Raw genomic sequence first — 922746 nt, forward strand, 5'->3', positions numbered from 1 at the left:
AAGGTGTACCGTAAGGAGCGCTGGAGCGTACACAAGTGAGAATGCCGGTATGAGTAACGAAAAGATCAGTGAGAATCTGATCCGCCGAAAGCCTAAGGGTTCCTGAGGAAGGTTCGTCCGCTCAGGGTAAGTCGGGACCTAAGGCGAGGCCGAAAGGCGTAGTCGAAGGACAACAGGCCCTAATTCCTGTACCACCGTAATCCGTTATGAGCGATGGGGTGACGCAGCAGGGTAGTGACGCAGACTGATGGATGTCTGTCCAAGCAGTGAGGCTGGTGTGTAGGCAAATCCGCACACCGTTAAGGCTGGGCTGTGATGGGGAGTGAAAATTACAGTAGCGAAGGTCATGATCTCACACTGCCAAGAAAAGCCTCTAGTCAGGAGAAGGTGCCCGTACCGCAAACCGACACAGGTAGGCGAGAAGAGAATTCTAAGGCGCGCGGAAGAACTCTCGTTAAGGAACTCGGCAAAATGACCCCGTAACTTCGGGAGAAGGGGTGCCCCGGTAGTGTGAATAGCACGAGGGGGCCGCAGTGAAAAGGCCCAAGCGACTGTTTAGCAAAAACACAGGTCTGTGCGAAGCCGCAAGGCGAAGTATACGGGCTGACGCCTGCCCGGTGCTGGAAGGTTAAGGGGAGTGGTTAGGGAGTAATCCCGAAGCTATGAACCGAAGCCCCAGTAAACGGCGGCCGTAACTATAACGGTCCTAAGGTAGCGAAATTCCTTGTCAGGTAAATTCTGACCCGCACGAATGGCGTAACGACTTGGGCGCTGTCTCAACGAGAGATCCGGTGAAATTTTAATACCTGTGAAGATGCAGGTTACCCGCGACAAGACGGAAAGACCCCATGGAGCTTTACTGCAGCTTGATATTGGACTTTGATACGATTTGTACAGGATAGGTGGGAGCCTAAGAAGCAGGAGCGCCAGCTTCTGTGGAGGCAACGTTGGGATACCACCCTGATCGTATCGGAGTTCTAACCTGGTACCGTAATCCGGTATGGGGACAGTGTCAGGTGGGCAGTTTGACTGGGGCGGTCGCCTCCTAAAGAGTAACGGAGGCGCCCCAAGGTTCCCTCAGAATGGTTGGAAATCATTCGAAGAGTGCAAAGGCATAAGGGAGCTTGACTGCGAGACTGACAAGTCGAGCAGGGACGAAAGTCGGGCTTAGTGATCCGGTGGTACCGCATGGAAGGGCCATCGCTCAACGGATAAAAGCTACCCTGGGGATAACAGGCTTATCTCCCCCAAGAGTCCACATCGACGGGGAGGTTTGGCACCTCGATGTCGGCTCATCGCATCCTGGGGCTGAAGTAGGTCCCAAGGGTTGGGCTGTTCGCCCATTAAAGCGGTACGCGAGCTGGGTTCAGAACGTCGTGAGACAGTTCGGTCCCTATCTGTCGTGGGCGTAGGAAATTTGAGAGGAGCTGTCCTTAGTACGAGAGGACCGGGATGGACGCACCGCTGGTGCACCAGTTGTTCCGCCAGGAGCACAGCTGGGTAGCTAAGTGCGGAAGGGATAAGCGCTGAAAGCATCTAAGCGTGAAGCCCCCCTCAAGATGAGATTTCCCAGTATGTAAGACCCCTTGAAGACGACGAGGTAGATAGGCTGGGGGTGGAAGTGCAGCAATGCATGGAGCTGACCAGTACTAATCGGTCGAGGGCTTATCCTCAAAGTTTCACGAAGTGAAACTACTTCGGAAGCATATTCTAAGAACCCCGAGAACAATGGGGCACACGCAAGTTCGTTTCGTATCTAGTTTTCAGGTGATCAAGCCTGAACCGATTTTAAGCTGCATGCCTTGATAAGGTCTGATATTTTCTCGCAGCGATGAGTTTTCTAAGGTCGGATATTTTCCTGAAGTGATTCAGGGAGTATTGACCCGGAAAAATCCCGTTTGGTGGCGATGGCGGAGGGGTTCCACACGTACCCATCCCGAACACGACCGTTAAGCCCTCCAGCGCCGATGGTACTTGGACCGCAGGGTCCTGGGAGAGTAGGACGCCGCCAAGCGATTACCTTTATTCCCTGATAGCTCAGTTGGTAGAGCACTCGACTGTTAATCGAGTTGTCACAGGTTCGAGTCCTGTTCGGGGAGCCATTTACACAGATTAGTTCAGGCTGATCTAATCATCAACCTGGATTTTATTGTGGCCCGTTGGTCAAGGGGTTAAGACACCTCCCTTTCACGGAGGTAACAGGGGTTCGAATCCCCTACGGGTCACCACTTTCAATAAGAGCTTCAAATCTCATTTTATGGAGGCTTAGCTCAGCTGGGAGAGCATCTGCCTTACAAGCAGAGGGTCGGGGGTTCGATCCCCTCAGCCTCCACCATATTGTTATACTGACGCGGGGTGGAGCAGCCCGGTAGCTCGTCGGGCTCATAACCCGAAGGCCGCAGGTTCAAATCCTGCCCCCGCAATTAATCCCAAGAAAGATTATGGGATTCACAATGAGTGTGGAGCCGTGGTGTAGAGGCCTAACATGCCTGCCTGTCACGCAGGAGACCGCGGGTTCGAATCCCGTCGGCTCCGCCATTAACATCCTTCTGTATCGGGATTTGAATCCATAAGGGTTCGTCGGAGCATAAGCTTCGATAGGAATACTCCGCAGTCTCGTAACGAAGTGAAGAGTATCCCGTCGGCTCCGAAATTTATTACTTCTTAGATGAGAGCCATTAGCTCAGTTGGTAGAGCACCTGACTTTTAATCAGGGTGTCGAAGGTTCGAGTCCTTCATGGCTCACCATTTACCTTGATTGTCAGGGTGAACAGTGTTACTTGTGCGCGTGTGGCGGAATTGGCAGACGCACTAGACTTAGGATCTAGCGTCTTTGACGTGGGGGTTCAAGTCCCTCCACGCGCACCATTTGCGGACGTGGCTCAGCGGTAGAGCATCGCCTTGCCAAGGCGAGGGTCGCGGGTTCGATTCCCGTCGTCCGCTCCATTATTTGCGCCCTTAGCTCAGCTGGATAGAGCGTTTGACTACGAATCAAAAGGTCAGGAGTTCGAATCTCTTAGGGCGCGCCATTTTCATTTTAATTCAATATGCCGGCGTGGCGGAATGGCAGACGCGCTCGACTCAAAATCGAGTGGGAAACCGTGGAGGTTCGAGTCCTCTCGCCGGTACCAACTTAGTCAATTAGACTCCAAGGATGAATATCCTTGGAGTTTTTGCTTTTTTACAGAATCCAATCTGCTCACTTTACTCCTTATAGTTCAGATTTTTCATGAAGAATGAGAGTGTTAGTTCATTTATCGAACGTTGAGCTTCACGGTTATTGAAATGGCCATTCATCCAAGAAAGTATCGGGAAGATCAGATAGAAGTCGCTAAAGGTTAAATGATCTGCATGAGGAATAATGAGCTCTTGACCTCCGTTTTGAAGCGCCTCCTGCTTCCGAATAGGAATTTGCTGAAGAAGTCTATATTCGTCACGTGTTAATCCGTTTGCGGCAAGTTCACTGTCGGATGGATTAGCCAGAAGATCATCGCTTGTGATGGGCGGATCAGAGCTCATAAATAGAAAGGGCCTTGGCAGCCCGTGGCTTAAATCTCCCGTTCCAAAAAATGTTCCGTCCATGTTAATAGCGGCTCGTATACGAGGGTCCTCAAGCATGACTTGTGCAGCATTAGCGCCTCCAAAGGAGTGACCCAGCATTCCGATTCGCTGTAGATCCAACCGGCCTGCAAATATATTCTGTGGATCGTCCCGATTAATCTGCTCCAGCTTATCTATAACAAACTCGGTATCCTTGACCCAGATGTTATTAACTAGCTGATCCCAAGCGGTTAGGTCCGCATAGTGAGGTAAGTTCGGATCAACACCAATATATTTACCTCCTGGGAAAACGGTTGTTAATGACCCATCGGTATGTTCCACTGAGATTACAATGAATCCGTGGCTGGCGAGTTCTGTAGTCTGAAAGGTGCTTGTATAACGTCCACCAGGGAATCCATGTGAGAATAGAATGACTGGATAGTTAGCTTTTCGATGAGAAATAGGTGCATTCAGATAGGCTGGGGTTTGAACAAGTCCAATATAATCAAACAGAAATCTGGGTATAGAATAGGTCTGACTGAGGCCCTTTGCAAGGTCGCTCAGGTCGGGTGAGTAGGGTGCATGTGACTTACCTTCCGTATGATCAGCCGGATACCATACCTGGATATTCAGTTCCCGATCCCGTGCGGAGTCTTTCCAGTGATACTGAACAGTTCCGACCGCGTAAGACCCGGTAGGTGCTTCAAATTTAAAGACAGGTAAAGCCAGAGGAGGCAATATGGTGATGATACAGCTGATGCCCAGCAGAAGGAATTTCCCAAATGCCCAAAATTTATGCTGTCCTGTAGCAAAGGAATCTCTGGGCTTATGACTGCTCCTGAACAAATTCTTGAGCGCATATAGTACCAGCCCTAATGTAACGATATAGCTAGGAACCATCTGCCATCTGTAGTTCTCGAGCGTAATTTGCAGAAATGCAATCGTTACTGAAATAGCTGCGGATAACGCAGTTAAGCGTTTATTTCCGATTCGTCGAAGAATCAATATAGCAAGAAAAATTAAATTTGAGCCAACGGATACCAGCTCTAGCAAGCGCATAAGGTGCCTCCTTCGGGCTTTTATGGTTCTGATTATGCACGCCGAATATAAACAGCACTTAAACGGATTCTTGCAGGCGTAGAAGCTGCTGTATATTCCATCAATTCCAAGGTCACAATAAGTAATAAAGCTTGTAAGAAGGGGATTGTCGTGAATATTTTCCGAATTAAGAAGAACTTCAAGAGGCGCTGGAGAAGATGGAGAAAGGCGATATGGACTGTATCCGCTTGCGGTATTGTAGCTTTGCTGGCTTGGCTGGGTATGCCCCTCTCGGACAAATTAGAGACAGTAATGACTCGTGAAGAGCCGGCTGTTCTTGAGACATTGGCTAATCTTCAGACGGCTTATGATCACGTCTCATCCAAGGAGTTCAGGCAAGCCATTAATGAGACGAATCGGGTCAGAACGGTTCATTTGAATAAAATATATACTTGCGGGGAAGAGAGCCAGGTTCTGGGTGACATGAAAGGTAAGGAAATTGCCGACCTGCAGAACAAGCATCCGGATTGGACCGGACGTGTAGATGCCGGGGGAGAGGTGTGGTTCGATCATCATATTGTGGACTTGTCCGATATATGTAAGCGATCGGGCTATATAGGCCTGGATCATAAAGGAAACCTCAGTCTATTTGAAGGACCGCCCAAAGATGAGAAGGTTATGCGTACGTTTTTCCAGCTGGATATTGAATCCATGGAGAGTGCACTGCCTGAGGATATCGTGAATCAGATCAGACAAGGAATTAGAATTCAGGATGTTGAGGAGTATAACAGTGTATTGTCTACTTTTAGCGACTACGCCACTACGGTCTCACAGAAGGCGATAAAGTTGAACTGAATAGCCGCTGGGCATAAGGAAGGGACGTGACAAACGTCTCTTTTTTGTGCTTTAGACAACCGGATATTAACTTTTTCCTCTATGCTGCCCTATCTTTTGTTATAATAGAGTGAATACATATGTTCGCTTTATGAACTATAGGAGAGATTACGTTTGCGAATTTTAGGTATAGACCCCGGAATTGCGATTGTTGGTTTCGGTTTCATTGATAAGCAGGGAAGCAGATGCATTCCGGTTCAATATGGATGTATCCAGACAGAGAAGAACACCCCCGAAGAAGAACGGCTGCTGCATGTATACGAAGCAATTGGACAGCTGATGGACAAGTATAAGCCGGATGCGGTGGCACTTGAGAAGCTGTTCTTCAATCGAAATGTGACGACGGCTATGTCAGTGAGTCAGGCCAGAGGCGTACTTGTCCTGGCTGCCATTCAGAGAGGGTTGCCTATAGGGGAATATACTCCGATGCAGGTGAAGCAGGCCATTGTCGGTTACGGTAAAGCAGAGAAGAAGCAGGTCCAGGAAATGACCAAGATCTTCTTAAAGCTGCAGGCTGTGCCAAAGCCCGATGATGTTGCGGATGCGCTGGCGATTGCCATTTGCCATGCTCATTCCAGCACACTAAATTCCAAGATAAACGAGGTATTGCGTTCATGATAGATTACCTAAAGGGACATATTGTCCACTATGAAACCGAGTATGTCGTTATGGATGTGCAGAATGTTGGCTACCGGGTGTTCTGTCCTAATCCGTATGCTTTTGCCAAAAGTGACGATATGGTCACGGCTTATATTCATCATCACGTACGGGAGGATGCGATTCTTCTGTTTGGCTTCCCTACAAGGGAGGAGCAGAAGCTGTTCCGCAAGTTAATTGAGGTATCGGGAATTGGGCCGCGCGTGGCACTCGGTATTCTTGGCGGAGGTACGCCTGACAGTGTGGTAGCCGCGATATATCAAGAGAACATCACATTCCTTACGAAGCTGCCGGGAATCGGGAAGAAGACCGCGCAGCGTATCATTCTTGATCTGAAAGACAAGCTGGACGGGATTGCGAATACCCCATTATTTGTTCAAGTAGATAATGATCAGCATGATCTGTTCAATCCAGTCTCTACAGGCTGGCATGAAGCCAAAGAAGGATTGAGAGCTTTAGGTTATACGGATGCTGAGCTGGACAAGGTTTGGCAGACTTTGAAAGATGGAATTGTACCGGATGAGCCGGTTGACTCCGTAATGAAGAAAGCACTCAGAATGCTGTATGCGGGCTAAGTAAGGACAGAGGGGGAGTACACTGATGGATGACCGCATTATTTCGGCCAATCTAATGATGGAAGACCAGGCGGTTGAATTAAGCCTTCGTCCCCGTTATTTGGCTGAATATATTGGACAGGACCAAGTTAAGGAAAATTTAAAAATATATATTGAAGCCGCCAAGATGAGAAAAGAAGCACTGGACCATGTTCTGCTCTATGGCCCTCCGGGACTTGGTAAGACGACGCTAGCTAACATTATTGCGAATGAGCTAGGTGTGAACCTGCGGACCACCTCCGGTCCCGCAATTGAGCGGCCGGGGGATCTTGCGGCTCTGCTAACGAATTTGCAGGAAGGGGATGTGCTGTTCATCGATGAGATCCACCGTCTTCACCGGACCGTTGAGGAAGTATTATATCCCGCCATGGAAGATTTCGCGCTGGATATCATGATTGGCAAAGGGCCCAGTGCCCGTTCGGTCAGATTGGATCTACCACCCTTCACTTTAATAGGGGCGACGACACGTGCGGGGTTATTGTCAGCTCCGCTTAGAGACCGTTTCGGAGTGGTCAGCCGCCTCGAGTTCTACACCGTGGACCAGCTTAGCTACATTGTAAGCAGGGGTGCTGATATTCTTGGTATTGAAATCCTCGGAAATGCGGCGGAGGAAGTTGCCCTCAGATCCAGAGGGACCCCGCGTATCGCTAACCGGCTGCTCAAGCGAGTAAGGGATTATGCCCAGGTACGTGGAGATGGAATCATTACGGCGGATATAGCTAATGAAGCGCTTAGAATGCTGCAGGTAGACCCGATGGGACTCGACTTGATTGACCACAAGATGCTAAAAGCTATGATTATGAGCTTTCGCGGAGGTCCGGTTGGACTGGATACGATTGCCGCCACGATCGGGGAAGAGAGCCAGACTATTGAAGATGTGTATGAGCCTTATTTGCTGCAGATCGGATTTCTTCAGCGGACCCCGCGTGGTCGCATGGTTACCGCCGCGGCTTACGCACATCTCGGACTGCCTGTACCTGAGAAGATGTAATACTTGATGAGAACACATCTGTGAGGGAGGATTATCATTACCATGGAGCAATCACGTAACAAGAGCAAGCTGCTAACAATAGGAAAAGGATTACTGGCAGGGGTATTGTTACTCGGTATGATGCAATCATCAGCTTATGCCGCACCAACAACTACGGACACTGTTCGTGTCGCTTTGTTTGTTGATGCCGGCAGTACTTATAAATCCACTGTACCCGCAGTAACCTTCATATCCACATCGGCCTGGACAGCTTCTCCTAAAGGAGACGCGGGATCTTGGGTCAAACTTGCGGCGGGAGAGAAAGCAAGATTCAGTATGGATGGGTTCAAGGTCAAGGTCATGGAGACGGCAGATTGGAAAAAAGCATCAGATTCAGCGAAGAAGCTTCAATCAACTGCCGATAAGCCGCTGATCTTTGCTGTCAGTCAATCAGGAACCACTCTGTACCAAATTTACAGTGGTCCTTATGTTTCGGCTTCTGAAGCGCAGAAGGCGGCAGCAAGAACCGGACAGGCACTCGGCCTAAGCGGGGCGGCCGCTCCAGAGGCCAAGGGAGGACTGTATCTGTCTGCAGGAACATTTGCAAATCAGCAGGAAGCAGACCAAATCAGGGAGCGAATTGCATCCCAAGGAACTGATGCTGTAGTTGTCCTGTCCGGTCCATCAAAGTATGAAGTGTGGGTTGGGGATGCTACTACGTCTGAAGAGCTTGATCAAGTGGAATCCCAGCTGACTGCGAGTGTTCCGGGATTATCTCTCCAGCCAGCCAATCAGACCCGCGCGAGCGTAATTCTTCGCTCTGATGTCACCTTGAATTTATCAAGCCCATCTCCGGTCAAGCATTTCTCAGTGAACGGCAACGGAGCCGTGCTGTGGATCCAAGGGAATGACTCTGATTCAGACAGTATTCAACTTGTGGAGCGTTCTTCACGCAAATATAGAGGCGGCTTCGAGCTTAGCCGTGTGAACGGGCAGCTGGCCGTTGTCAATGAGCTTCCTCTGGACAAGTACTTGTACTCCGTAGTCGGAGGAGAGGTCTATTCATCTTGGCCGCAGGAAGCACTTAAAGCTCAAGCTGTAGCAGCAAGAACGTATGCCTTGTATCAGGGGGCTACCAAGTTCAAAGTAGCGGGGCTAGTAGATACGACATTAAGTCAGGCCTATAACGGGGTTGAGAAAGAAGCCGCCAGCATAATAAAGGCGGTTGACAGTACTTCAGGTGAAGTGCTTAAGAGCAACGGAAAGTTAATAGAAGGCTTGTTCTCGTCCAACAGTGGAGGAATGGCGGCAGATTCTACTGAAGTGTGGAAGAATACAGACGCTACTTACCAAGCTGTAAAGAGTGATGAGGATAAGGCCGCGCAGGCAGGACTCAAAATGTGGTACCATGTACTGCTCGCGAATGGCAAGACGGGTTATATTCGTGAAGATAATACGAAATTAACGGGGACCAAGAATCCCGCAGGGCTGCCGTACCTGACTGTGACCGCGAATGATACGAATGTAAGAGCTCTGCCGGTAGTACAATCAGGAGAGACGCCTATTGCCAAAATGAACCCTGGCGATCAGGCTATTGTTCTTGAGAAGGTGGATCAGTCCAATGAATACGCCTGGATCAAAGGTCCTTTTACCTCAGATCAATTAATTCAATCTCTTAAAGGGAAAACCACGACTTCAGTTAGCTCGCCTATATTGTCACTGGAGGTTGCTCAGCGTGGGCCTTCCGGCCGCGCCATTCAAGTGAAAGCGAATGGACAAGTTCTTGATGTTAAATATCCGGACCTGTATCGTTCTGCTCTTGGCAGCTTGCCAAGTACCCTGTTTGATATTACAGCAACCGGAAGGTATACTGTACTAGGTGCCGGGAATCAGACAGGTACAGGCACAGCACAAGCGGGGACTAAAGTAATCTCCGCATCTGGAACACAAAGTATAAGTGGTGGGGACATGGTTGTCCTTAGCGGCTCTAACGAAGCCAGGGTTATAGATGACAGCAATGCCTTTATGTTCACTGGACGTGGTAACGGCCATGGGATCGGATTATCACAATGGGGCGCTAAAGGAATGGCTGAAGAAGGCAAAGATTACAAAACCATTTTGCAGCATTATTATCAAAATGTGACTATAACGAAGGAATGAAGCGGCATCATGAACGTAGACTTATATGATTTTGAACTACCAGAAGAGCTTATAGCCCAGACCCCTTTGCTGGAAAGAACATCTTCACGCTTGCTTACCTTGAATAAGAAGGATGGAAGTACTGAAGACCATATCTTCTCTGAAATTGTTGATTATTTGAACCCTGGGGATACGCTGGTGCTTAATGACACACGGGTAATCCCGGCAAGGCTGTTCGGGGTGAAGGAAGATACCGGAGCCAAGGCAGAAGTTCTGCTGCTTAAGAGCTTGGGGGAAGATCAGTGGGAAGTCCTTGTTAAGCCTGGTAAAAAACTGAAAAAGGGCTCCGTCATCGTATTTGGTGATGAGCTTAAGGCAACAATTATAGAAGAAGGCGAGCTGGGCGGACGAGTTCTCAAGTTCTCATACGAGGGAATTTTCAATGAAATTCTGGATCGCCTGGGCCAAATGCCTCTTCCACCGTATATCAAAGAAAAGCTTGAAGATAAAGAGCGCTACCAGACGGTATACGCTCGTCATGAGGGTTCTGCTGCTGCTCCTACTGCTGGTCTTCATTTTACAGAAGAGCTGCTGGATCGGATTCGCGCCAAGGGGATTTCAATTGCCTTTGTAACTCTGCATGTGGGATTGGGTACTTTCAGACCTATGTCTGTTGATCGTGTAGAAGACCATGTCATGCACGAAGAGTATTATATTCTTCCACAGGAAACAGCGGATATCCTGAATGAGACACGAGCCCGTGGCGGCAGAGTGATTGCGGTAGGGACCACCTCGGCAAGAACACTGGAGACTGTAAGTCAGAGTTGTGGCGATGGACCCATTGTGAAGAGCAGCGGATGGACGCAAATTTTTATCTACCCTGGCTACAAGTACGGCCTTGTAGATGCCTTAATAACGAATTTTCATCTTCCCAAGTCGACGCTGGTAATGCTGGTTAGTGCACTTGCAGGGAGAGAAAATATATTGAACGCATACCGAGAAGCGATTGAGAAGAAATACCGTTTCTTCAGCTTCGGCGATGCCATGTTTATTTACTAAGCCTTAGAGGATGGTTGATGATATTGACAGCAGCTGTAACCTACGAACATATAAAGACATGTAAGCAATCTGGTGCCAGACTGGGCCGGGTTCATACTCCCCATGGGATTATAGAGACGCCTACCTTTATGCCTGTGGGAACTCAGGCTACAGTGAAGACCATGAGTCCTGAAGAGCTTAAAGAGATGGATGCCAAGATTATTCTCAGTAATACGTACCATCTGTTCCTTCGCCCCGGACATGAGATTATTCGTGAGGCCGGTGGACTTCATAAGTTTATGAACTGGGACCGTGCAATACTGACTGACAGCGGCGGATTCCAAGTCTTCTCCTTAAGTGAAATGAGAAAGATCACGGAGGAAGGAGTTCATTTCCGGTCTCATCTCAGCGGCGAGAAGCTGTTCCTTTCCCCGGAAGTTGCTATGGAAATTCAGAACGCCCTTGGTTCCGACATCATGATGGCGTTTGATGAATGTGCTCCTTATCCGGCAGATCACGAGTATGTGAAGAAATCTTTAGAGCGGACTTCCCGCTGGGCAGAACGGTGTCTTGAAAGCCATGTAAGACCTCATGACCAAGCCCTGTTCGCGATTGTGCAGGGGGGCATGTATGAAGATCTGCGAAGACAGAGTGCTGCCGATTTGACTTCCCTGGATTTTCCGGGGTATGCTATTGGTGGACTGAGTGTAGGTGAGCCCAAACACCTGATGTATGAGGTGCTGGACTATACAGTACCGCTGCTTCCCGCGAACAAGCCGAGGTATTTAATGGGTGTTGGCTCTCCGGATGCGCTTATTGAAGGCTCAATTCGGGGAATTGATATGTTCGATTGTGTGCTTCCAACCAGAATTGCACGCAATGGCACAACAATGACGAGTCAAGGCCGGCTTGTTGTTCGTAATGCCAAGTATGCTAATGATTTTGGACCTTTGGATCCGGAATGCAGCTGTTATACTTGCCGAAATTATTCCCGTGCTTATTTGCGTCACCTTATCAAAGCGGATGAGACTTTTGGACTTCGGTTAACGACGTATCATAATCTGCACTTCCTGCTCGATCTTATGAAGAACGTGCGTCAAGCGATCATGGATGACCGGCTGCTTGACTTCCGGGATGAATTTTTCGAACAGTACGGTCTGCTAGACAACGACAAAGGCTTCTAAGGGGATTTTTTACTAGAGAAGAAAGGGGGGAACATCAATGTTTCAATATGCAGCCGCTGCCGCAGCGCCAGGCCAAGATTTGTACAGCATCATCATTCCGTTTGTTCTGATGTTTGTTGTATTCTACTTCTTGTTGATTCGTCCACAGAAGAAGAAGCAAAATACTAGAAAAAACATGCTTAGTGCTTTGAAGAAGGGCGACAGAATCGTAACCATCGGAGGTTTGCACGGTACGATTACCGAGCTTACAGATGATACGGTCGTGCTAAAAGTGAACGATGTAACCAAGCTTACATTTGAACGAAGCGCAATCAGCCATAGTATCAGTACAGCAGATACGACTGGATCTGCCAGCTAAATCATAATGAGCCTGCTCTAATTAGAGCAGGCTCATTTTATTGGTTTAGATTGTGCTTATATCGATGACTCCACATTCAGAGGCAGAGTTGCTGGCTGAGCTGAACGCTGAGCCCATCGAACTGCCAGCGTTGTGGCTATTGTAGCTAAGACCAGTCCTCCAATCATATCCGTAAGCCAATGAATACCCATATAGAAGATAGCAAAGACAATAATAAAGGCACTCACACCAGCCGCAAGCGCCCAGCGGCGATTGCCCGAGCGAACGGCAAGAATAGCCATTGAGACAGAAATAGACGTATGAAGGCTTGGGAAGCAGTTGTTAATCCCAGATAATGGGCGGTAAGCCGCGTCAAAATTAGGGAAAACTTCATACATATAGAATTCTGCGCCTGAAGGGGCATAAGACCATACTTCATTGATTGGAAAGAACAGATAGAAAGGTATAGCTACTAAATAATTCAGGATCACTGTATAACATACAGCATGAACAAAAACGGTGTTCTTACCGCTTGCATAAATGCCTAGCGAAGCAATAAGCAGCGCCTGAAAAACAACAACATAGAAAAAGGCCGTGACTTCAGTTATCCAATGGGCATGAAAGAACTGCTGAAAATGTTGTACGAAATGTCCTTCTATAGCAAGAAACCAGGGTGTGAAATCTGTTGGTGTCCCTAGTTCAGCTTCCCATTTAAGCTCAAAACTGTTAACGAGCAGAACGCCGACCATTAAGGCAAATAGAACCAGGAACCTTCTGGAAAAAATAAGCTCGCGAATAAATGCATATGCAGCTACAAACGGATTTCTGGCGGAACCAAACCAGATTAGCAGTATAGCAACACCTGCTGTGAAAAGCGAAACGGTTGTCATGGAATGATAAAGCAACGCCGATTTTTCCCCCTTATATTTAACACGGATTACATCAGTTTAACATATTTCGGGGTAATCAGAAATAATCCTGAACTAACCAACCGCTTCTTGGAATTTGTATTACTTTTGTAAATTCACGCCCATTACGCCCCCAACCATCCCAATAAGGGATGCGGGTAGCAGTAATAGAAAGTCGTTCAAAATAAGCTGTGAATCCAAGGCCAAGAAGCTGATAAGCAGTACAATAATCCCGTACAGGACACCAACCAGCCCACCTTGATACCATCCCTTTCGGCCTGATCTTTTGCCGGCAGCAATCCCTCCGAATCCAATGGATAAAGCATGAGTCAGGTAGGTGTATACAGATAGATTATCCTCCTGCATTTGACTGAGATGAAGGAACAAAGATAGGATCAATGCTCCAATCATCATCCACAAAAAACTATACCAGAGGCCGGACACGGTTGGGTGAGAGATGCGAAACGGAAGCATACGGCGCTTGTACTCCATGAATAGCTCCTCCTTAGCTCAAGCTTTTGATATTTCATTGTATGGTCAAGCCTATTCTGATATTACCAAGTGGTTAAGGTTATTTGATTATTCTGTAAAAACCACCGCTATTTAAAGAAGTTACTTCTGCATTAGCCGTAAGGCTGAGGGAAGAATACATGTACTTGGATATCTGAAAAATAATCTGGATAGGGAGGAAAAGACGTGCCCGCACAAATCAAATATGCCTCGCTGCCTTTACCCCTGATTATGAATGGAAAAGTACTCGATAAGAACTTGGAGCAAATTAGCCAGACACGTTTTTGGCTAAAGAACCAAATTCAATTTCAAGGTCTAAAGCACTTCAAGGAAGTCAACCTGTGCACGGTGGATCATAGAGGCAGGATGTACATTGTTACGGGTGAATAAGCGCATTTTTTAAAGTCCAAAACATGTACCTCTCATGTAAACCACCTGCCGATAAAAGGCACTCTCTGTAAATCACTGCGGTCCACAAGTCCGAGCAAAGCTACAAGGATGAGGTACAGGATTCCTCCAAGTACAGCTGATGCCGCGAACTTTAGCCAAATTTGCGAACCCAGTGAAACTTCATGATAAATGAGGCTGACTGCTCCAGCCATGATGATCATCACTCCGGATACTTTAAAGAAATCCATCCAAGGAATGTGGTACTTGAGGGCAACAGCCACGGCTCCCGCATGCAGAAGCGTCACGATAACAATGTTGACAATAATAGCTATGATGGCTCCATAAATGCCCAGCGCCGGATTTGATGCCAGATACAGGATTAATCCAATTTTTACGACTGCACCGATTAGGGTATTTGTTAATGCCTTTCCAGGTTGATCTAAAGCCTGAAGTGCTGCTTGTAGCGGACCCTGTAAATAAATGAGTATTGCAAAAGGAGCCATCAGCTTTAACATACCGGCGATTTCGCTATTCTTATACAGCAGAACGCATAATGGTTCTGCCATTACATACATAATTACAGCAAAAGGAGCCCCTGATACCAGGGCCAGCTTGATGGATTGATGCAATCTCTTGTGAATGGTCCGCATATCTCCACGTGCCTGTGCTTCTGCGAGGGAAGGAACCAAGGACACGGCAAGAGATGAAGTAAGTGCTCCGGGCAGTAATAAAAGTGGAATAATCATTCCCTGAAGGGCACCGTATTGAGCCGTCGCAATGGCCGTAGCTATTCCAGCTATGGCAAGGCTTTGCGCGGTGGTGATAGATTCGAGCAAGTAGGAGAGTGAACCAACCAATCGTCCACCTGTGACAGGCAAAGCTATCCCGAGAATCCGTCTCAATGTTCTCCGGACCGAGTTAGGGTGATTGGAATGTGGCTGCTCTAGATGACTGGAGTGTGACTGCTCTAATAGAAGGCCGGAATGGTCATTTCGTTCCTGACGCTTCAATCTTCTCATCTGCCACAGCAGAACCAGCATGCCTACGATCTCACCGGCTACTACCCCGAGCATAGCCCCTGCTGCTCCATAAGCAACGCCCATGGGGAATAATAAATAGGAGAACCATAGTACGCATAGGATACGCGTTAGTGTCTCCATGATGGATGAGGTCGCCGACGGAATCATATCTTGTTTGCCTTGGAAATACCCCCGGTAGACCGAAGACACAGCGATAATGACGATCATAGGGCTCATACTGATAAAGGTATGATAGACCCGGCTGTCCGGCAGAATGTTCCGGGTAATCCACGATGCTCCGAACAGGCACAAGAAGGTAAATAAAAAACCCGCGCTTATCGAGAAGATAAGACTCGTCCGAAGTATTGCCCTGGATCTGTCGGGTTGACCTTCCGACTCCGCTTCAGCCACAAGCTTACTGATCGCAAGCGGGATTCCTCCTGAGATGATCGTGACTATAACCAGAAAGAATGGGTACCCCAGCTGATATAAACCAACACCTTCAGCGCCAATGATACGCGGTAGAATTATTCGGGGGATGAAACCAAGAATCCGATTAATTAGACCAGCTGCAAGAAGAATCATTGTCCCATGGATAAAAGATTGCTTGTTCACATTTCTCCCTCTTCCCCCATGTGTCATAGTCAAGAAATTACTATATAGACATGCTCTAGCTTAACCATATGCGGGACCTGTCCGGGTTCATGACACCGTTTTGTGAATTCAGGAATCTCAGCCTTTCAGCTTGAATGAGGTTATGCCCGAAATGCCTGGACTTGTCAGGCAGGAATTAGTAAGATGAAGTGGAATGTAATAGAGACGAAAGCTACAGAGATGTGCTTAAGAAGGAGGACTCCCATGGACGAAGAAGATTTCACCGAAGCACAGCTGATCCAGTCTATTGAGCAGCTTTGCCGGAGCAAAGCGGAGGAATTCCATTTGATTGGCTACGAACACGTTACCCATTCGGATATCTGGGATTGTATCAGTTCAAAATATGAGAAGTCAGGCATACCGCCCCTTTACCAGCTTGTTAACGACATCATGTCACTGAAAGCTACACAATTCATGAATTTTTTAACGCTTTCCGCCTATCGTGGATCCCGTTTTGATTAATGGGATTTTTTTTGTCCGGCAATATTTGATAAATTGACGGTCTTTTCCCACGTGCTATAATAGGAATATTGAGAATGAAAGGGGAACAAAGAACGGGATGAAAAGGATCATCACATTCCTAGTCGTTGTGGTAGTGACCGCGGCGGTTATGGTAGGGACAACCCCCAGTTTGCTTAAGGACATTAACCTTGGTCTGGATCTGAAGGGAGGCTTCGAGATTCTGTATGAAGCTACTCCAATCGAAGCTGGCGGTAAGGTAACCAAGGATGCTTTGCAGGAGACGGCAAAGAGCATTGAGAAACGGGCAAATAAGCTCGGAACAAGTGAACCTGACGTTACAACGGAAGGGACGAACCGTATTCGTCTGAAAATGCCTGGTGTAACGGACGAGAAGGTTGTTCGCCAGAAAATGCAAGAACCTGCAACGCTAACGTTCCGAAGCAAGGATGGGACGGAGAAGAGTGCGGGTCAATACAACAAGATTGAATTGTACGGAAATGAGTTCGCTGAGAACGGCGCTTCTTACCATCCTGACCAATTGAATCAATATTATGAAGTAAGCATTAAAGTTAAAGATAAGTCGAAGCTCGCAGATATCACAACTCGCCTCCTCAATAAGGAGCTTGCGATCTTCATGGACGATACGCTGCTCTATGCTCCAGTGGTACGAGCTGTGCTCACTGACGGCACAGCCTCGATCAGTGGAGGATACACCAAAGATCAGGCTAAAGATTTGAGTGATAAGATTAATCTGGGTGCTCTGCCACTCAAACTAACCGAGAAATATTCGCAAAGTGTAGGTGCCACGCTAGGTAAGCTGTCACTGGATCAAACTTTGCAAGCCGGTATCATTGGCTCGTTGATCATTCTGGCTTTCATGATTCTGGTGTACCGAATTCCGGGATTGATCGCAAGCTTCACCTTGATTGTATACACCTGGCTGCTGATTGCCTTCTTCTATTTTGCAGGTGTAACCCTGACATTGCCGGGTATAGCCGCTTTCATCTTAGGTATTGGTATGGCGGTAGATGCCAACATCATTACCGACGAGCGGATCAAAGAAGAGCTTAGAAGCGGAAAAAGCATTCTGTCCGCGGTTAAAGCCGGCAGCAGAGTCTCCTTCCGTACCGTTATGGATGCGCATGTAACGACCTTTATTGCAGCGGCAGTCATGTTCGGTCTGGGAACCGGTGCAGTTAAAGGCTTTGCTTTTGTTCTGATGCTCGACCTGATCGTCAGTATCATTACGAACATTTTCTTCTCCCGATATCTCCTGCATCTTCTGGTTAAGGGGAATATTATCAAGAGCCCCAAAATGCTTGGTGTAAAGGAGAGTGAAATAAATGCGCTCTAAGTGGAATTATGACTTTGTTAAAGCGAGTAAGTATTTTTATATCTTTTCCATCGTACTAACGATTGCAGGAATAATTAGTCTGTCCGTATTCAAACTGAATTATGGGGTAGACTTCCGTTCTGGTTCTAATGTGGATGTAAAGATCACCAAAGATGTAACAAAACAGGATATCGAGAAGGTCCTTGTAGAGACCAAGCTCAATCAAAAGGATGTTCAGATTACCCCGGGCACCGGGCGTGTAAATATTCGTTTCCCTGAGGTGCTGACTCCTAACCAGGAATCTGATCTTAAAGCTGCTCTAATTAAAGATATCGATAAGAACGCCTCGGCAGAAGTCAACACGGTAGATCCTGAAATGGCCCGTGAACTTCAGCAGAACGCGATCTACGCGGTATTGCTTGCGAGCCTTGGTATTATTGTGTATGTCACCATCCGCTTCGAATGGCGGTTTGCGGTGGCCGCGATTGTTGCGCTGCTGCATGATGCATTTCTGGTCATCACGATATTCTCCATCCTGCGCTTGGAAGTTAACCTGACCTTCATCATTGCTGTACTGACCATCGTTGGTTATTCCATCAATGATACCGTCGTTATATTTGACCGGGTTCGTGAGAATATGCGTTTTGCCAAGATCAAGACACATACGGATTTGCATGATGTCGTGAACAAGAGTATTTCTCAAACTATGACGCGTTCAATCAATACCGTATTTACTGTGTTTATTGCCTCAGTGTGTTTGCTTATCTTTGGTAGTGAGTCCATTCGTATGTTCTCACTTGCCATGGTAATCGGACTTTTGTGCGGTGCATATTCATCTATCTTTATTGCGAGCCCACTATGGTATGTTCTTAAAGGCTTGCAGAAGAATGTTAAATCCAAACCGTCCAAAACAACGACTTAATCAAATGATCCGCCAGAGCATTAGAGAAAGCCGCGTCTGCGTGTGACGCGGCTTTCTGCTCTTTCGCGGTCATGTCAGTGACCAGGAGGGGATTCTATGACTAGCAAGTATGACGCTCATTCTGAAGCAGCTGCATGGACCGGAATTATCAACAATTTTACATTGGCTATATTTAAAGGCGTAGTAGGACTGTTGTGCGATAGTAAGGCTTTAATAGGAGATGCACTCTACTCTGCTTCTGAAGCAGCCGAGGGGTTATCCGGAAAGATTCAATTGCCAGGATTCAAAGAACACAGCCTTCAGCGGGAGCGATCTGTGAGATCGTCCAAGGAGGGCGACCCGCTCCTTATCATCATGTTCACGGTCTTTTTGCTGATGGGTGCCTTACAAATAGCCATTTCATCCATCAAACAGATGTCGATTGGAGACGTCAAGGCTCCGGCCTACATGTCAGGAGTAACTGTTGTTATTGCCGTAGCCCTCAAAGAGGCAGTATTTCAGTATCAGTTCCGTCAGTCTAAGAAACATGGGGAAGAACTAGGAAGAGCTTTTCTGGAGACCCGCCGTTTTTCCTTGTATTCTTCTATTGCTGTACTTATTGGAGTATTTGGATCTATGGCTGGCGGTGCCTTGGGTATAGAAGGTCTACTGTATTTGGACCCGGCTGCCGGACTTCTGATTGCCTGCTTCGTGTTGTGGAGAGGTTATCGTATGGTGGTCACATCCATCTATGGCACGTTGGCACAGGAGCTTCAAGACGAGGATGCAGTCAGTTTTGTAGAGACAGTACAAAGAGTGCATGGTGTTATTATGGTGCAAGATCTTCGGGCGCATGAGCAAGGGCACTACGTAACTGTAGAAGCCAAAATATGTGTGAATCCCCGGATCACGGTTATTGAAGCAAAAGATATTGCCAACCGGGCTAAAGCTCTGCTCATGCATCGGTTCTCTCATGTAAGTGATGTGAATATCCATGTACTTCCCTATGATCCGGTCTACCCCTATAAATCGAACCATGAGAATTCAAATACAGACATGCCTACCTTGCTTCAATAGCAATTCCGGTTTGTTGTAAGGAAGGGGAGCTATAACTTGATCAAGTCCAAATATAATTGGAAATGTCAGCAATCAGAGCGGCAGATGGCTGAGCAGCTTGCAAAGGATATGAAGATATCGGTTGTTTTTGCTGAGCTGCTTCTTCGTCGTGGATTGGCAGACCCGGAGTCGGCCGATAAATTTATTCGCGGGAGCTTTGGAGATCTTCATGATCCTTACTTGTTAAGCGGGATGAAAGAGGCTGTTCCGCGGATTCGGCGTGCCATCGAGACGGGTGAGCATATTCTGATATATGGAGATTATGACGCAGATGGCGTCTCGTCCACTTCGCTAATGATAAGGTTAATGCGCCACCTGGGTGCTTCTTTCGATTATTACATCCCCCATCGTTCCAAAGAGGGGTATGGACTGCATATTCATGCCATTGATGAGGCAAAACGAAATGGAGTATCCCTAATTATAACAGTAGATACCGGGATAAGTGCTGTGGAACAGATCCAGCATGCTGGGGAACTTGGAATAGACGTCATAGTTACAGATCACCATGAGCCTCCGGCTCAGCTTCCGGGGGCCTTTGCTCTGATTAATCCCAAGATTCCAACCTGTCCCTATCCTTTTAAGGGACTGGCCGGTGTGGGAGTAGCCTATAAGCTGGCGTCTGCACTTATACAGGAAGTGCCTATAGATTGGCTGCAGTTAGTTGCCTTAGGAACCATTGCGGATTTGATGCCTTTAGTGGATGAGAATCGCGTTCTGGTCAGTCGGGGGCTGCAGTCCATGTCGGATCATCCTATAATCGGGGCTGCCGCACTGCTAAGGGTAGCAGGAGGGAAAGAGAATTCGGTTAACTCCACCACGGTAGGATTCAGTATGGCGCCTCGTATTAATGCGAGCGGGAGACTCAGTCATGCCAAGCGCGCAGTGGGCCTGCTCACAACAGAAGATCATGACGAAGCAGAAGAAATTGCAACTGAACTGGATCTTCTTAATCGCGAGCGTCAGCAGATGGTAGAGAATATGGTACAAGAGGCTGCTGAGCGTGTGGACAATGATATCCAGAACGGAAAGAAAATTCCTGACGTCATAGTGATCGCGGGAGAAGGCTGGAATGTTGGTGTCGTAGGAATTGTTGCTTCCAAAATTCTGGAGCGCTATTATCGTCCGACAATTATTCTGGGGATAAATCCCGACACGGGAGAATGTAAGGGCTCTGCCCGTTCAATCCCTGGATTCGATCTGTATGAAGCCCTTACCGAATGTGCAGACCTTCTGGATCATTACGGAGGACATACAGCAGCAGCGGGAATGTCCTTGCATAAGGATGCGCTAGACGCATTCGAGCGGCGGCTCAATGAATATGCGGCAACCATTTTGAATGAGGAGCACTTTATTCCGGTTATTACAGCTGATCTGGAGTGTACATTGGACGAGATTACTATTCCCTTAATTAGAGAGCTTGAGGCCATGGCTCCTTTCGGTATGGACAATCCGTGTCCCCGTATGATGATTCGGGGTGCATCTCTAGTTGAGAGCCGCAAGATGGGAAGAGAGAGCAATCATCTGAAGCTTGTCTTAAGGCAAAATGATGCGGTTATGGAAGCAATAGCTTTTGGCAAAGGATATCTAGCGGACTTTCTGATAGAAAGTGCTCGTATTGACCTTGTAGTTGAGGCCGGGATTAACGAGTGGAATGGGGCTGTCAAGCCTCAGCTGATGATTCAGGATTTGGCTGTTTCTCATTTACAGATATTTGACTTCAGGGCATCCTCATCACCGCTGAGTCGTATAGATGAATTCACGAGGAAGCTGGAAGGGCTTGGTTCCGGGCAGTCTACTCAGACAGCTGCTGTATGCAGGCAGACCTCCGCTGAACGCTTCCGTAGAAATTTGGTGGATACTCCGATTTGGGTATATGATGGAGACGCTGGATTAATCCAGTCTTCCGGAATTCCCGATAATGATAAAGATTGCGTTTCAGTCACCAGTGTATTCATGCTTGAGCTTCCGGAGACAGCGGAACAACTAGATTCCATATTGGCTTCTTTTCCACAGCTTGAGCGTGTTATATTAGTTCATGGACAACAGGACAAGCATGAACGGGTTGAGATTCCTACAAGAGACAGCTTCAAAAGGGTGTATGCAATGATTCGTCAGTCTTCATCTGCATCCATGACAGAGGAGCAGCTTCTGAGCCGCTTAGTCCGTCAGACAGGAATGTCTAACCGAATGATTAGACTGGTCTTGGAAGTGTTTGAAGAACTCCAATTCCTAAGCAAGGATAACGGCAGATTTATGCTTAATCCTAACCCGTCCAAACAGCCATTAGAAAGCTCATCCAGGTATAGAAGGATTGGTTCAATGGCTGAGATGGAGCATATGCTGTTAAATGGGAAAGCTGCCCAAGTAGCAGCATGGATGTTAGCTAGGAATACAGGGGTGTCCTGAATCCGGCTTGTGCAAGTCACCTACAATTCAGATTGGTTAAGACTAGAAGGAGAGATTACAATGAATTTCAAAGATTATATCCGAGTGATTCCAGATTTCCCGCAACCGGGAATCAGCTTTAAAGATATTACAACACTGCTAAATGACGGAGACAAATACCGCCAAGCCATTGATGAGCTTAAGAAAATGGTTTCTCATATGAAAATCGACCTGATTGCCGGTCCAGAAGCTCGTGGATTCGTGGTTGGCGCACCGCTTGCGTATGCTTTGGGTGTTGGCTTTGTGCCTATTCGCAAGAGCGGTAAGCTTCCTTCAGATACCATTGAGATCGAATATGATCTGGAATACGGTAAAGACCGTCTGGCTATGCACAGTGATGCCATCAAGCCAGGCCAGAATGTCCTGATTGCGGATGATCTCCTGGCAACAGGCGGCACAATCTCTACTTCAGTACAGTTGGTCAAGCAGCTCGGAGGCAACATTGCAGGAGCCGCATTCCTGATTGAGCTTGCAGACTTGAACGGACGCGCGAAGCTGCCGGGTGTTGATATCGTATCTTTGGTTACTTATTAATCATGAAATGGAATTAGGTTGACTTTCCCGGGAAATATTCATTCGGAGAGTCAACTCATCCGCCTTAAAGGCAGAACAATTAATAGAGCCCGTCAAAAACAGAACATTCTGTTTTTGACGGGCTCTATTTGTGGTTGTTTGATAACAATTAATGCTGCGCTTCTTCCTTGTCATTCGACAGTCCCAGCACTTCAATCAGCTTGAAGAACAGGGAGAACAGGATACCGACAATGGTCGCTAGAGCCATTCCTTTAAGTTCAACGGTACCGATTGTAAGCTTGGCGCCGCTGATTCCGATCACAAGGATCACGGTAGCAAGAATCATGTTGGTTGCTTTAGAGAAGTCGACTTTCTGTTCAACGAAAATTCTAAGACCTGAAGCAGCGATTACGCCGAAGAGCAGCAAAGAAACTCCGCCCATAACAGGCGTGGGAATGTTGGCAATAACAGCCGAGAATTTCCCTGAGAAGGAGAGCAGGATTGCAAAGATCGATGCTCCTCCAATGACGTAAATAGAGTACACTCTCGTCAGTGCCATAACTCCAATGTTCTCACCATAGGTGGTGTTTGGAGTAGAACCGACAAAACCGGACAGGATGGTCGAGATCCCGTTACCGAGCAGCGAACGGTGAAGTCCTGGATCTTTGGACAAATCCTTACCCACAATATTGCTGGTCACAAGAAGGTGTCCAATATGCTCTACGATTACTACCAGCGCGACGGGAATAATCGCAATAATCGCCGACCAGTCCCAATGAGGTGTTGATACTTTAGGCCATGAGATCCAATCCGCCTTAGCAATAGCTGCCGTATTCACCTTCCCTAAGCCGTAGGCGAGCAGGTAACCTGTGACAATTCCGATCAGGATATGAATAATCTTGGGGAATCCTCTAAACAATACTGCACCCAGAATGGTTACTCCCAAGGTTACGAGGGAGAGGAGAATCGAGGTCGTGTCAGGAACCCATGCCTTGGTAGGATCAGAATTAATAATACCCGCCATGCCTGCTGCTACCGGAACAAGCTCGAGACCAATGATGGCCACGATGGCTCCCATTGCCGCCGGAGGGAACACCACATTGATCCAGGAGGTTCCCGCATATTTAACGAGAAGACCTACAAGGACAAAAATCACGCCTGTAACAATAAAAGCTCCCAGTGCCAAACTGTATCCATTTCCAGGATGAGATGCCAGCACACCCAGCACAGGGGATATAAAGGCAAAGCTTGATCCCAGATAGGCAGGGATTCTGCCCTTACATATTAGGATGTACAGCAGAGTTCCGATCCCGTTCATCAGCAGGATCATTCCCGGGTCTACGTGGAACAGATTGGGCACCAGCACGGTGCTGCCGAACATGGCGAACAAATGCTGCAGGCTCAGTAATATCCCCGGCCCAAAGGGTACTTTCTCATTCACTTGTATTTCGCGTTGCAAAATTAAAGTCACTCCTCTTTTTTATGCTTATGTGGAATGAACTAAAGAGTTAAGAAGTCGACACGCAGTCTTTAGTCCAATCCACATAGTCTGTGCATCTTTAATAGATTAATGACATCATCGACATTTTACAACAACAAAATCAAGAAATTCCCTCATTTCTAGCAAATCACCTGTATCATTGCAGGCTCAAGAGTTGACGTGGTACCTCCCAAGCGTCATAATTATAGAAAATAAAAATAGGGATACGGCTTCGTGAAGAGGCGTATGCCTTGTTACCAGGAAAGGAAACGAATAAGATTCAATGGGCATTGAGCGATTACTCGAGAAGGCATCTGCCTACATTAACGAACAGGATATAGTCTGTATCAGGGAAGCCTATGATTTCGCTGAACAAGCCCATCACGGACAAGTGCGGAAATCCGGCGAACCTTATATACTGCATCCGCTGGCGGTTGCAGAAATTGTCGTGGGCATGCAGATGGACTCCTTGTCCATTATCGCAGCTCTGCTTCATGACGTCGTTGAAGATACTACCGTATCTCTTAAGGAAATCAAGGAGAAGTTCGGCAGCGACTGTGCCATGCTCGTGGACGGCCTGACGAAGCTTGAACGAATCCGGTTTCAATCCAAAGAAGAGCAGCAGAATGAAAATTACCGCAAAATGTTCATTGCGATGGCACAGGATATCCGGGTCATCGTTATTAAGCTTGCGGACCGGCTGCATAATATGCGGACGCTTAAGTATCAGTCTGAGGAAAGCCAGCGCAGAATTGCCTATGAGACGCTGGAGATCTTTTGCCCGATTGCACACAGACTGGGTATCTCGGCTATCAAATGGGAGATGGAGGATATTTGTTTAAGATATCTGAACCCCCAGCAATATTATCGCATTGCTAATCTGATGCATAAGAAGCGCGCTGAACGCGAGGAATATATTGAGAACGTAATTTCACGAATATCTGAAAAGCTGGCGGAGATGGGGATCTCAGCGGATCTCTCAGGCCGTCCTAAGCATTTATATAGTGTATATAAGAAAATGTCCACGAAAAATAAGCAGTTCAACGAGATTTACGATCTGCTTGCGATTCGTATTATTGTTGATAATATCAAAGATTGCTACGCTACTTTGGGAATTATTCATACCTTGTGGAAGCCGATGCCGGGCAGGTTCAAGGATTATATCGCCATGCCAAAGGCGAACATGTATCAATCTCTTCACACCACCGTTGTGGGACCTACCGGGGAACCGACCGAGGTGCAGATTCGGACTTATGAAATGCACAGAACCGCGGAATTCGGTATCGCGGCACACTGGGCTTACAAAGAGGGCTCCGAGAATGCGGGACCTCAAAAAATGCCGTTCTTCAGAGAAATCCTTGAGCTTCAGCATGAAGCTAAGGATGCTTCTGAGTTCGTAGAGTCACTCAAGATGGACTTCTTCTCCGACCTTGTCTTTGTATTTACTCCGCAAGGGGAAGTTATTGAGCTGCCAGCCGGTTCTGTGCCGCTCGACTTCGCTTACCGGATTCATACCGAGGTAGGGAACAGAACCATTGGCGCCAAAGTGAACAGCCGCATCGTTCCCCTTGACCACAAGCTGAAGACCGGGGACATTGTGGAAATTCTGACTTCCAAGCACTCCTATGGACCGAGTCAGGACTGGCTCAAGATTGCCCAGTCTTCTCATGCACGGAGCAAGATCAAGCAGTGGTTCAAGAAAGAAAAGCGGGAAGAGAACGTGGAGAAGGGCCGGGAAGCGATCGAGCGCGAGCTCAAACGCGCAGGAGTTGATCCGTCCCAGTACATGTCTGACGACAAACTGATGGAAGCGGCCAAGAAATTCGCTTTCAACGATGTCGAAGATATGCTGTCGGCTGTCGGCTTTGGCGGCCTTACCGCGTCCCAGGTGTGTACCAAGGTTACGGAGAAGCTCCGCAAGGAGCAGGATGAGGCAGGCATTATCCAGTTGACCTCGGAAGTCAAAGAGATGAAAGCCCCATCTGCGGAGAAGAAACGCCCGACGAACGGGGTAACCGTTAAAGGTATCGATAACCTGCTTGTGCGGTTCGCCAGATGCTGCAATCCGGTTCCCGGTGATGATATCGTTGGTTATATTACACGCGGCCGCGGTGTCTCGGTTCACCGGACTGACTGCCCGAATATTCCTTCCCAGGAAGATGGGGAAGAAGCGGCAAGGGTGATCGAGGTTGAGTGGGAAGAATCCATTGAGGCCAACTACAGCGTGGATATCGAGATTACCGGACACAGCCGCCGTGGACTGCTAAATGAAGTGCTTCAGGCTGTCTCGGAGAGCAAGACGAATATGTCAGCCGTATCCGGACGTTCGGACAAGAACAAGATGGATTTGATTCACATGACGATTCTGATCCGCAATACAGAGCATTTACAATCCGTAGTCGATAAAATTAAGCGGATCAAGGATGTTTATACCGTTCACCGGATTATGCAATAAAGGGGCAGCTTAAGACATGAAAGTGGTTATACAGAGATGTAAGCAGGCTCAGGTTAAGGTTCAAGATGAAATCGTCGGCGCGATCGGACCGGGGCTGATGCTGCTTGTAGGCATAACGCACGACGACACGGAGAAGGATGCCGTGTATCTCGCCGATAAGATTTCTGGTCTTCGGATTTTTGAAGATGACAACGAGAAGATGAATTTGAGTGTCCAGGATATGGCGGGGAGCATTCTCTCGGTCTCGCAGTTCACACTCTACGGTGACTGTCGTAAGGGCAAGCGTCCTAACTTTATGGCTGCGGCCAAGCCTGAGACGGCCGAGGTGCTCTATGAGCGGTTTAATGAGCTGCTAAGGGCTAAAGGCCTTGAGGTTCAGACAGGTCAATTTGGAGCAGATATGGACGTGGAGCTGACCAATTGGGGACCTGTAACGATTATATTGGAGAGCCCGCAACCTTAGGTGGCTCAAATGGTGGCATGTTGTTAATATTGCAGAACCGCTACTCCTTCGGGAGGAGTGGTTTTTTTGTTGTCTGCAGCAGGGGACTTTAGCCGAATAACAAGTCTGGCTTGTTATAAACGACGGTCAATCGGGTAATAACAAAACGAAGAGCTGTTACGGAAAGGAGATTGACAAGGCGATGAGCAAAGTAGCTTTTTTACTGGCCAATGCGTTTGAAGATTCCGAAATGCAGGTTCCTTATGACGAAGTAAAGAAAGCCGGACATGAGGTTGATATTATAGGATTAAAAGCGGGAGAAGCACTTAAGGGTAAGCAGGGCAAGGCCGAGTATACTACCGATAAAGCCATCTCGGATGTAAATGCGGCGGATTACGATGCTGTCGTAATACCTGGAGGTTCCTCTCCTGAGAATCTTCGCCTGGATTCTGATATCCTAAGCTTTGTGAAGAAAGCTGATGAAGCTAAGAAGCCGATTGCGGCTATCTGCCATGGGCCTCAAATTCTGATCAGTGCCGGACTTGCCAAAGGACGTACATTAACCTCATATCCACCTTTGAAGGATGATGTAGTTAACGCCGGGGCGAATTTTGAGGATAAAGAAGTTGTCGTGGACGGGAACTTCATATCTTCGCGTACCCCTAAAGATGAACCTGCATTTGTGCGGGAAATACTAAGGAAGTTATCGTAACTGAGGAGTTAGAAGGCTTACCATTCCAATGTGACAAAGGAGAGATTTATATGAGTAAACATATTCAAGCTTATTTTGAGACGGAAAGCCAGGCTGAAGGGGCCAAAACAAGTTTGCTCTCTTTCGAAACGGAGCATTTGGAGACTGGGGCCTTGGAAAACACACTCACAAGCAATAACAATCTGCTCGGACCTGTAATATCGGCGAATAACCTGGGAACAACGATTGTTGGAGGTGCTGTTCTTGGCAGCGGAGCATATGGGGCTTCCGGGTTCACAGGCACGAATGGTCCTCAGGCGATTATTCCACTGGCTGCTCTGAATGACGAGGCGAACGATGGAACAGATAATGGTTATATAAATACAGCGAATGATGAGCACCAGCGTGACCGTCGTGAAGATACTCAGGTCTCATCGAGTTATAACTACGACGATCTGAAATATGTGCTCAGTGCTACGGTCAAAGAGACAGAAGTGGAGGGTGTTATTAACAAGCTTCGCTCCCAAGGAGCCTATGTGGAATTGCTTGATTAATGAAAACAGCACAATTGCTGTAAAACACAATTCTCGCTAAGGGGCCATGAACGGCACTGCTGCTTGGTACAAATCAAAACACCTTCAAGAGAATGAACTAATCTGTCGCAAGATAGGGAAGCTCACCTTGGAGGTGTTTTTGCGCTGGTTGTAAAAGTCATAACGATATCGATGAAGGTAAGGGATACTTTGGATCACTATTTATATAAAGCGCTTTCTTTTATGTAATACAACTGTAATCTGCTCTTCACGATTCCTTAACAAAGGCTGTCTATAATAAAAGCATGACCCCCTTTTAATATATCATGACTGGACCTGCGGCGATGCCGGCAGGTTTTTTTCTTTCTTAGAGTCTTGACTTTGTGTTCCACGTTTCTTACAATGAAAAAAACTTCTATGTACCATGAACCATAAAATAACTTCAATGACGGGACAAAGTAATCCAGCTCCAAGCCCACAGAGAGGAATTCCAGAACCTACTTGAGTGAAGCATTCACTTGAGGTGGTCAGGCTGTAAGAATTCCGGTGATGGCTGTATGAAAGACCTCCCAGAGAATCGTCAGCGAACGGGGAACATCCTCAGTAGCTGGAGACGTAGGCGGGCGTTAACCGTATAAAGCGGATACCAGTAAGTTGTATGTTCTTCTAATCCATCTATGATTAGTAAGTTAACTGAGGTTGTCCGGAATGTGGGTGGCACCACGAGTGATAGGATATCCAGTCTCTCGTCCCTGTTGTTATGACAGGGGTGGGGGACTTTTATTTTTTCACGGATATTGAGGTAAGCTTAAGTGGATTGAGCTTGCTGATCCGTTATTACGTTAACAAAGTGGAGGATAAACCATGGGCTTTCAAAAACCAACAGGCACTCAGGATCTGCTGCCCGGCGTTGTGGAGCGGTGGCAGTTCATTGAAGAGAAGGCAAGGGATCTGTGCCGGCGCTTTAATTACCGGGAGATTCGCACACCGATATTTGAACAGACATCCCTGTTCGAACGCGGTGTGGGTGAGACAACAGACATAGTGGAGAAAGAAATGTACACCTTCCTCGATAAAGGAGACCGCAGCATGACGCTGCGTCCGGAGGGTACCGCCGGAGTTGTTCGTTCTTACGTGGAGAACAAGCTGTACGGCGAACCTGATGTGAGCAAGCTCTATTATATTGGACCGATGTTCCGTTATGAGCGTCCACAGGCGGGTCGCCAGCGCCAGTTCCATCAGTTCGGGATTGAAGCCATTGGAGCGATTGATCCTGCGATCGATGCGGAAGTGATCTCGCTGGGATATGAGCTGTGCAGGGAACTCGGACTTAAAGGCGTCACGGCAGAGATTAACTCGGTCGGCAATCCTCAGAGTCGTGCGGATTACCGCGAGAAGCTGATTGCTTTTCTAACACCAATGAGAGAGACATTGTGCAAGGACTGCCAGTCCAGAATTGATCGTAACCCTATGCGGGTGCTCGATTGCAAGGTAGACCAAGCTAAATTCACAAATGCACCGTCCATTCTGGACAGTCTTGATGAAGAATGTCTAAGCCATTTCGAACAAGTGAAGACTTACTTGACCGAGATGGGTGTGGATTACACGATCAATCACCGCCTGGTACGCGGGCTTGACTATTACACCTTGACCGCGTTCGAGTATAAAGCCCAAGGCATTGGAGCCATTGATACCGTCGGCGGCGGCGGACGTTATAACGGCCTGGTCGCTGAAGTTGGCGGACCAGACCAGCCAGGCGTAGGCTTGGCGATTGGACTTGAGCGTATTCAGCTCATTCTTGAGAATCAGAACATCGAGATTCAAGGCATCAAGCCGCTTGACGTATATCTTGTTGCCCTTGGTGAGGAAGCCGATAAAGAAATCACCAAGCAGTTGTTCAAGCTGCGTCAAGTGGGTATCTCAGCAGAGAGGGATTATCTGGGCCGCAAAATGAAAGCCCAGTTCAAGTCAGCTGACCGTATGCAGGCCCGTTACACCGCCATCCTGGGCGATGATGAGCTGGCCCGCGGCGAGATCGCCGTTAAATTCATGGAGACCGGCGAGCAGCGTACTGTAAAGCTGGAGGATCTTGCGAACGAGTTGAAGTAAAGGGCTTACAGAGCCCAAGCGAATCCCGCAGGGAGAGCGCTCCAAGCAGGAAGTGGCAGTAAGGAGCTCTGCACATGAGCCCCAGTGAATCCCGTAGGGAGAGCGCTCCAGCACAAAGTGGCAGTAAAAAGCTCCACTACGAGCCCCAGTGAATCCCGCAGGGAGAGCGCTCCACGCACGAAGTAGCAGTAAGAAGCTCCGCACACGAGCCCCAGCGAATCTCGCAGGGAGAGCGCTCCGCGCACGAAGTAGCAGTAAGAAGTTCCGCGCACGAGCCCCAGCGAATCCCGCAGGGAGAGCGCTCCAACCACGTAGTGGCACTCAATATGCAGCACCAACGTAGAGCGGGTCCCAACGGGACGGCAAGCGGCTATTACGTCAACATATACATTAATGCACCAAATTATCACCATCCGCCGAGCTCATTCCCGTACCCAAGTACGAACAAAGCCAAGCGGGTCCCGCCAGGGACGACAAGCGAATCCATGCTCCCCCCAACCAAGAGACCGCCCACCTGGCTCCCACGACAAAATTCAGGGTGTCCAGAGGGCAGAGCCCTTGGGGCCCTCCCTTCTAGGGAGGGTTTGGGAGGGTCAACCACCATCCAAGGAGGAATATACAAGTGAAAAGAACACATCAAAGCGGCTCTCTGAGCAACGCGAACATTGGAGAAACAGTAACACTGAACGGATGGGTGCAGACTCGCCGTGACCTTGGAGGCGTGCTCTTCATCGACCTTCGTGACCGCAGCGGGATCGTGCAGGTCGTGTTTAACCCAGCATACTCCGGAGAAGCTCTCCAGATTGCTGACCGTGTCCGCAGTGAATATGTCATTGCCGTTCAAGGTAAAGTTGTCAAGCGTGCTGCCGAGACCGTCAACCCGAACCTGCCTACAGGTGAAATCGAAGTACAGGTTACTGAAATCGAAGTACTTAACGCAGCCAAGACACCTCCGTTCTTCATCGAGGATGGAGTAGAGGTAGACGAGTCCGTACGTCTGAAATACCGTTATCTTGACCTGCGCCGTCCAGAAATGCAAAAGACGCTGTGGATTCGTTCCAAAGCGGCTAAAGTGTTCCGTGACTTCCTGGATAAAGAACAATTTATTGAAGTAGAGACTCCAATTCTCACCAAGAGCTCACCTGAAGGCGCAAGAGACTATCTCGTACCAAGCCGGGTACATGCCGGGGAATTCTTCGCACTTCCTCAATCTCCGCAGTTGTACAAGCAGTTGCTGATGGTATCAGGACTTGAGCGTTATTATCAAATCGCTCGTTGCTTCCGTGATGAAGACCTTCGGGCAGACCGTCAGCCTGAATTTACACAGGTCGATATCGAGACCTCCTTCCTGACTCAGGATGAGCTGCTGGGCATGATGGAGCAGCTGGTGGTACGTGTATTCAAAGAGACGATTAATGTCGATATTGAAACCCCGTTCCAGCGTCTAAGCTATGCCGATGCTATGGGCAAATACGGTTCGGACAAGCCGGATCTGCGTTTTGGACTGGAGCTTATCCAGGTAAGTGATATTGTGGCCGCGAGCGGTGTTAAAGTATTTGCTTCCGTCATCGAAAAAGGCGGCGAGGTTAAAGTTCTGAACGCCAAAGGCTGCGGAACCTGGAGCCGTAAAGAAATTGACGATCTTGGCGTGTTCGCTGGACGTTATGGTGCCAAGGGTCTTGCGTGGATTCAGGTCAAAGATGGCGAGTTCAAAGGACCTATCGTGAAATTCTTTACACCGGAAGAGATCGAGGCCATTAAGGAGCGCACAGACGCTGAAGAGGGAGACCTGCTGCTCTTCTCCGCGGATACGAAGAAAGTGGTGGCAGATGTTCTAGGGAACCTGCGCCTCAAAATTGGACGTCAGCTGGGTCTGATCGATGACAGCAAATTTAAGTTTGCATGGGTTGTAGACTTCCCGCTTCTTGGTTGGGACGAAGAGCAGAAGCGTTATGTGGCTGAGCACCACCCGTTCACAAGTCCGCGTGAAGAAGATGTGGCTCTGCTCGATACAGATCCGGGTCAAATTCTTGCCCAAGCCTATGACCTTGTTCTCAATGGTTATGAAGTGGGCGGCGGTTCCATGCGTATCTACAAACGTGAGATTCAGGAGAAAATGTTCAGAGCACTGGGCATTTCCCCAGAAGAAGCACAGGATAAATTCGGATACCTGCTTGATGCATTCGAATACGGAACTCCTCCACACGGGGGAATGGCCTTTGGCTTCGACCGTCTTATTATGCTCTTAACTGGCCGTACGAACCTGCGTGAGACTATTGCCTTCCCGAAAACAGCAAGTGCAACGGATCTGCTGATGAACGCTCCTTCCGAAGTGGATGCAGCACAGATCGATCAACTTCACATCAAGCTGGCCAAAAAGCCGGTAGAAGAGAAGAAATAAATAACAATTTAACTTATCCCCCGGGTGATCTCTTTATCATTCGGGGTTTTTTGTATGGGCTTTGGGGAATTACAAAAAAGTAATTGACAATTATTTATCTCAGTGATTTAATCTAATTAATTGATGTAACGTTTAATCAGGTTAGGAGCCAACATGAACAATAAAGTATCAATCAAAGACATTGCCAGAATTGCAAACGTATCCATCGCAACCGTGTCGAATGTCATCAACGGAACAGGGAGGGTATCTGCCAAGACGATCAGCAGAGTGAATCAAGTCATACAAGAGCAGCAATATGTGCCGAGCGCTTCGGCGCGCAGCTTGAAGGACAAGAACTCACACCTCATTGCGATTGTTGTTCCTTTTATCGAGAAGGGGATGCTGCAGGATAATCTGTTTTATTGGGAGCTTGTTCGCGGTGTAGAGAATGGAGCTAGGCATCATGAAGTGCAGGTGATTCTGGTAGGTATTGAAGATGACGAAGACTTCTCATTTGTACGTCAACGCCACTTGGACGGAATGATCGTAGTTGGTGGATATGAGCAGTCGGATACGTACCGCAAAATATTAGATACGGGAATCCCTTGCGTTTTTCTGGATAGCCATTTAACTAATCCTGATTTGTATCAAATAGATCTGAATGATGAGGTTGGAGGATATTTGGGGACCAAACACTTAATTGGACTCGGCCACGAAGCAATTGGTGTGCTTACCGGAAAGCTGGAAGAGGGCGGGGTTAACTATCTCCGATACCAGGGCTACTTGCGGGCTATGAAAGAATCCGGCATAGAGAGCGATCCGAATCTTATATTTGAGCAGGCTTCCTCCATTCAAGGCGGATATCAGGCGGCACAGAAGATAGTTGGGTTTAAGGAGAGCATTAGCGCGATTTTTGCCTTTTCCGATGTTACCGCTATGGGTCTGATCCGGGGTCTGCATGATATCGGACTCCATGTCCCGAATGATATTTCAGTCGTTGGCTTCGATGATATCTTTTATGCTCATTACATGATTCCTTCATTGACCACAATCAAGCAGGATGTTGTGAGTAAGGGTCAGATCGCGGTAACGATGCTTTTGGATCAAATTAAGGGTAACAATTCCTCCATGAAACGGAGTGTCGTGCTTCCGGTAAGTCTCACAGTTCGCCAGAGCACGATTCCATACAAAAAATATAGTTAACCCTATATTTTTTTACTAGGTGATTAAACGATTAATCAAAATTCGAATTCTAAATTCTATGAAGGAGGTGATCCATTCGTCTGGGTTCTTAAATACAAAGAGAATTTCATAAAGTAAGTATGATTAAATGTTTCATCTTATAATCGATCATTTGAAGGGTGGTTATTTAATGAAGACAAAGAAATGGAGTTTCCTATTATTATCTATCATTCTTGTGTTTAGTTTGGCAGGCTGTTCAGGGAATGAGAATGGCGGTAACCCCGTGAAGCAAACGAGTCAGACAGAACAGACCGCAGTGACTGCCGAAGGGCAGGAAGAACTGACCCCCGAACCGGGAGCCAAGCTGCTGGTATGGGATGGCAAGGACGGGGTTCCTTTTCTGAACGAGATAGCTAAGGAATTTAGCGATAAATACAAAGTACCGGTGCAGGTTCAGGAGCAGGGTGCACCCGAGCAGATGAAAAAAATGAAAACAGACGGTCCGGCAGGGCTTGGTGCTGATGTACTGGTGCTTCCGCATGATAATTTGAGTGAGGCCGTGGCCGGCGGATTTGTACTCCCGAATGATTTCTATGAAGCGCAGACTCGGGAGGAATTTCAAGAAACAGCGGTGAACGCGGTGACCAAGGATGGCATTCTGTACGGTTATCCAAGAAATATGGAGACCTATGCCTTGTACTACAATAAGAAACTGGTAAAAGAAAGTGATTTGGCCAGCTGGGATGATATCATCAGCTTCTCTAAGAAATTTACGGATGTCAAAAATAAAAAATACGGATTTATGATGCAGCTGAACAATTTGTATTATGCATTTCCATTCTTCTCCGGCTTCAAAGCGTATATTTTTGGCAAAGACAATACCGACCCGAATGATATTGGTTTGAACAGCCCGGAAGCGGTTGAAGCGATGAAATATTATCAATCCATGCGCGAAATCCTGCCTATGGAAGCTGCTGATGCAACTACGGATGTGAAAACGGCCTTGTTCCAGGAAGGCAAGCTGGCGATCAACCTGGATGGGGTATGGAACATCGGCAACTTCTCTAAATTGCCTTTTGAAGTTGGCATGATCCCTCTGCCTAAATTCCCGAACGGAGAGATTCCTAAGACCTTTGCTGGTGTCAAAGCCTATTATGTAAGTGCTTACTCCAAGTATCCGAATGCAGCTAAGTTATTCGCAAGATATGTTACAACCCAGGAAGCTCTGCTCAAGAACTTTGAGAAGACCGGATTTATTCCTGCTCGCAAGGGCATGGAGAATGAGCCTGCGATCAAGGCAAATCCAATGGTAACCGGAGCGATAGAACAATTCAAACATTCCGTAGCTATGCCGACTTTGTTCGAAATGCAGCAGGTGTGGGCTCCAATGGCTAATGCGCTGGAACTCATTTGGAAAGGAAATGATGCAAAGGCTACGCTGGATAATGCAGTTAACAGCATGAAGGAAGGGATCAAGACGCTGCATAAATAATGTCCTTTATTTCAGAATGACGTCATTCGGGGTTCACTTTCCTTCGGATGACGTCCCCACTTTTAGCCATACGGGAGATGAGGCATAATGATCCAGCATCGAAAATGGGCGATGGTTTTATCGCTAATTGGGATGGGACTTGGACAAATTTATAATCGCCAGTTAATAAAGGGAGTTCTATTATTCATAGTACATTTGGTTGCCCTCCGTGTTGCACTGTATGTTCCAAGGGCGATCTGGGGGATTACAACGCTTGGAGAACGGGCGGATCACCTGGAGAAGGTGGGGAGATTGTATGTCAATGTACGGGGGGACCATTCTATCTTTCTTATGATTGAAGGTATGGTTGTATTTCTGGCTGCCCTCGTCCTGCTCGTTGTCTATGTAATGAACGTTCGGGATGCTTATGTTGTAGGCAAGCTGCGTGAGAGCGGCACTGCAGCACCGAATTTCAAAGCTACCTGCCAGCGTATCACCGGCAAGCATTTTCCGCATCTGGTCATTTCCCTGCCTATCCTGCTGGTAATTTTCTTCACGGTAATGCCGATTTTGTTCATGATTTTCCTTGCGTTCACGAATTATTCGTCCCCGAATTACCTGCCGCCAGCAAAGCTTGTGAATTGGATTGGTTTTGGTGGTTTCAAAGACATTTTTACGATAAAAGCTTGGAACCACACGTTCTTCGGTGTTGTATTATGGACCGCAGTCTGGACAATCTGCGCTACGCTAACCACGTTTATCGGGGGCTTTGGTGTAGCCTTAATGGTGCAAAAACGGGGAATCCGGCTTAAGGGATTTTGGCGGACGTTATTCATTATCCCCTACGCCATTCCACAGTTCATTTCTCTGCTTATCATGCGCAATATGTTCAACGGGGAATTTGGACCGATCAATCAATACTTGAATTACTTCGGCCTGAGCGATCTGCCTTGGCTGACGGATCCGTTCTGGGCCAAGTTAACCGTGATTATGGTGAACGTTTGGATCGGCTTTCCAATCACGATGCTTATGGTTATCGGTATTCTTTCTACAATATCACGAGATTATTACGAAGCTGCTCAAATTGATGGAGCGACCTCGTTCCAGCAATTCAGAGCGATTACACTACCAACGGTCATGTTCTCATTTGGCCCGCTGCTGGTCATGTCCTTTGCAGGGAATATCAACAACTTCAATTTGATCTATCTATTGACTAACGGAAACCCGGCAAATCCGGATTATCAGTCTGCCGGAGATACAGATATTCTGATTACCTGGTTGTACAAATTGACGATTGATACCGGTAAATACAATTTTGCGTCCATTATCGGGATTTTCATCTTCATCCTTGTGGCATCCTTTGCCATTGTGAACATTCGAAGAACCAAAGCCTTCAAGGAGGATGAGATTAACATATGAGAACAGGAGCCAAAGTAAAGAGCCAGATTGGAAATCTAGCTTGTTATGTGGGGCTGATCCTGGTTGGTTTAGCCTGTATTTACCCTGCTTTATGGGTAGTCATGTCTTCCTTCAGGCCCGGAACCGCATTGTACAGTGAACAATTGATCCCTACAACTTTTACGCTTCAGCATTATAAAGAATTGTTCGATACGTATCCCTTTGCCCAGTGGTTTGTCAATACACTTAAAGTTGCTTTCTTCACCATGATCTTCAGCACCTGCCTAGTTACTATCACGGGTTATGTATTCTCCAAATTTAGATTCAGAGGGCGCAAGAACCTGATGCTTAGTCTGCTGGTAATCGGGATGTTTCCTGGCTTTATGAGTATGATTGCGGTGTATATTCTGCTGATGCAGCTCCACCTGCTTGACACGCACTTCTCGTTAATTCTTGTCTATTCGGCGGGAGCGCCAATGGGCTTTCTATATGTAAAAAGTTACTTCGATACGATTCCCCAAAGTTTAATTGATGCTGCACGGATTGATGGTGCCGGACATTTCACGGTATTTCGAAGCATCATGCTTCCACTGTCCAAGCCGATGCTGGTCTTTATTGCTCTAACCTCGTTCACGGGCGGCTTTGTTGATTTTATATTTGCCAATATGGTGTTAAGTACACCGGAGAAACAGACCCTTGCGGTTGGACTCTTCAAAATCGTACAAGGTAAATTTGCAACAGAATTTACGCTGTTTGCTGCCGGTTGCGTTCTGGTAGCCGTTCCGCTCACCCTATTGTTTGTTGTCTTGCAGAGATTCTTGGTGGAGGGGCTGACGGCAGGAGCCGAGAAGGGCTGACCGAGCCGGGAGTTCTGAGCAGCAATATGAAAAGGAGCTGGAGAGATCTGATGTTAAAAGAAGCGGTATATCATAGACCCGGAGATTGCTGGGCTTATGGATATGATGGGCAAACGGTTCATTTGCGCCTACGGACGCGAAGAGGGGACCGGCTTACGGTAGAGGTGCTGTACGGGGATAAATGTAAACCATGGATTCACATGCAAAAAGCCGAAATGAAGCACTTGTCCAGTGATGAGTTATTTGACTATTGGCAGGCAGAGGTACATCCGAAGTATGGAAGGTTGTCCTACGGTTTCCTCCTGACGGAAGGCAGTGAGAGCGTATGGTTCACGGAGAGAGGGTTCCTCAAAAGCCCGCCAACAGAGCACCTGGGGCTGTTCGAATTCCCATACCTGCACCCCGTTGATATTCATACGCCGCCGGAGTGGGTGAAGGAATCGGTATTCTATCAAATCTTTCCTGAGAGATTTGCCAACGGGGATGTAAGCAATGACCCGGAACAGACGGAAGTGTGGGGAGGCAAGCCAGAGTATCATAACTTCTTCGGAGGGGATTTACAGGGTGTACGCGATCATCTGGACCACTTAACAGAGCTGGGTGTTAACGTGATTTATTTTACCCCCATATTTGAATCACCGACCAATCATAAATACGATACACAGGATTATTACCGGATCGATCCGCATTTTGGGACAAAAGAAACACTGCGAGATTTGGTCAAAGACTGCCACGCCAGGGGAATTCGCGTCATACTGGACGGCGTATTCAATCATTCCGGGTTTACCTTTCCATACTTTCAGGATGTGTTAGAGAAGGGCAGGGAATCAAGGTATTATGATTGGTTCCATATACAGGAATGGCCGCTGCAGGTCATTGAGGGAATACCTACCTACAAGACTTTTGCATTTGAGAGAACGATGCCCAAACTCAATACGGCGAATCCGGAGGTCAAGGATTATTTTCTTAAGCTGGGGCGGTACTGGATTGAGGAGACCGATATCGACGGGTGGCGTCTGGATGTTGCCAACGAGGTGGATCATGCCTTCTGGCGGGATTTCCGCAAAGTGGTCAAGGAAGTCAAACCAGATGCCTATATTCTGGGGGAAGTGTGGCATGACGGAATGAGCTGGCTGCTCGGGGATCAGTTTGACGGTGTGATGAATTATCCGCTATGTAATGCGATTCTCGATTTCTTCGTATTTGAACATGATGATGCTTATTCCTTCGCAGCCAAAGTCGGCGGTTATATAGCCCGCTATCCCAAGCAAGTAACTGAGGCATCGTTCAATCATCTGGATACCCATGATACAGTACGGCTGCTAACGCTGTGCAAGGACGACATCCGCAGGATGAAGCTGGCAGCGACCTTCCAGCTCACACACATCGGAGCTCCAAGCATTTATTACGGAGATGAGATCGGCCTTGCCGGAGAGTTTGATCCAGATAATCGCCGGCCGATGATCTGGGATCGGGAGAAGATGAACCGGGAATTGTTTGAATTTTACCGGACTATGATTGCTTTGCGCCGGGAGCACGCTGCTCTATTTAATGGATCATTTCAAATTCAAAGTGCCGAGAAGGGTTCCAGGGTTCTTGTCTATGAGCGGCAGCACGAAGATGAACACTTGATTGTCGCGATGAATACGGGATCTGAGCAAGCGAATGTCCAAGTATCTTTTGCGGAAGGACGATGGGTTGATGTCTTCAGTGGTGAGAAGCAGCTAATGGATGGAATCTGTGAGCAGATCCTGGCTGCCTATGAATTCAAAGTCTGGTTGAATCAATAGACAAATAAGGAGAGTGGAGAGGCGCATGCACACCAGTGAGGAAATTCATCCGGATCAAATCGGAATAGAGGATACACAGGCATACCGGAGTCTGGGTCCCATGACCGGCAGCAGTTCTCATGAATCGGGTGCGGGTCTTACGGTCCGTGGAAAAGCAGGAGATCTCAGCTTCTGGAGAGTCTCCCCCCGAGTGCTGAGAGTCGCCTGTTCGCTTCATAGAGATTCTGCTCAAATGATCCCGTCTCAGGCGCTGCTTCCGCAGCGTTCACTGGAAGGCTTTGAGGTCCAGGATCAGCAGCGTGCATTGGTTATTCGTGCAGGAGAGTTTCATGTGGTCCTGGATAAAGAGACGTTATCTATTCAGATTAGGCACGGATCCGATCAGGACGGCGGAGAGTATTCGTTCAGTTACACCGGATCACGCCTGCGCTGCCAGGGAGGCATGAAGGAGGAAGCTGCCATCTTCGGGTTGGGTGAGACAACGGGGTATCTGAACAAGCGTGGTGATCGCTATACGATGTGGAACTCGGATATCCTTGATCCGCATGTGCCGGATATGGAATCACTTTATCAGTCGATTCCGCTGCTGATCCATCATACCGAGCAGAGCTCGGTAGGACTGTTCATCGATCATCCGGGAAGAATGACGGTCGATATGCGGGAGTCCGGCGATGATTACGACGTAGAGACGATAGATGGCGAGATGGATTTATATATAATTGCCGGAAAAGACCTCCGCGAGGTAGTGAGTTCCTATACCGCCTTGACGGGACGAATGCAAATGCCTCCACTTTGGTCGCTGGGCTACCAACAATCCAGGTTCAGCTATATGAATCAAGAAGAAGTGCTTGAACTGGCTAGAACGTTCCGGGCCAAGCAGATTCCGTGCGATGTCATCTATCTGGATATTCATTATATGAATAATTACAAAGTATTCTCATTTGATCCCGAGCAGTTCCCAGATCCAGAAGGCATGATGAACGAGCTTGCGCAAATGGGGCTGCGTGTTGTTCCGGTCGTCAATCCCGGTGTCAAGATAGATGAGGACTATAAGGTATATGAAGAAGGTTTAGCGGAGCGGCACTTCTGTCAGCTTCCGGACGGAGAATTGTATCATGGTCACGTCTGGCCGGGTCTAAGTGTGTTTCCAGATTTTACAGAAGAGCGCACCCGGGAATGGTGGGGGGCTCTGCACCGGTTTTACGTAGATCACGGGATCAGCGGCATATGGAATGATATGAATGAGCCGAGTGTGTTTAATTCTCCCACGAAGACAATGGATGAAGAAGTTCTCCATGGTAACGATGGTCGGTCTAAGACTCATGGAGAGTTACACAATATCTACGGGATGCTCATGTGTAAGGCAACGAAGGAAGGGCTGGATACACTACTGCAGGGAGAACGTTCCTTCGTTCTGACCCGCGCTGGTTATGCAGGAATTCAGCGATATGCGGCCGTGTGGACCGGGGATAATCGCAGCTATTGGCAGCACATGGAGATGTTCATGGCGATGGGGATGAATCTGGGGTTATCAGGTGTCGCCTTTTGCGGGGCGGATGTCGGAGGATTTATGCATCATGCTTCGGGAGAGCTGCTGATTAGATGGACACAGCTGGGGGCATTTACCCCGTTCTTCCGTAATCATAGCGCTATTGAAACGAGAAAACAGGAGCCTTGGACTTTCGGTGAGCAGGTAGAGGAAATTTGCCGAAAATTTATCGAGCTGAGATATTCTTTGCTTCCTTACATGTACACCTTGTTCCATGAAGCTGCCGAGACCGGACTTCCGGTCATGCGGCCTCTCGTGCTTGAATATCCGCAGGACAGACAAACGTTCAACCTATCGGATCAATTTCTGCTTGGAGATCAAATAATCGTAGCACCGATCTGTAGGCCGGGCACCGAACACCGATCCGTTTATTTGCCGGAAGGGGTTTGGTACGATTTCTGGATTGGATCCAGACACGAGGGAGGAGGCCACCATTTAGCACATGCTGCAATAGACAGAATTCCACTCTTCGTGAAATCCGGTGCGATCATTCCAATGACGAGCGGATTACAGCATACCGAAGGGGCGGTTTGGTCCAATCTGAATGTTCATATCTATGGTAAGGGAATTGGGACTGATCCCGGGCAATCCGTTACGGGGGAATATACGCTGTATGAAGATGATGGAATCACACACGCATTTGAGGCAGGCGAATTCAGCCGCTTGAAGATTGATTTTCTGGAAAATAACGGTGTGATGGAGATCAGCGCAGGTTACGAATATGCGGCTATCTCGTGCTCCGGGAATGAACGGGAGATCCTCTTCACCATTCATCATTTATCCTTCGTTCCGGCGAAGATTGATGGATTCAACGAGGCACGGAGCCTCTCCCATCTTGAGGTGCAGACGACGGGATGGTATTATGACAGACAGGGCAATCATCTGTTTGTTAAAGTGCCGTTAATGGCCGGGCACGGAGTAAAGGTCTCTGTCTTAGGATGATACCCTGCCATGATTCATTTTCCGGAAGGAGTAATGAGTCCAATGTATATGGGGGGTTGAAGATACATGCTTAATCAATTTTCACGAACAGAGCTGGCAATCGGTCCAGAGGGCTTAGAGATTCTGAAGAACAGTACCGTTGCTGTGCTGGGCATCGGGGGCGTGGGTTCCATCGCTGTCGAGTCCCTGGCCCGGGCGGGAGTCGGACGGATTATTCTAATCGATAAGGATGTCGTAGACATTACGAACGTGAACCGTCAGATTCACGCGCTAACCACTACGGTGGGACAGAGCAAAGTGGATCTGATGTGTGAGCGGGTAAAGCTGATTAATCCGGAGTGTGAGACGGTTGCGCTCAATATGTTTTACACAGAAGAGACATATGAGGAGCTGTTCAAATACGACTTGGATTATGTGCTGGATGCTTCGGACACGATTATTTATAAAATACATCTGATTAAGGAATGCCGCGAGCGCGGTATTCCGATTATTTCAAGCATGGGCGCGGCCAACCGGATGGACCCGACCAAGTTCCAGGTTGCGGATATCTCGAAGACCCATATGGATCCGATGGCCCGGGTTATCCGCGGCAAGCTGCGGGAGATCGGGATCAAGAAAGGCGTTAAAGTGGTGTTCTCCACTGAGCCTCCGGTTAAGCCAAGAGAAGATGTCATCCAAAAAATCGTCCCTGAAAATGCGCCGGATCGCCGCAAAGCCAAGCAGCCTCCAGCGAGCATATCCTTTGTTCCACCAGTAGTTGGACTGATTATGACTAGTGTGGCGGTTCGAGACTTGTTAGAGTCAGGCAGGAAATAAGAGATGAATGAACCACTTGCGCGCAAGCTGAGGTTACCTGCTCAAGGAGAACTGCTCATACTTAACCCGCCGGATGGCTACCTGCTGGATTTAGAATTGGATAAGCAAGTTACAGAGTATGCAGAACTAAAGGCACACAGCTGTGACTTCGTTCAGGTATTTGTTCACTCTGTCCGGGAAGTGGATGAACTTGCTCCCATCGCAATTCGCGCGATCAAAGAAGATGGATTGCTGTGGTTCTGTTATCCGAAAGGCGGAGCCAAGGCAGGCACAGACTTGAACCGAGATAAGGGCTGGGACACGGTCCGAGATTTGGGATACGAGGGTGTATCGTTCATTGCGATCGATGACAAGTGGTCTGCCATGCGTTATCGTCCCGTGGGAGCAGGAAGCTCAGCTTCAGGAAAAAGCCGGAATGCTGGAAATCGATTGCAGAAGGAGGCCAAAGCGCCTTCTCTGCCTGAGATCATTCCTGCCGATTTACTAAAGCTGCTGGATCAATCTACTGAGGCCGCAGCATTTTTTGCTGGTCTTGCTCCTTCACATCGCAAAGCTTATATTCAATGGATTGAGGAGGCAAAGCGGCCAGAGACGCGTGAAGCCAGGGTCCGCAAGAGCATTGAGAAATTAACACAGGGCCAGAAAAGGCCTTAAATAAGTTGAATTTAAGAATTACTTATAGGCAAGAGTGTGAAATGATTCTGGAGAAGCGGAGCGTTCGCCTTTGTGATTAGACTTCTACCTATAAAAATTCAATTAAGAAGTCTGAGAACAACAGCGATCGTAGGAACATTTCATACGGCTGACTAGCATGTAAATCATTAGTTTAACTTATTTAACCGTAATATTTAGCAGGCTGAAATTGGGACGACCGCTCCCCTGGACATATCCGGGGGGCGGTTGTTTTTTTATTCCACTTCTGTTGAAGGATTTTTCATAATCGCTTTTTCGTGGGCTGAGTGGTATACTTAAACTCCTTTTTTACAAAATTTATCTTAGGAGGTAACTGAAATGGGAGATTTTCAAAGTGCCTATCAAGAAGAGAAGACGCAGCTTGACCGTACCTTGGACACGATAGACAAGGAACTGGAGAGATTGCGCGGTATTCCTGTATATACCGGGCATGACTATACCGAGCAGGTGCTGGAGGCTGGGCGGGATAATCAGCGAAGACAGCTGGCCCAGTCCGGGCAGGAGCCGTATTTCGGACGACTCGATTTCGAGGAGCGGGGCGGATCCCGTACCCCCCTGTATATTGGCAAGGTAGGAGTAGGCGGGGATACCGCCCAGCCTATCGTCATTGACTGGCGGGCTCCTGTAGCCAGCCTGTTTTATTCTTTTACCGGAGGAGATTCGGCATCTTATGAGGCTCCTGAAGGGCTGATCGAAGGGCTGGTATACCTGAAGCGCAATATCGTCATTCGCAAGCAAATCCTCGAGCGGGTGGTCGATACTTTTAACTCGGAAGAAGAAGGACCTGCCGTATCGGATGAATTCCTGCTCTATCGGCTGGGGGAGAACAAGGACAATAAGCTTAGGGACATTGTATCGACAATCCAGGCAGAGCAGGATCAGATTATTCGCGCGGGTAAGAACAGCGCCCTGATTATTCAGGGTGTAGCGGGGAGTGGGAAGACGACCGTCGCCCTCCACCGTCTGGCTTACCTTTTGTATCAATACAAAGAACAGATCTCCGCGGAGAAAATGATTATTTTCGCACCTAACCGCATGTTTATTAATTATATTTCAGAAGTGCTTCCCGAGCTTGGGGTTGGGGACATCCAGCAGAATACGTTCAGTGATTGGGCCTCCAAGATACTGGGTCTGGATGAAGCTCCTAGCGATGGACCTGAAGTTCTGACAGAGTGGTTCGATCATCAACTTCAGAGCCGGCCGGACGATAGCGAGCTTCCGGGAAGATTCAAGGGGTCGCTCTTATTCCGTGATCAGCTTGACCGGTTCGTGCAGCAGCTGGAATCCGCTTGTCTGCCTGAAGAAGACTTCATGCCGTGGGATGGAGCGAAGCTCCCGTTAAGTACGATCAAGATGTGGTATGAACAAGAGTATAAGCCTTATCCCCTTGCAAGGCGCAAGGAACGTGTGCTTGCCCGGATTCACCGGTGGGTGGAGATGGAGCTGAAGAAGTCCCCATCGGCAGCGGCGCTGAAGGAACGTAAGTCCAAAGCTTCGCAACGGGAGAAGGCTTACGCCAAGAAATGGCCGGATCTCTCTCCACTGGCGTTATATAAAGCTTTTGCCTGTGCGAAGAAAATGCAGGGCCTTAAGCTTGAGGATATGGAAGCTGATATTCCTAAATCTATTCTCAAGGCGACTCAGGCCAATCTCAAGAAAAATGTCATCAAGGAAGAGGATCTTCCGGCGCTCTTGTATCTATTCACCCGCGTGGATGAGATCGACGGGAACCTCCGGTTCGACCATGTTGTCATCGACGAAGCGCAGGATTTCTCTCCGTTCCAGATCGCGGTGCTGGACCGGTTCTGCAAAGGCCACTCCTTTACGATCCTTGGAGATTTATCGCAGGGTATCCACTATTACAAAGGAGTACGGGAATGGGAAGAGATGCAGGTGCTCTTCAAGCCGGAAGAGACAGCCTATTTCGCGCTCACCCGGAGCTACAGGTCCACGATGGAGATCATTACTTTTGCAAATGACATTCTGAGAAAGGGTGTCGGTACGGATCTTCTGGCTGTCCCTGTATTCCGGAGTGCGGAACCGGTGCGGGTCATCCAGGCTGTGGGAGCAGAACGCCTTCCCATGATCAGAAGAGTCCTTGACCGGATTCTAGAAGGTCCCTACAAGACGGCGGCACTGCTCACTCGAAACTTGAGCGATGCGCAGCAGCTTCATGCAGAACTCAGAGGACTGGGATATGATCTTAACCTGATTGATGGACGGAAAAGTGAGTACGAGGGAGGTATATCAGTACTCCCTGTGTATCTGTCCAAAGGGCTGGAGTTCGACGCGGTGATTGTAACGGATGTGGATGAGGATCATTACGGGGAGCAGGATGCCAAGCTGCTGTATGTAGGCTCGACCCGGGCGCTGCATGAGTTGTGGCTCCTGCACGGAGAGACTCTCCCTGCCTATGTTACAGCGGACGATCCTGACATTGCAGTTACAGCGTGGCCGGAGAATTAGATAAAGTAAGGGGCCTTCCCCAGAGGATGTGATTACATCCCTTCAGGAAGGCCCCTTATTATATAGATGAAGCGCTCAAGACCGATAAGCTGAACTTAGCTTGCCAGCATTGCTGAACCCGCCATTCACAGCTTGCTTTTGCTCCGAATGTCTGGCTGCTGAGCGCATTTTGGTAATGATTTTACGAATACTGTCTATGGATAGATGATAAGCTGCCGCAAGCTCTGGCGCTGTAAGTCCTCCGCAGTAGGATTGGAAGATTTCTTCATTTCGACGTGCGATCAGCTTGCGTGATCCGCTGACTTCGCCCCATGGGGCCCGTTTGCTTTCCAGCTTGGGAACATATACGAGTTCGCCCTGAATATAATGCTGCAGCTCCTTCAGCAGCCTAGGGGGAAGCACATCCTTCCCGTTTCTGTAATTCACGTTCAATTTCCTCCTTAAATCGTTGTCCGTCCGCGTAATTTTTACCGATAAAAGTCACCATTGCCGTGATCCTCCTTTCGTATTTTGGAATAATGGGTTGGATTGCTTAGCTTATGCGAGATATATCTAATAACCTAAGTGAGAAAATAATTATGCTTGAACCACCGGGAAACTTCGGATGTCACACAATAACTTAATCATTCTCAGCACCTCTTTCCAGAGTTATGTAATTTATATTAAGAATAACTTATTATCCAGCGTAAATACAACCACTTCACTTGATCGGACCTATAACGGGCCCTGGACACAACACTTATATAATTAAAAGGGAGGCCATGCGGCCTCCCGACTCATGGTTCCCGCTTACGCGGAAGCCACCTCATTTACTGTGATCAATTCGATCAGCCCCCTTTCCCAGCTGTTTTTGTCGGCCCGACACCTATATTAACTCATATCCTGAGATAGGAATAAAGTGAAAGAATGGTTATAAATGTTCTTTACGGTTTCTTTTCAGGCAAGGGACAAACATCAGTTCGGAAAATAGGCCGCATTATGATAAAATAATAGAGAAATAGGCACTCGGAAGTTAGGTAAGGATGTGAGTATTCATGGATTTATTCTCATACGGACAGGAATCGGACCCGGGGATGCGGCTTCTGGCCGACCGGATGCGTCCGACCACATTGGATGAATATATTGGTCAAGAACATATTGTAGGACAAGGCAAGCTGCTCAGGAGAGCCATAGAGGCTGACCAGGTTTCTTCTATTTTGCTGTACGGTCCGCCTGGCTGTGGTAAGACTACATTAGCCCACATTATCTCGAACCAGACCCAGGGCGAATTTGTGCGACTGAATGCGGTGGATGCTTCGGTGAAGGATGTCCGGGCAGTAATTGAGAAGGCGCAGACAGACAAGTCGCTGTACGGCACGAAGACGATTCTATTCCTTGACGAGGTGCACCGCTTCAACAGCTCGAGACAGGATGCGCTGCTGCCTGCGGTTGAGAAAGGCACCATTATCTTCATCGGGGCTACGACGGAGAATCCGTTTCACTATGTGAACGGGGCCTTGCTCAGCCGCTCCACGTTGTTCCAGCTTGAGCCGCTGACCAAGGAACATTCGCTGATTGCCATGAAGAGGGCGTTGTCTGACTCGGAAAAGGGCCTTGGCTATATGAAGCTGCAGGTGGATGAGGAAGCGCTGGAGCACATTGCGTGGGTGTCGAACGGCGACATCCGCAGAGCGCTCAATGCGCTGGAGCTGGCTGCACTGACGACCCCGCCGCAGGCGGACGGCACGGTGCATATCACTTTGGACGTGGCAGAGGAATCCATCCGCCGTCCGATCGTCAAGGCCGACGAATCGACACAGTACGATGTCTTGTCGGCTTTCCACAAGAGCATCCGCGGCTCCAGCGACGCGGCGCTCTTCTGGTTCCTCTATGCCGTCGAGAAGCTCGGCATGGACCCCATGGTGTTCCTGCGGCGGCTGATCGCAGCCAGCAGTGAAGACATCGGCCTGGCTAATCCCCAGGCCATGGTGCAAGCGGTTAGCGCGCTTGACGCTTATCGCAATAACGGCTGGCCGGAGGCCAAGCTGAACATTGCGCAGGCGATTCTGTTCGCGGTGGAGAGCCCGAAGTCGAATGCGGTGTATACGGCAATCTCCAAAGCCACGGATGCGCTGGACCGCATGCAGTCTGCGGAGGTTCCGCTGCATCTGCGCGACGGTCATTATTCAGGCGCGGTGAAGCTTGGGCATACCGGATACAAGTACCCTCATAATTATCCGGGTCATTACGTGAAGCAGGACTACCTGCCGCCCGAGCTGGCCCGGGCCGTGTTCTATGAAGCGACTGAGCAGGGAAATGAGAGCAAGATCAAGCATAATCAGGAGCTTAGACGACACCAAGATAGGTAGAGCGGGCGGAGCAGCTGAACCGCCAGAATTCGAACTGCCTGAACGACCCGAAACATCTGAACGCCCCGGGCATCCGAACCACCCAATATCCAGATGATCTGTCTTTGGAGGAATATGAAGCCGGCTGTCCTTGATTCCAAATAATAATAAAGAAGCCATTCCCTCAGGTCAAACCCAAGTTGGAATGGCTTCTTTGTTATTCATTATTCAATTGAAGCTCCAGCAAGCTCCACTTTCTCCACAACATCAATAGTTCCCCCACCGAGACATACATCACCGTTATAGAATACAACGGCCTGCCCAGGAGTGATCGCTTTCTGAGGCTGATCAAAGGCAACATGAACGCTGCCGTCCTCGCGAAGGGTTAGAGTGACGCCTTGGTCCGGTTGACGATAACGGAATTTGGCTGTGCAGTGATAGGAATCCTTCGGCATAAGCTCATTGCCGGCAATCCAGTTGATACCGGAAGCAATCAGGCCTGTGGAATACAAGCTGGGATGCTTGTCTCCCTGGACGACATAGAGGATATTGCGCTCAAGATCCTTATCAGCAACGAACCAAGGCTCTCCATTACCTGAACCCGTTCCGCCAATCCCCAGGCCCTGACGCTGCCCCAGCGTGTAATACATCAATCCATCGTGACGGCCTTTGACCTCACCAGTAGCGATATCCACCATATCGCCGGATTTAGCCGGAAGGTATTGACTCAGAAACTCACGGAAGTTACGTTCCCCGATGAAGCAGACACCCGTGCTGTCTTTCTTCTTGGCCGTATAGAGACCGGCTTCTTCAGCAATCCGGCGAACCTCTGGTTTAGGCAGATGTCCGATCGGGAACATTGCTTTGGATAGCTGGTCCTGGTTCAGGGCATTGAGGAAATAGGTTTGGTCTTTATTGGAGTCGACCCCGCGCAGAAGCTGGAAGCGGCCATCTTGCTCCACTACCCGCGCGTAGTGCCCGGTTGCGACATAATCTGCACCCAGATCCAGGGCTTTGTTCAAGAACTCACCGAATTTAATTTCGCGGTTACACATGACATCCGGGTTGGGGGTCCGCCCGCGTTTGTATTCTTCCAGGAAATAGGAGAACACTTTATCAAAGTATTCTTTCTCGAAATTAACAGAATAATAAGGGATATCGATTTGCTCACACACGCGGCGGACATCTTCCGAATCCGCTTCGGCTGTACAATGTCCGAATTCATCGGTATCATCCCAATTCTTCATGAATATGCCAACCACATCATAACCCTGCTGCTTGAGCAGAAGCGCGGTAACGGAGGAGTCAACGCCGCCGGACATTCCGACAACAACCCGCGTGTCACTGTTTGCTTTAGCCATGAGATCACTCCTTTAACAATTGTTATAAAATGTAAAAAATCTAAACAAACATCGCGATTTCTTTTCCAAAATCGCTGGAGATATGTTACGATAAACTGAGGTCAAAGATCGGAATAGGGCGATATAAGAAATTTACACCAACTGGAATTAGTTTGCCCCGTTTCTAACTTTTATAGGTTCAAAGATCTATTATATAAAGATTACGCGAAAATTGAAAGAGGTGGCTTCTTTGAAAATATCCACAAAAGGGCGCTATGGATTAACAATTATGATGGAACTCGCCGCTAAATTTGGCGAAGGACCGACCTCCTTGAAGAGCATTGCTGAGAAGAATCAGCTTTCTGAACATTATTTGGAACAATTGATCGCTCCGCTTCGCAATGCCGGTCTCGTGAAGAGTATCCGCGGAGCTTACGGAGGATATATTTTGTCTCGGGAGGCCGCAGAGATCACAGCTGGCGACATCATCCGGGTGCTAGAGGGTCCGATATCTCCTGTTGACTTTACCGAGGAGGACGATCCCGCCAAGCGCGATTTGTGGCTCCGCATTCGCGACAGCATCGCCGAAGTCTTGGATTCGACTACGCTGGACAATTTAATTAATTTTGAAGAGCAGGGTGCCAAAGAGAACTACATGTTCTACATTTAATTTAACAGGAAGTACGGAATATCCTTGTATAGTAAGCATTTAGGCTCCTTTGTGGAGCCTTTTGTTTATAAGAAGACCTTATTAGAAGAGAGGCTTGACCGGCTTTATACGACCCACTCCTTTTTTTTGTTAAGTCATACACTGTAGCAAAACAAAAGGAGGTTTTAACATGGCGGTAAAGGTAAGTCCCGAATTCAGAAGACTGTGTAACCAATTTGCCAGAATATTGGGTGGCGAACATGAAATTGATCCAGGACCCGTATGTTTTGTCAGTCGGGCAAGAACGTTAAATGCTACAATTTTAGGAAGACGTACAACATCCCCTCTGGTGCGGTATCAGCTCTTTTCGTTTGAGTCTCTGGATAGCTCGGGACGTGCGCTGTGTTTGGGAGAAACAGCCGCCTTCCAAAATCAAGCCAATCGATTAATTCGGAATCTTCAACGACGTGGGATTACAGTAACCGCGCTTCATAACCATTGGCTTAATGAAAAGCCTCGTATTATGTATATTCACTGGGAATCCATTATGAAGCCTGTCGAATTCGCTACGAGAACAAAAGAGTCCATTCGGTTCCTGGGATAGTCCTGGAGAAATGATGACTTTTTAGCCGCATGCGGGGTATAAGTAAAAACGAACCCAGCTCTGAGAGCTGGGTTATTATTTCTGTATGGAAGGATTTATTCATCACTCTTCGATAGTGTTCCAGTTACTTTTCCGAGAGATTTGCTTTCGATTACGTAATTGTTGCGCAATGGTATACCCTATTAGAAAAGATGGGGCGGAGGTGTTGCCGTCTACGGTAAAAGGAATGATGGAATCATCCGCTACGATTAAATCCCTTACGCCGTGGACGGCGCCGCGTCGATTGACAACGCCTCCATTTCGAAGAGGTGCCATACGAAGAGATCCTTGCTGATGATGATTGTGGTCAAAATTCCCCTTAATGAAAGCTTCCAGCTTATTGTCGTCGTTAATGATATCGTGAGTGGGGGAAATAAGTCGGTAGGCTGGATCTATTGCTTTCAGTTGCTCCGCGATATTCTGTATATAAGTTTTGTAGATGTTCATAACGGCGTCCAGGTCCAGCGGATTTTGAAGAAATCCTTCATTTGCGAGCACAATTTGAAGGGGATCATTGTTGTGGATTTGAATAGTTCCGCGACTTTTCGGCTTCAAGTACAAAATGGCTAGGGTTAGTGTGTCACTTGCGCCGATTCCGACAAGTTGTACTCCCCGCTGATGCGGATCTGCGCCGGGTGTTGGATCAGGCAAGAATGCACCGCCGGTATAAAGCGCATCGGGATCATTAGAAGGTAACGGTTGATCATTCGGATTCGTGGAAAAAACAGCAAAATTCAAGGTATGATTTCTTAACCGCTCCCCTACGTTCGGATTATGAAAGACGACAGGTATTCCAGCGGCTTTAAGTTGATCTGCAGGGCCAATGCCAGAGAGCATTAACAGTTGGGCACTGTTGATCCCTGCGGAAATAATGACTTTTTTACGAGCATATGCCCGTAAACATTGACCTTCTTTTAAGAACTCCACTCCCACGGCTCGTTTTTTGTCAAAGAGCACCTTTAGAGCGGTGGATTTGAAAGAAACGTTCAGCTTACGACCTTTGACCCCGTGACCATTTGAGGTCACGATATCCGAGGAGAGAAAGGCGGTTGATGCGCTTTCCCGCCGACCGTTCGGCTTTTGGAAAAGCTGCCACCGGGTAAAAGGCCCAAGCGGTGTTGCCGGATCATTATAATCCAGTATCTCATCAAGCCCGGTTGCTCGTGCAATAGCTGAAACAAGTTTATTCGCCATCACGGTAGGATTAACCGGTGCCTGTCTAATATCTATTCTCCCGTGAAAGCCGTGTGCTTTGGGGTTATTGGTCTCCCCATTATAACGTTCCAGTCTTTTGAATCGCTGCAAGGCCCTTTCTGGCGACCAAATTGGTCCCAATAGTCGTTCCCATTTCGACATGACATCTGCCGTTGGTCTTACATACTGCTCCCCGTTAATAGAAGATCCGCCTCCAGCCAAGCGGCCTGTTGTCCATTCGAAAGTACGTTCATCAACCCCCTCTTGAGGGACTCCCTCTCCCTGCCAAAAATATTGTGGGAAGAATTGTTCTTCAAGTTCAGGCGCGAATGCGGAGTCGCGAATGGGCCGGTCCTTATCTTTATTTTCCCCGGTTCCAAGACAAATACAGAAGTTATTTTGTCGTCCGTGAGGGTCTTGGCTATGACAGAGCCGGCGGGGCCTGTTCCAATAACAATATAATCAAACGTTAATTTCTCGCTATCCTTTTGGGGATTACGCACGATATCTCTCCTTTTAAGTTTTACTGCAAAGTATGTATACACCGTGTCCAATGTGTTATTTCATTTCACCTGAAAGCGCATTCTATTCTGTCATTGCCTTATGCCTGTTGAGGGAGTAATATTATGGGGCAATCAGCACCAGATCACATTTGTCACTCTATAGTTAAAGGAAGAGGGAACCCATGAGCCGCGCACGTAAAGTAATTTTATTTCAAGGCGATTCTATTACAGACGGGGGCCGCAGCCGCAATGATGATCCTAACCATTTTCTAGGTCATGGCTATCCTTATATTATTGCGGCCCGGCTTGGTAATGAAATGGCTGAGGAGCAGCCGTGGTTCGTCAACCGCGGAGTCAGCGGAGACCGCGTCTCCGATCTGTATGCCCGCTGGAACGAGGATGCGATCAGCATAAAACCTGATATCTTAAGCATATTAATCGGAGTCAACGACCTATGGCGCTGGATTAATGATGAGCCCAGTGGAGTTACAGACCGATTCGAGCGGGCCTACCGGCATCTATTAGAAGAAACTTCGGTAGTTCTCCCGGAGACGAAGCTCATTTTGTGCGAGCCTTTTATCCTAAGAACAGGGGCAACCTCAGCGAAATGGGGAGAGTGGGAGCAGAAGATCACCCATTACCAACATATTGTCCGGCAGCTCGCGGACACTTTTGGTGCCGTTCATATCCCTTTGCAGCGGAAATTTGACGAGGCATGCAGCCGTGCGGATGCAGCATATTGGATATGGGATGGCGTCCATCCGACCGCAGCCGGTCATGCCCTGATCGCGGACCAATGGCTGAGCGTAGTGAAGGAGCACGGACTTCTGATGGAATAAGAATTAAATATGTTGTAGCAAACAAGCAGTCCATTCTAAGTCCAGAATGGGCTGCTTTTGTTATGGCTTTAGCCGGTTGAGTGCGTGAAACGCGCGAAACAAAAAACCACCCGCTATGCGGGTGGAGGGATCAGCGGTTTGACCACTAAGACCATTCCGATAAAATTGAGATGTTCAGGCTCAAAGAAAGGAATGGTCTTAAATGGCAAACAAGAGCTATAGTCTAGCTCACACAAAGTGGATGTGCAAATACCACATTGTCTTCACCCCGAAGTATAGACGGAAAGAGATCTATAATCAAGTAAGAAGAGATTTAATAGAAATTTTCAAACGCTTATGTAAGTACAAGGGAGTAGAAATTATAGAAGGTCACATGATGCCTGATCATGTCCATATGTTGGTCGCTATCCCACCGAAAATTTCAGTCTCATCATTCATGGGATATCTAAAGGGAAAAAGTTCGTTAATGATCTTCGAGAAGCACGCACAACTAAAGTATAAATACGGGAATCGAAAATTCTGGGCAGAAGGATATTATGTGAGTACGGTAGGTTTGAATGAAGCAACCGTAGCGAAGTACATTCGTGAACAAGAGGCACATGACCAAGCTGTAGATAAGCTGAGCGTAAAAGAGTACGAAGATCCATTCAGCAGCAACAGGGGCAAAAAGAAATAAACCAGTTTAACTGGTAAGTGAAAGTGACAATTAACACTGAGCCTGAACAGATTTGTGGTCAGGCTAGCGTCTTTAGGCGCAGTTTGGCAACAGGGGGTTATACCCCAAGAGCAAACCACCCGTTGGACGGGTGGTCATGATTTTGGTGGATTCTTCTCATAAGAATATCTTTCCATGAAAATTAGAGGCGGGTATATCTAGCGGGCATCCCCCTATCGGGCATATATTGCTGTATAAGTCATATGCGAGGAGATGGAGAAGAAGTGCCATTTCGAAGATTACAGAGCAAATTACTCAAGGACAGAGCGATGCGGAGATCCCCTTTGATTCGCAGACATCTTCCCGAGACCCGTCCTTATCATCCTTATGTACTTAAGAGAATGCTGAATCAACATTCCACGGTATTTGTTAAGCCTGATAAGGGCAGCCAGGGTAGGGGGATTGTAAGATTGAAACGGAGTAAGCACAGAGGAATTCACATTTCTTGGGGATTAAATAAAAGAAAAGTGAAGCGGAAATTCATGATCCGCGCACTTCATCAAAGACTCCGTCCGTATCAATCCTATATCGTTCAGCAGGGGCTTCAACTCACTAAGTATCATAACCGCTTAATTGATATTCGCGTCTTTCTGCAAAGGCCCGGCTCTAAATGGCTGATCTCAGGTAAAGTGGTTCGCGTGGGAGCAGCAGGGAGATTCGTGACCAATTACAGTCAGGGAGGAAGGCCGGTTCATTTACACAAAGTGCTGGACTCCATCTATCACCATGACCCTCAAAGGGTGGAAGCCACAATTCAAAAGGTCGATCAGATTGCTTACCATGCGGCGGCTGCTTTAAGCAGTAAATTCCGGGGAATTCGTGTTCTGGGCATCGACATTGGTCTTGATCGTTCAGGTAGAGTCTGGATAATTGAGGCAAATACAAGGCCTGGCACCCAGCTTTTCAAGAAGCTCAAGGATCAGTCGATGTATCAGACGATTATGACGAATTACAAGAATATAGCCCGTAGAAGAAGATAGATTTTACTAAATATGGGGATAATATTCTTCTATAGAACGACAAACTTCTTACACAATGCGAAAATAGGCGAAGGAATTTTCTTGATTATTTATGATAACCTCTATACAATAAGGTCTCGCGAAGATACGAATTTGTATGGACTCTAGCCAAGAGTGTCTACATCTAATAAGGGTGAATTAACGTTGAGAAATATATATCTAGATCATGCAGCCTCTACTCCAATTCATCCGGAGGTGGCGGAAGAAATGCTGCGCGTTATGCGGGGGCAGTATGGGAATGCATCCAGCATACATGCTTTCGGCCGGGCAGCCAAACGTACAGTCAATGGGGCACGGGATATTCTCGCTGCCTCTTTGCACTGCCGTCATGATGAGATCGTGTTCACTGGCGGCGGGACTGAAAGTGATAATCTGGCCCTCTTTGGCGCATCGGCAGCCAGTAAGAAGACGGGCAGGCATATTATTACAACCGCAGTGGAGCATCATGCTGTGCTTCATGCATGTCAGCGTTTGGAAGAGCGTGGATATAAGGTCACCTATCTGCCTGTAGACTCTCAGGGCTGGGTGGATCCTTCTCAGGTCAAGGAAGCTATTACTGAGGATACGATTCTGATCAGCGTCATGTATGCGAACAATGAGGTTGGAACCGTGGAGCCCATTGTCGAAATTGGTGAGATTGCCCGCGAGCGTGGCATTGTTTTTCATGTTGATGCTGTACAGGCATTTGGTTCCATTGAGATCTCCTGTGAAGATCTTCCCGTTGATCTCATGAGCTTCTCAGCTCACAAAATTAATGGACCACAAGGAATCGGCGCACTCTATGTGCACCGTAACATTGCGCTTGAGCCGATTCTATATGGTGGGCTTCAGGAGAGAAAGCGGCGCGCAGGGACTGAGAACCTGGCTGGAGTTGCTGGCTTTGCCAAGGCTGCTGAACTTACTATATCCAATCTCCGGGCCAAGCAAGATGAGGATGAACATATGCGGCACAACTTTTTGGCTGCCCTTGAGCGCTTTGTAGGGAAGGATCATTTTGTTCTTAATGGACATCCCACATCCAGACTGGCTCATATTGTTAATGTCAGCTTTCCGGAAGTGGGAACAGAGACGATGCTGATGAACCTTGATATGGAGGGGATTGCAGTAGCAAGTGGTTCTGCTTGTACATCAGGCTCACTCGAACCTTCTCATGTTCTTGAGGCTATGAAAGTGCCTGAAAATGTTTTGCGTTCCGCGATTCGTTTCAGCTTTGGTTTGGGTAATACTAATGAAGAAATGGAATACGCGGCCAAAAAAGTTGGAACCATTCTGGACCGTATACGTAGTAGGAAATAAGGTCTTCGTTCTTTTTACTACTAACCGGCAGGGAGCGTGTCTTCGTTTTCAAAGGTTAAGGAGGGATCTGGGGCCATGAGACTTCAAGAATTAATTGGATTATCCGTATTTGACGTTGAGGAAGGTAAGCAAATCGGGAAGGTTCTGGATATCCTTCTAAGTAGTGACTGGAAGATCGAAGGAATTGAACTGGAGAGCAAAGGCCTCTTCTCGTCCAGTATCAAGGCAGTGCTATGGGAAGATATCGTCGCTTATGGCGAAGATGCCGTAATGATTCGTAATCAGCAGGCTGTCCGCAAGATGGAGGCCGAGAATATACAGCTAACTTTTGTCCTGGGTAACAGTAAGCTTAGAGAGCTTCCAGTTCTTACTAGCGATGGTGTTATGATTGGGCATGTAAGTGATGTTTATTTTGACCAGGAACTGGGAAACACAATAGTAGGGTTGGAAATTAGTGATGGTTTCATTTCCGATCTGATGGAGGGCCGTAAATGGCTGCCTTTCACTTCAGACATGACCAAGGGGGAGAGTGCGATTATTGTGCCTCCGCTAAGTGAAGAAAGGCTGGAAAAAGGGATTTATACTGCTAACGAATAGGTGTGATACGATGATGAAATGTCCAAATTGTAGCTCAAAAGATATAGGCAAGATTGGTTCTCACCAGTTTTATTGCTGGGGCTGCTTTATTGAACTGACCGTGAACGGAGAGAAGATGTCTGTGTACCAGGTCGAGGAAGACGGAACACTGAGTTCTTTGGATGACCTGTTCTTTGGCGAGGAGATGGTTCAAGACTTTCCTCATATCCACGCATCTTCTTAAGGATTTCCGTTTCGTGTACATATGAGATCCTTTTAGCCGCTTTGCTTGGTTGCTCTCTTAGTGGGAGTTTCCGGGCAAGCGGCTTTTGTTTGCTCACTTTTTAATCTAACTTGTCCTTGCGCCCGATTATTTTCCATACGCTGCGCATATACTCTCTACATACAGCCAGTCCGTCTAGAGGGAGGGAATACGAATGGAACCATTCTGGAACAGTAAGATGTTCCGCTATGGCCTATGGGTACTGCTGGGACTTATTATTGTGTACTTCCTATGGCTGCTGAAGCCGATATTTGTAATTCTCTTCAGCTTTCTGAAAGTGATCTTTGCGCCGTTTATCATCGCCTTGATTATTTCATATGTGCTAAATCCAATCGTTAGACTTCTCGGAGAACGCAAAGTTCCCCGTACGGCTGCCGTTCTACTAATTTATGCCGTATTTCTGACAAGCCTTGCGGTCATCCTGGCCAATATGATTCCCATGTTCATGAATCAGCTTCAGGAGCTTGGGGAGCATCTGCCCGAGCTTACGCTGCATACCCAGCAGATTATGAATAGCTGGGACACCTCATTTCTGCCGAACGGGATACGAATGGGGATGAACAACTGGTTCTTTCAATTTGAGCAAAAGCTTGCCGCCGGAATTTCCGATTTCATGAACAATATAGGTGCGACGATTGGTGTGATTTTTAATGCGTTCATCATTCCGTTCCTTATTTTCTATATGCTAAAAGACTTCGAAGTGATTGAGCGTATGGTTATTACCTATCTCCCTCATTCCAGGCGGAAGTCGATTGTGCTCTTAATGAAAGAAATTGATGAGGCGCTCGGAAGCTATATTCGGGGGCAACTCCTGGTTTGTGTAATTATTGGAACCTTTGCTTATATTGGGTATATGATTATTGGGATGCCCTATGCGCTGCTTCTTGCCAGTGTGGTGGCGCTCTGCAATATTATTCCCTACCTGGGTCCGTTCCTTGGCGCGGCTCCCGCTGTATTGATGGCATCGGCCATCTCTTGGCGAATGGTTCTGATGGTGATTGTGGTCAACACGATTTGCCAGTTGCTTGAGAGTAATGTCATCTCACCTCAGGTGGTAGGAAGAACGCTTCATATGCATCCGATGTTTATTATTTTTGCTTTGCTTGTTGGCGGAGAGATTGCCGGAATTCCGGGGCTGATTCTGGCAGTTCCTTGCTTTGCGGTTCTCAAGGTTGTCATACAGCATTTCTATGCCTACTATGTGCGCAGAAAGACGGTATAGGGCTAATTGACAGCCTGACACAGGGCTTATATACTTGAGTGTATATGTCAAATCGTTGATGAGATAAAGTACGTCCAGTCCCGGATTCCCAGAGAGAAGGTTCCTTCGTTGAGCTCAGGTGCGCAGCACAAGGCAGACGATGGGTGAGAGAACCTGAATTTCGGTTGTACGGAAAGCGGATCTCGGAGAGCGGGTTAAATCCGCCGGATGGCTTTCGTTAACAGCCAATCAAGGAGATCGTTCTTTAGTTCTTGGGGTAACCGGAATAACAAGAACGTTAACCAGGGTGGTACCGCGAGCTAATCGTCCCTGATATTCAGGGGCGTTTTTTGTTTTTTTATATAAACGTTTAGGAGGCTGTCCCAACATGAAAGCAAGTGAAATTCGTTCCAAATGGCTGCAATTCTTCTCATCCAAAGGACACAAAATTGAACCGAGTGCCTCACTCGTTCCGCATAATGATCCATCGCTGCTGTGGATCAATGCGGGTATGGCACCGCTTAAGCCGTATTTTGACGGCCGTGTGAAACCCGAGAACCCGAGACTTGCCAATTCACAGAAATGTATTCGTACCAATGATATTGAGAATGTGGGTAAGACCCGCCGGCACCATACTTTCTTTGAAATGCTGGGTAACTTCTCGATCGGAGATTATTTTAAAGAAGAGGCGGTTACCTGGGCTTGGGAATTCCTGACCAGCAAAGAGTGGATCGGCTTCGATCCTGAGCGTCTGTCTGTAACGGTATATCCAGAGGATGAAGAAGCGTACAAGCTGTGGAACGAGAAGCTGGGATTGCCGGCGGAGCGGATCGTGAAGCTGGAAGATAACTTCTGGGATATCGGCGAAGGACCATGCGGACCTTGTACCGAAATCTTTTACGATCGCGGAGAAGATTATGGAGACCTGTCTGACCCGGAATGCTACCCGGGTGGGGAGAATGAACGATTCCTGGAAGTATGGAATGTCGTGTTCTCGGAGTTTAATCATAACAAGGACGGCTCTTATACACCGCTTCCGAACAAGAATATTGATACCGGTGCAGGTTTGGAACGTTTTGCGTCAATTCTCCAGAATGTTCCTTCCAACTTCGACACAGATCTTTTCCAGCCTATCATTGCCAAGACCAGTGAAATCGCTAAAGTGAAATATGGTGAAAATACGGAGAACGACGTTGCCATGAAAGTCATTGCTGATCATATCCGTACCGTGTCATTCGCAGTGGCCGATGGAGTGCTTCCATCCAATGAAGGCCGCGGCTATGTTATTCGCCGCCTGCTTCGCCGTGCTGTCCGTTACGGCAAAATGCTGGGCCTTGATCGTCCGTTCATGTTCGGTCTTGTCGAGGTAGTAGGCGAGATTATGGGCAGCTACTATACCGATGTGGTGACTAAGCGGGAGTTCATTGAGAAGGTCATCCGTACTGAGGAAGAGCGCTTCCATGAAACCCTATCGGATGGTTTGGCCATTCTGGCTACGTTCAGCCAGGAGGCTAAGGCAGCTGGCAATAGCGTGATCAGCGGACCGGATGCGTTCAAATTGTATGATACTTACGGATTCCCGCTTGATCTGACTGAAGATTATGCAGCAGAGCATGGATTAAGTGTAGATCGCGAAGGATTTGAAGCCGCGATGCAGCAGCAGCGTGATCGTGCCCGTGCTGCCCGTCATGATAATGAAAGCATGAAGGTTCAGGGCGGTGTGCTGTCTGATTTCACGACGAAGACCGAGTTCGTTGGTTATGATGAGCTTGTTGCAGAATCGAAGATTGTTGCCATCGTTGTTAACGATGCTTTTGTAGATATGGTATCTGAGGGCGAGTCATGCCAGATCATTCTGGAGCAGACTCCATTCTATGCGGAGAGCGGTGGACAAGTCAGCGACAAAGGCGAGATCCGTAATGCTTCAGGTAGTGCCGCAGTAGAAGGGCTGTTCAAGGCTCCGCATGGCCAATTCGTTCATATGGTTACAGTGCAGACGGGTGAACTGCGTACAGGAGACACGGTAACCGCAGCAGTAGACCGGGGTCTTCGCTCAGATATTATCAAGAACCATACCGCAACCCACCTGCTCCATAAAGCGCTGAAAGAGACTTTGGGAGAGCACGTGAATCAGGCTGGCTCATTGGTTGAGCCAGGTCGTCTGCGGTTTGACTTCTCTCACCTGGGAAGTATTACTCCAGAAGAGCTCTCGGCTATTGAGCAGCGTGTGAACGAGCAGATTTGGAACAGCCTGGATGTAATTATTGAATTGAAGCCTATCGATGAAGCCAAAGCTATGGGAGCCATGGCCCTGTTCGGGGAAAAATACGGCGATGTGGTTCGCGTAGTCCAAGTTGGCGGATACAGCTTGGAACTGTGCGGTGGATGTCATGTCGAGAATACCTCGCAGATCGGTCTGTTCAAATTAATCAGTGAGAGCGGAATTGGCTCGGGTGTACGCCGGATCGAAGCAGTGACCGGTCGTCAGGCTTATGAATATATGGATGGCCAGATTGATGTTCTCAAACAAGCCGCATCCTTGCTCAAATCCCATGTTGGTGAAGTTCCGAAACGGATCGAGGCTCTGCATCAGCAGGTGAAGGATCTTAGCCGTGAGAATGAATCGCTGCAAGGGAAGCTCAGTGGAATTGAAGCGGGAGCACTGACAAGTCAGGTGAAGACGGTTGGTAACACCCAGCTTCTGGCAGTACAAGTGCAGGCTAACAGTATGGATGCGCTACGTACACTTGCGGATGAATTGAAACTTAAACTGCCTGAGGCCGTACTAGTATTAGGAGCAGCTGTAGAAGACAAGGTGAACTTTGTAGTGGCTGTACCTCAGCAGGAAGTGAAGCGTGGACTCCATGCCGGCAAGCTGGTCAAAGAACTCGCGGCTCTATGCGGTGGTGGAGGCGGAGGCCGTCCGGATATGGCTCAAGCTGGCGGTAAGGACGCGTCCAAATTGGGCGAGGCGCTTAAGCGTTCAGAAGAGCTTATTCAAGCCTCAGCGCAATAAAAAAATTCCATAATCAGGATACTTTCTTGCTTCAAATATTTCCTTAAGGGCCCTTGAATATGTTATAGTTAAGAAGGCAGGCTGTAACGCTTGTAATTTCCCGCGGGCATTTGTTCGTAGAAGTGAGGTGTCATCTTGGACTCCATGGATAAAACAGTCAAGTTCAACGTCACAGGCGATGAGCACGAGGCTTCAGCTCAGGAAATTCTTTTGTCGGTATATGCAGCGCTTCAGGAGAAAGAGTACAATCCGATTAACCAGATTGTTGGTTATTTATTGTCGGGTGACCCTGCATATATTCCACGGCACAACAACGCTAGAAGTTTGGTACGTAAGAAAGAGCGGGATGAATTAATCGAGGAATTGGTTAAGTATTATTTAGCCGGTCATAGGTAAGCCGCTCTGTTCTACAGAAATAGGAGAACAGAAATGAGAATATTAGGCTTGGATTACGGGGACCGCAGAATCGGTGCATCCGTTAGCGATGCTTTTGGATGGACTGCCCAGGGGCTTGAGACGATCGAGCGCCGAGGCGACGAATCTGAACTGAAACGGATTGCCGAGCTTGTGAAGGAATACGATGCCGAGGAAATTGTTGTCGGACTTCCGAAGAACATGAACGGTACAGTAGGTCCCCGTGGTGAAATTTGCATGGAGTTTGCCGCTCGATTGCGGGAAATTCTAGGTTTACCGGTTCACCTTTGGGATGAACGGTTAACAACGGTCTCGGCACAGCGAACGCTGCTTGAGGCTGATGTCAGCCGAAAAAAACGCAAACAGGTCGTAGATCAACTCGCTGCGACACTGATTTTGCAAAATTTCTTAGATTCTAAGAGCAAAAGGTGAGGGTGATGGCAAATGGCTAACGATCGCATTAATAACGAAGAAGAACCGGAAATTATCTACATCCCTGATGAAGAGGGAAATGAAGAAGAATTCGAAGTTATCATGAAATTCGAAGTGGATGGTTCTGACGCAAAGTATATGATGGTCGTTCCTCTTGATTCCGAAGAAGAAGACGAAGATAGCGAAGAAGTGTATGCTTTCCGCTACGAAGAAGATGGCGAAGATCTGAAGCTGTTCACTATTGAAAGTGACGAAGAGTGGGAGATTGTTGAAGAAACCTTCAATACTCTGCTCGACGAATTGGGCGGTGAGGAAGAGCATGACTGAGTTTTCGGCTGAGCATGTGATTTGGACCTCCCGAGTGAAGGAAGCCTTTGGACCCGTAGTTGAGCTTCAGGATGAGAAAGGACACACCTCTTATTATCGTGTCGAGCGAGAATTCGATATCGGAGGCCAAGCCTATGTTGTTCTTCTTCCTGATGAAGATGGCAAATCAGCGGAGCCCGAAATCCTCAAGATCATTACGTCGCAAGAAGGTAATTTGGAACTGATTACCATTGATGATGATGATGAATGGGAGAATGTGTCTGAGCTGTACGATGAGCTTACTTTCCCTGAGTAGCCTATACTCTTAATTTGATTAATCCTGCTTTGTTATAGCATTTTACAAGAAGAGCGGAACTTACCGCTCTTTTTGTATGGTATAGAGGAGTTGACTTTTTTGAACAAATTTGTTCGGCGGTTGTTCACCGTTTTAATCGTACTCTTAGTCATACTGGGTGGGACAGCTGTCTACACATACAACCAGATGCAGCCTTTAAGCAATTCCTCGGCGAGTGTGAAGGTGGAGATTAAGTCAGGAGCGGGTACAGCCAGGATTGCGGATCTTCTTAAGCAGGAAGGATTAATTAAGAATTCTCTTATGTTCAAAATTTATTTGAAAATGAAATCTGAGGGAGATAAATTTCAGGCTGGTGTATATGAACTAAGTCCAAGTATGACCTTTGACCAGATTATCGGTAAGCTTAACAGTGGCGATGTCGTGAAAGCGGACATGGTCCATTTTACGATACCGGAGGGTTATACAATTAAGCAAATGGCGGATAAATTAAGCCAGGAAGGCATTGTGAATAAAGACCATTTTCTAAAGCTTGCCAAAGATCCAGCAGGTATTACAGTGCCGCTGCTCCGTGAATTCCCTTCTAATGGCAAACAGATCTATAGGCTTGAAGGGCTGCTATTTCCTGAGACCTATGAGCTCAAGAAAGGCAGCAGCGAGGCCGATATTATGACCCGAATGCTTGAGGAGCTGCAAACAAAGCTGGATGGCATCCCGGATTGGAAAGCTAAGCTTGAGAAGAGGAAGCTAACGCTTACTGAACTAATGACGGTGGCTTCACTTATTGAGCGTGAGGTTGTGGTTGATGCTGAACGCAAAAAGGTTGCGAGCGTGATTTACAACCGCCTTGAAAAAGGGATGAAGCTTGAGATTGATGCAACAGTTCAATATTTGCTCGGAAAGCCAAAAGAACGTTTATTAAATAGTGACCTTAGAAAGAAGGACAGTCCGTACAATACTTATTTGTACAAGGGCCTTCCGCCTGGTCCCATTGCCAGTCCAAGTGTGAAGTCAATTGAGGCAGCACTAGAGCCGGAGACGACGGATTATTTATTCTATGTTACGAAAAAGGATGGCTCCCAGGAGCACTTATTTGCCAAGACATATGCGGAGCATCTAAAAAATATTCAAAAAAGCAATTCTATAGCTAAATAAAACCGAGGTGTTTTTAACATGATGGGGAACAAACCGGAACTTCTCGCAGCCGCGGGCTCATTACAAGAGGTTAAGGAGTATATTGCGGCTGGGGCTAATGCGGTGCTGATTGGTGAGGACAAGTTTGGAATGAGACTGCCGGGAAGTATGACAATTTCCGAAATTGGTGAAGCCGTCCGCGCTGCGCATGCTGACCAAGCGAAAGTGTATGTAAGTGTGAATAATCTGATAAGCAATGAAATCCTGGATGAGCTTCCGGGGTATGTCCAGGCGCTTGCTTCAGCTGGTGTGGACGGAGTCGAATTCGGTGATCCGGCGGTTTTGCGGGCTGTACAGAAGTACGCACCAAGTCTGAAGCTGCACTGGAATGCAGAGATGACCTCAACGAATTACGCAACAGCCAACTATTGGGGTTCTAAGGGCGCAGTTCGCGTATTGTTAGCGCGGGAGCTAAGTATGGACGAGCTTACTGAAATGAAGCCTCATCTCCAAATTGAGGCAGAGGTCCAGGTTCATGGGATGACCAACATTTATCATTCCAAGCGCAAGCTGGTGCAAAGTTATATGACGCATCAAGGACGCCCTGTCCAAGGGGAGAATCTAGGGCTGGATCGAGGTCTATTTCTTATTGAGGCAGAACGCCAGGATGAGAAATTCCCGATCTATGAGGATAGTAACGGCACACATATTATGAGCTCGGATGATATCTGCATACTCGAGGATCTTCATATCCTGCTGGGAGCAGGTGTGGACTCACTTAAGATTGAGACTATTCTCAAGCCGATTGGCTATAACCGTACAGTCATACAGATATACCGGACGGCGATCGATACGTATTTTGAAGATCCTGAGTCTTATGAATTCCAGGAATCATGGATGGATAGGATTCGTGAAATTCAGGACCCAGAGCGTGAATTATCTTTCGGATTCTTTTATAAAGAACAGGTGTATTAAGGGGGGGACGAAATGCATACAACAGAGAAGCACATACCGAAATTTACAGGCACACGTTACCGCTTGGACAAGCCGGAACTGCTGGCACCGGCAGGGAACCTGGAAAAATTGAAATTTGCCATTCATTATGGGGCAGATGCCGTGTATATCGGCGGTCAGAAATATGGCCTTCGTTCCAATGCGGACAATTTCAGCTTCGAGGAGATGAGAGAGGGCGTAGAGTTCGCAAAGAAATACGGAGCTAAAGTATTCGTGGCTACCAATATATACGCGCACAACGAAGATATAGCCGGAATTGAAGATTACTTACGTAATCTGCATGAGGTGGGGATTTCGGCAATTATCGCCGCTGATCCGATTATCGTAGACACCGCAAGAAGAGTAGTGCCTGAATTGGAGGTTCACTTAAGCACCCAGCAATCAACCCTGAATTGGCAGGCAGTGCAGTTCTGGAAGGAAGAAGGGCTGCCTCGTGTTGTGCTTGGCCGGGAGACCAGTCTTGAAGAAATTGCAGAGATTAAGAACCATGTGGATATAGAGATCGAAGCGTTCATTCATGGAGCTATGTGCTCATCTTATTCCGGACGCTGTGTATTGTCGAATCATTTCACAGACCGGGATTCCAACCGGGGAGGATGCTGCCAATCCTGCCGATGGAAATATGATTTGTTCGAAGATGGACGCCCTGAGGAAGTATGGGTCTCGGAGGAAGAAGCCAGAGACAGCCGGATTCTCCAACAATTTAATCTGGGTGTCAATCAGCATCCGTTGTTCAGCGAAGAGGACAACTCCTTCACCATGTCCTCTAAAGATCTGTGCATGATTGCTCATATTCCTGATCTAATTGATGTAGGCGTAGACAGCTTCAAAATAGAAGGCCGGATGAAGTCCATTCACTATGTAGCAACCGTTGTCAATGTATATCGCCAAGCGATAGATGCCTATATGTCCGATCCCGATAATTATGTGCTTAGACCGGAATGGATTGAAGAAATGAATAAAGCGGCGAATCGTCCGTTAAATACGGGATTCTTCTATGACACCCCGGATCATGAGGATCATATTTATGAGCCTGAAGAGAAGGCGGCGCCATATGATTTCGCTGGACTTGTTCTGGAGTATGATGAAGAGAGCAAGATGGCTACCATTCAGCAGCGTAACCATTTCAAGCCGGGTCAGGAAGTGGAGTTCTTCGGGCCTGGCGGCTCTGTGTTCAAACAAACAGTAGGGCGGATCTGGGATGAGAATGGCAACGAACTGACCGCCGCGCGGCATCCGCTTCAGCGAGTTAAGCTTAAGGTTGAGCAGCCGGTACGATATTTTGACATGATGCGCAAAAAGAAATGAATTCTACTTTTAGACCCTTCTCATTTTTTTGAGTAAAGGGTCTATTTTTTTTACGTAAACCTGCCGATAATAGATATAGGTCCTTTCATAGACTATAACATCCTATACAGCTAGCAGATGCTTTCAATATAATTGAGAAAGCGTGGGCAATATGATACGATCGAAAGAAATTAATGGTAGGACTGATTGACTAGCGGCAGGATGGCTCTAAATACGAATTTGGCGGGGGAACGATCATGAAGATAGGTCCAAAGAAGGGTAAGTCGGAGAAGGCTCTAGGCAATACTGAAAAGAAAAAAATTCTTGGACTTAGCAAGAAAGCGGTTACAGGGGTTCAAAATATTAAACTAGGTCCTATGGATCCATCAAAATCAGTAGGGGTACGTCTGTTTTTAATTTTCTTTGTTGCAATTATGTTTTTTGTCCTGACTCTTGGTATTGTATCTTACCAGATGGCAAAGAGTACAATTGAAAATACGGCCAAGAATGCGAATCAGCAGACTATTATCCAGACTTCAGAGAAGCTGGACATTATTCTTAAACAGTATGAAGAAGGAGTCTCGCAGACTTATCTGGATACAGAGATTCAAAGTGGCCTGGTGTCTATTGGTAAGGGCGTTAGTGATTATGACCGTTTTGCCGTATTCAATGCCATCTCTCAAAAGTTCAATAACTGGATGTTCTCAACGAATGGTATTAAAGGTATTTACATAATTCCGATCGATGGTTCGTTCAGAGGGATTAGTGCGGGGACTGTTGATCAAGAGCTCTTGGCTGATTTCAAGTCGAAGTATCCAGGCAAAGAATACTCCGATCGGGGAATCACCAAGTGGGTAAGAGTTGACGCTTTCCAAGGAGCTAACACTGAGCCTGTGTTCCGATTGATTAAGACTATGACAACGATTGGCGGCGGCAGCAAGAGTTATTATTTGGTTGCTGATATCAAGACTCAAATACTTTCAGATCAATTGAAGAAAATCAGCTTGGGTGACGACTCTAAGCTTCAACTCCTGTCCCCTGATGGTTTGGTGGTAGCATCTTCCGATCAGAGTGACAACAACAAGAAAACAGAGTATACGGTTCTGAATGGGGAGAAGGCCAACTCTGGAAGCTTGTTCACTAAAGATACAAATAATCAATCAGTGCTGGCTGCATACAATACACAGGTAACATCAGGTTGGAAGCTGGCAGGCATTCTACCAACAGGTAACTTGGTTAAAGACGCTAAAGGTATTCTGGTCACCACCTTCATTTCTGCTGTTATCGTGGCCTTGATTGCAATCCTAATTGGGATCTGGATGGTTCGAATGATTGCCCGTCCACTTGGCAACATGAAGAACTTAATGCAAGAGGGTGCGAAAGGGAACTTAAGTGTTCGGGTAGCCCATAAGTCCAAAGATGAAATTGGTCAGCTAGCTTCAAGCTTCAACGTAATGATGGAGCACATTACCGAGCTCGTTAAACAGACAAATGCATCGGCCCAGGAAGTTCTGGATACAGCCACTGAACTCAGCCAGGCTTCGGACAAAACGGCAATGTCTGCTAAAGAAATTGCAATTGCTACGGAAGAGATTGCGAATGGGGCAGGAAGCCTTGCGACTGAGGCTGAGCGTGGAAATGCCTTGTCTGAGAATATTTCCAATCAAATGTATATCGTTATTGAAGCCAACCAATCGATGCAGCAGTCTGCTCGCGAGGTTGAGAAATCAAGTCACCTGGGCACAGAATATTTGAACAATCTAATGATTAAGACAAATTCTACGGCGGAGATTACCCAGGCACTTAGTCAGAAGGTAGATTCACTCAAGAACAGTACTTCATCAGTACTTAAAGTGCTGGAGGTTATGCAGAATATTACGAAGCAGACCAATATTCTATCGCTTAACGCAACGATTGAAGCAGCAAGAGCGGGAGCAGCCGGTCGCGGATTTATGGTTGTTGCAGATGAGATCCGGCAGTTGGCTGAACAATCGCGTCAATCGATTACGATGGTTGCAGAGATTACAGATCAGATCCAGGAAGAAATGAATCAGACGGTTACAGCGCTGGCAGCAGCGAATCCTTTATTCGCTGAGCAGATCAGTTCCGTGAAGGAGACGAATGATATTTTCGTATCCGTCCAGCAGCAAATGGAGAATTTCCTGGACCATCTCGGCTCCGTAACAGAATCCATCGACACGCTGAACCAGTCACAAACCGTACTGTCAGATGCCATGGGCAATGTCAGTGCCGTAGCCGAAGAATCTTCGGCTACATCGGAAGAGGTTGCCTCACTCAGTAATGAACAGCAAAGTGTGGGTCAACAATTGGTTCAATTGTCTAACAAGCTGAGCAATGTTTCGAATGGCTTGAAAGAGGCACTCTCGAAGTTTAGAGTCGAATAAATCAATTAAAGTATACAGCCTTGCTTACCTTAATCGGTAAGCAGGGCTGTTTTTTTACCGTTGCCGAGTATTCATCATGTCCCAGGAAATAATAGGATAAGAATATTTAGGGAAAGGGTGCATTTGCATGTCTCTAGATCATAAGAAGCGAATATTCTATATCATGTTGGCACTTACAGTTATCCTCTTAATTTTAATGATCCGGCTGGGTTACTTGCAGTTCTCTGCTAATGGAGAACATTGGACCCGAGGAGGACACAGTTTAAGCGAAATGGCCGTACGCCAACGTAGAAAGGGAATTGAACTTGATCCCGGCCGGGGCCAATTTACAGATAATCAGGGAAGATTGCTGACAGGTAAAGTCATTTGGACACCCATCCTTTTTCCAGTAAGTCTTATGCCAGAGAAGGGAAACCTGTCCCAATTGGCAGCTTTATTACAGACAACCCCTGACAAATTAGCTGCAGTGTGGGCTGACATAAAACAACCAACGCCTTGGCAAGATAGTGTAAGTGGAAACCCTCTTCAGCTCAGTCCTTCAAAGGTAGGGGCATTATCACGTATGAAAGTTCGCGGAATAGAGGCACTTCCGATTGTCAAAAGGTATACTTCGGGTATCTCGGGAAGCCAGTGGCTTGGCTATGTCTCCGAGCAGCCGGATACCATAAAGGGATTACAAGCTGCCCGAGCGTTACTCCATCCTCTTCCCTTGAATATGAAAGTTGGAGGCGCGGGGCTTGAGAGAACATTTGATTATTTTTTAAGAGGCGGAGAAGCAACAGAAGCTTATGTAACCGTGGATGGGTACAAAAGGCCAATTGAGCAGATTGGAGCACGAATTACGGGACCGGACAGCCCCTATTATCCTTTGCAGATCAAGACCACAATCAATAAGGATATTCAGCAAAGTGTGGAGAAGCTGACTGAACAGAGTAAGCTTACGGAAGGAGCAATAGTGGTTCTCGATGCAAGTAACGGGGATATTGTTGCTATGGTTTCAAGGCCTTTCTACGACCCTGAACATATTGATCTAAAAGGAGGACAGTGGGGCAATCGGGCTGTTAAAGCCAATGTTCCCGGGTCTATATTTAAGACGGTTATCGCTGCCGCCGCGCTTGAATCGAAAGTGGCTGAACCTCATGAACAGTTCTTTTGCAAAGGAGACTATGGAAAGTATCATCTCTCCTGCTGGAAGCCAGAGGGACATGGGCCTATAACGTTTGAACAGGGGTATGTTAACTCCTGTAACACGGTATTTGCTGCTTTAGGAGAGCGTCTTACCGCCTTCCAGATTGAAGAGACTGCATATCGTATGGGAATTGGGCGAAGTATTGGCTGGCAGGAGAAAGAGTTTCTCGGGGCAGTAGACATGAAGCAAATTGATCAGGAAGAAGCTGGCACAGTCTTTGGTGCACAGAAAACGGCGCTGGGTTCTGGAGTTCGTGCCCAGACATCAATAGGCCAACGGGATGTTCTGATGACACCACTACAAGCGGCTAACCTGGTTGTTACACTGCTACATGATGGAACCGTACTGGCTCCCCGTCTAGTCAGCGAGATCAGGTACGCTAACGGAAGTCTGCTGGCGACTCTTCCCCCGCATACAACTGTCTCACCGGGGGGGAGTATCTCCCCGCAGACCGCCAGAACTCTGCTTCGATGGATGCGTGAAGTAGTGACTGAAGGTACGGGGAGACTGCTTCGTGACCATGTATGGGAGCTTGCAGGCAAGTCGGGGACAGCCCAGGTAACTCGTAATGGGAAGCCATTGAATGATCAATGGTTCATAGGGTACGGACCGGTTAGTAAGCCGAAGTATGCTGCAGCCGTACTTGTCCAAAGTAAAAAACCAGGAGCAAAGCATCAGGCGACGAAGCTGTTTTATGATCTAATGGATGTATTAGCAAAAAAACTCGCCTAAATTTTAACGTCATATGATAAAATAGATTAGATACGAGGTTATGGTGAGAAAAAAAGTGGGGAGAAGCGACATGGAAACTTTGCTGCTGTGGTTATTCTACATTTCAACGTTGTATGCCTTTATTCCGGGATTAATCAGCCGCATGTTCGGATTTCGTGTCTTCAGAAGAGGTAAGGGAGAGCATGAATTTGCCCTTACTTTTGATGATGGACCTGATCCGGTCTATACTCCGCAGCTGCTGGATCTATTGAAGAAATACAATGCGAAGGCAACATTTTTTGTTGTAGGTTCAAATGCGGAGAAGAATCCCGATATTATTAAAAGGATGTACGACGAAGGCCATCTTATTGGTATTCATAATTACGTCCATAAAACAAATTGGCTTATGCGCCCAGGTACAGTGAGGAAACAGATCCTTCGAACAGATAAGATTATTCATGATATCACGGGATTTAATACGCACTACTACAGACCTCCTTGGGGGATCGTGAATTTATTCGATTTCTCAAGGAAGAACGATATACAAATCGTCCTATGGTCTTCCATGTTCGGTGACTGGAGATTTCGGCTTGGTGCTGATAGCTTGGCTAGGAGAATGATGAAGAAGCTTGCTCCTGGTGAAGTATTTCTGCTCCATGATTGCGGCTCGACGTTAGGAGCTAACATGGAAGCTCCTGTGAACATGATGATGGCGCTGGAACGCGTACTTCAAGCTGCTGAAGAACAGGGACTGCGAAGCATTCGAATTGATGAGATGATTGCCCAGTCCGGGGGAGCTAGGGTCAACTCAGGTTCACTTTATCGAACCCAATCGGCAGGAACAATGAAGTTGTCCTGGATCAAGAAGGGAATTGTATTCTTGTGGCTGCTGTGGGAGAAGATCTTTCACTTTGTATTTCAACTTCAGACAACGAACAAGGAGGACCCTGTCTTCCATTTTCGAACTCGAACCTATCATGGTAACCCGGTTGATATGCGGGACGGCAGCCGATTAGAGAAAGGGGATAAGGTCCTCGAATTGCACTTTGACAACAAAAAGTTATACGAAATCGGCTCGACTTCCAAATCATCCGTTCAACTTGCCATTCAAATGATTCGAGCGGTGGAAAAGACGCTGCCCGAGCTTGCCCAGTATATCATCAAGCATCCTGAATTAGGTGAGATTAAGGCTCTGTACGGAGTGAGCATGATCAATCGTGGTCCTGAACAATTTGGATTCACGGTATCTGATCTACCTCAAGGATTATTCGCCAAATCATCAACGGCCTATTTGAAGCTTCTTATGAGTGTTATTCATCCTGCAGGCCAACAGCGCCTGAAACGTCACTCCGAGCAATTGGTACCTAAGCTCATTGTTATGCCAATGAATTTACTGCTTAACCGCTTTGCGGTGAATGGATCTCATCGCCAAATTACCGAGCCGGCTTCGGAACCATCGGAGCCTGCACTTGAAGCAACCATCTCTTATTGACAGAATAAGAATAAGGAGCTGTCCCATAGCCATGAAATGGCTGTTAGGGACAGCTCCTTTTATTTAACCAGATTCAGGAGTAATCACTCAGGTGATTGCCCTGCGAAGGAACATTATTCTTAAAGCACCCAGTGTTCTATTCATCTAGTGGCTCTTGATATTGTTAGGTTCATAAACTAACTCAATCCCACATCTTTATGTTATAATTTGGTAAAACGGGAAAATGAGAGGTATTAAGTTTATGAAGCTGATTAAAAACTTCATCCTTGTCGTTCTTAATTTAGTCGGAGAGCTGTGGACTGGATTTTTTAACCGGAACCCCGAATTTTACGATAAGCATACTAATACCAAGACAAAACTTGGTTATATTGTATTCGTGGTACTTTCCTTTGTTGTAACAATCGGGATCGCTACTTTGCTGTATTCAAGAATCAATCATTAACCTTGCTATGACATGTTCATAATCAATTATTGCAAGCTGCAATTGGTTATAAACACAGAGCAGCGATCCTCCAATTCAGGAGAATCGCTGCTCTGTTGATATTTATGGGTTATCGCTTTATTAAATCTTCAGTACGCCGCCATTACTTGCGTTGGTAACAAGTTTGGAATAACGGGCCAGATAGCCAGTTTTCACTTTCGGCTCGAAGCCTTGCCACTTCGATCTGCGAACGGCCATTTCTTCTTCAGATACATGAAGTTCAATCTTACGGTTGTTAAGATCAAGCTCGATAATATCTCCATCTTCAACAAATGCAATTGGTCCGCCTTCTGCAGCTTCAGGGGAGATGTGTCCGATACTGATACCGCGGGAAGCTCCTGAGAAGCGTCCATCGGTAATCAAGCCGACTTTGGCACCAAGTCCCATACCTGCGATTTGTGAGGTAGGAGCAAGCATTTCCGGCATACCCGGCCCGCCTTTTGGACCTTCATAACGAATGACAACAACATTACCTTCTTTAACTTTACCATTGGCAATGCCTGAGAGTGCTTCGTCCTGGGAATCGAAGCAGATTGCAGGTCCTTTATGGTATCCGCCAACAGATGGATCAACTGCGCCAACCTTGATTACAGAGCCTTCTGGAGCCAAGTTACCGTACAGGATAGCTAAGCCGCCGCGCTCGGAGTGAGGATTATCAATGGCATGAATAACTTCAAAGTCTTGAATTTCGCAGCCTTCAACATTCTCACGGATCGTCTTGCCTGTAACCGTAATACGATCGCCGTGGAAGGCACCCGGTTTCTTGAGGAGCTCGTTAATGACAGCACTTACGCCGCCAGCACGGTGAACATCCTCAATGAAGTGATTGGATGCAGGAGCCAGCTTGGAGATATGTGGTACACGGTTAGCAACTTCGTTAATTCTCTCGAGCGGATAATCAATGCCAGCTTCTTGCGCAAGAGCTAGAGTGTGAAGCACTGTATTGGTCGAGCCGCCCATAGCCATATCAAGAGCAAACGCATTATCGATTGCTTCGACGGTGACAATATCACGAGGTTTGAGATCGAGCTTAATCAATTCCATCAACTGCTTGGCGGATTTTCTTACGAAATCGCGACGTTCTTCGGATACCGCTAGAATCGTGCCGTTACCAGGAAGCGCAATTCCGAGCGCTTCTGCAAGACAGTTCATGGAGTTCGCAGTGAACATCCCTGAGCATGAACCACAAGTCGGACAGCCGAATTGTTCAAGCTCAAGAAGTCCGGCGTCATCGATTTTACCTGCTTGATAGGCGCCTACACCTTCAAATACCGAAGTAAGGGAAAGTTTGTTACCCTTGCTGTCTACGCCAGCTTTCATTGGCCCACCGCTTACGAACATGGTAGGAATGTTCACGCGAAGTGCTCCCATCATCATACCCGGTGTGATCTTGTCACAGTTCGGGATGCAGACCATTCCGTCGAACCAGTGAGCGGATACGACCGTCTCAAGGGAATCGGCAATGATTTCACGGCTTGGCAGTGAGTAACGCATTCCGATATGTCCCATAGCAATACCGTCATCTACACCGATGGTGTTGAACTCGAATGGTACCCCGCCGGCTTCACGGATCGCTTCTTTCACAATCTTACCAAATTCTTGAAGGTGTACGTGACCAGGTACAATATCAATGTAAGAGTTACAGACTGCGATAAACGGTTTATTGAAATCTTCTTCTTTTACACCGGCTGCACGCAGCAAGCTGCGGTGAGGAGCGCGGTCAAAGCCTTTTTTAATCATATCTGAGCGCATTTTTTTATCTGCCATGATGTCGGTTATCCCCCTGTATATTATATAATTTAAGAATGTAATCCGCTAAAGCTTTATATCAAAGTCTATCATATGTATCATGTTTTTTCTAGCAATTCAGCTGCGGTTCTGATGGAATATAAAAGACTGACAGCCAAACCTGGGAAGGTTCGTATGTCAGCCGGGATTTGGAAAGCAACCGCTCAAGCTGCTGATAACCGCTTTACTGGACTATTTATTGGCTTTGCTGCGGGCTTCGCCGCCTTTTTTACCAATTTGACGGTAGAAATCCTTATCATGAGTTTCAGAGGTGGCTTCGCCGCCCTTTTGCCCAATCTCTTGGTAGAATTCACGACTGTGCTTCTTGGAGGTAGCTTGTCCACCTTTTTGTCCAATTTCCTGGTAAAATTCTTTACCGTGATTTTTGGCTGTAGCTTCGCCTCCCAAACGCCCTGCTTCTTCCCGACTCAGCTTACCTTTGTTGTTACGTGCCATCAAAAATCACTCCTCAAAGTAGTTAGTTATTAATTGCGTTATTTTGTATTTACCACTTTATTGGTAACTGAAACATAAAATTGCTGAAATTGGAAAAAGTATGCTCACTTTGATGTTAGCTTTTTGTATCAGACTTGTAAGCGCTGTAAAATAAAAATAAAGGTTGTGAATTAGGAGGCAGGCCAATGCCGATTGTGAGAGTACAGGGACAATCCAGACAGATTACGAGTATTCTGTTCGATAAGGATGGCACCCTCCTGGAGATGCTAATGCTATGGGGTCGATGGGCAGAGGCTGTGAACAGGTTGATGGCAGATAAGATTGCTCAATTGGGCGGCACTATTCCCGGGGGAGTGGCAAGAATGCTCGGCACCATTCAGGATGAACAGGGAAGAGTAACCGGTTATGATAAGACCGGACCGCTGGCAATGGCTTCGGAAGAAGAAACTATAGGACTTCTTGCTTGGCAGCTGTATTCGGCTGGCACCCCGTGGAATGAGGCGATCCAGCAGGTTAATGAAATATGCAGCTCAGCTATGCATCAGGTAAGGACAAGCGGAGAGGTTCAGCCTATGGAAGGGCTTAGAGCACTCCTTGATAAATGTAAGGCGTTTGGGGTTCGGTTAGCTGTCGTCACAACAGATAATACGGAGAATGCACGTCAGCATCTGCAAGCGATGTCTATTGAGCATTATTTTGACAGTATAGTAGGACGTGACAGGGTTAGTAATGGAAAGCCAGCACCAGATATGGTGAAGCTGGCATGTGAGGAACTTGGCACTCTACCAGAGGAGGCGGCTGTGATCGGGGACAGTAATGCGGATATGCAGATGGGAAAAGCTGCTGGAGCTGCGATAACGATCGGTTATGGCGGGGAGGAAGAAGCCAGGGGCTATCTGCTTGAGGCCGATGTCTTGATCTCCAGCTATTTGGAGCTGATTCTTGAGCCCTAGGTGTATGTTGATTGAACAAGAAGAGGATTTAATATTTAACGAGGAAAGATGAGGCGGTCATTAGTGGATAGTCTGAAGCTGGGTACTTTGGCGGAGTGGATCGGTACAAGCTCTCGAGTTGTCTTTTTTGGAGGGGCCGGTGTCTCTACGGAGAGTGGAATACCCGACTTTCGCTCCGCAGCAGGAATTTATCAATCAGAGCATAATTCTCCATACGCTCCTGAAGAAATATTAAGCCGCCGCTTTTTTGACAAGCATCTAGAAATATTCTATGACTTCTATAAATCCAAAATGCTGCATCCAGAAGCGAAGCCCAATTCGGCCCACCGGCTTCTGGCAGGACTCGAGCGACAAGGCAGGCTTGATATGATCATCACGCAAAATATTGACGGGCTGCATCAATCGGCAGGCAGTACCCGGGTTCAGGAACTTCATGGTTCCATTCACCGCAATCATTGTATGGGTTGCGGCCGGTTCTATTCACTGAAGGATATAACAGAAAGTGAGGACGTAGTTCCAAGGTGTACAGCTTGCGGAGATGTTATTAAGCCGGACGTCGTACTCTATGGAGAGATGCTGGATGATGAAGTCATTCATGAGTCGGTCCAGGCGATTCAGGGGGCGGATCTCTTAATTATTGGCGGGACTTCCCTTACGGTTCAGCCTGCGGCCAGTATGGTGACTTATTTCAAGGGGGATCATATCGTTCTGATCAATGCTTCCTCAACGGCTTATGATCAAAAAGCGGATCTATTAATTACAGATCCAATTGGGGCTGTGATGGGCGCTATAGCCAAGGATTTGGATGTGGAAATCTGAAGATCTTGGAAGAATAGCAGATCAGCTATTGTTTTTCGCGGGCAATGTAAGTAGCTAAGTGCTGGGATCCTACTCCAAGAAAACGGTTTCTTGCCAAAGCGTCCAAGGAAGGCTATGATTTTGAGTATAGCTTATAAATAAAGATTTAATTACGTAAATCTTCAGCAAAGCTCACAGTAGAAAGGTAGGAGAACGCATGGTATACACAGCAAGTGAAGACCGCTATGAGAGCATGAAATATAACCGTGTAGGCAGGTCCGGCCTCAAGCTTCCGGCTATTTCTCTGGGTCTTTGGCATAACTTTGGCGGTGCTGACAAGTTCGAGAACGGACGCGAGATGATCCGTAGAGCTTTTGATTTGGGTATAACTCATTTTGATCTAGCAAATAATTATGGTCCCCCTCCAGGATCGGCAGAAGAGTTGTTTGGACAGGTTCTTAAGAAGGATCTGGCTCCATACCGCGATGAGCTGGTCATCTCCTCGAAGGCAGGCTACTACATGTGGCCCGGCCCCTATGGAGAGTGGGGATCTCGTAAATATCTGATATCGAGTCTTGATCAGAGCCTGAAGCGGATGGGGCTTGAGTATGTGGATATTTTTTATTCTCATCGATTTGACCCGGATACACCGCTAGAAGAGACGATGATGGCGCTCGATCATATCGTGCGCTCAGGCAAGGCTTTGTACGCGGGGATCTCCAGCTATTCTGCTGAACAGACAGCTGAGGCGATCGCTATTCTCAATAGGCTCGGCACTCCGCTTCTCATCCATCAGCCAAACTACTCCATGCTTGACCGCTGGATTGAGAATGGGCTGCAGGATGTGCTCGAAGAGAACGGGGTCGGAAGCATTGCTTTTTGTCCTCTGGCACAAGGCATGCTTACATCGAAGTATTTGAATGGGATTCCCGAGAATTCCCGGGCCGCCAATCCGACTGGAGCCTTGCAGGAGAGCCAGATCACCCCGGAGGCACTTCGCAAAATACGGGCGCTGAATCAGATCGCGGCTTCCCGCGGCCAGAGTCTAGCCCAGTTCGCCCTTGCATGGGTGCTTCGCGGGGGTAAGGTGACCTCGGCTCTAATCGGCGCAAGCCGGGTAAGCCAAATCGAAGAGAACGTGGCCGCGCTGAGCAATCTCGATTTCTCGGCAGAAGAGCTTACCCGTATCGAGACCATACTTAAGGCATAAAGTTAATAAAGCTCCAACTTTATAATGAATAATAGTCAGAGCCGTCCTCCTTGTCATAAAGGAAAGGACGGCTTTTTATTGGCACGGGTACTACTCTAAAGTAGCTTCTGCCCCGGATACAGACCTTCGGTAGCTGCTTGGCGATCTGCCCTGCAACCGGCTGAACTGACGTGAGAAATACAGAGCATCGGGCAGTCCGACCGAGGCGGCGACCTGTTCAATCGATAATTCAGGGCGGTCACGAAGCAGCTCCCGGGCTTTATCCATTCTAAGCCTCAGTAAATAAGTAACGGGAGATACTCCAATCTGCTGCTTGAATATTCTTGAAAGGTAGGCCCGGTTATACCCCATGCTCGCCGACATCTGCTCGATAGATACGGGATAGGCATATTGGCTGGCCATATACTGGATCATCTGCTTGACGACCTGCTGTACCCTGGACTTTCCGCTGATATAACCTGATTGTTCCCTCAGCTTCTCTTCAGCTTCAGCCATTATCATATAAAGACACCCAATCGAGATGAGATCCGCATTGCTCCTGTTCTTGCGGAATGCCCGAAGCACGGACTTCAGGAGTCCGGGTATGGCGCTGTCTTCAGAGGAGCGCAGTACAGGCTGCTCAAGCCGGAAGCCGGCACGACGTACAAGCTCATCCGCACCGATGCCAGCAAAGGCAATCCAGCGGTAGCGCCATGGGTCAGATCCATCGGAGGCATAGCTGACCAGCTGGTCTGGGTGGATCAGGAATCCTTCTCCAGCCTTCAGATCATAGGAACTGAACTCGGTGCGGTAAGTCCCATGTCCTTTTTCTACAAAATGAAATAAATAGAAATTGTAAACTTTTGGCCCAAGGCGATGGTCAGGACGAGTCTGGCTTTCACCGGAGAAGAGAACATGAAGCTCTGACGTGCCTGAGTATAAAGGGTTAGCTGCAGCGCTGTAGGATTCAGGATTCATCGTGTTGTCGCTCCTTCTCTAAGAACAAGTTATATACATTGTAGCTTTAAAAGTCACATTTATCTATATTTATCTCATATAGATGCATTATCAACGTGAGTACCTATCAAATATAATTAGGTCATAAATTACAACCACTAAGGACGGGGTGAGGGAGCTTGAGTCATCAACATTTGCAGCAGACATTTCTAACTGAATTTGGTGAAAGCAATCAGCCGATCAGGTATTTCGGGGCGCCGGGGCGTGTGAATCTGATTGGAGAACATATCGATTACAACGGAGGTTATGTGCTTCCGGCCGCACTGGAGTTCGGAACGACCTTGGCCATTCGCAAGCGGGAGGATAATCAGGTCTGGTTCAAATCGCTGAACATGCCTTACGAAGCCCGGCTAGAGGTTCAGGATTTGGGCAAGGCCAAGACAGGAGAATGGATTGACTATCCTGTCGGAGTTATCGTAGAGCTCGGTAAGCTGGGCATTACACTGACCTCCGGTTATGAATTGATGTTTGAAGGCAAAATTCCGAATGGCGCAGGGCTCTCTTCCTCGGCATCTCTGGAAGTAGTTACGGCTTACGCGCTGTTATCTATGGAAGAACAAGAGCTTAGCAGGGTTGATATCGCAGTGCTGTCCCAGAAGGCTGAGAACCTGTATGTTGGCGTGAACAGCGGAATCATGGATCAATTTGCTGTAGCTAATGGGGCGACCGATCATGCGATCCTGCTCATGTGCGGCACGTTGGAATACCGCCTGGTTCCTTTTGTGACAGGCTCTTATAAACTCGTGATTGGAAATACGAACAAGCGCAGAGGTCTGGTCGACTCGAAATATAATGAACGCCGGACCCAGTGTGATGAGGCCCTTGAGCTTCTTAAGAAGAAGCAGCCGGATTTGAAATACTTGGCGGACCTGAGTCCTGAACAGTTCTCAGCTTACGAGTCTGGTATTCAGGATCAAATTCTGCAAAACAGAGCCAAGCATGTGGTTGAAGAGAACGCGAGGGTGCTTCAGTCCGTGGATGCGCTTAGCAAGGGCGATCTGGCTTTATTCGGTCAATACATGAATGAGTCCCATGATTCCCTGCGTGATCTGTATGAAGTGAGCTGCTCGGAGCTGGATATTATGGTGGAAGAAGCGAGACGGATTCCAGGTACCCTGGGTTCTCGAATGACAGGGGCGGGCTTTGGCGGCTGCACAGTCTCTCTGGTTCATGAGGATGATGTAGCTTTGTTCGTGGAGCAGGTCGGGGAAGCTTATGAGCGCCGTACGGGACTTAAAGGCGAATTCTATGTATGCGGAGTCGGCAATGGCGTAAATGAATTGAAGGAGGACAAGTAACATGGCTATTCTCGTAACTGGTGGTGCGGGTTATATTGGTTCACATACGGTAGCAGAGCTGCTGGCGCGTGGTGAGGAAGTCGTTATTATTGATAATCTTCAATCCGGACACAAGGAATCTCTTCTGGGAGGCAAGCTGTATGAAGGGGACTTAAGAGACAAGGCCCTGCTGTCCAAATTGTTCTCGGAGAATGAGATCGATGCGGTCATTCATTTCGCGGCCAACTCCCTGGTGGGAGAGAGCATGCAGAAGCCAGTCAAATATTATGACAATAACGTATATGGTACGCTTTGTCTGCTAGAAGCAATGGAAGAGGCCGGAGTTCGTCGGATCGTCTTCTCCTCTACGGCGGCTACTTACGGCGAGCCCGAGAAGGTGCCGATTCTGGAGACGGATCGCACCGAGCCGACCAACGTCTACGGAGAGACCAAGCTTACGATGGAGCGCATGATGAAGTGGTTCGATCAGGTTCTAGGCATCAAATATGTATCCCTCAGATACTTCAATGCAGCAGGAGCCCATGACAGCGGCAAAATTGGTGAAGACCATCGTCCGGAAAGTCACCTGGTACCGCTCATACTTCAGACGGCTCTAGGTCAGCGCGAGGAGATTGCCATCTTCGGCGAGGACTATCCGACTTCTGACGGAACCTGCATTCGTGATTACATTCATGTGAGCGATCTGGCTGATGCGCATGTGCTTGCCGTACAGCATTTGAGAAGCGGAGCGGAGAGTGATGTATTTAACCTGGGTAATGGACAAGGCTTCTCGGTCAAAGAAGTTATTGCTAAGGTTAAGGAGGTAACGGGAGTGGATTTCCAGGTTACCGTTCATCCGAGACGCGCGGGGGACCCGGCGGTGCTTGTGGCTTCTTCGGAGAAAGCGAGAACGGTCCTCGGCTGGAATCCTTCCCGCAGTGAGCTTGGACATATTATTCAGTCAGCCTGGGAGTGGCATAGTGCCAATCCACAAGGCTATGACTCGAAGTGAGGGATGAAGTATGAGCCTAACGAATCAGACAGACAGCTTGGACGAGCTAACTGAGGTAGAACGAGTACAGCTTGCCATAGAACAGCTGGTCCACTATGCGCTGGGGCGTGGACTTATCCAGGAGTATGATACCGATTATAGCCGCAATCGGCTGCTTGAGCTGTTCTCGCTGGATGAGTCTTATCAGAATGAGGTAAGTGCGAATGCGACACATCCGCTTCATACTTTGCTTGAGACCCTGATTGATTATGGCTGCAAGATCGGGCTCGTTCCTGAGGATACAGTGACTTACCGAGATCTGCTCGATGCCAAAATTATGGGTCATCTCATGGCCCGTCCATCAGAGGTTATCCGTTCCTTCCAGGATATAGAGCGCACCAGCGGAATAACCGCGGCAACGGATGCTTTCTACAAGCTGTCTGTAGACTCCAATTATATCCGTATGGACCGTGTAGCAGAGAATGTGTACTGGAAAAAGGAGACTTCGTTCGGTGAGATGGAGATTACGATCAATCTGTCCAAGCCCGAGAAGAACCCGAAGGAGATAGCGATGGCGAAGCTGCTGCCACCTCCAATATATCCGAAATGCCAGCTATGCAGAGAAAATGTAGGCTATGCCGGACGGATCAACCATCCAGCCCGGCAGAATCTGCGGATTATCCCACTGACGCTGGGCGGGGAGCCATGGTTCTTCCAGTACTCTCCTTATGTGTACTACAATGAACACTCGATCGTCTTCCATCATGATCATGTACCGATGAAGCTGACTAAGGATACGTTCAAAAGGCTGCTTGATTTCGTAGGCAAGTTCCCTCATTACTTTATTGGCTCCAATGCCGATCTTCCCATCGTCGGCGGGTCGATTCTGACCCATGATCATTTCCAGGCTGGACGCCATGTGTTTCCACTTCAGAAAGCACCGGTGCAAGCGGAATTCCAGCATCCGAAGTTCAGCGGCGTTAGCCTAAGTCCGGTGAAATGGCCGATGTCTGTTGTAAGGCTTGGCTGCAGCAATCCCGAGGTGCTTCTGGAAGCGGCAAATGAGCTGTATGAGCAGTGGAAGGGCTATAGTGATCCAGAAGTTGGCGTACATGCTTATTCCGAAGTGGACGGGGTACAAGTCCCTCATAATACGGTAACCCCTATTGTAAGACGCCGGGAGGACGGAGGTTATGAGATTGATATCGTCCTTCGCAACAACCGCACAAGCGAGGAACATCCGGAAGGGGTATTCCATGCACACCGGGAAATGCATCATATTAAGAAAGAAAATATCGGCTTGATTGAGGTCATGGGTCTGGCTATTCTTCCAGGCCGCCTTAAACATGAGCTTGCGGGAATAGCCAGCATCCTGGCTGGAGATAATGAATTATATAACAGGGTTAAGCAAGGCAGTGTTCCTGAGTTGATCGCACATGCCGCCTGGATTGAAGAGCTTGCTGCCAAGTATGGCACACGACTTGAGCTTCAGGAAGCTGAAGAGCTGCTTCGTGATGAAGTCGGCGGTATATTTGCCGAAATTCTGGGTCATGCGGGTGTATTCAAACAGACGGACAAAGGACAGAGTGCGCTGCACCAGTTCCTTACAAGCTGTGGATATGAGAAGTCGTCCTGATAGGGCGGCTTTTCGTTTTGGTTCCAAATTTGTTTCAACGGTCGCAAGGAAGTATAATCACAAATGTATTCATTTTTTGCAATTTATCAATGAAAGAGGGATTAACCGGGAATCGCCTGGTTTATTTCATCTTCTAGAAGACGGAGGGACTAACAGACATGGAAGCATTTGAATTTCATAATCCGACGAGACTTATTTTTGGCAAAGGCCAGTTGGAGGCTTTAAAGAAGGAAGTTCCTAAATTCGGCAGCAAAGTCCTGCTGGTATATGGCGGTGGAAGCATCAAACGCAGCGGTTTATACGACCAAGTTATCCATATATTGAACGAGATTGGTGCTGAAGTGACCGAACTCGCCGGTGTTGAACCTAACCCACGCCTCTCAACGGTACATAAAGGTGTGGATCTGTGCCGGACTCACGGCACCGAGCTGATTCTGGCCGTGGGCGGAGGCAGTGTTATCGATTGTGCTAAAGCCATTGCGGTAGGGGCCAAGTATGAAGGAGATATGTGGGATTTCGCTGAGCGCAAAGCGGCTGCCAAAGCCGGGCTTCCGTTAGGTACGGTGCTCACCATGGCAGCAACGGGTTCTGAAATGAATTCGGGCTCTGTCATCACAAATGATCAGACCAAGGAGAAGCTGGGCTGGGGCAGCCCTTATGCGTTCCCGGCGTTCTCTATTCTTGATCCAGAGCACACCTTTTCATTGCCTAGAGATCAAACCGTATATGGCGTAGTGGACATGATGTCACACGTTCTCGAGCATTATTTCCATGTTCCTACGAACTCTCCCGTACAGGACGGCTTCTGTGAGACTATACTGAGAACGGTCATCGACACGGCTCCGAAGCTGGTGGAAGATCTGCACAATTATGAACACCGTGCGACCATCATGTACTGCGGTACAATGGCGCTTAATGGAATTCTGAATATGGGAACCCGTGGTGACTGGGCAACCCATAATATCGAGCATGCTGTCTCTGCGGTATATGACATTCCACATGGCGGAGGCTTAGCCATTCTGTTCCCGAATTGGATGAAGCATAATCTGAAGGTGGATGTGTCCCGGTTCAAGCGCCTTGCTGTGAATGTTTTTGATATTAAAACCGAGGGCAAGTCCGATGAACAGGTTGCACTCGAAGGCATCGAGGCACTGCGTACATTCTGGAGCTCTATTGGCGCGCCAAGCACCTTGAAGGACTATGACATTGATGACAGTCAGCTGGATGTCATGGCTGAGAAGGCTGTTAAATTCGGACCCTTCGGCAATTTCGCGAAGCAGGACAAACAAGATGTGCTGGAGATTTATAAGGCTTCTCTCTAAGTGTAGTGGACAGTTGAGTGAGTTAGTGGAGCGCCCCGTGAAACGGGGCTTTTTTTGTTGATCATATAGTATTCATGAAGATATCAATTGCTGGATATACTGACAGTCCCAAGTATGGACGGGGGATCTTCTGGGGAGAGTTGTGAACGCTCAGGAAGGCTGAGCCGGTCAGATTCATTTTAACAACTATCAAATCTGTGCATATCTTAACCGGAACATTGGCTCTTGACTCCTGGTTGAATTATAATATAATTAACTATCCTTATATTATAGTCAAGGATCGAAAGATTATGGCCCCCGATAAAGAGGTGCAAAGGTGAGCAGTTTAGAAGTTGCGAAAGTATTGAATAATAACGTTATTATTGCCAAGCATCCTGAGAACGGTGAGGTCGTGGTGATTGGCAAGGGAATTGGCTTCAATCGGAAGACCGGTCACTACATTCCACTACAGTCTGTTGAGAAAATGTTCATCCTTAAGAATGCTCATGAACAAGAGCAGTATAAGCAGCTCCTCCCTCAAGTGGATGAGAAGCTGATTGAAGCTGTTAACGAGGTTATACTGTATATATCCAAGCGCTGTAATGTAGCCTTGAATGAACATATTCATATCGCCTTAACCGACCATATTTCGTTTGCGATTAAGCGGGCTGAACAGAATATTATTATTCATAATCCTTTTCTATTCGAGACCAAGGAGATCTACCCTCTCGAATATGAGCTAGCGGAATATGCGATAAGGATCATCAATGAGAAAATGGGAATCGACCTGGGTGAAGATGAGATCGGTTTCATTGCTCTTCATATCCACAGTGCGATGACGAATCAGGATATTACTGAGGTGAAGCAGCATTCTCAGCTCATCTCGGATCTTGTGACGGTCATAGAACAACAGCTTCACATTAAGTTGACTCGTAATTCCCTGGATTACTCAAGGCTGCTGACCCATCTTAGGTTCGCCATTGAGCGTGTCCGTCAGGGGGAGAAGGTTAGCGAACCGGATAAGCTGGAGAATCTGCTTAAGCAGGAATATCCGGAGCTGTACTCTTTGGCTTGGAAATTAACCAAAATGATGGAGCAGCGGCTTCGTAAGCCGGTCTATCAGGCGGAGGTATCCTATCTTACGATGCATTTGCACCGGGTAGCCCAGAAGGATTTGTAAGTGAAATTTTGTACGCGGAAGGTATTGCACTACCAGATAGGCAGTGCTATAATACATTCCATAAGTGGCGAATAAATTGAATAGTCATCAGATGTGTAACTGATTCGATCAGGCATGAGTTGATGAAAGTCTTTGATTGTATTGCACCTTTCCGGGGTATTATAACCCTGAAGAGAGTGAATACTTTCAGGCTTTCAAAGCTCATGCTTTTTTATTTGCCTATATAAGGAGGTTGCTTATGTTCAAGAAATTTTTTGGTGTCTTGCAAAGAGTAGGTAAGGCACTCATGCTACCGGTTGCTATATTGCCGGCTGCTGGACTCTTGCTCGGTATCGGCAACATGCTTATTAGTGAAGACTTCCTAAAGCTTGTGCCTGCACTGAATAATCATGGAGTTCACGCTGTAGCGACCATTCTGATGAATGCGGGTCAAATTGTTTTTGACAATCTGTCCTTGCTGTTCGCTGTCGGGGTAGCTATCGGCTTAGCCGGTGGTGAAGGGGTAGCTGGACTAGCTGCTATTGTCGGCTTCCTTGTTATGAATATTACAATGGGAACCGTCATTGGGGTTACTCCGGGAATGATCGGACACAACGAGGCTTATGCCAGTGTACTAGGGATCCCGACCCTGGCTACGGGTGTGTTCGGCGGTATCATCATCGGGATATTGGCGGCATCCATGTACAAGCGGTTCTTCAAAATCGAGCTTCCATCGTACTTGGGCTTCTTCGCTGGTAAGCGGTTTGTCCCAATTATGACAGCGGCAACGTCGCTGATTATTGGATTGCTCATGGTTATTGTATGGCCGCCAATTCAGCACGGGCTGAATTACTTGTCACACAACATGATCGATACGAACCGTACCATGGCAGCGTTTATCTTTGGTGTGGTTGAGCGTGCGCTCATTCCGTTCGGTCTGCATCACATTTTCTATTCTCCATTCTGGTTCGAATTCGGAGAATACACCAGCAAGGCTGGCCAGATTATCCGGGGTGACCAGCATATCTTCATGTCCCAGCTCCGTGATAATGTTCCATTTACAGCGGGTACATTTATGACCGGTAAGTTCCCGTTCATGATGTTCGGTCTTCCGGCAGCCGCGCTTGCTATGTATCATGAAGCAAAGCTGGAACACAAGAAATATGTTGCAGGGATCATGGGTTCCGCAGCTTTGACTTCATTCCTTACAGGGATCACGGAACCTATTGAGTTCTCCTTCCTGTTCTTGGCACCAATCTTGTTCGCTGTTCACTGTGTATTCGCAGGTCTGTCATTTATGACAATGCAGCTTCTAGGTGTCAAAATCGGGATGACCTTCTCCGGGGGATTGATTGACTTCCTGATCTTCGGTGTAATTCCAGGCCGTACACCTTGGTATCTGGTTATCGTTGTAGGTGCGGTGTTTGCGGTGATCTACTACTTTGGATTCCGGTTCATTATCCGCAAATTCAACCTCAAAACACCAGGCCGTGAAGATGCCGCGGAGCAAGAGGCAACTGCTGATAGCGGCACTCCGATTACGAACGATGATCTTCCAAGCAACATCCTAGTAGCTCTAGGGGGCAAAGAGAATATCGCTCATCTGGACGCTTGTATCACACGCCTTCGTGTTGAAGTCAAAGACAAAGGAAATGTGAACAAAGATCGTCTCAAGAAGCTCGGCGCATCCGGCGTGCTTGAAGTGGGTAATAACGTGCAAGCCATCTTCGGTACACGTTCTGATACCATCAAGTCTCAGATCCAGGATATTATGAACGGCAAAGCGCCTGCTCGTATTCCAGATGCCGATGATGTTGGTGAGAGAGCTACGAATTTCGATGCTCCAAGTGTCGGCGGCAAGCAGGCTGAGGCCGAACAAGAGGCTGCTCAGCATGGTGATGCCATCATCAAAGAAGATGTGGTAGCTCCTGCGAATGGTGAATTGATGGATATTACCAAGGTTCCGGACCCTGTCTTCTCCGAGAAGATGACCGGTGACGGATTCGCCATCCTACCAAGTGACGGAACAATCTGTTCACCAGTGTACGGGAAAGTGTTCAACGTGTTCCCAAGTAAGCACGCGATCGGAATCATGTCCGATGGAGGTAAGGAAGTGCTTGTTCACATCGGGGTGAACACTGTGAAGCTGAAGGGCCAAGGCTTTAACGTTCTAGTTAAAGAAGGCGACCTGGTATCTGCGGGACAGCCGATCATGGAAGTGGATCTGGAATATGTGAAGGCGAATGCTCCTTCAATTATTTCACCGATCATTTTCTCCAACTTGCCTGAAGGTTCATCGGTTACCTTGGATAAATCGGGTCAGGTGAAGAGTGGAGAGAACAACATTATCACGATCAAGTAAGAAATTTGAAATTTAGCAAAGCTGAATTCTAATATGAAGTAACAAACTATATTACAAAAGAAAGCGAGATGTATGAAAATGCAAAAAAACTTTAAAATCACAGATGAAGACGGTATCCATGCTCGCCCAGCCACAGCGTTGGTGAATACAGCTAACAAATTTAAAGGCGCTGAATCTTTCGCTGAAGCAAAAGGTAAAAAAGTAACCTTGAAATCCATTCTGGGTGTTCTGTCTTTGGGTCTTGAACAGGGCGATACCATCACTCTTTCTTCTGAAGGTGAAGAAGCGGAAGCGGCTCTTAATGCACTATCTGATATTATGGTAAGTGAAGGGCTAGGCGAAATTAATGAATAAGATTGAGGGGATTGCAGCATCTGCTGGCGTTGCGATAGCCCGCGCCTTCAAGCTTGAGCACCCTGATTTTACGATCAATAAGAAGCAGGTACAGAATACAGACGCTGAGATTACCCGTTTTGACAATGCCCTTGCGAAATCACAGCAAGAGCTGGAAGCCATTAAGGAACGTACTCGCGCTGAGCTTGGTGAGAAGAAAGCGGAAATCTTTGAATCCCATCTGCTGATTCTGAATGATCCGGAGCTTATTGATCCGGTTCGCGCGATGATCTCGGATGAACAGGTAAATGCGGAATATGCGCTGAATGAGACAGCGTCCCAGTTCATTTCCATGTTCGAGAACATGAAGAGTGCTTATCTGCAGGAACGTGCAGCGGATATGCGCGACGTAACCAAGCGTGTGCTGACTCATCTGCTCGGATTGACTTATGTCAATCCGGCAGAAATTAGCGAAGAGGTTATTGTCATTGCAGAAGATCTGAGTCCGTCGGATACAGCGCAATTGAATCGTAAATATGTGCTTGGCTTTACAACAAATATTGGCGGACGGACTTCCCACTCTGCGATCATGGCCCGTTCCTTGGAGATACCAGCGGTGGTTGGAACCAAGGAAGTTGTTGAGAAAGTTAACAGCGGGGATCTGGTTATTGTAGATGGGCTGGATGGCCAGGTTATTATCAACCCAACTGATGAAGTTGTCTCTGAGTATAGAGCGAAGCAACTGAATTATCAGGAGCAACGGGCGGAATGGAACAAGCTGCGTGATCAGAAGTCTGTGTCCAAAGACGGAGTTCATGTCGAGCTTGCAGCGAATATCGGTACGCCGAACGATGTGGCAGGGGTTATTGATAACGGCGGCGAAGCCGTAGGCCTGTATCGTACCGAGTTCCTGTATATGGGCCGTGACAAGCTGCCTTCTGAGGATGTTCAGTTCAATGCTTACAAGACGGTGCTAGAGAAAATGGAAGGCAAGCCCGTTGTTGTCCGTACGCTTGATATCGGCGGAGATAAGGAGCTTCCATATCTCGATCTTCCAAAAGAAATGAATCCTTTCCTTGGATTCCGCGCCGTGCGTTTGTGCCTGGATCGTACGGATATCTTCCGCACTCAGCTTCGCGCTTTGCTTCGTGCAAGTGTGTACGGGAATTTGCGGATTATGTTCCCGATGATCGCTACACTTGGTGAGTTCCGTGAAGCTAAGGCCTTGCTTCTTGAAGAGAAGCAGAAGCTCATTGCTGAAGGAATCGAAGTATCTGAGAACATTCAGCTTGGCATCATGGTCGAGATTCCATCGACCGCGGTTATGGCCGATCAATTTGCCAAGGAAGTGGATTTCTTCAGTATCGGAACGAATGACTTGATTCAATACACCATGGCGGCTGACCGGATGAATGAGCGTGTGTCTTATCTGTACCAACCTTACAATCCAGCCATTCTTCGTCTGGTCAAGATGGTAATCGACGCAGCCCATAAGGAAGGGCGCTGGGCAGGTATGTGCGGTGAGATGGCCGGAGATACTACAGCGATTCCTCTTCTACTGGGACTTGGACTTGATGAATTCAGCATGAGTGCAACCTCTATTCTGCCGGCACGTTCCCTTATTTCCAAGCTGTCCAAGGCGGAAATGCAGGAGCTTGCAGTTAAAGCGCTGGAGCTTCAGACCGCTGAACAGGTTGTGGAACTAGTAAGAGGGATTGAAGCCTAGACCGCATTAGCGGGGAGTAATCCGTTTAACCTTTTTCCGACATAATAATTAGTGATTGAGGGGAGTTCCCCTGCCGGTATCTTCGGATACCGGTTTTTTTTGTGGGTAAATTCAGTTTATTTTTGAGTGGAGATAGTCTAGAGTGGAATGGAGAAATATGAATAATATACATTTCTGCTGATTTAGCCTGATTTAATGGGTTTATAATGAATTTATACCGACTTACAAGGAGTATACATATGAACGACACACGCAGCACAGTTGGCATCATTGATATTGGTTCGAACTCGATTCGGGTTGTGGTCTATGAAGTGACCTCTTCAGGCCATTACCGGGTTATACATGAAAGCAAAGAATCTGCCCGTCTCAGCGAGAAGATAGGCGCGGATGGGAAAATGGACCATGAGGGAATATTATCAATCGTGCCAGTCTTAAGTGAATTCAAGAATATATGCAAGGCCTATGAATGCGGGAAGATTCGTGTCGCGGCAACAGCTGCGATTCGCAATGCGGCAAATGCCGCCGAGATTGTTGATATCCTGGACAAGCATACGGGTCTCGAAATTGAAGTGCTAACAGGAGTCGGAGAGGCATTTTACGGATTTCTTGGAGTGGCACACGGTATTGGGGCTGTTAATGGCTTTATTATTGATATTGGCGGCGGTAGCACGGAGATTACCTTATTCCGAAATCGGGAGCTGCTTCACAGTGTCTCATTGCCCTTTGGTGCAGTAAATTCAAATTATAAATTTGCCACTCGAAGCGGCTGGACATTGGAGTCTAGTATGGCGCTTATCCGTGAAATACAAGATCAGCTTCGTCAGTATGATTGGATTTCGGATCATCCAGAGCTTCCGCTCATTGGACTTGGCGGGACGATTCGCTCATTGGGGAAGCTGGATCAGCGCAGATGCAAATATCCGCTGCCGATGACGCATCATTACGTGCTTGAAGAAGGCACTGTGAATTACTACGCTGATCTGCTGCCATCGATATCGGTAGATCAGCGCAGGAGACTACCAGGATTGTCCAAGAGCAGGGTTGATATCATTGTGCCGGGCGTCCTGATTCTACATACGATCTTCAGATACATTAAGGCCGAATACTGCCTGATCAGCGGGACCGGATTGCGTGAAGGACTGCTGCATGATGTGATGAAGACCACACTGCCTGAGGCAACAGAGGTCGTTGAGCGCCAGGTCCGCTCGCTGCTTTCTTTTCAATCGACGGCTTCTCTTCGTCATCTTAATCATGTTAACGAGTTATGCATGAAGCTGCTTGATCAACTGAAGGCGCTCGAGGACGAAAGGCTTGCCAGACGAATTCTTCATGTGTCGGCCATGCTGTACAAGATAGGCGCTTCACTTTGGTACCATCAGTATGAGAAGCATACTTTCTATTGGCTGCTGAACGCTCCCCTGGGTGGATTAACACACCGCGAAATTGTGCTGATCGCACTCATTGCCGAATACCGGGCGAAGAACGGAAAGCAGTCTAGCGCGGGTGTCTACCAAAAGAGCATACTCAAAGACCAGGACACCAAGCTGATCGCGCAGCTTGCCGCCCTGCTGCAGGTTGCTGTCTCACTTGATGCGAGCGAGACTCAGTCGATTACTTCCATAGAAGCTGATAAGGAGAACAGGACTTTAACCTTGAAATTTAACTGCCGCAGCCAGCCCTTTATTGAACTTAGGGAGCTGGATGCGGCAGCAAAAGTGTTTCAGAAAGCATGGGATATTAAATTGAAGTGGGAAATTCAGACTTCTTCCATGTACTAATATCAAGAGCTGCAAATTGACTCCGGCATAACGGGAGATCGTTTACGATTCTCTCGTATTTGCCGTTCGGCATAAGCTGCTTGGCTTTTACATTATCAGCCAGGGAGAGGCTAAGAATCTGGATGACCATATTTCGGGCTGCCTCTTCATATACCGGGCACATGAGCTCAATCCGGCGTGTTAAATTCCGGGTCATCCAATCGGCACTGGAGATCCAGACTTCAGGCTGGCCTCCATTTTCAAAATAGTAAATTCGTGAGTGCTCAAGGAACCTGTCGACAATACTTCTTACGGTAATGCGATCGCTGAGGCCTTCGACTCCGGGCCGCAAGCAGCATACACCGCGGACAATAAGATCAATCTGTACTCCGTCTTGTGAAGCTTTATAAAGATCGTCAATCATTTCCTGATTCGAGAGGGAATTCATCTTGGCGATGATTCGCGCCGGTCTTCCGCTGCGGGCATGCTCCGACTCTCTCTCAATCAGACTGGCAAGCTTGTTCTGCATGTTATCAGGTGCAAGAGTCAGGGACTGCCAGTGATGAACAGCGGAGTAGCCGGTAATTAAATTGAACAGCTCCGAGGCATCCTCGCCAATGGAAGGCTGGGTAGTGAACAATCCAATATCGGTATACAGCCTTGCCGTAATGTCATTGTAATTCCCGGTGCCGACATGTACATACCTCTTGAGATCAGGCCCTTCCTGGCGAACGATAAGCAGAATCTTGGCATGTGTCTTGAGTCCAACAAGGCCGTATACCACGTGGCAGCCGGCTTTTTCTAATTTGCGGGCCCAAGCGATATTCCGCTCTTCATCGAACCTAGCCTTCAGCTCGACGACAACTGTAACCTGCTTTCCGGATTCTGCCGCATCCGCCAACGCTTGAATCAGCGGGGAGTTCCCGCTAACTCTGTAGAGCGTCATCTTAATGGCCATAACATGGGGATCCTCTGAAGCCTGTACAATGAAATCGGTCACTGCATCAAAGCATTCGTACGGGTGGTACATCAGTACGTCCCGCTCCTTGAGCACCTCGAAGAAATCTTCATTATCTTCAAACTCCTGTGGATAGGGAGGCTCGTCCTGCGGATAACGCAGCTTTGGACTTCCATGAACCGCCCCGGTGAAATGACGCAGAAATGTCAGATCCAGCGGACCATCGATCTCAAATACAGAATCTGTAATTTCGAATTCATCCTGAAGCAGTTCAAGAGCATACGGATGAAAGCCCCTTTGAACTTCGAGGCGTACGGGAGCACCCCAGCGCCGCTTGCGCAGCTCCTTCTCAATTTCTTCAAGCAGATCCTCCGCACCTTCCTCATCAATGGTCAGATCCGCATTTCGGGTCACCCGAAATTCATGGACCGCCAGCGGGATATATCCGCTGAACAAGGTCTGTATATGATGCTTGATCAGCTCCTCAATAAGAATGAAGGACTGCTTCTTACTGTTCGAGTGTTGGGGAAGCTGTACGAATCTCGACAGATTGGATGGTACCTGTACAACCGCGAAATAAGGCTCTTCTTCCGGGCTGTCCCCATCCCGCTTCAGGACAACTGCCAGATATACGAACTGGTTATGAACCAGGGGGAAAGGCCGGCTCTGATCTACTGCCATAGGTGTAAGTACCGGGAAGATAATATCGTGATAATAGCTTTCCATCGATTGGCGCTGTGCCTTATTTAAATCTTCATATTTCAGGAGCTGAATATGCTCCTTGGTCAACTGCCGCATAATATCGCGGTATGTACGGTACTGGGCCTGTACCATTTTTGAAATGCGGGAGACCAGACGTTTATATAAGCCGGCCGGAGTGTAGCCTGTGAAATCCTTCTTGGCATACGCTGCACGAATCTGATCCTGGATGCCCGCGACACGGACACTCATGAATTCATCCAGATTGCTGGATACGATAGATAGAAATTTGGCCCGCTCAAGCAAAGGGGTCCCAGGGTCCTGGGCTTCCTGCAGCACGCGCCAATTGAACTCGATCCAGCTTAAGTCTCGGTTAAGATAACGTGAGCCATCTTCTTTAATATTGATTTGTGCCATATGTCTAACGACCTCCGCTAAAAATACACTATATAAGACGCAGTTAAAAATTGACCTGAGGGTAAGGCGTAACGGAGGGGAAGCTTGGAACTGTAGGAGCGAAAGCGATCGCCTTTGTCTCCGGATTTCATCCGCCCTGCGGTATAAATCAAGAAACCTGGAGACAACAGCGGCCGAAAGTCCAAGCATTCCCCGTAGTTACGACTGTACACACAAATGTGAACATTTTAACTGCGGCTTATATAATAACTTATTCCTTCATTGTACTCCTATGTTACCAAGATAAAAGATGACTTTTGTAAAATCTCTGTAAAATTTATAAAGGAATGTAAAGTGGAATGACCTCTAGAACTATTTTTTACCCAGAAAGTGAAAGCTTTACTTCATTTTTGGGTAAATAAATGATATGGCCCTAGCTGTGCCAGTTTGAGGTGCCGAAAATTTGGCAATATTGAATCGGACGGCGGGCTGACTGAGAACATTTAAGAGTGATCTGCGTGGCTTTAGGCTTCGCCAAACTTTGAGGAGGTCGTGAAGAATGAGTGCAGAACATAATGTTAAGCTTAATGCTGAGAAGAGAGCAAATTTATCCAATAGCTCTTTGCGTCAATTAAGAGAGAAGGGTCGAATCCCGGGTGTGGTCTATGGCTCCCAAATTGGCAACATATCGCTGCATGTGGATGCTAAAGACCTGCTGAAAGTGGCACGCACAGGCCGATCAGAATTTTTTGAGCTCTCGATTGCAGATGGAGAAAGCTTTCCAGCCTTGATTAAAGATGTTCAGCAGCGGGGCGGGAAAGTGGTTCATGTTGACTTTCAGCATGTATCGAAGAACAAACCGATCCGGGTTAAAGTGCCAATCCATTATAATGGTACACCTGAAGGAACCAAAACAGGCGGTATTCTTCAGACTCAAGAGACAGAGCTTGAGGTAGAAGGGCTTCCGGATTCACTTCCGGCAGGGATTGATATCGATGTTACCGGACTTGGAACAGGGGACAAGCTGACTGCAGCGGAAGTGAAGCTTCCGGCGGGTGTTAGCTTGATTACTTCCGAGGATGCGCTCCTAGCCTCGATCGTTCTTCCTCGTGCGGCACTTGAGGCGACGGAAGAAGGAGCAGACGCCGCGGCTGAAGGTGCTGATGCAGCTGAGACTGACAATAAGAGTGACGAGGCTTAAGTTAGCCTAATCTTATACCGAGTGAATTGAAGGACCGGAGCGAGAGTGCTCTGGTCCTTTTTGGTGCTGGTGCTTGAAGGAAAGTGACAAGTGCCTACACTGCTGCATATGATATCGCAGACGAAAGCACCCAGGAAGGAGAGATCGGCTTGAAGAAAGGGAAAGTCACCAAACCGGTCAGAAGCAGACAGCTCAGTTACCGGGAAGAGAACCCCGAGTTCGATGAGATGGATCTGCTTGAGAAAGCTAGGGCCAGAAGCAAGATGGAGAAGCAGGAGAGCGAGGTGCATCTGTCACAGGCCTTGGCGCCTGTGGAAGAGAAGCCTCAGTCTCAGCCCCTGCCTGTAGAAGAGAAGGCTGTGACCCAGGAGGAAGCAGTAACTCAGAAGGAAGCGGTGACTCCGAAGGAAGCTGCGCTTCCAAGTGTAGATGCGAAGATTCAGAGCCCGCCGCCTGTGAAGGAGCAGCCTTCGCAATCCGGACTCTCCGGCGGCTCCGCGGAGTCCTGGTCCACGGTCCGGCACCCTGTCGTCTATACAGATGATATTTCGGATGCCGCAGTGACTGGAGAGAAAATCGCTCCCTACACCATAGATTCTACCAAGATCAAGTATGGCTCCATTGGTACCGCCTGGTTGTCCGATTATGCGGTAACCAGCCTTAATATTGCGGAAGGTGCTGTTACCGGTTCTAAGGTTGCTCCGCATTCATTAACAGGTGAGCATTTCATAGACAGCTCGATTCAAGGACAGAAGATTGCGTATGGAACCCTCAGCGGAGAGAAAATCCAGGACGGAAGCATCTCTGCAGATAAGCTGGCGGATAAAGTAATCAGTGCTGATAAATTAGCTGATGGCTCGATTGGAAGCCGGCATTTAAGCGGAGGACTTATCACTACGGAGCTATTGCAGGACCAGGCAGTAACTTCGGAGAAGATCCGAAGCGGCTCGATTCAATCCATTAACCTGTCAAATGGGATTATTGATACCTCTAAGCTGAGTGAGCGTTCTGTAACAGAGTCCAAGCTTCAGGACGGAGCAGTCACTGGCTCCAAGCTTGCGGAACGCAGTATCGAAGCAAAACATATTGCCCTGAATACGATCACCTCTGATCATTTGGCGTCAGGAATCAGTGCAAGCGGTCTGCTTGCACCCGGCAGTGTAGGGGCTGCAGAGCTGGAAGAAGACGCTGTTCTTGGCCGTCATATTAAAGAGCAGTCCATCGAATCCCGCCACATTGCGCCTGAAGCCTTGGTACGAAAGCATTTTGCGGCTGGAAGTATAGGAGAGGAGCAGATCGGCTCCGGAGAAATTGAAAGCCGACACATTGCAGATCGAAGCATTATCTCTACCAAACTGGCGGATCAGTCTGTAGGAACTGCACAGATTGTGGAGCAGGCTGTGACGTCCTCCAAGATTGCGGACCAAAGTATTCTCCCTCACAAAATAGCTGACGAAGCGGTAATCACCCGGCATATTGGAAAAGCAACCATTCATAGTCCCCAGCTGGCACCTGGTGCGGTTGGGTCCGAGCACATTCAGTCAGGCTCCCTCCGGGAAAGCCACATTGCCGATGATTCTATTCATGAGCGTCATATTCATGAGGGTGCCATAATCAGCGGTAAAATAGCTGCAAAAGCGGTGCTCGAGTCTCATCTCGCCCAAGAATCCGTTGCTGAGCGGCACATCCAGCCGGGAAGCATTACGGAGGCTAAGCTGGCTGAGGGCAGCGTGACCGCTGACAAGATTGCACAGGGCGCTGTAACCGGAGCGGCCGTGAGCGGTAAAAGCATAACCTCCGAGCATATTGCATTCGAAGCCATTCATGAGGCTCACTTGGCAGAGAATAGCGTGAACAGCAGTGCGATTCAAGAAGGAGCTGTCGGGTCCGAGCACATAGAGCAGGGGGCTATCCGGTCCGAGCATCTGAAGAAAGCTTCTATTGGAACTGCAGCTCTGCAGCACCGGGCTGTAACCAGTGAGATCATTGACTCCGGGGCTATTAAAGATCATCACCTGGAAGCGGGTTCCGTATTCCAGCATCATCTTCAGAATCATGCTGTGACTTCTCTGAAGCTTTCGCCGGAGAGTGTATCCACGGACAAAATCAATGATTTGGCAGTCACAACCGGGAAGCTCGCGGAGGGCAGCGTAACTTCCTCCAAGATATTGCCTGGAGCGATCTTGTCTGCTCACCTGGCAGACGGTGCAGTAGGCGAGGATGCGCTAGCTGGGAATTCGGTGCATTCCAGACATATTGTGCCGGAATCCTTGGGGTCAAAGCATCTTGTGAGCGGATCTATCCTCAGTCGTCACCTTGCTGAGAAGGCAGTAACAGAGTCAGCATTGGCACAGGAATCGGTTACCGGGGATAAGATTGCCGAAGCCGCAATCAATACTCAGCACTTGGCAGAGGGGCTCGTAACCTCTTCCAAGATCGCTTCAGGAAGTGTACAGTCTCATCATTTGTCCACAGGACTTATCCAGTCCGACTTGCTGGCCCAAGGAGCGGTACACACGGACCATATCGCAAATGAAGCCTTGCACTCAGGCCACATTATTTCAGGTGCGATAGGATCACGGCACATTGCGGAAGGAGCAGTAAGCTCAGCTCATCTCGCTGCTGGTTCAGTACAGTCTAATCACTTGGGGGAAGCCTCGGTAGGCGCTGGGCAGATTGCTCCCGGAGCTGTTCACGGAAGGCATGTAGCGGCCGGAACCCTGTCTGGTTCCAGCTTAGAGAACGATGCTATCAGCTCGGAGAAGATTGCTGAAGAAGCAGTTAAGTCCGTTCATCTTGCCGATGGCAGTGTAACTTCAACAAAGTTAGCCTCAAGCACCGTGCAGTCCCATCATTTGACTAATGGGCTTATTCTGTCCAGTTTCCTGGCGGAAGGTGCTGTCCATGCTGAACATATTGCTCCAGAATCAATAGGTTTCATTCACTTGAGACCCGGTTCTGTAACGTCCAGACATCTTACCGAAGACTTGGTCGGCTCCGGGCATATCAAGACAGGCGCCATTCAGGGGGATCATATCTATGAAGGAGCTGTAGGCACAAGTCACATTGCCTCAAGCGCAATTCAATCCAGGCATATAGCCTCAGAAGCGATCACAGGCTCAGCCTTGGAGAATGGGGCTGTACGGTCGGAGAAGATTGCTGGAGAAGCCATTCACACCTTCCATCTTGCGGAAGGCAGCGTGACTTCTTCGAAACTCGCTACAGGAAGCGTAAGAGGATATCATCTGCAAGCTGGCATAATTCAGTCCAGTCTATTGGCAGAAGGTGCAGTTCATGCTGAGCATGTTGCTCCTGAATCCCTTGGGCCTAATCATTTGGCTCCCCAGACGATTCAGTCCAAGCATCTTGCAGAAGAGTCGGTCGGCTCCAGCCATATTAGAACGGGTGCTGTACAGTCTGGGCATGTGGCTGATGGGGCTATAGGGGCCGAGCACATCGCAGAGGGAGCCGTTCAGCTCAGACATCTTGCCACAGGATCGATCACGGGTGCTTCGCTGATGGATGGGGGAGTTGGCTCTGATAAAATTGCTCCCGGTGCGGTCGGTACCCCTCATCTCGCGGAAGGCAGCGTCACCTCAATCAAGCTGGCAGCAGGGAGCGTTCAGTCAGAGCATATGGCTGAAGGCCTGATTCATTCGGGACTTCTGGCCAAGGAAGCCGTACATGCCGAGCATATCCGTACAGAATCTCTGAACTCTTCTCACCTTGCTTCAGGCGCGGTTCAATCCAGACATATCGCGGCTGGCTCGATAGGCACTGATCATCTTAGATCTGAATCGATTCATGCCGGGCATCTTGCAGAAGGCTCTGTGAGATCGGATCATATCGCAGAGGGAGCGATCAGTGCCAAGCACCTTGCTTCTGAAGCTATATCCGGATCTATCCTCGAAGAGGGGACGATCATCTCTGCAAAGATTGCACAGGAAGCTATTCAATCACAGCATCTGGCTGAGGAAAGTGTGACTTCCTCCAAGCTGGCTCCAGGAAGTGTGCAGACCCGGCATTTGTCGCCAGGCTCCATCCATTCCGATCAACTGAAGGAAGGCACAGTTCAGTCAGAGCATATATCTTCTGAAGCTATTGGCGCAGGCCATCTGGCATCTGGGATCATCCAGGCTCGGCATCTCGCGGCGGGTACGGTAGGTTCTCATCATCTACAGTCAGGCATCATCTATCCGGACCATGTGGCAGAAGGTTCAATAGCCTCCGGACATATCGCTTCCGGTGCGATAGAAGCCAGACATTTAGCGGCAGGCACGGTAGCAACAGATCATCTACAGCCTGGCATCATTCATCCGGAGCATGTGGCAGAAGGTTCAATAGCCTCCGGACATATCGCTTCCGGTGCGATAGAAGCTAGACATTTAGCGGCAGGCACAGTAGCTGCAGATCATCTCCAGTCAGGCATTATTCATCCGGACCATGTGGCAGAAGGTTCAATAGCCTCCGGACATATCGCTTCCGGTGCGATAGAAGCTAGACATTTAGCAGCAGGCACAGTAGCTACAGATCATCTACAGTCAGGCATCATTCATCCGGAGCATGTGGCTGAGAGCTCAATTTCCTCCGGACATATCGCATCCGGCGCGATAGAAGCCAGACATTTAGCAGCAGGCACAGTAGCTGCAGATCATCTCCAGTCCGGCATCATTCATCCCGAGCATGTGGCTGAGAGTTCAATTGTCTCCGGACATATCGCTTCCGGCGCGATAGAAGCTAGACATTTTGTGGCAGGCACGATCTCTGGGCCGATCTTGGAAGATGGTGCAGTCACTTCGGAGAAACTGTCTGAGGATTCTGTCAGTGCCCGGCATCTAGTTGAAGGAAGTGTCATCTCATCCAAGATCGCTGAAGAGACGATTCAGTCGCATCATCTCTCCCCGGGCCTTATTCATTCGGAATTAATTGCAGGGCGTGCTGTGAAATCAGCCAACATTGATCTGGCTTCCATTCATTCGGAACATATTAACTTCGGCGCTGTGCAGGATGTACATCTGGCGTCACAGGCTGTCTCTGGCGATGCGATTCGTGATGGAGTGATTACGTCCGAGAAGTTGGCTGATGAGTCTGTAGAGGCAAGGCATCTGGCACATGGAAGTGTGAGCTCATCTCAAATTACCGATGGGGCCATACTGCCGGTTCATTTATCGGAAGGAAGCGTTCTTGAGGCGTCACTGGGCGAGGAATCTGTGCAATCCCGTCATATTGCGGCCAATTCCGTAGGCACCGGCCATTTGCAAGCTGGAGCTGTTCAGGAATATCATTTGGCCGAGGGAGCCATAGCTGGACCTTCATTGCAGGATGAGTCGATTGGTTCTGAGAAAATATCCAGAAGCGCGATTCAGGCGTATCATCTGGCTCCAGAATCAATCGGACCTGAACATTTGCAGTCCGGTTCTATTAAGGGACATCATCTAGGCACACAGACCATTTCCGGTAATGCGCTTCAGAACGGTTCGATCAGCTCGGAGAAACTTTCAGCTGGTGCGGTTCAATCCAAGCAGCTTGCGGCCAATAGTGTCGACAGCAGGCATATCGCCAAAGAAGCGGTAGCCTCGGGACACATCCAGCGCGGTATTATTAATAAAGCACATTTATCCAAGGACCTGCTGTCTGGCGGTCTGCTTCCTGAAGGGGGAATACAGGGGACACATCTTGGAGAAGCCAGCATTTCCCGGGAGCATTTGAATAATGGCAGTGTAGATGAAGAGGTTCTTCAAAATGATTCGGTAAGTGCAGATCACATTAAGCCGGTATCCATTCAAAGCTATCACTTAGCCGAGGAAAGTATACAGTCGCATCACCTTGCGGATGGGGCGGTAACGGCTAGGCATTTGGAACCTGGAGTGATCGGATTGGATCAGTTATCCGTTACACCAATACAAAGCCGGAAAGGCATTCATGCGTTTCAGCAGTTTGGGATGTCGGTCTTCTTGCTTCAAGGGCAAGAGAATCAAGCGGAGCTAACGATTAAGTTCGAGGAGCCCTTCGGAGACCAGAATTATACCTTGGTGGCGATGACGAATCAGCCTTCCATTTATGCGTCGCTAAAGTCCCGTTCTGAGGAATCAGCCGTTATTGAGCTGACTCGGCAAACGGACGGGGCACAAACTTACGGTTTCGTTACCTGGATTGCAATCGGAAGCTTGGGCAATGTATAACTTGAATGAATTTTAGAAATTGTCACAATTGTAGGGCTACCCCGTATACTGCCGCAAGTCGGCCTGGGGTAGGCCTTTTTTTCATGCTCAGTTCCTACTTCAAGATCGGCAGAAAATATGAAGTCAATTTAGTGAGCCATAGCTCTTGACGAAACGTTATTTACTAACTAGAATTTGTGGCAGTATGTTAATAGAGAAAGAGGGGATTACACTGCAGCCTAAGAAGAAAACTACGGCACTGTCACAGCGTAAACGGGAAGAACAGCTACAGAAACAAAGAATGAAGCGTTTCATCTGGTTCACATCTGTGGCCGTTCTCTTAATTTTGATAATCGTTGTATTCAGCATCAAACCAAACTCTTCCACTTCAGGTGATAACCCTAATTCGTCCAGCAAGGTTATTAATCCCAATTTCCCTTACGATACCCTCCCAGTATTAGGGAACAAGGAAGCCAAGGTGAAGGTTGTTGAATTTGGAGATTACCAATGTCCAGCATGTAAGCAATTCACCGAAACTGTTAAGCCTCAGCTGGTTAAGGATTACATCGACAAAGGTCTGGTATCCTTCTACTTTATGAACTTCTCCTTCATCGGAGATGAATCCAATCTGGCTGCGCTGGCTGCCCAAGCTGTATATCATCAAAGCAACGAGGCATTCTGGAAATACTATGAGGCGCTCTACCGCGAGCAGGGGGCCGAGAATAGCGGCCGGATTACACCTGCCTACCTTGTGGAATTAGCCAAGAAAGAGAATCTGCAGATTGATTACAATAAGCTTCAGCAGGATATCGACAATAAAGTGTACCAAGATGAAGTGGACAAGCATAATGCAAAGACAAACGAATTAAATATTCAATCTTCACCTACAGTATACGTTAACAATACTCAATACACCGGTCATTATTTGGACTATGGCAGCCTTAAGCAAGATATTGAAAAAGCGTTAAAGGGTGAGTAACCATGAGCAGTCAGCCGGCACGCTCCATAATCCGTGAATATGCCTTATATCTGGCTTGGTTAGTGTCTATCGTTGCAACCGCAGGCAGTCTGTACTTAAGTGAAGTCATGCTGTTTGAACCGTGCCGCCTGTGCTGGTTCCAACGTATATTCATGTATCCGCAGGTGATTCTTCTGGGGATCGCAGCTTATCGTGATGATCGGAATATCATCCGCTATCTGCTGCCTCTTAATATTATTGGAGGCTGTATCTCACTGTTTCACTATGCCGACCAGAAAATCCCGGGCTTCTCCGCAATCGCACCATGCCGGGTGGGAGTTCCCTGTAATGTGGACTATCTCGATTGGTTCGGTTTCATCACGATCCCATTAATGGCACTGGTAGCATTCATTTTAATAACTGTGTTCCTGATCTTGGGACGCGGTAAGCAGAATGAAGAAGAGAATGAGTTGGAATACGAGCTTACCGAGCAAGACTAAATCAAAATAGCTGAATGCAAATCAAAAAGAGAGCCTGCGGGCTCTCTTTCTTGTTCAAACAGGAAGTTACTCTCCAGAAGTATTTCACACGCCAGTCTATCAGGTAATATTTGTTTCAGGTATATAAGTTTAAAAAGGCGGCGTTTGTTCAAGCAGCTTGAAGCGTTCGATTTGATCCCACAGCTGTTCCTGCTTCAGAATGGCCACTTGCTTCAGGCCGATAAGATCATAATGGGGATAAGGCTGGCGCTGATGAATATATTTGGGATTAAGACCACGTTCTCTGCACCAGGCTGTGAGCTTCTGCAGATCCGAGCAGCCCACTTTGGTAACGGTCGTTATACCCGGCCACTTTGGCTCAAGCCAATAATGGGTAAGGTATGCAATTTCACCGCGTCTGACTTGATCTTTCCAGTCGTTAAGCTCTTGTCTGCTAACACCAAAGGCCATTTCATTTCATTCCTATCTGCTATGAAGTTCAATCCGCTCAGCCTTCATTATAGCAAGGTTCATCTGGATTTTCATGGAGGGGGATTCCGTTGAAATAGTCTAATCATGCCGATACTGGAAGGATTTGAGGGACTTATGTCGAATAGTTGTTTAACTCGTAAAAATAGGGAGGAAGAAAACTTGAGTTTTTTGGATAAATTTAAGGCTGGTGTAGCGGAAGCGGGCAATAAGGCTAAGAACGTGGTCGAGATCAACCGCCTGAAGATGCAGAACAATTCGATGCAGAATGAAATCGCCGGGCAGTATGAGGCGATGGGCAGAATTGTATTTGAATCCATGGAACAGGGGACTTGGCCTATTTCCAAGGAGCAGGTAACCAGTCATACTCTGCGTATTCAAGAGCTTCAGCTTGCAATCGAGCAGAACCTGCTGCATATAGCGAATATCAATGACTCCAAGACCTGCAAGGCATGCGGGGCAACGAACAATATCGAGGCCAAGTTCTGTAATCACTGCGGACATACATATGAAGTGAAGCATAACAGTACAGTAGAATATGGGACGGATTCCAAAGAAGAGATTCAAGAAGGCAGACAATCCCTGCCAGATCAATCCAATCGTTAGGGGGAACAATTTTGCAGCAATTTTCGGTAGTGTTACAAGAGCTTCGCAAGTGGTTTGAATCATTCGGGTGGTATCGTCAATTAAGGAAATATGACATGCAGCTATTATTCGGTGGATTGGGAGTTGGATTTCTGTATGAGATTCTGGATCTGATTCTTCCTTATCAAAGTTCTGCGGGGCTTTATACGTTATTCTTTACTATTCCTTTATGGGCACTGGCCCATCAGGCATTTCTTCTCGGAGCCTGGCTGACACTGACTTCCGGGAACATTAAATACCTGCCTTACGCGTTATGGCTTGAAGCCGTGTTAATCATTTTCCCGTTTACCCATATCTCGCTCTCAAATTTAATCCCGACTGCCGTATACGCTCTACTTGGATACTTTGTATTCAAATATACCGCTTCTGCTCATGCGGACAAATCGGGTACTCTGTAAGCCGAGGTGACCAGATTCATTGGACAGGGGCCGCTCCACAAGATCTTAGATCTTGTAGGGCGGCCCTTGATTTTAGTTAAGGAGTTCGGTTTGTGTTCGAAACACTCTGGGAGCGAGCGCTGATCTCATCGCTGCTTAACTACACCAGCTTCCGATACAGTTGTCTTAGATAACGTGAGCGTGTAATGAGGAAGTAGACTATCTGAATGAACAAGAATGAGGCAAATATTGCAAGCGCATATTGAAAGACCGAGTAGGTGATCAGCTGCTGAAGGGCTGCCATAGCTACGGCGCTGTGAATCATCGCGAGCACAATGGGCAGGAAGAACATCAGGCTCAGCTGCTGGGTTACGGTCTTGTTGAGTTCCCTCCGGCTGAGACCAACTTTGGCAATCATTTTGTATTGCTGCTCATCCCTTTCCGAGTCGGCATATAGACGGAAGTAGATGAAGCTGGCAGCGAAGGTGAAGAAGACGACGCCTACAAGTCCGCTTAAGATGAACAGTATGCCATTGATCTGTCTGGATTCAATCCAGCTATCCACCAGAGATAACAAAGTGTAGTGCCCAGGGTCTTGTGGAATTAATTTCTTCAATTGATCTGAGACTTCACGGCTCTTTTGCCAGTCCTTCACGACAAAATGATAGGTTTTGTTGACATTTTCCTTGAGTTGCTTGGCAAAGATCGTATCAAAAGCTTTATCCGTAACAATGTACAAATGCCACGAGTGTGGAAGAAGGACATAATCCAGCGCTTTTTTGAGCTTAAATGTCCCTTTATATTCACCCCAGATCACTTGGGCGTGTGTACTAGGTATTCCCTCTCGCTTATAAGACTTGGCCTCCATTACCGAAGATGGCGCGAGAATGATCTCCTGATCCTGCAGCTGCTCGGGAGGCTTGCCCAGCGCCTTCGCCAGGCTGTTGTAATCGCTTAGCTTGATCAAAGTTAGACCATTATCTGAATTGCTGGGTGAGATGGTACCCATCTGGTAAGTGAAATTGTTCTTGGTCAGCTCCTGCTGGATCAGCTGGATGTGCTCTTGTTCTTTGGTATTCCCTGAATAAGAGGAGTAGCTGAACGAGTATGGGTTCGTCATTTCGGCAAGACCGGGTGCCCCGATCGCCAGACAAGTTCCAATGCCGGTGAAGGCAACCGCAGAAATAATCGAGACCATGAAGAACATAATCGCATTGTCTTTCATCCGGTAGGTCAGCTCCGAGAAGGTCAGCAGGTTAGTACGTCGGAAGAACAGACCTTGATTTCTCTTCAGCATTCGAATGACATATACACTCAGCTGCGTGAAGAGGAAGTAGGTTCCCAGGATAACGAGTCCGACACCAGCAACGAGAAGGCCTAAATTGAAGACCTGCATGAGTACAAAATAAAATACGCATCCATATCCCGCGGCAATCAGAAGCACGGCAAGAAGAGCAAGCAGCCAGGATGCCTTCGGCTCGGGCTTCGGCTTGTCGGAGGATTTGATCAGCTCTACCAGCAGGGCCTTGCGTACCATCAGGGAAGTGAAAAGCGCGATGACCACGAACATCGCAGCGAACGCGGCAGCGGTCAGCCAGATGGCCTTTAGCGGAATATAGAACCGAAGTCCTCGTTCAATCGCCAGCAAGTTCGCACAGACCAGCAGAATGAGCTTGGAGAAAATTAGACCTGTTCCGATCCCTGCGACAATGGAGCCAAAGCCGATCAGAATGTTCTCGATGAACAGCAGCTTATGCAGCTGCTTACGCGACATGCCTAGCAGCATCAGAATACCGAACTCCCGCTTGCGCAGCTTCAGAAAGGCACTGACCGAATACAGCAGGAAGAAGAAAGAGAAGATGAAGACAATATACTGTGAGATTCTCATCCCCATACTTGCAAGCATACTCATTGTACTGCTTGTGGATGCCAGCTCACCCTGGAGATCCGGATGGAAGAGAAGCAGCGCATAGGTGAAGAAGATCATAACCGCAAAAGCACTGCTTAGAAAGTGCGCAATATAGGTCCTTTTATTACGGAGGACATTGTTAAACGCGAATTGTCTGAAATTCATCAGCATTCCCTCCCATAAGCGACAGAACATTAATGATTTTCTGGTAAAAGGCCCTGCGGTTGTCCCCATAATGGATTTCATTGTACAGCTGTCCATCTTTGATGAAAACAACTCTATTGCAATAGCTGGCCGCTACCGGGTCATGGGTGACCAGCATCATGGTAGTACCATCCTCTTTATTTCGCTTCTCCATAATCTCCATGACATCACGAGCTGCCTTGGAATCCAGGTTCCCTGTAGGTTCGTCCGCAAGCACCAGCTTGGGCTCATGTATCAGTGCGCGGGCAATCGCCGTCCGCTGGGCCTGACCTCCCGAGATCTCATAGGTACGCTTGTCTAGAATCGAAGTAATGCCCAGCTTCTCTGACAGCTGTGCTAGGCGAGAGTTCATTTCTTTCAGGTTTATTCCGTCCAGTGCAAGAGGAAGGAGAATATTCTCCTTGACTGTCAACGTATGTAGAAGATTGAAAGACTGGAATACAAATCCGAGTTCCCTGCGCCGGAAGACAGCAAGCTGATCGGCGGAGAGCGTATGCGGATTGCTGCCGTTAATGAGCACCTCGCCCGAGGTGGGAGAATCAATGGTAGAGACCAGATTCAGCAGCGTGGTCTTGCCGCTGCCTGAAGGCCCCATAATGCCGACAAATTCACCTTGGCTGACAGACAATTGAATCTTGGATAACGCTTCGTAGGATACGGCACCCTTGTATATTTTACTGAGATTATTCACTTTCAATATTTCCATAATTGTTCATACCCCTTTCAATAGGTAATCCGCGATTAGAGATGGGTGGAGTCTTAGAGATAACGCTCTGTTCGCCAAAATAGTTACAGGGCTGCGGCCCATCCCTGTTCCAAGAGTAAAGCACAGCGGTTCATTGTCCTATTGATCAATCTTTCAGAAAGCTGACAAAGTTGTAAGATAGGATCGAGACTGGTATTGAAAAACAGCAAATAACCCGCATTCACAGGAATGGGGGTTATTTGGCATTAAGCATTTGGAAATCGAATGCGTACGGTTGTGCCGCGGGACGGAACGGATTCCAGTTCAATTTCATGACCTAGTCGATCAGCGACTTCTTTGACCAAGTACAATCCCATGCCGGTAGATTCCTTGTGAGTTCTGCCGTTCTCCCCGGTGAAGAAAGGGCGGAAGACGCGGGGAATATCGGACTTCGGAATTCCAATTCCCGCATCGCGAATTTCAAGACTCAAGGCATTCTCATGGCGAAAGGCAGTGAAGGTTACCGTACTGCGACTTCCTGCCGAGTATTTAATTGCATTAGAGACGAGCTGCTGCAGCATGAACCGAAGCCACTTGGCATCAGTCTGAGCTGTATATTGGTCAGGTATTTGATTATCTGGATAGACACTGCTGCGAATAAAGTACAGCTTGTTCTCGTGAATGACATCTTGAACGATCTCCCGAAGACGGGTCTTGTCTATATGAAAATCCTGCTCGAACGTCTCAAGCCTCGCCATGTATAACACCATCTCAAGCCCGCGCCTGATCCTGTCGGCCTCCTCGGCGATATTCTCAAAATGGGGATGCTCTTCTTCCTGAGTGATCAGCTCGATTACGGAGAGGGGAGTCTTCATCTGGTGCACCCATTGATTCATGAAGACCAGATGCTCCTGCTGATGCTTTTCATATCTTGTAAGCTGGTCTTGATAATGTCTGAACTGAGTATCCAGCAGCTTGCTGACAGCTGAGGATAACGGGGCAGTATCGCTATCTTGGATCGAATCTTTAAGTGTTGCTGGTGGATAGGTCAGCCGCTTATACAGAAGCCGATGGGTATAGTATCTGTACCCAAGATAAACGGCAAACAGGCAGAGGCTAAGGAAACAGGCATACAGAGCAGTCAGGGGGTGATTATAGCCATCGTACCAGTAGACTAGCAGAACCAGAAGCTGCTGGGCGATCCCGAACAAGAGGAGCGGAATATGCTCGCGTATGAACAGCTTCATGAACAGTCTTCATCCTTCCAGGTAACATTAAGGCGATAACCAACTCCACGCATCGTCTCAAGGGCATCCTCGATGCCCAGATCAGCCAGCTTTTTGCGCACCCTGGTGATATTAACGCTCAGTGTGTTGTCGTCGACGAACGAATCATCCCACAGCTTATCCAGAATCTTGGTGCGGCTGATGGATCTAGGGCTTAGTTCGAGCAGCGCTTCGATCAGGACCGTCTCTTTCTTCGTTAAAGTCACGACACGGTCCCCAAGCTTCAGCTCCATTCTCTCGGGATATAGAATAAGTCCGGAACGGGACACCGTACGCTCCTCCATCTTGGCGGCATAATCTCCATATACCCGCCTCAGCTGGCTGCGGATCTTGGCCATCACGACTTCATAGTGAAAAGGCTTCGGTATATAATCATCCGCCCCGTTCTCCAGTGCTCTTACCTGATCCATTTCTCCACTTCGCGCAGAGATAAAGATAATCGGGCAGGTAGACACCGTCCGAATCTGGCGACACCAGTAATATCCATCAAAGCTGGGCAGATTGATATCCATTAGTACGATGTGAGGCTCTAATTGTCTAAATTGATCTAACACTTGGTCAAAATCACCGATAGCTTCAGCCCGGTCCCCATATTTCTCTATATGAGACTTTAAGAGATGTGCAATCTTCGGATCATCTTCCACAATCATAATGGTGTACATCGAAATCTCCTTTTAATAACTGAGAGTTGCGTAGGAACTAAATCTGTTCGCGCGAATAACCGATAATAAGATACAGGTAATGTAAATCATACCCACATTATACACGAAGGAGAAACAGATGAACTCATTTACCCGTTCTTTTACCGTTCTACTGCTGTTATTCACCCTGATCATTCCGACCGCATATGGAGCTTCCAGTCCGGCAGCAGGATCAAAGATCGCTAGCGCCAAAATTCAGAAGATCAGCCGGTTATCACTTCCCATTTACGATGACAAAAATAATTTGTATACGTTATACATATTTGCTTCCAACGAGAAAGTAGGCAAAATTAAGGAAGATGATCACTATACAGGCTTCCGGAAAGGACAAGTAAGCTACAGCGGCACATTCCAGGCAGCCCTGATGAAGAAAGGCGACAAATATGCAGTAGTACAGCCGGTAGATCTGAAATTATCAATACTCGTACTGCCGGACAAACGCGATTACATATTGAAACGTGCGGATAAAAATTCACCGGATATGTTCATTATGATGGATTACGGAACATCCAACTTTGATTTATTTAGAGCTTTTATTGTGAAGTCCGGCAAGCTTCAAGTGTTAACTTTTGCGGATAAGGATGGGAACCGCTATGACCAGATTTGGGGGGCCAGCCGGATCAACGGGATTCGTTCACTGCCGGGAGCGAAGATTCAGACCAATCAATATGACAATTCCAAAGGGAAGTACGTCTTCGATACGTTCGCACTCAATCTGCCGACTCTGACTTTACGCCGTCATGATTCTTCTTACGGTAATTCCTCCAGCTGGAAGCAAGCCGGTACGGGTGACCGGGCCTACCTCGCGGCACTTAAAAAATCGGCGCTCCAAGGGATACTCCCCGGTAATCCGAAAATTAAGCTTGGGATGAAGGCGAGAGAGGTCCGCGGTGTGCTTGGGACTCCGAAAGACATGTCCAATGGTGAGTGGCACGGATACTACCATTACAATACGACTTTCGTAGGTTTTAATGATTATATTCATGATCTAAGTGATACTTCGGTGGTTACGGAGCTTCTAATGGATGTGGAGAAGATGAATCTGACCGTGTCTCACGTGAAGAATTGGCTAGGTAAGCCTAGCGATGAGTACGTTAATGAAGAAGAAGGGGATTATGAGGTCGTCTATAATCTGGGCAGCCGCGGGTTAGTGTTCTACTCTGCTGATGAGAACAGCTTTATTAACCGGGTGTCTATATTTTAAATGATTAGAACTAGAAGAAGCAGCCAGCCCCTATTGGGCGGCTGCTTCTTCTAGTTGGATTATCAGGACCTGAAACTTGCCTACACCAACACATTTCTGAACTCCTTAGTTAAAAGAGGCACGACCTCGAATAAATCTCCAACGATACCATAATCCGCAACTTTGAATATAGGCGCTTCGGGGTCCTTGTTAATTGCAATAATAACACGGGACTGGCTCATGCCGGCCAGGTGCTGGATCGCACCGCTGATGCCGCAGGCGATATAGATCTCTGGCGTGACGACCTTCCCGGTCTGGCCAATCTGCAGGGCATAATCGCAGTAGCCGGCATCGCAGGCTCCGCGAGAAGCGCCGACCGCTCCGCCCAGAACATCGGCCAGCTCCTCGAGCGGCTTGAAGCCGTCAGCGCTCTTCACACCGCGTCCGCCTGAGACGACGAATTTGGCTTCAGTGAGATCAACCTTGCCAGAGGTTTTACGAATGACGTCTTTAATGACGGTCCGAAGATCAGCGGCAGGTGAATACTCGGTCTCCACAATAGCCGCGGGACTTGTGACCTTCCCAGCTGCAGGAATATTGTTGGGGCGAATGCTGATAACCCTTGGACCTTCAATGAACTGCTTCTGTTCAAACGCCTTCCCCGCATATATAGGGCGGGTGAACGAAGCGGATGAGCCTGTATCTTGAATTGCTGTGATATCTGAAATTTGGCCCGCATCTAGATGAGCAGCCACCATGGGAGCAAGATCGCGGCCGATTGCGGTATGTCCAAACACCACCGTGTGTGGGTTAATCTTATTCAGAATGGGAGTAAGAGCCTGAAAATAAGCCTCGGCATTATAATTCTCCAGGTCCGGATGATCTACCACATGGACTTCTCCTTCAACATATTCGGCGAGCTCACTGGCAAGCGGAGTAATCTGCGAGCCGATCAGGATGGCAGCTGTCAAATCGCCTTCTTCTTTGATTAAAGATACGGTATGAAGCGCTTCCAGGGTAACCTGGCGTAAAGCTCCTGCACGAACCTCAGCAACAACCATGTACGAATGACTCATATCCGTTAACCTCCCATGGATTGGATTCTTATGGACCGCAGCAGTATGAATTATAAGATGAACTAAAAAAACAAACGTAAGGATTCAGGCAGTTTCCTATTTAATCCAGGCAATCAATCGCGCATTCTGGTCTTTAGTTCAATCCATATTTATATTAACTTCGCTTCAGTTCGAAGCAGCTGAACAAGCTGGGCGGCCTGCTGAGCCATGTCACCCTTCATCAATTGACCCGCCTTGCGGGCAGGAGGCAGGGTAAGGGACAGCCGCCGGGTCTTCGGCGTTATATCCGTTTCACTTATCCCCAGGTCAGCCAGGCTTAATGTCTGAAAAGGCTTCTTCTTCGCCTTCATAATCCCGGGAAGAGATGGATACCTTGGATCGTTAAGGCCCTGCTGAGCAGTGAATAATGCCGGAAGCGAAAGCTCCACCGTCTCGGTATCCCCTTCGGAGTCCCGCTGAGCCTCAGCGGTCTTGCCGCTGATCATAAGCTTTGTAATCGAGGAGACATGAGGAATTCCTAGCAGCTGAGCGATACGTACGGCTACTTGCCCTCCGCCGCTGTCGACGGAGAAGTTCCCGCCTAGGATTAGATCAGGGGAATGCTTGCCGAGGTAGGCAGCCAACACTTTGGATACACTGTACTCATCTGAGGCGATATGGTCATCCGTAATGAGTACGGCTTCATCGGCTCCCATCGCAAGGGCTGTGCGGAGTGCTTCGGCGGTTCGCTCTGGACCCGCTGAGAGGACGGTGATCGTGCCGCCATGCTGCTCTTTCTGACGCAGAGCTTCCTCCACAGCATATTCATCATACGGGTTAATAACGTATTTCACTCCGTCATCCGAGACTTCCCCATTCGTAATCACGATTCTCTCCTCGGTATCGAACGTTTGCTTCAGCAGTACATAGATATTCATGTTCCATACTCCTCTCTAAATTTAGGTAGGCGGAAACACATTGTAGCTGGTTCTGCTATTTAAGCCCTTTGAGGAAAAATTCCACCGTCTTGTCAACCTGAGCGGTGAGTGAATACTTTCGGCCCGAGATCAGCCAGGATGTTACCACTTCGTCCAAGGCCCCGAAGATAAGCAGGCGGGTTAACTTGATATCCAGGTCGGCCCTGAACGACTTCTCCTGTATCCCCTTCTCCAGAATATGCTCAATTAACTGAATATAGGGCTTCACCACGTGTCCGATGGCCACGCGCAGCTCAAGTGAGCTCTGCCGAAGCTCAATCTGGGTCACATAAGCCAGGTTCACATTGTTCTCTAGCTCACTGAAATGGATCTCGCATACTTTGCGCAGAGCCTCATCTGCCGTACTTGATTCCTTGACGCTCTCATGAAAGGAGGCAATCAGCTTGCCAAGGCGTTCCTGGAATAGAGAAATAAGGATATCTTCCTTCTTCTTAAAATATAAATATATCGTACCGTCCGCTACACCAGCCTCCTTTGCAATTTTGGATATTTGAGAACCATGAAAGCCGTTCTCAGCAATCACTTTCAGCGCAGCTTCCAGGATCAGCTCATATTTTTCCATTTTCCTACTTGCCATAGTGCCACCTCAGTGTTAGAATTCGAGTTAACTGAATGAATACTCATTCATTTTTCTTAATTTTATGGTAAACCGTGCCAGATGTCAACGATTTCAGCCTGAGATTTTATTTTACTAAACAAATGTAACCGCTTTCTAGGCTTGGCCGTCACGATCTATATCTATTCAGCAGAAAGGACGGATGTAAGATGGCATGGCAGCTCGTTAATCTCCTATTGTTCCTCGTAATTACAGGGTATGGTCTGTATTTGTTCTATAAGGCGGTGTACCACCGCTGGCTGTATGTGAAGCTTGGTAAGCCGTCCGACTTTCGCTTGCAGAGCGAGGGGAGGTGGAGGGAATTCCTGACGCAAGTGTTCGGGCAGAAGAAGCTGCTTAAGGATCCGAAGAGCGGCATTATGCACATCGTTATTTTTTACGGCTTCATTATTCTTCAGTTCGGTGCCCTCGATCTCATAATTAAGGGGCTGACGAGTGGCCGGGGACATCTGCCGATACCGGGCTATGAAATATTCGGACTTCTCCAGGAGATTACGGTCCTTCTGATTCTCGTCGCGATGGGCTACGCCGCATATCGGCGCTACGGAGAGAAGCTGGCAAGACTGAAGCGGGGATTTAAGCCGGGTATTGTTGTGATCTTTATTTTCTCCTTAATGCTCTCGGTACTGCTGTCCCTTGGTTTCGAACGAGTATGGCTCGGGCTCCCGGCCTCCGGGTATGCCCCCATCTCTTCAGCGATTGCCAGTGTAACGGGATTCCTTCCATCCGCTGCTGCTTCCGTTTTGTTCTACATCTTTTGGTGGGCACATTTGTTCATTCTTCTCGCATTCCTGGTCTACGTGCCACAGTCGAAGCATTTTCACCTAATTACCGCTCCGATTAATATCTGGCTGCGACGATCTGAGCCGGTTGGCAAGCTTAAGAAGCTTGATCTGGAGGATGAAGAAGCCGAATCGTTCGGTGTTGGCAGGATTGAGGATTTCACCCAGAAGCAGATGATTGACTTCTATGCCTGTGTGGAATGTGGGCGGTGTACGAATGTATGTCCAGCTTCGAATACCGGCAAGGTGCTGTCGCCCATGCATTTGATTACCAAGCTTCGGGACCATCTCACGGAGAAAGGAGCGGCCGTAACAGGGAAATCTCCTTATGTGCCGGAGTTTGCTTTTGCCGGGGGAAGTGGTGCGCATGCCCTTGCGGGGACCGAGCACTCCGAGCTGAACTGGAATAGTACCGGAATTACGGACATCCGTCCAACCTTGGCCTGGCAGAAAGAAGCGTGGAGTCATGGCGGGAAATCCCCACAGGAGCTGAATCTGGTTGGTGATGTCATGACAGAGAAAGAAATCTGGTCCTGCACGACCTGCCGCAACTGTGAGGATCAGTGTCCGGTAGGGAATGAGCATGTCGATAAGATCATTGATCTCCGCAGACATCTGGTGCTTATGGAAGGCAGCATGCCGAGTGAAGGACAGCGGGCTCTGCAGAATATTGAACGTCAAAGCAACCCTTGGGGGCTAAATCGTAATGACCGCGCGGCCTGGAGCGGTGAAGTGGAAGGCATTCAAGTGCCGACGGTGAAAGATCAGCCTGAATTTGAATATTTATTTTTCGTGGGCTCCATGGGTTCTTATGATCTCCGCAGCCGTAAGATTTCTCGTGCCTTCGCGAGACTGCTGAACGAATCTGGAGTTAGCTTTGCCATTCTTGGCAACGAGGAGAAGAACTCGGGCGATACGCCCCGCCGGATGGGGAACGAAATGCTGTTCCAGCAGCTGTGCATGGAGAACATTGCGACTTTTGAGAAGTATGGGGTTAAGAAGATCGTCACAGCCTGTCCCCATACCTTCAATACGCTGAAGAATGAATATCCCGATTTCGGGCTTGAAGGGGTAGAAGTGCTTCATCATTCACAGCTGCTTGATCAATTCATTAAGGAAGGCCGGCTGCAGCCAAGGCATGAAGTGAAGGAACGTGTCACCTATCATGATTCCTGTTATTTGGGCCGGTACAACAAGGTATATGAGGAACCTCGCAATGTGCTCAGAGCCATCCCAGGTATAGAGCTTGCCGAGATGACACGTTCCCGGGAGAACGGAATGTGCTGCGGTGCGGGCGGAGGCATGATGTGGATGGAGGAATCCTCTGGCAAAAGAGTCAACCTGGCGCGCACCGAGCAGGCGCTCGAAGTGAACCCGACTGTGATCAGCAGCGCATGTCCATACTGCCTGACGATGCTGGAAGACGGTACGAAGATGAAGGAAGTTGAAGATCGTGTGAAGGCAAGGGATATTGCTGAACTGCTTGAGCTGTCCGTATTCGGCGGTGCTGCGGCAGACACTAATCATGAACTTGAATTGGGGGCTGGCAGGTTATGAACTTATCCATTCGTAAAGCGGCCGTAATCGGCTCAGGCATTATGGGTTCACAAATTGCAGCACACCTGGCGAACGCAGGGATCAAGACTCTGCTGCTGGATATCGTACCGAAGGCATTGACAGAGGAAGAGGTAGGCAAGGGCCTCAGCCTTGCACATCCGGCCGTGCGAAGCAGGCTGGCTGCTTCCGCAATCAAGAAGCTGACCAAGATCAATCCGGCCCCCTTCTATGATGAAGCGTTCGCGGCACGAATTACACCGGGGAATCTGGAGGATGATCTGGCCTCCATCGCGGATGTGGACTGGGTTATTGAAGTGGTTGTGGAGAATCTGGAGGTGAAGAAGAGCCTTCTGAGACAAATTGAACAGCACCGCAAGCCGGGAACGGTGGTCACTTCTAACACCTCGGGGATATCCATCAATGCTATGGCTGCTGATTGCGGGGAGGAATTCCAGAAGCACTTCTTCGGCACCCATTTCTTCAACCCTCCCAGGTACATGAAGCTGCTGGAGATCATTCCGGGCGAGAACACAGATCCCGAGCTGGTGATTGGCATGAAAGCTTTCTGCGAAAAGGTACTTGGCAAGGGGGTTGTACTGGCAAAAGATACTCCCAACTTTATCGCCAACCGGATCGGGACGTACGGCCTGCTTGTAACCCTACAAGAGATGCAGAAGAACGGCGGTTATACGGTAGAGGAAGTGGATGCGGTGACCGGGCCTGCGATGGGCAGGCCGAAGAGTGCGACGTTCCGGACGCTGGATCTGGTAGGCCTGGATACCTTCGTTCATGTCGCAGACAACGTGTTCCAGAATGTAACGGACGAACAAGAGAAGGCGGTCTTTGAAACGCCAGATGTGCTTAAAAGGATGACGGAGCTGAAATGGCTGGGGGAGAAGACGGGAAGAGGCTTTTACCTTAAGCAAAAAGGGGAAAAAGGTAGCGAAATCCTGTCACTTAACCTGAACACTATGGAGTATGTTCCGCAGCAGAAGCCAAAAAGCGCCTCGCTTGAAGCGGCTAAGGCTGCGAAGGGTACAAAGGAGAAACTAAAGGCGTTGTTGTCCAGCAAGGACCGGTATTCGGAGCTGGCCTGGAACATTCTCAAGCAGGTGCTCATTTATTCCGCTGAGAAAGCCGGTGAGATCTCGGATTCCATTCAGGAGATTGATGACGCAATGAGATGGGGCTTCTCTTGGGATCTTGGACCGTTTGAGACCTGGGACGCCATCGGGCTGGTGCGTTCAGTCGAGCGCATGGAAGCGGAAGGCTTAACCGTACCAGAGTGGGTGAAGGATTGGATTGCGTCCGGCCAGACCTCCTTCTATAAGAGTGAAGAAGGACATCTATACTCTGTTCATATCGGATCGCAGCAGTATAAGCAGACCTTGCAGGCACCTGAAGTTATTTCACTGCGCAGGCTCAAGGAACGGAATAAGATCATCAAAGGCAACTCGGGTGCCAGTCTGATCGATCTTGGAGAAGGCGTTGCTTGCCTGGAGTTCCACTCTCCCAATAATGCGATTGGGGAAGATATCTTGGCGATGATCCAGATGAGCGTGGAGGAAGTCCGTAAGAACTACCTTGGCATGGTGATCGCGAACCAGGGCAAGAACTTCTGCGTCGGAGCCAATATCATGCTTCTCTTGATGGAAGCCCAGGACGAGGAATGGGATGAAATTGACGACATTATCCGCTTGTTCCAGAACACGATGTATAAGCTCAAACGGCTCGAGAAGCCAGTGGTTGCCGCGCCCCACCGGATGTGTCTCGGCGGCGGAGTAGAGGCCTGTATGCCTGCCGACCAGGTGATCGCTTCAGCTGAAACCTATTATGGACTTGTCGAGGTGGGGGTGGGACTCATTCCGGCTGGGGGTGGCTGCAAGGAGTTCGCCCTTCGCGCCAGTCAGCGACATCCGAACGCGGATTCGGACCTGCAGCCTTACCTGAATCAAGTGTTCGAAACGGTCGGCATGGCCAAAGTATCGAGCAGTGGATATGATGCGAAGCGTCTTGGGTATTTGAAGTCTTCTGATCGTGTTGTGGCTAACCAGGATCACTCGATATATGAAGCAAAGCAGGCCGTGCTTGGTCTTGCCAGAAGTGGCTACGAGCCGATCCCTGAGGAGAAGATCCGCGTTGCCGGAGCTGAAGGCAAGGCCATTATGCAGCTCGGAGCCATCGGGATGAGGCAGGGCGGCTACATCAGTGACCATGATCTGCTGATTGCCAAGAAGCTGGCCCATGTGCTGGCCGGAGGCGATGTCCCTGCAGGAACACTCGTGACGGAGCAGTACATGCTTGATTTGGAGCGCGAAGCCTTCCTTAGCTTGTGCGGGGAGCCGAAGACACAGGCCCGGATGCAGCATATGCTCACCAAAGGCAAAGCGCTGAGGAATTAAGGGCTGATGGTAAGAGAGCTGTTGAGATCGCGTCAACTCTAGTAAGGACTACAACCTTACCAGCAAACCTGTTGGAAGGATGGAAGGCTGAACGACCCACACGCTGAGTAACGGGGGGCGCGGAACAATCCTGAAGAAGCGAAGCGCTCGCCTTTGTCCTCGGATTTGAACATTGATAGTTGATTCAAGAAATCCAGGGACAACAGCGATCGTAAGGATGTTCCGGGACCGGAGTGGCGTTCAGGGTGGGAAGGTCCGCTGCCCGAGTGAGCCTAAGACGGATAGTTCCGGGACTGGATAAGGCGTCCCAGACTAAAGGTCTTGATCAGCAATAGTCATTACCGAAACGAAATGTCGAAATTGCTTAGCTGCGAAGTAACGGAGGGCGCGGAACAATCCTGAAGAAGCGAAGCGCTCGCCTTTGTCCTCGGATTTGAACATTGATAGTTGATTCAAGAAATCCAGGGACAACAGCGATCGTAAGGATGTTCCGGGACCGGAGTGGCATGCGGGGCGGGCAGTATGCTCCTGAGTCGACATCCTGGGCGGCAGTTCCGCAACTGGAGTGGGCATCCAGGACGGCAGTTCTGCAGCCGGAGTTGGTATGAAACTTAACTTCCCAAGGAGTGTGAGAACACGATGAGAGAAGCTGTAATTGTATCGATGGCGCGTACCGCCATTGGCAAAGCGAAGAAAGGCAGCCTTACGCAGACCCGGGCCGATGATCTCGGCAAGATCGTGCTGGAAGCCGTGATTGAGCGAGCTCCCGGACTGAGGAAGGAAGATGTCGAGGATGTCATTATTGGTTGTGCCATGCCTGAAGGGGAGCAAGGGCTGAATTTTGCCAGAATCATGTCTTTGTATGCCGGCTACCCGAACACAGTGCCTGCTCTAACGATTAATCGCTTCTGCTCATCGGGGCTGCAGTCGATTGCCTTTGCGGCCGAGCGAATCATGCTGGGAAATGCGGATGTGATCGTGGCAGGCGGCGTGGAGAGCATGAGCCATGTTCCGATGACCGGCTTCAAGATCTCTCCGAATCTGAAGCTGGTGGAAGAAATGCCGGAAGTGTATATCGGCATGGGGCATACAGCTGAGCTTGTAGCCGAGCGGTTTGGCATCTCCCGTGAAGATCAGGATGCCTTTGCGGCACGCTCCCATCGGAAGGCAGCAGCGGCCATTGCGGAAGGTAGATTCAAAGAGGAGATCGTTCCTTTTGAGGCGGAGCTTACTCATGTGGATGACAAAGGGAAAGTGGTGAAGAGAAGGTTCGTCTTCGACACAGACGAAGGGGTGCGAAGCGATACCACTGCCGAAGGCCTTCGCAAGCTCAAACCAGCTTTTAAGCTAGGCGGTTCGGTTACAGCGGGGAACTCATCACAGGTTAGCGACGGAGCGGCAGCGGTCGTTGTGATGAGCCGGGAGAAGGCCGAAGAGCTTGGCCTTAAGCCGTTGGCTACGTTCCGGTCATTTGCGCTAAGCGGAGTTGAGCCGGAGATTATGGGGGTTGGCCCCGTTAAGGCGATTCCCAAAGCTCTTGAAAAGGCAGGCATTACACTTGAGGATGTAAGCTTGTTCGAGATTAATGAGGCTTTTGCTTCCCAATGTGTGCAGGTCATTCGGGAGCTTGGCATCGATGAGGAGAAGGTAAATGTGAACGGCGGCGCGATTGCCCTTGGGCATCCGCTTGGATGTACGGGAACGAAGATTACAACAACACTGATCAGCGAGCTTCGCAGAAGAGGCGGCGGTTATGGTGTCGTATCCATGTGTATTGGCGGCGGAATGGGCGCGGCAGGCGTTTTTGAAGTTCATGCAGGGTAACTTGAATCATGAGAGGAGCAAATAATCATGAGCAGAGTGTTGAACAAAGTGATTGGCGGCAGCTTTGTAATCCAGGACGTTGACCATCAGCAGATCATAACCCCGGAGGACTTTACCGAAGAGCATCGCATGATTGCCAAGACCACTCAGGATTTTGTTGAGGGTGAGATTGTTCCGCATGACGAAGAAATTGAGAAGCTGAACTATGAATTAACCACCGAACTGCTTCGAAAAGCCGGAGAGGTGGGCCTCCTCGGTGCTGAAGTCCCGGAAGCGTATGGCGGACTTGGTCTAGACAAGGTCAGTGCAACGCTCATTAGTGAGAAGCTGACCGCGGCGTCGGCCTTTGCTTTATCAGTTGGAGCCCATGTGGGCATCGGTACACTGCCAATCGTCTATTTTGGTACAGAAGAACAGAAGATGAAATACTTGCCCTCGCTGGCCTCAGGTGAGAAGGTTGCCGCCTATTGCTTAACTGAACCTTCCTCCGGTTCCGACGCGCTGGGCGCGAAGACTACAGCCACACTTAGTGATGATGGTGAATATTATATTTTGAACGGCAGCAAGCAGTTCATTACGAATGCCGGCTTCGCGGATGTGTTCATTGTGTATGCCAAGGTGAACGGTAAGGACTTCAGTACTTTTATCGTGGAAAGGGAAATGGATGGGGTCAGCATCGGGCCAGAAGAGAAGAAGATGGGGATCAAAGGCTCGTCTACCTGTCCGCTGATTCTTGAAGGTGTGAAAGTCCCGGCAGAGAATCTGCTGTGGGAAGTTGGCAAGGGTCATCTCATTGCCTTTAACATCCTGAACATCGGACGCTTCAAGCTTGCCGCCGGATGTGTAGGCGCCTCCAAGGATACGATCGCACTTGCCGCGAAGTATGCGAATGAACGGACCCAATTCGGTAAAACCATCTCTTCCTTCCCGCTGATCGGCAAGAAGCTGGCTGAGATGAACACAAGAACCTTTGTACTGGAAAGCATGGCTTATCGTACAGCAGGGCTCTTTGACGTTGGGCTGGCTGAAGTGGATCACACCAGTGAGAACGTAGGGTACCAGTCTGCGAAAGCTATTGCCGAATATCAGCTGGAATGTTCCATCAACAAAGTGTTCGGTTCGGAGACTTTGGATTTTGTCGTCGACGAAGGGGTACAGATTCACGGTGGGTATGGGTTTATTCAGGAGTATCGTGTTGAGCGAAATTACCGCGATTCGCGGATCAACCGAATTTTTGAAGGAACGAATGAGATCAATCGGTTATTGATTCCAGGGACATTGATCAAACGTGCAATGAAGGGCGAGCTGCCACTCATGCAGAAAGCTATGGCCTTGCAGGCTGAATTAATGCAGCCGATTCCCAGCCAGACGTTTGAAGGAACGCTTGAACGGGAGACGCATCTTCTTGCTATGTCTAAGAAAATTTTCCTGATGACCGGCGCCCAGGCTGTGCAGAAATACCAGCTGAAGCTTGAGGAGCAACAGGAAATCCTTAGTCATCTGGCGGATATGATGATTCAGATCTATGCGATGGAGAGTGCGCTCCTGCGAACACGCAAAATAATCGAGCGCTCCGGTGAAGCCAAGGCCGGCCTCGCGATTCTGATGACAACTGTTTTTATTCAAGAGGCTTTCGGACAAATTGAGGCCTGGGCAAAAGAGACTCTTGCTGCGATGGAGACAGGAGATACACTGCGTACACAGCTGTCTGTTCTGAAGAAGCTTACGAAGAGAGCTCCTGTAAATACAATAGAGATGAAGCGCAGCATCGCTGCCAAAGTGATTGAGGCGGAGGAGTACGTACTGTAACCATTGTTTAAGAATTGGGGTGTCCTGAATGCTGAACAAACCATGGTTCAATCATTACCCGGATGAAGTCCCGCATTCTTATGATTATCCGAAACAGAATCTGGCGAAATTCCTCATCGATACGGCACAGCAGTATCCTAGTCACATTGCGCTGGATTTCATGGGGAAGAAGATCAGTTACAGTACCTTGCTCAAATCCGCATACCGCTTTGCGAATGCTCTGCTTCAGCTGGGTATTCGCAAAGGCGACCGGGTAGCCATTATGCTGCCCAATTGCCCTCAGGGGGTTATCGCATACTACGGCACGCTGTTAACGGGTGCCATCGCCGTGATGACGAATCCGCTCTACGTCCCCAGGGAAATTGAACATCAATTAACCGACGCCGGGGTTCGTCTCCTTGTAACGATGGATGCATTGGTCTCCAGGGTACAAGAGGCGATGGAGAAGCATCCGCTGGAGTATATGCTGGTGGCGGAAATACAGGATTATTTACCTTTTCCGAAGAACCTGCTCTATCCAATCAAGGCCAAAAAGGACGGGATGAGGTCCCGGATCGAGTATAACGAGCGCGTACTATCCTTCAAGCAGTGTCTTAAGGATTCCTCCGATCTGCCTTGCAATGTCCTGGTGAATGCGGATGAGGACCTAGCCTTGATCCAATACACCGGAGGAACCACTGGGATTGCCAAGGGGGTTATGCTCACCCATACGAACCTTATAGCTAACACGGTTCAATCCCAGCTTTGGTTCTACAAGAGCAAGAAAGCGTATGAGAAGTACCTGGCGGCACTTCCCTTCTTTCACGTATTTGGACTTACAGTTCTGCTTAATCTGGCTGTATATAATGCCGGCACACTAATTCTTCTTCCCCGGTTCGAGATCAATCAGGTACTGAGAACAATTGATAAGCTGAAGCCGACCATATTTCCAGGTGCGCCTACGATGTATATCGCAATTATTAATCACCCGGAAGTAAGCAAGTATGATCTGTCTTCTATCAATATCTGTGTCAGCGGTGCAGCCCCTCTGCCTGTAGAGGTTCAGGACCGGTTCGAGCGGATCTCTGGAGGTAAGCTGATCGAGGGCTATGGACTAACTGAAGCCTCTCCGGTTACTCACGTGAACAATATTTGGGAGCTGAGAAAAAGCGGGTCGATCGGAATCCCCTTACCAGATACAGATGCGCGTATCGTGAATGCATTGACGGGAGAGGATCTACCTCTTGGTGAAATCGGGGAGCTTATTGTCCGCGGACCTCAAGTCATGAAAGGATACTGGAAGCGCCCTGATGAGACCGAGGCTTCACTTAGGGAAGGATGGCTGTACACAGGGGATTTGGCACGTATGGATCAAGATGGGTTCTTCTACATTCTTGATCGGCGCAAGGATCTGATCATTGCCGGAGGATATAATATTTATCCCCGCGAGGTTGAAGAAGTGCTGTTCGAACACCCAGATGTGGAAGAAGCGGTTGTGGCTGGAACTGTTGACCCTTACCGGGGGGAGACGGTAAAGGCTTATATCGTTCTGAGAGAAGGCTGCATGACGACAGAGGCGGAGCTGAAAAGCTTTTGTAAGGAGCGGCTAGCAGTGTATAAAGTTCCTAAAGTATATGAATTCAGAAAAACGCTTCCCAAGACGCTGGTCGGGAAAGTTCTCCGTCGTAAGCTGATCGATGAAGAGGCCCTGAAGGTCACCACAGACGACAAGGAAGAAGCATGACCTGATTCGTAGACATAAGACTAAGCTCAACTTATTTTCTGTTCCAGCTTAGTTATTGAAGAGAAGGCCGCTGCTCAAGAGGTTCTCATTCTCCTCTGGGCGGCAGTGCATTTTGGGAGGAGCTCAAGTCTTGTCTTCAGAAAGGAGGTCTAAAGCTTGGATGCCGAATCTAAGAAGCATATACCGAATCTGGAACGGTTAGAGCAAGCCGCCCGGAACACGTTCTGGGATTATCTCGGGTGCCGGATTGATGAGATAGACGATCAGATGGCGACCGTTTCTTTTGATATACAGCCTCATCACCTGAACCTGATTGGGATTCTGCATGGGGGTGTTCATGCAGCTGTGATTGACTCCGCAATGGGACTCATCCTCATGTTAGCAAGGCCAGAGTCCAGCATAGTTACGATTAATCTGAACATGAATTATGTTGCCCCGACGCAGCAGGGCAGGGTGATTGTGACCGCCAAGATCATTCACAGCACTCGCAGAATCATGACAGCTGAGGCTTATGCAAGGAAGGAGAATGGGGATTTGCTGGCTTTCGGAACAGGAACGTTCCGGGTATTGGATAGGCCAGTAGGAGAGGATCATCCACCAGTGGGGAATGAACACGGGTGACCAACTTGGGAAGCGCCTTTGAATGTAACTAGGTGAGATTCTTATTAAATATTCGAGGTAAACACAGACAGCAGCTCTCTATTCCTAGAGGGCTGCTGTCTGCGTTTATTACCCGTGGTATGGAGTGGGCTTCCCGGGCATGTGCGGGTAGTGATAATGATGGTGATGATGATGGTGGTGGTGGTGGAAATGATGACCTGGATGATACGGTGGATAAGGATGATAAGGAGGGTACGGATGATATGGCGGCGGGTTATGACTACTCCCATAATGATCGTGGCCGTATGGCATAGGAGGAGCCGGGTCTCTTGCCCATTCATAGTTCGGATGAGTCATATATTTAATCTCCTTTCAGGACTGGGATCTCCATATATGTTATGGCTAATTTATCTGATTGGGTGCTCATCCAACTTAAATGGGCGTATTCACCCCTGTGTCGGCTTACGGGTCAATTCCGCGAGAACATCCCACTGCTGAGGGGTTACTTGCCTTAGATCATTGAACTGACCTGCTCCCTGAAGCCATTCCCCGCCGTCAATTGTAACTACTTCCCCATTGATATAACCGGCATAATCCGATATTAAATAGGCGGCGAGATTAGCCAGTTCATCCGCACTGCCTACTCTGCGCAGGGGTACACGGTTAATCATCTGTTCTTCCAGTTCAGGCGTGGGGGAAAGGCGAGACCAAGCGCCTTCAGTAGGGAAAGGTCCAGGTGCTATCGCTGCCTGGCGGATGCCATACGGGGCCCATTCCACAGCAAGCGATCTAGTAAGTGCGAGCACACCAGCTTTGGCGGCTGCCGATGGAGTCACAAAGCCGGAGCCTGTCGAAGCATAGGTTGTAACTATATTAAGCATGGTCCCTGGATGACCCTGTTCAATCCATCTCTTGCCGACTTCAAGCGTCATATGAAAAGTCCCATGAAGCACAATATTCAGCACCGCATCCACTGCGCGGGGGGATAGGCGTTCTGTCGGGCTGATGAAATTACCAGCCGCATTATTCACCAGAACATCCAGACGGCCAAAGTGATCATAGACCGCCTCAATGAGTTCATGAATCTGAGCCGGGTTGCGAACATCGCATGGATAGTAGAATGCATTGTAACCGTTCTCGGTAAAAGTGTTACAAGCTTCCTGAAGCACCTCTTCGCGGCGACCGGTGATCGCAATGCTGGCCCCAAGCTGAGCGAATCTCTGACCCATCGCTAGCCCGAGTCCAGTACCTCCTCCAGTAATAAGTACAACCTTGTCTTTAAGCAGATCTGTACTAAAAGGTCCCATGGCTCATCCTCTTTCATCATTTAATAGAAAGAAAAGCAGTACTTATTCTAGTATAATATATGCCTCCCGCCTCGGGACATTTACATAGAATATCTTTATCTGCTGTGAAGAACGAATGAAGGTAGCCCCGGCAGGCAAGGTGCTAAACCCTCTCTTGTTCCGCATACATATGGGATAGAGGAGGAGAGTGGGAATATGGACAAGAAGGTAGAGCTTTATTTTGAGTTGAAACAGCAGCACAAGGCAATTGAACTACAGCTTGCCGAACTTCGCGGTGAAATAACCGGCTATCTGGGAGATCATAACTTCACCGAGCTTGACATTGGCGGCTACAAGGTTAAGCTGGTCCATCAGGAGCGCAAGGAATATGATGAGAACAAATTGTATCAGGCTCTTCCTGACCCGGAGCTGTGGCGGCTTACGTCGAGGCCCGATGCATCGAAGATCTCAAGCCTGCTTAAGCTAAATGTCCTCTCTGAGGCCCAGTTACAAGATACCTATTCGGTTAAGCCGATAACTTTGCTGCATGTGGAGAAGAAATAACAGGCGACACCAAAACGGACACGGCATCCTGGTTAGGGATTGCCGTGTTCGTTATGGATGTTCATATGCGGGTTCGGTTCAAAAGCTTGATATATATCCGGCGAATCTGGTAACGCGGTCATCACGATAAATACTCTTCTGATCGAGGATCCCATATAAGGGACGAGCCTCGGCTGGAGATGTGGCCACTTTATAGATAATGAAGAGTGAACCTTTTAGATAGGGTTCTTTTTTTTTGTCCATCAGTACGGTTGTTTCACAAGGGAGGTTGTAAAAGTTCATATTGAGTTCATTTCCCCTATTTATACTGACACCATATCAATTTTCATTGGGGGATTATGAATCATGAAAGCATGCAAGCTTTATAAATTAACCGGAAGATCAAGTTATAAGAACAGATTGATCCTGCACTTCGCTGCCTTGCTGCTGGTTACTGCACTGGTTACCACTGGCTTTTCTCGCTCCGCTCATGGGGCAGAAGATTTAATAACAGGACATACGCCGTCAGGTATCCCGTACAGTCAATTGGCACGTGAGATCGATAACTATGTGAATTCGTATATTGGGAAGTCCAGCCCGGGGGCGGCTGTTGTGGTGACCAAGGGGGACCGGATCATTTTCTCCAAAGGTTACGGATATGCCAATGTAGAGCAGAAGATTCCGGTAGATCCATCCAAAACGGTATTCAGTTATGGCTCCATCAACAAGATGTTTGTCTGGACCTCGGTAATGCAGTTGGTGGAGCAGGGGAAGATGAAGCTGGATCAGGACATCAAAGCATATCTCCCGAAAGATTTGGGAAATAAGCTTCGTTATAAGAGGCCAATCACGATGCTGAACACGATGAGTCATACGGCCGGATTCGAGCAGCATCCGCTTCCTTTGTTCATCAGGTCCATGGATGACCTGAAGTCGCTGGAGCAGACGCTGTTATCGGTTCAGCCTAAGCAAATCTACGAGCCCGGCAAAGTGATCGCCTATTCCAATTACTCTACCGCTCTGGCGGCACTAACGGTGGAGAAGGTCAGCGGGGAGAGCTTCTCAGACTACGAGATGAATCACATCCTTCGTCCTCTGGGAATGCTTCGCACGTCCGGACATCCTAGCCTTAAGGATCACCCTGATCTGAAGAAGGATGAAGCGGAAGGGTACGCTGCAGCAGAGGAAGGGGGATTTAGCCGCCGGGAGCACTACTATATCCCACTCTATCCAGCCGGCGCCATGGAGGGGACAGCTGAAGATCTGGCCCGCTTTGCTATGGCCCTGACCTCGGAGCATAGCCCACTCTTCACCGAAACACAGACTCTGCATACGATGCTCTCCCGCAGCTATACACCAGACAAGGATTTGCTTTCGAATGCGCATGGCTTTTGGGAATATAATGCATCGCCCCGTTCGGTGGGCCATAGCGGGAATACAAAGGGCTTCTCCAGCAATTTTGCCATTGTTCCTGAAGAGAAGCTGGGGATCGTGGTGCTGACCAATGCAGAGTTAGAGCAAAGTCTTACAGCCGGCTTGGTTAATCATCTGATAAAGAGCAAGAATGCGATTTCTGCTGAATCCGGTGTTCCTTTACAGAGATCAAGTGATGTAGCCGGACATTATGTCATTGCCCAAAATTCTTATACCACAATCCAGGAAGTGCTCAGCTATATGGGTCTGGTTACGCTTGAGGCTAAGGGAGAATATGATCTAACCGTTCATGTAATGGGAATGTCCGGTGAATATAAGCAAATTCATCCACAACTATACCAGCTTGCTCATACCGAATATCCAAGACTCCAAAAGCTCGCTCCGCTGCTGTACGCTGAAATGTCAGATGGCAAGGTGGTGCGTCTAAGTAAGGGGATAGCCACGGATCTTGTTCCGCTACCACCGGGCCGCTCGCTGCCCGCATTAATAAGTTATTTGGCCCTGGCCGTCCTGGATATTTTGTTTTTTGTCATAGCTCCCGCTGTGCTGTTAGTGAGGTGGTTATTCATCAGGAAAAAGGGAAAAGGCATATCCGCTTCGAACCCTTCGGGCCGCTGGACGACAGTAACTTTGATCTGCGGAGCAGCCGTAGCGCTGAATAGTGTAGCCCTGCTTATGAATGCCATAGGCAATCAGGATGTTACTGAGCCACAGTTAAATACTGGAATTATGGTAAACTGGATACTGGCTGTTCTTGCCGAGCTTTTACTTGTCACTTCAATCTATAAAAGTAGACGGCAGTCACGAACCCGCAGGCAGAAGTGGATGCAAATGACAACGGCTCTGCTGATAAACAGCTTCTTGATTCTATTATATAATTGGCATTTCTTTCATTTCATAAACTAGAAGATATATAAGCGGTATCAGAATGGAGAAGCGGACATGATTCATGTGCTGGTTGTTGAAGATGATAATAATCTCAGAAAACTGATCACTGCCTCGTTAGAGCGGCATCATTACCGCGTCCTCCAGGCGGCGGACAGCAGGGAGGCGCTGTCTCTTCTAGAGGATCATCAAGTAGACTTGATGATCAGCGACATCTTGATGCCAGGGATGAACGGATTTGAATTGACCCGTCTGGTGCGGGAGGCTAATTTCTATTTTCCAATACTGATGGTGACGGCCAAGGAGGAGTTCGAAGATAAGAAACAGGGCTTTCTAGCCGGGACGGATGATTATATGGTGAAGCCGCTGGATATTGATGAGATGCTTCTTCGGGTTGCCGCCCTGCTGAGGAGAGCCAAGATCGCGAATGAGCATCGGATTGTTATCGGAGACAGCGTGCTCGATTGCCATACAATGACGGTTACTGTAAAGGACGACTGCATTCCTTTGCCCAAAAAAGAGTTCTACTTGCTGTTCAAGCTGCTAAGCTATCCCGGCCAAATCTTCACCAGGCAGCAGCTCATGGACGAAATCTGGGGCCTGGATGCCGCAGCGGATGAGAGAACCGTGGATGTGCATGTGAAGCGCCTAAGGGAAAAGCTTGATGAATGTACACCGTTCGGCATCGTTACCGTGCGGGGCCTAGGGTATAAGGCGGAGAAGCGGGTATGAAAAGGTTTGGCTTTACATCGATACGTCTAAAGCTCGTTCTTATTTTTATGGGCATTCTGTTGGGGTCCTGCCAGCTGGCATTTACGTTCGCTATTAATTTTTATTTTGATAAGGTGCTTACGGACATGGAGAGCCATCTGATGGCAGAGTCGCATCTGATCAGGCAGCTCGCACAGCGGACGGACCTGAGCGCGGATGAGATCATCCGCCTGAGCAGTACGTCTTTCTACCAAATGGATCATTACTCGAAGGTCCGGGATCTCCCCGTGTCCCTGGATCAAGGTTCGAGAGCTCAGCTGGAAGCGGGGACAAGTATCTATGTGCCTGTGGAACGGGAGCATCGGAGCATCCGGGCCACTTTGTTCAAGCTGCGGGAGCAATATGTGCTGCTGACTCCGTATGTGGCGGCCTACTTTGACCCGGTAGCGCAGCTCATGGTGAACACAATAATTAACTGCGCCATTATCGGTTCTGTGCTAATCCTGATTGCGGTCAGGCAGATTATGAAGCCTCTTCGGCGGCTGACTGAGGCCACCCGTGAGGTTGCCAAGGGCAAATTCTCGGTGCAGGTGCCCTATTCGGGCAGGGATGAAGTGGCGAGGCTGGCCCAATATTTCAATACGATGGTTCAGGAGCTTAAGCAAATAGAATTTTTGCGCAAGGACTTCATCAACAATGTATCTCATGAATTTAGAACGCCTATATCATCCATTCAAGGCTTTGCCCGGCTCCTCCAGACCAGCTCATTGCCCAAGGAACGGCTGCTTGAATATACAGATGTGATTATCGAAGAGACCGAACGTCTGAACAAGCTGACCTCCAATATCCTGAAGCTGTCCCGTGTCGAGAACCAAACCAAGCCCACCCACTGTACGTCTTTTGTGCTGGATGAGCAAATCCGAAGGACAATTCTGCTGCTGGAGACGGAGTGGAACAAGAAAGGTTTGACACTTGATCTTGATCTGCCAGGAACGAATTACTGGGGGGATGAGGAGCTGATCCAGCAAATCTGGATCAATCTGATTGACAACGCGATTAAATTCTCAGATGACGGAGGTACTGTTGGTGTATCCATAGTCCGTGAGGACGGAGTGATCCGTGTCCACATCAGGGATGAAGGCTGCGGAATTCCTGAAACAGCCAAGTCACGCATATTTGAGCACTTTTATCAAGCAGAAAGTTCACGCGGCAGACAGGGAAGCGGACTCGGACTTGCCATAGTCAAAAGGGTCACGGAGCTGTGCGGGGGTTCGGTAACGGTTGAAAGTGAAGAAGGAGAAGGATCAGTTTTTACGGTTGAGCTTCCCTTGATTAATCCCGGGATACAAACACGGCTGTCCTGACAGACGAGAACTGTGGAAATAGATACAAGCCGTGGTTCAGCCATAAACTGGCTGACCACGGCTTTGTTAAGTTAGAGTTACTCTAGACCTTCAGAGAAAAGGACGTTCTACTGCTGCCTAATTGCTATTACCGTCCGGAGAGACTCGGGATGACGGACGTGTTCCGTCCGGTCTCTCATTCGCCAGCGCATCCGGCAGATCCACACTGTCCGGATAAGAGTCTTTCACGAACATACCAGACTCCTTATCAATATCCCTCTGGGTTACCAAGTCATCTTCTTCATGAGTTTCATTCCGTTCATTCATCCTAGTGCCCTCCCTTACTGTAATGCATTCCATATATATATCCCCGTTTGAGTACCAAACCAATCAAGGAACATACTTTAGAATTCATTGATTTAATCAGGGAGGGCTAATATTAACTCAAAGGGTGCAATTGAGCAGCTTAGATGAGGGCGATAGCCAGAAGTGTGAACAGACTGAGTGTCAAAATTTCATTTCCATAACCATAGCCATACGGTGAAAAGGCAGATGTGCGGATTGGGCCGCCGCCCTCCTGCCGCAGGTAGACATTCTCCCGGTCTACATCGACAATGGTTCCCTGGTAATGCCGGCCATCCACAGTAAGTAAACGCACTTTCTTGTTCATGCACTGCAGGCAATTATAATAGGCTTCCATATTAATCACTCCCTTCTCGTATATATGTATAATATGAGCAGGTAAGGGTCATGGAACGGCATTGGTACCTATATCTAGTTATAAGGAGTTCGTTTTTTCAAATCGTAAGGAGTATGATATATTTGTTAGAAAAAATATAAAAAGGGAGCAGACCGATGCAGGTTATCGATATAGAACAAGTTCAGAGCAGAATTGATTCGTTCAAGGATCAGGATATCTACGTCCATTTGGAGTTAACAACGGGCGCCTATGCGTCCCATCATGACAGCTCGAAGCATCCGGCGGCCAATTTCATAACTAACGCAGTTATTCGTTATTCCAATGGCTCCATTGTAGGCAGCAATGGCATATACAGGGCGGGTCTCAAGATGGAGCATGGCTGGCTGTACGCGGAAGGTCTTACAACTTGGGATGAGAGTGACCCCGACAGGCTCATTCTTGCCGGACATGATGGTCAGGGTAAGCTGGTTGTAGCCCTGCAATTAAGCAGGGAGCCATTCTAATGGGAGAGGAGCTAAAAATAATGCATCAGCGGATTCTTGTTGTGCTTCCTCATCCCGATGATGAGGCGTTCGGATTGTCAGGCACACTGGCCAAGTATATTCAGCAAGGAGCTCAGGTGACATACGCTTGCCTGACCTTGGGGGAGCGGGGACGGAATATGGGCATTCCTCCTTTCGCTAACCGGGTTACACTTCCTGATGTACGCAGGGATGAACTTCTGGAATCTTGTAAAGCGATTGGCATTCAGGACTTGAGGATGCTAGGTTTTCATGATAAGACTATAGAATTTGAGGATAAAGTACTGCTGGATGGCCGTATAATGGAGCTTGTTCAAGAGGTTCGCCCGACACTGGTGTTCACTTTCTACCCGGGGTATAGTGTGCATCCAGACCATGATGCTACCGGAGCCGCTGTGGTGCGGGTCATTGAAAGCTTGCCAGCCGGAGAACGACCGGTCGTGCTATGTATGGCATTCTCCAAGAATTGCTACAGTATTCTGGGACAGCCGGATGTAAGTGTGGAGATCACTGACTTCCTGGAACACAAAATGAACTCCATTCAGGCTCACCGCTCCCAATTCCAGGCTGCCGAGCTGCTTGGGAACAGAACCCTGAAGGATAAGGAAATTCTTGACCGGTTCGGAACAGAGCGGTTCTGGACTTATTCTTTTGAATAAATACACGAAGAGATTTCTTTGGAATGCATAGAGATTTCCAAGCTTCTGGCTTGGGGATCTTTTTTGTCCTTTTATAGCATTTTTTTGAAGATGAAGATCCTGATGAAAGCCTAAATTGCCTGGATTTTTGACCGATAATATAGAATAACCTATTTTATGACTTTGGAGATGATCGGATGCATCACAACATACTGCAGGGACACTACAAGTATTGGATGGTGCTTCTATCTTTTATTATTGCGATATTCTCCTCTTATTCCGCTCTAACCTTGGCAGCCAAAATTAATCATGCCAGCGGGCGTGCTCAGATGGGCTGGCTGCTAGCGGGCTCTTGTGTTATGGGCTGCGGCGTATGGGCCATGCATTTTATCGGTATGCTGGCTTTTAGCCTGGACATTCAAATTACTTATGACGCGGGAATCACGATACTTTCACTGATCTCCATGATTCTGGCCTCGTATGTTGCCTTCCGAATCACGCTTCCGTCGAAGGTTCGGGTCAGGAATCTTGCTATTGGTGGATTCTGCATGGGTGGTGGGATCGTTGCGATGCATTATACCGGGATGGCGGCCATGCGAATGGGAGGGAATCTGACTTATGATCCTCTTTACTGGACTCTGTCCGCCATTATCGCACTTACGGCGTCCTATGCCTCACTGTACTTGTTCCTGAAATTCAGGAACCGGGCGGCAGCCAGCGTGGCGAAATGGATCTCGGTTGTTATTATGGGCATAGCCATTTGCGGGATGCATTATACGGGCATGAAGGCGATGATCTTCTCCTCGAGTCATAACGGAAATGGAATATCAAATTCAGACTCCTATATGCAGATCAAATTAATCTTGCTCGTATGTGTATCGGCTGCGATCCTGGTCATTCTCTCGATCTCGTCACTGGCCGTCTATTTCGATCGGCGTACCATGAAAGGGATGGCCTACACGGATGAATTAACGGGATTACCGAACCGGTACCGCATGAATCAATTTTTCGATGCCTATGACTTCCAGGCACCAGATAGTCAAATGGCCCTGCTGTTCGTCGATCTGGACCGGTTCAAGAATGTGAATGATACTCTGGGTCATGACTTCGGCGATATGCTGGTCAGAGCTGTAGGGGACAGGCTTAGGAGAACGCTGAATCAGAGCGAAATCTACAGGCTTGGTGGAGATGAATTTCTGTGCGCGCTAAGCGGTACAGGACAAGCTGAGGCTGAGCAATGGGCCAAAGTGCTTCTCGAGGAAATTCAGAAGCCCTTTGTATTAGACGGTTATGAGCTCTACATTACGAGCAGTATCGGGGTAAGTCTCTCTCCGCTTCATGGACAGGATCGGCACGCGCTGCTGAAAGCAGCGGATACCGCAATGTATAAAGCCAAGGAAGAAGGAAAGAACCGGTACCGCGTGTTCGATGAATCGCTGGACCGGGGAAGGATCCGCCGCCTGGGGCTGGAGAATGATCTGCGCAGAGCTGTACATAACGAGGAATTCTTCGTGTTATATCAACCTAAGTGGGATGCTTCCTCTGGCAAGGGGGCAGGAATGGAGGCCTTAATCAGGTGGCGTCATCCCGAGCTTGGGGTGATCTCTCCAGCCGAGTTCATTCCTATTGCGGAGGAGACAGGCCTTATTATTCCGATGACCCGCTGGATTATGATGGAGGCTTGCCGGCAGAATCAGCAGTGGCAGCAGGAAGGATTCGAACCTCAGTGTGTCTCTGTCAATCTGTCGGTACGTGTATTTGAGAGCCAGAATCTGCTGGATATGATTCAATGCGCACTAAATAAGACTGGGCTTGCGGCCCAGTATCTTGAAGTCGAGATCACCGAGTCGATACTGGCATCGGATATTCATGGGATTACCGGTCAGCTCACGAAGATCAGAGAGCTGGGTATCAAAATTGCTATGGACGATTTCGGCTCAGGCTACTCTTCACTTGGCTCACTGGACAAGCTGCCGATTGACACCCTCAAGATCGATCAGCTCTTCGTCCGGGAATATGAATCAGGCTCGAAGAAAGCTATTATTCAAGCCATTATTACACTCGGGCAGCAGCTCAATCTGGAGCTTATTGCAGAAGGAGTCGAGACGATCGAGCAGTCTGAATTCCTGAATGGCCTTGGCTGCAGTATTATGCAGGGCTATTATTACGGGAAGCCAATGAATGAGGATCAGATTCGGGAATGGCTCGGTCACAGAGCGTATTCAAGCGCAACTCCAATTCCAACTCAAAGCCAAGCGAATTGACCATAATTAGTGAGCAGCAACCTGGGGTAATTATCGAATCTGTTTATCAAAAGACGAAGAGCCATTGGGATCATCCACTGGCTCTTTCGTGCGTTTGTGTGGAGCCAAGCCTTCGGCATAACGATCACATCTTCAGCACCAAAAAGACAGATTGGCTTGAACAAGCTCGCAATTTCCAGTCCAGCGCGAAAGAGAGCTGCATCAATCATGTTGAATACTTTTCTCTAGCCGCGAGATAGCTTCCGGAACAAGAATCTTAAGCTTACCTTAACTTTAGCAGGGTTTAACCACCAGTTGATTATGCTTCATTATACTTGAAGTGAATTAAAATCAGGCTGCTAAGGAGCGATTCCCTTTGATTCGAACCCGATCTATACTTCGAAAATTAAAATGGTTTTTCCTAAGCTTAGTTATTTTAGCTGCAGCAGGGATTACATATGAACAAATCTCAGAAAATATGACCAGACACAAATACCAGCCTCCGGGACAAAGGATTGATATCGGTGGTTATAAGCTTCATATGGTTGCGGTAGGTAAGTCCACTGGCCTGCCAAAAGTGGTTCTGGAGTCGGGACTTGGGGTCCCGAACCCGAGTGAAGATTGGAGTAAGGTTCAACCAGAGCTAGCCCAGTTAACCAGGGTGATCAGTTATGATCGAGCGGGGTACGGATGGAGCGATCTTGCCGATTCAGAGCGAACAGCTTTAGCGTCAGCACAGGATCTGCACAAGCTTTTGCAGGCCTCAGGCAATTCCGGACCGTATGTGCTGGTGGCTCATTCCTACGGTGGGTTTATCGCTCAGACATTCGCTTCACTCTATCCCGAGGATACCGCGGGTATGGTCTTGATCGACAGCTCGCAGATTGGGCAGCAGCTAAGCTTTTCAGACTGGCAGCTGCTCCTTATGGAAGCCTCTAGAATAACAGGGGTGAATCGTCTTCTGGGAACCTTGGGACTTGTTCCTATGCCTGATCAAGATACTAAATCCAAGGATTTGTTCTACCAGATGGCCTATAACCGCAACCATACCAGCGAGCTGCGAAATATGATGACGAAGTCGAGGGATCAGGTTCAGGCGGCTGAGTCACAGGGCTTCCACAGCTTACCGCTTGCGGTGCTGGCCGTTCCGAATGAATATACGGATTGGCTGGATATGCAGAAGAAAATGTCGGGCTTATCCTCGAACAGCACTTTTCAAGTAGTCCAGAATTCCACTCATTTTGTTCAGAAAGACCAGCCTGATCTTGTTATTGATACCGTCGTCAAGATGCTAAAGGAGATCGGCAGCAAATAATGTTTTTGACTATGCTCTAATTGTTCCTATAATTGAAAAAAGCAGCAATGCGTTATGACACAAGGTTAGAAAGGAGTTATGGAGCATGGTTCTGACGGGTGCGTTAGTTAATAGGATTGCGGTGGTAGGAGGCAGCCTGCTTGGGAGGCTTCTGCATCGAATACCTGAGCGTATCAAAGATAGCGTGATGAAGGTGATGGGGCTTGTCGTGTCCGTGCTGGGAATTCAAATGGGGCTGAAGAGCGCAAGCTTTCTGATCGTTATTATATAATGGGGATTCTTGGTGCGCTGGACAGCGGTATCAGGGGTAATCATGATTCTGGCGATTGGACTGAATCTTCTGGGGCTGACCAAGATTAAAGTGGCGAATCTGCTTCCTGCGATTATAGTTGTGGCGGTGCTTGTTACGATATTTGAGTAGACGGTGGGTTTGTTTTTGTCTACGGAATATCGGGAAGGTGATCTATCCAACTTTTTTAAAATCCGTACAGGCACGCCTGGGCGGCCGCCCACATAGAATGAAGTGACCGCAGACCGGTTGCACGCATTTATGCAGGAGGTGGCACCATTGCCCGGATTGTTTACCACAATTGCCTTGTTCATCAAACAGTTGACCCTTCTCGTGTCTTATGTCAAAAATAACGCATTTCCCCAGCCGTTAACCGAGGAAGAGGAAGCGAAGCATCTCCAGCGCATGACGGAAGGCGACCCTGTCAGCCGCAATATTCTGATTGAGCATAACTTAAGACTTGTCGCCCATATCGTCAAGAAATTCGACAACACCGGGGAGGATCTGGAGGACCTGATCTCCATCGGTACGATTGGCCTGATCAAAGCCATTGAGAGCTTCCGGCTGGGCAAAGGCACCAAGCTGGCGACTTTCGCGGCTCGTTGTATAGAGAATGAGATTCTAATGCATTTACGTTCACTCAAGAAGACGAAGAAGGATGTCTCCCTGCATGACCCAATTGGGACGGATAAGGAAGGGAATGAGATTACCTTAATCGATATCCTCGGTTCCGAGAACGATGATGTCGTCGAGCGGGTTCAGCTTAAGATGGAGAAGAGCAAGATCTATCAGAACCTAGATATCCTGGATGAGCGTGAGCAGGAAGTGATTCGTGGAAGGTTCGGACTGGATCAGGGCGGAGAAGAGCGGACCCAGCGGGAGATTGCGAAGGAGCTGGGGATCAGCCGGAGTTATGTGTCACGAATAGAGAAGAGAGCGCTGATGAAGCTGTATCATGAGTTTTATAAAGCGAAGCGATGAGAGAGGCCCGGGATGGAGATCCCGGGTTTTTCTGAATGAGACGAAGATTAGGCATTTTAGCAGTCAAAGCAATGCATAGTAATTTGGCTTCTGCACCACAATTGGTAGGCTAGATGGATTTACATCACAGGGCCAGTGGTATTCTCACCTAATCGTGGGTTACAGCTCACTGCCAACGGGATAATGAGTGATGGTTCAATTACAGATATCAGTTCAACCGCTAGCTTGAGTTCTGATAACAAGGTTGTTGCCACTGTATCCTCAGGAGGAATTGTAACAGGGCTAAGTAAGGGGGCGCTAATATTACTGCATCACGTGATGGGAAAACTTCTAGCTCAAGCGGGTGTCATTCAGGGCAATGGCCGTGCCGATTAGCCGGGCATTTTTTGGTTTGTGCAATAAGAGGATAGGATCTCAGGAGCAGGCGAGAGGAAGGAGGTAATCCAAACGAAAAGCGTGTACTGAGGCAGGAGAAGATTGAAGCTTACAGAGTCTAAAAAGCAGCTTTATGCAAAAATTCGACTAATCTATTCATTATTCGACAAATAATGACGATATTACTTGTGCTCCAGATTCTGTTTACTCCAAATTTGGAATCTACACACAGAGAGGAAGAAGACATAGCATGTTTTCAAAGTTTAAACAAAAGTTTGGCGCCCTGCTGGCAGCCGTAATGGTGATCACGTCACCATCTTTCGTAATTGCAGGCTCTGCTGCAGAGGCTGACGGTGACACTCCGGTCCTGAATAATACGTCTGTTACTCTCGACAGTGCGCGCAACCCCGCCCTTGAGGGAGAACCTGTAACATTCGTGGCAAGATTAGACACCGGCGATGTTTATATCGAGCCTAAAGGAACGATAACCATTAAGGAGGGGGATACTGAGCTGGGTACAGCTAGATTGGGCCAGGAACCAACCAAACCCAAATTAGCATTTGTCACCATTAAAGGTCTAACTTCCGGAAATCATGAGATTACAGCCGAGTATAGCGGAGACACTAACTATAATGCCAGTACTTCTGCTCTGTTTAGCCAGGGAGTCTCTGCTGACGAAACGGCACCAACACAGAACCCGACTGTAACTACGGTTGTAAGTTATAATAACCCCTCTAACTATGGGGAATCCGTGACTTTCCATATCGAAGCCAAAACAGATCCGCAAAAATATGTAAATATGTCCGGCTCGGTGATTCTTATGGATGGTAACAAGGAAATAGCCACGCTTCCTATGTTGCCAAAAGGAGAGTCAAACGGTAAGGCGGCAATCGATTATACTACAACAGATTTAAGTGTCGGCGAGCACCCGATTACGGCCAAGTATTATGGAGACAAAAGATATAACGTGATGGACAGTGTCTCTGAATCTATGACTCAGGTTGTAAAGGGTACCACTGACAGTACAACACCGTCCAATCGTTCTAGTCCACCGAACGAGCAAAATCCGACACCACCAGTTGACAATCGGTATAATACGTCCGTCACTATAGATAGTGCCCGCAATCCTGCTTTGAAGGGAGAGCCAATCACATTTGTTGCAAATGTCAATTCATTAGACTCTTATGAGATACGTACAGGTACAGTAACCTTTAAAGAAGGGGATACTGTTCTAGGTTCTGCCCCAGTGGGAGATGATCCAACTAAACCCGACCTGGCTATTTTTGCGGTGAGAGAACTGCCTCTTGGCGATCACGTAATTACAGCTGAGTATAGCGGGAACGATAAATATCGTGCCAGCACATCTCTTCCATTGACACAGAAAGTTACTGCAACGGCGACGGCTCCAACGGGAAATCCGACCCAAACAGAGGTTGTCAGCTATTATAATCCCTCCAAGTTTGGAAACTCAGTGACTTTCTCTATCAGAACGAAAACAGTGCCACAACGAACCATTAACATGTCCGGTACGGTCATTCTGATGGATGGAGACAAGGAGCTGGCTGTTCTCCCCATGCAGCCGGATGGTGAATCCAATGGTGAGGCAAAGGCGAGATTCACTACAGCGGATTTAAGCGTCGGAGATCACCCGCTTACCGCAAAGTATTTTGGAGATGCGAGACTAAATGTAGAAGACAGTATTTCGAAACCTATGGTTCAGGTCGTATTGGGCAGCGGCGGCAGCTCAACACCTTCGGTTCCATCATCTCCACCCGAACCAGTACCAGCACCAGTACCAGCACCAGTACCAGCACCAGTACCAGTACCTGACAAAAACGATGGCAAGCAAGAGAATAAAACAGACTCAGCAGCAGAGGAATATCAAAATCCCGATGATATTTTCAGAAGTCGGGTTGTAAATACAGACAGTAATGTTATTGATGGCGTAGTAGCCAGAACCGCTGAAATTCTCAGCAAAGGCAACAGCTTCAATGTCTTAAATTATAAGGATGTAGCACAGCACTGGGCGATCTCATCTATCGAAAAATTGACCAAGCTACGCGTCCTTAAGGGATACCCTACTGGGAAGTTTGAACCGGATGAGCAGATCACCCGCGCTGAATTTGCGGCAATGATTGATAGAGCTTTTGTAGATATGGCCTCAAGAAATATTTCCATTAATAAAGAGGATTTCGTGTCATACAAGGATATTAATGGCCACTGGTCAACGGATGACCTCAAGAAGCTTATTAAGGTTGGGGTTCTGAACGGATATGAGGATGGAACGATCCGCCCGGAGAAAACGATCTCCCGGCAGGAAATGGCTCTAATTATCACTCGCGTGCTGAATGCCAATATTTTGAAGGTGAATACCTCAAAAGTTCAATTTAATGACTTGGACGGAGTATATGGCGCCGATGCAATTAAAAAGGCATCTGCCTTGGGAATTTTCAATGGCAAGACGGGGCAGACGTTTGATCCAAATAGTGGAGCTACACGTGCCGAGGCCATCGAAACGATCGTGAATACTTATAGTTTGAGTCCATCAATCAAGGAAGCATTAAAAAATTTGAAATAAATCGCTCTTCGATTGATCTGATATACAATCAGGTACTGAGCAATCAGACGCCTTAAGGGGAAACGCTAATTGCGTTTCTCCTTTTTTTATTTTTGACTTAGCCGGTTGAGTGCGTGAAACGCGCGAAACAAAAAAACACCCGCTATGGCGTGGAGGGTTACACAAAGACTGTTGATATAAATCATTTAGTAACGTGTTAATGATACTGTAGAGGAATGATATCCATTTGAATATTAGTAGCGGTGGAAAGGTAGCCATAGTGGGAGAGTCAGGTTCAGGAAAGTCAACAATGGCCAAAGGCAGCGGTTATGCATTGCACGAGTGCTTCTGAAGAATCTGAATATTATTCTGATGGACGAGCCCACAAGTTCTCTGGATAACATCTCGGAATCTTGTATAATGGAACAGCTGTTCTAGCTGGATTCAACGGTCTTGGTCATTGCTCACAGACTCTCAACCATATGTGAGTGTATAACTCCATCTGGTTGGATGCGATGGGCATAGTGATATCTGAAACAATCAAGTTTATCGCGTCGTATTTGTGCCTTCGTCATTTCAGCCGAACGAGAGATTCAACATCGAGAATTTGAACTTTCTCATCGAAGTCATATGTATCTGCACAGGAAGTCACCACATATCCATCTTCCAAAGAAAAGGTACGAAAGTACCATACCTTACTCCCGATTAATTGCATCTGAGCCATATCGTCACCTTCTACTGTGGAGAAGCTGTCAAGAGGGACGGACAATCCTTTACCGATGGCCTTGATATAGCTCTCCTTCGCTGTCCAAATACGAAAAAACTGCAATAAGCTTTGTTCATGTGAATGCTGCTTCATGATGGAGCTGTATTCATCCTCCGTATAGAACTGTCTAGCTACCCCGAGATCCGTCGCATTAATTCGCTCTATATCTACCCCGATCTTCCCTGATGAACCTGCTGCCAACACAACCCAATCCCCTGAATGGGAAACGTTGAAGCCAATATTCTGATCATACCCAAGCAAGATAGGCTTCCCATATAAACTCTCACCGAACTTCAATTCGCCAGGAGTACAATCCAGCATTTCTGCGAGCACTGCTCTCATTAGCAGATCGCCGGTAATGCCGCGAAGCATGTCTGGCAAGAACCGAAATCTCAGGAGCTTACTCCGTCGTTCCTCTGGGAGTCCAGCCAATATGGAATCCAAATTTTTTGTTGGAAAGCTTGTAATCCGTGCAGCATATACCTTAATCAAAATACTATCACTCCCAAGTGAAATAAATAGCTGGAGTCTTCCGTATATTTCTATAGTATACGCTAACCCGGCTTAGTTGGGGAGCTCTCAAAGGAGCATTTATCGGCGTTCTTAGTGCAAACGTTTTCACGATCTGCGCAAGTGAGGAATAAATTATCTGAAAGTTGTTACCTTATTTTCCATAAAGTGTAGGGATTTGAAAGTAGTTCTTTAGGAATTTGAGTTGGTTCTATTTTCCTATGAAGTAAAAAATAAACTAATTTTAAAGTCTCATAAACAGAATTATAGTCAAATTTTTAGTATTTTTTGCTTGATATTTTAGATAGAATTCGATTATCTTTAACATAAAGCTAAATACAAAAATTAGCATTTATGTTCTAGCCGATCAGTAATGTAATTAATTTGTGCAATCCTTTGCACGCCGTGTTGTTTGCTTGCTAAGGGAGTACTTCCCAATTGTAGTATGCGCTTTCATCCTAAAGGGGGCAATGTATGCATAACAAAACATTAATAGAATCATTGGAGATAAGTGCCCGAACGGATAAAGGGATTACCTTTATCGATAGAAATAAAGATTTACCTGTAACCTATCGACAGCTCTACAACGAATCGCTAATGCTTCTATACCAATTGCAAGAACGAGAATTACGCCCCGGAGACAAACTCCTATTTCAAATTGAGGAGCCACGAAGTTTTCTCACTTTTTTTTGGGCCTGCCAGCTCGGAGGGATAATTCCTGTCCCTGTCACAGTCGGAACGACACCTGAACACCGCTTGAAAGTACAGCGAGTATGGGAAATTACTGAAAAGCCTCCTGTAATCGCATCACCCGATCTTCTTCATTCATTTACCGAACATTTAGGGCACGATTCCCCGAATCTGCAGACACGGGAGTTACTGCAGCGACTTTGGGATGCGGACGAGATGTTGTCCGGCTTGTCCGAGAAAGGAATCCCACATACCGCGCACCCGGATGATACCGCACTCATTCAATTTTCATCTGGCTCCACTGGCGATCCCAAAGGCGTCATCTTGACTCATCGCAATTTGCTTATCAATATCGAAGACATTCTGACATGCTCCGCAGCAGCGCCTTCAGATAGGTCATTAAGCTGGATGCCGCTTACACACGATATGGGATTGATCGGATTTCATTTATCCCCTCTTGTCGGACAAATGAACCAATGGATGATGCAGCCAAGCCTGTTCTTGTTAAGGCCGCACCTCTGGCTGCATAAAGCTCACGAATATCAAATTACACAAATCTGCTCTCCTAACTTCGGCTACAAACACTTCATGAGCCACTTTAACCCGCAAAATGCCATCGATTGGGACTTATCATCCATACGCTATATATTTAACGGTGCCGAACCAATCTCACCACAGTTAGCACAAGACTTTTTAGCTCTCCTCGAACCCTATCATTTGCAAAAGAAAGCCATGTTTCCTGTATACGGTATGGCGGAAGCGAGCGTTGCTGTTGCTTTTCCACCAGTAGATGAGGAACTTCAAGCCGTCTATGTAGAACGGAAACAATTAGCCCTTGGAAAGGAAGTGAAGTATTCCTCACCAGATAGTGAGACAAGCATTGGCTTCGTTGATGTAGGTTATCCAATTGCCCACCTCGAAGTGCGAATTTGCGATGACACGAACACACCGCTTGGCGAAAGTTATGTCGGAAACATACAGATTAAAGGAGGAAATGTTACAAGAGGGTATTATCGTAATGCCGCCGCTACGAAGCAAGCCTTTACCGAAGACGGCTGGCTGCTGACTGGCGATTTGGGATTCATGCGGCAAGGAAGGCTGGTCATTACCGGCAGAAAAAAAGACATTATTTTTGTAAATGGCCGCAATTATTTTCCTCATGATCTGGAATGGCTGGCACAAGAGGTTGAGGGCATTGAGCTGGGGAAAATCGCAATATGCGGAATTACCAATCAGGCCCTAGGCAGAGACGATGTAGTTGCGTTTCTTCAGCACCGCGGCCGCGGCGATTCCTATTCAGGAACGGTTTGGGAGCTTAAAAAGCATATTTCGAAGAAAATGGGTCTGGAACTGACCTGCATTCTGCCTGTCCGGCATATTCCCAAGACGACTAGCGGGAAATTGCAGCGTTACAAGCTGGCAGAGATGTATGTGAACGGAGATTTCGCAGACCAGGTGCTTCACTATGAAGAACTGCTTAACTCTAGAGCCGAGGAAATAGAGAAAGAGCCTCCAGCAGACGAACTGGAAAGCCAGATGGCCGAACTATGGTCGGATGTGCTGGGACAGGGAACGCTGATCGGCGTGACGGATTTATTTGCCGATTATGGAGGGGACTCTTTGAAAGCGGCCGTATTGCTGGCCAGAATCCACAGACAATTCCATGTGGAAATTCCCACGCAAAGCTTCAGTAATGACGCTACCGTAAGATCGATTACCGATTATGTCCGAAATTCAGAAGCAAGTCTCTATGTGCCTATTACCCATGTGGAGCCTGCCGATCACTATCCGGTGTCTCCATCGCAGCGCAGAATGTACATTCAGGAGCAATTTGGCGGTGCTGGGACTGCTTATAACATGCCGTTTGCAATCAAGATCGAAGGCGCTCTGGATGTCGTCCAACTAGGACGTAGTCTGCAAAGACTCATCCAGCGTCATGAATCGCTTCGCACGACATTCGCTATGGTGGATGGCGATGTCAGACAGGTTGTACATCCATCTGCTGAGATCCAAATCCGTTCACTGACTGCAAGTGAGCATGATGTCACAGAAGTGCTTAAGCAGCTTATACGTCCATTTGATTTGCACGTTTCTCCATTAATCCGCAGCTTTCTGATTGAGGTTCAGGGCAGTGAAGCCTATAAGATTCTGCTCATTGATATTCACCATATTTGTTCTGATGGCATTTCGGCGCAAATCATGCTGCAGGAATGGCTGCAATTGTATCAGGGCAAGGAACTGCCGCCGCTCGACTTGCAGTATCGGGATTATGCGGTATGGACGAAGCAGCAATGGAAGGGTGCGGATTTGGATCAGGCACGATTGTATTGGTCTGAACGATTGAAGGGTGAAATTCCTGTACTGGAAATGCCTTTGGATGGCAGCAGGCCGCATACAAAAACCTTTGACGGGGACACGAGCCGGTTTGTTATACCCGGAGAAACAGCTGAGCAGCTTCGGAATTTCATGAAATCAAGGAACGTGTCCTTGTACGAGCTGCTCTTGACGGCGTATTCGATATTTCTGCATAGCTATACGCGGCAAGAGGATATGATCGTGGGCGCTTTGGTGGCCGGCAGGCAGCATGCGGATCTGGAACAGATGCTAGGCGCTTTTGTGAATTATGTACCTGTGCGGTTTCAGATCGATGCAAGGCTAACGTTTGACGAATATATTAAGCAGGCTACCGCACATATGCAGGAGGATTTCGGAAATCAACAATATCCGTTTGATGAAATCGTCGCTTTAACAGGCAGCATGACGGAGCCTTCGCGTAATCCGCTGTTCGACACGATGGTGATTCTGCATAACCAAATGGATATGTATCAGGCATTGGCCTCAGATGCTATAAAAGCAACGTACTATCCGCTTCCTGGTTGTACGTCTAAGTTAGATTTCAAGTTGGATGTGTTTGTAAGCGGTGATAGCGAACTTGAGGGTGTATGGGAATACAATACGAATCTGTTCCGCAAGGAAACGGTAGAACGATTCAGCGTTCATCTGCTTCGATTGCTGGATCAGGTCATCCTGAACCCGAATACGCGGCTTGGGGACTTGCGGCTGCTGACCGATGAAGAACAAACGCAGCTCTTGAAAGCTAATAATCCCGCTCCGGTACCCTACGCGGAGAATCAGCTTATTCATGAGTGGATCGAACACCAGGCGAAGATCAGGCCTGAGCAGACGGCGGCTATCTTCGATGATGGGCGGCTCTCCTACGGAGAGCTCAACGCGAGAGCCAATCAGCTTGCCCGCGTATTACGCGCGCGGGGAGTGAAGCCGGACAGCATCACTGCGATTGCGCTGGATCGTTCGACTGAAATGATCATCGGCATCACGGCGATCTTGAAGGCAGGCGGAGCTTATCTGCCGATTGCGCCGGATGCTCCGGCGGAGCGTGTCCGTTATATGCTGGAAGACAGCGCAGCCAAGCTGCTGCTGGTGCGCGGAGGTGGGCTTGGCGATGCACGGTTTGACGGTGAACAGTTTAACGTCGATCAGTATCACGTCGATGAACCATTTGATGTAGAGCGCATTTCGCTTGATGACGAAAGCTTGTATCAGGGCGACGCCAGCGATCTGCCACCCGCAGCTCATGCGAGAAATTTGGCTTATGTGATCTATACGTCAGGCTCGACGGGGAACCCGAAGGGGGTCATGATCGAGCATCATTCGGTGATTAACCGGATAGCGTGGATGCAGAAGAAATATCCGCTTACAGCGGAGGACGTCATTTTGCAGAAGACGGCGTTCACCTTTGACGTATCGGTATGGGAACTGTTCTGGTGGGCGCAAGCCGGAGCCGCCGTGCACTTCCTCGTTCCTGGAGGAGAGAAGGACCCGGAACAGATCATTCAAGCGATTGAGACAAATCAGGTCACGACGATGCATTTCGTGCCGTCCATGCTGCATTTGTTCCTTGCGCATCTGGAAGCAAGGCCCGAGCGGCTGGAACGCCTGCAGAGCCTGCGCTATGTGTTCGCCAGCGGGGAAGCGCTGCTCGCACATCAGGTGGATCGGTTCCAATCGCTGCTGGGCGAGCGGTATGGCACAAAGCTGATTAATTTGTACGGTCCGACCGAAGCCACGGTGGATGTGTCTTATTTCGAATGCCGGACAGGCCTGCAGCTGAGCAGCATACCGATCGGGAAGCCGATCGATAATACCGAGCTCTATGTCGTAGACAGCCATCTTCAGCTGCTGCCGCCGGGGATCCCGGGCGAACTCTGCATCGGCGGCGCGGGATTAGCCAGAGGCTACCTAGGTAGGCCCGAGCTGAGTGAGGAGAAGTTCAGAGCCAATCCATTCAGACCGGGCACCCGCATGTACCGGACGGGGGATTTGGCGAAGCTGCTGCCGGATGGCAATATCGAATATTTGGGAAGGCTTGACCATCAGGTGAAGATTCGCGGTTACCGGATTGAGCTTGGTGAAATCGAACACCATTTACTTCAGCATGAAGCCATAACGGAAGCGGCGGCGATTGTGAAATCAACAGGCAGCGAGCATACCGATTTATACGCTTATTTCGTTGCCGATGAGAACCTAGATACCACGGAACTCCGTGCCTTTTTGAAAACCTATGTGCCGGATTATATGGTGCCTGCTTATTTTGTACAGCTGCCAAGCATGCCTTTGTCCGATAATGGCAAAATCAACCGTAAAGCGTTGATAAATGCCGTCAGTGATGTCTCGTTAGCGAAGGAATACGCAGCTCCACGGACTGCAGTAGAGACAGCATTAGCCCAAATTTGGCAAGAGGTGCTGAATGTAGAACGCCCGGGAATCGACGACGACTTTTTTGAACTGGGCGGGCAATCCCTGAAGGCGGCGCAAACTGTATCCAAGATTCATCAAATCTTTCAAGTGGAACTTCCACTCGCAGAGATGTTTGATCGATTGACCATACGGGAACTGGCAGGCTGGATTGAACAAGCTGAACAGCAAGGCTATGAGCCTATTGCTGCTGTGGAATCAGGGAGCTCTTATCCGCTGTCCTCAGCACAATCGAGGTTATATATTTTGGACCGTATGGAAGGGATCGGAACGGCCTACAATCTACCTTTTGCTATAGAGGTCAGAGGCCGCCTTCAAGTGGACCGAGTCAAGGAGTCCTTTCAAGCGATTGTGAATCGCCACGAAACGCTTCGGACCTCATTCAGTATGCAGGATGGAGAGCTAAGGCAGGAGATCATGGCTGCCCACACGGTGGAGCTGCCTGTTACCTTTAGTGCGGCAGCGGAAGAAAACGTTGATGCGGCGATTCATTCGTTCATCCGGCCTTTTGATCTTCACAAAGCTCCCCTCTTTCGGGTAGAAATCATTGCGCTGTCTGAGGAACGCCACGTCATCGTGTGTGATATGCACCATATCATTTCGGACGGGATATCGATCATCGTGCTGATGGAGGAGTTCATCCAGTTATACGCTGGTAATGAGCTTCCTCAGCCGAATATCCAATTTAAAGATTACACGAACTGGATGTCTCAGCGATTGACATCGGATCATTTGGAGAAGCAGGAGGTCTACTGGCGAGAAGTGCTCCAGCAGCCTCTGCCGTCTGCGGAATTACCACATGATACGAAGCGAGCTTCGGCGCTTTCATTTAAAGGGGACCGATATACGTTCGAGCTGGATCCAGGTGTCAATCACCAAATCAAATCGTTAGCTAAAGAAACCAATACAACGCTGTATATGCTTCTCTTGGCTGTGTGCAACGTGCTGCTCGCCCAATATACGGGTCAGCAGGATATTATCATTGGCTCGCCGGTCTCGGGGAGGAATCACCCCGATCTGCAAAAGGCGATCGGAATGTTCGTGAATACGCTGGCTATGCGCAATTATCCGGAAGCATCCAAGTCATTTAGAGATTTCCTGCAGGAGGTCAAGGCGAACAGTCTATCCGCCTTTGAGCATCAGGAATATCCGCTGGAGCTATTGCTGCAGAAGCTGAATATCTCACGCGAGATGAATCGTAATCCGCTGTTTGATGTCTTATTTGTGGTGCAAAATATCGGGATTCAAGAACACTGGGAAGCGGCTGGTCTCGAGTTTAGCCGATCTCAGCTGATTAATCCGGCGAGCAAATTCGATCTGACCATAGAAGTGATTGAAACGGTGAGCGGTCTTTCGTTCGCACTCGAATATAATACGGATCTGTTCCATAGAGACACGATAGAACGGCTTGGCGTTCATTTGCTTCGATTGCTGGATCAGATTCTTACGGTTCCGGACACGCGGCTTGGAGATCTAAAGCTGTTAACGGATGAAGAACAATCGCAGCTGCTGCAAGCCAACAATCCTTCTCCGGTGCCTTACGCGGAGAACCAGCTTATTCATGAGTGGATCGAAGCCCAAGCGAAGATCAGGCCTGAGCAGATAGCGGCTATCTTTGACGATGGCAAGCTCTCTTATGGGAAGCTCAACGCGAGAGCCAATCAGTTGGCCCGTGTTCTACGCTCACGGGGAGTGAAGCCAGACACCATTATTGCGATCGCGCTGGAACGTTCGCCTGAGATGATCATCGGCATCACGGCGATCTTGAAGGCAGGCGGAGCTTATCTGCCGATTGCGCCGGATGCTCCGGCGGAGCGTGTCCGCTATATGCTGGAAGACAGCGCGGCCAAGCTGCTGCTGGTGCGCGGGGATCAGCTTGGTCATGTGGAGTTTAACGACGAACAGTTTAACAATGAACAGTTTGACGTAGAACGCATTTCACTTGATGACGAAAGTTTATATCAGGGCGATGCCAGCGATCTGCCGCCCGCAGCTCATGCTAGAAATTTGGCTTATGTGATTTATACATCGGGCTCGACAGGGAACCCAAAAGGGGTCATGATCGAGCATCATTCGGTGATCAACCGGATAGCATGGATGCAGAAGGCATATCCGCTTACAGCGGAGGACGTCATATTGCAGAAGACGGCGTTCACCTTTGATGTATCGGTATGGGAACTGTTCTGGTGGGCGCAGGCAGGAGCCGCCGTGCACTTCCTCGTTCCCGGAGGAGAGAAGGACCCGGAACAAATTATTCAGGCGATTGAGACAAGCCGGGTAACGACGATGCATTTCGTGCCGTCCATGCTGCATTTGTTCCTTGCGCATCTGGAAGCAAGACCCGAGCGTCTGGATCGCTTGCGGAGTCTGCGTTACGTATTTACCAGCGGGGAAGCGCTGCTCGCACATCAGGTGGAGCGGTTCCAATCGCTGCTGAGCGAGCGGTATGGCACAAATCTGATTAATTTGTACGGGCCGACCGAAGCGACGGTGGATGTGTCTTATTTCGAATGCCGAACAGGCCTGCAGCTGAGCAGCATACCGATCGGGAAGCCGATCGACAATACCGAGCTGTATGTCGTCGACAGCCATCTCCGGCTGCTGCCGCCGGGGATCCCGGGCGAACTCTGCATTGGCGGCGCGGGATTAGCCAGAGGATACCTAGGTAGGCCTGAGCTGAGTGAGGAGAAGTTTACAGCGAATCCATTCCGGCCGGGCACCCGCATGTACCGGACAGGGGATTTGGCGAAGCTGCTGCCGGATGGCAACATCGAATACTTGGGAAGGCTTGACCATCAAGTGAAAATTCGCGGCTACCGGATCGAGCTTGGTGAAATCGAACATAAATTGCTGGAGATTGAAGGTGTCCAGGAGGCCGCCGTATTGGCGAAGGAGGATGGGGGAGGTAATCCATATTTATGCGCCTTTCTCGTGACGAAGGAACAGATTCCTTCATCGATTATACGTGCTTCGCTTTCGCGAGCGCTTCCTGACTATATGATTCCTTCGCAGTATGCGTATCTACCCGAAATGCCGCTGTCCGCTAATGGAAAGCTGGATCGCAGACAGCTGCAGCACCTGCAAGTGATAACGGAGACTGACGATACGTACACCGCGGCGCAGAATGAACTGGAAGAACAGCTTGTGATGCTGTGGCAGCAATTGCTGGGCAGAGAACGTATCGGTGTCCACGAACATTTCTTTGAAATTGGCGGACACTCGCTGCTTCTCCTGCAGATGCACACTCGCCTTGAGGCATCCTACCCGGGCTTAATCCAGGTCACCGATTTGTTCGCTTACCCGACCATTTCCAAGCTGGCGGCCTTTATGAAGCAGGCAGGTGAGCAGCATTTGGCAGCTCCGCTTTCCTACTTGACGCTGCCTACCGATTATTTCGTTCAGCAGACGGCTGCTGCTCAGCAAGCGGTATATAAGCTGCAATTAGGCGAGCTTGAAACAAGATTGCTCGGTGAACTTGAGCAATCCGGGCATGCGAAGCGGCAGGTTGTGCTGCTGGCCAGCCTTGCTTATCTGCTAGCTGCTGTTACCAAGAGCACGGAACTCACAATCGTGCATTCTGATTCCTTGCGATCCTTCCAGATGTTGGAGCTGCAAATGGGCCAAGTAAGCGAGATCGCATCCTTGATCTCTATGGCTCAGAGCGCCCTGAGCGCTAGCCAAACAAGTGAACTGCTGCTGGAGCAAATTCAGCCTGTGAAAGTCAAAGAGACCCCGCAGGCTGTACTTCCTCTATTTTATCAGAGAGGGGCAGTTCCAGTCCGTGATGTACATCGCAGTAGATTTGACATCCAGTTCTCCTACTATACGGAGAATGACCAGATTCACTTGCTTTGTGAATATAACGATCAGCGTCTATCGAAATTGAAAATGAAAGAATTATTCGGTCAATATATTCGTATTATTCGCACCGTCATTCAGCAGTACGCGGGCGAGATTCAATTCATGGAGGCCGCTGCGGCAAGCGAGGACAGAAAGGTGGAGAGAAGCTTATGAAAATCGCCTTGATGTTCCCCGGATCTGGGACCCAGTATGCGGGGATGGGCCAATCCTGGCACGAAGCCTACCCGATCGTCAGAGAGACGTTCGATGAAGCGAGCGAGCGAATGGGGTTCTCCTTGTATGACGTGTGCACAAGCGAAACGCTTCAGCAGGACATGGATCTAGTGACTGCACAAGCTGCTATCTTCGTTTGCAGTGTTGCAGCCTATCGCGTCTATATGCAGGAAGTGGGGATCACACCCTACTTGTCTGCTGGGCATAGTCTAGGAGAGTATGCCGCTCTGGTCTCGGCAGGGGCCATCCGCTATATCGATGCGCTCGATCTTGTGTGCCTGCGAAGCAGGCTGATGACCGAGACGGCCGTTCATGGGGAGAGTGGAGTGGTTGCGTGCAGGCAGCTTCCAATCCAGATTACCAGGCGCGAAGTGATGAACTGGAATCGCAGTTACCCTGACCGCCCTGTAGATGTTGCCTGTTACAACTCGCAGGATCAAGCCGTGATCTCGGGCTATAAGCCGGATACGGAGCAGCTTGCTGCCATTCTGGAGGGACTTGGAGGCAGGGCGATCCCCCTGTCTATCCAGGCACCCATTCACAGCAGATTGCTGCAGGGAGCGGTGGCTCCTTTCCGCGAGCAGTTAGCCCGGCTGTCAATAGAGATGCCGAAATGGCCCGTCATTTCCAATGTCACGGCCAAGCCTTATACGGATGCGGAGTCCATTGTGACGGGGCTGGCCATGCAGTTAACGCAGCCAGTTCAATGGCTTAACACCGCAAGATTTATGCAGCGCAGCGGGATATCACACGCGCTAGAACTGGGTCCGAAATCGACGTTGTCCACTCTAACCAAGCGAACTGCGCGGAATATCAGGACCTATGCTCTGGATAAAGCAGATGATCTGCCCAAGATCCAGGCGCTGAAGTATTCTAGCAGCGATTTACTAGGAAAATGTCTGGCGCATGCCGTTTCCTGCCGGAATCGGTGTGAGGACGCCGCGCAGTACGCAAGTGAAGTGGCGGAGCCATTTCATAAGCTGGCAGAGCTTGCGAATGCCCATGCGGAGCACAGCGAACGTTCGCTGTCTGAGCAAGATGATGAGCTGCAGACGGCAATTGAACTGCTTTTGCAGATCATGAAGGGGAAGAAGGTGCCTGAGGACGAGCAGCAGCGTAGATTAAACCGCTTGTGCGCTGAAGGATGCACGGCAGCCAGAAGCATAGATGATTTGGCGAAAAGCTATTAAGGGGTGTATGGATGAAAACATTCAAAACGTATTTGATCACGTTGGGCGAAGTTATTTTGCTGGCTGGAATCTTTCTCGCGGTGGCGGTTCTGCACAATTACGTGCTGGTTCCGAATTCCGGAAGCTACGGACAATATTTAATGCATAATCTGCCATTATGGATTTCCATCATGTTTGCGATTGATGCCGTGCTGCTCACGGTCTACTTTCTTATTAAAAAGTCGATCTTGAAAGACCGTTACGTCAAGGTCTCGCAGCTGTGCAATTTCTCACGCTTAAAAGGGAAGGACTTTCTGATCTCTACGTATGTTGCGATTGCGGCAGGACTGCTGTTCATCTGCCTGCTGAAGCTTCCTTTCGTGAAGACCAACTTCCCGGACATGCAGGATTACATTAATTTGTTCATGAATTCTGACAGCTTCATTCTGACCTTGCTTGGACTTGCCGTTATCGGGCCTTTATTTGAAGAAATTTTCTTCAGAGGGATATTGTTCTCCATGATGCGCGGCAAGCTTCCTTTTCTTGTTGCTCTGCTGATACAGGCCGTGATCTATGGATACTGTCAGCCGAGCCCTTCGATTCAGGTTACAGGATTCTTCCTAGCTATTATGTACGGGATTATGTACACGAAAATGAAGACGATTCTGGCCACCATATGGACGGCCGTGCTGCTGAATGCCTTTATTTTTACGTCGAAACAAATCGGGCTGCATGAAGTGATTGAAGGCTTCTCACCTTCCACGCTGCTCATCATTATCGCTCTGTGCCTATTCGTCATCGTCTCCAGTCTGGTTGTGCTGGGAAAGGAAGATCGGAAGCTTCCTTACGTCAAGGTTATTGGCAATTTGCTGTTGTGGACAGGACTGTACGTCGTCATCTACTACCCGATTCTGTTTGTCTGGAACAACCATATTATGAGTATCGCCTCCATCTCAAACTGGCTGGGCGAGAATAACGTGCTTGGCTTTATTTTCTTTGACACGATCTCGTTAGCCGTGTTCTACCTGGTGATGAGGCTCATCCATAAAAAAAGTCTTATCGTCGAGTGCAACTTTTCCGCTATCCCTCCTAGGGCCGGAATTGTCATGGGCATTTTGGGAGCGGCGATGGGAGTTTGGGTGCAGTGCTTTTTCAAAATCCCTTATTTCGCCGATAATTTCCCACAGTTTCAGCAGCTGTTCGACTACTTGACGACGGCTTCGCTGCCGGTATTTATCGCCTTCTTAATTCTTCACTCGATGTACAAAGAAGTCTACTTCCGGGCATTGATCTATAATGTGCTGCGCCCTGCTTTCTCGGTTCCGATGTCGATTATCGTGACGGGAATTATCTATGGCGGCTTGTTCTTCAACTGGGATATTCCGCTTACGATTTATGCTTCGGCAGGGGCGCTGATCTTCGGTCTGCTGTTCGAATGGTATCGTTCCATTTGGGCTCCGATTATTAACGAGATCATCTTGTTCGGCACGTATTTTGTGATGAAAAAATTACAGCTCACCTTCTCCGCAGGGATTGTTATCGCGATGGTGGCAAGCTCAGTAGTGATCATTTACACGATGTATTGGTTGTGGAAGCGTAGAGAAATCGATCAAAAGAATGCGAATTCGGCCCATGTTCAGGCTGCTGTTCAATCCGCCGTATCACTTTAAGCTTCGAGGAGGATCAGGATGTTGAATTTGAACTGGCTTGATGAGCAGCCCACAGAAGACGACTTTGAAATTGAGGAATTATCCGTCCAGGATATCGCTATTATCGGGATATCGGCCAACCTGCCAATTGTTAAGGATTTGGATGAACTATGGGAATTTCTGAAGAACGGCGTGGACTTCATTTCCGAATTCCCACATGGCCGCCGGAAAGATACAGAGCCTTTCATGCAGGCAAGAAGAAGGGCTAATCCGTCTGCAGGCTACATGGACGGGGCTTATCTGGATGAAATCGATAAATTTGACCATGCCTTTTTCCGGTTGTCTCCCAAGGAAGCGAGCTTGATGTCACCGAATCAGCGCCTGCTGCTTGAGACGGTCTGGAAGTCGGTCGAGGATGCAGGGTATGGAGGGGATGCGCTTGCCGGCAGCCGGACGGGCGTATTCATCGGTCTGAACAATGATGCGATATACGACTACAAACGGATGATTTCGGAATCGGATTTATCGCTGTTGTCCTATGCGGTTCCAGGCAACTTGATCAGTGTGACGGCGGGAAGAATCGCTTATGTCCTTGATCTTAGAGGCCCATGTGTGTGTATGGACACAGCTTGTTCCTCCTCCTTGGTGGCCTTACATACAGCCTGTCAGTCCATCCGGAATGGAGAGTGTGAATCGGCGATTGTAGGCAGTGTGAAAGTTAATTTGCTGCCTCTTGATGAAATCAAGATCGGCATTGAATCCTCCGATTGGCGGGCAAGAACATTCGACGACAGCTCAGACGGTACTGGAGGAGGGGAAGGTGTCATTTCTCTGGTTATCAAGCCCTTCAGTAAGGCGATGGAGGATGGCGATTCCATTTATGGTGTCATAAAAGGAAGCGCGGTGAACCAGGACGGTCGGTCGATTGGACTCACGGCTCCAAATGTACTGGCCCAGGAGGATGTCCTGGTTCGCGCGTGGACGAATGCCGGGATCGACCCGGCCACGATTGGTTATATGGAGGCTCACGGTACTGGAACGAAGCTTGGGGACCCGATCGAAAGTGATGCGATAAACCGTGCTTTTCGTCAGTTCACGGACAGAAAGCAATTCGCCGCTGTGGGTTCCGTCAAAACGAACCTCGGGCACCTCGATCACGCCGCTGGATTAATGGGTGTTCTGAAAGCGGTGCTTGCGCTGAAGCACAAGCAAATCCCGCCTATCCTGCATTTTAACAAGCCGAACTCGAAGATTTCATTTATTGATTCACCGGTGTACGTATCCGATGAACTGACGGCTTGGGAGGCTGACGGGCATCCGCGAAGAAGCGGTGTAAGTTCTTTCGGAATGAGCGGCACCAACTGTCACGTTGTGTTGGAGGAATTTCAATCGGGACCGATGGCAGATGAGGAACTTGGTCCACATTTATTCGTGATATCCGCCAGCAGTGAAGAATCACTTCGCCGTCTGGTCGATGCTTACTGCGAATATGATCTGCCAGAGGATCGCCTGCGTGACATTTGTTTTACCGCAAGTGTAGGGAGAGGGCATTACGCTTACCGGCTTGCCATGGTTTTTGGCACCAAAGAGGAATGGATGCAGCAGCTGCGCCGCGTCAAGGAAAACGGCCTTCATACAAGCGAGCAGTTCAGGATCTACTATGGAGATTCCAAGCGAGAGGCAGCAGGACAAGGGCGTTCCCAAGCTTTATCTGCTACTGAAATAGCATTAGATCCGTTGGAAGATTTGAGCCAACTCGCAGCTTCCTATGTGGATGGGGCGAGTGTGGACTTGTCTTCCTTATACTCGGGCGAACGCAGAAAAAGAATCTCTCTTCCTACGTACCAATTCGAGAGAACACGCTGCTGGCTGGACATTGATGAAAGTGCACTCGCTGCTTCTCCGGAGGCAAGCCGCCATGACGGAGAGCATCTATCCGAAGTGAAACTGCGCGGAAGAGAGTCAGAACAATATTCTATTACTGAACGAACAATCGCGAATATTTGGGGGGATATTTTAGGGATTCAGGAGCTTCATATTGAGGATACGTACTATGAACTTGGCGGGGATTCGATTCTGGCCTTGAAAATTGCCAACCGCATGAAAAAGGAATTTGACGTCTCTATCGAGATCGCCGATTTACTGAGGTATGTCACGATCAACTCGCTGGCGGAGTGGATTGATTCACGGCGATTGCCTGCCCTGCCTGAAGTAGAGTCAGACACATTCCGCTTGGTTCCAGCCAAGCAGGCTGACGGATATCCGTTAACACCTTCCCAGCAGCGCGTCTACATCCAAGAGCAAATGGAACATATTCAGACGAGCCATCATGCGCCATTTTGCGTCAAGGTGGAAGGAGAACTGGATGCGGCCCGGGCCCAAAAGGCGATCAATCAAATTGTAGAGCGTCACGAAGCCTTTCGAACGGTATTCGATTTCGTGGATGGCGAACCCATTCAGCGCGTGCTGCCGCATTTGGAGATTAAGGTGGCCTTGTTCGAGGCTTCCGAAGCGCAGGTGGATGAACGGATCGAAGCCTTTATTGAGCCGTTTGATTTGGCCCATGCGCCATTAATCCGAGTAGGAGTCTTCACCCTAACGGCAACTGAGCATATTATTATGCTCGATATGCATCACATTATTTCCGACGGAGTAACGAACAGCATTTTTATTCGGGAATTTTGTGCCTTGTATCAGGGGCTGCCGGTGGCGCCTGTACAGGTGCAGTATAAGGATTATGCGGTATGGCTGAATAGTCAATTAAGCAGCGGTGCTTTAGAGCAACGGGCGGAGTATTGGTCGAAGCAGCTTTCTAGTCCGCTTCCTATCCTGAGTCTTGCTGCTGATCGCAAGCGGCCGGAAGTGAAGACGTTCGACGGTCAGTCACTGCGATTCACGATACCGAGCGAACAAGTCCACGCGCTGCGTGAACTGGCGGCCAAGAATCAGGTCACGCTCCATTCGCTTTGCTTTGCGCTCTATTCCTTGTTGATTCGTAAATTCTCGGGCCAGGATGACATGATCATTGCTACTTTGGTCTCGGGACGGAATCATCCGGATCTGGAAGCGATGATGGGTATGTTCATTAATTTCCTGCCTATTCGGCTAAGAATTGATGAACGTTCAAGCTTTAAGGTGTATGCCAAGGACGTACATGGACAGATTATCAGCGCTTATGAGCATGATTATCCGTTTGACAGCATGCTGCAAAATCTAGACTTTAAGCACGACCCATCCCGCAATCCTGTCTACGATACGATGTTCGTCTTCCATAACGAATTTAAGATGAATTCGCAGGACAGTATGCTGCTTGGGCAAGAGGGCTTGCATGTTGCGGAATATCCGATTCCACAGCATACGTCCATGCTAGATGTGAAAATGGATATGTGGGAACAGGCTGAAGGCAGTCTGCATGCCGTGTTGAATTACAGTACCGATCTGTTTGACGAGACTACGATGCACTCGTTCAGAGACGCGTTCATGGGAATCATTTCTGACATTTTGAACGATTCGTATAAGGAATTAGCTCACTACGAGGCGCTTGCCCCTCTAAAGCAAGCAGAAGTCGCTAACCAGGCTGTATCCATTGCTGTTAGTGCCACATTTACCGCAGAACCGATTGAGAATTATATCCAATGGTGGTGTGAACGATTCCAGGTTCAAGCAGAAATCTCGTTCGCTCCCTATCACCAGGTATTTCAGCAGTTACTGAGCCCGGACAGCTTGCTCGCGGCGAATCAGGGAGTTAATCTGCTGCTCATCCGTTTTGAAGACTGGATTGGGGGAGAGACGTTAACCCAGGACCAGCAGATCCAGCAGTTAGAAAGAAGCTATGTCGATCTCATTCAGGCGATTCGGAACTTTCCGAGTAAGGGTTCTTTATGGATGGCTGTCTTCCAGCCAAGCGATGAGTATCATCCCGTTGTCACCACCTATATCCGCGATCTGAATGAGCGTTTCAAGCAAATGATTGCGCCGATTGAGCATGTAACCCTGCTGGATCTTAGCGATATCGAGCGCAGATATCAGATCCCTGAGGTGTTCGATAGAGTCAAGAATCAGGAAGCCCATATTCCTTTTACAGATGAGTATTATGCAGCTCTGGGTACCGTTGCTGCAAGACGGATCGTGTCTTGGAGAAGGCCCGATTTCAAGGTCATTGTACTGGATTGCGACAATACCCTGTGGCAGGGGGTATGCGGGGAAGCCGGCGCATCTGGTGTGCGGCCTTACCAGGAGCTGCAGCAGATGATGATTACGCTCAGCGAGCAGGGCATGCTGCTGGCGCTTTGCAGCAAGAACAATGAAGCCGACGTCTGGGAAGTTTTTGATAAGCAACCCGGTATGCCGCTAAGGAAAGAGCATCTTGTAGGCTGGAAAATTAACTGGCAGGCCAAATCGGCCAATCTCCGGGAACTGTCCGAGGAGCTTAATCTGGGACTGGACAGCTTTATCTTCATCGATGACAATCCCGTAGAATGCCGGGAAGTGATGCTGAACTGTCCGGATGTGCTGACGATTCAGCTTCCGAGTGATCCGGCGCAAATCCATGCGTATTTGAAGCATATTTGGGCCTTCGACCGGACCCGCAGCACAGAAGAAGATCGGAATCGTACGTCTATGTATAGAGCTGAGAACCAGCGGAAAGCGCTGAAGGAACAGTCGGAGCTTTCACTAGATGAATTCATGCGGGATTTGAAGCTTCAAATGAGAATGAAGGAACTGGAGACAGCAAACATTCCGCGTGCTGCCCAGCTTACAGAGCGGACGAACCAATTCAACATGAGTACGATTCGCAGAACGGAGGACGAGGTTCGGACATTAATGACTGAGCCCGGGTGGAAATGCTGGACCGTTGAGGTGCGTGACCGTTTTGGCGACTATGGTCTAGTGGGATTGGTGATTGGCCGCACGCAGCAGGATACTTTGATGTTAGATACATTTCTGCTGAGCTGCAGAGTTCTGGGAAGACGAATTGAATATGCGATCCTGTCTGTTCTCAAGCAGTTCGGCTTAAGCATCGGTATAACACAGATTCAGGCGGCTTATCGGCCAAGCTCCAAAAATGAGCCGTTCCGCCAGTTCTTGTCTGCATCCGGCTGGGCGGAGGACGGGCATAAGGATGATGCTCATCTATATAATCTGCCGCTCGAAGCTATCGCGGATTCGGCCGGATGTATCGAGTTAACAGATGTCTTCGCCGAATCAAGCATAGAGGCTGAAGTAGCGCTGCCTGTTGCGGAGATTGCGGCGACAGCAACCTTATTCACTGAAGAGGAAGAAGCGGTACAGGCTGAGAGACCGCTGGAATGGGAAATGGAGCTTGACGATAACGATGCGGCTGGCATGAAGCACAAAGTCTACTGGCTTCCGCTTCAATATCATACGGCTGCATCGATTATGCAGCTCCCGCAGCGGGAGCATTCGGGAGATTTGAAGCGGGCGGCCTACGCAGCTCCTTCGGACGATACGGAACGAACCTTGGCTGAGCTTTGGGAAGCTTTGCTTCATGGGCGTCCTATTGGTCTGGACGATCACTTCTTCCATATTGGCGGCAATTCTCTGCATGCAGCTTCGCTGGCATCGCGAATTCATAAGCAGTTCCATGTTCCGATCACGCTAAAGGATATTTTTCAGCATCCGACTCTTAGAGAAATGGCAGGGAAAATACGGATCTTGCACTCGTCAGAGGATACATCAAGCCCTGTACTTTCGATCCCGAAAGCGCCTATTCTAGACCACTATCCCGTATCCTCTGCTCAGAAAAGGCTGCTGATTCTGCATCAGTTGGATCCGGCCGGGACGAGCTACAATATGCCAGGTGCGCTCAGGATAGAAGGGAAGCTGGATGATGGCAGGTTGGAACAGGCGTTCCGGCTTATTCTTGAGCGCCATGAGAGTCTGCGCACTTCATTCCACTGGACGGCAGAGGGCCCTGTTCAGCGAATTGAACAGGAAGCTGCTTTCGCACTGGAAGAGCTGGATGGGGATATTGTTCAAGCGGATGAGGCCGATCTTCTTACGGATGCGGCTGCAGCCCGGTTTGTGCGTCCGTTCAAGCTGGACCAAGCTCCGCTGCTTCGCGCAGGGCTGCTTCAGATGGACGTGGACAAGCATGTGCTGTTCATCGATATGCACCATCTGGTCTCGGATGGCGTATCGATGATGAACATGATGAGGGAAGTTATAGATGCATACGAAGGCTTGCAGCCGAGGACGGAGCTCACGATTCAATATAAGGATTACGCCGTCTGGCAGCAGCAGTCTTTGCAACAGGAGTCTCATAAGCTGCACCAAGCCTACTGGCTGGATCGGTTGAGGGGCGAATTGCCATTACTGGATCTGCCGCTCGATCGGCCGCGGGTTTCGCTCGGCAGCAACCTAACGGAAGGCTCAAGATTTCATCTGGAAGCGGGCGCCGCTCTACGTAATGGGTTGGAACGGCTGGCCGCTGGCACAGGAACGACGACTTATCACATTATGCTTGCTGCATTCTCCATCCTGTTGTCCAAATACACCGGGCAGAATGATATCATCATTGGTTCTCCGGTTGCCGGTAGAACCCATGCGGACCTTGAACCGTTGATCGGCATGTTCGTGAACACGCTGCCGCTGCGGCTGCATCCCGAAGGGCATAAATCCTTCAGCGATTATCTTGCTGAGGTGAAGAGCTATACGCTGCAGTCTTTTGAGCATCAGTCCTATCCTTTCGAGGAGCTAGTCGATCAGCTGCAAATTAAGCGGGATGCATCTCGCAATCCTTTATTCGATGTGTTCTTCGTCTTGCAAAACATGGACCAAGGTATTCGCCAGGCTGGCGATCTTAAGTTTATGCCTTACGAATTACCGATTCGGCACAGCCGGTTCGATATCACGCTGGAGGTTATTGATCGGCCTGATCAATTCACGTTTACATTTGAATATGCCGCGCAATTGTTTGACCGCGAGACGATCGAGCGAATGGCGGGCCATTACGTACAGATTCTCGAATCTATCCTGCGGGATAACAAGATGATCCTTTCGCAGATTAACATGCTGCCGGATGCCGAGCAGATCAGACTGCTTCAGGAATTCAACCCGCGCCCTACGCCATATTCATCCGATCAAACCGTGCCTGAATGTGTGGAAGGAATAGCGGATTTACAGCCGGATCATATCGCATTGGCGTTCGGGAACCGAACTATGACTTATCGTGAATTGAACGAGAGAGCGAATCGGATGGCGCATGACTTGCGCGGCCGTGGCGTAACAGCGAATGGTGTCATCGGCATTATGGCCGATCGATCCCTGGAGATGGTTGTCGGCATCCTTGCTGTGCTGAAAGCCGGGGGCGCCTATTTGCCTCTGGACCCTGCTTATCCGCGGGAACGCTTGGCCTATATGATGGCTGACAGCGGGACAAGGTTTGTGCTGGGTCATCCAAGTTATGCCGGTTTGGTTCAGTTTGATGGCGAATGGCTGGATATTTCGAAGTCTTACGATCAAGAAGAGTGCGGTAATCTTGTCCGCGCATCGAAGCCTACAGACCTTGCCTATGTGATCTACACATCAGGTTCAACAGGGCAACCAAAGGGCGTGATGGTCCAGCATAACGGACTGCTGAATTTGAAAGTGTTCTTTGAACAGGAACTCGGTGTCACCTCAGCAGATCGAATCGTACAATTTGCGAGTCTTTCTTTCGACGCATCGGTGTGGGAAATTTTCATGGCGTTAACGACCGGGGCAACCCTGGTGCTCGCAGCGAAGGAGGATCTGCTGAATTACCGTAAGTTCGAGGATTTCATGAATGAGCATCAAATCACTGTGGCTACACTTCCTCCTACTTATACGGTGCATTTGCAGCCGCCGCGGCTCCAGACGCTGACTAAGATCATTACGGCCGGTTCGGCCACGAATTTCGAATTGATCCGTCGATGGAAGCCATATGTGCGCTACTTCAATGCATATGGCCCTACGGAGACCACGATTTGCGCAACGATATGGGAAGCGGAACTAGAGGGGCGTACTGAATCAGCGCCTGTGCCGATCGGAAGGCCGATCACGAATACGAGCATCTATATCGTAGACAGGGATCTGCGGCTTCAGCCGATTGGCGTTGTTGGTGAAATTTGCGTTGGAGGCGCGGGGCTGGCCCGCGGCTACTTGGGCAAGGATGACTTAACCCGTGAGAAGTTCATCAAGCATCCTTTTCATCCGGGGGAACGCTTGTACCGGACAGGAGATCTTGGCCGCTGGCTGCCGGATGGAACGATTGAATACTGCGGAAGAATTGACGACCAGGTGAAGATTCGCGGGTTCAGGATCGAGATCGGAGAGATCGAAGCCGCGCTTGCGAAACAGGAAGCGATTATTGATCAAATTGTTCTCAGTCTCACAGGACCGGGCCAAGAAGCCTATTTGTGCGCTTATTACACCGGGTCAAGGTCCATATCGGCTGGAGAGCTGAGAGATGGTCTGCTGCAGAGCCTGCCAGAATATATGGTGCCCGTCACCTATGTTCAGCTGGATCAGTTCCCGCTTACTCCAAGCGGCAAGATCGACAAGCAGGCATTGCCTGAGCCGGATTCTCTGCGGTCCGCAGATTATGTGGCTCCAAGATCAGCCATGGAGCACAAGCTTGCAGTTTTGTGGGAGGAAATGCTGGGGCGCAGCCAGATCAGCGTGCGGGATTCTTTCTTTGAAGTCGGGGGAGATTCCCTAAAAGCTGCGCTGCTGGTGGCCCGCATTCATAAGGAGTATGAGGTTGATATACAGCTGGGCGACGTATTCCGGAGTCCGACCATTGAACAAATGGCGCACGCCCTGCAGCAGAAGGGCAAGTCACTCTTTCAGCCGATTCCCAAAGCGGCCGAATCCGCCTTTTATCCGCTATCTTCGGGTCAGCATCGGATCTTCGTCATGCAGCAGCTGGATGAGGACGATGTCAGCTACAATATGCCGGGTGTGTTCCTGCTTGATGGCACACTGGATGAGGCGCGGTTCACCCTTGCTTGGCAGGCCTTGATAGAGCGGCATGAAAGCTTGCGTACTTCTTTTGAAATTGTAGAGGGGCAATTCGTGCAAAAGGTGCACACCAATGTCTCCGTAGTAATCGAACATTTGCCAGAGGCATCCGATCAAATTGCCGGAATCGCTCGTTCGTTCATTCGGCCTTTCAAGCTTGGCGGGGCTCCGCTGCTCCGTGTAGGTCTTAGCCGGATCTCTGAGCATCGGCATCTGCTGCTTCTGGATATTCACCATATCGTATCGGATGGTGCGTCCATACGAAATATGGCCTTGGAGTGGATCGAGCTGTATGAGGGAAGGACACTGCCTACACTCCCTGTTCAATATAAGGACTACGCAGTTTGGCAGAGGGACCATCTGGAAAGCGAAACGCTGCGCAAGCAAGAGATCTATTGGCTGAATCAATTGGCTGATTATAATCCGGCGAAGGCTCTGCCAACCGATTACGCACGAACAGAAGATGACAGCGCGGAAGGCAGACGAATCGTGCGAACGATCGATTCCGGTCCGATCCAGAATCTGATGCGTCACACGGGAACGACACTTTATATGGTCTTGGCGGCGGCTTACCAGCTTACGCTTGCTGAATATGCATCTCAGACGGATATCGCCATCGGCTCTCATGTGGCGGGGAGATCGCATCCAGATACGGAGAGACTGATAGGGATGTTCGTTAACACCATTGTTTTAAGGTCCAAGGTTCGTGAAGAGCAGACGATTGCCGATTATTTGAATGAATATAAGCATACGGTTATTGAAGCGTTCGAGCATCAGGAATATCCGTTTGAACAGTTAGCCGAGAATTTGCCGCACCCGCGGAATAGATCACGGAACCCTGTCTTCGATGCCTTGTTTATTTTGCAGAATGTCAATATGAAGCAAATCGAGACTGAGCAAATCACCCTTACAGCGTATCCTTTTGACCATCCTTGTGCCAAATTCGATATCACGCTGGAGGCGCTGGAACTTCTTGACGAAATTGAATTAACGTTTGAATTCCGCACAGCCTTGTTCACAGATAACACCATCGTGAACCTGTTCGACCGCTATCAAGAGATCCTGGCCATGATGGTCTCAGACTTAGACGCGAATCTCAGCGAATTGCTTCCGGGAATAAGTGCTAGTGCAGCAGCGGACAACCCGCTCGGAGATATTCAATTTCATTTTGAATTATAGGGAGATGTATGATGACGAACATTTACTTGCCAAAAAAGGGGACAACCCCAGCCTCCTCGGAGCCGATTGCGTCCAGCCGTTCGATTCTATCGAATGGCGTGTACGTATTAGATTTGCCGGAACAACTTGTATCGCGACTCTTTGCTGTCAGCAGGGAATCGGATGCTGCTTTGTTCATGGTTGTGCTGGCTAGCACGATGTATCTGCTCACCCGATATTCAGGTGATTCATCGATCACTGCAGCGATCCCTGAATTTACGGTTCGCGGGCAGGCGCAGCGGCACAAGCAGCAGGCAATCGAGGTATCCGCAAGCTTGCAGGGAGAAGAAACTTTCAAAGACTGGCTGCAGCTTGTCAAGGAGCAGGCAACGGAAGCAATCGCCGCATCAATATTTTCCTCCAAGGGCGAGCCGCTAAAGTCGGCGCTCGTCTATATGGATACGCTGCACGGAGATAACGCAGCCGACTTCGCCTATTCCGACCTGGCGTTCGGATTGTATCGCGAGTCCGGCCAGCTTAAGCTGCGAATTCATTACAGTCTGGATGTATATACGGAGCAGCGAATAGCTCAAATGGCCGAACATTGGCTGAGTTTGATCCAGAAGGCTCTACAGGAGCCGGGACGGCCCATGCGGGAATTGGATCTCGTCAGCGAAGACGAGAGGCATCGTATGCTCGTTACGTATAACGATACGGAAAGGGAGTTCAATAAGGAGGGACTGCTCCACCAATACTTGGAGCTTCAAGCCCTCCGGAATCCGGGCCGCACGGCTCTATTCTGCGGGGAAGAAACGCTTTCCTATGAATCCCTGAACCACAGGGCGAACCAGTTAGCCCGACATTTAGTGGCATGCGGGGTTAAGCCTGATCAGCCTGTGGCCGTTATGGCGCAGCGTTCCTTCGAGTTGATCATCGCGATTATGGCGATATTGAAGTCTGGCGGTGCCTATCTGCCGATCGACCCGGCACATCCGAAGGAACGTATCCGCCATATGCTGGAGGACAGCGGTGCTGCATGGGTTTTGGCGGCACAGGATGGCCTGGAAGCTATCAGCGGGCTGTCTGCAGATCGAATTGTTCTCGATCTGGAAGATCCTGCGCTCTATCAATACGATCATTCTGATTTGAATATCGAGGTGACATCCGCGAACTTGGCGTATCTGATCTATACGTCGGGATCTACAGGGAATCCGAAAGGGGTTATGGTAGAACACCGCTCCGTTATCAATCGGCTGCAGTGGATGCAAAGACAATACCCGCTAAGCGAAGATGATGTGATACTGCACAAGACGCCGGTTACATTCGACGTCTCGGTATGGGAGCTGTTCTGGTGGTGCATGGCTGGAGCCTCGGTCTGTTTGCTTGAACCGGGAGGAGAGAAAGACCCCGAGGAGATATTGCAGGCCATCGATGATTATCGTGTTACGACCATGCATTTTGTTCCTTCGATGCTTTCATTATTTCTGGATCATCTGGAGCGTAATGAACGCGGCCATGCCGCCGCTTCTCTACGAAGAGTGTTCGCAAGCGGAGAAGCCCTGCAGGTTCAACAGGTTCAGCGCTTCGAGCAGCTGGTTCATCGCTCCTCTGGTGCGGATCTGGTCAATCTCTATGGTCCTACGGAAGCGACGGTTGATGTGTCGTACTTTGATTGCCTCAGCGCTCCCTTAACGTATACCGTTCCGATTGGACGTCCAATCGATAACATTCGCTTATATATCGTTGATGCGGATGATCGTTTGCAGCCTGAAGGTGTAATAGGGGAATTATGTATTTCCGGGGAAGGGGTAGCCCGTGGATATTGGAACCAGCCGGAGCTGACCGGGCAAAAGTTCGTACCGAATTCATTTGAGCCAGGAAAGCTCATGTACCGGACAGGCGACCTGGCTCGCTGGCTAACGGATGGCACGATAGAATACGCGGGTCGTATCGACCATCAAGTCAAGATCAGAGGACAACGAATTGAATGCGGTGAGATTGAGCATCAACTCCTTCGCCATTCTGATATTCGGGAAGCGATCGTAACCGCACTCCGAGATGACAAGGGAGACAGCTATCTTTGCGCCTATGTCGTTAGTGATCATGCTCTAACAGCAGATCAAATTCAACTGTTCCTGTCCGATCAGCTTCCTGCGTACATGATCCCTGCGTATGTTGTTCCCCTGGAACGCATCCCGCTTACACCGAATGGCAAAGCCGATCGCTCCGCGCTGCCTAAGCCGGACAAAGCTCAGCTAACACATACGGAGCACTTAAGTCCCGCAGATGATACGGAACGTGCGATTGAGAAATTATGGTCAGCTGAGCTCGCGCTGGATTCATCCAGCGTAGAGGATTCATTTTTTATGCTGGGCGGCGATTCCATCAAGGTTATTCGGTTGATTAGTCAAGTCAATCAGGAGTTTCAAGTCCATGTGAAGTCAAAGGATTTCTATAAAAATCCGACGATACGAGGTTTGGCGCAGTTGGTCCGTAATAGACATGCAGCTGAAGGAGCACAAGAGCGGCAGGCTGGAATGGCTAGCATTGAGCTTCTGCAATCTTCAATTATGAATGATCCTGTTCAAACTAAGGCACTTCCGAGAGATTGGACAGACCTGTATCCATTAAGCAACATTCAGCAAAGCATGGTGTTTTATTCCAGAATGCGCCCTAATGAACCTATTTACCATGATCAATTCTGTTATCAGTTCTCAGCCTGTTCATTTGACCTGCAGCGATTTGGGCATGCACTTGGGCTGATGGTCAGCAAACATCCTATTCTGCGAACGACAATTCATTTGTCTGCGTTCGTTGAAGCGGTACAAATCGTTCATCAGGATATGGAACCAGAGCTTGTCTATGAGGATATTTCGGATAAGCCGAAGCTGGAACAGGAGCGTTGTCTTCATGCTTACCTGGACGAGGATTTGAAGCTCAAATATAAGTTTGAAAATGAACGGTTGTGGCGCATCCGTCTATATCGGGTGGATGAATCTGATTATTGCTTGATGATCTCGTTCCATCATGCCATCCTGGACGGCTGGAGCGTCGCTTCCTTAATTGCGGAACTGGTGGATACTTATTCCCGCTTAACCGAAGGGGAAGTGGTGGCTCCAGAGCCTTTGCAAGCGAGTTACAAGGATTATGTCGCCATACAAATGAGCCGGGTTGCATCTGAGGAATCCCGGTCTTATTGGAACAACAGACTGGCCGATTACTCGCGCAACAAGCTTCCTTTCAATTTCACATCCAGAAAAATGGATGACATACCAACCGGTAAAATCGTCAGGGAACGCCTGGATGCATCTTTGCTGCTGGCGCTGGAGAAGAAGGCCAAGGAGCTGGGCTGCACGCTGATGGAAGTATGCTTCGCCGCTCACTTGTACCTGCTTAGCTTGTTAACGACAGAGCAAGATATTGTGACCGGCTTAGTGACGCATGACCGACCGGAAGTGATGGATAGTGAGAAGGTGCTCGGATGCTTCTTGAACACGGTTCCGTTCCGAATTCAGACCGAGAAGAAGCTGAATAAGAACGCTTTTATCGCCCAAATTCGCAGTTTGCTTGGAGAAGCGAAGCCGCACGAAATGTTCTTGTCCGATATCGCCGCGGCGGTAGGGGAAAGCGGGCAGCGTGAGAATCCGTTCTTTGATACGCTGTTTAACTTTATTGATATGCATGTGCTCGAGAATGTGGATATTTCGGCGGATCGCCCGATTGGTCCGATCAGCAACGAGATGAAGATTAATGCCAACGAAATGACCAATACGTTATTCGACTTGGAAGTATCCAGAACGCTGCATCAACTGCATATTCAGCTTAAATATTCTCCCAATTATTTTCACGACAATGAAATTCGTACGGCCTTTGATATGTATGTACGGATACTGGAGAGGTTCGCCGATCAGGAGGAGACGATTCAGGCCGCCGATTGTCTGCTTGCCGAGCAGATCGATAAAACCGTTGTCGCATTCAATCGTACGGAGGCCGATTATCCCAAAGACAAAACGCTGCATCAGTTGTTTACCGAGCAGGCTACGCGCACCCCGGATAACGTGGCGCTTCGCTTCGAAGAGCAAGTGATGACATACAGCGAGCTTGACCGTGCTTCGAATCGTATCGCGCGAATGCTGCTGTCCAAAGGAGTCCAGTGCGGCAGTCACGTGGGTCTAATGGTTCGCCGCGGCTTTGAGATGGTCGTATCTATGCTGGGCATTCTCAAGTGCGGGGCCGCTTATGTCCCTATCGATCCCGACTTTCCGCAGAACCGGATCGCTTATATTATGGAGAATGCGCAAATCTCGGTTGTCCTCACGGATCAGCCGCTTGAAGGCATTCAGCAGGCCCAGTGTATTGTACTGCAGGAGATATCCGTTTCGGAATACTCTGCGGATGCGATTGACATCACTCAGGACTCTTCCGAACTCGCCTATGTTATTTATACTTCGGGATCTACGGGGATGCCCAAAGGCGTCATGATTGAACATCATGCCGCTGTTAATTTAATTCATTGGGTCAACAATACGTTCCAGGTCTCCGTTCAGGACCGTCTGCTGTTCATCACATCGATGTGCTTTGATTTGTCTGTCTATGATGTATTCGGGATGCTTGCGGCAGGCGGACAAGTCGTGATTGCGAAGAAAGAGCAGGTGCAGAGTCCAGCTCAGCTGAGCAGGTTAATCTCGGAGGAAGGGATTACTTTCTGGGACTCGGTTCCAAGTACGATGAATCATCTGGTTCAGCATATAGAGCAGCTGGATTCAGCCCTGCGTAATGATACGCTGCGGTTAGTCTTTATGAGCGGAGACTGGATCCCGGTTCAATTGCCGGAGCGAATCCGCGCTATCTTTCCGAATGCCCGAGTGATCAGCTTAGGCGGCGCAACGGAGGCGACGGTATGGTCCAATTATTATCCCGTGGAGCAAGTTGGCACCTATCAATCCAGCATTCCATATGGCAGACCGCTGGCTAACAACTACTTTTATATGCTAGATGATGATGGCAATCCCGTTCCGGAAGGTGTCGCGGGAGAGTTGTACATTGGAGGCGTGGGAGTAGCCAGAGGATACATGAATGATCCTGAGCGGACGGAGCGTTCCTTTGTACCTAATCCATTCTTGCCTGGCAGTGCGGTGAGGATGTACAGAACCGGCGATTTGGGCCGGCTGCTTCCTGACGGGAATATGGAATTTCTGGGGAGAAAGGATTACCAGGTGAAGATCCGCGGCTACCGTGTCGAGCTGGGGGAAGTCGAGAGCCAGCTGTGTAAATTGCCTTCCATCCTGGAAGCTTGCGTCATCGATTTGACGGATCAGGACGGGAACAAGTTCCTCTGCGCTTATTATGCTGCTGCGCAGGAGATTCCGGTTAGCGAGATCAGGGATCAGCTTGCGGAGGTGCTCCCGGGCTACATGATTCCTAGTATGTTCATGCAAATTCCGCAGCTGCCTTTAACACCTAACGGGAAAATCAACCGCAAAGGTCTGCCTGAACCGAAGGCGGTATTCACCGTAAATGAGCATACCTATATGCCCCCACGTCATGAACTGGATGAGAAATTAATCGCGATGTGGAAATCGGTATTGAACGTGGCCGATGTAGGGATTCAGGATAATTTCTTTGAGATTGGCGGGCATTCGCTGCTTGCGGTGAAGCTGGAGCTTGAGGTTGAAAAGTACGCCAAGGTTCCGATGGATATGTTTGTGTACAGCTATCAGACGATTGAAGAGCAGTCAGATTTCCTGATTGCTAACGGGGGAAGTGATCTGACATGACAACACTCAAATTATTCTGCTTCGCGCATGCCGGAGGATCGGCTGCTGGATACAGCAGATGGCGCAGGCAGCTCGAACCATGGATTGAACTGTGTCCTCTCGAATTAAATGGACGCGGGGCGAAAGCGAATCTTCCGTTCTATGACAGCATCCAAGAAGCTGTCATAGATCTATTCGCTCAGATTCAGCGGCAAGCAGGCGATCAACCTTACGCGCTGCTCGGTCACAGCATGGGAACTTTACTTGTATATGAAATGTGCCTGCACATCCGCAGAATGGGATTTCATAGTCCGGCCGCTGTAGTCTTCTCCGGCCGGATACCGCCTCATTTGGACGAAAGCGATGAGAAAATCCACAAGCTCCAGGACGAGGCATTCACCGAGAAGATCAGAGAAATGGGACTCAGCAGCCCGGAATTATTTGAGCATCCGGAGCTTCTGAATCTCTTCCTTCCGATTATAAGGTCGGATTATCAGTTGCTAGAGACCTATGCGTTCGATGATAACGAACCCCCGCTGAGCACGGACTTTTTTGTGTGGACAGGACAAGATGATCCTTGGACAAGAGAGAACATTCATGAATGGAACAAGCTCACGTCTAAAGGATGCCAGTATCATGAATTCGAAGGCGGCCACTTTTTCATTTATGAACGGACCAGGGAAATTATCGCCGCGCTCCATGAATGTTTGGGAACTGTAAGAGACAACAACGTGGTGGAACAAGCGTAATTCTGTCTGCAGACGAGGGAGGGGCCGATGAGAAAGGTCTACGAAATCCAAAACGTACGGAAAGTCTATAAAAAAGGAAAAAAACTCGCCAATGAGGATATCACGTTCGATGTGCATGAAGGAGAAATCTTAGCGATACTCGGACCCAATGGCGCGGGAAAATCGACTCTTGTGAAACAAATGGTCGCGCAGTCAAAGCCAACGTCCGGACAAATTACCTTGTATGGACGTGATGTCATTCGATACTCGAGTGAAGTTGCGCGGCGAGTTGGTTACTATGCGCAGGAATCGTGGGCGCTTGCCAACCTGACCGTACAGGAAGCTATCTTCATAACAGCTAGATTAAGAGGAATCAACCGGATCGATGCGGATCGCTTAACACGGTTATGGATAGACAAATTCGATCTGAATCCAATTTCGGATAAAATGATCAAACGCATTTCCGGCGGCCAGAGAAGGCTTGCCGGACTTGCCGCGGTCATGGCCGGAGATCCTGAGGTGCTCATTTTGGATGAGCCGACAAATGAGCTCGATCCGGTAAAGCGTAAGCTGGTGTGGGACCTGGTTCGCGAGAAGAACAGGGAACAAGGCACGACGGTGCTGCTGGTCACCCATAATGTGCTGGAAGCCGAGCAGGTAGTCGACCGTGCCGCGATTATCGATCACGGGAAATTACAGGTCATCGATTCGATTACCAATTTGAAAAACCGGGTGGACCCGCGTCTAAAGGTGGAAATTACTCTGCTTAGCGGTTACAGGGAACAAGCGGAGCAGCTGTTAAGCCAGTGGGGGGCGGTTGAAACGCTGAGTGAAAATCGGGTGCAAATGCACGTGCAGCGAGAAGAAGTCAGCCGTTTGGTATCCAACATCACAGAGCATCTTGATCAGCTGTCCTGCGAAGCCTACAAAATCGTACCGCCCAGTCTCGAAGACGTGTACATCAAGCTGGGAGGTGAGAATAGCCATGAGCATCAATAGCGAGGCCGCCGCGGAGCAGCATGTGACTGCCGCAGCTTTGTCAGAACATGTCCCGCTGAGAACAGCACGCAAAGGAATACTTTCTTCATGCGCTGAACTGTACTATTTGCTAAGAATTCAGTACGCCGAAGTACGGGAGACCTGGATTTGGGTCATCGTCATGGCATCGCTTTTTCCATTTTCGACTCTGTTGTTCATGAAGTTCTTCCTGGAGTCTCCGTCACCGGATGTGATCATGCGGATTGTCAGCGGAAATATTATTTTTCCGATTATTATCATGAGTATAAATGGGCTGGGCAATCACATATCGTGGAGTAAACATCAAGGGCATTTTACATTTTACGCCTCGCTGCCGATTTCCAAAATCAACTTTTTACTGGCTTTTATCATCCGAGGTTTGCTGATGACGCTGCCCTCTGTAATCATTATGACTGTTGTCGGGCATTTCGTATTTCATGTTGATATTCATTTGAACATAGGGCTAATTCCGATCGTTCTGCTTGCGATCTCAGGATCCGCGGGTTTTGGAACGCTTATCGGGTTTCTATCGCCGAACCAGGACATGACGACCATGATGACCAATTTGCTGATGGTATTTTTGAATTTTCTCACGCCGGTCATGATCGATATCGATCAGCTCCCTTCTGTATTGCAAGTCGTTTCGTATGTCTTTCCAACCACCTATGCCGCAGACGGATTGAAGCAGCTGCTTCAGGGAATTTGGTCTTCATCTGTCACGATTGATATGTTGGCATTGCTGGCATTTACCTGCTTGTCCCTGTGGATCGTCGTTAAGAAAATGGATTGGAGACATGAATAGCATCGAAATAAGGAGGGAATTTATGAAAATATTAGCCGCTTCCATTTTGTCCATTATTCTACTAGTTGGTTGCGCGAATAGCGCGGAGCAAGCCGCCACCGCCACCGCCGCCCCTTATACTAAAGCGGTCACCGAATCCGCTTCTGCTTCATCAATCCAAACAGTAACTTTGAAGAGCCACGCCTTAAAGAGAGAGATGAACGCGGAGATATATTTACCGCCCGGATACAACGCAGCGGTACATTATCCGGTTCTGTATATGCTGTACGGCTACGGAGGTAATGAGAGCTCCTGGTTCTCTTGGCTGGGCTTGAACAAGGCCGCGGACCGATTGATTGGGGAAGGCACTATAAAGCCCGTCATTATCGTGTGCCCCGCCTACGGTAACAGCTTTGGCGTCAACACGAAGGCTGGGCAAGGGGTCAACCCGGGGGGGGTGGACGAAGGGATGTATGAGGATTACTTGACGAAAGACCTCATCACCTATGTAGATCGGCATTATAGCACAATCGCGTCGAAAGAAGGCCGGTATATCGGTGGAGCTTCAATGGGTGGTTACGCCGCTTTGTACCTGGCATTTAATCATTCGAACTTATACAGTAAGGTCGGCGGACACAGCGCTGCCTTGTGGGACTACAGCCAGGCGGATCAGTTCACCGATCAGCGTGATTGGCTGTATCCAAATGATAAGCTGAGACAGCAGAGAGATCCGCTGCTCCTTGCCCGAAGTAAAAAGTTAGCTGGGCTCAAAATATACTTGGATGCAGGCGATTCCGACCAGCTATCCATAGAGGATCAAGGCTTGTACAACATTCTAAAGTCTCAGAAAAAGTCTGCCGAGTGGCACTCCGGGCCTGGCGGACATGATACCAATTATTGGGGAAGCCAGCTGGACAACTATTTGAAATTTTATGCAGGCAGATAGAGGGCAGTCCAAGTAGTACTGAATTTAACCAGAATATAACATGGAAGAGGAGACTGTCAGATGATCGCTTTGGATGTAGAAATTGTTCGGCAAGGTGTGAATTGTCTAGATGACGTAATAGCTACGGTGTGCAGCTGGCATCATCGCCGCTTTGAGCTGATGTATGCACGCTGTTTAAACTTTCAATTCGATTCGGAAAATACCGCAAAAGATATGGGAGAAAGGATTTCGGCCGAATATAGCGATGATTATTTGCATTTACTCGAGAAGTATCATGGGCTTCATTGTGAAATGCATCTGAATCAACCCATTAGTCAAGGGATTAGAATGATCACCGAGCAGCTTCGAGCCGGAAATCCACTGCTTATTTTACTCGATTGCTTCTGGATCCCTTGGGTTGATAAATATCAGAAAGTGCACGACTTCGGCCATACGTTGGTCGGGGTCGGGTTCGATACGGAAACCAATGAGTTATTCGTTACAGATCCATTTTTTGAAAAAAAGTCAGTTCGCATTTCTTATGAGCAGCTTGAACATGGCTATTATGGTTGTGTAACGGTTACACCGAGTAGCGACCAACTTGCTCCATATGATGTGATTTTGAATGAGCTCAGCATGACTGTACAGGAACTGCTGCAAACGGGGAAGACTTCACAGGCAATCACTGCTTTTGCGCGTGAGACAGGTACGATTCCTTTTCAACCTGATGCCACAGCGGAGGCCATGGTGTCGACATCGCCCTTATTCATGAATCTAGGGAAAGTTACGAATGCAAGAAACAATTATGGCAAGTTACTGCGTTATTTGCATGAATACCATGGAGATGAGAGATTTGAAAAAATGGAAGAGGAGTTAAAAGCACTCTCCATACAGTGGTCCTCTGTTCGCGGCTTCTTAACAAAGATGGCCCTGGTCGACGAGGCATCCATGCACACCTATTTAAAGGAAAATACGGAGAAAAAACTGATCGATATTTCGAACAAGGAACAAGCAATCATGGAGCGGCTTCTAGCGCTATATAAGCTACAACCAGATCAAGCTGGTTTATTGGAAGCGGAAGGCTACAGCGCCGCGGCATTGGAGCAGGAAGAGGGCGCTATTACGGTGAACCACTATGTGGATTTGACCCGCTATTTCACAAATAAAGGATTTGGGAGCACAGAGAATTCAGCTGACTTTGATTCAAATGGGTTTTATTTCTCTTCGACATCGAGCCAACCGGAATCCCCTCTTCATCTGGATGATATGTCTTTTGATGTGAGTTTTGCTGGCGGGAACTCTGAATATGACAATATTGCCTGCTATGGTCAAGAAGTTGATATGGAAGGGAAAAAAGGTCACTTCCTAACCATACTCGGCTGTAGTGAAATGGGTAGTTTCCTGGATGAGCTTATCGTAAAGTATGAAGATGGTTCGAAGGACACACTCAGCTTCGGCTTTTCCGATTGGTGGTCTTTCTTTGCGGTAAATAAAGAGCGAGTCGCCTGGAGTGGACAGGCTGCGCACAAAGAGCAAGGATTGCTTAACCATGAGGTGCATATTTACGCCTCGAAGCTGAAGCTAAAGTCTGATCGCCCGGTTCAGTCAATCGTACTCCCGCTGCTGCCTAATATCCATATCTTTGCGATATCTGTGGGAACGAGTTGAGAACATTCCACAGCTGGAGAAGATGCTAGAAAGAGTAAGACCTGGACACCATGGCAAGATGGTATCCAGGTCTTATTTATTGTCTGAGCACAATCAGGAGATCACTTTGTTGATAAATACTAGAGACTTCTCTCTAACAAAGCACCGACCTGCTTGGCCATGACTTGAGGCGGATAGGGCATTCCGTTCCTGATCCACCATTCAATGACCCCCACATAAGCGGTTCCGGCATATTGGAGCATGACCTCTTCGCTCAAATCTGTATTTCTTCCGCTTTCTTTGTCAATCTCATCCTTGAAGCCTTCCATAAAATGAGCAAGAAGCCGAGTTCTAAAAGAAGAAGCTCCTTTACTTGCAAGCATGGTTGAAAAAAACAAGAAATTTTCTTCGAAGTATTCAAAATAGGGTACGAGGGCATTAAGCCAGTCAAGCTCACATGCCCATTCACCCATCTCCCCTAATTCATTAATGTGTGTTTCTATGAGCTTATCCAATAGATCAAATTTGTCCTTATAATGAAGATAAATCGTTCCGCGGTTGACGTTAGCACGGTCAGCTATATCCTGAATGGTGATGTCATCAAAATTTTTTTCCGTCATTAGTTCAATAACGGCTTTTTTTATCGACTCTTGTGATTTTAGAATTCTCCGGTCCACTTTTGTCATTACAAATATCCACCAAGCTTTCTAGATCATTAACATTTTCACTTGCAGTGTTGATTTATTAGCATATCAAGTTACTGTGACCATTAATTATAAATGTCTGAATTACATAATAATAGACGCGCGTTGAATTATCAAAAAAAGCATCTCAGTGTGGGGTGCTTTTTCTATTGCCGATGTTAAAAAATATTAATACTAAAATTGGGTGAATACCGTGTTGAAATTAGTCTCAAGTCCATACAATGTGGCGATAACCGCAAAAAAAATTGTGGTCAAGCAGCAAATAGATGGTTGGAGGTTAGTAAAATATCCGATATTTTCCGAAGGGGGAACGGTAGATGACCTATCGGAACCAAATACGTATGTTGGATGTAGCCAACAGGCGGCTGCGAAGAGCGAAATATTGTTTGTTGCGAGATAAATATGAAGATGCAATAGATGAAATTGAGACCACCCTAGTCATTATGAATGGAGTGTTCGTTAGCTTGAACAACCCTAGGAGAATTAGACGCACGCGGAAAAGTCGGAGGAGAGCCAAAGATGAATAAGCGGGAAAGGTTACGCAAAAGGTGTATAAGAAAAGTGAACTCGACAAGAAAACGATTGCGGGAAGCAAAGAGTCTATTGAAGCGCAAAAATATAATTCGTGCAAAAAGAGAAGTTGCGGATTCTCTTCGCCGCCTTCATCGGTTAGTGAGATATATCACAAAACTTGAAGACCCTATCATAGATCCACCAGCAGTAGCTGCGGGGGACCCCGGGGGGAGTGGGGCGACCGGAGAGGCCGGAGCAGCCGGAGTGACTGGAGTGACTGGAGCGACCGGGGCGACTGGAGCAACCGGAGCAACAGGAGTAGCGGGAGTAACGGGGGCAACAGGAGCAACCGGAGCAACAGGAGTAACGGGGGCAACGGGAGCAACCGGAGTAACAGGAGCAACGGGAGCAACCGGAGCAACAGGAGTAGCGGGAGTAACGGGGGCAACAGGAGCAACCGGGCCGACAGGAGTTGCGGGAGCAACCGGAGTAACAGGAGCTGCGGGAGCAACAGGAGTAGCGGGAGTAACGGGGGCAACAGGAGCAACCGGGCCGACAGGAGCTGCGGGAGTAACGGGGGCAACGGGAGCGACCGGGCCGACAGGAGTAGCGGGAGTAACGGGGGCAACGGGAGCGACCGGGCCGACAGGAGCTGCGGGAGCAACCGGAGCAACAGGAGTAGCGGGAGCAACGGGAGCAACCGGAGCAACAGGAGTAGCGGGAGTAACGGGGGCAACGGGAGCAACCGGAGCAACCGGAGCAACAGGAGTAGCGGGAGTAACGGGGGCAACGGGAGCGACCGGGCCGACAGGAGCTGCGGGAGCAACCGGAGCAACAGGAGTAGAGGGAGTAACTGGAGCAACAGGAGCTACGGGAGCAACAGGAATAGCGGGAGTAACGGGGGCAACGGGAGCGACCGGGCTGACAGGAGCTGCGGGAGCAACCGGAGCAACAGGAGCTACGGGAGCAACAGGAGTAGCGGGAGCAATCGGAGCAACCGGAGCAACAGGAGTAGCGGGAGTAACGGGGGCAACGGGAGCGACCGGGCCGACAGGAGCTGCGGGAGCAACCGGAGTAACAGGAGCTGCGGGAGCAACCGGAGCAACAGGAGCTACGGGAGCAACAGGAGTAGCGGGAGTAACGGGGGCAACCGGAGCAACCGGGCCGACAGGAGCTACGGGAGCAACAGGAGTAGCGGGAGTAACGGGGGCAACGGGAGCGACCGGGCCGACAGGAGTAGCGGGAGTAACTGGAGCAACAGGAGCGACCGGGCCGACAGGAGCTGCGGGAGCAACCGGAGCAACAGGAGCTACGGGAGCAACAGGAATAGCGGGAGTAACGGGGGCAACGGGAGCGACCGGGCCGACAGGAGCTGCGGGAGCAACTGGAGCAACAGGAGCTGCGGGAGCAACCGGAGCTACGGGAGCAACAGGAATAGCGGGAGTAACGGGGGCAACAGGAGCAACCGGGCCGACAGGAGCTGCGGGAGCAACTGGAGCAACAGGAGCTGCGGGAGCAACCGGAGTAACAGGAGCTGCGGGAGTAACTGGAGCAACTGGAGTAGCGGGGGCAACGGGAGCAACCGGAGCAACAGGAGCGACCGGCCCAACTGGCCCAACAGGATCTTTCCAACAGTTTCAGGTATCGGAGAACTCACCAAATACGACCGGAAGTTCAGCAATTGCGTTAGGGGCCGCCGCTACTACATTAAAAACCATTACAATAACAGGAGTTCCAGCAGGTAGCAGGATTTGGTTAACCGGAGTTGCTGGATGGCAATCTACAGCAGGCAATACTGCGGTTCAATTACAGATTCTCCGTGGAGCAACCCTTATATTTAGCATTAATCAGCATGCGGCTGGAAATTCCACATTTGAAGCAACGAGTGCAGATCACGTTGATTTAACTCCCGGAACTGGTAATGTTACCTACTCGTTAGTAGCACTAACAACCGTAGGCACAGCAAATGCTATCGGTGCGATCACCTTTACAGGTGTGCTAATATAAGCTAGGTTAAAAAGCGGCCAATTGCTGAGCGGCCGCTTTTGCTTTTTGGAATAAAATTCAACTGTTAACAGGTGGCTTCTATTTTTAAATTTGATATAATTATATAGTATTATTGGTATGCGCTTACATAAGCTCATCTATCAAGGTCAAAATCATCTGTTTACGTTTATCATTTGCTTACTATATACGGGGGCATCATACAATATGTTTGGTCCAAATTATCGTCTGCCAGCCAGACTACCTCTCGCTCTACTATTTTTGATTCTTGGTGTGCTAGGCGACTTTTTTTCTCTCCCTATGCTATATGGTATGAGTTTCCACTTATCATCACTGTTTTTAATCTTGGCATTCATACTCATCGGTAGCCCGGCAGCGATTATAATAGCATTTCTTGTTGCTTGCAGTAATTATTTTTTGCTTCAAATGTCCGTGTTCGACTCAGTGATCATTTTCGCCGAGGTCCTGTTTTTAGCCCTTGCCTCCAGGCTGCGTAAGGGCTCTGTTTTCTTGTATGATCTGCTCTTTTGGTTCCTAACAAGTGCTTTGGTAATCTGTCTATCAGTGTACATTGATCTGTTACAATCACGTACACAGCTGCTTCTCCTCCTGGCGAAATCAAGCGTGAATGGTTCCTCGAACGCTTTAATTGCAGAGGTGTTGACGACCTATCTTCCTTTTATTCGCCGGTTAAAAATTAAGAAGAGGACCAAGAAAATTCCTCTTCAGCAAATTCTAGTTCATCTTTCTATTAGCGGTCTCGTTCTTCCTTTTGTCTGCTTCATGATTATGACGGGAATTTGTTATTAATTTACGCGCTCTGCAGCTGACCCAATCTACGGCCAGCAGTATTCAGGAGCAGGTCAGCAACTGGAGCAGAGCGGACTATCGTGCCATGGAGCTGCGGGATGTTATCCAGCTGGGTGAGCTTCATAGGATTGTTAATAATGCTGCTTCAAACGGGGTTCAGGTCGTCATTTCCAACGCGAATGGTGACGTACTGGCTTTCAGTTCTCGGAACACTCCCGAACACGCTTCAGTGAGCAGTCTAACCAAAGGCAAAATATATCAATACAATTCACATTTATTTTTATCACTTCCAGAAGGCAGACATTTCACAGAGTTGTCTGTATGGAATGACGGGCTTTATTGGTACAGCATTCCGATGCATTCAAGTGTGGGATACACGATCCAAGTGAAAGTTCCCGCATCTCACTTCATGAATGAAGTATATGGGATTTATGCAATAGAGTTTGGACTGATCATAGCGTTTATAATATTAGTTCTTCTGGTTGTATATTGGTTCAGTAAGCTGATTGTCCAGATTCTGATTAAACTCACTCATGAAACGACGGGTCTCCCTGATAAAATAGCTGCAGCCTTTGAGATGTCAAGCGCAGAAAGCCATGTTGTTGAGTTCGATAAACTGTATACAAATTTCCAGCAGATGGCCATTAGACTTAAGGAAATGTTCACAGAAGCTATAAGAATGAACAGGGTATTAACTGAACAGGCGCAGCAGATCAGACAGTCTGAGCAGGAATTCCAGCAGCTGGCATTCACAGATGCTCTGACCAAAATTCCAAACCGCCTATATTTCCATAAGCAATTGAAACAGTTAATAGAGGGAGGTTCAACAGCTGTTACAGTAATGTTTATGGATTTGAATAAATTCAAAAACATCAATGACACCTACGGGCATGAAATAGGAGATATGCTGCTGAAGCATGTTGCAGGTTTATTAACAACTGCGGCAGGGACAGGCAATGTATGTCGTCTTGGTGGAGACGAATTCGTGGTCATCCTTCCGACAGCAGACCGAACACCTGTTATACAGACTGCAGAACAGATTTTGGAGCTGTTCAAGATGCCGCTGCAGATAGAGGATCTTACACTTCAGCCGCGAACGAGCATCGGTATTGCATGTTATCCTGAGGACACGGGCAATCCAGACGAACTGTTGAAGCTTGCGGATCAGGCGATGTACCTGGCCAAACAGTCCGGCTCCCCGGTTGTCTGGTACAGCAATGAACAAGGAGATGTTTAAGTGTGATTAGATTTTGGAGGCTGACCGTCTTCATGATGCTCTTGGTAACGACAGCATGCAGCAGTTATGTGACAGAAATGACGCCAATCGTACCCGGCACAGAATCGGTGGAGGTAGCTCAGCCTGCTCCTGTAACGAAGAATGAACTGATTGTATGGACATATTATGATATTACAGAGACAAATCGGCTATTTATGATCCTTCATCCTCAAATAAAAGTAAAAACCGTTCGGCTTAAATACGAAGAAATCGCGGATGCATTTATTAAGGCTTATGGAACACGGGAGTCCCCGGATGTAGTCTTTCTTGACAGTTCGATGACAGGGCAGCTGAATGGTCTTGATATCCTGAGTAACCTTAGAGAACAGGGGAAGCAGATCAAGCCAATTGAAAAGAAATTGCCAGTCGATATGCTGCCGCAGTATTCGAACGTGAAGTTGAACAAGTTAATTACCTTGCCCATTGCATTACCGACTGCCTTCACGTATTATCGCACTGATTTACTTAAGGAGAATGGCTTTCCTACGGATCCAGAAAAACTGGCCGAATATTTGAGTACCCCGCAGAATTGGATAGATATGGCCAAGAAGCTGAAGAAAAAAGGAATATATCTGTTCCAGCATTATACCGACCCTCTCGATGTGGCTGCGATGTCCTCCAGCATTCTTAATCGTAATCTTGAGTTCGCTTGGGACAGTCAGGTCTTTCAGGATGCTATCTATGTTGCTCGTGAGATTCGAAGGAATGGTCTTGCTCTTCGGAGCACCATATGGGATCCCTCTGGCGAACAGGCGCTGCGTGATGGGCAGCTAGCGATGTTGTATGGGGGACCCTGGATAACGGATTCGCTTAAGAGCTGGGCACCTAATCAGGCGGGTTCGTGGCGGGTAACACAGATGCCACTTCATTTATATGGCTATCGGGATGGTGCGATGATCGGGATTGCCAAAGACAGCCAGCATAAAACGGAAGCATGGAAGTACGTACAAAATGTAGTATCGCTGACGAAACCGGCTGACGATTCGGGGCCGGATAGCTACCTGGGTGGACAAGATACATCGACCATGGCCAGAAGCTATGCTGAGCGCAACAAGGGGATATACCCAACGCCGCTGGATGCGGAGCTGAAAGCCCTATGGGATAAAAATATTCCAGGGATTATTGAATCTGACCAACCCATAGCCACTCAACTTGCACTGCTTAAGGAGCAAATGGAGCAGGTAACCGGCGAGGAAAGATCCATCATCAAGGAAGCCATTCAATCGAAGGACTAGGCTGGAACTGTTGCAACAACATGAAAATCTAAACGAAGCAACCTTAATTCGGGTACATACCCGGAGAAAGGTTGCTTTTTGCGTTTTAAAATTCATGAAAGTCATCAGCTGGGATTGATTTTAAGTTCCCGGACGCCCGGCAAAAACAAGATAATCAAATTAAGGCGATCAGCAGTTTTTTGCCCAAAAGGTAAATGTTATCCGCCTTCTCCGCTGGCCGTGGAATCCTGAAACATTCCTTGGTTCAGCTAACCAAGTACCTTGAGGTCATTCTATGCTTAAGCCATTCCTCTCTCTATTAATTTATAAGTTATCGATTAATATATAATTAGCTGACAGACCACGCTTTAACGTTCGATATAGAGAGGTTTATTGCCTTAATAACCTAATGAAAGCACTAAATTTATAGAAAAGTTGCTGGAAAAATATGTTGACAGTAAATCGCTTACAATTTATATTGATTTGTAAGCTTAACGGTAAGTTAATACCTATGACAAAGGAGGGAATTCATGAACTGACTATGGGAAGCTACTTCACATCCTATTGTCACCCACACTCCACGCTATTGCTGCACCATGCGGCAAGCCTAATCCTCATTTTGTTCAGTCATCTCTTGAGCTCATCTTGCTAACTAACACGTTAAGACATGATTAATTCAGGCATTCTAAGGCGTAACTGGATCTGTGTCCAAAACAAAATTACGGAGGTTAAAGTTAATGAAAAGAATGTGGTCTTGCTTGACTATTCTTGCTTTATTTATTAATTTGTTACCGCTTACAAACGTAAGTGCCGCAGCAGCGACGAAGGTGAATGTTGCCCTTAACAAAACCGCCACGGCAAGCTCGGTGGAAGATGCTTCGAAGACACCTGCAATGGCTTTTGATGGGAACACAGCAACCAGGTGGTCATCCAGCTATTCTGATTCGCAGTGGATCAGCGTTGATCTCGGTAGCAATACAAATATTAACGGAGTGAAGTTGAACTGGGAGGTTGCTTACGCTAAGTCCTATAGAATTGAGACTTCAAAGGACAATAGCAATTGGACAACGGTATATTCCACACAGACAGGGGATGGGGGAATTGACGAGATCTCCTTTGCAACGAACAGTGCAAGATATGTAAGAATGTATGGGATACAAAGAGCGACGAATTATGGGTTTTCTCTTTGGGATTTTGAGGTATACGCGGCTGACGGAAGTACTGATCCAGGACAAACCGGAATTGTATCTGGCGAAATTTATAAAGTGACAGTGCTGCATAGCGGAAAAAATCTTGAGGTAGCTGGCGGCTCGTCTGCAGATGGTGCAAATGTGCAGCAGTGGACGGATAGCGGCAAACCAGAGCAGCAATGGAAGGCTGTTGATGTTGGCGGTGGATATTATAAGCTGATCTCTCAGTCTAGCGGTAAAGCATTAGACGTAGTGGGATCATACACTTATGATGGAGCTAACGTACAGCAATGGACAGACAATGGCCAGGCGAATCAAAAATGGAAAATCGTCGACGTTGGCGGTGGTTACTATAAGCTGATTTCCCAGTCGAGTGGCAAAGCCTTGGACGTGGCCGGAGGCTCTACAGCAGATGGAGCCAATGTACAGCAATGGACGGATAATGGAAATGCTCAGCAAAAGTGGAAATTCACCAAAGTTACGACGCAGCAGGATACCACAGCCCCTTCAGCACCAACTAACCTCGCGAGCACATCTAAGACGAACACAACAGTCACACTCACATGGACAGCATCAACAGACAATGTAGGTGTAGCGGGATATGACCTCTACAGAGGGACTACACTCGCTGGATCAAGCGTAACAACAAGTTATACTGTGACAGGTTTGACTGCGGGTACAGCTTACAGCTTCACTGTTAAGGCCAAGGATGCAGCAGGCAACGTGTCGGCAGCAAGCAGTGTGCTAAATGTTACTACATCCAGTTCAACACAGCAGGATACCACACCTCCTACAGCACCAACCAACCTAACCAACACATCCAAGACAGACACAACCGCAACGCTCAACTGGACAGCATCAACTGACAATGTAGGCGTAACGGGATATGACATTTACAGAGGAACTACGCTAGCGGGATCAAGCACGACAACGAACTATACTGTGACAGGCTTAACCGCAGGAACAGCATACAGCTTCACTGTAAAGGCCAAGGACGCAGCTGGCAATGTGTCTGCAGCAAGCAGTGTGCTGAATGTTACTACGAACACAACTTCTAAAAGTGCTGGGTTCTACATTAATGGCACTACACTGTATGATGCGAATGGTAATCCTTTTGTGATGAGAGGAATTAATCATGCTTACACTTGGTATAAAGGTCAGGAGTCCGTGGCTATTCCTGCAATTGCCAAAACAGGCGCGAATACGGTAAGAATCGTTATCTCCGATGGCCAGCAGTGGACCAAGGACAGCTTGTCTACATTACAAAGCCTGATTACCTTGTGCGAACAAAATAAACTGGTCGCCATTGTTGAAGTACATGACGGTACGGGATCAGATAGTGCCGCTGTACTGGATAATATCGCGAATTACTGGATTGAGATGAAGAGCGCTTTAATCGGGAAAGAAAAAACGGTGATCCTCAATATCGCAAATGAATGGTACGGCACATGGAATGGAGCAGATTGGGCTAAAGGCTATACTTCCGTAATACCTAAGCTTCGAAATGCCGGGATTAAGAATACGCTTATGGTTGACGGTGCAGGATGGGGACAATATCCGCAGTCGATCTTCGACTATGGAACACAGGTGTTTAATTCCGATCCTCAGAAAAATACCATGTTCTCTATCCATATGTATGAATATGCGGGAGGGAATGCTTCAACGGTAAAAAGCAACATTGACAATGTTCTCAACAAAAACTTGGCACTTGTGATAGGTGAATTCGGTATTAAGCATACGAATGGCGATGTTGATGAGGCAACCATTATGAGTTATAGCCAGCAAAAAGGCGTAGGTTATCTGGGATGGTCCTGGAAAGGAAATGGAAGCGGACTTGAGTATCTGGATATGGCTAACGACTGGGCCGGAACGAGCTATACGGAGCAAGGGAACGCGATTATTAACGGTCCGAACGGAATCAAGGCAACATCGAAGATTTGTACCGTTTTTAATTAATTTTCATGGCATTTGTGTGTCACGAGTTTAACAAGATAAAGCGTAAGAGAGGTCCGGGATAACAATCCCGGGCTTTTTCGCATTCATACTGTTGGTTACTTTTACCTCGTTGAAAAGTTAAAGAAATGTTACCTTTTGTCGATATATGGTTTGTCCATGTAACTTGGTAGTGTGTTGCTGCTGCATTCTACTTAATTTTTTATTTAAAAAATCGGGGGTCCTAACTTTGGCAATTAAACTTCGAACTAGACTGTTACTCAGCTTTTTCTCCATAATCTTACTGTTCCTAATAACTGTAACGGTTACTACGATTATGAACCAGCTTATCTCGGGCTTAAATGATAGTATTTTTGAGTCTCAGAAAAGGATGGAAGTCATTCAAAGGTTGAACCTGTTTGCTAGAACAGCAAATGATAATGGAGCGCATTATTTGCTTGCTCCTGACAATTTGATGGGTAATTTTAAAAGCCGTTTTGATGAAACGGTAAAGTTTGTGGATCTTGAATTATCTGATCTTAAGAAAATGACCAAGGATCAAGGCAGCTTGAAGCAGATCGAGCAATTCCGCACACTGTGGTCCGAGAATATTGATTACAAACGAAAACTAATGGACAAAAAAGCAGCCGGGGAGACCTTAACAGCTCAAGAGAAATACAGCAAGGAATCCTTCGATCCGGTCGCCTTCTCCCTTCTGTCCTTCATGAAGGATGAACAGGCAAAAATTGAATCGTACAAAAACCAGATTTCCAGCATGAATGAAAGGGTAAAGCTGGTCAATTACTCACTGGTTGGCATAGCCATACTATTGTCTGTCGGAATCGCCTATCTGCTCTCTCGTTATTTGATCAGCCGTACCCGGAAGTTAATTCAATCTGCTGGCGCGGTAGCCGAAGGAAATCTTCAGGTTGAGACTTTAAAATTCAAGGGAAAGGACGAGCTATCCGAATTGGCTGAGGCATTTAATACAATGACAGGTTCACTGCGTACGGTCATTGGAAGTGCGGAAATGGTATCCATGCAGGTAGCCGCATCTTCCGCGCAATTGCAGGCCAGTGCTGAACAGACAAGCCAAGCTACCTCGTATATTGCTACGGTTATGCAGGAAATTACGCAAGGTACTGAGAGTCAATCGACTCAGGTTGCCCATAACCTGAACACGATAACGAACCTCTCGGAGAAGGTTCATCACATAGCCAGCAACGGACAAGCTGTGCTGCAGACAGTCACCCATACTTCGGCAACAGCTATGCAAGGCAAAGATGATTTGGTTAAGGTTATTCAGCAAATTCGTACAATAGAGAGCAGCAATGGCAAGCTTGCAGGAGTTATAGACGATTTGGAGCAGCAGGCCATCCAAATTGGTACAGCTACACAGCTGATCATGGATATAGCCAGCCAGACCGACCTGCTCGCATTGAACGCAGCCATTGAAGCAGCAAGAGCTGGTGAACAAGGACGCGGCTTCTCGGTTGTGGCACAAGAAGTACGTAAGCTTGCGGAGCAGTCCCGTGTCTCAGCTGATCAGATACGCGGCCTGGTTAAGGGGATTCAGGAGGAAGCTAGTGTGGCGTCACTCGAAATGGAGCAGGGAACTCTTGAGGTTCAAAAGGGGATTGAGCTCATAGAAGTAGCCGGAGAATCCTTTAAAAGAATTATGGAGCTCATTAATCAGGTTGAATACGACGTGCAAGGTGTTACCGCGTCAACCACCGATATTATGACAGATACGGAAACTGTAGTCTCGGGAATCACTTTAATCTCTCAGGTCGCAACAGAGAATTCATCGGGTACACAGAGTGTGGCTGCATCGACCGAGGAACAGCTGGCTTCAATGGAGGAAATCTCGGCTTCGTCAAGCGCGCTGGCGGAATCAGCCGACGAACTTAAGACGCTTATCGGTAAATTCCGTTTATAATTTCAAAAGCTAGGGGTGATACAGCATGATAATAAAACGATTTATGGCCTTTCTATTAGTGTTATCTTTAATATTAGTAAGTGCTTGTTCTATTTCTTCCAAGTCAGAGCAGCCTGTAACACTAACATTTGTGAGCACTTATGATGGTAAAGAAGCTGAGTTCTTCAAGAGCCGTATCAAAGATTTCGAGAAGGAGAATCCTGGAATCAAGGTGAAAGTTGTGGATGTTGCCTTTGGTTCTGCTTCAAATTATGTCAAGACGGCAATGCTGGGCGATCAGACACTGGATGGATTCAGGTCCGATAACTCTTGGGTTCCCGAGTTCGTTGAACTAGGGCTTCTGCAGCCACTTGATTCCTTAATTTCTGCTGAGGATAAGGCGGATTTCAATCCAACAGCGCTTAACTCTGTAGTTATTAACAATAAATTATATGGACTGCCGACCGTAATGGAGGCTCCTGCGTTACTATACAATAAACAGATTCTTAAGGAGCTTGGATATACAAATCCTCCGCAGACAATGGATGAAATGATGGCTATAGCGAAGAAAGCTACTAGGGATGGACATTACGGGATCTATGTTTCGGATGACTCCTATTATGCTCTTCCTTATATCTGGGCGTTTGGCGGAGAGACGTTGACTGACGACCGAAAGGTCCACATTGCTTCTCCTGATTCCATAAAAGGTCTGGATTTCATGCTCCAGTTGCGCAATGCCGGAGTTACACAGCCATACCCGGATTTCAGTGATAGTTATAATACAATGATGACGGATTTCAAAGAAGGTCGATCCGCGATGATTATTAACGGCCCATGGGCTGTAGGGGACCTGCTTGGAGGTAGTGAGTTCAAGGACCCGAGCAATCTGGGCATTGCGGCCGTTCCGAAAGGACCGAAGGGCCAAGGCTCACCGGCAGGCGGTCACAGTCTTGTAATTTCCAAGTACAGCAAGCATCCTCAAGAAACTTATAAGCTGATTCAATACTTAACAAGCTCAAAGGCCCAGACCAAGCAGGTGAAGGAAGTTAAGACTTTACCTAGCCGTCTAAGTGTCTATAAGGACCCTAGTCTTGCTTCTGATAATATCGTTCAGGGCTTTAAGCTGGTGTTTGATGCAGCTAAGCCTCGTCCCCGTATTGTTGAGGGAGCAGAAATGTTCGGCGATTTCACCCCCAATTTGGGACAAATGCTGCTGAAGAAGATTACTCCTGAAGAAGCAGCCAAAAATATTGAAGTCGCTTGGCGAGAGCTGCTGAAGCTTGATCGATAAGCAGTATAAGTCCGCATTAATACTGGCTTAATTAGTCAAATAGCAAGGCAACCGGTGGTCATTCAAAATGGTCCACGGGTTGCCTTTTTTTAATTTTGGTCATATGAAACTCAGGTACAATGTGTAAAACTTGTGAGAATAATATCCAATTAATTTGTTTATTATTGGAGTTATGCGTGCAAAGATATGAAAAACACGCACTTGCAAGCGCATACATTTCAGAGCGGAAATTGCTGGTTTCACGAAGGGAGGTGAGGCGGTATTGAATATGTTGTCATCATTTAACTACTGAAAGGAGACCAATTGATATTAGAAATGAGTGCATCTCTGCATGATGTGAAGTTGAGCGAAGTGCTGTCTTCAGCGCAAACGATTGCGTAAAACCAATTATACTATTTCAGGATTGGGAGGTTATTTGTTTGATAAGGAGAAGGTTCAATCGATTTGTTGCTTTACTGCTCGTATTTGCCATTTCATTCAGTTTGTCGGGATTGACTGACGGTGCCTTGGTCAGCACGACCAACGCTGCCGCAAGCACTCAGAAGTATGAAGCTGAGAGCGCCTCGCTGTCAGGAGGTGCGAAGGTAAATACGGATCATAAAGGCTACTCTGGGACAGGCTTTGTTGATGGTTATTTGACTGTCGGTGCATCTGCGACTTTTAACGTTCAGACTACAGAGACGGGTACTTATAATGCTACATTGCACTATTCGAATTCAACTGGCAGCGCCAAGGGAGTCTCGATCTACGTTAATGGACTCTTGGTGAAGCAGACGACTCTGGCCAATTTGGCAAATTGGGATACTTGGGCTGACCAGACGGAGACGCTCACCCTACCTCAAGGGAATAATACGATTACTTACAAATATAATTCGGGAGACAGCGGAAATATCAATATCGACTATATGTCAGTCATATCGTCTGATACTTCGGTAGATCCCAAGCCTGCTGGATTAACCGTTCACGTCAAGAAACGCGCTGACTGGAACTCCGCGATCCGCATTCATTATTGGAACCTGACTCCAGCCTCTGTGCCGAATAGTGGTGCATGGCCGGGTATCCTGATGAAGCCGGAAGGGAACGATTGGTACAGCTATACGATTGACGGAGCTTCGAGTACGAATGTTGTCTTTAATGATAGCAATGGCAAACAAACAGCGAACCTGTCCCGAAGTGACAAAGAGGGCTGGTACTACACGGATAACAAGTGGTACGACGAAAATCCCGAGAGTCCTAAGACACCGGTCATTTCGGCCTCACCGGCACCTAAGACTTATGATGCTGCGCAAACGGTTACACTAACCAGTTCGAATACTGGAGATAAAATCTACTACACAACAGACGGAACAACGCCAACGACCTCTTCAACTATATACACTGCGGGAATTAAAGTAGATGCATCCATGACCATCAAGGCTCTGGGCGTCAATTCCGCTGGTCAAGCAGGGAGCCCAGTCTCATTCGCATATGTCATTGACCAGAACACGGACTCAAAACCACCAACAATTACACCAAATTTGCCAGTAGGGAACTCAAGTACGGCGGTTACCGTATCTTTTATTGTAAAAGATAACAAAGCTGCTGCGACTACAGCCTACTATACCGAAGATGGAACCGAACCTACCAAAAACTCGAAGGTCTATATCTCGGGGAATGCTTCAGCTGGAATGACGGGTCCGGGAATTCTGGTCTCCAAGACAACAACCTTGAAATTCCTGGTTATTGATGGTGCTGGTAATCAGACCACACAAAACTTTGTCTATAACATCGGCAAAAGCGGGGACTTCCGGGAAGATAGCATTTATTTCGTCATAACTTCTAGGTTCTATGATGGGGATAAGAGTAATAATGTGCACGCTTGGGATGATGCCAAAGCAGGCAATCCGGATTCAGACCCGGCTTGGCGGGGAGACTTCAAAGGTTTGATCGAAAAGCTTGATTACATCAAAGCCCTTGGCTTTAGTGCAATCTGGATTACTCCAGTTGTACAGAATGCCAGTGGTTATGACTACCATGGCTATCATGCGATTAACTTCGCCAAAGTAGACCCGCGTTTTGAATCAGCGGGGGCTTCTTATCAGGACCTTATCAATGCAGCTCATGCGAAAGGTCTTAAGATTATTCAGGATATCGTGGTCAATCATACCGGCAATTTCGGTGAGGAGAATCTGTTCCCGATGTTCAAGAAAGATCCGACTAAGCCTGATACTGTTAATAACATGGTCAAGATTACAGATAAATTACCTGCCAACTATGATTCTATGACACCCGATCAGCAGTACCAGGCCAGACTGGCTCTAATGAAGACTGCGGAGACCAATAATAACATCTACCATACGGAGAAGAGTCTCTCTTGGGAATCCTATACGGTTCAGACCGGTCAGATTGCCGGAGACTGTGTAGACCTCAACACGGAAGAACCTCTGGTCGATCACTACCTGGTTGATACCTATAATAAGTATATTGATATGGGTGTAGATGCTTTCCGGGTAGATACGGTTAAGCATGTCAGCAGATATATTTTCAACAAATACTTCATTCCTGCCTGGAAGGCAAGAGGCGGTTCCGACTTCTATATATTTGGTGAAGTAGCTACCCGATATCGCGACGTATGGAACAGCGGAATCCCAGCAATCTCTACACCATTCTATACTTGGAAAGAATCCAAAGCTTATCCGGGTGATGGCAAAGATGATTACGCTTCCAATAAGGCTTCGGTTGAGCAGAACTGGGCAGACAACTCCACGACAGCAGGACAGCCTACTTCAAACAACGCCGTGCTTAACGGAAATAACTACCATGCTCCTGACTATTCCATGAGCTCAGGTATGAATGTAATTGATTTCCCGATGCATTGGGCGTTTAAGACAGCACAGGAAGCATTCAGTATGCGAAGCGGAGACAAGTTCTATAATGATGCGACTTGGAATGTAACCTATATCGATTCCCATGACTATGCTCCAGATCAAGCACCTGAGAATCAGAGATTCGCAGGCACACAGGATACATGGGCAGAGAACCTGGATCTCTTGTTCACTTTCCGTGGAATTCCAGCTATCTTCTACGGTTCTGAAATTGAGTTCCAAAAAGGTAAAGTCATTGATCCGGGCCCGAATGCCCCACTTAGCACAACGGGAAGAGCTTATTTTGGAGATAATATTGAAGGCAGCGTAACAGCTCAAGACTTTGGTAAATATACGAATGCCACAGGTAAACTTGCAGATTCACTTAATTATCCACTTGCGAAGCACATCCGTCAGCTGAATCTGATCAGAAGAGCAGTGCCTGCCCTGCAGAAAGGTCAATATTCCACTGAGAATGTAAGCGGAGACTTGGCGTTCAAGAGAAGATATACAGATACTGCTAAAGGTCTCGATAGTTTTGCATTGGTAACCATTTCGGGAAATGCAACCTTTACTGGAGTTCCGAATGGAACCTATGTAGATGCAGTTACTGGCGACACCAAGATTGTATCTAATGGAAGCATTACTTTGAATTGCTCAGGTAAGGGGAATGCGCGGGTATACGTGCTAAATGGTCCTGGGAAAATTGTAGAGGCCGGCAATACCTACCTGAAGTAGAAAAAATGATTACCAGGAAACTACCCCTGATTGTGCACTTGGCATAACAACGAAATAGGAAAAATTTCTGAAAAGGCTGCTGATATCTGATCAGCAGCCTTTGGCATGATCATTTATAATAAGAGCAATTATTACTAATACTGTGAAGCGAGGTGGACGAAGTTGATTCTTACTCTTAATCCTGTAACAACAGGCGGAACCTTCCTTGAGTTTTTGGACGCAGCACGCGATGCCGGCTTTCCGGCGATTGAATATGACATTCGGCCATTTGCCAAGGCTGCGGAAGAGCAGTCTCTTGAGGCGGCTAAGGAATTACTGTCTTCAAGAGGACTTATACTTGGCTGTATCGGGCTTCCTGTCGAATTCCGCCAGAGCGAAGAAGAGTTCAAGCAAGATTTGGCCAAGCTGCCTCGTCTGGCTAAATTCGCGCGTGAGCTCGGCGTGGAGCGCTGCTGTACATGGCTCATGCCAACTACAGATGAATCGATTGCAGAATACACCTGCCGCACGGTGGCGAGACTTCGGAAGTGTGCGCAAATATTAGGTGCGGAAGGAATTCGCTTCGGACTCGAATGGGTGGGTCCCAAGACCTTGCGGACGCAAAAATATGACTTTATCCATGATCTGCCGGGAGCCTTAGATCTGATTGATGCCATTGGAGAGCCGAACGTAGGTCTCTTGTTCGACAGCTTCCACTGGTTCACTTCCAGTGGAACGGCGCAGGATATATTGAATCTTAGACCAGAGCAGATCGTGCTGGTGCATATTAACGATGCTCCGAGCCTACCGGTGGATGAACAGCTCGACCAGGTGCGTCTGCTGCCGGGCGAAGGGATTATTGACTTGTCCACCATGTTCGAAAGCCTCAGCAAGATCGGATATAACAGCTATGTGTCCGTGGAGACATTTGGTAAGGAGCTTCCAGCTTTAGGGGCCAAAGAAGCCGCGTTAAGAACAAAGGCAGCTGCGGACAGGATACTCCGTGTGCTTAGGAATACATAAAATTCAGCATATGGTAAAAGCTAAGTGGAATGAACTGAACTAAAATAGCAAAGGAGGGTGTATGAACATGGAGAACAAATCTCACAGCGGAAATTATAGAGGAACCACAAACATGAAGGCCAAGAATCAAGATATGGCTTTCGTGAACGATACATTGGAGAATGCGAAAAATACAACGCCTGTGAATACGATGAAGGATGATGTTAACGAAGGAAATGAACAAGAACCTCTTAATCTGAATGGAATCTAGAGTTAGAACGCTTCTCTCAGGAAGCGGCAACAAAGCTTGGAAATGTGGCAGCAGCTGCGCTTCCAGGCTTTTTTTCGCTATCTAAACCTGTACACACGCTGTTGACAGCGACTTCAGCTGTCGGTATTCTAGCGCTCTACTATAACCCCAAAAAGGTATGCTCTTGAAGCAGACTTTTTGGGGTTTTCTGCATCATCAGGATAAAAGTCATAAAGTGTTTATTTCCACATATCGCCAAATCTATATATGCATAGTAGAATAGACCTAGGTGATAGATTGATAGATGCCAATAGGTCACAAATTAAAGAGAAGGAGTAATATCATGAAAAAATGGATGCTGAAGTGTTCCGTTATGCTGCTAGCCGCTTTTCTATTGATTCCGGGCATGGCAGGAGCAGAAGAAAGCTCAACTTTCACAGATGTAAAGGGTACATATTGGGCCAAAGATGCGATTGACAGTTTAGTTAGCTTAGGTGTGGTCAAAGGGTTTGAGAACCATACATTTAAGCCGGAGTCACCGGTAACCCGTGAGGAATTTGCCCAGTTAATCACGTTGGCCTTTTATCTGGATATACCCACAGATGATGCACAAACGTATAGGGATGTTGCTAAGTCGAGGTGGTCATTTCCTGCGGTGGAAGCTTCTAAAGAATTTTTGACAGGATATTACCCTCCAAATGGAAAAGCTTTCTTTGATCCGACAGGAAAAGCGACCCGTGAAGATGTTGCTGTAGCTCTTGTAAAAACACTTGGATATCAGCCTGATGATCTTCAGAATCCGGATATCCTTGATCGGTATAGAGATGCTGATGATGTATCTCCTAATCTGAGTACATACTTAGCCCTGGCTGTTGAGAAGAAGCTTCTCACCGGTTATGAAGATTACACGATTAAACCGACAAAAGCGGTAACCCGTGCGGAAGCGGCTTCGTTACTGTACCGTGTGCTCAAAAGCGCATCTAGTGAAAGTCAGTCTTCACTTGCACTTAATGTGGATGCTCCTGAAACCACCTCTTCTCCAACTTTCTATATAACAGGAGATGTTACTAAGGGTGCCAGTGTGTATATTAACAATAAAGCTGCTGAGGTCGTTCAAGGCCAATTCCGTGTTGCAATTCAGCTTAAGGATGAGGGGACTTATACTTACACCGTAACTGCAAGAATACCTGGCGGTAAGACGCAAACTGTCACAAAACAGGTTAAATTTGAAAAAGGTGCTCCTTCTGTAGTAGTAACTGGGGTGGCGGAAGTTACGGATAAACAGAGTATTACTGTGGCATGGACGATTAAGGATGATAATGATCCGAGTCCAATTGTCTATGTGAATGACCAAAAAATTACGTATGCCAGCAGTACCACGGTGAACTTAAAAGAAGGAGATAATACAGTTACAGTAAAAGTGGAGAATAAATTTGGAAAATCGACTGTGGTGACCAAGCATGTTGTTTTCCAGACGGGAGGTCCTGTATTAAAGGTTACTGATCTGCCGGCAACCACCAACAAGGATTCGGTTACTGTCTCCTGGACTGTATCTGATCCGAATGATTACAATCCCGAAGTCTATGTCAACGATCAGAGAATTTCTTACAGCAGCAGTACCTCGGTTAAATTAAAAGAAGGAACAAATACGCTTGTCATTAAAGCTACAAACAAGCTGGGTAAATCTACAATTGTGACAAAAACGATTAATTTTGTTAGCAGTGGTCCTGTTCTTAAAGTAAGCTCCATTCCGGAAAACACAACCAAGAATAGTGTAACTATATCTTGGAATGTTACGGATGAGAACGACTACAATCCGAGTGTCTATGTGAATGACCAACAAATTTCTTATAGCAGCAGTACCACCTTGAAGCTCAAGGAGGGTCAAAATACGGTAATAATCAAGGCAGTCAATAAATTGGGTCAAGTAACACAAGAATCCCATAACATTAACTTTGCGCCGTCCGCCCCTTCTCTAAAATTGGGATATGCTCCAGAAACAACATCTTCACCTTCTATTACGCTTACATGGTCTGTATCTGATGAGAACGACTACAGTCCTAATGTCTTCATCAACGATCAGAAAATTTCTTACAGCAGCAGTACCAATCTGGTGCTGAAACCGGGTGTAAACACATTCAAAATCGTGGCAAGCAACAGCTACGGTAAAACTACGGAATTAACGTATACGGTGACGTACACACCGGTTGAGTAAGCCAAGTAACCAAGCAATTATAATCGAAGGAAGTCCTGCTCCGCCGTTGTGGCAGAGTAGGGCTTTTTGTCGTTCTCTGTTCAATGACAGAGAGCATGTTTTTACTTAAGAGTTCGTTCAATCCTTCCAATACTACATAAAACAAATCAATCAATAATTTGTACTGGCATTATGAGCATATGATCTAAAGGATAGAGATAGTAAGCCTTTAATTTTTCTCATCTAATTACTGCAAGGGGAGGATCGATGGAATGGCTTTGTTCTCAACCGGTCCAATTGATGAATGATAACCATAAGTTTATGTATGATTGTGAAGAATGAGGAAGACACAATTGGCCGATGTCTAGAATCTGTACAGAATATTGTGGATGAAATCAATATTATCGACACGGGATCAAGCGATAATACAAAAGAGATTGCATCAAAGTATACGGATCGTATTTTTGATTTTGAATGGGTTCATGATTTTTCCAAGGCAAGGAACTTCGCCTTTCAGCAAGCAACCAAAGAGTTTATCTTGTGGCTCGACGCCGATGACGTGTTTCTGGAGAAGGATCAACGTAAGCTGAAGCTATTGAAGAAAGAGCTCAAAGCCTCTATTGACTCTGTGACTATGGAGTATCACTTGGCCGCTGATGAATACGGCAATGTAACTATGAAATCCGTACGAAATCGGCTGGTCAAAAGGAGCAACCAGTTTAAATGGATTGGGGCAGTCCATGAATATTTGGAAGTGAGCGGAGATATTTTTACCGGTGATATAGCAGTCACCCATAAAAGCATTCGGCACGATACAGATAGAAATTTGATGATATACGAAAAACAATTGTCAGAAGGCAAATTATTTACCCCTCGGGATTTATTCTATTTTGCTAACGAATTACGGGATCACCAGCAGTATGAGCGTGCCATTGAGTATTACGAGAAATTTCTATCAACGGATAAAGGCTGGATCGAGGATAACATTTCTGCATGTGGGAGACTGGCCGATTGTTATTTTGCTGTTGCGGATTTTAAGAAACAGCTTGAATCCACTTTGCGTTCGTTTCAATACGATCATCCAAGGCCGGAATTTTGCTGTAGATTAGGCTTTTACTTTTTATCCAAGCAAAATTTTAATGCAGCTATTTTTTGGTATAAACTAGCCACCACAATTGAACTGCCCATAGACAACATGGGTTTTAAAAATCCAAGCTACTCAACCTGGTTACCCCATCTGCAGCTGTGTGTGTGCTATGACCGGATAGGCCAATATGAGTTAGCCTACAAGCATAATGAAGAGGCCCGAATATATAGGCCAAGCGATACAAAGATACTTCAAAACAAAAAATATTTAGACTCGGTTCTGCAAAAAGAGGTTGAGACGCATGGGTAAAGTAAAAGTTCTGGTGGCTAGTCCTATTCATCAAAAACCTTCGATTTTACAACCTTTCCTTGAGTCGCTAAGTCGCCTTAATCAATCGGAGATTGATTGTTCGTTTGTGTTTATTGACGATAACAAAGAGATTAGGTCCAGCGAACTTTTACTCGAATTTCAGCAGATTAACAATAAAGTGACCATAATCAAGACCAAACATCAGTCTGATTATGTGCGTGATGACAGAACTCACTATTGGAATGAGAGCCTGGTGTGGCATGTCGCGGATATCAAAAACACGATTATTCAGCACGCGCTAGACCTGGAATATGATTATTTATTTTTAGTGGACTCCGATATTCTCTTATACCCCCAGACTGTTGATCATTTAGTATCCCTCAGGAAAGACATTATTTCAGAAATCTTTTGGACAAAATGGCAGCCTGAGGCTGGGGAACAACCTCAAGTGTGGATGAGTGATGAGTACATTCAATGGAAGCAGGTTCGGGGTGAGAACCTTACAGATGATGAGAAAAAGCGGCGTTATGATGAGTTCATTCAGCAAATGAGGACTCCCGGAGTCTATGAGGTAGGGGGGCTGGGAGCATGCACTTTAATTAGCCAAAAGTCACTGAGGTCCGGTGTGAATTTCAAGCAAATTCCGAATCTTTCGTTTTGGGGAGAAGATCGGCACTTTTGTATAAGAGCTGCTGCGCTTGGCCTGCGGTTATACGTGGATACCCATTATCCGGCCTACCATATTTACCGGGACTCTGATCTTAAAGGTGTTCCTGAGTTCGTATCCAGAACCTCATCGGATCAAGGAATGGATCAAGCCACACCTGTCAATCAAGCACCTCATGTCATTACGGGAGAGAGATCGAAATTAACCTTGTCGATGATCGTGAAAAATGAAAGCGGACGATACTTAGAGAAAGTTATCGCAGAACACAGGAAATATATTGACGAAGTAGTCATTATTGATGATGGCAGCACCGATGATACGGTGGATATATGCAAGTCATACTTTGCCGGCATTCCTGTACACTTGGTCAGCAACACCTCATCCAAGTTCTCCAATGAAGTTGAACTTCGTAAGCAGCAATGGCAAGAGACGATATCCACCAATCCCGAGTGGATCTTGAATCTCGATGCGGACGAAATGTTTGAGAATAGGTTCAACAAGGAGCTGCCAAAGCTTGTTAATCAGACTCACACGGATGTGTTTTGTTTTCGCTTATATGACTTTTGGAACGAAGATTATTACAGGGAAGATGAATTTTGGAGCTCACACAAGACATACCGTCCTTTTTTAATAAGATACCGTCCAGATTTTGAATATACCTGGCGAGAAACGCCGCAGCACTGCGGAAGATTTCCTAATAATATTTTCACGCTTCCCAATGCGCTTTCAGACATCCGCCTTATGCATTTTGGATGGATGAGGGAGGAGGATCGTATTCGAAAATTTAACCGCTATATGGAGCTTGATCCCCTAGGAGAGTTCGGATCCATGGCGCAATACTTGTCTATTCGTGACGTGCATCCTTATCTTGTGAGATGGACAGAGTGACTATAGACGGGGAAGTCATGATTTGACCTGGAGTGCAAGGTCATTTTCCAGGTTATCTGCTGGTTAGTATAGAAGAGAAAAGGAATATTGAGAAGATTGTCGAATAAAGATAGTACACACATACATGCAGATTGCCATTAACATAGGAAATGGACAGCAAAGGGTGGAAAATTTCACCCTTTTTTCTTTTGAGCATGCTAAAATTAGCTTTGGATCCGGTGGTTTTATAGCTTTTAACAAGATTTTTAGGTTAGCACAATAAAAGTGTCATAAAATGATGAATTTTGTCGATAAATAGTTATAACAATTTGGCAAAAGTAATAATAGAAAGGAAATACTCCTGAGATGATTGGATTTAGAAGATTAATGATTGTATACATATTAGTAATGAGCCTATTATTGATTTTTTTGAACGGGATCTATTATTACACCATGAGAAGTGCTCTCCTGGACGGGCAGAAGCAGAGCATAGAGATGATGACCTCTCACATTAAATCTTCCCTTGAAATTACGCAAAAAGGGGAAATGCTGTTCGAGGAGGCTCTGTCGGAGAAGCTGCGCCTTGCATCCATTGCAGCACAAACTATGCTGCCTCATAAGCTTGAAGATGTGACCAATGAACAGCTCATGCAAATACGGGACAAGCTGGGGATTGAGGATTTGACCCTCTTCAAGTATTTGAAGGAAGAGAACAATTTCATCGGAGTGAAATCCAGCGATCCTAAAGAGATCGGGATGACCACAGAGACCTGGGGGTCTGGAAAGTGGAATAAAGTATTTAAAGAATTGATGGAAAAGCATAATGCTACGCCGATTCCGAACTTCGGCGAGAACCTGCCTAACTTCTGGGCGGGACCATTTGATACCTCGTCCTCCGATCCTACTAAGATTAGCAAATGGGGTTACTACAACGATGGGACCACGGATTATCTGATTGATCCTTATATCTCAGAAAGTATTATTAATAGGTTCAGAGACAAGGCTGGGGTTCAGTTCAATATCGAGGAGCAGGAGAAGAGCAATCCGTTAATCCTCGAAATTGGCATCTTGAATGATAAAATTTTGCAGGGAGAATTTAAGGTTCCCAAGGATAAGCCTGAATGGCATTCGGAACGTAAGCTTCTCTATGGTAATTATAATTATACTTCCCCGGAAGACTCAGCAATGGCCAAGGAAGCTTTCTCCAAGATGGAAAAGGTGCATAAGGTGATGGAGATCAATGGAAGATCTGTGCTAAGAACCTACTCACCTATTAGTCTGGAAGATAACGTGAACAAAGGGTTCGATCGTATGCTGATCATCGTTACTTCTGATATGGATCAGCTTACATCGGACCTGATCCAAAAAGAGGTAAAAATATCGATCGTGGCTTTGATTATTTTGGTCATCGGGGCCTTAATGATTAGTGCCGTAGTTAGATATATTAAGAGACAGGGCAGAATTGTTAATGATGTGCAAAGCATGTATCTTCAAAATATCGATAGCCTGTTCAAGACGATCAAGGAGTATCGGCATGATTTCGTGAATCACATCTTTGCACTGACTGGACTTGCTAGGATCAAGAAATATGAAGAACTTGAGGCTTATCTCCACAGCCTCACTCATATTAACAAATCATTTAACGAAATTATTGATATCCAGGTTCCCGCCTTTAACGGGCTTATTCAAGCGAAAGCCGCTCAGGCGCTGGAACGAAAGATTAACTTTGAATATTATTTCACCGGGTTCGAGCTTCTGAATCTGGATATATTAAAAATTACGAATCTCGTCCGCATCACCGGAAATCTGGTGGATAATGCCTTCTATGCGGTACAGGATATAGATGAGGCTGACCGGACAGTAGAGGTACTGGCCCGGGTTGAACAGAAGAAATTAACCATTCAAGTTCTCAATAATGGGGAGCCTATTCCGGACGAGCTCCGAGATCGGATCTTTGACCATGGGTTCACGACGAAGCCGAAGAATCGGAACAGCGGTCTTGGTCTTGCTATTGTAAGAAAGCTTGTTGAGGGCTACAATGGACGGATTACGCTTGAGAGTAGTAACGAATACACCTGCTTCAAAATCGAAATTCCGCTTAGTCCCAAAGAACTTCATGGGAATGCTTGACGGAGTGAAGTATTGCAGAATAAGAGCCTGGGAGAATACTCCCGGGCTCTTGTTCTATCTCACAGTCGTTGTTAGCATACTCCGGCATAATTATGGATGATGAGCTGAGTATGGGCAAAGGAATATTAGACCTGCTGGCCGAATACTAGTCTGTGGCATATCAATTGAAATGAAACGCGATTGGAGTGATCAGGTTGAATATATTTTTTGAGTACAATTGGCAGGTAAGGGAAGAGTGGTTCGATTGGTGCAGCCAAATTTCTCAGGAGAAGCTTGTTCGTGAGCGTATAGGCGGTGTTGGGAGCATTCTACGTACCTTGGTGCACATTGTAGATGTCGAGCAGTCTTGGATCAGGGGTTTAATGGGGGTACCTGAGTTTCATTATAAATATGACGATTATACAAGCCTTGAGTCAGTAAGGAATTTATCGGATAAATGCAGGCTTGAGATTAAGGATTACATTAGCGAGTGGTCTGAGGATGAAGAAAAACGCCAATTCAATCAATTTACGTATGCTGAAGTGATCCGTCACGTCATCGCTCATGAGATCCATCATATAGGCCAGCTGTCCATTTGGTCGAGAGAGCTGGGGCTGACGCCGATCTCGGCTAATTTTATTCGAAGAGGCTTGGGGCAGGGAGTGGAATGAAGCCGCACTGCTCCGGACCAAAATTTATAATCCCGCGAAGATATTTAGCAGCCTAGTTCAAATGTCCAGGGACAGAAATTGGCTTGCTGCGGTCAGAGGTGTGAAATGCATCAAACCTCATAGACAGATTGATCTTGGCGTACCTGTTGGATGCGGAGCGCTATCCTGCACAATGAAATCAGTTCTTTATTCCATATAAAGGAGTGATGCTGTCTTATGCCAATTGTGCGAAATTACGTGAAGTTATTCATGGTAGTCTGTCTCGGATTGAGTCTTTCGCTGAGTGAATCCGGCACCGGGAATGCATCGGCAGGCTCGCCTGTCCTTGAGAAGGAGTGGACAGAGTTCTATGGGGATTCCTCGAATTACAATGAGCCCCGTGATGTGGCGCCAACGGCAGATGGAGGGATGGTAATTCTGGCTGACAAGACCGGGCGCGAGAACTATATTACCAAACTGAATGTGATTAAGACCGATAAGAATGGGGCCGTAGAGTGGGACAAGGAATTTTTCGATAGTCAATATGACACAGACGCGCTCCACGGCTATACGATTACACAGGTAAGTGATGGCGGTTATATCATAGGGGCGGCTGTTAAGGATAACAGCGATGGGAGACCCAGCTACGTTGCCTATCTCCTTAGGTTATCTTCAGATGGCAGCAAAAAATGGGGCCGAATCTACATATCTAAAGTAGTAGAAAACCCGGTCAACAGTGTGAGGGAAACCGCGGATGGCGGTTTCATTGTGACCTCTTCGACTTATAACAGGTCAGATACGGCTCCAGCTTATATTCTTAAGACAAATAGAGATGGAAAGAAGGAATGGGAGCGGACCTTCAGTAATTCCCTCGAAAACTTCGGTGCAGGCCAATCGTTCCGGGATGCCGTCCCGGCGCTAGATGGCGGATACTGGGCCATAGGGGATACCCAGAATGTTAATTTGCCCCGCAGCTATCCGCTGCTTGTAAAGTACAGCTCCTCCGGGAAGTTTGTGTCCAGACGAATTAAAGAGTCCTTGGACTGGGGAAGATTAAGTTACAAACAGATCGAGGCTGCTCCAGAGGGCGATGGTTATACGATGCTCAATGCTGAAGGTCTGTGGAAGGTCAATAAAGACGGGCAGACTCAATGGAACAAGAGGCTGACAGATTCCTCGCCGGAGCTGTTGGGTACAAGTTTTGACTATCTGAAGCCTGTGGATCATGGTTATGAAGTCATCGGCACCACCAAAGATCGTGGTGATCTGGTGACCGTGAAGGTCAGTCTCGGCGGGAAAATAACTTCCGTGCTTCATCAAGATATTCCGGCATCTGCTTCAACAGGCGGATACAGAGCTTATCTGCCTAATGGAGGTCTTGCCTTATTGGGCAAGACTGAGAATGCCGAACAGCTGAACCTTACGAGATATAAATCGGTTCTGCCCGGCGATGAACCCGGAGAGACCGATGGGATATATACTCTTGACTCGAATGAGTACTCATTAACCGTCAATCACACAATAGATCCGATTGCCCTGTTCATGAAATCAGACGGAAGCGTAATCCCCGTGACAGGTGAATCCAAGTTGTCTATCAAGCATCCCGAAATCGCCACCATTGATGAAGCGGGTAATATCACCGGTCTTTCCCCGGGCCTAACCCAGATTACCGCTGAGTACCAAGGATATACAGCAACCGCCACACTCCTTGTTGTTCCCCCCTATGTACAGAATTAATTGAATAAATGGAGCCAGGACCCCCTCACGGAGTCCTGGCTCCTATCTAAATCGCCCTGGCATTCCAGGAAAGGAGAACCTGCATAACTTGAAACCTACACTAAAAAACAGATTCTCCATTGAATTAATTTATGTTTTGGGGATTGTCGCCATCTCGTTTGCGGCCATTTTTGTAAAATGGTCGCAGGCTGAGGTATCCGCTATAGCCATGTACCGTCTGTTCATCACAGACCTCTTGTTAGTACCGCTGCTCTGGAAATATAGAATTGAATTCTCCAAGCTGACCCTACGACAGCTCGGAATGCTGTTCGTATCGGGGACTGCGCTGGGACTTCATTTCCTCTTGTGGATGGCCTCCCTCCGCTTTACTACGGTGGCTAGTTCAACCGTCATACTGACCTTAGAGCCGATAATTGTTATGCTTGGTTCTTTCTTCTTGTTCCGCCTTCGTTCAAATAGAGCCATGAGAATAGGCATGGCCGTAGCCATTACCGGGTCACTAGCCATAAGCATGGGGGATTTCACATTATCCGGCTCCGCTTTAGTAGGCGATATCCTGTCTTTTCTAAGTGTCATTGCGGTGTCTGCTCATCTTCTCATAGGTAAGAGGATGCGGGAGTGGACCAGTGCTTATGTCTATAATTTCTGTGTATTTGCCTTTGCGGGCATATTTCTAGCTGTCTACAATGTAGTTAGTGGTATACCATTTGGAGGATATTCGGAGAGAGAGTGGGGATTATTCCTTCTTCTCGCTTTGATCCCGACCTTGTTCGGCCATTACTTATTCAATTGGCTGCTAAAGTATATGAACGCTTCTGCCGTGTCCATGGCGGTTCTCGGTGAACCGGTGGTGGCTTCCATTCTGGCCTGGCAGCTGCTGAATGAGAGACTGACTACTCTGCAGCTGGTGGCCGGGGTGTTCATTATAGCAGGGGTATGGGTATTTATCCGCTATGGCAAAGAGACAGACAGGGACTGAGGAGCAACCGGGATATATTCCCTAGGTTGATCTCTCCACAGATACCCGCATCTTGTCGAAGAACTGGGTCAAGGCGAGTGAAGCAGCTCCGATCACAGTCGCTCCCATGTTAAGGTGGGAGAATTCGATCTGGGCTTTGTCTTTATGGTAAGGTAGTGCCCGCCTCGCCACAGTCTCCCGAATTTCATCTGCTATCCAAGGTTCAGCCAAGGCAATCCGGTTCCCGATAATGATCAGCTCAGGGTTGAAAATATTAATGATGTTGGCAATTCCTATCCCGAGAAAGTGGCCGTTGTTCTTCAATATACGTCGCGCTTCCTCATTTCCGCTTTCCGCAAGCTGCACCAGGTGCTCGAGCCTCAGATCATCGCCATCCAGAATATAGGCTTTGGCTGCTTCATGTACAGTATCTGATTGACGCGCTTCTTCGAGAAGAGCACGCTCGGATGCATACAGCTCCCAGCAGCCATAATTGCCGCAGCTGCATGGTTTGCCATCTGCTTCAATGGTCGTGTGTCCAGCTTCGCCGGAATATCCGGATACCCCTTTATAAATATCTTGATTAATTACAATCCCCGTGCCGATACCGTGACTGACGCTGAGATAAATTAAATGGTCTCGATCTTTGCCTGCTCCAAATGCCTTCTCTCCCTGAGCACCGGCATTGGCCTCGTTATCTATTACCACAGGAATTTGGAACGCTTCCCTAAGCCAGCCTCCCAGATTGACGTTCTTCCAATGCAGATTGGGAGCAAAGAGAACCGTGCCGTTGTCATCAACAATACCCGGAACACCCACACCAATGCCCACAACTCCGTAATGGCTTTCAGGCGCTGAAGCAATTAGTTCACGAATCATTCTGGAGAGAACAGCATAGACGAGATTAGAATCGATGGATTCAAGTGACGACTCTATCTGCTGTACAATGCTCCCTTGAAGATCGGTAAGCACGGCAGAAGCCATATCAATTCGCAGATCGATCCCAATTGCATACCCTGCACGCTGATTAAAGCTCAGCATGACCGGTTTTCTTCCTCCGCTGGATTCTCCTTGTCCCAACTCTTCGACTAATCCATTCTCGATAAGCTGGTTGACCAGACTAGAGACCGTCCCTTTATTCAGACCCGATTTGGCCGATACGGCTGCCCGCGATATGGGGGAGTGGGTTCGTATAAGATCAAGTACGATAGAGCTGTTAATTTGTTTGACCAGGAATTGGTCGCCCGTAAGCTGCCGCATGATTGCACCTCAGTATTCCAAAAAGTAATAGCCTGCCATTATTTCATTCACTTTATTAAGTGTAGAACGTTCCTAAAAAATAATCAATAACTTAGTTTATTCAATAGACAAACTAAGTTATCCGGTGTAAGATATGGGCAGATCCAATTATCATACTGTCTGGGAGGGCATTTTAAATGAGTTATTTTGCAAATGTTAATGAAATCGCTTACGAAGGTAAATCATCTACTAATCCACTGGCTTTCAAGTACTATAATGCACAGGAGAAGATTGGCGGCAAGACCATGGAAGAGCACCTTCGCTTTGCCGTTGCTTATTGGCATACTTTCAAAGCAGATGGTACGGACCCGTTCGGAGTGGGGACAGCAGTACGCGGCTGGAATAAATATTCCGGTCTGGATCTTGCCAAGGCCCGTGTTGAAGCTTCTTTTGAATTCTACAGCAAGCTGAATGCCCCATTCTTCTGCTTCCACGACCGGGATATTGCCCCAGAAGGGGGGACGCTTCAGGAGACGAACAAGAATCTGGACGTAATTGTTGATATGATAAAAGAATACATGAAGACCAGCAGCACTAAGCTGCTGTGGAACACCGCTAACATGTTCACGAACCCCCGCTTCACCCACGGCGCAGGTACGACAAGCAACGCGGACGTCTATGCCTATGCGGCAGCCCAGGTGAAGAAAGGCCTTGAAGTCGGCAAAGAGCTTGGTGCGGAGAACTATGTGTTCTGGGGCGGCCGTGAAGGTTACGAGACTCTACTAAATACAGATATGGAATTTGAGCTTGATAATCTTGCCCGTCTCTATCATATGGCGATTGATTATGCCAAGGAGATTGGCTTTGACGCGCAGTTCCTGATTGAACCCAAGCCGAAAGAGCCTACCAAGCACCAGTACGATTTTGATGCGGCTACTACACTAGCCTTCCTGCACAGATATGGTCTTAAGGATCATTTCAAGCTGAACCTTGAGGCTAACCATGCCACGCTTGCCGGACATACTTTCGAGCATGAGCTCCGGGTTGCCCGGATCAATGGCGTGCTAGGATCGCTGGATGCGAATCAGGGGGATATGCTGCTGGGCTGGGATACGGATGAATTCCCGCAGGATCTTTATACGACTACACTGACGATGTATGAAGTGCTGAAGAATGGCGGGATTGGCCGCGGTGGTGTTAACTTTGATGCGAAGGTTCGCCGCGGTTCATTCGAGCCTGAGGATTTGTTCTATGCTCACATTGCCGGGATGGATGCCTATGCGAAAGGACTTAAAGTAGCGGCGAAAATGATCGAGGACCGTGTATTTGAGAAGGTGATTGAGGAACGTTATGCTACCTTCAAGGAAGGGATCGGTCAAGAAATCTTATCCGGCACAGCAACCCTGAAATCCCTTGAGGCGTATGCACTTGAGAATAATCCTATTAATAAAAAATCAGGCCGCCTGGAACTGATTCGCTCCGTGTTCAACCAATATATCTTGGGCGACCTGTAATCGATCTGTGTAATCGATCGGAGATTCTGGATATACTCCCGGAGAGTGATAAGGAGAGAAATCTATGAAATATGTAATCGGAATTGATCTGGGCACCAGCTCCGTTAAGGTTCTGCTGGTAGAACAGGAGGGCAGCATCCGGGGCGAAGCGTCCGAGTCATACCCCTTGATTCAGCTAAAGTCAGGCTTTAGTGAGCAGGATCCTGAGCTGTGGGTAACCCAGACGGTCAAGGCCTTGAAGAGACTCGTCACCGAGTCGAAGGTGCCGCGCGAAGATATCGACGGCATCAGCTTCTCTGGGCAGATGCATGGTCTGGTCCTGCTTGATCAGGAGCACCGTGTGCTCCGTCATGCCATTCTATGGAATGATACACGGACGACGAAGCAATGCCGTGAGATTGAGCAGAAGCTGGGTGATCACCTTCTCAAATATGCGAAGAATCCCGCTCTTGAAGGGTTCACGCTGCCCAAGCTGCTATGGGTAAGAGAGCATGAGCCGGAAGTTTATAGCCAGGCTGCCACCTTCTTGCTCCCCAAAGACTATCTTCGGTACAGGCTGACCGGAAGAATCTCGATGGAATATTCGGATGCAGCAGGCACACTAATGCTGGATGTGTCAGCCAAACGCTGGAGTCCGGAAATTCTGGAAGCCTTCGATATTCCGCGTAAGCTCTGTCCTATGCTTACCGGCTCGGATGAGAGGGTAGGAACGCTCCTTCCGGAAATGACAGAGCTTACCGGACTCGGCGAGCATGTCCAGGTATTTGCCGGGGGCGCGGATAATGCGTGCGGAGCTATCGGGGCAGGCATACTTCGTCCAGGTGAGACTCTGTGCAGTATCGGCACCTCGGGTGTTGTGCTCTCCTATGAGGAGAATCCTGATGCAGATTACGAAGGCAAGCTGCATTTCTTCAATCACGGTAAGCCAGAAGCCTTCTACGCGATGGGGGTGACACTCGCCGCAGGCAGCAGCATGACGTGGTTCAAGGATACGTTTGCAAAAGATCTGTCCTTCGATGAGCTGCTCTGTAATCTGGATCGGATTCCGGCTGGCGCAGGCGGGCTCCTGTTCACGCCATATCTGTCAGGCGAGCGTACGCCACATGCGGACGCCGTGATTCGGGGCAGCTTCATCGGGATGGATGCCGGTCACAGCCGGGATCACTTTGTGAGAGCGGTAGTGGAAGGCATCACATTCTCTCTGGCAGAGTCTATTCGAATTCTCAGGGATTCGGGCCAGCAGATTGAATCCATTATCTCGATTGGCGGCGGAGCAAGGAATGAAGCTTGGCTGCAAATGCAGGCGGATATCTTCGGTACAGAGATTGTACGCCTTGAGAGTGAGCAGGGACCTGCACTCGGCGCGGCCATGCTGGCTGCGTTTGGTCTGAAGTGGTATGAGTCCCTTGAAGACTGCGCAGCGGCCTTTATCCGGCATTCCAGAACCTATAAGCCCAATCCGGAGCGTGTCCAAGTATACGCAGACCTGTTCGAGATTTATCAGCGCGTCTATACAGATACGAAGCAGCTGAACAAGAGCCTGGAAGCTTACCGGACATAGACATAGTGCCAAATCCGCAATCAGGTCCACTAAGCCGTTGTTATGGCAATGTGGACCCTTTTGCATGCAAAATATAGACTTTCCATAGAAAGCCAGTTCCCGCATTGAGCCGCGTTCTTGTTAAGCACTTGTCATCCTAAGCTTAGAGTTCTGCCAGTCTCTACAAGCGTCTTGATATTACTGAGAATCATGGGCCAGGCGTTCTGGCTTCCCTGGTACGAGGGATCATCCTTGTGCCAATTGTCATGGATTAAAGTCAGTTTGGTTGTCCCGCCGACCGGTTCAAGCAGCCACGAAATCCGAGATTCATAATTCTCGGCATCCGGTTCCTTAAGATAAGAAGGTCCAACCTTGTGTGTGAACCGGAACGCCTTCTGTGGACTGAACTCCAATACAGTTCCGAACACGTGAAGAGTGTTCTCTCCATCTTGACCTGGACCAATATACTCCAGAAGGTCCCCCTCTTTGAAGGTAGAGTGAATCACGCTGCCGAAGTAAATTTGCCGCACCTGATGGGGAGCAACCAGAGCCTCCCATACCTCTTCCGGTGAGCCCCCGATATAGATTTCATATTTCAATTCCAGCATGTAATGACCTCCTCAATTCTTATGTGAGATACATGTACCAAGTATCTTCGCCAAGTATAGAACAAGATCACTGCCAGCTGCTGTCAGTCATGTACAGGCTGCTCATAATGTTCAAGCATGCCGGTTAGGACCTCGACCATTCTAAGCTTAAGACTTGCAGGTTCGAGTATGCGGATTGCCCTGCCGTAAGATAATAAGAAATAGGGCGCGAAGGTCTGAATGGATTCCTCGGTCAATCTGAACAGAATTTCTCCGTTTTCAGAGCTGACAAGGGTATGGGAGAATAACCAGTGCCTGCTAAGTTCATTCAGCGCTTCTTCCTGCCCGGATATCCTTACCTCGATCAGGTCGGACTCTTCCCCGGATCCGGGCAGCAAAGAGCTCATAAAGAAATCGCTGGCAGAGAAGGCTTCTGGTGGCGTAAAGTTAAGCTCCGTGACCGACATCGCCTGTATCCTGTCCACGCGGAAGCTCCGGATTTCCCTTCGTTGATGACAGTAGCCGACGACGTACCAGTTCCCTTTCCATTGTACAAGCCCATAGGGATCAAGAAGACGCTCTGCAGCTGCCGTAAGACTTCTTTTGGCATAAGTCATGCTAAGGGTTAGACCTTCCGCCGCACATTTACTAAGCAATTGAAGATGATCCTCTATCTTCTCTGATGAAGGTGTGATGACCCCGATCCGGTTCTCATGGAGCATGACTTGCTGAAGCTGCTGGGGCCCGATATAAGTTTTCAGCTTGGAGATTGCCCGGTTCAGATGATCTGGAAATGGATACCCGGCCTCCTGAGCGAACTGTGCGGCCTGAACGAGACTCTTTTGCTCGTCTGAGTCAAAGAGCAGCGGCGCAGACTGGAAATGTTCCATGAGGCGGTACCCGCCATTATGCCCAGATTCCGCCATTATGGGAACTCCGCTGGCACACAGCGAATCGATGTACCTGTAGACCGAACGCACACTGATCTCCAGTTCCTCTGCAAGTTCACGAGCCGTGATACTTCTGCGGGTCTGGAGAATCCATAGTATCGACATCATGTAATCCGCTTTGGCCATTTAAGGAATCACCTTCTTTACTGTGATAAATGCACACGCTTACTTTCTGGGTATATAATATAATATAGATGTAACTCCAAAGATAGGGGGAGTATATATGAAAGTCAGAGATTTCATGATTACAAGTCCAGTTACGGTGAGTAGTACAACAACCCTGCGGGAATTGCTTCAAAAGCTGGTTGATAAACGAATAGGCGGTGCTCCTGTCGTGAGCGACAGCAATAAGCTGCTTGGGATGATTAGTGATGGAGATGTAATCCGCTACCTTAAGCCAAGTACAGGCCGCGTTTATGATTTCTTCAGTTATGTAATCCAGACGGAGACAGAAACCTTGGACAGCTCCGTGATGAATAAGCTTGAGACTTCGGTTGGCCAGGTTATGGTCAGCAAAAATTTATACACCGTATCACCGGACGATCCTTTGGAAAGAGCCATTGAGATACTGGGTAAGCATCACTTTAAGAAAATCCCTGTTGTAGATGCCGAGGGTACTATCGTGGGCGTGATTAGCCGGGGAGATGTGATTCGCCAGCTGGTGAATTCATTTGTGCTGAACCCGTAAATATATCTTAAATCTGAAAATACAAAAAGACCTCGGCACCTTATTTGGTGCCAAGGTCTTTCTTTGTAATTGCTGCCTCCGGGCATAGGCCGGCTCTTATTAAGAGCCTAGCTCCGCTCCAGAATGGTATTAAGGGTCGTCCGGTCCAGTCCCCGTACCAGCTTGATTAACAGCTCCTTGGCTGCCGCATAATCGTCGGTATGAAGAATGGATGACGAGGTGTGAATATAGCGTGAGCAGACTCCAATAACTGTGGAAGGTACACCAATTCCGCTCAAATGGACCTGCCCGGCATCCGTGCCGCCTGGGGATACGAAATATTGGTATTTGATTTTGTGGGTGTCCGCAGTGTCCTGTACATATTCAACCAAGCCTCGATGCGTCAGCATGGTAGGGTCAAGGATACGAAGCAGCGCTCCTTCGCCCAGCTGGCCGAATTGCCGTTTGTCTCCAGTCATATCATTCGCGGCACTTGCATCCAGCCCGAAGAAGATATCCGGCTGAATCAGATTCGCCGAGGTTCGTGCTCCCCGGAGCCCCAGCTCTTCTTGCACCGTAGCTCCTGCATACAGAATATTAGGAAGCTTCTCCTTGTGAAGAGCTTCCATTAGCTCAATGGCGAGCCCCACACCATAACGGTTATCCCAAGCTTTCGCCATAATCTTCTTCGGGTTGGCCAGAGGAGTGAACTCACAGATCGGCACGATCTGCAGTCCAGGACGAACCCCGAAGCTCTCGGCTTCTTCTTTACTGTCCGCACCAATATCCAGATACATGGTTTTGAGGTCTACTGGCTTGCTTCGCAGAGCGTCATCCAGCAGGTGGGTCGGTATAGAGCCGACTACCCCGACTATTCGTCCTTCAGGTGTAATAATTTGCAGCCGCTGAGCAAGAACGGCCTGGCTCCACCAGCCGCCGAGGGGCTGGAAGCTGACCATCCCGTTAGGACTGATGCCAGTAACCATAAAACCTACTTCATCCATATGTCCTGCCACCATGACTTTAGGTCCTTGTTCATCACCGCGGAGGACGCCGAATAGACTGCCCAGGCGATCCTGTACGAATTCTCCGGTATAGGAAGAGAGCCGCTCTTTCACGAAGCTGCGAAGCTCCCGCTCAAAGCCAGGCGCTGAAGGAAATTCAGTCAAGGTGCGAAATAGCTCAAGTGTGTTCTCATTCATATGATGTGCTCCCCTTTCATTCAATAATTCTAGTATGAACTACGATTTAGGCCTTGTCGAGTTGATGAGCATAAGGTCAACAGACATGCACAGAACCCTTCCGGAAGCATACGATGTGTGGAAGGTCTCGCTTGGAGGGAGTCAAATGACAATTGTACAGTTGAAAAAGCTGCTCATGATTTGCCTGCTGTTCATTTTGCTTGTCATCGTGCTCTATTTTTTTGAGAGACAGTCCCACCTGCTGCTCATGTACTGAACAGTCTCCGGCCGGAGGCTGTTTTTCTTTTTATTCTAGTCTTGGCATATGGATGATTTACCAATCATAACAAACCACACACTGACAAATAATGATGGGGACGAATTGCTGCGAACAAAGGCGGATGATAAGGAGGAAGCAGGTTGGCTGAACAGATTCATACAGAAGCAGGCGCCTCATCAGCTTCGAATTCAAATAAGACGAGCCTTGAAGAATACAAGCAAATCGCCAAAAAGCATGAGCCTCCGAGGAAAATTGCGGCGAATTGTATAAAAGCCTTCTTGGTCGGCGGATTAATATGTCTAGTTGGACAAGGAGTGCAGCAGTTTTTTATTTCCATATTCCATATTCCATATGGATACCAGGGAAGCCAGCAATCCGACCGTAGCTGTCATGATTCTAATCTCAGTGATCTTAACGAGTCTCGGTGTATATGACAAAATCGCCCAGTGGGCCGGAGCAGGGTCTGCTGTACCTGTAACTGGATTTGCCAACTCTATGTGCTCCTCCGCGCTGGAGCATCGGTCCGAGGGTCTCGTGTTAGGTGTGGGGGCGAACATGTTCAAATTGGCTGGCTCAGTGATCGTATTCGGTGTAGTTACCGCGTTTCTAATCGGCTTGGTCCATGTCATATTCGGGATTGATGGCGTGCATTAACAATTAATGAAGGGGACATGATCAAATGATATTTCTCTGGGCATTTATTATCGGAGGTTTATTTTGTGTAGTGGGCCAGCTTATGTTTGACCTGTTTAAGCTTACACCGGCCCATACGATGAGTACACTCGTGGTCATTGGGGCCCTGATGGATGCGTTTGGCTGGTATGAGCCTTTAATCAAATTTGCAGGTGCCGGAGCTTCGGTTCCAATTACCAGCTTTGGAAATGCGCTTGTGCATGGGGCAATGACAGAACTCAAAAAGGATGGCTGGATCGGGATAGTCACAGGGATATTTGAAGTGACAAGCGCAGGGATTTCTTCCGCGATTATATTCTCGTTCTTCGCCGCATTATTTGTTCGTCCCAAAGGATAACATACAGGTTCAAATTTGACACCGGTCACGATAGACCGGTGTTTTTGGCATGCCCGGCAAAGTTTTGGAACTTAATCCAATTAGTTTTGGAAAGCAGTGGAGCTATACGCAGGCCTATTTCATCATGTACAATAGGAAGATATATACAGGCTTAATGTAAATTGTATGGACGAACATTTTTTGATGAGGAGGAAGTCGGCATGACGTTGATGAGAGAATCGGGGCAAGTAGTTACAGCTATCAGATCAAATCTGGAATCATGTATATTAGGTAAATCCTTTGAGATAAAGCTATTGTTGACTTCACTTCTTGCCGGGGGGCATGTCTTGATTGAAGATGTCCCAGGGACGGGCAAAACCCAGCTGATCAAGGCTCTGGCCAGATCCATGAACGGCGAATACCGGAGAATCCAGTGCAATCCCGATATATTGCCAAGTGATATTACGGGGGTATCCATATTTCATCCCCATGAGGAACGCTTTGTATTTCGGCCTGGTCCTGTTATGACCAATATTCTACTTGCCGATGAGATTAACCGGGCAACCACCAAGACACAGTCCGCCCTGCTTGAGGTTATGGAAGAACGCAATGTGACGGTAGATGGAGTGACCTACGGGCTGCCGAGTCCCTTTATGTTATGCGCTACACAGAATCCGATTGATTTCGAAGGGACTTATATGCTTCCCGAGGCACAGCTGGACCGGTTCATGATGAAGCTTCGTATGGGTTATCCCGATGAGAATACCGAGAGAGCCATGCTGTACTCCCACCAGAAGGGACAGCCAGTGGATCAGCTTGAGCCTGTGACTCAAATGGATGAAATTGCCCGAATTCAAGAGGAAGTTCGGCATGTACATATTGATGACGCGGTGCTGAATTATCTGCTGGAGGTTGTTCGTCGTACGCGGGAACATGAAGGTGTATTGCTTGGTGCCAGCCCAAGGGCAGCTCTCGCTTTTCTTAATGCGGTGAAAGCGCATGCATTTGTGAATGAACGAAGCTACGTGCTTCCTGATGATATTAAGACCCTGTCTCCCTATGTGCTTGGTCACCGGATTCTAATCAGACCGGAAGCAAGGCTCGACAGTCTGAACGCAGACACTGTGTTGCAGAACATTCTTAGACAAGTCTACGTCCCGGTTTCTGTGGAGCGATAAGCTTGTGAATCGAAGCTTGTCGGCTTTAAAGGGAGGATCAGGGATGAAGCGATTATGGAGACCGGTATTGTTGTGGTTCGTTTGTCTGATGTATACCGTGTATCAAGGCGGTAAGATCTCCATCATGCTGCTGATGATGGCAACTATCCTCATGATCTATTGGGTTCTTTGCAGCCGGATCGGTCTGAGGAAGTTGAGCGGAACAAGGACGCTGTCCATGGACAGCGGAATGGGAGGCCTGATGCAGGCGGGAGATCAAGTGCATGTTAAGCTGAACCTGGAGCATAGCGGCTGGGCGCCGCATCCATTCGTAATTGTGCGCGAGATTTTACAGCGGCACAGTGGCGGTTCCTGGGCTTTTGAAGAAAGTGTAATTCCCAGATTTCGCTCAGGGGTACAGATTTCATTCCAGACACCGCCTCTGGAGCGGGGCAGGTATTCATTTGCGGAGACGGAATGCAGTGCAGAGGATATCTTTGGTCTCATCAAGCATACTCGCACGTTTGATTTTAAAGGTGATTTCTACGTGCTGCCGAGGACCGTATTTATTCCTTATTGGCATTTAACCGACCGTAATTCCCGGTTTGCAGGTCCCGAGAACGCCCAGTCGCTGTCCCGGCGTGAGACGACCCAGATTAATGGAGTAAGGGAATACGTATACGGGGATAGGTTGTCCAGAATTCACTGGAATGCTACAGCGAAGACGGGAAGCTGGAAGTCCAAGGAATTTGAGCATGAATCCCTTCCCAAGACTGTACTGGTGCTGGATGCCACTCAGAGCAGTTATCTGGACCCGGCGGATTTCGAGCTTGCTGTATCTACGGTGGCCTCCTTGCTGGATTACAGTGCTAGAGAGCGCATAAGCATTGGAATGTGTACATTGGGCAGCAGCTTTAAGGGATTTCTTCCTATGAATAATGCTGCCGATCGGCAGCGGATGGTGCAGCATTTGGTGGACATCAAGGCGGATGGCCAAGGCAATCTGAAGGATAGACTGGCAGGCAAGAAGGAGTTGTTTGCATCTGGTACATTCTTTGTGCTTATTAGTTCCCGGAAGGATAAAGAAATACTGGAGACCTTGCAGTGGGCGAAGTCCAACCAAATGTCCCCCTATCATATATTTATCGGCGAAGCGCCGCAGGACGGGCGTTTCTTTATCTCTCTAAGTCAACAAGGGTTGCGAGGGATTGTTGTCCCTTCTCTTCAGGAGCTTCCTGTATCCATGAGAGGAGGCCGTTATGATTAACAGGTTAGGCAGAGTTCAGTATTCCTGGTATTTTATTTTTTGTATTATTTGGGTCATGATTATGGCTGTCCAGTGGATCAATTTCGTCAAGCCAATCTGGTACGACGAGACTTCAGTGCTTGTTCTGGATGTACTGATTGCTGCGGGCGCGGCTGAGATCGTGCTGCCTTTTAACAGATGGCTCAAGTGGACCGTTAAAGTTATAGTCATCGCTATTATTCACTATTCTGTCTTATCTTCCTATCATGTTTTCTTTGCAGATGGACCTTTGTTACCCAATGGATTCATTCAGTTCATGAAAAGCCTGGATCCTTATATCTGGTTTTCTCTACCGGCATGGGGCTTGTTCGAGCTTGCGATCCGCCTTGCGGTTTATCGCGGATTTATCCTTCTTTTTACAGGGATGAATATTGTGACATTCGCTATTTTGGACTCGTTCACCATCTACTATTTGTGGACTCAGGTTGCATGGACGGTCTTCGCCGGACTTGGATGGCTGGTCAGCTTTCACTTCCGCAGGTATCAGATTAAATACCCTCAGGGCTGGGGCCATTTACGGCTGTATCCATTTAGAGTCTTTGTAAATATTGTGGTGGTATTCTGCTGTGTTCTGCTGCTTGGGATCAGTATGCCTGAGGTATCTCCGCTTCTGACTGATCCATACTCAGCTTGGCAGAACATGAAGGAGAACAAGTATGGGAAGTCGGAGGAAGCAGATAAGAAGCAGGAGCAGTCCGCTTCAGGATATAGTAGGGACGACTCCAACCTTGGAAGCGGGTTCAATTTTGATTACAGTACCGTCATGACGATTACTTCTCCTAAGGCTGCCTATTGGCGAGGGGAGACCAAAGACGTCTATACAGGCACCGGCTGGAGCCGTAATGATGACCAGGCCAATGATCCTGTTGATGTTCTGGATCAGTCTGTGCAGAACAACAAGCTGGGAAAGAATGTGAAGACCGAGCAGGTAGAGCAGATGATTGTGATGAACAGTAAGCGAAGCTACCCTGTGCTGTTCGGAGCCTACTCGATCTCCAAGATCACACTGATGAATGATGAGGAGAAAGCTAAAGACCCACTCGCAAAATGGTATCCAGCAGACAGATCTGTGAAATGGGACGGCTTTGGCAATAATCCGAAGAAGGCCGGATATCCTTCCATTTACAAAGTGGTGTCAGAGATGCCCGTTATTCCGCTGGAAGAGCTGCGCAGCGCAACCTATGACAAGCTTTACCGTAACGGGTTCGAGAGTAAATATCTTCAGCTAGATTCCGACTTCCCGGACAGTGTGACGCAGCTCGCAGAGAAGGTTACGGCGAAAGGGAAAACCCCCTATGACAAAATGGTGCTGCTGCAGGATTACCTCAAAAATACCTACACGTACACCAACACGCCGGACCTGTCCCGCAAAGTCCATAAGGACTTGGTGGAGAGCTTCTTGTTCGATATCAAAGAAGGGTATTGCGACTATTTCTCCACCTCAATGGTGACTATGGCCCGTTCGATCGGAATCCCCGCCAGATGGGTCAAAGGATTTTCCACGGGACATCAGGAATACCTAGGCCCGGAGAATCTGACCAGTGAACCCACGGGTCCTTATATAGTAACCAATGCGGATGCCCATTCCTGGGCTGAAGTGTATTTTGGAGAAGATTATGGCTGGGTTACCTTTGAGGCAACTCCGGGTTTTGACGCCCCAATGAATGTGACTGACGATGAAGCAGTTAACACCCCGGCAAAGCCGGCTTCGGCAGAACCTGAAGATGTTGATTCAGAAGACGTGTCTAAACATGAGACAAAGGGCACTCTAGCCCGCCTAATCCTATTCGTAGCGGCTGGCATTCTGCTAATTCTGGGTGGATATCTTCTATGGAGATACCGCAGCGCGCTTCACTTTGTCTATCTGCGTGTGCGAAAAGGACGTGAACTGACATCCGGAGAAAAGGTTGTGGTCGAGACCGGCCGCTGGCTGAGCTTCATGAGAAGACGGGGCTTCACAAGAGAAGATCATGAGACCCTACGCGAAGCGGTTAACCGGTGGAAGAACGACGCTCCTGATATGGCCCCGCCATTTGATGAACTGCTGCTGCAATTTGAGAAGGCCAAGTACAGCCCGCATGCCGTCTCGGAGCAGGATTGGAGAGCCCTTCGGGTGACGCTGCAGAATATAAGCAGAACTTTGAAAAAGTCATATTCGCGTTAGTGGAATCATCTAATTACAATGCCTTGGGAAGCAGCATTCCCAGGGCGTTTCTTTTTTACTATAAAGAAAGATTATGGTATAGTTTGTCGTAGAAACCGAGGTGACGTCATTTGTTTGAGAAGTTGATGCCCAAACTGCGGGTGAATACGGTGTTTGATATTGATCTGGAAGGACTTTACGCTTCAGGCTACCGGGCCATCATTACGGACCTGGATAATACGCTTGTAGGTGCGAAGGAACCTTCAGCAACACCCATCCTTGTAGAATGGTTTGAAAAAGTAAAGCAGCATGGTTTTAAACTTGTGATCGTGTCAAACAATAATTTGGGAAGGGTGTCGACATTCGCCACCCCTTTAAATATTGAATTCATTCACAAAGCCAGGAAGCCATCTAACATACCTTTTCATAAGGCCTTGGGCCTGCTCGGATTTAAGCCGAGTGAGACAATTGTGGTCGGGGATCAGCTCCTTACCGATGTCTATGGAGGGAACCGCATGGGTCTGTATACGGTGCTCGTTCAGCCGATTGCGCTTGAAGATGAGGGCTTCGTCACCCGGTTCAATCGCCGGGTAGAGCGTATTGTACAGAGGCGTTTACGTAAAGTTGGAGTATGGACCGAGGAGGACAAGAACTAATGACAGAAGGACCGCTTATCCCGGAAGGGAGAAAGTGCAGCGGATGCGGCGTGAAGCTGCAGAATGAAGATGTGAACAGACCCGGTTATCTTCCAATCCAGGCATTGGAACGCGAACCGGTCATTTGCCAGCGCTGCTTCAGAATCAAGAACTATAATGAATCCTCATCTGTAACGGTGGAGCAGGATGAGTTCCTGCGTCTGCTAAGTCAGATTGGGGAGAAGGATGCGCTTGTCATCCACATCGTGGATATCTTTGATTTTGAAGGCAGTGTAATTGGCGGCTTGCAGCGATTCGTGGGTGCTAACCCCGTGCTGCTCGCAGTGAACAAGATTGACCTGCTGCCCAAGGTAACCAATTGGAACAAGCTGCTGAACTGGGTACAGAAGCAGGCGAAGGAGCTCGGGCTGAGGACTCAGGATATCATCTTCTGCAGTGCCAAGCAGAACAAGGGATTTGATCGTCTCCTAGAAGCAGTGGAGCAGTATCGAGGCGATCGGGATGTCTACGTCGTGGGAGCTACCAATGTAGGTAAATCCACACTGATCAACCGCTTGATTCGCGATTATAGTGATCTGGATCAGGAGCTGACCACCTCACGTTATCCAGGTACGACCTTGGATATGGTTAATATTCCGCTGGATGACGGACAGTATATCATTGATACGCCAGGGATTATGTACCCTTCACGCTATAGTGAACTCGTTGGACCAAGCGATTTGTCCGTGATTATGGCTGACAAGCCGCTTAAGCCAATCGTCTATCAGCTTAATGAGGGACAGACGCTCTATTTCGGGGGATTTGGCCGATTTGATTTTATTCAAGGGGACCATCAATCCTTCACCTGCTTTGTCAGCGGCAAGATGCCGATTCACCGGACCAAGCTTGAGAGAGCGGATGAGTTGTTCGAGAAGCATGCAGGCGAAATGCTGTCTCCTCCGAACCGTGACGAGATCAGCAAGCTGCCGGATTGGACAAGACATGAATTTAGGATTCCGCGCGGAAGCCGGAGCGACATATTCATTTCTGGACTGGGCTGGATCAAGATTAATGGGGAGTCAGGTGCGGTGGTAGCCGTACATGTGCCGAAAGGGATTAAGGTGCTGCTGCGTCCATCCTTGATCTAAAATAAGCAATGTTATATGGAATGAACTTTAGAGTTAGTCCATATAAGTGGGGGAGGTTGCCTTATGGGCAAGGAGATCAGTTATACTTCAACAGGACCGCTGTTATTAGGTGTAATGGGAGATCCTATAGCGCATTCTAAGTCTCCTGTCATGCATGAAGCGGCTCTGCGCGCCGTTTCTTTGCCAGGAAGCTATGTACCACTGCATGTGAAGTCAGATCGTTTGACTCAGGCGATTGAGGGAGTCAGAGCGCTTGGGTTTCGCGGGGTGAATGTAACGGTACCGCATAAAGTGAACGTGATGGACCTGCTTGATGAACTGGATGAAGGGGCGCGTCTAATCGGTGCGGTGAATACCATTGTCAATCATAACGGTGTACTAACCGGTTATAATACAGACGGAATTGGCTATGTTCGGTCCTTGAAGGAAGAGGCTGTGCCTGATTTGAAGGGGAAGACCATACTTGTCCTTGGAGCGGGAGGAGCAGCAAGAGGCATTATCTACGCTCTTCTTCAAGAGTCACCTGCTCAGATCATAGTTGCGAACCGAACACCTGACAAAGCGAAGCAGCTAGCCGGGGAGTGGTCCGGGCTTGGGCATTTGACGGGATGCGGGAATGAGGACATTGAAGCAGCGGTGAAGAATGCGGATGTACTGATCAACACAACCTCTGTCGGCATGCATCCGGCCGTAAGCGATATTCCGATGAATCCGGACTGGATTCCGGAAGGGATAGTCGTAAGTGATCTTATCTATAATCCTCTGCAGACCGAACTGCTTCGTCAGGCTGAGGCCAGGGGCTGCCGCACACACAGCGGACTAGGCATGTTTATCTATCAAGGAGCGTATGCTTTTGAATATTGGACAGGTCTCTCGGCTCCGGTGGATACGATGCGTAAAACCGTGCTTCGCAGCTTACAGGGTAACATTAAATAAAGAAAATGAATATTGGCCTACAGTTACGGCCATCTAAGGAGTTAGAACAATACATGCTTACAGGCAAACAAAAACGTTATTTGCGCAGTCTAGCGCACCATCTGCAGCCTATATTCCAGGTAGGAAAAGGCGGCACAAATGAACAAATTATCCGTCATATAACCGATGCGATTGAGACCCGGGAGCTGATCAAGCTATCCGTTCTTAATAATTGTCTGGATGACCCGAAGCAAATCGGAGAAGAGCTGGCGGCCGATTCTGGTGCTGAGCTGGTGCAGGTAATCGGCAGAACCATCGTGCTCTATAAGGAATCACGCGAGAATAAACAAATCGAGCTTCCCAAGAATTAATGCGAAAAGGATGGTTAGATCATGAGAAAAATCGGAATTATGGGCGGAGCGTTCGATCCGATTCATGTCGGCCATCTGCTCGTTGCGGAGGCAGCCAGGGACCAGTTCGGACTTGAGGAGGTCTGGTTCATGCCCTCACATCTTGCCCCGCATAAGCGGCAGGCCGGTGTGAGCGGGCAGATGAGGCTTGAGATGGTTACCGAAGCGATCGCGGGCAACCCGGCCTTCAAGCCGCTGGATATCGAACTTGTACGAGGCGGGATTTCCTACACGATCGATACCATGAAAGAGCTCAAGGGGCTTCATCCGGATATCGAGTTTTATTTCATTATCGGTGCGGATATGATTAACTACCTTCCAAAGTGGGAAGGCATTGAAGACCTGGTGAACATGGTCAAATTCATCGGCCTGCAGAGACCGGGAAGTATGCTTGATCTGGATACGCTGCCTCAATTTATTGAAGATGCCGTTCTTCTTGCAGAGATGCCGCTTGTGGATATTTCCTCCAGTCTAATCCGTAGACGAATGGCCAAAGGGCAGTCGATTCGCTATATGGTACCTGAAAGTGTATACGAATACATGATAAGGAGCGGGATCTATGCGGTACAGCCGGGATGAATTAATCAAGGCGGTATCCGGTCAAATGCCGGAGAAGCGCTGGAAGCATACGGAAGGGGTCATGAAATCCGCTGTTGAACTTGCGGAGCGGTATGGGGCAGATCCGCAGAAGGCGGATCTGGCGGCGCTTATGCATGATGTGGCCAAATTCTGGCCTATTGACCAGCAGGAGCAGGTTATTCGCGAGAATCATTTGAACCAGGATTTGCTCGGAAATGACAAGCAGCTGTGGCATGCTGAGGTTGGAGCATTTGTTGCCAAGCGGGATTATGGGATTGAAGATGAAGAGATTCTGAATGCGATTCGCTATCATACTTCAGGCCGGATTGGTATGACAATGCTTGACAAGGTCATTTGTCTGGCTGATTATATCGAACCCGGGAGGGATTATCCCGGTGTGAATAATATAAGAGAACTGGCAAATCATAGCCTTGAAGAAGGGCTGATCGCCGGGCTGGATTCAACGATCCATTTTCTTCTGGAGAAAAGAAAGGTGATCTATCCGCTTACCGTTCTTTCGCGCAATGATCTGATTCGGCAACTAAAGTGAAGATTAGATACTAAGCTCACTATACAATTAGGAGGTAAATGAATGACAGTAAGTCCAAATGAACTGCTTAACATAACTATAGAGGCCGCTGATGACAAGAAAGCAGCCAACATCGTAGCTCTGGATTTGAAGGGAATCTCCCTGATCGCAGACTATTTCGTCATTTGCCACGGGAATTCGGATACCCAGGTTCAATCCATTGCAACAGAGATCCGCAAACGCGCTCAAGAAGCGGGAGTAACGATTCGTGGGATTGAGGGCATGGATTCTGCCCGCTGGGTGTTAATGGATCTTGGTGATGTGGTCGTACACATTTTCCACCGTGACGAACGTGAATATTACAATATAGAGCGTCTGTGGTCAGATGCTAAAGTGGTGGAGACGGTATGAGTCTGATTGCGGGTACGATTGTCTCTCTGATGATTGACAGGGAGGTCTCGCCCTACGGTTTCTTTCTAAGTTATGGTTCTGAGGATGTTCTACTGCATTATACGGAGCTGACCCGCAACGTTGAGCCCGGTGATACCGTTGAAGTATTCCTGTTCTATGATACAGAGGATCGGCTTGCGGCCACAATGAAGAAGCCTTACCTGACACTTGGAGAACTGGCTCTGCTTGAAGTTGCCGATGTGCATCCAAGGCTTGGATGCTTTCTGGAAATGGGACTCGGCCGGCAGCTGCTGCTGCCTATTAGGGAGCTGCCTGAATTTAAGGAGCTTCATCCGCAGGTAGGAGATCATGTCTACGTAATTATGGAGCATGACAAACAAGGAAGGCTCAAAGCGAAGCTGGCAGGTGAACAGGAGCTTGCTCCGCTGGCTTTTCACGCTCCTACGACTTGGAATAATCAATGGCTGGAAGCTATAGTGTACAAGCCCCTGCAAATGGGTACGTTCGTCGTTGTTCAGGGCGGTGTTCTTGGATTTGGTGCGATTGGAATGATCCACTCCACCGAACGCAGCAGGTTGCTGCGCCTAGGTGAGCGTGTGAACGTGCGTGTGGCTCATATTCGGGAGGATGGACGAGTGAATCTGTCTATGGCCCCGCGCAAGGAAATCGGCCGCAATGAGGATGCCGACAAGATATTCGAATACCTGGAGAGTCGCCCAGGCGGTGGCATGCCTTACTCTGATGCCACCCCGCCTGATGTCATCAAGCAGCGTTTCGGGATAAGCAAGTCTGCATTCAAACGCGCCATGGGCAAGCTGATGAAGGAAGGAAAGATCCGTCAAGAAGAGAACTGGACTTATCTCATCAAGGAAACTCCAGCTAATGATATAAGTGACGGAGACGGACAAGCCTAAGCTTCAATGGAAAGCGGTGTTGATTAATGGCTTCATATCGCAAATTTGCGTATGTGTATGATGAACTGATGGAAGACATGCCCTACCCGGACTGGATTCGATTCGCAAGAACCGCCTGGGAGAAGCACGGGATGCCGAAGACGGTGGTCGAGCTTGGCTGTGGAACGGGTAGTATTACCATTCCGCTGGTTAACTCGGGTTTTGATGTAACTGGGATGGACTTGTCTCCGGATATGCTGGCGGTTGCTCGGCGCAAAATGGAGCAGACCCCGCGTGGAAGCAGGCTGTTCCGGGATGGATCTGTACGCTGGGTTCAGCAGGATATGAGAGAGTGGGAGATGCCAGAACTCGTGGATTCCGTAATCTCTTTCTGTGACTGTATCAATTATCTGTTGGAGCCGGAGGATCTCATACGGACATTCAGACGAACTTTTGATGGACTGAAGCAAGGGGGAACATTTCTCTTTGACGTTCATCATCCGAATACCTTGAAGCGGTACGAGGAAGAACAGCCGTTCATTTGGGACGAGAAATCCGTCTCCTATATTTGGACGTGCGAACGGGATGCGCACCGTAATGAGATCGAGCACCATCTGACCATATTTGCGCGTGAAGAGGGACAGGGCCCTGATATGTATCGCAGATTTGAGGAAACGCATATTCAGCGGGCCTATGATCCGAATTGGATCAGGGTAGAGCTTACGAAATGCGGTTTTTCACAGGTGAATTGTTATGCTGATTTCGAGTGGGTCCAGGCCGATGAGGATGCAGCAAGATTGTTTTTTGTAGCGGTAAAATAATTCGAAATACTAGAACAGCCGGCCATCTTCGGGATGACCGGCTGTTTGTTTAGAGCTCCTTTCCAATATATTCAGCTAATTGTTGAATAGTGTCTTCATTCCTGCGGTAATACGTCCATTGGCCTATCCGTCTGGCTTCCAGCAGACCTGATCGTTGCAGCAGGGATAAGTACTGGGATGTAGTGGACTGGGACATGCCCGCCTTCTCCTGAATCTTGCCGACGCAGATCGCATCTTTGAAATCATGCTCTTCTGCGAGGGGAGCTGCGCTCGGGAAATTCAGCTCCGGTTCTTTAAGCCACAGCAAGATCTGCAGCCGGGTTTCATTCGCTAATGCTTTAAAAATAGTCAAGTAATCCATGGCTTCATTATATTTGTTCTTTCTGACTTGTCAAAGGATTTCCTGATTTCCTTCAGGCATAGTCACCTTGGCGTTAACAAAAAGTCGTAGAAATTCACAAATTGAACCCATTTTTGAATAATAACCCTATATTAAATAGATAAATAGCTATATAATTAGGAGAATAGTAGCAAATTTTACCTGAAATATAGGAACAAAGTCAACAATGCGTTTAGGTACAAAGGGGTGTTATTTAACAAATTATTGGGTTAACAGGAATCCGTCACTCGTTATTACCAAATTCTACTACTAAAACTTCTGAGGTGAACATTCTTGAAATTGTCATTAGGTTCAAAAATGGTGCTGGGCTTTATCCTTACGTCCGCAATTACTTATGGGACAAGTGCTTTTTTTATTTTTTTCCTCAAATCATACCTTGCATCCTCCCTGCCCGAGGGGCTGTATATCACTATTATTTTGTTACTTGGGGTTCTTTGGAGCGGTATCATCGGATGGGTGGTCTCCAAATGGTTGACTAAACCGATTGTCCAGCTGGCAGGTGCTGCCAAGGAAGCTTCTCAGGGGAACCTGCTCGTGCAGCTGCCCGAGCGTAAGTCGGAGGATGAGATTAAGATTCTGTATGATGCCTTCAGTGGGATGATCTATAATATCAAAGATATAATTCATGATATTTCTTCAAGTTCACAGATTACTTCCAAGAATGCCGAAAATTTAGGTGAAGCTATTACAATGGCTACCACTCAGATCGAATCAATGTCTGTAGTAGTTGACGACATTTATCAGGGGGTCGAGAAGCAGAAGCTGTCGTCTGAGCAATCGCTGAAGACCGCGGATGAGATGCTGCATGAATTTCAGACTATGAAGTCGAAATCGGCGCAAATGCTGGATTTGTCCAGTTCAATGTCTGGGTCCGTAGAAGATACCAAGCAGATTTTGTCACTGCTAACCGAAGGGATGAGGAATTTAACCGCCTCCTATACTGTATCGAAAGAGACGGTTGCGAGACTAGAACAGGAAGCGCGGGATATTGAGACAATAACAAGTACCGTCAAGGATATCTCCGAGCAGACGCATCTGCTTGCCCTAAATGCATCTATCGAGGCCTCAAGAGCTGGAGAACACGGCTATGGATTTGCTGTGGTGGCTCAGGAGATCAGGAAGCTGGCCGGGCAAAGTTCGGAATCCGTGCTCCAGATTACAGAATTAATCAGCCGTGTTCAGGCAAAGGTGAATGAGACAGTAGAGCTTCTAAGTGAGCAGACTGCTCTTGTAAATCAAGAATCGGAGCATACCTTATCGGCTGCTAAGACTCTCGACCAACTGTTTGTGATTGCTGAGCAATTTGTAGAGGCTATTAAGTTAATCGAATCGACCGTCTCAGCACAGACCCACCGTGTGGAGCGCACCCATCAAAGCGCAAATGAAATTCTTGTCATGACGAATACTTTTTCAGAGGGAGCTAAGCAAATATCCAACACAGCTCATGAAGAAACAGCGATTATGGAGGAGATCACCTCTTCGTCAGAGGAATTGATGATTTTGACCAATAAGCTGTTCGAGAAGACGAAAGTATTTAAAGTCTAACCTGACCGCAATACACAGAGTGGAGAATTATGATCTGGTTAGGGCGCCTGGCATTGACTATAAGCGAAGTTATGAATATAATAATTGATAATAAAATTGGATACTTAAACTTTGATGAGGACCAGTAATTCAGACCTAATCACACAGAGAGCCGGTGGGGGTGCGAACCGGTTGATAAGACTGTAATGAACTCGCCTCGGAGTCATGATGCAAGCCGGGAATCCGGGCAGATTACTGCCTTCAATCTGGTGAACATACATCGTTACACCCGCGTTAAGGGTGCTAAAGTGAGCGCAGGGCAAAGCATGTTGACGCGCTAACTAGGGTGGTACCACGGGAATATTCCTCTCGTCCCTAGCGGTAATAACGCTATGGACTGAGAGGTTTTTTTGTGACAATTACTTACTATATAAGACGCAGCTAAAAATTGACTTGAGGGTAAGGCGTAACGGAGGGGAAGCTTGGAACTGTAGGAGCGAAAGCGAATCGCCTACAAGCTTTCTGAAAGAAAGCTACATCGGAAGCATATGCCTTTGTCTCCGGATTTCATCCGCCCTGCGGTATAAATCAAGAAATCTGGAGGCGGGCAGCGGCCGAAAGTCCAAGCATTCCCCGTAGTTACGACTGTACCCACAAACATTTTAACTGCGGCTTATATAACGAATGCCTGACATGATTTCAAATTACAGATGTGCAACCCAAGGAGGATCTTTTTTCATGACAGACAAAAATGGCAATACTCACGTCTATCATCCGCAGGCGATTGAGCCGAAATGGCAAGCTTACTGGGATGAGCACCAGACGTTCAAGACAAGAGAGGATGCTGGTAAGCCGAAGTTCTATGCACTGGATATGTTCCCTTATCCTTCAGGTGCTGGTCTGCACGTAGGCCACCCGGAAGGCTATACCGCCACAGATATCGTCTCTCGATATAAGCGGATGCGCGGATATAATGTGCTTCATCCAATGGGCTGGGATGCATTCGGTCTTCCTGCTGAACAGCATGCACTGGATACTGGCGAACATCCCCGTCATATTACGGTGAAGAATATCAACAATTTCCGCCGCCAAATTAAGTCGCTAGGCTTCTCGTATGACTGGGATCGGGAGATCAGCACGACGGACCCGGAATATTATAAATGGACACAATGGATTTTTATTCAGCTCTATAATAAAGGACTTGCATATGTCGCGGAAGTACCGGTGAACTGGTGTCCCGCACTCGGAACTGTACTTGCTAATGAGGAAGTCATTGACGGGCTGAGCGAGCGTGGTGGACATCCGGTTATCCGCAAGCCGATGCGTCAATGGGTTCTTAAGATTACTGAATATGCTGAGCGTCTGCTTGAGGATCTGGAAGAGCTTGACTGGTCAGAAAGTATTAAAGACATGCAGCGCAACTGGATCGGCAAATCCGAAGGTGCGGAAGTCAATTTTGCAATTGAAGGCCAAAGCGAGTCCCTGACCGTGTTCACAACCCGTCCGGATACCTTGTTTGGGGCCAGCTATGCGGTTCTTGCTCCAGAGCATGCACTTGTCGATGTGATTACAAAAGACGACCGCCGCGAGGCTGTGAAAGGGTATCAGGAACAGGCTGCCCGTAAGAGCGATCTGGAGCGTACAGATCTTGCAAAAGAAAAGACCGGTGTGTTCACAGGGGCTTACGCGATTAATCCGGTCAATGGTGCCAAGGTACCGATCTGGATTGCTGATTATGTACTTGCAGGCTATGGTACAGGCGCAATTATGGCTGTTCCAGCTCATGATGAACGTGATTATGAATTTGCGAAGCAATTTGATCTGCCAATTCTTGAGGTAGTGTCAGGCGGTGATGTCAGCAAGGAGGCTTATGCGGGCGATGGGGAGCATATCAACTCCGACTTCCTGAATGGACTGAATAACGAAGAGGCGATTAAGAAAGCTATCTCATGGCTGGAAGAGCAGGGGAAAGGTAAAGGCAAAGTCACATACCGTCTGCGTGACTGGTTGTTCAGCCGTCAGCGCTACTGGGGTGAGCCGATTCCAATTCTGCATTTGGAAGACGGAACCATGAAGCCGGTTCCTGTGGATCAGCTTCCGCTTGTTCTGCCGGACGTGGATCAGATCAAGCCATCGGGAACAGGGGAATCACCACTGGCGAACGTGACGGAGTGGGTGAATACTACAGATCCTGAGACAGGTCTCCCGGCCAGACGGGAGACCAACACGATGCCGCAGTGGGCAGGAAGCTGCTGGTACTATCTCCGCTTCATAGATCCGCACAATGATAAGGAGCTGTGCTCGCCACAGAAGCAGAAGGAATGGCTGCCGGTTGATCTATATATTGGAGGTGCCGAGCACGCCGTACTGCACTTGCTGTACGCCCGCTTCTGGCACAAAGTTCTCTATGATCTCGGTGTGGTATCTACTAAGGAGCCGTTCCATAAGCTGGTTAACCAAGGTATGATTCTTGGAACAAACAATGAGAAGATGAGTAAATCCCGGGGGAACGTGATTAACCCGGACGAAATTGTAAATGAATATGGGGCAGACACACTCCGTATTTATGAAATGTTCATGGGTCCGCTTGAAGCTACCAAGCCTTGGAACTCGAACGGAGTCGAAGGGACGTACCGGTTCTTGTCCCGCGTATGGCGTCTGTTCGTCGGAGAGGACGGCGGACTAAGTTCAAAGTTCGTGGATGGAGAAGGCAGCGAGGAATTCAAGCGCACTTGGCATAAAACGATCAAGAAAGTAACAGAGGACCTTGAAGGACTCCGCTTTAATACTGCCATCAGCCAGCTGATGATTTTCATTAATGAAGCCTATAAGACAGACGTCGTCCCTAAGGAAGCGGCAGCGAACTTTGTACAGCTGTTGTCACCACTTGCTCCACATATTGCGGAGGAATTGTGGCAGCGTCTTGGCCATGAAGAAAGTGTGACCTATGTGTCATGGCCGTCTTATGACGAAGCTTGGACCGTGGATGCAGAGGTAGAGATTGTTGTCCAGGTTAACGGCAAGATCGTTGAACGCACCAAAATTGCCAAAGATTTGGATCAGGCTGCCATGCAGGAGCTCACATTGGAGCTTCCTAATGTTAAGCGGGCGATCGAAGGTAAGTCGGTCCGTAAAGTGATCGCTGTGCCTGGTAAGCTTGTAAATATTGTTGTCGGTTAATCATCCCTTTCCTCCAGCTGGCTAAAGCTCGCATCGAGTTTAGCCAAGTCATGTTCATGCTTATGGGCAGTGGTCTGGATTAATTCGGGGAATACCGAAATTAAATGCTGCTTGAGTACGGAAAGGCCTTCCGCAGTTACACCTCCGGGTACGACAACTCGCTGCCTAAGTTGTTCCAGTGAGAAGCCGCCCTCGGTGAGAAGGCGTCCTGTACCAAGCAGCATTTCTGCGCCCAGGTGTACAGCGGTTGTACGCTGAAGTCCGGTTAATTCTGCGGCAGAATCGGCCCACAGTCCAAGAATAAATGCCAGGAAGGCCGGTCCGCAGCTCGAGATATCTGAGGCCGCGCGAACATGGGCTTCATCGATCAGTACCGGGGTGCCTACTGATGAGATCAGCTGTTCAAGCAGAAGTCTGTCTTCGGGAAGAATTCGCTGGCCGTACATGCATAGCGAAGCGCCGCTCAGAACGGCGTGGGTTATACTTGGCACGACTTTGGCCACTTTGCATGGAAGAATACCCTCGAGGTGACTGATCTGGACCGGACTTGTGATGGATACAACAATTTGTTCCGGATTCAGGGATTCCTTAATTTCACTGAGAACCAGATGGAACTCCAGTGGTTTCACGCAGAGAAATATAATATCGCTTTGAAGCACTGTCCGAACATTACTGCTGACAGCCTGAAGACCTGGATACTTGGCCGACAGTCGTTCTGTTTTGGCTAGAGTACGGCTGCTTGCCGTAATCTGCCGAGGCTGCAGTGCTCCGGAACGCAGAAATGACTCAATCAATAGACTTCCCATACTTCCTGTTCCGATAAATCCTATTCTCATCACTGAGATCTCTCCTTCTGCGCGAAGGCGCGGCTTCGTCGTTTACAATGTATGCAACTCAGATAGATATTCATGACAATGAGTTTATAGATTTGAGATTGGAGCTGGGTGAATGTATAGAAAGTGGATTGGAACGGCTGTAATATCGGCTGCAATTGGTGCAGGTCTAATGCTGCTTGCAATAGGAGCACGGCCGCCTGCGGGTGTTGATGGCTGGGTCCCGGTAAATACCGATGTAGCCAAGGCTATGGAATCACATGAAGAGCCGCAAATGAACGCGAATAATCAGACTCAGCAGACCAAAAGGGCTACGAGCAGCAGCGCTGACGGACATGCAGTGGGGACTAATAGAGAGGCAGCCGCAGCGGAAAGCCAGCCATCTGCAGCTAAGAGCAGCGGTTCGGCGGATTCTAGCAAGCCCTCTGAATCGGCAGGAACCATTAATATAAATACTGCGGGGCTTGAGGAGCTTCAGAATATACCGGGTATCGGGGCTAAGAAGGCTGCTGCCATTATGGATTACCGAAATCAGCACGGTGCCTTTAGTAAGGTGTCGGATCTTACCAAGATCAAAGGGATAGGTCCCAAAGTGCTTGAAAAAATGAAGCCTTTCATTGGGCTTTAGATAGGAGTAAGGATAAATGAATCCTGACAAACGGAAAGATTGGGATACGTATTTCATGGATATCGCTTATATGGTATCTACCCGTTCACGCTGCAGCAGACGTCATGTAGGTTCTGTTCTTGTTCAGGGCAAGAAGTTACTGGGGACAGCATATAATGGCGCTCCCTCTGGAGTTCCTGATTGTTCTGAAGCGGGCTGCATGATTGCAGAGGAGTATGAGCTGGTCACTGAGAATGGCCATGAGCAGATGATTAAGAAACAGCGTTGTATTAGAACGATTCATGCTGAGCAGAATTTGCTGCTTTTTACAGATCGGATCGACCGGGAAGGATCTAGCGTATATGTTACGGATGAGCCCTGTTGGACATGCGCAAATATGCTCGCGAACAGCGGGATTACCCTGATTGTATACCACCGCCCATACCCGAAAGATTCTGCTAAGGTCAAGGCTATGATGAGTCAAAAAGGGATCACGTTCAGACAGCTGGATTCCTATTCACCCCCTCCGGAGACGGTACAGAAGGTGCAGGATTAGCAGTCTCAATTTGAGTGACGATAATCTATAGAATATTGCTGAGGAAGAACCTCCGCTTGCGAATGAAGCAAGAGGGGGTTCTTTTTGTATTTCCAAATTGTATACGAGGTGAAAGGGGGGGCGGAAAATGGCTCGCAGACCACTGATGGCAGCGGCGTGCTTGTGGATTACGGGAAGTGCATTGGCAAGCCAATATCAAGGGTGGACTTTTTGGCTCCTTTGGACAGGTTTGTCCTTGGCATTTCCTCTCATAGGTCACCTGGGTAAGTGCACCTGGAAGAGTACTCTTATATACTGGCTTATTTTCTCGGCATCGGCCCAGTATTGGAATTATAACGAGATGAGGAATGTAAGCACGATTACAGGTATTTTGAACACAAATAAAGTAGCGGCAGAAGAAGCTGTAATCAGCAGGGCAACGGGAGTTATCATCTCTGCACCGGAGACCGATGGGGACAAAACGGACTTTAGGATCAAGCTGACACACCTGTCTATAGATAGGCCAGGACAGAATTCTCTGACTGAGAACGATCTGCATGATGAAATGGGGATAGTTCAGGTTCGTTTGCTAAGCGCGGAGGAACTTAAAATCTCCCAAGGGTGGACCCGTGGACAAAATGTAGTACTGACAAATGTGAGTCTGATAGCACCAGCCATTGCCCGGAATTTTGGAGGATTTGATTACAGTAATTACTTGCACCGGGAACATATCCATTGGTTATTGAAAGTCAAAGGGGCGGCAAATGTTCAAGCAACAGAGGCTGGTTGGAGCTTTACTGCCATAATGGCCTGGAACGATCAGCTTAGAAGTACACTCGCGAATCGCATCGGTCAATTGTTCGAAGAGCCGAGTGCCGGTTTCATGAAAGGTCTATTAATCGGGGTAACAGATGATCTTGACCCGGAGACATACAGCAGCTTCTCCCAGCTGGGCTTGACTCACATTCTTGCTATTTCGGGAAGTCATGTCGCTATTAATATGGGAATTTTATTTTGGCTGTTAAGACGATTCAAGGTTAGTAAAGAGAAAGCATATCTTGTTGTTCTCATATTTATACCATTCTATGTATTATTAACAGGATTCACCCCTTCCGTAGTCCGTTCCGGAATAATGTCCATGCTGGGTGTCTACTTGCTTCGGAAGGGGCTTTTTAAGGATACCTTGAATATTTTAGCGGCAGCGGCCCTATTAATGCTGTTGTGGGAGCCTTACTATTTGTACAACGTTAGTTTTCAGCTATCCTTTATCGTCACAGCTGGGTTAATCCTTCTTGTTCCCTACGTGAATCCATTACTGACCTTTCTCCCGAGAAGAGTAAGAACTGCCGCTGCCATAACGATCGTGGCTCAGATTGTATCATTCCCCTTAACCATCTATTACTTTAATCAATTCTCCCTTTTGTCGCTTGCAGCCAACTTTATTATCGTTCCGATCGTGGGCGTATTTTCTTTATCCGCTGGAACTGCTGCTCTTCTGCTCAGCTTTGTATGGCTGCAATTAGGCAAGTGGATCGCTTATCCCGCTCATATCATGAACGAGCTTGCTTTTATGGCAGCGTCCTGGATGAATAATCGAAGCGGATTTATAACGATCTGGAAATCACCCACAGTAGGATGGATAGCCGCATATTATATTGTCATAGGGTGCTTCTTGTACTTGGGTAGACGAATAGCCGAAACTGAGCAATCAGCAGTCAGTTATTTGGACACCGGTGAGACACAGCCTCTTACGCCGGAAATGTCACCTGTGTCCCGATTGAGAAGTCCAAGCCGCGTTAGACACAGGCTCTATTCTGTGGGTCAGCTTCTAAGCTGCTTGGGCCTGGTTGGATTGCTATATGCCGGATATCAGCCGGAGAATCCCCGTAATATTGGAACTGTCCAGTTCCTTGATGTAGGTCAGGGGGACTGCGCGCTAATTACTACGCCTGAAGGCAAAAATATTCTGGTGGATGGTGGGGGGACTGTCACATTTGGTAAGCCGAAGGATGCTTGGAGGAACAAGAAAGAACCTTACGAGGTTGGTGCGAAGGTGGTGGTTCCTTTATTGAAAAAAAGAGGCATTCATCAGCTTGATGCCATCATCTTAACGCATGGTGATCAGGATCATGCTGGGGGGCTTCAGGCTGTACTCGACTCTATTCCGGTCAACGCATTATTCATTAATGGAACACTCGCGGATACGAAGACCATTAACAAGCTTGTACATACCGCTCTTGGCAAGAAAATTAAGCTGTACTCCATATCGGGAGGTATGCAGATTAAGCCAGACAGCCGAACGATGCTGACTTTTCTGGCGCCCGTTCTGCCAGCGGAGTCCGAAGAGGGTCAGGTCCCATTTATTCAGGAGCAAAATCATTTATCGATCGCGTTTCTTATGGAGATGGACGGGTCCCGCTTTTTGTTCACAGGAGATATGGATAAGGCCTCAGAGCAGGAGGTGACCCAGAAGCTAGGCTCTCCAAAAGGCCTTGGCTTACCCGACGTTCTGAAAGTTGCCCACCACGGCAGTCATACTTCGACCTCTGAAGACTGGCTCGACTTCTGGAAGCCCAAGGCAGCCGTTATTTCTGTTGGCGTATCGAACAGCTACGGTCATCCACATACCGATACTCTGGATAAATTGCAGAAGCGGGGAATTCACATTCACCGCACAGATGAGATGGGTGAGATTCAAATGCAGGTACGCTTGGGGAGTATAGTCACACGGCATAAACTTTAATAGAAGGACTAAAGTCACCTTAGTAAACTATACATCATGTGCAAATAGAAGGCCGGATGACTCTGTGTGAGATTTCTGTTATTCTTAGTTGAGACTTATGACATAAATTAAAATGAAAAAGACTAGATGTCATTGCAACAAATTACTGAAATGTAACGTCTGTATAGTTGCAAGGAAGGGGGATCCTTTGTGGTCGAGCAGGGACTCATCAGAGCCGCTCAATCAGGCGATCGCGACGCTCTAATTACCCTATTGCGAGAGATAGAACAACAGGTGTATCGCACAGCCTATTATATTCTAAATAATGAGCAGGATGCCCACGATGCCGCCCAGGAAGCACTCATTCGTGTTTATACTAAAATCGATTCCTATGAAGAGAAGGCTCAGTTCAAAACCTGGGTCCAGCGGATTGTAACCAATATATGCATCGACAAGTTCCGCCGTAACAAACCTACCGTATCCATCGAGGAGCACGAGATGGTATTTCAGGGTAAGGAGAACGTGGAGCGGCAGGTCATGTCGACTTATTTGGCACAAGATATCCAAGAGGCGATCAATCGGCTTCCGGATCATCATCGCTCGGTTGTCGTCCTTAGATATGTTCAGGACTTATCCTATAGTGAAATTGCCGATTGTCTAGACCTCCCGCTTAATACTGTTAAATCCTATCTATTTCGAGCAAGGCAACAGCTTCAAAACTTACTTCAAGATTATCAGAAAGGTGGTGTATCAGGATGAAATGCCCGGAAGCGGTGGAATGGATGCATCGTTATTTGGACGGGGATCTGAGTGTGGAAGAAAGCGATCTGCTGATCGAGCATCTTCGCAGCTGTGATGAGTGCGCTGAAGCGTTCGGGTTACTGAAACATTTGTCGGACAATCTCTATCAGCTTCCGGATGTAACTCCGAAGTTCAGTATTGTCGACTCGATTCTCCCAAGGCTTGAGGAGATTGACAGAGCCCGTGCTGAAGAAGGAAGTGCACTTGAAGTGACTGAGCCGGCGGTTCCATTGATGAGAACTGTACCGAACAAGGCCCAGCAGACACAGCGAAGCTCATTCTGGCAGAGATCTTCGAGAACTTGGATCGGCGGTGTTGCAGCTGCGGCCGTTATATTAGGTTTATTTATCTATCAATACGAGCCTAAGACATTGCCTAATGCTGAGATTGCTTCAACTGGAACCTCTTCTCAGATAGAGAAGTCTATTACGGAAGATTCAAACGCAGCAGGATCTGCCGCGTCGGATATAGCGATTCCTTCTACTGATCAAGACCAGACTCCGAAGTCTGGTAATGGAACGGCTCCCGCTGCGGGTAATGAGCAGGAGAACTCGAAGACAGACTTGCAGGCAGCCACTCCTAAGAAGAGCGATGGGAAGACGGATGGTGGTGATGTCGTATCTCCGAAGCAGGAAGGCAGCTCGGGTCAATCGTCTGTACCTCAGAAGGAGATCTTGCCGAGTCCAAAGAAAGGATCGGCTTCCACCCATAACAAAACTGCACCAGCTACGGATTCGAATTCTTCCTCGGTGAGTAACTCATCTTCTGCAGAGAAAGCAAATCCGAAGAAGCCGGCAGATTCACAGGGAGTCCAGGAGAATCAGGTGGCTGATGTTCCTGACAATAAGGCCACTGCAACTGGTCCAGTAACGAATCCTAACAATTCTTTCATGGGAATAACCAGCTTCCCGCCAATCAAAGTGTCACCGGACGGTAAATATACGGCGGAAGTGGAACAGAATCACTTGAAAATTTATGCCAATGACGGCCAGAACCGGACGCTTTTATCAGACATTTCGCTAATTGGAGATTGGGTGAAGGGGGAATGGTCCGAGGATAGCAAAGTCTTCCACTATCAGACCACCAAGGATGAGATCACCAAAGATTACTCCTTCAATGCCGCGGATTCGGATAAGGAAGATTCCACCAATTCGTCACAATAGGAACCTTTTCAGACCTATCTGAATAGGTTATATATTAAGTAACGAGCAATGAGTTTCCTGATCGTCTATGACCGCCGGGCAGTGAGTTTCTAGAGCTTTCTTGCCTGACGTTTATATAGATGTTCCGGGACAAAGAGACCTTAGTGCCTTATGGTGCGGGTCTCTTTGTTGTTTTATCCGAGAGTCTGGAGGATCGTATTGAGCAAGCATAGACTTTGAACTAAGTTTTACTTACAATATAGAAGGTATGGCAGGAGGGATTGAGAATTTGGACATCAAGGCAGCAATTAAAGAAATTAAGCGGGGACAGGTATCCCCTTTATATTTATGTTATGGCTCGGAGAAGTATCAGATCCAAGAATTCATTCAGCTTATTCAAGATCAGATTGTCGATCCGGAGAATCGTGATTTTGCGGTGGTCCATTACGATTTGGCCGATACCCAGATTGAGACGGTAGTGGAAGAGGCAGAAACGCTACCCTTTCTTGTAGAACGCAAGCTGGTTCTGGTTCGTGACAGCTCCTTATTTTCAGCGGCTAAGGAAGGCGGTAAGATTGAGCATAAAGTCGATCGACTGCTTACATACCTGGATAATCCGGCTGAGCATAGTGTAGTGGTGTTTACAGTAAATGGTGAGAAGCTGGATGAACGGAAGAAGACCGTCAAAGCAATGAAGGCGAAAGGACAAGTACTCTCGTTCATGCCCCTTGGAGGCCATGAGCTTATTCAGTGGGTAATCAAGCAGGCTGCGAGCCGCGATTGCACCATGGATGAGACAGCGGCTCAGGCGCTTCTGGCTAGTGCCGGCGTACAGATGGCTGCGCTGTCTGCCGAGGTGAACAAGCTGTGTCTGTATGCGGGGGCTGGGGGGACCATAACGGCGGAAGCGATTAATCAGCTCGTTGCGCGGACGACTGAACAGAATGTGTTCGGAATGGTCGAGGATATCGCTAATCTTAAGCTGGAACGTGCTCTATCGACTTTCTATGAACTCCTGAAGCAGCGTGAGGAACCGATTAAGATCGCTGCTCTTATTGCCCGGCAGTTCCGGATTATGCTGCAGGTGAAGGAGCTTGGCGGGCAGAGTTATTCGCAGCAGCAGATTGCTTCACAGCTTGGGCTGCATCCTTACGCGGTCAAAATTGCGGGAGAGCAGGCGAGGAAGTTCGAGGCTAGCAGGCTCAGAAGTTCCTTATCTGAATTAGCTGAACTGGATTATCGGATGAAGAGCGGCCGAATAGATAAGGTGCTGGGGCTGGAGATGTTCTTATTGGGACTTGGCGCATAATAGGGAGAAGGGCTTGGCGATTAGGCCAAGCCCTTCTATGTGATCCTTGAGAATCAAAAAACGGGCACCTCCCTAAAGGGAAGTACCCGTTTCATGCATTTGACATATAATAGCGCCTTACGCTTGCTTTGTAAGAGCGTTCAATTTTTTTGCCAAGCGAGATTTCTTACGAGCAGCTGCATTTTTATGGATCAAACCTTTCGTTACGGCTTTGTCCAATTTCTTGGAAGCTGCGGCGAAAGCGGCTTTAGCTGTATCCACTTCGTTGTTAGCCAGTGCGGAATCAGCGGCTTTAACAACCGTACGAAGAGCGGACTTTTGAGAAGCGTTCAGCGCGCGGCGTTTGTCATTAGTTTTCACACGTTTAATGGCGGATTTAATGTTAGGCATTGCATTCACCTCCTGTAAAGCATCTATCGAAAATTCACAACTTAAAATATTTTAGCATGGGCCCCTATAAAAAGCAATAAATTCATCGCAAAACATCTATAGTATAATCTGCACGCCTCTCCCGCACAATAAAGGAAACAGTGCATTAGGAGGTTGCAGGTATGACATTGGATCTTAGTCAATACATGGTACGAACGGATTTAGCCGTAGAAGCCAAGGAGCTGGCTGAACGAATGCACGGTGCCCCAATTCCCGGATTGAATGAGGATATCACAGAGGATGACGGAATCAAGGTGACCAGACTGGATGTTCTAAGTGAGTCGGCTTCCATGCAGATCGGCAGAGTTCAGGGCCATTATGTAACGATAGAGGTGCCAGCCCTAAGGAATCAGGATACAGGACTGCAGGAAAGGGTGGCAGCCACTTTTGTAACAGAGTTCACAGGGTTCCTGAATAAAATAGGGATTACCGATGAGAAGAAGGTGCTGATTGTCGGGCTTGGGAACTGGAATGTCACCCCGGATGCGCTGGGACCGCTTGTCGTTGAGAACACCATGGTCACACGTCATTTCTTCCAGCTTGCCCCGGATCAGGTGGCTCCGGGTTATCGTGAGGTCAGCGCCGTAGCTCCCGGGGTGCTCGGAATTACGGGAATTGAATCCAGTGAAATTGTTCAGAGTATCGCTGAGCGAACCAAGCCAGATGTTATTATCGCGATTGACGCCCTCGCCTCAAAGTCACTCGATCGCTTGAACACAACGATACAGATTGCGGACATCGGCATTCATCCAGGCTCTGGTATTGGTAACAAACGGCGTGGATTAACCAAGGAAATTCTGGGTGTACCTTGTATTGCGATAGGTGTTCCTACGGTATGCTACGCTTCTACGATCGTAAATAATACGTTCGACCTTCTTCTGAAGCATTTTGATCGGGAGCATGGGAGCTCTGGAAGCACGCAGACGAAGCAAATTATGGGGCTCATTACAGATTTAAGCGAGCAGGAAAGACTTGGTCTGGTAAAAGAAGTTCTGGACCCGCTTGGTCACGATGTCATTGTGACTCCAAAAGAGATTGACGAATTCATCGAAGATATCGCCAATATTATTGCGAGCGGGTTAAATGCTTCGCTGCATAAGGCGGTCAATGCTGACAATGTCGGCGCCTACACCCACTAAAGACATGATCTATGAAGTTCGCAATCTAGCGAACTTCTCTTTTTTTGTGAGATTAAGGTTCTACCTTTTTAGCCCGGTTCATAGATTTGAAATATAAGAGTGAATCACTCAACCGGCTAAGAGGAGGACAAGGCGACAATGAAACCATTCAGAATCTGGAATGTTGCAAGATGGAGACAGAAAATGATGCAGGTGCTCGCAATGGGCCGTACCTTTATGCTGCTCATGGTGTTGTCGATAGTGTTTTTTATTCTGCTAGGCATAGGCGGGCTGGCTGAACGAAGTCTGAATACTTCTCCCGTCTCCTCCATGAAAGGGCTCGCTGCCTCGCTGTCCAGCCGTTTCTTCGTAGATATGGTTGGCATGGAGGTGCCTCATCTTGGTAACGGACAAGGCCCGTCGGCGCTGTCTGGTAAGAACATGACGAATTTCGTATTCCAGCTGCTGACTAATGTGAATCCCTCAGATCCCAAAAGCCTGCTGGCTCGTGAAGTTCCCGGCCTTGGAGCGAACAGCCCAGTTCTTCTTCGCACGGGTTCAGGCAACAAGGCAGTAGACGCCCCTGAGGATTATAATCCGGCTTCAGATAAGCCGGCATCGGATAAAGCTGCATCAGACAAATCTGCATCAGATAAACCGAAAGCAGAAGATCCGAAGACGGACAAGGATAGCGCACCGAACACCGCGGAGAATGACGGAGGGACGGATAGGAATCAGAGTGTGAAACCAGGCTCTAAGAAAGTAGTTATGATCTATCATTCTCACCCTCAAGAATCTTATAACCCGCTCCTTGGATCGTCCGGGGACAATCCGAGCTCGGCGAATTTCTCCAAGAATGTCGGTGTTGTCGGAAGCATGGTAGCCAAGGAACTTGAGCGAAAAGGGCTGTCCACGCTCCACACGCTTGCCGATTATGCCTCTACTGTCAAGAATTACAATTATAACTACTCATACAAGTACTCTCGCGCCACGGTGAAAGAGGCGCTGAGCCAGAATAAGGATCTGTCGTATTTCATTGATATCCATAGAGATTCACAAAGTTACAAAAAGACAACGGCGACACTAAACGGAGTGTCATACGCCCAGGTCTACTTTATTATCGGCCACGCCAATCCGAATTGGCGGAAGAATGAAGCATTTGCAAGCCGAATTCATAGTCGGCTGGAAAAGGCTTATCCCGGCATTTCCCGCGGGATTTGGGGAAAGACCTCGGCTCAAGGCAACGGGGAATATAATCAATCCTTCTCTGCTAACAGTGTGCTGATTGAGGTTGGTGGAATTGACAATACTAAAGAAGAGCTGGAGCGGACATCCAAGATCCTTGCGGATATGATTGCTGAAGTATACTGGAGTGATCAGAAAGCCAAAAAAGTTGATGAGCCTAAGAAGGACAAGCCGAAAAATACGGCTCAAACGGATAAATCAGTGACCCCGCACGCTTAAGAAGAGGGGATGATGTAAGCAGAGGAGGCAGTGGTCATGAAACGAATATTTAGAAAGACCTTGCTGTATGGTCTACTGCTTGTGGGGGGAGCCACCATTGGCCTCCAGCTTGCCGATACAGCCCCGGCGAATTCGACCGAAGGAGCAGGCATCTATTCTGCCCAGCAGTATATTCAGCAGGGGGGAGCCGCGCTGCCTGCTAGTACTCTTCAGGCGAATTCACAGCAGGGAAATGTCCAGCCGGGAGGTGTACAACAAGGAAGGATGCAGCAGGGTAATCCACAGCAGTTTGTGCAGGGTGAAGGAGCTGCCAATTTAAACTATCCTAACGCTGGAGCTTATCAGGTGCAGAGTGGACAATATGTCCAGTCCAACCAGTCCCAGCAGGTCATACAGCAGACTTCTCAGACACAGGCTGCCTCGGGAGTGCTTCAGACACCTGGGAATATCCTTATTCCCGCTTCTCACAAGTCGCCGATAGACCATCTTGCAGATCGCACAGGAGAGCTGCTGCAGCAGGCCTCCCAAAATGGAATCAAATGGGTAGTATCCCTGTTTGGTTCCTTCACAAACTAGGTTCAAAAGCGGACTAATCTCTCATTCCTGAAACGCAGTCTTTAATTCATCCCGCGTAGCTGATATAATGAGTTGATTGTACTTCAGGTTCATTGGTGGGGGTAAGGCATGACGGATATTAGAGCAAGACAGAAGAAAATCAGAAATTTCAGTATTATTGCACATATAGACCATGGCAAATCAACGCTTGCAGACCGTATTCTTGAATTTACGGGAGCACTGTCATCCCGTGAAATGCAGGAGCAGGTTCTGGACCAGATGGATCTGGAACGTGAGCGCGGGATCACCATCAAGCTGCAAGCTGTAAGACTAACGTACAAGGCTGATGATGGTGAAGAATACCTGCTGAATCTGATCGATACACCAGGGCACGTCGATTTCACGTATGAGGTATCACGAAGCCTTGCGGCTTGTGAGGGCGCTCTTCTTGTTGTTGATGCGGCTCAGGGGATTGAAGCTCAGACGTTGGCGAATGTCTATCTGGCACTCGATAATAACCTTGAGATTCTTCCGGTCATTAATAAGATCGACCTGCCGAGCGCAGACCCGGATCGGGTGAAGCAGGAGATTGAGGATGTTATTGGGCTGGATGCCAGCGAGGCGGTGCATGCATCAGCTAAGGCGGGAATCGGGATTAAGGAAATCCTTGAGCAGGTGGTTAATCAGGTGCCGGCTCCAACCGGAGATCCGGATCAGCCGCTGAAAGCCCTAATCTTTGACTCTCACTATGATCCATACAAAGGGATTATCGTGTATGTTCGTGTTATTGATGGTAAGATCAAGGCGGGCTCTAAGATTAAAATGATGGCTACAGACAAGACGTTTGAAGTTATTGAAGTCGGTGCTTTCATGCCGCGTATGAGTATAGTGGACGAGCTTAATGTAGGGGATGTAGGCTTCATAGTTGCCGGGATCAAATCTGTAGGAGACACCCGTGTGGGTGATACGGTAACAGATGCGAAGAACCCAACGCCGGAGCCGCTTCCAGGTTACCGTAAGATCAATCCAATGGTATACTGCGGGTTGTATCCGATTGAGACTTCGGATTATAACGATCTGCGCGAAGCGCTTGAGAAGCTTCAACTGAATGATGCTTCACTGAGCTTCGAGCCGGAGACCTCCAGTGCGCTAGGATTCGGATTCCGGTGCGGATTCCTGGGACTTCTGCATATGGACGTTATTCAGGAACGTATTGAACGTGAGTTTAATATTCCCCTGATCACAACAGCACCGAGCGTTATCTACAAGGTCACACTGACGAATGGTGAAGTTGTTACCATTGATAACCCTTCACACTATCCGGAAGTGGGCAAGATCGATAAGGTGGAGGAGCCTTATGTTAAAGCAAGCATCATTGTGCCTAACGATTATGTAGGTACAGTTATGGAACTGTGTCAGAACAAACGCGGTGAATTCGATAACATGGAGTATCTGGATACGACGCGTGTTACGATCACATACAATATTCCTTTGTCTGAAATCGTGTATGATTTCTTTGATCAATTGAAATCCGGTACCAAGGGCTATGCTTCATTTGACTACGAGCTGACAGGCTATCGTCCTTCTAACCTCGTCAAGATGGAGATCCTGCTTAACGGGGAACAGGTGGATGCGTTCTCCTTCATCGTTCACCGTGACAGAGCATTCCACAGGGGTCGGCTGATCTGCCAAAAGCTTCAGAAGCTTATCCCACGGCAAATGTTCGAGGTGCCTATTCAGGCTTCCATTGGTACAAAAGTTGTTGCACGTGAGACGGTAAAAGCAATGCGCAAGAACGTACTTGCCAAATGTTACGGCGGAGATATCTCCCGTAAGCGGAAGCTGCTTGAGAAGCAGAAGGAAGGGAAGAAGCGCATGAAGCAGGTCGGCAGTGTTGAGGTGCCGCAGGAAGCGTTCATGGCTGTTCTGAAGATCGACGAAGATTAAGTGGAAGTACGGAGAAAAGGAAAGCTGCGGCATACTCAGAGATGACGAAGAGAATTATAATAAACAGATTTAGAGAGGGAAATGTCTTTCCGGCCGCTTCTTGTCCGTCCTTTGCCTGATTAGATTAGGTGGTGGCAAAGGACTCCCAAAGGCGGACGTAAACTCTTACAAGACATTCTCCCTCCTACCTGATCTGATAATTAAAATAATAAAGACTTTGTCAGAACGCTGAAGGAAAGCCGCGAGGCTTTCCTTTTTCCGTAAGGGAAGCGGGTAGGAATAGAAAAACAATCGATATGAATACTATCGATTTTTGAAATAGGAAGAACAGAAAGCAGTATAAGTTACCTACAAGCAGAATGCTTCGAGGTAGGGAGGGCAACAGCATGCATAACATAGCTAATTTAAAGGCAGGCGGAGCTGCCAATCTGCGATCAGCAGAGGTAGACGCGCCCAAGGCCATTTATATACACATTCCATTTTGTACAAATAAATGTTTTTATTGTGATTTTAATTCCTATGTTCTCAAGGATCAGCCGGTCATGGAATATTTGAAGGCACTGGATCATGAGATGGAGCTCACCGCGGAGCAGACTCCTCCAGGAGTCATAAATACAATCTTTGTCGGGGGCGGAACGCCAACTGTACTAACACCTAAAGAAATGGAGTTCTTCCTCGCCTCTGTCCGTCGTCATTTTCCAAGGTGGGCGGAAGATATTGAATTTACAATGGAAGCGAATCCGGGTACTACGGATTTGGAGAAGCTTGCTGTCATGAAGGATGGCGGAGTGAACCGGGTCAGCTTTGGCGTGCAGGCATTTCAGAATGAACTTTTGGGACGTATCGGGCGTATTCATAATACAGATGATGTGTACCGCAGCTTGGAGAACGCCCAAAAGGCAGGAATCAGCAATATGTCCATTGACTTGATGTTCGGGTTGCCCAATCAGACCGTTGAAATGCTGGATCAGAGCATCACGAAGGCTTTGGCTCTTGGACTTCCGCATTACTCAATCTACAGCCTAAAGGTAGAGGAGAACACGCTCTTCCACACGATGTATCAGAAGAATGAGCTTCCACTGCCAGACGAGGAAGATGAGCTGCAGATGTATTTGCTGCTTATGTCCCGGATGAAAGAGGCGGGATATAAGCAATATGAGATTAGCAACTTCGCCAAACCTGGTTACGAAAGCAGACATAATATGACCTACTGGCGCAATGAGGACTATTATGGCCTTGGGGCCGGGGCTCATGGTTACGTAGGAGGTCAGCGTCATATTAACATCAAAGGCGTCAATCCTTATAATGAGGCCGCTTTAGCCGGCTTGCCCCGTCTTGATCAATTCGAAGTCACAACAGAAGAAGCAATGGAAGACTTCGTCATGGTTGGACTTCGTGTTCTGGACGGTATACAGAGCCAGCAGTTTCTTGAACAGTTCGGTGTCTCCATAGAAGATAAATTTAAAGCACCTTTGGACAAAATGCTTCATGCAGGTCTGCTTGAGCGGACTTCTGCAGCTGAGGGATACAAGCTTAGCGAGAAGGGGATTTTGTTCGGAAATGAAGTCTTTGCTGAATTCATCGGCTTTTTGACCGGTAATAATGATTAAGAATTACTTCAGATTAAATTTGATGTAACCGCCGTTATTAATCTGCATACCTTATTTAAATATAGTTATTTATATATTGAAACCTTATACGACTTAGTGTATATTTATTCATATTATATACAACTCAGGGGGCAGTATAATGGCTGTGGTATGCAGACAGGCGGCGTTATCAGATGTTGGGCCGCTTTTTGAAATGATAGAGGAATATGCACGCCGGGGCATTATGCTGCCGCGGTCGCGCAAAGTTCTAGAACAGCAGATCAACGATTTTGTTGTTGCGGAAGTGGATGGCGTCGTTGTTGGATGCGGTTCTCTGTGCCTTCTGGGACAAGATCTGGTGGAGGTGCGTTCACTAGGGATTTCCGAAGGATATCAAGGAATGGGAATCGGCTCGAAGATTATTGACGAGCTGATCAAGCAGGCAAGAGAGCGGAAGATTCCAAAGATCATGGCACTGACCTATGAAGTATCTTTCTTTAAGAAGAATGGCTTTATCGTTGTAGATAAAGAGATTTTCCCCGAGAAAGTTTGGACGGATTGTGTGAACTGTCCGAAACAGCATGCGTGTGATGAAATCGCTGTTTTGAAAATGCTGAACTGACATCAATTTAGAATTACAGATTTTCAATAATAGGGTATTAGACCGCTCCCGCAAATTAGCATATTCATTAGCTAATTTGCGGGAGCGGTCTTTTTTATGACAAGAAATCCTCGTAAATCTAGTGAAAAAAGATCTATGCTAGTTGGACTAGTGTCAAAAAAATCATTCCCTTTATTGGTACTTTTATCCTATAATTAACTGAATGTAAAATTATCTATTAGATAGAATGGGGAAAAGAAATGAAGAAGGTAGTCTTATTGGTTTTATTTTTATCCATCCTTTTACCTGCTACGGTGTTTGGAGCTGAACAGGGGATCAACGTCTATATTGACGGAGTAAAGCTGCAATTTACCAGCAAACCGATTCAAGAGAATGGAACCACACTCGTTCCCTTGAGAACAATTTTTGAAGGTCTGGGTGCTAATGTGAAGTGGGATGCAAAAACTCAAACCGTAATAGCTTCAAAAAACGGTGTGAACATTGAGATTAAACTAGGGCAAAAATTCGCCACTAGAGATGGCAAGAGAATCCCGTTAACAACAAAGCCGCGCACCATTTTGGGAGTGACTTATGTGCCTCTTCGTTTTATCGGTGAGTCGTTCGGGAATACGATTGAGGTAAAAGGTAAGGAGATATATATCATTTCCCCTGAACCTCCTTCCTTTGAATATGAGGCAAAAGACAGCTCTGTACAGGCGGGAACAACTCCAAATCAGACAACTACGCCGGCCCAGTCTGGATCAAATGTATCTGTGCAGGAGATCGGCAAGCTATCAAATCGTGTGGTGTACATAGAAACATATGATGCCTCCAACAAGCCGCTCGCAACTGGCAGTGGTATTGTTGTGAGTAGTGATGGCAAGATACTGACTAACTTTCACGTAATTGACGGTGCTTCTTCAGTAAAGATCGAATTTAATGACTGACGTTCCTTTACAACTTCTACTTTGCTGGCAAAGGATGAAAATCTTGATTTGGCTTTATTAAAAATACCGGCTGCTAACTTGCCATACGTTAATATAGGTGATTCTACTAGTCTTCAATTAGGAGAAGAAGTTGTTGCTATTGGTTCTCCTTTAGGCTATAAAAACACTTTAACTAGTGGGGTAGTAAGTCAAACCTTAAGAAAAGTGGACGGCCAAAACTATATTCAAATTTCCACGCCCATTGACCATGGCAGCAGTGGAGGAGCTTTGTTTAACATGAAGGGTGAACTGGTGGGTGTAACCTCAGCGGGTATTCAAAGTTCAGCGAATATTAACCTGGCCATTCCTTCTAGCGATGTGAAAGTCTTTCTTTCGAAGCCCCAAGCTGAACAGAGATTAACCCCTTCTGCACAGCAGCAAAAACCTAGTACAAACATTACTGGTGTAAATAGTGCAGGTGCCAAAACTCTTGCTAGTTATTTAAACGAAAATTACGGCAGTCTAGACTACGACGGTCTTGAAGTGGACTTTGAGTGGTTCGTCGTACCTTCTGAGGACGGAAAGCAGTATCTCATCGGTGGATCCATGGAAGATGGACAGCAGTGGGCGGATTGGGTTGACAAGCAGGATGATGACGAAACTGCTATGCCAAGCTTGATAGTATATTTATCTAACGAATTACGTAATAATTTAAAAATATCCGATACATTCTTTTCATTATATCTAAATGTTTATTTGGATAAATACCCAAGTAGTTTTCCTGCTGAGTCCATCACCAGAGAGGGAAGAGGCTACCGCCTGAATTATAATTTCATATATGGCTCGGTGGATTACACTTCAGGTTATTTGTATTACATCATAGACCCTGTTAACAATAAAGAAGTTCAATCCATGAAAATTAAATAAATCGGCAATAAAACACACCACTATTTATTAGCTTAACGCCGATAAAATAGTGGTGCGAAGATACCGAACTGACTTGACAATGTCTAGGTTGGTTTGGTATTTTTGTATTACCGATTAGCACTCGTTAGAAGTGAGTGCTAACGATGAAACGGTGGCTGAATAGAATGTACGATAAAGTCCGCTAGGAGGGATATCATGTTAACGGAACGGCAAAGAATGATTTTGACTGCTATTGTAGATGACTATATCCGTTCGGCTGAGCCTGTAGGCTCTCGGAGCATTTCCAAGCGTGGCGATGTCGGTTACAGTCCGGCTACAATCCGAAATGAAATGTCCGATTTAGAGGAGCTTGGGTTCCTGGAACAGCCCCACACTTCTGCGGGGCGGATACCTTCACATAAAGGCTACAGATATTACGTGGATCACCTTGTTCCACCGGAAGCTATTGCGTCTGAGGAATTAATGCAGCTTAAGACATTTTATGCTGAGAAGCTAAATGTGGTTGAGCAGGTCATTCAACATGCGGGCACGATTCTCTCACATATGACGAATTATACTTCCATCCTGCTGGGACCGGAGGTTTTTCATACTTCACTACGCCACTTTCAGCTGCTTCCACTTAATGAGGATACGGCAGTTGCAATTGTGGTGACGAATACAGGACAGGTGGAGAATAAGACGGTGTCTATTCCTGCCGGAGTATCTGTATCGGAGATGGAGAAAGTCGTTAATCTACTGAACCGCAAGCTAGCAGGGGTGCCAATTTTCAAGCTGAAATCAGCACTTTACACCGAGCTCGGTCAAGAGCTGCAGCGTCATGTATCCCATTTTGAGGAGGTCATGACGGTTCTGGATCAAGCTCTTGACAGTGGTAATGAAGGCCAGCGCGTATTCCTGAGCGGGACAACAAATATGTTAACCCAGCCGGAATTCCGCGACGTGGATAAAGTGAAGAGCATTCTTGATTTGCTTGAGGAGACTCCAACTTTAATGAAAATGCTGGTTTCGGCTTCTTCAGGCTCGGGTATTCAGGTTCGTATAGGTACGGAGAATGACCATGCTGCCTTTGCTAACTGCAGCTTGATCACAGCCACTTATGCCGTCGAAGGTGAAGCGCTCGGAACTATAGGAATATTAGGCCCAACCCGAATGGAATATGCCAGAGTCATCGGCATCCTCAATATTTTGTCGAAAGATATGACGAAATTTTTGTCCAAACATTAAATTGAATGAATAACAGCAATTTTCGTATTTTAAGGAGGTGAAGACATCTTGAAGGAACAACAACCTATTCAAGAAGAACTCAACAATGAGGTAAAGGAAGATAACATGAACCCTTCTAATGATAATGTTAATGTATCCAATGACGATAATGTGGAGGCGGAAGGAGTTAACGCTGCCGAAGCTGGGGAAGGCGTAGAAACTGCAGAGTCTTCCGAGTCAGCAGAACTGGAACAGCTTCGCAATGAAGTGCAGGAGCATCAGCAGCGTTTCCTGCGTTCACAAGCTGACTTCGACAACTTCCGCAGACGTACGCTGAAAGAGAAAGAGGAGCTTGCGAAGTATGCTTCCGCCAAGCTGATTACCGAGCTTTTGCCAGTAATAGATAACCTGGATCGTGCTCTTGCGGCCGTTCAGGAGAATGCGGAAGCGGAATCGTTCGCCAAGGGCGTAGATATGATCTTCCGACAACTTGAAGGCATTCTGTCAGCTGAAGGGCTTTCTCCGATGAATGCGGTGGGCCAGCCATTTAATCCGGAATATCATCAAGCGATCATGCAGGTAGAATCGGATGAATATGAAGAAGGCATCGTTGTAGAGGAAGTGCAGAAGGGCTATCTTCTCAAAGATAAAGTCCTGCGCCCTGCAATGGTTAAAGTAAGCAGCTAAATCACACATATACGCAAACAGAACATAGCATCCTTAAGGAGGAAATAAACTTATGAGTAAAGTTATTGGTATCGACCTTGGAACAACTAACTCTTGTGTAGCAGTTATGGAAGGCGGCGAAGCCGTTGTTATTCCTAACCCGGAGGGTGCGCGTACAACTCCTTCCGTAGTTGGTTTTAAGAAAGATGGAGAGCGTGTGGTGGGTGAAACTGCCAAGCGTCAAGCTATCACTAACCCGGACCGGACAATTATCTCGATCAAGAGACATATTGGTACGAACCACAAAGAATCAATTGATGGCAAAGATTACACGCCGCAAGAGATTTCCGCAATTATTTTGCAAAAATTGAAAGCTGATGCTGAAGCATATCTTGGACAACCGGTAACTCAAGCGGTTATCACGGTTCCTGCATACTTCAATGATAGCCAGCGTCAAGCAACCAAGGATGCGGGTAAGATCGCGGGTCTTGAAGTTCTTCGTATTGTGAACGAGCCAACGGCAGCAGCTCTTGCTTACGGTCTTGAGAAGTCCGAAGATCAGACGATCCTGGTCTATGACCTTGGTGGCGGTACATTTGACGTATCCATCCTTGAACTGGGCGACGGATTCTTCGAAGTTAAAGCAACTAGCGGGGATAACCGTCTGGGCGGAGATGACTTTGACCAGGTTATCATTGATTACCTCGTTGCAGAATTCAAGAAAGATCAAGGTATTGATCTGAGCAAGGATAAAGCAGCTGTACAACGTCTGAAAGACGCGGCTGAGAAAGCTAAGAAAGAATTGTCTGGCGTTCTTACGACAACAATCTCACTGCCATTTATCACTGTAGCTGACGGAGTACCTCAGCACTTGGAAGTTAACCTGACTCGTGCGAAGTTCGAAGAGCTGTCTGCTGATCTGGTAGAGAGAACACTTGGACCAACTCGCAGCGCGCTTAGTGATGCAGGTATGACTCCTGCGGATATCGACAAAATCGTCCTTGTCGGCGGTTCTACTCGTATTCCTGCAGTTCAGGAAGCAATTAAGAAATTGACTGGCAAAGAACCACATAAAGGCGTTAACCCGGATGAAGTAGTAGCCCTTGGCGCAGCGGTGCAAGCCGGCGTACTTACAGGTGACGTTAAAGACGTAGTGCTTCTCGACGTAACTCCGCTCTCCCTGGGTATTGAAACTGCAGGCGGCGTATTTACGAAGATGATCGAACGCAACACGACGATCCCTACAAGTAAATCCCAAGTGTTCTCCACTTATGCGGATAACCAGCCTAGCGTTGAAATTCACGTGCTTCAAGGTGAACGCGAAATGGCTGCAGGCAACAAAACACTTGGACGCTTCATGCTGGGAGATATTCCTCCAGCTCCGCGCGGTGTGCCTCAAATCGAAGTTACCTTTGACATCGATGCGAACGGGATCGTTAACGTATCCGCAACTGACAAAGGAACGAACAAGAGCCAGAAGATCACCATCACTTCTTCCAGCGGTCTGAGTGACGCGGAAGTTGAACAAATGATGAAGGATGCAGAATTGCACGCAGAAGAAGACAAGAAGCGTAAAGAGCTGGTCGAAGCTAAGAACGCAGGTGACCAACTTGTATATTCTGTTGACAAAACAATCAAAGACCTTGGCGATAAAGCAGATGCAGGTGAAGTTGAGAAAGCAAATGCTGCTAAAGACGAGCTGAAAAAAGCGCTTGAAGGTGACAACCTTGAAGAAATTAAAGCGGCTACCGAGAAATTGACCGAGATTGTTCAGCAGCTTTCTGTTAAACTGTATGAGCAGGCTGCACAAGCTCAGCAAGCTGAAGGCGCTGAAGGTGCTTCTGCTGGCGGAGCGGCAGGTAAAGATAACATCGTTGATGCTGATTATGAAGTGGTTGACGAAGATAAGAAAAACTAATTCACCTATTGAGTGGTGTTATAGCTTAATTTAGGTAACAGGGAAGGTCAAAGCGCATAGGCATCCCGCGCTTTGGCTTTCCTTTTGCCTAACTAAGTCACTTTGCAGTGCTAGCCTTAAAGATATGGGGGGTGGAACAATTGGCTGAGAAACGCGATTACTATGAGGTCCTGGGCCTCGGTAAAAGTGCTTCTGACGAAGAGATTAAGAAGGCCTATCGAAAGCTTGCACGTCAATATCATCCAGACGTAAATAAGGCTGCGGACGCTGAATCGAAGTTTAAAGAGGTTAAGGAAGCGTATGATGTCCTTAGTGATTCGCAGCAGCGGGCCCGTTACGATCAATATGGACATATTGATCCGAATCAAGGCATGGGTGGAGGATTCTCCGGTGACTTCGGAAGCGGCGGTCTAGGTGATATATTTGACATGTTCTTTGGTGGCGGAGGCGGAAGAAGAGATCCGAATGCTCCGCAGCGAGGAAATGACTTGCAGTACACGATGACGGTTGAATTCAAGGAAGCGGTGTTTGGCAAAGAGTCTGACATTACGATTCCACGCACAGAATCCTGTGATACCTGCTTTGGTTCCGGGGCTAAGCCTGGCACCAAACCGGAGACTTGTTCCGTATGTCATGGTTCCGGACAACAGGAAGTGGTTCAGAATACGCCGTTTGGCCGTATGGTGAATCGCCGCCCGTGCAGCAATTGCGGTGGCGCAGGCAAAATCATCAAAGAGAAATGTCCAACCTGTCATGGTAATGGTCAAGTGAAGAAGCAGCGCAAAATTCATGTTCGTATTCCTGCTGGTGTCGATGATGGCGCCCAGCTTCGCATGTCCGGAGAAGGAGAAGGCGGTCTGCGCGGGGGGCCGGCCGGCGATCTCTATATCGTGATCCGCGTGAAGCCGCATGACTTCTTCGAACGTGAAGGGGACGACATTTACTGTGAAATTCCGCTTACTTTCGCACAGGCAGCCTTGGGCGATGAAATTGAAATTCCTACCCTAACGGAGAAAGTTAAGCTCAAAATCCCGGCAGGCACTCAGACCGGTACTTACTTCCGGTTAAAGGGAAAAGGAGTACCACGGCTACGCGGAATGGGACAGGGCGACCAGCATGTTAAGGTCGTTGTTGTAACTCCAAGCAAGCTTACTGAAGATCAGAAAGAGCTGCTCCGTCAATTCGCGGCGCTTGAGGGCGAGCACACGCATGAGAATGAGCAATCGTTCTTTGATCGTGTGAAGCGGGCTTTTCGTGGAGATTAATAGATAAGCTGATCAAATAGAAGCTGATCTACAGGTCGTAAGTCTGTAGAACAGCTTCTTTTCTATTTCGTGTTAACATTACAGGCATACAATAAGCCCCCTGCCTAGGGCAGAGGGCTTGTCTAGTTCAATCTTCCATTTAGTTCGCAATCCTAGCAGTGATCTCCTCATCCAGATCCAGTGTAACATCCTCCCGGAATACCCGAAGACCATACTCTGTGTGTGCGTACAGTAATATAGCTTCAATAATGTTGGCTTCCACGAGATACTGACTTCTGCCATTGACCCATACCTCAGCGGTATATCCGGTATCTTCATCCCAGGCTAGTTCAACCTGAACTTCGGTAGGACGAACGTCTTTGCGCTGAGCCATATGAAGACAGATGGCATTGATGATTTCATCCATACTGAGAACCATACTTAGTATCTTCCTCCACGATGATCGTTATATCTCGGTTTCTTGAATCTTCGGAACAAGGCAACCCCAATCATAACCACTACATAAATGGCAAGCAGGTTAATCAATAGGCCGAAGATGCTGCCAAAAGCACCCATATTGGAGAACATTCCGCCAAAGAGCATTCCTGCAAGGCCACCGATCATAAGGCCCTTCATAAATCCTCCACCGCTAAAGAATCCGCGGTTAGCTGTTTGTCCAGAATTTGTAGTTGAAGAATTCTTAGTGTTGGTAGATCCAGAATCATTGGATTTCTTAGGTGTGTTCGTGTAAGAACGTGTGCCGGATTTAAATCCGCCTGAGCGTTTAGCGTCAACTGCATGAGGTACGGTAAAAGCAAAGAACAGAGTGAACGCCATAACGACAAGCATTAATTTCTTCATCATTTGTGTCTTGAAGCCTCCTATAAAGATATATTGTTATTTGTCTATAACATTTAATACGAATTGGACAGGAATCGGTTTCATTTTCTATAGAAAATTAGTTTTCCCTGGCGAATCCCATATTATTTACCGAATAAATTGGCTCATTGCGCCGCATCCTATTTGTCCATGGAGCCTGTGAATCAGAAGGGTAGAACCACAACGGATTGATGATCAGAAAGGTGGACGATAGAACATGACAGAGAAGAATATTCTAGCCTACTTTAAAAGTCCGGAAGAAGCCGAGGGAGCTAAGCGTAAGCTTCAGGCTCTTCGGGTTGTAGACATGTCCATAACCCGGTTCAGACGTTACCCGGGTGAAGGCTATAATCCTGTGAATATGTTCTCGGGCGAGTGGAGCTCGCTCGCTTCTCTTACGCAGGATGCGGAGATTACAAATCAATCTGCTGGAATTCTAGTTGCAGCGGACCCAGCGGCCAGCGGGATGAGCGATGGAGGCCAAGGGGGGCCCACCGGGAGAGACATCCTTCTTACAGTTGTTGTGGACGAAGGGGTTCATCATCAGGCGCTGCGAATTATTGAAGAAGCAGGTGGCATGATATAGTGGCATCCTTAAAAAGATAAAGGAGTGAATAATGTGAACAAGAAGCCTGGATATAACAAACGCTTTACAGGCAAGATACCTCAGAATCTTAAGGGCAGCAACCTTGATGTGGAGTTCTCCGAGGAGCGTGCGGATCAGGAAGACTGGGAAGCGCTGCAGCGAAGTGAGCGGGCGGATGCTCGCCAGCATGGTAATCGATTGGTCTAAAAGAAACTGGAGCCAAAACCGCCGATTTTTTAATCCGGCGGTTTTTTTTGAGAGAATTTTGTCTCGCCTCGAATTGTATAGTACAATGAGAGTTATGCAATTAGGAAAGAGGAGGCATTTAACTCATGAATTGGAGAGAGTTAACTATACATACAACAGAAGAAGCGGTGGAGATGATCACCAATTTTATGCATGAAGCTGGTGCAGGTGGCGTATCCATCGAAGAGTCCATACAAAGCAGCAAACTTCAGGATCTTTCCTACGGACAATGGTATGAGCTGGAGCCAAATGACATTCCCGAAGGGAAAGCCAGAGTGAAAGGCTACTTCCCGGAGACAAGTAATGTAGAAGAGGTGTTACAGGAAATCAAGCCCCGGATTGAAGAGTTGAAAGATTTTGGCATCAATGCTGGCGAGCTCAAATTTGAAATTAAGGATGTCCATGAAGATGACTGGGCAAATAACTGGAAGCAGTATTTCAAGCCCCTGCGTGTATCAAAACGACTGACTATTAAGCCAACATGGGAGCAGTATGAACCAGAGACACCGGAGGAGCGCATAATTGAGCTGGATCCCGGAATGGCTTTTGGTACAGGAACTCATCCTACGACAGCACTATGTTTAAGAACATTGGAAGGCGTTATTCGCGAAGGAGACGAGGTCGTAGACGTCGGAACAGGCTCCGGCATATTGGCGATTGGAGCTGTTAAGCTTGGTGCCAAGCATGTACTGGCGATTGACCTTGACCCTGTAGCAGTCGTAAGCGCCAGAGAGAATACGCTGCTTAACGGACTCAGTGAACAGATTACTGTACATGAAAGCGATCTGCTGTCTGTACTTAAGCAGGGAACAGAAGGACTGGGCATTAACCTGCCTGTACGTGTCGTGGTGGCTAATATTCTGGCTGAGATTATTATGCTGTTCATTGATGATGTATATCAGGCTCTTGAGCCGGGCGGATTCTATATTGCATCGGGGATCTACAAGAATAAGGAGCAGTTTGTAGAGGACGCTCTGATTGCAGCAGGTTTTGAAATAACGGAAAAGGCCCGTGAAGAGGATTGGGTTGCTTTCGTGGCCAGGAAGAGGTAAAGTATGGATTTTTTGAACAGACTATTTCGATTTCCTTTAGACCAGCTTCCATTCTTTCTTACGGCGCTGGTTATCGCATTTACGGTGCATGAATTTGCGCATGCTTATTTCGCGAACAAGTTTGGGGATCCTACCGCCAAGCTGCTCGGTCGGGTAACGCTTAACCCGGCTGTTCATTTCGATTTTATCGGGGTATTGATGCTGCTCATCGCAGGATTTGGTTGGGCAAGGCCCGTCCCGGTTAATCGGGACAATTTCAGCAGTCCGCGTTTGATGGGGATTATTGTATCTGCAGCCGGTCCAATCAGTAACTTGCTGTTGGGGATTGTGGGAACTTTGATCTACGCGGCACTTTTTCATTTTGGGGTCATGAATTCACTGTGGTTAGATAGTGAACCTACCAAGCTGGCTGAAGCGATCTCTTCATTTTTCTACTACTTTAACTTAATGAATTTCTTTCTATTCTTATTTAATCTAATTCCATTGCCTCCATTGGATGGGTATCGTATTGTTGAGGATTTGGCACCCCGTTCGATGCTGGGCAGGCTGCAGCAATTTGAACGCTGGGCTATATTCATCTTCCTGCTCATTTTGTTTATCCCCGAACTACAGCGTTATACTATAACGCCGCTCTACAATACAGCAAGTTCGATGTATTTAGGTCTGTTTCATCTCGTCTCTGGTTAGGTAGGCTGGAAGACCCTGGGAGAGTGTTTTTCACACTGGTCAGCCTACGCCAAAAGTTGTATGATGTACTTTGATGATTTTGGACAAGGATGGTTGAGACATGCAGCGTTATTTCATTGCGCCTGAGCAGTTCGGAGACACTACTGTAACAATTACCGGTGAGGATGCCAGGCACATCGGCCGGGTGATGCGGGGTAAGCCGAAGGATAAGGTTATTGTAAGTGACGGCGTCTCCAAGGAGGCAATTGTCGAACTTCAGACCATCGAACCGTTGGAGGTTCAGGCAGTTATAGTTGAACATCTCTCACTTTCCCAGGAGCCTTGGCTTCAGGTGACGGTGGCGCAGAGCTTGCCGAAGGGCGATAAAATGGAAATGGTTATCCAGAAATGCACCGAGATCGGTGCAGTTTCTTTTGCGCCTTTTTTGTCGGAGAGGACCATTGTTCAGTATGACGCGAAGAAAGAAGAGAAGCGGATTACCCGTTGGCGCAAGATTGCCAAGGAGGCTGCTGAGCAGGCTCACCGCAGCAAGATTCCAGAGGTAGAGCAGGCATTGACCTGGAGACAGCTGTTGGGGGAGTTCTCAGCTTACGATCTCATCTGTATTTGCTATGAGAAAGAGAATGGCAAGCACCTGCGTGATGTGCTGAAGCCTTGGTCCGAACAACTCGAAAGGGACCATAAATATAGAGTTATGATTATGGTTGGCCCTGAAGGTGGATTCACAGAGAAGGAGATTGAAGAAGCCGAGACGGCAGGGGCTGTATCTGTCGGACTTGGACGACGTATTCTTAGGACGGAGACGGCTGGAATGGCCGCCCTGACATGTATGCTTTATGAAACCGGAGAAATGGGGGGAGCATGACAACATGCCATCCGTAGCATTTTACACTTTGGGCTGCAAAGTGAACTTTTATGATACTGAAGCAATCTGGCAGCTGTTCAAGAATGAGGGCTATGAGCAGGTCGATTTCGAGCAGACAGCTGACGTATATTTGATCAACACCTGTACCGTAACGAATACGGGAGACAAGAAGAGCCGTCAAATTATCCGCCGTGCGGTCCGCCGCAATCCGGATGCCATTATAGCGGTAACGGGATGTTACGCACAGACATCACCTGCTGAAATTCTTGATATTCCCGGGGTAGACCTTGTCATTGGTACACAGGACCGGGACAAAATTATGCCTTTCATTCAGCAGATTCAAGCTGAACGTCAGCCGATTAATGCGGTACGCAACATTATGAAGACCCGCGAATTTGAGGAGCTGGATGTACCTGATTTTGCGGATCGTACGAGAGCTTTCCTCAAAATTCAGGAGGGCTGTAACAACTTCTGCACATTCTGCATCATCCCTTGGTCCCGCGGACTATCACGAAGCCGTGACCCACAAAGTGTGATTAAGCAGGCTCATTCGCTGGTTGCTGCCGGATTCAAGGAAATTGTTCTGACCGGAATTCATACTGGCGGATATGGCGACGATTTGGAGAATTACCGCCTATCTGATCTGTTGTGGGATCTGGACAAGGTCGAGGGTCTTGAGCGCATTCGTATCAGCTCGATTGAAGCGAGCCAAATCGATGAGAAGATGCTTGACGTTCTGAAGAACTCTAGCAAGATGTCCCGGCACTTTCACATTCCGCTTCAAGCGGGCAGTGATGAAGTGCTGAAGCGCATGCGCCGCAAGTATACAATTGCCGAGTTCGAGGAGAAGATCCGGTTAATCCGTGACTTCATGCCGGATGTAGCCATTACGACAGATATTATCGTAGGCTTCCCTGGTGAGACGGATGAGTTGTTCCAGGAAGGTTTTGAAGCGATCAAGAGAATCGGATTCTCAGAAATGCATGTATTCCCTTACTCCAAAAGAACAGGTACTCCCGCTGCCAGAATGGAAGATCAGGTGGACGAGGAGATTAAGCATGCGCGCGTTCATGATTTAATTGATATGTCTGAACAGATGCAGCTTGCCTATGCGGAGAAATTTGTGGGTCAAGTTCTGGATGTTATACCTGAACGTGATGAGAAGGGGCTGTGCGGTCCAGGCAAATTGATGGGGTACAGTGACAACTACCTGCAAATTTTGTTCGATGGCCCTGAGGAGCTTCGAGGCGAAGTATGCCGGGTTAAAGTAACAAAGGCGGGCGTAAATACTTGTGAGGGGCAGCTGGTTCGTGTGCTTGGTTCTGCGCCAGAAGCAATTGCCTAATACAAAGCAACGCGATACTAGGGTTCGTTCGTGGACACTGGTTGACCCTATATAAGTGGTGGAATAACAACAAGGATTTCAACCCGCTTCGGGCTGAAATCCTTGTTGTTCAAATACAAATGAACAGCGTGACAAGAAGGAGGCCTCACAGCATGTCATTCAAAGAGATATCCGCGGGTGGGATTGTGTATCGCCGTGTCCAGGACCAGCTGCAAATCCAGCTGATTACCGACCGCTATGGCAAGATCTCATTTGCTAAAGGGAAGAGAGAAGCCGGTGAGACAATTGAACAGACCGCTCTTCGGGAGATTGTAGAAGAAACGGGTGTAACCGGTCGTATCGTTCAGCCAATCGATATTATTGCATATACTTATCAGCATCCTCAGCACGGCAATGTGGACAAAGAAGTGCATTATTATCTTGTCGAATGTGTGAGTGGTGATTTGCGGGCACAGGTCGAAGAGATTAGAGGTGTTGCTTGGTATGAGCCGAAAGATGCCTGGGAGAAGCAGCAAAAGTCTGGCTACGACAACAATGATTTTATATTGGAGAAGGGTCTTAAGCTGTTGGGTCTAGATCTGTAGACAACTTTTTCAGATCGTCTTCTGGGCTGGTGGTCGGCTTTCTCTAGATGTCCATATAGGCAGGTAGCAGATCGGCAGGGCAAGGACGGAACAGATGATATTAAATAGGGTCTGGCTGTGGGCAATTTGGGAGGCGGGATCATCCGTAATCCATGCTGAGACGGCTTCCAAGCCGTGAACAAAGGGAAGGAACAGGACAGCTCCTCCCAAATTGAGAATGATATGCGACCAGGCAACAAAGCTCCCGGATCGGGTGCCGCCTAAGGAAGCGATCAGAGCTGTCACACAGGTTCCTACGTTTGCGCCAATCACCATGGCAATCCCCAATTCCACTGGCAGTGCGCCTGATCCTACAAGGGTCATCGTCATCCCAATCACCGCCGCGCTGCTGTGGACCAGAGCTGTTAGAATAGCTCCTGCGGCTGCTCCCCACAGCAGGCTGTCTGAAGCTCTCCTAATGAGCCAATCCAGAATTCCTGCACTCTCAAGTGCGGGACTAACCGACTGCATCCACCTAATAGCTATCATGATTAGGCTGAAGCCGGCTGAGGCTAATGCTCCATATTGAACTGCTCTTAATTGCGGCATATAGTTTCTTCCTGATCTGAGCAATTCCTCAATCAGGATAGAGGCCGCCCAGAATACGGAAGAGATGATAAGCATCGGAACGCCGATTTGGGTGAAGTTAAAGGCTATGAGTTCAGTGGTCAGACACGTGCCGATATTACCCCCGAGTATGATTCCAAGCGTACGTGCGTAAGTAAGGAGACCCGCATTGACTAGCCCAATTGTCATCACCGTGACGGCCGTACTGCTCTGCAGCACGGCGGTGACCAAGGTGCTGAACACCATCCCCTTCAAGGGTGTTGTCGTGGATGCGTTCAGCAGCTTGGTCAGCAGAGGGCCTGCCCATGCGTGAAGGGCGGACTCCATAATTTTCATACCGAACATAAAGAGGGAGAGTCCGAGTGTCAGTGGAATAATAATTTCACGAAGCAGCAGGATGAATCCCTCCTTCTGTTGTTGTGAACGTCTATTGTTAAGCTATGCTGGGAGAAATACAAGCATGACAGGCCATTCCCAGGCAACTGAGTTATAATACGAAGAAATTGGAGTGATATTGGTTGGCATCCGTAATCTTGACGCGCAGCCGGAGAAAGAGGCTGGAACAGGGACATCCCTGGATATATAACAATGAAATTGAGACCGTAGAAGGTGAAGCTCAGCCGGGTGAGTTGGTAGAGATTCTTAATCATCAGCGCAAATACTTGGCGACAGGATATTACAACCCTAAGTCCCAGATCACAGTGAGAGTTGTATCTTACCATCCTCTGGAGGAGATGGATCAGGCATTCTTCACCAGAAGATTCAAGGAGTGTCTCCAGCTGCGGGAACGCTTTGTGGAAGAGGATGCTTATCGCCTTGTTTATGGCGAGGCGGATTTCCTGCCTGGGCTGGTGGTTGACCGATTCGGTGATGTGCTCGTTATCCAGGTGCTTACGCTTGGTATGGATCTGCGCCGCGAGGAGATTGTGAAGGCGCTGGTTGAGGTTGTGAATCCTAAGGGGATCTATGAACGCAGTGATGTCAGCGTACGTGAGATGGAAGGACTGGAACAGATCAAAGGGCCGCTCTACGGCACTTGTCCTCGTCATGTAACGGTAATGGAGAACGGCCTGATTGTATCCGTAGATATTGAAGAAGGGCAGAAGACGGGGTATTTCTTCGATCAACGCGAGAACCGCGCATCTATTGAACCGCTAATGACAGGCTGGGGATCCAGAAGCGGCATAACTCTTCAGGAAGTTGCCGGGGAAAGTGGTGAGACCAGGCTGGTACCACTCAACCGTAAGGGCAAGGAAGTTACATTCCCATACTGGGATGGTGCAACGGTGCTGGAGTGTTTTTCCCATACGGGAAGCTTCACCCTCCACGCGTGCAAGTATGGTGCGAAGAAAGTAACCTGTCTGGATATCTCGGCCCATGCGATTGAGAGCGCCAAAGCCAATGTGGACTTGAACGGCTTCGGAGAACGTGTCGAGTTTGTTGTTGCCGACGCTTTCGATTTTCTACGTGAACAGGTTAAAGGCGTAGACGAACGACAGCTTCGTGCTGGGGCTTCGGACAATAAAACCGATACTTCGGTACCGATGACGGCCGCTGGAGGGCGCACCTGGGATGTGGTCATTCTGGATCCGCCGGCTTTCGCCAAGACGAAGAGCGCGGTTAAGGGGGCTACAAGGGGATACAAAGATATTAATCTGCACGGGATGAAGCTTGTAAATGAAGGTGGTTATTTGGTAACAGCCAGCTGCTCTTACCATATGAAGCCAGAGCTCTTCCTGGAGACCATTCTGGATGCGGCGGCCGATGCGGGTAAGGTGCTCCGTCTGGTCGAGTGGCGGGCTGCAGGCAAGGACCATCCGCAGATTCTGGGTGTTGAGGAAGGGCATTATCTGAAGTTTGCCGTCTTCGAGGTTCGGAGCAAGAAAAGCCTATAAAACCCATGCCATACACAGTGCGATGCTATAGAGAAGGGCTCTCGATTTAGTGAGATGCCCTTTTTTGCTTTTCATCCGAAGGATTAGTTCCATCGAAGGCGCGGAGTTTTTTTCTTCTATGAGTGGACACCGATAGATTTGTTAAACTTTATGCTGAGTAACATTCCGACCCTTTTTTAGGACCAACCTTTTCCCAGATCTTAAGCCAAATTTTACAAACGTACGTTCTCTTCTTGAGGGGTTCTATATGATATAATAGGAAGCATATTTGTCCGTGCAGAATTGCGGATATAGACGGAAATTTGGGCAGGAGGCCTGTAAATGTCACTTCAATTTATCATTGGCCGATCCGGCAGCGGGAAGAGCAGCCTGGTGCTGGAACAGGTTCGAACAAGACTGCGCGAGGACCCCATGGGGCCTCCGATTATTATATTGGTTCCAGAACAAGGAACATTTCAAATTGAACGCGCGCTTGCGGGAAGCGAAGAGCTCAAAGGGACAATCCGGGCTCAGGTGCTGGGCTTTCGCCGGCTGGCACTTCGGGTTATGCAGGAGACGGGTGGCTCAGCTCTGATCCCTATTAGTGATGAGGGCAAGAGGATGCTTTTGTATAAAATCATGCGGCGCCGCAAAAGTGAGCTTAAATTATACAAGAATGCGGGCGATCAGCTGGGGCTGATTGACCGTTTGAACACGCTATATACCGAAATGAAGAAGTATTCAGGGGATGCTGCGACTCTCGAATATCACTATTCCCAGCTTCAGGGCGGCGAGGAGGAGTCCTCTCTGCTCAAGGACAAGCTGCATGATCTCTCGCTGCTCTACAAGGAGTTTGAAGAGGAGCTCTCGCACCATTACGTAGACGCAGAGGATCATGTGATCAAGCTGGCCGAAGGTGCGGAGAAGTCTGGCTTTTTAAGCAATGCCGAGATTTGGATTGATGGCTTCTATACATTTACCCCGAAGGAATATGAAGCGATAGGACAACTCATGAGAAAGGCGGCCAAGGTCCGGATATCGCTTACGCTGGACAAGCCTTATGATCATGGCACTCCGCCTCACGAACTTGACTTGTTCCATCCCACGGCGCTTGCTTACATGAAGCTAAGAGCCCTGGCCGAGTCCCTTTTTGTCGATGTTGAGGACACAGTGGTGCTAGACGCCAAGCCATACCCTCGGTTCGTACAGAGCGAGACACTCGCTCATTTGGAGTCTGCTTATGAACGCCGAATTCGGTGGAGAGGAGAGCTTCCATCGGATTTCCGCAGCAGCCTGAACCTGTATGCAGCGCCTGACCGCAGAGCGGAAGTCGAAGAGACGGCCCGTGTCATCCGTAACCTGGTGCAGGAGCAGGGAGCGCGCTGGCGGGACATGGCAGTATTTGTGAGGAACATAAGCGATTATGAACATATCGCAGCTTCAGTCTTTGAAGACTATGGGATACCTTACTTTCTTGATCAGAAGCGTTCGGTACTGCATCATCCGCTCATTGAATATGTTCGCGCTTCTCTTGATGTGGTGCAGAGATATTGGAAGTATGACGATGTGTTCCGCTGCGTCAAAACAGATTTCGTCCTCCCGTTAAATGGGTCAATCACAAGAAATGATATGGACGCTCTCGAGAACTATGTTCTGGCAAGCGGGATTCATGGGTCCAGATGGACCGATCAAAGGCCCTGGAAAGGGAGACCGAGCCTGTCACTTGAGGCTTCATCGGCTGCAGAAGTAACATCAGATTCAAGCGGAATGGCCCGAATCGAGCTCTGCCGTCAGGCGATTGCTACGCCTCTAGGGACATTTGAGAAACGGCTCAAGAAAGGGAAGACCATCCGCGAGAAGTGTGAAGCCGTCTACTGGCTTCTTGAGGATATAGAAGCTCCGCAGCGGCTGGATTTGCTTGCTCATAGTGCTCTGACTAAGGGGCATCCACAGGAGGCGATGGAGCATAGACAACTGTGGGGAGCCATTCTGGATCTGCTTGACCAGATGGTTGAAATGATGGGCCAAGAGACCTTGAGCAATGAAATATTTGCGGGGGTTCTGAATACCGGTCTGGAAGGCTTGAAGTTGGCTTTGGTTCCGCCTTCCCTGGATCAGGTTCTGATCGGCTCCACCGACCGGACCCGCACGAGTCATGTGAAGCATGTCTTCCTGCTGGGGGTTAACGAAGGTGTGATGCCCGCACTCATCCAGGAAGAAGGAATATTGACAGAACAGGAGAGAAGCACGCTCGCGAAGACAGGAATGCAGCTCTCACCGGGGATCACCCGTCAGCTGCTGGATGAAAGGTTCCTAATCTATCACGCGCTATCTGCCGCAAGCTGCTCGCTCCGGTTAAGTTATCCGTCTGCAGATGAGGATGGGAAGCCGCTGCTGCCTTCCGAGGTGATCAGACATATTTCCACTATATTTCCTGCGCTGCGCGAAGGGGCTCAGGAGTCAGCTTCTCCAGCCGAAGATGCAAATAGTATTTCTAGAGTAACTCATCCTTCCCCAACTCTTAGCGAGTTAATCGGTCAGCTTCGACTATGGAAGATTGGTACGGAAATAGCTCCGGTCTGGTGGGAAGTGCTGGAGTGGTATAGATCAAGACCCGAGTGGAACAGGAAGCTGGATCAGCTGCTTGGTTCGCTAGGCTATCGTAATAGAACCAATACCCTTACCCCGGCTACAAGCCGCAAATTATACGGGAAAAGACTAAGGACCAGCGTCTCCCGGATGGAACGGTTCGCATCCTGTCCATTCTCGCATTTTGCCTCCCACGGATTGAAGCTTAGAGAGAGACAATTATACCGTCTTAAAGCTCCCGATATTGGGCAGCTCTTCCATGCAGCCTTAAGCTCGATGGCGGTTACCTTCAAGGAGCAGAACCGGAGCTGGGGCAGTCTGTCAGCTGATGAATGTGTCAGAGAAGCCGAAGCGGCAGTGGACAAGCTGGCTCCCAAGCTGCAAGGAGAGATTCTGTTAAGCTCGAAGCGGTACGGTTACATTTCCCGCAAGCTCAAGAATATTGTTGGCCGTGCTTCTGTTATTCTGGGGGAGCAGTCCCGCCGGGGAAGCTTTGAGCCGATTGGACTGGAGCTTGACTTTGGGCCTGGAAGAACGCTTCCCCCGCTTACTTTCGAGCTGCCGAACGGCTGTGTCATGGAGATTGTCGGCCGAATTGACCGTGTCGATATGGCTGAGGGCGAGCAAGGGATTCTGCTGCGTGTCATTGACTATAAATCGAGTCAGACCGATCTTAAGCTTCACGAGGTGTATTACGGTCTCTCCCTTCAAATGCTTACTTATCTGGATGTCATTATCAGCTCGGCGGAAGAGTGGCTTGGAAAGTCTGCTGTACCGGCCGGAGCCTTATATTTCCATGTGCATAATCCTCTGCTTCAATCTGCCAATGGCCTTGACCCGCAGCAGGCGGGACAGGAGCTGCTGAAGAGGTTCAAAATGAAAGGCCTTCTGATGGCCGATAAGGATGTCATTTCCCGAATGGATGGATTGCTGGAGAAGGGCTATTCAGATATTCTTCCTGTTGCGTTAAAAACAGACGGATCTTTCTACACCAGCGCGTCTGTAGCTACATCCGACCAGTGGGATACGCTCCTTCGTTCGGTCAGAAATACAATTAAGGGAATAGGAACGCGAATTACCGAGGGGGACGTAGCTATTGAGCCGTACCGGATCGGTCAAGAGACGGCATGCACCCACTGTTCTTACAGACCCGTGTGCCAATTTGATGAGACGATGGAAGACAATAAATACAATATGCTGACCAAACCGGACAAAGAGCAGACTTGGGATTTGCTAGGGGAACGCAGCCGTCAAGCGGATTCTGCATGGGTGTCTTCCGGACCAGCGCGGACTAGTGAGGAGGAACTCGAATGAACATTCCCAAACCGCCCGGAAGTAAATGGAGTGACGATCAATGGAACGCCATTTCCCAGTCTGGAGGTAATATGCTGATTGCCGCTGCAGCGGGATCAGGGAAGACTGCGGTGCTTGTAGAGCGGATTATCCGCAAAATATCAAATACCGAGGAGCCGCTAAGTGTGGACCGTCTATTGGTGGCAACGTTCACCAAAGCCGCGGCCTCCGAGATGCGGGAACGTATTCGTTCGGCCCTAGAAGCCCTGCTTGAAGAAGACCCGTCGAATGAGCATTTAAGCCGTCAGCTGGCTATGCTCGGCCGTGCCTCTATTACAACGCTGCACTCTTTCTGTCTGGAAGTGATACAGCGCTACTACACTCTAATTCCACTTGATCCAGGCTTTAGAATTGCTTCGGAAAGTGATGTGAAGCTGCTTCGTCAGGAAGTGCTGGAGGAGCTGTTCGAGGAGAAGTATGGAACTGAGGCAGAAGGAGGAGCCTTCCTGACTCTGGTGGATTGGTTCAGCGGGGAACGCAGTGATGATGCGATGTTCCTGCTGGTTCAGAGGTTATATGACTTCTCCCGAAGCCATTCCTGGCCGGATCACTGGCTGCGCTCTACGGCAGCGCTGTTCAAAATGGCGAATATGGAGCAGATGTCCGAGAGCCCTTGGGTGAAGTCTATCCTTGCCGATACCCGGCTGACTTTGAACGGGGTGTGCGATCTGCTGAAGCAGGCAAAAGAGATCGCGCTATCCCCCGGCGGCCCGGCTCCTTATGCTGTCTCCCTGGACGAGGATCTTGAGGTGGTTGAAGGACTTCTCGAAGCGGTCTCTTATCAGCCATGGGAGAATTTGTATCATGTGTTCCAGTACTCGGGCTTTGGCAAGCTGAAGCCCTGCAAGAAAGACCAGACAGATCCAATTCTTCAGGAGCGGGTAAAAGGCCTGCGCGAAGAGGCGAAGAAGACGATTACGGAGCTTCGCGGTCAGCTGTTCGGACGACCGGCAGAGGATTTCGTGGCAGAGCTGCACACAACAGCTCCGCTTATGAACGAACTGACAGAGCTGATCATTTCATTTGCTCAGAGGTACCAGGAGGAGAAGCAGGCCAAAGGATGGCTGGACTTCTCGGATCTCGAGCACTATTGTCTGCAAATCTTGAGACACCCGGATTCAACTCCGGCGAATATCATCCCTTCCGAAGCTGCTCTTGAATATCAAATGCAGTATGAGGAAGTTCTCCTGGATGAGTATCAGGATACGAACACAGTTCAGGAGGACATTGTACGACTGATCTCTACAGCAAAACCCGGCAACAGGTTCATGGTAGGCGATGTGAAGCAGAGTATTTACCGCTTTAGACTGGCAGAGCCCGGATTGTTTCTGGACAAATACCGGACCTACGGCCAGGATTTCACTGGTGAAGGACTTCGAATTGATCTGGCGCGCAATTTCCGGAGCCGCAGAGAGGTTGTTGGTGCCGTCAATTATCTATTCAGACAGATGATGAATGAAGGGGTTGCGGAAATCTCCTATGACTCAAGAGCTGAACTAGTCTATGGTGAGGGCTTTCCGGAGGACTCCCCAGACAGTTCCGGGTATATGCCCGAGCTGCTCCTTGTTGATCGAAGCAAGGCAGACACGGCAGCTGGTGAGAGCATAGCGGAAGTGAATCCGGAAGATGAAGGAAGCGAGGATAACGCAGCGGAGCTGGAAGCGGTTAGGCTCGAAGCGCGCATGATTGCTGCCCGCATTCATGAAATGATGGGGGAGAACGGCAAGCCGCTCTTTATTTATGACAAGAATATAAGAGAGCATCGTCCCGTTCAGTACCGGGATATGGTGATTCTTTTAAGGTCTACGCTTTCCTGGGCTCCGGCTATGATCCAGGAGCTGCGACTTGAAGGAATTCCAGCATACGGTGAATTAAGCCAGGGCTACTTTCAAGCGTCTGAAGTGGAGATCATGCTGTCCCTGCTTCAGGTTATCGACAATCCCCAGCAGGATATCCCGCTTGCCGCTGTTCTTAGATCTCCGATCTATGGATTGACCGAGGAGGAACTGGCTGGAATCCGATTAGCAGCCCCGAATGGAGGCTTCTATGAGGCTGTTCAGACTGCGGCAGCGGACGAATCATCCGGCGGTGAGTTGTCCCGCAAGCTTGGCATATTTCTTAGCCAGCTTGAAGGCTGGAGGACTGAAGCCAGACAGGGGGAACTTGGGAGGCTGATCTGGACCATTTACAGAGATACAGCGTATCTGGACTGGGTTGGCGGTCTGCCGGGCGGAGCGCAGCGTCAGGCGAATTTAAGAGCGCTATATGACAGGGCGCGGGCTTATGAGCAATCCACATCTTCCCGTGGTTTGTTCCGATTCCTTCGATTTGTCTCCAGGCTGAAAGAAAATGGCGGGGACTTTGGTGCTCCCGGAACGGGCAGCGATCAGAATGAAGGCATTCGTATAATGACTATTCACAAGAGTAAAGGATTGGAATTCCCTGTTGTGTTCGTTGCAGGTCTGTCCAAAATGTTCAATAGACAAGACATGAATGCGCCATTCCTGATGCATAAGGAGCTGGGTTTTGGTCCCAAATTCGTTGATGCGGATACAAGGGTAAGTTATCCAACACTTCCTAACCTGGCCATTCGCAGGCGTGCGAACATGGAATTGCTGGCTGAAGAAATGCGGGTACTCTATGTCGCACTTACCCGTCCGAAGGATAAGCTTGTACTCGTGTCTGCTGTTAAAGATCTGCCTAAGGCAGCTGCTGTCTGGAGCCAGGCGCTCCAGAATGGAGATGAAATGCTCCCTGACTATATGCTCGCCCGGGGTCGGAGCTATTTGGACTGGATCGGACCAGCCTTGATCCGGCACCCGGCAGCCACCGCGTTAAGAGAGCTTGCTGACGTTAGTGAAGATACAGGCGCAAGGCTCCCGGCACAGTTCCTGAATTGGCGGATTGGAGTCCTGTCATCCCAAGATGTGCAAAGGCAGGCTGCGGCAGCGTCTGAAGAAGCGGGGGATACTGGCGCCGCTAGCGACAGAGCGGCGCTGCAGGCGCTGATATTAGGACATCCAGTCCTAGTGAAGAAGGAGGTTGACCCGGACCTTTCTGGTGCTGTTGCTTCCAGGCTGGGTTGGTCGTATCCTTTCGAAGCGGCCAGTCAGATTTCAGCCAAGACCACCGTAACCGAGATGAAGGCATTGCTTGCATCGCAGGATGATCCTCCAGTTAATGTACTCGAAGGTCAGGCGATGCGGGAAGAGGCGAAGCAGCCTGCTGAACCCGATTCCTTCAAGCTTCATCTTCGCAGACCTAAATTCATGGAGCAGCGGAGAATGACACCCACAGAGCGGGGAACCGCTTATCACACGGTCATGCAGCATATATCTTTTGATGCTGAAGCCGTGGACCATGCAGCGGAGGAGACCATTCGCTGGCTTGTTCAGCAGCAGATTATGGCTGTAGATCAGGCTAAGGAGCTTGAGCGGGACAAGATTACACAATTCCTGAAGAGTCCGCTTGGACTCAGGCTCCGTGAGGCGGAATGGATCAAGCGAGAGCTTGCATTCAGTTATGGAGTATCGGCATCGGAAGCGTATCCCGTGCTAACTGGTAATGGGGATGATGCTCCTGATAACGATAGGCTTAAATTACAAATCCAGCATGGGCTGGAGCAGGAAACTGTGCTTGTTCAAGGGATTGTGGATTGCCTGTTCTGTGCCAATGGGAAGTGGATTTTGCTTGATTATAAGAGTGACCGTGTGCTGGAGCATCAGGGCGGGCTGAACGCCCTTGCTGAGAAGTATCGATTCCAATTAGAACTCTATGAGAGAGCCATGGAGGAGATAACAGGAGCTCCCGTGCATGAGAAGTGGTTGTATTTCTTTGATCAAGGAGAGGCCGTGAAATTATAAATATAGGCTGGATTGAATCCAGGTTAGAGTAGAGGGGGGGAAGACCATGCGGATTCTGCATACAGGAGACTGGCATCTGGGAAGAACGCTTGAAGGGAGAAGCCGATTAAGTGAGCAGGAAATGTTCCTGGATGAGCTGGTGCAGCTTGCCAAGGATACTAAGGCCGACCTGATTATGATGGCGGGAGACGTCTATGATAGCGTCAATCCTCCAGCTGCCGCGGAAATGTTGTTCTATGATGCGGCGGCAAGATTAACTGAGGGTGGCAGACAATTGGTTGCCATTGCGGGTAACCATGATCAGCCTGAGCGGGTAGCATCCGTAACGCCGCTGGTTACCCGCAGCGGGATCACACTGGTAGGCCTGCCGTCTTCAGAACCCGTGCGGCTGAGTGCAGCCAGAACGGGGGAATCTGCCGTCATCGCAGCACTTCCTTATCCATCGGAGGCGAGACTTGGCGAGCTTCTTGCAGGTCAGGTGGATGAAGGGGAGCTTAGATTGGCTTACAGCGAACGGGTTGGGCGTTTAATGCGGCTTCTGGGACAGTCGTTCAGCAAGAACACGGTAAATTTGGCGATGAGCCATATTTATGTCCTGGGAGGCGTCGAGTGTGACTCAGAACGTCCGATTCAGATTGGCGGCGCTTATACCGTCGATCCTGCCGCACTGGATATAGGAGCCCAGTATACAGCGCTTGGTCATCTACATCGTGCCCAATCGGTTAAAGGAAATGGTTTGATCCGATACAGCGGTTCACCACTCGCCTACAGCTTTTCTGAAGCTGGGCAAGCCAAGTCGGTGATGCTCATAGACGTTGAACCAGGGGGAATACCCGTAAGCGAAGAAATCTATCTGCGGAGCGGAAGACCGCTGGTTCGTTGGACCTGTACGGGCGGACTCGAAGAGGTTCACCGCTGGCTGGATGACGGGCGTGATGCGGATGCATTCATAGATTTGGAGATTCGTCTCACGGAGGCGATGTCACTTGGTGATATCCAGTCGCTCCGTAAATCCCGCGAAGGGATTATCCATATCAGACCGGTGTATCCGGGCCGTGAACTTGAACAGACGGCGGCTGGACGCTCACAAATGCCGGTTCATGAGCTGTTCCGCAAGTTTTACCAGCGTCAGAGCGGAGGCGCAGAGCCGGAGGAAGAGCTTGTGGATCTGTTTATGCAGCTTGTAGCTGAGGATGAGCACGCGGCAGGCCCCGAGGGGGGAGAATCATGAAGCCAATTTCTCTCAAACTCTCAGGTCTGCAAAGCTATCGCGAGCCTCAGGAGGTAGATTTCACCAAGCTGTGCGAGACCGGACTGTTCGGCATATTCGGTCCAACCGGAAGCGGCAAATCCACACTGCTGGATGCTATTACCCTTGCTTTATACGGCAAGGTGGAGCGCGCGGTAAATGGAACCCAGGGCATCATGAATCATTCGGAAGACAGCCTCTTCGTCGCCTTTACCTTTGAGCTGTTGTCAGCAGACGGGGCAGAACGTTACCGGGTCGAGCGCAGATTCAAGCGAACAGGAGAGGTCTCGGTCAGCAATACGATCAGCCGCTTTATCCAGGTTCTGCCGGAAGGAGATCATGTTCATGCTGACAAGCTGGCCGAGGTTACCCGCTGCGTGGAGGAGAAGATCGGGCTCAAGATGGATGACTTCACCCGGGCAGTGGTGCTTCCGCAGGGGAAGTTCGCTGAATTTCTATCTCTGAAAGGCAGTGAACGCCGGCAGATGCTTCAGCGCTTGTTCCATCTGGAGAAGTACGGCGATCACTTGGGGATGAAGCTCAGCCGTAAGGTCAAAGAGACCGATAGCCGGCTCAAAGAGCTGGCTGCTGAGCAGCAAGGGCTTGGTCTGGCTTCGGAGGAAGCCCTACAGGAAGCCGCCGGGCGCCTGAAGGCGGCTTCGGCGGAAGCGGAGCTGCGCCGGCGCGAGCTGCAGGAGGCCGAGCGCCTGTTCGAGCAGCTCTCCAAGCTGCGCGAGCTTAGCGCCGAGCTGCGCCAGCGCAAGCAGTCGCTCCTGCAGCTGCAGGAGCAGAGCGGCGAGATCGCGCAGCTGGAGGCGCGGCTTGCGAAGGCCGCTGCCGCCGAGCAGCTGCGTCCGGCGCTTGGCGCATGGCATGACGCGCGGCGCTTGGCCGCGGAGCGCCAGACGCAGGCGCAGCAGGCCATGACCGCCGCAGCTGAGGCGGAAGCTGCGGCGGCACAAGCTGCTGGTGCGGCTGAGCTTGCGCGGCAGGCGCTGGTGGCTGAAGAGCCGGGTCTGCTTGTCCGGCTCGATCAGCTTGAGCAGGCGAAAGGGCTTCAGGCCGAGCGGGATGCGCTTAAGCTTGAGCAGGCGGAACTGCAATCCAGGCTCACAGAAGCCGTACGTGCTCTAAATATCCATACGGAGCAGATAACGAAGGAGGAGCAGCTGCTTGCCAAAGCAGTACAGCGACGTCAAGAGCTGGAGCAGCGGCTTAAGGAAGTGGAGGTACCTGCTCTACTAAGACGCAAAGTTCAGACGGCTGCATCGCTTAAGGACCGGTTCAATCAGCTTACGGCCCGAAGAACCAAGGCCGACAGCACCTCCTCTGAACTGAAAGAGCGCCTCGTTATAGCTCAAAATGCACTTAACGAAGCTCAGCAGCTTGAAGCGGCAGGACTCGAATCTCGTCGTCAGGCTGCGGAGCAGGCCGCTGGATTAATAGAGACATTTACTAATCTAGCGCAGGACTGCCAATACATGCTTAACGGACTGGAGCAGCGTGAGAATGCACTTCGTCTTGCTGTGAAGTCGCAGGAATTGCATTTATGGTCAGCCCGGCTGGCGGAGCAATTAATCGACGGTGAATCATGCCCGGTCTGTGGATCGGACCATCACCCTGTTCCAGCCGGACACATTCTGGATGAAGCTGAGCAGCTTGAGGGTGAACTGGAACAGATTGCAGCGAGCCTGCCTGCCATTAGAGATATGAAATACTGTCTGTCCCGTGGACTGGACACATGCAGAGCATTAATGGAATCATTAAGTCCTGAGATAAGCGGAGCTGGGGATCAGGCTAATCTGCAAGCTGCCGCTTCCATGCAAGCCGAAGCACAAGAACATAAGTCCGTAGCTTCTAAGACGTATGGCGAGTGGGCAGTAGGGATGAATAGAGCTCAGGAAGACATGAACGCATCACTGGCTCGTCTTGAAGAGCTTCAGCAGGTGGTAAAAGGTGTTCGGGACAGCCATGCTGCGCTGCAGCCCCGGCTGGCAGGCCTGAATGCGGAGCTTGCGGCTCTTCAGAGACAACATGACCAGTCTCTTCACATGCTGAATGAGCTGACGCTTGAGCAGACGGTGCTGGCAGGGGAATGGGGCAGAGAACTGCCTGAATATTCATTGGCAGATACGCAGCGGCTGATTGAGGAGATCAATGAGAAGGATGCTGTGTCTGAAGATGTGAAGAAACGGCTTGAGCTCAGCGGGCCTTTTATTGAGGAGAAGACAGTCCTGCTCCGGAGTCTGACTCAGGAGGCGGCTGAGCTGGACAAGCAGCAGGTTCAGCTGCAGGCCCAGCTTGCGGGTAAGACTGATTTGTTAAATGAGAAGGAAGAACGCCTCCGTGCTTTGGCCGGGGATGAAGCGGTCGATAAGCTGCTCATAGAGACGGCGGACCGTCTTGAGCTTCTGAGAAGAAAGGCCGCTGCTCTCAAAGAGCAGCATATGAAGGCGGATCAAGTGAAGCAAGAAACGGCGAAGACAGGAGCAGCAGCGCAGCAGACTGCAATCTCTGCGCTTGAACAGGAACAGCAGCTGCGAAGCCGCTTTGAGCAGCAATTGGAGATGAGCCCATTTACCCGGGAGGAAGAGACCGAGCAAGCTCTTCTGGATTCCAAGACCAGAGAGCAGCTGGAAGAACGCATCACGGTCCACCGCGACATTGAACGTGAGCTTACCATTCAGACTAGGGAACTTGAATCCAAGCTTGCGGGCAGGCAGATTCAAGAGGAAGAATGGGAGAATTGCAGGATTAGGCTGGCTGAAGGCAAGGAAGCGGATGAAATAGCAGTGCAATCCAAGGCCAGAGCCGAACGGGATCTTGAGGATATCGAGGTGCGTCATATCCGCTGGAAAGAGCTGGAGTCTGATCGAATTAAGCTTAACCATTCTGCTAATCTCCTGAGCAAGCTGCAGTCCAGCCTGCGGGGAAATGCATTCGTAGAGTATGTTGCTGAAGAACAGCTCATGAATGTCAGCCGCGCCGCTTCACAGAGGCTAAGGGACTTGACCAAACAGCGTTACTCTCTCGAGACAGATTCCGGAGGCGGGTTTATTATATGTGATGATGCTAATGGTGGAATCAAGCGTCCGGTATCAACTTTGTCTGGAGGAGAGACCTTCCTGACCTCGCTCGCCCTGGCGCTTGCCTTATCGGCACAGATTCAGCTTAGAGGCCAATATCCATTGCAGTTCTTTTTCCTGGATGAGGGCTTTGGTACGCTGGATCCAGAGCTGCTCGATACGGTCATCACTTCTCTGGAACAGCTTCATCATGATCATCTTGCTGTAGGCGTCATCAGCCATGTAGCCGAGCTTAGAGCACGGCTTCCGCGCAAGTTGGTTGTGATTCCGGCGGAGAATGCAGGCATGGGCTCGCGCATTATGATAGAAAATTTATAAACTGCTAAGTGCATACAGACACATTACAAGCTCATTCCAGGCACATGAAGCGCAGGATAGATTCCTGCAAAGCATGTGCTTCTTTTTTTGGTTTATTTTCGGTATGATAGAAACAGCTCGGGAACTGACGGTCTCGTCCTTCTCTTCAGGCGAAATCAAGAAAAGGAGGTTACGACTACGATGGATTGTTTGTTTTGTAAAATTGCCGAAGGCTCCATTCCTTCCAACAAAGTGTACGAAGATGACAAATTTCTGGTATTTCATGATATCCAGCCGGCGGCGCCTACCCATGTTCTGATTATACCGAAGAAACACATTGCGACCATGAACGATGTGGCTGCCGAGGATTTGGCTCTTATTGGTGAAATGCACAAGGTAGCTCAGAATGCTGCCAAGAAGCTGGGAATTTCGGAGAGCGGCTACCGTCTAATTAATAACTGCGGTCCTGATAGCGGACAGGCTGTGTATCATATTCACTACCATCTGCTTGGCGGAGCGAAGCTAGGGGCATTGACCGGAATTTCCGATTCACATGCCTGATTTTGGAATTGAATTTAACTGGATATAAAAAAGAAAGCCACTCACGGTTGACACCCTATTTCCTTTTCACCTATAATGAAAGTTGATGAACCGTGTTGTGCTCTTGGACGGTCTGGTCGGAGGGAGGGAAAACTGGTGTCTGAAACTAAAGTTCGCAAAAACGAGACTATTGATGCTGCACTTCGTCGCTTCAAGCGTTCCATTGCAAAAGATGGAGTCTTGGCTGAGGTGAAGAAACGCAAGCATTATGAGAAGCCAAGCGTGAAGCGCAAGAAAAAGTCCGAGGCTGCTCGTAAGAGAAAGTTTTAGGAGGATTTGAACTACCATGAATCTTAGCGAGCGATTGAACGAAGATATGAAGCAAGCGATGAGGAGTAAAGACAAGCTGAGACTCTCCACCATTCGAATGGTTCGTGCAACGATTAAGAATCTTGAAATAGATTTGAAAAGAACTCTGGACGACAACGAAGTGCTTGATATCCTAAGTCGTGAAATCAAACAGCGCAAAGATGCCCTCCAAGATTTTCAAAAAGCAGGCCGTGATGACCTCTCTGCTCCTTTGGCGGAAGAGATCAAGATAATTGCCGAGTATCTTCCCGAACAACTTTCTGAAGAAGAAATTAAAGTCATTGTACAGCAGACCATCCAGGAAACCGGTGCTTCTTCGAAAGCCGATATCGGGAAAGTAATGAGCGCCCTCATGCCTAAGGTCAAAGGCCTTGCAGATGGTAAGCTTGTTAATCAGGCAGTTCAACAGCTATTGCAATAACAAGTACGAAACACCCTCTAGTGATAGAGGGTGTTTTTTCTTATTTGAAACGAAGCAAGACATCGTTCGTAGTACATAATAGGATAAGGTGTTAAAATTTACATAAGGGGAGGGGTTCTTGGTGAAGCGCAAGCTAAGGCTAGTCATGTGCCCGACATTGATGCTGGTGTTTTTGCTCATAAGCGGATTTGCTTCGGCATTAGTGTCTGATGTCGAAGCTGCCTCTGCTCCAGCTAAGATGAGGTCAGGAACAGTCTATGTTATACCGCTGGATCAGAAGATTGAGTCAGGGCTGGAGAAATTTCTGGAGCGCGGATTTAAGGAAGCGAAGGATCAGGGAGCAGCTCTAATCGTCCTTGAAGTGAACACGCCGGGAGGGCGGGTAGATAGTGCTGAGAATATCGGGCAAATGATTGCTGGAAGCTCTGTTCCCACGGTTGCTTTTATTCAAGGGAATGCGGCTTCGGCTGGCAGCTACATCGCACTTCATGCGGATAAGATTGCAATGCGGCCGGATAGTGCAATTGGAGCGGCTGCGCTCGTTGACTCCTCAGGACAGGCGGTGAATAGTCCCAAGGAGATTGCTTATTGGAAAAGTAAAATGAGTGCGGCGGCGGATCTTCAGCATCGAAACCCTAGAATCGCCGAGGGGATGGTAGATCCCTCTCTCACGGTGGATATGCCTGAGATTAACCGAACCAAAGAGAAGGGTCAAATTATTTCATTAAGCAGCAGCGAGGCACTGAAAGTAGGTTATGCCGATACCCTTGCGGACAGCACGGATGAAGTTATTCACTGGATGGGATACAGCGGCGAAGATACAATTCGGGTAGAACGGACACTGGCTGAGAACGTGGCGATGTTCCTCACGAATCCGATTGTTATGACGATTCTTCTGTTTCTGGGAATTGCAGGAGTAGTAATCGAGCTTCTCGTGCCCGGCTTTGGGGTGCCTGGAATACTTGGAGTTACAGCTTTCGGACTATATTTCTTCGGTAATTATATCGCCGGATTCGCGGGTATTGAGACAGGCGCACTATTTGTTATCGGTCTGGTGTTAATGGCGATCGAGCTGTTTGTACCGAGTTTTGGGATTCTTGGCATTCTGGGTTCCCTGTGTCTGGTTGGAGGAGTAGTTCGGGCTGCCTATGATACCCAGCATGCGCTTAGATCGCTAGGCATTGCTTTTCTTGCCGCGTTAGTGGTCATTGTTATTGTGGTATGGATCTTCAAGGAACGCGGGATTTGGAACCGGTTCGTTCTACGTGACGAATTGACCACAGAGAAAGGTTACAGCTCTATAAAAGAGAGAAAGGAATTGCTTGGACTCGAAGGAACCAGTCTTACTCCACTACGCCCTGCAGGGACCGCTGCAATTGGAACCGAACGCATTGACGTTGTGACTGAAGGCGGGTTCATTAAAGCAGACACGCCGGTAAAAGTAATTAAGGTAGAAGGAACTAGAGTGGTGGTTGCAGAAGTCTGATACGTGTGGAATATGGAATGAGCCTGGCTCATTCCTATGACTATAAATAATACACTTTAGGAGCTGATACACTGTATGTTGGATTCATCATTTGTTGGAATACTTCTCATTGTGGTAATCGCCATTATTGTGCTGAGCGTCTTCTTGAGCTTCTTCCCGGTGATGCTGTGGATTTCCGCACTTGCATCTGGAGTGAGGATCAGTATATTAACCTTGGTCGCTATGAGACTTCGCCGGGTTACGCCGGCTCGAATCGTTAATCCGCTCATCAAGGCTCATAAAGCTGGTCTGGGTCTATCGATTAACCAGCTCGAGAGCCATTACCTGGCCGGTGGTAACGTGGACCGGGTAGTCAATGCCCTGATTGCTGCTCAGCGCGCGAATATTCCGCTGGAGTTTGAACGGGCCGCGGCCATAGATCTGGCTGGACGTGATGTGCTGCAAGCCGTTCAGATGAGCGTTAATCCAAGGGTCATCGAGACTCCGGTTGTCGCGGCAGTCGCAAAGGACGGGATTGAAGTTAAAGTTAAAGCACGGGTTACGGTACGTGCGAACATTGACCGCTTGGTCGGGGGTGCCGGTGAAGAGACCATTATCGCACGTGTTGGTGAAGGTATTGTCACCACGGTGGGTTCAAGTAACTCGCATAAAGATGTACTGGAGAACCCCGATATGATTTCTCGAACAGTTCTGAATAAAGGACTCGATGCAGGAACAGCATTTGAAATTCTCTCGATTGATATTGCGGACGTAGATGTAGGTAAAAATATCGGTGCATTCCTGCAGACAGAGCAGGCTGAGGCGGATAAGCGGATTGCCCAGGCCAAGGCTGAGGAACGCAGGGCTATGGCTGTAGCCCAAGAGCAGGAAATGAAGGCCCGCGTTGTCGAGATGCGTGCTCGCGTTGTGGAATCGGAATCCGAGGTTCCCCTGGCTATGGCTGAGGCTCTCCGGGGCGGTCAGATTGGAGTACTTGATTATATGAATCTCAAAAATATCGAAGCTGATACCAATATGCGCAGCTCCATCAGCAAGCCAGGTGACCCATCTTCTTCAACCAAGGATGACGAATAGGCGGTGCTCTAAATGAATGATCTGCTGGAATGGGTGCAGAGCCATCTTTATCTGGTCATTGTAATCGGATTTGCGATCTTGTCTATGCTGGGTAAGAAGGGCAAGATTCAGGGTGGCGGTTCTAACCGGATGCCTACTTTCGGAGGGGGCTCAGGCCAAGAGCCTAAGGTTGGCGGGCAGCCCGAAAATACTGGCCCTAGCACTCTTCAGTCTGTTGGGCAAGCTAATGAACCGGGCCGAGCGTCAGATCAGACACTGGATGAATGGGGGAGGAATATTCTGAGTCCTTCCGTGAACTGGGCGGAGCATGAGGAGAATTCAATTGGTCAAAAGTCCGCGGAAATTGAGGAAGGTCGGGAGGCAGCTGAAATTATTAGCTTGCAGCGCAAGCTTGAACAGCTTGAACGAACCAACCGCTCCCTTGTCCGTGAACTGAAGCGTAAGAATCTCCCAGGGTCTGGGTCCTCATCTACCTTAGGTGAAGGTACATCTTCTTTGAAAGCAAGCGAGTTGGCAGAAGGAGTTGTCTGGGCTGAAATTCTAGGTAAGCCTCGTGCGAAGCGTCCGTATATGTTTAAAAGATAAGTTTTGAGGGCTGTATCCATTTGGATCAGCCCTCTTTCTTTTGTATAAGTCCCGAGCTTCCTTCGCCCGAAAAAAGATTCCTAACCCTCATAAATCTGCATTCTCCCGCATAATTTGTACAGTATGGGAAGGAGGACTGCCGATGAGCCGTTTTACCCGCAAACTACGCAAATGGTCGGTCGATATTCTCGACCTCCCTCAGGATCTCGTAATGGATCTGCCGAGGCTCACGATGGTTGGCAACAAGCAGTTGCTGATTGAGAATCATCGCGGTGTCCTGCATTTCGCACCAGATAATCTGAGACTGGCACTTCCGGAGGGCTCTCTTTCGGTAGTGGGCAGCAGTCTAGTTATAAAAGCGATTATGCCTGAAGAAGTGTTAATTGAGGGTGATATAGCAGCAATCCAGTATCTTGGAACGGGGGAGAAACGATGAAGACACCGGGATTAAGCAAATTACGCGGTTCGGTGAGGGTAACCATTCGAGGGCAGCGCATTGAAGCGTTTGTAAATGAACTGGCCAGAGAGCGGATTGAGGTATGGAATCTCAAATCACTGGGGCCTAATCGTCTTGAGATGGAGGTTGTTATCTCCGATTATTACCGGCTTCGCCCGCTCCTCAAGAAGACAAGCTGCCGAGTGCATGTGGATCAGAGAGACGGACTGCCCTTTTTTTGGAACCGGGTATTTAAACGAAAATGGTTTATCGTCGGTTTTATCCTTTTTTTCCTCATGATCTTTGGATTCTCTTCCATGGTGTGGGATGTTGAGGTGAAAGGGAATGTGAAAATTCCAACCGAGGATATTCTGCTTGCGGCCAAAGAGGAGGGGATCTATCCGTTTCAGTGGATCTATCGTCTGCCCGAACAGGACAAGCTCTCCAAGGATTTGACAAGAAAACTCAGCGGAACCTCCTGGGTTGGCGTTTCAAAGACAGGGACCAAGGTTACGATTGAAGTGGTGGAGGCGGCGCAGCCCAAAAATACGGAGCTCCTCAGCCCAAGACATCTTATCAGTAAGTCAGATGCCGTAGTGACACATATTTTTGCCGAGAGAGGACAGCCAGAGGTATCGAAGAATGATCATGTGAAGAAGGGAGCTACACTAATTTCAGGAATCCAGGGCGAACAAGCTGTGGTAGCTAAAGGAGATGTACGGGGTCTTGTCTGGCATGAGTATACGATTGAGGCACCGCTTGTGCGCAAGCAGAAGGTCTATACGGGAGAGAAGAAAGAGAAGGGGTATCTTTATTTTGGCAGCACGGCTATTCAGATCTGGGGCTACGGCAAAGTAGGGTATGAACAATCGCAGACGCTTACCCAGCTCGATCCGCTGACCTGGAGACACTGGAAGCTGCCTATAGGCTGGATGTCCGAAGACGTGATGGAGGTTACGGAGCTTGAGACTAAACAATCCGTGGAGCAGACGGTGACACGTGGACTTGAAAGAGCGAAGCTTGATATCTTGGCGAAAAACGGAGCAGACGCTCAAATTATACAGCAAAAAATTTTGCATGAGAAGACAGACAATGGTAAAGTTTATATGAAAGTGCTTTTTGAAGTGGAACAGAATATAGCGGAAGAACTTCCGATAGTTCACGATCAAGGAGAATGAGGCTATTTGTCAGAGCAAACCGTAAGCATCAAGATACCGCTGCTAAGCGCAGCAGAGGGGCTGTCTTTATTCGGCCCTCAGGATACTTTTCTTAAGCTGGTTGAGGAGAAAGTAGAAGTACAAGTGGTTTCGCGGGAGTCGGAGATTACGATTCGCGGAGAGAGAAGAAGCGTTGATGTGGTTCAGCAGCTGTTCGAGGTCCTTCTGCAGCTCATTCGTAATGGGTACATTCTCACTGAACGCGATGTGCTGTATGCGATTGATCTCGCCCTAGACTTACGCGCTGACCAACTGCTTGATTTATATAAAGGTGAGGTTGCGATAACTTACAGAGGCAAGCCGATCCGCGTGAAGACAATTGGGCAGAAGCACTATGTCACAACCATCAAGAAAAGAGACGTTGTATTTGGAGTAGGCCCAGCTGGTACCGGCAAAACCTATTTGGCTGTAGTTCTAGCCATCACAGCGCTGAAGGAAGGCTCGGTCAAGCGGATCGTACTTACAAGACCTGCCGTAGAGGCCGGAGAAAGCCTAGGCTTCCTTCCTGGTGATTTGCAAGAGAAAGTAGATCCTTATCTGCGTCCCTTGTATGATGCGCTGTATGATGTAATGGGACCTGAACAGACCGCCAAGGCTCTGGAGAGAGGACTAATCGAGATTGCTCCTCTTGCTTACATGCGCGGGAGAACCCTTGATGACGCTTTCGTTATCTTGGATGAAGCCCAGAATACAACGCCTGAGCAAATGAAAATGTTCCTTACACGTCTCGGCTTTGGCTCTAAAATGGTAATCACCGGGGACGTAACCCAGATTGATTTGCCTAGAGGCAAGAAATCCGGATTGGTTGAAGCCAAGTCCGTTCTTAAGAATATCGATGAAATCGGCTTCGTCTATTTCGATGAGTCGGATGTAGTACGTCACTCGCTTGTTCAGAAAATCATTATCGCTTACGACCAGGCTGCAGAGAATCAGGACTAGCAGCTCAAGGGGAGCAACCGTCGATCTAAAGAGAGAATTCCCACAAATATTTAGGTACTTTCAGAAGATAGAGAGGGCTGTTCTATGACCTCGAAGGAAAAGTCGAAAAGCAGTACATTTCAATCCAGAACGGCAGGATGGAAACATAGCGTACCTGTACGCTATGTTCTGTTTTTGCTGTTTGTTGTTTTATTTTATGTCAGTCTGGCTCCAAAGCTTTTGCCTGAACGCTACAATATTGTTATTGGGCAGCCTAGTGACAAAGAAATTCTGGCACCCGTCCAGATTCCCAATAACAAAGCGACGCTCAAGGCACAGGAGCAGGCAGCTGAGAAGCAGAAGGATATTTACAAAATCGTGCCGCTTCGTAATGAAGTGCTCATTGCCCAGATTCTTGACCGGATTCTGCGTTTGAATCAGGATGATCAGGTCTCGAGAGAGGACAAGACTTCGATCTACCGGCAGGAGCTTCCCAGCAAGGCTCAGGAATACGCTCAGAGTTTTATTTTGAACAATAAGCTGTCTTCAACCTATTCGGAATCTCTGCTGGAAGAGATGAAGAAACGGATTAATGAACAGGCTTATCATATTTCTGAAGAGACATTTATCAAGATTCCTCGTCTTACACCTGAGGACATCAGTGAAATGAAGCCTGTAGCGAAGGATATTGTATCCCGGCTCATGAGTGATCAGGTTACCGAGGCTCCTGCGGTACGCGCTAAGGTAGCTGAGCAGGTTAATTCCAGTATGCTGAGTAAGCGAATCTCCCGTGAGGTGGTTCAGGAGCTCATACGGCTGGTGATTACACCAAATAATTTCAGGGATGATGAGGCGACTAAGGAAGCCAAGGTGATGGCTAGAGAGAGTACCGAACCCGTGTATATTAAACAGGGGGATGTGCTTGTCGCCAAGGGTGAGCGTATTACCGAGGAAATGTATAACCTGCTGGATCAGAACGGGCTGCTAAAGGATGAAGTCAACTACTGGCCTCAGCTGGGCCTGCTGCTGATGTCGCTTCTGTTCGGTTTCGGTCTTATTATGTATATGCGCCAATCCGAGGGAGCCGCCAGGTTCAAATATAACAATGTACAGCTGACCATGCTGCTACTAATCTTTGCGATCACGATTTTATCTATCCATGTGGTTAATATTCTGCAGAGCCCGCAGCGCCCTTATATCGGGTATCTAGCCCCGATCGCTACAGGAGCTATGCTGATTACCCTGCTGATCGATATCCCGCTGGCTTACATCAGCTCAATCGTGCTAGGAATTTTGGCAAGTATAATATTGAACAGCCATCAAGGGCAGATTTTTGACTTCCATTTTGGCTTCTTCGCGGTCATTATATCGTTCGTATCCATATTCTCGATTCACCGTGCCAGTCAGCGTTCCACAATCCTTAAGGCGGGAATTATGGTCTGCCTGTTTGGATCCCTGTCTGTGTTCACCCTTGTTCTGCTTAACGAGAATGGCTGGACACAGTCTAATACGCTGTATGCGATTGGATTCGCTTTTGCCGGTGGGCTCTTGACCACGATTCTGGTCATTGGTCTGATGCCATTCTTTGAGGTATCATTCGGAATTCTCTCCGCCCTCAAGATGGTGGAGCTGTCCAATCCTAATCATCCGCTGCTAAGGAAGCTGCTTACGGAGACGCCTGGAACCTATCATCACAGTGTTATGGTCGGCAATCTGTCTGAAGCGGCGGCGGAAGCCATTGGTGCGAACGGGCTGCTCTGCAGAGTCGGATCGTATTATCACGACATTGGGAAGACGAAGCGGCCGAGCTATTTCATTGAGAATCAGAACAATATTGAGAACCCGCACGATTTTATTGATCCCAAGCTGAGCAAGTCGATCATTGTGGCCCATGCGCGGGATGGAGTGGAAATGCTTAAGGAATATAAGTTGCCCAAACCGATTCGGGATATCGCCGAACAGCATCACGGAACTACCTTCCTGCATTTCTTTTATCACAAAGCGCTTAAAATTGCTGAGGAGCAGGGGCTTGAGCCTGACTTTACGGAGACAGATTTCCGTTATCCAGGTCCGAAGGCACAATCGAAGGAAGCCGCGGTTGTCGGGATTGCCGATAGTGTTGAGGCCGCGGTAAGATCGCTTCGCAAACCTACGGTTGAGCAGGTCGAATCCATGATTGAGAAGATTATAAAAAGCCGTCTTGATGACCATCAGTTCAACGAGTGTGATCTGACAATGCGGGAGCTTGATGTGATCGCCAAGACGTTGAAAGAAACGGTAATGGGCATCTTCCATTCACGGATCGAATATCCGGAGGAGATTAAGAAGCCAAAAGGAAATGATGAGAAAGACAAGGGGCGTGAAGTGAGTGGGTCTGAAGCTGGCTTGGAACAATGAGCAGGAAGATTTTGAGATCAGTCAGGAATTAATAGAATTGCTTGAAAAAGCTCTGGATATAGCAGGTGAGGCCGAAGGAATAGTTGATGGAGAGGTGGATCTCACCTTCGTCAATAACGAAGCCATCCATGAGCTGAACAAGGAATACCGGGGGATTGACCGGCCAACGGATGTATTATCTTTTGCGATGAATGAATCCGTGGATGAAGAACCGGAGATTCTGTACGAACTCGAAGAGGGTCAGAGTCTGGATGATATTCCGGATGTACTTGGAGATATTATTATTTCAGTAGAACGGGCTAAAGAGCAAAGTGAGGAATACGGACACTCGCTTGAGCGGGAAATCGGCTTTTTGTTCGTACACGGTTTCCTGCATCTGCTGGGCTATGACCATCAGGATGAAGCCAGCGAAGCTGAAATGATGGCCAAGCAGGAAGCTGCTCTCTCACAGGTCGGCCTCGTACGCTAATGAAGCGAAGTCATACATGGAGTTCCACATTCCGTTATGCAATTGAAGGCATAGGGTACGGGCTCAAAACACAGCGCAATTTACGCGTTCATGTCATTTGCGCGGTGCTGGCGGCCGGTGCGGCCGCCTTTTTCCATTTAACACCGGTCAAGTGGGCCATTCTGCTGCTAACAATCGCACTCGTCATTGCGCTGGAGCTTATCAACACCGCCATCGAGTCGGTGGTCGATCTAACAAGCCCGGATCTCCATCCTCTGGCCAAAGCCGCCAAGGACACTGCCGCTGGCGCCGTTCTCGTCTCAGCGATCTTTGCAGTGATCATCGGTATTGTCCTGTTCTACGCCCCCGTACTCGAGTGGTTTTCAGGAAAGTAACCAATTATACAACTGCGTTTTGAGACTCTAACATGGCTCGGAAGTAGAGCGCATCCCGCAGGGACAGCGGCTCCCAGCACGGAGCAGCACAAACCCGCTCCCGCCGGTGCTCCACAGGTAAAGCGTGTCCCGCAGGGACGACAAGCGGCTCATCGCACACATTCTCAAAGTGCCGGCAGGAGCGCCGCAAGTAAAGCGTGCCCCGCAGGGGCGGCAAGCGGCTCAACGCACCAACAGCAGCCCAGGCGCACCAAGCTACCCACATTCCGCCAAACCACAGGGTGTCCAGAGGGCAGAGCCCTTGGGGCCCTCCCTAAGCAGGGAGGGTTTGGGTGGGTATGAAAAGAAATGTTTTTACAAAAAAAAGGAGTATTCCAATGACACCTAAATTCAAATCCGGCTTCGTTGCCATCGTCGGGCGCCCTAATGTGGGCAAATCGACATTAATGAACCAAGTCATCGGGCAGAAAATTGCAATTATGTCCGATAAACCGCAAACCACGCGTAACAAAATCCATGGGGTATATACGACTCCAGAACTGCAGATCGTGTTCCTGGACACCCCGGGAATTCATAAACGCCAGTCCAAACTGGGTGATTTCATGAATCAGACTGCGCTTAACACTTTAGGCGAAGTTGAAGCCGTGTTATTCCTTGCCGATGCCTCGGAAGGATTTGGAGGCGGTGACCGGTTCATTATTGAGCGCTTGAAAGGTATCCGTACTCCGGTCATTCTGATCCTCAATAAAATTGACAAAATAGAGCCCGAGCAGCTGCTGCCTCTGATCGAGGAATATCGTAAGCTGAACGATTTTGCCGAGATCATTCCGATCTCTGCGATGCATGGTAACAACGTGGGCACGATGCTGGATCAGATCGCTAAATATTTGCCAGAAGGACCGCAGTATTATCCGGATGATCAGATCACGGATCACCCGGAGCAGTTCGTATGCGCCGAGTTGATCCGGGAGAAGATCCTTCAGAATACACGTGAGGAGGTTCCGCACTCTATCGCGGTTACGATTGAGGATATGAAAGTGGAGAATAATGGAGTCGTTCATATCTCGGCGGTTATTTATGTTGAACGGGATTCACAGAAAGGCATCATTATTGGCAAACAAGGGGCCATGCTCAAGGAAGTCGGCCGATTGGCCAGACACGACATCGAGAACCTGCTGGGCTCCAAGATCTTCTTGGAATTGTGGGTTAAAGTCAAGAAAGATTGGCGTAATCAGGAGCGTGTTCTGAAGGACCTTGGCTTCCACAAGAACTCCTAGGAATTTGTATACTGGGAGTTATTGCAACACATAGTTCGGATTCCACAGCACATCCTAATCTCGTAAATGCAGCGTCATTTTCTGAGAGGGGATGTGTACGTATGCGTGATTTCTCGTGGAATTATTTTACGAACAGTGGGGATGTCGATGCCTACCTGCTTTATAAAGCGGCCACTGTCCATGCAGAACAGGAACCGGAAGCCGTGGATGAATTGATCCTTGAAGAGGAAGCGAATTAACCGCTTTGTGAAAGTCAAGATCAGCTTGGGGGAGGGTACATGCTTTACAGGGTGGAGGGGATAGTCATCCGCAGCATGGATTACGGTGAGGGGAATAAGATTATTACGATTTGCACGGCCACCCATGGCAAAATCGGGGTGCTTGTGCGGGGAGCTAAGAAATCGAAAAGCCGCCATGCTGCGCTGACCCAGCCTTTTACAAATGGGGAATATCTGTTTTTCCGAACGGGAAACGGACTTGGTACTTTAAATCAAGGTGAGATTCTGGAATCTCACCATCTTTTACGTGAAGATCTTATTTTAACTGCTTATGCTTCTTATGCTTGCGAGCTGCTGGATCGGACACTCCAGGATGAAGAAGTTGGGGCGTTCTGGTTCAATCAGCTGAAGGCTTGCCTTGAGGCTTTATCATCGGGAAAAGATCCACAGGTTACCGTGCATTTGTTCGAAATGAAAATACTTCAAGCCGCAGGCTATGGGCCTGTCCTCGATCAATGCGTATCGTGCGGCAACGAGAACGACCCGGCAGTCGTCAGCCCACGTCTCGGCGGTGTACTATGCCGAAGATGCAAGCATCACGACCCCGCGGCGATGACGGTTACGCCGGGGACGCTGAAGCTGCTTAGGTTATTCGCCAAGCTTGATCTGAGGCGCCTTGGGAATATTGATGTCAAAGACAGCACGAAAGCTGAAATGAAAGTGGTTATGCGCGCTTTTATGGATGCTCAGCTTGGTCTTAACTTGAAATCGCAGCGTTTTTTGGATCAGCTGGATAAATATGAACTGGAATAGCTAAGGCAGATGAAGTCAAAGCTTGCTCTCAGAGTTTGACTAACATCATGAAATCATTTATTATGGATTAGAAATTCTCTCAAAGAGAACATGCGTTGAACGGGAAAGTAATGGATTGCGGTTCTTGGATTAAGCGATTCGGGGATGGTGTAAGCCCGAAAGGACGAATTCATGAAAATGGCACCCGGGAGCATGAAGCGAACGGAAAAGTGGATACAGCAATAGCTGGGGTTACCCCCGTATAGCAGCTGTATCAAGTAGGGTGGAACCGCGGGATCAGCTCTCGTCCCTATGTCTGTACAACAGGCGTAGGGTCGGGAGCTTTTTACTGTTCTTAATGGTTGTAAGTCAAATCCCGCTCACTGCGTCCAATAAATACGTAAAGGAGAATGGTGTTCATGAATTTTCAGCAAATGATCCTTACACTGCAGCAGTTCTGGGCCGAACAGAACTGCATAATCGTGCAGCCTTATGACACGGAGAAGGGTGCGGGTACAATGAACCCGATGACCTTCCTGCGTTCTCTTGGCCCAGAGCCTTGGAAGGTGGCATATGTGGAGCCATCCCGGAGACCGTCGGATGGACGATATGGGGAGAACCCGAACCGGTTGTATCAGCATCACCAGTTCCAGGTCATTATTAAGCCATCCCCGGACAATATTCAGGAAATCTATTTGGACAGCTTGAAGGCACTTGGAATAGATGCTCTTCAGCATGACATCAGATTTGTGGAAGACAACTGGGAGAACCCTTCCTTGGGTTGCGCGGGTCTTGGCTGGGAAGTATGGCTTGACGGTATGGAAATTACCCAGTTCACCTACTTCCAGCAAGTTGGTGGGATTGAGACAAGCCCTGTAGCTGTTGAAATTACTTATGGTATGGAGCGTCTTGCTTCCTACATTCAAGAGAAAGAGAACGTGTTCGATCTGGAGTGGGTGAACGGAATTACTTACGGTGATGTGTTCAAGCACCCGGAATTCGAGCATTCCAAATATACGTTCGAGGTATCTGATACCAAGATGCTGTTCACGCTGTTCAACATGTATGAGCAGGAAGCAGGCAAGGCGATGGAAGAGCATTTGGTCTTTCCGGCTTATGATTATGTACTGAAATGTTCGCATACGTTCAACTTGCTGGATGCACGCGGTGCAATCAGTGTAACCGAAAGAACTGGCTATATCACCCGTGTACGTAACCTTGCCCGTCAAGTGGCAGCGACTTATATGGAGGAACGCGAGAAGCTGGGCTTCCCGCTGCTGAAGAAAGGGGGAGTTACCCATGGCTAAGGATTTATTGTTTGAAATTGGACTGGAGGAAGTTCCTGCCCGGTTCATTCGCGCTGCGATGAATCAGCTTAAAGACCGTATGGTTAAATGGCTGGCAGACTCAAGTATCACACATGGGGAAGTTCAGGCTTTTGCTACGCCAAGACGTCTCGCGGTGCTTGTTCAAGAAGTTGCCGAGAAGCAGGAGGATGTTCATGAAGAAGTAAAGGGCCCTTCCCGCAAAATCGCACTTGATGAGAACGGCCAGTGGAGCAAAGCAGCGCTTGGCTTCGCTCGCAGTCAAGGCGTAGATCCAGAACAGTTCACTTTTAAAGAACTGGGCGGTACCGAATATATCTATGTGAGCAAGAGTACCACGGGCGTGGAGACCTCAACTGTATTGGCAGAGGGGCTTCTGGGTATTCTTCAATCGATGACTTTCCCGAAAAATATGCGGTGGGGCAGTTATGATTTCAAATTCGTTCGTCCTATCCGCTGGATTGTCGCTCTGTTCGGCAAGGAGATTGTGGACATCGAGATTACCGGTGTGAAATCAGGTAATGTGACCCGGGGTCATCGCTTCCTTGGTACAGACACTGTGATTACAGAACCATCCGCCTACGCCGAGGCTCTGCGTGCCCAGCATGTAATTGTGGATGTGAATGAGCGGGAACAACTGATTACTTCTCAAATTAAAGAGCTCGCAGCGTCCAAGGGCTGGAATATTGCCGTCAAAGAAGATTTGCTGGAAGAAGTGCTGTTCCTAGTAGAGGTGCCTACCGTACTGTTCGGAACCTTTGAGGAATCTTTCCTGAACATTCCGCAGGAAGTACTCATTACTTCTATGCGTGAGCATCAACGGTATTTCCCTGTGCTTGATAGTCAAGGTTCACTGCTTCCTTACTTCGTAACTGTTCGAAATGGCGGTTCGGTCGCTCTCGAGACAATTGCTAAAGGGAACGAGAAGGTTCTTCGCGCACGTCTGTCTGATGCTAAATTCTTCTATGAAGAAGATCAGAAGATGCAGATTAAGGATGCTCTGTCCAAGCTTGAAACCATTGTCTTCCACGAGGAGCTAGGAACCGTTGGCGATAAAGTTCGCCGTATTCGTCGGATCGCGGACAGCCTGTCCGAGAAACTGAATCTGGAGACAGGGGCAGCGGAAGAGGTAAGCCGTACAGCTGAAATTTGCAAATTCGATTTGGTTACTCAAATGGTATATGAATTCCCAGAGCTTCAAGGTGTAATGGGAGAAGACTATGCCCGCAAAGCTGGTGAACCCGAAGTGGTGGCCAAAGGTATCTTCGAGCATTATCAGCCTAGATTTGCTGGTGATGCCGTACCTGCATCCATGGTTGGCGCGATTGTCAGCATTGCGGATAAAATGGATACGATTGCCGGCTGCTTCTCAATCGGCATCATCCCTACCGGATCCCAAGACCCTTACGCACTTCGTCGTCAGGCTGCGGGTATTGTACAGATTGTTCTGGAACATAAGCTGCCATTGCTGCTTTCAGACATTTTTGCAATCGCACTGGACGTTCACGAGGATAAGGGCAATCTGAAGCGTTCTGTTCTTGAGATTCGTAAGGATTTGCTTGATTTCTTCGGGCTTCGTGTCAAAAAGACATTGTCAGACACCCTACGTTATGATGTGGTCGATGCGGTAATTGCTGCGGGTTATGATGATGTTGTCTCTGTTGTAGCACGCGGAGCGGCATTAATGGAGACGGTAAATGCGGATTCAGACTTCAAGACTACGGTTGAATCCTTTAGCCGTGTAAGCAATCTCGCCTCCAAGGCATCCGCTGAGAAAGTCAGATCTGATCTGCTTCAGGAAGAGGCAGAGAAGAACTTGTATTCTGCATGGCAGAAGGTGTCGGGTGATTACCGCGAGCAGCTGTCGGAGAGTAATTCAGCTGGCGCGCTTGAGCTGCTCAGCAGCTTGAAGCCAAGCATCACAGGCTTCTTCGATTCCGTAATGGTTATGGCTGAGGATGAGCAGATCCGGAACAACCGCCTTGCGCTCCTGGCGGCGATTGAAGAGGATTTGAAGACATTTGCCGATTTCAGCAAGCTGGTCTGGGCTTAGAATAAGTTCTGCGCGTGGGCAGCAGGAAATAGCTTTGAATTCACGTATATAATAAATAAGCAGGAACCATATAATAAATCGGAGTACACTTGACAAAGGGCGGGAGCGAAGGCAATGAGAATTGTAGTGGATGGAGATTCCTGTCCTGTAAAAGATGAGATCAGCCGGACCGGCAGGAGTATGAATGTACCGGTCCTTATGGTATCATCCTACGATCACGTTCTTCGTTCCGAAGAAGGGGTCTCCGTAATCCAGGTGGACCGGAGTTCCCAGAGTGCCGATTTGTTTATCGCCAATCATATTGTTTCAGGAGATGTTGTCATTACGCAGGACTATGGTCTAGCTGCTCTAGCGCTAGCCAAGTCCTGCGCTGTGCTTTCTCCCCGTGGTGAGAGCTATAATAGTGGCAATATTGACTATTTGCTTGAGCGGAGGCATCACCATGCCAAGGCAAGAAGAGGCGGTAAATATGCCAAGGGACCCAAACCTTTTACGGATGAGGACCGGCAGGTATTCCAGCAGGAATTGACAAAAGTTTTAGTAGATTTGCAGGAGAACGCTGGAATTTAGCGAATTATAACTTACGTGTTAAATGGAATGTGCAGCAAAACCTAAGCCCATCCATATAACATTTTCTCTTGAGAATGAGCAATCAGTTTGAGGAGTCTTTAGTTCATTCAATTCATAGAGATGAAGGTGGTTAAGATGAGTACCGGACGGGGGACAATTCCGGAAGAGATCATTGAATCTGTGCTAAGACAGCATGATATCGTGGATACAGTTAGCAAGCATGTTCATCTGACCAAGCAGGGGAAATATTTAAAAGGTCTTTGTCCGTTTCACTCCGAGAAGACACCGTCCTTTACGGTAACGCCTGAGCGGCAGATCTTTCATTGCTATGGCTGCGGGATGGGTGGAAATGCCATAAAGTTCAGGATGGAAATCGAAGGATTATCATTTCCAGAAGCGGTTAGAGTGATGGCGGAGGATGCGAATATTCCTTTCAAGGATGCCGCTGGCATCGACCATACCCCGCGTAATCCTGAGCTGGATGCGCTGCTGCAAGCCCATGAATGGAGTGCCAAGCTGTATCATTTCCTTCTGAAGAATACAGAGCATGGCAGACCGGCCATGGAGTATTTGAAAGCAAGAGGTTTCACTGACAAAGCGATAGACCAGTTCCAAATTGGTTATGCTCCTGCACGCTGGGATACACTCGTTCAGTTTCTGGACAAAAGATCCTTTGATCTCGGCGCGATGGAGCGTGGCGGATTACTGGCTTCAAGACAAGATGGCTCCGGATTTGTAGATCGGTTCAGAGATCGCATTATTTTTCCGATTCATAACCGGACAGGGAAGGTAATAGCTTTTGCGGGCCGAATATTGGGTGAAGGACAACCGAAATATCTGAACTCTCCCGAGAGCAAGCTGTTTATTAAGAGCCGTACCCTTTACAATCTGCATCAAGCTAAATCGGCGATCCGAAAGACCGGGCAAATTGTTTTGTTTGAAGGTTATGGAGATGTGATCAGTGCTTCTGAAGCGGGGGTTCATAACGGAGTTGCCACGATGGGAACCGCCTTGACTGAAAGCCATGCGGCCATACTGCGAAATCTGGCTGACGAAGTTATTGTATGTTATGACGGAGATAACGCTGGACAAGCTGCAGCACTCAAGAGCATTCCTATACTCGAAGCGGCTGGGTTTCAAGTCAAGATATCTGTTCTTAGTGAGGGACTGGATCCGGATGAGTTCATACAGAAGTACGGAGCTGAACGATTCATACGGCAGGTCATTGAAGGCAACGTATCCTCTATAAAATTTAAGCTTATAAACCTAAAAAAGAACCATATAATGCTAGGAGCAGGTGAAGACGCCAAGGTTCCCTTTATTAAGGAAGCTCTGGAAGTGATCGCGCCCATTGAATCTCCTACGGAGAGAGAAATATATTTGAAGGAATTATCGGCAGATCTTAAGGTGTCTTTCGAGAGCTTGAAGCAGGAATGTAATCAGCTCCGTACCGATCTGCAAAAAATGGAGCAGGGCGGGGATAATAACCCTAAAAGGTGGAATAATGGTAGGCATAAAAAAGGGCAAGCGGAAGCTCCTGTATTACTCCCGGCATATCATGCCGCTGAGCGAAGATTGCTGTCATTTATGCTCCAGGATGAAGAGGTTGCGACCTATGTCAATCAACGCCTTGGAGACAGTTTCAATATTGAAGATTATGCGGCAGTTGCTGCTTATCTATACGCATATTACGCACAGGGAAAGAGCCCGGATGCAAGCCGATTTATTTCTTCATTACAGGATGACCGGCTTGAGAAGACCGTAAGCTCGATCGCGATGATGGAAACGCCGCAGGAATGGACGGTTCAGGAATTGGATGACTGTATCCGTGAAATCCGGAAATATCCGATTCGGCAAGAGATTGAACATAAGAAGGAACAGATGATCTCTGCGGAACGTGCAGGTGACTTCATGGGTGCTGCACAAATAGCAAGTGAGATTATAGCCCTAGAGAGACAGATGAACGAGAAATAGCGCGGATGTTTCTAGGGAGGAGGGAGTCGAGGGAATGGCAAATGATCAGCATGCTGAACTAGAAACGGAACTAACACTCGATCAGGTGAAGGATCAGCTAATTGAGAAGGGCAAGAAGAAATCTTCATTATCCTATAAGGAGATTGTTGAGAAATTATCCCCCTTCGATCAGGATCCTGAACAAATGGATGAGTTTTTTGAACAATTAGGTGACTTGGGTATCGATGTATCCAATGAAAGTGATGAGGAGCTTATTTCCCGTCCAGGCGATGATGATCGTGAACGTGAGGATAAGGATGATTTCAACTTTGATGACGATCTTTCTCTTCCTCCGGGTATCAAAATCAACGACCCCGTCCGGATGTATCTGAAGGAAATAGGACGTGTTCCCCTCCTGTCGGGTGATGATGAAATCGAGCTTGCCAAGCGGATAGAGGAAGGCGATGAAGAAGCTAAACGCCGGCTGGCTGAGGCAAATCTTCGTCTCGTGGTAAGTATAGCCAAACGTTATGTAGGACGTGGAATGCTGTTCCTGGACCTCATCCAGGAAGGGAATATGGGGCTCATCAAAGCGGTGGAGAAGTTCGACTTCAAGAAGGGCTTCAAATTCAGTACGTATGCGACCTGGTGGATTCGTCAGGCGATTACTCGCGCGATTGCCGACCAGGCCAGAACCATACGGATACCGGTGCATATGGTGGAGACGATTAACAAGCTAATTCGCGTGTCCCGCCAGCTGCTGCAGGAATTAGGCCGCGAGCCTGCTCCTGAAGAAATCGCTGCAGAGATGGAGCTCAGTGTCGAGAAAGTCCGCGAAATTATGAAGATTGCCCAGGAGCCTGTATCTCTGGAGACACCTATCGGGGAAGAGGATGACTCACATCTTGGTGACTTTATTGAGGATCAGGAAGCTCTTGCTCCTGCTGATGCGGCGGCTTATGAGCTGCTTAAGGAGCAGCTGGAGGATGTCCTGGACACCTTGACGGAAAGGGAAGAAAATGTGCTTCGCCTCCGTTTTGGATTGGATGATGGCCGGACCAGAACGCTTGAAGAAGTAGGTAAAGTGTTCGGGGTTACAAGGGAAAGAATTCGCCAAATTGAGGCCAAGGCACTTCGGAAGCTTCGTCACCCTAGCCGCAGCAAGCGGCTTAAGGATTTCCTCGAATAGACACACCATGGTATCCAAGACCTTTCTGCATGTGCAGTCAGGTCTTTTTTTCTGAATCAGGGTCATCTATAATGATTGCAGTATCTCATTCGCTTGCATGTGGGGGTTAGGGACATTTGAATCCTGAAAGACGCGAAATTATTTTAAAAGAGATTGATTATTGGCGCACGAACCGGCTTCTTCCGGAACAGTATTGTGATTTTCTTGAGAATCTGTACCACGAAGAAGAGACCCAGGCTTCCAAAAGAACATTCTCTCTGGGTGCAATCCAGCAGGGAAGCATGCGAACATGGCTTCTAGGTTTTGGTATTATATCCTTAATTTTCTTCATTGGATTTTATTTTAGCCTTTTTCCATGGCCATTGCAAATGGCTATCGCTCTGCTGGTTACGTCCATCTGCTATACCTTTGCTGCTGTGATTAGACCGAAGAAGAAGGTGGGCGCGCTGCTTCTTGCTTCGATTGGAAGTGTTATTTTACTTGGTATGGGCGGCTGGACTTTGTGGCTTCAGGATTGGCTCAGTGCGGGAGGCGTCGCTGGACTGATCGGAATATGCGGATTGATCTGGTGGATTGCCGGTTATTTCCTGAATCTAGGAATCCTCAATTACTGCGGATTTGTCTGTTTCATCCTGCTGTATGGCGTGATGCTTGAGCGAATTCATCCTGATGCTTCCTGGCTGATGATGCAGTTGTTCTGGCTTCCGCTCAGTGTAGTGATGATTTGGCTTTGCTGGTTGGCTCATCACAGAATCAAGCGGATTGCCCAGGTGTTTTTTGCGGTTGGAGTTACGGTTTGGTTCATGCCTGAAGCGGATATGCTTCTAATGAGTGAGCATGTTCCAAGCGGAATGGCCTTATTATGTCTGTTCAAAATTGCTGGAGCGTTTATAATTTTATATTTTCTTCGAAAAAAATGGATTGTGTGGGTGTCTAAATGAAACTATCGGCAAGATTACAACAAATATGCGATCAACTGCTTCCGGGCTGCCGGTTCGCAGATATTGGTTCAGATCACGCATTGCTGCCTGTGGCCGCAATACATAGTCGACAAGCGGCTTCCGCGGTAGCGGGAGAGGTTAATGAAGGGCCATATGAAGCGGCGAAGCGGCAGGTGGCGCAATCGGGGCTTAACAGCAGAATTTCAGTCCGTAGAGGTAATGGGCTTGAGGTGATCGATTCGGGTGAGGTAGAGGTAATTACAATAGCTGGAATGGGCGGAGCGCTCATTGTCTCGATTTTGAGCCAAGGGATTTCCAAGCTTAATGGGGTGAAGCGGCTTATTTTGCAGCCTAATGTTGGGGAAGACCTGGTACGCCGGTGGCTGCTGGATGAGGGCTGGTACTTGTCTGCCGAACATATTCTTGAAGAAGATGGCAAGATCTATGAGATTCTAACGGCAGACAGGCTGGACGAGGCGGCAACGCTTAATCGTGAGCTGTATCAAGACCGGATTATCCCTGGATGCAGCCAGGTCCTGAACAAAGAACGGCTGCTGTTAATGGGACCAAGGCTAAGCGAATGTCCGTCTCCAGTATTTTTTGATAAATGGGAATCGGAAATTGCAAAACTTATGAAGGTTCGCAGTCAAATTGCCAAATCGGAACTTGAGGCATCACGCGTTAAGGAAGAAGAGATGAGAGTGCAGATCGAAGAATGGAAGGAGATATTAACATGTATGCGAAAGGACAGACAGTCACAGGGCTGATGGAGCAGCTTGCTCCTAAGCATGTGGCCGTACCTGATGACAAGATTGGCCTGCAGCTGGGAAGCTTGCAGAAGGAGATTAAGAGCATACTTGTGACCCTGGATGTGACGGATGCGGTTGTTCAGGAAGCTATAGAGCTTAAGGCAGATCTTATTATCGCTCATCATGCCATAATCTTCAGACCTCTTGCCCAGCTCCAGACAGATACGCCGGCCGGCCGTTTGTATGAGAAGCTGATCAAGAACGATATTGCTGTCTACATCAGCCATACGAATCTGGATGTGACCGAGGGCGGAATTAATGACTGGATGGCGGAGGCACTTGGCATTGAGGCTTCTGATTCACTGGAGAATGTGCATACGGACAAATTATTCAAGCTGGTTGTCTTTGTTCCGAAGTCTCATCATAAACAGGTTCTAGATGCGGTATTGAATGCTGGTGCAGGAGCAATCGGCAACTACAGCCATTGCAGCTTTAATATCGAGGGCTATGGAACCTTTGTACCGCAGGAAGGGACCAATCCCTTTATCGGTGAACAAGGCAAGATGGAGCATGCTGAAGAGATTCGAATTGAGACGATTGTGCCAAGCAGTCTCCGGAGCAAGGTGATAGGAGCCATGCTTAAGAGTCATCCGTATGAAGAGGTCGCCTACGATCTCTATCCCATGGACTTGAAGGGAAGAACACTGGGATTGGGCCGAACAGGTAAGCTTCGCGAGCCTGCTCTATTAAAAGATTTCGTAGACCGGGTAAAGACGGGATTGAAGGTAGATCATGTGCGCGTCGTGGGTGATTTGAACCGGCCGATCAAGAAAGCAGCCGTACTTGGCGGCTCTGGCGGCCGCTACTGGAAGCAGGCTCAGTTCCGCGGGGCTGACGTGCTGGTAACAGGCGATGTGGATTTCCACACCGCTCAAGATGCGCTTGCAGCTGGAATCGCAATAATCGACCCAGGGCATCATGCCGAGAAGATCATGAAGGAAAAGGTTGCAGGCTGGCTGAAGGATAAGCTCGGTGAGTCAAGGTATAGCACAGAGGTACATGCCTCCAAAGTCGATACCGAACCATTTCAATTTATGTGAATTTATTGACGCAAAATTGCCATTTTGCGCTAACGGACCCTGTTATTTAGGGTTGTGCAGGTCGTGAAATGCCTGTATACTAGATCAAGTCATGGGAAGTTTGACAGACAATCGCCGGCAAGCTCGTCTTGCGGGAGGAAAGTCCGGGCTCCACAGGGCAGGATGCTGGATAACGTCCAGTCGGCGCGAGCCGAAGGATAGTGCCACAGAAATGGACCGCCGATGGCCGTTCTTCAGGGAACGGATCAGGCAAGGATGGAACCGAGGTGTAAGAGACCCCGAGGAGCGTTGGTGACTTCGTTCCTGGTAAACCCCATCTGGAGCAAGACCTAATGGGACGCAGTTTCCTTTTATGAGGAGACAGCCTTAGCCCGAGGCGCGTCTAGGTTGGTCGCTTGAGCTGTGCAGCAATGTACGGCCTAGATAGATGATTGTCGCTTGTAGTGGGAGGGTAGTTCCCGTACGTACCACCAAAGAGCACAGAACCCGGCTTACGTCTAACTTTCCTCAACTAACAAGAAGCCCCGATCCATTAGCAGATCAAGAATGATTTGCTCGTGGATCGGGGCTTCTTTGTATTAAGGCTGGACTCTCTTTTGCAAAAGATTGTTGATTTCATCCTGGATATGCTGAGGCCATAGCTGAAGCGGAGACTGGCCGCTGCCAGCCGCCTGAAGGGCAGCCAGAACATCAATCTGGCCAAATCCATAGTATTTATCCCGGCCGGGCTCCCCAAGATCAATAACATTCTTGCGAATGATATCCATTACTTCCGTGTTACGCAGATCCGGATTAATGGAACGGATCAATGCGGCCAGGGCCGAGACATGAGGGGTGGCCATAGATGTTCCGGACAGTGCTGCATATTGATTATGCGGATAGGTGCTCGCAATACTCTCGCCTGGGGCCATGACGTCAATGTAATTCCCGTAATTGGAGAAAGAAGCTTTATTCAGCTTCGAGTCGGTTGCCGATACGGAGAGAACTTCCGGATAAGCGGCGGGATACCCCGGTCTCTCGGTATTGTCGTTCCCTGTTGCGGCGATGATTACGACATCTTTGTTATAGGCGTACTTGATAGCATCGTGAAGGAACTGGGCATCGGCATAGTTACCCAGACTAAGATTGATGACTTTTGCTCCATGATCAGCCGCCCAGATGATTCCTTGGGCAACCGAATAAGTTGTACCTGAACCGGAAGCATCCAATGCTTTGACAGGGAGGACCTTATTCCCCCACGTCATTCCGGCAATCCCTTCGTTGTTATTAACTTTAGCGGATATAATCCCGGATACATGCGTACCATGACCAACATCATCCATCGGCTTGTTGCTTGGAGAAATGACATTATAACCAGGGAGAAGACGACCTTTCAAATCCGGGTGTGAGAGGTCGACCCCGGTATCCACAACAGCGACAATGACATCACTCTTGCCCTTGGTCAGATTCCAGCCTCTAGTCGTTTCAATAATAGGCAGGTTCCACTGATACTCGGAGTAAAGAAGGTCGTTTGGAGCTCCTGTAGTATCCTCCATAGTTCCTGTCTGGGGTGTAGTCTCATTCGTCAAATACAGGTAATGCGGTTCTACGAATTTAGGATTCCACTTTGAGGTGAAATAAGCTTGTAGCTGGCTCATACTTTTGTTACTGGCGTGAAAAATGTACGTATTATTAATTTTCTGATACGGGATAATGCTGCCAAGGTCCTTGCGAATCTGTTTCAATGCAGCCTGTGTAGGTGGCTTATGAAATGTAACTACAACCTCGTTCTCGTAATAATGGCTTGCATTCTCGTTATCCTGTCCGGTCTTAACTGTCGTATCCATTAACGTATCCGGATGGAAGGATTCCATTTTGTAACGTCCTTCCTTTGGATAAGGAATCAGCCTAAGATTCTTGTGTTGGTGATTCTTTACTTTATCTAGAATTTCAAGGCTATAGAGAGCAATCACACCTTGCTCCCCCTTCTTAGCTGGTTCTCCAGCTACAAAAAACTTCGGATTATCGGCAGGAAAGCCAGGTGATTCGTATGACTGATTACGGTTAAGGGACTTTTTGGCTAACTGTAAGTAGGATTTGGCCTGTTGATCCTCCTTGCTTCCCGGAGTAAAGGAAGGGTGCCTGAATTCTTGCTCATGCTTGCTGTCAATCCATATGAGTGACAGGAGATGCTGGTGTTCATCCTGAAGCTTGCGGATGTATGCACTGTTCACCTGCTCGGGTGAATGTGTAAGCTTTTGACTCAGCTCCTTAAGGTGCTTCCTGGCATCGTGGCGCACAATCCGGTCCGTAGCGACCATATCTCTTTGGAGCAGGAGCTGCTTTAGATGCTGTTCCTGACGAGGACCCCTGGATTCTGATGGTTTTGCCTCATTGTGCACGGGGGTCTTGGAAGGGAACATGGATATTGCAAGGAGAGCAGCGGTTCCTGTTAAGCCCGCAGCGATCCATTTACGTTTTGACATGGGCAGAAAGCCTCCTTAAAAGTTCCATCAGATATCTATGTAGCTATAGCGTTAGAAACGGCACGCCTTTTTATTCCTACAGCAGTTCGCCAGTCAGGAGCAAATGATGGTAACCCAAGAATATTTAAGCGATTGGGGACAAGAAAGGATATCGTTTTGAGTTGTTTTGTGATACTATGATTTAGAACACAGTGACTTTCAGTGTGTTTGCTGTACCCATTGCTCTTGCTTGACAGAACGGAAGGAGAACAGTTTTATGCCTGAAACCAATGTCCAACAATTATGCGAAAGCGCCAAAGAGAAACTTTTGATTGCCATTCCTAAGCTGGAACAGTTTCTGAACGAAAATTCACTTACGCAGCTCGCTCCCGAACAAGATGAGGAATCAATTCGGTTCTCCAAGGGCTTTCTGACGGACCTGCGTCATCTTCTGGTTAAATCAGAAGTTGTGTATGAGAAATTGGGTGTTGTACTTCGCCGGGCTAACTTCGATAAAGAAGCCGCAGAGAAAGTGCTCTACAACGTATATCATGAATGCGTGAACAGTTTCTTCTATCCTAAAAATGAAAGTTACTCAGAAGATGGGCGTTATGCTTATACCGGACAAGATGCAATCCGTTTCCGCAAAAAGCCAGTTCGTGCTGCACGTGACATCATTTTGGACGTAACCAAAGTATATGAAGACCTCCGTGATGAGCTCACGTTTTATGAAAGTGACTATCTGACCCAACGCCGTATGCAGAAAGCGAACGTTTAAGGGACAGAATTATAAATAAGCAACGATTCGAAGATACCTGTTCAAGGTATCTTTTTTTTGCTTTGAATTGACAGATAAGCTTCTGAATAGGGGGCTTAGCCTGGGGAGAAAATGTACCTGAGGTGATAAACATGCCAAATGGCGAGAAGCCCATAGTGAAGTGCAGTGTCTCTAACTGTCATTATTGGGGTGAAAAAAACGTCTGCAAAGCCGATTTGATTATGATTGACATTGATCAGCATGCGGCTGCAAGCTACCGCGAGGAGTATGCAGGAGAGACGTTTGACACAGACCATCAAGACGCGGCCCGATCCTCCGCGTCTACCTGCTGTCATACGTTCAAGCCAAAGTCGAAATCATCCTAAATTGACCATTCTCGGAGGTGTGCACAATGAGTGAATATCCAAAAGAAGTCAAAGATGATCATCAATCAACACAATTGACATCATCGTCGACACATCCTGCACAATCAACATCAACAACGCATCCAGCAGGGTCAACTTCAACAACATCACCAACGCATCCAGCACAATCAACATCGACAACATCATCAACATCATCAACATCATCAACATATGGAACCTCCAGCCAGTTCAACAACCGTGTGGATTATCCGCGTAGAACTCATCAAGAGGAGTATGCCTCAGAGGTCACTCCGAGAGTATCCTATACAGGAGCACGGTCTGTGCGGGATGATAATACAGCCGATTCATCAACAGAATCCGCTTCTGGCCGAACAGCAGGATACGTAGGTGTAGCGCTGGGGATTGCCTCCCTGTTCATTTGGTCCATTATCCTAGGGCCCATTTCCGCTATCCTCGGGTTCTACGCATACAGCCAGGGAAAAAGAACTTCAGGAGCCTGGGCTGCAGGACTTGGTATTATCGCCACACTTAGTTATTTCTTTTTGATTCCATTTACACGCTAAAGAAATCATCTGAGTTAATCTCAATATTTAACAGGCCCTGTCCGATATAAAGATCAGGGCCTGTTTTTTTTGCCAAAATACTGGTTATCAGACTAACAGGCATGTACAATAAAAGGTAGGATTTGAACTAAGAAGAGGAGCTACTTTACATGCAAATAGATCCGCGTACCGCTAAGCAGTTGATTGACCTTCAACTCATGAGCGGAATCGATTTACAGGGTACTGCCCTTCAGAATACGTCATCTACAGGCGGAAGTGATTCCGCTTTTAATTTGGTGCTGCAGCAGCTCATGGATTCCGATTCAGCAGCCACTTCGGAGAATGATTATTCCTCTGCTTTAAGCCTGGGGCAGACGATTAATGTGAATGGCCAGCTATGGCAGCTTTTGCAAGCAAACACAGAAGGAAGCCATGTTGATGCTGACTCGGGAGTACAGTCTACTCAAGCAGTGCCAGTTGATCACAGTGTGGATCACAGCTCTAAACCGACTGCTTATAATGACTTGATTAGCAAAGCCAGCCGGGATTACGGGGTTCCCGAGTCTTTGATTAAGGCCGTTATTGATACAGAGTCCTCCTTCGACCCGAACTCTTTATCCTCCGCGGGGGCCAAGGGTTTAATGCAATTAATGGATGGTACGGCTCAAGGTTTGGGGGTCAGTAACTCCTTTGATCCAGCCCAGAACATTGATGGGGGAACCAAATATATTTCTTATCAGCTCAAACGTTATGACGGAAATATAAGTACCGCTATGGCCGCATACAATGCCGGACCTGGCACCCTGAAGAAGCTCGGAATCTCCAATGATAAGGAACTGATGGAGAAGCTTCATCTACTCCCTGTCGAGACACAGAAGTATGTCACCAAAATCGCCCGGGCCCGTGCCAAGTACGAGGTATAGGGAACTTTCATAATGGAGCGTTCTACTCAAGTGGAACGCTTTTTTGCTGCTTTTTCAGCACAGATGGGAAATCTGTTACAATGGACTGAGGGGGGATGTAGATGTATTATTTTGACCACGCCGCAACAACCCCGCCAAGCGAAGAAGTTCTTCGTACCGTGTATGAAGTGATGACCAGACATTATGGGAACCCTTCCTCGCTTCATCGCCTAGGAGAGGACAGCGAGAAATTGCTGAGGAGATCGCGGGAAGTATGCGCAGCCTCGCTTGGCGTTCAGAGCGCCGAGATTATCTTCACTTCAGGGGCGACAGAGAGTAATAATCTGGCTCTCAAGGGAGCGGCATTACAATATAGAAGCAGAGGGAATCATATTATTACAACGGAAATTGAGCATCCTTCCGTATATGAATGTGCTAAGCAGCTTCAGCTATTAGGCTTTGAAGTCACCTTCCTGCCAGTAAATAAGGATGGCACTGTAACTGTAGAGCAAGTCATGGATGCGGTTCGTCCCGAGACGATCCTGGTCTCGATTATGCACGTAAATAACGAAACGGGGAGTATTCAGCCGGTTAAGGAAATAGGCATTCGCCTTAATCAGACACGGCCTAAAGTGCTGTTTCATGTCGATGGTGTTCAAGGCTATGGGAAGGTTCCTCTATCTCTAAAGGAGAGCGGAATTGACATGTATAGCTTGTCCGCACACAAGATAAGAGGCCCCAAGGGAACAGGTCTTTTATATATAAAAGAAGGAGTGTCCTTATTCCCGCTGCTGGCAGGCGGTGGTCAGGAAAGAGGACTTCGCTCCGGTACCGAGAATGTACCGAGCCTGGTGGGGATGGCTAAGGCGGTTCGCCTTGCCGGTGAAGGAGTACAAGCAAGATCATCTCAGCTGGGTGTTCTTCGCAATCAGTTCATTGAAGGATTAACTCAAATTCCGGAGGTGGCCCTCAATTCACCACGGGATGGCGGAGCCCCGCATATTATTAGCTTTTCTCTTCCTGGAATGAAGGCAGAAGCATTGCTTCATATGCTGGAGGAAGACGGCTTTATGGTCTCAACGAAGTCTGCGTGTTCATCCAAAGCGGCCGAACCCAGTCGTATTCTCCTGGCTATGGGAGCCGGTCAGGCCGCCGCTTCAAGTGGAATTCGGGTTAGTCTTGGTGAAGAACATACAGAGCAGCATATACAGCTTCTGCTCTCCACTTTGAATAAAGCGGTGAACAGACTTCGTCATTTGAAAGGTGGATTTTAATAATTAATGCAGACTTATGATTTATTACTCATGCGTTTTGGCGAAATGGCCATCAAAGGCAAGAACCGCAAACGATTCGAGAAAGCGGCTTTAGCCCATGTACAAACGATACTTGAATCTTTCCCCCGTGCGTCAGTACGCAAGGAATATGGGAGATTTTATATTATGCTTGGCGGGGAATCCCCTGAAGAGCTTCTTCATGAGCTGAAAAAGGTATTCGGTATAGCTTCCATCAGCCCGGTTATTGCCGTAGCTTCGGAACTGGATGCTATCCTGCAAACGGCTGCATCATTTATGAGCAAGATGACATTACCTGAAGGCACAACCTTCAAAGTAAATGCCCGGAGAGTATGGAAGGACTTCCCTCGCTCCTCACATGAGATGAACAGATTGGTAAGCGGCCCCATACTGCGGGAGCTTCCTTCGCTCAAAGTGGATGTGCATCACCCGCAAATTGAGCTAAGAGTAGAAATCCGGGAGGATCAGACGTATCTCTTCAGTGAGGTCATACCTGGAGCTGGAGGTTACCCTCTTGGCACGAACGGGAAAGCCATGCTCTTATTATCGGGTGGGATTGACAGCCCGGTAGCGGGCTGGTCTGCTATGCGCAGAGGGCTTGAGATTGAATGTATACATTTTCACAGTTATCCATTCACAAGCAAGAAGGCTGAAGAGAAGGTCATTCGTCTGGCGCATATTCTTTCGTCGTACTCTGGTGAGGTCAAGCTGCATCTGGTTCCATTTACAGAGGTGCAGACCTTGCTGACCAAGGCTAAGCAGGACAGTCTAATGATTACGTTAATGCGAAGAGCGATGCTGAGAATCGCTTCCGCACTAGCGGAGCAAAACGGCGCATTGGCTCTTGTTACTGGCGACAGCCTCGGACAGGTGGCGAGTCAGACTCTGCCCAGTATGAACGTGATTGGCCGGGCCACCGAGCTTCCGCTGCTAAGACCCTTGATCATGATGGATAAGCCCGAGATTATTGAGCTTTCTAAGGAAATTGGTACTTATGATTTATCCATTCTTCCGTACGAGGATTGCTGCAGCCTATTTGTTCCGAAATCGCCATCGACGAATCCGAATCTGCGGATTGTACAGAAGATCGAAGCAACTTCTCCTGAACTTGCTCAGGAAATTGAAGCTGCGATTGCTGGCACAAGAACGATCGTGCTTCGCCCGAATGCACAGCCCGTAATTGAAGAGGCGGATGAAGTCATACAGCAAGATTGGTTTTAGATACAAAAAGATGGAGCTATCCGCAAAGGGAAGCTCCTTCTTTTTGTATTGATGGGTGTGTGCCTTATGAATGCGTAGCTGGATCTGAGTGAGTCTTCTTACCACCTGGGCGCTGATTCTGCCTCTTCTTGAGGTGTCCAAGAAGAAGTACACCTGCAACTATGATAGTGATAAAGGAGATCCTCATCATAGGCTTGTCCCCAAATATAGAGATCAGCTTCGGCTCTGTCGTAATCATGTGAGCCGCGGTATAAGCAAGTACGGCTGCGCCTACATAAGCGATCCAAGGGAATGAGTTAAGCAGCTTGATGAATAGAGTACTGCCCCATACGACAATCGGCACGCTGATCAGGAGCCCGATTACTACCAGGATCATATGCTGCCCTGAAGCACCCGCCACCGCGATGACATTATCGAGTCCCATAGCCGCATCAGCAATAACTATGGTACGAACAGCAGGCCACAGCGTGCTTTCGGCTTTGATTGTATCGTGATCTCCGTCATCGGTCAGCACTTTGTACGAGATAAAGATCAGTAGAGCTCCGCCAATAGCCAGAAGCCAAGGGATATTCAAGAGCCACACTACAACAAGGGTTGCCAGTATCCGAAGCAGGACAGCACCGCCAGTCCCGTATAAAATGGCTTTCTTCTGTACTTTCCGAGGAAGCTTTCTTGCTGCCATTCCAATCACAATGGCATTATCCCCAGCCAGAATCAGATCGATAAATATAATGTTAATCAAAGACACAAAAAACGCAGCACTGAACAATTCCAACTTAGGTCACTTCCTTCGGTGTTATATACGTATTTATTAACCAAAACGTTTCATTTGTCTAGTCCTATCTCGAATGAACTGACGATATTTACACCTAACGGTATTAAAAAGTCTGAGGAATAGCTTGGCTATTCCATGCATAAATAACTAAGGGAGGGATGTACGTGGAATCGCTGGTGCTGCTAGGAGAAATACTTATGGTTAACCTTGTATTAAGCGGCGATAATGCCGTTGTTATTGCACTCGCTAGCAAGAATCTGCCGCTGAATCAGAGGAAACAAGCGGTGTGGCTTGGCGCTTTGGGAGCCGTTTTGCTAAGAATTATTCTAACCTGGATCGCGGTTATTCTGCTTAAAATCCCCCTGATTCAAGGGATTGGCGGCATTATGCTGCTCTACATTGCTTTCAAGCTGCTGCTTGAGCATGAGGACGAATCTACAGTAAGAGGGGCGACAACGATCTGGAAATCGATCCAGACGATCCTCGCAGCCGATTTCATTATGAGTCTTGATAATGTTCTAGCTATTGCTGCACTTGCGAACGGTGATTTGGCTATCCTCGTTATCGGTATTGCGCTCAGCATCCCGATTGTGGTGTGGGGAAGCAATCTGATTGCCGATTGGCTGCACAGATACCCGCTGCTGGTCTATTTGGGGGCAGGAATTCTTGCTTATACGGCCGGGAAAATGCTGCTTCATGACCCAAAGCTCGGCCCTCTGCTTGAATCCTTCATTCCAGCGGTGATTAATCTCGTTCCGGTGTTCTTTGCCGGGATTGTAGTTATAGCGGGCTGGTTCAAAAAATATAATCAGAACAGAGCTTAATATTTGACAAACTACAGGCCGGCATCCGCTGGCCTTTTTGCCTTATATTTGCAGAGCGGACAGGGAGAGGAGGGTGGAATTTTTTGCTTTTTTCATTTAAACTAAGAGTATGAGAATGTCGCTTATTGCAGCGGCTTGTCTTCAAAAGGACTTTTTTGGAAGGTGAGTGATGGAATGTCGGAGAACAATAAGCTGGTTACCGGGATATTTATTCTAGCAGCGGGTATTGTTATTCTTCTGGGGAAATTAGGAGTATTCAGCTTTCTTGGCTTCACGCTCTGGCCGTTAATATTTCTTGTCCCGGGCATTCTGCTCCATCTGCTGTTCTTTGCAAGAAGAGGCTCTGCCGTTCTGCTCGTTCCAGGCGGAATTCTCACCGTGTACGGGATTTTATTTTTTATTCTCAATTTTTCGGGTTCCGGAGTGCTCGCGTATATATGGCCTTTGTTTATACTCGGAATCGCGATTGGATTGTTTGAATATGACATGCTGGCATTTCCGAGGCCGGCTGGCGTATTTCTGATTGCGGTTATCCTCACGGCAGTTACGGCCGTGATCTATGGAATAACTCTATTGTCCATCTCAATTATTTATTTGCTTGCATTACTGCTTATTGCCGGCGGTGTCTGGTTAATTGTCGCGCGTGGAAGAAGCAGACGCGGTTGGTGATTGAATGGAAGTTCTTGAATTATCCGCGATATAGCGTATAATATAAGGGATATGTCAAGCGTCGGCCTTAATAGATCCGGCGCTTCTTTTGTGATGATTAACTTTTTCCACAGGAGAAAGAACATTAAATAGAACCAGAAGGGATATGGAGAACAACCATGCATTCTAGAGATCAGATTCGTAATATCGCAATTATTGCCCACGTCGACCACGGCAAAACAACGCTAGTCGATAAGCTTCTTCAACAGTCCGGGATTTTCCGGGAGCATGAATCCTTACAAGAGCGCGCCATGGATTCCAACGATTTGGAGAGAGAACGTGGAATTACCATCTTGGCGAAGAATACTGCCATCACTTACAAGGACTATCTGATTAACATTGTGGATACTCCGGGTCACGCCGACTTTGGTGGTGAGGTTGAGCGTATTATGAAGATGGTTGACGGCGTTCTGCTTGTCGTTGACGCTTATGAAGGATGTATGCCGCAGACTAAATTCGTACTGCGCAAAGCGCTTGAGTCGAACTTGACTCCAATCGTTGTCGTGAATAAGATTGACCGCCCAGCCGCGCGTCCGGCTGAAGTTATTGATGAAGTCCTTGACTTGTTCATTGAGCTTGGAGCCAATGATGATCAGCTTGAGTTCCCTGTCGTGTACGCTTCCGCATTGAACGGTACATCAAGCCTGGATCCTGAGAAGCAGGACGATAACATGCTTGCTTTGTACGAGACCATTATTGAACATATTCCATCTCCAACCGAGAACGTTGAGCAGCCTCTTCAATTCCTGGTTACTCTGATGGATTATAACGAATACCTGGGACGTATCGCAATTGGCCGTGTGAACCGCGGAATTATCCGTGCAGGCCAACAAGTGGCTGTCATGACTCGTGATGGAAGCAAGAAGTCCGCACGCATCGAGAAGCTGTTCGGTTTCCAAGGTCTGCGCCGCGTGGAGACAGAAGAAGCCGGTGCTGGTGATATCGTTGCGATTGCAGGTATTAAAGATATCAACATCGGTGAAACAATTGCAGATCCGAACAACCCGGAAGCTCTTCCGGTTCTTAAGATCGATGAGCCAACTTTGCAAATGACATTCCTGGTTAACAACAGTCCATTTGCCGGTCGTGAAGGAAAATGGGTAACATCCCGCAAGATCCGTGAGCGTCTGATGAAAGAGCTTGAGACTGACGTAAGCTTACGTGTGGAAGAAACAGACAGCCCGGATGCATTTATCGTATCTGGACGTGGTGAGCTTCACTTGGGTATCCTTATCGAGAATATGCGCCGGGAAGGCTACGAGCTTCAAGTTTCCAAACCTGAAGTCATCGTTAGAGAAATTGACGGAGCGAAGATGGAACCAATTGAGCGTCTCATGATTGACGTGCCTGAAGAAAGCATGGGCGCTGTAATGGAGAGCTTGGGTTCACGCAAAGCGGAAATGGTCAACATGATCAATAACGGGAGTGGACAAGTTCGTCTTGAGTTCCTGATTCCAGCGCGTGGTCTGATCGGATACCGTACACACTTCCTGACGCTGACTCGCGGCTATGGTATTATGAACCATGCTTTCGACAGCTATGGACCACTTCATGGTGGTCAAGTGGGCGGCCGTCACGAAGGCGTACTCGTATCCAGCGAGAACGGTGTATCTACGCTTTACGGTATCCTGTCCATTGAGGACCGAGGTATTCTCTTCGTTGAGCCAGGCGCAGAAATCTACGAAGGTATGATTGTCGGTGAACATACACGTGATAACGACATTGTCGTGAACATCTGTAAAGAAAAAGCCGTTAATAACATTCGTTCTGCTAACAAAGAAGAGACTGTTAAGATGAAGACGCCGCGTTTGATGTCACTAGAGCAAGCTCTGGAATATCTTAATGATGATGAATTTTGCGAAATTACACCGAAATCGGTACGGATCCGCAAGAAAATTTTGAATAAGAGCGAACGCGAACGTGCGGAGAAACACCGCAAGAACGCGCAAGCCAATCTGTAACACTTAAGCCAAGTGGGCCTAGTGAGGAGGGCGTTCCATGCAGGACTGGTTTTCACATCATCCGTACATTGCCTTTGTAATTATCTTTGTACTGGTGGCCTATGTGTATAATAAGGTGTTTCGTGCTCAGCAGAAGCTGCCGCTCTGGAAAGAAGCAATACTGTATGTATTGATGGCGATCGGCTCCTTCCTGCTGCTGATTTTTCAGATCGACAAGCTTCCGATTATCCAGTGCCTGCTGGTCGCTGTCTGCCTAATGCTTATGGTGCGGATCCGCTACTTCGTTGAGGCTCGTCAGAAGAAGAAACAGAACAAGGTCCCACCTGCTGAAAAAGCGGGAAGACTATAACTGATAGGAAAAAGGGTGTAAAGATTCATGAATCCTAGAACCACTGGTCTTCCTCCCCGAGAGGGAGGCCAAAGAAAGACATCAGGTCGCCCTCAGGGCGGCAAAAAAAAGGCGCGAAAAGGCAGGACGTTCCTAAAACTCCTGCTTACGCTAATTATTCTGGCTGTTCTTATTGTTGGTGGATATTTTGGGTATCTGTACTGGAAATTAAATCAGGTTATTGATACGACGGGCACCTCGAAGCCGGTTCCTGCTGAGAGGTCTGCTAAGGTTAAGCCGCTATCTGTGCTGCTTATGGGAACGGATTATCGGCCGGAGACGGGTACCCATTTGACTGATGTCATGATGGTGATCGCATTCAATCCGAACACCAAGTCAGCAACTATTGTCTCCCTTCCTAGGGATACTCGTTTCAAGGCTAAGGGGTATGGAACAGGAAAGATCAACTCGTTCTATCCGAACATTCTGGCAGAGACGAAAGATCCAGTTAAGGCTGGGGATACCATGAAGAAGCTGATGGGGGATTATTTCGATCTGGAGCTTGATTACGTAACCGTTCTTAACTTCCAGGGCTTCCGCGATGTCGTAGATGCGCTTAAGGGTGTCGACGTGAACGTGGATATGAATATGTGCTACCGGGATAAGGCAGACGGAACTAATATCAATCTGAAGAAGGGTCCTGCCCATCTGGATGGTAAGGATGCACTGGACTATGTACGTTACCGTAAATCTAACTGTAAGCCTAAGACCAAAGGATCGGATGACTTCGACCGGAACCGCCGTCAGAATGAAGTGCTGCATGCCTTAATTGATCAAGCTAAGTCTTTCAATGGGGTTGTGGGTGCTGCTGATGTAATTGAAGCGGTGGGTAAGAACATGGATACTGACTTTGAGTCCGAACAGCTTAAGGATATGATTGCGACATATTGGAACATATCCAAGGAGAATGTACACTTCATGCCGGTTACAGGTGAGTGGAAGAGCCCTTATGTATACATTAATGATGATCAGCTCACCAAAGCCAAGAAAGCCCTTCAGGATGAAATGGCGGGCAAGGATACCCCGGCAGTTACCAATTGAATGCAAGTTTTGCCTCGTGTTATAATATAAATAGTATAAGTAAGAACTAAGTGAGTTTCCGAGATCGATTCAACTGTACGGGAGGGCTGGCCTATGTCAGAAGCTGTCGCGCAATTGTATGAATCATTACATGTTCTAGTCAAGGTCCCTAACCAGGTATTCTTGTTGAATCTGATCGATCAGCAGACTGACTTAGATGCTCGATTTGAGGCTGGGAACCGTGCGCATAATTTTGCGCAACAGGCTTCTATTGCCGTATGCATGGTTGAATATAATAAAGATGCTGCAGACTTGCCGAACGGACAAGTGTGCACTTTGAAGAAAAGCCCTGTGAGATCTCTCACTGGGCTTTTCTGTTCATTTGGGACAATCTATTTTGAAGTGGCAGATGGAGCGGGATGCACAGCTTTATTGTGGGGCTGTAATTTGGATGGTTCTCCTGTTCCTTTAGTGGACGGTTTTGGTGTGTAATTTGCAGGCGGTCTTACATCCTTCGACATTTGAGGAACAATCCGTCCAATGATGTCGGATAATTCGTTGCCGAATCCTGAGAGGGGATGTCCCTGGCGAACACTATGACTGATATCCGAAATTCGGTGTGACAAGTCGATATCGGCTGTTACGATGGCGTTCTTGCCCCGCGGATCCTTGCGAAGGGCTTCGGCTGTAGAATATTTAATTGTTCCTACTCTGGAACGATCCAGATTAGCATCAACATCAAGTCCCACAATAGCTGTATTCCCAAACACGACACAGGTCGCATTTTTGACGCCGGGAACCCGTTTGGCAATGGACTCCAAATGAGCCTGCAGGGGCTGCTGATCGTGTCCTGGCGCAGGAGTAATATTTGTTCTACCCGCTTCATTATTGCTAAGTGTGCGCGGTGTACTTCCCTTTTGACTCTGAGGAGAGGGTGATGCATGTTTATTAGCTGCAGTTCCACAGCTTGATAGCAGTAATGCCGTTAATATTAGACACAGCCATGTTCGCATGAATGTTCATTCCTTTCGGGTAATCTCAATCGTAATGTTAGGCTACCCGGGCCGGAGAAAAATATGTATGTGAATGATAGGGCTGCAAAGACCGCGGTGGAGGGGATAGCTATGAAGAAAATATTTGTCCTGGATACGAATGTGTTGCTGCACGACCCCAATGCGATTTTTGCTTTTGAAGAACATGAAGTAGTGATTCCTGCAGTTGTGCTGGAGGAGATTGATTCCAAGAAACGTAACCCGGAAGAAATCGGTAGAAATGCCCGTGTTGTATCCCGGCTGCTGGATGGGCTTCGGGAGAAAGGACATTTGCACAACGGCATTGACCTTGATCATGGTGGAAGACTGAAGGTTGAACTTAATCATAGAAGCTTCATCAAGGTACAGGAAATGTTCGGAGAAATAACGAATGATAATCGCATTTTGGCTGTTGCACTAAATTACCATTTGGAGGAACTTGAGACTGCCAGCCCAAGGTCTGTCGTACTGGTAAGTAAAGATGTACTTGTGCGAATCAAAGCGGATGTGCTGGGATTAACCACACAGGATTATCTATCTGACCGTACAGCAGGCCCTGGTGATCTCTATTCAGGCTATTCAAATATCAAAGTTCATCCTTCTATTATAGATGAGTTCTATACCTATCGTTCTTTGCAGATTAAGCCGCTGGGCTTTAATTTCTCGCTATATCCACATGAGTTTGTGATTCTGAAAGATGAGATGGGAAGCGGCAAATCGGCACTGCTTAAAGTAAATGAGGACGTTACACACCTGGAACCCTTGTATATGAGCAATGAACCAGTGTGGGGAATCAGTGCGAGGAATGCCCAGCAGCGGATGGCGCTTGAGCTACTGCTGAATGATGATATTCCACTTGTTACTATTACAGGCAAAGCTGGAACCGGGAAGACTCTACTGGCTCTTGCAGCGGGACTCCTAAAGACTGAAGACGAGCACAAATACAAGAAGCTGTTAATTGCACGCCCTGTGGTCCCTATGGGGAAGGATATCGGTTATCTGCCTGGAGAGAAGGACGAGAAGCTGCGTCCTTGGATGCAGCCAATTTATGATAATCTCGAGTATCTCTTTGATACCAAGAAGTCAGGCGATATTGATAAAATATTAATGGGACTTGGAAGCATCCAGGTCGAAGCGCTCACCTATATCCGGGGCCGATCCATTCCTGGACAATTCATTATCATTGATGAAGCTCAGAATTTATCGCGGCATGAGGTCAAGACCATTGTCTCTCGGGTAGGAGAGGGCAGTAAAATTGTGCTAATGGGTGATCCTGAACAAATAGATCATCCTTATCTGGATTCGGTCAGCAATGGACTTTCATATTTGGTCGAACGCTTCCAACAGGAAGGGATAAGCGGCCATATTACACTTGAAAAAGGAGAGCGGTCCAAATTGGCACAAGTTGCTGCTGATCTGCTATAGTCATGAAGACCGCCGCTAGGCACAGCGGTGGTCTAATTATATACATATGAAAGAAGTAGTTTGCCAAGAAATAGGGACAAAGACGCAGGGAATTTGTTACAATAATATTGAAGGTTACTTTAAGGCACGAGAGGGAGATCAGGTTGTGAAGCACAAAAACCAATGGGTGCTTTTTGCCGTCCTGCTGTTGGCCTTAATCAGCTTGTCTCCTGGTGAGGATTCGGCACTTACCCAGCCTGGCAGACAGGAGGGGATCAGTTTTGTTCCCCAACCCAAGCAAAGGACGGAGAAAGAGGCAGGCAACATTAAGGTTACCGTATCTATGGGGCCCGAAGAATTTAGTCAATTGAATAAGATAAATCAAGCATTTATGGAAGAGCATCATGTACAAGTAGAGCTTGTTAATATACCTGAGAGGGATGCATATCACTCTTTTAAGAGTAGCATGGATATGGGAGAGTCCTCTGATGTCCTGCTTCTGGACAATGCTTGGATTCGGGAGTTCGCCTCAGCAGGCTTTCTCCTGCCTGTAGAGGCTTATTATTCGGGGCAGGCGGGCGTTGACTCGTTGAGCACTTCACTTACCGAGAACACTTGGAACGGTTATGTATGGGGTGTGCCCAAGGACTATGATCCCTATGTTATTGTATATCACCCGGGAAAGCTGCAGGAACTAGGTTATACCCAGCTTCCGAAGAACGCTCGAGAATGGTCCGAGCTGGTGGCCAGCTACAATAAGAATAATCATATCCCTTACCTGGCGGCATTTGACCCGAGTGATGCATATGCAACCATCTCGCTATTGTGGAGAATGGGTGGAGCTTCGGATACCGATAAGGACCTTGACTTTAGCTTGTCAGCGGACATGAAGGCGGCCTTCTTGCGAATCCAAGAAATGAAATCAAAGTTCTATGTGATTTCAGGGGACGACACCGAGGAAGAACTGACCTTGAAGCAGCTGGAACGGGGGGAAATCCTTTTCTACGTAACGAAAGCGTCCGCATTTGATGACAAGCTCTGGCCAACGCTTAAAATGGAGCAGCCTTCACCACAGCGTGATGTTCGTATACTCTGGCTTAAGGGAAGAAGCTTTTGCTTAACCGCACAAAGCAAGAATGCGAAGACCGCGAATGCCTGGATTTCAGAGATCACTTCATCCAGGCAGCAGGCAGCCGTCTATCGTGAAGAGGGCAAGCTCCCAGCATTAAAGACCTTATATAATCAATCCGATTTAAAACGATGGGGCTCCGCTATCCTAACTAGAAGCAGGAGTGGTTCTGTACCAGTTGATGCCAAACTGCCGGGGTATCTTAATCAGCTATCCTCTGACGCTTCGGCATATCTAACCGGTACAGGCAGTCTCAAATCATTTATGGTCTCATTTGAACATATCGGTCAAGCGGCTCGCCCTTAGAGGGCGAGCTTTAATTTTATAATGAGAAGTCCTTTTTGCAGTGTAACATCACTGGCTTCTACCAACGGGATGATTAATTTAGGATAAAATCCAAGGTCGAACTCGTTCTCAAGCTCCCGACATGTGGTGTCAGGCAGTGTGAGCCCATTAAATATTAATTTGTCCACATGGAATTGGATAGAGTTTTGCGGCTTATTCTCAATCGTATAGTGACCTTCAACCCTTAGCTGCAGGGAACCTTGTTTCCCCTCTGCGATGATCTTGCCTTCTTCGAACGTAAAGGCGAAATTATTAAAAATTTCATTCTCGGATTTAAGGAAGGCGTTCAGATCTTCCTGCTTGATCGAGATCGTATAGTTCGTACCGGAAGCTGTGATACTGTTCCCGTTATTCTTCAAGAATTCGGGCAGATCGACCATGGCGTCGGCGAGAGCTTTGAAGTGTCGTCTAACCTCAAATAGACCGACATTGTTCCAATAGGCATTCATCTCTTCCATAAGCGCTTTAAGTCTTTCAGCATCAGAGCTTCCTTGGAGTGAGCTGTTGACACTAGCCTGAAGCTTACTCACGCGTTCCCTCTGAATCAGAAGATTACTTTTCAGCTCTGTGAGTTCAGCAAGTAATTGATTCTGCTTGTCTCTGGTATCGACAAGACTTCGATAGGCTTTCTGGTAGTCACCCAGGATATCGTGGTCCCTCTCAAAAATCATATCAATGATATCCAATACGGAAATGAAATCGCTGATGCTCTCGGTTGACAAGAGCGCTCCAATTAAGTCCTCTCTCTCGCCCATATAGTAGGCCCGGATACGGTCATCAGTCTGAGATTGACTGGCTGAGATCTGCGCCTGCTTGGCTTCAAGCTCTGTGGAGAGCATGTCCATTTTGGACTGGGCCTGCGCTTCAAGCTGCTCCGTCTTCTTAATCTCCCTGTCGATCTCAACAATAGACAGACTCTTCTCAAGAAGCTTCCGAGTCTCTTCAGATAGAGGATCTTCTGCATGGACGCGGCAGGGGAAGAGAATAAGAGCGGAGCAGAACATCAGCAGGCTACAGCTTAAAAAACAACGGCGTAGCAATGAAATCCTCTCCTTATTAAACTTACATATGAAATAGCTTCATGCAGTATATATGATTATATGTTAAGCCCAATCATAATAGATGACCTTTAACGAAAAAAAGATGATCCGGCAGCAGCCGAATCACCTTTAGTTGGTTGGAGACATAGCCGAATTAAAGCGGCAAGCCCATTTTGAATACTGTCCAGTAGCTAAAGCCGGTAAATGTGACGATCATGTATCCCCAGAAGAGCAAGATATACGTTCTTTCCGTGAATTTCAAATATCCGAAAATAACAAAAAAGGCAGTTTGCAAGAAGAACAGCAGGGCCATTTCAATCAAGTTGCCGGCATAAGCCATAAGCCCGATGGCTAGTGTGAAGAAACCAAGCACCCGGAACATGCGTGCCATGATTTATCCCCCTCTCATATGTATGTAAGCGACCTCATTTTTATTAATTACATTATACCCGGAATGCATTAGTGTGTAAACGAGAAGTGTGATTAATTAAGAGTTAGTATTATCAGGTTGGATAGGTATGACAAGCTAGATTTTTGGAAATACATTTTAGTATCAAATAGATTCTATGAACTCTACGAGAGGCATAGAAATGGATTAAGCAGCTTTTTTACCTTATTCAGGCCCCCGGGCGATCCGGGTTATGAAGACGGTTATATCAGGATGTCGTTAGGAGGGTTTGTATCGCATGACAGCAGTAAGACAGGATGCATGGAGCGCAGAAGATGACTTAATATTGGCCGAGGTCACGCTACGCCATATTCGTGAGGGCAGTACACAGTTAACCGCGTTTGAGGAGGTTGGGGAGAAGATAGCAAGAACTCCCGCCGCTTGCGGGTTTAGATGGAACAGCTGTGTCCGTAAAAAATATGAAGCCGCTATTCAAATTGCCAAAGCACAGCGCCAAAAAAGAAATTATTTAAAAAAACAATCTCCTTTAATGGGTGGAAGCAGTATGGCATCACTGACATCCGTAGATTTGGAAGAAGGATTGTACAAGAGTGAAGGCGTAACCGAAGAGACCATATCTATTGATGCGGTTATACGCTTTTTAAGACAGTGGAAGAACACGGTTCAAGAGAGCAGCCGCCATATGAGATCTTTAGAGAAGAAGATCCGGGATAAGGAAGAGGAGATTGCGTCATTAAGAGAAGAGAATCGCAGATTGTCGCTTCAAGTAAATGAAGTGCAGACAGACTACCGGGTAGTCAATGACGACTATAAGGCGTTGATTCAGATTATGGACCGAGCGCGCCGTCTTGCATTTCTCAATGAGGAAGATGAAGAATCGAAATCCCGGTTCAAAATGGATGCGAATGGGAATTTAGAACGTATTGAATAGCAAATGTCGCGTTATAGAATAGAACTAATTCCCGGCCTGTTAAGGTCGGGGATTTTTTTATGGTATAAAAGAATATAGATAAACTCGGTCAAAGTGAGGGAAGAAAGATGAAAGTGGAGATTATAGGCGCCGGAGCCATAGGGTTAATGTTCGGAGCAGCACTATCAGCAGCAGGGGAGGAGGTGCGTTTCTGGACTCACACTACAGAGCAAGCGGAGGAGCTGAGCAGGGAAGGAATCCGGCTGATCATGGAGGATGGACAAGAAGTGTTCACCCCGGCTGACCGTTATCAGGTGGAGTGCAGCATACATATAGATAAGCCAAATGGGCTGAACCCCAGTGCGGATTGGATTCTCGTGACTACAAAGCAGCGTCATATGAATGAACGTTTGTACTCTCATCTCCAGGCACTCCGTGGACAAGGGACAGATATAATATGTTTTCAGAACGGAGTAGGGCATATTGAACGGCTTAGTGAAGCTTTGGGAGGCCAAATCGTCCTAGCGGCATTGACAACCGAGGGGGCCCGTAGAGAGGGGAATCTTACGGTATACCGCGCGGGGAGGGGGCAGACAAATTTAGGCTTCTCAGGAATTCATCCCGGGACAGAGCAATTAAAGACTAAAGCTGAAAATTTAGCTTCCCGCCTGTCCATAGCAGGATTTCCATCCGTATTGTCGAATGACATCGATAGGGAGATTTATCGCAAACTTTTGATTAATGCAGCCATTAACCCTTTAACCGCACTATGGAGAATCCGCAATGGGGACTTGCTCGCTTCCGGAGAGCGGAGAGCCCTCCTGGCTGAGCTGATTGAGGAGACTCTTGAAATTTATAAGCAATATGGGATTGCATATGACGCAGATATCAAAGACCAGGTTACCCGGGTATGCCGCTCTACTGCGAATAACATGTCTTCCATGCTGAAGGATGTTCTTGCGGGACAAGTAACTGAAGTGGACAGCATCAATGGTCATCTGGTGAGGATGGCTCGACAGAAAGAGCTTAAGGTCCCTGCGCTTGAAATGGTCTGGCGGTTAGTCTCGTCCATGACAACCCGGCCTGAGGAGGAACAGAGGCTTTAACCTGTTCAAATTTTGTGGAGGTGAAAGATGTGAATATACTGCTCGCTCCGTTTATCTTTTTCAGTGCTGTGCCCATTGTTCCGTTTCTGCTCGTATATATGATTCATTATATCTGGAATGGGAGGAGGGATAGAAGGAGATCCTTGCTGCTGGCTGTAGATGTGACGACCGTCTTTCTTATCTTATCCGTCTCTGCCTTGTTCAAGCTGATCTTTGCTTCGGGATTTGGCTTCTATTTAATCGTGCTTCTGCTTCTCATCATTGGAGGATTGATTGGAGGAGCCCAGAACCGGATGAAAGGGCAAGTAGATGTCAAAAGATTGCTTCGCGCGGTTTGGCGCTTGGCTTTTCTGGGCGCCGGCTTAGCGTATATTGTTTTTGTAATTATTGGTTTTTTTCCATACATATTAGGGGTGTAATTAAGCCATACTTAATTTAGTAATACAAGCATATGCTGTAATTGAAAACCAATTATTACATTCTGAAATTAATCTTCACTAATTAAATATTTAGTACTGAAAGAGCGATCAAACTCCATAAACACAAGCATATTTCATATAGAATATGCTTTTTGTTTTATTTAAATCAAGTAACTGAGGTAGGAATTCCCATTGTGATTTTTTGACCGATGGTTGTATAATCGAGAACACACATACCAACATTGTAAGGGAGACAGCTAGATGAACAGAAAGAAATTATTGGTTCTTGTAACACTATTGCTTGCACTTAGCACAGTTCTAGCCGCCTGTGGTCAAAATAATGGTAATGCTGGTAACCAGGGCAGTGCAGGGACCCAAAGCGATAAACTCGCAGCGGATCAAACGTTCCATATCAACCTGGCTTCCGAGCCGCCAACGTTGGATCCAGCCCAGTCGCAGGATAACGTGTCCAGCGCGGTGCTTAGAACATTGTTCGAAGGCTTGACCCGTAAGGATAAAGACGGCAATGTCGTTCCAGGTGTTGCTGAGAAATGGGAGCAAAATGGGAAAGAATATACCTTCCACCTTCGTTCTGACGCGAAATGGAGCAATGGTGACCCTGTAACCGCTAAAGATTTCGAGTTCGCGTGGAAACGTGTACTTGATCCGGCAACGGTTCCAGCTCCTCCGTACGCTTACCAATTGTATTACATCAAGAATGCACAAGCTTACAATGAGAAGAAGATCACGGATGCTAATCAGGTTGGTGTGAAGGCTGTTGATGATAGAACCCTAAAGGTTACGCTTGAGAATGAGACTCCATATTTCCTGGGGCTTACTTCATTCACGACCTACTACCCAGTTCATCAATCCGTGAAGAATAACCCGAAATGGGCCGCTGATCCAAGCACGCTGATCTCCAACGGACCTTTCAAGTTGACAACTTGGACAACTGGACAAGCTCTTGAAGTTGAAAAAAGCGACAAGTATTGGGATGCGAAGAACATCACTTTAAATAAAATTACGGCTTCTATTGTGGACCAAGCAGCTACAGAAGTCAGCAGTTATCAGAGCGGTCAGCTCGATCTTGCGGGACAACCGATTGGTGAGATTCCTACAGATCAGATCGCTGCCCTTAAATCCCAGAATCCGAATGAATTAACGATCAAGGGGATTGCGTCTACTTATTACTACCTGTTCAATACAACATCGAAGCCTTTCGATAATGTGAAGATACGTCAGGCATTTACGAAGGCAATCAACCGTAAAGCCTTGATTGAGAATGTGACCCTGGCTAACCAGATTCCGGCTTTCGGTCTTGTACCTCCGGGAATCAAAGGGGTAGACAAAGAGTACCGTCAGGAGAATCCAGATTCTGCTTATGGTAATGAAGATGTGAATGAAGCTAAGACACTTCTTGCTGAAGGGCTTAAGGAGTCTGGTCTTACCAAGCTTCCTAAGATCACCCTGATCTATAACACGAACGACAACCACAAGAAGCTGGCACTGGCTATCGCCGATATGTGGAAGCAGAACCTTGGCGCTGAGGTTACTATTCAGAACCAGGAGTGGGGCGTGTTCCTGCAGAACCGCCGCAACTTGAACTATCAAGTCGCACGTGCCGGCTTCGGAGCGGACTATGATGATCCGATGACTTTCATCGATCTGTTCACTTCTACTAGTGGTAATAATGATACAGGCTTTAAGAATGCGGAATACGACAAGCTGGTTAAAGAAGCATACTCAAGCAATGACAACAAAGCGCGTAACGCAGCAATGAAGAAGGCCGAGGATATCCTGATCAAGGACAACCAGGTTATCCTTCCGATCTACTACTACACGAACATTCAGCTCGTTAAGCCATATGTGAAAGATGTGATTGTAGACTATGCGGGTCAGCTTGATATTACACGCGTTAAGCTGATGGAACATTAATAGTAATCTTCTGTAACAGGACGATTGCTTCGGGGTGTATATGTGAGGGCTCATTCCTCCATATATATCCCGATTTTTTGTGTAGAAGGGCTTTTTCCATATCTTGTTTCCTTTGGAGAAGTTATAGAGGGATTGGCAGCTGCTTGCCTATTGTATGAAAGCTTGCGATAACACTGACAGATTGGGGTGAAGGCTGTATGTTTCGGTATATTTCCAGTAAATTTTTATATATGTTGGTTTCGTTGCTCATTCTTATTACGGCAACCTTTTTCTTAATGAAAGCTATTCCGGGGAACCCGTTCATGTCGGAGAAGCAGGTACCTCCGCAAATTAGGGAGCGCCTGATGGAACAGTACGGCTTGGATAAGCCGGTCATCGTACAGTATGGACAGTATTTGAAGAATATTGCCCAAGGTGACTTCGGGATTTCGATGAAGATGCAGAACAAAGAGGTGACTGGGCTGATTACCGATACGTTCGGTGCGTCCCTGAAGCTGGGCTTGGTTGCTATTGTTGTGTCTGTAATTGTAGGTGTGCTGCTGGGACTTCTTGCTGCACTCTATCACCGAAGACTGATTGATAATGTGGCCATGGTCCTTGCCGTGCTAGGAATTGCGGTTCCAAGCTTTGTGGTTGCTTCCATGCTGCAGTATGTTTTTGCTCAGAAAGCGGGAATTTTCAACGTAATGGGCTTCAATGGCCCACTCGACTACGTTCTGCCCGTGGCCGCTCTTGCCGCACAGCCAATCGCGTTCATCGCGCGGTTGACCCGTTCGAGCATGCTGGAAGTGCTCCATGCGGATTATATCAAGACAGCCAGAGCCAAGGGGCTTAACTGGATGACCATTCTTTTCAGACACGTCGTTAGGAACGGAATTCTGCCAGTGATCACGTATGTGGGCCCAATGACAGCCAATATCATTACAGGCTCTGTCGTAATTGAACAGATCTTCGGGATCGGAGGTCTCGGTAAGGTCTTTGTCTCTAGTATTAGTAACCGTGACTATACCCTGATAATGGGCGTAACTATTTTCTATGGCGTCATTCTGATGCTTGCCCGTTTCTTGACCGATATTGCTTACGTGTTCGTGGATCCTAGAATTAAACTGACGAACAGGAAGGAGGGCTAACATTGGGAGTGAAAAATGAATTAATTCCTCAGGCTTCAGCGGCCAATTTGACACCGGAAGACTTCCGGCAAATCGGTGCGGATGAGAAGCAGTCCGAAGTGATCCAGCGGGAAAGCCTCTCGGCTTGGCGGGATGCATGGGAACGGCTTCGATCCAATAAGCTTGCGATGGCAGGCCTGATTGTTATGGCTCTTGTGGTCATCATGGCCATCATTGGACCGTGGATCTCCAAATTTGATTACCAGACCAATGACTTGATGAATACCAATAAGCCCCCGAGCTCGGTTCACTGGTTCGGCACGGATGATCTGGGACGTGATATGTTCGTGCGTACCTGGATGGGTGCGCGGATCTCTCTGGTTGTTGGTCTTGCGGCAGCTTTAATTGACCTTATGATTGGTGTTATTTATGGGGGGATTATGGGTTACTTCGGCGGGCGTGTGGATGAGATCATGAACAAATTCGCTGAAATCCTGTACTCTATTCCTTATTTGCTGGTTACAATTCTGCTTCTCGTTGTGTTCGAACCGAGTCTGGGTACCATTATTCTGGCTCTTACCATCACAGGTTGGATCAATATGTCCTGGATAGTTCGCGGTGAGATCATGCAGCTCAAGAATAGAGAATATGTACTCGCTTCACGGTCTATGGGAGCAGGCTCAGGCCGGTTGTTGTTCCGTCATCTGGTTCCGAATGCAATGGGTCCGATTATTGTGACCTTAACGCTGTCAGTACCGAATGCGATATTTTCTGAAGCGTTCCTGAGTTATCTGGGACTTGGCGTACAGGAGCCTATAGCCTCCCTTGGCTCGATGATCAGCTCCTCCTTGTCAGGCTGGATGCTGTATCCTTGGCGGATGCTGTTCCCCGCTCTTTTAATCAGTTTAACGATGCTCGCATTTAACATATTTGGTGACGGTCTGCGTGATGCGCTTGACCCTAAACTCAAGAAATAGGAGGTGAGACTAGTATGGAACCCATTTTAGAAGTAAATGATCTACACGTATCCTTCTCTGTTCGCGGTGGCGAAGTCAAAGCCGTCAGAGGTGTGAATTTCACAGTAGGCAAAGGGGAGACGGTAGCGATTGTTGGTGAGTCAGGGAGCGGGAAAAGTGTTACCGCTCAGACCATTATGCGTCTGATTCCATCTCCTCCGTCCAAGATTAAGCAGGGCAAGGTTATTTTCAATGGGCAGGATTTGCTTAGCAAGACGAACAAGCAGATGGAGGCCATTCGTGGCAAGGATATCGGGATGATCTTCCAGGACCCAATGACCTCACTGAATCCGACGATTAAAGTTGGTAAACAAATTACCGAAGGGTTGATCAAGCATCAGAATCTCTCCTTCTCTGAGGCCAAGACACGCGGAATTGAGATGCTTAAGCTGGTAGGTATCAAGAATGCGGAAGCCCGGTTTGATCAGTATCCGCATGAATTCTCAGGCGGTATGCGTCAGCGGGTTATGATTGCGATTGCTCTGGCCTGCCGCCCAGCGCTCTTGATTGCGGATGAGCCAACTACGGCACTGGACGTTACCATACAGGCTCAAATCGTAAATGTAATGAAAGATATGCAGGAGCGGTTCGGCACTTCCATTATTATGATTACACATGACCTTGGCGTTGTGGCTGGGATGGCGGACCGGGTTATTGTCATGTATGCGGGTGAAGTCGTTGAGACGGGAACCAGCATGGAGATTTTCAAGAATCCTCAGCATCCTTATACAAGAGGCCTGCTTCGTTCGCTTCCAAGAATTGATCAGCGCAAAGATGAGCCGCTTATCCCGATTCTGGGTACGCCGCCGGATTTGATCAAGCCGCCGGTAGGCTGTCCATTTGCGGCCCGTTGTGATCATGCCATGAAAGTGTGCGAGCGTATTGATCCTGCGCAGACCCATTTAAGTGACACGCATATGTCCCGCTGCTGGCTGCAGCATCCGATGGCACAGGAGGTGCAATCTTCATGAGTCAGCCGTTAATAGAGGTAGAAGGTCTGAAGAAGTATTTCAATCTTGGCAAAGGGAACGTCCTGAAGGCCGTGAACGACATCAGCTTCTCCATTAATGAAGGAGAGACGCTTGGCGTGGTAGGGGAATCGGGTTGTGGTAAGTCTACTGCTGGCCGCACAATTCTCCGATTGTATGAGCCTACCGCAGGGAGTGTCCGGTTTGGTGGAACCGATATTTACAAGCTGTCCCCCGGTAAAATGAAAGCGATGCGCCGCGATATGCAGATGATCTTCCAGGACCCTTACGCCTCCCTCAATCCCCGTTTCACGGTAACGGATATCATTGGTGAGGCTCTGGATATTCATAATATGGCGGGCAGCCGGAAGGAACGCAAAAAGCGTGTCGAGGAGCTGCTGGATATGGTCGGACTGAATCCGGACCATGCGACTCGGTACCCGCACGAATTCTCGGGCGGACAGCGTCAGCGGATCGGCATAGCCCGCGCGCTTGCTGTTAATCCCAAATTTATAATTTGTGATGAACCTATTTCAGCGCTGGATGTGTCCATTCAGGCACAGGTTGTCAATCTGCTGCAGGATCTCCAGAAGAAGCTGGGTCTGACTTATTTGTTCATCGCCCATGACTTGTCTATGGTGAAGCATATCAGTAACCGGGTAGCTGTTATGTATCTGGGCAAAGTGGTAGAGCTTGCTGAAAGTGAGGAGCTGTATGCGAATCCGATGCATCCGTATACGAAGACGCTGCTGTCAGCGATTCCGGTGCCCGATCCGGAAGTAGAGGCGAACAAGCCCCGTATTTTGCTGAATGATAACAGCTCAGGCCCGATTCACTCTGCAAAAGACGGAGCAGCGTCCGGCGATATATTCAATCTGGATAACTCTACTCTTGTGGAAGTGACCAAGGGACACTGGGTTGCTATACCTAATTCATAACCGAAAACCGCCGATAGGATCATTTCACTAAGTTACAAGACAGTGGTATGATCATAGTCGGCGGTTTTTCTGTTTTCTTTTTGACGGAGAAGCTTTGGACCAAGTACAATCAAATAGGGTTAGTTGGGCTACAGACAGGAGGATTACACCTTATGAATATCATATCTGAGCCGCTTCCATCGCAGCAGCCGCTGGCTGAAGCGCTGGTCTCGGACTATGCTGCTGTGCAGCAGTTATATACAAGTGACGCAAGACTGGATTCAAGCTGGGTGAATCGAGCGGAATGGCTGAGCCGGACCGAAGGTACCCGGGTGGATCGGAAGGCAGTTGTAGAGCGGCTTCGTCGTTACAATGCCTTGCATAATCCATCTCCAGAGGTATTGGCTGCCCTCGATCTGCTGGAACAGCCGGATACTTACGTAGTGACAGGAGGCCAGCAATCGGGGTTGTTTACAGGGCCGGTGCTTGTCATCTATAAAGCAATCACGATCATTCAAGCAGCAGCTCACGCATCCAAGAAGCTGAACAGACCCGTGGTTCCTGTGTTCTGGATTGCGGGAGAAGACCATGACTGGGAAGAAGCCAACCATGCCTATGTGCTGACCCGTGAGCTTGAGGTTACCCGGATTCGTGTCCATAAAAATGATGACAGACGGACTCAAGTAGGCCAGACTGAGGTTAGTCAGGATACCTGGAATGGTGTTATTCAGAAGCTCTCCGAGGTGCTGCAGGATAGCGAGCACAAAGCGGATCTGCTTGAGAGCCTAAGAACGACTGCCGCGGCTTCGAACACGCTGACCGAGTTTTTTGCCAAGCTGCTTGGAATGTGGTTTGGACAATACGGTCTTATACTTCTGGATTCCTCGGACAAGGAACTTCGGGAAGTGGAACGGCCTGTCTTCGAACAAATCATCCTGAATAATGATCAATTGGGGCAAGCTTACCGGGAGTCAGCGGATCAACTGGAAAGCCTTGGGTTTAGCGCGCAGGCGGAAGTCGCGGAAGATGGAGCTAATCTGTTTTACATACATGAAGGGGAACGGCTGCTTCTATTCAAGCGGGAAGGCAGATTTGAAGACCGCAAAGGCTTGGTATCCTTTAGCCGCGATGAGCTCCTCGGGGAGGCGCGCCTTCACCCTGATCGGTTCAGCAATAACGTGCTGACCCGCCCCTTGATGCAGGATTCACTTCTGCCCGTTCTGGGAACCGTGCTTGGTGCCGGGGAGATAGCATACTGGGGGCTAACGGGAAGAGCCTTTGCGGCAATGGGCCTACAGATGCCAATCCTGCTGCCGAGAATGTCATTCACCATGACGGATGCAGCCGTACAGAAGTATATGGCGAAATATGATCTAACTTTTGAAGATGTCAAAGAAAGATTGACCGAGAAGAGAGAAGCCTGGCTTGCAAGTCAGGTGGATATGGATGTAGAACGCCGTTTCGATGAGATCATCCAATCCTTCGAAGCCTTGTACGAACCGCTGATTGAAGAGGTTGGCACGGTTACGAGAGGACTTCTAAAGTTAGGCGCTGCCAACAAGGATAAGATCAAGGGGCAGATCGAATTTTTGCGCAAGCGGACGCAGGGAGCTTTGGAGGAAGCCCATGAGGCGGCCTTGAAGCAGTGGGAGTGTATAGGAAGTACTTTGTTCCCTCTGGATAAACCACAGGAGCGGGTCTTGAATGTGTTCTATTACTTGAATAAGTATGGACACGGGTGGATTCATGATTTACTGCAAGTTCCATACGAAATTACAGGCGGACACCGAATCGTAGAGCTATAGCTCATCAAAAGAAATAGATGGAGGTATTAGTCAAATGAGTACACAAGCAATACAGAACAGTATAATTACGGATCTTTCGCTAGCCCCTGAAGGACACTTGAAGATCGATTGGGTTGAAGCGCATATGCCCGTTCTTAACCGGGTTCGCAAGCAATTTGAGGCCGAACAGCCGTTTAAAGGCTTGAAGGTTTCGATATGTCTGCATCTGGAGGCGAAGACGGCATATTTGGCCAAAGTCGTTCAGGCGGGAGGCGCGGAAGTTACAATAACGGGAAGCAATCCGTTATCAACTCAGGATGATGTCTGTGCAGCTTTGGTGGAAGATGGCATTACCGTATTTGCTAAATATAACCCGGATCCGGCGGAGTTCAAGCAGCTGATTGTTAAAGCTCTGGAGACCAAGCCGGATCTGATTATCGATGACGGCAGTGACTTCGCATCCATCCTGCATGGAGAGCGTCCAGACCTGCTTGAGACCATCCGCGGCGGGGCAGAGGAGACCACAACCGGGATCATTCGTCTGAAGGCACTGGAGAAAGAGGGAACACTGAAGTTCCCGATGGTTGCCGTGAATGATGCTTATTGCAAATACCTGTTCGATAACCGCTATGGTACAGGCCAATCCGCATGGGATGGCCTGATTCGTACGACCAACCTTGTTGTTGCGGGCAAGACGGTTGTTGTGGTGGGATATGGTTGGTGTGGTAAAGGTGTGGCGATGCGGGCTAAAGGTCTTGGAGCAAAGGTAGTCGTAACTGAGGTAGATGCTATCCGTGCTGTTGAAGCGCATATGGATGGGTTCGACGTTCTGCCTATGATTGAGGCAGCTAAAGTCGGAGATTTCTTCATCACCGTTACCGGCAACAATTCGGTTATCCGTGGTGAACATTACGATGTTATTAAGGATGGCGCAATTTTGTCCAATGCAGGCCATTTTGATGTGGAGGTCAACAAGCCTGAGCTTGCCGAACGCGCAGTATCTATTCGCACAGTTCGGAAGAATATTGAGGAGTACAAGTTCGAGGATGGGCGTAAAGTGTATCTGATTGCAGAAGGTAGATTGGTTAATCTTGGTGCCGCGGACGGACATCCGGCAGAGATTATGGATACCACTTTTGCTCTACAAGCTCTATCACTGAAATATGTAAATGATCATTATAAGGAAATTGGCAGTGCTGTAGTCAATGTTCCCTATGAGCTTGATGAACAGGTTGCCAGATACAAGCTGGACAGCCTCGGGATTCAGATTGACACATTGAGTGAAGAACAGAAGGCTTATCTGGATAGCTGGAAATAAATGAGTATAATAGTACGAAACTCCCTTCCTGTGTGAGCAGGAAGGGAGTTTCTGCGTTTAACAGCGTATGTACCGCAATTTACCATTAAATTTTTATGCTTGTTTAGAAGGAGTTTACAATAGGGCGGAGAATAAGTATTATTTATAAGTGGTGGAAAGTGGTGTAAAGTGGTGGAAAGAGGTAAGGAGTGAGCGCATCCAATGTTTATGGGGGAATATCAGCATAGCATTGATGATAAAGGCCGGATCATCATCCCGGCTAAATTTCGCGAACTTCTGGGAACTTCTTTCGTCGTTACCCGCGGACTTGACCAATGTCTGTTCGTATATCCCCAGGATGAATGGGGTGTTATGGAGCAGAAGCTTAAAGCACTGCCGCTTATGAAGTCTGATGCACGTGCTTTTACCCGCTTTTTTTTCTCCGGAGCTACTGAATGTGAATGGGACAAGCAGGGAAGGGTAAATTTACCGGCTACTCTCCGGCAGTATGCAAAGCTTGAGAAGGATTGCGTAGTGATTGGTGTATCCAATCGGGTAGAAATTTGGAGCCGCGATACTTGGGAGCAGTACTTCCAGCAATCGGAAGATACGTTCAATGAAATTGCGGAGAAGCTGGTTGATTTCAATTTCGAACTATAAATTTATTATTCTAGAGTCTGGGGGGCGGCAGCTTGTTTCATCACATCACGGTACTCAAGGAAGAGGCGACAGAAGGGCTGCGCATCAAGCCGGACGGCATTTATGTGGACTGCACCTTAGGTGGCGGAGGCCATACTTCGGTTATCTTATCGAAGCTAGGGCCGGAAGGCAGACTGATCGCCTTCGATCAGGACGATTGGGCACACGCTAACGCCAAAGAGAAGCTATCCGAATATGGAGACCAGCTCACCTTGGTGAAGAGCAACTTTCGCTATCTGGAAGAGAAGCTAAGAGAGATCGATTGGGTTCCTCAGCAAGGAGGAATTCCGCAGGTAGACGGCATTCTGTATGATCTGGGTGTATCCTCTCCTCAATTTGATGAGGGTGAACGTGGTTTCAGCTACAATGCGGATGCGCCGCTTGATATGCGGATGGATCGTTCATCGGATCTTACAGCACGAGAAATTATCAATGAATGGCCGGAGAAGGAGATTGCCCGGATTTTGTTTCAATACGGGGAAGAGAAATTCTCACGGCGTATCGCCAAGGTCATTGCTGACAGCAGACTTGAAACGCCTGTTGAGACAACAGGCCAGCTTGTTGAATTGATTAAGATGGGAATTCCGGCTGCTGCTCGCAGAACCGGAGGGCATCCCGCGAAGAGGAGCTTCCAGGCTCTCCGAATTGCCGTAAATGATGAGCTGGGTGCCTTCGAGGACGGTCTTCATCAAGCCGTTCGCTGCACGGCGGCCGGCGGCCGGATTTCGGTGATTACGTTTCACTCACTGGAAGACCGGATTTGTAAGCAAATTTTTGCCGGATATCTAGAGAAATGTACCTGTCCTACGGACTTCCCAATGTGTGTATGCGGAGGGAAGGGAACGCTCAAATTGATTAACCGGAAACCGCTGGTTCCTTCAGAAGAGGAGCTGGCTCATAATCCCCGGGCGCGCTCAGCCAAGCTGCGCGTAGCGGAGAAATTGCAATCTATAGCGGAGGAAATTTGATATGGCCTACACACGGGGTAACCTGGCAGTCAAAGAGAAAACGTCCGGACGGGGACAAGCTGTACCGAAGTACAAAGAAACGACCAAGGTCGTTACGAGACGCGCGCCGCTGCCAGTAGGTGAGAAGCTGCTGTATATTTTTACTGTAGTCTTCTGTGTGGCAGTGGCCAGTCTGCTCATTTGGCAGAATGCCAAAGTCTATAACTTGAATTATCAGGTTCATCAAACAGATTATGATATCTCAAAAGTAAAACAAAAAATGTCGGCACTGGAAGTGAAGAAGCAGCAATTGGAGCAAGGGGTTCGGGATTACGCCATTAACGTGCTCGGGTATGAGCAGCCTGGTGACAGAGAAAGTGGCACCAATGGAAGTGCCTCTACAGACGGGAAGGATATATCCGGGACGAAGACAGCCCGGAATTAACCAATAAAGTTGAGGTTTGAGCGATGGACAAGAGAATAAAACTTCGGACACTACTTATAGGGGGACTTGTTACCCTCTTTTTTCTTGTAATTATAGGTAAAGTCTTTTGGCTTCAAATTGTCCAAGGTTCCTTCTGGGAGGCATACGGTAAGGACAAGAATTGGTCCCGTAGTCAGATGATTCCGGCTACACGCGGCGAGATCACTGACCGGAACGGGGACGCATTGGCTATTAACGCGCCAGCTTATACCGTGGCCATCAATCCAAAGGTGATTCTCAAATACGGGCTGGAGGACGAGGTTGCCCAGGGGCTGAGCAAGCTGTTGAAGAAACCCGAAAGTGAAATCAAGAGCCTGATTCACAGCAAGAACAAAGACGGAGAATATTTCGCTCAGAAAGAGGTTCGAAATGAAGGCTGGAAGATTGACCAGGAGCTGAAGGATAAGGTTGCTGCCCTGTCGGAGCAGATTAAGAAGAATCACAAACCTAAAGCACTTGCAGAGTCCGGAATCAGCTTCATTGAAGAGCAGAAGCGTTATTATCCCAAGAATACTCTTGCTGCTCATATTCTGGGTTACACAGACCGTGAAGGGATTGCAATAACGGGCCTGGAGAAGAAATACGATAATATTCTGCACGGCGTTGATGGATCTATCAAATATGAGAGTGACCGGAAGGGCGTCAAGCTGACTAAAGCTGAGGAAGTCTACAAAGCTCCCAATGATGGAAGTAATATCAAGCTGACGATCGACGATACAATACAGTATTATATCGAAGACGCGATGAAAGAGGCTTATGCCAAGCTGAAGCCAATCAGTATGACTGTCATTGCGGCTGATCCGAACACGATGGAGATCCTGGGTATGGCTAATATGCCTACTTTCGATCCCAATCAGTACTGGAAGGAAGAATACAAGAACAACTTCAGGAATCATGCGCTTGCTTCTACCTATGAGCCTGGATCGACCTTTAAGATTGTCACTTTGGCAGGTGCCGTTCAGGAGGGCTTGTTCAATCCGAACGCTACCTACATGTCAGGGCATATCAAGATCCCTGGCTATAAGACTCCTTTGTATGACGTGAAGCACGATGGATGGGGACCATTAACTTATCTTCAAGGGGTTAAGCACTCGAGTAACGTAGCCTTTGTTAAGCTAGGTTATGAAATGCTGGGCAAGGAGAGACTGTTAAATTACATTAAGAGCTTCGGATTTGGTCAAAAGACAGGGATTGAGCTGTCGGGCGAAGCGAAAGGGATCGTTAACCCGCAGCGGGACATTGAGTATGCCACCACGACCTATGGACACGGGATTACCGTGACCCCGATTCAGCAGGTTGCAGCCGTAGCCGCTGTTGCCAATGGAGGTAAGCTGCTCGAGCCGCATATTATTAAGGAAATTGATCCACCTTCAGGAGCTCCGGTGATTACCCAGCCGAAAGTCGTTCGGCAGGTGATCTCTCCAGATAAAGCTAAAGAAGTGGGGAGCTACCTGGAGCAGGTGGTCTCTGACCAGAAGATTGGAACAGGGCGACATGCTTATATTCCAGGGTACCGGGTAGCCGGGAAGACGGGTACTGCGGTTAAGCCGAAGACCAATGGTGAAGCTGGATATGACTATACGAAGCAGGTGGTCTCTTTTATCGGATATGCACCAGTTAACGATCCCAAGATCTTGGTTCTTGTTGTCATTGACGAACCTCAGGATTCAGACCTGGGGGGCGGAACGGCTGCGGCACCAGTATTCAAGAAAATTGTAAGTCAGACCTTGGAGTATATGGGTGTGCCGAAATCAAACGTAGCGGCAGGTGAGCCAAGCGAGACGATGACCGCTGCCCCTGACCTTAAGGGGATGCAGCTAAGAGATGCCAAGAGCAGCCTGACGAAGAAAGGGATTTCCTTCGAAACTTTAGGTAAGGGCAGTAAGGTAATCAGTCAATATCCGAGCGCGGGAACCATGATGTCCTCCGCACAGCGGGTATTCCTTCTTACCGAAGACAGCAAGGCGATGGAGGTTCCGGATCTGACGGGTGTTTCTCTGCGTGATGCGATGGAGATTCTGACACTCATGCAGGTGTCCGTTTCGGTAGATGGAGAGGGATATGTGGCGAGTCAGAAGGTGACGAAGACAGGCGGGAAGCGAAGCGTCCTGCTTACTCTTCAGCCGCCGGCAGCTACTATAAGGAATACGGATACAAGCACGGGCAATACCCCGGATAAGAAGCCCTAAGCAGGATTCTGTATAGCTTGTTCTAACCCCTGTTTGTCCTGAATATTCATGATATCAAAGCCATCATGGACAAGAGGATGAACAGGAGGGACACGCATGAAGATTTCCGGGATTACGAGAAGACGCAGACTTTTCTCGCTTCTCTTGATACTTTGCTTGCTGTTTGGCGCGTTAGTGATCAGACTGGCTTACGTTCAGCTGAGTAAGGGTGGTGAGCTATCAGCCGAGGCTGAAGACTTGTGGCGTCGCAACATTCCATTCTCCGCCAAGCGCGGTGAAATATTAGACCGTAATGGCGTATCACTGGCCTACAATATTACGACGCCAACAATAATGGCAATTCCTGCTCAGATCAAAGATCCGGAGACGACCGCGCATAAGGTGGCTCCCATACTTGGGATGAGTGAGGAAGCAGTTCTGAAGGCAATCAAGACCAGACAGCTGATTGTTAAACTACGACCCGGCGGGCGAAAAATTACGATGGAGAAGGCTCAGAAAATTCGTGATTTGGGTCTGCCGGGTATTGTCATTGCCGAAGACAACAAAAGGTATTATCCTTATGAAGGACTTGCGGCACATATACTGGGCTTCACGGGGATTGATAATCAGGGCCTGACAGGTGTAGAGAAGAAATATGATGACAAGCTTAGCGGCATGAACGGAAGTATTTCATTTCTGTCCGATGCTGGCGGACGGATTATGCCCGGGTCCTCTGAGAAATATGTAGAGCCGAAGGATGGCCTTAACCTTGAGCTAACCATTGACAAGAACATTCAGAGCATTATGGAGAGAGAGCTCGATCAGGCGATGGCCAAGTTTAAGGCTAATGGGGCCTGGTCGATTGCGATGAATCCCAAGAATGGTGAGATTCTTGCCATGGCCAGCCGGCCGGGTTATGAACCAGGACAGTACCAAGAATACCCTTCACAGGTGTATAACCGTAATCTGCCGATCTGGATGACCTATGAACCAGGTTCGACGTTCAAGATCATTACACTCGCAGCCGCTCTTGAGGAGAAGAAGGTGGATCTAGTCAATGATCGTTTCTTTGATCCTGGTTATGTGAAGGTGGGCGGAGCGAGTCTCCGATGCTGGAAGAGAGGCGGTCACGGCAGTCAGACCTTTCTACAGGTGGTGGAGAACTCCTGTAACCCAGGCTTTGTTGCCTTGGGCCAGCGTCTGGGCAAGGAATCATTATTCAGCTATATCCAGAATTTCGGCTTCGGAAGCAAGACGGGAATTGACCTTGGCGGGGAAGAGAACGGAATCCTGTTCAAGCTGCCGAAGGTAGGTCCTGTCGAGCTTGCCACTACAGCTTTTGGTCAAGGGGTCTCGGTAACCCCGATTCAACAGGTCGCAGCCGTATCTGCAGCCATTAACGGAGGCAAGCTGTTCAAGCCCCACGTGGGCAAGGCTTGGGTTAATCCGGATACCGGACAGGTCGTGGAGAAGATGGAGCCTGAGTTTGTCAGACAGGTGATCTCGGAGAATACCTCGAAGCAGGTCCGTAGTGCTCTGGAGAGCGTGGTTGCCCTCGGCACAGGACGTCCAGCTTTTATTGATGGTTACCGGGTTGGAGGTAAGACGGGAACTGCGCAGAAAGTCATTAATGGACGATATTCCTCAAGTGAGCACATTGTTTCTTTTATTGGATTTGCTCCGGCAGACGATCCTCAGATAGTTGTCTACACAGCTGTAGATAACCCGCAGGGGATTCAATTCGGTGGCGTTGTGGCAGCGCCTATTGTTAAGAATATTCTGGAGGATTCCCTTCACTATTTGAAGATCCCTCCACGTAAGGATCAGTTGCCCAAAAACTATAAATTTGGCGAGCAGCCTATTGTGGAAGTGCCTGATCTAGTGGGTGCCTCAGTGCAAGACTTATATGAAGACTTGAATATGAACTTCAACTTAGCTCGTTCAGGCTCCGGTAGCTATGTAATTAACCAAGCGCCGAAGCCTGGAGAACGTGTGGAAAGAGGGTCTACAATCCGCATTTACATGGGGAATGAGGCGGAAGTAGAACATAATCATCAAGAGTAAGATGCCTGAGTAGACGTTAATTTGACGATACTATTATGGATGGAGCTTAGTCATCCATATATTTGAATGAATCAGTGACATAGATGGAGGTATGACCCATGTTTCTTAAACAACTAGCAGCCTATCTTGCAACTTCGAGCATCCATGGGGATGATGAGGTCGCCATTACAGGTATTCAAATCGACTCACGCAAGGTGACCCCAGGCGACTTGTTCATTTGTCTGCCAGGACATACCGTAGACGGTCACGACTTTGCAAGTCAGGCTGCTGAGAAGGGTGCGGCTGCACTGGTTGTAGAGCACATTCTTGAAGATGTTAAGCTGCCCCAACTCAAAGTGAAGGACAGCCGTCTGGCGATGGCGGTTCTGGGCAATGCCTTTTACAATGAGCCAAGTTCCCGTCTTCGCGTTATTGGCGTCACCGGCACGAACGGGAAGACGACAACCACTTATCTGATTGAGCAGATTCTTAAGGATCAGGGTAATAAGCCAGGATTAATAGGTACGATTCAGCGTAGATATGATGGGCAGAGCTATCCGATGTCAGGCACGACCCCCGAGTCACTGGACCTGCAGAGTTACTTGAACGAGATGGCAGAGGCTGACTGCAATTATTGTGTAATGGAAGTGTCCTCACATGCTCTTGAGCAAGGTCGTGTTAAAGGTACTCGGTTCCGTACCGCTATATTCACGAATTTAACCCAGGATCATTTGGATTATCATAACACCATGGAAGAATACCGGGCTGCCAAGGGGCTTTTCTTCTCGCGTCTAGGTAATCAATATTTCGAAGACCCGCAGGAACGTAGCTATGCGGTTCTGAATGTGGACGATGAAGCATCAGCCTATTATGCAGCGCAGACAGCTGTGGAAGTCATTACATATGGTGTGGAGAAAGAGGCTGATGTTCGCGCTTCGAACATTTCAATTACGGCCCGCGGAACGTCTTTCCATGTGGATACTTTCAAGGGAAGTGCTGATATCAACCTTCGAATGGTCGGCAAGTTCAATGTCTACAATGCTTTAGCAGCGATCAGTGCCGCCCTGCTGGAAGACATTCCGCTGGAGAAGATCAAAGCTAGCCTGGAGTCTCTGCAAGGTGTAGAAGGCCGTGTCGAGGCGGTGGATGAAGGGCAGGAATTTGCGGTCATTGTGGATTATGCCCATACGCCTGACGGACTGGAGAATGTGCTTCGTACCGTGAAAGAATTCGCGGAAGGTCGCGTAATTTGTGTATTTGGCTGCGGTGGAGACCGGGATAAGACCAAGCGCCCGATTATGGGCCAAATTGCTGCCAAGTATTCGGAGTATGTCTTTGTCACCTCGGATAATCCGAGAACCGAGAATCCCGAGGCTATTCTATCTGATATCGAGCAAGGGCTGACCGGGCAAGGTGTAACACCAGATCGTTACGAGCTTGTTGTCGATCGCAAGGAAGCTATTGAAAAGGCTATTGAAATGGCAAGCTCTAAAGATGTAGTATTGATTGCGGGGAAAGGCCATGAGACCTATCAGCTTATTGGGTCCCAGGTACTTGACTTTGATGATCGTATTGTTGCTAAAGAAGCCATAAGGGGTCCTCGAAAGTGATAAATAGAAACCTAGATCAAATTGGACAAATGTGTGGAGGGAATCTTGTAAATGCCAAGCATGCGGGAATTACCGCGGCGGGTGTAATTACAGATTCTCGCAAAATAACTCCTGACTGCCTGTTCGTCCCTTTGGTGGGAGAACAGTTTGATGGACATTCCTTTGCTGCTGAAGCTATCAGCCAAGGGGCTGCGGGTGTTCTGTGGCAGAAGGATCACGGCACTCCGCCAGAAGGTCCTGTCATTCTCGTTGAGAATACACTGGAAGCTATGCAGCTTCTCTCCAAAGCTTACCTAAAAGAGACAAAAGCGCGTGTGATTGGGATCACGGGCAGCAACGGAAAGACAACAACCAAGGATATCGTTGCCTCTCTGTTAGGTACAACTTTCAAAGTTCACAAGACGAATGGGAATTTTAACAATCATATCGGGCTTCCGCTTACGATTCTATCAATGCCTGAAGATAGTGAAATAGCGATTCTGGAAATGGGCATGAGCGCCCGTTATGAAATTGAATTACTTTCAAAGCTTGCAGAGCCTGAGACGGTGCTGATAACGAATATTGGGGAATCCCATCTCCTTCAGCTGGGCTCAAGGGAAGAAATTGCTCGTGCCAAGGTGGAAATTCTTGCCGGGCTGAAGTCGGGCGGTCTGTTTGTCTACAATGGAGATGAGCCTTTGATTCCTATGGTTCTGCAAGAACCAGGGACCAAGAAGCCGGAGAATTTGAAGATTTCAACATATGGAATGAATTCCACAAATGATGATTACCCGACAGGCATCCTGTTTCAAAGTGGAGGAACTGTGTTTACCTCTTACTCAGGCCATTCGGATACTACCTATCGTCTTCCTCTGCTGGGTGAGCACAATGTGATTAATGCATTAGGCGCGATCACGGTTGCAAGACATTATGGGGTGACTGAAGAGAATATGGTCAAGGGTCTGGAGCATCTGGAGCTTACAAGCATGCGGATTGAAATGATCGAAGGGGTCAGCGGCATCGCGATCCTGAACGATGCATATAATGCCAGTCCTACCTCAGTCAGGGCAGCGATCGGTGTGCTAGAGAAGTTGAAGGGTTACAAGAGAAAGGTTGCTGTGCTTGGTGACATGCTCGAGCTGGGTGAGCTGGAGGAACATTACCATGAAGAAATCGGTCAGTTTATAACTCCGGGTAAAGTGGATCTTCTCTATACTTATGGACCGCTTGGTACCAAAATTGCACAGAGTGCTTCAGCAAATCTTCCCGATACGCATATCCATGCATATACTGACAAGACCGAGCTTATTCGTGCCCTTATACAAGAATTGACCCCTAAGGATGTTGTACTAATCAAAGCTTCCCGGGGAATGAGACTGGAAGAAGTGGCACATGCCATTAAAATAGATAACCTTCAATCTTAAAAAATGATAGCGAAAGGAGGGAGATCCGTGGATTTCTCACTTGTACTTCTAACCATAGGCGTTTCCTTCATCCTCGCCGTCATTGCGGCTCCCTTATGTATTCCTCTTTTGCGCAGGCTCAAATTTGGACAGCAAATCAGGAGTGAGGGGCCTCAGTCCCATTTGAAAAAAGCAGGTACGCCGACTATGGGCGGCATTATTATCATGATTGCATTTACACTCGCCTTTATGAAATTTTCTGTGATCAATACGGATTTTTACGTCATGCTGGTAGCTACACTGGGATTTGGACTGGTAGGATTCCTGGATGACTATATCAAAATCGTATTTAAGCGTTCATTAGGGCTAACAGCTAAACAGAAGCTGGTTGGACAGCTGGTGTTCGCGGCGATCGTATGTATTTTGCTAATCTCGAATGGCCACAGCACAGCAATCGGGATTCCCGGTACGAATTATTCTTTTGACTGGGGCGGTATCTTCTACTATCCATTTATCGTGCTGATGATGCTGGCAATTACGAATGCTGTTAACTTTACAGATGGTCTAGATGGACTGCTGTCTGGTGTCAGTGCTATCGCGCTTGGAGCTTACGCCGTTGTCGCGATGCAGGCGACTTCCCTGCCGGCTGCGGTATGTGCCGGGGCAATGATTGGTGCAGTACTGGGCTTCCTCGTGTTCAATGCTCATCCGGCAAGGGTGTTCATGGGTGACTCGGGATCGCTTGGTATTGGCGGAGCCATCTCGGCCATTGCCATCGTCACGAAGAGTGAATTGTTATTTCTGATCATTGGCGGAATTTTCGTTATCGAAATCTTATCCGTGGTGCTGCAGGTCGCTTCATTCAAGACCCGGGGCAAGCGTATATTCAAAATGAGTCCGATTCACCATCACTTTGAATTGTCTGGCTGGTCCGAGTGGCGTGTAGTCATTACGTTTTGGGCGGTTGGACTTGTACTCGCAGGTATTGGACTTTATCTCAACAAGGGGTTGTAATTACAATGAATCATCCGGAAATGTATAAAGGCCGTGAAGTTGTTGTCCTGGGCCTTGCCAAAAGTGGAGTTCAAGTAGCTAAGACCATGTATGAAGCAGGCGCGAATGTAATTGTTAATGATAAGAAGGATAGAGAACAGTGTCCCGAGGCATCCGAACTGGAGGCTTTGGGAATTTCTGTTCTATGCGGGAGCCACCCGGAAGGACTTATCCATCCGGGTGTCTCTCTGCTGATTAAGAATCCGGGGATCCCTTATTCGGTGCCGCCTGTACAGAAGGCGCTTGAGCTAGGGATTGAGGTCGTTACCGAGGTTGAAGTGGCTTATCATATCTGCCAGGCACCTATAATTGGAATTACGGGCTCCAACGGCAAGACTACGACTACTACATGGGTAGGCAAGTTGTTAGAAGCAGCCGGCCTGCATCCGATTGTTGCCGGTAATATTGGTACTCCTCTGTGTGAGGCGGCAGCCGCTGCCAGCCCAGAAGACTGGATGGTCGTAGAGCTTAGCAGCTTCCAATTGAAAGGAACGCAGGACTTCCGTCCGGCTGTTGGCTGCTTGCTAAATGTAGCAGAGACTCATCTGGACTATCACGGAGATATGGAAGACTATGTGAACTCCAAAGCGAAACTTTTCGCCAATCAGCTTGAGAGCGATACTGCTGTGCTTAACTTTGATGATCCGGTCTGCCGGAAGCTGGTTCCTTACGTCAAATCAAAGCTTCTGCCTTTCTCGGTTACAGAGACTTTGGTAGAAGGTGTGTATCTTGATCCGCCGTATGCTGCTGATATCCCGGACCATGTGTCAAGAACGGTGATATACCGGGATACAGAAGGGAATTCACATGAAATTGTGCGGGTGGATGAAATCGGTCTGCCGGGGCGTTTCAATGTGGAGAACGCGCTTGCTGTTATTGCAATCTCCATTGCCGCAGGCGCAAGCCCGAACATGCTTGCTGAACCGCTGAAGACATTCCGCGGGGTTGAACACCGCCTGGAGTATGTTGAGGTGAAGAACGAGGTCACCTATTATAACAATTCGAAGGCAACCAATTCCAAAGCGACTATAATGGCATTGGGTGCGCTGGATGCGCCTATTATTTTGATTGCAGGCGGGCTTGACCGGGGCTCCGATTACATGGAGCTGATTCCTTCCTTCAAAGACAAGGTCAAAGCGGTGGTTGCGCTTGGAGAGACCAAGGAGAAAATCGGCCGGGTAGCCGAGCTTGCCGGATTAACGCAGATCGTGCTCGTCGATACTGAGGAAGACGCTGCCTCTGTACTCCGTACTGCGATTCAAGAAGCTGCGCGTCTCGCTCAGCCGGGGGATGTTGTTCTATTATCCCCGGCTTGTGCTAGCTGGGACATGTTTGCTTCCTATGAAGAGCGTGGACGCATTTTTAAAGAGGCCGTGCATAACCTTTAGTAGAGGGGTGGATAAGCCCCTACTACTATTATAGTTAGAGGTGGCTTCCGCTATGAGCAAGACGCGCCATGCGCCTGATATTTGGTTGTTAATTTGCATTCTGGCACTGTTGGCGATCGGCATGGTCATGGTTTACAGTGCGGGCTCGGTGCTTGCTTTTCATGATTATGGAGATTCCTTTTATTTTGTGAAAAGACAGCTGCTGTTCGCGGTGCTGGGACTGATTGCAATGTTCTTTGCCATGAATCTTGATTATCGTAATTTACGCAAATATTCGAGAACCATTCTTATTTTTTGCTTTATCCTTCTAGTAATTGTGCTTATACCAGGTGTGGGTGTTGTGCGCGGGGGCGCAAGAAGCTGGCTGGGCATCAGCTCGTTCGGTATTCAGCCTTCCGAGTTCATGAAGCTCGGTATGATTCTGTTTCTATCTGATTGGCTGAGCCGGGAGACGATGGATATCACAAGGTTTACAAAGGGGCTGCTTCCGCCGCTTGGGCTGATTGGACTTGCATTTGGACTTATTATGCTGCAGCCTGACCTTGGGACAGGAACTGTAATGCTGGGGGCCTCGCTGCTGATTGTTTTTGCTGCAGGCGCCAGACTTAAGCATTTGTTCACGCTTGCCCTGGCTGGGGTTGCCGGATTTGTGGGTCTGATCCTCGCCGCGCCCTATCGGCTAAAGCGAGTTACAGCCTTTCTTGATCCATGGTCGGACCCATTAGGGGCCGGTTATCAGATCATTCAGTCTTTGTATGCGATTGGTCCAGGCGGGCTAGCCGGGCTGGGTCTGGGTATGAGCCGCCAGAAGTATAGTTATGTGCCTGAACCGCAGACGGATTTCATATTTTCAATATTGGCAGAGGAGCTTGGGTTTATCGGGGGTCTGCTCGTGCTGCTTCTCTTTACAATTCTGGTATGGAGAGGCATGAGAGTTGCGATGACGGTTCCCGATACATTCGGCAGTCTGCTTGCTGTAGGAATTATTGGTATGGTCGCCGTTCAGGTTGTGATCAATATTGGCGTTGTCATCGGTCTAATGCCGGTTACCGGCATTACGCTGCCGCTCATCAGCTATGGCGGATCCTCGCTCACGCTGATGCTAACGGCACTAGGAATTTTGCTTAACTTATCCCGTCATTCGAGGTGAACATCATGCGAGTTGTATTAAGCGGAGGAGGAACTGGGGGACACATTTATCCAGCTCTCGCCGTCGTGAAACAATGTGCTTCTGAATATCCAGAAACGGAATTTCTATATATAGGGGGACAAAAAGGATTGGAGAGTTCCCTTGTTCCCAAGGCAGGTATACCTTTTGAAGCTATTAATATTACAGGGTTCCGTAGAAAGCTATCACCGGAGAATATAAAAACCGTTGTCCGATTTCTTCGTGGCGTCAGTACTTCCAAGAAATTGCTTAAAAAGTTTAAACCCGATGTAGTTATCGGTACGGGCGGATATGTGTGCGGACCTGTCGTATATGCCGCTTCTAAGCTCGGGATTCCCAGCATTATTCATGAGCAGAATGCCATTCCCGGCCTTACCAACCGCTTCCTGAGCAAGTATGCGGATACCGTTGCTCTTAGCTTTGAAGGTATGGAGAATGCTTTTCCGAGTGCGAAGAATATTATTTATACTGGAAATCCGCGGGCAACTACAGTCTATGAGGCGGATAAGACCAAGGGTTATTCTACATTAGGCCTTATTCCGGGAACTCCTATTGTGCTGGTGGTCGGCGGCAGCCGGGGAGCCAAGGCGATTAATGACGCCATGATTGAGATGGCACCCATGCTGAGTGAGCTTGAACATGTCCGCTTTATCTATGTAACCGGTGAGAGTTATTATGAGCCCACGCTGCAAGCGATCAAGGCTAAGGCAGGCAATCTGCCGAGAGGTCTTCAGGTGCTTCCTTATGTGCATAACATGCCGGAGGTGCTGGCCTGTACTTCACTAATTGTGAACCGCGCTGGAGCTTCCTTCCTTGCGGAGATCACCTCGCTGGGCATCCCATCAATTCTGATCCCATCTCCCAATGTGACCAATAATCATCAGGAGAAGAATGCCAGAACATTGGAGAGCGCCGGAGCGGCTGAAGTTATACTTGAACAAGGCTTGACGGGTTCAGCGCTGTTCACGTCCATCAAGCGGATTATGGAGGATGTCTCCAGACAGGTCTCCATGTCCACAGCTTCCCGCAGGCTGGGTAAGCCGGATTCTGCACATCTGCTGGTAGAAGAGATGCACAGGCTTACCCAGCAGCGGAGATAAATCCAGGCTCTGGGCGGGTGTCACACTCTATGGAGAGCTGACATAAGATACTCTATAATCGCGTGACAATCTACCCAAGGTGCTGGTGTGATGCTCCACATATCCATCCTTACTAAGCGTTGATCTATCAATTGGCTGTGAGGGTAACGAACCAGGGAGGGGAATTAAGATGCAGCAGTGGATTTCTAAATTATCCGAGGCAAAGGTCGGCAGTATCCTGCCGAACGAGCCAATGGCCAAATATACAACATGGAAAATCGGAGGTCCCGCTGATGCGGTGATCGTGCCTGAAACAGTGCAGCAGCTTCAGCAGCTTATCCGTATCCTGCATGAAGAGAAAGTTCCTTGGATGCTTGTTGGCAAAGGATCCAATATGCTCGTGTCCGATCTTGGAATCCGCGGCGCGGTGATCAAACTGGGCAAAGGGCTCGAGGGCTCAGAGTTCCGGGGGACTGAAGTGGAAGCTGATGGGGGCGCAAGCGTTGTCAGTCTAAGCATCATGGCGGGCAAAAGAGGCCTTACAGGTATGGAGTTCGCTTCAGGTATTCCCGGCACGGTCGGTGGTGCGGTGTACATGAACGCCGGCGCGCACGGGTCTGATGTGTCACGCATATTCAAATCCGCTGAGATTGTACTGGAAACAGGGGAATTGGTTAGCTATAACGCGGAGCAGATGGAGTTCGCTTATCGTCATTCGATACTGCATGAGCAAAATGGAATCGTGGCTAGAGCAGTCTTCCAACTTATGGAAGGTGATCGTGCAGAGATTTCATCCTCCATGGCAGCCTATAAAGACCGGAGAAGACAGACTCAGCCGCTGCAACAGCCATGCGCCGGAAGCGTGTTCCGTAACCCGCCGGGAGATCACGCCGCGAGGCTGATTGAAGCAGCAGGCCTGAAAGGGTACCGGTCAGGCGGTGCCGAGGTATCCGAAATGCACGCCAATTTCATTGTAAATACCGGGCAAGCGACAGCAGAGGACGTACTCACCCTAATGAGCCATATTCAAACCGTTATTGCCTCCAAATTTGAGGTGAATTTGGTTCCGGAAGTGTTCTGCGTGGGTGAGCGGTAAACTCGGAGGTGATACATTGGACAAATTGGTGATTGAAGGCGGGAAACCCCTATCAGGAACCATTCGTATCCATGGAGCGAAAAATGCCGCATTGCCAATCCTGGCGGCGAGCCTGCTGTCCGGAGGGAAGGTTCAGCTGCGCAATGTACCGCGGTTGCTTGATATTGATGTTATGCTGCGCATTTTGAACCGCCTAGGCTGCAGTACGATTCACAGAGGGGACACCGTGGTTGTCGATTCAAGTGGGGCGGATTCTTGTCAAGTACCGGAAGATTTAATGAAGCTGATGAGGTCCTCGATATTCCTTATGGGACCTTTGCTGGCCAAGTTTGGTGAGGTATGTGTATATCAACCAGGCGGATGTGCGATCGGAGAACGTAAAATTGATCTTCATTTGAATGGACTAAAGGCACTGGGTGCCCAAATCGAGGAGAATGACGAACAGATCTGGTGCCGGGCCAAAAAGCTGGTTGGTGCGGATATTCATTTGGATTTCCCAAGTGTAGGGGCAACAGAGAACATTATGATGGCTGCTGTTCAGGCTGAAGGAACCACAATTATTACCAATGCGGCGCGTGAGCCCGAAATTCAGGATCTTCAAAATTTCTTGAATGAGATGGGCGCCAGCATTATGGGAGCAGGAACAGATACCATCAAAATCCGCGGGGTGAAGCAGCTAAATCCGTGCGAGTATGAGATAATTCCTGACCGCATAGTGGCAGGGACTGCGTTAATTGCCGCTGCCGCTACCCGGGGCACCGTTACATTGACACATTGCAATCCAGCTCATTTAATCTCACTGATTCATGTCCTGAGGCGCGCTGGTGTTCAAATAGGGGCTTGCAATGATATAATCAATGTTAGTAGTCTTGGAAGACCTAAGGCGGTAGAGAGCATTGTGACCTCGCCTTATCCTGCCTTTCCTACCGATCTCCAGTCACAAGTGATGGTACTGCTATCCTTGGCGGATGGCGTTAGTATGATGAGAGAGACTGTGTTCGAAGGCAGGTTCAAACATGTGGATGAACTTGTGCGTATGGGCGCCGATATCTCCGTGAACTCTGTTTCTGCCTGCATTAGGGGGGTTCCGAGATTATATGGGGCGACCGTAGAAGCAACTGATTTAAGAGCGGGCGCGGCGCTGGTAATTGCAGGACTGTCCGCACATGGCCAGACCATTGTTGAGCAGGTTCATCACATTGACCGGGGATATGATCGCATAGAGAATATGTTTCAGCGACTGGGAGCCCAAATGCACAGACAGACTCCAGTGCTCAAACAGCTTGATTTTGCCTGATTAATGCCAAGGTTGTCCCCTCCATCCGGAGGGGCTATCAGGCTTTATGGAGAAGTGAATATGCCAAAAGCAAATGTACCAGTCCTTAAGAAGGACAAGCCAAAAATGAAGACAAGCCGTAAAGTCATCGCCATATTAATACTGCTGTTTGTTGTCTTGATGGGTGTACTGTTCTTTCGGTCACAGATTAGCAAAATTTCAGAAATACGTTTCTCCGGGAATAAATATACAACGAATGCTGAGCTACTGAAACAGATTGGAGTCGGGGTCGGATCGCCTTTCTTCGGCATTAGTGAAAGTACGATTCGTGAGCGTCTTACCGCCATTTCATCGATCGAGAAGGTGACTGTGGACAAGCAGTTCCCTGGGCTTATCAGCGTGAATATCGAGGAGTACCGCGCCGTGGCTTATTCTCTGAGCAAAGACGGCAGTCTGAAGGCTTATCTGGCCAACGGGACCGAGGTTCCTGCCAAGAATGGCGGGATCGCCGCGGGGAAGCCTCTGCTTTCAAATTGGAAGAAGGCTGATCCGAATTTGGCCAAGCTTTGCAGTGTGCTGGGTCAGATTTCAGACAATTTGACTGCGGATATTTCGGAGATCATCCCTTCGCCAACCGTATCGTATCCAGATCGGATTAAGTTGTACACAAGCTCGCATTTTGAGGTGATTACGGCGATTTCACTGCTGCCTGAGAAGATCGAAGATCTTAATTCGGTTATCGATACACAGCAGCCGGGGACATTAACCATGCTCGAGGCGAACTCTTATTCGTCCTTTGGGCCTGCTGAAGACAATACCGAGCCTCAAAAAGAGACTACTAATCAGTGACGAACAATGATAAAATATAATTTATGAGCTTGTTAGCATTCTCCCTCTTTTTTCTTATTATTTTTGTCGTAGCTTTGTTTTAGGATTCTGTGTCAAATCGTTGCTGGGACAGGGTTCTAACTAAATCTGGTAATTAAAAAATTTGTAGAAAAAAGAGGGAAAGTATAAATTGCGTTGAATTAGTAGAGAGTTGTACTTAGGTCTAGTAAATAATTTTTATGATAACAGGAGGTGCCAGGGGCTTGAGCAACAATGACATCATTGTTAGTTTGGACATCGGTACATCCAAAGTTCGTGCTATTATTGGGGAAATCTCGAATGGAACCTTTAATATTATTGGGGTTGGATCTGCCGATTCGGAAGGAATCCGTAAAGGCGCGATTGTAGATATTGACCAGACAGTACAGTCTATCAAGAGTGCGGTCGACCATGCTGAACGCATGGTGGGAATTCAAATATCGGAAGTGTATGTCGGTATTTCGGGGAATCATATCGGACTCCAATCCAGTCACGGCGTAGTGGCTGTGTCGAACGAGGACCGTGAAATAGGGGAAGAGGACATTGAGCGCGTCATGAAGGCCGCAGAAGTGATTGCACTTCCTCCTGAACGGGAGATTATCGATGTAGTAGCCAAGCAGTATGTGGTGGATGGATTGGAAGGAATTCAAGATCCTCGTGGAATGATTGGAGTAAGACTTGAAGTCGAAGCTACCATTATTACAGGTGCAAAGACAGCAATACATAATCTTCTTCGCTGCGTAGAGAAGGCGGGTCTGAAAGTTACTGATCTTGTTCTTTTGTCGCTGGGTGCGGGTCAGTTGGCTTTATCCAAAGATGAGAAGACTATGGGTTCTGTGCTGGTAGATATTGGGGCCGGGGCTACAACGATTGCCGTATTTGAGAATGGGACAATCTCCGCGACCTCCACCCTTCCAATTGGTGGAGAATTTATTACAAATGATATAGCCTATGGGCTTCGAACTTTGACGGATCAAGCTGAGAAGGTGAAGCTTAAATACGGATGCGCACTTATTGAAGACGCTGCTCATGATGTTACTTTCAAAGTAACCCGTATCGGAAGTAATGTAGACAAGGAATTTACCCAGGAGGATCTGGCTGCAATCTCGGAGCCGCGGGTACAGGAGATTTTCCACCTGATCCGTCAGGAAGTTAAACGGCTCGGTTACACAGAGCTTCCGGGAGGTTATATACTAACGGGGGGAACGGTATCCATGCCTGGGCTGCTGCAGGTGGCTCAGAATGAACTGGCCGCTTCTGTGCGGATTGCTGTTCCAGACTACATTGGAGTCAGAGACCCTGGTTTCACAAGCGGAGTTGGAATCCTGTATAATGTGATTCGTAACATTCGTATCCGCAGCACTGGGAATAAGAAGACAGTCAAGAATCCAAAGTCGGCTCCAGCTGCCCAGGAGACAGCTCCTAAGGCGGGAATCTGGGGAAGTATCAAGAATATCTTTAAAGAATTTATATAACTGGACCAAATGATGGACGGGCCATCCACGCACACTGAGGGGGAGATGGAAGAGTATGTTGGAATTTGATTTTGAAATGGAGAGCATGGCTAAAATAAAGGTCATCGGGGTTGGCGGCGGCGGAAGCAATGCCGTGAACCGTATGATCGAGAATGGAGTGCAGGGTGTGGAGTTCATTACGGTGAACACCGATGCGCAGGCACTGCATCTAGCTAAGTCCGAACACAGATTGCAAATTGGGGATAAGCTGACTCGTGGTCTTGGAGCGGGCGCTAATCCGGAAGTTGGTAAGAAAGCAGCTGAAGAATCCCGTGATTTGATTGCGAACACGCTTAAGGGCGCTGATATGGTATTCGTGACTGCAGGTATGGGCGGGGGAACAGGTACAGGCGCCGCTCCTGTGATTGCTGAGATTGCAAGAGAATGCGGAGCATTGACAGTGGGCGTAGTTACAAGACCGTTCACCTTTGAAGGACGCAAGCGTTCTTCACATGCCGAGCTTGGAATTGAAGGACTCAAAGAGAAGGTTGACACGCTGATCGTGATCCCGAATGACCGCCTGCTTGAAATGGTGGACAAGAAGACTCCGATGCTGGAAGCTTTCCGTGAAGCTGACAATGTGCTTCGCCAAGCGGTTCAGGGTATTTCCGATCTGATTGCAGTGCCAGGTCTGATCAACCTTGACTTTGCGGATGTGAAGACCATTATGACCGAGCGCGGCTCCGCGCTTATGGGAATTGGTCTCGCAACAGGTGAGAATCGTGCGGCAGAAGCAGCTCGTAAGGCTATCATGAGCCCTCTCCTGGAAACTACAATTGAAGGTGCTAGAGGCGTCATTATGAACATTACCGGCGGCTCCAATCTGTCTCTTTATGAAGTCAATGAAGCGGCGGAAATTGTCATTTCTGCTTCCGATCCTGAAGTTAATATGATCTTCGGTGCGATAATTGACGAGAATATGAAGGAAGAGATTAAAGTCACCGTAATTGCTACTGGTTTTGAACACAAGCCTGCTCCTGCACAGCAGCCGCTGCGCAAGCCTTCGGTAAGTACTTCAGAGCCGCAGGAGAATCGCACGAATAATTTAAGACCATTTGGAAATCAGCCAAGCGGAGATCAACTTGATATTCCAACATTCCTGCGTAATCGCCGTAACAACGATTAGTTCAGGATAGATTTCCCCCATACATGAAGCTCGTTTATCGCCTTGTGCGATGAACGGGCTTTTTTGATTTTAACCTTGCTAGGGCAGATAGAAGGAACCACAGATAATCTCTGGAAGGTCGACAAAAAAAGTTGAACTCCGCATTCAATATTAGACAGACTTCATACTTTGATCTACTTATACTGAGAACATCGATCTGCTTTAAGAGAATGGACAATAAGACTGAACGGGGGACAAAACATTTCAAAGTGGTAATCTCTTAAGTGTTCTTAGCATTTCCATGACGCTAGCAAATGAAGAGCTGCTTTCCGTGGAAATAGGCAGGTGAAGCCGTGGTTGTTTATATTGATCTTATTTTCCTTATGAACCTGGTCATTGATGGAAGTCTTCTCTGGGTTACAGCGTGGATGCGGAAGCTGAAGGTGAAGAAATGGCGTACAGCTGCAGCAGCGGTAATTGGCGCTTTATATGTGCTTATGATGTTTCTGCCTCAGCTGTCTTTTTTGTATACGTTCCTGACTAAGTTTTTATTCTCAGTAATTATGCTTTGGGTTGCCTTCGGGTTTGGAAGTCTGCAAAACTATCTCCGGAATATGGGTGCTTTCTATATCGTCAATTTCGTCGCGGCCGGGGGGATTCTTGGTATCCATTATTTGCTGCAAAGCTCTGGAGAAGTATGGAGCGGCATCTGGTATACGACTACTGGAGGAGCGGGCTTTGAAATAAAGCTGGGGGCCTTGTTCATCCTGGTTGTTTTTGCGGTCGTTCTGCTGTGGTTCAAGTCCGTTCAATCCTCCAGACAAAGGCAGCAGCGTTTAAACACCTACCTGGGAGAAGTAACGGTTCGTATTGAGGAAGTGGAAGTAAGCTGTACGGGACTCATTGATACAGGGAACCAGCTTACAGACCCGTTAACCAGGATGCCGGTCATGGTTATGGAAGCCTCGCTCTGGGAGAACTTTCTCCCGGGGGGCTGGGCTGGCAAGCTCAGCAGTGGCGGAGCGGACAACCTCATTATGGAGCTAAGTGAAGACTCAGCTTTCCCTTGGAGAGATAGACTGCGGCTGGTTCCCTACCGGGGGATTAATAAAGGTTCGCAGTTTATGATTGCACTCAAGCCGGATACGGTAAGCGTTGTGATCGGAGACAAAAGAACGACAACGAGCCGGGTGCTGATCGGATTAGACGGTGGAAGGCTGTCGTCTGAAGGAGCTTATAAGGCCATTATCCATCCACAGCTAACGGAAGAGACAAGCGAAAGCGACCAGGCAAGTGCAATTGCTAACGTGATATAGGAGGTTTGGGCCATGCTTGTAAAATGGAAATTGACACTTCAACTTCAGTATTATAGGCTGCTGTTCCTTTTAGGGATGAAAAGTGAAGAAATTTATTATATCGGGGGGAGTGAGGCGCTTCCGCCTCCTTTAACACGTGAAGAAGAGGAGTTTTTGCTGCAGAAGCTCTCCAGTGGAGATGCAGCCATAAGGGCGATGCTGATTGAACGCAACCTGCGCCTGGTTGTGTACATTGCCCGTAAATTTGAGAACACAGGGATCAATATTGAAGATCTGGTCTCAATCGGAGCCATTGGATTAATCAAAGCCGTCAATACTTTTGATCCCGAGAAAAAGATAAAACTTGCAACCTACGCTTCGCGTTGTATCGAGAATGAAATTCTGATGTATTTGCGGCGGAACAGCAAGATCAGATCCGAGGTATCTTTTGACGAGCCGTTAAATATCGACTGGGATGGTAATGAATTGCTGTTGTCGGATGTTCTGGGCACCGAGAATGACACCATCTACCGCAACATTGAAGAGCAGGTGGACCGTAAGCTGCTTCACAAGGCGCTGGAAAAGCTTAGCGATCGGGAACGCATGATTATGGAGCTTCGCTTTGGACTTACCGATGGGGAAGAGAAGACGCAGAAGGACGTGGCAGACCTGCTTGGGATCTCACAATCTTACATTTCCCGTCTTGAGAAAAGGATCATCAAGCGTCTGAGAAAAGAATTCAATAAAATGGTGTAGCCCCAAAATATAGGAATAAAAAGACCTCCCTCGGAGATAATGTACATTAGTTTCACCGCAGATTAGGTAGGGCCGCAGAGCCTTACAGGTTTGATCTGTATCCTTGGGAGGTAAGACACGATGACACGAAACAAAGTCGAGATTTGCGGTGTCGACACTGCAAAACTACCTGTTCTAACGAATGCGGAAATGCGTGAATTATTCCACTCTCTACAACAAGACCACGTGCGAGCAGCAAGAGAAAAGTTAGTAAATGGGAATCTGAGGCTCGTGCTCAGCGTAATCCAGCGGTTCAACAATCGGGGTGAGTATGTAGATGATTTGTTCCAGGTCGGTTGTATCGGACTAATGAAGGCTATTGATAATTTTGATTTATCGCAAAATGTGAAGTTCTCCACCTATGCGGTTCCTATGATCATCGGTGAGATCCGTCGGTATTTGAGGGACAATAACCCAATTCGGGTCTCTAGGTCCCTGCGGGACATTGCATATAAGGCGCTTCAGATGCGGGACAGTCTGACGAACCGGAACTCACGCGAACCGACCGTACTTGAAATTTCGGAGGCTTTGAACATACCTAAGGAAGACGTAGTATTCGCACTAGATGCTATCCAGGACCCCGTATCCCTCTTTGAGCCTATCTATCATGACGGCGGGGATCCGATCTATGTGATGGATCAGATCAGCGATGATAAGAACAAGGACGTATCCTGGATCGAGGAGATCGCGCTGCGTGAAGCCATGCACAAGCTTAACCGCAGAGAGAAGATGATTCTGTCCATGAGGTTTTTTGAAGGTAAGACCCAGATGGAGGTTGCGGATGAGATTGGTATCTCTCAGGCACAGGTATCCAGGCTGGAGAAATCCGCTATTTTACAGATGCAAAAGCATGTGAAATCCTGACGGCCCGAAAGGGACCGTCTTTTTTTGTGCTTGATCTTATTTTTTGGATAAGAGCCTCATATATTTAACAGACAAGGGCGCAAGAGGTCCTGACAGGTACTGGATGTATGATGTGCACAAAGGGGGAGAGGTTGCTTGGTGAAAATCTCCGATTTCCAGACGAAAGATGTTATTAATGTAGTGGACGGAAAAAGACTCGGTCAAATTAGTGATCTGGAGCTTGATCTGCGCCAGGGACTTATCGAAGCTATCGTAGTTCCGGGCTACAGTAAATTTATGGGGTTGTTCGGGGGCGGTAACGATATGGTCATTCCCTGGCGGAATATTGTAAAGATCGGTTCGGATGTCGTGCTTGTAAAGCTGGATGAAAGCCGGATCAGAACCCAGGAAAATGATAACACGATCTATATTGAACGAGACAGACATGAGGGACGCCGGAGTTTGTAAGGCTGCTAAGATGGCTCGCTATATGCAAAACTCCTGGATTCAGGGTTAGTAAAGTTCCGAGCATATGGTACACTGTATTAAGGTGTTATTAGGAGGATATGGGATATGGAACCGTTTGTTAGGGTAAATATAAAGGACGGGGAGCCGGAGCGACTGAGCATACGTTCTTGGGAGGAAGCCTTTCCGGAACTGAGCGTTGGCTTTACCGGAAGGGGCGGCGGGGCGGGAGCCTCTCCCTATGATAGTCTTAATTTGGCTTTGCATGTAGGAGACGATCCAAATGTGGTGATTGCCAACAGGGCAAAGTTAGCGGAATCTTTGGGATTCTCATTCGAGGCATGGACCTGTGGAGAACAGGTCCATGACACCCGTGTAGGAGTGGTAGGAGCTGAACAACGTGGACGGGGGAGGCTCGACAGAACAAGCAGCTTTGAGGATACGGACGGCCTGATTACGAATGTGCCGGGAGTTTTGCTTACGTCTTTCTATGCGGATTGTGTGCCGCTTTATTTCTTCGATCCTGTACATCATGCTGTTGGCCTAGCTCACGCGGGTTGGAAAGGAACAGTTCAGCAGATTGCCTCGCAAATGGTTATGAAGATGGAGGAAGCTTACGGCAGCAGACCGGACGAGATCAGAACAGCGATTGGCCCTTCTATAGGGGATTGCTGTTATGAAGTTGATGAGCATGTGATGTCCAGGGTTAGAAGTATTGTGCCTGAACATTCACAGCGGGAATTGGAAGAGAAGGTAGCCTCTGCGTCAGTTAATACCGGCAAAAGCATGCTGAACTTGAAAGAACTGAATCGAATCATTATGATAAAAGCAGGAATTTTGCCGAGCCATATCGAATGTACATCATGGTGTACAAGCTGCAGTACCGATGTCTTCTTTTCCTATCGCAAGGAGAATGGAATTACCGGTCGTATGGCCAGCTGGATCGGAATGAAGGAGAGGTGATCCTTCTTGAGCTTGAAGGAACGGATTGAACATGTGAACACACGAATCAGACAAGCCTGTGAACGAAGTGGAAGGCAGCCTGAAGAGATTAACATAGTAGCGGTGACGAAATACGTCTCGGTAGAGGCAACTGAAGCGGTGCTTGACCAAGGGCTTACACATATTGGTGAGAATCGCTTGCAGGTGGCAGGTCCGAAATGGGAAAAGCTTGGCGGCAGAGGTACCTGGCATTTCATTGGCCATTTGCAGACCAATAAAGTGAAGGATGTTATTGGGAAGTTTGGGTATATCCATTCCTTGGACCGCCTATCCCTGGCTAAAGAGCTGGAGAAGAAAGCCGCCGCGGAGAATACGTTTATTAAGGTATTTGTCCAGGTTAATATATCTGGTGAGGAGACTAAGCAGGGCCTTGCTCCAGGTGAAGTGCCTGGCTTTCTTGAAGAGATTCGGAAGCTGCCTCATCTCAAGGTAATCGGGCTAATGACTATGGCCCCCTTCGAGGGTGACCCGGAGGATACAAGACCTATTTTCAGAGGGCTAAGGGAGCTCCGAGATCAGCTGAATGAGAAGTCGTTAACAGACGAGCCGATGGAACATTTATCGATGGGAATGTCGAATGATTTTGAGGTGGCGGTTGAAGAAGGGGCGACATGGCTTCGCCTCGGAACTCTATTAGTGGGGAAAGAGGAGGAGAATTAATGGGAGTCATGAATAAATTTATGAATTTCTTTGGTCTTCAGGAAGAAGAGGAAGTTGTGGAACGAGAGAAATTCCAGGAGACGGATGAACCTGAGCTTGAAACTCCGAGCTTCGACGCACGTAGAAATCAAAGGGGAAGTAATGTGGTAAGTATTCATTCCCAGAAGAATGTGAAGCTGATCTTGAATGAGCCTCGTTCTTATGATGAAGCGCAAGAGATTGCAGATCATCTGCGTTCGCACCGCGCAGTGGTTGTCAATCTGCAGCGTGTCCGTAATGATCAGGCCCTTCGTATTATCGATTTTCTGAGTGGTACGGTCTATGCTCTGAGCGGTAGTATTTCCAAAATTGGCGGAAACATCTTTCTGTGCACCCCGGATACGGTTGAAATTCAGGGCTCCATTACTGAAATTCTAGCCGACGAACAAGAATATAACAGAATGAGGTGACCGGAGTTTGAGCAGCATTGAGACGATTATTTATGCCTTGTATCAAATTTATACGTATATGATTATCATTTACATTCTGATGTCATGGATACCGAATGTCAGGGAGAGCTTTATTGGTGACCTGCTTGGGAAGCTGGTTGAGCCATTTCTTGCTCCATTCCGCCGTTTCATACCGCCGGTTATGGGCATGATTGATATTTCTCCAATCGTAGCCTTATTTGTACTCCGGCTTGCTGTTATTGGGCTTGTTAGTGTGATCGGCTATCTTACAGGAAGCAGATAATGAAGATTGACATCTATGAGCATTTCCGGCCGGAAGAACGAATGTTTGTTGACCGGGCATGGGAGTGGATTGTTGGAGCCGGGGAATACCATGAAGTGAAGTTAACCGATTTCCTGGACCCTCGTCAATTCTTCATCCTGGAATCTCTGGCTAGAAGGAACCCCGAGGTGAGCGTCCGGCATGACGGCGGGTATGAAGGAGCTGAACGGGTTCGCGCTCTTATAGCCCCGGGCTATCGGGATTTATCCTATGAACCGATGAAGCTTAAAGTTCTTGATATATCTTCTCTTGACCAAAAGCTGGACAGCTTGGAACACGGAGACTATATGGGGGCCCTGCTGTCCTTGGGACTGAAGCGTGACAAGATTGGAGACATCCATGTTCTTGAGGATGGCTGCAATGTAATTGTTGCTGAAGAGACCGCGGACTACCTTCGTGCTAATCTGCGTCAAGTCCACAGGGTCAATGTATATACGGAGATCAAGGATTTACATGAACTTCGTGTATCGAGTCAAAGCCTGGATTCCATGGTGCTGACCGTGGCTTCCTTGAGATTGGACGGGATTGTCAGTGATGTGTACCGGCTTAGCCGAAGCAAGGTTTTGATTCCAATCAAAGCTGGCCGCTGTCGAATCAATTGGAGGACAGAGGAAGACCCTTCAAAGAATTTAAAAGAAGGGGATGTTGTCTCTCTGCAGGGATTTGGACGGTTCAAAGTCCTGGAGCTCGACGGCGTGACGAAAAAAGGGAGATTCCGTGTGAAAATCGGGAAATTTGTGTAGAAGACAGCAGGAAATCTTCTTGATCTGTCGAATTGGAATACAGTGTACAGAGCGACAACCTGATCTTCTGCCTTGTTGTTCAAATTTTTAGGAGGTGCGCAGCATGCCATTAACGCCGCTGGATATACATAATAAGGAGTTCTCTAGACGTCTTCGCGGTTATGACGAAGATGAAGTGAATGAATTTCTCGATCAGATCATTAAGGATTACGAGAGTGTCATTCGGGAGAACAAGGATCTTCAGAACCAGCTGCTGACGGTGCAGGAGAAGCTTGACCATTTTGCTACGATTGAAGAATCGCTGAGCAAGACGATCATCGTTGCCCAGGAAGCGGCGGACGAGGTTAGAAACAATGCGAAGAAGGAAGCTCAGCTTATTATAAAAGAAGCAGAGAAGAATGCGGATCGTATTATCAACGAATCCTTAAGCAAATCCCGCAAGGTTGCCCTTGAAGTTGAAGAACTCAAGAAACAGGCATCCGTGTACCGGGCTCGCTTCCGGGTACTGGTCGAAGCACAGCTGGAACTTTTAAGTCAAGATGGCTGGGAATCTCTTGAAGAGGATACCAAACGCGGTGAGCGTGAAGTGCGCGAGATTTACTAGGCCTTCTCCAGGTTGACATTATGACCTAAAACAGGTATAAATAAGAACATATCATTTTAACTGCAAAGCAATCTTTTGATGATGGGAACCAGTACGCTGAACCCCTTGATCCCCAGAGAGTTGGCATCCTGCTGAAAGCCAACGTTCAAGAGCCAGACGGAATATCCTCCCGGAGAAGTTAAGCCTAAATTTGCAGAGATCAAAGTTCTCTGGAGACGTTAAGCTTTACCGGCTGCCGGCCGTTATACCGGACCCATATCAAGTGTATGGACTAAGTTGTCAATCTTTCATCTGCCACGCTGAAGGAAGATTGGAACAAGGGTGGTAACGCGAGCATAAGTTCGTCCCTTTAGGGACGGGCTTTTTTTGTTGTTTTCAGACTATGATTTTACGTTGGAGAAAGGAAGGCTGTTAGGGATGCAAAAGGTGGATGTGAAAGAAAAAGCCCGTGCGCGGGAGAAACGGATTTTGGCCAAATGGAATAGTGAGGATACGTTCCGCAAAAGTATTGAGAACCGGGCAGGGAGACCGAACTACGTGTTCTATGAGGGACCTCCGACTGCGAATGGACGACCTCACATCGGTCATGTGCTTGGCCGTGTAATCAAGGACTTTATTGGGCGTTATCAGACTATGAACGGTTACCGGGTTGTCCGCAAAGCTGGCTGGGATACCCATGGTCTGCCGGTGGAGCTCGGTGTGGAGAAGCAGCTTGGAATTTCCGGCAAGCAGGAAATCGAGAATTATGGGGTTGAAGAATTCATTAAGAAGTGTAAGGACAGTGTCTTTGAATATGAGAAACAGTGGAGAGAGCTGACCGAAGCGATCGGCTACTGGACGGATCTTGATGATCCTTATATCACGCTTAAGAACAGCTATATTGAGAGTGTGTGGAACATTCTGTCCACTATCCACAAGAAGGGGCTTCTGTATCGTGGTCATCGCGTGAGCCCTTATTGCCCTTGCTGCCAGACTACCCTAAGTTCACATGAAGTGGCTCAAGGCTACGAAGATGTTAAGGATCTTAGTGCGACCGCCAAATTCAAGCTGAATGACAGCGAGGAATACATTCTTGCATGGACGACGACACCATGGACGCTGCCAGCGAATACTGCGCTTGCTGTGAATCCGTCAATCACTTATGCGCGCGTTAAGCAGGGCGACGAAATATTTATTTTGGCTGAAAGTCTTGCCAAGGATGTACTTAAGGGCGAGTATGAAGTTCTCTCCACTCTGAGTGGTGCGGAACTGGTCGGCAAGAGCTACAAAGCTCCGTTTGACTACATCCATCCTAAGAATGGCCTGGTGGTAGTGGGCGCTGAATTTGTAACGGATTCCAGTGGTACAGGGATCGTTCATTTGGCTCCGGCTCATGGTGAGGACGACTATAGAACCTGCCGCGAGAACGATATCGAATTCATTAGTGTCGTTAACCTTCAAGGAAGATATACCGAAGTGGTAACCGACCTCGCAGGACGTTTTGTGAAGGATTGTGATCTGGATATCGTCAAATTGTTGTCCGAGCGCGGATTGCTGTACAGCAAAGAGAAGTATGAGCACAGTTATCCATTCTGTTGGCGCTGTAAATCGCCGCTTCTGTACTATGCTATGGACAGCTGGTTCATCAAGACAACCGCTGTGAAGGATCAGCTGATCGCCAACAATAACAGTGTGGACTGGTATCCAGGACATGTTCGTGAAGGACGCTTTGGTAAGTTCCTGGAGGATTTGGTGGACTGGAACATCAGCCGGAACCGCTACTGGGGAACTCCGCTGAACGTATGGGTCTGTGACAAAACAGGCAAGGAATTCGCCCCTGCAAGCATTGCTGAGCTGAGAGAGCATGCCATAGGCGATGTACCTGAGGATATTGAACTGCACAAGCCTTATGTGGATGAGATTAAGCTTAAATCTCCATTCCATGAAGAGGGTGTCATGACACGGACATCGGAAGTCATCGACGTATGGTTCGACAGTGGCTCCATGCCATTTGCCCAGCAGCATTATCCATTTGAGAATGAGAAGGAATTCAGCGAGCAGTATCCGGCGGATATGATTTGTGAAGGGATTGACCAGACGCGCGGTTGGTTCTACAGTCTGCTGGCGGTCTCCACTCTGTTCACCGGTAAAGCACCGTATAAAGCTGTAATTGCAACAGGGCACATCCTGGATGAAAATGGGCAAAAGATGTCCAAATCCAAAGGTAATGTAATCGATCCTTGGGATATCATTGAAGAGTATGGCACCGATGCCTTCCGCTGGGCGCTTCTGTCCGACAGTGCGCCATGGAACAGCAAACGTTTCTCTAAAGGTATCGTAGCTGAAGCCAAATCAAAAGTTGTCGACACGCTGGTTAATACCCATGCGTTCCTTACATTGTATGCCAATATCGATGGGTACCGTCCTGAGGAGCAAGCTTATCGTCCTTCTGAGAGCAAGCTGGACCGTTGGGTGCTGTCGCGCCTGAACAGTCTGATTCTGACTGTGGATAAAGGTCTGTCGGTGAACGATTTCCTGAATCCGGCCAAAGCGATTGAACAGTTCGTGGATGAGCTCAGTAACTGGTACATCCGCCGTTCCCGCGACCGCTTCTGGGGCAGCGGACTCAGTGAAGATAAGCTGTCTGCTTACCAGACACTAACGAATGTTCTGGTTACGCTGGCCAAGCTGACCGCTCCGTACACGCCTCTACTTGCTGAAGATATTTACAGCAATCTAGCTGGGGAGCTTGAAAGTGTCCATTTTGCGGATTATCCAAAAGCAGATGAGTCCCTTATTGATAAAGACCTTGAGCAAGATATGGAGACGGCTCGTCAAATTGTCGAGCTGGCCCGTAATGTTCGGAATGAGACAGGAATTAAGACGCGTCAGCCGCTGTCCGAGCTGATTATCTCTATTGATCGAAGCTTTGCAGTTGCGGATTATGAAGAGATCATTAAGGATGAGATTAACATCAAACACATTGAAATGGAGCAAAGCGACAGTGGATTTGTTGATTTCACGCTGAAGATGAACCTTAAGGTCGCTGGGAAGAAATATGGCAAGAATGTTGGCTTCCTGCAAGGTTATCTGAAGGGTCTTGCTGCGGACGAAACCCGCCGGATCGTAAGTAGCGGCGTTCTTCATATTACCTCCCCAGAAGGTGAGGAGCTTGAGATTACAGCAGAGGAACTGCTGGTTGAGAAGCAGGCGAAGCCTGGATTTGCATCTGCCTCCGGGTACGGGATTACAGTTGCCTTGAATACCGAGATTACCCCTGCCCTTGAACAGGAAGGACTGGTTCGTGAGGTGGTTCGTGCGGTTCAGGACACACGCAAGAAGCTGGATCTTCCGATTGAGAAAAGGGTTCACCTTACGCTCAGTGTAGATGATGAGCTGAAGGCTGCCATTGCCGCTTTTGACCATGTGCTTCGTGAAAATGTACTTGTTACGGAAGTATCCTTCGGGGATAAGGAAGGCTCGGAGCAGGTTGATTTGGGAACCAAACAGATCAAAATTCATATTGCCGAATAAAAACAGCATGGTTCTCTGAATTAGGGCCATACTAAATAGCAAAAAATAACTAACGAGCTTTAGCCAGAAATTCCCCCTAGGAAAATCTGGCGGGCTCGTTTGTATTTTGAATGAAGCAGCTTAAAGGCCACCTACGGAAGGACTGAACAAGTCAAATGATACACCGCAAGCCGGTGAATGCAGCTAAAGAAACTGAAGAACAATTGCTGGATGGGACGATGGAAGAGAAGATGGGAACTGTATATAAAGTGACTCTCCATTGGTCACATGAACTGGAGAAGTCACGAATTTTGGAGTATACCCAGCTTATGATGAAGCCGTGGAGGCTTATTTGGCTGAACCTAATCTTCGGTGCCTCCCGCGGGGTGGGGATTGCGATCGGGTTCACTATTTTTGCGGCGACCATTGTATACTTCCTTCAAGTGTTAGGGGCGCTTAATTTGCCGATTGTCGGTGATTATATTGCTGATATTGTGCGTATTGTCCAGCGTCAGCTGGAGCTTAATACTCGTTAGAGCCGGTGCCTAAGGAATCCTCAGATTCCAGATGCTTGGTGCTGCTCATATGCTTGCGATACTGCCCATTCCGGTAAAAGAATACGTCGGTACCCGTGATGTCGGTTGCGACAAAGCTTTCGTACGGCTCAACGAATCCATCCAGCTCACTGTCGGCTTCAATCTCCATATCATTGTAATTGTCAATTTCGTTGTCCTCCGCCATAGCCGGCGAGTTAGAGGTTCCATAGCTTTCGAGAATTTGCCAGGCATCCTCTCCATCAAAGCCGTTCTGATCATCTCGCTCATCAAGGCTGGTTCGGCCGAAGGGAGGGTACAGGAATTCCTCTTCAATAGGACGTTTGCTGGAGACTTCTCTTTGTGGTGTATGCTCCTTGCAATATGTGGTTTCGGGGATGGCGTTCAGCCGGTCATAACTTATGGGCTGGCCGCAGGTAATACATACTCCATAGCTCCCTTCTCTGATTCGATCCAGAGCGTCATCAATCCGGTCCAAACGGAGCTCAGCATGCTCAGCCAAGGCTAAATCCTTGCCACGCTCGAACATTTCAGTACCGAGGTCCGCGGGATGATTGTCGTTGGTGGATAATTCATCAATATTTTCGCGTGTAGTTGCAGCCATCCCAAAATGCTCATTGTAGGCCAGACGGCTTGCAATATCCTCGCGCTGCTCCCGTAGTCTTTGTTCAAGAGTGGTAATCTGCTCTTTGCTTAGATGAGACATAAGGGTTCTCCTTTCTTATGTGCACAGAATGTAAAAGCACTTACCTCTAGGTTGTGCAGAGGGGGGGTGTTTTAGAGGAGGAAAATCCTATCGTACGTGGACGTTTTCTTTCCTGCTGTGCTACAATATACAAGGCTAAATTGTGGTTAATTCTGCCGGATTGTGCGGTGGGTAATATCAAAAACGAGGTGACGATCTGCAGTGATTTATTACTTAATCGCATTCATTGTATTTCTGATTGACCAGGGAACCAAATATATTGTGGCCACAAAAATGCAGCTGCACGAGCAAATCCCTATTATCGGAGATTTTTTTGGACTTATGTCACATCGGAACACTGGAGCGGCATTCGGAATACTCGAGAACCAACGTTGGTTCTTTATAGTCATCACGGTGATTGTGGTCTTGGCCATCGTATGGTATCTGCAAAGAATCAAGAACGGTAAAAACAAGCTGCTTCCGACTGCCTTAGCGTTGGTGCTTGGCGGTGCAATTGGAAACTTTCTGGATCGTGCGCTTAATGGAGAAGTAGTGGATTTCCTGATGCTCAATTTCGGAAGCTATACATTCCCAATCTTCAATATCGCTGATTCGTGTATCGTTGTGGGTGTGGCGTTAATTATTCTGGATTCGTTCCTGGATATGAGCAGACAGAAGAAAAAACAGGCAGACGCAGGGAGCGAACAGACTTCATGAATGAAACTCTTGAATGGACGGTCACACCAGGCACGGCTAAAGAGCGTATAGATAAATATGTGAAGGAATGTCTTACTGAAGATTATTCCCGGAGTCAGGTCCAGCTGTGGATTGAGGAGGGGCATGTCACAGTTAACGGTAACGCCGTCAAGTCCAATTACAAACTTGCTGAGGGCGATGTCGTGTGTGTCAGCATCCCTGAACCAAGCTCTGTTGAAATTGTACCCGAGAATATTCCTTTAGATGTGTATTATGAAGATCCGGACGTTATTGTCGTCAACAAGCCTAGAGGTATGGTGGTTCATCCCGCACCAGGTCATTCTTCAGGAACCTTGGTCAACGCGCTAATGTACCATTGCAAGGATCTTTCGGGGATTAATGGCGAGCTGCGTCCTGGTATTGTTCACCGTATCGATAAGGATACCTCAGGGTTATTGATGGCGGCCAAGAACGATAAGGCTCATGCATCGTTGGCCGCTCAACTTAAGGATCACTCCGTAACACGTAAATATTTCGCGCTTGTGCATGGAAATGTGGCTCATGATCAGGGAACGGTGGATGCACCAATCGGCCGTGATACCTATGACCGCAAGATGTTCACGGTTACCGAGCGGAACAGTAAGACAGCAGTCACTCATTTTCACGTTGCGGAGAGATTCGGGGATTACACGCTGCTTGAGCTAAAGCTGGAGACCGGCCGCACACACCAAATCCGGGTGCATATGAAGTTCATTGAGCATCCGCTAGTAGGAGATCCGTTATATGGTAGAAGTAAAGGGATCAAGATGAATGGACAAGCCCTGCACGCTGCTGTTCTTGGATTTATTCATCCGTCCTCAGGTGAATATCTCGAGTTCTCAGCTCCCATTCCGGATGATATGGAGAATTTACTTATCTCTCTCCGGAACCGGTAAATTATCCATAAAAGGCATTTCTAGAAACGACCACTTGTCCCTATAAGGAACAGTGATTGGTTTCAGAAATGTCTTTTTTATTTGAATTAAGGAGATGTTAAAGACAGATTCTTGAAGTGCATCCCTGATTGTAGTTATGCCGGGCATGACGAACAGGATGTCCTTATTTGTTCAGTGTACCTGCAAAGCCAATTTCAATAACCGCCCCTCATTGGTTAAAGCGTGAAACAGGGCCACCATAGATGGTCAAATAGTACAAACGATCTGACGGATAATCCATTGTGAAAAGACTTCAATTCCAGCATATTAAACAATAGATTTAGTTAAGGAGATGGACTGGCATGAGTATTGAACAATACCAACAAACTTATATTCAGAACAATTTTGCAGACCGCATTGGCGGCGCTAATTACGGGAAAGATACCGCAATTTATAAATTCGAGAAAATCAAACGCGCAAAAGCGGCAGCCAAGAAGGATTTTCCGGATGTTGAACTCATTGATATGGGTGTGGGAGAACCTGATGAAATGGCTGATGCAGGTATCGTGGCTAAGCTTGCTGAAGAAGCTGCCAAACCAGAGAACCGCGGTTATGCTGATAACGGAATCGTAGAATTCAAAGAAGCTGCTGCGAAATATCTGAAGGAAGTATTCAGTGTAGAAGGAATCGATCCAGTTACCGAAATCGTTCACTCAATCGGCTCCAAGCCTGCGTTGGCTATGCTGCCTTCATGCTTCATTAATCCTGGAGATGTAACGATCATGACTGTTCCAGGTTATCCTGTTCTCGGAACACATACCAAATACTTGGGCGGAGAAGTGTACAACGTACAGCTTACTGAAGAGAACAATTTCCTGCCTGATCTGTCTTCGATTCCAGAAGAGATCTGCGCACGCGCGAAGCTTCTCTATCTGAACTATCCGAATAACCCTACAGGTGCCAGCGCAACTAAAGAATTCTTCACTGAAGTCGTTGCGTGGGCTAAGAAGCACAACATTGTAGTAGTTCATGATGCTCCATATGCCGCTTTGACTTATGATGGTCTCAAGCCGCTTAGCTTCTTGTCCGTTCCAGGAGCCAAGGATGTTGGAGTTGAACTGCACTCCCTGTCTAAGTCTTACAATATGACAGGCTGGAGAATTGGATTCGTAGCAGGTAACCCGCTTGTAGTTAAAGCATTCAGCGATGTGAAGGACAACAATGACTCCGGTCAGTTCATTGCCATTCAGAAGGCTGCGGCATACGGACTTGCAAATCCTGAAATTACCGAGAAGATTGCGGATAAATACTCCCGCCGTCATGACATGCTTGTAGAAGCACTTAATGAGCTGGGCTTCAAAGCCAAGAAACCAAAAGGTTCATTCTTCCTTTATGTGGCTGCGCCGAAAGGCGTGGTAGGTGGACCATCCTTTGAGAGCGGTGAAGCCTTCTCGCAATATTTGATTCGTGAGAAGCTGATCTCCACTGTACCTTGGGATGATGCAGGCTCCTTCGTCCGTTTCTCTGTTACATTTATTGCTAAGGGTGAAGAAGAAGAGAAGCGTGTTATTTCCGAGATCAAACGTCGTCTTGGTGATGTGAAGTTTGAATTTTAATTGAACAAGAATTTAGAAGCTGCCGCGGGATAATCCGGCAGCTTCTTTGTGTATGAGGGATAATGTTGACCATAGGAAAGACTAGGCAAAGAAATTGGTTGTATTTCATGTGGATAATTATGCAGATTTATTGTATAATTATGAGTACAGATATGATAATAAGGAAATCCTCTGACATCTTTGAATTGGTAAAGCGACAATGATCGACAATACCTACGAAAGCCCGCCTTGACAGGTTCCCGGTCTTCTGTCATAATTCATGTAAATCAATAGCACCTTTAAATCAGTCCCGTGAGGCTGGCAAGGTAACGTGAATGAGGTTAGTTCGGAATGGTTCAACACCGCGCGCTGCGCTGGTGCCCCTTTCGTATAACCTGTGACAGTCATAGTCTAATCTGTGACTCGAGAACTCCTTGCCTGGAACCTGGGCAAGGAGTTTTTTTGTAGCCCTTCACGGAACCTGATGAATTTATCATTAGGAGGCGTACACTGTGAGCACTGAAGCACAACACGTCATTATGGACGAAACGGCAGTTAGGCGGGCGCTGACTAGAATTGCACATGAAATTTTAGAGAAGAACAAAGGAATTGAGGGTTGTGTTCTGGTAGGGATTCGGACTCGAGGAGTATTTCTGGCCAAGCGGATTGCAGAAAGACTTGAGGAGATCGAGGGAACCAAGGTTCCTTGGAGTGAAATTGATGTGACCCAGTACCGGGACGACCGATCTGCCACCAGCGCGAAGATACATTTGGGTCAACAGCTTGGGGATCAGACAATCCAAGGTAAAAAAATCATTCTATGTGATGATGTTCTTTATACAGGCAGAACGATACGGGCGGCCATGGATGCTCTTATGGATTGCGGCAGACCTGAATCGATTCAGCTGGCAGTTCTGGCTGACCGGGGTCATCGGGAACTTCCAATAAGAGCTGATTATATCGGCAAGAATGTCCCTACCTCGAAGGCTGAGGAGATAGAGGTGCTTCTTCAGGAGTTTGACGGCGTGGATCAGGTGAGAATCATACAGCAACGGGAGGGCAACAGATCATGACCATTTCAATGTCAGCAGTGAGGGAGCGCAGTCTGCTTGGTCTTAAGGAGATTAGCAGGGATGAGATTTCTTCCATACTTGATCGGGCAGCGTATTGGGAGAGTCAGAAAGAGAAAATGATCCCGGTGCTGAAGGATCGTTTTGTAGCGAATATGTTTTTTGAGAACAGCACACGCACCCGATTCTCCTTCGAAATGGCACAGAAACGTCTTGGAGCTCAAGTTCTGAATTTCGCAGCAGCGGCATCCAGTGTTGAGAAGGGCGAGTCCATCTACGATACGGTTCGCACCCTGGAATCAATGGGAATTGATGCCGGTGTCATTCGGCTTAAGCCGATAGGGCTATTGGCCGAGCTGGCCGAGAAGGTATCAGTTCCGCTGGTGAATGCGGGAGACGGCAATAATGAGCATCCTACCCAGGCGCTGCTAGATTTGTATACGATGAAGAAACAGTTCGGGGACCTGAAGGGACTTCGCGTTTCCATCATCGGTGACATTCTACACAGCCGGGTGGCAAGATCGAATCTGTGGGCGCTTGAGAAGTTCGGAGCTCATGTGAAGTTCTGTGCACCGCCGAGTATGCAAGCTCCAGAGCTTGCTGAGCATGCACCTTATGTAACTATGGAAGAAGCTTTGAAGGCTGATGTGGTGATGATGCTTCGGGTTCAACTGGAGAGACATGCTGTAGGAATGTTGAAGTCTGCCGAACAATATCGTCTGCAATACGGTCTGACCGAGGAACGGGCTGCCCAGCTAGAGCCAGGGGCAATCATTATGCATCCGGCCCCAGTCAATCGAAATGTAGAGATTGATGACGGTCTGGTGGAAAGCGATAAATCGCGAATTTTCCCACAAATGTCAAACGGGGTTCCGATCCGGATGGCAGTTATGGAACGCGCTTTGAAATTGTAACGGCGAATGCCCATAAACGATATGATATCAGCAGGGAAATAAGGGAGCGGAGGTTAGTCATGAAGCTTATAATCAAAAATGCCAATATTCTTGGTGCAAATGACCAGCTTGAATTAAAGACGGTTGTCCTAAGCAATGGAGTTATTGAAAGTGTATCCGATGCTGCAGGCAGCGAGTCAGTAGAATCAGCGGATACAAAGGTTATCGACGCGCAGGGAAAGCTCGTATCTCCAGGATTTATCGATATGCACGTTCATTTGCGGGAGCCGGGATTTGAATATAAAGAGACCATTGAGACAGGGGCACGTTCGGCGGCTAAGGGAGGGTTCACTACGATTGCATGTATGCCAAATACGCGCCCGGTGACAGACAATCCGGAGACCGTGAAGCTGGTGCTGGACAGAGCTAAGGAAGCGGACCTTGTGAATGTACTTCCTTATGCTGCAATTACCAAGAGTGAGCTTGGGCGTGAGCTTACAGACTTCGTAGCCCTCAAAGAATCCGGTGCGATCGGATTTACAGATGACGGAGTAGGTGTTCAGAGTGCTCAAATGATGAAAGATGCCATGAAATGGGCCGCTGAGCTGGGTATGCCGGTTATCGCTCACTGTGAAGACAACACGCTCGTTGAGGGAGCCCCGGTTGCCGAAGGCGAATTCGCTAAGAAGCATGGGCTTAAAGGGATTCCTAATGAATCCGAAGCCATTCATGTAGGTCGCGACATCTTGCTGGCCGAAGCTACAGGCGTACACTACCATGTCTGCCATGTCAGCACTGAGCAGTCCATCCGGTTGATCCGGCAGGCTAAGGAGATCGGAATCAAGGTAACCGCTGAGGTATGTCCGCATCACTTGATCCTTTCAGAAGAAGATATCCCTAGTCTTGACGCCAATTGGAAAATGAACCCCCCACTGCGTTCACGCCGTGATGTGGAAGCCTGCATTCAGGCTATAGCGGATGGCACGATCGATATTATTGTGACTGACCATGCCCCGCATAGTGAAGAAGAGAAAGCCAAGGGAATGCAGCTTGCACCTTTTGGTATCGTAGGATTTGAGACAGCCTTCCCGCTGCTCTATACGAAATTCGTGGCTACTGGCAAGTGGACTCTGGCTAAACTAATCCAGCGGATGACCTCTGATCCAGCCCGTGTCTTTGGCCTTAAGGCTGGTAAGCTTGAACCCGGTGCGCCTGCCGACCTGACGATTGTGGATCTGGACTCCGAAAGAGCCGTAGACCCATCGACGTTTGCTTCGAAGGGACGTAACACGCCTTTCACAGACTGGAAGCTTCAAGGCTGGCCAGTCGCGACAATCGTAAGCGGCAAAGTAGTCTGGTCCGAATAGAAGTAAAGTAAGACCAAGAGCGAATCCCGCAGGGAGAGCGACTCCAAACAGAGCAGAACTCAAGAGCACAAAAGCAACTCTCCCGGGCCCTGCACAAGCCAAGAGCGAATCCCGCAGGGAGAGCGGCTCCAAGCAGGACAGGGATCAGAAGCAAAATAAGCAACTCCCTGGGCCTTGCGCAAACCAGGAGCGTGTCCCGCAGGGACGACAAGCGGCTCTATGCAGCTCAGCCCAGAGAGCAAAATATAGAAGCACCACGCACCAATGCTTTTTCGCAGCTAAGGAGCACCGCAGTCAAGCGGGTCCCTGAAAGGGACGGCAAGCGCTCCTTGCACACAGTACTAAAGCAAAGCACAAATAAATCCTTCGCCAACCTTTCGGGTGTCCAGAGGGCAAAGCCCTTGGGGCCCTCCCTTCTAGGGAGGGTTTGGGAGGGTCAAAACTAGAGGAGATGATATCGTAATGCAGGCAAGATTATTGCTCGAAGACGGTACTTTATTTACAGGCAAATCTTTTGGAGCAGATGTTGAGAAGACGGGTGAGGTTGTATTTAATACCGGTATCACCGGTTATCAGGAAGTTTTGTCTGATCCATCCTACTGCGGACAGATCGTAACAATGACTTATCCGCTAATTGGTAACTACGGGATTACCCGCGATGACTTTGAATCTGTAGCTCCATCCATTCATGGATTCGTGGTGCGTCGTTACGAGGAGGTACCGAGCAACTGGCGTGCACAGAATAGTGTAGGCGATCTGCTTAAGGAGTATGGCATCCCAGGAATCAGCGATATCGATACCCGCATGTTAACCCGGATTATCCGCCACCACGGAACAATGAAGGGAATTCTTACGACTTCATCTAAGTCCATCGAAGAATTGAAGGAAATGATTCAGGCAACCAGCATTAATGAGCTGAGAAACCAAGTGGCACGCACGTCCACTAACCATATTTACACCAGCCCTGGCGAGAAAGAGCGTATTGTGCTCGTCGACTTCGGCGCTAAGAGCGGAATTCTCCGTGAGCTTACCAAACGCGGCTGTGACGTTATCGTAGTTCCTCATGACACAACGGCTGATGAGATTCGCCAGCTGCATCCGGATGGCATTCAACTGTCCAACGGCCCTGGGGACCCGAAAGATGTTCCTTATGCAGTCAAAATGGTCTCCGAATTGCTCGGTGAGTATCCGATCTTCGGTATCTGCCTCGGACATCAGTTGTTCGCACTTGCCTGCGGAGCTGATACGGAGAGCCTGAAGTTCGGTCACCGCGGAGGGAACCATCCGGTTAAGGAACTTGAGTCCGGACGCTGCTACATTACTTCCCAGAACCATGGTTACACGGTAACGGAATCCTCGATTGCCGGAACCCCGTTGGAAGTGACACATATTAACAATAACGACAAGACCATTGAAGGTCTCAAACATACGAAATTCCCTGCATTCTCCGTCCAGTACCATCCAGAGGCTGCACCAGGTCCATACGACAACAGCTATCTGTTCGACCGTTTCCTTGAAATGATCCGTACACATAAAGAGCAGAACCCAACTAAACCGCGTCAGGCGCTAATTATGGCTGCAGCGAAAGGAGCGCGTTAAGATGCCAAAGAATAACGAACTTAAGAAGATCCTGGTTATTGGTTCCGGACCGATTGTAATCGGTCAGGCAGCCGAATTTGATTATGCGGGTACACAGGCCTGCCAGGCGCTGAAAGAGGAAGGCGTAGAGGTTATCCTGATTAACAGCAACCCGGCAACGATTATGACAGATACAAATATGGCGGATAAAGTATATATCGAGCCAATCACACTTGATTTTGTAACCCAAATTATTCGCCAGGAGCGTCCAGACGGATTGCTCCCAACGCTTGGCGGACAGACAGGTCTTAACATGGCTGTTGAGCTTGCACGGGCGGGCGTACTAGAGCGTGAAAATGTCAAGCTTCTCGGTACCCAGCTAACTTCAATTGAGAAAGCAGAAGACCGTGATTTGTTCCGCGAGCTTATGCGCGAGCTGGAGCAGCCAGTACCTGACAGCACGATTATTACTACAGTTGAAGAAGCTGTGAATTTTGCGAATGAGATTGGGTATCCGGTCATTGTCCGCCCAGCCTACACTCTTGGGGGAACTGGCGGGGGTATCTGTGCGAATGAAGAAGAGCTGCTTGAGACAGTAGCCGCCGGTATTCGTTACAGCCCAATCGGTCAGTGTCTGATCGAGAAGAGTATTGCTGGCATGAAAGAAGTAGAGTACGAGGTTATGCGTGATGCGAATGACAACTGTATTGTTGTCTGCAACATGGAGAACTTTGATCCGGTGGGCGTACATACTGGAGACAGTATTGTTGTGGCGCCGAGCCAAACGCTCTCTGACCGGGAATATCAAATGCTGCGTTCCGCATCATTGAAAATCATTCGTGCCTTGAATATCGAGGGTGGATGTAACGTACAGTTCGCGCTTGATCCGCAAAGCTACCAATATTATGTAATTGAAGTAAATCCGCGGGTAAGCCGCTCTTCAGCTCTTGCCTCCAAAGCTACAGGCTATCCGATTGCCAAAATGGCTTCCAAGATCGCGCTGGGTTATACGCTGGATGAGATTGTTAACCCGGTTACCGGCCAGACTTATGCATGCTTCGAACCGACACTGGATTATATCGTCAGCAAAATCCCGCGTTGGCCGTTCGATAAATTCATCAGTGCCAACCGTAAGCTCGGTACACAGATGAAAGCTACGGGAGAAGTTATGGCTATCGGCCGGACTTTTGAAGAATCCATCCACAAGGCGGTTCGTTCCCTTGAAATCGGGACTCACCGACTGCTCTTGAAAGGAGCGGATCAGCTTAGCAAGGAAGAACTCGACAGACGACTGGTTCAACCTGATGATGAGCGCCTGTTCCTGGTTGCCGAAGCCTACCGCCGCGGTTATGAGCTTCAGCAGATTCAAGATTTGACGAATATTGACTGGTGGTTCCTTGACAAGATCGAGCGAATCGTGAATTTTGAGAAAAAGATCACGGCAGAAGCCGAGCTTTCAAGCGAGACTTTATATGAAGCCAAACGCCTTGGATTCACAGACCGGGCCATTGCAGAGCTTCGCGCCGAGGCTTCACGCAGTGAATACACTACGGAGAACAGTGTAAGAAGTCTTCGACTGGAGCAGGGACTGCGTCCTGTATATAAGATGGTAGATACTTGCGCGGCAGAATTTGAAGCCACAACGCCGTACTACTACTCCACATATGAGACAGAGAATGAAGTTCTGCCTTCAACAAAGGAGAAAATTATCGTCCTCGGTTCTGGTCCAATCCGGATCGGTCAAGGGATCGAGTTCGACTACTCTACGGTGCATGCAGTCTGGGCGATCCAAAAGGCGGGTTATGAAGCCGTCATTATCAACAACAACCCGGAGACCGTATCGACTGACTTTAACACGTCGGACCGACTGTACTTCGAGCCACTATTCTTCGAAGATGTAATGAACGTCATCGAAGAAGAGAAGCCGGTTGGCGTTATCGTGCAGTTCGGTGGTCAGACTGCGATTAACCTTGCTGCGCCACTGCAAGCCGCTGGTGTGAAGATTCTTGGAACAAGCCTGGAGAGCATTGATGAAGCGGAAGACCGCAAGCGGTTTGAAGCTCTTTTATCCAGACTTGATATTGCACAACCTAAAGGCAGCACAGTAACTTCCGTTGAAGATGCGGTAGGCACTGCTCAGTCCCTTGGTTATCCTGTACTGGTTCGCCCTTCCTACGTACTCGGCGGCCGCGCAATGGAAATTGTGTACTCGGATGACGAATTGCTGAGATACATGGAGCAAGCGGTACAAATTAATCCTAAGCATCCGGTACTTATTGACCGCTATATGCTGGGTAAAGAAGTCGAAGTAGATGCCATCTGCGATGGAGAGACTGTGCTGATTCCGGGAATTATGGAGCACGTTGAACGTGCAGGGGTTCACTCAGGTGACTCGATTGCCGTATACCCGCCTCAGTATCTGTCTGAGACACTGAAGCAGAAGATTGTTGATGTTACCATTAAAATTGCCAAAGAATTGAAGACCGTCGGTCTGGTAAATATCCAGTTCGTTATCTACAAGGACGAAGTGTATGTGATCGAAGTGAATCCGCGTTCTTCACGGACCGTTCCTTTCCTGAGCAAAGTAACGAATATTCCGATGGCTAATGTAGCTACACAGTGTATTCTTGGCACCAAGCTTAAAGACCTGGGTTATGTGGATGGATTATGGCCAGAGAGCGAGTTTGTCTCGGTAAAAGTACCGGTGTTCTCTTTTGCCAAATTGCGCCGGGTAGAGCCTACGCTTGGTCCTGAGATGAAATCGACCGGTGAGGTTATGGGTCGCGACCAGAACTATGCGAAGGCCTTGTACAAAGGGCTGATCGGTGCAGGTATGAAGATTCCTGCAACAGGTTCTATGATTGCTACGGTATCTGATAAAGACAAAGAAGAAGCTATTGAACTGTTCCGTGGATTCAACAACCTGGGGTACAACATTATTGCAACTGGTGGTACCGCTGAAGCCCTGAAGGAAGCTGGTATTCACGTAACGACTGTGAATAAGCTTAGCGAAGGCACACCTAATATTCTTGATTTGATCCGCGGAGGTAAAGCTCACTTTGTGGTCAATACATTGACGAAGGGCAAAGAGCCTGAGCGTGACGGATTCCGAATCCGCCGCGAAGCAGTAGAGAATGGCGTGGTATGTATGACTTCACTGGATACGGTTCGCGCATTACTTACGATGCTCGAATCCATTAACTTTACTTCACAGGCAATGCCTTCATTAACTACTGTCTAATCCTTCTTCTGCATCAGGGCATTAGAACTGATTATAGGGAGGAGAATGTAACAAAATGAGAACTAATAATATTGCCGGACGTTTGATGGTAGCCTTGGACTATTCCTCAGCAGAGGAAGCCAGGCTGCTCATTGATCGGCTTCAGGGGATACCCTGCTATATGAAAGTTGGCATGCAGCTGTACTATGCGGCTGGCCCCGATTTCGTACGTGAATTGAAACATAAAGGTTATAACGTATTTCTGGATCTCAAAATGCATGATATTCCGAATACGGTCAAAGGTGGCGCGAACAGTATCACCCGTCTTGGTGTGGATATGTTCAATGTTCACGCCGCAGGCGGTGTGTTGATGATGAAAGCTGCCAGAGAAGGCGTGAATGAGGCTCTTGCACAAGATGCCTCTCTCACTGCCCCATTGATCATTGCTGTAACCCAGCTTACCAGTACCGATCAGCGGACGTTGAACGAAGAGATTGGTATTCCGGGTGCGGTTGAAGAAACCGTGGTTCGTTATGCCCGCAGAACGCTAGAAGCCGGTCTGGACGGGGTGGTTGCCTCGCCGCTGGAAGTGAACGCGATTAAAGATGCCTGCGGTACAGAGTTTAAGACGGTCACACCGGGAATTCGTCCGCAGGGCAGCGAGAAGGGTGATCAGTCCCGGACACTTACACCGGGTGAGGCCATTCGTAGAGGAACAGACTTCATCGTAGTAGGTCGTCCGATTACCGCGAATGCGGATCCGAGACGCGCGGCTGAGCAAATCATAGAGGAGATGACCATCTAGTGCTGAATCAACGAGAAACAGAGTCCAAGATTGCAGAAAGTCTGCTTGAGATTGGCGCGGTTGCGCTACGCCCACATCAGCCATTTACGTGGACCTCTGGCATTAAATCACCGATCTATTGCGATAATCGTCTTACGATGTCATTTCCCGAGGTTCGTGATCTGATCGCTGAATCGTTCGCAAGCTTGATCCGAGAGCAGTACCCGGATACAGAAGTCATTGCGGGTACTGCAACAGCAGGGATTCCGCATGCGGCCTTCGTATCGCAGAAACTAGGTCTGCCTATGGCATATATCCGCGATAAAGCCAAAGGGCATGGCAAGGAGAATCAAATCGAAGGTCTGATTAAGTCAGGTCAGAAGGTAATCGTGATTGAAGATCTGATCTCCACAGGAGGCAGCTCCATCAAGGCAGCGCAAGCGGTCCAGGAAGCTGGAGCTACGCCGCAAGCAGTGCTTGCCATCTTCAGTTACCAGCTGGACAAGGCGGTAAATGCCTTTAGTGAAGCAGGGATTGCGATTCAATCTTTATCAAATTACACAGCCTTGATTGATGTTGCTGTGAAGAAGGGTACCATTCAAGAACAGGATTTGGAACTGCTCAAATCCTGGAGAGAAGACCCATCGTCATTTGGCAATTAAGAGATGAATTCGATTTGGTAAAAGAATTAAATAGTTATGCGTGAAGACAGCCGACATTTGCCGGCTGTCTTTTTTTTATATCAAGAGTAAAAATAGTGAGATTTTCTTATAAACATATTGTAACTTTTTTACAGCATAAAACGTTTATAATTCGAAAGGACTTGGAAATATTTACATACACTAATCATAGGGAGAGGTCATGTTATGAGGCTATGGGCGCGCAAACGTCCTATAGACGAGGCATCGGAAGCGGAGAAAGACTCTTTGTCCACCTCCACACTGGTCTCTGATTCGGGGCCGGATATAGTCAAGCTGCATGATAATTTGGTAGACTCAGAGATTTTGGACTCTACTAGATCTGAGCCTTACAAGGAAGAAATTGAACAAGCAAGTAATCCGGTCCTCATACATAAGTCATCGGAGCCTATTCTCGAGGTGAAGGATGTTCATCGGTCCTTTCAGGTCGGAGGGCAGTCCTTACATGTGCTCAAGGGGATACAGATGGAAGTGCTGCCAGGGCAACTGGTCATGCTTAAAGGGAGATCGGGCTCGGGCAAGACCACTTTGCTGAATATGCTGGGTGGACTGGATCAGCCAACTGAGGGGGAAATTTATTTCCGCGGTCAGACTCTTCATACCTTGAGCGACAAGAGGCGAACAGTGCTTCGACGTGATCAGATCGGATTTATTTTCCAGGCATATGCCCTGCTTCCTCTTCTGTCTGCCTGGGAGAATGTCGAGCTCAGCCTTCGGATGGCCTCGGTTCCCTCAAGAGAGTGGAAGGAACGAGTTGCCCATTGTCTTAACTTGGTTGGGCTAGGCAAGCGGATGCACCACAGGCCCTTCGAGCTCTCCGGGGGGGAGCAGCAGCGGGTCGCCATTGCCAAAGCCATTGCCCACAGGCCTCATCTGCTTCTAGCGGACGAACCCACAGCCAATCTGGACTCCCAAATGGGCGCACAGGTAATGGCGGTATTCAGAAATATTATCGAGACGGAGAATGTGACAATTTGTATGACCACACATGATCCGACAATCTTGGAGGTAGCAGACCATGTTTACGAAATGGTGGATGGAAAATTTATCTAAGGACAGGGGGAAATGGGGACGAAGTCTTGGCATTGCAGCTTTATGTGTGACCGTACTTGCCTCTTCGGGCTGCGGGCTGCTGCCAAAGGAACAGGAGGAGGAAGTGCTGCCCACCATTCAGGCGCCCAAGATTTCCAAGAAGCCTGAATACGAGGTTACGTCAGATACATTTGAGACAACGGTTCAAAGCAGCGGGCAGTTCCTTAGCCAGCGGGAAGAACCGGTATATTTTACACTAGGCGATACACTTCAGCTTCATCTTAAGGAAATTAACATCAAGCTTGGCGATAAGGTGAAGAAGGGTGCGGTTATTGCCACTCTGGATACAGAAGAGCTTCAGAAAAGCGTACGTGATAAGGAGCTTGATATCCGTTCGCAAGAAGTCACGATGAAGGAAGCGCTTCGCACGCAGGATGAGAAAGACCCGATTGAGTTCGAAACGAAGAAGCTCCAGTTCGAGAAGGCCCGCCAAGAGCTGGCGGATCTGAAGGATCAAATCTCGAGAGCTGTGCTCACAGCGCCTTTCTCAGGAACTGTGACCTCAGTCAATGTAGATAAGGGAGCAATGATTAAGTCCTATGATACTATTGCAGTCATTGCGGATACCTCCAATCTGGTTGTTGCCGCCAACATCCAGAAGGAAGATCTTGAGAAGCTGGTGGTAGGAATGCCAGCCAAGGTAGACATCAATAAAGTAGGAGAAATTAGCGGGAAGATCAAGGTTCTTCCTAGTGCCAGCGCGTTGGAGAAGAGCAGTGACAATGGGGGCGGCACAGGTGGTAATGGAGGAAATAGTGGCATTGGAGGTAATGGAACTGGCGGCACTACCACACCTCCGAAGAAGCAAACCCTTGACCAATACATGATTATTCAATTGGACAAATATCCGAAAGGGATTGAGCGGGGAACCCAGCTTAGTGTTACGGTATCCACCTCGAAGAGGGAGAATGTTATCGTCATACCGATCTCTGCCCTGCGTACAACGGGCTCCCGCAACTATGTTCAGGTCGTGGAAGATGACGGCAGCAAGCGGGAAGTGGATGTCGAGGTGGGTGAGCAGAGATCAACAGATGTTGAGATCAAAAAAGGACTCACCGTAGGACAGAAAGTTGTGGGCCGCTAATGGGAATGCCACTGGTTCGATTCTTATTCCGAAAAATGTGGAATACAAGGTGGCTGACCCTCAGCACACTGCTCGGATTGATCGTGGCAGTGTCATTTACGGTGAGTATCCCGATGTATTCGGATGGCGCCCTCAAGCGAGTCGTAGCCCGAACACTTCAAGAGAAAAGCACAGGTCTTCCTGCCGGGTCACTTCTGATGACCTATCAGGCTGCCGGAGGAGATAAAACCGACCAGCCCGGCCTTAAAGCGGTGGACCAATACATAAGACAAGACGTACCTAAAGAAATTGCGTTCCCGTATAAGGCCTATGTGAATACCCGATCCATCCGCGGAACTGAGGTATATCCTGAAGATCCTTCCAAAGTAGATGCCAGCCGTACCCGTTCGATGACGCTGGCAGCAATGAGCGGTCTTAAAGATCAGATAGACATCACAAAAGGCAAGCTGCCTGGTGAGAAACGGGCGGACGGCGTTATTGAAGTGATGATGCTGGAGGACGGTATGTATCAGAATGATCTCCATGTGGGAGATATTCTGAACTACCCGGTATACAGTGGTCTGGATATTACGCTTCGTGTGGAGATCGTAGGTTCCTTTAAACCTATAAAAGAAACGGATCCTTATTGGGTACAGGGCTTTGAAGCCATGGCCAATAATCTGTATACAAGCGAATCTGTTTTTAACGAAGGAATTGTTAAGGATCAGAACGTCCCATTAAATAACTCAAGCTGGTACTATGCTTTTGATCTTAGTGATATTAAGACCAGCCAGATCACCACTTTATCGAGTTCACTGGATCGACTCAATGTCGAGCTGTATCAGAAGCTGAAGAATACCAAAGTAACGATTTCCTTTGGTGAGCTGCTTAATAGCTTCCGGAGCCAAAGTCTGCAGCTTCAGACCATGCTGTTCACGCTGGCCGCACCAATGATTGCCATGGTCTTTTATTATATTGTGATGAACGCGCGTCAGGCTCTTAACAAGCAGCAGAGTGATATTGCAGTACTGCGAAGCCGGGGCGCGTCAACCAGGCAGATTATTATGATCTACCTGCTTGAAAGCATTATACTTGGCACAATTTCGATGGTTCTTGGACCTCTGCTTGGCTGGTTCATGTCGAAATCAATAGGTTCAGCGAATGGGTTCCTGGAGTTCGTAGACCGGAAATCGATTCCGGTCGGATTTAATACCGATGCGCTCTTGCTTGGAGCAGGTGCGGTCATTATTGCAATCTTGTCGACACTGATTCCGGCTATCTCTTTTGCGAGGTCATCTATTGTGAACGCGAAGAGGAAGCAGGCCAGAGCTGACCGAAGCCCCTTCTGGCAGCGTTGGTTCCTGGATGTTCTCCTGCTTGGTGTGGCGGGTTACGGCTACTATTTATTTAATGAACGACAGATGCTTACTTTTACAACAGGCTTAACTACGGACCAACTGCAAATTCAGCCTTTTCTGTTCTTCGTGCCCGCAATAGCCATATTTGCGATTGGGCTGTTCTTCCTGAGAATATTTCCGTGGTTGCTGAAATTAATCGGGTGGGCAGGGAAGCGCTGGCTGCCGGTGTCGTCCTATTTGAGTCTTACTCAGCTATCCCGCTCGGCCTTATCTTATTATCCGCTTATGATCCTTCTGGTCCTTACATTAGGACTAGGTGTGTATAATGCGTCCGCGGCCAGAACCATCGATCTGAATTCAACAGAACGTACACTGTACAGCTATGGTACGGATGTTATTGTCGAGACACAGTGGACGGGGACCCCGGAGATCACACCGAATTCAGGTGGAAATGGGGGTTCTGGTGGAGCCCAGGGCGGCATGCAGGGAGGAGGAGCACAAGGAGACGGCGTAGGTGGAGGCCAAGGTGGACAACAGAATAAAAATGCGAAGATTGTATATTCTGAACCGCCATTTGAAGTCTTTCGCACCTTGCCGGGTGTGGAGAGCGCAGCCAGAGTTCTTCAGACAAAAGGGAATATCGTTGTCTCCGGTCAGTCCGCGGGTCAAGGCAAGATTATGGGGATTGATAACGTTGATTTCTCCAAAGTGGCTTGGTTCCGAAATGACCTATTCCCGGCACATCCTTTTAAATATTTGAATCTGCTGGGACAGTATGAGGCAGCAGCTTTAATCCCAACGAACCTGGCAGACAAATACAAACTGAAGCCCGGGGATATCTTTACTGTATCAATTGATGATCAGACGATTGATTTTGCCGTCTACGGCATCATTCCATACTGGCCGAATCTGTATCCGGATCAGGCGCCTTTTGTCATTGCCAATCTGGATTACATTTACGATCAGGTTCCTATGATTCCATACGAAGTATGGCTGAAAATGAAGCCTGGGGCCAAGGTAGCACCAATCTATACCAAATTATCCGAGCAAGACATTACGATATCGAAGATTAAGGATGTTAGAACTGAACTGGTTACTCAGAGTAAACTGCCGACCCGAGGCGGGGTATTCGGAATCTTGAGTCTTGGTTTTCTTGTATCTGTAATCGTATCGTTAATCGGATACATTCTGTTCTGGTTCTTTAATCTGTCCGGCCGAGTCGTTCAGTTCGGGATATTAAGAGCCATGGGGTTATCCAGACGGCAGTTGACCATCATGCTCCTGGCTGAGCAGATCTTAACAGCGGGACTGTCTATTGTGCTCGGGATCGCGATCGGCAAGCTTGCCGGGCGATTGTATCTTCCTTTTCTCCAGACAGCAGACAATGTGACCTCTCAAGTGCCGCCTTTCCGTATCGTATTTGATGCCAAGGATACGCAGCAGTTGTATATGGTCGTAGCTTTTATGCTATTGATGGGTGCAGGCTTGCTGCTCTGGCAGATCCGCAGGCTGAAAGTACATCAGGCTGTAAAGCTTGGGGAGGAGAGATAGAGTGTGATTCACTGCGAAGGATTAGTCAAGATTTTCAAGACGAAGGATATCGAGGTTGTCGCACTGCAAGGTCTCAATTTGACGGTTGAAGACGGTGAAATGATGGCCATTATCGGGAATAGCGGCAGTGGCAAATCAACCCTTCTCAATATACTTGGGGGGCTGGATCATCCATCTGCCGGTCAGGTAATTGTGGGTGAATGGAATCTTCTCAAAGTCAATGAGAGTGAACTGGTTCAGTATAAGCGGAACACGGTCGGATTCATCTGGCAGAATAATGCCCGGAATCTGCTGCCCTACTTGACGGCACTGGAAAACGTCGAGATGCCCATGATGCTTAGCGGCAAGGTTGATGGTGCTTATGCGAAGCAGCTTCTGGAATGGGTCGGTCTGAAAGACCGAATGCATAACAAACTTCATCAGTTATCCGGGGGGGAACAGCAGCGCGTAGCCATTGCGATCGGTCTGTCTAATCGCCCGAAGCTGCTTCTTGCTGATGAACCAACGGGTTCAGTAGACACCCGTACCTCAGATCAAATTATGGAAATATTCCGCCGGATCAATCGGGAGATTGGTCTTACTATAGTCATCGTTACGCATGACCTGACGCTTGCCAGCAAAGTTGACCGGGTTGTTGCGATACGTGACGGACTTACAAGCACAGAGTTCGTTAAGAGGAACCCGGGACTTGACATGACTTCTGAAGAAGGTGGATTTGGCAATCAAGGCGGACTTCAGGAGGTTCATGAAGCATTCGTTGTTGTTGACCGGGTTGGTAGACTGCAAGTTCCCAAAGAATACCTGGAGGCTCTTGGAATTGGGGGAAGGGCCAGCATGGAATTTGATGGAGGGAAGATTGTAATTACACCACCCAAACCAATTAAGGAGGAAGAATCTTGAGAAACCGATTTGGTAAGGCGTACAAAATTTTGGCAACAAGTCTTGCTGCAATCATGCTCACAGGGATGATCGCAGGCTGTACCTCGGATAAGGCGAAGGACAGCAATGAGCCCAAGGTGCTCCGTATCGGAATGTTGTATGGCGGTGGAGGGAACGATCAATATTTCAGACAGCAGTTCACGGAAGTATATGAATACACCCATCCTAATGTCACTGTAGAACTAGTGCCTGCCATCAATAGTGATCAGATGCGTTATTCGGAGAACCAGAATTATCAGCCGCCGGATACCCTAAAGAGTTTGAAGAAGGTGATGACCGGCAGTAATCCGGTTGACGTTATTGTCTCGGACACGAACAGCTTGAAGAAATTGATTGACGAGAACATGTTGAAACAGCTGGATCCGATGATTCAAGAGGATAAGTTTGATACGGCTGACATAGTTCCTTCAGTTATTGATGGAATTAAGCAAATGGGTAATAACAACATCTATGCCTTGGCACCAACCTTTATGCCTTCTGCCCTCTTCTATAATAAGAAAATTTTTAAGGACGCCGGCGTAGAAGTTCCTAAAGATGGCATGACCTATGATGAGGTATTTAACCTGGCTAGACGTGTAGCTAAAGGTCAAGGGAAAGACCGGATCTATGGCTTCGCATTTAACCGTTATAATGGCGCTAGTGCGAGTGATGATTTGTATAGATACATTCAACCACTGCAATTGCGATACTTTGATGAAAAAGGGGAAAAAATGACGGTAAATACACCGCAGTGGGAAAAGGCGATCAGCACGATTGTACAGCTGAGAAAAGATAAAATTTTATTTGAGAATACACAAATGAACAACCCACAGCAAAATCAGGTCTATAGTCCAGTTGATAACGATGTCTTCATGTCTGGAAAAACAGCAATGGCTATAGGCGATGTTGGCTTGGTTACGGAGCTGTCTGGAATGAGCGAGGCTGCGAAGACGAACAAAAAGCTCAAAACCTTCGACTGGGATGTTGTAACCATTCCTACACATCCGGAGAAGCCGGGCGTTGGTGGGGACATCTACCTTGGTAATTATATGTCTATTAATGCAAGTGCACCGAATCCGGATACCGCTTGGGATTTCATTAAGTTTGTGAATGGACCAGATTGGGCCAAGATTAAAGCAAGAAGCACATCCTATGAAATGGTATCCCGCAAATCTTTTATCAAGCCAGTGAGTGGACTTAATTACAATGTGGCTGCCTTCTATAAGTTGAAGCCTATTCCGCCTGTGAACTCGAATGATGAGAAACTTCAAACTGAGAAGCCGGGTATATATGGAGTTACGATGGTAGGACAAAACTTCATTCAAGAGGTTATCGACAATAAGAAGACACCAAAAGAAGCTCTCCAGGCCTGGGAGAAAAAAGGGAATGAAATGCTTCAGGAAATCAAAAAGAACCCAAAAACACAGTTCCAGCCTGATGGAACTCCATATATCCCACCAACCGATGGAGCTGCGACCAAAGGTTAAGTTAACCGGGTTATAGCCACATTAAAAGTACACCTGCCGTCCTTTGGAAATATTCAGAGGACGGTTTTTTGTGCGACTATTTTTTGGTTCAATCTGGACATAATAAGGGTAGAGCTAAGTATTGATCAAAAAAGAAAGTGAGCGGATATCCATGCAATGGGTGTACTTTAACAAACTATATAGAACGAAGTTTCAAGCAGGCTGCCTGGCCCGCAGACTTGAGCATGATGGCTGGATCTATGGTCTGGACGATCTAAGTGAAATAGAAATTTTCCGTTCCCGCCGGGGCAAATATGGAGTTCGATTTATTCTTTAATGGTGACACTTGACTCATGGCGTGTTCATGAGGTATATTAATTGATGTCGCTATTTACTGACGCGGGGTGGAGCAGCCCGGTAGCTCGTCGGGCTCATAACCCGAAGGCCGCAGGTTCAAATCCTGCCCCCGCAATACTTTTTTATCAAAAAGGTAACAAGGGCCCTTAGCTCAGTTGGTTAGAGCGGTCGGCTCATAACCGATTGGTCGGGGGTTCGAGTCCCTCAGGGCCCATAGCGTGCAGGACCCTTGCGAAGCAAGGGTTTTTTGCTGTCCATAACGGCGATTGTATAATGACTTTCCAGAGTGCCCTTGCACCCGGCAGATGAGGAGCATACATTACTTTAGACTCGGGATCGAGGGGAGGGGAACTACGATGAGTGAATGTAAAGTGAATCGTCCAAATCCTGTTTTTACTTCCACAGGAGTGATTTTGGTTCTTTTTATTCTGCTGGTGATTATTACCCGTACTTTCATCTAATTCATCACAACGGTAAATAATGAAGATAGGCAAAGACGAGTCGATTAGGCTCGTCTTTGTTTTATGTGTGAAAAGTGTTGTTGCTGGAAGTTTTTCTTGGTATATTTAATTAGTAAAAATAACCAAAAATTGAACATGATCCATTTTGTATTAGTCCTAATAGAAGTTCTCCTTGCAACTTACGATGAAAAAGATTCCTAATTCCTAGTTTTGGGTAAACATATTGTACTTTTGACTCGAATACTCATCAAAGTTGGGGGGCCAATGCAAAATGGAATTACCTATACCTGAGATTAATGTGAAGTTCAATTGTCAGGTCTGCAATCATGATATTAGTGTGCTCTTCAAAAGCCAACAAGTAGAGGCCGTTCGCTGTCCTGAATGCAGTAAGGTCTATTCTCTGCTTAAGCCTACAATAGGGGAAGAGATTTTGCTGGATTGGGAGCGAGAGGCTTTATTTCATAAAATAAAGGCTGAAAAGACGAAGCAGGATAACAGCAGTCTGGTAGCACTTATGATTAAAGTGGCAGAACTGCTGACCTGGCGAGATGGTGGCAACGGTAAGCTAAAGGCGATTGAGGCACTGCGAGAATGGTGTATCGATAACGAGGAGCAGGCCGCAATGGAAGAGCTCAAGATCATATATGGCCGCGGAAAAGCAAATCGATTACCGCCAGGATAGACATTCGCCGGGGAGTATGAATAATCCAGCCTAATTTCACCCAGAATAAATGGTGTCTTTCAAACCAAACTTAAGGGGAGTGTTAGGCATGCGTGAAGGCTTGGTTCCAACGGTTCTTGGTGCAGTGGTATCAGCTACAGCTGCTTCCATGCTAAGAAGCCGGTACAAGATGGCTGCAACTGGAGCGCTCGGTTTTGGTCTGGCTCATATTGTACTCGGGACAATCGATTTGTTCGAGCACCGTTAAGCGTTTGGAAGATGCCGGGAAGAGCATAGCTCTTTCCGGTTTTTTTATTATTTCTATCACATATACGCACTCAGCACCTCTTCAATATCTTGAAGCCGAATGATCAATTGATCCACATCTAACGTTTGATGACGCTGGTGGATGCGTGGAAGATCGATCCCGATAAAGTCCTCATTCCCTTGTACCTGTACGATATCCTCAAGGAGTACCGTGATTCCGATCCCATCCCCAAATTCCTCTGGCTCAAACTGCTCCCATGGCGGCGTTACCTGTAGATACAGGATAGAAGACCAGTCCCGTTCTTCCAGATCTAACTTCACCAGCAGAATTGCTGGAGCCTGGGCATCTATACCAAACTCTGTTAAGACACCTAATCTTGCCAAAACTTCTTCACTCCCTTGCTTAGCTGTCTGGATAGCTGAGTCAATATCCGCTTGGTTTCCTCGGACTGTGCAGATTGTCGATGAGCATCAATTCCATCTTCATTAGAACTTGATAGCCTTGCATTCTCCTGAGCGGTGATCTGATTAAGAATCCGGTTCTGAATTTGCAGCAGCCTCGTGTAAGAGAATTTATAGGGAAGTGCGAATTCTGCGGAAATAAGCTCAACAGCTTCTTTTTGTCTCTCCCCAAGTGGAAGCTCCTTAATCATATAGAAGGGAGCTGCGGCATATTGGAGAAATCGCTCTGCCTCTATCTCCTGCTGCTGCAGGAAGAGTTCAGGCATATGTCTCTGATTACCCGCATGCCGGAGAACATGACACAGCTCGTGAAAGAAGACAAGCCGCTTAGTGAGCGTATCCATCCCTTTGGGCAGGAAGATGACGTCTGTCATATTACAGCTGAAAGGCGGACCCTCATATTCCACAAGATCAACCTCGAAGGCAGCGGATACTTCATCAATATCCAAATCCGAGGGATGAAGAATTCCATGTTGTATGTAGCGGGAGCTGATCCATTGTTCAAGCTCGGTTTCATAGTAAAAAGATAAATCCATAACAGATTCCTCCAGTTAGGGAATGTATGTTCGTATATAAGACGAAAAATAATGCCCTTAATGTAAGGGCAGGACTTTCTACCGAAGCAGCTTCTTTTTTTGTTCCCGGTAAGCTCTAAGGGCAGCTTCCATGACTTCAATCTCATCCTGGCTATATTGATCCGGTCCACCGTAAAAAGCAATCCCGGTCTCTTCGTGCTTAGGCTGTGAGGTTCGGCCCAGCAGGTAGTCTGCATCTACCTCCAGTATATCTGCGAGGGTTGCCAAGGTTTCGGAATCGACCGTGCGCTTGCCGGATTCATAATGTCCGTATCCCTGCCGTGTCATTCCTAATTTATCAGCCATATCTTGATGGGTCAAGCCCTTGGAGAGCCTGAGCTGAGTTAATCTGTCCGTAAACACTACATCACCTCGCTTATTTCTATTATACCCATTGTGTGAAGAAGTACGCAACAATTAGTTTCTTATTTGCGATTGACAGCAACAATTTGTTGCGTATAATGAGATTTACCAGGAAACAAATTGTTGCCAAAAATACGGAGAATGGGGATATGATTATGATGAAGAGTAGAGGTAACGCTTTGCAGTTAACTTATGAACTGCCTGCCGTCAATAATGAAGCCACACGGAAGCGGGTCGAAGAGGAACTGGAGACGGTTCGTATCTTTAGACGTATCGGAATAATCCGGCGAGAGGCTGGAACCACTTCCAGGTATGAGCCTCGAGTTCATGGATCAACCAATATGGTTAGTAAAACAACGGAGAACCATGCGGTATGGAATGCGGACAGAGAGCTTTTGATGGAAAGAAAGTCCGTCATGATGGATAAAGCCCTGATGTGTCTGAGTGAGCTTGAGAGGGACCTCATTCGTCAGCGATATTTGGACACGGATGATACTTATGACTATCTAGTATGTGGAGATCTTGGCGTAAGTGAGCGTAAGTACCGCAGGGTGAAGGCACAGGCTATGTACAAGCTTGCCCTTGCTCTTAAACTTGAGGTCCTGGCTTAAGATTTATAGAGAACGTGAGGTAACAACTTTATATGGGTGCTTTTCACAGAACCAGTTGACCTAGGTCAGCTGGTTTTGTTGCTTTTGGAGTCTGGTTGGAGTTGATACTGTTGGAAGAAGACTCTCTATTTGAGATCGTTAGGGCTGGCCGGAAAGTGGCCGCTTGATGGCCGGAAGATGGCCGTTCATTAGGCAAAACCGGTGTTATAGTTATATCATCGGGAAGTTAAGCAAAGGACACCGAAGGCGGACAAGCCCATAATTGTAGACCGGCTCGGTAGAGACCGGTCATTTATATTTTAGCGGAATGATCCGAGAGCTTGGCTTCCCGGTAATGATCTTTAATAGGAAAGGAGTTGAATATGAGAATAGCGGTTAAGAATCAAATCGATGTTAGAAAGACATGATAACCTTCTAATTTCGAAATCATTAGTCACGCATGGATGAAAGCTCGTTCTTAATGGTTCTAAGTTGTAGAATACACCTTAGTTGGTTGTATCATGAACGCGGCAAACCTCATAATTAAATCAGTCCAAACCATTAATTAACCAACTTCCATCATCCTGCTTGAATAAGTAATACACTGTATCTCCTACGGAACCATAAGGGGAATCTTTATATTCTTCTCGAACCGTTACAGCTATCTGATCTTTGCTTTCATTCAAAAACTTTGGATTCTTGAGGACCGTGATTTGCGTATCATCTCCCTTATAAGCATCGATATTGTTTTGAGAACTCGAGGATGTGAAGACGGCTGGATATTGTTCTTCATCACGATTATTGAAATACTGGACGCGCTTATTTATCACCTTCAGAACCTCTTGCCGGTCACCTTGATATGCCTTCACCTCCAGGTAAGAGGTTTCAACCTTCTTTTCTTGTCCGCAGGCCGCTAAAAAAACAATTAGAACCAACATTCCCAACAGGGATGTCGTTTTCACTAAATGCTCCCCCTCTTCAAATATTCTCTTTGTTCAGTTAAACGAGCTGTAGAACAATTTGTTGCGCTAATGGCCACAACTATATGGATTGAACTAAAGACTGCGTGATCGATTCTTTTGCATAACAAGTGTTAGCCTTGATCCATGCGCTCATTTCTTTAGTTCATTCCATATAGAGGCAATTTTGGATCAGAATAAACAAACAGCGCCGCTAGGCATATTTTTAAGCCCATGGAATAACGAGGGCACATCTAGCAAAACTTTTTTCGTGTAGAAAGGAGGCTCGTTATGGTTGACGGGAACTTGAATAAAGAGGGAGAGACTGAGAAAGTAGGTTGTATTCAAAGGCTTGAAGAGGTGGAAAAGGGACTTGCAGAACTATCTAATGAGTTTACCCGGCTGGCAGCTGAGAACATTGACACGATAACAAAAATCAAGCTCTTGGAAGAAAACGATCATCGTCATGATGAGAGTATCAACCAGTTTAAAGAGTCCAACCTAAAAATGGAAATTCAGCTCAATACGATGATGGCCAAGTTCGATTCTTTAGAAAATAAGATATTCACACTCCTTCAGCAGGCAGGCAAAGACAGCAGCGCAGAACGCAAAATGTGGCTTGATCTGCTCAAGTACGTAATCGGGATAACCGTAGGAGTAATGGTAGCGAATATGTTTCTTGGAAAATAGAAGACATTGCACAGCATTAACCCTCCAGGCTCGTCCTCCACTTCCGCATTTATTTCCTCCAAAGGGGCGTACACCCAGCCCATCAGGCGCCAGCGGGCATATGGTAGGGTAAGTCAACTATCAAGGAGGAGTTAATCAATGAACAATGCTGCCTTAGGCATGACAGAGAACAAAAAATTGGGAATGGGATACGGTGCCCCAATGCAAAGCCCGACTTTTACATCTCCAGCACACGGTTATGAAAATGAGCATATGCACATACATGGAGCTCATTATCATCACTGTCCACCTGTATATGAGCACCCTGTGTGTCATGCTCCAGCGCCTTCCGCAGGAATCTGGTCATCCACTGGCTATATTCTTGTACTCTTCATTCTTCTTGTCATCATCACCCGCGGTTTGTGGATCTGAGGATTCTCTTGTATTGGAACAAGCGGGCCTTCAGGGCCCGCACTTTGTTCTACAGCCCTGTCTTTTTATCGTTGTCCTGCACATCTTTTACGGGTTCTGCATGCTTCTGATGCTTCAGCAGCTCACTGACGGTAACGCAGCGATAACCGCGTTTTTGGATCTCTGGGAGAATGGTCTTTAGAGCGAGAGTGGTCTGGGAGCTGCCCTCCACATGGTCGTGCATGAGAATAATATCACCGCTGCGGAGATTACCAAGGACCTTGTTCACGATCCGGTTCACGCCAGGTTTTGCCCAGTCCCGTGTATCCTGATGCCAGGACCATAATACAACCTGGTAGCCTTTGTTATGACTCGAAGTTACAATATTTTTATTGTAATAACCGCCTGGTGGGCGGAATAGGACGGAACGCTTCCCTGTAGCATTATATATCGATTCTTCAGCACGGGTGACTTCTTTATCGAATAATTGGGAATTTCTCGCATTGAAATACGTGTGGTTGTAGGTGTGATTGCCAATTTCGTGCCCTTTTGTGAACATCTTCTTAAGAAGCTCCGGATATTGGATAGCCCGGTTACCAATCACGAAGAAGGTTGCCTTCGCCTGATATTGTTCGAGCAGATCAAGGATGACAGGAGTCTGCTTGGGGTCAGGTCCATCGTCAAAAGTAAGAGCAACCACCTTGTCCTCAGTAGGAACCTCCCATACAATTTCCCCCCGGGGTTCAAAGTAATCACGTCCCATCGGTGCCTCTTGAGCCGCCACAGAGGTCCCATAACCTAAGATTACGCCAGTGCTTAAGATCAGGGAAAGGGCTATTTTCCGCCAGTTATACATGGTTGCCTCCTTAATGGTTGTAGCTATTCACTTTATTATGTGAGGAAAAAGGCAGTTCATACATTTCTATCTATATGGAATGAATTAAAGAAATGAGCGCATAGATCAAGGCTAACACTTGTTATACAAAAGAATCGATCACGCAGTCTTTTAGTTCAATCCATATAAAAAGTTGGGGTTTATAGATAGTGTTGACATACTAGCAAGCAACATGGTATGATCTATTTCGTTGCCAATAATGTAAAATGGCTTTCAGCTGAAAGTGGCGTAATTACGCCGGGGTGGCGGAATTGGCAGACGCACAGGACTTAAAATCCTGCGGTAGGTGACTACCGTACCGGTTCGATCCCGGTCCTCGGCATCTTTTTAAAAAGGAAATCCCTTGAAATAAGGGATTTCCTTTTTTTTATATCTTAAAATCCTAACCTGAACGATGAGAACGAAAGTTTTCACTCATGTGAAGGTCGGAAATGCTGCTTTGGACTAACGGTAACGAGGTATACTGTTGTTTTGGTAAATAGGTTGCATAAGAGAAGGGTACTAAGTATTATGAACCAAATTTCATTTACAGTATGTCCCAGTACAGTTTATAATTCAGACATCTAAATACCTATCTTTAAACGGGGGAGATTGAAATTAATCTTACACATAACAATATGGATTCTACAACTCAGATCCAAAATCATGGGGGGAAGAAGAAAGGTTCATTTGGATTTCTAGCCATATTAATAGTTATAGCGATTATCTTAGCAGCAACTAATCCTTCCAAGGAGGACTTTACTGAGTATGTAGTGGATCACATAAATGTCTCATCCTCTAGCAACAATGCATTTGCAGCAGGAATGACAAACCTTATTGGAAAACCTATACTGAGTGCTATGACAGCCCGTGATAACTACACCCTGTTTTCGGTATTTACGATTAATGATGGTATGCACCCAGTGAAAGTAATAGGTATGTTTAACGATGTCTATTTCAATATCGAAAATTGATATGGAGAAAAAAAATTAATCCTGATATCAATGATTGGGTTCTCTCCTTAAGCGAGGTAATAATATGCTGGTAGCTACCTTCTTCATAACTTTGATATCCGTGATATTAGGATGGTTTATAGTTCCCTTTATACTAGATTATTTTAAAATTGAGATGTTCACTAAAGCGCCTGATTTACTTACATATTTATTTCACACAGTACCTTTTGGCTCGGTATTAATTGCCTGCCTCGTTACCGTTATAGTTGGAGCTTACTTCCGGGAAGAAGAGCAAGAGAACAATTTGTAGATGATCCTATGATCCAGACGATAATACTCCTTTTCAGTGCTTGTCTAATCACAAGTTCTGGAGAGGAGTTTTTATTATGTAAGAATGACATTAGTCAAAACTATACTCTAAATAATAAATATGTATGAAAATAACAGGACTTTGTACCCGATCTAAAGGTCACTTTGTAATGTTAATATCTACAATAGGTTAAAAATAACAATAACTTCAAACTATTGTTTTACCAGGGATAGGCCAACAAACGACCGCTATGGAAATGCGGTGGGCTATCTCTCAACACCATTAGAAAGCGTTTTCAAATATTAAAGAAGGAGAAAATGAATGCGGGAAAAAATCGTAATCGTTGATGATGATACTGAAACTCGCAAGTTTTTGGTTCAATCTTTACTAGAATATGGTTATGATTCTATTGGATATGCTCAATGCGGACAAGCATTAGTCAGCTTCATTCATTCTCAAGATCCTGATTTAATTATTCTTGACCTGTCTGTGCCAGGAGCAGACAGCTTGAACTTGTGCACAGAACTTCGCAATTTCAGCGATAAACCAGTCCTTTGTACAAGCCATCATACTGAGGATGATCTCCGGATTGAAGCCTTGAACCGGGGAGCAGATGAGTTTATTGCCAAACCCTCCAGCTTTGAAGTATTGCTCGCCCGAATTCGAGCACACCTCCGTAGGTATAAGCGGGCTTTCCCTGTTAATCAACGACATTTGATAGTCTATCCAGGCCTGCAGATCGATCCTACTACCCACTCAGTAATAGCCTATGGCAAGGAAGTCTCTCTATCTTCTAAAGAATTTCAACTCCTCATTATTCTGGCAAAGAACCCCAATCGTGTATTTCACACCGAAACTCTATATGATCTCATTTGGAAGGACATTAAGCACGGGGACGTACGAACCGTCATGGTTCATATTTATAACTTGCGGCAAAAAATCGAGAAAAACCCGAGTGAACCGATATTTATCCATACGGTTAGAGGTGCCGGCTATAAATTTAATGGATCGGTTTCACTCATGATAGAATCCATGGATGCATAACATTAACACAACGTTTATCTACTAATCTATGACTTTTCTTAAAAACTTATTCCCTTACTTTAACTGAATTTTAACATAAGTTGGTAAAATTAATTTTGGATGAAAACGATTGCTTTCGCATGAATCCAGCCTTTTAAAGCATATCGCTTTCTGGTCAGGATCACGTTACTCGTTTCATACCAAAGGTTAGAGGAGGAGAATTAAGTTAATGGGTAAAAGGAGTTTCAAAGTTTTACTATGTATGATGCTGCTCTGCTCGGCGGTATGGAGCGTTGCGGTCTTGCCGGCGGGGCAAGCAGCAGCAGCCACAGGGACCCCGGCAGCAAAGCCGACAGTGGCTCGGGCAGTAGGGGCCGCAGAGCCCCACGCGGCATCAGTCACAGCAGGCCCAACAGCAGCGTCTGCAGTAACGCAGGCAGCAGCGCCAGCAGCAACAAGCAGTGTGCCGGTTAATGGCACGATGATGCAGTATTTTGAATGGAATACCCCTAAGGATGGTGGACATTGGAACCATCTTGCTGCTGAAGCCGCTAATCTGAGCGATGTGGGTATCACAGCGATCTGGATACCACCTGCTTATAAGGGCCACGTGGGAATCGATGATGTCGGTTATGGCGTTTATGATTTCTATGATCTGGGTGAATTCAACCAGAAAGGAACAGTACGTACCAAATACGGTACGAAAGCTGAATTGAAGTCGGCGATCGACTCACTTCACAACAATAATATTCAGGTATACGCCGATATCGTAGTCAACCATATGATGGGCGGCGATCAAAGCGAGAATATTAGAGTTACGCAAGTAGATGGCAAGAACCGGAACAATACGATTGGCGAGTTTAATACAAACGTTTACACCAAATACAATTTTGATGGCCGTAACAATGCCTATTCCTCTTTCAAATGGGATTGGACGGACTTTGATGGTTCAGATGACTACGGTAAAATTTATCGTTACCCAGGCAAGTCATGGGATTGGGAGGTTAGCACCGAGAAAGACAACTACGATTACCTGATGGGTACCGACCTTGACTATGATAATCCTGCAGTTGCAGATGAAATTAAAAAATGGGGCGTATGGTACGTTAACGAAATGGGGCTGGATGGTTACAGACTTGATGCTGTTAAACATATCAAATTTAGCTTCATGAAGGATTTCGTAGAAAATGCCCGTGCCAAAACAGGCAAGGAGCTGTTCTCTGTCGGCGAATATATCGGTGGTACAGATGAATTGAATTCTTACCTGGGCAAAGTGAATCAAAGCATGTCCTTATTTGATTTCCCGCTCCGCAACAACTTTGCGGCAGCTTCCAGCTCCAATGGAGGCTTTAGCATGCGCAACCTGGCCAGCGGAACATTGACAGGAACCAATCCGGTTAAGTCCGTTACTTTTGTTGAGAATCATGATACGCAGCCTGACCGTTTAGCAGATGCACATGGCGCACCGGTTCTTGATTGGTTCAAACCACTTGCTTATGCGTTCACGCTAACACGCCAGGAAGGTTATCCTTCGGTATTCTATGGTGACTACTATGGTACAAGAAGCAGCAGCACGGCTGGTCCTGGAACTGGTAAAATCCAATCTCTGAAAAGCAAGCTTGATCCGCTGCTGAAAGCACGCAAGGATTACGCATACGGCAAACAAAACGACTATCTGGATAATGATGACTTGATCGGCTGGACTCGTGAAGGCTTGGCTGGCAAACCGAACTCCGGCTTGGCAACAGTGATGACAGACCGTACCGGCGGATCAAAAACGATGTATGTCGGAACAAGCCACGCCGGTGAACAATGGAAAGATATCACAGGCAACTTCTCTGATAAAGTAACGATTGGCTCCAATGGTAATGGTACATTCAAGGTTAAAGATGGTTCTGTATCGGTATGGGTACCTGATGTGGCAACTCCAACCGATCAACCTCCTACAATACCAACAAATGTTGAAGGAACAGCAACAGGCACTACATCCGTTACTTTGAAATGGACAGCATCTAGTGACGACAAGGGAGTAGTCAAATACGAAATCTATCGTGACAGCGCTCTCATTGGTGAATCCACTAGCACTGCCTACACGGATTCAACAGTTCTTGCAGGCAAGACCTACTCTTATACGATTAAGGCTGTCGATACGATCGGACAGAAATCTGCATTCAGCACTGCGACTACAGTTACCGTAGGTGACGGTGGAACGCAAGACCAGCTTCCAACTGCACCAACGAATGTAAAGGGAACAGCAGTAGGCACTACTTCTGTCAACGTGACATGGAGTCCTTCTACGGATGACAAGGGTGTTGTGAAATATGAAATTTACCGTGACGGTACGCTGAAGGGCGAAACAACGGGAACGGCATATTCAGACACAACAATAGCAAATGACAAAACATATTCCTACACAGTCAGAGCAGTAGATACGATCGGACAGAAATCAGCATACAGTGCTCCTGCTGTAGTGAAAATCGGCAACGGCGGACAGCAGCAAGAAGCAAACCCATTCAGTTGGGATAATGCGAATGTTTATTTTGTCATGACAGACCGTTTCAACAACGGGAATACCAGCAATGACGGCGCTTATGGCAGACCTAAGTCTGATGCCTGGGGCTCGAATGTGGGAACATTCCATGGCGGAGATATTAAAGGCCTGACCAAGAAACTGGAGGAAGGCTACTTCACAGATCTGGGTACAAATGCAATTTGGATCACAGCTCCCTGGGAACAAATGCACGGCTGGGTAGGCGGTAAAGATGGTGACTTTGCTCACTATGGATACCACGGCTACTATGGTCTTGATTTCACTGAAATGGACAAGAGCATAGGTACTATCGATGAAATGCGCGAGTTCGTTGATCTCGCTCATAGCAAGGGAATCCGCGTTGTCTTTGACGTGGTTATGAACCATGTCGCTTATCCGACACTTGTGGACATGGCGGAATACGGGTACGGAGACCGCGGCGGACTCGCCGGCAACTGGACTCCAGATAAGAACCAAGGCCAGAACTGGCACACGCACAACACCATTATGAATACGAATAATTCGAGTGCATGGGCTTCCTGGTGGGGAAGCAGCTGGATTCGCGCCAACAATATTGCGGGTTACGATCAATGCGGCGGCAGCGATCTGACGCAATGCGTAGGGTTCCTGCCTGATATCAAGACGGAGTCTACTACTCCTACCGGTCTACCACCGATCTTGAAAACGAAGTTCAACAAAGAAACAAGCGGATACGACAACTGGATTGTTCCAGCCGCCAAGCAATACCGCCAAGACTTGAACGTCGCTCCTAAGGACTACATGATCAAATGGCTGTCTTCATGGGTCGAGGAATTCGGAGTTGATGGCTTCCGTGTTGATACTGCGAAGCACGTTCAGGCAGACAGATGGAAAGAACTCAAGACTAGCGCAAGCAGTGCCTTGGCGAAGTGGAGACAGAACAATCCTACGAAACCGGGAGCAAATTGGACAGATAACTTCTGGATGACAGGTGAAGTGTACGATAAAGGTCTCGGCAGAGACGGCACTTATTTCGACAATGGATTTGATTCCTTAATCAACTTCTCGTTCCAAAATGCGAATAAGAGCGATCTGGAAGGACTGTTCTCTCGTTACGCAAGTGAGTTTAATAACGATCTGCCCAACTATAATATGCTTAGCTACATCTCGTCCCACGATAGAAATCTGTACAACCGTGCTGGCTTGATTGATGCAGGTACAGCTTTGCTGCTGCTTCCTGGCGCGGTGCAGACCTTCTATGGAGATGAGACGGCAAGGCCGTTCGGGCCTACCGGATCAGACCCGGACCAAGGCTCACGTTCAGATATGAACTGGAGCGGCATTAACCAAAGTGTTCTGTCACATTGGCAGAAGCTTGGACAATTCAGAAACAACCACATTGCAGTAGGCGCAGGAACTCATAAGAAGCTTGCGGATAGCCCTTATACGTTCTCACGCATCTATGAGAAGGATGATATTCTGGATAAAGTAGTTGTGGCTACAGGAGCTTCCGGAACTGTAGATGTCAATGTATCCGGCGTATTCCCGGATGGTACAACTGTACGCGATGCTTACACGAAGAACGAAGTAGTTGTAAGCGGAGGCAAAGCTAAATTTACCGCTGGAGTCAACGGGGTTATTCTGATTGAAAATGTTGGTGTGAACAAAAAGTTCCCGGTTCTGACTGCCTCACCAGCAGGAGGTAAATTCAAAACGGAAACGACTACTGTAACGCTTTCGGTCAAAAATGCGGACAGCGGCAAGTACACGCTGGATGGCAGTGATCCGATTAACGGAACTGCATTTACCAATGGAACAACAATCACAATTGGCGCAGGCATGGCCATTAATGACACGAAGACACTGAAAATGTACGCTGTAAATGAAAATGGCGAAGGTACGGCATCATTCGATTTTACGAAGGGCGATCCTAATGCCAAGCTGGAAATTTACTTCAAGAAACCAGCCGGATGGGGAACACCTTCGATCTACTTCTACGGTACAGCGCCTAAGGACAATGACCCAACCTGGGCTACAGCACCAGCAATGACAAGCGATGGCGGAGACTGGTATGTGTACACCTTCGACAAAGCTGAACAAGCTACGATTATTTTTAAAGACAGCACAGGCAAACAATTGCCTGCCCAGAACCAGGCTGGCTTCACAAGAACAGCAACAGGCTGGTATGACGGAAGCACATGGTTCGATACAGATCCACGTATCAAAACTAAACCGACGGCTCCATCAAACCTGGCTGTATCTGCGAAGACAGATAAGACCGTAACATTGACTTGGAATGCGTCAACTGACAGCTCCGGAATTGCCGGCTACGATGTATACCGCAACAATATCAAGGTTGGATCGCCATCAGCAGTAACTTATAAGGATACAGGCTTGACTGCAGAGACAACATATACCTATAAAGTTATTGCCAGAAGCCAATCTGGCGGAATCTCTGATCCAAGTAACGAGCTTAGTGTCAAGACCAATCCACCTGAACAAGGTACGGATAACACCGTTACTGTCTACTACAAAAAAGGATACGCAACTCCATACATCCACTATCGCGCCGAAGGCGGAACATGGACAGCCGTTCCTGGTGTGAAAATGGCAGATTCTGAATTTCCGGGATATGCTGTGTACACGATTGACCTGGGTACCTCGACGGCAACACGCGCGGAGGTAGCATTCAATAATGGCAGCGGTCAATGGGACAGCAACAATCAGAAGAACTATTTCTTCAACAAAGGCGACAATACCTATGACGCAGGTAAAGTGACTGCCGGTAAACCGGAAGAACCAAAGCCAGGCAACAAGGTTACCGTCTACTACAAAGAGGGCTGGACAAATGTTAATATTCACTATCGTGCCGAGGGTGGCACCTGGACGTCCGTTCCGGGCGTGAAGATGGAGAATGATTCTCTGAACCCTGGCTACAAAAAAATTACTGTTGATATTGGAACTGCAACCCGTCTGGAGGCTTGCTTCAACAACGGAAGCAATGTTTGGGACAGTAACGGTCAGAAGAACTACTTCTTCAACAAAGGCGACAATATTTATATTCCTGGCATTAATAATGCTCCAGGGCAAGTGAAGCTTGGGGAGAAACCGCAAGGAGTAGATACGGTTGCTCCTTCTGTTCCAGCTAATCTTGCTGGCAATCTCAGCAGTGGATCTCCTAAGACAATCACGTTGACTTGGGGTGCCTCTACTGACAATGTTGGCGTAGCCGATTATCAAATTACTCGTAAGAGTGGTACGAACACGGAGACATTTACGGTGAATGCAACAACTTTTATCGACAGTACCGTAAAGGAAGGTACGACTTACAAGTACCAAGTCCGCGCTCGTGATGCTGCAAATAATTTCTCTGCTAACAGCAATGAAGTAACTATTGAAGTACCGAGCGCGGGTGATACCACTGCACCTTCGGCGCCAACCAATGTAACGGGTACAGCAACTACAACCAGTGTTGCTCTTGAGTGGACGGCGTCAAAGGATAACGTTGGGGTAACGGGATACGACATATACAGCGGCAGTGTTTTGGCTGGAAGTGTGGCGGGAGCAACCACAAGCTTTAAAGTTACAGGCCTGTCGCCAAATACGGATTACAGCTTTACCGTGAAGGCTCGTGATGCTGCTAATAATGTATCTGATGAAAGCGCGGCTTTCCGTGTGAAGACACTTGCTGTAGACAGCAGCAACCTGCTTGTTAACCCAAGCTTTGAAACGTATACCGGTACTAACGGTGTGGCGAACAGTTGGGCCAAATCAGCGACATCAGGTGTGACCTCTTCATTTGAAGTAGTTGCAGCACCAGTTGCATCTGGCAGCAAGGCCCAGAAGCTGACTGGGTCCAACATGGCTAACAATAATGCGGTTATGGTGTCTCAACCGGTTCCGGTTGTAGGTGATGCTTCATACACTGCAAGCGGCCAATTCAAAGTCGACAGCTTAACCAATGCGAAGGTTCAGCTGTACATCGATTTCTACAATGCGAGCAACACTTATATCTCTTATGCAAAGGTTGACTACAGTAAAGTAAGTGACAGCTTTGTTCCTCTGCAGCTCAGTGGGAAGGTGCCGGCAGCTGCTACAAGCGCTAGAGTCTATGCTATCCTTCGTGGAACTGAAGCAGATGGTGCGGGAAGTTTTGTAGTTGACGACATGAAGTTCAGTTCAGGAGATTCTGGTGATACACAAGCGCCAAGCGCACCTGCGAGTCTTGCTTCCACTGGCAGTACCGCTACTTCGGTAAGTCTGTCCTGGACAGCTTCGACAGACAATGTTGGCGTAAGCGGTTATGAAATTTATCGTAATGGAACTAAAGTGGGTACTTCAACTACTCCAAGCTTTACCGATACAGGATTAACTGAAGCGACTTCGTATAAGTACACAGTTAAAGCTTACGACGCTGCAGGTAATTTTTCGGCTGCCAGCAATGAAGTAACGGTTGGAACTTCAGCTGGAACTGATACACAAGCGCCAAGTGTTCCAGCAAGCCTTATATCGACCGGTAAGACATCCACGGCGGTAAGCCTGTCCTGGGCGGCTTCAACAGATAATGTTGCTGTGGCAGGTTACGACATCTATCGTGGTGCAGTAAAGGTAGGAACTTCAACAACAACTACTTTCAAGGACACAGGTTTGACTGCTGAAACATCGTATACCTACACTGTAAAGGCTTTCGATGCAGCAAATAACTTCTCCGCAGCAAGCGCTGAGCTTACCGTGGTGACATCGAAAGATATTATCGTTATTCCTGGTGGAGACAAGCCGTATTCCACTAACCCCTCATTTGGTAAGCGGATATCTACTCCAATCACAATTGATGGAATTAACAATGGTGAATGGACAGATGACATGCTGATTGCCATCGACATGGCCGGTGATGATCCGCGTTCACTTGGAAGCAACTGGTCTATGCATGAAACGCCAATGGATCTTACCCATTTGTGGGCAGCATGGGACAATGAGTACCTGTATCTGGCCTGGCAGTATGTAGATGTCACTGACATCGTTGACCCTGCTAATGCTGGTTCTGCAGGCGGCACACCGATCCGTTCTATGGATATGCCGCAGACCCTTGCTTTTGATACGATTCGGGGTGCTGGCGCAACCAATGATATGTGGAAGAAGAATGGAAATAAGCCACTCTGGGGAGGTCTGGATCTTCCTGATTATCAATTTAACATCGCATCGAACATGTTCCACTCCGGTTACATTTCCAGAGCCGTTAACGGTCTATTCCCGGTTGACGATGCTGGAGTGAACTATAAGACAGGCGCCGCAGCCGGTATTACCGTTAAATTTGCTAAAGGCAAAGGGTATTCGACGCTATGGGGCGTGAAAGATGCTGATGATGTTAATAATCCAAGCAAGCTTGTAAACTTCATGACACTTGGCCATGATCCAAACCGTGACACGTTCTATGAAGCGAAAATCCCGCTTAGCGCACTCGGCAATCCGGATATTGAGAATGAAGGTATCGGTGTAATGCTGCACCAAGGCGAGTTCTCGCCAATGGATACCCTTCCTAATGATCCAGCGACTTCCGATACACCTGGAGTTTCAGAATCCAACTCTCCTAAAGAGTGGAGCGACATCGATCTATTGACTGTTCCATTCGCGCGTATCGGCAGATAATTGCAGACGGCTATTATTAAACTGCATATTTCCTGCAATAAAACAAAGAAGTCGTCCAGTTTTCTGGCTGACTTCTTTTCATGAAAACACCTTCATGGTGTAAAAAAATACAGTTTCACTATAAGTTGTAGCCATAAGAAAAGCATTGTAATTCCAATTTTATAGGAATTGCAATGCTCTTTTTTTAGTTTGATTTTTTTAACAAGATTACAAAATGGCCACGATCTACATACTCATCCAGTATCTGGACAGATTGTGATTGATGCAATATAATCTAAATACTACTTAACAGGTTGGAATAATATGAAATAGATCATATTCCACTCTGTAAGTTTGATATAGACTTCACTAGTACATACATACCTATTTGTAAATAGAAGGGTGGAAATATGAATCTAGATTGGGACTTTATTGCTGAGAGTCTTCCTCTATACATTGATGCCATGTGGCTGACTCTAGAGTTAGCTCTTATCGCTATCGGTTTATCAATGGTACTGGGGCTACTGTTCAGCCTTGTGTTGTTTTATAAGATCAAGGGTCTCAGAGGCATTGTTATTGGCTACGTTGAACTGTCCAGGAATACTCCTTTGCTCGTTCAATTGTTCTTCCTGTACTATGGACTACCCAAAATAGGTCTGCATTTGAGTGAGTTCAACTGTGCAGCTATAGGTCTGGTTTTCTTGGGCGGAGGGTATATGACGGAGGCTTTCCGTAGTGGGATCGAAGCTATAAGCAAATCGCAGATTGAATCGGGTTTAAGCATCGGACTTAGCAGGAAGCAGCTTGCCAGGTATGTAATGCTTCCGCAAGCTTTTGCAATCAGCATCCCTTCACTTGGCGCGAATGCAATCTTTTTGCTAAAAGAAACTTCAATTGTTGGCGCAATCTCCCTGATGGATCTGATGAATGTAGCCAAAGACCTGATTGGCATGCATTATAAGACAGCGGAATCTCTACTTTTGCTGGTACTAGCCTATTTGTTACTGGTGCTGCCTTTATCCCTGTTGCTGACTTGGGTCGAAAGGAAGGTTAGACATGCCGAATTTGGGGGTTGAAGTGCTTTTTGAAGGATCGAATTTTGAACGTCTGCTTGGCGGGCTGCTCGTAACTATAGAAATAGCTTTTATTTCTATTATTATCGGAACGGCTCTGGGTGTGGTTATGGGACTGCTCCGAACCCTCCCTTCCAGGCTTTTGCGGTTCATTTTAAGGCTGTATCTAGAAACCTTTCGGATTATTCCGATTCTGGTCTGGCTGTATGTGGTTCACTTTAGCTTTTCGCCACTGCTTCACATTGATATCAGCGGGGAGACTACAGCAATATTGGTATTCAGCCTATGGGGTGCGGCGGAAATAGGAGATATTGTGCGGGGCGCTCTCGAATCTATGCCGAAGCATCAAGCCGATTCCGGCAAAGCCTTGGGACTGAGCAACGTACAGTTGTACAGACATATCCTGATCCCTCAAGCCATACGCAGAATGCTGCCGGGGGCTATAAACCTGGCAACACGAATGGTCAAGACGACTTCGCTGGTCGTGTTGATTGGTGTCATTGATGTAGTGAAAATTGGACAGCAGATAATAGAGCTTGGTGTGATTAAAGCGCCAAATGCTTCATTTTGGGTATACGGCTTTATTTTTATTCTTTATTTTCTTGTATGTTATCCATTATCGGTGCTGTCCAGGAAATTTGAGCGCAGATGGCAAGCCTAACACAAGGAAAGGACAGGTAGGATAATGGAGAACGCGGAAATTTTGCTGAATGTGCAGGGATTGCAGAAATTTTATGGAGACAGGCAGGTATTGGATGGAATTAACCTTCAGGTGATGAGGGGAGAGGTTACCGTCATTCTTGGGCCATCTGGCTGCGGGAAAAGCACATTCCTCCGATGTTTGAACGGTCTGGAGCCGGTTCAGGGTGGGACCATTCAATATCAAGGACAGGAATTAATCGGGACTGATGTGAATTGGCGTGAAATAAGACAGCATATAGGGATGGTATTTCAGAATTATGAGCTTTTTCCGCATATGACAGTAATCGATAACATACTCTTGGGACCGTTGAAAGTGCAAAAAAGAGACGCCAAGGAGGTGCTGGAGCAGGCGGAGGCGCTGCTGGACCGGGTAGGGCTGCTCGAACGGAGGAATGACTATCCACGGCAGCTTTCGGGAGGCCAGAAGCAGCGGATTGCTATAGTTCGTGCATTGTGTATGAATCCTGAAATTATTCTTTTTGATGAAGTAACGGCTTCACTTGATCCCGAAATGGTACGCGAGGTGCTGGATGTAATTCTTGAACTTGCGAATCAGGGGATGACAATGCTGATCGTGACGCATGAAATGGGATTTGCGAGGTCGGTAGGCGACCGGATTGTCTTTATGGATCAGGGTAAGATTTGTGAAATTGCGGAACCGGAGAAGTTTTTCACCGAACCAGCGACAGAGCGTGCACAGCACTTTCTAAATATGTTTGACTATAACAAATTATAAGAAGCGAGGGAGAAGAGGATGAAGAAGAACATTAAAGTATTGACGGGGGTTTTGGCAGCGGTTATGTTGTTATTGGGGCTGACCGCATGCGGAAATTCAGGTAACAGTGAAGGAACGACTAACGGTTCAGCGAAATTTGCTTCAATTGAACAGCTGAAGAAGAACGATAAGATCAGAATCGGCGTTTTCGCGGACAAGCCGCCGTTTGGCTATGTGGACTCCCAAGGAAAGAATCAGGGCTTTGATGTATACATTGCAAAGAGATTCGCCAAAGATCTGCTCGGAGACGAGTCCAAGGCGGAATTCGTACTAGTTGATGCCGCAAGCCGTGTGGCCTATCTTGAATCGAATAAGGTTGATATTATCATGGCGAACTTCACAGTAACGGATGAAAGAAAGCAGAAGGTAGACTTTGCTAGTCCTTATATGAAGCTGTCCTTTGGTATTGTCTCTCCGGACAGTACTCCGATTACTTCCATCGACCAGTTGAAGGCGAAAGGCCAGAAGCTGATTGTGGCTAAAGGAACAACCGCGGAAACGTATTTTACGAAGAATTATCCGGATATTGAGCTGCTTAAATTTGATCAATATACAGAAATTTTCGCGGCACTTAAAGATGGAAGAGGCGCTGCAATTGCTAATGATAATACCGAACTGATTGCATGGGCTAAATCCAATCCCGGTTTTACGGTTAGTATCCCGGCCTTTGGCGGTCAAGATACTATTGCCCCTGCGGTAGCCAAGGGGAATACTGAACTGCTGAACTGGATTAACAAAGAGATAGAGACTCTGGGCAAAGAAAAGTTCATCCATCAGGCCTACAAAGACACCCTCAAGGATGTATATGGGGAAGGCTACTCGGATCAACTTGTAGTTGAAGGTGGTAAGATACAATAATCTAGCGATACATAATCGTGAAGTAGACAAGGCCGTCTCTGTTCCAACAGGGGCGGCCTTTAATATATATTTCAAAGTGTCAGAAGTGGTAATATGGGTAAGTTGCAAGTAGAGAGCAGTAAGGAGGAGACATGATGTTTGGTAACGATTGGGATGATATTTTAAGGGAAGAGATGAGCAAGCCTTATTTCAAGGAATTAATGAGATGGCTCGATGAGGAGTATAAGGAGCATGTAGTGTATCCGCCGAGAGAGTTTTTATTTCAAGCGCTAAAGCTGACCTCTTATTCGGATACCAAGGTGGTTATTTTGGGACAAGATCCATACCACGGACCGGGACAGGCGCATGGTCTAAGCTTCTCCGTGCTACCCGGCGTTAAAATCCCGCCTTCTCTTAGAAATATATATAAGGAAATGGCAAGTGACCTCGGAGTTCCCGTCCCTCATACTGGAACCCTTACCCATTGGGCTGAGCAGGGAGTGCTCCTGCTGAACAATGTGCTTACCGTTAGAGAAGGTCAAGCAGGCTCGCATCATGGGAAGGGTTGGGAGTTGTTCACCTCCGCTATTGTTGAGGCGCTCAACAAGCGAGCCGATCCACTTGTATTTATACTCTGGGGCGCTCCTGCTCAGAAAAAGGGAGCTATAGTTGATCAGTCACGTCATGAAGTTATTGTGTCAGCTCACCCCAGTCCGCTTGCGGCAAGACGAGGCTTCTTCGGAAGCAGGCCGTTCTCCAGAACCAACGAATTTCTTAAGAAGCAGGGCAAGCCACAGATAAATTGGCAGCTGAATTAGCAGGAATTTGTCTTTGGATATGGAAAAGAAATAAGAACCTATAAATTCAAAGCAAGCAAGGAAAGCTTCTTGGGTGCATCATATGTCACAAGTTACTGGAGAAGGAGAACTGCCTATGCGTTATGAGGATTGGATCGGACAGGAAGTGATCGTGTACTGTCAGAACCAGGATGACATATATTCCGGAACGATCGAAGGTTGGGACAAGGCAGCGAACAAGCTGCTTCTAGGTCCCCGTCCGATCGCGGTACCATTGGATGATATCATTAAGATACAGCCCGGGAGTAGAGGCAGGAGATCTGCCAGAAGAGTTATGAAGACCAAGACAGAGAAGGCAGCCCCTCACTCTGTGGGGTACGTTATGAAGAATCGGGTGCAGTTCGACAACGCCATCTATTTTAAGTCCCCGGTTGCTGTGTGGAAGGACGATCAGCTTCTGCATTATCAGACTACCATTCATCAGCATACTGAGCATGAAGTCATCCTTGTTACAGGGGAGAAGTATTCCAAGCACAATCATATATTTGTTGTCAGATCCATTCGTGGTTGAATGGGTCTATATGTTTTTCTGACCATTTTTCTGGAAAAAAGTAAAGAAAATCATTGTTTCTGTCGATAAACGGGTATAGGACTGGTAAAATTTACACTGTACTAGATGACCAAAGGAGAGAAATGAATGATTGTGAACAGGAAAATGACCAAATGGTTCCTTGTTATTATGCTTTTAGCCGCTGCGGTTTTTCCGGCGAACGTCTTTGCTGCCTCCGGCGATGTAACCTCAATTGAATTTGAGAATTCCTCAGCTGTGCATCTCGATGTGGCTGAGACGACACAGCAGCTCAAGGTGCTGGCCAAGATTGAAGGTCTAACAGATAAGAAGGACGTAACAAGTGATACCACCTGGGTATCTTCAGATCCGCAGATTATCAAAGTGGATAAGGGGCTTCTAACCCCACTTAAGGACGGTAAAGTAACAATTACTGCGAAATATAAAGGATTTACATTAAGTCTGAGTGCGGATTCCGCTTATTTGTTCAAGGAGCTGAAGCTGGACAAATCCGATAATGTGGAATACAAGCTGGGGGAAGAGAACCTTACGGTAAAAGCTCAGACGGTTGATAACGATGGATCGACAAACGATGTGACCGCAAGCGCGGACTGGACCTCCTCCAGCACTTCCGTCGTGACAGTAGCCGCCGGTAAGCTTACGCTGGTGGGCAAGGGAACTTCAACTATTTCAGCAAAGTACAAAGGTCTGACTGCTTCATATAAAGTATCGGTAGTATCGCCATATGATGAGCTTACAATTGAGCCTGCTGAAGATCTGCCTGAAGGCCATATCGAAATGATGATCGGAGAAGACGATATACAGCTGAATGCGCTGGCTAAGCCTACAGTCGGTTCCGCTCAGGAGAAAGTGACCGATCAGGCGGAGTGGAAGTCTTCGGTTCCATCTGTTGTTACTGTAGAGAAGGGTAAACTAAAGGCTTTGGCCACTGGCCAGGCAAAAATTACGGTATCTTACAGAGGAGTAACAGCCGATATTAACGTGCTGGTTCGGACCAAATATGAAGCGCTTCTAATCAGCCCTTCTAATGACCAGACAATGTTCATTGGCGATGAACCTGTTCAGATTAAAGCATTTGTACGTAACGAGACCAACCGAAATAACAATGATGAGGTGACGAGCGGGGCTAGCTGGGAGTCTTCCAATCCTCTCGCCGTGACGGTGAAGAATGGATTGATCACCCCTAGGTTAGCAGGAACCTCAACAATTAAAGTGAAGTATATGGGACTTACCCGGGAGATCAAGGTTACCGTATTCCCGACGATTACCAAGATTGCCGCAGACAAGAACAGCCTGGAGCTGTTCAAAGGTGAAAGTGTCAGTGTCCCTAAAGTAACAGCAACCATGCTTGATGAGAAAGAACAGGATTACACTTCAAATATCGTATGGACATCTAATGATACAAACACCCTGACGATTGAGAATGGGAAGCTTGTAGCTAAGGCGACCGGTAAAGTTACGCTTACAGGTAAGCTGGGCAAGGCTGATCCGATTGTCATTGATGTACTTGTCCAAGAGAAGGTTCTGGTTCTGCTGCCTGAGGTGGAGAGCTTCAGTATTGTGATTGGTAAGCAGCAGGAGCTGACGAAAGTCACAGCCGTTCGTGAGAATGGGGATGAAGAGGATGTGACCGACAAGATCGAGTGGAGTCTAACGGGTTCAAATGCAGTTATTAAGGACGGCAAGATAAAGGGGCTCGTCAAAGGAACTGCAACGCTTAAAGGAACTTATCTTAATCAATCTCTCAGGCTGCCTGTCACAGTCGAGCCTCAGATTAGCAAAATTATAGTTGAGCCTGAATCTATTGAGCTGAATCTTAAGAAATCGAAGTCAATTAAAGTTACAGGGGTCTATACAAACGGAACCAAGGTAACTCTTTCGAATAAAGTGAATTGGATTTCTTCGGATACGAATGTAGCGACAATCTCAGGAACGAGTGTTAAGGGCGTAGGTGAAGGTACAGCTTCACTAACCGGTTCTTATCAAGGGATCGCATTGAAAGTGAACGTCAAGGTAGTTCCTAACCTGCTCAAATTGACAGCCAGTGAGAAGAAGCTGGTTCTCGCACCAGGTGCCAGCAAGACGGTTGACCTTATTGCTGAGTATGATACTGGCAAGACGCCAGAGGTTACAGGTAGTGCGGTTTGGACAAGCTCCAAGCCTTCGGTAGCCAAGGTTACGGGTGGCAAAATTGAAGCGATATCCAAGGGGACTGCAACGATCAAAGCTAAATTCTTAACCAAGACAGTTACCATTTCAGTAACTGTGAAATAACAACAATAAGCACCGCTTGATTAGGCGGTGCTCGTTTTATAATAAATTCCTATTGTTTTCATCGGAATATAAGGGTATATTTAAACTAAAATGTATTCCTCATAGGATTGGATATACGCGCATTGAATTGAATAACTAAGGCTAATGGAATATAATTGGAACAAATGTTCTTAATGAAAAGGAAAACATCTATGACAAGACTTATTCCATTTTTGAAACAGCATATCATAGGATATGCGGCCTTGATTCTATGCATCTCCCTGCTCGCTGGCTGCTCATTCTCCGGCAGCACCAAGAATTCGTCCGCAGGCGGGCCGGTAGATGGGAAGGGCAAGCTGCGAGTTATTTTTATTGATGTAGGCCAGGGGGCTTCCCAATTAATTATTACTCCTTCGGGCAAGACCATGCTGATTGACGCAGGAAATAACGATAAGGAGCAGGTCATGCTGGATACACTGAAGGGGTATGGGATTAAGAGGCTGGATATTGTTATTGGAACCCATCCTGACGCGGATCATATCGGCGGACTGGATAAGGTGATCGATCAGCTGAGTATCGGTAAGATCTATATGCCCAAAGTGAGTTCCAATACGAAGACATTTGAATCTGTGCTTCGTTCAATTCAGCGCAAGGGTCTGAAAGTCTCTTCAGCCAGGGCCGGAATAACGCTGAACCTGGATAGCGGGGTTCAGGTGAGCATGCTGGCTCCGCTAACCAAATATGAAGATACCAACAATATGAGTGCAGTAGTAAAAGTGTCCTATGGCAAGCATTCGTTCCTCTTAACAGGGGATGCTGAAGCGGAAAGTGAGAAAGACATGCTTGCTTCAGGTGCAGATCTGCGTTCAGATGTTCTCTTGGTCGGTCACCATGGTTCCAAGTCTTCTACAAGCGTGGCGTTTCTCAAGAAGGTGAATCCGCAATATGCTGTAATTCAATCCGGCAAAGGCAACAAGTATGGACATCCGACCCAGACCATTCTTAAGCGTCTGCAGAAGCAGGGTGTAAAGGTCTATCGCAACGATACCCAGGGAACGGTGGAAATCTTAACGGACGGGCAGCATTTTCAGATCAGAGCAGAAAGGTGAGCTGGTTATGAAAGGAATTGTCGAAGGATTTGAAGAGGGTTACTGTATAATTGAAATTGACGGACAGACAACAAATGTACCCTTAAATCAGGTGGATTCCTGCGTAAAGACCTGTGATGTGGTGGATTGGGACGGAAAGAAATGGGTTGCGAATCGGAAGGAGACAGAAGCTCGTATCAAAGAGATTAAGTCTCTTATGAAAGATGTGTGGGAAGATTAGATGAACTAGGAGGATTATAGCTATGTCATTACAACGACCATCACAAAATGAATATTCATCGTATTACGAGAGTTATATTCAAGAACTGCCCGAAGGAGAAATTCTGGCTTACTTGGAGTCTCAAATCAAGCAATTTGTCGAGCAGCTTAAGCACATCCCGGAAGAGAAGGCCAGCTTCCGCTATGCAGAAGGCAAATGGAGTATTAAGGAAGTGCTGGGTCATATCAATGATACGGAGCGTATTATGAGTTACCGCCTGCTTCGGATCGCAAGAGGAGATGACACACCGCTAGCCGGATTCAACGAATCCGATTATGTTGCTTACGCGGGATCAGAGCGTCTTTCTATCGATGATCTGCTTACGGAATTCTCAGCCATCCGCACTGCTACACTTGAATTAGCCAAGCGGCTTGATGATGAAGCCTGGCAGCGCGTAGGATCGGCGAATGGAGCTCCAGTCTCTGCCCGCGCAGTAATTTATGTTATCGCTGGACACGCGGCGCATCATTTGAAACTTATTCGTGAACGGTATCTTCAATTACAACCTTAATGGTGATCTGCCATCCACTATCGAAACTTAAGTTAAGCAGTACAAAAGCCTGCATCCGATCAAGCTGAGCTTGAAAGGACGCAGGCTTTTGTCTGTTCATACGGGAGTGAAGTGGCTAGCTGGATTTATTCCCAGGAAGCGATAGCTTCCAGATTTCCTGTAATTACATAAGGTCCGAAATTGACTGGGAGGATAAAGTGATCTCCTTTGCGAAGCGGGTATACTTCTTCGCCGCTTTGAAGTTCGCCTTCACCGGCAATGATACTGACAAGAGTGTATTTGGAACTTGAGTCAAAGTGAGTCATGCCGGTAACCGTCCACTTTTGAACGGTGAAGAAGTCATTATCCACAAAGGTTGTGATTTCCGCATGCTCTTTTGCTTCAGTTCGATAGGTCTCCTCCTTATACACCTGAGGGACGGTTGTGACTTCAATGGCCTTTTCAAGGTGAAGCTCACGGGTGTTTCCTTCCGCATCTCTACGGTCATAATCATATACGCGGTAAGTGGTATCCGAGCTTTGCTGTGTCTCCAGAACGACGATGCCTTTGCCCAAAGCATGCAGTGTTCCGCTTGGGACGTAGAAGAAGTCACCGGGTTTGACCGTTACCTTGGATAGAAGCTGATCCCATTTCCCTTCATGGATCCAGCTTGCCAGCTCTTCCTTGCTCTGTGCACCATGGCCGTAGATGATCTCAGCACCTGGCTCAGCATCTACAATGTACCAGCATTCTGTCTTTCCGAGCTCGCCATTCTCATGTTCTCCTGCGTAGGTATCATCAGGGTGAACCTGTACAGATAGGTCATCTGAGGCATCAAGGATCTTGGTAAGCAGCGGGAATACCTTGGAGTCTGAGCGAAACAGCTCTTGGTGGCCTGACCAAAGATCGCCCAGCGCCATTCCGTGGAAGGGACCATTTTTTACTACGCTTTGCCCATTGGGATGTGCCGAGATGGCCCAGCATTCACCCGTTTCATTAGTAGGGATTTCATAGCCAAACAAATCCTTTAGCTTGGTTCCACCCCAGATACGTTCTTTAAATACCGGTTCCAGAAAAATAGGTTGATTCATAGTTAATTCAAGCTCCTTCCAAGTGATCATTTAGTATTTGGATTAATATGACATATGAACAAGCGCAGCTGCGCCAATAAGTCCAGCGTCCTGCTGCAGGGCGGCTGGGACGATAGGAGTCTTCCGGCCGGAGGGATTAAGGGCGTATCTTCCAACGTAGTCTTGCACGGCTTGGAAGAGCGGTTCGCCGACTTGGGAGACGCCGCCGCCAATAACTATTTTCTCCGGATCAAGGGTATTGATCAATGTGACACAGCCTATACCGATATAACGGAAGACCTTATCGATCAGCTCCTTCATGTCAGGGTCGCCAGCAGCAGCAAGGTCGAAAGCTTCCTTGGAAGTTGCACTTCGTCCAAGCAGCTCGCTCGCTTGTCTTGCAATGGCGGTGCCGGAGGCCACATATTCCCAGCATCCTCGCTGTCCACATACACACAGCCCGGCGCTAGAATCAATGACGAAATGACCCACATCGCCCGCGTTGCCGCTGGCACCCGTGATCAGCTTGCCGTGCATATAGATTCCTGCGCCTATTCCAGTGCTTATGGTGATAAATATGAAATGCTGATCCTCCTTAGCTGCGCCCAGCCACTTCTCAGCCAAAGTTGCTGCAGTAGCATCGTTCTCCAGCTTAATTGAATAGGGAAGATGGCGCTTCAGCTCATGAATCAACGGGAAGTCACGCCAACTTGGCAGATTGGGAGGGCAGGTGATTTGACCGTTGCGTGTATCCAGCGGCCCTGGAGCCCCTATACCGACACCAGCGATATCCTGGCTTGAGATGCCGCTCTCATGGACAAGAGTTAGAACAGTCTGAGCGATTCGGTCTACCATAACATATGGAGTTACGGCTTGATCTGTGGGAATAGAAGATTTCTGAATGACATCACCATTAGCGGAGATGATGCCAACGGCTGTCTTCGTACCCCCGATATCGATCCCGATAGCATACTTCACATTAAGTACCTCCTGATAGATAAGATTAGATTGACAATGCTTGACGGTTTTAGATAATGTAAAGTAATATTAAAGTCAGTGTACCACATTTAAGGGGGATTGCAAGTTATGGCCCGCGTCAAAAAAGTGTCTATGCAGGATATCGCCGACAGGCTTCAAATATCAAAGAACGCAGTCTCACTCGCTCTAATGGATAAGAAGGGCGTCAGTGAAGAAATGAAGATCCGGATTATACAGACGGCCAAGGAGATGGGTTATGGTCCCTATGGAAAAAAACAGGTGGATCATCCGAATTTGCTTGTTGTGGTTCCAGATCGCATTACCAGCTATGATGACAATGACCATTTCCACTTTTACCATGATATGATCTGGGGGCTTGAATCTTCAATCCGGAGAAGCGGCTATAACGCTATTATTGTAAGAGTTGACCAAGCGATGGAGAAAGATTTAATTCTACCTGGCTTGTTTGAGGATATTAAGTATAAGGGTGTAATCTTGTTCGGAATCATGGAGAAAGCTTATGCCAGAATGATCTGGAAGCTGGATACCCCGCTTGTAATGCTTGATTCTTACTATAGGGATTTGCCCTGCCCGGCAGTTACCTCGGCTAATATGGAAGGAGCTTATCAAGCTGTCGAGCATCTAATTGGAAGAGGACATACGAGAATTGGGTTCATTGGTCCCACCAATCTGACAACAAGTCATGAGGAGCGGTGGTATGGGTATTGGCGGGCGATGCAGCAGAGTGGAATTAAGATCGAAGAGAAGTGGTGTCTGACTAGCTCGAGCGGATTTGACTCCACCTGGCAGGAAATTTCGACATTTCTGGATCGTATGGATGAGCTGCCGACAGCTTTCTTTTGCGGGAATGACCGGATTGCCCTGCTTCTTAGTGAGACTCTTCAGAAGCGCGGGATACAGCTCCCATCAGACGTATCGATTATCGGATTTGACGATTTGAATATGTCGGAAGCCTCGAATCCTCCGCTCACAACAATGCGGGTGAACAAGACCGGGATGTGTAATGCGGCAGTTGAGATGCTAATCTCCCAGCAGAATTCTTCGAGAGAAGCGGTACGCTGGAGTATCTCCCCGTTGCTTGTAGAGCGCAGCTCTACGGCTGCTATATAAGCTGAACAACTAGATCCTCTCAACTTGTGAGAGGTTTTTTAGTATAGCTTTGTTATCCGGCAAATCATTCGGGTAAAAAAATATTACAATACGTAATCTATGTACTGGATTAATTTTGTGGAACGATATACAATACGGGTTGTGTCTTTGCAGACATCTATTGAAACCACGTAAAGGAAGTTGAATATGCCTGGAAAATTTAAACGCCTGCTCATCGGCAGACCTATGAAATCTACCGAGATTGAAGGCGAGAAACTAAGCAAGTTGAAGGCCTTAGCCATTCTGTCTTCAGATGCCTTATCCTCGGTAGCATACGGTACTGAGCAAATACTGATTGTCTTGATGGCAGCCGGATTCGCGGCTCTTTGGTATTCGATACCTATCTCCATTGCCGTACTGGGGCTGCTGACGATCCTGATCGTATCTTATCGACAGACGATATTCGCTTATCCTGGCGGCGGCGGGGCTTACATTGTTGCGAAGGACAATCTAGGTTTATCTCCTAGCCTCCTGGCTGGTGGTTCTCTATTAGTTGACTATATCCTAACCGTGGCGGTAAGTGCTTCGGCAGGAACTGATGCAATAACTTCTGCCATTCCTGTTCTTCATGACCACCGGGTTCTGATCGCCGTAATGATGATCCTGATACTTACGATTATGAATCTGAGAGGAGTGACGGAGTCGGCATCCATACTTGCTGTTCCGATCTACCTCTTTGTCGTGGCTATCTATGTTCTGATTATTTGCGGAATTATTAATTATTTCTCCGGGGGAGCACACGCGGCTGCTCCTGAATTTGGCAAGACCATTTCGAATGTAAGCTTGTTTCTTCTATTAAAAGCATTCAGCTCAGGTTGTTCGGCTTTAACGGGAGTCGAGGCCATGTCGAATGCGATACCCAACTTCCGTAAGCCGTCAGATAAGAATGCGGCAGCTACGCTCATGATGATGGGGATTCTTCTCGCGGGGATGTTCATCGGGATCAGCTTGCTGGCTTACTGGTACGGCATTAGACCTGCTGCTGAAGAGACCGTGGTCTCCCAGATCGCAGAGACGACCTTTGGCCGGGGGACGCTATACTATATCATTCAAGGTGTCACTGCGGTGATCCTGGTCTTGGCAGCAAATACGGCGTATTCTGCCTTTCCGCTGCTTGCATTTATGCTGGCCAAAGATAAATTCATGCCTCATGCCTTCATGGTGAGGGGAGATCGGCTCGGATTCTCGAACGGGATCATTTTCCTCAGTATTCTGTCCGCCGTGCTGGTCATTGTGTTCCAAGGAAATACGGAGAATTTGATTCCTCTATACGCAGTAGGGGTATTTATTCCATTCACCCTGTCCCAGCTCGGAATGATGATCCGCTGGATCAAGCTGAAGCCGGCAGGCTGGATGCTCAAGCTCTTCATTAATACGGTGGGGATGCTGACGACACTGTCGATTACGCTGATTTTTATTTTCACCAAGTTCAGTCAGATCTGGGTCATCTTCATCTTCTTGCCTTTGGTTGTCTACATGTTCATGAGAATTCAGCACCATTACTCCAATACGGCTGACCAGCTGCGCATTGATCACTTCAATGAGAAGCCCATTGCGAAGGGGAATACGGTCATTATTCCAGTCGCGGGGGTTACCCGGGTCGTGCTGAATACGGTGAGCTATGCCAAGACGCTTTCGGACAATGTGGTAGCCGTATATGTAGGATTTGAGGATGAGTCGGTCCGCAAAATTGAACAGAGATGGAACGAGTGGAATCCCGGCGTAAGGCTGATAATTTTGAAATCCCGCTACCGGAGTATTCTTGGTCCTCTGCGTAAATTTATAGATACCGTGGAATGGAAAAAGGCGGAAAGTGACCATATCACGATCCTTATACCTCAGTTCATCACCAAGCATTGGTGGCAGAACCTGCTCCACAATCAGTCGAGTCTTATGATTAGAGCTTATCTGATTAACCGAAAAGATGTTGTTGTAGCTACGGTTCCTTACCATATGGACCGCTAATTTCTTCAGATTAAGCTATATAAAAAAGCACCTTAACGGGTGCTTTTTTTGATATAGAATTGACAACCGAAGTATAATTTCGGATGCTTTTAATACAATTAAAACACTGTATTGTACAATGTTAATATGTATGTAATCCTCATGAGTAACAAGGAATAAGGAGTGATATAGGAAAAATGAATTCTGTATGTGTATTTGCGGGCTCCAATCCAGGCGTGAAGCCTGAATACCAGGCCCAGGCAATTCAGCTGGGAAGCGCGCTCTCGGATAAGGGTATCCGTCTTGTATACGGAGGATCCAGACTGGGACTGATGGGCGAAGTCGCGAATGAGGTTCTGCTTCGCGGTGGTCATGTAATTGGAGTTATGCCTCAAGGATTGTTCCGCGGGGAGATCGTTCACCGGGAATTGACGGAGCTGATAGAGGTTGAGAGCATGCATGAACGTAAAGCCAAAATGGGGGAAATCGCCGATGGATTCATCGCCCTCCCTGGAGGTCTAGGTACCTTTGAAGAGCTCTTCGAGGTTTTGTGCTGGGCACAAATTGGAATTCATGCCAAACCGATTGGCCTGCTCAATATTCATGGTTACTATGATCCGCTTATCGAGCTGATTAAGCACAGTGTTAAGGAAGGGTTCTCCAATGAGTCGCATTTGAGCCTGATTACGGTCTCGGATGATCCAGAAGATCTGCTGAATCAAATGATGCGCTATCAGCCGCAGGAGCTTGGTAATAAGTGGAGACAGTTGGTTATCGAGTAGCGCCTATAGCACAGCAAGCCTCGCCGGGTGATGTTGCTCACTCAGCGGGGCTTTTTGTTCTGGTCCGGCTACATCAAGAGAGTAATGACGAGCAGTTCGTACAGGACGAGAGGCAAGATTACATTATTATAATAATAGCTGCCCGGGGCTCCAAGGAAACGTTGACCGTCTTGGCCTGCAACACTCAGATACAAGAACCGGTCATCTGCGCTCGCGATAATCCCTTCATAGGTATAGCCGTCAATCGTAACTACTTTTACGGACCTGTTCAAGTGGATGGAACAAATATGATGAATTTGATCCTTGACACCTTTAAGGTGCTGTACCATATTGGGGTTAGCCTGGTATACCACTTGATTGTCACGCTGTAACTCATATGCCATTTGATAATGACCTCCTTAAGTGGGCGTTTGTCTTGGTTTAGTATATACAGTTGCCTACGTCAAGGTTCCGAATTTTTAGGGTTGCTTAGCTGTACTTAGCTTCGGTCTCTATGCTTTCATCTTGCAGGTCCTTGTTTGGCGGTAAATACCCGGTGGGTAATAGTCATTAAGTAACCGGGGAGGTAATAACTATGGCAAAGCTAATTATTGGTGTATTTGAGACGACACAGGATACGTCCATTGTGATTGATGAGCTTAAGAAGGCGGATCTCGGAGAAGAAGCAGTATCTGTGTTGTCGCGAAAGATCAAGCACATGCATAAGATTTCTGAGAATACGGATATTGGCCAACCTGAAGCCGGCAATGGGGGAAAGAGCATTTTTGGGATGCTCAAAAATGCGGCGGCCCAGATTGAAGATGAAGCCGTTGAGCTGATTGCAACTGGTTCAGCAGCCAGAAAGATGGCTGGAACCAAGGTCGGCGAGGGAACAGATGATTTTATAGTTGCTCTAATGGGGGCTGGGGTTCCCCGCGAGGACGCCAGGCAGTATGAAGAACATCTGCTTCAAGGGAATATTATTGTTATGGTAGAATGCAAGCCGGAGCAGGCAGACCGGGTTACTAATATTTTCACACAGCACCAGGTGGTAGGAATTGAATAGAAATGGTAGATTTATATAAGTCTATTATCTAATATTTATAGGAGTTGTCAGATGAAACAAGTTAAGGCTTTTGTTGAAGGGGAAGAAATTATTGGATTTTATCTGCTGAAGTCTGTAGGGATCAAGCAGACGAATGGGGCGGCTCCCAAAGATTATCTTGATTTGATTTTAGCCGATCCATCAGGGGAAATTTCGGCAAAGTTCTGGGACGCTACGCACACGGACAAAGAAACATTCTTTGCACCCATGCTGGTTAAGGTGAAAGGACTGGTTCACTCATACCGCGATAAGCTGCAGTTCAAGATTTCCCAGATCCGGCCTGCTTCTCCAGACGATGGTCATCATATAACTGATTTCATTAGGTCGGCGCCAGTCGCTCCAAATGATCTGGTGTATGCCATTACGAGCGCCGCCGCCAGCATCAAGGACGAAGAGCTTCGCTGGATTGTGGATGAATGTATCCAGAAGGTAGGCGATAAGCTCCTTCATTATCCGGCCGCCAAAGGAATGCATCATAATTTCTATGCGGGTCTTGCTTATCATGTTGTACGTATGCTCGAGCTTGCTGAATTCATTGTCATGCAGCGGCCATTCCTGAGCCGGGATTTGCTCGTTGCCGGCATCATTCTTCATGATATCGCGAAGACCGAGGAGCTAACCGCTGAGCTAGGAATTGTCTCTGAATACAGCTTTACTGGTAAGTTGATTGGTCATATTTCACTTGCCGTGAACTGGATTACTGAAGCCGCTCTGCGTAGAGGGATGGATCTCGGTTCAGAGAAAATTGTTATGCTTCAGCACTTAATTCTCTCACATCATAACCTGGGGGAATGGGGAAGCCCGGTTCAGCCGCAGCTGCCTGAAGCGTTGGCTCTTCATTTGATTGATCAGCTCGATGCCAAAATGCAGGCTGCTGAGGATGCGCTAGATACGATGGCTGATCCCGGAGGTTGGACACCACCTATACGTGCCCTGGAGAATAAGCCGCTCTACCGGCGCAAGCAATCATAGAATATTACTGCACACAAGAAGAGCCCTGAATTCAGGGCTCTTCTTGTTGTTCCGCTGTATCAGGCTACACCAGCTGTGTATCATCATCTGTATTGTTCTTCTTCTGGGGGTTCTTCTGCGGGGCGTCCCCCTCAATGTTGTTCATAATGGCGCCGACTACATCTTCTAGCTTGTCTGTTGAAGCCGGACGATTTGGATCCACATCAGGGACTTCTTCAAAGCCAGGTTTTCTATTCTCATCGGATGTACTCATATTAAAGTCAGCTCCTTCATTCTTATGATTTATATAATGTCACCGTGAAACCCGGTATATGTAAGGATAACCGCCTGAAAGGGAATTGAATCGATATGCTGAAGTTCAAGTTCACCTTGATTGCACTCCCTGAGAATGGACCCGGATTAAGAGTAACAAAAAAGCCCCTGATCTCAGGGACTTCATTGTAAACATAGGAATTCAGGAATCTTCTTTCAGTCTTTCTTCAATTCGATGCTCAATTTTGTTCAAAATCGCTATAAAATCTGCCCGCTCATCAGATGTGAGTACGCCCAGCAAATCAGCCGCGTACTGGTTGCGGAAGTTAATGATTTTCTCGGCAAGGCATTTACCTTCCTCACTTAAAGAGAGCCAGACAATTCTGCGGTCGTCCATGCTTCTTACCCGAATGACGTATCCTTCTGATTCCAGTTGATTCAGCATAATTGTAGTTGCCCCTGAGGACAGGTTGAGTTGTCTGGATATGTTCACCACCATGGACCGTTCTTCCCTGAAAATAATCATCAGCATCCGGGCCTTGGTATTGTTTAATTTATCGTCTCTCTTTTTATACTGCTGGTCATAGAGCTTATTTCTATATCGAAAGATCGTCTCCATGAAGTGTTCCATGACTTCGACTTCAGATATCGCGTTCTCCCTAATTTCCATAGTCATAAAATCCCCCTGTCTTTCTGCCTACCATGTAATACGATAAAAATTTGAGCTATGTTTCATTATTTTTTTGAAAATAAGGATTGTGTATTCAATTATTTTATGATAAATTATCTTTATTTCCAAATTACTTTATTGTAAAGTAATTATACACAATTTTTGGAGGGAGTTCGAGAGAATTATGAAAGGTCGTCTTATTTTAACTAATATTATTGGTATCGTTGTGTTATTGGTACTGATCTTGGGTGGGGCTTATTATTACTACCAGAGTGTCACCTATATCAAAACCGAAGATGCGCGGGTAGCTGCGGACATCATTCCGGTATCCGCTCCGGCTGCGGGTGTAATTTCCGGCTGGAATCAGAAAGAGGGAGCTGTACTGAGTGAGAAGGCAACCCTTGGACAAGTGGGCAATGGCACAACCAATGTAAATATTACAGCGCCAATGGCCGGCACATTGATTAAGAATCAAGCTAAGAATGGTGAATTGGTGCAAGCCGGAACACCGCTTGGCCAAATTGTGGATATGAAGAACCTGTATGTAGTGGCTAATGTGGATGAAGACCAGATTAAGGATATTGAGGTTGGCTCTAAAGTGGACGTTGTTGTAGACGGCGATCCAGGTACAACTATCCAGGGAAGCGTAGATCAAATCGGTTATGCTACCAACTCGGTGTTCTCTTTGCTGCCTACCAGCAATACAAGCGGAAGTTATACTAAAGTAACTCAAAAAGTTCAAATTAAAGTGTCGATCAGTAACTATTCCAAAAACGTACTGCCTGGGATGAACGCTGAAATCGTCATTACTAAGAAATAGGGAACCATTCGCAGAGGTTATTGATCTGCAGAAAGGAGATTGACGATGGCGACCAATCAACAAATAGACAAACCAGCCAGCAGCGGTTTCAGACAGCATCTCCCGCTGCTGATCGTCCTAATGGTCGGTCTGTTTCTGGCAATATTGAACCAAACTTTGCTTAATGTGGCACTGCCACATATCACGAATGAATATGGCATTACAACGAACACCGCGCAGTGGCTTCTTACAGGTTATATGCTCGTTAACGGGGTGTTGATCCCGCTGTCCGCCTTTCTGATTGAAAGGTTCGGCGTGCGTGTGCTGTTCTTGGCCGCAATGTTCTGCTTCACCCTTGGAGCCTTAATTTGTGGTGTTGCAGGCAGCTTCTCGGTACTACTGACTGGCCGATTAATTCAGGCAGTTGGGGGCGGTGTGCTATCACCGCTGGTCATGAGCGTTATCCTGTTTATTTTTCCGCCGGAAATGCGGGGGAAAGGGATGGGGATCTTTGGTCTCGCGATGATGTTCGCTCCAGCCATTGGACCAACACTTTCCGGTTGGGTCGTGCAAAATTATGACTGGCACATTCTCTTCTCAGGCATGATTCCGTTCGGGGTCATTGTCATTATTATTGCTTTCTTCAAGATGCGCAATATCGAGCAGCCGAAGATAATAAAGCTTGACTACATGGGCACTTTATCCTCTCTCGCTGGTGTGGGTCTGCTGCTGTACGGACTTAGTGAAGCAGGGACCAAGGGTTGGGGCGATACCGAGGTCATGACGTGTATTATTATTGGCGCGATTCTTGTGGCTTTCTTTGTCATCTGGGAAATGCGCACACGGACCCCTTTGCTCAATATGGGCGTATTCCGCTTCGGAATTTTCTCGTTATCAAACGTTATTAACATCTTCGTAACTGCAAGTATGTACGCGGGGATGCTTCTTATTCCGATTTATCTTCAGAATCTCCGTGGGATCACGCCACTTGATTCAGGATTGCTCATGCTTCCGGGGGCACTTGTCATGCTGATCATGTCTCCGATTTCGGGTATCCTGTTCGATATTGTTGGGCCGCGGCCGCTGGCCATTATTGGTATGGTCATTACTACCGTAACGACGTACCAGTTAACCAAGCTGACACTAGATACTTCATACAGCTATATTTTGATTATATATATGATTCGTTATTTCGGGATGTCCTTCCTGATGATGCCGATCATGACAGCAGGGATGAACCAGCTGCCAAGAGATCTGAATAAGCACGGTACGGCGATGTCTAACACACTTCGCCAGGTGAGTGGATCTATCGGTACAAGTGTGATTACAACGATCTTCACTACACGCACAACCTTCCATGGAGCCGCATATGCGGACCGTATGGATACCACGAATCCAACCTTTATGCAGTCCTTTAGTGAGCTTGTGAACAAGATTGCAACCGAACTTCACATTCCGCTTGCTCAAGCCAAGACCCAAGCGGTTACAATGCTTGCGGGCCAGGTCAAGATGGAAGCCACAGTTCAAGGGATTAATGATGCCTTCTTCTGGGCGACAATAATTTCTGTAGCAGGACTGTTTCTCAGCTTCTTCCTTCGGGATGTAAGGAAAGATAAGGATCGCTTGGCTAAGAAGGAACGTAAAGAAACGCTAATGCTGCCAGCTCCGAAAGAGACTCTTGCAACTGAAAGGGGAGGAGTATAACCGATGAACATTTATATTGTGTTTGATTCAGAAGGCGGACATACCAAGGCACTTGCTCAGGCCATTGCCGATGGTGCAGCCCGGATTGATGGGGCTGTCGTACATCTGCGTTCCGTGGAGGAAGCCGATGTCTATGCTCTAGCTGATATGGATGCCATTATTTGGGGCTCCCCCGGTCATTTCGGCACCATTAGCTCCGGACTTAAGCAGTGGATCGACAAATTGGGTTATTTGTGGGCGGAAGGCAAATTGATTAACAAAATAGGTGCGGTATTCTGTACTACAGCTACCGAGCATGGTGGACTGGAAGCTACATTGTTGAACTTAATCACGCCAATGCTGCATCATGGAATGATCATCGCGGGTCTGCCGGGTAATATTCCTGAGAACGCAACATATGGTTCTTACTATGGGGTAGGAGTAGCTTGTCCTATTGATAGCGCTGAAGTTATCAGTGAACAAGGAAGACAGCTTGGCATGGCACTGGGTGAGCGTGTAGCTGGATTGACTGCCCGTTTTGTGAAGTAGTGTGAGGAGGGAGAGTCATGACGATAATCATAACCTGTGCAGTGATTGCTATATTAATCATTGCTGTCCTGGTCTCCATTAACATTCGAAGCGGGTCAGCTTCCAGCCGGGAGCATGTCCCCACTGCAAATGCGACTGAGAATATCGAGCAGCAGGCAGCTGCAGATTCGGAGTTGAAAGCTGCTGAGCCTTTCTCAGAGGGACCTTCTTTAGATCAGACCCACCTGTCTACTTCTGCAGAGGCTCCTGCTACAGAGACTCCGGTAACAGAGGTTGAGGATACCGGAGTGCATGGAACTGAACTGCAGCTTAACCACACGGCAGATCAGGATTTTCGTGAAGCATTAAGAAGGCTGAAGGATCGACCGTCACCTGCAGCTACCACGTTACCTGAACAGAGTGACAAGATGGCAGATGATGCCTATCGCCGGGCACTTAGATCCTTTAAGGATCAGCCGAGTGAAGAGGAATAATCACATGGGCGTAAGGTAGAAAGGGTCTCCTAAGGGCAATGTCATTAAGTTAGTCTCCGAAGACAAGATCGCGAATAGAAAATGAATCTGAAGCGGCATGGGAAATACCCTGTGCCGTTTGTTTTTTGTTTGCAAGACTGAAAAATGGGTACAGCAAACAAACGGATGGACGATCCGCTTAAAAAAATGTTCATATGAATCGAATTATGCTACTCTGTAGACGAAGCTGACAGCTGATCTATAGCGGATTTTGCGCGTATTCTTTTGTCCCGGGCTAAAGGGTCGAATCGGCAAAATGTTTTTGCGAATCAGTGCTTCAACATCGAGCGGGGGTTCATCGCCTCGAGAGCGCAAGAATTGTCTACAAACGTAAACGGCAACCGTGAAATTGACTTGATATTGATGCCGTTTATCCATTTGCGAAATGACGACGTGCGAGGTCATCATTTCAGTGAAGTTGTAGAGAATCATTCTTGCATAAATCTCTTGGGCGATGAACGCTTGCTTCTTTGCGTGAAAGCTCGTCAGACCGACCGTGTATTTTAATGCCCTAAACGAGGTTTCAATGCCCCATCGCATGCGATAAAGGGACCTGAGTTCATCGGGCGGGAAGTCCGCGGCAGAAAGATTCGTAATGACGGTTTCATAAGCGCCGTCAGGCAGGACGAAACGAACAACCCGAAAAGATAGCGGGTAAATCATGTTCTCATGCGAATCCAAAAAATCAAATGTAGAATTGGACGGAAGGAATTTGTACCCAGGATAAGACTTGAACGCTTTGGTTTGTTTTCTGGTAAGTGTCAGATAAATGTCCCGATCAAACTCTTCGCTAGCGGGCAAACGTAAGCTAGACAGAATACCACTGGAATCCAAATCCTTTACCCGAATAACGTAGTTCCACCCTTTACGTTCAATATGCGCGAAATTGTTATAGCTTTCATAGCCTCTGTCCGCAATCACAATGGTTTTGCTCTTGATGGGCGAACGATCAACCATGGTTGCCAGCGCCCTTCCCTCGTTACTTAGCCTTCTTGGCTGGACAAGAGCATCCACGTAAAGTCTGTTACATAAGTCGTACGCTGCGTTCAAATGCAGGAGGTTATAGCCCTTCGTGTTGGGTTGACTTTGAAAGAAGCTGTTCTTGTCAGCCGGATCCGTTGCGATATGTAAATCCGAACCGTCAATGGCAAGTAATCGATATCCGCGGTAATCTTTGATATCCTTGTACGTTTGAGTGAATTTGTGAAATAAGCATTCTACAGCAGACGGCAAAATTTTATTGCGTTGTTGGACAAAAGCGGAAGTCGTTGCCGTGTTTACGTCATAACCTTGCGATTCCAAGAGCTCCTTGTATATGCTGTTTCCACCCATAGAGATCAGAAGTTGCATCATCGTTTCGAAGGGCAGCTTTTTCTTCCGGGTAAAGTCCTTTTCGGGGTTTTTGACATAAGGCGCTGGTGCCGCTGACATCTCTCGAATGAGGGTTGTCAGCGTTTCTTTTAGTGAACTCGCGTAAGCATGCATGGGCGAAACCTCCTCATTTTTTTCAAGGGGCTTCGCCACACATTTTCAACTGCTTGTCAAGGCTTATTTGTCTTTTTGGGCACAAAAAAGAGCGGGCTATCTATTCGATAACCTGCTCTTGCTTTTGAATATTGGGCACACGCTTTAACTTAATGACATTGCTCCTAAGGGAGCCCTTTTTGCTTGTGTCAGGCGTGTTATAAGACAAAATAAAGAGTAACCCCACTGGATAGTTTCAAGTGGAGTTACTCTTTATTTATATGATACAACTTATGTAGCATTTATGATTTAAAGGGAATAATTCTTGTCACATGTTCAATTTCCTCGAGCAGGACCCATACTGCACCTTCAACGGTTCTTAGCTGTACTCCCTTAGGATTCTTATTCCATTTCGGAATACCTGTCATCATTTCTCCCGTGAACAATTTGACTACAACCTCATGCTCTAAAGTAACAGCCATTTTCAGTTGAATTAGATCCAATTCCGCACTAGTCTTCATAATTTAGCCCCCATCTTATGATAGAATAATTTCTTATATCTATTACTTCGGACGAAGAGACTATATTCCTGATAGCAAAATCAAAGATGAGTCTTTAGGCTTATCTAATCAGTAGACAAGACCTGTTTAGCTGCTTTCTGCTGTGATTAGAGCTTCATTTAACCGCCAAATAACACCAATTCCCATAAAGAAAACAAATTAATGATAGCTTAGCGACAATGGACCTAACATTTATAGCTACACTTTCATATTACCCTATTATTGTTATTAATAAATCATATTAGATAGATTCCTATGATATGATCAAAATGTGGAATAATTTTAAATATTAGGGAGCTGCTTATAGTGAATAGAAAAGTTTCAAAAAGAGGGATTTGGATTGCTGCCATTATCATACTACTAGTTGCTATCTTTCTTTTTTGGACAGGGGGTAAGCATAACAAATTTTTCACTTCCGTTGATTCCTTGGGTACTGTCTATGAATCGCCAAATACAAAGCTTGGTGTGCAAAAGGTTGTCTTTAACGGTACGGTAACCAATCACAGCAGCATTCCCACCTATGTTAATGAGGTAACTTTTGTTTTTGATAAGGGCGTTCAGAATCGCTTTCGATCAGGTGATAATGTGGTCAAAATAGACGAATGGATTATGCCAGGTGAACAGAAGGGGTTTAAGGGGAGTTGGACGCTCAGTACAGCAGGCCTGAAAGAGGGTAATCTTAGTTCGTTATCCAGGCTTGGGGAATTTGAAGTGAGTTTTGGGTTTTTTTGATAAGACATGAGCATCTAAAAATAAAGTGAAGACAGCAGCATTGGAGGATTTCCACCCATTGAGTAGAACTAAACTTCCTTACAAATTATTTAATGTGGTAAAATTATACTACTTACATTGGAGGTGCGTTTATGAACAACAGATTAATTTCACTTGCTATCATTGTTTCTCTATTTTTTTCATTTTCATCAGTTTCGCTCGCCAAGGGAAAGACGCCGCAGGATATATTTAAAGCTAAGTATCCTAATGAGATCATCACACTCTTTAAGACTGACGACCTCAACCTTGATAAGAAAAAAGAGTCTTTTATACTTACAAAAACAGGAAAGTTTTACTTAATCAACTCAAAAGGCAGTATTGTGCTAATTGATACTGGACTGAGCAGTGACTATTTTAATGAACTCAAAATTAAAATATTCGCCGTTACTAAAACCGAGAACCATATTGCGTAAATCGGTACATACTTACCATCCAATACTCCAAGCATTGGTCTATAGGCTCAAAAACGGAACATTAACTAAGGTCTTGGATGTAATGGGCGATGTAGATGTTCAGATAGACGCCAAGGGCAGGGTTCATCAATTATGGAAAAATTTCAAAGCTGAGGGTGGTTGGGATATTGCAAAAGGGACTTTTACCTGGAGTGCTAAATCAAATAAGTATATAGGTACAGGACGCTTCGTACTTAAATAAATTAACTCAAATCCCGCTAACCAATTTTGGTTAGCGGGATTTATAATAAGAATTACTGACTGGACTTTAGGAGTATGAAAAAAACCACTATTTATTGTTCTCTTCAAACAATAGATAGTGGTTAACTCTTTTAGAAACGTGTTCGTTTGTGACCACTTTAATAAGACAAGGGACTGAGTTTCCTCAGTCCCTTGTGTCGTAAGGCCTTATGATCTGCAGTGGGCTCGAACCACTGACCCCCACCCTGTCAAGACGTCGGAGCATTCCTCCGCTTTCATTCGAAAGCCTCTGATTACTTACGGCAGTAAGGTTTTTCAGTGTTCGCATTTCGTTCCTATCCTCCGATATTTTCCGCTTTTTATCTACTCGGCGGCACCAGAAATGGCACCACTTTTTAATTCTCTATCTCTTTCAGCTATTTCTGCGATTCTTGTTTGTGCCGCCTTGATTTTGTTAGGTAAGGTATACATATAATCAAGTATTGTTTGAGTGAAATCAATTAGTTGATTTACAGTGTTAGTATCAAACTCAACATCATCAGCATGAGCGGCTGAGTTTCCTTCAATACGCAATATAAAAGCAATATCATCCATTATTGGAGGCAGTTTACCTTTGTCTTGTAAATTTTTGAGTTTATTGAATAGATCCTTTCCTTCTGCCCCTTCATGTTTGCATAACTTCTCTAATGCTCTCCTTAAAGCTAATACACAAACAGCGCCTTCAAGGTGACGGACTTTAAGTGCAGCTTCAAATGCGGTTCCCACTGGTGTAGGAATGTACTTGTTCTCAATAGAATATGGTGGATACAATGTAGTCTCTGTTATAATTGGTTCTCCCCTGGGTCCTATATCTTCGCTATCTCCACTTAATCTTATCAAAGATACATTCTTACAAACTGGGCATAGATAAAGTTTCCAGTGAGAAAACCAGTAAAAACTATGAACTGGGTCGGCTGACCAACGTTCATAGATATGGTCTTGGTCGTTTAATTCATGTTCAGCAACTAGTTTCATTAAAGTTTTATTTCCACAATGACTGCAGTGTAATACTTTATCTGACATCTGTTATTCAACCACCTTTGCAGAAGAACTTTTATAAAATATCTCACCAAATAGATCAGCAGTCTCTTGCTGCATGTTTGGCATAATGTGTGCATATCGATCAATCATCTTAACGCTGGCCCAGCCCATTCGTTCAGCTATACGTTTATTTTTCTCGCGTGCCTTCAAAAGCATAACAACATGAGTATGTCTTAAATCATGGAAACGAATCTGAGGAACGCTCGCTTTTTCTATAAGCCTATAGAAGGATCGGTTTAAGTTTCTCGGGGAAAGAGCTAATGACCAGATCAAGATTTTGGTACATGTTTCTTGAGCCTATTTTTTCCTCTCTGGATCTTTGTTGTAGTTTCCGTAATTCGGCTGCCGTATTTCTATCCAGACCAATTGACCGTGAACCCGAATCAGTTTTGGCCCCACTTTGAAACGATTTCCCATCATGGGCTAGTATCTGGGATATTGAAATTGTCCTTTGTTCAAAATCAATATCTTTCCAACGGAGACCTAAAATTTCACCCTGTCTCATACCTGTTGTTAGTGCTAGTAGGAAAGCGTGATAATATCTGTCTTCGCGGGCAGTGTCCAGGAATTTCTGGGACTCCTCTTCAGTCCAATACAGCATCTCTTTTTTTCTTGCTTTGGGACGATCAACAAGGGCGGCCGGGTTTTTAATAATCATGTCCCATCCTGCAGCACGCTTCAATGATTCATTAATGATGGTATGGCACTTCTGAATATTCTCGTCAGATAAACGGCCTGTTTCAAACAGCAAATTATATAAATTTTGAATGTGACGCGGGCTAATCTCTCCGAGTTTAAGATCCCCTAGTGTCGTAAGGATATGGTTATTTACCAGTCCCGAGTATGTCTCTAATGTATGAGCCTTAACGCTTGTTTTCTTATCTTTTAACCAGTCGGCCATAAATTCACGGTACAATACTTTTGTGCCATCAATATTTAATCTTTGCTTAATTCAGCTATTAGCTCTTGCTGTGCTTCTGTTGCAGCCTTCTTGGTTTTGAAACCACGGCGTTTAATTCTTTTTCTCTTACCGTTTTCATTTACCTCAATTGTGAAGTACCAAGGATTTTCCTTCAAATTTTTATCTTTAGTGACAGCCATAATTATTCAACCGCCTTATGCTCAATGATGTCATTTGGCTGAACATTGAAATAGGAACAGAGCTTGTCGATTACCTCGAGAGACACGTTCTCTCCTTTATCAAATTTGGCTATGGTAGAAGGACCGAGACCAAGTGCAGAACGGAGATCAGTCTTTTTCATTTCACGATCAACGAGCAATTTAAACAGAGGTTTATAGTTGAAAGGCATTGAAATTACTCTTTTATGTATATTGTATATCTAAAATAATAAAAAAAATACAGAAAATCAAACGTTTATGTGGACAACATAGTGATGCTGCGGAGTCCTGTATTTATGATTTTATTGTTTAGATGATGGCGAAAAAAAGACTACGGTTTGGTCATACCCCTGTCAAGTAGACAGGTCTAAAAAGACATGTTTAAGCAGCAACCGTTTCTCGGTATTCAACCGGGGAACGGTTGTTTAGTTTTTTCTGGAATCTACTTTGGTTATAAAATGAAATATACTCGCGCACCTGTTTTTCTACCTCAGCTAAGGTTTGGGGCTTGCTTAAATATATCTTTTCCGTCTTCAGATGAGAAAAGAAGGATTCTATGCATGCGTTGTCCAGACAGTTTCCGCGTCTGGAATGGCTTCCGAGGATCCCAAGTCCAGTAAGTTTACGGTTAAATGGTTTGGAGGTGTATTGAAATCCCTGGTCTGAATGGAGAATAGCTCCCTCCAAATTTACATCTTTACTTAACGCGTCTAGCGTTTCGTTAACCAGAGCCAGATCGTTTCGTTCCGAAAGGTGCCATGCTACGATCTCGTTGTTATACAGATCCTGGATTGCCGAAAGGTAGACAAACCGTTCCCCAACCCGTATGTAGGTAATGTCGGTAGCGAGTTTAGATAAAGGAGTATCCGCCTGAAATTGACGATCCAGCCGATTGGGATTCACGACAGAAGCCTGTTTACCGAAAAAACGACGCTTCTTTCGAATGACCGACTGAATCCCCAATTTCTTCATAATCCGGTAGACCCTTTTGTGGTTAACTACGAGGCCTTCTTTCCGTAAAGCAACCGTCATACGCAGATAACCAAAGTAGGGATGAAGGCGGTGGAGCGACAACATATGAGCTTCCAGTAGCTTGTCCCTTTCTTTACGCTGCCTGGCTGTCTGCTGAGCCCTTCTCCATTTGTAATAGCCTGCTCGTGAAACATGGGCTAACTCTAATAGCCATTTCAGTGAATACCTCTCTCGCATTTCCTCGATGATTCCGAACCTGGTTGCTTTCTTCGTCACTCCTTGTGCAGATTTGGATACTGCTTTTTTAAATATTCAATCTCCGCTCGTAGATACGCCATTTCTTCTTCCATACTGGAAAACTTCGTTTTCGGTCGTCCTCGTCTTGGGCTAGTTGGCTCTAAAATCTCACCTGTTCGATATTTTGTTGCCCAGGTTTGTACCTGAGACTTATTACGAACGCCCAACTGTTTCGCCACTTCACGAATACTCCTCTGCTCCTCGTTCACCAACCGGACTGCCTCCATCTTTAATTCCAAGGAGTACTTCCGAAAGGTTTGCCCCTTTTTGGCCATGAAAAATCCCCTCCGCTCAACAAGAATTAAATCCATCTTACCAGATGTCTTTTTTCTCTTGTCTACTAGAAGGGGATAATTCCAGATAATTCCAAATGGGCGGCTTTTTTTCTTACATATCAGTCACCTGGGGAAATTCTGCTCGGGGGTGATTCCTATAGAGGTACAGAATCAAACAATATTGGAGGTTGGATGATGGATAAGTCACTAAATACAAGTTAAGGAGTGGGGATTTTGAGTGTTATAAGAGATAGAAATGGTCGTGCCATCGGCGATGGGAATCCAATGCCGGTAAAGATAGTATCAGGGGGGCATCAGCACCAAGTCGGTTAAGCTGTTGGACAAAGCAACGGCAGCTGGAACTGGCCAGCCTCAAGCAGTAGGATCCGCAAAGAGCATCCGGTTTGATGTATGGGGTACGGCCACATCATTTAACCTGCAGGTAGAGGCATCCGGGCACAGCGGCAATTACCGCGCCTTACCGATCTGGGATGTCTCGGGCAATACGTTTGTAACTGGCAATGCGATTACTACGCCAGGAATATTCGAAGTAGATGTACAGGGGCTGAATAATGTTCGGACCAACCTCAAAAGCGTGACAGGCGGTAACGTCAACGCCACAGGGACGGTGATTACCTAATGCCGGACTTTGGTAAAGCTGCTTATGATCTGGCCAAAAGAGCCCTGACGTTTGAAGTCTCAGCTCTGCCAGGCGGTGGTAAAGCGTTCCCGCTTAATGACCGTATTCAATTTACAATTTGTAAGTGTAGATGTTGACCAGACTGTTAATCAGATTATTTCGATTTATGAGGCGACGGCAGGCCGGAAGCTATTTCTCGGTGATCCCGTACGCCTCTTTTTATTGTCCATTGCGCAGATTATTGTTCAGCAAAGGGTTCTTATAAATCAGGTAAAACAGATGGATCATTTGCGGTACGCCACCGGAGATTACTTGGATGTTATAGGGGAGCTCTACGGCGTTTCTCGGCTGCTGGCTGACGCAGCCATAACAACCATCGAGATTACTCTTTCCATGCCCCTCAACTCAGCCACGATCATCCCTAAAGGCACGCGAATCGCTCCTCAAGGCGGGGAAGGTTCTCTGTTTTTCTTGACTTCCGAGGTGGTGGAAATTCCACCGGGGTCCCTTATGACTCGGGTCACGGCGACAAGCTCGGTGACTGGAATCGCAGGCAACGGATTCTTGCCTGGCCAGCTTAACGTCCTGGTAGATCCAATTCCGTTTGTAATAAGTGCAACCAACATCACGATTAGTGCGGGGGGAGCTGAAATAGAGTCGGATGAGGAGTTCCGGGTGCGGATCCGGACGGCACCAGAAGGTTTCTCGGTTGCTGGGCCAGAGGGAGCCTATCAATTTTGGGCGCGAACAGCCAGCCCTTCCATTACCGACGTGAGTGTCACTTCGCCAAAAGAATGCGAAGTCGTGGTAATCCCACTCCTTAAAGGAGGAGAGTTGCCAACAACGGACCAATTGGATGCTGTAGCTGAGGCATTAAATGATAGATCTGTCAGGCCCCTAACGGACAAGGTAACGGTAAAAAGGCCGGATGTGGTGCCTTATGATATTGACCTAACATATTTTATTGGCCGTGAGCGGGCAGCAGAAGCAAGTACCATACAGTCAGCTGTAAACACCGCAGTAAGCCAGTATATCCTATGGCAAAAATCCAAGCTTAGCAGGGGTATCAATACATCAGAGCTTATTGCTCGAGTGATGGCGACGCGTTGTCGGAGCGTGTAACACGTGTGGAAGAATAAGCTAAGCAGGCTCATAAGAGGCTTGATCGTAAAGAAGAAATGAATGGAGGAATATAAGTGGACTGGAATATGATTTGGAGTTTGATTGACCCAAGGTTGTTAATAGTGGTGGCCGCATGTTGGGTGATTGGTTTTATGCTGAAGCAAACACCCATGGTCCCGAATTGGTCTATTGTTTATATCGTGGTGATTCTGGCTATTGTCTTCACGTTTGGAATCCTGGACCTTAGCGTTGAATCTTTGGTACAGGGCGCCTTGGCTGGTGCTTTTGCAGTATTTGGCCATCAAGCCGTCAAGCAGGCGAAGGTAGGAGCTGATACTGATGCAAAGTCGTAACAGTCGGAATACCCAAGGCATTGATGTAAGTCACCACAATGGCAAAATTGACTGGCTTAAAGTAAAGGCGGATGGAAGAGTGTTTGCTTTTATCAAGGCGTCCCAAGGCAAGTCTTTCAGGGACGATCAATTTGTTACCAACGTGCGGGGAGCTCGGGCAGCTGGCCTGCTCGTCGGGGCGTATCATTTCCTAAATGCCACAACCCTAGACGATGCAAGGGCCGAGGCGTCCAACTTTGCTGCAGCCATCCAGGTAGCCGGAGGCGCAGATTCATTTGAGCTACCGCCAGTGCTGGATTACGAGAACAACCCCGGTGGCTTATCCGCTGCGCAAATTACGGCTGTAGCAATAGCGTTTCTGGTAGAGATTGAGCGCTTGACCGATCGGCGTCCGATCATTTATACCGGTAATTCGTTTGCTGGCTTCTTTGACGTCTTCCTCGGGTCATACAAGCTCTGGATCGCTCGTTACAGTGATAAGGTGCCGACTGATACTAAGGCATGGAGCAAATGGGATATCTGACAGTACTCAGATGCAGGAAGAGTATATGGTATCGGTGGCAATGTGGATCTGAATGAATTTAACGGAAATCTGGAGGAGCTCAGAACGTGGGCAGCCGAAGGGATAAAAAAGGAGGACGATAAGGTGGAAGAACGCGATATCAGTAAGGTAAGCCCATGGGCGGCAGATGCTTGGGAAGAGGTAACGAAGAACGGTTACTTTGACGGTAGCCGTCCAGGGGATGTCATGACACGGGAAGAGGTTGCAATTGTCGTTAATCGGCTACGCAGAAATATTCTTTTGCTGATAATGGAGAATCAAGATTAAACCACCAATATGGATTAGAGGTTTTGGTAAATAGAGATTGGTGTTGTAATGTGAAATTGCAGAATAACCTATGCTTTGAATATTAGAAAATTGAACCCCTTTAATAGGTTCATATTTATAAAATAGTTTAATGTTGCTTAATTTGTAATTATATGTAAAGATGAGAATAGCAATTAATTGTTTCGTTATAATTTGACCGCTGGCCAGCAGTCTAAAAACTAGGAGGTTTATTTTATAAAAAAGAAGATAGGTTTACTATTATTCACTTTTATATTCTCCAGTGCTTCCTTTATGAGTAGTGTTAACGCATCGTCCGATAACTATGAAACTAAAACATTATCAGATAAGGATATAAAACAATATTACAGTAATTTTAGAGAAGTGATGCCTGAAACTATCAATAAAGATTACGTTGGAAAAATCATAGACAGATATGATTTGATTAGAACTGAAGAGACTAAGGATGAACAAGGGAATAGGAATACTTTGAAATATTATAAAGTAGAGTATAAAAATACCCCAGAGGGTCAAAGCTTAAAGCAAAAAATTCAAAGGAATAAGATGAGTACATCGTCTGTAGGCCCTACAGCCGTTATTAAACCAGAAGAAGGTGATATAAGAATAAATACTACTTACACTCAATTAACTGAGCGTTCTAAATTTGACAGTGTGAAAAAAATTTTAGAGCTCAACTTGCAGTACAGGTTATGTCAAAGGCCCTGGGGTATTTATCCGGAGTTGTTATTTCTAGTCCTGTACTAGGCTTTTTCACCGGCGAAAGACTTAGTGATATTGAGAAAGGTTTCGAGGGAAAAGGAGATGCAACTGGTTATGATAGATTAGTGTATAAATATGGTCAGGTGTATCATAGTGGAAAATGGGTAAATTATTATGAAACTTATCAACGGGAAAACTATTGGAAATTTGAAACAATTACTTACAAGCCAGATGGTTCATTATCTAACGCCAAGACTGAGTACTATTTCCCAGAGACTTTTGGGTATCTTCCTTTTGACTGGATTTATACAAGTGATTTTTACGATAACCAGAGAATCATTGATGTGGCAAATTATCAATATGGCGTAGAGCCTAACCGTACTGCTCCAACCCGAGACTATTATAGATATGAAAACTATAGATCTCTTTGGAATGCTAAAGGTGTTATGCCTTATTAAAATTACTAGCAATAAAAATATTGAAGGGCTCTAGTAATTAGAGTCCTTCAGTTTAGGAGGGGAAAAAGCTCTTGAAGAAAAAAAAAATATGGATGATTGTGATAGTCCTTAGTTTAATTATAGGTGTTACCTTTGCTGTTTATAGCTCTTCATCTCAAGTTTTTTTAAAAAAAACTGTGTCACATGTATTAGATATTAATGAAAATTTAACAGACAGTAACCAAAAACTTCTTAGAGAATATCTTTTATCTACTTTTAAAAAAGAGAAGCTTAAGTCAATTACTTATTCTGCTGATAAAATAAAAGATGGGGAAGATTCAGTTGAATACATAGTTAGATTTTCTACCATTGAGTATGAAAATGGTGATAATAGTCTGGTAAAAGTAATAGAACATAATTTCGATATATTTCTTAAGAAAAAGGATTACTTTGATTGGTACATTGAAAAATTAAAAGAAGTTCGATAGGTCCTTTACTATCGAAATAAAATCAGAAGGCAGCCCTTTTTTCTAAGGTATATATTATATTTCACGAGTTGTAAGAGCCTTTGGAACACAGTGGACGACATGGCAAAAAATAAGGCCAAGCATTGGTCTCCAGAAAATCTGGAGAAGATATTTAGAGCCCTGGAATTACAGAGTGTTAACGATCTGATTGAATATGTAGAAGAAAAGACCACAGAGGCCGAATAGCTCTGTGGTCTTAGTTTGTGTACGGGCTTACTTTTTATCTTGCTGGAGTTTTGCGTAATCGGTCGTGACTGCCTCAAGATTATCTTCTTCCATCCATTTGGCAACGTCCTCAAAATCGCTTTTGTCTTGTCCCTTGTAAATTAATAAAGTAGTTCGTATAAAATCGGCGTGTATTTTGGCATCGTCGGTTTTATTAGAGCTCCCAACGTAATAGACAATAGCGTACATCATATTCTCCCTAAGCTCAGTTTGACGTTTTGCTTCGGGATTACACCCTGCAAGGATCAACATAAGGCTCAGGGTAACAAGCAAAATTTTCAAAAACCTGACTTTCATCCTCTCATCCCGTTGGTGGTTGTTTAAACCATTCTATCAAAACTAGGAAAATACTACCATACCTTTTTCCTTAGTCGATTTGATGGAGTTCTGTGTACGTTGGATCTATGTATTTCGAAGTATCGAGACCGAGGTAAGCCTCCATCTTAACTTGACAGCGGGCACCGATACGGGACCACAACATCGAAAAGTTGTTCTGATATCCCCTACACAAATACTTCACTTCAACCCCCATATGGTCCTTTTCTACGCTGTAAACCTTAATTCCCCTTTTCCTAAATTGAATCCGGATCTCTTTTAAGTCCTGTGTAATCTTGTCTTGAACTGCTTTAATCCATTTTAAATAAGGCTCAGGAGTCTTCAGCACCTTTTCCATAATTTTACGTATTGCTGTGGTAGTTATTAATGAAGGGAAAGGTGAGCAGGATGGAGAAAATCGGATTTGTTAATAAGGATGATTATCCGTCAGTGCTGCAAGCAAAGGATATCCAATCAATCTTAGGAATCGGTGAACGCCAGACATATGAACTTCTGGGCTCTGGACAATTTCATACCGTTAGAATTGGCCGGATGATTAGAGTCTCAAAGGACGTATTCATCAAGTGGCTTGAAGGATAAAAAATGGTGCCCTAAAAAGGCACCATTTTTGCTTTAGTTGAAATACAGGGCACCAAAATGGCACCAACTCGTGATAAGGCACCAACCCACACCTGCGATTAAATAAGAAAAACCCTTGAATATCAAGGGTTTCTTGGTATGATCTGCAGTGGGCTCGAACCACTGACCCCCACCCTGTCAAGATGGTGCTCTCCCAGCTGAGCTAGCAGATCAAAAAATGGATTAGATAATAATAGCTTAGCAGGTTAGATAGCAATTGTCAAACCACACGTGTATAAATTTCAATAAGGATGGGAATAAATAGAAATCATTACGCACCTGGAGGTCAGACAAGAATGAAGAATACTCGGCTTGGCTTAAGGATGGCTCTCTGCATGATCGCGGTGATCAGCTCACTGGCAGTTCTGAACGGCTGCGCCATGAAGGAATCAACAGGAATTCCGGATGATCAGCAGCTGTTTTCATTTCCGGTACATGATGTTCCTGTAACAGAAGATGTCTATAATCCTTCTGTCACCCAGGATGTATATTCACCGGATGGTGAGCAGCTGGACACTTGGCAGTAAAAAACTGCAAACAGTTTATAAGCAAAGTCGATCTGGAGAGCTTTCTTTTTCTACTAATGATCGGCCGTTTTCTTGTCTTAAAATTATTTGTTATAATGATTCAGCTACAGCATATTTCATACTAGAAGAGGTGACATCTTGGCTGCCATCATTATACCGGTACATACCGAAGAGCAGTTGAATCATGGATTGGATATTCGGAAGGAAGTATTTGTGGAGGAACAGAAGGTTCCTGTGGATCTTGAAATAGATGGGTTCGATGTCATTGGGCCTGATTCCCATCATGTGTTGATTGAGCTAGATGGGCGATATGCGGCTACAGGCCGGATTACATACTACAAAGATAATGCCGCCAAAATTCAGCGGGTTGCAGTCCGTAAGGAGTTTCGCTCCCATGGCATAGGACGAGTTCTGATGCTTGCACTTGAACAGATGGCGAGAGATCTCGGCTTTGAGAAAGCTGTTCTAGACGGCCAATGCCAGGCCGAAGGCTTCTATAGGAGGTTAGGATACAAGGTCATTTCAGATGAACCCTTCTACGATGCTGGAATTCTGCACGTAAGAATGGAGAAGAAATTGTAATATTACACAGAGCTTTTGGTCATGCTACCTTCTATTAAGTAATTAGGAAGACAAGGAGAAGGGAGCTAACTACCATGCCTGGAACCGACAGAGACGTGTTCGTTGCTGTTCAGAAGAATGGGGACGGGGACTTAACCGCATTTAAGACCTCGTCTGGTCGTATCCTCTCTTATGAGGAAGCGCTGAAAGAAGTACAAGCAGGCTCTATTGCCGGCGTCAACGCCTTTAAGGGCAGGGATGGAGAGACCTATCTGCGGGGAGATGCAGATGGAGATCCTACCAACAATTTGGATGCGCTGCCTATATTTGAATAACCGGATTTGCTAAATCCAAGAGGCCATCCTATCCCAGGATGGCCTCTTGATTTAACACCAGTTTAGGGTAAAGTGGCTTGCATTTGAATGAGCCTTACCCTAATCAAATGGTATAAATCTCGTGCTGACGGAGGAACTCCATTTCCGCTGTCTGTCCTAGAAACTGCTCCATTTCATCCCCATAGTGCATGAGGCTGATTTGTGAGCGGATTTCGGAGGGAAGGGACAGAAGCTCATCCAGTGTGGTATGGACGATACCCTGGCCGATCAGCTGCACTTCGTGGAAAATTTTGCGGCAGCCACGCTCGCTCACAAGCTGGGACAACAAATCTGGCTGAAACGTCATATCTGCACTATAGAAAAATTCGTTGTTCAGATATAGGGAGTAGCTGTTCTTTCCTTCGATATGTGGCGTACGAATGATCTCCACCTCAAGAGAACTGTTAATCGGAGTTCTCTGGCCCTCCCTCAGCAGTCTGACTTCGAAAGCATCCTCCAGACACTCGATTCCATCCTGACCAAGTCCTCCCTTAAGCGTATGCTCCCAAAGTGGCTGAACGAGCTGCTCGGCAATGTAGAGAACCGGCTTCTGCTGATAGATATATTTCATTTGGAAGGCGAACTCCTCCAGGCCACCCACATGATCCGCATGGATATGGGTAATTAGCACAGCATCGATATCCGCCCAGGTTTTACCAAGTTGATATAAGGAGATAGGTGCCGTTACTCCGCAATCAATAAGCAGTGTCTGATTATCTGTATAGAGCAGCGCGTTATTGTTGAAATATTTCTTGGCAAAGGCGCCTCCCGTGCCAAGCATCTGTATTCGAAGTCCCATGTTCTCACTCCTTTGAATTCATCTCTTTTCATACTTTAACATGCTAAGCCCTGCTCGGACAAAATATGGAGAGCGGCACCGCAACTTAAATGAAAATTTTAAGTATAACCATATAACAACAAGATTATGAAGGAGGGTATTTAGGAATGAGATGGAAGAGAGTGGCTGCGCTTGTATTGGCATTGTCCCTCTGTAGCAGTTCGCTCATTTATGCCGATGCTGCTGTGCAGAAGATTCGATTAATAATTAACGGTCAGGAAATAGATGATGGGGGATACATGGTTGATGGGAGAGCCTATGTACCTGTAAGAGAACTGAACGGTATAATTGACTATGACGATGCTACCAAAAGAGTAGCTTTTACTCAGCCGAATGTAGACTTATTTCTCTTCAAAGGCGATACTCCATTTGGAAAGGTTAATGTTGGGAAGCTTAAATTCAATGTATTTTGTCAGGTTGACAGCCTGAAGGTGGATATCAGTTCAGTCAAGGTCACTATTAAAGGGCCTGATGGTTCCGAGAAATCGATTCAGTCCCAGGATATTGGAAAAGATCAGAAGGATAATTTCTGGTTCAGGACAAATGACTATAGTTATGATTTCAAGAGTGCCGGCAAATATACGATTAACTTCTATATGAAGCCAAGCAAGAGCAAGGACTATGTCCTGGTTAGTGAGAAGGTCATAAATGCAATCGGCAATTAGGCTTTAAGAAGCATATCCAAAATTGACCTATATGATTGGAAATGTTACGATACGAGGGTATGCGACAGTAATTAACAAATTAACCCGAAGTGAGGTATTTCAATGAGCGATCACAAACATGAGCATGACGAAGCTTGCGGCTGCGGACACGATCACGACCATGATCATGAACACGAGGAGTTCGTGCTCACGTTGACAGACGAGAACGGCCAGGATGTGGAAATGGTTCTGGTTGAAACTTTCGATGTTAGTGAGAAGGTCTATGCTCTTCTGCTTGAACGTAACAACCCGGAAGCTGATGGCATTATTCTCCGTCTAGAAGAAGAAGACGATAAGATGGTGCTCTACAATATCGAAGATGAAGAAGAATGGCGTCTAGTTGAAGAAGCCTACAACGAAATTGTGTCTGCACAGGAAGAATCTTAATTCAAATTGCTGTAAGCTGGAAGCTCCCTTTTGGGGGCTTTTTTTGATTTTGGCCAGCTACACTTTACTAGAATTATACAAAAGCAGACCAAACTTGAAATCGTTTGGTCTGCACGTTATCCTCTTAATGTACCTAAAATATGGGATCTGCTTCAACAATGACTTTAACTTGATGGATGCTGCGATCCTCGGGGCCTTTAACCGGAAGTCCGACATCGACATGATCTACGATGTAATCGATGTTCTCCTGCGAGATAACTTCCCCTGGAAGCAGGATGGGGATACCCGGCGGATAGACATAGATGAATTCCGCGATAATTCGGCCTGCTGATTCCTTGAAAGGAATGACCTCGGTATCCGCATAGAAGGCATCCCGGGGAATCAGGGAGAGCTGCGGAATCTCAGGTGTTTTTACAACCAGTTCATTGGCAGTATTCACCGAATGCTCGGCTGCCAGCTCACGAAGAGCCTTAAGTAGAGTATCTACAGTCTCCTGTGTATCCCCTGGAGTTATGAAGCACAGGATGTTGTACATATCACTAAGTTCGACTTCGATGTTGTAGTGCTCTCGAAGCCAATTTTCCGTCTCATAGCCTGTAATTCCGAGGTGTCTAACATGAATGGTGATCTTGGTAGGGTCGTGGGCGTAGGTTGCTTCTCCACCCAGAATCTCTTTGCCGAAGCAGTAGAGCCCTTCAATCTTGTTCACTTCGGTTCTGGCGTAATGAGCCAGCTTGAGTGTCTCTTCAATCATCTGTTTGCCATTCAGCATCAGGTTTCTCCGTGCGGTGTCCAGGGACGCCAGAAGGATGTAGGATGTTGAAGTCGTTGTCAGCATGCTGATAATCGTCTGAACCCGCTGAGGGTTCACATAGCCGTTCTTCACGTTCAGATTGAGCACCGAGCTTTGAGTCATGGACCCTCCGAGCTTGTGAACGCTCGTTGCAGCCATATCTGCACCCGCCGCCATTGCGGAGATGGGAAGCTCATCATGGAAATGAATATGAACCCCATGAGCTTCGTCCACTAGGACAGGCACATGGAAGCTGTGGGCAAGCTCTACAATTTCCTCGAGATGGGCGCTGATTCCAAAATAAGTGGGATTGATGACAAGAACCGCTTTGGCATCCGGATGACGCTTGAGGGCTCTGCGGACAGATGAAGTGGTAATCCCATGACTGATCCCCAAATTCTCGTCTTGAGCCGGAGATACAAAGACCGGCTTGGCTCCGGCGAAAATAATGGCAGACATGACGGATTTGTGAATATTACGCGGAACAATGATCTTGTCGCCAGATGAACAAATGGACATGATCATGGTCATGATTGCACCGCTTGTTCCTTGTACAGAGAAATAAGTATAATCCGCGCCAAAGGCATTGGCCGCTAATTTCTGGGCTTCTTCAATAACCCCTGTAGGTTGATGAAGATCATCGAGTGGCGCAATGTTTATCAGATCTATAGAGAATGCATTATCGCCAATAAATTCACGGAATTCAGGATCCACTCCTGCCCCTTTTTTATGACCGGGGATATGGAACTGGACGGGATTGCTAGCCGCATGTTTCTTCAAAGCCGTAAAAAGCGGCGTACGGTTATGATCCATGTTGAGCCGTCACTGCCTTTCTTGTGTAATATATAAACAAGCTTGAGTATAGCAAATAAGGGCGGGAATGCAAGCGTGGATTGAAGAGCGCCCGTGTAAATTTGGATCAGAATGGGACAAAATAAATAGAGATATGATGTTTCGGAAGGTAGGACAAGGAGGTAAGTATGGAACTTACAAAAGCAAAAGTTGTTTCAAAAAGGTTAATTACCCCGGTTTTTATTTACTTATGGATCATCATGTTTCTTGTGGAATTTGTTAAGGGAGCTCTACTCGTTACGATTCTGCCCGTATATATGGGTGATGTCCTGCATCTGACCACCTTTGCGATTGGGTTATCTATTTCCATGCAGTATATTGGGGACAACTTGTTCAGAAGTCCTTCGGGCTGGCTGATTGAACGGATCGGGTTCAGAATGACTATGGCTATTGGACTTACGCTGACTTTCATCGCTGTAGGCATCATCGCTTTCACCTCGAATACGGCTCTGATCGTTCTGGCCTGCGCTCTGCTTGGAATGGGGACCGCTCCGCTGTGGCCTTGTATTATGATGGGTGTGTCCGCGGTGAGCGGCGAGAACAATAACTTTGCTACGGCAATGGGGATAATACAAATGTCCAGTCTGGGCGGCGCGGGTGCGGGGCCAATCGTGATCAATTTCTTCATCGGGGATGGCTCCTACCGGAAAGTATTCTGGATTCTACTGGGCTGTATGGCGCTGGTGCTGGCAGTATCTCTTCTACTTCCTGGTAAAAATAAAACCAAAAAAGTCGATCCGCATGTGCTGCATCCCGAGGGGGAAAGCAAGCTTATGACGGGAGGAGTCAGGCAGCTGGGCGCTAATCTTCGCAGAACGATTGCAGAAATTAAGAAGAATCTCAATGTAAGCTGGATGCTGTATCCGGCTTTGTTTCTTCAATCCTTTGCCATTGGCCTTCTGACACCGGTTATTACGCTGTATGTACGAACCGTGCTTCACTTAACTCCGGCGAGCTACAGCGCCCTTATGGTGGTGGGGGGAGGGATTACGGTTATCGGCCTCATTCCTATTGGCAAGCTTGCTGACCGGTACGGAACGAAGTGGTTTTTGCATATTGGATTCCTGCTGGCCGCGGTCTCTATTGGGTTGTTCGCAATGAACCGTTCCATCCCTATGCTGTGGGTGCTTGTCATGCTGATTGGGATAAGCTATGCATTCATCCTGCCCACTTGGGACACCATGATCTCCCACATGCTTCCTTCTGGAGAGAAGGGGGCGATCTGGGGACTGTTCCTGACGATTCAAGGCTCAGGTATGGTCTTTGGCCCGATGGTGTCGGGCAAGCTGTGGGATTTATTCGGCCCAAGCTCTCCCTTTATGGCGAGTTCGATCGTCATGGGCATCATGTTCATTCTACACCTGGCCTTATCACGCCGGCATACGTATAATCAGCTGGAGACGAAGTAATCAGAATCATACACAAACAGGGGTGCCCCGGGTCAACAGACCTTTTGGGACACCCCTGTTTTTAATATTTATATGGAATGAACTAAAGAAATGAGCGCATGGATCAAGGCTAACACTTGTTATGCAAGGAATCGATCAAGCAGTCATTAGTTCAATCCATTTAGAAAGAAACTTTATACAGCGGAAGCAGCTTCTCGAACGTATCCTCCACCTTGGCAATGAGCTTGTCCCCATCACGAAGAATAGGATCGCCCTGTTCAATTCGAAGCCCGCATAGGATCTCAGACTTCTTCACAGAACTCAGCTTGGCCGCCATTGCCTTAAAGTCGCTGGCTGTCAAGTCCTTATGAAGCTTACCGCCCGGATCCATATGATCCATCGACCAGTAGAAATCGTCTGGGATATTTTTTTTCACACTTGACGCGTGTTTGTCCAGATATTTGGCGAGAATGAGCTTATTGGGGCTTTCATATATGACAGCAAAAATAATAAACAGATGGGAGGCGAACATCCCTACCTGGAAATGCGGAAGGGCTTTGTAGCCGCGTTTGCTGCTTCCCCACGCTACCCAGCTGTCATGTGGCGGATTAATGGTCCGCCGTGCATGCTTGGCTACATGAGGGAACATTTCCTCCCCGCAGAGCGTGGATAGATAAGGGCTTAATATTCCGCCGAGTTCGTCCAATTTTGGACGCAGAACTTGAATTAAAGCCTCCATGCGGGGTTCAAGTCCCGGAACAGTGAAGACATCGAAATCTTGCTTGGTGAAGCCGGTAAAAGTCATTAATGGTGCCCCCTGAAAATGTATTGATGTGTGTACAATAGAGCTTTGTGAAATGTGCAGCAGCTTGATTATATCAAAAACCTGCTGTTCTTGCGTCACGACCTAATCTTTGCGGGTAAAAATAATCAAATAATCCAAGTTACCGTTACATAAGATAAAGTATAAGATATTGTAAACTGTAACCAGGACGATTGTAATTTTAACGTTTCATGCCCTGCAGAGTCTATGCTTTCGGAGCAGTTTTGCTTAGCAAAACTTGAAGGAGGGAGTCCCATGAACAAAAGTTACGAAGTAGAGTATTGCAATCTCGAATTACGATTTGAACGCAGACATATTCAGCAATTGATTCGTGATTTGATTCAAGATGGCTATTCGCTGTATTGGAGTGAAAGTGAGTCCATCTTTATTGTCTCCGTCCGAACAGGCCGTAAGCTGACCAAGCTTCGTTTTCAGCGGGTACATCAAAGCTATAAACTGGTAGGCGATTACATCATTAAGGATGCTAAGCTCGCAGAATGGCTGGAGAAGTTAATCGGCGATTTACGGGGGCATGCTGTCGTTAAGCGCTTCAAGGATCGTCAGATTCTGATTGAAAATATTTTGTTTGGCGAAGTGATCCGCCTTGTCGAGGTATCCGGGGTACAGCAGCGGGTTTTATATCAGAAAGGCGTGGATCCAAGCTTTGAGAAGATGACGTATATGTATAATTCACTCTCGGCAGAGCATGAGATTGAGTGTCTTCAGGGAGAAGTGGATGCAGAACTTGAACGGTTATTTGAAGCATTGAAATCCGGGGATGAGAAGGCTGCGGATGCCAGCAAAGAAAAGCTGAAGAAACTGCGCCGCAGCCTGATGGAGCTTGAATGGTGATCAAGTTCAAAATAAATACGAAGTGACCGAAGCACCTCAAAACATATCGATTTGGGGTGCTTTGTGCGGATACTGCTTTAACACATTAAAGACCTAAGGGGTTCACTTCTTTGCACAAAAGCATTAAAATGATATTATGTCATAAAATATAGTCTGCAAAGGATGGAGAACCTGATGTCAAAACAACAGATAGGCGTCATCGGTCTTGCGGTGATGGGTAAGAACTTAGCACTGAATATTGAGAGCAAAGGCTTTACTGTATCTGTATTTAACCGTTCCCCTCAGAAGACACACGAACTTTTGGAGAATGAAGCTAAGGGCAAAAATCTGTTCGGAACCTTCTCGGTTGAAGAATTCGTGGAATCTTTGGAAACACCACGTAAAATTCTTATTATGGTACAAGCCGGGGCAGCTACAGATGCAACGATTGAGCAATTGGTCCCTCACCTGGATCAAGGCGATATCATTATTGACGGAGGTAACGCATACTTCCCGGATACCCAGCGCCGCAGCAAGGACCTTGAAGCAAAAGGCTTCCGGTTCATCGGAACAGGGGTATCAGGCGGAGAAGAAGGCGCTCTGAACGGACCTGCGATTATGCCAGGTGGACAAGAAAGCGCTTATGAACTGGTTAAACCAATCCTAACGGCAATCTCTGCCAAAGTGAACGGTGATCCATGTTGTACATATATTGGACCAGACGGTGCCGGACACTATGTGAAGATGGTTCACAACGGCATTGAGTATGGTGACATGCAGCTGATCGGAGAAGCTTATCATTTGCTTAAAGATACGCTGAACCTTGACGCGAAGGAACTTCATGAAATTTTCACAGAATGGAACAAAGGTGAGCTCGACAGCTATCTGATCGAGATTACAGCAGATATCTTCTCCCAGTATGATGAAGAGACTGGCAAGCCTATGGTAGACGTGATTCTTGATGCAGCTGGTCAAAAGGGTACAGGTAAATGGACAAGCCAAAGCGCTCTCGATCTTGGTGTGCCGCTGTCCATGATTACAGAATCCGTATTCTCCCGTTTCTTGTCCGCAATGAAAGAAGAGCGTGTTGCGGCGAGCAAAATCCTTAGCGGACCTGCCAAGTCCTTTGAAGGGGACAAGCAGGAGTTTATCGAGAACGTTCGCAAGGCATTGTTCGCAAGTAAAATTGTTTCTTACGCACAGGGCTTTGCACAAATGCGCGCAGCTTCCGATGAATACGGCTGGGATTTGAAATATGGCAATATTGCGATGATTTTCCGCGGCGGATGTATTATCCGTTCCCAGTTCCTGCAGAACATCAAGGATGCTTATGACCGCGATCCTGGACTGAAGAACCTGCTGCTTGATTCTTATTTCAAGCAAATTGTTGAATCCTATCAGGATGCATGGCGCAAAGTCATCTCCACAGCGGTTGCTAACGGAATTCCAGTACCTGGATTCTCTTCCGCGTTGTCTTACTATGATAGCTACCGGACTGAGAGATTGCCTGCGAATCTTCTTCAGGCACAACGCGATTACTTCGGTGCTCACACTTTCAAACGTGTGGACAAGGAAGGCGTATTCCATCATCAATGGTTCTAATATAACCATAATTCTGACGGACACCCCGGTTAGGCTTATTGCCAAACGGGGTGTCTTTTTGCGTGATGAATAATATGTTATGATATGACAAAGTTATTTTTGAGATTATTTGGAGCAGGAAGATATAAAGTGGGTGATATGTTGAGAGGGACGAAGGACAACATTATATTAATTGGTATGATGGGCACCGGTAAATCAACCGTTGGAACCCTGCTCGCGGCAGAGACCGGGCATGAACTCGTGGACCTGGATCTTGAAATTCAGCGCAAGGCTGGCAGTACAATCCCTGAAATTTTCGCTAATAAGGGAGAAGCCTATTTCCGGGATATGGAGAACGCTGTTCTGCGGGAGGTTCTTCAGCGGGAACGTGTTATTCTGGCAACAGGCGGTGGATGTGTATTAAGAGCTGAGAATTGCAAGGAGTTGGCTGCTAATGGTTGGGTAGTATCTCTGAAGGCCGATGCAGAGAGTATTATTAGCCGGGTAGGGGATGACCCGAATCGGCCGTTATTGGCCGGGGGAGTACGCGAACGGGTGGTTCGTCTTCTTGAAGAGCGCAGAGGCGCATACGATTTTGCGCACTGTACAGTAGATACAGCGGGCAAATCAGCAGCTGAAGTGGCTTCGGAGATTTTAATGCATTACCGCGTTTAAGCTTCGTTCTATAAACAAACGGTGGTTCTTTTTATTTTCAGACACCAGCATAAATATACAAAAGGAGAGTACATATGGATATTATTGTTAGACCGACACCTCAGTTAAAAGGGGAAATTCAAGCACTTTCTTCAAAAAATTATACGACTCGATATTTGCTCGTAGCAGCACTTGCTGAAGGCACCAGTACAATTTATTATCCGGCCCATAGTGAAGACAGTGACGCTATGCGGCGGTGTATCGCCGATTTGGGCGCGGAGATTGAGGAAGACGATGAGAAGATTGTAATCAAAGGCTTTGGTTCCAGACCAAAGGACGTTAAGGAGCTTAATGTAGGCAATGCCGGAGCAGTGCTACGTTTTCTTATGGCAATAACAGCACTTTGTCATGATGTAACCTTTGTTAATACTTACCCTGATTCCTTAGGCAAACGCCCGCATGATGATCTAATTGATTCACTTACTCAAATGGGCGTAAAAGTCGAGCATAAAGAGGGACGTCTTCCTATCCGCATCCAGGGAGGAGCGGCTAAAGGCGGTAAGATTAAAGTATCCGGGGAAGTCAGTTCCCAATACCTAAGTGCATTGCTGTTCCTTACCCCTCTGCTTGCAGAGGACAGTGAGATCGAAGTGCTTGGGGACTTGAAATCCAAAGTCGTTGTTGGACAGACACTGGAAGTATTGGAGCAGGCGGGGATCCGGATTGAGGCTTCCGAAGATTATGTCCACTTTAAAGTACCGGGACGCCAGTCCTACCAGGCTAAGACCTATCAGGTGCAAGGCGATTATCCGGGCTCTGCAGCCATTCTGGCAGCCGCAGCGGTGACGGAGTCTGATGTTACTGTAAAAGGTCTGGAAGAGCACAGTAAGCAAGGTGAGCGGGCGGTAGTTGATGTTCTGAAGATGATGAACGTACCTCTGACTCACCAGAACGGTGTAGTTCATATCCAGGGGAACGGTAAGCTGAAGGCTGTAGAATTCGACGGGGATGCGGCTACTGACGCGGTACTGGCCATGGTTGCTGCGGCCGTGTTTGCGGAAGGAACCTCAAGGTTCTATAATGTGGAGAATCTTCGCTACAAAGAGTGTGACCGTATCACGGATTATTTGACTGAACTCGCGAAGGCGGGAGCCCGTGTCGAGGAACGGCAAGCTGAAATTATTGTCCATGGCCGTCCTGAAGGTGTAGAGGGTGGTGTAGAGATTAACGCCCATTATGATCACCGTGTGATTATGGCACTAACGATTGTAGGGCTGCGGTCTCAGAAGCCTGTGACGATTAAAGATGCGCATCATGTTGCCAAATCTTATCCGCAGTTCTTTGATCACATCTCTGCACTTGGCGCTTCTGTAGAATGGCTGAAATCCTAATATTTATACACATATCTGAATATGGTGACAGGGGGTAATTAGGCTATGGCATTTGAAAATCCGGGTCGTCAAGAAATCAAAGGAATTCTGGAGTCGGCTGGAAATATCGCTATTGTAGGTTTATCGGACAAGACTGACCGTACTTCGTACATGATTGCCCAGGCCCTTCAGATGAGAGGGTACCGGATTATTCCTGTGAATCCGATGGTGACTGAGGATATTCTTGGTGAGAAGACCTACGCAAGCCTCAAGGATATCCCTGAGCCAGTGGATATTGTAAATGTTTTTCGCCGGAGTGAGTTCACCCCGGAAGTGGCACAGGAAGCTGTGGAAATAGGCGCTAAAGTGTTATGGCTGCAGCTGGGTGTGTTCAGTGAAGAGGCCAACCGTATTGCTTCTGAGAATGGACTTAAAGTCATTATGGACCGGTGTATCAAGGTGGAGGATGCGGTAACTTCACCTGCCCGGGGCCGATAATCCCCCGGGAATATAGTTGTAACTGACTGGGCACTCAGCTTGAGTGCCTTTGTTTTTTGAGCTTTTTCCTTTGACAAATGTTCAAATGGGTGTATACCATATCAATATAGAGAGAGGATATCCTATGAGAAGTAGGAATTGAAGGGGGCTCATATGATACAAGGTATCGGTGCTTCGACTGGAGTTGCGATCGGAAGAGCGTTCGTTCTGCCTTCTTGGGAATGGGATGTGCCAGACCGGAGAATGGAGAACATCGATCTTACCAGAGAATTCGATCGTCTGTATGAAGGAATCAGAACCTCCAAAAATGAGATTGAAATTATCAAGAATGAGATCAAGGAAATGGTGGGTTCAGAGGAATCAGGTATATTTGATGCTCATATCGCCATTTTGGAAGATCCCGTTTTTATGAGTGAAATCCAGGGAATCATTGAACGGCAATACAAGGCTGCAGAGGTTGCCGTGAAGGAAGCAATCGATCATTTTGTAACGATGTTTGATTTGCTGGACGACGAATATATGAAAGAGCGTGCCCTTGACATAAAGGATGTGGGCAACAGGCTTCTCAAGCACCTGCTGGGGACACCGGACATCACCCTGCCAGCGGATACACAGCCTTATATCCTTGTGGCCAAAGAGCTGTCCCCCTCACAGCTTGTACACCTGAATCCGAACAATGTGCTCGGTATGGTAACGATGCTGGGTGGGAAGACATCCCATTCGGCGATCATGGCCAGGGCGCTCGGGATTCCTCTTGTCTCGGGCTTAGAGAATAAGCTGACTGTGCCGATTCAGACAGGGGATCTGCTTATTGTAGATGGTGATGAGGGCAGTCTGTTCCTGGAGCCGGATGACGGGCTTGTAAATAAGTACTCTCAGCTTGCAGAGCAGCTCCGCAAACGTAAGGAACAGCTGCAGCAGCTGGCTTCCTTGGCCGCGGTCACGAAGGACGGTACAAGGCTGAGATTAGCAGGTAATATCAGTTCGCTCAAGGATTGCGAGATTGCTTTGAAGCATGGGGCTGAAGGTGTAGGTTTGTTCAGGACTGAATTCCTGTATATGAACCGCAGTACATTCCCAACAGAGGATGAGCAGTTCGAGGTGTATCGGCAGGTTGTCGAGAAGTCGGGAGACCATGCAGTTGTAATACGAACTCTGGATATAGGTGGGGATAAGGAGCTTGAGTATTTCTCCATTCCCGAGGAAGAGAATCCGGTTCTTGGATATAGAGGAATTCGGATTAGTCTGGACTGTCCGGAATTGTTCAAAACCCAGCTCTCGGCTATATTGCGCGCAAGTGCATATGGCCGTATGAAAATTCTACTCCCGATGATCTCATCGGTAGAGGAAGTTACCCAAGCCAAGCAGGTCATCCGGGAAGTGATGCATGAAATGGATGTTAAGGGAATTGCATACGACTCTGAGATTCCTGTGGGGATTATGATTGAGGTTCCGGCTGCAGCAGCTATCGCGGATTTGCTTGCTGAAGAAGTTGATTTCTTCAGTATCGGTACGAACGATCTTGTGCAATATGTTCTCGCGGTAGATCGGATGAATGAACAGATTGCTCAAATGTACCATCCATATCATCCGGCTATACTACGTATGCTTCGTGCTACTGTCAATGCAGCCCATTCGGCAGGAATTACGGTGAGTGTATGCGGAGAAATGGCTGGGGATGAGCGCTCGGTGCCTTTGTGGCTATACTTGGGGATTCATGATTTAAGTATGTCGCCTCAGTCCTTGCTAAGGGTAAAGCACAAGATCCTCAATAGTAAGGCAGCTGAGGGGAAAGCGACAGGAGAGCAATGTTACAGGCTCCGGACCAGCGCTGAGATTGAAGCCCTGCTGGAGCAAAATGTTATGAAAGAAGAGTTGAGTACGAGCGAAGCGCAAAGATGTCCGCTTAGTTAAAGGGGGCTGTGAGCTTCCCCATAACAACAACAAAACCGCTGTGATTCATTCATCAGCGGTTTTTGGTCTTTATTTGCCGGCAGCTGCAGCTAGCGCATCGCAGAAAGCCGCGCCATATGGCGGAAGATCGGGAGGGCGTCTTGCCGAGATAATATGCCCGTCCGTAACGACAGGTTCATCCTTCCAGATAGATCCGGCATTCTCCATATCGTCGCGAATTCCTGGTGTGGAAGTAACTGTAACTCCTTTCAGAATCCCGGCAGAAATAAGCACCCAGCCAGCATGGCAGATCTGCCCGATAGGCTTCTTGGCTTCGTTCATTTCGCGGACAAGCTGAAGTACCTTCGGATAGCGACGCAGCTTGTCCGGCGCCCAACCACCAGGAACTAGAATACCATCATAATTCTGGCTATCTACCTCATCGTAAGCATACTCAGCCTCTGCCGGAACACCATACTTGCCAATGTATTTTTTGCCTTTCTCGGCACCGACGAGATGAACCTCTGCTCCTTCTTCGCGAACGCGATACACCGGGTACCAGAGCTCAAGATCCTCGAATTCTTCGTCTACTAAAGCGATGACTCTTTTTCCAGTTAGTCTCATAACTAACGCCTCCAGTCGAATTAGGGCATTGACTAAAACCTTTATCAGTTATTTAATTGTATCAAAAACCAAAACTTTTTACACATCACTTACGTTAGTTAGATTAAGACACAAAACTATGAAACAGAATGCAGATGATGAGGTGATGATGTGCGCAAGTCATGTGATTGCGGACAAGCGATAAGCCTGGATTTCAGAAAAGTATTTTTTGAAGGGCGAATTGAAATTGAAAATGTACCCATATTATTATGTGAGTCCTGTTCAACTTATGAAGTTCTACCTGAAGTGAAGCCGCATTTGCTGTCGCTGCTCGGGGAATGGAAGCAGATCGAGGGAAGCCGCGTGATTCATTTCAATGAGATGAATGAGGTGGCGAGTCTTCTGTACGATGCTATATATTCGGCTCCTCTAACCGCTTCAATCGAACATATATTGGAACAAAAAAAAGAAGATAGGATCAATCTTCTCCTCGATATCTATGGATATGCCAAAGAAAAAGAAGACGATATGTGGATGAAGGACATCACTCAGCGGCTATCTCAACTTACTCTGTTTCACACCGCTCGACAAGTTTCCAGAATTAAATGATTTTTCACTCCTTTTCAGCCGATTTTTCACGATAATTGGATTTTTTTCGCGTTTTTTGCTAAAATACATAAAGCATGAGGAACGGAAATGGAATTCAAGCCGTGTGAGAACGGAATATCTGATGTTAACCTTACCCAGAATAACTAAGGAAAATAGCTTCGACGTACATCTGTTTCTTACAGTGAATGGCCGTCCGGCTTATCTCCCATTCCAGTATGACCTCAGGTACTTTACAGGAAGATCTGGCGTAGGAATCTTGTTATCGATTGCACAAAATAGCGTTTTATCGTATCATAAATTTAATTCATATTATAGAGAGCTAAAGTCAACAGCCCAAATTTACTATTTTGCATCACTTTGTGAATGCCGCTGCTGATTTTAGTTCGTTCGGATACATCAGCATCTACGCGATCAGAACGAAAAATTTATTGGCAATGGAGAGAAGAATGTGACGGTTACCATTTATGATGTGGCACGCGAAGCTGGCGTCTCGATGGCCACGGTTTCCCGGGTTGTGAACAACAATCCGAATGTGAAGCCGCAGACCCGGAAGAAAGTATATGAAGCAATTGAACGACTTGGATATCGTCCGAATGCTGTGGCTAGAGGTCTAGCCAGCAAGAAGACAACGACGGTGGGTGTCGTAATTCCTGATATTTCAAACTCGATATTTGCAGAAATTGCCCGGGGTATCGAAGACATAGCGAATATGTACCACTATAATATTATTTTATGTAACGCAGATAAGAAGAAAGAGAAGGAGATCCGTGTCATTAACACTCTGCTTGAGAAGCAAGTGGATGGCCTTCTATTCATGGGTGGCACAGTGACGGAGGAGCATATTCAAGCTTTCCAAACGTCTTCTGTTCCGATAGTACTGTGTGCGACGAGTGATGAGAATGGAGTAATTCCTTCTGTCGACATCGATCACGAAGCGGCTGCCTTTGATGCGGTGAATACTCTAATCCGTCACGGACACCGTGAAATCGCGATGATCAGCGGAACGTTACAGGATCCAGCTAACGGGTATGCCAGGTTCCAGGGCTATAAGAAAGCGCTTGAATCAGCAGGGATCCCATACCAGGAAGATCTTGTAAGGATTGGTAATTACCGTTACGAATCCGGTGTAGAAGCCATGAAATACTTCCTTGGTCTTAAGAAACGGCCGACCGCTGTATTCTCAGCGACAGATGAAATGGCGATCGGGGCCATACATAGCATTCAGGACGAAGGTCTTAAAGTACCGGATGATTTCTCTGTAATCAGTGTGGACAACATTCGTATGGCTTCGATGGTACGTCCTCAGCTCACTACAGTCGCTCAACCGATGTACGATCTTGGAGCCGTAGCCATGCGCTTGCTGACCAAGCTCATGAAGAAAGAGAATGTGGAGAATCCCCGTGTGATTCTGCCTCATGAGACAATCCTGCGCTTGTCTGTGAATCATTTAGAGAAGAAGAATTAATAAAGAGATAAATACATTATATGAAAAAGGTTAACGAAGAAGAAGCTCCTGTGCAGGAGCTTCTTTTTGGGAAAGGAGCTATACCAAGATGACCACACTAGGATTGCTTGGCGCTATGGACGAGGAAATAGCCCTGCTGCTTGCTGATATGGAGAGTAAGGAGACTGTCCAGTTCAGCGGGATTACTTTTACTAAAGGCAGTTTGTACGGGAAACAGGTCGTTGTCTGTAAATCAGGAGTAGGTAAGGTTAATGCGGCTGTAACAACGCAGGTACTTATTGACCGTTTTGGGGTCAGTGCTATTCTGTTCACAGGGGTTGCTGGTGCAGCGAACCCGGAGCTGAATATCGGGGATATTGTAATCTCTTCTTCTTGTCAGCAGCATGATATGGATGTTACTGCACTTGGTTTCCCTAAAGGGATTATCCCATATCAAGAGGTATCAGATTTCCCGGCAGACCACACTCTGGTTAAGCTGGCTGAAGCGGCATGCGGCAGAATATGCAAGGATCATAAGTTTATCGTGGGAAGAGTGCTCTCAGGGGATCAGTTCGTTGCCGACCATGCCATCGTGAAATCACTGTATGAGACATTGGGCGGAGCTTGTGTTGAAATGGAAGGGTCGGCCGTGGCACAAGTGAGCCACTTGAATAACATTCCTTACGTTGTTCTGAGGTCGATGTCCGACAAGGCGGACGGAACCGCGAACGTCAATTTCTCTGAGTTCACGGTAGAAGCATCGCGCCGTTCTTATGAGATTCTAAGAGATATATTAGAACACTGGAATTGATTTTGAAGCCGTGCCATTTTCGTCAGGGCATATCTTGAAGTACAGCCGCGAGAGTCTCGCGGTTTTTTGCTGTAATCTCGTCTCTTCTGGGGATAGCCTCCCAGCGGCTTAGGTCATCGAGCCATTCAGTAGGAAGTGATACGGGAGCCTGTGACTGCCATCTGTGGATCCATTCGTCAGGGAGGGGAGTCAGTGGGTGATTCTGCAGCTTCTTCTTCAGTGGATGATCGCTCATCTCAAGCCAAAGCAGACTCCAGGCTCTGGGGACCACCTTCCAGATGTCATATCCGCCCCCGCCAACGGCTACCCATTTACCCCCGCAATAGGTATGGGCCAATTCGTGAATCAGTTCAGGCATTTGGTTATAAATTCTCATGCTGCAGTGCATGTGAGATAATGGGTCCATGGCGTGAGCGTCACATCCGTGCTGACTGAGAATCAGATCCGGCTTGAAATAAGCCGTAACGCGGCGGATGGATTCTGTAAAGCATTCCATCCAGGAATCATCCTCGGTATAAGGCTGAAGGGGGAGATTCACCGTGTAGCCATAACCCAAATGCTCTCCGCGCTCATTCACGAATCCCGTTCCAGGGAACAGATATTTACCTGTCTCGTGTATGGAGTAGGTGCAGACCTCTGGGTCTGAGTAGAAGCTCCACTGTACCCCGTCTCCATGGTGTACATCGGTATCAATATACAGAACCCGGGCTTTGTATTTCTCTCTTATATAGGAGATAGCCACTGCAGCATCATTATATACACAGAAGCCAGCGGCTTTCGCTATTAGAGCGTGGTGAAGACCACCTCCCAGATGCAGGGCGTGTGTGGCCGAGCCGGACATGACCGCTTCTACGGCAGTTAGTGTGCCACCAACGATATAGGACGAAGCCTCATGCATTCCCGCAAAAAAAGGCGTATCCTCATCAAGCAGCCCGTACTGCTCAGCCCGGGCCAGCCATTCGGCGGCAGGATCCTTCATGCTGAGGGCCTGAACGGCCTTGATATAATCCGGACTATGTACACGCAGCAGGTCCTTTTCGTCTGCTTGACGGGAGGAGAGCTTGGCATCCTCTGGCAAAGCTCCGACTTCTGACAGCAAGTCAAGAGTGAGCTGCAATCGAATGGGATGGAAAGGGTGGCTGTCATGGAAATGATAACTCAAATCTTTGTCATGATGAACGAACTTTACTTTTCCAGACATAGCTGAGCAATCCCCCTTTTCTTCTCCGATTAATACATGAACCGCTGTTGGAACCTTATCTGATCAAATTGTTCCTTTGATTCTAGTGGCACATTCTTACCAATCCGCACCATAAGGCAGTTAGCAGGGTGGGAGCAAATCTCAGGATCATCGGTTGCGTACCATACCATATCTACAGTCTGCATCAACCGTTCCATCATCTTGCGGTAGGCCCATACATCAAGGCCACTCGTCTTCAAATCCCAATGCCAGTAATATTCGGTTGTAAAAATAATGTAATTCTCCATCTGGGGATCCTCAAATGCCGTCCGGATCATCGCGCTCCCTAGGCCAAGCGACCGGTATTCATTAGCTACTTCAATCGCACCGAGCTCGATTAGATCGGGCATTCCCCCTTGTGACCAACGTTCCATTTCATCAGGATAATGGAAAGTGACATACCCGACGATGAGATCTTCTTCACGGGCAATAATTATGCGTCCTTCAGGAAGGGCTGCAATTTCGACCAAAGCTGCATGCTGTTCCTCCGGCTTGCGGAAAGCATCGAGTTCCGGATGCATATGGAGCAGGCGTAGTGCGTTAGGGGATACAGGTCCTTCCACCTTAATTTCTTTTGATGGACGAGACAGGATATGGGCGTGGTACATTTTAGGATGTTCCATCGTCGATCTCCTTTCCTCTTTCCTCTCACTTATAGCAGAAAAGCGGGAAATTGAAAAGTGTAGCCGCTTTCTTTAGCGTATGATATAATACCTTTTGACATAAATTCTTCACATTTCCTGACTTGACTTCGTGCGTAATCAAGAGGCCTCGTGAGACTTTTTTCGACAGCATTCGTGTAAGCGCTGTCCAAGACCGAACCTGTTTCTGTTTTCGTGAATTCCAACTTACAAATTTCCGGTTTCGAGAGAGGATTAAGGAGGATGAAAAGATGAACCAACTGCAAGGGGAAGTTATTTCAGCGGTGGCACCCTCGTCAAATTTGGGGGACTATGAAACAGCGTATGAAGGCTTTAATTGGAAAGATGTAGAGAAAGAGTTCTCCTGGTACGAGACCGGTAAGCTGAATCTGGCCTATGAAGCCATAGATCGCCATGTGGATGCTGGACGGGGTGGGAGAACTGCATTATTATACAGCGATGCCACGCGGGATGAGGCATTTACTTTCGAAGAACTCTCGAATTTATCCAACAAATTCGCCAATGTTCTTCGGAATTTAGGGATTCATAAAGGTGATCGCGTATTTGTGTTCATGCCGCGAACTCCCGAGTTGTACGTAAGTATTCTTGGCACGATCAAGGTGGGAGCCGTTGTGGGGCCTTTGTTCGAGGCTTTTATGGAGACGGCGGTGAAGGACCGGCTGGAGGACAGCGGGGCGGTTGCGATCGTTACAACCCCTTCCTTACTTTCAAGAATTAAACGTGATGAACTTCCAGAATTACAACATATTATCGTTGTAGGGGACGAAGTAGAACCTGGCGAAGGGATTATTGACTTCAAATCCGCCATGGCAGAGGCTTCTTCAGAAGCAGATATTGAATGGGTTGACCGGGAAGATGGCTTGATCATCCACTACACTTCGGGTTCAACAGGCAAGCCAAAGGGAGTCTATCATGCACACAATGCAATGATCCAGCATTACTACACGGGTAAGGTCGTGCTTGATCTTCAAGAAGGAGATGTGTATTGGTGTACGGCAGACCCGGGATGGGTAACAGGTACATCCTATGGTATATTTGCTCCTTGGCTTAATGGAGCAACGAATGTTATTCGCGGAGGCCGTTTCAGTCCAGCCGATTGGTACGGGACCATACAGAAGTATGGAGTCTCGGTCTGGTATAGTGCTCCTACGGCCTTCCGTATGCTGATGGGGGCTGGCCAGGATATTATATCGCAATATGATCTGTCCAGCCTTCGGCATGTGCTCTCTGTAGGAGAACCGCTGAACCCCGAAGTCGTACGCTGGGGACTCAAGGTGTATGGGAAGAGAATCCATGATACCTGGTGGATGACCGAAACCGGAGGACAGGTGATATGCAATTATCCTTCTCTTCCGATGAAGCCTGGCTCCATGGGACGACCTCTTCCAGGCATCGAAGCGGCGATCATAGATGACATGGGTAACGTTCTACCGCCTTACCGAATGGGGAATCTCGCGATCAAGACACCTTGGCCTTCTATGATGCGCAAGATCTGGAACAATCCAGCCAAATACGAAGAGTATTTCCGAATTCAAGGCTGGTATATCTCCGGGGATTCCGCTTATTTGGATGAGGATGGTTATTTCTGGTTCCAGGGACGGATTGATGACGTGATTAATTCCTCGGGTGAACGGATTGGACCATTCGAGGTGGAGAGCAAGCTTGTAGAGCATCCCGCGGTAGCAGAAGCGGGGGTAATTGGCAAGCCGGACCTAACGCGGGGTGAGATTATCAAGGCATTCATCTCTCTGCGCGAGGGCTTTGAACCTTCAGAAGAGCTGAAGGCGGATATCTCCAAGTTTGTGAAAGTCGGCTTATCCGCTCATGCTGCTCCGCGTGAAATCGAGTTTAAGGATAAATTACCGAAGACCCGTTCAGGCAAAATTATGCGCCGGGTGCTCAAGGCCTGGGAGCTGCAGCTACCAGTTGGGGATTTATCTACAATTGAGGACTGATAGTCATTTTTTTATTATAAGACGGCTGGACTTGGTTCCATCGATGTTCATTAAAAAAGAATTACAAAAAAACGGAATCCGCTATGGATTCCGTTTTTTTTGTGAATGTGTTTGGTGGCAGACCAACCAACGGTGCTTACTTCTGAATATGAAGTGCAGAGGTTGGTGTGGATTCCCCGGCAGCATTAATTGCCGTTACACGAATGTATCCATTGATCGGGGAAGCTGTGTACTCGTATTGAGTGGACTGAACGGTTCCAACAAGGGAATATACACCGTTTTCTTTATCTGCGTAATACACATTATATCCACTTACACTCTCCGCCTTAGGATTGGCATTCCAGCTTACCTGCACACCTCCGCTGGTTGGTGCGGCGTGAAGTTGCTGAGGGGTGGAAGGGGCAGAAGTAACACTGCCGGTCCCATCTGCGCCACTGCTTCCACTGTCAGTCCCTGTACCAGAATTAGTAGTTGATCCTTTACCCAGGTTCGGTAACGGCGTTCCCGCCCCCTCGGAGGTGGCTACCGCACTAGGTGACGATTCATGACCGCCAACATCAACGGCTGTGACGTAGTAAGAATAGTTATGGCCCGAAGACGTTCCATCAGTGAAGCTTGTGCTAGCCCCGCTAAGAACAGATCTGCTGTAACGGAACGCGCTGCCATCTACGGACCTGTACAGCCTGTAACCGACAACATCCTTCTCACTATTCTTACTGAAAGTAATGGTGTTATGTCCTCCTCCTGCGATGGCCCTTACATTGGAAGGGGCAGCTGGAGCCTTGCCATCATCCACGCGTGGATCCACTTTAGTCGGAGCATCCTCGGACGCATCCTTAGGGAGATAATAACTGAGGTCTCTGTGTCCGCCTCTCATTTTGGAGAAGGCATTCTGCAGGTCGTCAATTAATTCTTTAATTGGCTTGTCACGCCGCATAACCACCTTCTGCTGTACCATATCCGAAGGGGTCTCGTCATGCGGGATATAGTTCACGCCATTGTACGTGATATATTTGGCTCTCACCAGGACATCATCGGATTTCTTAGGCACATACTTCACATTGAAAATATCGGTGACCATCTTCCCGGCCTGCTCCGTGAGAGAGGTCGGCAGTAGTCCGCTGAATCCGGATACAGTCCGCGTGACAATGCCATCTGGTTTCGTGAATTTCGGTGTCTTGAACAGCTCAGGCTTGCTGTCACTGACCTCATTCATGACAAGCGCCCAGATGGATTTGGCTCTGGATTTGGCCTCTTTGGTCACCAGTGTATTCTTCTGCTCTTTATATCCAACCCATATTCCAAGCGTAACATCCGGGGAATAGCCCTCGAACCAGACGTCACCATAGTCCTGCGTGGTTCCGGTCTTGCCGACAACTGGAATCTCGCCATATTTCTTGAAGTCACGGGCAATGGAATGACCCGTTGAGCCTGGCGCCGAGATCACCGTACGCAGCATATCGGTCATCAGGTAGGCCGTCTGTTTGGAGAATACCTGTGTAGGTTCAGCCTTGTGCTGATATACCACATTCCCGTTCGAATCCGTGATTTTCTCGATCATATAGGCATCATTAAAGACCCCTTGATTCGCAATGGCACCATAAGCATTCGTCAATTCTTCTACAGTTACACCATATCTAAGCCCGCCTAGAACTCCGGTCTGAGCCTGGTAATCCTGCTTCTGGATTGTAGTTATGCCCAGCTTCTTGGCAAAAGCCCAAGCGTCATTAATTCCTACGGTATAGTTGAACAGCTTGAGCGCAGGGATATTCCGGGATTCATTGAGTGCGGTTCTAGCGGTAACGAGCCCCTTATACCCACCGCTTGAGTTAACCGGGATATGATAGCCTTTCTGTCCGTCCCGGAAAATAACCGGAGAATCATCAATAATAGTAGCCGGTTGGACAAGCCCTGCTTCTAGCGCGGGCAGGTAAGCCGCGATCGGCTTCATCGTGGAGCCGGGCTGCCTAACCATCTGAGTAGCATAGTTCATCTGCTCGGTGTAGAAGTCCCGTCCTTCGATCATGCCCAGAATACCGCCTGTTCTGTGATCGATCATCATACCGGCAACCTGCTCCAGACCTTTTGTTTTGCTGTCCGGAGAGAAGTTGCTGCTGTTTTCTGACACTTTATGCATCGCGCTATATACTTTTTTATCAATAGTTGTATAGATACGGTACCCGCCAGTTAACAGCTGTTGCCTTGCTTCCTCCAGTGTTTGGCTTGGAATTTTGTTCTTGTCCAAGGACGGATCTTTCAGTAAAGCAAGGACCTCCGCGCCTTGACGTTCGGTTTCCAGCATAAGATAAGGGTAGGTTGCATATGCCTTCTCGGTCTGCGGAGCAAGAGCCTTCTTGATATCAAAGGCCATAGCCTCGTCATATTGGCTCTTGGTAATGGTATTCTCCTCGAGCATACGCTGCAGCACCAGGTGCTGCCGTTTGACAGCCCGGTTAAAATTGGACTTATTAAATTCCCCTTTCCCATTAAAAGCGGAGTAAGAAGAGGGCAGCTGAGGCAGGCCAGCCAAGTAGGCAGCTTCAGCAATGTTAAGCTTCTTAAGGTCTGCTATCCCGAAGATCCCTCTGGAGGCGGCCTGGATCCCAAATACGTTATATCCATTTGATCCGTTACCAAAAGGAACCTTGTTCAAGTAAGCGGTTAAAATTTCTTTCTTAGTTAAGAACCGCTCGAGACGAAGGGCCAACAGCATCTCCTTTACTTTCCGATTGTCTGTACGATCCAGGCTGAGGAACACCCGCCGGGCCAGCTGCTGGGTTAACGTACTGCCTCCAGTCTGGCTGCTTTCCCGCAGAAGTCTTTCTTTGACTGCCCGCAGGGTTCCCTTCGTGTCGACACCACTATGATTCCAGAAGTTATTATCCTCGATGGAGATGACGGCATCAATCACAAGCTGGGGAATTTCCTCGTAGGTTACAGGGCGTCGATCCTCTTCAGAACGAAGCTGGCCGATCGGGGTGCCATCGCGGAAATAGGCGAAAGCGGTAATATTATTAGTGCTTATTTTCTGCTCAATCATTGCCCTTGAACGGACAGGGTCATCTTTGACGTTGGCTGATACGAAGCCAAATAAGGCTCCTCCAACAAACAGAATCCCTGTAAAAGCAACAAAAACCAGCCATAGGAACACCTTCAGGGTCGTCCTGCCCCAATGTCTTTGGCGTCCAGGTTCTTGTTCAACGGGATCCTTTTCGTGCACTTCTACCATTGAGTATCCTCCTTTTAACAGCAACATTATAGCACAAATGTATCCGTTTGAATCCATTTTCTAGGGTCCTAGTCTATAGGGAAGTCTGTTTTGGCATGAGATCTTGAGTTTGACTTCACAAAAGTATATATGTTATAAGATATACAGTAATATACAAAAGCATATGGATAAAGGCTTAGAAAGATCTAGTAGAAGGTGGAAATCTCTCCTCAGAGAATCGGTGGATGCTGCGAACCGTGAGCGAACCTCCTTTGAATTACAATCTGGAGCCGTCCGGGGGAACTCACATGTGAATGGATGTGTCAGTAGTCCGGTACCGGGTAACCGTTATAAGAATGAAGTGAAAGCCATAGTGTCTATTTGAGTGGATACGGCTTTAATTAGGGTGGTAACGCGAGCAGCTCCTTCTCGTCCCTTTGGGATAAGAAGGAGCTTTTTTGTGTTCAGAAATATAAATGTTACAGGAGGCAGGACAATATGAAATGGGAAGAATTATCACCGGAGCAGCAGGCTGAGGTCGAGCGTCAACTACAAGTAATTTCGCGGGGGGTTGTAGAAATCGTCCCTGAAGAAGAGCTGAAGAACAAGCTGGTTAAGTCTGTGGTTACAGGTGAGCCATTAAAGGTGAAATTGGGACTTGATCCTTCTGCCCCGGATCTACACATCGGGCATACTGTTGTCATGCAGAAGCTGCGTCAATTTCAGCAGCTGGGTCATCAGGTTCAGTTGATTATTGGCGATTTCACGGGCCAGATCGGTGATCCGACTGGTAAATCCGAGACAAGAAAGCAGCTGAGCGAAGAGGATGTGAAGCGCAACTCGGAAACGTACTTTAAGCAGGCTTTCAAAATTCTGGATAAGGAAAAAACAAAAATTCACTTCAATTCAGAGTGGCTGGCTCCGATGACCTTTGCTGATGTTGTGAAGCTTGCAGCGAAGCTTACGGTTGCGCGCATGCTTGAACGTGATGACTTTACCAAGCGTTACCAGAGCGGACAACCTATCAGTGTTCATGAATTTTTCTATCCATTGATGCAGGGAATGGACTCTGTTGCATTGAAGTCGGATATTGAGCTAGGGGGAACGGATCAGAAGTTCAACCTGCTTATGGGCCGTACACTTCAGAAGGAGTATGGTGTTGAACCACAGGTAGCGATTATGACTCCGATTATTGAGGGACTAGACGGTGTTCAGAAGATGAGTAAAAGTCTGGGGAATTATATTGGCATCGATGAACAGCCTAACGAAATTTACGGTAAAGCAATGTCTGTGCCCGATGAATTGATGCTGAAATACTTCCAGCTTGTAACTGATCTAACGAACGAAGAGCTTGCCGTGCTTGAAGAAGGAATGAAGGAAGGGACATTGCACCCTAGGGATGCCAAAATGAAGCTTGCCTTTACACTCGTTAGAATGTATCACAGTCTTGAAGATGCGGAAGCGGCTCAGGAGCATTTCGTAACGGTGTTCCAGCAGCGTGCGCTGCCTGATGATATTCAGACCATCGACATTGCGGATAGCGAGCTGGAGAATGGCAGGATTGGTCTCATCAAGCTGCTAACGCTTCTGGGCTTTGCAGCATCTAATGGAGAGGCCAGACGCAGTATTCAGCAAGGCTCCGTTAAGTTTAATGAAGATAAAATCACGGATTTCAGTGCTGAGCTTGAGATTAATGACGGTGATGTCATTCAGGTGGGTAAGCGGAAATTCGCCAAGCTTGCTAGAAAATAGTACAGCGTAGTAGAGAGGGAGCGAAGGGCTCCCTTTTTTATGAGAATGTTAAGCTCAAAAAAAACCGGCCAAAGTCTTTGCAGACCAGGACCGGTTTGTGTTGAATTGAATATTAACGGTTGTAGAACTCGACGATTTGCTTCTCATCGATGTCTTGGGAGAGCTCGGAACGCTCTGGAAGACGGATGTACTTACCTTCAAGGGAAGTATCGTTGAACTCCAGGTAAGCTGGAAGGTGCGTGCGGTTCTCCAAAGCTTCTTTAACGGAGGAAAGGCCGCGGCTTCTTTCGCGAAGGCTGATTACATCGCCCAGATTCACGAGGTAAGAAGCAATGTTCACTTTCTTGCCGTTAACTGTGATATGTCCGTGGGATACCAATTGGCGGGCACCAGCGCGGGAGTTAGCGAAACCAAGACGGTATACAAGGTTGTCCAAGCGGGACTCGAGCAAGAACATGAAGTTTTCACCGGCGATACCTTGCATTTTGTGTGCTCTAGAGAAGAGCGTTTTAAATTGCTTTTCGCCCAAACCGTACATGTGGCGAAGCTTTTGCTTTTCAAGAAGCTGCATTCCGTAGTTACTTACTTTTCTCCGTTGGTTTGCACCATGTTGACCTGGAGGGAAAGGGCGCTTCAAATCTTTTCCTGTGCCGCTCAGGGAAATGCCAAGACGACGGCTGAGTTTAAATTTAGGACCTGTGTAACGTGCCATTGTATAGTAGACTCCTTCATAAATGAAATTTTAGGTGGGGCTACACTTGCGCCGGTTTTGTTTGTCGGGCGGGGGGATAGAAGAATAATCCGCTCTACTGACCGAAAAGTTCAGCCGCTGTTCAGTCAGCAACAAAAGCCGTGAGGGTGACACAATTTTACGCCCTAAGGTAAGACTCTATCCAGTCTTCATCAACAATAAATATTATATGAACTTAGTATATAAAGTCAAGGTGAAGTTTTTGTATGAAAAAGAGGGTTTTTGTCGATAGGGCTTTTGCACCAAAAACATGGGTCAAAACCATGAATTTTAGGTGCAAAATGCAGATTATAATAGTAGAATAAAGTTATATACTCATTTCCTAATTTATCCTGAGAATCAGTTTGTTGTTTAGCATATGCAATGGTTACCATTAAGCCGACAGATGCGCGGTGCAGAAGGAGCCCCCTATGGCAGAACATCCACGAGAGGACCCGGTGATTAACAATCTACCTTCCCCATCTCTAGAACTGAACGTTAACGCAAGCGAGATCGCCTGGCTGGAGCAGCTTGATATCACGGCACATGATTTTCCATACTTATATCCCTTATTGAATTCCGCGTTTAGAGACTGGATCCCTGCCGTATCTTCATTCCAAGGCTTTGGAGAGCTTTCGTGGCTGCTCGCGGATTGGACAGGGGAAGTAATACACACCGAAGATAAGACTATGCCGGGTAACTGGAATGAAGGTATGAACGAAGCGATGCGAGCTTGTCTTGGCTCCGGGAAGACAACAACGATAAGGCTGAATGGAGATGCTGCGGCCCAACAAATTATAATTGCAGCCGCGATCCCTATTCGCACCAAAAGCAAGGCCGAAATATTCTCATTGCTCGGATGTATCATTCAAGGCACTGCTGAAGAGGTCACCTTTGGAAACCGGATCTTGGGTATTGCCGAGCAGCATTTTAAAGCATGCTTCTACCGCAGGTTCGAGAATACGTTCTTCAAGGACCTGATTGCCATCCAGGAACAGGCCAAACGAGAAACCCAAAGAAGGTCTTTTCTGGTTGAAGTTGTACAGAGGCTTCATGACAAGATAGATGTGGATGCGGTGCTAAATGAGGTGCTGGACAGCATTGTCAGGATATACCCGAATGCGCGTCTTGAAATCTTGATGTCTCAGGATCATCAAAGTTCTAATTCCAGAGTGAAGTCACTGCAGCTGCAAGGAGAGACGGATCGGCTGTATGTCCGGGCTTTTATGGAAGGAAGGCTGCTGCGTAACAGCTTCCAGGCTGAGAGTGGACAGCAGTATCTGGAAATTGCAGTTCCTCTAAGCGGTAAGCAAGGTGTTTACGGAGTGTTTCATTTGTTCATTCCTAATGAACAATTTGAAGAAGCGGATATCCAATTAGTAGGGATGCTGGCCGATACGGCTGGAACAGCATTTGAGAATGCCAAATTATACGAACAATCCAACCAGCTCATTCATGAGCTCCGGTTAATAAATGAATTGACTCAGCAGTTAAGTCAGAGCTTACATCTCAAAGAAGTGTTTAAATTTGCGACTGAAGAGCTTTTAAATATTTTTGGCGCGGAATACTGCTGCATTTCCCAGCTTGATAAAGACAAAGACTTTTTTGAGATGGTATCTACGAACGTCCCTGCGTTGTCTAAGGAGATTTTCCCCAGAGACTGCGGTTTCTGCGGCTTGGTATATGCCACCAAGGAGCCGATTATTCTATCGGATTATCATAATTATGGAAGAGTGTACTCCAAGCTGATGGAGGAGACCGGCTCAAATTCCTTGATAGGGGCTCCGTTAATGATCCGTGGGGAAGTCAGTGGGGCGATTCTTCTTACGCACACCCGCTCACATTATTTCTCCTATGAGAATTATAAGCTGCTCCAGGTGCTGTCTACACATATTGGACTGGCCATTGCGAATGCTTCCTTGCATGCGGAAGTACGGCGAATGGCTAATCGGGATATGCTGACAGGACTCTTCGCCCGCCATTATCTGGACGACAAGCTGCTGGAATTCCAACGCAGGGATGCGAAGGGCTCGCTCATTGTGGTGGATATAGACAAATTCAAGCAGGTCAACGATACCTACGGTCATCAGACGGGTGACAAAATTCTGAAACAGGTCTGCAATATCATTAAGTCTACTGTACGAAAGGTCGATATAAGCGCACGTTGGGGCGGTGAAGAATTGGCGGTATATTTGCCGGGTATGGAGCTGGAGCAAGGCTATCAATTGGCTGAGAAAATTCGTGAACGGGTAGCGGCTGAGACGACACCACAGGTTACCGTGTCCTGCGGGGTATCCAATTGGAACCGCAAGGATGAGAAGATTAGCGTAGAGTCACTTTTTTACCGGGCAGATATGGCCCTATATCGCTCCAAGAACAATGGACGGAATCAGACACAAATTGGAAGGGATAACCAATAAGTCTATAGCAATTCTATAAGGACACCTTTGGGTGTTCTTTTTGTATTGTCCGCATTCATCTGTATAAGTTGCTCTTTGTAGGAGAAATTAGGAGTAGCTTTTATACATTCACGGATGAAAGGTGTGGGGAAAATGACCAAGAAAGCTAGGGTATGCAGGGCGTCAGTGATCATGTTCATGCTTGTGCTGATTACATCCTGTTCAAGGCCGAGGTCAGCACAGGATTGGTTCGACTTGACCTGGGCGGGACTGGCTGGAAGTGACACGCTGAGTTTCAAGGGCACAACAGTGCTGCTGAGAGCGGACAAGCCCCAGCCTGAGGGCAGTGTGGCATTCTCGGGAGAACTTCAAAATCATCAGGTTCTAACGCTGACCGCGAACTCCCCTGTGAAACAGGCGGATTCTAACTTAAAGGCCGCTGAGTCCAAAGGAAAGCCGATCTTTACCACCCTTCAACTGAAAGGCAGAAGGTGGGTTGCTCTGGATCAAGCTCAGGGAAGCAGCGCATCTCATACACTTGAGCGGATCAATCCATTGGCACAGCTTGAAGAAATTCATGATACTAAGTCCAAGAATATCAGACTCGAAAGTGGAGCAGCCAGAGGAACGAAGGTGTTGCGGGTTGAGCTTGCACCGGAAGAAGCCAAGGCGCTGCTTCGCAGACAACTCAGTGACGAGATGGATCTTGTTCTTAAAAATTGGTCAAGGGATAGCCAGCAGCTGCAATTGTCCCCTTCAGAGCGAAATGCCCTGAATCGGGAGGTTCAGGCATTGTGGAGTCAGGGGAACCGTAAATTGTCAGAAAAGTTAGATCAGGCAGAGGTTAGTACGGTATACCATTTAACTATAGATAAGAGATCCGGTCTGCCGAGGCGTCTAACCTCCAATAACAGAATCACCTACCCTGGGAATTCAAATTTAAATAAACCTGAGACCCAGGTTACCGATTGCAGCTTTAAATGAACAGGATTTCCTAAGTTATGATCAAGATGCTACAATAGACAAGAATCAACCATTGTTAAATTAATGCAGCTTTAAGAGGAGGAACAAGAAATGCGTGATCCAAGAATCGGGCAGCTGGCTAAGAATCTGGTGGAATACTCCGTTAACGTTCAGCCAGGTGAGAATGTGCTTGTCGAAATGATAGGTACAGAGCGGGATTTACTAAATGCAATCGTTGAAGAAGTAGGCAAAAAAGGTGGAAACGCATTTGTACAATTAACGGATAAGACCGTTCAGCGGGCGATGCTTAAATATGGGAACAAGCAGCAGATTCAGACATGGGCTGAAATCGATCTGAACCGAATGAAGCAAATGCAGTGCTATATTGGGATTCGGGCCGGAGAGAATGTCAATGATCTGGCCGATGTGCCCGAAGAAAAGATGAAATTATACAACTCGTTATACTCCCATCCTGTACATAGTGAACAGCGCGTTAAGCATACCAAATGGGTAGTTCTACGATATCCGAACGCGAGCATGGCTCAGCTTGCAAATACGAGTACCGAGGCCTTCGAGGACTTCTATTTCTCCGTATGTAATCTGGATTATGCCAAGATGGATCGTGCTCAAGATGCTTTGGCTGAACTCATGAACCGCACGGATAAAGTACGGATTGTGGCGGAAGGAACCGATCTGCGGTTCTCGATCAAGGGCATTGGAGCCATTAAATGTTCCGGACAGAATAACATCCCTGATGGAGAAGTCTACACGGCACCCGTTAGGGACTCGGTAAATGGTACAATCAGCTTTAATACAGCAAGTCTATATAACGGGATAACGTTCGAGAATATCAAGTTCCGCTTCGAGAATGGGAAGATCGTTGAGGCCACAAGCAATGACACGGCCCGGATTAATGAGATTCTGGATGCGGATGAAGGCGCGCGTTATATCGGCGAATTCGCAATTGGCTTCAACCCATACATTCTCCATCCGATGAAAGATACGCTCTTCGATGAGAAGATTGCGGGCAGCTTTCACTTCACACCAGGGCAGGCCTATGAGGTAGCTGATAATGGGAACCGTTCTTCTATTCACTGGGACCTTGTGCAGATCCAGCGTCCGGATTATGGAGGCGGAGAAATATACTTTGATGACCAGCTGATCCGCAAGGATGGACTGTTCGTAATACCAGAGCTCGAGCCTTTAAATCCGGAGAACTTGAAATAAGGAGATTTATCCTTGATTGGTAAGCGGATTCAAGGTATCATGAACATATATTAATATAAATAGAAAACGGAGGATATTCCATGGCGAACAATAATGCAGCGGTTGTAGAAATTGCACAAACAGCAGGAAGATTTACTTCTTCAATCGTGCTTCAAGCGGAGAACAAGTATATTGATGTTAAGAGTATTCTAGGTCTGTTCACCACCTTGGTTAGCTCGGAAAGCTATGAACTTCATGTTCATGGACCTGACGCGGAAGAAGCTAAAGCTGCAGTATCTGAAGCTTTTGCGAAGCATGGTCTTAAGGTTCAAGTAGTCGAAGATTAGACTAGGAAGAACCGCAGCACTCCTGCCTGATGGCAGGAGTGCTTTTTTTGTCCACAGCAGACAGGCCCAGGTCGTTTCCTGAGTTATTATTTTTTGAGGTTCTTGTATTGGTGTTCATTTTCGTCTAATATTAAATAAAGTAAATATAATAATATGGTTAGACTGATGACTTTGTACACAGGGGGGAAGATTGCATGACTTCATCTGATTTGCAGGAACAGTTGAATTTGAAAGCGCTGAGTCTTTTGCATGAAGACGCAGATAAAATAGAGAAGCTAATTGAAGTGCAGATGGAGAATCTGGCAACACGTTATTGCCCTCTATATGAGGAAGTGCTTGATACCCAGATGTTCGGATTCTCGAAAGAGGTTGATTTTGCCGTTCGTGCTGGACTGGTTAATCCTCTGGTGGGCAAACAGATCCTAAGCAAGCTGGAACGCAATCTGGCCGTTCTTTATGAGGCCTTGAATACTAAAGAGTAAGCCTGTCGCAGGATGGGCATACATAGAAACACAAAAATAAAGCGTATGTTCCGGTCTTGGCCGGACATACGCTTTGTTTTTTTTGGGATTTCCTGGATTTCTAGACCAGATAAAAGGATACCCCGAGAATGCCGTATACCGCCAATAGCAAGAGTCCTTCATACCAGTTCGTAGATCCGTCCTGCGTAATGGATTTGGCAATAAAGACGGATACGCCAATGGCTGCAAGCTCGATGACCGTGAACACAATATCCATAGGACGGCCAAGAATATGACTGACGAAGATCAGAACGGGTGCTACGAAGAGAGCGATTTGCAAGCTGCTGCCAATGGCAATTTCAACGGAAGCGCCGATCTTGTTCTTCATCGCCAGCATAATGGCTGCACTGTGTTCAGCTGCATTCCCGACAATAGCAACCACAAAGGCACCAACGAAGATTTCACTAAGACCAAATTTAGCAGTGAACGTATCAAGAGTATGTACAAGCCACTCACTCACAAAAGCTACCATGACCGTGGCAACAATCAGGTACAGTATTGATTTGCCCTTGGACCACATTGGAGCATGTTCATGGGGCAGCTGTTCTTCACTGTCCTCGGTTACATCGGCTAAGTAATCTTTATGAGTAATCATGGAGAATACAAGCCACAGAAGGTAAGCAACAATCAGAATGCCTGCTACAACGAGACTGACTACATTCTTGTCTTCACTTTGTAACGCATGCGTATTTAGGAAGATAGCCGGTACGAATAACGCGATAATACCCAGAATCATCAAAGAACCGTTAAGCCCCGCGAGGGAGACATTGAAGTTCTGAATCTTGTATTTCAACCCTCCGGCAAAAAGGCTAAGCCCAAGCACAAGGAGCAAATTCCCGATAATAGAGCCCGTAATGCTGGCTTTAACAATCTCAAATTGTCCATTGCTGACGAGAAGAATCCCGATAATCAGCTCGGCAGCATTCCCGAAGGTTGCATTCAGAAAGCCCCCAAGACGTTGTCCCGCATAGTGGGATACACTTTCTGTGGCCTTTCCGAGGAATCCGGCAACAAAGATTACCGCAATGGCGGAAATTACGAATTGCAGGGTAGGATCCCAGTCCGCATAATGCCCAACGGCACTAAGTAAGAATGTAAGAATAAGCAAGCTTGGAAACCAATACTTTTTCAAAAAGGACACCTCAACTTTAAGTTATTTGTTATAGACTTATAAGAGTACAAGAACAATATAACCATTATTGTACCCAATATAAACGAAATGTATGGAAATGCGCAGTTCAATCCGTATTATAAACGGAAGATGGAAGAATGGTCCATAGTTGCTTTCAAACCCTGCACCTATTACAATTAGAAATAATTAGATTTTTTGGAGGAGGAATGACCATGACCGAGCAGTTGCAGCTTGAATTAGGGACCATTCGAATCTCGGATGATGTAGTGTCTAAAATTGCGGGCATGGCCGCTTTGGAAACTCCTGGCATCGCTGCAATGAGCGGCGGACTTTCTGAAGGCTGGGCGAAACGGCTTAGCGGCAAGAATGTGCAGAAGGGAGTCACCGTTGAGGTTGGCCAGCTGGAAGCCGCTATTGATCTGCGGATTATCGTTCTATATGAGACACCGATTCATGAGGTGTGCCGCATGCTTCAGCAGAATGTTCGTGTTGCCGTAGAGAGCCTAACAGGGTTGCATGTCGTTGAAGTTAATATTAAGGTCGAGGGTGTAGCCTTCAAAGATGATGAGGTATAAGCGTTATACGTCCTGGAGGCTTTAAAGGTACATAATCCCTATCAACCAACAAAAAAAGGCTGGCCCAGGCAGTGTAATCTGCTTTGGGTCAGCCTTTTAATTATCGGCCGAAGCTTCTTTTGGCCGGTCTCTCGGATACGGCCTGTTTGATTACGACGGATTTGGTACGCTCCTGACTAACCGGCAGATTGGATTGTCTAGATATACTCAGCACAATGCCCATACTTGCCATCATTACCATCAAGGAAGAACCACCATAGCTAATAAAAGGAAGTGTGACGCCTGTAATCGGAATAGTATTCGTGACACCGCCAATATTGATAAAGGCCTGAATCGCAATAAGTCCCATAATACCGACGCCGACCAAGGTACCGAAAGTGTCCTGGCACCTTAGTGAGACGAGAATACCTCGCCAGATGAAATAAATATAAAACAATAGAAAGAGTAGGGTGCCGATAAATCCGAACTCTTCCCCTATAACCGAGAAGATAAAGTCATTATAAGGATTCGGAAGGTAATGAAGCTTCTGAATGCTTTGACCAAATCCTGTTCCGGAAGCCCCGCCGTGTCCGATAGCAATCAGGGATTGGACGAGGTTATAGCTTACACCTTGAGGATCCTGTAAGGGATCCAGGTAGGCTTGAAACCGGCCAGCCTTATAATTGGTCGCCTGCGTACTCACGCTGTCACTTGCACTAATCTTGTCGAACAAGAACTGAGCTCCCAGCGCTATGCTGGCCCCAAGAATAAGAAGAGCAAGAGAGCCTAGAATATGCTTCAAATTGGCGCCTCCAGCGAAAACAACCAGGCCTGCAGTAGCGACAAGAATAACGCAGGAACCGAAATCCGGCTGCAGCATAATTAGACCAGCTACGAATCCTACGATCAGCATCACTGGAATATAGCCGGTACGAAGATCCCGGAACCGTTCTCCTTTTTTGGAGATAAGGGCTGCCAAGTAGAGGATGATGGTGATCTTGGCGAGCTCGGAAGGCTGAACGCCAAAGGAACCAAATCCGAACCAGCTTCTTGCGCCGTTAACATTTTGTCCTACATAAGGAACAAGTAACAACATAATTAAGGTAATTATGAACACAGGCACAAACAGTTTTTTATATTTTGCATAAGGTATGTTCATAGTAACAAACATGCTCAGCAGTCCTAGTACGCCGAAAATCATTTGTTTCTTGGTGAAGTACATGGCATCAAAATTAAATTTGGAATTGACTATGGCAATACTGGAGCTGGAGCTGAATACCATGACTAGACCAAATCCCACCATAAGCAGGGTAAGAATGAGCAGTTGAAAGTCAGGAGTCCCTTTTCTGGTCTGGGTAGTTTTGTTATCATTCATAGCCCCAGGCCTCAAGCCTCGAGCAGTTTCTTTAATTCGTTCAGTTTCTGATTCGCTTTACTCAGAACTTGAGACGGAATTGGAGACTCATATTCGAGTCCATGTGGGAAGGTCGCACGGCCCATGTATACGGCTTCAATAGCAAGGACGGTATCCGGACGCTCCAGTTTGCCCTCCAGAGCACGGGTATTAATACGAAGAAAATATTCGTTATTGCTGTCTTCTATTTTATAATCATATGTAGCGCGATAATATTCCCATTGCCACCGTACAAACCCTACTTTCTCGGCGGATTCATCCAAATAAGCGAGATCACTTTTAATTCCATCCAAACCAGTGTTTTCAAAAATCATTGGGTCATTGTCCTCCCTTAACATACAGTATATTCATTCATGATAGTATGTTTCCCGGAGTTGTGCAAGCACTCTCAAGGCCTTACGCAAAAGACTTTTCGGCAGGTGATCGGTGTGTGTTACAATGATTGCAGCAGCTTTAAGACAGGTGGCAGTGTGAACAAAGAGAAGGATGTGGCTGGGGTGACAGATCTAGAACTGGTAAGGTCTTTATTTCCGGAGATGGTGAAGAGAAGGCGTCATTTGCACCGGAATCCGGAAGTTTCTTATAAAGAAGAGCGTACTTCGGCATATGTCGCAAGTATATTGACGCAGCTTGGGATAGAAGTAAGAACGGGGGTTGGAGGCTACGGTATAGTAGCTGTTATTAAAGGTAAGCTTCCCGGCAAAACCGTTGCACTACGGGCAGATATGGATGCGCTGCCGATTCAGGATGAGAAGCTGTGCGATTATGCTTCAGAGATCCCTGGTGTAATGCATGCTTGCGGTCACGACGGCCACACCGCTACGCTGCTGGCGGTAGCAGAGTACTTCGCGAGACGCCTGGACACGCTTAAAGGCGAGATCCGCTTAATCTTTCAACCGGCAGAAGAGGTATGTCCAGGTGGAGCAGTCGCAATGATTCGCGATGGCGCTATTGATGGGGCAAATGTGATATACGGAGTTCATTTATGGACCCCGATTCCTGTAGGCAAGGCTGCCAGCGCCCCGGGACCGTTGATGGCTTCAACAGATGAGTTCTTTGTAGATATGAAAGGACAAGGCGGTCACGGAGGTATGCCCCATACTGCCATTGACAGCGTAGTAGCAGGTGCGGCTCTAGTAATGCAGCTTCAGACTATTGTCAGCCGGTCTGTAGATCCGCTGGATCCCGCGGTCGTAACGATAGGCTCGATTCAGGGGGGAACCGTGCAGAATGTAATTGCAGAGCATTGCGTCCTGTCGGGCACCGTCAGATGCTTCAAGGAGGAGACAAGGCACCTGATCCGCAGAAGAATTGAGGAGATGGCGGAAGGGATAGCCAGAGCGTATGGGACAGAGGCGGTCATTGATTACGTAATGGGATATCCCCCGCTGGTCAATCATGATGCGGAAGTGAACCGGTTTTTCCGCGAGGCAGGGAATGCGTTCGGCCTTCAGGCAGAGGTATCGCCAAAGATTATGCCTGCTGAAGATTTTGCCTACTATGTACAGCAAATCCCTGGATGCTTCGTTCTTGTAGGGGCGGGAAATCCAGATAAGGGAGCTGCGTTCCCGCATCATCATCCAAAATTCGACCTGGATGAAGAGTCCATGCTGTACGCAGCGGGACTGCTAATCACACTTGCTGAATCTTATCTGGAAGAGAACTGATGAATAAATAATTTTGGTGATTTCTGGAGAATCTAATAGATGAAGCAGGGAAGCCCGCATAACTGCGGGCTTCTTTTGTCTGGAATAAGATACCAAAGTCCGTAACGCGGAAGAAAGGAAGTAAGTATGGACGGCACAGGAGCATGCTTGGTTCAGCGGGATTTCACGGTTCTTCTTGAGAAGGAGCACCCTGGCTTTGAAGCGGCAAGACGTGAGCTTTCGAAATTCGCGGAGCTTGTGAAGAGCCCGGCTTCTTTTCATACCTACCGCCTTACTCCTCTATCCATGTGGAACGCTGCAGCGCAAGGGATGGAGACCGCTGAAATATTGAAACAATTAAGGGATTTGTCCAGGCTGAAGGTTCCAGATCAGGTACTAAAGGAAGTAACGTTATGGTTATCACGTTATGGGAAATTGAGGCTGCGTCAATCCTTCGAACAACCGGGGATTCTCGTTCTGGAAGGTGAACATGCGGAATTCATTGATGAAATCGCAAAACTTGAGTCTATACAGAAGCTGGGCCTTAAGAGAATGGAAGCGACCAAGCTAACGATTCCAGTCCGGAACCGGGGAATGATTAAGCAGGACCTAACCCGGCTGGGTTACCCGGTACAGGACGAGGTCGGCTATCATAGCGGACAAGCCCTGTCTTTCCAGATGCGTGATGAGACTTTAGCCGGTATTCCATTCTCCCTTCGGCCATATCAAAGCGAGAGTGTGAGTGCTTTCACAGGGAGCGGTACGAGTACCGGGGGAGGAAGCGGGGTTCTGGTTCTCCCTTGCGGTGCCGGTAAGACTGTTATAGGACTTGCCGCCATGGCCAAGCTTCAGTGCGAGACTCTCATTCTTACTTCGAATGTAACATCGGTAAGGCAGTGGATTGAGGAGCTTCGGGCTAAATCAACGCTTAATGAACTGGAGATCGGAGAGTATTCGGGGGATCGGAAGGAAGTCCGCCCAGTGACGGTCTCCACCTATCAGATCCTGGCACACCGTACTAAGAAGGAGGATGGCTTCAAGCATATGAAGCTGTTCAATGAGCGGGACTGGGGGCTGATTATCTATGACGAGGTTCATTTGCTGCCTGCCCCTGTCTTCCGCGTTACCGCTGAAATCCAGGCGACCCGCCGGCTTGGGCTTACGGCTACACTCGTGCGTGAAGATGGATGCGAGAAGGATGTATTCTCGCTGATTGGTCCGAAACTATACGAGATGCCGTGGAGAGACCTGGAACAGGAGGGCTGGATAGCTAAGGTGAAATGCTGTGAAATTCGCGTACCCATGAGTGAATCCCTTCGGATGAAGTACTTGTTAGCCGAAGGAAGGCAGAAATTCAGAATCGCTGCCGAGAATCCCGGGAAGCTGGAGATAATTAGGGAACTGCTTGTTACTCATTCAGACCGGCAAGTACTGATCATAGGTCAATATCTGGACCAGCTGAAGCATCTATCCGATCAGCTTCAGGCGCCGTTAATTACAGGAAGTATGCCACAGCAGGAGCGAGCCGAATTATTTTGTGCCTTCCGCAGCGGCAGTCTTTCCATATTAATTGTGTCCAAGGTAGCAAATTTTGCGGTCGATCTTCCGGATGCTTCCGTTGGAATACAGGTATCGGGCAGCTTTGGCTCCAGACAGGAGGAAGCTCAGCGGCTGGGAAGACTCCTTAGGCCCAAGTCAGGGGATAATCGGGCACACTTTTATACATTGGTCTCAGATGGGAGCAGGGAGCAGGAATTTTCCCTTCGAAGACAGCTGTTTCTGATTGAACAGGGTTATGAATATTCAGTAATTACCCCGCATGCTGAAGGCACCGGAGCGAAGGAGGCTGCGCAGTGATCATGCATTCATGGACCATGAATTGGGCTGAGGAGCTTGAAGCTTCTGAACTGGGAAAGCAAACCCTCTATCTAATTATGCAGAGCTATGCTGGTCAGCCCTTCAAGCTGGAGCAGCTTGAGAAGCTTGCAAGAGACGGAATCAGCGGAGCCGAGCTGCGTATCGGTGTTCTCTCTTTAGTTAGGACAGGGATCGTCTGCGTAGTAAAGAAGACCTGGGGTGAGCGGCTGTATTTCATTAGCGGCCGTTTGTTCCCTAAGCTTCAGGCAAGCCTCCTGGGTCCTATTAATAAGCGTGAGGAGGCCGTGGATCTGGTGTCCCTGAACCGCGAAGGCAGGGCTGGGATTGAGGTTGATTTGTTCCGGATGCTGGTATGGGTAGGGCACAATGGTCTGCAGCTAACTGCTAAAGGGACAATTCATCAGAAGACGATAACCAGACTTGGCGGATTGATCCAGCTTGCAGAGGATGACTTCAAGCATATTCCGCTTCATTACCTTCACAAAGACGTCTATCCGGCTAATATAGCCGTTGTGCTGGATCTGTTATTAGCCCTGGGTCTGATTGAAAAGATAGACAGCTGGATTATAAATGAACCTGCTGCGGATGCCTGGCTCAGGCTTACTCCAACAGCTATGCGTCTTGCTGTATATAAGGAGATTCTGGCTCGTTACATTCCTGCTGACCCGAGTCTGCAGCAGTACGCTTATGCTCTCAGCATGGATTATGTTCAAGAGGGGAACTGGTATTTCCTTGATGAGATCGTCAGGTGGCTGCAGAGGTATCGTATGCTTACGGTCCCCCTTTCAGAATTGCAGATCACATTTATGCATGGATGGCTGGAAATGCTCTGCGGCTTAGGATTTGTGGATTTGGGATTTGGGAAGGAGGGGGAGGCTGCCTTTCGCTGGAGAAGCAGGCCAAAGCTCCAAGAACAGACGTGCATAGCCGAGAGTGATGAGAAGGATACGCGGCCTTTCCAGGCTGATTTTGAAGGCAGGTTCTACGTACAGCCAGACTTTGAAATATTCGTGCCTTCTGATGTATCTTACTTGCTAAGATGGGAACTGGAACTCTGCACACTTGGAGTGACTTATGATGCGATGTCCGTATATAAGTTAAGCCGTGAATCCGCCGCCATTGCCCTAGAACAAGGGCGTACTCCATCGGATCTTGAGGTGTTCCTGGACAAGTGGGCAGCTTCGGGAATCCCGGATAATGTTCGAAACGCGCTAAGGCAGTGGGGAAGTGAGCTTGGCCGGACTTCACTTGAGGAGCGGGTACTTCTCCGGTGTTCCGACGAAGAGGCTGCTGAAATGATTAGTAGATATGAGGGAGGACAGTCCAGACTGGAGCGAATTGGGCCTCTTGATTTCATTGTGAATCAGAAGGATCTGAAGGAAATCCATAAAGTGCTGAATCATTTAAATTTGACCCCTCGGAAGTCATTCCAACCGAAATCCGCCATGATCTACCCAAGACTTGATCCAGACCTCCCAATTACCGGTGAATCTTCTTGGAAGGAAGCTGTAGAGATGGATCAAGGTCATTTGAGCCCTAGTGAACCACAGGGGTTGATCTTTAATGGCGCAGCAGTACATATCTATAAGCGGGATGAAAGCCGAGTGGCATTAGCCGATCTATTTCCAGGCATAGATGAAATTCCGCAGGCCTGGTGCAAAGAATTGAGAAGCTATCATACCTCGACCGCAAAGGCTTTGATCCAGCAGGCCTTGGCGTGGCGGACCAAAATAAGACTGGAGATGGAAGGGAAAGTTACTGAAGTTCTCCCTTTGGGACTGCTTAGCGGGAACTCCTGGAAGGTGGAAGCGCTTATGCTGCCATCTCTTCAGGTTCAGGAGCTTTCATGTTCCGAGTGGGACACCTTGCAGCTTCTTTTGCCCGAAGATTCCTGTATTCAAGGATAAGTCTTCTTATCGAATAGGGTTTATGATATGATTATCCTGTCTACCCCTTGGGTAGAACACTTTTAGAATTGGGATGAATTTCATGAGCGTATCAGAGAAGAAGACGGTCGATATGGCCGAAATGCTTACTTACGCCTATGAATTAGGCGATATGATCAATAGCTCTGCCTGTGTTGCCGAATACCTTCATTGGAAGCAGCAGGTGGAGAAAGATACAGAGGTACAGCTTCTGGTCAAGAAGCTGGAGTCGAAGAAGGAATTGTTTGAGGAGACCCAGCGCTTTGGGCATTTCCATCCTAACTATCATGAAGCAATGGGACAGGTAGCCGAAGTGGAGCGGGAACTCGATCAGATTGAAGCCGTCAGCAGGTTCAAGATGGCTGAGAGGGAGCTGGATGAGCTCCTGCATCAGATGTCCGAGACGATTGCTTATGCGGTGTCGGACAGTATCAAAGTGCCAAGTAACGATCCGAACCCCAAGGGCGGGGGATGCGGCAGCGGCGGTAAATGCAGCTGCGGATAATTTGGCAGTCATTTTTGCGGAAGAAAGCGGGGCAGGAAACGCCATGTTTCAGGAGCGTACAGGCTATATTATATGGGTCAGCGATATGAAGGCGGCAAGGAATTTAGATAAATATGGAAGTGTGCATTATTTGTCAAAGCGCATGCATTATGTGGTGATGTATGTGAACGCAGACCGGGCTGAGGATATTATGAAAAATGTCCGCAAGCTGTCTTATGTTCGCAAGATTGAACGATCTTACCGTAATGAAATCAAGACCGAATACACCAAGGATGTGCCAGACAAAACGCAATATTACGGTCTTTAAGCGCTTAGGCTTCCAGCATGAATTCAGTATAAGCAGAGATTGTGTCTTATGACATGGTCCCTGCTTTTTTTTGTTGTCATGATGTTGACGAAAAAATGAAGAAATTGTTTTTTGACTTCATTTTGTCGGAAGTGCTATATTTTGTCCTAATGAACTACTTCCCCTATGAAAAAAACAAAAATAGGAATAAACCCAGACCTATTTCATAGAATTGTAAAATAAGAAACGTTATAACAATACATCCGTACAATAAAGAAAGCGGTTTACTCCTTAATTTTCCTTATTTCGACATTATAGGTTGTAACTTGTGATTTGATAGAATTTCATGTAATATAATGGGTAAATATACTTAGATACAAAGACCTATTTATGGTAGGGGGTGTAGGAGTGAAAGATAAGATCATGGAGAGATGGAATACGTACGAGGCTTTTTTCGTTCAGCTCGGAGACAAGAAGGTGGCTGATGTCATCATTACCAACCACGCTAATATCAGATTTAATGACCGAATCGCTAAGAATCAAAGTTCATCTGATGAAATTGCAGCTTGGATATGGGAGTGTCTTAAGCAAAACCGGATGGTCCCGTACTACCGGAAGGAAGAGGATGTATATTTAATTGATGATGACACTGTTGTCGTTGCTGAATTTACTGAGCTGCCTGGTGAGGTGGATCTGGCCGGCAATCCGTTACATAAAATGATTGTGGTTACTTTCCTCGGTAAAATGTCAGAAACCATAGAGCTTCGTGATCTGAAATCCTATTATTCCTGGCTGCGCCATTCCCGTCGTATGACCTTAATGAAGAACAGCCGTAAGCGCAAATAGATGCAGGCCTGAAATATTGAAGAGACATAAGACACAAGGGATGTGATTCCTGGGTGTCTTTTTTTGTGAGCTTTGGCATGCTATTGTAGATAGACGAAAGGACGGGTACGAATGGCACTTAACTATCATCAACTTCACATTTTTTATACAGTAGCGGAAAAGGGGAGCTTCTCAGCCGCGGCTCAGGCGCTGCATATGACCCAGCCTGCCGTTACTATGCAGATCCAGTCACTTGAGGATTACTTCGGAACCAAGCTCTTAGTTCGCTCCACGAAACGAATTGAGCTCTCTGAGGCCGGGAGAGCCCTTATGCCTTATGCGGAACGCGGTATTGATCTTATGCGGGAGACTGAAAGCGCAATGGCCCGCTTCACTCATATGCTGGAAGGCCGGCTCCAGCTCGGAGCCAGTCTAACAATCGGGGAGTATGTCCTGCCCCGCCTGCTGGGCCCATTCGGGCAGCAGTACCCACACATTAACATTGTGCTCAAAGTGATGAACACAGCGGAAATTCTGGAGCAGATTTTGCATCATCAGCTTAGCTTTGGACTTGTTGAAGCTGCTGTTCAGCATCCGGATATGGTCATGGAGCCCGTTATGCAGGATGAACTCAAGCTGATTGTACCAGCTGGACATCCATTAACTGAACAGGATGGAATTCACCTTCAGGAGGTGCTGAAGTATCCATTCGTATTGCGTGAGAAGGGATCAGGAACCCGGCAGGTCATGGAGGAGGAGTTGACCCGGCTTGAAGTAGATCTGGACCTGGTGAAGACCGTGATGGATCTTGGAAGCACGGGAGCGGTGAAATCTGCTGTGGAAGCTGGATTTGGAATTACTATGCTATCACCTTCCTCCGTGAAGCATGAAGTGGCTCTGGGCCTCCTTAAAGTGATAGATATCAAGGATGCTTCATTTAAGCGGAATTTCTACTCCATTCATCTGAAATCTACGTTGTTGCCAATTTCCGCAGTCACTTTTCTGGATTTTCTGAGATCGCAGAAGCTGCCGCTTTGAAGCCAAATCTGATAGAAGGAGACGAGTCATATGAGCGGTCTAATATTGAACGGACGATATGATTTGCATACGCATACCCAGGCCTCCGACGGAATGAATGCACCTGCTGATAATGTTCGCCTAGCGAAGCAGAAAGGTTTGGCGGGTATTGCGATTACAGATCATGATACGGTATCCGGTATCAGAGAAGCCATGGAGGCCGGGAAGCTCATTGGCCTGGATGTCATCCCTGGCGTGGAGATTAGTACGCGGGCAGCAGGCAAGGATATTCATATTCTGGGATACTATCTTCGGTATGAGGACGAAACACTATGTTCGCGACTTGAGCATCTCCGTACTGTGCGCGAGACGCGCAATGAACGGATTCTGGCGAAGCTGAATGAACTAGGCATTCCGATAACGATGGATGAGGTGATCTCGGGACTCGGCAGGGAGTTAGGTCCTGATGATAGCATTGGCAGACCTCATATCGCTGATGTTCTTGTTCGCAGAGGCGTTGTGGCTGATCTGCGCGAAGCCTTTGACAAATATTTGGCGGAAGGGGCTGCCGCTTATATATCATTGCCTAGAGTAGGCCCTATGGAAGCCATCACGTGGATCAAGGAAGCGGGAGGAGCAGCTGTTATTGCTCATCCTGGACTCTATGAGGATGATGACCTTGTTCGGCGTATCATCCGAGAGGGTCAGCCAGCCGGAATTGAAGTGTATCATTCCGATCATGGACCGGAGGAAGAGATGAGGTACAGCGGTATGGCCCGGGAATATGGGCTGCTGATGACCGGAGGGTCCGATTATCACGGTGTCCGCCAGGGACAAGTGTTCCATGGAGATTTGGGCAGCCGTACGGTATCGGCTGACGTGCTTGAACAGCTGCGGAGCAGATCAGGCCGGCAATAGGCCGCTGTACTTCAGACGTACTTATATAAAAGAGGCATCCGGCAACTGTGAATGAAGTGCTCCCTGTCAAGTGGACAGTGAATAAAACAAAAACGATTCGTTTATTTTCCTCAGCTCGTTTTAACAGAGCTGAGATTTTTTCATTATGCAGCTCTTCGGTATTCGTTAGGTGACAAACCATCCAAACACTCTGTATACCGGTAGTTGTTGTAATAACGAATATATTCGCTAACGTCTTTGAGGACATCTTCATAGGTATCATACTTTGTAAGATAATAGCTCTCTGATTTGTAAGTGCCCCAAAATCGTTCAATAGGTTGGTTGTCCAAGCATCGGCTCACACGAGACATGCTTTTCATAAATCCGTATTTTACATGGAGTCGATTATACTCATGAGACGTATACTGGAAGCCTCTGTCACTTTGAATAAGCGGGGTTACACCGGGGTTCTTCTCATAAGCCTTCTTTAGCGTATCCATGACGAGTTTATTGTTGTTGGAGGGGCTTAACACCCATGAAACGATAGAGTTATCGTATACATCAAGAATTGCACTCAGGTAGGCTTTACGGCCGTTTCCGTACTTCAATTCTGTAACGTCTGTACACCACTTCATATTAGGAGCAACTGCCTGAAATTCACGGTTCATTACATTTTGAGCTACATGCATCTCAGAGACTTTCACGTAGTTCGGCCGTTTCCTACGAATTACCGCCTTTAATCCAAGAGCACGCATAATTCGGTAATACCGCTTTTTATTGTACTTCTTCTTGAGCTTTCGGTTTAATTGGGTGCGCATTTGGCGATAGCCAAGTATCCCCTTTCGCTTGTCATAGCGAAGCTTCACTTCTTTAGCTAGCGTATAATTCTCAAGTTCTCTGGCGGATGGCATCCATTTTAACCCCTTATAATAGGCAGATCGAGCAACTCCGGCTAACGCACACAATTTCGTAATTGCATAACCTTTTTCTTTGTTCAGTTCTTGAATCGCTTGATACAAGTCTGCTTGTCGAACAAGGGTTAGCGTGTATTTCGTCGCTTGATCTCCGCCAACTTTTTTGCGAGGGCATTCTCCATTTCCAGGTATTCGTTTCGAGCTTCTAATTCCTTGATCCGTAGCTTAAGCCGTTCATGCTCATCTAGTTCCTCTGCAGGCTTTTTACGACCTCGGTTGTCCTTGAGGGCATCTTCACTACCAGCTCGGTATTTCCGAACCCATGCGTACACCTGCTGATAGGATACATCGTACTTTTCGATCGCCTTCTGATAATCCAAACCATTAGCGATTGTATATTGTGCAATTTCAATGCGTTCCTTGAAAGTTGTTTTACGTCCTTTGTTCATATGAGACAGTCCTTTTCCCTTAGGTGTAGGTTTCAATTCTATCTCATTAGTATACTTGGAAATCCATTTTCCCAAAACACTTCTACTCGAAATACGATGCTTCTTTGTTGCCTCTTCTACGGAGCAATGACCAGACAACACGTCTTTAATAGCCGCAAGCTTCAATTCCTTTGAGTATGATTTCCATGTATTCGATTCCTTTAATCCATCCAAACCATCTGCTTTATACTTTCTTATCCAATCCTTAACCGTACTCTTACAAACTCTAAGCTGTTTCGCTTCATAGTTTGGATTAGACTTATGCTCAAGACACCGCTGTACGGCATGTAATTTTACTTCTAAAGAAATAGGACTTCTTTTTGACATTAGAAAAACTCCCATCATTGTAGCAGTAGAAGTTTTTGTTTTTTCTACTGTCTACTATGATGGGAGCATATCAGAATGCGCCGGATGCCTCTTTTTTGCTTTGTTAACCGTTCTTCACGGCACTCTTCAGACTTTTCACAAGTCCTTCGTCGGGTGTGATGAACAGGGTCTTCTGATGATCGTAGATAACGAATCCAGGCTTAGCGCCGCTTGGCTTGCGGACATGCCGAATCAAAGTGCAATCGACCGGCACACTGCTTGACTGCTTCGCCTGGCTGAAATAGGCTGCAAGCTGAGCCGCCTCCTCAAGGGTAGACTCTCCAAACGAAGCACTGCGGATAACAACGTGGGAACCTGGAATATCCTTCGTATGGAGCCAGGTATCATTCGAGTTAGCCAGCTTGTTGGTCACATATTCATTCTGTAAGTTATTCTTGCCTACGTAGATTTCGATACCCTCTGAGGAGGTGTATACATGGAGTGTGGGGCGGTCGTTCTTTTTCTTCTTACGGTTCTTCTTGCTGCGGTCCCGCAAATACCCCTGCTGAATCAATTCCTCCCTAATCTCATCGATATCACTCAGGGATGCGAAAGCGAGCTGTTGAAGCAGCCCTTCCACATAAGCGATCTCCTCATGGGTGATGCGCAGCTGCTCGTCAATGACAGCGAGACTGTTCTTGAATTTGTTGTACTTCTTGAAATAGCGCTGGGCGTTCTCCGATGGCGTTAACAGCGGATCAAGCGGGATTCGCTCCATGGCTTGATCTTCATCGTAATAATTCACCAGCTCGATCTCCTTGTCGCCCTTCTTAATCAGATGAAGGGAGGGCAGCAGGAGCTCGCCCCAAATGCGGAACCGCTCGGCATCCTTGGCTTCGTCCAAATCTTCGTCCAGCTTGCCAAGCTTCTTGATATTCTTGGTTCGCTCATTCTGAAGGAACCGGATCAGGTCACTGACTTTCTGTTTAACCGTATCGCGCTCTGCTTTGTCCCCGTAGTAATCCTCAAGGCAGGTGCTGATGGACGAATAATGCTTGACATCTCCTTGAATTAACGTAAGCGAAATGGCGGAGAAGATGCTTTTTCCCTTCGCATTATCCCCGACCACGGGATCATAACGATGCTCCCGGACTGATGTCATCAGATTGTCGAAAGCCTCCCAAAGAGCATCGATCTTGCCGGAGAGATCGCCGGATGTACCCGCTCTCTCGGCACGGTGATGAATCTCCTGAGCTATTAGCGGACTAAGTCCACTAAAGGTACTTACAAACCAGCTCGGAACCTCATCAAGAGCAAGATCGGCTGCAGCTGCGTGATAGGCCGCCTGGAAGGCCTCTTTATCCACTGTGAGCGGGTTCAGCTTATGCTGCTGCGGTGGCTCGGTATAGCTGAAGCCTGGCATAACGACCCGGTAGCTGCTGATTGAAGGGGTAACATGGTGAATCCCATCGAGCTGGGTCCCTGTGGCCGGGTCCACAATAATAATATTGCTGTGGCGCCCCATGAGTTCAATAATGATTCGCTTGCTTGAAATGTCTCCGAGTTCATCCCGCTGCCTTACATCGATGTGAATCGTCCGCTCCAAGCCGTTCTGCGTTATGGATTCAATGACCCCGCTTTCACAGTGCTTTCGGAGCAGCATACAGAACATAGGCGCTTCCTGTGGGTTAAGAAAGGACTGCTCGGTGAAATGAACACGCGGATAAGTCGGGTTCGCTGAAATAATCAGCCGCCGATTCTCTCCTTGAGCTCTAAGATTAAGAATGATGTCGCTAGGTGAAGGCTGGTGTATTTTATTGATTCTTCCGCCAACGCAGAGCTGAAGCTCGTGCACGATTGCGCGGGTTACAATTCCATCAAGTGCCATATTCGTAGATTCTCCTGTCTATCTTTACGTCTTCCCCTACTATGATGCCATAGTTGGGGCAAAAACTTAAGGCCTTCCGGGTGATAATTTGGGACTTGTCTGAATACATTTACCCTAGTACAGGGTGGAAAAGCTCTCACACTGCCAAATACGCGGGAAATACGGGAGGGAAATACGAGCATGGAACAAAAAAACTGGCACCAGTGGAGTGCCGATGAGCTCTTGGAACGGTTCGCCGTAGAGCAGAATCAGGGCCTTACCGCTGAAGAGGCTCAGCGGCGGCGCGAGCAGATCGGCTTTAATGAGCTGTCTGAAGCAAAGCGTATCTCGCCGCTGATCCTGTTTCTGAACCAGTTCAAGGATTTTATGATGCTGGTCCTAATGGGAGCTACGCTGGTATCGGGTCTACTCGGTGAATATCTGGATGCCGTCACGATTGTGGCGATCATTGTACTAAATGGAGTCCTGGGCTTCATTCAGGAATTCAGGGCGGAAAGATCTCTGCGGGCACTGAAGCAGCTGTCTGCTCCCCATGCGAAAGTAATGCGCAGTGGAGCTGTGGAGGACATCCCCGCTCGGGAACTTGTGCCTGGGGATATTGTCCTGCTGGAGAGCGGGGACCGGATTCCTGCGGATCTTCGCTGGCTCAAGGTGAACAGCTGTGATGTCGAGGAGTCTGCGCTTACGGGTGAATCTCACCCTTCCGGCAAAATAACTTCAGCTATTCCATCTGCCGAGGTTCCGCTCGGGGATCAGAAGAACCTAGGATTCATGGGAACCATGGTTACACGCGGGTCGGGTACGGGAGTTGTAATCCGTACCGGCATGGATACGGAGATGGGGAAGATCGCAGATCTCATCCAGAGCACAGAGGCTCAGGAAACTCCGCTTCAGCGGCGTCTGGAGCAGCTTGGCAAAATACTGATCATGCTCTCACTCGGCTTGACCATCCTCGTTGTGCTTGCGGGTATTCTGCATGGACAGCCTGCAGGCAGCATGTTCTTCGCAGGTGTGAGTCTGGCGGTGGCCGCTATTCCGGAAGGTCTGCCCGCGATTGTAACCATTGCCCTTGCGCTGGGTGTGCAGCGCATGATCAAGCGCAAGGCCATCGTCCGCAAGCTACCGTCGGTCGAGACACTGGGCTGCGCCTCGGTGATTTGCTCAGATAAGACGGGAACCTTAACCCAGAACAAGATGACCGTGAAGCAGGTCTGGCTGGAAGGGCGCTCTTACGAAGTTACCGGGGACGGCTATGAACCGGCAGGGTATATACTGTATCAAGGCAAGCCTGCTGATTTCAAGAAAGAGCCTTCTTTACGAAGACTGCTTCAAATCAGCTCCTTATGTAACAATGCCGAGATATATGAGTCAGGTTCCGAGGAACAGCGGGGCAAGAAGAAAGGGAAGGATGATTCAGGTCCGCAATGGCAGCTAAAAGGAGATCCTACAGAAGGAGCATTGCTTACCCTGGCTTCCAAGGCGGGCTTCTCTCCGCAGTCCTTAAGCGGGATGTACAGCCGGGAACACGAATTTCCTTTTGACTCCGACAGAAAGCGAATGTCTGTAATTGTGAGCCACCAAGGCGGCAGACTGTCCTACGTCAAGGGCGCGCCGGATATGCTGCTTGACAGGTGCTCCTATATTTTGTGGGAGGGGAATGTGGTGCCGCTTACCGGGACACTCCGGCAAAAGGTAGCTGCTGCGAACGAAAGCATGGCCCGCTCCGCGCTTCGCGTGCTCGGGCTGGCTTACAGGGACCTCAGACCTCATGACAATACTTCCTCGGCTGATCAGATCGAATCCCAGCTGATTTTTGTCGGACTGACCGGCATGATCGACCCGCCGCGCAAGGAAGTGCGTGAAGCGATCTCTATCTGCCGCAGGGCGGGCATCAAGACCGTGATGATCACTGGTGACCACGGTCTTACTGCAGAGGCTATTGCGAGCGAGCTGGGCATCCTGGTACGCGGAGGCCTTTCACTGACAGGCCAGCAGCTTGCGGCCATGAGTGATGAGCAGCTGGATAAACAGGTCGATAACGTCTACGTGTATTCCCGGGTATCGCCTGAGCATAAGCTTCGGATAGTGAAGTCTCTGCAGCGTAAAGGCCACGTGGTGGCGATGACCGGAGATGGAGTCAACGATGCTCCGGCGATCAAGGCGGCAGATATCGGGATTGCCATGGGAATTACCGGCACAGATGTATCCAAGGAAGCTTCCTCGTTGATTCTAAATGACGACAATTTCTCAACCATCGTGGCGGCCATTGAAGAAGGGCGTAATATTTACGAGAATATCCGGAAGTTCATCCGCTATCTGCTCGCCTCGAATGTGGGTGAGATTCTGACCATGTTCTTCGCGATGCTGGCCGGTCTGCCCCTGCCGCTGCTTCCGATTCAGATTCTATGGGTGAACCTGGTAACAGATGGCTTGCCGGCGATGGCCCTGGGTGTCGATCAGCCTGAAAAAGACTTGATGGAACATAAACCAAGAGGGGCGAACGAGAATATTTTTGCCCGCAGATTGGGCTGGAAGATCATTAGCCGCGGTATTCTGATCGGATTATGTACACTTGGAGCCTTCTGGGTAACGCTTCAAGTAGCTCCAGATAATCCGCAGCAGCTAATGCTGGCGCAGTCCGTTGCCTTTGCAACCCTGGTCCTGGCTCAGCTTATTCATGTATTTGACTGCCGGAGCTCTCGGTCGATTTTCCACCGGAATCTCTTTCAGAACAAGTATCTGGTACTTGCTGTATTGTCTTCACTGCTTCTCATGCTGGCCGTCTTCTATATCGAACCGCTGCAGCCTATCTTCAAGACGGTTGCGCTTGGACCACGGGAGTGGGCTATTGCCTTTGTAGCTGGCGGAATTCCAACGTTCCTGATGGGAGCTGGCAGCGTGCTGTCAACGAAGAAACCACGCAAATCAGGGCCGAGCCGAGCACTGCCGGTGAATAGTACAAATATTCGGGCATAAAATGAATAGCTTTTCCTCTCTCAAAAATATAGACTTACATAACAAGAGAGATAAAGAGAGGGATAGCTATGGAATTTACAAAAATGCATGGACTCGGCAACGACTTTCTGGTCTTCCATGGACACCAGGATTTGCCGGATAATGTGAGTGACCTCGCGGTGAAATGGTGTGACCGTTTCTTCGGGGTGGGCGGGGATGGACTTGTGTTCATTCTGCCATCTGAGAAAGCTGACTTCCGGATGCGGATCATTAACTCGGACGGCTCTGAAGCAGAGCAGTGCGGGAATGCCATTCGCTGTGTGGCCAAATATGTGTATGATCATAAATTAACAGATAAAGAGAATATTACGATTGAGACGCTGGGGGCCGGTGTACAGCCAGTTAGCTTGAAGGTTGAGAGCGGTGTAGTGCAGACGGTTAGAGTGGACATGGGTGAGCCTATTCTGGAAGGCCTGACTGTTCCTACCACGCTGGAAGGCAATCCGGTTCTTGACCATCCAATTGAAGCGAACGGACGTGAATTTAATTTTACCGCCGTATCTATGGGTAACCCGCATTGTGTGATCTATGTGGAAGATGCCCCTAATTTTGATTTGGAGACATGGGGGCCGAAGCTGGAAGTTCATCCGTATTTCCCCCGGAAAATCAATGTGGAGTTCGCCACCGTCACATCCCGTGACCGAGTCGAGATGCGGGTATGGGAACGCGGTGCCGGTCCGACACTGGCATGTGGTACAGGAGCCTGCGCAACTTTGGTATCCTCTGTGCTAAATGGGGTAACCGACCGGGCAGCTTGGATCGGTCTCAAAGGTGGAGATCTGTATATTGAGTGGAATGAGGAAGACAACCATGTCTATATGACCGGGCCCGCAGCCGCGGTATACCAGGGAACTATAGAAGCTTAGGACTCGTTCAGTGCTCGTGAGTTTTGGTAAGGCAGCCTTTCTATCAGAGAGGCTGCCTTTCTATGTATCCTGGACTTACGGTGGGATAAACTTATCATCTGGCCTGATTTATGTTACATTATAGTGAATATTAAGAGGAACCTGTTCCGCTATAGGTTGGAGGAAGCTTAAATGAAACCGGAATTGGATTTACGGGCAAGACTGAAGAAAGAAGTTCTAATCGGTGATGGAGCAATGGGCACTTATTTGTACCAGCTTGGATTTCCGGTAGGGATCTCTTTTGAAGAGCTGAATATTATCCGCCCTGAGGTAATCGGGGATATTCATAGACAGTATGCGGATGCAGGAGCACAAGTACTTGAGACTAACACATTTGCGGCCAATTACTACAAACTTTCGAAATACGGGCTTGAGAGTAAGGTAGAGGAAATCAACCGCGCTGCCGTTCGTATTGCACGTCAAGCGGCAGGGGAGAGCAATTATGTAATAGGAACTGTAGGCTCGATCCGAGGCGGCAAGCGAATTAACGTATCCAATAAAGAGTTAAGACGTTACTATGAACAGCAAATATCAGCTCTTCTGGGAGAACAGGTCGATGGAATTCTCCTGGAGACATTCTTTGATTTGGATGAAATGCGGATTGCACAAGAGATTGTCCGGAAGAACAGTGACTTGCCTGTGATCTGCCAATTTGCAGTAGATAATATTGGCAGAACGATCGATGGCTATTCTATTATGGACGCTTTCTCGATTCTTCATCAGGAAGGTGCCGATGTTCTGGGCTTCAACTGTCATTCGGGGCCTAAAGGGATTATGGGCGTGATGGCTAAGCTAAATGGGCCGCTTGAAGTTCCGCTATCCGTATATCCGAATGCGGGTCTTGCTGATTACGTGGACGGCGAATATATTTACGGGGCAACTCCTGAATACTTCGGACAGAGCGCCATCTCGTTCGCTGATCTGGGGGCGCGTCTGATTGGGGGATGCTGCGGTACGACTCCGGATCATATTGCCGCCATGGCAGCGGTCATGCAGGACTATGTACCGTCGCCTCTAGCTGAGAGTTCGGTTCTGTCCGAACAACTGGTGCCTGTGATTGTGGCCGAGCATCGTGCTGAAGAACGCGAAGTTCCTGCCGGTCGTCCGGAAGGACCGTCCATTGTAGATCTTGTCAAGGAGCGTCACACCATTATTGTAGAGCTTGATCCGCCTCGGGATCTGGATATTACGAAGTTCATGGAAGGGGCCGCAGCTCTCAAAGAAGCGGGGGTTGATGCCCTTACGTTGGCGGATAATTCACTAGCTGTCACTAGAATGAGCAATATGGCGCTTGGTCATTTGGTCCTTAAGGAGACGGGTCTGCGTCCACTGATTCATATTGCCTGCCGGGATCGTAATTTAATTGGGACACAGTCCCATTTAATGGGCTTCGATGCGCTAGGGATCGACCATGTTCTAGCGGTAACCGGAGATCCGGCCAGATTCGGGGATTTGCCTGGGGCGAGTTCTGTCTATGATATGACTTCCTTTGAAATTATCAGAATGATCAAGCAGCTCAATGACGGTGTTGCCTTCTCAGGCAAGCCGCTTAAGCAAAAGGCAAATTTTGTTGTAGGTGCTGCTTTTAACCCGAACGTGAAACACCTGGATAAGGCGGTTCAGCGCCTGGAGAAGAAGATTGCTTCAGGAGCCGATTATATTATGACCCAGCCTGTATATGACGTTAAGCTTATTGCTTCTATTAAAGAAGCAACCGCCCATCTGGACGTCCCGATCTTCATCGGGATTATGCCGCTGGCCAGTGGGAAGAATGCTGAATACCTGCATAATGAAGTGCCGGGAATTCAGCTTTCGGACTCCGTGCGCAGCCGTATGGAAGGACTTCAGGGCGAGGAAGGCCGGCGCGTTGGTGTAGAGATCGCGAAGGAGCTGCTCGATGTTGCGATGGATCACTTCAACGGAATCTATTTAATGACGCCGTTTATGTTTTATGAGATGACAGCGACCTTGACGAATTATGTAAAAGAGAAGTCGAAAGAGCAGCGGGCCCACTTGTTTCACTCATAATTATCAATTACAATAGTGTAACGGATGTGATGCCGATGTCATTCAGTATGACCGGATTCGGTCAGTCCGCCCAGCACTTTGGCGGCTATGTGATACAATTTGAAATTAAATCTGTCAATCATCGTTATTCTGAGATTGTGCTCCGTATGCCTCGGGAATGGTCTTGTTATGAGGATGAATTGAAACGTATTGTACAGCGTCATATCAAGCGGGGACGGATTGATGTCTATATCAACAAGGAGAAGGAAGATGAGTCTTCCAGACCTTTTGTTCTGAACACTTCTGCAGCTAAAGCTTATCTGGATGCGGCCCGTCAGCTCGGAGAGCATCTTGGTGTGGACGATTCTCTAACTGCTCATCAGCTCTTGATGATGCCTGATGTGCTTGTTAGTGAGGATGTCTTGCCGGGAGACCTCCATCCTGACGAAGACTGGGAGAGGGTTCTTAAAGCCGGTCTGGAGCAGGCTATATCAGGGCTGATCAGGATGCGGGAGAAGGAAGGACGGCATCTGACGAAGGATTTGGAGGAGCGACTGTCTAAGCTGGAAGAATTCCATTCAGAGCTCATTCAGCTCGCGCCCACGGTGGTCGGAGATTACCGTAACCGGCTGAGGCAGAGGCTCTCCGAACTCCTAGACGGCACCATGGATGAACAGCGATTCAGCATGGAAGTGGCGATTTTTGCAGACCGCTCCAATGTTGATGAAGAGCTGACTCGTTTGGGTAGTCATTTTGAGCAGTGCAGAGAGCTGCTTCATACCCGCGAACCGATTGGACGGAAGCTGGATTTTCTTATTCAGGAAATGAACCGGGAAGTAAATACGATTGGATCTAAGGCCAATCATTTGGCTCTAGTGAACCGTGTTGTCGAAATGAAAGCGGAGCTGGAGAAAATTCGCGAACAAGCGGCGAATATGGAATAACGAAGATTCGTTTCGACTTGAATGAGTCAAGTAAATAGGGGGATTAACCTGAAGATGGCGATTAAACTCATTAATATCGGTTTTGGGAATATCGTATCAGCTAATCGGATTATTTCTATTGTTAGTCCGGAATCTGCACCGATCAAGCGGATTATTCAAGAGGCAAGAGATCGGCATATGCTGATCGATGCTACCTACGGACGCCGGACACGCGCAGTCATTATTACTGACAGTGATCACGTTATCCTGTCGGCTGTTCAACCGGAGACGGTTGCGCACCGCCTGTCCACGAAAGACGATGACAACGACGAATAATATGGAGAGAACAATGGCCAAAGGGTTACTAATTGTATTGTCCGGCCCATCAGGTGTCGGTAAAGGAACAGTGTGCAGCGCACTCCGCAAGCGGGTACCGGAACTTGTGTATTCCGTATCCGCAACTACGCGTCAGCCGAGGATCGGTGAAGAACACGGAGTGAATTATTTTTTCAAAAGCAAGGAGCAGTTCCTCAGTATGATCGAGAATGATCAGTTGCTGGAGCATGCCCAATATGTTGATAACTTCTACGGCACTCCGCGTGACTTTGTGGAAGAGACCATCAACAGCGGCAAGGATATTATTCTTGAAATCGAAGTTCAGGGTGCGCTTAAAGTGAAAGAAAAATTCCCGGATGGTGTATTTGTATTCCTGCTTCCTCCTTCTCTTGAAGAGTTGAAGGACCGGATTCAAGGACGCGGTACCGAGAATCAGGCGACCATTGACCACCGGATGTCCGTTGCTGTAGACGAAATCAATCTGCTTGAGTATTATGATTACGCAGTGGTTAATGATCAGATTGATCTGGCATGCAAGAGAATAGAATCTATTATTATCGCCGAACATTGTAAGGTGAGAAAGTAAGACCAATAGTCTGGGCGTATATACATAATCAGCCCGAAAGAAGAGGTGTCCCGTATTGTTATATCCATCGATTGATAAAATGCTGGAGAAAGTAGACAGCAAATACTCGTTAGTAGTCGCGGCCTCACGGAGAGCAAGGCAACTGAGAGAGGGAGAAGGGTCCGATCTCAAACAGGCCAAATCCCATAAACAAGTCGGTGTCGCACTGGAAGAAATCTATGGTGACTACGTACGCATCAAGCGGGATGGTCAGGACCTGGCGGAATTGGATAGACTAGACAAATAATGACTGGCCTTCGGGCCGCTTTACGACAACCGCAAGGTTGTTATTTTTTTCTATATATGTAAGGAGAGCGAGGGGTTAGGATGTTAACCGGCAAAAAGATTCTGCTTGGCGTAAGCGGGGGGATAGCCGCGTTCAAAGCGGCTTCGCTATGCAGTAAGCTGGTGCAGAGCGGTGCGGAAGTGAAAGTGATTATGACCGAATCGGCTACGAGATTCATCACGGAGCTTACTCTGCAGGCCTTGTCGCGCGGGCCAGTCTATACGGACACCTTTGATGAGAAGGATCCCGCTGTTATCTCGCATATCGATCTTGCTGACTGGGCTGATCTCGTGCTGGTGGCTCCTGCTACGGCCAATATCATTGCTAAAATGTCAGCAGGTATCGCCGATGATATGCTATCCACCACGCTGCTGGCTACTCAGGCACCGATCATGCTTGCTCCAGCCATGAATGTTCATATGTATCAGCATCCTGCTGTTGTACGTAACTTAGCAGACCTTGCTGCCCGCGGCGTGATGATGGCTGAACCGGGCGAAGGCCTGCTGGCCTGCGGCTACGTGGGCAAAGGCAGAATGGAAGAGCCGGAGAGTCTGGTTCGGATCGTGGAGAACTTTTTTGATAGACAGTTGCGGTTATCTTCCAAGCCTTTGAAGGGCCGGAGGGTGATCGTTACAGCAGGAGCCACCGTAGAACGCATTGATCCCGTTCGGTATATTACGAATGATTCCTCAGGCAAAATGGGCTTCGCTATCGCTGGAGCTGCCCGCGACCTCGGGGCGGATGTTCAACTGATTATCGGCAGCACCCAGGCCAGCCCTCCGCAAGGGATTTCCATTACACGTGTGGAGTCCGCTCAAGATATGTATAATGCCCTTCAGGAAGTATGGGAGACCGCCGATATCGTAGTGAAAGCTGCTGCGGTTGCTGACTATCGGCCTAAGGAGCAATTTGACCGCAAGATCAAAAAAAGCGGGGACCACATGTCGCTGGAGCTTGTGAAGACCGTAGACATTCTGGAAAGTCTTGGCCGGATGAAGACGACTCAGTTCCTGATTGGTTTTGCCGCGGAGACGAATGATCTGGATAAGTACGCTATGGATAAATTAAACCGCAAAAATTGTGACCTGCTGGTTGCAAATGACGTGACAAAAGAAGGAGCCGGCTTCGGAACAGATACCAATGTAGTCAGCATATTTGACCGCAATGGACTTGTGGAGGCACTTCCGCTGATGTCTAAAGAAACGGCGGCGCTTCGTATTATGGAGCTGACTGCAGAACGGTTATCCGGAGCGCTGCATTAATGTATACCATCGCCAAAGTTATTGTAGATGTCCCGAGTAGGGAGACAGACCGGCCTTTTGATTATTTGATACCTGATAGCATGCGTGATTGGATTGAGGTAGGCAGCCGGGTTGCCGTTCCTTTTGGAAGGCGAACTGTGCAGGGGTTCGTGATCTCGCTGGAGCATGAATCAAGTCTGGATAGGTCCAGAATGAAAAAGATCCAGGAGCTGCTTGATCATCTACCACCTCTTCCGCCGGATCTAGTAGAACTTGCCGAGTGGATGAGCCGGGAATATGCGTGCAGCACCATTTCTTCCCTCCAGGCCATGATCCCTTCGGCCTTGAAGGGAAAGGCTGAGCGCTATATCAGCTATGTAGAGCCGAATGAAGCTTCTTCGGAGCGAGCCGGGGATTCAATGGACACGAGTGCGGACGGGCTGTTCGCCTATTCCCTGCTTCAGCCTGCGGAAGAATCTGAGATTATTGAATACGTCAAAGCTGCTGGACCTGTGACCTTCTCTCATCTTGACGCCCGGTATCCCGGCCGCGGGGCGATGATCAAAGGACTGATGAAGCGCGGTGTGCTTACCGAGAGCCAGGCGATCAAGGACAAGCTCCGGATCAAAACAGTAAAAACCGTCGCGGCTGCGGTTACAGGGGAAGAAGCGGAAGAGGCGCTGGCTTCTTTCACCGCCCAGGCTCGCCGGCAGCGGGAAGTGCTAGCTTTTCTGCTCGAGGTACAGATTCCAATTGGGATGCAGGAACTGCTTACTACGCTTGGTGTAACGGCGGGAACGGTGAAGAAGCTAGCAGAGAAAGGCTTCGCTGTAATCGAAGATGTTGAAGTATTCCGTGATCCTTATAAGGATCGCCGTTTCAAGCCAACGACTCCGCTGGCGTTAACGCCAGAGCAGCAGGCGGCCTTTGACCATATCGCCGGTAGCCTGGACAGTCATGAGCATGGTGTATTCCTGCTGCATGGGGTGACAGGCAGCGGCAAGACGGAAGTGTATTTACAGGCAATTCAGAGATGTATTTCCCAGGGACGGCAGGCGATAGTTCTTGTGCCTGAAATCTCCCTTACTCCACAGATGGTCGAGCGGTTTAAAGGCAGATTTGGTGACAAGGTGGCTGTACTGCACAGCCGCCTGTCCGGCGGAGAGCGCTATGACGAATGGCGCAAAATCCGCGAGGGTAAAGTGGAGGTTGCGGTCGGAGCCCGTTCTGCTGTTTTTGCGCCTTTTCCCAACTTAGGTCTTATTGTCATGGACGAAGAGCATGAAACGTCCTATAAGCAGGAGGAGACGCCCAAGTATCATGCGCGAAAGGTAGCTGTAAGACGGGCTGCCCAGCACGAAGCGGTTGTAATCCTTGGCTCCGCGACTCCTTCACTGGAAAGCTACCATGCGGCTAGGTCGCAGGCTGACGACGATTTTGCTCCGGTGCTGCTTGAAATGAAGATGAGACCAGCTGGGAGCGAGCTGCCCGCGGTTCGGATCGTTGATATGCGTGAGGAGCTAAAAGATGGGAACCGGTCCATGTTCAGCCGTGACCTGCATCAAGGCATTATTGCAAGAATGGAACGGGGGGAACAGACCGTGTTGTTCCTGAACCGTCGGGGATTCTCCACCTTTGTGATGTGCCGGACCTGCGGATATGTCGCAGGCTGTCCTGAATGCGATATTTCCCTTACTTATCATCAGAAATCGAATAATTTGCGCTGTCACTACTGCGGCTATTCCGAGCCTGCACCTAGCGTATGTCCGGAGTGCGGCAGTGAGCATATCCGTTATTTCGGTACCGGTACCCAACGGGTCGAAGGCGAGCTTGCCAAGCTTTTCCCAGGAATTCGGGTAATCCGCATGGATGTTGACACGACGGTTGAGAAGGGGTCACACGAGAAGCTGCTGAATGCCTTTCGGGAGAAAAAAGCGGATGTGCTGCTTGGCACCCAGATGGTTGCCAAGGGGCTTGACTTTCCTGATGTGACTCTTGTGGGAGTGATCGCGGCGGATAGTTCACTGAACTTCCCGGACTTCAGGGCGGCGGAGAAAACTTTCCAGCTGCTGACCCAGGTTGCGGGGCGTGCGGGCAGGCATCATCTCCCGGGGGAAGTGTTCGTCCAGTCTTATACACCCGACCATTATTCCATTATCCATGCCAGTCGGCATGATTATTTATCATTTGTACGGGATGAGCTCAAGCACCGCAGAACTTTGGGATATCCGCCTTACTGTCGGCTTATTCTGGTTACTATGACTCATGAGAATCTGCAAATTCTTGTACGGATGGCTGAAAATTTCGTGAGTGACCTTAGAGGGAAGGCCCAGCAAAAGGGCTGGTTCGGCGGACTTGACCGATTCACCTCGGACGCCTTTGATATCCTTGGGCCAATCGCCTCTCCCATTCCAAGAATCAAGAACCGCTACCGCTTCCAGTGTATGGTCAAGTTCCGCGGAGCGATCGATGCGGTTCAGCTGGTGCGGGATGTGAGCAATTTGACCCTGGAGCACTTGAAGGATGCTTCACTGCAAATTAGTATTGATGTGGATCCACAGATGCTCATGTAATTTCGAACCCACCCAAACCCTCCCTTCCAAGGGAGGGCCCCAAGGGCTTTGCCCTCTGGACACCCTGCCTGACTAACGTTGGAGTGGAAGAGGCGATGCTTTATGACTTTGGCGGTTGGATCGCTTGCCGTCCCTTCGGGACCCGCTGCCTGGTTGGCGGGACTTTGTTACCTGGAAAGTTCGCTATGGAGCGGCTGTAGGAGCTGGGGAGTGATATTAGGTGCAAGGAGCCGCTTGTCGCCCCTTTGGGGCACGCTCATTGTTTGCGGTGTTTCTGCTCAGTGGTTCGATGAAGTACGAGGCCCCCAAGGGCTTTGCCCTCTGGACACTCTGCCGGCCTAACGTTGGGGTGGAAGAGGCGATGCTTCGTGACTGTGGCGATTGGATCGCTTGCCGTCCCTTCGGGACCGCTACCTGATGGGCGGGGTTTTGTTACCTGGTAAATTCGCTATGGAGCGGTGGTAGAGCGCGGGAGCTATTTGGTGCAAGGAGCCGCTTGTCGCTCCTTTTGGGGCACGCTTTTTGTTTGAGATTTTTCTGTTCAGTGGTTCGATGATGTAGGAGGTCCTGTCCCTTCAGGGGGGCACTTCGGGATCCTTTCTTCCAATGGAGGGCCCTATTTCTGCCCTCTGGACACCCTTCAGGATGCGTGGGTGTACAATAAGGATTGGAGTGCTCCGATTTGAGGTTCAGAGCCTAGTGCTGCGCGAGGCGTTATCCCGACATGATCGTTTTGTACGGAGCAGGGATTAGAGTGTTTTGAGTTACTTGCATATAGATGGAACTAGCGGAGAGGACGGAATCGTTCTGTAGAAGCGTTAGCGTTCGCCTTTGTCTCTAAATTTCTACCTCTGAATATTAAGATAAGGAAATTTAGAGACAACAGCGATCGGAAGAATGATCCGTTATCGGAGCGTGTTCCACGGACAGAAGAATGATCCGTCATCGAAGCGTGCCCCAGCGGACAGAAGAATAATCCGTCACCGGAGCGCGCTCCACGGACAGAAGGATGATCCGTCACCGGAGCGCGCTCCACGGACAGAAGAATGATCCGTTATCGGAGCGTGTTCCACGGACAGAAGAATGATCCGTCATCGAAGCGTGCTCCAGCGGTCAGAAGAATAATCCGTCACCGGAGCGCGCTTCCATGTACAACAATCAAGTTTTATATAGGAATGATAAAGGATGGTGCGTTATGGCGATTAGAGAGATTGTACTTGAACCGAATGAGGTGCTGCATCAGGTAGCGGAAGAAGTGAAACACATTACACCGGCAATTCACAAGCTGCTGACAGATATGGCCGATACGATGTACGAAGCGGAGGGCGTAGGACTTGCAGCTCCGCAGGTAGGTGTGCTAAAGCGGATTATTGTAATTGATGTCGGGGATGACAACGGGCTGATCGAGATGATCAATCCGGTGATCGTGGCCTCGGAAGGGGAGCAATTCGGACCTGAAGGATGTCTGAGTATCCCGGGTTATCGCGGAGATGTTCGCCGGGCGAATCAAGTGACCGTGAAAGGGTTCAATCGGAAGGGCAAAGAGATTACGATTACCGGGACCGAGCTGCTTGCCCGCGCTTTTCAACATGAGATCGATCACTTGAACGGTATTTTATATACCGAGCTGGCTGAGAATTATTATGAGATTCCGCCAGAGGAAGAAGAATTCGAAAACGAACAGGCACAAGATCAGACATCAGAGGCACAGGAACCTGACCAAGAGAAGGAGTGATGAGCGAGTGAATATCGTTTTTATGGGAACTCCTGATTTTGCTGTACCTTCTCTGGAGACACTATTAACCGAAGGGTATAACGTAGTGGCAGTAGTTACACAGCCGGACCGTCCTCAGGGCCGGAAAAAGGTCCTTACTCCTACACCCGTTAAGGAGGCGGCGCTCCGTCATGGACTGCCGGTGCTGCAGCCACAGCGGATGCGGAGTCCGGAAGCTGTGGAGGAGCTTGCCGCTTATAAGCCGGATGTGATCGTAACCGCGGCCTATGGGCAGATTCTGCCCAAAGCGGTGCTTGATCTCCCTCAATATGGCTGTCTGAACGTTCACGGTTCGCTGCTGCCGAAGTACCGGGGGGGAGCACCGATTCAGCGTTCCATCATCAATGGGGAAAAGGAGACGGGCATCACCCTCATGTATATGGCCGAAGGGCTTGATACGGGAGATATGATCGCGAAGTCAGTGGTACCGATTGAAGATGAAGATACTTCGGGTACATTATTCAAGAAGCTGAGTCTGGCAGGTGCAGCTTTACTGAAGGAACAGCTTCCCCTGGTTATCGAAGGTCGGGCCGGACGGATTCCGCAAAACGAGGAAGAGTCCACGTATGCCAAAAATCTAACCCGTGAGGATGAGCGGATTACGTGGTCGGATTCTTCCCGTGCGATCTATAATCGTGTCCGGGGGTTGGTTCCTTTTGCTGGCGGCTTCACGCTCTGGAATGGTGAGGTGTTCAAGGTGTGGGAGGTCGCACAGCCGCGTGACGGAGCATTAACTGGTGGGAACCAGGCTCCAGGTACGGTGCTTGACTTCACAGATCAAGGAATCGAGGTCAAGACCGGAGATGGTTCGGTTATTTTAACTAAAGTGCAGCCAGCCGGCAAGAAGGCGATGGAAGCAGCTGAATTTCTGCGCGGCGGGGTTCTGAAGAAAGGCGAGGTTTTCTCTTGAGCAGCTCTAATGAAAGCGGCAGGAAGGATGGTCCCGCACAGGTAAGACGAAGCGGAGGCCCTAAGTCTAAATATCATGTGAATAAAAGCTCTTCCAAGCCCGCATCAGCACGTGAGGTGGCCCTCCTGGTGCTGACCCAGGTAGAAGAGGAGGGGGCGTACAGCAACTTGCAGCTGAACGGCGCTCTACAGAGAAGCGGATTATCTGGACCTGATGCGGGCCTTGCTACTGAGCTCGTATATGGTACGATTTCTCGTTTGTCGACGATTGATTATTTTTTGGATCAATTTGTGGCCAAAGGGCTTAAGAAGCTTCAGCCTTGGGTACGGAATTTGCTTCGGCTAAGCTTCTACCAATTGCATTATCTCGACAGAATTCCATCGCATGCAGCGGTTAACGAAGCGGTAAATATTGCCAAGAAAAAGGGTCATCAGGGTATATCGGGGATGGTCAATGGCGTTCTGCGAAATGTGCTTCGTCGTAAGGAGGAGCTACGGCTCCCTGAAGGCCTTCCACCAGTAAAGCGGATTGCTCTTGAGTACGCCTATCCCGAGTGGATGGTCGGCCGCTGGATCAAGCAGTACGGTGAGCAGGAAGCTGAAGCCATCTGCCGCGCGAACAATGAACCACCATCAGTCAGTGTCCGGGTGAACCGGACGAAGATCAGCCGGGATGATCTTATGAAGGAAATGCAGGCACAGGGCCTTGATGCCCAGGCCTCTGCGGTATCGGAGGACGGCATTATTGTGCGAAGCGGTGGCAACATGGCGCTTACCGAATGGTACCGCCAAGGATATCTATCCATTCAGGATGAGAGCTCTATGCTGGTCGCGGCTGCCGTTGATCCGGCGCCTGGAATGAGAATCCTGGATTGCTGCGCAGCTCCTGGCGGCAAGTCCTGTCACATGGCAGAGAAGCTCGCTGGAGAAGGGGAGATTATTGCTAACGATGTCCATCCCCATAAGGCGAAGCTGATCGAGGACCAAGCCGCCCGGCTTGAGTTGAACACGGTTCGGACAACAACCGGGGATGCCTTGCAGCTGGCGAGCAAGTACGCGCCTGAATCCTTTGACCGGATACTTCTTGATGCCCCATGCTCGGGTCTCGGTGTGATCCGGCGGAAGCCTGATTTGAAATGGGCCAAGCAACCGGAGGATATCGATGAGATATCAGAACTCCAAATCAAGCTCCTAGATGAAGTAGCCGGATTGCTAAAACCAGGCGGTATCCTTGTCTATAGTACCTGTACGGTGGAAAAGAGAGAGAATGAGCTTGTTGTCAAGGCCTTTCTGGACAAGCATTCGGAGTTCTCCGAAGCTTCGGATCAACCTGATGGCCTGAAGCGGCTTGAAGCCGGGAAGCTTAGAGAAGGCGCCGGGATACAAATATTGCCTCAGGATTATCATTCTGACGGATTTTATATTGCCCGGCTTGTCAAACTAGGTTAATATGTCAGGAGGCATCTCCCCGCTGGAACTTTCCAGCGGGTTTTGCACTTTAGTGTGAACTGTGTTTATGATAAAATGGGAAGAATGAATATAAGCTAGTCTTTAATTTAAATAGAACAGGTGTGTGATCATGAAACCTTTTATATATGATTTTACGTTAGAAGAGCTGCAGGAATGGGCTGTATCCCAAGGTGAGCCCGCTTTCCGCGGAGGACAAATTTTTGATTGGATTTATGTGAAGCGGGTTAATTCTTTTGACGAGATGACGAACTTATCTAAGAGCCTGCGCGAGAAGCTGAATGAGAACTTCCAGTTCATTACGCTAAATGAAATCACCAAGTTCGAATCCAAGGATGGAACCGTGAAGTTCCTGTTCGGCCTTCATGATGACCATGCTATTGAGACGGTGATTATGAAGCACAACTATGGTAACAGCATCTGTGTAACTACACAGGTCGGCTGCCGTGTTGGCTGTACCTTCTGTGCTTCTACGCTTGGCGGACTGAAGCGGGATTTGACTGCGGGCGAGATTGTGGCTCAGGTTGTACGGGCCCAGCAGATTCTCGATGAACGCGGTGAACGTGTAAGCAGTATCGTTATTATGGGAACAGGCGAGCCATTCGAGAATTATGAAGCAACTATGAAATTTTTGCGCCTGATGATCCATGAGAAGGGTTTGAATATTGGACAGCGGCATATTACTGTATCAACAAGCGGTATTGTGCCTAATATATACAGATTTGCTGATGAGAATACCCAGATCAATCTGGCTATTTCCATTCACGCACCGAACGATGCCCTCCGGTCGAAGCTTATGCCGGTTAACCGGCGCTTTCCGTTCGATGATGTGATGGAGTCGCTCAGATATTACCAAGCTAAGACGGGGCGTAGAATTACTTTTGAATACGCGCTTATCGGCGGCGTGAACGATAGACCTGAGCATGCGGAGGAGCTTGCCAGTGTCCTGAAGAACATGCTCTGCCACGTCAATCTAATTCCGGTTAACTATGTACCGGAGCGCAAGTACACTCGAACTTCCAGAAATGACATATTTCAATTCCAACGCATATTGGCGGACAAGGGAATCAATGTTACGATCCGCCGGGAACAAGGTCATGATATCGCGGCAGCTTGCGGACAACTGCGGGCGAAGCATATGGAGTCTGGTGCGAGGTGAGAAGATTTGATAAAAACGGTGTATGTCAGTGATGTAGGACATGTTCGTTCTGTGAACGAAGATTCATCGTGGGTAGCTAATTTGGAGCAAGGTTTCACTTTGGGGATTGTTGCAGATGGAATGGGGGGACATCAGGCCGGAGATACAGCCAGCAGGCTTGCTGTCGAGACGATTGTATCCGATCTGAAATCCCTTCCGAGGGCAACCTCTTCGGAGCTACGCCGCGAGGCTCTCAGGAAAGCCATCCTGCATGCCAATGAAGTGGTATTCCGGGCAGCTTCGGAAAGTGTAGAATATCACAATATGGGAACCACCGTTGTAGCGATTCTTATGGATCGCCGGGAAGGCATTATCGGACATATTGGGGACAGCCGCGCTTATTTGTTCCGGCAGGGGAATATCACCCAGCTGACGGAGGATCACACCTTGGTCAATGAGCTCGTAAAAAGCCGTCAGATCAGTGAAGAAGAAGCGTACAATCACCCACGTAGAAATGTAATTACCCGGGCTCTCGGAACAGACGCACAGGTGGATGTTGATCTTATTCATGTTGTCCTGAAGGAAGGCGATATTCTCCTTCTCTGTAGTGACGGACTCAGCAGCTATGTTCCCAAACAACAGATGGCCCAGACTGTGGGACTGCCTAACGTGTCACTGAAGGATCGGGCAGACCATCTTCTTCAGCTTGCTTTGGATGTAGGCGGAGAAGATAATATTACCGTAGCTTTATTTGAAATACCGGGTACGGCAGGGTCTAGTGCAAAGGAGTGGACAACATGATCGGACACGAATTGGGCGGTCGATATCAAATCATTGAACGAATTGGCGGAGGCGGAATGGCGCTTGTGTACAAGGCACAGGATATTCTCCTTGGACGCAATGTAGCCATTAAAGTTCTGCGCCAACAATTTGTGCACGATGAGGAATTCATCCGCCGCTTCCGGCGGGAGGCGCAATCGGCTGCATCTCTGTCACATCCGAATGTTGTAAGTATTTATGATGTGGGTCAGGAAGATGACATTCATTATATTGTTATGGAATATATCGAAGGCCAGAATTTAAATGAGATTATAAAAGAACGTGCCCCACTTCAAGTGGATGAGGCCGTTCGGATTGCATCACAAATCTGCGATGCCCTGGATCATGCCCATCATAACCAAATTATTCATCGGGATATTAAGCCTCACAATATATTAATTGGCCGCAATGGCCGGGTGAAGGTTACGGATTTTGGGATCGCCCGCGCGGCGTCTTCGGCAACGATTACCCAAACTGGCTCTGTGGTAGGATCTGTACATTATTTCTCTCCAGAGCATGCTAAGGGCGTTGTGACAGGTGAAAAATCGGACCTATATTCACTTGGGATTGTGCTGTACGAGATGCTGACCTCCAAGCTTCCTTTTCTGGGCGAAAGTCCAATCAGCGTGGCTTTGAAGCATCTCCAGGATGATTTTGAAGAGCCGCGGCTTGTTAACCCGCTTATTCCACAAAGTGTGGAGAATGTCATCCTGAAGTCGATGCGTAAGAACCCGAGTGAGCGGTATCAATCGGCCAAGGAGATGCTTCGGGATTTGGAGACCTGCCTTCTTCCGGAGAGACGAACAGAATCCAAGATCATTTTTGATGATTTGGATGATGCTGACAAGACACGGGTTATTCCGGCTATTAAGCCCCCGGTTCAAAGACCGGCAGCTGGAAGAACCTCCCGAGTCGAAGAAGACAATCCACCTGCCAAGCCTCCTGCTGGGAAGAAGAAAGCATGGGTGAAACCAACCTTGTGGATCGGCATCACGCTGCTTGTTATTTTATTCATGCTTGGAGTTGCCTGGTATGTCAATGAAAGTCTTAATAAGCCTAATGTGAAGGTACCTCAGGTAATTAACCTGCAGGAAGATGTGGCTAGGGCGGAACTCGCCAAGGTTGGCCTCACGGTTCAGGAGCCGATTACAAGGCAGTACAAGGAAGGCTTTGCGGCAGGAGTAGTCTATGAGCAGAGCAAGCCGGAAGGGACAGAGGTCAAACAAGGCTCAGCCATTGCCTTGACGGTGAGCGTGGATAAGCCGCTCAAGAAAGTACCTGACCTAAGCGGACTGTCCTATGAGGATGCAAGTAAGAAGCTGATCGACGAGTTCCAAATGAAGGGTGATCAGATTACCCGCAAAGATGATTATAGTGAAGCTGATCCCGGGAAAGTTACAGGTCAGAGCCTGGCTGCCGGTTCGGACTTCGATCCTGCAACTGCTACGATTGAGCTTACAGTAAGTAAAGGACAAGAAAAGGTTAGTATGCCTGATCTTACGGGTCTTACTCAGCAGCAGGCAGAAGCGAAGCTTAAGGAATATGGATTAAAGCTGGCTAAAGACGGAATTGTTCAGGAATCCAGTTATAAGGTTGAACAAGGCCTGGTATTCAATCAGCACCCATATGCTCCTAAGGAGCAGGTATCACCGGGTGAAGAGATCACGATATTCGTAAGTTCGGGGTATCCGCCTGAAGCGATTAAGTTCACTTATGATGTCCCTGTTGCACCTAAGACGGAGGGCAAGAACAGCAAAATTCGCCTTGTGTATACGGATGCCCGCGGAGAGAATCGGGAAGCCGGTGTGAAGACTATTAAAACGGCTCAGACCATCCCGGTTGACCTTGTGCTTGCACCTACTAAAGATGGGGCCATTCTGGTCTACCAGGATGGTAAATACCTGGATACACTCCCGGTATCCTATATTGATGCGAAGCAGGGAACCGTGCCTGTACCGAGTACGCCAATCGGACAGCAGCCGGCGGATAATGTACCTGCGGATTCTCAGCAGCAAGATCCTGCTAATAGTGGAGATAATAGTTCTGGAGATTCGGCTTCTATTAACGGTGAATACAGCGGTGCAACAGAACGTTATGCTTCGGCATCTTCTGCTAATGCTAAGCAGGTCAAAGACGCCCAAAAGGAAGCACAGAAAGCCGAGAAAAAGAAGAAAAAGGATCAGGAAAAGGGCAGATAAACATGGAAGTGAGGCTGCATACATGCCTGAAGGCTTAATTGTTAAGGCTTTAAGCGGATATTATTATGTGAAAGAGACTGGCGGTGAACCGGGTGAACCGGTTCAGTGCCGGGGCCGGGGGGTTTTTAAGAAGAGAGGAATTACTCCACTTGTAGGCGACAGGGTTATTTTCGAGCCTACGGAGAATGGAGAAGGGACGGTTACAGAGATTCTGCCGCGAGTGTCGGAGCTTATTCGTCCGCCGGTGGCTAATGCCCGTCTGGCAGTGCTGCTGTTCTCTCTTCGTGAACCCGATATGAATCTTCAACTGCTGGACAAGTTCCTGGTCCACATTGAGAATGAGGGTCTTCAGACGCTTATTTGTCTAACCAAACGTGATCTTCTTGATGATTCGGATACATCCGATGAATTGACCAAGCAGGTTAGTGATTTATACAGTTCTATCGGCTATGAAGTTATTGTCACCAGTTCACATACGGGAGCAGGCACGGAAGAAGTGCTGAAGCGGCTTGCTGGAGAGATCAGTGTCTTCTCGGGACAATCTGGGGTAGGCAAGTCCTCGCTGCTGAATGCCATGCTGCCTGGTCTAGGTCTTGAGACAAGCGCAATCAGCCTGCGTCTTGGCAGAGGTAAGCATACCACCCGTCATGTCGAGCTTATCGAGCTTGAAAATGGGGGTTACGTTGCGGATACTCCAGGATTCAGCCAGCTGGATTTCCTGGAACTAGGAGTAGACCAGTTATCCGAATGCTTCCGTGAGTTTGTTCCTTATGCCTCGGAATGTAAATTCCGCGGCTGCAGTCATCTTCATGAGCCCGGCTGCCAGGTTCGTGCGGCCTTGGAGGATGGGAAGATTGCCGCCAGCCGATACGAGCACTATGTGCAGTTCTATGAGGAAATGAAAGATAAGAAACGGAGGTACTAATCAAATGATCAACATAGCACCGTCAATTTTATCCGCGGATTTCGCTAAATTGGGTGAGGAAATTGCTGAAGTAGAACAAGCGGGGGCTGAGTGGCTTCATGTGGATGTTATGGACGGGCATTTCGTCCCTAACATTACATTAGGTCCGCTGGTTGTGGAGGCTATCAAGCCTCATACCAACCTTTTTATGGATGTACACCTGATGATTGAAAATCCGGATGCTTACATACCCGCTTTTGCCAAAGCAGGTGCTGATCTGATTACCGTGCATGCTGAAGCTTGTGTTCATCTGCATCGGGTGATCCATCTGGTCAAGGAGCAGGGAGTTAAGGTAGGGGTCGCAATTAACCCGGGAACACCGGTATCGGTCTTGTCTGAAGTGATCGAGGATCTTGACCTCGTGCTTGTCATGACTGTGAATCCGGGATTTGGCGGACAATCTTTCATTTCGAGTACGGTTCGCAAAATCCGCGAGCTGAACGAATTGAAGAAGCAGAAAGGGCTAAATGACCTGCTTATCGAGGTAGACGGCGGGATTACCGCTCAGACCGCGCCGCTCGTCGTAGAGGCTGGTGCAGAGGTTCTGGTCGCTGGAAGTGCTGTATTCGGCCGTGCTGATCGTGCTGGAGCCATTGCCGAAATCCGTAACAGTGTAAGAGCTTAAATAAAAAATGGGGACGACCCTCCGCCTGCTTTAATGGAATAGGGCAGGCGCAAGGCGCATACAATTGTGTTACATGAGCTAAGGTTCTCATGTAACCTTTTTTTTGTGAATAGAGCACACATGATGTGGGTTCGAGTCATAGAATAAAGTAAGCATGGGAAGTATGGGGAGGGTGAATAATGAAGTTTTACACATTTAAGTTGCCTAAGTTTTTGGGAGGTTTTGTGAAGGCCGTTCTGAATACATTTCATAAGAACTAAAAAAGACATTAAAAAAGCACCTCTTATGAAAAAGGTGCTTTTTGTCTATATGCCTGGTTGAAGATTACACACGGGTAACTTTACCGGATTTCAAAGCGCGAGTGCTGACATAAACGCGTTTTGGTTTACCGTTTACCAGAATGCGGACCTTTTGGACGTTAACGCCCCAAGTACGGCGGTTACGGTTGTTAGCGTGAGATACATGGTTACCTGTGCTAGGCTTTTTGCCTGTTACATAACATTTACGTGACACGAAATTACACCTCCTTGTTCCAATACACCTGCATAAAACAATACTCGAATATCATATCACAGCAAAAAAAGCTTCGTCAACCGATTAGCTAACTTTATTTGTGGGGCCCGGTTCTTCTTTTATTTATTTCTCCTTCTTCTTATAGTACAATGTTGAGTAGTCCATAATATTTTTAAGGGGGGAGTGAAGGAAGTGGCTATTGAACTGAATACCGAATATGGACAAATTGATATCTCGGATGAAGCGGTAGCGGTAATTGCCGGATCAGCCGCCATGGAATGTTATGGACTTGTGGGGATGGCAAGCCGGAAGCAATTTAAAGACGGTATTGCAGAACTGCTTGGGCGGGAGAATCTTACCCGCGGAGTAGAAGTGAAACCTGATAACAATAGAATCGTAATTAATCTATATATTATAGTCATTTATGGGATCAAGATATCCGAGGTGGCCCATAACATCCAACAAAGAGTTAAATACGTATTGAACGATATAGTAGGACTTCAAGTTGATGAAGTGAATATTGTAGTCCAGGGCGTACGTGTATCAAGTTAGGAAGGGGATTTGTCATTGAGTAAGCGTTCTCTAAATGGAACAGATTTTACAGCTATGGTATTAGCCGGAGCGGCTCAGCTTCAGCAGCATGCGGAACACGTGAATTCCCTTAATGTGTTCCCGGTTCCGGATGGGGATACCGGTACAAATATGAATCTTACGATGACTGCAGGTGTAGCGGAGCTAACCCGCAGCGGCAGTGGTGGCGTTGGCAGCCGTGCAGCCGTGTTGTCTAAGGGACTACTGATGGGAGCACGCGGGAACTCGGGAGTAATCCTGTCACAGTTATTCCGTGGATTTAGCCGTTATTCGGCTTCTTATGAAGAATTGAATACGGTTCAATTCGCTTCGGCACTGCAAAGCGGTGTAGATACCGCGTATAAGGCTGTTGTGAAGCCAGTGGAAGGAACCATCCTTACGGTGGCTAAGGAAGCGGCTAAACATGCCGTCCATTATGCCCGGCGCACATCGGACATTCTGGAGCTTATGACAGAAGTTCTTGCCAAGGCAAAAGAAGCTCTTGCCCATACACCTGAACAGCTGCCTGTATTGAAGCAGGTGGGTGTAGTAGATTCCGGTGGACAGGGTCTTGTGTACATTTATCAAGGGTTCTTTGATTATTTGTCCAGCAACACGGAGGCCTCGGCGCCTGTCACCCAAGCACGCGGACAAGCGTCCAGCTCTCAGGCTCGTACGGAAGGCTATTCTGACTTCAAGTCAGTTCCTGAAGTGCCTGTATCCGCACAATCCCGCCTTGAGACAGAGGATATCGAGTTCTTGTATGACATGGAATTCTTCATTAACCGTCAGCTGGGTGAAGGAAAAGGCACTGCGTTTGATGAGGATCAGTTCCGCAAGGCTTTGGGTGTAAACGGAGACTCTATCATCGTTATTGCTGACGATGAAGTCATCAAGGTTCATGTTCATTCCAAAGCTCCAGGTGAAGTTCTTAATTTGGCTCTCCGGTATGGAGAGATTACCCAGATTCATATTTTGAATATGAGAGAGCAGCACCGGGATTTGTTGTCTGCAGGCATGGATATTGCTCCGTCGCCCGAGGTTTTCGCCGATATTCCAGCTGAGAAGGCTTGGGTAGCAGACCCGGCTGTACTGCCGGCTGACGAAATGGCGCCTTATGGATTTATCGCGGTGGCTTCAGGCCAGGGAATCGCGGATATTTTTACAAGCCTTGGGGTGGATGCCGTACTGTCCGGAGGACAGACGATGAATCCAAGCACGGAGGATTTCGTCAATGCTATTAATTCGATCTCTGCCCAGCATGTATTTGTACTCCCTAATAACTCCAATATCGTTCTTGCCGCACAGCAGGCTCGTGATCTGCTCGAAGGGGAGCGAAGTGTTACGGTTATTCCAAGCAAAAGTATTCCTCAGGGAATTGCGGCAGCATTCGCTTTCCAGGAAGAGGAGAGCATCCAGATTAACACGGACAGTATGCTTGCCGCGGTGGGCCATGTGAAGACCGGCCAGGTTACTTATGCGGTTCGTGATACTCATTTTGATGATTTGGAGATTAAAGCGGGTCATTATATAGGTATTGAAGATTCCAAAATTGTGTCCACAGAAGAGGGCCTTCTTCAGACGTGTGAGTCACTTCTCCAAAAGATGCTCGTAAGCGGCGATGAAATCTTAACGATCTTGACCGGTGAAGAGGCAAGCAAGGACGATACTCTGCTTCTGCTCAATTGGCTGAAGGAGAATTATCCTGACGCTGAAGTGGAAATTCACGAGGGCGGTCAGCCGATCTATTATTATTTATTCTCTGTAGAATCCTGATTTGATTGTTGGGAGAATGTTCAGAGGACGGGGATGGAGGCTATTTCTGAATGAATCATATTATTATTGTTACCGACAGTACCGCGGATATTCCGCAGAAGACGGTTGCAGAGTACGGCATTCATGTCATCCCAATGACGGTGAACTTTAAAGAGCAATCCTTTGTAGAAGGAGTCGACATTACGCCGGCTGAATTCTATGACAGATTAACGAAGTCACCAGAGCTCCCTACAACTTCCCAGACGTCTCCTTCCCAGTACGTAAATGTATATCAAGGTTTGCTGGATCAGTACCCGGGTGCTTCTATTATTTCTATTCATATTTCTTCGGGGATGAGCGGCACTTTTCAATCCGCGCTTTTGGCTAAATCCATGATGGAAGAAGAGGGCACTATAGCGGACATCACGATCATTGATTCCCGTTGTGCCTCGTATGGATTCGGGCTTCAGGTCGTTGCTGCAGCAAGACTTGCAGCTAATGGCGCTTCGGTTCAAGAAATTGTAGATGAGGTAGAGCGGCTTCGTCAGGTTCGAAGATTGTATTTCCTGGTGGATACGCTGGAATACCTGCAGAAAGGCGGGCGTATTCGCAGGGGAGCGGCTATTATAGGTACTGTCCTGAATGTGAAACCGATTCTCTCTGTGGATGAGGAAGGCGTAATTTATCCGGTAGATAAGGCGCGGGGACGCAAGAAGGCGGTGTCGCGTATTGTGGAGCTGTTCCGGAAGGATTTTGGTGAGCATAAGGACCTGAATATCGCAGTCTGTGACGGGGTGAACCCGGAGACGGCAGAAGATATCATGCAGGAAATGTCACAGCATTTCACGCTGCATGAAGTGGTGCGGACGGATATTGGCGCAGTTGTAGGAACCCATGTGGGTCCGGGGATTGTGGCGGTATTCGTCTGGCCGGCATAAAGTGAGGGATTGAATATGGATATCAGTACGATATCCGTGAAGCAGGTCAGCGGCGTGAGTGCTCTCAAAGAGGGGGAGCTTCACGCCTTTGGCGTCTTTACGGTACAAGATTTACTTGAATATTATCCGTTCCGTTATGAAGATTACCGCCTTCGTTCGTTGAGTGAAGTGAAGGATGGGGAGAAGGTAACGGTACAGGCTAAGATTATGGGACTTCCCGTACTTCAGCGTTATGGTAAAAAGTCCAGACTGACCTGTAAAGTGATGGCTGACGATTGGATGTTCACGGCGACGTGGTTCAATCGGCATTTCCTGAAGGATCAGCTTACGCCTGGCCGGGAGATTACACTGACAGGCAAATGGGACCAGCGCCGCGCACAGATGACAGTCTCGGAATCGGAATTCCCGGATAAGGGTGTGATCCGAAGCGGAAGCTTGCAGCCGGTCTATTCCGTCGGTGGCAACATTACACAGGCCTGGATGCGCAAGACAGTAGGACAAGCTCTGACCCAGTTCGGGGAGATGATCCCTGAGATTCTGCCGGAGGACCTTATCCGTAAGTATGAGCTTATGCCGCGAAAGCATGCAATTCTTCGTATTCATCAGCCACAGGACAGCAGTGAAGGACAGGAGGCCCGCAAGCGGATGGTGTACGAAGAGCTATTCCTCTTCCAGCTGAAGCTTCAAGCTTACCGGGCCATGAATCACGAACGGATGGATGGCGTTCAGCACACCGTAGATAACGCCACGGTCAGAGAGTTCGTCCGAAGTCTTCCATTTGAATTGACGGATGCCCAGAAGAAAGTGGAGCTGGAGATTCTGAAGGATATGCGCTCTCCTTTCTGTATGAACCGTCTGCTGCAGGGGGATGTTGGCTCCGGCAAGACCGTGATTGCAGCGATTGCGCTGTACGCTGCTGTGAAGTCTGGATGCCAAGGCGCCTTCATGGTCCCGACTGAAATTCTGGCTGAGCAGCATGTGAGGTCGCTTACGAAGCTGTTCGAACCGTTCGGTATTACCGTAGGTCTTCTTACGGGAAGTGTGACGGGACGACGTCGTAAAGATCTGCTCGCTTCTCTGCAGATGGGCCTGATTGATGTGGTCGTGGGCACCCATGCTCTGATTCAGGAGGAAGTGTATTTCCGGAGCTTAAGTCTTGTTGTTACAGACGAGCAGCATCGGTTCGGTGTGAATCAGCGCAGCATTCTGCGGCGAAAGGGCTTCAACCCGGATGTCCTGACGATGACGGCTACGCCGATTCCCCGCACGCTGGCCATTACGGCTTTTGGCGATATGGATGTGTCGACGCTGTCTGAGCGGCCCAAAGGAAGAAAGCCTATTTCTTCTTACTGGGTCAAGCACGACAAGATGGATCGGGTGCTTGGGTTCATCTCGCGTGAGATCGGGCAGGGACGTCAGGCTTACCTGATCTGCCCGCTGATTGAGGAGTCCGAGAAGCTGGATGTGCAGAATGCCATCGACCTCTATGTGTCGATGTCGCAGGCCTTTCCAGACTTCAAGGTGGGTCTGCTGCACGGCCGAATGACGGCGGCCGAGAAGGAAGAAGTGATGCGCGAGTTCTATGCGAACGAGGTGCAGCTCCTCGTCTCGACGACCGTGGTCGAGGTCGGCGTAGACGTGCCTAACGCCACACTGATGATTATTATGGACGCCGACCGGTTCGGCTTGTCCCAGCTTCATCAGCTTCGTGGGCGGGTTGGCCGGGGGGAGCACGCTTCCTACTGCGTGCTCATCGCGGATCCGAAGTCGGAGGTGGGTCAGGAGCGGATGAAGGTCATGACCGATACGGACGACGGCTTCGAGGTGGCGCGGCGGGACTTGGAGCTTCGCGGTCCCGGGGATTTCTTCGGCACGAAGCAGAGCGGCGTGCCGGAGTTCCGAATCGCGGACATGGTCAGCGATTTCGCAGTGCTTGAGGCGGCGAGAGAGGATGCCGCCTCGCTGGTGGGCGAAGAGGCATTCTGGACTTCGCCCGCGTACAGCCCGCTGCGGCATTATTTGCAGCGGGAGCAGATTTTGCAAGGTGAGCTGATCGATTAGTATTTTTTGATGGCTGATCTTAAATGAATTCTTTTTCATGTTACCTTCGGTTCCATTTTTTTATGCACTATATGCTCTCCTGCCGTCATATATTAGAACATTGACGTACGGGAGGTGAGAAGCAGCTTTGAATTATCAGCAGTTTGGAATCAGCCCGCAGCTTGTGGAACGGGTTAAGCTCAAGATGAAGAACAAGGCCGTCAAGGATCGTGTGAAGCAGTTAACGGAGAACCTTACCAAGGGAGACTTGCAGGACCCGTCTAAAGTACACAGGCTGGTGAAATCCGCTGCGGTGATCCTGAATGAGAGACTGTCTGCAACTCAGGAGCAGCAAATGGTTCAGTTCGTCATCACTCAGAAAATTGACCCGAAAAATACATTTCATCTGATTAAGCTGTGGGGAATGTTCAGGTAACTTCGTAAGTGCTCTAACGCTTCAAGCTGATATCCGGTTGTGCCGGTGTCAGCTTGTTTTGTTATGGATTGGTTAGAATAGGCGGGCTATCGACAACAGTTTATCAAGCGGCGAATAGTCTGAACGGTGTACTGAAACAATAGAACATGAACTACGTTCACTAATCGCTATAAAAGGAGGAGTCTTTAAAATGAGTTCGAGTTCGATTCATCCTGATAAGAACCTGATCAACACGGTAAAAGATCTGGAAGCCACGCCAGTAACGAGTCAGCAAGCCCAGCAGTTCCAGCAGCAGAAAAATGACAGACGGAAAGAAGCACTCAAGACGGATAATGAAAAATTCCAAAAAACAGAGCAGAATACTTATAAGTAACTCTCAGGGCCCGGTACGATATTGCCGGGCTTGCTTTGTCCTTTTTATTAGGTGAACAGGTGTTTTAGGGAACTCTCTTTGCTGATTGCTTTTTTGTTCAATAAGGTGTAGCTTTATATTGACATGTCAGTAGGTCAAAAAAAGAAAGGGGGATGACCACTTGACTCCTCGCACCAAAGAACAAAATGAAGCGATCCGCACCCGCCGGATGGAACAGATTATGAGGGCTGCTGCCGAGACCTATGTGCTCAAAGGGATTAATATGGAAATGCGCGATGTGGCCGCAGCAGCGGATCTCGGTTATGGCACGGTATATCACTATTATAAGAATAAGTTTGATTTATTATCTGATCTTCTTAACATGGCCCTGGATGAGGCTGAGGAGATGGGGCTGAACTATCTGACCAAGGGCCGTCCTGTCAAAGACTATGGCATAGCTCTGCTGCGAAGGTGGATTAAGGATCCGTCCCTTTTTGTTCTTTATAAGCTCGCATGCGAGCATTTTCGGGAGCTCCCTGAACAGGAAGCGAAAGTATTTATGGAAAGGTTCAGGCAGAGTGTAATTACTCCTTTGGGTGAAGTGCTCAGAACTGCATCCGGGGATTCGCGTTCAGACGAGTCTGCCTTTCTGATTATTGGCGGTTTGGTGGGCTGTGCAGGTCTATCGGTGTACCGCCGTTCAGCTGAGATGAATGAACATGAAATTGTGAAGCTGCTGCTTGGCAGTCTTTAGAGTGAGAGGAGCCGTATAACTATGATTATTTTGAAATCAGGACAAGAAATTGAGGCTATGAGAAGGGCCAGTGAAATTGTGGCCGACTGCCACCGTGAAATCGCAAAGCTGATCGCGCCTGGGATTACTACATTGGAGATTAATGATTTCGTGGCTAATCATATTATCAAGCTCGGAGGGAAGCAGTTTACCAAAGGGTATAATGGATTTCCTGCGGAGACCTGTGCTTCCATCAATGATGTGGTCGCCCATGGCTTCCCGGGCAGGACGCCACTGAAGGAAGGCGATATCGCCAAGATTGATATCGTGGTGGAGTGTGACGGCTGGTTCGGTGATTCGGCTTGGTGTTATGAAGTGGGTCAGGTAAGTGAACCTGCCCAGAAGCTGATGCGGGTCACACGGGAATGTCTGTATCTGGGCATTGAGCAGGCTGTTCCGGGCAACCGGCTGGGGGATGTAGTGTCCGCCATTCAGAAGCATGCGGAGAATAACGGCTTCTCGGTTGTGCGGGATCTGCTGGGACACGGCATTGGCCGCTCCCTGCATGAAGAGCCTAACTACGAGCATGTGGGTGTAGCCGGGAAGGGAGTCCGCTTGAAGGAAGGTATGGTATTTACAATTGAACCGATGATTAATGAAGGTACGCACCGTATCAGCATCGACAATGACGGCTGGACAGCCCGGACGGCCGATGGGAAGCTCTCTGCCCAGTATGAGCATACGGTCGCAATTACCGCGGACGGACCGATTATTTTGACAGAACAATAAGTCCCATCCATTAAAGCCTATTCGAGGTCGATTCCCCAGTAATAACCTGTTGTCAAAGCGAATATTTGTTCGTATTATGAATATGATAAGAACAAACGTTCTGATAGTGGGTGAGTGTAATGAGGGTATTCTGGCTCAGGAATGGGATTATCCTTAATAAGATTGAAGATGCACACGGAAATCCGGTCTCAGCGCGAAGAAGGAATCTTACATGAAGCAGGTGCCTTACCGGACTGAGGAGGAGGCAGGATGGGTTAAGGAATTTCTTTTACTGCCGCTGATTCTCGATTTAATGGAGAAGGATTTGATGCTGGTCTCATCGGGTTCTAGCCCTTTGAAGCTGCCTGAGCTTTATATGGCTGTGCTGCGCGAGTTGCAGTCCCGGATTACCCGGGAGCTGGGCCAGATCCGGCAGCAGATGCGCCGGCATGGAATCAAGGTATATGAGCAGCATCGTACAGGGGCCGGGCTCGAAGCACGTTATTTGTGCCGGGGTTACCAATATGAATTCTCCATGCTGTGGAGCTTCGCCCGGGCGGAGATCGATAGACGCGTAACCTTCTATCTGGGAGAGGTGGTGCTCAAGTGAAATCAGCGGAGAGGGCCATTATGCTTGGAGACTGTCAATCCTTTTACGCTAGTGTGGAGAAAGCCGATCATCCTGCTTACAAGGATCTTCCTCTTGTTGTTGCAGGCGATCCGGCCCGCAGGTCGGGGATCATTTTGGCGGCCTGCCCCCTTGCCAAGAGCTACGGAATAACTACAGCGGAGCGGCTTGGAGAGGCGCTTACAAAATGCCCGGACGTAGTCGTGGTTAAGCCCCGGATGCAGATGTACATCGATATTTCCCTTAAGATCACAAAGATCTATGAACAGTATACCGACCTGGTTGAGATTTTCTCCATTGATGAGCAGTTTTTGGATGTGACGGGCAGTCTCAATATTTTTGGCGATCCCTATACGATTGCGAGGACGATCCAGCAGAAGGTGCTTGATGAGACCGGAGTCAGGGTGCGCTTTGGGATCAGCTCAAATAAGATGCTAGCCAAGGCGGCAACGGATATTTGGGCGAAGAAAAATGCCGAAGGCATCTACATTCTGAATAAGTCAGAGCTGGCCGAGACCCTATGGAAGCAGCCAGTGGACAAAATGTTCGGGGTTGGGTCCCGCATGCGGAACCATTTCTTAAGCCTAGGGATGTATACGATTGGCGATGTGGCCAGAACGCCGCTGCCCCGGCTTAAGGAGAAGTTCCGGGCCCGGTTCGGCAAGCAAAGCGATATCCAGGCCGAGGTGATGTGGAGAACAGCTAACGGGATGGACGATTCTCCCGTGACTCCGGCCACGTTTAATACACCGCCCAAGTCGGTCGGTCATATGATGACCCTTCCCCAGGATTACACGGATGAGGAACAGATTAATACGGTACTTCTGGAAATTACGGAGGAGGTCTGCAGAGACTGCCGCCGAAAAGGATACATGGGTCAGGTCGTATCCGTAGGCTGTATGTGCAGTCCTTACGAGACCCGGGCCGGCTTCTCACGCCAGATGAAGATCCCGGACCCGACGAATGATACGAACACCGTATTTCGTGCGGCCAAAGCCTTGTTCTATCGGCATTGGGATCGTATGCCGGTGCGTCAGATCGGAGTAACGCTCAGCCAACTGGTCAATGATGAAGAATACCAACTGACCCTGTTCGACGATCTGGCCAAATCCCAGGCTTTGAACAAGGCTACGGATTTGATCAAAGACAGGTATGGCAGCGCGGCTATTGTAAGAGCCGCATCCCTGACCTCATCCGGCCAAGCGCTTGAAAGGTCACGAAAAATTGGAGGTCATTACAAATGACAGCTCTCCTAATGATACAGGGGTATCTTTACGGTCATCCGTAGGGATACCCCTGATTCACGTCAGAATTGTGTAACATAACGGCTTGATAATATTAGTATTGAGTACAGGACCTTCGTATAATGCAAATATACGCAAAGGAGGAGAACGATGTCTGGACAAGATCAGCGGCATGAGGAGCTTTGGAATAAAGACTATGTATCGGTTACCGCACTCTCTAGCGCAGCCAACTTTATTATGAATGCGCCTGTGGGCTTCACGCATACTTACCGGACTTATCTCCGTCCAAGGGAGACAGGACGGCTGCACATGCGGATATGGCACAGCAACTCGGTGGACTCCACTTGGGATACGGGGCAGGATGCGAGAGGGAGTGAAGCGGGCGGACCGTGGAAGATTGAGTCCGCTTTCCTGGGAGACGGTGGACGGAGTAGAGACGGCAGTGTAGTTGCCGGGTCACTTGTTCCGGTGACGTTTGGGGGGAGCCACTCCAGAGAGGTAGCACCAGGTGAATGCTTTTACAGTGATGAAGTCACCGTAGATATTGCAGAAGGGCATGATCTGGTATTCAGCTGGACGCTGTCCACATTTGGTCCGGGCAAATCGATTCCCTATAATGTGGAGGGAATGCTTGCTTCGGCTTATGATACCGAAGGGCATTTAGCGGATCAGGACTCGCTCCCCCTTAAGCGGGCATCAGACAGACTGCTCGTACTGCCCTCCTTTATCGGATACAAGAAGGAGACTGCCCGAAGGATAGTCATGCTTGGCGACTCTATAACCCAGGGAGTTCGTACGGAGAAAGACGCCTACGAGTATTGGGGAGCAAGGATTGCAGAAGGACTGGGTCCCGAGTATGGGGTATGGAATATTGGCTCAGGCTGGAGCAGAGCATACGACGCGGCTTCAGACGGACCTTGGTTACATAAGGCCAAGCAGGGAGATGAAGTTCTGATTGTGCTTGGGGTTAACGATATCGATATTGCTAAAAGATCAGCGGCAGAGCTTCTGCATGATTTGAACGCCATTGTAACTGCGCTGAGGAAGAACAGGCCCGAGAGGACTATTCTACTAAGCACCGTACCCCCGTTCAACTTCACGGGGGATCGTGAGCAAATCTGGCGTGCCGTAAACAAAGAAATTCTGAATCATCCCCCTGAGGGAGTGGACTACGTATACGATATGGCCAGTGTGCTGTCGCAGCCTGAACCTCATGAACACCGGATTAAGCTTGAGTATATGAGCAGTCCAGACGATCCTCATCCCAATGGGCTGGCTGGAGAGGCAGTCGCAAGCGATTTTCTCAAGTCGTATGCTAGAGTACAAAATAAACTAATCAAATAAAGAGCTAGGGATGCGAAATGGAGCAGAGAGGAAGAGGTTATTCATACGGAATAACCTCTTTTTTTGTCTTTCAGCAGGAGCAAAACGGGTTAATAAGATCGGAAATTATCGATTTTGTCACAAAAATAACAAAAAAATTGCTCGAAAACTAGTCGTAAAGACATTCTTGACCCGCTTTTTAGGTTTGAAAGAAAAGCATCAATCAGACTAGAGGCTGTATGGACAATGTCGAATGAAGAAGCGCCATATCGAATGAGGTAGAAATGAGGAGAGCGATGAATAGGGTAACCCGACGGTATCATTAACCTTTTTTACAGAAACAAGGAAAAGAGGGAAAGTAATCCTAGGAAAAAAGGAGGTTTAATCGGGACCTTTTTCCGGGGGGAATTGAATTGATTAATTAGCGAATTACCAAAAGACCCTATATAGGTCTATAAGCTCTTTTTCTGTAACTGGTAAAAAGTGTAAAACGTTGATATACAGCGATTTATAAGCAATTTACGATAAGTCTTTGGTATCAATTCTGTTACCAATTTGGAAAAGGGTGGGATATTAACCACAACTTCGATATATCGTTAGCGTTAAATACTACATATAATGGTTCTGAGACTACGGATTAAACATGCCAAATCCGTCTGATCTATAGCTGTGCTTGGAATGACAAGGAAACTCCCGAAATGTCGCAACTGAAAAAATCATAGCAATTTGGGAGTTTATATGGTTCACCGGATTAATAGTTTTTTGTAAGAAATGTTATGTAATGTCGTGGAATTTTCATGAAAGTCCCGAAAAAAAATGCTCCCATCCGCCTAGTTACTTTATGAGTTCACTTGGTTAATCATTAAGGAGTGACGACAGGGAGTGGAGGTGTGAAGATCCATACTATGGAAATCGCCTGCATACAAAAAAATAGCGAGGTGAAGGGATTTTATATCGATGTCAAAATTAGCGCGCAAACGAATAATTTTATGGATTACGATTGGAATCATTTTAATTGGAGGGGTAACCTCCCTGGTATTCTTGTATCTTCCTCCGTCCCACACAAGTTACGCTACCTCGGATGGAACGGAAATGAAGTTCCAGACCTCAGGAGACAAGTTCCTGAGATACGACGGGAAAGGGAACTGGAAAGAAATTTTTGTTAAAGGTGTCAATTTAGGAGCAACCGTACCGGGGCATTTCCCAGGTGAGTTCCCGGCAACAGAAGAGGACTATCTAAGGTGGTTCCAGCAAATTTATGATATGGGTGCAAATGTGATTCGGGTCTATACGATTCATAATCCCGTATTTTATACGTCATTAGTTAAATTCAACCGAGATAAGGGAGAAAATCCTCTCTATTTCATCCAGGGAGTCTATTCACAGGAAGAGCAGTTGATTGACTCTAAGGATGCTTACAGCGGAGGAATTCGTGAAGCTTTCGAGCAGGATATTGATAAGGTGGTAAGTGCGGTATACGGGGATTTGGACATCCCTGTTAAACCTGGATTTGCTGGAGGTAAGTATACTACCAACGCAGGCGCTTACTTGATGGCGTGGCATATCGGAACCGAGTGGGATCCGGAAATGGTGGAGAATACGAACAAGGTTCACGCTGGACAGGCTCCTTATCAAGGCAAGTATTTCAGTGCGACAGATAAAGCCAGTCCGTTTGAAAGCTTCCTGGCCAGTATGCTGGATCGGGCAGCCGCCAAAGAGCAAACCTACGGCTGGGAGCATCCTGCAACCTTCACCAACTGGGTAACAACGGATGTGCTTAAGCATCCGGGTGAACCTTTATTCCAGGAGGATCTCGTTAGTGTAGATGCTACTCATGTCAAGCCGGTGAATTGGCAAGCTGGATATTTTGCGGCATACCATGTGTACCCTTATTATCCTGACTTTTTCCACCTGGATAAGACATTGCAGACCATTCCTGATGGCAAGGGTGGATTCAATACTTATAAAGCTTATCTGCGAAATCTTAAGGCATATTACAAGAATATTCCGATTATGGTTACTGAGTATGGAGTGCCTTCATCTGTGGGTATATCTCACTTGGGTCCGGGAGGACGCAACCAAGGGGGCCATAATGAGAAGGAGCAGGGCGAGATCGACGCGTCACTTACTCAGGATATTTATGATGAAGGATATTCAGGAGCGATCCTGTTCATGTGGCAGGATGAGTGGTTTAAGAAAACATGGAACACTATGCGTTTTGAAATACCGGCCGACCGTCGTTCCTACTGGCTGAATGTTCTGACGAATGAGAAGGAGTTCGGCTTGGTTGCTATGGGTCCTGGCAAGTCTGACAAAATCATCATTGACGGCAAGCTGGATGATTGGAACTCACTTCCAAAGGATCAGGTGACCGAGTGGGATAAGACCGTGCCGGGCATCAGTAAAATGAAGGTCACTCATGATGAAGCCTATGTGTATGTCGGGCTTGAGCTTGAGAAAAATTTCGACCCTCAGAAATCTCTAATCTATCTAGGCACAAATACGCAGCCAGGCGGAGATCAGCCGAAGAACGAGCTGCCGAAGAAGACGCTTAGCGACGGACTCGAGAATCTGATTGTCATCGGTAAGGATAATGAGACTCAAGTTAAGGTTGCTCCGTCTTACGACTTCCACCAAAGACTGTATGGAAGGTATGGATACTGGATGCTTCCTGAGCAGACAGCTGCGGATAAAACAGCCTTCCAACCATGGAAGCTGGCGGTCAGCTTGACCATGACTCCGCCGGATACACGTACATCTCATCCATTCCAAGATGAGACGGTAGGGATTTTGAAGAGGGGCACCTCTAACCGAAGTAGTGCGCAATTTGACTCACTGACTTCATGGCAGTACAGCGGTAAGCAGGTAGAGCTTCGTATACCTTGGATGCTTCTTGGATTTGCGGATCCTAGCTCTCAGCAGGTCATTGACTATTCTCCACTCAATAAGGGACGCACGTTCTCAACTGTGAAAACAGAGGGAATTACGTTCGTACCGTGGATTGTGGATCGCGGAACCAAACAGGTGTCCTGGCCGGGTGGGAATGAGAGTAAGCTGGACCTTAAAGATCAGCCAATCTATAAGTGGAATCCGTGGGAAACTGTGGAGTATACAGAACACCTTAAAGCAGGCTACTACGACCTGAAGGATGTCTACTCAAAAATGAAAAAGTAGTACAGTAAATACGAACTCACAGAGGAGGTCTCATTGCATTATGTTTCAACATGTCACCGTGGCTATCTATTTCGTCTATGTGTGCCTCGGATTGATCGGACTCGGAATTGCAATCCTATTCTATATGAAGCTCAAACATTTGGCGACGCTTAAGAAAACGGAGGAATACCGGCTTAAGCATCAGGATTATTTCAGGTATATCCAATCTCATTTACATGAAGGCAGCGATCTTCCAGTACCGCCGGGCAAATTGACGGCTCTGGAGAGAAGAGTGATTCAAGATAAGTTCGTAGAATGGATCGAACAGTTCAAAGGTGAGCTTCGTAACAGAATCGTTGAATTGTGCGAGAAGGCGGGTTTTGTAAAGGATGAGCTTGAGCAGCTGGACAGCCTATTCTTTGGACGCCGGGTAGAAGCAGCTTACCGACTAGGTAACATGCGGGCCGCAGAAGCGGTCCCCCGCCTGCTTCAAATGCTGAGAAAGCAAAGTTACAGTCCACTCACCATTATTCTCGGACGGGCGATTGCCAAGAGTGCCAAGCAGGAGGAAGAGCTTAAGGAAATGCTCGAACTTATGCTGAGACATGGCAAGCCAATTCATAATCTGGTGGCCGATGTGCTGCTAGAGACAGATCTTGATTCCAGTAAGCTGCTTTTGAAGCTGCTTGAGGACGGAAATGCGGATTTTGTAAAAGTTGCCCTGGTCGCCATGTGGGGACAGGCAGTACCCGAGGTTATTCCGGCTCTCGACCGCCTGGTCGGGGCGGAGGAGAAAGATGTTCGGGCAGAAGCCGTCAAGCTGTACCTGAGCTCTAATCCGGTTCTCAAGGATGAGACGATTAAGCAGCTCATGTCGGATAACAATTGGGAAGTCCGCGCCGCCATCGCCAAATCACTTGGCTCGCTTCATGCAGCAGGAAGCATTCCTCTTCTCAGAAATGCGATGAGAGATGAGAACTGGTGGGTGCGGAATAACAGTGCCGAAAGTTTGGCTAAGCTTGGAGAGACAGGCTTTGAAATTTTGTGTGAAACGGCGCTTCGTGGTTCAGGAGTAGAGCGGGAGACAGCTCTATATCATATTGAGAAAGTTATGACTGAGGGAACGGATCATCATGCTGTTGATCAAATGGTGTCCTTCAATAAAAAACGTTTGCTTTATGACCGGTACTTCGGAGTTGCCGAAAGAAAGCCGGTACGCCAAGTAGCAGCAGTTGGGGGGGATTACTCTGCTTAGGGATATACTTCTCATCTATGGCTTGTTCGCCATTTATTATGTAATGACGGTTAACGTACTGTATTTCTCTGTACTCGCCTTCTCATTCAAGAACATTATGACAATATTCCGCAGATCGGCGTATTCGAAATATAATACGCTCTCGGGTTCAGAGCTAGTACCAGCGGTATCTCTATTGGTACCTGCGTACAATGAAGAAGTTACCGTTATCGAGAATGTAAAGTGTCTTTTGACATTGAACTACCCAAATTATGAGGTTATCGTCATTAACGACGGTTCGAAAGATGACACTCTAGGCGTTCTGGTAAGAGAATTCGGCCTTGAGAAAATTCCAAATCCGGACATGAGAAACTCTATTGATTGTCAGGAGATTAACGGGGTTTACTATAATTCTCAGTATCCCCATCTGTATGTAATAGATAAACCGAACGGGGGTAAGGCGGATTCATTGAATGCCGGCATTAACTTGTCGCACTATCCGCTGATCTCTTCTATTGATGCCGATTCACTTCTGGAGAAAGACGCGCTCATTCGGATGGCAAGACAGTATATGGAGAATCCCGAAGAGACGGTTGCGATCGGAGGAGATGTTCGTATCGCGAATGGCTGTCTGATCGAGAATGGACAGGTTAAGGACTTCTCCTTGCCGAACAAAATGTGGCCAATGTTCCAGGCGGTTGAGTATTTGAAAGCCTTCCTGGGAGGCCGGATCGGCTGGAGCTCCATCAATGGACTTATTATCGTATCAGGTGCTTTCGGCTTGTTCCGTAAGGATTATGTAATTGCCGTAGGGGGCTACCGTGGTGGTTACCCGGGCGAAGATATGAACATTATCATTAAACTTCACCGGTACATGCTGGAGAATAAGCTGAAATATCGGATTGCTTTCTGTCCTGAAGCCGTGTGCTGGACTCAGGCACCGGATACCTACAATATTCTCGCTAACCAGCGTAAGCGCTGGGGACGCGGTAATTTGAAGAACATGATCGAGAACTATGACATGGCCTTCAATCCGAAATATAAGGTTATGGGACTTTTGACAATGCCGTACAACATTATTTTTGAGGCCCTGAATCCTTATTTCAAAATTACAGGTCTGGTGGCTTTAGCCGGCTATGTAGCTCTGGATATGACCCAGTGGAAGATTCTTCTGGTGTTTGGACTGATCAACTTCCTTAGTGGATACTTGTTCAGCATTGGGGCGCTGCTGCTGGAAGAGCTTGCATTCAAGCGCTTTACCAAAATATCTGACTTGGTCAAAATGCTATTCTATGGCGCATTCAAATTCTTTGGTTACTCTCAGTTGGGTACGCTCTGGCGTATTCAGGGACATATACAGTATCTGCAGAACAACAATTCATGGGGAACAATGACAAGGCAGAGCTGGAAAGAAGAAAAAAGTGAGGCCCCAAGCAGTGCAGCATAAATGATAATGCTTCCCCACCCCGGGAAGGAAGTGATGCCTACAGTCGATCAAAATAAAATTCAAACTAATATGAAAGGTGGGAATTGAAATGCCCAATTCGGCTACGCTCCAAAGGGGTATTCAAGAGAACTTATACCAGCACATCGAGGAATGGGTGAAGGGAACCAAACACGAGGTATGCGGAGTGATATTTCTGTATTCCGAAAACGGTCCTGCAAATTTAGATGCCCAAGTCCGTGGGGTCCTGGAAGCTCAGCCTGATCTTTCCTTTGAGGTTTGGAGTGATGACGAGAACAACACCTTGGCAGTAATTCTGCCGGGACAAGCTCTGGATGCTGTGCATTTTGAAGGCCTGCTGCTCAAACAGCGGCTTCAGGATATCAAAGCGGATTTGGATCCACGGATCACGCTGGCCAGCTTCCCGGAACAAGGAGAACCGACAGAAATTGTATTGAAACAAATGGCTGAGTCTGCAAGACGCAGTTTGTCGGGAGATATTCATATTTTCACAAGAGAAGAAGCAAAGGCTGCCCGCAGCAGTATTCTGATCGTAGACAACGATCCGACTATTCGTGAATTTCTGCAGATTCGCTTTAAAATGCAAGGCTATGAAACGTACGAGGCCAACGACGGTCTCACCGCGCTTAAATTGATTGAGCAAATGAAGCCAGATCTTGTTCTTACGGAGCTGAATCTGTACGGGATTGACGGACTGCCGTACATCCATCATATTCAGAAACTGAATGAGAGCAAGTCGCCGAAGATTGTAGTTCTGACTGAGCAGAAAGTTGAACAGACCATTAGTCAATGCTTCCAAAGCGGAGTTGAAGACTATATTACGAAGCCTTTCTCACCGGTAGAGCTGGATGCAAGAATTCGTCGCTGCTTCAACTAATTATTTTTCTAAATTTACTATCATTATAAAAAATATACAGATAAAATGGAGGCTGAGAGATTGTGAATAAAGAATACCATGACTTATTGGGTGCTATTGAATCGAAGAATGCCGTACTTGGTGTGGTGGGCCTTGGCTATGTAGGTCTGCCGCTCGCCGTAGAGATGGTTAAGCAGGGATTCCATGTCATCGGTATTGATCTGGATATCTCCAAGATTGATAAATTGTATCGTGGAGAATCCTATATTCACGACATTTCCAATGAGACGCTGGCAGAAGCGATCGCTTCCGGACGGTTCAAGCCGACTGCAGACTACAGCTCCATTCGACAAATTGACGCGATCAGCATTTGCGTGCCAACGCCGCTCAGTGAGAATCAGGATCCAGATACCTCCTATATTGTGACTGTGGTAGATGAAATCAAGAAGTATATGAAAAAAGGCATCCTGATCACATTAGAAAGTACTACTTATCCGGGAACTACAGAAGAGCTCATTCAACATGAGCTGGAAGCACTAGGCTATACGGTCGGAGTAGACTTCTTCCTCTGCTTCTCCCCAGAACGGGTTGACCCATCGAATACACGTTTTAATACATTCAATACGCCGAAAGTTATCGGCGGAACTACTGAAGCCTGCCTTAAGCTTGGCGAAGCACTTTACAGCAAATATGTCCAGACTGTAGTTCCTGTCTCTTCTCCGAAAGTGGCTGAGATGTCCAAGCTGCTGGAAAACACCTTCCGCAGTGTCAATATCGCCTTTATTAATGAAATGGCAATGATGTGTGACCGTATGGGTATCGATATTTGGGAAGTCATTGATGCCGCAAAAACAAAACCGTTCGGCTTTATGCCGTTCTATCCTGGTCCAGGCATCGGCGGTCACTGCATTCCGCTTGACCCGATGTACCTGTCATGGAAAGCCAAGGGCTTCCGTTTCTACAGTCAATTTATTGAACTAGCTCAATCCACTAATGATAATATGCCTTACTATGTAGTGAATAAGACTTCGAAAATTCTGAACGAGTATGCTAAATCGGTCAAGAAATCGAATATTCTTATCCTTGGTATGGCCTACAAGCCGGATATTGCCGATCTTCGTGAGTCCCCGGGACTTGAGGTATACGAACTGTTCAAAGACAGCGGCGCTTATGTAAGCTATTACGATCCGCATGCTACAACTTTCCGTGACAAGACTGGAAACACAGTTAGCAGCATCGCGTATGACGTGGAACAGATCAAGAAATACGACTGCATCGTACTTATCACGAATCATAGTGATCTGAATTATAATGAAATCGCAAGCTTGGGTGTACCGATTCTGGATACAAGAAATGCATTCAAGGATTTCCCTCACGAGAATGTATACAAGATTGGTCATTCAGTACAGCAGGTTGTTGAGCAGGAAGAGCCAGCTCTAATTGTCTAATCCGATTGTTTTTAGATTAGGAAGGGGGATCAGACGATCAAGTTATTTATGATGAAGAATAAGGGTTATATCTTCGCTCTCTTGGTCATCATCATGGTGTTGGTCGTGCTTATTCCTTATCTTAACAAGCAGCCATTGGCATCAGAGAACAAATCTACGTGGCTTTGGGACACGGATTTGATCACCAATCAAGCTGATGATATTGTGAAGTTTTCCAAGGAACAGGGCGTTAAGATCATTTTTCTACAAGTGGGAGAGAAGGTAGCTGCGGATCAATACCGCAGCTTCATCTCCAAAGCCAAGAAGGAAGATATTGAGGTGCATGCCTTAAATGGCAGACCCGGCTGGGCGCTGTATGATCACAAAGGAGAAGCTGATGAATTCCTGAACTGGGTGAAGGACTATAACGCAAGCTCCAAACCGGAGGAGCAGTTCGCGGGCGTCCAATTCGATGTGGAACCTTATTTGCTCAAGCAGTGGAAGTCCAGTCAGAAGGTTGTGCTTCAGGAATGGATGGGTAATATGAGGTCGTGGATTCAGAGCGGTAAAGAGGCCGGCCTTTCCATTGGAGCGGCTGTCCCTTTCTGGCTGAATGGGGTGAGCAATCCTAATGGGAACGGCAAGCAGCCAATGAGTGAATGGATGATCAGCAAGCTTGATTATCTAGCCATCATGGCCTACCGTGACAAAGCGGACCAAATCTATGATATTTCTGAACATATGCTTTCTGAAGCCGACTCAGAGGGGAAGAAAGTGTGGGTCGGTGTCGAGGTTGCGCAAAGCCAAGAGGGTGAAGGGGTATCCTTTTATGCCCAGTCTGATTCGAAGCTTGAAGAGGAGCTGAACAAGCTGGTCAACCTGGGAGATAAGCATGCTTCTTTTGCTGGTGTGGCTGTTCACAGTTATGAAGCATGGCGAACCAGATTTGACGGGTCAAAGACAGCACTCAGAAATGACTAACTAAGAAGGGCAGCCTTAAGGGCTGCCTCTTTTTTGGATATAGGGAAGCAAGCCGAATGGAAATAGGGTCTTTAGCGTCTATGAATAGAATTTGTTAAAATATACTTAGGTTCAACAGGGAAGGGGTATTCGTAATGAGCGGATTTTTACGTGGGGATGTGGCAAGAATGGCCCAGCTGAATATGGAGACAATTAGATATTATGAGAACTATGGTCTCATTGACACGCCTTCCCGGAGTGATTCAGGGTACCGCATATATTCGGAAGAGGTTCTGACTCGTCTTGCTTTTATCAAGAATGCTAAGGACTGCGGCTTTACGCTAAAAGAAATTAGGAAAGCGCTTAAGGCCGGAAAAGACAGCATTCGAATTGAAGATTTCATAGCTTTGATAGACAGGAAGATGAACAGCATAGAGACAGAAATAGAAAAACAGCAGAATACCATGAAAATGCTGAGCCATTTGAAAAGTAATTTGCAATCCGTACATAAACATCCGGAAATCCAGCAGGTTCTTCAGACTCTGGGGATGGAGGAGAAAATTCAAGCTTGACCTTGTACCTAACTACAGGTTTTAGAGTAAGATTATCAAACCTGTAGGAGGCGCATATAAACATGAATCTAACAAATCCACAGCAGCTTGCCGGCATTAGGGCGCATTTGAAGCAAATGAACGACCCGCTCCGTCCCTTGGAACAGATACGGAGGGAACTATCCGAGGCTCCAAAGGGTATTCCAAGTATGGAGGGCCTGACTACAGAACCGGTGAACGTGGATGGACTTTATGGGGAATGGGTAAGTGAGGCTGAAGCAATAGAAAATGGGAGCAGACCGGTAGTGCTTTATTTCCACGGAGGCGGGTTTGTCGCGGGTACTTGCGGCTTTTACCGGGATATGGCTGCAAGAATATCGCATTCCAGCGGATTTAAAGTATTAACTTTTGAGTATCGTCTCGCGCCAGAGCATCCTTATCCGGCTGCGAATGAGGATGCTCTTAAGGCATACTACTGGTTAAGAGAAGAAGGTTATTCCGCCAGTCAAATCATGTTTGGCGGTGATTCCGTAGGAGCAACTCTTGCTCTTATGACTTTGATTACCCTGCGGGATAGGGGAGAAGACCTTCCAGCAGGGGCATTTCTCATATCTCCTCATGCGGATCTTGTTCATTTAGATGGGGACTCCTATGTGACTAATAAAGAGAATGATCCCACTGGCAGTCTGGAAGGAAATAGGCAGATTATTGCTGCATATCTGGGCAACTGGCAGGGTACCCCGCCTGAAATACTATCGCCCTTGCGAATGAATCTAGAGGGACTCCCTCCTCTTCTGATTCAAGTTGGAAATCTGGAAGTGCTGCTGAGTGATGCGGTAAGGCTGAGTGAACGGGCGAAGCAAGCAGATGTAGACGTTACGATTGAGATCTGGGACAATATGTGGAGTGTATTTCACTTTTTGGCCTATACGCTGCCAGAAGCTGAGCAGGCGATCCGAAATATTGGTATATTTAATAAAGAGAAGTTATTAGAAAGCAATCGATAAGGAGAGATTAGCATGATTTTGCACAAAGGGGAGATCTTATTTCATCAGGGGGATGATGGAGCTTACTTGTACAAAATCAAGAGCGGCCTTTTCAAAGTAACAAGACTTCACGAGAACGGAAATATGGTTCTGTTTAACATCTTATATCCAGGAGAGACCGTTCCGCATCATTCTTTGATATCACCTAAGGAGACTCACGGAACTGCGATCGCTTTGATACGAAGTGAAGTTGAAGCTATTCCGGCCGCCGATTGGTACCGGGAACTTGAGGAAGATCCCAAGAGGCCTCTTGAGGTTGCCAGTCTGCTTCAGGAGAAGGTCAGATTCATGCAGCAACGGCTGGACCACCTGACTGTAGGTACACCGGCTGAACGATTAGAGCTGCTTAAGAAATGGTTGAGCAGTTATGCCCATGGGGTTCCACTAACTGATTTCCTAACACAGGAGGAGATTGGCCAGCTGATCGGGGTACGGCGGGAGACGGTCAATCGGCTTTTGAGGGGACACTGACCAATAGAATCAGAATATACAAAAGAAGCTGATCTTCACCTGAATAAGGAGAAGGATCAGCTCTTTGGTTTTATTAGAGAAAAAAGATAAAGGAGCATCCCAGGTCCAGTAATATGGAGGGCAGGAATGCTTACAAGTCTAGAAGCTAATATTATAAATTGTCTGCCGGGCCAAAGAACTCAAAGTGCGTCCGCTCAGCAGGAATTCCCCATGTCTTTAAAGCCTCATTGACTGCCCGCATAAAAGGAACAGGGCCGCAGAAATAGAAATCCGAATTCGGATCTGTTACCTGCCGAAGCCAAGCCAGATCAATATATCCCGTCTTGTCGCATGCCTCATCTTGTTCAGGTGACTCATAAATGAGGTAAGATTTAAGATTAGCATGCTGCTTGGTCAGTTCAGCTATGTGATCTTTCATCGCATGATAAATTCCACTTCGTGCCGCATGAATATATACAACCTCGCGCTCTGGACTGTTCTTGAGAAGAGTCTCCAGCATACTAACCATAGGAGTGAGGCCGACCCCGCCGCTTAGAAGCACAACCGGAGTGTCTTTGGTCTGATCGAGGACGAATACGCCGGCCGGAGCACTGATATCAAGAATACTACCTTCCTCTACAGATTCATGTAAATAAGTAGATACGGCACCTGCAGGTTTATCGGTTGCGGCATCTTCGCGTTTCACGGTTATCCGGTAATAATCCGGATCAGGTGCAGCCGACAGGCTGTAATGGCGCAGATGGGTGAATTCCTGGCCTTCTGGCTTAACCCGAACGGTGATGTACTGCCCTGGCGCGAAGGAGGCAATGGCTTTGCCATCTACCGGTTTCAGGTAAAAGGAAGTAATCAGTTCGCTTTCGCGAACTTTACGCTCGACTACGAATGGACGGAAGCCATCCCAGCCGCCGGCCTGCTGCTCAGCATCCTCGTACATTTGCCGCTCGACTCCAATAAAAGCATCCGCAATGACCCCATAAGCTCGGCCCCATGCATCAATAATCTCATCCGTAGCTGCATCACCAAGGACGGTCTTGATTGCTGCCAGCAGGTTCTCACCGACAATAGGATAATGCTCTGGCAGAATGCCAAGCGCGCGGTGTTTGTGAGCAATCTGAACTACAACCGGGAGAATCTCTTCCAGTCGATCAATGTGTGCCGCTGCCGCGTATACAGCGTTAGCCAGTGCGGCGGATTGCTTGCCTTGACGTTGGTTGGCATGATTGAAGATATTAAGTAGTTCAGGGTGATTTCTGAACATGGTTTGGTAAAAGGTCTTAGTAATGTCTTGTCCGTGTACTTCGAGAACAGGGACGGTTGATTTGATAATATCGATGGTGTGTTGATCTAACATAAGTCTGTTTCTTCCTTCCCGTAAATGGACTTGAATTCTTAACTAAGTATAGAAACTCAGCGGGAAGCATAATGTGATTTTCGTCACACGGAAAGTTGACACTTTGTGAAAATAAATAAAATGCAATGAAATTTATCACTTTTGTTTTCAGAAATAATATTGTTTTTACATACAAGCTGTTTAGACATGATTATTGCTGTGGTATAATAAGATTAGTAAGCAGAAACGATAGGTCTGTAAAATCGGAGCTCAAGAATCGTTACTGCAAAATGAAATAGAAAGGATCAGGATACCATGTGTCCCCGAAGGACAATTCCCCAAAGGACGATTTGGAAACGTTGTGATCTCTCTTATACTTAGCTTCTTTCGTGGACTGTCGGTGTACGGCTAATATCCCACGAAAGAAGAGTGTGACAATGCGAAGGACAATGTCCTCACTGACCTTCTTCGTAGGGAGTTGCCGTAAGGTTAACCAAACTACGATAAGAGGGATTCGGTATGAGGAAAAAGAAGAGAAGTCTAGTTGATTCGGAACAGCTGTTCATGATGCTGATCGGTACTTTTTTACTGGCATTTACGTATTATCATATTAATTTTCAGAACCACCTGTCTGAAGGCGGCTTTGTTGGTCTCTCCCTGCTTGGGAAGTATATGTTCGATTTCCCGCCGGCAATAACCGCATTGGTACTGGATATCCCGGTATTTATCTTTGCCTTATTCTTGAAGGGACGCAAGTTCCTGGTGAATACTCTGATTGCATCCATAGCTTTCTCAGGATTCTATGAACTGTGTGATCGGTTCTCACCGTTTCAATTGGACCTGCACAACAATTTAATGGTGGCCGCTGTCTTGTCCGGGGTATTTACCGGAATTGGCGCTGGAGTGGTGCTTCGCGCAGGCGGTGCGACAGGCGGAGATGATATTTTATCTCTGGTTCTAAGCCAATTAACAGGGATCAAGATAGGAACTGTATTTATTGTACTGGATGCTATTGTGCTATTAATCTCATTAGTCTACATGCCTGTACTTGAGACTATGTATACAATTGTTGCTGTATTAATTGCAGGCAAAGTGATTACTTGGACCGTGAATTACGGGAAGGCCGCAGAGCCTAAGCTGCGTGTTCCTTACACTGTGAAAGAGAAGACCGCTCGTGCATAATAGTTGAGCATCTATTGGCTTAAAGCTGGTAGATGCTCTTTTATTATATTTGGGCCAGGAGTAAGTCACCAACCATAGCTTTTGAAAAAGCAAAGAGGACACCTGTGCTGATATGCTCCCATCATAGTAGACAGTAGAAAAAACAAAAACTTCTACTGCTACAATGATGGGAGTTTTTCTAATGTCAAAAAGAAGTCCTATTTCTTTAGAAGTAAAATTACATGCCGTACAGCGGTGTCTTGAGCATAAGTCTAATCCAAACTATGAAGCGAAACAGCTTAGAGTTTGTAAGAGTACGGTTAAGGATTGGATAAGAAAGTATAAAGCAGATGGTTTGGATGGATTAAAGGAATCGAATACATGGAAATCATACTCAAAGGAATTGAAGCTTGCGGCTATTAAAGACGTGTTGTCTGGTCATTGCTCCGTAGAAGAGGCAACAAAGAAGCATCGTATTTCGAGTAGAAGTGTTTTGGGAAAATGGATTTCCAAGTATACTAATGAGATAGAATTGAAACCTACACCTAAGGGAAAAGGACTGTCTCATATGAACAAAGGACGTAAAACAACTTTCAAGGAACGCATTGAAATTGCACAATATACAATCGCTAATGGTTTGGATTATCAGAAGGCGATCGAAAAGTACGATGTATCCTATCAGCAGGTGTACGCATGGGTTCGGAAATACCGAGCTGGTAGTGAAGATGCCCTCAAGGACAACCGAGGTCGTAAAAAGCCTGCAGAGGAACTAGATGAGCATGAACGGCTTAAGCTACGGATCAAGGAATTAGAAGCTCGAAACGAATACCTGGAAATGGAGAATGCCCTCGCAAAAAAGTTGGCGGAGATCAAGCGACGAAATACACGCTAACCCTTGTTCGACAAGCAGACTTGTATCAAGCGATTCAAGAACTGAACAAAGAAAAAGGTTATGCAATTACGAAATTGTGTGCGTTAGCCGGAGTTGCTCGATCTGCCTATTATAAGGGGTTAAAATGGATGCCATCCGCCAGAGAACTTGAGAATTATACGCTAGCTAAAGAAGTGAAGCTTCGCTATGACAAGCGAAAGGGGATACTTGGCTATCGCCAAATGCGCACCCAATTAAACCGAAAGCTCAAGAAGAAGTACAATAAAAAGCGGTATTACCGAATTATGCGTGCTCTTGGATTAAAGGCGGTAATTCGTAGGAAACGGCCGAACTACGTGAAAGTCTCTGAGATGCATGTAGCTCAAAATGTAATGAACCGTGAATTTCAGGCAGTTGCTCCTAATATGAAGTGGTGTACAGACGTTACAGAATTGAAGTACGGAAACGGCCGTAAAGCCTACCTGAGTGCAATTCTTGATGTATACGATAACTCTATCGTTTCATGGGTGTTAAGCCCCTCCAACAACAATAAACTCGTCATGGATACGCTAAAGAAGGCTTATGAGAAGAACCCCGGTGTAACCCCGCTTATTCAAAGTGACAGAGGCTTCCAGTATACGTCTCATGAGTATAATCGACTCCATGTAAAATACGGATTTATGAAAAGCATGTCTCGTGTGAGCCGATGCTTGGACAACCAACCTATTGAACGATTTTGGGGCACTTACAAATCAGAGAGCTATTATCTTACAAAGTATGATACCTATGAAGATGTCCTCAAAGACGTTAGCGAATATATTCGTTATTACAACAACTACCGGTATACAGAGTGTTTGGATGGTTTGTCACCTAACGAATACCGAAGAGCTGCATAATGAAAAAATCTCAGCTCTGTTAAAACGAGCTGAGGAAAATAAACGAATCGTTTTTGTTTTATTCACTGTCCACTTGACAGGGAGCACTTCATGCAGGGTCCTCTTTTTATTATTTTGTATGTGAGGGATGGTTCTTGTCCCATTCTTCTGCTTTGGAGGTCCCGATTGCAATGGCGCGGCCTTCATCATAGCCTTCATCCAGCAGGGCATTTGCGATCTCCACAGCTTTATTTCTGATTCTTGTGTCCAGATTTTTCATAGAGGGCGGATACTCATTCTTGCTCCAAGGCATATGAATCACTCCTTAGCTCAGTATAGAATAATAATTACCCTCTAAAAAAATCTTTAAACTAGATGGAATGAACTAAAGAAATGAGCACATGGATTAAGGCTAACACTTGTTGCTTAAAGGAATCGATCAAGCAGTCTTTAGTTCAATCCATCTAGTTGAACAGATAACGATACTCGCCATATCCTTGTTCCTCGAGCTCTTCCTTCGGTACAAACCGCAGGGCCGCGGAATTAATGCAGTAGCGAAGGCCATTCTCCCCTGGTCCATCATTAAATACGTGGCCAAGATGTGAATCGGCTTCCGAGCTTCTAACCTCAGTTCGCACCATAAAGTGGCTAAGGTCGGTCTTCTCTTTCACGCTGTAATCGCGAAGCGGCCGAGTGAAGCTGGGCCAGCCGCAGCCGGAATCATATTTATCCTTTGAACTGAATAGGGGCTCGCCGGATACGATATCCACATAGATTCCTTCTCCGTGATGATCCCAGAATTCATTGGAGAAGGCGGGTTCAGTCCCATTCTGCCGAGTGACTTTGTACTGCATAGGAGTTAGGCGCTGTCTCAGCTCATCCTCGTCAACTTTACCTGACCAGTGCGCCTCGATGAAATCCTGACGCCCAGAGCCTTTACGATAGCGCTTGTAGTGCGCGGGGTTCTTCTTGTGATAGCCTTGGTGATATTCTTCGGCTGCATAGAAAGGAGCCGCTGGTAGAATTGGAGTGACGATCGGCTTGTCAAAGCGACCGCTGTCCGCAAGCTTCTGCTTAGAGGCTTCAGCAAGTTCCCTTTGCTCTTCATTGTGATAGAAAATAGCTGTCCGGTAGGAGTCGCCGCGGTCGTGGAATTGGCCGCCTGCATCAGTGGGATCAATCTGCTGCCAGAACAAATCCAGCAATTTTTGATAAGGGAAGATCTGAGGATTGTACGTGATCTGAACAGCTTCATAATGACCTGTTGTATCGGAGCAGACCTGCTCATACGTTGGGTTCTCCACATGTCCTCCGGTATAACCGGAGACCACGTTCTCGATTCCCGGAAGCTCTTCGAACGGTGACACCATGCACCAAAAGCAGCCCCCGGCAAAAGTAGCAAATTGTTTAACCTCGGATGGATTACTCATGTTAAGATTCACTCCTTATATATTGTCGTTCTTATGGTTATAATCGCTTATTTAGCTCTTGTCACTCTTTTATATCCCCATAGAACAGTGCCTGTAAACAGCAGGTAGACGATCAAAACCTGAATCGAGAGAAGAGGGTTGCTGCTTAGTGTGCCCCCGAGAAAAGAATATACGAAAATTCCGGGAAGCTTGCCGATCAGGGAACCAAGAACAAACACGCGAAATGTAATCGTGGATACCCCGGCATACACATTGACCGCCATCTGGGGAAGCAGGGGGATCACTCTCCACAGGACCACCGATTCAAAAGGATGCTTCTCCACAAACCGCGTATAGCGGTCAAGTAGTTTGAATTTGGACAGCCAGATGCGTGCTTGCTCCCGAAAAGCATAATTTACAGCAGCGTACACTAGAACTCCGGCAGCTGTAGAGCCAATAAGACAAATAATACCTCCCAACCAGGCACCGTACATATAACCGGCCGCGCCAACGACCAGCTTGTATGGAACAACTGGAAACAGGGCGAGCAAGGTAGTCATTCCGAGCATAGCGGGTATAGGAGGACGATGATTGAACCATGCGGCCAGTTCATTTTGATACAACAATGCGGCTAAGAACAGCAATACATAAACCGCAGCAGCCAGCCATTTACGCATAGCGGCTCCTTTCGAGGGAAGAAATATTAAGCTTATATAGAAGTATAATACCAAAGTGTACGAAGGTAATCGACCTCTATCCCGCAAATTCATAGATTAAAGGACTGGCGTCTGACAGAATATTTATGCTATAATCCCTTTAAGAAATATGCATGGTTCCCAAAGGGGAGTAGCTACTTACAATAAAGTCGTCATTACGGGATGAAATCCCCGGCTTTATTGACAACGAATTTGTTGTTAGCGAGACCTTTGCCCGGTGCTTGAACTTGGGTAAAGGTCTCTTTTGATGTGTAAAAGCGTCGCGGCCCAAGTTAAGCCGTGACGCTTTTTTTGCGTGGACCGGCCATTATAAGAAGGGTAAAGGGGAGAAAAGTATGGATTTTATGAGCTTGGATTTCTGGACTATCTTATTATCAATCATCTTGATCGATCTGGTTCTGGCCGGAGATAATGCGATCGTCATTGGACTCGCCGCACGAAATGTGCCCAAGAAGGATCAGAAGAAGGTTATTCTCTGGGGAACCGTAGGTGCGATTCTGGTACGCGTCATCATGACGGTGCTGGTTGTACAGCTCCTTGCGATTCCGGGACTTCGATTAGCAGGCGGTCTGGCGCTGCTCTGGATTGCCTTCAAGCTGATCGTGAATGACAAAGGGCATGACATTAAGGCGGGCAGCAAGGTATGGGCTGCTATTCGAACAATTATCATTGCCGATACCATGATGGGGCTTGATAATGTGCTTGCTGTGGCAGGTGCGGCGCACGGAGATAATCTGATGGTAATTATAGGGCTGGCTATTTCGGTACCTATAATGGTCTGGGGAAGCACCATGATCCTGAAGTTAACGGAAAGATTCCCCATTGTGATTACCCTGGGGGCTGCAGTGCTTGCGTGGACAGCAGCTAAGATGCTGGTGGACGAGCCGCTTATCTCATCCTGGTTCGTAAGCGGAGCTGTCAAATATGGCTTTGAGATTATCGTGATTGCAATTGTTGCAGGACTAGGCACATGGGTCAAAAGAAGACAAGAAAGACAGCGCGCCATCCGTAACGTGGTGAACGGCTAACGGACGCTCCTGAGCAAACAACACCGCCTTTCAATATGAATTGAGCAGGCGGTGTTGTTGTTTTGAAGAATTTAGCCGTTCATATTCTCCCGGCTGGCCAAGCGAAACTGCTTGGGTGACATACCGAATCGGGAACGAAATACTTTATGGAAATAGTTATAGCTTGGGAAGCCGGAGCTCTCGGCAACGTGTTCAAGGGACAACGGACTGAAGATTACCCTCTCACGGGCCATATTCAGCCGAACCTCAAGGGTATGCTGCATAATACTTGTTCCAAACGCAGCCTTGAACAAATGAACGGCCCGGGACACGCTGATCCCTACATGGGCGGCGACATCTTCCAATTTAAACGCGGTGGATGCATTCTCTTCAATATAGTGCTTAATCTGATAGGCCAGATAGGTCCGCGGAGTAGGAACCGGGAGTTCCTGCAGCTGTCTGTCAATATCGAGACACAGAATTCGTAGATAATACTCAGCAATTTCAGGCGACGGATTAGAAATCCGCTGCTGCTCCAGCGTAATTTGACGGAATAATCCGATGAAGCCTTCTGATAAAGGAACACGGATCTTGTTGGGGCGCTTTCGCTCTTTCCACCAATTATCCATCCATTTACCCCGGAGAAGAATGTAGTAATCACCGCTAAATAGCGTCTGATCGCCCTGCTTATTCTCAAAGGCTTCAATCCGCAGCTCATAAGGTTCCCCAGGCGGAAATATCAATAGATCTCCGGCTTCGACATTCACGAGCCTTCCATCACAGCGCGCTCGGCTGCGTCCTTCGGTCTGAATGCGGATAAGATAATGCTCCAATCCATCCCCGTCGTTAGAAAAGTAAGGTTTGCGGTGCTGGGCATAACCAGCTGCCAAGATATGCAAGTTCTCATTAGCGCTCATGTTACGTCTCCCTGCCACATTACAAAATAATGACCAGATTGTTCAGGTTTCAATCATATTATTCATTTTACTGCAGCTGAAATAGGAATACCATATTACTTGTTAAATAGTTTGGATTCAAATGAGAGATACTTTGATTTGAATTCAAGCGAGAATGGTAATGATCGACCTTATCGTATAACAACAGACTTATAGGGGATGAGGCCTTGATTAAACTTAGAGCAGGAGTTATAGGCTGCGGTAATATAAGTCCGGCATATCTCACTTACTTAAGCGGGAGCCCGTATGTCCAGATCACAGCTTGTGCGGATATGGTCCTGGAGAAAGCGCAAGCTAGGGCAAAGCAGTTCGGAATTGAAAACGTATACACCGTAGAGGAAATGTTAAATGCACCTGAAATTGATCTGATTATCAACTTGACCATTCCCGCGTCTCATGGCTCGGTGAACCTCCTCGCGCTTGAGCATGGGAAGCATGTCTATGTAGAGAAGCCGCTGTGTCTCTCGCTAGACGAAGCGAAGGACATTCTAGCGCTTGCCGCAGAGAAGGGCCTGCGGGTTGGCAGTGCTCCCGATACGTTTCTGGGAGCTGGAATTGAGACAGCGCGTGACGCGATTAACCGCGGTTTGATTGGTCGTCCCATCGCGGCTTCAGCCTTCATGATGGGATCGGGTCCTGAATCATGGCATCCCAATCCGGAGTTCTTCTATGCGGCCGGAGGCGGCCCGATGTTCGATATGGGGCCTTATTACTTAACAGCGCTCATTAATCTGCTTGGACCGATCCGAAGAATAAGCGGCTCGGCAGGAATCCAGGTAGCGCAGCGGACAGTACATACTGGAGAGAATGCGGGTAAGCCCATATCTGTCCAGACCCCGACCCACTACAGCGGAACTCTTGAATTTGCAGAGGGAGCTATTGGGACGTTGATTACGAGCTTTGATATCTCGGGAGGAAGTATGCTTCCGAGGATTGAGATTTACGGAACAGAAGGTTCGCTGCATCTGCCAGATCCGAACTATTTCTGCGGCGAAGTTAAGCTGAGAAGATCGGGTAATGAAGGGTGGGAAGTTATCCCTCCGCTATTTGAATCCGGTGAGAATGAGAGAGGCCGCGGCGTGGAGGATATGGCCAAAGCAATCTATGAAGGAGTAACGCATCGCGCTAACGGCCATCAGGCCTATCACGTACTTGAAGCGATGCATGCTTTTGAGCGCTCATCACGTGAAGGCAAGCACGTTATGCTTGAAAGTACTGCTGACTTAGCCGCTTATTATATGCAGGCTGCCCAGGGGAAGAAATAAGTGTACAAAGATAATCGAAAATAAATACTAAGGAGGACATGATGATGTCTAAAGTGTTGAAAGTAGCTGTAATCGGCTGTGGAGGAATTGCCAAGGGCAAGCATCTGCCAAGCTTGTCCAAACAGAAAGAGGTAGAGCTGGTTGCCTTCTGCGATATTATTGAAGAACGTGCCGCTGAAGCCAACGAGAAGTACGGAAATGAGAACAGCAAAGTCTATACAGATTATAAGAAGCTTCTGGAAGAAAGTGGAGCTGAGGTTATTCATGTATGTACGCCAAATGATTCACACGCGGAAATAACGATCGCTTCACTGGAATCTGGCAGACATGTAATGTGTGAGAAGCCAATGGCGAAGACCTCCGAGCAGGCCAGAGCTATGCTTGATGCCGCCAAGCGTACAGGCAAGAAGCTCTCGATAGCTTACCAGAACCGCTTCCGCAGTGACAGCCAATACCTCAAGAAGCTCTGTGAAGACGGTGAGCTTGGAGATATCTATCTGGGTAAGGCGCTTGCGATCCGCCGCAGGGCCGTTCCAACCTGGGGAGTATTTCTGGATGAAGAGAAGCAGGGCGGAGGACCGCTTATTGATATCGGAACCCATGCGCTGGATCTAACCCTTTGGCTGATGGACAACTATGAGCCTAAGAGTGTAACCGGCTCGGTATTCCACAAGCTTGGAAGCCGGAAGAATGCCGCGAACGCGTTCGGATCTTGGGACCCGGAAGAGTTCAAAGTGGAGGATTCAGCATTTGGATTTATCACCATGAAGAACGGTGCGACCATTATCCTCGAGTCCAGCTGGGCTTTGAATGTGCTTGAGATTGGCGAAGCGCAGACCATCCTAAGCGGTACAGAAGGTGGAGCAGACATGAAGAACGGTCTTCGTCTGAACGGCGAGAAGAACAGCCGCCTGTGGGAGACCAAGGTGGACCTTAGTTCAGGTGGAGTAGCCTTCTACGAAGGTGAAGAAGAGACGGATGCCTATCTGGAAGCCAAGTCTTGGGTTCAAGCTGTTCTCGAGGATAGCGAACCGCTTGTGAAGCCTGAACAGGCACTGGTGGTAACTGAAATTTTGGAAGCTATTTATGAGTCGGCAAGAACAGGCAAAACCGTCTATTTTGATTAAAAACTAGGAGGATACAAATTATGAAATTAGGAGTATTTCTAGTTCTATTCGGAGACCGTTCTTTTGAAGAGGCTTTAGACTTTGTCGCGTCGCAGGGTGTAAAGGCAGTGGAAATTGGTACCGGAGGGAATCCAGGGAATAAGCACTGCCGGCCAGATGAATTGATAGAGAACAAAGCAGCCAGAGATCAATTCAAGAAAACATTGGATTCCAGGGGAATTACAATCAGCGCCTTAAGCTGCCACGGGAACCCGCTTCATCCCCAGAAGGCACTTGCCAAGGCAGATCACGAAGACTTCTTGAAGACCGTCCAGCTTGCCGAGCTGCTTGAGGTTCCCGTCGTGAATACCTTCTCTGGATGCCCGGGCGATCACGAGGATGCGAAGTATCCGAACTGGCCAGTTGCCCCATGGCCGAACGACTACCAGGAAATTCTGAAATGGCAGTGGGAGAACAAAGTCATTCCTTATTGGACTGAGATGGGGAAATATGCGTCTGAACATAAGGTGAAAGTTGGACTTGAGCTGCATGGTGGATTCTCCGTCCATACCCCTGCTACCCTGCTTCGCCTTCGTGAAGCAGCAGGCGAGGCTATCGGTGCGAATCTCGACCCGAGTCATATGTGGTGGCAGGGAATTGACCCTGTACAAGCTATCCACATTCTGGGCCGTGAGGGAGCGATACACCACTTCCATGCCAAGGACACCGTGATTGATCCGATTAATGTGAACAAACATGGTATTACAGATATGCAGTCCTATACTAACATGCTTGACCGCGCATGGCAGTTCTGTACGGTAGGCTATGGTCATGATATCAAGACCTGGGCTGATATTATTAGTGCGCTGCGCCTGGTAGGATATGATTATGTAGTCAGCATTGAGCATGAAGACGGCTTGATGTCCATTGAGGAAGGGTTCACCAAGGCAGTACGTAACCTGCAGTCGATCATCATTGAAGATTCGAGTGCGGACATGTGGTGGGTATAACAGCCATAATGTTCATTTCTATAATTCACCCCCTTATAAAATAAGTTTCGCACAAATAAGCCAGACTATCTTTCGGAGGGTAATCCGAAAAAGTCTTGGCTTATTTGTTATGAAATGTACATTTTGTATACCCTTTCACGTATATATTGTATAATCAGGTATTATCCTGGTTTTCTTTATGAGCAAAATGTTGTAAAATATATATACTAACTAAACGTAAGTTTTCGGTTATACCCTGACCGGAGCACGAAGAGGTGATTTCAATGGAGGGTCAATGGAATTTGTGTCCGCGATTTGAAACCGCGTTCTCTTTTCTCGGAAAGAGATGGAACGGTCTGATCATACAAACGTTAATGAGCGGCCCGAAGCGGTTCAAGGACATTTCTGGGCTTATTCCGTCTATGAGCGACAAAATGCTGTCCGAACGCATGAAAGATTTGGAGTGTGAAGGTATTCTGGTTCGCCATGTATATCCCGAAACTCCCGTCCGGATTGAGTACGAATTGACAGATAAAGGAAGAGCGCTGCAGCCGGTTATGGAACAGATTCAATCCTGGGCAGAAGCCTGGGTAGAATAATAAGTCAGCATTTGTTGCAAGCTGGCTTGATTAACATAGAAAGCAGGTGCTTTAGTGGCAGAGATCATCATTATTGGAGCTGGACCAGCTGGAGCTAGTGCAGCTTTGTTTCTGGCCAAAGCAGGCAAAGAAACCTTGGTAATTGACAGCAACACAAGTATGACCAAGCGGGCCTGGATTGAGAACCACTATGGCGTCAAAGACATCTCAGGACCGGATCTGCTCAAGATCGGTCGTGAGCAGGCTGCTAAATTTGGAGCCAAATTTATTGAAGAGAAAGTCTCAGCTCTGGATACCAATGGCGACAAATCAGTTACGATCAAGACAGAATCGGGAAGAAGCTATGAAGCAGCCCACGTCATTTTTGCTACGGGAGCGCTTACAGATTTGGCAAAACAGATTGGACTTGAGCTCAAGGAAGGTACTGAGCCTAGAATTAAGACCGTGATTGCAACCGATGGGGCGGGCCGCACGAGTAAGCCAAGAATATGGGCGGCCGGAACAGTGGCAGGAGTCAGTGTTCACACTATTATTACAGCTGGCGATGGTGCAAAAGTTGCGATTGAAATTCTAAGCGAGTTAAATGGCGAGCGCTATGTAGATCACGATGTGTTGAAATAATATATTTTTATTTAAAAGCTTTTTGCAGTAACATCTGCAGAAAGCTTTTTTTATTTTAATTTTCCTAGAAAATGTGACTTTAATTACAAATTCTATGTTACTCAAATCACACGTATCTTCCAGAGAATTGAAGTACGATGGACTCAGAGATTAAGACAAATTAAATAGGAGTGGGTGGAGATGGGTATGGCTGATCTTGCTTTCAAAGCCGAAGACATGGTTAGAGACGTTGTTGTACGTTTTCCTAAATCAAGTGATTATTTCCGAAGCCATCGTATCGACTTCTGTTGTGGTGGGAATCGCCCGTTGAACGAGGCTCTGGAAGAGAGAGGCTTGAATACTGAAGAGGTGTTGAAGGATCTTCATAAGCTTCTAAATGATCATCCGGTTACCGAAGATCATGATAACCATGCGGCATGGAGCTCTAACGACTTGATCGCTTACGTTGTAAATAAGCATCATGCTTATTTACGTGAGGAGCTTCCGCTAATTGAGCAAAATGTGAAGAAAGTGTACCGTGTTCATGGACAAGAAGGGGATCACTTGGCTGAAATACACCGTTTGTTCGGAATTTTGAAGACAGACTTACTTGAACATACAGAGAAGGAAGAAGCAAATGTCTTTCCCAAAATGATTAACTGGGAGTCCGCCAAGGAAGCTGAGACGCTGACCAAACTTCGTTCTTCAATTTCAGAACTTGAGGCTGAGCACGATTCAGCAGGAGATATTTTGAAGGAAATTCGTAAGCTTACAGAAGACTTTACGCCCCCAGCTCATGCATGTACAACCTATAGAATGACTTATTCTAGACTCGAGGAACTAGAAGCAATGACATTCCAGCATGTTCACATTGAGAATAATATATTGTTCCCCCGTTACTAAGTGTGGAATATCTTGGCGAAGAATACTCAGGAATGTGAAATTTATCACTATAGTGTGAGGTTTGTCACACCTTCGATTTTCTGCTGTAGATATACTTGATTTATCAAAGGGCGAATTCAAAAATAATCATGCCTGAATAGTTCGAGGAGGCATTTGAATATGAGTATGAATAAGAAAAAGCTTGTCGTTATTGGTAACGGGATGGCCGGGATTAGCACAGTTGAACAAATTCTGAAATTGACTACTAATTTTGATATAACGGTATTTGGTAGTGAACCGCACCCCAACTACAACCGGATTATGCTCTCTTATGTTCTAGAGGGCAGCAAGACGATGGATGATATTATTCTCAACGATTTGAATTGGTACGCGGATCATGGAATTACTCTTCATACTGGAACAACGGTTACACATATTGATGAAGCCAAAAGAGAAGTTGTTGCTGAAAATGGGCTGCGTGTTCCATATGATTACATTATTATAGCAACCGGCTCCAAGCCGTTCATTCTGCCGATTCCAGGCAGCGATAAGGAAGGGGTTATCGGCTTCCGTGATATCGAAGATTGTAATCAGATGCTGGAAGCCGCTAAGAATTACAAGAAGGCGGCGGTTATCGGTGGCGGTCTTCTGGGACTCGAAGCTGCCAAAGGCCTTGTCCATCTCGGTATGGATGTGACCGTGGTCCACCTGATGGATGATCTGATGGAGCGTCAATTGGACAGCACAGCGGCTGCGATGCTTAGAGCGGAGCTTGAACGCCAAGGGATCAAATTTGCAATGGGAGTTCAAACCACGGAACTACTGGGTGAAGAACGCGTGCAGGGACTCAAATTCAAGGACGGAACCGTGCTTGAGGCTGATTTTGTCGTAATGGCGGTCGGAATCAAACCTAATGTTGCTGTTGCTGCGGCAAGCGGGATTGAGACAAACCGGGGAATCATCGTGAATGATTACATGCAGACCTCGATGCCTAATGTGTACTCTGTTGGGGAATGTAACGAGCATAGAGGCGTATGCTACGGTCTGGTAGCTCCGCTATTTGAACAAGGCATGATTCTTGCCAAGCATATATGTAATGTGGATACAGCCGGATATGAAGGATCTGTCGTATCGACAAAGCTGAAAATTTCGGGTGTGGATGTATTCTCAACTGGAGAATTCATCGACGGTCCAGAACATGTTGTCATTGCGCAGAAAGACGAATGGAAGCGAACTTACAAGAAAATTTTGCTCAAAGATAATGTTATGGTCGGAGCAGTCTTGTTCGGTGATATTACAGAGTCCGCTAATTTGCAGAAGCTGATCAAGCAAAGAACAGAAATGACGGATGAGCTGTATGCTCAGTTGATGGGTACTGGATGCTGCGGCGGCGGAGCAGAGAAGAAAGCATCTTCTGTAGATACGATGTCTGATGATGAAATTGTATGTGGATGTAACGGGGTAACGAAGAAAGCGATCGTAGATGTCATTACTGAACAGGGCCTGACTACTGTAGATGAGATCAAAGCTTGTACTGGAGCTACCCGTTCATGCGGTGGTTGTAAGCCTGTCGTAGAGCAGATTCTCCAGTATGTACTTGGAGATAGCTTCAAGGAATCAGCCAAGCAGGGAATATGTGGCTGCACAACGTTAAGCCGTGATGAAATTGTTGCAGAGATCAAGAACAAAGGTCTTAGCACGACGAAGGAAATCATGCATGTGCTTGACTGGAGCCAACCGGAAGGATGCTCGAAGTGCCGGCCGGCTTTGAACTATTATCTGGGAATGATCTATCCGGATACTCATCATGATGAGAAGGAATCACGTTTTGTGAACGAACGTATGAATGCGAATATTCAAAAGGATGGCACATATACCGTAGTTCCTAGAATGTACGGCGGTGTCACTACCCCAGAAGACCTTAAGAAAATTGCCGATGTGTCGCTCAAATATGATGTTAAAGCCGTTAAAGTCACTGGCGGTCAACGTCTAGACCTAATCGGGGTGAAGAAGGAAGATCTTCCAAAAGTATGGGAAGAGCTGGATATGCCTTCAGGCTATGCTTATGCCAAATCGCTGCGTACGGTGAAGACCTGTGTTGGGTCGCAGTTCTGCCGCTTTGGTACTCAGGATTCGATGGGAATGGGGGCTCTTCTTGAACGCAAGTTCGAGAGATTGGATTTCCCGGCCAAATTCAAAATGGCGGTCAACGGCTGCCCAAGAAACTGCGCCGAATCTTGCACGAAGGATATTGGTATCGTTGGTAATGACGGAGGCTGGGAAATATTCATCGGCGGTAATGGTGGTATTAAGGCCCGTCTGGCTGATTCGCTCTGCAAAGTAAAGACTGATGAGGAGCTCATTGAAATCTGTGGTGCTGTTATGCAATTTTACCGGGAGACCGGCAAGTATCTGGAGAGAACATCGGAATGGGTTGAACGCCTAGGTCTCGAACACATCCGGGCTGCAGTCGTAGAGGATGAAGCCAATCGCAAGGCTCTGATGGAACGCATTGAATTTGCGCTTGAGCAAGTTGAGGACCCTTGGAAGAAAGTAATAAATGATGAACGTGCACAAAGTGCTCTATATAACCAGCTTGACCCTGCATTATTGCAGAAATAAGCCCTTGAATTTGGAAAGGAGAGATAATCTATGGAAGAAAAGCATGCCTATTATCCTGTGGGAACGGTGAATGATTTTCCCGCACAAATCGGCCGGGTTGCACAGGTGGGTGAACTGAAAGTTGCGATATTCCTGAGCTCAACCGGAGAGATGTATGCGGTGGAGAACAAGAATCCTCATCCCAAGGGAGGGCCGCTGGCAGAAGGGATCGTCTCTGGCACATATCTATATGACCCGCTGTATGATTGGAAGATTGACCTTAAGACTGGGCTCGTGCAGGCGCCCGATGTAGGTCAGGTGAGAACTTTTCCCGTAATAGTCAAGGGTGGTATTGTCTTTGTAGGTGCTGTCGCTCTTGAGCCAGCAAGAATATAACGAGATCAATAAAGGATCCTTTCATGTGAAAGGATCCTTTATTTGTGTGACACGGCTGATGATAGATAGGCTGTGTTAACCAGTCCATTTACCGACAAGATACAATATTACACTGATACCAAGAAGTATGAAAGCATGAACGGTGAATAAGTTCTATCAGTTCAAGAGTAATTAGCAATACATTCGCGTGATTTTGTATCCAGATATGAAGGAGCAATTCGCAAGCACGAATAAATGAAATTACATAGATAACTTACAAAAAAGCTAAGCTGCTAGTTAAGCAACTTAGCTCTTCCTTTGAACAGTTTGATTTGAAAAATGGTTCTGCCCGCTGTATTCAGCAGTTGCAGTTCTCCGCCGTGCAGTTCAACGGCCTTTTTGGCAATGGATAGTCCGAGTCCCGTTCCTCCATCGCTAGTCCGCGCAGCATTACCCCGAACAAACGGATCAAAGAGGGTATCTCGAATGGATTCAGGTATTCCAATGCCATTGTCGCTAATATTGAGACTAATTTCATCCTTAGACTGGACAAGCTCAATGTCGACCGAAGTTCCTTCGGGATTATACTTAAGAGCATTCATAAGCAGATTGGATATCGCTCTGCTCATCAAAGTAGGGTGGAGACGAATGACGATCTCCTCCGCAGGAATGGATAGTGACAGATTAAAGTGCTTTTGCTCGAACTGATCGTAATTCTCAGCGGCAATCTCACGAACCAGTTCACCCAGATCGGTATCTCTGAACTCTCCTGACAGTGGATAATCCGCGGTATCCAGTTTGGATAATTCAAACAGATCCTCGATTAGGTCTGTCATTAAATTGGCCTTCGTATAGATTAGATTCAAATACTTCAGTCTCTTCTCCTCATTATCAGCAAGACCCAGCAGCAGAGCACTTGCGTAGCCCTGAATCGTTGTAATCGGTGTCTTTAAATCATGGGAGATATCGAGAAGCATTCGCTGTTTGCTATCCTTTAGGATTTGGTTCGACTGCTCCGTCTCTTGAAGATGTTCAGCCATATCGTTAAAGCACTCTTGTATGGTGGTTAACTCCTCGTTGGATCTGAATGCTAGACGCTGATCATAATTCCCTTCGCGCATATGCTTGATTGCGGCTGAGATCTGTTCCAATGGTATGGTAAGGCGGGATGAGGTCCACCTGCTGTAAAAATATGCGCTAATCACCGACAGAAGAAGAATCCCATAAAAGCCACTTGTTAAAGTAAGGTTAATACTCTGGGGAGGCTCTAGGAGCTTAAGCTCTGACTGACCATGTTCCCTCGGTATAGCTACCAGACAGAACAAGCTCGTACCTTGACTGGATTTAAATGGAGCAATGGAGTACAGGAAGGCCCCTTTCTGACCGGAATACAGCATGGACATTAGTTCCTCTGAGGAATATCGGGTTCGCTCGTCCTGCTTATTCCCTCTAACGTATATGACTTTTCGCTGGTTATCCAGGATTTCAATCCACCCTCCGGATTCCTCAATCGCTGTCGAATTGATGGAGGTATAGTCCGATTTGACAATCTGAGAGGCATCAACAGGATCGTCCGAATAACCGCCGGATAAGCCTCCGGAGAATAATTGAACCAATATATATATGATTCCAAGCGTTAGAGCAAAGAACAAATAAGACTTAACCAGTGAGTGAAATAGGCGTCCCTTGGATTTCAATAGAAATCTTCCTTCTTCGCAAATTTATAACCAAGCCCTCGTATAGTCTTGATATAGACAGGCTGCCTGGGGTCAACCTCAATCTTATCCCGGAGCCGTGAGATATGAACCATAATGGTGTTGTCATCTTTCCAGTAAGGATCGCTCCATACTTTCTCAAACAACTGCTTCTTCGTAAAAACACGCCCCGGTGCCTCCATAAAGGTCTTGAGCAGCTTGTATTCTGTAGAGGTAAGCTCAATTTCATTGCCTTCCAATAACAAGGTACAAGACTCAGGATGCAGCTTCAAGCCGCCAATCATGATATCAACAGTAGGAGGAGCCGAAGACACCGGCAGGGCATCGTTGAAGTCATAGGCTCGTCGAACCTGGGCTTGAATACGAGCTACGACTTCCAGGGGATTAAAAGGCTTTACTATGAAATCATCTGCTCCAAGGCCAAGTCCCAGGATCTTGTCACTATCCTGGTTCTTGGCGGAGAGGAAAATAATGGGCATTTTATAAACCGAACGTATCTGCTTCACTAATTGAAAGCCGTCCTGAACAGGCATCATGATGTCAATAACAGCCAGGTCGATTTGTTCGGATTGAACAATCTCCCATGCCTTCATCCCGTCATAGGCCTCTAGAACACGGTAATTGTCTCTCTCCAGAAACAGCTTTAGCAGCTCTACTATGTCAGGTTGATCATCAACAATTAGAATGGTGGGATTCATGACTTTGACCTCCAGTGGGGTGTGAACTATGGACTTATTTCTTAAGTCATTTAATTCTATTTACTGAGGCCAAATCCTGTCCGGCTAGTGGTAATGTAAGTTTATTTTAAGATTGAGACCTGTCTAAAACACAAAAAAGCAGGCAGGCCGGATAACGGCTCTGACTGCTTTTCAAATAAATTATTTAAATGCGGCAAATTTGACTTGGACATAATTCACAGTGGCAAATATCCTGCAGCATGACCAAATCTTTAATAATGATCAAGCCATTCTCATATTCCAGGGCATCCTTCCTGCGCAGATCACTGAGCATCCGGTTCACACTTTCCCGGGTAGCTCCAATCATATTGGAGAGATCCGTATGGGTGATCTTCTTGTTGATACGGATAGTATTTCCTTGCTTCTCCCCATAAGAGTTGCTAAGACGGATCAAGGTGGAACAGAGAGCCCCGGGTTTGCCATACATCATAAGGTCACGAAATTTGGTCTGTGTCAGACGGTGATGAATGCCCATCCATTTCATGAAATCAATGGCAAAGTCAGCATGCTGACACACGATAGTCTCCAGATCGCGTTGTTCAATGATTCCAATTTCGCTATCTTCAATTACCTCTGCTGTGAAGCTGTACCGGGAACCAAAGAAGGGATCGGCTTGACCGACAAGGTCACCGCTTTGATACATATATAAGATAAGTTCCTTACCTTCATCTGTTGATTTCGTTAATTTGATTCGTCCCCTCTTAATAAAGAATAGCTTATCGGCCACATCTCCCTCCCAGAACAAATGAGACCCGGACGGATAAAGTTTGTCCTTCATCATTACTAACAGACGGTTAAAATTTTGCTCGGTGAAGCTGCCGGTATTCCCTCGGGTCAAGGTTGTAGTCAAATACTCATTCATAACCGATCACTCCTTAGTCATCCAATTTATTCAATTTCTATCTGGAGGGGACTAAAGGTCCGATCCATTTCTATGCCTCAATTATATAGCTAAATTAAGCGGTTGAGGGGCTTATACGGGGCGTAAAAGTGGCGAATATACGAACATTGTGATTTATTTCACTTTAGTTATTTTTAGTGATAAATGTCACAGTATGCGATTTCTCACCATGCTAAGATGAATGCGTAGAGAGAAGGAAGTCAAGCGAAAGGCTTTTGAGATTAATGCATTTGTGAAAATATTCACGATTGTAATTTCTCTTAAACCTCGCTTACCTAAATAATAGGAGGATGAGAGTAATGGCTGTTAAAACCGAAGTAAATGAACCCGTAAAGCCAACCGCTGAAGAACACATCCAGACACTAATCAACAAAGCAAAGAAAGCAACCGATGCCTTCATGAAGATGGATCAGGAACAAATCGATAAAATTGTTCAGGCCATGGCTCTAGCCGGCATGGATAAGCACATGTACTTGGCTAAGCTGGCCATTGAAGAAACAGGACGCGGAGTGTATGAAGATAAGATTATTAAGAATATGTTCGCAACCGAATATATCTACCATAGCATCAAGAATAACAAAACTGTAGGTGTTATTGAAGATAATCCATTCGACAACTTCCAGAAGATTGCCGAACCTGTTGGAATTATCATGGGGATTACACCGGTTACGAATCCAACATCAACCACTATTTTTAAAGCCCTGATTGCGATCAAGACTCGTAACCCAATCATCTTCGGGTTCCACCCTTCAGCACAAGGCTGCTGTACAGAAACTGCACAGATTCTGCTCAAAGCAGCAGTAGCGAACGGTGCTCCGGCAGATTGCATCCAATGGATTGAAGCACCTTCCATGGATAAGACCAACGCACTGATGAATCACCCTGATGTTGCTTTGATTCTGGCTACAGGCGGTTCTGCAATGGTTCGCGCAGCATACAGCTGTGGTAAGCCAGCGCTTGGTGTAGGTCCTGGTAACGTACCTTGCTTCATCGAGAAAAGTGCGGATATCGACCAAGCGGTGAACGACCTGATCTTGTCCAAGACATTTGACAACGGAATGATCTGTGCTTCAGAGCAAGCTGTAATTATTGAAGAGCCAATCTTCGATCAAGTGAAGAAAAAAATGATCGCAAATGGATGCTACTTCGTGAATAAAGAGGAAGCCGCCAAACTGACTGCAGGGGCAATTGTAGCCGACAAATGTGCGGTGAATCCTACAATCGTAGGTCAACCTGCTGTGAAGATCGCTGAAATGTGCGGCATTCAAGTGCCGGAAGGAACCAAAATTCTGGTTGCTGAAATTGAAGGAGTAGGCACCAAGTACCCACTGTCTGCCGAGAAGCTTAGCCCAGTACTCGCTTGCTACAAAGTAAGCAGTGCACAGCAAGGTATCGATCGTGCAGCAGAAGTTGTCGCATTTGGCGGTATGGGTCACTCTTCGGTTATTCACTCGAACAATGAGGAAGTTATTCAGAAGTTCTCTGATCGTATGCCTACCTGCCGGATTCTGGTAAATCAACCATCTTCGCAAGGCGGTATCGGGGATATTTACAATACCAACCTTCCATCGCTTACACTTGGCTGCGGTTCGTATGGACGGAATTCAACTTCTTCGAACGTGACAGCAGTGAACTTAATTAACGTGAAAAGGGTGAATCGTCGTACCGTGAATATGCAATGGTTCAAAGTACCTTCCAAAGTCTATTTTGAAAAAGGGGCTACTCAGTACCTCGCCAAAATGCCGGATATCACACGTGTATTGATTGTTACAGACCCGATGATGGTTAAGCTTGGTTATGTTGATAGAGTAGAACATTATCTGCGTCAGCGCGAGACTCCAGTTGCCATTGAAGTGTTCTCACAAGTTGAACCAGATCCATCGACTACTACTGTACAACGCGGTACAGAGCTGATGAATCAATTCCAGCCAGACTGCATCATCGCACTGGGTGGTGGATCACCAATGGATGCGGCAAAAGGTATGTGGTTGTTCTACGAATATCCAGACACTGACTTTAACAACCTGAAACAAAAATTCATGGATATCCGCAAACGGATCTACAAATATCCGCGCCTTGGCCAAAAAGCACAGTTCGTAGCCATTCCAACAACTTCGGGTACAGGTTCGGAAGTGACTTCGTTCGCCGTTATTACAGATAAAGAGAACGGCAATACAAAATATCCGCTTGCTGATTATGAATTAACACCTGATGTTGCAATTATTGATCCGGAATTCGTATACAGTCTGCCTAAAGTAGCAGTAGCTGACACTGGTATGGACGTACTTACCCACGCCATTGAAGCCTATGTATCTGTTATGGCTAGTGACTACACAGATGGTCTTGCTATCAAAGCTATTCAGCTCGTATTCGAATGGTTGGAGAAATCGGCTCTGACTGGAGATAAATTGGCACGTGAGAAAATGCATAACGCATCGACTCTTGCTGGTATGGCGTTCGCCAATGCCTTCCTGGGCATCAACCACAGCTTGGCGCACAAATGGGGTGGCCAGTACCATACTGCCCACGGCCGTACCAATGCGATCTTGATGCCGCACGTTATTCGCTATAACGCGAAAAAACCAACGAAGTTCGCCGCGTTCCCTAAATATACGAACTTTGTGGCTGACCAGCGTTATGCAGAAATCGCCCGCATTCTGGGACTGCCTGCTCGTACAACCGAGGAAGGCGTGAAAAGCCTGATCAACGCAATCCGTGACATGAACAAGAAGCTGGGAATTCCAGAATCGTTCCAAGAGCTCGGCTTTGATCCAAAAGACTTCGAGAGCAGAGTAGACTACCTGGCAGATCGCGCATTCGAAGACCAATGTACAACTGCCAATCCTAAACTGCCGCTTGTAAAAGAGCTCGCAGAAGTGTATAGAGACGCCTTCTACGGAAGATTTGAGTAAGAAGGTATAGCTAAATAGCACGCTGAAAACGGAGTGACAAATATCACCGAAAGAGTGATATTTGTCACATCCTTTTTACGGGGAAACCTCTATGATAATAGTATAAAGAGTCCCAAAGATACAGGGATAGGGCATAGATGAAGTCACGAGTGGCACCTGGTTAGATTGTTTTGTGAAAGTTATCACAATGAACTATGATGTATAAACTAAGTGACCTCACATGTTCCAGCTTGCATCAAAATTTATGTGATGGAGGGAAATATCATGTCGGTTATCGAGAGAGAAGTACAAACCGTACAATCCGGATGGAGAAGCTTCAAGAAGGGGAAATGGCAAAAAGAAGTCAATGTGCGTAATTTCATTGATGATAACATAAATCCATATCATGGCCGGGAAGATTTCTTGCAGGGTGCCACTCAGAACACCAAGGAACTCTGGGACATTGTCTCCGAATTGACTAAGAAGGAACGGGATAATGGCGGCGTACTCGATGTTGACGTCAACACCCCATCTACAATTATTTCTCATAAACCAGGGTATCTGGATAAAGACAAAGAGCAAATCGTCGGCGTTCAGACTGATGCACCGTTCAAGCGTTCCATCCAGCCTTTTGGCGGGATTAGAATGATGATTGATGCATGTGAGGCATACGGCTTCAAGCTGCCCGAAGAAGTTATTAATATCTTTAACGGCATTCGCAAAACGCACAATCAGGGTGTATTTGATGCCTATACTTCTGAAATGAGAGCAGCTCGTAAAGCCGGCATTATTACAGGTCTCCCAGATGCTTATGGCCGCGGCCGTATTATCGGAGACTACCGCAGAGTCGCTCTGTATGGTGTAGATTTCCTTGTTAATCAGAAGAAATATGAGCTTAAGCAGTTAGAGCTTGATGTGATCGATGAGGATGTCATTCGCCTTCGCGAGGAACTTTCTGAACAAATTCGTGCTCTTGGAGAGCTTAAAGTGTTGGCTGAAATGCATGGATTTGACATCTCCAAGCCGGCTAACAATGCAAAAGAAGCGTTCCAGTGGGTCTACTTCGGTTACCTTGCAGCGATTAAGGAGCAAAATGGTGCCGCGATGTCCCTGGGCCGTGTATCCTCTTTCCTTGATATCTACATTGAGCGGGATTTGGCTGAAGGTACTTTAACTGAGGAGCAAGCTCAGGAATTGGTTGACCATTTCGTTATGAAGCTTCGTATCGTGAAATTCCTGCGTACACCTGACTATAATGATCTTTTCAGTGGTGACCCTACTTGGGTGACAGAATCTATCGGAGGTATGGCCGTTAACGGTCAGACAAGAGTAACTAAGAACAGCTTCCGGTTCCTGCATACGCTCTATAATCTTGGACCTGCCCCAGAACCGAACCTGACTGTGCTGTGGTCCGAGAAGCTGCCTGAAGGCTTCAAGAAGTACTGTGCTAAAGTATCCATCGAGACCAGCTCCATTCAATATGAAAACGACGATTTAATGCGTCCGATCTATGGCGATGATTATGGAATTGCCTGCTGTGTATCCGCTATGGAGATCGGTAAGCAAATGCAGTTCTTCGGCGCTCGTGCGAACCTGGCCAAAGCTTTGCTGTATGCAATTAATGGGGGTAAGGATGAAAAGTCCGGCGTTCAGGTTGGTCCTGAGTATCCTGCTATTACGGGAGAAGTGCTGGATTATGCCGAGGTCATGAAACGGTTCAAACCGATGATGGAATGGTTGGCTAAGCTTTATATGAATACCCTTAATGTTATTCACTATATGCATGATAAATACAGTTATGAACGGATTGAAATGGCGCTGCACGACCGTGATATCCTTCGTACTATGGCTTGCGGTATCGCAGGACTTTCCGTTGCGGCTGACTCCCTGAGCGCCATTAAATATGCCAAAGTTAAACCAATTCGCAACGAGAATGGAATTGCTGTTGACTTTGAGATCGAGGGCGAGTTCCCTTGCTACGGTAACAATGATGATCGGGTTGACCAAATTGCAGTTGAGTTGGTTGAACAATTCATGAGCATGATCCGCAAACACAAAGCTTATCGTAATGCAATGCCAACACAATCTGTTCTTACGATCACATCCAATGTAGTATACGGGAAGAAGACAGGTACAACGCCAGATGGACGTAAAGCCGGTGAACCGTTCGCTCCAGGGGCTAATCCAATGCATGGACGTGACAAGAAAGGTGCTCTTGCTTCTCTTAGTTCAGTAGCCAAGCTGCCATATGAACACAGCCTCGACGGCATCTCTAACACCTTCTCCATTGTGCCTAAAGCACTCGGTAAGGAACCTGAGATCCGCAAATCCAATCTCGTATCCATGATGGATGGCTATTTCGGCAGCAATGCACATCACTTGAATGTCAACGTATTTGACCGTGAACAGTTGATGGATGCCATGGATCACCCGGAGAACTACCCGCAATTGACTATTCGGGTATCTGGATATGCGGTCAACTTCATTAAGCTGACTCGTGAACAACAGCTCGATGTGATTAACCGTACTTTCCACGGCTCAATGTAAGATTCTCCGGATTTCTACCGCAGAGAGCGTAATAATTCAGTAAATCTGGGGACAACAGCGGCCGGAAGTCCATGCCTTCCCCGTAGTTACAACCGACCATATTTAGTAAGATCATAATCAGCTGCAGTTCCTGCAGAAAGGGATGTGACAAACATGCTCACAGGTCATATTCACTCACTAGAAACATTCGGAACCGTTGATGGCCCGGGAATTCGGTTCGTCCTCTTCATGCAGGGCTGCCTGCTGAAATGCAAATATTGCCATAATCCGGATACCTGGAATTTGACAGGTGGTAAGGATATGCGGCTTGACGAGGTTCTAGCGGAAATTGAGCCTTACATTAACTACTATCGTTCTTCCGGCGGCGGACTGACCGTGTCTGGAGGAGAGGCGACGCTGCAGGCGCATTTCGTAGCTGAGCTATTCCGCGAGGTGAAGCAGCGGTGGGGTCTTCATACTACTTTAGATACCAATGGTTACAATGAAGGAGACAAAATCAAAGATTTACTTGACGTAACGGATCTTGTACTTCTGGATTTGAAGCACATTGATAATGAGAAGCACATTGAATTAACAGGCAAGCCGAATGAGCGGATGATTCGTATGGCAGAATGGCTGTCTGAGCATAACAAATCGATGTGGATCAGACATGTGCTTGTTCCTGGTATTAATGATGAGAGGGAAGACTTGCTGCGATTGGGCCATTTTATAGGGACATTGAATGGGGTAGAGAAATTTGAAATTCTTCCTTACCACCAAATGGGGATATATAAATGGGAAGCCTTGAATTGGAAGTACCCGCTTGAGAATGTACCCTCTCCGACCGATGAAGAAGTTCAAAGAGCCTATCAGCTCGTGGCTGAAGGGCGAAGCCAAAGCCAAAGCGCCTTACATGTGAAGAGTTAAGCGAATCATCAATAGCGTGAGAATTAGTATCTTCGGGTACTAAGCCTCACGTTTTTTGTTACGTTCAGTCCTTCGTACATGGCAATTAGAAGAATTTATCCCTCCATAAGAAATATGTCCTCCTTACCATTTGTGAAAGCGTTTCCTATAATGAAAAGTGTAAGGCAAACCATTCTACGGGAGGGTCAATATATATGAAAAAGAGTCTGGTATTGTTGCTGTCACTGCTCCTGGTGACAACCACTATGCTTTCGGCTTGTAGTGGCGGTTCCAACACGGGGGAACCTGCTAAATCCGGTGAGCCAGCCAAGCAGGAAGAGAGTACAGATAACTCACCCTTTGAGGTGACACTTCGTCATACTCAGGTTGGAGCCGACAAGAAGAATCGACTGGCCATTCTGCAGGATGTGGTGAAGAAAGTTCAGGACGAGACTCCAGGCCTTACGATCAAGCTGGACGCTGTAGATTCCGAGGTTAACCGGAAAGAGAAGCTGCGCGGTGAGATGGCAGCAGGGAACCCGCCAGATATCTTCGATGTATTCGGAAGTCCGGATGCTCAATTGTATGCCAAGGAAGGCAGAATGCTGGATCTGACCCCGATTCTTGCGGAGCTTGGCCTTAGTGATAAATTCCCTAACGTGCTTGATCCTTATACTTATGAAGGCAAAGTGTATGGTCTGCCTATTGGGGCTTCTGCTGAAGGTTTCTTCTATAACAAAGAATATTTTGCTCAAAAAGGCTTGCAAGTGCCAACAACTTTTCCCGAGCTGGAAGACCTCCTGGCCAAGATCAAAGCGGATGGCAAAACACCAATTGCCGCAGCTTCTAAGGAGGGTTGGGTTCCTCTAATGCTAACCAACCAATTATGGGCTCGTTACGCGGGGCCGGACATCGTCAAAAGAATCGCTGCTGGTGAAGCCAAATGGACTGATCCTAACATGGTAAAGGCATTTGCGAAGCATGTGGATTGGGAGAAAAAAGGTTATTTCAAAAAAGGTGAGCTCGGTTTCGCGTACGGGGACATTACGGGCCAGTTCACATCCGGAGAAGCCCCGCTGTGGTTTGACGGAACATGGAAATCCTCTGTATTCAAAAAAGGACAGTCAGGCGAAGCCATGATCGGTAAAGTAGGGTTCTTCAATATGCCTCCTGTGGAGGGTGGCACCGGTGAGCAAACAGCTCTTATGCGTGATTCCAATAACGGTTACGGATTCTCTGCATCTGTGGCAGATGATCCTCGTAAATTGGACGCAGTTAAGAAGTTCATTAAGGAGCTATTCAACGAAGATATGCAGCTTCGGGGACTGACAGAAGATGGCGTACTGCCTTCGATGACCATTCCTGAAGATAAACTTAATTCTACGGTCAATGATGAATTGATGAAGGATATCATTAAAGTACTGAACAGCACGAAGGGCTCCTTCCCGGCTTGGGATTCTCAAGTGGATGCGGATATCAATACAGAGTTCAGTGCCGTACAAATCCAAAAGCTGATTGGCGGCCAGACGACACCTGGGAAAATGGCTGAGGATCTTCAAAAAGTGACGGATGAGGTTCTGGCTAACAAAGAATAACCTATTGGTCATACTTAAGAAATGTATCCTTACTACGAAGTAAGGATGCATTTCTTTCTACACTAGAGATGGACAATGGATGAAGGAAGACCTGTTGTCTAATAAACCGGAGGTTTGGTATGAACAAAGCAATGAAGAATCCTACTGTGTTTATCTTGTTCGTATTGCCTGCAGTCGTACTGTTCCTAATGTTTTTCCTATATCCGATTTTGTCTTCTATCTATTTCAGCTTCACCAGTTGGAATGGCGTTGCGAAACTTAGCAAAATTAAGTATATCGGCTTCGATAACTTTATCAAAGCACTGGGTCAGGATCGCTTCTGGGTAGCCGTGAAAAATAACGTATATTTCATTTTGTTCTCCGTATTCCTTCAAGTACCTGTGATTGTAATCTTCTCACTCCTGATAGCACAGGTTAAGAAGCTGAAAGGTCTGTACAAGACCGTGGTATTCCTGCCATCTATTATGTCTACGGCAGTTATTGGTATTCTATGGGGATTCATTTATGAACCTGATATCGGTCTCCTTAACAAATTATTGAGTTTTTTTGGAGTTGGCAAAATCTATTGGCTGTCTGATGGCAGTTATGCGATGCTGTCTATCCTTATCACGAACGCGTGGCAGTGGACCGGATACTACATTATTATGGTTCTGGCCGCTATTCTGTCGATCCCGAAGGAACTCGAAGAAGCTGCCGCGATTGATGGAGCCACTGCGTATCAGCGTGCAACCCGTATCGTTCTACCACTTATCACGCCGATCATCTCCGTGGTCATTATGCTCTCCATTGCAGGTGCAATGAAAGCAGCGGATATCGTTATTTTCATGACGAATGGCGGCCCGGCGGGCTCCACCGAGGTTATGGCTACGTATATGCTCAGATATGCGATTACGAGCTTCAAATACGGTTACGGTAACTCGATTGCTGTCTTGATCTTTATCTTTACGCTAATTGTTACCTTAATATATCAACTGCTGGTTGCACGGCGTACGGAAAGGATTGACTATTGATGGTACGGAACCTGAAGAGGGGAATTCCTCATTTATTTTTGTTAGGCTACCTGCTGGTTATTCTGTACCCGTTCTTATTCGTCCTATTCTCCTCAGTCAAGAAGGATAATAATGCGATAGCACTTCATCCATTTGGACTACCAAAGGAGTTTGTTTTCAGTAATTACTATGAGGCTTGGGTAAATGCAAAAATCAGCACCTACTTCATTAACAGCCTATATATCTCCCTAATTTCAGCGTTGTTAACGATATTGCTGGCATCCATGTTCTCTTTCGCCGTGACTCGAATGCGGTATGGACGGCTAGCGGGCGTCCTGTTTGGCGCCGTCCTGATTGGAATGCTAATCCCTAACAATGCTATGATGCTCCCGATTTATACTCTTGTGAACAAGCTGGGAATTTTAAATACGCATTTAGCGCTGATCATTCCATATATCGGAAATGCCATTCCATTTACCGTGATCATTCTGGCTGCATTTATGCGTTCTCTCCCTAGTGAGATTGAAGAGGCGGCGGTAATGGATGGATTGAGCGCATCAGGTATCTTTGCTAAGATAGTACTACCTTTAACTGTTCCCGCGATAGTTACAGTCTTCATCGTGAATTTCCTTAGCAACTGGAATGAGTTCCTGCTAGCCAATTATTTCCTGTCAAAAGATACCCTTCGCACCCTGCCCGTTGGAATGGTTCAGTTCCGTAACCAGTACCAAATGAATTATGCGCAAATGTCTGCCGGAATTGTATACAGTGTTGTTCCGGTTATTGTTATTTACGCATTTATGCAGGAGAAGATTATCGAAGGAGTAACTGCGGGTAGCGTTAAGGGATAAATGCTAGATGAGTGAGGAGTTATCCCTATGAATTTACGTATCAAACTTCTTACCGCATTTATTCTTCTTCTTATTATTCCTATTTTTGTACTCGGGATCATCACATTTCTAGTTACTTTCCGGTCAATTGAAAGCAAGTATAGCGAGCAGTCTGAGTACGCTTTAAAGTCTATTGGATTTAGTATCAATAGTGTGTTCAAGGAGATTGACAATGTGACCCGCAGCGGGAGTGACCGGGAATTATTCCAGATTGCCCTTTCTTCCAGTGATCCCAAGACTCAGAACCTCACGAACGAGGGTCAGATCGAACTGAATGCCAACCAGACTAGCTTTAGGACTCTGCTGTATAACCATCCGGCCATCGATTATGCTTTCCTCTACAATTTAAATACACTCAACAACTTGTCTAGTTATAAGAATTATGAATCTCTCAAGCCTTTTCCCGTCTTTGACAAGGAAGGCTTCACACCTCTGACCTATCTGCAATTAAAGAACCATCCGGTGTACAAAGAAGTGATGGACTTAAACGGCCGTGCGCTATGGATTGCGCCACACGAATATCCCGAGTTAACAGGCTCCGAGCCGGTTTTCACACAAATAAGGGTCATTAAGAAGCTAAGCAACCTGCATAAAATGGGGATACTTGCGGTTCAAATCAAAAATTGGGAGATCGATGATATCTTTAAGAACCTGCAGGTTGGCGCTAATCAGCGAGACACCCGATTCTTACTTGTTAACAATCAAGGTCTAATTCTGTATGACAATAAAGATGCTTTTGACGGCACTTCGGTCAATAAATATATCAACGAGAACCTAACTTACGGTGGGAAATATCAGAGTTTCAAAGGTAAATTCGATGGTCAGGAAAGTGTAATATCGATATATTATCTGAAAGAGCATCCTTGGAGCATTGTATCTGTAACCTCATGGAGTTATTTGTCGAATGAAGTGATGACTTTTGCGAAGTGGTTCGTGGGGATCCTAGGGATCTTCGTAGTTACAGCTGTGATGTTCAACGTGTTCTTCATGAATCGTATTACAGGGACAATAGGGGTCATTGTAAGGTTCATGCGCAAGGCGGAAGCTGGGGATTTAGGTGCCAGGGTAGATGAGAAGGGGAACGATGAGCTTCTACTGCTCCAGAAGGGTTTTAATAACCAAATGGATAAAATCTCTAAGTTGTTCGACCAGGTAAGGAACGAGCAGGAGAAGAAGACCAACGCGGAGCTAAGAGTGCTTCAAGCACAGATTAAGCCCCATTTTCTGTTCAATACGCTAGAGTCCATCAATGCTCTAGCCGTGCAGAATCAAGGAAAGAAAGTAAGCGGAATGGTGCTCAGACTGGCCAGTGTACTGAGGATCAGCTTCCAAGGTAAGGAGGAAATCCCGCTTAGGCAGGAACTGGAGCATGTCATTAATTATTTGGAAATTCAGAAATTCCGCTTTGAAGATGTGTTTGATTACAGTGTGGAGATACCAGTAGAAATAATGAATTGTCTTGTGCTTAAACTTACAATCCAGCCTCTTGTGGAGAACAGTATTCAGCATGGTTTCGAAGGGATTGAATATAAAGGTCATCTGAAGATTAGCGGGTGGATTCATGAGAACCGCATTCTGCTTCAAATAGAAGATAATGGAATAGGCATGAGTTCGGAGCAACTCTCCAATCTTAAATATTTTGACTGCAATGAAAGTGATCATGAAATTAAAGTCGAAACCAAGAGCCCTCTGGTAACGAATCAAGAGAGAAGGGGCCTCGGCTTACGCAGTGTGATGGACCGGATCAGGTTCCAGTATGGGGCTCGTTATGGCTTGTTTATATGCTCCGCTCCAGGACATGGCACGATTATTCAGTGTGTGATTCCTAAAAATGAATTGGGTGATAAATTTGAAGCTTAAAGTCTTGCTGGTCGATGATGAAGCGCCTATCTTGAATAATTTAACCAAGGTTATACCTTGGGGGAGAATGGATTTTGAGATTGTTGGCTTGGCGAGGAATGGATTAGAAGCTCTTCGAATGGTAAATGAACACCAGCCTGATTTAATTTTGAGTGATATCCGAATGCCACTTATGAATGGAATCAGCTTCGTCAAAGAGCTGCGCAGCCAGGATAATAATTGTGAGGTCCTGCTGCTAACCGGGTATCAGGAATTTGAATATGCGCGCGCAGCCATCCACTACCATGTGAAGGATTATATCTGCAAGCCTATTGATTATGAGGAACTGGAAAATACGGTGTGCAAAATCGCTGATTACATTCGTGCTAAGAGAAAGAAGCTGCTCAAAGAGCAGCAGCTGAATGAAGTGATCCTCTGGGCTAATGAGAACTATCTGCTTCATACTCTGCTTGGGCAGGAAGCGGATAAGGCCAAGATGATTCTGGCTGAAGAGAACTTGGTTGAACGTAAGAACTTTGCAGTATTGTTAGTTGATCTCAATGGTTATGCGTATAAGTCGATGACCTGGACGAATCATGAACGGAAGGTATGGAACCTTCATATCAAAGAGAAGCTCAAGGATGTGCTAGGGAATGTCTTGATGGAGATGACTATAGTTCAGGTTCGTGAAGGTGAGTGGTGTGTTATTTTCTCCGCTGCAGCAGGCGGAGAGCCGATTACGAGAGAAGATTTACTTCCAAGATTTCTGTCACTGCAAGCCATAATAGATCAGAAGGATTCCATGTGTCTACAGATGATCTTATATCAAGAGCCAGTTGCTCTAAATGAACTGTCGGGAGTATATAAAAAGCTGCAGCAGGCATTAATATTGAATTCTTCTCAAGATTGGTTCGTAATTGCAGAAAGCTCCTTCGCTCTAGAAAAAGTGCCTGAATCCGAAGATCGTACCTCCCAGTGGAAGTGGATTGAGCAGATGGCAGCAGGGCTAAGACATGGGGATGGCCATGCGCTGCAGCAGGTGATACGCGAACTCAAAAATTATGTAGGCCACCTGAAGGAACCATCTATAAGCAGAGCCGAGAAGCTGCTCCATTACTTTCTAATCCATTTGGTTCGTGAGATGAGGGAACTGCATATGCTGCCTAGTGATCAAGAGGAGCTCGTCTGGCAGCAGATGCAGCAGTCTTTGAGCCTTAAGGAACTGCTGTCCCTGTTTGTCTCCCTTATGGAACGTTCGTTAGATTCAGATTCAAGCTCTTCCAAGAAGTCCTCTGAGCAGCTTATGCTGTTAGCACAGGACTATATTCAGCACAAGCTTGATCAAGATTTCGGGATTGAGGAGATCGCTGAATACCTTGGAATCAGCTGTAGTTACTTCTGTCTCTTATTTAAGAATTATTTTGGGGAGACTTTTGTGGAATATTTGACAAAGCAGCGGATGGAAGTGGCGAAATGTCTCTTGCGCAGCAGCAACAAGAGTATTGCCCAGATCGGCATTGGTGTAGGCTATCAAGAAAGACGTTATTTCACGAAAGTATTCCAGAAATATTTCGGGATGACCCCGTCAGAATACCGCTTGCAAGAATCACCCGCAATTTAGCTCACTACATCAGTTAGTTCATTTTATATTGGTGAATTTATTAATAAGCCTTGCCCTCCGCGCGCGTTATTGCTGGAGAACAGGGCTTTTCGCATGTATGGGGTCCTGATTGACTCACGTATCTTTTTGGGGCATTATGAGAGATAGCAGATTTGTCAGGGCAGGAGGAAGAATATATGCTATCGACAGACCAGATTATTGGAGTTATGTCGAGCCAAGGGCTTCGGATTACAGATCAGAGGAAGACCCTGGCTAAATTATTTGCCGAAACCGAAGGGTATCTGACACCCAAAGATGTCTATAATTATATGTGTAAGAAATACAGCGGGCTAAGCTTTGATACAGTCTACCGCAATTTGCGTGTTATGGAAGAACTGGGTGTTATAGAGCAGATCGTCTTTGAAGACGGACTTAAATTCAGGGGCGGCTGTAGTGAGGAACGGCACCATCATCATATGATTTGTCTGCAATGTGAGAAGACCTACCCCATTCACTTCTGTCCGATGTCATTTGCCGATAAACCAGAACAATTCCAGGTGGTTAAACATAAATTTGAAGTATTCGGTTATTGTAAAGACTGCCAGGCGGCCAAGCAGGAATCCTATGAAGCTGAGCATCAGGGCTAAGCGGTATGTCCATTACGCGTAAAGTTGTTCAGGGGCCTATCCATGTCTATCGGAAATTCATCTCCCCGCTTAAGCCGCCAACCTGCCGCTTCTATCCCAGTTGTTCGGCCTATGCGCTTGAAGCCATAGAGGTACATGGTGCTCTGAAAGGCTCTTGGCTTGCCGCGCGGCGGATTGCTAAATGTCATCCATTTCATCCCGGGGGGCTTGATCCGGTTCCACCGCGTCATAAGAATGCCAATCTCCAAGAAGAGACCTAACTTGACATCGCATATGACTTTTCATATATTTTAAGTATATATATTTCCTGAGAATGGATAAGTACAGGGTAACCAACCAGTGCAGAGAGCCGGAGGAAGCTGGGAACCGGTCTGGGGGGACTTTGGAAGATGGTCCGGGAGGAACTTCTTTCGAGCTTGCGGGCATGCCTGCAGTAAGGGGGAAGCGCTGATCCAGCGTTATCGGAGCGTCTATATGACGGTTAATGAGCCCGGGTGGTTATTTTGTCCGGGGAAATTGGGTGGTAACACGTGAGAACTCTCTCGTCCCATTATGGGGCGGGAGTTTTTTGTTTTTTTATGGCTGAAATTTAAATTCCAGAAGGAGGATTACTGATGTCTGACAAGAAAACTTTTTATCTGACTACACCGATCTATTATCCGAGTGACAAGCTGCATATTGGCCATGCTTATACCACGGTGGCTGGAGATGCAATGTCCCGCTACAAAAGGCTTCGTGGATATGATGTGCGGTTCTTGACGGGTACGGATGAGCACGGTCAGAAGATCGAACAGAAGGCTCAAGAGAAAGGGATGACCCCTCAGCAGTTTGTAGATGAGATTGTTAAGGGAATCAAAGAGCTCTGGAAGAAACTCGATATCTCTAATGATGATTTCATTCGCACAACAGATGAGAAGCATAAACAGATCGTACAGGACATTTTTGACCGCCTGCTTCAGAAGGGGGATATTTATAAAGGCGAGTACGAAGGCTGGTACAGTATTCCGGATGAGACTTACTATACAGAGACCCAGCTAGTCGATGTTGTGCGTGATGAGAACGGGAACATTACAGGGGCCAAAAGTCCAGACAGCGGGCATCCGGTCGAACTGGTGAAAGAAGAGTGTTATTTCTTCAGAATGAGCAGCTACGCGGACAGATTGCTCAAATATTACGAGGAGAACCCGGATTTCATTCAGCCGGAGTCCCGTAAGAACGAGATGATTAACAACTTTATTAAGCCTGGTCTTGAAGATCTGGCGGTATCCCGTACAACCTTTGAATGGGGTGTCAAGGTCAAGGGCGATCCGAAGCATGTCGTCTACGTATGGATCGACGCGCTCTCTAACTATATTACCGCACTGGGCTATGGCACCGACAATGCGGAGCTCTATAACCGCTACTGGCCGGCAGATGTACACCTGGTAGGGAAAGAGATTGTCCGGTTCCATTCCATATACTGGCCAATCATGCTGATGGCACTCGATATTCCTCTGCCGAAGAAAGTGTTCGGTCACGGATGGCTGCTGATGAAGGATGGCAAGATGTCCAAATCGAAAGGCAACGTGGTGGATCCGAATACCTTGATTGACCGCTACGGTCTGGATGCAACAAGATACTACCTGCTTCGTGAAGTGCCTTTCGGTTCAGATGGTCAGTTCACGCCGGAAAGCTTTGTTGAGCGGATCAATTCAGATCTGGCTAACGATCTGGGGAATCTGCTGAATCGGACTGTAGCTATGGTGAATAAATATTTCGATGGCGTGCTGCCGGCTTATGTTCCGAACGTGACCGCCTTTGATCAGGAACTGACAGATGCTGCAAAGGCTGCAGTTGAGAAGGTAGAAGAGGTTATGGAGAAGCTTGAGTTCTCCATCGCGCTTACCGCCATCGGTCAGTTTGTCAGCCGCACGAACAAATATATTGATGAGACGCAGCCTTGGACTTTGGCCAAAGATGAATCGAAGCGTGATGAGCTAGCGTCAGTTATGGTGCATTTGGTAGAATCCCTGCGCATCGCCTCGATTCTGCTTCAGCCGTTCCTGACTCAGGCTCCCGCGAAAATTTGGGCTCAGCTCGGAATTGCCCAGGGCGAGCTTACCGCCTGGGATAGCGCGAAATCCTACGGGTTAATTCCTGCCGGTACGAAGCTCGGTCAGGGAGAGCCAATCTTCCCTCGTCTTGATAGTGCCGAGGAAGTTGCTTATATCGTTCAAGCTATGGCTGGCAGTACCGCGGCTTTTGCTGCAGCGCAGCAAGAGCAAGCACCTGCTAGTGGGGCTAAGGACGCCCTGGAAGCGGCTCCAGCACCTGAACTCAAGGAAGAGATCAGCATCGATGAGTTCGCCAAGGTTGAGCTTCGTGTCGGCCAGGTCATCTCCGCGGAAGCTATTGCCAAGGCTGATAAGCTGCTTAAGCTTCAGCTTGATCTTGGATTTGAACAAAGACAGGTCGTATCAGGAATAGCCAAGTTCTATAAGCCTGAAGAGCTGGTAGGCCGCAAAGTGATCGTGGTGACTAATCTAAAGCCGGTGAAGCTGCGAGGTGAGCTGTCACAGGGTATGATACTGGCCGCATCGCAGGGCGATCAGCTGACGCTTGCAACGGTTCCAGACAGCATGCCGAATGGCGCTGTCGTGAAATAAAAGATTTTAATGATTTGCGAGGACCTTCTTCATTTTTGAAGAAGGTCTTTTTTTTATTTTGCTGGGCACAATGGAACTCGGGGTTGACATTCATTTTATAGTACCCCTATAATTCTCTTAGTAATTATTACGAATAGGGAAGGCGAAATCAATGAAATTGAAAATGAGGCAGACCTTAATTGGGCTATTATTTATAACCGTACTGGCCGGCTGTGGACGTGTTGGCACCAATCAGCTGGTGGAAGGTAAAGTGAATGTGGTTACGAGTTTCTATCCGATCTATGAATTTGCTTCCGCAATTGGTGGAGAGAATGCTAATGTTATTAATCTCCTGCCGACCGGGGTAGAGCCGCATGAATGGACACCGAGAAGCAATGACATCATTACAGCTTCCAAAGCTCAGTTATTCTTCTACAACGGGGCCGGCCTGGAAGGTTGGGTGCCCAGCTTCCTGAAAGGGCTGAGTCAAGACTCTAAAGTCAAGACCGTCGAAGTCAGCAAAGGCATCTCACTAATTGAAGCAGGGGATGAAGCGGATGGACATGATCACAGTGCGGAAGCATCAAGTAACAGTGAACCCGCAGCGCATAAGTCGGACCCCCATACCTGGGTAAGTCCCAAATCAGCAATGCAGATCGCGAAGAATATCAAGGACAGTTATGTGCAGGTCGATCCGGCGCACTCAGCAGATTATGAATCGCGTTATGAGAAGCTTGCAGATCAGTTGAATAAGCTGGATGCGAAGTTCACAAGTGAGCTGGCTAAGACGAGCAAGAAAGAAATTGTTGTATCCCATCAGGCATTTGGCTATCTGTGCCGAGATTATGGATTGACCCAGCATGCCATTATGGGGCTGTCTCCTGATGCGGAACCTAGAGCCCAAGATATCATTGAACTGTCCAAAGTCGTTAAGCAGGAGAATATCAAATATATCTTCTTTGAGGAACTTGTATCTGATAAGCTGGCTCGTACGCTGGCGGGGGAGACAGGAGTTCAGACCCTGGTGCTGAACCCGGTTGAAGGGCTCACCAAGCAGGAAGAACAGAACAAAGATAATTATTTTACTTTAATGGAGAAAAATTTGCAAAATTTAATTCTAGCTTTACAATAAGATAGATATTACACGGAAACGGAAGGCGGCCGGTTATGACCTCAGACAGCGGCACTACTGCAGCTTATTGTCATCAGAATATTATTGAAATAGACCACGTATCTTTCTCTTACCGGGATCAGAAGGTTATAACAGATCTGAGCTTTACGGCCAAGGAACGGGATTTTGTTGGCGTACTTGGATCAAATGGTACGGGCAAGACGACTCTGCTCAAAATGATTGTTGGACTGCTTGCTCCGTCTCAGGGGAGCATTAAGCTGTTCGGTGAACCGATTCAGAAATTTAAGGACTGGGAACGAATTGGATATGTTCCTCAGAAAAATGCATTTAATCCGCTGTTTCCCGCCACTGTGCGGGAAGTTGTGCTTTCAGGCTTGTATAGTAACCGGAAGATCTTTCGCCGGATGGGCCGGGCGGATCAGCAGAAGTGTTCGGATGCAATGGAAGTCATGCGGATTACGGATATTGCGAATAAAAGGATTGGACAGCTCTCAGGAGGACAGCAGCAGCGCGTATTCCTGGCGCGGGCCTTAATTAATCATCCTGATCTGCTCATCCTTGATGAACCAACGGTAGGGATCGATGTACAGACCCAAGCCGATTTCTTCGAGCTGATCTTCCACATGCACGCTCATCATCATATGACATTCTTGATGGTGTCCCATGACATCGATATGATTGAAGGATATCTGGGTAAGGAACCGCGTGACCGAAGCGGCGGGATCAAGTTCCATGTCAGACATTCCCATGATACGGACTGTGAGATTCCAGATTTGCAGCATTCGCTCAACTAGCTTCTGAAGGAGATATGAACATTGGAAATTTTAACGGTTGATTTTTTCCAGAGAGCACTCGCAGGCGGACTGCTCATCGGAATTACGGCACCGCTTATCGGGATATTCCTTGTATTGCGTCGTCTGTCGATGATTGGAGATACACTGGCACACGTAACCATTGCGGGTGTGGCTCTTGGCTTTCTAATTAATGTGTACCCTATTGCGGTGGGACTCGTTTTCGCCATTGTCGCTTCATTTGCAATCGAGAAGCTGCGAAAGGCTTATCGCGGTTATGCCGAGCTCTCCATTGCGATTATTATGTCCGGCGGTGTCGCCTTGGCCTCACTGTTCTTCACCTTGGGGATGGGATATAATACCGATGTTGTGAGTTACTTATTCGGCAGCATTTATACACTGGATACAACTGACTTATATGTGGTTGGTGCTGTCACAGTCATTGTTGTGCTCGGAATCTCGATATTCTTCAAGGAATTCTTCCTGCTTACCTTTGAGGAGGATGCGGCCGCGGTTAGCGGTCTGCCTGTAAAATGGCTTAATCTGCTTATTACAGTGATGACGGCGCTAGTCATCAGTACAGCCATTAAGATTGTAGGGGCTTTGCTGGTGTCCGCTCTGATCACCATTCCTGCCGCATGCAGCTTGTTTATTGCCAGAAGCTTCAAGAGCTCGGTGATCTTCTCGGTGGTCATAGCCGAAATTGCTGTTGTTATAGGACTGATGATCGCGGGAATCTGGAATCTGGCTCCTGGCGCTACGATTGTGCTGCTCCTGATTGCCATGCTAATTCTGACCCTGCTCGCTAAAAGAGGGTTCACCGCCTAAAATGGACTGACTTAACAGGAGGAACATATGCCGGATCTTAATATATGGGTTGCCTTCGCAGCCGGGATTGCGTCCTTCATTTCGCCCTGCTGCCTCCCTTTGTATCCCTCGTATTTATCCTATATCACAGGGTTGTCTGTACAGACTCTGCGTAACGAACAGGATAGGCCAAACGTCCGTTTCCGGACGATGACCCACACGCTCGCTTTTATTCTGGGATTCTCTGCTGTATTCTACACGCTTGGATTTGGAGCCGGAATGTTCGGGCAGCTGTTCAATGAATACAGGGACCTTATACGTCAGCTATCTGCAATCTTAATCATGGTTATGGGTTTGTTCTTATTAGGGTTATTTCAACCGCAATTCCTGATGAAAGAACGCAAGATGGAGTTTAAATGGAGACCTGCCGGATACATAGGCTCATTTATCCTTGGAATCGGATTCTCGGCGGGGTGGTCTCCATGTGTTGGACCTATTCTGATGTCCATCATTGCGCTGTCAGCAAGCGCTCCAGGTACATGGCTGGGTCTCATTACTGCCTACTCGGTGGGCTTTGCGGTTCCCTTCTTTGTACTGGCGTTCTTTATCGGTTCAACGAAGTGGATTCTTCGATATTCTAGTCTGATGATGAAGATTGGCGGTGGGTTGATGGTGGTTATGGGAATCCTGCTGTTCACCAACCGGATGACCTATATCACCATATGGCTGCAGAGCATCACACCGGATTGGCTGAAATTTTAGGTGAAGTAATCAATCTTGGCATAGGGAAAATGCTCAAAAATTCGCTCTGTGATGAATTCGCGCAGGGCGATTTGTTGCTCATCCGGATATACATACTTATATTGACCATAGCGTCCCCACTTTTTCTTACGCTTCTCCATATCCATCTCAAGCTTAGTTTTTGGATATCTTTTCTCAATCGTCGCTTTTGCCGTCTTGGTGAAACGGTGCTGGATCATCTCGAAGGTAAGATCTTTAACAGGTTCTGCAGGCATAGCCTGAGCCAATTGATGAAGCAGATCGGCGTAGCCCTGTTCCCAGCCGTCATACCATATAATCGGGGCAATGATGAAGCCTAGCGGGTAACCTGCCTTGGCTATTTTACCCGCCGCTTCAATACGCTCTTCAAAGCTGGACGTGGCTGGCTCGAATTGACGGATTACGTAATCTGCGTTGATACTGAACCGGATCCGGGTATGGCCTGCGTGCTTGAGGTTCAGGAAGGGATCAACATGATGAAATTTCGTGACGAACCTTAGACGCCCGTATTCTTCTCCAGCCATGAAGTTAATGAGTTCCGTTAAAGAGCCGGTGATATGCTCAAGACCCACAGGATCCGAGGTACAGGCGGCTTCAAATCGTGTAATTTCGGGGATACGTTCGTCGATGTACTTTTTGGCTGCTGTTATGATGTCCACTGTGTTCACGTAGACCCGGATATAAGGCTTTGCCCCTAAGGTGGTCTGAAGATAGCAATAATGGCAGTGACCCATGCAGCCTGTCGAGATCGGAATGGCATACTCCGCCGATGGCTTGGATTGATCGAACGTTAATGTCTTGCGAACTCCGACGACCAGCGTACGCTTTGCATTTTTGTACTGCTGGAGCTCTGTGTCTCCAGGTAGACCGGTTATACGGTTATGCGAGGTTGTCATTTTGAAGGGGATACCCTGGGACTTGACCCAGTTCATTATCTCAATGCCTTTTGGATATTCCAGCGCCCCAGGTTCGAAATAGGCAAAATCAGGAACAAAAGGCTTGGTATGAGCCTTGGATTTCGCAGATGGTTCCGCGGTAATAAGGGGAGTCATTGTATCAACCTCCAGGAAAGATCGGATGTTGTTATTGTGTGTGGAATGACGTAATAAGAGTCATGGCAATAATAGTACAATGCACGTACAGCCGCCGCCAGGACTTGCCAAGTCCTCTCTCTAACATGTATCATTACAAGAGCAGGTTTCACGGCGCACAGGCCATTGTGGATAAAAAGAAATGAGGGAAAAACATGCCAACGCCCAGCATGGAGGATTATTTGGAGCGCATCTACAAGCTCATTGATGAGAAGGGATACGCCCGCGTTTCGGATATAGCCGAAGGCTTGGAGGTTCATCCTTCTTCCGTAACGAAGATGATCCAGAAGTTAGATAAGGACGATTATTTGATCTATGAGAAGTACAGAGGACTTGTTCTGACCAGCAAAGGCAAGAAGGTAGGTAAACGTCTGGTTGACCGACATGAGCTGCTGGAAGAGTTTCTTGAAATGATCGGAGTACAGCAGGAGAACATCTACAAGGATGTTGAGGGAATTGAGCATCATCTTAGTTGGGATTCTATTACCCGGATTGAAACATTAGTCGAGTTTTTACGTCAGGATAAACAAAGAATACAGCAGCTTCACGCTTTGCATGGTGAAGTGATTAGCGATTCGTGAATGAGGCATCTGTCCTTATAGGCAGGTGCTTGTTCTTTTTTTAGGGGGAATAACGCTCATGCCTTAAGCTTCTATTCTTGCTTTTGAGTGTTGATTGTCTGCAAATCTATGAATTTGGGAGGATTAGTAGTGTATGAAGTTTCGTAGTTTGTTGATGCTGTTGCTGTTGTCGGTACTGAGTCTGTCGTCCCTGTCTCCGTCTGCCCAGGCCAAAGCTTCACAGATTACCATGCTGCTTGACGGGCAACCGCTTCAAAGTGACGTGCCTCCATTTCTGAAATCCAATTTCACGATGGTCCCGCTTCGAGTAATTAGCGAGGGGTTGGGTGCAAGCGTCAATTGGAACAATTCGGCAAGCACTGCCACCATCTCCAAGGGTTCAGATACATTGGTACTTCAGGCAGGCAAGAAAACAGCGAAGGTCAACGGCACAGCGGTTACACTTGATGCCACCGTACAGGTCGTAAGTGGCCGTACAATGGTTCCGCTTCGGTTTGTTGGAGAACACCTGGGTATATTGGTGAACTGGAATCAGGCGAAGCAGCAGGTTACCTTATTCACCAAAGATTCTGGCGTACCTCCTACAGCACCAGGAACAACGCCCGGTACAATTCCTGGGAACACAGACTCGGCTCAGTTGCGCGGGGCTTGGATATCAACGGTCTATAACCTGGACTGGCCGAGTACGAAATCCTATGGCAATGAAGATCAGCAGAAGACTGAGTATATAGCGCTGCTGGATAAGCTGCAGGACACGGGAATTAATGCTGTATTTGTACAGGTACGTCCAGCTGCGGATGCGATTTATCCATCTGAGCTTGTGCCTTGGTCTCAATATTTAACAGGAACACCAGGGAAGAATCCCGGTTATGATCCGTTAGCCTTTTTGGTAGAGGAGACGCATAAGCGGGGGATGCAGTTCCACGCCTGGTTCAACCCATTCCGGGCTAGTATTCTGACCGATGTCAGCAAGCTGCCTGCGAACAGCACGGCTGTGCAGCATCCGGATTGGATTGTGAAGCAGGGGGGGAAGCTGTACATTAACCCGGGCATTCCGGAAGCCCGCCAGCAAATTATCGATTCCGTAATGGAAGTTGTGCGCAATTACAATATTGACGGTGTGCATCTGGATGATTACTTCTATCCGTCGGGAGAAAGCTCCACTGATATATTTAATGATGACAGCACTTATAAGACTTATAATTCAGATCAAATTAAGAACAAAGGTGACTGGCGCCGTAACAATATCAATATCTTTGTGAGAGACCTTGGGCAGAGCATTCATAATGTCAAACCGGGCGTAAGCTTCGGCATTAGCCCGTTTGGAGTGTGGCGCAACAAGGCAACTGACTTCACGGGCTCGGATACCAAGGCGGGAGTAACCGCGTATGACAGCATGTATGCGGATGTCCGGACTTGGATTCAAAATGGTTGGATCGACTATGTGGCTCCTCAAATTTATTGGAGCATGTCGTTCACGAATGCCCGCTATGACAAGCTGGTAGATTGGTGGTCTCAGGAAGTGCGTGGAACAGGCGTCAAATTGTATGTTGGGCACGCTCCTTACAAGCTGGGAAGTCCAGAGATAGGATGGCAGACCGCTCAGGAGATTATTAACCAATTGAAGTACAACAAGCAGTCTGATGAAGTGCAGGGAAGTATCTTCTACAGTGCTAAGGATTTGCTCAAGAGTCCACTTGGCTTGCTGCCATTATTGAAATCATATTTTCTTACAAATTGATGGAATTAAACCTGGATTGATGTCATAAACACAGCCCTCATCGACATACATAAGCAGTAGACCGCCCCATTCCATGGGGAGTGGCCACTCTTGTGTAGGATGGGGGCTGTGTGGCGTATGCGCATAAATGGTGTGTTTCAAGGCGGTGGTGTCAGAGGAATCTCCCTGGTAGGCGCGGTACGTGCGGCTGAAATGCATGATTTCAAATTTGATCGACTAGCCGGAACGTCCTCGGGATCTATTATTGCTGCTCTTATGGCAGCTGGCTATAATGCGGAAGAGATGAAAGAGTTAATTTTGACAACAACGTTTACCAAGTTTCTGAAAAGATCGTTCATCTTCAATACGCCGCTTATTGGGCCGGCAACGCGTATTCTACTAAAGAAAGGGTTATATGCGGGGGAAGCGCTGGAGGCTTGGCTGAGAAAGGTGCTGCTTGTTAAGAACGTTAGAACGTTCAAGGACCTGGAGAAAGGCAAGCTGACGATCATCGCATCCGATATCACCAGCGGTAAAATTCTTATACTTCCTGATGATTTGCATAAGCTGGGGATTAATCCCGAACAATTCGAGGTCGCGCATGCCGTAAGAATGAGCTGCAGTATCCCTTATTTCTTCGATCCTGTCCTGCTTCGGCTGCCGCCTAAATTATCACGGGGAAAGGCGTTCAAGGATCAATTCATTCATATCGTGGACGGAGGACTGCTCAGCAATTTGCCACTTTGGCTGTTCGATCAGGATGGGGTAAAGCCTGGTGGAGAGATAATTCCAACCGTAGGCTTTCAGATGGTAGGGAAGAATTCGAACCAACCGCACCGGATTGGCGGTCCTTTCAGCATGCTGCAGGCATTATTTGACACCATGTTATCCGCTCATGATGAGCGATATATTGAGCAGGAGAATCGGTATCGCACGGTTAAGGTTCCTATTCTTGGTATAGGCCTGACCCAATTTCATATTACACATGAAGAAAGCCTGCTGCTTCACGAATCCGGCTTCCGGGCGGGAAGCAAGTTCTTCGGTGACTGGAGTACCCAGTATTACGAAGAGGAATTCATAAAGTATTTTCAGCAGACTTTCTAATTCTTGTGATTATAAAGATTTCTTCTTGATTTACTAATGGTACTTAGGCTGCTGCCCATCCTCATTCTTGCCTTTGTTACCTTCGATGACTTGAAAAGGATAATGCTTGCGTTTGGGAGCGGAATCTGAACGGCGCTGAGGCGTCGTTTTTGCTATTTTTGCCATCGTTTTTGCAGAAGGCTTCACTTTAGGCGACTTCGAGCGATACTTGGCCGGCGGGAATTTATAGAGAAGGAACACGGCGGCAACGAGAACGACAGGGATGAGCCAATTCAGTAATCCGCCTGCAAGCATACTGTTCACAATTCCGATTGCCGCAAGTCCGATAAGGACCCAAAATATGATGGCCTGTTTTCTCATCGATTAATCATCCTTTCACGGGGTCCAGATGGGAGCCAAGCGTTGAAAGCTCAGCCGAAGCATTCCGTTCCAGTTCGGCATCGAGTTCGCGCATCCGGTTAAAGGAAGCGATAGATACCTCGACTTGTTCATCATTAGGTTCTTTGGTTGTGAGCAGCTGCAGCCACAGTCCCGGGTAGCCAAGATAGCGGAGTACAGGGATGTCGCGTAATGAATTTGTAATGCGCAGCAATTCGAACGATACTCCAACGACAAGAGGAAGCAGCAGCAGGCGAATATATACACGTTCCCATAAGTTATCCCAATGAAAGAAAGAATAGATGACAACACCTACGATTACAGTCAGCACCATGAAGCTGCTTCCACAGCGGTAATGCAATCTGCTGTATTTCTGCACATTCTTGACTGTAAGCTCTTCACCGGCTTCATAAGCACTGATTACTTTATGCTCGGCGCCATGATATTGGAACAATCGCTTAATCATCGGCGTTAATGAAATCGCCCATAAATAAGCGAGGAGGAAGATAATTTTAATTACGCCTTCGAGAAGCGAATGAACAAAGGTACTGCTGAATACGTGCTGGAACAGGAACTGCTCAATAACCGCCGGCACAACAGTAAGCACCACTTTACCGAATACAAAAGAAATGATACCCATAATCGCAACGCCGAGGATCATAGTTAGAGAGAAGCTGGATTCCTGCTTAGCTTTCTGCTGGGCTTTTTCTTCCGGACTAAGCTCATCATCCGCCAAAGCCTCAGCGGAATAGTTCAAATGCTTCGATCCTTTGGCACTGGCATCTACAATACTCACAATGCCTCGAAGGAGCGGGACTTTACGAAGCTGGGTCACCCATTTCTTGTCTTTCTTGGGAACTTCGAGGAACGTGATCTCTTGATTCTTCCGGCGGACAGCTGTGACATTCACATGCTTGCCACCGAACATAACGCCTTCAATAACGGCTTGACCGCCATAGATGGCCGGACTTGATTGTTCAGGCAACAACTTCACCTTCCTAAGCTTAATATTAGATTTGTCTAAAGGTCTCAAATCTGTGTGTCTTTATAAAGTCTATTGTATCTAACTTCAGCACTAAATTCTAGTTTTCTTAGGCTGATTAGCCTTTTTCAAATTGCACATACTACCTGAGATGAATCTTAGTATCAGTTATGTTCTAAGGAAGGGATGAATACGTTTATGACAACGCGGCAGAGACGAAGTGAGAATACAGGAATGCGCACCAACCCTTGGTGGTTCGCATTAGAGCTTGGTTTTTTTGCGGGATTAATCTGGGGAGGCATTCATGGGCTATCCTATTTTTTCCGATTCACCTCAACCATTCCCGGCTTTCTGGCTGAGCCCTTCTTCAAGACCGCTTACCTAAAGACTCAGCCTGGTTACTATCTGGGGTGGCTGTTCTTCATCATATTCTCAATTATAGCGGCCTATCTATATACCTTCATATTAAGAAAGGTAAGGGGACCTTGGCTGGGAATGATCTACGGAATTGTGTGGTGGGCCATTATCTACTTGGGAGTGGGACCATATCTGCAGATGGTGAAGCCATTCAGACAAATTCACTTAACTACCCATATTAGTGAGTTCTGCCTGTTCCTTCTTTGGGGATTATTTATCGGATATACGGCCGCGTTTGAGTACACGGATGAACGGGACAGAGAGCCGAAGAAGCTGATGAACAGGCTCAAAAGTGCTTCTCAAGAATAACCCTCCTATGATAAAATAAGCTTTGTTATTTTACGAGGAGAGGGGCGCTGAGGCAATGACACACGTTCTGGTCATTAACGGCCCGAATTTGAACTTGCTCGGGGTTCGTGAACCTGGAATATACGGCTCCTTAAGCCTGGCTTCTATTGAGGATAATCTTAGGAAACAGGCAGGGGATTTGGGTATTCAAATTTCGTTCTTCCAATCCAATCACGAGGGGCATATTATTGACCGTATTCAGGCGGCCATGGGTGAAGTGGACGGAATTGTCATTAACCCGGGCGCACTGACTCATTACAGCTATGCCATTCGGGATGCCCTGACTACGGTGAAGATTCCGGTGGTCGAAGTACATATGTCCAATATCCATGCTCGTGAGGAGTTCAGACACAAGTCCGTCGTAGCTCCGGTAGCCGTTGGTCAGATCGCCGGCTTTGGGGATGGAAGCTACTATCTGGGACTTACAGCAATGTACCGGTACCTTGAGAGCAGGAATTAAGGAGACAAATATTATGGCTAACAAACGGGTAATAAAACTCAGGGAATCACTGCGTCAGAGAAATTTGGAGGCGGTATTTATCACCAGTGCCGTCAACCGCCGTTATTTGTCTGGCTTTACAGGTTCCTCAGGTTATGTGCTGATCACACATCAGAAGGCATACCTGCTAACGGATTTTCGTTATATGACCCAAGCTCCGCAGCAGGCGGCGGGTTATGAGATTGTTGAGCACGGAGTATCGGTATCCGAGACACTCAAGGAGCTGCTTGCTGCCGAGAGGATTAGCCAGGTCGGTTTCGAGCAGGATGATGTTGTGTTCTCGGCTTATCGGAAGTACGAGCAGGAATTAGCCCCTGTTCAGCTTGTGCCTGTAACGGGACTTGTTGAATTGTTAAGGGTATATAAGGATGATGAGGAACTTAAGGTCATGAAGCAGGCAGCAGATCTGGCCGACCGCACCTTCGATTATATGCTGGGGATTCTTAAGCCGGGAGTAACCGAGCTTGAGTTGGCTCTTGAGATGGAGTTCTTCATGCGTAAGAATGGCGCGACCTCATCTTCTTTTGACACCATTATTGCTTCGGGTGAACGTTCAGCCCTGCCTCATGGCGTTGCCAGTGAACGTGTACTAGGTAATAATGAGTTTGTTAAGATGGATTTTGGAGCACTGCTGAACGGATATTGCTCTGATATTACACGTACGGTAGTTCTTGGCACGCCAAGTGACAGACATCGCCAAATCTATGATATTGTTCTGGAAGCCCAGCTTCATACGCTTGAGCATTTGCGCCCAGGCATGACGGGGGCGGAGGCGGATGCCCTGGCACGGGATATCATAACTAAGTGTGGATATGGCGAACAGTTCGGACATAGTACCGGGCATGGTCTTGGCATGGAGGTGCATGAGTCACCTCGGCTGTCCAAGTTAAGCGATACGATTCTGCAGCCAGGTATGGTCGTTACGGTAGAGCCCGGAATTTACCTGCCTGGGTTCGGCGGCGTCAGAATTGAAGATGATGTGGTGATTACGGAGAACGGAATTCGACGTTTGACGGAATCGACGAAAGACTTTATTGTTATTTAGAATGGTATCAAGCATAATAATTGAAGTACTTGTATAACTTGAGGAGGATTTTCTGTGATTTCAGTCAACGATTTTAAAACAGGCCTTACTGTCGAAGTAGATGGCGATATCTTTACCGTATTGGAGTTCCAACACGTTAAGCCGGGTAAAGGTGCAGCGTTCGTTCGCTCCAAACTGAAGAACCTGCGTAACGGGAACACGGTTGAGAAGACTTTCCGTGCTGGTGAGACTATTGGACGAGCTATGATTGAGAACCGCGAAGTTCAATATCTATATGCAAGTGGTCAAGAGCATACATTCATGGATAATGAGACTTACGACCAATTCGCTTTGGATGCGGACCAGCTGGAATGGGAACTTAATTTCCTCAAGGAGAACATGAACGTGAAGATCGTCAGCTACCAAGGCGAAATTCTTGGGATTAACCTTCCTACAAGCGTTGAGCTCAAAGTAGTCGAGACTGAGCCTGGTGTTAAAGGCAACACTGCGCAAGGTGCTACAAAGAGTGCTAAAGTTGAAACTGGACTTAGTGTTCAGGTTCCGCTTTTCATCAATGAAGGCGATGTACTGCTTATCGATACTCGTGAAGGTAAATATATCTCTCGCGCATAGTCTTCCTGCAGCAGAAATGATTCCTCCATCCCTGGGATGGGGGAATTTTTGTGCAGAAACGCAAAAAGATTGACTTCCTAACTGACTTTCGTATTATACTGGTTTAAAGCGTTACTGATGATATGGATAGATCTATGGAAACGCCGGAATGGGAGTATTTTGATCAATGAGGAGTGAACCAACTTGGCTTTATACGTAATGAAATTCGGAGGGAGCTCTGTAGGCGATACAGAGCGAATGAAACGCGTAGCAAAGCGTATCGCTGAGAAGCAGGACGAAGGTCATCAGTGTGTCGTCGTTGTTTCGGCTATGGGAGATACCACGGACGATCTGATTGACCAGGCCAAGCTGCTGAATGCAGAACCGCCTGCTAGAGAAATGGATATGCTGATGACGAATGGTGAACAAATTTCGATTGCCATGCTGTCCATCGCGCTTCATGCCATTGGACGAAAGGCTGTCTCCTATACAGGTTGGCAGGCGGGCTTCCGCACCGAATCGGTGTTCGGGAAGGCTCGCATCACGGATATTCGCCCGGATAAAGTGAAGAAATCGCTCGAAGAAGGAGCGATCGTTGTGGTAGCCGGATTCCAGGGAATGACGGAAGATGGCGAGATTACGACATTTGGCCGGGGAGGTTCAGATACAACGGCGGTTGCCCTCGCGGCGGCTATCAATGCAGATGTATGTGAAATCTACACAGACGTTGACGGGATTTATTCTACAGATCCGCGGATTGTGAAATGTGCGCGCAAGCTGAGTGAGATTTCCTATGATGAGATGCTGGAGCTCGCTAATCTGGGTGCTGCGGTACTTCACCCCCGGGCGGTGGAGTACGCGAAGCATCACAAGGTATGTCTGGTTGTACGTTCAAGCTTTACCCATAATGAAGGCACAGTTGTGAAGGAGGAAGTCAGCATGGAGCAAGGTGTTGTAGTCAGTGGCATTGCTTATGATAAAAATGTGGCGCGTATCAGTATTCTAGGTGTATCTCATGTACCGGGGGTGCTGGCAAAAGTATTCGGTTCACTTGCGGCAGCTAAAATTGACGTAGACATTATCGTACAGAGCGGTGTGCTTGATGGCAAAGCCGATTTCTCCTTTACAGTTGCACTTTCAGACCGGGAGAAGGCGCTGAGTGTAATTGAAGGTCTTCGCGGTGATCTTCCATTTAGTGAAGTGAATTCCGAGGATAATCTGGTAAAAATCTCGATCGTTGGCGCAGGTATGGTAAGTCATCCTGGTGTAGCGGCTCAAATGTTCGATGTGATCTCCAAAGAGGGAGTCAACATCAAGATGGTAAGCACATCTGAGATCAAAGTCTCCTGCGTTATTGATGGAGATAAGCTCGGAGAGGTTGTTAAGGCGCTTCATACTGCCTACCAGCTGGATACCGAGGAACAGGTCTTTGTTGGCGGACCGAAAGATCGCAGATAAATTTCGCCTACCTAACGGATTAACCTAATCCTATTAATATTTTAGTTACCTTCAAGAAGGTTCACTGTTTTAGCAGTGAATCTTCTTTTTTTTTTCCTAAAAAGGCCATCCTGCGCATAAAGATAGATAGAGGACATGAGTAAGGAGGAAATTATGCTTGATAAATTCGTAGCCAGTATGGCAACACTGCGGATCGTATCCGGGACCCTAGAGATTATCGCGGCCATTCTGATGCTTAAATTAGGCCGTATTGATAAGGCGCTGGCGGTGAATACAGCCCTGGCCTTTGTGGGGCCCACGGTACTCATAGTAACCACATCGCTGGGTCTTATGGGTATGGCGGACAAGCTCTCATGGGGGAAAATCGGCTGGGTGGCCTGCGGGGTAATTTGTCTCTTAATTGGTATTTTGAAAAAATGATAGATTTCCCGTCATACCTGGAAATGATCAGGCATACACTTGTTTTAAGTAATGATACAACAAACCTTTAACGTGTGGGGGTAGGTATGAACCCAACTTGGTTGTCCGTATTACCTGAACACATCTCAGTCATGCTCCGCCGGCTGCCATCCGACCTCCTGACGAATCTGGAAGAGATACGGATCAGAGAAGGGCGGGCGCTTGAAGTCAACGCCGCAAGCCGTCACTATTTCGTGACTGCCGAGGGAGGTCTAAGCCAGAACCCGGAGATGGCCTTTAAGCCCGGACGAGAGGATACCCACCGGCTGCTCGACCAAATTACGAACCATTCTCTATATACGATGGAGGAGGAGCTTCGGAGGGGCTTTATCACAATCCCCGGCGGGCACCGGATCGGACTAGCAGGCAGAACCGTTCTGAGTGGAGGCAAGGTCGAACATATTCGGGATATCAGCGGCTTCAATATGCGGATCGCGCGTGAGGTGAAGGGGATAGCGGATGCTGTTCTGCCTCAGCTGCTGGATTTCAGGCATCGAAGTGTGAAGCATACCTTGATTCTATCGCCGCCCCAACACGGCAAGACAACCTTGCTGCGAGATTTGGCCAGACAGATCAGCAGAGGAACCTGGGGACATCCGGAAGCCAAATGGCCAGGGATGAAAGTCGGAATTATAGACGAACGATCAGAAATCGCAGGAAGTCAGCGGGGAGTGCCTAGCTTTGATGTTGGACCTCGAACTGACATCATGGACGCCTGTCCAAAGGCCGAAGGCATCATGATGATGATAAGGTCCATGTCTCCTGAAGTGATCATTGTGGATGAAGTAGGGTGCGAGGAAGATGGGGAGGCGCTGGCAGAAGCCCTTCATGCGGGAGTAAGGGTAATTGCTACCGCGCATGGAACCGATGTAGGTGAACTGCTTCATCGCCCAGCACTTGCCAAGCTTGCAGACCCGCCCTTTTTCCAGATGTATGTAATTCTATCCAGAACGGACAAGGGTCTCTCATACAAGCTTCTGGACAGCAAATTGAGATCCATGCAGATAGAGGAACTACGCCGGAGAGGTAGTGACCATCGTGATTAAAATGCTCGGGGCAGTGCTTGTCATCGTAGCGGGAACTATGGCGGGATGGCTCAAGGCGAGACAATTCGCGAATCGGCCTGACCAAATCCGCCGCTTAATCCAGGCACTGAAAAGGCTGGAGACGGAGATAACCTATGGGTTTACCCCTTTGCCCGAGGCGCTTCGGCGGATCGGCAAGCAGAATAACGACCCCATTCGTTCGATATTGTTGAAAGCTGCAGAGGGTATGGACGGACAGGCAGGTATGACTGCCCAGGAAAGTATGCACAAAGCTATTCACGAGGAATGGGGACATACAGCGATGAGGCCTGCTGAACGCGATGTTCTGTACCAACTCGCCTATTCACTCGGGACAAGCGATCGAAGGGATCAGCTGAAGCATATTGAAACTGCGGTCCGCCAGCTGGAGGCTGAAGAATCAGCTGCGAGAGATGATCAGTCGAGGTACGAGAAGATGTTCAGAAGCCTGGGACTGTTGTCGGCTGCACTGATTGTGATCCTGATCTACTAGTTGAACACCTAGGGCATTGTTCGGTCCGCTCTAAACTGATAGCGAGGTGCCTTTTCATGAATTTAGAAGTCAATGCTATATTCCAGATTGCGGGAATCGGCATAATTATTGCGATGATTCATACGGTGCTGAAGCAAATGGGCAAAGAGGATATGGCGCATTGGGTGACCTTGATCGGATTCGTGGTCGTGCTGTTTATGGTCATCCGGATGCTGGACAGCCTTTTTCAAGAAATCAAATCGATCTTCTTGTTCCAGTAGGAGGCCCGGCATGGAGATCATCCAAATCGTCGGACTTGGGCTGCTTGCAGCAGTACTGATCCTGGTCATTAAAGAGCAGAAGCCGATCTTTGCATTTCTGATTGCCGCTTGCACCGGTATTACGATTTTTCTACTTCTGATTGGTAAAATCAGTTCCATTATTGATGTGCTTGAGGAGCTGGCCAAAGCCTCCGGAGTTCAAATGATCTATCTCAAGACAATCCTGAAGATTATCGGGATTGCTTATATCGCAGAATTCGGTGCCCAAATCGTACGTGACGCAGGACAAGAAAGTATAGCCTCAAAAATTGAACTCGCCGGCAAAGTATTGATTATGGTGCTCGCCATCCCGATCATCGGCATTATTATTGAGACCATTATGAAGCTGCTGCCGGTATAGCAGAAATGGGGACAAGGTGCAATGAAGCTCTACGACCTGAATTGGCAAAAGAGAACGCTAATCCTCTTCATACTCGGCTTTATGATCTTCTGGCCGGCGAAGCTGTTCGCACAGTCACAGGATGAAGGCTGGATGAAGCAGCAGGCGTCTGATCTGCCAACGGATCAGGTCGAAGCTTACTGGAAGCATCTGATGAAGGACTACGGTGGTTTTTTTCCAGGTGAGAAAGTGCCTTCCTTCATGGATATGTTATTGCCCGGGGGACAGGAATTCAATATGAAAGCCGGACTGTCCGCTCTACTCAAATATATGTGGCATGAGGTGCTGTACAACGGTCACATTCTGGTTACGATTGTCATTTTGACTGTATTCAGCTTGATTCTTGAAACGCTGCAGACCGCATTCGAGCGGGGAAATGTCAGCAAAGTGGCTTACTCGATCTGTTATATGGTCATTCTTATTTTGGCGATTAACAGTTTTAATGTGGCTATTGGATATGCATCGGATGCGATCAAGGACATGATCGACTTCATGATGGCGATGGTGCCTCTGTTATTCACAATGCTGGCTTCAATGGGGAACATCGTGACGGTAACGGTTACGCATCCGCTGGTTGTATTTATGGTACACACGGTTGGAACGCTCGTACGCACGGTTGTGTTTCCGCTATTATTCTTCTCAGCTGTGCTTCACATTGTTAGCTCTCTGTCGGACAAGTATAAGCTGACGCAGCTGGCTAATCTCCTTCGCACCATCAGCATGAGTCTGCTCGGAGTGCTGCTTACGGTCTTTCTCGGAGTCATTTCTGTAAAAGGAATCACCGGTTCCGTTGCCGATGGGGTTACCCTTCGGGCCGCCAAATATGTAACAGGCAATTTCGTTCCCGTAGTAGGAAAAGTGTTCGCGGATGCCACGGATACCGTCATCTCCGCTTCCCTGCTGGTGAAGAATGCCGTCGGCCTTGTAGGTGTCATTATTATTTTGTTTCTATGTGCATTCCCTGCTATCAAAATTCTTACCCTGGCACTGATCTATAACCTCTCTGCCGCAGTAATGCAGCCGCTGGGTGATACCCCGGTCGTAACGTGCCTTGAGACAATCGGCAAGAGCATGATTTATGTGTTCGCGGCTATGGCCGCCGTCGGCTTGATGTTCTTTCTCGCCATTACCATCATGCTAACCGCCGGAAATATTACGGTGATGATGCGATGACAATGGACTAGGAAAGGGGAGAAGCCATGACTTGGATTGGCAATTGGCTGAAGGAAATTATATTTGTGGTTTTGCTTGCGGGTTTTATTGACCTGCTTCTGCCGAACCGCTCGTTCGAGCGATATGTCAAGCTGGTGGTCAGTCTGCTCATCCTGCTTACGCTCATGTCTCCTCTAGTCAAACTGATTGGCGGCGACCCGGCAAGGGAACTGCAGACGGCTCTGAATCAAGCTGCCAATAAGCTTGACCCCGATTTGGATAACAGCAGCACCAATCAGATTGTTCAGCAGGGATTGGCACTCCGCAAGAAACAAGAAGATCAGTCCCTTAAATGGGCGGGTCAGGAGGTGGCAAAGGAGATGGAGCAGCAGATTGAGAGCAGGACGGGAATTCAGGTGGAGCGGGTGGAAGTTACGCTTGCCGTCGATAGACAAGCAAGCCTTCAAGCAGATGAACAGCAGCCTGCCGAGAAGCCTGTGATTAAGCAAGTTGAGGTGTTCCTTGCCGAGAATCAGCAGCCTGGATCCGGAGCATCATCATCTCCAGAGAAGAAGGCTTCGCCCATTTCAGTTCCCGCCATTAAGCAGATTGATAAAGTGGACATCCGCGTTCAAGAAGATGTCTCTAAGGATATGAAGCCGGGAACGGAGGGGTCCGGGACTACTCAAGGACCAGGGAGCAAGGAAGGACAAGGCCAGCCTGGGAACAGATCAACAAGAAATCTGGAAATCATAGATCAACTAACGAAGGATTGGGGAATTTCCAGAGCGATCGTCAAGATTCATGAGTCTGAAGAACAAGCAGGGCAATAAAGGAGGTGGAGAGTTTGGCAAAATGGTGGAAAAAGCTTGAACAGTGGCTGGGAGCTGGTCCGGAAGGCAGCAAGAAAATAAACACACTAAGACTGCTTATTATACTTGGACTCATTGGTGTCGCCTTCATGCTGTTCAGTTCTTTTGTAAATGTGAAGAAGATCGATACCGGAGGTGCTGGGCGTGAACCGCCGGCTCAGAATCAGTCCCAGACTACTTCGGCGGCCTCTCAGCAGGATGACGGGGAGAGCGCTTTTGATAATATCGAGGGCAATTTGGAGAACAGAACCAAGGAAATACTGGAGAAAATCGTTGGCGTTGGCACGGTCGATGTCATGGTCACGGTCGACTCAACCGAAGAAGTAGTGGTTCAGCGGAATATGAAAGATTCCCAGGAGCAGACGGATGAAACAGACGCCGGAGGTGGAAAGAGACATGTAACCCAATATACCCGGGATGGACAGATTGTGACCTATGAGGTCTCGGGGGATTCCAAGCCGCTCATTACGAAGAAGATCAAACCGAAAATCCGGGGGGTCCTCGTCGTTGCACGGGGGGCTGAGAACAAAGTGGTCAAGCAGCTGATTGTAGATGCCGTTGAAAAAGGCCTAAATGTTGCATCCTACCAAATTTCCGTGGTTCCACGGAAGGGCGCACAGTAAGAGAAATGAATAATAATTAGGAGGTATATTTAATGAAAACGAACAGACAAACAATTTGGCTTGTGTCCATGCTTAGTTTGATGGTGATCCTCTCCGCATATTATCTGTTTACTGAAGATTCCGCGGTAAAGACCCCTAAAGTAGCTGATGGACAGCAGGTATCTGTACAAGATAAGGCGGACACCAAGGATACAGCTCTGTCCCAGGCCAAGGACGATGTTATTGTAACTGATGTTACAGATAGCATTGGTAAAACATCTGCTGCGGATCCAGGTACTACAGATAATACTAAGAAAGACACTGCAAAGAAAGACAGCGCGGCTGCTGATGTTAGTAAAACAGACAAGACCGCAACAACTGATAAATCAGCAGCTTCCAGCGATGATCAGCAGAAGGATGCCGAAGTACTGAAGAAGATTGAAGCACAGGGAACAGCGGGCAATGACGCAATTACGAATTATCAATACCAAAGAAATGAAGAGAATAATAAACTCAATGATAAGCTAACAAAGATTATTGCGGACCAGACGAAATCAGCCGATGAAAGCGCAAAGGCGCAAAAGGAATTGACAGCCTTGGAGGATAAAGAATCCAAGATTTCAGACATTGAGGAGAAGCTGCAGCAGCAATTTGCAAATGCGGTGGTAACAGAGAAGGATGATGGGTATACTGTGGTTGTGTTAAGTGACAAGCTCGAAGCCAAGCAAGCGGTTAGTATTGTTGACCTGATGATCAAAGAGCTAGGGGTTACCCAAGATAAGGTTAGAGTGCAGTATGTAACCCAGTAAAAAGTGTGGATTTGGAGAAATACCGCGATTTTTCAGCACTAATGATGCTTTGATTAAGGATAGGCGCCCAATAATCTTGGGCTCTTTCTATTTCTTGGACTTGTGATATAATACATAATGCTATGTTCTAAGAAGGCCAAGGCTTGTTTGTTATAAAGCTGAAGGAGTGAAATTGACAATGTTCAAATTAAATGAAATCAAAGAGCTTATTAAATTGGTGGATCAGACATCGATTCACGAACTTGAGATTGAAAATGAGGGAACAAGACTTGCGATCCGCAAGCCGGGCAAGACTGAAATTGTACAAGTACAATCCGCAGCAGCACCCGTTACACATGTAACTGCAGCTCCGGCAGCGGTTCAAATCCAGCCGTCAGCAGATTCAGCAGCTGCTCAATCAACCGGCGAAGTTGCCCCGCGTGCTCAGGAGGCTAATGCGAACTTACATAAGATTGTCTCCCCTATGGTTGGTACATTCTATCGTTCTTCTTCGCCAGAGAAAGCTCCTTATGTCAATGTGGGCGACAAGGTCAGTGACAAGACCACGGTCTGCATTATTGAAGCAATGAAACTGATGAATGAGCTTGAGGCTGAAGTCAAAGGGGAAATTGTTGAGATCTTGGTCGAGAATGGCCAGCTTGTTGAATATGGACAGCCCCTCTTTCTGGTGAAGCCGGAGTAATTAACGTAAGAAGGCGGTAATTCACGCTATCTTTAGGGTGCCAAGGAGGATGCAGACTTGAAATTTCATAAAATACTTATTGCCAACCGCGGTGAAATCGCGGTTCGTATAATCCGTGCTTGCCGGGAACTGGGTATTCAGTCCGTAGCTGTTTATTCGGAAGCGGACAAGGATTCGCTTCACGTCCGTTTGGCGGATGAAGCTTATTGTATCGGCCCAACCCTGTCCAAAGACAGCTATTTGAACTTTACAAATCTGATGAGTGTCGCAACCCTTACCGAGTGTGATGCGATTCATCCGGGCTATGGATTCCTGGCTGAGAATGCCGATTTCGCTGAGATTTGTGAATCCTGCAATATCACATTTATTGGTCCATCTCCAGATGCAATCAACCGTATGGGGGATAAGGCTGTCGCCAAGCAAACCATGATTGAGGCTAATGTGCCGGTAATTCCAGGTTCTGACGGCCTGATTGAGGATTTGGATCAGGCTATCATGGTAGCTCGTGATATTGGCTACCCTGTTATTATCAAGGCCACTGCCGGCGGCGGAGGAAAAGGAATCCGGATTGCAGAAGATGAAGATACTCTGATTCAGCAGATTACCACGGCACAGCAGGAAGCCCAAAAGGCTTTCGGTAATGCAGGAGTGTACCTGGAGAAGTATCTTACAGGGATGAAACATGTTGAGATTCAGATTATCGCCGACAGACATGGGAATGTAGCCTATTTGGGGGAACGGGATTGCTCAGTGCAGCGCCGCAGACAGAAGCTGGTTGAGGAGGCCCCTTGTCCGATTCTTAGTCCTGAGAAACGCAAGGAGATGGGGGAAGCGGCAGTAAGAGCGGCTCAAGCCGTCGATTACTCCGGAGCCGGTACGCTTGAATTTCTGCTAAGCCCTGATGGACAATTCTACTTCATGGAGATGAATACCCGGATTCAGGTTGAACATCCTGTGACCGAGATGGTTACCGGGATCGATCTGATTAAGGAAATGATCTCTGTAGCTGAAGGGAACCCATTGTCCTTCTCTCAGGAAGATGTCGTCATTAACGGCTGGTCTATCGAATGCCGCATTAATGCGGAAGATCCGTCTCGTAATTTCATGCCGGCTGCAGGCAAGATTGATTTCTACCTGGCACCGGGAGGACCAGGTGTCCGAGTAGACAGCGGTGCATATCCCGGGTACGTGATCACACCATTCTATGATTCCATGATTGCCAAATTGATTGTTTGGGCTCCTACGCGTGAGGAAGCCGTTGCCAAAATGAAGCGGGCGTTATCCGAGTTTGCTGTAGAAGGAATCCATACGACGATTCCATTCCATCAGAAGTTGCTGGAGCATCCTACCTTCGTACGCGGGGATTTCGATATTAAATTTCTGGAAGAAAATGAGATTTAATAACTTGGCCTCTGTTTGTCATAATGAACCCAAAATGATATAGTATGTATAATAAGTGCGTTTGCCTACTAGTGAGACATCCGCAAACTTATTGAGAGGTGGACGAAGACGACGATGAGTACATTTTCTACAGAATATGAGAAAACCGAAATTGGTGAAATCCAAATTGCTCCTGAGGTCATTGAAGTAATAGCAGGTCTTGCTGCCGTTGAAGTTAAAGGTGTTGCGGGCATGAGCGGCGGATTCGCCGGAGGCATCGCAGAACTTCTGGGACGGAAGAACCTGTCCAAGGGCGTCAAGGTCGAAGTCGGTCAGCTTGAAGCTGCGGTCGATGTATCCGTGATTGTGGAATACGGTAACCGTCTTCCGGAAGTGGCAACCGAAATTCAGCGTAATGTCAAACGCTCTATTGAGACCATGACCGGGCTTACTGTTGTTGAGGTCAACGTACATATTCATGACGTTATCTTCAAGACAGCCGAGAAGATCGAGGAGTCGGAACTGAGCCACAGGGTGAAATAATGAATGCAGTGATTAACCCCTGACGAATCAGCGTCAGGGGTTTACTATAATCTTAAGGTGGGTGCACGTTCAGTGGCAAAAATCTTGGACAGACTTCTGCTGTTTATCTATAGTTTCAGCATTGGTATTCTATCCGTTATTGCGATTCTTCTCTTTACCGAAGCGGTACCCTTTAGCATTGACAGCAGTCAGGAGAAGACTCTGCTGAATGTATCGATTGCAGTCGCAGTTATATTGTTTCTGCTCAGCATCCGGTTCTTCTATATTTCGATCCGGCGTGACAGGGCTTCATTGCCTTCTATAGATCAGCGGACGGAATTTGGAGATATCCAAATCTCTGTGGAGACGATTGAGAATCTCTCTCTCAAAGCTGCGTCTCGGGTTAGAGGCATCAAGGATGTGAAGACAAGAATCAAGATTACCGAGTCGGGTCTGAGCATAATTATTCGGGCGCTCGTGGACGGGGAGAGCTCTATACCTGCTCTGACTGAAGAAGTGCAGAAGCAAGTCCATGATCACGTTCAGGAAATTACCGGCATCCCGGTATCTTACGTTTCCGTGTATATTGCTAATCTTGTTCAGTCTCCTACGATCAAAAGCCGGGTTGAATAGGGGTGGATTTCAGGGTGCTCTGGAAACAATTATGGGAGAGTCATAGAGGACGCTTGCTGGGACTGGCGACCGCCCTGTTACTATGTATAATCTATCTGTTTTTCGGGTTTTGGAACATGCTTTTCTGCGCGCTGCTCTTATTTATCGGCTATACAATCGGTAAGTATAAAGATCTCGGCCAAGGCTCGTTCATCCCATGGACGGAGATACGTGATTGGCTGAGTGCGCGCTGGCGTCTTTTTAAATGATTCCTGTGATATGCTTTCTCCGAAAAAAACTGCTGCTATACGGCGTGCCAGGTTAACTCCGTATAATTCTGCTCATTTTTTTGTTGCGGAGAGCATTTCACGGGTTTTTTTCTGTCAAAAGTCATGCAAACTATATACTAAACACATCCAAGATCATCATAGGGATGTCAAGAGGTTAACCTCGAGGAGGAAATTAATGAAAAGACGATTAGCAAGAGAAATTACGGTACAGAGCCTGTACCAAATGGAAATGAATGACGTTGAAGCCAATGAAGCCGTAACTATGCTTCTGTCTGAGGCGGGCGGAGAGAATGAAAGCGAAGTCGAGCTTAGCGATATGGGGACTCCGGAATTTGTCCTTGAACTAGTCAACGGAGTGTGGGAGAAGAAAAGCGAAATTGACGCTCTTCTGGGCGATTATCTGAAAGGTTGGCAGATCAGCCGGTTATCGAGAGTAGACCGTCAAGTGCTCCGTCTGGCGGCTTATGAGATGATCTTCCGTGATGATGCGCCTGCCAAGGTTGTTGTGAACGAAGCCATTGAACTAGCTAAGCATTTCGGAACTACCGAATCCGGCAAGTTCGTTAATGGGGTACTGGGGAAAATGATCCAGGATATAGATCAATTGAAAAACAAGTAACATAACTAATCATGGAGAGGGAGAGAGATTATGACAGCAACAATTATTAGTGGAAAACAAGTAGCTGAGGAGATTCGTCAAGGTCTGCGTGAGGAGATGGAGAGACTGGCGGAGACAGAATTCAAGCCAGGCCTTGCCGTAGTGATCGTTGGGGAGGATCCAGCATCCCAGGTCTATGTTCGCAATAAAGACAAAGCTTGTCATGACCTAGGTTACTATTCCGAAGTTCATAAATTAGAGGAATCCACTACACAAGATGAACTGCTTGCTCTAGTCGATAAGCTGAATCATCAGAGCAATATTCACGGAATTCTTGTTCAGCTTCCTCTACCTAAGCATATTGACGAGAAGTCAGTGATCAATGCTATTGCTGTAGAAAAAGACGTGGATGGGTTCCACCCTGTGAATGTCGGCAACCTGGTTATTGGTGATGACAGTCTGCTCCCATGCACCCCTGCAGGCGTGATTGAGCTCATTAAGCGTACGGGTCTTGATATGGCCGGCAAACATGCTGTAGTGATCGGACGCAGCAATATTGTGGGTAAGCCTGTTGCCCTTCTGCTGCAGCGGGAGAACGCGACTGTCACCATGTGTCATTCACGTACAGCGAATATGAAGGAACTCACGCTTCAGGCGGATATTCTGGTTGTTGCTGTCGGTAAGGCGAATTTCATTGATGCTTCCTATGTGAAGCCGGGTGCGGTTGTCATCGATGTAGGGGTGAACCGTCTTGAGAATGGCAAGCTTGCCGGTGATGTTGACTTTGAAAGTGTTAAGGAAGTATCCGGTCCAATCACACCGGTTCCAGGCGGAGTAGGTCCAATGACGATTACAATGCTGATGAACAACACGATGGTTGCAGCGAAGCGTCTTAGCGGTCTGGTATAATCCATCTTTTTTAACCTAAAGGGGGTATCCCCGTGAACCAAAGAATTTTCTCCATTAAGGAACTGAACCGATATATCCGAATGAAGCTGGAGTCGGACACGCTTTTGTCTGAAGTGTGGATTCGGGGAGAAATCTCGAACTTCACGCATCATTCAAGTGGCCATATGTACTTTACCTTGAAGGATGCGGACAGCCGGATTAAGAGTATTATGTTCGCATCCCACAATCAGCGGCTGCCTTTTATCCCGAAAGAAGGTTCGAGGGTGATTGCAAGAGGGAACGTGTCGGTGTACGAGAGAGACGGACAGTATCAGTTCTATGCGACCCATATGCAGCCCGACGGGATAGGTAGTCTCTATCTGGCTTATGAACAGCTGAAGAAGAAGCTTGAAGATGAAGGACTGTTCGAGCAGTCACGTAAAAGAGCACTGCCTCGCTATCCGAAGACGATTGGTGTAATAACGTCTCCCACGGGAGCTGCAGTGCGCGATATCATTATCACTTTGCAGCGGCGTTATCCGCAGGTGCCGATCATCCTGCACCCCGTGCTTGTGCAGGGCAAGCAGGCGGCGCCTTCAATTGTGAAGGCGCTGCGAACGCTGAACAGCATGGGCGAGGCCGACGTGATTATCGTCGGCCGGGGCGGGGGCTCACTAGAAGAGTTGTGGGCATTCAACGAGGAGATTGTAGCCCACGCTATATATGAATCGGCAATCCCGGTCATCTCGGCCGTAGGCCATGAGACAGACTTTACAATAGCCGATTTCGTGGCAGATCTGCGCGCGGCCACGCCGACGGCCGCGGCCGAGCTGGCCGTGCCGCATGCCTCCGAGCTGCGGGCGCTGCTCGGCCAGCGCGAGCGGGAGCTTCAGCAGGGGCTGAAGCACCGTCTGGCTCGCGCCCGGGAGCGGCTCGCGCGCCTCCAGCGCTCGCCGGTGCTGGTGCATCCGCGGCGCAGCCTGCTCCAGCACGCAGAGCGGCTCGACATGCTGAAGCATCGTCTCGCCACGCGCATGCATGCCCGCGCGCTCTTAACGAGCGAGCGGCGCGGACGACTGCATGCGAGGCTCCTGCGGTTCCATCCGCAGGAGCAGCTGCAGTACGCGAAGCGGCGTCAAGCGGACGCCGCAAGGCAGCTCCGCCAGGGAATGCTGGCGGTGCTCAAGGATAGATCTGCCCAGCTGACTGCAGGAATTCGTCAGCTCGATGCGCTGAGTCCCCTTAAAGTTATGGGCAGGGGTTACAGCTTGGTCTATGATGAACAAGGTTCACGCTTAATTAAATCGCTGGATGAGGTCCAACCTGGAGATATGCTGAAGATTAAAGTCACTGATGGTGAACTGGATTGTCAGGTATGGGGGATGCAGCGGGAAGGAGACAGTCATGGAACAGGAGAAGGACATTAATTTTGAAGAGGCCATGAGTCAATTGGAAGAAATCGTATCCCGTCTTGAACATGGAGATGTACCTCTTGAGACGGCAATCGATCTGTTTCAGCGAGGAATGCAGCTGTCCCAGCTTTGCGGTCAGAAGCTGGCACAAGTGGAGCGGAAGATTGAAATGATTGTGGAAACGGATGGGGAGATCACGAAAAAGCCTTTTGAGGCTCCGATTGAAAGCGGTGAAACCAGTGAGTAATCCATCTTCATTTGAAACCTACATGGCAGAAATCAACAAGCTGGTCACTGATGGACTTCAACAGTTTATTCCTGAGGAGTGGATCGTTCCCTCCTCTCTCCATGAGGCCATGAGTTATTCCCTTATGGCAGGAGGCAAACGTATTCGCCCGCTGCTCGTCATTGCTGCGGCGGAGTCGCTGGGTGGAAGCCGTGAAGCGGCAATGCCCGTCGCCTGCGCCGTAGAAATGGTACATACGTATTCGCTGATCCATGACGATCTTCCGGCTATGGACAATGATGATTTCCGAAGAGGCAAGCCTACGAATCACAAAGTTTTCGGGGAAGCTACGGCGATTCTCGCAGGCGACGGCCTTCTCACACATGCATTCTACAGCATTGCCCAGGCAAGCAGGAGATACCATGTTCCTGCAGAAGATACCCTTGCCATCGTAGAGGAGTTATCATCGTTCGCGGGGCCAAAAGGGATGGTCGGCGGACAGTCGGCGGATATGGAAGGTGAGCAGGGAATTACAAGCCTTGACCAGCTGAAGTATATCCATATTCATAAGACAGGCGACCTCATTGTCTTCTCGCTGAAGGCGGGAGGACGAATTGCATCCGCGTCTTTGGAGCAGCTTAGAGCTCTGGAGACTTTTGGGCGAAGCATTGGACTAGCCTTCCAAATCCAGGATGATATTCTGGACCTGATTGGAAATGAGGAGAAATTGGGTAAGAAGACACAAAGCGATATAGCCATGAATAAGGTGACTTACCCGTATTTTATTGGGCTCGAGGAGTCGAGGGCTGAAGTTGACCGGCTTACCAGGCTTGCCAAGGAAGCCATCGGTGGTGGAACCATTCCGAGTCCGGAAAGACTGTTTCAAATTGCCGATTTTCTGTTAAATCGCGATCATTAAAGGTTAGACTTGGGACATAAGGAGCACGCTGGCGGGTAAGGATTATTGCAGCGCTTACTTTTATGGTATAATGATCACAATTAGCAGAGGGAAATCTGCACTACACCACGACAAATCCAAATTAAGAAAGCGGGGAAATCATGTGCTGCTTTCACAAATTCATGAACCCAATGATTTGAAGAAATATTCTGTAGATGAGCTAGGCAGCATCGCCATGGAAATACGCCAGTTTCTGATCCAAAAGCTGTCCTCCACTGGTGGACATCTTGCACCGAACTTGGGCGTTGTGGAGCTTACACTTGCGCTGCACTACTGTTATAACAGTCCTGACGACAAATTTATATTTGACGTCGGTCATCAGGCATATGTCCATAAAATTTTGACAGGACGGATGGATCAATTCGATACGCTTCGTAAGTACAAAGGATTAAGCGGATTTGTGAAGCGTAACGAAAGTGAGCATGACGTCTGGGAGGCTGGTCACAGCAGCACCTCCTTATCGGCCGCGATGGGAATGGCCTTGGCCAGAGACCTTAAGGGCGGAACGAATAAGGTTGTTGCGATTATCGGAGACGGTGCGCTTACCGGCGGGATGGCATTCGAAGCCATGAACCATATTGGTCATGAGAAGAAGAACCTTATGGTCGTGCTTAACGATAATGAGATGTCGATTGCTCCAAATGTTGGGGCCATGCATAATTATCTGAGCAAAATCCGTTCGGATCGGACCTATCTTAGAGCTAAAGATGAAGTGGAGCTTCTGCTCAAGAAGATTCCGGCAATTGGCGACAAACTTGCGAAGACAGCAGCCAACCTGAAGGACAGTCTCAAGTACATGATTATGAATGGCGTCCTGTTTGAAGAGCTTGGATTCACCTATCTGGGTCCTGTCGACGGACATGATCTTCCTAAGCTAATCGAAGTGTTCAAGCAGGCTGATAACGTAACAGGTCCCGTACTTGTTCATGTTCTTACTACGAAAGGCAAGGGTTATTCTCCGGCTGAAGCGGATTCGCACAAGTGGCACGGCATTTCACCCTACAAGATCGAATCGGGTCAAGTGCTGAAGGCCGTAGGGAATCCCATGTATACGGAAGTGTTCGGTCAGACTCTGATTGAGCTTGCAGAGCAGGATTCACGTATTGTTGCCGTAACCCCAGCAATGCCTGGAGGTTCTGGACTTCTCAAATTCGCGGAGAAGTTCCCTGACCGAATGATCGATGTGGGCATAGCGGAACAGCATGCAGCGACCATGTGCGCAGCGCTGGCTCTTGAAGGGATGAAGCCCGTGTATGCGGTATATTCCACTTTCATGCAGAGAGCCTATGATCAAATTGTGCATGATATTTGCCGTCATAACGCTAATGTCATGTTTGCCATTGACCGTGCCGGGTTTGTCGGCGCTGACGGGGAGACGCATCAGGGCGTGTACGATATTTCTTTTATGCGTCATATCCCGAACATGGTCATGATGATGCCCAAGGATGAGAATGAGCTGCGTCATATGATGAAGACCGCTCTTGAATACAATGATGGACCGATTGCTTATCGTTACCCTAGAACCAATGTACCTGGAGTACCTATAGATGCGGAGATGGTTCCTATTCCAATTGGTACCTGGGAGAAAGTTCGCGAAGGGGATGGAGTAGCCATCATCGCCGTCGGCACGATGGTTCAGGTAGCGGAGGAGGCGGCTGAGCAGCTGAAGCGTGAAGGTACTCAAGCGGCAGTAATCAATGCGAGATTTATTAAGCCGCTTGATGAGAACATGCTGCTGGAGCTTGCCAAGACCCACGGTAAGATGGTTGTTATCGAAGAATCAGCGATTGCGGGTGGACTTGGAAGTGCGATCCTGGAGTTTTATGCTCAGCAGGGCATTTCGGGCCTTGATATTCGCTTGATGGGCGTTCCGGACAAGTTCATTGAACACGGTAGTATTAAAGAACAATGTCAAGAGGTAGGTCTTACAGCTGAAGCCTTGACTCAGCAAGTACAGAAGCTGCGGAATGATCATCATTTCGCATTTGGTAAAAAGACGCTGCCTTCCTAGGCAGCTTCTTTGATTAAGTCAAGCATACAGGAGATGAACATGGCTGGTTCTAAGGAACGGATTGATGTCCTGCTTGTGGAACAAGGATTTTTTGAAAGCAGGGAGAAGGCAAAAGCGGCTATCATGGCTGGTTTGGTGTATGGGGATACGGAACGAATTGAGAAGGCCGGAACCAAAATCCCGCGTGAGACTCAGCTTCATGTGAAAGGGGCTATACACCCCTATGTTAGCCGCGGTGGTCTTAAGCTCGCGAAAGCGATAAATACCTTCGGGCTTGATATGAACGGACGAGTCATGCTCGATATTGGCGCGTCTACGGGTGGTTTTACTGATTGTGCCCTTCAGAACGGAGCGTCTTATGTCTACGCGATTGATGTAGGTTATAACCAACTGGATTGGTCGCTTCGTAACGATGAACGGGTCAATGTTAAGGAACGGATGAATTTTAGATACATGACTCAGGAAGATTTGGATGGTCCCGCGCCGGATTTCGCGAGCATTGATGTATCTTTTATTTCGCTGAAATTAATCCTGCCTCCGCTTAAGGCCCTTCTAAATAGACCTGCTGATGTAGCTGCTCTAATTAAGCCTCAGTTTGAGGCTGGCAGAGACAAGGTGCCCAAGACGGGAGTTGTCCGTGATGCCAAGGTGCATCAGGAGGTGCTTGAGCAGGTGCTTTCTTTTGCGGTAGAGGAGGGCTTTCAGATTAAAGGTTTAACATTCTCCCCTATTACTGGCGGAGAGGGTAATATTGAGTTTTTAGTGCATCTTCGCCTTGACTCCGACGGGGAACAGAATGAGGGAGAGGCTGAGGTGAATATTATGGAGCTTGCGCAAAAAGTCGTTAGTGAAGCTTCGGTTACATTTAACCCACAGAAATAATTGAGCCGCTCCTGCAGCGGCTTTTTTTTGGGATTGAAACATTTTAAAGAAATCTAGTATAATGAGAACAAATGTTTCTTTTTGGCGATAAACCGTATATTTATGTAGGAGAAAAAGGTGCAAACCAAGCGCTCGTCGAATTACCTCTTGAGGTGATGGAATAGGTATGCAAACAGATGGATTTTTAATGGTTATTATCGTTGCCTTTCTGTTGTTCCTGATCTACAGAGGTGTTCAGTCTTGGCTGCGCAAGCCGGCAGTTTTAAGACGAGGACTCCATTTTGAGCTGAATAAAGACATTGGTGATCACCCTGCAGTGGACTTGTTGAGGGAACACGGTTACGAGGTGATAAGCGGCAAGCTCCGTGTACCCCTTACTTTCATGGTCGATCACACGAGGCTGAACAGCCGGCTTTTTATCGATTATGTTGCCACCCGTGAGGATGAGCTTTATTTGGTAAGAACCGCCCGTACAAGGCAGCCTGTTGAATGGACTGGCAGCGGTGTTCGCAAAGAGCTGCTTCCATTTCTTTTGTTATATCCAGATTGTTCAGGTTTATTATATATCGATGCCGAGCATAGTGAGATTAAAGTCATCGTACTGGATTCTGATGATGAATAAGCCGATTTAGGCATTTACGGAGGAATTTATGAAGGGCCAAAGACATATCAAAATTCGAGAAATTATTACCGGACAGGAAATTGAGACCCAAGACGAGTTGGTGGAAGCCCTGCGCAAGGCAGGTTATCAGGTGACCCAGGCCACCGTATCCAGGGATATCAAGGAGCTTCTGCTCATTAAAGTTCCGATGGATGATGGAAGGTACAAGTATTCACTACCTGTAGATCAAAGAGCTAACCCGGTACAAAAGCTGAAGCGTTATCTAGTCGACAGCTTCGTTCACATTGATTATACAGGGAATCTGGTTGTCATGAAGTGTCTGCCAGGAACCGCAAACTCCGTAGCCGTTCTTATCGATAATATGGAGTGGCCGGAGATACTGGGGACCATCTGCGGAGATGACACCATACTGATCATCTGTCGAACGGAAGAATACAGCAAGTCCATCATTAATCAAATTATGAGTTTTATTCCGTAAAAGACGGACGGAGGTGCGCTCGTGTTAGTTCACTTGTCAATTAGAAATCTTGCCGTAGTTGAATCCGTTGATGTTACATTTCATCAAGGCTTTCATGTTCTTACCGGGGAGACCGGTGCAGGCAAATCCATTATTATAGATGCCCTTGGCTTTATTGCGGGAGGGAGAGGATCGGCTGACCTGATTCGGTACGGTTGTGACAAGGCAGAGATTGAAGCCTCCTTTGATCTGGTGGCCGCTCATCCGGTATGGAACACGCTTGAAGGCTTGGGTATTCATGCAGATCCATCAGAGGCACTGATCATTCGAAGAGAGATTAGTGCTACTGGTAAGAGTATTTCCAGGATTAATGGACAAATGGTGAACTTAAGCATGCTGAGGGACATTGGCGATCAACTAATCAATATTCATGGTCAGCATGAGCATCAGACACTGCTCCGTCCTGAACGTCATCTTCATCTACTGGACGCATTTGGCTCTGAGATTCTTGCTCCATTAAAAGCAAATTATCAGGCGACATATTCCTCGTTTGTAAAAGTGGAAAAAGAGTGGAACGAGCTTCAGAAATCCAGTCAGCAGACGTTCCAAATGCTGGATATGTATCGTTACCAGATCGATGAAATTGCAGCCGCTAAATTAAAAGTTGGTGAAGATGAATTACTTGGAGAAGAAAAGGTCAAGCTATCCCATAGTGAGAAAATGATGGATTCCATTTCAGGTGCGTATGAACTTCTAAACGGGTCCCAGGGGCTTGAAGCTGTGGCCAAAGCCATCTCCAAGTTTGAGGATATTGCCGAATATGATTCCAAGGGTATACAACCGATCCTGGAACAGCTCCAATCAGCATATTATCAGCTGGAGGATGCTTCTTTTGCTCTGCGCAATTACCGGGATGGTATTGAAGTGAACCCCGGAAGATTGGATGAGGTGCAGGATCGTCTGGACTTCATTTCAACCTTGAAGCGCAAGTATGGCGATAGTATTGATCGGATTCTTGCTTATTATGATCAGATCAAGCAGGAGACCGACACTTTAGAGAACAAGGATGAAATTCTGGAGAAGCTGAGAGACAAACGGGAGAAGCTTCTTGCCCAGTTGCTTGAAGAAGGTGAGGCATTAAGTCATGCGAGGCGGCGGTGTGCTGAAGAGCTGGCCATTCAGATCGAAGCTGAGCTGAAAGATCTGCAAATGGGCCGCACCTCGCTTAAAGTCAAATTCGGGCGACTTGAGGATCCTTCGGGAGTGGAGTGGAAAGGGCAGCGTATCCGTTTAAGCCGTCAAGGGCTTGATACGGCCGAGTTCTTGATCTCACCGAATCCAGGGGAACCGCTAAGACCACTTGGGAAGATTGCATCCGGAGGAGAGCTGTCCCGGATGATGCTTGCGCTGAAGAGCATATTTGCAAGACATGATGAAGTGCCGGTACTAATATTTGACGAAGTAGATACTGGAGTCAGCGGACGTGCAGCTCAGTCCATTGCGGAGAAGCTGTACAAGCTTTCGGCGACGTGTCAGGTATTCTCCATCACTCATCTTCCGCAGGTGGCCTGCATGGCCGATAATCAATATCTAATTGAGAAGACGGTTCAGGATGGCCGGACCATGACGCAAGTGGAAGCTTTGACAGAAGAAGGTCGTGTGAAGGAGCTTGCGCGTATGCTCGGTGGGGTAGAAATTACGGAGAAGACTCTCCATCACGCGCAGGAAATGCTCGGAATGGCCAGGGATCAGAAGGCTTAGGTTACTTGCCGGAGTAATGATTGACAGTAATAAATGGCCTGCTCGGGGGTATCTTATAGGTACGCAATTGGCGACCACCATTTCGTCAAGCGAAAGAAGCTAAGGGAGCGTGACAGCCATTGAACCCGAACCTCAGGAAGAGAATGCTCGGCCTTTTATTTATGTTTTTCTTTTGTTTCTTAGGTTCGGCAGCAGCAGGAGAGGTCAGCAATCCCCTCATGCCGAACGAGCTTAGACTATTCGAGGGCGAACATGCCCGGATTGAATCAGCCCTTCCGGTTCTGGCACAAGTGAGTGTAGATCGTCCAGATGTAGTACAGCTTGGCGGAAATGCGATATCATCTGCAGCCAACGTTTCTTTTGGTAAAGGAAAGCCCTTGCTGCTAAGTTCGCAATCCGCGGGAGAAGCCCATCTCCATATGAAATTATTTGGTCAAATCCCCCTACGGACGGTAAAAGTTAATGTTATCCCCGACCTCAAAGTTATTCCCGGCGGACAGACAATTGGCGTGAAACTGAAATCATCAGGTATTTTGGTTGTAGGACATCATTTGGTAAGCACGTCAGGTAATTCGAAGCAATCTCCAGGGGAAAAGGCAGGACTTCAGCTTGGCGACCGCATCACACATATGAATGGAATCGAATTAAAAGATGTTAAGGATGTAGCATCTATCGTAGAACAAGCAGGCAAGCAGAAGAAGCCGCTTGAAGTGACATACAAACGCGGAGATCATGTCCACAGAACTTCGCTGTCTCCCGTCTTTGATGAGCAAGATAAGACCTGGCGTCTTGGACTCTATATTCGTGATTCGGCCGCTGGTGTGGGAACCCTTACTTTTTACGCTCCTCAGCAGGGTGTCTATGGGGCTCTAGGGCATGTCATTACGGATATGAACACACAGACTCCTATTGTGGTCGGAAGTGGCCAAATTGTTGAATCAAGTGTCACCTCCATTTCGAAGAGTGAGAACGGAGAACCTGGTGAGAAAAGGGCGCATTTCATCAAAGAAGGCCGAGTTCTTGGGAATATTGAGCAGAATACCGACTTCGGCATATTTGGCAAAATGTCCACGAATCCTGAACATAGTCTTTATGCTGAGCCTATTCCTGTCGGATTTGCGGAGCATGTAAAAGAGGGTCCTGCTGAGATTCTGACTGTAGTAAGCGGGCAGAAGGTGGAAAGATATAGTATTGAAATCGTCCATGTCTCTACTCAAAATGCACCGCAGACCAAGGGAATGGTCATTCGGATTACTGATCCTAGATTAGTGAATAAGACCGGAGGGATTGTTCAAGGGATGAGCGGAAGTCCGATCATTCAGAATGGGAAGTTGATTGGTGCGGTGACTCATGTATTTGTGAATGATCCTAAATCCGGATATGGATGTTTTATTGAATGGATGCTGCAGGATGCTGGTGTGATGGTTAAATCAGGGCAAGGAAAAAATCTTAAGGCGAGCTAATGCCTTAAGATTTTTTTTGTCGAAAAAGCATTTATTACGTCATGTGTTGTAATAAATAGATTATTATAATATAGGGTTTAAAAAAAATAAAGAAAAATAATTTTCGACGAAGGGATTCAGATCTTTGTGTCGAATCCATATATTAGGACATGAAAAGATAAGCGACACAAATCACAGACTTTTTAAGGAGGACATGGAAATTGCAAAACATTGAGGTATTATTGGCTGACGATAATCGGGAATTTACAAATTTACTGGCTGAGTATATTTCAGGGCAGGATGATATGACTGTTTCGGGAATCGCTTACAACGGAGAAGAAGCTCTTCAGATGATCGAGAACGGTTCTAAGATTCCGGATGTTCTGATTCTTGACATTATTATGCCTCACCTTGACGGACTTGGCGTGCTTGAACGCCTTCGTGATATGAACCTGTCTCCGCAGCCAAAGGTAATTATGCTTACGGCTTTTGGGCAAGAGAATATTACACAAAGAGCGGTGCAGCTTGGCGCTTCTTACTACATTCTCAAACCATTCGATATGGAAGTGCTTGCTCAGCGTATCCGGCAATTAGTTGGAGTTCCAGCGCAAAGTCTAGGTGGCGGCCAACTCTCATCTTCATCGTCCTCCTTATTCAAATCCAATGTGGTCCCAATGGCAAAAGGAAAGAATTTGGATGCGAATATCACATCGATCATACATGAAATCGGCGTACCGGCACATATTAAAGGATATCAATATTTACGCGAAGCCATTACAATGGTGTACAACAACATTGAAATCTTGGGGGCTATTACCAAGACCCTTTATCCAGCAATTGCGGAGAAGTTTAAGACAACCCCGTCACGGGTGGAACGAGCTATACGCCACGCGATCGAAGTAGCCTGGACACGCGGCAACATCGACAGCATCAGCCATCTGTTCGGCTACACGATCAACATTAGCAAGTCCAAGCCGACCAACAGCGAATTCATCGCCATGGTGGCTGACAAGCTGCGGATCGAGCATAAGGTGAGCTGAAAGGGCAAGGAGTAGTGAGCAAAAGAATACGCAGAAGCACTTTGGCATCTGTATAATCTAAGGTCATTTCTGGAGGTACGAAGCTTGACTACCTCTGGAAATGACTTTATTTTTTATAGAAATTTTCTATAATGTTTACATAAAAAGTTATAACATGCACAAGGCTAACCATGATAAAGTAAATCTATTCCATGTTAACTGGTGGGTTTTATCGGATAATTGATCCCTGGCATGATAAGGAGGAGGATGGATATGGGCAACAAGCAAGATAGATTAATAATCCGCGATGCTAGGCCTGAGGATCGGCTGTCGATCGAGAAAATGATGGTCGAAGCTTACGGACAATATGAGCAGAGTATGCCAGAGGAACGATGGAGACCGTATATCAAGTCGATTCGTGAATCTGTATATAAAGAAGGTCCCGCAGCGCGAATTGTAGCTGAACTTAATGGGGAAATTGTTGGAAGTCTGCTTGTTTTCTTGTCTTCAGAAGCCGCTTATGGCCGCCCTGATCTTCAGATTGAGTCCCCGATTATTCGTCTGCTCGCTACTTCTCCGAAGGCAAGGGGAAGAGGGGTTGCAACTCAATTGATTAGTGAGACCGTACGTCGCGCTAAACTTTGGGGCGCTGATAGCATTCATCTGCATACGTCTGATGTGATGGCACCGGCCATAAGATTGTATGAATATTTAGGTTTTGAACGGGCAAGAGACAAAGAAATGCAAAATGGAGACATCCTTGTAAAGTGCTACCGGCTTCAGCTGCAGCCAATTGAGGCTTAGTCTATTAGACTTATTTAGTTGCTGATCCTTTTGAACTATATAAGTTGAACAATGATTTACGTGCTAGTCAGTCGTATGAAATGTTCCTACGATCGCTGTTGTTCTCAGACTTCTTCATTAAATTTTTTATAGGTAGAAGTCCAATCTCAAAGGCTATGCTTCCGATGTAGCTTTCTTTCAGAAAGCTTGTAGGCGAACGCTCCGCTTCTCCAGCATCTTTTCACACTCTTGCCTATAGGTAATTCTTAAATTCAACTTATTGAAATGCATTTGAACATAAGAAGGAGCCTCTGTAATACAGAAGCTCCTTTTTGCAATTCTTTTTACAATGAAAAATAATAACTTATACCTCAAAACCGTGCGACGCAATCACTTTTTGATACCAATAATAGCTGTCTTTTGGCGTCCGTTTGTAGGTTTCGAAATCGACATGAACGATGCCAAAAGGCTTGCTGTAACCGAAGGCCCACTCGAAGTTGTCCATAAGGGACCACAGCATGTAGCCTTTAACATTAATTCCTGACTCAATGGCCCGTGATAGCTGGAAAAGATGCTTTTGCAAATAAGCGATTCGCTTAGGATCGTGCTGCTTGCCATCTTCACTCGCTTCTGACTCGTAATAAGCCCCATTCTCCGTAATATAAATCGGAATGGAACCGTATTCGCGGTTCACCCATTCTAGAACGTTCAGGAAGCCTTGCGGATAGATGTTCCAGTCGAAATCGGTAGTGTCAAAGCCGCCGCCAACAGGCTCAAATTCCAATAATCCGGCATCAGGATTATTCCTGCCGACACCACCTGTATAGTAATTAATACCAAGGAAGTCGATTGGCTGGTGAATGGTGTCCATATCCCCTGGCTGAACCGGAGGCTCAAAGCCTTTGGATCTATACCAGTTCAGTGCTCTCTCAGGGTAGATCCCTTTGAATACCGGATCAAAGAACCAGTTATTGAAGTATTCAAGCCGGCGCTGTGCGGCTTCAACATCCTGCTCTTGCTGACTGAAGGGCTCGAACCATTCCGTGTTGGGAGCAAAACCGATTTCTCCCTGGATTCCTAGTTGTCTAAATGATTTTACGGTCTCTCCGTGGGCGACCATAATATGATGGGCAACGTTCAGAGCAAGCTGGAAGTCCTTATTACCAGGAGCGTGGTCCCCAAGCTCATTAGACAGGAATGAAATGCACCAAGGCTCATTAAACGTTATCCATTTGTTAATCTTGCCGTCAAAGGACTTAAACATAGTCTCAGCATAGCGGACGAATGCATCTATTGTATCACGGGAGTCCCACCCACCACGGTCTTGAAGAGCTTGCGGAAGATCCCAGTGGTAAAGGGTACACATTGGCTCAATTCCGTTAGCCAGTAATTCATCCACTAATCGGTGGTAATAGTCAAGTCCCGCTTGGTTGACTTCACCATCGCCTTGCGGGAAGATGCGCGGCCATGCCACAGAGAACCGATAAGCTTTGGCTCCCAGCTCCTTGAGCAAGGCAACATCTTCCTGATAACGGTGATAACTATCGCAGGCACCTTCGCCGGTGTCTCCGTTGTATACTTTGCCGGGTGTACGTGAGAAGACATCCCAGATAGATTCTCCGCGTCCGTCCTCTTTAGTTGCTCCCTCAATTTGATAGGATGAAGTTGCAGATCCCCAAATAAAATCCTGAGGAAAAGGTATCTTTGCCATATAGAACTCTCCCTTTCGCTGTAATTACTAATTTGTTTATTTCTCTTATGCAGGGTTTCGAAATCGGTTTCGGACTTATTATAATATATGATCGGGAAAATTCCTACTGATTGTTTGCAAACCTATATTTAGACATGATTGCAGGATTTCACTTGAATACTTTACAGACAGTAACTTTTCAGCTTGAAAAGCGTCAATATTGATGTGGTTTCACAATACAACTTCTGATAATATAAATCAGTATTATTCTTAACACCGAAGAAGCAGCTCATGAAGATCTTCTTAGCTGAATGTAGGAAGGGAGCATTACTATGGCTTACCAAGTTACGTACAAAGACAAAGACGATAATACAGATCAAACGAAAATTTTCGAGTGCTTCACTGATGCGGAGCAGAATGCCAAGAGGCTTGATGCAGATGGACATACGAATGTGATGTTAGAATCACCCCGCCGAAGGTCGGGTCTGCCAAACTTTACGGGTATTTTGCTTAAAGTTATCGGAATTTTATTTTTGGTAGGTGGAGCAGTGATCGGTGTGGTTACAGGCCGGGATAATTCAGCGGATGGCTTTGATCTCACGATTGCTATGGAATGGTGGGTGCTCTCTGTGATGTGTGCTGCTTTTTTCTATGGAATGGGCGAAATTGTAAATCTACTTGACAGACTTGTAAAGAAATCTAATACTTGAATCAGCAGATTCTTCTGACTGTGGAGGACATATATGGAGAACACCGACCTTTACCTATCTGAACTTGATAGAAGAGTAAGAGATGAACTAGCTGAGCTTCAGGCTCAAATTGATCAACTGAAAGCCGAGAACGCCCGGCTGCGCACAGCACTACTTAAAGCTTCAGCCAGCCCATCCAAAATGTCGAGTAAGCTTAGGGATGCGCTGTATGAATAAATGATCATGATGAGGTGAGCTGAGATGAGTAGAGATGAGATGAGCAGAGACAGCAAGAAAATGAATTTGGATTTGGAACGTATTGTATTCATTGGAAGAACGTATTCGGAGTACCTGGCCATGTTCAATCTGTATGAAAAGGAACTCGCGGGACGCGTAATCTTGGATTGCCCTGCGGGTGCATGTTCTTTTACAGCAGAAGGCAATAGACGGGGATATGACATTTTAGCTGCAGATATTGCTTATCAATTTGGACCTGATGAGCTTGAGTTAAAAGGCGTTCAGGATCTAAGCCACGCCAAAGAACGCCTGGAAGAAGCGCGCCATGAATATATGTGGGATTATTATGGCAGTGTTGAAGAGCATCAGAAGCAGAGGGAAGAAGCCTTGGCACTCAGCTCTGAGCATCGGAGACAATTTCCCGAGAAGTACATCTACGCTGAATTTCCTAGACTTCCTTTTGCGGATCAATCGGTTGATCTTACTTTGTCGGCACATTTTCTATTCATGTATGCAGATCGACTGAGCGAGCAATTTCATGAGGAGTCACTGCTGGAATTAATGAGAATCACAAGGGAAGAGATAAGAATATTTCCTTTGGTAGACCTTAGCAGCAATCGTTACGAAGCCTTGGATCAACTGATCAAGTTGGCTGCGTCCAAAGGTTGGGTGGCTCAGGAACAGAAGACGGACTACCGTTTTCAAAGGGATGCCGACTCTTATCTCAAACTTACACGACTGGTATAGATATAAGAAAAGCCTCCGGAATAAATCCGGGGGCTTTTTGCTGCTTAAATTCATAGCTATGAAGGACGTTCAATGGAATGCTCATTCGGCCGGTTCTTGTTCTTAGTCTCCTGGAAGCGTGGGCCGATATAACCGCGCTTGCGGTCTCGGAAGAAGATCCAGCCACCCAGAAATGAGATTCCGGCAAGGAACATGACAAGCCCCCCGGAGAAGCTCAGCCAGTCAAACGAGACATGGGTTAGCGTATCATCACCATGCATGTACAAATATTTAAATAGGGCGTCTTTCATGTAGAGGAATCCAATCATGGCTATGATTCCTGGAATAACAAGAATTAGGACCGCGATAAACCGGGCGGCAAGTGTTCGCATACTCATGGTATTAATTACCCTTCCTGTAGGTTAAGATTTGTTCGGAATTTGTAGTTGTGCCGCATAACTTGGTTAACTTAATCATAACGTTTTCATTCTTTTCTGTCTATTTGAAAGCTCTAAGAAATCTACACTTAATAGCTTAACTCGATTGATCAATTCTGATACAGTAACTATGGCTAAATCGACTTTGGAGTAGAGGGGAAATGGCCTTCATTCCATATCAGGCCAAAACAAGGTACAATATTAACCAAAGAACTTTGATTATGTTAGTGGAGGTTTCATATGACGATAACGTGCGATGTAGCTATATTGGGAGGCGGAACCGGTGGATATGTTGCGGCGATCCGGGCTGCGCAGCTTGGTAAGGAAGTAATCATTATTGAACAGGACAAGCTGGGAGGAACCTGTCTTCACCGTGGATGCATTCCAAGCAAAAGTCTGCTGCGAAGCGCGGAACTTTATGCTCAAATGAAGGAAAGTGAAAGCTACGGAATCGAGACCAGCGGAGTTACGCTTGTATTTCCAAAAGTTCAGCAGCGCAAACAGGCGATTGTAGATCAACTGCATAGCGGTGTTAAATATTTGATGAGCAAAAATAACATAAAAGTAATTGAAGGTACCGGCCGGGTAATCGGGCCATCCATATTTTCTCCGAAGAGCGGGGCGGTTGCCGTTGAGCTTGCGGATGGGGAAATGGAGACGATTGTTCCTAGTCACCTAATTATAGCTACTGGTTCAAGACCACGTATGCTGCCGGGGCTTGAACCGGATGACGGCTACATTCTTAGCAGTGATGAGGCGCTTACGCTCGAGGAACTTCCTAGTTCCATGCTGATTGTAGGAGGAGGAGTAATCGGGGTGGAGTGGGCTTCTCTGCTTAATGATTTCGGAGTGGAGGTAACCGTTATAGAGGCGGCTGACCAGCTACTTCCTTCTGAGGATGCAGATATCGCCAAAGAATTGCAGAAGCTTCTGGTTAAGCGGGGGGTCAAGGTGCTTACGAGAACCACAATCCTTCCTGAATCTGTTCAAAAAGGTAACGGAGTTACGATCTCTGCCCAGCAGGGGGATCAGACTATTCAGCTTCAGGGAGAGAAGCTGCTTCTCTCGATTGGACGGCAGGCCAATGTGGAGAACATTGGTCTAGAGAATACGGATGTTGGCCTTCAGAACGGGTTCATCCGAGTGAATGATCATTTGCAGACCACAGAGCCGCATATTTACGCAATTGGCGATTGTATTGGTGGATTGCAGCTCGCTCATGCAGCCAGCCATGAAGGCATCGCAGCTGCCCAGCATTTAGCCGGTGAACCAACGCATGGATATAATCCGCTGCATATCCCAAGATGTGTATACACGCGTCCCGAAGTCGCTTCAGTAGGCCTAACGGAGAGAGAAGCAACTGCGAAGGGGTATAATATTAAGACAGGCAAGTTCCCGTTCCAGGCTATTGGCAAAGCCCTTGTCTATGGAGATAAGGACGGTTTTGTAAAGGTTATTGCCGACGCGAATACCAATGATATTCTGGGTGTACATATGATTGGTGCTCATGTTACCGATCTGATTGGAGAAGCGGCCCTGGCCCAGGTGCTTGATGCCACGCCTTGGGAGATTGGTCAGGTGGTTCACGCACATCCGACCCTGGCTGAGATTATGGGCGAAGCCGCGCTGGCTGTGGATGGACGGGCTATCGGTATCTAACCTGTGGTAAAAGATTTTCTTTTTGGATGGAAACAGCTTATAATAGAGTTATCCCTAGTCTTAGTACCAGGTTATAAGAGGAGACTACTAACTTAGTCTCAATATGAAGGAGGTAACTCCCTATGAATGCTAAATCTACTGTAAAAACAGAAACAAGACACGAGCAGCTCGGACTTTCCAACGCCGAAGTGATCGACATGTACAGATATATGCTGCTTGCGCGTAAATACGATGAACGCAGCTTGCTGCTTCAACGTGCAGGTAAAATCAACTTCCACGTATCCGGTATTGGTCAAGAGGCTGCACAGGTTGGTGCCGCTTTTGCACTTGATCGCGAACGCGATTATTTCCTTCCATATTACCGTGATTATGGATTTGTTCTGGCCGCGGGAATGAGTCTAAGAGAGCTCATGCTGTCTGTGTTCGCCAAGGCCGAAGATCCTAACAGCGGGGGACGCCAAATGCCTGGACACTTTGGCAGCAAGCGTCTTCGCATCGTTACCGGATCAAGTCCGGTAACCACTCAGGTGCCCCACGCGGTTGGAATCGCCCTTGCAGCCAAGATGCAGAAGAAAGATATTGTATCCTTTGTTACCTTCGGAGAAGGTTCTAGCAACCAGGGGGATTTCCATGAGGGCTGCAACTTTGCAGGTGTTCAGAAGCTGCCTGTAATTATTATGTGTGAGAACAATCAATATGCGATCTCGGTTCCGATCCAGAAGCAGCTTGCTGGTAAAGTCAGTGATCGGGCGCTAGGATATGGCTTCCCAGGTGTACGGGTGGATGGAAATGACGCGCTCGAAGTATATCGCGTTGTGAAGGAAGCACGCGTGCGTGCTGTTCGCGGCGAAGGGCCGACTCTGATTGAAGCGATGATGTACCGTCTATCCCCGCATTCCACTTCGGATAATGATCTCGCTTACCGTACGAAGGAAGAGGTTGATGCGAATTGGAAGAAGGATGGCCTTCCGAAGATGAAGCAGTACTTGATTGAGTGCGGGATTTGGAGTGAAGAGCAGGATGCCGCTTTATCCGCGGAGATTGCACAGCAGCTCAAAGAAGCTATTGATTCGGCTGACAAGGCTCCGTTCCCTAAACCGGAGGATACGCTGCTCCATGTGTATGCCGACAATGAAGGAGATGTTCGCTAATGCCGGTTATGGAATATATCGATGCCATTCGCCTCGCCATGAAAGAGGAAATGGAACTGGATGAGAATGTGTTTGTGTTAGGTGAGGACGTTGGCGTGAAAGGCGGAGTATTTACCACGACCAAAGGCCTTCAGGAGCAATTTGGTGAACAGCGAGTACTTGATACTCCGCTGGCAGAATCCGCTATCGCAGGGGTAGCAATTGGTGCAGCAATGTACGGCATGAAACCCATTGCCGAAATGCAGTATTCCGACTTTATGCTTCCTGCTACGAATCAGATCATAAGCGAAGCGGCCAAAATCCGTTATCGTTCCAATAATGACTGGAACTGTCCATTAGTAGTTCGCGCTCCAATCGGCGGCGGGATCTTCGGAGGGCTGTATCATTCCCAGTGTCCCGAGTCGATCTTCTTTGGTACGCCCGGGATTAAGATCATTGCGCCTTACTCAGCCTACGATGCGAAGGGCTTGCTGAAAGCCGCAGTCAGGGACCCGGACCCGGTTATCTTCTTTGAGAACAAGAAATGCTATAAGCTGATCAAGGAAGATGTGCCGCTGGACGATTATATTGTGCCGATCGGTAAAGCGAATGTCATTCGCGAGGGCTCGGATATTACAGTCATTGGGTATAGTCTGCCGCTTCACTTCGCCATGCAGGCTGCTGAGGAGCTGGCTGCTGAGCAGGGGATCAGCGCGCATATTCTGGATCTGCGCACCTTGCAGCCACTTGATCGGGAAGCGATTATCGAAGCTGCCCGCCGTACAGGTAAGGTGCTGATTATTCATGAAGATAACAAGACAGGCGGGGTAGGGGCTGAAGTATCCGCGATCATCTCCGAAGAGTGTCTGTTCGAGCTTGATGCACCGATCAAGCGCTTGTGCGGCCCGGATGTCCCGGCGATGCCGATCAGCCCGCCGATGGAGAAATTCTTCATGCTGAGCAAAGACAAAGTCAAAGAGGCTATGCTGGAGCTTGCCTTATATTAAGAGACTGACTGCAGAGCTTCTTACCTTGAGCTCTCTAATCATAGGAGTGAGAATATGTCATCGAACAAAACATGGACGGATGTAGTCATGCCCCAGCTGGCGGAGTCATTGGTGTCAGCGACCATTGGTAAATGGTTGAAGAAACCGGGAGACCCGGTTGAACAATACGAACCGATCTGCGAAGTCATTACGGATAAGGTCAACGCGGAACTCCCCTCAACCCTGGACGGAGTAATGGGTGAGATCCTAGCCCAGGAGGGCGAGACGATCGACGTAGGCGCTGTAATCTGCCGGATCGAAACTCAAGGTGCGGAGCAGGCACATGCTGAACCCGCACCTCAACCGGAGACTTCAATCAGCGCGGCCGCTTCCCCTGCGGATACGTCCCAGCGAAGCCGCTATTCTCCTGCGGTGCAGACGCTGGCGGCCGAGCATGGCTTGAATCTCAGCACGATACAAGGAACCGGAATGGGCGGACGAATTACCCGTAAGGATGTGCTAGCCTATATCGAGAGTGGCGGTGCTGGTTCACAGTCCGCTCCTGCCATTCAGGCCGCGCCTATTCCGAAGCAGCCAGTTCTGACCCAGCCGCAGGCCCAAGTGCTGCCTGGACATGTAACCACGGCACCGGTTATTCCGCAGCCGCAAGCGAATGAGCCTGTACGCCATTCAGGCATTCATTTGAGCGATACACCCAAGCTTCCAACGATTGAAGTGGAAGGCGGGCAGGCCGAGCATTACATCGACATCACCCCGATTCGCAATACGATTGCCACGAAGATGCGTCAAAGTGTGTCGGAAATTCCTCATGGCTGGATGATGATCGAGGTTGACGTTACGAATCTGGTACAGCTTCGGAACAAGCTTAAGAATGAGTTCAAAGCCAAGGAAGGCGTTAATCTGACTTATCTGGCCTTTATGATCAAGGCCGTTGTGAATGCAATCAAAGACTATCCGATTATGAACTCAGTCTGGGCTGTTGACAAAATCATCGTGAAACGGGATATCAACATTTCTCTTGCCGTTGGTACGGACGATTCTGTGATGACTCCGGTGATCAAGAAAGCGGATCAGAAGAACATCGCCGGACTTGCCCGGGAAGTTGAAGAGCTGGCCCGCAAGACACGTGAAGGCAAGCTCAAGCTTGACGATATGCAGGGCGGAACTTTTACAGTCAACAACACCGGTTCATTCGGTTCGATACTGTCTCAGCCAATTATTAACTACCCGCAGGCTGCAATTCTTACCTTTGAATCCATAGTGAAGAGACCTGTGGTGATTAATGATATGATCGGAGTTCGCTCCATGGCTAACTTCTGTCTATCACTCGACCATCGGATTCTGGATGGAGTCATCTGCGGACGATTCATGCAGCGTGTGAAGGATAACATTGAGGCGTATTCACTTGATACTCAGGTATATTAACCAGCGAAGCTGATACAATGAATAGAAAAGAGGCGACTCATCATGAATAGAACACTGGAAGTGCGCTATATCCCGATCATGGATTACGGGGAAGCGTGGGACCTCCAGAAAGAAATCGTGAAGCGTGTCGACCGTGAGGAGCAGCAGGAGACCCTGCTGCTTCTCCAGCATCCGCCGACCTATACGATTGGTTCACAGCGTCACCCTGAACATTTGCTGCTTAGTCCTGAACAATTGAAGGAACGGGGCATCTCCATTTTCGAGATCGACCGGGGCGGAGATATTACATACCATGGTCCAGGTCAGTTGGTTGGGTATCCTATACTTGTCCTGGATGGATCCAAAGGCCTTGATCTGCATGAATATTTACGAAAGCTGGAGCAGGTCATTATTAATTATCTTGCAAGCTTTGGCATTGAAGGCAGCCGGAAACCGGAATACACCGGGGTATGGGTGGGTAATGTAAAAATCTGCGCAATCGGGGTTAAGTTCAATAAATGCCGGGGTAAGAGAGGCTTTGTGACAAGTCACGGATTTGCATTCAACATTAAATCCGGAATTCAGAACGAGGGCTTCCAGGGGATTGTTCCTTGTGGGATTCAAGAATACGGAGTGACCTCTCTGGAGGATATTACGGGTAAAGAATTCACTGTGGAGCAGACAGCCAAAGACATCGTCCCTTACTTCAGTGACGTATTTGGTTACGATGCCGTTTGGCCTGAGGAGATTACTTACTGATAAAAGGCTCAAACACCATCAGTAATGTTGATCCAATCATGGCAATAAGCATGAGGTATATGAAAATTTTCATCCATTTTTTCGGCATATCTAAAACTCCTTTAAGTTATGTAATGGCCGGTCCCATACCTCATCATTTTAGCGTAAATCGGAAGGAGAAGAAAGTCGATGATCAATAAAGACCGCGTGATTAACCTGTTTCTTGAGTTAGTACAGATCGACAGTGAGACAAGACAGGAGAGAATGATCGCAGATGTACTGACGAAGAAATTCAGGGACCTGGGGCTTGAGGTTATCGAGGACGATTCCGCCGCCATTACTGGACACGGTGCCGGGAACCTGATTGCCACCCTAAAGGGAAATGGAAAGGTGGAAGCCGAACCTATTCTATTTACCTGTCATATGGATACAGTTATGCCCGGCAAAGGAATTAAGCCTGTAATTGGTGAAGACGGCTGGATCCGCAGTGACGGAACCACGATTCTCGGTTCGGATGATAAAGCAGGAGTCGCTGCATTAATTGAATTGATCCAGGTCATTCAAGAGAATCAGGTTCCACACGGAGATATTCAGTTTGTAATCACAGCCGGAGAGGAATCAGGGCTTATGGGGGCCTGCGCGTTGGATGCCAAGCATCTGAACGCCAAATATGGCTTTGCCCTGGATTCTAACGGGGAAGTAGGCTCGATCTGTGTAGCCGCTCCAACTCAGGCCAGAATTGAGATTGAAATCTTCGGGAAGTCCGCACACGCCGGGGTTAATCCCGAAGATGGAATCAGTGCCATTCAAGTAGCGGGAAAGGCCATTGCGAGAATGAACCTGGGCCGTATCGATCAAGAGACTACCGCAAATATCGGTAAATTCGAGGGCGGCGGGGCAACCAATGTCGTTACCGATTATGTGAAGCTGTACGCGGAAGCTCGCAGTATTGTACAAGAGAAAGTAGAGAAACAGATTGCGGAGATGAAGCAAGCGCTGGATTCTGCTTGTCACGACTATGGGGCAAAAGGAGAAATGAGCAGTAATATCATTTATCCCGGCTTTAACCATACGGATGAGGAGCCGGTTGTGCAGCTTGCCAAGAAAGCGGCTAGCCAGTTAGGCCTGAGCGGCAGAACCTTTCATTCCGGCGGTGGCAGTGATGCGAACATTTTTAACGGCCTTGGCATCCCTACTGTCAACCTTGCTGTAGGCTACGAGAATATTCATACTACATCTGAACGGATCAAAGTGGAAGATATCGTCAAGGCGGCCGAGCTGGTGTTGGAGATTGTAAAAGCAGCTCGTGTATCGAACCCGTCCTAACCCATAATTGACAAGAGACAAGTCATGTTCTGCTGGAACAAGTCTTGTCTCTTATTTGTTGTAACCCGGCTTCTAATCATAACTTAAGCTGCTTGATCGCCCTGGCAGGGATTTATTGCGAAGCTGCGCGGGGGTCCAGGTGGTGTGCCAGCGGGAGCGCTCAACAATATTTAACGATTGGATAATTGTCTCCATGTAATGCTGCGTCTTTTGGATGCCTAGAGAATCACGTGTATTCAGGCTGAGGCGTTCTTGCATCTCCTGATAGGATTTCTTGAGATAACACGAAGCCGCGGCAAACCGGTAGGTAGCGGTAAGAGGGTCCCTTTCGATCAGAGACTCAAAAATCTGTGCAGCCGATTCGTATAATCCCTCATCGTATTCGATCTCCGCTAAAATGAATGCGAGCTCCTTGTGAAGCGGCTCATTGTAGTTCAGTGAGATCGCCGGCAAGTGCCTGCGTAGTCTTGTTTTGGCCGATTCCGTGTAACCCTCATAGTACAGATGAAGTGTAAGCTCGTTCTGAAGGTAGGTATCGTCGCCGGCTATGTTCATCGCCAGGTCATGCAAGCCCAGATTGACCGCACGCCTCAGTGCTTCTGATAATAACTGTCTGTTCTGTGTAGCCGTATAATCCTCTTCTCCTAAGATCCAGCGGCACAGAAGAGCATCCATGGCCAGAGGATCGGTAAAGGCAGGTCTAAGCAGACCAGCATCAATTACTTTTGAAGCATAGTGAATAGCTTGATCAAACTGGCCTGCCCGAATCAGGCATTCAGTATGCAGCTGAAGCATACGTTCACTGGTTAGTGAGGGATTAGCAGTTAGATATGTATAAGCGGTATGAAAAGCTCCGATCCGGCACAGGATATCAACCAGAATCTCGCTGCGGTTCTGGGAATGCGTAAGTTTGCGGTTCATTCTTTCGGCAATGATCTCATCACTGTAGCCCTGCTCGTGGAGTAGGTCACCCCATTCGGTCAAGGCCTCTATTTCATGACCAGAGAAATCTATAGCCTGTTCGAACGCATAGATGGCTTTCGCGTGCTGATTGTTTTGACGAAGCAGCTTTCCATATTCAACCCAGCACTCTGCGAGAATTCCTCGTTCGGAGGCTGTGTAATAATCTCGGCCAAAGGCATTTAACAGCCCTTCCTCCAGGATTGACAATGCTTGAGTTATGTCCCCCCGGTCTCTGTGCTTTAAACTCTGCTGATAAAGAAGGGATAACGATTTGGATTCGGATCTATCCGAGTCGAATTGACGTTTTTTTTCCACTTAGCAACCCTCCTCTCTTCTTAATAACACATAAAGGTATTAAATGTATTCAGATTTTGTCAAAATCGTAAAATAATTTACTTTTTTCGTAAATTTCTAGTGATAAGGTCCTTTACAGAGGTCCCGGGATCGATATTTCTCTTCCATGTCGACAAAAGAACCCGTACCTGCCATGCTTTACCCGAAATATGAAACCTTGTATCCGCGAAGTAGCTTTTCATGGACCCATGCTCCTTTTCACAAACGGTTTGGTATAATAACACCATATGTTCAGAAGGGACAAGTTATGTTCTTTAAAATCAAAAGGAGGCAAAATTCATGAATAAATCCCCGAATGCTGCATTGAACGAAAAGATCATCTCCACCAAACCCGTCTTCTCCGGTAAAGTTATTTCACTTCAGATCGATACCGTTGAGCTGCCTGATGGAACCAGAGGTGAGCGGGAAGTGGTTAAGCATCCGGGCGCGATTGCTGTACTTGCAGTCCGGAACGGGCGGATTCTCCTTGTGGATCAGTTCCGTACACCGCTGGGTCGTTGCGAGCTGGAGATCCCTGCTGGCAAGCTTGAGAAGGGTGAAGATCCGCTTGAAGCCGCAAAACGGGAGCTGCAGGAGGAAACGGGTTATACAGCGGGTAAGATTTCGCTTCTGCATTCCTTTTATACCTCACCAGGATTTGCAGATGAGATCATACATTTGTATCTGGCGGAGGATCTGAAGCAGGGTGATTCTGCACCGGACGAGGATGAGTTCTTAGAGGTGCATGAAGCCACGCTGCAGGAAGTAAAGCGGTACATGTCTGAGGGATGGATATCCGATGCCAAGACCATGCTTGCCGTGTACATCTGGGAGCTGGCAAGCCATACAGGAAAATTCGGCCATGAGTGAGACACCGCTTCAGCGATATTACGCAGATCTTCATATCCATATCGGAAGAACGGAGAAGGGGGATCCAGTTAAGATCAGCGGAAGCCGGAATCTGACTTTTGCTCAGATAGCGAGTGAAGCCAGTGATCGCAAAGGGATTGATCTCATCGGAATCATTGATTGTCATTCGCCTGGAGTTCAGACGGATATTAAGAATAGTCTGGATAAGGGGGATATGAAGGAGCTCGATGAGGGAGGAATCTCTTACGGTAGGACAACAATTCTACTAGGCAGTGAGATTGAAATTCGCGAACCGGGAATGGGACCCGCTCATCTGCTGGTATTTTTTCCTCATCTCTATATGATGGAGGAGTTCACCGGCTGGATGTCAAAGAGAATGAAAAACGTAGGGCTTAGCTCGCAAAGGCTTCATGCTCCTGCACTTTCTCTTCAGGAAGAAGTTACAGCCCGTGGCGGTATGCTGATCCCGGCCCATATCTTCACTCCACATAAAAGTATTTATGGAAGCGCTGCTCCAAGAATGTCCGATGTTCTGGATTTATCCCAGGTTAGCGCGGTCGAGCTGGGTCTTAGTGCAGATTCAGAGATGGCCGGTTATCTCAGTGAATTGGATGAATTCACGATTCTGACCAATTCGGATGCCCACTCGCTGGGCAAGATAGGCAGGGAGTATAACGAGATGGCACTTCAGAGCCCGAATTACAGCGAGTTCGAGAAAGCGCTTGCTAGATCCGAGGGACGAAGAGTTACAGCGAACTATGGTCTTAATCCCAGACTCGGCAAATACCACCGGACGTATTGCAGCGGATGCCAGAGTATAATCGATGAACAGGGTATCACGGTGCAGCGTTGTTCGTACTGTGGTAGCACCAAGTTAACCCGAGGGGTTCTTGACCGGATTCTGTCCATCGCTGATCGTGAAGCTCCTATGGTGCCTGCGCATCGACCTCCTTATCATTATCAGGTTCCTCTTGAATTTATCCCCGGGCTTGGGAAGGCCAAGCTCGGCCTGCTGCTGGGTGCATTTGGAACAGAAATGAATATCCTCCACCGAGTACCCACCCAAGAACTGGCCAAGGTTGTAGGAGCAGAACTCGCCACGGCAATCGGGGAAGCGCGCAGCGGGACTATGCAGCTCATTGCCGGGGGCGGAGGAACTTACGGGAAGGTTCAGAAGGTGTAAGTTCCTCGCATAGGGAGGGACCCTTGCTCATAGAATAAGAGAGAACTTCTATGGATAAGGAGGGAGATCGTCCTAATGTTTAGAACCTTCAGCCACACACTCAAACATCAGACACCTCTTTATGTGTTCGTAACGGTATTATTTCTAATGGGTGTAGTTTTCGGTGCGCTTATGGTTAATGCCCTTACGCTTGAGCAGCAGCAGGATTTGTCCCGCTATTTGGGGGATTTCTTCACGAACTTCAATCAGGATAGCTCAGGTACGTCTGGTCTCTCCTCATTCTGGAGCATAGCGATACTTAATTTGAAATGGCTCGGACTAATCTGGCTACTTGGCCTTTCCGTTATCGGACTGCCCGGAATATTGATTCTCGACTTCCTGAAAGGTGTACTACTTGGGTTCTCTGTCGGCTGCCTGGTCGGTCAGTTCACCTGGAAGGGGCTGCTGCTTGCCCTTGTATCCATTGCTCCCCATAATCTCGTTCTGATTCCGGTGCTGCTGATCTGCAGTGTGGCCGCGGTGACATTTTCTCTGGGCATCATTAGAAGCCGTGTGCTGCTTAAGGGACGCAGCTCGATCTCGAAGCCGTTTCTGAATTATACCGGGCTGGTTCTAGGTCTTTCTCTGCTAATTCTTGGAATCTCTTCCTTCGAAACCTGGGTTACTCCCGTATTGATAGGATGGGTTGCCCCTATGCTTGAGCAGGCTTCAGCCGCCGCTTCGCTCTAGCAAAATGTTTGACTTTGTTGATCTTGAAGCCCTATAATGAAAGAAGTGATTTGTGCCAGAAGTGGTTCGGCTTTTTTCCAAGGGGGAGGTTAACATGGAAGAACGGATCGATAAAATTAAGCAGCAGCTGCAATCCCATGGTTATAAGCTAACACCCCAACGGGAAGCCACGGTAAGGGTTTTGCTTGAGAATGAAGACGATCATTTGAGCGCGGAAGATGTGTTCATGCTCGTTAAAGATAAAGCTCCGGAAATAGGTTTAGCGACAGTATATCGTACACTTGAACTGCTAAGCGAGCTTCATGTTGTAGAGAAGATTAACTTCGGCGATGGTGTCGCGCGTTATGACCTTCGTACGGATACAACCAAGCATCATCATCATCATTTGATCTGTGTTCAGTGCGGTGCAATGGATGAGATCAGAGAAGATTGGCTCGGCCCTTTGGAGGAACGTTTGGAGAAGGAATTTAACTTCACGGTTCTTGATCATCGGCTTGATTTTCAGGGGATTTGCTACCGCTGTAAGGACAAAGACAAAGATAAGAACGGGGACGCCGACAAGAAGATTTGATCACAATCTTGGGGTTACCGTAAGCTCTCTTCGGCCACCGGCCGCCGGGGGCTTTTTTTTGGCCTGCATGAAGGTATAGGAACCGCACTTCGTTCACTCGGGGACAATCATAATGAGCACAACTTGTCTGTATACATAATCTATACCATCTTTTATGTGAAGATGAAATCGGGTATAGAAAGAGGGAGAGGTATGGTCATTTCACTCCGCAAATGGCTGCTGTTCATTAAGCTAATGATTGTATTCCTGGTGTTATCGCTGTTCTTCTATAAAATGATAGGCTGGTTCGATGCATGGATATTCCCCGCCGATAAATATGGAACACCTCAAGGTACGGCAGTTAAGGCATTTCATCATGGGGATGCCGGTACTATGGAAGGCGGGTCCCTTCTTGAAAGGTTAAAAACTTTTTATTGGTATGGGGAGTAGCAGTTAGGAGGAAGGACAGTGAAGCCGTACATCGCTTCTTTTATTGAGTATTTAAGGGATCATAAGGGTCTGAGGGCTGCAACATTGTCCTCGTATCAGAAGGATCTGGAGCAATTCACGGAAGCCATGCGGGAGCGTGGAATTGAGGAGGCCGGGCAGGTCTCCAAGGTGCATTTGACGCTCTATTTCGCTGGTCTTAAGGAAGCGGGAAGGGCGGCAGCTTCGATTACGAGAGCATCGGTATCGATAAGGTCATTTTTTCGCTATATGACCCGTGAACATATTCTGATCCATGATCCATTTCTGCAGATCGACATGCCGAGGCATGAGAAGAAAGCGCCACAGATTCTGACGGAGAGCGAAGTAGGCCAGCTGCTGGACATGCCAGATACAACTACCCCGGTAGGATTAAGGGATAGGGCGATGCTAGAGCTCTTGTATGGCACGGGAATACGGGTAAGTGAGCTGATACTGCTAAATGTGTATGATGTGGATACATCGCTGCGGTTCGTGCGCTGCGGGGGGGACACGGGCAAGGAGCGAATTATTCCTTTTGGTGAAGTGACCGGTACCTGGATAGCGAAGTATCTGGATGAAGCAAGACCTATCTTGATCGAGGAAGAAGAGGAAGCGCTGTTCCCCAATCGGCTGGGTGGTCGATTCTCAAGACAGGGGTTCTGGAAGACGATCAAGAAGTATGGGAGTGAGGCGGGGATCGAGGCGGATATCACCCCTCACACGATTAGACATTCCTTCGCTGCGCATTTGCTGGATCATGGTGCCGACCTAAAATCAGTTCAGGAAATGCTCGGGCATGCGGATATGTCCTCCACGCAAGTATATATCCGTAAGTCTAAGGATAACCTGAAGTCTGTCTACCAAAGCTATCATCCCAGGGCTAGAATTCAGCAGCAAGATCCACTGGAATAAGTTTGAATTTTATAATATGAGTATTTGAAACGGAGAGATATTGCTTATGACAACATTGAATCAGGGAATTATTCAAGAAGCGGCAGATTATATACTGAAGAAAGCAGGCAGCAAGCCAGAGGTAGGACTAATTCTTGGATCAGGACTCGGGATTCTTGCTGACCTCATTGAGAATGCAATCACGATTGATTATGCTGATATCCCACATTTTCCGAAGTCTACCGTGGAAGGACATGCAGGAGAGCTTGTTCTGGGTACGGTTGGGGGACGACAGGTCGTGTTAATGAAAGGCCGTTTCCATATGTATGAGGGGTATGGTCCGGAGGTAACCGCATTTCCAGTACGTGTCATGAAAGCACTCGGAGCTGATAAGCTGCTGGTCACCAATGCCGCAGGCGGGGTGAATATGTCTTATAGCCCAGGCGATTTGATGCTGATCTCGGATCATCTCAATCTGACTGGTCAAAGCCCGCTTACGGGACCTAATGACAACTCGCTGGGGCCTCGTTTCCCGGATATGTCTGAGGCTTACAGCAGACGCCTGCGTACACTTGCCAAAGATATTGCCAGGGAGCATAACATTCCGCTGCAAGAAGGGGTGTACGCTGGCCTGATTGGCCCTGCATACGAGACACCGGCTGAGATTCGCATGCTTCGCACATTGGGAGCTGATGCTGTCGGCATGTCAACCGTCTCTGAGGTCATCGTGGCACGTCATGCAGGACTTGAGGTTCTGGGCATTTCTTGTATCAGTAATATGGCATCGGGAATTCTCGACCAGCCCCTGTCGCACGATGAAGTGATGGAGACTACGGAACGAGTGAAAGAGAAGTTCCTTGGCCTCGTAACCTCAATTATTCCTAAGCTGTAATAGTAATATTTAGCACGAAAAACACCATAAGGACACAGACCCTACCGGCTGGCCGGACAAGGGTCTGTGTTTTTTTGTACGATCAGGAATATTATGGACACTTTCAGGGCGATACTAGACTATCAGCTAAAGTTCTGAGAGGGGGATATTCTAATGAAAAAATGGCTTTTGACCTGCGCAGCGGCTCTGATGCTAGCGTCTTCAGCCGTGCCATCCCTAGGATTGGCGAAGGAAAATAAGATTTCAAATGACGTATCCGATCTCGCACCGAGTGCCGGCTCTGCTATTTTAATTGATGCAGATACAGGAACCGTCCTTTATGAGAAAAAAAGTCACGAAAAACTGCCTCCAGCAAGCATCACCAAGATTATGACCATGCTTCTGACTATGGAAGCCATCAGTAAGGGAACATTGAAGCTCACGGATAAGGTCTCAACAAGTGAATATGCAGCTTCTATGGGCGGGTCTCAGATCTTCCTTGAGCCTGGTGAACAGATGACAGTGGATGAGATGCTTAAAGGGATTGCGATGGCTTCGGGAAATGACGCCTCCGTGGCTATGGCTGAGAAAATTGCGGGTACCGAGGTTGAATTCGTCAAACTGATGAATAAGCGGGCCAAAGAGCTGGGATTGACCGACACACACTTCATGAACTGCAACGGTCTTCCTACTGACAACCACTACTCTTCCGCTCACGATATCGCGATTATGAGCAAGGAGCTGCTGAAGTATGAGCAAATTACGAAGTACACCGGAGCTTATCAGGATTACCTCAGGAAAGACTCCGCAAAGCCCTTCTGGCTGGTAAATACCAATAAGCTGGTCCGTTTCTATAATGGCGCAGACGGCTTAAAGACCGGGTTCACATCGGAAGCCAAGTTCTGTCTCTCCGCTACTGCGCGCCGGGATGGATTAAGACTAATTGCTGTGGTGCTTGGAGAACCGAATACGAAGACGCGTAATAGTGAAGTAGGCAGTATGTTCGATTACGCCTTTTCCCAGTATGCAGTAAAGCCTTTATTCAAGAAGGGCGATGTTATGGGTACCGTCAAAATTCAAAAAGGCGATAGCAAGGAGCTGCAGCTTGCAGCGTCCCAGCCGTACCGTATCCTTGTCAAGAAGAGTGAAGCTGGCGAGAAGATTACACATAAATTAGAAATTCCGGCCCAGGTATCGGCTCCGGTAACTAAGGGACAGGTGCTCGGTAAGCTGGTCGTCTATCAAGGGAACAAGGTGCTGAAGGAGTTCGAGCTTAAAGCCTCGGCTGACATTAAGAAGGCAGGCTGGTGGACGCTCTTCAAGCGGACAACTTCCAAACTGTTTTTTGTAGATTGATAGGAGTTTTCTTCTAGTTTTGTCGGGGTGCAGGAATCGTTCTCCGAATTGTAGAAATGAGTGTTCATTGTCAGAGAGGAGAGTGAACAGACGTGAATCTTCAAATGGAAATGGAAAAGCACCGCGAAACCCTTATCGTCAGACTCAGCGGGGAACTGGATCACCATACGGCTGATTCTGTAAGATTGAAGCTCGATGAGGAGATTGCTCGCGGGCGCTGCAGAGATTTGGTGTTCAGCTTAAAGGCGCTTCAGTTTATGGACAGTTCAGGCCTCGGGGTCATCTTGGGAAGGTACAAGCTGATCAAGCAAAAGGGTGGAAGAATGGTAATCTGCGACGTAACGCCTTCCGTATTCCGATTGTTCGAGATGTCAGGCTTGTTCAAGATCATGCCTGTTGTTGACAACGAGGGCGCCGCTCTCTCTGAACTGGAGGTAGCCCTATGAGCGAGAACTTTATGAGTCTGCAATTCGCGGCCAAATCGGAGAATGAATCCTTTGCCCGCGTAACTGTGGCTGCCTTTGTCTCTCAGCTTGATCCAACCATGGATGAAATCACAGACCTTAAGACGGTCGTATCGGAAGCCGTAACGAACTGCATTATTCACGGCTATGACAGTGATCCAAGCGGCATTGTCTATATAAGTGTGGGGTTAGAAGGGGATGTAGTCTCATTGGTCATTGAGGATAAAGGCCGCGGGATTGAAGATATGGAACTAGCCAAGCAGCCACTCTATACCTCAAAGCCTGAGCTTGAACGTTCCGGTATGGGATTCACAATCATGGAGAATTTCATGGATGAATTCGAACTAGTCAGTGAAGTCGGCGGAGGAACCTCCATACGCATGAAGAAGAGGATTGAATCTAAGAAAGCTTTATATAATTAGGGGTTGGGTATATGAATGCCGATGTGAAGCAAACCTCACAGACCTACTTAGATGACGCGGAAGTGAAACGTTTGATTGCCCTTAGCCAAACGGGCGATTCAGTTGCCAGAGACACATTAGTGAATTGTAATATTCGACTTGTCTGGTCCGTCGTACAGCGGTTTATGAACCGGGGATATGAACCGGAAGATTTGTTTCAAATCGGTTGTATCGGCCTCTTGAAGTCGGTCGATAAATTCGATCTGAGTTATGACGTCAAATTCTCCACCTATGCGGTTCCGATGATTATCGGTGAAATTCAGCGTTTCCTTCGTGATGACGGTACCTTGAAAGTCAGCCGGTCACTTAAAGAAATGGCTAATAAAGTCCGCAAGAAGAAGGACGAGCTTGCTAAAGTGCTGAACCGACTTCCTACAATTAAGGAAGTGGCGGAAGCACTGGAGGTTACGCCGGAGGACGTTGTTTTTGCTCAAGAAGCTAACAAGCCTCCGACTTCCATTCATGAGACGGTTTTTGAGAATGATGGAGACCCTATTACGCTCATGGACCAGATTGCGGATGAGTCCCAGGATAGGTGGTTCGACAAGCTGGCCCTTCATGAAGCCATTGATGGTCTAAGTGAAAGGGAGAGGCTTATTGTCTACCTGAGATATTACAGGGATCAGACTCAATCGGAGGTTGCGAGCAGGCTGGGGATCTCGCAGGTGCAAGTCTCCAGGCTGGAGAAGAAGATTCTGCAGAATATACGGGATCAAATCGCCCAGTGAATAAGAGCTGCCTTTGAATGCCAATCGGCGTTCAAGGCGGCTTTTTATTATACTTGAATTCGTTGCATGGTTATCACGAATCTCCTTTTCAGACTAAAAAAGCCTTGGTCTAGGCATACTATGCGCAATTCGGCAGTTAAGGGGTGAACTGGATGAGCAAGGATCCCGCTCCCACCGTCTATCTTAGACTTCGTAAAAATGTCAGGCTCCATGTAGGCAGTGTTATTCGTCTTGGTGACATTGCCCAAATACTAGCTCCAGGTAATTCTGAAGAAATATTGAAGCAGCTTGTTATGGAAAGACCCGAGCAGAATGATGGTAACCGCATAGTCATTGATATGCTTCAGATTATCGGAAGCATTCACGCTCTAATGCCTGGGTGTATCGTAGAACATATAGGTGAACCGCATACTCTCGTTGAAATTGTAGGCAAAGAAAAGAAGCCCTCCATCGTGCTCTTTATTGTGGTATGGCTGCTTCTTTTCTTCGGCTCGGCCCTAACCATTATGAACTTCCATGCGGATGTAAGTATGCAGGAAGTACAGGTTCGGATTGTGGAGATGGTCACAGGTACGCGGGACGAGCATCCGTATGTTTTTCAAGCGGCTTACTCTGTGGGAATTGGCTTGGGGATGATTGTATTCTTCAACCATATCTTCAAGAAGAAATGGAACGAGGAACCTTCCCCTCTTGAAGTGGAAATGTTTCTGTATCAGGAGAACCTTAATCACTATGTAGTCACGGAAGAATTCAAGAAGCTTCATCTGGATGCCGGGAGGGAGAAAGGATGACGCCCGCTTTGTCATTGCTTCTCTCTATTTTTCTGGGTTTGGCTGGAGGAATTGCAGTAGGGGGCGGCGTCATAGCGCTGTTCGTAGTTCTCGATATCATTCCGCGTCTGGCTCAGCTTAGCCGGTCCTACGATAAAGTTCATTGGTATGAAGGGGCGATGGTTAGTGGATCAGTTGTGGGTACGGTGGCTGACTTTTGGGATTTCAAGCTTTTCCTGCATTCCGAAATTTTAAACGGGTGGATCGGTCTTCTGAACGGAATCTTTATCGGGATGCTGGCAGCGGCATTAACGGAAGTGCTGAATGTTCTACCGATTTTAGCGAAGAGGCTTCATATGGGACAGTACCTTTTCGGATTGCTGCTGGCTATGGTATTCGGGAAGGTGGCAGGCTCGTTATTTGATTGGTTTGTATATAATCGATAGAACGGACAGGAAGGATGAAGCAAACGATGACAGAACAAGAGATGAATCATCAGCAAGAAGGATTACAGGATCCTCCTCCGATATTTGATCCTGGAGAGGAGCAAGAGAACGGGAAAGCGGAGAAAGGTGATGCAACTGGCCCCAATAAGGTTGAAGCGGAAAAATCAAATAATGTGGAAGAATCCGTTGTCTATTGGCAAAAGTCGGACCGAATCAGTAAAAATTTAGATACAACGCGAAAAACTCTGGTAAAAGTGATTGGGCTCGATGAGAGTTTTGATGTGAATTTTCGTGAGATGACCTATGGTGGCCGCAAGACAGGGCTGTTCTTTATTACCGGTTTTGCCAAGGATAACATTATGCAGGAAATTATCAAACGCTTGACTTATCTGACCCCCGAATCTTTATCAGGTAATGCTTTGGAGGATTTCTTTTCATATTATATTCCTCATATTCAAGTCACCAAGATGAAGAAGATGAGTGAGGTTATTAATATAGTCATGACTGGAATGAGCGCGCTCTTCATTGATGGTGAAGAAGCGGCGATCGTGATGGATACCCGCACTTATCCGGCGCGCAATCCGGAAGAGCCTTCACTTGAGCGCGTCGTTCGCGGAGCACGGGACGGATTCACCGAGACAATGCTGACCAACGTTGCACTTGTAAGAAGGAGACTCAGAGACCCGGGACTTAAATTTGAATATATTCAGGTAGGTAGGAGAACAAGAACCGATGTCAGCATAGCTTATATTGACGATATCGTCGACAAGGCTCAGGTCGATGCCATCCGTGAGAAGATCAAAGCGGTTGACATTGACGGCCTGCCTCTGGCAGATAAGCAGCTTGAGGAGGCCGCGGTGAACAGTGGATGGAATCCGTATCCGCTTGTACGATATTCCGAGCGTCCAGATGTGGTGGCGGCGCACATTATGGAGGGCCGGGTCGTCCTGATTGTAGACACCTCACCGAGCGCAATTATTCTTCCGACAACCTTCTTTGATCTGTGTCAGCATGCCGAGGAGAATCGTCAGACGTCAACCATGGGAACTTATTTAAGATGGGTTCGCTTTGCTGGGATTTTCGCTTCCCTGTTCCTGCTTCCTTTATGGCTGCTTGTGGTTGTTCATCCGGAAATTAAGCCTGCCGCGCTCTCCTTCATTGGACCTCAGGCAAACGCAAAGCTGCCTTTGATTGTTCAGTTCCTGATGGTTGAGTTTGGCGTCGATCTCATGCGTATGGCCGCGGTCCATACGCCGACCCCGCTAGCTTCCGCCATGGGCTTAATTGCGGCGATTCTCATCGGTGATATTGCGGTGAAGACCGGCTTGTTTGTGAACGAAGTAATTCTTTATATGGCTGTGGCCGCCATTGGGATGTTTGCTACACCAAGCTATGAGCTTGGTCTTGCAAACAGGCTTGTTCGGCTGCTGCTGCTGATCGCGGTTGCGATATTCGGAATACCTGGTTTTGTTGGCGGGGTAACCTTATTTGTTGTTCTGCTTACCATTCGCCGATCCTACAATTCGTCTTATCTGTGGCCGTTTATACCTTTTAATGCAAAAGCGATGTTTGCCTTTCTGTTCCGGGTGCCAGTGAATTATTCAAAAAAACGTCCTTCTTTCAACAAGACGAGGGACAACACAAGAATATCGGACAAAAACTGACCATCAACCAGCTTGATAAAAAACACAAATCAAATACGCAAAAATCCATTATTCGATTTCCAAATTTTTTGTTATACTGAGTAAAATCAAATTAATCGGAGGATTGCGGAATGTTTCTACACGGTACAAGCACTATCAATGCACAAGGACACCTCGAAATTGGAGGCTGTGATACAGTTGAACTTAAAGAAAAATATGGCACACCCTTATATATTGTTGACGAGGCTCTCGTTCGTCAGCGCAGCCGCGAATATGTAGATGCCTTTAAGCAATCCGGACTTTCATTCCAAGTTGCTTATGCAAGCAAAGCGTTCTGCACCTTGGCAATGTGCCGACTGGCTGAAGAAGAAGGGCTCTCTTTGGATGTAGTGTCTGAGGGGGAGCTTTACACAGCGCTTCAGGCTGGATTCCCGGTTTCACGAATTCACTTCCACGGCAATAATAAGACGCCTGACGAGATTCAAATGGCGATTACAGCTGGCATTGGCTGTTTTGTCGTTGATAACTTCACGGAGATTCATCTGCTTAACGCAATAGCTAAGGAGAATGGAGCTCAGGTTAATGTTCTTCTTCGTGTTACACCAGGCGTGGAGGCTCATACGCATGAGTATATTTCCACCGGTCAGACAGATTCCAAATTTGGTTTCGATATTGGGAACGGCTCGGCATTTGAAGCTGTGAAGCTCGCAAGCGAGCAGTCTAACCTCAATCTGCTTGGCGTTCATTCCCATATCGGTTCCCAAATTTTTGAGGTAGAAGGCTTCCAAATGGCGGTAGAGCGCGTTGCTGCTTTTGCCAAATCAGTGAAAGAGCAGTTGAATGTGACTTTCCAGGTTGTTAACCTGGGAGGCGGCTTCGGTATCCGTTATATGGAAGGCGATACCCCATTAAAGATTTCTGAGTATGTTAAAGCCATTACGGATGGAGTAAAACAGCATTTCGCGGGAACGTATGACAAGCTTCCTGAGATCTGGGTTGAGCCAGGCCGGAGTATTGTCGGGGATGCGGGTACAACCTTGTACACTGTTGGCACAACCAAAGACATTCCTGGAGTGCGTAAATATGTGGCTGTTGACGGTGGTATGACGGATAACCCTCGCCCAGCGCTGTATGAATCGAAATATGAGGCTATGCTGGCGAACCGCGGTAATGACCAGACGGAAGAGACTGTATCTATTGCCGGTAAATGCTGCGAGAGCGGGGATATGTTGATCTGGGATTTGGATCTGCCAAAAGTAGGCAGCGGTGATCTTCTGGCAGTCTCCTGCACAGGCGCATACAACTATGCCATGGCAAGTAACTACAACCGGATTCGCAAACCGGCAGTTGTCTTCGTCAAAGACGGCGCAAGTGATCTTGTGGTGAAGAGAGAATCTCTGAACGATATTGTGGCGAACGATCTGATTCCTGAGCGTATTCAGAAGCAGCCTTCATTTAACTAATCTCTAGAGGCGGGAGCTAACAGCTTCCGCTTTTAATTTTGCACTGGGACAAGTTTCATAGTACACTAATGTACGTTAAGTTGTACCCCACTTTTGGAAGGAGATGCTTTACATATGGCAAAACAAGCTAAAATCAAAATGGAAAATGGCGGAGAGATCCTGATTGATCTGTTCGAGAATGATGCTCCAAACACTGTGGCTAACTTTGAGAAGCTCGCTAACTCTGGATTCTACAATGGACTTACGTTCCACCGTGTAATCCCTGGCTTCGTAGCTCAAGGCGGCTGCCCTAACGGAAATGGTACTGGTGGCCCTGGTTATACCATCGACTGCGAGATCAACCCGAACAAACACGAACGCGGTGTGCTTGCTATGGCTCATGCGGGCAAGAATACTGGTGGAAGCCAGTTCTACATTACTTATGCCCCTCAGCCTCACCTGGATGGCGTGCATACGGTATTTGGCAAGGTAGTTCAAGGTCTTGAACTGGTAGATGAGTTCAAAGGCCGCGACAAAATGGAAAAAGTCGAAGTATACGAAGCATAAATCAAGCCTACGATACAGCATGAACAGGAGTCCGAATGGACTCCTGTTTGTTGTGCAGCAGAGTATAGAGATTAGCGTCCCGAGTGCTTCGCTTCATCCTTCACTTCATTACGGAAGCCGGCGATACTCTCGAGGCGCCGATGATTCTTGGCCTCAATGTCACTTTTCTCCTCAGCAGTAATTTCGTCTGCATGTTCACTCAAATAGTCCTGTGCCTCACGGTAGTTCTCAATGGAGTTATGAATATGCTTTTGCAGCTTCTCCACATTGTCCGAACGGTCATCAGGTTTTGGTCTAGTCATTTAGAAACCCTCCTCAAGTGAAGTTTGTTAAAATGGTTCAGGTGAACGACTATAGACTTCCCTGTCTACACCTAAGGTACCCGGAAGTGGCCCAAGCATCTAGAGGCAAGAGATGAAAAAGTTGCTTTTTCGGCAGTGACTATGTTAACATGCAATCAAGTTTAATAGTGTTTTATCCTTCGGGGTCGGGTGAAATTCCCAACCGGCGGTGATGGTGCACTCGTGCACCTTAGTCCGTGACCCGGCGCAGCATGCATATGCTTCGTCGGCTGACCTGGTGTAATTCCGGGACCGACAGTATAGTCTGGATGGGAGAAGGAAGACGCGAACTGCATGATTGGGCTCTGCCTTGTTATGCAGAATTAGGTATACGTTTATTTGAGCATCCTATTTTTCCATAGGCGGTCGATTTTGTTGCGAATTTTTCCCAATGAATGCCTTAGTGGATAGGGACAGCTTTTATGAATGGATATGCTTTTATTTCGCTACATAAATCTCTCGTAACCCCATCGGAATTGTTCCGTATGGGGTTTTTTATGCTATTTGGCTTAATGCGGAACCGTGTGGTCTGCCATTTACGCGCGAAGGGAGATGACTTCTCAGGTGGAATTCATGAATGATGAGTATTATATGTCATTGGCGCTGGATATGGCAGAGAAGGCGCTCGGGCAGACTGGAACGAATCCGGTTGTGGGCGCTGTTGTGGTGAAGGATGGAGCGATTGTGGGGATCGGCATGCATCTTAAGCAAGGAACTCCTCATGCCGAGGTCCACGCCCTTAATATGGCAGGGAGACTTGCCGAAGGAAGCACTGTGTACGTAACCCTGGAGCCTTGCAGTCATTACGGCCTTACTCCGCCTTGCAGTGAGCGATTGATCGCTGAGAAGGTAGCTCGGGTTGTTATTGCATGTGAAGATCCGAACCCCAAGGTTGCCGGACGGGGAATTGCGATGCTAAAGGCTCAGGGGATCAACGTTCAGGTAGGTGTGCTAAGGGATAGGGCGATCAGCTTAAATAAGAAATTTATCAAATTCATCACCACAGGGATGCCTTATATAACGATCAAGAGCGCCAGTACACTCGATGGCAAAATTGCCTCAGCTACGGGGGACAGCAAGTGGATTACCAACGAACGATCACGGGCGCTTGTCCATGTGATGCGTCATCAACATCAAGGAATTCTGGTAGGGATCGGAACTGTAATTGCAGATGATCCGGAATTAAGTACCAGACTTCCAGTCCCGGGGTTATCACCTGTCAGAATCATTGTCGATTCGAGCTTGAGAATACCGGATCATTCCAAAGTTATTACGGATACACTGGCGAAGACCATCTTACTAACGACTGCTCAAGCAGATGAAGACCGAATCAAGGAACTAGAGGGTAGGGGAATCCGGGTTATTCCCTGCGGCGAAGGCCCCCGGGTAGATATGACATTGGCTTTAAGCCTTCTTGGCAGAGAGGGAATATCGTCAATTCTGGTTGAAGGAGGCGGTAGAATAAACGGCAGCTTCATCAGAGAGAAGCTTGTGGATGAAGTGGCGTTGTTCATCGCTCCTAAGTTGATCGGAGGGCTGGGGTCAACGGGTAATTTCGTCTTTGAAGGGTACGATCAAATGAAAGATGCGGTCACCTTAAAAGACATGTCTGTGGAGATACTCGAAGACAACGTACTGATTAGGGGTACACCTGTATGGGGAGAGTAAAGCTTAGATAGATAAATTGAACTATAGTATTACTGATAGACAAGAGCAGTTAGGAGGTGCGGGCATGTTTACTGGACTTGTTGAGGAAGTAGGGATTCTTAAGTCGGTTCAGCGTAAAGGTGAAGCCATGGTGCTGAATATTCAGGCCGATGTCATCATGGAGGATCTCAAGCTTGGAGACAGCATCTCGGTGAATGGAGTGTGTCTAACCGCGGTGTCTGACCAAGGGAACTCGTTCGCCGTTGATGTGATGCCTGAGACTTATCGCCATACGAATCTTAAACATTTAAAAGTTGGCGGAAAAGTGAATCTGGAGCGGGCCATGGCGGCAGGGGGCAGATTTGGAGGACATATTGTACAGGGGCATGTTGATGGAACAGGGACAATAACCGGGGTAACCAGAGATCAAAATGCAGTGGTATATGAAATATCACCATTCAATCATTCTTTATTCAAGTATATTATTCCGCAGGGCTCCATCACGGTTGATGGAATCAGTCTTACCGTGGTTAGCTCATCTAATGGAAAATTCAGCATCTCGATTATCCCCCACACCTTATCAAAGACAGCTCTTTCGCTTAAGAGGGCGGGGGACACCGTTAATCTGGAATGTGATGTTCTTGGCAAATATGTTGAGCATCTGCTGAATTATGGAGGTAGAGCTCAAAGAACGGAGTCTAACCCGCCAAAGCAGACATTGGGCATGCAGTTTCTCGTTGAGAACGGCTTTGCCTGACTAACGACGTTCTATATGAGACGCAGTTAAAAAGTGTGTCTTATATACACAAAGGAGTGAAGTACATGGGTGATATCCAGCTGGATTCGGTAAAAGAAGCCATACAAGATCTACAGAATGGGAAGGTCATTATTGTTGTGGATGATGAAGACCGGGAGAACGAAGGTGACTTTATTGCTTTGGCCGAGAAGGCAACGCCTGAAGTCATAAATTTCATGATCAGCCAAGGCCGTGGCCTGGTATGTGTGCCTATTACGCAGGAACGGGCGGATGAGCTGGACTTGAGACCGATGGTTGCGCAGAATACGGATTTTCACGGCACAGCTTTCACAGTCTCGGTAGACCATAAAGATACGACAACTGGAATATCTGCCAAAGAACGGTCAGTGACCATTCAAGGCCTGATGGACCCGAATGCGAGACCGTCTGATTTCCGCAGGCCTGGTCACATGTTCCCGCTGATTGCCAAGAAAGGCGGAGTGCTCCGCCGGGCAGGTCACACCGAAGCCTCTGTTGATCTCGCTGTGCTGTCAGGAGCTTATCCTGCCGGGGTGATTTGTGAGGTGATCAAGGAAGACGGGACAATGGCCAGATTGCCCGATCTGATGCAAATTGCTAAGACTCATGGGCTTAAGCTCATCAGTATTAAAGATCTGATTCACTACCGCAATGAGAAGGAAAGACTGGTTAATCGTGAAGTAGAAGTACGGATGCCAACGGACTACGGTGTGTTCCGCGCGATTGCTTACTCTAATGAAGTTGACCAGAAAGAACATGTGGCCTTGGTCAAAGGCACAATTGACAGCAGCAAGCCGGTTTTGGTGAGGGTGCACTCCGAGTGCTTAACCGGAGATGTGTTCCATTCCCATCGCTGTGATTGCGGTCCTCAGTTTGAAGCAGCGCTCCGGCAGATTGAAGAGGCGGGCAATGGAGTTCTGCTCTACATGCGTCAGGAAGGACGGGGGATCGGGCTCATTAATAAGCTGAAAGCCTATAAGCTGCAAGAGGAAGGGCTCGATACGGTCGATGCCAATCTGAAGCTTGGATTTGCTGCTGATTTGCGTGACTACGGCATTGGAGCTCAAATTCTGAAGGACCTTGGCGTGCGGGAGATCAAGCTGATGACGAACAATCCACGCAAAATCAAAGGGCTTGAGGGATATGGCTTACAGGTGGTGGAGCGTGTACCTATCCAAATGAAGGAGAATGAAGATAATACGAATTATCTTCATACCAAACAGGCGAAGCTGGGTCATATGCTGAAATTTGATGATCTTGAACAGAATGAATCTGCGGAGATCTAATTTAAAAACTAAACCAAGAAGGGTTGATTAATAATGGGGAACATTTTTGAAGGAAATCTGGTATCAGAGGGACTGAAGTATGCAATCGTAGTTGGAAGATTTAACGAGTTCATTACAAGCAAGCTCCTTGGAGGAGCACAGGATGCACTTAAGCGGCATGGGGTTAAGGATGAGGAAGTGGACGTGGCATGGGTGCCGGGTGCTTTCGAAATTCCTTTCGCAGCCCAGAAATTGGCAGAGAGCGGGAAATACGATGCTGTTATCACGCTTGGGACTGTAATCAGAGGATCAACTTCTCATTATGACTATGTATGTAATGAAGTTGCCAAAGGAGTTGCGGCAATCAGCCTGAAGACAGGCGTACCAACGATCTTCGGTGTACTTACAACGGAGAGCATTGAGCAAGCGATTGAGCGGGCTGGCACCAAAGCCGGGAACAAAGGCTGGGATGCTGCAACCGCGGCGATTGAAATGGCAAACTTGACGAAACAATTAAAATAGTGCTTATTTAATGTAGTACCATTATAATGGTACTACATTTTTATTTTTATCGGGCGGAGGAGCAAGACGTGACAGTACTTTACAAGCTGGAGACATTTGAAGGGCCGCTCGATCTGCTGCTGCATCTTATTGATAAAGCGGAGATCGATATCCATCAAATATCCATTAGTGAGATTACAGACCAATATTTAGCTTATTTGAACAGCATGCAGGAACTTGAGCTGGAGATTACTAGCGAATTTCTGGTCATGGCAGCCACGCTGTTATCCATCAAGAGCAAGCAGCTGCTTCCGAAACCGCCCGTTATCGAGATAGAAGAGGATTATAATTATTATGAGGAAGAAGAAGATCCGCGGGACGAACTGATTCGTAAGCTGATCGAATACCGGAAGTATAAAGGAATTGCTGAACATCTGCATGATAAGGAGTGGGAGAGAAGTCTTATTTTCTCCAAGGAGCCGGAGGACTTATCTCCATTTATGCCCGAGGTTATTGAGAACCCGGTCAAAGGACTACATGCGGCTGACCTCATCGCTGTCTTCCAGAAAGCTATTCGCAAGGCGGTCAAACGGAGTACGGTGGCCCGTATCCAAAGAGATGAGATTTCCGTCAAGGACCGCATTAGAGAAGTGATTTCGGTGCTGGAGCTGCAGGGTAAGGGGGGCAGGGTACTCTTCTCGAAGCTGCTGCACGAGGAGATGCACAGGCACGAGATCGTCGTTACTTTCCTGGCTGTTCTTGAATTAATGAAAATGAAGCAGATTGTCTGTTATCAGAACAAGCTGTTCGATGATATTGTTATGGAGTGGAAAGGGGAAGGAAGCAAGAATGGATTTTCAGAAGATGAAATCGATTATTGAAGGCCTGTTGTTCCTGGCTGGTGATGAAGGACTCACCGTAAAACAGCTGGCAGAGGTATTGGATCAGCGCAGTGAAGTGATTGTCGATGCGCTTAAAGATATGAAGAAGTCGTTCAAGAAGGCGGGGCGCGGGCTGCAAATTATTTCGATAGCGGGTGGATATCAGCTGGCTACCTTGCCTGAGCATGCCCCGTATTTCGAGAAGCTGGCTTACTCTCCATCGCGTTCGTCTCTGTCCCAGGCAGCGCTTGAGACGTTATCCATTATTGCCTACCGCCAGCCCATTACCCGTATAGAGATCGAGGAGATTCGCGGGGTGAAGTCGGAACGGGCTATCCACACGCTGGTGAACAAGGATTTGATTGAAGAGGTTGGCAGAGCCGAGGCCATTGGACGGCCAATCCTTTATGGTACGACCAAGGCATTTCTTGATTACTTTGGCCTCGGAAGCCTGGTTGACCTACCGGAAATGGATCAATTTGAGAATACGGAGAATTTGGAAGAAGAGACACAGCTTTTATTCCAGAAGCTCGAGGAACAACAGCAGCTTACTTTCGATGATGTAGAGAAATAAAAACCGGACGAATGCAGCTTCGTCAGGCCGCTCCAGCAGGAGCGGTTCTTTTTTTCCTCTAAAAGCGAATATTTCCTTATCCTGGTGCCATACTATACGAAGTTTCTATTTCAGTCACCAGTATGGAGGGTTGCACGTGTGGATTTGGCTCGGAGGATTGCTGCTCCTGCTGCTGATCTTGATCTTCGCGGCTTTAATCTCCAGAATCAAGCTGACCCTTAATGTGAAAAAGCTCGGTAAGGACGATACCATATTAATTGAGGTCTCAGCTCTTTTTGGGTTATTTAAATATCACTATGAGATCCCCATGCTTAAATTTAAGGATTTCAAGCAAGGCCTGCAAGTGAAGGAAAAGAAGAAAAGCAATATGATGAAGGATCATCACAAAGAAGAACATACGAATATCGATAAGGAAAAGGTAGATATTTGGATCGACAATTGGAAGGGCCTTCTGAATGCAACTCATGAACTTAAGCTATGGATGAACCGAACACTGAGACAGGTTAAAGTTAGACATTTGGACTGGACAACAGAGCTTGGTTTGTCAGATGCAGTTCATACGGCTCAGCTAACCGGCGCATTATATGGAGTGAAATACAGCCTTCTCGGGTGGTTGTCTTATCAGCTTAAGCTGCTGGTTCCACCAGAGTTATTTGTAATCCCCATATACGGGAGCCAGCCTCATTTTTCCACAAAAATGACCTGTATAGCAGAAATTCGCTGTGGATATGCTATATATGCTGGACTGGTGCTAATAGTTCGAGTGTTAAAAGTGAAAGGAGGAGCTAAGAAATGGCAGAACATCCTATTCAAGGGCTGATGCAAACCGCTCTTGAGAACATTAAAGAGATGGTTGATGTCAACACAATTGTAGGTGAACCGGTGGAAACGCCGGATGGAAGTGTGATTTTACCTATCAGCCGCGTCGGCTTCGGATTTGCTGCAGGAGGTAGTGACTTTAACATCCAAGACGGGCATGAGAAAGCAGGAGCTTCTGCAGATGGCAAGGCTCGGCCGTTCGGGGGCGGAAGCGGCGGCGGGGTGTCCATTAACCCGATTGCATTCCTGGTTGTTGGCAAACAGGGCGTTAATGTCGTGCCGCTTGATAATCAGACCCATGTTGTTGAGAAATTGATTAATGCCGTTCCGAATGTCATTGATAAGATCCAATCCTTGTTCCCTAACTCAAGCTCAGTTTCAAGTACAAATTCAGGAATAAGCGGCTTAAATACAGGTGGCATGACAAATGCACCGTATGCACAGAATGCAGCGAATGCAGCGAATGCGTACCCTACTGGGCAAATGAATATAAATTTAAATGAGAATCCGAATGCGCAGCACGGGCAATCATTGCTCTAGGCCGCAAAATGAAGTTGCCATGAAATCCCTTCCTGCAGCAAGCGGAAGGGATTTTCATGTCTTGGAAAAGGGACATACTGTCTTGTCCCTTTGCATACTATGGTATAAGTATTTGGGCTTATCCCACTCGGAGGAATACAACATGTATATACCCAGGTCACTACTCTCACTTACGCTATCAACACTTCTTGCTTTTGTTCCTATGTTTCCTGCGCAAGCCGGCGCGCTTGGAGCTAATCCATCTAATGAGCCGAAGACGCATGCCAGGGCAGCGGCTTTAATTGATGTGACGTCTGGACGAATCATCTACAGTGTCAAGGGAGAAGAGATTCTGCCTATCGCAAGTCTGACCAAGATCATGACCGCGATCGTGGCTATCGAGCATGGACGTTTGGACGATAAGGTGAAGGTCGGTAAGAATGCTTTTGCCAAGGAAGGTTCTTCTCTGTATCTGAAGCTTGGTGAAGAAATGACACTCAGTAACCTGCTCTATGGTCTGATGCTCCGCTCGGGTAATGATGCGGCCTCCGCTATTGCTGAACATGTCGGCGGTTCGGAAGAAGGATTCGTGTATCTCATGAACGAGAAAGCAAGGCAGCTTGGACTTGCACACTCTCATTTCTCCAATCCTCACGGGCTAGACACCAAGGCGCATTACTCATCAGCTAACGATCTGGCAAAGCTGACCGCCTATGCCTTGCACAACCCGATATTTAGAGAAATCGTCCGCACTAAAGTGAAGACAGCGCCGAATCCTAATGACCCATGGGAGTACAAGTGGGCAAATAAAAATAAAATGCTGCGACTGTACGACGGAGCTGATGGGGTGAAAACAGGATATACCAAGATCGCCCGCAGGTGTCTCGTCAGTTCCGCTACGCGTAACGGTCAGCAGCTTGCCGTTGTGACTCTTAACGATGGTGATGATTGGAATGATCATGCCAAGCTTCTGGATTTTGGGTTCAATAACTATAGGCTTAAGCCGCTGGTTCAGAAGGGTGAGTCCATCCGTCAAGGTGGCGACCTGGTAACAGGTTCTGACTTCAGCTATCCACTGCGAAGCGGGGAAGAGCAGCTGGTTGTTAAGAAGCTTAGACTAATCAATCATAAGCCGGAAGATTTTCAATTGCGTGCCCGGCTGGAAATCTTGCTGCAGGATAAGCTTATAGGTTCAGTACCTGTATATACAAAAGCTATCCAAGAGAACCGCCCCTCTGCATTGATTAACCAAAAAGTGAAGGTTCGGCATGACACGGGGACAGTGGGGAGCTTACCGTAAGACAACAGCAACACATGGGGGAGGAGTTCAAATGGTTAACAAAATATGGCTTGCTTTCATTTTGATTGGCTTTGCTTTTGCCGCGGCTAAGGGGAATATTAACGTTGTGACCGAAGCGGCTTTTGATGGAGCTACAACCGGGGTGACCGTCTGCTTTGGCCTGATCAGTATCATGGTGTTCTGGTTAGGAATCATGAGGCTTGCCGAGGATTCAGGACTGGTAAAAGGCATATCTAGGCTGCTCGGCCCCGTCGTTTCATTTTTGTTTCCAGATGTGCCAAAGAATCATCCAGCCATGGGGTTCATCCTTTCCAATATGAGTGCGAACCTGCTTGGATTAGGTAACGCAGCAACTCCGATGGGAATCAGGGCGATGCAGGAGCTCCAAACCTTGAACCCTCATAAGGACAAAGCAACACCGGCAATGTGCACGCTGCTCGCGCTGAACACAGCAAGTATCACGTTAATCCCTACGACATTAATTGCAATCCGTATAAGCTTTGGTTCAGCCAATCCGGCAGAGATTGTGGGTACTACGCTGATGGCCACGATCATTGCGACGGCCGCGGCCATTATTGCGGACCGTTGGTATCGTAAAAGGTATGCGAGGAAGCATCCGCCTGTGATACCGCCTGCAGCTACTTTGACCGTGGAGAGGTGAGGAGCCTTGCAAACCTGGATCCATTTGTTCTCCAATTGGGCTGTTCCGATCATGATCGCTTTCATTCCTCTGTTTGCTTATATCCGAAAAGTTCCTGTCTACGAAACGTTTGTTGACGGTGCGAAGAGCGGGTTCAATACAGCCATTGATATTATCCCGCACCTTGTCGGGATGATGGTGGCGATCAGTGTGTTTCGGGCCTCCGGTGCCATGGACTTTTTCACAGGCTGGATCGCTCCTCTGATGACCAAGCTCGGTGCACCGCCCGAGGTTCTACCGCTAGGCTTCCTAAGACCGCTGACGGGAACAGGCTCGCTTGCATTTACAACGGATCTGATCAAGACCTATGGGGCGGATTCCATGATTGGAAGGATTGCCTCTACGATACAGGGCAGCACGGATACAACGTTCTATGTACTGACTGTTTATTTTGGCGCTGTGGGAATCAAGAATGGAATGTATGCCCTTAAGGTGGGCTTATTCTCTGATGTGATTGGATTTATTGCCGCGATAGCGATATGTCTGATTGTATTTGGGTAGTTATTGCGGTGTGCCAATAGGTCAAGCTTAAGAATTACCAAAGGCATGAGTGTGAAATGATTCCGGTTTAAAAATTTATATTCAGCTTTCCCAAACGCCGCCCTCTTCGGAGGGCTATTGTGATTTTATACCTTAGTGGGTATCATTAGGATGAGGTGACTTATAAGACATGGAAAGATTACAGAAGATATTAGCCCAGGCGGGTGTAGCTTCACGCAGAAAGTGCGAGGAAATGATCCTTGCAGGTAAAGTTCAGTTGAACGGAGAGACAGTAACGGAGCTTGGTACGAAAGCCGATCCTGCAGTTGACGAGATTACCGTGAACGGCAAGAAAATCGGAATTGAGAAGAAGCTTTATATTGTGTTCAACAAACCGAAGGGTGTTATTACAAGTGCATCGGATCCTAAGGGCCGCAAGATCGTAACCGATTATTTGAAAGGCGTGAATGAAAGGGTATTTCCGGTGGGACGTCTTGATTATGATACAGAAGGATTATTGCTGTTAACCAATGATGGGGATTTTGCCTATCTGCTAACCCATCCGAAGCATCACGTACCTAAGACTTATTTGGCTACCGTCAAAGGGGTTCCGCATGGTACAGATCTGGACAAGCTGAAGAATGGAGTTATGCTTGAGGACGGGATGACCGCGCCTGCCGAAGTGGATTACTATGACATTGGTGCGGACGATAAGGAATCCACGATTCGGATTACGATTCATGAAGGAAGAAACCGTCAGGTCAGACGTATGTTCGAGTCCATTAATCATCCAGTTCAGCGGCTAAAGAGAATCTCATTCGGGGAGCTTCACCTTGGGAACATGAAGAGGGGGCTTTATCGTCATCTGACGCCTGCCGAGATTGAAGATCTCAAGAGGAGTGCCAAGAAGGCTGATAAGCAGGGGAGGAAATAGCAGACACATAATCTTCATATTATGAAGCTGAAATTGTGGCAGTATTCGATATAATATTCATAGGATATTCACTAAATGTCCATAAATACAGAATGAACTATGACAATTCTTACAGTTTTATTAGACGTAAGCCTATAGTTCAGTCTGTATTTATAATATTGCCTTAGAAGGGAAGCTGCTTTGGTATGAAGAAATACAGGCGACCGGTGCAAATCGTAATTCTGCTCTTCATCGTAATATTGGGCGGCTATGCGATTGGCTCGGCAGTTCAGGGCTCACACGACACGCTGCAGGTCGAAGATAAAGCGCCTTCATTTTCTCTGCTTGGAATTGACGGCAGTGTGCATCATCTGGAGGATTATGAAGGCAAGGCCATGGTTATTAATTTCTGGGGCTCATGGTGTAAGCCATGCGTTAAAGAAATGCCCGCTCTTCAGCAGCAATGGGAGAAGTGGAAGGATAAAGGGGTCGTCGTTCTTGGAATTAACGCCGGAGAAGATGAGATGACCGTGCAGAATTTTGCCGAAGACCGCGGGGTAACTTTCCCAATCTTGCTTGATCCAAATAGTGATGCGGTACGGGATTATAATATCACGCCTCTTCCTACGACTTTTTTTGTAAGCGCTAAAGGTAAGATCACTTCCATTCATCAAGGTGAGCTTGATCTGGAGACACTGGATAGCCAGATCGGGCAGTTAGTCGCGCCATGAGACAGGAGGGGGATGCCAATTGATAAGCAATACGAAATGTGAATGCGGACACCAGAACCGCGTGGGTACTGTGCTGTGTGAGGCATGCGGCAAGCCGCTGATCGAGCTTGGTGAGGCAGGAGAAGTATTAGAAATGCGTTATGACGGTGCTGCTCGCCGTTCCCAGCGCGCCAATCCGAATTTTATCGATCAGATCTGGAATTTTTTCTCTTCCGTTAAAGTTGCCATTTATCTAATTATTCTTACTCTACTCGGTGCTATACTTGGAACAATATTCCCGCAGGTCAGCACATTTGTACGTCTGCCAACCAATCCCGATGAGTATTATAAGATAACCTACGGAACGTTTGGAGAGATATACTATAATCTAGGTCTCGCTGATACGTATAATTCCTGGTGGTTCATTCTGCTTCTTGTTCTGATTGGTTCGTCGCTCGTCATATGCAGCCTGGACCGTGTACTCCCGCTGTATAAAGCTCTTTCCAAACAGAAGATCAAGAAGCATATGGAATTTCTAACCCGCCAGCGGGTTGTCTACCAAGGTCCTATTCATGAGAGAGCAGAAGAATGGATTCGCAGGGCTACTCCGGTACTGAAGAAGAAAGGCTACCGGGTACATAGTGAAGGTTCTGCCCTGCTGGCGGAGAAACAAAGATTTAGCCGCTGGGGGCCTTATGTCATTCATATCGGATTAATCATTTTTCTACTAGCTGTCCTCTTTAGAGGATTACCAGGACTTCATATGGACGAATATGTCAGCTTCCCTGAGGGCGAAACCAAACGGATTCCAGATACGACTTTGTATCTGAAGAATGAGAAATTTACCATCAATTATTATAGTGAGAAGGAGCTTCCTGAGGAGTTCCGGAATAAAGGGAAGATGCTGCCGAAGTTATACCAGACCAAGGCAGTATTATATGAGTGTGCGTCGAATTGCAACGATCCGTCGAAGACACCCAAGTTGCAAGAAGTGGCTAGGCATGATATTGAAGTGAACAAACCTTTGGAGTACAAAGGATTAGTAGCTTATCAATATGGCTTTGATGATACGCCTAGAATTCAATCTGTTCAACCTATGCTAATTAATAAAGTAACTGGTGAGAAGTATGGGAAGTTCAAGCTTGATATGATGAATCCAGAGCGGAGTTTCACCCTTGGTCCGTACAGCCTTAAGCTGGAGAGTAAATATATGGACTTCGCGCTCGGAGAGAACAAGGAACCCATTTCCAAATCACCACTTCCAAATGCACCCGCGTTCTTATTCCTAATCAAGGGTCCCGATTTACCGAAAGAGGGTATTAAGTACTTTTACTTCCCGATTCCAGTTGATAAGGTGAATTTCGGTCAGGATTCAATAAATGACAAACTGGGTGGAGTCGATAGAAAGCTAGAAATCGATGTTGAAAAAATGAGTGATGTTAGTTTCGAAAATTCAACCATACTCAACATTCGTATGGACCGCGCAATGCCGTTCGTTTGGACAGGACTTGCGATTGTCATGCTTGGGCTTGTGCTCGGGTTCTACTGGACACACCGCCGGATTTGGCTCCGTATTGATGATGGGCAGCTTACCTTGGGCGGACATACCACGAAGAACTTCTTCGGTCTTCGCCGGGAAGTGGTCTCCATCCTGAAGCCGCTGGGTGTGGAAGTAGATGAGAAGTCTCTGGATAACGGGAGGAACCAAGAATGAGCACTGAGGATTTATTGGAAATAAGCAAACATGCTTTTATGTATTCTTTTTTCTTATACTGTATAGCTTTTATTTCCTTTGCGGTAGCTGTAATCGGGAAAAGCTGGAGAAATCGCGATCCAGAAAGACATGAGCGCAAATGGGGACGGATTTCGTTCTTCATTTCCTCTGTAGGTTTGCTTGGACATCTATTATACTTTGGGACCCGCTGGGCGGGAGCAGGGCGGATTCCAGTCAGCAACATGTATGAATTTATGTCCTTTTTATCCATGATGATTATGGTTGCTTTTACCGTTGTCTTCCTGATCTACCGCAAGACGCTGCTCGGATTGTTCGCCCTGCCGATTGCAGTTATTGTTATGGCTTATGCAGCTGTATTTCCAGCTGAAGTACAGCCGCTTATCCCTTCACTGAAGTCGATTTGGCTGTATATACACGTTACGCTGGCTGCCACGGGTGAATCGTTCTTTGCTGTCGGCTTTGCGGCAGCGTTCATGTATCTGCTGCGTACCGTGAATTTCGACAGTAAAGAGAAGGTAGACCGCCGGCAAAAGTGGTGGGTGGAATTCACCATGTTCTCCATCATTATTGTTGTTGGCTTCATTGTCGCTGTCTTTGCCTTCCGGGCCACAGGCTATCAGGCTGTATTCACAAGTGAACAGATCACCACAAATTCAGAGGGTCAAAGCACAACAATCGAGGATAAGGTTGAGTATAATCTTCCTCCGATCGTGGCTCCTTATAACAGCAAGGTGGAAAGTATGCAGAGCTTCATTGGTCTGGATAAACCACTGCTTCATGCACCTTCCTGGGTTGAAGGGGGAACGGCCGGACGCAAGTTGAATACGATTGTATGGTCCATTATTGGCGGTGCAATAATATACATCCTTCTACGGCTGTTATTGCGCCGTCCACTAGGAAAGCTTGTATCTCCACTTCTTAAGGGACTTGATCCGGATGACCTTGATGAAATCAGTTATCGTGCGATTGCTATTGGCTTCCCGATCTTTACCCTGGGAGCTCTCGTCTTCGCGATGATATGGGCGCAGCAGGCCTGGGGCCGATTCTGGGGATGGGATCCTAAGGAAGTCTGGGCACTTATTAGCTGGCTGTATTACAGTGCTTATCTGCATTTACGACTGTCGAGAGGATTCCATGGTCGTAAGGCCTCATGGATTGCCGTTCTGGGCTTCCTGGTCATCATGTTCACGCTCGTTGGGGTGAACTTGGTTATCGCGGGTCTGCACTCCTATGCGGGTACAAATTAATATTTTTTAATAAATTGAACTAAAGATATTATATACTCAATCATGAGTGCTTCTTTCCCGGGCCTCAATTAGGGTATACTGTCTTTAGTTCATTCGTTATTATTACACACTGATTTTCGGATATGCACTTGGAGAGATAGGTAAGAAGATAAAGGGGTTGTTGTCAATGTCAGATCAATTAAATCGCATTCTGGTAGTGGATGATGAGGAACGTATTCGCCGTTTGCTCAAGATGTACCTTGAGAAAGAGGGCTACGAGATCGATGAAGCGGAAGACGGTGAAACGGCGCTTCGTAAAGCAAGCACAGGGGACTATGGCCTGATTCTGCTTGACGTGATGCTTCCGGGGATAGATGGAGTGGAAGTGTGCAATAGGCTCAGACAGGTCAAATCCACACCTGTATTAATGCTAACGGCCAAAGGTGAAGAGATTAATCGCGTACAGGGCTTCGAGGTGGGTGCCGACGATTATGTCGTGAAGCCGTTCAGCCCGCGTGAAGTGATCTATAGAGTAAAAGCCATCCTGCGCAGATCCTCGGCTACGGCCTATTTGTCCAAGGAGAATGGGACAAGCAATAATATCGTATTCCCGAATCTGATTATTGAACATGATGCGCACCGAGTTACCGCAAGTGGACATGAAGTCAGCTTGACACCAAAGGAATATGAGCTGCTTCATTACCTGGCTGTGTCGCCGGATAAAGTGTTCTCACGTGAAGAGCTCCTTAAGGATGTATGGAATTATGAATTCTTTGGTGATCTTCGTACGGTGGATACTCATGTAAAGCGGCTGCGTGAGAAGCTGAACAAGGTATCACCGGAGTCAGCCGGCATGATTACCACGGTGTGGGGTGTCGGTTATAAGCTTGAGGTGGCTAAATAAGTGAAAAGATTCTGGAGAACGCTCGTAGGCAAGCTATGGATTACGATCATTTGTCTAGTCGGCAGTGTCCTTATGATATTGGGCCTATTCCTGCTGCCCTACATTGATACCAACTTCACAAATTCCGGTGCTATTAAGAAGCTGTTCACGCTGGTATCTGTAATTGGGTTCTCGATGACTACGTTCTTTGCGCTTATTCTATTTAACAAAATTACACTTCCTATGCAGCAGCTTATTAGGGCTGCCGACTCAGTGCGCAAAGGTAAATATGATACACGGTTGTCTCTTCGCACAAGTGATGAAATCGGAGAGTTGGCCAATTCCTTCAATCATATGGCTGAAGAACTAGAGAATACGATCAGAAGCTTGAATCATGAGAAAGAGCATCTATCCAGTGTTCTTCGCAGCATGAACGATGCGGTTATCACAATGGATATCGAGGGATCAGTCATTCTTACAAATCCTCCAGGAGATGCGATTATGCAATCGTGGATAAGCTTATCGGATGACGAGGACAGCATGCCTCATCTCGCTTCCCTTCATCCAGGTCAGTCCCGTGTGCCAGAGCCGCTGCTCCCTATGTTCACAAAAGTGCTTAGTGAAGGGGGAGACCAGAGCGCGAATGTGCACGTCAAGCAGAATGTCTGGTCCGTGCATATGGCGCCGCTTGCCTCGGATGGGGATATACGCGGTGCTGTTGCGGTACTGCGGAATGTTACTGAAGAGGTACGGCTGGAGAAGATGCGGCGTGACTTTGTCGCTAACGTCTCCCATGAGATCCGGACACCACTCTCCATGATGCAGGGCTACAGTGAGGCTCTGTTGGATGGAATGGCGTCATCTCCTGAGGAGGGTGAAGAACTTGTACAGGTGATCCACGATGAGTCCCTTCGCATGGGCAGGCTGGTTAAGGATCTGCTTGACCTTGCCCGGATGGAGGCAGGACACACGGATATGGTGATGCGTCCGTTGGATGTAAAGGAACTCCTTGAGAGGGTATACCGCAAGTTCAGTGTTCGGGCGAAAGACCGTGAGATTGAGCTGATATTACACGATATTAAGGATAACCTGATCTTGGAGGAAGCGAACGAGGACCGTCTTGAACAGGTACTGACCAATCTACTGGATAATGCATTCAGGCATACTCCAAGCGGCAAGCGAATCGAGATTCGGGCCCAATTAGTGATTCATCGTGGTAAAAGTGAACTTCGTCTTGAGATTAAGGATGAGGGTGGAGGCATCCCTCCAGATGACCTGCCTTATATTTTTGAACGATTCTACAAAGCGGATAAGGCAAGAGTTCGTGAAGAGTCTGGAGGGACGGGACTTGGCCTTGCTATTGTAAAAAATATCGTAGAATCGCATCACGGTACGATTACCGCCATCAGCGAAGTAGGGCAGGGTACAACCTTTAAGCTCATGCTGCCTGTCGAAAGACAGGAGTCTAAATCCATTGCTGAGGGAATAAAATGATTTTTGTTGAATACGCAAGATTAATCTTGTTCACCGTGGAACATTTTCACTATAGTATTGAAGCATAAATAAGAGCTGCCCTTCTAGATGAAGGACAGCTCTTGTTTTTTAAGAAATATTAAGATAGGACGATTTCTTGTGCTGCGTTAATTTCAGGAAGCTTGGTCAATTCTTGGAGAACTTCTTTCGATACGGCTTTATCGACGGTCAGAACCATAATAGCCTCACCGCCAACGATCTTACGTCCAACCTGCATCGCAGCGATGTTCACGTCATTGTTACCTAGGAGCGTGCCGACTTTACCGATAATACCTGGTTTATCATTGTGGGAAATGTAGATCAAATTACCTTTAGGTTCGATGTCTACAGGGAACTTGTTGATTTGTACAACACGGTCTCCATAACCGGATAGCAATGTGCCTGCTACGCGCTGCTCTTCACCGCTTTGAAGTTTGAGGGACACGCTGATCAGGTTCGTGAAGTCTTTTGTAGCTGTAGATTTGGATACAACCACATCGATATCGCGAGCTTTAGCCAAATGCATGGAGTTCACGATATTTACGTCATTTCCGAAGTGACGGGACAGAAGTCCTTTAACAATATAGCGGGTCAATGGCTGCGTATCCACTTCAGACAGATCTCCTGCATAATTAACCACAATCTCTTTGACTGCTTCATTGTTAATTTGAGCAGCAATTGTACCCAGCTTCTCACCCAGTCCGAAGTAAGGTTGAAGCTTGTTCATCACGCTTGGTGCTACCGGAGGCATGTTAACTGCGTTCTTGAAAGGTTCATCTCTCAGAATATGCAGAACCTGCTCAGATACATCGATAGCCACATTCTCCTGAGCTTCAATTGTAGAAGCACCCAAGTGAGGAGTTACGATGATCTTAGGGTTGTTCAGGAACGGGTGATCAGGCTGTGGCGGCTCATGTTCAAATACGTCGAAAGCGGCTCCAGCTACGATTCCTTGATTCACAGCTTCCACAAGCGCATTCTCATCAATAACGCCGCCGCGGGCACAGTTAATGATACGCATGCCTTTCTTCATAACCGCGAATTGAGGCGTGGAGATAATTCCGCGCGTCTCTGGTGTTAGAGGAGTGTGCACAGTAATGAAGTCCGCGTTACGTACGATATCATCAACCGTTGCAAGCTTCACACCCAGCTTCTCTGCACGTTCTTCGGTAAGGAACGGATCAAAGCCCAGGATATCCATACCAAAAGCTTTGGCACGCTTAGCAACTTCACTACCGATACGTCCCATACCCAAAACTCCAAGAGTTTTGTTGCGGAGCTCAACGCCAAGGAAGGATTTGCGGTCCCAAGTTCCGCTGACCGTTTTGGCATAGGCTTGAGGAATATGTCTTGCAAGGGCCATCATCATGGCAAAAGCATGCTCACAAGTAGTGATTGTGTTACCATCTGGAGCGTTAATAACAATAATCCCGCGCTGAGTAGCTGCCTCAAGGTTAATGTTGTCCACTCCGACTCCGGCACGGCCAACTACTTTAAGGCGATCACCGGCTGCCATGATTTTCTCAGTTACTGTAGTTTGGCTACGAACAAGCAGCGCGTCGTATTCGGGGATAATGCGGATCAATTCTTCCTCACTTAGCCCAGTCTTTTTCTCTACTACGACATCTTCTGCATCAACGAGCTGTTGGATCCCCAGATCACTGATCGGATCCGATACTAACACCTTATACATTGTTGATTTCCTCCTCCAATAATTGAATGCTCGTAATATAGATTACTATATTCGACAATATTAATTAAAAGGTTCGCCAAAGTTGGCAGAATCCTTAAAATACTCTCTTTAATTCATTATAGCAGCAACGCAACAAAGGGAAAATATAAATAAAAAACCCTCGATCCGCATACTACTACCGTAGTAAGGGACGAGAGTTGATCGTGGTACCACCCTAATTCACTGTACCTTTGCAGGGACAGCCTCAGTTGTCTGGTTAGACAAAATGATAACGGAGTTAATCCGATTACACCTACTTTATTTCAGCGTAATAACTCAGGAGTGCTAAAGATCACATCTCAGCTGCCGGTTTGCAGCAACCACCGGCTCTCTGTAAACTTCAAAGTGACTTTTTTCCTTCAACGTGTTTGACGAACTAATTTTTTCATAATGTATCACAGCCTCTGGAAGGGTGTCAATAGCCGAAGTGAGATCAACTTTGGCCCTCCTTGAATCTCAAGCCGATTTTAGTTATGATTTTTATATTATACTTAAAAGGACAGACACCTTAATGAAAAAATTCAAGTTTGGCAACGTCAAGATCGAGCCTATCGAGCCGGGGCAGCTGAATGAGCGGCTTCTTTTAATTAATTTGTATATTACCCAGGGTCTGGCCTTACTTATTGGTCTTGTTATCTTATTCTTCCAGAAACAAAGCGTCGTGAGTTTGCTTAAATTTCCGAATGATCCCGGTTTTTTTTACTGGGGAGCGGGACTCGCAGGAGTCATGTTCCTTATTGATCTGGTGCTATCCAAAGTCATTCCCGAAGAAAGCATGGATGATGGGGGCATCAACGAGATGCTCTTTAGAACAAGGCCTGTATGGCACATTATCGTAATCGCTGCTTTTGTCGCCATATGTGAAGAGCTTCTTTTTCGCGGAGCTATCCAGCATGCCTTTGGTCCCTACTGGACAAGCATCATTTTTGCTATTATCCATATCAGATATCTAAAACACTGGATTCCGACAGGCTGGGTATTTCTGAGTAGTTATGGACTTGGTTACATTTACATTCATTCAGGAACGTTATGGGCACCTATTTTGTGCCATTTCATCATTGACCTGGTGTCTGGATTGATCATTCGATTTCGGAGGGACAAATGAACGAGCGCTTGAGCAGATTGGAGCGGTACAGCCGCAAGCAGCATGAGAGACGAGCGAATCGGGAAGAAGAGATACAGTTATCTCGTGGAAGAAGGAAAGCGAAGGTAAGGCTGGAAAGAAGTGAGATGCAGCAGATTAAGTCTGAACAGGAGAGAGCATCTGCTGCTGATGGGAAAGTGCCGATCCTTGAGGCACCCAAGGCCGTAATGATTGCAGATGATGAAATCTCGGCGGAGGATATGCCTCCCAGAAGAGAGGTATATCCCTCGCAGAGAATTAAATGGACTAAATGGTTTTACAATTCTTTGGTAATTATTTTCATTGCACTTTTAATCCTGCTGTTCTTTTGGGGTATGCAGCAATCGACCTGGGGAAAGCCGCATTAAGAAACATACGTATAATGATAGAAAAACAACCAGCAAGTCTCCGATCTATTGGAGGCTTGCTGGTTGTTTTTTTTACTCCATTTTTACTTGTTCAAATCAGCGGCAGTCTCTGTGGATATGCTTGCCGGATTCACGAAGCTGTAGCCTTTTTCCTCTAATTTCGTTAATAGCGTATCTAAAGCCTCAACCGTCCAGGGAAGCTCATGCATAAGAATATTCGCCCCCGGATGGAGCTGGTCGAGAACATTTTTAATTACCTTATCCGGGTTACTGTTCTTGTCCTTGTTCTTTAAAGTCCAGTCGAGCGATCCGTTAGACCATGTCATATAGAGGAGTTTATTCTCTTTAGCGACTTTGCGTCCAACATCCCCGCCTTCACCGAATGGAGGCCGGAAGAATACCGGAGTTTCTCCAGTAAGCTCTTTGACGAGCTTTTGAACATCCTCAATTTGCTTCTTCACTTTGGAGAGGGGCTGAGATTTGAGAGAGATGTGATCCCAGCTATGATTACCTATGGGCTGACCCCGGTCGTGAATTAGCTTAAGCAGATCGGGGTTTTCCTTGATACGGTAGCCGTTGACGAAGAAGATGGCTTTGGCTTTATGTTTATCAAGTACATCAATAATCCCATTAATCCATTCCTTGTTCTTAGGACCGTCGTCGAACGTAAGCAGCACGACTTTTTTGTCTATACCGTCTCCATTAGGGACAATATTGTAGACTTTATTCATATGGTATTTAATCTCTGGAACCGTGCTTGTCTGATCTTGTGAGTCACTAGAAGGTACATTTGTCCCAGAACCAATGTCTGATTTATTGTCAGTAGCCTGAGTAGATTGGGAGGCCGCTACTTTGTCCTCGGTTTCCTTCTTTGGCTGGGCCTGGCTGCTAATTTTTTCATTCGAGTCACTCGGGACCTGATCCGTCTTGGGTCCACATGCACTTAAGAGTAAGCATGCTGCAGCTATCACTAGAAGTTTTTTATTTAACAAGGATCTCATCTCGCTTTCTGTAACACACCCGCATGAGTTGGCGGCATTTGGCTAACACTACATACGATTCTAACATACAAGGAGGTGTCTAACGTGAATTCTTCCTCATTTATAGGAGGTCTAATTCTTGGTGCGGCAGGGGCTGTCTGGTTAACAAAGAGAAAATCCCACTTGCTAAGCTCATCTGGATCGCCAATCTTGTCGGGGCTCGCAAAACAAAAAGATGACGGTTCCTCCACAGGAACAACAACCTCATCTTACGGCTCTCTTATGGGCCAGGTGTCTCCCAGTCCAGCGACGGCCAGCTCGAGTCATACGAAGGAATCCAATTTGAACACAATCAAGAGTATTATCAAAGGGAATCCAGGTCTTCACCGTGAGGTGGAACAAATCCTGAAAGAAACGGGCACAGTCATACCTGGTTTGTAACCGGCTTTAACAAAAAAGAATCATTTCCGGCGCCTTCGAGGCTTGAAGGAAATGATTCTTTTTTCATCTACAAACATGGATTCAGCTAAGGCAGAGTACTGAATTTTAACATCTTTAAGATTGAACAGAAATTTAAGGCTCTTTTCTTAAGTTCAATCCGTATATTTGCGTGCATTTGAAGAAAATAAATGATAACATACTTACATAGAACCATTTCCAGCACAACATAAAACAGGTTTCATAATCTGTTGATAACACGGCTTGGAGAGGAGGATCCTGTATGAAAATAGAAAGATTGGGCCAGGATAAGATACGGATTTTCCTCACTTTTGACGATCTTAGCGAGAGAGGCATTCAGAAAGAGGACATGTGGCAGGAAATTCCTAAAGTCCATGACCTGTTTACAGAGATGATGGATCAAGCTTACAGTGAAGTAGGTTTTGACGCCTCAGGACCTCTTGCCGTTGAAGTGTTCGCTCTTCCCGCACAGGGAATGGTCGTCATTGTGACACGGGGGAAATATGAGAATCATCAATTTGGTTCATTGCATGAAGATGAAATGCCGGAAGAAATTTATGAAATGGAAGTCACGCTCGAACTTAGCGATGCCATTGTATATGCATTCAGTGATCTTGAAGCATTGATCGAAGCCGCTCATGTTTTGCAGCCATCGATTACCGAAGCCGGCAGATTATTTAACTATAAAGGGAAATGGATTCTACACTTTGAGCCAGACGATTTAGATGAAGGAAGACACCCTGCACTCATTGCGGTACTAGCCGAGTATGGAGAAGCGACTTCAGTTACTCCTGCAGTGCTTGAAGAATATGGTAAGCTTGTGATGACAGAGAATGCTGTTCGTGTGATTTGCGAGCATTTCAAGCGTCAATCTTAAGCTGTATCAATGGATTACAGATATGCACCGTAAGCGGCGGTTACTTGGGAACCGCCGCTTACGTTAGGTAGGGCGGCGATCAACAAAAGGAGGAGAAGCCGTTGCTTTGGCTTGCTATAGGAACTGCAGCGGTGGCTCCAGGGGTCGCGCTGCTTACCTATTTTTATTTGAAGGATAAGTACGACTCTGAGCCTCTTCATATGGTGATCAAGATATTTCTGCTAGGATTCTTGATCGTTCTGCCGATCATGATTCTGCAGCGGGGAATGACAAGGTGGCTTGGAGATAATTCATTCGTTGAGTCCTTCCTTGTCTCTGCAGGGATTGAGGAACTCATCAAATGGTTCGTTCTGTATCATATGATCTACAATCATATGGAGTTTGATGAACCCTATGACGGAATTGTGTATGCTACTGCGGTCTCCCTGGGATTCGCAACGGTAGAGAATGTAATATACGCTGTTGCATATCATGCCTCAGTAAGCACACTTCTTGTCAGAGCTCTTCTTCCGGTATCGGGACATGCCATGTTTGGCGTTATTATGGGTTACTACTTAGGCCGGTCTAAGTTCTCTGAAGGGGGCAAGGGTCGTAAGTTCTTAATTTTCTCCCTATTTCTGCCTATATTCTGGCATGGGGTGTATGACTGGATTCTTGGTTATACTACGCAATATTGGATTTGGTACATTATTCCTTTGATGGCCTTTCTGTGGTTTGGAGGGATCGGTAAGATGTACCGCGCTAATGACAGGTCTCCGTTCCGGCTTACGGAAGCTGGAGGCAGCGATTAATACAGGAAAGTTTTGGGCACCCTGATCTTAAAGGCGATGTATTCATCCCATTAAGAAAGGGTGCTATTTATTTATGCGCGTTAAAGTGAAAATTATATGTAAAAATTGCGGGGAACGGTTTGTTTTGCGAGGAAAAAAAGAAAGTGGGCGCATTGAGACAGGGTTTAAGATGTGTGTCTGTGATAATACGCATCACTTTGAAATTCAGGAAGAAACGCTCTGAAATCCAAGTCTTCCGAATTCATGCATAAAGCTTCTTTCTTCTTGTCAAACTAATGGCAGTTAATTGAAGAAAGGAGATCGTGAATTTGTATGTACAAGAGATTAAGTGCTGTTCTGTTCCCCATAAGTGCAATCTTGCTAATCGGGGCTCTCATCTGGGGCTATCAAGAGAACCAGGAGAAAAACTCAATCCTGATCAAGGCAGAGAACCAATATCAGCGTGCCTTTCATGATTTGTCCTATCATGTAGATCGTTTGCATGGTGAGATTGGTAATACGCTGGCTGTTCACTCAGCATCTACACCGATGCACCGCAAAGGGCTGATGAATTTATGGCGGATTACCAGCGAAGCACAGAACGAGATCAATCAGCTTCCGCTCACCCTTTTACACTTTAACAAGACAGAGGATTTCCTGTCCAAGATCTCAAAGTTTTCTTACCAGACCGCCAATCGTGATCTTACGAAGCAGCCTTTGACTGATAAAGAGCTCAAGAATCTGAAGGAGCTGTACAAAAACTCCAACGAGATTTCATCCGAAATCCAGAAGGTTCAAGGGAAGGTCATTAACAATCATTTGCGCTGGATGGATGTAGAGACGGCTCTTGCCAGTGAGCATAAGGCACAGGACAACACGATCATCGATGGGTTCAAAACCGTCGACAAAAAGGTCAGTGAGTATCCGGAGCTGGACTGGGGACCTTCCGTGATCAGCATATATAATAAGCGTTCAGTCAAAAAACTGAGCGGAGCTCCTACCACAATGGAACAGATAAAAAAGAAAGCAGCTGACTTTGCCGGTTACACCGACGCATCTAAAGTTCAGGTTACCGAGAATGGTAAAGGAACGGAATGGTCCTCGTTTACGGCTATTGTGCCCGGTAAAACAAAGGGTGACCGGTTATCGATCGACTTTACCAAGAACGGCGGACAAGTGATCGCGTATAACTATACCCGGCAAGTTGGCTCGCGTGCCATTTCGGATGAAGAAGCCCATCGGAGTGCGGCCCATTTCCTTACGGCCAAAGGGTATAAGAACATGCAGGCTATTGTCTACAACCCTTCGGATAACATAGCAAACCTAACTTATGTAACCAAACGCGATGACGTATTCATCTACCCGGAGAAAGTATCCGTTCGTGTTGCGCTCGATAACGGCCAGGTTATTGGACTTCAGTCGAGTGATTATGTATACGAGCATGAGAACATGGCAAAAGTGACGCAGCCTAAGCTATCGTTAGCTCAGGCCCGCAAATATTTGAATACGGACTTCAAAGAGACCTATCACCGTAAGGCTCTTATCGAGAATGAGCAGTCAGAACGTGTGGTGACCTACGAATTTGGCGGCCGCATCAATGGTTCACAGTACCGTATTTTCATTAACGGAAATACCGGTACCGAGGAAGCTGTAGAGGAAATTCGCTCCGGTCGTAAAGCTGCTTCATTGAAATAAGATGTGAACAGGCATTCTTCCTTGTTAGGGAGGATGCTTTTTTTGTGAAGTTATCCTTCACGGCTCCTGCCTCCATGCTATAATGTCAAATAGACAAAAATTCAGTCGGGCGGGTGAACAGGTTGCTTCCTAAAATCAATGATCTTGTATATCTTCAGGTTGCCTCAGAAGTAGAAAAGGAAGATAAAATCGAATACAAATCACGTATTTCCGAAATTGAGGAAGATTCCTTTTTGATTGAGGTGCCCATTCCTGTTAATGGCGGCGGAATGAAGAAGCTGTATATGGGTGATGAATTGTCTGGTTATTTTATTACGGACGAAGGTGTTAAAAATTATTTCAGTACTTACGTGCTTGGCTTTGTAAGCGATAATATCAAGCTGGTTCGTATCCGTAAGCCGGATCCTGAGTCAATCACAAGGGTTCAGCGCCGAAATTTCCTCCGGGTTACCGCTGATCTAGAGGTGGCCGTTAAGACCCAAAGTAACATTAGGTTTGTGGCTCGCACTGAAGATATCGGCGGCGGTGGCTTCTCATTCTATTGCGAGCCACAATACAGCTTGCTTGAGGGGGACATTCTTCATTGCTGGATCCTTCTTCCTTATAAGAACGGTTCGATTGAACACGTTCCCATCGAAGCCGAGATTGTTCGCATGAAGAAGCTTGAGACGGGAAGAAGTCTAGTTATGATGAAGTTTGAGAGCATCTCCGATATGGAGCGTCAGAAGTTGATAAAATACTGCTTTGAACGACAATTTGACTTTCGTAATCGATGATTCAAAAATGTGGATGGATCCCTTCTATTCTGGGTACGGTAATCGTAAATCCAGAGGAGATGAAGGTATTTATGGCCCAGAAAGACATCAAAGACTTTTCACAAGAACAGGAATATGAATCATTGTTTCTGAGCTTTAGTAACAAGGTTCATAAAATATTAATTAAGCTGTTGATTGCTCTGTTGGTCGGCCTTTTTCTGTGTCAAAGTTTGCTTAGAATCCCTTCGCTTAGAAAGGTTCTTTCGTCTGCTGAACATTATGAAGGCAAGCCCTTGCCGCCGCTGCAGGAGCTGCTTGAAAAATTTACCGGCAACTGAACGCTTTTGCATCACCCTATGTTGTGTGGTATAATTTTCACGTCGCAGGCAATGCCTGCTTTTTTAATGAGGCCATTGTTTGAGGAGGAATACCCCGTTGGCAAGTCATAAGTCACACGAGAGCGGGAAAATCAACATCGCAATAGACGGACCTGCTGGGGCCGGCAAAAGCACAATCGCCCGAATGGTGGCTGAAGCTCTTGCTTATGTCTATGTAGACACAGGGGCAATGTACCGGGCAGTTACGTGGTACATGCTTCTCAAAGGAATTGAACCGGAAGAAGAGCAAAAAGTGCTTCAAACGGCTCAAAACATGGTTATTGAATTAAAACCGGGAGTAGATGGCCAGAAAGTGCTGGTTAACGATGAGGATGTTAGTGACCAAATTCGTTCACTCGCGGTGAATGCCAAGGTGTCCCGATATGCGCAAATCGAGGGGCTGCGCAACCTGCTGGTTTCATTGCAGCGGCAAATGGCTTTGCGCAAAGGCGTCGTCATGGACGGTCGCGATATCGGCACTACAGTACTCCCTGATGCGGAAGTTAAAGTTTTTATGACCGCAAGTGTGCAGGAACGGGCACGGCGCCGTTATAATGAAATTAAAGATACGGCTGCCATCACCTTGGAACAGCTTGAGCATGACATTGCAGAGCGGGACCGCCTTGATGAACAGCGTGAGATATCGCCGCTTCGTCAAGCCGAAGATGCCAAATTTCTGGATACAACGAACATGAGCCTGTCTGAAGTTACAGACACAATCATCTCGATGTGCAGAACGTATGGGAAGGAAAGAGGACAGATATGATTTATTACTTAGTTCGCGGGGCGCTTAGGATTATTTACAAGTTTCTATTCAGATTGAAAGGAATAGGACTTGAGAATATTCCGAAGGAAGGCGGCGTGCTTCTTTGTTCCAATCATATCAGTAATTTTGATCCGCCTACGGTAGGTATTCTACTCGACCGCAAAGTACATTTCATGGCAAAAGCGGAGCTTTTCGAGGTTCCCGTACTCGGATGGCTCATTACTCAGCTCGGTGCTTTTCCCGTCAAACGTGGAGGCGTGAGCAAAGAATCGATTAAAACATCTTTGACGTTGCTGCGAAGCGGCAAAGTTATGGGCATTTTCCCTGAAGGACGACGTTCGAGCGCGGGGGAAAGCGGAGTGGCCATGAAAGGCGCTGCAAGTTTTGCGCTCCGCAGTGATGCGGCTGTCATTCCGGCTGCCATTATTGGGAATTATAAATTATTTCGCAGAACTAAAGTAGTTTATGGTGCACCGGTGGATCTATCCGAATTTCGTGAGACATCATCTCCGGATTCGCTCGAACTGGCCACTCAGAAAATTATGCGCCACATAGCGGAGCTTAAGGCCCGCGGATAAAAGACCCGTTTTACGGGCCAAATCATGCATGAACAATAGGAAGTTTTGGAAAGCTACTATATAATGCATGTTTTGAACCACGCTAGCCGCGGGTTTAAATAAATGGGGTTTTGAATTGAGGAGGGTATTGAGATGTCGGAAGAAATCAAAGATCAGCAAGAGAATGCTGAAGTGACAAATCAAGATGAGTTGGAGCAAATCGTGTCCTTGAAAAAAGGTGACACCGTCAAAGGATCTATCGTTAAAGTTGAAGATAACCAAGCTTATGTAAGCATTGGATATAAATATGACGGCGTCATTCCTATTCGTGAATTATCTTCTGTTCACTTGGATAACGCTTCGGATGCTGTTCAGGTAGGACAAGAAGTTGAAGCTAAAGTCGTTAGCATCGATGACGAGAAAGAAAGACTTGTTCTGTCCAAACGTGCAATTGATAGCGAGAACGCTTGGGAAGTGCTGGCACAGCGCTTTGAGAACAAAGAAACATTTGAAGTTACCGTTGCTGATGTAGTTAAAGGCGGCATCGTAGCTGATGTTGGTGTTCGCGGATTCATTCCAGCTTCTATGGTAGAGCGTCATTTCGTAGAAGATTTCAGTGACTACAAAGGTCGCACTCTTCGCGTAAAAGTGAAAGAAATTGACCGTGAGAATAACAAAGTCATTCTTTCCGCTAAAGATGTTCTGGACGAAGAGTTCGAACAAAACAAACAAAAAGTGATGGGCAGCATTAAAGAAGGTCAATTGATCGACGGTAAAGTACAACGACTGACTCAATTCGGTGCTTTTGTTGATGTAGGCGGCGTGGATGGACTTGTTCACGTATCCGAAATCGCTTGGAACCACGTTGACAAACCTTCTGATGTCCTTTCCGAAGGCGATGAAGTGAAAGTTAAAGTTCTGAAGGTTGATCCAGAGAAAGGCAAAATCAGCTTGAGTATTAAAGCTGCTGCACCTGGACCTTGGGAGACTGCTGCAGAACTCTTCAAGACTGGTGACATCGTTAGCGGTGAAGTGAAACGTCTTGTAACATTCGGCGCATTCGTTGAGATCGCTCCAGGGGTTGAAGGTTTGGTTCATATTTCCCAAATCTCCCACAAACATATTGGTACACCTCAAGAAGTACTTAAAGAAGGCGAAACTGTCCAAGTCAAAATCCTTGACGTGAACCCTTCCGAGAAACGGGTAAGCCTGAGCATTAAGGAGACTGAAGAAGCTCCGGCTCAAGAAGCTAAACCGGAAAGAACGGAAAGAAGAGGCGGCGGTGCTGATCGCGTGAATCGTGAGGATATCAACAACAATCCTAACGTATCTCTTAGCAACCAAGGTCTTAGTATTACACTTGGAGAGCGCTTCGGCGATAAGCTGAGCAAACTCAAATAATACATTCTCACCATGAAGAGGAATCGGCGAACTCGTGACGGGTTCGCCGTTTTTTTTATAATTTGAACGGTGTTATCCATGGATTGGTTAGCCAAGCAAGTCATTTTTTGCTATGATGAGTTACGAGTTAGAATATAGATAGGGTTTACGAGATCGTTCTGTTTGGCAAAACTTCATGTAATTAAGGTTCATCACTATATCAGTTTCGCTATAAAGTTAAGCAGGCTTACGTAAACATTTAGGAGGAGTTCATATGGCAAGACCCGTTGTGGCTATAGTTGGTCGTCCAAATGTGGGGAAATCTACAATTTTTAACCGCATTATTGGCGAACGATTGGCCATTGTGGAAGATAAACCGGGGATTACCCGTGACCGTATTTACGGGATTGGGGAATGGAACGGCCAGTCGTTCAGTATTATTGATACCGGAGGTATTGAACTGGACGGGGAAGACATGATTCTCAAGTCGATTCGGATGCAGGCAGAGCTTGCCATCGAGGAGGCGGATGTCATCATTTTTATGTGTGACGCCAAATCAGGATTGACACAGTCGGACGAAGAAGTGGCTGCACTCTTGTACCGTTCAGGCAAGCCCATCATTCTTGCTGTTAACAAGGTGGACAATTTAAGCCGGGCTGACCACATTTATGAATTCTATAATCTTGGTTTTGGAGATCCGATTGGAGTATCTGGCAGCCATGGTACGGGTGTGGGCGATTTGCTGGATGCGATTGTGGAGAATCTGCCTGAGCTTCAGGATGAGGAATACGATGAAGATGTGATCCGGGTCGCGCTGATCGGTCGCCCTAATGTCGGCAAATCTTCACTGGTTAATGCAATTCTTGGAGAAGAACGTGTAATTGTCAGTGATGTGGCGGGTACAACCCGCGACGCGATTGATACTCCTTTCGAGAAGGATGGTCAGCGCTATGTCTTGATCGATACGGCCGGTATGAGAAAAAGAGGCAAGGTGTACGAAACGACTGAGAAATACAGTGTCATGCGTGCAATGAAGGCTATTGAACGTGCGGACGTTGTGCTTATCGTTATTAATGGGGAAGAGGGCATTATTGAACAAGATAAGCATATCGCTGGTTATGCTTACGAAGCGGGCAGAGCCTCAATTTTTGTCGTCAACAAATGGGATGCCGTTGAGAAGGACGATAAGACGATGCATAACTTTGAGAAGAAGATTCGTGATCACTTCTTGTTCATGACGTATGCCCCTGTTGTCTTCCTGTCCGCGCTGACCAAACAGCGTCTTCAGAAGCTGCTGCCAGTGGTTCAACACGTGGCTGAACAGCATGCCAGACGCGTTCAGACACATTTGCTGAACGATGTGGTCTCAGATGCGGTTGCGATTAATCCTCCTCCTACAGACAAAGGACGCAGGATGAGAATTAATTATGTTACTCAAGTGACGGTTAAGCCACCGACCATTGTTGTCTTTGTAAATGACCCGGAATTGATGCATTTCTCTTATGAACGTTATTTAGAGAACAAAATCCGGGCGGCATTTGACTTTGAAGGCACACCGATCCGGTTGTTTACCCGCCGTAAATCGGATGAAGGTTAGGGGAGAGTAGATTGACATCTGTTATTGCTGTAATTATTAGCTATCTGTTAGGTTCAGTCAGCTTTAGCGTGGTGCTGGCCAGAACTTTGAAAGGAATTGATATACGCCAGCATGGCAGCGGGAATGCCGGGGCAACCAATACCCTTCGTGTACTTGGCAAAGGGCCTGCAGTCTTGGTTCTTGTCCTTGATGTACTTAAGGGAATTGCTGCAATCTGGCTTGGACGCTGGCTTGGGGGCGGTTCGGATTGGGTACCGGCCATTTGTGGAATTGCTGCCATCATGGGTCACAACTGGCCAATCTATTTCAGGTTCCGCGGAGGCAAGGGGATTGCTACAACCATTGGAGTGATGGCGTCTCTGGCGTTCCTACCAGCGCTGATTGCGGGTATTATTGCAATCGCGTCAATTGTAATTACCCGGTATGTTTCACTTGGTTCTCTGTTGTTTGTCGGTCTGACGCCTATTTTCTTGCTGATTATGGGAACTCACGGACCTTATTTCTGGACCAGCCTAATTATTTGTGTCTTCGCATTCTGGAGACACCGCACGAACATTGTGAAAATTGCGCAGGGTAAAGAGAACAAACTGGGATCCAAAGGGGGGAGCAGGGTTGTTAAGTAAAGCTGCTGTACTAGTTGCGGGAAGCTGGGGGACAGCCTTAGCTAGTGTTCTTGCAGATAAAGGGATACAGGTATCTCTATGGACACGAAATGAGAAGCAAATGAACGAAATTAACCAGGAGCATAAGAATGAGCGGTTTTTACCGGGTGTCTCCCTTTCGGCCAACATACATGCTACAACGGATATGAGAGAAGCTGTAAGCGGGGCTCAGGCTGTTATTATGGTGACACCATCTTCTGCTGTACGTGAGGTATCTAGACAGTTAAAGCAATATTGGACTGAAGATATGCTCGTCGTTCATGCTACCAAAGGATTCGAGACTGAGTCGCTGAAGCGAATCTCTACTGTCATCTCCGAAGAGCTTGGATGCGAGGAAGGACATATTGTTGTTCTGTCTGGACCAAGCCACGCAGAGGAAGTCGTCAAACGTTGCCCTACGACTGTCGTGGTCGCTTCTTTGGAAGAAGAGCAGGCGAGGCGTGCTCAGGATTTGTTTATGAACAGTTTTTTTCGAGTGTATACCAACCGGGACATGGTCGGAGTTGAGCTAGCTGGAGCTTTGAAGAATATTATTGCTTTAGGTGCAGGCATGTCGGACGGACTTGGATACGGGGATAATGCGAAAGCGGCTCTTCTTACACGGGGGCTTGCCGAGATTACTCGTATTGGTGTAGAGATGGGGGCTAATCCGCTCACCTTCTCAGGACTTGCGGGTATTGGTGATTTAGTTGTAACCGCAACAAGTCAACACAGCCGTAATTGGCGTGCCGGATCGCTTCTTGGCCAAGGCAAACCGCTGCAGGAAGTTCTTGAATCGATGGGAATGGTAGTAGAAGGTATACGGACAACGAAGGCAGCTCACACCATGTCTGAGAAATATGGCGTGCAGATGCCGATTGCAACTCAGCTCTATCATGTTTTGTTTGAAGATATGCCAGCCAAGACGGCTGTTGAAGCTTTGATGGGCCGGGACAGAAAGACGGAAATGGAAGTCATGTCCCAGGAAACCTGGGAGCAGTGGCATACCTAAATGATGCCCACACCTTTTCTGTGCACAAGTCATACATTAAGTGTGACGACTGCCGGAGGAGGGGAGAACTTGAACAAAAACATTTCTAAAGAAGCTCTGAATGCGATCAATAAGAAGACGGGAAAGCCGATAACGGAGAATGCAGTGAAGAAGCTCGCGAGTACCGTCAAGCCTTCTACACTTCAGAGTGAGACGCAGCTGCGGCAACTGATTAAGCAGGTATCAGCTATGGCAAATGTACCCGTATCTGAGGCAACAATTTCTGAAATTGTTGGAGCTGTTAAGAAAAGTGGAATGAACCCTAGCAATATGGAAGCTCTCATGAAGTTAATGCTCAAAAAATAAAACGGCTGCATTCCTTTTTTAGGTTGAGAAGACCCGTGCCCGGTTTAACATCCGGGAGGGGTCTTTTTTAGTGTGTCGTAGCCCTTTTTTTTGGACAATGCTATAATGTTGTTCATAATAATGACAATGGGGGAACTAGCGCGCATGGATGCAATGACCAAAATGTGGCTCTCTATTGCGGCCATTCTTGTTATGGGATTGTCCGTATTTCTGATTACTTTTGCACGCGCCAAGACAAAGGGTCTGGTTAGAGGGTTGCTTTCTTTAATTGCTTTTATTATTATGCTTGCAGGTTTCTTGGTAGGAGTCGTGTCCATCACTTAGAGGGCAGACAAGCATTCACTAGAAAGAGGTAGAGTGATGGAGGGATTAAGATATGCTCACAATCCGGAGTTGTTTGGTGCCCTTCGCAGGTTATCATTGGAGTGGGAGAATAGCCGGCAAAGCTGGCTTGTTGGTGGAAGCTGCGGACTTTGGCTGCAAGGTGTAGAGCTGGACAATGCGCCAAGGGACATTGATGTGTATACGGACCTTTCTGAGGCTCACGTGCTTCACGAAATTCTGCTGCCCCGATCCATTGATAAGCAAGTCTTTGATGAAAGTGGAATATATGTCTCTCTCTTAAGCCATTATCAAATGGGACCATACGTGCTTGAATTGGTTGGAGGATTTGAGGTAAGGACAGAGGGGAGCCACTACAGGGTTGAGATTGGGAATCTACTGTATGGACAAGCCCCTTCAGTTCAACTGGATACCGAGCGGCTTAGATTAATGCCATTAAGTCACGAATTCTTGTTCAATGTGCTTCGGGACAGACCGGACCGGTATGTGCCTATTGGAGAAACAATCTCCCTCCATGCAGAGAAACATCTTCCCCTGCTTCAGAGCCTGATTACGCGAAATGTTTGGTCACAGAAGCACTTACACGTTATTTCCAGTCAGCTGGGTGAGCGAGGCATTCTTGATGGATTATGAGATCAAATTTGAACCCGCAGGTAAGAAGGTTAAGGTGCGGCGGGGAACTACGGTGCTGGCTGCAGCTCGTCAGGGACGGATTCACATTGCAACAAGGTGCGGCGGGAATGCCGGATGCCTTATGTGTAAAGTCAAATTGCAGGATCCAAGTCAGGCTGGACTATCTTCCCCTACTGAAGCTGAGCGGCGTAAGCTTGGCTCTATGATCGATGATGGAGCAAGGCTGGCCTGCCAGGCCAAAGTTACAGGTCAGGCAGTGGTTGTACTGCCGGAAGATCCTCTTAAAGCGGCCATCCGCAAGCAGTTGGAGAAGCAGCAAAAAGAGGACGAATTATGGTAAATGTGACAATATTCATATTAGCGGATAAGGATGAGATTGCTTGAACAACAAAACTGTACGGTCTATTTCGCGAATGGGTGCTGTTATTCTCACTTGCGCTTTTCTTATGAGTATATTGGGAGGATGCATGTATCCAAGAGAGGGCCGAGGTAATCAGGTATCATACCGTGAAAGCGTGAACCGTCTGCAGCTTGCTGTAGACCAATTTCAGAAGGATCAGGGCATCCTTCCGATCCTGAATGCGGACGAGTCGACACCAAGGTTCGAGAAGTTCAGAATCGATCTGGATAAGCTGAATAAAATGGGATATATTGATGAGATCCCCACTACAGCTTTTGAACAAGGAGGGTCTGCCTACTTCTTGATCCTTGATGAAGAGACAAAGCCAGTTGTGAAAGTCATGGAACTGACCACGGTACAGAAGGTCAATGATATTCAGCGTGCTGTTGATAAGTATAAGAGCAGTCATCAAGGTAAGCTGCCCGCTGGGAAGGAGCTGTACCCGGGCATTTACTCGGTTGATCTAAAGGCGATTAACAGTGAATCGCTCATCTGGACAAGCTTTTATTCCGGGCAGGAGTCAGATTACCTTCTAGATCCAAGCGGGCAGGTGTACGTAGACTACGCTCTGGATATTATGCAGGCCATAGAGAAGTCTGGTGTCACCCCGGATGCTGATACAGATCTTAGAACTTTGCTGCTTGCGAATTCTTACTTTGTACCTGTCAAATCCCTGCCCTACCGCTGGCAGAATAAGCAGCCTGTTGCTGTAAGCCAATAAAGGACCCGATAGGGTCTTTTTTTTATTCTAAAGTCTCCTAATTGACGTCATATAATCTATAGATTCACATACATATACAATATGGCGGATTTTCCGGTGATCGTGGTCTAAACCATTTGTACCGGAGCATAAATTATTCTAGGCATTCTTTATATCTGTCATATTTCCGCTTCTGGTACATATGATGGTACTAGTCCTAAAGCATGTACGAGTTCACGCCGCTTCGTTCCTATATCTCCAAACAGGCTTCTGGCGGCGGACACGGGTAGGGGCAACAACAGTACTCTGCCGTTGCAAATCATTAATCACCTAAGTGAATAACGAAGCGGATGCTCTCAAAAGCATTTTTCCTTCGGCGAAATTTGAGGAGGGGATTTCATTGGCACTGGAAAAAGTAGATATTTTCAAGGACATAGCCGAGCGTACAGGAGGGGACATTTACCTGGGTGTCGTTGGAGCAGTTCGTACAGGTAAATCAACCTTTATTAAGAGGTTTGTAGAAACGGTAGTCCTGCCTAACATCACTAACGAGGCTGACCGCGTGCGTGCAATCGACGAGCTTCCGCAGAGCGCTGCGGGGAAGACAATTATGACAACAGAACCGAAATTTGTCCCGAATAACGCAGTTCAAATTAAGGTGGACGAAGGTCTGGAAGTGAACGTACGCCTTGTCGATTGTGTTGGCTATGCTGTAGAAGGGGCGAAAGGGTATGAGGACGAAAATGGTCCCCGTATGATCTCGACGCCATGGTTCGAGGAACCAATTCCTTTCCAGGAAGCCGCTGAAATAGGCACACGAAAGGTAATTCAGGAACACTCTACCTTGGGTGTGGTTGTCACCACGGATGGAACAATCGCAGATATCCCTCGCTATTCCTATGTGGAGTCCGAGGAGAGGGTCATTGCTGAACTCAAGGAAGTCGGCAAGCCGTTTGTGCTTATCATAAATTCAACCCGGCCTCGCAGTGAAGAGGCTCTTCAGCTTCGGAGCGAGCTCGCAGCGAAGTATGACATTCCAGTGCTCACGCTCAGCGCAGCAACCATGACAGAGGAAGATGTAACCGGTGTTCTTCGTGAGGTACTGTACGAGTTCCCTGTACACGAAGTGAATGTGAATCTTCCAAGCTGGGTTATGGTGCTGAGTGAGAACCACTGGCTGCGCAGCAATTATGAGAACTCTGTACGTGACACCGTCAAGGATATCCGTCGTCTTCGGGATGTGGACCGGGTTGTAACGAATTTCCTCGAATATGACTTCATTGATCGAGCCGGACTTAGCGGCCTGAATATGGGTCAAGGGGTTGCCGAGATTGACTTGTTCGCTCCGGATGAACTGTATGATCAAATCCTGACAGACGTTGTGGGTGTAGAGATTCGCGGTAAAGATCATTTGCTGCAGCTTATGCAGGAATTCACCCATGCGAAAAGAGAATATGACCGCTTCGCAGAAGCTCTGGAAATGGTCAAAACAACCGGGTACGGAATTGCGGCTCCATCGCTTGCGGAGATGGCTCTTGATGAGCCTGAGCTGATCCGTCAAGGCTCCAGATTTGGAGTGAGGCTCAAGGCTACCGCCCCTTCCATCCATATGATTCGTGTGGATGTAGAGTCTGAATTCTCACCGATTATCGGTACAGAGAAACAGAGTGAGGAACTTGTGCGTTATCTCGTACAGGATTTCGAGAGTGATCCAATCAAAATATGGGAATCTGATATCTTCGGAAGATCCTTGCATTCCATTGTGCGGGAAGGTATTCAGGGCAAGATTGCTTTGATGCCGGACAATGCGCGCTACAAATTACAGGAAACACTGGGGAGAATTATTAACGAAGGCTCAGGCGGCTTGATTGCCATTATTTTGTAACAATGAGAATTATGACCGGCCAAGGTCTGACTTGGGCGGTTTTTTTCTATGAAAGGGCCTTGGAAACCAGCGAAAACCCTTAAATACCTTGAAATTCTGCTTTAGGTGTATTACTATAAGTTTGTTCTTCCGAAGATTAACGTATATTTTCGGTCAAAACGGAAACAAAGTATAGCAGAGAAGCAGTTATTCCTTTTCGGGGAGGTGAAACAGGATGAATAAATCTGACTTGATCGCACAAGTGTCTGAATCTACGGAACTGTCCAAAAAGGACGTTACTAAAGCCGTTGACGCTGTATTTGAAGCGATTTCAGAAGCACTTCAAAATGGAGATAAAGTACAACTGGTGGGCTTCGGTAACTTTGAAGTTCGTGAACGTTCCGCACGTAAAGGACGCAATCCACAAACCGGAGAGGAAATCGAAATCCCTGCGAGCAAAATCCCAGCATTTAAACCGGGTAAGGCGCTCAAAGACGGAATCAAATAAGATTTCTACATATTTCTTCCGTTACCAAAGACCGTGAGCATTTGTTCACGGCCTTTTCTTTTCGAGGGCAAGGCAATTTGAAGTGGGAGGTGCTATTAAGTGGACGAACAAAACGTGAGCAATGGGGACTACTTTGTGGTTAAAGCCAAAGAGCAGGGGGTTCAAGTCATTGGACTTACCCGTGGAAGAGATACCCGATTCCATCATACGGAGAAGCTGGATAAGGGCGAAGTTCTGATTGCCCAGTTCACAGATCATACCTCAGCTGTCAAAGTTCGCGGCAAAGCGATCGTCATGACCAAGCACGGTGTAATTGATACGGAAGAATAAACCGCAGGCGCTGCCTGCTTTTTTCATACATAAAGTTATGCTCAGCAAAATGATTATAGGCGTTCTTCCTGACGCCTGGACTGTATAGAATGAGGTATGGACCCTGAATGTACTTGCCATAATGCAGGCGCATGAACTGTAGAGGGGGAGGATACCTTGAGAAGATGGACACCAATCATAGCTGCATTCATTGTGACATTAACCACTGTGTTTGCCATGGCCGTATTGACATCACATGGGAATACATGGAGCGGTTCTAAAGCATACAGTGCCTTTGCTGATAAAAAGCTGGTTGATCTTACGGAAAATAACCTTGTAGATGAGCTTTCAAGGCTCCCAATATCTGTACGATTGGCAAAAGTTAACCTGAATCAATCGATCCTCTCGGTTGATTTGAAGATCGGAGATGAGAGCTACCAGCCTTCGGTGCTGTATCTGAATATGGCCGAGCTGATTCGGTTCTCATTTGAGAGAACGAGTAATGTGAGCCAGCTCTTAATCCGGCTGGTTGCCGAAGATAAGTGGGTAGGTACAAAGTATTTGCTGCTTGCCTCAGATGTACGCAGGGGAGAGTGGCCACCGTCAGCTTTGGATGATTTGGAGAACTTAGGGAATCATGCATTGACTGATGAGCTGAAGCATTACTTCCGATTCACGGTAACAAGCTTATGGAGGAACCGGTTTGAGTGAAATTGCTGGGTTTCCTCCCGCTTCAGCTTAACTCCGTGCGTGCCGAAACAACATATGCTATAATATATTGGATTGTGACATGTAATTAGGCATCGTCAGTATGAGCGGCTCGGAGGACACGGATGAGAACCTATCGCATACCTGAATTAGCAAAAAAATACGTCAACTATGACATGATAACGACTCATACGGAGCTGCCGCCTTTTGCGAACGCCCGTGTTCGTTTGCTTTACACCTTTTTAAGCGGTCAAGAAGGCTATACGGAATCAGAGGTCGAGAATATAGCCTTGGCTGTATATCTTGTTCAGCTAGGTATGGATACCCATGACCTAATTGATGCCGAACCGGTTCGCAAGGAGGAGAGCCTGATGCGCTCCCGTCAATTAAATGTGCTGGCCGGAGATTACTTTAGCAGTCTATTCTATGAACTGCTTGCCAGTGCGGGGCGGACTGAGTTGATCTCCAAGCTTAGTTCCTCTGTATGTGAAGTGAACCGTAAGAAAGTGAATTTGTATACAAAGATGCTGCAATCAAATCTATCATCTGAGGACTTTTTCCAGAGCCAGGTAGAACTCAATATGGAACTCTACTTGCCTTTAAGTTCACTGCTTGATGAGGCGCATCAACATATCTGGTTAAAGCTGCTTCATGAAGTCAGCCGATGCGAGGTGGCCACGGTCCATTTGAACAGTGCGGCAGCATTACGTTCTGCGGCAGTGGGGTCTTCGATAGTCCATGAGAAGGTGGTGCGCGATTCGGGGAATCTTTTGTTATCTGAACAGGGATTTTTTGATTGGTTAACAAGCGAACTGCAGCTGTCGTTGGACCGGATTCAACAGTTAATATTAGATTTGCAGGGCGAAGGTCTTCGGCAAGAGCTGAGTGAGCTGACACAGCCTTTTCTATCTGTTCTAAGTTTATCGAAGCCTGTTTTATAAGGAAGGGAAAGTGAAAGAAATCAATGGAATCACAATCTCCTAATCAAAAGGAACAATTTGTGCACTCCGTGTTCGAGAGCATTGCTCCAAAATACGATCTTATGAACGACATTCTAAGCTTCCGCAGGCACAAGGCATGGCGCAAATTCACCATGAAGAAAATGGCCATGTCGGCCGGAGACACAGCGGTTGATCTTTGCTGCGGTACATGTGACTGGACAATAAGCATGGCCGAAGAGAGCGGTGGCCAAATTAAGGGCCTGGACTTCAGTGAGAACATGCTGGAGGTGGGACGGGGCAAAGTTCACGCTCGTGGACTTGACAGCAAGGTCCAGCTGTATCAAGGCAATGCGATGGCTCTGCCTTTCGAGACGGACCAGTTTGATTATGCGACAATCGGTTTTGGTCTGAGGAATGTGCCGGATCTGCATCAGGTACTGCGTGAGATGAAGCGGGTTGTGAAGCCCGGCGGGATGGTTGTTTGTCTCGAGTTGTCCAAGCCTACCTGGCAGCCCTTCAAAGGTATTTATTATTTCTACTTCAACAGAGTTCTGCCGTTTCTAGGCAAAATGTTCGCTAAACGTTATGAGCAATATAAATGGCTCCCGGACTCGCTTGTACAATTTCCAGGCAGGCATGAGCTGGCTCAAATTTTCCGTGACATCGGACTGACTCAGGTGGAAGCTTATCCTCTGACAGGTGGAATTGCTGCATTACATATCGGAATCAAGGAGACGCCAGATGTTTAAGAAAACTGCAATCTTTCTACAAATGATCAAATTTGAACATACTGTTTTTGCCCTTCCATTTGCTTTTATGGGGGCCCTACTGGGCTCTGTATCGGTTAATGGACATCTGCCCAGCTGGGCACAGATTGGCTGGGTGCTGCTCGCCATGTTTGGTGCAAGGAGCGCCGCAATGGGGCTTAATCGGCTGATTGACAGGGTAAGTGACAAGAAGAACCCACGTACCGCCGGCCGCGCCATTCCAGCTGGACTGCTGCGTATCAGTGAAGTTGTGGTTTTTATCGTGGTCTCATTCATTTTATTGTTCTGGGCTGCTTCCCAGCTTAATCCACTTTCAGTTAAGCTGCTTCCTATTGCTGTATTTATGCTGGTTCTATATTCCTATACCAAGCGCTTCACTTGGCTCTGTCATGTGGTGCTTGGAATGACGATAGCCCTAGCTCCGCTGGGCGGATGGGTAGCCGTGACCGGAACCGTTAATGGATCGGCTTTAGTATTTTTTGTGACCATTACTTTCTGGGTGGCGGGGTTCGATATTATTTATGCCTGCCAAGATATGGAGTTCGATCGAAAAGAAGGCTTGTTCTCAATTCCAGCACGCTTCGGTGTGGCTACATCGCTTAAGATAGCCAGAGCTTTTCATATCATAACCGCGCTTGGATTCATCGCACTCTTTCTAATGACCCATTTGGGCTGGTGGTACATTACCGGAATGGTCATTGCTTATTTAATTCTTTTCTACGAGCATACCATCGTCTCACCGAAAGATTTAAGTCGCCTTCAGACAGCATTCTTCCTGATGAATGGAGTACTGAGCATTGTTGTGTTCTCGTTCACATTAATCGACCTGCTGGTGAACCGATGATGAACGTTCAAGTAGATTCCAAAGCCATTGAGTTATATTCGTCCAGGGCTTATGTTGTAGGGATCACCGGAGCTAGCGGGTCTGTGTATGGAGTTAGACTGATCCAAGTGCTGCTCCAGTTCGGAATAACCGTCCATATTGTCATCTCTAATGCGGGCTGGCGGGTAATCAAAGAGGAGCTGAGATGGAACACGACCGACCGGGAGGGGCTGCTTTCCGAGAAGTTCGGCTCATATGCAGGAACCTATCATTACCACCCAGTGGCCGATATTGGCGCATCCATAGCGAGTGGATCCTATCGTGTTGATGGAATGATCATCATGCCATGTTCTATGGGCACGCTGTCGTCCATTGCCCACGGCTCCTCCGAGAACCTGATGACACGGGCTGCGGATGTGATGATGAAGGAGTCCCGCACACTTGTGCTTGTACCTAGAGAGACACCTCTGCATGCCATTCATCTAGAGAATATGCTCACCTTGGCAAGGCTTGGAGTTCGGATGATTCCGGCAATGCCGGCCTTTTATTTTGGTCCGAAGAGCATGGATGATTTGATTAACTTCCTGGTGGGTAAAGTACTAGACAGTCTAAATATAGATCATCGCTTGTTTACAAGATGGGGGGATACAAATGAACAACAAGGAGAACAGAATCCTCATCGGACAAATTGATTATTCAAATGTATGGCCGGTATTTCATCATTTTCGTCCGGAGAACTTATCGCGAAAGGTTAGTATGGTAACAGAAGTTCCTTCTATACTGAACCGGAGCATGCTGGAAGGGTCTCTGGATTTGTCGCCGATTTCATCGTTTGCATATGGGCTCGGCCACGAGAATTTTGTACTACTTCCTAATTTATCTGTAAGTGCCAGAAGTGCAGTAAATTCCATTCTACTGTTCTCCAAGGAACCTTTGGAGTATGTGATTAACGGTAGGATCGCCCTGACGAATACGTCTGCCACTTCCATAAATCTTCTTAAAATCATCATAGAGAAAGCATACGGCGGCAGGCCTACATATTGGAATAGCGAACCGGATCTTACATCGATGATGCAGGAAAGTGATGCGGCGCTGCTTATTGGCGACCATGCGATTCGGGCTTCCTGGGAGGATCACGGTTATATTGTCACAGATTTAGGGGAAGTCTGGAAAAGATGGACGGGTTACGGAATGACCTTCGCTGTATGGACAGTTCAGCGAACTTTTGCCGAGCAAAATGCAGAGCTGTTAGGTGAGATTATCGATGCTTTTACTTTGAGCAAGCAACAAAGTCTTAACGATTTGCAGCCCTTGATTAACCGTTCAGTAGAAGAAATCGGAGGCACTCCTGCCTACTGGCGGCATTATTTCAGTAATCTGTGTTATGATTTCTTGGACGAGCAGCAGGCCGGATTGGCTCTGTATTTCAAATATGCCTACGAAATGGGTCTGTTAAAGACCGAAGTACCTTTAAATATATGGAGTGACAATAAGCTGACACGGGTGAAAGAATGAAACTATTGGATATTTTCGGGACACTAAAGAAAGATATGGATGCTGTGGAGCAACAGCTGTACCGGACCATTGACGTGGATCAGGAGCTGCTGAAAGAGACCTCTCTTCACCTGCTTCAGGCAGGAGGTAAGAGGCTGCGTCCTGTGTTCGTACTGCTGGGTGGCAAATTTGGCAACTATGATCTGGACCGTCTCCAGCACATTGCAGTTCCTCTTGAATTAATTCATTCGGCATCCCTGGTACACGATGACGTCATTGACGATGCCCACACCCGCCGCGGCAAACCTACTGTAAAATCTAAATGGGATAACAAGATCGCCATGTACACCGGCGATTATATTTATGCCAAGGCACTCTCAATCGTAACCAAGCTGGGTAACCCGGAGATACACCGTATTTTATCTAAAGCGCTGGTCCAAATGTCCATCGGGGAGATGGAACAAATACGTGACTTCTTCAATACCGGGCAAACGGTCCGGAATTATCTGCTTCGCATCCGCCGTAAGACGGCACTATTAATCGCTGTAAGCTGTCAGCTCGGAGCGATAGCAGCTGATGCACCGGTAGAAGTGAGCCGATTGTTATACCGTTATGGTTACAATGTAGGTATGGCCTTTCAAATACGGGACGATCTACTGGATTTAAAAGGAACTGAGAAGCAGCTGGGCAAGCCGCCTGGCAGTGACATGAGACAAGGTAATATTACGCTTCCTGTATTATTTGCCCTTCAGGAAGAGAGACTTCGCGAACCGCTGCTGCGGGAGATCGCGGGGATCCACGCTGCGGACAGCTCTGCGGATACCTCCCGGGCCATCCAGATGATTCTTGGCAGTCAAGGAATTTCACGTGCGGAATTACTTGCTGACAGGTACATAGAGAAGGCGCTTTCCTCATTACAGCGACTCAAAGAGAACAAAGCGAAGAAGCATTTGCAGGACATTGCTTATTTTGTCAACAGAAGAGCATATTAAGCACTTATCACCCTAACATTATTCTGCTAATATATGGAGTGAGTCCGCTAGATTCGCCTGGAATTAGAGAGAAAGCGGCGACACAACGGGAGGGTTACCTATGGAACGTACTTTTTTAATGGTGAAACCAGATGGCGTGCAGCGCGGCTTGATAGGCCGGATTATTAGCCGTTTGGAAGACAAGGGGTTTAAGCTGGTTGCTGCCAAACCTGTCCAAATTACGCAGGAGCAAGCAAAGAGACATTATGCGGAACATGAAGGTAAGCCTTTTTTTGACAAACTGGTGAGTTTCATAACTTCGGCACCTGTGTTCGCGATGGTCTGGGAAGGCGACGAAATCGTAACGTTGTCACGTATCGTCATTGGCAAGACAAATGTTACTGAAGCACAGCCTGGGACGATTCGTGGGGATTATGCCGCCCATACGCCGTCTAATCTCATTCATGGATCCGATTCGGTGGAGAGTGCTGAACGTGAAATTGCTAACTTCTTCGAACCGCATGAAATACTTAACTATACGAAGAGTACTGACACGTGGATTTAAGTCGCATCTCATCTCAAGTTGACAAGACGGAACATGAGGGAACAACACCAGATCCCGATTATGTAGGTTTTATTCAAAGTGTGAAGCAGCATACCGGTATTGACCTGGCGCAATACAAGGAAGCTCAAATGAAACGGCGATTGACCACCTTGAGAACCAAGAACGGTCATTCTTCGTTTGCCTCTTTCTTCGAAGCCATGATGGCGGATAAGAAACTCTTCTACGAATTTCTTGACAAGATGACGATTAATGTCTCGGAATTTTGGCGTAATCCGAACCGCTGGGAGGTTCTTAGGGATAAGATTATTCCTGAGCTGACTGGGGGCAGCAAGTCACGTCTTAAGGTATGGAGCGCAGCCTGTTCCACTGGGGAAGAGCCTTATACGATTGCTATGATACTCTCTGATTTGGGCATGCTCCAGAACAGTTATTTGCTAGCGTCGGATATCGATGAAGGTGCCCTAGCGAAAGCTAACCAGGGATTGTACCTGGAGAGATCTTTGAAGGACGTTCCGGAGGAAGTGAATCGGCGTTACTTCACACCTGAAGGCAGTGCTATGAGTGCTATGTACCGGGTTGATGATAAGCTGAAGAAGGCGGTTACGTTCAAGAAGCAGAACCTGCTGCTGGATCGTTTCGAAGAGGAATTTGATCTTATCGTATGCCGCAATGTAATGATTTACTTTACCGAAGAAGCCAAGAGTGCCTTATATACAAAGTTTGCGAATGCTCTACGTCCTGGAGGGATTCTGTTCGTGGGCAGCACAGAGCAGATTTTCTCTCCGGGGAGATATGGGCTCGAAGCAGCAGAAACTTTCTTTTATCGAAAAATGTAAAAATCCGCTAGTATATTCATGCCCTTAATCTCCGATACTGGTTATATGCGAATCCATATCGGAGGCAAGATCATGGACAAAAGAAAAGTAATTCACGCTTATCAGCGCGGATTCCTGACACTTCAGGAGTGTGCGCAGATTCTTGGTGTGGAGAGAAGACATGTAGAAAGTCTGCTCGGCTGCAAGAATCAAGAAGATAGAAACAAGAGTAAGGCCGCTCTTCTCGGCAGGGAAACCGTCGGCTAGACTAGCTCAAAATCAGGAAGTTATTGACGCACTGACCCTATTCGGGGGATGGTGCGTTTTTTGTTTTGGTAACTCATGGTTGGCTTTCCTTGTCAAAAGCGCAGAACCTATACTATAATGAGCAAAGAATTCTCGGATTTTAGCCAATTACAGTTTAACAGTTTAAAGGGGGAACGCATCATGAGTTTACGTTATTTAACGGCAGGGGAGACGCACGGTCCCCAGCTAACTGCGATTATAGAGGGATTACCGAGCAATTTAGAGATTGACTTTGAAGCGCTTAATTTCCAGCTTTTACGTCGTCAGAAGGGCTATGGACGCGGACGTCGCATGCAGATCGAGAAGGATACGGCCAAGATTGCCGGTGGAGTTCGGCACGGATATACCACAGGGGCTCCGGTTGCTCTAATTGTAGAGAACAATGACTGGAAGCATTGGCAGAACATTATGAATATCGAACCTATTGAAGGATCGGATGAAGAGAAGCGCCGCGTACACCGCCCAAGACCAGGACATGCTGATTTGAATGGCGGACTGAAATACAATCTGAAAGACCTTAGAAACGTGCTTGAGCGCTCGAGTGCGCGGGAGACCGCGATTCGAGTGGCTTGCGGTGCGGTTGCCCGTCAATTGCTGGAGCACTTCGGCATTCGAATTGCCGGACAGGTTATTCGAATTGGTGAGATTGAAGCACCACCTCATAACTTGTCGCTGGATGAACTTCGGGAAGCAACAGAGCAATCTTCCGTACGTGTTGTGGATGCCGATACGGAGAAGAAGATGGAAGCTTACATTGATCAGATCAAGCAGGATGGAGATTCCATCGGCGGAATTGTTGAATGTATTGTTGAAGGCGTACCGGTAGGACTTGGAAGCCATGTACAATACGACCGTAAGCTGGATGGACGAATCGCGCAAGCTGTAATGTCGATCAATGCATTCAAAGGCGTTGAAATTGGGATTGGATTTGAAGCGGGAACGATCCCGGGTTCTAAAGTCCATGATGAGATTTTATACAGCGAGGAACGCGGTTACTACCGGGCTACTAATCGTCTCGGCGGATTTGAAGGCGGCATGACGAATGGAATGCCAATCGTGGTTCGCGGTGTAATGAAGCCGATTCCTACACTTTATAAGCCATTGCAAAGTGTGGATATTGATACGAAGGAGCCTTTCACCGCTCAGGTTGAACGCTCTGACGCCTGTGCAGTCCCTGCGGCAAGTGTTGTCTTGGAAAGTGTAGTTGCATGGGAAGTGGCTAAAGCCTTCTTAGAGAAATTCGGTGGTGACTCTATCGAAGAAATTGAGCGGAACGTGAACAGCTATAAAGAGCAATTGGGGAACTACTAATGAGAACGCTAATGGTGGAGCTGGGTGAGCGTTCTTACCCTATTTACATTGGAAGCGGTCTACTGAATGACTTGGGGAGTTATCTCCAGAAACATGGTATAACAACCAAAAGCACGCTATTGATTGTAACCGACGACAATATCGCACCTCTTTATCTTGAGAAGACGTTACATATGCTCCAGCAAAGCGGATACCGTGTAGTGACCTCGATCGTTACTGCTGGTGAGAAAGCTAAATCATTATCTGTGTTCGAAAATGTGATGACCGCAGCTATTGAGGGAGGGCTCGACCGGAATTCTGCAGTGCTCGCTCTTGGCGGTGGCGTGGTGGGTGACCTGGCAGGCTTCGTAGCTGCCAGCTACATGCGTGGAGTCCGGTTCGTCCAGATTCCTACAACCATTCTTGCTCACGACAGCAGTGTGGGCGGCAAGGTTGCCGTGAATCACCCGCTGGCCAAGAATATGATCGGCGCTTTCCATCAGCCTGTTATGGTTCTCTATGATGTGGATACGCTGCAATCACTTCCAATGCGCGAGGTGAAGGCTGGGTATTCCGAGATGATCAAGCACGGACTGATCTGGGATGAGGCATTCGCAGAATGGTGCCTCGACCATGCAGAGAGCCTCCTGTCTCTGAATCGTGATGATCTGGCTTATGGATTGGAACGAGGGTGCGCGATCAAAGCGGCGGTAGTCTCGGAGGATGAGCGTGAGAATGGATTGCGTGCGATCCTGAACCTCGGTCATACAATTGGACATGCGATTGAAGCGGTTGGGGGTTATGGTGAATTTTTACACGGGGAAGCGATCTCCATCGGCATGATTGGCTCAGCCATTCTAGCGGTGAAGCGTGGTAGAGATCAGTCGATCTACACACGGACTAAGGAGCTTTTTGAGAGGTTCGGACTGCCTACCTCACTGCCAAAGCATTTGGATACAGAGAGTCTTATAGGTGCACTTCTCCACGACAAGAAGTTTAAGGACAACAAGATTGTCTTCGTGCTACCCGTTGCCATTGGCAAGGTGGATATCGTAACAGACATCACACTCGATGAGGTACGAAGTGTAATAGAGCAGCTGAAAGGGGAGGCATAACGGATGTATAACCGTGGTATCCGGGGAGCAACAACAGTTACCCAAAATGATGAGAATGAAATACTACACGAGACCGTCGTCTTGTTAAAAGAAATCGTGGCCCGAAATGAGATCGTTCCTGAAGATATCTGCAGTGTATGGATTACGCTCACACAGGATCTTGACGCGACGTTCCCTGCCCGTGCCATTCGCCAGATGAATGGCTGGGATCTTGTTCCGCTTATGTGTTCAATCGAAATTCCGGTTAAAGGAAGTCTGCCGCGCTGCATACGTCTGATGATTCAGGTGAACACGAATAAGAGCCAGCGTGAGATAAAGCATGTCTACCTGAATGAAGCGAAGGCACTTCGTCCAGACCTTGCAGCATCCGGGAATTAGTAGAATTTTTCTCTGAAATAGTTGTCAATCCGATGATGACTGGTGTATAGTGAGTATAGTGTATTTAGTACTTATAGAGCTGAGTAGAGTTAAGTTTGAGATGAGCAGAGTTGAGCTGAGCGAAGTCCTTAGGTAGTTGAATCGGTCGCAAGCCTGGTAGTGGAAGAGGCTATGATAGCGATTCTTGATTTGCCCGGGTGTATTTTTTGATATACCAGGTCAATCCCTCTTAATTGGACGACGATAGTTTATTTCACTGTACATTCAAGCTAGCCTCTACCTCGGTAGAGGCTTTTTATTTTATTACCATGGTATTTCGATCTATTCATGATAAAGGAGTGAAGGACAATGACAACCCCGCGTGTAGAAGAAGTGATCCAGATGGCCAAACAATATAACCTGATTCCTGTCGTTCGGACGCTGATGGCGGATATGGAGACTCCAATCCGTTTGTTCCAACGGTTCGCGCAGCGTGATCGGGCGTTTTTACTTGAAAGTGTAGAGGGCGGGGTACAATGGGCTCGTTACTCTTTTATCGGAACAGATCCTTTCCTGATGATTTCCGCCAAGAAAGGCGGCGTGGTTATCGAACAGGGTGGGGAGCAAAGATCGCTCTCGGGCAAGCCGATCGAGGAATTGAAGGCCATCCTCCGCAGCTACCGAAGCCCTGAGCTTCAAGATATGCCGCCGTTTACTGGCGGAGCCATCGGATTCTTCGGATATGACTTGCTGCAGTATTACGAGAAGCTTCCCGCACATGAAGTGGATGATCTCCAGATGCAGGATATCCAGTTCATGTTCTGCGACCAGGTCATTGTCTTTGACCATGTGAAGCAGCGGATTCTGCTTGTGGCGAATCTTCATGTAGCTGATGGAGCAAAAGACGAGGAAGTTAGAGAAGCTTATAAGGCTACCCTTACCAAGCTGGATAAGATGGCTGAGGTGCTTCAACAGGAGGGGCCGAGCGAGAGCTTTAACCGGCGTCCATTCCCTGAGGATGTAGAGCTTGGAGAAATTGCCTCGAACATGACGAAAGAGCAGTATATCGATAACGTTAAACAGGCGCAGGAGTATATCCGTGCGGGCGATATTTTCCAAGTTGTACTATCACAGAGATTCCATATTGAGACGGAAGTATCCCCGCTTCAGGTGTACCGAGTCCTCCGAACTTTGAATCCATCTCCATATATGTACTATCTCAAGATGGATGACGAAATTATCGTAGGGGCTTCCCCTGAGGCTCTGGTGAAGGTGGAGAATGGCCGTGTGTCGACTAGACCCATCGCAGGAACGCGGCCGCGTGGCGCGAATGAGACTGAAGATCGCGAACTTGCCGAAGAGCTACTGAAGGATGAGAAGGAGCGTGCAGAGCATCTAATGCTGGTCGACCTTGGTCGAAATGATCTTGGACGTGTATCCGAGTTCGGTACAGTGAAATGTGATTCGTTTATGGAGATTGAGAAGTACTCCCATGTCATGCACATCGTCTCTAACGTGTCCGGTGAGCTGCGTAAAGACAAGGACTTCTTTGATGCTTTCTTATCCTGTCTGCCGGCGGGAACCGTCTCTGGGGCTCCTAAGCTGAGAGCGATGGAGATTATAGCTGAATTTGAACGGGAAGCGCGTGGAACATACGCCGGGGCTATCGGCTACCTTGGTTTCTCAGGTAATATGGATTCCTGTATCACTATCCGAACGATTGTCTTTAAGAAGGGCAAAGCGTATGTGCAGGCAGGGGCCGGGATTGTATGGGACTCAGTTCCAGAGAAGGAATATGAGGAGACGGTAAATAAAGCCAAAGCACTTCTGAAGGCAATCCGGACGGCAGAGCAAATGTTCCCGGTATCGGCAAGCAGTGATGGAGTCATTAATCAAGATTATCTTTATGAGTACACGCCTTAAGGAAACCGAGGAGGAGATAAAGATGAGCGGAAATGAAACACTGCAGACGGGAATTTCACGTGTGATTTCAGGTCAGCATTTGGGCCGGGAAGAAGCCCGGAGTATAATGGAAGTGATTATGGCAGGCTCGGCTACGCCTTCCCAGATCGGCGGACTACTGACAGCTCTCCGGATGAAGGGGGAGACTGTTGAAGAGATCACAGGCTTTGCTGAGGCAATGCGCGGCTACGGCAACAGGCTCCATACGGAATCAAGACAGCTGCTGGATACTTGCGGAACCGGCGGTTCTGGAATTCATAAATTCAACATATCCACTACTGCGGCAATTGTCGCAGCCTCGGTATCCGTTCGGGTTGCGAAGCATGGTAACCGCTCGGCATCAGGGCGCGCTGGAAGTGCAGATGTGCTCGAGGCGCTGGGCGTGAATATACATTTGACTGCGGAGCAGGCTGAGAAATGCCTGGATGATATCGGGATTTGTTTCCTGTTCGCCCAAATCTATCATCCTTCTATGAAGCATGCCGCATCAACCCGTAAGGAACTGGGTGTCAGAACGGTATTTAACATGCTGGGACCCTTGACTAATCCGGCTTCGGCTGATCGGCAGGTGCTGGGCATCTACGATGGAAGCAAGACCGAGGTCATCGCTGAAGTACTCAGAGAGCTTGGTTCCAAACGTGCGCTTGTGGTTACAAGCCATGAAGGTCTGGACGAGATTAGTATCTCTGCACCCACCCGGGTGTCTGAACTGAAGAATGGCGTGATTAACACTTATGAGCTGCATCCGAATGATCTAGGTCTTCGTATGTATCCGCTTGGCGATGTGATCGGTGGGGATCCTCAGGTGAACGCGGATATTATCCGCCGTGTACTCCAGGGCGAGAAAGGTCCTTACCGCGATGTTGTTCTTGCCAACGCAGGAGCATGCATTTATGTATCCGGTCTTGCACAGACCATTCAAGATGGGGTAATTATGGCCGCAGAAGCCATTGATTCCGGGAAGGCACAGAACAAACTTGAGCAGCTTATTCAAACGACAGGAGAAATCAACTATGTATCTTGATCGCATTGTAGCAACCAAACATAAAGAAGTGGCAGAGCTAGCCACTGACTTCTCATTATCTTCAGCAGAGCGAACTATTGCAGACATGCCGTCAACCCTCGGTTTTTACCGTGCACTGTCGGATGGCCGCAAGCGTTCCATGGGGCTGATCGCGGAGGTGAAGAAGGCTTCACCATCCAAAGGTCTGATACGTCCTGACTTCGATCCAGTACAGATTGCTAAGAAATATGCAGACGCAGGTACGGATTGTATCTCGGTACTTACGGATAAGGAGTATTTCCAAGGAAGTGGCGAGTATTTGAAAGCAATCCGCAAGTCCGTTCAGGTCCCACTACTTCGGAAGGATTTTATCATTGATGAGCGCCAAGTGTACGAAGCCCGGCTTTTGGGTGCGGATGCAGTCCTGCTGATCGCCGCGATCCTGACGGATCAGCAATTGAAGCAGTTCGAAGCGGCAGCGGGTTCATTAGGTCTTGATGCACTTGTGGAAGTCCATGACAGAGAAGAGCTTGAGCGGGTGCTGAACCTTGGGACATCCAAGTTAATTGGGATTAACAACCGTAATTTAAGAACCTTCGAAGTTAGTCTGCGGACGACAGAGGAATTAGTTGATCTGGTTCCAGCAGGAATTACTTTGATAAGTGAGAGTGGAATATCTACACCTGAGGACATCAAATACCTGTCTTCATGTGGGGCTCACGGGGTGCTCGTGGGTGAGACATTCATGCGCAAGCCGCTGGTGGATGAGGCCGTATACGAATTAATGGGGCCTGTAATCGATGGAAGCGGGGCTGTTCATGGCTGAAGCGTCGGTAAAAATATGTGGACTTCAGGACGTTGAAGTGCTAAAATCTATGATAAACTTGCCTATCGATCATATTGGATTTGTGTTTGCCAATAGCAAGCGGCAGGTAACCGCAGATCAGGCTGCTGCGTTGATCCCCATCCTTGAGGATTGGGATAGGCCGGTGAAGCCGGAAAGCGTGGGAGTATTCGTTAATCCTACGATTGAAGAATTGTCTCATATTCTACAGAAAGCGAGTCTGGATATTGTTCAGCTGCATGGACAGGAATCACCCGAATTTTGCCGTGAGGTGAAGAAGCGGTTCGGTGTGAAAGTCTTTAAAGTGCTTTCTGTCAAGCAGGGCAACAATAGAGAAGGCTCTGATCTTGTAGATTATAGGGGAGCATTAGATGGCCTTCTATTGGATACTTATGATCCTATTTATGGCGGTGGATCCGGGCAGACCTTCGATTGGAAGCAGATTGAACCTTATCAGAAGTGGACGAAGCAAGAGGGGATTCCTCTTATTATAGCAGGTGGGCTGCACCCGGATAATGTTGGTGACTTGCTGGAGAATTTTCAGCCGGATGGCGTAGACGTGTCCAGTGGGGTAGAGACCGATGGACTCAAGGATATTGCAAAAATACGAGCTTTTGTCGAGAGGGTGAAGCGCTAGATGACACAGGTACCAGACGAGAACGGACGATTTGGCGACTTCGGAGGCCGCTATGTTCCCGAAACGCTTATGAATGCCTTGATTGAATTGGAAGAGGCTTACCGCCATTATTCGCAGGAGCCTGCTTTTCAGGAAGAAATTGATTATTTATTGAAACAATATTCCGGCCGGGAGACTCCCTTGTTCTATGCTGAGCGTTTATCAGCACACTTGGGCGGGGCCAAGATCTACCTAAAGCGTGAAGATTTGAACCATACAGGAGCTCATAAGATCAATAATGCGATAGGTCAAGGAATTCTGGCCAAACGGATGGGCAAGGGCAAGGTTATTGCTGAGACCGGAGCTGGACAGCATGGGGTTGCAACAGCAACGGTTGCGGCACTGCTTGGGCTTGAATGTAAAGTATTTATGGGTGAAGAGGATATGAAGCGTCAGCAGCTTAATGTGTTTCGAATGAAGCTGCTTGGCGCTGAAGTTGTTCCGGTTATATCGGGTACCCGTACTCTTAAAGATGCTTGTAATGAAGCACTTCGTTATTGGGTCAGCCATGTGCAGGATACTTTTTATATTCTTGGATCCGCTACAGGCCCCCACCCGTACCCAATGATGGTACGTAACTTCCAACGGATTATCGGAGATGAGACACGGCGTCAGATTCTTGAGTCGGAAGGAAGACTTCCTGATCTTATTGTTGCCGCTGTAGGCGGGGGAAGTAATGCGATTGGGATGTTTTATCCCTTCGTAGGAGATACATCGGTAAAGCTGCTTGGTGTAGAAGCGGCAGGACACGGTGTAGACACAGAATATCACGCGGCAACAATGACAAAAGGTACCAAAGGGGTCTTTCAGGGTTCACTGAGCTACCTGCTGCAAGATGCCTTCGGACAAGTGCTGCCAGCACATTCAATCTCGGCTGGGCTGGATTATCCGGGAATTGGCCCGGAGCACTCCTATCTAAAAGATATTGAGCGGGCTAGATATGCTCCAATTACTGATCAAGAAGCACTTGATGCACTTCAGCTTCTGAGCCAAACCGAGGGCATTATTCCTGCGCTGGAGTCAGCTCATGCTGTTGCCCAGGTGATTAAGGAAGCTCCAAAGCTTTCTTCCGATCAGATTATCGTAATCTGCCTCTCCGGCAGAGGAGATAAAGACGTTGAGTCCATTATGCACTACTTGGGAGGGGATCCGTCATGAATTTAATGGATCAGAAATTTGCTGACCTCAAAGCGGCGGGCCGAACTGCGCTTATTCCCTTCCTAACCGTTGGCGATCCGGATTTGGATACCACTGTGGAATTAATTGTGCAAATGGAAGCGGCGGGTGCGGATGTTTTGGAGCTGGGCGTGCCTTACTCGGACCCTCTAGCAGATGGACCTGTGATCCAGCGGGCTTCTGAGCGCGCTCTTACCAGTTCGGTTACGATCGGAACTTGTATCGATATCGCTCAGAAAGCAAGACAGCGCGGAGTGAAAATTCCGTTTGTTCTGTTCACTTATTTTAACCCTGTACTGCAAATTGGGCTGGAGACCTTCTTCCAGCAGATTGCAGAGCATGATATTAGCGGGCTGATCATTCCAGATCTTCCAATTGAGGAATCTGCAGAAGTGCTGACTTTGGCTGATGCCGCAGGGATAAGCTTGGTGCCGCTTGTGGCACCCACTTCGTTTGAACGAATTTCACGCATACTGAGCAATGCTCGTGGATTTATTTATTGTGTCTCCTCGCTTGGTGTTACTGGCGAACGCAGCTCCTTCCACGAGGGAGTAGAGCAGTTCATCAGTGATGTTAAGTCTCGCACAGACCTTCCGGTTGCTGTAGGCTTCGGGATTTCTAGCCGCGAGCAGGTAGAGCGCTTCTCTTCCATCTGCGATGGCGTTGTTGTCGGAAGTGCCATTGTCCGCAAAATCGAGGACACAATCCCACTACTGACGGATTCAGAAAATAGAGAAAAAGGCCTGTTGCAAATTCGTGAATTTGTGACACAATTGAAAGTCTAGAAAAAAGACAATAATCTTATCCCAATCAGGAAAGGAAGGGTTCGTGTGCAGCCAAAACCACAGATTGTAAATCTTCCGGTATACCAACAGGGCAAGCCTGTTGAAGAAGTGAAGAGGGAGCTGGGACTTGCTGAAGTCATAAAGCTGGCCTCCAATGAGAACCCTTATGGTGCATCACCTAAAGCAAAAGCAGCCATTGAGCAGGAATTAAGTCAAATCAGCATGTACCCGGATGGAAATGCTGTTGAACTCACTGAGGTTCTGTCAGGTCACCTTGGCGTGAACCGGGATCAGTTTGTATTTGGCTGTGGTTCCGATGAGGTGATTGCTCTGATTACCCGGGCGTTCTTGTTGCCTGGAGAAGAGAATATTATGGCGGATCAGACTTTCTCGGTATACAAAAGCAATGCGGATATCGAGGGTGCCGTGAGTATAGAAGTACCGCTTGTAGACGGTACACATGACTTGGACGCCATGCTGCAAGCTGTGAATGAGCGCACCAAGATTGTCTGGATCTGTAATCCGAATAATCCAACAGGAACAATCGTCTCCCATACGGATATTGTCAATTTCCTAAATAAAGTACCAGCAAATGTACTTGTAGTGCTGGATGAAGCCTATGCGGAGTTTGTAACGGATCCATCGTATCCAGATGGCTTGAGCCTGCTCAGTAAATATCCGAATCTGATGATCCTTCGGACATTCTCGAAGATTTATGGGCTTGCTTCACTTCGAATTGGTTATGGAGTCGGACACCCAAGTGTAGTCAAACTGATTAATCAGGTTCGTGAACCCTTTAACACTTCCAGATTGGCTCAGGCCGCGGCCAAAGCGGCTTTAACCGATCATGAATTTATTGATGCTTGCCGCACAAAGAATCGAAGCGGGGTTGAATACTTAACTGCTGAATTTGACCGGCTTGGACTTAAGTACTTTCCGGCGCATGGTAACTTTATATTAGTTAATGTGCAAAGACCCGGCGGTGAGATATTCCAGTCTCTCTTAAAGCTTGGAGTTATAGTTCGTGCCGGTTTCGGTAAATACCCGGATTATATCCGTGTAAGTGTCGGCACACCAGATGAGAATACTAAATTTATTGCTGCACTGGAGCAGGTCCTTACTGCTCAAGAACAGCCGGTTACTGCGGAATAATCTCCGCAGTATCTTTTTTGTTTCTTTGATATTTCACGTTAGACTTGAAGACAAATTAGAGCAAATTGAGTGGGGCACAAATGACTATTAAAATTGCAATCTTTGGTGTAGGGCTAATTGGAGGCTCTCTCGCGCTTAGCTTTAAAGGAAAACCGGGAATCACGCTTGTGGGGCACAGCCACAACGCAGAGTCCATGCAGCAGGTTAAGGATCGTGGTGTCGTCGATATAGCAACGATGTCTATTGAAGAAGCGGCTTTAGATGCTGATTTTATTTTCTTATGTGTACCGGTAAGTCAGTTGGAGCCTTATTTACATAGACTAAGCAGCTTAAAGCTGAAGCCAGGGTGTATTATTACCGATGTGGGGAGTACAAAGGCTTCGGTGGCTGCATGCGCTCAAGCGATCACACTTCCAGGTGTCTATTTCATTGGCGGGCATCCAATGGCCGGATCGGAGAGATCCGGTGTTGCAGCGGCTTCAACTTTCCTGTTCGAGAACGCTTATTATGTTCTGACACCGTCTTCGAATGTACCGGAAGAAGCCTACAAGCGGCTGGAAAACCTGTTGGCTTATACCAAAGCACACATCGTTCGCGTTGAGCCTGGACTCCATGATGAGATTGTGGGAGCCATCAGTCATCTTCCTCATATTATTGCCGTTGCACTTGTGAACCAGGTCTGCGACTATAATGATAGGAATCCTTTATATCGACAGCTGGCAGCAGGTGGATTCCGGGATATCACAAGAATTGCATCAAGTGATCCGGTGATCTGGCGTGATATCCTTCTCAGCAACAGAGAGGTGCTTCTGAAGCTCCTTAAAGATTGGAAGACTTATATGGATGAGTTCCTGGAGTTACTCCAGAATGAAGACGGCGAAGGGATTGTGGAAGCCTTTGGCAAAGCCAACCGTTTCCGGAGAGAACTGCCTGAGCGACGGAAAGGAGCTATAAGCTCCTTATATGATTTGTATATTGATGTTCCGGATACGCCGGGCGTCATTGGTCATATAGCCACAGAGCTTGGGATTCGGCAGATTAACCTTAGTAATATGCAGATTATAGAGAGTCGTGAAGATGTACCAGGGGTTATGCGCCTGTCTTTCAGACAGGAAGGGGATATGGAACGCGCGAAGGAGCACCTGTCTACCCTGGGATATACTGTGTACTTGTAATTGAAATACCGCTGAATGTTTCCAGAGTGATAACATCAGCGGTATTTTTGTTCCCCAAACCAGGGAAACAAGCAAAAAAAAAGACCACTTTCATTGAAAGTGGTCTTGCTCGAACCTGAGCAAATTATATTGGATAGGAGTGGAGAGAAACCATACTGTACTTTTATTATATTGTATACGTTTACATTCTGTCAACACATTTTTATAAACGCTTTCATAATTATTTTAAACCTTTTATTTACAAGGTTGACCTTTTGATGGCAAGAACGTAACTATCTTTAATTGCGAGGGTAGGCGCATGCTTATATAATTAGGAAGAAGTTGTATAGTTAGCAATAAGGATACGGAAATCATGACCGGACAAGCAGAGTCAAGAAATACATAAGCTTAACGAAGATATATAAGACGCAGTTAAAAATTGACTTGAGGGTAAGGAGTAACGGAGGGAAAGCTTGGAACTGTAGGAGCGAAAGCGATCGCCTACAAGCTTTCTGAAAGAAAGCTGCATCGGAAGCATATGCTTTGGCTTTCTGAAAGAAAGCTACATGGGAAGCATATACTTTGGCTTTCTGAAAGAAAGCTGCATCGGAAGCATATGCTTTGTCTCCGGAGTTCATCCGCCCTGCGGTATAAATCAAGAAATCTGGAGGCGGGCAGCGGCCGAAAGTCCAAGCATTCCCCGTAGTTACGACTGTACCCACAAATGTGAACATTTTAACTGCGGCTTATATAGTTAAATAATTTTAAATGAGGTGAAGCTAGTGAACAATTCGAATATTCTCTCGATCAACGTAGGAACCCCTCAGCAATTGCAATACAACAACAAACAAGTCATGAGCGGGATATACAAAATGCAGGTGGATGAGCCGCTGTTCTTGTCATTTCTAAATTTGGAGGGGGACGAGCAAGCCGATCTCAAGCATCATGGTGGAAAAGATAAGGCAATCTGTGTATATGCTCATGAGCATTATCCATACTGGGAGAACCTGCTCGGGCGAACACTTGGTCTTGGGGCATTTGGTGAGAATCTAACAATCCAAGGATGGATCGAGAAGGATCTTTGTATCGGTGATGTATTTAAGTTTGGCGAAGCGACGGTTCAAATTAGCCAACCCCGTCAGCCCTGCTATAAATTGTCCGCCAGATATAATGCACCGGATATTCCAGTAAAAATGCAGGAATCCGGAAATACCGGATTCTATTTACGGGTACTTCAGGAGGGCTATGTTAAGCGTCAAGATGGATTGACCCTGCTTACTCCACATCCCAAAGGAATTACATTAGCCTTTGCTAATCAGATCATGCATCTTGACAAGGAGAATAGCGAAGGCATTAAGCGGATTCTAGAAGTGGATGCGTTGTCGTCCAGCTGGCGTGCAACTTTTGAAAAGCGATTAAATGGACTTGAGACGGATACAAGTGAGCGATTGAGAGGTCAATTTTAAATTACTCTTCATGCATTTGAATTTAAGAAAAGGCCATTTTTATGTGAAAATGGTCTTTTCTTCATTTTTTATGGGTAAAGTCTAAGTGGGGCAGAGAAATTTTTTTAATTCCTACTTGTATGGTATAATATTGCAGTATTGGGCTAAGAACCAAATTAAGTCACATTGAATATGATGCTTTTTTCGGAATGACCGCAACTTTTTATGTCCTGTTCGGTAATAATAAACAGAATCGAACGGGGAAGATGCACATGGATAGGCGAGGAGGATCGCATTCTAATGACGGATTCCCAAATGATTCGAGATATCAAAGAAGGCAATACAGAACTTTATTCAGAATTAATGCGAAGGTATCAGCGTAAGATTCTCGTTTTTATTTATCATATGCTTAAGAGCGCTCAATTGGAGCTGCTTGCTGAAGACTTATGCTCGGAGACCTTTTATAAAGCATTTCGGAGTTTGCACTCTTTCAGGGAAGTAGACGCTTCCTTCTCTACATGGTTATATACGATTGCCCGAAATACGGTACTAAGTGAATTACGCAAGCAGAAGACTGGGCATGTATCTCTAGATGAGGGCGGCTACACACCTGCAGCGCCTCCGGATATTGTCCCTGAGCAGGCAATATTACGAAATGAACGGGTCGGGATGGTTAGAGAAGCGATTAATAATCTTCCGGAGAAGCAGCGTTCCGCACTTATACTTAGAGAATACGATCAGCTTGAATATCAGGAGATTTCGACGATACTTGGTCAAAGTGTCAGTGCAATTAAGTCACTCTTATTTCGTGCCCGAAGCAGTGTTAAGAACCAGCTTGAGCCCTACTTCTATGAACCGATCTATGAGCAATTTGAAGGGATGAAAAGCAGATGAATTGTCGTGAAGCCCAAGAATGTTTTGGCTTAATATGGGACGTTGAAGAGGACGACCCTCGGCGCAAAAGTCTGGAGTGGCATGTGCTAGGCTGTGAGAACTGTGCGGCAGAATATGATATATGGAAAGAGACTCAGGGCATCATACATACCTTGCAAATTGATATACAGCCCGAGCAAGCGGAAAGAATGAACCGTGCCGTGATGGACCGCATTTATGCGGAATCCCCATGGCTTGCACCTACCGAGCCTGAAGCAAGAAAGACATCGTATATATTGAGACGGCGTATGGCCTTATGGATAGCCGGTTTTCTTGCAATTTTTATATGCAGTCTGCTTTACTTCGTGCTGCCTTCTTCCACCGATGTGAACCCGCCCTCCGCGAAAAGTTCTGGCCTGCTCCCAATTGCCATAGCCGGCTCTGATACGGTAATTAACGCGGATTATGTCCACGACATGCCGGATGTATCCCGGGGAATTATAGATCCCTTAATAGTTAATATGAACCCGGCTTATCCGGAGTACTGGATGCTGCTGTCCACGTTGGCTCTAGGACTTGCCCTCTTCTCATGGAGAGGACTTAGACATTTACGAAGATAGTAATACCCGCGGCAAATGCCGCTTCTGTCCGTAATGGAGACAGAGGTGGCGTTTGCCACTTTTATTAAGCAATTCTTACATAATACGAAGGCATAAGGAGGCTTTTATTTCATGCTAGTTGGCTTAATTCGTCACGGCCTTACAGATTGGAATGCTCTGGGGAAGATTCAGGGTCAGAGTGACATTCCGCTGAATGAGGAAGGAAGAAGACAGGCGCACCTGCTTGCCAAGAGACTTATACATGAGCCCTACAAATGGGATTTTGTAATCACGAGTGGACTTTCCAGGGCGCAGGAGAGCGGAGAGATCATTGCTAAAGAGCTTGGTATTCCTGTATTTGACCCGGATTCGCGACTGATGGAACGGGCATTTGGACAAGTGGAAGGAATGACCTCGGAAGAGAGAGAGACCTTATGGGGGATGGATTGGAGGCTTCAGGATCTTGGCCAGGAGAAGGATCATGAGGTTCAGGCAAGAGCGCTCGCCTTTCTGAAGGAGCTTGGAGAGCAGTATGCAGACAAGAATGTGCTGGTAATCTCCCATGGCGGCCTGTTAGCCCAGCTTTTTACAGCGCTATATCAAGACAAATTTACGGAGAGAATCGGGAATCTCTCATTAACGATACTGGAGAAAAATGAACATTTCTGGGAGCCCAGGCTGTATAACTGCCTGAAGCATCTTCAGGAGACCGACCAATAATCCGCGGCAGCGGGTTATTTTTTTATTATAGACCGAATAAAAGTCCGAAACCTTCCCATAATGGTAGTAAAACGGTGAGGCGATGAAACTATGAATCTGGCGGAAATGCTTACTTATGCAGATATTGGACAGCTTAGCAAAATAGCGAATCACTATCAATGCAGCTGTAATGAAAATTCCAAAAATGAGCTGATTCAGTCCATTCTCCATCAAGTAGGTAGGAAGGAGTTTATAGAAGAACATGTGAGCAAGCTTAGTGATGAGGATTTCCGTTTCCTGAATACGCTGCTCTTCGATCATCGTCAGCACTACAGCTTAGAAGAGTTGATGGCTGCAGCTCAGCACACCCGGTTCACGGAGGATGCCAAGGAGAAGGAGAATCCTAGGGATATCATACACAGGTTCAGACAGAGAGGCTGGCTCTTTAACGGTTCTTCCCAGAATACGAAATTCTTGTTCGAGGTTCCGGAGGATCTCAAGTTAAGGTTCCGGGAGGTGCTTGGACAGCATCTAAAGGCTGAAGTCAGGATTGGCGATGAGCCTAATGCCATTCGCGAGGAGCACACACTGGCTTCAGAAGACTTGTATCTCATCTTGTTCTATATCTCTAAGAATGAAATCCCCTTGAACCAAGAGGGAATCATGTATCGACGAAATCAAATGCAGCTGATGGACACCCTGCATGTGAATGAGCCGCTCGTTGGTAAAGGTGGCTGGAGATTTGGCTATGGACGAACATTTAAATTCTACCCGGATCGCCTTTCTCTTCTGTATGATTTCGCTTATTCACAGAGACTTATCGAGGAAAGAGATTATAAGCTAAAGCTTACTTCTCTCGGCGAGCTATTTGTTTCGGAAGAAAAACGTGAATCTCTGATGCAACTGATCCGCTTTTGGTTAAAGACTTACAAAGCAGCAATTCCAAATCTACTATCCCTGATGTACTGGATTTATCGTTGTACACAGGAATGGGTAACTGTAACCTCGCTTGGCCAAAGTATGGACAGGTTGATTAAGCCTTACTATTACGATACTTCGGCATCGATCTTTGAGGAGCGTATCTTGAAAATGATGCTGCACCTCGGCTTAATCAGGATAGGAGAGGATGGGGAGAGAGAACGATATGTGCAGATTACTTCTTATGGCAAGACAGCAGTCCCTATGCTTCAAAGAGGCTTTGAAGGACCATGTTGACAAGATAGTATAGGCTTGCTAAGATCACTCCAATTCCAGAATTTATCAGATGGGTGTGAGTGTATCGATGTATATTTCTTATATGGGGAAGACCCCTTTTGTGGATCCTTCTGTATATGTAGCTGAGGGTGCAAGACTGGCCGGAGATGTCCGGATTGGCAGGGATTCTAGTATATGGTTCAACGCTGTCCTTAGAGGGGACCTCGCTCCAATTATTATTGGAGAGCGCAGTAATTTGCAGGATGGTGTCATCGCCCACGTGAACACGGGGCAGCCCCTTATAGTTGCCGATGACGTATCCGTCGGACATGCTGCAATTATTCATGGCTGTACGATAGGCAAAGGCACTTTAATTGGGATGGGGGCTATTTGTTTAAACGGAGCCGAGATCGGCGAATATGCTTTAATAGGAGCCGGCTCGCTAATCACGGAGAACCGTAAGATTCCACCCTATACTCTTTCTGTAGGTTCACCCGCTAAAGTAGTCCGCGAACTGACGGAAGAGGATTTACGCCGAATGGCGCTAACTACAGACAGCTATGTGGTGAAAGGAAGAGAATATAGGAGCTCTTAACATTGGCTGGAGGTGCATCCTATGGATCAAATGAAAGTTACTTATGAAGTCATGCTGGGTCTGGCAGCTGAAATGGTGTGGGACGAAGCGTTAAAGAAATATCGGGCAGAGAAACTTCACTATGAGATTGATTCTGCTTTGGCAAAAGGCGATGAGGAGGCATTTCGCCTCCTTACCGAAGAACTAAGAACCTTGGAAAAATAGAAGAAATGCCTTGTGCATTTCTTCTATTTTTTCATGCTGCGCATTCGTTCTCAGATGGCTCTTTCCATGTATAATAGGAATATAGAGAGGAGAGTCATAATGAAATTTAGTGAGATTAATCCCGCGGAGTGGGAAGAACTGAAGCCCTATCTGGATACCTGCCTCATACCGGTTACCGGACTGAGAGGTGACGAACAGCCTCATGAAGTCGTGTATGCGCTGGAACGGCTTAGAGATGTAATGGATTGGGTGGAAATTCCCTTTAAAGGGAGAGTAGTAACTTATCCTGCCTTCCAATATGGAAGAGATGACATCTTGAGGCAAATAAATACCGTTTGCGCGAATGTCAAGTCTGCGGGCTTCAAGTACGTCATTGTGATCTCTGCTGATGTGGAGCTTGATTCCGAGAAGATTTATGAAAGCGATTTAGTCTTTACTAGAGGCCGATTTGAGAGCTCGGAAGAACAGGCTCTCTCTGTGGCCGTTATGCAGGAAATTCAACATATGTGGTTTAGCGGTCAAGACACCTAATTGTGACGAAAAATCGACATTTTCTCGAAATTGTGACCATAGTGTTAACGAACATGCACTGTAAATTCTTGACGCTCCAGAAAGCCTAATATATTATAATAATGTCCTAGTAATACGTGTGATTTTTATCATTGAAATGGAGAGATTTGGTTCGGAAAAGGGGGTTGAAGACAGTATGAGCAATCAGCACGACCAGCATGAATCATCGCACAGACCACCCAATCGGAGAAAAGAAATGTCTCGTAGACAATTTCTAACTTATACGCTGGGAGGAGCTACTGCCTATATGGCAGGTGGAGTAGTACTGCCGATGCTTCGCTTCGCTGTGGATCCTGTTCTGCACAAGAAGACGGAAGGTAACTATGTTAAGGTTGTAGAAGTAAGCAAGATCACAGACGAACCGCAGGAGTTCTCGTTCGAACTGCATCAGCAGGATGGATGGTATGCAAGCACGGCATCATTGACCGCTTGGATCCGCAAAGATGAAAGCGGAAAAATTTATGCGCTTTCACCGATCTGTAAGCATCTGGGTTGTACGGTTGGATGGAATAACGACAAAGGCTTCCCTAATGAATACCATTGTCCTTGTCACGGCGCACAGTATACGAAAGAAGGCAAGAACCTTGCCGTTGCACCGAAACCGCTTGATGAGTACAAAGTTAAGATTGATAAAGATTGGGTTTACTTAGGCGATATCGTTCCTAATACTCGAGCTAAATAAGGAGGCGTAAAGTCAAATGTTGAAGAGTATCTACAACTGGGTTGACGAACGTCTTGATATTACGCCGATTTGGAGAGATGTGGCTGACCACGAAGTACCTGAACACGTGAACCCGGCTCATCATTTTTCCGCTTTTGTATACTGTTTCGGCGGCTTGACGTTCTTTATCACGGTCATCCAGATTCTGTCTGGGATGTTCCTGACTATGTATTATGTACCCGATATTATTAACGCATACGCCAGTGTTGAATTTCTTCAGACCAAGGTGGCATTTGGACAGATTGTCCGCGGGATGCACCACTGGGGAGCAAGTCTGGTTATTGTAATGATGTTCTTACATACCTTGCGGGTCTTCTTTACAGGCTCCTACAAGGCGCCTCGTGAGATGAACTGGGTTGTGGGAATGCTGATCTTCTTCGTTATGATCGGTCTTGGCCTTACAGGTTACCTGCTTCCATGGGATAACAAATCTTACTTTGCAACCAAAGTTACACTGGAAATTGCGAACTCGGTTCCTGTTCTAGGACCGATTATCAAAGAACTGCTGCAAGGCGGTACGATCGTAGGTGCGCAGACGCTGACGCGATTCTTCGCTATTCATGTGTTCTTCCTTCCGGCCGTGTTGCTTATCCTTCTGGTAGGACATTTCATTATGATCCGCAGACAGGGAATTTCCGGACCGCTATAAGATATTCTTAAGAGAAGGGAGGCAATTATATGGGTCACGGTGGCAAAACGAACGAAAAAGTCGTATTTGTCGGCGATTCAAGGGTGCGTAAAGGGAATGGATTTATAACTCCTCCCGACTACACGTCTTACCCGGGGAAGTCCGAAGCATTTATACCTAACTTCCTATTAAAAGAGTGGATGGTCGGCGTAGTGGTCCTTGTAGGCTTCCTGGTACTTACCATTTCAGAGCCTGCGCCACTTGGTTTCCCGGCTAATCCAACTGCATCTGTAATCCCAATGCCGGACTGGTATTTCTTATTCCTATACCAATATTTGAAATATCCTTATGCATCAGGAGATTTTATTGTCCTAGGTACGCTCGGTGTACCAGGTGTTGCCTTTGGTGGATTACTGCTGGCTCCTTTCCTGGATCGCGGGAAAGAGCGCCGCTTCTACCGCAGACCTATCGCTTCCGCAATCATGCTGCTATCCTTGGCATCTGTCGTATATCTGACGAACTTTGCTTGGACGCACTATAAGCATGAACTTGCCAAGACGGGAATCAAACCGGAGGAAGAACGCCGGATTGAGAAAGCCCGGGAAGCAAGAGAGAAGGGGCTCCCAGCACCTTCCAACGCGGTTCAGACCAAAGAGGTCGCGATTGTGGATAAGGATGATCCTGCAATGGAATCATTCAAGAAAGCAACCTGTATCTCATGTCACGCCGCCGATCTGAAAGGAGCTAGCGGTCCTTCGCTTCGAGGCGTTGGGGATAAACATGACAAAGCAGCCATTTTAACCATCATCAAAGAGGGTAAAAAAGGTCCTGATGGTAACATGCCTCCAATGTACGATACAGCCAAGGGTGCTGGACTAAGCGACCAGGATATTGATCATCTGGCCGAATGGCTCTCGAAACAGAAAGCCGAAGCTAAATAAGATACGAATTGCAGGGAACCTGATCGTGAAAGCGGTCAGGTTTTTTTGAGTCTTGTATTCTATCCGGCACATCCGTTATTCTCAGATTAGTTAAAGGAGGATTGTAAGTGAATATATCTTATTGGTGGAGCCGGGAATTCCTGACCAGTCGTGGGTTTCTTTGGCTGCTGTTTATTTTCAATCTGCTTGGTACGATCTATGGCTATTACTGGTACGGCCATCAAATCGGATATACCGTAGCCCATAACCCGCTTTGGCAGGTGATCTTCGTACCAGACAGCCCGACGGCAAGTCTGTTCTTCACCTTATCTCTTTGCTTCTTAATATGGTATGAACCGCTTAAGAGATTTAAAGCGATTCGGGTCCTTATAGAGTCCCTCGCGGTAGTTACTAGCGTTAAGTATGGTGTGTGGGCTGTGAGTATCATTTTCGCAGGTGCTTATCAGGGGAATATGATTGGATGGCAGGATTGGATGCTGGTGGCGTCGCATACCGCCATGGCCGTTGAAGCGCTGCTCTATGTTCGATTCTATAAATTTGGAGCAGGAATCCTTCTTGGTGCGGGTCTGTGGACACTGCTGAACGATATGGTTGATTATACATACGGTGTATTCCCATGGCTGCCCGTTCAGCTGATGGATGATTTAATCAGTGTGCGTAACTTTACTGTGACCTTAACGGTACTCAGTGTGTTGGCCGGTTGGCTAGCCCTTCGCCATAGAGACCGCTCCAATCGCGCTTAAGACCCAGGTTCTAGCCAGGGACAGACTCTCATAGATATGGGGTATAGGAGGGGATGTCCGTGGAGACAAATCGGTGGCGGGGCTGTCTATCTCTATGGCTCGGCCTAATTATTGTTGCTGTCCTTGTTATGCTACCTGTTGGCAAGGCTGCGGCTCATCACGATGCCGCGCATACCGCGAAGATGAAGGAGCTAGATAGTGCATCTGAGGCTCTATACCGATATATGCAGGATGGTGACGGAGCGAAGGCACAGCTTGAAATGGATAGAGTCGTCAAGATCGTACAGACGCTTTCATTCCAAGGTCTTACCTCCGTCGAGGGGATTCATGCACTTTCAGAGACCATTATGGACACGCGTGAGGCGCTTGCAAGAAGCCAATCTCAGCCGGAGGAATGGAGAATAACTTCATCCCGGCTTCGTCTGGCTATTGACAGCCTTCTGCACAATGAACAGCCGCTGTGGACTCAATATTATAAGCTGTTCACAGATGACCTTAGCCAGCTGTCTAAGGCAAGGACAGAAGAGGATGTAACCGGGGTCAAGCAAGCTTTTAATCAGCTCAAAGAGCATTATGAGACCATCCGCCCTGCAGCGGTCATACAGCTGGATCCCTCATTGATATCCCGGACGGACTCCTGGATGTCCTACATGGAGAATCTGTGTGCGCAGAAGACGAGTGATCCGGACGCGCTCAAAGGGGCACTCGGCAGCGGGACTGACTTGATTCATGATTTGTTCGGCAAGAAACGAACTGAGCCAACACTGCTTCCAATCACAGGGACTTCGAATCCTTGGAAATGGAGTCTGCTCATTGGCGGCTGGATTATCGTAGCCTTAACCTATACGGGAATTCGTAATTATAATGCTTATCAGGAAGTCAGACCTGTGACTGGAAGCAAGGGAAGATCCACCTGGCGATTCTAGACGCAATAAGTAAAAGGGTAAAGTCCGCAGTATACCACTGTGACCTTACCCTTTTCTTATTAGGTTAATCTTCTCTGAAACCTTCGCCATGAACATCATGAACATCATTAATAATGATGAATGCTCTCGGGTCTACCGATTTGGCAATCAAGGTTAGTCTGCGAATTTCCTGCCTTGCAACCACACAATAGGCCATGTGCTTCGCCTGCTTGGAGTAGGCTCCAATTGCGGGAATCAGTGTGACTCCCCGATCCATGTCCCTCGTGATCAAATCGGCAATTTCCGGTGCGTGATCGCTGATAATGGTGAACGCCTTAGCTGAGTAAGCACCTTCTTGAATAAAGTCAATTACCTTGGAAGCTATGAAGACGGCAACTAATGTGTACAGAATCTGTTCTTTTTTGATATAGAGCAGGGATATACCAATAATGATTACGTCCAAGGCCAAGATAACCTGTCCCATGCTCCAGCCGTATTTCCGGTTACAGATACGCGCGATGATATCTGATCCTCCCGTAGTTCCCCCGAAGCGGAACACGAGGCCAAGGCCGGCACCAAGGGTCACCCCTGCATAAAGTGACGCGAGTATGTAATCATGCTCCGTGGCAAATGGGACGATCCAGCCTTTACTGATCATAAGCTCGAATAGCCATAGAAAAAACGTCAAGGATCCTATGCCAATCCCGGTAAATACAATTTGCCGGCTCCCCAGTACCTTCCAGCCGAGCAGAAAGAGCGGGATGTTCAGAATTAAGGTTGAAAGTGAAGGGGATATGGAGAACGCATATTTAAGGAGAATTGTGATCCCGGTTACTCCGCCTTCCATAAGTTTGTTGGGAATAATGAAGTATAGCAGACCAAATGCATAGATGGCTGTACCAAGCAGTATCGGCAGTATGGTTCTTGATACACGAGCTAATTGGGTAGTAAGCATGTAATCCCTCGCTTGTTGGAAGATTGGGGAGCCTTAGCGCCCCAACCCATAGTATACCTTTTTAGGCTGCGTTTAAAAAAGGATTTGTTTTCAAAACTTCTTTACGATAACATAGGGGTAAAACCTTCGGGTACCCTAGGGGGGAATAAGGATGGAGGAAAAATCACTCGCAGAGATTCAACGCGAGGTTGATCGGTACATATCCCAGTTTAAAGAAGGTTACTTCAGTCCACTCGCTATGCTGGCGAGAATGAGTGAAGAAGTTGGCGAACTGGCTAGAGAAGTGAACCATACTTATGGAGAAAAGCCTAAGAAGACTTCCGAAGCCGACAACTCGATAGAGCTGGAGCTTGGCGATATTTTGTTCATTACCATTTGTTTTGCGAATTCTCTGGGGATTAACCTGACAGAAGCGCACGACAAAGTTATGCATAAGTTCAATACCAGGGATGCAGACAGGTGGACCCGGATAGACACCGAATAGCCCTTTTCTTCATATGCTGTAGGAACAGCAGTTGATAAGAGAAGGGGGAGGCCTTATGACGAAGACACTGGACTACGTGGCTGAGGCTTATCGCAGCATCCTGGAAAATGATTTCGAGCAGGCGATTCACTGGTTTGATCAAGCACTCGAATTAAGTCCGCAGGAAGCGGATATCCATTACCGGTGTTCAGTTACCTGTTCCCGAAGCAGCAGACTGGAGAAGGCAATCCACCATGCCAGGGCAGCTTTGGATTTGGAGCCGGGTACTGAGGAATATCGACTTCATTATGAACGACTGTTAGCCATGGAATTGACCCGAAAAGCTCTTAAGGCTCTTGAACACGGAAGCAGAACAGAGAATTCAGTCCGCGCCGCAGTAATCGACCTGGAACAGGCTGTTAAGATGGACCCTCTGTCATCTAAGGCCTATATTGGACTTGCAGTAGCTTACAGTGAGCTTGGAGAATATACATTTGCATTGTACGCAATAAGAGAAGCGATACAATTGCTGGACGGCGATTCTTCCATTCATGAACTTAAATTATGGGAACAACGAATTGAAACATATATCGAGTAATCATCATTCTAGTGGACAGTGAGGAGCATAAATATGACAACGAAGATCAGAGTTGCGGTAGCAGGAGCTGCAGGCCGTATGGGGAAAGAAGTCGTTAAAATGGTACTGGAAGATTCCGAGCTGGAGCTTGCGGCAGCCGTCAATCGATCCGGGGAAGGCACGGATGCGGGGACTTTGGTTGGTCTGCCTGCCTGCGGAATCAAGGTACAGTCCGATCTGGAATTGGCCTTAATCGAAAGTAAGGCCCAGGTACTGGTGGATTTCACTACTCCCCAATTTGCTTATAAGAATACAGAGCTTGCGATTCGCCTTGGTGTGTCGCCGGTGGTTGGAACCACAGGCTTCACTCCAGAACAGATTGAGGATCTGGACAAGCAGTGCAAGAGCAAAGGAATTGGAGGCCTCATTGCCCCGAATTTCTCCATAGGCGCGATCCTTATGATGAAATTTGCCGCACAGGCTGCCAAGCACTTTCCGAATCTTGAGATTATCGAGTATCATGGGGATCAGAAGCTTGATGCGCCATCAGGGACAGCGGTGAAGACAGCGGAGTTAATTGCTCAGAATCGGGAAGAGATTCGCCAAGGCAATCCGAACGAAGAAGAGACCATTGAAGGATCCCGGGGAGGGTACTATAACGGGTTCCGCATTCACAGTGTGCGGCTTCCAGGTGTTTTTGCCCAGCAGGAGGTTATCTTTGGCGGCTTTGGTCAGACCTTGAAGATTCGGCACGATTCCTATGAACGTGCGGGTTACATGCCTGGTGTTAACCTGGCTGTGAAGAAGGTTGTGGGCTATCAAGGTATGATCTATGGTTTTGAACATTTTATAGACTAGTAGGGGGTACAACGAAATGTTAAATATTGCGTTTATCGCCCATGACCGGAAGAAAGAGGAAATTGTCAACTTCGCGATTGCATATGAGCACGTGTTCGAGGGTAACAATCTATACTCAACCGGTACAACGGGGCAGCGGATTATGGATAATACCAAGCTGAATATACAGCGGTTCCTGTCAGGTCCTCTTGGGGGCGACCAGCAGATTGGAGCACTTATTGCTCAGAATCAAATGGATCTGGTGATTTTCCTGCGTGATCCTCTGATGGCTCAGCCGCACGAACCAGACATTACAGCGCTGCTACGCTTATGTGATGTGCATGGGATACCGGTAGCTACCAATGTAGCATCAGCTGAAATTATGGTCAGAGCTCTGGATAGGGGAGACCTAAGCTGGCGGGAGCTGGTTGAATTTCATCGTCCAAGGTTAGATAAATGAGTGAGAAGCTGGATATCCTCATCTTCGGAGCCCATGCGGATGACGCTGAAATAGGGATGGCCGGAACGATTGCCAAGCATGTTGAAGCAGGCCTGAAGGTCGGTATCTGTGATCTTACACAGGCGGAGATGTCCTCCAATGGGACAGTAGAGCTTCGCATGCAGGAAGCAGAAGCGGCTTCCAGGGTATTGGGCCTTACACTAAGGACCAATTTGGGACTGCCGGATCGTGGACTTTATATCACACCCGATCATGTGGCTGCAGTGACTTCTGTTATTCGTGAGTATGCACCGCGAATTGTTTTTGCGCCTTACTGGGAGGATCGTCATCCTGATCATGTGCAATGCAGTAAGCTGGTGGAGGAAGCAGTATTTAATGCGAAGCTGCGGAGAATGATGCCGGACAAGCCTCCTGTACTTGTGGACGAGCTGTACTTCTATTTCATAAATGACTGGAGAACACCGGATCTCATAGTTGATGTTACAAGTTATTACGAGACTAAAGAACGGTCGCTGCTCGCTTACGAATCTCAGTTCACACCTGGGAAAGAGGGAGTTGCCACCCCGCTTACACAAGGCTATGTGGAACGAGTAAAGGCACGAGATGCACTGCTGGGTCAGCGCAGGCTCATTCCTTATGCTGAAGGCTTCGCGGTTAAGACGCCTTATAAAGTTCATCTGTTCTGAAGACTATATACTTTGAATTTAAGAATTGCCCATAGGCAAGAGTGTGAAATGATTCTGGAGAAGCGAAGCGTTCGCCTTTGTGACCGGACTTCTACCTAATAAATTTAATAAAAGAAATCCGGGAACAACAGCGATTGGAAGAATATTTCACACGGCTGCCTCTACTGTAATTCAATTGTTCAGTCTATATAAAAAGAAAGAGGTGCCCCTGATATGAGCCAAACTCTAAAAATCGGCATCACCTGTTATCCGACACTTGGTGGATCAGGGGTTGTAGCGACTGAGCTCGGTAAGCTGCTTGCCGAGAAGGGACACGAAGTGCATTTTATTTCGCATAGTGTTCCTTTCCGGTTAGGGGCTTTTCAGAAAAATATATTTTATCATGAAGTAGAAGTGAACGATTATTATGTGTTTCGTTATCCGCCCTACGATCTATCCCTTGCTACGAAGATGGCCCATGTTGCCAAGCGGGAGAAGCTCGACATCCTTCATGTGCATTATGCTGTGCCGCATGCGGTGTGCGCATTTTTGGCCAAACAGATGGTGGGAGACGAGCTCAAGGTTGTGACAACTCTTCATGGAACGGATATTACAGTCCTTGCCCAGGATGAGTCACTGAAGGATTTGATCCGTCTGGCGATTAATGAAAGTGACGCCGTCACTTCCGTCTCCGAGGATTTAATGAAAGAAACCCGGGAAGTGCTTGAAATCTCGCGGGATATCGATTTAACCTATAACTTTGTAGATAAACGGATATATTATCCGCGTGATATAGATTCTTTAAGAAGTGATTTTGCAGCTCCTAACGAGAAGATCCTAATGCATATCTCTAACTTCAGACCCGTCAAGAGGGTGAGTGATGTGGTGGATATTTTCTCGATGGTCAGCAAAGAGATCCCTGCCCGTATGCTGTTTGTGGGTGAAGGACCGGAGCTGCCGAAGATTCAGTGCAAGATCAAGCAGCTTGGCCTTGAGGACCGTGTTCATTTTCTGGGAAAACAGGACCAGATTGCCCAAGTAATATCGATGGCAGACGTTCTCCTTCTACCTTCTGAGAAAGAGAGCTTTGGCCTCGTGGCCCTTGAAGCAATGGCTTGCGGGGTGCCTACGATCGGTTCAGAGGCTGGAGGTATTCCTGAACTGGTGTCTCACGGGAATACCGGATTCCTGGCCCCAATTGGCGATACCAGAGCCATGGCGGATTATGCAATTAAGCTGCTAACGGATGCCAAGCTGGCTGAGCAAATTTCTGAAGCTTGCTTGGTGCGGGCGAGGAACGAATTCAGCAGCGACCGGATTACCGAAGAGTACGAACAAATTTATTACCGGGTACTAGGGCGTAAAGCTCCGAATCTTAAGCCGGTATGCAGTTAACTACTCCGGGTGAGAAGGGGACAGCTCCTTTTCCCCGGAGTCTTGTGTGTGAGGAGATGATTAATCTTGGTGAAACAGTGGAATCACGTCGATTCGCTCATGGTGTCTGCAGGCGAAGAAGTACTCAGGCGTATCGGAGATGCTGGATATGAGGCCTACTGGGTTGGCGGCTGTGTGAGGGACGAAGTCATGGGAAGACCAGTGCATGATATGGATATCGCAACCTCAGCTCGGCCCGAGATGGTCACTCAGTTGTTTGAACGCTGTATCCCTACAGGACTCCAGCATGGCACTGTCACCGTACTCATCCAGAAGCAGGCGTTCGAGGTCACTACCTTCCGTAAAGAAACTGAATATGAAGATCATAGGCGTCCCGCTTCGGTTGAATTCGTGGATGCGGTTCTGGAAGATTTGAAGCGCCGGGATTTCACGATGAACGCCATGGCTATGGATTTGGAGGGCCAGCTGATTGATCCTTTCCATGGGAGAGAGGATATTAAGGCTGGGTTAATCCGGTGTGTGGGCGAGGCGGACGAAAGGTTTGAGGAAGACGCTCTCCGGATGTTCAGAGCAATTCGTTTTGCTTCGGTATTCGGGTTTACACCCGTCCTAAGCACATGGCGAGCCTTACTTCGTAACCGGGACAAGATGGGATTTATTGCTATAGAGCGGATCCGTGCCGAGTTCGAGAAGATCTTGTACGGTCCTGATCCTCTGCGTGGGCTGGAACTGCTCCGCCGGAGCGGGTTACTTGAGTACTCAAGAGTTCCCCTAGGGCCTGTTCAGATCCAGACTGAATTGCTGAGGAAGCTTCCACTGCTCCCAGCCGAACCTGTACAACTTCGCTTGTCTCTTCTTGTTCAGGGGCTTGGTATTGATACCCAGGCCGTACTGGATCTATTGAAGCGGTGGACGTTCTCCAATCGTGAAGCGGAGGGGACTGCCAGCTTGACCCGGTTCGATCAGGAATTAATGGATCAATTTCATGCAGTATCCAGCATGTCCGCACAAGAGCGTGAGGAGTCTCTTCGTCGAAGTTGGATATTATTACAGCTAACCTATGGAAAAGATACGGCGGGTCTCTGGATTTCAAGAATGAAGGTTTTACTAGGTTCTTCCAAGACAGACGGAAGCTCATCGCTGATCAGTCTAGAGCTGCTTGAGATTCTTGAGGCTTGGCATTCGAGTATACCTGTTCATCAGGTTCGTGAGCTTGCGGTCAAGGGGAATGAAGTGCTTGAGGGAATTAGCCGGCCCGGTGGGCCATGGCTTGGGAGCTTGATGAAGAAATTATTGTACGCTGTGGCAGCAGGAGATATTTCGAATAACAAGGAAGCATTGCTTAATGAAGTAAAACGGACGGTGAATCTTAATGAAACCTAATACAGTCTTGGACATGCTTCTGCAGAATCCTGGGGAATATATGTCTGGTGAAGAAATTAGCAAACGCTTGGCGATCAGCCGTACAGCGGTATGGAAGCAGATTAATAAGCTTCGCGAAGCGGGATATGAATTTGATGCGGTGTCCCGCAGGGGATATCGTTTGGTACAGAAGCCGGCAAGAATGAACCCTATCAGCTTGATGAGCGCAATGAGTTCAAATACTTTTGGCAAGCATCTGAAATTGTTGGAAGTTACTACGTCTACGCAGGAGGAAGTGAGAAAGCTGGCCGAGGAAGGCGCTCCTGAAGGTACGCTGGTTATTGCAGAAGAACAGACCGGAGGACGCGGCCGCTTAGGACGCAAGTTCTTCTCTCCTTCTGGCAAGGGCATCTGGATGAGCCTGCTCCTTAGACCTGATCGGCCCTTATCCTGTGCACCTCAGCTGACCTTGCTGGCCGCGGTAGCTGTATGCAGAGCTATCAAATCCGCAACCGGCGTAGAGAGTGGGATCAAATGGCCGAACGATCTGCTAGTTCAAGGACGCAAAATCTGCGGAATTCTACTGGAGTCGGTCGCTGAGGATGAACGGATCCGTTATTGCATTGCTGGAATCGGGATTAACGCGAACATGACTATGGAGGATTATCCTGAGGAATTGCGAAGCATCGTGACTTCACTTCAGATGGAGAGCGGGAAAGCTGTTGACCGGGCAGTTCTTATCGGGGCGGTAATGTCCGAGCTGGAACAGCTGTATAAGCTGTATTTGGAGGAGGGATTTACCCCGATTGCTCATTTGTGGGAAGCTCTGTCTGTTACAATCAACCGTGAAGTTACCCTGAATACTTCAAGAGGAATCGTGTCTGGATATGCAACAGGGATAGATGGGAATGGGGCACTGATCCTGGAAAATGAAGGTGAAAAGTTCACAGTTTTCTCAGGAGATGTGCAACTTGGCGGTTGAAAAGTTGACCTGATCTGATATACTGACCGTACGAGGTGGTATTGGCTGGACCAAACTGCACTCCAAAGTTAGTTGCAATATGCATGATGTATCATGAATCTGGTTACGTTGGATTCTGCTCTGAGCCGAAGGGACCGAGACAGAAGGGACGAACGTATGTTACTCTTCTATGGATCTATGGACTTTTCGGACTTTTTGGTGCACAGCTGAAAGGTTCTTTTTGTTGTGTACGCATACTTCTAAATTTGGGATACCCAAAGGAGATGAAAGTCCGTGCTAAACATTGTGAAAATGAAAAAAATGAAACAGGACGGCGAGAAGCTGACCATGATTACCGCTTATGACTATCCTTCTGCTAGGCTGGCGGAGGAAGCGGGCGTAGATCTGCTGCTTGTCGGTGACTCGCTTGGCAACGTTGTACTGGGATATGATTCAACGGTTCCTGTAACTATTGATGATATGGTCTATCACTCCAGGGCGGTTAGACGTGGAGCTGAGCACACATTTATTGTGACAGATATGCCCTTCATGACTTATCATGGCGGTATTGATGAGACGCTTAAGAATGTCAGAAGAATTATGCAGGAAGGTCATGCTCACGCTGTAAAAATGGAAGGCGGGGTGGAAATCTGCCTGGCAGTTGAAAGCATTGTCAAGTCCGGCGTACCTGTTCTTGGACATATTGGTCTTACACCACAATCGGTGAACCAAATTGGAGGTTATCGCATTCAAGGTAAGGACGAACGGGATGCCCGTCGTCTGCTCGAAGATGCCAAGGCACTGGAGAGAGCGGGTGCTTTTGGCGTTGTTCTTGAGCTTGTGACCGAGGAAGTTGCTTCTGAGATCTCCAAACAGCTCTCCATTCCTACCATCGGTATTGGGGCGGGAAGAAGCTGTGACGGTCAAGTGCTAGTGTATCATGATGTGCTCAAATATGATTCGGATTATCGGGAGAAGCGTTTCGTGAAGACCTTTGCTGACGTTGGAAATGAAGTTCGCCGCGGAATTCGTGAATATGTAGAAGAAGTAAAATCAGGTCAATTCCCGGCGAAAGAGCATGTGTTCCATGCTGATGAGAGCGTGGTTGATTCATTGTACGGCAGAGGAAAGGTGGACACCCGGTCATGATCGTTATAGATAAAGTTACTGATCTTAAGAAATATGTTAAGCAGGAGCGGTTTAGCGCAGCTAAGGCTGGACAAGAACTGTCCGTGGGCTTCGTGCCTACGATGGGCTTCCTCCATGAGGGCCACGCCAGTCTGCTGAAGCAGGCAAGGGAACACAATGATCTTGTAGTTCTGAGCATCTTTGTTAATCCAATTCAGTTCGGTCCGAATGAGGACCTGGACCGGTATCCCCGTGATGAGAAGAGAGACCTGGCTTTGGCAGAGCGTGAAGGGGTGGATGTAGTCTTTCTGCCGAGCGTACAGGAGATGTACCCTCAGCCTACAAAGACGAAAATTGCGGTATCTGAGCTTACTGATGAACTGTGCGGTGCTTCGCGCCCCGGCCATTTCGATGGGGTAACCACGGTGGTAGGTAAGCTGTTTCATATGATCGCCCCGGATAAAGCTTATTTTGGACTCAAAGATGCACAGCAAGTAGCGGTTATCCGCCAAATGGTGGATGATTTGAACTTTGATGTAGAGATTGTCCCCTGCCCTATTGTTCGTGAATCAGATGGACTGGCACTCAGTTCCAGGAACGTATATTTGAAGGAAGAAGAGAGAAAGCAGGCTCTGATCCTGTCCAGATCTCTGCGTGAAGCAGAAGAGTGGATGAAGAACGACCCGGCCGTGACCCTGGCCGAAATTCGTGATGGCCTGACCCGGAATATTAAGTCTCAGCCCATGGCTGTAATTGATTATGTGGATATTTTAGCATTTCCATCGCTAACACCAGTCCATGAAGAGGCTAAGGTAAGCGATCTGGATGGAGAACTCTTGATTGCCCTGGCGGTTAAATTCGGAACAACTCGTCTGATTGATAACATTCTTTTTACTACCAAAGGAGTGGTAACTCATGTATAGAACCATGATGAAATCCAAAATTCACCGCGCAACCGTGACAGAGGCGAACCTCAACTACGTGGGCAGTATTACCATAGATGAGAACCTGATGGAGCGGGCAGACCTGCTTGAGAATGAGAAAGTACAAATTGTAAACAATAATAACGGTGCTCGCCTAGAGACTTATGTGATTCCAGGACCACGCGGCAGCGGTGTGATCTGTCTTAATGGAGCGGCAGCGAGATTGGTTCAGCCGGGGGACACGGTTATTATCATTTCCTATGCACAGATGTCCCAGGAGGAAGTACGTCACCATAAGCCTACCGTTTTGTTCGTCGATGAGAATAACCGTCCTGTTGAAACAGCCAGCTACGAGGTACATGCGACAGTCCGTTAAGCTGTAATCCATTATTTAAGGGGTTCCTTCAAGAATGAAATCATCCGCCTAAACAAAAAATGAACATAGGGCCGCTGCTTGATTTCATTTTCGTTTAGGGTGGGATGCAGATGATGTTTCAGCATGTATTTGCGGAAATGAATGATATGTTGGAGGAAATCGCTGAGATGTACCCGATCGCTAAAGGTAACCAGAAGCAGGAGCTGGGCAAAAAGTGGCAATTGCTTAAAGCTATGAGTGATGGAATTATTGAGGAGTGGCTTTCTTTTGAAGAGAAAATGAGTGATGTACGCAAAAGCTGGGGGTTAACGGATTCTGCTAAGATTGTGGAGCTGCCTGAGATGAAGTCGGGTACCTTCATTAAGGGACAGGGCTATTACAAGCTAATGATGTATTCCCATGCGGCCGAACAGTTCAAGCGTACCACCGAGGAGTTTCAAGACAGCCTGTTGGCCCGGATTTATTTGGCCATGTCCTATTTGAATATGAATGATACCCGGGAGGCGGGACGGCATTTTCAATGGGTGCTGCCATTGACGGACAACAAGCGGCTTAGATCCATCGTCTATAATGCGCTTGGTTGTATTGAAGCGAAGATGAACCATATGGATAAAGCACAAGAATATTTTACATTAGCCCATCATATTGATCCTTCATTTACTGAGCCCTTGAATAATTTGGATGTATGCCAACAAAAACGGGGATCCCTGCAGTTCGGAGCCCAGCTTACTTCATTATTGTAATGTATCTTAATTTGATGAACGATGCGACCATTCAATGGGATTTTTTCGCATCGTTTTTTGTTTGTTATAGGGTAAAAGAGGGGTGCGAATATTTGTTTGCATGTCTTAATTTCCAAACCGAGTTTTTTTTGATATGCTGTTAGAGAGACTGGAATGAAAGGTAATGAGTATATAATGAAATATGCCGTTCTCGATTTTGAAACGACAGGTAACCAGTCCTCTGATGAAATTATTCAAGTTGGGCTTGCTATTATAGATCATGATCGTACGATTAGCCAGGTATATTCCTCGTATGTGAAGCCGGGTGTACCGATTCCGCCTTTTATTTCTGGGTTAACAGGGATTACCGAGGAGGATGTACAGAACGCTCCCTTACTGGATGAGGTTATGATGGAAATGGTGCCTCTTCTGGACGATGTGATCCTCGTTGGCCATAACGTTGCTTTTGACTTTAATTTCTTACAGAGTGCTTTGGACAAAACGGGCTATTTACCCTTTACGGGGAGAATCCTGGATACCATGGATTTCCTCAAAATAATGTTTCCTTCGCTTACATCATATCAGCTTGGCTTTGTGTCCGGTGAATTTGGGGTAACCCATGACAGACCTCATCAAGCCGATTCCGATGCCTTGGCTACCGCACTTATTTTTGCTAAATGTCTGGAAGAGATTGATGACCTTCCACTTCTCGCTTTGCAGCGGCTTTCTGACCTGTTCTCAGGCGAGGACAGTGATTTGGGATGGTTCTTTGATGCTGCACTCCAGATCAGGGAGAGGGAAACGGACGCTTCAACAGATGGGTTCACCTATTACCGTCAGTTCGCGCTTCGGACAGAAGACTGGATTGACATCAAGCCGCCGCGAAGTGAGGATTTCGATAATCCTCTGAAGGATAAATCTTTCGAGCAGTTTATGGCTGATGTTCGTGCGAACTTGAAGAGCAAGCTCCCTGGGTATGAAGAGCGGGAAGCTCAGAATATCATGCTTGAAGACGTCATGAAGGCCTTTGATGAGGATAAGCACTTGTTGGTCGAAGCAGGTACGGGTACAGGGAAGTCACTCGGTTATCTGCTGCCTGCGATTTATCACAGCGTTAAGTCTGAAGAGAAGGTTATGGTAAGTACGCATACCATCAACCTGCAAGAGCAGCTCCGCGAGAGAGATATTCCTCTGCTTACGGACGTGGTTCCTTTTCCATTTCGGGCAGCAATCTTCAAAGGAAGAGGGCATTATTTGTGTCTGCGCAAATTTGAACATAAAATAAACAAGAGAGATTTCACTACACCAAAGGAAGAAGTTATGACGGCTGCACAGATGATCGTGTGGTTAACCCAGACCGAGACCGGGGATGATGAAGAGCTGAACCAGGGCAATCGGGGAGCTGATTTCTGGGAGACGGTTGCCAGTGAATCGGATTCCTGTCTGGGACGCTCATGTCCATGGTTCAGAAAGTGCTTCTATCATAAGGCCAAACACGAGGCTGGTGTAGCTGATGTGGTGATCACGAACCACTCGAAGCTGTTCACAGATGTGAAGGCGGGTCATCAGCTGCTTCCGAGCTATGAACGTCTTGTCATTGACGAGGCACACCATCTCGAAGAAGTAGCCGGCAAGCATTTGGGTATGAATATGAAATACTTCACGGTCGTTCACACCTTGACACGCCTCTTCAAGGACAGTAAGACGGGTCAGCTTCCGAATCTGCGGGCTCAGCTTCAGACCAGCGGGTCGGAGAAGGCCAGCGAGTGGATGAGTGTAATTGATAATCTGTACCCTGAGATTATTGAGATCAAGGAGAACTGGGATCGTCTCAGCGATCAATTGTTCGGACTCATGCCTGAGCGAAGCGATGCCGCTCCCGGAGACCCGGGACAGTTCGTTCTTCGTCTGCTTCCGCACAAAAAGCCCAAGAATTGGGATGCGCTTAGTGAAATCGAGAATCAGATTTACATGACTATGGGTACGGTAATTCGCAAAGGCGAACGTATGGTGAATGAGCTAAAGGAAGATGACGAAAGTTATAGCTCTGAGAGCCTGGTGACGGATATAAGCGGTCTGTTCAAGGATTTGGGAGCTGAGAGGGACAGTATCCGTTCTTTTATGAAGCTCGACAATGAGGAGACGGTCTACTGGCTTGAAGGTAACGGTCATTACCGCAGCCGGTCTCTGCAAATTTATGCTGTACCCGTTGAGGTAAGTGAACAGCTTAAAGCTCTTTTCTTTGATAAAAAGAAGAGCGTTATCATGACCTCTGCTACTTTATCCGTAGACAAGTCGTTTCAATATATGATCGAGCAGCTGGGACTTACGGAAGCTTCTGAGCAGGATCAATTATTGACCTCGTTGCTTCCCTCACCATTCAAGTACAGGGAACAGGCCCTGCTCGTCATCCCTCGGGATTTCCCAAGTGTGAAGGGCAGTGTCGGGGACGATCATTTCGTGAATACACTCGTACAGTCCTTGGCTGATTCGGCAATTGCTACCCAAGGACGCATGCTTGTATTGTTCACTTCTTATCGTATGCTTAGACAGGTATATGACCCCCTGAAAGAGGTTCTATCTACACAGGGGATTACAGTCATTGGACAAGGAGTAGACAGCGGAAATCGGACTAAGCTTACTCGAAGATTTCAGGGCCAGCAGGCCTCTGTATTGCTCGGTACGAGCAGCTTCTGGGAAGGTGTCGATATTCCAGGGGAGGCTCTTACGAGTCTGGCTATCGTACGGCTTCCATTTCAACCTCCGAACCATCCGCTGGTAGAAGCCAAGAGCGAGCGGCTGCAGCAGCAGAAGAAGAATCCATTTATGAAGTTGTCCGTCCCGCAGGCGGTTATCCGCTTCAAGCAGGGATTTGGACGACTGGTGCGGTCCTCCCAGGACCGCGGTATCGTGATTGTATATGATACACGAATTCTCGAGTCCTATTACGGGAAGTATTTCCTTTATTCTTTGCCAGGCCCAAAGATGGAGCATATGCCCACCAACCAAATGGTGCCTCGGATTTCGGAATGGCTTGGCCACCGGTGATCAACCGGACTCATTAGCATTAGGGGGAAAAAGAAATGAAATCGGAGAAAATCTCAGATGCGGTGGTACGCAGATTACCCGTATATCTGCGCTTTCTGAATGAACTGAGCCTTCGGGAAGTCGCAACCGTCTCATCGCAGGAGCTTGGACAAAAGCTGGATCTGAACCCGGCTCAAATTCGCAAAGATCTTGCATACTTCGGTGATTTTGGTCGTAAAGGTATCGGATATGATGTCTCCTATCTGATCGAGAAGATTCGCCAAATCCTCAACTTGGATCAGCAGATCAATGTGGCCCTTGTCGGGGCCGGGAACTTGGGTCAGGCCTTATCCAATTACAATACGTACTTGAAGGACAATATGAAGATCGTGGCGGTCTTCGATGCCTCGGAGAAGAAGGTCGGCCAGAAGATTAATTCCTTGACCGTACAGCCGATTGAAGATCTTGGTGCTACCGTGAAGAAGCTGGGTATCCGGATTGGAATTATAACTGTGCCTGATTTTGAGGCACAACGGGTAGCCGATCAGCTTATCGATGCTGGAATTGAAGCGATCCTTAACTTTGCGCCAACAATTCTGAAGGTGCCTGCCGAGATACGCCTGCACGCGGCAGATTTTACAACGGATCTGCTCAGCCTGGCATATTATTTGGGAGATGGAAAGGAAGCAGTGACAAATGAGTCGTAAATGGTTAATTGAAAACGGAAGCTTTGCTGTGCTGGAACCAGGACGTTCTGTGGTCAAGGGATATATGTTAATTGAGGACGATCTGATCAAATATGTCGGAGAGTCTCGTCCCGAGGTCGAAGAGGGGACAGACACTTTTGACGGAAGGGGCCTGCTATTTGCTCCAGGGCTGATTAATACCCATGGTCATGCAGCGATGTCTCTGCTGCGCGGTTATGGGGACGATATGCTGCTCCAAACTTGGCTGCAGGAGAAGATGTGGCCGATGGAAGCCAAGTTCACCTCCAGAGATGTATACTGGGGTACCGCGCTGTCTGTCGTGGAAATGCTTAAGGGAGGTACGACAACCTTCCTGGACATGTATGACCATATGGATCAGGTAGCTAAAGTAACGGAGGAATCGGGAATTCGTGCTGTACTGATGCGCGGAGCCATTGGCTTATGTCCTGAGGACGTACAGCAGCAGAAGCTGGAAGAGGCGATACGGTTCGCCCAAGATTGGCATGGCAAGGCGGATGGGCGAATTACGACCATGATGTCCCCGCATTCCCCTTACACTTGTCCGCCTGCATTCATTGAGAAGTTCGTTCAAGCGGCTCATGACCTGGATCTTCCGCTGCATACCCACATGTCCGAGACTGCCGCTGAAGTGCAGCAGAATATCAATGAGTATGGTCTTCGTCCAACGATGCATTTGGAAAAGCTAGGATTCTTCTCACGACCTTCAATCATCGCCCACGGCGTGCATTTGAATGATGAAGAGATCGAGATTCTTGCTACGAATAAGGTTGCGGTGTCGCATAACCCTGGGAGCAACCTTAAGCTTGCCAGCGGCGTTGCCCGTGTCGTTGATCTGCAAAAGGCAGGGGTTGTTGTCTCCTTGGGTACAGACGGGGCAGCAAGCAACAACAACCTCGACATGTTCGAGGAGATTAGGCTGGCAGCCTTGATACATAAAGGTGTATCAGGTGATCCGACGGCTGTACCGGCAGAAGAAGCTCTTAAAATGGGCACGATTTATGGTGCTCAGTCCGTATACCTGCCAAATACCGGAAGGCTTGCGGAAGGCATGAAGGCTGACTTCATTGCTATGAATACCGATCAAGCTCACTTTATTCCGCATACGGATTTCATTTCTCATATGGTATATTCCGCTGGCCCTAAGGACGTTGAACATGTGTGGGTGAACGGGAATCAGGTTGTTAAGCATGGCAGCTGTCTGACCATTGATGAAGAGCGGGTACGCAGAGAAGCTCAAGCTTGTTTCGAAGGATTGCTCTCCCGCTAAGCGGAGCACTTCTGAGTGAAAGGAAGTGATCGCATGAAGAAAAAAACGAAATGGATTTTGATGTCCATAGTTATCGCCCTGCTGATTCTGTTTGGAATTCAGAGATATTATGTGTATTCGATGGAGGATTATTGGAACGAGAAGAACGCTGCTGTCATTGTGGCCAAGCAGCAGGCTAATCTGGCTTCGTTAACACATGCCAGTAAGTCCGTATGGGATACCGTGTGCTGGGTGATCGAAGGCAAAAGTACATCGGGAGAAGATATTGTGGTATGGGTCGTTGATGGTAAGGTTGACCACCAGGAGCTGGCGAAGAATGGAGTCAGCCTTGATCAGGTTAAGAACAGCATCAAGTCTCAAATGCCGGATATCTCTATTGTCCGCCTTGTCCCAGGTATATTTGATCAGGGGGCAGGGAAGCAATACGTATATCAATTGTTCTATAAAGATGGAGATCATTACAACTATAAGTTTTATAGGTTCGCCGATGGCCAGGCTCTGCCTGATACCTACACTTTGCCTAATCGGTAGGCTTGAGCCTTAGTGTTCTCCTATATTAAGAGACCTTCCAATTTAATTGGAAGGTCTCTTTGAATTGCGAACAATTCTTGAACATTAGAAGAAATTATCGATTATTTCAAATATTTTCAATAAGAAGTTTAGAAAAAAGTATATATTCTATGATATACTATTACTTGTACGTTTCAGTATATGATGATACACAAACAGACGGAGAAATCCGTTAATTTTTTTGAGTGGTCGTGTTTTGTATGTATAAGATTGAAATTACTAAGGGGGATATGAATTGAAATTACGTCTTGTTCCATTGATTACTAGCGTCGTTATCTCCGCAGCAATTCTGTTTGGTGGGTGGTTCGCTTATAGTCAGTTTGCTGTTGAGGCCCCGCTTAAGAAATTGGTCACCGAGTATGAGGGTGTCAACAACGTTCAATTTGTTATTACCCAGAAACAGGTGGACTTGAAACTCGATCTACAACCAAAAACCGATTTAAGAGGTTTAGTTGAACATTTGACGGTTGACGGCAAGTCGTTGATCGGCAGCCGCAAGCTAAAGCTTACCGTTGTGGATCATTCAAATAAAGTACTCGATCAGTGGTGGTCCAAAGCTCTCTTTCCTGTAGCGGAAGCCATGGATAATAAGAAATATACCGAGATTCCGGTGACTCTAGAGAAGCTTCAAGAGGGAGCACCAGGACTTTCAGTCAATACGGTAATGGATAATCAGAATATATATGTGACTCTATCAGACGGAAAAGCCAGCAAGTTCATTATACTTCCGCGAGTGCCGGGTGAGATGGGGGTATGGAGCAATGTCTAAGTTCATTAAAGAAGTCGTAATCGGGATTGTACTCGTACTTCTCGTGTTCCTTGCTTATATTGGAGTTAATATCATTCCGGTCATTGTTGGACTAGCCATGGTTGGGGCCTTGTTCGCGGTGGTTCAAATGAAAGGCGGAATCACGGTAGGTGCTTCCCAGGACCGCAAACGGAAGAAAGCGGGCCCGGCCAAGCTTACCTTTGAAGAAATTGGAGGACAGGATAATGCGAAGCAGGAGCTTCGTGAGGCCCTTGATTTCATGGTTAGACATGAAGAAATTAAGAAGTTCGGCATTCGCCCACTCAAGGGGATTCTGCTAACAGGCCCTCCGGGAACAGGGAAGACTTTGATGGCTAAAGCTGCGGCTCACTATACAAAGTCCGTATTTGTGGCGGCTTCCGGCTCTGAATTCGTAGAGATGTATGTAGGTGTCGGTGCGGGACGCATCCGGGAATTGTTCAAGGAAGCCCGGACGCGCGCTGCACAGGAGAAGAAAGAGAATGCAATTATTTTCATAGATGAGATCGATGTAATCGGGGGAAAAAGAGAAGGCGGACAACAACGGGAGTATGACCAGACTCTGAATCAGCTTCTTACGGAAATGGACGGCATTTATAACTCGGACGCCCCTCGTATTCTGGTGATCGCGGCAACGAACCGCAAAGAAATGCTGGACAGCGCGCTGCTGCGTCCTGGCCGCTTCGACCGTCATATTCAGGTAGAATTGCCTGATAAGAAGGGCCGGAAGCATATTCTTGAGCTGCATGCTAAGAATAAGCCTCTGAATGAGGATGTCAGCTTAGAGAAACTTGCTGAAGAGACATACGGCTTCTCTGGAGCCCAGCTGGAAAGTGTAATGAATGAAGGTGCTATCTATGCCATGAGAGAGAACCTTCAGATCATCGACCAGCGCCACCTGTCTATGGGTGTGGATAAGGTCATGCTCGGAGAGAAGACGGACAGGGAATCGACCGAAGAAGAGAAGCGCAGAGTGGCAGTACACGAACTTGGGCATGCTGTGCTCGCTGAGATCGTGGCTCCAGGCAGTGTGAATCAGGTAGCTCTCAGTCCTCGCGGACAAGCGCTGGGATATGTTCGTCATAACCCGCAGCAGGAGCAGTATTTGTATACCAAATCTTATCTTGAAGGACAAATCATGGTGGCTCTTGCGGGAGCTGCTGCAGAGGAGATCTATTATGGGGGCAGAAGTACAGGGTCACGCAATGACTTTGAACAGGCTCTGAAGCTTGTCCACACCATGATGACGTCAGGTCTTACCCGGCTTGGTATTGTGAACATGGATATGGTCACCAAGGAAGTTCTTATGAATGAGAACAGCCGTATCCTGGATGACCTCGCGGCCCGTACCAAAGCGGCTTTAATCGAGCATGCGGCGGTATTCGACAAATCCCTTGAAATTCTAATTCACGAAGAACGTCTCTCGGGAGAACAATTTCGTTGTCAATTTCGTGACAGCATCCTTTTACCAGCCTGATTTTTTCAGGTTGGTAATTTTTTTTTACTTTTTATTCGTGCTAAGATATTATTATATGTTGGGTATAAAAAGATGTATTATTCGACATCGAGGGTATAATAAGATGTAGAGATTAATACAAAGGATGGAGAGAGACACCATGTACTTTAAAAAAATAGGCGTTATCGGTGGCGGTACGATGGGCCAAGGCATTTGTGAAATGCTTGCAGCTAAGGGACTTGAAGTTCTGCTGGTTGAAGAAACCCCGGACAAATTGAACCATGCTTACAGCATGATAGAGACAAGCCTAGATAAGCAACTGGAGAAATGGGCAATCACCCAGGCGGAGAAGAAGCTGATTCTTTCCCGAATTCAAAAAGTAACACATTTTGCCGAACTCGGCTCCTGCGACATGGTGATCGAGACGATTTCGGAAGATTTGGATGCGAAGAAAGAAGTCTTCACTCAACTCGACCAAGTCTGCCCAAGCCATATTATTCTAGCTAGTAATACTTCAACCCTAAGCCTGACCGAAATTGCCGGAGGCACCATGTATCCGGAACGCGTCATCGGCATGCACTTTATTTATCCAGTATCTCGTATTGATCTCGTGGAAATCATTCGCGGTTTGAAGACTTCAGATAGCACATTTGATAACACCAAGCGTTTTGTAGAGGAAGTTGTTGAGAAGCGCGGCATCATGGTATATGAATCCCCTGGATTCGTAACTTCACGTATTATCTGCATTCTTATTAACGAGGCGCTGCACGTGCTTGGTGAAGGCGTGGCAACGGCTGAAGACATTGATGACTCCATGCGTATTGGATATCAATTCCAGTATGGACCGCTTGAGATGGCTGATCGTTTCGGTCTCGATTCGGTACTTGCCGCACTTGAGCGTATGTTCCGTGAGTTCGGTGAACTTAAATACCGCCCTTCCATTGTACTTAAGAAGATGGTCCGTGCCGGGAATCTGGGCGTTAAGACGGGCGAAGGCTTTTTCAAATACGACAAGGATGGTGACCGGATATGAAAGTTCTCGTTATAAATGCGGGTAGCTCCTCTCTGAAATATCAGCTCTACAACATGGAGGATGAGTCGGTTCTAGCGAAAGGACTCGTTGAGCGGATTGGTATGGATTCCTCTATTCTAACGCACAAGCCTACGGACAAAGAGGAAGTTACCGAGGTAAGCGAGATTCTTGAGCATACTACCGCAATTCGTAAGGTGCTTGAGAAGCTGACAGACAAAGAGCACGGTGTGCTGAATTCAGTTGATGAAATTCAAGCTGTTGGGCACCGGGTTGTGCACGGTGGGGAGACATTCAAAGGATCTGCACTCGTTACGAGTGAAGTCAAAGCAGAGATCCGGAGACTGTTCGATCTGGCTCCGCTTCATAATCCACCGGCTATTATGGGGATCAATGCGGCAGAGAAGAACATGCCTAATGTTCCTCAGGTCGTTGCCTTTGATACCGCCTTCCATCAGACAATGGATGAAAAGGTATTCTTGTACCCTATCCCACGAGTGCTGTATAAGAAGCATCACGTTCGCAGATACGGGGCACATGGTACATCTCACCAATATGTAAGTAAAGCAGCTGCTGCGTACCTCGGGCGGCCAATTGAAGACCTCAAGATCATTACCTGCCACATCGGTAACGGCGCCAGCCTGACAGCTGTAAAAGGCGGAGTCTCTGTTGATACTTCAATGGGACTTACCCCTCTTGAAGGTCTGATGATGGGAACACGAAGCGGGGACCTGGACCCTGCAGTCGTTACATTTGTTATGAATAAAGAGGAGCTTTCGATCAGTGAAGTGAATTCAATGCTCAACAAACACAGCGGATTGCTTGCGATCTCCGGTGTGAGCAGTGATATGCGCGATATTACGGATGGCATGGAAGCTGGTGAGGCGAATGCTACCCTAGCATTCGAGATGTACGAATATCGTCTTCGCAAGTATATCGGTGCCTATGCAGCGGCTATGAACGGGGTAGATGTGATTGTGTTCACAGCCGGCGTCGGGGAGAACTCCGTGGTCGTACGTGAGAAGGTATGTGAGAATCTGTCGTATCTGGGCGTAGAGATTGATCCAGAGCTGAACAAAATTCGCTCAGGTGAACCACGCCGGATTTCATCAGCTAATTCCAAAGTTGAGGTACTGGTCGTGCCAACGAACGAAGAGCTTGTCATTGCACGGGATACGAACCGAATCGTTCAGGAAGCCAAGTCAGCTAATTAATTAAGAGCAGCTAGAGGAGAGAGATAACATGGCGGTCAAAACAGTGATTCGTCAAATAGGCCATCACGTCGGCGAGACGGTAACCATCGGCGCTTGGGTGAATAACAAGCGTTCTAGCGGGAAGATCCAGTTCCTGCAGCTTCGTGATGGAACGGGCTATATTCAAGGTGTGGTTGTTAAGAGTGAGGTCTCTGAAGAGATTTGGGACAAAGCCAAAAGCTTGACTCAGGAAAGCTCCCTCTATGTGGAAGGGATTGTCCGCGAAGAACCAAGGAGTGCTTCGGGTTATGAGTTAACTGTTACCAATATTGAGATTATCCATATTACAGAGAACTATCCGATTACACCTAAGGAGCACGGGGTTGATTTCTTGATGGACCACCGGCATTTATGGCTTCGTTCCTCGAAGCAGCGTGCCATCATGGTCATTCGGGCAGAGATTATTCGTGCGGTTCAGCAGTTCTTTGATGAGAACGGGTTCACTTTGGTGGATCCGCCAATCTTGACACCTACCTCAGCTGAAGGAACAACCAACTTGTTCCATACCAAATATTTTGATGAAGATGCTTATCTGACTCAAAGTGGTCAGCTTTATATGGAAGCTGCAGCCATGGCGCTTGGAAAGGTGTATTCGTTCGGACCAACTTTCCGTGCGGAGAAATCCAAGACCCGCCGGCATCTGATCGAGTTCTGGATGATCGAACCGGAGATGGCGTTCACGGATCATGAGGAAAGCCTCAAGGTACAGGAGAATTTCATTTCTTTTGTAGTCCAGTCGGTTCTCAAGAACTGCAAGGCAGAGCTTGAAGCTGTAGGGCGAGATGTATCCAAGCTGGAGAACATTCAAGCTCCATTCCCTCGTATAACCTACGATGAGGCCATCGAATTCCTGCATACTCAGGAATTTGATATTCCTTGGGGAGAGGATTTTGGCGCTCCGCATGAAACGGCAATCGCTGAACGTTATGATAAGCCTGTATTTATCACCCATTATCCGAAGGACATCAAAGCTTTTTATATGAAGCCGGATCCGAACCGTCCTGATGTGGTTCTATGTGCCGATATGATTGCTCCTGAAGGTTATGGTGAAATTATTGGCGGATCCCAGCGGATTGATGACCCTGAACTGATGGAAGAGCGTTTCAAAGAGCATAATCTCTCCACAGAGACTTATCAGTGGTACCTGGATCTGCGCAAGTACGGGTCGGTTCCACACTCCGGATTTGGTCTTGGACTTGAACGGACCGTAGCCTGGATCTGCGGACTTGATCATGTACGTGAGACGATTCCGTTCCCGCGGACCCTGTACCGTCTGTACCCTTAAGTAGTCATAACAACCTTGCGTTATTCCTGAAATAAAGAGGTGAATGTTGGATGGGAATGGGCGAAGGTTGGAAGGTGTGGGCGAACGGTATAGCTTACGGGCTGGAAAAGGGTTCAGCTAGTATCCCTTATGCCTTACTGGCTTATTACCGGAAGCTCAAACTAACTGATACAGAAGTAATGCTGCTGATTCAGCTGTTAGCTTTCAAGCAGTTAGAACAATTGGAGTTCCCTTCAATGGAAGAGATTGAGCGGAGAATGGGGGCTGCCCCTTCTGTGGTAGCCAGCGGAATTCGCAAATTGATGAAAGACGGCTGGCTCTCCATCGACGAAGTCACCGATCACTCTGGAATACATTCAGAACGGTACAATCTAACGGGAATGTACCACAAACTAAGTGTATGTCTTGCTGAAGAAGCGGCAGCTGAACGCCAGAAAGAACGGTTATCGAAGGAGGAGGAGTCCTCATCTTCGGAAGATCAGCAGCGCAATCTGTTTGTCATCTTCGAGAAAGAATTTGCCCGGCCGCTCTCTCCAATGGAATGTGAGACGATATCAGGCTGGCTGGATCAAGACGGTTATCCGGATGAACTGATCCGGCTTGCACTGAAGGAAGCCGTATTTGCAGGTAAAGTGCATTTTCGTTATATTGACCGCATTCTGCTCGAGTGGAGCCGTAACCGGGTCAAGACAGCTCAAGATGCCAAAGCTTATACGCAAAGATTCCGTGGAAATAGTAAATAAGGTGATATACTTGAGGTTGTTCCATCAGCAGCTGCTGATAGGAGCAACCTCTTTTTACATAACTGGGTAGTGAAGGCAATCCATATAGACTAGCAATTTAGCAATAATGCGAACATTCTAAAATAATTTAAATATTTTCGCAGGGGTTATTTCAATTCATGACGTCTATTTATTTGGAAGGAGGGGAGAGATATAGAAGAGGAACTACGGATCAGCCAGATCCTACAGGGGAACCAGGACGCATTCAGACAGCTGGTGAATGACTACGGCCCTTATCTATACCGGATGGCTTACTCGGTTCTTCATGATCAGAAGGAAGCCGAGGACACCGCGCAGGAGACGTTCATCCAAGTATATAAATCTCTCCCTGAGTATCGGTCACAAGGATTCAAGACGTGGATCACGCGTATTTGTATCAACAAAGCCATTGACTGCAAACGAAGGCGTGCACGCCGCAGAGAAGATGAATGGGAGAGCGAGGAGGTACTACAGCAAATTCCTGCTGCAGAGGAGGATACGCTGGATAGCCTTGTTAGAAAAGAACGTATACAGAGAGTAGCCAGCCGGATCAATGAACTTCCTGATGCTCATAGAGAGATAGTAACTGCCTTTTACCTGAGAGAGCAGAGCTACGAGCAGATTGCCGCCGACCAGAGTATCGCGCTGAAGACGGTGGAATCCAGGCTGTACCGGGCAAGACACTGGATGAGAGAGCATTGGAAGGAGGAGGATTGGTCGTGAGAGAGACAGGCATGCAGCGACAAGATTTGTGGAGACAGTACATACTTGGTGAGTTAAGCCCCAGCAAGCAGGTAGAGTTGGATCAATTGTTAATTGAAGATGAATCCGCATTAAGAGAATATCTGATTGTATTCGAAAGTATGGAGCAGGGGCTTCCAGAATTCCCGGATTTGAATGCATTTACTGACCAAGTGATGAATGCCTTACCAATGGGTGATTCTTCAGCGAAACCAATAGAGTCGCCGAGGCTTCATCGTAAATGGACATGGATTAGGCATCCGATTACTCACTATACAATAGCTGCGTCCATTACTCTGCTGCTTATTACCTCTGGATTCTTCGATCGTTTGACCCAAGATGCTGACTATATGGTGAAGGAGGACAGCAAATCATTCAGTGAGCAGTGGCTGAACCAAACTACAAGCTGGATGGATTCATGGAATAAATCTAAATAAGTGAAAGGATGGATGAAATGCCGGTAATACGTAATCGGGTGACTGCTTTTTTTATGAACTTTTTGCCTGGCCTTGGCCATTTATATTGGGGTAAGAAAATCAGGTGCTTTTTCTATATGCTGTTCTTCTGCGGATTTTTATTAGGAGGTTTCTCATTAGCCCTTCTATCTAACTCCGGTGAGCCTTTTGTATTAGGAATTGTCTGTGCCGCTATTGTGTGGGGGATCAGTATGTTTGATCTGTTCATTGTGCTGCTGAAGGATTACCCTACTCAGGGATATAACTCGGGTTATCCAAGCCCTGAGAGCAGCGGCGGCCATGATGCTGAACGCTTTTTCACCATTTTACTCTCCTTCGTGCCCGGCCTTGGCCATTTCTATATGGGACTTATGCAGAGAGGATTATCTTTTCTCGTTGCTTTCTTCGGGACGATCACGATGCTCATCTTTGTCGCTGGGATTACGAACGACTCGGTTCTGGTCTTCCTGTGTGTACTGCCTGTGATCTGGCTGTATTGCATGTTCGATGCGGTTCAGTGTATTCACCGCAAGCTATCAGGGGAGATATTAACAGATCGTACTTTGTTCGGCGATTGGGAGATTAGCCGGGAGAATGGACGGAGAAGTAAGGTCATGGCTACTTTATTATCTGTAATTCCTGGTGCCGGTCAAATGTATATGGGGCTCCAAAAGCGAGGTCTTCAACTAATGGTCTTATTCCTGGGAACATTCTATATCATCGATGTATTGCGTCTGTCTTTGTTCCTGTTCATCCTACCATTGATTTGGTTCTACAGCTTCTTTGATGGACTGCAGGTCATCAGCAGATATGGAAGAGAGCCTTTGATCGACAAGCCCCTAATAGAGGCCTTAGGGAATCATAAGCGGTTACTTGGAACCGTATTGCTTCTCCTTGGTATTTATTACGTTAGCATGAATTTGATCGTGCCGTACTTGGCAGCTCACTTTCCTGGGCTCTGGATCAAATATCGTGTCAGCAAATACTTGAAACCTTTTATTGTTTCGGTGGTACTCATTGGCGGAGGCTTGAAGCTGCTTACAGGGAGTAAGCGCAGAGCGTCTGGGGTTCATGTAGAGAGAAGGAACTTCGATGAAGATCGATTCTAACTGCTATCATTCTATGGAATTAGCCCAAGCCAAGACGTATACAAGTCCGAATACAAGCTCGGTAAAATGGCGAGTGGGTACGGTCCCCATGGGCATTTCCTTGTTGATACTAGGCATGGTCATTCTATTCTCGGATTTGTATGGATATAATGGCTTTACTGCGGCAAAAGCCTGGTGGCCGATCTACTTCATTCTACTCGGACTAGAAATCATGGCACATTCGATATTCCGGCGGAATGTCAGAATTCAATATGATGTCATAAGCATCTTCCTAATTGGAGTACTTTCCGTGTGTTCACAAGTTTATTTATTTCTTCTTGGACATTGACGCCTCCAGTATATAAAGGATCACGATGACAAGGAGTCCCCCAATGAATAGACTATCGGGGTATAAGAATTCCATACCGATCAGTTCCTTTCATTTCAGAATAGGAACGAAAGAAGAGGGTGCACCTGGTCAATGTCATTAGGTTAAGCTATCTTAATGACATTGAGCACTTGGTGCCTCCTCTTCTTTGGTTGTACATTTATTGTATCACAGGCGAGCGCATATTCCAATAAATGGATATCTATCTGGTTGTAATTATTGGCGGAGGGCCAAACTCCGGTAAATATGCTCAAAAATAAATTCAAAGGATTCTAAATGACGTTTCGCCTCAAACGCATTGGCTCCCCAAGCATAAATACCATGATTACGAAGCACGATCCCCGGAATCTCAGGTCTCAAAGCAGCTGGAATCAGCTCCGCGATTCTGGGAATCTCCGCATAATTCGGTACGACCGGAATTTCAATCCGCGCATTCTCCTCCCAAATTCCCAGGCCTTTGATTAGCTCAATCCCCTGAGCGGGTATCGCTCCTTTATCGCCATAGCCTTCACTTATTATGTTGTTATAAATGGTATGCACATGGAAAATCGCGCCGCACCCGGTAAGGCGATAGATCTCGGCATGGATCAGAGTCTCCGCACTGGGCTTTAAGCTGGTGACTTCACAAGGACGGCCTTGCTGATCCACGAACAGGAAATCCTCCGGTGTGTGCACGGATTTATCTTTGCCGCTTGAAGTTACGGCGAAATAGAAGGACTCGGGTGAGAATTCACCTACCCGGATCGACAGGTTGCCGCTTGTGCCAGGGAACCAGCCGCGGGCAGCGAATTGTTCCTTCACCTTACGGAGCTCTTCAAGAGCTCCAAGCTTCTCTTCTAAGGGGATATTTGTGAAACTCATCGTTTATACTCGCCCTCTCTCTTTTTGAAATCCTCGGTAATATCTACAAATGTCTCAAAAGGGGTATGCGGTACACCGAGCTCTACACATTTCTCCGTCAAATGGGAGCGAGAATAGATCCGATCCGCAAGCTTTGCCGCTTCGAAGTCCGTCAAGCTGTCGCCAATCAGAATCCGTTCGTAGCGGTCAGCAGGGAACCTGCGCATAACGGTTGTCTTGCACATTCCGCAGTCATTACTGCAGTGTTCGTCACAGAGATGCGGCCAGGTAATCTTGATATTGTCTCCTGAGAAATCAGATCCGTTGCAGTAGATGTGATCGTCAGGAATATCAAAGGGCGCAAGAAGTGGTTTTACAAAAAAATCAATGCCTCCGCTTGTGACATAGAAGGGAATATCCTTGCTTCTCAAATAGCCAAGGAAATCACCAAATCCTTCCCGTATACCCGCTTGACCGAGCACAAACTCAAGTATCTCCTCGCGTCTGTCCGAAGGCATTAGAGCGAACATGGCTCCAACACCCTCGTGGATCGATATCTTACCTGCGAGAATTTGCTCCATAATCGGCTCGTAGCCCGCTGGCTTGAAATGCTTCATAATCGCTACAATATTGTCGCTGACTGTGATGGTTCCGTCGAAGTCACAGAAGACGATAGGTTCTAAGCTATGGGTCATTTCTTGCCTCCCCAGATATTTAGAGCTTCTTGCAGCTCGGGATTGGTCTGGGACGCTTCTTCCAGTGAGATCCCCTTCAAACTGGCATCGATCGCTTGGAGGAACGCTTGTCCGCCGGCAGCTGCGCCGCCCGGATGACCATGGATACCTCCTCCGGCATTGACAACTACGTCATTGCCAAAGTCAGCCAGCAGACGCGGAACTAGGCCGGGATGGATGCCCGCCGAAGGAACAGGGAAGCTGGCCTTCTGCGGCAGATCCGTGCGTACAAGCTCCTGGCGGATTGCCAGATTCTCTTCCCTTGGCATAACGACAGAGCCGTAAGGGGAAGGGAAGAGTACCAAATCCGCACCCGCGGTACGCATCAGCTTGCCAAGCAGGAGAGAAGCGGAAATCCCGTAGTGGGGTGATGGGTACAAGGCCCCCGCGAGAGAAGGATGAGCTGCAATGGGAATATGGATATCCGGGTCCGCGCTCAGCTCTTGAAGAACGTCCAGCCCATAGGCAAGGGGACTGAATAGCAGTGCGGTCGCCCCCGCGTTAATTGCTTGGAGAGCTTGACTGCGAAGCTGTGAAGTGGGTCCAGTCAAATTAACGGCGTACAGCAGCTTCTTGCCGGTTGTACGCTCCGCTTCTTCAGCGGCTTTCCGGCATACCTCGGCTCTTCGTTCGATGGGGGTAAGCGGGTTCTCGAACAGAATTTCATCGTCCTTGATCAAATCTACACCACCGAGCGCTTGAGCCAGGAATTGTTCCTTTAGCCCTTCAAGATCATATCCGACTACAGATTTGAAAATGCTCATAAGCAGAGGGCGATCAGGTGCATTAAGGATGCTGCGGATGCCCTCTATACCGAATTTGGGACCTGGGAAGCCGGCACTAAAGTCATCCGAGAAGCCCAGATCCAGCAATTTAATCTGTCCATCCATTGAGATCTTGCCAAATGCAGTAATGAGCAAAGCAGGAAGGTCTCTGGTAAAGTTAATGTCCGGATAAGCAATCGTTACGTCGGCATAACGTCCCAATTCGGACTGTTCATGCTCTTCAATATGAACGACATGACCAAGGTGCTTCCGCATGCTTTCTTGCTTAATCTGCGGAAGTTCTGTCCAGCTGCCGACCGTCATGCCTACTGCGATGGATTCTGCTTTGCGGCGGAAGTCTGCTTTCGCGTCTTGAATCCGGTAAGTGGCTGTGCAAAAGTTCATGAGAGTGCCTCCTCAACAGCTGCACCCATTTCACGTGAGCGTTCCGCGCACCGCCGAACAGCGGCTCTGACCGTTTCGCTAAAGCCAGCTCCTTCAAATACTTCAAGAGCAGCCTGAGTGGAGCCATTCGGGGAGGTGATGGCTTTACGAAGCAATGCAGGGTCTTCACCTGTCTGCAGCATCATATTCGCAGCACCAAGCACAGTCTGAACGGTAAGGTCGCGGGCTTGTTCAGCGCTCAATCCACCTTCGATGCCGGCAGCGATCATGGATTCCATCATGTAGTAGATGTAAGCCGGTCCGCTGCCCGAAATTCCGGTCAGAATGTCCATTTGCTCCTCAGGAATCACACTTACAAGGCCAACAGCCTCAAAGATCGATAGAACCTGCTCTCTGCGCTCCTCAGATACTTCGGAGGAGAAGGCAATCCCGGTTGCTCCGAGTCCGATGGAGCTGGAGGTGTTAGGCATAGTTCGGGCAACCGGCTGCTTGCGTCCCAGCAGGGCATGAATGGTATTTATAGATAGGCCCGCAATGACTGAAATGATAAGCTGATCTTCACGAAGTAGGGGACCAAGCGCCTTGAGCGCTTCGCCGGCATCCTTAGGCTTCATAGCAAGGACCAGGATGGAAGCTCCTTGAAGAAGTTCCTCTTTCTCCTTAGCATCAGAGGCTATACGTACACCATAAGTGCTGTGCAGAAATTCAATCCGCTCCTGGCTGCTGCGGTTGAGCATGGATATTTGCTCCGGTTTGGCAACAGCCTTATTGATAAGTCCACGAACAATAGCCTCTGCCATGGAACCAGCACCATAAAAGCAGATGTCAATCTGTTCTGAGCTGGACCCTGATGAATGATTGGATAAATCGGACATGATAAGCTCTCCTCCTTTATTTACGAATTTGGCCGCTGCCTTGAATAATGTATTTACTCGAAGTAAGGGCTGGAAGTCCCATTGGACCCCGGGCATGAAGCTTCTGGGTACTAATTCCAATTTCTGCTCCGAATCCGAACTCGAATCCGTCAGTGAAGCGGGTAGAGGCATTATGATAGACTGCAGCCGCATCAACCTCATTCAGGAAGCGGACCGTATTCTCTTCGTTCTCAGTAACAATACATTCTGAGTGCTTGGTGCCGTACTTGGAAATGTGCGCCAGAGCCTCATCCAGATGCGCAACAACCTTAATGTTAAGAATATAATCGTTATATTCTGTAGCGTAATCCTGCTCAGTTGCTTCTTTGGCCCACGGCACAATCTGCCGGGTTAACGGACATCCACGGAGCTCAACTTTAGCTTCCTTGAAGGCCTCAGCCAGCTCATTTAGATGAGCAGCCGCGAAAGACTCGTGAACGAGCAAAGACTCCATGGCGTTGCATACGGATGGGCGCTGCACTTTGGCATTTAGAGAGATTTCCTTAGCCATCTGAGGATCGGCCGAAGCATCCAGATAAGTATGGCAGATACCAGCGCCTGTCTCGATCACGGGAACCGTAGCATTTTGAACAACATTTTGGATTAATGAGCTTCCTCCGCGTGGAATGACCACATCGAGCAGGCCATTCAGTTTAAGCATCTCATCAACAGAGGACCGGCTGGCGTCTTCAATTAGCTGTACAGCATCCGGTGGAATGGCTGTGCCGGATAATGCGATATGAATCAGCTCAATGATCTTGCGGTTAGAAGAGAGGGCGGCTGAGCCGCCGCGCAGCACTACGGCATTGCCTGTCTTCAGGCACAGACCCACGGCATCAACCGTAACATTAGGCCGGGCTTCGTAAATAATCCCAATGACACCAAGTGGAACACGTTTCTTCACAATATGGAGACCGTTAGGGCGATCAATCGTCTCCAGAGTCTCGCCAACCGGATCAGGAAGATGAACAATCTGACGCAATCCTTCGGCAATGCCGGAGATTCGTCCATTGTCAAGGGCTAGTCGGTCGAGTAGGGACTCCGGCGTTCCATTATCACGGCCGCGCTGCAAATCCTCCTGGTTGGCTTCAATGATCTCAGAAGCTCCGTTAATTAGAGCTTCGGCTACTGCCAAGAGTGCCTCGTTCTTTTGCTCCGTCGTTAATTGGCTCAAAATCAAGGCCCCAGATCCAGCCAGCTCTGCTTTGTTTCTCACTTCACTCATCGTTATTGCCTCCTTAAGATTATTTTAGTGAAATCCATTCATCCCGGTGAATCACTTCTAATCTGTGGATTCCATCCATCTTCTTCATCACTTCCTGGCTTGGAAGTCCGAGCACATCAAGCAATTGCGACTCGTCATAATTCACAATTCCGCGTCCTAATATTTCACGCTTCTCATTCACGACCTCAACGACATCCCCGGTATGAAAATTCCCCTCGACAGCACGTATACCAACGGGAAGGAGACTGCGCCCGCCATAGATCAGGGCTGTCTCCGCACCTTCATCTACAATGAGCGTACCGAGAGGTGTAGATAGGAAGCCGAGCCACTGCTTCTTCATTGGCAGGGAGCTCAGCCGGGTGTCGAAGTAAGTTCCACGGCCGTCTCCCTGTACAGCGCGAAGCAGTTCACCCGGAAGGCCGCCCTTGCCAATAAAGACGGGGACACCTCCACGTGTGGCAATCTTGGCTGCATCAATCTTGGAGCGCATGCCTCCCGTTCCAACTTTGGATCCAGAGCCTCCCGCGATAGAATAGAGCTCATCGGTGAACTCGCTCACTCTCTCAATCCGGGTAGCCGCCGGGTCAATCCGGGGGTCCTTCGTATACAGACCTTCGGTATCGGTCAGAATGACGAGGTGATCGGCCTTCAGAAGGTTAGCCACAAGAGCAGAGAGCGTGTCATTGTCCCCGAATTTCAGCTCATCGATGGAGACCGTGTCATTCTCATTGATGATTGGCAGCACTCCTTGCTTGAGCAGCTCCTCGACAGCCATGCTGGCATTGCCCATCCGCTTGCGGTTCAGGAAGTCCGTTCTTGTCAGGAGTACCTGTGCAGCGGGGATTCCATGCACCTGAAAGGCTTCCCGGTAAGACTGCATCAGCAGTGCCTGACCCACCGCCGCTGCGGCCTGCTTCTCATGGAGCAGCTTCGGTCGTTCGGCATAGCCGATTTCACGAAATCCAGCCGCGACAGCACCGGAGGTGACTAGCAGCACTTGATAACCGGATTTCCGGAGTCCTGAAAGCTCGGCCGCAAAAAATTGAACCGCATCTCGGTTGAGTCCGCCTTCAGGTGATGTGAGCGAGCTGCTGCCTATTTTGACAACGACGCGTTGATGCATGACATTCACTCCTACAATAATTTAGTTCAAGTCTTGATGGCAAAATGATCAATCATTTCTAGATTCCCTAAATGCTATAACTGTATGGAATGACTATAGACCGCGGCGTAATTTAACCACTGGCGCAGCAGGTAGTTGCCTGGATCCATGCGTAGACTTCTATAAGTTTCACTCCATATAAATAAAAAAACTTCCGCCTTTGCAGCGCAAAGGACGAAAGTTCTGACTTCCGCGGTACCACCTTTATTGATGAATTAGTCATTCATCCAACTTACAGCCTGTTAACAGGGGCAGCTGTCCGGCTTGATTAAGCCAGCCGTTCAGGGATAGGGTTCTGAAGGGCGGACGGTAAATTCTCACAGCCATTTGGAATTTACTCTCTGGAATACGCCGCGTGTCTTCGTACTGGTCCCGTCATCACGTTTCATTAATATATCGATAGAATAACATGGGAAAAGTGGCTTTGCAAAGGGTGAACCTGTTCAGAATAACGAGAGTCCGCCAATGCGGTGCACAGCTTCGCGAAGACGATCCTCGCTGCTAAGCAGTCCTACCCGGACAAATCCTTCACCGTGCTTCCCAAATCCAACACCAGGGGCTACGGCTACTTTAGCCTGTTCGAGCAGGAGCTGTGCGAAGCCGGCCGAATCGTAACCTTCCGGTACAGGAAGCCATGCGAAGAAAGAGCCTCCCGGCTTGCGTGCCTTCCAGCCAATCTCATCCAGCGCGCCGAACAAAGCATTCCGTCTGGATTCATAGACAGCGACAAGGTCGGCCACACTCTGCTGGCTGGAGGTCAGAGCCACCTTGGCCGCCTCCTGAACCGCGCCGAACAAGCTGACATAAATATGATCTTGCAGCTGATTAATAAGCGAAATGATCTTCTCATTACCGAGGGCAAAAGCGACACGCCACCCCGCCATGTTATAAGTTTTGGAGAGAGTGTAGTATTCGATACCCACTTCTTTGGCACCCGGAGCTTCCAGAAAGCTGACCGGACGATGGCCATCGAATCCGATAGCCCCGTAAGCAAAGTCGCTTGCAACAACAATATTATTCTCTGCTGCAAACTTCACGGTGTCCTCATAAAAAGTGAGCGGGGCCGTCGCCGAGGTCGGATTGTTCGGATAATTCAGGAACATCAGCTTCGCCCGCGCCTTGTCTTTGGCGGTTACGGCCTCGTAGCCCGGCAGGAAGTTATTCTCCTCCCGCAGGGGCAGGAAGGACATTTCGGCTCCGGCCAGGGCCACACCTGACCAGTAATCTGGATATCCCGGGTCGGGAACCAGACACAAATCTCCCGGGTTGAGCAGGATCTGACTGATCTGCACAAGTCCTGTTTTGCCGCCGAACAGAATAGCAACCTCTTTCTCGGGATCAAGAGTAACTCCGTAGTCCTCAAGATAACGCTGCGAGACAGCTTCCTTCAGAAAAGAATACCCGGTAAAAGGGGAGTACTTATGATAAAGCGGGTTCGATACCGCTTCCTTAGCTGCCTGAACAATATGATCAGGGGTGGGCCGGTCCGGATTGCCTTGCCCTAGATTAATTACATCATGACCGGCTGAAATCTCCCGGTTAACATTTTGCACTAAAGTGGCGAAGAACTGCTTTGGCAGGCGGCTCATGACATCCGCCGGATTTATCGTAAGAGTTGGCTTGGGTTTATTCATATAAGACACACTCCGTTCCAGGTACAGAAATGAACTTGATTGCTTTGCTATAGTCCATATAATTTATCACGATTTAACCAAGCTGTATAGAATGGATTAGACCGGAAGAGGATTGCATTCCAAGCGGCTCAAGCGATATGATTATACATAGTTGCTAGGAAGGGAGTAGAGACCTATGTCCGTAGACCAAACCGATTCTACTCAGAAAAAGTGGAATATTGCATTAATTCAGTCTGATATTGTTCTTGGTGAACCTAAGGTGAATGCATTCAGATTGAAGCAGCTGATGGAAGAGGCGCTCCAAGCCGAGTCCAAACCGGATGTGATTGTACTTCCTGAAATGTGGAATACCGGCTACGCCTTAACGGAGATCGATGAATTAGCTGACCTGCAGGGGCTGGAGACCAAAACTTGGCTTTCGGATTTTGCACGGGAGCACAGCGTTCATATTGTTGGCGGGTCGGTTGCCCAGAAGACAGAGGGACATGTGCGTAATACGATGTATGTCTTTAATCGCGAAGGAGAACTGGCCGGGGAATATTCCAAGATTCACTTGTTCCGGCTGATGGAGGAAGAGAAGCATCTGGCTGGAGGAGAACAAAGAGTGACATTTGAACTCGACGGAACCACCGCCGGCAGTTCTATCTGTTATGATATCCGGTTCCCGGAGCTTGCAAGATCGCTGGCTCTAAGCGGAGCAAAAGTACTCTTCGTTCCAGCAGAGTGGCCGCATCCAAGGCTTCATCACTGGCGTACGCTGCTGACCGCAAGAGCGATCGAGAATCAAATGTACGTCATAGCCTGCAACCGGGTCGGGGTTAGCGGTAAAGATTCCTTCTTCGGTCATTCCATGATTATTGATCCTTGGGGAGAGATCATTGCTGAGGGTGGAGAGGACGAAGAAATTGTTACGGCTCAAATTGAATTGTCGATTGTGGATGAAGTCCGCAAGCGGATTCCTATATTTGAAGATCGCCGTCCTAACCTTTATATCTATATGGAATGAACTAAAGAAATGAACGTTTGGATTCTGGCAACCACTTGTTGCGGCATGAAACCGGTCACGCAGTCTTTAGTTCAATCCATAAAATTGAAGCACTCTTTAATTGAAATGACTCCCACGAGCCTTAAAGCTCGGGAGTCATTCTTTGTTCCAGCACGTCCTTGAACGTTTCGATGAAAGCCTCTGCGGCCTTGGATAAATAACGACCCTTGCGGTAAGCAATGACGAGGGTACGGCTGGGTACAGGATTCTCAATTGGAATGTACACTGGAATGAGTTCACTCCGCTTCGCCCGGGCGATGAAGCGGGGAACAAAGGTGATGCCCATTCCTGCCGCGACAAGAGACTGGATGGTTTCAATGTTATTACTTTCAAACACTACGTCCGGTTCGAACCCCGCAGTCCGGCACATTTCAATCGTCAGGGTGCGTAGCCCCTGGCCTTTTTTGAGTACAATGAAGGGCTCATCCCTAAGCAGCTTCATCTGCTCAGCACTGTTCAAGACCGGTAATGCGGCAAGTGGATGGTTTGGTGGGACGGCCAGGTCAATGCGTTCTTCACCAATGGGTTCGAAAGTCAAAGAGGCTTCTTCTAGCGGAAGCGAGAGAAGGCTAAGGTCTGTGCCACCCCCAGCAGTCAGCTTCTCAAGATGGAGTGAAGTATCCTCTAGTAATGTAATCTTGATTTCAGGATAAGCCTCCTTGAACGCAGGAAGTACATAGGGCAGGAGGTGAGAGCCGGTAATCGGCATACTTCCGACGACAACCCGTCCTTTGCGCAGCTGAGAAATATCGTCCATTTCCTGGCGAAGCTGTTCGACTGCATCCACAATTTTGCGCGCATGGGTGATGAAGCTTTCCCCTGCATGGGTAAGCTCGACCGTACTCGTATTCCTCTGGAACAGCAGCACGCCAAGCTCCTTCTCCAGCTTGGACAGCTGCTGGCTAAGGGAAGGCTGGGCAATATGAAGCTTATCTGCAGCCCTTGAAAAGTTGCGTTCTTCGGCAATTTGAAGCGTATATTGAAGCTGTCTAAATTCCATGATATCCCTCATTCGTGATTAAGTTATAAGCAATTCCTATGACTATTATATCGTATATAGGTTCTGCATTCACAAACTACTTAAAATTCCGAACTGTTATATCAAAATTTAAAAGTTATAGGTTAAACCTATCACAATTATAGATATCATATCTTGGAACAATTAACTGGCAAGTGTTATAGTAGATTCAACGAACGGAGCGGCTGGTTCTGTTATAATGAGCCACTTCGTCAACAAGTTCGCTATATTGCTAATTTAGAGGTGATTATGATGAGTCAAAAGAAAACTATGTATGAGAAAATTTGGGATAATCATGTTATTCATCAGGAAGAAGGCAAGCCAAGCATTCTATATATCGACCTTCATCTAGTTCATGAGGTTACGTCTCCGCAGGCATTTGAAGGACTTCGTCTGAGCGGACGCAAGGTACGCAGACCAGAGCTTACTTTTGCTACTATGGATCATAACGTTCCTACCAAGGACCGCTATAATATTACAGACCCAATCTCCAAACAGCAGATTGATACGCTGTCCCAGAACTGTCGTGACTTTGGGGTAACTTTGTTCGATCTTGATACGATTGATCAGGGCGTTGTGCACGTTATGGGTCCTGAACTTGGTCTTACTCATCCGGGTAAAACTATCGTGTGCGGCGACAGCCATACTTCCACACACGGAGCGTTCGGTGCTCTTGCCTTCGGTATTGGTACAAGTGAAGTTGAACACGTTATGGCTACTCAGTGCTTGCAGCAGGCTAAAGCGAAGACACTTGAAGTGCGCTTCGTGGGCAAACGCAATCCTGGGGTAACTGCAAAGGACCTTATTCTTGGGGTTATTGCTAAGTATGGTACTGACTTTGCTACTGGATATGTTATCGAGTACACAGGTGAAGCTATTCGCGAACTGTCCATGGAAGAGCGTATGACCGTCTGCAACATGTCTATCGAAGGTGGAGCTAGAGCGGGTCTGATTGCTCCGGATGATACAACATTCGAATATCTGCGTGGACGTCAGTATGTACCACAAGGAGCTGCTTTCGATGAAGCGGTTGCTCGCTGGAAAGAGCTTGCATCCGATGAAGGCGCGCAATATGACCGTGTTGTTGAGTTTGATGTGGATTCCTTGATTCCGCAAGTAACTTGGGGAACAAGCCCGGGTATGGGTACTAACATTAGCGCGGCTGTGCCGAACCCAGCTGATTTCGAGACTGAGAATGAACGTAAAGCGGCTGAGAAAGCTCTTGAATATATGGGTCTTACCCCAGGTACTCCGATGTCCGAGATCGAAATTGATTATGTGTTCATCGGTTCATGCACGAACGGACGTATTGAAGACCTGCGTGCTGCAGCAGCAGTGGCTAAAGGTCATAAAGTATCGGATAAAGTGACAGCTATTGTCGTACCTGGTTCTGGCCGAGTTAAGATTCAGGCGGAAGAAGAAGGACTGGATAAGATCTTTACTGAAGCTGGATTTGAATGGCGTGAAGCAGGATGCAGTATGTGTCTTGCCATGAACCCAGACGTTCTGCAGCCAGGACAACGTTGTGCCTCAACTTCTAACCGTAACTTTGAAGGTCGTCAGGGACGCGGTGGACGTACTCATCTGGTTTCTCCGGCTATGGCAGCGGCAGCGGCAGTTGAAGGACGCTTTGTAGATGTTCGTGACTGGAACTTCAAAACTGAAGTTGTCAGCTAAGATCGGTTAGTTAAATAGAGGGGAGACAATAACTATGCAAGCATTCACTAAATTAAACGGCATCGTGGGTCCTGTAGACCGCGTCAATGTAGATACAGATGCAATTATTCCTAAACAATTTCTTAAGCGTATTGAACGCACTGGATTCGGACAATTTCTTTTCTTCGAATGGCGTTTTGATGAAGAAGGCAATGTGAATCCTAATTTTGAACTGAACAAACCACGCTATGAGGGAGCTTCCGTACTCATCTCTCGCGTTAACTTTGGCTGTGGCTCATCCCGTGAGCATGCGCCTTGGGCGATTATGGACTACGGCTTCCGCTGTGTGATCGCGCCTTCTTTTGCAGATATTTTCTATAATAACTGCTTCAAGAACGGAATCCTGCCTATTGTCCTCTCCGAGGAGCAGGTTGAAGATTTGTTCCAGCGTACAGCTGCTCATGATGGCTATAAGCTAAATGTCGATCTTGAGAACAAAACCATTACCGATGAGTATGGTCTAGTAATTAACTTCGATCTTGACGAGCACCGCCGCCAGTTCCTTCTTCAAGGTCTGGATGATATCGGACTTACGCTTAAGCATGAAGATGAGATTTCTGCTTATGAACAAAAGAACGCAGCTCGCTTGTTCGCCTAATATTATAAAGTAAATGCAACTTAATTAAGACTTTCAAATGCACCTCTTAGTATAGACATTGGACGCCTCTCGGGCTTAGCCAATGAATATCTAGGGGTGCATTTTTTGTTGCTGGATAAGATCAGGGTGCAAGAAGTAACATGCCATGTCCCCAGTTTCCGGGTAATGTCCTGTAGAACATAACGTATAAAGCCGATCATTTTCAGGTGACTGTCTTATTAACATTGTAAGTTGCCTTTGTTAGTAACAATACATTATTATCAAATTACCAGATTTCTGAAGTATGTACCGCTCATACTTAAAAACACTTGAAATTGGGGCGAATTCTAGCCCGAGATATTATATTGTATTGCCGAGCTCAGCAATTGAAACATTGAACTTAGGGGGCAAATTGGATGGACATGTTGGATCGCGACGGACTTACAGAACGCCAGTTTTTGGAGCAGTATCAGGATAGAGACTATGAACGGCCTTCGGTGGCGGCCGACATGGTGATCTTCACTGTCACGGATGCTGAGGAGTACAACTATCGTAAGCTCCCGGATAAAGAGCTGCGCATTCTGCTTATTCGGAGGGGAGGGCATCCCTTCCTGGGCAAATGGGCATTGCCGGGAGGCTTCGTCCGGCCTAATGAGACAACGGAGCAGGCGGCAGCGAGGGAACTGCATGAGGAGACTGGCGTGAGAGACGTATATTTGGAGCAGCTGTATACGTTTAGCGACATTGGACGCGATCCCCGCACCCGGGTAATAAGCTGCAGCTATATGGCTTTAGTCGATAGTGACCAATTGCAGCTGAAGGCGGGAGACGACGCTGATGAGGCGGTCTGGTTCAAGATAACCTACCGTCTTCTGAGGGAGCGGAAGGCGATGACCGAGGGAGGGTACAGCAAGACTCAAGAGTACGAACTCAGATTAAAGGCGGGTCAGGAAGAGTTCACTGCTGTCGTAGAGAGAACGGTGACGGCGGGATCGACATGGGCGGGTACAGACTATACGATCGTGTCTAATGAAGGACTTGCTTTTGACCATGCCAAAATTATAGCCTGCGCGGTCGAGCGCCTGCGTGGAAAGGTGAATTACACCGATATTGCGCTGAACCTGATGCCTGATCTATTCACCTTGACAGAGCTGCAGCAGGTGTACGAGGTAATCCTGGATAAAGACCTGCTTAAAGCCGCATTCCGACGCAAAGTAGCTGACCTCGTAGTTGAAACGGAACAATACACTGAGAATGCGGGGCACCGGCCATCCCGCTTGTATCGGAGAAACTTAAATGAAGCCTGATATTTATATAAAATGCGTTCGACATTAATAATTTAATTCAATCAAAGTGGTGATCTATTATGAGCAATACATATGATGATATCGATGCGGTACTTGAGAAGATGCAAGTGGCTTTGGAGCGAATAAGGGAACAGGATCCCGCTTTCTACGCCAGATATCCTATGCGCTTGGAGACCTCGGCGAATGAACAGGTGTTACAAAGCGTCTCTAACAAGTGGAGACTGCCTGATGAATATTTGTATTTCTTGAGCAACTATGTGCCTGAGTCTGTCTCCTGGAGCACGGACGAATATATCAGTCTACAAATTTACGGCGCGAGTGACTTGCTCGGAGGCCAATCAGGCTATAATTATAATCCTGTAAAAGATGAGCTCATTACAGACTGGCCGAGTGATTACCTTGTTATCGCTACGGATGAAGGTGATCCGTATTGCATCAATCTTTCAAGAGGGGATACCGTTGTTTATACGGCCCCGCATGGGTCGGGAATCTGGGATTTCAGAGTCGTCTACGACAATCTTACCGAGTTTCTGCACAGCGTCCTACGGCCCCGGGTAGTTGAAGAGGAGGATTGGGATAATCGCGAATACGAGCAGTACAACTATTACAAAGTGTTCATTACGGGTCCTGGCACCGATAAAATAAAAACACTGCTGTTCATTAAAAAAGTGTTCTGTTGCGATTATACGCGGGCGAAAGCCTATCTTGAGGAGGAGGTTCCCCTACTCATATACAAGGGCATTGACCACGTGGCTGCTAATGTTGAAGAACAACTAAATAACATAGGGGCACAATATGTATCGCATAAAATCAGTCTTGATGAATTTTTGCAAAATGAATGAAAGAGCACCGTTTTGAAGATGCTGGCCCCCCCAGAAGGTCTAGCCAACAAGCATTAGAAGCTGCATTTTTGTGGTGTACAGGACTATACTTTTTTTAATTTTCATAGTTTACAATTCTGTTCCATTTTGAACTCTATTAAATGTATTTTTTTCCTGATAAAATGGTACTAATTCGCAACTTATAAGAGAAAGTGACGTCAGTAATGTCGTAAGCTGTAGCCTTTTTGTCCATGTTTCCCGTTGTTCTCAGGTGGGTACACCTGATCGTCTTTTACAAACAATTTTGATTAGGATGGTAGGGGTGAATGATGAAGAAACTTGGATTTTTAGCTTTTCTGTTTTTTTTCTTACTGGCACTTCCCGGACAGGGACATGCGGCATCAGGTGATACGCACATTAAGCTGGATGGAAGAGAGATCAAGCTGGCCAAGGGCAGTCAGGTTCAGGAGATTTCAGGAAGTGTACTAGTGCCGATTCGTGTCGTAGTGGAAGAAATGGGTTATAGCGTAAATTGGGACAGCAAGACAGGGAAAGTGAGCATTAAGCAAGGGAATAAGACCCTGGATTTAACGATCAACAAGAAGACCGCACAAGTCAATGGTACAAAGATTACTATGCCTGCGGCTCCCTTACTGAAAGGGGATATCACGTATGTCCCACTTCGGTTCGTATCCGAACAGACTGGAGTCAACGTGGTGTGGGATAACAAGCTTAAGACCGTTTTTCTGACAACGCCAGATTCTCAAAGCGGGAGCGGAAGTGGTTCGAATAGTGGAGCTGGAACTGGAGATGTAAGCGCTAATCCAACCCCTGTTCCTGTTCCGGACGGATCATCAGGAAGTGGAACCCCGAATGGTAACTCTGGAAAAGTTACAGGAGGAACCACGGGGCAGAGCACTTCGACAGCTCTAGCTTCTATCAATGGGGTAAGCTTTAGTGACAATCGATTAATCGTTGCCATGGATGGGAAGGCGGTCACCAAAGTATCCAAGCTCACAAATCCGGACCGGATTGTGGTGGATATTGTTAATGCAAAGTTCTCGGACTCATTTCTAAGTAATCAGCCGCTGGATAATTCAGGTCAAGGTAATCTTCAAGTTACAGACTATCCCGATGTGAAGCAAGTTAGATATTCTCTCTTCAACAACAATCCATCTACTGTACGTCTGGTTCTTGATTTGAGCTATAGCAAGAACTACGAGCTATTGAATGCTGGTGACGGACTCATCATCGTAGATCTGAATAAAGATTCGTCCAAACCAGTAACTCCGCCAGGAGGCAGTGGCAAGAAGCTGGTGGTTATTGATGCGGGACACGGCGGTCAAAAGGATCCTGGGGCCATCAGCCTTTCTGGAAAATATGAAAAGACTTTTACGCTCGCTGTTGTTCTTAAGGTACAGGAACTATTGAAGAATGAGCCGGACATTGATTTTGTACTTACACGCAGTGACGATACTTATCCTACACTAAGTGACCGGGTGAAAATCGCAAATGATTTGAATGCGGACATATTCGTCTCAGTTCATGGAAATAGCGCGGTAGCTACGGCCACCGGAAGTGAGACCTACTACACAAGGCCGGACAGTATTGAACTCGCCAATGTAATGCATAAATACTTGGTTGAAGCTACAGGACTTCCTGACAGGAAGGTTAGGCAGAAGAGTCTTCAGGTGACCAGGGAGACGAAGATGCCTGCGGTCCTGCTCGAAGTTGGGTACCTAAGTAATAAGAATGATGAACCGCTGATGTATGATGATGCGTTTCAAGAGCGTGTTGCTGAGGGTATTGTAGCAGGTATCAAAGAATATTTAGGCCTGCAATAGACTAGAGCCGGTAAAGGGGGAATGGGCGTGATGAGAAAGGGTATGGCCACAGGATTACTAATCCTGCTCATGTTGGTAAGTGCAGGGTGCGCGCAAAAGCCTCAATCTGCTCCTCCGAGTAACGAGCAGGTTAGTTCTTCGGGTGTAACGAGCGGCAATCAGGAAAATCAGGAGAAAAACACTCCTTCAGACTCTCAAGCTGGCAGTAAGGAGGTAACAGCTGCACCTAGCGGGCCCTCAAATCAAGCTGAGAAATCAGGTAAGAAGTTATCAATCAGCAGTTATTACACCGACAATGACATGATGGATCTGAAAGAGGAGCATAAGGAGATTACTTATACAAGCGAGCATGATAAGTATGAGGAAGCCTTCAAGACTTTGAAGGACAGCGGTGATCAGAAGCTGTTCGCTCTGTGGCAGAAGGTTGAATTAAAGTCCATCGATTTAAAGGACGGAGAGTTGACGATCAATATTCACTTGCCTGATGAAGCGAGACTCGGTGCAGGTGGCGAAACCTTGGCGATTGATGCGCTGAAGCGAACCTTCTTCCAGTTCGATGAGGTCAAGTCGATCGAGCTTCTGGTGGATGGCGGCAAGGTGGATACCTTGATGGGACATGATGAGTTAGAGCATCCGATGACCAGATCTTAATCGATAGAGAATAATAAATAGAATCCGCTAAGCGGGTTCTATTTTTGTGGAAATTGAATCCAAAATATACATCTCAATAGATGAACTGGATAGTTTTTCTTAAGAGGGACAGAGGCTTTACACAGCTTGATCTAAAGAAAATGAAAGGAATGTCGATAATAAAAAGAGGGGTTATCAGCTGGGAATTATGCCAGAAAAGTTGGTATTATTTCGCAACTTTTAAGAGAAACCCGCGTCTAATAGTCGTTCAGGTGATGTCGAAGGATAGCACAATGTGTAGAAATCATCTCGGACAAATACAAGAATGGTAGGGGTGAAGGATGAAGAAATTAGGTTTTTTTGCAGTTTTGTTCGTCTTTTTATTGGCTTTTCCCGGGATGGGGAGTGCAGCTGAGGCAAGTACTCATATTTATCTTGACGGGAAAGAATTGAATCTATCCTCGGCTAATCAGGTTCAAGAAGTCAATGGAAGTGTGATGATTCCGATTCGTGTCGTCATGGAGGAACTTGGTTTTAATGTCAACTGGGAGAATAAGACAGGCACGGTAACCATAAAGAAAGCGGATACCTCGATTAAATTGGTTGTAGGAAAGAAGACAGCTACAGTAAATGGGACAACTGTAACCGTTCCGGTAGCTCCTTATCTTAAAAGTGATACTTCCATGGTCCCTCTGCGTTTCATTAGTGAGCAGATGGGGATGAAGGTCAACTGGGAACATACAACAAAATCTGTATATCTTATTACCCCAAGCAGCAATGACGGAAACACTTCTCAGCCCGATGGAAATGCAACTATTAGCGGTATCAGCTTTAGTGATAACCGCCTGATCATTGCGGCCAGCGGGAAGGTACAACCAAATGTATTTAAGATGACAGGTCCGGATCGAATTGTCGTTGATGTGCCCAATGCACGTTTTGATGATACTTTTCCAGCCGGAATCCTGGATAGCAATCAGAATGGATCTATACAGATCAATGGATATCCTGACGTTTCACAAGTGCGCTTTTCTTTATACAGCAATAATCCTTCGACAGTGCGCATTGTGCTTGACCTAAACTATGCTAAAAATTATGAACTGGTGAATGCCGGAGATGGTCTGATTATCGTTGATTTGAACAAAGGTTCTTCTACTCCTGTAACACCACCAGGAACTAACGGTAAGAAGCTTGTAGTTCTGGATGCAGGTCACGGCGGGACGGACCCGGGTGCGATCAGTGTCAAGAACCGAAAGGAAAAGGACTTTAATCTGGCTGTCGTTCTAAAGGTGGAAGCCCTTCTTAAGAACAACAAGAACATTGACCTTGTTCTTACAAGAAGCGGGGATACTTATCCTACTTTATCTGACCGCGTAAAGATTGCTGAAAAGCTAAAAGCCGATATATTCATCTCGGTACATGCGAACTCGGGTGCAGCTGCTGCAAGCGGGGTAGAGACCTATTACACCCGAAATTCCAGTCTGCAATTGGCTAACATCATGCATAAGTACCTAGTTAAAGCTTCTGGGCTTACAGATCGAAAGGTTCGTTACGCAAGTCTTCATGTAACTCGGGAAACGACAATGCCGGCGGTTCTGCTGGAATGCGGGTACCTCAGTAATACGAAAGATGAAGCACTGCTCTATACAGAGTCATTTCAGAATAAAGTGGCCGAAGGCATTGTAGCAGGCATCAAGGAATATCTGAAAGTTCAATAGGTATCCCGAAAGGAGGAAGCGAAAGTGACAAGAAAAATTTGGCTCACTGCGCTGCTTGTTGTAGTTGTAGGAATAAGTGCAGGTTGTGGGCAGAAACCGCAGACAGCGGCTGGGACTGATAATACACAGAATAGCTCGGCCCCTGCTACCAATACGGATAACTCCGTGAATACTTCGAGCACTTCCAGTACGGATACTTCCACTGGGGGCGCTGGTGGGCAGGCGACGGCACCAAATACTTCAGAGCCGGCGGACACGAAGTCCAAGACCTTGAACATCGATGCTTATTATACGGATGATCAAATGCTTGAGCTCAAGAAGGTTCAGAAAGAAATCAAGTATGAGAGCGATCAAGATAAATATGAGGCGGCTTTAAAATCACTTCAAAGCAGCGGGGACAGCAAACTATTCGCGCTTTGGGAAAAGGTGGACTTTAAGTCGGCTAGTTTTAAGGACGGGTTGTTAACGGTAGATATTCATCTGCCGGACGAAGCAAGATTAGGAGCAGGTGGCGAATCACTGGCCCTAGATGCGCTTAAGAAGACAAGCTTCCAATTTGATGAAGTGAAAAGCTTGGAGCTGCTAGTTGATGGACAGCAGGTAGATACTCTGATGGGCCATGTCGAACTAGAGCATCCAATGACGAGAGAATAGGAATAGGAAAAGGAATATGACTGCTGTATGTCGAATCTGAATACAGCAGTCCATTTTTTGTTAAAGGGGAGAATTTCATGTCAAACAAAAGAAGCCGTAAGCGCCAATCACGTAAAGCGGTGACCACCATGCTTGTTACTGCTATGTGCCTTAGCGGCGGTGCTGCTGCATTTGCGGATACAAATACTACGGCTGCCACTACTACGACTTCAGCACAATCTACAGTATCAGCTTCGATCTTCAGTGATGTAGCCAGCGGCTATTGGGCTGAGAAGCATATATATAAACTTGCATCGGAAGGAATTATTCTCGGGGATAAAGGGAAATTCCGTCCTGGCGATAACATCACCCAAGAGGAAGCGATCACTCTTGCTTTGAGGTTCATGAATCTGGACAGCAAGCTGCCAGCAACACCTGTAGTTCCAGATAAGCTGAAGACAGGCAATTATTTCAAGCCATATGTCGCGCTTGCCCTTCAGCAGAAATTGATTGACCAGACTGAAGAAGTGGCAGCGACAGGGGCCAAAGAAACTTGGGGTTCCAAGAAAGCTTCTCGCGAATGGATCGCCAAAATTTTAGTACGCGCACTGGGGAAAGAAGCAGACGCTAAGGCCGCAGCAGCGAAAGCGACTGCTTTTGCTGATAATGCCAAGATATCTGCTGGGGCAAGGGGCTTTGTATCGGTGGCGGTTGATCTGGGCCTAACCAAAGGCGTTGACGGTAACAAGTTCGATCCACTTGGACTCGTGACCCGAGCGCAGATTGCAACTTTCTTCAGCCGCGGCCAATCTTATCTGAATCCAGCATATGCCGGCGTATATGAGGGCGTAATCTCAGAGCTTACAGATTCCAAACTGACTTTGTATATGAACGGAAAGACGCGCAGCTTTGTACTCGATGACCGTAGTGTGTACTTCACTAGCGATTCGGAGACCCGGATAGCGAAGAGCGATCTAAAGCCCTTCACGAAAGTAGTTGCCATTGACAAGGTAGGATCTGCTGCCTATGTCGAGGTTACGGATCCGAAGCAGCAGGTAGACAGCATTGAAGGTACATTTGCCAAGATTACAGGGGATAACACGATCTGGCTAAGTACAGCTAGCGGTTATACTTCATATGGTTACGATTCCGCAACCCAGTTCATCGATCAGAACGGTAAAGTCATTACAGCGGCGGGGCTGACTGCGGACAGCACGATTGAAATTCAACGTGAAACCTACTCGCCTGACAAGAAGACCGTAATTGTCAAAGTTAAGACCGGCCTTGTGAATAAGAGTGGAACAGGAACCATTCAATCCGTGGATTTGAATGCCAAGACAATCACAGTTAAAGATTCCACTGGCAGTGTTGAACAGTATAAGGTTGATGATAGTACACTCATTCGTTATCAGAGCCAAATTATTGGCCTTTCTGAACTCAAGCCAAATGCGGCTGTGAAGTATACAGTCAAGAACAATGTCTTTACGAGCCTTGAGGTGACTCAAAGCGTGGAGCGTACGGTTAAGGCGATGCTGGTTGATGTCAACGGAACGAGTAAGCTGGTTACATATAAAACTTCCGGAGGCTCACTTGAGGCTAAGTTCTTAGCTGATAAGCCAGCTATTCTTGTAGATGGAATTGCCGATGCGGGCTTGTCTGATCTAATTGCCGATCCTAGCGCAGGTGATCAGGTGGAGCTTACCTTGGATGCTCAGGAGAGAGTAACACGAGTTCAGGTGCTGGGCCGGCAGTCTGAGCAGCTTACAGACCTGAATGTAGTGTCCTATGATAGTAAGTATAAGGCTCTCACCGTCATAAATGCACAGAATAAGCTGGAAGTGTACAAGCTGGACGACAAGACTAAGCTGGATTATAATCCAGCCCAGCCTACTTTGGCCGGCGTTGAGCCACTTCTGACCAAGGACCGCAAAATCAGCATCACCCATATCGGTGACAGGGCACTGGCTCTCCAGGTTATTTATAAGTACGAAGGAACTTATATGTCGGCTAACACCTCAGCCAAGACGGTAACAATTCAGCTTTCAGGCGGGAAATTACTAACGTTGTCCTACACAGGAAGCAATCCACCGCTTGAAATCTACGGAATTGCAACCCCGTCAGTGTCGGACATTAAGGCGGGCAGCAGTGTAGTTGCTATGCTTACGGCAGGCCAGGATGCTGTACAGACGTTGGCTGTTAAGACTCCTGTGCAATTCGAAGTGATATCGGTAGATTCAATTAATAATCGGATTCGGGCCAAATCCAAAGGAGTAACGGATGACTTCTATGTTGACAAAGCGGTTCTTCTTGGAGATAATGGCCAATCCATTAAGATCTCAGACCTTTATGTTGGGCAATTTATTAATGTGATCTTTAACGGAAGAACAGCAGTCTCATTACAGGCTGTGAAGCTGGATCTTGGTAAAGTTCTGAGCAGCGACGGTTCAACAGTATCTGTGAAGAATTTTGCAGGTGTCACTACCTCATACCCTGTAAGCGGCGGGGTTAAGGTGGTTAGAAATGGAGTAGCAAGTACAAATGCAAGCACACTTACTACTTCTGATCATGTTGAAGTCCGTAAGGATGAGAATGGCCAAATCGTGTTCACCGTTCTTAATTCGATTGTCCGTCCATTCAATTATTACGATTCATCCTCTAAAGAAGTGTATGTAAAACATGATTTTAACGACAATAATTATCGGTTTGGTGTAACTTTGGAAACATATGTTCATCAAGGTGACATCACTTTAACCGTGCAATCCCTCAAAGAAAATGATAATATTGTATTATATTTCAACAATGACAAGCTGGTTGAGATCGAAAAACAATAAGTCATGTTTCTGAGATTGACCGTCTTGATACGGACTTCAGTCCCGTATCAAGACTTTTTTTTGCCGGGAGGTATGCACATGAATGCGGCTGGCGTCCGCCACATACTGGACAGTATCGGAGCCATGTTTCCGGATGCACACTGTGAACTAAGCCACAGCAACGCCTTTGAACTGACGATTGCCGTTCTTCTATCAGCTCAATGTACAGATGCGACGGTCAACAAGGTAACGGCAGATTTATTCCAGAAGTACCATACCCCGCTGGATTATGTCTCTGTGCCGATTGAAGAATTGGAGCAGGATATCCGCCGGATTGGCCTCTACCGGAATAAAGCGAAGCACATCCATAATCTGTGCAAAATTCTGATTGAACAGTACGGCGGTGAAATTCCTTCAGAGCACGATAAGCTTGTCCTGCTGCCTGGTGTAGGCAGAAAGACAGCTAATGTCGTTGTCTCCAACGCGTTCGGGGTTCCTGCTATTGCGGTAGATACCCACGTGGAGCGCGTAAGCAAGCGACTCGGTCTTGCGGGCTGGAAGGATTCTGTCTTAGAGGTCGAGAAGAAGCTAATGAAGCAGGTGCCAAAGGATGAGTGGACACTGACACATCACAGATTGATTTTCTTTGGACGTTATCACTGTAAGGCACAGTCCCCGAACTGCCAGGTATGTCCACTGCTTGATGTGTGCCGGGAAGGCAAAAAGCGTATGAAAACTGCGCAGCTTAGAGAAGATAGAGAGAGTAAGGCCAAAAAATGATATTGATAGTAGAGGATGAGACTACATGAAATGTATTTCCGTTTACACAGACAATTTCGAACTTTTCTCGGATATGTTTGAACAGGTGATTGAGATTAATCTGAGTGAGAATGACGAGCGTGAGCTTGAAGGAATTACAATCAGCGACTCTGGTGAAGTTCCTGAGCACTACTTAGAGCGTATGGCGAAGAAACCTGAAGTAGTAGTAATGAAGGACAAGAACAGAGGCATTACAATTCTTCAGCACGGTAAAGTATTTGAAATTCTGATCCCTTCAGATGAAAGCGAAGCTGTAACCGCAGGTTAATAGTTTAGGAAATTTGTGGATCTACTGAATATTTGAACGACCTGAAATGAAACCGAATTTTTTCGGTTTTATTTTTTTTGCCTGAGCGCGGCTTCCAAGTAGTGACCTCGAATGATAAAATAAATATATTTATATATTCAGGAAAGACACAGAACCTAGAAGAAAGCGGTCAGGAGAGAGGCTTTAGTATGAAAACGTTAACAGAACAGAACGAGCTCGCTGTAGAGCAGTTACTTTATAGCTTGAAGAATTATTTGAGCCAAGCGGGAGATCACAAGGCGAGCAGGGATATCGATGAGCTGGATTTAAAGCGGAGGTCCGGAGAGCTTACGCTTGCCTTTTGCGGGCATTTTTCCGCGGGGAAGTCGAGCCTGATCAATACCCTGTGCGGTAAAAGAGTGCTGCCAGCAAGCCCACTGCCCACGAGTGCAAATGTCGTTATGATTCGCAATGGGGCACCCAAGGTGCTGCTTACTAAAGCTGCTGAAGAAGAGCCCGTGCTCGCTCCGCTGGAGCAATTGGAACAATATTGCCGCAACGGTGAGGAATATACACGAATTGCGGTATGGGATCAAATTCCGTTACTGGGGAACCAGGGAGTACTTCTGGATACCCCAGGGGTAGATTCGAACGACGCCGGCCATGCGCTTGCGACCGAATCGGCGCTGCATTTGGCGGATGTGGTGTTCTATGTCATGGATTATAACCATGTGCAGTCCGAGACCAATCTGTCCTTCGCCAAGAGTCTGTCAGATTGGGGCAAACCCGTCTATCTTGTTGTTAATCAAATTGATAAGCACAGGGAACAGGAGCTTGGCTTCGACAAGTACCGCCGCAGCGTGGAACAAGCGTTTGAAGTATGGCAGGTGAAGCCGGCTGGCATCTTCTATCTGTCCTTGAAGCAGCAAGAACATCCTCATAATATGCTTCCCGAGTTAAAGAAAGTTCTATCCGAATTGATTGAGCACAGGGAAGACCTGCTTCAGTATTCGCTCAGCTGCTCTGCTTTCCACACAGCAGAGGCTCATTTGAAACAAGCGGGCCAAGCGGATGAGCCGGAGCGTGAACGGTTAATTGATGAACTTGGCGGGGAGCAAGAGGCCGCGCGAGTAGAGGAGGAAATTGCCTCCCTTCAGCGCGCATCGGAAGAGAACGAGATATTACCCTCCAGACTTCAAGCTGAACTGGCTGCCGAGCTGGACAAGCTGCTGGGCAGCGCACAGCTGATGACGCCTCCGATTCGAGAAGCGGCACAGCTTTATCTGGAAAGCCGAAGCCCTGGCTTTAAGATGGGCTTCTTGTTCTCGTCAGGCAAGACGGAAGCCGAGAAGCAGCGCCGGCAGGATGATCTGTTCGGAAAGCTGAGTGAGCAGATCTCGGCCCAGGTGGATTGGCACGTGCGAGATTTATTGCGAAAATTGGGGCAATCTCATCATCTGTGGTCAGCTGAGTGGGAGGCGAAATTAGATCTTGAGCTGCCAAAGCCAAGTCTTGAATGGATCTCCGACCCGGTGAAGGCCGGAGCCACGGTATCCGGCGAGTCAACGCTGCACTACGCAGCGGATGTCAAAGCCGTCATTACGGCGGCGTACCGCAGGGCCGCCATAGATTTTGCCGCCGAGCTGCTTGCGGGACTCGCACCGCAGCAGGAGGCCGTTCGCGGCGAGCTCTCGCTGCGCCGCGAGACACTGCTGACGCGCGCGAACCTTGCCGCGCGTCTACAAGCCCTTGACCGCGGCGCCGAAGCACGCGCCGCGCAGCTGCGGGCGCTGCTGGGCGCGCCCGCGGCCCTCACCCCCGGCGTATTGCCGGAGGTGGGGGAACCCGCAGCGCCGCCGCAGACGCAGGCGGCGCAAGAGGCGCCCGCTGCCGCAGCTGTGCATGCGGCAGCTCAAGCTGCGCCAGCCGCCGCGCCAATTCGGCGGCGGCTGGATGAAGCGGCCGCGCTGCTGGGAGGCGCGGCCGAGGCGCTTGCGCCGCACCCCGCCTTCGAGGCGGGGGTGCGTGCGCTGACCGCGCGCGCCGGCGAGCTGCGCCGCGGGCGGTTCACGGTCGCGCTGTTCGGGGCCTTCAGCGCGGGCAAGTCCTCGTTCGCGAATGCCCTGCTGGGGCAGCGCGTACTGCCAGTGTCGCCGCATCCGACAACAGCGGCGATCAACCGCATCCTGGCCCCGGAGGGAGACTATGCTCACGGCACAGCCGTAGTGATGCTGAAGACTCCGGAGGCTATGCGGGAGGACTTGGCCTATTCCTTCAGCGTGCTTCAGCTCGGTGACTGGAAGGAACAGTCCTGGCTGGAAGCGGTCAGAAAGCTGAAAGCCAAAGATATTCCCGCCTCAGGCCGATCGCATTACAGCTTCCTGCAGGCGGCTGCGGAGGGCTGGAGTTCCTATGAAAGCAAGCTTGGGACAAGTCTGTCGGTGGAAATAACCGAATTCTCGGCATTTGTTGCCGAAGAGGCACGGGCCTGCTTTGTTGCGGGAATCGATTTGTACTATAGCTGCCCGCTTACCGAGCAAGGGATCGTTCTGGTAGATACCCCGGGTGCAGATTCCATCCACGCCCGGCATACTGGTGTCACCTTTCAATATATGAAAAATTCAGATGCTTTATTGTACGTAACATACTACAATCATGCGTTCTCCCGCGCCGATCGGCAGTTTCTAGCCCAGTTAGGACGGGTTAAAGGCAACTTTGCCCTGGATAAGATGTTCTTTATCGTTAATGCGGCAGACCTGGCGTCATCCTCTGATGAATTGCAGGAGGTTGTAGCCCATGTGAATTCAAGTCTACGCACAGCGGGAATTGAGCGACCTCAAATCTATCCGGTATCCAGTCTGAACGCGCTGGATGGCAAGCTTACAGGGAATGGCGGACTGTCGTCCTCTTCCGGCTTCGAAGTATTTGAAGAGGCCTTCGATTCTTTTATAGGAAATGATCTAAGCGGTCTTGCCGCAAGCTCAGCCGCTGACGAGCTACATCAAAGTGTACTTCGTGTGCAGCAGAGGCTCTCCGCATTATCTCAGTCGGGAATGGACCTTGAGCAGATTCTCCTGCGTCTGGATAAGGCGCGTTCGGATTATAAAGAGTCACTTGATGAGCTGGGGGCTCTGGATATAAGCAGTGAGATTATTCAGGAAACGAATGAGCTCCTGTTCCATGTGCGTCAGCGGCTGCGGCTCGCTTCCTTGGATCTCTACCGTGAATTCTTCCACCCTTCGCTGCTGCAGGAGGATGGGGGCGACCTGAAGAAGAAATTCTCTGTATCCATGCATGATTGGACAGCACATCTGTCCGGTGAGCTGGAACGGGAACTTCAAGCTACCTCCTTGCGGCTCGAGAACAAGGTGAACTCTATTGTGAAGAGAGAATGTGGGAGATGGCTTGAGAAGAGTGAGCAACGAGAGTTTGGCCCAATCTTGTATGCCAAGGAATTAATTCCATGGACTACACCGGAGATTGGGGAAGGAATCCTTACCGGGAAGCTTGATTGGCATACTTACTGGTCCTATTTCAAGAATCCCAAACATTTCTTCGAGGGAGCAGGAAGAGAGGCGCTGCGGGAAGCTCTTGAGTCTCCGCTCGAGGAGCTGGTTAAAGAGGCGGTGGATCGGATTCAGAACATGTATGCCCAATATTACTGCGAGGGGGCTAATCTTCGGAAGATGAGCGCATGCGAGCATTTCATGAATTTATGGATGGAATGGGAAAAGGAAATGCGCGAAATTGATAGCTCGCGCGAGGAGACCACAGCGCTTGAAGAGCTCGAAAGAGGCCTGCTAAAAACAGAACAACAGCTTAGGCAGATATACTGAGCATTTGTGAGCATTTAGAAGGCGAGATCAGATTAATATCTTTTAAATGAAGATCCAACTAGTATTCTCATTAAAATGAAGTTATTTCCTCTTTGCTGCCATAAAGTCCTGATGGTACACTGCTTAAAGTTCCTAATTTGACGGATGGCAGCGAGGAGGAGACATATGAATGTTCTCAGGCAATTGCACGTCTATTACCGGGAGAAGAACCATTTACTGATTCTCTCGATAGTATGTCTTGCAGCCGCAACAGCATTGGGGCTGGTATACCCCAATTTGCTAAGAAAGCTGATTGACGAAGTCATTACACCAGGGAATTATAATGAAGCTCCGTATCTTGCTTTAACAGCGCTTTCAATTATTATTGTAAAGGCTTTCTTACAGTTCCTAAGCGGATTTTTCGGCGGACGGTTGGGGAATTATTTAGCTTATCGTCTTCGGAATGCTTGCTATGAGAAGCTGCAGTTCTTGTCGTTCCGTTATTATGATACTGCGAAGACGGGAGACCTGATGTCCAGATTGACCGGGGACCTGGAAGCGATCCGCCTCTTTATTGGCTTTGGCTTCGCCCAGCTGCTCAACCTGGTCTTTATGGTCAGCTTTGGCGCCGTTATGATGGTCTCGATCAATTGGCAGTTAACCGTACTAACTCTGATTACGATGCCCTTTCTGGTTCTCGTCGCATGGAAATTCGAGTCCAAGATTCACCCCGCATTTCAGGAGATGCGTCTTGCCTTAAGCTCTCTTACTACTTCTGTGCAGGAGAATATTACAGGGGTTAGAACAGTAAAGTCTTTCGCAAGAGAACCCCACGAAATTGATAAGTTCTCGGAGCGAAATGAAAGATACAAATCGAATCAAATCTTTGCTGCCTTGCTATGGAGCAGATATTTCCCTGTTATGGAGCTGCTCGCTTCGTTTAGTGTTGCCATTCTACTCGGAGTGGGAGGAACACTGGTTATACATAAATCCCTTTCACTAGGGGAATTGGTTGCATTCTTTGGCTTGATCTGGTTCATTATCGGACCTCTCTGGGGACTCGGGTTCCATATTAACAACTATACCCAGTCCAAGGCGTCGGGAGAACGCGTACTCGAAATTCTCAATCAGACGATCGACGTGAAAGACGACGAGCATGCCGGAGATCTTCATGGAGAGCAGGTTCAAGGACATGTGGTTTTTGACCACGTTACGTTTGCCTACGGCAACAAAATGCCAGCCGTGGACGATATTAATTTTGAAGCTAAGCCGGGAGCTGTTATTGGTTTCCTTGGCGGAACGGGTTCCGGGAAATCAACAATTATTCAGCTTCTGATGCGTGCGTACGACATCGATCAGGGCAGCATTAGATTGGATGGTATGGATATAAGGAAGATCAAGGTTAGACAGCTGCGTGAACAGATTTCTACGGTGTTCCAAGAGACGTTCCTGTTCTCATCCTCAATCCGCAACAATATAGCATATGGAATTAAGGATGTCTCTATGGACGAGGTCGTCCGAGTTGCCCAGCTCGCCAAAGCCCATGACTTCATTATGGAACTGCCGGATGGATATGATACGGTGGTTGGTGAGCGCGGAATGGGATTGTCGGGAGGTCAGAAGCAGCGGATTGCCATTGCAAGGGCTCTCTTGAAGAATCCTAAAATTCTTATTCTGGATGATGCAACGAGCGCTGTGGATATGGAGACCGAACATGAGATCCAGACCGGATTCCAGGAGGTCATGCGAGGAAGAACGACGTTCATCATTGCTCACCGGATCTCCTCGTTAAGACATGCGGACCTAATCCTTGTGATGGATCAAGGACGGGTGGTCCAACAGGGAAGACATGATGAGCTTATTCAAACCAAGGGTCCCTACCAGGAGGTGTTCCGTATTCAGTATGCGGATTATCTTTCCCGGACATCGGATGAGGAAGATGAGGTGAATTCCGTATGAGCACGCAAACGGAGCTGACATCCAGTCAGAAACCTGGGATGAAGAAGAAGCAGGAACTGAATGACCGATTTATCTACAAGGACGATGATGCAATCGACAAAGCGTTTGATTGGAAGCAGTTCAGAAGGCTGTTCTCTTATATGAGGCCTTATGCCAAGCAGCTGCTTCCGCTGATTATTCTCATGATGGTTCTTGGGACCATTACTAAGCTGACTGTGCCTTATCTAACGAGCTTGGCCATTGACAAAGCGATAGTTAAAGAAGGTAGTCTGAAGCTTCTCTACATCATAACCGCATCTGTAATTCTGCTGTATTTAATTCAATGGGCTGCCAATGCTTACCGGATCAAATATACGAATATAATTGGTCAAAGGGTCATTTATGATCTTAGATCAGACCTGTTCCGTCATATTCAGAAGCTTTCCTTCAATTTCTATGACAAACGTCCGGCTGGGTCAGTTCTTGTTCGGGTCACCAATGATGTGAACTCGCTGCAGGATCTGTTCACTAACGGGGTAGTGAACCTCATGATTGACTGTGTGCAGCTGCTCGGGATTGTAATTATCCTGCTGCTGGTCAATTGGAAGCTTGGACTTGCGGTGATGGTCACAGTACCGATCATGTTCTTCATCTCAACCAAGCTGCGTCAGACGATCCGAATTGCCTGGCAGGTGGTGCGAACGAAGAACTCCCGGATTAATTCCCATCTGAATGAATCCATTCAGGGGATACGAGTGACCCAGGCCTATACACAGGAACAAGAGAACATGAATTATTTCGATGTAATGAACAAGGACAGCAAGAAGTCCTGGGATAAGGCCTCGGCGATGAACCAGATGTTTGGGCCGCTAATCGAAATTACTGGCGGGATCGGAAGCTTTATTCTGTTCTGGCTGGGAGCTTATCTCATTCAATCTGGTGAGATTACGATTGGTCTGCTAGTAGCTTTCAGTAACTACGTTGGTAACTTCTGGGACCCGATTAACCGGCTTGGCCAGATGTATAACCAGCTTCTTGTAGCTATGGCTTCCTCGGAGAGAATCTTTGAATTTATTGATGAACAGCCATCGGTGGCGGATAAGCCGGATGCTAGGCCGATCCCGGCCATTCATGGAAATATTCATTTTGATCATGTAGTCTTCGAGTATGAAAAAGGACGTCCAGCTCTAAAAGGGATTAATCTGCAAGTAAAGGCAGGTCAATCAGTTGCTTTGGTAGGGCATACCGGATCCGGGAAGAGTACAATCATCAATCTGGTGAGCCGATTCTACGATATAACAGAGGGTAGAATAACCATAGATGGACATGATATTCGGGATGTCACGCTTCAGAGTCTTCGGAGCCAGATCGGGATCGTGCTTCAGGATACGTTCATATTCTCGGGTACGATTCGGGACAATATCCGTTTTGGACGACTGGATGCTACGGATGAAGACGTCGAGGCTGCGGCAAGGGCTGTTGACGCTCATGATTTTATTACCCAGCTGCCTGGTGGATATGAGACAGAAGTAGAGGAACGGGGAAGTGCCCTCTCGATGGGACAACGTCAGCTGTTGTCTTTTGCCAGAGCACTGCTCGCTAACCCGCGGATCCTTATATTGGACGAAGCTACGGCAAGTATTGATACAGAGACCGAACTGAAAATTCAGGAGGCCCTGAAGGTTCTTCTTAAAGACAGAACTTCCTTCATTGTCGCTCACCGGTTGTCCACGATCAGACATGCGGATCATATCGTCGTACTAGACCACGGGGAGATCAAGGAAGAAGGGAACCATGACCAGCTTATGAAGCAACAGGGAATTTACAGTGGGTTAATAGAAGCACAATTCAGATTTTTGTAACTAATTGTCGGAAATAAGTAGATTTTTAGCGGAGCACTCTTGCATTCTGGACGAGAAACCCGGAAAATAGATAAGAAGAAACTACTTATCTATTTGGATCATTTTAAGCAGTTTTTACAATGACTTAATTTAGTCCATATTAACTAGGGGGATTTCAGACGAATGTGGGGTGCTCCTTTTTCTGATCATGCCAGAACGATGCTCCTGCTTGGCAGTGGAGAGCTTGGCAAAGAGGTCATCATTGAAGCTCAAAGATTAGGTGTAAGGACCATTGCGGTAGATCGATATGAACATGCTCCAGCGATGCAGGTTGCCCATGAGTCTCATGTCATTGACATGCTTGATGCTGAGGCACTAAAGAATCTGATTCATCAGGTAAAGCCGGATATCATTGTGCCGGAGATCGAAGCTATTGCCACTTCGGCACTGCTTGAGCTTGAAGAGGAAGGATATCATGTGGTTCCAACCGCCCGCGCGGCTCGTCTTACAATGGATCGCGAAGGAATTCGGCGGCTCGCAGCCGAGGAGCTAGGCATTCCTACAGCGGACTACCGGTTTGCGGACAGTCTAGACAGCCTGAAAGAGGCAGTTAAGGAGCTAGGCACACCTTGTGTGGTTAAACCGCTGATGAGTTCCTCAGGTAAAGGCCAGACCGTATGCCGGACACCGGAAGATGCCGAAGCCAGCTGGAATGCGGCACTTGAAGGTGCGCGTGCGAAGGGAGCAGCGGTGATTGTCGAGTCTTTTGTCAAATTTGAAAGTGAGATTACGCTGCTTACCGTTCGAAGCGTCTCCGGAACGATCTTTTGCCCACCTATTGGTCATATTCAAAAGGACGGCGATTATATTGAATCCTGGCAGCCTCATTTCATAAGTAGTCAGGCTCTTCAAGAAGCACAGGAAATTGCCCGTACCATTACGGATGCGCTGGGCGGATATGGCTTGTTCGGGGTGGAATTGTTCGTAACAGAGCAAGGCATTCTGTTCAGTGAGGTATCTCCTCGTCCGCATGATACAGGCATGGTGACCATGGTTACACAGGACCTGTCCGAATTTGCTCTGCACGTTAGAGCTATTCTGGGCTTCCCAGTACCTTCGGTACATGTGCTTACTCCAGGTGCTTCAGCTACACTGAAGGCTGACCGGGAGGGCCAGTCTTTTAGGATCAGCGGCGTTCATGAAGCACTTGAAATTCCTCGTACACAGATCAGAATTTTCGGTAAGCCGCTCAGTAAGCCGGGGCGTCGGATGGCAGTAGCTCTCAGCGCTGACGAAGATGTGGAGACTGCACGCATCCATGCCAAAAAGGCGGCAAGTCTATTAAAGGTGGAATGGGCTGAATGAGTAATCAGGTATGTGCTCCGGCACTCTTAATCCGCAAATGTTCACGTGAAGATGCGAAGGAGATTACAGCTCTTATGAGACAGCTTCGTTATCCCACAACGGTAAGTGTTATGGAAGAAAGACTTGCGGCATTTGAGAATCACCCGCATTTTCGTAATTTTGTAGCAGAACTAGATGGTGAAGTAGTTGGTACAGTAAGCCTAAGACAGCTGCAGACCCATGATATGGAGCAGCCCGTTACTCGCATTACCGCACTTGTAGTAGATGAGAATCACAGAGGCAAGGGCATTGGAAAGAGACTGATTCATGAGGTTGAGTCCTGGGGGAAGCGTAAGGGAAGTCAGGAGCTGTTCCTGTCCACGGGCGATGAAGAGCGTATTGATGCCAAGCCGTTCTATGAACGGATGGGATTCGAATGCTCCGGATACCGTCTTTATAAAACATTGGAATAGTTCATCTTTTCATTCGTCATCCCTTAGGGATGATTTTTTTTGTCCAATTGGGAATTCACGTACAAAAACCTCACTTATTTAAAATGGGCTGATGTTACTTCCATTCTAATTAGGTGAGGTTTTGCTTTTCGAATTGAAGGTATCTGATTATTCTTTAATAGTGAAGGAATCCATGATCTCCTTGACCAGCGTATCCTTAAATTTATCATAAGTTTCTTTGGTGGAAGAGAAGCTGACCACATAAGTGTTCTTCTTAGCCGGAATAATCAGCTGAGAGAGGATAATATCAGACTTGGTCTGAGTGCTGGTATAGCTGGACGTGGAGATTCCTGCTTTGAAGCCGGCGTGATCAACGTCTTTGTATTCAATTTGCTTATAATTTGACATTCCGCTTGCTTCCCCTTTTTCCTCCAGCAGCTTAGCTGAGCTCTCAGCAATTACTTTAGCTGTATACGAAGTGTCGGCATTCACCGTTACATTAATATTTGTGGTGAAGTTTCCTGTAGGCTGGGGATCATAGAATGCCGCTTTAATCATAGGATTGTTTAATTGCTTCTCATCATATGTACTCCAGCTTTTTGGATAGGAGACATTAAATTGTTCATTCTCGTAAGTTTTGAAATCAGCAGGGATTTCTTTCTTCTCCTCCAGGGTGCCAGAGTCATCCTTAGAATCTGCAGCCGGCTCAGTAGAAGCAGGTGTTGATGCCGATGTGGACGGAGCAGGCGTATTTGATTCTGCACCGGCTTTCTTCTCCGTTGTACTGCTGTTACCGCAGGCTGACAACAAGCCCATCAAAATTACTGCCGCCATCAATTTCTTCAACATGTTGTTCTCCTTTGTTTTCTCAAAATGAGTTAATTAGGAAGCAATGGTCGCACAGTTACCAAATAGACCAAAGCAACCACTATCCATATTTAACCATAACTGTGGTGCTGTCAACCATTTCGCCTGGATAATTCCAGGTTATTTGAACTGGAAGTCACTTCGAAAAATGATAAATTCGTTGAGGGATTTAAGGTAAACGGTTACAATAGTTTTGCATCTTTATGATAAATTGCGGATGCCGCCAAGATTATTGCAGAGGCTCACACCCTACCCGAAGGATGGTTATCATGTATAAGTTAATTTTAGTCGATGACGAAGCAGATGTAAGGGAAGGATTGCTGACCGAAATCGATTGGAATGCATTAGGCTTCATTGTGGCGGATACGGCCGAGAACGGGCGCGAAGCTGCTGAGATGGTTGAGAAGCACCAGCCGGATATCGTGGTTACTGATATTCAGATGCCTTTTATGAACGGGCTGCAGCTGTCTGAATGGATCAGAGAGAACTACCCGGCTACCAAAATTATAATTTTAACCGGGTACGAGGAATTCGAATATGCCCAGAAAGCGATTCGACTGCAAATTGATGAATATGTGCTAAAGCCTTTTTCCTCGCAAGATCTGATTCATATTTTGCTGAAGGTTAAGGCTAACATTGATGAGGAAGTCGCTCAGAAAGAGAACATTCACCTCTTGACTGAACATTACAGGCGGAATCTTCCTGTGCTGCAGAGCATTTTTTTGTCCTCCCTGGTAACCCGCAGACTTCCGAAGAATGAGATTCATGACAAGATTCAGTCTTACTCGCTAAACCTGGAAGGCAGCAAGTATATGGTATCGATTATCAGGCTGGATCCTAAAGTGAAGGAAGAGAAGACTCAAGGTCTAACTTCGGAGCAGAAGGGTGCTCTTTCTCTCAAAGAAACTTTCGATCATGACCTGGAGTTGTTCGCCGTGCTGAATATCACCTCGGAAATCGCCGGGAAATATGAAAGTGGTCATGTCTTTATTCACCATGATGAGGTTGTTGTGCTGAGTATTAGTGATGAGAGCGATTCGGACTCAATAAGTCAGACGTCACTGAGTATGCTGGAGGAAACTCGTAACAGTATCGAGAGATATCTGAAGCGAACCGTTACGATTGGGGCTGGTAGCTCACAGGATAGTCTTCAAAAGCTGTATATGTCTTATAAAGATGCGGTCCAAGCCTTTGATTATCGCTTATTATATGGCGGGAATAAGGTGATCTGGATTGAGGACATGGAGAATCGCTCCTCGGAACCATTTACCGTTAGCGATTTTAACGAACAAGAGCTTGTTAGATGTCTTAAGGTAGGCACAGAACAGGAAATCAACACTTTGATGGATCAGCTGTTTAACAGGATCTCGGATACAGGGATCTCATACCAGGAATTTCAAATTTATTTGCTTGAGATGCTGACTGCTGCTGTAAAGGTGGCTAAGGAGATCCATGTGGATCTGGATCGATTGTTCGGTAACGGGGCAACAGGACTCGGTGAGATAACGAAATTCTCGCATGCTTTGGAGGCTAAGGAATGGTTCAGAGAGCTGTGCTTGAAATTAAGAAGTTCGATTGCCTCCGACCGGGAATCCAGCTATAACCGCCTAGTGGAAGACGCCAAGGAATATATCCGTGAGCATTACCGCGAAAGTGAGATTTCGATCAACAAGGTGTGCGAGTATTTGCATATCAGCACCGGTTATTTCAGTGCCATCTTTAAGAAAGAGGTCAAAATGACCTTTGTGAATTATCTGCTCGGCATAAGAATGGAGGCTGCACAGGAACTGCTAAGGAATACGGAATTAAAAGCATTTGAAATTGCCGAACAGATCGGATTCGCTGACCCGAATTATTTTAGCTTCTGCTTTCGCAAGAAATTTGGAATCTCACCGAAAGAATATCGGAGCGGAGCCAGGGTGCAATGAAGCTCTGGAAGAAGTTATATCAGCCGATTGGAAGGTTTCATTATAAGAAGATTCAGGTCATGATTACGTTATCGTTCATGTTCATTACCATAATTACCGTGCTGCTTGTGAGCGTGATGCTGTACAATAAATTTTCCAAATCTTCAGAAGAGAACACGTACCTGAACATAGGACAGATTATTGATCAGGTGAATCTCAACCTGGAGTTCTATATCTCGGGAATGAAAGATATTTTTGAGTTGGTAGAGGAACGCGTGGGTAACGCCCAGACTTTAACGGGCGAGCAAATGGAGAGCCAATTAGGTACGATTCTTAATACACGTGAAGATTTGGTCTCAATCGCTTTGTTCACCAAGGGTGGCGAGCTGGTGCTCAACACGCCGAATACCAGCATGCGTTCCAATTCGAGGCTGACAAGGCAGGGATGGTTCGAATCCGCCCAGGAACATTCGGGTCTTCTTCAATTCTCCCCGCCTCATATTCAAAATGTATTCAAATCCCCGTACCGCTGGGTGGTCACCATGAGTAAGGAAATTAGTTATGTAGATCAAGGGGTGAAGAAAAAAGGGATTCTTGCGGTTGATATCAATTTTCGTACCATCGATGAGCTGAGCAAACGGGTAAGTCTTGGCAAGAAGGGCTATGTCTATATTATTGATGGTCTTGGGAACATGGTCTACCACCCGCAGCAGCAGTTAATCTATGCCGGACTTAAATACGAGAATCTGGAGCCTGTGCTGAATTATTCCTTCGGCAGCTATACGGACAATTCCACAGGAGAAGAACGGATTATTACAATCAAGACCGTTCAGCCTACAGGCTGGAAGGTCGTGGGCGTGACCTATGCCGATGAGATTATGACGACAAGGAAGGACATTAATGCCTTCATGCTCTGGTTCCTGTTCGTGATGCTTGGCATTGTTCTGATTGTCTCTGTTCTTGTCTCGTACCGAATTGCCAAGCCTCTGCGCAACCTGGAGAGATCCGTGAAGAAAGTGGAGGATGGAGACTTTGGCACCATTATTGATGTAAGCGGGGCTTATGAGGTTGAGCAGCTCTCCAAGAGGTTCAATTTGATGATCCGTAGAATACGGGAACTTATGGATCAGATTATTCTGGAGCAGGAAGCGAAGCGTAAAGGAGAGCTTGAAGTTCTTCAGGCGCAAATTAACCCTCACTTTTTGTATAACACTCTGAATTCAGTTACTCGAATGGCCGAAATGGGACGTAAGGAAGAGGTGGTTACTACCATCACTTCATTGTCTAAATTCTTCCGAATCAGCCTGAGCAAAGGGAACAATATAATATCGGTTCATGATGAACTGGAGCATGTGCGAAATTACTTGATTATCCAGAAGATTCGTTTCAAGAATAAGTTCCAGTATGAGATAGAGGCTCAGGATGAGGCCCTGAATTGTATGACACTTAAGCTTATTCTCCAGCCTTTGGTCGAGAATGCGATTCATCATGGAATCGAAATGATGGTTGATGAAGGATTTATCGGAATCTACTCCTGGATAGAGGACGAGAGTCTATTCATTCGGGTGACCGACAATGGCGTAGGGATGCCGGAGGAAGTGCATAAGGGAATATTGTCAGGACGAGCCAGGCAGGACAGCGGATCTGGCGTAGGAGTTAGGAACGTGCATGAACGCATCTCCCTGTACTATGGTGCACCTTATGGGCTAACTTTTGAGAGTGAGCTGGAAGAGGGAACGTCTGTAACCGTTCGGCTGCCTATCACGAAATCGGATATTAGGGATAATGGAGGACAGCCATGAAGATCAAGCAGCTCATTCTTCGATTTGGCGTGTTGATGATCCTGTTCATTTCGGCTGGGTCGTGTTCCTCTCCCATGGATCTTAGGGCGGTAGAGGAATCTGTTACCCGGGTGAGTATGATTGTCAAAATGGACCACGGCGACTATTGGAAGACGATTAAAATGGGGGCAGAGGTAGCTGCCAAGGAATATAATGTAAAGCTGGATTTTATGGCACCAGCTAACGAGAATGACTACAAAGGACAGATCGCCTTAATGGAGAAGTCCATCCAGAATGGAACAGATGCAATTATTCTATCTGCTAGTGATTATATGGCTTTAGCACAAGTAACAGATCAAGCGTCCTATTATGGTATTCCGGTATTATCCATGGATGCGGAAGTCGCTTCCGCCAAAGTGAAATCCTATATCGGCGCGAATAACTACGAGGCCGGCCAGAAGGCGGCGGAGCGTCTGGTGGAATTAACAGGTACCAAAGGTGAAATCGGCATCGTTAACTTTGTGAAAGGAGCACGAAACGCGGATCAAAGGGAGGAAGGTTTCACGGATTATATTGCCCGCTTCCCAGACCTTAAGATCGCAGATACTGAGTATTGCGGTTCTGATGAGAAGTTAGCGGATAAGCTGACCAAGACCATGATTCATGATTTTCCCGAGATCAAGGGCATTGTAGCCCTAAATGCTGAAGCATCAATAGGTGCAGGGAAAGCGATTGACGATCTGGGATATGGAGGCAGAATCAAGCTGGTTACCTTTGACAATCCACCCGAGATGCTGGAGAAGCTTCAAGAAGGGACCGTACAGGCTATGGTTGTCCAGAATCCATACAGTAACGGTTATCTTGCGGTGGCCTCAGCAGTACAACTGGCCGAAGGCAAGAGTATTTCAGAGCGTTACGATACAGGCACGAAGCTGATTGATCTGGACAATATGCTCTGGCCCGACAATCAGAAGCTTTTGTTCCCTTTTATCAAATAATCTATCTGTTGCTGCAACTAATAGATCGGCTTGTCTATGGGTAAATTACGTTTATGTGCGAGATTTACCTAAGACTTGGAGTGATGCGAAAGTGAATGATAAAAGCATGCTGAAGACGGGTGCGCTCGATGTCGAATCCGTGACTAGTGATATTACTTTTGTACGGTCGCTTATCGCTAATGTATGTTTTGTAGGTGACCCTTCCAGAGGAGATTGGGTGCTAATTGACACTGGCCTCGAGTCTGTAGTGGATGCGCTCGAGAGAGAAGCGATTGAACGATATGGACGTTCACCTAAAGCGATCATTCTCACGCATGGGCATTTTGATCATGTAGGAGGCGCTATTACCCTGTCAGATCGTCTGCAAGCACCTGTCTATGCTCATCCACTCGAGCTGCCATTCTTGACAGGCAAGCAGGACTATCCCCCGGGTGACCCCAGCGTTGGTGGTGGATTAATGGCCGGAATCTCGCCGATTTATCCGCACAAGGCTATAGATATGGGGGACAGAATACATTCACTTCCCCAGGGCGGGAGCGTTCCATATCTTCCAGATTGGCGCTGGATTCATACTCCCGGACATAGCCCGGGTCACATTTCTTTGTACAGGGATTCGGACAGAACCTTAATAGCTGGGGATGCTTTTATTACAGTCAAGCAAGAATCTGCGTTATCTGTCATTTCCCAAGAGATTGAGTTTAGTGGTCCTCCTGCTTATTTCACCCCGGATTGGGAGCAGGCGAAGGAGTCCGTGAAGAAGCTCGCCGATCTGAAGCCGCAAAGGGCAATTACTGGACATGGACGGCCGGTGTCTGGTGAGCAGCTAATGAGAGGACTCAGCCGATTAGCCGAGAACTTTGATGAACTTGCTGTGCCTGAGCACGGCAGGTATGTAGATAAGCATAATTAGCAATGAGACATATGAATGATGAAGCGTCTTTTCCCTAATCGGAGAGGCGCTTTTTATTATGATTCGCATAAGCAGATTAGTGAGAATTTTCATATAAACACATCAGAATTTTAGATTCGCAAAGGTTCGATATTCATGCATAATGAAAACGTAACCAAGTGATTCACATGACCCACAAATCAGACCTAAATAAAGAAGAGGTACCATCTTATCAGACTATGGGAGGTCAACAGAATATGAAGAAATTAAGCATGGTAGTACTGGCAACATCGGTTTTGGGAGCAGCACTGGCGGGGTGTTCAGGTTCGGGAAGCAGTGGTTCTTCCACTGAGCCGAGCGTAGGTGTAGCGATTTATAAGTTCGACGACACGTTCATGACAGGTGTTCGTAACTCAATTGAGAAGAACGGTAAAGGGATTGCGAAAGTTGAAATCGTAGACAGCCAGAACTCTCAGCCAACACAGAATGATAAGGTTGACTTGTTCTTGACTAAGAACACGAAAGCTCTTGTCATCAATCCGGTTGACCGTACAGCAGCAGGTGTCATCATTGATAAAGCTAAAGCGAAAGACACTCCGGTAGTATTCCTGAACCGCGAACCACTTCCAGAAGATATGAAGAAATGGGATAAGGTGTACTACGTTGGAGCCAAAGCAGAAGAATCCGGTTCCCTGGAAGGCGGATTGGTTGTAGATTACTGGAAAGCTCATCCGGAAGCGGATAAGAATAAAGACGGCGTTCTCCAATATGTCATGCTGAAGGGTGAACAAGGTCACCAGGATGCAGAGCTTCGTACGAAGTATTCGATTCAGGCTGTAGAAGAAGCAGGCATCAAGGTGGAGAAATTGGCTGAAGACAATGCGAACTGGGACCGTGTAAAAGGTCAAGAGAAAATGGCTGCCTTCCTGGCCGCGCATGGCGATAAGATCGAAGCTGTCTTCGCGAACAATGACGATATGGCGCTCGGAGCTATCGAAGCATTGAAAGCGGGAGGATACTTTACAGGCGGTAAATATGTACCAGTTGTAGGTGTTGACGCTACTGCACCAGCGCTTCAAGCACTGGGAGATGGAACTTTGCTGGGTACCGTTCTTAACGATGCGAACAACCAAGGTAAAGCAGCAGTTACACTGGCTTCCCTGCTTGGTCAAGGCAAAGAAATCACAAAAGAAAGCGTTGGTTTTGATGTAACCGACAAGCAGTACATCTGGATTCCTTACAAAAAAATCACTAAAGACAACATGAAAGACGCTCAATAAGTGAATTCAAGCTTCTCGGCATAAGGCATAAGAAAAGGGAGGCTTTCTGCAGAACTGCAGGGAGCCTTCCAAGTTTTATACATCGCAAAGAATAAATAAAGCGGATAGGAAATGCGGTAGTAAGGAGGCGAAATGCAAATGGCTGAACAAGAGTATTACCTTGAGATGAGAAATATCTCAAAAGAATTTCCCGGTGTTAAAGCATTAGATCAAGTAACCTTGCAGGTTAGGCCCGGAACTGTGCATGCGCTCATGGGAGAGAATGGCGCAGGGAAATCGACCCTTATGAAATGTCTGTTCGGTATTTACAAGCCGGACGGAGGCGAAATTTATTTGAATGGCAATAAAACCGAGATTCAGAACTCCAGCGCTGCTCTAGCAAACGGCATATCGATGATCCATCAGGAGCTTCATCCAATCCCTTTCCGGGATGTCATGGAGAATATTTGGCTCGGAAGATTCCCAATGAAGGGACTAGGGCCATTTAAGTTCGTGGATCACAGCAAGATGTACCGTGATACAGAAGAGCTTTTCAAACAGCTGGATATTGATTTAAAGCCGGACACCTTAGTTGGTAAATTATCAGTGTCGAAGATTCAGTCGATCGAAATCGCGAAAGCGGTATCATTTAACTCTCGAATTATCGTGATGGATGAACCAACCTCGTCGCTCACCGGTGTGGAAGTTGAACATTTGTTCCGTATTATCCGTGATTTGAAAGCCAAGGGCGTTGCCATCATTTATATATCTCACAAAATGGAGGAAATCCTTCGCATCTCGGACGATGTCACCATCATGCGTGACGGGAAGAAGATCGGCACTTGGCCGGCAGCTGAGATGACAACGGATCTTATCATCTCGAAGATGGTCGGACGCGATCTGACGCATCGTTTCCCAGAACGGGACAACGTGCCTGGAGATGTGATTTTGCAAGCACATGAATTGACTTCACCAGTGGACAAATCGTTCAAGAACGTCTCCTTCGAGCTTAGAAAGGGAGAAATTCTCGGTGTTGGCGGACTGGTTGGGGCTCAGCGGACAGAGCTGATTGAAGCGCTATTCGGCCTTCGGGAGCTGTCTTCAGGAAGTATCTCTATTCATGGCAAGAAAGTTAAGATCAAATCACCTAAAGATGCAATGAAATATGGTCTGGCCCTATTAACCGAAGAACGCCGGACTACCGGGATCTTCCCCGTGCTGTCCGTGCATGAGAATGGAGCTATTGCCAATCTGGACCGGTACGTAACGCCATACTTGCTGCTCAATGAGAAGAAGAAGCAGGCTGAGACTAACAAAATGATTGAGAAGCTGCGTACCAAAACGCCGAATACCAAGGCACTTATTATGAATCTGTCCGGGGGGAACCAGCAAAAGGTTCTGCTTGCAAGATGGCTGTTAACCGAGCCGGAGGTTCTTCTGCTGGATGAACCTACCCGTGGTATAGACGTGGGAGCGAAATTCGAGATTTACTCCATCATTGCGGACTTGGCACGCCAAGGAAAGAGCATCATTATGATCTCCTCAGAAATGCCTGAGCTGCTGGGGATGTCCGATCGCATTATGGTTATGTCCGAAGGGAAAATGACAGGAATTCTAGATGGAGAAACGGCCAGTGAAGAGACGATTATGCGACTGGCTGCCCAGCATTAAAGGCGGGAGAGGGAGGAAGCATGAACATGAGTGCTAGAAGAATACAAGATATTATTACTCAAAATGCCATCTATATCGTATTGGTGGTACTGATTATCGGGATAGCTATTTATGATCCATCTTTTATCGGGATTAACGCACTGCGTGACGTATTGAACCAATCAGCTACACGGACGATTATTGCGCTGGGTGTTGCCTTCATCCTGATTACAGGGGGAACGGACTTATCAGCAGGACGTATGGTCGGCCTAACCGCCGTTATCTCAGCTTCTATGCTGCAGATTCAGGATTACCCGAGAAGGTTCTTCCCGGGACTTGCAGACCTGCCGGTTATCGTTCCCGTTCTGCTTGCGATTGCAGTCGGGTTCCTGTTCGGAATGATCAATGGATTAATTGTAGCTAAATTAAGGGTTCCCCCATTCATTGCTACACTGGGTACGATGGTTATTATTTATGGTGTGAACTCACTATACTTCGATATGGATCCGAACCACTCACAGCCGATTGGCGGACTTAGACCTGATTTCACTAAATGGTGGGGGTCCGGAAGTATTGGTTCTGGCCAATATTCCATCCCGTATATCGTCATTATTGCACTCATCGTAGCTGTTATAGTGTGGGTCATCTTTAACAAAACACGGCTTGGTAAAAACATGTATGCAATTGGCGGTAACGAACAAGCTGCTAAAGTATCAGGAATTAACGTGTCCCGTAACCTGATCTGGATCTATTCCATCGCAGGTGCACTGTATGGCCTTGCGGGTGTAATGGAAGCAGCCAGAACAGGTGGAGCAACTAATAACTACGGTAACATGTACGAGCTTGATGCCATTGCAGCATGCGTGGTAGGCGGCGTGTCAACAACTGGGGGTATCGGTACCGTACCGGGTGTCTTGACCGGGGTGCTTATCTTTACAGTTATCAACTATGGATTAACGTTTATCGGGGTAAGTCCGAACTGGCAGCTGATTATCAAAGGTATTATTATCGTTGCCGCAGTAGCTTTCGACATGCGTAAATATGCGAACAAAAAATAATAAATGAATTAACAATCAGCCGCGGCAGAAATGTCGCGGTTATCCCACATTTTGGTAATGCGAGGACATCCTATCCATGTTAAAATGTTACATAAGGCTAACTCTGTTAGGATTTTCAATAATGGAGGTTAATTACCTTAATGTTCCGCTTGGAAAGGGGAGATTGATCATGGACAAGTTACACGTAAGAACATTGGCATCACGCATGATCTCTGCAGTACTGGCCGCCCTGCTGTTCAGTACGTACTTCATTAATTCCGATGCAGCAGCTGCCACTTATTCAAAGGCCGGCGCGACCTCCAAGCAGGCAGAGCTTGCGGCGATGTACGCCAAGATCCAGGCCGATCGTGCAGCCAAGGTGGTAGAACTCGTCAATAAGGAGAGGACGAAGGCGGGATTGTCGACGCTTGTTGTTCATGACAAGCTGAGAGGACTTGCGAAGGATAAGGCTATTGATCTGTACAAGCATAATTATTTCAGCCATACTTCACCTACTTATGGTTCTCCATTCGACATGATGGACGCTTATAACATTACGTTTCGTTACGCGGGCGAGAATATTGCCAAAGGGCAGCAAACTCCGGAGGAAGTAGTTAAGGATTGGATGAACAGCCCAGGTCACCGTAAGAATATTTTGAATCCGCATTATACACTGATCGGTGTCGGGTATTACAATGGACTATGGGTACAAGAATTTATCGGAAAATGAATGAGGGCTGCTTATCCAATTCGGGTAAGCAGATCTTTTTATCTCTACAAGGCTTTCTGGGTTATTGTCTTAAGTTCCTTATGTTGAAGAGATTTCATCATAAGAAAGATACATAGAAATCAACGATGTAAATAATAAAAAAAGCAGCGGATATGTCCGCTGCTTCTTCGGGTACAGTATGGGTTATGCAGGGGTCGAACCTGCGACCTGCCGATTAAGAGTCGGCTGCTCTACCAGCTAAGCTAATAACCCAAAAAATAACTCGGTGAAATTTATTATACTCTTTGTTTTCACAAATGTCTAGTTCTATCCCTATTGAATTTGCAAATTGTAAAAAGGTGATTTATGTTAATTACATAAGTCTAACAAATGTATACTTGAACAAGAAACATCTGACTAATACAGCGGGAGGGTCATTATGAATTCTTCGTCTTGGTTATGGCGAACTATAGGCATATCTTCAGTTCTGGCAACGCTGCTGCTGCTTGCCGGATTTTTGTATGCGGTTAAAGACGTAATCGCACCGGAGACTGGGAATCTGTGGGCAAGTACCCCTAGCGGGAACTTATCAAGCGTAGCTCCAACAACGAATGCCAAGGAATTTAATATCGTATCGCTAGGTGACTCCCTGGCTAAAGGGACCGGAGATGATACAGGTCAAGGGTTTGTGCGTAGAACGCTAAATGAGCTCCAAAAGGACCAGAAGCTTCCGGTTAAGCTTGTGAACAATTTGGGAGTGAACGGGATGACTACAAAAGGACTTCTGCCGACGTTAAGTGAAGAGGGAGTTCAGTACGTGCTAAGGAGCGCAAATGTCATTCTTCTATCCATTGGAGGAAATGACTTGTTCCAGGGGGCCCAGAATGTCCAAACCGGCAAGGCTCTTCCCACTTATAAGGAGTTATCTTCTGAGGTCGAGAAGGCTTCTGTAAGACTGAAGCAAATAGTCGATAAAATTTATGAGATCAATCCAACAGCACAGCTGGTCTATGTGGGCCTCTATAATCCTTTTAACGATTTGAAGGAAATGCGGATTCCTGGGAACCAGGCTGTTACGGATTGGAATATGAGGGCTTCAGAAATACTGAACACCTATGAAAATGGCCGGGTTGTCTCAACCTTTGACATTTTCACGGGAAATACGAATAAATATTTGGCGGATGATCATTTCCATCCGAATGGCGACGGATATCAATATATTGCAGAGCGTATTGTACAGGGACTGCGTTAATAGATCAGGTGAGGAGTGAGAAGTGTTGGTCCATAACAGCCAGGAAGAACGCAGCAGCTTAGAAATCGTGCTCTCCGTAGAGCATTTGCGGAAGAAGATCGGGAAGAAATGGATTATCGATGATGTCACCTTCGACGTAAGAAGCGGTGAGATCTTCGGATTTCTTGGGCCGAATGGGGCTGGGAAGACGACAACGATCCGGATGCTCGTAGATCTTATTAAGCCAACCGAGGGCAAAGTTCAGATCTGCGGCTATGACGTGAATCGTGATCCGGAGCGAGCGTTGGCTTTTGTGGGCTCCATTGTAGAGAACCCAGAGGTCTATCCCTACCTGACGGGATGGGAGAATCTCCAACATTTCGCCCGTATGCAGCCGGGGGTTGATGAGCAGCGGATTCAGGAAGTGGTTGAGATCGTAAGGCTGGATCAGCGAATTCACGATAAGGTGAAGACCTACTCGCTGGGGATGCGTCAGCGCCTTGGAATCGCACAGGCTTTGCTTGGCCGTCCTAAGCTGCTCATACTAGACGAGCCTACGAATGGACTTGATCCCAAGGGAATCAAGGAGCTCCGGGCCTTTATCCGCCGGTTGGCTGAGGAGGGAATGGCTGTGTTCGTATCCAGTCATCTTCTTAGTGAGATTCAGCTGCTCTGCGATCGCGTGGCGATCATAAGCCGCGGCCGGGTGCTTGCCGTAGGCGGCGTAAATGAACTGGTCTCTGGCAATGCCAACTATGTGATATGGCAGCTGAATCCGAGGGCTCGCGGCATTGAGATTTTGAAGAAACAAGGGGCTAAGATCGTAGCTGACCCCCATTCCGTCCTTGATGATACAATCGCCGCAGGTCTGAATGAGGATTCTGTGGTTACCCAGTTCATCGGTGATTCCATTTCCGCTACGGTTCCTATTCTGGTGAACGCAGGGGTTGAGGTACGGGATGTACATAAGATAAATCCTACTCTGGAGCAGCTGTTCCTCGAGATGACAGAAGGTGAATCGATTGAATAGTGTATTGCCGTTAATTAAGAACGAGACGATCAAAATGATGAAGAAGAAAAGGTTCTATGTTGTCATTCTGGTTCTGATTGTGCTCGTCCCGATCTTTGTATATGCCCAGATGAAGATTGCCCAGAATAATCGTGAGAAATTCAATTCGGATTGGCGTCTGGCTGTTCGTCAAGCCATTACGGATAATCAGAATTCTCTCCAAAGCGCCCGTGTGCCCGAGGAGTGGAAGAAATACAGAATTATATATATTCAGCAGATGAAATATTATTTGGAGCATGATGTGAATCCTCAGGAGCCTGGGGGCGTGGGCTTCACACGGCAGTTCATGGATAATGCGGCTACGCTGTTCATTCCTCTTCTGATCATGGCCATTGCCTCGGATATTGTCTCCTCAGAGCGGTCTTCGGGAACGATCAAGATGCTGCTTACAAGACCGGTGCGAAGATGGAAGGTGCTGTTTAGCAAGCTGATTGCTCTGCTTATGTTCGTCTCGTTGATCGTCGTCTCCGCGTTTATCGTAAGCTATCTAATATCCGGACTCGTTTTTGGATATAAAGGATTTAATATTCCGGTGTTCACCGGCTTTAAGCTTAACGGCTCCGATGTAGACCTGTCTGGAGTGCATGCCGTTCCACAATGGGCTTACATCCTGATGCAATGCGGGCTGATCTGGTTCATAAGCATTACGGTCGCGATGCTTGCCTTTATGGTATCCGTATTAGTCCGCAGTACAGCAGCAAGTATTGTAATTATGATGGCTGCTCTGATTGCCGGAACGATTCTAACGAATATGGCGTCTGCCTGGACGAGTGCTAAATATTTGTTCATGGTGAACTTGGACTTAACCAATTACTTGGCAGGTACTCCGGCACCCATTGAAGGTATGACATTAGGATTTTCTTTGACAGTTCTGGCGGTTTGGGCGGCCATATCGCTCATCATTTCATTCACTGTCTTTACGAAACAGGATATATTGAATTAAAATGGACAAGGATAACAAAACATCTGTTTGCATTTTGATTGTTTTTGTTAATACAGTGTGACTTTTGAATGTTCCCTTGGGTATAGGCTATCGATTGAACTCCTTACCTGAGGGATAACTCTTCCGTTCACTGTATACATAAAGCGTAAATAAAGGAGGAGCATGAATGGTCGATCAGATCGATTTGTTTGCCGAAGAACCTGTGGGCAAAGATGGCTCAAAGGGTTACGGGGCAGACGACATTCAAGTGCTCGAAGGGCTAGTCGCAGTCCGTAAGCGGCCAGGTATGTATATTGGGAGTACAAGCTCGTCGGGCCTTCACCATCTCGTATGGGAAATCGTGGATAATGCAGTGGACGAGCATCTCGCCAAATTCTGTTCGCGAATTGACATTACTTTGCACAAGGACGGTTCCATTACCGTATTTGATAACGGGCGGGGGATCCCGACCGGTATGCATAAGACAGGTATTCCGACTCCCCAGGTCGTCTTCACTATTCTCCACGCCGGTGGTAAGTTCGGTGGAGCAGGCTATAAGAAATCCGGGGGTCTCCACGGTGTGGGTGCGTCTGTAACGAACGCATTGTCCGAGTGGCTGGAGGTTGAAATTTTCCGGGAAGGGAAAATTCACAAGCAGCGCTTTGAATATTGGGTGGATAACAAAGGAATTGAACACGTTGGTGAACCAGTTACAGGTCTTGAGGTTCTGGGGAATACGAACCGTACAGGCTCGAAGATTACTTTTAAACCGGACATTCGAGTTTTCCAGGGCGGCATAGCGCTGAATTACGATACCCTCGCGGAACGTTTGCAGGAGATTGCTTTTCTGAATTCGGGCCTGAAAGTGGTTCTGAAGGATGAGCGGTCTGACCGTTCCGACGAGTTTTTTTATGAGGGCGGAGCCAGACAATTCGTTCAGTTCCTGAATGAAGGCAAGGATGTTCTTCATGATGTCATTCATTTTCTCGGCGAGAAGGATGATGTCGAGGTTGAGGTGGCGCTGCAGTACAATGCGGGCTATACCGAGACGCTGGCTTCCTTCGTGAACTCGATTCCGACACGCGGCGGCGGTACGCATGAGACCGGGTTCAAAACCGCCTATACGCGGATTATGAACGATTATGCGCGTAAGAACGGGATGCTCAAGGAGAAGGACAAGAATCTTGAAGGTACAGATCTTCGAGAAGGTATGATGGCCGTTATTAGTGTCAAGATGTCCGATGTTGAATTTGTCGGCCAGACCAAGGATCAGCTGGGCAGCGCCTCTGCGCGAAGCACGGTGGATTCGATCGTATCCGAGCGGATGCAGGTCTACCTGGAGGAGAACCCGCAGGTAGCACAGGTGCTCATTAAGAAGGCGGTTCAGGCTTCCAGAGCGCGGGAAGCGGCTCGCAAAGCGCGTGATGAGATGCGTACCGGCAAGAAGAGAAGTGAAAGCTCTAATCTTGGCGGTAAGCTGACTCCGGCGCAGTCCAAGGATGTGACCCGTACCGAGCTGTTCATCGTTGAGGGTGACTCTGCGGGTGGATCAGCCAAGCAGGGACGCGACTCCAAAACTCAGGCCATTCTGCCGCTGAAGGGCAAACCGATGAATCCCGAGAAAGCGAAGCTGGCAGATATTCTGAAGAATGATGAATACCGTTATATTATTTCTGCAATCGGGGCAGGAATAGGAACTGAATTTGCAGTGGAAGACAGCAATTATTCCAAAATTATCATTATGACGGACGCCGATACGGATGGAGCGCATATCCAGGTGCTTCTGCTTACGTTCTTTTACCGTTATATGAAGCCGCTGATTGATGCCGGACGAGTCTATATTGCCCAGCCGCCGCTCTACAAGATTACACGCAGATCAGGCAAGCTGGAGACAGCTAGATATGCCTGGACGGATGAACAGCTGCAGAATTATCTCAAGGAATTCGGGAAGAACTTTGAGCTTCAGCGCTATAAAGGTCTTGGAGAGATGAATCCTGAGCAGCTGTGGGAGACGACCATGAATCCCGAGACCCGCAATCTGCTGCAGGTTCAAATCGAGGATACCGCCAAGGCGGAACGGCGTGTCTCCACATTGATGGGCGATAAAGTTGATCCGCGTAAACGGTGGATTGTGGAGAATGTGGACTTCACAGAGTTTGAGGAATAGAAGGTGAATGAATGAGCTCGCTTGAGAATTTTTTGCCCGCTTATTTGGAAGAGGTTGTTGGAGACCGCTTCGGGCGGTATTCCAAATACATTATTCAAGACCGCGCTATCCCTGACGTACGGGATGGTCTGAAGCCGGTACAGCGGCGTATTCTATACGCGATGTACGATTCGGGCAATACGCCGGATAAGCCTTACCGTAAGTCGGCTAAGACCGTCGGAGACGTTATGGGTAACTACCATCCGCATGGAGATTCTTCGATCTACGAGGGAATGGTCCGCATGGCTCAGCCATGGAAGATGGGTCATGTCCTGGTCGATGGCCACGGGAACTGGGGCTCTCAGGATGACGACCCGGCTGCAGCGATGCGTTATACGGAAGCCCGGTTGTCTCCGATCGCAATGGAGCTTCTTCGAGATATAGAGAAACGCACAGTTTTGTTCAAAGATAATTTTGATAACACGACCAAAGAGCCGGTGGTTCTTCCTTCACGTTATCCGAATTTGCTGGTCAACGGAGTAAGCGGCATTTCGTCCGGCTTCGCAACAGAGATTCCAACGCATAATCTGCGGGAAATTATTGATGCTTGTATAGCTCTGATGGAGAAGCCGCAGATTGAACTGGATGAGATTATGTCTTATGTTAAAGGTCCTGATTTCCCAACAGGGGGAACAATCATGGGCGAGAACGGGATTCGGGATGCGTATCAGACGGGTAAAGGTAAGATTTATATCCGTGCCAAGACGGAGATTGAATCTCTTCGCGGCGGTAAGCAGCAGATTGTGATTACCGAGATACCCTATCAGATTGTCAAATCCCGTCTGGTCACTTCCATGGAGAACATCCGTCTTGAGAAGAAGGTTGAAGGCATTGCCGAGGTTCGTGATGAGAGCGGACGCGCCGGCCTTCGTATTGTTGTTGAACTCAAGAAGGAAGCCGACGCACAAGGAATATTAGCCTACTTGTTCAAGAAGACAGACCTTCAAGTTACTTATAACTTTAATATGGTCGCTATCGTGAACAAAACACCGAAGCAGCTTGGGATTAAAGCAATGCTTGAAGCCTATATCGCTCATCAGCGTGAAGTGGTTACCTTCCGTACGAAATATGAGCTGGAGAAGGCGGAGGACCGTGCACACGTGCTGGAAGGTCTAGTTAAGGCCCTCAACATTCTGGATGAAGTGATCGCTGCGATCAAAGCCTCCAAGAATCGGCAGGATGCGCAGAACAACCTCCAGTGGATGTTCGGCTTCACTGAACGCCAGGCAGATGCGATCCTAACGCTTCAGCTGTACCGACTGACGAACCTGGAGATCACTTCCCTGCAAAAAGATCTGGATGACCTGCAGAAGAAGATTAACTCCTTAAGAGCCATTCTGGAGAGCGATAAAAAGCTGACGAATGTAATCAAGAAAGAGCTTCTTGAAATCCGTGAGAAATATGGGATTGACCGCAGATCTGAGATTCAGGGTGAGGTGGAAGAGCTCAAAGTTAATCTTGAGGTGCTCGTTACCCAAGAGGATGTGCTTGTTACTTTATCCGGTGAAGGATATATCAAACGGACAAGCATGCTCTCCTTCACACGTTCCGGTGGAGAACGGGAAGGATCGGGTGTTAAGGAAGGGGATTACATCAAGCATATCCTTGATGTGAATACTTTGGAGAATCTGCTCATCTTCACCCAGCGGGGACAGTACTTCCTGCTTCCTGTTCATCAGGTGCCTGAGTTCAAGTGGAAGGATAACGGTACAGCGATTGTGAATGTTATTCCACTGACGAAGGAAGATCGGATCGTGAGTGTCATTCCGGTCAAGAACTTTGAGGACGAAGCAAGCCTTGTGTTCGTAACGAAGCGGGGACAGGTGAAGCGAACAGAGCTGAAGGAATATCAATCCAAGCGCTCCGGAGCAATTGCTGCGGCAAAAGTGGGGCCAGAGGATTCGGTGATATCGGTCACGCTGAGCCGAAATGTACAAGATATTTTCCTGATCAGCAAGCTGGGGATGGCGATTCGCTTTAATGAGAAAGAAGTGAGTTCCATGGGCAGAGTATCCGGGGGTGTCCGGGGTATTCAGCTTCGCGAAGATGATGAAGTAGCCGCTGCCTTTTGGGTTGAAGGTGAAGAAGGGGAAGTTCTCGTCATATCTGATCTTGGATATGCGAAGAGGTCCTTACTGCTTGACTACCCTACACAGAGCCGTGGAGGCAAAGGAATACAGTCGTTTGAATTCAAAGAAGGCAAGCGTGTGAAGCCTAATGGCAGCCGGATCGCTGGCGCCTATTTCTGCAAAGAACCTTTACAAATTACTGCGGTTATCAAAGACGGCAAGACGTTCACGTTTAACTCTGAACAAGCACCCATCATGGATCGCAAAGCCATCGGCAAGGCGATGAGTCAATTGGATAAAAACGATGAAATTGTAGATCTCCTTGTCAACAAGTCTTAACTTAGACAAACCTTCTCAGCCACATTATATGGCTGGGAGGGTTTTTTTTGGTTGGAATTAAAGGGGGATTAGGGTCCTGCCATGCTGCACATTCGGGTAGCAGCTTACTCATCTAAAACTTAATCCGGAAATTTTTGGAGAAAATTGGGCCTGCACGGAAGGAAAATGCGCCTTGGTGGCGAAAGTTTATCTGATGAAGTAATACATGAGCGAACTTGAGATTTGTTGATAATGGGGGGATTTAATGTACACGCAGGATTTCGCCCGCTTGTGGGCTAAGCTAACCAAGAACTACCAGATGCATATGGAGTCAGAGCTTTCGCCTTCACTCACTGAAGCTCAGCTCTCCGTATTGGAGCTTCTGGAGGAACGCAAGAAGATGAAGCCATCTGATTTGATTCCTTATCTGGCAACCACTCCGGCCGCCGTAACGATGCTTCTGGATCGGATGGAGAAGGCGGGGCTCATCACAAGAGAGAGAGATCTGGAAGACCGAAGAATTGTATGGATCTCCATCACAGATAAGGGGAGAGAAGAGACGAACCGGGGACTCCAGATTCGTAATGACTTCCTCGGCAATGTCCTGGATCAGATATCCTCCCATAATCAGCAGCTGCTGATCTTCCTGCTGGGCAAGATTACGTCGTCCAATGAGACTGTATTGAACAAAGAAAGAGCTTAGGCCGGCTGGCTTAAGCTCTTTCTACATCAATGATAATAGACGAATGTTCTAGAACGATCTGGCTGCTTGATCATACAGGGATCTGGGCCAATGACTCCATGGGAATTCATCAGGAGGCGTCGAAACCAGCGTAACAGGTTCCTTCGTAATCGGGTGAGGAAAGCCTACATAAGCGGACCAGAGAGCCAGCTGTTGACCAGGCTTGTTAACTTTGGCCCCATACTTCTGATCACCGTATAGTGGACAGCCCATATGACTTAACTGCACACGGATCTGGTGAGATCTGCCTGTCAGCAGTTCCACCTGAATCAGGCTCAGCCCATTTGTTAGTTGACCAAGCACTCTATAATCCAGAATGGCATGTTTGCCTCCAGAGGTCCCTTTAGGAACGACACGGACTGTATTCGTCCGTTCATCTTTAAGTAGGGTGTCCTCCAGGCGGCCTGAGGAGTCTGCTGGAGAGCCATGAACTACCGCCAGGTAGGTCTTGTTAAAAGAGCGGCTCCGGACAGCTTCCGACAGTCTTGATGCTGCCTTGGAAGTTTTGGCGAAGATCATGGCTCCTCCCACAGGCCGGTCGAGCCGATGAACAAGACCGAGATATACGTTGCCAGGCTTCTGATAACGTTCCTTAAGATCCTTCTTGAGAATAGTAAGGAGATCCGGATCGCCCGAGGCATCTTCCTGGGACAATACATTAACCGGCTTAATTATCCCTAGAAGGTGATTATCTTCATATAGGATGGGGATGGTTGAATGCTCATTAGCACACATGGGGAGCTATTCCTCCCATCGTCCCAATATTCCGCATGGCAGATTGAGTCCTGAACGGGTAATCGGAAGGCCTAGCTCACCTGAGGAGATGCGTCCGCCGAATCTTTTCTTCACCGTCATATTCAGGATGTTGGTGAGTACCGTTGGAGAGATTCCTGTCGTATAAGAGTTGATCAGCATAAATAAAGGTTGGTCCGACAGAATAGAGAGACAGGATTCCACGAAAGGATAAAGACTCGTTTCGAGCTTCCACATCTCGCCACCAGGCCCGCGCCCGTAAGAAGGAGGGTCCATAATAATCGCATCATAACGGCTGCCGCGGCGCTGCTCACGCTGCACGAATTTAAATACATCATCGGTGATGAAGCGAACGGGGCGGTCGCCGAGTCCGGATAATTGAAGATTCTCTTTAGCCCACTGCACCATGCCCTTGGCTGCATCGACATGGACTACGGAAGCACCCGCGGACGCGGCTGCAACCGAGGCTCCTCCTGTATAGGCAAATAGATTCAGCACGTTGATCGGCCGTCCAGCATTCGCGATCTTGTCCATCATCCAGCTCCAGTTGGCAGCCTGCTCAGGGAATAACCCGGTATGCTTGAAATTCGTAGGTTTAATATGAAATTTCAACTTGTCGTAAGAAATCGTCCAGCGCTCAGGGAGCTTCTTCTTCATTTCCCATTCGCCGCCGCCTGACGAGCTCCGATGATAATGGCCATGAACCTCCCGCCACTCATGATTCTCCTGCTGGATCGGCCAGATAATCTGTGGATCAGGGCGGCGGAGAATCACATCTCCCCAGCGTTCAAGCTTTTCGCCGTTGCCGGTATCAATTACTTCATAGTCTTTCCAATCATTCGCGATATACATTTACATACTCCATCCTTCGGTAAAATTCATTTAGACTTTATTGTACCTTATTATGCGTATATGCTGCCATATTATTGAGAGAGAAAGGGTCAAGTAATCGGTAGTAATCCTGAATCTCGGTAATTTGAAAGCCCACAGCCTCATACAGTTTCATGGCTGCCGGATTGTTCAACGCCACCTCCAGTCGCAGGCTGCGGCCTGATAAGGTCTCCTGATGGATCAACTGCTGAAGAGTATCTCTTGCGTGTCCCTGTCTTCGATATTCCGGGTAAATGGCTAGTCCATATATCCAGCTGATCTCAGCTTCATGTACAATTCGAACCTTGCCTGCAGTTCGTCCACTTGCTTCTATGATATATGTGACGGAATCCGGTGCATCAATCGTCGCTTCATAATATTGCTCAGCCGCGTACTTGGAATAATCGAAGCAGAGCTCGTCCAGCCTAATTAAATCCGCCCGGTCTGAGTGTGACGCAGGCCGCAGGGCAGCTGAGGAGGGAAGAGGGGCTATAGAATGCTCGTTACGGCATAGGTAAGTCATTTGATATTCTGAAAAAGCAAACTGGACGTCAAGAGACTTTAACAGCTCTTTTGCCGACAACGAGTTTGCTGGCGCATTTAATAATATTTCCTTTAGACCTTCCCTTCTTTCTCTAGGAAGTGCTTGTTCCAGCATGGAAGAGAAGAGGCCTTGGCGCCGATAATCCGGATGAACCATCCCGCACAGCTCGATTTTTTTGCCAAAGCAGTACAGACCAAGATATCCGACAATTCTGCCGTTACGAGCAACAATATAGTCATCATGCTGTTCAGGTGTGCGGGTTCGTAACATATCCCAATTAAGTTTCAAGTGGATGCCGTCATGAAGATTGCAGACCTGTTCCAATTCTGCAATTTGGCTCCACTGTGTGTTTGTAATCATACTATCTCCCCCTGGAAAATCTCGTTGCCCGGTAATACCTTGATTTTAACGGATTGAACTGAGCGGGCACAGCCAATTTATGGATGAGAGGCAAGTGTATGAGTTGACAAGTATCTCGCTCAGGCGTAGTTTGGAAATAATGAAGACAAGGAGCAGGAGGGTTCAGTAAATGGAACATATTATTGAGATGAAGGATGTCTCTTGGCGTAGAGACGGTAAATCTGTGCTGAAAGGCGTTAATTGGACGGTTTCTAAGGGAGAGAACTGGGCTCTTCTGGGGCTGAATGGTTCAGGCAAAACGACCTTGTTAAATATGCTGAACGGATATATTTGGCCTACACAAGGCGAGATTTCGGTGTTGGGTCACAGGTTTGGCGATGTGGATATCCGGGAGCTCCGAAGATCAATTGGATGGGTTAGCTCATCACTTCAAGAGAAGCTGTATGGAAATGACAAAGCCGAGGATTTGGTGGTCAGCGGCAAGTATGCAACCATAGGTCTGTATGAAAAGCCGTCGGAAGAGGATTATACCCGGGCCAGACAGCTCATGGAGCAGCTGAGATGTTCCCATTTAATGAATCGTACTTATCAGACCTGTTCGCAAGGGGAAAAGCAGAAGCTGCTCATAGCGCGTGCTTTAATGGGAGCTCCAAAGCTTCTGATCCTGGATGAAGCCGCGAACGGACTTGATTTCATCTCCAAGGAAAGCTTGCTGGATAGTATAGAAGAGCTGTCGAAGCAGCCGGATGCGCCGCATCTCCTGTATGTCACCCATCATACGGAAGAGATTCTTCCGATCTTCAGCAAGACACTGTTGATTCGCAGGGGCGAAGTATTCGCATCTGGTTATACAAAGGAAGTGCTGGAGAATGAGAGCTTGTCTGAATTCTTCGAAATGCCGGTACATGTATTATGGAATCAAGACAGGGCTTGGCTGTCGAAAAAATAAGAAATTTTTACTTAATCTGCCACCTTCTCTGGACTCCTACGTACTATTGGATAAGTATGCTTTTATTTAAAAGCGTAATGAAACCAATAGACCATTGGAGGGATATCTGTGAATCCAGAGACAGAACCAAAGAAGAGAGCAGGTAATCTAAGAGTAGGGATCGCTGCCATTATCATTGCTATTGCAGCGATTATCGTGGGAGCTAATTCGTACGCTACCGTTACTTATGGACATGTAGGACTGTACAAGACGTTTGGGAAGCTGAATGACAACGTCCTATCACCGGGAATTCATTTGAAAATTCCGTTTGTTCAGTCGATTATTGAGGTCAATGTTCAAGTAAGCAAAGCAGAAACCGATACGACCGCGTCCTCCAAGGACTTACAGCCGGTCTCCACACATGTTGCCGTTAACTTTTCTGTGAACAAAGATTCGGTATATAACCTGATGAACAATATCGGGGGCAATTTCGATCAGGTGATTATTAATCCGGCAATCCAGGAGATTGTGAAGGAAGTTACCGCAAGATATCCGGCTGAGGACTTGATTGCGAAGCGGGATGTGGTGGCAGGCGAGATTAGTGAGCACCTGACCAAGCGGCTCTCGAAATATGATCTGGTCGTGAATGATATTAACATCGTTAACTTTAAGTTCTCCGAAGCGTTCAATCAATCGATTGAAGCGAAGCAGGTTGCTCAGCAGCAGGCACTGAAAGCTGAGAATGATCTTAAGAGAATTGAAATTGAAGCGAAGCAGAAGATTGCCCAGGCTCAAGCGGAAGCGCAATCTTTGAAGCTTAAGAAGCAAGAAGTCACACCTGAGCTGGTTCAACTGAAGCAGATCGAGATTCAAGAGAAGGCTATCGATAAATGGAATGGTCAGATGCCGCAGGTTACAGGCGGGGCAACCCCGTTTATTGATGTTAACTCGCTGAGCGGTAAGTAAAACAAGCATAAGGACAGTTATTACTAGGGCGAAGCAATTGCTTCGTCCTTTTTTTGTGTATAGCAAAGTTCTCTATCAGAATATATTATTGACCAGCTATTATAAAGCGATATAAATTTCTATAAAAACTTTAAAAATGTACCAAATATTGTTATGGTTATATTTGTAATTATTATACATTGAGAGGAGGTACGACTAGTGAAAGCTAAAGTGTTAATGTTATCAATTCTGGTCATAGCACTGGTAGTAATCGCAATAGCCACTTTTCCAATAGCGCTTAAACATGGTGAAACCCGCAAGGCATCTTTAAATACTAGTACAAAAACAGATAAGCCCAATTATGGTCTTATACCTGGGTTTTTTGGGGGCCCAGCGATCGGTCCAGATGGTACTTCTAATTCGGGCTTTCCAGTGGCTGGTGGGTATGGCTATGTGAAGATATACTTCAAAAATAATGCTAGCTCTCCTGTCAAAGTAGTGGTTACACATGATAAAACTAATCAAACATATGTCGCAAAAAAAATTCCCGGAAAAGGATCATACACTTGGTTAAGTACGGATGATCATCCTCAAGGCGTGCGAGCTGGAAAATATACAGTACTTTTTAGAGGTGGCGGCGATGGAACGGAACCAGTGGATGTATCGTGGAGAGGTTTTACAACGGATTATCGACCATTTTTCTCTCTAAAATTATAAGAATACTACCATAAATTTGCCTGAGAAGAGCCGCAGCTTCGTTGTACGGCTCTATATTTATGATCATCCCGAATTGCTTGGCGGTACGGAAATCTATCATACGCCAAATTCGGGAAAAATATGATACGACTTTGACTGCTGAAAAAGGGAGTAAGGTTACAGTATTCAATAAGTAAAATAAGTATGAAGGGTATGTGTAGAATGCTGAATACTTTAAGGTACATATGGCGTAATCCCGGAAGGAGCATCCCTTTAATTTTGGTGGTTGTTCTTTCTATTATTATTTCAGCTAGTGTTGGGACTCTCATCAGATCCATTATTAAAGATGGATATGCAAGTATTGCTTGGAATAAACCGTTTGTTGCTTTGTATTCTATTGGTGAAAATGTACCCCAAAGTGTTATCCAACAGATGTTAGATAATGAGGGTTATGAATATCATATTATTCCTTTTGTGACAAGTAATTTGAACACACCTTCCGTTACAGGCTCAGTGCCTAGAAGAGTATTAGGGATGTCTATTGATAATATAGAGAAGACTTTGGAGTTGGAGGGGTGGCATCTAAAATCAGGGAGAATCCCAAAGGATGCTGCCAATGAAATATTGGTCAGTAATATTGTCGCTAAATCTTTGAATGTTGAAGTTGGAAATAGAATAGGAGCGGAGCACAATCTGGGACCAGTTCCAGGTTCCCTGGAGGTGGTTGGAATACTAGATTCTGATGCAGAAATAGCGCTCATGCCATATTCAACTTTAACCAAAATAAAGGATTTACCAACGACAGACAATGGATATTATTTACTGTACTCCGAAGCTACAACTTCACAGGAAATCAATGAACATGTACAGAATATGTTTAAAAAAGTGCCGGAATTAAATATCGAGGCGGAGGATTATTCTGACGTCGCAAAGGATAAAGAATAGGGACTAACAAATCTGAGATATATGGGTTTCTCATTTAACGTATTGACGGCGATTTTGCTGGCGATATCCCTAATCTTTTTAACAATGGTGTATATCATTCAGCGGCTTTCAGAGTTTGCTACAAAATATGTACTTGGATGGACTGCAAACCGGATCATTGGATCCTTTGTGCTGGAAATGGCCATTACTGCTATTTTAGGATGGATGATTGGATTACTTGGGTACGTCCTCATCTTAAATGTTTTATCACCAATGTTCGTTAATGTTGGGTTAATCGTGGATAGTTCGATTATTGGAGTACTTCCATGGACATTGCCGCTTCCCATTACTTTAATTATTGCTTCATATTTGATTTCAGCAAAAAAACTTAGTCGCAAAGAGGTAGTTAGAATATTTGATGTTTAGTTGCTTGTTCAAATGTTATAAACTGTAAAAATTGAATTTCGAGGTGTAGTTAATGAGGATACAGTATCCCTTTGAAACCAATCAACTGAGCTTGGAATATTTAGGCCGAGATGAAACTACAACTGCTTTGAAAGAGGTATCTGTTGGTTTCCCCATGGGTGCTATAACCATATTAGGGGGATCTTCAGGAAGCGGGAAGAGTACATTATTAAACTGTCTTGTTGGACTTAAGCGGCCAACCGGGGGAATGATCAAGTATGAAGGCAATGATGTAACCAAGTGGTCTAGTCGTAAATGGGCGGAATTAAGGCAGAACGAAGTTCACTTAGTTACCCAGCAGACCGTGCTATTTCCTTATTTAACAATTTGGGAGAATCTATGCTTTGTAATTTCTTCGAAAAATAAAGAACAGACTGAACTAGCCTCACATTTACTAGAGAGAATGAATTTAATAAAAAGTAAGCATCGATATCCACGTGAACTGTCCATAGGAGGGAGACAGAGAATTGCAACAATTAGGGCGCTGCTAGGTAATCCCAAGGTGATTCTCGCGGATGAACCGACATCGGCCCTTGATGAAGAGAATAGCAGAATTGTGATGGATGTATTCACAAAATATGCGGAGGAAGGTACTACTTTTATTGTCGCAACACATGATCCATCTGTAGTGTCTTATGGACATCAATGCATCATGTTAAAAGACGGAAAAATTGTTAATGAGGTGAGTTGGAAGAATACCAAAAACTCTGATTAGGAGTATCTAAAGTTCTTACAGTCTGCGTTCCACTGAGGAGTCCACCCTTTGCAGTCCCCCAGTTCGTCTATTTATTAATATTTTCATTCAATTTAGCGCTGATATAGAGTTTAATAAGGTCAAATGAACTACTATGAAATCCATAGTTCATATGGGAAACTCCCCCTTCCCTCAAGTTGAATGTCCTCCTATCGTCCGATAAGAGGGTCTTTTTTACTAGACAATAGTTAATAGAATGAGATATTTTAGTAAAGGAGAGATAATATACAACATGGGGGAATGGATTCAAAATGAAGAAGTGGCTCATCGCAGGCGCTGCGTGTCTAAGCTTGGCATTCATACATACTAATGGGGTATCTGCGGCCTCAAATATAGTAAATCCAAAAGAAACATATACCTACGATAGAATGACAAAGGATATCAAAGAGCTTGCTAGTGAATATCCCGACCTCATTCATTATAAGTCGATCGGGAAGACGCCATACGGACGTGAGCAATGGGCAGTAAGTCTTGGTAACGGGGAATCTACCGTATTCTTTAACGGGTCTCATCATGCCCGGGAGTGGCTGACCAGCACGCTTAACATGTACATGATTGAACAATATGCCAAGGCATATGAAAGCGGCAGTAAGTTCGAGGGTTATGATGTCAGAACCATTCTGTCCGAGTCGACCATTTGGTTCGTGCCGATGGTTAATCCGGATGGCGTGACCCTACAGCAGTACGGGCTTTCCGCATTTCCGCAGCTGGTATGGACTAATCTGATCAAGATGAATGACGGCAGCCGGAATTTCAAGCGCTGGAAGGCGAATGCCCAGGGGATTGATCTGAATCGCCAATATCCTGCCCTCTGGTCAGGCATTAAAAATCCAGCGAAAGCACCACATTGGATGAACTATAAAGGTACGAAGCCGCTGCAGAGTAGCGAGAATCAGAATATGGTCAAATTCACTTATGATATCAATCCTGAGATTGCTGTCTCCTACCATACCGCCGGCCATATTTTATACTGGAATTTCAATACTAAGCCGAGCAATCTTGCCCGTGACAAAAAGCTTGCCAATACGTTCACGGCAATCACCGGTTATTCCCAGGTGAAGCCAGTGCCGAACCCGTCTGGGGGAGGTTATACCGACTGGTTCATCACTACATTCGGCCGGCCTGCCTTTACGCCGGAGATTGGCATCAAGGAAGGGGAGACGAATCTCTCCGTGTCTGTGTTTGATTCAGAGTGGAAGCTTAATAAGAAAATCGGTCTATGGATTGCAGATGAAGGGTACAGGCTTTGGTTGCAAAAGAATCAAAACAAGCAGACTGTAGTGGAATTCCGCAAAGAAATCACGATTTCGGAACTCAAGCAGCTGTTTAACTCCAATAACTTTATTTCGGGAACTGTCGGAACGATTCGTCCGCAGACGCTAACCGCCACAGCCAAGTCGGGCAATTGGTATAAGGTGAAGACGGACAAGGGTGAGAAGTGGCTATATGACAAGAACGCGGTCGTGAGTGAACCAGCTGCTGAACCTACTGTTCCAACCGGGGACCCTGTGGATGTGGATCTCACATTGACACTTGGAGCGGAGACCGAGGTCTATTCCGAGCCAACTGCGAAAGAGGCAAAAGCAACGATTACGCTAACTGAAGTGCATGCGATTCAGAAGTGGGGCAACTGGTACAAAATTAATACCCCAATTGGGGACTTGTGGATCTATCAGTCTCCATCTAAGTAGCACACTAGGTTATATTCATAACACAAAAAGATCTGAAAACGGAACAGAGCTTGTCCGTCATTCAGATCTTTTTTGTGTTCTTATTAGAGAAAAGGCTTATTTAATGAGCAAAGATACAGCGAGACCCGCTTCAAGCAGGAGCAGAAGAACACAGACGATGGTGCTGAGCAAGGACAGTCCTTTAGCAGCCCCGGTTCTTAGTGCGTTCCGCCCGAAGAGCAGGCCTGCGAGGCTGGCCGCCGAGGTAATGCCGATCGGAATCCAAATTCCTATGGTGTTCGGGGAAGTATAATTCCGGAAGAAGATCAGCAGTGTAAATAGCGTGAGGATGAAAGCGATAATCATAAGCAGGATGGATACCACAACGCTTCCCATGCCCTCTCTGGATTCTTGCAGCTGGTTATCCGATATGTTGTTCAACAAGTGATTCCTCCTTAGTTAATTGCCTTATATAATAACATGTTTATCTACTCAATCCAAAGGCAGGAATCGCACAATTATTCTTCTGTCTCCAGATTCACCTTGCTCAGCAGGGCAATAAGCTGAAGCTGCTCGTCTTCTGTTAGATTGCGGGTCAACCTATTATTATGTTCATCCAAAATGGACTGCAGCTGAGGAAAGAATGCCTCTGCCTTGTCGGTTGGGAATAAGGAGAGCGATCGGCGGTCTTGGTTATTCACGATTCGGGTAATATATCCGGCTTGCTCAAGCTGCTTGACAGCTCTGGCTGTCGTTGCTTTGTCAAACTTAAGGTCATGGGTCAACTGGTCCTGATTAATACCTGGCTTATGAAGAATCGTCTTCAAGAAGCTGTGCTGTCCACCTCCTCCGAGGTCGTAAGCAGCAAGCCGTTTATTCAAGGACTTCTGACTGTGTCTGTGAATCAGGGAAATCAGCTTCCCGATTGGTTCTTTCCGCATACAGATCCCCCTTGCAAATGTCACATCTAACGCGGTGACTGTTACCCAAAATTTTAACGTACAATTGTTGCGCGCGCAACTAACATGGGATATAATCTGTGTACCGGATTTTGTTGCGTCTGCAACTAAAATACATATTTTAAGGAATAGAGGTGTGAACATGAATGCAATTCCCCAAACCTATCAGGAGAATGAAGCTGTCCAACGCAGGCGGTGGTTCATTCTAATCGCTGTTAATTTATTTACGTTCATGGCGACCTTGGATGGAACCATAGTTAATATTGCTCTGCCGGATATATCAGCGAAGCTCTCTCTAGCTGTAGCTCAAACCGAGTGGGTGGCAACCAGCTACTTGATGGCGATTTGTGCAGCAGTGCTTTTCTTTGGGAAGCTCGGTGATAATGTAGGCAAGATACGGATATTCAAAATAGGCACAGTGGTGTTTTTGATTGGCTCGTTGCTATGCGGCTTCAGTACAAGCTTGACCTTCTTGATTATTTCAAGAGTTATTCAAGCTTTGGGAGCTTCGATGACCATGGCGAACAACATGGGGATCATAACGGATATCTTTCCTTCGAACGAGAGAGGCAAGGCAATTGGATTGATCGGCACATTTGTGTCGCTTGGAAGTATTGCAGGTCCTAGTATCGGCGGTGTCTTAGTCTCTTCATTTGGGTGGGAGTATATTTTCTGGGTGAATATCCCGATTGGGCTTGTTGCAATAGGACTTGGCTGGAAGGTGCTGCCGGGGGATCTTGTTAAAACAAGAACCAGAATGGACTTGTCAGGAAGTTTGCTGTTTGCATTGTTCATCCTGCTCTTGTTCGCGGGTCTTCTGCTTGGTCAGCAGACTGGGTATGATAACGGATGGATTATCGCAAGTCTTATTGTGTCGGTCCCTGCATTTCTACTATTTCTGTGGGTGGAGAACCGGAGCGCGAACCCGCTGCTGCAGCTGTCTCTGTTCCGCAACTCCTGGTTCTCACTCAGCATTCTCTGTGGGTTTCTCGTGTTCGTCTCTGTATTCTGCTACAATATTGTAGCTCCGTTCTATACCCAAGGTGTATTGCAACTGTCTCCTTCCCATGCAGGGTTCTTATTAATGCTATTTCCTGTTACTATGGTGATCGTCGCTCCACTGAGCGGGGCGTTGTCTGATAAGATTGGCTCTGAGCTGCTTACCTTTGCAGGGCTGCTTGTCAATGTTACCGCCCTGTACGGGATGGCCACACTTCATCAAGAGAGCTCGCTTGGTTGGGTAGGTCTTTGGATCGCTCTTCTGGGAGTAGGCAATGGCTTATTTCAATCTCCGAATAATTCTCTTGCCATGTCCAAGGTACCAAGAACCCAGCTCGGAACTGCGGGCAGTATTAATTCGCTAATCCGGAACATCGGCATGGTTGTCGGAATCACGGTAGCGACGACCACTTTATTTAGTGTCATGAGCAGCCAGGCTGGCCACCGGGTTATTGGACTCATTCCGGGCCGACCGGATATTTTCCTAACAGGTATGCATATCGTGTTTATCATGGCTGCATGTATTAGTCTAGTTGCTGCTGTGCTCACGGGCTGGAGATTATGGGCTTCAAGAATGCAGAAATAATATTCTCATTAAAATAAACGCACCCCCTAAAGTTACATGGAGAGCCTGTAAGGCCCATCCTTGTAAGCTTAGGGGGTGCGCTTGTATAGGAAGTATTAATGGTAGTTACAGTCCGGTGTTCGCCTTAACCATCACTTCAGTATATTTCTTCACATCGGTCCTGGAGGATAGGTAGGTGCCTACTATGGCACCAATAAATCCAAGTGGGATCGATATGATTCCTGGATTTGCAAGAGGGAACAGGGCATCGCCTGTAAATATTGCTTTCCCTGCGGGATCCCAGACACTTGGGCTAACAGCCACAAGGAGAAGCGCGCTGATAAGACCGGTCAGCATTCCTGTGATCGCACCGGCTGTATTGAATCTTTTCCAGAAGATCGTAAAGATAAGGACAGGCAGATTCGCACTCGCTGCAACGGCAAAGGCAAGCGAGACCAGGAAAGCCACGTTCAGCTTCATTGCGAATAACGCAAGGATGATGGACAGCACGGATACGCCTACCGAAGCCCAGCGGGCAGCCTTAAGCTGCTGTTTCTCGGACGCATTGCCTTTCTTGATAATGTGACCATAGAAATCATGAGCGAATGCCGAAGCAGCGGACAGAACAAGGCCTGTGACTACCGCCAGGATGGTCGCGAACGCGACTGCGGAGATGAAGGCGAAGAGGAAATCGCCTCCCAGGGCTTTGGCGAGCAGCGGAGCAGCCATGTTGCCTCCTTTATCCTGCGCTGTAATCGCATCTGCGCCAACGAAGGCAGCGGCTCCGAACCCCAGGAACACAGTCATAATATAGAATATACCAATAATCCAGGTGGCGTGGACGACAGAGCTGCGAGCGGTGGGAGCATCTTTTACGGTGAAGAACCGGATCAGAATATGCGGCAGACCCGCGGTTCCAAGCACAAGTGCCAGATTGAGACTAAGGGTATCCAGCGGAACCTTATATTTATTGCCTGGATTCAGAAAAGCTTCACCAAGTGGTGTTGCCGTCTTCAAATGATTGAACATCTCGGTAATGGAGAAATTGAACTTTGCAAACACGATGAGGGAGATGATTAACGTACCGCCCATCAGCAGCACGGCTTTGGTGATCTGTACCCAGCTGGTTGCGGTCATACCACCGAAGACGACATAGATGGTCATCAGGACACCTACAATGATGATGGAGGTCACGGCATCCAGTCCAAGAAGAAGACGGATTAAGCTGCCCGCTCCAACCAGCTGCGCAATCATATAGAAAGTGGAGATCGTAATCGTATTGAGGGCGGCAACTCCGCGGATCTTCTTATCGTCAAAACGGGCGGCAATCATGTCTGCCATCGTGTATTTTCCGAGGTTTCTTAATGGTTCAGCAATCAGATAGAGAACAACGAGGTAAGCGACGAGGAATCCAATGCTGTAGAAGAATCCATCAAAACCCGCCAGCGCAATCGACCCGGCAATTCCGAGAAAAGAGGCTGCAGACATATAATCTCCCGCGATGGCCAGACCGTTCTGCCAACCGGTTAACCCACCGCCGCCGGTATAGAATTCACTTGTGCTCTTGGTTCGCTTGGAGGCGAAATAAGTAATGATCAGTGTAATAGCAACAATTCCGAGAAAAAGTGAGAAGGCGGTTGTATTCATGCTTTTTTCCTCCCAGCTGCTTCTTGCTTGATTAGCTCAATATCTTGGTCGAACTGAACGGACTTGCGGGAATAAATGATACATAACGTCCAGGTCATGATGAACTGGGCAAAAGCGAATATCCAGGCCCAGCTAATCGGGCCAATGGCTGGCTCGTTCAGCACTTTGGTATACGAGGTCAGCACCGGAAGCAAGAAGTAGAACACTAGGAAGAACAAGGTCATCGGAAACAAAAATCGCTTTTTCCTAAGCATTAATCGCTTAAAATTTGGACTGGTCGAAATTCGATTGTAATCCGGTTTCGGTTCCATGGCATTACCCCCAATATCAAATGTGAATAATGTGTGACAATGTGTAAGCGACTAAATAAACTTATTAACAAACGTACCATTTTAGAATAGGGTATAAGCTAGAAAAGAAACGAGGTCAAACATTTGAAGACAATACTTATAGCTGATGACGATAGGCATATTCTTACTTTGCTGAAACATGTACTGACGCTCGCAGGTTACAAGGTAATTGAAGCCAGTGATGGTCAAGAAGCCAAGATGAAACTGACAGAAGAGACGATTGATCTAGCGGTAATCGATATTATGATGCCACGGATGGATGGTCTGGAGTTGTGTGAGTATGTCAGGACTGAATATGATATTCCGATTATATTGCTTACGGCCAGAGATCAGCTGCCTGATAAAGAGCAGGGTTACCTGCGCGGTACCGATGACTATGTAACCAAACCTTTCGAGCCAGAGGAGCTGATATTTCGGATAAAAGCCCTATTCCGGCGGTATACCGTTGTATCGAGTGATAGGATTCGTCTGAATCGCCTGATTATCGATCGGCATAATTATGAAGTGACGGATGGGAAATCGACTATCCTGCTTCCCCTTAAAGAGTTCGAATTGTTAGCTCAGTTGGCTCAGTATCCCGGCAGATTGTTCTCCAGGGACGATCTGATTCGATTGGTGTGGGGAGCGGACTATGAGGGGGATGAGCGGACGGTTGATGTACATATTAAGCGGTTAAGACAACGCTTCATAGACTATCAGGAGGACTTCATCATTCATACCGTACGCGGCATCGGTTACAGATTGGAGGTGCCGGTGAAATGAAATCACTCTATTCCCGGGTGTTTCTAATCACGATAGCCACGGTTATTGTAAGTAGTCTTATGGGCTTTCTGGTCTCCAATATTTATTATCATGTGAAATTGAAGCCATTCAATGATCAGAAGCTTGTAACGATGGCAGCCAGCATGAAGAGCTTTGCCGAGGCTCATCCGGAACTTTCAGATGAGTACCTTGAGAGCGCGGCGTCCCTCGGATACGAAATGATCTTGATCTCTGAACAGGGGAGAGAGCGTTCTTATGGAAGCTCCTTTCGTGAAAAGGACCTGTCTGATGAGGCCCTGAAGCTGGTGCTTAGCGGACAAGTCTATCACGGGGTATCGAATTTCCCTAACTCCTGGTTCATCACAGGCTTCTTCGATAATCGCTTGAGCAATACGATCGGTATGCCGCTAACGTTAAACGGACAACCGTATGCCTTGTTCATGCGTCCCGACGTCATACTTCAGTTCGGGGAACTCCGGAAATTTTTCGCGATGATCGGCGGCCTGACCATTGTGTTCAGCGTGATGGCTATGCTAATTAGCACGACCTATCTTGTGAAGCCGATTACCCGCCTGACCGAGGCGACCAAGAGGATTGCCAAAGGCACTTATCATATCGAGATTCCCGTGCGCAGACGGGACGAAATTGGTCAGCTGGCCGCCCATTTCATGAGCATGAGCAAGGAATTGGAACGAGCCGATCAGGCACGTCAGGAGTTTGTAGCCAATGTGTCACACGAGATTCAGTCTCCCCTAACCTCAATCCAGGGTTTTGCCAAGGCGTTGACAAACAAAGCTCTGCCTAAAGAGGAGTATGATCAGTATGTTAATATCATCAACGAGGAAAGCCATCATTTGTCTCTGCTCAGCAAGCAGCTGCTTCTACTTTCGTCACTGGATCAAGCGGCGGATGGGCTTCAGAAGAAGACATTCAATCTACGATCGCAATTAAGGCAGGTTGTTCAGACTATGCAGTGGCAAATGGCTGATAGAGGAATCGCGCTTCGCTTTGAAGTGCCTGAAGAGTTCCAGGTTAGCGGGGACGAGGTGCTGCTCTATCGAGTATGGATGAATCTGCTGTCCAATGCGGTCAAGCATATTCCGGAGGGTAGATCCATTGATCTGAGAGCTGGTATGAAGCATGAAGGGCTTGTCGTTACCGTGAGCGATACGGGAGATGGGATTTCCGAGGATCAACTGCCTCATCTATTCGATCGGTTCTATAGAGTTGATCCTGCAAGAGAACGTGCTTCAGGAAGTACCGGTCTTGGCTTAGCCATTGTTAAGAAGATTATTCTCCTGCATGAAGGAAATATTGAAGTGACGAGCAGCGAGAATGGAACAACCTTTACGGTTACCCTGCCGAAGTTGTAACTTGTTGTTCATACGCCGTTCATTTTCAGCGCCTACACTTGTCTTGGACAAGGGAGGTTACTGAAATGTATTTAGCTCTAAGAGAGATGAGATTTGCCAAGACGCGATACGCGCTCATCATGACCATTATGCTGCTGGTCTCTTTTTTGGTCATGTTTGTAACAGGGCTCGCCAAAGGCCTGGCCTATGCCAATGCTTCTTCGATCGAGAACATTCCTGCGGATTACTTCGTAGTTCAAAAGGATGCCAGTCAGAGGTTCAGCCGCTCGGAACTTGGTACATCTGTTATCGATGAAGCGCAAGGGGTTGTCGGAAATAGCAATGCGGCTGTGTTGGGTGTACAGATGTCAACGGTGACCCGCGGTGGAGCGGGCCCGAAAATAGATGTGACGTTTTTTGCCGCTGATACCAGTGGCTGGATCATGCCCGGCGTGGTAGAAGGAAGAGCAATTACCAACACTTCATCCGGTGAGGTTCTGGTAGACCTAAAGCTGAAGGAATCCGGGGTACAGCTAGGCAGTGTCATCCGTGATCAAATCACCGGCGTGACATGGACAGTTGCTGGTTTTACCCGCAATGAATCCTACAGTCATACTCCGGTGATCTTTATGAACGAGCAGGAGTGGCAGAGCTGGAGACAAAAAGTTACGAATTCTACACAAACATCTGTCAGTGCAGTCTACAATACTATAGCCATTAAGGCGAGCAGCAGCCAGGCGGATCAATTGAAGACGAAGCTGCCGGAGATGGAGATCATGTCCAAGACAACAGCCGTATCCGCGATTCCCGGGTACAAGGAGGAGCAGGGCTCACTCTTGATGATGATTGCTTTCTTATTTGTCATTTCAGGATTTGTGCTTGCCGTATTCTTCTACGTCATCACGATTCAGAAGACAAGTCAGTTTGGCATTCTCAAGGCGATGGGAACAAGATCAGGCTATCTTGCAGTAAGTGTCCTCGGGCAGGTACTGCTCCTCACGGTGGTTAGCCTGCTTATTAGTATTCTGGTTATCCAGGTGGCTGCCCGGCTGCTGCCAGAGTCGATGCCCTTCCAGCTCAGTGGAGGTACGATTGGGCTAACAGGTTGTCTATTCGTGATGATGGCCATGGCGGGCTCGGTAATATCCATCATTAAAGTGAACAGAGTGGATGCCTTGGAAGCCATAGGGAGGGTATCCGCATGACAGACAAATTGGTACTTGACCGAATTTCACATTCATATGGAGATGGAGACACCCAGCTTAAGGTGCTGAATCAAGTGAGTCTTCAGGTAAAAGAGGGAGAGCTTGTTGCCGTAATCGGACCATCCGGCTCAGGAAAGAGTACATTTTTATCCATCGCGGGAGCTCTACTAACTCCAAAGGAAGGACAGGTGATCATTGAGGGGGAGAGCTTATCAGACTATAGCGCCCATCAGCTGGAGCAGCTGAGGCTGAATCGGATCGGCTTCATCTTTCAAAGTGCGAATCTGATTCCTTATTTGAAAGTGGAAGAGCAGCTCCTAATTATGGCCAAACTTGCCGGGATGAACAAGAGCAGCGCCATGACCCGTGCGAAGAAACTTCTTGCCCGTCTGGGAGTTCAGCACCGCCGGAAGAGTTACCCTCATGAGCTCTCCGGAGGAGAAAGACAACGCGTGGCGATAGCAAGGGCATTGATGAATGACCCGGCGATCCTTTTCGCGGATGAGCCTACGGCCAGCCTGGATGCAGCCAGAGGCCAAGATGTGGTTAGCATGCTGGCTGCAGAGGTGAAGGCGGAGGGCAAAGCAGCTATCATGGTGACCCATGATGAGCGCGTGCTTCCGCTATGCGACCGAGTCCTGCGCCTGGAGAACGGAACCTTAACCGAAGAGGCGAGCACGTCTGTACGAGGATTGTAGCTATATACCTGCGATTCCTTTACAATATGCTTGTAAGGGAATCGTGGGGGGATAACAGATGCTATTAATCTATTTCTTGATTGCTGTCATAGCGGTCTTTCTCGTCTGGATCACTTTCTGGGTCACGAAGAAGGCCTATTCCAAGAAGTGGGATCAGCCGGAAGATTAAGCGAGCAATACATTGTCTTCAAGGAGGATGAATGCGAGAAAGGGGCATTCATTCTTTTTTTTTCTATAATTCCATCGACCCAAGCTTAAATTCTGGCAGCCTTATGTTCTGCGGATTAGCTCTTGATTCCGCCCAATCTGGGGCGGAGAGAAGAGCATAAACTGTATCAGCAACTTGTGAAATGAGGCGGTAGCACATGGGTCTGCCAATTTACCGGATTAGAATGAAGAATACTGAAATCACGCAGCTTAACCGCGATATCTGGTCAAAGGAATTCGTTCATGGCGAGCTTAGTATTAAGGGGCGCAGCCAGCCAGTTCGGATAAGATACCGGGGGGAGCATACCCGTGATTATCCGAAGAAATCTTTTGAGATCAGAACAGCAACGAGAACCTACCATTTCAACGCCCAATACGATGATCCATCCATGCTGCGAAATGCGCTATCCTTTCAATTCCTCGAATCCATAGGTGTTCATGCGCCAGCTGCGCAGCACTGTGTCCTATATTTAAACGGTGAGCTGCTGGGCGTGTATCTAAGGCTCGAAGCCGTCAAGACCAGCTTCTTCCGCAAAAGAGGCATTCCGGTTAGGAGTATTTTCTATGCGATTAATGATAATGCCGACTTTTCCTTGTACGATAAAGATACCAGATACTTTAAAAGCTCCTTGTTCTCAGGTTACAGTCTGATCAAAGGCTTGAAGAAAGATCGCGAAAGGTTCGAACAGTTCGTAGAATGGCTGAATGGCAAGAAAGGGAATGATCTGCTTCGATTCCTGCACAGCCGGATTAATATCGATAATTACTTGCGCTGGTTGTGCGGAGCGGTCTTGACTGGCAATGATGATGGGTTGAGTCAGAATTACACCTGGTATGAGCATAGGGTGACGGGTAAATATGGTATTGTTCCATGGGATTACGAGGGGACCTGGGGGAGAAATTTTTTTGGTGCGCGAACGGATTCCAACCTGATTCCCATAGATGGATACAACGAATTAACAGAGAAGATCCTATCCTATAGGTCGCTGCGGGCAGAGTATAAGAGATTGCTGCGGAGCCAGCTTAAGTCAAGGTTCAAGCCTGATAATATTATGTCTATAGCAAGACGGATGCACAGCCGCATCGCTGCCGACGTTAGAAGGGACCCGAACACGAAGTGGAGTTTGAGCGCTTTTCATGGTGAGCTGAGAGTGATCCGGGAATATACAGAAGAGAGAAGCGAATACTTAATCCAGCATTTGAAGGATTTATAGATTTCCTATTAAGGTAATACATGGTAATCTAGTCTTAGTCAATGTATAGGAGGTCTATATACCCATGTATCAAGCACCACAGGATCATTTTGCTTATGATCATTACAATCCTTATCCACCTGTTCGAACGAATACGAAATCGATTGTCGCCCTTGTGCTGGGCATATGCTCTATATCCGTACCTTATCTCGGATTTGTAATTGGTATTGTGGCCATCGTATTTGCATGCCTTTCATTTAGAGAAATCAGAAGAAGCGGTGAGAAAGGAAGAGGCCTGGCTGTTGCTGGTTTGGTCTGCGGGATAGTAGGGACTGCGCTCTATGCGATTGTAATTCTGTTAGTTATCTTGTCCATAATCTATATGTCAAGCTATGGAGCATTTTTTTGGTAAGTCCAGTTAAGATAATAATTTGGGAATGAACCGATCCTGGGAAGGGTCGGTTTTTTAGTTCTAGCGCACAAGCTTACTTGTCCAGTCTGTTTAACTTTTCTAAGCAGTAATCCTAAGTAATTACATACATATTAGTGCTCCTATTTATTAGAAAGTTGTTCTATAATCACTATATTATGATGAAAAATCAGACATAAAGTGGGGACAATATGAAGGTATCGATCGAAGAAGTCAGTCGGGATAGGGACGAGGAAGTCATCATCAGGTGTTATGAGGTGAATGATGAGGTTATCAAGTTGCTAACCAAGATCAAATCTGATTCTGCCATGCTTCTTGGCTATGACCAGGATGATATCCATAGAATTAAAATGGAAGATGTGTATTATTTTGAATCGGTAGACAATAAGGTGTTTATCTACTGCAAGAATAAGGTGTTTGAGTCCAAGCTGAAGCTATATGAACTGGAGGAAATGTGTAAGGGTAAGAAGTTTTTTCGGGCATCCAAATCCAGCATCATAAATCTAACCAAAATGTCATCTGTAAAACCTTCTTTAAGCGGCAGGTTTGAGGCCAAGCTCGATAATGGAGAAAGATTAGTAGTCTCCAGACAGTATGTGCCTGTATTGAAGAAGATGCTGGGTTTATAGGAGGGAACACATAATGAGATTAATGGATATTACCAAGAGAATAGCCAAAAATTATTTCATAGTATTCGCGCTAATCGTGATATGTCTTACCGTATTGCGTCAGTTTTTTTCAACAGGTAAGTATTTTGAATTAAAAGAAATATATATTTATATGATCTGCGCATGCATAAGTATTGTGCCAAGCTTGATATTTTACTCTCCAGAAGAGTTGTCGGGAAAAAAATACCGGATCAGAGTAATTCTCCATTTTGCGGCATTGGAAGCAGTTCTATTGACCTTTGGACATGTAACGGGTCTGGTAAATGATGTCGCAAATACAGCTATACTTGCAGTTCAAGTTGCGGTTATCTATGGGGTTGTCCGCTTATTGACCTATATGGAAGACAGAAAATCCTCCAATAAAATCAACGAAAAACTTAAAACTATGAAAGTTGAAACAAGTATAGTCTCGGAACAAAAATAAAAAATCGAATGCAGCTTATCGCTCCTTTTTTACAACTTACCTGACTGTTCCTACAGGTTACTGCTAAGGCCCTATACAGCACTTGGCCATGGTAGTATTCTTCAATCAGAGAACAGAAATGTAGATAAAGAGGAGCTAATATAATGGGTTATGTATTACTTATCATCTCAGCAGTTATAGAAATTGTACTAGCAGTATTCTGCTTCAGAACTCGATCTAATCAAAAGAAAATCCGGAGCTGGGTCCGCATTGCGGAATTGACCTTGTTCGTTATATTTGTACTGGTCTCCGTCATCGAGTGGAGCTTCAGATGGTACATACTGGCCGCCATCCTGCTCGTTTCTGCCATAATTGGCGGCGTATCCCTGATGCTCAAGAAGAAAGAGAAGGAATTTGGCCCTGTACGTATTGTGCTGAAAGGGATTGCTTTGTGGCTGGTGGTGGCAATAGCTGTAATCCCTGCGTTGGTGTTCCCACAGTATAAGTTACCTGAGGTGACAGGTAAGTATAAAGTGGAGACCGTCGCTTATACTTACACCGATAACAATCGTATTGAGACATTTAATAATCTAGGCCAGAAGAGAAAAGCAAATATTAAATTCTGGTATCCCGCAACTCAAGGACAGAAATTCCCTCTGGTGGTGTTCTCTCATGGCGCGTTCGGAATAAGAGACAGCAACACCTCAACCTTCATGGAACTGGCAAGTAACGGATACATTGTATGTTCTATTGATCATCCCTATCACTCGTTGTACACGTTAGACACAGACGGCAAATTTACTATGGTCGACAGCTCATTTATGCAGGAGGTCAAAGATGTCAACAATGGCGTGTATGATGATGAGACTGCATATAAGCTTGAACAGAAATGGCTGAAGGTACGGACAGATGATATGAACTTTGTACTGGACACCATTATTAAAAATTCCGCGGACAAAGGTTCGGGTCAAGTATACCAGCTGATCGATAGCAACGAAATCGGTCTGATAGGCCACTCCTTGGGCGGTGCTGCAAGTGTCCAGCTAGGCAGGGAACGCAAGGATATCGATGCGGTTATCAACCTGGATGCAGATCTGCTCGGGGAAGTATTGGGAATCGAGAATGGCAAAGCTGTGATCAATCATGAAATTTATCCCGTTCCGCTGCTTAGCATTTACTCTGACACAATGAAGAAACTAATGGATGACGTTACCGACCCTGATGTTGTAATTCCACAAAAGCTGATATCAGCCACCGCCCCGAATGCATATGAGGTGGATATCAAGGGCACGAATCATATGAGCTTGACCGATCTGCCTTTGGTTTCGCCGGTTCTTGCGAATATGATTAACGGCTCTGTTAAGAATAGCGGCAGTGAACAGAAAGCGGATAAATACTACGTTATTTATACGATGAATAAAACCGTGCGGAAGTTCTTTGACTCCTATCTTAAGGGGAAAGGAAGCTTTGATTCGGCGGGGACGTATTAAATTGTTGCACCTAAGTGATATGTTAAGAGGATGGTCTAATGGCCGTCCTCTTTATTTGAGTTGATATAGGTAGAACAATAATTTTCTTCCATAAATAATAAAGAACTTCTATATATCAACCCTTTATATAACCTATATATTGTTCCTATTTTTTCCTATAATAATGGATGATGGTTATCATAAGTGGAGAATACCGGAGAGCGAGGGAATTGGAAATGGAATATGTGAAGCTTGGAAACACCGGATTGGATGTATCTCGGCTTTGTCTTGGATGTATGGGCTTTGGCGAGAAAGAACGTTGGATCCACCCTTGGGTAATTGATGAAGAAAGCAGTCGTTCTGTAATCAAAAAAGCCCTTGATTTAGGTATTAATTTCTTTGATACAGCAAATGTCTATTCTGATGGTACAAGTGAGGAGTTTGTTGGGCGTGCCCTGAACGATTATGCCAATCGAGATGAAGTTGTTCTCGCAACAAAGGTGTATTTTCCAAAGGGTAAAGATTTAAACAGCCAAGGTCCTAACCGCAAAGGTCTCTCTAGAAAACATATTATGAGTGAAATTGATAAGAGTCTTAAGCGCTTGGGAACAGATTATGTAGACCTTTATATCATCCACCGTTGGGATTACAACACGCCTATCGAGGAGACAATGGAAGCATTACATGACGTTGTGAAAGCGGGTAAAGCGAGATATATTGGTGCTTCTGCCATGTACGCTTGGCAATTCCTAAAGGCACTGAATGTGGCGGAGAGAAATGGTTGGACTCGGTTTGTGTCCATGCAGAACCACCTGAACCTCATATACCGTGAAGAAGAGAGAGAGATGCTGCCTCTTTGTAAAGAGGAGAAAATTGGAGTGACTCCATATAGCCCGCTTGCGTCAGGAAGATTGACGCGTGATTGGTCGGAAGCCACGCTTCGTTCCGAAACAGACAAAACGCAGAAATCTAAATACGATGCAACTGTATCTACTGACCGATTAATTGCAGAGCGGGTTACAGAACTGGCCGGCAGACACGGTGTTCTTCGTTCACAAATCGCAATTGCTTGGTTGTTACATAAAGAACCGGTAACATCACCAATTATCGGGGCGACGAGAATATCCCATTTAGAAGATGCAGTGGGTGCTTTATCTGTTAGGTTAACAGCTGAAGAAATTGCGTTCTTAGAAGAGCCTTATGTACCGCATCCAGTAGTTGGTGCGCTATAGGCTTAATGAGTTTCTAGCAGGAGCAGGGTTAATACTCTGCTCTGTTTCTTTGATTCAAATAAAGGGAGGAATTCACATGCAAAAAGTTCTATTAAACAACGGTATTGAAATGCCTATCATCGGCTTTGGAGTTTATCAGATTCCGGCTGCAAAGGAATGCGAACAAGCCGTGTCCGATGCTATTTCGGCAGGTTATCGTTTGATTGATACCGCGGCATCTTATCAAAATGAAGAGGCAGTTGGCAGAGCCATCTCCCGCAGTGGTGTGCCAAGAGAGGAATTATTTATTACGACAAAGCTCTGGGTTCAGGATACTGGTTATGAGAACACAAAGAAAGCATTCGAAAAATCACTTCACAGATTGCAATTGGATTATCTGGATTTGTACCTCATTCATCAACCGTTTGGTGATGTTTTTGGTTCTTGGCGTGCTATGGAGGAATTGTATCGTGAAGGAAAGGTCCGGGCAATTGGAGTGAGCAATTTTAGAGATGACCGCCTGCTCGATTTAACACTTCGTAATGAAGTCATCCCAGCAGTAAATCAGGTTGAAACACATCCTTTCTACCAGCAAATCGAAAGTGCGAAACTGATGAAGGAGTACAATATTCAAATCGAGTCATGGGCACCTTTTGCTGAAGGGAAAAATGACCTATTTCATAACGAAGTTTTGTTATCTATAGCTGAAAAGTACAAAAAATCAGTTGCTCAGGTAGTTTTACGTTGGTTGACACAAAGAGATGTTGTTGTAATTCCAAAGTCCGTTCGTAAGGAAAGGATCATTGAAAACTTCAATATTTTCAACTTTGAATTAAGCCAAGAGGATATGGATAGAATTGCTAACTTGGATACCGGTAACAGCTTATTCTTCTCACATAACGACCCAGAAATCGTGAAATGGATGGCTGCACGCAAGCTTGATGTTTAGTGTTAAAGAGGCTGAAAAAGGAGTAAGTGGTGGGAATATAGAAGGAACTAATTGAAGCTTCATAGCAAAAAAATAGCACGGACGCAGCGTCCGTGCCCAAAGCATAGAGAGATGTCTAGTCCTGTTCACGATCGTCAACGACAAGTTCCAATTCTCCGGTTGTCGAATCGATAACCATACCGTGTACAGGGAAATGGGGTGGGAGTAATGGGTGTTTCTTAATAATCTCCACAGTATGGATTACCCCCTCTTTTTCCGAGCTAAACCCAGTCAGCCATCTTTTTAATTCGATTCCGGAATTCTCAAGTGTGTCAAATACTTCAGGGGAAATGCCTCTCTCATGTACAGAATTAAGGATCCGACTCGAATTGATGGAAGCCATACCGCAACCTGTGTGACCTACGACGATCACCTCTTCGGCACCCAGCTCATAAATGGCTACCAGCACACTACGCATAACACTACCGAAAGGGTGGGAAATGATGGCACCCGCAGTCTTGATAATCTTGGCATCTCCGTTGCGTAGATTCATTGCTCTTGGCAGCAGCTCGACCAAACGGGTATCCATACAAGTCACAATTGCCAGCTTTTTGGATGGGAATTTGTCAGAAATATAACTTTCGTATTCTTTATCCTCGACAAACTGCTTGTTGTAATTAAGAATTTCGTTAAGGTTGCTCATTGACTTATTCCTCCAATATTATAATAATGTTTAATTACTGCGAATATCATTCAACTTTACATTCTGACCATATATTTGCGAATCTCCTTCAAGACGGAACGATCCGTCCAGTGGGTCGCCTTTTAGTCTTAGCTGATCCTCATAGAATACAGCACGCTGAGGATCCACCCAGAAGGGGAACGTCTCGTTCTCAATCGGGATGTCTGTGGGGTCTGGCTGGCTGATAATTTGAAAAGAAGTGATTCCGTAGCAACCACATCCTTCAGTATCATACAACAGTCGAACTTGTCCCGGATGATCGCCGATCTTTCGGCTGAGGATATCCTTCGCCTGTGGGTCCAAAGTAATTCTCATGGTCTACTCCCTCTCCCTCTAGTAGAAGTTTTAACGCCTTTAAAAGTTGATTATATAGATTGTAATAAGTATCATCAAGAGGAACACCAAAATTTTGAATTGAGGTGAGCTCCATAATGGAACAGGATATCCAGCAGAAGCTGGAACAATTTAGGGAACTTAACAAGAAAATTAGAAGCTATTATGAAGCCGTCGCTTTAATGGCATGGGATCTGCGGACAGGGGCACCGAGAAAAGGGGCAGAGACCCGGGCAGAGACATTAGGTATACTGTCAACGGAGTCATTCAAGCTACAGACTTCACCAGAGATGGGCGAACTCCTTGATGCTCTGAATCGTCCAGAAATTCTGGAACAATTAGACGATGTGAACCGCCGGATCGTGGAGAATGTACAGGAAGAATACGACCGCAGCATCAAGATTCCCGCGGATAAATATCAGGAATATGTAACGCTAACCTCTCATTCGGAGACACTTTGGGAGGATTTCAAGGAAAATTCCGATTTTGCAGGCTTTGAGCCCTATCTTACCCAGATCGTTGCCAAGCTGCAAGAATTCATCGATTATTGGGGACCTAGGGATACGCGTTATGACACGCTGCTGAACCTTTATGAGCCAGAGCTTACTACCGTGAAGCTGGATGAAGTGTTCGGTCAGCTTCGTGACCGGCTTGTTCCGCTAGTTGAAGCGATTCAAGCTTCGCCGAACAAGCCGGAGGCCGAGTTCCTGAACCAACTATATGACAAAGATCAGCAGGAGAAATTCAGTAAATTCCTGCTTGAGCAGATTGGCTATGACTTCGAAGCCGGACGCATTGATGAAAGTGTGCATCCATTCGCGACTGGACTGAATCCGGGGGATGTACGGATTACTACCCATTATCTTCAGGACGATGTAACCAGCGCCATATTCAGTGCCCTTCACGAAGGAGGACACGCACTCTATGAGCAGAATGTGAGCCCTGAGCTGACTGGAACACCGCTTGCTGAAGGAACCTCAATGGGAATTCACGAATCCCAGTCCCGATTCTGGGAGAATATGATTGGGCGCAGTCGTCCATTCTGGGAGCGGTATTTCGGTGATCTGCAGCAGCATTTCCCTGAGCAGCTGGCTTCGGTAACGGTCGAAGATTTCCACCGGGCTGTGAACCGGGTTGGGAATTCACTGATTCGTATCGAATCCGATGAGCTGACATATAATCTTCACATCATTATCCGGTACGAAATTGAGAAAGAGCTGTTCAATGAAGGCCTCAGTGTGAAAGATCTTCCTAAGGTCTGGAATGAGAAGTATGAGAAGTATTTGGGTATTAGCCCGCCTAATGATGGCGTCGGTGTACTTCAGGATGTGCATTGGTCTGGAGGAAGCTTCGGATACTTCCCATCCTATTCGCTTGGGAATATGTACGCGGCACAGATTGCGCATACCATCCGTAAGGAGATTTCCAATTATGATGAATTGATCGCGGAAGGGAACTTCGCGCCAATCAAGGAATGGCTGACCGATAAAATATATAAATACGGGAGGAGCCGCAAGCCGGCTGAGTTAATCCTGGACATTACAGGAGAAGAGCTGAATCCGAATTATCTTGCCGATTATTTAGAACAGAAATATAAGGCAATATACAATTTGTAAAGGTTACTGAACTAGACCGAGCTGGGGATTATTCCCGGGTTCGGTCTTTTTGGTAGGCTCTTAACCTTTTGCTAGGCCGATGCATACATTGGAGCATAGCCTTAGCTGACAGCAGCCGGGCAAGAAAGATCAAGGAGGGGAAGCAAATGAGGAGATCACGCGCGTCGGTATGGTTGGCTATCTTGCTGCTGTGCAGCATCGCTCTTAGCGGCTGTGGTACCGGTGGGCAGGCAGCGAAGATCCAGCTCGGCGAGGTAACGCGTTCGGTGTTCTATGCTCCGCAGTATGTGGCACTTGAGAAGGGTTTCTTTAAGGATAATGGGCTGGATGTGGAACTCAGAACGACTTCTGGAGGCGACAAGACGATGACCGCCCTCTTGTCGGGTGGCATTGATATTGCACTTGTTGGAGCAGAAACCTCCATTTATGTATATCAGCAGGGCTCAGATGATCCTGTCCTGAATTTTGCAGGTCTAACCCAGACTGATGGGACATTTCTCGTATCTCGTAATGATGTCCAGAACTTCAATTGGGACTCACTGAAGCAATCGGTATTCCTCGGCCAGCGTAAAGGAGGTATGCCTCAGATGGCGGGTGAATTCACACTGAAGAAGCACGGAATCGATCCTCATCAGGATTTGAATTTGATTCAGAACGTGGATTTTGCCAACATCACCGCAGCCTTTATTTCGGGAACCGGAGATTATGTACAGCTGTTCGAGCCACAAGCCTCAATTATCGAGAAGGAAGGCAAGGGCCATGTAGTTGCATCGTTCGGTACGGAGAGCGGCAAGCTCCCTTACACGGTCTATATGAGTAAGAAAAGTTATATGGATGAACATTCTGAGCAAGTCCAGAAATTCACGGACTCCATATTCAAAGCCCAAAAGTGGGTGAACGAGCATTCACCAGAAGAAATCGCCAAAGTGGTATCCCCCTATTTCAAGGATACGGATCAGGCTATTCTAACTAGTGCAATCAAGCGTTACAAAGAGCAGGGAACCTATGCGCAGACACCACAGATTGACGAGAAATCCTGGAACAATTTATTGGATGTGATGGATGCGGCTGGTGAGCTCAAGGAACGGGTTCCTGTATCCAAGCTTGTGGATCCTTCTTTTGCGAATCAAGCCTCTGCACCTGGGAAATAAGAGGAAAGGAGCGCGGGAAATGGAGCCAGTTATTGAACTACAAGGTGTTGAGCATGTCTATGTTACAGACAGAGAAGCTGTCCTTGCGCTTGAAGGGATGAACATCACGGTTCAGCCTGGAGAGTTCATCAGCCTGGTGGGTCCCAGCGGTTGTGGAAAAACCACGCTTCTCTCCATAATGGCCGGACTTCTAACCCCTTCACGGGGCCAAGTGCTCCTTCACGGAAGGCCTGTCACCGGGCCTGATCCAGAGGTTGGGTACATGCTGCAGCAGGATTACCTGTTCCCTTGGCGCCGAATTCTGGATAACGCGTTAATCGGTCTGGAGCTCAGAGATCAGCTGACCCCGAAGCGTAAGGAAGCGGTCGTGCAGCTTCTTGAAGGCATGGGACTCGGAGGGACGGAGAATTTGTACCCTTCCCAGCTGTCTGGAGGCATGCGGCAGCGAGTAGCACTGGTCAGAACTTTAGCTACTGAGCCGGATCTTCTGCTGCTTGATGAGCCTTTCTCGGCGCTGGATTATCAGACCAAATTACAGCTTGAAAATCTGATCGCGGAGACACTTCAGGCCAGGCACAAGACGGCGGTCTTGGTCACACACGATCTGGCTGAAGCGATCGCGGTAAGCGACCGGGTTATTGTTCTTGCCGCGGGTCCTGGCAGAATCCGGAGGACTTTTGAGGTGCCGGAGAATATTAGGTCGGCGCAGCCTTTCTATGCTCGTGAGCAGGAAGGCTTCAATGAGTTGTTTCATCAAGTCTGGAAAGAACTCGAAGCTTCCGAGGGAAAGGAGGGGGTGGCGAATGAGTGAACGGGTGAGCTCCCGGAGTAATCCGGGTAGTCATACGAAAGACTGGCTTCAGACTCTCTATCAGGAATACCAACACCGTAAGCGCCGCACCGGACGGGTCGTCCTGTTCACTCAGCTGTCAATCTTGATCGGTCTGATCCTCCTCTGGGAAATAGCGGGACGATTCAAATGGATTGATGTCCTGATCTTCAGTTATCCCACCAAAGTGTTCGCGCAGATATGGAAGGATGTTCTCAGCGGCGAGCTTTGGCCTCATCTAGGCACGACCGTGCTTGAGACAGCGGCAGGCTTCCTGCTCGGAACACTGGTCGGAACACTGCTCGCTGTGCTGATCTGGTGGTCCCCGTTTCTGTCCAAAGTGCTTGATCCCTATATGGTGGTCTTCAACAGCATGCCCAAGGTCGCTTTAGGACCGATCTTCATCGTTCTGTTCGGCGGAGGCTTCACTGCTATTGTGATGACAACCTTATCGATCACCGTCATTATAACCACGCTTGTTGTGAACAGCAGCTTTAACGAGGTGGATCCGAATCTGGTGAAAGTGGTTAGAACCTTCGGAGGCAGCCGCAAAGATGTATTCCGTCAAGTTATCCTTCCCGCGTCATTTCCGGCGATTGTCTCAACCTTGAAGGTGAATGTCGGCATGGCTTGGGTAGGCGTCATCGTAGGTGAGTTTCTCGTGGCCAAAGAAGGGCTCGGGTATTTGATCATCTATGGATTCCAAGTCTTCAACTTCACTCTTGTATTATCCAGCTTGGTGATCATCGCCATAGCGGCAACAGGGATGTATCAGCTGGTTGTATATATTGAACACAGGTTGCTACGGGAGCGGTAACGCTCTCGTTTTCTGCTCTATATCTGTAAGGCAATGTGAGGGCATAAGCCAGCCGTTTTATTGTGAACATGGTGTAAATCCTTTAGGATAGAGAATATTGAGGGAACTATATTTAAAATGTGGGGGTGTAAGATGGGCTTTAGAGTGATCAAGACCACTGTTGCCACTGTACTTGCGATCGTTATCGCTCATTTACTCGGGATTTTGAATCCTCTGTCTGCGGGACTGCTCGCAATACTCGGCGTTGATGTGACGCGAAAGAGAAGCATTCGAACGGTTTCCTCCCGTTTTTTTGCCTCTATACTTGGGCTTGGGATGTCCTCTGCCTTATTTTACATATTCGGATTTCATATCTGGGTGCTTGCGGTCTATATACTGATCGGCTTTCCCTTGATTTCAAAAGCTAATCTGAAAGAGGGGATCGTCACAAGTTCTGTAGTTGTATTCAGGGTGTTTGGGGGAGAAGATATCAGCTTGGACGCCTTGTTCACTCAAATTTTGTTGTTAATCATTGGCCTTGGCAGTGCTGTGGTGGTCAATCTGATCTATATGCCGAACGAAGAGGACAAGCTCACGGGTATCCGCAGGAAGGTGGACGGCTTGTTCGGTCTCATCTTCGAGCGAATCGCTTCCCAGCTTCGGGACCCCAACTATGTCTGGGATGGGCAGGAATTGATCGAAGCCAGCCAGGAGGTGGAGCTAGGATTGTCCACCGCCAAGCGGGCCCTCGACAATCAGGTCATAGCCCCCAATGAGGCATGGACGATCTATTTCTATATGCGCAAACAGCAGCTTGACCGAATCGAGAGTATGCTGCAGTTGATTTCACAGGTCTATCAGAGAATGCCTCAGGGAGAAAGCGCCGCAGTTCTGTTCGATCAGCTGTCAATAGATGTAAAGAATGAGACGTATACGGGAACTACGGAGCATATGTTACAAGAGCTGGAGACGGACTTCAAAGCGATGGAACTTCCAACCAGCAGGGAAGAGTTCGAGATTCGCTCCGCCATTCTGCAGCTTTGCAGAGAGCTGGCTTTATACTTGGATATCTCCAAGAAAAGCAAGTATCCTACCGGAAAGAGTAAACGCCAGCGGGCAGTTTAACAGGGAATAAAGTCTTATTTTATACGGGTTGTATAAATATAATTAATTTCAATTCCTCCAATTAATCAACATTCGCCTATGTCCTGCATACACTTGATAGTGAATGATTGATTTGTATGGAGGAGGTTCAAACCATGTCATCGAAATATCAAAGTAGAGAGATTATTACGAAAGCGATCTGCGGAAAAGGTCGTAAGTTCTCTACCGTAACACATACCGTGACTCCGCCTCAAAATCCGTCAAGTATACTGGGGGCCTGGATCATCAACCACCAATACGAAGCGGTTGCTGCTGGTGACGGAATTGAAGTTATTGGGACTTACGATATCAACATTTGGTACTCGTATGAGAGAAACTCACAGACTGCGGTAGCGAAAGAAAAGGTATCTTATGTAGAACTAGTTCCGCTTTCTTATCTTGATTCCAGACACCGCTCTTCGTCGGTGGAGGTATCCGCGGATGCGACGCAGGAACCAAGCACCGTCGAAGCCAGTGTGTCCGGGGACGGCAGTGTACTTATTCGCGTTGAGCGCGAGTTCGCCGTCGAGCTTGTAGCTGAGACTAAGATCAATGTCCTGGTCGTACCGGGCGGCAGCGACTTCGAAGACAAAGACTTTGATTTCAGCGGAGATGGCGGGGATTACGAAGATCTTGATCCAGATCTCCTGGATGATGATCTGTAACTGAATACTCTATTGTATGCAGCTGCCTGAGCAGCGACGAGGGCGGGAGCCCTCTTTTTTTGTGATTTTTTTCTGGGGTGATCTGGTTACAAATTACAAATTTCAGATGAGGGATAAGGAGGCGGGAGAATGGAATTTAAAATCATGCTGGGTAATGATGACCGTTCTTCCGGGAGACTAAACGCGGTGCTGAAACGGCTGGGCTACGCGGACCTAGTGCTTCAAGATAAGCAGAAAGTTTCTTGTGACCGGCCTGAATTAAGGCAGGGCTCAAGTACGCCGAGTTCCATTAGAGATCAGGCGTATATGCCGAATGTGGATCAATCCATTCTGATTATGAATAAGGAATCCGGAATATTTCATGCTTCTTCGTCGCGGGAGATTGAACACAGGCTTCGGGCAGCCGGCATGAAGGCCAATTTGGAGGTATCTGCCAAGAATGGGGAGTTGCCGGCTGGTTATGTACGCCGATTCCTGGTTCGGGTCTTTCATCTGAGGGCGGTAGAGATTGTCCCCTGCAGCTGGGCGGAGCGGGCGTTTAATCTTGCCAGGGAACAGAGGGAGCCCGGACGTCAATCAGAGCTAACCATCCTGGAGAGAAGACTGGAGAAAATAGCGGTAAGAGCGCTCTATACGCTTGGCCTAGACTTTGGGGAAGTCGAGATAAGTGCTGGTGATGGCGGGTCGATGATCATCAAGCTTGTTCGCGCTGTACCCGATTTAGAAGAGGAGTCCACTGCCTTAAGGTTCGCTGAGGCGATTCTGGAAGAATCGGCGCGGCTTTCGGGGCAGAGCTCTGAACCGCTGAGGCTCGGGATGGATCCCGAGTTCCTGCTCTATAACCGGACAGAACGCAAGGTTATTCCGGCCTCCAGGTTCCTCGAACGGGTAGGAACTGCTGGTTGTGATGCTGTCCGCTCAGGCGGTCGTACCCTTTATCCGATTGCCGAGCTCCGTCCCTCTCCAGGCTCTGAGCCGTCTGAATTGATCCGCAATTTGATGGGTGCGATGCAGTATGCTTCAAGGCAGATTCATGATACTTCACTTCTGTGGCTGGCAGGAGGAATGCCGCTGCCAGGACTTCCCTTGGGCGGTCATCTTCATTTCAGCGGTCTGCCGCTAACCACTGGTCTGCTGCGCACACTCGATAATTATTTGGCTTTACCCGTCTCGCTAATGGAAGATGAGAGATCCAAGGTTCGCAGACCGAGATACGGTTATCTGGGTGATTATAGGCATCAGGATCATGGAGGGTTCGAGTATCGCACACTTCCAAGCTTTCTTGTCTCTTCTCTACTAACCAAAGGTGTAGTTGCGCTTGCATCCCTGATTGCCGAAGACTATGCTCAGCTTCCATCCAGGCCACTGATACGGGAGGATGTCCATCAAGCATTCTATTTAGGTGACAGGGCAATTCTGAGAGAAGCGTTTGAACCCATTAGAGATGAAATTCGGAGTTTGAGGGGATATCATCGGTTAGAGAAATATATACATCCATTCCTGGAGGCTCTGCGCCTTGGACGAACTTGGGACGAGAGCAGGGATATTAGAACAGTCTGGAAAATAGAGCGCCCCTCGTAAGGCCGCCTTCTTTTCTGTTATAATAGAAGTCTGTAGAAAGAAGGGGCTGGAGGTACATCATGGCTAAATATACGCCGATGATTGAACAATATTTGAAAGTCAAGGAAGGCGCTAAAGACGCTTTTCTATTTTTTCGTCTAGGTGATTTCTATGAAATGTTCTTCGACGATGCGACTTTAGCATCTCGCGAACTCGAGATCACATTAACGGCGCGGGACGGCGGAGCAGAGGGCAAGATTCCGATGTGCGGCGTTCCCTATCACTCTGCTGAGGGCTACATACACCGTTTGATTGAGAAAGGCTACAAGGTGGCCATTTGTGAACAGGTTGAAGACCCGGCGGAGGCCAAGGGCATCGTAAGACGTGAAATTGTCCGGGTCATTACTCCGGGGACCGTGATGGAAGGCAAGACGATCGGGGACAAGGCGAATAACTATCTCCTCTGTGTGACTGAATTGAGCGGAGTTATGGCGGTATCTGCGTGTGACTTGTCAACTGGGGAGTTATATGTCACCTCCGCACCTTCAAGCTATGAATGGCTTCGAGATGAGATCGGGCTCTATACTCCCGCTGAGATTATCGGAGATTCATCACTGCTTGATTGGATCGAATCCACGGCTAATCCTGTGGGAAGACCTGTAGTCTATACACCATGGGATAAACAAAAGGAAGATCTGGCACGGAAGCAATTCACCGAAGCGGTCTGGATTCGGCTGGAAGAGCAGCGCAGACATAATATCGGCCTGCTTGTTGCTTATTTATCGGAGACGCAGAAGCGATCTCTGGGCCAGCTCACCCGAATTACAGCCTATGAGCCGAATCATTATATGATTCTGGATCCATTTACGCGCAGGAATCTGGAGCTTGTGGAGACCGTTAGAGAAAGGTCGAAGAAGGGCTCACTGCTCTGGCTGCTTGACCGGACCGAGACCTCCATGGGAGCCAGACTTCTGAGAAGATGGATCGACAAACCGCTGCTTCAGCGAAGCCAGATTGAAGATCGGCTTGAGGCTGTAGAGCAGCTGCATGCCGGGTATATTCTACGGGAAGATTTACGTGAGCGGCTTGGGGAGATCTATGATCTGGAACGTCTTGTCGGGAGAATCGCTTTCTCCAGTGCCAACGGCCGCGATATGATCGCACTCAAGAAATCACTTAGGCAAATTCCGGCGATCAAAGAGCTGTGTGCGGATTCATCTTCTACAACGCTGAAGCGAATCGCGGATGAGCTGGACCGCTGCGAGGATCTGGCAGATGCTATCGATGCGGCCATTGCGGATGAGCCTCCCGTCTCTGTTCGGGATGGCGGAATTATTAAGGCGGGTTATCATGAGCGTCTGGACGCCCTGCGTGAGGCTGGAATGAACGGCAAGCGATGGATCGCCGAGCTTGAAAGTGCGGAGCGTCAGGCTACGGGGATTAAGTCCTTAAAGATCGGATACAACAAAGTATTCGGTTATTATATCGAAATTACCAAATCCAATCTGGCCTCTCTTCCGGAAGGCCGTTATGAACGGAAGCAGACGCTTGCGAACGCTGAGAGATACGTCACGCTTGAGCTCAAGGAGAAGGAAGCCTTAATCCTGGAAGCAGAGGAGAAGATGGTTGACCTGGAGTTTGCGCTGTTCAGCGAGCTTCGTGAACGCTTGAGCCAGGAGATCCCTCGCCTTCAGCGGTTGGCAGAGAAGGTGGCGGAGATCGATGTGTACCGGTCGATGGCCGAAATCAGCAGTGAGGGCAATTTTGTAAAGCCTACGATTACGGATGGGTATGACCTTGTCATTGAACAAGGGCGCCATCCTGTTGTTGAAAGCGTGATGGAGGGGACTGGATTTATTGCCAATGGTACCTACCTCCGTAAGGATCAAGCAGGAATTCTGCTGATCACAGGACCGAATATGGCAGGCAAAAGCACCTATATGCGTCAAGTAGCTCTGATCGTCATCATGGCCCAAATCGGCTGTTTTGTTCCTGCGGTCAAAGCGGAGATTCCGATGATTGACCGGATCTTTACCCGTATCGGGGCAGCGGATGACTTGATCGGGGGTCAGAGCACGTTCATGGTGGAGATGGCGGATATCCAGCTGATGACCGAGAAAGCCACAAAGCGGAGTCTGATCATTATCGATGAGCTGGGGCGCGGGACCTCAACCACAGAGGGAATGTCGATTGCCCAGGCCGTCATTGAATATGTGCATGATCATATCGGCTGTAAAGCACTTGTGTCTACGCATTTCCATGAGCTGGCTCATCTGGAGTCAAGCCTGAATGCCTTGAAGAATTATAGCATGGCTGTACAGGAGAGCGGGGAGAAGGTACATTTCCTCCGCAAATTGATTCCTGGAGCTGCTAGCACAAGCTACGGCATCTATTGTGCCCGGCTTGCAGGCCTTCCTAGCAGCATTATTGATCGAGCCTATGGGCTGCTGCAAGGATTGGAAGAGGCAGCCCCGCTCGTGACAGCCGGACAAGCCGTTTATTCCGAAGCCCGGCAGGAAGATCAGAAGACTGTTCGGGAGGAGAAGGCAGCTATGGTATCCGTGTCATCGGCAGTTGCCGACTTGCCGGAATCGCCAAAGGCTGATTTAACTGCGCCTGCGGCGACAGAGCTAACTGCGAGTCCGCAGGGAAATGAGCGGGTCCAGCAGCTTTCAATTTTCGGAGATGAGTGGGCTTCGGACAAGCCTGAACCACCTAAAGAAGATGCAGGAGCTAAGCAGATTATTAAGCTTGTCAAAAATGCCGACCTGATGAATATGACGCCAATTCAGGCGATGCAGCTGTTAAATGATCTGAAGATGAAAGTGAAAGATATGTAAAATTCCTTGTAGAGAGTGGGGGAAGCCAAATGGGACAAATTCAAATCCTGGACGAGCATATTGCGAACCAGATTGCTGCGGGGGAAGTGGTTGAGAGACCCTCATCTGTCGTGAAAGAACTGGTAGAGAATGCAATCGATGCAGGTGCGCGGCGAATCGATGTCACGGTGGAAGAAGGCGGATTATCGCTCATCCGCATTGCAGATAACGGCTCCGGCATAGATCCGGAGGATTGTGAGACGGCCTTTTACCGGCATGCCACCAGCAAGCTCTCTCTCGGCCGTGATTTATTCCAGATTCGGACACTGGGTTTCCGGGGGGAAGCCCTTCCGAGTATAGCCGCAGTGTCCAAAGTAGAGCTTGTGTCCTCGAATACGGATCATGGTCTGGGACGCCGGATCATTATTGAAGGCGGATCGCTCAAAGAGAATGAAGATACTACCGCTCCGCAGGGGACGGATATTTCGGTGAAGGAATTATTTTATAATACTCCGGCAAGGCTGAAATATATGAAGACTATCCAGACTGAGCTTGGACATATCTCGGATGTCATGTACAGACAGGCCCTGGCTCATCCGGAAATTGCGTTCACCCTGCGGCACAATGGCAATCAGCTGCTGCAAAGTCCAGGTAACGGGGATCTGCTGCAGGTGATCGCCTCCATCTATGGAACCCAGGCAGCCAAAGGCATGCTGGAGATCGAGGCGGAAAATGCCGACTACAAGGTTACAGGATTCATCGGTCGACCGGACCTGACGAGGTCAAATCGCAGTGCCATCTCCATGATGGTGAACGGGCGCTATATCCGTAATCCTGGCCTGCAGGCTGCCATGATGAGAGCCTACCATACGCTCTTGCCGATCAACAGGTACCCGATTGCGGTGCTTCAGCTGCATATGCACCCATCTCTGGTCGATGTGAACGTACATCCTTCCAAACTCGAAGTGCGGTTCAGCAAAGAACAGGAGCTTTATACTTTCCTGGAAGAAAGTATTCGGGGCGTGCTGTCCCAGCAGGTGCTTATTCCCCATGTGGTGAAGCAGACGGTTACTCGCGGAGACAGCCAGTCCATTATTCAGGAACAATTCAATTTTCACTCGTCTGGTAAGCAGGAGCCAAGTAATGACCAAATAGGTCCAAATAACCAGAGTTCTAACGTGAATGTGACACGAACGGAGCCGGGCTTGCCATATATGGAAAATGACTCAATAGGCCGAGCACCTTTGCCTCCGGAAGATAATGGACCGTACTCGGCATACCAAGCATCTTCCTCAGCTTATGGTGGAAATGTCAAGGAGTCCGCAGCTGTCAATCAAAATACAGCTGAACATTCAGCCGGACCGAGGGATCGCTGGGCGGGCTCAGATTCTTCAAGCTTGGGAGGATATAGCAGCCTGAAAGGCTCTAACCCATACGGGGGCACTCAGCGTGCTGATTCTTCCTGGTCCTCTTCAGGAAGAGGAGGTGTTAACGGTTTTAACGGTACTTCAGCTGGTGCTTCGGCAAAATCGTTGTCTCCAGAGCAGCTGTACGGATCTAGAGCAGACAAGCCGGAGATCCCTGTCTTTCCCGAGCTGACCCTGATTGGACAGCATCATGGCACCTATTTGATTGCCCAGAACGAGCATGGCTTATATTTGATTGACCAGCACGCTGCTCATGAGCGGGTTAATTATGAGTATTATTATGAGAAATTCGGCAATCCGGCCGATGCCTCCCAAGAGCTTCTGATTCCCATCACCCTGGAATTCACTTCCGCGGACAGTGAGAAGCTGAAGAGCCGTTTGCAGTGGTTCGAGAACGCGGGAGTTATTCTGGAGCATTTCGGCGGTGGAACTTTCCGGGTCATCTCCCATCCATACTGGTTTCCGCAGGGAGAGGAGTCCGCGATTATTGAAGAAATGGCTGAGTGGGTGTTAAGTGAGAGAGCCATTGACCTTGCGAAGCTGCGCGAGCGCTCATCCATACTTTGTTCTTGCAAGGCTTCTATCAAGGCCAATCAGAAGATTACAGCGGAAGAGGCAAATACCCTGCTAACCAGGCTCGCGGCTTGCAAGCAGCCGTATACTTGCCCGCATGGCCGGCCTATTGTAGTATCCTTCTCGACTTATGATTTGGAGAAGATGTTCAAACGAGTGATGTGAACGGAGGAAGAAGATTGATTATTACTACAGGAGACAACGAAGCTCCAGGGACGGTAAGCCGTGCTACAGCGCTATCCCTCGAGCTCGGCGTCCCTTATGTTCCAAGAAGCCGGACCTCATTGTCCAAATTATTATCCCGTCACCAGGCAGATGCCATATTGGTCATTCTTGAGAGTGGGATTCGGATCGTGAGTGCTTCCGGCGAGCCGCTCGAATTTCATCCGAGCATGTCTTTTGTCAGAGCCAAGCGGCTGATTAAAGGGGAACCTGATCACATGCTCGAAATTTCAAGGGCAGAGCCAGGAGACAGCATTTTAGATTGTACGTCAGGACTGGGTTCTGACTCTATCATATTCTCTCTTGCAGCGGGAGATGAAGGAAGTGTAACCGCGCTTGAGAGCTCGCTTCCCATCTACGGACTGCTTAAAGAAGGTTTAAGAACCTACCAATCTGGGTTAAAAGAATTTGACAAGGCAATGCGCCAAATTGAAGTCAAGCATGCCGATCATCTTCAGCTGCTTAGTGAGCTCCCGGACAAAAGTAAGGACATTGTGTATTTCGATCCGATGTTCCGTGAACCCGTGAAGGAATCGTCTTCCATCTCCCCTCTTCGGGCTTTTGCCAATGGAAGTTCCCTCGATAGCAGATCCATTGAGGAAGCCTGCAGGGTAGCCAGAAAGACCGTTGTTTTGAAGGAGAAAAGAGACAGCGGGGAATTCGCGAGACTGGGGTTCACAGTTCATGGACGAGCCCATACCAAAATAGCTTACGGAGTGATCACGCTTGACGACAGATAAGAAATCCAAATTGCTAGTCCTCGTTGGACCTACGGCGATCGGCAAAACCCGAATGAGTATTGAGCTGGCCAAAATGTTCAATTGTGAAATTATCTCCGGCGATTCCATGCAGGTATACCGGGGGATGGATGTAGGAACCGCCAAGATCACGCCATCCGAAATGGGTGGAGTTCCTCATCATCTGATTGATGTGCTATCTCCTGATGAGCCTTTCTCGGTGGCCTTATTCCAGGAATACTGTAACAAGCTGATTCCCGAGATCACCTCCCGTGGGCATTTGCCCTTTATTGTTGGGGGTACTGGACTTTATGTGGAATCTGTCTGTTATGAGTTCAAATTCACGGACGCGGGTGCAGACGAAGAATTTAGGGAAGAGCAGCTAAGGTATGCGCAGGAGCATGGGGCAGAAGCGCTTCATGCCAGACTAGCCCTAATTGATCCAGGGTCGGCCGAGAGGCTACATCCGAATGATCAGCGGAGGATTGTAAGAGCACTTGAAATTTATCATTTAACTGGACAGACACTCTCATCTCAGCTAGCCCTGCAGAAGAAGCGATCTCCCTATGATCTGTGTATCATCGGTTTGACAATGGACCGTCAATTGCTATATAACCGTATAGAAGCACGCATTGATGAAATGATGGGCCAAGGGCTGGTTCAGGAAGTTAAGTCACTGCTGGACAAAGGCTATTCCACGAATCTTGTAGCTATGCAAGGGCTTGGATATAAGGAGATTGCCGAGCATCTTGTGGGTGGGGTTCCACTAGAGGAAGCCGTGTTCAAGCTGAAGAGGGACACGCGTAGATACGCGAAGCGGCAGCTTTCCTGGTTCCGGCATATGCATGACATTCACTGGGTAGATATGACATGCCCGGAAAATTACACGGAGAATTTGGCGAAAGTACGTGCTATAATAGCAGGAAAGTTCCATGAAGATCTTGAATATACTTCAGAACACTAATTGAAACTCATTGGGGGTACCGCTAATGAACAAGTCCATTAACATCCAAGATACGTTCTTGAATCAACTACGCAAAGAGAATATCCCTGTAACTGTATTCTTGACAAATGGTTTCCAAATTAGAGGGACGATTAAAGCATTTGACAACTTTACCATTGTCATTGACAGCGATGGACGTCAACAAATGGTGTACAAGCACGCTATTTCTACGTTCCAGCCACAGCGTAACGTATCTTTGATGCAAGAGACAGCATCTGAAAGCTAAGATTTGGCATGAAACTTTTTTGAACAAAGTACGTTAAAAGGTATAAGATGAGGAGATGGAGCAACCTGAAGAAGGTTGTTCTTTTCTTTCCGTCCTTTATAGAGAGAGAAGATTGACATGAAGGGAGTCAGTACAGAACCATGTCTACGAACAATAACAGACCGCCATCAAGGCTTTCGAGGTCGAATCCGTCTGATGGCAAAGAGAACACAACTAAGTCAAAGGTTCCGAAGAAAAAGAAAAAGATAACGACAAAGCGTGTGCTTTGGACCATGTTTTTCACCATGGCTTTCGCGGTAATATGTGCAATCGGCGGTTATATATTCATTTCAATTAACGGTGAGAAGATTCTGAGTGAGAACCAGGATAAGCTGACGATTTATGAAACCTCTAAAGTTTATGATCGTTCTGGTAACCTAATGGGTGAGTTGTCCATTACTAAGAGTGAGCCTGTCGATATCAAGCAGATTCCTAAGCTGCTTCAGGAGGCTTTCATTGCAACTGAGGACAGACGCTTCATGGAGCACTCGGGTGTCGATCTATGGTCGATCGGCCGTGCGGCAGTTAAGGACGTTGTAGCTCGCTCCAAAGTAGAGGGCGGGAGTACAATCACTCAGCAGCTTGCAAAGAATATGTTCTTGTCCCGCGACAAGACCTTCTTCCGTAAAGCAACGGAAGTATCTATTGCGATGGCCTTGGAGCGTAACTTCACCAAAGAAAAAATACTGGAGATGTATCTGAACCGGATATATTTCGGCCAAGGTTCTTATGGGATCAAGGCCGCTTCCCAACGTTATTTCGGTGAGAGTGATTTGAATAAACTGGATTTATGGGAGATTGCGACTCTTGCTGCTCTTCCTAAGGGTCCTTCTGCATACAACCCAGTTACGAATCCGGAATTGTCCAAGACTCGCAGAGGCGTTGTACTTGATCTGATGTTCGATCAGGGATATATTACAGCGGCTCAGCGTGATGAAGCGAAGAAGGTAGACTACGACTATACCCCGCCTAAGAAGAGTCAGAATTATCTGGCCTTTAAGGATTTCGTGATGAAGGAAGCGGAAGAGAAGACAGGTCTTACGGAAGACCAGTTGAACCGAGGCGGCTACAAAATTTATACGACTATGGATAAGCAGGCTCAACTAGCTGTTGAGAAGGCTTTTGCAGATGACAGCAATTTTGAGAAAAGTAAAGACGATCAGCAGGTGCAAGCCGCTGTTGTAATCATGAATCACCAGAATGGCAGCTTGGTTGCCTTGCTGGGTGGGCGTGACTACGAACGTAAAGGCTTCAGCCGGGTCGAAGCAAGGCGTCAGCCAGGGTCGGCATTTAAGCCGATTGTAGATTATGCTCCGGCGCTGGATACGAAGAAGTTCACACCGGATTCCAGGTTAAGCAACGAGAAGCAGTGCTTCGCTAACGGAACTTATTGTCCGGGCAACTTGCATGGATATTCGAAGACTATTGGAATGACAGATGCTTTGGAGGAATCAGCGAATATCCCGGCAGTCTGGCTGCTGGATCAAGTTGGAGTCAAGACGGGTGTAGAATACGCCAAGAAAATGGGGATAACCATGGACCCTAATGATGCGAATCTTGCCATCGCCCTTGGCGGTCTGACGAAAGGAACGAATACACTTGAAATGGCAGAAGCTTACAGTGTGTTCGCAAATGGTGGATATCATAATCCCGCTTACTCCATCAAGAGCATACAGGGTCCGGATGGCAAGGATGTATACACCTATAATCCACCTAAGCCGGAGTCTGTTATCAGCTCTGACACGGCTTATTATATGACCAAGATGATGGAGCAGGTTGTTACGAGCGGAACAGGTAAGCGCGCAAGCCTGGGAGGCCGCCCTGTTGCCGGTAAGACCGGTACGACACAGCACGGGATTAAGGGACTGAACAGCAGCCGCAACCGGGATGCCTGGTTCGTGGGTTATACCCCGGAATGGACCGCATCTGTATGGATGGGTTATGACAAGCCGGACAAAGACCACCTTCTAAAAGGAAGCAGTGGACAGTCAGCGGCGTTATTCGGCACAATCATGAAGGATGCGCTTAAGGATGTTCCAATCAAGGATTTCCCTGTACCTAGTGACCTTCAGCAGAAGGAACAGGAACCTGTTAAACAAGTAACCACAATTAGTGGTCTGGCAGGTGCATTCAATCAGGATACAGGTACCGTATTGCTAAGCTGGAATGGCGTGAACGTCCCTAACGTGAAGTACCGTGTATATCGCAAGGAGGCTTCGGAATCCGACTATACTCAACTGCTGGAAGCTGATTCAACGTCCGCAGAGGATGTAACGGTAATCCCGAATACCACCTATGAATATTACGTAACTTATGTTGATCCTGCTACAGGCCTGGAAAGTGAGAAATCAGCCACGACACAGGTATCTACACAGCAAGCGGCACCGCCAGTTGTAGATCCGAACCAACCGGATCCTAATAATCCTAATGGCACCAACACGGATCAAAGTGGTAATGGTCAGGATGGCGGTAACGGAAATAGCAACAACGGTAATGGTAATGGTAATGGTAATGGCAACAATAATGGTAATAATGGCTCCGGCAATGGGAAAGGCAGGGGTCAAGGCAACTCTGGCCAAGATGGCGGAACGGGTCAAGGAGATCAGACAGGTGGAACAGATCAAGGTACAGGAACAACGAATCCTGATACCACCTCACCAGGTACTACAACTCCTGGGACCACCACTCCAGGTACTACAACACCAGGAACGGATACTGGCGGCACAATTAATAACGACACCGGGACGGATGCCGGTACCCAGTCCGGAGGAACCAATTCAGGACGTTAACTCATCCGAATATAGATAAACTCAAAGCCCCGTGATCGCTATGTTGAGATCACGGGGCTTTTTTTGCATGGAAGGTATGAAAGTATCGATTTGGTGCGACTTAGTGAAATATGGTAAGCTGAATGTAAGAAGAGAGTGAAAGGGTAATTTTCATGAAGCGAAAATTTGGAGACCGGGCGAACTGGCGCCGTGTGACCCGGCGCCAATTCACATCACGTTATGTGGATAATGAAAATTTCACCGGATACATCACATTGTACAGTATACAAGCGCTGAAGGAGCCGCTGTGGAAATCATACGGTACCCACACCTTTAGAATCGCAGATAAAGGCTATTCCTGGCTGCAGTATTATCCGAAGGGCTCTAATTTTATCGTTACGGCCATGTTTGATGATAAACAGCAAATTATTGAATGGTATATAGATATTTGCAAGAGCCAGGGGATCACAGATCAGGGAGTACCTTGGTTCGATGATCTATACTTGGATATTGTGGTTCTTAAGAACGGAGAAGTGTTCCTGCTCGATCAGGATGAGCTTGATGACGCTCTGGCTCAAAGACTGATATCACCAAGAGACTACGAGCTTGCTGCAGAGACTACACGAGAGCTGCTTCACGCAATCGATGCGCATACATTTCCTTTTTTTCTGATGTCCTTGGAGCATAGACGAAGTGGATTTCTTGAGGAGAGAGATGATGATCCGCTCAAATAAGCCTCGTATCGTTACAAATGTAATCCGAGTGGTTATCGTTCTGTTTGTCCTTATATCCCTCTGGCTTGGCTACGCATGGGTGCAGATCACAAGCATACCTAGTACAAAGGCGCTTACGAGGGCTGATGTCGGAATTGTATTGGGTGCAGCCCTATGGGGAGATGTGCCAAGTCCTGGGCTAAGAGAACGGCTTGATCAGAGTCTGAGAGAGTATCGATCGGGAGCCTTCCGGTATTTCATCGTTTCTGGAGGGCTGGATACTACGAAATCAAGGCCTACTGAGGCGGAAGGCATGGCGAAATATTTGAATGACCATGGAGTTTCCAAGAGTGCTATCCTGCTAGAAAATAAAGCGACCAATACGTACGAGAATCTTCTTTTCAGCAGACAAATTATGGAGGAGCATAAGCTCCAATCGGCAATAATTATTACGCACACATATCATGGAAGACGCGCGATGGAAATGGCAGAATCTCTTAGTTACATAGATCCTCAGTTGTCTTTGGTAGAATCCAGGGTGCTCAAGAAAGTGCCTAATAATTTGAGAGAGATTTTGGCCTATAGCAAATGGACATTGAATAAGCTGGGCATACCTCTTGATATATAAGGATCTGGAAATGAGGCTTATTACATCTCCATGACAAACTTCTAATAACCTGTGCATAGACGGAATAAACTCTTATAGTAGTTATCTGCCCCCTACTCTAAGAAGAGGTGATGCCGCATGCAAGGGCGTGTTGTGGCCGCTGGCGGCCGTTCTGAGGAGAGACCATCCAGACAGATCAATGTCATTCTGCGAAATAGTGAGCCTCCGGTCATCTCGCAGACACTTCCTGAACCTGAGCCTGCCGTAATTTCAAAGACCGCTGGACAGCACCAGAGAGTTTTTGCTGAAATTCAGAAAGAACTGGATCAATTGATTGGCCTAGAGAACATTAAGGAATTGGTGTACGAAATATTCGCTTTACTTCAGGTTAAGCAGCTGCGAACGGAGGCCGGCCTGCTTGCGGGTTCTCAAGTCTATCATATGATCTATAAGGGGAACCCCGGGACAGGGAAGACAACGGTAGCGCGCATTGTTGCCAAGATGTTTCAAAAGATGGGCGTGCTTAGTAAAGGTCATTTTATCGAGGCGGAACGAGCGGACCTGGTTGGCGAATATATCGGACACACTGCACAAAAGACGCGTGATCTGGTTAAGAAAGCTTTAGGGGGTATTTTATTCATTGATGAGGCCTACAGTCTGGCCCGTGGTGGAGAGAAGGATTTCGGTAAAGAAGCAATTGATACCCTCGTAAAGGCAATGGAGGATTTTAAGGATCAATTTATATTGATCCTTGCCGGGTATTCTGATGAGATGGAATTCTTTCTTCATACCAATCCGGGATTGCCGTCACGGTTCCCGATCCAAATTGATTTTCCGGATTATTCAATTGATCAGCTGATTCAAATATCAGAAAGTATGGTCAAAGAGCGTGATTATATCCTTATGCCACAGGCGATACTCAAATTGAAGCAGCATCTGGTTGCAGAGAAAAATGAAAGCCCTCATGCATTCAGCAATGGCAGATATGTGAGAAATGTAATCGAGCGTTCCATCCGTCATCAGGCTGTTCGACTGTTGAACCAATATTCAAGCGGCTCTCCGGGAAAGCTTGAACTAATGACAATACGAACCGAAGATTTTAAATTTGACAAGAATAGTAACAAGTAGACCTTACACTATATCGTTGTCGCTTAAAGGGAGCAATGATCCATGAGAAATTCAACATATGAAACAAAGACCACACTGCCGGATAAGGCAGTTCTGGTCAGTCTGGTAACTAATGAAGTTAAGCGTAGCGGGGTAGACCCTGAGTACTCATTAAATGAGCTTGTTCAATTAGCGGAGACCGCAGGGGTCGAAATTGCGGATGTTATTGTGCAGAACAGGGAGACACCGGACACAAGATGGTTCATTGGTAAAGGAAAAGTGGAAGAGCTCCGAGCTGCGATTGATGCTCTGGATGCCAACACAGCGATTTTCGATCAGGAGCTGTCAGGTGCTCAGGTCCGCAATCTGGAAGAAACACTCGATGTCAAAATCATCGACAGAACGCAGCTTATTCTGGATATCTTCGCCCAGCGTGCCAAGACTCGCGAGGGGATAATCCAAGTTGAGCTTGCTCAGCACAGTTACTTACTCCCCCGGCTCTCCGGACATGGCAAAAATTTGTCCCGTCTTGGAGGCGGCATTGGGACCCGGGGCCCCGGGGAAAGCAAGCTCGAAACGGATCGCAGACACATTCGTAACCGGATTAGCGAGCTGAAGCAGCAACTTGATGAGGTAACCAAACATCGCAAGCTGCACCGGGAACGCCGCAAAGAGAACGGGGTTGTGCAAGTAGCGCTTGTCGGTTATACGAATGCGGGGAAGTCCACACTTCTTAAGCAGCTAACTGCTGCGGACGTATATATTGAGAACCAATTATTTGCTACGCTAGACCCGACTTCTAGAGCTTTGGTTCTGCCCAGCGGGAAGGAAGTTGTCTTGACCGATACGGTTGGGTTCATCCAGAACCTTCCGCATGATCTTGTTGCGTCCTTCAGAGCAACCCTGGAGGAAGCTAATGAGGCGGATCTTATTCTACATGTGGTCGACGCCTCATCCGATACACGGGATGAGCAGATGAAAGTCGTAGACCGTATTTTGAATGATTTGGGCGCGAGTGGTACTCCCCAGGTGGTTCTGTTCAATAAGAAGGACCTTTGTACGCCTGAGCAGCTTCAGCTGCTGCCTGCCGATGAGAATCATATCAAGATAAGCGCTTATGACGAGAAGGATCTGGAGATCATTCGCGAGATCATTCAGGATAAATTAACAGGTGAGACGATAACTTTCCGCATTCCTGCCGCTCGTGGGGACCTAAGTTCTGTAATTTACAGAGTTGGCGAAGTGATCGGGCAAGATTTTGAGGATGATGATTTATTGTTCGAGGTTAGATTGAACCAGGCGGATTATGAGAAGAGCGGCTACCTGTTGAAGGAATATGAAGTGCGTTCGTAATCTTGTCTAATGTAATTGAATTTATAATCAGCTAATGGGATAACGAGAGGATAATGGGAATGGCCGTTTTTTCAGATCAAGTTATGAATTGGATGGAACTCGCCGAGAAGAAGGTGGATTCCAGGTTTAAAGCGATTGACCGAATTGTAGATACTAATCAGTGGAAGGTCATTGAAGCTTTTCAGAAGCATCAGGTCAGTGATTTTCATTTTGCCGGCTCTACCGGATATGCTTATAATGATCGCGGACGCGAGGTTCTGGATCTTGTCTATGCGGATGTGTTTGGGGCGGAAGCCGCACTAGTCAGACCACATTTTGCTTCTGGAACACATACTATTGCTACAGCCCTGTTCGGTGTACTGAGACCTGGGGATGAGCTTTTGTACATTACAGGACGTCCGTACGATACCCTTCACAAGGTGATTGGTAAGCCTGGAGACGGTACCGGGTCACTTCAAGACTATGGTATCCTTTATAAGGAAGCTGCGTTGCTTGATCATGGTGGTGTCGATTGGGACCAGGTAACCAATTTGATTACTCCTGCTACGAAGGTTATCGGGATTCAGCGTTCAAGGGGCTACGATTGGAGAGATTCTTTTAGCGTTGGTCAAATTGAAGAGATGGTTAAGCGAGTAAAAGAGATCAAGCAGGATGTCATTGTCTTCGTGGATAATTGTTACGGTGAGTTTACAGAAGATCGGGAGCCCACAGAAGTGGGCGCCGATCTTATCGCGGGTTCACTTATTAAGAATCCCGGAGGCGGCCTTGCCGAGACAGGTGGTTACATCTGTGGCAAAGCCGAATACGTCGAGCTCGCTGCATACCGGTTAACAGCTCCTGGCATTGGGGGAGAAGTAGGTGCTATGCTGGGCACAACCAGAGGAATCTATCAAGGGTTATTTCTGGCCCCAACCATTGTCGGACAAGCGGTTAAAGGAAGTGTTATTGCAGCGGCAGTATTTGAACTGGCTGGATTTGAGAGCAAGCCGGGTTGGGATGAACCTAGAACGGATTTGATCCAGGCTATAGCTTTCTCCTCGTCAGAGCATCTGATTGCGTTCGTTCAGGGGATTCAAAGGGCTGCAGCGGTTGACGGGCATGTTGTGCCCGAAGCGTGGGACATGCCTGGTTATGAACATCCAGTAATCATGGCTGCAGGAACCTTTATCCAGGGCGGAAGTCTGGAATTATCTGCGGATGCGCCTATTCGCGAGCCTTATATTGCGTACATGCAAGGCGGGCTAACCTATTCCCATGTGAAGTACGGGGTTCTTACCGCTCTTCAAAATATGATTGATCATAACTTATTGTAAGCATTCCTAACATATGCTTGACTCTGTGAGGCAATATGACATAGAATGGGATTATGATTAATTAAGTGGAAGGTTGAGAGCGATGGGTGATGAAATTCGTAGAAATATGGCCTTGTTTCCAATTGGTATCGTAATGAAGCTTACTGATCTATCGGCCCGTCAGATTCGCTATTACGAGCAGCACCAGCTAATCGTACCGGCGAGAACTTCCGGTAATCAGCGTCTCTTCTCATTCAATGATGTTGAGCGTTTGCTCGAGATCAAAGCATTGATCGACAAGGGCGTTAACATTGCGGGGATTAAGCAGGTAATGAATCCGATGAACAAAGAATCACAGGAAGCGACAGTAATTACGAATGACACTGAGGAGAAACGCAAGGTTTTGACGGACTCGCAGCTCTATCGTATGCTCAAGCAGGAACTCGTTACAGGCGGCAAGAGACCAGGTCAAGTTTCACTGATTCAAGGTGAATTATCACGGTTTTTCAAACAATAATAATAAATCTTAATCACAAAGGGAGAGGGTAAAGTGAGTTACACAAAAGAAGATATTCTTCGTATTGCCAAGGAAGAAAATGTCCGTTTCATTCGTTTGCAATTCACAGATTTGCTTGGAACCATTAAGAACGTTGAGATTCCTGTAAGTCAATTGCCGAAAGCACTCGATAACAAAATGATGTTTGACGGTTCTTCCATTGAAGGATATGTCCGCATTGAAGAATCCGATATGTACCTATATCCGGATCTTGAAACTTGGGTTATTTTCCCATGGGTAGCAGAAGATCGTGTTGCACGCCTCATTTGTGATGTATATATGCCAGATGGCACACCTTTCGCTGGTGACCCGCGCGGTATCTTGAAGCGTAACCTGGCTGAAGCCAAGGAGCTTGGATACACCTCCATGAACGTTGGTCCTGAACCGGAATTCTTCTTGTTCAAGACAGACGAGAAGGGCAACCCTACGATGGAGCTGAATGACCAGGGTGGATACTTTGACCTTGCTCCTACAGATCTTGGTGAGAACTGCCGTCGTGAGATCGTTCTTACTCTTGAAGAAATGGGCTTTGAAATTGAAGCTTCCCACCATGAGGTTGCACCTGGGCAGCACGAAATCGATTTTAAATATGCAGACGCTGTGAAAGCGGCTGACCAAATTCAAACCTTCAAATTGGTTGTAAAAACAATCGCTCGTCAGCATGGACTCCATGCAACATTCATGCCAAAACCACTGTTCGGTGTGAACGGTTCCGGTATGCACTGTCACCAATCCTTGTTTAAAGGTGATGTGAACTCGTTCTACGAGGAAAGCGATACTCTGGGTCTTAGCCAAACTGCCCGCTATTACATGGCAGGTATCTTGAAGCATGCACGTGCTTTTGCAGCAATCACTAACCCTACAGTGAACTCATACAAACGTTTGGTTCCTGGTTATGAAGCACCTTGTTACGTAGCATGGTCTTCTAGTAACCGCAGCCCGATGATTCGTATTCCTGCTTCCCGCGGACTCGGTACTCGCGTCGAAGTTCGTAATCCGGATCCGGCTGCTAACCCTTACCTGGCACTGGCTGTTATGCTTAAAGCGGGTCTTGACGGAATTAAAAATGAGATCCCTCTTGTTGATCCAATTGACCGTAACATCTATGTGATGTCAGAGGAAGAGCGTATTGAAGAAGGAATCCCTAGCCTTCCATCCGACCTGAAGGAAGCTCTTAACGAGCTGATTCGTAGTGAAGTGGTAACTGAAGCGCTTGGTGATCATGCGCTGTCCCATTTCTATGAACTCAAAGAAATCGAGTGGGATATGTTCCGCACACAAGTTCATCAATGGGAACGTGACCAATACATTACTTTGTACTAAGGTAGACAGAACCCCTGACGCATATGGCGTCAGGGGTTCTTTTTAGTTGAAAATCCCAGCCAGACATAATATGACTCCTACTACAATTCCGAAGATTCCACCTAACTGGGCTATGATCAAGTATGCCTCGCTTGGCTCAGATTCTCCCTCGACCTTCCATCCTTCATTAATATACCATCCCCAGGATGGCTTAATTAACTGAATCAAACCCATTGATAAGAATAAGAGTCCCAAGAATAGTAACAATGGATCATCCCCTTTGCTATGTACAACGTTCATCAGGGGGCATTCGTTTCAATAATTTGCCAACTGGTTTTATCTATACTTCATGCTCTTGCATATGAAAAGATTGTCAGCTGTGGCCATTGACAGGCCCAATTCTTCTTTCTCACACGGTCTTCATAAATCCGTGCTCTCTCAGGTGTAGCCTGGAAGAAAGGAGTTGGCTGCACGCGGAGATGAATAAGATCTTGAATTCCCCAAGGAGCAGTCAGAATAACCTCTTCATGTGAGTTCAAAGAAATTCCTATTGAAGTGGCAGTCTCCGGAAATTTGGAAATGCCCTCTATGCTTGAATGGTAGGGCGGAAGGTTGTTTATCTTGTGCATGCGCGCTTGATTTTTGACGGACCAGGGCAAGTTTGGTCGAATCTGTAATAATTTTTGTTCGAGGTCCTTCTCGTGCCCTTCGTCTAAGTTCATGGGGTCAAAGTAAATTACATCTATGTCAGCGAGAGGAGTGCGTTCATGATAACCGTGTAGTACATCCCATACTTTCGCACGGACTGCGCCAGCACAGATCCACCAGTCAGGTAAATGCAATTGAGCTGCTGCGTGTAAAAGGCCCATCATCCAGTTATCTTGTTCTACAAGCTGTATAATATCCGCTTCGGTACGTAATATCATTGAATACCTCCTTGGAATAGAACCTATGTTCTAACTATTATAAACAACAATCAATATTTTGGAAATAGTAGAATCTGACCATCTCTCACACTCTATTAGAGGCATACATTGTAGTATAACTTTGACGAACAGGAGGAAGGATGATGGAATCCAGTGAGCTATCGACCATTGAGAAGCTTCTGCCGCTCGCTGAGAAATATGGTTTGGCGGTTCTGCTTACCTTTATCCTGCTTATGATTTTGATCGTCCTCGTAAGAATGATTATTAATGGAGATTTGGTACCAAGGAGATTGCTAGATAAAGCAGAGGAGGATCGGGATCGGCTGCAGGCGATCCTGGATAAAGAACGAGAAGAATTGTGGGAACCGGTACTGGATGTTTTTAAGAGCATCAAGAAAGTAGAAAAGGCAGAGGAGAGTGACTCTTGATGTGGTTCAAATGGATTGAATTAATATTGCAGCGACAACGAAGTAAGGAGGCGGATTTGAATCAAGCCTCACGACGAATTACAGTATCCATCGAACGCTACAGAAGCCTATCACGCGAGATTCAATCAGAGATAAGGAAGAATCATTTTGCTAAGCATTTAACTTACCGGAATCGTAATGACAAATAGTTAGGGTATAGAAGGGCGAACAGGAGAAATTTGTGTTGTAAATACTGGAAATGATATACTTCCCTTAACAAGTCAAAGGGAGGATGCTCATTAGTATGAAGCTGTTGAAAACTATAACTAGTTACATTCCCGCTGTGGCCATCGCATTTGTTCTAAGTCTTTTTATTGGTATCTTTGTATTTCAGCCCTATAAGGTTGTCGGTCAGTCGATGGAGCCGACCCTGCAGGATGATCAAAGAGTCTACACCTCCAAGCTTGCCCGAACATTCTCACACATGCCAGCTTATGGTGATATCGTTGTTGTTGACAGTAGAGTGAATCGGGAGCGTTCTTTTTGGGACAATATTGTGGAGCAGCCTTTGATTCAGCTCATACGTGGTGCAAGTAATGATCGCACATTCTATATTAAGCGGGTGATCGGGAAGCCGGGCGATGTGATTGAGATCAAAAATCAACAAGTATACAGGAATGGTGAGGCCTTGGTAGAGCCCTACATCAAAGAGAAAATGAACCCTTCTCAGGACAGTAAATGGGTAATTCCAGATAATCACATTTTTGTCCTAGGAGATAACAGGAATAATAGTGAAGACAGTAGAGTTTTGGGGCCGATCCCATTCGACCATATCATGGGGATAGAAGAGATTAAATAGTAGCATGTATCAAGAAGAGGGTGCCAATTGGCACCCTCTTCTTTGAGGTTACATGAAAGGAAATAACAACGAATATTAGTGAATGTCGCGGAATAAGCCGACGACTTTACCAAGAATCGTAACATGCTTAAGACGCAGCGGTTCGTAAGTGGGGTTCTCGGGTTGTAAGCGGATATGGTCTCTTTCTTTATAAAAAGTCTTCACCGTTGCCTCGTCGTCTTCGGTCATGGCTACGACAATATCGCCATTATCAGCGGTCTGCTGCTGACGAACGATAACAAAGTCACCATTGTGAATGCCTGCTTCAATCATACTATCGCCCATAACAGAAAGCATAAATACCTCTTTATCACCGACGAAATGGTTGGGGAGAGGGAAGTAGTCCTCAATATTCTCTGTAGCTGTAATAGGTACACCGGCAGTTACTTTACCGACAACAGGTACGCGTGCAACTGTGTGGGCGAACAGATTGTAATTGTCAGAATCCTCCTGGCCCAGTAGTTCAATTGCCCGTGGCTTGGTAGGGTCACGCCGGATAAAGCCTTTCTTCTCGAGCCTGTCCAAATGACCATGCACTGTGGAACTGGAAGCAAGTCCGACAGCTTCTCCAATCTCTCTTACAGAAGGAGGGTAACCCTTCATTCTAACTTCGTTTCTTATAAATTCAAGAATCGCCTGCTGACGACTGGATACTTTCGACATATTATATCAACCCCATTTAGTAACGTTTGGAAAAATTATAACATAGAACTACCGTTCGTACAAACATAAGTTCTAAATGAATACAAATATTAAGCGAACAATTGTTCTAAAAAACTATTGAACGAAACAAGTGTTCGTGTTATATTGTATTCAGAAAACAAGAACAAACGTTTGGAGTGAGGGTTAATGTTGAGATATTCTACATACCAAAGTATTCATGAATCAGTTCCTGCTGAGCCTAGCCGAAATAAATTTAATCTAGAAGACTTTATTTCCAATACTATATTTGTAAGAGTTGCAGCCTTAGTGATATTTATAGCCGTAACCTGCACAGGGATGATCACAGCATTTGCTTCTTCTAGCAGTCTTGCCGGATCATCTGATCTTCCACAGGTCATTGTACAGCCTGGTGATTCATTGTGGAGCATCGCTTTGGCTAACAAAACCAACGATCAAGACACTCGGGATGTTGTACGAAATATTAAGGAATTGAACCAACTTGTATCCAGTGAAATACAAGCTGGTGAAGTGCTTGTGATCCCTTCAAATTAATTCATTACCAATAATAGAATTAGGTTAGCTTACGAGAGCTTTTCAAGGATTTGACGTGCCTTGACAAGCTCTTTTTCTCATGTCAAAGTAAGAGTTAATGCCTTAACTGAAGGAGGAGTCACTTATGGATATCGATAGCCTGGTACAGCGCATTAATGAGCTTGCGCGAAAACATAAAGAATCAGGATTGACTGAGGAAGAAACGCTTGAAAGAGCAGAACTGCGGGAAATCTACTTGCAAAATATTCGCAGGAATTTCCGTCAACAATTGGATTCTATTGAAATTGTAGATAAATAAGCCGTCCGGCCTTGGGCCGGAAGTACATAATCATCATCTGACTGTTGCGAGATGAATGGGAATCCCTAAATGAACAGGAGGATATTTCATGAAGTATACCTATCTGGGTAAAAGCGGATTGGCTGTATCAAGTCTTTGTTTAGGAACTATGACATTTGGTGGAACTACCGATGAGAAAGACTCAAAGGAAATGATTCACCGCTTCCTTGATCAGGGTGGGAATTTTATCGATACCGCAGATGTCTACACGGGCGGGCGGTCAGAAGAAATAGTGGGCAAGAGTATTCGCGGACGCAGGTCTGAAGTAATTCTAGCCTCCAAAGTGCGTATGTCTACCGCAGATCATGTGAACGGCCAAGGTTCTTCCCGTAAGCATATTATGGACGGCATCGAGGCAAGTCTCAGACGACTTGGAACTGATTACATTGATCTGTATCAGATTCATGTATGGGATCAAGCGACCCCAGTGGAGGAGACGCTCCGTGCACTCGATGATCTGGTCACTTCAGGCAAGGTTCGCTATATTGGCTGCTCGAATTACTTATCCTGGCAGCTGATGAAAAGCCTGGCTGTTAGTGAAGCCAGGGGCTTGGTCCGTTACGTGTCACTTCAGCAGCAATATAGTCTGCTTAACCGTGAGGCCGACAGGGAAATGATGTCACTATGTTTTGAAGAAAATGTGGGTATTATTCCATGGGCTCCTCTTGGAGGCGGGTTTCTTACGAACAGGTACAAGGAGGGACCAAAGCCATCTGAAGGGCGGCTGAGTGCGGTGAGTGGTGGCGAGAGCTCATGGGAATATCGGGCTACGAAGAAGAATTTTGATATTCTTAACCAAGTGGTCAAGATCTCTAAGGAGATCGATAGAACTCCTTCACAGGTAGCCTTGAATTGGCTAATGGGTCATAAGGGAATTACCTCACCAATCTTTGGAGCGAGTACGCTTGAACAGTTCGATGAGAACATGGGTGCTGTAGATTTTGAGCTTGATGGTGAACAACGACGTCTGCTTGATGAGGTAAGCAGTCTGCCAGACGAGTACCCTGATCGCTTCATTCGCAAATTCAAAAGACAGATTTAACAGCAGACAACCGAGGAGGAAAGTGGCAGTATGGCACGTTCATTTGAGAAACAAGTTGAGAAAAATAAGCAAAGGTTGTTAGCACAGCAAAAGAAACAGGGAATTCAACCTGGTAAATTGGGTCTGAGTGGAGAAGGGGAGACTTTCAGAGGTCGTAATATTGTTCTACCCGCGCTTCTCATTCTGTTCGGGGTGATGTATGGTTCACTTGGCTTTATAGGGGGCGGCAGCGATATTAATTCCTTCTTATACTGGCTTACAATAGGGCTATATATCCTGCTTGGAGTCATCACCTTTATAAGGAAACCGTACCTGAGAATTGGCAAGAGTGCTCTGTACACTTCCAAATTCAACCGGGATCGGATGCTGTCTGCAGATAGTATTCAGAAGATCGTTCTAAGTCAGGGTGTAGTCACTATCGTTCCTAAAGGAAACGGACAGAAGTGGACATTTCTTCGTTCACGTAACCGATTCAATACAGAGGCGATGGGTGAACGTTTGAAGGAATTTGGAAAGCTTAACAAAATTACAGTCGAGAATCATTAATAAAGGGGAATCACGATGTCAATTAAGGCCGTATGTTTTGATCTAGATGATACACTGTTATGGGATGAGCGCAGTATAGCAGAAGCTTTTGAATTTACATGTAAGACAGCAGCTGAGATTACCGGGGTAAATGCCTCACAGCTGGAGGAAGCAGTTCGTAAGGAAGCAAGAGCTTTATACGAATCATACGAGACATTTTCATTCACCCAAATGATCGGGATTAATCCGTTTGAAGGTTTGTGGGGGAATTTCACAGCGGGCGAGCAGCCCGAGTTCCGTGCAATGGAGAAGCTTGCCCCAGTCTATCGTAAGGAATCATGGAACCGGGGCCTGCGTGCCCTTGGTATCAATAATGAGGAACTTGCCGGACAGCTAGCTGAACAATTTGGTGCAGAACGTCGCGCACGTCCACATATTTATGAAGAAACTTTCCAAATACTTAACGACCTTAAGGGACAAGTTAAGCTTTTGCTATTAACGAATGGTTGCCCGGCACTTCAGCAGGAGAAGCTTGATGGAGTACCAGAGCTAGCCCCTTACTTTAATGAAATTATTATTTCAGGTTCATTTGGCAAAGGGAAGCCGGATCCAAGTATTTTTGAGCACGCTTTGTCCCGGCTTGGTGTGCAGGCTTCCGAGGCTCTAATGGTTGGTGACAAGCTGACTACGGACATTAAAGGAGCGTTAAGCGCGGGTATTTATTCGGTATGGGTGAATCGCGATGGCAAAACTCGTACAGACGAAATCATTCCTGATTATGAGATCAAGCATTTATATGAATTACACGGAATTATTGACAGTCTAGGAGGTAGAGCTAGTTGAAAATACGACGCTTAAGGTATGCTTCAGCGTTAATCAGCTTAGTTCTACTGCTTTCAGGATGCGCGAATGACAACCATCATGAGGCGAACGAGATGCCAAAGCCAATTGAGGTTAAGCTAACCGTCGCTCCCACAAGTGCGAAGGTGAATGAGAAAGTATCATTCGAAGCGAAAGTTACCCAAGCTGGATCAAATGTAGATGATGCACAAGAGGTTACTTTTGAAATTTGGAAAGATGGCTCGGACAAGCACAGCAAAATTAACGTAACCTCGGCGGGAGACGGAAAGTATGTTATGCTTAAGTCCTTTAATGAAGCGGGCTCCTATCATGTGATTTCTCACGTTACCGCCGATAGTCAGCACTCGATGCCTTCAGCCATATTTGAAGTGAAATAGGAATTGGCGTTCATGCCATAACAAAAAAAGCTGTTTGCTTCATCCAAGGATGAGGTAAACAGCTTTTTGTTCACATTATTAAATATCTGTAATTAAGCTTAAGCCTTCTGGAAGTTAGGATCCTCGTATGGATGAGCAATCCAGCCATTCTCTTCCACGAACAGACGAATGGCCACAACCTTGCGGTCATCGGTCAAAGTGAAGAAGTGTACGGTGTTCTCCGGAACAGAGATAAGATCCCCTGGCAGCAGATTCACATCAAAATAACCTATTTCTTCCGAGCCTTTGATTACAAAGGTTCCCGCACCTCCAACGATAGCACGGATCTCATCCTCGGTATGTGTGTGGATTTGTTCAAACTTGGCAAGCAATTCCTCAATATTTGGAGTAGCCTCCGAGAGAGTAATAACATCCCAAGTGCGGTAGCCGCGGCGGGCAACCAAATCTTGGATCTCAGTGTCGAATGTAGCAAGTACTTCTGATTTTTGTTCGTCAGTTAGGGAGAAATTCTCCTGTAAATGGGCCGGCAGCTTGCTGATATCCCAGTGTTCATAAATGACCTCAAATTGACTAAGGAAATTACGAACGTTCTCTTCTCCTGAAATAATTTCGTTCGTTTTTCTAATTCTTATTTCCGCCATGGGATTACTCCCCTTTCATTAATGTATAGTTAGAATTATAAAGGATTAAAGAGGGTGTGTCGACCCCCATTTTGGGAGGATGTCTCTTGAAAAACAAGCGTTTTCACGTAAAGCGAAATGTATACAATGCCTTTCCTAAAGCGTTTGATTCTGCTACACTTAGTTTTAGCGTTTTACAGGGGGGAATGAAATCTTGATTAAGCCAAGTCTGCAATCCAGAATGAGAGACAAAATATTGATTCTTGACGGAGCCATGGGAACCATGATTCAGCAAGAAGAGCTAAAACCCGAAGATTTCGGTGGAGAAGAGCTTGACGGTTGTAATGAGATGCTAGTTCTCACCCGTCCGGATGTCATCTCCCGTATTCATGAGAAATATCTTGAAGCAGGAGCCGACTTAATTGAGACAAATACTTTCGGGGGAGCTTCCGTTGTCCTTGCCGAGTATGATATTCAAGACAAAGCCCGCGAGATTAACCTGGCTGCAGCCAAGCTTGCGGTTGATGCTGTTAATAAATACTCTACACCTGAACATCCGCGTTATGCCGTTGGCGCCATGGGTCCAACGACCAAGACGCTGTCCGTAACGGGTGGTGTTACTTTTGACGAGCTAATTGCAAGCTATGAAGAGCAGGCGGTAGCTCTGATTGAAGCTGGCGTAGATGCCATGCTGCTAGAGACATCCCAGGATACTCTGAATGTTAAGGCGGGGAGTATCGCCATACGTCGTGCTTTTGAGGCCACTGGTATTACATTGCCTCTAATGATCTCCGGTACCATTGAACCGATGGGAACCACACTTGCCGGGCAGAACATTGAGGCATTCTATGTATCTCTTGAGCATTTGAATCCGGTGTCTGTAGGACTTAACTGTGCCACCGGGCCAGAGTTCATGCGCGATCATATTCGTACACTTTCGGATATGGCGAGTACAGCGATTAGCTGTTACCCGAATGCTGGTCTACCGGACGAGAACGGGAATTATCATGAATCTCCCGACTCGCTTGCTGCAAAGATGGCAGCCTTTGCCGAGAAGGGCTGGCTCAATATCGCGGGCGGCTGCTGCGGAACAACGCCTGAGCACATTTATGCTATGTCTGAGAAGATGAAGCAGTACGAGCCTCGCAAAATGGATGAAGTGACGCATCCCCCGGCTATCTCCGGGATTGAACCAGTATATATTGAGTCGGATAACCGCCCTTACATGATTGGTGAGAGAACCAACGTTTTGGGGTCCAGAAAGTTCAAACGGCTTATCGTTGAAGGAAAGTATGAAGAGGCGTCTGAAATTGCTCGAGCTCAGGTAAAAGGCGGGGCCCAGGTTATTGACGTCTGTGTGCAGGACCCTGACCGCGATGAGACAGAAGACATTAAGAAGTTCCTTGAACTAGTCGTCAAGAAGGTCAAAGTACCTTTGATGATTGATACTACCGACCCCGCTGTAATAGATCTGGCGCTTAAATACTGCCAGGGTAAGTCAATAATTAACTCCATTAACCTTGAGGATGGCGAAGAGAAATTCGAGCTGGTCACTCCTATTATCCACAAGTATGGAGCTGCGATCGTAGTTGGTACGATCGATGAACGCGGACAAGCTATTACAAGAGAAGACAAGCTGGAAGTAGCCATTCGTTCGCACGACTTGCTTGTTAATAAATATGGTCTGAATGCCGAAGATATTATATTTGATCCACTCGTATTCCCGGTTGGAACAGGGGACGAGCAGTATATCGGTTCTGCCAAAGAGACGATAGAGGGGATCCGTCTGATTAAGGAAGCCCTTCCGGCTTGCCATACCGTTCTCGGGATCAGTAATGTCTCGTTCGGACTTCCAGAAGCAGGTCGTGAAGTTCTGAACTCGGTCTTCTTGTATGAGTGCACTAAGGCTGGACTAGATTACGCGATTGTGAACACGGAGAAGGTTGAGCGTTATGCTTCAATACCTGAGGAAGAGCGCAAGCTTGCAGAGGATCTTATTTACGATACAAATGATCAGACACTAGCGTCTTTCGTAGCAGCTTTCCGTAACAAGAAGGTTGAGAAGAAGGAGAAGATCAGCAATCTGTCACTTGAAGAGAGACTGGCTTCCTACGTTGTGGAAGGGACCAAGGAGGGTCTGATTCCTGATCTGGATGAAGCTCTTGGCCGCTACACGGCTTTGGAGGTCATTAACGGACCTCTTATGGCGGGAATGGAAGAGGTTGGACGGCTATTTAACAACAATGAGCTGATCGTGGCCGAAGTGCTTCAGAGCGCTGAAGTGATGAAGGCATCGGTAGCTTATCTTGAGCCCTTCATGGAGAAGAATGAATCCTCGGTTAAAGGGCGAATTATGCTAGCGACTGTGAAAGGCGATGTTCACGATATCGGTAAAAATCTGGTCGAGATCATCCTTTCCAATAACGGTTATGATATTGTCAATTTGGGTATAAAAGTACCACCGGAACGTATTATAGAAGCATTCCGTGAGCAGAAAGCCGATGCCATCGGCCTGTCTGGGCTGCTGGTTAAATCTGCTCAGCAGATGGTATCAACTGCGCAGGATCTGCGTAATGCCGGTATCGATGTGCCGATTATGGTTGGCGGTGCTGCCTTAACCCGGAAGTTCACTAAGACCCGGATTCGCCCCGAGTATAATGGGCTTGTTGTATACGCGAAAGATGCTATGGATGGATTGGACCTGGCTAACAAGCTGATGGATCCAGATTCCAGAGAGAGAATGCGTCTTGAATTTGAAGCAGAGAAAGAAGCAGGGGAGCAGGAGGTTGTTAAGACAGTTCTGCCTGAGCTTACCCGTGCTGTCCGCTCTAACATTTCACAAGATGCACCGGTCTATTTGCCGCCAGATCTGGATCGGCACGTGTTGAGAAATTATCCAATCAGCCACATTATTCCTTACGTGAATATGCAGATGCTGCTGGGTCATCATCTTGGACTTAGAGGTTCAGTAGAGCAGTTGCTTGCATCCAAGGATCCTAAAGCATTGGAGCTCAAAGAAACGGTGGATCAAGTGCTTCACGAGGCATTGACGAATGAAATTATTCAGGCTCATGCTATCTATCGATTCTATCCGGCTCAGTCCAGTGGAAATGACATCTTGATCTATGATCCTGAAGATCACACCAAAGTGCTTAAGACCTTCAGCTTCCCGCGTCAGAGAGTTGAACCTCATTTGTGCCTGTCTGATTATTTGAAGACGGTTGACAGCGGGGTTATGGATTATGTCGGCTTCATGGTAGTCACGGCTGGACATGGAGTAAGGCAATTATCTGAGGAATGGAAGAATAAAGGCGATTACCTTCGTTCTCATGTGGTCCAGGCAACTGCGCTAGAGGTTGCAGAAGGTCTGGCTGAGCGTGTGCATCATATTATGAGGGACAGCTGGGGCTTCCCGGATCCAGCAGATATGACCATGAAACAGCGCCACGGTGCAAGATATCAAGGTATCCGGGTATCCTTCGGTTATCCTGCATGTCCTGATCTTGAACTGCAGGAGCCACTGTTCGATCTGATTAAACCAGAGGATATTGGAGTAGAGCTTACGGAAGGGTTCATGATGGAGCCAGAGGCATCTGTCTCCGCACTCGTATTCGCTCATCCGGAAGCACAATATTTTAATGTAGAGAAGTCTTAAGTTACAATAAAATAAAGTATGCCGCAAAATCCTCCGGGTAACGGGGGATTTTTGCTACATCAGCAACTAACCAAGTATGCGGAAGAAGGTTGAGAAGATGGAGCTTTACTTCATGGGAACCAATGCGGGTGTGCCTTCCCTGCAGCGTAATGTCACTTCCCTGGCCTTGCGAATGCTTGAGGAGAGAAGATCATTCTGGCTGTTCGATTGCGGGGAAGGGACGCAGCATCAGGTGCTTCGTTCGCCACTTAAGCTGAGCAAGCTGGAGAAAATTTTCATAACTCATCTGCATGGCGATCATTTATTTGGTCTTCCGGGGCTGCTTTCAAGCCGCTCTTATCAGGGAGGAGACACTCCTCTTGTTCTATATGGACCTAAAGGGCTTGAGCAATATGTACGAATGTCACTCGGAATCAGTGAGTCACATATTAATTATGAGCTTATTGTGAAGGAGCATGACGGGGGGCTGGTTTTTGAAGACGATACTTTTCGCGTGGAGTCTGCGCTGCTTGAGCACCGAATAGATAGCTATGGGTATCGTGTTACGGAGCTTGATAAGCCGGGTCGTCTCGATTTCGAGGCACTTGCGAAGCTTGGAGTCAAGCCGGGCCCCCTATATGGGAAGCTAAAGAGAGGAGAGAGCATTGAGACGGCATCGGGAATGATTCATGCCAAAGATGTGTTAGGCGTGCCTAAAAAGGGCAGGATCGTGACCATTCTCGGGGACACAAGACCATGCTCCGCTGCAGTTGAGCTTGCCAAGGATGCGGATCTGCTGGTCCACGAGGCTACTTTTTCACATGAACTTGCTGAGACCGCATATAACTACCACCATAGTACATCTGTTCAGGCCGCAGAGACGGCGTCTGCTGCACATGTCAAAGAGCTCGTGCTCACTCACTTCAGTTCCCGTTACAAGGACGATCAGCAGCTTGGAATGCTGCTTGATGAGGCGCGAAGGATATTCCCGAACACAAGGCTGGCAAAAGAACATGAGCTTGTGTCAGTGTCCCGTGATGATCAGCAATAAGCAGGAAATACAAAGAATTATTTTCCGGGAAAGCGCAGGAAATGACATCGGACCGCAAAGTTTTTCAGCTTTTAAAAATAAGCGGTTTCAACCTTCGATGGAGTTCGACTTGAATGTATAATTTCTCTTGCGGAAGACGGGAAATTTATGAATTTGCCCGCACCGCTGCTTTCTTTTACAATGGGATTAGTAAAGGGAAGAAAATGAGGGAGAGAACTGATTTGAATGAAGCCTGGAAAGCCTTTTTGATAGATTTGGATGGAACATTGTATCATGGGACACATATGATTCCCGGAGCTGATGAACTGATACGGGAATTTAACGATAGAGGGATTCCTCTGTTATTTGTTACGAACAATTCATCCAGAACGCCTGAGGATGTGGCTGAACATTTAAGCAATATGGGTATCCCGGCAGATGCTGATCAAGTATGTACGTCAGCCGTTGCGGCCGCGCATTATATTGCGGAGATCGCTCCTGGGAGCCGTGTAGCTGCAATTGGGGAGAACGGGCTGCTAACCGCCCTGGAGCAGGCGGGATTACAACTAACGAAAGAACAACCTGATTATGTGGTTCAAGGCATTGACCGCTCATTTACATATGATAAATTGACTGAGGCTGCCCGCTGGATTCTCGGTGGTGCTAAGTACATTTTGACGAATCCGGATCTGCTGCTTCCTTCCCAGGATGGTCTGCTTCCCGGTGCAGGAACTCTGTCGGCAGCAATCAGAGCAGCTACCGGTGCCGAGCCTGTAGTCATCGGCAAGCCTTCGGACATATTGATGAAATTTGCAACAGATCGACTTGGATTACAACCTCAAGATGTAGCAGTTATTGGGGATAATATGCTTACAGATATTTCTGCTGGCATAAATGCCGGGTGCGGAACAATCCTGACTTTAACAGGGATTACGACACCGGACAATTTGGATACTTTCCTGGCGAGATCAGGTGTGAAGCCGGATGTGATCTGCTCAGACCTCCATGAACTCAAACAGCTGATTACAAGATGAGATTTGAAAGGCGAAGGGAAGATGAATTATGCCGGAACTTCCGGAGATGGACAATTACCGAATACTACTATCCCAGCTTATTCTTGACCGTCCGATCACCAAGGTCGTGGTTAATAGGGAGAAGTCAATTAATAAAGATCCCGAAGTATTTATCCAGGAGATTACCGGACGCCGTGTAATATTCATTGAGCGGCGGGGTAAGCATCTGCTGTTCCATCTTGATAGCGGCCAACGTCTGCTGCTTCATCTAATGCTGGGCGGATTACTATATCTTGGAACTGAGGAAGATAAGCCTAACCGAAGTACGCAGGTAGAGCTTAGCTTCGGAGACCAAACCTTGTATTTTATTGGTCTTCGGCTTGGTTATTTGCATCTCTATAGTGCCAAGGAGACAGATGAGTTCTTGTCGGATCTGGGACCTGAATTGATGGACCGGAGGATGAATCAGGATAAATTTATCCAGTTGTTCAGCAGACGACGCGGGGCTCTCAAAAGCACGCTCGTGAACCAGCATGTCATTGCGGGGATTGGAAATTGTTATGCGGATGAAATTGCATTTGAGGCCGGGCTTAGACCCTCAGCCAAAATCCAGAATTTATCCGAAGATGATCTTGCTGGGATTTATCAAGCGGCTAGAACCGTATTCCAACATGCTACAGAGCATGGGGGCTATATGGAGCTTCCTTTAACCCGTGAGGATGAGCTTACTGGCGGATTCAATGATCTTTGCCGGGTCTATGATCGGGAAGGGGAAGGTTGTATTCGTTGCGACGGGGTAATCGAGAAGAGCGAGATCGGCGGTAGAAAGGTTTTCTACTGTCCGAAATGTCAGCATGACAAGTAAGGTGAAGGTTGGCGGCCATCTCAGCATTCGCGGAGGGTACTACCACGCTGCACAAGCAGCTTCAGCTATGAAAGCAGGAGCATTCCAGTATTTCCCGAAGAATCCTCGCAGCCTGACAATTAAGCAATTTGACACGCGGGATGCGGAGAGATGCAGACTGTGGTGCAACGACAAGGGAATTGTCTCTGTCGCCCACTCTCCCTATCCGAGCAATCTGGCTATTGATTCAGAACTTGAACCTGCGGCCTATCGTAAAGTTGTGGATTCACTTCGCAATGATCTTGAGATTGCAGAGGCTTGCGGGTCACTAGGGGTTGTTGTTCATTTTGGCACATACAGGGCTGGAAACCCCTTACAGGGATATAAAAATGTTATACAATGTATTAACGAGATTCTACAGGGCTGGCAAGGCAATGCCAAGTTGCTCATAGAGAACCAGGCTGGGGATCATGGTGACATGGGCATGACGATGGAAGAACTGGTTCAGATTCGCAAATTGTGCGAGGCACCTGAGCAAATCGGCTTCTGCCTGGATACCTGCCATGCCTTTGGCGCAGGAGTCTGGGGAGGGGCTGAAGATGACTCCTTTGCAGCCAAGGGAAGAGAGCTTGGTTTCTGGGATCACGTAGTGACTATACATTTGAATGACTCCAAATATCCTTTCGGCTCCCGTAAAGACCGGCATGAGCGGGTAGGCCAAGGCTATATTGGAGAGGCAGGGTTCCGTAAGCTGCTGGCGTCAAAAGACATTAAAGATAAAGCCTTCATCCTCGAAAGCGAAACAGGGGAAGACGGTACATACACATGGGATATGGAGCAGGTAAGACGTTGGTCTGAAGCTTAACTGATTACATATCTGGGGAAAGGAAGAACAAATGTGATCCACTTGTATATGGATGATATGCGGCGTTGTCCGGCGGGCTTCACCTTGGTACGAAGCGGCCAGGAGTGTCTTGAAGTACTTCGTACAACTCAGGTTGACATCCTTTCACTCGATTACGATATGGGACCTGATGGTATGACTGGTGGTGAGGTGGCGGCTGTTATGGCCAGTGAGGGCTTGTTCGCTAGAGAAATATATCTTCATACTTCTAGTCTGCACGGGAAAATGAGCATGTATGAGACTCTGTACACTTGCAAACCTGACCATGTCATTCTCCATAATGGGCCTATACCTTTTGACCGCCTGGATGAGATCGCTCATCAGGTGGCCAAGAAGACAAAATAAGCAGTTGGCGACCCAAGAAACGTAATGCAATTTACTGGAGGTTAAGAGCTTTTGAATAGTCAAGACGAATTAGAGAACACAGCACCCGGCGTATCATCGCGATTTATATGTACGGCCAATCATGGATTTGCACCCTATGCTCAAGAGGAGTTAAGAAGGAAGTTTGGTTCTGTAAAAAGTACTGTTCTCGTGCCGGGTGAGGTCTTCATTGGAACATTGGAATTATCTAGTCAGGAGGCTGTCGAGAGGCTTCGTATGGAGCCGCCTATCTTTCTTAGACATATATTCCCTGTTCAATACCAGATCGGCATCATCGATGGAGACAAAGATAATGCTATGCTTCAATTAACTGCTTGTCTTAAGCATTTGCCGGAGCTTCGGGGAGCTCAGGTGACGGTGCAAGCCCGCAAGGCCGGTCAGGATTCCTGGGAAGGAACCTCAACGGACCTGAAGGATTCGATTCAAAATGGTCTGAAGGAGCTTGTGCATCAATTTGTAGTCAAGGATGCTGAGCTGGTTGTCTCTGTCTTGGCGACAGATAAAGCCTTGTACGCAGGGATCTCTTCCCCTGAGGACAATTTATCGGATTGGAACGGCGGGGCTGTAAGATTTCAGAAGGAAGAGAGTCAAATCTCAAGAGCCAAATTCAAACTGCTGGAAGCTGAACGCGTCTTTGGGATTGAGTTTAGCTCGTTCGAAGAGGCGCTTGATATTGGTGCCGCACCGGGTGGATGGACTTCATTTCTATTGGAGCGGGGCCTTCGTGTAACTGCGGTGGATCCTGCAAAGATGCACCCTTCATTGTTAGATTCGGAAAGATTGACTTATCTGAACAGGAATGCAGATAGTGTTAAATTTCGGGAAGATCAATTCGATGTGTTGGTCTGTGATATGAGCTGGAGTCCTAAGCTTACCGCGAAGTTGGTTACTGGGCTGCTGTACAGCCTCGTACCCGGAGGAACAGCTATTGTAACTGTAAAGCTGCTGAGTAAGAAGCCGCTCGCGTTAATAAGAGAAGTGATGGATACGTTTGAAAATGCAAATATGCAGATTCAAAGAGCGAAGCAGCTGTTCCATAATCGGGATGAAATTACATTGTATATGATTAAATATTAATATAGTTAACTAATATTTATTGATTTTAAAGCTTTACTTAAGACGTATTCTGTTCTATACTGATTCCAATATTATACAGTGACCACTTAGGGAAAGTATCCCAAGTATCCGGAAAGTTAGCTCGACTAACTTACCGGAGCTTGGGTGCTTTCTCTTTTTTGTGTTGGTCAAGAAAGGAGAAGATCTATTGTATTTCCCTTCTAAGCTTGCGCCGGGGTCCATTCTGGGAGGCCGATATCAGATTGAGAAATGGGTAGCCAGTGGGGGAATGAGCTATGTCTATTGTGCAAGAGATTTGAAGCTGCATGATAAGAAGTGGGCTATCAAAGAGACAATTACCGTATCCGGGCAGAATGCCAAGCTAGAAGAAGAAGCCAGATTGCTCATTAGACTCAATCATACCCGGTTGCCGCATATTGTTGACTTTTTCCCCCCAGATGAAGAAGGCTACACCTATTTGGTCATGGACTTTATTGAAGGAGTCACCTTGGAGAAATATATCGCAGATTTAACCAGCCTGCCTCCAATCGAGTTGATTCTGCACATCGCGGCACAGGTATGCGAAGGACTGGATTACCTACATACCTACGATCCGCCTATTGTATACCGGGATTTAAAGCCAACGAATCTAATGGTTGATCAAGCGGGTAACATTCGCTTTATTGATTTTGGCATTGCCAGACAATTTAAGGTTGATCAGCCAGAGGACACGGTGAAGCTGGGCACAGTTGGCTTTGCCGCACCTGAACAGTATGGAGGTAAGCAGACGGATGCCAGGACTGATTTATATTCACTCGGCGCGTTGCTCTTATATTTGGCTACAGGAGGTCAACTAAGTGAATGGAGACCTGAGGTGCAGCAGATGCTCAGGATTGATGATAAGCAGCAGAATACAACAACCGCGTTGATGAAAGTTATAAAGAAGCTGCTGCAATACGAGCCTGAAGACCGTTATTCGTCAGTGAGTGAGGTTAGAAAGGCACTCCAATTAGAATTTATACAATCGTCCACCGATAGGAGTCTGAGTGAGAAATCAGAATCAACCAGAACAAAGGTAATCGCGGTTATCGGAGTCTCGGGAGGGGTTGGGACTACGCACACGGCAATCATGCTAGCCTATTCTTTACTTAATCACTTTAAGGATGTCACTCTGCTTGAGCTTACAGATAAGTCGAGTGCCTTCTCCAGATTGCAGTCCGCAGCTTTTAAAACAAGAGAAACTGGGGCCTCTTCAGGGGAGAGAAGCTTCACAGTCGAAGGTGTTCATTATTGCAGAAGGCCAACCAGGATGGAAATGCTGGACATGATCTCCGGCGAGGGGGGCTTGGTCATCCTGGATTTGGGGAGTGATCGAAGCAAGGAGACATTTGAAGAATTTCTACGAGCTGACATATCGCTAGTTGTGGGCTCTGGGGCTGAATGGAGATTTCAGGATATCTTATCTTTCTGCCGATTGTCAGCTTCATATTCAAGAAGTAAATGGATCTATGCCATACCATCGGTTCCTATGCCTGTGATTCAACATCTCCGAAGGAAGCTGGGGACGTCCAGATTGCTTCCATTCCCGCATGAAACAGATCCTTTTCATCCGTCTGACGAGACGGTCGCAGCGCTGGAGAACGTGTGCAGAACTATTATCAGCAATAATAAGCCAACAAGGCTATTCAAGTTTGGATTTAAGAGAATGTGGAGAGGAGGAATTTGATGTTGAGACTAAGGCAAAGAACCAAACATTTGATCTATGCCGCTTTGTCCGGTGCTAGCATCGTTGTGATTTTGTTCATCATCTATTTAATCATGAGTCAGAACCATTACAAGCAAACACAAAAAGCCCTTGAACAAAAATATGATGTGGAAATTAATCGGCTTAAGGAGGAAAGGGCCAAGCAGATGACTCAAGCCTGGGTAGCAGGCCGGCAGATTGAGGCGGGTGAAAAATTAAGCATCACGGATCTTGAGCAAAAGGAGTACCCGGCAGACCGGGTTCCGAGCGATGTAATACGATCTAGGGACAGTATCGAAGGTAAGATCACCAAGATAACGCTAAAGCCAAATACCTTGGTTACGGACTCACTGCTCTACGAAGAGGAAGCTGCTACCAATGATCTTCGTAATCGTGAGATCAGTTTTGTAAAGATACCTGCGGTTCTGAGATCAAAGGATGTTATAGATGTGAGAATTCAGTTTCCGACGGGTCAGGACTATATCATTTTATCGAAGAAGAAAGTGAAGGATCTAAAGGCATCCACGCTAACATTAACTTTGACAGAACAAGAGATCTTATCCTTATCCAGCGCGGTTGTTGACGCCTACTTACATAAAGCATCTATTTATGCGCTCACCTATGTTGAGCCTGGGATTCAGCTGTCCGCCATCCCAACTTATCCGGCAAATGATCAGGTGTTAAAGTTGATTTCAAAAGATCCAAACATTCTGAAGCGTGCGGAACATGGGCTCAGCGTAACATCAAGGGCACTTCTGGAAAAGGACTTGGGCGCATTAACACCTCAAACAGCTTCAGAATTTGAGGGCAAGCAAGTGGAGTACTTGCAAGCCGCGCAGCAACCGGGTCAGACGCTTCAAGCTAATGAATCTTCGAACATGGGCACAGGAACCGGACATTAATTATATGTGGGGGGATAAGAGTGAAACACTGGATTTTTGCTGGAGTAAGTGATAAGCGGGAACTATTGTTGTATCTGAGTAAGATACTAACGGCAAATGGGCATAGAGTTCTGCTTGTCGATGCTACTGAACAATGTAAGTACAAATATTCAATTGGAGTGCATGAGGATGAGATGCCGCTAACTGAATTTTGTGGCATTGATATCGCTTCTGGTTACGCGAACGCACTTGAGTTATTTAATGATCTGGATAGAAATGGAGAATCGGAGCTGTCTTATGATTACATTATGTATGATCTGGAGAATCCAGGTTTTTGTGGGCAGGATATTTGGGCTGAAGCGGATGCCATTGTTTGGGTGACTAGCTTTGAGAGGTATGCCTTGGAAAAAAGCAAGGAGCAGTTCGAAAAGCTGCTTGAACAATATCCTGAGCTGCAAGGAATGAAAGTAAGAAGAGTATATGTTCAAAGTGTAGACAGCCGATTAAGTGAGCATTATATTCGCAGCTTTGTCAGCAGCCTGCCAATTGTGTGGCATGAGGATTTCATTGAGATGCCTTGGGATGAGACGAATGTGGCGGTTCGATTAGAAAGTGAGCATGCGCGGACAATCGGATTTAAGAGGGTAACCCGATCTTACAAAAAGGCTCTGAAAGAGCTGATTGAACAGCTAACCGAGTGGGATAGCCCCATTACTCGAAAAGCTCTTCGTTATGCTGAAAGGAGAAGAGCATGACTACAGTCGCTTTTTGGGACTATGGGCAGGTTGGAACATCGCAGATAGCGGTACCACTCGCTGTGATCACAAGTCTGGACTACCGAATCAGGACTCTGCTCACACAGACAGGCAAAAGAAGATCGGGAATCGACGAGCCATTCAAGGAGGATAAAAGATACTCTTCAGATTTAATAGCAAGGCCAAACGAACAAGGCATGGACTCCTTAATGCGTTTATCTAGCAGTGGAATTTTAAACAAAAAAAATATTTCAGATTACACGATGCCGCTTATACACGAGAGACTTGATATGGCTCCTGGTCCTGAGTTTGGTGAAGCTGGTCTTTTAAGATATCAAGAGTATCAGTTCAATCATCTGCTCCAGGTTGCTAATGAACGTTATGATCTAGTATTAATTGATTCTCCTGGAACTGGAGTCCTTAATGAAATGACAATGAAAGCCGGGGAAGTTATGGTGGTCCTTCTCAAGCAAAACACAAGGCTGCTTGAAACTTATTTCGAAGAGGCGAAGTATAATCCGCTGCTAGCGAACAAGCCTCATGTGCTCGTATTGCATCATTACGATGCAGACCAGCACTGTTCAATATCCAATATCAAGCGAAAGTATAGCTGCAAGGCCCCGATTATCGGGATTCCATACAATCGGGAATTTGCAGACGCTTGGAATTCTCGTGAAGTGATCGAATTTTTCAGGCGCAATTATATTTCTTCTCGGAGAAATGTGCCAGGTTCAAAGTATATCGAGCCTGTCAGACGATTAAGCCAAAAAGTACTGGAGCTGGCGGATATTCAGCAAATGCCTTCCTCAGGAAGGGGCGCTTAAATGGGTTCTGGTTTGAATGCGTTAGCTATTGGAGTTATAGGGTTATTTGCTATATTGTTCGTTGTTTTCAAAGTCTTTGTACCTAGCCGTATCCAAGGGGATGAGGGTCATCAAGAGGATCGATACACTTTGAATGCACTTATACATTTCATCAAACAAAGTCTTCACGAGCTTAGCCGGACTAGAGTCGATGACTGGAAATATGGAGAGGTAGAATACCGTAGAATTTTGAACCAAAGAGCTGAGCTGCGAAAAGCATTAAAGGGGTGCATCTCAGGAGATCTCGCAGATAAAGAGTATGTGAAGCTGTATATTGCGGACCTTCTTCAAACCTCTTATGGAATTGATTCTACAAATATTAATAAGATTATTCCCTTTGAAGAGATTGATTTATTGTCTATTCAGGATCGCTTTGATATCCTGCTGTACCTATACAAGTCAAGTCATGGAGAGCATGCCATCAGCACCCTTATTGAGAAATATGAACTGGATAGGGTTAGAACCTCATTTGATAGCGAGGAACAGGTATTTGAAATCACTGCAGAGGATATCGACCATGCCTTTCATCTGGAGAACAGACCTCTGTTGCTGCAAGAGAAACTGGACATTGTTGTTCAGAGGATTTATCAGCAGTATAAAGGATTCTCTGTGGCCGATGAACTTCGTGATCAAAGAATAGATGGAGTAAGCGGAGGGGTGAGCGGGGTTCCGGATCAAGATAACAGGAGAGTTCTCAAGCAGGACTTCGATGCACTTGAATACGGGATCGCACACCGTTCGGGTCATATCAACGTTCCTACGAATTATGAGAGTCTTTGGATCTTTTACAAAGGGAAGTCCATTCACCTTCCTTTTCTATCGTTCGGGAGTCAGAGTGAACTGAAGCGCGTATGTCAAAATATATACAAATACAATCTCCCTGGACAACTCTCTGAATCCAGCGGGTATAAGGTGAACGAAATGAAGGATGGTTCCAGGGTGGTCGTGGTAAGACCTCCATTCTCCGAGTCTTGGGCATTTTTTGTAAGAAAATTTGATGTCAAGTCTGCTGTGCTAGCTCAGTTAATCAAGGAAGAGAATGCTGAGCTTCCTATTGAGCTCCTTAAGTATTTAATGAGGGGAGGCAGGATCACCGCGATTACTGGAGCACAAGGCTCGGGGAAAACCACCCTGCTTATGGCCATGGTCAAACATATTTATGCTTCATATACGCTTCGGGTTCAGGAAATGTCCTTCGAGCTTCATCTAAGAAGTTTGTACAGCAACCGCAATATACTCAGCTTTAAGGAGACTGAATATATTAGCGGCCAAGCGGGACTCGATCTTCAGAAAAAGACAGATGGAGCGGTAAATATTCTGGGAGAAGTGGCTACAGACGAAGTGGCTACGTGGATGATTCAAATGGCACAGGTGGCCAGCTTGTTCACAATCTTCACTCATCATGCGAAGACATTTGATGACCTTATTCAGTCGTTGCGTAATTCACTGCTTAAATCCGGTATGTTCAGGGATGAGAGAATGGCAGAGAGGCAGGTTCTGAGTGTCATTAATTTCAATATTCATTTGCGTGCGGATCTAAATGGCAATCGCTATATAGAACGGATTACGGAATGTGTAAATGATAACAGTGACAAAGGAAGGAACATTGTTGAATATCAAAATGGACGTTATGTTGCATCACGATCTTTATCTGATCGGAGCATACAAGAGATGACAGAACAAATGACCAAGGAAGATGCCAAGAGCTTCCGGAGTTTTGTTAACACTTATTGGGGTGAACAAGTTGGAGCTTAAGCAGTGGTTGATGTTGGTCATCATGGTGTCAGGGGTCATCTTCGTCAGCCTGATGATCGCATTAAGGATAATACATAGAAATGAACGAAGCCATGATGGTTATCTTGCTTTTACTAAGCCAGCTGGTTCTCGAAATTGGAATAATCAGTTCAAAGTATGGATGCTGATCATTTATCACAACAGTATAAAGATTCCGGTATTACGCACATACATACTTAAGGTCCGCAAAAGAATAGCCGGTGTGAATATTCATAATGAATTTGATCTTCGTATACATACCATGTCAGTGGGGATGTGTATATTAGGGACCTTTGGATGCAGCATAACCCTTTTGTACTGCTTAAATCCGGATATCTTTTATTTATTGACCCTTATTCTTTCAGCGATCATACTAAACGGCCTGTTTCTGGATTCATATATTAATCGGTTGGAGAAGAGGCTGCTCCTTCACATGGTTGATTTCTATACTGAGGTCAGACATGCCTATCACCGTCACGGCATCGTTGAGGAAGCCTTATATGATTCAGCGGAAATTGCAGATGAAGAAGTTGCAAGACATGGATTCGCTATAGCAGACGCGCTTGTATCCGCACACCCCGACGAGGAACTCGATAAATATTATGAAACTTCACCCAATCGCTTTCTTAAGTCTTTTGCGGGAATCTCCTATTTAATTATGGAATATGGGGACAAGGTGAAGAAAGAGGGCTCAGTCTATTTAAAAGCTCTCAGCAGTCTAACTCAGGAAATCCATCTGGATATTTTACGTCGCAATAAGCTCGATTATTTATTAAGAGGACTGCACTTCATTGCTCTTTTTCCTGTCTTTTTCACTAAACCGATCGAGCTATGGGCAAGAAGAAGCTTTCCATTAATGGAGGATTACTATTTAGGGAAGTACGGGATGCTGACCAAGATCGTTATCTATGTCATCATCATACTTGCTTACGTTCTGCTACAGAAGTTAAGCGGTCTGGAAAATAGGGCAATAGAATTTGGTTCTAAGCGTACAGGCTGGGAACAGAAATTATATGAAATACCTAAGATAGGGGAGCTGCTTAAAGTATTCATCCCTGGGCCAGACTCCAAGGCCTATTTGAAGTTGACAGAGCTGCTACGGGATACCAACCATCCGCAAAAAGTCGAATGGTTGTATGTTCGGCGAATTGTTCTATTTCTCGGAGCTGTTCTTATCACACTGAGTACTTGCTTCATTCTGCATTCCAGTGAAAGGGCTCGTATTGTATCGGAGAGTCCGAGGGAATCCGTCATGTACGACTCGTTGTCACCCGAGAAAACGAAGGATTATGGAGAAATTGGCGCCAGGGATCGCAAGTGGATCAATAGGCTTGACAGTTCCGGTGCGCCAGTAAATTACGATCAGGTAGCACGAGTGGTGGCGACAGATACAGACAAAAGCCTTAGTACAGATCAAATTACAATAACGGTCAATCGGATTATGGATAAACTGAGCCGGCTGAATAATGAATATTTGAAATGGTGGGAAATTTTATTGTCTTTGGGAGTAGGGGGGCTTGGATATTATTTCCCTCTATGGATTCTCTATTTCCAGAGACGAGTCAGATCGATGGATATGAAGCATGAGGTATACCAGTTCCAGACCATGATTACAATTCTTCGGGAGCTTGAACGGATTTCGGTGGAGGAAATCCTGGAATGGATGCACGCTTACTCTGTACTCTTCAGAACACCCATCGAGAGATGCCTGCTACATTATGAGCACGGGGCAGAGGCTTCACTGCAATTATTGAAGGAAGAAGTGGCCCTTCCGGAGTTCACCAGATTGGTGGAGAAGCTGCTGCTAGCGGTGGAGAAGATCCCAATTACACAAGCTTTCGATGATCTGGAGAGTGAGATGGCTTTTCGGTTTGAGCAAAGACGGCTGGACTACGATAAGATGCTGGAGACCAAGGCCAGCCTTGGCCGGCTGATCGGCTTCACCCCTATGTATGCACTTATCTTTATGTATCTGGTTATACCGCTGATCTGGATGAGCTTCACACAGATGAGCCAATATTACGATCAAATCCAAAAAATCTAATACTGTTGGAGGTTCTTTATTCATGAATAATGCGTCTACAGCTCTTAAAGTTGCAGCAGGTATTTTCCTTACCATAGCTTTAATTACGATAGTGGTTATTTTATTTATCTCAGCCCAAGAGGCCACGAAGACAGCTCAGAATAACTTCTCAGATATTCAAACCGAGCTTGCCCAAGCCTCATTCACGGTGTATGACGATACTTCGATTAGCGGTTCACAGGTTGTCAATGCGATTAGGAAATATAATGGAAAAGATCAATTTGGAATTAAAGTTCTCACCGGGAAGAACCAAAGCGGCGTATGGTATGGCTCATCTTTGAACACAGCGGATGTTACTGACGGTGCCTATGGATCAGTTACGGGAAAAAGCACTACGGATGTCTCCAAATCGTGGGATGAAACAGACTCCAATTATGTGAACCCCAGCGGTAAGTTCAAAGCACAGGTTGTGAAAGACAGCTCCAATGTCGTTAGGGGTCTAATCTTTATACAAAGCACGGCCAGATAATGATGGAAAATACAAGGAAGCTGCTCTGGTTAGCGGCAGGTCTAGCTCTATGGATCACCGCATTGGTGTATACCTGGACAGGAGTCAGTTTGAGCAATCAAGCACTGGATCATGCTTCTGAGATTGGCGAATCGCAGAATCGAAGTGTCACTATGAGTAGTACAAATAAGGCCACAATTGAGACTTTTTCGGGAGCGCAGGTTCTCGTGTTCATGCAGGATCGTCATAAAGAACACGTTGATGTGGAATTTCTTGGCCGTTTGTATCCTGATCGGAATGAACCGGAAGAGGATTTTCCTGCAGACGAGGTCAGTTTGAACAGCACCTATGAAGTAAAGTATGACAGAGATGCTTCGGGTGAGCTTAAGCGAGTGTCATTCTATAAAATCAATTAAGGAGCCCGATCATGATTAACTCTCTGTCCAAAATATTAGCGGCATTACTTGCCGTGCTGCTTCTATATTTCGTACCTGCTGTGCAACATGCCAAGACCCAGGAAGATATAACCTTCCTTACTGCCTATCATGCGTTGACTGAATTTGTAGACTCTGTCAGAAATAAAGGTTATATCTCTCCGGTGATGTATGAAGATTTTCAGACAGAACTCGGGGAATCAGGTGGTCTCTTTAATGTTGAATTGGAGCATCAGCATAAGAAGTATCATCCTGAATACGCAGATCCTGCATCTGCTTCAACATTCTTGAATGAATATAGTGTTCAGTATGAAGGCCACCATACCGGCGAATTGGAAGAGGTGCTGTTTCCGGACAATTCAGAAGAGAAGGAAAGCAAGAAACGTAAATATTATTTGCAGATGGGTGATTATTTCACAGTAAGTATCCAGCGGAAGGATCAAAGTGCTTTGAGTGTATTGACAAGTATGCTGTACAATTCATCTTCCGTTCAGGAAGAGGGTCCACTTCATTATGGAGGCATGGTCTTGAATGAAGATTACTGATCTTGCTGTGTTGTTCATTCTTATTGTGGGACCTTTCTTATGGCTAAGTTCTGTCCATAGTCAGGATCGGCTTGAAGCGCAGCATCTAAGCAGCCGTTATACTGCTGCCCTTAGAACAGCTGTACAGGATGGTGGAACCCAGCTGAATGACAATGAGCTTCAGATGTATGAAGCGGGTTATGCATCGGCCAAGTATTTTCGCGCTAATCGGGATAAAGCGCTGGACACGATGCTTCATACCCTTTATCTGAATTTTGGAATAGGAGAAGATGCTTCAGCGCAGCGAGCATTTATGAACTATATTCCAGTCGTAGTAGTCCTGGATTATGATGGTTACTATATTTATCAATCGAGTGAGTATACCGGGGAGGATCGTGAACCTCTTACTGACTATAGATGGAGTCCAAAGAAGCCATTTGCATACGCAGACAAGCAAGGGAACGTTATTCATTTTACACTTGATCGTTATGTTACCGTCTTTGATGCTGCAGTCGGCAAGTGGATGAGCGGGCCATTGGAAGAGGTATCCCGGGACAGCAACGTGCCTCTGCTGCACCAGGAAGATTTGTATGAAGCAAAAAGACGTACCGTCATCGTGCAAGCCATTGAGCAAGACTTAGAGGGGACGATCAGCAGACACAATGTATACACTGTCAGATTAGGTATGAACTATCATTTCACACTGCCGAGCATATCTGGTGAAGATTGGAATAATACGGTGGATGATATTGGAATTATGGTGTTTCTGCAGGGGATTCCTGTGGGCGATAAGTACTACAATAATTATGCCTTGGGAGGAGGAAGGCTGATTAAGCGATCCGTAATCCAAGGCGGGATCGATCAAGTGACGGGAATTAAATATTATTACAGGGAATCGTGCAATCCGGGATATAAGCTTGAAGAGGTATTCACGAGTGAGCGGGAAGCAGCCGCCAAGGGGTATTTCGAGTCCAAAGTATGTCAAAAAGCTTATTGAAATCACGCTGGGCTGGCAGAGCGTTAAGATATTTACAAGATTTATTAAATTTTGCTCCAGTTATTTCGGGAATGCTCCTTCTTATGCTAAAATGAATTCTTGAATGTCTATTATGAATACTGAATTTATTAATTATATAAGATAGGAGCTTGTTCTTTTTTATGAGTTTATTAACAGTTGAGAACGTATCACATAACTTTGGAGATCGTACGTTATTTAAAAATGTCTCATTCCGCCTGCTGGCAGGAGAACGTGTAGGACTGGTGGGAGCTAATGGCGTTGGTAAGTCGACGCTTATGAATATTTTGACTGGCAAGCTGCTTAAAGACAGCGGGAAAGTGGAATGGACCCCGAAAGTGCGGTATGGCTATCTGGATCAGCACTCTATTCTTACCCCAGGCAAGACGGTTCGTGATATATTGAAGGATGCCTTTCTTCCACTTCTTGAACTTGAACAGGAAATGATGGAGATCACGAACAAGATGGGGGATGCCACTCCAGAGGAGCTTGAGGATCTGCTCAATCAAATGGGCGAAATTCAGGAGCAGCTAGACATTGGAGATTTCTACCTGATCGATGTTAAAGTCGAAGAAATGGCTAATGGACTTGGTCTATCCGCCATTGGACTTGACCGTGATGTCGCTGCTCTCAGCGGGGGACAGCGTACCAAGGTTCTTCTGGCCAAGCTGCTTCTGGAGAAGCCAAATGTGCTGCTGCTCGATGAGCCTACGAACTATCTGGACGTGGAGCATATTCAATGGTTAACCAATTATTTGCAGAACTATCCTTACGCTTTCATGTTGATCTCGCATGATACAGAATTTATGAACAAGGTAGTCAATGTGGTGTACCACCTTGAGTTCGCCAAGTTGACTAGATACACCGCTAACTACGAAAAGTTCCTTGATATGGCAGATATGAATAAAAACCAGCATATCGAGGCCTATGAGAAGCAGCAGGAATTTATCAAGAAGCAAGAGGATTTCATACAGCGGAATAAAGCGCGTTACTCTACTTCAGGCCGGGCAAAGAGCCGTGAGAAACAGCTCGAACGTATTGAGCGGATTGATCGTCCTGAAGAGGCTGCTAAGCCTACTTTTGGCTTTAAGGAAGCCCGCGCAAGTGGGAAGACCGTGTTTGAAGGAATCGACTTTGAGATTGGTTATACTCATGCACTGCTGCCTAAAATGTCCATGACGATCGAACGTGGAGACAAGATTGCTATTGTTGGTTGTAACGGGGTGGGTAAATCCACATTGCTCAAAACCATATTAGGCAAAATCCGTCCAATCAGTGGTAAAACATACCAAGGCGATTTCTTGTTCCCGGCGTATTTCGAACAAGAAGTTCGCGCAGAGAATATTACTCCGATCGATGATGTCTGGAATGAATTCTCACATCTGAATCAGCATGAGGTCCGTGCTCATTTGGCGCGCTGCGGATTGAAAAATGAACATATTACCCGTCCGCTTAAGGCGCTGAGCGGGGGAGAACAAGCCAAAGTACGTCTGTGTAAGCTGATGATGCGCGAGACCAATTACATTCTGTTCGACGAGCCTACGAACCACTTGGATGTAGTCGCGAAGGAAGAACTCAAACGTGCTCTTAAGGAGTTCAAGGGGACAGTTATTCTTGTATCCCACGAACCTGATTTCTATGAAGACTGGGTAACTAAAACTTGGGATGTAGAAGCTTGGTCCACGAAAAAGGCATAAATCAGGTAGCGTCCAGATAGCTTCAACTATATTGACCCTCAGCACATTTCTTAGAAAAGTGATCTGAGGGTTCTCTATATTTCCAAAACATGCTACAATTGCATTAACCTGAATAGTTACACACTAGGGGGGCCGATTCTGGCTGAGATGGAAGTTCCACGCTTCCGGACCCTTTGCACCTGATCTGGGTTATACCAGCGTAGGGAAGTGGTACTCGTGAATGACACAACCATAATTTAAGCCATGGGAAGCAAGTGATAAGCCCAGCTGAAATTTGGCCGTGATCAAAGCCTCCGCTTTGATATGAACGTGCGCCGCTCTCTATGAGAGCGGCTTTTTTGCATGTAATTTTACCACTTTACTACATATCGCCTGAAAGGAAGTTGGAGATTAATGAGCTCTTCTTATGAATTCCACGTCATCTCAAATGGAGAGCAGGATCAATCCAAGCTGGTATCGATTGTAGAAGCCATTCATCCCTACATAGACGCTTTTCATCTCAGAGAACGAAGCTGGAGCGCGAGAAAGTTATCTACTACTGTGAAACAGCTGCTTGAAATCGGAGTCCCAGCACATAAATTGTACATTAACGACCGGGTAGATATTGCCTTGGCCTATCTTCTGGGAGGAGTGCAGCTCGGTGCAGAAAGCCTTAGCCCGCTTCTAGCTAGAGCTGTCTGTGAAGATAAGCTCAGAGTTGGACGTTCGGTTCATACTTCCGAAGAGGTTTCGGCCGCTTATTCAGATAAAGCGGATTATTGCCTCTATGGACATGTGTATCCTACAAGCTCCAAAGCTGGACTGCCTGGGCGCGGGATCACTTCTCTTGCAGAAATTTGTGCTATATCCAGAATTCCGGTCATTGCAATAGGTGGGATCACAACGAATCGTGTGAAGGAGATTATTCAGGCAGGTGCATCAGGGATTGCGATCATGTCGGGAATTATGGATGCAGCAGATCCATCTTCAGCTGCGATAGAGTATCGGGGTGCTTTAGATCAGGCTGCGGCGAAAGCATCCGTGTAAGCAACACCCGAAATCACGAAGGAGAGTGAACACACTTGAGCAGACAGCGGGAAGTCGTTATTATTGGCGGCGGGGTTATCGGAAGTTCCCTTGGTTATCAGTTAGCGAAGCAAGGGAAGAAAGTAACAATAGTTGAACAATCGGACCTTGCTTCTGGGGCATCAGGAGCTGCAGCGGGAATGCTGGCAGCAGATTGTGAGCAATTCGAACATCCTGAGCTTCAGACTATGGCTAAAATGAGCAGAGATCTCTTCCCAGCATTGATCCATGAATTAAGGAAGATCAGCGGTATTGACGCCGGTCTGAATCAACAAGGGTTTTTGACTCCAGCTAGAGATAAGCAGGAAGCAGAGAACCTACAGGCTGAATTACTTGCAGCAGGTACAGGAGGAGAATGGTGGACCCCGGAGAAGCTGTCACAAGCTGAGCCTGCACTTACTGAGGGGCTAACAGGAGCCATTTACCGTTCTGATGAAATCCAGGTTATTCCCTCGAAGCTCACTGAGGCGTTCGCATATAGTGCGCAAGCCGAGGGAGCGGTATTGCTTCGTCAGACTGAGGCTACAAGTATACAAGTTCAAGATAAGCGGGTTCAGGGGGTCCAGACTTCAGGTGTATTCCTGCGTTGTGATCAAGTAGTGCTAGCCGGAGGGTGGAGAACAGAGCAGCTCTTGCAGCCACTGGGATTAACACTTCCTCTGGAGCCAGTAAAAGGCGAGATCGTTGAGGTGCGTACGAGGGTTCCTTTATTACAAGCTACCCTGTACGCAAAATCCATCTATATTGTGCCCAAACCTGGCAACAGGTTATGGATTGGAGCTACGAGCATTCCAGGTGACAGCTCAGAGGGAGTCTCCGCAGATAGTATTGTCAGATTGCTAAGTGAAGCTGCAAAATGGATTCCTGAAATTAGAAATGCTCAGTTTGAGAGAGCTTGGGCCGGGCATCGTCCTAAGTCACCAGACGGGCTACCCTATTTAGGAGGATTTCAAGAAATACAAGGACTATTTGCAGCAGCAGGCCATTATCGTAATGGTATTCTTCTGAGTGCTATGACAGCAAGGCTGCTTGCTAGCGAGATGGAGGGCACCACTACACCCGGGATTAATCTGGTTCCATTCAGACCAGATCGGTTCCAGCATCAGCTTGAAGGGGGACTTATTCGATGAAGCTTCGAATCAATGGACAGTTCATGGATCTGGATGAAGTGAAGATTCAAACCGTTGAAGACCTGCTTCTTAGTTTGGATTTGGGTGTTAAGACAGTAGTTGTCGAGAAGAATCAGGAGATTTTGCATAAGGAACAGCATGCGGCAACACCGATTGAAGATGGCGATACGATAGAGATAGTACATTTTGTGGGAGGCGGCTAAAAATATGTTAACAATTGGATCACATCAATTTCATTCACGTTTATTACTTGGGACGGGTAAATTCTCTGATTTGGACACACAAAGTCAAGCTGTTGAAGTGTCCGAAACTCAGATTCTCACGTTTGCCGTTCGAAGGTTGAATCTGTCGAACCCGAATCAGGAGAACTTCCTTGAGCGTCTTGATCTGAAGAGATATACTTTGCTGCCTAATACTGCGGGGGCTGTCAATGCAGAGGAAGCCGTTCGTATAGCCAGACTAGCGAAAGCCTCAGGACTTTGTGATATGATCAAGGTAGAGGTAATCGGTGATCCCCACACGCTTCTTCCTGATCCGCTCGAGACCTGGAGAGCTTGTGAAATTCTGCTTGAGGAAGGCTTTATAGTTCTCCCCTACATTTCCGATGATGTGATTCTGGCCAAGAGACTACAGAAGCTGGGCGTTCATGCTGTAATGCCAGGAGCTTCGCCAATAGGCACGGGCCGGGGAATCATCAATCCATTTAACTTGGAGCTCATTATTGAACAGGCCGAGGTTCCTGTCATCGTGGATGCCGGAATTGGCTCACCAAAGGATGCGGCTTTCGCCATGGAGCTTGGGGCAGATGGGGTGCTCTTGAATTCAGCCGTATCGGGAGCAAATGATCCTATAAAAATGGCTGAAGCTATGAAGCTTGCAGTCCAGGCCGGGCGCTTGGGATATGAAGCAGGAAGGATACCGGTGAAACGTTATGCTGCGGCAAGCAGTCCGCAGGAAGGGATGATCACGAAATGAATGATGGAGGACTCGGTACTTCTGAACCAACCTTAGAAGATTCCGAGAAACATCAAGGCAAGGTAGACCGTTATTCTAGACAGGAGCGATTCACTCCTATTGGCCAAGAAGGCCAGAATAAGCTGGCAAGCAGCAGTATTCTGATTATTGGTGCAGGTGCACTGGGAACAGGTATAGCTGAGACGTTGGTACGGGCCGGAGTGGGGCATGTTCGTATTGCTGACCGAGATTACGTTGAGTGGAGCAACCTGCAGCGTCAGCAGCTTTTCTCAGAGCCAGATGCCCGGGATCGATTACCAAAGGCAGTTGCAGCCCGCAGACGCCTAGAGGAGATTAATTCAAGCGTAGCGATTGATGCTCACGTTATGGATGTAACCCTGCAGGAAATTGAGGATTTGCTTCCGGGTATACAGCTGATCTTAGACGCAACAGACAACTTTGATACAAGATTGCTGATTAATGATATCGCCCAAAAGCATAGTATTCCCTGGATCTATGGCGGCTGCGTTGGCAGCTATGGTATTACATATACTATTCTCCCTGGGGAGACACCTTGTCTGAATTGTCTGCTAGGGAGCATACCACTTGGCGGAGATACCTGCGATACGGCAGGCATTATCCCGCCGGCAGTACAGACCGTGGTAGCACATCAGACCACAGAAGCGCTAAAGCTGCTGACAGGAAATAAACAGGCTTTGAGAGGAACCTTACTCTCCTTTGATTTGTGGCGTAACGAGCAAGCATCCATTAAGGTCGGAGGAGCGATCAAGCATGATTGCCTTTCTTGCGGACCAAACAGGACTTATCCGTTTCTGTCGGCGGCTAATCTGCAAAAAACTGAAGTTTTATGCGGCCGGGATACGGTTCAGATTCGTCCCTCTGCCCGAAGGGAAGTCAATCTTGCCCAAGTTGCTTCATCGTTTAGAGAGCTGAATGAAGGGCCGGTTGAGAGCAATCCTTTTTTGGTGTCCATTACGCTTCAAGATAAGAGGATGGTCATCTTCAAGGATGGGCGAGCCTTGATTCACGGAACTAAGGATACTGCTGAAGCCAAACGAATCTATCACCGTTATTTCGGTTAAGACTTGAGTGCACTTTTGAATTATCAACCATATCCATATTGCCATTTTGGCAGTATGGATTTTTTTTATTGTGAGACAATAAGCTCTACACCTGGTCTGATCGGAAGGAGGTCGAAGCCTGTTCCTAACAGAACGATATTAATTGTGGGTGATCTGGATGGCGCAGAAGAAGTACTGACGAAGGGGCTTACCCAGGAAGGGTTTAGCATTGATAAGATAGAAAGTACGGCGGCTGCTCAACGGATTATACTAAATGAGGCTCCATTCCTTCTGATGATAAGCACGATGCTCAGAAATATGGGAGTACTTGAATTCCTAAGGGCGCTGAAAAACGCCTCGCCTGTTATTTACTTCCCTGTTATTGTCCTGACCTCTAATCCATCTACCACGGAGCTTGTTCAGGTCTTTGAGGAAGGTGCTCATGAATATGTAGGTTTATTTCGGCCAATAGAGGAGCTAGTGGCCCGAATTCATAAGCTGGTCGACTTGTTCTATGGAGCGAGATCCGGTGCCGGGACCTTATTATCATTTGCCGATGTTCAAGTGCAGCTAAAAAGCCGAAAGGTATACCGGGGAGAACAACTGATTAAGCTTACGCCCAAGGAATATGATCTACTGTGTTTTATGCTTCGCCGGGTGAATCACGTGTGCAGTCGTGAGGAACTGCTTCAGGAGGTGTGGGGTTATGACTTTCGGGTAGATACGAATGTGGTTGATGTCTATATTCGCCATTTGAGAAGCAAGCTAGATCGTGGTCATCCCCGTAAAATAATTCATACCGTCAGAGGCACGGGATATATTATTAATTAAAAAGCCGATGTCTGTTGACATCGGCTTAATCGTATATCTGAAATTAGATTACACGGCGGGCTTTCAGGTAAGTTCTGTCCCAGTTCCCTTTGTTCAGGTTGGAGATGGTAACGCCAGGTTTACCGTAAGTGTGAAGAAGCTTGCCTCCGCCTATATATATGGCAACGTGAGTTACGTTTCTTCCGTTAGCACGGCTGCCGCTTGAGAAGAAGACCAAATCTCCGACTTTCAGGTTCGAACGAGATACGAATTTACCTACCTTGGATTGCTCAGCTGACGTACGAGGCAAATTAACGCCTACAGACTTAAATACATATTTCGTAAAAGTAGAGCAGTCAAAGTTACGTGTTGTATTGGTAGAGGCCCCAAATTTATATGGAACACCCATGAATTTTTTACCTAGGTTAATCACCTTTTGTGCTTTCGAAGTTGCTGTAGCTTGAGCTGTAACAGATGAGGATGCTGCATTCACTGCAGAAGCCCCTGCGGCAAAGAATCCTGAGAATGTGATTGTCGCACACACCCCTAGAGTCAATACTTTTTGGAATAATCTATTATGGTTTCTCATGTTGTACCTCCAAATTTCTTTTTTCTTGTTGGGCATGGCTCTACTATATCAGGTTATTTACCTACTAGATTCTGGATAGGTGCAGCCAAACTCAGGCCTGTCAGTCATTCAAGCGTGATTATTAAAATATCATTAAAGTTACAAAAAGTTTAACTATAATAGCGCATACATGTGAAAAACAGAAGAAACCCTTGATAAATCAAAGGTTTCAAGTGTTACTGATTTTGAATCAGTTTCAATCATTATGACAAAATTGTTACCTCAATTGCGCTCAATCCTTGCTTTGAATCACTAGCAGCAACCCGCTTTCAATTTGGATGCTTCCTTCAGAACCTGTAAGCCTGTTGCTAATCCCCAATGACTGTCCCATTTGGATTGTTGCATCCTGCAAAGGATACATAAATCCCTTTAGCGTAATACCAGTTACTTCAGGCGTCAAAGGGAGAAGGGAGACGTAGGTGAATCCGCGATCCTGTACCTTCAAAGAGGAACCGGTAAGTGAGATATAATTATGTTCATCTAGAATGGAGCTTAACACTTTATGCTGAAGCCCTCTTAGCATCATCTGAATGTTGGCGAGGGAATGATCCAATCTTGAACCTACCGCACCAATCATAACAACCTCCTCAGGCTGCTGATCGAGGGCCATGTCAAAAGCAAGCTCGGTATCCGTAAGGTTCTTGTCAATGGGGTCACATGTGATCATCTCATGGCTGGACCGCTTGATCCGTTCAAGCTCATCCTTGGTTACTGAATCAAAATCACCCACGGAGAGATCAGGCTGGACGCCATTATCAACTAGAAATAGGGCACCTTTATCTGCCCCTATAACGAAATCGCCTTCTTTGATTTCATGGATGCTTTCTTTCTTAATACTACCGCCAGTAAAAATCAAAATCCGTTTTGGAGGCATTGCTTTCTTCCTTTCTTCCTTTGACATGACTTCTTTAATCAGTATAGGACAACTTTATGTCTTGCACAATTTTGGATGTCAAGGCTAAAATATAAAAGTCGTGCAATAAGCTGAGAGGATAGGGACTGTAAAGAGATGCATATATTTGAAATTTTTAGCATTATAGGCACAATTGCCTTCGCTATGTCCGGAGCTTTTGTAGCCATGGAAGAAGAGTATGATATCTTGGGTGTATTGGTGCTTGGGGTGGTGACTGCTTTCGGCGGAGGGATTATCCGGAATGTGCTCATTGGTGTACCGGTGACAACACTCTGGACCCAGGGGGACTTGATTATTCTTGCGAATCTGTCTGTACTGGTTGCCTTTGTGCTTCCACTTAAATGGATTCAACATTGGAAGAAGACAGAGGCACTGTTCGATGCAATTGGCCTGTCGGCATTTGCCATACAGGGCGCCTTATATGCTACAAATATGAAGCATCCGCTTAGCGCTGTGGTCGTAGCGGCAGTTCTTACCGGAATAGGCGGCGGGATTATTCGTGATTTGTTAGCAGGTCGCAAGCCGCTTGTCCTTCGAGAGGAAATCTACGCGGTATGGGCGATGGTTGCAGGTATAGCTGTCGGACTTGGCATGGCCAAAAACAATTGGGAACTGATCTTTTTATTTGCGATCGTAGTTATCTTCCGTATGCTCTCTGTGCTCTATAAATGGAAGCTGCCAAGACGTTCACTCAAAGAAAATCTTCCGAATTCTCAATATTTGGATTCATAATACTAATTTTGAGTTAATTCCAATATAGCAGTAGCACAAAAGCGCCGGATCGATAATGTATCGAACCCGGCGTTTTTGATTAAATAAGGATTATTTCAGGAAATATCTCAACGCGTCAGGCAGCTCCTTTTGCCAGAAGCCCCATAGGTGCTTGCCTTCCTTCTCGAGATAATGAACCTTTGCTCCTCGCGCTTCCAACAGCGCCTTGGTGTTCCGGTTAAGCTCTACGAAATCGTAAATACCTGTATCGGTCTGGTAGTCACGTTCTTGGAGACCGACAATCATGTATAAGGATAGTCCTGATAAGTCAGTCTCCTGAGCAACAAATTCCTGGGTGGGGATATAGAATGCCCCGGACAAACTGATTATTTTGGAAAACAGCTCCGGGTTTTTCATAGCTAAGTGGAGCGACACTGTACCGCCCAAAGAATCCCCGGCTAGAATACGTTCGCTGCGTTCTTTTCTTACCGGATAATTCTGTTCTACAAAGGGAATGATCTCTTGTGTGAAACAGGATGTATAGGCCTCGAAACGATGCCCAAATGGAGCATATTCAGCCGTACGAACCTTGGTGTCTACCTCAACCCCTACGACAATGAAAGGGTCGATGTCCTCATCAAGAATTAGCTGATTAGCGAGGGTTGCAATACGTCCATAATTGAAGAATTCCTCCCCGTCTTGGCAGTAAATCACAGGGTAACTCAAAACTTCATTATAGCCGGGAGGCAGGTAGATCCGGAGATTTCGCTTCTCGTTCAGGATCTTGCTGTCAATGACTTCTTTCACTATGGTTCGTTTTAAATAACGCGAATCTGTCATGCTTTTGTTCACGCTCCGCCTGTTAGTTTTTTTGCTTTTGAAAGGGCAATCAGGTAAGATTACCGTTGAAGACATGCCCTGGGAAAATTGGGTTCAACCCTAAAGTGTTATACTATTATCGTTCCCCTGTTATACATACAAAGAACAGTACGGAACACATTTTAAAGTATATCCTTTGACTTAATCGGTGAAACAGATGTATAATAATTCTATAACAGTGGAACATGATATTCAAATTTTTTGTCGAGGTGAAGATAATGAGCAAGGTTCCTTATGAAGTATATACGGAGGAAGTTGACACGCTGTCCGTGCTCTCGCCGGAAGGTGAAATCGTAAACAAAGATAAACTTCCTGATTTGACCGATGATCAGCTGAAAGAAATTATGTATCGCATGGTATTTACACGCACTTGGGATGATCGTGCTGTGAACTTGGGCCGCCAAGGACGTCTTGGTTTCTATGCACCGGTATCCGGTCAGGAAGCTACTATGGTCGGCAGTGAGTTCGCGCTCGAGAAAGAAGACTTTGTATGTCCTGGTTACCGTGATATGCCGCAAATCGTATGGCACGGCCTTCCTTTGTATCAAGCGTTCCTGTACTCCCGTGGACACCAGCATGGTGGAGAAATTCCACAAGGTGTTAATGTACTTATGCCGCAAATCATCATTGGTGCGCAAATCTTGCATGCAATGGGTATTGCGATGGGTTACAAACTCAGAAAGCAAAAGCAAGTTGTTATTACTTATACAGGTGACGGCGGTTCTTCCGAAGGCGACTTCTACGAAGGACTTAACTATGCCGGTGTATACAAACTGCCGGTTATTTTCTTTGTGCAAAATAATGGTTATGCAATCACAACTCCTTTCTCCAAACAAACCGCTGCATTGTCCATTGCCCACAAAGCGGTTGCTGCAGGGATCAAAGGTGTTAAAGTTGACGGAATGGACGTTCTCGCTGTTATCAAAGCGGTACAAGAAGCTGCTGAGCGCGGCCGTAATGGTGAAGGTGCTACACTGATCGAAGCCGTTACTTACCGTTTCCGTCCACACTCCTTGTCTGACGATGCTTCCAAATATCGTACGAAGGAAGAGGAAGGCGAGTGGAACTTGAAAGATCCAATTGCCCGTCTTGCTAAATATTTGGAGAAGAAGGGTCTTTGGACTGAGGAAGACACGGCTCGCGTGAAAGAAGAAGCGAAAGCAAAAGTGAACGAGCAAATCAAGAAAGCGGAACAAACCGAGAAGATGACTGTTGCCGGCTTGATTGACAGCATGTTCGAAACAACACCGAAGCATCTGGAAGAGCAAAAAGCAGACTTCCAATAATATAGAACCCTAAGACTCCCCAGAGTAAGATTGTGATCGGACGGGGGAGTTCTTGCAGTGCCGGTTGTACCGGCTGTTACAAAGCGTATTCATATGATTTCAGGAATCAAACCTGACTTTTAGGAGGATATCTAGCAATGGCACAAATGAACATGAAAGAAGCGATTCGCGATGCACTGCGCGTGGAATTGAACCGCGATGCCAACGTCCTGCTTTTCGGGGAAGACGTAGGTAATGTAGGTGGGGTATTCCGTGCAACCGAAGGTTTGCAAAAGGAATTTGGAGAAGAGCGCGTATTCGATACGCCGCTTGCTGAATCCGCAATTGGCGGTTTGGCTTTTGGTCTGGGGATTCAGGGCTTCCGTCCTGTTGCCGAGATTCAATTCGTAGGTTTTATCTTTGAAGCTCTTGACCAAATCCTGGTTCAAGCTGCTCGTCTGCGTTACCGTTCCGGTGGTCGTTATAACGCACCAGTCGTATTCCGTACACCATTTGGCGGCGGGGTTAAAGCGGCTGAGCTTCATACGGATTCCCTGGAAGGCTTGATTGCCCAAACTCCAGGTATCAAACTAGTAATTCCTTCCAACCCTTACGATGCAAAAGGTCTTATGATTTCCGCTATTCGCGATAATGACCCTGTATTCTACATGGAACACCTTAACCTTTACCATGCATTCCGTGCAGATGTACCTGAAGGTGAGTACACTGTGGAATTGGGTAAAGCTAATATTGTAAAAGAAGGTTCTGACGTTACCATTATCGCTTATGGGCTTATGGTACACACAGCGGTTAAAGCAGCTGAAGAACTTGAGAAAACCAAGGGCATCAAAGCCGAAGTTATCGACCTGCGTACACTGGTTCCTCTTGATATCGACACCATTGTGGCATCGATCAAGAAAACCAACCGTGCTATCGTGGTACAGGAAGCACAAAAATCCGCGGGTATGGCTGCGGAAATTATCGCTCAAATCAACGAGAAAGCTATTCTTCACCTTGAAGCTCCAGTACTTCGTGTAGCTGGTCCGGATACTGTATATCCATTTGCTCAAATCGAAGATCAATGGCTGCCGTCACCTGCACGCGTAATTACAGCAGTGAACAAAGTACTCGAATTTTAATTTTTAACGAACTAAAGGGAGGTCCTCTAGGTGGCAAAATTTGAATATCGTTTCCCGGAACTCGGTGAAGGGTTGCATGAAGGCGAAATTATCAAAATGCACATCAAGCCGGGAGATAAAGTAACCGACGATGACATCATTATGGAAGTACAGAACGACAAGGCAGTAGTTGAAGTTCCTTGTCCGGTAAATGGTACAGTTCAAGAAGTATTCGGTAAAGATGGCGCAATCTTCCGTGTAGGAGATGTAGTCGCTGTAATCGATGCGGAAGGCGAAGTTCCTGAACAGGAACCAGCTCCTGAACAGCACGGCAGCCAAGAAGCGGATGCGGCAAAAGGTGGAGCAGATACGAAATCCTCCCCGGCTTCCGACAGTCCTTCTGAAGCGAAGCAAGGAGAAGCGGCAGGAACACCTGCTCCAGCGGCTCCGAACAAAGAAGTTCTTGCCACACCTAGCGTTCGCAAGTTCGCTCGTGAGCAAGGTATTGACTTGTCCCAAGTAACGGGTACAGGCAATGCTGGCAAAATTACTCGTGAAGATGTTGAAGCCTTCAAGAATGGCGGCAGTGCAGCTTCAGCTCCTGCAGCTGCAGAAGCGAAGTCTGATGCTAAAGCAGCTCCAGCTGCAGCAGCGGCTGGTAATGCTCATGTTGAAGAAGAACGCGTTCCATTCAAGGGTATTCGTAAGGCGATCTCGAATGCGATGGTTAAATCCGCATACACTGCGCCGCACGTGACTATTATGGACGAAGTTGACGTTACTGAGCTTGTTGCATTCCGTACACGCATGAAGCCAATTGCTGAGAAGAAAGGCACTAAAGTGACTTACCTTCCATTCATCGTTAAAGCACTGGTTGCAGCATCCCGTCAATACCCTGCGCTTAACGCTTCCATCGACGAAGAGGCTGGCGAAATTGTCTACAAGAAGCATTATGATATCGGTATCGCGACAGATACAGATAACGGCTTGATCGTTCCTGTAATCAAGGATGCTGATCGTAAGAGCATCTGGATGATTGCGGATGCGATTCGTGATCTTGCGGCACGTGGCCGTGAAGGTAAACTCAGCGCTTCTGAAATGAAAGGCAGCACAATCTCCATCTCTAACATTGGTTCTGCAGGCGGTATGTTCTTCACTCCAATTATCAACTACCCTGAGGTAGCTATTCTTGGAACAGGACGTATTTCGGAGAAACCAGTTGTGAAGAATGGTGAGGTTGTTGTAGCACCAGTTATGGCTCTGTCCTTGAGCTTCGACCACCGTCTGATTGATGGAGCAACAGCTCAGAACTTTATGAACTACATTAAATCACTGCTCGCTAATCCTGAGCTGTTGGTTATGGAGGTGTAAGAAATGGTAGTAGGAGACGCTTCTCTTGATATCGATACATTAGTCGTTGGTGCCGGTCCCGGCGGTTATGTTGCAGCCATTCGTGCTGCTCAGCTTGGACAAAAGGTAATCATTGTAGATAAATCGGAACTCGGCGGTGTATGTCTGAACCGTGGATGTATCCCTTCCAAAGCCCTGATCTCGGCAGCTCATCAATATGAGGCTGCCAAGCATGGCGATGCTTTCGGGATTTCTGCCGACAACGTGAAAGTTGACTTCTCCAAGACACAAGCATTCAAGAACGGTGTTGTGAAGAAGATGACACAAGGTGTTGGCGGATTGCTGAAAGGTAACAAAGTTGAGGTATTCAGTGGTGAGGTTATGTTCATTAACGAGAATGAAGCTCGCGCATTCAATGACCATGAATCTCCACGTTACCGCTTCAAACACTGCATCCTTGCAACAGGTTCCCGTCCAATTGAGCTCAAACCGTTCCCATTTGGCGGACGTATTCTTTCTTCTACCGAAGCTTTGCAGCTTGAAGAAATTCCTTCAAGCCTGGTTGTTATCGGCGGTGGATATATCGGTGCTGAGCTTGGTCAAATGTTCTCCAAATTCGGTACGAAAGTAACGATTATTGAAGGACTGGACACTGTGCTTCCTGGCTTTGATAAAGACATGACTCGTCTTGTCGCTAAGAGCATGGAGAAGACAGGCATCGAGATTGTTACAAATGCAAAAGCTGAAAGTGCTGAGCAGACGGACAAGAACGTTACTGTGAAATACTCTGTAAATGGCGAGAACAAAGAAGTAACAGCGGATTACCTGCTTGTAACTGTTGGACGTCGTCCAAATACAGATGGTGACCTGGGTCTTGATCTTGCGGGTGTAGAATTGACTGACCGTGGTCTTGTCAAAGTCGATCATCAAGGCCGTACCAGCAATCCGAACATCTTCGCGATCGGCGATATCGTTCCAGGTCTTGCCCTGGCTCATAAAGCTTCTTACGAAGGTAAAGTGGCAGCTGAAGCCATTTCTGGACTTCCATCTGTGGTGGACTACAAAGCTATGCCAGCGGTTGTATTTACTGATCCTGAGTGCTCCAGCGTAGGCTACACCGAGAAAGAAGCCAAAGAAAAGGGTTATAAAGTGAAAGCTGGCAAATTTCCGTTTGCGGGTAATGGCCGTGCAACTTCCCTGAACGCACCTGACGGCTTCATCAAGATCGTAGCTAACGAAGAGAACAATGTAGTTCTCGGCGCTCAAATCGTAGGTATTGAAGCGTCCAACTTGATCGCTGAGCTTGGTCTTGCGATTGAGATGGGAGCGACGCTTGAGGATATCTCCCTAACCATTCATGCTCACCCAACACTTGGTGAAATTGTTATGGAAACGGCTGAGCTTGTTGAAGGTCATCCGATCCACGTATTGTCTCGTTAATCTTCATGCAGCCTGTGTATCCTAACATAGGTCTCTTAAGCAAATGTTAACTTTTTTGGCAAGAACGTACTGACGTTCTTGCCTTTCTTTTTTTTGTCTGTTAACAATATAGGCAGCCACGTGATATATTACATAAGAAGGAACGTCGGAGGTGTAGTTCTGTGCAAAATTATTTAGATTTACTTCAAGATATTAAGGATCATGGTACAAGGAAGGATGATCGGACTGGTACCGGCACAATTTCCGTGTTTGGCCGCCAGCTCCGCTTTGATCTAAGCAAAGGCTTTCCCCTTGTCACCACCAAGAGAATACATTTGAAATCTGTAATACATGAATTGTTATGGTTCCTTAAAGGTGACACCAACATTGCTTATCTCAAAGAGCATGGAGTTAGAATATGGGATGAATGGGCAGACGAGAATGGTGATTTAGGTCCAGTCTATGGCTCACAATGGCGCTCATGGGAGACCCCGGAAGGGACATATATCGATCAAATATCGAATGTGGTCGAGGCGATCAAACGAAATCCCGATTCACGGAGACACCTGGTCAGTGCCTGGAATGTAGCTGAGATCGAACAAATGAAGCTGCCTCCTTGTCACTTTGTATTTCAATTCTACGTAGCAGACGGTAAATTGTCGTGTATGCTTACAATGCGCTCTGTAGATACGTTCTTGGGTCTTCCATTCAATATTGCAAGCTATGCGCTGTTAACGCATATGGTGGCTCAGCAGTGCGATCTTGAGGTCGGTGAGTTCATTTGGTCGGGCGGAGATGTGCACATTTATACAAATCATATCGAACAGGTGAACCTTCAGTTAACCCGTGCTCCATATGAGCTGCCTCAGCTGGTAATCAAGAGGAAGCCGGATTCTATTTTTGATTATACCTATGAAGATTTTGAATTCATAAATTATGTGCATCATCCGGCTATTAAAGCATCGGTGTCAGTCTGATTAGAAAAGAGCGGTGAAGAATAGAGAAATTTCTTTCTCGCTGTACAGGAGGTCGGTGTTATGGGAATTACGCTGATATGGGCAATGGCACGAGGTGGTGTCATAGGTAAGGATAACAAGCTCCCTTGGCGGCTGCCGGCCGATTTGGCTTTTTTCAAGGCACAAACGCTTAGAAAAACCATGATTATGGGCAGAAAAACCTGGGAATCTATTGGAAGTAAGCCGCTGCCGGGTCGACGGAATGTGATCCTTACAATGGACGAGCGTTATGTAGCTGAAGGTGGGGAGATCGTCCATTCCATGCAGGAGGCGCTTGAGCTGCAGAAGCAGGGCGAAGAACTGATGGTTATTGGCGGAGCCGGGGTATTTCAGCACTTTCTTCCCTATGCGGATAAGCTGCTCGTAACTTTAATTGATGAGGACATTGAAGGGGATGTTGTATTTCCCGAATTTGATTGGTCCGAGTTCGAGGTTACGGAAGAAGTGCAAGGTGTTCAGGATGAGAAGAATCGCTATCCTTATCGGTTTGTGACTTATGAACGCGTTAAAGCAGCTACGTAATAATGCAAACTATTATAGATATAGTCCATTAATATGAGTAACACCGAATGATAATATATTTTAACATCAGGGTAAAATTCGACAATTATTATAAAGGGAACAGCTGATTTGTATGTAATTTGTTCTTTTTATTGTGAATGAGCTGGAGAGAAGATGGATTTAAGCTCGTTCCTTATAGATAAGCAATTATGAGATGGGGGAAAAGTTAGATGTCTACACCTACAGGGTTTATGGAATTCAAAAGACAGCTTCCGGGAGACCGCAGTCCCTCTGAACGGGTAAAGGACTGGGAAGAGTTCCATAAACATATGTCTGAAGAGGAACTACGTACTCAGGGTGCCCGCTGTATGGATTGCGGCACACCATACTGTCATACTGGCATTGATATGACTGGAGGCACATCAGGCTGCCCGGTGCATAACCTGATTCCGGAATGGAACAATTTGGTCTATCGTGGACAGTGGAAGGATGCGCTGGATCGTCTTCACAAGACGAACAACTTCCCTGAATTCACTGGACGTATCTGCCCCGCACCTTGTGAAGGCTCTTGTACAGTGGGCCTGATTGGTCAGCCTGTTACAATTAAGACAATTGAAGAAGCCATTATAGAGAGAGGCTTTGAAGAGGGCTGGGTTGTAGCAGAACCGCCAGAGAAACGTACTGGCAAGCGAGTAGCTGTTGTGGGTTCCGGTCCTGCTGGACTCGCATGTGCGGCTCAGCTCAATAAGGCTGGTCATGAAGTTACGGTGTATGAGAGATCCGACCGTGTCGGCGGACTGCTTATGTACGGAATTCCTTCGATGAAGCTGGATAAGTCCATCGTTGAGAGACGGGTTAACCTTCTTGTTGAAGAAGGGGTTAAATTTGTTACCAATACGGAGATCGGTAAGGACATTCCGGCTCAGCAGCTGGTTGATGAGTTCGACGCTGTTGTTCTATGCGGAGGTGCAACCAAGCCGCGTGAGTTCAACATTGAAGGCAGTGACTTGAAAGGTGTGCAGTATGCAATGCCTTTCTTGAACAGCACGATCAAGAGCTATCTGGATTCAGGTCTTCAAGACGGTCAATATATTTCTGCAGAAGGTAAAGATGTTATCGTTATCGGTGGCGGGGATACAGGTTCTGACTGTGTTGCTACTTCATTGCGTCATGGATGTAAAAGTATTACTCAATTTGGTACGCATACCAAGGCTCCACTCGAACGTGATCCAATTCAGAATCCTTGGCCGCAATTCCCGAATGTGTATACACTGGATTATGCCCAAGAGGAAGCTAAAGCAATCTACGGAGAGGATCCTCGTGAATTCTCTATCATGACCACGAAATTCGTTGGTGATGATGAGGGGAATTTGAAGGAACTTCACACGATCCAAATTCAGCGTATCGTTGACGAGACTGGACGTAAGATCTATCAGCCAATTCCGGGCACGGAACGTGTCTTCCCGGCACAGATGGCACTGATTGCGATCGGGTTCGATGGACCTGAGAATACAATCATTAGCGAGCTCTCGCTTGATACAGACCGCCGTTCCAATGTGAAAGCTCAATATGGCAAGTACAAGACTAGTGTGGATAAAGTGTTCGCTGCCGGCGACATGCGCCGTGGTCAAAGTCTGGTTGTTTGGGCGATTAACGAAGGACGCGAAGCTGCTCGTGAAGTAGATAAATTTTTGATGGGCGCATCGGTTCTGGCTTAAGTATAATGTGAGAAGGTGTGGAACAGAGGTTCATTCCTTCTACCGAATTATGATATAATAATATAATGCAACGGGGCTGCGCTGTGCGCGGCTCTTTTTTTGCCGAAATGGACTTGGGAGAGGGGAAGCGTCTCACCATGAAAACGCTAGTAATCGCAGAGAAACCGGATATGGGACGGACAATCGCCGCTGTTATTGAACCAAGGGCGAAGAATAACCGGTCTTACCTGGAGGGCGAGCAATATATTATAACCTGGGCCATTGGCCATCTGCTCGGTCTGGCTGAACCGGATGCTTATGATCCTAAATATAAAAGATGGAATTTCACGGATCTGCCGATACTTCCGGATCACTTCAAGATTGTTCCGAATCCGAAGACGAAGGATCAGCTGAAGATCATTGGCGAATTGGCCAAGCGGGCTGACCGGATCGTAAATGCTTGTGACGCCGGGCGTGAAGGGCAGTATATTTTTGCCTTGATCCAACAGCAATTGAAGTTATCCCAGCCGGTCAGAAGGCTCTGGATCTCTGATTTGACCGCAGAGAGCATTGCGAAGGGCTTCGCGGAGCTGAAGGATAGCTCGGAGTTCGCGAATCTGACCATAGCGGCAAGGGCAAGGAGCGAGGCCGACTGGCTGGTTGGGATGAATGCTTCAAGAGCTTTTACCACCAAGCATAAGGAGCTGCTCTCGGTTGGGCGTGTCCAGACACCGGTACTCGCGCTGATTTATGACAGGCAGAAGGAAATAGAAAGCTTTGACTCGCTCACCTATTATGAGATCAAGGCTGAATTCGAGCAGGAAGAACGCAGTTATTCCGGCTCATGGCAGGGTGACCGGTTGACAGATAAAGAAAAAGCGGACCATCTCGCCGCTAAGGTTAGAGGCAAGGAAGGCCGGATCACGGAGTATGAGGTCAAGGACACGAAGGAGTATCCTTTCAAGCTGTATGACTTGACCCTGCTGCAGCGCGAGGCCAATGCGAAATATGGATATTCGGCCAAGAAGACTCTGGATATCGCTCAGGCGCTTTATGAGAAGCATAAAGTGATTACGTATCCGCGCACAAGCTCGAACTATGTTACGGAACAGAATATTGAGGGTATGCATAAGGCGCTCCACATGCTCAAATCAACCAGTTACCAAGAGCTGGCTGCTGGCGCCAATCCTAATCTGGTCCATAAAAACAATAAGTCGATCTGCAACCCGGCGCGGGTTGAGGACCACCATGCCATCCTGCCTACCCTTAAGCGGGCAGGCACGTTAAGCTCTGAGGAACAGAACGTATACGACCTGGTCATACGGAGATTCTTGTCCCAGTTCTATCCTCCAGCAGAGTACAAACAGCATACAGTACTTACCGAAGTGGAGGGGGAGACCTTCAAGACCAATGTGAAGCAGCTTATCTCCCTCGGCTGGAAGGTCTGTCAAGGTACGGATGAGACCCGGAAGTCTGGTGGTAAGGGCAAGAAGAAGGATGAGGATGACGAGCCAGAGGAGCTTGTGAGTGAACCGTTCAGTGTAGATCGGAACCTGCATGTCCTGTGTAAGTCATCAGAGGTGAGGGAGAAGGCTACCCAGCCTCCGAAGGCTTATACTGAGGGGACACTGCTCAAGGCTATGGAGAGTGCCGGGAAGCAGCTGGAGAACGAAGAGCTTCGTGAGGTTATGAAGGATGCGGGGCTTGGTACGCCGGCGACTCGTGCTGCAACGATCGAACGGCTGAAGAAGGTTGGATATATTACGATGCAGGGGAAAAGAATTACCGTCACGCCCAAAGGTCGTACGGCGGTTGAATTAATCCGTCATGCCGGCATTGAGCTTCTGACCTCGCCAGAGATGACAGGGCAATGGGAGCGGCGTCTTCATCAAATCTCCAAAGGCGAAGCAGCCGGAGAGAAATTTATGGAGAACGTGAAGAAATTTACGGTCTCCATCATCGAGAAGGTGCGCAGTCAGCCTAAAGCTTCCGCTTCACTGTTCGAGGGAGAAGCGAAGCCCACAAGCCGCAGCAAAGCTGGGGGAACCCGGCAAAGCGCTGGCTCAGCTGGTACAAGGACGAGTAAAGTGAAATCTCCCGCCGATTCAAGCAATAGAGGCACGACGAGTGCCCCTGCTGAACGAGTGCCCATGGGAGTCTGTCCTCGTTCCGGCTGCGGCGGGCAGCTTATCGAGGGCAAGAAGGGGTATGGGTGTACTCATTTCAAGCAGGGATGCGGATTTGTGATCTGGAAGGAATACGCCGGTAAGAAGATTTCCCATAATATGCTGGCTTCTCTGATTGAGAAGGGACAGACTCAGCTGTTGTCCTTCAAAGATGGGGAGCTTGAATACAAGGCACGAATTGTGTTAATGGACAAGGAGAAAGGCCAGCTTCAAATACAACGATCGGAATAGAAAGAAACGGACTCATTACAGGGTCCGTTTCTTTTGTTTGACCGCCATACTCTCGGCGATGATATTTGGAACCTCCACCAAGGATGAGACGGTATACATCGAGGTAGTCGGTTCATTTTTCAGATCGACAACATTATAAGACCATTCATTGGGCAGCTTGATATAAATGGTGTTAATACCCGCTGCTAGCGCGGGTATGATGTCTGTACGAAGACTGTTGCCGATCATCCAGGTATGTTCTCTGTCGAAATGCCGGGACGTCAGAATCTGCTCTAGCGCTTCTTCGTTCTTGTGCTGCCGGATATAGATACGGTCATGGAAGTACGAAGCAAGCTTCATCTGTTCGATTTTGCGTTCCTGAATGGCCTTCTCTCCGCCCGTATAGAGGTTAAGCTCATGACCTTGTTGTTCCAATATATCAAGGGTCTCAACCATCCCGGGATATGGCTCTATATTTTGTTCATAGACACTCATACCAAGCTCCATTAGCAGGTTCTCCTCGGCAGGACTAATTTCGCGGCCAGTCATTCTGGAGAAGTAGTGGTAAGTCTCAATCATGGATTGGGGAAAATGCTTGCTGGCAAATCCGGATTTGAGAACGCCTGCCACATCAATCTCAATTTGTTTGCTTCGAATTTCTGATGTCGTTAGCCGAAAGTCACTGAACCATTTAAGCATCACATCAGCAAACTTGCATAGGATCATTTCAAAATATTTATTGCAGTGGATAAGTGTATCATCCATATCGAAAATAATTTGTTGGCGGTAATGATAAGAGTTCAAAGCAGGCTGCTCCTTTCTACGATAGTACATATCTGCTGCTTAGTATAACTTGAAACCTTAAATTATATTTGAATATACGTTTCCAGGAAAATTTGCAGCTCGGAGATCCCATCCGGACGGAAGCAGAATTTCTCCTGATCATTCGTTCCCAGATGGACTCTAAGCAGTCCAGCGACCCGTAAAAGCCTTAGATGATACATCAACGTCTCTTCGGATTCGTTCAGGAATTGCTGCATCTCTGGAAGTGACTTGGGTTCGTTCGCAAGATAGCGCAGCATACGAAGGCGCTCGGGAGCAGCCAGGGCACGGGTTAACCTGAGCAAATAATTCGGTGCCTCATTCGCATCCTCATGCGGAAGGTCTACAGGATATTGAATCAGAAGCATGTTGTTGTAAAAACAATACGTATTAATTGGGCGCAAGTGAATAATGGGCAGCAGAATAACCTGCTCAACAGGAAGCTCATTTGAGACGATCAATCCACCTGAAGCATAATCAATAAGACTTTCAGGCTCCATTTTGTCCAGAAGGGCCAGCTTCTCGGCAGCGTCCTCTTCAAGAAGCGGGATATACAAAGATTCTATCTCTTTAAAGTACACATCGTACCAGACCTGAAGCAATGGCACATAATTGTCACGGATCAGAGCTGCTCTCGCGGCAGTCATCTCAGGTATGTAAGTGCGAATCATGTCGCAAAGGGCCTCAGATGAGGTAGACTGGAGGAAATTAAGATATTCCTCAATCTGATTATGCTCACCTCGTTCAACCGCCCAGGCATAAAGAACATCATAATCCTCAAAAGGCCAGGAAGCGGCCTCGGCAAAAGCTGCACGTGTCGACTCGTCAAAGCGGGAATTGATGGTATCGATCCACTCGGGACCCATGTCGATATTATTTGTCCATTTGCGCACAATATGAACCAAGAAGCTTCCAAGCAGTTCATAGACCGGAGACACGTCTACTTTTACTGTATAAGCCATGTGAAAGGTGACCTCCCCAAATAATGCATTATTTTTTCATTATGGCTTGTTCGTTGACGGGTGTCCACTATAAACAATTGACCAGTTGATTATTAACGCTGGGGCGCTCCTTTCAAACATGAAAAAGATAAGATAGAATAAGAAATAGAGATATAGGGGCTAAAGGGGAGCTGCAGAAGATGATTGAAGTCAGTCAATTAAACGTGGTTGTGGGAGCAGATAAAAGAAACATTATTGATCAGGTGAATCTCAGATTTGAGCAAGGGGAGATGATTGGAGTTGTCGGCCCTAGCGGGAGCGGGAAGAGCACACTCCTTCGCTGCTTGGCGCTGCGCCATCCTTGGACAACGGGTCGTTATAATTTTGAAGGCAAGGAGATCATTAAGTCGGGCGGTAGGGGTTCCTCGGAATACCGTTCAAAATTCGCATATTTAGAGCAAAATCCAGAGCTGAATACACAGAAGACTGCGCTTAAGAATGTTCTAATCGGTCAAGCCGGGCAGACTCCGTTGATCCGTAGATTAACCGGAATGATTCGTTCTGATGATTACATGGGAGCTATGGATGAGCTGGAAAAGTTTGGACTTCTGGATAAAGCGCATGTGCCAGCTGGCAAATTAAGCGGGGGGGAGCGACAGCGTGTTGCCATATGCAGGGCTTTGGTTCATGGTGCAAAGCTGATCGCTGCGGATGAGCCTGTTATCGGTCTGGATAAGTATGCAACAGATAAGGTACTTACTACGTTAAAAGAATTGTGTACCAACGAAAAGGCTACAGTTATAGCTGTATTGCCCGTTGAGCTTGCGGAGCAGTACTGTACACGTATATGGGGAATTAATGAGGGACGGCTGCAGTGGGATATCAGGGGAAGAAGATTAACCCAGGAAGAGAAGCAGCTGATCTAGAATGAAAAGAGTGATCCGATTGGCTAGAGCAAGGTGGGTGAGCATCGCGGCAGGTTGTCTATGTCTGGCTGTTCTGAGCGGTTGTGACCTTATAACAGATCCAAAGTTATTAATGAAGCCTCCTGAATTGACATCCGATAGGCAGACCCTGAGAAGTGTAATTGATGCTAACATTCCTGCAGATACCCGTCTGCAGCCGCGAGGGCTTAATGGCATTCAATCAATTCAGACTGAGGATCTGGACAATAATGGGAGCCTGGACGCCGTTGTGTTCTTTGAGAGCACGAAGGGCGACGTGAATGCACAGGGCATGGTTCTGGAGGAGACTGATGACACCTGGGTCATCAAGCAAAGATTTGAAGGGGACGGAAGAAGTCTAGTCTCACTGGAATACAGGGACCTCAACCACGACGGGAAGAAAGAAATTCTTGCCGGTTTTAATTCGGAGACGCTGGATGAGCAGAAAACCCTCGCGGTGTATGATTATACAGGACAGAAGGTTGACAAGCTCCTTCTTGCTCCGTATTCCAATTATGTCGTTGAAGACTTGAATAACGATGACCTGCTTGAATTGACTACCGTCGCTTTCAAGAAGAATGACTACAATACATTGACCTGTTACCAAATAAGAGCCGATCAAGCCGTAAAGCTGGACAGCCTGCAGTTGGGAGCTGGACTTAACAATTACCTGAATGTAATGTCGGGTAAAGTAACCCCCAACCAGAAGGGAATTATTCTGGACGCGTCTTACTTGACGCATTCTGCTTATTCAACCTTAATCATGATGAAGGATAATAAGCTGGTTAACGTGCTCGACCAGGATGACAACTTGAATGACCTGCCAATCCGGAGCGGGGATGTGAACGATGACAATATTCTGGAAATGGGTCGGCTTAAGATCCCTTCCGGATGGGAAAAGGTAATCTTGGACAAGCCGCCGCGGTTTCTGGATTACTACCAGTGGGAGGAGAAGGTAACCTCCGGGGACTTAAAGGATATGAAGTTCATCAAAGAGCAGTACATAGATCCAGACGGCAGATTTGTCTTTAATTTTCCGGATGACCTGAAAGGGCAGGTTACACTTGATCAAAACTCAGTTATGGATCAATATTTAAGGTTCATCAAGATTGATAATCATGAACTGGTCGCGGAGATTAAGTTCATTCCACTGTCCCAATGGGAGAAGTCAAAGCCGGAATGGTCGATGCTTGTGCGTGATAATGATCAGGTTATCGCCTATAAGACATCGTTTAATACCGAGATCATGAAGAAAAATTTGAGATAGTTGATCGTTCCAATTAGAGAGGATGTTTTGAGCTGTGAGTAAAGTTCTTATCATGGAAGACGAGGAGTCTATCCGCAGTTTTATCGTTATTAACCTTAAGCGCAACGGCTTTGAAGTGCTGGAAGCAGCAGATGGAAATGAAGCAATCAGCAAGCTGACAAGTGTTCCCGACATTGATATTGCGCTCCTGGACGTCATGGTGCCAGGAATCGACGGCTTTGAAGTCTGCCGCCGTATACGTGAGACGAACGAGCGGATCGGAATTATATTTCTGACGGCCAAGGTTCAAGAGCAGGATAAGGTATATGCCCTGTCTGTTGGGGCGGATGACCATGTCAGCAAGCCATTCAGCCCTACGGAGCTGATTGCACGTATTCATTCCTTGCTCCGCCGGGTTAATGTATATAGAGAGACAAGCGCAAAGGTAAGCTTCACCTCTGGACCTTTCACCTTGGATCTGATCACAAAGCAATTTAAGAAGAACAGTACGATGATAGAGCTGACACCGACTGAGTTCTCGCTTATTCAGTATTTCTTGGAGAAAGAGAACACGCCGCTCAGTAGAGATCAGCTGCTGGATCATGTGTGGGGCAAAGAATATATGGGAGATCCGAAGATTGTGGATGTGAACATCCGGAGAATTCGTCAAAAGATCGAAGCTAACCCTTCAGATCCTGCTTATTTGCAGACCGTATGGGGACACGGTTATAAGTGGAAGGGCGAAGGTCAATGATTAGTAAAGGGATCGGTCGGCAGATCGTTCTTCATTATTTTATCGTGGTATTTGTTACCCTGTTAATGGTTGAGATCATCTTTCTGTTCGCGATCCGAACTTACTACTATGACAGTATCTACAACCATATTGCCAATCATGCGGCCATGGTAACAGATAACTTCCAGAATTCCGACAAATCGGAGGTTCAGGAAGATACCGCCTTCTACAGCAATATTATATCCGCATTCTCACTGGCCAACACGGAGCTGCAGGTGCTTGACCGTCATGGAAATATACTTATGACCAACAGTTCCTTTCAACCTCACAAGCCAGTCCAGACGAGTGATCTGTCTCAGGCACTTACGAGCAATATCGGCAAATGGATTGGCCGTGAGCCCGATACCGGGGAGATGGTGATGTCTGTATCGAGTCCGATTCAGTTGCTGGGAGAGAATAAGTTCGTCATAAGATATATCACATCATTGGAGCCCATTAATTCCAAACTGCTGAACATTACTCTACTCGCTGCTTTGGCGGGTGTTGTAATCTTGGCGGTTGTGCTGCTGTTCAGCATGGGTCTGGCTAATTCCATTGTCAAACCGATTAATAATATCCGTGCGGTATCTGCTCAAATGGCACGGGGTAGGTTTGATGTTCGCGTCAAAGGGGAATATAAATATGAACTCGGTGAATTGGCCAGCACGCTGAATTACATGGCACAGGAAATTGTCCGGGGGAATCAGATCAAGGACGACTTCATTTCTTCCATCTCACATGAGCTGCGTACTCCGCTTACAGGGATTAAGGGCTGGAGTGAAACCTTAACGTCCGGCGGGTTTGATCCAGAAGAGACCAAGATCGGCATGCAGATCATTGCAAAGGAAACCGATCGGCTGATTGGTCTAGTAGAGGAGATGCTGGACTTCTCCAAATTGCAGCAGAACGAAATGAAGCTTGTCATCGATTCGGTTAACCTTAAGGAAATTCTTCAAGAAACGATGCTAAATGTATGGGCTAAAGCGGAACAAAAGCGGATACAAATTAAACTGGATGACCACACTGAGTCTACCGTCCTGGTACCGGGTGATGGTAACCGGTTAAAGCAGGTGTTCTTGAATCTTGTCGATAACGCCATTAAATTCTCTACAGAAGATTCCTGGATCCATCTGGATATTCAGATTCAGGACGGCTGGGCTGTCGTTGAGGTTATAGACAGCGGGATTGGGATAAGTGATGAGCATCTGCGCCGTGTGAAGGACCGGTTCTTCCAGGTGAATCACCAAGGAGGAGGCACGGGGCTTGGACTTGCGATAAGTCAACAACTTGTTGAACTGCATAATGGAGATATGGAGATGCGTAGTGAGCTGGGTGTCGGAACGACTGTGAGTGTTCGTCTCCCTCTGCTTGATGAACTGAATAAGAATGAGGCTTAAGTTTCCGTTTATATGGAATGAACTAAAGAAATGAGCGCATGGATAAAGGCTATATAAGACGCAGTTAAAAATTTGACTTGAGGGTAAGGCGTAGCGGAGGGGAAGCTTGGAACTGTAGGAGCGAAAGCGATCGCCTACAAGCTTTCTGAAAGAAAGCTACATCGGAAGCATAAGCTTTGTCTCCGGATTTCATCCGCTCTGCGGTATAAATCAAGAAATCTGGAGGCGGGCAGCGGCCGAAAGTCCAAGCATTCCCCGTAGTTACGACTGTACACACAAATGTGAACATTTTAACTGCGGCTTATATAACACTTATTATGCAAAGGAATGGATCACACAGTCTTTAGTTCAATCCATATAGGTAAAGAGGATTCGGGAGAAGAGGATGATCTGTCATGAGCTACCCAATAGGAATGCTGACACTGCCAGACCAACAGCTGGAAATTCATCTGGCGGACCAAGAAGATACTAACCTGATTTGTCAAATGCTGATCGAAGCAGCAGAATGGATGATCTCGCAAGGTATTAATCAATGGAATCCCGAACAATTCACAAGAGATGAGATTTTATCGTATTTTGAATACAGAGAAATCTACTTGATCTATGCCAATACGGAACCCGCAGCAATGTTTACTTTACAGCAGAGTGACCCTGATTATTGGGGGATGCGCAACAGCAAGGGCTATAACTATCTTCATCGGCTTACCGTAAGAAGAAATTTCAGTAATGCCGGGCTTGGGGCATATATTGTCGAGTGGGCTGCAGAGCGGACAAGGGAGAGCGGTAGGAAAGGACTTCGTCTTGACTGCCTGGCTCAGAACCTCAAGCTGAACAGCTTTTATCAACGCCTCGGCTTCCGCTATATGGGGACAGCCCTTAAGAACGGGCGGGAGTATAACCTGTATGAACAGTGGGAACTCCCCGAGGGATCTCAGGATCATGACCCAGTAGACTTTGTCTATTTCAATGAAAAGGACTTCCACCTTCTGCAGAGCTGGTCGGCTTCCGAAGCATTCCAGCTGCAATGGGCGGGAGGGAGATGGTCATACCCCCTGACAGAGGAAGACATGAGGGCGTATATTGAGGATGCTAATTTCCCCTGGAAATCGGATAGACTGATCTTCAAGGTGATTCATCGTCTATCCAGAGAGATTATTGGACATATCAGTCTCACGCAGATTGACCGTAAAAATCGTTCGGCCCGCATTAGCCGAGTTATTCTTGGAGATCCCACGTTTCGGGGCCGTGGAATAGGTAAAGCTATGATCGTTGAGATGCTGCGAATTGGCTTCCAGGCCTTGAATTTACACCGGATTACGCTGGGTGTATTTGATTTCAATAGGCCAGCGATACAGGTATATTTATCTACTGGCTTTAAGAAGGAAGGGCTCATGCGGGAAAAGACCCTCTATCGTAACGAATATTGGAGCATGATCGAAATGAGCATGCTGCGTAATGAGTGGGAAGAGCTATATGGTGAAGACCGTTAATCTTGTCAGGCATGTTAGGGGTCTATTCAAATAGTAGACAGATCAGGGGCTATCCCATCGTCATCTTGCATGACTTATGGGATAGCCCCTCTTATAGTGCGGCGAACGGCATTGTGAATCGAACGTTAATGTAGGACATTACATCGAATCAGCTTAATAGCAGAATACACACAAAAAAAGCGGATCATAATGATCCGCTTTGATTCAGGCTTATGATGACATTCCGCCAGCGCGAAGGCGATTAGCATTGTCATATACTTCTTTGAGAAGTCTTGCAGGCTGAGGACGGACAGCAGGCTTAGCTACAACGGTCTCACCGGGTCCAATGACCATGACCTCGTTATGGTTTCCTTTAACTACGGCGCCATCCTTAATTACTGCGCCTTCACCGATGATAGCACGCTCAATGACTACATTACGGCCAATCTTCGCATGAGGCATAATGATACTGTCTTTGACTTTACTAAAGCGGCCAACCTCAGTTCCGCCGAACAACACAGAACGCTCCGCATAACCCTCCAAACCACAATTATCGTGCACCAGAGAGGAATTAGCTTGAATAGCACGGTGTCTTAAACCGGACTTTCTAGTGTGCTGTTCATTCGTATACATCGGCCAGGCTTCGTTATGAAGCTTCCAGTCCGCAGACTCATCGAGAAGGTCCATATGGGCTTCCCACAGGCTGTCTACTGTACCCACATCTCTCCAATATCCTTTGAATTCGTAAGCATAAAGGGGAGTGTTTCCGGCAAGCATGTTGGGTATAACATCTTTACCAAAATCATGGGATGAGTTCGGATTTTTGGCATCCTGGGTCAAGTGCTGTTTCAGATAGTCCCATTTGAAAATATAGATGCCCATGGACGCCAGATTGCTTTGCGGCTCCTGAGGCTTCTCTGCAAATTCTGTGATCCGGTATTGATCATCGGTTGACATTACCCCGAAACGATGAGCCTCGTTCCAAGGTACCGGCATGACAGAGATAGTTGCACAGGCATCAGACTTTATATGAAAATCAAGCATTTCGCGATAATTCATATGATAAATATGATCTCCTGAAAGGATCAGAACGTTCTCGGGATTCTGGGAATCAATGTAATCCATATTTTGATATATGGCATCGGCTGTGCCAGAATATTCATCAGATCCTGTATTATAAGAAGGAAGAAGCGCGATACCTCCGTTGTCTGTTTGAGTCAGACCCCAGGCTTCCCCTTCTCCTATATGATTGTGAAGTGATTCCGCCTCATACTGGGTAAGTACTCCAATTGTATCAATACCTGAGTTAACGCAGTTACTGAGAGGAAAATCTATTATTCTATATCGACCGCCAAAGGGCACAGCCGGCTTAGCTTGCTTTGACGTAAGCGGAGATAATCTGCGACCCTCTCCTCCGGCTAGCAGCATGGCAATGCATTCTTTCTTATTCATTACGTTTCCCTCCCAAGGATATGTCAGTGTAGTATTTAGATAAACGAATTTACCCATAGTTGAAACTATTTTATTGTGGATTCCATGAAAAATTACAATTTATTTTCCTTTTTTAAATAAATAATTCATTCTCGTGTAATTAGGGTAATAAACTAAGTGGACAATGCTTAAAAAGGTGGTGGAGAGTTGTCAGAGTACCTAAATAATCAGAATTCAATTTCGCCTCTGGACGTATACCTGTTCCATGAAGGAACTTTATATCGCAGTTACCGCTCTCTGGGGGCCCATCTTACAGAAGAAGAAGGACGCCAAGGTGTTAGGTTCACGGTCTGGGCACCCCATGCACAGCATGTGGGACTGGCTTCTGACTTCAATCAATGGAAGGGAGATAACGATCCTTTATATAAGATGCCCGATTCTGGGCTTTGGAGTCGCTTTTTCCCGGGAATCACGGAAGGTACATTTTACAAGTATGAAATCACGGGTCCAGATGGACAGACCTTCCTTAAGGCAGATCCATATGCGTTCCACGCGGAAGTAAGACCTGCGACAGCTTCTGTGGTCAGCTCATTGAATGGATACCAATGGGGAGACGGCAGCTGGCGACGTAAGAATAGAGCGCCTTATCAGAAGCCAATGAACATTTATGAAATTCATTTCGGTACCTGGAAGCAAAAAGAGGACGGGTCGTTCTACACATATCGGGAAATGGCTGACCTGCTGATTCCTTACATACAAGAAATGGGCTATACACATATCGAAATTATGCCCCTTGCCGAACATCCTTATGATTTATCCTGGGGATATCAAATCACGGGTTACTTTGCGCCAACAAGCCGCTATGGAACACCGAAGGACCTGATGTATTTCGTGGATCGCTGCCATCAGGCGAACATTGGTGTGATTCTGGACTGGGTTCCGGGACATTTTACCCGTGATGATCATGGATTAAGGCTGTTTGACGGTACACCTCAGTTCGAGTACGCGGATCCCCGCAAGGCGGATAAGCCAGGCTGGGGAACACTAAGCTTCGACTTCGGTAAGCCTGAGGTCCGCTCGTTCCTGATCTCCAATGCAATCTACTGGCTGGAGATGTATCATTTTGACGGGCTCCGTGTCGATGCGGTCACCAGTATGGTACGGCTAGATTTCGAGAAGAGCGAAGGTCAGTATGTGCCCAACATACATGGTGGTTATGAGAATCTGGAGGCGACAGATTTCCTTCGCCAGCTGAATGAAGCTGTGTTTCAGGCTTTTCCACATGCGCTTATGATGGCTGAAGAATCCAGTGCCTGGCCGCTCGTTACGTCACCGGTTCATGAGGGTGGACTCGGGTTCAACTATAAATGGAATATGGGCTGGATGAATGATACGCTGGATTATGTAGAAACGGACTTTTATAGCAGGCCTCATCATCACAACCTGCTTACATTTCCCATCGTGTATGCCTATTCTGAGAATTTCACATTGCCGCTCTCCCATGACGAAGTGGTACACGGCAAGAAATCACTGCTGGACAAAATGCCCGGCAATTATGAAGAGAAATTTGCAGGTCTCCGCGTTCTGCTGGGTTACCAAATGACAAGTCCCGGTAAGAAGCTTCTCTTCATGGGAGGGGAATTTGGACAGTTCATCGAGTGGAGAGACCAGGGTGAGCTCGATTGGTTCTTGCTGGATTATGAGTCTCATCGCCGAATGCTCAAGTATACGGCGGCCCTTAACCACTTCTATCTAGAAGAGAAGGCGCTTTGGGAGCTGGATCACGGCATGGAAGGTTATGAATGGGTATCCCCGCATGATGCTTCCCAAAGTGTTATATCTTTTTTTCGTAAAGGGAAAAGACCTGGCGACAGCCTGCTCGTTGTGATCAACTTCCAACCGGTGAAGAGGGATACCTACCGGCTTGGAGTAGCCAAGCCTGGAACTTATGAGCTGGTATTCTCCAGTGACGCTGAAGAATTCGGCGGCTCAGGGGCCAATCAGACGCCCGTCAAATCGGAGAAAATATCCTGGCACGGCCAGCTGCATAGCTTGGAAATATCGGTTCCTCCGCTGAGTATTTCAATCTGGAAGAAACAGGGGAGAACACGGGCGAGACAGCAGACGGAGCAGCTCAGCAGCAGTCCGAATGAGATTCCCAAGAAACGTAAAACTACACAAAGGAGGAAGACGACATGAAAATTCTGTTTGCGGCTGCAGAAGCAATTCCGTTCGTAAAAACGGGTGGTCTGGCCGATGTAATTGGAGCGTTGCCCAAAGCGCTCCTAAAAGCCGGTCATGATGTGCGTATTGTGTTGCCGAAGTACAAGGCGGTTCCGGATCAATTCCGGGGTCAGCTCATGCCGGTAGACATTATCAAGGTTCCATTAGCCTGGAGATCCCAATACTGCGGAATTGAAGAGCTTAGTTTTGAAGGGATTCCTGTCTACTTCATCGATAACGAGTTTTACTATGGACGGGATGGAATTTACGGTTATGGGGATGATGGGGAACGCTTCGCTTTCTTCAACCGGGCAGTACTGGAAATTTTGCCTTACATCGACTTCCAGCCGGATGTCATCCATTGTCATGATTGGCATGCTGCACTAATCCCGGTATTTCTACAGCATCATTATTCACACGCTCCTTTCTATCAGTCCATAAGAACCGTTTTTACGGTACATAACTTGCTGTATCAAGGCATCTTCCCCTACGAGGTTCTGCCTGATATTCTTGACCTCCCGAATCACTATTTTACGCCGGATGGTCTGGAATATTACGGGAACGTCAATTATCTTAAAGCAGGACTTGTCTATGCCGATCATGTGACTACTGTAAGTCCTACCTATGCTGAAGAGATCAAAACGGAGTACTACGGGTATGGACTCGATGGTCTTCTCAGATCGCTTGGCGGGCGGTTATCCGGGATTGTTAACGGAATTGATACGAAGCTGTATAATCCGGCAACGGATTCCGAGATTCCTGCCAAGTATCGGACCAGTCTCAGCAAGAAACGTGAGAATAAGCCATTCCTTCAACAAGAATTGGGGCTTCCTGTGGATCCTAAGATTCCTCTGATCTCGATGGTGACACGGCTTGTTGACTCAAAAGGCTTGGAGCTGGTCAGAAGAGTGCTGGATGAGCTTCTGCACTTTGACAACGTTCAAGTCGTTGTACTGGGAACTGGGGAGCATGAATATGAGCAGTGGTTCCGGGAAGCGGCCCATCGCCATCCCAGCAAGCTGTCTGCCCAAATTAAATTCAATGATGGTTTATCCCGGCGAATCTATGCGGGAAGTGACATCTTCCTGATGCCTTCCAAATTTGAACCGTGCGGAATCAGCCAGCTATTGGCCCTTCGCTACGGAAGCATTCCGGTAGTACGGGAGACTGGCGGTCTGAATGATACGGTGCATTCATTCAATGAATTCACCGGTGAGGGGAATGGGTTCTCATTTAACCATTATAATGCTCATGATATGCTCTACACGATTCGTAGGGCAGTTCATATGTATCATCAACCTGATCAATGGAAGAAGATTGTACGTAATGCATTCGCGGGTGATTACAGCTGGAACGTATCCGCGGAGAGGTATTTGGAGATTTATCAGAGTGTACTTAACTAGGGTGTGTCTTCAAACTCAGGCAAGCCACATTATAATCGATGCCAGAGTCAAAAAAGCCTTGAACGTACACGCTAATTTATCGTAGCGAGTTGCCAGACGACGATAGTTTTTTATTTTATTGACGGATTGTAAAGAGAAGTGCGACAGGTAGATTAAAGGTTCATGATAGTATTTATGTAAAATGGAATCACCGCAACTCACTATTACAGAGTAGTCGTCTGAAAGTAAAAGTTGTAGATGTTTAACGTGAGAAAGAAAATTAAATAGATTTTGCGCTCCGGAAGCAATTAAGGAATAACATCCTTCAAGCAAAATAAAGCTGGTGTCCCTTATACTAAAAAGGTACACCAGCTTTTTTAGTCAACCGGATTTGCTTTATTGATTCGTTGCCGCGAAAGACTCTGCCGCTGCTGATAGATAATAAGCCAACCCGGTTTGCTGACTTTCAAGCATCTTAAGATGAAAGTCATCACTTAGAAAAAAACGAGTCTGTGCTACAAAGTCTTCAACCGATGCTTTGTGCCCATGCTTATTCATAAACTCAAGATGGCATCGAATCAAATTTCTTGTTTTTTCATCGTTATGCTTTAAGCCTTCTCTTAATGAACTTGCCATTTCATTCATGAAAGTCATGGCTTCGACTGCTTGTTCGTTTAATTCCTTAACATCCGTTGGGGCAACCTCATGAGACTCCACCCCATACGATTCCTTCAAATATTGATTTTGCTCAGTCAGCGCTTTGTTCCACTCTTCCTCGTTTTCAAAACCTTTGAACATTTCCTTATTATCCATGGATTCCCCTTCCTTTATACATGCAATGGATTTACGCAATGTTTGAATGATGGTATCCAGTCTGTCTTTGCGGCAAAGGAGCAACTCCTCCTGCTGCGAAAGAATGGATAGCCGGTCTGAATGATGTTCCATCATTTCCTTGATTTGGTCTAAGGAAAAATCCAATTCTCTATAAAATAGAATCTCTTGCAAACGTTCCAGCTCTTTCGCTTCATACAACCGGTATCCAGCTTCACTTATCTTACAAGGTAAGAGAAGACCGATCTTGTGATAATGATGAAGCGTTTTGATTGTAACATTGGACAGTTCCGATACTTCTTTTACCGTGTACAATATTGCTCATTCCTCCCTTCACTAGGTAGCTTATTGTCTTCCCTAAGAGGAGAGTCAAGTCGAACTTTTTCAAAAAAATATTGACCCTTCCCTTACAGTAGGCACTAAGATGATTTTCGAAATAGATGACGAGGGAGGAAACTAGAAATGTCAGGATCCGTTCAACTGCTTCGAAACGGCTTTGTTCGAGCCGTTATGATTTCAACTCTATTTTCTCAAATGGGTATTTGGATTCGTAATTTTGCTGTCCTCTTGTATGTTATGGAGGTGACAGGAGGAGATTCATTTGCCGTTTCCATGATTTCGGTCGCGGAATATGCGCCAATTTTTATCTTTTCTTTCATTGGTGGAGTATTCGCGGATAGATGGCGGCCCAAGAGAACAATGGTTTGGTGTGAATGTTTAAGTTCGTTATCCGTATTTATTGTCTTTGTTATGTTGGAAGTTGGAACATGGAAGATCATTTTTTTAGCAACATTATGCTCTTCCATTCTATCACAGTTTGCACAGCCTTCCGGCATGAAGCTATTTAAGAATCATGTGCGTGATGAAGATGCACAATCCTGCATGTCTTTGCTACAAACCATAACATCTGTCTTTATGGTTCTTGGTCCGATCCTGGGAACGTTGGTATATCAGCAATTCGGAATTGAAGTTTCAATATTGACGACTAGCGCTTGCTTTCTGTTATCTGCTTTTTCCCTTGTCTTCGTCCCGTCTGATGAAAAGAAAATAAAGAATCGAGAGACCAACCCATCTTCGCTATTTCGCGAAATAGCGGACAGCATTCATTTTGTCTTCGTAAACAAGTTACTCTTGCAGCTCAGTATATGTTTCACGTTGGTGGGACTAGGAGTTGGGTTAATTACGCCGCTTGGCATCTTCCTCGTTACGGAGCAGTTGGACTTGCCTGCAGAGGCTTTGAAATGGATTAGCATACCTTACGGTTTGGGTGAAATTGTCGGAGGAATAGTAATATTTGCTCTCGCGGCTAAGATCGCCCCACAACGTTTCCTTATGATTGGTTTACTCGTCAACGGTGTCGGGATCATCTTAACAGGGATGTCAACCGTGATATGGCTAACGATGATAGCCCAATTCATCATTGCTCTTCTGCAACCGGCCATTTTTGTCGGAAATAGCGCAATGGTCATGCAGCATACCGATCAAAACTTTATAGGTCGGGTAATGGGAATCCGCACTCCGCTTATGACGGGAGCGATGCTCCTTATGATGAGTGTTGCAGGTGTGTTGAAAAATATACTTTCACTTACAATTGTGTACGAATTGGCCGGATTCTGTTTTTTTGCAGGATTCCTAATTATGATTCCGCTTTTCCGAAGCAAAGGAAAAGGGGAGCAATCGGTGGCATAATGAATCATTAACTCTGGACGGGGCAGGTTATTATACTACACGCTAGTGCGGTTTCGCGGTTTATAACTTTATTCACCAATTTAAGCACTTTATTTTCATATAACAACAGGAGAATATAACCATGAGTTACACTCATCTAAGCATAACCGAACGTAGCCAGCTAGAAGTCCTAATCCGAATTGGATGGTCGAATCGGGAAATCGGCAGGGAGTTAGGGAGGCACCACTCAGCAATCGCAAGAGAACTAAAGCGAGGAAGCTTGAGTGGCGTATACCAAGCAGAGACAGCGCAAATTGCCTACGAAGAGCGGCGGAAGTCCAGCAAGCCGAAAGGTCGCTTCACGACGGAGTTAGCTGATGAACTGGAGGATAAGCTGAACCAGACATGGTCGCCTGAGTAGATCGCTGAAGAACGTCGAGCAAGCGGAAAGCCGTTTGTATGCTTCAAAACAATTTACCAGTGGCTTTATGACGGACGTCTGGCTGGGGGCGAAGTTAACGTGTTGCGCCATAAAGGAAAACGACGGAAGCCTATGGAGACACGTGGCCGGTTTCTAGTGGGTAAAACGATTGTCCAGCGTCCTAAATCCGTTAAGAAGCGTGAGTCATTCGGTCACTGGGAACTCGATACAGTTGTCTCCAGCCGGGGAAAAAGTCGTGCCTGCGTAGCGACTTTTATTGAACGCAAGACGCGTATGTACCTGGCTGTTAAGATGCCTGACCGCACCGCTCATTCCATGGAGATTGCATTCGGAGTAGTAACTGGGCAGTTTCCACAAGGAGCCTTCAAGACCGCCACCGTTGACCGGGGGAAGGAATACCATTGTGCGCGTTCACCAGCATGGATCGGGCGCAAAACATGGTTCGGTTGTCCAAAGCCGGACGTCCTCCCTGTGGTTTTCGTTCAGGTGGAAACAGGTCTTGAACTCGCTGCCATTGTGTCTCTTTTATTTCGTATCGTGTATTCATCTAATGTATTTAACCCATGTATTACCTTTTAAACAAGTTTGAAGACACACCCTAGGAATGTACATTTAGACTAGAATAAGGCATATTCACAGACGGCATTCTAAGGAATGTCGTTTGGTTTGTTTACTGGTGATATTTTCCTTCGCGGGGAACAGCCCTTTTTTATTGCATAATAATACATGCTGTTTTATAATGACTCAGTCCTAATATGATAAACAACTAAAATAGAAGCAAGGAGCGATAACAAAATTGAGAAAATTACAGACGCTGATCATAGTCCTGCTGTGCTTCGTACTATCTTACTCAGGGCTATCTGGGTCGGCTTATGCCGATGAAGGCACGAATCCAGCGAAGAAGACGATTGTGCTGGGAACAAGTGCTGACTTTCCACCCTATGAGTTTCATAAAGTTATTGACGGGAAGGATCAAATTGTAGGTTTTGACATTCAGATTGCGAAGCAGATTGCTGCGGATATGGGTGCGGAACTGAAAATAGAGGATATGAGCTTTGACAGCCTGCTGCCAGCTTTGACAAGTGGTCGTGTAGACTTTCTGATCTCAGGAATGAACCCTACACCAGAGCGGAAGAAGAGTATCGACTTCTCCACCGTGTATTATCGCGCGAATCAGTCCATTATGGTTCGTAAAGCAGATAAAGACAAGTACAACACCATGGATACGTTAAAAGGGGCCAAGATCGGCGTTCAAAAATCTTCCCTGCAGGAGGAGATTGGCCAGAAGATTGAAGGCGCACAGTTAACCTCTCTAGATAAAGTTTCTGATATACTTATGCAGCTTCAGACTAACCGTGTCGATGCGGCTATTATTGAAGGACCGGTAGCCCAGGCTAATCTTACGGATGATTTCGCTATTACGGATGCGGTACCTCAGGTAGAGGATTTCGGTTATGCTATTGGGGTCAAGAAGGATAACCCCGAGCTGCTCAGCAGTATTAATAACACACTAGCCCATTTAATCAAGGATGGCAAAATTCAGCAGTTCGTTGATGATGCCAGCAGCTTGGTTAACGGGAAGCAGAAGGCCCAAGATACATTCTCTTTCTTCCTGAAATATAAAGATTATTATATCGCGGGTATTAAATATACACTCCTTCTGTCTGTACTCGGAGTCATATTCGGGTTCATTATCGGGCTCTTCATCAGCTTGCTGCGGATGAACCGAATCGCGATTCTTCGCTGGATCGGTGTGGCTTACATTGAGGTTCTGCGCGGAACACCTATGCTTGTCCAGCTCTTGATCATTCATTATGGGCTCGCGCTGACCTTCCATATTAATTTCACTGCATTGGAATCAGGGATAATTACTTTATCCATCAACAGTTCAGCCTACCTTGCTGAAGTGTTCCGCGCAGGTATTCAGGGCGTGGATAAGGGGCAAATGGAAGCTGCAAGATCACTTGGAATGTCCAGTGGTAAGGCGTTCCGCTTCATCATTCTACCGCAAGCGATTAAGAATGTTCTGCCTGCGATTGGTAATGAATTCATTACGATCATTAAAGAATCCTCGATAGTTTCATTCATCGGTGTAGCTGATCTGATGTTCCAAGCCCAGGTGGTTCGCGGTATTTCTTTTGCGGGGCTGAATCCTCTCCTCGTTGCAGCCGTGATCTACTTCATCATGACCTTTGTACTTTCTAAACTATTGGGTCTATTGGAAAGGAAGCTGAGAACTAGTGATATCCATTAAAAATTTGCATAAATCCTACGGAAAGCTGGAGATTCTTAAAGGCATCGATGCAGAGATTGAGAAAGGTGAAGTTGTTGTCGTTATTGGTCCGAGCGGATCCGGTAAAAGTACATTTCTCCGCTGCCTCAATTTGCTTGAACAGCCTACTGCAGGCGAAATCCGTTTTGAAGGTGAACTAATCACAGATAAGAAGCATAATATTAACCTGACACGTGAGAAAATGGGCATGGTATTCCAGCAGTTTAATCTGTTCCCCCACAAAACGGTGCTGGAGAATATAACTCTAGCTCCCATCCAGGTTAAGAAGCTTGATCGTTCAAAGGCTGAAGAGATAGCTCTGGATCTGCTCCGAACCGTTGGACTTGAAGACAAGAAGGGAGCATTTCCCGCACAGCTGTCTGGTGGACAGAAACAGCGGATCGCCATTGCGAGGGCGCTTGCCATGGAGCCGCATGTAATGCTCTTCGATGAACCTACATCGGCCCTTGATCCAGAGATGGTGGGCGAGGTTCTGGATGTCATGAAGAAGCTGGCTGAGAAGGGAATGACCATGGTCATTGTTACTCATGAGATGGGCTTTGCCAGAGAAGTCGGTGACAGGATTCTGTTCATGGATCAAGGCACGATCATTGAGCAGGGTTCCCCAGAAGTTGTTCTGGGCAATCCAACCCACCCGCGTACACAGGATTTCTTAAGCAAAGTATTGTAAAGGTAGGAACAGAATCAATTGTATAACCTTAAGCTCTATCCCAATGGATAGAGTTTTTTTTTTGGAAACTCAGGGACCCATATCTATGGAATACTTGTAATAATTTACGCGATACGAATATGATTTCCAGCAATTGCTTGGTCAATTGGTTACAGAATTGTGATATATTCGAAGTGCCGAAACTTGAAGCTTTCAAGTGCGGGGGATGATTTACGGATTAACTATCTTATCAACATCTGATAGATAATCCTTGGGGTGAAGCGCTGCTTTTTAATTAGAGCGCCGGGTTGTATCCTCAATCCGAATCCGACAGCTAACTCCGCAGGCATGATTAAAAGGAGGATTTTATTTATGTCATCTAAGAATCTTACACAGAACAAAAAGGTAAACAAATTGTCGTTAGTCGCGAAAACGGTTACAGCCATGCTTGGCATGGCCGCGTTTATCCACATGACCCCTGTCCATGCTGACTCCGTACATACTGCAGTAGAGGGAGACACCTATTACACACTGTCCAAGAAATATGGGATCTCTATCAACAACCTAATGACTGCGAATCCCAGTATCAATCCTAATAATATTTATGCAGGATTGCCGATCAAGCTGCCAACCAGTCTGAAAACTGCCAGCATTGGGGCTAGTCTGATCGTTAAAAAGGCAGATCCGCTTGCTACACTCAAAGTATTCACAGCAAACAAAGTTGTGGAAGCATGGGGGAAATCTTTTAATTACTCCAAGACCATCAATGTTGTAGCTACAGCCTATTCCGCAGATCCTAGTGAGAATGGATGGGGGCCGGTTGATTATTATGGTAATCCGCTTGCTTTGGGCACTATTGCAGTAGATCCCAAAGTAATCCCTATGGGAACTAAGGTGTTAGTGACCGGTCATAGTCATTCTGGTCTTCCGAAGAAAGCATTTGTTGCAAAAGCGACAGATCAAGGCAGCGCGATCAAAGGGAACCGTATAGACATCTTCATTCCTGGCAGCCAGTCGACTGTGGACACATTTGGCTTTCAGAATGTGAAGCTATATGTCATTAAATAATTGGAATTAATTCAAAGAGGAAAGACTCCAGATATATATGGAGTCTTTCCTCTTTTGCTTACTTAGATCCTTTGATATGGAGGAGTTTGCTCAGATCAACAAAAGTATAGCCCTTACTTCTTAGTGTGTTTCTTACTTCTGGCAATGCTTGTACAGATCCCGAGAGATCTGCGCCAACTCCACCTCCGGCATGCTGAAGAATAATGGAGCCGGGACCTGCGGCGCTCAAAATATTGCGTTTCACCTGATCTTTGGACAGACCTTTCCAGTCTTTCGAATCAACGTTCCAATTAATCACCTTGTAACCACTGGCCTTCGCCCATCGCAATTGCTCCTCATTAATCTCCCCATAAGGAGGCCGGATTAACTTGGGGCGGGATCCTGTAAGGTTGTAAATGATCTTCTCAGTACGGAGAATCTGATCTTTGAAATAAGCAAGGTTACGATTTTTGAATAAAGGGTGGTTATAAGAGTGGTTGCCGATCAGATGTCCCTCACGTTGAATACGCCTGACAAGACCAGGATGCTTCTCCGCCCGATTGCCCACCACAAAGAAAGTGGCTTTAATATGATATTTAGCAAGAATATCAAGGACTTGAGGGGTGAAGCGGGGATCAGGAACATCATCGAAGGTCAGCGCGATCTGCTTAACGTGAGGCCCCCTGAATTTAAAGGTCTCGGCATACTTCCTTCTTAATTCACCAAGTGTTAATGATTCATGACTTGATGCAACTTTGCTTGTGGAGTTCTGCTCCTCAGGGTCCTGAGTCATCCGGGCTGCAGAAGCAGCTTGGGAACTCGGCAGCATCGATAGGACAAGCAACACAAATAAAATTGCATATTTGTTCCGCATCAAGAAATCTCTCCTTTTACAGGACATAGTACCTGTTGTTATTTCCTGATATGGGCGGTTTTATCCAGAGTCCGCCTGCTCTGTGAGCAATATCACGGCAGCCCCAGTTGAAAAGAGGCATCGTAATGTTCAGGGGGGAGTAAGTCATGGCTGAAATATTGTCTAATATCCAGGTCTCGCCTGGGGTGTTCCGTATGAAGATAGCAGGGAAATATGAGGGCCGAGCCGGGCAGTTCTACATGCTCAGGGGCTCCAGAATAGAACCTTTACTTTCCAGACCACTGAGTATTTTTGATCTGAGTGACCATTACATAGAATTCCTCTATCAAGTTGTCGGTGAGGGTACTCACCTGTTCGCGGGCCTTAAGCGGGGAGACTCTTTGAACCTGGTCGGCCCTTTAGGGAACGGATTCCCGGTATTAGAGGGAAGAATTGCACTGGTTGGGGGCGGCATTGGAATAGCTCCACTGTATTATGCAGCCAGACAAATGGTGGCTTCAGATGTCTTTCTCGGTTTCCGGGAGGAAGCCTATTTAGTCAGAGAGTTTAGTTCAGTCTGCAGCAGAATTCAGGTTAGAGTTGGAGGAAGTATTTTGGATGAGGTTGTCTTTGAGGACTATGACTATATCTTTGTATGCGGTCCTACCGGCATGCTGAAGGCGGCGGGTCAAAGACAAGCTGAGCGGCACTATACAGGTAACCTCTTTGTATCAGTTGAGAACAAGATGGCCTGCGGAATCGGGGCATGCCTTGTATGCAGTGTCAAAGTTCCGGGTGGAACCAAGCGGGCGTGTGTGGAGGGGCCTGTATTTCTTGCAAAGGAAGTGGACTTCGATGATTAATCTGTCAGGAAGCATTGCTGGTGTTCACTTCAAGAATCCGATTGTGATGGCGTCTGGAACATTCGGGTTTGGTAAGGAGTATGCGGAATATTACAATATTTCAGCTCTGGGCGGAATCGCGGGGAAGGGACTGACCTTGCATCCCAAATCGGGAAATGAGGGGCTTCGGGTATTTGAGACGCCCTCGGGAATGCTCAATAGTGTTGGCCTGGAGAACCCAGGCATCAAGCACTTTCTAGAGAATGAGGCCACCTTTTGGGAGGGCCTTGACCTGGCGAGAATTGTAAATCTGGGCGGGAACCATATAGATGAATATATTGAAGGGGCATTGATGATCAATCAGGACTCCAGGCTTCGGGAGACCAAGGGTCTCAAAGCGGTTGACATCATTGAACTGAATATTTCATGCCCTAATGTAAAAGAAGGCGGGATTGCCTACGGGATCAAGACTGAAAAGGCCCGGGAAGTCGTGCGCGAAGTGAGAGCTGTTACTTCCATCCCATTGATCATTAAGTTGTCACCTAATGCGGAAGACTTGGTATCGATGGCTCTGATGTGTGAAGAAGAGGGTGCTGATGGGGTAACGCTGATAAATACCATTTCGGGCATGAAGATCGATGTGCATAAGAGGAAGAGTGTATTTCACAACTTATATGCCGGGCTTTCAGGTCCTGCAATTAAGCCGATTGCATTGAGAATGGTCCATCAGGTAGCCAGTAGAGTGAGTATACCGGTTATTGGAGTGGGGGGAATCACAAGCGCCATAGATGTAATTGAGTTCATTATGGCCGGGGCTTCACTGGTGCAGATAGGTACCTATAACTTTGTTAATATTCATGCCGGTGAAGAATTAGTGAGTGGTATCTCAGAGTTTATGAGCAGGGAAGGTATTCAGACATTAGACGAAATCCGGGGGATCATTTAGAGAGGGGCCGGGCAGGTGAATCACTTTCATGATATTAGCCTTGAATTTCACGAAATAGGACGTGATATCTTGTTGATCATTACGGGAGGAGATGCTCATATTGGAGCAGTCTCCACAGCATATCCTTCCGGGAAATTTTCGCCAGAGGTGCATACTGCTGAAGTCCCCGGTCATAAGGAATCCCTGCTCAGTTCAGATTTTGCACTTCGTGCCTCCAAGTGGCTTAACCGGACAGTGACTGTAGTAATTGGAATCCATTACGACAACTTAAGTTCTGAGCAAATAGACCGGGTGTGTCAGCTTGCAGAACGGAAGCTCGAAGTTTTTTTGCAAACGGTGTCTCCTCCAAGTTATGATAAGAACAGGATACAATAAATGGTATGGCAGGCAAAGAAACAAAAAATATTGAAACGTTCCGCCGCCTACCTGCGTAAATCATATCATAAAACATATTTATTCCTGGGAGGAAATTAACCATGTCTATTTTCAAAAGATTACGTGATCTAACGATGTCTAACATTAACTCTCTTATCGATAAAGCCGAGGATCCAATTAAGCTGACTGACCAATACATTCGTGATATGCAGGAAGATCTTGAGGATGCCGAGAAATCTGTAGCAGCCCAAATTGCAATTGAAAAGAAATTCAAGCAGCTCTATGAAGAGCAGGAAGCATTGGCTGCCAAACGTAATGAGCAAGCTCATGCAGCTGCGCAAGCGCAGAACGTTGACCTTGCCCGCCGTGCACTGGAGGAGAAGAAGGCTGCTGAAGTGAAGCTTGTCGAATACAAGGCCAGCTATGATAGCAACAAAGCTGCAGCAGACAATCTTCGTGATAAGCTGGAACAAATGCGTAAGCAGCTTACAGAGATGAAGAATAAGCGCGAGACCTTGGTAGCACGTTACAATGCGGCTAAGGCTCAGAACGAAATTAACAAATCATTGTCCGGACTTAACTCGGATACCGCTTCAGCTGGATTGAAACGTATGGAAGAGAAGATGCTTCAAATGGAAGCTCAGGCTGAAGCCAGTAATGAGGTATCCAGCAAAGGCAAATCCCTGGACGAAGAGTTCGCAGAACTTAATAAGGATAAAGCGGTTGAAGATGAGCTGGCGGCCCTGCTCAAGCAGTACGAGAAATAATCATCTGCGATATGCATGTAAGGGAAGGAGAGACAATTCATTGTTTCTCCTTTGCTTATGAGGAGCTAAATTTGTGTAATGCATATTAATCATAAGGAGCCAGGAATCATGAGTGTAATGAAGAGAATCGGCAGACTTTTTGCCAAGCCGGAGCCGCCTGCTCGTGAGAAGAGCATGCTGGATCTGAATCCGGGGGATATATGCGAAGTATCCCTTGTCACCTATGAGGTAGTAGGGAATGTACGTAATCCGGGGCGGAATGCCACGATGCTGTCACTTAAGGACGGCAATGATATTCGTTATTTGCACATTGAAGAACGTGAAATTTTACAGTATGCTTTATATGACCCTATAGACGGGCGTCTCGATAATCCGAATGAAGTTCCAACAACTATAGATTTGGATGATAAATCCTACCATCTTGAAGAAGAATATGCCGGGAACGTAATCATTAAGGGCAGAACTCCTTTTCGCCAAGGCGGAGAACAGCATGTGTGGCAATTTCAGTCCGATGATTATCGCCTGTTAAGGATTGAATGGCAGGATGGAAGATTCATGCTTTATGAAGGAGACAAGACGATCTCCGGTGATGTTAAAGTCATCCGTGCCTCTTAGGAGTGATATTTGTGAAGAAAGGGTCTTCTTTATATGTAAAGATAGCTCTGATTCTCAGCTTGCTCGTGTCGCTATTAGCAGGCTGTGGCTCACCTAACGTAAAGGAGAATTACCCGCTAGAATCTGTGAATCGAAGTGGAAGCTCAACCTCATATGTCTATAGAGCGGCAGGGGAGAAGGTTCCAGAGGTTGCGGCTGATCTGATTGCTGATCATAAGCCTGATCAGAAGTCACCTGAGAATGAAGATCATATGTTCCTCGTGTATGATAAGGAATATTATCATCTTCAAAAGGATCCAAATAAGCCGGAAGATACACTGATTGAAGTGGATTCCGAACAGTATGTACGTGACAATTACGATTCAAGCTTTCTTCAAGGTTACCTTGCAGCTTCTCTGATCGGAAGCTTATTCGATTCCTTTGGAGGACATGGTTCTTACCGGGGATACTCAAGCAAGGATACTTATAAGCCAAAGCAGGACTATCATGCACCGACGAAAGATGATAAGAAGGCTGCTCCGCCACTGACCGTGGAGAAGAAAGGTTCTATAACAAGACGTGGTGGTTCCGGATCAAGTAGTGGAAGCTACAGTGGAGGCAGCAGCAGTTCCGGTTCAAGCAAGGGTAGTATTACTCGGAATAAGGATGGGGGAAGCTCGGATTCGGGTTCCTATTCATCCCCGAAGAAGTCTATTACGAAGCCAAAGACCCGATCCGGTTCTGGAGGTATTACTAGAAGAAGGCGGTAACTTCAGACTGATGGTTTTAACACCAGATTACATGGGAGCATGCACTTAGCTGCATGCTTTTTATGTTATAAGGATTGCAATGAGGCGGGATTCAGCGATAACATGGTTACATATTAAGACAGAGTAACTAAGGGGGTTCGTATATGCATCAATCTAACTCATCTCACAAGCTTCATAGAAACGCTTTACAGGTGCAGGAAGCTCAGGCTCTCATAAAGTCCCATGTTCAGCTCGGAGAATGTGAGCATGTCGATCTATCCGAGGCTAAGGGGCGGTATCTAGCTGAAGATATTAGAGCGCCGCATCCTTATCCGCACTTCCGGCGTTCAGGAATGGATGGATTCGCAATTATAAGCCAAGATACAGCAGGAGCTTCAACAGAAAATCCGGTGTGGTTAGAGGTAGTGGACGAGATTCCTGCCGGATCCCTGCCGTCGGTTGCCCTTGTTCCAGGTACGGCTTCCCGTATTATGACAGGAGCTAAGGTGCCGGATGAAGCAGATGCTGTAGTTATGTTTGAAATGACGGAAAGTGTTGTAAATCAAGGAAGAACAACAATCCAGGTGAAAAGGGAAATTGAGGCGGGCAAGAATGTGACACCGGTAGGATTGGAACTTGAAGAAGGCGACTTAATATTAGAAAAAGGTACTCTCCTCTCAACCGGTGAGATCTCTGTACTTGCAACAGTCGGTGTTCATCAGGTCAGCGTCTTCAAGCGGCCGACAGTGGCTATTTTCTCAACAGGTTCTGAGCTGCTAGGGATTGAGGAAGCGATTCAGGACGGCAAGATACGGAACAGCAATACTTATATGCTGGCCAGTCAGGTAAGAGATGCTGGTGGAGAGCCGATTATACTAGATGCGATTCAGGATGATCTGCAAATTGCCAAGCGGCGAGTAGAGGAAGCCTTCCAGTACTATGATATTGTGGTGACTACAGGCGGCGTATCTGTGGGGGATTTTGATATCATGGCGGATTTGGTTCGCGGCGAAGAAGTTACGATGCTGTTCAATAAAGTAACTATGCGTCCTGGAAGTGTTACAACCGCTGCGGTGAGGGAGGACAAGCTCCTTTTTGCCCTCTCGGGGAACCCGGGGGCCTGCTTCGTAGGGTTTGAATTGTTCGTAAGGCCGGCTCTTGGTTTAATGCAGGGCAGTACACAGCCATTCCTTACAGAGTTCACGGCGGTTTTGGGCAGAACATATGATAAAATCAACAACTTTACCCGTTTTGTCCGTGGGAGTCTGCGTATAGAGGACGCACAGCTTGTGGCCACACCAGCAAGCCTGGACGAATCGAGTGTCATGATTACGATTAAGGACAGTGATTGCCTAATTGTTGTACCTCCATCCTCTGGAGTCCTTCAAGCGGGGGATAAAGTAACCGTGCTAAGACTTTCGGGCAGCCCATTATGAAGCCTATAACTCCCCGCCCGGTATATCAGATAGTAGGATATAAGAATTCTGGAAAGACCCATTTAGTCTCGAGGCTGGTCGCACATTTCACAGCCAAAGGTTTGCGGGTCGCCGTAATTAAGCATGATCTGCATGGATTTGAGATGGATAAGGAAGGCACGGATACCTACCAACACCGGGCGGCTGGCGCAGCGGCTGTTGCGATTACTTCACCTGAGCGTACCGCTGTCTTGGAAGAGAAGGATACTGCCTTGTCAGACCTGATCGCTCGTTTTGCCGAGTATGATCTTGTTCTGGTAGAAGGGTTCAAGCAAGAGACATATCCCAAGCTTGTCATTCTTCGTGAGAAGAGAGATATCCCGCTACTAAGTGAACTCTCGAACATTAAGGGAGTTGTTGTTTGGCCTGAGTTAACCAAGGTTATGGAGGAGCGCAATACTACAGAAAGTATGAGCAATATCTTGCCGAGCTTTGATATCAACGATACCTCAAGGATAGCTTCAGCCATTTCTCTTGATTTATCTCTGTAAAAGAAGAAAAACCCAGAAGTGCTTGGCGTCATCGCCTTACACTTCTGAGCGTCTTTCAATGGCATCAGACATGGTTTTGTCCGTTAGATGAGTGTAGACTTCAGTCGTCTCTGTTGAAGCATGACCTAGCTGCTCCTTGGTTTTGTATATATCATTCTGCAGGTAATAATCTGTGGCAAAGGAATGTCTAAGCTTATGTACCGTTAAGTAGGGCTTCCCAAAACGGCTGGCGTATTTAATAATCATTGCTTGTATAGCCCTCTTGGTCATGCGTTTGCCTTCCTGCTGGCCATTTGGAAGAGCGACGAAGAGAGCTTTCTCGCGTTTAGGCGTCCGGTAACGGGCACTACGTATAGATAAGTAGGCGTTAAGCTCATCCTTACTCTGCTCACGAAAATAGACGGGGGTCTTGAAAGTCTCATCGTTATTACCTTTACGGTATACATATAGAAGCTTGTTGGCAGGATCAATATCGTCTATGTTCAAATTGACGACTTCGGATACCCGCAGACCGGAATTTAAGATAAGGCTTGCAATACAGGCATCTCGCTCTTTGTTTAAATGATAATTATAGAGCGCTTGCTTATTATTCTCGACGTCTACACCATATCCTTCAAGAATATAGCCGATGAACTCAAGGAGCTCATCTTCTTCGAGGATCTTGCCTTTAAGTTTGGCGGCGGTGTCCTTAGGCTTGTGGATGCGCTTAATCTCAACCTTCGCCATAATATTCCGCTTCAGTAGCGGATAGAATTCCTCATCCTCGGCAATTTGGCTTAAATAGTGAAATAATGAGCGCAGGGAAGACATTTTACGGGAGACGGTTACTTTGGAATTGTTCCCGTCCACACGCGTGGTCAAGTGCAGCCGGTAACCGACAATACTATCCATCCGGAGCACTTCAAGCTCCTGAAGCGTTACTTCCTTATTAGACTCAGCGGCCGATAATCCTTCCGCGCGCAGCCACCCGAAGAACTGCTCATAATCCCGGATGTATTCAAGCAGGGTGGAGGGGGATAAATCAGGCAATTTATAATCAATGAACTGCTGAACGAACCATGGCATATTCAGGACTCGTTCATCCATTTTTTTACGATCAGAAATCTTCTGAATGTTCATTTAGTCAGCTCCTTTGCTCCAGTTCAACAAGTTAAAGACTACTCTAAATTATACCATACTACTGGAGCAGGAATGAGAGCACATAGAATGAGTAGACCTGAATATTTCGATAGATATTGGGCGAATGATGATATGTATATTCCATATTTATTCAAATCTCATTGATTTCGAACACGAACTAACAAATACAGCATATAAGGTCCACCAAGTATCGCTGTAATTAAACCGCAGGGGATTTCAATTGGAGCAAGAGCGGTACGTCCAACAAAATCTGATGCCAGAACGATTAATGCTCCGAGCAGGGCCGCAGTTGGTATTAGAACGGCGTGTTTCTCTCCAACTAGCTGTCTGGCAATATGAGGGGCCATCAAACCGACGAAGCCTATGGTTCCAGCTGTTGCAACAGAAGAGCCAGCCAAGGCAACAGCGATGAATAGGATCCAACTTCTACTTGAATGAATACGGCTTCCAAGTCCTGTTGATGTCTGATCATCCAGACTCAGGATATCCAGTCTTCGGTAACACAACCAGGCAATAGGAAGGAAGATCATTACCCAAGGAAGATAGGGCCATAGCTGTTCCCAGCTTCGTCCATACAGGCTTCCGGTCATCCAGATGGTTGCTTGATTTACGAGCCGAATATTGCCCGAGGTAGTAACAATAGTAATGAGGCCATGACAGATCGAAGCAATACCAATGCCGACCAATACCATGCGGATGGGAGACAGCCCTTTTTTCCAAGCCAGTACATAACTTAGAAAAGCAACCAGAATCGCCCCGCCAAACGCTGCGAACGGAAGCCAGTAAGAAGGAATTTGTACCCATACAATGAAGATAACAGCACACAGCGCCGCACCGGCATTTAGCCCGATTACGCTGGGTGACGCAAGCGGGTTGCGTGTAATTCCCTGAAGCAGTGTTCCCGCAGCAGCCAGACAAGCCCCTACACAAATGGCTATCAGCGCTCTGGGCAGCCGGAGTGTACGTATGATGAAATCATGATCAGGTTGGCCGATCCCAAGGATAGACTTTGTCGTATCCAGAGGAGATATCGCATATTCCCCTGTACCAACTTGCAGTATGAATAGAACTATTATCATAAGTAAGAGACTACATTGTATCATTATTCTCGGACGTACCCTCATAGCCTCCACTCCTTTTTTCGCGCCAGATAAATAAAGAAAGGCGCCCCCATCATTACGGTCATCACCCCGGCTGATACTTCATCCGGATGAATAACGAGCTTGGCAGCTATATCGGCAAGCATTAGAAGCGCAGAGCCCATCAGGATCGAGTGAACGACAATCCATCGATAATCGGACCCTGTAATGGACCTTACGATATGCGGGACGGCAAGTCCGACAAATGCAATCGGACCTGCAATTGTCACACATCCCGCGGATAACAGAACAGTAACGAAGAACAAGATTCTTTTGGTAAAAGGGGTATCAAATCCTATCCCAACAGCTACCTCATCTCCAAGCTGCAATGCGTTCATCCGGCTTCCAAGTACCAGTGCGATTAGCAATCCAACAATGATTAAGGATCCACCATAGATAAGATCTTGCAGCTCCTTCCCAGCCACAGATCCGGCCAGCCAGAAGCGAATTTCATCAATTGATTTCTCATTGAGCACAAGAACTCCCTGTGTGAAAGACGCAAGTAGGAGGGAGATGGCTGTGCCGGCTACAATCAGCTTAAGTGGCGTCATCGGCTTACCGCCTATTGAGCTTAAGACAAAAATAAATGAACCTGCACATGCCGCCCCTGCTACCGCAAAGATTTGATAAATCCATACGGATGAGCCTGGCACTAAGAGATATCCGATAACAATCGCAAGCGCTGCCCCGTTGTTAATCCCAAAAATTTCAGGTGAAGCTAATGGATTACGGGTTAATGCCTGCATACAGGCGCCCGCAGCTGCCAATCCCGCGCCTACAAATAAAGCGATAAGTGCTCTTGGTACTCGAATAGTAGATACTACCTGATGAAGTTCTGTGCTGTGGTTACCCCAGATCGATGACCAAACGGTAGGAAAATCAATAATTAGGGAACCGGTTGATAGATCCAGCAGAAAAATCGCGATAACCAAAACTAGACCAAGTCCTAACAGATAAAATTGTTTAGTCATGACTTCTCCTTCTCAAGAAAAATAATCCAAATTTGTAATTGACAATCAATTATGAAGGCATTTATACTTGTGCTTGTTGCAAGGATAATGATAATCATTATCAATTAGCCTTACATATATTATCAAAGTCGGGAGAGTGTTGTCAATGAATAGAAGTAGAGGGAAAATTTTATTTTTAATACTGCTGATTGGCCTTGTGGGAGCATTATCGGCTTGTTCAACAAGCGGTTCAAAGGAAACATCCGGTAAAGCTTCAAGTGAACCTGTTAATACGGCGCAAACGGCTAAAGAAATCATTGTAAAGCATGCGATGGGGGAAGAGAAGCTTAATGGGATTCCGCAGCGGGTGGTTGTACTCGACAACGGAGCTTTGGATAACTTGCTGGCACTGGGTGTCAAACCGGTTGGAGCGCCAACCGTGCAGCTTGAGGAACCTTATCCCGCATATTTGCGTTCGCAGGCAGAGGGGATAACGAATATTGGTACCATTGATGAACCGAACCTGGAGACGATCGCCTCACTGAAGCCTGATCTTATTCTTGGAAGTAAAGATACGCATGAGAAAATCTTCGATAAGCTGAAGCGATTAGCTCCTACTGTCTATGTGGAGTCCCTAGGCTACACTTGGAAAGACAATTTGAAGCTGCAGGCTGCTGCACTGGGTAAGGAAGCTGAAGCAGACAAGCTGTTAGGCGCCTATACCGATAGGCTCGCGCAATTTAAAGATCAAATGGGAGACAAACTTGCTAATACGACCGTATCTGTTCTACGTCCGCGTACTGATCATGTACGTGTGTATTTAAGACAGTCCTTTAGCGGAATTATTGTAGAAGATGCTGGTTTGAAGCGACCCGTCACACAACAGGCGGATGAGTTTGCTAGTAAATTAACCGAAGAACAAGTAGCTAATATGGATGGGGATGTCATTCTTTGGTTCAGCCGTGATACTAATAATTTGCTCGAGAGCAAGCTGGCAAGTAATCCGCTCTGGAAGAATCTTAAAGCTGTAAAAGATAAGAAAGTATATGAGGTTGATGCTGATCTGTGGCTAAGCGGGCTTGGTATTCAGGCTGCGAATCTGGTTGTAGATGATCTGTTCAAGATTTTCATTTCCAAATAAATGAAATTAGACTGGCTGGGGGCTGACAGTTGAAAGACTGCCAGTCCCTTTTTGCATAGTATTTAATCAAATTAAATTAATGTGGAGGGAAGTCATGTTAAGAAGACAGCGGCTAATTGTTGAGTGTCTAACAATAACTCCAGAGGAACAAAGCTTGATGGATGAACTGCGGAGATTGATTGTTGAGAAGTTAAGCTCCTCGGAAGGACAAGGATCTATTCATATTGTATGGGAGAATGAGGATCATCAGGGAGTGCAGCATTCGTCTTCTCAGGACGCTTCCGCTTCGTATCCGTTGGAAAATTCAGTACCACTAAGTTTAAGGCAAAGGGAGATTGCAAGTTTAGTATGCTCACACTACTCGGTACGTAAAATCGCAGCCACCTTGCATATATCAGAAAATACGGTCAAGAAGCATATTCAAAATATAAAAAAAGCTCTTGAAATTAGTGAGAGCGGTCCTGATTTTGTCTATGAATTACAGATCAGGCTCGGCTCGATAATCTCACAAGATAACTAAATTAATTCAAATGAGTCATTTACAGTTAAATCCAGAGGCATGTACGATAGAGGGGTACAAATGATAATGATTATCAATATCATCAAATCCATGATGCGTATTTGAAGGGAGGAACAGTCCATGATCGAACTTAAGGAGTCCCCAGTTATTCAATCCTTAACCGATTGTATTGGTCATACCCCGCTGCTTAGACTCAACCGATTGTTTCCGGGTGATCAGGTCCAGGTCTATGGGAAGCTTGAATTCATGAACCCTGGTGGCAGCATGAAGGATCGTTCAGCACGCTTTATTCTGGAGGAGGCGATTAGAACTGGAGCTATTCACCAGGATAGCCATATCATTGAGAGCACATCCGGCAATTTAGGCATTGCTCTTGCTATGATGGGCCGAATCTATGGATTGGAGGTTACTTGTGTAGTTGATCCGAACATTAGCCAGACCAACCTGAAAATCATGAGACAGATGGGGGCTAACATCGAGATGGTCACCGCGAAGGATGAGCATGGTGGCTATCTGAATACACGAATTGCCACGGTCAAGCAGCTGCTGCGTACCATTCCTCACGGCTACTGGATTAATCAGTACGCGAACGAATATAACTGGAAGGCACACTACTATGGAGCAGGAGAAGAGATCGCTAAGCAAATGGATCAGCTGGACATCTTGGTGGCCGGCATTAGCACCTCGGGAAGCATAATGGGTACAAGCCGGAGGCTTCGTGAGAAATTCCCCAGGCTCAAGGTGATTGGAGTCGATGCTGTAGGATCCGTTATTTTTGGCGGACCGAAAGGCAAGAGAGAGCTTCCAGGCATCGGGGCTAGCCGGGTACCGGAACTGCTGAACCGCGAGGAAATTGATAGAGTCATTCACGTGAATGATTACGAGTCTGCCATGGCGTGCCGGGAGATGGTACGAACTGAGGGAATATTTGCCGGGGGTTCCTCTGGCTCAGTTGTTGCGGCTATTCAAAAGCTGCTTCCAGAATTGCGGGGGACTGTGCGAATCGCTACACTGTTGCCCGATCGCGGTGATCGCTATATGGATCTTGTGTACGATGATGAATGGTTGAGTTCGGTGAAAGAGAGGGTGAGCAAGGAGTGTTAATCAGTCAAGAGAAGCAGACGCCTTCCGTGCTTTATTTAAGCCGCAGGCATGTCGCGGAAGCAGGGGGAGAATCGCCGGAATTTTTCACAGAGGTTATCGAAGAGGTCTTGGAGCTGCATGCGCTTGGCAAATTTGTACAGCCACTGAAGCCGTATCTGAGAGTGAGAGGAGAGGATGGTGAACAGGGGCATATCGCCGACCGGATTATCGCCATGCCTTCATATGTGGGTGGGAATCTCCAAATTTCAGGCTTGAAATGGATTGGTAGTAAGCATGACAATCCTTCAGTTCATGGATTAGAGCGTGCGAGCGGAATGATCGTGCTCAACGATCCCCAGACGAACTATCCAATTGCGATTATGGAGGCTGCGCTTATTAGTAGTATGCGGACAGCGGCAGTAACGTCTGTAGGGATTAAGTATTTGGCCAGAAAAGACTTCTCTGATGTGACTATTATCGGCTGTGGGATTATAGGTCAACGGCAGCTTGAAAGTGTTGCTCAGTTATTTCCCCAGGTGCAGCGGATTCATCTGTACGATGTTCATTCTGAAACTGCGAGTAGGCTCGCTGAGCGGGTGAACGCACAGTATTCTCATATCTCCTGCCGAAGCTGTGAATCGGCTGAAATAGCAGTGGGAAGCGGTGATATCGTAATTCCCTGCACTGTAACAGATAAGCCTTATATCCATTATAGCTGGCTGAAGAAAGGCAGTTTTGTGAGCAATGTATCGATTATGGATCTCCACAAGGATGTGTTTACCCATGCGGATAAAGTGGTTGTGGATGACTGGGAGCAGTCCAATAGAGAGAAGAAAATTATAAATCAGCTTGTATTGGAAGGAGCTTTCTCCAAAGAGAAGCTGCACGCCGAGCTAGGAGAGATTGTAGCCGGGATTAGACCTGGACGGGAGCTTGAGGATGAAATCATTGTCCTGAATCCAATGGGCATGGCGATTGAAGATATTTCGTGCGCGTATCGGATATATGAACAGGCTGTTGCCAAAGGGATAGGAGTTTCTCTCTCCTTGTATGATTAAGCAAAAAAGAACGAAGGTGGGAGTGAACGGGCTAACTTCTGAAAGAGAGCGATGGCCGTTGTGGAAACGCAATTTGGCTGTGCTCTGGGTTGGTCAATTTGCAGTAACGCTCGGTTTGACCGGTACAACCCCATTTATGCTGTTCCATATTGAGAGACTAGCTTCTGGTTCGGAAAGTTCCATTCTGTTGTGGACCTCGGTAGCGCTGGCGGGACCATCTGTAACTTACATGCTTACGACTCCACTATGGGGCAAGCTTGGTGACCGTATCAGCCGTAAATGGATGTTCGTTAGATCCCTTGTGGCACTAGGGATATGTATGCTTGGGATGGCATGGGCTCCAACCATAACGATATTCGTTATTTTTCGGCTGCTGCAAGGTGGGCTGGGGGGCATTTACGATTCGGCGATCGCGATGATTGCAGTAACTGCACCTTCTGAGAGAAAAGGTGAGGCCATTGGACGCTATCAACAAGCGGTCACGGCGGGAGGACTTGCTGGCCCGCTTGTTGGAGGGATGGCGATGGGCTGGATTGGAAGCGGTATGTTTCTAACGTTCGCGGCACTGCTTACACTAGCATGTAGTGCATTGGCATGGAGTACGCTGAACGATCCAGCCAAGCCCTGCGAGCATACCGCTGTGACAACAGATCAGTTCGTGGATGCTGCTGCGGCTCCCAAAGCAAGCGCCGAAATGGGAACTCAATCTAAATCTCATGGCGTGTGGGCCAGCATGCTCTGTTTCTGGTACCATCCGGAAATGAAATATTTGCTAGCGGCAGGCATTTTGTCAAAGTGCGCTGCGACAGCATTGGTAGCTATCTATCCACTGTTCATACAGGAGAATTATTCGAGTGGGTCTGCGGCGCCCAGGATGATTGGCTTGCTTGAAGCTGCCACAGGAGTAGGAGCACTTTACGGAGCAGGAAGATGGAGTAAGGAAGGCGATCGCAAGAAGCCGATACGTTTGATTATGATTTCTCTTTGTCTAAGCGGAATGGTTGTCTTTCTTCAAGCCTGCACACCAGTATTTACTGTTCTAATTCTGCTGAAGCTTGCTCAGGGATATGTTTTCAGCGCAATTATTCCATTATTGCTCCGAACCATAATTCAAGACTCACCTGAAGGCAGACAAGGGGTTAATATCGGCACAGCAAATAGTCTACTAGTTACCGGTCAATTAGCGGGTTCATTTATGCCGCAAGTAATTCATAGTCTTCCTAGTGCAGTACGTGGTATATGGGGAATTGGTGTATTACCGTTAATCGGTGCAGTTATGATTACTTCCCCACTCATTAAGAAGAAGTACACGGAGAGGAGAAGAACAGAGAAATATGAGCATGAAACAAGAACTGATGTCCAATGAAATCCTATCACAGCAGTTAGCAGAGCAGAGTGCATTGACTCGGCTTCTCAATGCTTATTTGCGTGAGGTACATTGCACCCCGGTAACTGAGTACGATACAGAATTAAGATTACCGTTAACAGGGCGATGTATTAGCCTGAACTTCCACCAAATTTCCGCTGCGGGGCACCACAGATATATTTTCCCATTAATAGGGAGAGATGCGGATGGTGGGAAAGAGGTCACTACATTGGAACCCTGTATGGCTATGGATTGGCTGTTGGAAGAAGTAGGCGCATCTGATACGGATACTTTGACGACTCAAGACAGAGTTGCAGATCTTCGCAATCAAATGAATAACAGTATATATAAGACAGCATTCTACGTTCTCAATCGACTACAAAACAATAAACAGCGGATTGGTATAACAAGTGAATACCAGAATTGTAATGTTCTTCGTTCGGAGCAGTCCTTGCTCTTCGGGCATCCTTTTCATCCGACGCCGAAGAGTTCGGAAGGCTTCACGGAAGATGACCTGCGGCGCTATGCTCCCGAGATGAATGCCTCATTTCAACTAACCTGGTTTGCTGTTCATTCTGACTTGTTTCGCGAGGATTGGTTAACAGATAGCTCTCTGATGACCGAATGGCAGGGCTGTGAGCATAGATTGCAGGAAGAGATCGTAGCGATTCATCGATCAAGTGGGCTTAGAGCAGATGAGATAGCGGTATTGACTTCTTATCGCTTGCTGCCTGCTCACCCTTGGCAGTCTGAATATTTATTGCAACAAGCTCGTATCCGAAGCTGGATTGATGGTGGAAAGCTGAAATACCTCGGTAGTCTGGGGGATTGGCAGTACCCTAGCTCATCCGTACGGACGGTTTGGTCGCCGGCACAATCGTTTTACCTGAAGCTGCCTTTGCACGTGCGAATAACGAATTTTATCCGGACGAACAATGAGGAGCAGTACAAGCGGTCCATGGATGCGGCCCGAATCTGGGCTGCGATAGAGCCTGCTTTTCACTATCCGGGCTTTGGAATTCTCCAGGAGCATGGCGTGGTCTCCATTTCAGATGCCGAGCTTGCCGAGGAGTTCAGTGTATTATTCCGTGCATCCCTTCCCGGTAATCAGTCACGAAATGAAGATTGGCATGTAGTCGCAGCTATGCTTGAAGATGAGTTTGATCGACCGGAATACCTTCCAGCTACAAAGATTGAGGCAGTTAAGTGGATCAGGGCTTATGTTCACATCTATGTCATTCCTGTGTTTCAGCTGTTTGCTGACTTTGGATATAGCCTGGAAGCCCACGTACAGAATACGCTGATTAGAATCCAGGATGGAGTTCCTACCGGATGTTATGTTCGTGACTTGGAAGGCGTAAGCGTGTGCAGGAACAAGGCACAGGAGTTGGGATGGGTTAATCACAAGATAGCGCCGGATAGCCCAGTCTTAAGTGATACAGATGAAGCATGGAAGCGGCTGCTCTATTATAACGTGACAAATCATCTGAGCCATATGGTTGCAACGATATCCCGGGCTTCTCATACAGAGGAGGGAGATTTATGGAGTGAGACAGCACATGCAATCTCCACACATCCTGAAAGTGGAGCTCCTTCACTACGAGAATGGATCAACCGTCTGTTAGAAACACCCGTTCTTCCGGCAAAAGCAAATCTGATCAGCCGTTTCCATCAGCAAGGCGAGCGGCCCCGTTATGTAGAAATTCCGAATCCGCTGAACGGATTCCTCGACAAGAAGGAGAACAAATAATGAAGCAGTGGATAGACGAATGGGTAGCGCAAAGTACTTCATCTGAGAATCAAGCCTGCAGACGCCGGGTGCTTCGGCAGTTGATGGAATCTATGGTACATGAAGGCATACTCCATGTGGAAATTGCAAAATCTGCTGGGTCGAGTGGAGACCTAATGGACAAGCTGGAATACCGGGTAATAGGGCAAGACGGGAATGGAGATGCGGTATTGTATACTTTCCATGCAAGGGACACAGGGAGTTTCGGCCGTATTCGTATTCTATCGCCTATCTACCGAATTAAGTCAGGCTCTGATTCATTAAAATCGGAAGTCATCTCCATTGCTCAGCTTCTGCAGGAGTTATCTATACATTATCCAAGTGCTGAAGCAGAACGGCTGTCCACATTCGCGCAAGAGCTGGAAAGAACCCTTGTAAATGATGCTTTTCATAACGCATGGAATAGGCAATCTGCAGGGAGCGATATATTGGATTCGAACATACATGAGCCCAGTTCACTCACGGAATGGGAAGCCTATACAAGTACTGGCCATCCCTATCATCCGAGTTACAAGTCGCGTATAGGTTTCTCACTGGAAGACCATCTGTCCTACGCTCCAGAGTTCGGTCCAAGCTTTCATCTGGTTTGGGTCGCTGTCCATCGATCTTATGCTGAGGCGTACACCTTATCTACCTTAAGCTACGAGGAATATATTGTTGAATTGCTTGGGGAGGAACAGAAAAGGCAGTTTGATCACAAAATCATTTCAAATGGCCTTGATCCAAGCAACTATCTCCTGACTCCTGTACATCCCTGGCAGTGGGAGAATAAGATCACGATGGACGCCAGTGAACTGATCAGAAGCAGAATGATGATCCCGCTGGGTACTGACTGTGACCTATATCAGCCTCTACAATCAATCCGAACTTTAGCTAATATTACAAATCCAGTCAAGCCATATGTAAAAACATCGCTACAGATCGTTAACACATCCGCACTCCGAGTCATTGGGATACATCATGTTCGTAATGCACCCGCTATTTCGGAATGGCTGCATCAACTGCATAGGGAGGATGTTTATTTAAGAGAAGAGTGCGGTGTAATTATTTTACGGGAAACAGCCGCAGTCGCACTCCGGTATAACCTCCTGCCTGAACCACTATCCAGACTGTTAGAGGGCTCCATGAGTACTGTATATCGTGAAAGTCTTGAGCCGCTGCTGGAAGCTGATGAACAAGCTGTTCCCTATACTTTTGTAACCCATTTATCTAACAATGTGCCGGAAATAGATGCATGGATAGATCAGTTTGGGGCAGAGAATTGGGTACAGCGGCTGCTTGAGGTGACGATGCAACCCATGCTTCATCTTCTCTATGCTTATGGCGTTGGACTGGAATCTCACGGGCAGAATATGATACTCATCCATAAGAATGGGTGGCCTGAGCGAATCGCTTTGCGGGATTTACCAGGGGGAATTAGGTGCCTTGGGAATCATCATTCATATAAGAATCGCCTGCCACTGCCTTCACTTGCATTAAGACCTGGTGAGAGCAGTCATCCGATCCTGGCAGATACAGCTCAAGATGTGCGGGATTTCTGGGTAGACGCCTTTCTGCATATTCAGCTTTATGAGATTGCTGTGTTTATGACAGAGCAATATGGTTTTACAGAGCAACAGTTTTGGAGTATGGTCGGCGATGTAGTTCAGAACTATCAAAGTCTTTTCCCTCAATTGGAACGGCAATTTGACTTGTTCGATCTAGCCGCTGAGACATTCCAAGTCGGTCAACTAACACTCCGCAAAATATATGGGGAGGGTGACGGAAGAGAGCATACCGTGCCTAACCCCCTGCATTCCGTGCTTTCAAATGCAAATCAGCTTACTTAAGGGAGGAGATTCATTGTCTTGAACGAAAATTGGACCCGGGTTGCAAAGACATGGATACAAGGACATGAAAAAAGAGATAGCGGCGATCTCTTATGCGCTTTTGTGTATGATCTTGAGTCGCTAAAAGAACACGCATCGAATGTGACTCATGCACTTCCAGACTATTGTCAGATGTATTATGCCATGAAGGCTAACAGCGAAGAACCGATTTTGAATACCATTCATCCGTATGTTACTGGATTTGAGACTGCCTCAATCGGAGAGATTAGAAAGGCAAGAGCGGTGAGCGATGATGTGCCAATCATCTTCGGTGGGCCTGGTAAAACCGATGAAGAGCTACGTGAAGCGGTCCTACTTCATGTGGAGCGTATTCACGTAGAGAGTCTGCATGAATTAAGGCGGTTAATGCTTATAGCAGAAAAGCTAGAAACAGAGATTACAATTTTGCTTCGGGTCAATATTAGCATGGAGAACGATGTACCGGAGGCAACACTTCAGATGGGAGGAAGGCCGACTCAATTTGGTATGGAGGAAGGAGATTTAGAGGCAGCGGCTTATATTTTGGAAAGTTCCCGCTTTCTCCGAATGGCCGGGTTCCATCTCCATACGGTCTCCAATCAGATGGAGGCGGAACAGCACCTTTCATTAATAGGTCGTTATATCGACAAGGTAGAGGCATGGATGCCTATGTACAAGCTGGATCGTCTTATTTTGAATGCAGGTGGCGGGATTGGGGTCAACTACGCGGATTTGGAACAGCAGTTTGATTGGCAAAGATTCACCAACGGACTGCATCAGCTTGGACAAAGCAATCAACTTATCTCCAGCGGTAAGCTCAAATTAAACTTTGAGTGTGGAAGATATTTGGCTGCTTTCTGTGGAACCTATGTGACCGAAGTCATTGATGTGAAGCGCAATCATGGAAAAACGTATGCCATAGTACGAGGCGGAACACAGCATTTCCGGCTCCCTGTATCCTGGAAGCATAATCATCCTTTCGAGATCGTAGAGCGCGACGAGTGGGATTATTCTTTCCATCGTCCAACGGCAGTTGATGCGCCTGTGACGATTGTTGGTCAGCTTTGCACACCCAAAGACGTGTTCGCGGACAATATTCCGTTGTCAAGAATACGAAGTGGAGATTTGATTATGTTTGTTCTTGCAGGTGCATACGGATGGGCAATCTCTCACCATGACTTTTTAAGTCACCCGCATCCCAAAATGGTGTACATTTAGTAGGTATTTAAATAAAGGGCAGCTACTCCTTAGGAGGGCTGTCCTTTTTGTGTGATTTGATTTTACATTAGCAAATTGGCAAGTAAGTTAAAAACTATTTGAAGAATATAAAAAATCAACATATGAAAAATTCATAATAGAAAAACAATTATTGATATTTATCTAGTTACGGTATCGAAAATTTCTACATGTTACTATACCTTGCTCAAAAGAAAATTAGTTTTAACGAAAAAGAGACCTTGGTATAAATAATAAATATTATGTTAACTCAAGGCTTCGAAATTACGCATTCATTCTAAACCGTTGTTTTAATTTGAATTTAATCAGATTTTAAAGCTGAGGGCTCTCTTATTTTAATCAGAGTCCATTATGATCAAAGTGGTTGAAAGGAAGGTGTAATCAATCAGAATCGTAATGTCAAACATTAAGATGCCTGAAATAGAACTGACTAGGAGGAAACGATGAGGATTTATGAGATTATATTGCTAATATCCTGTTTGGCGCTGCTTCAATATTTGATATTTTTCAAGAAATCGGAGAAAAAAATGGGGTTAGTTCTCGCTTTGGCATTCCTGGTAGATTCGATCATCCAACTGAGCTGGGAAGGATATAGGTGGCAAATGCTCCCCATCTATATCACGGCATGTATTTACATATCAATATGCTTTTTGCAAAGCTCTAACAAGAAAGCTCTTTGGAGAATGCCCAAGCCGCTGACTTATGTTTTGTATTCGATATCAGTGCTGCTTCTGGCAATTTCAACTTTGCTTTGTGTATATTTACCTGTTGTTGAGCTGCCTAAACTGGAAGGACCGTATTCGGTAGGCACACGCACTTTCCATTTCACAGACGCTGGTAGGGATGAAATATTCACTTTGAATCTGGATGATAAAAGAGAGCTAATGGTACAGATCTGGTACCCTTCAGTCAAGCAGCAAGGGAAGAAGAGAGCCTCTATCTTCCCGGAGGATAGAAACCTTTTCCAAAAATACGCTCATGCATACGCCTCGAAATTAAAGCTTTCTGAATTTGTTCTAGATTACTGGAAATATTTCAAAAGCAATTCGTATGAGAATGCGGGTATTCTGCATCCTTCCAAGCCATATCCACTTATCATTCTTTCTCATGGGGAAGGTACGGGCCGTATCCTCCATATCTCACAAGCAGAGAACCTTGCCAGTCATGGATATATTGTGGCAGCAATCGATCACACCTACAGTACAACGGCCACTGCTTTCCCGGATGGAAGAGTGACTGGATATGAACGGAATTCTGGAGCTGGAGATGAAGAACTCTTAACAAATGCCAAAAAGACCGGTAAGGTGTGGAATGCAGATATCGATTTTGTGATCGATCAATTTGAGCGGATGAATGCGGGTGACGAGAGCAGCTTCCTTAAAGGGGCACTGGATATGAATAATATTGGAATCATGGGACATTCATTTGGCGGAGCGACGGCTTTTCACGAAGTGCAGTTCAATCCCAAGGTTAAAGCAGGTGTGAATATGGATGGGACTCTCTATGATTTGAGCCTGCCTGAGGGTAAAATTAAGCCATTTATGTTCCTGAGGGCGGAGGACTTTAATACATGGACTACCAAATATAAGCAAGGCTCTATACACGATGCCAAACTGAACAAGATGATTTCCTCGGAGCTCAAGGTCATGAATCAAGTAGTAAAGAGCGGAGGAGAGGTAATGTATATTCAAGGTACTTCGCATTATAACTTTACGGATCTGCAATTATACTCCAAGCTCATACGGCTAACAGGGATGACTGGAAGTATCGATGGTTATAGAGGCGCCAAAATCGTGAATGAATATGTACTGAACTTCTTCAACAAGCAATTGAAGGGAACAGGCGGAGAGTTATTATACGACTCTAACACAGCTTATCCAGAAGTGAAATTAATGAAAAGCAGTGATTTAAGCAAATGATTGAGAAATTTAAGGTGAATTCCAATTACATCCGGTGTTTTACGAAGAAGCTCAACGGGGGAATCATGATGTGACCCATAATAAACTTACACTATATGAAAAATTCATACTAACAGTACAATTATGATTCTAGCTACTTCATTCGTATTCCAACCATCCACATATCTATGATATGTATCATGTATTAAGAAATAATAGACATAACTAAAATTATGTTAACTATATTGCATTTCGCCTCACTTGTATCCACTTTAATATACTTTCAGGCTTTTCGCCAAGGAAGATCCTAATACAATATCACTTTCCTGCTTCACATATTTCATCCGGCTGGTCATGCTGCCACGGTGCAGCTCTCCGATTTGGATGGAGGATGAAGAGGTAACTTCATTGATATGTATTGAGTCTATATGGATTGTGCTAAGTTCGTTGTGTGCAAGGAATGCTGAAATTGAGGGAGATTGGACTGTCTGAATGGGAACAGATCTAGTAAATACAGAGAAGTCCGTGAACCTGCCCTCCGCATGGCGAAATATCGGGATGCTTCTTTCTATGGCTATAGTTCGTGAACGGCTGAAGGCATTTCCAGTATCTCCGTAAATGAAAGACGAGCTATCGGATACATCCAATATATAAATCTGATCCACTTTGAGAGATCTAGTCATACTTTTATTTGCTGAGCAGGTGGAAGAAATACCGGCTTGGGTCCGCTTAATGGCTCCTGGCTCGCATCATAGAGCGAGATGAGCTGTAGCGAACCGGTATCTCCTGCGTGGACAAGCGAAGAACGACTTACACTAACGATCCGAAGAGAGCCAACATACAGATCTTTATTCATGACATTAAGCTTCATAACAATCACTTCCCTAATAGAGTATGTTTGATATGGGTATTTAACGCAGTCTGAATATCCCGCTTCAGTTGGGTGGTTACCATAGCGATTTTTTGCTCCTGATCGGAAAGATCCGGAAGATCGTTCACTTGTTTGGCATAGATCTGTATCCGGTCATCGATTTGACGGCGTATATCATCCATGACTTGTTGCTTGTATGCATCGGTTAAATTAAGCTGATGTGCAGCAAGCATATTATTGAACAGCACGGGGACTTCTTCGTCTAGAAAGCACATGACCTGTTCCTTCGCCCTACGGTTAATCTCTTCCAGCCCTGCATCTTTGACATCCTTGTGATCAGATGAAGGCGTCTGTTTATCACCAACTGCAATATGCTCTATGGATTGGCCATTCCCGGGGGTGGTTCCAATGTTCAAAGTGCCTTCAAGCTTTTCTATTTTTAATAAGTCAAAATGATATTGGACTCCTCCGGTAGAAGCGGTCGCCGAGGATTTCATCTCATCTATGGCTTGACTGAGTCCTTTAATAGATGCTTCTAGCTGGTCCAGCCTTGCTGTTATCGATTGCAGCTGTGAGGCAAGCTGCTGATAATAATATGGATGCACAGGAGTCTCCCCCTTCCTGTTGGATTGTATGCGGAGAGGGGAGAATCAATTCTATGAATTCATGCCGGAAATGCCATCTTCTCCAGCGGGCGCCATAAACATGTCTGTTGCCGGTTCTGGCAGCAGTATTAACGACGGCGTCTCATTATAGGGAATTGGCTCAAGATCAGGCTGCTCTTCACTTACAGGCTCAGTAGGCTCGGTACTTAAGATCTGCGAACCAGCGCTAATGGCGCCTGACGTACCAATTTGCAGAACAGAGGAATTAGTCATATTGTTGATTCGGATCAGATGGATGGTAATGGTCTGGTGAACCGTAAGAACCATATTTGTCCCTCATTTCTTAACCCAAGCCTCCAGCCTGGTCGACAAGATCGGAGTCCATCGTATTCGTGCTGCTTAACGAGTTGTTGGTAATCACCGTACCTATCGAGTCACCAACAGCAAAAGAGTTGGCACCGCCATATTGCTTATTATCACTGTTCAACACAACTGAAGCTGTGTTCCCGATGAGCACCGTGGAGCTGGCATTAACATTGACGATTTTTAAATTGCCGATAATGGATACCACAGGCTTCACCTCTGTTCATGTAAGAATGATTGAATGATGTCATAGTCTGATGGTACAGAACATTGTATGTGGATGTATGCCTAAGTGTCACTCTTTGAGATAAGCCTACATATTCTGAGTGAAAAAGCTGGCAAGGCAGGAGGAAGTAGAGAGCATGGGAACAAAAAAGAACATGAATGCCCAGTGGCTTGGTGAAGATTCTTTTTTTAAAAATCACTTTCCTTTCAATGAGTTCAAGGAGCAGTTGAATTTAGACCCGTCAGAGGTAGATAAATATGTAGAGAATGCGATCAGCAAGGCCATGGCAGGTCACCGTCTGTTCGATACGGAAGCGCCAGCCGGCAAGGCTATGAGGCATGAACTTTTGGACACTCATCATTTTATATTAGTCAAAATAAGCGTTCCCCGGGAGATGCACCCGGAGAATCTCTGGGTTCAGGCAAGCCGGACACAATTGAAATATAGCCGGCAAGAAGGGAAGACTCCGCAGATTATCACGCTGCCTGCCCCAGTTAATCCTGCAAAGAGCAGCGCCACATTTAAGACAGGATCTCTGGAAGTTAAGCTGCCCAAGCTGAGAAGTGGCGCATTTCAGGAAGTGCCAATCAGATATTTATAAATGTCGTGAAATCTATTAAAAAACAGCGTATAATATATGTTATACGCTGTTTTGCTTACAATCAATTAAGACTGCAATTCGCTAGTAATAGCACGTAATGATTAATCTGTAATTCACCCCTTGGGCCTTACATATTTCATAATTCTTAAGCGATCTACACAGCGCTGTGTTAAAATTAAATGCCGGTAACGAAGGAGTGGAGCTTCTTGCACGACACTATTGAAGAATTATATGCTGATGAGCTGGAAGCTTTCCTCATATGGATGAAAGACGCGGGCTACACCAGCTATACACAGAAATCTTATCTTAGTGATGTACATGAGTTTCTAGGGTCATTAAATGGTAAACCATTAGGCTCGGTCAAAAAGTTTCATGTTGTCGCCTTTTTATCAGCAGTTCGTGAGAGAGGTGTTAGTGACTCTACACGGAACCGCAAGCATGCTTCGGTGAACTGTTTTTTCAAAGCATTAATTGAGCTTGAGCTGTATTCGGACAATCCGGCTGCCGGGATTAAGAAATCGAAAATGGACAAGAACCGTGCACCTGTTTTTTTGGATGAGACGGATTTAAGCAAGTTCCTGCAATCTGTTGATGGCAAGCACAGGCTTCGGAATATGGCAGTGTTCCTGCTAATGTCATACATGGGACTTCGGGTAGGAGAGGTTCATGCGCTGAACCTGGCTGATTTCAATCCGCAGAGGAAGCTGCTCAGCGTGTACGGAAAAGGACGCAAGTGGCGTTCGATCCCTGTTCCAGATGCGGTCAACGAGGTTCTTCAGCAAGCTATTCAGGAACGCCTGAGTCCTTGGAGAGCCAAAGAAACAGCCATGTTCATCTCGCAGAAAGGAAGAAGGTTATCTATTCGCTGTATACAGCAAATTGCAGCGGATACCTTTGATCGATTTCAGCATGAGGTGCCTCCAGATCGAAGGGCTGCCTATTCAAGTCATAAGCTAAGGCATTCATTTGCGACTATGCTGCTGAGAAAAGGTGCAGATTTAAGAACCGTTCAAGAATTGCTGGGTCATTCCTCCATCCAGACCACTACGATTTATACTCATATTACCAATCGGGAGAAAGAGGAAGCTGTTGGTCGGTTAGAAATCCAAATTCCGTCATTTCATTAATAACATAACTTTTATTATGTAAACTAATGTATTTTCACTTATAAAGGGGTCTAGACATGCAATTCTCAATTCAATACTTATCCTTCTTTGTTATTCAAGTGGAAGGGAGCGAGTCTCAGGGCACAAGGTCATACAAGCATTATCAGACACTGGATGGCTATGAATATATTGATAGTGAAATAAAGAAATTCCTTGATGGAGAGTTCACTCGAATTGCTAAACGTAAAGTAGAAAAGAACCCGTCTGCTGAGCAGGCACCGACGAAGATAGGTACATTTATTGTTGAACCCGGACACGAGCTCGATAGCAATCCGAACTTTAATCTGTTCACCCGTCTGCGGGCAGCTGATGATAAAGAAGACTTTAAGAACGCCTGTGATGATTTAATGCGCAGTTACCTGGATACAAGCGCTGTTCGGGGAGGAGCAATGATTATCGTCCAGGCTGAGCTTGCAACACATTCAGATACTCCTATTATCTTTTTACTTAAATGTGATTTTGAACAGAAGATCGCCCGGATCTCTGATGAGAAGAGCCTGGTTAACCAGGTTGAAATGGCTATTAGTGCCCGCAATATGAAGTCTATTCAATATCCATATATGCCGGAAGAGGGTATGTTCGAGGAGTGGGAGCTTAAGATTCACCAATCTTCACACGCTCGTTATTTTGAAGATTTTTTGAAGTTTGTGACCTACGAACAGTCAATTCCAGAGATCGTTAATGACCATGTCATGAATTTTGTTCAAGATTATGTAGAGACAAAGTGGCCGGATGAGACTCATGAGGAACGTCAGCATGTGGAAAGAGAACTGGAATTTTGGGCTGCAAGCGAGAAACGGGATATTCAGGAGAAATGGGAGCCTGAGGCGGTAGTAGAGGCGGCGGAGAGAATCATAGAGATTAAACCTGAGATCGAGCTGAAATTTCGAATCGGGGATACTATGGTCCGGGGGAGACTTGCTGACTTCGGCGATAAAATTCACATCGCGAAAGTGAATGGAAGGTACGCAGTAATCCTGGAAGGTGACTCGTTCGTATTCGATAAAGGATTCTCTCCTGTTGAACTGCTGCAGCCTGAATCATTCGAGGTTGTCGCGGAGCGAATTATTCAGAAGAAAGATGAAGAAACTGAAGAATATCCGTTCTAAATTCGGTAAAATTCCATATAATTAATCCCATTAACTAATATTATTCATATCATTAAATAACCTCTAGAACCCTTGGTACATAAGGATTCTAGGGGTTACTGTGATAATTTTACATAAAATTGTTGACTAATTTCTTCCATCCTGCATATAATAGCTTCAACCTTTCAAATACATCGGCATTGAAAAGGAGCAGGACTCGAGCAATTATGTTGCAGAGAGTGGGGAGTGTGCTGAAATCTCCACCGTAATTCCGAATCCGTCTCACCTTGGAGCTGCTGTTCCCATAATGGATTATCCATCAAGAACAGCCGAGTTGCACCCGTTATCGTGCGAAATCTAAGCATGGCTTAGCTTTCATGAGACAGTGATCCTTAACAGGGCACTGTGAACATGGGTGGTACCACGGAAGATAACCCCTTTCGTCCCTGATCGCATTTTTTCAACTGCGTGGGATGAATGGGGTTTTATTTATTTTTAGCTATATCATAATGCAATGATAAGGAGCAGGCATACGGGCCCTTAAGTCCAGAGAGCGATGAGATTGGTGGAATCATCGTCTTAAACCCGAAGCCAACTCGCCTTAGAGCAGCTCTTCTGAATCTTGTAAGATCAGCGTAGGAAGAGCCGGTTTGCACCCGTTACACGTGCAGGATCATAGCATAAGCTGTGATCTACTGAGACTGCAAGGCTGAGCGCTTTGCAGTGAATCAGGGTGGTACCGTGGAAGAAAAATCCTCTTTCGCCCCTGTTGCACAAGCTGCAGCAGGGGTGAGAGAGGTTTTTTTATATATAAAAATAACGAAAAGGTGGAATGATCATGCGCAAAATTTATGTATTGGACACAACGCTGAGAGATGGGGAGCAATCACCGGGGGTTAGCCTATCTTCACAGGAGAAGGTTGAGATCGCTCTTCAGCTTCAGCGTCTGGGTATTGACCGCATTGAGGCCGGGTTCCCCATTACTTCAAGAGGGGAGGTTACGAGTGTGCAGGAAGTCGCCAAGGTCATTACGAACGCTACGGTAGTAGCCTTCTCAAGATCAAGAGAGCAGGATATTGATGCTGCGAGAGAAGCTTTGAAAGATGCTGTTGATCCTTGTCTGCATCTATTCCTGGCCACCTCACCTATACACCGGGAATATAAACTTCGTATGGATAAGAATAAGGTGCTTGACACACTTGAAGCGGCTATCCGATATGGCCGGAAGTATTTCAATAAGGTGGAGTTCTCGGCTGAGGATGCCAGCCGTACTGAACTCGATTTTCTATGTGAAGTTACAGACCGGGCTATCCGGGCCGGTGCTACTGTGGTTAACCTGCCGGATACAGTGGGATTCGCAACTCCGGAGCAGTTTGGACGTATTTTCAAGACTGTAAAGGAAAGGGTGAAGGGAATTGAACGTATTCAGCTCAGCACCCATTGTCATGATGATCTGGGTTTGGCAACTGCGAATACACTTGCAGCAATCGAAGGCGGCGTGGATCAGATTGAAGGCACCATTAACGGGATTGGAGAACGTGCAGGGAATACAGCAATTGAAGAAGTTGCGCTCGCACTAGAGACTCGTGGAGACAGTTACGGAGGAGCAAGAACTTCAATGGTACTTAGCGAGATCTATCGTACCAGCCGGCTTGTGAGTAAGCTGACGGGGATGACGGTTCCTGGCAACAAAGCCATTGTCGGTGCCAATGCCTTCGCTCATGAATCAGGCATTCATCAGGATGGGATGCTGAAGAACCGTGCTACCTATGAGATCATAAGCCCTGAGACGATTGGCATTAGCGCAAGTAAGCTGGTGCTTGGCAAGCATTCAGGAAGACACGCTTTTAAAGAACGGCTGATCGACCTTGGTTACACGCCGGATGAGGAGCAATTAAATATTGCCTTTGCCAAATTTAAAGATTTGGCTGACCGTAAGAAAGAGGTGCTTACTGAAGATATCCGGGCCATTATGGAGGAGAATGTTACAGAAGGTCCCGTTCCTTATAAGCTGGATAGTATTCAGGTGTCCTATGGCAATCATTCACTTCCGACCGCGGCGATTCGGGTTATTATGGAGGATGGCAGCAGTGTCCAAGAGGCATCCATAGGCAATGGTTCCGTTGATGCCGTATATCGCGCGATTGACAAAGCGACCGGACTTCACACCCAGCTTGAGGATTACAAGATTCACTCCGTAACTCAAGGTACTGACGCCTTGGGGGAGGTTCATGTTGTTCTTCAAATGGATGACATTTCGGCAACGGGTAGAGGGATAAGTACCGACATTATAGAGGCCAGCGCCAAAGCATATCTGGATGCCTTGAACAGGCTGGCTGCGCGTAAAAGAGATCCGGAACGGGAAGGAAACATATCCATCCAGTCTTAACGATATACTTAACTGAAGCGGCTGTTCAGCTACATTCAACCCAGGGCACTAATGCTTAGACAATTAAAAAAACAGACGGACGCTTGCGATCCGTCTGTTGCCCTGTTTTAGAGTTCTAGCTTCTCGATCTCGGATTTAAGTTTGTTCGCTGAGGCGCGAAGCTGCTCGAGTTCCTGATCGTTAAGGTTAAGATCCAGAACTTCTCTAACACCTGAGCGATCAACAACACTCGGTACTCCAAGATATACATCGGAAATTCCTTTGTAATCGGTTAGCAGTGTAGAGACGTTCAGAACCGACCCTTCGTCTTGAAGAATGGACACAACAATCCGGTCCAAAGCAAGAGCAATCGCATAGGATGTAGAGCCCTTGGCGTTAATAATCTCATATGCCGCATTCTTGGTACGGAAGAAAATATCTTCGCGTTCCTTTTCTTCGAATTCCAGACCTACTCCAGCTACATTTGCCAAACTCCACAGCGGCAGCTCGGAATCGCCATGTTCACCAACGATATGCGCATGTATACTGCGCGGGTTAATTCCTTTATTCTGGCCGATCAAATAACGGAATCGTGCACTGTCAAGCAATGTACCCGATCCGATAACACGGTTGGTAGGGAAGCCGCTCTTTTTCCAGGACACATAAGTCAGAATATCCACCGGATTGGTTGCCACGAGGATGATCCCGTGATCGTTATATTTCACAATGTTCTGAATAATGCTGTCGAAAATGCCTGCGTTCCGTTTCAATAAATCAATTCGTGTCTCTCCAGGACGCTGGGATGCTCCGGCCGCGATAATAACGATGTCAGCACCCGCACAGTCACTGTAATCCCCAGCCCACAATTTAACTCCACCTGTGAAAGGCAGCCCATGATTCATATCTAGCGCTTCACCAAGTGCCTTCTCATGATTGGCATCAATCAATACGAGCTCCGAGACACGCTCTCTTAGTAGTAAAGTGTAGGCAGTGGTCGCTCCAACCGCGCCGGTTCCAATGATTACAACTCTGCTGGAACTCATTTTGGATGTTGTCATTAAATCATCTCCTCAGGTAAAGTTAATTGCTCGTTAATTAGATTGGCACAAAAGCTCTCCCCATTTATACCCAATATTAGGGGATTTACAACTTCCTTAGGTAATCTGGTTCTTCATTATGTATAGAGGAAATTGTTGCTAGCCTAGTACTATTGTACACGGAAAAAGAGATAACCTTAAATTAATTGACATAACAATAATTATGTTAACTATTTTGGTTAATGTATAATAGTTTAGGAGATTGTAACCATAGGTGTAACCTTTCTGTAAGATTCCCCCTAACTATTTATATTATCCTTATATTATAAAATAGAGAGGAAAACGGTGAATTTTGTCATGGAGCGGAGTAACGAAACACGGATTGAACGAGCAAACCAGGCTAAGAAAAAAAGAAATCGGCTCATTATCACTATCAATTTGATTCTATTAAGCGCTATCGCACTAACAGTTATATTATCCTACAACATTAGACAAGAGCAATCGGGCGCAACCCTTCCAAAGCTAACAACCTTGAATTCCAAGCAGCCGGATTCACTTGTCCCATCAGACGATCATAAGCAAGCTTCAACTAAGGATCAGAATAAGGGACAGGACCAAAAGAAAGACCCACAGCTCCCTGCTGCTAAAGGGGATAAGTCTCCTAGCCAAGACTCTAAAATTGCTACAGACGCCACAGCCGCCGCACTTCAGAAAACGAAAATTGTATATCTAACCTTTGATGATGGTCCTAACCAATACACGGATCAAATCCTGAATATTCTGAGCAAGAACGATATCCATGCTACATTCTTCATGATTGGTTCCCAGCTTCAAGACGAGAAGTCATCAGTAGAACGACTTATTCATGAGGGTCACTATCCCGGTCTTCATAGTATGAGTCATAATTATAACCAGCTCTATAAGAGTGGCAGTTCGGAACATTTCATTCAAGAGTTTAAGCAAGAGCAGGCTTTGCTCTATAAGCTTACAGGGGTTAAGTCCAGCCTGATCCGGGCTCCTTACGGAAGTGCTCCACAGATCGGATACAATTTCCGTACAGATATATTTGAAGCAGGCTTTAAAATGTGGGATTGGACCGTGGATTCCAAAGACTGGAGTTATGAAGGTAAGCCCGATAAGGTAGTTCAGCAGGTGAAGCGTCAGATTCACCGTAAACAAGAAGTTATTCTTATGCATGAGAAAAAACAGACCGTTCAGGCACTTCCTCAGATCATTGCCTACTTACAGCACCAAGGTTACTCTTTCGCGGTATACAAGCCAGATCATCATGTCGTTGTCAATTTCGGGAAAGACTCCCGTTTGTGATTGCATGAAGTCATTATGATATACTATAGTTTATGAGTTATTTAACTACTTCTTAGAGGAGGGGATTGTTCTTTGGCCGCATGGCGTTCTATTACCTTGATCGCATTGATAATGGGTGTACTGTTAACTGCCTGTACTTCAGATACATCGAACGAAGCTTCAGTCCCTGCACATGACGAGATACAAGATTCGGGACAGACAATTACAGTAATTGAGCAGAATAGTATGAACAAAATTAATGATAATGTAGGGCCCGCAAGTACAGAGAAGTATCAGATCCAGACGAGACTGTCTGATTTCCAGCTTATATCGGATACAACTGGCATTGCTTGGGGTTTGACACGTAACGAATTACGGCTGTATCTGACACAAGACAACGGGAAAGTATGGAAAAACATCTCTCCATCTTCTTCAGTTCAATTCCAGAGCAATCCCCATTACGGTAAGAATATATTTTTTATTGACTCTCTTACCGGATGGATTGTTAGAAATTCATTGGGGTCAGCAGAGACGGTCGTACTGCGTACGGTAGACGGAGGCGCTAATTGGAAATTGGCCTCCTTGCCTGAGCAGGCAAAATCCTCTGCAATTTTCTTTATCTCGAAGAATGTCGGCTGGATTATTACCGAAGATGACCAGGATATGATAGAAATGCATAAGAGCTTGTACCGAACGGAAGATGGTGGAGTGAATTGGGAGAAAATCATGGACAATTCGGCCAACGCGGAAATGAGAGGCGGTAGTCCAAATCCGGCGATTGGTTCATTAAGTGGTATGGTGTTCACGGATGCACAACACGGATATGTGACTTCGACTCGTCTAGGTGAACCACAGCTTCACATCACAACCGATGGAGGAGTAACCTGGAAGGAGAACAAGAGCTTTTTCAATAAGAATAAATACCAGGACTGCGAACATTTCACCAGCAGCGCTCCCGCCTTCTTTGGTGGCGGATCTAAGGAAGGCTGGATCTCGGTAGGCTGTACCCGCAGCGAACAGACGAAGTTTAATGCTTATTACACCGCAGACTTTGGGGGGACCTGGAAATTCGTTTCATTCCCAATTGGTTGGCAATCCGGCGTGAACCAACAGTTGTCCCCGACTTTCCTTAATAGTAAGGAAGGATGGGCACTTCAAGCTGGTAAAGTATTTCACACCACATCCCAGGGGGTTAAATGGGACGAGCTACCTGAAAGTTCGGTGCTTAAGATAACCATGAATAAGTATCCAGAAATCGTGAAGTTCCAATTCTATTCCTCGAAGGTCGGCTGGCTTTTAGTGCAGAATAATGAACTTAAACGTTCCTTATTGTTACAGACTCAAGATGGCGGTATACGCTGGCACGTGCTTTGAACAAGCCGTGTCAGTTTTTTTTCGTTATTGTCCATTTCGTGTTTGGGGGAATACAATTTTCTCACTTACAAGCATATACATGAGTATATGGAAAGTGATGCTTTCCTTGGTGCGATGGGAAGGGGGCAGACAATCATGCAATCTGGCTTTGAAGTGTTCGACATAGCTGGGACCATCTTTCCAATTTTCTTTTTAATTGTCATCATCATTTTTCTAGTATCTGTGTCTGGAGGGGTATACCGGTGGTTTAGCAACAACAAGCAGCCGGTTCTCAGTGTCAACTCCATAATAAGCAGTAAGAGAACCGCTGTCTCACATCATCATGACTCAGATTCCTCAGCTCATCATTCCAGTACTACATATTACTTGACCTTTGAAGTGGAGAGCGGGGATCGGCTGGAATTCCGGGTGAGCGGAGAGGAATTTGGCCATTCTTCAGAAGGTGATGAAGGGAAGCTGACCTTTCAGGGAAGTCGTTATCTTGGATTTGAACGGTATGGACGGATACACGCAGATACTTCACTTGATCGAAGAAATGTACGGAGACACTCCCAAATGTAAGGCTACGTCTTGACCATCTTTCACACTTGTGTGAAGGTGGTCTTTTAACTAAGTGCCCAATTAAAAAGGTAAAGACCTCCAAATAAATTCGGAGGTCTAGTCTAATATTCACTATTGAGATGCCAGCTGCTCGGGTTTGATCATCTGGTTAAGCAGCTTCAAGGCTACCTTGCGGCCACTGGAGAATGCTCGTTCCGCCAGTTCTCCCTTGCCCACACAACCATCACCACAAAAGAAGAAAGGTACATCAGGCAGCCGATTGGGAAGCAAGCGGTTCGTACTGATATTCTTCACACTCGAGACCATCGCTTTCTTCGAGACTCGCTTGACCTCCACAGCTTCTCGCCAGCCAGGATAATACTTATCGAACAGAGCTTCCATGTTCTCAGTCTTCTTCTCCAGGTATGCTTTCCGTTCTTCTTCATCCTTGAAGTCGTCATTTAGATAAGCAATGCCCTGCAGCAGCTGTCCGCCTTCGGGTACTACGGTATAATCCGTGGCCGAGACGTCACTGATGAACATCTTGTTCGTCATGTCACTAATATAGTGGAACGGTCTTGCTACGACCTCTTTGAAACCAATATCGTATACCATAACTTCGGTAGGGGTGTTGTCCTTGTAAAGCTCAAGATGCACGCCCCATTCGGTATTCTCAAGCAGCTTTACTGCTTGTTGAACCGGGGTAGCAATAACAACCTTATCGAATTCAAGTGCTTCATGATTTTTTGTCTTAAGGAGGAATTTGCCGTTCTCCTGAATTATAGTTTCAACAGGTTCTTTGAGGGCGATATTCCATTTCTCATTGCGGTCAATCTTGTCCTGAAGCTGATCCGTAATTGTAGCCCAGCTGCCAAGGATATAGTTCACAGGTTTGGAAGAGAGGAAGAGATTATGATAATATTCCGCGATTACTTCACCGGACACTTTACGAGCATCCGAGGGGGTAATGAAGAAATTGGAACACACTAAGTGCTGCCATAACTCTTTAACATCATCCGCAGCATGTGATTGATCCAGATAGTCACCTAGTGTTGCATAGTTTTTCAAATGATGGACATTACCGATGATTGCCGCGATCTCAGCCACAAAGCGTACTTTCTCCATTGCGGTCAAAACATCGGTCTTCATAATGTTGACAAAATCAAGTGGAGCCGGTGTCAGGTGATCTTTTTTGGCGTATACAACTTTGCGCTTATCTACCTGCTTACTCTCAAAAACCAGACCGAGATCTTCTTCCATATGATGAAGGGTATGACGATCGATTCCGTAAATAGCATGGGCCCCATAATTGAGGGTAAAGCCTGATTTCTGGTACGTAAAAGCTCGGCCGCCGAGCTGTGGACTGCGTTCGAATACTGTGCCTTCCAATTCGCGGTTTTCGGATAAATAGGCGGCGGCGGTCAAACCAGCTAAACCTCCACCGATAATTGCGATCTTCATGAACGTACCTCCTAAAAGTTCTGCGGACTTAAAACCACTTCAACTGGATGAGCTACGAGAAACGTATGTAACCAAAGCTCATTCCACTCATTCATAAGCAAGGATTCACTAATAGTATATGCTATTCATGAAAGCGCGTCCATAGAAATAGACACGGTTTGTACACACTTGGTATCGCAATCATTTCCTTAAATCGAGCGAAATTAGTGGAAATTTAACAGTTTTTATAGTCACAAAATAGGCGAATGCACATAGGATATACCGTTGATGAAGAGTGTTAAGGGAGGAAGCCGCATGGCCGTCAGGCTAACGTCGGCCGTTATAAGGCTCACTGCTTTTTCTTCCCTACTCCAGAAGATTGTCCAAATGTGTATTAAAAAACCAAGATTTAATTTTTGAGGAGGATGCTAGTTATGTATAATCCGCAATATCGTCCGGTTACTTACAGAGTTGGTAACAGTAGCAACTTAGGAGCGCCAATGGGGAACAATTCGGGACCAGGTATGGGGTCTCCCATGGGAAGCGGTTTAGGCCCTGGTATGGGCCCCAACATGGGTTCTACAACTGGGCCAGCTACGGGAAATCCTGGTACTTTCCCGCCGCCTTTAAGCGGAAATCAAATTACACCTCAAGGAACCGTTGTGGTATCTCCACCGAGCCTCACAGAGCAGTCCTTCATTGAGAATATTTTACGTCTGAATTTGGGTAAGGTCGGCACGTTCTACATGACATATGAGAACAACAGAGAGTGGAATGCAAAAATATTTAAAGGTGTGCTCGAAGCTGCCGGTCGGGACCATATTATCATCAGCGATCCGAATACAGGAATGCGTACAATCCTGCTTATGGTTAATCTGGATTATGCTACTTTTGATCAGCCTTTAGTCTATCAATACCCAGGGGTAATTGGTAATCCGCCTGCACAATCGACAAGATAATAAGCTCGTGTAATACCACAATACTTAAAATACAACCAATCACGCTAGGCCTGAATGATCATCGGCTTGGCGTGATTTTGCATTATGCTTTTCATAGTTACAGTGCGATATTTGGATCACTAACCAAAAAATTGAGTGTAGGTGTCATATCCTGAAATTTGACTGTATAAGGTATAATAATATAATAATTATATGAATGAAGTTCACGATCATGATTTGATTACCGAAGGAGGTGCACCTGTTCGCCGCTGAGATTAGCCGAGGACAGGAAACGTATTGGACAGTGACCCTTTACCAAGTATTTTGCAAGTGGGACTTATATTATTATTAGTGGTGTTAAATGGATTCTTCGTGTCAGTAGAATTTGCTATGGTGAAAATTCGCAGCAGCCGCATTGAAGCATTGGCAGAAGAAGGACGGCGCAATGCCCGAATTGCCAAACGGATTATCCATAATCCTGAGGCATTCCTATCTGCATGTCAGCTAGGAATCACCTTATGTTCTCTTGGCCTCGGCTGGTTAGGGGGGCCGCTTGTAGCCGCTATACTGAAGCCGGTATTTTCACTTTTTGGATGGGGAGCTCCTCTGATTCAGGGAGTATCCTTCACCGCGGCATTTATTCTCATTACTGTGCTTCATATCGTTCTGGGCGAGCTCGCTCCCAAGGCTATAGCGATCCGCAAGGCCGAGAATATTACACTTCTTACGGCTGGGCCCATGTCGATTTTTTACAAGGTGGTATATCCTTTCATTTGGGCACTTAATGGGCTAGCGAATGCCTTGCTTCGGCTTATGCGTGTATCTCCAGTCTCCGATCAGGATAATGTGCATACGGAAGAAGAGATTCGGGTGCTCATGAAGGAGAGTGGGGAGAGCGGGCTGCTCGACAGTACGGAGCTTAAGCTGGTGGATAACATCTTTGAATTCGCCGACACAACTGCCCGGGAGATCATGATCCCCCGTACAGAGATGATCTGTTTATACTCCCACAATACACTTGATGAAAATTTGGAAATCGCGCTTGAAGGTATGCGCACCCGTTATCCGGTATGCGATAACGATAAAGATCATATCATCGGATTTATCCATATCAAGGATTTGATCCGCACAGGCAGCTCGGATTACCGGGATTTGCTCAGACCGATGATGACGGTTCCTGAATCCATACCGATCAGTGACCTGATGAAGCGAATGCAGAGGGGAAAGACCCAGATAGCGCTTCTCATCGATGAATACGGAGGAACGTCAGGCATTGTTACCCTCGAGGACATTGTGGAGCAAATTGTAGGTGAAATTCAGGATGAATTCGATGAAGAGCGTCCTGGTTTTGAAGAAATTGGTGATAATATGTTCTCCATTGATGGTCTGATGCTGATTGATGCCGTTAACGATCGTTTCGGTCTTGAAATGGATTCCGATGATTATGATACGATTGGCGGATGGTTGTACTCAAGGATTGAGGTGCTTCCGCCGCGGATTGGTCAATCTGCAGAGTATGGCGGTTGTACGTTCATAGTAGAAGAAACGGATCAAAAACGAATTTCGCGGATTAAGCTGCTTAGACACGAAGCTTTTACAGAGCTTGAAGAAGCAGGTGCTTAAACTCAAGGTTCATATTACTCTTAGTTAGTTTAGACTTCGTTGTGAACTGTTTTGGGCAGGATTCAAAAAGGCATTCCGACTGGAATGCCTTCGCTATTTCACTTGATTCGCGGCTTGTAAAAGCTCCTCTTCAGTTACGTTACCATACATCTGAATATGTATACTATCATTCACGAACTTGATATTCGGAAGATCCCCGCCTGTGAAGAAAGCGGAAGATCCATTATTCAGCTTGATTTGCTTTGTATCCGGATTGCTCAGGAAGGTGATGCTCTGATTAGATTCGAGCTTTCGCAAGCAGATACGGAAAATTCCACCGTTCTTCGTACTATAACTAAATTCCATCCAGCCGGTCTTGGTAGATTTGTCCGTTCTGAACAAAGCAATATTGTCCAGTTTGAATCTGGCCGGTGGAGTGGGTAGAGTTGGAAGTACGAACGAGATATTATTTCTAGCTTCTTCAAGTGTAACGACCTCGGGCTTAATCTTTCCAGATGACGTTACTCTTTCAGCATGCTCCTGAGCATCTACACTCGGAGGGGGACTCGTCTTGGCTTGACTAGTATCTATGTAGGCTTCCTTGCCGAATACCACTTGCACGATTCCTGTTCCAAGCCGCTGCACATGCTGATAAATCGGTGAGACAGCTTGCGTTATCATTGGTGGGGTAACTAATAGAGCGCCCAGTGCGAACGAGGCTGCGATAATACCAAACCATTGAAATCTCCGTACAAAATTACGGCGCCGATTATCTTTCTGTAATAGCTGGCTAATATTTAGCCAAGATTCACGCCTCTGTGCCTGGGTAGGAAGCGAAGTATGCGAAGATGTAATGAACGCTTCTCGTATGAGTTCATCGAGCTCATCTTCAAACTCGGGATCCCACCTTGGTGAATTTCTTCGCATCAAACTCTCCCCACTCCTTAAGCAGCATTTTTTTGATACTTTCCCGCGCGCGATAAAGCCTCTGTCTGACCACATCCTCATCCGTATCCAACTGTTCCGCGATTTCTTTGTACGAAAGTCCGAGCCTCCAACGGTATTCTATCAGCAGCTTATATTCCGGCTTGAGCCGTTCCAAATAAGACACGATGGACTCTTCAAGTATCTTGGTCTCTACAGTTTGCTCTACAGAAGGCTCAGGGTTATAAGGTTCTATATTTATAAAAACACTGTCCGAATCTACATGGTTACGGTAATTTTTGTTTTTTCTCAAATAATTAATTGCTGTATTACGGGTTACGACTTTAAGCCATGACTTCATCTTCTGTTCGTTCTCAAACATGGGCTTCTTATGGATGACCTTCAAAAAAGCTTCCTGGATAATATCCTCTGCTGCCGAATGATCCTTCACTATATACACAATGATGCCATACACAAGATCATAAAACTCATAGTATATCTTCTCTTGAATGATTGCGCCCAGATCATGAAAATTGGCAGCCAGAAGGTAATGCAACCTCTCCGGCATGATAATCCCCTCTCTACCTGCAATGCTCCGAAATCAAAAAAACCACCGGTTATAGAAGTTAGTAGTATCAATGGCAGAATAGGTGGTATGTTGATATTTTACCTCATATTTCCTTATAAAGATATGTATTACATAAATATATACACAGAGAAAGCAGCAAAAAAAGAGTTCTTCTTTGAAGAAGAACCCGCAATCAGAAAGATATTTATTTAAGGAAAATGGTTACTCCTCATCTGTGGAGAGTGAGTTATAGTCCTTGGCATCCCGCTTGGCAGCCATGGCAGGAGAATCGGAGTTCCCGAATTGTTCAACCGTATGCCAGGCATCAGCATCATCAAAGCGTCCGGCGTTTTGCTGGCGATGCTCACCAGCCCCTTTTGGCGGCAGGGTCATGACTTCTTCTTCAACCGGTCGGTCTTCGGACACCGTACGTTCCGGTGTGTGTTCAATACAGTAAGCGGTATAAGGAATTGCTTCGAGCCGTTCGAAGGGGATCTCATTACCGCAGGTCAAGCATGTACCATATTCACCATTCTTCATACGTTCAAGAGCTTGATTGACCTGGTCGAGCTGATAATCCAAATTCTCATCAATTGCCATGTCACGGCTTCGTTCAAAGGTCTCTGTTCCGACCTCCGCCGGATGATTATCAACTGCACTTAATTCGCCTGTAGACACCCGCAGAGAGTCCATATTCTCTGTATCGTGCTCATCATCAGCGAAATGTTGCTCCAAACCTTGTTTTTCTTCCTCAAGACTATGTTCAAGCTTACTCAACTGTGATTTCGTTAAATGGCTCATTGTGTTTCCTCCTCAGCTTTTCATATGCATTCTTACCCCTTACACAGGCAGGATGACACATTCCATCAGTAGACAGTAATTGTTAACGCTGTTAATGCTAATTGTTCGAACAGTTTTTTGATTGCTTTTGAAAATTTACAACATGTTTACCTGCGTAAGAAATCCTGCTGATGAACGACTTCTACAATGAACTCATACGGAAACAACATAAAGTCACAACAAATCACATGCATGCTTAAGGAGGAGTAAGGGCAGTGAGAAAAACGATGATGGGGTTAGCCGCTGTGGTACTCGCCGGTTCCATGTTGTCCGGCTGCGGCAAGACAGAGACTACTACCGCAAATGCTACAGCGAATGCAGGTGCAGCAATCAGTATCGAAGAGCTGCAAAAAAGCGCCAAGGGGGAAGGTTCGGTTGTTAGTGTAGGCATGCCAGACTCCTGGGCCAACTGGAAGGACACCTGGAATGACATTCAGACGAAGTACAATCTGAAACACACAGATACAGATATGTCTAGTGCCGAAGAGATCGCTAAATTCGATTCCGAGAAGGATAAGCCCACTGCGGATATTGGTGATGTAGGGATGGCTTTCGGTCCTGTTGCTGTAGATAAAGGCGTTACACAGCCCTATAAAACTTCCCACTGGGACGACATTCCAGACTGGGCCAAAGATAAGGACGGAAATTGGATCGTTGGCTACCAAGGAACGATTTCGATTCTGACGAATACCAAAAAGGTGGCTAATCCGCCTAAGAGCTTTGATGATCTTCTCAAAGGAGATTACAAGATCTCTGTTGGAGATGTGTCCAAAGCGGCCCAGGCACAAAGCGCCGTATTGGCAGCCGCCATTGCTTTCGGTGGAGACGAAACTAACATTGAGCCGGGAATTGCATTCTTTGAAAAACTGGCTAAAGCCGGCCGCCTGTCCAAAACTGAGCTATCCCTGGCTAACCTGGAGAAGGGTGAAATTGATGTGGCATTTCTATGGGACTTCAATGCCCTGGGATACCGTGCCCAGCTCGGACCGGATCAATATGCGGTGACCATTCCTTCAGAAGGAAGTGTGGTTAGTGGATACGCGACAATTATTAATAAATATGCTCCACACCCGAACGCGGCTAAGCTGACTCGTGAATATATCCTTAGTGATGAAGGTCAGATCAATCTCGCCAAAGGCTTCGCTCGTCCGATCCGCGATAATGTCAAGCTGCCGGATGATGTTGCGGCCAAGCTTCTTCCAACAGAAGATTACAAGACCGCCAAACCGATCAAAGTTTTCAAAGCTTGGGAAGAGACCTCCAAGCAAATCCCAGAGCTTTGGCAGGAGCGCGTTCTTGTTCATTTGAACTAAATCTTGTGTTCTCAATATATCTGTACACCTCTACAGTTACTTTCCTGCCTGGGAAGTAACTGTTTCGGCTAAGAAGGAGATTCCCAATGTTGAAAAAGCGTGTGGACATCAAGCTGTTTCTGGCACTGATTCCATTTTGTATCCTGATTATCGGTTTCGAGCTACTCCCGGTAATTTCCGTGGTGATGGAAAGCTTCACAGGGGATGGAGGAGGATTCTCACTGGAGCAGTACATCTCCGCATTCACGAAGATGTTCTACTTGCAGGCGATCAAGAACAGTCTTATGATCTCGGCGGTCTCTAGCTGCATCGGGATTATCGCGGGGCTGTTCATTGCTTATGCGATTACAAAAGTATCCGAGCAGACACGTACCCGTGTGTTAATGATCTCTAATATGACGGCCAACTTTGCAGGCATCCCGCTGGCTTTTGCCTATATTATTCTGCTTGGAAGCAATGGTATCTTCACTATCGTGTTCGAGCAGTGGGGCCTGCCGATCTTCTCGGGATTCAATCTGTATTCCTGGTCAGGACTCATTCTTGTCTATGTCTATTTCCAGATCCCGCTGGCTACCCTGCTTCTGTATCCGACCTATTACGGGATTCGGGAAGAATGGAGGGAGGCTTCTGCTCTGCTTGGAGCAAGCACCTATCAATTTTGGCGCCGCATCGCGCTGCCAATTCTTCTTCCTGCAGCTGCAGGTACGTTCACCATTCTATTCGCGAATGCTATGGGTGCGTATGCGACGGCCTACGCGCTTCTTGGAGGCAACTATAATCTGCTGGCGATTCGGATCGGGTCGCTTGTCGCGGGCGATGTCTTCACGAGACCTCAGCTCGGAAGCGCGCTCGCTATGGTTCTCGGTCTGACCATGGTGCTGTCACTATGGATTAATGAGCGTCTAATGCGCAGGGTGAGGAGGGATCTTGGGTGAAAAGAAGCCGTGCTTTTCCGAAGGTAATCCTGACCGTTACGATGCTCTATCTGCTGATACCTCTCCTGGCAACTTTACTCTATTCCGTAGCGAATTCCTGGCAGAACACGATCCTGCCCGATTCCTGGACACTGGGATGGTTCCGCGATCTATTTATGGATCCTAGATTCATTCAATCCCTATGGAGAACGCTCTGGATCTGCTTTTTAAGTGTAGGACTAAGTGTGGTAGTTATGCTCCCGACAATTTTCATTGTTGTGGTATATCTGCCTCGGCTTGAAAAGCTGTTGAATATATTGGTCCTAATTCCTTATGCGGCGCCCGGTGTAGTTATGGCAGTAGGACTGATCAAGCTGTACTCCTCCGGTCCGGTTGCGATTGCAGGCACCATGTGGATCCTTGTCGGAGTGTACTTCGTTGCGGTACTGCCATATATGTATCAGGGCATCCGTAACAGCATGCGTACCATCCGTACGATCGATTTGATTGAAGCGGCTGAGATGCTGGGTGCCAGTAAGCTTATGGCCTTCCGCCAAATTATCGTTCCCAATGTTCTCCCCGGAATTCGGGTATCCGTACTGCTGTCCTTCTCTATTCTGTTCGGTGAGTTCGTTATGGCCAACCTGCTCGTGGGTGGACAATTTGAGACGATTCAGATCTACTTGTACCACCGATTAAGCGAAAGTGGTCATTTAGCCAGTGCGGTTGTCATTTGTTATTTTCTATTGATTCTTATTCTCTCTGGAATACTACTTGCCCTTAGCGGTATCCTTGGACGTCAATCAACCGCAGCCCATAAGAAAGGATCGGGACAATGAGCTATTTACTCTTAGATGATGTGAACAAAACATATAATGGTACTGCTGTACTGCAAGAGCTTAATCCTGAGGTTAGGGAAGGGGATATGGTGACTCTCCTCGGCCCAAGTGGGTGTGGAAAGAGCACTTTGCTCAGGTGTATCTCCGGACTTACGGATATGGACAAAGGATCTGTCTTGCTTGAAGGTCGGAATATTACACCACTTGCTCCCAAGGACCGAAACGTAGGGATGGTCTTTCAATCCTATGCCCTTTTTCCAAATATGAATGTCTTTGACAATATTGCTTTTGGACTCTCCATGAAGAAGAAATCAAGCCAGCAGATCAAGTCTAGAGTGGAAGAAATGCTCCAGCTGATTGACCTGACGGAGAAGGCGAAGGCTTACCCTCATGAGCTCTCCGGTGGACAGCAGCAGCGTGTGTCTTTGGCAAGATCGCTGGCAGTTGAGCCCAAGCTTATGCTCATGGATGAGCCTTTGAGCGCACTGGATGCCAAGATCCGGAAGCATCTTCGGACGGAGCTGCGGCAAATCCAGAAGCGTGTAGGCATGACAATGCTGTTCGTGACCCACGATCAGGAAGAGGCTTTGACGATCTCCGATACAATCTGTCTAATGAATCAGGGACGGATTGTCCAGACAGGCTCGCCTGACGAGGTGTACTCGAGGCCTAAGGACGAATTCGCCGCTCGGTTCATCGGGAGCTATAACGTTCTAACCCGTGAGGAAATGTCGAGGCTGAACATACACCCTGCCAATTCGAATGCTGTAGACAAATTTGCCCTTCGGCCCGAAGCGATCTTAGTTCAACCAAACAGTCTTGAACTCCAGCAGACGGCAACAGACAACGGCTCGGCTCTTTCGCCGTATATCGGTCTAGGTCTCATAGAAGAAGCCGTTATGCTTGGCAATATTGTTCGATACCGAATTGAGACGAATGGGGTTAGGCTGCATGCAGACCTGCTGAACGGCGACCAAGTGGAGAAGTTCAGTGAGGGCGACCGTGTGCGGATCCATATTGACAGGCAAGCTTGTATCCCACTTGCTCCTTCAGGTACGTAACCAATGTCCGTTCTGGCAGAAGGACGCAAGCTTCAAATTTTGAGTGAGCTTGAGCGGGAAGGCAAAGTGATGGTTGTTCCGCTTGCCAGGCAGTTCGATGTCTCTACCGAGACAATTCGCAGAGATCTGCAGGTGCTTGAGAATGAAGGACATCTCAGACGAGTCTATGGGGGAGCAGTCAAGTCCTCCTTCCGCAGTGATGAAGCCCCCTATAATTTACGGCAAAAGATGTACGCGGCGGAGAAACGGGCCATTGGGGAGTGCGCCGCCAGGCTGATCAAGGACGGGGGAACCATCGTCATTGACGGAGGTACTACAACGCTAGAGATGGCGCAGGCGATCACGGGCAGGAGAGGGCTGACGATTCTGACCAGCTCTCTTCCGCTGGCAGCGTGCCTGCTTGAAGCTCTGAACCGGGAACAGTTCTCGGGGAAGGTCATCATGCTTGGCGGGGAAGTAAGTCCCAGGCAGCACTCCATCACTGGAATTCTTGGTGAGCGGATGATGCGCGGCTTTAGTATAGATCAAGCCTTTATTTCCGTAGGGGGAATATCCTGGGCTCAGGGGTTCACCGATTTCGATCTCAGCGAAGCTTCCATGTCCTGTGCCTTCGCTGAAGCGGCCCAGGAAGTCATTGTACTTGCAGACCATTCAAAGTTCGGAATCAATACCTTTGCTCCAATCATGCCAATTGAGAAATGTGATTATATTGTATCTGATCAGGTACCTTCTCTTCAGTGGCAGGAACATCTCAGGAAACGAAAGGTCGAATGGATTGCCGCCTCGGTGGACAATTCACGAAGTTTTGCAATCCTAAATTCCAGGGAGGAATCAAGTGATGTTTAAAGT

The 922746-nt window shown here is 47.3% G+C and carries 849 protein-coding genes, 15 tRNA genes, 2 rRNA genes, 1 other RNA gene, 4 pseudogenes, 3 riboswitches and 5 other annotated features (2 of these 879 cut by a window edge); of the genes and pseudogenes, 727 read left to right on the forward strand and 144 right to left on the reverse strand.

Annotated elements, in window-relative coordinates; translation table 11 throughout:
* From ACRRNK_RS06140 to ACRRNK_RS06195, 12 genes are all read left to right on the forward strand, one after another.
* Positions 1–1673: ribosomal RNA gene (locus ACRRNK_RS06140) — 23S ribosomal RNA — on the forward strand (it extends 1381 nt beyond the left edge of the window).
* A gap of 224 nt (positions 1674–1897) precedes the next feature.
* Positions 1898–2014: ribosomal RNA gene (gene rrf / locus ACRRNK_RS06145) — 5S ribosomal RNA — on the forward strand.
* A gap of 12 nt (positions 2015–2026) precedes the next feature.
* Positions 2027–2102 (forward strand) — tRNA-Asn (locus ACRRNK_RS06150).
* Positions 2103–2153: 51 nt separating this feature from the next.
* Positions 2154–2228 (forward strand) — tRNA-Glu (locus tag ACRRNK_RS06155).
* 31 nt (positions 2229–2259) lie between these two features.
* Positions 2260–2335 (forward strand) — tRNA-Val (locus ACRRNK_RS06160).
* Between the two features lie 14 nt (positions 2336–2349).
* Positions 2350–2423: transfer RNA gene (locus tag ACRRNK_RS06165), tRNA-Met, on the forward strand.
* Positions 2424–2461: 38 nt separating this feature from the next.
* A tRNA-Asp gene (locus ACRRNK_RS06170) sits at positions 2462–2538 on the forward strand.
* 134 nt (positions 2539–2672) lie between these two features.
* Positions 2673–2748 (forward strand) — tRNA-Lys (locus tag ACRRNK_RS06175).
* A 36-nt stretch (positions 2749–2784) separates the two neighbouring features.
* Positions 2785–2868, forward strand: a tRNA-Leu gene (locus ACRRNK_RS06180).
* Positions 2869–2871: 3 nt separating this feature from the next.
* A tRNA-Gly gene (locus tag ACRRNK_RS06185) sits at positions 2872–2946 on the forward strand.
* 6 nt (positions 2947–2952) lie between these two features.
* Positions 2953–3029: transfer RNA gene (locus tag ACRRNK_RS06190), tRNA-Arg, on the forward strand.
* Positions 3030–3049: 20 nt separating this feature from the next.
* Positions 3050–3131 (forward strand) — tRNA-Leu (locus tag ACRRNK_RS06195).
* A gap of 73 nt (positions 3132–3204) precedes the next feature.
* Here ACRRNK_RS06195 and ACRRNK_RS06200 read toward each other — a convergent pair.
* Positions 3205–4599: an alpha/beta hydrolase family protein gene (locus ACRRNK_RS06200; RefSeq protein WP_433945901.1), complete on the reverse strand. Its 1395-nt coding sequence runs from the start codon at positions 4597–4599 to the stop codon at positions 3205–3207.
* A 150-nt stretch (positions 4600–4749) separates the two neighbouring features.
* Between ACRRNK_RS06200 and ACRRNK_RS06205 the strand changes: the two genes are divergently transcribed.
* From ACRRNK_RS06205 to yajC, 8 genes are all read left to right on the forward strand, one after another.
* Positions 4750–5433, forward strand: coding sequence for a BofC C-terminal domain-containing protein (locus ACRRNK_RS06205; RefSeq protein ID WP_433945902.1), 684 nt, complete (start codon positions 4750–4752; stop codon positions 5431–5433).
* 153 nt (positions 5434–5586) lie between these two features.
* Positions 5587–6090 (forward strand): crossover junction endodeoxyribonuclease RuvC, encoded by a 504-nt coding sequence (gene ruvC, locus ACRRNK_RS06210; RefSeq protein ID WP_433945903.1) that lies wholly within the window; start codon positions 5587–5589, stop codon positions 6088–6090.
* The gene (gene ruvA / locus ACRRNK_RS06215; protein WP_433945904.1) at positions 6087–6704 is read left to right on the forward strand and encodes a Holliday junction branch migration protein RuvA; all 618 of its coding nucleotides are present in this window, start codon (positions 6087–6089) and stop codon (positions 6702–6704) included. The genes ruvC and ruvA overlap by 4 nt, the downstream gene beginning before the upstream one ends.
* 25 nt (positions 6705–6729) lie before the next feature.
* Positions 6730–7734 (forward strand): Holliday junction branch migration DNA helicase RuvB, encoded by a 1005-nt coding sequence (gene ruvB, locus ACRRNK_RS06220; RefSeq protein WP_433945905.1) that lies wholly within the window; start codon positions 6730–6732, stop codon positions 7732–7734.
* Between the two features lie 42 nt (positions 7735–7776).
* Positions 7777–9873, forward strand: a complete 2097-nt coding sequence (locus ACRRNK_RS06225) for a SpoIID/LytB domain-containing protein (protein ID WP_433945906.1) — start codon at positions 7777–7779, stop codon at positions 9871–9873.
* A 9-nt stretch (positions 9874–9882) separates the two neighbouring features.
* The gene (gene queA / locus ACRRNK_RS06230) at positions 9883–10911 is read left to right on the forward strand and encodes a tRNA preQ1(34) S-adenosylmethionine ribosyltransferase-isomerase QueA (RefSeq protein ID WP_433945907.1); all 1029 of its coding nucleotides are present in this window, start codon (positions 9883–9885) and stop codon (positions 10909–10911) included.
* Between the two features lie 17 nt (positions 10912–10928).
* Positions 10929–12074: a tRNA guanosine(34) transglycosylase Tgt gene (gene tgt / locus ACRRNK_RS06235; RefSeq protein WP_433945908.1), complete on the forward strand. Its 1146-nt coding sequence runs from the start codon at positions 10929–10931 to the stop codon at positions 12072–12074.
* 37 nt (positions 12075–12111) lie between these two features.
* Entirely contained in the window at positions 12112–12432 is a 321-nt protein-coding gene (yajC, locus tag ACRRNK_RS06240) for a preprotein translocase subunit YajC (protein ID WP_433945909.1), read from the forward strand.
* 56 nt (positions 12433–12488) lie between these two features.
* On the opposite strand, the gene ACRRNK_RS06245 is transcribed toward yajC, so the two are convergent.
* Entirely contained in the window at positions 12489–13316 is an 828-nt protein-coding gene (locus ACRRNK_RS06245; protein WP_433945910.1) for a phosphatase PAP2 family protein, read from the reverse strand.
* A 105-nt stretch (positions 13317–13421) separates the two neighbouring features.
* Entirely contained in the window at positions 13422–13811 is a 390-nt protein-coding gene (locus ACRRNK_RS06250) for a TIGR04086 family membrane protein (protein WP_433945911.1), read from the reverse strand.
* A 222-nt stretch (positions 13812–14033) separates the two neighbouring features.
* On the opposite strand from ACRRNK_RS06250, the pseudogene ACRRNK_RS06255 reads away from it, so the two are divergent.
* Positions 14034–14219, forward strand: a pseudogene (locus ACRRNK_RS06255) (YetF domain-containing protein); the annotation flags it as partial.
* 32 nt (positions 14220–14251) lie between these two features.
* Here ACRRNK_RS06255 and spoVB read toward each other — a convergent pair.
* The gene (gene spoVB / locus ACRRNK_RS06260; protein ID WP_433945912.1) at positions 14252–15853 is read right to left on the reverse strand and encodes a stage V sporulation protein B; all 1602 of its coding nucleotides are present in this window, start codon (positions 15851–15853) and stop codon (positions 14252–14254) included.
* A 243-nt stretch (positions 15854–16096) separates the two neighbouring features.
* Here spoVB and ACRRNK_RS06265 point away from each other — a divergent pair, with 243 nt between their 5' ends.
* From ACRRNK_RS06265 to ACRRNK_RS06290, 6 genes are all read left to right on the forward strand, one after another.
* Positions 16097–16354, forward strand: coding sequence for a post-transcriptional regulator (locus ACRRNK_RS06265; RefSeq protein WP_433945913.1), 258 nt, complete (start codon positions 16097–16099; stop codon positions 16352–16354).
* 97 nt (positions 16355–16451) lie between these two features.
* Complete coding sequence (gene secD, locus ACRRNK_RS06270; RefSeq protein ID WP_433945914.1) at positions 16452–17708, forward strand: protein translocase subunit SecD; 1257 nt, start codon at positions 16452–16454, stop codon at positions 17706–17708.
* Positions 17698–18609 (forward strand): protein translocase subunit SecF, encoded by a 912-nt coding sequence (gene secF, locus ACRRNK_RS06275; RefSeq protein WP_433945915.1) that lies wholly within the window; start codon positions 17698–17700, stop codon positions 18607–18609. Before secD ends, secF begins: the two co-directional genes overlap by 11 nt.
* 96 nt (positions 18610–18705) lie before the next feature.
* Positions 18706–19665 (forward strand): cation diffusion facilitator family transporter, encoded by a 960-nt coding sequence (locus tag ACRRNK_RS06280; RefSeq protein WP_433945916.1) that lies wholly within the window; start codon positions 18706–18708, stop codon positions 19663–19665.
* 36 nt (positions 19666–19701) lie between these two features.
* On the forward strand, positions 19702–22110 hold the full coding sequence (gene recJ, locus ACRRNK_RS06285) for a single-stranded-DNA-specific exonuclease RecJ (protein ID WP_433945917.1): 2409 nt from the start codon (positions 19702–19704) through the stop codon (positions 22108–22110).
* Between the two features lie 60 nt (positions 22111–22170).
* Complete coding sequence (locus ACRRNK_RS06290; RefSeq protein WP_433945918.1) at positions 22171–22683, forward strand: adenine phosphoribosyltransferase; 513 nt, start codon at positions 22171–22173, stop codon at positions 22681–22683.
* Positions 22684–22831: 148 nt separating this feature from the next.
* Here ACRRNK_RS06290 and uraA read toward each other — a convergent pair whose 3' ends face one another.
* Positions 22832–24121, reverse strand: coding sequence for a uracil permease (uraA, locus tag ACRRNK_RS06295; protein ID WP_433945919.1), 1290 nt, complete (start codon positions 24119–24121; stop codon positions 22832–22834).
* Between the two features lie 304 nt (positions 24122–24425).
* Here uraA and ACRRNK_RS06300 point away from each other — a divergent pair, with 304 nt between their 5' ends.
* The 5 genes from ACRRNK_RS06300 to hisS all read left to right on the forward strand — a co-directional run bounded on the left by ACRRNK_RS06300 (position 24426) and on the right by hisS (position 30372).
* Positions 24426–26597, forward strand: coding sequence for a RelA/SpoT family protein (locus tag ACRRNK_RS06300; RefSeq protein ID WP_433945920.1), 2172 nt, complete (start codon positions 24426–24428; stop codon positions 26595–26597).
* Between the two features lie 16 nt (positions 26598–26613).
* On the forward strand, positions 26614–27060 hold the full coding sequence (dtd, locus tag ACRRNK_RS06305; RefSeq protein WP_433945921.1) for a D-aminoacyl-tRNA deacylase: 447 nt from the start codon (positions 26614–26616) through the stop codon (positions 27058–27060).
* A gap of 181 nt (positions 27061–27241) precedes the next feature.
* Positions 27242–27751, forward strand: coding sequence for a type 1 glutamine amidotransferase domain-containing protein (locus ACRRNK_RS06310; RefSeq protein ID WP_433945922.1), 510 nt, complete (start codon positions 27242–27244; stop codon positions 27749–27751).
* A gap of 50 nt (positions 27752–27801) precedes the next feature.
* Complete coding sequence (locus tag ACRRNK_RS06315; RefSeq protein WP_433945923.1) at positions 27802–28284, forward strand: hypothetical protein; 483 nt, start codon at positions 27802–27804, stop codon at positions 28282–28284.
* Between the two features lie 843 nt (positions 28285–29127).
* Positions 29128–30372: a histidine--tRNA ligase gene (gene hisS, locus ACRRNK_RS06320; protein ID WP_433945924.1), complete on the forward strand. Its 1245-nt coding sequence runs from the start codon at positions 29128–29130 to the stop codon at positions 30370–30372.
* Positions 30373–30377: 5 nt separating this feature from the next.
* Here the strand turns inward: hisS and ACRRNK_RS06325 are convergent, their stop codons facing one another.
* Positions 30378–30785 carry a hypothetical protein gene (locus ACRRNK_RS06325; RefSeq protein WP_433945925.1) on the reverse strand — a complete coding sequence of 136 codons (408 nt, stop codon included), beginning with the start codon at positions 30783–30785 and terminating at the stop codon, positions 30378–30380.
* Positions 30786–30994: 209 nt separating this feature from the next.
* Here ACRRNK_RS06325 and aspS point away from each other — a divergent pair, with 209 nt between their 5' ends.
* From aspS to ACRRNK_RS06375, 10 genes are all read left to right on the forward strand, one after another.
* Positions 30995–32773: an aspartate--tRNA ligase gene (gene aspS, locus ACRRNK_RS06330; RefSeq protein WP_433945926.1), complete on the forward strand. Its 1779-nt coding sequence runs from the start codon at positions 30995–30997 to the stop codon at positions 32771–32773.
* Positions 32774–32926: 153 nt separating this feature from the next.
* Positions 32927–33955, forward strand: coding sequence for a LacI family DNA-binding transcriptional regulator (locus ACRRNK_RS06335; protein ID WP_433945927.1), 1029 nt, complete (start codon positions 32927–32929; stop codon positions 33953–33955).
* Positions 33956–34124: 169 nt separating this feature from the next.
* A complete protein-coding gene (locus tag ACRRNK_RS06340) occupies positions 34125–35426 on the forward strand; it encodes a sugar ABC transporter substrate-binding protein (RefSeq protein ID WP_433945928.1) in 1302 nt (433 codons plus the stop codon).
* An 87-nt stretch (positions 35427–35513) separates the two neighbouring features.
* Positions 35514–36824, forward strand: coding sequence for a carbohydrate ABC transporter permease (locus ACRRNK_RS06345; RefSeq protein ID WP_433945929.1), 1311 nt, complete (start codon positions 35514–35516; stop codon positions 36822–36824).
* On the forward strand, positions 36821–37660 hold the full coding sequence (locus ACRRNK_RS06350; RefSeq protein ID WP_127200470.1) for a sugar ABC transporter permease: 840 nt from the start codon (positions 36821–36823) through the stop codon (positions 37658–37660). The genes ACRRNK_RS06345 and ACRRNK_RS06350 overlap by 4 nt, the downstream gene beginning before the upstream one ends.
* Positions 37661–37710: 50 nt before the next feature.
* The gene (locus ACRRNK_RS06355) at positions 37711–39450 is read left to right on the forward strand and encodes an alpha-glycosidase (RefSeq protein WP_127200469.1); all 1740 of its coding nucleotides are present in this window, start codon (positions 37711–37713) and stop codon (positions 39448–39450) included.
* Positions 39451–39475: 25 nt separating this feature from the next.
* A complete protein-coding gene (locus tag ACRRNK_RS06360) occupies positions 39476–41941 on the forward strand; it encodes a TIM-barrel domain-containing protein (RefSeq protein ID WP_433945930.1) in 2466 nt (821 codons plus the stop codon).
* A gap of 66 nt (positions 41942–42007) precedes the next feature.
* Positions 42008–42757, forward strand: coding sequence for a tRNA threonylcarbamoyladenosine dehydratase (locus ACRRNK_RS06365; protein ID WP_433945931.1), 750 nt, complete (start codon positions 42008–42010; stop codon positions 42755–42757).
* Positions 42758–42760: 3 nt separating this feature from the next.
* Complete coding sequence (locus ACRRNK_RS06370) at positions 42761–43411, forward strand: YdeI/OmpD-associated family protein (RefSeq protein ID WP_433945932.1); 651 nt, start codon at positions 42761–42763, stop codon at positions 43409–43411.
* Positions 43412–43768: 357 nt separating this feature from the next.
* Complete coding sequence (locus ACRRNK_RS06375) at positions 43769–45916, forward strand: HelD family protein (protein WP_433945933.1); 2148 nt, start codon at positions 43769–43771, stop codon at positions 45914–45916.
* Positions 45917–45991: 75 nt separating this feature from the next.
* Here ACRRNK_RS06375 and ACRRNK_RS06380 read toward each other — a convergent pair whose 3' ends face one another.
* A complete protein-coding gene (locus ACRRNK_RS06380) occupies positions 45992–46342 on the reverse strand; it encodes a CD3324 family protein (protein ID WP_433945934.1) in 351 nt (116 codons plus the stop codon).
* A 608-nt stretch (positions 46343–46950) separates the two neighbouring features.
* Here ACRRNK_RS06380 and ACRRNK_RS06385 point away from each other — a divergent pair.
* Positions 46951–48264 carry a replication-associated recombination protein A gene (locus ACRRNK_RS06385; RefSeq protein ID WP_433945935.1) on the forward strand — a complete coding sequence of 438 codons (1314 nt, stop codon included), beginning with the start codon at positions 46951–46953 and terminating at the stop codon, positions 48262–48264.
* Between the two features lie 203 nt (positions 48265–48467).
* On the opposite strand, the gene mnmA is transcribed toward ACRRNK_RS06385, so the two are convergent.
* Positions 48468–49604, reverse strand: coding sequence for a tRNA 2-thiouridine(34) synthase MnmA (mnmA, locus tag ACRRNK_RS06390; protein WP_433945936.1), 1137 nt, complete (start codon positions 49602–49604; stop codon positions 48468–48470).
* Between the two features lie 229 nt (positions 49605–49833).
* Between mnmA and cymR the strand changes: the two genes are divergently transcribed.
* Both cymR and ACRRNK_RS06400 read left to right on the forward strand, forming a co-directional pair.
* Positions 49834–50253: a cysteine metabolism transcriptional regulator CymR gene (gene cymR / locus ACRRNK_RS06395; protein WP_433945937.1), complete on the forward strand. Its 420-nt coding sequence runs from the start codon at positions 49834–49836 to the stop codon at positions 50251–50253.
* 169 nt (positions 50254–50422) lie between these two features.
* A complete protein-coding gene (locus ACRRNK_RS06400) occupies positions 50423–50836 on the forward strand; it encodes a DUF1259 domain-containing protein (protein WP_433945938.1) in 414 nt (137 codons plus the stop codon).
* 102 nt (positions 50837–50938) lie between these two features.
* On the opposite strand, the pseudogene ACRRNK_RS06405 reads toward ACRRNK_RS06400, so the two are convergent.
* Positions 50939–52572, reverse strand: a pseudogene (locus tag ACRRNK_RS06405) (GMC family oxidoreductase).
* Between the two features lie 182 nt (positions 52573–52754).
* On the opposite strand from ACRRNK_RS06405, the gene ACRRNK_RS06410 reads away from it, so the two are divergent.
* From ACRRNK_RS06410 to ACRRNK_RS06500, 19 genes are all read left to right on the forward strand, one after another.
* Positions 52755–53411 (forward strand): SGNH/GDSL hydrolase family protein, encoded by a 657-nt coding sequence (locus ACRRNK_RS06410; protein WP_433945939.1) that lies wholly within the window; start codon positions 52755–52757, stop codon positions 53409–53411.
* Positions 53412–53613: 202 nt separating this feature from the next.
* Positions 53614–54087 (forward strand): IS200/IS605 family transposase, encoded by a 474-nt coding sequence (tnpA, locus tag ACRRNK_RS06415; RefSeq protein WP_433942914.1) that lies wholly within the window; start codon positions 53614–53616, stop codon positions 54085–54087.
* 263 nt (positions 54088–54350) lie between these two features.
* Entirely contained in the window at positions 54351–55106 is a 756-nt protein-coding gene (locus tag ACRRNK_RS06420) for a YheC/YheD family protein (RefSeq protein WP_433945940.1), read from the forward strand.
* 183 nt (positions 55107–55289) lie between these two features.
* A complete protein-coding gene (locus ACRRNK_RS06425; RefSeq protein ID WP_433945941.1) occupies positions 55290–56441 on the forward strand; it encodes a cysteine desulfurase family protein in 1152 nt (383 codons plus the stop codon).
* 75 nt (positions 56442–56516) lie between these two features.
* Positions 56517–57038 carry a PRC-barrel domain-containing protein gene (locus tag ACRRNK_RS06430; protein WP_433945942.1) on the forward strand — a complete coding sequence of 174 codons (522 nt, stop codon included), beginning with the start codon at positions 56517–56519 and terminating at the stop codon, positions 57036–57038.
* Positions 57039–57051: 13 nt separating this feature from the next.
* Positions 57052–57261, forward strand: a complete 210-nt coding sequence (locus tag ACRRNK_RS06435) for a hypothetical protein (RefSeq protein ID WP_185897386.1) — start codon at positions 57052–57054, stop codon at positions 57259–57261.
* Positions 57262–57454: 193 nt separating this feature from the next.
* Positions 57455–58522: an AI-2E family transporter gene (locus ACRRNK_RS06440; protein WP_433945943.1), complete on the forward strand. Its 1068-nt coding sequence runs from the start codon at positions 57455–57457 to the stop codon at positions 58520–58522.
* A 367-nt stretch (positions 58523–58889) separates the two neighbouring features.
* Positions 58890–61517, forward strand: coding sequence for an alanine--tRNA ligase (gene alaS / locus ACRRNK_RS06445; protein ID WP_433945944.1), 2628 nt, complete (start codon positions 58890–58892; stop codon positions 61515–61517).
* A gap of 135 nt (positions 61518–61652) precedes the next feature.
* On the forward strand, positions 61653–61913 hold the full coding sequence (locus ACRRNK_RS06450; RefSeq protein ID WP_127200453.1) for an IreB family regulatory phosphoprotein: 261 nt from the start codon (positions 61653–61655) through the stop codon (positions 61911–61913).
* 33 nt (positions 61914–61946) lie between these two features.
* Complete coding sequence (ruvX, locus tag ACRRNK_RS06455) at positions 61947–62363, forward strand: Holliday junction resolvase RuvX (RefSeq protein ID WP_433945945.1); 417 nt, start codon at positions 61947–61949, stop codon at positions 62361–62363.
* Positions 62364–62375: 12 nt separating this feature from the next.
* Complete coding sequence (locus ACRRNK_RS06460; protein WP_433945946.1) at positions 62376–62690, forward strand: DUF1292 domain-containing protein; 315 nt, start codon at positions 62376–62378, stop codon at positions 62688–62690.
* Positions 62683–62985, forward strand: coding sequence for a DUF1292 domain-containing protein (locus ACRRNK_RS06465; RefSeq protein ID WP_433945947.1), 303 nt, complete (start codon positions 62683–62685; stop codon positions 62983–62985). Before ACRRNK_RS06460 ends, ACRRNK_RS06465 begins: the two co-directional genes overlap by 8 nt.
* Before the next feature lie 99 nt (positions 62986–63084).
* Positions 63085–64137 (forward strand): endolytic transglycosylase MltG, encoded by a 1053-nt coding sequence (mltG, locus tag ACRRNK_RS06470; RefSeq protein ID WP_433945948.1) that lies wholly within the window; start codon positions 63085–63087, stop codon positions 64135–64137.
* A 21-nt stretch (positions 64138–64158) separates the two neighbouring features.
* The gene (locus ACRRNK_RS06475; RefSeq protein ID WP_433946818.1) at positions 64159–65091 is read left to right on the forward strand and encodes a peptidase U32 family protein; all 933 of its coding nucleotides are present in this window, start codon (positions 64159–64161) and stop codon (positions 65089–65091) included.
* A 12-nt stretch (positions 65092–65103) separates the two neighbouring features.
* Positions 65104–66438 (forward strand): peptidase U32 family protein, encoded by a 1335-nt coding sequence (locus tag ACRRNK_RS06480; RefSeq protein WP_433945949.1) that lies wholly within the window; start codon positions 65104–65106, stop codon positions 66436–66438.
* Positions 66439–66674: 236 nt separating this feature from the next.
* The gene (locus tag ACRRNK_RS06485; RefSeq protein WP_433945950.1) at positions 66675–68822 is read left to right on the forward strand and encodes a methyl-accepting chemotaxis protein; all 2148 of its coding nucleotides are present in this window, start codon (positions 66675–66677) and stop codon (positions 68820–68822) included.
* Between the two features lie 271 nt (positions 68823–69093).
* Positions 69094–70743 (forward strand): peptidoglycan D,D-transpeptidase FtsI family protein, encoded by a 1650-nt coding sequence (locus ACRRNK_RS06490; protein ID WP_433946819.1) that lies wholly within the window; start codon positions 69094–69096, stop codon positions 70741–70743.
* Between the two features lie 70 nt (positions 70744–70813).
* Positions 70814–72214 (forward strand): polysaccharide deacetylase family protein, encoded by a 1401-nt coding sequence (locus tag ACRRNK_RS06495; RefSeq protein ID WP_433945951.1) that lies wholly within the window; start codon positions 70814–70816, stop codon positions 72212–72214.
* A 241-nt stretch (positions 72215–72455) separates the two neighbouring features.
* Complete coding sequence (locus tag ACRRNK_RS06500) at positions 72456–72656, forward strand: hypothetical protein (RefSeq protein ID WP_433945952.1); 201 nt, start codon at positions 72456–72458, stop codon at positions 72654–72656.
* 120 nt (positions 72657–72776) lie between these two features.
* Here the strand turns inward: ACRRNK_RS06500 and ilvD are convergent, their stop codons facing one another.
* Both ilvD and ACRRNK_RS06510 read right to left on the reverse strand, forming a co-directional pair.
* Complete coding sequence (ilvD, locus tag ACRRNK_RS06505) at positions 72777–74462, reverse strand: dihydroxy-acid dehydratase (RefSeq protein ID WP_433945953.1); 1686 nt, start codon at positions 74460–74462, stop codon at positions 72777–72779.
* Positions 74463–74675: 213 nt separating this feature from the next.
* Positions 74676–74939, reverse strand: a complete 264-nt coding sequence (locus tag ACRRNK_RS06510) for a KGG domain-containing protein (protein WP_433945954.1) — start codon at positions 74937–74939, stop codon at positions 74676–74678.
* A 185-nt stretch (positions 74940–75124) separates the two neighbouring features.
* Here ACRRNK_RS06510 and ACRRNK_RS06515 point away from each other — a divergent pair, with 185 nt between their 5' ends.
* The 3 genes from ACRRNK_RS06515 (at position 75125) to mgrA (ending at position 77900) form a co-directional block, all read left to right on the forward strand.
* On the forward strand, positions 75125–75892 hold the full coding sequence (locus ACRRNK_RS06515) for an HAD family hydrolase (protein ID WP_433945955.1): 768 nt from the start codon (positions 75125–75127) through the stop codon (positions 75890–75892).
* Positions 75893–75964: 72 nt separating this feature from the next.
* Complete coding sequence (locus tag ACRRNK_RS06520) at positions 75965–76711, forward strand: NAD-dependent protein deacylase (RefSeq protein ID WP_433946820.1); 747 nt, start codon at positions 75965–75967, stop codon at positions 76709–76711.
* A gap of 196 nt (positions 76712–76907) precedes the next feature.
* Entirely contained in the window at positions 76908–77900 is a 993-nt protein-coding gene (mgrA, locus tag ACRRNK_RS06525; RefSeq protein ID WP_433945956.1) for an L-glyceraldehyde 3-phosphate reductase, read from the forward strand.
* Between the two features lie 90 nt (positions 77901–77990).
* On the opposite strand, the gene ACRRNK_RS06530 is transcribed toward mgrA, so the two are convergent.
* A complete protein-coding gene (locus tag ACRRNK_RS06530) occupies positions 77991–78857 on the reverse strand; it encodes an AraC family ligand binding domain-containing protein (RefSeq protein WP_433945957.1) in 867 nt (288 codons plus the stop codon).
* A gap of 158 nt (positions 78858–79015) precedes the next feature.
* On the opposite strand from ACRRNK_RS06530, the gene ACRRNK_RS06535 reads away from it, so the two are divergent.
* The 9 genes from ACRRNK_RS06535 to ACRRNK_RS06575 all read left to right on the forward strand — a co-directional run bounded on the left by ACRRNK_RS06535 (position 79016) and on the right by ACRRNK_RS06575 (position 91459).
* Positions 79016–80194, forward strand: coding sequence for a galactokinase (locus ACRRNK_RS06535; protein ID WP_433945958.1), 1179 nt, complete (start codon positions 79016–79018; stop codon positions 80192–80194).
* A 1-nt stretch (position 80195) separates the two neighbouring features.
* Positions 80196–81185, forward strand: coding sequence for a UDP-glucose 4-epimerase GalE (gene galE / locus ACRRNK_RS06540; RefSeq protein ID WP_433945959.1), 990 nt, complete (start codon positions 80196–80198; stop codon positions 81183–81185).
* Positions 81186–81195: 10 nt separating this feature from the next.
* Positions 81196–82800: a UDP-glucose--hexose-1-phosphate uridylyltransferase gene (locus tag ACRRNK_RS06545; protein ID WP_433945960.1), complete on the forward strand. Its 1605-nt coding sequence runs from the start codon at positions 81196–81198 to the stop codon at positions 82798–82800.
* Positions 82801–82958: 158 nt separating this feature from the next.
* On the forward strand, positions 82959–84122 hold the full coding sequence (locus tag ACRRNK_RS06550) for an iron-containing alcohol dehydrogenase (RefSeq protein WP_433945961.1): 1164 nt from the start codon (positions 82959–82961) through the stop codon (positions 84120–84122).
* Positions 84123–84438: 316 nt separating this feature from the next.
* Positions 84439–85281 (forward strand): glucose PTS transporter transcription antiterminator GlcT, encoded by an 843-nt coding sequence (gene glcT / locus ACRRNK_RS06555; protein ID WP_433945962.1) that lies wholly within the window; start codon positions 84439–84441, stop codon positions 85279–85281.
* A 238-nt stretch (positions 85282–85519) separates the two neighbouring features.
* The gene (gene ptsG, locus ACRRNK_RS06560) at positions 85520–87622 is read left to right on the forward strand and encodes a glucose-specific PTS transporter subunit IIBC (RefSeq protein WP_433945963.1); all 2103 of its coding nucleotides are present in this window, start codon (positions 85520–85522) and stop codon (positions 87620–87622) included.
* Positions 87623–87700: 78 nt separating this feature from the next.
* Positions 87701–87976: an HPr family phosphocarrier protein gene (locus ACRRNK_RS06565; RefSeq protein WP_433946821.1), complete on the forward strand. Its 276-nt coding sequence runs from the start codon at positions 87701–87703 to the stop codon at positions 87974–87976.
* Positions 87969–89681 carry a phosphoenolpyruvate--protein phosphotransferase gene (ptsP, locus tag ACRRNK_RS06570; RefSeq protein ID WP_433945964.1) on the forward strand — a complete coding sequence of 571 codons (1713 nt, stop codon included), beginning with the start codon at positions 87969–87971 and terminating at the stop codon, positions 89679–89681. Before ACRRNK_RS06565 ends, ptsP (ACRRNK_RS06570) begins: the two co-directional genes overlap by 8 nt.
* A 239-nt stretch (positions 89682–89920) precedes the next feature.
* Entirely contained in the window at positions 89921–91459 is a 1539-nt protein-coding gene (locus ACRRNK_RS06575; protein ID WP_433945965.1) for a Ppx/GppA family phosphatase, read from the forward strand.
* Here the strand turns inward: ACRRNK_RS06575 and ppk1 are convergent.
* On the reverse strand, positions 91419–93512 hold the full coding sequence (ppk1, locus tag ACRRNK_RS06580) for a polyphosphate kinase 1 (protein WP_433945966.1): 2094 nt from the start codon (positions 93510–93512) through the stop codon (positions 91419–91421). The two genes, ACRRNK_RS06575 and ppk1, sit on opposite strands and share 41 nt — an antisense overlap.
* Positions 93513–94050: 538 nt before the next feature.
* Here ppk1 and ACRRNK_RS06585 point away from each other — a divergent pair.
* The 4 genes from ACRRNK_RS06585 to ACRRNK_RS06600 all read left to right on the forward strand — a co-directional run bounded on the left by ACRRNK_RS06585 (position 94051) and on the right by ACRRNK_RS06600 (position 102311).
* Positions 94051–94692 (forward strand): 50S ribosomal protein L25, encoded by a 642-nt coding sequence (locus tag ACRRNK_RS06585; protein ID WP_433945967.1) that lies wholly within the window; start codon positions 94051–94053, stop codon positions 94690–94692.
* Positions 94693–94841: 149 nt separating this feature from the next.
* Positions 94842–100874 carry a WIAG-tail domain gene (locus ACRRNK_RS06590; RefSeq protein ID WP_433945968.1) on the forward strand — a complete coding sequence of 2011 codons (6033 nt, stop codon included), beginning with the start codon at positions 94842–94844 and terminating at the stop codon, positions 100872–100874.
* Between the two features lie 184 nt (positions 100875–101058).
* Positions 101059–101832, forward strand: a complete 774-nt coding sequence (locus tag ACRRNK_RS06595) for a DsbA family protein (protein ID WP_433945969.1) — start codon at positions 101059–101061, stop codon at positions 101830–101832.
* 2 nt (positions 101833–101834) lie between these two features.
* Positions 101835–102311, forward strand: coding sequence for a disulfide oxidoreductase (locus ACRRNK_RS06600; protein ID WP_433945970.1), 477 nt, complete (start codon positions 101835–101837; stop codon positions 102309–102311).
* Between the two features lie 129 nt (positions 102312–102440).
* On the opposite strand, the gene ACRRNK_RS06605 is transcribed toward ACRRNK_RS06600, so the two are convergent.
* Positions 102441–102761: a hypothetical protein gene (locus ACRRNK_RS06605; protein ID WP_433945971.1), complete on the reverse strand. Its 321-nt coding sequence runs from the start codon at positions 102759–102761 to the stop codon at positions 102441–102443.
* A gap of 180 nt (positions 102762–102941) precedes the next feature.
* On the opposite strand from ACRRNK_RS06605, the gene ACRRNK_RS06610 reads away from it, so the two are divergent.
* Both ACRRNK_RS06610 and ACRRNK_RS06615 read left to right on the forward strand, forming a co-directional pair.
* Complete coding sequence (locus ACRRNK_RS06610; protein WP_433945972.1) at positions 102942–103385, forward strand: zinc ribbon domain-containing protein; 444 nt, start codon at positions 102942–102944, stop codon at positions 103383–103385.
* Positions 103386–103396: 11 nt separating this feature from the next.
* Positions 103397–103822: a hypothetical protein gene (locus ACRRNK_RS06615; protein WP_433945973.1), complete on the forward strand. Its 426-nt coding sequence runs from the start codon at positions 103397–103399 to the stop codon at positions 103820–103822.
* A 139-nt stretch (positions 103823–103961) separates the two neighbouring features.
* On the opposite strand, the gene ACRRNK_RS06620 is transcribed toward ACRRNK_RS06615, so the two are convergent.
* The 4 genes from ACRRNK_RS06620 to ACRRNK_RS06635 all read right to left on the reverse strand — a co-directional run bounded on the left by ACRRNK_RS06620 (position 103962) and on the right by ACRRNK_RS06635 (position 108547).
* Positions 103962–105875: an FtsX-like permease family protein gene (locus ACRRNK_RS06620; protein WP_433945974.1), complete on the reverse strand. Its 1914-nt coding sequence runs from the start codon at positions 105873–105875 to the stop codon at positions 103962–103964.
* Positions 105850–106620 (reverse strand): ABC transporter ATP-binding protein, encoded by a 771-nt coding sequence (locus ACRRNK_RS06625; protein ID WP_433945975.1) that lies wholly within the window; start codon positions 106618–106620, stop codon positions 105850–105852. The genes ACRRNK_RS06620 and ACRRNK_RS06625 overlap by 26 nt, the downstream gene beginning before the upstream one ends.
* Before the next feature lie 245 nt (positions 106621–106865).
* Positions 106866–107846 carry a sensor histidine kinase gene (locus tag ACRRNK_RS06630; RefSeq protein ID WP_433945976.1) on the reverse strand — a complete coding sequence of 327 codons (981 nt, stop codon included), beginning with the start codon at positions 107844–107846 and terminating at the stop codon, positions 106866–106868.
* Positions 107843–108547 carry a response regulator transcription factor gene (locus tag ACRRNK_RS06635; protein WP_433945977.1) on the reverse strand — a complete coding sequence of 235 codons (705 nt, stop codon included), beginning with the start codon at positions 108545–108547 and terminating at the stop codon, positions 107843–107845. The genes ACRRNK_RS06630 and ACRRNK_RS06635 overlap by 4 nt, the downstream gene beginning before the upstream one ends.
* Before the next feature lie 118 nt (positions 108548–108665).
* Between ACRRNK_RS06635 and ACRRNK_RS06640 the strand changes: the two genes are divergently transcribed.
* Positions 108666–109790, forward strand: coding sequence for a hypothetical protein (locus ACRRNK_RS06640; protein WP_433945978.1), 1125 nt, complete (start codon positions 108666–108668; stop codon positions 109788–109790).
* Between the two features lie 80 nt (positions 109791–109870).
* On the opposite strand, the gene ACRRNK_RS06645 is transcribed toward ACRRNK_RS06640, so the two are convergent.
* The 3 genes from ACRRNK_RS06645 to ACRRNK_RS06655 form a co-directional block, all read right to left on the reverse strand.
* Positions 109871–110845 carry an electron transfer flavoprotein subunit alpha/FixB family protein gene (locus ACRRNK_RS06645; RefSeq protein WP_433945979.1) on the reverse strand — a complete coding sequence of 325 codons (975 nt, stop codon included), beginning with the start codon at positions 110843–110845 and terminating at the stop codon, positions 109871–109873.
* Between the two features lie 149 nt (positions 110846–110994).
* Positions 110995–111762, reverse strand: a complete 768-nt coding sequence (locus tag ACRRNK_RS06650) for an electron transfer flavoprotein subunit beta/FixA family protein (protein WP_433945980.1) — start codon at positions 111760–111762, stop codon at positions 110995–110997.
* Between the two features lie 55 nt (positions 111763–111817).
* Positions 111818–112399, reverse strand: coding sequence for a TetR/AcrR family transcriptional regulator (locus tag ACRRNK_RS06655; RefSeq protein ID WP_433945981.1), 582 nt, complete (start codon positions 112397–112399; stop codon positions 111818–111820).
* A gap of 188 nt (positions 112400–112587) precedes the next feature.
* On the opposite strand from ACRRNK_RS06655, the gene ACRRNK_RS06660 reads away from it, so the two are divergent.
* The 7 genes from ACRRNK_RS06660 to ACRRNK_RS06690 all read left to right on the forward strand — a co-directional run bounded on the left by ACRRNK_RS06660 (position 112588) and on the right by ACRRNK_RS06690 (position 123449).
* Positions 112588–114777, forward strand: a complete 2190-nt coding sequence (locus ACRRNK_RS06660) for a (Fe-S)-binding protein (protein WP_433945982.1) — start codon at positions 112588–112590, stop codon at positions 114775–114777.
* Positions 114774–117179, forward strand: coding sequence for a 3-hydroxyacyl-CoA dehydrogenase/enoyl-CoA hydratase family protein (locus tag ACRRNK_RS06665; RefSeq protein ID WP_433945983.1), 2406 nt, complete (start codon positions 114774–114776; stop codon positions 117177–117179). The genes ACRRNK_RS06660 and ACRRNK_RS06665 overlap by 4 nt, the downstream gene beginning before the upstream one ends.
* A gap of 639 nt (positions 117180–117818) precedes the next feature.
* Positions 117819–119003 (forward strand): acetyl-CoA C-acetyltransferase, encoded by a 1185-nt coding sequence (locus ACRRNK_RS06670; protein ID WP_433945984.1) that lies wholly within the window; start codon positions 117819–117821, stop codon positions 119001–119003.
* Positions 119004–119030: 27 nt separating this feature from the next.
* Complete coding sequence (locus tag ACRRNK_RS06675) at positions 119031–120812, forward strand: acyl-CoA dehydrogenase family protein (protein WP_433945985.1); 1782 nt, start codon at positions 119031–119033, stop codon at positions 120810–120812.
* Positions 120813–120840: 28 nt separating this feature from the next.
* Positions 120841–122535, forward strand: coding sequence for an AMP-binding protein (locus ACRRNK_RS06680; RefSeq protein ID WP_433945986.1), 1695 nt, complete (start codon positions 120841–120843; stop codon positions 122533–122535).
* 156 nt (positions 122536–122691) lie between these two features.
* Entirely contained in the window at positions 122692–123156 is a 465-nt protein-coding gene (locus ACRRNK_RS06685) for a PaaI family thioesterase (protein WP_433945987.1), read from the forward strand.
* A 32-nt stretch (positions 123157–123188) separates the two neighbouring features.
* On the forward strand, positions 123189–123449 hold the full coding sequence (locus ACRRNK_RS06690; RefSeq protein ID WP_433945988.1) for a hypothetical protein: 261 nt from the start codon (positions 123189–123191) through the stop codon (positions 123447–123449).
* A gap of 132 nt (positions 123450–123581) precedes the next feature.
* Here ACRRNK_RS06690 and ACRRNK_RS06695 read toward each other — a convergent pair whose 3' ends face one another.
* Positions 123582–124442 (reverse strand): SDR family oxidoreductase, encoded by an 861-nt coding sequence (locus ACRRNK_RS06695; protein ID WP_433945989.1) that lies wholly within the window; start codon positions 124440–124442, stop codon positions 123582–123584.
* Between the two features lie 195 nt (positions 124443–124637).
* Between ACRRNK_RS06695 and ACRRNK_RS06700 the strand changes: the two genes are divergently transcribed.
* A complete protein-coding gene (locus ACRRNK_RS06700) occupies positions 124638–124985 on the forward strand; it encodes a hypothetical protein (RefSeq protein WP_433945990.1) in 348 nt (115 codons plus the stop codon).
* Positions 124986–125063: 78 nt separating this feature from the next.
* On the opposite strand, the gene ACRRNK_RS06705 is transcribed toward ACRRNK_RS06700, so the two are convergent.
* Complete coding sequence (locus tag ACRRNK_RS06705) at positions 125064–125267, reverse strand: hypothetical protein (protein WP_433945991.1); 204 nt, start codon at positions 125265–125267, stop codon at positions 125064–125066.
* Positions 125268–125330: 63 nt separating this feature from the next.
* Here ACRRNK_RS06705 and ACRRNK_RS06710 point away from each other — a divergent pair, with 63 nt between their 5' ends.
* The 3 genes from ACRRNK_RS06710 to ACRRNK_RS06720 are packed head-to-tail and all read left to right on the forward strand — an operon-like array spanning position 125331 to position 129358.
* A complete protein-coding gene (locus ACRRNK_RS06710; RefSeq protein ID WP_433945992.1) occupies positions 125331–127304 on the forward strand; it encodes a serine hydrolase domain-containing protein in 1974 nt (657 codons plus the stop codon).
* A gap of 36 nt (positions 127305–127340) precedes the next feature.
* On the forward strand, positions 127341–128015 hold the full coding sequence (locus tag ACRRNK_RS06715) for a response regulator transcription factor (RefSeq protein ID WP_433945993.1): 675 nt from the start codon (positions 127341–127343) through the stop codon (positions 128013–128015).
* A complete protein-coding gene (locus tag ACRRNK_RS06720) occupies positions 128012–129358 on the forward strand; it encodes a sensor histidine kinase (RefSeq protein ID WP_433945994.1) in 1347 nt (448 codons plus the stop codon). Before ACRRNK_RS06715 ends, ACRRNK_RS06720 begins: the two co-directional genes overlap by 4 nt.
* 117 nt (positions 129359–129475) lie before the next feature.
* On the opposite strand, the gene ACRRNK_RS06725 is transcribed toward ACRRNK_RS06720, so the two are convergent.
* Both ACRRNK_RS06725 and ACRRNK_RS06730 read right to left on the reverse strand, forming a co-directional pair.
* Positions 129476–129664: a hypothetical protein gene (locus tag ACRRNK_RS06725; protein ID WP_433945995.1), complete on the reverse strand. Its 189-nt coding sequence runs from the start codon at positions 129662–129664 to the stop codon at positions 129476–129478.
* Positions 129665–129803: 139 nt separating this feature from the next.
* On the reverse strand, positions 129804–130037 hold the full coding sequence (locus ACRRNK_RS06730) for a hypothetical protein (protein ID WP_433945996.1): 234 nt from the start codon (positions 130035–130037) through the stop codon (positions 129804–129806).
* 155 nt (positions 130038–130192) lie between these two features.
* Between ACRRNK_RS06730 and ACRRNK_RS06735 the strand changes: the two genes are divergently transcribed.
* From ACRRNK_RS06735 to ACRRNK_RS06780, 10 genes are all read left to right on the forward strand, one after another.
* Positions 130193–130540: a YojF family protein gene (locus ACRRNK_RS06735; RefSeq protein ID WP_251377982.1), complete on the forward strand. Its 348-nt coding sequence runs from the start codon at positions 130193–130195 to the stop codon at positions 130538–130540.
* 20 nt (positions 130541–130560) lie between these two features.
* Positions 130561–131217, forward strand: a complete 657-nt coding sequence (gene bshB2, locus ACRRNK_RS06740) for a bacillithiol biosynthesis deacetylase BshB2 (RefSeq protein ID WP_433945997.1) — start codon at positions 130561–130563, stop codon at positions 131215–131217.
* A 176-nt stretch (positions 131218–131393) separates the two neighbouring features.
* Positions 131394–133460 carry a bifunctional diguanylate cyclase/phosphodiesterase gene (locus tag ACRRNK_RS06745; protein ID WP_433945998.1) on the forward strand — a complete coding sequence of 689 codons (2067 nt, stop codon included), beginning with the start codon at positions 131394–131396 and terminating at the stop codon, positions 133458–133460.
* A 457-nt stretch (positions 133461–133917) separates the two neighbouring features.
* Complete coding sequence (locus ACRRNK_RS06750; RefSeq protein ID WP_433945999.1) at positions 133918–134754, forward strand: alpha/beta hydrolase; 837 nt, start codon at positions 133918–133920, stop codon at positions 134752–134754.
* A gap of 85 nt (positions 134755–134839) precedes the next feature.
* Positions 134840–135025, forward strand: coding sequence for a DUF554 family protein (locus tag ACRRNK_RS06755; protein WP_433946000.1), 186 nt, complete (start codon positions 134840–134842; stop codon positions 135023–135025).
* A gap of 12 nt (positions 135026–135037) precedes the next feature.
* Positions 135038–135175 (forward strand): DUF554 family protein, encoded by a 138-nt coding sequence (locus ACRRNK_RS06760; protein ID WP_433946822.1) that lies wholly within the window; start codon positions 135038–135040, stop codon positions 135173–135175.
* A 147-nt stretch (positions 135176–135322) separates the two neighbouring features.
* A complete protein-coding gene (gene sigK / locus ACRRNK_RS06765; RefSeq protein WP_433946001.1) occupies positions 135323–136024 on the forward strand; it encodes an RNA polymerase sporulation sigma factor SigK in 702 nt (233 codons plus the stop codon).
* Between the two features lie 625 nt (positions 136025–136649).
* Positions 136650–138977: an Ig-like domain repeat protein gene (locus tag ACRRNK_RS06770; RefSeq protein ID WP_433946002.1), complete on the forward strand. Its 2328-nt coding sequence runs from the start codon at positions 136650–136652 to the stop codon at positions 138975–138977.
* Between the two features lie 226 nt (positions 138978–139203).
* A complete protein-coding gene (locus tag ACRRNK_RS06775; RefSeq protein WP_433946003.1) occupies positions 139204–139308 on the forward strand; it encodes a hypothetical protein in 105 nt (34 codons plus the stop codon).
* Positions 139290–139394, forward strand: a complete 105-nt coding sequence (locus tag ACRRNK_RS06780; RefSeq protein WP_433946823.1) for a hypothetical protein — start codon at positions 139290–139292, stop codon at positions 139392–139394. The genes ACRRNK_RS06775 and ACRRNK_RS06780 overlap by 19 nt, the downstream gene beginning before the upstream one ends.
* 133 nt (positions 139395–139527) lie before the next feature.
* Here the strand turns inward: ACRRNK_RS06780 and ACRRNK_RS06785 are convergent, their stop codons facing one another.
* Complete coding sequence (locus ACRRNK_RS06785; protein WP_433946004.1) at positions 139528–140214, reverse strand: 4'-phosphopantetheinyl transferase family protein; 687 nt, start codon at positions 140212–140214, stop codon at positions 139528–139530.
* A gap of 492 nt (positions 140215–140706) precedes the next feature.
* Between ACRRNK_RS06785 and ACRRNK_RS06790 the strand changes: the two genes are divergently transcribed.
* The 10 genes from ACRRNK_RS06790 to ACRRNK_RS06835 are packed head-to-tail and all read left to right on the forward strand — an operon-like array spanning position 140707 to position 173626.
* Positions 140707–149712 carry an amino acid adenylation domain-containing protein gene (locus ACRRNK_RS06790; RefSeq protein ID WP_433946005.1) on the forward strand — a complete coding sequence of 3002 codons (9006 nt, stop codon included), beginning with the start codon at positions 140707–140709 and terminating at the stop codon, positions 149710–149712.
* Positions 149709–150962, forward strand: a complete 1254-nt coding sequence (locus ACRRNK_RS06795; RefSeq protein WP_433946006.1) for an ACP S-malonyltransferase — start codon at positions 149709–149711, stop codon at positions 150960–150962. The genes ACRRNK_RS06790 and ACRRNK_RS06795 overlap by 4 nt, the downstream gene beginning before the upstream one ends.
* Positions 150963–150973: 11 nt before the next feature.
* Positions 150974–152611 (forward strand): type II CAAX endopeptidase family protein, encoded by a 1638-nt coding sequence (locus ACRRNK_RS06800; RefSeq protein ID WP_433946007.1) that lies wholly within the window; start codon positions 150974–150976, stop codon positions 152609–152611.
* A gap of 18 nt (positions 152612–152629) precedes the next feature.
* Positions 152630–162772 (forward strand): amino acid adenylation domain-containing protein, encoded by a 10143-nt coding sequence (locus ACRRNK_RS06805; RefSeq protein WP_433946008.1) that lies wholly within the window; start codon positions 152630–152632, stop codon positions 162770–162772.
* A gap of 8 nt (positions 162773–162780) precedes the next feature.
* Positions 162781–168528 (forward strand): amino acid adenylation domain-containing protein, encoded by a 5748-nt coding sequence (locus tag ACRRNK_RS06810; RefSeq protein WP_433946009.1) that lies wholly within the window; start codon positions 162781–162783, stop codon positions 168526–168528.
* On the forward strand, positions 168525–169256 hold the full coding sequence (locus ACRRNK_RS06815; RefSeq protein WP_433946010.1) for a thioesterase II family protein: 732 nt from the start codon (positions 168525–168527) through the stop codon (positions 169254–169256). The genes ACRRNK_RS06810 and ACRRNK_RS06815 overlap by 4 nt, the downstream gene beginning before the upstream one ends.
* A gap of 27 nt (positions 169257–169283) precedes the next feature.
* Positions 169284–170234 carry an ABC transporter ATP-binding protein gene (locus ACRRNK_RS06820; protein WP_433946011.1) on the forward strand — a complete coding sequence of 317 codons (951 nt, stop codon included), beginning with the start codon at positions 169284–169286 and terminating at the stop codon, positions 170232–170234.
* Complete coding sequence (locus ACRRNK_RS06825) at positions 170221–171054, forward strand: ABC transporter permease (RefSeq protein WP_433946012.1); 834 nt, start codon at positions 170221–170223, stop codon at positions 171052–171054. The genes ACRRNK_RS06820 and ACRRNK_RS06825 overlap by 14 nt, the downstream gene beginning before the upstream one ends.
* A gap of 22 nt (positions 171055–171076) precedes the next feature.
* Complete coding sequence (locus ACRRNK_RS06830; protein WP_433946013.1) at positions 171077–171979, forward strand: alpha/beta hydrolase; 903 nt, start codon at positions 171077–171079, stop codon at positions 171977–171979.
* 60 nt (positions 171980–172039) lie between these two features.
* Positions 172040–173626: a BtrH N-terminal domain-containing protein gene (locus ACRRNK_RS06835; RefSeq protein ID WP_433946014.1), complete on the forward strand. Its 1587-nt coding sequence runs from the start codon at positions 172040–172042 to the stop codon at positions 173624–173626.
* Between the two features lie 119 nt (positions 173627–173745).
* Here the strand turns inward: ACRRNK_RS06835 and ACRRNK_RS06840 are convergent, their stop codons facing one another.
* Positions 173746–174291, reverse strand: coding sequence for a TetR/AcrR family transcriptional regulator (locus ACRRNK_RS06840; RefSeq protein ID WP_433946015.1), 546 nt, complete (start codon positions 174289–174291; stop codon positions 173746–173748).
* Positions 174292–174912: 621 nt separating this feature from the next.
* Between ACRRNK_RS06840 and ACRRNK_RS06845 the strand changes: the two genes are divergently transcribed.
* From ACRRNK_RS06845 to ACRRNK_RS06925, 17 genes are all read left to right on the forward strand, one after another.
* The gene (locus ACRRNK_RS06845; RefSeq protein WP_433946016.1) at positions 174913–176829 is read left to right on the forward strand and encodes a hypothetical protein; all 1917 of its coding nucleotides are present in this window, start codon (positions 174913–174915) and stop codon (positions 176827–176829) included.
* Positions 176830–177252: 423 nt separating this feature from the next.
* Positions 177253–177636, forward strand: coding sequence for a hypothetical protein (locus ACRRNK_RS06850; protein WP_433946017.1), 384 nt, complete (start codon positions 177253–177255; stop codon positions 177634–177636).
* Positions 177637–177721: 85 nt separating this feature from the next.
* Positions 177722–178873 (forward strand): diguanylate cyclase domain-containing protein, encoded by a 1152-nt coding sequence (locus tag ACRRNK_RS06855; protein ID WP_433946018.1) that lies wholly within the window; start codon positions 177722–177724, stop codon positions 178871–178873.
* Between the two features lie 2 nt (positions 178874–178875).
* A complete protein-coding gene (locus tag ACRRNK_RS06860; RefSeq protein WP_433946019.1) occupies positions 178876–180147 on the forward strand; it encodes an ABC transporter substrate-binding protein in 1272 nt (423 codons plus the stop codon).
* Positions 180148–180863: 716 nt separating this feature from the next.
* A complete protein-coding gene (locus tag ACRRNK_RS06865) occupies positions 180864–183272 on the forward strand; it encodes an RICIN domain-containing protein (RefSeq protein WP_433946020.1) in 2409 nt (802 codons plus the stop codon).
* Between the two features lie 451 nt (positions 183273–183723).
* Complete coding sequence (locus ACRRNK_RS06870; RefSeq protein WP_433946021.1) at positions 183724–185187, forward strand: methyl-accepting chemotaxis protein; 1464 nt, start codon at positions 183724–183726, stop codon at positions 185185–185187.
* A 25-nt stretch (positions 185188–185212) separates the two neighbouring features.
* Positions 185213–186457 (forward strand): extracellular solute-binding protein, encoded by a 1245-nt coding sequence (locus tag ACRRNK_RS06875; protein ID WP_433946022.1) that lies wholly within the window; start codon positions 185213–185215, stop codon positions 186455–186457.
* A 419-nt stretch (positions 186458–186876) separates the two neighbouring features.
* Positions 186877–190038 carry an alpha-amylase family glycosyl hydrolase gene (locus tag ACRRNK_RS06880; protein WP_433946023.1) on the forward strand — a complete coding sequence of 1054 codons (3162 nt, stop codon included), beginning with the start codon at positions 186877–186879 and terminating at the stop codon, positions 190036–190038.
* A 162-nt stretch (positions 190039–190200) separates the two neighbouring features.
* The gene (locus tag ACRRNK_RS06885) at positions 190201–191040 is read left to right on the forward strand and encodes a sugar phosphate isomerase/epimerase family protein (protein WP_433946024.1); all 840 of its coding nucleotides are present in this window, start codon (positions 190201–190203) and stop codon (positions 191038–191040) included.
* A 67-nt stretch (positions 191041–191107) separates the two neighbouring features.
* Positions 191108–191290 (forward strand): hypothetical protein, encoded by a 183-nt coding sequence (locus tag ACRRNK_RS06890; protein ID WP_433946025.1) that lies wholly within the window; start codon positions 191108–191110, stop codon positions 191288–191290.
* Positions 191291–191612: 322 nt separating this feature from the next.
* Positions 191613–193484, forward strand: coding sequence for an S-layer homology domain-containing protein (locus ACRRNK_RS06895; RefSeq protein ID WP_433946026.1), 1872 nt, complete (start codon positions 191613–191615; stop codon positions 193482–193484).
* 283 nt (positions 193485–193767) lie between these two features.
* Positions 193768–194859: a tetratricopeptide repeat-containing glycosyltransferase family 2 protein gene (locus ACRRNK_RS06900; protein WP_433946027.1), complete on the forward strand. Its 1092-nt coding sequence runs from the start codon at positions 193768–193770 to the stop codon at positions 194857–194859.
* Entirely contained in the window at positions 194852–196414 is a 1563-nt protein-coding gene (locus ACRRNK_RS06905; RefSeq protein ID WP_433946028.1) for a glycosyltransferase family 2 protein, read from the forward strand. Before ACRRNK_RS06900 ends, ACRRNK_RS06905 begins: the two co-directional genes overlap by 8 nt.
* Before the next feature lie 387 nt (positions 196415–196801).
* The gene (locus tag ACRRNK_RS06910) at positions 196802–198523 is read left to right on the forward strand and encodes a sensor histidine kinase (RefSeq protein ID WP_433946029.1); all 1722 of its coding nucleotides are present in this window, start codon (positions 196802–196804) and stop codon (positions 198521–198523) included.
* Positions 198524–198717: 194 nt separating this feature from the next.
* Positions 198718–199173, forward strand: a complete 456-nt coding sequence (locus ACRRNK_RS06915; protein WP_433946030.1) for a DinB family protein — start codon at positions 198718–198720, stop codon at positions 199171–199173.
* A gap of 216 nt (positions 199174–199389) precedes the next feature.
* Entirely contained in the window at positions 199390–200889 is a 1500-nt protein-coding gene (locus ACRRNK_RS06920) for a hypothetical protein (protein ID WP_433946031.1), read from the forward strand.
* A gap of 88 nt (positions 200890–200977) precedes the next feature.
* Positions 200978–201868 (forward strand): DMT family transporter, encoded by an 891-nt coding sequence (locus ACRRNK_RS06925; protein ID WP_433946032.1) that lies wholly within the window; start codon positions 200978–200980, stop codon positions 201866–201868.
* A gap of 21 nt (positions 201869–201889) precedes the next feature.
* Here ACRRNK_RS06925 and ACRRNK_RS06930 read toward each other — a convergent pair whose 3' ends face one another.
* Entirely contained in the window at positions 201890–203107 is a 1218-nt protein-coding gene (locus ACRRNK_RS06930) for an ROK family protein (RefSeq protein ID WP_433946033.1), read from the reverse strand.
* 176 nt (positions 203108–203283) lie between these two features.
* Between ACRRNK_RS06930 and xylA the strand changes: the two genes are divergently transcribed.
* Both xylA and xylB read left to right on the forward strand, forming a co-directional pair.
* On the forward strand, positions 203284–204600 hold the full coding sequence (gene xylA, locus ACRRNK_RS06935; protein WP_433946034.1) for a xylose isomerase: 1317 nt from the start codon (positions 203284–203286) through the stop codon (positions 204598–204600).
* A 64-nt stretch (positions 204601–204664) separates the two neighbouring features.
* Complete coding sequence (gene xylB / locus ACRRNK_RS06940) at positions 204665–206161, forward strand: xylulokinase (protein WP_433946035.1); 1497 nt, start codon at positions 204665–204667, stop codon at positions 206159–206161.
* A 131-nt stretch (positions 206162–206292) separates the two neighbouring features.
* Here xylB and ACRRNK_RS06945 read toward each other — a convergent pair whose 3' ends face one another.
* A complete protein-coding gene (locus ACRRNK_RS06945) occupies positions 206293–206748 on the reverse strand; it encodes an SRPBCC domain-containing protein (RefSeq protein ID WP_433946036.1) in 456 nt (151 codons plus the stop codon).
* 83 nt (positions 206749–206831) lie between these two features.
* Positions 206832–207803, reverse strand: a complete 972-nt coding sequence (locus tag ACRRNK_RS06950; protein WP_433946037.1) for a helix-turn-helix transcriptional regulator — start codon at positions 207801–207803, stop codon at positions 206832–206834.
* 97 nt (positions 207804–207900) lie between these two features.
* On the opposite strand from ACRRNK_RS06950, the gene ACRRNK_RS06955 reads away from it, so the two are divergent.
* Complete coding sequence (locus ACRRNK_RS06955) at positions 207901–208365, forward strand: CBS domain-containing protein (protein ID WP_433946038.1); 465 nt, start codon at positions 207901–207903, stop codon at positions 208363–208365.
* Positions 208366–208472: 107 nt separating this feature from the next.
* Here ACRRNK_RS06955 and ACRRNK_RS06960 read toward each other — a convergent pair whose 3' ends face one another.
* Complete coding sequence (locus ACRRNK_RS06960; RefSeq protein WP_433946039.1) at positions 208473–209546, reverse strand: M42 family metallopeptidase; 1074 nt, start codon at positions 209544–209546, stop codon at positions 208473–208475.
* Positions 209547–209957: 411 nt separating this feature from the next.
* On the opposite strand from ACRRNK_RS06960, the pseudogene spoVAC reads away from it, so the two are divergent.
* From spoVAC to ACRRNK_RS07030, 14 genes and pseudogenes are all read left to right on the forward strand, one after another.
* Positions 209958–210459 (forward strand): annotated as a pseudogene (spoVAC, locus tag ACRRNK_RS06965) (stage V sporulation protein AC).
* A 25-nt stretch (positions 210460–210484) separates the two neighbouring features.
* Positions 210485–210835, forward strand: coding sequence for a stage V sporulation protein AE (gene spoVAE, locus ACRRNK_RS06970; RefSeq protein ID WP_433946040.1), 351 nt, complete (start codon positions 210485–210487; stop codon positions 210833–210835).
* A 200-nt stretch (positions 210836–211035) separates the two neighbouring features.
* The gene (locus tag ACRRNK_RS06975; protein ID WP_433946041.1) at positions 211036–211992 is read left to right on the forward strand and encodes an AAA family ATPase; all 957 of its coding nucleotides are present in this window, start codon (positions 211036–211038) and stop codon (positions 211990–211992) included.
* Positions 211993–212035: 43 nt separating this feature from the next.
* Positions 212036–213238 (forward strand): DUF58 domain-containing protein, encoded by a 1203-nt coding sequence (locus ACRRNK_RS06980; RefSeq protein ID WP_433946042.1) that lies wholly within the window; start codon positions 212036–212038, stop codon positions 213236–213238.
* On the forward strand, positions 213231–215441 hold the full coding sequence (locus ACRRNK_RS06985) for a DUF4129 domain-containing transglutaminase family protein (protein ID WP_433946043.1): 2211 nt from the start codon (positions 213231–213233) through the stop codon (positions 215439–215441). Before ACRRNK_RS06980 ends, ACRRNK_RS06985 begins: the two co-directional genes overlap by 8 nt.
* A 110-nt stretch (positions 215442–215551) precedes the next feature.
* Complete coding sequence (locus tag ACRRNK_RS06990; protein WP_433946044.1) at positions 215552–216076, forward strand: YqeG family HAD IIIA-type phosphatase; 525 nt, start codon at positions 215552–215554, stop codon at positions 216074–216076.
* Positions 216076–217203 (forward strand): ribosome biogenesis GTPase YqeH, encoded by a 1128-nt coding sequence (gene yqeH / locus ACRRNK_RS06995; RefSeq protein ID WP_433946045.1) that lies wholly within the window; start codon positions 216076–216078, stop codon positions 217201–217203. The genes ACRRNK_RS06990 and yqeH overlap by 1 nt, the downstream gene beginning before the upstream one ends.
* A gap of 63 nt (positions 217204–217266) precedes the next feature.
* The gene (locus tag ACRRNK_RS07000; protein WP_433946046.1) at positions 217267–218139 is read left to right on the forward strand and encodes a shikimate dehydrogenase; all 873 of its coding nucleotides are present in this window, start codon (positions 217267–217269) and stop codon (positions 218137–218139) included.
* A 53-nt stretch (positions 218140–218192) separates the two neighbouring features.
* Positions 218193–218489, forward strand: a complete 297-nt coding sequence (gene yhbY, locus ACRRNK_RS07005; protein ID WP_433946047.1) for a ribosome assembly RNA-binding protein YhbY — start codon at positions 218193–218195, stop codon at positions 218487–218489.
* Positions 218490–218510: 21 nt separating this feature from the next.
* Positions 218511–219107, forward strand: a complete 597-nt coding sequence (locus ACRRNK_RS07010; protein WP_433946048.1) for a nicotinate-nucleotide adenylyltransferase — start codon at positions 218511–218513, stop codon at positions 219105–219107.
* A complete protein-coding gene (gene yqeK, locus ACRRNK_RS07015; RefSeq protein ID WP_433946049.1) occupies positions 219088–219657 on the forward strand; it encodes a bis(5'-nucleosyl)-tetraphosphatase (symmetrical) YqeK in 570 nt (189 codons plus the stop codon). Before ACRRNK_RS07010 ends, yqeK begins: the two co-directional genes overlap by 20 nt.
* A gap of 42 nt (positions 219658–219699) precedes the next feature.
* Positions 219700–220047, forward strand: coding sequence for a ribosome silencing factor (rsfS, locus tag ACRRNK_RS07020; RefSeq protein WP_433946050.1), 348 nt, complete (start codon positions 219700–219702; stop codon positions 220045–220047).
* Entirely contained in the window at positions 220044–220961 is a 918-nt protein-coding gene (locus ACRRNK_RS07025; protein WP_433946051.1) for a CvfB family protein, read from the forward strand. Before rsfS ends, ACRRNK_RS07025 begins: the two co-directional genes overlap by 4 nt.
* A 26-nt stretch (positions 220962–220987) precedes the next feature.
* Positions 220988–221761, forward strand: coding sequence for a class I SAM-dependent DNA methyltransferase (locus tag ACRRNK_RS07030; protein ID WP_433946052.1), 774 nt, complete (start codon positions 220988–220990; stop codon positions 221759–221761).
* 49 nt (positions 221762–221810) lie between these two features.
* Here ACRRNK_RS07030 and ACRRNK_RS07035 read toward each other — a convergent pair whose 3' ends face one another.
* Positions 221811–222122 (reverse strand): ArsR/SmtB family transcription factor, encoded by a 312-nt coding sequence (locus ACRRNK_RS07035; protein ID WP_433946053.1) that lies wholly within the window; start codon positions 222120–222122, stop codon positions 221811–221813.
* A gap of 312 nt (positions 222123–222434) precedes the next feature.
* Between ACRRNK_RS07035 and ACRRNK_RS07040 the strand changes: the two genes are divergently transcribed.
* Both ACRRNK_RS07040 and leuS read left to right on the forward strand, forming a co-directional pair.
* Positions 222435–223706 carry a methyl-accepting chemotaxis protein gene (locus tag ACRRNK_RS07040; RefSeq protein WP_433946054.1) on the forward strand — a complete coding sequence of 424 codons (1272 nt, stop codon included), beginning with the start codon at positions 222435–222437 and terminating at the stop codon, positions 223704–223706.
* Positions 223707–223808: 102 nt separating this feature from the next.
* Positions 223809–224065, forward strand: a binding site (T-box leader).
* A gap of 358 nt (positions 224066–224423) precedes the next feature.
* Positions 224424–226865: a leucine--tRNA ligase gene (gene leuS / locus ACRRNK_RS07045; RefSeq protein ID WP_433946055.1), complete on the forward strand. Its 2442-nt coding sequence runs from the start codon at positions 224424–224426 to the stop codon at positions 226863–226865.
* Here leuS and comER read toward each other — a convergent pair.
* Positions 226862–227701, reverse strand: coding sequence for a late competence protein ComER (comER, locus tag ACRRNK_RS07050; RefSeq protein ID WP_433946056.1), 840 nt, complete (start codon positions 227699–227701; stop codon positions 226862–226864). The two genes, leuS and comER, sit on opposite strands and share 4 nt — an antisense overlap.
* A 112-nt stretch (positions 227702–227813) precedes the next feature.
* On the opposite strand from comER, the gene ACRRNK_RS07055 reads away from it, so the two are divergent.
* The 6 genes from ACRRNK_RS07055 to holA all read left to right on the forward strand — a co-directional run bounded on the left by ACRRNK_RS07055 (position 227814) and on the right by holA (position 234814).
* The gene (locus tag ACRRNK_RS07055; RefSeq protein WP_433946057.1) at positions 227814–228326 is read left to right on the forward strand and encodes a ComEA family DNA-binding protein; all 513 of its coding nucleotides are present in this window, start codon (positions 227814–227816) and stop codon (positions 228324–228326) included.
* Positions 228327–228342: 16 nt separating this feature from the next.
* Positions 228343–228861 (forward strand): deoxycytidylate deaminase, encoded by a 519-nt coding sequence (locus ACRRNK_RS07060; RefSeq protein WP_433946058.1) that lies wholly within the window; start codon positions 228343–228345, stop codon positions 228859–228861.
* 127 nt (positions 228862–228988) lie between these two features.
* Complete coding sequence (locus tag ACRRNK_RS07065; protein WP_433946059.1) at positions 228989–231583, forward strand: DNA internalization-related competence protein ComEC/Rec2; 2595 nt, start codon at positions 228989–228991, stop codon at positions 231581–231583.
* 189 nt (positions 231584–231772) lie between these two features.
* Positions 231773–232321 carry an RNA polymerase sigma factor gene (locus ACRRNK_RS07070; RefSeq protein WP_433946060.1) on the forward strand — a complete coding sequence of 183 codons (549 nt, stop codon included), beginning with the start codon at positions 231773–231775 and terminating at the stop codon, positions 232319–232321.
* Positions 232318–233526: an anti-sigma factor family protein gene (locus tag ACRRNK_RS07075; protein ID WP_433946061.1), complete on the forward strand. Its 1209-nt coding sequence runs from the start codon at positions 232318–232320 to the stop codon at positions 233524–233526. The genes ACRRNK_RS07070 and ACRRNK_RS07075 overlap by 4 nt, the downstream gene beginning before the upstream one ends.
* Before the next feature lie 268 nt (positions 233527–233794).
* Entirely contained in the window at positions 233795–234814 is a 1020-nt protein-coding gene (holA, locus tag ACRRNK_RS07080; protein WP_433946062.1) for a DNA polymerase III subunit delta, read from the forward strand.
* 117 nt (positions 234815–234931) lie between these two features.
* Here the strand turns inward: holA and rpsT are convergent, their stop codons facing one another.
* Complete coding sequence (gene rpsT / locus ACRRNK_RS07085; RefSeq protein ID WP_068616180.1) at positions 234932–235204, reverse strand: 30S ribosomal protein S20; 273 nt, start codon at positions 235202–235204, stop codon at positions 234932–234934.
* 161 nt (positions 235205–235365) lie between these two features.
* Between rpsT and gpr the strand changes: the two genes are divergently transcribed.
* The 12 genes from gpr to dnaJ all read left to right on the forward strand — a co-directional run bounded on the left by gpr (position 235366) and on the right by dnaJ (position 249422).
* Positions 235366–236382 carry a GPR endopeptidase gene (gpr, locus tag ACRRNK_RS07090; RefSeq protein WP_433946063.1) on the forward strand — a complete coding sequence of 339 codons (1017 nt, stop codon included), beginning with the start codon at positions 235366–235368 and terminating at the stop codon, positions 236380–236382.
* Positions 236383–236520: 138 nt separating this feature from the next.
* Positions 236521–237825 (forward strand): stage II sporulation protein P, encoded by a 1305-nt coding sequence (locus tag ACRRNK_RS07095; RefSeq protein WP_433946064.1) that lies wholly within the window; start codon positions 236521–236523, stop codon positions 237823–237825.
* Between the two features lie 36 nt (positions 237826–237861).
* Positions 237862–238401, forward strand: a complete 540-nt coding sequence (locus ACRRNK_RS07100) for a hypothetical protein (protein WP_433946065.1) — start codon at positions 237862–237864, stop codon at positions 238399–238401.
* 108 nt (positions 238402–238509) lie between these two features.
* Positions 238510–240327: a translation elongation factor 4 gene (gene lepA, locus ACRRNK_RS07105; RefSeq protein ID WP_433946066.1), complete on the forward strand. Its 1818-nt coding sequence runs from the start codon at positions 238510–238512 to the stop codon at positions 240325–240327.
* 386 nt (positions 240328–240713) lie between these two features.
* On the forward strand, positions 240714–241937 hold the full coding sequence (gene hemW / locus ACRRNK_RS07110) for a radical SAM family heme chaperone HemW (RefSeq protein WP_433946067.1): 1224 nt from the start codon (positions 240714–240716) through the stop codon (positions 241935–241937).
* A gap of 139 nt (positions 241938–242076) precedes the next feature.
* A complete protein-coding gene (locus ACRRNK_RS07115; RefSeq protein WP_433946068.1) occupies positions 242077–242538 on the forward strand; it encodes an N-acetyltransferase in 462 nt (153 codons plus the stop codon).
* A 239-nt stretch (positions 242539–242777) separates the two neighbouring features.
* Entirely contained in the window at positions 242778–243464 is a 687-nt protein-coding gene (locus ACRRNK_RS07120; protein ID WP_433946069.1) for a stalk domain-containing protein, read from the forward strand.
* A gap of 21 nt (positions 243465–243485) precedes the next feature.
* Positions 243486–244370: a S1C family serine protease gene (locus ACRRNK_RS07125; protein WP_433946070.1), complete on the forward strand. Its 885-nt coding sequence runs from the start codon at positions 243486–243488 to the stop codon at positions 244368–244370.
* A 195-nt stretch (positions 244371–244565) separates the two neighbouring features.
* Positions 244566–245594: a heat-inducible transcriptional repressor HrcA gene (hrcA, locus tag ACRRNK_RS07130; RefSeq protein WP_127198141.1), complete on the forward strand. Its 1029-nt coding sequence runs from the start codon at positions 244566–244568 to the stop codon at positions 245592–245594.
* 105 nt (positions 245595–245699) lie between these two features.
* Positions 245700–246260 (forward strand): nucleotide exchange factor GrpE, encoded by a 561-nt coding sequence (gene grpE, locus ACRRNK_RS07135; protein ID WP_433946824.1) that lies wholly within the window; start codon positions 245700–245702, stop codon positions 246258–246260.
* 52 nt (positions 246261–246312) lie between these two features.
* Positions 246313–248157: a molecular chaperone DnaK gene (gene dnaK, locus ACRRNK_RS07140; RefSeq protein WP_433946071.1), complete on the forward strand. Its 1845-nt coding sequence runs from the start codon at positions 246313–246315 to the stop codon at positions 248155–248157.
* Between the two features lie 140 nt (positions 248158–248297).
* Positions 248298–249422 carry a molecular chaperone DnaJ gene (gene dnaJ, locus ACRRNK_RS07145; RefSeq protein ID WP_433946072.1) on the forward strand — a complete coding sequence of 375 codons (1125 nt, stop codon included), beginning with the start codon at positions 248298–248300 and terminating at the stop codon, positions 249420–249422.
* A gap of 139 nt (positions 249423–249561) precedes the next feature.
* On the opposite strand, the gene ACRRNK_RS07150 is transcribed toward dnaJ, so the two are convergent.
* Both ACRRNK_RS07150 and ACRRNK_RS07155 read right to left on the reverse strand, forming a co-directional pair.
* Entirely contained in the window at positions 249562–249840 is a 279-nt protein-coding gene (locus ACRRNK_RS07150) for a YxcD family protein (protein ID WP_127198138.1), read from the reverse strand.
* A gap of 2 nt (positions 249841–249842) precedes the next feature.
* Entirely contained in the window at positions 249843–250265 is a 423-nt protein-coding gene (locus ACRRNK_RS07155) for a hypothetical protein (RefSeq protein WP_433946073.1), read from the reverse strand.
* 232 nt (positions 250266–250497) lie between these two features.
* On the opposite strand from ACRRNK_RS07155, the gene ACRRNK_RS07160 reads away from it, so the two are divergent.
* From ACRRNK_RS07160 to ACRRNK_RS07190, 7 genes are all read left to right on the forward strand, one after another.
* Entirely contained in the window at positions 250498–250866 is a 369-nt protein-coding gene (locus ACRRNK_RS07160; RefSeq protein ID WP_433946074.1) for a hypothetical protein, read from the forward strand.
* A 33-nt stretch (positions 250867–250899) separates the two neighbouring features.
* Positions 250900–251073: a YfhD family protein gene (locus ACRRNK_RS07165; protein WP_433946075.1), complete on the forward strand. Its 174-nt coding sequence runs from the start codon at positions 250900–250902 to the stop codon at positions 251071–251073.
* 125 nt (positions 251074–251198) lie between these two features.
* On the forward strand, positions 251199–252164 hold the full coding sequence (gene prmA, locus ACRRNK_RS07170) for a 50S ribosomal protein L11 methyltransferase (protein ID WP_433946076.1): 966 nt from the start codon (positions 251199–251201) through the stop codon (positions 252162–252164).
* A 3-nt stretch (positions 252165–252167) separates the two neighbouring features.
* Positions 252168–252851: a site-2 protease family protein gene (locus ACRRNK_RS07175; RefSeq protein WP_433946077.1), complete on the forward strand. Its 684-nt coding sequence runs from the start codon at positions 252168–252170 to the stop codon at positions 252849–252851.
* 100 nt (positions 252852–252951) lie between these two features.
* Positions 252952–253716, forward strand: a complete 765-nt coding sequence (locus ACRRNK_RS07180; RefSeq protein ID WP_433946078.1) for an RsmE family RNA methyltransferase — start codon at positions 252952–252954, stop codon at positions 253714–253716.
* Between the two features lie 4 nt (positions 253717–253720).
* On the forward strand, positions 253721–255061 hold the full coding sequence (mtaB, locus tag ACRRNK_RS07185; RefSeq protein WP_433946079.1) for a tRNA (N(6)-L-threonylcarbamoyladenosine(37)-C(2))-methylthiotransferase MtaB: 1341 nt from the start codon (positions 253721–253723) through the stop codon (positions 255059–255061).
* A gap of 152 nt (positions 255062–255213) precedes the next feature.
* Positions 255214–255645, forward strand: coding sequence for an NUDIX hydrolase (locus ACRRNK_RS07190; RefSeq protein WP_433946080.1), 432 nt, complete (start codon positions 255214–255216; stop codon positions 255643–255645).
* 9 nt (positions 255646–255654) lie between these two features.
* On the opposite strand, the gene ACRRNK_RS07195 is transcribed toward ACRRNK_RS07190, so the two are convergent.
* On the reverse strand, positions 255655–256644 hold the full coding sequence (locus ACRRNK_RS07195) for a Na/Pi cotransporter family protein (RefSeq protein ID WP_433946825.1): 990 nt from the start codon (positions 256642–256644) through the stop codon (positions 255655–255657).
* A 125-nt stretch (positions 256645–256769) separates the two neighbouring features.
* Here ACRRNK_RS07195 and ACRRNK_RS07200 point away from each other — a divergent pair, with 125 nt between their 5' ends.
* From ACRRNK_RS07200 to rnpB, 30 genes are all read left to right on the forward strand, one after another.
* Complete coding sequence (locus ACRRNK_RS07200; protein ID WP_433946081.1) at positions 256770–258146, forward strand: class I SAM-dependent rRNA methyltransferase; 1377 nt, start codon at positions 256770–256772, stop codon at positions 258144–258146.
* 321 nt (positions 258147–258467) lie between these two features.
* Positions 258468–262028 (forward strand): helicase-exonuclease AddAB subunit AddB, encoded by a 3561-nt coding sequence (addB, locus tag ACRRNK_RS07205; protein WP_433946082.1) that lies wholly within the window; start codon positions 258468–258470, stop codon positions 262026–262028.
* Positions 262025–265930, forward strand: coding sequence for a helicase-exonuclease AddAB subunit AddA (gene addA / locus ACRRNK_RS07210; RefSeq protein WP_433946083.1), 3906 nt, complete (start codon positions 262025–262027; stop codon positions 265928–265930). Before addB ends, addA begins: the two co-directional genes overlap by 4 nt.
* 46 nt (positions 265931–265976) lie before the next feature.
* Positions 265977–267161: an exonuclease SbcCD subunit D gene (locus ACRRNK_RS07215; RefSeq protein WP_433946084.1), complete on the forward strand. Its 1185-nt coding sequence runs from the start codon at positions 265977–265979 to the stop codon at positions 267159–267161.
* Positions 267158–270583, forward strand: a complete 3426-nt coding sequence (locus tag ACRRNK_RS07220) for an AAA family ATPase (protein WP_433946085.1) — start codon at positions 267158–267160, stop codon at positions 270581–270583. Before ACRRNK_RS07215 ends, ACRRNK_RS07220 begins: the two co-directional genes overlap by 4 nt.
* A 180-nt stretch (positions 270584–270763) precedes the next feature.
* The gene (locus tag ACRRNK_RS07225; protein ID WP_433946086.1) at positions 270764–271123 is read left to right on the forward strand and encodes a histidine triad nucleotide-binding protein; all 360 of its coding nucleotides are present in this window, start codon (positions 270764–270766) and stop codon (positions 271121–271123) included.
* A 135-nt stretch (positions 271124–271258) separates the two neighbouring features.
* Entirely contained in the window at positions 271259–271432 is a 174-nt protein-coding gene (gene rpsU, locus ACRRNK_RS07230) for a 30S ribosomal protein S21 (protein ID WP_005547957.1), read from the forward strand.
* A gap of 16 nt (positions 271433–271448) precedes the next feature.
* The gene (locus ACRRNK_RS07235; RefSeq protein ID WP_433946087.1) at positions 271449–271892 is read left to right on the forward strand and encodes a GatB/YqeY domain-containing protein; all 444 of its coding nucleotides are present in this window, start codon (positions 271449–271451) and stop codon (positions 271890–271892) included.
* A 160-nt stretch (positions 271893–272052) separates the two neighbouring features.
* Positions 272053–273378, forward strand: a complete 1326-nt coding sequence (locus tag ACRRNK_RS07240; RefSeq protein ID WP_433946826.1) for an NfeD family protein — start codon at positions 272053–272055, stop codon at positions 273376–273378.
* A gap of 75 nt (positions 273379–273453) precedes the next feature.
* Positions 273454–274452 (forward strand): flotillin-like protein FloA, encoded by a 999-nt coding sequence (gene floA / locus ACRRNK_RS07245; protein WP_433946088.1) that lies wholly within the window; start codon positions 273454–273456, stop codon positions 274450–274452.
* A 12-nt stretch (positions 274453–274464) separates the two neighbouring features.
* Positions 274465–275037: a hypothetical protein gene (locus ACRRNK_RS07250; protein ID WP_433946089.1), complete on the forward strand. Its 573-nt coding sequence runs from the start codon at positions 274465–274467 to the stop codon at positions 275035–275037.
* A 142-nt stretch (positions 275038–275179) separates the two neighbouring features.
* On the forward strand, positions 275180–275473 hold the full coding sequence (yqfC, locus tag ACRRNK_RS07255; protein WP_433946090.1) for a sporulation protein YqfC: 294 nt from the start codon (positions 275180–275182) through the stop codon (positions 275471–275473).
* Positions 275470–276651, forward strand: a complete 1182-nt coding sequence (gene yqfD / locus ACRRNK_RS07260; RefSeq protein WP_433946091.1) for a sporulation protein YqfD — start codon at positions 275470–275472, stop codon at positions 276649–276651. Before yqfC ends, yqfD begins: the two co-directional genes overlap by 4 nt.
* A gap of 6 nt (positions 276652–276657) precedes the next feature.
* A complete protein-coding gene (locus ACRRNK_RS07265) occupies positions 276658–277629 on the forward strand; it encodes a PhoH family protein (protein WP_433946092.1) in 972 nt (323 codons plus the stop codon).
* An 84-nt stretch (positions 277630–277713) separates the two neighbouring features.
* Positions 277714–280005, forward strand: a complete 2292-nt coding sequence (locus ACRRNK_RS07270; RefSeq protein WP_433946093.1) for an HD family phosphohydrolase — start codon at positions 277714–277716, stop codon at positions 280003–280005.
* Entirely contained in the window at positions 279977–280474 is a 498-nt protein-coding gene (ybeY, locus tag ACRRNK_RS07275) for an rRNA maturation RNase YbeY (RefSeq protein WP_433946094.1), read from the forward strand. The genes ACRRNK_RS07270 and ybeY overlap by 29 nt, the downstream gene beginning before the upstream one ends.
* The gene (locus ACRRNK_RS07280; RefSeq protein WP_433946095.1) at positions 280474–280848 is read left to right on the forward strand and encodes a diacylglycerol kinase family protein; all 375 of its coding nucleotides are present in this window, start codon (positions 280474–280476) and stop codon (positions 280846–280848) included. The genes ybeY and ACRRNK_RS07280 overlap by 1 nt, the downstream gene beginning before the upstream one ends.
* A 377-nt stretch (positions 280849–281225) precedes the next feature.
* Positions 281226–282125 carry a GTPase Era gene (gene era, locus ACRRNK_RS07285; protein WP_433946096.1) on the forward strand — a complete coding sequence of 300 codons (900 nt, stop codon included), beginning with the start codon at positions 281226–281228 and terminating at the stop codon, positions 282123–282125.
* Between the two features lie 101 nt (positions 282126–282226).
* Positions 282227–282364 carry a YqzL family protein gene (locus ACRRNK_RS07290; protein ID WP_433946097.1) on the forward strand — a complete coding sequence of 46 codons (138 nt, stop codon included), beginning with the start codon at positions 282227–282229 and terminating at the stop codon, positions 282362–282364.
* A gap of 39 nt (positions 282365–282403) precedes the next feature.
* A complete protein-coding gene (gene recO, locus ACRRNK_RS07295) occupies positions 282404–283156 on the forward strand; it encodes a DNA repair protein RecO (protein WP_433946098.1) in 753 nt (250 codons plus the stop codon).
* A gap of 95 nt (positions 283157–283251) precedes the next feature.
* Positions 283252–283401, forward strand: a complete 150-nt coding sequence (locus ACRRNK_RS07300) for a hypothetical protein (RefSeq protein WP_433946099.1) — start codon at positions 283252–283254, stop codon at positions 283399–283401.
* Positions 283402–283554: 153 nt separating this feature from the next.
* Complete coding sequence (gene glyQ, locus ACRRNK_RS07305) at positions 283555–284442, forward strand: glycine--tRNA ligase subunit alpha (protein WP_433946100.1); 888 nt, start codon at positions 283555–283557, stop codon at positions 284440–284442.
* On the forward strand, positions 284435–286513 hold the full coding sequence (gene glyS / locus ACRRNK_RS07310; RefSeq protein ID WP_433946101.1) for a glycine--tRNA ligase subunit beta: 2079 nt from the start codon (positions 284435–284437) through the stop codon (positions 286511–286513). Before glyQ ends, glyS begins: the two co-directional genes overlap by 8 nt.
* Before the next feature lie 114 nt (positions 286514–286627).
* Positions 286628–287083 carry a YaiI/YqxD family protein gene (locus ACRRNK_RS07315; protein ID WP_433946102.1) on the forward strand — a complete coding sequence of 152 codons (456 nt, stop codon included), beginning with the start codon at positions 286628–286630 and terminating at the stop codon, positions 287081–287083.
* Between the two features lie 135 nt (positions 287084–287218).
* Positions 287219–289057, forward strand: coding sequence for a DNA primase (gene dnaG, locus ACRRNK_RS07320; protein WP_433946103.1), 1839 nt, complete (start codon positions 287219–287221; stop codon positions 289055–289057).
* A gap of 34 nt (positions 289058–289091) precedes the next feature.
* The gene (gene rpoD, locus ACRRNK_RS07325) at positions 289092–290225 is read left to right on the forward strand and encodes an RNA polymerase sigma factor RpoD (RefSeq protein WP_127198107.1); all 1134 of its coding nucleotides are present in this window, start codon (positions 289092–289094) and stop codon (positions 290223–290225) included.
* 116 nt (positions 290226–290341) lie between these two features.
* Positions 290342–291166, forward strand: coding sequence for a hypothetical protein (locus tag ACRRNK_RS07330; protein WP_433946104.1), 825 nt, complete (start codon positions 290342–290344; stop codon positions 291164–291166).
* Positions 291163–291933: a tRNA (adenine(22)-N(1))-methyltransferase gene (locus ACRRNK_RS07335; protein ID WP_433946105.1), complete on the forward strand. Its 771-nt coding sequence runs from the start codon at positions 291163–291165 to the stop codon at positions 291931–291933. The genes ACRRNK_RS07330 and ACRRNK_RS07335 overlap by 4 nt, the downstream gene beginning before the upstream one ends.
* The gene (locus tag ACRRNK_RS07340) at positions 291900–293015 is read left to right on the forward strand and encodes a Nif3-like dinuclear metal center hexameric protein (RefSeq protein WP_433946106.1); all 1116 of its coding nucleotides are present in this window, start codon (positions 291900–291902) and stop codon (positions 293013–293015) included. Before ACRRNK_RS07335 ends, ACRRNK_RS07340 begins: the two co-directional genes overlap by 34 nt.
* Positions 293016–293110: 95 nt before the next feature.
* Positions 293111–293524: RNase P RNA component class A (gene rnpB / locus ACRRNK_RS07345), an RNA gene on the forward strand.
* 69 nt (positions 293525–293593) lie between these two features.
* Here rnpB and ACRRNK_RS07350 read toward each other — a convergent pair.
* Entirely contained in the window at positions 293594–295480 is a 1887-nt protein-coding gene (locus tag ACRRNK_RS07350) for a S8 family peptidase (protein WP_433946107.1), read from the reverse strand.
* A gap of 256 nt (positions 295481–295736) precedes the next feature.
* Between ACRRNK_RS07350 and ACRRNK_RS07355 the strand changes: the two genes are divergently transcribed.
* Both ACRRNK_RS07355 and ACRRNK_RS07360 read left to right on the forward strand, forming a co-directional pair.
* Positions 295737–296237 (forward strand): DUF3907 family protein, encoded by a 501-nt coding sequence (locus ACRRNK_RS07355; protein WP_433946108.1) that lies wholly within the window; start codon positions 295737–295739, stop codon positions 296235–296237.
* Between the two features lie 131 nt (positions 296238–296368).
* Positions 296369–296602: a DUF1540 domain-containing protein gene (locus tag ACRRNK_RS07360; protein ID WP_433946109.1), complete on the forward strand. Its 234-nt coding sequence runs from the start codon at positions 296369–296371 to the stop codon at positions 296600–296602.
* A 48-nt stretch (positions 296603–296650) separates the two neighbouring features.
* Here the strand turns inward: ACRRNK_RS07360 and ACRRNK_RS07365 are convergent, their stop codons facing one another.
* On the reverse strand, positions 296651–296812 hold the full coding sequence (locus ACRRNK_RS07365; protein WP_433946110.1) for a hypothetical protein: 162 nt from the start codon (positions 296810–296812) through the stop codon (positions 296651–296653).
* Positions 296813–296841: 29 nt separating this feature from the next.
* On the opposite strand from ACRRNK_RS07365, the gene ACRRNK_RS07370 reads away from it, so the two are divergent.
* The 4 genes from ACRRNK_RS07370 to thiI all read left to right on the forward strand — a co-directional run bounded on the left by ACRRNK_RS07370 (position 296842) and on the right by thiI (position 300559).
* Positions 296842–297165: a hypothetical protein gene (locus ACRRNK_RS07370; protein WP_433946111.1), complete on the forward strand. Its 324-nt coding sequence runs from the start codon at positions 296842–296844 to the stop codon at positions 297163–297165.
* A 149-nt stretch (positions 297166–297314) separates the two neighbouring features.
* Positions 297315–298067: a lytic transglycosylase domain-containing protein gene (locus tag ACRRNK_RS07375; protein WP_433946112.1), complete on the forward strand. Its 753-nt coding sequence runs from the start codon at positions 297315–297317 to the stop codon at positions 298065–298067.
* 101 nt (positions 298068–298168) lie between these two features.
* A complete protein-coding gene (locus tag ACRRNK_RS07380) occupies positions 298169–299320 on the forward strand; it encodes a cysteine desulfurase family protein (protein WP_433946113.1) in 1152 nt (383 codons plus the stop codon).
* A 6-nt stretch (positions 299321–299326) separates the two neighbouring features.
* The gene (thiI, locus tag ACRRNK_RS07385; protein WP_433946114.1) at positions 299327–300559 is read left to right on the forward strand and encodes a tRNA uracil 4-sulfurtransferase ThiI; all 1233 of its coding nucleotides are present in this window, start codon (positions 299327–299329) and stop codon (positions 300557–300559) included.
* Positions 300560–300623: 64 nt separating this feature from the next.
* On the opposite strand, the gene ACRRNK_RS07390 is transcribed toward thiI, so the two are convergent.
* Complete coding sequence (locus tag ACRRNK_RS07390) at positions 300624–301334, reverse strand: TerC family protein (RefSeq protein WP_433946115.1); 711 nt, start codon at positions 301332–301334, stop codon at positions 300624–300626.
* A 164-nt stretch (positions 301335–301498) separates the two neighbouring features.
* On the opposite strand from ACRRNK_RS07390, the gene ACRRNK_RS07395 reads away from it, so the two are divergent.
* From ACRRNK_RS07395 to ACRRNK_RS07415, 5 genes are all read left to right on the forward strand, one after another.
* On the forward strand, positions 301499–302158 hold the full coding sequence (locus tag ACRRNK_RS07395) for a TerC family protein (RefSeq protein WP_433946116.1): 660 nt from the start codon (positions 301499–301501) through the stop codon (positions 302156–302158).
* A gap of 174 nt (positions 302159–302332) precedes the next feature.
* Entirely contained in the window at positions 302333–302827 is a 495-nt protein-coding gene (locus ACRRNK_RS07400) for a hypothetical protein (RefSeq protein WP_433946117.1), read from the forward strand.
* A 158-nt stretch (positions 302828–302985) separates the two neighbouring features.
* Positions 302986–304827, forward strand: a complete 1842-nt coding sequence (typA, locus tag ACRRNK_RS07405; RefSeq protein ID WP_433946118.1) for a translational GTPase TypA — start codon at positions 302986–302988, stop codon at positions 304825–304827.
* Between the two features lie 37 nt (positions 304828–304864).
* Positions 304865–305176 (forward strand): YlaH-like family protein, encoded by a 312-nt coding sequence (locus ACRRNK_RS07410; protein WP_433946119.1) that lies wholly within the window; start codon positions 304865–304867, stop codon positions 305174–305176.
* Between the two features lie 27 nt (positions 305177–305203).
* A complete protein-coding gene (locus tag ACRRNK_RS07415) occupies positions 305204–306256 on the forward strand; it encodes an LCP family protein (RefSeq protein WP_433946120.1) in 1053 nt (350 codons plus the stop codon).
* Between the two features lie 371 nt (positions 306257–306627).
* Here ACRRNK_RS07415 and ACRRNK_RS07420 read toward each other — a convergent pair whose 3' ends face one another.
* Positions 306628–307248, reverse strand: coding sequence for a YhcN/YlaJ family sporulation lipoprotein (locus tag ACRRNK_RS07420; RefSeq protein ID WP_433946121.1), 621 nt, complete (start codon positions 307246–307248; stop codon positions 306628–306630).
* A gap of 111 nt (positions 307249–307359) precedes the next feature.
* Between ACRRNK_RS07420 and ACRRNK_RS07425 the strand changes: the two genes are divergently transcribed.
* Positions 307360–308691, forward strand: coding sequence for a PhoH family protein (locus ACRRNK_RS07425; RefSeq protein ID WP_433946122.1), 1332 nt, complete (start codon positions 307360–307362; stop codon positions 308689–308691).
* Between the two features lie 145 nt (positions 308692–308836).
* Entirely contained in the window at positions 308837–310105 is a 1269-nt protein-coding gene (locus ACRRNK_RS07430) for an extracellular solute-binding protein (RefSeq protein WP_433946123.1), read from the forward strand.
* Here ACRRNK_RS07430 and ACRRNK_RS07435 read toward each other — a convergent pair.
* Positions 310102–311184 (reverse strand): coiled-coil domain-containing protein, encoded by a 1083-nt coding sequence (locus ACRRNK_RS07435; RefSeq protein WP_433946124.1) that lies wholly within the window; start codon positions 311182–311184, stop codon positions 310102–310104. The genes ACRRNK_RS07430 and ACRRNK_RS07435 overlap by 4 nt on opposite strands.
* Positions 311185–311338: 154 nt before the next feature.
* Positions 311339–311575 (reverse strand): DUF2626 family protein, encoded by a 237-nt coding sequence (locus ACRRNK_RS07440; RefSeq protein ID WP_068616319.1) that lies wholly within the window; start codon positions 311573–311575, stop codon positions 311339–311341.
* A 295-nt stretch (positions 311576–311870) separates the two neighbouring features.
* On the opposite strand from ACRRNK_RS07440, the gene ACRRNK_RS07445 reads away from it, so the two are divergent.
* The 38 genes from ACRRNK_RS07445 (at position 311871) to ACRRNK_RS07630 (ending at position 354139) form a co-directional block, all read left to right on the forward strand.
* Positions 311871–312524: an RsfA family transcriptional regulator gene (locus ACRRNK_RS07445; protein WP_433946125.1), complete on the forward strand. Its 654-nt coding sequence runs from the start codon at positions 311871–311873 to the stop codon at positions 312522–312524.
* Positions 312525–312631: 107 nt separating this feature from the next.
* Complete coding sequence (locus ACRRNK_RS07450; protein WP_433946126.1) at positions 312632–313609, forward strand: ketopantoate reductase family protein; 978 nt, start codon at positions 312632–312634, stop codon at positions 313607–313609.
* Between the two features lie 29 nt (positions 313610–313638).
* On the forward strand, positions 313639–314028 hold the full coding sequence (locus ACRRNK_RS07455) for a DUF3397 family protein (RefSeq protein ID WP_433946127.1): 390 nt from the start codon (positions 313639–313641) through the stop codon (positions 314026–314028).
* Between the two features lie 261 nt (positions 314029–314289).
* Positions 314290–315963 carry a peptide ABC transporter substrate-binding protein gene (locus ACRRNK_RS07460; RefSeq protein WP_433946128.1) on the forward strand — a complete coding sequence of 558 codons (1674 nt, stop codon included), beginning with the start codon at positions 314290–314292 and terminating at the stop codon, positions 315961–315963.
* Positions 315964–316160: 197 nt separating this feature from the next.
* Positions 316161–317093 carry an ABC transporter permease gene (locus ACRRNK_RS07465; RefSeq protein WP_433946129.1) on the forward strand — a complete coding sequence of 311 codons (933 nt, stop codon included), beginning with the start codon at positions 316161–316163 and terminating at the stop codon, positions 317091–317093.
* Positions 317094–317101: 8 nt separating this feature from the next.
* A complete protein-coding gene (locus tag ACRRNK_RS07470) occupies positions 317102–318049 on the forward strand; it encodes an ABC transporter permease (RefSeq protein ID WP_433946827.1) in 948 nt (315 codons plus the stop codon).
* A 14-nt stretch (positions 318050–318063) separates the two neighbouring features.
* Positions 318064–319059, forward strand: a complete 996-nt coding sequence (locus tag ACRRNK_RS07475) for an ABC transporter ATP-binding protein (RefSeq protein ID WP_433946130.1) — start codon at positions 318064–318066, stop codon at positions 319057–319059.
* Positions 319056–319994, forward strand: coding sequence for an ABC transporter ATP-binding protein (locus ACRRNK_RS07480; RefSeq protein WP_433946131.1), 939 nt, complete (start codon positions 319056–319058; stop codon positions 319992–319994). Before ACRRNK_RS07475 ends, ACRRNK_RS07480 begins: the two co-directional genes overlap by 4 nt.
* Before the next feature lie 152 nt (positions 319995–320146).
* On the forward strand, positions 320147–321778 hold the full coding sequence (bshC, locus tag ACRRNK_RS07485) for a bacillithiol biosynthesis cysteine-adding enzyme BshC (protein WP_433946132.1): 1632 nt from the start codon (positions 320147–320149) through the stop codon (positions 321776–321778).
* A 34-nt stretch (positions 321779–321812) separates the two neighbouring features.
* Positions 321813–323075, forward strand: coding sequence for an adenosylhomocysteinase (locus ACRRNK_RS07490; RefSeq protein ID WP_433946133.1), 1263 nt, complete (start codon positions 321813–321815; stop codon positions 323073–323075).
* A 201-nt stretch (positions 323076–323276) separates the two neighbouring features.
* A complete protein-coding gene (gene mraZ / locus ACRRNK_RS07495) occupies positions 323277–323714 on the forward strand; it encodes a division/cell wall cluster transcriptional repressor MraZ (protein WP_127198079.1) in 438 nt (145 codons plus the stop codon).
* A gap of 32 nt (positions 323715–323746) precedes the next feature.
* A complete protein-coding gene (gene rsmH, locus ACRRNK_RS07500) occupies positions 323747–324721 on the forward strand; it encodes a 16S rRNA (cytosine(1402)-N(4))-methyltransferase RsmH (protein ID WP_433946134.1) in 975 nt (324 codons plus the stop codon).
* Between the two features lies 1 nt (position 324722).
* Positions 324723–325145: a hypothetical protein gene (locus ACRRNK_RS07505; RefSeq protein WP_433946135.1), complete on the forward strand. Its 423-nt coding sequence runs from the start codon at positions 324723–324725 to the stop codon at positions 325143–325145.
* A 23-nt stretch (positions 325146–325168) separates the two neighbouring features.
* Complete coding sequence (locus tag ACRRNK_RS07510; protein ID WP_433946136.1) at positions 325169–327373, forward strand: penicillin-binding transpeptidase domain-containing protein; 2205 nt, start codon at positions 325169–325171, stop codon at positions 327371–327373.
* Positions 327374–327469: 96 nt separating this feature from the next.
* Positions 327470–329416, forward strand: a complete 1947-nt coding sequence (locus ACRRNK_RS07515) for a stage V sporulation protein D (protein WP_433946137.1) — start codon at positions 327470–327472, stop codon at positions 329414–329416.
* 98 nt (positions 329417–329514) lie between these two features.
* On the forward strand, positions 329515–331005 hold the full coding sequence (locus ACRRNK_RS07520) for a UDP-N-acetylmuramoyl-L-alanyl-D-glutamate--2,6-diaminopimelate ligase (RefSeq protein ID WP_433946138.1): 1491 nt from the start codon (positions 329515–329517) through the stop codon (positions 331003–331005).
* Complete coding sequence (locus ACRRNK_RS07525; protein ID WP_433946828.1) at positions 331005–332408, forward strand: UDP-N-acetylmuramoyl-tripeptide--D-alanyl-D-alanine ligase; 1404 nt, start codon at positions 331005–331007, stop codon at positions 332406–332408. Before ACRRNK_RS07520 ends, ACRRNK_RS07525 begins: the two co-directional genes overlap by 1 nt.
* Positions 332409–332435: 27 nt before the next feature.
* Positions 332436–333401 (forward strand): phospho-N-acetylmuramoyl-pentapeptide-transferase, encoded by a 966-nt coding sequence (gene mraY / locus ACRRNK_RS07530; protein WP_433946139.1) that lies wholly within the window; start codon positions 332436–332438, stop codon positions 333399–333401.
* 5 nt (positions 333402–333406) lie between these two features.
* Entirely contained in the window at positions 333407–334828 is a 1422-nt protein-coding gene (murD, locus tag ACRRNK_RS07535; protein ID WP_433946140.1) for a UDP-N-acetylmuramoyl-L-alanine--D-glutamate ligase, read from the forward strand.
* A gap of 52 nt (positions 334829–334880) precedes the next feature.
* A complete protein-coding gene (gene spoVE, locus ACRRNK_RS07540) occupies positions 334881–335978 on the forward strand; it encodes a stage V sporulation protein E (protein ID WP_433946141.1) in 1098 nt (365 codons plus the stop codon).
* 5 nt (positions 335979–335983) lie between these two features.
* Positions 335984–337096 carry an undecaprenyldiphospho-muramoylpentapeptide beta-N-acetylglucosaminyltransferase gene (murG, locus tag ACRRNK_RS07545; RefSeq protein WP_433946142.1) on the forward strand — a complete coding sequence of 371 codons (1113 nt, stop codon included), beginning with the start codon at positions 335984–335986 and terminating at the stop codon, positions 337094–337096.
* A gap of 169 nt (positions 337097–337265) precedes the next feature.
* Positions 337266–338171 carry a UDP-N-acetylmuramate dehydrogenase gene (murB, locus tag ACRRNK_RS07550; protein WP_433946143.1) on the forward strand — a complete coding sequence of 302 codons (906 nt, stop codon included), beginning with the start codon at positions 337266–337268 and terminating at the stop codon, positions 338169–338171.
* A gap of 16 nt (positions 338172–338187) precedes the next feature.
* On the forward strand, positions 338188–339468 hold the full coding sequence (murA, locus tag ACRRNK_RS07555; protein WP_433946144.1) for a UDP-N-acetylglucosamine 1-carboxyvinyltransferase: 1281 nt from the start codon (positions 338188–338190) through the stop codon (positions 339466–339468).
* Between the two features lie 60 nt (positions 339469–339528).
* Positions 339529–340296: a cell division protein FtsQ/DivIB gene (locus tag ACRRNK_RS07560; protein ID WP_433946145.1), complete on the forward strand. Its 768-nt coding sequence runs from the start codon at positions 339529–339531 to the stop codon at positions 340294–340296.
* Positions 340297–340538: 242 nt separating this feature from the next.
* A complete protein-coding gene (gene ftsA / locus ACRRNK_RS07565) occupies positions 340539–341789 on the forward strand; it encodes a cell division protein FtsA (protein ID WP_433946146.1) in 1251 nt (416 codons plus the stop codon).
* Between the two features lie 55 nt (positions 341790–341844).
* Positions 341845–342954 (forward strand): cell division protein FtsZ, encoded by a 1110-nt coding sequence (gene ftsZ, locus ACRRNK_RS07570; RefSeq protein ID WP_433946147.1) that lies wholly within the window; start codon positions 341845–341847, stop codon positions 342952–342954.
* 332 nt (positions 342955–343286) lie between these two features.
* Positions 343287–344249: a sigma-E processing peptidase SpoIIGA gene (spoIIGA, locus tag ACRRNK_RS07575; protein ID WP_433946148.1), complete on the forward strand. Its 963-nt coding sequence runs from the start codon at positions 343287–343289 to the stop codon at positions 344247–344249.
* A 12-nt stretch (positions 344250–344261) separates the two neighbouring features.
* The gene (sigE, locus tag ACRRNK_RS07580; protein WP_433946149.1) at positions 344262–344984 is read left to right on the forward strand and encodes an RNA polymerase sporulation sigma factor SigE; all 723 of its coding nucleotides are present in this window, start codon (positions 344262–344264) and stop codon (positions 344982–344984) included.
* A gap of 120 nt (positions 344985–345104) precedes the next feature.
* Complete coding sequence (gene sigG / locus ACRRNK_RS07585; RefSeq protein WP_068616382.1) at positions 345105–345887, forward strand: RNA polymerase sporulation sigma factor SigG; 783 nt, start codon at positions 345105–345107, stop codon at positions 345885–345887.
* 138 nt (positions 345888–346025) lie between these two features.
* On the forward strand, positions 346026–346334 hold the full coding sequence (locus ACRRNK_RS07590; protein ID WP_433946150.1) for a YlmC/YmxH family sporulation protein: 309 nt from the start codon (positions 346026–346028) through the stop codon (positions 346332–346334).
* Between the two features lie 105 nt (positions 346335–346439).
* Complete coding sequence (pgeF, locus tag ACRRNK_RS07595; protein WP_433946151.1) at positions 346440–347294, forward strand: peptidoglycan editing factor PgeF; 855 nt, start codon at positions 346440–346442, stop codon at positions 347292–347294.
* 6 nt (positions 347295–347300) lie between these two features.
* Complete coding sequence (locus tag ACRRNK_RS07600; protein ID WP_433946152.1) at positions 347301–347993, forward strand: YggS family pyridoxal phosphate-dependent enzyme; 693 nt, start codon at positions 347301–347303, stop codon at positions 347991–347993.
* Entirely contained in the window at positions 347993–348442 is a 450-nt protein-coding gene (locus ACRRNK_RS07605) for a cell division protein SepF (protein ID WP_433946153.1), read from the forward strand. Before ACRRNK_RS07600 ends, ACRRNK_RS07605 begins: the two co-directional genes overlap by 1 nt.
* Positions 348443–348449: 7 nt before the next feature.
* Positions 348450–348725: a YggT family protein gene (locus ACRRNK_RS07610; protein ID WP_433946154.1), complete on the forward strand. Its 276-nt coding sequence runs from the start codon at positions 348450–348452 to the stop codon at positions 348723–348725.
* Entirely contained in the window at positions 348725–349507 is a 783-nt protein-coding gene (locus ACRRNK_RS07615; protein WP_433946155.1) for an RNA-binding protein, read from the forward strand. Before ACRRNK_RS07610 ends, ACRRNK_RS07615 begins: the two co-directional genes overlap by 1 nt.
* 103 nt (positions 349508–349610) lie before the next feature.
* Positions 349611–350111, forward strand: coding sequence for a DivIVA domain-containing protein (locus tag ACRRNK_RS07620; RefSeq protein ID WP_251378142.1), 501 nt, complete (start codon positions 349611–349613; stop codon positions 350109–350111).
* Positions 350112–350180: 69 nt separating this feature from the next.
* Positions 350181–350463 (forward strand) — a binding site (T-box leader).
* A 65-nt stretch (positions 350464–350528) separates the two neighbouring features.
* The gene (ileS, locus tag ACRRNK_RS07625) at positions 350529–353624 is read left to right on the forward strand and encodes an isoleucine--tRNA ligase (RefSeq protein ID WP_433946156.1); all 3096 of its coding nucleotides are present in this window, start codon (positions 350529–350531) and stop codon (positions 353622–353624) included.
* 218 nt (positions 353625–353842) lie between these two features.
* Entirely contained in the window at positions 353843–354139 is a 297-nt protein-coding gene (locus ACRRNK_RS07630) for a DUF5665 domain-containing protein (RefSeq protein WP_433946829.1), read from the forward strand.
* Here the strand turns inward: ACRRNK_RS07630 and ACRRNK_RS07635 are convergent.
* Positions 354126–354863 (reverse strand): TraR/DksA C4-type zinc finger protein, encoded by a 738-nt coding sequence (locus ACRRNK_RS07635; protein WP_433946157.1) that lies wholly within the window; start codon positions 354861–354863, stop codon positions 354126–354128. The genes ACRRNK_RS07630 and ACRRNK_RS07635 overlap by 14 nt on opposite strands.
* Positions 354864–355064: 201 nt before the next feature.
* On the opposite strand from ACRRNK_RS07635, the gene lspA reads away from it, so the two are divergent.
* From lspA to ACRRNK_RS07740, 21 genes are all read left to right on the forward strand, one after another.
* Positions 355065–355559 carry a signal peptidase II gene (gene lspA, locus ACRRNK_RS07640; protein WP_433946158.1) on the forward strand — a complete coding sequence of 165 codons (495 nt, stop codon included), beginning with the start codon at positions 355065–355067 and terminating at the stop codon, positions 355557–355559.
* Positions 355556–356473: an RluA family pseudouridine synthase gene (locus tag ACRRNK_RS07645; RefSeq protein WP_433946159.1), complete on the forward strand. Its 918-nt coding sequence runs from the start codon at positions 355556–355558 to the stop codon at positions 356471–356473. Before lspA ends, ACRRNK_RS07645 begins: the two co-directional genes overlap by 4 nt.
* A gap of 341 nt (positions 356474–356814) precedes the next feature.
* Positions 356815–358068 (forward strand): LL-diaminopimelate aminotransferase, encoded by a 1254-nt coding sequence (locus ACRRNK_RS07650; protein WP_433946160.1) that lies wholly within the window; start codon positions 356815–356817, stop codon positions 358066–358068.
* 518 nt (positions 358069–358586) lie between these two features.
* A complete protein-coding gene (gene pyrR, locus ACRRNK_RS07655) occupies positions 358587–359120 on the forward strand; it encodes a bifunctional pyr operon transcriptional regulator/uracil phosphoribosyltransferase PyrR (RefSeq protein ID WP_433946830.1) in 534 nt (177 codons plus the stop codon).
* Positions 359117–360031, forward strand: a complete 915-nt coding sequence (locus tag ACRRNK_RS07660) for an aspartate carbamoyltransferase catalytic subunit (RefSeq protein WP_433946161.1) — start codon at positions 359117–359119, stop codon at positions 360029–360031. The genes pyrR and ACRRNK_RS07660 overlap by 4 nt, the downstream gene beginning before the upstream one ends.
* A 59-nt stretch (positions 360032–360090) precedes the next feature.
* Entirely contained in the window at positions 360091–361377 is a 1287-nt protein-coding gene (locus ACRRNK_RS07665; protein WP_433946162.1) for a dihydroorotase, read from the forward strand.
* A 462-nt stretch (positions 361378–361839) separates the two neighbouring features.
* Complete coding sequence (locus tag ACRRNK_RS07670; protein WP_433946163.1) at positions 361840–362976, forward strand: carbamoyl phosphate synthase small subunit; 1137 nt, start codon at positions 361840–361842, stop codon at positions 362974–362976.
* A 1-nt stretch (position 362977) separates the two neighbouring features.
* Entirely contained in the window at positions 362978–366196 is a 3219-nt protein-coding gene (gene carB / locus ACRRNK_RS07675) for a carbamoyl-phosphate synthase large subunit (RefSeq protein WP_433946164.1), read from the forward strand.
* A gap of 55 nt (positions 366197–366251) precedes the next feature.
* The gene (gene pyrF / locus ACRRNK_RS07680) at positions 366252–366980 is read left to right on the forward strand and encodes an orotidine-5'-phosphate decarboxylase (RefSeq protein WP_433946165.1); all 729 of its coding nucleotides are present in this window, start codon (positions 366252–366254) and stop codon (positions 366978–366980) included.
* Positions 366980–367621, forward strand: coding sequence for an orotate phosphoribosyltransferase (gene pyrE / locus ACRRNK_RS07685; RefSeq protein ID WP_433946166.1), 642 nt, complete (start codon positions 366980–366982; stop codon positions 367619–367621). The genes pyrF and pyrE overlap by 1 nt, the downstream gene beginning before the upstream one ends.
* Positions 367622–367825: 204 nt before the next feature.
* On the forward strand, positions 367826–368710 hold the full coding sequence (locus ACRRNK_RS07690; RefSeq protein WP_433946167.1) for an ABC transporter ATP-binding protein: 885 nt from the start codon (positions 367826–367828) through the stop codon (positions 368708–368710).
* Positions 368676–369833, forward strand: coding sequence for an efflux RND transporter periplasmic adaptor subunit (locus ACRRNK_RS07695; RefSeq protein ID WP_433946168.1), 1158 nt, complete (start codon positions 368676–368678; stop codon positions 369831–369833). The genes ACRRNK_RS07690 and ACRRNK_RS07695 overlap by 35 nt, the downstream gene beginning before the upstream one ends.
* Entirely contained in the window at positions 369833–372721 is a 2889-nt protein-coding gene (locus ACRRNK_RS07700) for an ABC transporter permease (RefSeq protein ID WP_433946169.1), read from the forward strand. Before ACRRNK_RS07695 ends, ACRRNK_RS07700 begins: the two co-directional genes overlap by 1 nt.
* 3 nt (positions 372722–372724) lie before the next feature.
* Positions 372725–373621: an ABC transporter ATP-binding protein gene (locus tag ACRRNK_RS07705; RefSeq protein WP_433946170.1), complete on the forward strand. Its 897-nt coding sequence runs from the start codon at positions 372725–372727 to the stop codon at positions 373619–373621.
* Complete coding sequence (locus ACRRNK_RS07710) at positions 373618–375126, forward strand: ABC transporter substrate-binding protein (RefSeq protein ID WP_433946171.1); 1509 nt, start codon at positions 373618–373620, stop codon at positions 375124–375126. Before ACRRNK_RS07705 ends, ACRRNK_RS07710 begins: the two co-directional genes overlap by 4 nt.
* Positions 375127–375247: 121 nt before the next feature.
* Positions 375248–375442 carry a hypothetical protein gene (locus ACRRNK_RS07715; protein WP_433946981.1) on the forward strand — a complete coding sequence of 65 codons (195 nt, stop codon included), beginning with the start codon at positions 375248–375250 and terminating at the stop codon, positions 375440–375442.
* Between the two features lie 61 nt (positions 375443–375503).
* Positions 375504–375577 (forward strand) — tRNA-Met (locus tag ACRRNK_RS07720).
* Positions 375578–375602: 25 nt separating this feature from the next.
* Positions 375603–375676, forward strand: a tRNA-Ile gene (locus tag ACRRNK_RS07725).
* Between the two features lie 142 nt (positions 375677–375818).
* Entirely contained in the window at positions 375819–375923 is a 105-nt protein-coding gene (locus ACRRNK_RS07730) for a YjcZ family sporulation protein (protein ID WP_433946172.1), read from the forward strand.
* 271 nt (positions 375924–376194) lie between these two features.
* The gene (locus ACRRNK_RS07735; protein ID WP_433946173.1) at positions 376195–376605 is read left to right on the forward strand and encodes a hypothetical protein; all 411 of its coding nucleotides are present in this window, start codon (positions 376195–376197) and stop codon (positions 376603–376605) included.
* Positions 376606–376693: 88 nt separating this feature from the next.
* Complete coding sequence (locus ACRRNK_RS07740; protein WP_433946174.1) at positions 376694–376852, forward strand: asparagine synthase; 159 nt, start codon at positions 376694–376696, stop codon at positions 376850–376852.
* A 56-nt stretch (positions 376853–376908) separates the two neighbouring features.
* Here ACRRNK_RS07740 and ACRRNK_RS07745 read toward each other — a convergent pair whose 3' ends face one another.
* From ACRRNK_RS07745 to ACRRNK_RS07755, 3 genes are all read right to left on the reverse strand, one after another.
* The gene (locus tag ACRRNK_RS07745; RefSeq protein ID WP_433946175.1) at positions 376909–377235 is read right to left on the reverse strand and encodes a hypothetical protein; all 327 of its coding nucleotides are present in this window, start codon (positions 377233–377235) and stop codon (positions 376909–376911) included.
* Positions 377223–377849 carry an ImmA/IrrE family metallo-endopeptidase gene (locus ACRRNK_RS07750; RefSeq protein WP_433946176.1) on the reverse strand — a complete coding sequence of 209 codons (627 nt, stop codon included), beginning with the start codon at positions 377847–377849 and terminating at the stop codon, positions 377223–377225. Before ACRRNK_RS07750 ends, ACRRNK_RS07745 begins: the two co-directional genes overlap by 13 nt.
* Before the next feature lie 78 nt (positions 377850–377927).
* Positions 377928–378251 (reverse strand): helix-turn-helix domain-containing protein, encoded by a 324-nt coding sequence (locus ACRRNK_RS07755; protein WP_433946177.1) that lies wholly within the window; start codon positions 378249–378251, stop codon positions 377928–377930.
* A 98-nt stretch (positions 378252–378349) separates the two neighbouring features.
* On the opposite strand from ACRRNK_RS07755, the gene ACRRNK_RS07760 reads away from it, so the two are divergent.
* Complete coding sequence (locus tag ACRRNK_RS07760; protein WP_433946178.1) at positions 378350–378862, forward strand: ArpU family phage packaging/lysis transcriptional regulator; 513 nt, start codon at positions 378350–378352, stop codon at positions 378860–378862.
* Between the two features lie 527 nt (positions 378863–379389).
* Here the strand turns inward: ACRRNK_RS07760 and ACRRNK_RS07765 are convergent.
* A complete protein-coding gene (locus ACRRNK_RS07765; RefSeq protein ID WP_433946179.1) occupies positions 379390–379803 on the reverse strand; it encodes a hypothetical protein in 414 nt (137 codons plus the stop codon).
* 288 nt (positions 379804–380091) lie between these two features.
* On the opposite strand from ACRRNK_RS07765, the gene ACRRNK_RS07770 reads away from it, so the two are divergent.
* Positions 380092–380490 (forward strand): hypothetical protein, encoded by a 399-nt coding sequence (locus ACRRNK_RS07770; protein ID WP_433946180.1) that lies wholly within the window; start codon positions 380092–380094, stop codon positions 380488–380490.
* A 306-nt stretch (positions 380491–380796) separates the two neighbouring features.
* A complete protein-coding gene (locus ACRRNK_RS07775; RefSeq protein WP_433946831.1) occupies positions 380797–380901 on the forward strand; it encodes a YjcZ family sporulation protein in 105 nt (34 codons plus the stop codon).
* A gap of 49 nt (positions 380902–380950) precedes the next feature.
* Here the strand turns inward: ACRRNK_RS07775 and ACRRNK_RS07780 are convergent, their stop codons facing one another.
* Positions 380951–381736 (reverse strand): polysaccharide deacetylase family protein, encoded by a 786-nt coding sequence (locus ACRRNK_RS07780; RefSeq protein WP_433946181.1) that lies wholly within the window; start codon positions 381734–381736, stop codon positions 380951–380953.
* A 275-nt stretch (positions 381737–382011) separates the two neighbouring features.
* Between ACRRNK_RS07780 and ACRRNK_RS07785 the strand changes: the two genes are divergently transcribed.
* The 14 genes from ACRRNK_RS07785 (at position 382012) to ACRRNK_RS07850 (ending at position 401079) form a co-directional block, all read left to right on the forward strand.
* A tRNA-Leu gene (locus ACRRNK_RS07785) sits at positions 382012–382097 on the forward strand.
* A 295-nt stretch (positions 382098–382392) separates the two neighbouring features.
* Positions 382393–382728, forward strand: coding sequence for a hypothetical protein (locus ACRRNK_RS07790; RefSeq protein WP_433946182.1), 336 nt, complete (start codon positions 382393–382395; stop codon positions 382726–382728).
* Positions 382729–383338: 610 nt separating this feature from the next.
* Positions 383339–384061 (forward strand): response regulator transcription factor, encoded by a 723-nt coding sequence (locus ACRRNK_RS07795; RefSeq protein ID WP_433946183.1) that lies wholly within the window; start codon positions 383339–383341, stop codon positions 384059–384061.
* A gap of 208 nt (positions 384062–384269) precedes the next feature.
* The gene (locus tag ACRRNK_RS07800; RefSeq protein ID WP_433946184.1) at positions 384270–392195 is read left to right on the forward strand and encodes an alpha-amylase; all 7926 of its coding nucleotides are present in this window, start codon (positions 384270–384272) and stop codon (positions 392193–392195) included.
* Between the two features lie 389 nt (positions 392196–392584).
* Complete coding sequence (locus tag ACRRNK_RS07805; protein WP_433946185.1) at positions 392585–393250, forward strand: amino acid ABC transporter permease; 666 nt, start codon at positions 392585–392587, stop codon at positions 393248–393250.
* Positions 393231–393908, forward strand: coding sequence for an amino acid ABC transporter permease (locus ACRRNK_RS07810; RefSeq protein ID WP_433946186.1), 678 nt, complete (start codon positions 393231–393233; stop codon positions 393906–393908). Before ACRRNK_RS07805 ends, ACRRNK_RS07810 begins: the two co-directional genes overlap by 20 nt.
* Before the next feature lie 24 nt (positions 393909–393932).
* Positions 393933–394685, forward strand: a complete 753-nt coding sequence (locus ACRRNK_RS07815; protein ID WP_433946187.1) for an amino acid ABC transporter ATP-binding protein — start codon at positions 393933–393935, stop codon at positions 394683–394685.
* Between the two features lie 18 nt (positions 394686–394703).
* Positions 394704–395582, forward strand: a complete 879-nt coding sequence (locus tag ACRRNK_RS07820; protein WP_433946188.1) for a cysteine ABC transporter substrate-binding protein — start codon at positions 394704–394706, stop codon at positions 395580–395582.
* Positions 395583–395716: 134 nt separating this feature from the next.
* Complete coding sequence (locus ACRRNK_RS07825) at positions 395717–396379, forward strand: uracil-DNA glycosylase (protein WP_433946832.1); 663 nt, start codon at positions 395717–395719, stop codon at positions 396377–396379.
* 82 nt (positions 396380–396461) lie between these two features.
* Positions 396462–396929 (forward strand): hypothetical protein, encoded by a 468-nt coding sequence (locus ACRRNK_RS07830; protein WP_433946189.1) that lies wholly within the window; start codon positions 396462–396464, stop codon positions 396927–396929.
* A 126-nt stretch (positions 396930–397055) separates the two neighbouring features.
* Positions 397056–399221 (forward strand): hypothetical protein, encoded by a 2166-nt coding sequence (locus ACRRNK_RS07835; protein ID WP_433946190.1) that lies wholly within the window; start codon positions 397056–397058, stop codon positions 399219–399221.
* A gap of 191 nt (positions 399222–399412) precedes the next feature.
* Positions 399413–400309, forward strand: a complete 897-nt coding sequence (locus ACRRNK_RS07840) for a ComEC/Rec2 family competence protein (protein WP_433946191.1) — start codon at positions 399413–399415, stop codon at positions 400307–400309.
* A 7-nt stretch (positions 400310–400316) separates the two neighbouring features.
* Entirely contained in the window at positions 400317–400529 is a 213-nt protein-coding gene (locus ACRRNK_RS07845) for a DUF3006 domain-containing protein (RefSeq protein WP_433946192.1), read from the forward strand.
* Between the two features lie 22 nt (positions 400530–400551).
* The gene (locus ACRRNK_RS07850; protein WP_433946193.1) at positions 400552–401079 is read left to right on the forward strand and encodes a DinB family protein; all 528 of its coding nucleotides are present in this window, start codon (positions 400552–400554) and stop codon (positions 401077–401079) included.
* On the opposite strand, the gene ACRRNK_RS07855 is transcribed toward ACRRNK_RS07850, so the two are convergent.
* Genes ACRRNK_RS07855 through ACRRNK_RS07865 form a run of 3 tightly spaced genes read right to left on the reverse strand, consistent with a single transcriptional unit; the run spans position 401045 to position 403106 of the window.
* Entirely contained in the window at positions 401045–401179 is a 135-nt protein-coding gene (locus ACRRNK_RS07855) for a hypothetical protein (protein WP_433946194.1), read from the reverse strand. The two genes, ACRRNK_RS07850 and ACRRNK_RS07855, sit on opposite strands and share 35 nt — an antisense overlap.
* Positions 401180–401204: 25 nt before the next feature.
* A complete protein-coding gene (gene manA / locus ACRRNK_RS07860; RefSeq protein WP_433946195.1) occupies positions 401205–402149 on the reverse strand; it encodes a mannose-6-phosphate isomerase, class I in 945 nt (314 codons plus the stop codon).
* 42 nt (positions 402150–402191) lie between these two features.
* Complete coding sequence (locus ACRRNK_RS07865; RefSeq protein WP_433946196.1) at positions 402192–403106, reverse strand: ROK family protein; 915 nt, start codon at positions 403104–403106, stop codon at positions 402192–402194.
* 108 nt (positions 403107–403214) lie between these two features.
* On the opposite strand from ACRRNK_RS07865, the gene ACRRNK_RS07870 reads away from it, so the two are divergent.
* From ACRRNK_RS07870 to ACRRNK_RS07880, 3 genes are all read left to right on the forward strand, one after another.
* Complete coding sequence (locus tag ACRRNK_RS07870; protein WP_433946197.1) at positions 403215–404237, forward strand: LacI family DNA-binding transcriptional regulator; 1023 nt, start codon at positions 403215–403217, stop codon at positions 404235–404237.
* A gap of 186 nt (positions 404238–404423) precedes the next feature.
* Positions 404424–406241: an APC family permease gene (locus ACRRNK_RS07875; protein WP_433946198.1), complete on the forward strand. Its 1818-nt coding sequence runs from the start codon at positions 404424–404426 to the stop codon at positions 406239–406241.
* Positions 406242–406417: 176 nt separating this feature from the next.
* Entirely contained in the window at positions 406418–407002 is a 585-nt protein-coding gene (locus tag ACRRNK_RS07880; protein ID WP_433946199.1) for a TIGR00730 family Rossman fold protein, read from the forward strand.
* 68 nt (positions 407003–407070) lie between these two features.
* Here ACRRNK_RS07880 and ACRRNK_RS07885 read toward each other — a convergent pair whose 3' ends face one another.
* Positions 407071–407385 carry a hypothetical protein gene (locus ACRRNK_RS07885; RefSeq protein WP_433946200.1) on the reverse strand — a complete coding sequence of 105 codons (315 nt, stop codon included), beginning with the start codon at positions 407383–407385 and terminating at the stop codon, positions 407071–407073.
* Between the two features lie 191 nt (positions 407386–407576).
* Between ACRRNK_RS07885 and ACRRNK_RS07890 the strand changes: the two genes are divergently transcribed.
* Both ACRRNK_RS07890 and ACRRNK_RS07895 read left to right on the forward strand, forming a co-directional pair.
* Positions 407577–408047: a general stress protein gene (locus ACRRNK_RS07890; protein WP_433946201.1), complete on the forward strand. Its 471-nt coding sequence runs from the start codon at positions 407577–407579 to the stop codon at positions 408045–408047.
* A gap of 51 nt (positions 408048–408098) precedes the next feature.
* Positions 408099–409058, forward strand: coding sequence for a 3'-5' exoribonuclease YhaM family protein (locus ACRRNK_RS07895; protein ID WP_433946202.1), 960 nt, complete (start codon positions 408099–408101; stop codon positions 409056–409058).
* Between the two features lie 64 nt (positions 409059–409122).
* Here the strand turns inward: ACRRNK_RS07895 and ACRRNK_RS07900 are convergent, their stop codons facing one another.
* Complete coding sequence (locus tag ACRRNK_RS07900) at positions 409123–409311, reverse strand: hypothetical protein (protein ID WP_433946203.1); 189 nt, start codon at positions 409309–409311, stop codon at positions 409123–409125.
* Positions 409312–409512: 201 nt separating this feature from the next.
* Positions 409513–409986, reverse strand: a complete 474-nt coding sequence (locus ACRRNK_RS07905) for a MarR family winged helix-turn-helix transcriptional regulator (RefSeq protein WP_433946204.1) — start codon at positions 409984–409986, stop codon at positions 409513–409515.
* A gap of 175 nt (positions 409987–410161) precedes the next feature.
* Between ACRRNK_RS07905 and ACRRNK_RS07910 the strand changes: the two genes are divergently transcribed.
* The 4 genes from ACRRNK_RS07910 to ACRRNK_RS07925 are packed head-to-tail and all read left to right on the forward strand — an operon-like array spanning position 410162 to position 413484.
* A complete protein-coding gene (locus ACRRNK_RS07910; protein WP_433946833.1) occupies positions 410162–410800 on the forward strand; it encodes an HlyD family efflux transporter periplasmic adaptor subunit in 639 nt (212 codons plus the stop codon).
* A 45-nt stretch (positions 410801–410845) separates the two neighbouring features.
* Entirely contained in the window at positions 410846–412483 is a 1638-nt protein-coding gene (locus ACRRNK_RS07915) for a DHA2 family efflux MFS transporter permease subunit (protein WP_433946205.1), read from the forward strand.
* A 3-nt stretch (positions 412484–412486) separates the two neighbouring features.
* Entirely contained in the window at positions 412487–413011 is a 525-nt protein-coding gene (locus ACRRNK_RS07920) for an NAD(P)H-dependent oxidoreductase (protein ID WP_433946206.1), read from the forward strand.
* Between the two features lie 17 nt (positions 413012–413028).
* Positions 413029–413484, forward strand: a complete 456-nt coding sequence (locus tag ACRRNK_RS07925) for a hypothetical protein (protein WP_433946207.1) — start codon at positions 413029–413031, stop codon at positions 413482–413484.
* Positions 413485–413688: 204 nt separating this feature from the next.
* Here the strand turns inward: ACRRNK_RS07925 and ACRRNK_RS07930 are convergent, their stop codons facing one another.
* The gene (locus tag ACRRNK_RS07930) at positions 413689–415008 is read right to left on the reverse strand and encodes an IS4 family transposase (protein ID WP_433942885.1); all 1320 of its coding nucleotides are present in this window, start codon (positions 415006–415008) and stop codon (positions 413689–413691) included.
* A gap of 281 nt (positions 415009–415289) precedes the next feature.
* Entirely contained in the window at positions 415290–415508 is a 219-nt protein-coding gene (locus ACRRNK_RS07935; RefSeq protein WP_433946208.1) for a hypothetical protein, read from the reverse strand.
* 345 nt (positions 415509–415853) lie between these two features.
* On the opposite strand from ACRRNK_RS07935, the gene ACRRNK_RS07940 reads away from it, so the two are divergent.
* The 3 genes from ACRRNK_RS07940 to ACRRNK_RS07950 all read left to right on the forward strand — a co-directional run bounded on the left by ACRRNK_RS07940 (position 415854) and on the right by ACRRNK_RS07950 (position 416972).
* Positions 415854–416279: a hypothetical protein gene (locus ACRRNK_RS07940; protein ID WP_433946209.1), complete on the forward strand. Its 426-nt coding sequence runs from the start codon at positions 415854–415856 to the stop codon at positions 416277–416279.
* Between the two features lie 131 nt (positions 416280–416410).
* A complete protein-coding gene (locus ACRRNK_RS07945) occupies positions 416411–416731 on the forward strand; it encodes a hypothetical protein (protein WP_433946210.1) in 321 nt (106 codons plus the stop codon).
* Between the two features lie 82 nt (positions 416732–416813).
* Positions 416814–416972 (forward strand): hypothetical protein, encoded by a 159-nt coding sequence (locus ACRRNK_RS07950; protein WP_433946211.1) that lies wholly within the window; start codon positions 416814–416816, stop codon positions 416970–416972.
* 362 nt (positions 416973–417334) lie between these two features.
* On the opposite strand, the gene ACRRNK_RS07955 is transcribed toward ACRRNK_RS07950, so the two are convergent.
* The 6 genes from ACRRNK_RS07955 to ACRRNK_RS07980 all read right to left on the reverse strand — a co-directional run bounded on the left by ACRRNK_RS07955 (position 417335) and on the right by ACRRNK_RS07980 (position 420714).
* Complete coding sequence (locus tag ACRRNK_RS07955) at positions 417335–418033, reverse strand: DUF4145 domain-containing protein (protein WP_433946212.1); 699 nt, start codon at positions 418031–418033, stop codon at positions 417335–417337.
* A gap of 3 nt (positions 418034–418036) precedes the next feature.
* Positions 418037–418324 (reverse strand): tyrosine-type recombinase/integrase, encoded by a 288-nt coding sequence (locus ACRRNK_RS07960; RefSeq protein WP_433946213.1) that lies wholly within the window; start codon positions 418322–418324, stop codon positions 418037–418039.
* Positions 418272–418952 carry a tyrosine-type recombinase/integrase gene (locus tag ACRRNK_RS07965; protein ID WP_433946214.1) on the reverse strand — a complete coding sequence of 227 codons (681 nt, stop codon included), beginning with the start codon at positions 418950–418952 and terminating at the stop codon, positions 418272–418274. Before ACRRNK_RS07965 ends, ACRRNK_RS07960 begins: the two co-directional genes overlap by 53 nt.
* Before the next feature lie 35 nt (positions 418953–418987).
* Complete coding sequence (locus ACRRNK_RS07970; protein ID WP_433946215.1) at positions 418988–419152, reverse strand: Arm DNA-binding domain-containing protein; 165 nt, start codon at positions 419150–419152, stop codon at positions 418988–418990.
* A gap of 2 nt (positions 419153–419154) precedes the next feature.
* Entirely contained in the window at positions 419155–419361 is a 207-nt protein-coding gene (locus ACRRNK_RS07975) for a helix-turn-helix domain-containing protein (protein WP_433946216.1), read from the reverse strand.
* A 190-nt stretch (positions 419362–419551) separates the two neighbouring features.
* A protein-coding gene (locus ACRRNK_RS07980) for an IS3 family transposase (protein WP_433943524.1) occupies positions 419552–420714 on the reverse strand; the annotation gives its coding sequence in 2 pieces (ribosomal slippage) (positions 419552–420450 and positions 420450–420714; 1164 coding nt in all).
* A gap of 337 nt (positions 420715–421051) precedes the next feature.
* Here ACRRNK_RS07980 and ACRRNK_RS07985 point away from each other — a divergent pair.
* The 9 genes from ACRRNK_RS07985 (at position 421052) to ACRRNK_RS08025 (ending at position 425525) form a co-directional block, all read left to right on the forward strand.
* Entirely contained in the window at positions 421052–421354 is a 303-nt protein-coding gene (locus ACRRNK_RS07985) for a hypothetical protein (protein ID WP_433946217.1), read from the forward strand.
* Between the two features lie 51 nt (positions 421355–421405).
* Entirely contained in the window at positions 421406–422476 is a 1071-nt protein-coding gene (locus ACRRNK_RS07990) for a baseplate assembly protein (protein WP_433946218.1), read from the forward strand.
* A gap of 74 nt (positions 422477–422550) precedes the next feature.
* Entirely contained in the window at positions 422551–422829 is a 279-nt protein-coding gene (locus ACRRNK_RS07995) for a phage holin family protein (protein WP_433946219.1), read from the forward strand.
* A complete protein-coding gene (locus ACRRNK_RS08000; protein WP_433946220.1) occupies positions 422816–423352 on the forward strand; it encodes a glycoside hydrolase family 25 protein in 537 nt (178 codons plus the stop codon). The genes ACRRNK_RS07995 and ACRRNK_RS08000 overlap by 14 nt, the downstream gene beginning before the upstream one ends.
* Before the next feature lie 42 nt (positions 423353–423394).
* Positions 423395–423658: a hypothetical protein gene (locus ACRRNK_RS08005; protein ID WP_433946221.1), complete on the forward strand. Its 264-nt coding sequence runs from the start codon at positions 423395–423397 to the stop codon at positions 423656–423658.
* A gap of 291 nt (positions 423659–423949) precedes the next feature.
* Complete coding sequence (locus tag ACRRNK_RS08010) at positions 423950–424420, forward strand: hypothetical protein (RefSeq protein WP_433946222.1); 471 nt, start codon at positions 423950–423952, stop codon at positions 424418–424420.
* Entirely contained in the window at positions 424366–424833 is a 468-nt protein-coding gene (locus ACRRNK_RS08015; protein WP_433946223.1) for a hypothetical protein, read from the forward strand. The genes ACRRNK_RS08010 and ACRRNK_RS08015 overlap by 55 nt, the downstream gene beginning before the upstream one ends.
* A 71-nt stretch (positions 424834–424904) precedes the next feature.
* Complete coding sequence (locus ACRRNK_RS08020; RefSeq protein WP_433946224.1) at positions 424905–425300, forward strand: hypothetical protein; 396 nt, start codon at positions 424905–424907, stop codon at positions 425298–425300.
* A gap of 90 nt (positions 425301–425390) precedes the next feature.
* Positions 425391–425525, forward strand: a complete 135-nt coding sequence (locus ACRRNK_RS08025; RefSeq protein WP_433946225.1) for a helix-turn-helix domain-containing protein — start codon at positions 425391–425393, stop codon at positions 425523–425525.
* 27 nt (positions 425526–425552) lie between these two features.
* Here ACRRNK_RS08025 and ACRRNK_RS08030 read toward each other — a convergent pair whose 3' ends face one another.
* On the reverse strand, positions 425553–425846 hold the full coding sequence (locus ACRRNK_RS08030; protein WP_433946226.1) for a hypothetical protein: 294 nt from the start codon (positions 425844–425846) through the stop codon (positions 425553–425555).
* A gap of 85 nt (positions 425847–425931) precedes the next feature.
* Positions 425932–426237 carry a hypothetical protein gene (locus ACRRNK_RS08035; protein ID WP_433946227.1) on the reverse strand — a complete coding sequence of 102 codons (306 nt, stop codon included), beginning with the start codon at positions 426235–426237 and terminating at the stop codon, positions 425932–425934.
* A 29-nt stretch (positions 426238–426266) separates the two neighbouring features.
* Between ACRRNK_RS08035 and ACRRNK_RS08040 the strand changes: the two genes are divergently transcribed.
* Positions 426267–426479, forward strand: coding sequence for a helix-turn-helix domain-containing protein (locus ACRRNK_RS08040; protein WP_433946228.1), 213 nt, complete (start codon positions 426267–426269; stop codon positions 426477–426479).
* Positions 426480–426617: 138 nt separating this feature from the next.
* Here ACRRNK_RS08040 and ACRRNK_RS08045 read toward each other — a convergent pair.
* Positions 426618–426692, reverse strand: a tRNA-Val gene (locus ACRRNK_RS08045).
* A 122-nt stretch (positions 426693–426814) separates the two neighbouring features.
* Between ACRRNK_RS08045 and ACRRNK_RS08050 the strand changes: the two genes are divergently transcribed.
* The 3 genes from ACRRNK_RS08050 (at position 426815) to ACRRNK_RS08060 (ending at position 427941) form a co-directional block, all read left to right on the forward strand.
* Positions 426815–427045, forward strand: a complete 231-nt coding sequence (locus tag ACRRNK_RS08050) for a hypothetical protein (RefSeq protein WP_433946229.1) — start codon at positions 426815–426817, stop codon at positions 427043–427045.
* A gap of 138 nt (positions 427046–427183) precedes the next feature.
* A complete protein-coding gene (locus tag ACRRNK_RS08055; protein WP_433946230.1) occupies positions 427184–427627 on the forward strand; it encodes a GNAT family N-acetyltransferase in 444 nt (147 codons plus the stop codon).
* A gap of 74 nt (positions 427628–427701) precedes the next feature.
* A complete protein-coding gene (locus tag ACRRNK_RS08060; RefSeq protein ID WP_433946231.1) occupies positions 427702–427941 on the forward strand; it encodes a DUF3892 domain-containing protein in 240 nt (79 codons plus the stop codon).
* Between the two features lie 103 nt (positions 427942–428044).
* Here ACRRNK_RS08060 and ACRRNK_RS08065 read toward each other — a convergent pair whose 3' ends face one another.
* A complete protein-coding gene (locus ACRRNK_RS08065; protein ID WP_433946232.1) occupies positions 428045–428779 on the reverse strand; it encodes an MBL fold metallo-hydrolase in 735 nt (244 codons plus the stop codon).
* 146 nt (positions 428780–428925) lie between these two features.
* Between ACRRNK_RS08065 and ACRRNK_RS08070 the strand changes: the two genes are divergently transcribed.
* Positions 428926–429483: a copper amine oxidase gene (locus ACRRNK_RS08070; RefSeq protein ID WP_433946233.1), complete on the forward strand. Its 558-nt coding sequence runs from the start codon at positions 428926–428928 to the stop codon at positions 429481–429483.
* 102 nt (positions 429484–429585) lie between these two features.
* Positions 429586–429909, forward strand: coding sequence for a DUF1292 domain-containing protein (locus ACRRNK_RS08075; RefSeq protein WP_127197989.1), 324 nt, complete (start codon positions 429586–429588; stop codon positions 429907–429909).
* Between the two features lie 133 nt (positions 429910–430042).
* Here ACRRNK_RS08075 and ACRRNK_RS08080 read toward each other — a convergent pair whose 3' ends face one another.
* On the reverse strand, positions 430043–431515 hold the full coding sequence (locus ACRRNK_RS08080; RefSeq protein ID WP_433946234.1) for an aminotransferase class I/II-fold pyridoxal phosphate-dependent enzyme: 1473 nt from the start codon (positions 431513–431515) through the stop codon (positions 430043–430045).
* Positions 431516–431682: 167 nt separating this feature from the next.
* On the opposite strand from ACRRNK_RS08080, the gene ACRRNK_RS08085 reads away from it, so the two are divergent.
* On the forward strand, positions 431683–432963 hold the full coding sequence (locus ACRRNK_RS08085; RefSeq protein WP_433946235.1) for an MFS transporter: 1281 nt from the start codon (positions 431683–431685) through the stop codon (positions 432961–432963).
* Positions 432964–433123: 160 nt separating this feature from the next.
* On the opposite strand, the gene ACRRNK_RS08090 is transcribed toward ACRRNK_RS08085, so the two are convergent.
* On the reverse strand, positions 433124–433747 hold the full coding sequence (locus ACRRNK_RS08090; protein ID WP_433946236.1) for a DUF1054 domain-containing protein: 624 nt from the start codon (positions 433745–433747) through the stop codon (positions 433124–433126).
* Positions 433748–434020: 273 nt separating this feature from the next.
* Here ACRRNK_RS08090 and ACRRNK_RS08095 point away from each other — a divergent pair, with 273 nt between their 5' ends.
* From ACRRNK_RS08095 to ptsP (ACRRNK_RS08120), 6 genes are all read left to right on the forward strand, one after another.
* Positions 434021–434617, forward strand: coding sequence for a hypothetical protein (locus ACRRNK_RS08095; protein ID WP_433946237.1), 597 nt, complete (start codon positions 434021–434023; stop codon positions 434615–434617).
* 174 nt (positions 434618–434791) lie between these two features.
* Positions 434792–436198 carry an NADP-dependent phosphogluconate dehydrogenase gene (gndA, locus tag ACRRNK_RS08100; protein ID WP_433946238.1) on the forward strand — a complete coding sequence of 469 codons (1407 nt, stop codon included), beginning with the start codon at positions 434792–434794 and terminating at the stop codon, positions 436196–436198.
* A 138-nt stretch (positions 436199–436336) separates the two neighbouring features.
* Positions 436337–436852 carry a shikimate kinase gene (locus ACRRNK_RS08105; protein WP_433946834.1) on the forward strand — a complete coding sequence of 172 codons (516 nt, stop codon included), beginning with the start codon at positions 436337–436339 and terminating at the stop codon, positions 436850–436852.
* A 74-nt stretch (positions 436853–436926) separates the two neighbouring features.
* Complete coding sequence (gene aroA / locus ACRRNK_RS08110) at positions 436927–438222, forward strand: 3-phosphoshikimate 1-carboxyvinyltransferase (RefSeq protein WP_433946239.1); 1296 nt, start codon at positions 436927–436929, stop codon at positions 438220–438222.
* 45 nt (positions 438223–438267) lie between these two features.
* Entirely contained in the window at positions 438268–438699 is a 432-nt protein-coding gene (locus tag ACRRNK_RS08115) for a CoA-binding protein (RefSeq protein ID WP_433946240.1), read from the forward strand.
* Between the two features lie 153 nt (positions 438700–438852).
* A complete protein-coding gene (gene ptsP / locus ACRRNK_RS08120; RefSeq protein WP_433946241.1) occupies positions 438853–440613 on the forward strand; it encodes a phosphoenolpyruvate--protein phosphotransferase in 1761 nt (586 codons plus the stop codon).
* A gap of 69 nt (positions 440614–440682) precedes the next feature.
* On the opposite strand, the gene ACRRNK_RS08125 is transcribed toward ptsP (ACRRNK_RS08120), so the two are convergent.
* Positions 440683–441216, reverse strand: coding sequence for a type 1 glutamine amidotransferase domain-containing protein (locus ACRRNK_RS08125; RefSeq protein ID WP_433946242.1), 534 nt, complete (start codon positions 441214–441216; stop codon positions 440683–440685).
* 150 nt (positions 441217–441366) lie between these two features.
* On the opposite strand from ACRRNK_RS08125, the gene ACRRNK_RS08130 reads away from it, so the two are divergent.
* The 3 genes from ACRRNK_RS08130 (at position 441367) to ACRRNK_RS08140 (ending at position 444059) form a co-directional block, all read left to right on the forward strand.
* Positions 441367–441804: a hypothetical protein gene (locus ACRRNK_RS08130; RefSeq protein WP_433946243.1), complete on the forward strand. Its 438-nt coding sequence runs from the start codon at positions 441367–441369 to the stop codon at positions 441802–441804.
* Positions 441805–442252: 448 nt separating this feature from the next.
* The gene (gene ccpA, locus ACRRNK_RS08135) at positions 442253–443269 is read left to right on the forward strand and encodes a catabolite control protein A (protein ID WP_433946244.1); all 1017 of its coding nucleotides are present in this window, start codon (positions 442253–442255) and stop codon (positions 443267–443269) included.
* Positions 443270–443357: 88 nt separating this feature from the next.
* Positions 443358–444059: a 5'-methylthioadenosine/adenosylhomocysteine nucleosidase gene (locus ACRRNK_RS08140; protein WP_433946245.1), complete on the forward strand. Its 702-nt coding sequence runs from the start codon at positions 443358–443360 to the stop codon at positions 444057–444059.
* 22 nt (positions 444060–444081) lie between these two features.
* Here ACRRNK_RS08140 and ACRRNK_RS08145 read toward each other — a convergent pair whose 3' ends face one another.
* Together ACRRNK_RS08145 and ACRRNK_RS08150 are read right to left on the reverse strand one after the other, a co-directional pair.
* The gene (locus ACRRNK_RS08145) at positions 444082–445260 is read right to left on the reverse strand and encodes an acetoin utilization protein AcuC (RefSeq protein ID WP_433946246.1); all 1179 of its coding nucleotides are present in this window, start codon (positions 445258–445260) and stop codon (positions 444082–444084) included.
* 29 nt (positions 445261–445289) lie between these two features.
* Entirely contained in the window at positions 445290–445922 is a 633-nt protein-coding gene (locus tag ACRRNK_RS08150) for a GNAT family N-acetyltransferase (RefSeq protein WP_433946247.1), read from the reverse strand.
* Between the two features lie 269 nt (positions 445923–446191).
* Between ACRRNK_RS08150 and acsA the strand changes: the two genes are divergently transcribed.
* Positions 446192–447916 carry an acetate--CoA ligase gene (gene acsA / locus ACRRNK_RS08155; RefSeq protein WP_433946248.1) on the forward strand — a complete coding sequence of 575 codons (1725 nt, stop codon included), beginning with the start codon at positions 446192–446194 and terminating at the stop codon, positions 447914–447916.
* Positions 447917–448052: 136 nt separating this feature from the next.
* Here the strand turns inward: acsA and ACRRNK_RS08160 are convergent, their stop codons facing one another.
* A complete protein-coding gene (locus ACRRNK_RS08160; RefSeq protein WP_433946249.1) occupies positions 448053–451145 on the reverse strand; it encodes a transglycosylase domain-containing protein in 3093 nt (1030 codons plus the stop codon).
* Between the two features lie 167 nt (positions 451146–451312).
* Positions 451313–451564: a binding site (T-box leader), on the forward strand.
* 58 nt (positions 451565–451622) lie between these two features.
* Between ACRRNK_RS08160 and tyrS the strand changes: the two genes are divergently transcribed.
* On the forward strand, positions 451623–452876 hold the full coding sequence (gene tyrS / locus ACRRNK_RS08165; protein ID WP_433946250.1) for a tyrosine--tRNA ligase: 1254 nt from the start codon (positions 451623–451625) through the stop codon (positions 452874–452876).
* Positions 452877–452988: 112 nt separating this feature from the next.
* Here the strand turns inward: tyrS and rpsD are convergent, their stop codons facing one another.
* A complete protein-coding gene (gene rpsD, locus ACRRNK_RS08170) occupies positions 452989–453588 on the reverse strand; it encodes a 30S ribosomal protein S4 (protein WP_433946251.1) in 600 nt (199 codons plus the stop codon).
* 449 nt (positions 453589–454037) lie between these two features.
* Here rpsD and ACRRNK_RS08175 point away from each other — a divergent pair, with 449 nt between their 5' ends.
* The 5 genes from ACRRNK_RS08175 (at position 454038) to ACRRNK_RS08195 (ending at position 459003) form a co-directional block, all read left to right on the forward strand.
* Positions 454038–456026 carry a sensor domain-containing diguanylate cyclase gene (locus ACRRNK_RS08175; RefSeq protein ID WP_433946252.1) on the forward strand — a complete coding sequence of 663 codons (1989 nt, stop codon included), beginning with the start codon at positions 454038–454040 and terminating at the stop codon, positions 456024–456026.
* 132 nt (positions 456027–456158) lie between these two features.
* Positions 456159–456989 carry a hypothetical protein gene (locus tag ACRRNK_RS08180; protein WP_433946253.1) on the forward strand — a complete coding sequence of 277 codons (831 nt, stop codon included), beginning with the start codon at positions 456159–456161 and terminating at the stop codon, positions 456987–456989.
* A 90-nt stretch (positions 456990–457079) separates the two neighbouring features.
* Entirely contained in the window at positions 457080–458195 is a 1116-nt protein-coding gene (locus ACRRNK_RS08185) for an aminopeptidase (RefSeq protein ID WP_433946254.1), read from the forward strand.
* Between the two features lie 80 nt (positions 458196–458275).
* Entirely contained in the window at positions 458276–458521 is a 246-nt protein-coding gene (locus ACRRNK_RS08190; RefSeq protein ID WP_433946255.1) for an HPr family phosphocarrier protein, read from the forward strand.
* 194 nt (positions 458522–458715) lie between these two features.
* A complete protein-coding gene (locus tag ACRRNK_RS08195) occupies positions 458716–459003 on the forward strand; it encodes a YlaN family protein (RefSeq protein WP_433946256.1) in 288 nt (95 codons plus the stop codon).
* Between the two features lie 100 nt (positions 459004–459103).
* Here ACRRNK_RS08195 and cax read toward each other — a convergent pair whose 3' ends face one another.
* Positions 459104–460174, reverse strand: coding sequence for a calcium/proton exchanger (gene cax / locus ACRRNK_RS08200; RefSeq protein ID WP_433946257.1), 1071 nt, complete (start codon positions 460172–460174; stop codon positions 459104–459106).
* Positions 460175–460386: 212 nt separating this feature from the next.
* Between cax and ACRRNK_RS08205 the strand changes: the two genes are divergently transcribed.
* A complete protein-coding gene (locus tag ACRRNK_RS08205) occupies positions 460387–460749 on the forward strand; it encodes an Asp23/Gls24 family envelope stress response protein (protein WP_433946258.1) in 363 nt (120 codons plus the stop codon).
* A gap of 100 nt (positions 460750–460849) precedes the next feature.
* Here the strand turns inward: ACRRNK_RS08205 and ftsW are convergent, their stop codons facing one another.
* Complete coding sequence (gene ftsW / locus ACRRNK_RS08210; RefSeq protein WP_433946259.1) at positions 460850–462103, reverse strand: putative lipid II flippase FtsW; 1254 nt, start codon at positions 462101–462103, stop codon at positions 460850–460852.
* A gap of 11 nt (positions 462104–462114) precedes the next feature.
* Positions 462115–462456: a YugN family protein gene (locus ACRRNK_RS08215; protein WP_433946260.1), complete on the reverse strand. Its 342-nt coding sequence runs from the start codon at positions 462454–462456 to the stop codon at positions 462115–462117.
* A gap of 222 nt (positions 462457–462678) precedes the next feature.
* On the opposite strand from ACRRNK_RS08215, the gene ACRRNK_RS08220 reads away from it, so the two are divergent.
* The 8 genes from ACRRNK_RS08220 (at position 462679) to ACRRNK_RS08255 (ending at position 471142) form a co-directional block, all read left to right on the forward strand.
* Positions 462679–463809, forward strand: coding sequence for a M20 metallopeptidase family protein (locus tag ACRRNK_RS08220; RefSeq protein WP_433946835.1), 1131 nt, complete (start codon positions 462679–462681; stop codon positions 463807–463809).
* Between the two features lie 126 nt (positions 463810–463935).
* Entirely contained in the window at positions 463936–465645 is a 1710-nt protein-coding gene (locus ACRRNK_RS08225) for a DNA repair helicase XPB (RefSeq protein ID WP_433946261.1), read from the forward strand.
* A 2-nt stretch (positions 465646–465647) separates the two neighbouring features.
* Complete coding sequence (locus ACRRNK_RS08230; protein ID WP_433946836.1) at positions 465648–467573, forward strand: helicase-associated domain-containing protein; 1926 nt, start codon at positions 465648–465650, stop codon at positions 467571–467573.
* Between the two features lie 82 nt (positions 467574–467655).
* Positions 467656–468096: a YlbF family regulator gene (locus tag ACRRNK_RS08235; RefSeq protein WP_433946262.1), complete on the forward strand. Its 441-nt coding sequence runs from the start codon at positions 467656–467658 to the stop codon at positions 468094–468096.
* Positions 468097–468139: 43 nt separating this feature from the next.
* Positions 468140–468403, forward strand: coding sequence for a YlbG family protein (locus tag ACRRNK_RS08240; protein ID WP_433946837.1), 264 nt, complete (start codon positions 468140–468142; stop codon positions 468401–468403).
* 387 nt (positions 468404–468790) lie between these two features.
* Positions 468791–469228 (forward strand): hypothetical protein, encoded by a 438-nt coding sequence (locus tag ACRRNK_RS08245; protein WP_433946263.1) that lies wholly within the window; start codon positions 468791–468793, stop codon positions 469226–469228.
* 111 nt (positions 469229–469339) lie between these two features.
* Complete coding sequence (locus ACRRNK_RS08250; protein ID WP_433946264.1) at positions 469340–470245, forward strand: selenium metabolism-associated LysR family transcriptional regulator; 906 nt, start codon at positions 469340–469342, stop codon at positions 470243–470245.
* Between the two features lie 30 nt (positions 470246–470275).
* Positions 470276–471142 carry a PHP domain-containing protein gene (locus ACRRNK_RS08255; RefSeq protein WP_433946265.1) on the forward strand — a complete coding sequence of 289 codons (867 nt, stop codon included), beginning with the start codon at positions 470276–470278 and terminating at the stop codon, positions 471140–471142.
* Between the two features lie 143 nt (positions 471143–471285).
* Here ACRRNK_RS08255 and ACRRNK_RS08260 read toward each other — a convergent pair whose 3' ends face one another.
* The 3 genes from ACRRNK_RS08260 to ACRRNK_RS08270 all read right to left on the reverse strand — a co-directional run bounded on the left by ACRRNK_RS08260 (position 471286) and on the right by ACRRNK_RS08270 (position 474717).
* Positions 471286–472245 (reverse strand): IS3 family transposase, encoded by a 960-nt coding sequence (locus ACRRNK_RS08260; RefSeq protein ID WP_433946838.1) that lies wholly within the window; start codon positions 472243–472245, stop codon positions 471286–471288.
* Entirely contained in the window at positions 472161–472850 is a 690-nt protein-coding gene (locus tag ACRRNK_RS08265; protein WP_433943245.1) for a helix-turn-helix domain-containing protein, read from the reverse strand. Before ACRRNK_RS08265 ends, ACRRNK_RS08260 begins: the two co-directional genes overlap by 85 nt.
* 103 nt (positions 472851–472953) lie before the next feature.
* Complete coding sequence (locus tag ACRRNK_RS08270) at positions 472954–474717, reverse strand: Rqc2 family fibronectin-binding protein (RefSeq protein WP_433946266.1); 1764 nt, start codon at positions 474715–474717, stop codon at positions 472954–472956.
* 180 nt (positions 474718–474897) lie between these two features.
* Between ACRRNK_RS08270 and ACRRNK_RS08275 the strand changes: the two genes are divergently transcribed.
* From ACRRNK_RS08275 to spoVM, 18 genes are all read left to right on the forward strand, one after another.
* The gene (locus ACRRNK_RS08275; RefSeq protein WP_433946267.1) at positions 474898–477693 is read left to right on the forward strand and encodes a calcium-translocating P-type ATPase, SERCA-type; all 2796 of its coding nucleotides are present in this window, start codon (positions 474898–474900) and stop codon (positions 477691–477693) included.
* A 68-nt stretch (positions 477694–477761) separates the two neighbouring features.
* Positions 477762–478598 carry a diaminopimelate epimerase gene (gene dapF / locus ACRRNK_RS08280; RefSeq protein WP_433946268.1) on the forward strand — a complete coding sequence of 279 codons (837 nt, stop codon included), beginning with the start codon at positions 477762–477764 and terminating at the stop codon, positions 478596–478598.
* Between the two features lie 171 nt (positions 478599–478769).
* Positions 478770–480665: a bifunctional homocysteine S-methyltransferase/methylenetetrahydrofolate reductase gene (locus ACRRNK_RS08285; RefSeq protein ID WP_433946269.1), complete on the forward strand. Its 1896-nt coding sequence runs from the start codon at positions 478770–478772 to the stop codon at positions 480663–480665.
* A gap of 35 nt (positions 480666–480700) precedes the next feature.
* Entirely contained in the window at positions 480701–481588 is an 888-nt protein-coding gene (locus tag ACRRNK_RS08290; protein ID WP_433946270.1) for a YicC/YloC family endoribonuclease, read from the forward strand.
* Between the two features lie 54 nt (positions 481589–481642).
* Positions 481643–481903 carry an extracellular matrix/biofilm regulator RemA gene (gene remA, locus ACRRNK_RS08295; protein ID WP_005548256.1) on the forward strand — a complete coding sequence of 87 codons (261 nt, stop codon included), beginning with the start codon at positions 481643–481645 and terminating at the stop codon, positions 481901–481903.
* 13 nt (positions 481904–481916) lie between these two features.
* Positions 481917–482489 carry a guanylate kinase gene (gene gmk / locus ACRRNK_RS08300; RefSeq protein ID WP_433946839.1) on the forward strand — a complete coding sequence of 191 codons (573 nt, stop codon included), beginning with the start codon at positions 481917–481919 and terminating at the stop codon, positions 482487–482489.
* 55 nt (positions 482490–482544) lie between these two features.
* The gene (rpoZ, locus tag ACRRNK_RS08305; RefSeq protein WP_433946271.1) at positions 482545–482775 is read left to right on the forward strand and encodes a DNA-directed RNA polymerase subunit omega; all 231 of its coding nucleotides are present in this window, start codon (positions 482545–482547) and stop codon (positions 482773–482775) included.
* 80 nt (positions 482776–482855) lie between these two features.
* Positions 482856–484076 carry a bifunctional phosphopantothenoylcysteine decarboxylase/phosphopantothenate--cysteine ligase CoaBC gene (coaBC, locus tag ACRRNK_RS08310; RefSeq protein WP_433946272.1) on the forward strand — a complete coding sequence of 407 codons (1221 nt, stop codon included), beginning with the start codon at positions 482856–482858 and terminating at the stop codon, positions 484074–484076.
* Positions 484076–486628, forward strand: a complete 2553-nt coding sequence (priA, locus tag ACRRNK_RS08315; protein WP_433946273.1) for a primosomal protein N' — start codon at positions 484076–484078, stop codon at positions 486626–486628. Before coaBC ends, priA begins: the two co-directional genes overlap by 1 nt.
* Positions 486629–487823: 1195 nt before the next feature.
* Positions 487824–488363, forward strand: a complete 540-nt coding sequence (gene def, locus ACRRNK_RS08320) for a peptide deformylase (protein WP_433946274.1) — start codon at positions 487824–487826, stop codon at positions 488361–488363.
* A gap of 7 nt (positions 488364–488370) precedes the next feature.
* The gene (gene fmt / locus ACRRNK_RS08325) at positions 488371–489312 is read left to right on the forward strand and encodes a methionyl-tRNA formyltransferase (protein WP_433946275.1); all 942 of its coding nucleotides are present in this window, start codon (positions 488371–488373) and stop codon (positions 489310–489312) included.
* Complete coding sequence (gene rsmB, locus ACRRNK_RS08330) at positions 489309–490760, forward strand: 16S rRNA (cytosine(967)-C(5))-methyltransferase RsmB (RefSeq protein ID WP_433946276.1); 1452 nt, start codon at positions 489309–489311, stop codon at positions 490758–490760. The genes fmt and rsmB overlap by 4 nt, the downstream gene beginning before the upstream one ends.
* Before the next feature lie 130 nt (positions 490761–490890).
* On the forward strand, positions 490891–491937 hold the full coding sequence (gene rlmN, locus ACRRNK_RS08335) for a 23S rRNA (adenine(2503)-C(2))-methyltransferase RlmN (RefSeq protein WP_433946277.1): 1047 nt from the start codon (positions 490891–490893) through the stop codon (positions 491935–491937).
* A gap of 6 nt (positions 491938–491943) precedes the next feature.
* Entirely contained in the window at positions 491944–492717 is a 774-nt protein-coding gene (locus ACRRNK_RS08340; protein ID WP_433946278.1) for a Stp1/IreP family PP2C-type Ser/Thr phosphatase, read from the forward strand.
* The gene (pknB, locus tag ACRRNK_RS08345; RefSeq protein ID WP_433946279.1) at positions 492714–494933 is read left to right on the forward strand and encodes a Stk1 family PASTA domain-containing Ser/Thr kinase; all 2220 of its coding nucleotides are present in this window, start codon (positions 492714–492716) and stop codon (positions 494931–494933) included. Before ACRRNK_RS08340 ends, pknB begins: the two co-directional genes overlap by 4 nt.
* A gap of 22 nt (positions 494934–494955) precedes the next feature.
* Positions 494956–495858 carry a ribosome small subunit-dependent GTPase A gene (gene rsgA, locus ACRRNK_RS08350; RefSeq protein WP_433946280.1) on the forward strand — a complete coding sequence of 301 codons (903 nt, stop codon included), beginning with the start codon at positions 494956–494958 and terminating at the stop codon, positions 495856–495858.
* A 4-nt stretch (positions 495859–495862) separates the two neighbouring features.
* Positions 495863–496522, forward strand: coding sequence for a ribulose-phosphate 3-epimerase (gene rpe / locus ACRRNK_RS08355; RefSeq protein WP_433946281.1), 660 nt, complete (start codon positions 495863–495865; stop codon positions 496520–496522).
* A gap of 179 nt (positions 496523–496701) precedes the next feature.
* Positions 496702–496782, forward strand: coding sequence for a stage V sporulation protein SpoVM (gene spoVM, locus ACRRNK_RS08360; protein ID WP_036621610.1), 81 nt, complete (start codon positions 496702–496704; stop codon positions 496780–496782).
* Positions 496783–496846: 64 nt separating this feature from the next.
* Here spoVM and rpmB read toward each other — a convergent pair whose 3' ends face one another.
* Positions 496847–497035: a 50S ribosomal protein L28 gene (gene rpmB / locus ACRRNK_RS08365; RefSeq protein WP_082926854.1), complete on the reverse strand. Its 189-nt coding sequence runs from the start codon at positions 497033–497035 to the stop codon at positions 496847–496849.
* 192 nt (positions 497036–497227) lie between these two features.
* On the opposite strand from rpmB, the gene ACRRNK_RS08370 reads away from it, so the two are divergent.
* From ACRRNK_RS08370 to ACRRNK_RS08465, 20 genes are all read left to right on the forward strand, one after another.
* Positions 497228–497587 carry an Asp23/Gls24 family envelope stress response protein gene (locus tag ACRRNK_RS08370; RefSeq protein WP_127197937.1) on the forward strand — a complete coding sequence of 120 codons (360 nt, stop codon included), beginning with the start codon at positions 497228–497230 and terminating at the stop codon, positions 497585–497587.
* Positions 497588–497602: 15 nt separating this feature from the next.
* Positions 497603–499381 carry a DAK2 domain-containing protein gene (locus ACRRNK_RS08375; protein ID WP_433946282.1) on the forward strand — a complete coding sequence of 593 codons (1779 nt, stop codon included), beginning with the start codon at positions 497603–497605 and terminating at the stop codon, positions 499379–499381.
* Positions 499382–499431: 50 nt separating this feature from the next.
* Positions 499432–500298, forward strand: a complete 867-nt coding sequence (locus ACRRNK_RS08380) for a DegV family protein (RefSeq protein ID WP_433946283.1) — start codon at positions 499432–499434, stop codon at positions 500296–500298.
* A 15-nt stretch (positions 500299–500313) separates the two neighbouring features.
* On the forward strand, positions 500314–502359 hold the full coding sequence (recG, locus tag ACRRNK_RS08385) for an ATP-dependent DNA helicase RecG (protein WP_433946840.1): 2046 nt from the start codon (positions 500314–500316) through the stop codon (positions 502357–502359).
* A 127-nt stretch (positions 502360–502486) separates the two neighbouring features.
* Positions 502487–502774: a stage VI sporulation protein F gene (locus ACRRNK_RS08390; RefSeq protein WP_433946284.1), complete on the forward strand. Its 288-nt coding sequence runs from the start codon at positions 502487–502489 to the stop codon at positions 502772–502774.
* 190 nt (positions 502775–502964) lie between these two features.
* Positions 502965–503147, forward strand: coding sequence for a hypothetical protein (locus ACRRNK_RS08395; protein WP_433946285.1), 183 nt, complete (start codon positions 502965–502967; stop codon positions 503145–503147).
* A 160-nt stretch (positions 503148–503307) separates the two neighbouring features.
* A complete protein-coding gene (locus tag ACRRNK_RS08400; protein WP_433946286.1) occupies positions 503308–503880 on the forward strand; it encodes a TetR/AcrR family transcriptional regulator in 573 nt (190 codons plus the stop codon).
* Between the two features lie 21 nt (positions 503881–503901).
* Positions 503902–504648: a type I methionyl aminopeptidase gene (map, locus tag ACRRNK_RS08405; protein ID WP_433946287.1), complete on the forward strand. Its 747-nt coding sequence runs from the start codon at positions 503902–503904 to the stop codon at positions 504646–504648.
* A 211-nt stretch (positions 504649–504859) separates the two neighbouring features.
* Positions 504860–505237, forward strand: a complete 378-nt coding sequence (locus ACRRNK_RS08410) for a hypothetical protein (RefSeq protein ID WP_433946288.1) — start codon at positions 504860–504862, stop codon at positions 505235–505237.
* 20 nt (positions 505238–505257) lie between these two features.
* Positions 505258–506499, forward strand: a complete 1242-nt coding sequence (locus ACRRNK_RS08415; RefSeq protein ID WP_433946841.1) for a DNA polymerase IV — start codon at positions 505258–505260, stop codon at positions 506497–506499.
* 150 nt (positions 506500–506649) lie between these two features.
* Positions 506650–507843: an SGNH/GDSL hydrolase family protein gene (locus tag ACRRNK_RS08420; RefSeq protein ID WP_433946289.1), complete on the forward strand. Its 1194-nt coding sequence runs from the start codon at positions 506650–506652 to the stop codon at positions 507841–507843.
* Positions 507844–508779: 936 nt separating this feature from the next.
* Positions 508780–510996, forward strand: coding sequence for a hypothetical protein (locus ACRRNK_RS08425; protein WP_433946290.1), 2217 nt, complete (start codon positions 508780–508782; stop codon positions 510994–510996).
* Between the two features lie 40 nt (positions 510997–511036).
* Complete coding sequence (locus ACRRNK_RS08430) at positions 511037–512230, forward strand: HEAT repeat domain-containing protein (protein ID WP_433946291.1); 1194 nt, start codon at positions 511037–511039, stop codon at positions 512228–512230.
* Between the two features lie 43 nt (positions 512231–512273).
* Positions 512274–513656, forward strand: a complete 1383-nt coding sequence (locus ACRRNK_RS08435; protein ID WP_433946842.1) for a glycosyltransferase family 2 protein — start codon at positions 512274–512276, stop codon at positions 513654–513656.
* An 88-nt stretch (positions 513657–513744) separates the two neighbouring features.
* Positions 513745–514551 carry a response regulator gene (locus ACRRNK_RS08440; RefSeq protein ID WP_433946292.1) on the forward strand — a complete coding sequence of 269 codons (807 nt, stop codon included), beginning with the start codon at positions 513745–513747 and terminating at the stop codon, positions 514549–514551.
* Between the two features lie 62 nt (positions 514552–514613).
* The gene (locus ACRRNK_RS08445; RefSeq protein ID WP_433946293.1) at positions 514614–515978 is read left to right on the forward strand and encodes a nucleotide sugar dehydrogenase; all 1365 of its coding nucleotides are present in this window, start codon (positions 514614–514616) and stop codon (positions 515976–515978) included.
* A 48-nt stretch (positions 515979–516026) separates the two neighbouring features.
* Positions 516027–516938: a hypothetical protein gene (locus ACRRNK_RS08450; RefSeq protein WP_433946294.1), complete on the forward strand. Its 912-nt coding sequence runs from the start codon at positions 516027–516029 to the stop codon at positions 516936–516938.
* 134 nt (positions 516939–517072) lie between these two features.
* Positions 517073–517489, forward strand: a complete 417-nt coding sequence (locus ACRRNK_RS08455) for a MerR family transcriptional regulator (protein ID WP_433946295.1) — start codon at positions 517073–517075, stop codon at positions 517487–517489.
* A 62-nt stretch (positions 517490–517551) separates the two neighbouring features.
* A complete protein-coding gene (locus ACRRNK_RS08460; protein WP_433946296.1) occupies positions 517552–518475 on the forward strand; it encodes an alpha/beta hydrolase in 924 nt (307 codons plus the stop codon).
* A gap of 12 nt (positions 518476–518487) precedes the next feature.
* Positions 518488–518985, forward strand: a complete 498-nt coding sequence (locus ACRRNK_RS08465; RefSeq protein WP_433946297.1) for a Crp/Fnr family transcriptional regulator — start codon at positions 518488–518490, stop codon at positions 518983–518985.
* Between the two features lie 151 nt (positions 518986–519136).
* Here the strand turns inward: ACRRNK_RS08465 and hmpA are convergent, their stop codons facing one another.
* Positions 519137–520336 carry an NO-inducible flavohemoprotein gene (hmpA, locus tag ACRRNK_RS08470; RefSeq protein WP_433946298.1) on the reverse strand — a complete coding sequence of 400 codons (1200 nt, stop codon included), beginning with the start codon at positions 520334–520336 and terminating at the stop codon, positions 519137–519139.
* Positions 520337–520834: 498 nt separating this feature from the next.
* On the opposite strand from hmpA, the gene ACRRNK_RS08475 reads away from it, so the two are divergent.
* From ACRRNK_RS08475 to ACRRNK_RS08485, 3 genes are all read left to right on the forward strand, one after another.
* On the forward strand, positions 520835–521497 hold the full coding sequence (locus ACRRNK_RS08475; protein ID WP_433946299.1) for a YitT family protein: 663 nt from the start codon (positions 520835–520837) through the stop codon (positions 521495–521497).
* 181 nt (positions 521498–521678) lie between these two features.
* Entirely contained in the window at positions 521679–522368 is a 690-nt protein-coding gene (locus tag ACRRNK_RS08480; protein WP_433943245.1) for a helix-turn-helix domain-containing protein, read from the forward strand.
* Entirely contained in the window at positions 522302–523243 is a 942-nt protein-coding gene (locus tag ACRRNK_RS08485) for an IS3 family transposase (RefSeq protein ID WP_433946783.1), read from the forward strand. The genes ACRRNK_RS08480 and ACRRNK_RS08485 overlap by 67 nt, the downstream gene beginning before the upstream one ends.
* Before the next feature lie 109 nt (positions 523244–523352).
* Here the strand turns inward: ACRRNK_RS08485 and ACRRNK_RS08490 are convergent, their stop codons facing one another.
* From ACRRNK_RS08490 to ACRRNK_RS08500, 3 genes are all read right to left on the reverse strand, one after another.
* Entirely contained in the window at positions 523353–523535 is a 183-nt protein-coding gene (locus ACRRNK_RS08490; RefSeq protein ID WP_433946300.1) for a hypothetical protein, read from the reverse strand.
* 151 nt (positions 523536–523686) lie between these two features.
* Positions 523687–524652, reverse strand: coding sequence for a peptide-methionine (S)-S-oxide reductase MsrA (gene msrA, locus ACRRNK_RS08495; RefSeq protein ID WP_433946301.1), 966 nt, complete (start codon positions 524650–524652; stop codon positions 523687–523689).
* Between the two features lie 47 nt (positions 524653–524699).
* Complete coding sequence (locus ACRRNK_RS08500; protein ID WP_433946302.1) at positions 524700–525308, reverse strand: TVP38/TMEM64 family protein; 609 nt, start codon at positions 525306–525308, stop codon at positions 524700–524702.
* A 374-nt stretch (positions 525309–525682) separates the two neighbouring features.
* On the opposite strand from ACRRNK_RS08500, the gene ACRRNK_RS08505 reads away from it, so the two are divergent.
* A complete protein-coding gene (locus tag ACRRNK_RS08505) occupies positions 525683–526375 on the forward strand; it encodes a TerC family protein (RefSeq protein WP_433946303.1) in 693 nt (230 codons plus the stop codon).
* A 71-nt stretch (positions 526376–526446) separates the two neighbouring features.
* Here ACRRNK_RS08505 and ACRRNK_RS08510 read toward each other — a convergent pair whose 3' ends face one another.
* Positions 526447–527271, reverse strand: coding sequence for an AraC family transcriptional regulator (locus ACRRNK_RS08510; RefSeq protein WP_433946304.1), 825 nt, complete (start codon positions 527269–527271; stop codon positions 526447–526449).
* A gap of 206 nt (positions 527272–527477) precedes the next feature.
* Here ACRRNK_RS08510 and ACRRNK_RS08515 point away from each other — a divergent pair, with 206 nt between their 5' ends.
* From ACRRNK_RS08515 to ACRRNK_RS08550, 8 genes are all read left to right on the forward strand, one after another.
* Positions 527478–528575, forward strand: a complete 1098-nt coding sequence (locus ACRRNK_RS08515; protein ID WP_433946305.1) for a Gfo/Idh/MocA family protein — start codon at positions 527478–527480, stop codon at positions 528573–528575.
* Positions 528576–528619: 44 nt separating this feature from the next.
* Positions 528620–529702, forward strand: coding sequence for a Gfo/Idh/MocA family protein (locus tag ACRRNK_RS08520; protein ID WP_433946306.1), 1083 nt, complete (start codon positions 528620–528622; stop codon positions 529700–529702).
* A gap of 20 nt (positions 529703–529722) precedes the next feature.
* Positions 529723–530691 (forward strand): sugar phosphate isomerase/epimerase family protein, encoded by a 969-nt coding sequence (locus ACRRNK_RS08525; protein ID WP_433946307.1) that lies wholly within the window; start codon positions 529723–529725, stop codon positions 530689–530691.
* Between the two features lie 263 nt (positions 530692–530954).
* Complete coding sequence (locus tag ACRRNK_RS08530) at positions 530955–531269, forward strand: winged helix-turn-helix transcriptional regulator (RefSeq protein WP_251378267.1); 315 nt, start codon at positions 530955–530957, stop codon at positions 531267–531269.
* A 54-nt stretch (positions 531270–531323) separates the two neighbouring features.
* Positions 531324–531890: an FAD-dependent oxidoreductase gene (locus ACRRNK_RS08535; RefSeq protein WP_433946308.1), complete on the forward strand. Its 567-nt coding sequence runs from the start codon at positions 531324–531326 to the stop codon at positions 531888–531890.
* Positions 531891–532070: 180 nt separating this feature from the next.
* A complete protein-coding gene (gene ric / locus ACRRNK_RS08540) occupies positions 532071–532772 on the forward strand; it encodes an iron-sulfur cluster repair di-iron protein (protein ID WP_433946309.1) in 702 nt (233 codons plus the stop codon).
* 159 nt (positions 532773–532931) lie between these two features.
* The gene (gene nirB / locus ACRRNK_RS08545; protein WP_433946310.1) at positions 532932–535373 is read left to right on the forward strand and encodes a nitrite reductase large subunit NirB; all 2442 of its coding nucleotides are present in this window, start codon (positions 532932–532934) and stop codon (positions 535371–535373) included.
* Positions 535374–535403: 30 nt separating this feature from the next.
* Positions 535404–535748, forward strand: coding sequence for a nitrite reductase (NAD(P)H) small subunit (locus ACRRNK_RS08550; protein WP_433946311.1), 345 nt, complete (start codon positions 535404–535406; stop codon positions 535746–535748).
* Between the two features lie 272 nt (positions 535749–536020).
* On the opposite strand, the gene ACRRNK_RS08555 is transcribed toward ACRRNK_RS08550, so the two are convergent.
* From ACRRNK_RS08555 to ACRRNK_RS08565, 3 genes are all read right to left on the reverse strand, one after another.
* On the reverse strand, positions 536021–537424 hold the full coding sequence (locus ACRRNK_RS08555; protein ID WP_433946312.1) for a HAMP domain-containing sensor histidine kinase: 1404 nt from the start codon (positions 537422–537424) through the stop codon (positions 536021–536023).
* Positions 537421–538140 carry a response regulator transcription factor gene (locus ACRRNK_RS08560; protein WP_433946313.1) on the reverse strand — a complete coding sequence of 240 codons (720 nt, stop codon included), beginning with the start codon at positions 538138–538140 and terminating at the stop codon, positions 537421–537423. Before ACRRNK_RS08560 ends, ACRRNK_RS08555 begins: the two co-directional genes overlap by 4 nt.
* Before the next feature lie 184 nt (positions 538141–538324).
* Positions 538325–539041 (reverse strand): Crp/Fnr family transcriptional regulator, encoded by a 717-nt coding sequence (locus tag ACRRNK_RS08565; RefSeq protein WP_433946314.1) that lies wholly within the window; start codon positions 539039–539041, stop codon positions 538325–538327.
* Positions 539042–539379: 338 nt separating this feature from the next.
* Between ACRRNK_RS08565 and adhE the strand changes: the two genes are divergently transcribed.
* The 15 genes from adhE (at position 539380) to ACRRNK_RS08640 (ending at position 559079) form a co-directional block, all read left to right on the forward strand.
* Positions 539380–541992, forward strand: a complete 2613-nt coding sequence (adhE, locus tag ACRRNK_RS08570) for a bifunctional acetaldehyde-CoA/alcohol dehydrogenase (protein WP_433946315.1) — start codon at positions 539380–539382, stop codon at positions 541990–541992.
* A 264-nt stretch (positions 541993–542256) separates the two neighbouring features.
* Positions 542257–544518: a formate C-acetyltransferase gene (pflB, locus tag ACRRNK_RS08575; protein ID WP_433946316.1), complete on the forward strand. Its 2262-nt coding sequence runs from the start codon at positions 542257–542259 to the stop codon at positions 544516–544518.
* 153 nt (positions 544519–544671) lie between these two features.
* The gene (gene pflA, locus ACRRNK_RS08580) at positions 544672–545424 is read left to right on the forward strand and encodes a pyruvate formate-lyase-activating protein (protein WP_433946317.1); all 753 of its coding nucleotides are present in this window, start codon (positions 544672–544674) and stop codon (positions 545422–545424) included.
* 194 nt (positions 545425–545618) lie between these two features.
* The gene (locus ACRRNK_RS08585; protein ID WP_433946318.1) at positions 545619–546998 is read left to right on the forward strand and encodes an ABC transporter substrate-binding protein; all 1380 of its coding nucleotides are present in this window, start codon (positions 545619–545621) and stop codon (positions 546996–546998) included.
* 119 nt (positions 546999–547117) lie between these two features.
* Entirely contained in the window at positions 547118–548008 is an 891-nt protein-coding gene (locus ACRRNK_RS08590; RefSeq protein WP_433946319.1) for a carbohydrate ABC transporter permease, read from the forward strand.
* Entirely contained in the window at positions 548008–548838 is an 831-nt protein-coding gene (locus tag ACRRNK_RS08595) for a carbohydrate ABC transporter permease (RefSeq protein WP_433946843.1), read from the forward strand. The genes ACRRNK_RS08590 and ACRRNK_RS08595 overlap by 1 nt, the downstream gene beginning before the upstream one ends.
* Positions 548839–548865: 27 nt before the next feature.
* Entirely contained in the window at positions 548866–550737 is a 1872-nt protein-coding gene (locus ACRRNK_RS08600) for a cache domain-containing sensor histidine kinase (protein WP_433946320.1), read from the forward strand.
* The gene (locus ACRRNK_RS08605; protein ID WP_433946321.1) at positions 550709–552337 is read left to right on the forward strand and encodes a response regulator transcription factor; all 1629 of its coding nucleotides are present in this window, start codon (positions 550709–550711) and stop codon (positions 552335–552337) included. The genes ACRRNK_RS08600 and ACRRNK_RS08605 overlap by 29 nt, the downstream gene beginning before the upstream one ends.
* Positions 552338–552513: 176 nt before the next feature.
* On the forward strand, positions 552514–552963 hold the full coding sequence (locus ACRRNK_RS08610; protein ID WP_433946322.1) for a Fur family transcriptional regulator: 450 nt from the start codon (positions 552514–552516) through the stop codon (positions 552961–552963).
* A gap of 5 nt (positions 552964–552968) precedes the next feature.
* Positions 552969–553223: a membrane protein insertion efficiency factor YidD gene (gene yidD, locus ACRRNK_RS08615; protein WP_433946323.1), complete on the forward strand. Its 255-nt coding sequence runs from the start codon at positions 552969–552971 to the stop codon at positions 553221–553223.
* Between the two features lie 40 nt (positions 553224–553263).
* Positions 553264–553516 (forward strand) — a binding site (T-box leader).
* 61 nt (positions 553517–553577) lie between these two features.
* Positions 553578–555608, forward strand: a complete 2031-nt coding sequence (gene metG, locus ACRRNK_RS08620; RefSeq protein WP_433946324.1) for a methionine--tRNA ligase — start codon at positions 553578–553580, stop codon at positions 555606–555608.
* 151 nt (positions 555609–555759) lie between these two features.
* Positions 555760–556719: a metal ABC transporter substrate-binding protein gene (locus tag ACRRNK_RS08625; protein ID WP_433946325.1), complete on the forward strand. Its 960-nt coding sequence runs from the start codon at positions 555760–555762 to the stop codon at positions 556717–556719.
* Positions 556720–556754: 35 nt separating this feature from the next.
* Positions 556755–557513: a metal ABC transporter ATP-binding protein gene (locus ACRRNK_RS08630; protein ID WP_433946326.1), complete on the forward strand. Its 759-nt coding sequence runs from the start codon at positions 556755–556757 to the stop codon at positions 557511–557513.
* 21 nt (positions 557514–557534) lie between these two features.
* Complete coding sequence (locus tag ACRRNK_RS08635; RefSeq protein ID WP_433946327.1) at positions 557535–558338, forward strand: metal ABC transporter permease; 804 nt, start codon at positions 557535–557537, stop codon at positions 558336–558338.
* A 27-nt stretch (positions 558339–558365) separates the two neighbouring features.
* The gene (locus tag ACRRNK_RS08640; protein ID WP_433946328.1) at positions 558366–559079 is read left to right on the forward strand and encodes a cytochrome c biogenesis CcdA family protein; all 714 of its coding nucleotides are present in this window, start codon (positions 558366–558368) and stop codon (positions 559077–559079) included.
* On the opposite strand, the gene splB is transcribed toward ACRRNK_RS08640, so the two are convergent.
* Positions 559076–560149, reverse strand: a complete 1074-nt coding sequence (gene splB / locus ACRRNK_RS08645) for a spore photoproduct lyase (protein WP_433946329.1) — start codon at positions 560147–560149, stop codon at positions 559076–559078. The two genes, ACRRNK_RS08640 and splB, sit on opposite strands and share 4 nt — an antisense overlap.
* Positions 560150–560343: 194 nt before the next feature.
* Between splB and mntR the strand changes: the two genes are divergently transcribed.
* The 3 genes from mntR to ACRRNK_RS08660 all read left to right on the forward strand — a co-directional run bounded on the left by mntR (position 560344) and on the right by ACRRNK_RS08660 (position 563593).
* Positions 560344–560769, forward strand: coding sequence for a transcriptional regulator MntR (gene mntR / locus ACRRNK_RS08650; RefSeq protein WP_251378286.1), 426 nt, complete (start codon positions 560344–560346; stop codon positions 560767–560769).
* A gap of 133 nt (positions 560770–560902) precedes the next feature.
* A complete protein-coding gene (locus ACRRNK_RS08655) occupies positions 560903–562510 on the forward strand; it encodes a family 10 glycosylhydrolase (protein ID WP_433946330.1) in 1608 nt (535 codons plus the stop codon).
* A gap of 117 nt (positions 562511–562627) precedes the next feature.
* Positions 562628–563593 (forward strand): patatin-like phospholipase family protein, encoded by a 966-nt coding sequence (locus ACRRNK_RS08660; protein WP_433946331.1) that lies wholly within the window; start codon positions 562628–562630, stop codon positions 563591–563593.
* A gap of 33 nt (positions 563594–563626) precedes the next feature.
* On the opposite strand, the gene ACRRNK_RS08665 is transcribed toward ACRRNK_RS08660, so the two are convergent.
* The gene (locus ACRRNK_RS08665; protein WP_433946332.1) at positions 563627–563953 is read right to left on the reverse strand and encodes a hypothetical protein; all 327 of its coding nucleotides are present in this window, start codon (positions 563951–563953) and stop codon (positions 563627–563629) included.
* Positions 563954–563960: 7 nt separating this feature from the next.
* Positions 563961–564956, reverse strand: a complete 996-nt coding sequence (locus ACRRNK_RS08670; RefSeq protein ID WP_433946333.1) for a DUF1385 domain-containing protein — start codon at positions 564954–564956, stop codon at positions 563961–563963.
* Between the two features lie 195 nt (positions 564957–565151).
* Here ACRRNK_RS08670 and ACRRNK_RS08675 point away from each other — a divergent pair, with 195 nt between their 5' ends.
* The 32 genes from ACRRNK_RS08675 (at position 565152) to ACRRNK_RS08830 (ending at position 592027) form a co-directional block, all read left to right on the forward strand.
* Positions 565152–565679 carry a YqhR family membrane protein gene (locus tag ACRRNK_RS08675; RefSeq protein ID WP_433946334.1) on the forward strand — a complete coding sequence of 176 codons (528 nt, stop codon included), beginning with the start codon at positions 565152–565154 and terminating at the stop codon, positions 565677–565679.
* A 55-nt stretch (positions 565680–565734) separates the two neighbouring features.
* Positions 565735–566178: a type II 3-dehydroquinate dehydratase gene (aroQ, locus tag ACRRNK_RS08680; protein ID WP_433946335.1), complete on the forward strand. Its 444-nt coding sequence runs from the start codon at positions 565735–565737 to the stop codon at positions 566176–566178.
* 13 nt (positions 566179–566191) lie between these two features.
* Positions 566192–567262 carry a M24 family metallopeptidase gene (locus ACRRNK_RS08685; protein ID WP_433946336.1) on the forward strand — a complete coding sequence of 357 codons (1071 nt, stop codon included), beginning with the start codon at positions 566192–566194 and terminating at the stop codon, positions 567260–567262.
* Between the two features lie 54 nt (positions 567263–567316).
* Positions 567317–567874: an elongation factor P gene (gene efp, locus ACRRNK_RS08690; protein WP_127197878.1), complete on the forward strand. Its 558-nt coding sequence runs from the start codon at positions 567317–567319 to the stop codon at positions 567872–567874.
* Between the two features lie 183 nt (positions 567875–568057).
* Complete coding sequence (locus tag ACRRNK_RS08695) at positions 568058–569311, forward strand: aspartate kinase (protein WP_433946337.1); 1254 nt, start codon at positions 568058–568060, stop codon at positions 569309–569311.
* 153 nt (positions 569312–569464) lie between these two features.
* Entirely contained in the window at positions 569465–569731 is a 267-nt protein-coding gene (locus ACRRNK_RS08700) for a YqhV family protein (RefSeq protein ID WP_433946338.1), read from the forward strand.
* 86 nt (positions 569732–569817) lie between these two features.
* Positions 569818–570816 carry a stage III sporulation protein AA gene (gene spoIIIAA, locus ACRRNK_RS08705; RefSeq protein WP_433946339.1) on the forward strand — a complete coding sequence of 333 codons (999 nt, stop codon included), beginning with the start codon at positions 569818–569820 and terminating at the stop codon, positions 570814–570816.
* Entirely contained in the window at positions 570809–571327 is a 519-nt protein-coding gene (gene spoIIIAB / locus ACRRNK_RS08710) for a stage III sporulation protein SpoIIIAB (RefSeq protein ID WP_433946340.1), read from the forward strand. Before spoIIIAA ends, spoIIIAB begins: the two co-directional genes overlap by 8 nt.
* A gap of 56 nt (positions 571328–571383) precedes the next feature.
* A complete protein-coding gene (spoIIIAC, locus tag ACRRNK_RS08715; protein WP_068616922.1) occupies positions 571384–571587 on the forward strand; it encodes a stage III sporulation protein AC in 204 nt (67 codons plus the stop codon).
* A 10-nt stretch (positions 571588–571597) separates the two neighbouring features.
* Positions 571598–571987, forward strand: coding sequence for a stage III sporulation protein AD (gene spoIIIAD, locus ACRRNK_RS08720; protein ID WP_433946341.1), 390 nt, complete (start codon positions 571598–571600; stop codon positions 571985–571987).
* 21 nt (positions 571988–572008) lie between these two features.
* On the forward strand, positions 572009–573199 hold the full coding sequence (gene spoIIIAE / locus ACRRNK_RS08725) for a stage III sporulation protein AE (RefSeq protein WP_433946342.1): 1191 nt from the start codon (positions 572009–572011) through the stop codon (positions 573197–573199).
* 26 nt (positions 573200–573225) lie between these two features.
* Complete coding sequence (spoIIIAF, locus tag ACRRNK_RS08730) at positions 573226–574011, forward strand: stage III sporulation protein AF (RefSeq protein ID WP_433946343.1); 786 nt, start codon at positions 573226–573228, stop codon at positions 574009–574011.
* Positions 574012–574025: 14 nt separating this feature from the next.
* Entirely contained in the window at positions 574026–574673 is a 648-nt protein-coding gene (spoIIIAG, locus tag ACRRNK_RS08735; RefSeq protein ID WP_433946344.1) for a stage III sporulation protein AG, read from the forward strand.
* A gap of 32 nt (positions 574674–574705) precedes the next feature.
* Positions 574706–575461 carry a SpoIIIAH-like family protein gene (locus tag ACRRNK_RS08740; protein ID WP_433946345.1) on the forward strand — a complete coding sequence of 252 codons (756 nt, stop codon included), beginning with the start codon at positions 574706–574708 and terminating at the stop codon, positions 575459–575461.
* A gap of 178 nt (positions 575462–575639) precedes the next feature.
* Entirely contained in the window at positions 575640–576143 is a 504-nt protein-coding gene (accB, locus tag ACRRNK_RS08745) for an acetyl-CoA carboxylase biotin carboxyl carrier protein (protein ID WP_433946346.1), read from the forward strand.
* Between the two features lie 57 nt (positions 576144–576200).
* Positions 576201–577544 (forward strand): acetyl-CoA carboxylase biotin carboxylase subunit, encoded by a 1344-nt coding sequence (gene accC / locus ACRRNK_RS08750; RefSeq protein ID WP_433946347.1) that lies wholly within the window; start codon positions 576201–576203, stop codon positions 577542–577544.
* Positions 577545–577658: 114 nt separating this feature from the next.
* Positions 577659–578066 carry an Asp23/Gls24 family envelope stress response protein gene (locus tag ACRRNK_RS08755; protein ID WP_433946348.1) on the forward strand — a complete coding sequence of 136 codons (408 nt, stop codon included), beginning with the start codon at positions 577659–577661 and terminating at the stop codon, positions 578064–578066.
* 72 nt (positions 578067–578138) lie between these two features.
* On the forward strand, positions 578139–578678 hold the full coding sequence (amaP, locus tag ACRRNK_RS08760; RefSeq protein ID WP_433946349.1) for an alkaline shock response membrane anchor protein AmaP: 540 nt from the start codon (positions 578139–578141) through the stop codon (positions 578676–578678).
* A gap of 14 nt (positions 578679–578692) precedes the next feature.
* Positions 578693–578926 (forward strand): DUF2273 domain-containing protein, encoded by a 234-nt coding sequence (locus tag ACRRNK_RS08765; protein ID WP_433946350.1) that lies wholly within the window; start codon positions 578693–578695, stop codon positions 578924–578926.
* A 196-nt stretch (positions 578927–579122) separates the two neighbouring features.
* Positions 579123–579566 carry a transcription antitermination factor NusB gene (gene nusB, locus ACRRNK_RS08770; protein ID WP_433946351.1) on the forward strand — a complete coding sequence of 148 codons (444 nt, stop codon included), beginning with the start codon at positions 579123–579125 and terminating at the stop codon, positions 579564–579566.
* A gap of 30 nt (positions 579567–579596) precedes the next feature.
* Positions 579597–580454, forward strand: coding sequence for a bifunctional methylenetetrahydrofolate dehydrogenase/methenyltetrahydrofolate cyclohydrolase FolD (folD, locus tag ACRRNK_RS08775; RefSeq protein ID WP_433946352.1), 858 nt, complete (start codon positions 579597–579599; stop codon positions 580452–580454).
* An 80-nt stretch (positions 580455–580534) separates the two neighbouring features.
* Positions 580535–581860 (forward strand): exodeoxyribonuclease VII large subunit, encoded by a 1326-nt coding sequence (xseA, locus tag ACRRNK_RS08780; protein WP_433946844.1) that lies wholly within the window; start codon positions 580535–580537, stop codon positions 581858–581860.
* Positions 581838–582092: an exodeoxyribonuclease VII small subunit gene (xseB, locus tag ACRRNK_RS08785; RefSeq protein WP_433946353.1), complete on the forward strand. Its 255-nt coding sequence runs from the start codon at positions 581838–581840 to the stop codon at positions 582090–582092. The genes xseA and xseB overlap by 23 nt, the downstream gene beginning before the upstream one ends.
* A 22-nt stretch (positions 582093–582114) precedes the next feature.
* Complete coding sequence (locus tag ACRRNK_RS08790; protein ID WP_433946354.1) at positions 582115–582990, forward strand: polyprenyl synthetase family protein; 876 nt, start codon at positions 582115–582117, stop codon at positions 582988–582990.
* Positions 582991–583132: 142 nt separating this feature from the next.
* Entirely contained in the window at positions 583133–585040 is a 1908-nt protein-coding gene (gene dxs / locus ACRRNK_RS08795) for a 1-deoxy-D-xylulose-5-phosphate synthase (protein WP_433946845.1), read from the forward strand.
* A 39-nt stretch (positions 585041–585079) separates the two neighbouring features.
* Positions 585080–585922 (forward strand): TlyA family RNA methyltransferase, encoded by an 843-nt coding sequence (locus tag ACRRNK_RS08800; RefSeq protein WP_433946355.1) that lies wholly within the window; start codon positions 585080–585082, stop codon positions 585920–585922.
* A gap of 187 nt (positions 585923–586109) precedes the next feature.
* A complete protein-coding gene (locus ACRRNK_RS08805) occupies positions 586110–586544 on the forward strand; it encodes a hypothetical protein (protein WP_433946356.1) in 435 nt (144 codons plus the stop codon).
* 28 nt (positions 586545–586572) lie between these two features.
* Complete coding sequence (ahrC, locus tag ACRRNK_RS08810) at positions 586573–587022, forward strand: transcriptional regulator AhrC/ArgR (protein WP_433946357.1); 450 nt, start codon at positions 586573–586575, stop codon at positions 587020–587022.
* A gap of 21 nt (positions 587023–587043) precedes the next feature.
* Positions 587044–588762 carry a DNA repair protein RecN gene (gene recN, locus ACRRNK_RS08815; protein ID WP_433946358.1) on the forward strand — a complete coding sequence of 573 codons (1719 nt, stop codon included), beginning with the start codon at positions 587044–587046 and terminating at the stop codon, positions 588760–588762.
* 119 nt (positions 588763–588881) lie between these two features.
* A complete protein-coding gene (gene spoIVB / locus ACRRNK_RS08820; protein ID WP_433946359.1) occupies positions 588882–590225 on the forward strand; it encodes a SpoIVB peptidase in 1344 nt (447 codons plus the stop codon).
* A gap of 200 nt (positions 590226–590425) precedes the next feature.
* Positions 590426–591244, forward strand: a complete 819-nt coding sequence (gene spo0A, locus ACRRNK_RS08825) for a sporulation transcription factor Spo0A (RefSeq protein WP_433946360.1) — start codon at positions 590426–590428, stop codon at positions 591242–591244.
* Positions 591245–591496: 252 nt separating this feature from the next.
* Positions 591497–592027 carry a GNAT family N-acetyltransferase gene (locus tag ACRRNK_RS08830; RefSeq protein ID WP_433946361.1) on the forward strand — a complete coding sequence of 177 codons (531 nt, stop codon included), beginning with the start codon at positions 591497–591499 and terminating at the stop codon, positions 592025–592027.
* A 343-nt stretch (positions 592028–592370) separates the two neighbouring features.
* On the opposite strand, the gene ACRRNK_RS08835 is transcribed toward ACRRNK_RS08830, so the two are convergent.
* Positions 592371–593717 (reverse strand): GH1 family beta-glucosidase, encoded by a 1347-nt coding sequence (locus ACRRNK_RS08835; RefSeq protein ID WP_433946362.1) that lies wholly within the window; start codon positions 593715–593717, stop codon positions 592371–592373.
* Positions 593718–594028: 311 nt separating this feature from the next.
* On the opposite strand from ACRRNK_RS08835, the gene ACRRNK_RS08840 reads away from it, so the two are divergent.
* The 3 genes from ACRRNK_RS08840 to ACRRNK_RS08850 are packed head-to-tail and all read left to right on the forward strand — an operon-like array spanning position 594029 to position 595369.
* Positions 594029–594406, forward strand: a complete 378-nt coding sequence (locus ACRRNK_RS08840; protein WP_433946363.1) for a hypothetical protein — start codon at positions 594029–594031, stop codon at positions 594404–594406.
* Positions 594407–594439: 33 nt separating this feature from the next.
* Positions 594440–594622 carry a hypothetical protein gene (locus tag ACRRNK_RS08845; protein ID WP_433946364.1) on the forward strand — a complete coding sequence of 61 codons (183 nt, stop codon included), beginning with the start codon at positions 594440–594442 and terminating at the stop codon, positions 594620–594622.
* A 24-nt stretch (positions 594623–594646) separates the two neighbouring features.
* A complete protein-coding gene (locus ACRRNK_RS08850; RefSeq protein WP_433946365.1) occupies positions 594647–595369 on the forward strand; it encodes an SAM-dependent methyltransferase in 723 nt (240 codons plus the stop codon).
* A 56-nt stretch (positions 595370–595425) separates the two neighbouring features.
* Here the strand turns inward: ACRRNK_RS08850 and ACRRNK_RS08855 are convergent, their stop codons facing one another.
* Positions 595426–595740: a DUF2627 domain-containing protein gene (locus tag ACRRNK_RS08855; RefSeq protein ID WP_433946846.1), complete on the reverse strand. Its 315-nt coding sequence runs from the start codon at positions 595738–595740 to the stop codon at positions 595426–595428.
* A 285-nt stretch (positions 595741–596025) separates the two neighbouring features.
* On the opposite strand from ACRRNK_RS08855, the gene lpdA (ACRRNK_RS08860) reads away from it, so the two are divergent.
* From lpdA (ACRRNK_RS08860) to lipB, 5 genes are all read left to right on the forward strand, one after another.
* Entirely contained in the window at positions 596026–597444 is a 1419-nt protein-coding gene (gene lpdA / locus ACRRNK_RS08860) for a dihydrolipoyl dehydrogenase (RefSeq protein WP_433946366.1), read from the forward strand.
* 122 nt (positions 597445–597566) lie between these two features.
* The gene (locus tag ACRRNK_RS08865; RefSeq protein ID WP_433946367.1) at positions 597567–598595 is read left to right on the forward strand and encodes a thiamine pyrophosphate-dependent dehydrogenase E1 component subunit alpha; all 1029 of its coding nucleotides are present in this window, start codon (positions 597567–597569) and stop codon (positions 598593–598595) included.
* Positions 598595–599581 carry an alpha-ketoacid dehydrogenase subunit beta gene (locus ACRRNK_RS08870; protein ID WP_433946368.1) on the forward strand — a complete coding sequence of 329 codons (987 nt, stop codon included), beginning with the start codon at positions 598595–598597 and terminating at the stop codon, positions 599579–599581. Before ACRRNK_RS08865 ends, ACRRNK_RS08870 begins: the two co-directional genes overlap by 1 nt.
* A gap of 54 nt (positions 599582–599635) precedes the next feature.
* The gene (locus tag ACRRNK_RS08875; RefSeq protein WP_433946369.1) at positions 599636–601006 is read left to right on the forward strand and encodes a dihydrolipoamide acetyltransferase family protein; all 1371 of its coding nucleotides are present in this window, start codon (positions 599636–599638) and stop codon (positions 601004–601006) included.
* A 42-nt stretch (positions 601007–601048) separates the two neighbouring features.
* On the forward strand, positions 601049–601744 hold the full coding sequence (lipB, locus tag ACRRNK_RS08880; protein WP_433946370.1) for a lipoyl(octanoyl) transferase LipB: 696 nt from the start codon (positions 601049–601051) through the stop codon (positions 601742–601744).
* On the opposite strand, the gene prli42 is transcribed toward lipB, so the two are convergent.
* The gene (prli42, locus tag ACRRNK_RS08885) at positions 601734–601832 is read right to left on the reverse strand and encodes a stressosome-associated protein Prli42 (protein ID WP_433946371.1); all 99 of its coding nucleotides are present in this window, start codon (positions 601830–601832) and stop codon (positions 601734–601736) included. The two genes, lipB and prli42, sit on opposite strands and share 11 nt — an antisense overlap.
* Positions 601833–601912: 80 nt before the next feature.
* Between prli42 and ACRRNK_RS08890 the strand changes: the two genes are divergently transcribed.
* Entirely contained in the window at positions 601913–603049 is a 1137-nt protein-coding gene (locus tag ACRRNK_RS08890) for a M20/M25/M40 family metallo-hydrolase (RefSeq protein WP_433946372.1), read from the forward strand.
* A gap of 72 nt (positions 603050–603121) precedes the next feature.
* On the opposite strand, the gene ACRRNK_RS08895 is transcribed toward ACRRNK_RS08890, so the two are convergent.
* A complete protein-coding gene (locus ACRRNK_RS08895) occupies positions 603122–604327 on the reverse strand; it encodes a tetratricopeptide repeat protein (RefSeq protein WP_433946373.1) in 1206 nt (401 codons plus the stop codon).
* A gap of 318 nt (positions 604328–604645) precedes the next feature.
* Between ACRRNK_RS08895 and ACRRNK_RS08900 the strand changes: the two genes are divergently transcribed.
* The 16 genes from ACRRNK_RS08900 to ACRRNK_RS08975 all read left to right on the forward strand — a co-directional run bounded on the left by ACRRNK_RS08900 (position 604646) and on the right by ACRRNK_RS08975 (position 617784).
* Positions 604646–605215 carry an NUDIX hydrolase gene (locus tag ACRRNK_RS08900; protein WP_433946374.1) on the forward strand — a complete coding sequence of 190 codons (570 nt, stop codon included), beginning with the start codon at positions 604646–604648 and terminating at the stop codon, positions 605213–605215.
* Positions 605208–606398, forward strand: a complete 1191-nt coding sequence (locus ACRRNK_RS08905; RefSeq protein WP_433946375.1) for an endonuclease Q family protein — start codon at positions 605208–605210, stop codon at positions 606396–606398. Before ACRRNK_RS08900 ends, ACRRNK_RS08905 begins: the two co-directional genes overlap by 8 nt.
* 75 nt (positions 606399–606473) lie before the next feature.
* Positions 606474–607127 (forward strand): stage II sporulation protein M, encoded by a 654-nt coding sequence (spoIIM, locus tag ACRRNK_RS08910; RefSeq protein WP_433946376.1) that lies wholly within the window; start codon positions 606474–606476, stop codon positions 607125–607127.
* A gap of 94 nt (positions 607128–607221) precedes the next feature.
* A complete protein-coding gene (locus tag ACRRNK_RS08915; protein WP_433946377.1) occupies positions 607222–607698 on the forward strand; it encodes a Fur family transcriptional regulator in 477 nt (158 codons plus the stop codon).
* A gap of 192 nt (positions 607699–607890) precedes the next feature.
* Entirely contained in the window at positions 607891–608127 is a 237-nt protein-coding gene (locus tag ACRRNK_RS08920; RefSeq protein WP_433946378.1) for a DUF4227 family protein, read from the forward strand.
* Between the two features lie 18 nt (positions 608128–608145).
* On the forward strand, positions 608146–609057 hold the full coding sequence (xerD, locus tag ACRRNK_RS08925) for a site-specific tyrosine recombinase XerD (protein ID WP_433946379.1): 912 nt from the start codon (positions 608146–608148) through the stop codon (positions 609055–609057).
* Positions 609058–609103: 46 nt separating this feature from the next.
* Entirely contained in the window at positions 609104–609928 is an 825-nt protein-coding gene (locus tag ACRRNK_RS08930; RefSeq protein WP_433946380.1) for a purine-nucleoside phosphorylase, read from the forward strand.
* A gap of 153 nt (positions 609929–610081) precedes the next feature.
* Positions 610082–611263 (forward strand): D-alanyl-D-alanine carboxypeptidase family protein, encoded by a 1182-nt coding sequence (locus ACRRNK_RS08935; protein ID WP_433946381.1) that lies wholly within the window; start codon positions 610082–610084, stop codon positions 611261–611263.
* A gap of 92 nt (positions 611264–611355) precedes the next feature.
* Positions 611356–611709, forward strand: coding sequence for an anti-sigma F factor antagonist (gene spoIIAA, locus ACRRNK_RS08940; protein ID WP_433946382.1), 354 nt, complete (start codon positions 611356–611358; stop codon positions 611707–611709).
* Complete coding sequence (spoIIAB, locus tag ACRRNK_RS08945) at positions 611706–612149, forward strand: anti-sigma F factor (RefSeq protein WP_433946383.1); 444 nt, start codon at positions 611706–611708, stop codon at positions 612147–612149. The genes spoIIAA and spoIIAB overlap by 4 nt, the downstream gene beginning before the upstream one ends.
* A gap of 11 nt (positions 612150–612160) precedes the next feature.
* Positions 612161–612916, forward strand: coding sequence for an RNA polymerase sporulation sigma factor SigF (gene sigF / locus ACRRNK_RS08950; protein ID WP_433946384.1), 756 nt, complete (start codon positions 612161–612163; stop codon positions 612914–612916).
* Positions 612917–613068: 152 nt separating this feature from the next.
* Positions 613069–613707 (forward strand): stage V sporulation protein AA, encoded by a 639-nt coding sequence (locus tag ACRRNK_RS08955; RefSeq protein ID WP_433946385.1) that lies wholly within the window; start codon positions 613069–613071, stop codon positions 613705–613707.
* Positions 613704–614132 carry a stage V sporulation protein AB gene (locus ACRRNK_RS08960; RefSeq protein ID WP_433946386.1) on the forward strand — a complete coding sequence of 143 codons (429 nt, stop codon included), beginning with the start codon at positions 613704–613706 and terminating at the stop codon, positions 614130–614132. The genes ACRRNK_RS08955 and ACRRNK_RS08960 overlap by 4 nt, the downstream gene beginning before the upstream one ends.
* Positions 614133–614158: 26 nt before the next feature.
* Positions 614159–615796, forward strand: a complete 1638-nt coding sequence (locus ACRRNK_RS08965) for a spore germination protein (RefSeq protein WP_433946387.1) — start codon at positions 614159–614161, stop codon at positions 615794–615796.
* A 110-nt stretch (positions 615797–615906) separates the two neighbouring features.
* Positions 615907–617238: a diaminopimelate decarboxylase gene (lysA, locus tag ACRRNK_RS08970; protein WP_433946388.1), complete on the forward strand. Its 1332-nt coding sequence runs from the start codon at positions 615907–615909 to the stop codon at positions 617236–617238.
* Positions 617239–617352: 114 nt separating this feature from the next.
* Complete coding sequence (locus tag ACRRNK_RS08975; RefSeq protein ID WP_127197824.1) at positions 617353–617784, forward strand: peptidylprolyl isomerase; 432 nt, start codon at positions 617353–617355, stop codon at positions 617782–617784.
* A 71-nt stretch (positions 617785–617855) separates the two neighbouring features.
* On the opposite strand, the gene tlp is transcribed toward ACRRNK_RS08975, so the two are convergent.
* Positions 617856–618086 carry a small acid-soluble spore protein Tlp gene (gene tlp, locus ACRRNK_RS08980; protein WP_433946389.1) on the reverse strand — a complete coding sequence of 77 codons (231 nt, stop codon included), beginning with the start codon at positions 618084–618086 and terminating at the stop codon, positions 617856–617858.
* Between the two features lie 171 nt (positions 618087–618257).
* Positions 618258–618410: riboswitch (FMN riboswitch) on the forward strand.
* A 279-nt stretch (positions 618411–618689) separates the two neighbouring features.
* On the opposite strand from tlp, the gene ribD reads away from it, so the two are divergent.
* From ribD to ACRRNK_RS09065, 17 genes are all read left to right on the forward strand, one after another.
* On the forward strand, positions 618690–619793 hold the full coding sequence (ribD, locus tag ACRRNK_RS08985; RefSeq protein WP_433946390.1) for a bifunctional diaminohydroxyphosphoribosylaminopyrimidine deaminase/5-amino-6-(5-phosphoribosylamino)uracil reductase RibD: 1104 nt from the start codon (positions 618690–618692) through the stop codon (positions 619791–619793).
* A 64-nt stretch (positions 619794–619857) separates the two neighbouring features.
* Positions 619858–620529: a riboflavin synthase gene (gene ribE / locus ACRRNK_RS08990; RefSeq protein ID WP_433946391.1), complete on the forward strand. Its 672-nt coding sequence runs from the start codon at positions 619858–619860 to the stop codon at positions 620527–620529.
* 65 nt (positions 620530–620594) lie between these two features.
* Complete coding sequence (locus ACRRNK_RS08995) at positions 620595–621833, forward strand: bifunctional 3,4-dihydroxy-2-butanone-4-phosphate synthase/GTP cyclohydrolase II (protein WP_433946392.1); 1239 nt, start codon at positions 620595–620597, stop codon at positions 621831–621833.
* A gap of 33 nt (positions 621834–621866) precedes the next feature.
* Entirely contained in the window at positions 621867–622334 is a 468-nt protein-coding gene (gene ribH / locus ACRRNK_RS09000) for a 6,7-dimethyl-8-ribityllumazine synthase (RefSeq protein WP_127197819.1), read from the forward strand.
* 68 nt (positions 622335–622402) lie between these two features.
* Positions 622403–623194 (forward strand): segregation and condensation protein A, encoded by a 792-nt coding sequence (locus tag ACRRNK_RS09005; protein WP_433946393.1) that lies wholly within the window; start codon positions 622403–622405, stop codon positions 623192–623194.
* A complete protein-coding gene (gene scpB / locus ACRRNK_RS09010; protein ID WP_433946394.1) occupies positions 623163–623768 on the forward strand; it encodes an SMC-Scp complex subunit ScpB in 606 nt (201 codons plus the stop codon). The genes ACRRNK_RS09005 and scpB overlap by 32 nt, the downstream gene beginning before the upstream one ends.
* 136 nt (positions 623769–623904) lie before the next feature.
* Positions 623905–624588 (forward strand): DUF2953 domain-containing protein, encoded by a 684-nt coding sequence (locus ACRRNK_RS09015; protein ID WP_433946395.1) that lies wholly within the window; start codon positions 623905–623907, stop codon positions 624586–624588.
* Entirely contained in the window at positions 624561–625127 is a 567-nt protein-coding gene (gene ytfJ, locus ACRRNK_RS09020; protein ID WP_433946396.1) for a GerW family sporulation protein, read from the forward strand. Before ACRRNK_RS09015 ends, ytfJ begins: the two co-directional genes overlap by 28 nt.
* A gap of 142 nt (positions 625128–625269) precedes the next feature.
* Positions 625270–626406 carry a D-alanyl-D-alanine carboxypeptidase family protein gene (locus tag ACRRNK_RS09025; protein WP_433946397.1) on the forward strand — a complete coding sequence of 379 codons (1137 nt, stop codon included), beginning with the start codon at positions 625270–625272 and terminating at the stop codon, positions 626404–626406.
* A 31-nt stretch (positions 626407–626437) separates the two neighbouring features.
* Entirely contained in the window at positions 626438–627067 is a 630-nt protein-coding gene (locus ACRRNK_RS09030) for a nucleoside recognition domain-containing protein (protein ID WP_433946398.1), read from the forward strand.
* A 51-nt stretch (positions 627068–627118) separates the two neighbouring features.
* The gene (locus ACRRNK_RS09035) at positions 627119–627607 is read left to right on the forward strand and encodes a spore maturation protein (protein WP_433946847.1); all 489 of its coding nucleotides are present in this window, start codon (positions 627119–627121) and stop codon (positions 627605–627607) included.
* Between the two features lie 169 nt (positions 627608–627776).
* The gene (locus ACRRNK_RS09040) at positions 627777–628520 is read left to right on the forward strand and encodes a pseudouridine synthase (RefSeq protein WP_433946399.1); all 744 of its coding nucleotides are present in this window, start codon (positions 627777–627779) and stop codon (positions 628518–628520) included.
* A 185-nt stretch (positions 628521–628705) separates the two neighbouring features.
* Positions 628706–629230, forward strand: coding sequence for a redoxin domain-containing protein (locus ACRRNK_RS09045; protein ID WP_433946400.1), 525 nt, complete (start codon positions 628706–628708; stop codon positions 629228–629230).
* A gap of 19 nt (positions 629231–629249) precedes the next feature.
* Entirely contained in the window at positions 629250–630923 is a 1674-nt protein-coding gene (resB, locus tag ACRRNK_RS09050) for a cytochrome c biogenesis protein ResB (RefSeq protein ID WP_433946401.1), read from the forward strand.
* A complete protein-coding gene (ccsA, locus tag ACRRNK_RS09055; protein WP_433946402.1) occupies positions 630920–632191 on the forward strand; it encodes a cytochrome c biogenesis protein CcsA in 1272 nt (423 codons plus the stop codon). The genes resB and ccsA overlap by 4 nt, the downstream gene beginning before the upstream one ends.
* Before the next feature lie 166 nt (positions 632192–632357).
* The gene (locus ACRRNK_RS09060; RefSeq protein WP_433946403.1) at positions 632358–633074 is read left to right on the forward strand and encodes a response regulator transcription factor; all 717 of its coding nucleotides are present in this window, start codon (positions 632358–632360) and stop codon (positions 633072–633074) included.
* Positions 633075–634547 (forward strand): ATP-binding protein, encoded by a 1473-nt coding sequence (locus ACRRNK_RS09065; protein WP_433946404.1) that lies wholly within the window; start codon positions 633075–633077, stop codon positions 634545–634547.
* 118 nt (positions 634548–634665) lie between these two features.
* Here the strand turns inward: ACRRNK_RS09065 and serA are convergent, their stop codons facing one another.
* Complete coding sequence (gene serA / locus ACRRNK_RS09070; protein ID WP_433946405.1) at positions 634666–636258, reverse strand: phosphoglycerate dehydrogenase; 1593 nt, start codon at positions 636256–636258, stop codon at positions 634666–634668.
* Between the two features lie 183 nt (positions 636259–636441).
* Positions 636442–636669, reverse strand: a binding site (T-box leader).
* A gap of 139 nt (positions 636670–636808) precedes the next feature.
* Between serA and ACRRNK_RS09075 the strand changes: the two genes are divergently transcribed.
* Complete coding sequence (locus ACRRNK_RS09075; RefSeq protein ID WP_433946406.1) at positions 636809–637402, forward strand: lysostaphin resistance A-like protein; 594 nt, start codon at positions 636809–636811, stop codon at positions 637400–637402.
* Entirely contained in the window at positions 637399–637788 is a 390-nt protein-coding gene (locus ACRRNK_RS09080) for a hypothetical protein (RefSeq protein WP_433946407.1), read from the forward strand. Before ACRRNK_RS09075 ends, ACRRNK_RS09080 begins: the two co-directional genes overlap by 4 nt.
* Positions 637789–637871: 83 nt before the next feature.
* Here ACRRNK_RS09080 and ACRRNK_RS09085 read toward each other — a convergent pair whose 3' ends face one another.
* On the reverse strand, positions 637872–638780 hold the full coding sequence (locus tag ACRRNK_RS09085) for a polysaccharide deacetylase family protein (protein ID WP_433946408.1): 909 nt from the start codon (positions 638778–638780) through the stop codon (positions 637872–637874).
* A 93-nt stretch (positions 638781–638873) separates the two neighbouring features.
* Between ACRRNK_RS09085 and ACRRNK_RS09090 the strand changes: the two genes are divergently transcribed.
* The 54 genes from ACRRNK_RS09090 to ACRRNK_RS09355 all read left to right on the forward strand — a co-directional run bounded on the left by ACRRNK_RS09090 (position 638874) and on the right by ACRRNK_RS09355 (position 683797).
* Positions 638874–639209: a hypothetical protein gene (locus ACRRNK_RS09090; RefSeq protein WP_433946409.1), complete on the forward strand. Its 336-nt coding sequence runs from the start codon at positions 638874–638876 to the stop codon at positions 639207–639209.
* 280 nt (positions 639210–639489) lie between these two features.
* Positions 639490–640104, forward strand: a complete 615-nt coding sequence (locus tag ACRRNK_RS09095; RefSeq protein ID WP_433946410.1) for a genetic competence negative regulator — start codon at positions 639490–639492, stop codon at positions 640102–640104.
* Between the two features lie 101 nt (positions 640105–640205).
* Positions 640206–640895, forward strand: a complete 690-nt coding sequence (gene prsW, locus ACRRNK_RS09100; RefSeq protein ID WP_433946411.1) for a glutamic-type intramembrane protease PrsW — start codon at positions 640206–640208, stop codon at positions 640893–640895.
* Positions 640896–641207: 312 nt separating this feature from the next.
* Entirely contained in the window at positions 641208–642569 is a 1362-nt protein-coding gene (gene ypeB, locus ACRRNK_RS09105) for a germination protein YpeB (RefSeq protein WP_433946412.1), read from the forward strand.
* 122 nt (positions 642570–642691) lie between these two features.
* Positions 642692–643345, forward strand: coding sequence for a flagellar brake protein (locus ACRRNK_RS09110; protein WP_433946413.1), 654 nt, complete (start codon positions 642692–642694; stop codon positions 643343–643345).
* A 71-nt stretch (positions 643346–643416) separates the two neighbouring features.
* Complete coding sequence (locus tag ACRRNK_RS09115) at positions 643417–643662, forward strand: hypothetical protein (protein WP_433946414.1); 246 nt, start codon at positions 643417–643419, stop codon at positions 643660–643662.
* A 97-nt stretch (positions 643663–643759) separates the two neighbouring features.
* Positions 643760–644467: a (d)CMP kinase gene (cmk, locus tag ACRRNK_RS09120; protein ID WP_433946415.1), complete on the forward strand. Its 708-nt coding sequence runs from the start codon at positions 643760–643762 to the stop codon at positions 644465–644467.
* Positions 644464–645045 carry a lysophospholipid acyltransferase family protein gene (locus ACRRNK_RS09125; RefSeq protein ID WP_433946416.1) on the forward strand — a complete coding sequence of 194 codons (582 nt, stop codon included), beginning with the start codon at positions 644464–644466 and terminating at the stop codon, positions 645043–645045. The genes cmk and ACRRNK_RS09125 overlap by 4 nt, the downstream gene beginning before the upstream one ends.
* Before the next feature lie 132 nt (positions 645046–645177).
* Positions 645178–646425 carry a 30S ribosomal protein S1 gene (gene rpsA, locus ACRRNK_RS09130; RefSeq protein ID WP_433946417.1) on the forward strand — a complete coding sequence of 416 codons (1248 nt, stop codon included), beginning with the start codon at positions 645178–645180 and terminating at the stop codon, positions 646423–646425.
* Between the two features lie 253 nt (positions 646426–646678).
* On the forward strand, positions 646679–648001 hold the full coding sequence (gene der, locus ACRRNK_RS09135) for a ribosome biogenesis GTPase Der (protein WP_433946418.1): 1323 nt from the start codon (positions 646679–646681) through the stop codon (positions 647999–648001).
* A gap of 11 nt (positions 648002–648012) precedes the next feature.
* On the forward strand, positions 648013–648624 hold the full coding sequence (gene plsY / locus ACRRNK_RS09140; RefSeq protein ID WP_433946419.1) for a glycerol-3-phosphate 1-O-acyltransferase PlsY: 612 nt from the start codon (positions 648013–648015) through the stop codon (positions 648622–648624).
* Positions 648614–649654 carry an NAD(P)H-dependent glycerol-3-phosphate dehydrogenase gene (locus ACRRNK_RS09145; RefSeq protein WP_433946420.1) on the forward strand — a complete coding sequence of 347 codons (1041 nt, stop codon included), beginning with the start codon at positions 648614–648616 and terminating at the stop codon, positions 649652–649654. The genes plsY and ACRRNK_RS09145 overlap by 11 nt, the downstream gene beginning before the upstream one ends.
* Positions 649655–649723: 69 nt before the next feature.
* Positions 649724–649999, forward strand: a complete 276-nt coding sequence (locus ACRRNK_RS09150; RefSeq protein ID WP_433946421.1) for a stage VI sporulation protein F — start codon at positions 649724–649726, stop codon at positions 649997–649999.
* Between the two features lie 144 nt (positions 650000–650143).
* On the forward strand, positions 650144–650323 hold the full coding sequence (locus tag ACRRNK_RS09155) for a DUF2768 family protein (protein WP_433946422.1): 180 nt from the start codon (positions 650144–650146) through the stop codon (positions 650321–650323).
* Between the two features lie 36 nt (positions 650324–650359).
* Positions 650360–650974 (forward strand): hypothetical protein, encoded by a 615-nt coding sequence (locus ACRRNK_RS09160; protein ID WP_433946423.1) that lies wholly within the window; start codon positions 650360–650362, stop codon positions 650972–650974.
* A complete protein-coding gene (locus tag ACRRNK_RS09165) occupies positions 650964–651314 on the forward strand; it encodes a 2Fe-2S iron-sulfur cluster-binding protein (RefSeq protein ID WP_433946424.1) in 351 nt (116 codons plus the stop codon). Before ACRRNK_RS09160 ends, ACRRNK_RS09165 begins: the two co-directional genes overlap by 11 nt.
* A gap of 127 nt (positions 651315–651441) precedes the next feature.
* Positions 651442–652095, forward strand: coding sequence for a hypothetical protein (locus ACRRNK_RS09170; protein WP_433946425.1), 654 nt, complete (start codon positions 651442–651444; stop codon positions 652093–652095).
* Between the two features lie 385 nt (positions 652096–652480).
* Positions 652481–653959 (forward strand): stage IV sporulation protein A, encoded by a 1479-nt coding sequence (spoIVA, locus tag ACRRNK_RS09175; protein WP_433946848.1) that lies wholly within the window; start codon positions 652481–652483, stop codon positions 653957–653959.
* Positions 653960–654173: 214 nt separating this feature from the next.
* Positions 654174–654446, forward strand: coding sequence for an HU family DNA-binding protein (locus tag ACRRNK_RS09180; protein ID WP_068617082.1), 273 nt, complete (start codon positions 654174–654176; stop codon positions 654444–654446).
* Between the two features lie 99 nt (positions 654447–654545).
* The gene (gene mtrB, locus ACRRNK_RS09185) at positions 654546–654776 is read left to right on the forward strand and encodes a trp RNA-binding attenuation protein MtrB (protein ID WP_433946426.1); all 231 of its coding nucleotides are present in this window, start codon (positions 654546–654548) and stop codon (positions 654774–654776) included.
* Positions 654777–654932: 156 nt separating this feature from the next.
* The gene (locus ACRRNK_RS09190) at positions 654933–655466 is read left to right on the forward strand and encodes a hypothetical protein (RefSeq protein WP_433946427.1); all 534 of its coding nucleotides are present in this window, start codon (positions 654933–654935) and stop codon (positions 655464–655466) included.
* 122 nt (positions 655467–655588) lie between these two features.
* Complete coding sequence (locus ACRRNK_RS09195; RefSeq protein ID WP_433946428.1) at positions 655589–656404, forward strand: heptaprenyl diphosphate synthase component 1; 816 nt, start codon at positions 655589–655591, stop codon at positions 656402–656404.
* A 23-nt stretch (positions 656405–656427) separates the two neighbouring features.
* Entirely contained in the window at positions 656428–657153 is a 726-nt protein-coding gene (locus ACRRNK_RS09200) for a demethylmenaquinone methyltransferase (RefSeq protein ID WP_433946429.1), read from the forward strand.
* The gene (locus ACRRNK_RS09205; RefSeq protein ID WP_433946430.1) at positions 657146–658015 is read left to right on the forward strand and encodes a UbiA-like polyprenyltransferase; all 870 of its coding nucleotides are present in this window, start codon (positions 657146–657148) and stop codon (positions 658013–658015) included. Before ACRRNK_RS09200 ends, ACRRNK_RS09205 begins: the two co-directional genes overlap by 8 nt.
* Positions 658012–658686 carry a UbiX family flavin prenyltransferase gene (locus ACRRNK_RS09210; RefSeq protein ID WP_433946431.1) on the forward strand — a complete coding sequence of 225 codons (675 nt, stop codon included), beginning with the start codon at positions 658012–658014 and terminating at the stop codon, positions 658684–658686. The genes ACRRNK_RS09205 and ACRRNK_RS09210 overlap by 4 nt, the downstream gene beginning before the upstream one ends.
* Positions 658646–659509, forward strand: coding sequence for a menaquinone biosynthesis protein (locus tag ACRRNK_RS09215; RefSeq protein ID WP_433946432.1), 864 nt, complete (start codon positions 658646–658648; stop codon positions 659507–659509). The genes ACRRNK_RS09210 and ACRRNK_RS09215 overlap by 41 nt, the downstream gene beginning before the upstream one ends.
* Entirely contained in the window at positions 659506–660480 is a 975-nt protein-coding gene (locus ACRRNK_RS09220; RefSeq protein WP_433946433.1) for a polyprenyl synthetase family protein, read from the forward strand. The genes ACRRNK_RS09215 and ACRRNK_RS09220 overlap by 4 nt, the downstream gene beginning before the upstream one ends.
* Before the next feature lie 100 nt (positions 660481–660580).
* Positions 660581–661024, forward strand: a complete 444-nt coding sequence (gene ndk / locus ACRRNK_RS09225) for a nucleoside-diphosphate kinase (RefSeq protein ID WP_433946434.1) — start codon at positions 660581–660583, stop codon at positions 661022–661024.
* Positions 661015–661860 carry a CheR family methyltransferase gene (locus ACRRNK_RS09230; protein WP_433946435.1) on the forward strand — a complete coding sequence of 282 codons (846 nt, stop codon included), beginning with the start codon at positions 661015–661017 and terminating at the stop codon, positions 661858–661860. The genes ndk and ACRRNK_RS09230 overlap by 10 nt, the downstream gene beginning before the upstream one ends.
* A gap of 72 nt (positions 661861–661932) precedes the next feature.
* Entirely contained in the window at positions 661933–662106 is a 174-nt protein-coding gene (locus tag ACRRNK_RS09235; protein ID WP_433946436.1) for a hypothetical protein, read from the forward strand.
* Positions 662107–662286: 180 nt separating this feature from the next.
* Positions 662287–663456 (forward strand): chorismate synthase, encoded by a 1170-nt coding sequence (gene aroC / locus ACRRNK_RS09240; protein ID WP_433946437.1) that lies wholly within the window; start codon positions 662287–662289, stop codon positions 663454–663456.
* Entirely contained in the window at positions 663456–664550 is a 1095-nt protein-coding gene (aroB, locus tag ACRRNK_RS09245; protein WP_433946438.1) for a 3-dehydroquinate synthase, read from the forward strand. Before aroC ends, aroB begins: the two co-directional genes overlap by 1 nt.
* Before the next feature lie 3 nt (positions 664551–664553).
* Entirely contained in the window at positions 664554–664928 is a 375-nt protein-coding gene (aroH, locus tag ACRRNK_RS09250; RefSeq protein ID WP_433946439.1) for a chorismate mutase, read from the forward strand.
* A gap of 348 nt (positions 664929–665276) precedes the next feature.
* Complete coding sequence (gene trpE, locus ACRRNK_RS09255) at positions 665277–666830, forward strand: anthranilate synthase component I (RefSeq protein WP_433946440.1); 1554 nt, start codon at positions 665277–665279, stop codon at positions 666828–666830.
* 22 nt (positions 666831–666852) lie between these two features.
* Positions 666853–667893: an anthranilate phosphoribosyltransferase gene (gene trpD / locus ACRRNK_RS09260; RefSeq protein WP_433946441.1), complete on the forward strand. Its 1041-nt coding sequence runs from the start codon at positions 666853–666855 to the stop codon at positions 667891–667893.
* Positions 667883–668698: an indole-3-glycerol phosphate synthase TrpC gene (trpC, locus tag ACRRNK_RS09265; protein WP_433946442.1), complete on the forward strand. Its 816-nt coding sequence runs from the start codon at positions 667883–667885 to the stop codon at positions 668696–668698. Before trpD ends, trpC begins: the two co-directional genes overlap by 11 nt.
* The gene (locus ACRRNK_RS09270) at positions 668691–669353 is read left to right on the forward strand and encodes a phosphoribosylanthranilate isomerase (protein ID WP_433946443.1); all 663 of its coding nucleotides are present in this window, start codon (positions 668691–668693) and stop codon (positions 669351–669353) included. The genes trpC and ACRRNK_RS09270 overlap by 8 nt, the downstream gene beginning before the upstream one ends.
* On the forward strand, positions 669354–670550 hold the full coding sequence (trpB, locus tag ACRRNK_RS09275; RefSeq protein WP_433946444.1) for a tryptophan synthase subunit beta: 1197 nt from the start codon (positions 669354–669356) through the stop codon (positions 670548–670550).
* Positions 670547–671353: a tryptophan synthase subunit alpha gene (gene trpA, locus ACRRNK_RS09280; protein WP_433946445.1), complete on the forward strand. Its 807-nt coding sequence runs from the start codon at positions 670547–670549 to the stop codon at positions 671351–671353. Before trpB ends, trpA begins: the two co-directional genes overlap by 4 nt.
* A 45-nt stretch (positions 671354–671398) precedes the next feature.
* Positions 671399–672505: a histidinol-phosphate transaminase gene (hisC, locus tag ACRRNK_RS09285; RefSeq protein ID WP_433946446.1), complete on the forward strand. Its 1107-nt coding sequence runs from the start codon at positions 671399–671401 to the stop codon at positions 672503–672505.
* 80 nt (positions 672506–672585) lie between these two features.
* Positions 672586–673680, forward strand: coding sequence for a prephenate dehydrogenase (locus ACRRNK_RS09290; RefSeq protein WP_433946447.1), 1095 nt, complete (start codon positions 672586–672588; stop codon positions 673678–673680).
* Positions 673681–674441: 761 nt separating this feature from the next.
* On the forward strand, positions 674442–675125 hold the full coding sequence (locus tag ACRRNK_RS09295; RefSeq protein ID WP_433946448.1) for an MOSC domain-containing protein: 684 nt from the start codon (positions 674442–674444) through the stop codon (positions 675123–675125).
* A gap of 279 nt (positions 675126–675404) precedes the next feature.
* Positions 675405–675998: an RNA polymerase sigma factor gene (locus ACRRNK_RS09300; RefSeq protein ID WP_433946449.1), complete on the forward strand. Its 594-nt coding sequence runs from the start codon at positions 675405–675407 to the stop codon at positions 675996–675998.
* Positions 675995–676597 carry a zf-HC2 domain-containing protein gene (locus ACRRNK_RS09305; RefSeq protein WP_433946450.1) on the forward strand — a complete coding sequence of 201 codons (603 nt, stop codon included), beginning with the start codon at positions 675995–675997 and terminating at the stop codon, positions 676595–676597. Before ACRRNK_RS09300 ends, ACRRNK_RS09305 begins: the two co-directional genes overlap by 4 nt.
* 111 nt (positions 676598–676708) lie before the next feature.
* Positions 676709–677296: a histidine phosphatase family protein gene (locus tag ACRRNK_RS09310; RefSeq protein WP_433946451.1), complete on the forward strand. Its 588-nt coding sequence runs from the start codon at positions 676709–676711 to the stop codon at positions 677294–677296.
* A 90-nt stretch (positions 677297–677386) separates the two neighbouring features.
* Positions 677387–678490, forward strand: a complete 1104-nt coding sequence (locus ACRRNK_RS09315; protein ID WP_433946452.1) for a hypothetical protein — start codon at positions 677387–677389, stop codon at positions 678488–678490.
* 67 nt (positions 678491–678557) lie between these two features.
* Entirely contained in the window at positions 678558–679064 is a 507-nt protein-coding gene (locus ACRRNK_RS09320) for a gamma carbonic anhydrase family protein (protein ID WP_433946453.1), read from the forward strand.
* A gap of 21 nt (positions 679065–679085) precedes the next feature.
* The gene (locus tag ACRRNK_RS09325; protein ID WP_433946454.1) at positions 679086–679268 is read left to right on the forward strand and encodes an IDEAL domain-containing protein; all 183 of its coding nucleotides are present in this window, start codon (positions 679086–679088) and stop codon (positions 679266–679268) included.
* A gap of 99 nt (positions 679269–679367) precedes the next feature.
* The gene (locus tag ACRRNK_RS09330) at positions 679368–679799 is read left to right on the forward strand and encodes a DUF2487 family protein (RefSeq protein WP_433946455.1); all 432 of its coding nucleotides are present in this window, start codon (positions 679368–679370) and stop codon (positions 679797–679799) included.
* Between the two features lie 175 nt (positions 679800–679974).
* Positions 679975–680520: a ubiquinol-cytochrome c reductase iron-sulfur subunit gene (locus tag ACRRNK_RS09335; RefSeq protein WP_433946456.1), complete on the forward strand. Its 546-nt coding sequence runs from the start codon at positions 679975–679977 to the stop codon at positions 680518–680520.
* A gap of 16 nt (positions 680521–680536) precedes the next feature.
* Positions 680537–681208, forward strand: a complete 672-nt coding sequence (qcrB, locus tag ACRRNK_RS09340; RefSeq protein WP_433946457.1) for a menaquinol-cytochrome c reductase cytochrome b subunit — start codon at positions 680537–680539, stop codon at positions 681206–681208.
* A 29-nt stretch (positions 681209–681237) separates the two neighbouring features.
* Positions 681238–682128 carry a c-type cytochrome gene (locus tag ACRRNK_RS09345; RefSeq protein ID WP_433946458.1) on the forward strand — a complete coding sequence of 297 codons (891 nt, stop codon included), beginning with the start codon at positions 681238–681240 and terminating at the stop codon, positions 682126–682128.
* Positions 682129–682235: 107 nt separating this feature from the next.
* Complete coding sequence (locus ACRRNK_RS09350; RefSeq protein ID WP_433946459.1) at positions 682236–682871, forward strand: DUF1405 domain-containing protein; 636 nt, start codon at positions 682236–682238, stop codon at positions 682869–682871.
* A gap of 59 nt (positions 682872–682930) precedes the next feature.
* On the forward strand, positions 682931–683797 hold the full coding sequence (locus ACRRNK_RS09355; RefSeq protein ID WP_433946460.1) for a sporulation protein YpjB: 867 nt from the start codon (positions 682931–682933) through the stop codon (positions 683795–683797).
* Between the two features lie 64 nt (positions 683798–683861).
* Here ACRRNK_RS09355 and ACRRNK_RS09360 read toward each other — a convergent pair whose 3' ends face one another.
* Positions 683862–684731: a YitT family protein gene (locus ACRRNK_RS09360; RefSeq protein WP_433946461.1), complete on the reverse strand. Its 870-nt coding sequence runs from the start codon at positions 684729–684731 to the stop codon at positions 683862–683864.
* 151 nt (positions 684732–684882) lie between these two features.
* On the opposite strand from ACRRNK_RS09360, the gene ACRRNK_RS09365 reads away from it, so the two are divergent.
* The 26 genes from ACRRNK_RS09365 to ACRRNK_RS09490 all read left to right on the forward strand — a co-directional run bounded on the left by ACRRNK_RS09365 (position 684883) and on the right by ACRRNK_RS09490 (position 709397).
* The gene (locus tag ACRRNK_RS09365) at positions 684883–685215 is read left to right on the forward strand and encodes a nucleotide pyrophosphohydrolase (protein ID WP_433946462.1); all 333 of its coding nucleotides are present in this window, start codon (positions 684883–684885) and stop codon (positions 685213–685215) included.
* A gap of 55 nt (positions 685216–685270) precedes the next feature.
* A complete protein-coding gene (locus ACRRNK_RS09370; protein ID WP_433946463.1) occupies positions 685271–685792 on the forward strand; it encodes a tetratricopeptide repeat protein in 522 nt (173 codons plus the stop codon).
* Positions 685793–685825: 33 nt separating this feature from the next.
* Entirely contained in the window at positions 685826–686629 is an 804-nt protein-coding gene (gene dapB / locus ACRRNK_RS09375) for a 4-hydroxy-tetrahydrodipicolinate reductase (RefSeq protein ID WP_433946464.1), read from the forward strand.
* A gap of 16 nt (positions 686630–686645) precedes the next feature.
* On the forward strand, positions 686646–687068 hold the full coding sequence (gene mgsA, locus ACRRNK_RS09380; RefSeq protein ID WP_433946465.1) for a methylglyoxal synthase: 423 nt from the start codon (positions 686646–686648) through the stop codon (positions 687066–687068).
* The gene (gene bshB1, locus ACRRNK_RS09385) at positions 687065–687754 is read left to right on the forward strand and encodes a bacillithiol biosynthesis deacetylase BshB1 (protein ID WP_433946466.1); all 690 of its coding nucleotides are present in this window, start codon (positions 687065–687067) and stop codon (positions 687752–687754) included. Before mgsA ends, bshB1 begins: the two co-directional genes overlap by 4 nt.
* Before the next feature lie 213 nt (positions 687755–687967).
* Positions 687968–689128 carry an N-acetyl-alpha-D-glucosaminyl L-malate synthase BshA gene (gene bshA / locus ACRRNK_RS09390; protein ID WP_433946467.1) on the forward strand — a complete coding sequence of 387 codons (1161 nt, stop codon included), beginning with the start codon at positions 687968–687970 and terminating at the stop codon, positions 689126–689128.
* A gap of 69 nt (positions 689129–689197) precedes the next feature.
* Complete coding sequence (locus ACRRNK_RS09395) at positions 689198–690511, forward strand: CCA tRNA nucleotidyltransferase (RefSeq protein WP_433946849.1); 1314 nt, start codon at positions 689198–689200, stop codon at positions 690509–690511.
* Positions 690501–691472, forward strand: coding sequence for a biotin--[acetyl-CoA-carboxylase] ligase (locus ACRRNK_RS09400; RefSeq protein ID WP_433946468.1), 972 nt, complete (start codon positions 690501–690503; stop codon positions 691470–691472). Before ACRRNK_RS09395 ends, ACRRNK_RS09400 begins: the two co-directional genes overlap by 11 nt.
* A gap of 291 nt (positions 691473–691763) precedes the next feature.
* A complete protein-coding gene (gene panB, locus ACRRNK_RS09405) occupies positions 691764–692600 on the forward strand; it encodes a 3-methyl-2-oxobutanoate hydroxymethyltransferase (protein ID WP_433946850.1) in 837 nt (278 codons plus the stop codon).
* The gene (panC, locus tag ACRRNK_RS09410; RefSeq protein ID WP_433946469.1) at positions 692597–693502 is read left to right on the forward strand and encodes a pantoate--beta-alanine ligase; all 906 of its coding nucleotides are present in this window, start codon (positions 692597–692599) and stop codon (positions 693500–693502) included. Before panB ends, panC begins: the two co-directional genes overlap by 4 nt.
* Positions 693495–693878, forward strand: a complete 384-nt coding sequence (panD, locus tag ACRRNK_RS09415) for an aspartate 1-decarboxylase (protein ID WP_433946470.1) — start codon at positions 693495–693497, stop codon at positions 693876–693878. The genes panC and panD overlap by 8 nt, the downstream gene beginning before the upstream one ends.
* 110 nt (positions 693879–693988) lie before the next feature.
* Positions 693989–694621 (forward strand): tetratricopeptide repeat protein, encoded by a 633-nt coding sequence (locus tag ACRRNK_RS09420; RefSeq protein ID WP_433946471.1) that lies wholly within the window; start codon positions 693989–693991, stop codon positions 694619–694621.
* A 174-nt stretch (positions 694622–694795) separates the two neighbouring features.
* Positions 694796–697648: an ATP-dependent DNA helicase DinG gene (dinG, locus tag ACRRNK_RS09425; RefSeq protein ID WP_433946472.1), complete on the forward strand. Its 2853-nt coding sequence runs from the start codon at positions 694796–694798 to the stop codon at positions 697646–697648.
* Positions 697649–697683: 35 nt separating this feature from the next.
* Positions 697684–698334 (forward strand): redox-sensing transcriptional repressor Rex, encoded by a 651-nt coding sequence (locus ACRRNK_RS09430; RefSeq protein ID WP_433946473.1) that lies wholly within the window; start codon positions 697684–697686, stop codon positions 698332–698334.
* Complete coding sequence (locus ACRRNK_RS09435) at positions 698324–699622, forward strand: amidohydrolase (protein ID WP_433946474.1); 1299 nt, start codon at positions 698324–698326, stop codon at positions 699620–699622. The genes ACRRNK_RS09430 and ACRRNK_RS09435 overlap by 11 nt, the downstream gene beginning before the upstream one ends.
* 33 nt (positions 699623–699655) lie before the next feature.
* On the forward strand, positions 699656–700153 hold the full coding sequence (locus ACRRNK_RS09440; protein WP_433946475.1) for a DUF5590 domain-containing protein: 498 nt from the start codon (positions 699656–699658) through the stop codon (positions 700151–700153).
* Positions 700154–700427: 274 nt separating this feature from the next.
* Entirely contained in the window at positions 700428–700961 is a 534-nt protein-coding gene (locus ACRRNK_RS09445; RefSeq protein ID WP_433946476.1) for a hypothetical protein, read from the forward strand.
* Entirely contained in the window at positions 700954–702456 is a 1503-nt protein-coding gene (locus ACRRNK_RS09450) for an AAA family ATPase (RefSeq protein WP_433946477.1), read from the forward strand. The genes ACRRNK_RS09445 and ACRRNK_RS09450 overlap by 8 nt, the downstream gene beginning before the upstream one ends.
* A 139-nt stretch (positions 702457–702595) precedes the next feature.
* Positions 702596–703468 (forward strand): 3-hydroxyacyl-CoA dehydrogenase family protein, encoded by an 873-nt coding sequence (locus tag ACRRNK_RS09455; RefSeq protein WP_433946478.1) that lies wholly within the window; start codon positions 702596–702598, stop codon positions 703466–703468.
* On the forward strand, positions 703465–704679 hold the full coding sequence (locus ACRRNK_RS09460; protein WP_433946479.1) for an acetate/propionate family kinase: 1215 nt from the start codon (positions 703465–703467) through the stop codon (positions 704677–704679). The genes ACRRNK_RS09455 and ACRRNK_RS09460 overlap by 4 nt, the downstream gene beginning before the upstream one ends.
* Positions 704680–704707: 28 nt before the next feature.
* A complete protein-coding gene (gene asnS / locus ACRRNK_RS09465) occupies positions 704708–706003 on the forward strand; it encodes an asparagine--tRNA ligase (RefSeq protein ID WP_433946480.1) in 1296 nt (431 codons plus the stop codon).
* Between the two features lie 50 nt (positions 706004–706053).
* Complete coding sequence (locus ACRRNK_RS09470) at positions 706054–706746, forward strand: DnaD domain protein (protein WP_433946481.1); 693 nt, start codon at positions 706054–706056, stop codon at positions 706744–706746.
* Positions 706747–707001: 255 nt separating this feature from the next.
* The gene (locus ACRRNK_RS09475) at positions 707002–707487 is read left to right on the forward strand and encodes an RNA polymerase sigma factor (RefSeq protein WP_433946482.1); all 486 of its coding nucleotides are present in this window, start codon (positions 707002–707004) and stop codon (positions 707485–707487) included.
* Positions 707484–707942: a hypothetical protein gene (locus ACRRNK_RS09480; RefSeq protein WP_433946483.1), complete on the forward strand. Its 459-nt coding sequence runs from the start codon at positions 707484–707486 to the stop codon at positions 707940–707942. The genes ACRRNK_RS09475 and ACRRNK_RS09480 overlap by 4 nt, the downstream gene beginning before the upstream one ends.
* A gap of 17 nt (positions 707943–707959) precedes the next feature.
* Positions 707960–709069 (forward strand): hypothetical protein, encoded by a 1110-nt coding sequence (locus tag ACRRNK_RS09485; protein ID WP_433946484.1) that lies wholly within the window; start codon positions 707960–707962, stop codon positions 709067–709069.
* A complete protein-coding gene (locus tag ACRRNK_RS09490; RefSeq protein ID WP_433946485.1) occupies positions 709053–709397 on the forward strand; it encodes a hypothetical protein in 345 nt (114 codons plus the stop codon). Before ACRRNK_RS09485 ends, ACRRNK_RS09490 begins: the two co-directional genes overlap by 17 nt.
* A 255-nt stretch (positions 709398–709652) precedes the next feature.
* Here ACRRNK_RS09490 and mtnB read toward each other — a convergent pair whose 3' ends face one another.
* The 7 genes from mtnB to ACRRNK_RS09525 form a co-directional block, all read right to left on the reverse strand.
* Positions 709653–710297: a methylthioribulose 1-phosphate dehydratase gene (mtnB, locus tag ACRRNK_RS09495; RefSeq protein WP_433946486.1), complete on the reverse strand. Its 645-nt coding sequence runs from the start codon at positions 710295–710297 to the stop codon at positions 709653–709655.
* Positions 710294–710971: a 2-hydroxy-3-keto-5-methylthiopentenyl-1-phosphate phosphatase gene (locus tag ACRRNK_RS09500; protein WP_433946487.1), complete on the reverse strand. Its 678-nt coding sequence runs from the start codon at positions 710969–710971 to the stop codon at positions 710294–710296. Before ACRRNK_RS09500 ends, mtnB begins: the two co-directional genes overlap by 4 nt.
* Entirely contained in the window at positions 710968–712179 is a 1212-nt protein-coding gene (locus ACRRNK_RS09505; protein ID WP_433946488.1) for a 2,3-diketo-5-methylthiopentyl-1-phosphate enolase, read from the reverse strand. The genes ACRRNK_RS09500 and ACRRNK_RS09505 overlap by 4 nt, the downstream gene beginning before the upstream one ends.
* Positions 712176–713054: a pyrroline-5-carboxylate reductase gene (gene proC / locus ACRRNK_RS09510; protein WP_433946489.1), complete on the reverse strand. Its 879-nt coding sequence runs from the start codon at positions 713052–713054 to the stop codon at positions 712176–712178. The genes ACRRNK_RS09505 and proC overlap by 4 nt, the downstream gene beginning before the upstream one ends.
* Before the next feature lie 16 nt (positions 713055–713070).
* Positions 713071–714318 (reverse strand): glutamate-5-semialdehyde dehydrogenase, encoded by a 1248-nt coding sequence (locus tag ACRRNK_RS09515; protein ID WP_433946490.1) that lies wholly within the window; start codon positions 714316–714318, stop codon positions 713071–713073.
* A gap of 19 nt (positions 714319–714337) precedes the next feature.
* Complete coding sequence (proB, locus tag ACRRNK_RS09520; RefSeq protein WP_433946491.1) at positions 714338–715441, reverse strand: glutamate 5-kinase; 1104 nt, start codon at positions 715439–715441, stop codon at positions 714338–714340.
* 482 nt (positions 715442–715923) lie between these two features.
* Positions 715924–717114, reverse strand: coding sequence for a pyridoxal phosphate-dependent aminotransferase (locus ACRRNK_RS09525; protein ID WP_433946492.1), 1191 nt, complete (start codon positions 717112–717114; stop codon positions 715924–715926).
* 175 nt (positions 717115–717289) lie between these two features.
* Between ACRRNK_RS09525 and ACRRNK_RS09530 the strand changes: the two genes are divergently transcribed.
* Complete coding sequence (locus ACRRNK_RS09530; RefSeq protein ID WP_433946493.1) at positions 717290–718120, forward strand: carbon-nitrogen family hydrolase; 831 nt, start codon at positions 717290–717292, stop codon at positions 718118–718120.
* Between the two features lie 121 nt (positions 718121–718241).
* Here ACRRNK_RS09530 and ACRRNK_RS09535 read toward each other — a convergent pair whose 3' ends face one another.
* Positions 718242–719159 (reverse strand): LysR family transcriptional regulator, encoded by a 918-nt coding sequence (locus ACRRNK_RS09535; protein WP_433946494.1) that lies wholly within the window; start codon positions 719157–719159, stop codon positions 718242–718244.
* Positions 719160–719429: 270 nt separating this feature from the next.
* Between ACRRNK_RS09535 and leuC the strand changes: the two genes are divergently transcribed.
* The 16 genes from leuC to ACRRNK_RS09615 all read left to right on the forward strand — a co-directional run bounded on the left by leuC (position 719430) and on the right by ACRRNK_RS09615 (position 741707).
* On the forward strand, positions 719430–720854 hold the full coding sequence (leuC, locus tag ACRRNK_RS09540; RefSeq protein ID WP_433946851.1) for a 3-isopropylmalate dehydratase large subunit: 1425 nt from the start codon (positions 719430–719432) through the stop codon (positions 720852–720854).
* A gap of 34 nt (positions 720855–720888) precedes the next feature.
* Complete coding sequence (gene leuD / locus ACRRNK_RS09545) at positions 720889–721491, forward strand: 3-isopropylmalate dehydratase small subunit (protein ID WP_433946495.1); 603 nt, start codon at positions 720889–720891, stop codon at positions 721489–721491.
* A 395-nt stretch (positions 721492–721886) separates the two neighbouring features.
* Positions 721887–722777 (forward strand): NUDIX hydrolase, encoded by an 891-nt coding sequence (locus ACRRNK_RS09550; protein ID WP_433946496.1) that lies wholly within the window; start codon positions 721887–721889, stop codon positions 722775–722777.
* 59 nt (positions 722778–722836) lie between these two features.
* A complete protein-coding gene (locus ACRRNK_RS09555) occupies positions 722837–723619 on the forward strand; it encodes an SMI1/KNR4 family protein (RefSeq protein WP_433946497.1) in 783 nt (260 codons plus the stop codon).
* Between the two features lie 305 nt (positions 723620–723924).
* Positions 723925–725442: an N-acetylmuramoyl-L-alanine amidase gene (locus tag ACRRNK_RS09560; protein ID WP_433946498.1), complete on the forward strand. Its 1518-nt coding sequence runs from the start codon at positions 723925–723927 to the stop codon at positions 725440–725442.
* A gap of 30 nt (positions 725443–725472) precedes the next feature.
* Complete coding sequence (locus ACRRNK_RS09565) at positions 725473–726093, forward strand: GerMN domain-containing protein (RefSeq protein ID WP_433946852.1); 621 nt, start codon at positions 725473–725475, stop codon at positions 726091–726093.
* 320 nt (positions 726094–726413) lie between these two features.
* Positions 726414–727787 carry an N-acetylmuramoyl-L-alanine amidase gene (locus ACRRNK_RS09570; RefSeq protein WP_433946499.1) on the forward strand — a complete coding sequence of 458 codons (1374 nt, stop codon included), beginning with the start codon at positions 726414–726416 and terminating at the stop codon, positions 727785–727787.
* A 24-nt stretch (positions 727788–727811) separates the two neighbouring features.
* Positions 727812–728441 carry a GerMN domain-containing protein gene (locus ACRRNK_RS09575; RefSeq protein ID WP_433946500.1) on the forward strand — a complete coding sequence of 210 codons (630 nt, stop codon included), beginning with the start codon at positions 727812–727814 and terminating at the stop codon, positions 728439–728441.
* Between the two features lie 77 nt (positions 728442–728518).
* Positions 728519–731251, forward strand: a complete 2733-nt coding sequence (locus tag ACRRNK_RS09580; RefSeq protein WP_433946501.1) for an S-layer homology domain-containing protein — start codon at positions 728519–728521, stop codon at positions 731249–731251.
* Positions 731252–731329: 78 nt separating this feature from the next.
* Entirely contained in the window at positions 731330–732010 is a 681-nt protein-coding gene (nth, locus tag ACRRNK_RS09585; RefSeq protein WP_433946502.1) for an endonuclease III, read from the forward strand.
* A gap of 25 nt (positions 732011–732035) precedes the next feature.
* Positions 732036–732317, forward strand: coding sequence for an NAD/NADP transhydrogenase alpha subunit (locus ACRRNK_RS09590; protein WP_433946503.1), 282 nt, complete (start codon positions 732036–732038; stop codon positions 732315–732317).
* Between the two features lie 188 nt (positions 732318–732505).
* Positions 732506–736132, forward strand: coding sequence for a dynamin family protein (locus tag ACRRNK_RS09595; RefSeq protein ID WP_433946504.1), 3627 nt, complete (start codon positions 732506–732508; stop codon positions 736130–736132).
* Positions 736133–736297: 165 nt separating this feature from the next.
* Positions 736298–738070 carry an ABC transporter ATP-binding protein gene (locus ACRRNK_RS09600; protein WP_433946505.1) on the forward strand — a complete coding sequence of 591 codons (1773 nt, stop codon included), beginning with the start codon at positions 736298–736300 and terminating at the stop codon, positions 738068–738070.
* On the forward strand, positions 738067–739911 hold the full coding sequence (locus tag ACRRNK_RS09605; RefSeq protein ID WP_433946506.1) for an ABC transporter ATP-binding protein: 1845 nt from the start codon (positions 738067–738069) through the stop codon (positions 739909–739911). The genes ACRRNK_RS09600 and ACRRNK_RS09605 overlap by 4 nt, the downstream gene beginning before the upstream one ends.
* 162 nt (positions 739912–740073) lie before the next feature.
* Positions 740074–741255, forward strand: coding sequence for a formate-dependent phosphoribosylglycinamide formyltransferase (gene purT, locus ACRRNK_RS09610; protein WP_433946507.1), 1182 nt, complete (start codon positions 740074–740076; stop codon positions 741253–741255).
* Positions 741252–741707: an N-acetyltransferase family protein gene (locus ACRRNK_RS09615; RefSeq protein WP_433946508.1), complete on the forward strand. Its 456-nt coding sequence runs from the start codon at positions 741252–741254 to the stop codon at positions 741705–741707. The genes purT and ACRRNK_RS09615 overlap by 4 nt, the downstream gene beginning before the upstream one ends.
* Positions 741708–741854: 147 nt before the next feature.
* On the opposite strand, the gene ACRRNK_RS09620 is transcribed toward ACRRNK_RS09615, so the two are convergent.
* Complete coding sequence (locus tag ACRRNK_RS09620; RefSeq protein WP_433946509.1) at positions 741855–742535, reverse strand: hypothetical protein; 681 nt, start codon at positions 742533–742535, stop codon at positions 741855–741857.
* Between the two features lie 287 nt (positions 742536–742822).
* Here ACRRNK_RS09620 and ACRRNK_RS09625 point away from each other — a divergent pair, with 287 nt between their 5' ends.
* The 8 genes from ACRRNK_RS09625 (at position 742823) to ACRRNK_RS09660 (ending at position 752804) form a co-directional block, all read left to right on the forward strand.
* Positions 742823–744481: a response regulator transcription factor gene (locus ACRRNK_RS09625; RefSeq protein WP_433946510.1), complete on the forward strand. Its 1659-nt coding sequence runs from the start codon at positions 742823–742825 to the stop codon at positions 744479–744481.
* Positions 744482–744540: 59 nt separating this feature from the next.
* Complete coding sequence (locus ACRRNK_RS09630; protein ID WP_433946511.1) at positions 744541–746262, forward strand: sensor histidine kinase; 1722 nt, start codon at positions 744541–744543, stop codon at positions 746260–746262.
* On the forward strand, positions 746259–747239 hold the full coding sequence (locus ACRRNK_RS09635; RefSeq protein ID WP_433946512.1) for a substrate-binding domain-containing protein: 981 nt from the start codon (positions 746259–746261) through the stop codon (positions 747237–747239). Before ACRRNK_RS09630 ends, ACRRNK_RS09635 begins: the two co-directional genes overlap by 4 nt.
* A gap of 91 nt (positions 747240–747330) precedes the next feature.
* Positions 747331–748149, forward strand: coding sequence for an MBL fold metallo-hydrolase (locus ACRRNK_RS09640; RefSeq protein ID WP_433946513.1), 819 nt, complete (start codon positions 747331–747333; stop codon positions 748147–748149).
* Between the two features lie 236 nt (positions 748150–748385).
* Entirely contained in the window at positions 748386–749408 is a 1023-nt protein-coding gene (locus tag ACRRNK_RS09645) for a galactose ABC transporter substrate-binding protein (protein WP_433946514.1), read from the forward strand.
* A gap of 138 nt (positions 749409–749546) precedes the next feature.
* Complete coding sequence (locus ACRRNK_RS09650) at positions 749547–751058, forward strand: sugar ABC transporter ATP-binding protein (RefSeq protein ID WP_433946515.1); 1512 nt, start codon at positions 749547–749549, stop codon at positions 751056–751058.
* A 26-nt stretch (positions 751059–751084) separates the two neighbouring features.
* Positions 751085–752095 (forward strand): galactose/methyl galactoside ABC transporter permease MglC, encoded by a 1011-nt coding sequence (gene mglC / locus ACRRNK_RS09655; RefSeq protein ID WP_433946516.1) that lies wholly within the window; start codon positions 751085–751087, stop codon positions 752093–752095.
* Between the two features lie 169 nt (positions 752096–752264).
* Positions 752265–752804: a CAP domain-containing protein gene (locus ACRRNK_RS09660; protein ID WP_433946517.1), complete on the forward strand. Its 540-nt coding sequence runs from the start codon at positions 752265–752267 to the stop codon at positions 752802–752804.
* A gap of 179 nt (positions 752805–752983) precedes the next feature.
* Here the strand turns inward: ACRRNK_RS09660 and ACRRNK_RS09665 are convergent.
* Positions 752984–753056: transfer RNA gene (locus ACRRNK_RS09665), tRNA-Lys, on the reverse strand.
* A gap of 166 nt (positions 753057–753222) precedes the next feature.
* Here ACRRNK_RS09665 and ACRRNK_RS09670 point away from each other — a divergent pair.
* The 6 genes from ACRRNK_RS09670 to ACRRNK_RS09695 all read left to right on the forward strand — a co-directional run bounded on the left by ACRRNK_RS09670 (position 753223) and on the right by ACRRNK_RS09695 (position 761301).
* Positions 753223–754035, forward strand: coding sequence for a GDSL-type esterase/lipase family protein (locus ACRRNK_RS09670; RefSeq protein WP_433946518.1), 813 nt, complete (start codon positions 753223–753225; stop codon positions 754033–754035).
* A gap of 22 nt (positions 754036–754057) precedes the next feature.
* Positions 754058–755044 (forward strand): ABC transporter ATP-binding protein, encoded by a 987-nt coding sequence (locus ACRRNK_RS09675; protein WP_433946519.1) that lies wholly within the window; start codon positions 754058–754060, stop codon positions 755042–755044.
* Positions 755037–756026 (forward strand): ABC transporter permease, encoded by a 990-nt coding sequence (locus ACRRNK_RS09680; RefSeq protein WP_433946520.1) that lies wholly within the window; start codon positions 755037–755039, stop codon positions 756024–756026. The genes ACRRNK_RS09675 and ACRRNK_RS09680 overlap by 8 nt, the downstream gene beginning before the upstream one ends.
* 166 nt (positions 756027–756192) lie before the next feature.
* Complete coding sequence (parE, locus tag ACRRNK_RS09685) at positions 756193–758172, forward strand: DNA topoisomerase IV subunit B (protein ID WP_433946521.1); 1980 nt, start codon at positions 756193–756195, stop codon at positions 758170–758172.
* 11 nt (positions 758173–758183) lie between these two features.
* Positions 758184–760619, forward strand: a complete 2436-nt coding sequence (gene gyrA / locus ACRRNK_RS09690) for a DNA gyrase subunit A (RefSeq protein ID WP_433946522.1) — start codon at positions 758184–758186, stop codon at positions 760617–760619.
* Positions 760620–760863: 244 nt separating this feature from the next.
* Positions 760864–761301 (forward strand): MarR family winged helix-turn-helix transcriptional regulator, encoded by a 438-nt coding sequence (locus ACRRNK_RS09695; RefSeq protein WP_433946523.1) that lies wholly within the window; start codon positions 760864–760866, stop codon positions 761299–761301.
* 48 nt (positions 761302–761349) lie between these two features.
* Here ACRRNK_RS09695 and ACRRNK_RS09700 read toward each other — a convergent pair whose 3' ends face one another.
* From ACRRNK_RS09700 to ACRRNK_RS09710, 3 genes are read right to left on the reverse strand one after another with little or no spacing between them, the layout of a single operon-like run.
* Positions 761350–762075 (reverse strand): RluA family pseudouridine synthase, encoded by a 726-nt coding sequence (locus ACRRNK_RS09700; RefSeq protein WP_433946524.1) that lies wholly within the window; start codon positions 762073–762075, stop codon positions 761350–761352.
* 6 nt (positions 762076–762081) lie between these two features.
* A complete protein-coding gene (locus ACRRNK_RS09705; RefSeq protein WP_433946525.1) occupies positions 762082–762945 on the reverse strand; it encodes a class I SAM-dependent methyltransferase in 864 nt (287 codons plus the stop codon).
* Between the two features lie 37 nt (positions 762946–762982).
* A complete protein-coding gene (locus ACRRNK_RS09710; RefSeq protein ID WP_433946526.1) occupies positions 762983–763867 on the reverse strand; it encodes a GNAT family N-acetyltransferase in 885 nt (294 codons plus the stop codon).
* Positions 763868–764036: 169 nt separating this feature from the next.
* On the opposite strand from ACRRNK_RS09710, the gene ACRRNK_RS09715 reads away from it, so the two are divergent.
* The 7 genes from ACRRNK_RS09715 (at position 764037) to ACRRNK_RS09745 (ending at position 770270) form a co-directional block, all read left to right on the forward strand.
* Positions 764037–764816: an ABC transporter ATP-binding protein gene (locus ACRRNK_RS09715; RefSeq protein WP_433946527.1), complete on the forward strand. Its 780-nt coding sequence runs from the start codon at positions 764037–764039 to the stop codon at positions 764814–764816.
* 108 nt (positions 764817–764924) lie between these two features.
* On the forward strand, positions 764925–765761 hold the full coding sequence (locus ACRRNK_RS09720; RefSeq protein WP_433946528.1) for a prohibitin family protein: 837 nt from the start codon (positions 764925–764927) through the stop codon (positions 765759–765761).
* A 198-nt stretch (positions 765762–765959) separates the two neighbouring features.
* Positions 765960–766457 carry a hypothetical protein gene (locus tag ACRRNK_RS09725; protein WP_433946529.1) on the forward strand — a complete coding sequence of 166 codons (498 nt, stop codon included), beginning with the start codon at positions 765960–765962 and terminating at the stop codon, positions 766455–766457.
* Between the two features lie 201 nt (positions 766458–766658).
* A complete protein-coding gene (locus ACRRNK_RS09730) occupies positions 766659–767381 on the forward strand; it encodes a hypothetical protein (RefSeq protein ID WP_433946530.1) in 723 nt (240 codons plus the stop codon).
* A 42-nt stretch (positions 767382–767423) separates the two neighbouring features.
* On the forward strand, positions 767424–767786 hold the full coding sequence (locus ACRRNK_RS09735) for an FtsX-like permease family protein (RefSeq protein ID WP_433946531.1): 363 nt from the start codon (positions 767424–767426) through the stop codon (positions 767784–767786).
* 52 nt (positions 767787–767838) lie between these two features.
* Positions 767839–768540: an ATP-binding cassette domain-containing protein gene (locus tag ACRRNK_RS09740; protein ID WP_433946532.1), complete on the forward strand. Its 702-nt coding sequence runs from the start codon at positions 767839–767841 to the stop codon at positions 768538–768540.
* 290 nt (positions 768541–768830) lie between these two features.
* Positions 768831–770270, forward strand: a complete 1440-nt coding sequence (locus ACRRNK_RS09745) for a M14 family zinc carboxypeptidase (protein WP_433946533.1) — start codon at positions 768831–768833, stop codon at positions 770268–770270.
* 96 nt (positions 770271–770366) lie between these two features.
* On the opposite strand, the gene ACRRNK_RS09750 is transcribed toward ACRRNK_RS09745, so the two are convergent.
* Positions 770367–770690, reverse strand: coding sequence for a hypothetical protein (locus ACRRNK_RS09750; protein ID WP_433946534.1), 324 nt, complete (start codon positions 770688–770690; stop codon positions 770367–770369).
* Between the two features lie 77 nt (positions 770691–770767).
* Positions 770768–771190: a MarR family winged helix-turn-helix transcriptional regulator gene (locus ACRRNK_RS09755; protein WP_433946535.1), complete on the reverse strand. Its 423-nt coding sequence runs from the start codon at positions 771188–771190 to the stop codon at positions 770768–770770.
* A 160-nt stretch (positions 771191–771350) separates the two neighbouring features.
* On the opposite strand from ACRRNK_RS09755, the gene ACRRNK_RS09760 reads away from it, so the two are divergent.
* Positions 771351–772793 (forward strand): MFS transporter, encoded by a 1443-nt coding sequence (locus tag ACRRNK_RS09760; RefSeq protein ID WP_433946536.1) that lies wholly within the window; start codon positions 771351–771353, stop codon positions 772791–772793.
* Between the two features lie 105 nt (positions 772794–772898).
* Here the strand turns inward: ACRRNK_RS09760 and ACRRNK_RS09765 are convergent, their stop codons facing one another.
* Positions 772899–774419: a solute symporter family protein gene (locus ACRRNK_RS09765; RefSeq protein WP_433946537.1), complete on the reverse strand. Its 1521-nt coding sequence runs from the start codon at positions 774417–774419 to the stop codon at positions 772899–772901.
* A complete protein-coding gene (locus tag ACRRNK_RS09770; RefSeq protein WP_433946538.1) occupies positions 774416–774730 on the reverse strand; it encodes a DUF485 domain-containing protein in 315 nt (104 codons plus the stop codon). The genes ACRRNK_RS09765 and ACRRNK_RS09770 overlap by 4 nt, the downstream gene beginning before the upstream one ends.
* Before the next feature lie 123 nt (positions 774731–774853).
* On the opposite strand from ACRRNK_RS09770, the gene ACRRNK_RS09775 reads away from it, so the two are divergent.
* The 11 genes from ACRRNK_RS09775 (at position 774854) to ACRRNK_RS09825 (ending at position 785316) form a co-directional block, all read left to right on the forward strand.
* On the forward strand, positions 774854–775531 hold the full coding sequence (locus ACRRNK_RS09775; protein WP_433946539.1) for a response regulator transcription factor: 678 nt from the start codon (positions 774854–774856) through the stop codon (positions 775529–775531).
* The gene (locus ACRRNK_RS09780) at positions 775528–776904 is read left to right on the forward strand and encodes a sensor histidine kinase (protein ID WP_433946540.1); all 1377 of its coding nucleotides are present in this window, start codon (positions 775528–775530) and stop codon (positions 776902–776904) included. The genes ACRRNK_RS09775 and ACRRNK_RS09780 overlap by 4 nt, the downstream gene beginning before the upstream one ends.
* A 65-nt stretch (positions 776905–776969) precedes the next feature.
* A complete protein-coding gene (locus tag ACRRNK_RS09785) occupies positions 776970–778088 on the forward strand; it encodes an ABC transporter permease (protein ID WP_433946541.1) in 1119 nt (372 codons plus the stop codon).
* Positions 778085–778786 carry an ABC transporter ATP-binding protein gene (locus tag ACRRNK_RS09790; RefSeq protein WP_433946542.1) on the forward strand — a complete coding sequence of 234 codons (702 nt, stop codon included), beginning with the start codon at positions 778085–778087 and terminating at the stop codon, positions 778784–778786. The genes ACRRNK_RS09785 and ACRRNK_RS09790 overlap by 4 nt, the downstream gene beginning before the upstream one ends.
* A gap of 365 nt (positions 778787–779151) precedes the next feature.
* A complete protein-coding gene (locus ACRRNK_RS09795) occupies positions 779152–780207 on the forward strand; it encodes a CotH kinase family protein (RefSeq protein ID WP_433946543.1) in 1056 nt (351 codons plus the stop codon).
* A gap of 64 nt (positions 780208–780271) precedes the next feature.
* Positions 780272–780598 (forward strand): DUF4190 domain-containing protein, encoded by a 327-nt coding sequence (locus ACRRNK_RS09800; RefSeq protein ID WP_433946544.1) that lies wholly within the window; start codon positions 780272–780274, stop codon positions 780596–780598.
* 209 nt (positions 780599–780807) lie between these two features.
* The gene (locus ACRRNK_RS09805; protein WP_433946545.1) at positions 780808–781245 is read left to right on the forward strand and encodes a LytTR family DNA-binding domain-containing protein; all 438 of its coding nucleotides are present in this window, start codon (positions 780808–780810) and stop codon (positions 781243–781245) included.
* A 13-nt stretch (positions 781246–781258) separates the two neighbouring features.
* Complete coding sequence (locus tag ACRRNK_RS09810) at positions 781259–781708, forward strand: DUF3021 family protein (protein WP_433946546.1); 450 nt, start codon at positions 781259–781261, stop codon at positions 781706–781708.
* Between the two features lie 143 nt (positions 781709–781851).
* Complete coding sequence (locus ACRRNK_RS09815; RefSeq protein WP_433946547.1) at positions 781852–783177, forward strand: alpha/beta hydrolase family protein; 1326 nt, start codon at positions 781852–781854, stop codon at positions 783175–783177.
* A gap of 215 nt (positions 783178–783392) precedes the next feature.
* Positions 783393–784388 (forward strand): aldo/keto reductase, encoded by a 996-nt coding sequence (locus ACRRNK_RS09820; RefSeq protein WP_433946548.1) that lies wholly within the window; start codon positions 783393–783395, stop codon positions 784386–784388.
* 76 nt (positions 784389–784464) lie between these two features.
* Positions 784465–785316, forward strand: coding sequence for an aldo/keto reductase (locus tag ACRRNK_RS09825; RefSeq protein WP_433946549.1), 852 nt, complete (start codon positions 784465–784467; stop codon positions 785314–785316).
* Between the two features lie 115 nt (positions 785317–785431).
* Here ACRRNK_RS09825 and ACRRNK_RS09830 read toward each other — a convergent pair whose 3' ends face one another.
* Positions 785432–785998, reverse strand: a complete 567-nt coding sequence (locus ACRRNK_RS09830; RefSeq protein WP_433946550.1) for a beta-class carbonic anhydrase — start codon at positions 785996–785998, stop codon at positions 785432–785434.
* Positions 785999–786028: 30 nt separating this feature from the next.
* Positions 786029–786352, reverse strand: coding sequence for an iron-sulfur cluster biosynthesis family protein (locus ACRRNK_RS09835; RefSeq protein ID WP_433946551.1), 324 nt, complete (start codon positions 786350–786352; stop codon positions 786029–786031).
* A 116-nt stretch (positions 786353–786468) separates the two neighbouring features.
* On the opposite strand from ACRRNK_RS09835, the gene ACRRNK_RS09840 reads away from it, so the two are divergent.
* From ACRRNK_RS09840 to glnA, 20 genes are all read left to right on the forward strand, one after another.
* Positions 786469–787986, forward strand: coding sequence for a carboxypeptidase M32 (locus ACRRNK_RS09840; RefSeq protein WP_433946552.1), 1518 nt, complete (start codon positions 786469–786471; stop codon positions 787984–787986).
* Positions 787987–788132: 146 nt separating this feature from the next.
* Positions 788133–789137 carry an ABC transporter substrate-binding protein gene (locus ACRRNK_RS09845; protein ID WP_433946553.1) on the forward strand — a complete coding sequence of 335 codons (1005 nt, stop codon included), beginning with the start codon at positions 788133–788135 and terminating at the stop codon, positions 789135–789137.
* A 19-nt stretch (positions 789138–789156) separates the two neighbouring features.
* The gene (locus tag ACRRNK_RS09850; protein ID WP_433946554.1) at positions 789157–789948 is read left to right on the forward strand and encodes an ABC transporter ATP-binding protein; all 792 of its coding nucleotides are present in this window, start codon (positions 789157–789159) and stop codon (positions 789946–789948) included.
* Positions 789941–790783 (forward strand): ABC transporter permease, encoded by an 843-nt coding sequence (locus ACRRNK_RS09855; RefSeq protein ID WP_433946555.1) that lies wholly within the window; start codon positions 789941–789943, stop codon positions 790781–790783. The genes ACRRNK_RS09850 and ACRRNK_RS09855 overlap by 8 nt, the downstream gene beginning before the upstream one ends.
* Positions 790784–790915: 132 nt before the next feature.
* Positions 790916–791887 (forward strand): aromatic acid exporter family protein, encoded by a 972-nt coding sequence (locus tag ACRRNK_RS09860; RefSeq protein ID WP_433946556.1) that lies wholly within the window; start codon positions 790916–790918, stop codon positions 791885–791887.
* Between the two features lie 134 nt (positions 791888–792021).
* The gene (cotE, locus tag ACRRNK_RS09865; RefSeq protein ID WP_251378493.1) at positions 792022–792570 is read left to right on the forward strand and encodes an outer spore coat protein CotE; all 549 of its coding nucleotides are present in this window, start codon (positions 792022–792024) and stop codon (positions 792568–792570) included.
* Between the two features lie 129 nt (positions 792571–792699).
* The gene (locus ACRRNK_RS09870) at positions 792700–794151 is read left to right on the forward strand and encodes a putative amidoligase domain-containing protein (protein WP_433946557.1); all 1452 of its coding nucleotides are present in this window, start codon (positions 792700–792702) and stop codon (positions 794149–794151) included.
* A 59-nt stretch (positions 794152–794210) separates the two neighbouring features.
* Positions 794211–796970: a DNA mismatch repair protein MutS gene (gene mutS / locus ACRRNK_RS09875; protein ID WP_433946558.1), complete on the forward strand. Its 2760-nt coding sequence runs from the start codon at positions 794211–794213 to the stop codon at positions 796968–796970.
* Positions 796971–796999: 29 nt separating this feature from the next.
* The gene (gene mutL / locus ACRRNK_RS09880) at positions 797000–799114 is read left to right on the forward strand and encodes a DNA mismatch repair endonuclease MutL (protein ID WP_433946559.1); all 2115 of its coding nucleotides are present in this window, start codon (positions 797000–797002) and stop codon (positions 799112–799114) included.
* Positions 799115–799128: 14 nt separating this feature from the next.
* Positions 799129–799911, forward strand: coding sequence for a class I SAM-dependent methyltransferase (locus tag ACRRNK_RS09885; protein WP_433946560.1), 783 nt, complete (start codon positions 799129–799131; stop codon positions 799909–799911).
* Positions 799898–800872, forward strand: coding sequence for a tRNA (adenosine(37)-N6)-dimethylallyltransferase MiaA (miaA, locus tag ACRRNK_RS09890; RefSeq protein ID WP_433946561.1), 975 nt, complete (start codon positions 799898–799900; stop codon positions 800870–800872). The genes ACRRNK_RS09885 and miaA overlap by 14 nt, the downstream gene beginning before the upstream one ends.
* A 25-nt stretch (positions 800873–800897) precedes the next feature.
* A complete protein-coding gene (gene hfq, locus ACRRNK_RS09895) occupies positions 800898–801137 on the forward strand; it encodes an RNA chaperone Hfq (RefSeq protein WP_433946562.1) in 240 nt (79 codons plus the stop codon).
* A 140-nt stretch (positions 801138–801277) separates the two neighbouring features.
* Positions 801278–803965: a PBP1A family penicillin-binding protein gene (locus ACRRNK_RS09900; protein ID WP_433946563.1), complete on the forward strand. Its 2688-nt coding sequence runs from the start codon at positions 801278–801280 to the stop codon at positions 803963–803965.
* A 152-nt stretch (positions 803966–804117) separates the two neighbouring features.
* Positions 804118–804678 carry a DUF402 domain-containing protein gene (locus ACRRNK_RS09905; protein WP_433946564.1) on the forward strand — a complete coding sequence of 187 codons (561 nt, stop codon included), beginning with the start codon at positions 804118–804120 and terminating at the stop codon, positions 804676–804678.
* Positions 804638–805285, forward strand: a complete 648-nt coding sequence (locus ACRRNK_RS09910) for a YdcF family protein (RefSeq protein WP_433946565.1) — start codon at positions 804638–804640, stop codon at positions 805283–805285. The genes ACRRNK_RS09905 and ACRRNK_RS09910 overlap by 41 nt, the downstream gene beginning before the upstream one ends.
* 117 nt (positions 805286–805402) lie before the next feature.
* Positions 805403–806392, forward strand: coding sequence for an AAA family ATPase (locus ACRRNK_RS09915; RefSeq protein WP_433946566.1), 990 nt, complete (start codon positions 805403–805405; stop codon positions 806390–806392).
* Positions 806393–806434: 42 nt separating this feature from the next.
* On the forward strand, positions 806435–807724 hold the full coding sequence (gene hflX, locus ACRRNK_RS09920; protein ID WP_433946567.1) for a GTPase HflX: 1290 nt from the start codon (positions 806435–806437) through the stop codon (positions 807722–807724).
* 59 nt (positions 807725–807783) lie between these two features.
* Positions 807784–809037, forward strand: a complete 1254-nt coding sequence (locus ACRRNK_RS09925; RefSeq protein ID WP_433946568.1) for an aminotransferase class I/II-fold pyridoxal phosphate-dependent enzyme — start codon at positions 807784–807786, stop codon at positions 809035–809037.
* An 82-nt stretch (positions 809038–809119) separates the two neighbouring features.
* Complete coding sequence (locus ACRRNK_RS09930) at positions 809120–809533, forward strand: MerR family transcriptional regulator (RefSeq protein ID WP_433946569.1); 414 nt, start codon at positions 809120–809122, stop codon at positions 809531–809533.
* A gap of 33 nt (positions 809534–809566) precedes the next feature.
* Positions 809567–810895, forward strand: a complete 1329-nt coding sequence (gene glnA, locus ACRRNK_RS09935; protein WP_433946570.1) for a type I glutamate--ammonia ligase — start codon at positions 809567–809569, stop codon at positions 810893–810895.
* A 42-nt stretch (positions 810896–810937) separates the two neighbouring features.
* On the opposite strand, the gene ACRRNK_RS09940 is transcribed toward glnA, so the two are convergent.
* Both ACRRNK_RS09940 and ACRRNK_RS09945 read right to left on the reverse strand, forming a co-directional pair.
* Entirely contained in the window at positions 810938–811174 is a 237-nt protein-coding gene (locus ACRRNK_RS09940; RefSeq protein ID WP_433946571.1) for a DUF6199 family natural product biosynthesis protein, read from the reverse strand.
* A 47-nt stretch (positions 811175–811221) separates the two neighbouring features.
* Entirely contained in the window at positions 811222–811800 is a 579-nt protein-coding gene (locus ACRRNK_RS09945) for a nucleotidyltransferase family protein (RefSeq protein ID WP_433946572.1), read from the reverse strand.
* 140 nt (positions 811801–811940) lie between these two features.
* Here ACRRNK_RS09945 and ACRRNK_RS09950 point away from each other — a divergent pair, with 140 nt between their 5' ends.
* From ACRRNK_RS09950 to lepB, 3 genes are all read left to right on the forward strand, one after another.
* Positions 811941–812228, forward strand: coding sequence for a hypothetical protein (locus ACRRNK_RS09950; protein WP_433946573.1), 288 nt, complete (start codon positions 811941–811943; stop codon positions 812226–812228).
* Positions 812228–812416, forward strand: a complete 189-nt coding sequence (locus tag ACRRNK_RS09955; protein ID WP_433946574.1) for a hypothetical protein — start codon at positions 812228–812230, stop codon at positions 812414–812416. The genes ACRRNK_RS09950 and ACRRNK_RS09955 overlap by 1 nt, the downstream gene beginning before the upstream one ends.
* A gap of 95 nt (positions 812417–812511) precedes the next feature.
* Positions 812512–813066 (forward strand): signal peptidase I, encoded by a 555-nt coding sequence (gene lepB / locus ACRRNK_RS09960; protein WP_433946575.1) that lies wholly within the window; start codon positions 812512–812514, stop codon positions 813064–813066.
* Between the two features lie 75 nt (positions 813067–813141).
* Here the strand turns inward: lepB and lexA are convergent, their stop codons facing one another.
* On the reverse strand, positions 813142–813768 hold the full coding sequence (lexA, locus tag ACRRNK_RS09965; protein ID WP_433946576.1) for a transcriptional repressor LexA: 627 nt from the start codon (positions 813766–813768) through the stop codon (positions 813142–813144).
* Between the two features lie 306 nt (positions 813769–814074).
* On the opposite strand from lexA, the gene ACRRNK_RS09970 reads away from it, so the two are divergent.
* The 6 genes from ACRRNK_RS09970 to ACRRNK_RS09995 all read left to right on the forward strand — a co-directional run bounded on the left by ACRRNK_RS09970 (position 814075) and on the right by ACRRNK_RS09995 (position 817462).
* The gene (locus ACRRNK_RS09970; protein ID WP_433946577.1) at positions 814075–814320 is read left to right on the forward strand and encodes a LysM peptidoglycan-binding domain-containing protein; all 246 of its coding nucleotides are present in this window, start codon (positions 814075–814077) and stop codon (positions 814318–814320) included.
* Between the two features lie 124 nt (positions 814321–814444).
* Positions 814445–814618, forward strand: a complete 174-nt coding sequence (locus ACRRNK_RS09975) for a DUF896 domain-containing protein (RefSeq protein WP_433946578.1) — start codon at positions 814445–814447, stop codon at positions 814616–814618.
* An 88-nt stretch (positions 814619–814706) separates the two neighbouring features.
* Positions 814707–815699: an aldo/keto reductase gene (locus ACRRNK_RS09980; RefSeq protein ID WP_433946579.1), complete on the forward strand. Its 993-nt coding sequence runs from the start codon at positions 814707–814709 to the stop codon at positions 815697–815699.
* Between the two features lie 30 nt (positions 815700–815729).
* Entirely contained in the window at positions 815730–816245 is a 516-nt protein-coding gene (locus ACRRNK_RS09985) for a hypothetical protein (protein ID WP_433946580.1), read from the forward strand.
* Between the two features lie 15 nt (positions 816246–816260).
* The gene (locus ACRRNK_RS09990; protein ID WP_433946581.1) at positions 816261–817067 is read left to right on the forward strand and encodes an HAD family hydrolase; all 807 of its coding nucleotides are present in this window, start codon (positions 816261–816263) and stop codon (positions 817065–817067) included.
* Positions 817064–817462 carry a FixH family protein gene (locus ACRRNK_RS09995; RefSeq protein WP_433946582.1) on the forward strand — a complete coding sequence of 133 codons (399 nt, stop codon included), beginning with the start codon at positions 817064–817066 and terminating at the stop codon, positions 817460–817462. The genes ACRRNK_RS09990 and ACRRNK_RS09995 overlap by 4 nt, the downstream gene beginning before the upstream one ends.
* Positions 817463–817560: 98 nt before the next feature.
* Here the strand turns inward: ACRRNK_RS09995 and ACRRNK_RS10000 are convergent, their stop codons facing one another.
* Positions 817561–818103 (reverse strand): acireductone dioxygenase, encoded by a 543-nt coding sequence (locus tag ACRRNK_RS10000; RefSeq protein ID WP_433946583.1) that lies wholly within the window; start codon positions 818101–818103, stop codon positions 817561–817563.
* A gap of 193 nt (positions 818104–818296) precedes the next feature.
* On the opposite strand from ACRRNK_RS10000, the gene metH reads away from it, so the two are divergent.
* The 24 genes from metH (at position 818297) to ACRRNK_RS10120 (ending at position 844226) form a co-directional block, all read left to right on the forward strand.
* Positions 818297–821737 carry a methionine synthase gene (gene metH, locus ACRRNK_RS10005; RefSeq protein ID WP_433946584.1) on the forward strand — a complete coding sequence of 1147 codons (3441 nt, stop codon included), beginning with the start codon at positions 818297–818299 and terminating at the stop codon, positions 821735–821737.
* A 97-nt stretch (positions 821738–821834) separates the two neighbouring features.
* On the forward strand, positions 821835–822767 hold the full coding sequence (gene rnz / locus ACRRNK_RS10010) for a ribonuclease Z (protein ID WP_433946853.1): 933 nt from the start codon (positions 821835–821837) through the stop codon (positions 822765–822767).
* Between the two features lie 203 nt (positions 822768–822970).
* Entirely contained in the window at positions 822971–823780 is an 810-nt protein-coding gene (locus ACRRNK_RS10015) for a TIGR01457 family HAD-type hydrolase (RefSeq protein WP_433946854.1), read from the forward strand.
* Positions 823781–823808: 28 nt separating this feature from the next.
* Complete coding sequence (locus tag ACRRNK_RS10020) at positions 823809–824624, forward strand: Fpg/Nei family DNA glycosylase (RefSeq protein WP_433946585.1); 816 nt, start codon at positions 823809–823811, stop codon at positions 824622–824624.
* A complete protein-coding gene (locus tag ACRRNK_RS10025) occupies positions 824614–825468 on the forward strand; it encodes a deoxyribonuclease IV (RefSeq protein ID WP_433946586.1) in 855 nt (284 codons plus the stop codon). The genes ACRRNK_RS10020 and ACRRNK_RS10025 overlap by 11 nt, the downstream gene beginning before the upstream one ends.
* Before the next feature lie 33 nt (positions 825469–825501).
* Positions 825502–825852, forward strand: a complete 351-nt coding sequence (locus ACRRNK_RS10030; RefSeq protein WP_433946587.1) for a cyclic-phosphate processing receiver domain-containing protein — start codon at positions 825502–825504, stop codon at positions 825850–825852.
* Positions 825853–825903: 51 nt separating this feature from the next.
* Complete coding sequence (locus ACRRNK_RS10035) at positions 825904–826968, forward strand: SAM-dependent methyltransferase (RefSeq protein WP_433946588.1); 1065 nt, start codon at positions 825904–825906, stop codon at positions 826966–826968.
* A gap of 187 nt (positions 826969–827155) precedes the next feature.
* Positions 827156–828673 carry a protein kinase domain-containing protein gene (locus ACRRNK_RS10040; RefSeq protein ID WP_433946589.1) on the forward strand — a complete coding sequence of 506 codons (1518 nt, stop codon included), beginning with the start codon at positions 827156–827158 and terminating at the stop codon, positions 828671–828673.
* A complete protein-coding gene (locus ACRRNK_RS10045; protein ID WP_433946590.1) occupies positions 828673–829593 on the forward strand; it encodes an SAF domain-containing protein in 921 nt (306 codons plus the stop codon). The genes ACRRNK_RS10040 and ACRRNK_RS10045 overlap by 1 nt, the downstream gene beginning before the upstream one ends.
* A gap of 20 nt (positions 829594–829613) precedes the next feature.
* Positions 829614–830327, forward strand: coding sequence for a hypothetical protein (locus ACRRNK_RS10050; RefSeq protein WP_433946591.1), 714 nt, complete (start codon positions 829614–829616; stop codon positions 830325–830327).
* A complete protein-coding gene (locus tag ACRRNK_RS10055; RefSeq protein ID WP_433946592.1) occupies positions 830324–831151 on the forward strand; it encodes a hypothetical protein in 828 nt (275 codons plus the stop codon). Before ACRRNK_RS10050 ends, ACRRNK_RS10055 begins: the two co-directional genes overlap by 4 nt.
* Entirely contained in the window at positions 831152–832945 is a 1794-nt protein-coding gene (locus ACRRNK_RS10060; RefSeq protein WP_433946593.1) for an ATPase, T2SS/T4P/T4SS family, read from the forward strand.
* Entirely contained in the window at positions 832926–835007 is a 2082-nt protein-coding gene (locus tag ACRRNK_RS10065; RefSeq protein ID WP_433946594.1) for a hypothetical protein, read from the forward strand. Before ACRRNK_RS10060 ends, ACRRNK_RS10065 begins: the two co-directional genes overlap by 20 nt.
* Positions 835008–835029: 22 nt before the next feature.
* On the forward strand, positions 835030–835515 hold the full coding sequence (locus ACRRNK_RS10070; RefSeq protein WP_433946595.1) for an ABC transporter permease: 486 nt from the start codon (positions 835030–835032) through the stop codon (positions 835513–835515).
* Positions 835515–835910: a hypothetical protein gene (locus ACRRNK_RS10075; RefSeq protein ID WP_433946596.1), complete on the forward strand. Its 396-nt coding sequence runs from the start codon at positions 835515–835517 to the stop codon at positions 835908–835910. Before ACRRNK_RS10070 ends, ACRRNK_RS10075 begins: the two co-directional genes overlap by 1 nt.
* Before the next feature lie 11 nt (positions 835911–835921).
* Positions 835922–836473: a hypothetical protein gene (locus ACRRNK_RS10080; RefSeq protein ID WP_433946597.1), complete on the forward strand. Its 552-nt coding sequence runs from the start codon at positions 835922–835924 to the stop codon at positions 836471–836473.
* Positions 836460–837449: a hypothetical protein gene (locus ACRRNK_RS10085; RefSeq protein ID WP_433946598.1), complete on the forward strand. Its 990-nt coding sequence runs from the start codon at positions 836460–836462 to the stop codon at positions 837447–837449. The genes ACRRNK_RS10080 and ACRRNK_RS10085 overlap by 14 nt, the downstream gene beginning before the upstream one ends.
* Positions 837450–837610: 161 nt before the next feature.
* Positions 837611–839164 (forward strand): ABC-F family ATP-binding cassette domain-containing protein, encoded by a 1554-nt coding sequence (locus ACRRNK_RS10090; RefSeq protein WP_433946599.1) that lies wholly within the window; start codon positions 837611–837613, stop codon positions 839162–839164.
* Between the two features lie 115 nt (positions 839165–839279).
* Positions 839280–839387: riboswitch (TPP riboswitch) on the forward strand.
* Positions 839388–839557: 170 nt separating this feature from the next.
* Positions 839558–840190 carry a thiamine phosphate synthase gene (locus ACRRNK_RS10095; protein ID WP_433946600.1) on the forward strand — a complete coding sequence of 211 codons (633 nt, stop codon included), beginning with the start codon at positions 839558–839560 and terminating at the stop codon, positions 840188–840190.
* 35 nt (positions 840191–840225) lie between these two features.
* Complete coding sequence (gene thiO, locus ACRRNK_RS10100) at positions 840226–841359, forward strand: glycine oxidase ThiO (RefSeq protein ID WP_433946601.1); 1134 nt, start codon at positions 840226–840228, stop codon at positions 841357–841359.
* On the forward strand, positions 841356–841562 hold the full coding sequence (thiS, locus tag ACRRNK_RS10105; RefSeq protein WP_433946602.1) for a sulfur carrier protein ThiS: 207 nt from the start codon (positions 841356–841358) through the stop codon (positions 841560–841562). Before thiO ends, thiS begins: the two co-directional genes overlap by 4 nt.
* A gap of 4 nt (positions 841563–841566) precedes the next feature.
* Positions 841567–842334: a thiazole synthase gene (locus ACRRNK_RS10110; RefSeq protein WP_433946603.1), complete on the forward strand. Its 768-nt coding sequence runs from the start codon at positions 841567–841569 to the stop codon at positions 842332–842334.
* On the forward strand, positions 842331–843416 hold the full coding sequence (locus ACRRNK_RS10115; protein ID WP_433946604.1) for a thiazole biosynthesis adenylyltransferase ThiF: 1086 nt from the start codon (positions 842331–842333) through the stop codon (positions 843414–843416). Before ACRRNK_RS10110 ends, ACRRNK_RS10115 begins: the two co-directional genes overlap by 4 nt.
* A 54-nt stretch (positions 843417–843470) precedes the next feature.
* Positions 843471–844226 carry a response regulator transcription factor gene (locus tag ACRRNK_RS10120; RefSeq protein ID WP_433946605.1) on the forward strand — a complete coding sequence of 252 codons (756 nt, stop codon included), beginning with the start codon at positions 843471–843473 and terminating at the stop codon, positions 844224–844226.
* A gap of 43 nt (positions 844227–844269) precedes the next feature.
* Here the strand turns inward: ACRRNK_RS10120 and ACRRNK_RS10125 are convergent, their stop codons facing one another.
* Both ACRRNK_RS10125 and ACRRNK_RS10130 read right to left on the reverse strand, forming a co-directional pair.
* A complete protein-coding gene (locus ACRRNK_RS10125) occupies positions 844270–844794 on the reverse strand; it encodes a C40 family peptidase (RefSeq protein ID WP_433946606.1) in 525 nt (174 codons plus the stop codon).
* 271 nt (positions 844795–845065) lie between these two features.
* The gene (locus ACRRNK_RS10130) at positions 845066–845707 is read right to left on the reverse strand and encodes a thiamine diphosphokinase (RefSeq protein ID WP_433946607.1); all 642 of its coding nucleotides are present in this window, start codon (positions 845705–845707) and stop codon (positions 845066–845068) included.
* Between the two features lie 135 nt (positions 845708–845842).
* Between ACRRNK_RS10130 and ACRRNK_RS10135 the strand changes: the two genes are divergently transcribed.
* Entirely contained in the window at positions 845843–846478 is a 636-nt protein-coding gene (locus tag ACRRNK_RS10135; RefSeq protein WP_433946608.1) for a trimeric intracellular cation channel family protein, read from the forward strand.
* 90 nt (positions 846479–846568) lie between these two features.
* On the opposite strand, the gene ACRRNK_RS10140 is transcribed toward ACRRNK_RS10135, so the two are convergent.
* Complete coding sequence (locus tag ACRRNK_RS10140) at positions 846569–847297, reverse strand: alpha/beta hydrolase (protein WP_433946609.1); 729 nt, start codon at positions 847295–847297, stop codon at positions 846569–846571.
* A 257-nt stretch (positions 847298–847554) separates the two neighbouring features.
* Between ACRRNK_RS10140 and pdhA the strand changes: the two genes are divergently transcribed.
* The 8 genes from pdhA (at position 847555) to ACRRNK_RS10180 (ending at position 858119) form a co-directional block, all read left to right on the forward strand.
* Positions 847555–848622 carry a pyruvate dehydrogenase (acetyl-transferring) E1 component subunit alpha gene (pdhA, locus tag ACRRNK_RS10145; RefSeq protein WP_433946610.1) on the forward strand — a complete coding sequence of 356 codons (1068 nt, stop codon included), beginning with the start codon at positions 847555–847557 and terminating at the stop codon, positions 848620–848622.
* A gap of 137 nt (positions 848623–848759) precedes the next feature.
* Complete coding sequence (locus ACRRNK_RS10150; protein ID WP_433946611.1) at positions 848760–849740, forward strand: alpha-ketoacid dehydrogenase subunit beta; 981 nt, start codon at positions 848760–848762, stop codon at positions 849738–849740.
* Positions 849741–849770: 30 nt separating this feature from the next.
* The gene (locus ACRRNK_RS10155) at positions 849771–851090 is read left to right on the forward strand and encodes a dihydrolipoamide acetyltransferase family protein (protein ID WP_433946612.1); all 1320 of its coding nucleotides are present in this window, start codon (positions 849771–849773) and stop codon (positions 851088–851090) included.
* 3 nt (positions 851091–851093) lie between these two features.
* A complete protein-coding gene (gene lpdA / locus ACRRNK_RS10160) occupies positions 851094–852509 on the forward strand; it encodes a dihydrolipoyl dehydrogenase (RefSeq protein ID WP_433946613.1) in 1416 nt (471 codons plus the stop codon).
* A 161-nt stretch (positions 852510–852670) separates the two neighbouring features.
* Complete coding sequence (locus ACRRNK_RS10165) at positions 852671–853465, forward strand: thymidylate synthase (RefSeq protein WP_433946614.1); 795 nt, start codon at positions 852671–852673, stop codon at positions 853463–853465.
* A gap of 60 nt (positions 853466–853525) precedes the next feature.
* Positions 853526–854026 carry a dihydrofolate reductase gene (locus ACRRNK_RS10170; RefSeq protein ID WP_433946615.1) on the forward strand — a complete coding sequence of 167 codons (501 nt, stop codon included), beginning with the start codon at positions 853526–853528 and terminating at the stop codon, positions 854024–854026.
* 209 nt (positions 854027–854235) lie between these two features.
* Complete coding sequence (locus tag ACRRNK_RS10175) at positions 854236–855723, forward strand: glutamate synthase subunit beta (protein WP_433946616.1); 1488 nt, start codon at positions 854236–854238, stop codon at positions 855721–855723.
* 137 nt (positions 855724–855860) lie between these two features.
* Complete coding sequence (locus ACRRNK_RS10180) at positions 855861–858119, forward strand: DNA topoisomerase 3 (protein ID WP_433946617.1); 2259 nt, start codon at positions 855861–855863, stop codon at positions 858117–858119.
* A 15-nt stretch (positions 858120–858134) separates the two neighbouring features.
* Here ACRRNK_RS10180 and ACRRNK_RS10185 read toward each other — a convergent pair whose 3' ends face one another.
* Both ACRRNK_RS10185 and ACRRNK_RS10190 read right to left on the reverse strand, forming a co-directional pair.
* Positions 858135–858863 carry an HAD family hydrolase gene (locus ACRRNK_RS10185; protein ID WP_433946855.1) on the reverse strand — a complete coding sequence of 243 codons (729 nt, stop codon included), beginning with the start codon at positions 858861–858863 and terminating at the stop codon, positions 858135–858137.
* A gap of 101 nt (positions 858864–858964) precedes the next feature.
* Positions 858965–859882, reverse strand: coding sequence for a helix-turn-helix domain-containing protein (locus ACRRNK_RS10190; RefSeq protein ID WP_433946618.1), 918 nt, complete (start codon positions 859880–859882; stop codon positions 858965–858967).
* Between the two features lie 179 nt (positions 859883–860061).
* Between ACRRNK_RS10190 and ACRRNK_RS10195 the strand changes: the two genes are divergently transcribed.
* From ACRRNK_RS10195 to ACRRNK_RS10215, 5 genes are all read left to right on the forward strand, one after another.
* Positions 860062–860787, forward strand: coding sequence for a phosphonate ABC transporter ATP-binding protein (locus ACRRNK_RS10195; protein ID WP_433946619.1), 726 nt, complete (start codon positions 860062–860064; stop codon positions 860785–860787).
* Positions 860788–860806: 19 nt separating this feature from the next.
* Positions 860807–862072, forward strand: a complete 1266-nt coding sequence (locus ACRRNK_RS10200; RefSeq protein ID WP_433946620.1) for a hypothetical protein — start codon at positions 860807–860809, stop codon at positions 862070–862072.
* A gap of 34 nt (positions 862073–862106) precedes the next feature.
* Positions 862107–862805: a response regulator transcription factor gene (locus ACRRNK_RS10205; protein WP_433946621.1), complete on the forward strand. Its 699-nt coding sequence runs from the start codon at positions 862107–862109 to the stop codon at positions 862803–862805.
* Positions 862802–864220, forward strand: a complete 1419-nt coding sequence (locus ACRRNK_RS10210; RefSeq protein WP_433946622.1) for an ATP-binding protein — start codon at positions 862802–862804, stop codon at positions 864218–864220. The genes ACRRNK_RS10205 and ACRRNK_RS10210 overlap by 4 nt, the downstream gene beginning before the upstream one ends.
* Before the next feature lie 395 nt (positions 864221–864615).
* Positions 864616–865710 carry a GNAT family N-acetyltransferase gene (locus ACRRNK_RS10215; RefSeq protein WP_433946623.1) on the forward strand — a complete coding sequence of 365 codons (1095 nt, stop codon included), beginning with the start codon at positions 864616–864618 and terminating at the stop codon, positions 865708–865710.
* Positions 865711–865920: 210 nt separating this feature from the next.
* Here the strand turns inward: ACRRNK_RS10215 and ACRRNK_RS10220 are convergent, their stop codons facing one another.
* Positions 865921–867141 (reverse strand): glucose-1-phosphate adenylyltransferase, encoded by a 1221-nt coding sequence (locus tag ACRRNK_RS10220; protein ID WP_433946624.1) that lies wholly within the window; start codon positions 867139–867141, stop codon positions 865921–865923.
* 186 nt (positions 867142–867327) lie between these two features.
* On the opposite strand from ACRRNK_RS10220, the gene glgB reads away from it, so the two are divergent.
* Both glgB and glgA read left to right on the forward strand, forming a co-directional pair.
* Positions 867328–869319, forward strand: a complete 1992-nt coding sequence (gene glgB / locus ACRRNK_RS10225) for a 1,4-alpha-glucan branching protein GlgB (protein WP_433946625.1) — start codon at positions 867328–867330, stop codon at positions 869317–869319.
* Positions 869316–870746 carry a glycogen synthase GlgA gene (glgA, locus tag ACRRNK_RS10230; RefSeq protein WP_433946626.1) on the forward strand — a complete coding sequence of 477 codons (1431 nt, stop codon included), beginning with the start codon at positions 869316–869318 and terminating at the stop codon, positions 870744–870746. Before glgB ends, glgA begins: the two co-directional genes overlap by 4 nt.
* A 375-nt stretch (positions 870747–871121) precedes the next feature.
* Here glgA and ACRRNK_RS10235 read toward each other — a convergent pair whose 3' ends face one another.
* Positions 871122–871874, reverse strand: a complete 753-nt coding sequence (locus ACRRNK_RS10235) for a MerR family transcriptional regulator (protein ID WP_433946856.1) — start codon at positions 871872–871874, stop codon at positions 871122–871124.
* A gap of 144 nt (positions 871875–872018) precedes the next feature.
* Here ACRRNK_RS10235 and ACRRNK_RS10240 point away from each other — a divergent pair, with 144 nt between their 5' ends.
* From ACRRNK_RS10240 to ACRRNK_RS10260, 5 genes and pseudogenes are all read left to right on the forward strand, one after another.
* Positions 872019–873245, forward strand: a complete 1227-nt coding sequence (locus tag ACRRNK_RS10240; protein ID WP_433946627.1) for an MFS transporter — start codon at positions 872019–872021, stop codon at positions 873243–873245.
* A 121-nt stretch (positions 873246–873366) separates the two neighbouring features.
* Positions 873367–874071: pseudogene (locus ACRRNK_RS10245) on the forward strand (IS30 family transposase); the annotation flags it as partial.
* A 382-nt stretch (positions 874072–874453) separates the two neighbouring features.
* Positions 874454–875920, forward strand: a complete 1467-nt coding sequence (locus ACRRNK_RS10250) for an ABC transporter substrate-binding protein/permease (RefSeq protein WP_433946857.1) — start codon at positions 874454–874456, stop codon at positions 875918–875920.
* Entirely contained in the window at positions 875907–876629 is a 723-nt protein-coding gene (locus tag ACRRNK_RS10255) for an amino acid ABC transporter ATP-binding protein (protein ID WP_433946628.1), read from the forward strand. Before ACRRNK_RS10250 ends, ACRRNK_RS10255 begins: the two co-directional genes overlap by 14 nt.
* A gap of 164 nt (positions 876630–876793) precedes the next feature.
* Positions 876794–876972: riboswitch (cyclic di-AMP (ydaO/yuaA leader) on the forward strand.
* Between the two features lie 8 nt (positions 876973–876980).
* The gene (locus tag ACRRNK_RS10260) at positions 876981–877676 is read left to right on the forward strand and encodes a 3D domain-containing protein (RefSeq protein WP_433946629.1); all 696 of its coding nucleotides are present in this window, start codon (positions 876981–876983) and stop codon (positions 877674–877676) included.
* A 58-nt stretch (positions 877677–877734) separates the two neighbouring features.
* Here the strand turns inward: ACRRNK_RS10260 and ACRRNK_RS10265 are convergent, their stop codons facing one another.
* Positions 877735–878529: a polysaccharide deacetylase family protein gene (locus tag ACRRNK_RS10265; protein ID WP_433946630.1), complete on the reverse strand. Its 795-nt coding sequence runs from the start codon at positions 878527–878529 to the stop codon at positions 877735–877737.
* A gap of 146 nt (positions 878530–878675) precedes the next feature.
* On the opposite strand from ACRRNK_RS10265, the gene ACRRNK_RS10270 reads away from it, so the two are divergent.
* The 8 genes from ACRRNK_RS10270 (at position 878676) to mobB (ending at position 884747) form a co-directional block, all read left to right on the forward strand.
* A complete protein-coding gene (locus tag ACRRNK_RS10270; RefSeq protein ID WP_433946631.1) occupies positions 878676–879371 on the forward strand; it encodes a dihydroorotate dehydrogenase electron transfer subunit in 696 nt (231 codons plus the stop codon).
* Positions 879364–880296, forward strand: coding sequence for a dihydroorotate dehydrogenase (locus tag ACRRNK_RS10275; RefSeq protein ID WP_433946632.1), 933 nt, complete (start codon positions 879364–879366; stop codon positions 880294–880296). Before ACRRNK_RS10270 ends, ACRRNK_RS10275 begins: the two co-directional genes overlap by 8 nt.
* Before the next feature lie 15 nt (positions 880297–880311).
* The gene (locus tag ACRRNK_RS10280; protein WP_433946633.1) at positions 880312–880671 is read left to right on the forward strand and encodes a hypothetical protein; all 360 of its coding nucleotides are present in this window, start codon (positions 880312–880314) and stop codon (positions 880669–880671) included.
* Positions 880672–880772: 101 nt separating this feature from the next.
* Positions 880773–881438 (forward strand): PspA/IM30 family protein, encoded by a 666-nt coding sequence (locus ACRRNK_RS10285; protein WP_433946634.1) that lies wholly within the window; start codon positions 880773–880775, stop codon positions 881436–881438.
* A gap of 108 nt (positions 881439–881546) precedes the next feature.
* Entirely contained in the window at positions 881547–882053 is a 507-nt protein-coding gene (locus ACRRNK_RS10290; protein ID WP_433946635.1) for a DUF4178 domain-containing protein, read from the forward strand.
* Between the two features lie 11 nt (positions 882054–882064).
* Entirely contained in the window at positions 882065–882802 is a 738-nt protein-coding gene (locus ACRRNK_RS10295; protein ID WP_433946636.1) for a DUF4247 domain-containing protein, read from the forward strand.
* Positions 882803–882945: 143 nt separating this feature from the next.
* On the forward strand, positions 882946–884217 hold the full coding sequence (locus ACRRNK_RS10300; protein WP_433946637.1) for a molybdopterin molybdotransferase MoeA: 1272 nt from the start codon (positions 882946–882948) through the stop codon (positions 884215–884217).
* The gene (gene mobB, locus ACRRNK_RS10305; RefSeq protein ID WP_433946638.1) at positions 884214–884747 is read left to right on the forward strand and encodes a molybdopterin-guanine dinucleotide biosynthesis protein B; all 534 of its coding nucleotides are present in this window, start codon (positions 884214–884216) and stop codon (positions 884745–884747) included. Before ACRRNK_RS10300 ends, mobB begins: the two co-directional genes overlap by 4 nt.
* A 36-nt stretch (positions 884748–884783) precedes the next feature.
* Here the strand turns inward: mobB and xerS are convergent, their stop codons facing one another.
* The 3 genes from xerS to ACRRNK_RS10320 all read right to left on the reverse strand — a co-directional run bounded on the left by xerS (position 884784) and on the right by ACRRNK_RS10320 (position 887997).
* Positions 884784–885866 carry a tyrosine recombinase XerS gene (gene xerS, locus ACRRNK_RS10310; protein WP_433946639.1) on the reverse strand — a complete coding sequence of 361 codons (1083 nt, stop codon included), beginning with the start codon at positions 885864–885866 and terminating at the stop codon, positions 884784–884786.
* 158 nt (positions 885867–886024) lie between these two features.
* The gene (locus ACRRNK_RS10315) at positions 886025–886966 is read right to left on the reverse strand and encodes a FecCD family ABC transporter permease (RefSeq protein ID WP_433946640.1); all 942 of its coding nucleotides are present in this window, start codon (positions 886964–886966) and stop codon (positions 886025–886027) included.
* A 41-nt stretch (positions 886967–887007) separates the two neighbouring features.
* Positions 887008–887997 carry a FecCD family ABC transporter permease gene (locus tag ACRRNK_RS10320; RefSeq protein ID WP_433946641.1) on the reverse strand — a complete coding sequence of 330 codons (990 nt, stop codon included), beginning with the start codon at positions 887995–887997 and terminating at the stop codon, positions 887008–887010.
* 145 nt (positions 887998–888142) lie between these two features.
* Between ACRRNK_RS10320 and ACRRNK_RS10325 the strand changes: the two genes are divergently transcribed.
* The 9 genes from ACRRNK_RS10325 to ACRRNK_RS10365 all read left to right on the forward strand — a co-directional run bounded on the left by ACRRNK_RS10325 (position 888143) and on the right by ACRRNK_RS10365 (position 899935).
* A complete protein-coding gene (locus tag ACRRNK_RS10325; RefSeq protein ID WP_433946642.1) occupies positions 888143–889117 on the forward strand; it encodes an ABC transporter substrate-binding protein in 975 nt (324 codons plus the stop codon).
* A gap of 94 nt (positions 889118–889211) precedes the next feature.
* The gene (locus ACRRNK_RS10330) at positions 889212–889637 is read left to right on the forward strand and encodes a response regulator transcription factor (protein ID WP_433946643.1); all 426 of its coding nucleotides are present in this window, start codon (positions 889212–889214) and stop codon (positions 889635–889637) included.
* Positions 889638–889757: 120 nt separating this feature from the next.
* Positions 889758–890741, forward strand: a complete 984-nt coding sequence (sbnA, locus tag ACRRNK_RS10335) for a 2,3-diaminopropionate biosynthesis protein SbnA (protein ID WP_433946644.1) — start codon at positions 889758–889760, stop codon at positions 890739–890741.
* Entirely contained in the window at positions 890735–891778 is a 1044-nt protein-coding gene (gene sbnB / locus ACRRNK_RS10340) for a 2,3-diaminopropionate biosynthesis protein SbnB (protein WP_433946645.1), read from the forward strand. The genes sbnA and sbnB overlap by 7 nt, the downstream gene beginning before the upstream one ends.
* A complete protein-coding gene (locus tag ACRRNK_RS10345; RefSeq protein ID WP_433946646.1) occupies positions 891771–893144 on the forward strand; it encodes an MFS transporter in 1374 nt (457 codons plus the stop codon). The genes sbnB and ACRRNK_RS10345 overlap by 8 nt, the downstream gene beginning before the upstream one ends.
* The gene (locus ACRRNK_RS10350) at positions 893113–894894 is read left to right on the forward strand and encodes an IucA/IucC family protein (protein ID WP_433946647.1); all 1782 of its coding nucleotides are present in this window, start codon (positions 893113–893115) and stop codon (positions 894892–894894) included. Before ACRRNK_RS10345 ends, ACRRNK_RS10350 begins: the two co-directional genes overlap by 32 nt.
* Positions 894894–896762 (forward strand): IucA/IucC family protein, encoded by a 1869-nt coding sequence (locus tag ACRRNK_RS10355; RefSeq protein ID WP_433946648.1) that lies wholly within the window; start codon positions 894894–894896, stop codon positions 896760–896762. Before ACRRNK_RS10350 ends, ACRRNK_RS10355 begins: the two co-directional genes overlap by 1 nt.
* Before the next feature lie 54 nt (positions 896763–896816).
* Complete coding sequence (locus ACRRNK_RS10360; RefSeq protein ID WP_433946858.1) at positions 896817–897998, forward strand: type III PLP-dependent enzyme; 1182 nt, start codon at positions 896817–896819, stop codon at positions 897996–897998.
* A 701-nt stretch (positions 897999–898699) separates the two neighbouring features.
* Complete coding sequence (locus ACRRNK_RS10365) at positions 898700–899935, forward strand: alpha/beta hydrolase family protein (RefSeq protein ID WP_433946649.1); 1236 nt, start codon at positions 898700–898702, stop codon at positions 899933–899935.
* Positions 899936–900186: 251 nt separating this feature from the next.
* Here ACRRNK_RS10365 and ACRRNK_RS10370 read toward each other — a convergent pair whose 3' ends face one another.
* Genes ACRRNK_RS10370 through ACRRNK_RS10390 form a run of 5 tightly spaced genes read right to left on the reverse strand, consistent with a single transcriptional unit; the run spans position 900187 to position 901970 of the window.
* Positions 900187–900597: a spore germination protein GerPE gene (locus ACRRNK_RS10370; protein WP_433946650.1), complete on the reverse strand. Its 411-nt coding sequence runs from the start codon at positions 900595–900597 to the stop codon at positions 900187–900189.
* Positions 900594–900770, reverse strand: coding sequence for a hypothetical protein (locus tag ACRRNK_RS10375; protein ID WP_433946651.1), 177 nt, complete (start codon positions 900768–900770; stop codon positions 900594–900596). Before ACRRNK_RS10375 ends, ACRRNK_RS10370 begins: the two co-directional genes overlap by 4 nt.
* 20 nt (positions 900771–900790) lie before the next feature.
* Positions 900791–901390, reverse strand: a complete 600-nt coding sequence (gerPC, locus tag ACRRNK_RS10380; protein WP_433946652.1) for a spore germination protein GerPC — start codon at positions 901388–901390, stop codon at positions 900791–900793.
* 51 nt (positions 901391–901441) lie between these two features.
* Complete coding sequence (locus ACRRNK_RS10385) at positions 901442–901717, reverse strand: spore germination protein GerPB (RefSeq protein WP_433946653.1); 276 nt, start codon at positions 901715–901717, stop codon at positions 901442–901444.
* A 16-nt stretch (positions 901718–901733) separates the two neighbouring features.
* Positions 901734–901970, reverse strand: a complete 237-nt coding sequence (locus ACRRNK_RS10390; RefSeq protein WP_433946654.1) for a spore germination protein — start codon at positions 901968–901970, stop codon at positions 901734–901736.
* Between the two features lie 145 nt (positions 901971–902115).
* On the opposite strand from ACRRNK_RS10390, the gene ACRRNK_RS10395 reads away from it, so the two are divergent.
* From ACRRNK_RS10395 to ACRRNK_RS10410, 4 genes are all read left to right on the forward strand, one after another.
* Positions 902116–902580 carry an Hsp20/alpha crystallin family protein gene (locus tag ACRRNK_RS10395; protein WP_433946655.1) on the forward strand — a complete coding sequence of 155 codons (465 nt, stop codon included), beginning with the start codon at positions 902116–902118 and terminating at the stop codon, positions 902578–902580.
* A gap of 206 nt (positions 902581–902786) precedes the next feature.
* Entirely contained in the window at positions 902787–903707 is a 921-nt protein-coding gene (locus ACRRNK_RS10400) for a tyrosine-type recombinase/integrase (RefSeq protein WP_433946656.1), read from the forward strand.
* Positions 903708–903763: 56 nt separating this feature from the next.
* Positions 903764–904855: a DUF3900 domain-containing protein gene (locus tag ACRRNK_RS10405; protein ID WP_433946657.1), complete on the forward strand. Its 1092-nt coding sequence runs from the start codon at positions 903764–903766 to the stop codon at positions 904853–904855.
* Positions 904856–905672: 817 nt separating this feature from the next.
* The gene (locus ACRRNK_RS10410) at positions 905673–907223 is read left to right on the forward strand and encodes a 2-isopropylmalate synthase (RefSeq protein ID WP_433946658.1); all 1551 of its coding nucleotides are present in this window, start codon (positions 905673–905675) and stop codon (positions 907221–907223) included.
* Positions 907224–907330: 107 nt separating this feature from the next.
* Here the strand turns inward: ACRRNK_RS10410 and ACRRNK_RS10415 are convergent, their stop codons facing one another.
* Positions 907331–908260 (reverse strand): L-lactate dehydrogenase, encoded by a 930-nt coding sequence (locus ACRRNK_RS10415; protein ID WP_433946659.1) that lies wholly within the window; start codon positions 908258–908260, stop codon positions 907331–907333.
* A gap of 324 nt (positions 908261–908584) precedes the next feature.
* On the opposite strand from ACRRNK_RS10415, the gene ACRRNK_RS10420 reads away from it, so the two are divergent.
* The 3 genes from ACRRNK_RS10420 (at position 908585) to ACRRNK_RS10430 (ending at position 911479) form a co-directional block, all read left to right on the forward strand.
* Positions 908585–909565 carry a polysaccharide deacetylase family protein gene (locus ACRRNK_RS10420; protein WP_433946660.1) on the forward strand — a complete coding sequence of 327 codons (981 nt, stop codon included), beginning with the start codon at positions 908585–908587 and terminating at the stop codon, positions 909563–909565.
* 72 nt (positions 909566–909637) lie between these two features.
* Positions 909638–910918, forward strand: a complete 1281-nt coding sequence (locus ACRRNK_RS10425) for a WD40/YVTN/BNR-like repeat-containing protein (protein ID WP_433946661.1) — start codon at positions 909638–909640, stop codon at positions 910916–910918.
* 135 nt (positions 910919–911053) lie between these two features.
* Positions 911054–911479 (forward strand): DUF2500 domain-containing protein, encoded by a 426-nt coding sequence (locus ACRRNK_RS10430; RefSeq protein WP_433946662.1) that lies wholly within the window; start codon positions 911054–911056, stop codon positions 911477–911479.
* 111 nt (positions 911480–911590) lie between these two features.
* Here ACRRNK_RS10430 and ACRRNK_RS10435 read toward each other — a convergent pair whose 3' ends face one another.
* A complete protein-coding gene (locus ACRRNK_RS10435) occupies positions 911591–912919 on the reverse strand; it encodes an FAD-dependent oxidoreductase (RefSeq protein WP_433946663.1) in 1329 nt (442 codons plus the stop codon).
* 413 nt (positions 912920–913332) lie between these two features.
* Between ACRRNK_RS10435 and gerQ the strand changes: the two genes are divergently transcribed.
* Entirely contained in the window at positions 913333–913857 is a 525-nt protein-coding gene (gerQ, locus tag ACRRNK_RS10440; RefSeq protein ID WP_433946664.1) for a spore coat protein GerQ, read from the forward strand.
* 300 nt (positions 913858–914157) lie between these two features.
* Positions 914158–915459 carry a hemolysin family protein gene (locus ACRRNK_RS10445; protein WP_433946859.1) on the forward strand — a complete coding sequence of 434 codons (1302 nt, stop codon included), beginning with the start codon at positions 914158–914160 and terminating at the stop codon, positions 915457–915459.
* Positions 915460–915552: 93 nt separating this feature from the next.
* Here ACRRNK_RS10445 and ACRRNK_RS10450 read toward each other — a convergent pair whose 3' ends face one another.
* From ACRRNK_RS10450 to ACRRNK_RS10460, 3 genes are all read right to left on the reverse strand, one after another.
* Positions 915553–916365, reverse strand: a complete 813-nt coding sequence (locus ACRRNK_RS10450; RefSeq protein WP_433946860.1) for a DUF4367 domain-containing protein — start codon at positions 916363–916365, stop codon at positions 915553–915555.
* Positions 916328–916930 carry an RNA polymerase sigma factor gene (locus tag ACRRNK_RS10455; protein WP_433946665.1) on the reverse strand — a complete coding sequence of 201 codons (603 nt, stop codon included), beginning with the start codon at positions 916928–916930 and terminating at the stop codon, positions 916328–916330. The genes ACRRNK_RS10450 and ACRRNK_RS10455 overlap by 38 nt, the downstream gene beginning before the upstream one ends.
* A gap of 222 nt (positions 916931–917152) precedes the next feature.
* Positions 917153–917731, reverse strand: coding sequence for a TraR/DksA C4-type zinc finger protein (locus ACRRNK_RS10460; RefSeq protein WP_433946666.1), 579 nt, complete (start codon positions 917729–917731; stop codon positions 917153–917155).
* A gap of 266 nt (positions 917732–917997) precedes the next feature.
* Between ACRRNK_RS10460 and ACRRNK_RS10465 the strand changes: the two genes are divergently transcribed.
* The 6 genes from ACRRNK_RS10465 to ACRRNK_RS10490 all read left to right on the forward strand — a co-directional run.
* Positions 917998–919083: an ABC transporter substrate-binding protein gene (locus ACRRNK_RS10465; protein ID WP_433946861.1), complete on the forward strand. Its 1086-nt coding sequence runs from the start codon at positions 917998–918000 to the stop codon at positions 919081–919083.
* Positions 919084–919169: 86 nt separating this feature from the next.
* Entirely contained in the window at positions 919170–920018 is an 849-nt protein-coding gene (locus tag ACRRNK_RS10470; protein WP_433946667.1) for an ABC transporter permease, read from the forward strand.
* Positions 920015–920836, forward strand: coding sequence for an ABC transporter permease (locus tag ACRRNK_RS10475; RefSeq protein WP_433946668.1), 822 nt, complete (start codon positions 920015–920017; stop codon positions 920834–920836). The genes ACRRNK_RS10470 and ACRRNK_RS10475 overlap by 4 nt, the downstream gene beginning before the upstream one ends.
* A 20-nt stretch (positions 920837–920856) precedes the next feature.
* Positions 920857–921897, forward strand: a complete 1041-nt coding sequence (locus ACRRNK_RS10480; RefSeq protein ID WP_433946669.1) for an ABC transporter ATP-binding protein — start codon at positions 920857–920859, stop codon at positions 921895–921897.
* Positions 921898–921900: 3 nt separating this feature from the next.
* Complete coding sequence (locus ACRRNK_RS10485; RefSeq protein ID WP_433946670.1) at positions 921901–922743, forward strand: DeoR/GlpR family DNA-binding transcription regulator; 843 nt, start codon at positions 921901–921903, stop codon at positions 922741–922743.
* Positions 922736–922746 carry the 5' portion of an alkaline phosphatase family protein gene (locus tag ACRRNK_RS10490; RefSeq protein ID WP_433946671.1) on the forward strand. 814 nt of this gene lie beyond the right edge of the window, so the window shows 11 of its 825 coding nt (coding positions 1–11); the start codon lies at positions 922736–922738; its stop codon lies beyond the right edge, outside the window. Before ACRRNK_RS10485 ends, ACRRNK_RS10490 begins: the two co-directional genes overlap by 8 nt.

Source organism: Paenibacillus sp. SN-8-1, assembly GCF_050995535.1.
Classification (GTDB): domain Bacteria; phylum Bacillota; class Bacilli; order Paenibacillales; family Paenibacillaceae; genus Fontibacillus.

What these genes read in the sequence shown, in the direction of transcription:
- ACRRNK_RS08180 (WP_433946253.1), top strand. Translation starts at nt 456,159, where the DNA reads ATGACCAAGAAAGCTAGGGTATGCAGGGCGTCAGTGATCATGTTCATG.
- lysA (WP_433946388.1), top strand. Translation starts at nt 615,907, where the DNA reads ATGTTTCTACACGGTACAAGCACTATCAATGCACAAGGACACCTCGAA.
- ACRRNK_RS10070 (WP_433946595.1), top strand. Translation starts at nt 835,030, where the DNA reads ATGAATAATGCGTCTACAGCTCTTAAAGTTGCAGCAGGTATTTTCCTT.
- ACRRNK_RS06545 (WP_433945960.1), top strand. Translation starts at nt 81,196, where the DNA reads ATGAGCCTAACGAATCAGACAGACAGCTTGGACGAGCTAACTGAGGTA.
- ACRRNK_RS10180 (WP_433946617.1), top strand. Translation starts at nt 855,861, where the DNA reads ATGAAAACGCTAGTAATCGCAGAGAAACCGGATATGGGACGGACAATC.
- ACRRNK_RS10460 (WP_433946666.1), bottom strand. Translation starts at nt 917,731, where the DNA reads ATGAGCCATTTAACGAAATCACAGTTGAGTAAGCTTGAACATAGTCTT.
- sigF (WP_433946384.1), top strand. Translation starts at nt 612,161, where the DNA reads ATGAATGCCGATGTGAAGCAAACCTCACAGACCTACTTAGATGACGCG.
- ACRRNK_RS09715 (WP_433946527.1), top strand. Translation starts at nt 764,037, where the DNA reads ATGGAACATATTATTGAGATGAAGGATGTCTCTTGGCGTAGAGACGGT.
- mutS (WP_433946558.1), top strand. Translation starts at nt 794,211, where the DNA reads ATGGCTAAATATACGCCGATGATTGAACAATATTTGAAAGTCAAGGAA.
- ACRRNK_RS09940 (WP_433946571.1), bottom strand. Translation starts at nt 811,174, where the DNA reads ATGAACGTTGTACATAGCAAAGGGGATGATCCATTGTTACTATTCTTG.
- ACRRNK_RS10120 (WP_433946605.1), top strand. Translation starts at nt 843,471, where the DNA reads ATGGATTTTTTTTATTGTGAGACAATAAGCTCTACACCTGGTCTGATC.
- ACRRNK_RS07930 (WP_433942885.1), bottom strand. Translation starts at nt 415,008, where the DNA reads ATGCATGCTTACGCGAGTTCACTAAAAGAAACGCTGACAACCCTCATT.
- prmA (WP_433946076.1), top strand. Translation starts at nt 251,199, where the DNA reads ATGAATTGGAGAGAGTTAACTATACATACAACAGAAGAAGCGGTGGAG.
- ACRRNK_RS07850 (WP_433946193.1), top strand. Translation starts at nt 400,552, where the DNA reads ATGTCATTACAACGACCATCACAAAATGAATATTCATCGTATTACGAG.
- ACRRNK_RS10000 (WP_433946583.1), bottom strand. Translation starts at nt 818,103, where the DNA reads ATGGCGGAAATAAGAATTAGAAAAACGAACGAAATTATTTCAGGAGAA.
- ACRRNK_RS08060 (WP_433946231.1), top strand. Translation starts at nt 427,702, where the DNA reads ATGCCTGGAACCGACAGAGACGTGTTCGTTGCTGTTCAGAAGAATGGG.
- ACRRNK_RS07925 (WP_433946207.1), top strand. Translation starts at nt 413,029, where the DNA reads ATGACGATAATCATAACCTGTGCAGTGATTGCTATATTAATCATTGCT.
- ACRRNK_RS07915 (WP_433946205.1), top strand. Translation starts at nt 410,846, where the DNA reads ATGGCGACCAATCAACAAATAGACAAACCAGCCAGCAGCGGTTTCAGA.
- ACRRNK_RS09625 (WP_433946510.1), top strand. Translation starts at nt 742,823, where the DNA reads ATGTATAAGTTAATTTTAGTCGATGACGAAGCAGATGTAAGGGAAGGA.
- ACRRNK_RS09235 (WP_433946436.1), top strand. Translation starts at nt 661,933, where the DNA reads ATGGACAAAAGAAAAGTAATTCACGCTTATCAGCGCGGATTCCTGACA.
- ACRRNK_RS09630 (WP_433946511.1), top strand. Translation starts at nt 744,541, where the DNA reads ATGATTACGTTATCGTTCATGTTCATTACCATAATTACCGTGCTGCTT.
- ACRRNK_RS07605 (WP_433946153.1), top strand. Translation starts at nt 347,993, where the DNA reads ATGGGAGTCATGAATAAATTTATGAATTTCTTTGGTCTTCAGGAAGAA.
- ACRRNK_RS06665 (WP_433945983.1), top strand. Translation starts at nt 114,774, where the DNA reads ATGAACTTATCCATTCGTAAAGCGGCCGTAATCGGCTCAGGCATTATG.
- ACRRNK_RS09790 (WP_433946542.1), top strand. Translation starts at nt 778,085, where the DNA reads ATGACAGACAAATTGGTACTTGACCGAATTTCACATTCATATGGAGAT.
- ACRRNK_RS08865 (WP_433946367.1), top strand. Translation starts at nt 597,567, where the DNA reads ATGAATGCTAAATCTACTGTAAAAACAGAAACAAGACACGAGCAGCTC.
- ACRRNK_RS09645 (WP_433946514.1), top strand. Translation starts at nt 748,386, where the DNA reads ATGAAGAAATTAAGCATGGTAGTACTGGCAACATCGGTTTTGGGAGCA.
- ACRRNK_RS08225 (WP_433946261.1), top strand. Translation starts at nt 463,936, where the DNA reads ATGGACGGCACAGGAGCATGCTTGGTTCAGCGGGATTTCACGGTTCTT.
- ACRRNK_RS07695 (WP_433946168.1), top strand. Translation starts at nt 368,676, where the DNA reads ATGTTTACGAAATGGTGGATGGAAAATTTATCTAAGGACAGGGGGAAA.
- ACRRNK_RS07635 (WP_433946157.1), bottom strand. Translation starts at nt 354,863, where the DNA reads ATGTCTCATCTAAGCAAAGAGCAGATTACCACTCTTGAACAAAGACTA.
- ACRRNK_RS09700 (WP_433946524.1), bottom strand. Translation starts at nt 762,075, where the DNA reads ATGTGTGCTAATGAGCATTCAACCATCCCCATCCTATATGAAGATAAT.
- trpB (WP_433946444.1), top strand. Translation starts at nt 669,354, where the DNA reads ATGACACAGGTACCAGACGAGAACGGACGATTTGGCGACTTCGGAGGC.
- ACRRNK_RS10395 (WP_433946655.1), top strand. Translation starts at nt 902,116, where the DNA reads ATGGGAACAAAAAAGAACATGAATGCCCAGTGGCTTGGTGAAGATTCT.
- lpdA (WP_433946366.1), top strand. Translation starts at nt 596,026, where the DNA reads ATGACGATAACGTGCGATGTAGCTATATTGGGAGGCGGAACCGGTGGA.
- tlp (WP_433946389.1), bottom strand. Translation starts at nt 618,086, where the DNA reads ATGACTAGACCAAAACCTGATGACCGTTCGGACAATGTGGAGAAGCTG.
- ACRRNK_RS07645 (WP_433946159.1), top strand. Translation starts at nt 355,556, where the DNA reads ATGAATGAAACTCTTGAATGGACGGTCACACCAGGCACGGCTAAAGAG.
- ACRRNK_RS10215 (WP_433946623.1), top strand. Translation starts at nt 864,616, where the DNA reads ATGAGCTACCCAATAGGAATGCTGACACTGCCAGACCAACAGCTGGAA.
- ACRRNK_RS08835 (WP_433946362.1), bottom strand. Translation starts at nt 593,717, where the DNA reads ATGGCAAAGATACCTTTTCCTCAGGATTTTATTTGGGGATCTGCAACT.
- ACRRNK_RS08290 (WP_433946270.1), top strand. Translation starts at nt 480,701, where the DNA reads ATGTCATTCAGTATGACCGGATTCGGTCAGTCCGCCCAGCACTTTGGC.
- ACRRNK_RS08505 (WP_433946303.1), top strand. Translation starts at nt 525,683, where the DNA reads ATGGATTTTATGAGCTTGGATTTCTGGACTATCTTATTATCAATCATC.
- ACRRNK_RS07425 (WP_433946122.1), top strand. Translation starts at nt 307,360, where the DNA reads ATGAAGAAAATATTTGTCCTGGATACGAATGTGTTGCTGCACGACCCC.
- ftsW (WP_433946259.1), bottom strand. Translation starts at nt 462,103, where the DNA reads ATGAATGATAACAAAACTACCCAGACCAGAAAAGGGACTCCTGACTTT.
- comER (WP_433946056.1), bottom strand. Translation starts at nt 227,701, where the DNA reads ATGAGAATAGGATTTATCGGAACAGGAAGTATGGGAAGTCTATTGATT.
- ACRRNK_RS07465 (WP_433946129.1), top strand. Translation starts at nt 316,161, where the DNA reads ATGTTTCGGTATATTTCCAGTAAATTTTTATATATGTTGGTTTCGTTG.
- aroA (WP_433946239.1), top strand. Translation starts at nt 436,927, where the DNA reads ATGGATATTATTGTTAGACCGACACCTCAGTTAAAAGGGGAAATTCAA.
- ACRRNK_RS10045 (WP_433946590.1), top strand. Translation starts at nt 828,673, where the DNA reads ATGTTGAGACTAAGGCAAAGAACCAAACATTTGATCTATGCCGCTTTG.
- ACRRNK_RS09045 (WP_433946400.1), top strand. Translation starts at nt 628,706, where the DNA reads ATGAAGAAATACAGGCGACCGGTGCAAATCGTAATTCTGCTCTTCATC.
- ACRRNK_RS09420 (WP_433946471.1), top strand. Translation starts at nt 693,989, where the DNA reads ATGATGTTTCAGCATGTATTTGCGGAAATGAATGATATGTTGGAGGAA.
- ruvX (WP_433945945.1), top strand. Translation starts at nt 61,947, where the DNA reads ATGAGAATATTAGGCTTGGATTACGGGGACCGCAGAATCGGTGCATCC.
- grpE (WP_433946824.1), top strand. Translation starts at nt 245,700, where the DNA reads ATGAACCCTTCTAATGATAATGTTAATGTATCCAATGACGATAATGTG.
- ACRRNK_RS06640 (WP_433945978.1), top strand. Translation starts at nt 108,666, where the DNA reads ATGAACTCATTTACCCGTTCTTTTACCGTTCTACTGCTGTTATTCACC.
- ACRRNK_RS09770 (WP_433946538.1), bottom strand. Translation starts at nt 774,730, where the DNA reads ATGGAACCGAAACCGGATTACAATCGAATTTCGACCAGTCCAAATTTT.
- ACRRNK_RS08560 (WP_433946313.1), bottom strand. Translation starts at nt 538,140, where the DNA reads ATGAATCCCACCATTCTAATTGTTGATGATCAACCTGACATAGTAGAG.
- yqeH (WP_433946045.1), top strand. Translation starts at nt 216,076, where the DNA reads ATGACAGAAGGACCGCTTATCCCGGAAGGGAGAAAGTGCAGCGGATGC.
- tyrS (WP_433946250.1), top strand. Translation starts at nt 451,623, where the DNA reads ATGAAATGGGAAGAATTATCACCGGAGCAGCAGGCTGAGGTCGAGCGT.
- ACRRNK_RS06460 (WP_433945946.1), top strand. Translation starts at nt 62,376, where the DNA reads ATGGCTAACGATCGCATTAATAACGAAGAAGAACCGGAAATTATCTAC.
- gpr (WP_433946063.1), top strand. Translation starts at nt 235,366, where the DNA reads ATGACATTGGATCTTAGTCAATACATGGTACGAACGGATTTAGCCGTA.
- scpB (WP_433946394.1), top strand. Translation starts at nt 623,163, where the DNA reads ATGGATTTTCAGAAGATGAAATCGATTATTGAAGGCCTGTTGTTCCTG.
- ACRRNK_RS06750 (WP_433945999.1), top strand. Translation starts at nt 133,918, where the DNA reads ATGACCAGACACAAATACCAGCCTCCGGGACAAAGGATTGATATCGGT.
- ACRRNK_RS08850 (WP_433946365.1), top strand. Translation starts at nt 594,647, where the DNA reads ATGAGTAGAGATGAGATGAGCAGAGACAGCAAGAAAATGAATTTGGAT.
- ACRRNK_RS06350 (WP_127200470.1), top strand. Translation starts at nt 36,821, where the DNA reads ATGAGAACAGGAGCCAAAGTAAAGAGCCAGATTGGAAATCTAGCTTGT.
- ACRRNK_RS08550 (WP_433946311.1), top strand. Translation starts at nt 535,404, where the DNA reads ATGGAAGAAAAGCATGCCTATTATCCTGTGGGAACGGTGAATGATTTT.
- ACRRNK_RS07955 (WP_433946212.1), bottom strand. Translation starts at nt 418,033, where the DNA reads ATGTCAGATAAAGTATTACACTGCAGTCATTGTGGAAATAAAACTTTA.
- bshB1 (WP_433946466.1), top strand. Translation starts at nt 687,065, where the DNA reads ATGAGTGAGAAGCTGGATATCCTCATCTTCGGAGCCCATGCGGATGAC.
- ACRRNK_RS09490 (WP_433946485.1), top strand. Translation starts at nt 709,053, where the DNA reads ATGAAGATCGATTCTAACTGCTATCATTCTATGGAATTAGCCCAAGCC.
- ACRRNK_RS06835 (WP_433946014.1), top strand. Translation starts at nt 172,040, where the DNA reads ATGATCGCTTTGGATGTAGAAATTGTTCGGCAAGGTGTGAATTGTCTA.
- ACRRNK_RS08675 (WP_433946334.1), top strand. Translation starts at nt 565,152, where the DNA reads ATGACAACGCGGCAGAGACGAAGTGAGAATACAGGAATGCGCACCAAC.
- ACRRNK_RS06385 (WP_433945935.1), top strand. Translation starts at nt 46,951, where the DNA reads ATGGATTTATTCTCATACGGACAGGAATCGGACCCGGGGATGCGGCTT.
- ACRRNK_RS06745 (WP_433945998.1), top strand. Translation starts at nt 131,394, where the DNA reads ATGCATCACAACATACTGCAGGGACACTACAAGTATTGGATGGTGCTT.
- ACRRNK_RS09460 (WP_433946479.1), top strand. Translation starts at nt 703,465, where the DNA reads ATGAAAGTTCTCGTTATAAATGCGGGTAGCTCCTCTCTGAAATATCAG.
- ACRRNK_RS07970 (WP_433946215.1), bottom strand. Translation starts at nt 419,152, where the DNA reads ATGGCTGTCACTAAAGATAAAAATTTGAAGGAAAATCCTTGGTACTTC.
- dapF (WP_433946268.1), top strand. Translation starts at nt 477,762, where the DNA reads ATGGAATTTACAAAAATGCATGGACTCGGCAACGACTTTCTGGTCTTC.
- ACRRNK_RS08995 (WP_433946392.1), top strand. Translation starts at nt 620,595, where the DNA reads ATGGGTGATATCCAGCTGGATTCGGTAAAAGAAGCCATACAAGATCTA.
- ACRRNK_RS10110 (WP_433946603.1), top strand. Translation starts at nt 841,567, where the DNA reads ATGTTAACAATTGGATCACATCAATTTCATTCACGTTTATTACTTGGG.
- ACRRNK_RS08185 (WP_433946254.1), top strand. Translation starts at nt 457,080, where the DNA reads ATGCGTGATCCAAGAATCGGGCAGCTGGCTAAGAATCTGGTGGAATAC.
- ACRRNK_RS07975 (WP_433946216.1), bottom strand. Translation starts at nt 419,361, where the DNA reads ATGCCTTTCAACTATAAACCTCTGTTTAAATTGCTCGTTGATCGTGAA.
- nth (WP_433946502.1), top strand. Translation starts at nt 731,330, where the DNA reads ATGAATGCGGCTGGCGTCCGCCACATACTGGACAGTATCGGAGCCATG.
- ACRRNK_RS10370 (WP_433946650.1), bottom strand. Translation starts at nt 900,597, where the DNA reads ATGACTAGATCTCTCAAAGTGGATCAGATTTATATATTGGATGTATCC.
- ACRRNK_RS07450 (WP_433946126.1), top strand. Translation starts at nt 312,632, where the DNA reads ATGAAAGTGGAGATTATAGGCGCCGGAGCCATAGGGTTAATGTTCGGA.
- ACRRNK_RS06360 (WP_433945930.1), top strand. Translation starts at nt 39,476, where the DNA reads ATGCACACCAGTGAGGAAATTCATCCGGATCAAATCGGAATAGAGGAT.
- ACRRNK_RS08205 (WP_433946258.1), top strand. Translation starts at nt 460,387, where the DNA reads ATGACCGAGCAGTTGCAGCTTGAATTAGGGACCATTCGAATCTCGGAT.
- trpA (WP_433946445.1), top strand. Translation starts at nt 670,547, where the DNA reads ATGAATTTAATGGATCAGAAATTTGCTGACCTCAAAGCGGCGGGCCGA.
- ACRRNK_RS09710 (WP_433946526.1), bottom strand. Translation starts at nt 763,867, where the DNA reads ATGATTACAAACACACAGTGGAGCCAAATTGCAGAATTGGAACAGGTC.
- ACRRNK_RS06340 (WP_433945928.1), top strand. Translation starts at nt 34,125, where the DNA reads ATGAAGACAAAGAAATGGAGTTTCCTATTATTATCTATCATTCTTGTG.
- ACRRNK_RS07375 (WP_433946112.1), top strand. Translation starts at nt 297,315, where the DNA reads ATGCAAATAGATCCGCGTACCGCTAAGCAGTTGATTGACCTTCAACTC.
- lepA (WP_433946066.1), top strand. Translation starts at nt 238,510, where the DNA reads ATGACGGATATTAGAGCAAGACAGAAGAAAATCAGAAATTTCAGTATT.
- ACRRNK_RS09780 (WP_433946540.1), top strand. Translation starts at nt 775,528, where the DNA reads ATGAAATCACTCTATTCCCGGGTGTTTCTAATCACGATAGCCACGGTT.
- ACRRNK_RS07630 (WP_433946829.1), top strand. Translation starts at nt 353,843, where the DNA reads ATGGAAGAGAAGATGGGAACTGTATATAAAGTGACTCTCCATTGGTCA.
- ACRRNK_RS10130 (WP_433946607.1), bottom strand. Translation starts at nt 845,707, where the DNA reads ATGCCTCCAAAACGGATTTTGATTTTTACTGGCGGTAGTATTAAGAAA.
- msrA (WP_433946301.1), bottom strand. Translation starts at nt 524,652, where the DNA reads ATGAGTAATCCATCCGAGGTTAAACAATTTGCTACTTTTGCCGGGGGC.
- pdhA (WP_433946610.1), top strand. Translation starts at nt 847,555, where the DNA reads ATGAGCAAGGTTCCTTATGAAGTATATACGGAGGAAGTTGACACGCTG.
- ACRRNK_RS09905 (WP_433946564.1), top strand. Translation starts at nt 804,118, where the DNA reads ATGAAGCGAAAATTTGGAGACCGGGCGAACTGGCGCCGTGTGACCCGG.
- ACRRNK_RS07665 (WP_433946162.1), top strand. Translation starts at nt 360,091, where the DNA reads ATGAAGCTTATAATCAAAAATGCCAATATTCTTGGTGCAAATGACCAG.
- ACRRNK_RS07855 (WP_433946194.1), bottom strand. Translation starts at nt 401,179, where the DNA reads ATGAACAGACAAAAGCCTGCGTCCTTTCAAGCTCAGCTTGATCGGATG.
- ptsP (WP_433945964.1), top strand. Translation starts at nt 87,969, where the DNA reads ATGAATAAGATTGAGGGGATTGCAGCATCTGCTGGCGTTGCGATAGCC.
- ACRRNK_RS07950 (WP_433946211.1), top strand. Translation starts at nt 416,814, where the DNA reads ATGGGCGATGTAGATGTTCAGATAGACGCCAAGGGCAGGGTTCATCAA.
- ACRRNK_RS08655 (WP_433946330.1), top strand. Translation starts at nt 560,903, where the DNA reads ATGAAGTTTCGTAGTTTGTTGATGCTGTTGCTGTTGTCGGTACTGAGT.
- ACRRNK_RS08220 (WP_433946835.1), top strand. Translation starts at nt 462,679, where the DNA reads ATGGTGAAGAGAAGGCGTCATTTGCACCGGAATCCGGAAGTTTCTTAT.
- rlmN (WP_433946277.1), top strand. Translation starts at nt 490,891, where the DNA reads ATGAAACCTTTTATATATGATTTTACGTTAGAAGAGCTGCAGGAATGG.
- ACRRNK_RS09850 (WP_433946554.1), top strand. Translation starts at nt 789,157, where the DNA reads ATGGAGCCAGTTATTGAACTACAAGGTGTTGAGCATGTCTATGTTACA.
- ACRRNK_RS07830 (WP_433946189.1), top strand. Translation starts at nt 396,462, where the DNA reads ATGTCACAAGTTACTGGAGAAGGAGAACTGCCTATGCGTTATGAGGAT.
- sbnA (WP_433946644.1), top strand. Translation starts at nt 889,758, where the DNA reads ATGATCGAACTTAAGGAGTCCCCAGTTATTCAATCCTTAACCGATTGT.
- ACRRNK_RS09705 (WP_433946525.1), bottom strand. Translation starts at nt 762,945, where the DNA reads ATGTATATCGCGAATGATTGGAAAGACTATGAAGTAATTGATACCGGC.
- ACRRNK_RS08640 (WP_433946328.1), top strand. Translation starts at nt 558,366, where the DNA reads ATGCCGGATCTTAATATATGGGTTGCCTTCGCAGCCGGGATTGCGTCC.
- ftsZ (WP_433946147.1), top strand. Translation starts at nt 341,845, where the DNA reads ATGTTGGAATTTGATTTTGAAATGGAGAGCATGGCTAAAATAAAGGTC.
- ACRRNK_RS07350 (WP_433946107.1), bottom strand. Translation starts at nt 295,480, where the DNA reads ATGTCAAAACGTAAATGGATCGCTGCGGGCTTAACAGGAACCGCTGCT.
- ACRRNK_RS06900 (WP_433946027.1), top strand. Translation starts at nt 193,768, where the DNA reads ATGATAACCATAAGTTTATGTATGATTGTGAAGAATGAGGAAGACACA.
- ruvA (WP_433945904.1), top strand. Translation starts at nt 6,087, where the DNA reads ATGATAGATTACCTAAAGGGACATATTGTCCACTATGAAACCGAGTAT.
- ACRRNK_RS08145 (WP_433946246.1), bottom strand. Translation starts at nt 445,260, where the DNA reads ATGTCTGGAAAAGTAAAGTTCGTTCATCATGACAAAGATTTGAGTTAT.
- ACRRNK_RS09605 (WP_433946506.1), top strand. Translation starts at nt 738,067, where the DNA reads ATGAGCACGCAAACGGAGCTGACATCCAGTCAGAAACCTGGGATGAAG.
- ACRRNK_RS09825 (WP_433946549.1), top strand. Translation starts at nt 784,465, where the DNA reads ATGCAAAAAGTTCTATTAAACAACGGTATTGAAATGCCTATCATCGGC.
- metG (WP_433946324.1), top strand. Translation starts at nt 553,578, where the DNA reads ATGTCTGACAAGAAAACTTTTTATCTGACTACACCGATCTATTATCCG.
- ACRRNK_RS10325 (WP_433946642.1), top strand. Translation starts at nt 888,143, where the DNA reads ATGAATAGAAGTAGAGGGAAAATTTTATTTTTAATACTGCTGATTGGC.
- ACRRNK_RS09555 (WP_433946497.1), top strand. Translation starts at nt 722,837, where the DNA reads ATGAGCAATACATATGATGATATCGATGCGGTACTTGAGAAGATGCAA.
- ACRRNK_RS10300 (WP_433946637.1), top strand. Translation starts at nt 882,946, where the DNA reads ATGCATCAATCTAACTCATCTCACAAGCTTCATAGAAACGCTTTACAG.
- ACRRNK_RS09985 (WP_433946580.1), top strand. Translation starts at nt 815,730, where the DNA reads ATGGCACGTTCATTTGAGAAACAAGTTGAGAAAAATAAGCAAAGGTTG.
- ACRRNK_RS08465 (WP_433946297.1), top strand. Translation starts at nt 518,488, where the DNA reads ATGATTTTGCACAAAGGGGAGATCTTATTTCATCAGGGGGATGATGGA.
- rpsD (WP_433946251.1), bottom strand. Translation starts at nt 453,588, where the DNA reads ATGGCACGTTACACAGGTCCTAAATTTAAACTCAGCCGTCGTCTTGGC.
- spoIIAB (WP_433946383.1), top strand. Translation starts at nt 611,706, where the DNA reads ATGAGCGAGAACTTTATGAGTCTGCAATTCGCGGCCAAATCGGAGAAT.
- pflA (WP_433946317.1), top strand. Translation starts at nt 544,672, where the DNA reads ATGCTCACAGGTCATATTCACTCACTAGAAACATTCGGAACCGTTGAT.
- ACRRNK_RS07965 (WP_433946214.1), bottom strand. Translation starts at nt 418,952, where the DNA reads ATGGCCGACTGGTTAAAAGATAAGAAAACAAGCGTTAAGGCTCATACA.
- ACRRNK_RS07250 (WP_433946089.1), top strand. Translation starts at nt 274,465, where the DNA reads ATGAATGATCTGCTGGAATGGGTGCAGAGCCATCTTTATCTGGTCATT.
- ACRRNK_RS08255 (WP_433946265.1), top strand. Translation starts at nt 470,276, where the DNA reads ATGAGCGGTCTAATATTGAACGGACGATATGATTTGCATACGCATACC.
- ACRRNK_RS08080 (WP_433946234.1), bottom strand. Translation starts at nt 431,515, where the DNA reads ATGGATCATAACCGTACGCCGCTTTTTACGGCTTTGAAGAAACATGCG.
- ACRRNK_RS06920 (WP_433946031.1), top strand. Translation starts at nt 199,390, where the DNA reads ATGCCAATTGTGCGAAATTACGTGAAGTTATTCATGGTAGTCTGTCTC.
- ACRRNK_RS08070 (WP_433946233.1), top strand. Translation starts at nt 428,926, where the DNA reads ATGAGATGGAAGAGAGTGGCTGCGCTTGTATTGGCATTGTCCCTCTGT.
- ACRRNK_RS09325 (WP_433946454.1), top strand. Translation starts at nt 679,086, where the DNA reads ATGGATCAAATGAAAGTTACTTATGAAGTCATGCTGGGTCTGGCAGCT.
- parE (WP_433946521.1), top strand. Translation starts at nt 756,193, where the DNA reads ATGGTCGATCAGATCGATTTGTTTGCCGAAGAACCTGTGGGCAAAGAT.
- glgA (WP_433946626.1), top strand. Translation starts at nt 869,316, where the DNA reads ATGAAAATTCTGTTTGCGGCTGCAGAAGCAATTCCGTTCGTAAAAACG.
- ACRRNK_RS06620 (WP_433945974.1), bottom strand. Translation starts at nt 105,875, where the DNA reads ATGAATTTCAGACAATTCGCGTTTAACAATGTCCTCCGTAATAAAAGG.
- ACRRNK_RS10190 (WP_433946618.1), bottom strand. Translation starts at nt 859,882, where the DNA reads ATGGCTTATACAGTAAAAGTAGACGTGTCTCCGGTCTATGAACTGCTT.
- ACRRNK_RS07445 (WP_433946125.1), top strand. Translation starts at nt 311,871, where the DNA reads ATGACAGCAGTAAGACAGGATGCATGGAGCGCAGAAGATGACTTAATA.
- ACRRNK_RS07010 (WP_433946048.1), top strand. Translation starts at nt 218,511, where the DNA reads ATGAGAAAAATCGGAATTATGGGCGGAGCGTTCGATCCGATTCATGTC.
- ACRRNK_RS07365 (WP_433946110.1), bottom strand. Translation starts at nt 296,812, where the DNA reads ATGTTGATGATGTTGATGATGTTGATGATGTTGTCGATGTTGATTGTG.
- recO (WP_433946098.1), top strand. Translation starts at nt 282,404, where the DNA reads ATGCTTTACAGGGTGGAGGGGATAGTCATCCGCAGCATGGATTACGGT.
- ACRRNK_RS07155 (WP_433946073.1), bottom strand. Translation starts at nt 250,265, where the DNA reads ATGATGAAGAAATTAATGCTTGTCGTTATGGCGTTCACTCTGTTCTTT.
- adhE (WP_433946315.1), top strand. Translation starts at nt 539,380, where the DNA reads ATGGCTGTTAAAACCGAAGTAAATGAACCCGTAAAGCCAACCGCTGAA.
- ACRRNK_RS06790 (WP_433946005.1), top strand. Translation starts at nt 140,707, where the DNA reads ATGCATAACAAAACATTAATAGAATCATTGGAGATAAGTGCCCGAACG.
- ACRRNK_RS06475 (WP_433946818.1), top strand. Translation starts at nt 64,159, where the DNA reads ATGGGGAACAAACCGGAACTTCTCGCAGCCGCGGGCTCATTACAAGAG.
- ACRRNK_RS09025 (WP_433946397.1), top strand. Translation starts at nt 625,270, where the DNA reads ATGTATATACCCAGGTCACTACTCTCACTTACGCTATCAACACTTCTT.
- ACRRNK_RS10265 (WP_433946630.1), bottom strand. Translation starts at nt 878,529, where the DNA reads ATGCGGAACAAATATGCAATTTTATTTGTGTTGCTTGTCCTATCGATG.
- xseB (WP_433946353.1), top strand. Translation starts at nt 581,838, where the DNA reads ATGGAACAGGAGAAGGACATTAATTTTGAAGAGGCCATGAGTCAATTG.
- ACRRNK_RS06840 (WP_433946015.1), bottom strand. Translation starts at nt 174,291, where the DNA reads ATGACAAAAGTGGACCGGAGAATTCTAAAATCACAAGAGTCGATAAAA.
- ACRRNK_RS09035 (WP_433946847.1), top strand. Translation starts at nt 627,119, where the DNA reads ATGATCGCTTTCATTCCTCTGTTTGCTTATATCCGAAAAGTTCCTGTC.
- ACRRNK_RS07505 (WP_433946135.1), top strand. Translation starts at nt 324,723, where the DNA reads ATGGCCTACACACGGGGTAACCTGGCAGTCAAAGAGAAAACGTCCGGA.
- ACRRNK_RS07835 (WP_433946190.1), top strand. Translation starts at nt 397,056, where the DNA reads ATGATTGTGAACAGGAAAATGACCAAATGGTTCCTTGTTATTATGCTT.
- ACRRNK_RS07240 (WP_433946826.1), top strand. Translation starts at nt 272,053, where the DNA reads ATGCTGGTGTTTTTGCTCATAAGCGGATTTGCTTCGGCATTAGTGTCT.
- alaS (WP_433945944.1), top strand. Translation starts at nt 58,890, where the DNA reads ATGAAAGCAAGTGAAATTCGTTCCAAATGGCTGCAATTCTTCTCATCC.
- ACRRNK_RS06830 (WP_433946013.1), top strand. Translation starts at nt 171,077, where the DNA reads ATGAAAATATTAGCCGCTTCCATTTTGTCCATTATTCTACTAGTTGGT.
- qcrB (WP_433946457.1), top strand. Translation starts at nt 680,537, where the DNA reads ATGTTGAAGAGTATCTACAACTGGGTTGACGAACGTCTTGATATTACG.
- ACRRNK_RS06645 (WP_433945979.1), bottom strand. Translation starts at nt 110,845, where the DNA reads ATGAGTCATTCGTACATGGTTGTTGCTGAGGTTCGTGCAGGAGCTTTA.
- ACRRNK_RS06495 (WP_433945951.1), top strand. Translation starts at nt 70,814, where the DNA reads ATGGAAACTTTGCTGCTGTGGTTATTCTACATTTCAACGTTGTATGCC.
- ACRRNK_RS08410 (WP_433946288.1), top strand. Translation starts at nt 504,860, where the DNA reads ATGAAGCAGGTGCCTTACCGGACTGAGGAGGAGGCAGGATGGGTTAAG.
- ACRRNK_RS07895 (WP_433946202.1), top strand. Translation starts at nt 408,099, where the DNA reads ATGAAACAAGTTAAGGCTTTTGTTGAAGGGGAAGAAATTATTGGATTT.
- ACRRNK_RS07510 (WP_433946136.1), top strand. Translation starts at nt 325,169, where the DNA reads ATGGACAAGAGAATAAAACTTCGGACACTACTTATAGGGGGACTTGTT.
- ACRRNK_RS07825 (WP_433946832.1), top strand. Translation starts at nt 395,717, where the DNA reads ATGTTTGGTAACGATTGGGATGATATTTTAAGGGAAGAGATGAGCAAG.
- spoIIIAF (WP_433946343.1), top strand. Translation starts at nt 573,226, where the DNA reads ATGACTTGGATTGGCAATTGGCTGAAGGAAATTATATTTGTGGTTTTG.
- rsgA (WP_433946280.1), top strand. Translation starts at nt 494,956, where the DNA reads ATGCCTGAAGGCTTAATTGTTAAGGCTTTAAGCGGATATTATTATGTG.
- xerS (WP_433946639.1), bottom strand. Translation starts at nt 885,866, where the DNA reads ATGAACATTCAGAAGATTTCTGATCGTAAAAAAATGGATGAACGAGTC.
- mnmA (WP_433945936.1), bottom strand. Translation starts at nt 49,604, where the DNA reads ATGGCTAAAGCAAACAGTGACACGCGGGTTGTTGTCGGAATGTCCGGC.
- ACRRNK_RS08530 (WP_251378267.1), top strand. Translation starts at nt 530,955, where the DNA reads ATGGAGGGTCAATGGAATTTGTGTCCGCGATTTGAAACCGCGTTCTCT.
- ACRRNK_RS07885 (WP_433946200.1), bottom strand. Translation starts at nt 407,385, where the DNA reads ATGGCATATGAGTTACAGCGTGACAATCAAGTGGTATACCAGGCTAAC.
- ACRRNK_RS08510 (WP_433946304.1), bottom strand. Translation starts at nt 527,271, where the DNA reads ATGAGCGCTAATGAGAACTTGCATATCTTGGCAGCTGGTTATGCCCAG.
- ACRRNK_RS07420 (WP_433946121.1), bottom strand. Translation starts at nt 307,248, where the DNA reads ATGCGAACATGGCTGTGTCTAATATTAACGGCATTACTGCTATCAAGC.
- ACRRNK_RS06265 (WP_433945913.1), top strand. Translation starts at nt 16,097, where the DNA reads ATGGACGAAGAAGATTTCACCGAAGCACAGCTGATCCAGTCTATTGAG.
- ileS (WP_433946156.1), top strand. Translation starts at nt 350,529, where the DNA reads ATGCAAAAGGTGGATGTGAAAGAAAAAGCCCGTGCGCGGGAGAAACGG.
- ACRRNK_RS08450 (WP_433946294.1), top strand. Translation starts at nt 516,027, where the DNA reads ATGATGAAGAATAAGGGTTATATCTTCGCTCTCTTGGTCATCATCATG.
- ACRRNK_RS09195 (WP_433946428.1), top strand. Translation starts at nt 655,589, where the DNA reads ATGAGAACCTATCGCATACCTGAATTAGCAAAAAAATACGTCAACTAT.
- ACRRNK_RS09845 (WP_433946553.1), top strand. Translation starts at nt 788,133, where the DNA reads ATGAGGAGATCACGCGCGTCGGTATGGTTGGCTATCTTGCTGCTGTGC.
- ytfJ (WP_433946396.1), top strand. Translation starts at nt 624,561, where the DNA reads ATGGCAGAACATCCTATTCAAGGGCTGATGCAAACCGCTCTTGAGAAC.
- lipB (WP_433946370.1), top strand. Translation starts at nt 601,049, where the DNA reads ATGAATAGAACACTGGAAGTGCGCTATATCCCGATCATGGATTACGGG.
- yhbY (WP_433946047.1), top strand. Translation starts at nt 218,193, where the DNA reads ATGCTTACAGGCAAACAAAAACGTTATTTGCGCAGTCTAGCGCACCAT.
- ACRRNK_RS06955 (WP_433946038.1), top strand. Translation starts at nt 207,901, where the DNA reads ATGAAAGTCAGAGATTTCATGATTACAAGTCCAGTTACGGTGAGTAGT.
- ACRRNK_RS07035 (WP_433946053.1), bottom strand. Translation starts at nt 222,122, where the DNA reads ATGGATTACTTGACTATTTTTAAAGCATTAGCGAATGAAACCCGGCTG.
- ACRRNK_RS08035 (WP_433946227.1), bottom strand. Translation starts at nt 426,237, where the DNA reads ATGGAAAAGGTGCTGAAGACTCCTGAGCCTTATTTAAAATGGATTAAA.
- ACRRNK_RS08685 (WP_433946336.1), top strand. Translation starts at nt 566,192, where the DNA reads ATGGCTAACAAACGGGTAATAAAACTCAGGGAATCACTGCGTCAGAGA.
- ACRRNK_RS08395 (WP_433946285.1), top strand. Translation starts at nt 502,965, where the DNA reads ATGAGTTCGAGTTCGATTCATCCTGATAAGAACCTGATCAACACGGTA.
- ACRRNK_RS10125 (WP_433946606.1), bottom strand. Translation starts at nt 844,794, where the DNA reads ATGAGAAACCATAATAGATTATTCCAAAAAGTATTGACTCTAGGGGTG.
- ACRRNK_RS06700 (WP_433945990.1), top strand. Translation starts at nt 124,638, where the DNA reads ATGGACAAGAAGGTAGAGCTTTATTTTGAGTTGAAACAGCAGCACAAG.
- ACRRNK_RS06930 (WP_433946033.1), bottom strand. Translation starts at nt 203,107, where the DNA reads ATGCGGCAGCTTACGGGCGACCAATTCCTGGTCAAACAAATTAACAGC.
- spoVAE (WP_433946040.1), top strand. Translation starts at nt 210,485, where the DNA reads ATGATATTTCTCTGGGCATTTATTATCGGAGGTTTATTTTGTGTAGTG.
- bshC (WP_433946132.1), top strand. Translation starts at nt 320,147, where the DNA reads ATGAATATCATATCTGAGCCGCTTCCATCGCAGCAGCCGCTGGCTGAA.
- ACRRNK_RS07315 (WP_433946102.1), top strand. Translation starts at nt 286,628, where the DNA reads ATGAGAATTGTAGTGGATGGAGATTCCTGTCCTGTAAAAGATGAGATC.
- ACRRNK_RS06375 (WP_433945933.1), top strand. Translation starts at nt 43,769, where the DNA reads ATGGGAGATTTTCAAAGTGCCTATCAAGAAGAGAAGACGCAGCTTGAC.
- tnpA (WP_433942914.1), top strand. Translation starts at nt 53,614, where the DNA reads ATGGCAAACAAGAGCTATAGTCTAGCTCACACAAAGTGGATGTGCAAA.
- ACRRNK_RS09300 (WP_433946449.1), top strand. Translation starts at nt 675,405, where the DNA reads ATGACGGATTCCCAAATGATTCGAGATATCAAAGAAGGCAATACAGAA.
- glyQ (WP_433946100.1), top strand. Translation starts at nt 283,555, where the DNA reads ATGAATTTTCAGCAAATGATCCTTACACTGCAGCAGTTCTGGGCCGAA.
- ACRRNK_RS08275 (WP_433946267.1), top strand. Translation starts at nt 474,898, where the DNA reads ATGGAACAAAAAAACTGGCACCAGTGGAGTGCCGATGAGCTCTTGGAA.
- ACRRNK_RS07660 (WP_433946161.1), top strand. Translation starts at nt 359,117, where the DNA reads ATGACCATTTCAATGTCAGCAGTGAGGGAGCGCAGTCTGCTTGGTCTT.
- mntR (WP_251378286.1), top strand. Translation starts at nt 560,344, where the DNA reads ATGCCAACGCCCAGCATGGAGGATTATTTGGAGCGCATCTACAAGCTC.
- ACRRNK_RS06815 (WP_433946010.1), top strand. Translation starts at nt 168,525, where the DNA reads ATGACAACACTCAAATTATTCTGCTTCGCGCATGCCGGAGGATCGGCT.
- ilvD (WP_433945953.1), bottom strand. Translation starts at nt 74,462, where the DNA reads ATGGCAGATAAAAAAATGCGCTCAGATATGATTAAAAAAGGCTTTGAC.
- ACRRNK_RS09650 (WP_433946515.1), top strand. Translation starts at nt 749,547, where the DNA reads ATGGCTGAACAAGAGTATTACCTTGAGATGAGAAATATCTCAAAAGAA.
- ACRRNK_RS09360 (WP_433946461.1), bottom strand. Translation starts at nt 684,731, where the DNA reads ATGCTTACTACCCAATTAGCTCGTGTATCAAGAACCATACTGCCGATA.
- ACRRNK_RS08965 (WP_433946387.1), top strand. Translation starts at nt 614,159, where the DNA reads ATGACAGAACAAGAGATGAATCATCAGCAAGAAGGATTACAGGATCCT.
- asnS (WP_433946480.1), top strand. Translation starts at nt 704,708, where the DNA reads ATGGCGGTCAAAACAGTGATTCGTCAAATAGGCCATCACGTCGGCGAG.
- ACRRNK_RS10175 (WP_433946616.1), top strand. Translation starts at nt 854,236, where the DNA reads ATGTCTACACCTACAGGGTTTATGGAATTCAAAAGACAGCTTCCGGGA.
- ACRRNK_RS06530 (WP_433945957.1), bottom strand. Translation starts at nt 78,857, where the DNA reads ATGAATCCTGAATCCTACAGCGCTGCAGCTAACCCTTTATACTCAGGC.
- ACRRNK_RS07290 (WP_433946097.1), top strand. Translation starts at nt 282,227, where the DNA reads ATGCGTGATTTCTCGTGGAATTATTTTACGAACAGTGGGGATGTCGAT.
- dnaG (WP_433946103.1), top strand. Translation starts at nt 287,219, where the DNA reads ATGAGTACCGGACGGGGGACAATTCCGGAAGAGATCATTGAATCTGTG.
- ACRRNK_RS07520 (WP_433946138.1), top strand. Translation starts at nt 329,515, where the DNA reads ATGTTTCTTAAACAACTAGCAGCCTATCTTGCAACTTCGAGCATCCAT.
- ACRRNK_RS09730 (WP_433946530.1), top strand. Translation starts at nt 766,659, where the DNA reads ATGCTGAATACTTTAAGGTACATATGGCGTAATCCCGGAAGGAGCATC.
- yidD (WP_433946323.1), top strand. Translation starts at nt 552,969, where the DNA reads ATGTCCATTACGCGTAAAGTTGTTCAGGGGCCTATCCATGTCTATCGG.
- pgeF (WP_433946151.1), top strand. Translation starts at nt 346,440, where the DNA reads ATGGAACCGTTTGTTAGGGTAAATATAAAGGACGGGGAGCCGGAGCGA.
- ACRRNK_RS09505 (WP_433946488.1), bottom strand. Translation starts at nt 712,179, where the DNA reads ATGAACTTTTGCACAGCCACTTACCGGATTCAAGACGCGAAAGCAGAC.
- ACRRNK_RS10330 (WP_433946643.1), top strand. Translation starts at nt 889,212, where the DNA reads ATGTTAAGAAGACAGCGGCTAATTGTTGAGTGTCTAACAATAACTCCA.
- ACRRNK_RS06635 (WP_433945977.1), bottom strand. Translation starts at nt 108,547, where the DNA reads ATGTACACCATTATGATTGTGGAAGATGATCCGAAGATTGCACATCTC.
- xseA (WP_433946844.1), top strand. Translation starts at nt 580,535, where the DNA reads ATGAAGCTGGAGTCGGACACGCTTTTGTCTGAAGTGTGGATTCGGGGA.
- dtd (WP_433945921.1), top strand. Translation starts at nt 26,614, where the DNA reads ATGAAAGTGGTTATACAGAGATGTAAGCAGGCTCAGGTTAAGGTTCAA.
- ACRRNK_RS09840 (WP_433946552.1), top strand. Translation starts at nt 786,469, where the DNA reads ATGGAACAGGATATCCAGCAGAAGCTGGAACAATTTAGGGAACTTAAC.
- ACRRNK_RS06820 (WP_433946011.1), top strand. Translation starts at nt 169,284, where the DNA reads ATGAGAAAGGTCTACGAAATCCAAAACGTACGGAAAGTCTATAAAAAA.
- ACRRNK_RS07945 (WP_433946210.1), top strand. Translation starts at nt 416,411, where the DNA reads ATGAACAACAGATTAATTTCACTTGCTATCATTGTTTCTCTATTTTTT.
- ACRRNK_RS07335 (WP_433946105.1), top strand. Translation starts at nt 291,163, where the DNA reads ATGAAACTATCGGCAAGATTACAACAAATATGCGATCAACTGCTTCCG.
- ACRRNK_RS09975 (WP_433946578.1), top strand. Translation starts at nt 814,445, where the DNA reads ATGGATATCGATAGCCTGGTACAGCGCATTAATGAGCTTGCGCGAAAA.
- ACRRNK_RS09740 (WP_433946532.1), top strand. Translation starts at nt 767,839, where the DNA reads ATGAGGATACAGTATCCCTTTGAAACCAATCAACTGAGCTTGGAATAT.
- ACRRNK_RS09855 (WP_433946555.1), top strand. Translation starts at nt 789,941, where the DNA reads ATGAGTGAACGGGTGAGCTCCCGGAGTAATCCGGGTAGTCATACGAAA.
- ACRRNK_RS06910 (WP_433946029.1), top strand. Translation starts at nt 196,802, where the DNA reads ATGAGCCTATTATTGATTTTTTTGAACGGGATCTATTATTACACCATG.
- ACRRNK_RS06490 (WP_433946819.1), top strand. Translation starts at nt 69,094, where the DNA reads ATGGCCGTACGCCAACGTAGAAAGGGAATTGAACTTGATCCCGGCCGG.
- ACRRNK_RS09530 (WP_433946493.1), top strand. Translation starts at nt 717,290, where the DNA reads ATGTCCGTAGACCAAACCGATTCTACTCAGAAAAAGTGGAATATTGCA.
- ACRRNK_RS10150 (WP_433946611.1), top strand. Translation starts at nt 848,760, where the DNA reads ATGGCACAAATGAACATGAAAGAAGCGATTCGCGATGCACTGCGCGTG.
- ACRRNK_RS10170 (WP_433946615.1), top strand. Translation starts at nt 853,526, where the DNA reads ATGGGAATTACGCTGATATGGGCAATGGCACGAGGTGGTGTCATAGGT.
- ACRRNK_RS06865 (WP_433946020.1), top strand. Translation starts at nt 180,864, where the DNA reads ATGAAAAGAATGTGGTCTTGCTTGACTATTCTTGCTTTATTTATTAAT.
- ACRRNK_RS09615 (WP_433946508.1), top strand. Translation starts at nt 741,252, where the DNA reads ATGAGTAATCAGGTATGTGCTCCGGCACTCTTAATCCGCAAATGTTCA.
- recG (WP_433946840.1), top strand. Translation starts at nt 500,314, where the DNA reads ATGGATATCAGTACGATATCCGTGAAGCAGGTCAGCGGCGTGAGTGCT.
- ACRRNK_RS06985 (WP_433946043.1), top strand. Translation starts at nt 213,231, where the DNA reads ATGATTAACAGGTTAGGCAGAGTTCAGTATTCCTGGTATTTTATTTTT.
- ACRRNK_RS06585 (WP_433945967.1), top strand. Translation starts at nt 94,051, where the DNA reads ATGAGTGCAGAACATAATGTTAAGCTTAATGCTGAGAAGAGAGCAAAT.
- ACRRNK_RS07880 (WP_433946199.1), top strand. Translation starts at nt 406,418, where the DNA reads ATGAATTCTGTATGTGTATTTGCGGGCTCCAATCCAGGCGTGAAGCCT.
- ACRRNK_RS10415 (WP_433946659.1), bottom strand. Translation starts at nt 908,260, where the DNA reads ATGACAACATCCAAAATGAGTTCCAGCAGAGTTGTAATCATTGGAACC.
- ACRRNK_RS08610 (WP_433946322.1), top strand. Translation starts at nt 552,514, where the DNA reads ATGCTATCGACAGACCAGATTATTGGAGTTATGTCGAGCCAAGGGCTT.
- ACRRNK_RS08190 (WP_433946255.1), top strand. Translation starts at nt 458,276, where the DNA reads ATGGCGAACAATAATGCAGCGGTTGTAGAAATTGCACAAACAGCAGGA.
- leuD (WP_433946495.1), top strand. Translation starts at nt 720,889, where the DNA reads ATGCAAGCATTCACTAAATTAAACGGCATCGTGGGTCCTGTAGACCGC.
- ACRRNK_RS08040 (WP_433946228.1), top strand. Translation starts at nt 426,267, where the DNA reads ATGAAGGGAAAGGTGAGCAGGATGGAGAAAATCGGATTTGTTAATAAG.
- ACRRNK_RS10485 (WP_433946670.1), top strand. Translation starts at nt 921,901, where the DNA reads ATGTCCGTTCTGGCAGAAGGACGCAAGCTTCAAATTTTGAGTGAGCTT.
- ACRRNK_RS06345 (WP_433945929.1), top strand. Translation starts at nt 35,514, where the DNA reads ATGATCCAGCATCGAAAATGGGCGATGGTTTTATCGCTAATTGGGATG.
- ACRRNK_RS08240 (WP_433946837.1), top strand. Translation starts at nt 468,140, where the DNA reads ATGTTTCAGGAGCGTACAGGCTATATTATATGGGTCAGCGATATGAAG.
- proB (WP_433946491.1), bottom strand. Translation starts at nt 715,441, where the DNA reads ATGCATCAACGCGTCGTTGTCAAAATAGGCAGCAGCTCGCTCACATCA.
- nirB (WP_433946310.1), top strand. Translation starts at nt 532,932, where the DNA reads ATGAGTATGAATAAGAAAAAGCTTGTCGTTATTGGTAACGGGATGGCC.
- ACRRNK_RS09560 (WP_433946498.1), top strand. Translation starts at nt 723,925, where the DNA reads ATGATGAAGAAACTTGGATTTTTAGCTTTTCTGTTTTTTTTCTTACTG.
- mgsA (WP_433946465.1), top strand. Translation starts at nt 686,646, where the DNA reads ATGTTAAATATTGCGTTTATCGCCCATGACCGGAAGAAAGAGGAAATT.
- ACRRNK_RS08455 (WP_433946295.1), top strand. Translation starts at nt 517,073, where the DNA reads ATGAGCGGATTTTTACGTGGGGATGTGGCAAGAATGGCCCAGCTGAAT.
- ACRRNK_RS07095 (WP_433946064.1), top strand. Translation starts at nt 236,521, where the DNA reads ATGAAACCATTCAGAATCTGGAATGTTGCAAGATGGAGACAGAAAATG.
- ACRRNK_RS07000 (WP_433946046.1), top strand. Translation starts at nt 217,267, where the DNA reads ATGGGCAAGGAGATCAGTTATACTTCAACAGGACCGCTGTTATTAGGT.
- ACRRNK_RS07515 (WP_433946137.1), top strand. Translation starts at nt 327,470, where the DNA reads ATGAAGATTTCCGGGATTACGAGAAGACGCAGACTTTTCTCGCTTCTC.
- ACRRNK_RS06310 (WP_433945922.1), top strand. Translation starts at nt 27,242, where the DNA reads ATGAGCAAAGTAGCTTTTTTACTGGCCAATGCGTTTGAAGATTCCGAA.
- ACRRNK_RS09335 (WP_433946456.1), top strand. Translation starts at nt 679,975, where the DNA reads ATGAGCAATCAGCACGACCAGCATGAATCATCGCACAGACCACCCAAT.
- addA (WP_433946083.1), top strand. Translation starts at nt 262,025, where the DNA reads ATGAACATTCCCAAACCGCCCGGAAGTAAATGGAGTGACGATCAATGG.
- ACRRNK_RS07480 (WP_433946131.1), top strand. Translation starts at nt 319,056, where the DNA reads ATGAGTCAGCCGTTAATAGAGGTAGAAGGTCTGAAGAAGTATTTCAAT.
- ACRRNK_RS09755 (WP_433946535.1), bottom strand. Translation starts at nt 771,190, where the DNA reads ATGCGGAAAGAACCAATCGGGAAGCTGATTTCCCTGATTCACAGACAC.
- ACRRNK_RS06670 (WP_433945984.1), top strand. Translation starts at nt 117,819, where the DNA reads ATGAGAGAAGCTGTAATTGTATCGATGGCGCGTACCGCCATTGGCAAA.
- tgt (WP_433945908.1), top strand. Translation starts at nt 10,929, where the DNA reads ATGATATTGACAGCAGCTGTAACCTACGAACATATAAAGACATGTAAG.
- ACRRNK_RS07075 (WP_433946061.1), top strand. Translation starts at nt 232,318, where the DNA reads ATGAAATGCCCGGAAGCGGTGGAATGGATGCATCGTTATTTGGACGGG.
- ACRRNK_RS07415 (WP_433946120.1), top strand. Translation starts at nt 305,204, where the DNA reads ATGAATCCTAGAACCACTGGTCTTCCTCCCCGAGAGGGAGGCCAAAGA.
- ACRRNK_RS07190 (WP_433946080.1), top strand. Translation starts at nt 255,214, where the DNA reads ATGTCATTCAAAGAGATATCCGCGGGTGGGATTGTGTATCGCCGTGTC.
- murB (WP_433946143.1), top strand. Translation starts at nt 337,266, where the DNA reads ATGCAGCAGTGGATTTCTAAATTATCCGAGGCAAAGGTCGGCAGTATC.
- ACRRNK_RS09200 (WP_433946429.1), top strand. Translation starts at nt 656,428, where the DNA reads ATGGAATCACAATCTCCTAATCAAAAGGAACAATTTGTGCACTCCGTG.
- spoIIM (WP_433946376.1), top strand. Translation starts at nt 606,474, where the DNA reads ATGTTTAGAACCTTCAGCCACACACTCAAACATCAGACACCTCTTTAT.
- ACRRNK_RS09565 (WP_433946852.1), top strand. Translation starts at nt 725,473, where the DNA reads ATGAGAAAGGGTATGGCCACAGGATTACTAATCCTGCTCATGTTGGTA.
- ACRRNK_RS09170 (WP_433946425.1), top strand. Translation starts at nt 651,442, where the DNA reads ATGTATCCAAGAGAGGGCCGAGGTAATCAGGTATCATACCGTGAAAGC.
- ACRRNK_RS06625 (WP_433945975.1), bottom strand. Translation starts at nt 106,620, where the DNA reads ATGGAAATATTGAAAGTGAATAATCTCAGTAAAATATACAAGGGTGCC.
- ACRRNK_RS10060 (WP_433946593.1), top strand. Translation starts at nt 831,152, where the DNA reads ATGGGTTCTGGTTTGAATGCGTTAGCTATTGGAGTTATAGGGTTATTT.
- ACRRNK_RS07735 (WP_433946173.1), top strand. Translation starts at nt 376,195, where the DNA reads ATGGAATTACCTATACCTGAGATTAATGTGAAGTTCAATTGTCAGGTC.
- ACRRNK_RS08585 (WP_433946318.1), top strand. Translation starts at nt 545,619, where the DNA reads ATGAAAAAGAGTCTGGTATTGTTGCTGTCACTGCTCCTGGTGACAACC.
- ACRRNK_RS06825 (WP_433946012.1), top strand. Translation starts at nt 170,221, where the DNA reads ATGAGCATCAATAGCGAGGCCGCCGCGGAGCAGCATGTGACTGCCGCA.
- lepB (WP_433946575.1), top strand. Translation starts at nt 812,512, where the DNA reads ATGAAGCTGTTGAAAACTATAACTAGTTACATTCCCGCTGTGGCCATC.
- ACRRNK_RS08150 (WP_433946247.1), bottom strand. Translation starts at nt 445,922, where the DNA reads ATGGAACATCCTAAAATGTACCACGCCCATATCCTGTCTCGTCCATCA.
- ACRRNK_RS09550 (WP_433946496.1), top strand. Translation starts at nt 721,887, where the DNA reads ATGGACATGTTGGATCGCGACGGACTTACAGAACGCCAGTTTTTGGAG.
- ACRRNK_RS06410 (WP_433945939.1), top strand. Translation starts at nt 52,755, where the DNA reads ATGAGCCGCGCACGTAAAGTAATTTTATTTCAAGGCGATTCTATTACA.
- ACRRNK_RS07620 (WP_251378142.1), top strand. Translation starts at nt 349,611, where the DNA reads ATGCCATTAACGCCGCTGGATATACATAATAAGGAGTTCTCTAGACGT.
- ACRRNK_RS08935 (WP_433946381.1), top strand. Translation starts at nt 610,082, where the DNA reads ATGAAAAAATGGCTTTTGACCTGCGCAGCGGCTCTGATGCTAGCGTCT.
- ACRRNK_RS09915 (WP_433946566.1), top strand. Translation starts at nt 805,403, where the DNA reads ATGCAAGGGCGTGTTGTGGCCGCTGGCGGCCGTTCTGAGGAGAGACCA.
- ACRRNK_RS07100 (WP_433946065.1), top strand. Translation starts at nt 237,862, where the DNA reads ATGAAACGAATATTTAGAAAGACCTTGCTGTATGGTCTACTGCTTGTG.
- ACRRNK_RS08090 (WP_433946236.1), bottom strand. Translation starts at nt 433,747, where the DNA reads ATGACTTTTACCGGCTTCACCAAGCAAGATTTCGATGTCTTCACTGTT.
- ACRRNK_RS09160 (WP_433946423.1), top strand. Translation starts at nt 650,360, where the DNA reads ATGGAGGGATTAAGATATGCTCACAATCCGGAGTTGTTTGGTGCCCTT.
- ACRRNK_RS07740 (WP_433946174.1), top strand. Translation starts at nt 376,694, where the DNA reads ATGCGTGAAGGCTTGGTTCCAACGGTTCTTGGTGCAGTGGTATCAGCT.
- ACRRNK_RS06435 (WP_185897386.1), top strand. Translation starts at nt 57,052, where the DNA reads ATGAAATGTCCAAATTGTAGCTCAAAAGATATAGGCAAGATTGGTTCT.
- map (WP_433946287.1), top strand. Translation starts at nt 503,902, where the DNA reads ATGATTATTTTGAAATCAGGACAAGAAATTGAGGCTATGAGAAGGGCC.
- ACRRNK_RS10435 (WP_433946663.1), bottom strand. Translation starts at nt 912,919, where the DNA reads ATGAAGATCGCAATTATCGGTGGAGGTTTAGCTGGTTTGACCGCCGCC.
- mglC (WP_433946516.1), top strand. Translation starts at nt 751,085, where the DNA reads ATGAGTGCTAGAAGAATACAAGATATTATTACTCAAAATGCCATCTAT.
- ACRRNK_RS09760 (WP_433946536.1), top strand. Translation starts at nt 771,351, where the DNA reads ATGAATGCAATTCCCCAAACCTATCAGGAGAATGAAGCTGTCCAACGC.
- ACRRNK_RS08625 (WP_433946325.1), top strand. Translation starts at nt 555,760, where the DNA reads ATGAAATTGAAAATGAGGCAGACCTTAATTGGGCTATTATTTATAACC.
- ACRRNK_RS10405 (WP_433946657.1), top strand. Translation starts at nt 903,764, where the DNA reads ATGCAATTCTCAATTCAATACTTATCCTTCTTTGTTATTCAAGTGGAA.
- ACRRNK_RS09270 (WP_433946443.1), top strand. Translation starts at nt 668,691, where the DNA reads ATGGCTGAAGCGTCGGTAAAAATATGTGGACTTCAGGACGTTGAAGTG.
- ACRRNK_RS08600 (WP_433946320.1), top strand. Translation starts at nt 548,866, where the DNA reads ATGAATTTACGTATCAAACTTCTTACCGCATTTATTCTTCTTCTTATT.
- ACRRNK_RS09040 (WP_433946399.1), top strand. Translation starts at nt 627,777, where the DNA reads ATGGAAAGATTACAGAAGATATTAGCCCAGGCGGGTGTAGCTTCACGC.
- ACRRNK_RS08430 (WP_433946291.1), top strand. Translation starts at nt 511,037, where the DNA reads ATGTTTCAACATGTCACCGTGGCTATCTATTTCGTCTATGTGTGCCTC.
- ACRRNK_RS06250 (WP_433945911.1), bottom strand. Translation starts at nt 13,811, where the DNA reads ATGGAGTACAAGCGCCGTATGCTTCCGTTTCGCATCTCTCACCCAACC.
- ACRRNK_RS09525 (WP_433946492.1), bottom strand. Translation starts at nt 717,114, where the DNA reads ATGAATAAACCCAAGCCAACTCTTACGATAAATCCGGCGGATGTCATG.
- ACRRNK_RS07760 (WP_433946178.1), top strand. Translation starts at nt 378,350, where the DNA reads ATGAGATTTACCAGGAAACAAATTGTTGCCAAAAATACGGAGAATGGG.
- ACRRNK_RS06980 (WP_433946042.1), top strand. Translation starts at nt 212,036, where the DNA reads ATGAAGCGATTATGGAGACCGGTATTGTTGTGGTTCGTTTGTCTGATG.
- ACRRNK_RS07560 (WP_433946145.1), top strand. Translation starts at nt 339,529, where the DNA reads ATGCCAAAAGCAAATGTACCAGTCCTTAAGAAGGACAAGCCAAAAATG.
- ACRRNK_RS06430 (WP_433945942.1), top strand. Translation starts at nt 56,517, where the DNA reads ATGAGACTTCAAGAATTAATTGGATTATCCGTATTTGACGTTGAGGAA.
- splB (WP_433946329.1), bottom strand. Translation starts at nt 560,149, where the DNA reads ATGACTCCCCTTATTACCGCGGAACCATCTGCGAAATCCAAGGCTCAT.
- ric (WP_433946309.1), top strand. Translation starts at nt 532,071, where the DNA reads ATGGGTATGGCTGATCTTGCTTTCAAAGCCGAAGACATGGTTAGAGAC.
- ACRRNK_RS07795 (WP_433946183.1), top strand. Translation starts at nt 383,339, where the DNA reads ATGCGGGAAAAAATCGTAATCGTTGATGATGATACTGAAACTCGCAAG.
- ACRRNK_RS10375 (WP_433946651.1), bottom strand. Translation starts at nt 900,770, where the DNA reads ATGAATAAAGATCTGTATGTTGGCTCTCTTCGGATCGTTAGTGTAAGT.
- yqeK (WP_433946049.1), top strand. Translation starts at nt 219,088, where the DNA reads ATGCGGTACAGCCGGGATGAATTAATCAAGGCGGTATCCGGTCAAATG.
- ACRRNK_RS10075 (WP_433946596.1), top strand. Translation starts at nt 835,515, where the DNA reads ATGATGGAAAATACAAGGAAGCTGCTCTGGTTAGCGGCAGGTCTAGCT.
- era (WP_433946096.1), top strand. Translation starts at nt 281,226, where the DNA reads ATGACACCTAAATTCAAATCCGGCTTCGTTGCCATCGTCGGGCGCCCT.
- ACRRNK_RS06480 (WP_433945949.1), top strand. Translation starts at nt 65,104, where the DNA reads ATGCATACAACAGAGAAGCACATACCGAAATTTACAGGCACACGTTAC.
- ACRRNK_RS07175 (WP_433946077.1), top strand. Translation starts at nt 252,168, where the DNA reads ATGGATTTTTTGAACAGACTATTTCGATTTCCTTTAGACCAGCTTCCA.
- pflB (WP_433946316.1), top strand. Translation starts at nt 542,257, where the DNA reads ATGTCGGTTATCGAGAGAGAAGTACAAACCGTACAATCCGGATGGAGA.
- leuS (WP_433946055.1), top strand. Translation starts at nt 224,424, where the DNA reads ATGACAGACAAAAATGGCAATACTCACGTCTATCATCCGCAGGCGATT.
- ACRRNK_RS08000 (WP_433946220.1), top strand. Translation starts at nt 422,816, where the DNA reads ATGCAAAGTCGTAACAGTCGGAATACCCAAGGCATTGATGTAAGTCAC.
- mutL (WP_433946559.1), top strand. Translation starts at nt 797,000, where the DNA reads ATGGGACAAATTCAAATCCTGGACGAGCATATTGCGAACCAGATTGCT.
- ACRRNK_RS08960 (WP_433946386.1), top strand. Translation starts at nt 613,704, where the DNA reads ATGACGCCCGCTTTGTCATTGCTTCTCTCTATTTTTCTGGGTTTGGCT.
- ACRRNK_RS09810 (WP_433946546.1), top strand. Translation starts at nt 781,259, where the DNA reads ATGAGATTAATGGATATTACCAAGAGAATAGCCAAAAATTATTTCATA.
- ACRRNK_RS06225 (WP_433945906.1), top strand. Translation starts at nt 7,777, where the DNA reads ATGGAGCAATCACGTAACAAGAGCAAGCTGCTAACAATAGGAAAAGGA.
- galE (WP_433945959.1), top strand. Translation starts at nt 80,196, where the DNA reads ATGGCTATTCTCGTAACTGGTGGTGCGGGTTATATTGGTTCACATACG.
- aroC (WP_433946437.1), top strand. Translation starts at nt 662,287, where the DNA reads ATGAGTTTACGTTATTTAACGGCAGGGGAGACGCACGGTCCCCAGCTA.
- ACRRNK_RS08230 (WP_433946836.1), top strand. Translation starts at nt 465,648, where the DNA reads ATGCATTCATGGACCATGAATTGGGCTGAGGAGCTTGAAGCTTCTGAA.
- der (WP_433946418.1), top strand. Translation starts at nt 646,679, where the DNA reads ATGGCAAGACCCGTTGTGGCTATAGTTGGTCGTCCAAATGTGGGGAAA.
- ACRRNK_RS10095 (WP_433946600.1), top strand. Translation starts at nt 839,558, where the DNA reads ATGAGCTCTTCTTATGAATTCCACGTCATCTCAAATGGAGAGCAGGAT.
- ACRRNK_RS06600 (WP_433945970.1), top strand. Translation starts at nt 101,835, where the DNA reads ATGAGCAGTCAGCCGGCACGCTCCATAATCCGTGAATATGCCTTATAT.
- ACRRNK_RS09515 (WP_433946490.1), bottom strand. Translation starts at nt 714,318, where the DNA reads ATGAGTGAAGTGAGAAACAAAGCAGAGCTGGCTGGATCTGGGGCCTTG.
- ACRRNK_RS07845 (WP_433946192.1), top strand. Translation starts at nt 400,317, where the DNA reads ATGAAAGGAATTGTCGAAGGATTTGAAGAGGGTTACTGTATAATTGAA.
- ACRRNK_RS07120 (WP_433946069.1), top strand. Translation starts at nt 242,778, where the DNA reads ATGAAGAAGGTAGTCTTATTGGTTTTATTTTTATCCATCCTTTTACCT.
- ACRRNK_RS10345 (WP_433946646.1), top strand. Translation starts at nt 891,771, where the DNA reads ATGATTAAGCAAAAAAGAACGAAGGTGGGAGTGAACGGGCTAACTTCT.
- ACRRNK_RS10455 (WP_433946665.1), bottom strand. Translation starts at nt 916,930, where the DNA reads ATGCCGGAGAGGTTGCATTACCTTCTGGCTGCCAATTTTCATGATCTG.
- ACRRNK_RS08425 (WP_433946290.1), top strand. Translation starts at nt 508,780, where the DNA reads ATGTCAAAATTAGCGCGCAAACGAATAATTTTATGGATTACGATTGGA.
- accB (WP_433946346.1), top strand. Translation starts at nt 575,640, where the DNA reads ATGTTCAAATTAAATGAAATCAAAGAGCTTATTAAATTGGTGGATCAG.
- ACRRNK_RS10240 (WP_433946627.1), top strand. Translation starts at nt 872,019, where the DNA reads ATGTCAGGATCCGTTCAACTGCTTCGAAACGGCTTTGTTCGAGCCGTT.
- ACRRNK_RS09955 (WP_433946574.1), top strand. Translation starts at nt 812,228, where the DNA reads ATGTGGTTCAAATGGATTGAATTAATATTGCAGCGACAACGAAGTAAG.
- ACRRNK_RS06975 (WP_433946041.1), top strand. Translation starts at nt 211,036, where the DNA reads ATGACGTTGATGAGAGAATCGGGGCAAGTAGTTACAGCTATCAGATCA.
- ACRRNK_RS09765 (WP_433946537.1), bottom strand. Translation starts at nt 774,419, where the DNA reads ATGAATACAACCGCCTTCTCACTTTTTCTCGGAATTGTTGCTATTACA.
- ACRRNK_RS08105 (WP_433946834.1), top strand. Translation starts at nt 436,337, where the DNA reads ATGTTGAGAGGGACGAAGGACAACATTATATTAATTGGTATGATGGGC.
- ACRRNK_RS10020 (WP_433946585.1), top strand. Translation starts at nt 823,809, where the DNA reads ATGCCGGAACTTCCGGAGATGGACAATTACCGAATACTACTATCCCAG.
- ACRRNK_RS09115 (WP_433946414.1), top strand. Translation starts at nt 643,417, where the DNA reads ATGGCCCAGAAAGACATCAAAGACTTTTCACAAGAACAGGAATATGAA.
- ACRRNK_RS07180 (WP_433946078.1), top strand. Translation starts at nt 252,952, where the DNA reads ATGCAGCGTTATTTCATTGCGCCTGAGCAGTTCGGAGACACTACTGTA.
- ACRRNK_RS07055 (WP_433946057.1), top strand. Translation starts at nt 227,814, where the DNA reads ATGTATAGAAAGTGGATTGGAACGGCTGTAATATCGGCTGCAATTGGT.
- ACRRNK_RS07355 (WP_433946108.1), top strand. Translation starts at nt 295,737, where the DNA reads ATGCCTGAAACCAATGTCCAACAATTATGCGAAAGCGCCAAAGAGAAA.
- ACRRNK_RS07890 (WP_433946201.1), top strand. Translation starts at nt 407,577, where the DNA reads ATGGCAAAGCTAATTATTGGTGTATTTGAGACGACACAGGATACGTCC.
- ACRRNK_RS06650 (WP_433945980.1), bottom strand. Translation starts at nt 111,762, where the DNA reads ATGAATATCTATGTACTGCTGAAGCAAACGTTCGATACCGAGGAGAGA.
- ACRRNK_RS06960 (WP_433946039.1), bottom strand. Translation starts at nt 209,546, where the DNA reads ATGAATGAGAACACACTTGAGCTATTTCGCACCTTGACTGAATTTCCT.
- ACRRNK_RS09180 (WP_068617082.1), top strand. Translation starts at nt 654,174, where the DNA reads ATGAATAAATCTGACTTGATCGCACAAGTGTCTGAATCTACGGAACTG.
- ACRRNK_RS06335 (WP_433945927.1), top strand. Translation starts at nt 32,927, where the DNA reads ATGAACAATAAAGTATCAATCAAAGACATTGCCAGAATTGCAAACGTA.
- ACRRNK_RS07805 (WP_433946185.1), top strand. Translation starts at nt 392,585, where the DNA reads ATGAATCTAGATTGGGACTTTATTGCTGAGAGTCTTCCTCTATACATT.
- ACRRNK_RS08875 (WP_433946369.1), top strand. Translation starts at nt 599,636, where the DNA reads ATGTCATCGAACAAAACATGGACGGATGTAGTCATGCCCCAGCTGGCG.
- panD (WP_433946470.1), top strand. Translation starts at nt 693,495, where the DNA reads ATGTATAGAACCATGATGAAATCCAAAATTCACCGCGCAACCGTGACA.
- ACRRNK_RS06895 (WP_433946026.1), top strand. Translation starts at nt 191,613, where the DNA reads ATGAAAAAATGGATGCTGAAGTGTTCCGTTATGCTGCTAGCCGCTTTT.
- xylA (WP_433946034.1), top strand. Translation starts at nt 203,284, where the DNA reads ATGAGTTATTTTGCAAATGTTAATGAAATCGCTTACGAAGGTAAATCA.
- queA (WP_433945907.1), top strand. Translation starts at nt 9,883, where the DNA reads ATGAACGTAGACTTATATGATTTTGAACTACCAGAAGAGCTTATAGCC.
- ACRRNK_RS09835 (WP_433946551.1), bottom strand. Translation starts at nt 786,352, where the DNA reads ATGAGAATTACTTTGGACCCACAGGCGAAGGATATCCTCAGCCGAAAG.
- ACRRNK_RS06770 (WP_433946002.1), top strand. Translation starts at nt 136,650, where the DNA reads ATGTTTTCAAAGTTTAAACAAAAGTTTGGCGCCCTGCTGGCAGCCGTA.
- ACRRNK_RS08660 (WP_433946331.1), top strand. Translation starts at nt 562,628, where the DNA reads ATGCGCATAAATGGTGTGTTTCAAGGCGGTGGTGTCAGAGGAATCTCC.
- ACRRNK_RS08840 (WP_433946363.1), top strand. Translation starts at nt 594,029, where the DNA reads ATGGCTTACCAAGTTACGTACAAAGACAAAGACGATAATACAGATCAA.
- ACRRNK_RS08075 (WP_127197989.1), top strand. Translation starts at nt 429,586, where the DNA reads ATGAGCGATCACAAACATGAGCATGACGAAGCTTGCGGCTGCGGACAC.
- yqfD (WP_433946091.1), top strand. Translation starts at nt 275,470, where the DNA reads ATGAAGACACCGGGATTAAGCAAATTACGCGGTTCGGTGAGGGTAACC.
- trpE (WP_433946440.1), top strand. Translation starts at nt 665,277, where the DNA reads ATGACAACCCCGCGTGTAGAAGAAGTGATCCAGATGGCCAAACAATAT.
- ACRRNK_RS09215 (WP_433946432.1), top strand. Translation starts at nt 658,646, where the DNA reads ATGAACAACAAGGAGAACAGAATCCTCATCGGACAAATTGATTATTCA.
- ACRRNK_RS08265 (WP_433943245.1), bottom strand. Translation starts at nt 472,850, where the DNA reads ATGTCAAAAAGAAGTCCTATTTCTTTAGAAGTAAAATTACATGCCGTA.
- spoIIIAA (WP_433946339.1), top strand. Translation starts at nt 569,818, where the DNA reads ATGAACCCAACTTGGTTGTCCGTATTACCTGAACACATCTCAGTCATG.
- ACRRNK_RS07410 (WP_433946119.1), top strand. Translation starts at nt 304,865, where the DNA reads ATGCAGGACTGGTTTTCACATCATCCGTACATTGCCTTTGTAATTATC.
- ACRRNK_RS09930 (WP_433946569.1), top strand. Translation starts at nt 809,120, where the DNA reads ATGGGTGATGAAATTCGTAGAAATATGGCCTTGTTTCCAATTGGTATC.
- ACRRNK_RS07670 (WP_433946163.1), top strand. Translation starts at nt 361,840, where the DNA reads ATGCAGGCAAGATTATTGCTCGAAGACGGTACTTTATTTACAGGCAAA.
- hrcA (WP_127198141.1), top strand. Translation starts at nt 244,566, where the DNA reads ATGTTAACGGAACGGCAAAGAATGATTTTGACTGCTATTGTAGATGAC.
- ACRRNK_RS06795 (WP_433946006.1), top strand. Translation starts at nt 149,709, where the DNA reads ATGAAAATCGCCTTGATGTTCCCCGGATCTGGGACCCAGTATGCGGGG.
- spoVM (WP_036621610.1), top strand. Translation starts at nt 496,702, where the DNA reads ATGAAGTTTTACACATTTAAGTTGCCTAAGTTTTTGGGAGGTTTTGTG.
- ACRRNK_RS06850 (WP_433946017.1), top strand. Translation starts at nt 177,253, where the DNA reads ATGTCCGTGTTCGACTCAGTGATCATTTTCGCCGAGGTCCTGTTTTTA.
- pyrF (WP_433946165.1), top strand. Translation starts at nt 366,252, where the DNA reads ATGAGAACTAATAATATTGCCGGACGTTTGATGGTAGCCTTGGACTAT.
- aroQ (WP_433946335.1), top strand. Translation starts at nt 565,735, where the DNA reads ATGACACACGTTCTGGTCATTAACGGCCCGAATTTGAACTTGCTCGGG.
- folD (WP_433946352.1), top strand. Translation starts at nt 579,597, where the DNA reads ATGACAGCAACAATTATTAGTGGAAAACAAGTAGCTGAGGAGATTCGT.
- ACRRNK_RS10185 (WP_433946855.1), bottom strand. Translation starts at nt 858,863, where the DNA reads ATGGATGATACACTTATCCACTGCAATAAATATTTTGAAATGATCCTA.
- leuC (WP_433946851.1), top strand. Translation starts at nt 719,430, where the DNA reads ATGAGTCAAAAGAAAACTATGTATGAGAAAATTTGGGATAATCATGTT.
- ACRRNK_RS09205 (WP_433946430.1), top strand. Translation starts at nt 657,146, where the DNA reads ATGTTTAAGAAAACTGCAATCTTTCTACAAATGATCAAATTTGAACAT.
- ACRRNK_RS08175 (WP_433946252.1), top strand. Translation starts at nt 454,038, where the DNA reads ATGGCAGAACATCCACGAGAGGACCCGGTGATTAACAATCTACCTTCC.
- murD (WP_433946140.1), top strand. Translation starts at nt 333,407, where the DNA reads ATGAATCATCCGGAAATGTATAAAGGCCGTGAAGTTGTTGTCCTGGGC.
- lpdA (WP_433946613.1), top strand. Translation starts at nt 851,094, where the DNA reads ATGGTAGTAGGAGACGCTTCTCTTGATATCGATACATTAGTCGTTGGT.
- ACRRNK_RS07840 (WP_433946191.1), top strand. Translation starts at nt 399,413, where the DNA reads ATGACAAGACTTATTCCATTTTTGAAACAGCATATCATAGGATATGCG.
- ACRRNK_RS08955 (WP_433946385.1), top strand. Translation starts at nt 613,069, where the DNA reads ATGAGCAAGGATCCCGCTCCCACCGTCTATCTTAGACTTCGTAAAAAT.
- rsfS (WP_433946050.1), top strand. Translation starts at nt 219,700, where the DNA reads ATGACAGTAAGTCCAAATGAACTGCTTAACATAACTATAGAGGCCGCT.
- ACRRNK_RS09220 (WP_433946433.1), top strand. Translation starts at nt 659,506, where the DNA reads ATGAAACTATTGGATATTTTCGGGACACTAAAGAAAGATATGGATGCT.
- ACRRNK_RS07750 (WP_433946176.1), bottom strand. Translation starts at nt 377,849, where the DNA reads ATGGATTTATCTTTTTACTATGAAACCGAGCTTGAACAATGGATCAGC.
- manA (WP_433946195.1), bottom strand. Translation starts at nt 402,149, where the DNA reads ATGAATCAACCTATTTTTCTGGAACCGGTATTTAAAGAACGTATCTGG.
- spoIIIAD (WP_433946341.1), top strand. Translation starts at nt 571,598, where the DNA reads ATGGAGATCATCCAAATCGTCGGACTTGGGCTGCTTGCAGCAGTACTG.
- ACRRNK_RS07870 (WP_433946197.1), top strand. Translation starts at nt 403,215, where the DNA reads ATGGCCCGCGTCAAAAAAGTGTCTATGCAGGATATCGCCGACAGGCTT.
- ACRRNK_RS09830 (WP_433946550.1), bottom strand. Translation starts at nt 785,998, where the DNA reads ATGAGCAACCTTAACGAAATTCTTAATTACAACAAGCAGTTTGTCGAG.
- hmpA (WP_433946298.1), bottom strand. Translation starts at nt 520,336, where the DNA reads ATGTTAGATCAACACACCATCGATATTATCAAATCAACCGTCCCTGTT.
- panB (WP_433946850.1), top strand. Translation starts at nt 691,764, where the DNA reads ATGAAAAAAATGAAACAGGACGGCGAGAAGCTGACCATGATTACCGCT.
- ACRRNK_RS06655 (WP_433945981.1), bottom strand. Translation starts at nt 112,399, where the DNA reads ATGGCAAGTAGGAAAATGGAAAAATATGAGCTGATCCTGGAAGCTGCG.
- ACRRNK_RS09320 (WP_433946453.1), top strand. Translation starts at nt 678,558, where the DNA reads ATGTATATTTCTTATATGGGGAAGACCCCTTTTGTGGATCCTTCTGTA.
- gyrA (WP_433946522.1), top strand. Translation starts at nt 758,184, where the DNA reads ATGAGCTCGCTTGAGAATTTTTTGCCCGCTTATTTGGAAGAGGTTGTT.
- ACRRNK_RS07820 (WP_433946188.1), top strand. Translation starts at nt 394,704, where the DNA reads ATGAAGAAGAACATTAAAGTATTGACGGGGGTTTTGGCAGCGGTTATG.
- murG (WP_433946142.1), top strand. Translation starts at nt 335,984, where the DNA reads ATGCGAGTTGTATTAAGCGGAGGAGGAACTGGGGGACACATTTATCCA.
- ACRRNK_RS08115 (WP_433946240.1), top strand. Translation starts at nt 438,268, where the DNA reads ATGGCATTTGAAAATCCGGGTCGTCAAGAAATCAAAGGAATTCTGGAG.
- ribH (WP_127197819.1), top strand. Translation starts at nt 621,867, where the DNA reads ATGGGGAACATTTTTGAAGGAAATCTGGTATCAGAGGGACTGAAGTAT.
- ACRRNK_RS08525 (WP_433946307.1), top strand. Translation starts at nt 529,723, where the DNA reads ATGAAATTAGGAGTATTTCTAGTTCTATTCGGAGACCGTTCTTTTGAA.
- ACRRNK_RS06280 (WP_433945916.1), top strand. Translation starts at nt 18,706, where the DNA reads ATGACTAGCAAGTATGACGCTCATTCTGAAGCAGCTGCATGGACCGGA.
- ACRRNK_RS08800 (WP_433946355.1), top strand. Translation starts at nt 585,080, where the DNA reads ATGGCTGGTTCTAAGGAACGGATTGATGTCCTGCTTGTGGAACAAGGA.
- ACRRNK_RS08520 (WP_433946306.1), top strand. Translation starts at nt 528,620, where the DNA reads ATGTCTAAAGTGTTGAAAGTAGCTGTAATCGGCTGTGGAGGAATTGCC.
- ACRRNK_RS08050 (WP_433946229.1), top strand. Translation starts at nt 426,815, where the DNA reads ATGAAGAATACTCGGCTTGGCTTAAGGATGGCTCTCTGCATGATCGCG.
- ACRRNK_RS10290 (WP_433946635.1), top strand. Translation starts at nt 881,547, where the DNA reads ATGAGTGTAATGAAGAGAATCGGCAGACTTTTTGCCAAGCCGGAGCCG.
- ACRRNK_RS08830 (WP_433946361.1), top strand. Translation starts at nt 591,497, where the DNA reads ATGGGCAACAAGCAAGATAGATTAATAATCCGCGATGCTAGGCCTGAG.
- hemW (WP_433946067.1), top strand. Translation starts at nt 240,714, where the DNA reads ATGCATAACATAGCTAATTTAAAGGCAGGCGGAGCTGCCAATCTGCGA.
- ACRRNK_RS09450 (WP_433946477.1), top strand. Translation starts at nt 700,954, where the DNA reads ATGTCTAAGTTCATTAAAGAAGTCGTAATCGGGATTGTACTCGTACTT.
- gerQ (WP_433946664.1), top strand. Translation starts at nt 913,333, where the DNA reads ATGTATAATCCGCAATATCGTCCGGTTACTTACAGAGTTGGTAACAGT.
- yajC (WP_433945909.1), top strand. Translation starts at nt 12,112, where the DNA reads ATGTTTCAATATGCAGCCGCTGCCGCAGCGCCAGGCCAAGATTTGTAC.
- ptsG (WP_433945963.1), top strand. Translation starts at nt 85,520, where the DNA reads ATGTTCAAGAAATTTTTTGGTGTCTTGCAAAGAGTAGGTAAGGCACTC.
- thiS (WP_433946602.1), top strand. Translation starts at nt 841,356, where the DNA reads ATGAAGCTTCGAATCAATGGACAGTTCATGGATCTGGATGAAGTGAAG.
- ACRRNK_RS10195 (WP_433946619.1), top strand. Translation starts at nt 860,062, where the DNA reads ATGATTGAAGTCAGTCAATTAAACGTGGTTGTGGGAGCAGATAAAAGA.
- ACRRNK_RS06720 (WP_433945994.1), top strand. Translation starts at nt 128,012, where the DNA reads ATGAAAAGGTTTGGCTTTACATCGATACGTCTAAAGCTCGTTCTTATT.
- ACRRNK_RS06735 (WP_251377982.1), top strand. Translation starts at nt 130,193, where the DNA reads ATGCAGGTTATCGATATAGAACAAGTTCAGAGCAGAATTGATTCGTTC.
- ACRRNK_RS08490 (WP_433946300.1), bottom strand. Translation starts at nt 523,535, where the DNA reads ATGCCTTGGAGCAAGAATGAGTATCCGCCCTCTATGAAAAATCTGGAC.
- ACRRNK_RS09795 (WP_433946543.1), top strand. Translation starts at nt 779,152, where the DNA reads ATGGGTCTGCCAATTTACCGGATTAGAATGAAGAATACTGAAATCACG.
- ACRRNK_RS09945 (WP_433946572.1), bottom strand. Translation starts at nt 811,800, where the DNA reads ATGATATTACGTACCGAAGCGGATATTATACAGCTTGTAGAACAAGAT.
- ACRRNK_RS06325 (WP_433945925.1), bottom strand. Translation starts at nt 30,785, where the DNA reads ATGGTGATAATTTGGTGCATTAATGTATATGTTGACGTAATAGCCGCT.
- gmk (WP_433946839.1), top strand. Translation starts at nt 481,917, where the DNA reads ATGGCCAAAGGGTTACTAATTGTATTGTCCGGCCCATCAGGTGTCGGT.
- ACRRNK_RS10430 (WP_433946662.1), top strand. Translation starts at nt 911,054, where the DNA reads ATGCAATCTGGCTTTGAAGTGTTCGACATAGCTGGGACCATCTTTCCA.
- ACRRNK_RS10015 (WP_433946854.1), top strand. Translation starts at nt 822,971, where the DNA reads ATGAGGGAGAGAACTGATTTGAATGAAGCCTGGAAAGCCTTTTTGATA.
- ACRRNK_RS07475 (WP_433946130.1), top strand. Translation starts at nt 318,064, where the DNA reads ATGGAACCCATTTTAGAAGTAAATGATCTACACGTATCCTTCTCTGTT.
- ACRRNK_RS08565 (WP_433946314.1), bottom strand. Translation starts at nt 539,041, where the DNA reads ATGAATGAGTATTTGACTACAACCTTGACCCGAGGGAATACCGGCAGC.
- ACRRNK_RS10220 (WP_433946624.1), bottom strand. Translation starts at nt 867,141, where the DNA reads ATGAATAAGAAAGAATGCATTGCCATGCTGCTAGCCGGAGGAGAGGGT.
- ACRRNK_RS07615 (WP_433946155.1), top strand. Translation starts at nt 348,725, where the DNA reads ATGAAGATTGACATCTATGAGCATTTCCGGCCGGAAGAACGAATGTTT.
- coaBC (WP_433946272.1), top strand. Translation starts at nt 482,856, where the DNA reads ATGTTAACCGGCAAAAAGATTCTGCTTGGCGTAAGCGGGGGGATAGCC.
- hfq (WP_433946562.1), top strand. Translation starts at nt 800,898, where the DNA reads ATGAACAAGTCCATTAACATCCAAGATACGTTCTTGAATCAACTACGC.
- ACRRNK_RS10025 (WP_433946586.1), top strand. Translation starts at nt 824,614, where the DNA reads ATGACAAGTAAGGTGAAGGTTGGCGGCCATCTCAGCATTCGCGGAGGG.
- ACRRNK_RS09950 (WP_433946573.1), top strand. Translation starts at nt 811,941, where the DNA reads ATGATGGAATCCAGTGAGCTATCGACCATTGAGAAGCTTCTGCCGCTC.
- spoVE (WP_433946141.1), top strand. Translation starts at nt 334,881, where the DNA reads ATGAGCAAGACGCGCCATGCGCCTGATATTTGGTTGTTAATTTGCATT.
- ACRRNK_RS07400 (WP_433946117.1), top strand. Translation starts at nt 302,333, where the DNA reads ATGTCGGAGAACAATAAGCTGGTTACCGGGATATTTATTCTAGCAGCG.
- ACRRNK_RS06465 (WP_433945947.1), top strand. Translation starts at nt 62,683, where the DNA reads ATGACTGAGTTTTCGGCTGAGCATGTGATTTGGACCTCCCGAGTGAAG.
- trpC (WP_433946442.1), top strand. Translation starts at nt 667,883, where the DNA reads ATGTATCTTGATCGCATTGTAGCAACCAAACATAAAGAAGTGGCAGAG.
- trpD (WP_433946441.1), top strand. Translation starts at nt 666,853, where the DNA reads ATGAGCGGAAATGAAACACTGCAGACGGGAATTTCACGTGTGATTTCA.
- ACRRNK_RS10320 (WP_433946641.1), bottom strand. Translation starts at nt 887,997, where the DNA reads ATGACTAAACAATTTTATCTGTTAGGACTTGGTCTAGTTTTGGTTATC.
- ACRRNK_RS08380 (WP_433946283.1), top strand. Translation starts at nt 499,432, where the DNA reads ATGAATCATATTATTATTGTTACCGACAGTACCGCGGATATTCCGCAG.
- ACRRNK_RS08065 (WP_433946232.1), bottom strand. Translation starts at nt 428,779, where the DNA reads ATGGGACTTCGAATACAGATGCTTGGCACGGGAGGCGCCTTTGCCAAG.
- ACRRNK_RS06890 (WP_433946025.1), top strand. Translation starts at nt 191,108, where the DNA reads ATGGAGAACAAATCTCACAGCGGAAATTATAGAGGAACCACAAACATG.
- ACRRNK_RS06755 (WP_433946000.1), top strand. Translation starts at nt 134,840, where the DNA reads ATGGTTCTGACGGGTGCGTTAGTTAATAGGATTGCGGTGGTAGGAGGC.
- ACRRNK_RS09155 (WP_433946422.1), top strand. Translation starts at nt 650,144, where the DNA reads ATGGATGCAATGACCAAAATGTGGCTCTCTATTGCGGCCATTCTTGTT.
- ACRRNK_RS06870 (WP_433946021.1), top strand. Translation starts at nt 183,724, where the DNA reads ATGGGTAATTTTAAAAGCCGTTTTGATGAAACGGTAAAGTTTGTGGAT.
- ACRRNK_RS06805 (WP_433946008.1), top strand. Translation starts at nt 152,630, where the DNA reads ATGTTGAATTTGAACTGGCTTGATGAGCAGCCCACAGAAGACGACTTT.
- ACRRNK_RS09365 (WP_433946462.1), top strand. Translation starts at nt 684,883, where the DNA reads ATGGAGGAAAAATCACTCGCAGAGATTCAACGCGAGGTTGATCGGTAC.
- ACRRNK_RS09600 (WP_433946505.1), top strand. Translation starts at nt 736,298, where the DNA reads ATGAATGTTCTCAGGCAATTGCACGTCTATTACCGGGAGAAGAACCAT.
- ACRRNK_RS06875 (WP_433946022.1), top strand. Translation starts at nt 185,213, where the DNA reads ATGATAATAAAACGATTTATGGCCTTTCTATTAGTGTTATCTTTAATA.
- ACRRNK_RS08870 (WP_433946368.1), top strand. Translation starts at nt 598,595, where the DNA reads ATGCCGGTTATGGAATATATCGATGCCATTCGCCTCGCCATGAAAGAG.
- pyrR (WP_433946830.1), top strand. Translation starts at nt 358,587, where the DNA reads ATGGACGAAACGGCAGTTAGGCGGGCGCTGACTAGAATTGCACATGAA.
- ACRRNK_RS07150 (WP_127198138.1), bottom strand. Translation starts at nt 249,840, where the DNA reads ATGGTTCTCAGTATGGATGAAATCATCAATGCCATCTGTCTTCATATG.
- ACRRNK_RS06400 (WP_433945938.1), top strand. Translation starts at nt 50,423, where the DNA reads ATGGCGGTAAAGGTAAGTCCCGAATTCAGAAGACTGTGTAACCAATTT.
- ACRRNK_RS07935 (WP_433946208.1), bottom strand. Translation starts at nt 415,508, where the DNA reads ATGAAGACTAGTGCGGAATTGGATCTAATTCAACTGAAAATGGCTGTT.
- ACRRNK_RS08435 (WP_433946842.1), top strand. Translation starts at nt 512,274, where the DNA reads ATGACGGTTAACGTACTGTATTTCTCTGTACTCGCCTTCTCATTCAAG.
- ACRRNK_RS06510 (WP_433945954.1), bottom strand. Translation starts at nt 74,939, where the DNA reads ATGGCACGTAACAACAAAGGTAAGCTGAGTCGGGAAGAAGCAGGGCGT.
- ACRRNK_RS08285 (WP_433946269.1), top strand. Translation starts at nt 478,770, where the DNA reads ATGAAACCGGAATTGGATTTACGGGCAAGACTGAAGAAAGAAGTTCTA.
- ribE (WP_433946391.1), top strand. Translation starts at nt 619,858, where the DNA reads ATGTTTACTGGACTTGTTGAGGAAGTAGGGATTCTTAAGTCGGTTCAG.
- ACRRNK_RS10210 (WP_433946622.1), top strand. Translation starts at nt 862,802, where the DNA reads ATGATTAGTAAAGGGATCGGTCGGCAGATCGTTCTTCATTATTTTATC.
- purT (WP_433946507.1), top strand. Translation starts at nt 740,074, where the DNA reads ATGTGGGGTGCTCCTTTTTCTGATCATGCCAGAACGATGCTCCTGCTT.
- ACRRNK_RS06855 (WP_433946018.1), top strand. Translation starts at nt 177,722, where the DNA reads ATGGAGCTGCGGGATGTTATCCAGCTGGGTGAGCTTCATAGGATTGTT.
- ACRRNK_RS09470 (WP_433946481.1), top strand. Translation starts at nt 706,054, where the DNA reads ATGGGAATGGGCGAAGGTTGGAAGGTGTGGGCGAACGGTATAGCTTAC.
- ACRRNK_RS09900 (WP_433946563.1), top strand. Translation starts at nt 801,278, where the DNA reads ATGTCTACGAACAATAACAGACCGCCATCAAGGCTTTCGAGGTCGAAT.
- ACRRNK_RS06315 (WP_433945923.1), top strand. Translation starts at nt 27,802, where the DNA reads ATGAGTAAACATATTCAAGCTTATTTTGAGACGGAAAGCCAGGCTGAA.
- cotE (WP_251378493.1), top strand. Translation starts at nt 792,022, where the DNA reads ATGTCATCGAAATATCAAAGTAGAGAGATTATTACGAAAGCGATCTGC.
- ACRRNK_RS10450 (WP_433946860.1), bottom strand. Translation starts at nt 916,365, where the DNA reads ATGCGAAGAAATTCACCAAGGTGGGATCCCGAGTTTGAAGATGAGCTC.
- rpe (WP_433946281.1), top strand. Translation starts at nt 495,863, where the DNA reads ATGATCAACATAGCACCGTCAATTTTATCCGCGGATTTCGCTAAATTG.
- ACRRNK_RS08740 (WP_433946345.1), top strand. Translation starts at nt 574,706, where the DNA reads ATGAAAACGAACAGACAAACAATTTGGCTTGTGTCCATGCTTAGTTTG.
- ypeB (WP_433946412.1), top strand. Translation starts at nt 641,208, where the DNA reads ATGTACAAGAGATTAAGTGCTGTTCTGTTCCCCATAAGTGCAATCTTG.
- ACRRNK_RS07770 (WP_433946180.1), top strand. Translation starts at nt 380,092, where the DNA reads ATGGTTGACGGGAACTTGAATAAAGAGGGAGAGACTGAGAAAGTAGGT.
- ACRRNK_RS08475 (WP_433946299.1), top strand. Translation starts at nt 520,835, where the DNA reads ATGAGGAAAAAGAAGAGAAGTCTAGTTGATTCGGAACAGCTGTTCATG.
- ACRRNK_RS08235 (WP_433946262.1), top strand. Translation starts at nt 467,656, where the DNA reads ATGAGCGTATCAGAGAAGAAGACGGTCGATATGGCCGAAATGCTTACT.
- ACRRNK_RS09060 (WP_433946403.1), top strand. Translation starts at nt 632,358, where the DNA reads ATGTCAGATCAATTAAATCGCATTCTGGTAGTGGATGATGAGGAACGT.
- ACRRNK_RS09620 (WP_433946509.1), bottom strand. Translation starts at nt 742,535, where the DNA reads ATGTTGAAGAAATTGATGGCGGCAGTAATTTTGATGGGCTTGTTGTCA.
- glyS (WP_433946101.1), top strand. Translation starts at nt 284,435, where the DNA reads ATGGCTAAGGATTTATTGTTTGAAATTGGACTGGAGGAAGTTCCTGCC.
- ACRRNK_RS07215 (WP_433946084.1), top strand. Translation starts at nt 265,977, where the DNA reads ATGCGGATTCTGCATACAGGAGACTGGCATCTGGGAAGAACGCTTGAA.
- ACRRNK_RS06730 (WP_433945996.1), bottom strand. Translation starts at nt 130,037, where the DNA reads ATGGAAGCCTATTATAATTGCCTGCAGTGCATGAACAAGAAAGTGCGT.
- ACRRNK_RS09745 (WP_433946533.1), top strand. Translation starts at nt 768,831, where the DNA reads ATGAAGAAGTGGCTCATCGCAGGCGCTGCGTGTCTAAGCTTGGCATTC.
- ACRRNK_RS06810 (WP_433946009.1), top strand. Translation starts at nt 162,781, where the DNA reads ATGATGACGAACATTTACTTGCCAAAAAAGGGGACAACCCCAGCCTCC.
- gndA (WP_433946238.1), top strand. Translation starts at nt 434,792, where the DNA reads ATGTCAAAACAACAGATAGGCGTCATCGGTCTTGCGGTGATGGGTAAG.
- ACRRNK_RS10365 (WP_433946649.1), top strand. Translation starts at nt 898,700, where the DNA reads ATGCCCAAGCCGCTGACTTATGTTTTGTATTCGATATCAGTGCTGCTT.
- mgrA (WP_433945956.1), top strand. Translation starts at nt 76,908, where the DNA reads ATGGTATACACAGCAAGTGAAGACCGCTATGAGAGCATGAAATATAAC.
- ACRRNK_RS07060 (WP_433946058.1), top strand. Translation starts at nt 228,343, where the DNA reads ATGAATCCTGACAAACGGAAAGATTGGGATACGTATTTCATGGATATC.
- ACRRNK_RS06660 (WP_433945982.1), top strand. Translation starts at nt 112,588, where the DNA reads ATGGCATGGCAGCTCGTTAATCTCCTATTGTTCCTCGTAATTACAGGG.
- ACRRNK_RS09535 (WP_433946494.1), bottom strand. Translation starts at nt 719,159, where the DNA reads ATGGAATTTAGACAGCTTCAATATACGCTTCAAATTGCCGAAGAACGC.
- ACRRNK_RS07220 (WP_433946085.1), top strand. Translation starts at nt 267,158, where the DNA reads ATGAAGCCAATTTCTCTCAAACTCTCAGGTCTGCAAAGCTATCGCGAG.
- dinG (WP_433946472.1), top strand. Translation starts at nt 694,796, where the DNA reads ATGAAATATGCCGTTCTCGATTTTGAAACGACAGGTAACCAGTCCTCT.
- ACRRNK_RS09315 (WP_433946452.1), top strand. Translation starts at nt 677,387, where the DNA reads ATGAATCTGGCGGAAATGCTTACTTATGCAGATATTGGACAGCTTAGC.
- ACRRNK_RS07900 (WP_433946203.1), bottom strand. Translation starts at nt 409,311, where the DNA reads ATGAGTACATCCGATGAGAATAGAAAACCTGGCTTTGAAGAAGTCCCT.
- proC (WP_433946489.1), bottom strand. Translation starts at nt 713,054, where the DNA reads ATGTCCGATTTATCCAATCATTCATCAGGGTCCAGCTCAGAACAGATT.
- ACRRNK_RS10085 (WP_433946598.1), top strand. Translation starts at nt 836,460, where the DNA reads ATGAAGATTACTGATCTTGCTGTGTTGTTCATTCTTATTGTGGGACCT.
- ACRRNK_RS07270 (WP_433946093.1), top strand. Translation starts at nt 277,714, where the DNA reads ATGACCTCGAAGGAAAAGTCGAAAAGCAGTACATTTCAATCCAGAACG.
- ACRRNK_RS09455 (WP_433946478.1), top strand. Translation starts at nt 702,596, where the DNA reads ATGTACTTTAAAAAAATAGGCGTTATCGGTGGCGGTACGATGGGCCAA.
- ACRRNK_RS07160 (WP_433946074.1), top strand. Translation starts at nt 250,498, where the DNA reads ATGACAGAGAAGAATATTCTAGCCTACTTTAAAAGTCCGGAAGAAGCC.
- ACRRNK_RS09310 (WP_433946451.1), top strand. Translation starts at nt 676,709, where the DNA reads ATGCTAGTTGGCTTAATTCGTCACGGCCTTACAGATTGGAATGCTCTG.
- ACRRNK_RS06515 (WP_433945955.1), top strand. Translation starts at nt 75,125, where the DNA reads ATGCCGATTGTGAGAGTACAGGGACAATCCAGACAGATTACGAGTATT.
- bshA (WP_433946467.1), top strand. Translation starts at nt 687,968, where the DNA reads ATGAGCCAAACTCTAAAAATCGGCATCACCTGTTATCCGACACTTGGT.
- secD (WP_433945914.1), top strand. Translation starts at nt 16,452, where the DNA reads ATGAAAAGGATCATCACATTCCTAGTCGTTGTGGTAGTGACCGCGGCG.
- ACRRNK_RS06800 (WP_433946007.1), top strand. Translation starts at nt 150,974, where the DNA reads ATGAAAACATTCAAAACGTATTTGATCACGTTGGGCGAAGTTATTTTG.
- ACRRNK_RS07690 (WP_433946167.1), top strand. Translation starts at nt 367,826, where the DNA reads ATGAGGCTATGGGCGCGCAAACGTCCTATAGACGAGGCATCGGAAGCG.
- yqfC (WP_433946090.1), top strand. Translation starts at nt 275,180, where the DNA reads ATGAGCCGTTTTACCCGCAAACTACGCAAATGGTCGGTCGATATTCTC.
- ACRRNK_RS08270 (WP_433946266.1), bottom strand. Translation starts at nt 474,717, where the DNA reads ATGGCACTTGATGGAATTGTAACCCGCGCAATCGTGCACGAGCTTCAG.
- ACRRNK_RS09800 (WP_433946544.1), top strand. Translation starts at nt 780,272, where the DNA reads ATGTATCAAGCACCACAGGATCATTTTGCTTATGATCATTACAATCCT.
- spoIIIAC (WP_068616922.1), top strand. Translation starts at nt 571,384, where the DNA reads ATGAATTTAGAAGTCAATGCTATATTCCAGATTGCGGGAATCGGCATA.
- rnz (WP_433946853.1), top strand. Translation starts at nt 821,835, where the DNA reads ATGGAGCTTTACTTCATGGGAACCAATGCGGGTGTGCCTTCCCTGCAG.
- ACRRNK_RS10470 (WP_433946667.1), top strand. Translation starts at nt 919,170, where the DNA reads ATGTTGAAAAAGCGTGTGGACATCAAGCTGTTTCTGGCACTGATTCCA.
- ACRRNK_RS10315 (WP_433946640.1), bottom strand. Translation starts at nt 886,966, where the DNA reads ATGATAATAGTTCTATTCATACTGCAAGTTGGTACAGGGGAATATGCG.
- ACRRNK_RS10115 (WP_433946604.1), top strand. Translation starts at nt 842,331, where the DNA reads ATGAATGATGGAGGACTCGGTACTTCTGAACCAACCTTAGAAGATTCC.
- ACRRNK_RS10140 (WP_433946609.1), bottom strand. Translation starts at nt 847,297, where the DNA reads ATGACAGATTCGCGTTATTTAAAACGAACCATAGTGAAAGAAGTCATT.
- ACRRNK_RS09370 (WP_433946463.1), top strand. Translation starts at nt 685,271, where the DNA reads ATGACGAAGACACTGGACTACGTGGCTGAGGCTTATCGCAGCATCCTG.
- ACRRNK_RS06710 (WP_433945992.1), top strand. Translation starts at nt 125,331, where the DNA reads ATGAAAGCATGCAAGCTTTATAAATTAACCGGAAGATCAAGTTATAAG.
- ACRRNK_RS06365 (WP_433945931.1), top strand. Translation starts at nt 42,008, where the DNA reads ATGCTTAATCAATTTTCACGAACAGAGCTGGCAATCGGTCCAGAGGGC.
- ACRRNK_RS09400 (WP_433946468.1), top strand. Translation starts at nt 690,501, where the DNA reads ATGAAACCTAATACAGTCTTGGACATGCTTCTGCAGAATCCTGGGGAA.
- ACRRNK_RS08790 (WP_433946354.1), top strand. Translation starts at nt 582,115, where the DNA reads ATGGCAGAAATCAACAAGCTGGTCACTGATGGACTTCAACAGTTTATT.
- ACRRNK_RS09870 (WP_433946557.1), top strand. Translation starts at nt 792,700, where the DNA reads ATGGAATTTAAAATCATGCTGGGTAATGATGACCGTTCTTCCGGGAGA.
- ACRRNK_RS07360 (WP_433946109.1), top strand. Translation starts at nt 296,369, where the DNA reads ATGCCAAATGGCGAGAAGCCCATAGTGAAGTGCAGTGTCTCTAACTGT.
- ACRRNK_RS09095 (WP_433946410.1), top strand. Translation starts at nt 639,490, where the DNA reads ATGAAAATAGAAAGATTGGGCCAGGATAAGATACGGATTTTCCTCACT.
- def (WP_433946274.1), top strand. Translation starts at nt 487,824, where the DNA reads ATGGCGATTAGAGAGATTGTACTTGAACCGAATGAGGTGCTGCATCAG.
- ptsP (WP_433946241.1), top strand. Translation starts at nt 438,853, where the DNA reads ATGATACAAGGTATCGGTGCTTCGACTGGAGTTGCGATCGGAAGAGCG.
- ACRRNK_RS08905 (WP_433946375.1), top strand. Translation starts at nt 605,208, where the DNA reads ATGAGTGAGACACCGCTTCAGCGATATTACGCAGATCTTCATATCCAT.
- ACRRNK_RS08630 (WP_433946326.1), top strand. Translation starts at nt 556,755, where the DNA reads ATGACCTCAGACAGCGGCACTACTGCAGCTTATTGTCATCAGAATATT.
- ACRRNK_RS07340 (WP_433946106.1), top strand. Translation starts at nt 291,900, where the DNA reads ATGTATGCGAAAGGACAGACAGTCACAGGGCTGATGGAGCAGCTTGCT.
- ACRRNK_RS06290 (WP_433945918.1), top strand. Translation starts at nt 22,171, where the DNA reads ATGAATTTCAAAGATTATATCCGAGTGATTCCAGATTTCCCGCAACCG.
- ACRRNK_RS07815 (WP_433946187.1), top strand. Translation starts at nt 393,933, where the DNA reads ATGGAGAACGCGGAAATTTTGCTGAATGTGCAGGGATTGCAGAAATTT.
- ACRRNK_RS08915 (WP_433946377.1), top strand. Translation starts at nt 607,222, where the DNA reads ATGGAAGAACGGATCGATAAAATTAAGCAGCAGCTGCAATCCCATGGT.
- ACRRNK_RS09590 (WP_433946503.1), top strand. Translation starts at nt 732,036, where the DNA reads ATGAAATGTATTTCCGTTTACACAGACAATTTCGAACTTTTCTCGGAT.
- ACRRNK_RS08195 (WP_433946256.1), top strand. Translation starts at nt 458,716, where the DNA reads ATGACTTCATCTGATTTGCAGGAACAGTTGAATTTGAAAGCGCTGAGT.
- ACRRNK_RS10260 (WP_433946629.1), top strand. Translation starts at nt 876,981, where the DNA reads ATGTCATCTAAGAATCTTACACAGAACAAAAAGGTAAACAAATTGTCG.
- ACRRNK_RS08700 (WP_433946338.1), top strand. Translation starts at nt 569,465, where the DNA reads ATGCTTGATAAATTCGTAGCCAGTATGGCAACACTGCGGATCGTATCC.
- ACRRNK_RS06595 (WP_433945969.1), top strand. Translation starts at nt 101,059, where the DNA reads ATGTTAATAGAGAAAGAGGGGATTACACTGCAGCCTAAGAAGAAAACT.
- ACRRNK_RS09635 (WP_433946512.1), top strand. Translation starts at nt 746,259, where the DNA reads ATGAAGATCAAGCAGCTCATTCTTCGATTTGGCGTGTTGATGATCCTG.
- ACRRNK_RS09785 (WP_433946541.1), top strand. Translation starts at nt 776,970, where the DNA reads ATGTATTTAGCTCTAAGAGAGATGAGATTTGCCAAGACGCGATACGCG.
- ACRRNK_RS08805 (WP_433946356.1), top strand. Translation starts at nt 586,110, where the DNA reads ATGGTTATTATCGTTGCCTTTCTGTTGTTCCTGATCTACAGAGGTGTT.
- ACRRNK_RS09500 (WP_433946487.1), bottom strand. Translation starts at nt 710,971, where the DNA reads ATGACCCATAGCTTAGAACCTATCGTCTTCTGTGACTTCGACGGAACC.
- ACRRNK_RS09080 (WP_433946407.1), top strand. Translation starts at nt 637,399, where the DNA reads ATGAACGAGCGCTTGAGCAGATTGGAGCGGTACAGCCGCAAGCAGCAT.
- dapB (WP_433946464.1), top strand. Translation starts at nt 685,826, where the DNA reads ATGACAACGAAGATCAGAGTTGCGGTAGCAGGAGCTGCAGGCCGTATG.
- ACRRNK_RS09660 (WP_433946517.1), top strand. Translation starts at nt 752,265, where the DNA reads ATGGACAAGTTACACGTAAGAACATTGGCATCACGCATGATCTCTGCA.
- ACRRNK_RS08460 (WP_433946296.1), top strand. Translation starts at nt 517,552, where the DNA reads ATGAATCTAACAAATCCACAGCAGCTTGCCGGCATTAGGGCGCATTTG.
- ACRRNK_RS09580 (WP_433946501.1), top strand. Translation starts at nt 728,519, where the DNA reads ATGTCAAACAAAAGAAGCCGTAAGCGCCAATCACGTAAAGCGGTGACC.
- ACRRNK_RS09860 (WP_433946556.1), top strand. Translation starts at nt 790,916, where the DNA reads ATGGGCTTTAGAGTGATCAAGACCACTGTTGCCACTGTACTTGCGATC.
- ACRRNK_RS09595 (WP_433946504.1), top strand. Translation starts at nt 732,506, where the DNA reads ATGAAAACGTTAACAGAACAGAACGAGCTCGCTGTAGAGCAGTTACTT.
- ACRRNK_RS10465 (WP_433946861.1), top strand. Translation starts at nt 917,998, where the DNA reads ATGATGGGGTTAGCCGCTGTGGTACTCGCCGGTTCCATGTTGTCCGGC.
- ruvB (WP_433945905.1), top strand. Translation starts at nt 6,730, where the DNA reads ATGGATGACCGCATTATTTCGGCCAATCTAATGATGGAAGACCAGGCG.
- ACRRNK_RS07440 (WP_068616319.1), bottom strand. Translation starts at nt 311,575, where the DNA reads ATGGCACGCATGTTCCGGGTGCTTGGTTTCTTCACACTAGCCATCGGG.
- thiI (WP_433946114.1), top strand. Translation starts at nt 299,327, where the DNA reads ATGCAGACTTATGATTTATTACTCATGCGTTTTGGCGAAATGGCCATC.
- ACRRNK_RS08420 (WP_433946289.1), top strand. Translation starts at nt 506,650, where the DNA reads ATGTCTGGACAAGATCAGCGGCATGAGGAGCTTTGGAATAAAGACTAT.
- ACRRNK_RS09345 (WP_433946458.1), top strand. Translation starts at nt 681,238, where the DNA reads ATGGGTCACGGTGGCAAAACGAACGAAAAAGTCGTATTTGTCGGCGAT.
- ACRRNK_RS06605 (WP_433945971.1), bottom strand. Translation starts at nt 102,761, where the DNA reads ATGGCCTTTGGTGTTAGCAGACAAGAGCTTAACGACTGGAAAGATCAA.
- ACRRNK_RS08085 (WP_433946235.1), top strand. Translation starts at nt 431,683, where the DNA reads ATGGAACTTACAAAAGCAAAAGTTGTTTCAAAAAGGTTAATTACCCCG.
- ACRRNK_RS08015 (WP_433946223.1), top strand. Translation starts at nt 424,366, where the DNA reads ATGTCAAAGGCCCTGGGGTATTTATCCGGAGTTGTTATTTCTAGTCCT.
- ACRRNK_RS09165 (WP_433946424.1), top strand. Translation starts at nt 650,964, where the DNA reads ATGGATTATGAGATCAAATTTGAACCCGCAGGTAAGAAGGTTAAGGTG.
- ACRRNK_RS06630 (WP_433945976.1), bottom strand. Translation starts at nt 107,846, where the DNA reads ATGAAGCTGTTCATACGCGAGCATATTCCGCTCCTCTTGTTCGGGATC.
- ACRRNK_RS10135 (WP_433946608.1), top strand. Translation starts at nt 845,843, where the DNA reads ATGCATATATTTGAAATTTTTAGCATTATAGGCACAATTGCCTTCGCT.
- ACRRNK_RS08665 (WP_433946332.1), bottom strand. Translation starts at nt 563,953, where the DNA reads ATGAGAAAACAGGCCATCATATTTTGGGTCCTTATCGGACTTGCGGCA.
- ACRRNK_RS06485 (WP_433945950.1), top strand. Translation starts at nt 66,675, where the DNA reads ATGAAGATAGGTCCAAAGAAGGGTAAGTCGGAGAAGGCTCTAGGCAAT.
- ACRRNK_RS09440 (WP_433946475.1), top strand. Translation starts at nt 699,656, where the DNA reads ATGAAGAAAAAAACGAAATGGATTTTGATGTCCATAGTTATCGCCCTG.
- ACRRNK_RS08595 (WP_433946843.1), top strand. Translation starts at nt 548,008, where the DNA reads ATGGTACGGAACCTGAAGAGGGGAATTCCTCATTTATTTTTGTTAGGC.
- ACRRNK_RS06705 (WP_433945991.1), bottom strand. Translation starts at nt 125,267, where the DNA reads ATGAACTTTTACAACCTCCCTTGTGAAACAACCGTACTGATGGACAAA.
- ACRRNK_RS09330 (WP_433946455.1), top strand. Translation starts at nt 679,368, where the DNA reads ATGAAATTTAGTGAGATTAATCCCGCGGAGTGGGAAGAACTGAAGCCC.
- sigG (WP_068616382.1), top strand. Translation starts at nt 345,105, where the DNA reads ATGACACGAAACAAAGTCGAGATTTGCGGTGTCGACACTGCAAAACTA.
- ACRRNK_RS07380 (WP_433946113.1), top strand. Translation starts at nt 298,169, where the DNA reads ATGTATTATTTTGACCACGCCGCAACAACCCCGCCAAGCGAAGAAGTT.
- mraZ (WP_127198079.1), top strand. Translation starts at nt 323,277, where the DNA reads ATGTTTATGGGGGAATATCAGCATAGCATTGATGATAAAGGCCGGATC.
- ACRRNK_RS06355 (WP_127200469.1), top strand. Translation starts at nt 37,711, where the DNA reads ATGTTAAAAGAAGCGGTATATCATAGACCCGGAGATTGCTGGGCTTAT.
- rpsT (WP_068616180.1), bottom strand. Translation starts at nt 235,204, where the DNA reads ATGCCTAACATTAAATCCGCCATTAAACGTGTGAAAACTAATGACAAA.
- ACRRNK_RS08160 (WP_433946249.1), bottom strand. Translation starts at nt 451,145, where the DNA reads ATGGTAGAAGTGCACGAAAAGGATCCCGTTGAACAAGAACCTGGACGC.
- ACRRNK_RS08500 (WP_433946302.1), bottom strand. Translation starts at nt 525,308, where the DNA reads ATGCGTAAATGGCTGGCTGCTGCGGTTTATGTATTGCTGTTCTTAGCC.
- remA (WP_005548256.1), top strand. Translation starts at nt 481,643, where the DNA reads ATGGCGATTAAACTCATTAATATCGGTTTTGGGAATATCGTATCAGCT.
- ahrC (WP_433946357.1), top strand. Translation starts at nt 586,573, where the DNA reads ATGAAGGGCCAAAGACATATCAAAATTCGAGAAATTATTACCGGACAG.
- ACRRNK_RS09075 (WP_433946406.1), top strand. Translation starts at nt 636,809, where the DNA reads ATGAAAAAATTCAAGTTTGGCAACGTCAAGATCGAGCCTATCGAGCCG.
- ACRRNK_RS07115 (WP_433946068.1), top strand. Translation starts at nt 242,077, where the DNA reads ATGGCTGTGGTATGCAGACAGGCGGCGTTATCAGATGTTGGGCCGCTT.
- ACRRNK_RS09980 (WP_433946579.1), top strand. Translation starts at nt 814,707, where the DNA reads ATGAAGTATACCTATCTGGGTAAAAGCGGATTGGCTGTATCAAGTCTT.
- addB (WP_433946082.1), top strand. Translation starts at nt 258,468, where the DNA reads ATGTCACTTCAATTTATCATTGGCCGATCCGGCAGCGGGAAGAGCAGC.
- ACRRNK_RS09815 (WP_433946547.1), top strand. Translation starts at nt 781,852, where the DNA reads ATGGGTTATGTATTACTTATCATCTCAGCAGTTATAGAAATTGTACTA.
- prli42 (WP_433946371.1), bottom strand. Translation starts at nt 601,832, where the DNA reads ATGCCGAAAAAATGGATGAAAATTTTCATATACCTCATGCTTATTGCC.
- ACRRNK_RS06200 (WP_433945901.1), bottom strand. Translation starts at nt 4,599, where the DNA reads ATGCGCTTGCTAGAGCTGGTATCCGTTGGCTCAAATTTAATTTTTCTT.
- ACRRNK_RS06440 (WP_433945943.1), top strand. Translation starts at nt 57,455, where the DNA reads ATGGAACCATTCTGGAACAGTAAGATGTTCCGCTATGGCCTATGGGTA.
- ACRRNK_RS09820 (WP_433946548.1), top strand. Translation starts at nt 783,393, where the DNA reads ATGGAATATGTGAAGCTTGGAAACACCGGATTGGATGTATCTCGGCTT.
- ACRRNK_RS09990 (WP_433946581.1), top strand. Translation starts at nt 816,261, where the DNA reads ATGTCAATTAAGGCCGTATGTTTTGATCTAGATGATACACTGTTATGG.
- ACRRNK_RS08125 (WP_433946242.1), bottom strand. Translation starts at nt 441,216, where the DNA reads ATGAGACTAACTGGAAAAAGAGTCATCGCTTTAGTAGACGAAGAATTC.
- dnaK (WP_433946071.1), top strand. Translation starts at nt 246,313, where the DNA reads ATGAGTAAAGTTATTGGTATCGACCTTGGAACAACTAACTCTTGTGTA.
- ccsA (WP_433946402.1), top strand. Translation starts at nt 630,920, where the DNA reads ATGAGCACTGAGGATTTATTGGAAATAAGCAAACATGCTTTTATGTAT.
- ACRRNK_RS07800 (WP_433946184.1), top strand. Translation starts at nt 384,270, where the DNA reads ATGGGTAAAAGGAGTTTCAAAGTTTTACTATGTATGATGCTGCTCTGC.
- ndk (WP_433946434.1), top strand. Translation starts at nt 660,581, where the DNA reads ATGGAACGTACTTTTTTAATGGTGAAACCAGATGGCGTGCAGCGCGGC.
- ACRRNK_RS07875 (WP_433946198.1), top strand. Translation starts at nt 404,424, where the DNA reads ATGCCTGGAAAATTTAAACGCCTGCTCATCGGCAGACCTATGAAATCT.
- ACRRNK_RS08975 (WP_127197824.1), top strand. Translation starts at nt 617,353, where the DNA reads ATGGCAAAACAAGCTAAAATCAAAATGGAAAATGGCGGAGAGATCCTG.
- xylB (WP_433946035.1), top strand. Translation starts at nt 204,665, where the DNA reads ATGAAATATGTAATCGGAATTGATCTGGGCACCAGCTCCGTTAAGGTT.
- ACRRNK_RS08605 (WP_433946321.1), top strand. Translation starts at nt 550,709, where the DNA reads ATGAATTGGGTGATAAATTTGAAGCTTAAAGTCTTGCTGGTCGATGAT.
- ACRRNK_RS10350 (WP_433946647.1), top strand. Translation starts at nt 893,113, where the DNA reads ATGAGCATGAAACAAGAACTGATGTCCAATGAAATCCTATCACAGCAG.
- ACRRNK_RS09290 (WP_433946447.1), top strand. Translation starts at nt 672,586, where the DNA reads ATGACTATTAAAATTGCAATCTTTGGTGTAGGGCTAATTGGAGGCTCT.
- bshB2 (WP_433945997.1), top strand. Translation starts at nt 130,561, where the DNA reads ATGCATCAGCGGATTCTTGTTGTGCTTCCTCATCCCGATGATGAGGCG.
- ACRRNK_RS08590 (WP_433946319.1), top strand. Translation starts at nt 547,118, where the DNA reads ATGAACAAAGCAATGAAGAATCCTACTGTGTTTATCTTGTTCGTATTG.
- sigE (WP_433946149.1), top strand. Translation starts at nt 344,262, where the DNA reads ATGCTTGTAAAATGGAAATTGACACTTCAACTTCAGTATTATAGGCTG.
- ACRRNK_RS07790 (WP_433946182.1), top strand. Translation starts at nt 382,393, where the DNA reads ATGGATTCTACAACTCAGATCCAAAATCATGGGGGGAAGAAGAAAGGT.
- ACRRNK_RS09805 (WP_433946545.1), top strand. Translation starts at nt 780,808, where the DNA reads ATGAAGGTATCGATCGAAGAAGTCAGTCGGGATAGGGACGAGGAAGTC.
- ACRRNK_RS06300 (WP_433945920.1), top strand. Translation starts at nt 24,426, where the DNA reads ATGGGCATTGAGCGATTACTCGAGAAGGCATCTGCCTACATTAACGAA.
- acsA (WP_433946248.1), top strand. Translation starts at nt 446,192, where the DNA reads ATGAACCAACTGCAAGGGGAAGTTATTTCAGCGGTGGCACCCTCGTCA.
- serA (WP_433946405.1), bottom strand. Translation starts at nt 636,258, where the DNA reads ATGTATAAGGTGTTAGTATCGGATCCGATCAGTGATCTGGGGATCCAA.
- ACRRNK_RS08930 (WP_433946380.1), top strand. Translation starts at nt 609,104, where the DNA reads ATGACAACATTGAATCAGGGAATTATTCAAGAAGCGGCAGATTATATA.
- ppk1 (WP_433945966.1), bottom strand. Translation starts at nt 93,512, where the DNA reads ATGGCACAAATCAATATTAAAGAAGATGGCTCACGTTATCTTAACCGA.
- ACRRNK_RS08010 (WP_433946222.1), top strand. Translation starts at nt 423,950, where the DNA reads ATGAGTAGTGTTAACGCATCGTCCGATAACTATGAAACTAAAACATTA.
- aroH (WP_433946439.1), top strand. Translation starts at nt 664,554, where the DNA reads ATGTATAACCGTGGTATCCGGGGAGCAACAACAGTTACCCAAAATGAT.
- ACRRNK_RS09210 (WP_433946431.1), top strand. Translation starts at nt 658,012, where the DNA reads ATGATGAACGTTCAAGTAGATTCCAAAGCCATTGAGTTATATTCGTCC.
- ACRRNK_RS09430 (WP_433946473.1), top strand. Translation starts at nt 697,684, where the DNA reads ATGAAATCGGAGAAAATCTCAGATGCGGTGGTACGCAGATTACCCGTA.
- typA (WP_433946118.1), top strand. Translation starts at nt 302,986, where the DNA reads ATGCATTCTAGAGATCAGATTCGTAATATCGCAATTATTGCCCACGTC.
- ACRRNK_RS10410 (WP_433946658.1), top strand. Translation starts at nt 905,673, where the DNA reads ATGCGCAAAATTTATGTATTGGACACAACGCTGAGAGATGGGGAGCAA.
- ACRRNK_RS06500 (WP_433945952.1), top strand. Translation starts at nt 72,456, where the DNA reads ATGAAGCTGATTAAAAACTTCATCCTTGTCGTTCTTAATTTAGTCGGA.
- ACRRNK_RS08845 (WP_433946364.1), top strand. Translation starts at nt 594,440, where the DNA reads ATGGAGAACACCGACCTTTACCTATCTGAACTTGATAGAAGAGTAAGA.
- ACRRNK_RS06565 (WP_433946821.1), top strand. Translation starts at nt 87,701, where the DNA reads ATGCAAAAAAACTTTAAAATCACAGATGAAGACGGTATCCATGCTCGC.
- ACRRNK_RS10285 (WP_433946634.1), top strand. Translation starts at nt 880,773, where the DNA reads ATGTCTATTTTCAAAAGATTACGTGATCTAACGATGTCTAACATTAAC.
- ACRRNK_RS08140 (WP_433946245.1), top strand. Translation starts at nt 443,358, where the DNA reads ATGACCACACTAGGATTGCTTGGCGCTATGGACGAGGAAATAGCCCTG.
- ACRRNK_RS06575 (WP_433945965.1), top strand. Translation starts at nt 89,921, where the DNA reads ATGAACGACACACGCAGCACAGTTGGCATCATTGATATTGGTTCGAAC.
- ACRRNK_RS10355 (WP_433946648.1), top strand. Translation starts at nt 894,894, where the DNA reads ATGAAGCAGTGGATAGACGAATGGGTAGCGCAAAGTACTTCATCTGAG.
- ACRRNK_RS08900 (WP_433946374.1), top strand. Translation starts at nt 604,646, where the DNA reads ATGAATAAATCCCCGAATGCTGCATTGAACGAAAAGATCATCTCCACC.
- mtaB (WP_433946079.1), top strand. Translation starts at nt 253,721, where the DNA reads ATGCCATCCGTAGCATTTTACACTTTGGGCTGCAAAGTGAACTTTTAT.
- mtnB (WP_433946486.1), bottom strand. Translation starts at nt 710,297, where the DNA reads ATGAGTTTCACAAATATCCCCTTAGAAGAGAAGCTTGGAGCTCTTGAA.
- ACRRNK_RS08855 (WP_433946846.1), bottom strand. Translation starts at nt 595,740, where the DNA reads ATGCGAACACTTGCCGCCCGGTTTATCGCGGTCCTAATTCTTGTTATT.
- ACRRNK_RS07030 (WP_433946052.1), top strand. Translation starts at nt 220,988, where the DNA reads ATGGCTTCATATCGCAAATTTGCGTATGTGTATGATGAACTGATGGAA.
- priA (WP_433946273.1), top strand. Translation starts at nt 484,076, where the DNA reads ATGTATACCATCGCCAAAGTTATTGTAGATGTCCCGAGTAGGGAGACA.
- ACRRNK_RS08250 (WP_433946264.1), top strand. Translation starts at nt 469,340, where the DNA reads ATGGCACTTAACTATCATCAACTTCACATTTTTTATACAGTAGCGGAA.
- ACRRNK_RS06905 (WP_433946028.1), top strand. Translation starts at nt 194,852, where the DNA reads ATGGGTAAAGTAAAAGTTCTGGTGGCTAGTCCTATTCATCAAAAACCT.
- ACRRNK_RS08095 (WP_433946237.1), top strand. Translation starts at nt 434,021, where the DNA reads ATGAACAAAAGTTACGAAGTAGAGTATTGCAATCTCGAATTACGATTT.
- ACRRNK_RS08480 (WP_433943245.1), top strand. Translation starts at nt 521,679, where the DNA reads ATGTCAAAAAGAAGTCCTATTTCTTTAGAAGTAAAATTACATGCCGTA.
- ACRRNK_RS09125 (WP_433946416.1), top strand. Translation starts at nt 644,464, where the DNA reads ATGATTTATTACTTAGTTCGCGGGGCGCTTAGGATTATTTACAAGTTT.
- lexA (WP_433946576.1), bottom strand. Translation starts at nt 813,768, where the DNA reads ATGTCGAAAGTATCCAGTCGTCAGCAGGCGATTCTTGAATTTATAAGA.
- panC (WP_433946469.1), top strand. Translation starts at nt 692,597, where the DNA reads ATGATCGTTATAGATAAAGTTACTGATCTTAAGAAATATGTTAAGCAG.
- nusB (WP_433946351.1), top strand. Translation starts at nt 579,123, where the DNA reads ATGAAAAGACGATTAGCAAGAGAAATTACGGTACAGAGCCTGTACCAA.
- ACRRNK_RS07780 (WP_433946181.1), bottom strand. Translation starts at nt 381,736, where the DNA reads ATGTATAACTGGCGGAAAATAGCCCTTTCCCTGATCTTAAGCACTGGC.
- ACRRNK_RS10090 (WP_433946599.1), top strand. Translation starts at nt 837,611, where the DNA reads ATGAGTTTATTAACAGTTGAGAACGTATCACATAACTTTGGAGATCGT.
- ACRRNK_RS08755 (WP_433946348.1), top strand. Translation starts at nt 577,659, where the DNA reads ATGAGTACATTTTCTACAGAATATGAGAAAACCGAAATTGGTGAAATC.
- ACRRNK_RS09485 (WP_433946484.1), top strand. Translation starts at nt 707,960, where the DNA reads ATGCCGGTAATACGTAATCGGGTGACTGCTTTTTTTATGAACTTTTTG.
- ACRRNK_RS08920 (WP_433946378.1), top strand. Translation starts at nt 607,891, where the DNA reads ATGGTCATTTCACTCCGCAAATGGCTGCTGTTCATTAAGCTAATGATT.
- ACRRNK_RS06695 (WP_433945989.1), bottom strand. Translation starts at nt 124,442, where the DNA reads ATGGGACCTTTTAGTACAGATCTGCTTAAAGACAAGGTTGTACTTATT.
- secF (WP_433945915.1), top strand. Translation starts at nt 17,698, where the DNA reads ATGCGCTCTAAGTGGAATTATGACTTTGTTAAAGCGAGTAAGTATTTT.
- ACRRNK_RS07235 (WP_433946087.1), top strand. Translation starts at nt 271,449, where the DNA reads ATGAATCTTAGCGAGCGATTGAACGAAGATATGAAGCAAGCGATGAGG.
- ACRRNK_RS07905 (WP_433946204.1), bottom strand. Translation starts at nt 409,986, where the DNA reads ATGACTATGGAAATTAGGGAGAACGCGATATCTGAAGTCGAAGTCATG.
- ACRRNK_RS07650 (WP_433946160.1), top strand. Translation starts at nt 356,815, where the DNA reads ATGAGTATTGAACAATACCAACAAACTTATATTCAGAACAATTTTGCA.
- aroB (WP_433946438.1), top strand. Translation starts at nt 663,456, where the DNA reads ATGAGAACGCTAATGGTGGAGCTGGGTGAGCGTTCTTACCCTATTTAC.
- ACRRNK_RS09925 (WP_433946568.1), top strand. Translation starts at nt 807,784, where the DNA reads ATGGCCGTTTTTTCAGATCAAGTTATGAATTGGATGGAACTCGCCGAG.
- ACRRNK_RS06945 (WP_433946036.1), bottom strand. Translation starts at nt 206,748, where the DNA reads ATGCTGGAATTGAAATATGAAATCTATATCGGGGGCTCACCGGAAGAG.
- floA (WP_433946088.1), top strand. Translation starts at nt 273,454, where the DNA reads ATGTTGGATTCATCATTTGTTGGAATACTTCTCATTGTGGTAATCGCC.
- rpsA (WP_433946417.1), top strand. Translation starts at nt 645,178, where the DNA reads ATGTCGGAAGAAATCAAAGATCAGCAAGAGAATGCTGAAGTGACAAAT.
- ACRRNK_RS08890 (WP_433946372.1), top strand. Translation starts at nt 601,913, where the DNA reads ATGATCAATAAAGACCGCGTGATTAACCTGTTTCTTGAGTTAGTACAG.
- ACRRNK_RS09670 (WP_433946518.1), top strand. Translation starts at nt 753,223, where the DNA reads ATGAATTCTTCGTCTTGGTTATGGCGAACTATAGGCATATCTTCAGTT.
- ACRRNK_RS10275 (WP_433946632.1), top strand. Translation starts at nt 879,364, where the DNA reads ATGATTAATCTGTCAGGAAGCATTGCTGGTGTTCACTTCAAGAATCCG.
- ACRRNK_RS06370 (WP_433945932.1), top strand. Translation starts at nt 42,761, where the DNA reads ATGAATGAACCACTTGCGCGCAAGCTGAGGTTACCTGCTCAAGGAGAA.
- ACRRNK_RS09305 (WP_433946450.1), top strand. Translation starts at nt 675,995, where the DNA reads ATGAATTGTCGTGAAGCCCAAGAATGTTTTGGCTTAATATGGGACGTT.
- rpoD (WP_127198107.1), top strand. Translation starts at nt 289,092, where the DNA reads ATGGCAAATGATCAGCATGCTGAACTAGAAACGGAACTAACACTCGAT.
- ACRRNK_RS06550 (WP_433945961.1), top strand. Translation starts at nt 82,959, where the DNA reads ATGGAAGCATTTGAATTTCATAATCCGACGAGACTTATTTTTGGCAAA.
- ACRRNK_RS07025 (WP_433946051.1), top strand. Translation starts at nt 220,044, where the DNA reads ATGAGTCTGATTGCGGGTACGATTGTCTCTCTGATGATTGACAGGGAG.
- ACRRNK_RS06680 (WP_433945986.1), top strand. Translation starts at nt 120,841, where the DNA reads ATGCTGAACAAACCATGGTTCAATCATTACCCGGATGAAGTCCCGCAT.
- ACRRNK_RS07490 (WP_433946133.1), top strand. Translation starts at nt 321,813, where the DNA reads ATGAGTACACAAGCAATACAGAACAGTATAATTACGGATCTTTCGCTA.
- ACRRNK_RS07280 (WP_433946095.1), top strand. Translation starts at nt 280,474, where the DNA reads ATGAAGCGAAGTCATACATGGAGTTCCACATTCCGTTATGCAATTGAA.
- ACRRNK_RS08440 (WP_433946292.1), top strand. Translation starts at nt 513,745, where the DNA reads ATGCCCAATTCGGCTACGCTCCAAAGGGGTATTCAAGAGAACTTATAC.
- ACRRNK_RS09570 (WP_433946499.1), top strand. Translation starts at nt 726,414, where the DNA reads ATGAAGAAATTAGGTTTTTTTGCAGTTTTGTTCGTCTTTTTATTGGCT.
- ACRRNK_RS07700 (WP_433946169.1), top strand. Translation starts at nt 369,833, where the DNA reads ATGGGAATGCCACTGGTTCGATTCTTATTCCGAAAAATGTGGAATACA.
- mobB (WP_433946638.1), top strand. Translation starts at nt 884,214, where the DNA reads ATGAAGCCTATAACTCCCCGCCCGGTATATCAGATAGTAGGATATAAG.
- ACRRNK_RS08415 (WP_433946841.1), top strand. Translation starts at nt 505,258, where the DNA reads ATGCTTGGAGACTGTCAATCCTTTTACGCTAGTGTGGAGAAAGCCGAT.
- ACRRNK_RS09695 (WP_433946523.1), top strand. Translation starts at nt 760,864, where the DNA reads ATGTACACGCAGGATTTCGCCCGCTTGTGGGCTAAGCTAACCAAGAAC.
- carB (WP_433946164.1), top strand. Translation starts at nt 362,978, where the DNA reads ATGCCAAAGAATAACGAACTTAAGAAGATCCTGGTTATTGGTTCCGGA.
- ACRRNK_RS09435 (WP_433946474.1), top strand. Translation starts at nt 698,324, where the DNA reads ATGAGTCGTAAATGGTTAATTGAAAACGGAAGCTTTGCTGTGCTGGAA.
- ACRRNK_RS07730 (WP_433946172.1), top strand. Translation starts at nt 375,819, where the DNA reads ATGAGTGAATGTAAAGTGAATCGTCCAAATCCTGTTTTTACTTCCACA.
- ACRRNK_RS10080 (WP_433946597.1), top strand. Translation starts at nt 835,922, where the DNA reads ATGATTAACTCTCTGTCCAAAATATTAGCGGCATTACTTGCCGTGCTG.
- hisS (WP_433945924.1), top strand. Translation starts at nt 29,128, where the DNA reads ATGGGCTTTCAAAAACCAACAGGCACTCAGGATCTGCTGCCCGGCGTT.
- ACRRNK_RS09030 (WP_433946398.1), top strand. Translation starts at nt 626,438, where the DNA reads ATGGTTAACAAAATATGGCTTGCTTTCATTTTGATTGGCTTTGCTTTT.
- ACRRNK_RS10055 (WP_433946592.1), top strand. Translation starts at nt 830,324, where the DNA reads ATGACTACAGTCGCTTTTTGGGACTATGGGCAGGTTGGAACATCGCAG.
- spoIIIAE (WP_433946342.1), top strand. Translation starts at nt 572,009, where the DNA reads ATGAAGCTCTACGACCTGAATTGGCAAAAGAGAACGCTAATCCTCTTC.
- ACRRNK_RS07225 (WP_433946086.1), top strand. Translation starts at nt 270,764, where the DNA reads ATGGATTGTTTGTTTTGTAAAATTGCCGAAGGCTCCATTCCTTCCAAC.
- ACRRNK_RS08215 (WP_433946260.1), bottom strand. Translation starts at nt 462,456, where the DNA reads ATGATTTTTGAAAACACTGGTTTGGATGGAATTAAAAGTGATCTCGCT.
- ACRRNK_RS07065 (WP_433946059.1), top strand. Translation starts at nt 228,989, where the DNA reads ATGGCTCGCAGACCACTGATGGCAGCGGCGTGCTTGTGGATTACGGGA.
- hflX (WP_433946567.1), top strand. Translation starts at nt 806,435, where the DNA reads ATGAGAAATTCAACATATGAAACAAAGACCACACTGCCGGATAAGGCA.
- ACRRNK_RS10270 (WP_433946631.1), top strand. Translation starts at nt 878,676, where the DNA reads ATGGCTGAAATATTGTCTAATATCCAGGTCTCGCCTGGGGTGTTCCGT.
- ACRRNK_RS07810 (WP_433946186.1), top strand. Translation starts at nt 393,231, where the DNA reads ATGCCGAATTTGGGGGTTGAAGTGCTTTTTGAAGGATCGAATTTTGAA.
- ACRRNK_RS10385 (WP_433946653.1), bottom strand. Translation starts at nt 901,717, where the DNA reads ATGGTTCTTACGGTTCACCAGACCATTACCATCCATCTGATCCGAATC.
- pknB (WP_433946279.1), top strand. Translation starts at nt 492,714, where the DNA reads ATGATCGGACACGAATTGGGCGGTCGATATCAAATCATTGAACGAATT.
- ACRRNK_RS07920 (WP_433946206.1), top strand. Translation starts at nt 412,487, where the DNA reads ATGAACATTTATATTGTGTTTGATTCAGAAGGCGGACATACCAAGGCA.
- ACRRNK_RS06950 (WP_433946037.1), bottom strand. Translation starts at nt 207,803, where the DNA reads ATGGCCAAAGCGGATTACATGATGTCGATACTATGGATTCTCCAGACC.
- ACRRNK_RS07460 (WP_433946128.1), top strand. Translation starts at nt 314,290, where the DNA reads ATGAACAGAAAGAAATTATTGGTTCTTGTAACACTATTGCTTGCACTT.
- ACRRNK_RS06715 (WP_433945993.1), top strand. Translation starts at nt 127,341, where the DNA reads ATGATTCATGTGCTGGTTGTTGAAGATGATAATAATCTCAGAAAACTG.
- ACRRNK_RS06725 (WP_433945995.1), bottom strand. Translation starts at nt 129,664, where the DNA reads ATGAATGAACGGAATGAAACTCATGAAGAAGATGACTTGGTAACCCAG.
- ACRRNK_RS06675 (WP_433945985.1), top strand. Translation starts at nt 119,031, where the DNA reads ATGAGCAGAGTGTTGAACAAAGTGATTGGCGGCAGCTTTGTAATCCAG.